General features: G+C 70.2%; 804 protein-coding genes, 2 tRNA genes, 3 rRNA genes, 4 pseudogenes and 3 riboswitches (2 of these 816 running past the window's edge). Of the genes and pseudogenes, 339 read left to right on the top strand and 474 right to left on the bottom strand.

Features of this window, described 5'->3' with window-relative positions:
* Both OIC96_RS38960 and OIC96_RS38955 read right to left on the bottom strand, forming a co-directional pair.
* Nucleotides 1-974, bottom strand: partial view of an ABC transporter permease/substrate binding protein gene (locus OIC96_RS38960; RefSeq protein WP_330303314.1) — the beginning only. The gene continues 1636 nt to the left of window position 1, outside the view; only the first 974 of its 2610 coding nucleotides appear in the window; the start codon lies at nt 972-974; its stop codon lies off the left edge, out of view.
* A complete protein-coding gene (locus tag OIC96_RS38955; protein ID WP_330303315.1) occupies nt 967-2046 on the bottom strand; it encodes a quaternary amine ABC transporter ATP-binding protein in 1080 nt (359 codons plus the stop codon). Before OIC96_RS38955 ends, OIC96_RS38960 begins: the two co-directional genes overlap by 8 nt.
* A 185-nt stretch (nt 2047-2231) precedes the next feature.
* On the opposite strand from OIC96_RS38955, the gene OIC96_RS38950 reads away from it, so the two are divergent.
* Together OIC96_RS38950 and OIC96_RS38945 are read left to right on the top strand one after the other, a co-directional pair.
* Entirely contained in the window at nt 2232-3170 is a 939-nt protein-coding gene (locus OIC96_RS38950) for a 5'-3' exonuclease (RefSeq protein ID WP_330310029.1), read from the top strand.
* A gap of 82 nt (nt 3171-3252) precedes the next feature.
* Entirely contained in the window at nt 3253-4089 is an 837-nt protein-coding gene (locus OIC96_RS38945) for a siderophore-interacting protein (protein WP_330303316.1), read from the top strand.
* 142 nt (nt 4090-4231) lie between these two features.
* Here the strand turns inward: OIC96_RS38945 and OIC96_RS38940 are convergent, their stop codons facing one another.
* The 3 genes from OIC96_RS38940 to OIC96_RS38930 form a co-directional block, all read right to left on the bottom strand.
* Complete coding sequence (locus OIC96_RS38940; protein ID WP_330303317.1) at nt 4232-5008, bottom strand: ABC transporter permease; 777 nt, start codon at nt 5006-5008, stop codon at nt 4232-4234.
* Nucleotides 5005-6021 (bottom strand): ATP-binding cassette domain-containing protein, encoded by a 1017-nt coding sequence (locus tag OIC96_RS38935; protein ID WP_330303318.1) that lies wholly within the window; start codon nt 6019-6021, stop codon nt 5005-5007. Before OIC96_RS38935 ends, OIC96_RS38940 begins: the two co-directional genes overlap by 4 nt.
* Before the next feature lie 274 nt (nt 6022-6295).
* A complete protein-coding gene (locus OIC96_RS38930) occupies nt 6296-6943 on the bottom strand; it encodes a PadR family transcriptional regulator (protein WP_330303319.1) in 648 nt (215 codons plus the stop codon).
* A 235-nt stretch (nt 6944-7178) separates the two neighbouring features.
* Here OIC96_RS38930 and OIC96_RS38925 point away from each other — a divergent pair, with 235 nt between their 5' ends.
* Nucleotides 7179-8741, top strand: a complete 1563-nt coding sequence (locus OIC96_RS38925) for an amino acid permease (protein WP_330303320.1) — start codon at nt 7179-7181, stop codon at nt 8739-8741.
* A gap of 161 nt (nt 8742-8902) precedes the next feature.
* On the opposite strand, the gene OIC96_RS38920 is transcribed toward OIC96_RS38925, so the two are convergent.
* Both OIC96_RS38920 and OIC96_RS38915 read right to left on the bottom strand, forming a co-directional pair.
* Entirely contained in the window at nt 8903-10246 is a 1344-nt protein-coding gene (locus OIC96_RS38920; protein WP_330303321.1) for a cytochrome P450, read from the bottom strand.
* 131 nt (nt 10247-10377) lie between these two features.
* The gene (locus tag OIC96_RS38915) at nt 10378-11418 is read right to left on the bottom strand and encodes a terpene synthase family protein (protein ID WP_330310030.1); all 1041 of its coding nucleotides are present in this window, start codon (nt 11416-11418) and stop codon (nt 10378-10380) included.
* Nucleotides 11419-12206: 788 nt separating this feature from the next.
* Between OIC96_RS38915 and OIC96_RS38910 the strand changes: the two genes are divergently transcribed.
* Nucleotides 12207-13151 carry an RluA family pseudouridine synthase gene (locus tag OIC96_RS38910; protein ID WP_330303322.1) on the top strand — a complete coding sequence of 315 codons (945 nt, stop codon included), beginning with the start codon at nt 12207-12209 and terminating at the stop codon, nt 13149-13151.
* 18 nt (nt 13152-13169) lie between these two features.
* Here OIC96_RS38910 and OIC96_RS38905 read toward each other — a convergent pair whose 3' ends face one another.
* The 6 genes from OIC96_RS38905 to OIC96_RS38880 all read right to left on the bottom strand — a co-directional run bounded on the left by OIC96_RS38905 (nt 13170) and on the right by OIC96_RS38880 (nt 18685).
* Nucleotides 13170-14642: a cytochrome P450 gene (locus tag OIC96_RS38905; RefSeq protein WP_330303323.1), complete on the bottom strand. Its 1473-nt coding sequence runs from the start codon at nt 14640-14642 to the stop codon at nt 13170-13172.
* Between the two features lie 81 nt (nt 14643-14723).
* Nucleotides 14724-15338 carry a GTP-binding protein gene (locus OIC96_RS38900; RefSeq protein WP_330303324.1) on the bottom strand — a complete coding sequence of 205 codons (615 nt, stop codon included), beginning with the start codon at nt 15336-15338 and terminating at the stop codon, nt 14724-14726.
* Nucleotides 15319-15756: a DUF742 domain-containing protein gene (locus OIC96_RS38895; protein WP_330303325.1), complete on the bottom strand. Its 438-nt coding sequence runs from the start codon at nt 15754-15756 to the stop codon at nt 15319-15321. The genes OIC96_RS38900 and OIC96_RS38895 overlap by 20 nt, the downstream gene beginning before the upstream one ends.
* Entirely contained in the window at nt 15753-16160 is a 408-nt protein-coding gene (locus OIC96_RS38890; protein ID WP_330303326.1) for a roadblock/LC7 domain-containing protein, read from the bottom strand. Before OIC96_RS38890 ends, OIC96_RS38895 begins: the two co-directional genes overlap by 4 nt.
* Nucleotides 16157-17746: an ATP-binding protein gene (locus tag OIC96_RS38885; RefSeq protein ID WP_330303327.1), complete on the bottom strand. Its 1590-nt coding sequence runs from the start codon at nt 17744-17746 to the stop codon at nt 16157-16159. The genes OIC96_RS38890 and OIC96_RS38885 overlap by 4 nt, the downstream gene beginning before the upstream one ends.
* A gap of 312 nt (nt 17747-18058) precedes the next feature.
* Nucleotides 18059-18685 carry a TetR/AcrR family transcriptional regulator gene (locus tag OIC96_RS38880; RefSeq protein ID WP_330303328.1) on the bottom strand — a complete coding sequence of 209 codons (627 nt, stop codon included), beginning with the start codon at nt 18683-18685 and terminating at the stop codon, nt 18059-18061.
* 196 nt (nt 18686-18881) lie between these two features.
* On the opposite strand from OIC96_RS38880, the gene OIC96_RS38875 reads away from it, so the two are divergent.
* From OIC96_RS38875 to atzF, 4 genes are all read left to right on the top strand, one after another.
* Nucleotides 18882-19706 (top strand): urea amidolyase associated protein UAAP1, encoded by an 825-nt coding sequence (locus OIC96_RS38875; protein ID WP_330303329.1) that lies wholly within the window; start codon nt 18882-18884, stop codon nt 19704-19706.
* Nucleotides 19703-20338, top strand: a complete 636-nt coding sequence (locus tag OIC96_RS38870) for an urea amidolyase associated protein UAAP2 (protein ID WP_330303330.1) — start codon at nt 19703-19705, stop codon at nt 20336-20338. Before OIC96_RS38875 ends, OIC96_RS38870 begins: the two co-directional genes overlap by 4 nt.
* The gene (locus OIC96_RS38865) at nt 20335-23850 is read left to right on the top strand and encodes a 5-oxoprolinase/urea amidolyase family protein (protein WP_330303331.1); all 3516 of its coding nucleotides are present in this window, start codon (nt 20335-20337) and stop codon (nt 23848-23850) included. The genes OIC96_RS38870 and OIC96_RS38865 overlap by 4 nt, the downstream gene beginning before the upstream one ends.
* 123 nt (nt 23851-23973) lie before the next feature.
* The gene (gene atzF, locus OIC96_RS38860; RefSeq protein ID WP_330303332.1) at nt 23974-25626 is read left to right on the top strand and encodes an allophanate hydrolase; all 1653 of its coding nucleotides are present in this window, start codon (nt 23974-23976) and stop codon (nt 25624-25626) included.
* A gap of 90 nt (nt 25627-25716) precedes the next feature.
* Here the strand turns inward: atzF and OIC96_RS38855 are convergent, their stop codons facing one another.
* From OIC96_RS38855 to OIC96_RS38800, 12 genes are all read right to left on the bottom strand, one after another.
* Nucleotides 25717-28578, bottom strand: a complete 2862-nt coding sequence (locus tag OIC96_RS38855) for a DEAD/DEAH box helicase (protein ID WP_330303333.1) — start codon at nt 28576-28578, stop codon at nt 25717-25719.
* A 30-nt stretch (nt 28579-28608) separates the two neighbouring features.
* Complete coding sequence (locus tag OIC96_RS38850) at nt 28609-29508, bottom strand: diacylglycerol kinase (RefSeq protein WP_330303334.1); 900 nt, start codon at nt 29506-29508, stop codon at nt 28609-28611.
* A gap of 31 nt (nt 29509-29539) precedes the next feature.
* Nucleotides 29540-30490, bottom strand: a complete 951-nt coding sequence (gene tatC, locus OIC96_RS38845; RefSeq protein ID WP_330303335.1) for a twin-arginine translocase subunit TatC — start codon at nt 30488-30490, stop codon at nt 29540-29542.
* Between the two features lie 47 nt (nt 30491-30537).
* Nucleotides 30538-30822 (bottom strand): Sec-independent protein translocase subunit TatA, encoded by a 285-nt coding sequence (gene tatA, locus OIC96_RS38840; protein WP_330303336.1) that lies wholly within the window; start codon nt 30820-30822, stop codon nt 30538-30540.
* 238 nt (nt 30823-31060) lie between these two features.
* Nucleotides 31061-31255, bottom strand: a complete 195-nt coding sequence (locus tag OIC96_RS38835) for a hypothetical protein (RefSeq protein WP_330303337.1) — start codon at nt 31253-31255, stop codon at nt 31061-31063.
* 10 nt (nt 31256-31265) lie between these two features.
* Complete coding sequence (locus OIC96_RS38830; protein ID WP_330310031.1) at nt 31266-31526, bottom strand: hypothetical protein; 261 nt, start codon at nt 31524-31526, stop codon at nt 31266-31268.
* A gap of 131 nt (nt 31527-31657) precedes the next feature.
* Nucleotides 31658-32674: a helix-turn-helix transcriptional regulator gene (locus OIC96_RS38825; RefSeq protein ID WP_330303338.1), complete on the bottom strand. Its 1017-nt coding sequence runs from the start codon at nt 32672-32674 to the stop codon at nt 31658-31660.
* A 16-nt stretch (nt 32675-32690) separates the two neighbouring features.
* The gene (locus OIC96_RS38820) at nt 32691-33668 is read right to left on the bottom strand and encodes a helix-turn-helix transcriptional regulator (RefSeq protein ID WP_330303339.1); all 978 of its coding nucleotides are present in this window, start codon (nt 33666-33668) and stop codon (nt 32691-32693) included.
* A 236-nt stretch (nt 33669-33904) separates the two neighbouring features.
* Nucleotides 33905-34279: an FKBP-type peptidyl-prolyl cis-trans isomerase gene (locus OIC96_RS38815; RefSeq protein ID WP_330303340.1), complete on the bottom strand. Its 375-nt coding sequence runs from the start codon at nt 34277-34279 to the stop codon at nt 33905-33907.
* A gap of 64 nt (nt 34280-34343) precedes the next feature.
* A complete protein-coding gene (locus OIC96_RS38810) occupies nt 34344-35345 on the bottom strand; it encodes an FKBP-type peptidyl-prolyl cis-trans isomerase (RefSeq protein WP_330303341.1) in 1002 nt (333 codons plus the stop codon).
* 129 nt (nt 35346-35474) lie between these two features.
* The gene (pafA, locus tag OIC96_RS38805) at nt 35475-36836 is read right to left on the bottom strand and encodes a Pup--protein ligase (protein ID WP_019066118.1); all 1362 of its coding nucleotides are present in this window, start codon (nt 36834-36836) and stop codon (nt 35475-35477) included.
* Between the two features lie 9 nt (nt 36837-36845).
* Complete coding sequence (locus tag OIC96_RS38800) at nt 36846-38105, bottom strand: MFS transporter (RefSeq protein ID WP_330303342.1); 1260 nt, start codon at nt 38103-38105, stop codon at nt 36846-36848.
* A gap of 109 nt (nt 38106-38214) precedes the next feature.
* Here OIC96_RS38800 and OIC96_RS38795 point away from each other — a divergent pair, with 109 nt between their 5' ends.
* Nucleotides 38215-39237 (top strand): LacI family DNA-binding transcriptional regulator, encoded by a 1023-nt coding sequence (locus OIC96_RS38795; protein ID WP_330303343.1) that lies wholly within the window; start codon nt 38215-38217, stop codon nt 39235-39237.
* A gap of 321 nt (nt 39238-39558) precedes the next feature.
* Here OIC96_RS38795 and prcA read toward each other — a convergent pair whose 3' ends face one another.
* The 6 genes from prcA to arc all read right to left on the bottom strand — a co-directional run bounded on the left by prcA (nt 39559) and on the right by arc (nt 45658).
* Complete coding sequence (gene prcA / locus OIC96_RS38790; RefSeq protein ID WP_330303344.1) at nt 39559-40305, bottom strand: proteasome subunit alpha; 747 nt, start codon at nt 40303-40305, stop codon at nt 39559-39561.
* Between the two features lie 58 nt (nt 40306-40363).
* Entirely contained in the window at nt 40364-41209 is an 846-nt protein-coding gene (gene prcB / locus OIC96_RS38785) for a proteasome subunit beta (RefSeq protein WP_330303345.1), read from the bottom strand.
* Entirely contained in the window at nt 41161-41766 is a 606-nt protein-coding gene (locus OIC96_RS38780) for an endonuclease VII domain-containing protein (protein WP_330303346.1), read from the bottom strand. The genes prcB and OIC96_RS38780 overlap by 49 nt, the downstream gene beginning before the upstream one ends.
* 5 nt (nt 41767-41771) lie before the next feature.
* Entirely contained in the window at nt 41772-41990 is a 219-nt protein-coding gene (locus OIC96_RS38775; protein ID WP_330303347.1) for a ubiquitin-like protein Pup, read from the bottom strand.
* 155 nt (nt 41991-42145) lie between these two features.
* Nucleotides 42146-43657, bottom strand: a complete 1512-nt coding sequence (gene dop / locus OIC96_RS38770; RefSeq protein WP_406501418.1) for a depupylase/deamidase Dop — start codon at nt 43655-43657, stop codon at nt 42146-42148.
* A 234-nt stretch (nt 43658-43891) separates the two neighbouring features.
* Complete coding sequence (arc, locus tag OIC96_RS38765; RefSeq protein ID WP_327427440.1) at nt 43892-45658, bottom strand: proteasome ATPase; 1767 nt, start codon at nt 45656-45658, stop codon at nt 43892-43894.
* A 254-nt stretch (nt 45659-45912) separates the two neighbouring features.
* Here arc and OIC96_RS38760 point away from each other — a divergent pair, with 254 nt between their 5' ends.
* Nucleotides 45913-46218 (top strand): ferredoxin, encoded by a 306-nt coding sequence (locus tag OIC96_RS38760; RefSeq protein WP_330303348.1) that lies wholly within the window; start codon nt 45913-45915, stop codon nt 46216-46218.
* A 93-nt stretch (nt 46219-46311) separates the two neighbouring features.
* Here OIC96_RS38760 and OIC96_RS38755 read toward each other — a convergent pair whose 3' ends face one another.
* From OIC96_RS38755 to OIC96_RS38745, 3 genes are all read right to left on the bottom strand, one after another.
* Entirely contained in the window at nt 46312-46884 is a 573-nt protein-coding gene (locus OIC96_RS38755) for a hypothetical protein (protein ID WP_330303349.1), read from the bottom strand.
* Between the two features lie 176 nt (nt 46885-47060).
* Nucleotides 47061-47963, bottom strand: coding sequence for a tRNA (adenine-N1)-methyltransferase (locus OIC96_RS38750; protein ID WP_330303350.1), 903 nt, complete (start codon nt 47961-47963; stop codon nt 47061-47063).
* A gap of 163 nt (nt 47964-48126) precedes the next feature.
* Nucleotides 48127-49770, bottom strand: a complete 1644-nt coding sequence (locus OIC96_RS38745) for a site-2 protease family protein (RefSeq protein WP_330303351.1) — start codon at nt 49768-49770, stop codon at nt 48127-48129.
* A 276-nt stretch (nt 49771-50046) separates the two neighbouring features.
* Between OIC96_RS38745 and OIC96_RS38740 the strand changes: the two genes are divergently transcribed.
* Both OIC96_RS38740 and OIC96_RS38735 read left to right on the top strand, forming a co-directional pair.
* Nucleotides 50047-51045 (top strand): RecB family exonuclease, encoded by a 999-nt coding sequence (locus tag OIC96_RS38740; RefSeq protein ID WP_330303352.1) that lies wholly within the window; start codon nt 50047-50049, stop codon nt 51043-51045.
* Between the two features lie 83 nt (nt 51046-51128).
* Nucleotides 51129-51800 carry a response regulator transcription factor gene (locus OIC96_RS38735; protein WP_330303353.1) on the top strand — a complete coding sequence of 224 codons (672 nt, stop codon included), beginning with the start codon at nt 51129-51131 and terminating at the stop codon, nt 51798-51800.
* A 71-nt stretch (nt 51801-51871) separates the two neighbouring features.
* On the opposite strand, the gene OIC96_RS38730 is transcribed toward OIC96_RS38735, so the two are convergent.
* The 4 genes from OIC96_RS38730 to metH all read right to left on the bottom strand — a co-directional run bounded on the left by OIC96_RS38730 (nt 51872) and on the right by metH (nt 59976).
* Nucleotides 51872-53455: an ABC transporter substrate-binding protein gene (locus OIC96_RS38730; RefSeq protein ID WP_330310033.1), complete on the bottom strand. Its 1584-nt coding sequence runs from the start codon at nt 53453-53455 to the stop codon at nt 51872-51874.
* A gap of 67 nt (nt 53456-53522) precedes the next feature.
* On the bottom strand, nt 53523-55127 hold the full coding sequence (locus OIC96_RS38725; protein WP_330303354.1) for an ABC transporter substrate-binding protein: 1605 nt from the start codon (nt 55125-55127) through the stop codon (nt 53523-53525).
* A gap of 464 nt (nt 55128-55591) precedes the next feature.
* Nucleotides 55592-56293, bottom strand: coding sequence for an HAD family hydrolase (locus OIC96_RS38720; protein ID WP_330303355.1), 702 nt, complete (start codon nt 56291-56293; stop codon nt 55592-55594).
* Nucleotides 56294-56445: 152 nt separating this feature from the next.
* The gene (gene metH / locus OIC96_RS38715; RefSeq protein ID WP_330303356.1) at nt 56446-59976 is read right to left on the bottom strand and encodes a methionine synthase; all 3531 of its coding nucleotides are present in this window, start codon (nt 59974-59976) and stop codon (nt 56446-56448) included.
* A 269-nt stretch (nt 59977-60245) separates the two neighbouring features.
* Between metH and OIC96_RS38710 the strand changes: the two genes are divergently transcribed.
* From OIC96_RS38710 to OIC96_RS38690, 5 genes are all read left to right on the top strand, one after another.
* Nucleotides 60246-61010 carry an IclR family transcriptional regulator gene (locus OIC96_RS38710; protein WP_330303357.1) on the top strand — a complete coding sequence of 255 codons (765 nt, stop codon included), beginning with the start codon at nt 60246-60248 and terminating at the stop codon, nt 61008-61010.
* A gap of 328 nt (nt 61011-61338) precedes the next feature.
* Entirely contained in the window at nt 61339-62133 is a 795-nt protein-coding gene (locus tag OIC96_RS38705; RefSeq protein ID WP_330303358.1) for an MIP/aquaporin family protein, read from the top strand.
* Between the two features lie 151 nt (nt 62134-62284).
* A complete protein-coding gene (glpK, locus tag OIC96_RS38700) occupies nt 62285-63823 on the top strand; it encodes a glycerol kinase GlpK (RefSeq protein WP_330303359.1) in 1539 nt (512 codons plus the stop codon).
* 8 nt (nt 63824-63831) lie between these two features.
* Nucleotides 63832-65448: a glycerol-3-phosphate dehydrogenase/oxidase gene (locus tag OIC96_RS38695; RefSeq protein WP_327427453.1), complete on the top strand. Its 1617-nt coding sequence runs from the start codon at nt 63832-63834 to the stop codon at nt 65446-65448.
* A gap of 188 nt (nt 65449-65636) precedes the next feature.
* Entirely contained in the window at nt 65637-66755 is a 1119-nt protein-coding gene (locus tag OIC96_RS38690; protein ID WP_330303360.1) for an LLM class flavin-dependent oxidoreductase, read from the top strand.
* A gap of 124 nt (nt 66756-66879) precedes the next feature.
* On the opposite strand, the gene mtnK is transcribed toward OIC96_RS38690, so the two are convergent.
* The 4 genes from mtnK to OIC96_RS38670 are packed head-to-tail and all read right to left on the bottom strand — an operon-like array spanning nt 66880 to nt 71765.
* On the bottom strand, nt 66880-68058 hold the full coding sequence (gene mtnK / locus OIC96_RS38685) for an S-methyl-5-thioribose kinase (RefSeq protein ID WP_330303361.1): 1179 nt from the start codon (nt 68056-68058) through the stop codon (nt 66880-66882).
* Nucleotides 68059-68070: 12 nt separating this feature from the next.
* Nucleotides 68071-69117: an ABC transporter permease gene (locus OIC96_RS38680; RefSeq protein WP_330303362.1), complete on the bottom strand. Its 1047-nt coding sequence runs from the start codon at nt 69115-69117 to the stop codon at nt 68071-68073.
* Nucleotides 69118-69145: 28 nt separating this feature from the next.
* Nucleotides 69146-70681, bottom strand: a complete 1536-nt coding sequence (locus tag OIC96_RS38675; protein ID WP_330303363.1) for a sugar ABC transporter ATP-binding protein — start codon at nt 70679-70681, stop codon at nt 69146-69148.
* A complete protein-coding gene (locus OIC96_RS38670; RefSeq protein ID WP_330303364.1) occupies nt 70668-71765 on the bottom strand; it encodes a substrate-binding domain-containing protein in 1098 nt (365 codons plus the stop codon). The genes OIC96_RS38675 and OIC96_RS38670 overlap by 14 nt, the downstream gene beginning before the upstream one ends.
* 553 nt (nt 71766-72318) lie before the next feature.
* Between OIC96_RS38670 and OIC96_RS38665 the strand changes: the two genes are divergently transcribed.
* The 3 genes from OIC96_RS38665 to mtnB are packed head-to-tail and all read left to right on the top strand — an operon-like array spanning nt 72319 to nt 74239.
* Complete coding sequence (locus OIC96_RS38665) at nt 72319-72918, top strand: 1,2-dihydroxy-3-keto-5-methylthiopentene dioxygenase (RefSeq protein ID WP_327427460.1); 600 nt, start codon at nt 72319-72321, stop codon at nt 72916-72918.
* Complete coding sequence (gene mtnC, locus OIC96_RS38660; RefSeq protein ID WP_330303365.1) at nt 72915-73634, top strand: acireductone synthase; 720 nt, start codon at nt 72915-72917, stop codon at nt 73632-73634. The genes OIC96_RS38665 and mtnC overlap by 4 nt, the downstream gene beginning before the upstream one ends.
* A complete protein-coding gene (mtnB, locus tag OIC96_RS38655; protein ID WP_330303366.1) occupies nt 73631-74239 on the top strand; it encodes a methylthioribulose 1-phosphate dehydratase in 609 nt (202 codons plus the stop codon). The genes mtnC and mtnB overlap by 4 nt, the downstream gene beginning before the upstream one ends.
* Nucleotides 74240-74320: 81 nt before the next feature.
* Here the strand turns inward: mtnB and mtnA are convergent, their stop codons facing one another.
* The gene (mtnA, locus tag OIC96_RS38650) at nt 74321-75352 is read right to left on the bottom strand and encodes an S-methyl-5-thioribose-1-phosphate isomerase (protein ID WP_330303367.1); all 1032 of its coding nucleotides are present in this window, start codon (nt 75350-75352) and stop codon (nt 74321-74323) included.
* Nucleotides 75353-75652: 300 nt separating this feature from the next.
* Here mtnA and OIC96_RS38645 point away from each other — a divergent pair, with 300 nt between their 5' ends.
* From OIC96_RS38645 to OIC96_RS38605, 9 genes are all read left to right on the top strand, one after another.
* Nucleotides 75653-76702 (top strand): BMP family ABC transporter substrate-binding protein, encoded by a 1050-nt coding sequence (locus OIC96_RS38645; RefSeq protein WP_330303368.1) that lies wholly within the window; start codon nt 75653-75655, stop codon nt 76700-76702.
* On the top strand, nt 76683-78257 hold the full coding sequence (locus OIC96_RS38640; protein WP_330303369.1) for an ABC transporter ATP-binding protein: 1575 nt from the start codon (nt 76683-76685) through the stop codon (nt 78255-78257). Before OIC96_RS38645 ends, OIC96_RS38640 begins: the two co-directional genes overlap by 20 nt.
* A gap of 61 nt (nt 78258-78318) precedes the next feature.
* Nucleotides 78319-79365 carry an ABC transporter permease gene (locus OIC96_RS38635; protein ID WP_330310034.1) on the top strand — a complete coding sequence of 349 codons (1047 nt, stop codon included), beginning with the start codon at nt 78319-78321 and terminating at the stop codon, nt 79363-79365.
* Nucleotides 79365-80231: an ABC transporter permease gene (locus OIC96_RS38630; protein ID WP_330303370.1), complete on the top strand. Its 867-nt coding sequence runs from the start codon at nt 79365-79367 to the stop codon at nt 80229-80231. The genes OIC96_RS38635 and OIC96_RS38630 overlap by 1 nt, the downstream gene beginning before the upstream one ends.
* Entirely contained in the window at nt 80228-80992 is a 765-nt protein-coding gene (locus tag OIC96_RS38625) for a nucleoside phosphorylase (protein ID WP_330303371.1), read from the top strand. The genes OIC96_RS38630 and OIC96_RS38625 overlap by 4 nt, the downstream gene beginning before the upstream one ends.
* Nucleotides 80989-82290 carry an amidohydrolase gene (locus tag OIC96_RS38620; RefSeq protein ID WP_330303372.1) on the top strand — a complete coding sequence of 434 codons (1302 nt, stop codon included), beginning with the start codon at nt 80989-80991 and terminating at the stop codon, nt 82288-82290. Before OIC96_RS38625 ends, OIC96_RS38620 begins: the two co-directional genes overlap by 4 nt.
* Nucleotides 82291-82378: 88 nt before the next feature.
* Entirely contained in the window at nt 82379-83050 is a 672-nt protein-coding gene (locus OIC96_RS38615; protein WP_330303373.1) for a FadR/GntR family transcriptional regulator, read from the top strand.
* Between the two features lie 190 nt (nt 83051-83240).
* Nucleotides 83241-83405 (top strand): hypothetical protein, encoded by a 165-nt coding sequence (locus OIC96_RS38610; protein WP_330303374.1) that lies wholly within the window; start codon nt 83241-83243, stop codon nt 83403-83405.
* A 95-nt stretch (nt 83406-83500) separates the two neighbouring features.
* Nucleotides 83501-84622, top strand: coding sequence for a PAC2 family protein (locus OIC96_RS38605; protein ID WP_330303375.1), 1122 nt, complete (start codon nt 83501-83503; stop codon nt 84620-84622).
* Nucleotides 84623-84676: 54 nt separating this feature from the next.
* Here the strand turns inward: OIC96_RS38605 and OIC96_RS38600 are convergent, their stop codons facing one another.
* Entirely contained in the window at nt 84677-85612 is a 936-nt protein-coding gene (locus OIC96_RS38600; protein ID WP_330303376.1) for an SMP-30/gluconolactonase/LRE family protein, read from the bottom strand.
* 336 nt (nt 85613-85948) lie between these two features.
* Between OIC96_RS38600 and OIC96_RS38595 the strand changes: the two genes are divergently transcribed.
* Nucleotides 85949-87700, top strand: coding sequence for a S8 family peptidase (locus OIC96_RS38595; protein WP_330303377.1), 1752 nt, complete (start codon nt 85949-85951; stop codon nt 87698-87700).
* Between the two features lie 60 nt (nt 87701-87760).
* Entirely contained in the window at nt 87761-88318 is a 558-nt protein-coding gene (locus OIC96_RS38590; RefSeq protein WP_330303378.1) for a hypothetical protein, read from the top strand.
* A gap of 78 nt (nt 88319-88396) precedes the next feature.
* On the opposite strand, the gene mshC is transcribed toward OIC96_RS38590, so the two are convergent.
* The 4 genes from mshC to OIC96_RS38570 all read right to left on the bottom strand — a co-directional run bounded on the left by mshC (nt 88397) and on the right by OIC96_RS38570 (nt 92024).
* Nucleotides 88397-89626 (bottom strand): cysteine--1-D-myo-inosityl 2-amino-2-deoxy-alpha-D-glucopyranoside ligase, encoded by a 1230-nt coding sequence (gene mshC, locus OIC96_RS38585; RefSeq protein WP_330303379.1) that lies wholly within the window; start codon nt 89624-89626, stop codon nt 88397-88399.
* A 209-nt stretch (nt 89627-89835) separates the two neighbouring features.
* Nucleotides 89836-90663, bottom strand: a complete 828-nt coding sequence (locus OIC96_RS38580) for an SCO1664 family protein (protein ID WP_330303380.1) — start codon at nt 90661-90663, stop codon at nt 89836-89838.
* Nucleotides 90627-91217: a DUF3090 domain-containing protein gene (locus tag OIC96_RS38575; RefSeq protein WP_330303381.1), complete on the bottom strand. Its 591-nt coding sequence runs from the start codon at nt 91215-91217 to the stop codon at nt 90627-90629. The genes OIC96_RS38580 and OIC96_RS38575 overlap by 37 nt, the downstream gene beginning before the upstream one ends.
* Before the next feature lie 120 nt (nt 91218-91337).
* Entirely contained in the window at nt 91338-92024 is a 687-nt protein-coding gene (locus OIC96_RS38570; RefSeq protein WP_330303382.1) for a histidine phosphatase family protein, read from the bottom strand.
* A 98-nt stretch (nt 92025-92122) separates the two neighbouring features.
* On the opposite strand from OIC96_RS38570, the gene corA reads away from it, so the two are divergent.
* A complete protein-coding gene (corA, locus tag OIC96_RS38565) occupies nt 92123-93106 on the top strand; it encodes a magnesium/cobalt transporter CorA (protein WP_330303383.1) in 984 nt (327 codons plus the stop codon).
* A 76-nt stretch (nt 93107-93182) separates the two neighbouring features.
* On the opposite strand, the gene OIC96_RS38560 is transcribed toward corA, so the two are convergent.
* Complete coding sequence (locus OIC96_RS38560) at nt 93183-93968, bottom strand: ferritin-like domain-containing protein (protein ID WP_330303384.1); 786 nt, start codon at nt 93966-93968, stop codon at nt 93183-93185.
* Nucleotides 93969-94197: 229 nt separating this feature from the next.
* On the bottom strand, nt 94198-95253 hold the full coding sequence (locus tag OIC96_RS38555; protein ID WP_330303385.1) for an LLM class F420-dependent oxidoreductase: 1056 nt from the start codon (nt 95251-95253) through the stop codon (nt 94198-94200).
* A gap of 175 nt (nt 95254-95428) precedes the next feature.
* On the opposite strand from OIC96_RS38555, the gene OIC96_RS38550 reads away from it, so the two are divergent.
* Both OIC96_RS38550 and OIC96_RS38545 read left to right on the top strand, forming a co-directional pair.
* On the top strand, nt 95429-96412 hold the full coding sequence (locus OIC96_RS38550) for an aldo/keto reductase (RefSeq protein WP_330303386.1): 984 nt from the start codon (nt 95429-95431) through the stop codon (nt 96410-96412).
* Nucleotides 96409-98649: a helix-hairpin-helix domain-containing protein gene (locus OIC96_RS38545; RefSeq protein WP_330303387.1), complete on the top strand. Its 2241-nt coding sequence runs from the start codon at nt 96409-96411 to the stop codon at nt 98647-98649. The genes OIC96_RS38550 and OIC96_RS38545 overlap by 4 nt, the downstream gene beginning before the upstream one ends.
* 103 nt (nt 98650-98752) lie before the next feature.
* Here the strand turns inward: OIC96_RS38545 and OIC96_RS38540 are convergent, their stop codons facing one another.
* Nucleotides 98753-99439 carry a hypothetical protein gene (locus OIC96_RS38540; RefSeq protein ID WP_327427484.1) on the bottom strand — a complete coding sequence of 229 codons (687 nt, stop codon included), beginning with the start codon at nt 99437-99439 and terminating at the stop codon, nt 98753-98755.
* Between the two features lie 47 nt (nt 99440-99486).
* On the opposite strand from OIC96_RS38540, the gene OIC96_RS38535 reads away from it, so the two are divergent.
* Nucleotides 99487-99675: a DUF5703 family protein gene (locus tag OIC96_RS38535; protein WP_081223519.1), complete on the top strand. Its 189-nt coding sequence runs from the start codon at nt 99487-99489 to the stop codon at nt 99673-99675.
* Nucleotides 99676-99777: 102 nt separating this feature from the next.
* Here OIC96_RS38535 and OIC96_RS38530 read toward each other — a convergent pair whose 3' ends face one another.
* The 3 genes from OIC96_RS38530 to OIC96_RS38520 all read right to left on the bottom strand — a co-directional run bounded on the left by OIC96_RS38530 (nt 99778) and on the right by OIC96_RS38520 (nt 102471).
* The gene (locus OIC96_RS38530) at nt 99778-100614 is read right to left on the bottom strand and encodes a chaplin (protein WP_330303388.1); all 837 of its coding nucleotides are present in this window, start codon (nt 100612-100614) and stop codon (nt 99778-99780) included.
* A 151-nt stretch (nt 100615-100765) separates the two neighbouring features.
* Nucleotides 100766-100999: a chaplin ChpH gene (gene chpH, locus OIC96_RS38525; RefSeq protein WP_330303389.1), complete on the bottom strand. Its 234-nt coding sequence runs from the start codon at nt 100997-100999 to the stop codon at nt 100766-100768.
* 146 nt (nt 101000-101145) lie between these two features.
* The gene (locus tag OIC96_RS38520; protein ID WP_330303390.1) at nt 101146-102471 is read right to left on the bottom strand and encodes a M20/M25/M40 family metallo-hydrolase; all 1326 of its coding nucleotides are present in this window, start codon (nt 102469-102471) and stop codon (nt 101146-101148) included.
* A 187-nt stretch (nt 102472-102658) separates the two neighbouring features.
* Between OIC96_RS38520 and OIC96_RS38515 the strand changes: the two genes are divergently transcribed.
* A tRNA-Leu gene (locus OIC96_RS38515) sits at nt 102659-102746 on the top strand.
* Nucleotides 102747-102868: 122 nt separating this feature from the next.
* Here the strand turns inward: OIC96_RS38515 and OIC96_RS38510 are convergent.
* Nucleotides 102869-103306 (bottom strand): hypothetical protein, encoded by a 438-nt coding sequence (locus OIC96_RS38510; RefSeq protein WP_330303391.1) that lies wholly within the window; start codon nt 103304-103306, stop codon nt 102869-102871.
* On the opposite strand from OIC96_RS38510, the gene OIC96_RS38505 reads away from it, so the two are divergent.
* Nucleotides 103305-103526, top strand: coding sequence for a hypothetical protein (locus OIC96_RS38505; protein WP_330303392.1), 222 nt, complete (start codon nt 103305-103307; stop codon nt 103524-103526). The genes OIC96_RS38510 and OIC96_RS38505 overlap by 2 nt on opposite strands.
* Nucleotides 103527-103591: 65 nt before the next feature.
* On the opposite strand, the gene OIC96_RS38500 is transcribed toward OIC96_RS38505, so the two are convergent.
* Together OIC96_RS38500 and OIC96_RS38495 are read right to left on the bottom strand one after the other, a co-directional pair.
* Complete coding sequence (locus OIC96_RS38500; protein ID WP_330303393.1) at nt 103592-106027, bottom strand: ATP-binding SpoIIE family protein phosphatase; 2436 nt, start codon at nt 106025-106027, stop codon at nt 103592-103594.
* Between the two features lie 93 nt (nt 106028-106120).
* The gene (locus OIC96_RS38495) at nt 106121-108583 is read right to left on the bottom strand and encodes a SpoIIE family protein phosphatase (protein WP_330303394.1); all 2463 of its coding nucleotides are present in this window, start codon (nt 108581-108583) and stop codon (nt 106121-106123) included.
* Between the two features lie 403 nt (nt 108584-108986).
* Here OIC96_RS38495 and OIC96_RS38490 point away from each other — a divergent pair, with 403 nt between their 5' ends.
* Nucleotides 108987-109406 carry a hypothetical protein gene (locus OIC96_RS38490; protein ID WP_330303395.1) on the top strand — a complete coding sequence of 140 codons (420 nt, stop codon included), beginning with the start codon at nt 108987-108989 and terminating at the stop codon, nt 109404-109406.
* 188 nt (nt 109407-109594) lie between these two features.
* Here the strand turns inward: OIC96_RS38490 and OIC96_RS38485 are convergent, their stop codons facing one another.
* The 3 genes from OIC96_RS38485 to OIC96_RS38475 are packed head-to-tail and all read right to left on the bottom strand — an operon-like array spanning nt 109595 to nt 112421.
* Entirely contained in the window at nt 109595-110779 is a 1185-nt protein-coding gene (locus OIC96_RS38485; RefSeq protein WP_330303396.1) for a cytochrome P450, read from the bottom strand.
* 31 nt (nt 110780-110810) lie between these two features.
* Entirely contained in the window at nt 110811-112178 is a 1368-nt protein-coding gene (locus OIC96_RS38480) for an NAD(P)/FAD-dependent oxidoreductase (RefSeq protein ID WP_330303397.1), read from the bottom strand.
* A 6-nt stretch (nt 112179-112184) separates the two neighbouring features.
* Complete coding sequence (locus tag OIC96_RS38475; RefSeq protein ID WP_330303398.1) at nt 112185-112421, bottom strand: ferredoxin; 237 nt, start codon at nt 112419-112421, stop codon at nt 112185-112187.
* A gap of 580 nt (nt 112422-113001) precedes the next feature.
* Between OIC96_RS38475 and OIC96_RS38465 the strand changes: the two genes are divergently transcribed.
* The 3 genes and pseudogenes from OIC96_RS38465 to OIC96_RS38455 all read left to right on the top strand — a co-directional run bounded on the left by OIC96_RS38465 (nt 113002) and on the right by OIC96_RS38455 (nt 114631).
* The gene (locus tag OIC96_RS38465) at nt 113002-113343 is read left to right on the top strand and encodes an SsgA family sporulation/cell division regulator (RefSeq protein ID WP_330303399.1); all 342 of its coding nucleotides are present in this window, start codon (nt 113002-113004) and stop codon (nt 113341-113343) included.
* 70 nt (nt 113344-113413) lie between these two features.
* The gene (locus tag OIC96_RS38460; protein ID WP_330303400.1) at nt 113414-113743 is read left to right on the top strand and encodes an NIPSNAP family protein; all 330 of its coding nucleotides are present in this window, start codon (nt 113414-113416) and stop codon (nt 113741-113743) included.
* Between the two features lie 526 nt (nt 113744-114269).
* Nucleotides 114270-114631: pseudogene (locus OIC96_RS38455) on the top strand (ATP-binding protein).
* A gap of 284 nt (nt 114632-114915) precedes the next feature.
* On the opposite strand, the gene OIC96_RS38450 reads toward OIC96_RS38455, so the two are convergent.
* Nucleotides 114916-115674 (bottom strand): TetR/AcrR family transcriptional regulator, encoded by a 759-nt coding sequence (locus tag OIC96_RS38450; RefSeq protein WP_330303401.1) that lies wholly within the window; start codon nt 115672-115674, stop codon nt 114916-114918.
* Nucleotides 115675-115873: 199 nt separating this feature from the next.
* Between OIC96_RS38450 and OIC96_RS38445 the strand changes: the two genes are divergently transcribed.
* The 3 genes from OIC96_RS38445 (at nt 115874) to OIC96_RS38435 (ending at nt 121224) form a co-directional block, all read left to right on the top strand.
* Complete coding sequence (locus tag OIC96_RS38445) at nt 115874-119089, top strand: bifunctional cytochrome P450/NADPH--P450 reductase (RefSeq protein ID WP_330303402.1); 3216 nt, start codon at nt 115874-115876, stop codon at nt 119087-119089.
* Between the two features lie 133 nt (nt 119090-119222).
* Nucleotides 119223-120269 (top strand): zinc-binding dehydrogenase, encoded by a 1047-nt coding sequence (locus OIC96_RS38440; protein ID WP_143599704.1) that lies wholly within the window; start codon nt 119223-119225, stop codon nt 120267-120269.
* 271 nt (nt 120270-120540) lie between these two features.
* Nucleotides 120541-121224 (top strand): TetR/AcrR family transcriptional regulator, encoded by a 684-nt coding sequence (locus OIC96_RS38435; protein WP_330303403.1) that lies wholly within the window; start codon nt 120541-120543, stop codon nt 121222-121224.
* Nucleotides 121225-121275: 51 nt separating this feature from the next.
* On the opposite strand, the gene OIC96_RS38430 is transcribed toward OIC96_RS38435, so the two are convergent.
* Both OIC96_RS38430 and OIC96_RS38425 read right to left on the bottom strand, forming a co-directional pair.
* Nucleotides 121276-121857: a TetR/AcrR family transcriptional regulator gene (locus OIC96_RS38430; protein WP_330303404.1), complete on the bottom strand. Its 582-nt coding sequence runs from the start codon at nt 121855-121857 to the stop codon at nt 121276-121278.
* Between the two features lie 293 nt (nt 121858-122150).
* Nucleotides 122151-122786, bottom strand: coding sequence for a TetR/AcrR family transcriptional regulator (locus OIC96_RS38425; protein WP_330303405.1), 636 nt, complete (start codon nt 122784-122786; stop codon nt 122151-122153).
* 137 nt (nt 122787-122923) lie between these two features.
* Here OIC96_RS38425 and OIC96_RS38420 point away from each other — a divergent pair, with 137 nt between their 5' ends.
* The 5 genes from OIC96_RS38420 (at nt 122924) to OIC96_RS38400 (ending at nt 129424) form a co-directional block, all read left to right on the top strand.
* Nucleotides 122924-124069: a VOC family protein gene (locus OIC96_RS38420; RefSeq protein ID WP_330303406.1), complete on the top strand. Its 1146-nt coding sequence runs from the start codon at nt 122924-122926 to the stop codon at nt 124067-124069.
* Nucleotides 124066-125004 (top strand): fumarylacetoacetate hydrolase family protein, encoded by a 939-nt coding sequence (locus tag OIC96_RS38415; RefSeq protein WP_330303407.1) that lies wholly within the window; start codon nt 124066-124068, stop codon nt 125002-125004. The genes OIC96_RS38420 and OIC96_RS38415 overlap by 4 nt, the downstream gene beginning before the upstream one ends.
* Nucleotides 125001-126623 (top strand): bifunctional 3-(3-hydroxy-phenyl)propionate/3-hydroxycinnamic acid hydroxylase MhpA, encoded by a 1623-nt coding sequence (gene mhpA / locus OIC96_RS38410; RefSeq protein WP_330303408.1) that lies wholly within the window; start codon nt 125001-125003, stop codon nt 126621-126623. Before OIC96_RS38415 ends, mhpA begins: the two co-directional genes overlap by 4 nt.
* 16 nt (nt 126624-126639) lie before the next feature.
* Nucleotides 126640-128658: an acetoacetate--CoA ligase gene (locus OIC96_RS38405; RefSeq protein ID WP_330303409.1), complete on the top strand. Its 2019-nt coding sequence runs from the start codon at nt 126640-126642 to the stop codon at nt 128656-128658.
* Between the two features lie 148 nt (nt 128659-128806).
* Complete coding sequence (locus OIC96_RS38400) at nt 128807-129424, top strand: malonic semialdehyde reductase (protein ID WP_406501436.1); 618 nt, start codon at nt 128807-128809, stop codon at nt 129422-129424.
* Between the two features lie 211 nt (nt 129425-129635).
* Here OIC96_RS38400 and OIC96_RS38395 read toward each other — a convergent pair whose 3' ends face one another.
* On the bottom strand, nt 129636-129791 hold the full coding sequence (locus OIC96_RS38395) for a hypothetical protein (RefSeq protein ID WP_330303411.1): 156 nt from the start codon (nt 129789-129791) through the stop codon (nt 129636-129638).
* A gap of 326 nt (nt 129792-130117) precedes the next feature.
* Here OIC96_RS38395 and OIC96_RS38390 point away from each other — a divergent pair, with 326 nt between their 5' ends.
* The 3 genes from OIC96_RS38390 (at nt 130118) to OIC96_RS38380 (ending at nt 131756) form a co-directional block, all read left to right on the top strand.
* Nucleotides 130118-130435, top strand: a complete 318-nt coding sequence (locus OIC96_RS38390) for a hypothetical protein (RefSeq protein WP_330303412.1) — start codon at nt 130118-130120, stop codon at nt 130433-130435.
* Between the two features lie 158 nt (nt 130436-130593).
* Nucleotides 130594-131016 carry an SsgA family sporulation/cell division regulator gene (locus OIC96_RS38385; RefSeq protein WP_330303413.1) on the top strand — a complete coding sequence of 141 codons (423 nt, stop codon included), beginning with the start codon at nt 130594-130596 and terminating at the stop codon, nt 131014-131016.
* A gap of 32 nt (nt 131017-131048) precedes the next feature.
* Nucleotides 131049-131756, top strand: coding sequence for a hypothetical protein (locus tag OIC96_RS38380; RefSeq protein ID WP_330303414.1), 708 nt, complete (start codon nt 131049-131051; stop codon nt 131754-131756).
* 71 nt (nt 131757-131827) lie between these two features.
* Here OIC96_RS38380 and OIC96_RS38375 read toward each other — a convergent pair whose 3' ends face one another.
* From OIC96_RS38375 to OIC96_RS38365, 3 genes are all read right to left on the bottom strand, one after another.
* Entirely contained in the window at nt 131828-132241 is a 414-nt protein-coding gene (locus tag OIC96_RS38375) for an SRPBCC family protein (protein WP_330303415.1), read from the bottom strand.
* A 470-nt stretch (nt 132242-132711) separates the two neighbouring features.
* Nucleotides 132712-134067 (bottom strand): HEXXH motif domain-containing protein, encoded by a 1356-nt coding sequence (locus OIC96_RS38370; RefSeq protein WP_330303416.1) that lies wholly within the window; start codon nt 134065-134067, stop codon nt 132712-132714.
* Complete coding sequence (locus tag OIC96_RS38365) at nt 134064-135365, bottom strand: FxsB family cyclophane-forming radical SAM/SPASM peptide maturase (protein WP_330303417.1); 1302 nt, start codon at nt 135363-135365, stop codon at nt 134064-134066. The genes OIC96_RS38370 and OIC96_RS38365 overlap by 4 nt, the downstream gene beginning before the upstream one ends.
* Nucleotides 135366-135658: 293 nt before the next feature.
* Between OIC96_RS38365 and fxsA the strand changes: the two genes are divergently transcribed.
* From fxsA to OIC96_RS38350, 3 genes are all read left to right on the top strand, one after another.
* Nucleotides 135659-135877, top strand: a complete 219-nt coding sequence (fxsA, locus tag OIC96_RS38360) for an FxSxx-COOH cyclophane-containing RiPP peptide (protein ID WP_330303418.1) — start codon at nt 135659-135661, stop codon at nt 135875-135877.
* Between the two features lie 148 nt (nt 135878-136025).
* On the top strand, nt 136026-139709 hold the full coding sequence (fxsT, locus tag OIC96_RS38355; RefSeq protein ID WP_330303419.1) for an FxSxx-COOH system tetratricopeptide repeat protein: 3684 nt from the start codon (nt 136026-136028) through the stop codon (nt 139707-139709).
* Nucleotides 139710-139803: 94 nt separating this feature from the next.
* The gene (locus OIC96_RS38350) at nt 139804-140820 is read left to right on the top strand and encodes a hypothetical protein (RefSeq protein ID WP_330303420.1); all 1017 of its coding nucleotides are present in this window, start codon (nt 139804-139806) and stop codon (nt 140818-140820) included.
* Here OIC96_RS38350 and OIC96_RS38345 read toward each other — a convergent pair.
* The 4 genes from OIC96_RS38345 to OIC96_RS38330 all read right to left on the bottom strand — a co-directional run bounded on the left by OIC96_RS38345 (nt 140798) and on the right by OIC96_RS38330 (nt 146512).
* Nucleotides 140798-143119 (bottom strand): hypothetical protein, encoded by a 2322-nt coding sequence (locus tag OIC96_RS38345; protein WP_330303421.1) that lies wholly within the window; start codon nt 143117-143119, stop codon nt 140798-140800. The genes OIC96_RS38350 and OIC96_RS38345 overlap by 23 nt on opposite strands.
* A gap of 75 nt (nt 143120-143194) precedes the next feature.
* Nucleotides 143195-144325, bottom strand: a complete 1131-nt coding sequence (locus OIC96_RS38340) for a hypothetical protein (protein ID WP_330303422.1) — start codon at nt 144323-144325, stop codon at nt 143195-143197.
* Nucleotides 144322-145212 (bottom strand): hypothetical protein, encoded by an 891-nt coding sequence (locus OIC96_RS38335; protein ID WP_330303423.1) that lies wholly within the window; start codon nt 145210-145212, stop codon nt 144322-144324. The genes OIC96_RS38340 and OIC96_RS38335 overlap by 4 nt, the downstream gene beginning before the upstream one ends.
* Before the next feature lie 73 nt (nt 145213-145285).
* Nucleotides 145286-146512 carry a hypothetical protein gene (locus OIC96_RS38330; protein WP_330303424.1) on the bottom strand — a complete coding sequence of 409 codons (1227 nt, stop codon included), beginning with the start codon at nt 146510-146512 and terminating at the stop codon, nt 145286-145288.
* A 516-nt stretch (nt 146513-147028) separates the two neighbouring features.
* Here OIC96_RS38330 and OIC96_RS38325 point away from each other — a divergent pair.
* From OIC96_RS38325 to OIC96_RS38315, 3 genes are all read left to right on the top strand, one after another.
* Nucleotides 147029-150904 carry a Pls/PosA family non-ribosomal peptide synthetase gene (locus OIC96_RS38325; RefSeq protein ID WP_330303425.1) on the top strand — a complete coding sequence of 1292 codons (3876 nt, stop codon included), beginning with the start codon at nt 147029-147031 and terminating at the stop codon, nt 150902-150904.
* Nucleotides 150905-150981: 77 nt separating this feature from the next.
* The gene (locus OIC96_RS38320; RefSeq protein ID WP_330303426.1) at nt 150982-152361 is read left to right on the top strand and encodes a M1 family metallopeptidase; all 1380 of its coding nucleotides are present in this window, start codon (nt 150982-150984) and stop codon (nt 152359-152361) included.
* A gap of 14 nt (nt 152362-152375) precedes the next feature.
* Complete coding sequence (locus OIC96_RS38315) at nt 152376-152753, top strand: YchJ family protein (protein ID WP_330303427.1); 378 nt, start codon at nt 152376-152378, stop codon at nt 152751-152753.
* A gap of 3 nt (nt 152754-152756) precedes the next feature.
* Here OIC96_RS38315 and OIC96_RS38310 read toward each other — a convergent pair whose 3' ends face one another.
* Entirely contained in the window at nt 152757-153458 is a 702-nt protein-coding gene (locus tag OIC96_RS38310; protein ID WP_330303428.1) for a FadR/GntR family transcriptional regulator, read from the bottom strand.
* 130 nt (nt 153459-153588) lie between these two features.
* Here OIC96_RS38310 and OIC96_RS38305 point away from each other — a divergent pair, with 130 nt between their 5' ends.
* The 6 genes from OIC96_RS38305 to OIC96_RS38280 all read left to right on the top strand — a co-directional run bounded on the left by OIC96_RS38305 (nt 153589) and on the right by OIC96_RS38280 (nt 159615).
* Nucleotides 153589-154116 carry a gluconokinase gene (locus tag OIC96_RS38305; protein ID WP_330303429.1) on the top strand — a complete coding sequence of 176 codons (528 nt, stop codon included), beginning with the start codon at nt 153589-153591 and terminating at the stop codon, nt 154114-154116.
* 71 nt (nt 154117-154187) lie between these two features.
* Nucleotides 154188-155585, top strand: coding sequence for a GntT/GntP/DsdX family permease (locus OIC96_RS38300; protein WP_330303430.1), 1398 nt, complete (start codon nt 154188-154190; stop codon nt 155583-155585).
* A 10-nt stretch (nt 155586-155595) separates the two neighbouring features.
* Complete coding sequence (locus tag OIC96_RS38295; RefSeq protein ID WP_330303431.1) at nt 155596-156354, top strand: SDR family oxidoreductase; 759 nt, start codon at nt 155596-155598, stop codon at nt 156352-156354.
* Between the two features lie 17 nt (nt 156355-156371).
* Nucleotides 156372-157397 (top strand): L-idonate 5-dehydrogenase, encoded by a 1026-nt coding sequence (locus OIC96_RS38290; protein ID WP_330303432.1) that lies wholly within the window; start codon nt 156372-156374, stop codon nt 157395-157397.
* 167 nt (nt 157398-157564) lie between these two features.
* Nucleotides 157565-158590 carry a hypothetical protein gene (locus OIC96_RS38285; RefSeq protein ID WP_330303433.1) on the top strand — a complete coding sequence of 342 codons (1026 nt, stop codon included), beginning with the start codon at nt 157565-157567 and terminating at the stop codon, nt 158588-158590.
* On the top strand, nt 158587-159615 hold the full coding sequence (locus OIC96_RS38280) for a hypothetical protein (RefSeq protein ID WP_330303434.1): 1029 nt from the start codon (nt 158587-158589) through the stop codon (nt 159613-159615). The genes OIC96_RS38285 and OIC96_RS38280 overlap by 4 nt, the downstream gene beginning before the upstream one ends.
* Before the next feature lie 73 nt (nt 159616-159688).
* Here the strand turns inward: OIC96_RS38280 and OIC96_RS38275 are convergent, their stop codons facing one another.
* The 5 genes from OIC96_RS38275 to OIC96_RS38255 form a co-directional block, all read right to left on the bottom strand.
* Entirely contained in the window at nt 159689-160324 is a 636-nt protein-coding gene (locus OIC96_RS38275) for a cytochrome b/b6 domain-containing protein (protein ID WP_330303435.1), read from the bottom strand.
* Nucleotides 160308-161129 carry a molybdopterin-dependent oxidoreductase gene (locus tag OIC96_RS38270; RefSeq protein ID WP_381251022.1) on the bottom strand — a complete coding sequence of 274 codons (822 nt, stop codon included), beginning with the start codon at nt 161127-161129 and terminating at the stop codon, nt 160308-160310. Before OIC96_RS38270 ends, OIC96_RS38275 begins: the two co-directional genes overlap by 17 nt.
* A 114-nt stretch (nt 161130-161243) precedes the next feature.
* Nucleotides 161244-162821, bottom strand: a complete 1578-nt coding sequence (locus tag OIC96_RS38265) for an APC family permease (protein ID WP_330303436.1) — start codon at nt 162819-162821, stop codon at nt 161244-161246.
* A gap of 107 nt (nt 162822-162928) precedes the next feature.
* The gene (locus OIC96_RS38260) at nt 162929-163879 is read right to left on the bottom strand and encodes a hypothetical protein (protein ID WP_330303437.1); all 951 of its coding nucleotides are present in this window, start codon (nt 163877-163879) and stop codon (nt 162929-162931) included.
* A gap of 169 nt (nt 163880-164048) precedes the next feature.
* The gene (locus tag OIC96_RS38255) at nt 164049-165704 is read right to left on the bottom strand and encodes an FAD-binding dehydrogenase (protein ID WP_330303438.1); all 1656 of its coding nucleotides are present in this window, start codon (nt 165702-165704) and stop codon (nt 164049-164051) included.
* Between the two features lie 287 nt (nt 165705-165991).
* Here OIC96_RS38255 and OIC96_RS38250 point away from each other — a divergent pair, with 287 nt between their 5' ends.
* The 7 genes from OIC96_RS38250 (at nt 165992) to OIC96_RS38220 (ending at nt 171321) form a co-directional block, all read left to right on the top strand.
* On the top strand, nt 165992-166885 hold the full coding sequence (locus OIC96_RS38250; RefSeq protein ID WP_327427531.1) for a DMT family transporter: 894 nt from the start codon (nt 165992-165994) through the stop codon (nt 166883-166885).
* Between the two features lie 90 nt (nt 166886-166975).
* Nucleotides 166976-167491 (top strand): NUDIX hydrolase, encoded by a 516-nt coding sequence (locus OIC96_RS38245; RefSeq protein ID WP_330303439.1) that lies wholly within the window; start codon nt 166976-166978, stop codon nt 167489-167491.
* Between the two features lie 261 nt (nt 167492-167752).
* Nucleotides 167753-168145: a YidH family protein gene (locus OIC96_RS38240; RefSeq protein ID WP_327427533.1), complete on the top strand. Its 393-nt coding sequence runs from the start codon at nt 167753-167755 to the stop codon at nt 168143-168145.
* Nucleotides 168142-168480, top strand: a complete 339-nt coding sequence (locus OIC96_RS38235; RefSeq protein WP_330303440.1) for a DUF202 domain-containing protein — start codon at nt 168142-168144, stop codon at nt 168478-168480. Before OIC96_RS38240 ends, OIC96_RS38235 begins: the two co-directional genes overlap by 4 nt.
* Before the next feature lie 132 nt (nt 168481-168612).
* Nucleotides 168613-168909 (top strand): hypothetical protein, encoded by a 297-nt coding sequence (locus OIC96_RS38230; protein WP_330303441.1) that lies wholly within the window; start codon nt 168613-168615, stop codon nt 168907-168909.
* A 159-nt stretch (nt 168910-169068) separates the two neighbouring features.
* Nucleotides 169069-170091, top strand: coding sequence for a phosphotransferase family protein (locus tag OIC96_RS38225; protein WP_330303442.1), 1023 nt, complete (start codon nt 169069-169071; stop codon nt 170089-170091).
* Between the two features lie 6 nt (nt 170092-170097).
* Entirely contained in the window at nt 170098-171321 is a 1224-nt protein-coding gene (locus OIC96_RS38220) for an acyl-CoA dehydrogenase family protein (RefSeq protein WP_330303443.1), read from the top strand.
* Nucleotides 171322-171487: 166 nt separating this feature from the next.
* Here the strand turns inward: OIC96_RS38220 and OIC96_RS38215 are convergent, their stop codons facing one another.
* From OIC96_RS38215 to OIC96_RS38205, 3 genes are read right to left on the bottom strand one after another with little or no spacing between them, the layout of a single operon-like run.
* Nucleotides 171488-172081: a TetR/AcrR family transcriptional regulator gene (locus OIC96_RS38215; RefSeq protein WP_327427538.1), complete on the bottom strand. Its 594-nt coding sequence runs from the start codon at nt 172079-172081 to the stop codon at nt 171488-171490.
* A 53-nt stretch (nt 172082-172134) separates the two neighbouring features.
* Nucleotides 172135-173796 carry a class I adenylate-forming enzyme family protein gene (locus OIC96_RS38210; protein ID WP_330303444.1) on the bottom strand — a complete coding sequence of 554 codons (1662 nt, stop codon included), beginning with the start codon at nt 173794-173796 and terminating at the stop codon, nt 172135-172137.
* On the bottom strand, nt 173793-174557 hold the full coding sequence (locus OIC96_RS38205) for an SDR family oxidoreductase (RefSeq protein ID WP_330303445.1): 765 nt from the start codon (nt 174555-174557) through the stop codon (nt 173793-173795). The genes OIC96_RS38210 and OIC96_RS38205 overlap by 4 nt, the downstream gene beginning before the upstream one ends.
* Nucleotides 174558-174784: 227 nt before the next feature.
* Here OIC96_RS38205 and OIC96_RS38200 point away from each other — a divergent pair, with 227 nt between their 5' ends.
* Both OIC96_RS38200 and OIC96_RS38195 read left to right on the top strand, forming a co-directional pair.
* Nucleotides 174785-176023 carry an exo-beta-N-acetylmuramidase NamZ family protein gene (locus OIC96_RS38200; protein ID WP_330303446.1) on the top strand — a complete coding sequence of 413 codons (1239 nt, stop codon included), beginning with the start codon at nt 174785-174787 and terminating at the stop codon, nt 176021-176023.
* A 118-nt stretch (nt 176024-176141) separates the two neighbouring features.
* Nucleotides 176142-177464 (top strand): serine-threonine protein kinase, encoded by a 1323-nt coding sequence (locus OIC96_RS38195; RefSeq protein WP_330303447.1) that lies wholly within the window; start codon nt 176142-176144, stop codon nt 177462-177464.
* Between the two features lie 48 nt (nt 177465-177512).
* Here the strand turns inward: OIC96_RS38195 and OIC96_RS38190 are convergent, their stop codons facing one another.
* The gene (locus OIC96_RS38190) at nt 177513-180299 is read right to left on the bottom strand and encodes a penicillin acylase family protein (RefSeq protein ID WP_330303448.1); all 2787 of its coding nucleotides are present in this window, start codon (nt 180297-180299) and stop codon (nt 177513-177515) included.
* A 287-nt stretch (nt 180300-180586) separates the two neighbouring features.
* Here OIC96_RS38190 and OIC96_RS38185 point away from each other — a divergent pair, with 287 nt between their 5' ends.
* Entirely contained in the window at nt 180587-181192 is a 606-nt protein-coding gene (locus OIC96_RS38185; RefSeq protein WP_330303449.1) for a hypothetical protein, read from the top strand.
* A 218-nt stretch (nt 181193-181410) separates the two neighbouring features.
* Complete coding sequence (locus tag OIC96_RS38180) at nt 181411-182139, top strand: 3-keto-5-aminohexanoate cleavage protein (protein WP_330303450.1); 729 nt, start codon at nt 181411-181413, stop codon at nt 182137-182139.
* Here OIC96_RS38180 and OIC96_RS38175 read toward each other — a convergent pair.
* Nucleotides 182085-182819 carry a hypothetical protein gene (locus tag OIC96_RS38175; protein ID WP_330303451.1) on the bottom strand — a complete coding sequence of 245 codons (735 nt, stop codon included), beginning with the start codon at nt 182817-182819 and terminating at the stop codon, nt 182085-182087. The genes OIC96_RS38180 and OIC96_RS38175 overlap by 55 nt on opposite strands.
* 151 nt (nt 182820-182970) lie before the next feature.
* Between OIC96_RS38175 and OIC96_RS38170 the strand changes: the two genes are divergently transcribed.
* The gene (locus tag OIC96_RS38170) at nt 182971-184041 is read left to right on the top strand and encodes an RNA ligase (ATP) (protein ID WP_330303452.1); all 1071 of its coding nucleotides are present in this window, start codon (nt 182971-182973) and stop codon (nt 184039-184041) included.
* Between the two features lie 27 nt (nt 184042-184068).
* On the opposite strand, the gene soxR is transcribed toward OIC96_RS38170, so the two are convergent.
* Nucleotides 184069-184602: a redox-sensitive transcriptional activator SoxR gene (gene soxR, locus OIC96_RS38165; protein WP_330303453.1), complete on the bottom strand. Its 534-nt coding sequence runs from the start codon at nt 184600-184602 to the stop codon at nt 184069-184071.
* A gap of 106 nt (nt 184603-184708) precedes the next feature.
* Between soxR and OIC96_RS38160 the strand changes: the two genes are divergently transcribed.
* The gene (locus OIC96_RS38160; RefSeq protein ID WP_327427549.1) at nt 184709-185170 is read left to right on the top strand and encodes a MaoC family dehydratase; all 462 of its coding nucleotides are present in this window, start codon (nt 184709-184711) and stop codon (nt 185168-185170) included.
* Between the two features lie 40 nt (nt 185171-185210).
* Here OIC96_RS38160 and OIC96_RS38155 read toward each other — a convergent pair whose 3' ends face one another.
* The 3 genes from OIC96_RS38155 to OIC96_RS38145 form a co-directional block, all read right to left on the bottom strand.
* Nucleotides 185211-185837: a TetR/AcrR family transcriptional regulator gene (locus tag OIC96_RS38155; RefSeq protein ID WP_330303454.1), complete on the bottom strand. Its 627-nt coding sequence runs from the start codon at nt 185835-185837 to the stop codon at nt 185211-185213.
* Between the two features lie 95 nt (nt 185838-185932).
* Nucleotides 185933-186187, bottom strand: coding sequence for a YiaA/YiaB family inner membrane protein (locus OIC96_RS38150; RefSeq protein WP_327427551.1), 255 nt, complete (start codon nt 186185-186187; stop codon nt 185933-185935).
* 152 nt (nt 186188-186339) lie between these two features.
* Nucleotides 186340-187491: an acyl-CoA dehydrogenase family protein gene (locus OIC96_RS38145; protein WP_330303455.1), complete on the bottom strand. Its 1152-nt coding sequence runs from the start codon at nt 187489-187491 to the stop codon at nt 186340-186342.
* A gap of 139 nt (nt 187492-187630) precedes the next feature.
* Between OIC96_RS38145 and OIC96_RS38140 the strand changes: the two genes are divergently transcribed.
* The 3 genes from OIC96_RS38140 to OIC96_RS38130 all read left to right on the top strand — a co-directional run bounded on the left by OIC96_RS38140 (nt 187631) and on the right by OIC96_RS38130 (nt 190273).
* On the top strand, nt 187631-188272 hold the full coding sequence (locus OIC96_RS38140) for a TetR/AcrR family transcriptional regulator (RefSeq protein WP_330303456.1): 642 nt from the start codon (nt 187631-187633) through the stop codon (nt 188270-188272).
* A gap of 189 nt (nt 188273-188461) precedes the next feature.
* On the top strand, nt 188462-189175 hold the full coding sequence (locus OIC96_RS38135; protein WP_330303457.1) for an ArsR/SmtB family transcription factor: 714 nt from the start codon (nt 188462-188464) through the stop codon (nt 189173-189175).
* A 102-nt stretch (nt 189176-189277) separates the two neighbouring features.
* Nucleotides 189278-190273, top strand: coding sequence for a DMT family transporter (locus OIC96_RS38130; protein ID WP_406501440.1), 996 nt, complete (start codon nt 189278-189280; stop codon nt 190271-190273).
* A gap of 66 nt (nt 190274-190339) precedes the next feature.
* On the opposite strand, the gene OIC96_RS38125 is transcribed toward OIC96_RS38130, so the two are convergent.
* The 11 genes from OIC96_RS38125 to OIC96_RS38075 form a co-directional block, all read right to left on the bottom strand.
* Entirely contained in the window at nt 190340-191422 is a 1083-nt protein-coding gene (locus tag OIC96_RS38125; protein ID WP_330303458.1) for a Zn-dependent alcohol dehydrogenase, read from the bottom strand.
* A 17-nt stretch (nt 191423-191439) separates the two neighbouring features.
* The gene (locus OIC96_RS38120; RefSeq protein WP_330303459.1) at nt 191440-192828 is read right to left on the bottom strand and encodes an aldehyde dehydrogenase family protein; all 1389 of its coding nucleotides are present in this window, start codon (nt 192826-192828) and stop codon (nt 191440-191442) included.
* A 156-nt stretch (nt 192829-192984) separates the two neighbouring features.
* Complete coding sequence (locus OIC96_RS38115) at nt 192985-193464, bottom strand: DUF3574 domain-containing protein (protein WP_330303460.1); 480 nt, start codon at nt 193462-193464, stop codon at nt 192985-192987.
* Between the two features lie 20 nt (nt 193465-193484).
* Nucleotides 193485-194828, bottom strand: a complete 1344-nt coding sequence (locus tag OIC96_RS38110) for an ABC transporter ATP-binding protein (RefSeq protein ID WP_330303461.1) — start codon at nt 194826-194828, stop codon at nt 193485-193487.
* A gap of 215 nt (nt 194829-195043) precedes the next feature.
* Nucleotides 195044-195865 carry a class F sortase gene (locus OIC96_RS38105; RefSeq protein WP_330303462.1) on the bottom strand — a complete coding sequence of 274 codons (822 nt, stop codon included), beginning with the start codon at nt 195863-195865 and terminating at the stop codon, nt 195044-195046.
* A complete protein-coding gene (locus OIC96_RS38100; protein WP_330303463.1) occupies nt 195855-196502 on the bottom strand; it encodes a hypothetical protein in 648 nt (215 codons plus the stop codon). The genes OIC96_RS38105 and OIC96_RS38100 overlap by 11 nt, the downstream gene beginning before the upstream one ends.
* A gap of 101 nt (nt 196503-196603) precedes the next feature.
* Nucleotides 196604-197833: an MFS transporter gene (locus tag OIC96_RS38095; protein ID WP_330303464.1), complete on the bottom strand. Its 1230-nt coding sequence runs from the start codon at nt 197831-197833 to the stop codon at nt 196604-196606.
* Nucleotides 197834-197916: 83 nt separating this feature from the next.
* Nucleotides 197917-199335, bottom strand: coding sequence for a CitMHS family transporter (locus OIC96_RS38090; protein WP_330303465.1), 1419 nt, complete (start codon nt 199333-199335; stop codon nt 197917-197919).
* Nucleotides 199336-199489: 154 nt separating this feature from the next.
* Nucleotides 199490-201748, bottom strand: coding sequence for a molybdopterin oxidoreductase family protein (locus OIC96_RS38085; protein ID WP_330303466.1), 2259 nt, complete (start codon nt 201746-201748; stop codon nt 199490-199492).
* 162 nt (nt 201749-201910) lie between these two features.
* The gene (locus OIC96_RS38080; protein WP_330303467.1) at nt 201911-202528 is read right to left on the bottom strand and encodes a TetR/AcrR family transcriptional regulator; all 618 of its coding nucleotides are present in this window, start codon (nt 202526-202528) and stop codon (nt 201911-201913) included.
* Nucleotides 202525-203130: a nuclear transport factor 2 family protein gene (locus OIC96_RS38075; protein ID WP_330303468.1), complete on the bottom strand. Its 606-nt coding sequence runs from the start codon at nt 203128-203130 to the stop codon at nt 202525-202527. Before OIC96_RS38075 ends, OIC96_RS38080 begins: the two co-directional genes overlap by 4 nt.
* A 257-nt stretch (nt 203131-203387) precedes the next feature.
* Between OIC96_RS38075 and hmgA the strand changes: the two genes are divergently transcribed.
* Genes hmgA through OIC96_RS38060 form a run of 3 tightly spaced genes read left to right on the top strand, consistent with a single transcriptional unit; the run spans nt 203388 to nt 206750 of the window.
* Entirely contained in the window at nt 203388-204728 is a 1341-nt protein-coding gene (gene hmgA, locus OIC96_RS38070) for a homogentisate 1,2-dioxygenase (protein ID WP_330303469.1), read from the top strand.
* Nucleotides 204729-204777: 49 nt separating this feature from the next.
* A complete protein-coding gene (locus OIC96_RS38065; protein ID WP_330303470.1) occupies nt 204778-205527 on the top strand; it encodes a GntR family transcriptional regulator in 750 nt (249 codons plus the stop codon).
* 41 nt (nt 205528-205568) lie between these two features.
* The gene (locus tag OIC96_RS38060) at nt 205569-206750 is read left to right on the top strand and encodes a type ISP restriction/modification enzyme (protein ID WP_330303471.1); all 1182 of its coding nucleotides are present in this window, start codon (nt 205569-205571) and stop codon (nt 206748-206750) included.
* A 33-nt stretch (nt 206751-206783) separates the two neighbouring features.
* Here the strand turns inward: OIC96_RS38060 and OIC96_RS38055 are convergent, their stop codons facing one another.
* Complete coding sequence (locus OIC96_RS38055) at nt 206784-207497, bottom strand: TetR/AcrR family transcriptional regulator (RefSeq protein WP_330303472.1); 714 nt, start codon at nt 207495-207497, stop codon at nt 206784-206786.
* 63 nt (nt 207498-207560) lie between these two features.
* Between OIC96_RS38055 and OIC96_RS38050 the strand changes: the two genes are divergently transcribed.
* From OIC96_RS38050 to OIC96_RS38040, 3 genes are all read left to right on the top strand, one after another.
* On the top strand, nt 207561-208517 hold the full coding sequence (locus tag OIC96_RS38050) for an ATP-binding cassette domain-containing protein (protein ID WP_330303473.1): 957 nt from the start codon (nt 207561-207563) through the stop codon (nt 208515-208517).
* Nucleotides 208514-209296: an ABC transporter permease gene (locus tag OIC96_RS38045; protein ID WP_330303474.1), complete on the top strand. Its 783-nt coding sequence runs from the start codon at nt 208514-208516 to the stop codon at nt 209294-209296. The genes OIC96_RS38050 and OIC96_RS38045 overlap by 4 nt, the downstream gene beginning before the upstream one ends.
* Nucleotides 209297-209378: 82 nt before the next feature.
* The gene (locus OIC96_RS38040; protein WP_330303475.1) at nt 209379-210599 is read left to right on the top strand and encodes a CaiB/BaiF CoA transferase family protein; all 1221 of its coding nucleotides are present in this window, start codon (nt 209379-209381) and stop codon (nt 210597-210599) included.
* Nucleotides 210600-210836: 237 nt separating this feature from the next.
* Here the strand turns inward: OIC96_RS38040 and OIC96_RS38035 are convergent, their stop codons facing one another.
* The 3 genes from OIC96_RS38035 to OIC96_RS38025 all read right to left on the bottom strand — a co-directional run bounded on the left by OIC96_RS38035 (nt 210837) and on the right by OIC96_RS38025 (nt 212576).
* Entirely contained in the window at nt 210837-211106 is a 270-nt protein-coding gene (locus OIC96_RS38035) for a hypothetical protein (RefSeq protein WP_327427572.1), read from the bottom strand.
* Between the two features lie 115 nt (nt 211107-211221).
* Entirely contained in the window at nt 211222-212037 is an 816-nt protein-coding gene (locus OIC96_RS38030; protein ID WP_330303476.1) for an anti-sigma factor, read from the bottom strand.
* Nucleotides 212034-212576: a sigma-70 family RNA polymerase sigma factor gene (locus OIC96_RS38025; protein WP_327427574.1), complete on the bottom strand. Its 543-nt coding sequence runs from the start codon at nt 212574-212576 to the stop codon at nt 212034-212036. Before OIC96_RS38025 ends, OIC96_RS38030 begins: the two co-directional genes overlap by 4 nt.
* A 261-nt stretch (nt 212577-212837) precedes the next feature.
* On the opposite strand from OIC96_RS38025, the gene OIC96_RS38020 reads away from it, so the two are divergent.
* The 4 genes from OIC96_RS38020 (at nt 212838) to OIC96_RS38005 (ending at nt 219536) form a co-directional block, all read left to right on the top strand.
* A complete protein-coding gene (locus OIC96_RS38020) occupies nt 212838-214376 on the top strand; it encodes a DUF4331 domain-containing protein (RefSeq protein ID WP_330303477.1) in 1539 nt (512 codons plus the stop codon).
* Nucleotides 214377-214485: 109 nt separating this feature from the next.
* Nucleotides 214486-216084, top strand: a complete 1599-nt coding sequence (locus OIC96_RS38015) for a tetratricopeptide repeat protein (protein WP_330303478.1) — start codon at nt 214486-214488, stop codon at nt 216082-216084.
* 23 nt (nt 216085-216107) lie between these two features.
* Complete coding sequence (locus OIC96_RS38010; RefSeq protein WP_330310036.1) at nt 216108-217820, top strand: urease accessory protein UreH domain-containing protein; 1713 nt, start codon at nt 216108-216110, stop codon at nt 217818-217820.
* 45 nt (nt 217821-217865) lie between these two features.
* A complete protein-coding gene (locus tag OIC96_RS38005; RefSeq protein ID WP_330303479.1) occupies nt 217866-219536 on the top strand; it encodes a serine/threonine-protein kinase in 1671 nt (556 codons plus the stop codon).
* A gap of 12 nt (nt 219537-219548) precedes the next feature.
* Here OIC96_RS38005 and OIC96_RS38000 read toward each other — a convergent pair whose 3' ends face one another.
* Nucleotides 219549-220358 carry an SGNH/GDSL hydrolase family protein gene (locus OIC96_RS38000; RefSeq protein WP_330303480.1) on the bottom strand — a complete coding sequence of 270 codons (810 nt, stop codon included), beginning with the start codon at nt 220356-220358 and terminating at the stop codon, nt 219549-219551.
* A gap of 309 nt (nt 220359-220667) precedes the next feature.
* Between OIC96_RS38000 and OIC96_RS37995 the strand changes: the two genes are divergently transcribed.
* From OIC96_RS37995 to OIC96_RS37970, 6 genes are all read left to right on the top strand, one after another.
* Nucleotides 220668-221876 carry a S8 family peptidase gene (locus OIC96_RS37995; RefSeq protein ID WP_330303481.1) on the top strand — a complete coding sequence of 403 codons (1209 nt, stop codon included), beginning with the start codon at nt 220668-220670 and terminating at the stop codon, nt 221874-221876.
* Between the two features lie 176 nt (nt 221877-222052).
* A complete protein-coding gene (locus OIC96_RS37990) occupies nt 222053-222469 on the top strand; it encodes a hypothetical protein (protein ID WP_330303482.1) in 417 nt (138 codons plus the stop codon).
* A 373-nt stretch (nt 222470-222842) separates the two neighbouring features.
* Nucleotides 222843-223661, top strand: coding sequence for a glycosyltransferase family 2 protein (locus OIC96_RS37985; protein ID WP_327427581.1), 819 nt, complete (start codon nt 222843-222845; stop codon nt 223659-223661).
* Nucleotides 223658-224671, top strand: a complete 1014-nt coding sequence (locus tag OIC96_RS37980; RefSeq protein ID WP_330303483.1) for a glycosyltransferase family 2 protein — start codon at nt 223658-223660, stop codon at nt 224669-224671. The genes OIC96_RS37985 and OIC96_RS37980 overlap by 4 nt, the downstream gene beginning before the upstream one ends.
* The gene (locus tag OIC96_RS37975) at nt 224668-225465 is read left to right on the top strand and encodes a polysaccharide deacetylase family protein (protein ID WP_330303484.1); all 798 of its coding nucleotides are present in this window, start codon (nt 224668-224670) and stop codon (nt 225463-225465) included. The genes OIC96_RS37980 and OIC96_RS37975 overlap by 4 nt, the downstream gene beginning before the upstream one ends.
* The gene (locus OIC96_RS37970; RefSeq protein ID WP_330303485.1) at nt 225458-229258 is read left to right on the top strand and encodes a lipopolysaccharide biosynthesis protein; all 3801 of its coding nucleotides are present in this window, start codon (nt 225458-225460) and stop codon (nt 229256-229258) included. Before OIC96_RS37975 ends, OIC96_RS37970 begins: the two co-directional genes overlap by 8 nt.
* A gap of 66 nt (nt 229259-229324) precedes the next feature.
* On the opposite strand, the gene OIC96_RS37965 is transcribed toward OIC96_RS37970, so the two are convergent.
* Nucleotides 229325-230740: a GH39 family glycosyl hydrolase gene (locus tag OIC96_RS37965; RefSeq protein WP_330303486.1), complete on the bottom strand. Its 1416-nt coding sequence runs from the start codon at nt 230738-230740 to the stop codon at nt 229325-229327.
* 167 nt (nt 230741-230907) lie between these two features.
* On the opposite strand from OIC96_RS37965, the gene OIC96_RS37960 reads away from it, so the two are divergent.
* Both OIC96_RS37960 and OIC96_RS37955 read left to right on the top strand, forming a co-directional pair.
* On the top strand, nt 230908-232002 hold the full coding sequence (locus OIC96_RS37960) for a DUF5925 domain-containing protein (RefSeq protein WP_330303487.1): 1095 nt from the start codon (nt 230908-230910) through the stop codon (nt 232000-232002).
* A 70-nt stretch (nt 232003-232072) separates the two neighbouring features.
* A complete protein-coding gene (locus OIC96_RS37955) occupies nt 232073-232840 on the top strand; it encodes a DUF72 domain-containing protein (protein WP_330303488.1) in 768 nt (255 codons plus the stop codon).
* Nucleotides 232841-232845: 5 nt separating this feature from the next.
* Here the strand turns inward: OIC96_RS37955 and OIC96_RS37950 are convergent, their stop codons facing one another.
* Complete coding sequence (locus OIC96_RS37950) at nt 232846-233214, bottom strand: GntR family transcriptional regulator (protein ID WP_330303489.1); 369 nt, start codon at nt 233212-233214, stop codon at nt 232846-232848.
* Between the two features lie 71 nt (nt 233215-233285).
* Here OIC96_RS37950 and OIC96_RS37945 point away from each other — a divergent pair, with 71 nt between their 5' ends.
* Complete coding sequence (locus tag OIC96_RS37945; protein ID WP_330303490.1) at nt 233286-234215, top strand: GNAT family N-acetyltransferase; 930 nt, start codon at nt 233286-233288, stop codon at nt 234213-234215.
* Complete coding sequence (locus OIC96_RS37940; RefSeq protein WP_330303491.1) at nt 234196-234696, top strand: DUF402 domain-containing protein; 501 nt, start codon at nt 234196-234198, stop codon at nt 234694-234696. The genes OIC96_RS37945 and OIC96_RS37940 overlap by 20 nt, the downstream gene beginning before the upstream one ends.
* Nucleotides 234697-234745: 49 nt before the next feature.
* On the opposite strand, the gene OIC96_RS37935 is transcribed toward OIC96_RS37940, so the two are convergent.
* Nucleotides 234746-235372 (bottom strand): class I SAM-dependent methyltransferase, encoded by a 627-nt coding sequence (locus OIC96_RS37935; protein ID WP_330303492.1) that lies wholly within the window; start codon nt 235370-235372, stop codon nt 234746-234748.
* 137 nt (nt 235373-235509) lie between these two features.
* Between OIC96_RS37935 and OIC96_RS37930 the strand changes: the two genes are divergently transcribed.
* Nucleotides 235510-235644: a hypothetical protein gene (locus OIC96_RS37930; RefSeq protein WP_330303493.1), complete on the top strand. Its 135-nt coding sequence runs from the start codon at nt 235510-235512 to the stop codon at nt 235642-235644.
* Nucleotides 235645-235676: 32 nt separating this feature from the next.
* On the opposite strand, the gene OIC96_RS37925 is transcribed toward OIC96_RS37930, so the two are convergent.
* Complete coding sequence (locus OIC96_RS37925; RefSeq protein WP_330303494.1) at nt 235677-236126, bottom strand: GNAT family N-acetyltransferase; 450 nt, start codon at nt 236124-236126, stop codon at nt 235677-235679.
* 245 nt (nt 236127-236371) lie between these two features.
* Here OIC96_RS37925 and OIC96_RS37920 point away from each other — a divergent pair, with 245 nt between their 5' ends.
* Together OIC96_RS37920 and OIC96_RS37915 are read left to right on the top strand one after the other, a co-directional pair.
* Nucleotides 236372-237718 (top strand): pentapeptide repeat-containing protein, encoded by a 1347-nt coding sequence (locus OIC96_RS37920; RefSeq protein ID WP_330303495.1) that lies wholly within the window; start codon nt 236372-236374, stop codon nt 237716-237718.
* Between the two features lie 378 nt (nt 237719-238096).
* Entirely contained in the window at nt 238097-239110 is a 1014-nt protein-coding gene (locus OIC96_RS37915; protein ID WP_330303496.1) for a lytic polysaccharide monooxygenase auxiliary activity family 9 protein, read from the top strand.
* A gap of 103 nt (nt 239111-239213) precedes the next feature.
* Here OIC96_RS37915 and OIC96_RS37910 read toward each other — a convergent pair whose 3' ends face one another.
* Together OIC96_RS37910 and OIC96_RS37905 are read right to left on the bottom strand one after the other, a co-directional pair.
* Nucleotides 239214-240074, bottom strand: a complete 861-nt coding sequence (locus OIC96_RS37910) for an esterase/lipase family protein (RefSeq protein ID WP_330303497.1) — start codon at nt 240072-240074, stop codon at nt 239214-239216.
* A gap of 171 nt (nt 240075-240245) precedes the next feature.
* Nucleotides 240246-240692, bottom strand: coding sequence for a MarR family winged helix-turn-helix transcriptional regulator (locus OIC96_RS37905; RefSeq protein WP_330303498.1), 447 nt, complete (start codon nt 240690-240692; stop codon nt 240246-240248).
* A 142-nt stretch (nt 240693-240834) separates the two neighbouring features.
* On the opposite strand from OIC96_RS37905, the gene OIC96_RS37900 reads away from it, so the two are divergent.
* Nucleotides 240835-241209 carry a cupin domain-containing protein gene (locus OIC96_RS37900; protein ID WP_330303499.1) on the top strand — a complete coding sequence of 125 codons (375 nt, stop codon included), beginning with the start codon at nt 240835-240837 and terminating at the stop codon, nt 241207-241209.
* A 9-nt stretch (nt 241210-241218) separates the two neighbouring features.
* On the opposite strand, the gene OIC96_RS37895 is transcribed toward OIC96_RS37900, so the two are convergent.
* From OIC96_RS37895 to OIC96_RS37835, 13 genes are all read right to left on the bottom strand, one after another.
* On the bottom strand, nt 241219-241716 hold the full coding sequence (locus OIC96_RS37895; RefSeq protein WP_330303500.1) for a hypothetical protein: 498 nt from the start codon (nt 241714-241716) through the stop codon (nt 241219-241221).
* Nucleotides 241709-244489 carry a CHAT domain-containing protein gene (locus tag OIC96_RS37890; protein ID WP_330303501.1) on the bottom strand — a complete coding sequence of 927 codons (2781 nt, stop codon included), beginning with the start codon at nt 244487-244489 and terminating at the stop codon, nt 241709-241711. The genes OIC96_RS37895 and OIC96_RS37890 overlap by 8 nt, the downstream gene beginning before the upstream one ends.
* 185 nt (nt 244490-244674) lie before the next feature.
* Nucleotides 244675-245649: a DNA polymerase Y family protein gene (locus OIC96_RS37885; RefSeq protein WP_330303502.1), complete on the bottom strand. Its 975-nt coding sequence runs from the start codon at nt 245647-245649 to the stop codon at nt 244675-244677.
* Nucleotides 245646-249101, bottom strand: a complete 3456-nt coding sequence (locus OIC96_RS37880) for a DNA polymerase III subunit alpha (RefSeq protein WP_330303503.1) — start codon at nt 249099-249101, stop codon at nt 245646-245648. The genes OIC96_RS37885 and OIC96_RS37880 overlap by 4 nt, the downstream gene beginning before the upstream one ends.
* 385 nt (nt 249102-249486) lie before the next feature.
* A complete protein-coding gene (locus OIC96_RS37875) occupies nt 249487-250569 on the bottom strand; it encodes a S1 family peptidase (RefSeq protein WP_406501443.1) in 1083 nt (360 codons plus the stop codon).
* Between the two features lie 342 nt (nt 250570-250911).
* Nucleotides 250912-251793: a slipin family protein gene (locus tag OIC96_RS37870; RefSeq protein ID WP_330303504.1), complete on the bottom strand. Its 882-nt coding sequence runs from the start codon at nt 251791-251793 to the stop codon at nt 250912-250914.
* 230 nt (nt 251794-252023) lie between these two features.
* Complete coding sequence (locus OIC96_RS37865; protein ID WP_330303505.1) at nt 252024-252923, bottom strand: S1 family peptidase; 900 nt, start codon at nt 252921-252923, stop codon at nt 252024-252026.
* A 266-nt stretch (nt 252924-253189) separates the two neighbouring features.
* The gene (locus OIC96_RS37860; RefSeq protein ID WP_330303506.1) at nt 253190-253972 is read right to left on the bottom strand and encodes a DUF1684 domain-containing protein; all 783 of its coding nucleotides are present in this window, start codon (nt 253970-253972) and stop codon (nt 253190-253192) included.
* 4 nt (nt 253973-253976) lie between these two features.
* Nucleotides 253977-255281 carry an NtaA/DmoA family FMN-dependent monooxygenase gene (locus OIC96_RS37855; RefSeq protein ID WP_330303507.1) on the bottom strand — a complete coding sequence of 435 codons (1305 nt, stop codon included), beginning with the start codon at nt 255279-255281 and terminating at the stop codon, nt 253977-253979.
* Nucleotides 255278-256357: an LLM class flavin-dependent oxidoreductase gene (locus tag OIC96_RS37850; RefSeq protein WP_330303508.1), complete on the bottom strand. Its 1080-nt coding sequence runs from the start codon at nt 256355-256357 to the stop codon at nt 255278-255280. The genes OIC96_RS37855 and OIC96_RS37850 overlap by 4 nt, the downstream gene beginning before the upstream one ends.
* A 56-nt stretch (nt 256358-256413) precedes the next feature.
* Entirely contained in the window at nt 256414-257208 is a 795-nt protein-coding gene (locus tag OIC96_RS37845) for an amino acid ABC transporter ATP-binding protein (RefSeq protein WP_330303509.1), read from the bottom strand.
* A gap of 83 nt (nt 257209-257291) precedes the next feature.
* Nucleotides 257292-259073, bottom strand: a complete 1782-nt coding sequence (locus OIC96_RS37840; RefSeq protein WP_330303510.1) for an FAD/NAD(P)-binding protein — start codon at nt 259071-259073, stop codon at nt 257292-257294.
* Entirely contained in the window at nt 259070-259930 is an 861-nt protein-coding gene (locus OIC96_RS37835; protein ID WP_330303511.1) for an amino acid ABC transporter permease, read from the bottom strand. The genes OIC96_RS37840 and OIC96_RS37835 overlap by 4 nt, the downstream gene beginning before the upstream one ends.
* Nucleotides 259931-260325: 395 nt before the next feature.
* Here OIC96_RS37835 and OIC96_RS37830 point away from each other — a divergent pair, with 395 nt between their 5' ends.
* A complete protein-coding gene (locus OIC96_RS37830; RefSeq protein ID WP_330303512.1) occupies nt 260326-261279 on the top strand; it encodes an ABC transporter substrate-binding protein in 954 nt (317 codons plus the stop codon).
* An 86-nt stretch (nt 261280-261365) separates the two neighbouring features.
* On the opposite strand, the gene OIC96_RS37825 is transcribed toward OIC96_RS37830, so the two are convergent.
* From OIC96_RS37825 to OIC96_RS37805, 5 genes are all read right to left on the bottom strand, one after another.
* Entirely contained in the window at nt 261366-261968 is a 603-nt protein-coding gene (locus OIC96_RS37825) for a GTP-binding protein (protein ID WP_330303513.1), read from the bottom strand.
* Nucleotides 261952-262302 carry a DUF742 domain-containing protein gene (locus OIC96_RS37820; protein WP_330303514.1) on the bottom strand — a complete coding sequence of 117 codons (351 nt, stop codon included), beginning with the start codon at nt 262300-262302 and terminating at the stop codon, nt 261952-261954. The genes OIC96_RS37825 and OIC96_RS37820 overlap by 17 nt, the downstream gene beginning before the upstream one ends.
* Nucleotides 262299-262727 carry a roadblock/LC7 domain-containing protein gene (locus OIC96_RS37815; protein WP_327427614.1) on the bottom strand — a complete coding sequence of 143 codons (429 nt, stop codon included), beginning with the start codon at nt 262725-262727 and terminating at the stop codon, nt 262299-262301. Before OIC96_RS37815 ends, OIC96_RS37820 begins: the two co-directional genes overlap by 4 nt.
* Nucleotides 262724-265204, bottom strand: a complete 2481-nt coding sequence (locus OIC96_RS37810) for a sensor histidine kinase (RefSeq protein ID WP_330303515.1) — start codon at nt 265202-265204, stop codon at nt 262724-262726. Before OIC96_RS37810 ends, OIC96_RS37815 begins: the two co-directional genes overlap by 4 nt.
* A 232-nt stretch (nt 265205-265436) precedes the next feature.
* On the bottom strand, nt 265437-266693 hold the full coding sequence (locus OIC96_RS37805; RefSeq protein ID WP_330303516.1) for a DUF5685 family protein: 1257 nt from the start codon (nt 266691-266693) through the stop codon (nt 265437-265439).
* A 290-nt stretch (nt 266694-266983) separates the two neighbouring features.
* On the opposite strand from OIC96_RS37805, the gene OIC96_RS37800 reads away from it, so the two are divergent.
* On the top strand, nt 266984-267421 hold the full coding sequence (locus OIC96_RS37800; protein ID WP_327427617.1) for a cell division protein SepF: 438 nt from the start codon (nt 266984-266986) through the stop codon (nt 267419-267421).
* A 46-nt stretch (nt 267422-267467) separates the two neighbouring features.
* Here OIC96_RS37800 and OIC96_RS37795 read toward each other — a convergent pair whose 3' ends face one another.
* Together OIC96_RS37795 and OIC96_RS37790 are read right to left on the bottom strand one after the other, a co-directional pair.
* A complete protein-coding gene (locus OIC96_RS37795; protein WP_330303517.1) occupies nt 267468-268658 on the bottom strand; it encodes an acyl-CoA dehydrogenase family protein in 1191 nt (396 codons plus the stop codon).
* A gap of 250 nt (nt 268659-268908) precedes the next feature.
* Nucleotides 268909-270513: an MFS transporter gene (locus OIC96_RS37790; protein ID WP_330303518.1), complete on the bottom strand. Its 1605-nt coding sequence runs from the start codon at nt 270511-270513 to the stop codon at nt 268909-268911.
* Nucleotides 270514-270791: 278 nt separating this feature from the next.
* Between OIC96_RS37790 and OIC96_RS37785 the strand changes: the two genes are divergently transcribed.
* Together OIC96_RS37785 and OIC96_RS37780 are read left to right on the top strand one after the other, a co-directional pair.
* Complete coding sequence (locus OIC96_RS37785; protein WP_330303519.1) at nt 270792-271973, top strand: glycosyltransferase family 39 protein; 1182 nt, start codon at nt 270792-270794, stop codon at nt 271971-271973.
* A 208-nt stretch (nt 271974-272181) separates the two neighbouring features.
* A complete protein-coding gene (locus OIC96_RS37780; protein WP_330303520.1) occupies nt 272182-273210 on the top strand; it encodes a phosphatase PAP2 family protein in 1029 nt (342 codons plus the stop codon).
* A gap of 177 nt (nt 273211-273387) precedes the next feature.
* Here the strand turns inward: OIC96_RS37780 and OIC96_RS37775 are convergent, their stop codons facing one another.
* Entirely contained in the window at nt 273388-273600 is a 213-nt protein-coding gene (locus tag OIC96_RS37775; RefSeq protein WP_330303521.1) for an I78 family peptidase inhibitor, read from the bottom strand.
* 405 nt (nt 273601-274005) lie between these two features.
* On the opposite strand from OIC96_RS37775, the gene ctaD (OIC96_RS37770) reads away from it, so the two are divergent.
* The gene (gene ctaD, locus OIC96_RS37770; protein ID WP_330303522.1) at nt 274006-275700 is read left to right on the top strand and encodes an aa3-type cytochrome oxidase subunit I; all 1695 of its coding nucleotides are present in this window, start codon (nt 274006-274008) and stop codon (nt 275698-275700) included.
* Here ctaD (OIC96_RS37770) and OIC96_RS37765 read toward each other — a convergent pair.
* From OIC96_RS37765 to OIC96_RS37755, 3 genes are all read right to left on the bottom strand, one after another.
* Nucleotides 275582-276619, bottom strand: a complete 1038-nt coding sequence (locus OIC96_RS37765; RefSeq protein WP_330303523.1) for a helix-turn-helix transcriptional regulator — start codon at nt 276617-276619, stop codon at nt 275582-275584. The two genes, ctaD (OIC96_RS37770) and OIC96_RS37765, sit on opposite strands and share 119 nt — an antisense overlap.
* A gap of 277 nt (nt 276620-276896) precedes the next feature.
* Nucleotides 276897-278183, bottom strand: a complete 1287-nt coding sequence (locus tag OIC96_RS37760) for an ABC transporter substrate-binding protein (protein ID WP_330303524.1) — start codon at nt 278181-278183, stop codon at nt 276897-276899.
* Nucleotides 278158-278709, bottom strand: coding sequence for a hypothetical protein (locus tag OIC96_RS37755; protein ID WP_330310038.1), 552 nt, complete (start codon nt 278707-278709; stop codon nt 278158-278160). The genes OIC96_RS37760 and OIC96_RS37755 overlap by 26 nt, the downstream gene beginning before the upstream one ends.
* A gap of 122 nt (nt 278710-278831) precedes the next feature.
* On the opposite strand from OIC96_RS37755, the gene OIC96_RS37750 reads away from it, so the two are divergent.
* Genes OIC96_RS37750 through OIC96_RS37740 form a run of 3 tightly spaced genes read left to right on the top strand, consistent with a single transcriptional unit; the run spans nt 278832 to nt 282819 of the window.
* Nucleotides 278832-279404 carry a hypothetical protein gene (locus OIC96_RS37750; RefSeq protein ID WP_330303525.1) on the top strand — a complete coding sequence of 191 codons (573 nt, stop codon included), beginning with the start codon at nt 278832-278834 and terminating at the stop codon, nt 279402-279404.
* A complete protein-coding gene (locus OIC96_RS37745; protein ID WP_330303526.1) occupies nt 279404-282076 on the top strand; it encodes an ABC transporter permease subunit in 2673 nt (890 codons plus the stop codon). Before OIC96_RS37750 ends, OIC96_RS37745 begins: the two co-directional genes overlap by 1 nt.
* Nucleotides 282073-282819 carry an ATP-binding cassette domain-containing protein gene (locus OIC96_RS37740; RefSeq protein ID WP_330303527.1) on the top strand — a complete coding sequence of 249 codons (747 nt, stop codon included), beginning with the start codon at nt 282073-282075 and terminating at the stop codon, nt 282817-282819. The genes OIC96_RS37745 and OIC96_RS37740 overlap by 4 nt, the downstream gene beginning before the upstream one ends.
* 181 nt (nt 282820-283000) lie before the next feature.
* On the opposite strand, the pseudogene OIC96_RS37735 reads toward OIC96_RS37740, so the two are convergent.
* Both OIC96_RS37735 and OIC96_RS37730 read right to left on the bottom strand, forming a co-directional pair.
* Nucleotides 283001-283363: pseudogene (locus OIC96_RS37735) on the bottom strand (transglycosylase family protein); the annotation flags it as partial.
* A 141-nt stretch (nt 283364-283504) separates the two neighbouring features.
* Nucleotides 283505-284182: a transglycosylase family protein gene (locus tag OIC96_RS37730; RefSeq protein ID WP_330303528.1), complete on the bottom strand. Its 678-nt coding sequence runs from the start codon at nt 284180-284182 to the stop codon at nt 283505-283507.
* A 535-nt stretch (nt 284183-284717) separates the two neighbouring features.
* Between OIC96_RS37730 and OIC96_RS37725 the strand changes: the two genes are divergently transcribed.
* Nucleotides 284718-285494, top strand: coding sequence for a hypothetical protein (locus OIC96_RS37725; protein ID WP_330303529.1), 777 nt, complete (start codon nt 284718-284720; stop codon nt 285492-285494).
* Between the two features lie 357 nt (nt 285495-285851).
* Nucleotides 285852-286289 (top strand): hypothetical protein, encoded by a 438-nt coding sequence (locus tag OIC96_RS37720; protein WP_330303530.1) that lies wholly within the window; start codon nt 285852-285854, stop codon nt 286287-286289.
* 66 nt (nt 286290-286355) lie between these two features.
* On the opposite strand, the gene der is transcribed toward OIC96_RS37720, so the two are convergent.
* The 6 genes from der to OIC96_RS37690 form a co-directional block, all read right to left on the bottom strand.
* Nucleotides 286356-287840: a ribosome biogenesis GTPase Der gene (gene der, locus OIC96_RS37715; RefSeq protein WP_327427632.1), complete on the bottom strand. Its 1485-nt coding sequence runs from the start codon at nt 287838-287840 to the stop codon at nt 286356-286358.
* Between the two features lie 76 nt (nt 287841-287916).
* Complete coding sequence (locus OIC96_RS37710; RefSeq protein WP_330303531.1) at nt 287917-288630, bottom strand: lysophospholipid acyltransferase family protein; 714 nt, start codon at nt 288628-288630, stop codon at nt 287917-287919.
* Nucleotides 288588-289283: a (d)CMP kinase gene (gene cmk / locus OIC96_RS37705; RefSeq protein WP_330303532.1), complete on the bottom strand. Its 696-nt coding sequence runs from the start codon at nt 289281-289283 to the stop codon at nt 288588-288590. Before cmk ends, OIC96_RS37710 begins: the two co-directional genes overlap by 43 nt.
* A 169-nt stretch (nt 289284-289452) precedes the next feature.
* Nucleotides 289453-290538, bottom strand: a complete 1086-nt coding sequence (locus OIC96_RS37700; RefSeq protein ID WP_330303533.1) for a prephenate dehydrogenase — start codon at nt 290536-290538, stop codon at nt 289453-289455.
* Complete coding sequence (gene aroH / locus OIC96_RS37695) at nt 290535-290897, bottom strand: chorismate mutase (RefSeq protein ID WP_330303534.1); 363 nt, start codon at nt 290895-290897, stop codon at nt 290535-290537. The genes OIC96_RS37700 and aroH overlap by 4 nt, the downstream gene beginning before the upstream one ends.
* Nucleotides 290898-291012: 115 nt before the next feature.
* Complete coding sequence (locus OIC96_RS37690) at nt 291013-291501, bottom strand: YidB family protein (RefSeq protein ID WP_443058577.1); 489 nt, start codon at nt 291499-291501, stop codon at nt 291013-291015.
* Nucleotides 291502-291626: 125 nt separating this feature from the next.
* Between OIC96_RS37690 and OIC96_RS37685 the strand changes: the two genes are divergently transcribed.
* From OIC96_RS37685 to OIC96_RS37670, 4 genes are all read left to right on the top strand, one after another.
* Nucleotides 291627-292295, top strand: a complete 669-nt coding sequence (locus OIC96_RS37685; protein ID WP_330303536.1) for a hypothetical protein — start codon at nt 291627-291629, stop codon at nt 292293-292295.
* 77 nt (nt 292296-292372) lie between these two features.
* On the top strand, nt 292373-292957 hold the full coding sequence (locus OIC96_RS37680; RefSeq protein WP_330303537.1) for a DUF6529 family protein: 585 nt from the start codon (nt 292373-292375) through the stop codon (nt 292955-292957).
* Complete coding sequence (locus OIC96_RS37675) at nt 292954-293373, top strand: Rieske (2Fe-2S) protein (RefSeq protein ID WP_330303538.1); 420 nt, start codon at nt 292954-292956, stop codon at nt 293371-293373. Before OIC96_RS37680 ends, OIC96_RS37675 begins: the two co-directional genes overlap by 4 nt.
* A 22-nt stretch (nt 293374-293395) precedes the next feature.
* Nucleotides 293396-294205 carry a nucleotidyltransferase domain-containing protein gene (locus OIC96_RS37670; RefSeq protein ID WP_330303539.1) on the top strand — a complete coding sequence of 270 codons (810 nt, stop codon included), beginning with the start codon at nt 293396-293398 and terminating at the stop codon, nt 294203-294205.
* On the opposite strand, the gene OIC96_RS37665 is transcribed toward OIC96_RS37670, so the two are convergent.
* From OIC96_RS37665 to OIC96_RS37595, 15 genes are all read right to left on the bottom strand, one after another.
* Nucleotides 294110-294883 carry a nucleotidyltransferase domain-containing protein gene (locus OIC96_RS37665; RefSeq protein WP_330303540.1) on the bottom strand — a complete coding sequence of 258 codons (774 nt, stop codon included), beginning with the start codon at nt 294881-294883 and terminating at the stop codon, nt 294110-294112. The genes OIC96_RS37670 and OIC96_RS37665 overlap by 96 nt on opposite strands.
* 3 nt (nt 294884-294886) lie before the next feature.
* Nucleotides 294887-295909: an ADP-ribosylglycohydrolase family protein gene (locus OIC96_RS37660; RefSeq protein ID WP_330303541.1), complete on the bottom strand. Its 1023-nt coding sequence runs from the start codon at nt 295907-295909 to the stop codon at nt 294887-294889.
* Nucleotides 295906-296664 (bottom strand): NUDIX hydrolase, encoded by a 759-nt coding sequence (locus OIC96_RS37655; RefSeq protein WP_330303542.1) that lies wholly within the window; start codon nt 296662-296664, stop codon nt 295906-295908. Before OIC96_RS37655 ends, OIC96_RS37660 begins: the two co-directional genes overlap by 4 nt.
* 181 nt (nt 296665-296845) lie before the next feature.
* Nucleotides 296846-298321, bottom strand: a complete 1476-nt coding sequence (locus OIC96_RS37650; RefSeq protein ID WP_330303543.1) for an MFS transporter — start codon at nt 298319-298321, stop codon at nt 296846-296848.
* Between the two features lie 27 nt (nt 298322-298348).
* A complete protein-coding gene (locus tag OIC96_RS37645) occupies nt 298349-298924 on the bottom strand; it encodes a TIGR03086 family metal-binding protein (RefSeq protein ID WP_330303544.1) in 576 nt (191 codons plus the stop codon).
* Nucleotides 298921-299931 carry a sigma-70 family RNA polymerase sigma factor gene (locus OIC96_RS37640; RefSeq protein WP_330303545.1) on the bottom strand — a complete coding sequence of 337 codons (1011 nt, stop codon included), beginning with the start codon at nt 299929-299931 and terminating at the stop codon, nt 298921-298923. The genes OIC96_RS37645 and OIC96_RS37640 overlap by 4 nt, the downstream gene beginning before the upstream one ends.
* Nucleotides 299932-300063: 132 nt before the next feature.
* Nucleotides 300064-301203 carry a pseudouridine synthase gene (locus tag OIC96_RS37635; protein ID WP_330303546.1) on the bottom strand — a complete coding sequence of 380 codons (1140 nt, stop codon included), beginning with the start codon at nt 301201-301203 and terminating at the stop codon, nt 300064-300066.
* Nucleotides 301203-301859: an SMC-Scp complex subunit ScpB gene (gene scpB, locus OIC96_RS37630; RefSeq protein WP_330303547.1), complete on the bottom strand. Its 657-nt coding sequence runs from the start codon at nt 301857-301859 to the stop codon at nt 301203-301205. Before scpB ends, OIC96_RS37635 begins: the two co-directional genes overlap by 1 nt.
* Nucleotides 301856-303136, bottom strand: coding sequence for a segregation and condensation protein A (locus OIC96_RS37625; protein WP_330303548.1), 1281 nt, complete (start codon nt 303134-303136; stop codon nt 301856-301858). Before OIC96_RS37625 ends, scpB begins: the two co-directional genes overlap by 4 nt.
* An 18-nt stretch (nt 303137-303154) precedes the next feature.
* Nucleotides 303155-303730: a hypothetical protein gene (locus tag OIC96_RS37620; protein WP_330303549.1), complete on the bottom strand. Its 576-nt coding sequence runs from the start codon at nt 303728-303730 to the stop codon at nt 303155-303157.
* Nucleotides 303715-304842, bottom strand: a complete 1128-nt coding sequence (locus OIC96_RS37615; RefSeq protein WP_327427651.1) for a ParA family protein — start codon at nt 304840-304842, stop codon at nt 303715-303717. The genes OIC96_RS37620 and OIC96_RS37615 overlap by 16 nt, the downstream gene beginning before the upstream one ends.
* A gap of 388 nt (nt 304843-305230) precedes the next feature.
* Entirely contained in the window at nt 305231-306346 is a 1116-nt protein-coding gene (gene ald / locus OIC96_RS37610) for an alanine dehydrogenase (protein ID WP_330310039.1), read from the bottom strand.
* 174 nt (nt 306347-306520) lie between these two features.
* Nucleotides 306521-308602, bottom strand: coding sequence for a tetratricopeptide repeat protein (locus tag OIC96_RS37605; RefSeq protein ID WP_330303550.1), 2082 nt, complete (start codon nt 308600-308602; stop codon nt 306521-306523).
* Between the two features lie 171 nt (nt 308603-308773).
* Nucleotides 308774-309400 (bottom strand): NUDIX hydrolase, encoded by a 627-nt coding sequence (locus tag OIC96_RS37600; protein ID WP_330303551.1) that lies wholly within the window; start codon nt 309398-309400, stop codon nt 308774-308776.
* A 131-nt stretch (nt 309401-309531) separates the two neighbouring features.
* On the bottom strand, nt 309532-311199 hold the full coding sequence (locus OIC96_RS37595) for a CTP synthase (protein WP_330310040.1): 1668 nt from the start codon (nt 311197-311199) through the stop codon (nt 309532-309534).
* A 537-nt stretch (nt 311200-311736) separates the two neighbouring features.
* Between OIC96_RS37595 and OIC96_RS37590 the strand changes: the two genes are divergently transcribed.
* Both OIC96_RS37590 and OIC96_RS37585 read left to right on the top strand, forming a co-directional pair.
* Complete coding sequence (locus OIC96_RS37590) at nt 311737-313545, top strand: glycoside hydrolase family 15 protein (RefSeq protein ID WP_330310041.1); 1809 nt, start codon at nt 311737-311739, stop codon at nt 313543-313545.
* Between the two features lie 70 nt (nt 313546-313615).
* Nucleotides 313616-315004, top strand: a complete 1389-nt coding sequence (locus OIC96_RS37585; protein WP_330303552.1) for an FAD-binding oxidoreductase — start codon at nt 313616-313618, stop codon at nt 315002-315004.
* Here the strand turns inward: OIC96_RS37585 and OIC96_RS37580 are convergent.
* On the bottom strand, nt 314997-316619 hold the full coding sequence (locus tag OIC96_RS37580) for a flavin monoamine oxidase family protein (protein ID WP_330303553.1): 1623 nt from the start codon (nt 316617-316619) through the stop codon (nt 314997-314999). The two genes, OIC96_RS37585 and OIC96_RS37580, sit on opposite strands and share 8 nt — an antisense overlap.
* An 11-nt stretch (nt 316620-316630) precedes the next feature.
* Complete coding sequence (locus OIC96_RS37575; protein ID WP_330303554.1) at nt 316631-318136, bottom strand: APC family permease; 1506 nt, start codon at nt 318134-318136, stop codon at nt 316631-316633.
* A 222-nt stretch (nt 318137-318358) separates the two neighbouring features.
* Here OIC96_RS37575 and OIC96_RS37570 point away from each other — a divergent pair, with 222 nt between their 5' ends.
* Complete coding sequence (locus tag OIC96_RS37570) at nt 318359-319993, top strand: PucR family transcriptional regulator (RefSeq protein WP_330303555.1); 1635 nt, start codon at nt 318359-318361, stop codon at nt 319991-319993.
* Between the two features lie 31 nt (nt 319994-320024).
* Here the strand turns inward: OIC96_RS37570 and OIC96_RS37565 are convergent, their stop codons facing one another.
* From OIC96_RS37565 to OIC96_RS37545, 5 genes are all read right to left on the bottom strand, one after another.
* Nucleotides 320025-321161, bottom strand: coding sequence for a glycosyltransferase family 4 protein (locus OIC96_RS37565; RefSeq protein WP_330303556.1), 1137 nt, complete (start codon nt 321159-321161; stop codon nt 320025-320027).
* Between the two features lie 493 nt (nt 321162-321654).
* Complete coding sequence (gene recN, locus OIC96_RS37560) at nt 321655-323373, bottom strand: DNA repair protein RecN (RefSeq protein ID WP_330310042.1); 1719 nt, start codon at nt 323371-323373, stop codon at nt 321655-321657.
* A gap of 214 nt (nt 323374-323587) precedes the next feature.
* Entirely contained in the window at nt 323588-324493 is a 906-nt protein-coding gene (locus tag OIC96_RS37555; protein ID WP_327427660.1) for an NAD kinase, read from the bottom strand.
* Nucleotides 324490-325305, bottom strand: coding sequence for a TlyA family RNA methyltransferase (locus OIC96_RS37550; protein ID WP_330303557.1), 816 nt, complete (start codon nt 325303-325305; stop codon nt 324490-324492). Before OIC96_RS37550 ends, OIC96_RS37555 begins: the two co-directional genes overlap by 4 nt.
* Nucleotides 325306-325312: 7 nt before the next feature.
* Complete coding sequence (locus OIC96_RS37545; RefSeq protein WP_330303558.1) at nt 325313-325693, bottom strand: hypothetical protein; 381 nt, start codon at nt 325691-325693, stop codon at nt 325313-325315.
* Between the two features lie 42 nt (nt 325694-325735).
* On the opposite strand from OIC96_RS37545, the gene OIC96_RS37540 reads away from it, so the two are divergent.
* Nucleotides 325736-326083: an SCP2 sterol-binding domain-containing protein gene (locus tag OIC96_RS37540; RefSeq protein ID WP_330303559.1), complete on the top strand. Its 348-nt coding sequence runs from the start codon at nt 325736-325738 to the stop codon at nt 326081-326083.
* On the opposite strand, the gene OIC96_RS37535 is transcribed toward OIC96_RS37540, so the two are convergent.
* The 4 genes from OIC96_RS37535 to OIC96_RS37520 form a co-directional block, all read right to left on the bottom strand.
* On the bottom strand, nt 326067-326945 hold the full coding sequence (locus tag OIC96_RS37535; protein ID WP_330303560.1) for an ABC transporter ATP-binding protein: 879 nt from the start codon (nt 326943-326945) through the stop codon (nt 326067-326069). The genes OIC96_RS37540 and OIC96_RS37535 overlap by 17 nt on opposite strands.
* On the bottom strand, nt 326942-328000 hold the full coding sequence (locus OIC96_RS37530) for a FecCD family ABC transporter permease (protein ID WP_330303561.1): 1059 nt from the start codon (nt 327998-328000) through the stop codon (nt 326942-326944). Before OIC96_RS37530 ends, OIC96_RS37535 begins: the two co-directional genes overlap by 4 nt.
* Nucleotides 327997-329040, bottom strand: coding sequence for a FecCD family ABC transporter permease (locus OIC96_RS37525; RefSeq protein WP_330303562.1), 1044 nt, complete (start codon nt 329038-329040; stop codon nt 327997-327999). The genes OIC96_RS37530 and OIC96_RS37525 overlap by 4 nt, the downstream gene beginning before the upstream one ends.
* Nucleotides 329041-329206: 166 nt before the next feature.
* Nucleotides 329207-330235, bottom strand: coding sequence for an HAD hydrolase-like protein (locus OIC96_RS37520; protein ID WP_330303563.1), 1029 nt, complete (start codon nt 330233-330235; stop codon nt 329207-329209).
* Nucleotides 330236-330307: 72 nt separating this feature from the next.
* Here OIC96_RS37520 and OIC96_RS37515 point away from each other — a divergent pair, with 72 nt between their 5' ends.
* Nucleotides 330308-331600, top strand: a complete 1293-nt coding sequence (locus OIC96_RS37515) for a DUF1015 domain-containing protein (protein ID WP_330303564.1) — start codon at nt 330308-330310, stop codon at nt 331598-331600.
* Between the two features lie 100 nt (nt 331601-331700).
* On the opposite strand, the gene OIC96_RS37510 is transcribed toward OIC96_RS37515, so the two are convergent.
* From OIC96_RS37510 to OIC96_RS37485, 6 genes are all read right to left on the bottom strand, one after another.
* Nucleotides 331701-332639 (bottom strand): hypothetical protein, encoded by a 939-nt coding sequence (locus tag OIC96_RS37510; RefSeq protein WP_406502248.1) that lies wholly within the window; start codon nt 332637-332639, stop codon nt 331701-331703.
* Nucleotides 332522-333964 (bottom strand): hypothetical protein, encoded by a 1443-nt coding sequence (locus tag OIC96_RS37505; RefSeq protein ID WP_330310044.1) that lies wholly within the window; start codon nt 333962-333964, stop codon nt 332522-332524. The genes OIC96_RS37510 and OIC96_RS37505 overlap by 118 nt, the downstream gene beginning before the upstream one ends.
* A 144-nt stretch (nt 333965-334108) precedes the next feature.
* Nucleotides 334109-334225 (bottom strand): 5S ribosomal RNA (rrf, locus tag OIC96_RS37500).
* A 104-nt stretch (nt 334226-334329) separates the two neighbouring features.
* Nucleotides 334330-337452, bottom strand: a 23S ribosomal RNA gene (locus OIC96_RS37495).
* A 314-nt stretch (nt 337453-337766) separates the two neighbouring features.
* Nucleotides 337767-339292 (bottom strand): 16S ribosomal RNA (locus OIC96_RS37490).
* Together the 16S, 23S and 5S rRNA genes form the textbook arrangement of a ribosomal RNA operon.
* Nucleotides 339293-339848: 556 nt before the next feature.
* The gene (locus OIC96_RS37485; RefSeq protein ID WP_330303565.1) at nt 339849-340490 is read right to left on the bottom strand and encodes a DNA-3-methyladenine glycosylase; all 642 of its coding nucleotides are present in this window, start codon (nt 340488-340490) and stop codon (nt 339849-339851) included.
* A gap of 169 nt (nt 340491-340659) precedes the next feature.
* Here OIC96_RS37485 and OIC96_RS37480 point away from each other — a divergent pair, with 169 nt between their 5' ends.
* The 3 genes from OIC96_RS37480 to OIC96_RS37470 all read left to right on the top strand — a co-directional run bounded on the left by OIC96_RS37480 (nt 340660) and on the right by OIC96_RS37470 (nt 342721).
* Nucleotides 340660-341445 (top strand): sporulation protein, encoded by a 786-nt coding sequence (locus tag OIC96_RS37480; RefSeq protein WP_330303566.1) that lies wholly within the window; start codon nt 340660-340662, stop codon nt 341443-341445.
* Between the two features lie 72 nt (nt 341446-341517).
* A complete protein-coding gene (locus OIC96_RS37475; RefSeq protein ID WP_330303567.1) occupies nt 341518-342051 on the top strand; it encodes a YbhB/YbcL family Raf kinase inhibitor-like protein in 534 nt (177 codons plus the stop codon).
* A gap of 163 nt (nt 342052-342214) precedes the next feature.
* Nucleotides 342215-342721 carry an HNH endonuclease gene (locus tag OIC96_RS37470; RefSeq protein ID WP_330303568.1) on the top strand — a complete coding sequence of 169 codons (507 nt, stop codon included), beginning with the start codon at nt 342215-342217 and terminating at the stop codon, nt 342719-342721.
* Nucleotides 342722-342778: 57 nt separating this feature from the next.
* On the opposite strand, the gene OIC96_RS37465 is transcribed toward OIC96_RS37470, so the two are convergent.
* From OIC96_RS37465 to OIC96_RS37455, 3 genes are all read right to left on the bottom strand, one after another.
* Entirely contained in the window at nt 342779-343714 is a 936-nt protein-coding gene (locus OIC96_RS37465; RefSeq protein ID WP_330303569.1) for an SPFH domain-containing protein, read from the bottom strand.
* 130 nt (nt 343715-343844) lie between these two features.
* Nucleotides 343845-344279: an NfeD family protein gene (locus OIC96_RS37460; protein WP_330303570.1), complete on the bottom strand. Its 435-nt coding sequence runs from the start codon at nt 344277-344279 to the stop codon at nt 343845-343847.
* A 94-nt stretch (nt 344280-344373) separates the two neighbouring features.
* Nucleotides 344374-345165, bottom strand: coding sequence for an ABC transporter ATP-binding protein (locus tag OIC96_RS37455; protein ID WP_330303571.1), 792 nt, complete (start codon nt 345163-345165; stop codon nt 344374-344376).
* A gap of 121 nt (nt 345166-345286) precedes the next feature.
* On the opposite strand from OIC96_RS37455, the gene OIC96_RS37450 reads away from it, so the two are divergent.
* On the top strand, nt 345287-346075 hold the full coding sequence (locus OIC96_RS37450; protein ID WP_330303572.1) for a hypothetical protein: 789 nt from the start codon (nt 345287-345289) through the stop codon (nt 346073-346075).
* A 296-nt stretch (nt 346076-346371) separates the two neighbouring features.
* On the opposite strand, the gene OIC96_RS37445 is transcribed toward OIC96_RS37450, so the two are convergent.
* From OIC96_RS37445 to OIC96_RS37435, 3 genes are all read right to left on the bottom strand, one after another.
* Nucleotides 346372-346617 carry a chaplin gene (locus tag OIC96_RS37445; protein ID WP_330303573.1) on the bottom strand — a complete coding sequence of 82 codons (246 nt, stop codon included), beginning with the start codon at nt 346615-346617 and terminating at the stop codon, nt 346372-346374.
* A gap of 206 nt (nt 346618-346823) precedes the next feature.
* Nucleotides 346824-347465: a response regulator transcription factor gene (locus OIC96_RS37440; protein ID WP_330303574.1), complete on the bottom strand. Its 642-nt coding sequence runs from the start codon at nt 347463-347465 to the stop codon at nt 346824-346826.
* A complete protein-coding gene (locus OIC96_RS37435; RefSeq protein ID WP_330303575.1) occupies nt 347458-348615 on the bottom strand; it encodes a GAF domain-containing sensor histidine kinase in 1158 nt (385 codons plus the stop codon). Before OIC96_RS37435 ends, OIC96_RS37440 begins: the two co-directional genes overlap by 8 nt.
* Nucleotides 348616-348802: 187 nt before the next feature.
* Between OIC96_RS37435 and OIC96_RS37430 the strand changes: the two genes are divergently transcribed.
* The 3 genes from OIC96_RS37430 (at nt 348803) to OIC96_RS37420 (ending at nt 351629) form a co-directional block, all read left to right on the top strand.
* Nucleotides 348803-349498: an SDR family NAD(P)-dependent oxidoreductase gene (locus tag OIC96_RS37430; protein ID WP_330303576.1), complete on the top strand. Its 696-nt coding sequence runs from the start codon at nt 348803-348805 to the stop codon at nt 349496-349498.
* The gene (locus OIC96_RS37425; protein ID WP_330303577.1) at nt 349495-350580 is read left to right on the top strand and encodes an S-adenosylmethionine:tRNA ribosyltransferase-isomerase; all 1086 of its coding nucleotides are present in this window, start codon (nt 349495-349497) and stop codon (nt 350578-350580) included. The genes OIC96_RS37430 and OIC96_RS37425 overlap by 4 nt, the downstream gene beginning before the upstream one ends.
* 299 nt (nt 350581-350879) lie before the next feature.
* Nucleotides 350880-351629, top strand: a complete 750-nt coding sequence (locus OIC96_RS37420; protein ID WP_330303578.1) for a transglycosylase SLT domain-containing protein — start codon at nt 350880-350882, stop codon at nt 351627-351629.
* 90 nt (nt 351630-351719) lie between these two features.
* Here OIC96_RS37420 and OIC96_RS37415 read toward each other — a convergent pair whose 3' ends face one another.
* A complete protein-coding gene (locus OIC96_RS37415) occupies nt 351720-354221 on the bottom strand; it encodes an ABC transporter ATP-binding protein/permease (RefSeq protein ID WP_330303579.1) in 2502 nt (833 codons plus the stop codon).
* A gap of 242 nt (nt 354222-354463) precedes the next feature.
* Between OIC96_RS37415 and OIC96_RS37410 the strand changes: the two genes are divergently transcribed.
* The gene (locus OIC96_RS37410; protein WP_330303580.1) at nt 354464-356230 is read left to right on the top strand and encodes a streptophobe family protein; all 1767 of its coding nucleotides are present in this window, start codon (nt 354464-354466) and stop codon (nt 356228-356230) included.
* Nucleotides 356231-356699: 469 nt separating this feature from the next.
* Nucleotides 356700-357911 carry a phosphoserine phosphatase SerB gene (gene serB / locus OIC96_RS37405; RefSeq protein WP_330303581.1) on the top strand — a complete coding sequence of 404 codons (1212 nt, stop codon included), beginning with the start codon at nt 356700-356702 and terminating at the stop codon, nt 357909-357911.
* Between the two features lie 64 nt (nt 357912-357975).
* Here serB and OIC96_RS37400 read toward each other — a convergent pair whose 3' ends face one another.
* The 4 genes from OIC96_RS37400 to OIC96_RS37385 all read right to left on the bottom strand — a co-directional run bounded on the left by OIC96_RS37400 (nt 357976) and on the right by OIC96_RS37385 (nt 360474).
* On the bottom strand, nt 357976-358494 hold the full coding sequence (locus OIC96_RS37400; RefSeq protein WP_330303582.1) for a SixA phosphatase family protein: 519 nt from the start codon (nt 358492-358494) through the stop codon (nt 357976-357978).
* A 97-nt stretch (nt 358495-358591) separates the two neighbouring features.
* Nucleotides 358592-358807: a hypothetical protein gene (locus OIC96_RS37395; protein ID WP_330303583.1), complete on the bottom strand. Its 216-nt coding sequence runs from the start codon at nt 358805-358807 to the stop codon at nt 358592-358594.
* Nucleotides 358808-358983: 176 nt separating this feature from the next.
* On the bottom strand, nt 358984-359100 hold the full coding sequence (locus OIC96_RS37390; protein ID WP_330303584.1) for an SGM_5486 family transporter-associated protein: 117 nt from the start codon (nt 359098-359100) through the stop codon (nt 358984-358986).
* 51 nt (nt 359101-359151) lie between these two features.
* On the bottom strand, nt 359152-360474 hold the full coding sequence (locus OIC96_RS37385) for a CynX/NimT family MFS transporter (RefSeq protein WP_406501452.1): 1323 nt from the start codon (nt 360472-360474) through the stop codon (nt 359152-359154).
* Nucleotides 360475-360585: 111 nt separating this feature from the next.
* On the opposite strand from OIC96_RS37385, the gene OIC96_RS37380 reads away from it, so the two are divergent.
* Nucleotides 360586-361290 (top strand): FadR/GntR family transcriptional regulator, encoded by a 705-nt coding sequence (locus tag OIC96_RS37380; RefSeq protein WP_330303586.1) that lies wholly within the window; start codon nt 360586-360588, stop codon nt 361288-361290.
* A gap of 35 nt (nt 361291-361325) precedes the next feature.
* On the opposite strand, the gene OIC96_RS37375 is transcribed toward OIC96_RS37380, so the two are convergent.
* From OIC96_RS37375 to fabG, 3 genes are all read right to left on the bottom strand, one after another.
* The gene (locus tag OIC96_RS37375) at nt 361326-361619 is read right to left on the bottom strand and encodes a hypothetical protein (protein WP_330310045.1); all 294 of its coding nucleotides are present in this window, start codon (nt 361617-361619) and stop codon (nt 361326-361328) included.
* 247 nt (nt 361620-361866) lie between these two features.
* A complete protein-coding gene (gene fabI, locus OIC96_RS37370) occupies nt 361867-362634 on the bottom strand; it encodes an enoyl-ACP reductase FabI (RefSeq protein ID WP_330303587.1) in 768 nt (255 codons plus the stop codon).
* 5 nt (nt 362635-362639) lie between these two features.
* A complete protein-coding gene (gene fabG / locus OIC96_RS37365; protein ID WP_327427692.1) occupies nt 362640-363344 on the bottom strand; it encodes a 3-oxoacyl-[acyl-carrier-protein] reductase in 705 nt (234 codons plus the stop codon).
* Between the two features lie 248 nt (nt 363345-363592).
* Here fabG and OIC96_RS37360 point away from each other — a divergent pair, with 248 nt between their 5' ends.
* The 3 genes from OIC96_RS37360 to tyrS are packed head-to-tail and all read left to right on the top strand — an operon-like array spanning nt 363593 to nt 367820.
* Entirely contained in the window at nt 363593-365116 is a 1524-nt protein-coding gene (locus OIC96_RS37360; RefSeq protein WP_330303588.1) for a TldD/PmbA family protein, read from the top strand.
* The gene (locus OIC96_RS37355; RefSeq protein WP_330303589.1) at nt 365113-366507 is read left to right on the top strand and encodes a metallopeptidase TldD-related protein; all 1395 of its coding nucleotides are present in this window, start codon (nt 365113-365115) and stop codon (nt 366505-366507) included. Before OIC96_RS37360 ends, OIC96_RS37355 begins: the two co-directional genes overlap by 4 nt.
* A gap of 44 nt (nt 366508-366551) precedes the next feature.
* The gene (gene tyrS / locus OIC96_RS37350) at nt 366552-367820 is read left to right on the top strand and encodes a tyrosine--tRNA ligase (RefSeq protein WP_330303590.1); all 1269 of its coding nucleotides are present in this window, start codon (nt 366552-366554) and stop codon (nt 367818-367820) included.
* 67 nt (nt 367821-367887) lie between these two features.
* Here the strand turns inward: tyrS and OIC96_RS37345 are convergent, their stop codons facing one another.
* Entirely contained in the window at nt 367888-368163 is a 276-nt protein-coding gene (locus OIC96_RS37345; RefSeq protein WP_330303591.1) for a GlsB/YeaQ/YmgE family stress response membrane protein, read from the bottom strand.
* 244 nt (nt 368164-368407) lie between these two features.
* Here OIC96_RS37345 and OIC96_RS37340 point away from each other — a divergent pair, with 244 nt between their 5' ends.
* Nucleotides 368408-368794, top strand: coding sequence for a DUF3099 domain-containing protein (locus OIC96_RS37340; protein ID WP_330303592.1), 387 nt, complete (start codon nt 368408-368410; stop codon nt 368792-368794).
* Nucleotides 368795-369055: 261 nt separating this feature from the next.
* Nucleotides 369056-369298 carry a hypothetical protein gene (locus tag OIC96_RS37335; RefSeq protein WP_330310046.1) on the top strand — a complete coding sequence of 81 codons (243 nt, stop codon included), beginning with the start codon at nt 369056-369058 and terminating at the stop codon, nt 369296-369298.
* A 43-nt stretch (nt 369299-369341) separates the two neighbouring features.
* On the opposite strand, the gene moaA is transcribed toward OIC96_RS37335, so the two are convergent.
* From moaA to OIC96_RS37320, 3 genes are all read right to left on the bottom strand, one after another.
* Complete coding sequence (gene moaA, locus OIC96_RS37330) at nt 369342-370331, bottom strand: GTP 3',8-cyclase MoaA (RefSeq protein ID WP_330303593.1); 990 nt, start codon at nt 370329-370331, stop codon at nt 369342-369344.
* 146 nt (nt 370332-370477) lie between these two features.
* Complete coding sequence (locus OIC96_RS37325; protein ID WP_330303594.1) at nt 370478-372097, bottom strand: solute symporter family protein; 1620 nt, start codon at nt 372095-372097, stop codon at nt 370478-370480.
* Complete coding sequence (locus OIC96_RS37320; RefSeq protein ID WP_330303595.1) at nt 372094-372447, bottom strand: DUF485 domain-containing protein; 354 nt, start codon at nt 372445-372447, stop codon at nt 372094-372096. Before OIC96_RS37320 ends, OIC96_RS37325 begins: the two co-directional genes overlap by 4 nt.
* Nucleotides 372448-372821: 374 nt before the next feature.
* On the opposite strand from OIC96_RS37320, the gene OIC96_RS37315 reads away from it, so the two are divergent.
* The 5 genes from OIC96_RS37315 (at nt 372822) to OIC96_RS37295 (ending at nt 379101) form a co-directional block, all read left to right on the top strand.
* Entirely contained in the window at nt 372822-374348 is a 1527-nt protein-coding gene (locus OIC96_RS37315; protein ID WP_330303596.1) for a S8 family serine peptidase, read from the top strand.
* A 98-nt stretch (nt 374349-374446) separates the two neighbouring features.
* Nucleotides 374447-375985, top strand: a complete 1539-nt coding sequence (locus OIC96_RS37310; protein WP_330303597.1) for a S8 family peptidase — start codon at nt 374447-374449, stop codon at nt 375983-375985.
* Nucleotides 375986-376060: 75 nt separating this feature from the next.
* A complete protein-coding gene (locus OIC96_RS37305; protein ID WP_330303598.1) occupies nt 376061-376591 on the top strand; it encodes a hypothetical protein in 531 nt (176 codons plus the stop codon).
* Nucleotides 376592-376613: 22 nt separating this feature from the next.
* A complete protein-coding gene (locus OIC96_RS37300; protein ID WP_330303599.1) occupies nt 376614-377990 on the top strand; it encodes a CoA transferase in 1377 nt (458 codons plus the stop codon).
* A 100-nt stretch (nt 377991-378090) separates the two neighbouring features.
* On the top strand, nt 378091-379101 hold the full coding sequence (locus tag OIC96_RS37295) for a CopD family protein (RefSeq protein WP_330303600.1): 1011 nt from the start codon (nt 378091-378093) through the stop codon (nt 379099-379101).
* A 3-nt stretch (nt 379102-379104) separates the two neighbouring features.
* On the opposite strand, the gene OIC96_RS37290 is transcribed toward OIC96_RS37295, so the two are convergent.
* The 8 genes from OIC96_RS37290 to OIC96_RS37255 all read right to left on the bottom strand — a co-directional run bounded on the left by OIC96_RS37290 (nt 379105) and on the right by OIC96_RS37255 (nt 386868).
* Nucleotides 379105-380148: a zinc-dependent alcohol dehydrogenase family protein gene (locus OIC96_RS37290; RefSeq protein ID WP_330303601.1), complete on the bottom strand. Its 1044-nt coding sequence runs from the start codon at nt 380146-380148 to the stop codon at nt 379105-379107.
* Nucleotides 380149-380187: 39 nt separating this feature from the next.
* Nucleotides 380188-380859: a lysoplasmalogenase gene (locus OIC96_RS37285; protein WP_330303602.1), complete on the bottom strand. Its 672-nt coding sequence runs from the start codon at nt 380857-380859 to the stop codon at nt 380188-380190.
* Nucleotides 380856-381728, bottom strand: a complete 873-nt coding sequence (locus OIC96_RS37280; RefSeq protein WP_330303603.1) for a sterol desaturase family protein — start codon at nt 381726-381728, stop codon at nt 380856-380858. Before OIC96_RS37280 ends, OIC96_RS37285 begins: the two co-directional genes overlap by 4 nt.
* A gap of 140 nt (nt 381729-381868) precedes the next feature.
* Nucleotides 381869-382579 carry a VIT1/CCC1 transporter family protein gene (locus OIC96_RS37275; RefSeq protein ID WP_330303604.1) on the bottom strand — a complete coding sequence of 237 codons (711 nt, stop codon included), beginning with the start codon at nt 382577-382579 and terminating at the stop codon, nt 381869-381871.
* Nucleotides 382580-382666: 87 nt separating this feature from the next.
* Nucleotides 382667-383896 (bottom strand): amidohydrolase family protein, encoded by a 1230-nt coding sequence (locus OIC96_RS37270; RefSeq protein WP_330303605.1) that lies wholly within the window; start codon nt 383894-383896, stop codon nt 382667-382669.
* Nucleotides 383893-385176: an amidohydrolase family protein gene (locus tag OIC96_RS37265; RefSeq protein ID WP_330303606.1), complete on the bottom strand. Its 1284-nt coding sequence runs from the start codon at nt 385174-385176 to the stop codon at nt 383893-383895. The genes OIC96_RS37270 and OIC96_RS37265 overlap by 4 nt, the downstream gene beginning before the upstream one ends.
* A gap of 10 nt (nt 385177-385186) precedes the next feature.
* Complete coding sequence (locus OIC96_RS37260) at nt 385187-386071, bottom strand: SDR family NAD(P)-dependent oxidoreductase (RefSeq protein ID WP_330303607.1); 885 nt, start codon at nt 386069-386071, stop codon at nt 385187-385189.
* Entirely contained in the window at nt 386071-386868 is a 798-nt protein-coding gene (locus OIC96_RS37255; protein WP_330303608.1) for an acetoacetate decarboxylase family protein, read from the bottom strand. The genes OIC96_RS37260 and OIC96_RS37255 overlap by 1 nt, the downstream gene beginning before the upstream one ends.
* Nucleotides 386869-386992: 124 nt before the next feature.
* Here OIC96_RS37255 and OIC96_RS37250 point away from each other — a divergent pair, with 124 nt between their 5' ends.
* The 6 genes from OIC96_RS37250 (at nt 386993) to OIC96_RS37225 (ending at nt 392804) form a co-directional block, all read left to right on the top strand.
* Nucleotides 386993-387610 carry a TetR/AcrR family transcriptional regulator gene (locus OIC96_RS37250; RefSeq protein WP_330303609.1) on the top strand — a complete coding sequence of 206 codons (618 nt, stop codon included), beginning with the start codon at nt 386993-386995 and terminating at the stop codon, nt 387608-387610.
* A gap of 246 nt (nt 387611-387856) precedes the next feature.
* Nucleotides 387857-388855 (top strand): DEDDh family exonuclease, encoded by a 999-nt coding sequence (locus OIC96_RS37245; RefSeq protein ID WP_330303610.1) that lies wholly within the window; start codon nt 387857-387859, stop codon nt 388853-388855.
* Between the two features lie 152 nt (nt 388856-389007).
* Nucleotides 389008-389241: a hypothetical protein gene (locus OIC96_RS37240; protein WP_330303611.1), complete on the top strand. Its 234-nt coding sequence runs from the start codon at nt 389008-389010 to the stop codon at nt 389239-389241.
* A 92-nt stretch (nt 389242-389333) separates the two neighbouring features.
* Entirely contained in the window at nt 389334-390125 is a 792-nt protein-coding gene (locus tag OIC96_RS37235) for an SURF1 family cytochrome oxidase biogenesis protein (RefSeq protein WP_330310047.1), read from the top strand.
* 123 nt (nt 390126-390248) lie between these two features.
* Nucleotides 390249-392033: a glycoside hydrolase family 15 protein gene (locus OIC96_RS37230; RefSeq protein WP_330303612.1), complete on the top strand. Its 1785-nt coding sequence runs from the start codon at nt 390249-390251 to the stop codon at nt 392031-392033.
* Between the two features lie 15 nt (nt 392034-392048).
* Complete coding sequence (locus OIC96_RS37225) at nt 392049-392804, top strand: SDR family oxidoreductase (RefSeq protein WP_330303613.1); 756 nt, start codon at nt 392049-392051, stop codon at nt 392802-392804.
* 39 nt (nt 392805-392843) lie between these two features.
* Here the strand turns inward: OIC96_RS37225 and amaP are convergent, their stop codons facing one another.
* From amaP to OIC96_RS37200, 5 genes are all read right to left on the bottom strand, one after another.
* Nucleotides 392844-393422: an alkaline shock response membrane anchor protein AmaP gene (amaP, locus tag OIC96_RS37220; protein WP_330303614.1), complete on the bottom strand. Its 579-nt coding sequence runs from the start codon at nt 393420-393422 to the stop codon at nt 392844-392846.
* A gap of 5 nt (nt 393423-393427) precedes the next feature.
* Nucleotides 393428-394114: a DUF6286 domain-containing protein gene (locus OIC96_RS37215; protein WP_330303615.1), complete on the bottom strand. Its 687-nt coding sequence runs from the start codon at nt 394112-394114 to the stop codon at nt 393428-393430.
* Nucleotides 394111-394542, bottom strand: coding sequence for an Asp23/Gls24 family envelope stress response protein (locus OIC96_RS37210; protein WP_330303616.1), 432 nt, complete (start codon nt 394540-394542; stop codon nt 394111-394113). The genes OIC96_RS37215 and OIC96_RS37210 overlap by 4 nt, the downstream gene beginning before the upstream one ends.
* A 3-nt stretch (nt 394543-394545) precedes the next feature.
* On the bottom strand, nt 394546-394731 hold the full coding sequence (locus OIC96_RS37205; RefSeq protein WP_327427721.1) for a hypothetical protein: 186 nt from the start codon (nt 394729-394731) through the stop codon (nt 394546-394548).
* Between the two features lie 84 nt (nt 394732-394815).
* Nucleotides 394816-395298, bottom strand: coding sequence for an Asp23/Gls24 family envelope stress response protein (locus OIC96_RS37200; protein WP_330303617.1), 483 nt, complete (start codon nt 395296-395298; stop codon nt 394816-394818).
* Nucleotides 395299-395385: 87 nt separating this feature from the next.
* Between OIC96_RS37200 and OIC96_RS37195 the strand changes: the two genes are divergently transcribed.
* Entirely contained in the window at nt 395386-396117 is a 732-nt protein-coding gene (locus OIC96_RS37195; RefSeq protein WP_330303618.1) for a nucleopolyhedrovirus P10 family protein, read from the top strand.
* Nucleotides 396118-396209: 92 nt separating this feature from the next.
* Here OIC96_RS37195 and OIC96_RS37190 read toward each other — a convergent pair whose 3' ends face one another.
* The 4 genes from OIC96_RS37190 to OIC96_RS37175 form a co-directional block, all read right to left on the bottom strand.
* Nucleotides 396210-397001 carry an enoyl-CoA hydratase/isomerase family protein gene (locus OIC96_RS37190; RefSeq protein WP_330303619.1) on the bottom strand — a complete coding sequence of 264 codons (792 nt, stop codon included), beginning with the start codon at nt 396999-397001 and terminating at the stop codon, nt 396210-396212.
* Between the two features lie 146 nt (nt 397002-397147).
* Nucleotides 397148-397369, bottom strand: coding sequence for a helix-turn-helix domain-containing protein (locus OIC96_RS37185; RefSeq protein WP_006123601.1), 222 nt, complete (start codon nt 397367-397369; stop codon nt 397148-397150).
* Between the two features lie 370 nt (nt 397370-397739).
* A complete protein-coding gene (locus tag OIC96_RS37180; RefSeq protein WP_330303620.1) occupies nt 397740-399338 on the bottom strand; it encodes an ABC-F family ATP-binding cassette domain-containing protein in 1599 nt (532 codons plus the stop codon).
* A gap of 91 nt (nt 399339-399429) precedes the next feature.
* Nucleotides 399430-400350 carry a hypothetical protein gene (locus tag OIC96_RS37175; protein WP_330303621.1) on the bottom strand — a complete coding sequence of 307 codons (921 nt, stop codon included), beginning with the start codon at nt 400348-400350 and terminating at the stop codon, nt 399430-399432.
* A 188-nt stretch (nt 400351-400538) separates the two neighbouring features.
* On the opposite strand from OIC96_RS37175, the gene ypfJ reads away from it, so the two are divergent.
* Together ypfJ and OIC96_RS37165 are read left to right on the top strand one after the other, a co-directional pair.
* Nucleotides 400539-401429 carry a KPN_02809 family neutral zinc metallopeptidase gene (ypfJ, locus tag OIC96_RS37170; protein ID WP_330303622.1) on the top strand — a complete coding sequence of 297 codons (891 nt, stop codon included), beginning with the start codon at nt 400539-400541 and terminating at the stop codon, nt 401427-401429.
* Nucleotides 401430-401534: 105 nt separating this feature from the next.
* The gene (locus OIC96_RS37165) at nt 401535-401957 is read left to right on the top strand and encodes a VOC family protein (protein WP_330303623.1); all 423 of its coding nucleotides are present in this window, start codon (nt 401535-401537) and stop codon (nt 401955-401957) included.
* A gap of 54 nt (nt 401958-402011) precedes the next feature.
* Here the strand turns inward: OIC96_RS37165 and OIC96_RS37160 are convergent, their stop codons facing one another.
* From OIC96_RS37160 to OIC96_RS37150, 3 genes are all read right to left on the bottom strand, one after another.
* Nucleotides 402012-403415 carry a hypothetical protein gene (locus OIC96_RS37160; protein ID WP_330303624.1) on the bottom strand — a complete coding sequence of 468 codons (1404 nt, stop codon included), beginning with the start codon at nt 403413-403415 and terminating at the stop codon, nt 402012-402014.
* 285 nt (nt 403416-403700) lie between these two features.
* Entirely contained in the window at nt 403701-404828 is a 1128-nt protein-coding gene (locus OIC96_RS37155; protein WP_330303625.1) for an alpha/beta hydrolase family protein, read from the bottom strand.
* Nucleotides 404829-405632: 804 nt separating this feature from the next.
* A complete protein-coding gene (locus OIC96_RS37150; RefSeq protein WP_330303626.1) occupies nt 405633-406364 on the bottom strand; it encodes a class II aldolase/adducin family protein in 732 nt (243 codons plus the stop codon).
* 196 nt (nt 406365-406560) lie between these two features.
* Between OIC96_RS37150 and OIC96_RS37145 the strand changes: the two genes are divergently transcribed.
* The 10 genes from OIC96_RS37145 to cobI all read left to right on the top strand — a co-directional run bounded on the left by OIC96_RS37145 (nt 406561) and on the right by cobI (nt 420387).
* Complete coding sequence (locus tag OIC96_RS37145) at nt 406561-407310, top strand: lysozyme (protein WP_330303627.1); 750 nt, start codon at nt 406561-406563, stop codon at nt 407308-407310.
* 178 nt (nt 407311-407488) lie between these two features.
* Complete coding sequence (locus OIC96_RS37140) at nt 407489-408730, top strand: inorganic phosphate transporter (protein WP_330303628.1); 1242 nt, start codon at nt 407489-407491, stop codon at nt 408728-408730.
* Nucleotides 408731-408750: 20 nt separating this feature from the next.
* Entirely contained in the window at nt 408751-408966 is a 216-nt protein-coding gene (locus OIC96_RS37135; RefSeq protein WP_330303629.1) for a hypothetical protein, read from the top strand.
* Nucleotides 408967-409315: 349 nt separating this feature from the next.
* A riboswitch (cobalamin riboswitch) is annotated at nt 409316-409456 on the top strand.
* A gap of 119 nt (nt 409457-409575) precedes the next feature.
* Nucleotides 409576-410532, top strand: coding sequence for a cobalamin biosynthesis protein (locus tag OIC96_RS37130; RefSeq protein WP_330303630.1), 957 nt, complete (start codon nt 409576-409578; stop codon nt 410530-410532).
* Nucleotides 410529-412061, top strand: a complete 1533-nt coding sequence (locus OIC96_RS37125) for a cobyric acid synthase (protein WP_330303631.1) — start codon at nt 410529-410531, stop codon at nt 412059-412061. The genes OIC96_RS37130 and OIC96_RS37125 overlap by 4 nt, the downstream gene beginning before the upstream one ends.
* Nucleotides 412058-415711: a cobaltochelatase subunit CobN gene (gene cobN / locus OIC96_RS37120; RefSeq protein ID WP_330303632.1), complete on the top strand. Its 3654-nt coding sequence runs from the start codon at nt 412058-412060 to the stop codon at nt 415709-415711. The genes OIC96_RS37125 and cobN overlap by 4 nt, the downstream gene beginning before the upstream one ends.
* Complete coding sequence (locus OIC96_RS37115; RefSeq protein WP_330303633.1) at nt 415708-417717, top strand: putative cobaltochelatase; 2010 nt, start codon at nt 415708-415710, stop codon at nt 417715-417717. The genes cobN and OIC96_RS37115 overlap by 4 nt, the downstream gene beginning before the upstream one ends.
* Nucleotides 417717-418316, top strand: a complete 600-nt coding sequence (gene cobO / locus OIC96_RS37110; protein WP_327427738.1) for a cob(I)yrinic acid a,c-diamide adenosyltransferase — start codon at nt 417717-417719, stop codon at nt 418314-418316. Before OIC96_RS37115 ends, cobO begins: the two co-directional genes overlap by 1 nt.
* A complete protein-coding gene (locus OIC96_RS37105) occupies nt 418313-419659 on the top strand; it encodes a cobyrinate a,c-diamide synthase (RefSeq protein WP_330303634.1) in 1347 nt (448 codons plus the stop codon). The genes cobO and OIC96_RS37105 overlap by 4 nt, the downstream gene beginning before the upstream one ends.
* Nucleotides 419656-420387 carry a precorrin-2 C(20)-methyltransferase gene (gene cobI / locus OIC96_RS37100; protein ID WP_330303635.1) on the top strand — a complete coding sequence of 244 codons (732 nt, stop codon included), beginning with the start codon at nt 419656-419658 and terminating at the stop codon, nt 420385-420387. The genes OIC96_RS37105 and cobI overlap by 4 nt, the downstream gene beginning before the upstream one ends.
* 17 nt (nt 420388-420404) lie before the next feature.
* Here cobI and OIC96_RS37095 read toward each other — a convergent pair whose 3' ends face one another.
* Nucleotides 420405-421133, bottom strand: coding sequence for a ZIP family metal transporter (locus OIC96_RS37095; protein WP_330303636.1), 729 nt, complete (start codon nt 421131-421133; stop codon nt 420405-420407).
* Nucleotides 421134-421238: 105 nt separating this feature from the next.
* Between OIC96_RS37095 and cobM the strand changes: the two genes are divergently transcribed.
* The 6 genes from cobM to cobC are packed head-to-tail and all read left to right on the top strand — an operon-like array spanning nt 421239 to nt 427700.
* Nucleotides 421239-422063, top strand: a complete 825-nt coding sequence (cobM, locus tag OIC96_RS37090) for a precorrin-4 C(11)-methyltransferase (protein ID WP_330303637.1) — start codon at nt 421239-421241, stop codon at nt 422061-422063.
* Complete coding sequence (gene cbiE, locus OIC96_RS37085; protein ID WP_330303638.1) at nt 422060-423313, top strand: precorrin-6y C5,15-methyltransferase (decarboxylating) subunit CbiE; 1254 nt, start codon at nt 422060-422062, stop codon at nt 423311-423313. The genes cobM and cbiE overlap by 4 nt, the downstream gene beginning before the upstream one ends.
* Nucleotides 423310-425055, top strand: coding sequence for a precorrin-3B C(17)-methyltransferase (gene cobJ / locus OIC96_RS37080; protein WP_330303639.1), 1746 nt, complete (start codon nt 423310-423312; stop codon nt 425053-425055). Before cbiE ends, cobJ begins: the two co-directional genes overlap by 4 nt.
* A 5-nt stretch (nt 425056-425060) precedes the next feature.
* Nucleotides 425061-425690 carry a precorrin-8X methylmutase gene (locus tag OIC96_RS37075; RefSeq protein ID WP_330310048.1) on the top strand — a complete coding sequence of 210 codons (630 nt, stop codon included), beginning with the start codon at nt 425061-425063 and terminating at the stop codon, nt 425688-425690.
* Nucleotides 425687-426625 (top strand): sirohydrochlorin chelatase, encoded by a 939-nt coding sequence (locus tag OIC96_RS37070; RefSeq protein WP_330303640.1) that lies wholly within the window; start codon nt 425687-425689, stop codon nt 426623-426625. The genes OIC96_RS37075 and OIC96_RS37070 overlap by 4 nt, the downstream gene beginning before the upstream one ends.
* The gene (gene cobC, locus OIC96_RS37065; RefSeq protein WP_330303641.1) at nt 426615-427700 is read left to right on the top strand and encodes an Rv2231c family pyridoxal phosphate-dependent protein CobC; all 1086 of its coding nucleotides are present in this window, start codon (nt 426615-426617) and stop codon (nt 427698-427700) included. Before OIC96_RS37070 ends, cobC begins: the two co-directional genes overlap by 11 nt.
* 146 nt (nt 427701-427846) lie before the next feature.
* Here cobC and OIC96_RS37060 read toward each other — a convergent pair whose 3' ends face one another.
* Complete coding sequence (locus OIC96_RS37060; protein ID WP_330303642.1) at nt 427847-428755, bottom strand: SCO1860 family LAETG-anchored protein; 909 nt, start codon at nt 428753-428755, stop codon at nt 427847-427849.
* A gap of 381 nt (nt 428756-429136) precedes the next feature.
* Between OIC96_RS37060 and OIC96_RS37055 the strand changes: the two genes are divergently transcribed.
* Entirely contained in the window at nt 429137-430411 is a 1275-nt protein-coding gene (locus OIC96_RS37055; RefSeq protein ID WP_330303643.1) for a serine hydrolase domain-containing protein, read from the top strand.
* An 87-nt stretch (nt 430412-430498) separates the two neighbouring features.
* Here OIC96_RS37055 and OIC96_RS37050 read toward each other — a convergent pair whose 3' ends face one another.
* The 4 genes from OIC96_RS37050 to OIC96_RS37035 are packed head-to-tail and all read right to left on the bottom strand — an operon-like array spanning nt 430499 to nt 434107.
* A complete protein-coding gene (locus OIC96_RS37050; protein ID WP_330303644.1) occupies nt 430499-431590 on the bottom strand; it encodes an amidohydrolase family protein in 1092 nt (363 codons plus the stop codon).
* A gap of 35 nt (nt 431591-431625) precedes the next feature.
* Nucleotides 431626-432423 carry an amino acid ABC transporter ATP-binding protein gene (locus OIC96_RS37045; protein WP_330303645.1) on the bottom strand — a complete coding sequence of 266 codons (798 nt, stop codon included), beginning with the start codon at nt 432421-432423 and terminating at the stop codon, nt 431626-431628.
* The gene (locus OIC96_RS37040; RefSeq protein WP_327427753.1) at nt 432420-433253 is read right to left on the bottom strand and encodes an amino acid ABC transporter permease; all 834 of its coding nucleotides are present in this window, start codon (nt 433251-433253) and stop codon (nt 432420-432422) included. Before OIC96_RS37040 ends, OIC96_RS37045 begins: the two co-directional genes overlap by 4 nt.
* Complete coding sequence (locus OIC96_RS37035) at nt 433250-434107, bottom strand: transporter substrate-binding domain-containing protein (protein ID WP_330303646.1); 858 nt, start codon at nt 434105-434107, stop codon at nt 433250-433252. The genes OIC96_RS37040 and OIC96_RS37035 overlap by 4 nt, the downstream gene beginning before the upstream one ends.
* 186 nt (nt 434108-434293) lie before the next feature.
* Between OIC96_RS37035 and OIC96_RS37030 the strand changes: the two genes are divergently transcribed.
* From OIC96_RS37030 to thpD, 5 genes are all read left to right on the top strand, one after another.
* Nucleotides 434294-435415, top strand: coding sequence for a pyridoxal-phosphate-dependent aminotransferase family protein (locus OIC96_RS37030; RefSeq protein ID WP_330303647.1), 1122 nt, complete (start codon nt 434294-434296; stop codon nt 435413-435415).
* A gap of 656 nt (nt 435416-436071) precedes the next feature.
* Complete coding sequence (ectA, locus tag OIC96_RS37025; RefSeq protein WP_330303648.1) at nt 436072-436617, top strand: diaminobutyrate acetyltransferase; 546 nt, start codon at nt 436072-436074, stop codon at nt 436615-436617.
* 53 nt (nt 436618-436670) lie between these two features.
* A complete protein-coding gene (gene ectB, locus OIC96_RS37020) occupies nt 436671-437942 on the top strand; it encodes a diaminobutyrate--2-oxoglutarate transaminase (protein ID WP_330303649.1) in 1272 nt (423 codons plus the stop codon).
* 38 nt (nt 437943-437980) lie between these two features.
* Nucleotides 437981-438385 (top strand): ectoine synthase, encoded by a 405-nt coding sequence (locus tag OIC96_RS37015; protein WP_330303650.1) that lies wholly within the window; start codon nt 437981-437983, stop codon nt 438383-438385.
* Nucleotides 438386-438392: 7 nt separating this feature from the next.
* On the top strand, nt 438393-439280 hold the full coding sequence (gene thpD, locus OIC96_RS37010; protein ID WP_330303651.1) for an ectoine hydroxylase: 888 nt from the start codon (nt 438393-438395) through the stop codon (nt 439278-439280).
* A gap of 121 nt (nt 439281-439401) precedes the next feature.
* On the opposite strand, the gene OIC96_RS37005 is transcribed toward thpD, so the two are convergent.
* The 6 genes from OIC96_RS37005 to OIC96_RS36980 form a co-directional block, all read right to left on the bottom strand.
* Nucleotides 439402-440430 carry a maleylpyruvate isomerase family mycothiol-dependent enzyme gene (locus OIC96_RS37005; protein ID WP_330303652.1) on the bottom strand — a complete coding sequence of 343 codons (1029 nt, stop codon included), beginning with the start codon at nt 440428-440430 and terminating at the stop codon, nt 439402-439404.
* A 103-nt stretch (nt 440431-440533) separates the two neighbouring features.
* A complete protein-coding gene (locus tag OIC96_RS37000) occupies nt 440534-441130 on the bottom strand; it encodes an RNA polymerase sigma factor (protein WP_330303653.1) in 597 nt (198 codons plus the stop codon).
* 65 nt (nt 441131-441195) lie between these two features.
* Nucleotides 441196-442245 (bottom strand): aminotransferase class V-fold PLP-dependent enzyme, encoded by a 1050-nt coding sequence (locus OIC96_RS36995; RefSeq protein WP_330303654.1) that lies wholly within the window; start codon nt 442243-442245, stop codon nt 441196-441198.
* A 127-nt stretch (nt 442246-442372) separates the two neighbouring features.
* Nucleotides 442373-443092, bottom strand: coding sequence for a DsbA family oxidoreductase (locus tag OIC96_RS36990; protein ID WP_330303655.1), 720 nt, complete (start codon nt 443090-443092; stop codon nt 442373-442375).
* Nucleotides 443093-443224: 132 nt separating this feature from the next.
* Nucleotides 443225-443698 carry a GNAT family N-acetyltransferase gene (locus tag OIC96_RS36985; protein ID WP_330310049.1) on the bottom strand — a complete coding sequence of 158 codons (474 nt, stop codon included), beginning with the start codon at nt 443696-443698 and terminating at the stop codon, nt 443225-443227.
* A 38-nt stretch (nt 443699-443736) separates the two neighbouring features.
* The gene (locus tag OIC96_RS36980; protein ID WP_330310050.1) at nt 443737-444675 is read right to left on the bottom strand and encodes a GlxA family transcriptional regulator; all 939 of its coding nucleotides are present in this window, start codon (nt 444673-444675) and stop codon (nt 443737-443739) included.
* Between the two features lie 133 nt (nt 444676-444808).
* Between OIC96_RS36980 and OIC96_RS36975 the strand changes: the two genes are divergently transcribed.
* Entirely contained in the window at nt 444809-446206 is a 1398-nt protein-coding gene (locus tag OIC96_RS36975) for an MFS transporter (RefSeq protein ID WP_330303656.1), read from the top strand.
* A 270-nt stretch (nt 446207-446476) separates the two neighbouring features.
* Here OIC96_RS36975 and OIC96_RS36970 read toward each other — a convergent pair whose 3' ends face one another.
* Complete coding sequence (locus OIC96_RS36970; RefSeq protein ID WP_330303657.1) at nt 446477-447085, bottom strand: DUF1349 domain-containing protein; 609 nt, start codon at nt 447083-447085, stop codon at nt 446477-446479.
* 50 nt (nt 447086-447135) lie between these two features.
* Complete coding sequence (locus OIC96_RS36965) at nt 447136-448665, bottom strand: aldehyde dehydrogenase (NADP(+)) (RefSeq protein WP_330303658.1); 1530 nt, start codon at nt 448663-448665, stop codon at nt 447136-447138.
* Nucleotides 448666-448808: 143 nt separating this feature from the next.
* Here OIC96_RS36965 and OIC96_RS36960 point away from each other — a divergent pair, with 143 nt between their 5' ends.
* Nucleotides 448809-449582, top strand: coding sequence for an IclR family transcriptional regulator (locus OIC96_RS36960; protein WP_330303659.1), 774 nt, complete (start codon nt 448809-448811; stop codon nt 449580-449582).
* Between the two features lie 121 nt (nt 449583-449703).
* Nucleotides 449704-451155 carry a peptidoglycan D,D-transpeptidase FtsI family protein gene (locus OIC96_RS36955; RefSeq protein WP_330303660.1) on the top strand — a complete coding sequence of 484 codons (1452 nt, stop codon included), beginning with the start codon at nt 449704-449706 and terminating at the stop codon, nt 451153-451155.
* A gap of 92 nt (nt 451156-451247) precedes the next feature.
* Here the strand turns inward: OIC96_RS36955 and OIC96_RS36950 are convergent, their stop codons facing one another.
* Nucleotides 451248-452699, bottom strand: a complete 1452-nt coding sequence (locus OIC96_RS36950; protein ID WP_330303661.1) for an NCS2 family permease — start codon at nt 452697-452699, stop codon at nt 451248-451250.
* Nucleotides 452700-452957: 258 nt separating this feature from the next.
* Between OIC96_RS36950 and OIC96_RS36945 the strand changes: the two genes are divergently transcribed.
* From OIC96_RS36945 to OIC96_RS36930, 4 genes are all read left to right on the top strand, one after another.
* The gene (locus tag OIC96_RS36945) at nt 452958-453524 is read left to right on the top strand and encodes a SigE family RNA polymerase sigma factor (protein ID WP_327427767.1); all 567 of its coding nucleotides are present in this window, start codon (nt 452958-452960) and stop codon (nt 453522-453524) included.
* Nucleotides 453521-454405 (top strand): hypothetical protein, encoded by an 885-nt coding sequence (locus OIC96_RS36940; RefSeq protein WP_330303662.1) that lies wholly within the window; start codon nt 453521-453523, stop codon nt 454403-454405. Before OIC96_RS36945 ends, OIC96_RS36940 begins: the two co-directional genes overlap by 4 nt.
* Nucleotides 454406-454492: 87 nt before the next feature.
* The gene (locus tag OIC96_RS36935; protein ID WP_330303663.1) at nt 454493-455323 is read left to right on the top strand and encodes a pectate lyase; all 831 of its coding nucleotides are present in this window, start codon (nt 454493-454495) and stop codon (nt 455321-455323) included.
* A gap of 31 nt (nt 455324-455354) precedes the next feature.
* Nucleotides 455355-457037 carry a rhamnogalacturonan lyase B N-terminal domain-containing protein gene (locus OIC96_RS36930; protein WP_330303664.1) on the top strand — a complete coding sequence of 561 codons (1683 nt, stop codon included), beginning with the start codon at nt 455355-455357 and terminating at the stop codon, nt 457035-457037.
* Nucleotides 457038-457185: 148 nt separating this feature from the next.
* Here OIC96_RS36930 and OIC96_RS36925 read toward each other — a convergent pair whose 3' ends face one another.
* Complete coding sequence (locus OIC96_RS36925) at nt 457186-458343, bottom strand: right-handed parallel beta-helix repeat-containing protein (protein ID WP_330303665.1); 1158 nt, start codon at nt 458341-458343, stop codon at nt 457186-457188.
* A gap of 239 nt (nt 458344-458582) precedes the next feature.
* Here OIC96_RS36925 and OIC96_RS36920 point away from each other — a divergent pair, with 239 nt between their 5' ends.
* Nucleotides 458583-460826, top strand: a complete 2244-nt coding sequence (locus OIC96_RS36920) for a family 43 glycosylhydrolase (protein ID WP_330303666.1) — start codon at nt 458583-458585, stop codon at nt 460824-460826.
* Here the strand turns inward: OIC96_RS36920 and OIC96_RS36915 are convergent.
* The 21 genes from OIC96_RS36915 to OIC96_RS36815 all read right to left on the bottom strand — a co-directional run bounded on the left by OIC96_RS36915 (nt 460823) and on the right by OIC96_RS36815 (nt 485108).
* Entirely contained in the window at nt 460823-461620 is a 798-nt protein-coding gene (locus OIC96_RS36915) for an HAD family acid phosphatase (RefSeq protein ID WP_327427773.1), read from the bottom strand. The genes OIC96_RS36920 and OIC96_RS36915 overlap by 4 nt on opposite strands.
* 96 nt (nt 461621-461716) lie before the next feature.
* Entirely contained in the window at nt 461717-462829 is a 1113-nt protein-coding gene (locus OIC96_RS36910) for a right-handed parallel beta-helix repeat-containing protein (protein WP_330303667.1), read from the bottom strand.
* Between the two features lie 48 nt (nt 462830-462877).
* Entirely contained in the window at nt 462878-464155 is a 1278-nt protein-coding gene (locus tag OIC96_RS36905) for a pectate lyase family protein (protein ID WP_330303668.1), read from the bottom strand.
* Nucleotides 464148-465185, bottom strand: a complete 1038-nt coding sequence (locus OIC96_RS36900) for a pectinesterase family protein (RefSeq protein WP_330303669.1) — start codon at nt 465183-465185, stop codon at nt 464148-464150. The genes OIC96_RS36905 and OIC96_RS36900 overlap by 8 nt, the downstream gene beginning before the upstream one ends.
* Nucleotide 465186: 1 nt before the next feature.
* Nucleotides 465187-466356, bottom strand: a complete 1170-nt coding sequence (locus tag OIC96_RS36895; protein ID WP_330303670.1) for a pectinesterase family protein — start codon at nt 466354-466356, stop codon at nt 465187-465189.
* Nucleotides 466357-466528: 172 nt separating this feature from the next.
* Entirely contained in the window at nt 466529-467848 is a 1320-nt protein-coding gene (locus tag OIC96_RS36890; RefSeq protein ID WP_330303671.1) for a pectate lyase family protein, read from the bottom strand.
* Nucleotides 467849-467905: 57 nt separating this feature from the next.
* Complete coding sequence (locus OIC96_RS36885) at nt 467906-468706, bottom strand: rhamnogalacturonan acetylesterase (RefSeq protein ID WP_330303672.1); 801 nt, start codon at nt 468704-468706, stop codon at nt 467906-467908.
* 135 nt (nt 468707-468841) lie between these two features.
* The gene (locus OIC96_RS36880) at nt 468842-470176 is read right to left on the bottom strand and encodes an ABC transporter substrate-binding protein (protein ID WP_330303673.1); all 1335 of its coding nucleotides are present in this window, start codon (nt 470174-470176) and stop codon (nt 468842-468844) included.
* Nucleotides 470177-470268: 92 nt separating this feature from the next.
* Nucleotides 470269-472281: a pectinesterase family protein gene (locus OIC96_RS36875; protein ID WP_330303674.1), complete on the bottom strand. Its 2013-nt coding sequence runs from the start codon at nt 472279-472281 to the stop codon at nt 470269-470271.
* A 40-nt stretch (nt 472282-472321) separates the two neighbouring features.
* Complete coding sequence (locus OIC96_RS36870; protein ID WP_330303675.1) at nt 472322-473854, bottom strand: glycoside hydrolase family 43 protein; 1533 nt, start codon at nt 473852-473854, stop codon at nt 472322-472324.
* A complete protein-coding gene (locus tag OIC96_RS36865) occupies nt 473854-474693 on the bottom strand; it encodes a PmoA family protein (RefSeq protein ID WP_330303676.1) in 840 nt (279 codons plus the stop codon). The genes OIC96_RS36870 and OIC96_RS36865 overlap by 1 nt, the downstream gene beginning before the upstream one ends.
* Entirely contained in the window at nt 474690-475862 is a 1173-nt protein-coding gene (locus OIC96_RS36860) for a Gfo/Idh/MocA family protein (RefSeq protein ID WP_330303677.1), read from the bottom strand. The genes OIC96_RS36865 and OIC96_RS36860 overlap by 4 nt, the downstream gene beginning before the upstream one ends.
* The gene (locus OIC96_RS36855; RefSeq protein ID WP_330303678.1) at nt 475859-477154 is read right to left on the bottom strand and encodes a pectate lyase family protein; all 1296 of its coding nucleotides are present in this window, start codon (nt 477152-477154) and stop codon (nt 475859-475861) included. The genes OIC96_RS36860 and OIC96_RS36855 overlap by 4 nt, the downstream gene beginning before the upstream one ends.
* Nucleotides 477155-477168: 14 nt before the next feature.
* A complete protein-coding gene (locus tag OIC96_RS36850; RefSeq protein WP_330310051.1) occupies nt 477169-478008 on the bottom strand; it encodes a carbohydrate ABC transporter permease in 840 nt (279 codons plus the stop codon).
* 80 nt (nt 478009-478088) lie between these two features.
* The gene (locus OIC96_RS36845; protein WP_330303679.1) at nt 478089-479024 is read right to left on the bottom strand and encodes a carbohydrate ABC transporter permease; all 936 of its coding nucleotides are present in this window, start codon (nt 479022-479024) and stop codon (nt 478089-478091) included.
* 99 nt (nt 479025-479123) lie between these two features.
* Nucleotides 479124-480875 (bottom strand): L-arabinonate dehydratase, encoded by a 1752-nt coding sequence (gene araD, locus OIC96_RS36840; RefSeq protein ID WP_330303680.1) that lies wholly within the window; start codon nt 480873-480875, stop codon nt 479124-479126.
* Nucleotides 480872-481780, bottom strand: a complete 909-nt coding sequence (locus OIC96_RS36835) for a dihydrodipicolinate synthase family protein (RefSeq protein ID WP_327427788.1) — start codon at nt 481778-481780, stop codon at nt 480872-480874. Before OIC96_RS36835 ends, araD begins: the two co-directional genes overlap by 4 nt.
* Nucleotides 481777-482433: a GntR family transcriptional regulator gene (locus OIC96_RS36830; RefSeq protein ID WP_330303681.1), complete on the bottom strand. Its 657-nt coding sequence runs from the start codon at nt 482431-482433 to the stop codon at nt 481777-481779. Before OIC96_RS36830 ends, OIC96_RS36835 begins: the two co-directional genes overlap by 4 nt.
* A 192-nt stretch (nt 482434-482625) precedes the next feature.
* Nucleotides 482626-483381 carry an MBL fold metallo-hydrolase gene (locus OIC96_RS36825; protein ID WP_330303682.1) on the bottom strand — a complete coding sequence of 252 codons (756 nt, stop codon included), beginning with the start codon at nt 483379-483381 and terminating at the stop codon, nt 482626-482628.
* Nucleotides 483382-483545: 164 nt separating this feature from the next.
* A complete protein-coding gene (locus OIC96_RS36820) occupies nt 483546-484133 on the bottom strand; it encodes a TIGR03086 family metal-binding protein (RefSeq protein WP_330303683.1) in 588 nt (195 codons plus the stop codon).
* A 675-nt stretch (nt 484134-484808) separates the two neighbouring features.
* Complete coding sequence (locus OIC96_RS36815) at nt 484809-485108, bottom strand: hypothetical protein (RefSeq protein ID WP_330303684.1); 300 nt, start codon at nt 485106-485108, stop codon at nt 484809-484811.
* On the opposite strand from OIC96_RS36815, the gene OIC96_RS36810 reads away from it, so the two are divergent.
* Both OIC96_RS36810 and OIC96_RS36805 read left to right on the top strand, forming a co-directional pair.
* Nucleotides 485098-485466, top strand: coding sequence for a CAP domain-containing protein (locus OIC96_RS36810; protein ID WP_330303685.1), 369 nt, complete (start codon nt 485098-485100; stop codon nt 485464-485466). The genes OIC96_RS36815 and OIC96_RS36810 overlap by 11 nt on opposite strands.
* 178 nt (nt 485467-485644) lie before the next feature.
* Nucleotides 485645-486841 (top strand): MFS transporter, encoded by a 1197-nt coding sequence (locus tag OIC96_RS36805; protein WP_330303686.1) that lies wholly within the window; start codon nt 485645-485647, stop codon nt 486839-486841.
* Nucleotides 486842-487290: 449 nt separating this feature from the next.
* Here the strand turns inward: OIC96_RS36805 and OIC96_RS36800 are convergent, their stop codons facing one another.
* Both OIC96_RS36800 and OIC96_RS36795 read right to left on the bottom strand, forming a co-directional pair.
* Entirely contained in the window at nt 487291-488460 is a 1170-nt protein-coding gene (locus OIC96_RS36800) for a hypothetical protein (RefSeq protein ID WP_330303687.1), read from the bottom strand.
* Nucleotides 488457-489398 (bottom strand): 5-dehydro-4-deoxyglucarate dehydratase, encoded by a 942-nt coding sequence (locus OIC96_RS36795; RefSeq protein ID WP_330303688.1) that lies wholly within the window; start codon nt 489396-489398, stop codon nt 488457-488459. The genes OIC96_RS36800 and OIC96_RS36795 overlap by 4 nt, the downstream gene beginning before the upstream one ends.
* 274 nt (nt 489399-489672) lie before the next feature.
* Here OIC96_RS36795 and OIC96_RS36790 point away from each other — a divergent pair, with 274 nt between their 5' ends.
* The 7 genes from OIC96_RS36790 (at nt 489673) to OIC96_RS36760 (ending at nt 497327) form a co-directional block, all read left to right on the top strand.
* Entirely contained in the window at nt 489673-490497 is an 825-nt protein-coding gene (locus tag OIC96_RS36790; protein ID WP_330303689.1) for an NAD-dependent epimerase/dehydratase family protein, read from the top strand.
* 275 nt (nt 490498-490772) lie between these two features.
* Nucleotides 490773-491543 (top strand): DeoR/GlpR family DNA-binding transcription regulator, encoded by a 771-nt coding sequence (locus OIC96_RS36785; RefSeq protein ID WP_330303690.1) that lies wholly within the window; start codon nt 490773-490775, stop codon nt 491541-491543.
* A 126-nt stretch (nt 491544-491669) separates the two neighbouring features.
* A complete protein-coding gene (locus tag OIC96_RS36780; protein ID WP_330303691.1) occupies nt 491670-493040 on the top strand; it encodes an ABC transporter substrate-binding protein in 1371 nt (456 codons plus the stop codon).
* The gene (locus OIC96_RS36775) at nt 493037-493975 is read left to right on the top strand and encodes a carbohydrate ABC transporter permease (RefSeq protein ID WP_330303692.1); all 939 of its coding nucleotides are present in this window, start codon (nt 493037-493039) and stop codon (nt 493973-493975) included. Before OIC96_RS36780 ends, OIC96_RS36775 begins: the two co-directional genes overlap by 4 nt.
* Nucleotides 493972-494835 (top strand): carbohydrate ABC transporter permease, encoded by an 864-nt coding sequence (locus tag OIC96_RS36770; RefSeq protein WP_330303693.1) that lies wholly within the window; start codon nt 493972-493974, stop codon nt 494833-494835. Before OIC96_RS36775 ends, OIC96_RS36770 begins: the two co-directional genes overlap by 4 nt.
* Nucleotides 494832-495821 (top strand): zinc-dependent alcohol dehydrogenase family protein, encoded by a 990-nt coding sequence (locus tag OIC96_RS36765; RefSeq protein WP_330303694.1) that lies wholly within the window; start codon nt 494832-494834, stop codon nt 495819-495821. Before OIC96_RS36770 ends, OIC96_RS36765 begins: the two co-directional genes overlap by 4 nt.
* A gap of 300 nt (nt 495822-496121) precedes the next feature.
* Nucleotides 496122-497327 carry a TerD family protein gene (locus OIC96_RS36760; RefSeq protein ID WP_330310052.1) on the top strand — a complete coding sequence of 402 codons (1206 nt, stop codon included), beginning with the start codon at nt 496122-496124 and terminating at the stop codon, nt 497325-497327.
* An 80-nt stretch (nt 497328-497407) separates the two neighbouring features.
* Here OIC96_RS36760 and OIC96_RS36755 read toward each other — a convergent pair whose 3' ends face one another.
* The gene (locus tag OIC96_RS36755) at nt 497408-497974 is read right to left on the bottom strand and encodes a TetR/AcrR family transcriptional regulator (protein ID WP_330303695.1); all 567 of its coding nucleotides are present in this window, start codon (nt 497972-497974) and stop codon (nt 497408-497410) included.
* A 136-nt stretch (nt 497975-498110) separates the two neighbouring features.
* Between OIC96_RS36755 and OIC96_RS36750 the strand changes: the two genes are divergently transcribed.
* Nucleotides 498111-499553, top strand: coding sequence for an MFS transporter (locus OIC96_RS36750; protein ID WP_330303696.1), 1443 nt, complete (start codon nt 498111-498113; stop codon nt 499551-499553).
* 26 nt (nt 499554-499579) lie between these two features.
* Here OIC96_RS36750 and OIC96_RS36745 read toward each other — a convergent pair whose 3' ends face one another.
* The 4 genes from OIC96_RS36745 to OIC96_RS36730 all read right to left on the bottom strand — a co-directional run bounded on the left by OIC96_RS36745 (nt 499580) and on the right by OIC96_RS36730 (nt 504835).
* On the bottom strand, nt 499580-500596 hold the full coding sequence (locus OIC96_RS36745; protein WP_330303697.1) for a 1-aminocyclopropane-1-carboxylate deaminase: 1017 nt from the start codon (nt 500594-500596) through the stop codon (nt 499580-499582).
* Between the two features lie 17 nt (nt 500597-500613).
* Nucleotides 500614-500889, bottom strand: a complete 276-nt coding sequence (locus OIC96_RS36740) for an HNH endonuclease (protein WP_330303698.1) — start codon at nt 500887-500889, stop codon at nt 500614-500616.
* A gap of 412 nt (nt 500890-501301) precedes the next feature.
* Nucleotides 501302-502885 (bottom strand): TROVE domain-containing protein, encoded by a 1584-nt coding sequence (locus tag OIC96_RS36735; RefSeq protein ID WP_330303699.1) that lies wholly within the window; start codon nt 502883-502885, stop codon nt 501302-501304.
* A gap of 504 nt (nt 502886-503389) precedes the next feature.
* Nucleotides 503390-504835: an alkaline phosphatase PhoX gene (locus tag OIC96_RS36730; RefSeq protein ID WP_330303700.1), complete on the bottom strand. Its 1446-nt coding sequence runs from the start codon at nt 504833-504835 to the stop codon at nt 503390-503392.
* A gap of 301 nt (nt 504836-505136) precedes the next feature.
* On the opposite strand from OIC96_RS36730, the gene OIC96_RS36725 reads away from it, so the two are divergent.
* The 3 genes from OIC96_RS36725 to OIC96_RS36715 all read left to right on the top strand — a co-directional run bounded on the left by OIC96_RS36725 (nt 505137) and on the right by OIC96_RS36715 (nt 507092).
* On the top strand, nt 505137-505376 hold the full coding sequence (locus tag OIC96_RS36725) for a hypothetical protein (RefSeq protein ID WP_330303701.1): 240 nt from the start codon (nt 505137-505139) through the stop codon (nt 505374-505376).
* A 71-nt stretch (nt 505377-505447) separates the two neighbouring features.
* Nucleotides 505448-506608, top strand: coding sequence for a hypothetical protein (locus tag OIC96_RS36720; RefSeq protein ID WP_330303702.1), 1161 nt, complete (start codon nt 505448-505450; stop codon nt 506606-506608).
* Nucleotides 506609-506645: 37 nt separating this feature from the next.
* The gene (locus OIC96_RS36715; RefSeq protein WP_330303703.1) at nt 506646-507092 is read left to right on the top strand and encodes a hypothetical protein; all 447 of its coding nucleotides are present in this window, start codon (nt 506646-506648) and stop codon (nt 507090-507092) included.
* Nucleotides 507093-507215: 123 nt separating this feature from the next.
* On the opposite strand, the gene OIC96_RS36710 is transcribed toward OIC96_RS36715, so the two are convergent.
* Nucleotides 507216-508649 (bottom strand): hypothetical protein, encoded by a 1434-nt coding sequence (locus OIC96_RS36710; RefSeq protein WP_330303704.1) that lies wholly within the window; start codon nt 508647-508649, stop codon nt 507216-507218.
* 393 nt (nt 508650-509042) lie between these two features.
* Between OIC96_RS36710 and OIC96_RS36705 the strand changes: the two genes are divergently transcribed.
* Complete coding sequence (locus tag OIC96_RS36705) at nt 509043-510866, top strand: endonuclease/exonuclease/phosphatase family protein (RefSeq protein WP_330303705.1); 1824 nt, start codon at nt 509043-509045, stop codon at nt 510864-510866.
* A 111-nt stretch (nt 510867-510977) separates the two neighbouring features.
* Here the strand turns inward: OIC96_RS36705 and OIC96_RS36700 are convergent, their stop codons facing one another.
* The 4 genes from OIC96_RS36700 to OIC96_RS36685 all read right to left on the bottom strand — a co-directional run bounded on the left by OIC96_RS36700 (nt 510978) and on the right by OIC96_RS36685 (nt 513391).
* The gene (locus OIC96_RS36700; RefSeq protein WP_330303706.1) at nt 510978-511712 is read right to left on the bottom strand and encodes an SRPBCC family protein; all 735 of its coding nucleotides are present in this window, start codon (nt 511710-511712) and stop codon (nt 510978-510980) included.
* A gap of 19 nt (nt 511713-511731) precedes the next feature.
* Nucleotides 511732-512391, bottom strand: coding sequence for an ArsR/SmtB family transcription factor (locus OIC96_RS36695; RefSeq protein ID WP_330303707.1), 660 nt, complete (start codon nt 512389-512391; stop codon nt 511732-511734).
* Between the two features lie 209 nt (nt 512392-512600).
* Nucleotides 512601-513266, bottom strand: a complete 666-nt coding sequence (locus OIC96_RS36690) for a hypothetical protein (protein WP_327427815.1) — start codon at nt 513264-513266, stop codon at nt 512601-512603.
* Nucleotides 513263-513391 carry a hypothetical protein gene (locus OIC96_RS36685; RefSeq protein WP_330303708.1) on the bottom strand — a complete coding sequence of 43 codons (129 nt, stop codon included), beginning with the start codon at nt 513389-513391 and terminating at the stop codon, nt 513263-513265. The genes OIC96_RS36690 and OIC96_RS36685 overlap by 4 nt, the downstream gene beginning before the upstream one ends.
* A 174-nt stretch (nt 513392-513565) precedes the next feature.
* Between OIC96_RS36685 and dapA the strand changes: the two genes are divergently transcribed.
* A complete protein-coding gene (gene dapA, locus OIC96_RS36680; RefSeq protein WP_330303709.1) occupies nt 513566-514465 on the top strand; it encodes a 4-hydroxy-tetrahydrodipicolinate synthase in 900 nt (299 codons plus the stop codon).
* Here dapA and OIC96_RS36675 read toward each other — a convergent pair.
* Nucleotides 514452-515663 (bottom strand): WD40 repeat domain-containing protein, encoded by a 1212-nt coding sequence (locus tag OIC96_RS36675; RefSeq protein WP_330303710.1) that lies wholly within the window; start codon nt 515661-515663, stop codon nt 514452-514454. The two genes, dapA and OIC96_RS36675, sit on opposite strands and share 14 nt — an antisense overlap.
* Nucleotides 515660-516217 (bottom strand): SigE family RNA polymerase sigma factor, encoded by a 558-nt coding sequence (locus OIC96_RS36670; RefSeq protein ID WP_330303711.1) that lies wholly within the window; start codon nt 516215-516217, stop codon nt 515660-515662. Before OIC96_RS36670 ends, OIC96_RS36675 begins: the two co-directional genes overlap by 4 nt.
* 137 nt (nt 516218-516354) lie before the next feature.
* Between OIC96_RS36670 and OIC96_RS36665 the strand changes: the two genes are divergently transcribed.
* On the top strand, nt 516355-516864 hold the full coding sequence (locus tag OIC96_RS36665; RefSeq protein WP_330303712.1) for a hypothetical protein: 510 nt from the start codon (nt 516355-516357) through the stop codon (nt 516862-516864).
* Here OIC96_RS36665 and OIC96_RS36660 read toward each other — a convergent pair.
* The 7 genes from OIC96_RS36660 to OIC96_RS36630 all read right to left on the bottom strand — a co-directional run bounded on the left by OIC96_RS36660 (nt 516846) and on the right by OIC96_RS36630 (nt 525766).
* Nucleotides 516846-518744, bottom strand: coding sequence for a M48 family metalloprotease (locus OIC96_RS36660; RefSeq protein WP_330303713.1), 1899 nt, complete (start codon nt 518742-518744; stop codon nt 516846-516848). The two genes, OIC96_RS36665 and OIC96_RS36660, sit on opposite strands and share 19 nt — an antisense overlap.
* 350 nt (nt 518745-519094) lie before the next feature.
* Complete coding sequence (locus tag OIC96_RS36655) at nt 519095-519772, bottom strand: GAP family protein (RefSeq protein ID WP_330303714.1); 678 nt, start codon at nt 519770-519772, stop codon at nt 519095-519097.
* Between the two features lie 227 nt (nt 519773-519999).
* Nucleotides 520000-521364: a glutamate decarboxylase gene (locus OIC96_RS36650; RefSeq protein WP_330303715.1), complete on the bottom strand. Its 1365-nt coding sequence runs from the start codon at nt 521362-521364 to the stop codon at nt 520000-520002.
* Nucleotides 521365-522443: 1079 nt separating this feature from the next.
* Nucleotides 522444-523403: a tellurite resistance/C4-dicarboxylate transporter family protein gene (locus tag OIC96_RS36645; RefSeq protein ID WP_330303716.1), complete on the bottom strand. Its 960-nt coding sequence runs from the start codon at nt 523401-523403 to the stop codon at nt 522444-522446.
* Nucleotides 523404-523836: 433 nt separating this feature from the next.
* On the bottom strand, nt 523837-524826 hold the full coding sequence (dapD, locus tag OIC96_RS36640; protein ID WP_330303717.1) for a 2,3,4,5-tetrahydropyridine-2,6-dicarboxylate N-succinyltransferase: 990 nt from the start codon (nt 524824-524826) through the stop codon (nt 523837-523839).
* An 83-nt stretch (nt 524827-524909) separates the two neighbouring features.
* Nucleotides 524910-525446 carry a TetR/AcrR family transcriptional regulator gene (locus tag OIC96_RS36635; RefSeq protein ID WP_330303718.1) on the bottom strand — a complete coding sequence of 179 codons (537 nt, stop codon included), beginning with the start codon at nt 525444-525446 and terminating at the stop codon, nt 524910-524912.
* Nucleotides 525446-525766, bottom strand: a complete 321-nt coding sequence (locus OIC96_RS36630) for a DMT family transporter (RefSeq protein WP_330303719.1) — start codon at nt 525764-525766, stop codon at nt 525446-525448. The genes OIC96_RS36635 and OIC96_RS36630 overlap by 1 nt, the downstream gene beginning before the upstream one ends.
* Before the next feature lie 147 nt (nt 525767-525913).
* Here OIC96_RS36630 and OIC96_RS36625 point away from each other — a divergent pair, with 147 nt between their 5' ends.
* Nucleotides 525914-527017, top strand: a complete 1104-nt coding sequence (locus tag OIC96_RS36625; RefSeq protein WP_330303720.1) for a DUF7847 domain-containing protein — start codon at nt 525914-525916, stop codon at nt 527015-527017.
* A gap of 295 nt (nt 527018-527312) precedes the next feature.
* Nucleotides 527313-529112 (top strand): endonuclease/exonuclease/phosphatase family protein, encoded by a 1800-nt coding sequence (locus OIC96_RS36620; RefSeq protein ID WP_330303721.1) that lies wholly within the window; start codon nt 527313-527315, stop codon nt 529110-529112.
* 60 nt (nt 529113-529172) lie between these two features.
* Here OIC96_RS36620 and OIC96_RS36615 read toward each other — a convergent pair whose 3' ends face one another.
* Nucleotides 529173-530177, bottom strand: coding sequence for a sulfotransferase family protein (locus OIC96_RS36615; RefSeq protein WP_330303722.1), 1005 nt, complete (start codon nt 530175-530177; stop codon nt 529173-529175).
* Nucleotides 530178-530542: 365 nt separating this feature from the next.
* Between OIC96_RS36615 and OIC96_RS36610 the strand changes: the two genes are divergently transcribed.
* Nucleotides 530543-531496 carry an AbfB domain-containing protein gene (locus OIC96_RS36610; RefSeq protein ID WP_330303723.1) on the top strand — a complete coding sequence of 318 codons (954 nt, stop codon included), beginning with the start codon at nt 530543-530545 and terminating at the stop codon, nt 531494-531496.
* Nucleotides 531497-531645: 149 nt separating this feature from the next.
* Here OIC96_RS36610 and OIC96_RS36605 read toward each other — a convergent pair whose 3' ends face one another.
* The 8 genes from OIC96_RS36605 to OIC96_RS36570 all read right to left on the bottom strand — a co-directional run bounded on the left by OIC96_RS36605 (nt 531646) and on the right by OIC96_RS36570 (nt 538212).
* The gene (locus OIC96_RS36605) at nt 531646-531984 is read right to left on the bottom strand and encodes a metal-sulfur cluster assembly factor (protein WP_028803403.1); all 339 of its coding nucleotides are present in this window, start codon (nt 531982-531984) and stop codon (nt 531646-531648) included.
* Entirely contained in the window at nt 531981-532445 is a 465-nt protein-coding gene (sufU, locus tag OIC96_RS36600) for a Fe-S cluster assembly sulfur transfer protein SufU (protein ID WP_330303724.1), read from the bottom strand. Before sufU ends, OIC96_RS36605 begins: the two co-directional genes overlap by 4 nt.
* A 14-nt stretch (nt 532446-532459) precedes the next feature.
* Nucleotides 532460-533716 (bottom strand): cysteine desulfurase, encoded by a 1257-nt coding sequence (locus tag OIC96_RS36595; protein ID WP_327427830.1) that lies wholly within the window; start codon nt 533714-533716, stop codon nt 532460-532462.
* Entirely contained in the window at nt 533713-534477 is a 765-nt protein-coding gene (sufC, locus tag OIC96_RS36590) for a Fe-S cluster assembly ATPase SufC (protein WP_330303725.1), read from the bottom strand. Before sufC ends, OIC96_RS36595 begins: the two co-directional genes overlap by 4 nt.
* Nucleotides 534478-534484: 7 nt before the next feature.
* Nucleotides 534485-534814, bottom strand: coding sequence for a bifunctional 3-phenylpropionate/cinnamic acid dioxygenase ferredoxin subunit (locus tag OIC96_RS36585; protein ID WP_124004478.1), 330 nt, complete (start codon nt 534812-534814; stop codon nt 534485-534487).
* Nucleotides 534814-535995, bottom strand: a complete 1182-nt coding sequence (gene sufD, locus OIC96_RS36580; protein ID WP_330303726.1) for a Fe-S cluster assembly protein SufD — start codon at nt 535993-535995, stop codon at nt 534814-534816. The genes OIC96_RS36585 and sufD overlap by 1 nt, the downstream gene beginning before the upstream one ends.
* A gap of 61 nt (nt 535996-536056) precedes the next feature.
* Nucleotides 536057-537481, bottom strand: coding sequence for a Fe-S cluster assembly protein SufB (gene sufB / locus OIC96_RS36575; protein WP_330303727.1), 1425 nt, complete (start codon nt 537479-537481; stop codon nt 536057-536059).
* A complete protein-coding gene (locus OIC96_RS36570; protein WP_330303728.1) occupies nt 537478-538212 on the bottom strand; it encodes a helix-turn-helix transcriptional regulator in 735 nt (244 codons plus the stop codon). Before OIC96_RS36570 ends, sufB begins: the two co-directional genes overlap by 4 nt.
* Before the next feature lie 161 nt (nt 538213-538373).
* On the opposite strand from OIC96_RS36570, the gene OIC96_RS36565 reads away from it, so the two are divergent.
* The 4 genes from OIC96_RS36565 to OIC96_RS36550 all read left to right on the top strand — a co-directional run bounded on the left by OIC96_RS36565 (nt 538374) and on the right by OIC96_RS36550 (nt 541984).
* Nucleotides 538374-539210 carry an aminoglycoside N(3)-acetyltransferase gene (locus OIC96_RS36565; protein ID WP_330303729.1) on the top strand — a complete coding sequence of 279 codons (837 nt, stop codon included), beginning with the start codon at nt 538374-538376 and terminating at the stop codon, nt 539208-539210.
* A gap of 11 nt (nt 539211-539221) precedes the next feature.
* Nucleotides 539222-540145 (top strand): ABC transporter ATP-binding protein, encoded by a 924-nt coding sequence (locus OIC96_RS36560; protein ID WP_330303730.1) that lies wholly within the window; start codon nt 539222-539224, stop codon nt 540143-540145.
* A 50-nt stretch (nt 540146-540195) separates the two neighbouring features.
* Nucleotides 540196-540912 (top strand): ABC transporter permease, encoded by a 717-nt coding sequence (locus OIC96_RS36555; protein WP_330310053.1) that lies wholly within the window; start codon nt 540196-540198, stop codon nt 540910-540912.
* A 64-nt stretch (nt 540913-540976) separates the two neighbouring features.
* Nucleotides 540977-541984, top strand: a complete 1008-nt coding sequence (locus OIC96_RS36550; protein ID WP_330303731.1) for a COX15/CtaA family protein — start codon at nt 540977-540979, stop codon at nt 541982-541984.
* A 34-nt stretch (nt 541985-542018) separates the two neighbouring features.
* Here the strand turns inward: OIC96_RS36550 and OIC96_RS36545 are convergent, their stop codons facing one another.
* The 4 genes from OIC96_RS36545 to OIC96_RS36530 all read right to left on the bottom strand — a co-directional run bounded on the left by OIC96_RS36545 (nt 542019) and on the right by OIC96_RS36530 (nt 545597).
* Complete coding sequence (locus tag OIC96_RS36545) at nt 542019-542783, bottom strand: nucleotidyltransferase domain-containing protein (protein WP_330303732.1); 765 nt, start codon at nt 542781-542783, stop codon at nt 542019-542021.
* Nucleotides 542784-542826: 43 nt separating this feature from the next.
* Complete coding sequence (locus OIC96_RS36540) at nt 542827-543933, bottom strand: amidohydrolase family protein (protein WP_330303733.1); 1107 nt, start codon at nt 543931-543933, stop codon at nt 542827-542829.
* Between the two features lie 225 nt (nt 543934-544158).
* The gene (locus OIC96_RS36535; RefSeq protein WP_330303734.1) at nt 544159-544515 is read right to left on the bottom strand and encodes a hypothetical protein; all 357 of its coding nucleotides are present in this window, start codon (nt 544513-544515) and stop codon (nt 544159-544161) included.
* A 95-nt stretch (nt 544516-544610) separates the two neighbouring features.
* Nucleotides 544611-545597, bottom strand: a complete 987-nt coding sequence (locus tag OIC96_RS36530) for a heme o synthase (RefSeq protein ID WP_406502249.1) — start codon at nt 545595-545597, stop codon at nt 544611-544613.
* Nucleotides 545598-545952: 355 nt separating this feature from the next.
* Between OIC96_RS36530 and tkt the strand changes: the two genes are divergently transcribed.
* The 5 genes from tkt to pgl are packed head-to-tail and all read left to right on the top strand — an operon-like array spanning nt 545953 to nt 552559.
* Entirely contained in the window at nt 545953-548040 is a 2088-nt protein-coding gene (gene tkt / locus OIC96_RS36525; protein ID WP_330303736.1) for a transketolase, read from the top strand.
* A gap of 35 nt (nt 548041-548075) precedes the next feature.
* Nucleotides 548076-549194, top strand: coding sequence for a transaldolase (gene tal, locus OIC96_RS36520; RefSeq protein ID WP_330303737.1), 1119 nt, complete (start codon nt 548076-548078; stop codon nt 549192-549194).
* A 1-nt stretch (nt 549195) separates the two neighbouring features.
* Nucleotides 549196-550722 (top strand): glucose-6-phosphate dehydrogenase, encoded by a 1527-nt coding sequence (gene zwf / locus OIC96_RS36515; protein ID WP_406502250.1) that lies wholly within the window; start codon nt 549196-549198, stop codon nt 550720-550722.
* A complete protein-coding gene (gene opcA / locus OIC96_RS36510; protein WP_330303739.1) occupies nt 550719-551780 on the top strand; it encodes a glucose-6-phosphate dehydrogenase assembly protein OpcA in 1062 nt (353 codons plus the stop codon). Before zwf ends, opcA begins: the two co-directional genes overlap by 4 nt.
* Entirely contained in the window at nt 551777-552559 is a 783-nt protein-coding gene (gene pgl / locus OIC96_RS36505) for a 6-phosphogluconolactonase (protein WP_330303740.1), read from the top strand. Before opcA ends, pgl begins: the two co-directional genes overlap by 4 nt.
* 407 nt (nt 552560-552966) lie before the next feature.
* Here the strand turns inward: pgl and OIC96_RS36500 are convergent, their stop codons facing one another.
* The 5 genes from OIC96_RS36500 to OIC96_RS36480 all read right to left on the bottom strand — a co-directional run bounded on the left by OIC96_RS36500 (nt 552967) and on the right by OIC96_RS36480 (nt 559676).
* Nucleotides 552967-553806 (bottom strand): carbohydrate ABC transporter permease, encoded by an 840-nt coding sequence (locus tag OIC96_RS36500; RefSeq protein ID WP_327427846.1) that lies wholly within the window; start codon nt 553804-553806, stop codon nt 552967-552969.
* Complete coding sequence (locus OIC96_RS36495; protein WP_330303741.1) at nt 553803-555161, bottom strand: ABC transporter permease; 1359 nt, start codon at nt 555159-555161, stop codon at nt 553803-553805. The genes OIC96_RS36500 and OIC96_RS36495 overlap by 4 nt, the downstream gene beginning before the upstream one ends.
* 5 nt (nt 555162-555166) lie before the next feature.
* A complete protein-coding gene (locus OIC96_RS36490; protein WP_330303742.1) occupies nt 555167-556492 on the bottom strand; it encodes an ABC transporter substrate-binding protein in 1326 nt (441 codons plus the stop codon).
* A 73-nt stretch (nt 556493-556565) separates the two neighbouring features.
* Nucleotides 556566-558239 carry a glycoside hydrolase family 13 protein gene (locus OIC96_RS36485; RefSeq protein ID WP_330303743.1) on the bottom strand — a complete coding sequence of 558 codons (1674 nt, stop codon included), beginning with the start codon at nt 558237-558239 and terminating at the stop codon, nt 556566-556568.
* A gap of 162 nt (nt 558240-558401) precedes the next feature.
* Complete coding sequence (locus OIC96_RS36480) at nt 558402-559676, bottom strand: ABC transporter substrate-binding protein (protein ID WP_330303744.1); 1275 nt, start codon at nt 559674-559676, stop codon at nt 558402-558404.
* A 154-nt stretch (nt 559677-559830) separates the two neighbouring features.
* On the opposite strand from OIC96_RS36480, the gene OIC96_RS36475 reads away from it, so the two are divergent.
* The 3 genes from OIC96_RS36475 (at nt 559831) to OIC96_RS36465 (ending at nt 563552) form a co-directional block, all read left to right on the top strand.
* The gene (locus OIC96_RS36475; protein WP_327427851.1) at nt 559831-560346 is read left to right on the top strand and encodes a PadR family transcriptional regulator; all 516 of its coding nucleotides are present in this window, start codon (nt 559831-559833) and stop codon (nt 560344-560346) included.
* Complete coding sequence (locus tag OIC96_RS36470) at nt 560343-561128, top strand: ABC transporter ATP-binding protein (protein WP_330303745.1); 786 nt, start codon at nt 560343-560345, stop codon at nt 561126-561128. The genes OIC96_RS36475 and OIC96_RS36470 overlap by 4 nt, the downstream gene beginning before the upstream one ends.
* Nucleotides 561129-561260: 132 nt before the next feature.
* Entirely contained in the window at nt 561261-563552 is a 2292-nt protein-coding gene (locus OIC96_RS36465) for an ABC transporter permease (RefSeq protein WP_330303746.1), read from the top strand.
* Nucleotides 563553-563561: 9 nt separating this feature from the next.
* Here OIC96_RS36465 and OIC96_RS36460 read toward each other — a convergent pair whose 3' ends face one another.
* The 16 genes from OIC96_RS36460 to OIC96_RS36385 all read right to left on the bottom strand — a co-directional run bounded on the left by OIC96_RS36460 (nt 563562) and on the right by OIC96_RS36385 (nt 585593).
* Nucleotides 563562-564488, bottom strand: coding sequence for a hypothetical protein (locus OIC96_RS36460; protein WP_330303747.1), 927 nt, complete (start codon nt 564486-564488; stop codon nt 563562-563564).
* Nucleotides 564489-564605: 117 nt separating this feature from the next.
* Nucleotides 564606-566258 carry a glucose-6-phosphate isomerase gene (pgi, locus tag OIC96_RS36455; protein WP_330303748.1) on the bottom strand — a complete coding sequence of 551 codons (1653 nt, stop codon included), beginning with the start codon at nt 566256-566258 and terminating at the stop codon, nt 564606-564608.
* A 72-nt stretch (nt 566259-566330) separates the two neighbouring features.
* Nucleotides 566331-567599, bottom strand: a complete 1269-nt coding sequence (locus OIC96_RS36450) for an MFS transporter (RefSeq protein WP_330303749.1) — start codon at nt 567597-567599, stop codon at nt 566331-566333.
* A 226-nt stretch (nt 567600-567825) separates the two neighbouring features.
* Nucleotides 567826-568161: an RNA polymerase-binding protein RbpA gene (locus OIC96_RS36445; protein ID WP_078615979.1), complete on the bottom strand. Its 336-nt coding sequence runs from the start codon at nt 568159-568161 to the stop codon at nt 567826-567828.
* 236 nt (nt 568162-568397) lie between these two features.
* Nucleotides 568398-568628, bottom strand: coding sequence for a preprotein translocase subunit SecG (secG, locus tag OIC96_RS36440; RefSeq protein ID WP_033310747.1), 231 nt, complete (start codon nt 568626-568628; stop codon nt 568398-568400).
* A gap of 141 nt (nt 568629-568769) precedes the next feature.
* Nucleotides 568770-569546 carry a triose-phosphate isomerase gene (gene tpiA, locus OIC96_RS36435; RefSeq protein WP_330303750.1) on the bottom strand — a complete coding sequence of 259 codons (777 nt, stop codon included), beginning with the start codon at nt 569544-569546 and terminating at the stop codon, nt 568770-568772.
* A 6-nt stretch (nt 569547-569552) separates the two neighbouring features.
* Nucleotides 569553-570764 (bottom strand): phosphoglycerate kinase, encoded by a 1212-nt coding sequence (locus tag OIC96_RS36430; protein WP_330303751.1) that lies wholly within the window; start codon nt 570762-570764, stop codon nt 569553-569555.
* 128 nt (nt 570765-570892) lie between these two features.
* Nucleotides 570893-571903: a type I glyceraldehyde-3-phosphate dehydrogenase gene (gene gap, locus OIC96_RS36425; RefSeq protein WP_327427859.1), complete on the bottom strand. Its 1011-nt coding sequence runs from the start codon at nt 571901-571903 to the stop codon at nt 570893-570895.
* 192 nt (nt 571904-572095) lie between these two features.
* Complete coding sequence (locus tag OIC96_RS36420) at nt 572096-575053, bottom strand: M14 family metallopeptidase (protein WP_330303752.1); 2958 nt, start codon at nt 575051-575053, stop codon at nt 572096-572098.
* A gap of 164 nt (nt 575054-575217) precedes the next feature.
* Nucleotides 575218-576207 carry a DNA-binding protein WhiA gene (whiA, locus tag OIC96_RS36415; RefSeq protein ID WP_010987695.1) on the bottom strand — a complete coding sequence of 330 codons (990 nt, stop codon included), beginning with the start codon at nt 576205-576207 and terminating at the stop codon, nt 575218-575220.
* Nucleotides 576198-577268, bottom strand: a complete 1071-nt coding sequence (locus tag OIC96_RS36410; RefSeq protein ID WP_330303753.1) for a gluconeogenesis factor YvcK family protein — start codon at nt 577266-577268, stop codon at nt 576198-576200. Before OIC96_RS36410 ends, whiA begins: the two co-directional genes overlap by 10 nt.
* On the bottom strand, nt 577265-578287 hold the full coding sequence (rapZ, locus tag OIC96_RS36405) for an RNase adapter RapZ (protein ID WP_330303754.1): 1023 nt from the start codon (nt 578285-578287) through the stop codon (nt 577265-577267). The genes OIC96_RS36410 and rapZ overlap by 4 nt, the downstream gene beginning before the upstream one ends.
* Nucleotides 578284-580329 (bottom strand): excinuclease ABC subunit UvrC, encoded by a 2046-nt coding sequence (gene uvrC, locus OIC96_RS36400; protein ID WP_330303755.1) that lies wholly within the window; start codon nt 580327-580329, stop codon nt 578284-578286. Before uvrC ends, rapZ begins: the two co-directional genes overlap by 4 nt.
* 87 nt (nt 580330-580416) lie before the next feature.
* Complete coding sequence (locus tag OIC96_RS36395; RefSeq protein ID WP_330303756.1) at nt 580417-581088, bottom strand: response regulator transcription factor; 672 nt, start codon at nt 581086-581088, stop codon at nt 580417-580419.
* Between the two features lie 426 nt (nt 581089-581514).
* Complete coding sequence (locus OIC96_RS36390) at nt 581515-584229, bottom strand: PAS domain S-box protein (protein ID WP_330303757.1); 2715 nt, start codon at nt 584227-584229, stop codon at nt 581515-581517.
* Nucleotides 584226-585593 (bottom strand): ABC transporter substrate-binding protein, encoded by a 1368-nt coding sequence (locus tag OIC96_RS36385; protein WP_330303758.1) that lies wholly within the window; start codon nt 585591-585593, stop codon nt 584226-584228. Before OIC96_RS36385 ends, OIC96_RS36390 begins: the two co-directional genes overlap by 4 nt.
* A 172-nt stretch (nt 585594-585765) precedes the next feature.
* On the opposite strand from OIC96_RS36385, the gene OIC96_RS36380 reads away from it, so the two are divergent.
* The gene (locus OIC96_RS36380; protein WP_330303759.1) at nt 585766-586143 is read left to right on the top strand and encodes a response regulator; all 378 of its coding nucleotides are present in this window, start codon (nt 585766-585768) and stop codon (nt 586141-586143) included.
* A gap of 124 nt (nt 586144-586267) precedes the next feature.
* Here the strand turns inward: OIC96_RS36380 and OIC96_RS36375 are convergent, their stop codons facing one another.
* Entirely contained in the window at nt 586268-587098 is an 831-nt protein-coding gene (locus OIC96_RS36375) for a hypothetical protein (protein WP_330303760.1), read from the bottom strand.
* Nucleotides 587099-587103: 5 nt separating this feature from the next.
* A complete protein-coding gene (locus OIC96_RS36370) occupies nt 587104-587706 on the bottom strand; it encodes a papain-like cysteine protease family protein (RefSeq protein ID WP_330303761.1) in 603 nt (200 codons plus the stop codon).
* 236 nt (nt 587707-587942) lie between these two features.
* Between OIC96_RS36370 and OIC96_RS36365 the strand changes: the two genes are divergently transcribed.
* Nucleotides 587943-588890: a hypothetical protein gene (locus tag OIC96_RS36365; protein ID WP_330303762.1), complete on the top strand. Its 948-nt coding sequence runs from the start codon at nt 587943-587945 to the stop codon at nt 588888-588890.
* Between the two features lie 60 nt (nt 588891-588950).
* Here the strand turns inward: OIC96_RS36365 and OIC96_RS36360 are convergent, their stop codons facing one another.
* Nucleotides 588951-589373 (bottom strand): Rieske (2Fe-2S) protein, encoded by a 423-nt coding sequence (locus OIC96_RS36360; RefSeq protein ID WP_330303763.1) that lies wholly within the window; start codon nt 589371-589373, stop codon nt 588951-588953.
* A gap of 177 nt (nt 589374-589550) precedes the next feature.
* On the opposite strand from OIC96_RS36360, the gene OIC96_RS36355 reads away from it, so the two are divergent.
* On the top strand, nt 589551-590609 hold the full coding sequence (locus OIC96_RS36355; RefSeq protein WP_330303764.1) for a LacI family DNA-binding transcriptional regulator: 1059 nt from the start codon (nt 589551-589553) through the stop codon (nt 590607-590609).
* Nucleotides 590606-591517: a carbohydrate kinase family protein gene (locus OIC96_RS36350; RefSeq protein WP_330303765.1), complete on the top strand. Its 912-nt coding sequence runs from the start codon at nt 590606-590608 to the stop codon at nt 591515-591517. Before OIC96_RS36355 ends, OIC96_RS36350 begins: the two co-directional genes overlap by 4 nt.
* Nucleotides 591518-591525: 8 nt before the next feature.
* Here OIC96_RS36350 and OIC96_RS36345 read toward each other — a convergent pair whose 3' ends face one another.
* Nucleotides 591526-592380 (bottom strand): helix-turn-helix domain-containing protein, encoded by an 855-nt coding sequence (locus OIC96_RS36345; protein WP_330303766.1) that lies wholly within the window; start codon nt 592378-592380, stop codon nt 591526-591528.
* 100 nt (nt 592381-592480) lie between these two features.
* Here OIC96_RS36345 and OIC96_RS36340 point away from each other — a divergent pair, with 100 nt between their 5' ends.
* On the top strand, nt 592481-593050 hold the full coding sequence (locus OIC96_RS36340) for a YceI family protein (protein ID WP_330303767.1): 570 nt from the start codon (nt 592481-592483) through the stop codon (nt 593048-593050).
* 61 nt (nt 593051-593111) lie between these two features.
* On the opposite strand, the gene uvrA is transcribed toward OIC96_RS36340, so the two are convergent.
* The gene (gene uvrA / locus OIC96_RS36335) at nt 593112-596150 is read right to left on the bottom strand and encodes an excinuclease ABC subunit UvrA (protein ID WP_330303768.1); all 3039 of its coding nucleotides are present in this window, start codon (nt 596148-596150) and stop codon (nt 593112-593114) included.
* A 223-nt stretch (nt 596151-596373) separates the two neighbouring features.
* Between uvrA and OIC96_RS36330 the strand changes: the two genes are divergently transcribed.
* From OIC96_RS36330 to OIC96_RS36310, 5 genes are all read left to right on the top strand, one after another.
* Nucleotides 596374-597063: a maleylpyruvate isomerase family mycothiol-dependent enzyme gene (locus tag OIC96_RS36330; protein WP_330303769.1), complete on the top strand. Its 690-nt coding sequence runs from the start codon at nt 596374-596376 to the stop codon at nt 597061-597063.
* Nucleotides 597064-597072: 9 nt separating this feature from the next.
* Nucleotides 597073-597729, top strand: a complete 657-nt coding sequence (locus OIC96_RS36325) for an MBL fold metallo-hydrolase (RefSeq protein WP_330303770.1) — start codon at nt 597073-597075, stop codon at nt 597727-597729.
* A gap of 489 nt (nt 597730-598218) precedes the next feature.
* Entirely contained in the window at nt 598219-599103 is an 885-nt protein-coding gene (locus tag OIC96_RS36320; RefSeq protein ID WP_330303771.1) for an ABC transporter substrate-binding protein, read from the top strand.
* Nucleotides 599100-600011 (top strand): amino acid ABC transporter permease, encoded by a 912-nt coding sequence (locus OIC96_RS36315; RefSeq protein ID WP_330303772.1) that lies wholly within the window; start codon nt 599100-599102, stop codon nt 600009-600011. The genes OIC96_RS36320 and OIC96_RS36315 overlap by 4 nt, the downstream gene beginning before the upstream one ends.
* Entirely contained in the window at nt 600008-600775 is a 768-nt protein-coding gene (locus OIC96_RS36310; RefSeq protein ID WP_330303773.1) for an amino acid ABC transporter ATP-binding protein, read from the top strand. The genes OIC96_RS36315 and OIC96_RS36310 overlap by 4 nt, the downstream gene beginning before the upstream one ends.
* Nucleotides 600776-600799: 24 nt before the next feature.
* Here OIC96_RS36310 and OIC96_RS36305 read toward each other — a convergent pair whose 3' ends face one another.
* Together OIC96_RS36305 and aroQ are read right to left on the bottom strand one after the other, a co-directional pair.
* Entirely contained in the window at nt 600800-602575 is a 1776-nt protein-coding gene (locus OIC96_RS36305) for an ankyrin repeat domain-containing protein (protein ID WP_330303774.1), read from the bottom strand.
* A gap of 58 nt (nt 602576-602633) precedes the next feature.
* The gene (gene aroQ / locus OIC96_RS36300; RefSeq protein ID WP_330303775.1) at nt 602634-603107 is read right to left on the bottom strand and encodes a type II 3-dehydroquinate dehydratase; all 474 of its coding nucleotides are present in this window, start codon (nt 603105-603107) and stop codon (nt 602634-602636) included.
* Nucleotides 603108-603208: 101 nt separating this feature from the next.
* On the opposite strand from aroQ, the gene OIC96_RS36295 reads away from it, so the two are divergent.
* Nucleotides 603209-604255, top strand: a complete 1047-nt coding sequence (locus OIC96_RS36295; protein WP_330303776.1) for a S66 family peptidase — start codon at nt 603209-603211, stop codon at nt 604253-604255.
* A 61-nt stretch (nt 604256-604316) separates the two neighbouring features.
* On the top strand, nt 604317-605618 hold the full coding sequence (locus OIC96_RS36290) for an MFS transporter (RefSeq protein ID WP_330303777.1): 1302 nt from the start codon (nt 604317-604319) through the stop codon (nt 605616-605618).
* Nucleotides 605619-605648: 30 nt separating this feature from the next.
* Here the strand turns inward: OIC96_RS36290 and OIC96_RS36285 are convergent, their stop codons facing one another.
* The 7 genes from OIC96_RS36285 to OIC96_RS36255 form a co-directional block, all read right to left on the bottom strand.
* Nucleotides 605649-606749 carry a calcium:proton antiporter gene (locus OIC96_RS36285; RefSeq protein ID WP_330303778.1) on the bottom strand — a complete coding sequence of 367 codons (1101 nt, stop codon included), beginning with the start codon at nt 606747-606749 and terminating at the stop codon, nt 605649-605651.
* Nucleotides 606750-606845: 96 nt separating this feature from the next.
* A complete protein-coding gene (locus OIC96_RS36280) occupies nt 606846-607148 on the bottom strand; it encodes a hypothetical protein (RefSeq protein ID WP_330303779.1) in 303 nt (100 codons plus the stop codon).
* A gap of 129 nt (nt 607149-607277) precedes the next feature.
* Nucleotides 607278-608267 carry a TerC/Alx family metal homeostasis membrane protein gene (locus OIC96_RS36275; protein WP_327427886.1) on the bottom strand — a complete coding sequence of 330 codons (990 nt, stop codon included), beginning with the start codon at nt 608265-608267 and terminating at the stop codon, nt 607278-607280.
* A gap of 272 nt (nt 608268-608539) precedes the next feature.
* Nucleotides 608540-610561, bottom strand: a complete 2022-nt coding sequence (locus tag OIC96_RS36270) for a TerD family protein (RefSeq protein WP_330303780.1) — start codon at nt 610559-610561, stop codon at nt 608540-608542.
* 45 nt (nt 610562-610606) lie between these two features.
* On the bottom strand, nt 610607-611185 hold the full coding sequence (locus tag OIC96_RS36265; protein WP_327427888.1) for a TerD family protein: 579 nt from the start codon (nt 611183-611185) through the stop codon (nt 610607-610609).
* A 160-nt stretch (nt 611186-611345) separates the two neighbouring features.
* Nucleotides 611346-613475, bottom strand: coding sequence for an excinuclease ABC subunit UvrB (gene uvrB, locus OIC96_RS36260; protein WP_330303781.1), 2130 nt, complete (start codon nt 613473-613475; stop codon nt 611346-611348).
* A 40-nt stretch (nt 613476-613515) separates the two neighbouring features.
* Nucleotides 613516-614382 (bottom strand): MHYT domain-containing protein, encoded by an 867-nt coding sequence (locus OIC96_RS36255; protein WP_330303782.1) that lies wholly within the window; start codon nt 614380-614382, stop codon nt 613516-613518.
* Nucleotides 614383-614661: 279 nt separating this feature from the next.
* Here OIC96_RS36255 and OIC96_RS36250 point away from each other — a divergent pair, with 279 nt between their 5' ends.
* The 3 genes from OIC96_RS36250 to OIC96_RS36240 all read left to right on the top strand — a co-directional run bounded on the left by OIC96_RS36250 (nt 614662) and on the right by OIC96_RS36240 (nt 617684).
* Entirely contained in the window at nt 614662-615531 is an 870-nt protein-coding gene (locus OIC96_RS36250) for a glycerophosphodiester phosphodiesterase (protein WP_330303783.1), read from the top strand.
* An 87-nt stretch (nt 615532-615618) separates the two neighbouring features.
* Nucleotides 615619-616173, top strand: coding sequence for a methylated-DNA--[protein]-cysteine S-methyltransferase (locus OIC96_RS36245; RefSeq protein ID WP_330303784.1), 555 nt, complete (start codon nt 615619-615621; stop codon nt 616171-616173).
* 218 nt (nt 616174-616391) lie between these two features.
* Complete coding sequence (locus OIC96_RS36240) at nt 616392-617684, top strand: MFS transporter (RefSeq protein ID WP_330303785.1); 1293 nt, start codon at nt 616392-616394, stop codon at nt 617682-617684.
* Nucleotides 617685-617718: 34 nt separating this feature from the next.
* On the opposite strand, the gene OIC96_RS36235 is transcribed toward OIC96_RS36240, so the two are convergent.
* Entirely contained in the window at nt 617719-618081 is a 363-nt protein-coding gene (locus OIC96_RS36235; RefSeq protein WP_330303786.1) for a cupin domain-containing protein, read from the bottom strand.
* A 241-nt stretch (nt 618082-618322) separates the two neighbouring features.
* Nucleotides 618323-618751 (bottom strand): VOC family protein, encoded by a 429-nt coding sequence (locus OIC96_RS36230; protein WP_330303787.1) that lies wholly within the window; start codon nt 618749-618751, stop codon nt 618323-618325.
* Nucleotides 618752-618856: 105 nt separating this feature from the next.
* Here OIC96_RS36230 and OIC96_RS36225 point away from each other — a divergent pair, with 105 nt between their 5' ends.
* A complete protein-coding gene (locus OIC96_RS36225) occupies nt 618857-619762 on the top strand; it encodes a pseudouridine-5'-phosphate glycosidase (protein ID WP_330303788.1) in 906 nt (301 codons plus the stop codon).
* Entirely contained in the window at nt 619759-620706 is a 948-nt protein-coding gene (locus OIC96_RS36220) for a carbohydrate kinase family protein (RefSeq protein WP_330303789.1), read from the top strand. The genes OIC96_RS36225 and OIC96_RS36220 overlap by 4 nt, the downstream gene beginning before the upstream one ends.
* A 171-nt stretch (nt 620707-620877) precedes the next feature.
* Here OIC96_RS36220 and OIC96_RS36215 read toward each other — a convergent pair whose 3' ends face one another.
* The gene (locus tag OIC96_RS36215) at nt 620878-621672 is read right to left on the bottom strand and encodes a methyltransferase domain-containing protein (protein WP_330303790.1); all 795 of its coding nucleotides are present in this window, start codon (nt 621670-621672) and stop codon (nt 620878-620880) included.
* Nucleotides 621673-621887: 215 nt separating this feature from the next.
* On the opposite strand from OIC96_RS36215, the gene OIC96_RS36210 reads away from it, so the two are divergent.
* The gene (locus OIC96_RS36210) at nt 621888-623015 is read left to right on the top strand and encodes a magnesium and cobalt transport protein CorA (protein WP_330303791.1); all 1128 of its coding nucleotides are present in this window, start codon (nt 621888-621890) and stop codon (nt 623013-623015) included.
* An 81-nt stretch (nt 623016-623096) separates the two neighbouring features.
* On the opposite strand, the gene OIC96_RS36205 is transcribed toward OIC96_RS36210, so the two are convergent.
* The 3 genes from OIC96_RS36205 to OIC96_RS36195 form a co-directional block, all read right to left on the bottom strand.
* Complete coding sequence (locus OIC96_RS36205; RefSeq protein WP_330303792.1) at nt 623097-623525, bottom strand: CBS domain-containing protein; 429 nt, start codon at nt 623523-623525, stop codon at nt 623097-623099.
* Nucleotides 623526-623686: 161 nt separating this feature from the next.
* The gene (locus OIC96_RS36200) at nt 623687-624100 is read right to left on the bottom strand and encodes a PPOX class F420-dependent oxidoreductase (protein WP_330303793.1); all 414 of its coding nucleotides are present in this window, start codon (nt 624098-624100) and stop codon (nt 623687-623689) included.
* Nucleotides 624101-624183: 83 nt separating this feature from the next.
* Nucleotides 624184-624825 (bottom strand): uridine kinase, encoded by a 642-nt coding sequence (locus OIC96_RS36195; RefSeq protein ID WP_330303794.1) that lies wholly within the window; start codon nt 624823-624825, stop codon nt 624184-624186.
* Between the two features lie 235 nt (nt 624826-625060).
* Between OIC96_RS36195 and OIC96_RS36190 the strand changes: the two genes are divergently transcribed.
* The 3 genes from OIC96_RS36190 (at nt 625061) to OIC96_RS36180 (ending at nt 628113) form a co-directional block, all read left to right on the top strand.
* Complete coding sequence (locus OIC96_RS36190; RefSeq protein WP_330303795.1) at nt 625061-625756, top strand: DUF2293 domain-containing protein; 696 nt, start codon at nt 625061-625063, stop codon at nt 625754-625756.
* A 266-nt stretch (nt 625757-626022) separates the two neighbouring features.
* Nucleotides 626023-626502 (top strand): anthrone oxygenase family protein, encoded by a 480-nt coding sequence (locus OIC96_RS36185; protein ID WP_330303796.1) that lies wholly within the window; start codon nt 626023-626025, stop codon nt 626500-626502.
* Nucleotides 626503-626625: 123 nt separating this feature from the next.
* Nucleotides 626626-628113, top strand: a complete 1488-nt coding sequence (locus tag OIC96_RS36180; RefSeq protein ID WP_330303797.1) for a glutamate synthase subunit beta — start codon at nt 626626-626628, stop codon at nt 628111-628113.
* 32 nt (nt 628114-628145) lie between these two features.
* On the opposite strand, the gene OIC96_RS36175 is transcribed toward OIC96_RS36180, so the two are convergent.
* The gene (locus tag OIC96_RS36175; RefSeq protein ID WP_406501474.1) at nt 628146-628673 is read right to left on the bottom strand and encodes a carboxymuconolactone decarboxylase family protein; all 528 of its coding nucleotides are present in this window, start codon (nt 628671-628673) and stop codon (nt 628146-628148) included.
* Nucleotides 628674-628720: 47 nt separating this feature from the next.
* On the opposite strand from OIC96_RS36175, the gene pdxR reads away from it, so the two are divergent.
* The 3 genes and pseudogenes from pdxR to OIC96_RS36160 all read left to right on the top strand — a co-directional run bounded on the left by pdxR (nt 628721) and on the right by OIC96_RS36160 (nt 631889).
* Nucleotides 628721-630163, top strand: a complete 1443-nt coding sequence (gene pdxR, locus OIC96_RS36170; protein WP_330303799.1) for a MocR-like pyridoxine biosynthesis transcription factor PdxR — start codon at nt 628721-628723, stop codon at nt 630161-630163.
* Nucleotides 630164-630355: 192 nt separating this feature from the next.
* Nucleotides 630356-631153: pseudogene (locus OIC96_RS36165) on the top strand (PEP/pyruvate-binding domain-containing protein); the annotation flags it as partial.
* Nucleotides 631113-631889: a fused DSP-PTPase phosphatase/NAD kinase-like protein gene (locus tag OIC96_RS36160; RefSeq protein WP_330303800.1), complete on the top strand. Its 777-nt coding sequence runs from the start codon at nt 631113-631115 to the stop codon at nt 631887-631889. The pseudogene OIC96_RS36165 and the gene OIC96_RS36160, both read left to right, overlap by 41 nt.
* A 106-nt stretch (nt 631890-631995) precedes the next feature.
* Here OIC96_RS36160 and OIC96_RS36155 read toward each other — a convergent pair whose 3' ends face one another.
* Nucleotides 631996-632259, bottom strand: a complete 264-nt coding sequence (locus OIC96_RS36155) for a DUF397 domain-containing protein (RefSeq protein ID WP_327427909.1) — start codon at nt 632257-632259, stop codon at nt 631996-631998.
* Nucleotides 632260-633120 carry a helix-turn-helix domain-containing protein gene (locus OIC96_RS36150; protein WP_330303801.1) on the bottom strand — a complete coding sequence of 287 codons (861 nt, stop codon included), beginning with the start codon at nt 633118-633120 and terminating at the stop codon, nt 632260-632262.
* 211 nt (nt 633121-633331) lie between these two features.
* Here OIC96_RS36150 and OIC96_RS36145 point away from each other — a divergent pair, with 211 nt between their 5' ends.
* The 3 genes from OIC96_RS36145 (at nt 633332) to OIC96_RS36135 (ending at nt 636581) form a co-directional block, all read left to right on the top strand.
* The gene (locus tag OIC96_RS36145) at nt 633332-633982 is read left to right on the top strand and encodes an ATP-binding protein (protein ID WP_330303802.1); all 651 of its coding nucleotides are present in this window, start codon (nt 633332-633334) and stop codon (nt 633980-633982) included.
* A gap of 50 nt (nt 633983-634032) precedes the next feature.
* A complete protein-coding gene (locus OIC96_RS36140) occupies nt 634033-634425 on the top strand; it encodes a hypothetical protein (protein WP_330303803.1) in 393 nt (130 codons plus the stop codon).
* A 284-nt stretch (nt 634426-634709) separates the two neighbouring features.
* Nucleotides 634710-636581, top strand: a complete 1872-nt coding sequence (locus OIC96_RS36135; protein ID WP_330310054.1) for an ABC transporter ATP-binding protein — start codon at nt 634710-634712, stop codon at nt 636579-636581.
* 60 nt (nt 636582-636641) lie between these two features.
* Here OIC96_RS36135 and OIC96_RS36130 read toward each other — a convergent pair whose 3' ends face one another.
* The 3 genes from OIC96_RS36130 to OIC96_RS36120 all read right to left on the bottom strand — a co-directional run bounded on the left by OIC96_RS36130 (nt 636642) and on the right by OIC96_RS36120 (nt 639085).
* Nucleotides 636642-636815, bottom strand: a complete 174-nt coding sequence (locus tag OIC96_RS36130) for a hypothetical protein (protein ID WP_327427913.1) — start codon at nt 636813-636815, stop codon at nt 636642-636644.
* A gap of 123 nt (nt 636816-636938) precedes the next feature.
* Entirely contained in the window at nt 636939-637640 is a 702-nt protein-coding gene (locus OIC96_RS36125) for a DUF899 domain-containing protein (RefSeq protein ID WP_330303804.1), read from the bottom strand.
* A 101-nt stretch (nt 637641-637741) separates the two neighbouring features.
* The gene (locus OIC96_RS36120) at nt 637742-639085 is read right to left on the bottom strand and encodes an amidohydrolase (protein WP_330303805.1); all 1344 of its coding nucleotides are present in this window, start codon (nt 639083-639085) and stop codon (nt 637742-637744) included.
* A 128-nt stretch (nt 639086-639213) separates the two neighbouring features.
* On the opposite strand from OIC96_RS36120, the gene OIC96_RS36115 reads away from it, so the two are divergent.
* Nucleotides 639214-640167 (top strand): endonuclease/exonuclease/phosphatase family protein, encoded by a 954-nt coding sequence (locus OIC96_RS36115; protein WP_330303806.1) that lies wholly within the window; start codon nt 639214-639216, stop codon nt 640165-640167.
* A 52-nt stretch (nt 640168-640219) separates the two neighbouring features.
* Here OIC96_RS36115 and OIC96_RS36110 read toward each other — a convergent pair whose 3' ends face one another.
* From OIC96_RS36110 to OIC96_RS36095, 4 genes are all read right to left on the bottom strand, one after another.
* Nucleotides 640220-642091, bottom strand: coding sequence for an FUSC family protein (locus tag OIC96_RS36110; protein WP_330303807.1), 1872 nt, complete (start codon nt 642089-642091; stop codon nt 640220-640222).
* Between the two features lie 584 nt (nt 642092-642675).
* Nucleotides 642676-643407 (bottom strand): DUF7873 family protein, encoded by a 732-nt coding sequence (locus OIC96_RS36105; RefSeq protein WP_330303808.1) that lies wholly within the window; start codon nt 643405-643407, stop codon nt 642676-642678.
* Between the two features lie 40 nt (nt 643408-643447).
* Entirely contained in the window at nt 643448-644491 is a 1044-nt protein-coding gene (locus tag OIC96_RS36100) for a hypothetical protein (protein WP_330303809.1), read from the bottom strand.
* Between the two features lie 23 nt (nt 644492-644514).
* Nucleotides 644515-645312: a nucleotidyltransferase domain-containing protein gene (locus tag OIC96_RS36095; RefSeq protein WP_330303810.1), complete on the bottom strand. Its 798-nt coding sequence runs from the start codon at nt 645310-645312 to the stop codon at nt 644515-644517.
* 1158 nt (nt 645313-646470) lie between these two features.
* On the opposite strand from OIC96_RS36095, the gene OIC96_RS36090 reads away from it, so the two are divergent.
* Nucleotides 646471-647601 carry a GNAT family N-acetyltransferase gene (locus OIC96_RS36090; protein WP_330303811.1) on the top strand — a complete coding sequence of 377 codons (1131 nt, stop codon included), beginning with the start codon at nt 646471-646473 and terminating at the stop codon, nt 647599-647601.
* A 327-nt stretch (nt 647602-647928) separates the two neighbouring features.
* A complete protein-coding gene (locus tag OIC96_RS36085) occupies nt 647929-648336 on the top strand; it encodes a RidA family protein (protein WP_330303812.1) in 408 nt (135 codons plus the stop codon).
* 360 nt (nt 648337-648696) lie between these two features.
* Here the strand turns inward: OIC96_RS36085 and OIC96_RS36080 are convergent, their stop codons facing one another.
* Both OIC96_RS36080 and OIC96_RS36075 read right to left on the bottom strand, forming a co-directional pair.
* Entirely contained in the window at nt 648697-649434 is a 738-nt protein-coding gene (locus OIC96_RS36080; protein ID WP_330303813.1) for an aspartate/glutamate racemase family protein, read from the bottom strand.
* Between the two features lie 2 nt (nt 649435-649436).
* The gene (locus OIC96_RS36075) at nt 649437-650924 is read right to left on the bottom strand and encodes an NCS1 family nucleobase:cation symporter-1 (RefSeq protein WP_330303814.1); all 1488 of its coding nucleotides are present in this window, start codon (nt 650922-650924) and stop codon (nt 649437-649439) included.
* 171 nt (nt 650925-651095) lie between these two features.
* On the opposite strand from OIC96_RS36075, the gene OIC96_RS36070 reads away from it, so the two are divergent.
* Entirely contained in the window at nt 651096-651773 is a 678-nt protein-coding gene (locus OIC96_RS36070; protein ID WP_330303815.1) for a GntR family transcriptional regulator, read from the top strand.
* Here the strand turns inward: OIC96_RS36070 and pip are convergent.
* Both pip and OIC96_RS36060 read right to left on the bottom strand, forming a co-directional pair.
* Complete coding sequence (gene pip / locus OIC96_RS36065) at nt 651770-652732, bottom strand: prolyl aminopeptidase (RefSeq protein WP_330303816.1); 963 nt, start codon at nt 652730-652732, stop codon at nt 651770-651772. The genes OIC96_RS36070 and pip overlap by 4 nt on opposite strands.
* A 9-nt stretch (nt 652733-652741) precedes the next feature.
* On the bottom strand, nt 652742-653572 hold the full coding sequence (locus tag OIC96_RS36060) for a uracil-DNA glycosylase (RefSeq protein WP_330303817.1): 831 nt from the start codon (nt 653570-653572) through the stop codon (nt 652742-652744).
* Nucleotides 653573-653778: 206 nt separating this feature from the next.
* Here OIC96_RS36060 and OIC96_RS36055 point away from each other — a divergent pair, with 206 nt between their 5' ends.
* Nucleotides 653779-654363, top strand: coding sequence for an RNA-binding S4 domain-containing protein (locus tag OIC96_RS36055; protein WP_330303818.1), 585 nt, complete (start codon nt 653779-653781; stop codon nt 654361-654363).
* Nucleotides 654364-654430: 67 nt separating this feature from the next.
* Here OIC96_RS36055 and OIC96_RS36050 read toward each other — a convergent pair whose 3' ends face one another.
* The 3 genes from OIC96_RS36050 to OIC96_RS36040 form a co-directional block, all read right to left on the bottom strand.
* Complete coding sequence (locus OIC96_RS36050; RefSeq protein ID WP_330303819.1) at nt 654431-654898, bottom strand: DoxX family protein; 468 nt, start codon at nt 654896-654898, stop codon at nt 654431-654433.
* Between the two features lie 375 nt (nt 654899-655273).
* Nucleotides 655274-655987, bottom strand: a complete 714-nt coding sequence (locus OIC96_RS36045; protein ID WP_406501477.1) for a class I SAM-dependent methyltransferase — start codon at nt 655985-655987, stop codon at nt 655274-655276.
* 45 nt (nt 655988-656032) lie between these two features.
* The gene (locus OIC96_RS36040) at nt 656033-657019 is read right to left on the bottom strand and encodes an acyltransferase domain-containing protein (protein WP_330303820.1); all 987 of its coding nucleotides are present in this window, start codon (nt 657017-657019) and stop codon (nt 656033-656035) included.
* 93 nt (nt 657020-657112) lie between these two features.
* On the opposite strand from OIC96_RS36040, the gene OIC96_RS36035 reads away from it, so the two are divergent.
* The gene (locus tag OIC96_RS36035; protein ID WP_330303821.1) at nt 657113-657433 is read left to right on the top strand and encodes a DUF6343 family protein; all 321 of its coding nucleotides are present in this window, start codon (nt 657113-657115) and stop codon (nt 657431-657433) included.
* Nucleotides 657434-657478: 45 nt separating this feature from the next.
* Here the strand turns inward: OIC96_RS36035 and OIC96_RS36030 are convergent, their stop codons facing one another.
* The 5 genes from OIC96_RS36030 to rpsA all read right to left on the bottom strand — a co-directional run bounded on the left by OIC96_RS36030 (nt 657479) and on the right by rpsA (nt 663096).
* On the bottom strand, nt 657479-657859 hold the full coding sequence (locus OIC96_RS36030; protein ID WP_327427934.1) for a tetratricopeptide repeat protein: 381 nt from the start codon (nt 657857-657859) through the stop codon (nt 657479-657481).
* 50 nt (nt 657860-657909) lie between these two features.
* Nucleotides 657910-658527, bottom strand: coding sequence for a dephospho-CoA kinase (coaE, locus tag OIC96_RS36025; protein WP_330303822.1), 618 nt, complete (start codon nt 658525-658527; stop codon nt 657910-657912).
* Between the two features lie 62 nt (nt 658528-658589).
* Entirely contained in the window at nt 658590-659528 is a 939-nt protein-coding gene (locus OIC96_RS36020) for a PAC2 family protein (protein ID WP_330303823.1), read from the bottom strand.
* A 177-nt stretch (nt 659529-659705) separates the two neighbouring features.
* The gene (locus OIC96_RS36015) at nt 659706-661232 is read right to left on the bottom strand and encodes a flavin monoamine oxidase family protein (protein ID WP_330310056.1); all 1527 of its coding nucleotides are present in this window, start codon (nt 661230-661232) and stop codon (nt 659706-659708) included.
* Between the two features lie 361 nt (nt 661233-661593).
* A complete protein-coding gene (rpsA, locus tag OIC96_RS36010; protein ID WP_330303824.1) occupies nt 661594-663096 on the bottom strand; it encodes a 30S ribosomal protein S1 in 1503 nt (500 codons plus the stop codon).
* 247 nt (nt 663097-663343) lie between these two features.
* Here rpsA and OIC96_RS36005 point away from each other — a divergent pair, with 247 nt between their 5' ends.
* Nucleotides 663344-664294: a class I SAM-dependent methyltransferase gene (locus OIC96_RS36005; RefSeq protein WP_330303825.1), complete on the top strand. Its 951-nt coding sequence runs from the start codon at nt 663344-663346 to the stop codon at nt 664292-664294.
* A 144-nt stretch (nt 664295-664438) separates the two neighbouring features.
* Entirely contained in the window at nt 664439-667069 is a 2631-nt protein-coding gene (locus tag OIC96_RS36000; RefSeq protein ID WP_330303826.1) for an ATP-dependent RNA helicase, read from the top strand.
* Here OIC96_RS36000 and OIC96_RS35995 read toward each other — a convergent pair.
* The 3 genes from OIC96_RS35995 to OIC96_RS35985 all read right to left on the bottom strand — a co-directional run bounded on the left by OIC96_RS35995 (nt 667059) and on the right by OIC96_RS35985 (nt 670113).
* Complete coding sequence (locus OIC96_RS35995) at nt 667059-668051, bottom strand: DUF3068 domain-containing protein (RefSeq protein ID WP_330303827.1); 993 nt, start codon at nt 668049-668051, stop codon at nt 667059-667061. The two genes, OIC96_RS36000 and OIC96_RS35995, sit on opposite strands and share 11 nt — an antisense overlap.
* Before the next feature lie 42 nt (nt 668052-668093).
* Nucleotides 668094-668228, bottom strand: coding sequence for an SPW_0924 family protein (locus OIC96_RS35990; protein ID WP_330303828.1), 135 nt, complete (start codon nt 668226-668228; stop codon nt 668094-668096).
* Nucleotides 668229-668406: 178 nt separating this feature from the next.
* Nucleotides 668407-670113 carry a lytic transglycosylase domain-containing protein gene (locus tag OIC96_RS35985; RefSeq protein WP_330303829.1) on the bottom strand — a complete coding sequence of 569 codons (1707 nt, stop codon included), beginning with the start codon at nt 670111-670113 and terminating at the stop codon, nt 668407-668409.
* A gap of 273 nt (nt 670114-670386) precedes the next feature.
* Here OIC96_RS35985 and OIC96_RS35980 point away from each other — a divergent pair, with 273 nt between their 5' ends.
* Entirely contained in the window at nt 670387-671241 is an 855-nt protein-coding gene (locus OIC96_RS35980) for a DUF4184 family protein (RefSeq protein ID WP_330303830.1), read from the top strand.
* Here OIC96_RS35980 and OIC96_RS35975 read toward each other — a convergent pair.
* Complete coding sequence (locus OIC96_RS35975; RefSeq protein ID WP_330303831.1) at nt 671162-672145, bottom strand: serine hydrolase; 984 nt, start codon at nt 672143-672145, stop codon at nt 671162-671164. The two genes, OIC96_RS35980 and OIC96_RS35975, sit on opposite strands and share 80 nt — an antisense overlap.
* Nucleotides 672146-673070: 925 nt before the next feature.
* A complete protein-coding gene (gene polA / locus OIC96_RS35970) occupies nt 673071-675797 on the bottom strand; it encodes a DNA polymerase I (RefSeq protein ID WP_330303832.1) in 2727 nt (908 codons plus the stop codon).
* Nucleotides 675798-675921: 124 nt separating this feature from the next.
* Here polA and OIC96_RS35965 point away from each other — a divergent pair, with 124 nt between their 5' ends.
* The 8 genes from OIC96_RS35965 (at nt 675922) to OIC96_RS35930 (ending at nt 685633) form a co-directional block, all read left to right on the top strand.
* Nucleotides 675922-678201, top strand: a complete 2280-nt coding sequence (locus OIC96_RS35965; protein ID WP_330303833.1) for an FdhF/YdeP family oxidoreductase — start codon at nt 675922-675924, stop codon at nt 678199-678201.
* Between the two features lie 73 nt (nt 678202-678274).
* Nucleotides 678275-678736, top strand: a complete 462-nt coding sequence (locus OIC96_RS35960; RefSeq protein ID WP_330303834.1) for a PaaI family thioesterase — start codon at nt 678275-678277, stop codon at nt 678734-678736.
* Nucleotides 678737-678927: 191 nt separating this feature from the next.
* Nucleotides 678928-679590 carry a hypothetical protein gene (locus tag OIC96_RS35955; RefSeq protein WP_330303835.1) on the top strand — a complete coding sequence of 221 codons (663 nt, stop codon included), beginning with the start codon at nt 678928-678930 and terminating at the stop codon, nt 679588-679590.
* Nucleotides 679591-679986: 396 nt separating this feature from the next.
* Nucleotides 679987-681207: a branched-chain amino acid ABC transporter substrate-binding protein gene (locus OIC96_RS35950; protein WP_330303836.1), complete on the top strand. Its 1221-nt coding sequence runs from the start codon at nt 679987-679989 to the stop codon at nt 681205-681207.
* A 112-nt stretch (nt 681208-681319) separates the two neighbouring features.
* Nucleotides 681320-682252 (top strand): branched-chain amino acid ABC transporter permease, encoded by a 933-nt coding sequence (locus tag OIC96_RS35945; protein ID WP_330303837.1) that lies wholly within the window; start codon nt 681320-681322, stop codon nt 682250-682252.
* 5 nt (nt 682253-682257) lie between these two features.
* On the top strand, nt 682258-684024 hold the full coding sequence (locus tag OIC96_RS35940) for a branched-chain amino acid ABC transporter permease (protein WP_330310057.1): 1767 nt from the start codon (nt 682258-682260) through the stop codon (nt 684022-684024).
* Between the two features lie 5 nt (nt 684025-684029).
* The gene (locus OIC96_RS35935; protein WP_330303838.1) at nt 684030-684920 is read left to right on the top strand and encodes an ABC transporter ATP-binding protein; all 891 of its coding nucleotides are present in this window, start codon (nt 684030-684032) and stop codon (nt 684918-684920) included.
* On the top strand, nt 684917-685633 hold the full coding sequence (locus tag OIC96_RS35930) for an ABC transporter ATP-binding protein (protein ID WP_330303839.1): 717 nt from the start codon (nt 684917-684919) through the stop codon (nt 685631-685633). Before OIC96_RS35935 ends, OIC96_RS35930 begins: the two co-directional genes overlap by 4 nt.
* Before the next feature lie 120 nt (nt 685634-685753).
* Here OIC96_RS35930 and OIC96_RS35925 read toward each other — a convergent pair whose 3' ends face one another.
* The gene (locus OIC96_RS35925; RefSeq protein ID WP_327427952.1) at nt 685754-686410 is read right to left on the bottom strand and encodes an ANTAR domain-containing response regulator; all 657 of its coding nucleotides are present in this window, start codon (nt 686408-686410) and stop codon (nt 685754-685756) included.
* A 101-nt stretch (nt 686411-686511) separates the two neighbouring features.
* On the opposite strand from OIC96_RS35925, the gene OIC96_RS35920 reads away from it, so the two are divergent.
* From OIC96_RS35920 to OIC96_RS35910, 3 genes are all read left to right on the top strand, one after another.
* Nucleotides 686512-686584, top strand: a tRNA-Leu gene (locus tag OIC96_RS35920).
* Nucleotides 686585-686689: 105 nt separating this feature from the next.
* A complete protein-coding gene (locus tag OIC96_RS35915; RefSeq protein WP_330303840.1) occupies nt 686690-687469 on the top strand; it encodes a helix-turn-helix domain-containing protein in 780 nt (259 codons plus the stop codon).
* 107 nt (nt 687470-687576) lie between these two features.
* Nucleotides 687577-689496: an alkyl/aryl-sulfatase gene (locus OIC96_RS35910; protein ID WP_330303841.1), complete on the top strand. Its 1920-nt coding sequence runs from the start codon at nt 687577-687579 to the stop codon at nt 689494-689496.
* Nucleotides 689497-689560: 64 nt separating this feature from the next.
* Here the strand turns inward: OIC96_RS35910 and pyk are convergent, their stop codons facing one another.
* A complete protein-coding gene (gene pyk, locus OIC96_RS35905) occupies nt 689561-690997 on the bottom strand; it encodes a pyruvate kinase (protein ID WP_330303842.1) in 1437 nt (478 codons plus the stop codon).
* Nucleotides 690998-691179: 182 nt separating this feature from the next.
* Nucleotides 691180-691914 (bottom strand): SIMPL domain-containing protein, encoded by a 735-nt coding sequence (locus OIC96_RS35900; RefSeq protein ID WP_330303843.1) that lies wholly within the window; start codon nt 691912-691914, stop codon nt 691180-691182.
* Between the two features lie 139 nt (nt 691915-692053).
* On the opposite strand from OIC96_RS35900, the gene OIC96_RS35895 reads away from it, so the two are divergent.
* The gene (locus OIC96_RS35895; RefSeq protein WP_330303844.1) at nt 692054-693859 is read left to right on the top strand and encodes a bifunctional metallophosphatase/5'-nucleotidase; all 1806 of its coding nucleotides are present in this window, start codon (nt 692054-692056) and stop codon (nt 693857-693859) included.
* Nucleotides 693860-693991: 132 nt separating this feature from the next.
* On the opposite strand, the gene OIC96_RS35890 is transcribed toward OIC96_RS35895, so the two are convergent.
* From OIC96_RS35890 to OIC96_RS35865, 6 genes are all read right to left on the bottom strand, one after another.
* Nucleotides 693992-695413 (bottom strand): lysine N(6)-hydroxylase/L-ornithine N(5)-oxygenase family protein, encoded by a 1422-nt coding sequence (locus OIC96_RS35890; RefSeq protein WP_330303845.1) that lies wholly within the window; start codon nt 695411-695413, stop codon nt 693992-693994.
* Complete coding sequence (locus OIC96_RS35885; protein ID WP_330303846.1) at nt 695410-696780, bottom strand: pyridoxal phosphate-dependent decarboxylase family protein; 1371 nt, start codon at nt 696778-696780, stop codon at nt 695410-695412. Before OIC96_RS35885 ends, OIC96_RS35890 begins: the two co-directional genes overlap by 4 nt.
* A 315-nt stretch (nt 696781-697095) precedes the next feature.
* Entirely contained in the window at nt 697096-699585 is a 2490-nt protein-coding gene (gene pepN / locus OIC96_RS35880) for an aminopeptidase N (protein ID WP_330303847.1), read from the bottom strand.
* A 92-nt stretch (nt 699586-699677) separates the two neighbouring features.
* Complete coding sequence (locus OIC96_RS35875) at nt 699678-700208, bottom strand: response regulator (RefSeq protein ID WP_330303848.1); 531 nt, start codon at nt 700206-700208, stop codon at nt 699678-699680.
* A gap of 149 nt (nt 700209-700357) precedes the next feature.
* Nucleotides 700358-700702 (bottom strand): chorismate mutase, encoded by a 345-nt coding sequence (locus tag OIC96_RS35870; RefSeq protein ID WP_330303849.1) that lies wholly within the window; start codon nt 700700-700702, stop codon nt 700358-700360.
* Between the two features lie 11 nt (nt 700703-700713).
* A complete protein-coding gene (locus OIC96_RS35865; RefSeq protein ID WP_330303850.1) occupies nt 700714-701598 on the bottom strand; it encodes a helix-turn-helix domain-containing protein in 885 nt (294 codons plus the stop codon).
* 96 nt (nt 701599-701694) lie between these two features.
* Between OIC96_RS35865 and OIC96_RS35860 the strand changes: the two genes are divergently transcribed.
* Entirely contained in the window at nt 701695-703503 is a 1809-nt protein-coding gene (locus OIC96_RS35860; RefSeq protein ID WP_330303851.1) for a glycoside hydrolase family 35 protein, read from the top strand.
* Here the strand turns inward: OIC96_RS35860 and OIC96_RS35855 are convergent.
* The gene (locus OIC96_RS35855; RefSeq protein WP_330303852.1) at nt 703389-706448 is read right to left on the bottom strand and encodes an endo-alpha-N-acetylgalactosaminidase family protein; all 3060 of its coding nucleotides are present in this window, start codon (nt 706446-706448) and stop codon (nt 703389-703391) included. The genes OIC96_RS35860 and OIC96_RS35855 overlap by 115 nt on opposite strands.
* Nucleotides 706449-706668: 220 nt before the next feature.
* Nucleotides 706669-707451 carry a S1 family peptidase gene (locus tag OIC96_RS35850; protein WP_330303853.1) on the bottom strand — a complete coding sequence of 261 codons (783 nt, stop codon included), beginning with the start codon at nt 707449-707451 and terminating at the stop codon, nt 706669-706671.
* A gap of 259 nt (nt 707452-707710) precedes the next feature.
* On the opposite strand from OIC96_RS35850, the gene OIC96_RS35845 reads away from it, so the two are divergent.
* Both OIC96_RS35845 and OIC96_RS35840 read left to right on the top strand, forming a co-directional pair.
* Nucleotides 707711-708607 (top strand): hypothetical protein, encoded by an 897-nt coding sequence (locus OIC96_RS35845; protein WP_330303854.1) that lies wholly within the window; start codon nt 707711-707713, stop codon nt 708605-708607.
* Between the two features lie 107 nt (nt 708608-708714).
* On the top strand, nt 708715-709467 hold the full coding sequence (locus OIC96_RS35840; protein ID WP_330303855.1) for an ankyrin repeat domain-containing protein: 753 nt from the start codon (nt 708715-708717) through the stop codon (nt 709465-709467).
* Between the two features lie 225 nt (nt 709468-709692).
* On the opposite strand, the gene OIC96_RS35835 is transcribed toward OIC96_RS35840, so the two are convergent.
* Complete coding sequence (locus OIC96_RS35835; protein WP_330303856.1) at nt 709693-710607, bottom strand: SDR family oxidoreductase; 915 nt, start codon at nt 710605-710607, stop codon at nt 709693-709695.
* 1 nt (nt 710608) lies between these two features.
* On the bottom strand, nt 710609-711349 hold the full coding sequence (locus tag OIC96_RS35830; protein WP_330310058.1) for an SDR family oxidoreductase: 741 nt from the start codon (nt 711347-711349) through the stop codon (nt 710609-710611).
* A 91-nt stretch (nt 711350-711440) separates the two neighbouring features.
* Here OIC96_RS35830 and OIC96_RS35825 point away from each other — a divergent pair, with 91 nt between their 5' ends.
* Genes OIC96_RS35825 through OIC96_RS35805 form a run of 5 tightly spaced genes read left to right on the top strand, consistent with a single transcriptional unit; the run spans nt 711441 to nt 715553 of the window.
* Nucleotides 711441-712232: an enoyl-CoA hydratase family protein gene (locus OIC96_RS35825; protein WP_330303857.1), complete on the top strand. Its 792-nt coding sequence runs from the start codon at nt 711441-711443 to the stop codon at nt 712230-712232.
* Complete coding sequence (locus tag OIC96_RS35820; RefSeq protein ID WP_330303858.1) at nt 712229-713095, top strand: CoA transferase subunit A; 867 nt, start codon at nt 712229-712231, stop codon at nt 713093-713095. The genes OIC96_RS35825 and OIC96_RS35820 overlap by 4 nt, the downstream gene beginning before the upstream one ends.
* The gene (locus tag OIC96_RS35815) at nt 713092-713841 is read left to right on the top strand and encodes a CoA-transferase subunit beta (RefSeq protein ID WP_330303859.1); all 750 of its coding nucleotides are present in this window, start codon (nt 713092-713094) and stop codon (nt 713839-713841) included. The genes OIC96_RS35820 and OIC96_RS35815 overlap by 4 nt, the downstream gene beginning before the upstream one ends.
* Complete coding sequence (locus OIC96_RS35810; protein WP_330303860.1) at nt 713841-714905, top strand: NAD(P)H-dependent flavin oxidoreductase; 1065 nt, start codon at nt 713841-713843, stop codon at nt 714903-714905. The genes OIC96_RS35815 and OIC96_RS35810 overlap by 1 nt, the downstream gene beginning before the upstream one ends.
* Nucleotides 714906-714914: 9 nt before the next feature.
* Nucleotides 714915-715553 (top strand): SIMPL domain-containing protein, encoded by a 639-nt coding sequence (locus OIC96_RS35805; RefSeq protein ID WP_330303861.1) that lies wholly within the window; start codon nt 714915-714917, stop codon nt 715551-715553.
* A 70-nt stretch (nt 715554-715623) separates the two neighbouring features.
* Here the strand turns inward: OIC96_RS35805 and OIC96_RS35800 are convergent, their stop codons facing one another.
* From OIC96_RS35800 to OIC96_RS35790, 3 genes are read right to left on the bottom strand one after another with little or no spacing between them, the layout of a single operon-like run.
* Nucleotides 715624-716781: an acetyl-CoA C-acetyltransferase gene (locus tag OIC96_RS35800; RefSeq protein ID WP_330303862.1), complete on the bottom strand. Its 1158-nt coding sequence runs from the start codon at nt 716779-716781 to the stop codon at nt 715624-715626.
* A gap of 23 nt (nt 716782-716804) precedes the next feature.
* Entirely contained in the window at nt 716805-717416 is a 612-nt protein-coding gene (locus OIC96_RS35795; RefSeq protein ID WP_330303863.1) for a TetR/AcrR family transcriptional regulator, read from the bottom strand.
* 57 nt (nt 717417-717473) lie between these two features.
* Nucleotides 717474-718265 (bottom strand): SDR family oxidoreductase, encoded by a 792-nt coding sequence (locus OIC96_RS35790; RefSeq protein WP_330303864.1) that lies wholly within the window; start codon nt 718263-718265, stop codon nt 717474-717476.
* Between the two features lie 82 nt (nt 718266-718347).
* Between OIC96_RS35790 and OIC96_RS35785 the strand changes: the two genes are divergently transcribed.
* On the top strand, nt 718348-719493 hold the full coding sequence (locus OIC96_RS35785) for an acyl-CoA dehydrogenase family protein (RefSeq protein ID WP_330303865.1): 1146 nt from the start codon (nt 718348-718350) through the stop codon (nt 719491-719493).
* A complete protein-coding gene (locus OIC96_RS35780) occupies nt 719493-720482 on the top strand; it encodes an acyl-CoA dehydrogenase family protein (RefSeq protein ID WP_330303866.1) in 990 nt (329 codons plus the stop codon). The genes OIC96_RS35785 and OIC96_RS35780 overlap by 1 nt, the downstream gene beginning before the upstream one ends.
* Here the strand turns inward: OIC96_RS35780 and qcrB (OIC96_RS35775) are convergent.
* From qcrB (OIC96_RS35775) to OIC96_RS35765, 3 genes are all read right to left on the bottom strand, one after another.
* Nucleotides 720457-722163, bottom strand: a complete 1707-nt coding sequence (qcrB, locus tag OIC96_RS35775) for a cytochrome bc1 complex cytochrome b subunit (protein ID WP_330303867.1) — start codon at nt 722161-722163, stop codon at nt 720457-720459. The two genes, OIC96_RS35780 and qcrB (OIC96_RS35775), sit on opposite strands and share 26 nt — an antisense overlap.
* Before the next feature lie 73 nt (nt 722164-722236).
* Nucleotides 722237-722797, bottom strand: a complete 561-nt coding sequence (locus OIC96_RS35770; protein ID WP_330303868.1) for a HutD/Ves family protein — start codon at nt 722795-722797, stop codon at nt 722237-722239.
* Nucleotides 722794-723513 (bottom strand): vWA domain-containing protein, encoded by a 720-nt coding sequence (locus OIC96_RS35765; protein WP_330303869.1) that lies wholly within the window; start codon nt 723511-723513, stop codon nt 722794-722796. Before OIC96_RS35765 ends, OIC96_RS35770 begins: the two co-directional genes overlap by 4 nt.
* A 166-nt stretch (nt 723514-723679) precedes the next feature.
* On the opposite strand from OIC96_RS35765, the gene OIC96_RS35760 reads away from it, so the two are divergent.
* Both OIC96_RS35760 and OIC96_RS35755 read left to right on the top strand, forming a co-directional pair.
* Nucleotides 723680-724600, top strand: a complete 921-nt coding sequence (locus OIC96_RS35760; RefSeq protein WP_330303870.1) for a rhomboid family intramembrane serine protease — start codon at nt 723680-723682, stop codon at nt 724598-724600.
* A 20-nt stretch (nt 724601-724620) separates the two neighbouring features.
* Entirely contained in the window at nt 724621-725469 is an 849-nt protein-coding gene (locus OIC96_RS35755) for a chitosanase (protein ID WP_330303871.1), read from the top strand.
* A gap of 212 nt (nt 725470-725681) precedes the next feature.
* Here the strand turns inward: OIC96_RS35755 and OIC96_RS35750 are convergent, their stop codons facing one another.
* The 3 genes from OIC96_RS35750 to OIC96_RS35740 form a co-directional block, all read right to left on the bottom strand.
* A complete protein-coding gene (locus OIC96_RS35750) occupies nt 725682-727142 on the bottom strand; it encodes a glutamate synthase subunit beta (protein WP_327427986.1) in 1461 nt (486 codons plus the stop codon).
* The gene (gene gltB / locus OIC96_RS35745) at nt 727135-731727 is read right to left on the bottom strand and encodes a glutamate synthase large subunit (RefSeq protein ID WP_330303872.1); all 4593 of its coding nucleotides are present in this window, start codon (nt 731725-731727) and stop codon (nt 727135-727137) included. The genes OIC96_RS35750 and gltB overlap by 8 nt, the downstream gene beginning before the upstream one ends.
* A 366-nt stretch (nt 731728-732093) precedes the next feature.
* Nucleotides 732094-732825 (bottom strand): VIT1/CCC1 transporter family protein, encoded by a 732-nt coding sequence (locus OIC96_RS35740; protein WP_330303873.1) that lies wholly within the window; start codon nt 732823-732825, stop codon nt 732094-732096.
* Between the two features lie 283 nt (nt 732826-733108).
* Between OIC96_RS35740 and OIC96_RS35735 the strand changes: the two genes are divergently transcribed.
* The 7 genes from OIC96_RS35735 to OIC96_RS35705 all read left to right on the top strand — a co-directional run bounded on the left by OIC96_RS35735 (nt 733109) and on the right by OIC96_RS35705 (nt 741552).
* A complete protein-coding gene (locus OIC96_RS35735) occupies nt 733109-734350 on the top strand; it encodes an ADP-ribosylglycohydrolase family protein (RefSeq protein WP_330303874.1) in 1242 nt (413 codons plus the stop codon).
* A 416-nt stretch (nt 734351-734766) separates the two neighbouring features.
* Entirely contained in the window at nt 734767-735993 is a 1227-nt protein-coding gene (locus OIC96_RS35730; protein ID WP_406502251.1) for an ADP-ribosylglycohydrolase family protein, read from the top strand.
* Nucleotides 735994-736000: 7 nt separating this feature from the next.
* The gene (locus OIC96_RS35725) at nt 736001-737173 is read left to right on the top strand and encodes an ADP-ribosylglycohydrolase family protein (RefSeq protein WP_330303876.1); all 1173 of its coding nucleotides are present in this window, start codon (nt 736001-736003) and stop codon (nt 737171-737173) included.
* On the top strand, nt 737161-738630 hold the full coding sequence (locus tag OIC96_RS35720; RefSeq protein WP_330303877.1) for an ADP-ribosylglycohydrolase family protein: 1470 nt from the start codon (nt 737161-737163) through the stop codon (nt 738628-738630). Before OIC96_RS35725 ends, OIC96_RS35720 begins: the two co-directional genes overlap by 13 nt.
* Entirely contained in the window at nt 738627-739520 is an 894-nt protein-coding gene (rbsK, locus tag OIC96_RS35715; protein ID WP_330303878.1) for a ribokinase, read from the top strand. The genes OIC96_RS35720 and rbsK overlap by 4 nt, the downstream gene beginning before the upstream one ends.
* The gene (locus tag OIC96_RS35710) at nt 739517-740719 is read left to right on the top strand and encodes a CaiB/BaiF CoA transferase family protein (RefSeq protein ID WP_330303879.1); all 1203 of its coding nucleotides are present in this window, start codon (nt 739517-739519) and stop codon (nt 740717-740719) included. Before rbsK ends, OIC96_RS35710 begins: the two co-directional genes overlap by 4 nt.
* Nucleotides 740716-741552, top strand: coding sequence for an HpcH/HpaI aldolase/citrate lyase family protein (locus OIC96_RS35705; protein WP_330303880.1), 837 nt, complete (start codon nt 740716-740718; stop codon nt 741550-741552). The genes OIC96_RS35710 and OIC96_RS35705 overlap by 4 nt, the downstream gene beginning before the upstream one ends.
* A gap of 502 nt (nt 741553-742054) precedes the next feature.
* Here OIC96_RS35705 and lgt read toward each other — a convergent pair.
* From lgt to hisI, 11 genes and pseudogenes are all read right to left on the bottom strand, one after another.
* Nucleotides 742055-742871, bottom strand: a pseudogene (gene lgt, locus OIC96_RS35700) (prolipoprotein diacylglyceryl transferase); the annotation flags it as partial.
* Between the two features lie 119 nt (nt 742872-742990).
* Complete coding sequence (locus OIC96_RS35695) at nt 742991-743767, bottom strand: DsbA family protein (protein ID WP_330303882.1); 777 nt, start codon at nt 743765-743767, stop codon at nt 742991-742993.
* 141 nt (nt 743768-743908) lie between these two features.
* The gene (gene trpA / locus OIC96_RS35690) at nt 743909-744724 is read right to left on the bottom strand and encodes a tryptophan synthase subunit alpha (RefSeq protein ID WP_330303883.1); all 816 of its coding nucleotides are present in this window, start codon (nt 744722-744724) and stop codon (nt 743909-743911) included.
* A complete protein-coding gene (gene trpB / locus OIC96_RS35685; RefSeq protein WP_327427999.1) occupies nt 744721-746013 on the bottom strand; it encodes a tryptophan synthase subunit beta in 1293 nt (430 codons plus the stop codon). The genes trpA and trpB overlap by 4 nt, the downstream gene beginning before the upstream one ends.
* Before the next feature lie 57 nt (nt 746014-746070).
* Nucleotides 746071-746301 carry a tryptophan biosynthesis modulator TrpM gene (trpM, locus tag OIC96_RS49960; protein ID WP_406502252.1) on the bottom strand — a complete coding sequence of 77 codons (231 nt, stop codon included), beginning with the start codon at nt 746299-746301 and terminating at the stop codon, nt 746071-746073.
* A 172-nt stretch (nt 746302-746473) separates the two neighbouring features.
* Nucleotides 746474-747283 (bottom strand): indole-3-glycerol phosphate synthase TrpC, encoded by an 810-nt coding sequence (gene trpC, locus OIC96_RS35680; protein WP_327428001.1) that lies wholly within the window; start codon nt 747281-747283, stop codon nt 746474-746476.
* Between the two features lie 166 nt (nt 747284-747449).
* Nucleotides 747450-747953, bottom strand: a complete 504-nt coding sequence (locus tag OIC96_RS35675; RefSeq protein ID WP_330303884.1) for a DUF2752 domain-containing protein — start codon at nt 747951-747953, stop codon at nt 747450-747452.
* 92 nt (nt 747954-748045) lie between these two features.
* The gene (locus OIC96_RS35670; protein ID WP_330303885.1) at nt 748046-748294 is read right to left on the bottom strand and encodes an HGxxPAAW family protein; all 249 of its coding nucleotides are present in this window, start codon (nt 748292-748294) and stop codon (nt 748046-748048) included.
* A gap of 202 nt (nt 748295-748496) precedes the next feature.
* Complete coding sequence (locus OIC96_RS35665; RefSeq protein WP_330303886.1) at nt 748497-749150, bottom strand: TIGR02234 family membrane protein; 654 nt, start codon at nt 749148-749150, stop codon at nt 748497-748499.
* 96 nt (nt 749151-749246) lie between these two features.
* Entirely contained in the window at nt 749247-750725 is a 1479-nt protein-coding gene (locus OIC96_RS35660) for an anthranilate synthase component I (RefSeq protein ID WP_330303887.1), read from the bottom strand.
* An 11-nt stretch (nt 750726-750736) separates the two neighbouring features.
* Nucleotides 750737-751159: a phosphoribosyl-AMP cyclohydrolase gene (gene hisI / locus OIC96_RS35655; protein WP_330303888.1), complete on the bottom strand. Its 423-nt coding sequence runs from the start codon at nt 751157-751159 to the stop codon at nt 750737-750739.
* 107 nt (nt 751160-751266) lie between these two features.
* On the opposite strand from hisI, the gene OIC96_RS35650 reads away from it, so the two are divergent.
* On the top strand, nt 751267-751902 hold the full coding sequence (locus tag OIC96_RS35650) for a TIGR03085 family metal-binding protein (protein WP_330303889.1): 636 nt from the start codon (nt 751267-751269) through the stop codon (nt 751900-751902).
* Nucleotides 751903-751911: 9 nt separating this feature from the next.
* Here the strand turns inward: OIC96_RS35650 and OIC96_RS35645 are convergent, their stop codons facing one another.
* From OIC96_RS35645 to hisD, 10 genes are all read right to left on the bottom strand, one after another.
* Entirely contained in the window at nt 751912-753177 is a 1266-nt protein-coding gene (locus OIC96_RS35645) for an MFS transporter (RefSeq protein WP_327428008.1), read from the bottom strand.
* A 13-nt stretch (nt 753178-753190) separates the two neighbouring features.
* Nucleotides 753191-753778 carry an ArsR/SmtB family transcription factor gene (locus OIC96_RS35640; protein ID WP_330303890.1) on the bottom strand — a complete coding sequence of 196 codons (588 nt, stop codon included), beginning with the start codon at nt 753776-753778 and terminating at the stop codon, nt 753191-753193.
* A gap of 119 nt (nt 753779-753897) precedes the next feature.
* The gene (gene hisF, locus OIC96_RS35635; RefSeq protein WP_330303891.1) at nt 753898-754653 is read right to left on the bottom strand and encodes an imidazole glycerol phosphate synthase subunit HisF; all 756 of its coding nucleotides are present in this window, start codon (nt 754651-754653) and stop codon (nt 753898-753900) included.
* Nucleotides 754650-755048, bottom strand: a complete 399-nt coding sequence (locus tag OIC96_RS35630; RefSeq protein WP_330303892.1) for a RidA family protein — start codon at nt 755046-755048, stop codon at nt 754650-754652. Before OIC96_RS35630 ends, hisF begins: the two co-directional genes overlap by 4 nt.
* The gene (gene priA / locus OIC96_RS35625; RefSeq protein WP_330303893.1) at nt 755045-755770 is read right to left on the bottom strand and encodes a bifunctional 1-(5-phosphoribosyl)-5-((5-phosphoribosylamino)methylideneamino)imidazole-4-carboxamide isomerase/phosphoribosylanthranilate isomerase PriA; all 726 of its coding nucleotides are present in this window, start codon (nt 755768-755770) and stop codon (nt 755045-755047) included. Before priA ends, OIC96_RS35630 begins: the two co-directional genes overlap by 4 nt.
* A complete protein-coding gene (hisH, locus tag OIC96_RS35620; RefSeq protein WP_330303894.1) occupies nt 755767-756414 on the bottom strand; it encodes an imidazole glycerol phosphate synthase subunit HisH in 648 nt (215 codons plus the stop codon). The genes priA and hisH overlap by 4 nt, the downstream gene beginning before the upstream one ends.
* A complete protein-coding gene (locus OIC96_RS35615; protein WP_187285985.1) occupies nt 756405-756569 on the bottom strand; it encodes a hypothetical protein in 165 nt (54 codons plus the stop codon). Before OIC96_RS35615 ends, hisH begins: the two co-directional genes overlap by 10 nt.
* Nucleotides 756566-757159, bottom strand: coding sequence for an imidazoleglycerol-phosphate dehydratase HisB (hisB, locus tag OIC96_RS35610; protein ID WP_330303895.1), 594 nt, complete (start codon nt 757157-757159; stop codon nt 756566-756568). The genes OIC96_RS35615 and hisB overlap by 4 nt, the downstream gene beginning before the upstream one ends.
* Nucleotides 757156-758283 carry a histidinol-phosphate transaminase gene (locus tag OIC96_RS35605; RefSeq protein WP_330303896.1) on the bottom strand — a complete coding sequence of 376 codons (1128 nt, stop codon included), beginning with the start codon at nt 758281-758283 and terminating at the stop codon, nt 757156-757158. The genes hisB and OIC96_RS35605 overlap by 4 nt, the downstream gene beginning before the upstream one ends.
* Nucleotides 758259-759584 (bottom strand): histidinol dehydrogenase, encoded by a 1326-nt coding sequence (gene hisD, locus OIC96_RS35600; protein WP_330303897.1) that lies wholly within the window; start codon nt 759582-759584, stop codon nt 758259-758261. Before hisD ends, OIC96_RS35605 begins: the two co-directional genes overlap by 25 nt.
* 208 nt (nt 759585-759792) lie before the next feature.
* On the opposite strand from hisD, the gene OIC96_RS35595 reads away from it, so the two are divergent.
* The 4 genes from OIC96_RS35595 (at nt 759793) to ybaK (ending at nt 763865) form a co-directional block, all read left to right on the top strand.
* Nucleotides 759793-761373: an oxidoreductase gene (locus OIC96_RS35595; RefSeq protein ID WP_330303898.1), complete on the top strand. Its 1581-nt coding sequence runs from the start codon at nt 759793-759795 to the stop codon at nt 761371-761373.
* Between the two features lie 164 nt (nt 761374-761537).
* Entirely contained in the window at nt 761538-762578 is a 1041-nt protein-coding gene (locus OIC96_RS35590) for a hypothetical protein (protein ID WP_330310059.1), read from the top strand.
* Between the two features lie 11 nt (nt 762579-762589).
* Entirely contained in the window at nt 762590-763330 is a 741-nt protein-coding gene (locus OIC96_RS35585) for an LON peptidase substrate-binding domain-containing protein (RefSeq protein WP_330303899.1), read from the top strand.
* 31 nt (nt 763331-763361) lie between these two features.
* On the top strand, nt 763362-763865 hold the full coding sequence (ybaK, locus tag OIC96_RS35580) for a Cys-tRNA(Pro) deacylase (RefSeq protein ID WP_327428018.1): 504 nt from the start codon (nt 763362-763364) through the stop codon (nt 763863-763865).
* A 293-nt stretch (nt 763866-764158) separates the two neighbouring features.
* Here the strand turns inward: ybaK and OIC96_RS35575 are convergent, their stop codons facing one another.
* From OIC96_RS35575 to OIC96_RS35560, 4 genes are all read right to left on the bottom strand, one after another.
* On the bottom strand, nt 764159-764815 hold the full coding sequence (locus OIC96_RS35575) for an AAA family ATPase (protein WP_330303900.1): 657 nt from the start codon (nt 764813-764815) through the stop codon (nt 764159-764161).
* A gap of 34 nt (nt 764816-764849) precedes the next feature.
* Nucleotides 764850-765671: an ABC transporter permease gene (locus OIC96_RS35570; RefSeq protein ID WP_330303901.1), complete on the bottom strand. Its 822-nt coding sequence runs from the start codon at nt 765669-765671 to the stop codon at nt 764850-764852.
* Nucleotides 765672-765786: 115 nt separating this feature from the next.
* A complete protein-coding gene (locus tag OIC96_RS35565) occupies nt 765787-766758 on the bottom strand; it encodes an ABC transporter ATP-binding protein (RefSeq protein ID WP_330310060.1) in 972 nt (323 codons plus the stop codon).
* Between the two features lie 324 nt (nt 766759-767082).
* Nucleotides 767083-768300: an NYN domain-containing protein gene (locus OIC96_RS35560; protein ID WP_330303902.1), complete on the bottom strand. Its 1218-nt coding sequence runs from the start codon at nt 768298-768300 to the stop codon at nt 767083-767085.
* A 224-nt stretch (nt 768301-768524) separates the two neighbouring features.
* On the opposite strand from OIC96_RS35560, the gene OIC96_RS35555 reads away from it, so the two are divergent.
* Nucleotides 768525-768704 (top strand): hypothetical protein, encoded by a 180-nt coding sequence (locus OIC96_RS35555; RefSeq protein ID WP_330303903.1) that lies wholly within the window; start codon nt 768525-768527, stop codon nt 768702-768704.
* Nucleotides 768705-768858: 154 nt separating this feature from the next.
* Here OIC96_RS35555 and dnaE read toward each other — a convergent pair whose 3' ends face one another.
* Nucleotides 768859-772398 (bottom strand): DNA polymerase III subunit alpha, encoded by a 3540-nt coding sequence (gene dnaE / locus OIC96_RS35550; RefSeq protein ID WP_330303904.1) that lies wholly within the window; start codon nt 772396-772398, stop codon nt 768859-768861.
* A 236-nt stretch (nt 772399-772634) separates the two neighbouring features.
* Here dnaE and OIC96_RS35545 point away from each other — a divergent pair, with 236 nt between their 5' ends.
* From OIC96_RS35545 to OIC96_RS35530, 4 genes are all read left to right on the top strand, one after another.
* Nucleotides 772635-773963 (top strand): DUF2252 domain-containing protein, encoded by a 1329-nt coding sequence (locus OIC96_RS35545; protein ID WP_330303905.1) that lies wholly within the window; start codon nt 772635-772637, stop codon nt 773961-773963.
* A 121-nt stretch (nt 773964-774084) separates the two neighbouring features.
* Entirely contained in the window at nt 774085-774771 is a 687-nt protein-coding gene (locus OIC96_RS35540; protein ID WP_330303906.1) for a hypothetical protein, read from the top strand.
* Nucleotides 774772-774865: 94 nt separating this feature from the next.
* The gene (locus OIC96_RS35535; RefSeq protein WP_330303907.1) at nt 774866-775675 is read left to right on the top strand and encodes a thioredoxin domain-containing protein; all 810 of its coding nucleotides are present in this window, start codon (nt 774866-774868) and stop codon (nt 775673-775675) included.
* Nucleotides 775676-775785: 110 nt separating this feature from the next.
* Entirely contained in the window at nt 775786-777465 is a 1680-nt protein-coding gene (locus tag OIC96_RS35530) for an alkaline phosphatase D family protein (protein WP_330303908.1), read from the top strand.
* 64 nt (nt 777466-777529) lie between these two features.
* On the opposite strand, the gene OIC96_RS35525 is transcribed toward OIC96_RS35530, so the two are convergent.
* Entirely contained in the window at nt 777530-778099 is a 570-nt protein-coding gene (locus tag OIC96_RS35525; protein WP_330303909.1) for a dienelactone hydrolase family protein, read from the bottom strand.
* Nucleotides 778100-778222: 123 nt separating this feature from the next.
* On the opposite strand from OIC96_RS35525, the gene OIC96_RS35520 reads away from it, so the two are divergent.
* On the top strand, nt 778223-779377 hold the full coding sequence (locus OIC96_RS35520) for a mechanosensitive ion channel family protein (protein ID WP_330303910.1): 1155 nt from the start codon (nt 778223-778225) through the stop codon (nt 779375-779377).
* Between the two features lie 102 nt (nt 779378-779479).
* On the opposite strand, the gene OIC96_RS35515 is transcribed toward OIC96_RS35520, so the two are convergent.
* The 5 genes from OIC96_RS35515 to OIC96_RS35495 form a co-directional block, all read right to left on the bottom strand.
* On the bottom strand, nt 779480-781066 hold the full coding sequence (locus OIC96_RS35515) for a Na+/H+ antiporter (protein ID WP_330303911.1): 1587 nt from the start codon (nt 781064-781066) through the stop codon (nt 779480-779482).
* Between the two features lie 88 nt (nt 781067-781154).
* The gene (locus OIC96_RS35510; protein ID WP_330303912.1) at nt 781155-781622 is read right to left on the bottom strand and encodes a GNAT family N-acetyltransferase; all 468 of its coding nucleotides are present in this window, start codon (nt 781620-781622) and stop codon (nt 781155-781157) included.
* Nucleotides 781619-782563, bottom strand: a complete 945-nt coding sequence (locus OIC96_RS35505; RefSeq protein ID WP_330303913.1) for an RluA family pseudouridine synthase — start codon at nt 782561-782563, stop codon at nt 781619-781621. Before OIC96_RS35505 ends, OIC96_RS35510 begins: the two co-directional genes overlap by 4 nt.
* Nucleotides 782564-782704: 141 nt before the next feature.
* A complete protein-coding gene (gene lspA, locus OIC96_RS35500) occupies nt 782705-783328 on the bottom strand; it encodes a signal peptidase II (protein WP_330303914.1) in 624 nt (207 codons plus the stop codon).
* A gap of 92 nt (nt 783329-783420) precedes the next feature.
* The gene (locus OIC96_RS35495) at nt 783421-784440 is read right to left on the bottom strand and encodes a TraR/DksA family transcriptional regulator (protein WP_330303915.1); all 1020 of its coding nucleotides are present in this window, start codon (nt 784438-784440) and stop codon (nt 783421-783423) included.
* Between the two features lie 606 nt (nt 784441-785046).
* On the opposite strand from OIC96_RS35495, the gene ileS reads away from it, so the two are divergent.
* On the top strand, nt 785047-788190 hold the full coding sequence (ileS, locus tag OIC96_RS35490) for an isoleucine--tRNA ligase (protein WP_330303916.1): 3144 nt from the start codon (nt 785047-785049) through the stop codon (nt 788188-788190).
* Nucleotides 788191-788503: 313 nt separating this feature from the next.
* Here ileS and OIC96_RS35485 read toward each other — a convergent pair whose 3' ends face one another.
* The 16 genes from OIC96_RS35485 to rsmH all read right to left on the bottom strand — a co-directional run bounded on the left by OIC96_RS35485 (nt 788504) and on the right by rsmH (nt 806695).
* On the bottom strand, nt 788504-789685 hold the full coding sequence (locus OIC96_RS35485) for a DivIVA domain-containing protein (RefSeq protein WP_330303917.1): 1182 nt from the start codon (nt 789683-789685) through the stop codon (nt 788504-788506).
* Nucleotides 789686-789731: 46 nt separating this feature from the next.
* Complete coding sequence (locus tag OIC96_RS35480; RefSeq protein WP_028803186.1) at nt 789732-790016, bottom strand: YggT family protein; 285 nt, start codon at nt 790014-790016, stop codon at nt 789732-789734.
* A 52-nt stretch (nt 790017-790068) separates the two neighbouring features.
* Nucleotides 790069-790710 (bottom strand): cell division protein SepF, encoded by a 642-nt coding sequence (locus OIC96_RS35475; protein ID WP_330303918.1) that lies wholly within the window; start codon nt 790708-790710, stop codon nt 790069-790071.
* A gap of 130 nt (nt 790711-790840) precedes the next feature.
* Nucleotides 790841-791560 carry a YggS family pyridoxal phosphate-dependent enzyme gene (locus tag OIC96_RS35470; RefSeq protein ID WP_330303919.1) on the bottom strand — a complete coding sequence of 240 codons (720 nt, stop codon included), beginning with the start codon at nt 791558-791560 and terminating at the stop codon, nt 790841-790843.
* Nucleotides 791561-791566: 6 nt separating this feature from the next.
* On the bottom strand, nt 791567-792304 hold the full coding sequence (gene pgeF, locus OIC96_RS35465; RefSeq protein WP_330303920.1) for a peptidoglycan editing factor PgeF: 738 nt from the start codon (nt 792302-792304) through the stop codon (nt 791567-791569).
* Nucleotides 792301-793491 carry a cell division protein FtsZ gene (ftsZ, locus tag OIC96_RS35460; RefSeq protein ID WP_330303921.1) on the bottom strand — a complete coding sequence of 397 codons (1191 nt, stop codon included), beginning with the start codon at nt 793489-793491 and terminating at the stop codon, nt 792301-792303. Before ftsZ ends, pgeF begins: the two co-directional genes overlap by 4 nt.
* 275 nt (nt 793492-793766) lie before the next feature.
* Nucleotides 793767-794552 carry a cell division protein FtsQ/DivIB gene (locus tag OIC96_RS35455; protein ID WP_330303922.1) on the bottom strand — a complete coding sequence of 262 codons (786 nt, stop codon included), beginning with the start codon at nt 794550-794552 and terminating at the stop codon, nt 793767-793769.
* Nucleotides 794553-794577: 25 nt separating this feature from the next.
* Nucleotides 794578-795669, bottom strand: coding sequence for an undecaprenyldiphospho-muramoylpentapeptide beta-N-acetylglucosaminyltransferase (murG, locus tag OIC96_RS35450; RefSeq protein ID WP_330303923.1), 1092 nt, complete (start codon nt 795667-795669; stop codon nt 794578-794580).
* A gap of 6 nt (nt 795670-795675) precedes the next feature.
* Nucleotides 795676-797040: a putative lipid II flippase FtsW gene (gene ftsW, locus OIC96_RS35445; RefSeq protein ID WP_330303924.1), complete on the bottom strand. Its 1365-nt coding sequence runs from the start codon at nt 797038-797040 to the stop codon at nt 795676-795678.
* A gap of 210 nt (nt 797041-797250) precedes the next feature.
* Nucleotides 797251-798678, bottom strand: coding sequence for a UDP-N-acetylmuramoyl-L-alanine--D-glutamate ligase (murD, locus tag OIC96_RS35440; RefSeq protein WP_330303925.1), 1428 nt, complete (start codon nt 798676-798678; stop codon nt 797251-797253).
* The gene (gene mraY, locus OIC96_RS35435; RefSeq protein WP_330303926.1) at nt 798660-799733 is read right to left on the bottom strand and encodes a phospho-N-acetylmuramoyl-pentapeptide-transferase; all 1074 of its coding nucleotides are present in this window, start codon (nt 799731-799733) and stop codon (nt 798660-798662) included. Before mraY ends, murD begins: the two co-directional genes overlap by 19 nt.
* Entirely contained in the window at nt 799730-801151 is a 1422-nt protein-coding gene (locus OIC96_RS35430; RefSeq protein WP_330303927.1) for a UDP-N-acetylmuramoyl-tripeptide--D-alanyl-D-alanine ligase, read from the bottom strand. Before OIC96_RS35430 ends, mraY begins: the two co-directional genes overlap by 4 nt.
* 4 nt (nt 801152-801155) lie before the next feature.
* The gene (locus OIC96_RS35425; RefSeq protein ID WP_330303928.1) at nt 801156-802676 is read right to left on the bottom strand and encodes a UDP-N-acetylmuramoyl-L-alanyl-D-glutamate--2,6-diaminopimelate ligase; all 1521 of its coding nucleotides are present in this window, start codon (nt 802674-802676) and stop codon (nt 801156-801158) included.
* A 192-nt stretch (nt 802677-802868) separates the two neighbouring features.
* Nucleotides 802869-804836, bottom strand: a complete 1968-nt coding sequence (locus tag OIC96_RS35420) for a peptidoglycan D,D-transpeptidase FtsI family protein (RefSeq protein WP_330303929.1) — start codon at nt 804834-804836, stop codon at nt 802869-802871.
* Between the two features lie 5 nt (nt 804837-804841).
* On the bottom strand, nt 804842-805420 hold the full coding sequence (locus tag OIC96_RS35415) for a hypothetical protein (protein ID WP_330303930.1): 579 nt from the start codon (nt 805418-805420) through the stop codon (nt 804842-804844).
* A 315-nt stretch (nt 805421-805735) separates the two neighbouring features.
* Nucleotides 805736-806695, bottom strand: a complete 960-nt coding sequence (rsmH, locus tag OIC96_RS35410; RefSeq protein WP_330303931.1) for a 16S rRNA (cytosine(1402)-N(4))-methyltransferase RsmH — start codon at nt 806693-806695, stop codon at nt 805736-805738.
* A 423-nt stretch (nt 806696-807118) separates the two neighbouring features.
* On the opposite strand from rsmH, the gene OIC96_RS35405 reads away from it, so the two are divergent.
* From OIC96_RS35405 to OIC96_RS35390, 4 genes are all read left to right on the top strand, one after another.
* A complete protein-coding gene (locus OIC96_RS35405; RefSeq protein WP_330303932.1) occupies nt 807119-807667 on the top strand; it encodes a beta-class carbonic anhydrase in 549 nt (182 codons plus the stop codon).
* A 265-nt stretch (nt 807668-807932) separates the two neighbouring features.
* Nucleotides 807933-808970, top strand: coding sequence for an AAA family ATPase (locus OIC96_RS35400; RefSeq protein WP_330303933.1), 1038 nt, complete (start codon nt 807933-807935; stop codon nt 808968-808970).
* Entirely contained in the window at nt 808970-810334 is a 1365-nt protein-coding gene (locus tag OIC96_RS35395; protein WP_330303934.1) for a DUF58 domain-containing protein, read from the top strand. The genes OIC96_RS35400 and OIC96_RS35395 overlap by 1 nt, the downstream gene beginning before the upstream one ends.
* Complete coding sequence (locus OIC96_RS35390; RefSeq protein WP_330303935.1) at nt 810331-812721, top strand: transglutaminase TgpA family protein; 2391 nt, start codon at nt 810331-810333, stop codon at nt 812719-812721. Before OIC96_RS35395 ends, OIC96_RS35390 begins: the two co-directional genes overlap by 4 nt.
* 248 nt (nt 812722-812969) lie before the next feature.
* On the opposite strand, the gene OIC96_RS35385 is transcribed toward OIC96_RS35390, so the two are convergent.
* The 3 genes from OIC96_RS35385 to OIC96_RS35375 form a co-directional block, all read right to left on the bottom strand.
* A complete protein-coding gene (locus OIC96_RS35385) occupies nt 812970-813365 on the bottom strand; it encodes a DUF3040 domain-containing protein (RefSeq protein ID WP_330303936.1) in 396 nt (131 codons plus the stop codon).
* 311 nt (nt 813366-813676) lie between these two features.
* Entirely contained in the window at nt 813677-814447 is a 771-nt protein-coding gene (locus OIC96_RS35380) for a methyltransferase (RefSeq protein ID WP_330303937.1), read from the bottom strand.
* 189 nt (nt 814448-814636) lie between these two features.
* Nucleotides 814637-815176, bottom strand: a complete 540-nt coding sequence (locus OIC96_RS35375; RefSeq protein WP_327428057.1) for an SAV_6107 family HEPN domain-containing protein — start codon at nt 815174-815176, stop codon at nt 814637-814639.
* A gap of 168 nt (nt 815177-815344) precedes the next feature.
* Between OIC96_RS35375 and OIC96_RS35370 the strand changes: the two genes are divergently transcribed.
* The 5 genes from OIC96_RS35370 (at nt 815345) to OIC96_RS35350 (ending at nt 821404) form a co-directional block, all read left to right on the top strand.
* On the top strand, nt 815345-816124 hold the full coding sequence (locus OIC96_RS35370) for an ATP-binding cassette domain-containing protein (protein WP_330303938.1): 780 nt from the start codon (nt 815345-815347) through the stop codon (nt 816122-816124).
* Nucleotides 816096-818180 carry a YhgE/Pip domain-containing protein gene (locus OIC96_RS35365; RefSeq protein ID WP_330303939.1) on the top strand — a complete coding sequence of 695 codons (2085 nt, stop codon included), beginning with the start codon at nt 816096-816098 and terminating at the stop codon, nt 818178-818180. The genes OIC96_RS35370 and OIC96_RS35365 overlap by 29 nt, the downstream gene beginning before the upstream one ends.
* Nucleotides 818181-818215: 35 nt before the next feature.
* Complete coding sequence (locus OIC96_RS35360; RefSeq protein WP_327428060.1) at nt 818216-818845, top strand: TetR/AcrR family transcriptional regulator; 630 nt, start codon at nt 818216-818218, stop codon at nt 818843-818845.
* Between the two features lie 405 nt (nt 818846-819250).
* Nucleotides 819251-819865 (top strand): DUF4126 domain-containing protein, encoded by a 615-nt coding sequence (locus tag OIC96_RS35355; RefSeq protein ID WP_330303940.1) that lies wholly within the window; start codon nt 819251-819253, stop codon nt 819863-819865.
* A gap of 45 nt (nt 819866-819910) precedes the next feature.
* Entirely contained in the window at nt 819911-821404 is a 1494-nt protein-coding gene (locus OIC96_RS35350; protein WP_330303941.1) for a phytoene desaturase family protein, read from the top strand.
* 37 nt (nt 821405-821441) lie between these two features.
* Here the strand turns inward: OIC96_RS35350 and OIC96_RS35345 are convergent, their stop codons facing one another.
* The 6 genes from OIC96_RS35345 to OIC96_RS35320 form a co-directional block, all read right to left on the bottom strand.
* Nucleotides 821442-822434 carry an SCO2102 family sporulation regulator gene (locus tag OIC96_RS35345; RefSeq protein WP_330303942.1) on the bottom strand — a complete coding sequence of 331 codons (993 nt, stop codon included), beginning with the start codon at nt 822432-822434 and terminating at the stop codon, nt 821442-821444.
* A 56-nt stretch (nt 822435-822490) separates the two neighbouring features.
* Entirely contained in the window at nt 822491-823414 is a 924-nt protein-coding gene (metF, locus tag OIC96_RS35340) for a methylenetetrahydrofolate reductase [NAD(P)H] (RefSeq protein ID WP_330303943.1), read from the bottom strand.
* 149 nt (nt 823415-823563) lie between these two features.
* Nucleotides 823564-824223 carry a thiamine phosphate synthase gene (thiE, locus tag OIC96_RS35335; RefSeq protein ID WP_330303944.1) on the bottom strand — a complete coding sequence of 220 codons (660 nt, stop codon included), beginning with the start codon at nt 824221-824223 and terminating at the stop codon, nt 823564-823566.
* Between the two features lie 91 nt (nt 824224-824314).
* Nucleotides 824315-824695, bottom strand: a complete 381-nt coding sequence (locus OIC96_RS35330) for an Rv2175c family DNA-binding protein (protein WP_327428066.1) — start codon at nt 824693-824695, stop codon at nt 824315-824317.
* 64 nt (nt 824696-824759) lie between these two features.
* A complete protein-coding gene (locus tag OIC96_RS35325; RefSeq protein WP_330303945.1) occupies nt 824760-825992 on the bottom strand; it encodes an NAD(P)/FAD-dependent oxidoreductase in 1233 nt (410 codons plus the stop codon).
* 45 nt (nt 825993-826037) lie between these two features.
* The gene (locus OIC96_RS35320; protein WP_330303946.1) at nt 826038-826409 is read right to left on the bottom strand and encodes a hypothetical protein; all 372 of its coding nucleotides are present in this window, start codon (nt 826407-826409) and stop codon (nt 826038-826040) included.
* 52 nt (nt 826410-826461) lie between these two features.
* Nucleotides 826462-826575: riboswitch (TPP riboswitch) on the top strand.
* Between OIC96_RS35320 and thiO the strand changes: the two genes are divergently transcribed.
* From thiO to OIC96_RS35290, 6 genes are all read left to right on the top strand, one after another.
* A complete protein-coding gene (gene thiO / locus OIC96_RS35315) occupies nt 826573-827739 on the top strand; it encodes a glycine oxidase ThiO (protein ID WP_330303947.1) in 1167 nt (388 codons plus the stop codon). Its footprint overlaps the riboswitch before it by 3 nt.
* Nucleotides 827736-827936, top strand: a complete 201-nt coding sequence (gene thiS / locus OIC96_RS35310; RefSeq protein ID WP_327428069.1) for a sulfur carrier protein ThiS — start codon at nt 827736-827738, stop codon at nt 827934-827936. Before thiO ends, thiS begins: the two co-directional genes overlap by 4 nt.
* 3 nt (nt 827937-827939) lie before the next feature.
* Nucleotides 827940-828734, top strand: a complete 795-nt coding sequence (locus OIC96_RS35305) for a thiazole synthase (RefSeq protein ID WP_330303948.1) — start codon at nt 827940-827942, stop codon at nt 828732-828734.
* Between the two features lie 228 nt (nt 828735-828962).
* A complete protein-coding gene (pknB, locus tag OIC96_RS35300; RefSeq protein ID WP_330303949.1) occupies nt 828963-830909 on the top strand; it encodes a Stk1 family PASTA domain-containing Ser/Thr kinase in 1947 nt (648 codons plus the stop codon).
* Between the two features lie 71 nt (nt 830910-830980).
* Complete coding sequence (locus tag OIC96_RS35295; RefSeq protein WP_330303950.1) at nt 830981-831850, top strand: deoxyribonuclease IV; 870 nt, start codon at nt 830981-830983, stop codon at nt 831848-831850.
* A 126-nt stretch (nt 831851-831976) separates the two neighbouring features.
* The gene (locus OIC96_RS35290; RefSeq protein WP_330303951.1) at nt 831977-832501 is read left to right on the top strand and encodes a DUF4396 domain-containing protein; all 525 of its coding nucleotides are present in this window, start codon (nt 831977-831979) and stop codon (nt 832499-832501) included.
* 56 nt (nt 832502-832557) lie between these two features.
* Here the strand turns inward: OIC96_RS35290 and OIC96_RS35285 are convergent, their stop codons facing one another.
* Entirely contained in the window at nt 832558-833190 is a 633-nt protein-coding gene (locus OIC96_RS35285) for a sulfite oxidase-like oxidoreductase (protein ID WP_330303952.1), read from the bottom strand.
* 156 nt (nt 833191-833346) lie between these two features.
* Between OIC96_RS35285 and bfr the strand changes: the two genes are divergently transcribed.
* On the top strand, nt 833347-833823 hold the full coding sequence (gene bfr / locus OIC96_RS35280) for a bacterioferritin (protein ID WP_330303953.1): 477 nt from the start codon (nt 833347-833349) through the stop codon (nt 833821-833823).
* Nucleotides 833824-833830: 7 nt separating this feature from the next.
* Here the strand turns inward: bfr and OIC96_RS35275 are convergent, their stop codons facing one another.
* The 3 genes from OIC96_RS35275 to OIC96_RS35265 form a co-directional block, all read right to left on the bottom strand.
* The gene (locus OIC96_RS35275; RefSeq protein ID WP_330303954.1) at nt 833831-834082 is read right to left on the bottom strand and encodes a (2Fe-2S)-binding protein; all 252 of its coding nucleotides are present in this window, start codon (nt 834080-834082) and stop codon (nt 833831-833833) included.
* Nucleotides 834083-834246: 164 nt separating this feature from the next.
* Nucleotides 834247-835599: a class II 3-deoxy-7-phosphoheptulonate synthase gene (locus OIC96_RS35270; RefSeq protein ID WP_330303955.1), complete on the bottom strand. Its 1353-nt coding sequence runs from the start codon at nt 835597-835599 to the stop codon at nt 834247-834249.
* A 114-nt stretch (nt 835600-835713) separates the two neighbouring features.
* Nucleotides 835714-836937: a glycoside hydrolase domain-containing protein gene (locus OIC96_RS35265; protein ID WP_330303956.1), complete on the bottom strand. Its 1224-nt coding sequence runs from the start codon at nt 836935-836937 to the stop codon at nt 835714-835716.
* Nucleotides 836938-837057: 120 nt separating this feature from the next.
* Between OIC96_RS35265 and OIC96_RS49955 the strand changes: the two genes are divergently transcribed.
* Both OIC96_RS49955 and OIC96_RS35260 read left to right on the top strand, forming a co-directional pair.
* On the top strand, nt 837058-837114 hold the full coding sequence (locus OIC96_RS49955) for a trp operon leader peptide (RefSeq protein WP_071528813.1): 57 nt from the start codon (nt 837058-837060) through the stop codon (nt 837112-837114).
* 119 nt (nt 837115-837233) lie between these two features.
* Nucleotides 837234-839138, top strand: a complete 1905-nt coding sequence (locus OIC96_RS35260) for an anthranilate synthase family protein (RefSeq protein ID WP_330303957.1) — start codon at nt 837234-837236, stop codon at nt 839136-839138.
* Here OIC96_RS35260 and OIC96_RS35255 read toward each other — a convergent pair.
* From OIC96_RS35255 to OIC96_RS35235, 5 genes are all read right to left on the bottom strand, one after another.
* The gene (locus tag OIC96_RS35255; protein WP_330303958.1) at nt 839090-840085 is read right to left on the bottom strand and encodes a 2-hydroxyacid dehydrogenase; all 996 of its coding nucleotides are present in this window, start codon (nt 840083-840085) and stop codon (nt 839090-839092) included. The genes OIC96_RS35260 and OIC96_RS35255 overlap by 49 nt on opposite strands.
* A gap of 241 nt (nt 840086-840326) precedes the next feature.
* Nucleotides 840327-841355 (bottom strand): 6-phosphofructokinase, encoded by a 1029-nt coding sequence (locus tag OIC96_RS35250; protein ID WP_330303959.1) that lies wholly within the window; start codon nt 841353-841355, stop codon nt 840327-840329.
* Nucleotides 841356-841511: 156 nt separating this feature from the next.
* Nucleotides 841512-842204 carry a response regulator transcription factor gene (locus tag OIC96_RS35245; protein ID WP_330303960.1) on the bottom strand — a complete coding sequence of 231 codons (693 nt, stop codon included), beginning with the start codon at nt 842202-842204 and terminating at the stop codon, nt 841512-841514.
* A gap of 19 nt (nt 842205-842223) precedes the next feature.
* Nucleotides 842224-843450, bottom strand: coding sequence for a MacS family sensor histidine kinase (gene macS / locus OIC96_RS35240; protein ID WP_330303961.1), 1227 nt, complete (start codon nt 843448-843450; stop codon nt 842224-842226).
* A 77-nt stretch (nt 843451-843527) separates the two neighbouring features.
* Nucleotides 843528-844307, bottom strand: a complete 780-nt coding sequence (locus tag OIC96_RS35235) for a lysophospholipid acyltransferase family protein (protein WP_330303962.1) — start codon at nt 844305-844307, stop codon at nt 843528-843530.
* 170 nt (nt 844308-844477) lie between these two features.
* Between OIC96_RS35235 and OIC96_RS35230 the strand changes: the two genes are divergently transcribed.
* Nucleotides 844478-845287, top strand: a complete 810-nt coding sequence (locus OIC96_RS35230; RefSeq protein ID WP_330310061.1) for an alpha/beta hydrolase — start codon at nt 844478-844480, stop codon at nt 845285-845287.
* Nucleotides 845288-845420: 133 nt separating this feature from the next.
* Nucleotides 845421-846071: a hypothetical protein gene (locus OIC96_RS35225; RefSeq protein ID WP_406502253.1), complete on the top strand. Its 651-nt coding sequence runs from the start codon at nt 845421-845423 to the stop codon at nt 846069-846071.
* A gap of 9 nt (nt 846072-846080) precedes the next feature.
* Here OIC96_RS35225 and OIC96_RS35220 read toward each other — a convergent pair whose 3' ends face one another.
* The 6 genes from OIC96_RS35220 to OIC96_RS35195 form a co-directional block, all read right to left on the bottom strand.
* Nucleotides 846081-846845: an endonuclease/exonuclease/phosphatase family protein gene (locus OIC96_RS35220; RefSeq protein ID WP_330303964.1), complete on the bottom strand. Its 765-nt coding sequence runs from the start codon at nt 846843-846845 to the stop codon at nt 846081-846083.
* 225 nt (nt 846846-847070) lie between these two features.
* Nucleotides 847071-848024, bottom strand: a complete 954-nt coding sequence (locus tag OIC96_RS35215) for an ROK family glucokinase (RefSeq protein ID WP_330303965.1) — start codon at nt 848022-848024, stop codon at nt 847071-847073.
* 54 nt (nt 848025-848078) lie between these two features.
* Nucleotides 848079-848564, bottom strand: a complete 486-nt coding sequence (locus tag OIC96_RS35210; protein WP_330303966.1) for a DUF5304 domain-containing protein — start codon at nt 848562-848564, stop codon at nt 848079-848081.
* Between the two features lie 92 nt (nt 848565-848656).
* Nucleotides 848657-849826, bottom strand: a complete 1170-nt coding sequence (locus OIC96_RS35205) for an ArsA family ATPase (protein WP_330303967.1) — start codon at nt 849824-849826, stop codon at nt 848657-848659.
* Nucleotides 849827-850056: 230 nt separating this feature from the next.
* Nucleotides 850057-850500 carry an SRPBCC family protein gene (locus tag OIC96_RS35200; protein ID WP_327428089.1) on the bottom strand — a complete coding sequence of 148 codons (444 nt, stop codon included), beginning with the start codon at nt 850498-850500 and terminating at the stop codon, nt 850057-850059.
* Nucleotides 850501-850624: 124 nt separating this feature from the next.
* Nucleotides 850625-851422 (bottom strand): metallophosphoesterase family protein, encoded by a 798-nt coding sequence (locus OIC96_RS35195; protein ID WP_330303968.1) that lies wholly within the window; start codon nt 851420-851422, stop codon nt 850625-850627.
* A gap of 296 nt (nt 851423-851718) precedes the next feature.
* On the opposite strand from OIC96_RS35195, the gene OIC96_RS35190 reads away from it, so the two are divergent.
* Entirely contained in the window at nt 851719-853515 is a 1797-nt protein-coding gene (locus tag OIC96_RS35190) for an AMP-dependent synthetase/ligase (RefSeq protein WP_330303969.1), read from the top strand.
* 162 nt (nt 853516-853677) lie between these two features.
* Here OIC96_RS35190 and OIC96_RS35185 read toward each other — a convergent pair whose 3' ends face one another.
* Nucleotides 853678-854820 carry a glycosyltransferase family 4 protein gene (locus OIC96_RS35185; protein ID WP_330303970.1) on the bottom strand — a complete coding sequence of 381 codons (1143 nt, stop codon included), beginning with the start codon at nt 854818-854820 and terminating at the stop codon, nt 853678-853680.
* 168 nt (nt 854821-854988) lie between these two features.
* Between OIC96_RS35185 and OIC96_RS35180 the strand changes: the two genes are divergently transcribed.
* A complete protein-coding gene (locus OIC96_RS35180) occupies nt 854989-856230 on the top strand; it encodes a glycosyltransferase family 87 protein (RefSeq protein WP_330303971.1) in 1242 nt (413 codons plus the stop codon).
* Here the strand turns inward: OIC96_RS35180 and OIC96_RS35175 are convergent.
* Nucleotides 856191-857507: an MATE family efflux transporter gene (locus OIC96_RS35175; RefSeq protein ID WP_330303972.1), complete on the bottom strand. Its 1317-nt coding sequence runs from the start codon at nt 857505-857507 to the stop codon at nt 856191-856193. The two genes, OIC96_RS35180 and OIC96_RS35175, sit on opposite strands and share 40 nt — an antisense overlap.
* Nucleotides 857508-857617: 110 nt before the next feature.
* Between OIC96_RS35175 and OIC96_RS35170 the strand changes: the two genes are divergently transcribed.
* Nucleotides 857618-858148, top strand: coding sequence for a PadR family transcriptional regulator (locus OIC96_RS35170; protein WP_330303973.1), 531 nt, complete (start codon nt 857618-857620; stop codon nt 858146-858148).
* Here OIC96_RS35170 and OIC96_RS35165 read toward each other — a convergent pair.
* From OIC96_RS35165 to OIC96_RS35145, 5 genes are all read right to left on the bottom strand, one after another.
* Nucleotides 858136-859332: a hypothetical protein gene (locus tag OIC96_RS35165; protein ID WP_330462149.1), complete on the bottom strand. Its 1197-nt coding sequence runs from the start codon at nt 859330-859332 to the stop codon at nt 858136-858138. The two genes, OIC96_RS35170 and OIC96_RS35165, sit on opposite strands and share 13 nt — an antisense overlap.
* Before the next feature lie 30 nt (nt 859333-859362).
* On the bottom strand, nt 859363-860385 hold the full coding sequence (locus OIC96_RS35160; protein WP_330303975.1) for a C40 family peptidase: 1023 nt from the start codon (nt 860383-860385) through the stop codon (nt 859363-859365).
* A gap of 238 nt (nt 860386-860623) precedes the next feature.
* Nucleotides 860624-861655: a C40 family peptidase gene (locus OIC96_RS35155; RefSeq protein ID WP_330303976.1), complete on the bottom strand. Its 1032-nt coding sequence runs from the start codon at nt 861653-861655 to the stop codon at nt 860624-860626.
* Nucleotides 861656-861971: 316 nt separating this feature from the next.
* A complete protein-coding gene (locus OIC96_RS35150; protein ID WP_330303977.1) occupies nt 861972-863321 on the bottom strand; it encodes an NYN domain-containing protein in 1350 nt (449 codons plus the stop codon).
* Between the two features lie 34 nt (nt 863322-863355).
* Complete coding sequence (locus tag OIC96_RS35145; protein ID WP_330303978.1) at nt 863356-863595, bottom strand: hypothetical protein; 240 nt, start codon at nt 863593-863595, stop codon at nt 863356-863358.
* Nucleotides 863596-863748: 153 nt separating this feature from the next.
* On the opposite strand from OIC96_RS35145, the gene OIC96_RS35140 reads away from it, so the two are divergent.
* Together OIC96_RS35140 and OIC96_RS35135 are read left to right on the top strand one after the other, a co-directional pair.
* Nucleotides 863749-864480, top strand: a complete 732-nt coding sequence (locus OIC96_RS35140; RefSeq protein ID WP_330303979.1) for a rhomboid family intramembrane serine protease — start codon at nt 863749-863751, stop codon at nt 864478-864480.
* Entirely contained in the window at nt 864477-864758 is a 282-nt protein-coding gene (locus tag OIC96_RS35135) for an Lrp/AsnC family transcriptional regulator (protein ID WP_327428101.1), read from the top strand. The genes OIC96_RS35140 and OIC96_RS35135 overlap by 4 nt, the downstream gene beginning before the upstream one ends.
* A 153-nt stretch (nt 864759-864911) precedes the next feature.
* Here OIC96_RS35135 and OIC96_RS35130 read toward each other — a convergent pair whose 3' ends face one another.
* The 6 genes from OIC96_RS35130 to ctaE all read right to left on the bottom strand — a co-directional run bounded on the left by OIC96_RS35130 (nt 864912) and on the right by ctaE (nt 872133).
* Nucleotides 864912-866273: an aminotransferase class V-fold PLP-dependent enzyme gene (locus OIC96_RS35130; protein ID WP_330303980.1), complete on the bottom strand. Its 1362-nt coding sequence runs from the start codon at nt 866271-866273 to the stop codon at nt 864912-864914.
* 203 nt (nt 866274-866476) lie between these two features.
* Nucleotides 866477-866593, bottom strand: a riboswitch (SAM riboswitch).
* Between the two features lie 112 nt (nt 866594-866705).
* Nucleotides 866706-867770, bottom strand: a complete 1065-nt coding sequence (gene trpD, locus OIC96_RS35125; RefSeq protein WP_330303981.1) for an anthranilate phosphoribosyltransferase — start codon at nt 867768-867770, stop codon at nt 866706-866708.
* Nucleotides 867771-867934: 164 nt separating this feature from the next.
* Nucleotides 867935-869572 (bottom strand): cytochrome bc1 complex cytochrome b subunit, encoded by a 1638-nt coding sequence (gene qcrB / locus OIC96_RS35120; protein ID WP_330303982.1) that lies wholly within the window; start codon nt 869570-869572, stop codon nt 867935-867937.
* Entirely contained in the window at nt 869569-870642 is a 1074-nt protein-coding gene (gene qcrA, locus OIC96_RS35115) for a cytochrome bc1 complex Rieske iron-sulfur subunit (protein WP_330303983.1), read from the bottom strand. The genes qcrB (OIC96_RS35120) and qcrA overlap by 4 nt, the downstream gene beginning before the upstream one ends.
* Nucleotides 870639-871448, bottom strand: a complete 810-nt coding sequence (qcrC, locus tag OIC96_RS35110; protein WP_330303984.1) for a cytochrome bc1 complex diheme cytochrome c subunit — start codon at nt 871446-871448, stop codon at nt 870639-870641. The genes qcrA and qcrC overlap by 4 nt, the downstream gene beginning before the upstream one ends.
* Nucleotides 871449-871512: 64 nt before the next feature.
* On the bottom strand, nt 871513-872133 hold the full coding sequence (ctaE, locus tag OIC96_RS35105) for an aa3-type cytochrome oxidase subunit III (RefSeq protein WP_330303985.1): 621 nt from the start codon (nt 872131-872133) through the stop codon (nt 871513-871515).
* 178 nt (nt 872134-872311) lie between these two features.
* Here ctaE and OIC96_RS35100 point away from each other — a divergent pair, with 178 nt between their 5' ends.
* Complete coding sequence (locus tag OIC96_RS35100) at nt 872312-872713, top strand: hypothetical protein (protein ID WP_327428108.1); 402 nt, start codon at nt 872312-872314, stop codon at nt 872711-872713.
* Between the two features lie 98 nt (nt 872714-872811).
* Here OIC96_RS35100 and OIC96_RS35095 read toward each other — a convergent pair whose 3' ends face one another.
* The 4 genes from OIC96_RS35095 to ctaC all read right to left on the bottom strand — a co-directional run bounded on the left by OIC96_RS35095 (nt 872812) and on the right by ctaC (nt 877301).
* Nucleotides 872812-874083 carry a L,D-transpeptidase gene (locus tag OIC96_RS35095; RefSeq protein WP_330303986.1) on the bottom strand — a complete coding sequence of 424 codons (1272 nt, stop codon included), beginning with the start codon at nt 874081-874083 and terminating at the stop codon, nt 872812-872814.
* A 130-nt stretch (nt 874084-874213) separates the two neighbouring features.
* Nucleotides 874214-874612, bottom strand: coding sequence for a cytochrome c oxidase subunit 4 (locus OIC96_RS35090; protein ID WP_330303987.1), 399 nt, complete (start codon nt 874610-874612; stop codon nt 874214-874216).
* Entirely contained in the window at nt 874609-876345 is a 1737-nt protein-coding gene (ctaD, locus tag OIC96_RS35085; protein WP_330303988.1) for an aa3-type cytochrome oxidase subunit I, read from the bottom strand. Before ctaD (OIC96_RS35085) ends, OIC96_RS35090 begins: the two co-directional genes overlap by 4 nt.
* A complete protein-coding gene (ctaC, locus tag OIC96_RS35080; protein ID WP_330303989.1) occupies nt 876342-877301 on the bottom strand; it encodes an aa3-type cytochrome oxidase subunit II in 960 nt (319 codons plus the stop codon). Before ctaC ends, ctaD (OIC96_RS35085) begins: the two co-directional genes overlap by 4 nt.
* Before the next feature lie 350 nt (nt 877302-877651).
* Here ctaC and OIC96_RS35075 point away from each other — a divergent pair, with 350 nt between their 5' ends.
* Nucleotides 877652-879034: a cysteine desulfurase/sulfurtransferase TusA family protein gene (locus tag OIC96_RS35075; RefSeq protein WP_330303990.1), complete on the top strand. Its 1383-nt coding sequence runs from the start codon at nt 877652-877654 to the stop codon at nt 879032-879034.
* 52 nt (nt 879035-879086) lie between these two features.
* Here the strand turns inward: OIC96_RS35075 and OIC96_RS35070 are convergent, their stop codons facing one another.
* Complete coding sequence (locus OIC96_RS35070) at nt 879087-880061, bottom strand: carbohydrate kinase family protein (RefSeq protein ID WP_330303991.1); 975 nt, start codon at nt 880059-880061, stop codon at nt 879087-879089.
* Nucleotides 880062-880195: 134 nt separating this feature from the next.
* Here OIC96_RS35070 and OIC96_RS35065 point away from each other — a divergent pair, with 134 nt between their 5' ends.
* Together OIC96_RS35065 and OIC96_RS35060 are read left to right on the top strand one after the other, a co-directional pair.
* Entirely contained in the window at nt 880196-880417 is a 222-nt protein-coding gene (locus tag OIC96_RS35065) for a hypothetical protein (protein WP_330303992.1), read from the top strand.
* Nucleotides 880418-880602: 185 nt separating this feature from the next.
* Entirely contained in the window at nt 880603-882228 is a 1626-nt protein-coding gene (locus OIC96_RS35060) for a hypothetical protein (protein WP_330303993.1), read from the top strand.
* A gap of 156 nt (nt 882229-882384) precedes the next feature.
* Here OIC96_RS35060 and OIC96_RS35055 read toward each other — a convergent pair whose 3' ends face one another.
* Nucleotides 882385-882741 (bottom strand): iron-sulfur cluster assembly accessory protein, encoded by a 357-nt coding sequence (locus OIC96_RS35055; protein WP_093827773.1) that lies wholly within the window; start codon nt 882739-882741, stop codon nt 882385-882387.
* 302 nt (nt 882742-883043) lie between these two features.
* Here OIC96_RS35055 and nadA point away from each other — a divergent pair, with 302 nt between their 5' ends.
* A complete protein-coding gene (gene nadA / locus OIC96_RS35050; RefSeq protein ID WP_327428117.1) occupies nt 883044-884228 on the top strand; it encodes a quinolinate synthase NadA in 1185 nt (394 codons plus the stop codon).
* Nucleotides 884229-884327: 99 nt separating this feature from the next.
* Here nadA and OIC96_RS35045 read toward each other — a convergent pair whose 3' ends face one another.
* The 4 genes from OIC96_RS35045 to OIC96_RS35030 form a co-directional block, all read right to left on the bottom strand.
* Entirely contained in the window at nt 884328-885011 is a 684-nt protein-coding gene (locus OIC96_RS35045; protein ID WP_330303994.1) for a response regulator transcription factor, read from the bottom strand.
* The gene (locus OIC96_RS35040) at nt 885008-886228 is read right to left on the bottom strand and encodes a sensor histidine kinase (RefSeq protein ID WP_330303995.1); all 1221 of its coding nucleotides are present in this window, start codon (nt 886226-886228) and stop codon (nt 885008-885010) included. Before OIC96_RS35040 ends, OIC96_RS35045 begins: the two co-directional genes overlap by 4 nt.
* Nucleotides 886229-886461: 233 nt before the next feature.
* The gene (gene pspAA, locus OIC96_RS35035; protein ID WP_330303996.1) at nt 886462-886740 is read right to left on the bottom strand and encodes a PspA-associated protein PspAA; all 279 of its coding nucleotides are present in this window, start codon (nt 886738-886740) and stop codon (nt 886462-886464) included.
* A gap of 39 nt (nt 886741-886779) precedes the next feature.
* Nucleotides 886780-887568 carry a PspA/IM30 family protein gene (locus OIC96_RS35030; protein ID WP_330303997.1) on the bottom strand — a complete coding sequence of 263 codons (789 nt, stop codon included), beginning with the start codon at nt 887566-887568 and terminating at the stop codon, nt 886780-886782.
* 268 nt (nt 887569-887836) lie between these two features.
* Between OIC96_RS35030 and OIC96_RS35025 the strand changes: the two genes are divergently transcribed.
* From OIC96_RS35025 to OIC96_RS35015, 3 genes are all read left to right on the top strand, one after another.
* A complete protein-coding gene (locus tag OIC96_RS35025) occupies nt 887837-888463 on the top strand; it encodes a DUF3043 domain-containing protein (protein WP_330303998.1) in 627 nt (208 codons plus the stop codon).
* 83 nt (nt 888464-888546) lie between these two features.
* Nucleotides 888547-889248 (top strand): class I SAM-dependent methyltransferase, encoded by a 702-nt coding sequence (locus tag OIC96_RS35020; protein ID WP_330303999.1) that lies wholly within the window; start codon nt 888547-888549, stop codon nt 889246-889248.
* Between the two features lie 59 nt (nt 889249-889307).
* The gene (locus tag OIC96_RS35015) at nt 889308-890396 is read left to right on the top strand and encodes a S1C family serine protease (protein WP_330304000.1); all 1089 of its coding nucleotides are present in this window, start codon (nt 889308-889310) and stop codon (nt 890394-890396) included.
* A gap of 126 nt (nt 890397-890522) precedes the next feature.
* On the opposite strand, the gene OIC96_RS35010 is transcribed toward OIC96_RS35015, so the two are convergent.
* Complete coding sequence (locus OIC96_RS35010) at nt 890523-890735, bottom strand: hypothetical protein (protein WP_327428124.1); 213 nt, start codon at nt 890733-890735, stop codon at nt 890523-890525.
* 113 nt (nt 890736-890848) lie between these two features.
* Here OIC96_RS35010 and OIC96_RS35005 point away from each other — a divergent pair, with 113 nt between their 5' ends.
* Nucleotides 890849-892051, top strand: coding sequence for a bifunctional adenosylcobinamide kinase/adenosylcobinamide-phosphate guanylyltransferase (locus OIC96_RS35005; protein WP_330304001.1), 1203 nt, complete (start codon nt 890849-890851; stop codon nt 892049-892051).
* A gap of 8 nt (nt 892052-892059) precedes the next feature.
* Here OIC96_RS35005 and OIC96_RS35000 read toward each other — a convergent pair whose 3' ends face one another.
* Complete coding sequence (locus OIC96_RS35000) at nt 892060-893121, bottom strand: class I SAM-dependent methyltransferase (protein WP_330304002.1); 1062 nt, start codon at nt 893119-893121, stop codon at nt 892060-892062.
* A 124-nt stretch (nt 893122-893245) separates the two neighbouring features.
* On the opposite strand from OIC96_RS35000, the gene cobT reads away from it, so the two are divergent.
* The 3 genes from cobT to OIC96_RS34985 all read left to right on the top strand — a co-directional run bounded on the left by cobT (nt 893246) and on the right by OIC96_RS34985 (nt 897225).
* Nucleotides 893246-894289, top strand: coding sequence for a nicotinate-nucleotide--dimethylbenzimidazole phosphoribosyltransferase (gene cobT, locus OIC96_RS34995; protein ID WP_330304003.1), 1044 nt, complete (start codon nt 893246-893248; stop codon nt 894287-894289).
* A gap of 346 nt (nt 894290-894635) precedes the next feature.
* Nucleotides 894636-896393 carry a phosphatidylglycerol lysyltransferase domain-containing protein gene (locus tag OIC96_RS34990; RefSeq protein WP_330304004.1) on the top strand — a complete coding sequence of 586 codons (1758 nt, stop codon included), beginning with the start codon at nt 894636-894638 and terminating at the stop codon, nt 896391-896393.
* A 70-nt stretch (nt 896394-896463) separates the two neighbouring features.
* The gene (locus OIC96_RS34985) at nt 896464-897225 is read left to right on the top strand and encodes a hypothetical protein (RefSeq protein ID WP_330304005.1); all 762 of its coding nucleotides are present in this window, start codon (nt 896464-896466) and stop codon (nt 897223-897225) included.
* Here OIC96_RS34985 and OIC96_RS34980 read toward each other — a convergent pair.
* Nucleotides 897120-897887 carry a hypothetical protein gene (locus OIC96_RS34980; RefSeq protein WP_330304006.1) on the bottom strand — a complete coding sequence of 256 codons (768 nt, stop codon included), beginning with the start codon at nt 897885-897887 and terminating at the stop codon, nt 897120-897122. The two genes, OIC96_RS34985 and OIC96_RS34980, sit on opposite strands and share 106 nt — an antisense overlap.
* Nucleotides 897888-897960: 73 nt before the next feature.
* Between OIC96_RS34980 and OIC96_RS34975 the strand changes: the two genes are divergently transcribed.
* The gene (locus OIC96_RS34975) at nt 897961-898791 is read left to right on the top strand and encodes an adenosylcobinamide-GDP ribazoletransferase (RefSeq protein ID WP_330304007.1); all 831 of its coding nucleotides are present in this window, start codon (nt 897961-897963) and stop codon (nt 898789-898791) included.
* Nucleotides 898792-898929: 138 nt separating this feature from the next.
* Complete coding sequence (locus tag OIC96_RS34970) at nt 898930-899535, top strand: RDD family protein (protein ID WP_330304008.1); 606 nt, start codon at nt 898930-898932, stop codon at nt 899533-899535.
* Nucleotides 899536-899544: 9 nt separating this feature from the next.
* On the opposite strand, the gene OIC96_RS34965 is transcribed toward OIC96_RS34970, so the two are convergent.
* The 4 genes from OIC96_RS34965 to OIC96_RS34950 form a co-directional block, all read right to left on the bottom strand.
* A complete protein-coding gene (locus tag OIC96_RS34965; protein WP_330304009.1) occupies nt 899545-900216 on the bottom strand; it encodes a spherulation-specific family 4 protein in 672 nt (223 codons plus the stop codon).
* A complete protein-coding gene (locus OIC96_RS34960; protein ID WP_330304010.1) occupies nt 900213-901760 on the bottom strand; it encodes a hypothetical protein in 1548 nt (515 codons plus the stop codon). Before OIC96_RS34960 ends, OIC96_RS34965 begins: the two co-directional genes overlap by 4 nt.
* Entirely contained in the window at nt 901757-903277 is a 1521-nt protein-coding gene (gene pelF / locus OIC96_RS34955; protein WP_330304011.1) for a GT4 family glycosyltransferase PelF, read from the bottom strand. Before pelF ends, OIC96_RS34960 begins: the two co-directional genes overlap by 4 nt.
* A 130-nt stretch (nt 903278-903407) precedes the next feature.
* The gene (locus OIC96_RS34950) at nt 903408-905429 is read right to left on the bottom strand and encodes a hypothetical protein (protein ID WP_330304012.1); all 2022 of its coding nucleotides are present in this window, start codon (nt 905427-905429) and stop codon (nt 903408-903410) included.
* 353 nt (nt 905430-905782) lie between these two features.
* On the opposite strand from OIC96_RS34950, the gene OIC96_RS34945 reads away from it, so the two are divergent.
* From OIC96_RS34945 to OIC96_RS34920, 6 genes are all read left to right on the top strand, one after another.
* Complete coding sequence (locus tag OIC96_RS34945; RefSeq protein ID WP_330304013.1) at nt 905783-907303, top strand: leucyl aminopeptidase; 1521 nt, start codon at nt 905783-905785, stop codon at nt 907301-907303.
* 342 nt (nt 907304-907645) lie between these two features.
* Nucleotides 907646-909034, top strand: a complete 1389-nt coding sequence (gene lpdA, locus OIC96_RS34940; protein WP_330304014.1) for a dihydrolipoyl dehydrogenase — start codon at nt 907646-907648, stop codon at nt 909032-909034.
* Nucleotides 909035-909150: 116 nt separating this feature from the next.
* Entirely contained in the window at nt 909151-910944 is a 1794-nt protein-coding gene (sucB, locus tag OIC96_RS34935) for a 2-oxoglutarate dehydrogenase, E2 component, dihydrolipoamide succinyltransferase (RefSeq protein ID WP_330304015.1), read from the top strand.
* A gap of 272 nt (nt 910945-911216) precedes the next feature.
* A complete protein-coding gene (locus OIC96_RS34930) occupies nt 911217-912662 on the top strand; it encodes an esterase/lipase family protein (protein ID WP_330304016.1) in 1446 nt (481 codons plus the stop codon).
* A gap of 37 nt (nt 912663-912699) precedes the next feature.
* Nucleotides 912700-917661, top strand: a complete 4962-nt coding sequence (locus OIC96_RS34925; protein WP_330304017.1) for an AAA family ATPase — start codon at nt 912700-912702, stop codon at nt 917659-917661.
* A gap of 94 nt (nt 917662-917755) precedes the next feature.
* Complete coding sequence (locus OIC96_RS34920; RefSeq protein WP_330304018.1) at nt 917756-918382, top strand: hypothetical protein; 627 nt, start codon at nt 917756-917758, stop codon at nt 918380-918382.
* Between the two features lie 41 nt (nt 918383-918423).
* Here OIC96_RS34920 and OIC96_RS34915 read toward each other — a convergent pair whose 3' ends face one another.
* Nucleotides 918424-919128: a hypothetical protein gene (locus tag OIC96_RS34915; protein WP_330304019.1), complete on the bottom strand. Its 705-nt coding sequence runs from the start codon at nt 919126-919128 to the stop codon at nt 918424-918426.
* 290 nt (nt 919129-919418) lie between these two features.
* Between OIC96_RS34915 and OIC96_RS34910 the strand changes: the two genes are divergently transcribed.
* Entirely contained in the window at nt 919419-920042 is a 624-nt protein-coding gene (locus tag OIC96_RS34910; protein ID WP_327428140.1) for a GntR family transcriptional regulator, read from the top strand.
* 327 nt (nt 920043-920369) lie between these two features.
* Nucleotides 920370-922746: the 5' portion of a pyruvate dehydrogenase (acetyl-transferring), homodimeric type gene (aceE, locus tag OIC96_RS34905; RefSeq protein WP_330304020.1), read on the top strand. 329 nt of this gene lie beyond the right edge of the window; only the first 2377 of its 2706 coding nucleotides appear in the window; its start codon is at nt 920370-920372; its stop codon lies beyond the right edge, outside the window.

Raw genomic sequence — 922746 nt, 5'->3', positions numbered from 1 at the left:
GTCGCGTTCGTGCCGCCGAAGATGCCCATGCCGCCCGCGACAAGGGCGAGCACGACGACGCCCGCCATGGCCACGGCGGGCCGGGGGCGGTAGGACCAGATCTTCAGGCCCTGCGCGGCGCGCAGTCTGGCGGCGGCGCGGCGGCCGAGCGGGGAGACCTGGGTGCCCAGGGCGCTGGTCATGCGGTCGAGGTAGATGGCCAGGATGACGATGGCGACGCCGGCTTCGGAGCCGAGGCCGACGTTCAGCTGGCCGATGGCCTCGTTGACGTCGCCGCCGAGGCCGCCGGTGCCGACCATGCCCGCGATGGCGGCCATGGACAGGCCCAGCATGATGACCTGGTTGACGCCGGCCATGACGGTGGGCAGCGCGAGCGGCAGCTGGATGCGCAGCAGGGTGTCGCGGGGTGTGGTGCCGAACGCCTCGGCGGCTTCGACGAGCTCCTTGTCGACCTGGCGGATGCCCAGCTCGGTCATGCGGACGCCGGGTGCCAGCGCGAAGATCAGGGTGGCCACGATGCCCGCCGGGGCACCCGTGCCGAAGAACAGGATGGCCGGGATGAGGTAGATCATCGCGGGCAGCGTCTGCATGAAGTCGAGGACCGGCCGGACGATCCCGCTGACCCGGTCGGAGCGCGCCGCCCAGATGCCCACGGGCACGGAGACGACCAGCGCGATGAGGGTCGCCACGAGGACGAGCGAGAGGGTCACCATCGCGTCCTCCCACAGTTCGAGGGAGTCGATGAAGGCGAAGCCCACGAAGGCGAGGACACCGGCGGAGGTGCCGCGCAGCCAGAACGCGATGACGGCGAAGACGCCCGCGAGGAGCAGCGGCTCGGGAGCCTGAAGGACGGCGTCGATGCCGTCGTACGTGCCCTGGAAGACCGTCTTGAAGAAGTCGAAGAGCCAGGCCATGTGGCCCAGCAGCCAGTCGACGGCGCTGTTGACCCAGTCGCCGAAGGGGATCCTAGGCACCGGCCTTCACCGCCTCGTTCCGAGGGCTGGCGCAGCCTGCGGGGGTCTCCCGCTCGTCGCCGAGGAAGGCGACGAGGCGCTGCCGGGGGACGACACCAACGAGTTCGCGCCGCTCGTCGAGCACCGCGACGGGGTGCGTGAGGCGGGCGCTGATGGCGCAGAGGTCCACGAAGGAGGTGTCGGGTGTGGCGGTCTCGCAGGCGCAGTCCGCCTCGTCGCCGCGGACGTCCGTGTCCATGACGGCGTCCGCGGTCAGGACGCGGGAGCGGTCGACGTCCTGGGTGAAGGAGGCGACGTAGTCGTTGGCGGGGCGCACCAGGATGTCCTCGGCACTGCCGGTCTGCACGATGCGGCCGTCGCGCATGACGGCGATCCGGTCGCCCAGGCGCATCGCCTCGTTGAGGTCGTGCGTGATGAAGACGATGGTCTTCTTGAGCTTCTTCTGGAGTTCGATCAGCTGGTCCTGCATGTCGCGCCGGATCAGCGGGTCGAGCGCGCTGAAGGACTCGTCCATCAGCAGCAGGTCGGCGTCGGTGGCGAGCGCCCGGGCGAGACCCACACGCTGCTGCATCCCGCCCGACAGCTCGTCGGGCCAGGACTTCTCCCAGCCGGCGAGTCCTGCCAGCTCCAGGGCCCTGGTGGCGCGCTCCTTGCGCTCGGCGCTCGGCACGCCCTGGACCTCCAGGCCGTACGCGGCGTTCTCCAGGACGCTGCGGTGCGGGAAGAGCGCGAAGTGCTGGAAGACCATGCTGATCTTCTTGGAGCGGACCTCGCGCAGTTCACGGGCGCTGAGCGCGGTCAGGTCCTGGCCGTCGAAGCGCACCTGTCCGGCGGTCGGCTCCAGAAGTCCGTTGAGCATGCGCAGCAGCGTGGACTTGCCGGATCCGGACAGGCCCATGACGACGAAGATCTGGCCCGGCTCCACCGTGAAGGACGCGTCGATCACCGCGGCGGTCGCGCCGTCGGCGCGCAGCTCCTCGCGGTCGGCCCCCTGCCGGAGCCGCTCCACGGCCTCGCCCGGTCGTCTCCCGAACACCTTGTAGAGATGCTCGGCCTCAAGCCTGGATGACACGTGTACCTCTCGTTGGAACGATTCCCTGGAACGATATGAACCAGTTTGAAATGATTTGAACGGCCGGAACGGGATACGCCAAACGGTTCAAAACGAAACCGGCTCACTCAGAGGCGGCGCCTGCCCCCGCTCACCCGGAGCAAACACAGGAGTGGTTCAGGTCACTGTCAGTGGCGTACGGCATGATGCGAAACGTGACGCAGCAAACTCGACGACTCATGCTTCTCGACACCGCCTCGCTGTACTTCCGCGCCTATTTCGGCGTCCCGGAATCCGTGAAGGCCCCGGACGGCACGCCGGTCAACGCCGTGCGCGGGCTGCTCGAATTCATCGACCGCCTGGTCAAGGACCACCGCCCCGACGATCTGGTGGCGTGCATGGACGCGGACTGGCGCCCGCAGTGGCGGGTCGACCTCATCCCGTCCTACAAGGCGCACCGGGTGGCCGAGGAGCACGAGGCGGGCCCGGACGACGAGGAGGTGCCGGACACGCTCTCACCGCAGGTGCCCGTCATCGAGGACGTCCTGGACGCGCTGGGCATCGCGCGGGTGGGGGTCGAGGCGTACGAGGCGGACGATGTGATCGGCACGTTCACCGGACGCGCCACCGGACCGGTCGACATCGTCACCGGCGACCGCGACCTCTACCAACTGGTCGACGACAAGCGGGGAATCCGCGTCCTGTATCCCCTCAAGGGCGTCGGCACGCTCCAGCTCACCGACGAGGCATGGCTGCGCGAGAAGTACGGCGTGGACGGCCGGGGATACGCGGATCTGGCACTGCTGCGCGGCGACCCGAGCGACGGTCTGCCCGGGGTGCCCGGCATCGGCGAGAAGACGGCCGCCAAACTGCTCGCCGAGTTCGGCGACCTGGCCGGCATCATGGCCGCGGTCGACGACCCCAAGGCCAAGCTGACCCCGTCACAGCGCAAGCGTCTGGACGAGTCGCGGCCGTACGTCGCGGTCGCGCCCAAGGTCGTCAAGGTCGCCGGTGACGTCCCCCTGCCGGCCGTCGACACGGCGCTGCCGCACGCGCCGCGCGATCCCGCCGCGCTGGACGCGCTCGCCGCCCGCTGGGGCCTGGGCGGGTCGTTGCACCGCTTGCTTTCGACCCTTCAGGCATAAGTGATTTCGCTTCACGCATAGGTGACTCAGAGGGAGGGATGCTAACTTAGGTAAGCCTAACTATGTGAACCAGGAGGCCGTCATGGCAGAGCGCCCGGCACGCAAGCCCCGGAAGCCCCACTCCGCGCAGGTGCTGCGGACCGAGCGACTCACACCGCATATGCAGCGGGTCGTGATGGGCGGCGAAGGCCTGGCCGAATTCACCGCGGGGTCCAGCACGGACCACTATGTGAAGCTGCTGTTCGGCCCCGAGGGTGTCAGCTACCCCGAGCCCTTCGACATGGAGCGCATCCGCGAGGAGTTCCCGCGCGAGCAGTGGCCCGTGACACGGACGTACACCGTGCGCGCCTTCGACCCCGAACTGCGCGAGCTGACGCTGGACTTCGTGATTCACGGCGACGAGGGTCTGGCCGGACCGTGGGCCACCCGGGTCCAGCCGGGCGAGGTCGTACGGTTCATGGGCCCCGGCGGCGCCTACGCCCCCGACGCGGGCGCCGACTGGCATCTGCTGGCCGGTGACGAGAGCGCGCTGCCCGCGATCGCGGCTTCTCTGGAGGTGCTGCCCGACGGTGCCGTGGCCCATGCCTTCATCGAGGTCTCCGGCCGTGAGGAGGAGCAGAAGATCAACTCCGATGTGGAGGTCGTCTGGCTGCACCGCGGGAACCGGCCCCAGGGAGAGGCCCTGGTGGAGGCCGTACGCGCCCTCGACTTCCCGCAGGGCCGGGTGCACGCCTTCGTGCACGGCGAGGCGGGCTTCGTGAAGGAGCTGCGCCAGCTGCTGCGGGTCGAGCGTGAGGTCGCGCGCGAGGACCTGTCGATCTCCGGCTACTGGCGGCTCGGGCACAACGAGGACGGCTGGCAGGCGTCGAAGCGCGAATGGAACGCGCAGGTGGAGGCGGAGCAGGAGGCGTCCGCCTGACGACCGGGTGACGGTGCGAGGCAGGGAAGGCGAGCCGCCGGTTCGGTGGCCACGGAAGGCGGCCGCCGACTTGGTGGCCGCCTTCCGGTCAACTGCTTCTCGGCCGACTACCTCCCGGCCGACCGCCTGTCGAACAACCGCCTCACACCGACCGCTGATACGACCGGAACGTACGGATCGACAGCCACACCGCCGCCACCGCGAGCGCGAGCAACGCGCCTCCCCGGCTGAACACATCGCCCCAGTCGGGGTCGGCCGACATCGCCGAACGGCCCGCCACCATCGCCCAGTTGAGCGGATTGAAGTCGGCGATGTGCCGCATCCAGCCGGGCATCTGGGACGGGGCCATGAAGGCCGAGGAGAGGAACGTCAGCGGCAGCAGCAGGAAGGTGTTGATGCCGATGATCGACTCCCGCTCCTGGACCAGCATGCCCAGCGCGTTCGACAGCGCCCCGAAGATCGTGCCGAGCAGTACCGAGGCGATGATCAGGATCGCGATCCCGCCGGTCCCGCCCGGGTAGTCGGCACCGCCGAGCAGTCCGAGCAGCACGATGATGACCGACTGCAACGCGGTGACCAGGCCGTTGTTGACGACATTGCCGTTCATCAGGGCGGCCCGGCTGACGGGTGTGGTGAGGAACCGATTGAGTGTGCCCCGCTGGATCTCGTCCAGCGTGGTCATGCCCGCCCACATGTTGGAGCTGAGCGCGCTCATCACCACGACGCCGGGCACCAGGTAGTCGAGATACGAGGTGGTGCCGAAGCCGCCCAGCTCAACGACCTTCTTGAAGAGGTTGCCGAACAGGAACAGCCAGACCACCGGCTGGATCAGGGTGATCAGCATGTACGCGGGCTGCCGTACGAACACCATGAGTTGACGCTGGGTCATGTACCAGGTCTGGGATACGGCGGTGGTCATCGGGCACCTCCGGCGAGGGCGAGGCTCTCGGTGGACTCGGCCTCCGCCTCGGAGTAACGGCGGCCCGCGTAGCGGAGATAGACGTCGTCGAGCGAGGGGCGGGCCACGGTCGCGGCGGCGACCGAGACCCCGGCGCGCTCAAGGGCTCCGAGCAGGGCGGGCACCGCGGCGGCTCCGTCGTCGGCGCGGACGCTGATCCGGCGGCCCTCGATGAGTGCCTCGTGCACGCCGGGCAGCCTGGTGAGGGTGCCGTTCAGCAGCGTACGACCGGCTTCGCCGACCGCGTCGCGCACCTCCAAGTGGACGGCGTCACCGCGGAGTTCGCCCTTCAGGGCGTCCGGTGTGCCCTCGACCACGACACGGCCGCGGTCGACGATGGCGATGCGCTCGGCGAGCCGGTCGGCCTCTTCGAGGTAGTGCGTGGTGAGCAGGATGGTCAGGCCCTCGTCGCCGGCGAGGCGGGCGATCTCGTCCCACATCGCGGTGCGCGCCTCGGGGTCGAGACCGGTGGTGGGCTCGTCGAGGAAGAGCACCTCGGGGCGGTGGACCAGGCCGAGCGCCACGTCCAGGCGGCGCCGCATGCCCCCGGAGTAGCCCTTCACCTGGCGCCCGGCGGCGTCGGCGAGCTTGAAGCGCTGAAGGAGCTCGTCCACCCGGCGGCCGAGGTCGGCTCCCTTCAATCCGTAGAGCCTGCCCTGGAGTTGGAGGTTCTCCCAGCCGGTCGCCACGGGGTCGGCGCCCGAGCTCTGGGCGACCACGCCGATCGCACGGCGCACCCGGTCCGGGTGGCGCAGCACGTCATGGCCCGCGACGGTGGCGGTGCCCGAGTCGGGGCGGGCCAGGGTGGTGAGGATCTTGACGGTGGTGGACTTGCCGGCGCCGTTCGGACCGAGGAGTCCGAAGACGGTGCCCGTCTCGACGGTGACGTCCATGCCGTTGAGGGCGGTGACGTCACCGGGGTAGGTCTTGACCAGCTGACGCGCCGCTACCGCGGGCGCACGGGTACTGCTCATGGCGACTGCTCTCCTGAGTGAGCGAATGCGAAGGATCCGCGGGAGCGGATCGACGACTGATCCGCGCGTGCGGACGTACGACTGATCCGCATGGGCGGACATACGACTGATCCGCATGAACGGATCGACGACTGATTCGCGTGAAGAGCGCCGGGCTATCCTGGGTGTGCCGCACCTCGATCGCCTGGAACTGCCTCACAGCGGATTCGGTTCGGGGTTCGAGACCCTGGTGGAGCTGCTGCAACAGCTCTGCCGGGGTCTGTTTACGTCTGGGTCACTCCTCGAAGTGGCGGTCCTCCAACTCCTGGAACTCCGGCGGGATCTCCCCCGTCTCATGGAAGCTCCGCCACTGCTCGACACCGTCGAGTGTGCCGTCCTTGAGCTCTCGCAGGAGGCCGCGGACCCACTCGGCCTCCGCCTCGACCATGTGCAGGCGGTACTCGCTTTCCACCAGGAAGATCCGCGGCAGGCTCTCGCACAGCTTCGTCAGACCGCCGCGCGTGCTGGCGGCCTGGAACTCAAGCGTCGTGAGCCGCTCCCCCAGCAACCGCACGACCTCGTCGGGGTGGATCACCCCGACGAGCGACAGCGCGGTCTCGAAGATCGGGAACTCCCGTGCCGGAACGGCGATCAGGTCCGACAGCCACTCCGTGGCCTCCTCGCGCCCGGCGTCCGTGATGCCGTAGAGCGTGCGCTCAGGGCGCTTGCCCTGCCGCTGCACCTCCGCGACCTCGACGAAGCCGTGCTTCTCCAGGTTCTGGACGACGGTGTAGAGCGAGCCGTAGTTGATCTTCAGACTGGTGTCCTTGCCGCGTCGGCGCAGGGTCTGGGCGATCTCGTACGGGTGCATCGACCGCTCGGTGAGCAGCACCATGACCGCGAGCGCCAGAGGATTGCTCAGCTTGCGGCGTTTCGTCACCACGATGATCCCACCTCGCCTCCGAATATCCGTAGCCGAACATATCGCGTATCCGAAGGGAGCGTCAATAGACACGATGTATCGCGTTTCGGCAGGGGAGGCAAGGCGTGAGGACTTAGGCCCGCCGTCGACATGGCCGCGTCACGCGAGCGAAACAGGGTCTCCCTAATTTCTGTCACCCGACAGGAATTCAGCTCGTCGTCCCGCTCACCCTTCCGCGCCGAAGGCAGGTGCCGCCGTGACCACCACCGCCCCCTCCGACGTACGCCCGGACCCGCCGGAGTCCCCCGGCGACCACTCCCTGGCCGAGTTCGGCTACCGCCAGGAGCTGCACCGCAGCCTCGGCCGGTACGCCTCGTTCGCCGCCGGGTTCTCCTTCATCTCCGTCCTGACGACCGTCTTCCAGTTCTTCGCCTTCGGGTACGCGTTCGGCGGCCCCGTCTTCTTCTGGACCTGGCCGGCCGTGCTGGTGGGCCAGTTGGCGGTCGCCGCGTGCTTCGCGGAGCTGGCCGCGCGCTATCCGATCTCGGGCGCGATCTACCAGTGGTCCTCGCGCCTGTCGAACCTCTCGTTCGGCTGGTTCGCCGGCTGGATCATGGTGATCGGGCAGATCGTGGTGGTCGCAGCGGCCGCGCTCGCGCTGCAGATGGTGCTGCCGGCGATCTGGTCCGGCTTCCAGCTGGTGGGCGGCGATCCGTCACCGATCAGCGCCGACGGCGCCGCCAACGCGGCCGTACTCGGCGTGATCCTGCTGGTGCTGACCACGCTGGTCAACGTCGTCGACAACCGCGTGATGTCCGTGATCAACCGGGTCGGTGTGACCGCCGAGATCATCGGCGCGGTCCTGATCATCGTGCTGCTGCTCACGCACTCCGAGCGCTCCCCCGGCATCACCTTCCACACGGGCGAGGGCAGCACCGGCCTCTTCGGCGCGCTCATGGTGGGCTCCTTCATGGCGGCGTACGTGATGATCGGCTTCGACAGCGCGGGCGAGATGAGCGAGGAGACCCACAACCCGCGCCGTACCGCGCCCCGTACGATCCTCACCGCGCTCGGCGCGGCGGGCCTGCTCGGCGGGCTGATCGTGCTCGGCGGTCTGCTGGCCGCGCCCAGCCTCACGGACGGGCATCTGGGCGTCGACGGTCTGAGCTACGTCCTGACCAGCAGCCTCGGCGACGGGGTCGGCCGGGCGCTGCTCGCCGACGTGGTGGTGGCCATCGCGGTGGCGACCCTGGCGATCCAGACGGCCGCCTGCCGCATGCTCTTCTCGATGGCCCGCGACAACCAGCTCCCCTTCTCCCGCCGCCTCGCGAAGGTCAACCCGCGCACGGGCATGCCGAGCGCGCCCGCCCTGGTCGTCGGCGTCCTCGCCGCCGCCCTGCTGCTCCTCAACTTCGCCTCCCCGGACGCCTTCCTGGCGATCGGCACCACCTGCATCGTGATGCTGTACCTGGCGTACGCGATGGTGACCGGGCCGATGCTGGTCCGCCGTCTGCGCGGCGAGTTCACCGGCTCGGACGGCGTCGACGAGGAGGGCCGCCCCCTCTTCTCCCTCGGCCGCTGGGGCGCCCCGGTCAACGCGCTCGCCCTCGTCTACGGCCTCTTCATGACCGTCAACCTCGCCTGGCCGCGCGCCGAGGTGTACGACCCGGCGGGCGGGCACTGGTACTTCCAGTGGTTCACCGTGTTGTTCTTGCTGGTCACGGTGGGGCTGGGGTGCCTGTACCGGTGGCTGAGGGCACATCGAGGGCACACCGCGGAGGAAGGAGCACCGCTGGCGGTGCCCGCAGAGTCCAGCTGAGCGGTTCCGCCGTCCGGCGTCGCCGAAGCCCGACGAGCACTCGGCCAGTGCCTTCGTGAGATCCGCAAGGACGCGGGTCTGACTGCTGTGGCACTGGCCGGTCTCGCGGGCTTCTCCAGTCCAGCGATCAAGCCAACCCGACACAGACGGGTGATCCTCCGTCAATCAGGCACTCTCTGCAGACACTCCACTCGGACCTGGACACCGTGAGGGGTCAGGGTCATACGGGGTTCGATATGCGGCAGTTGCTGGTCAACACTCGAGAGCCGCCATTGGGCCACGATCGTGGACAGGGCGAGTGTCGCCAAGGTCATCGCGTAGTTGTCACCGATGCACTTGCGCGCACCTCCGCCGAACGGAATGAAAGCGCCGCGCACGTGTTCCTGCTCCGGAAGCCACCGGTCGGGATCGAAGGAGCTGGGGCTCGGATTGAATCGTGCATCGTGGTGCATGAGATACGGGCTGTAGATGAGGGTGGTTTCGGGGGGAATCACAGCGTCCGCCAGCCGGGCTTCGGTGGCGGTCGTTCGAGTCAAGATCCATCCGGGAGGGTAGATGCGCAGCGTCTCGGTGATGACCCGGCGCGCCAGGTCGAGCCGGGGAAGATCATCCCAAGTGGCCGTTCGGGTGCCGAGAACCTCGGCTGTCTCGGCGCGCAATCGCTCTTGGACATCGGGGTTTTGGCACAGGAGATGCACAGCCCAGGTAAGAGCCACCGCGGTGGATTCGATGCCGGCGACGAGCAGGGTCATGATCTGAGCGTGGATCTCGGCGTCGCCGAGGAGTTCTCCCGCGTCGTCATGCGTCTTGAGGAGCATCGACAGCACATCGCCGTGGGTTTCATCGTCTTGCCGGTACAAGCTGATGGTCTTGCTGACCGCGGCCCATGCTCGGTTGCGAGCCCGCTCGTAACGCAAGTTCGGGGGGAGTGGCAGACGGCTCAGCCAGGGCGGGAGGACAGCCTGCTGGTAGATACCCCGGAAGATATCCGGCAGACATTCCTTGACAGTGTCTATGGCGGGTCGCGCGGCTTCAGCCGTGAACAATGTTCGAGAAATTGTGTCACTCGCGAAATCGTACATCTGCGCGGCTACGTCCACGGTCCGTCCGTCGCTCCAGCCGACGGCGAGCGTGTCGATCTGCTCGGTCATGAGGGCGGCGTATTCGCGCAGGCAAGCGCGGGAGAAGGCCGGCTGCAAGCTGCGTCGCTGTCGCCGATGGGCGCTGTGGGGGCACGAGGCAAGACCGTCCCCCAGCGCATTCCCGATCCGTTCGATGATGGGTCCGCCCTTGTCGTAAGTGCGGTCATGCAGGAGAACTTCCTGGACGAGTTCAGGCCGGCAGACTACGACGGCCGTTTGTGTACCCAGCCGTATCTGCACTAAATCCCCATAGGAGGGGAGGGTGTTCAGGAAACGCAGCGGGTCACGGAGCAGGGGAAACAGATGCCCGACGATCGGCAGTGCCCCTGGAGCCTGTGCGATGCCTTCATGGTCCGTTGCCATGGCGCGTTGGCCCTTCTTGTCGATCCAGGATGTTGGCGAGCTTGTGCTGCAAGTCGCTCTTGGTTCGCGTCGATGGGGCGGGAGCCTCGTGCGGGCCGGCGTCGAGGAAGCCGGTGCGTATTCCTTGCTGGTCACCCGCAACTATGCCGGAGGGCACGATCCTGACTCGGGAGCATCGCCTGCAGGTGAGCATGCTGCTGGTCCGACTCGTCCGAGGTGGTGGGGATGGTGTAGCGGGTGGTGTTCCCGTACCAATGCAGGCATCCATTCGTCCACTGCCGCATTCCGGCAGTGACCTTCAGAACGTCGTCACGGGTGCGGGACGGCACACCACGGCTCTCCAGGAAGGGCCGGAGCTGTTCTTCGGCGGCCAGGAAGTCGGCCACGCGCCCCTGAACCCTGGCAACGGCCGAGTCGATGGCTTCCTGCAGCGAGATTCCGTCGGCATGCTGCATGACGATGACGACATTGTGGAAGTCTCCACGCATGCCATCCAGGTGAATCGAATGCAAGTCATTCTGCCAGGCGACCACATCGCTCGCGGCTTCGACGATCTTCCTGAACAAGCCTGTCTCATAGATGCTTTCAGGCACCTCCGTGCCCTGGCTGAGTTCAACCAAATCGAAGCCGAACTCCATACCTACCGACAGTCGCCTGGTCTGGGTGAAACTGTCGATCCCAGGGGGAGTTCCGCGGAACCGATTCTCGGATTCCTCGGTGAATCCTTGGAAGAACAGGTCCAGGTGCCGGTTCAGTCGCCCATGGAGCGCTGGTGAGAGCCTTTCGCCCGTACGGATGGACAGATCCGTGAGCGCCTCAGTGAAAGGAGTTTGCTCCCATGCGGGTGCAGGGTCTTTCCCGGTGTTGATGATGTCCATCAGACGCCGGTGGACCGGAGTCCAGGCTTCCGGATCGTCATAGACCTTCAACGTGTGCAAGTCGTCCAGGATGAAGGTGAAGAAAAGCCATTCCGCACAGAGGCAGAGATCGCGGAATGAGGCTTCTGGATAGGTCCAGGCAACAAATTGCCCGTAGCCTGCTTCCAGCCGTTCCCGGCCGCCCTTCGTCTCTGCCAGCCCGAGGCTCTCTCCGAGCGAGCGGACATATTCTTCGATCCGCCGAGTGTATGGACTTACCGTCGGGGGGGTGGGCTCCGCGTACGTTGGGATCATGGCGAGCACTAAGTCCTCCATGTCTATGGCGCCGAAGTTGGCTGAGGCGCGTGAGGCGTGGGGCAGGTTGCCTGCTCTCGCAGCGAGAAGCCGAGGAGTTGGACGATCGGTGCTTCACGGTGACGTACGAGGACATCCCCGTGTGCGCTGTTGGCGCGCCCGCTCACGGGCGTGCTCCAAGAGGGCCGAGGCAGTGGCGGCCCCGGCGGGCGACGACGGGAACGAGTGGCGCAACGGGCTCCTCCTTCCGCGGTGGCGCGAACAGGACGCGCCGCCTTCGACGGTTGCAGCTTCTATCACATCGCAGTTCGGTCCAGACCGGAAGTGGCCGCCATTGATCCATGCTTGAACGAGTTGCACTCACATCTGGACGGTCGCAGATCACGACACGCGCGCCCCCCTCGGTCCCGGACGGAGCCACGAGGCGGACGGTGGATTGGCGCGACAACCGGTCGGCGAAGGACGAACTGGGCCAGAGATTCGAGGCGGTGGAAGCCGATCTCGCCGAGGGCCCAGCGAGTCAGGATCGCCCTCGCAGCGGGTCGGTGTCCGCGTCGGTGACGGCCCACTGTGCGTTCTGGGCTGTGGGCGCTGGGCATGGGTTCCGGCGGGCAGGGCTGCGCTGGAGAGGAAAGGCATGGCCCGCGTCCTGCCGACGGAGCACGGGCGGGCACACCGTATTTCCACCGGCCCCGGTCCGTGGAAGTCCGGTTCTCCACCGGCCCGAACACAAGGTCGGGACCGGCTCGTACCCCGCCTGTCAGTGCCCCCTCGTACGCTTGATCGTGATGAGACGCAGAAGCCCGATCCCCCCTTCCCCCCTGCCGCAGCGCGACGGGGTCGATCCGGTGCGGGTGAAACTGCCGCAGGGGGCGGCCTGGGCAACCGTGCGTGATCATCTGGTGGAGCGGCTCGCGGCCGGGGCGGGGGTGATCGACGGGATGCTGGACGCGGGGCTGATCGTGGACGCCGACGGGCGTGCCGTGCCGCGTGACATGGCGTACGTGCCGGGCATGTTCGTGTGGTTCCACCGGGAGCTGCCGTACGAAGTGCCGGTGCCGTTCGCGCTGGACGTCGTGTACCGCGACGAGCACGTCGTCGTCGTCGACAAGCCGCATTTCCTGGCCACGACGCCACGCGGCAGCCATGTCACGGAGACCGCGCTCGCGCGACTGCGCCGGGAGCTGGGCCTGCCCACGCTGGGCGCCGCCCACCGCCTGGACCGGCTCACCGCCGGGCTGGTCCTGTTCACTGTGCGCCCCGCGGAGCGCGGCGCGTACCAGTCGTTGTTCAGCGACCGGCTCATCACCAAGGAATACGAGGCCGTCGCCCTGTACGATCCGGCGCTCGCCCTGCCGCGCACCGTGCGCAGTCGGATCGTGAAGGAGCGTGGGGTCATGGCGGCGCGCGAGGTCGAGGGCGAGCCCAATGCCGTCAGCGACGTGGAGCTGCTGGAACAGCGGGACGACGGGCTGGCTCGCTACCGGCTGAGACCCCGCACCGGGCAGACGCACCAACTGCGGGTGCACATGAGCGCGTTGGGGGTGCCGATCCTCGGCGATCCCCTCTATCCGGTGGTGACCGGCCCCGTGGCGGACGGTGACTTCCGGCGCCCGCTCCAACTGCTGGCGCGGGCCCTGGAGTTCACCGATCCGGTCACGGGACGCGAGCACCGGTTCGTCAGCCCGCGTGTGCTGCGGGCCTGGTCGTCGTACGAGGAGTGGGCCGGGTAGCCCCGGTGCCCGGTCGGCTCAGTCGCCGCGCCACCAGCGCAGGAGGCGCCGGAACACTCCCGGCCGGCGGGCCAGTTCGGGCGCGGGCGTGGGCTCGCCGGCCGGGATGACGGGTTCCGGAGCCATGGGCTGTGGCTGATACGTGCTGACCAGCCAGTCGTTCGGGCGCTGCGGCGGCACCGGGTTGATGGAGGGCCGCTGCCTGACGTCCTGCTGAGGCCTCGGCGCGAACTTCACCGGCAGTTCCACCAGGTGCCGGTTCGAGATGGACGCTCGCCAGCGCAGTTCGTACTCTTCGCAGTCGAGTTGGATGTCCGGAAGGCGGGTCAGCAGCGCGTCGACGCCGACGTCGGCGATGGCGCGGCCGATGTCCTGGCCCGGGCACTCGTGGGGACCGCCGCTGAAAGCGAGGTGGGAGCGGTTGCCCTGCATGTTGGCCTTGAGGTCGGGACGGACGCGCGGGTCGACGTTGCCCGGCGCCATGCCCAGGATGAGCCCGTCACCCTTGCGGATGCGCTGGCCACCCAGCTCGGTCTCCTGCTTGGCGACGTAGGGGAGGATGGTGCTGAACGGCGGCTCGTCCCACAGGGACTGCTCGACCGCCTGAGGCACCGTCATCTGGCCGCCGTTGAGCCGGGCGCGGAACCCCGGGTCGGTGAGCACGACCCGCAGTACGTTGGCGAGCAGGTTGGCGGTGCTCTCGTACGCGACGATCAGGACGACGCGCAGGTGCTGGCCGATCTCCTGGTCGTCGAGCCGCGCCGGGTGGTTGATCAGGTGGCTGGTGAAGTCCTCCCTGGGGTCGGCCCGGCGGCGGGTGGTGAGCCGCATCAGCACGTCCATGAGGTACGCGTTGCTGGCGATGGCGGTCTCGGTGCCCTTGAGCATGTCGCGGGCGGCGTGCACGAGCCGGTCGTTGTACTCCTCGGGCATGCCGAGGATCTCGCACATCATTGCCATCGGCAGGTGCTCGGCGAACTGGGCCACCAGGTCGGCCCTGCCCTCCTCGCAGAACTTGTTGACGAGGTGCTGAGTCGCGCGGTTGATGTGGCGGCGGATGCCCCGGTGGTCGATGGTCGACATGGCGCCGGTGACCGCGCCGCGCAGCCGCAGGTGCTCGTCGCCCTCGGCGTGGCAGCAGATGGGCTGCCAGGCGACGATCGGCATGAGCGGGTGATCCGGCTTGACCGTGCCGTCCTGCAAGGGGGCCCACAACCGGGTGTCACGGGTGTACTGCGAGGGGGTGCGCACCATGTGCATGTTCTCGCCGTGACCGAGCACCACCCAGACCGGCACGTCCTCGTGGAGCAGCGCGGGGGCCACCGAGCCGTGCTCGGCGCGCAGTTTCTCGTATACGGCTCCCAGGTCCTCGGCTTCGGGGCCGTACAGCCGGCGCAGTCCGCCGGGACCGAGGCCGTGGGCGGGGCAGCCGGGCGGCGGGCCGAGCGTGGGGTCGTCCGTACCGGTCGGGGAGTGGGATTCAGGCGTCACGGTGATCGCTCCGAAACTGAAGTGGATCCGGTGTCTTGGGAGTTGGCGTATCTGCGTACGGATTCGGTGCGTGCGGGGGGTTCAGGCGCGCGTCATGGCCAGCGAGTGCAGGAAGCGCATCAGCGTCATCAGGACATCCCGGCTGGAGGCCCTGCGGCGCGCGTCGCACTTGATGATCGGGATGTCCTCGGAGAGGTCGAGCGCGGTCCGCAGGTCCTCGACCGGATAGCGGGGCGCGTCCGGGAAGTCGTTTATGGCGATGACGAACGGCACACCGCGCTCCTCCAGGCGGCCGATCACGTCGAAGCTGACCTCCAGGCGGCGGGTGTCGACCAGGACGACCGCGCCGAGCGCGCCCTCGAACAGGCCGTTCCACAGGAACCAGAAGCGCTCCTGGCCAGGGGTGCCGAACAGGTAGAGCACCAGCTGTTCGGTGATCGAGATGCGGCCGAAGTCCATGGCGACGGTGGTGGCCGTCTTGGTCTCGGAGCCGTAGTTGTCGTCGACTCCGATACCGGCCTGCGTCATGGTCTCCTCGGTGGTCAGCGGCCTGATCTCGCTGACGGAGCCCACCATGGTCGTCTTGCCGACCCCGAAGCCGCCCACGATCACGATCTTCACGGCGGCCTGCGCCGTGTGCGGCAGATGGTCCTCGGCGCGAGGGCCGGTGATCGTGTCAGAGCTTTTGAAGTCCATGCATCACCGCTTCGAGGAGGGAACGGTCGGGGAGCGCCGAGCGGACGATCGGGGCGCGCGCCTGTACCAGTTCGGCCGCCAGCAGCTCGGTGAGCAGGACGGTCACCACGCTGAACGGCAGATTGAGATAGGCCGAGAGCTCGGCCACGGAGAGAGGGGCCTTGCAGAGCCGGAGCAGCGCCGACTGCTCCGGCTGGGTGGCGGGGGTCGGCTCGTCGGCGCGCGCCACGATTAACGTCACCAGGTCGAGGGCGGCCCGGTCGCCGCCCTCGCCCCCGCCCGTGAGCACATACAGGCGCTCGGGGTCCCTCGGGTTGTCCTGGCCCTCTGCGGGGGATCCCTTTTCGGGGGACCTCTCTTGGGGGGGTTCCTGGAACTCTTCCTTGGGGTAGCGCCGCCGGCGTTGCGGAGGAGTCATACGGTCTGCCCGTTGCGCCGCGGCGGACTCGTCAGGTGGGCGCCGATCCGTACGACGAGGTCGCGCATACGGTTGCTCATCAGTCCGGGCTCCGCCGTCTGGTCGGCGAGGACCGCGAGGTAGGCGTTGGGCCCTGCCGACATCAGGTAGAAGTAGCCGCCGTTGATCTCGATGATGACCATGCGCATCCGGCCGTCGCTGTTGGGGATCTCTCCCGCGACGGCTCCGGCCAGGCTCTGCAGGCCCGCGCAGGCCGCGGCGACCCGGTCGGCGGCGTCCGGGTCACCGCCGAACCGCGCGATGCGCAGTCCGTCGGCGGAGAGCACCACGATCTGCTGGATACCGGGTACGCCGTCGGCGAGCTCCTTGAGCATCCAGTCGAAGTTGGCTCGCTGCTGGATCACTTGAGGTCCCCCTCGTCGTCGGCCTCGACAGGGGCCGACTGGTTGTTCGAGCTGAATGCGGTCGGATCCGGGTCACCCTTGAGTCCGTTCATGAACGCCTCGACCCACAGTCCCGGTTCGGGCTCCTTCTCCTCCGGAGCGGCCTCGGCGGCCCAGGAGGGTGCCGCTGCCGCCGCGGCCTCGGCCGCCTCCGCCTCGGCGCGGGCCTCGGCGATCCGCTGGCTGAGCGGGACCTTGACCCGGCTGCGGCGCTGCGGCAGCCCGTTGGGCGTCCATTCGGTGACCGTGGGGACGTCGTCGTCCAGGGAGCCGCCGTTCGGGTTGGGAATGCGGGGTCCGGTGGTCGGGCGGCGCTTCTTGGGCTTGCGCGCCGGGCCTTCGACTCCGCCGGTGTCCATCTGCGGTACGGCGGTCGCGCCGATGCCGTGGGCGACACCGAGGGCACGGTCGGCGGTGAGCATGGCGCTCGGCGCGACGAGGACGACGCGGACACCGCCGTACGCGGACTGCCGCAGCGAGACCTGCATGTCGTACATCCGCGAGAGCCGGCCGACGACGGCCATGCCGAGCCGGGGGTTCTCCCCGAGGAAGTCGAGGTCGGCGCCCTCCGCGGCCTTCTGGAGCAGGCCCTCGGTCTTCGCGCGGGCCTCGTCGCTGAGGCTGACGCCGCCGTCCTCGATCTCGATGGCGATGCCGGTCTGCACCTCGATTGCGGTGACGTGGACCTTGGTGTGCGGCGGCGAGTAGCGCGTGGCGTTGTCGAGGAGCTCGGCCAGGGCGTGGATGAGCGGTTCGACGGACACGCCGTTGACGGCGACCTCGACGATGTTGTGCAGCTCGATGCGGCGGTATTCGAGGATTCGGGACATCGCGCCGCGCAGTACGCTGAACAGCGGTACGGGCTGCGGCCATTGACGCCCTGGACGGCCACCGCCGAGCACCGCGATGGAGTCGGCGAGACGGCCGATCAGCGCGGTGCCGTGGTCGATGCGCAGCAGGTCGTCAAAGACCTCGGGGTTGCGCCCGTGGTCCTCCTCCATCTCGCGGAGTTCCTTGTTCTGCTGGTGGACGATCGCCTGGACGCGCCGGGCGATGTTGACGAAGGCCCGGTAGGCCGCGTCGCGCATCGACTCCTCGGTGTCGACGATCTTGAGCACCGTCGCCAGCAAGTCGCGCTGAGACTTGGGGACTTCGCGGAGGTTGGGGTCGTCGCGGCCGAGGGTGCGAACCACCTCTGCGAGTGAATCGCCGCCGCGCAGGCGGTCGAGCGCCGCGGGCAGGACCTCGTGGTGGAGGCGCACGATCTCCTGGTCGTGGGCGACGATGCGCTGTTCCAGGTAGGCGGTGCGCCGAGCGAGTTCGGCGCGCAGGCCGCGGGCGACGCGACCGCGGCGTACGGCTTCGGCGCCGATCACGACGACCAGCAGTGTCGCGATGCCGCCGCACCAGCCGACGGCGGCCCGGGCCGGCTCCGTCACAACGGCGACGGCGGCTCCGGTCACCGCGGCCATCAGTATGGCCGGCAGCAACAGCACGCGCGCGTAGGGAAGTTCACGGCCACCGGGAGGCGATTGAACACTCACCATGTATGCCCTCTGAGACAAATCGGCTGGGGGGTCGGGGAAGTTTGTGGGGGAAACGTCATGGTCAAACAGAATCTTCGGAACTTTTGGGAACAAGCGCACGAATACACCTCAACTCGGTGCGCTGCGGGCGAGCTTAGTCCGACCGGATCATCGCTGTGTCATATTCGGCAAGCACCTGAAATCGCCCACGGGACAGGAGTACCCTCGGCCCATTTACACGCTGAGCCTTCATTCGCACACGGTGCGTGACGGCGCACGGGCATGCGAAAACCGCTGCCCGGACGGGTGAAACCCCCCTGAAATGCGGTGAGTTCAGATCCCGGCGATCCGCAGCGCCGCGTCCGCCGTGGCCTCCGCGAACGCCGACACCGGCCGCTCCGGCTCCGAGCGGTGCACGAGGATGACACCCTCGATCAGCCCGAACAGCAGATCCGTCCGCAGGTCCAGCTCGCTCTTGGCGAGCGCGCCGCCCGCCGCCGTCGCGGCGAGCAACTGGCGGTAGGCGTCCTTGAGTTCGGCCCGTACGGCATGGAAGCCGGCGAAGCGTTCGGTGCGCACCTCGGGCAGCAGATAGAGCCCGCCGAGGTTGTGCGGGCCGCCGCAGAGCAGCTCGACATCCGTGCGGCACAGCTCCCACAGCCGGGCCCCGGCCGGGGTCGCGTCGTCCGCGAGGAGCTCACGGGCGAAGGTCAGCGAGGGCGTGACCGTGGACTCCAGGAGCTCGGCGAGCAGCTCCTCCTTGCCGGAGACGTAGTGGTACATGGACGCCTGACGCATCCCGGCCCGCTCGGCGACGGCACGGGTGGTCGTGGCGGCGTATCCCCGCGTGGTGAACAACTCGGCGGCGGCGTCGAGCAGTTCGGCACGGGGGGTAAGCCCGCTGTCCGGCCGCTGCGCGGCCCGCGGCCTGCCTACCTTTCGCCCACCACCTGTGCCCATGTGTTCGATCCTAGCCGCGGGTTCGCGATGGCCGGCCGCGCCCGCGCGGCGGAGCCGCATGGCGTCACAGCCCCGCACCCCGTGAGGGATCGGTAACCGTACGGCAACACACGGGCAACGGCTGCGACCCCCTGGGCTCCTAATTTCTGTCGGGCGACAGAAATAACCGAAGCCGTCAACAGCCGGAGGACCCGCGATGGCGACAGCAACCACCTACGGAGCACGCGACCACGCCCGAGCACAGGACGGCACCCGCACCGAGGCCATGCCCGTCGTCCCCGCGAGCGCCTGGCCGACCCCGCCCTGCGAGGCAGGCCACCTGGTGTGGGCCGAGACGGTGGCGGGCGGCAACTACACGCACAAGGTGCTGGCCCGGGGCACGGAGCTCAGGCTGACCGACCTGAAGGGCGACGCCTGCGCGCACGTCCTCCTGTACGTCGCCGACCGCCCGTGGGAGCGCCTGAACGTGGCGGACACGGTCAAGGTCCAGTGGAACGCCTACCTGGGCGAGGGACAGCTGCTCCTGTCCGACCAGGGCCGCGTGCTGGCCTCGGTGGTCGCCGACACCTCCGGGCGGCACGACGCGCTGTGCGGCACTTCCACGCTCGTACGCAACACGGAGCGGTACGGGGACGGCACTCCGCAGTCGGACTCCCCCGCCGGACGCGAGCTGTTCAAGCTGGCCGCCGCCAAGAACGGGCTCGAACCACGTGATCTGGCCCCCTCGCTCTCCTTCTTCCAGGGCGTGGAGGTACGCGACGACGGCTCGCTGGACTTCACCGGCTCGGCAGGACCCGGCGGCAGCGTGACCCTGCGCGCCGAGCAGGACGTCACCGTACTGATCGCGAACGTGCCGCATCCCGCCGATCCGCGCCCCGCGTACGTGAGCACCCCCCTGGAGGTGCTGGCCTGGCGCACCGAGGCGACCAAGCCGGGCGACCCGCTGTGGGAAGCCACGCCCGAGGCCCGCCGCGCCTTCCTGAACACCGCCGAGTTCCTTGCCACGAGGGGGATCGCATGACCCGCGTCACTGTCCCGGCCCGGGCCGCCTGGTCGGCCGTCATCCGCACCGGCGAGACGCTCACCGTCACCGATCTGCACGGCAACCAGGCCGTCGACTTCCTGGTGTACGACGCCCAGGACACGGCCGTCCGCTACAGCGCGCCCGACACGATCCACGCGCAGGGCAACCTCTTCCTCACCACCGGCAGTGTGCTGATGTCCAACGAGCACACCCCGCTGATGACCGTCGTGGAGGACGAGGTCGGCCGGCACGACACGGTCGGCGGCGCCTGCTCCAAGGAGTCGAACACCCTCCGGTACGGGCACCACACCTGGTCCCAGCACGCCTGCGTGGACAACTTCCTCGCGGAGGGCGCCAAGCACGGGCTCGGCAAGCGCGATCTCGTCTCGAACATCAACTGGTACATGAACGTGCCGGTCGAGAAGGACGGCACCCTCGGCATCGTCGACGGCATCTCGGCCCCGGGGCTGAAGCTGACGCTGCGCGCCGAGCGCGACGTGATCGTACTGGTCTCCAACTGCCCGCAGATCAACAACCCTTGCAACGGCTTCGAGCCGACGGCCGTGGAGATGACCATCGAGGCAGCCGACGTCATGGCGGCAGCCGAGGCAATCGGGGCAGCTGAATGACCTTCGACACGCTGCTGGTCGCCAACCGCGGCGAGATCGCGGTGCGGATCATCCGTACGGCCCGCGAACTCGGACTGCGCACGGTCGCCGTGTACTCCGACCCCGACCGCTCCGCGCCGCACGTCCGGCTCGCCGACGAGGCGGTACGGCTGGGCCCCGCGCCCGCCAAGGAGTCGTACCTGGACGCCGACCTCGTCCTGAAGGCGGCCAAGGACACCGGGGCCGGGGCGATCCACCCCGGATACGGCTTCCTCTCCGAGGACGCGGCCTTCGCGCGGCGCTGCGAGGACGCCGGCATCGTGTTCGTGGGGCCGACGCCGGAGCAGCTGGAGCTGTTCGGCGCCAAGCACACGGCGCGGGCCGCGGCAGAGGCGGCGGGGGTGCCGTTGGCGCCGGGTACGGGGCTCCTCCCCGGTCTTCCGGAGGCCCTGGAAGCAGCCGCGCGTATCGGCTATCCCGTCATGCTCAAGGCCACCGGCGGTGGTGGTGGCATCGGTATGTCGGCATGTCGTTCCGCCGATGAACTGACCGAGGCCTGGGAGCGGGTCCAGCGGGTCGCCGCGGCCTCCTTCTCCTCGGCCGGAGTCTTCCTGGAGCGCCTGGTCGAGGACGCCCGCCATGTCGAGGTGCAGGTCTTCGGCGACGGCCGGGGCCGCGTCGTCACCTTCGGCGACCGCGACTGCTCGCTCCAGCGCCGCAACCAGAAGGTCCTGGAGGAGGCCCCGGCACCGGGCCTGCCGGCCGCCGTCCGCGGCCGACTGGCCTCCGCGGCCCGCGACTTGTGCGCCAGTGTCGGATACCGCTCGGCCGGAACCGTCGAGTTCGTGTACGACGCGGCGCGCGAGGAGGCGTACTTCCTGGAGGTCAACACGCGTCTCCAGGTGGAACATCCGGTCACCGAGGAGATCTACGGCGTCGACCTCGTCGCCTGGATGCTGCGGCTGGCCCGCGGGGAATCCGATGTCGTACGGGACCCGGGGGCGCCCCGCGGCCACGCCGTCGAGGCCCGCGTGTACGCCGAGGACCCCTCGCGCGAACACCGGCCGAGCGCGGGCCTGTTGACGCGGGTCGAGTTCCCCGGCGGCGTCCGCGTGGACGGCTGGGTCGAGACGGGCACCGAGGTGACCACGTCGTACGACCCGATGCTCGCGAAGGTCATCGCGTACGGCTCGGACCGGGCGCACGCCCTGGAGCGGCTCGACGAGGCGCTGGCCAGGACCCGGATCGACGGCATCGAGACAAACCTGGGACTGGTACGGGCCGCGCTCGCCGACGGCTCCTTCCGGCGGGCCACACACTCGACGGCGACGCTGGCCGGCGTCACCGATCCCACTCAGCGCATCGAGGTCGTGTCCGGCGGGACGCTCACCACGGTGCAGGACTGGCCGGGCCGCACCGGCTACTGGCAGGTGGGCGTGCCGCCGTGCGGCCCGATGGACGACCTGTCGTTCCGGCTGGGCAACCGGGCGCTCGGCAACCACGAGGGCGCGCCGGGCCTGGAGTGCACGCTCCAGGGGCCGAGCCTGCGCTTCACGCACACCACGACGGTCTGCGTCACGGGCGCTCCGGCGCCGGTCACCGTGGACGGCACGGCGGTCGCGCAGTGGGAGCCGGTGACGGTGCCCGCGGGGGCCGTACTGGAGGTCGGCGCTCCCACCGAACACGGCCTGCGCACCTACGTGCTGTTCGCGGGCGGGGGCCTGGACGTGCCGGCGTTCCTCGGCAGCGCGTCCACCTTCACGCTGGGCCGGTTCGGCGGCCATGGGGGCCGGACCCTGCGAACGGGCGACGTGCTGCACGGCGGCTCGGCCACGGATCACGGGGCGCCCGTACCGATCGGCGACCGCCCCCTGTTCTCCGCCGCCTGGCGGGTCGGCGCCCTCGAAGGCCCGCACGCCGCACCGGAGTTCTTCACCGAGGACGACATCCACGACTTCTACGCCGCCGACTGGAAGGTCCACTTCAACTCGGCCCGCACAGGTGTCCGGCTGGTCGGGCCGAAGCCCCGCTGGGCGCGCACGGACGGCGGCGAGGCGGGCCTGCACCCTTCCAACATCCACGACACGCCGTACTCCGTCGGCGCGGTCGACTACACCGGCGACATGCCGGTCCTGCTCGGCCCCGACGGTCCTTCGCTCGGCGGCTTCGTCTGCCCGGCGACGGTCGTCAGCACGGAACGCTGGAAGCTCGGCCAGTTCCGCCCCGGCGACACGGTGCGCTTCGCGCCGCTCGCCGACGACGGCTCGGCGCGGCCCGCGATCGTCGACGGCGGAGTGCTCGCCCGGGACGGCGACGTCACCTTCCGGCGCAGCGGCGACGACAACCTGCTGGTCGAATTCGGGCCCATGCAGCTGGACCTGGCGCTGCGCATGCGCGTGCACGCCCTGATGGAGGCGGTGGCCGAGGCCGACCTCGACGGGGTCACGGACCTCACGCCCGGCATCCGCTCCCTCCAGATCCAGGCGGACCCGCGCCGCCTCCCCCAGCGCGAACTCCTCGCCGCCGTACGGGAGATCGCGCGGACGCTGCCGCCCAGCGACCAGCTGGTGGTCCCCTCCCGCACGGTCCACCTCCCCCTCTCCTGGGACGACCCGGCCACCCGCGAGGCGATCGCCCGCTACATGGCGGGCGTCCGCGACGACGCGCCCTGGTGCCCGTGGAACATCGAGTTCATCCGCCGTGTGAACGGCCTGGACGCGGTGGAGGACGTGTACCGCACGGTCTTCGACGCGGAGTACCTCGTACTCGGCCTGGGAGACGTGTACCTGGGCGCCCCGGTGGCGACACCGCTCGACCCGCGCCACCGCCTGGTCACCACCAAGTACAACCCGGCACGCACCTGGACCGCCGAGAACTCGGTCGGCATCGGCGGCGCGTACCTCTGCGTCTACGGCATGGAGGGCCCCGGCGGCTACCAGTTCGTCGGGCGTACGACCCAGGTGTGGTCGGGCTGGCAGCAGCGCGGCGCGTTCGAGCCGGGCTCGCCCTGGCTGCTGCGCTTCTTCGACCGCATCAAGTGGTACCCGGTGGACGCCGACGAACTGCTGGAACTGCGGGCCGACATCACATCGGGCCGCTTCGTACCGCGCATCGAGGAGGGAGTCTTCTCACTCGCGGACTACCAGAGCTTCCTCACCGAGAACGCCGACTCCATCGCGGAGTTCAGGACCCGCCAGGGCACCGCCTTCTCGGCGGAACGCGACGCCTGGGAGGCCGCGGGCGAGTTCACCCGCGCGGAGGCGGCCTCCACACCCGCCACTCCCCCCGTCGAGGTGACCATCCCCGAGGGCGGCCGTCTGATCGAGGCCGAATTCGCCGCGTCCGTCTGGCAGCTCAACGTCCAGCCGGGCGACACGGTCACCACCGGTCAGCCGCTGCTGGCCCTGGAGGCCATGAAGATGGAGTCACGGGTGCCCGCCCCCATGAACGGAGTAGTACACGAAATCCTGGCGAAGCCGGGCGACCAGGTGGAGGCGGGCACGGCACTGCTGGTCCTCGCTCCGGCAAGCTGAAGACACGAGCAATTCCAACGGCGCCCTGACACCGCCGCTGGTCTGTGGGCAGGCGTTCCGCAGGGCGGAACGGGTGGGCACAGACCACCCACCGGCCCGCGGCCGAAGAACAAGGAGCAACCCATGTCCGCCCTCACCCGACTCCGCATGGCCTACGCCCGCATCGAGGCCACGAACCGCCCCGAGATCTGGATCGACCTGCGCCCCCAGGCAGAGGTCGAGCAGGAAGCCCAAGCCATCGACGCCCGAGTCGCCGCAGGCGAACACCTCCCCCTCGCCGGCAAGCTCCTCGCCGCGAAGGGCAACATCGACGTGGCCGGACTCCAGACCACCGCCGGCTGCCCGGCCTACGCGTACACCCCGGAGACCGACGCCCCCGCGGTCGCCCGCCTGCGCACAGCCGGCGCACTGGTCCTCGGCACCACCAACCTCGACCAGTTCGCCACAGGCCTCGTCGGCACCCGCTCCCCCTACGGCGCCGTACGGGGCGCCCTGGACCCGGCCAGAATCAGCGGCGGCTCCAGTTCAGGATCGGCCGTGGCCGTGGCCCTCGGCATCGTCGACCTCGCCCTCGGCACGGACACCGCGGGCTCGGGCCGCGTCCCCGCCGCGTTCAACGGCATCGTCGGCCTGAAGCCGACCCGCGGCCTGGTGCCGACGGCCGGCGTCGTCCCGGCCTGCGCCTCGCTGGACTGCGTGACCGTGTTCGCCCGTACGCTCCCGGAGGCCGAGCAGGCCCTCGCGTACCTGGCCTCCCCGTCGGATCGCGAACTCCCGGCGCTCCCCCAGCGCACCCCCGGCCCATGGCGCGTCGCCGTCCCGCCGACGGCGCAGCTCGGCGAACTGGACGAGGGCTGGGCACAGGCGTACGCATCCGCCGTCGCCCAACTCGCCGCGGCCGGCGCCGAGATCCGCACCCTCGACCTCACCCCGTTCACCGAGGCGGCGGCGATGCTCTACGAGGGCGCGTTCGTCGCCGAGCGCTACACGGCGGTGGGGAGCTTTGTCGACAAGTTGATCACCGAGGGCGGTGAGGGTCTCGACCCGACGGTCGCCGGGATCATCACCCGCGCCCGCGACATCCCCGCCCACCAGCTGTACGCCGACCAGGACCGTCTCGCCGAACTCCGCACCCGAGCGATCGCCCAGCTCGGCGACGCCGACGCACTGCTGCTGCCGACCACGCCCGGCCACCCCACGCTCGCCGAGGTCGCCGCCGACCCGCTGGGCGCCAACGCCCGCCTGGGCCGCTTCACCAACTCCACGAACCTCTTCGACCTGGCGGCCGTAGCCGTCCCGGCCGGTCTCACGCCCGCCGGTCTGCCCTTCGGCGTGATGCTGATCGGCCCCGCCTTCACCGACGAACGACTCGCACGGATCGCCGGGCTGCTCCAGCCCCGGCTCCGGATCGCCGTGGTCGGCGCACATCTGTCCGGCCAACCGCTCAACACCCAACTCCTCTCGCTGGGAGCAGAGTGGGAGAGCACGACGACCACCGCACCCGTGTACCGCCTGCACGCGCTGCCCACCACCCCGCCCAAGCCGGGCCTCGTCCACATCGGCGAGGGCGGTGCCGCCATCGAGGCCGAGGTGTGGCGGCTGCCCGCCGAAGGCCTCGGGCAGCTGCTCGCCGCCCTGCCACGGCCGATGGCTCTCGGACAGGTCGAACTGGCCGACGGCAGCCGTGTACCGGGTTTCCTCTGCGAACCCGGCGCACTCGCCGAGGCACCCGACATCACGGCGTACGGCGGCTGGCGCGCGTATCTGAACCGCTGACGCGCACATCGCTCACGAAGGGCGCCCCCGGCCCGTACAAACAGGTGCGCCGCCCCCAAACCGGAGGCGGCGCACACGAATGCGGTCGGCTCACCCCACCGAGGAGTAAGCCACCACCCCGCGCAACAGTCCGTCGACCGCCTTGCGCGCGTTCTTCGCGACGGTCGAGCTCCCGCCGCCGGAGACCGGCGCGGCGGCCGCGATCTGGCCGAGTACGTCGATGACCTGCTTGCACCAGCGCACGAAGTCACCGGCGGGCATCTCGGCCTCGCGCAGCACCTCGTCGAGGCCCTTGCCGGAAGCCCACTCGTACGCGGCCCAGGCGAAGCCCAGGTCCGGCTCGCGCTGGCCGACGCCCTCGGTCTGGGTGATCCGGAACTCCTCCTCCAGCGCGTCCAGGTGGCCCCAGATGCGGACCATCTCGCCGAGCGCGGCCTTGGCCTTGCCGGAGGGCACCTTCGGCGCCATGGCGTCGTCGGCGACCCGGGACTCGTAGACCAACGCCGAGGCACAGGCCGCGAGTTCGGCGGGGCTGAGGCCCTCCCAGACTCCGGCGCGCAGGCATTCGCTGGCGAGCAGGTCCAGTTCGCCGTACAGCCGGGCCAGCCGCTTGCCGTGTTCGGTGACGTCGTCGCCGCGCAGGTAGTCCAGCTCGGTGAGGAGGGCCACGATCCGGTCGAAGGTGCGGGCGATGGTGTTCGTCCGACCCTCGATGCGGTGCTCCAGCTGCTTGGTGTCGCGCTCCAGCCGGTGGTAGCGCTCGGCCCAACGGGCGTGGTCCTCACGGTCGCTGCACCCGTGGCAGGGGTGGGCCCGGATCGCCGTGCGCAGCCGGGCGATCTCGCGGTCGTCGGCGGCCTCGGCCCGCTTCTTGCGGTGCCGGTCGGGGACGATGTGCCCGGCCTTGGTGCGCAGCGCGGACGCCAGGTCGCGACGGGACTGCGGGGAGCGCGGGTTGAAGGACTTGGGGATGCGCATCCGGTCCAGCGCCTCGACCGGCACCGGGAAGTCCATCGAGGCGAGCCGCTTCACCTGGCGCTCGGAGGTGAGCACCAGCGGGCGGGGGCCGTCGTGCTGCTCGAAGCCGCGGTGACCGTTCGACCGGCCGGCGGGCAGGCCGGGGTCAAGCACCAGAGCCAGGCCCGCGTACTTGCCGGTCGGGACATGGATGACATCGCCGGGCTTGAGCTTCTCCAGGGCGACGGCGGCTTCGGCACGCCGCTGTGTGGCGCCCTGCTTGGCCAGCTCGGTCTCGCGGTCCTTGAGCTCGCGGCGCAGCCGCATGTACCCGTCGAAGTCGCCCAAGTGGCAGGTCATGGACTCCTTGTAGCCCTCAAGGCCCTCCTCGTTGCGCTGCACCTGCCGGGAGATCCCGACGACCGACTTGTCGGCCTGGAACTGAGCGAAGGACGTCTCAAGGAGCTCGCGCGAGCGGTGCCGGCCGAACTGCTCGACCAGGTTCACCGCCATGTTGTACGACGGCTTGAAGCTGGAGCGGAGCGGATAGGTGCGCGTGCCCGCGAGTCCCGCCAGGTGCTCGGGGCTGAAGCCGCGCTGCCACAGCACGACCGCGTGGCCCTCGACATCGATGCCTCGGCGGCCCGCACGACCGGTCAGCTGGGTGTACTCGCCGGGGGTGATGTCGGCGTGCTGCTCGCCGTTCCACTTGACGAGCTTCTCCAGCACCACCGAGCGGGCGGGCATGTTGATGCCCAGCGCGAGGGTCTCGGTCGCGAAGACGGCCTTGACCAGGCCGCGTACGAAGAGTTCCTCGACGACCTCCTTGAACGTCGGCAGCATGCCCGCGTGGTGGGCCGCGATGCCGCGCTCCAGGCCCTCCAGCCATTCGTAGTAGCCCAGGACGTGCAGGTCCTCGTCGGGGATGGAGGCCGTGCGCTCCTCCACGAGTTCGCGGACCCTCGCCCGCGCCTCGTCGTCGTTCAGCCGGAGGCCCGCGTACAGGCACTGCTGGACGGCGGCCTCGCAGGCCGCGCGGCTGAAGATGAACGTGATGGCGGGCAGCAGCCCTTCGGAATCGAGCCGCTCGATGACCTCGGGGCGGCCCGGCGTCCACATGCGCGAGCGCTGTCTGCGCTCCCGCTCGCGGTCGGCCTCGCGCATGGCGCGGCCCCGTCTGCGGTCCTGGTACGACGGGCGGCTGGCCTCCATGCGCGCCATGCGCGTGAGGTCGGGGTTGACGGCCTTCTTGCTGCCCTCGCCCTCCTCGAAGAGGTCGTACATCCGGCGTCCGGCCAGCACGTGCTGGAACAGCGGCACGGGCCGGTGCTCGGAGACGATCACCTGGGTGTCACCGCGGACGGTGTCCAGCCAGTCGCCGAACTCCTCCGCGTTCGACACGGTCGCCGAGAGCGACACCAGGGTCACCGACTCCTGGAGGTGGATGATCACTTCCTCCCAGACGGCGCCACGGAAGCGGTCGGAGAGATAGTGCACCTCGTCCATGACCACATAGCCGAGGCCGAGGAGGGTCTGCGAGCCCGCGTACAGCATGTTGCGGAGCACCTCGGTGGTCATCACGACCACCGGGGCCTCGGAGTTGACGCTGTTGTCGCCGGTGAGCAGGCCGACCTTGTCCGCGCCGTAACGGCGGCACAGATCGGCGTACTTCTGGTTCGAGAGCGCCTTGATCGGCGTGGTGTAGAAGCACTTCTTGCCCTGCTGGAGGGCGAGGTGGACGGCGAACTCGCCGACGATCGTCTTGCCCGAGCCGGTGGGCGCGGCCACCAGCACACCCTTGCCCGCCTCGAGAGCCCGGCAGGCCTCGATCTGGAAGGGGTCGAGGCCGAAGTCGTACATCTCGCGGAAGGAGGCGAGCGCGGTGGCCTGCTCGACAGCGCGCTGCCGTGCTGCCGCATACCGCTCGGCCGGTGAGAGGTCCTCTGTCATCGTGCTTTCGAGACTACCGGGAGGCACTGACAACAGGACGATCAATATCCGGATCCATACCTGTGAAGCCCGGGATCACCGCAGCTCAGGAAGCGCCACCCGCACCGCTGCCGGTATACAGTCCGCGGTCAGCGGCAGCGGCCCCAGCGGCTCCCCGTCCGCGTACCCCGCGATGCCGTCCGCGACGAGTTCGACCCTCGCGGCCCGGTGCACGGTGACCTTGGGATGGTCGAGGTGGGTGCCCTTGTAGACCTTGGGGAACACCTTGAGCAGCGTCGTACGGCTGCAGTCCCCGACGACCGTGATGTCGAACAGTCCGTCGGTGAGGTCGGCGCTCGCGCAGATCTTCATGCCGCCGCCGTACGACGATCCGTTGCCGACGGCCACGAGCGTCGCCTCGATCTCCTGGACCTCGCCGTCGTCCAGCGTGATGCGGTACGGGAAGGGCTTGAAGGCGGCCAGTTCGGCGAGCATGGCGAGGTCGTACTTGAAGCGGCCGGTGGGCCACCGCATGCGGTTGCCCCTGTCGTTCACCCGGGAGTCGAAGCCGGTGGCGAGGACGGTGCCGAACCAGGTGTCGCCCACGCGCCCCAGGTCGATGTCGCGCAGCAGCGCCCCTTTGAGGGACTCGGCGATCAGGCGTCCCGCGGCCGCCGGGTCGCGTACGGGGAGGCCCAGGGCCCGCGCGAAGTCGTTCCCGGTGCCGACGGCGACCAGGCCGAGCGGGGTGCGGGTCCCGGCGACGGCCTGGAGGGCCAGGTTCGCCATGCCGTCGCCGCCGACGGCGATGAGGGCGCCGGTGCCGCCCTCGACTGCGGCACGCGCGCGCGTGAGGGCGTCTTGCGCGTTCTCCCCGAGGATCGTGCGGACGGAGAATCCCGCCGCCCGCAAAGCCGAAGCGGCCGGCTGCGCCGCGTGGGCGCCCCGGCCGCGTCCCGCGGTGGGATTGACGAAGAGGGTGATCTCGCTGGTCACAGCCCTGACCCTACGAGGTTCACGTGCTCCGTCAGGTCACGTCGTCATAACCGTTGACCCGGTCCGAGCCCGCCTGCTCCGGCAGTGCCCGGCTGGCCGACACGGTCTCGACCTCGCCGATGTCCTCGGGCGTGAGGTCGAGGTCGGAGGCCTCGTCGTCGTCCGGGCCCTCGGCGTCGCGGCGCCGCTTGCGGCGGTCGTTGAGGAGCGAGAAGGCCACGGCGCCGAAGTACAGGATCCAGATGGGTCCGGCGAGCGCCAGCATGGTCAGCGGGTCGGTGCTGGGCGTGGCGACGGCCGCGAAGACCGTGATGCCCATGATCATGCCGCGCCACCAGCCGAGCATGCGCTGACCGGTGAGGATGCCCGTGAGGTTGAGCATGATCAGCAGCAGTGGCAGCTCGAAGGACAGACCGAAGACGAGCACCATGCGCAGGACGAGGTCGAGCAGATCGTCCAGCGGCAGCAGGTTGTTGACGCCGTTCGGCGTGAAGCCGATCAGGACCTTCGCCGTGGTGGGGAGCACCCGGTAGGCGAAGTAGGCGCCGCCGAGGAACAGCGGCGCGCCCGTGCCGACGAACGCGTACGCGTACTTGCGCTCGTGCCGGTGCAGGCCGGGGGCGACGAAGGCCCACAGCTGGTACAGCCAGATCGGCGAGGCCAGCACGACACCGGCCATCAGGGACACCTTCAGCGCCAGCGTGAACGGCGTGAGAAGACCGTTGATGGTGATCTGCGCGCACTGCTGGGTCTTCTGATGCGAGTTCGCCAGCTGCTCGAAGGTCTGGGAACAGCCGACCGAGTCCAGCACCGGCTTGGTGATGATGTTGATGATGTCGTTATAGAAGAAGGCGGCCACGGTCGTGATAACAACGATGGCCAGCATCGCCTTCGCGAGCCGGTTGCGGAGCTCACGAAGGTGATCCGCGAGGGGCATCCTCCCCTCGGGATCCTTCTCCTCTTTGCGGGCAGACTTGAGCAACCCACGTCCTCATCTCGTGCGGCGGGCCGGAGGTGTCCGGCCCTGCGTCAGCGCTTGGTCGTGTCCGTCGGCTCGCTGACCGGGCGCGAGCTGGTCACGTCGCCGGGGGCGGCCTGGATCGTGCGCTGAGCCGGGGGCTGCTCGTCGGTGCTGGGCGGGCCTGCCGGGGCGGGCGTGCTGCCCTCGTCCTTCATCGCCTTGGCCTCGCTCTTGAGGATGCGAGCGGACTTGCCGAGCGAGCGCGCCATGTCCGGAAGCTTCTTCGCGCCGAACAGCAGGATGATGACGACGAGGATGAGAATGATCTCGGGAGCTCCGAGCCTTCCGAACATAAGTCTTTACCTTCTCACCGAGGCTGCATGGTCGGGGTGCCGTCCGATCGGTCGGACATGTGTCCGATCGTCGTGTTGACAGCGATCGTAACGCTCAGGGGTAAACGCGGGGCAATCCCTGTGCGTACTCCCAGTTCGCGACCCGCGCCTCGTTATCCGGGCCGCGATCAGCAGCGTACCTGCCGTTGCCGGAAAGTTGACAGGGCGAAAGCCACTCAAAACGCAGGGCACCCGCTACTCACAGTGCATCCACAGAGCGGGCGGTGGTCACAGCCGCGCGTTCCAGGTCTTCGGCCGCTCGATTGATGCGCTGCGCGGAGTCGGAAACCTGTCGCCCCAGACGCTCCGCTTCCACAAAGACACGGACAGCGAGCACTCCGAGAACGGCGATTCCCAGAAAACCCACAGCGATCGCAAACATCGGCCAGAACATGACGTCGACCCTAGAGGGTGGAGTGCAGGCGCAGGGTCCGCACCCCGCCCCCGGTGAGCAGCTCGACGATGCGCTCACCCGCGGGCTTGCGCACGGCGATGCCGCACTCGGGGCAGGTGAAGGAGTAGAAGGTGGTGCGGCTGCTGGCGCCGATGGCCAGCCGCAGGGCGCTCGCCTTGAGCTCGAAGCCGGCCCGGCAGTCGGGGCAGGCGGCCTTGAACATCACGTCGACCACCCTTCTCATCCCGGCGAACGCGGCCACCACCGACATCTCCGTCGCGCCGGAAGGCGCCCCCGCTCTCCCCGGCCCGCCGGCCTTCTCCGAAACAGCGGCCTTCTCCGAGACAGCGGCCTTCTCCGAGGTTCCGGCCTTCTCCGGCGCACCAGACATCGACGACGTGCTCAAAGCCCCTGCTCCTGCCTGTCGTACGGCCCGTCCTGATCCCCTTGAAGCCCGTCGTAGGCCGCGAGCGCCTCCCGGGCGGCCTGCCGGGCACTGTCCGCGAGGTCCTGCGGCGACACGATCCGGCCGTCGCCGCCGAGGCGCAGCGCCAGTCGGCGCAGTGACGTGGGATCGGGGGTCCGCAGGGTGATACGCAGCCCGCCGTCCGGCAGCTCATCCGCGCTGTCGTGCGGGTAGTACTCGGCGACCCAGCGCCCGCCTGGCCCCACCTCGATGACCACCTCGGGATCCTCGGCGGCGGGCTGCACCAGCCCCTCGGAGAGGTCCCGCAGCTCCACCTCGGGCGGCGCGGACGGCTCGTCCAGGATGCGGATCTCGGCGACCCGGTCGAGCCGGAAGGTGCGGCGCGCCTCGGAGCGGCGGCACCAGGCCTCCACATAGGTGTGGCCCACGCTGACCAGCCGGATCGGGTCGATCTCGCGCTCGGTGAGCTCGTCCCGGGAGGGCGAGTAGTAGCGGATCCACAGCCGGCGCCGCTCGGAGATCGCCCGGTCGACGTCCGCGAAGACGCCGCCCTCCGACTCGAAGGTCACGGACAGCCGGGAGCTGGCACCCGCCGCCTCGCCGGAGGCGGCCTCCACCTTGGCGGTGGCGCGCAGCAGCGCCTGCCGGTCGCCCTCGCGCAGGCCCGGCAGCGTGGACACCGCACGGGCGGCCACCAGCAGCGCGGTCGCCTCGTCGGCGGCGATACGCAGAGGCTCCGCGACATCGTCCGGGTTGTGCCACCAGATCCGGTCGCCGTCGGTGTCGATGTCGAGCAGATCGCCGCCGCGGAAGCTGGTCCCGCACAGCGGCAGCACGTCGAGATCGGAGATCAGCTCGTCCTCGGTGATCCCGAAGGCCCGGGCCACGTCACCGACGCGGGCGCCGGGGCGCTCGCGCAGATACGTCACCAGGGAGAGCATCCGCCGGGTCTGGTCGATCGCGTTCGTGGGCCTGGCCGGTTTTCCTGCCACTTTCTTACGTTCCCCCTCAGCCCTTGGCCACAGCGCGCAGCCGGTCCACCACATCGGCCCGCAGTTCGGCAGGCTCCAGGACCACCACGTCGGGCCCGAACTCCACGAGCCAGGCGTCCAGGCCGTGCCCGTACGGAATCTCCAACTCGTCCCAGCCGTCGCCCAGTTCCCGCACCGAGACGGCCTTGGCCCGCAGCGGGTAGCCGGAGCCGCTGCGCAGCCGGATCAGCGCGGAGCGGTCGGCGATCTCCCCCGCCCAGCCCGCGACGGTCTCGCGCACGGTGACGACGTCGGGTACCTCGGCCGTGTACCGCCCCGCGCGGGCGCGGACCTTGCCGGTGATCCGGGAGAGCCGGAAGACACGTTCGGCGCCGCGGTCGCGGTCCCAGCCCGCGACGTACCAGTGGCCGCGCCAGCACTCCAGGGCCCACAGCTCGACGTGCCGGGTCTCGGGGTGCGCGGCGGTGGCCTTGCGGTAGTCGAAGACGACCGGACGGCGGTCACGGAGGGCGAGCATCAACGGTTCGAAGGCCGCCTCGTGGACGGGGATGTGCGGTTCCAGGGCGCCATGGGCCTCGTAGGGGTCCACGTCCTCGGGCAGACCCGCGGCGCGCAGCTTCTGCAGGGCGCCGCTCGCGGCACCGGCCAGCCGGGCCTGCTGCCAGACCTTCGCGGCGAGGCCGAGGGCGGCGGCCTCCTCGGCGTCGAGGGTGATGGGCGGGAGGCGGTTGCTGTCGCGGCGGGCGAGGTAGCCGACCTCGCCGTCGAGGTTCTCGACCGTCTCGATGACCAGACCGAGCTCGCGGAGATCGTCCTTGTCGCGCTCGAACATCCGATTGAAGGAGTCGTCGGAGCCGGCCGCACCCTTGCCCGGCCTGAAGGCCTCGACATACGCCTCGATGGAATCGCGGAGTTCCCGCTTGCTGAGCGGCCGCCGAGTCCCCAGCAGACACAGCGCCAGGTTCATCAGCCGCTCGGCCTTGGCAATGGCCATCGATGCCCTTCCTATGGTGCTTCCGACCGATGACCGTACCGCTCCGGAGTGTCGCGGCAAAAGCCGAGGGCCCATGCCCGGACAGGCATGGGCCCCAGGTGATCGGGTCCGGTCAGACCCTGATCACACGGCGTACGAAGATCGGACTGAAGTCGGGCCTTCGTGATGATCGGACCGGAGCCGGAACTCCGTGGCCATCATGACCACCGAACCCGACGCCGATCCCCGTGCTGATGTCAGACCGCGACCAGGTCGCAGACGAAGATCAGCGTCTCGCCGGGGGCGATGAGGCCGGCGCCGGCGCCGCGGTCGCCGTAGGCGAGGTGCGCCGGGATGGTCAGCCGGCGGCGGCCACCGACCTTCATGCCCTGCACGCCCTGGTCCCAGCCGGCGATGACCTGGCCGGCGCCGAGCTTGAACTCCAGCGGGTTGCCGCGGTTCCAGGAGGCGTCGAACTCCTCACCGGTGGAGAAGGCCACGCCCACGTAGTGGACCTTGACGAAGTCGCCGGCCTTGGCGACCGCACCGTCGCCTTCCCAGATGTCCTTGATCTCGAGGTCCGCCGGGGGCTGACCCTCCGGGAAGTCGATCTCGGGCTTCTCGATGCTCACGTCTCTAGCTCCTGCTTGTTTACGTAAAGGCAACTCGGACAGTCTTACATCCCCGGAGGAGGGGTTACATCTTCGCCAGGATGTCGACCGAGAAGACGAGCGTGGAGTCCTTCTTGATGCCGCTGCCGCTGGGCGGGCTGTCGCCGTAGCCCAGGCTCGGCGGGACGACGATGAGGACGCGGCTACCGACCTTCTTGCCGGTCAGGCCCTGGGACCAGCCCTTGACGACCTGCTGGAGCGAGAACGAGGTCAGCTGGCCCCGGCTGTACGTCGAGTCGAACTCCTTGCCGCCGTCCCAGAGCACACCCTTGTACTGCACGAGGACGCTGCTGTCGGCCTTGACCTCGTCGCCGTCGCCCTCGATGACGTAGTTCGCCACGAGCTTGGTCGGGGCGGTCGCCTTCGGCACGGTGATGGAGGGGGCCTTGCCGTCGGTGTTGGTGCCGACCTTCGGGAGGGCCGCGTCGCTCTGCGCGACGTCCTTGCCCTTGGCGGAGCTCTTGGCGTTGAACGTGTCCTGGATGTCGACGACGAACACCAGCGTGTCGGTGCCCTTGATGCCCGCCTGGGTGTTGCCCGACGTGCCGTAGCCCCAGGTGGGCGGCACGGACATCTCGACGCGGCTGCCGACCTTCTTGCCGACCAGGCCGTAGCGCCAGCCGTCGATGATGCCGCCCTGCGCGAGCTGGATGACCAGGGGCGTCTTGCGGTCGTAGGAGTTGTCGAAGACCTTCGCCGTGTCCCAGATCTGGCCCAGGTAGTTGGCCTGGATGTAGTCGTTCTCCGCGACTGTCTGGCCACCTCCCGCGATGACCGTCCTCACCGCCAGGTTCTTCGACGGATCCCCGGTGCCCTTGGCGACGGTCGGCTTCTCGTCGAACTTCGTACCGGCGGTGATGGCCGGCAGCGGACCGTCGACGATCTTCGGCGGCGGGGCCGACGAGGCGGAGGCCGAAGCCGACGGGCTGCTGCTGGACTTGGCCGTGTCTGACTTGCCGTCGTCACCGCATCCGGCGAGTGTGACCAATCCAGCGGGTACGGCGATGAGGAGTGAGCGTCGGCGCACGGTGAGGGCCTCGTATCGATCGATCTTGGTTGATGGCGTGCGCGCAACTCTACGACGTGAGAAGGGCGCCGTACGGAAAACGTACGGCGCCCCGCGTTGCGTTCCGGATTCACTCCCGGAACGTACGCATCACATTCCCGCGATGAGCTTCTCCACCCTGTCGTCGACCGAACGGAACGGGTCCTTGCACAACACGGTGCGCTGTGCCTGGTCGTTCAGCTTCAGATGGACCCAGTCGACGGTGAAATCGCGGCGCTGTTCCTGAGCGCGCCGGATGAAGTCGCCACGCAGCCGCGCCCGAGTGGTCTGGGGCGGCACGGACTTGCCCTCGAAGATCTTCAAGTCGTTGCAGATCCGGGCGGCTTGTCCCTTCCTCTCCAACAGGTAGTACAGGCCTCGGCGACGGTGGATGTCGTGGTAGGCGAGGTCTATCTGCGCGACCCTCGGGTGGGACATCGTCATGTTGTGCTTGGCTCGGTACCGCTCGATGAGCTGGTACTTCATGACCCAGTCGATTTCGGTACCGATCCGGTCGAGGTCCTCGGCCTCGATCGAGTCGAGCACACGGCCCCACAGTTCGAGGACCTGCTCGACGGTGCCGGTGCGGATTCCGCGGCGCTCGCAGAAGTCCACGGCCTTCTCGTAGTACTCGCGCTGCACTTCGAGCGCGGAGGCCTCGCGGCCACTGGCCAGGCGCACCTTGCGGCGGCCCGTGATGTCGTGGCTGACCTCGCGGATCGCCCGAATGGGGTTCTCCAGGGTGAGGTCACGCATCACCGTGCCCGCCTCGATCATGCGCAGGACGAGGTCGGTGGCTCCGACCTTGAGGAGCATGGTCGTCTCGGACATGTTCGAGTCGCCGACGATGACGTGCAGCCTGCGGTAGCGCTCGGCGTCGGCGTGCGGTTCGTCGCGGGTGTTGATGATGGGCCGGGAGCGGGTCGTCGCGGAGCTGACGCCCTCCCAGATGTGCTCGGCGCGCTGGCTGACGCAGTACACGGCGCCGCGCGGGGTCTGCAGCACCTTGCCGGCACCGCACAGAAGCTGCCTCGTGACGAGGAACGGAATGAGGATGTCCGCGAGTCGGGAGAACTCCCCGTGCCGGGCCACCAGATAGTTCTCATGGCACCCGTAGGAGTTGCCTGCCGAGTCGGTGTTGTTCTTGAACAGGTAGACGTCGCCCGCGATTCCTTCCTCGTGCAGGCGTCGTTCGGCGTCCACCAGGAGTCCTTCGAGAATGCGCTCGCCGGCCTTGTCGTGGGTGACGAGTTCCGTCACGTTGTCACATTCGGGTGTCGCATATTCCGGATGTGATCCCACGTCGAGATAGAGGCGGGCACCGTTCCGCAGAAAGACATTGCTGCTGCGGCCCCATGACACGACACGGCGGAAGAGGTACCGCGCCACCTCGTCGGGAGACAGGCGGCGCTGTCCCCTGAACGTACACGTGACGCCGTACTCGTTCTCCAGCCCGAAAATGCGGCGGTCCATGACTGAACATTACGCCCGATCCCCCGAGCTGAAACGGGGTTCGACAGCACGGTTTGGATCATTTTCCGATGAGACCGCAACGACCGCGCTGTCCCCGGTAGCTGCGAGGACCCGCCCCGTGGCCAGCAGAACCACCAGCGCGGCGGCCCCGGCGGCACCCGGTAGGGCGAAGCCCCACACCGCCCCGCCCCACTCGACTACGGGGCCCGCGAGGCCCGTTCCGACCGACGCGCCCACGGTGAACGTCGTCACAAGCCAGGAGAACGCCTCGGTGACCGTGCCGCGCGGCGCGTGCCGGTCGACGAGGACGAACGCGCAGGCGATACAGGGCGCCAGGAACACTCCGGCGAGTGTGGTGAGCGCCGTCATGGCGACCGGGCCCGGCACCAGCGTCAGCGGCAGGTAACACACCGCCAGAAGGGCGACGAGCACCCGCAGTCGCCGCTCCGGCGCGCCGCTCCACTGCCGCACGCCGTACACCGCGCCGCCGACGAGAGCGCCGAGACCGATGCCCGCCATCAGCCAGCCGTACACCGCGTCCCCGCCGTGGCCGTCGGCGTACGACACCGCGGCGACCGTGATGGAACCGAGGGCGATCCCGACGAACAGGAAGGCGGCAAGGAGGGCCAGCAGCCCGGACGAGCGCAACGCGCCGAGCCAGTGCGCCTCACGCGGTGCCGAGCGCCACGCGCGCGAGGGCGGCGACACGACTACGGAGAGGGCGCCCAGCACGCCGATGGCATTCAGCACGAGCAGCGCGGCCTGCGCGGACCAGAGCGACACGCACAGCGTCACCAGCAACGGCCCCACCGTGAACATGATTTCCTGCGCCACGGCGTCCATCGCGTACGCCGTGTGCACCTGGTCCTCCCTGCGCAGGACAGAGGGCCACAGTGCCCGCAGACCGCCCTCCAGGGGTGGCGTGAAGAGCCCGGCAACGGCCATCGAGGCATACGCGAGCGACGGCGTCTGCGTGCCCGCGAACGCGAACACGCTCATCCCGAGAGCCGAGACGAGCGCGGCGGGCAGCTGCACCCGCGGCTGCCCGTAGACGTCCACCAGGCGCCCCAGCAGCGGCTGCCCCACGGCATTGGCCACGCCGTACACGGCGGCCAGCGCGCCCGCCAGGCTGTACGTGCCGCCCTCGGCGCGGATGAAGAGCACGACGGCGATGGCGGCGGTGGCGTTCGGCAGCCGCCCCACGAGGGTGCCGACGAGCAGCCGGGTGGCGTGCCTCGCCCTGAGGATCTCCAGGTACCCCGCAGCCATGTCCAGCCCTTCCCGTCAGCACGCGACGTCGGAAGTTTTACGTATAACGCCGCTCTCCATACGTACCATGTGCGCTGTCCGTGAGTCCATACGAGGGAGCAGGTCGACGGTGGCACGAGGTAGTACGCGCCCCACGAGCCGTGACGTCGCCCAGGCCGCCGGGGTCTCCCAGGCCGCCGTCTCACTCGTCCTGGGCGACAAGTGGCGCGGCCGGGTCTCCGAGGCCACGGCACAGCGGGTCCGGGAAGCCGCCCAGGAGCTCGGCTACCGCCCGAACCTGGCCGCCCGCAACCTCCGCCTGGGCCGCACCCGCACGGTCCTCCTGGTGGTCCCCGCGCTCACCACCGAATTCTTCGCGGGCGTCTACACCGGCGCGGCCCGCGTCGCGGCCGAACACGGCTTCGGCGTGGTCCTCTACCCCTCCCCCGAGGGCATCGGCCCCGCCCGCAACCCCTTCGGCTCGGCGGCAGCGGCCCTCGACGGCGTGATCGCCTCCTCCATGGCCGCCGACGCCCTCACGGCGATCCGCGGCGACCAGCTCCCCCTGGTCATGCTCGACAGCGACCCGGAAGGCAGCCTGGGCGCGGCCACGGTCAATCTCGACATCAAGGACGGCGTACGACAGGTCGCCGAACACCTCCTGGCCCTCGGCCACCGCCGCTTCCTGCACCTGGCGGCCGACATCGCCTCCTGGACCTTCGAGGTACGCGCCCGAGAACTGGCCACCCGCCTGTCCGAGGTCCCCGGCACAGACCTCCGCACCACCCGCGCCCCCATCACCATCGAGGACGCCCTCAACGCCGCCGAAACCGCGCTCGCCGCCCCCGGCCCCCGCCCCACGGCCCTGGTCTGCGACGACGACAAACTCGCGGCCGGCGCCTACAAAGCGGCCCGCCGCCTCGGCCTCCACATCCCCGACGACCTCTCCATCACCGGCCTCGACGACCTCGCCCTCTCCCGAGCCATCGACCCAGAACTGACCACCGTCCGCCTGGACGCCGAACGCTTCGGCGCACAGGGCATGGAAGCCCTCCTGGCCGTCCTCGACGACCGCACACCCCCACAGGGCGACATCCCGGTAGAACTGGTCGTACGAGGCTCCACAGCCCCACCCCACCAGCCCGCCACCTGATCCCCCCAAGCACCCGCAGCCGACGACGCACGGGACCCCACCCACCCCAACCGACCCGGCGGCGCACCCGGCGACGCACCGAAGGGGCCGGGCCGGTACGTCCAGCCCGTCGCATACGGGGTTATGGCCAAGTTCATGCTGTGGCAGCAAGCAGCAATGCCCACCGGCGACGGGCTGGACGTACCGGCACGGCCCCGCCCCCACCGACGAACCGCACCGCCGAACCCCACCGCACCGCACAGGCCAGCCGACAGCACCCGAAAACGCCGAGCGCCCCGACCAATTCGGCCGGGGCGCGCGATGGGCAAGGCAAAGCCGAGGTCACTCCTCGTCGTCGCCGTCCTCGGCCTCCGTGGCGGTCTCCGCGCCCCCGGCCTCCAGCAACCGGGAAAGCTGACGCCCCACGATCCGCCTGAACTTCCGCTGCTGCGGCCGCGTACGGTCCAGCACCGCGACCTCCAGCCGCTCCGCGGGAATCTCCCGCTCACCACCGTTCGGCTCCCGCGACAGCGACTGCACCGCCAGCTTCAGCGCCCCCGCCAGCGACATCCCGTCCTCATGACGCTGATCGAGATAGGTACTGATCTGCTCGGCGTTACCACCGACCGCGACCGACCCATGCTCATCCACGATCGACCCGTCGTGCGGCAGCCGATAAATCTGGTCACCCTCAGGGGTCTCCCCCACCTCGGCAACCACCAACTCCACCTCGTACGGCTTCTCGGCGGCCGACGAGAAAATCGTGCCCAGGGTCTGGGCATAGACGTTGGCGAGACCACGAGCGGTCACGTCGTCACGGTCGTAGGTGTAACCCCGAAGATCGGCATAGCGCACGCCACCGATCCGAAGGTTCTCGTACTCGTTGTACTTGCCGGCGGCCGCGAAGCCGATCCGGTCATAGATCTCGCTGAACTTGTGCAGCGCCCGGGACGGGTTCTCGCCGACGAACACGATGCCGTCGGCGTACTGCAGCACGACCAGGCTGCGGCCGCGGGCGATGCCCTTGCGGGCGTACTCGGCCCGATCGGCCATGGCCTGCTGGGGTGAGACATAGAACGGCGTCGACACCGGTTATCCGTCCCTTTCAGTCGAAGTCACTGGGTCACCTGGGCAAGAGGGGCCGGGCTCAGAGCAGCGCGGCCCGCGGGCCGTCGGGCTGCACCAGGCGCCGCTCCAGGATCGCGCGGGCGATCTCGGAGGACTCCTCGTCGGTAAGCCGGCGGAAGCCGTCCTCGGTGATCACGGTGACGATCGGATAGATCCGGCGGGCGACATCGGGGCCACCCGTCGCCGAGTCGTCGTCGGCCGCGTCGTACAGGGCCTGGATGACGAGGGTCGTGGCCTGCTGTTCGTTCAGGTCGTCGCTGTACAGCTTCTTCATGGCGCCGCGCGCGAAGATCGAGCCGGAGCCCGTGGCCGCGTAGCCGTGCTCCTCGGAGCGGCCGCCCGTGACGTCGTAGGAGAAGATGCGGCCCTTGCCACGGTCCACGTCGAATCCGGCGAAGAGCGGGACCACGGCCAGGCCCTGCAGGGCCATACCGAGGTTGGAACGGATCATCGTGGAGAGCCGGTTCGCCTTGCCCTCCAGGGAGAGTTGGGCACCCTCCACCTTCTCGAAGTGCTCCAGCTCCAGCTGGAACAGCTTCACCATCTCGACGGCCAGACCCGCCGTACCGGCGATGCCCACCGCCGAGTACTCGTCGGCCGGGAAGACCTTCTCGATGTCGCGCTGCGCGATCATGTTGCCCATGGTGGCCCGCCGGTCACCGGCGAGGACCACACCACCGGGGAACGTGACGGCGACGATGGTCGTGCCGTGCGGGGCCTCGATGACGCCCTGGACGGGCGGCAGCTGCCGCTTGCCCGGGAGCATCTCCGGCTGATGCTCGGAGAGGAAGTCCATGAAGGACGACGACCCGGGCGTCAGGAAGGCAGCTGGTAGACGCCCGGTGCTACGAGTGTTGGCTTCCACGAGGATCCTTCCAAGTAGGCGGCAGCCCGACGAACAGCGTCGGGATCATCTCCCAACTTGCCGATGGCCGAATTGCAGTTGAAGCACAGTACGCCACGGACCCTACCCGTCTCGTGGCAGTGATCCACATGAATGGCAGGAGCTTTCAAACAGATCACACAGAGCCCCATTTGAGAGGCCACCATCTCGTCACGCTCGGCTTCGGTGATGCCGTATTGGCGCTTCAGATGGTCGCCTCGCCCTCTGGCGGCCCGACATGCCTTGCACCGGGTCGATAGGCCATCCGAAGCCGACGCATTGCGGTGCCAATCGCGATGCGGCTTCACCTCCCCGCAGCTTCGGCACAGCTTGTGCCCCGCAGGGATGTCCACCTTCTCGCGCACCGTCTTGCCGAGCGCTTCCCTGCGCTGCCGGTAGCGCGCGGCCGAATATTCCGCCACGCACTCCCGGCACCGCACTTGCAACCCGTCACGCCGGTTCCTGTCAGCAGCGAACGAAGCAAGCGGCTGTTCTCGGCCGCATCCGGTGCACCGCTTCACTTCGAGCGGGCCCGGCATGCCCGTTATTGACCGCCTTTTTGTACAAATGAGCGAACGAAGTCCTCGGCGTTCTCCTCGAGTACGTCGTCAATCTCATCCAGAACCGAGTCGACATCGTCGCTCAGCTTCTCCTGGCGCTCCTTGAGGTCGTCGGAGGCCTGCGCGTCTTGCGCTGTCTCCTCGACCTCCTCGGTGTTGCGCGTCGCCTTCTGCTGTCCGCCGCCGGTGTCCTTGGTCGCCATAACCCTCACCCCGCTCGGTTCGACGTTCTTGATCAGACCCTACAAGCAGGGTCCGACATCGGCCCCGCAGTTGCTACAACGTACGGGGGCCACCTCGATGATTCCCGTACGCCGGACTTTCCACCCTGTCCGGCGGGTGCCGGACAGGTGCCCGCTCAGCCGCCCGAAAGGACCCTGACCAGGTCCTCAGCCGTACGGCAGCGGTCGAGGAGCTCCTTGACGTGATTACGCGTTCCGCGAAGCGGCTCCAGGGTTGGGACGCGCTGGAGCGAGTCCCGGCCCGGCAGATCGAAGATCACCGAGTCCCAGGAGGCGGCCGCGACGTCGTCCGCGTACTGCTCCAGGCAGCGTCCGCGGAAGTACGCGCGCGTGTCCTCCGGCGGCTTGGTGCGGGCCCGCTCGACGTCCTGCTCGTCGAGCAGGCGCTTCATCTTGCCGCGTGCCGCGAGGCGGTTGTAGAGGCCCTTCTCGGCGCGTACGTCGGCGTACTGGAGGTCGACCAGGTGCAGCCGGGCGGCGTCCCAGTCGAGGCCGTCACGGCGTCGGTAGCCCTCCATGAGTTCCCGCTTGGCGACCCAGTCGAGCTCTCCGGAGAGGCTCATCGGGTCGTTCTCCAGGCGGTTCAGGGTGTCTTCCCAGCGGAACAGGACGTCCTTGGTCTGCTCGTCCGCGTCGGCCCCGAACCGTTCCTCCACGTACTTGCGCGACAGCTCGAAGTACTCCATCTGCAACTGCACAGCGGTGAGTGTGCGTCCGCTGCGGAGCGTGACCAGGCGCTTGAGGGTCGGGTCGTGCGAGACCTGGTGGAGGGTGCGTACGGGCTGGTCGACGGCGAGGTCCACGGCGATGAAGCCGTCCTCGATCATGGACAGGACCAGGGCCGTCGTGCCCAGCTTCAGATAGGTCGAGATCTCGGAGAGGTTGGCGTCGCCGATGATCACGTGCAGCCTGCGGTACTTCTCGGCGTCCGCGTGCGGCTCGTCGCGGGTGTTGATGATGGGGCGCTTCAGGGTGGTCTCCAGGCCCACCTCGACCTCGAAGTAGTCGGCGCGCTGGCTGAGCTGGAAGCCGTGTTCGTGTCCGTCCTGGCCGATACCGACGCGGCCCGCTCCGGTGACGACCTGGCGTGAGACGAAGAACGGCGTGAGGTGGCGCACGATGTCCGAGAAGGGGGTCTCCCGCTTCATCAGGTAGTTCTCGTGCGTGCCGTACGAGGCGCCCTTGTTGTCGGTGTTGTTCTTGTAGAGGTGGATCGGCTGGGCGCCGGGGAGCTGGGCCGCGCGCTCCGCGGCCTCCGCCATGATGCGCTCGCCGGCCTTGTCCCACAGGACGGCGTCCAGTGGGTTGGTGACCTCGGGAGCGCTGTACTCCGGGTGTGCGTGGTCCACGTACAGCCGCGCACCGTTGGTGAGGATGACATTGGCCAGGCCGATGTCCTCGTCGGTGAGCTGGCTGGAGTCGGCGGCCTCGCGGGCGAGGTCGAAGCCTCGCGCGTCCCGCAGCGGGTTCTCCTCCTCGAAGTCCCAGCGGGCGCGGCGCGCCCGGTGCATCGCCGCCGCGTAGGCGTTGACGATCTGGGACGAGGTGAGCATGGCATTGGCGTTGGGGTGGCCGGGGACGGAGATCCCGTATTCCGTCTCGATGCCCATTACTCGCCGTACGGTCATGCGGCCCTCCTTGCCCGGCAGCGCCCTCGGTCGGGGGCGCTGCTCAAGTACCGCTGGTGCTCCGGTGCGTGTGCGGTGCCCGTCCCCGCAACGCGCGACTCGGCGGTACGAAAGAGCCTAGAACGCCTTAGCGCTGGTGGGGAGATCATTTGCGTCATTGCTCTGCTCCAGCCGTGCCCCGGAAAACAGTCGGCTGCGGGTACCCGCTGAGGGCACCCGCAGCCGCCCTGTCTTTTACAGGTACTGACCGGTGTTCGCCACCGTGTCGATGGAGCGTCCGGTGTCCGCGCCCTGCTTTCCGGTGACGAGGGTACGGATGTAGACGATCCGTTCGCCCTTCTTGCCGGAGATTCGGGCCCAGTCGTCCGGGTTGGTGGTGTTGGGCAGGTCCTCGTTCTCCTTGAACTCGTCCACGCAGGCCTGGAGGAGGTGGGAGACCCGAAGGCCCTTCTGGTTCTGTTCGAGGAAGGCCTTGATGGCCGCCTTCTTGGCGCGGCCGACGATGTTCTCGATCATGGCGCCGGAGTTGAAGTCCTTGAAGTAGAGGACTTCCTTGTCGCCGTTGGCGTAGGTGACCTCGAGGAAGCGGTTCTCCTCGGATTCGGCGTACATCTGCTCCACGGCGGTCTGGATCATGCCGTGGACGGTGGCCGACCGGTCCCCGCCGTGTTCTCCGAGGTCGTCGGAGTGCAGGGGGAGGCGCTCGGTGAGGTACTTCGCGAAGATGTCCTTCGCGGCCTCGGCGTCCGGGCGCTCGATCTTGATCTTCACATCGAGACGTCCGGGGCGCAGGATCGCGGGGTCGATCATGTCCTCACGGTTCGAGGCGCCGATCACGACCACGTTCTCCAGGCCCTCCACGCCGTCGATCTCGGCGAGCAGCTGGGGGACGATGGTGTTCTCCACGTCCGAGCTGACGCCCGATCCACGGGTGCGGAAGAGGGATTCCATCTCGTCGAAGAAGACGATGACGGGGGTGCCCTCGCTGGCCTTCTCACGTGCACGCTGGAAGACGAGGCGGATCTGCCGCTCGGTCTCGCCGACGTACTTGTTCAGGAGCTCGGGGCCCTTGATGTTGAGGAAGAAGCTCTTGCCGGTGGCCTGTCCGGTCACCTCGGCGACCTTCTTGGCCAGCGAGTTGGCCACGGCCTTGGCGATGAGCGTCTTGCCGCATCCGGGGGGCCCGTACAGCAGGACGCCCTTGGGCGGCCGCAGTTCGTGCTCCTTGAAGAGGTCGGGGTAGAGGTAGGGGAGCTCGACCGCGTCGCGGATCAGTTCGATCTGGTTTCCCAGGCCGCCGATCTGCTCGTAGCCGATGTCCGGGACCTCTTCGAGGACGAGTTCCTCGACCTCGCTCTTCGGGACGACTTCGTAGACATAGCCGGAACGGGGTTCGAGAAGCAGGGCGTCGCCGGGTCGGATGACGACGTCCAGGAGGGGCTCGGCGAGCCGGACCACCCGTTCCTCGTCAGTGTGCCCCTGTACGAGGGCGCGCTCGCCGTCCTCGAGGATCTCCTTGAGGGTGACGATGTCGCCGACGCTCTCGTATTCCATGGCCTCGACCACGTTGAGGGCTTCGTTGAGCATCACTTCCTGGCCGCGCCTGAGCTCTTCGAGCTCCACGCTGGGGCTGACGTTCACCCGGAGCTTGCGGCCCCCGGTGAAGATGTCCGCCGTGCCGTCCTCGTTCGCCACGAGGAAGACACCGAAGCCTGCCGGCGGCTGTGCGAGCCGGTCGACCTCTTCCTTGAGGGCCACGATCTGGTCGCGGGCCTCACGGAGCGTGTTGGCGAGCCGCTCGTTCTGTGCGGACACGCCGGCCAGGTTGGTCTGCAGCTCGACGATCCGCTCTTCGAGAATCCTCGTGTGCCGCGGAGAGTCGGCGAGCTTGCGTCGCAGGACGGCGATCTCCTGCTCAAGGTAGGCAATCTGCCCGGCGGGGTCATCGGACCCTCGTCCCGGGCGGATGCCGCGGTTCATGTCGTCGTCGTGGGCTGCCACGGTCCTCACCTCCTCCAAGGGGAGCTGGACGCTTCCAGACCCTACCTGGGTGGGTGTCGATTGAAACCCCTAGATCACAAAGACTGTCGGGGTGTGTCCGATCTTCACCCTTGCGCTCTCCCTCACGCCAGGGGAATACCCACCCAACATGATTGGGAAGCGGACGGAGGTAGGGTCGAAGTGTTCAACACCCGTCAGAGCTGGCCCGACTTGCTGGCATGGCGGATCGCTCGGCGCAGGAAACGGCAGGAGAAATGACCGTGCAGCAGGAGGCCGCAGTCGACGGCGAGGCGCTTGAGGTCTGGATCGATCAGGATCTCTGTACCGGCGACGGAATCTGCGCCCAGTACGCGCCCGAGGTCTTTGAGCTGGACATCGACGGTCTGGCGTATGTGAAGAGCCCCGACGACGAGCTGCTGCAGGTCCCGGGTGCCACAACGCCCGTACCGCTTCCGCTTCTGCGCGATGTGACCGACTCCGCGAAGGAGTGCCCGGGCGACTGCATCCATGTGCGTCGGGTTTCGGACAAGGTCGAGGTCTTCGGCCCTGACGCGGAGTGACTCCAGGGGCACCCCACGTCACCGACTGTCTGCTTTCTCACACCCTCCGCCGGGCGGAGGGTGTTTTCGTATGCCGCGGACTTCGTCAGGTGCTCACACGCTCTGGGCCTCGGACGGGGTCGAGCGGAGGAACGCGCCGTTCTTCCACTGCCACTTGGCGCGGTCCTTCACGTCCGGGCAGCAACTCGGTACGTCGGTCGAGGAGTAGCCGAGCAACGTGGCGGTGACGGTTTCGTCGCGCAGCGCGAAGTCCGTGACGCTCAGGCGGTCCTTGGGGTCGACCAGGGTGGCCACGACGCGGGGCTTCTTCGCGCCCGCGGCCTGGGTGAGGACGTAGACGCCGTTGGGCGGGGTGCCCGAGCCCGCGTCGCAGCGGACGACGGCCACGGTCTCCGGGCGGCCGTCGCCGTCGAGGTCTCCGGAGGCCTTCTTCTGGACGAGGACCTTGGTGGGCCCGCACTCGATCGGGAAGTCGACACCGGCGGGGTCGGGAGCGATCGCGGCCGCCGCGGACTTCGTCTCGGGGCCCGACGCGGCCGCCGTCGCCGAGCCGGGCTGCAGGACGGAGGACAGCGCGACGACTCCCGCGATGGCGGTGGCCGTGGCGACCCACTGGATGGGGCTGGTGTGCGTGTGTGCCAGTTCCGGGACGGCGGATTGCTGCACTAGGAGCGTCTCCTGTGAGGGCTGTGCCGGTGGGGGTGTCCCGCATGGTGCCACACGTCACAGTGTGGTGGAACGGCGGGGTCCGGACTTCTGGCGGCGCGTCAACGGAAAAGGGCTGTGGCCGAGTTCCCGGGCGATTCCGGGAACTCGGCCACAGTCGTGGTGCGTTGGGTCCGTCAGCGGCCGGAGCCGCCGTCGGCGTTCGGACCGGTGTAGTCCTCGCCGTACGCGCCCTTGGCGGGGCGGCGGCGGCGCATGGGCGGCTCGACGCCGTCCGCGAGGCGGCGGGCGGTGAGCAGGAAGCCGGTGTGGCCGATCATCCGGTGATCGGGGCGGACGGCCAGGCCCTCGACGTGCCAGTTGCGGATCATCGACTCCCAGGAGGTCGGCTCGTTGAAGCAGCCGATCTCGCGGATGGACTCCACGGTCCGCGCGAGCTGGGTGGTGGTCGCCACGTAGCAGCAGAGGATGCCGCCGGGGACGAGGGCCTTGGAGACGGCCTCCAGGCACTCCCAGGGGGCGAGCATGTCGAGGATGACGCGGTCGACGTCGGTGTCGCTCAGGTTGTCCTGGAGGTCGCCGACGGTGAGCTGCCAGGCGGGGTGCGGGCCGCCGAAGTAGCGCTCCACGTTCTGCTGGGCGATCTCGGCGAAGTCCTCGCGGCGCTCGTAGGAGTGCAGCATGCCCTGGTCGCCGATGGCGCGCAGCAGGAAGCTGCTGAGCGAGCCGGAGCCCACGCCCGCTTCCACGACGCGTGCGCCGGGGAAGATGTCGGCGAAGGCCAGGATCTGCCCCGCGTCCTTGGGGTAGACCACGGCGGCGCCGCGGGGCATGGACAGGACGTAGTCGGGGAGCAGGGGGCGCAGCGCGAGATAGGCGACGTTCCCCGTGGTGCGGACAACGCTGCCCTCGGGAGCACCGATCAGCTCGTCGTGGGGGAAGGAACCCTTGTGGGTGTGGAAGTTCTTCCCGGCCTCGAGCGTGAACGTGTAGTGGCGGCCCTTGGGGTCGGTCAGCTGAACCTGGTCCCCGACCTTGAAGGGCCCGCGCCTGCGGGCGGCACCGGTCGGTTCGGACATGTGACCAGCCTACCGGTCCCCGCACGGGGCGCTGACCAATCGAGGTGCGTGCGGAAACCGCGGGTGATTCGTGGCTGGTCGCGCCCACGCGGCGGAGCCGCTCGATGTCACAGCCCCGCGCCCCTTACGGGGCGCGGTACGGCACCGGGGGCGACGGATCCGTTCAGGAGGGGCGGGCCATCGCCTTGACGAAGGCTCGCTCCACGTCTGCCGCCGAGAGGACTCCGTAGATCTCGCCCGAGTCCTCCACCACCAGGTATTCGGTCGCCGGGGTCGCGCGCAGGGCGTCCAGGAGGTCCTCGCCCGCGAGCTCGGCGGAGACGCGCATGCCGTCGGTGAGGTCCTGGGCGAGGCCGCTGACGGCGACCCAGGGGCGGCGGTGTTCCGGTACGCCGACGATGGCGGCCTCGCGGACCAGGGAGAGCGGTTCGCCGTCGGGGTCGACCACGACCAGGGCGCGGGCGCCGGCGTCGTTGGCGCGGCGCAGGGCTTCCGAGAGGGGGGTGTTGGTCTCGACCGGGACCGCGCGCCGGGTGAGCGAGCGGGCGCGCAGCTCCGGCAGGTGTTCGCGCAGCCGGGCCATCCGCAGGCTGTTGCCGGCGCCGGTCCAGATGATCGCGGCGAGGATGGCGGCGAGCAGGGCGTCGGTGACGGTGTCCATGCCGCCGATGTCTTCCGGGGTGTCGCCGAGTACTCCGGACTGGGTGAGCAGGGGCAGCCCGATCAGTACGGAGACGGCGAGGGCGCGGCCGACCCAGGCGGCGGCGATCGTGCCGCTCATCGGCCTGCCGGTGATCTTCCAGACGACGGCGCGGAGCATGCGGCCGCCGTCCAGGGGCAGTCCGGGCAGCAGGTTGAAGGCGGCGACGATGAGGTTGGAGATCATCAGGCCGGCGAGCAGGACGCCGGGGACCGTGCCCGGTTCGACGGTCTGCATGGCCACGTAGAAAAGGCCGGACAGGATGAGCGAGAGCAGTGGGCCGACGAAGGCCAGCACGAACTCCCGGCCCGGTGTCTCGGCCTCCTTCTCGATCTCCGAGACCCCGCCGAAGAACTGCAGCTGGATCCGGCGCACCGGCAGTTTGAAGCGCAGGGCGGCGACGGTGTGGGCGAGCTCGTGGACGAGCACGGAGGCGTAGAAGACGACGGCGAAGAAGAGGGACACCAGGTAACGCGCGGCGCCGAGGTCCGGCAGCACGCGGTCCAGCTGGCCGCCGAACACCCAGGTGATCAGCGCGGCCACGAGGAACCAGCTCGGCGCGACATACACCGGTACGCCGAAGGGCCGCCCCATGAGCAGCCCGCCACCGGGCTCCTTGCCGCGGCGCGGCGGCCGGCCCTTGCCGGAACCGGACTGGGCCAGGGTCCGGTTGGACGCGGCGGGGTCGGCCGAGTCGGTTTCCGTGGGCCGGGTGCCGGTCTTCGCAAAGGAGTGGTCGGCGGCACCGATGTCGGTGTTTGCGGCAGCACCGGTGTCGGTTGTTTCGTCGGCACCGGTGTCGGTGGTTTCGTCGGCACCGATTTCGGACCGGGACTCGCCCGGAGGGCCCTGGGGCGTCTCGGGCTCGGCCGAGATGTCAGGGGCTGCTTCGCCGCCCGGCCGGTCCTGGGCCGAGGCGTCGGCGTCGGACTGGGGCTCGGGATCACCCGGGGCCGTGGGCGCGGGCCCGGTGGGGCGCTCGCGAGGGTCCGGTCCGGGGCGCGTGGCGTCCACGGCCGGGCCCGTGGAGGCCTGCGGCCCCTCGTGGCGCTCGGCCGCTTCATCGGTACCGGACCGCGGCTGCCCGCTCCCGCCGCTCTCGTCCACGATGTCCCCTCGTTCGAAGCGTCTCCCGCCCCGATCATGCGGAGCAGGAGGGTCTGGGTCGATGGTATGCGGCCGTCTCGACGCGTTCCGCCCCGGCACCCCCTCCGTTTTCCGCGCCGTCGCCCGCGCCGCCCGGGCACTGCTCGTATCGCTCACGCGGACCGTCCGGTGTCGCCGCCGGCCGGTGCGGCCGACCCGCTTGTCCGGCTGGGGGTCCGGGGGTTGTCCCCTGTAATGGCGCAGCACTGTCAGTGGCGGGCCGTAAGGTCTGTCGTCATGGAAACCAGCACCGAGGGCGTCGCGGAGAACGGCGCCGACAGCGCCGGGGCCGCCGTACCGGCCGAGCGGACCGAAGCCGTCGCGGTCGAAGCGACCGGAGTCGTCGCGAGCGAAGCGGCGGAAGGTACCGAGGCTGTCGCGGCCGCCGCTGCCATACCGGCCGCCCCCGCCGTGCCGCCCACGTCGCTGTCGCCGTCGCGTGCCAGTGACTTCATGCAGTGCCCGTTGCTGTACCGGTTCCGGGTGATCGACAAGCTTCCCGAGAAGCCGAGCGAGGCGGCGACCAGGGGCACTTTGGTGCACGCGGTCCTTGAGCGGCTCTTCGACGCACCGGCGACGGAGCGGACGGCGCCGCGCGCCAAGTCGTTGATCCCTGGGCAGTGGGACCGCTTGCGGGAGACCAAACCGGAGGTCGTGGAGCTGTTCGCCGACGACCCGGAGGGCGAGCGGCTGGCGCGCTGGCTCACCGAGGCCGAGCAGCTGGTCGAGCGCTGGTTCACGCTGGAGGACCCGACCCGCCTCGAACCCGCCGAGCGGGAGCTGTTCGTCGAGGCGCGGCTCGACTCCGGGCTCAAGCTGCGCGGCATCATCGACCGGGTCGACGTGGCGCCGACGGGCGAGGTCCGGATCGTCGACTACAAGACGGGCAAGGCACCACGGCCCGAGTACGCCGAGGGCGCCCTGTTCCAGATGAAGTTCTACGCCCTCGTGGTGTGGCGGCTGAAGCAGGTGGTCCCGCGCCGGCTCCAGCTCGTCTATCTCGGCAGCGGTGACGTGCTGACGTACGACCCGGTGATCGCGGACCTGGAGCGGGTCGAGCGCAAGCTGCTCGCCCTGTGGGACGCGATCCGGCAGGCCACCGAGACCGGTGACTGGCGGCCGCGGCCCACCAAGCTGTGCGGCTGGTGCGATCACCAGGCGGTATGTCCGGAATTCGGTGGCACTCCCCCGCCCTATCCGCTGCCCGTCGTGGCGCCCGGGCCGGACGGCGTGTGAGCCGGCGGGGCTGGAGCGCCCCAGAGGCGAGCCGGTGAGCACGCGCAGGGCAGAATGGGGCCGGACTAGCGAAGGAGACTCACGTGGCCATCCGCGTCCTACTGGTCGACGACCAGCCGCTGCTGCGTACCGGCTTCCGGATGATCCTGGAAGCGGAGCAGGACCTTGCGGTCGTCGGCGAGGCCGGTGACGGTCTCCAGGCACTCGACCAAGTACGTGCCTTGCAGCCCGATGTGGTTCTGATGGACATCCGTATGCCGCGGATGGACGGTGTCGAGGCGACCCGGCAGATCTCCGGCCCCGGCCGGGACGGTCCGGCGAAGGTCCTCGTCCTGACGACCTTCGACCTCGACGAGTACGTGGTGGAGGCGCTGCGCGCGGGCGCCAGCGGCTTTCTGCTGAAGGACGCGCCCGCCGATGAGCTGGTGCAGGCGATCAGGGTGGTCGCGGCGGGCGAGGCGATGCTCGCGCCGAGCATCACGCGCCGGCTGCTCGACAAGTACGCGGGCCATCTGCCGTCCGGCGACGAGCCGGTTCCGGACACGCTGAACACGCTGACCGACCGTGAGGTCGAGGTGCTGAAGCTGGTGGCTCGCGGCCTGTCGAACGCGGAGATCGCGGCCGACCTGTTCGTCAGCGAGACCACGGTCAAGACGCATGTGGGCCACGTCCTGACCAAGCTGGGGCTGCGTGACCGGGTGCAGGCCGCGGTGTACGCGTACGAGAGCGGGCTGGTGCGCCCCGGCGCGCAGTAGCCCGTCGCAGCACATACGTTGAGGGCGCCTCCTTCTGGAAGGGGGCGCCCTCAACGTATGTACACGGCCGGTCAGCCCTTGCTGATCTCCCAGAAGCGGAACACGGTCGAGGCGTCGAGGCAGTATTCGAGCCCGTAGACGTTGTCGCGGACGACGGCGTACTGCTTGGCCTGCCAGATCGGGATGATCGGCACTTCGTCGGCCACGAGGTCCTGAAGCCTGCCGTAGTCGGATTCGGTCGAGGAGCGGTCGCTCTCGGCGGCGGTCTTCGGGATGAGCTGGCCGGTGATCGTGCTGTTGGTGAAGTTGTTGCTCAGCACGTTGCCCTTGCCGAAGAAGGGGGCCGTGAAGTTGTCCGGGTCCGGGTAGTCGGGCACCCAGCCCTTCACGTACACGCCGTACTTGCCCTTGGCGATGTCCTTCTCGTACTGGTCGTAGGCGACGGACTTCACGGTGGCGTCGAACAGCCCGCTGGCGTTGAGCTGCTTGGCGATCGCCTCGAACTCCTGGTCGGTGGACGGGCCGTAGCGCGACGGCGTCGACCAGAGCGTCAGTTTCACCTTGCCGCTGATGCCCTCGGCGCGCAGCGCGGCCTGGGCCTTGGACTTCGAGGGGCGGGCGCCGTAGGTGTCGAAGAACGACGTGTTGTGGCCGGTGATGCCGGCCGGGATGATCGAGTAGAGCGGTGTCGCCGTGTCCTCGTAGACCTCGTTGACCAGGGCGTCGCGGTCGAGGAGATAGGCGATGGCCTTGCGCACGCCGAGCTTGCCGGCGACGGGGTCGTCCATGTTGAAGACGAGGTGCTGGACTTCGGCGCTGGTGCCCTCGACGACGTTGACGCCACTGCCGGTGGCGGTGTCGTCCTCGATGTCCGCGATGTCGTTGGCGGCGAGGCCTCGGTAGGCGATGTCGATCTGGTTGCTGAGCAGCGCGTTCTTCAGGGCGGACTGGTCGCCGTGGAAGAACTTCAGCGTCATGCCGGAGTTCTTCACCTTGGCGGTGCCGTTGTAGTTGCCGTTGACGGAGAAGACGGCCTTGTCCTTGCTGAAGGAGTCCAGCGTGTACGGGCCCGAGCCGACGGCCTTGTTGTCCGTGCGCAGTCCGCTGCTGGAGTACTGCTGGTGGTCCACGATCGAGCCCGCGCCGGAGGCGATCTTGCTCGGGAAGGTGGCGTCGGCGTACTTGAGGTGGAAGACGACGGTCTTCCTGTCCGGCGTCTCCACCTTGTCGAGCATGGGGAACATGATCGCGGGACCGGCGTCGTCGTTGATCTCCAGCATGCGGTCGAAGGAGAACTTGACGTCCTTCGAGGTGAGCTCGTCACCGTTGCTGAACTTCAGCCCGTCCTGCAGCGTGCACTTGTACACCTTGGTCGAGGTGTCCGTGAACGTGCACTCCTTGGCGGCCTCCGGGACCGGCTCGGTGCCTCCGTTGGGGAAACTCAACAGCGACTGGAAGACGTTGTTGAACAACAGCCAGGAGCCCGGGTCGTAGCCGGACGCCGGGTCGGTGGCCAGGACGTCGTCAGACATCCCCATGACCACGGAGGAGCCGCTGCTCCCGGAGTCGCCCGTGTCCGAGCCGCATCCGGTGAGCAGGCCGGAGGCCAGCCCCGCCACGATGGGCAGAACTGGCCACTGGTTGCGCATGTTCACGAGCATGTGCCTTGTCGTCGGGTCTCGAGAACCCGGGGCCGCCCCGGCCCCGGGTCGGGGAGATCGGTCAGCCGCTGACTCCTCGGCCGAGCTCCCACAGCTGGAGGGTCGAGGAGGAGTTGAGCGCCCACTCCGTGCCCGTGATGTCGTCCCGCGCGGCGATGTACTGCTTGCCCTGCCACAGGGGCAGCAGCGGGACGTCCTCGGCCACGATGTCCTGGATGTCGGTGAGGCTCTTCGACGCGGTGAGGCGGTCGGCCTCGCGCCGGGACTCCGGGATGAGGGTGTTGATGACCTGGTTGTTCCTGTAAGGCGACTTGAGGAAGTTGTCCTTGTCGAGGAACGGCGCCAGGTAGTTGTCGGCGTCCGGGAAGTCGGGGAACCAGCCCATGCCCCAGACGTCGTAGTCGCCCGCCCGCTCGGCCGGGACGAACTTGTCCCAGCTCGTGCCCGAGATGCTGACGTCGAAGAGGCCGCTGGAGTTCAGCTGCTTCTTCAGGACCTCGAACTCCTGCTGGGTGGACGTGCCGTAGTGGTCGGTCGTGTAGTGCAGGGTGAGCTTCACCGGGGTGGTGATGTTGGCCTTGGCGAGCGCCGCCTTGGCCTTGGTGACGCTCGGGTCCCCGTACTTGTTGAAGAACGAGTTGGAGTGGCCCGTGATGGTGGCCGGGACCATCGAGTAGAGCGGCTCGGCCTGGGAGCCGTACACCTTGGAGACGAGCTCACCGCGGTCGACGAGCTGGGCCATGGCCTGGCGGACGGCCTTGGTCTTCACCGACGAGGCGTCGGTGTTGAAGGCCAGGTAGCGGATCTCCAGGCCGGGCATCTCGATCAGGTCGATGTCGCCGTCCGTGACGTTGCCGAGCTTGGTGATCTGGGCGGGCGTCATCGAGCGGGTCATCAGGTCGATGTCGCCCTTTTCGAGCGCGGTGCCCATGGCGTCGGCGCTCTCGTAGGAGCGCATCTCGACCTTGCTGTTCTTCACCTTCAACTGACCCTTGTAGTTCGGGTTCTTGGTGAAGACGGCCTTGACCATCTCGTCGTTCTTGACCTCGGCCTCAAGGGTGTAGGGGCCGGAGCCGTCCACCTGGAAGCCGTCGCGCAGCTTGCCCTTCTCGTAGTCCGCGGGGTTCACGATGCCGGCGACCGGGGTCGACAGCTTGAAGGGGAAGGTGGCGTCCGCGGTCTTGAGGTGGAAGATGACCTCGCGGTCGCCCTGCGTCTCGACGGTGTCGATGGTGGAGAGCAGCGCGAACACACCACTGTCGGACTTGAGCGACAGGGCGCGGTCGATGGAGAACTTGACGTCCTTCGCGGTGACGGGATCGCCGTTGGAGAACTTCAGGTCCTTGCGCAGCGTGCAGGCGTAGCGCTCGTTGCCCGTGTCGCTGAAGCCGCACTTCTCGGCCGCCTCGGGCTGCGGGTCACCGTCGCCGCGCGGCTGGACCATCAGGGTCTGCACGGTCTGGCGGAGAACGTTCCAGGTGCCCACGTCGTACGCGTACGCCGGGTCGAGGGGAGCCGGGGCATCCTTCGAGGCCGTGAACCGGTCCGTGGTGCCGACAACGATGGCATCGCCGCTGTTGCTCCCGCTGTCGGACCCACCACACGCGGCGAGCACCGGGGCGAGCAGGCCGACCACGGCCGGCAGCACCAAAGTCTTGCGGTTCATGCTCGAGTTTCTCCAGAGCTGTAGATTCCGCGAACCCGCATGCAGGGGTGGTGCGGCGGGTCACGGGGGGTACGGCGATGTTCTCGCGACGACATTAGTCCGCACCACCAGGACGGCCCGCAGGTACCGGAGTTGAGTTCCCATCACGCTACGAAACCGGGCGTGGACGCACCGATAACCCGACAGCGGAAGGATTCGTACAGGATTCCACCAATCGGGACACAAGGGCACGTCGGCCACCCTAGAAAGGGGGGTTACTGCACACGCCTGAACCGATGTCGACCCCTCGCGGCGTGACGAACGTCACACTCTCAACTGGGTTGGCAAGTACCGGAATTCGGCCATCCGGCTCGCGAATGAATTCCTGTGAGAGGGTCACCTGCGGTTACCTCGGGGAACCCTCGGCTATTCCCCGTATTCGTTCCGCACGCTCGGTGATTCAGTTCTGCACACTGGGTGAACGCCTAGCGCATTTCCGTCATCAAGCCGCGTAGAAAAGGCAGGTCGACCTCTTCGAGGGACGTCACCACCGTGCGCCGGGCGGCGGGGGCGATGGGCGCGACCGAGGGTACGGCGACGACCTGGCACCCCGCGGCCTCGGCGGCGGCGACGCCCGTGGCGGTGTCCTCGATGACGGCGCACCGTGCCGGAGCCGCGCCGAGCCCCGAGGCCGCGAGCAGATAGGGGTCGGGGAACGGCTTGGTCCGCTCGACCTCGTCGCCCGCGACGGTCAGCGAGAAGTAGTGCGGGCCGAGCGAGCCCAGGACGCGGTCGATGATGCGGCGGTGCGAGGCGGAGACCAGGGCGGTGGGGATCTCGTGCGCCGCCAGCTCGGCGAGGAGTCTGGCCGCGCCCGGCATCAGCGGCAGCGAGCGGCCGATACGGCCCTCGAACCCGTCGTTGAGCAGCACGGTCAGCTCGGCGAGGGTGATGTCGGCTCCGGTGGCCTCGATGAGGAATCCGGCACTGCGGGTCATGGGGCCGCCGACCACGACATGGCGCCAGGAATCGTCGAGCGTGTGGCCGAGGGCCGCGAAGACCTCGACCTCGACGTCCCACCAGAAGCCTTCGGTGTCCACCAGAGTGCCGTCCATGTCGAGGAGCACGGCCTCCAGGGCTGAGCCTTCGGCCGTACGGGTACCGAGCGCGGGGACCGTACTGGTCATCCGGGCGCACCTCCTTGAGGGACGATCAGGCCGGTTGCCCTTTTTGGCAAAGGGGCAACCGGCCTGCAGTGGACCGACCAGTGTACGACTTATCGGATCAGTACGCGTCTCGGTAATCCTCGGGCGCGTCTCTCAGTACGGCTCGGCGCGTCTCAGCGCGCGTTGAAGTACTTGGCCTCCGGGTGGTGGATGACGATCGCGTCCGTGGACTGCTCCGGGTGGAGCTGGAACTCCTCGGAGAGGTGGACGCCGATGCGCTCCGGCTCCAGGAGCCGGGCGATCTTGGCGCGGTCCTCCAGGTTGGGGCAGGCTCCGTAGCCGAGCGAGAAGCGGGCGCCGCGGTACTTGAGGGCGAACATGTCGTCGATGGCGACCGGGTCCTCACCGGCGAAGCCCAGCTCGGAACGCACGCGCGCGTGCCAGTACTCGGCGAGCGCCTCGGCCAACTGCACGGACAGGCCGTGCAGTTCGAGGTAGTCGCGGTAGGAGTTCGACTCGAAGAGCTTGGCGGTCTCCTCGCCGATCCGGGAGCCGACGGTGACGACCTGGAGGCCGACGACGTCCGTCTCGCCGGACTCCTCCGGGCGGAAGTAGTCGGCAAGACACAGCCGGCGGCCACGGCGCTGGCGCGGGAACGTGAAGCGCGTGCGCTCGTTGCCCCGCTCGTCCAGGAGGATCAGGTCGTCGTCCTTGGACACGCACGGGAAGTAGCCGTAGACGACGGCCGCCTCCAGCAGGTTGTCCGTCTGCAGCTTGTCCAGCAGCCCGCGCAGCCGCGGGCGGCCCTCGGTCTCGACCAGTTCCTCGTACGTCGGCCCGTCGCCCGCGCGTGCCTGCTTGAGGCCCCACTGCCCCTTGAACAGGGCGCCCTCGTCCAGCCAGGAGGCGTACTCCTTGAGCTGGATGCCCTTGATGACGCGGGTGCCCCAGAACGGCGGCTCGGGCACGCGGTTGTCGACCGCGACGTCGGAGCGGACATGCCCCTCCTCGGGGCGCTCCTCGACCACCGTGTCGGCCGCGGCGGCCCGCACCCGGCGCTGCTTCAGCTCCGGCAGGACCGCGCCCGGCACCCCGCGCTTGACGCCGATCAGCGCGTCCATCAGGCGCAGACCCTCGAAGGCGTCCCGGGCGTAGCGGACCTCGCCCTGGTAGATCTCGTACAGGTCCTGCTCGACGTACGCCCGCGTCAGCGCCGCCCCGCCGAGGATCACGGGGTAGTCGGCCGAGAGCCCGCGCTGGTTCAGCTCCTCCAGGTTCTCCTTCATGATCACCGTGGACTTGACCAGGAGCCCGGACATGCCGATGACGTCGGCCCGGTGCTCCTCGGCGGCGTCGAGGATCGCGGAGACGGGCTGCTTGATGCCGAGGTTGACGACGTTGTAGCCGTTGTTGGACAGGATGATGTCGACGAGGTTCTTGCCGATGTCGTGGACGTCGCCGCGCACGGTGGCCAGGACGATCGTGCCCTTGCCCTCGGCGTCCGACTTCTCCATGTGCGGTTCGAGGTAGGCGACGGCCGTCTTCATGACCTCGGCGGACTGGAGCACGAACGGCAGCTGCATCTGGCCGGAGCCGAAGAGCTCGCCGACGACCTTCATGCCGTCCAGCAGGGTCTCGTTGACGATGTCGAGGGCGGGGCGGGTCTGGAGCGCCTCGGCGAGGTCGGCCTCCAGGCCGTTCTTCTCGCCGTCGATGATCCGCCGCTTGAGCCGCTCGTCCAGCGGCAGCGCGGCCAGTTCCTCGGCCTTGCCGGCCTTGAGCGACTTGGTGGTGGCGCCCTCGAAGAGGGCCATCAGCTTCTGCAGCGGGTCATAACCCTCGGCGCGGCGGTCGTGGATGAGGTCGAGCGCGGTGGTGACCTCCTCCTCGGAGAAGCGCGCGATCGGCAGGATCTTCGACGCGTGCACGATCGCCGAGTCCAGGCCCGCCTTGACGCACTCGTCGAGGAAGACCGAGTTGAGCAGGATGCGGGCCGCCGGGTTGAGGCCGAAGGAGATGTTCGACAGGCCCAGCGTGGTCTGGACGTCCGGGCGACGGCGCTTGAGCTCGCGGATCGCCTCGATCGTGGCGATGCCGTCCTTCCGGGACTCCTCCTGACCGGTGCAGATGGTGAAGGTCAGGGTGTCGATGAGGATGTCCGACTCCTGGATGCCCCAGTTCGTCGTCAGGTCCTCGATCAGCCGCTCGGCGATGGCGACCTTGGTCTCGACGGTGCGGGCCTGGCCCTCCTCGTCGATGGTCAGCGCGATCAGCGCGGCGCCGTGCTCCTGGGCGAGGCGGGTGACCTTCGCGAAGCGCGACTCGGGGCCGTCGCCGTCCTCGTAGTTCACGGAGTTGATGACGGCCCGCCCGCCCAGCTTCTCCAGGCCCGCGCGCAGGACGTCGACCTCGGTGGAGTCCAGGACGATCGGCAGCGTGGAGGCGGTGGCGAAGCGGCCGGCCAGCTCCTGCATGTCCGCGACGCCGTCCCGGCCCACGTAATCCACGCAGAGGTCGAGCATGTGCGCGCCCTCGCGGATCTGGTCGCGGGCCATCTCCACGCAGTCGTCCCAGCGGGCCTCCAGCATGGCCTCGCGGAACTTCTTCGAACCGTTGGCGTTGGTGCGCTCGCCGATGGCCATGTACGCGGTGTCCTGGCGGAACGACACCGTCTGGTAGAGGGAGGCGGCGCCAGGCTCGGGCTGCGGGCTGCGCTGGTACGGGGCGATGTCACGGACGCGCTCGACGACCTGGCGCAGGTGCTCGGGCGTCGAGCCGCAGCAGCCGCCGACCAGCGAGAGGCCGTAGTCGCGGACGAAGTTCTCCTGCGCGTCGGCCATCTCGGGCGGGGTCAGCGGGAAGTACGCGCCGTCCTTGGTGAGGATCGGCAGGCCGGCGTTCGGCATGCACATCAGCGGCGTACGCGAGTGGCGGGCCAGATAACGCAGGTGCTCGCTCATCTCCGCGGGGCCCGTGGAGCAGTTCAGGCCGATGAGGTCGATGCCGAGCGGCTCCAGGGCCGTCAGCGCCGCGCCGATCTCCGAGCCGAGCAGCATGACGCCGGTGGTCTCGAAGGCGAGCGAGCAGATCAGCGGCATGTCCAGGCCGAGCGCGTCCATCGCGCGGCGTGCGCCGATCAGGCTCGCCTTGGTCTGCAGCAGGTCCTGGGTGGTCTCCACGATCAGGGCGTCCGCGCCGCCGGCGATCAGGCCCTCGGCGTTCTGCTGGTAGCCGTCGCGCAGGACGTCGTACGCGATGTGGCCGAGCGAGGGCAGCTTGGTGCCCGGGCCGATCGAGCCGAGGACCCAGCGCTGGCGGCCGTCCTTGGCACCGAACTCGTCGGCGACCTCGCGGGCGATGCGGGCGCCCGACTCGGACAGCTCGAAGATCCGGTCGGCGATCTCGTACTCGCCCGCCGCCGAGTGGTTCGAGCCGAACGTGTTCGTCTCGACGCAGTCGACGCCCACCTCGAAGTAGGCCTCGTGGACGGAGCGGACGATGTCGGGGCGGGTGACGTTCAGAATCTCGTTGCAGCCTTCGAGGTTCTCGAAGTCCTCCAGCGTCGGGTCCTGCGCCTGGAGCATCGTGCCCATCGCGCCGTCGGCCACGACGACGCGGGTGGTGAGGGCCTCGCGGAGCGCGTCGATGCGGCTCCGGTTCTCGGCAAGCTCGGACGAAAGGGACGGGTTCGGCAACGAAGCCATGAAGGTGCTCCCTGGAGTGCGACGGCTGTCGGCTTTGCGCTTCCCATGGAAGGCGCACGCCGTCAGGGTAGCCCGGAGCACCGCCAAAAGGTCAGGGGCGTCCACGGGGCGGACGGGCGTGGCGTCGGTGACGGCGGTGCCACGACGGACGAAACATGTGGCGACCACCCATTAGCGGGAGCTCGGCAACGACCGGTAGTGTTCGACATTGCCGAACGGCGGCAGTGAGTCGCACGCCGACGGTCGAAGGGGACGGAGGCAGCACGGCGATGGCACGGAACATCCAGTCGCTCGAACGGGCGGCGGCGATGCTGCGCCTGCTCGCGGGCGGCGAGCGGCAGCTCGGCCTGTCGGACATCGCGTCCTCGCTGGACCTGGCCAAAGGCACGGCCCACGGCATCCTGCGCACCCTTCAGCAGGAGGGCTTCGTCGAGCAGGACGCCGTCTCCGGTCGCTATCAGCTGGGCGCCGAGCTGCTCAGGCTGGGCACCACCTACCTGGACGTGCACGAACTGCGGGCGCGCGCCCTGGTGTGGACCGACGACCTGGCCCGCTCCAGCGGCGAGAGCGTCTATCTGGGCGTGCTGCACCAGCAGGGCGTGCTGATCGTGCACCACGTGTTCCGGCCCGACGACAGCCGCCAGGTGCTGGAGGTCGGGGCCATGCAGCCGCTGCACTCCACGGCACTGGGCAAGGTCCTGTCGGCGTACGACCCAGTGGCGCACAGCGAGGTCCTGGAGGCCGAACGCAAGACGTTCACGCCGCGCACCATCAGCGAGCTGGACGATTTCGAGGGCGTGCTCGACCTGACCCGCGCGCGCGGGTACGCGGACGATGTCGAGGAGACCTGGACGGGTGTCGCCTCGGTCGCCGCGCCCATCCACAACCGCCGGCGGATGCCGGTCGGCGCGGTGGGCATCACGGGTGCCGTGGAGCGCGTCTGCAAGGACGGGGAGCTGCGCCCGGACCTGATCGCGGCGGTACGGGACTGTGCCCGCGCGGTGTCGCGGGATCTGGGCGCCGGGCGGTTCTGAGAGCTGCGCGTTTCTGAAGGTTCGTACGAAGAAAGGCCGGGAAGCCAAGCGCTTCCCGGCCTTCGTCGTGTCCCCTCAAGATCGACGACTCACCGATAGCTCATAGCGATCAATAACGATCGTGTTTTCGATAACGGAGCCCTTGACGTGCTGGTAACGCGGGGGCAAGACTCCCGTCCATCGGTCGACATTGTCGAACACCTACCGGCAATACGCGCTAGAGTGTGGCGATGCCAAGGGCCGAATCGCTCTCGCTCCCTGAGAGCAACGAACCACCGGAGGGACCCGGGGTTCGGCTTCCCCTGGACGAAGGACAAAGGAGTCGCGGGTGTCCAGCTCCGACATCTTCATCGGCGAGACCATCGGTACCGCCGTTCTCATCCTGCTGGGCGGTGGCGTGTGCGCCGCCGTCACGCTGAAGGCCTCCAAGGCGCGCAACGCCGGATGGCTCGCCATCACCTTCGGGTGGGGCTTCGCGGTACTGACCGCGGTCTACATCTCGGCGCCCCTCTCGGGTGCGCACCTCAACCCGGCCGTGACGCTCGCGCTCGCGATCAAGGACAACGACTTCAGCAACGTCGCCACCTACTGGGGCGGACAGCTGCTCGGCGCCATGATCGGTGCCGCACTGGTCTGGGTCGCCTACTACGGCCAGTTCCTCGCCCACCTCACCGACAAGGAGATCGTCGGCGGTCCGGGCGCGCAGGCCACCAAGGTCAAGGCCGTCGAGGCCCAGGAGACCGGCGCCGGCCCCGTGCTCGGCATCTTCTCCACCGGCCCCGAGATCCGGAACGTGGTGCAGAACCTCGCCACCGAGATCATCGGCACCGTCGTCCTGGTCCTCGCGATCCTCACGCAGGGCCTCAACGACAACGGCAACGGCCTGGGCACCCTGGGCGCCCTGATCACCTCCCTCGTGGTGGTCAGCATCGGCCTCTCCCTCGGTGGCCCGACGGGCTACGCGATCAACCCGGCCCGTGACCTCGGTCCGCGCATCGTGCACGCCCTGCTCCCCCTGCCCAACAAGGGCGGTTCCGACTGGAGCTACGCCTGGATACCGGTCGTCGGTCCGCTGATCGGCGGCGCGATCGCCGCAGGCATATACAACGTCGCCTTCGCTTAGGAGCAGGGCCCGCAAGCTGCCCAGCAGCTTGCGGGCGCACAGCCCGAGCACCCGCTGACAGCACCGCTAAAGAGCCGCACGCCTTCCAGCACCGCTTAAAGCACGCGCCGTGGATACAGCCCCTCCCATTCGGAACCTTCAGGAGCACCCCGTGACCGACGCACACACCGCCGGCCCCTTCATCGCCGCGATCGACCAGGGCACGACCTCGTCCCGCTGCATCGTCTTCGACCGCGACGGACGCATCGTCTCCGTCGACCAGAAGGAGCACGAGCAGATCTTCCCGAAGCCGGGCTGGGTCGAGCACAACGCCACCGAGATCTGGACCAACGTCGAGGAAGTCGTCGCCGGAGCCATCGAGAAGGCCGGCATCACCCGCGACGACATCAAGGCCATCGGCATCACCAACCAGCGTGAGACCACGCTGCTGTGGGACAAGAACACCGGTGAGCCGGTCCACAACGCCCTCGTCTGGCAGGACACCCGCACCGACGCGCTCTGCAAGGAGCTCGGCCGCAACGTCGGCCAGGACCGCTTCCGCCGCGAGACCGGTCTCCCGCTCGCGTCGTACTTCGCCGGTCCCAAGGCCCGCTGGCTGCTCGACAACGTCGAGGGTCTGCGCGAGCGCGCCGAGGCCGGGGACATCCTCTTCGGCACCATGGACACCTGGGTCATCTGGAACCTGACCGGTGGTGTCAACGGCGGCAAGCACGTCACCGACGTGACCAACGCCTCCCGCACCATGCTGATGAACCTGCACACCCTGGAGTGGGACGACAAGATCGCCGAGTCCATCGGCGTCCCGCTGTCGATGCTGCCGGAGATCCGCTCCTCCGCCGAGGTGTACGGCGAGGTCACCGGCGGCAAGCTCGGCGACCTGCTCGGCGGCATCCCGGTCGCCTCCGCGCTCGGCGACCAGCAGGCGGCCCTGTTCGGCCAGACCTGTTTCTCCGAGGGCGAGGCCAAGTCCACGTACGGCACCGGCACGTTCATGCTGATGAACACCGGTGACAAGATCATCAACTCGTACTCGGGCCTGCTGACCACCGTCGGCTACCGGATCGGCGACCAGGCTCCGGTCTACGCCCTCGAGGGCTCCATCGCCGTCACCGGCTCGCTCGTCCAGTGGATGCGCGACCAGATGGGCCTGATCAAGTCCGCCGCCGAGATCGAGACGCTCGCGTCGTCGGTCGAGGACAACGGCGGCGCCTACTTCGTGCCGGCCTTCTCCGGTCTGTTCGCCCCGTACTGGCGCTCCGACGCCCGCGGTGTGATCGCCGGTCTGACCCGGTACGTCACCAAGGCGCACATCGCGCGCGCCGTCCTGGAGGCCACCGCCTGGCAGACCCGTGAGATCACCGACGCCATGACGAAGGACTCCGGCGTCGAGCTCGCGGCCCTCAAGGTCGACGGCGGCATGACCTCCAACAACCTGCTGATGCAGACCCTGGCCGACGTCCTGGACGCCCCCGTGGTGCGTCCGATGGTCGCCGAGACCACCTGCCTCGGCGCTGCCTACGCCGCCGGTCTCGCCGTCGGCTTCTGGTCCAACACCGAGGACCTGCGCGCCAACTGGCGCCGGGCCGCGGAGTGGACGCCGAACATGGCCGCGGAGACCCGCGACCGTGAGTACAAGAGCTGGCTCAAGGCCGTCGAGCGGACCATGGGCTGGATCGAGGACGAGGAGTAAGAACCAGCATGACCAGTCAGTCCACCACGCAGACCGTGCCTGCCCTCGGTACGCACCCGGCCTCCGGCTCCAACCCGAGCCGCGCCGAGACCCGGGAGCAGCTTTCCAAGGCGACGTACGACCTTCTCGTGATCGGCGGCGGCATCCTGGGCATCTCCACCGCCTGGCACGCCGCGCAGTCCGGTCTGCGGGTGGCCCTGGTCGACGCCGGCGACTTCGCCGGCGCCACCTCTTCCGCCTCCTCCAAGCTTCTCCACGGCGGTCTGCGCTACCTGCAGACCGGCGCGGTGAAGCTGGTGGCGGAGAACCACTTCGAGCGCCGTGCGGTCTCCCGCCAGGTGGCCCCCCACCTGGCGAACCCGCTCACGTTCTACCTCCCCGTGTACAAGGGCGGGCCGCACGGCGCGGCGAAGCTGGGCGCGGGTGTCTTCGCGTACTCGGCCCTGTCGGCCTTCGGTGACGGCGTCGGGCATCTGCTCTCGCCGTCGAAGGCCGCGCAGGACGTGCCCGAGCTGCGCACCGACAACCTGAAGGCCGTCGCGGTCTACGGCGACGACCAGATGAACGACTCCCGGATGGCTCTGATGACGGTCCGCGCGGCCGTCGAGTCCGGCGCCGTCGTCCTCAACCACGCCGAGGTCACCGGCCTGCGCTTCACCAAGGGCCGGGTCACGGGTGCGGACCTCAAGGACCGGACGAACGGCGAGGAGTTCGGCGTCGACGCGCGTCTCGTGCTCAACGCCACCGGCCCCTGGGTCGACCACCTGCGCAAGATGGAGGACCCGAACTCGGCGCCGTCCATCCGTCTGTCGAAGGGCGCGCACCTGGTACTGAAGCGCACGTCGCCGTGGAAGGCCGCGCTGGCGACCCCCATCGACAAGTACCGCATCACCTTCGCCCTCCCCTGGGAGGACATGCTCCTGCTCGGCACCACCGACGAGGAGTACGAGGGCGACCCGGGCGAGGTCGCGGTCAACGAGAAGGACATAGCCCAGATCCTGGACGAGGCCGCGTTCTCGATCCGGGACCAGCAGCTCTCCCGTGACCTGATCACGTACTCCTTCGCCGGTCTGCGCGTGCTGCCCGGCGGCCCCGGCGACACGTCGAAGGCCAAGCGCGAGACGGTCGTCACCGAAGGCCGCGGCGGGATGCTCTCCGTCGCGGGCGGCAAGTGGACCACCTTCCGGCACATCGGCCGTACGGTCATGCAGAAGCTGGAGTCGCTGCCGGGCCACCCGCTGGGCGAGGACTTCGAGCCGATCTCCCAGCTGCCGAAGAAGCTTCCGCTCCCCGGCGTCGCCAACCCGCGCGCGGTCGCCCACCGCCTGCTGGTCGACGGTCCGGCGCCCGGCCCGCGCATGGCGGCGGACACCGCCAAGCACCTGGCCACCCACTACGGTTCGCTGGCCTTCGACATCGCCCGCCTGGCGAACGAGAACCCGGAGCTGGGCGAGCGCGTCCACCCGGACGCCCCGGAGATCTGGGCGCAGGTCGTGTACGCCCGGGACAACGAGTGGGCCGAGACGCCGGACGACGTGCTGCGCCGCCGGACGACGCTGACGATCCGCGGTCTCGCCACGGACGAGGTGCGGGGCAAGGTGCAGGACCTGCTCGACAAGAAGTAGCAGATGCTGCGGTGATGTGAGGGGCGGCTCCCACGGGGGAGAGCCGCCCCTTTCGCACGTTCGGGCACGGGGGGGGAACGGGGGCTCGTACACGGGGAAAGCGGCCTCGTTATCGGCGGAACGGGGCTTCCGGAACGCTGCCATACCGCGTACATACGCCCGCAATGTCCCGGAGCGAGAGTAGGAGGATGCCTCCGGTTCCCCTCTCCGTGCTCGATCTCGTGCCCATTTCCGCCGGCTCGGACGCTCCGACCGCGCTGCGCAACACTGTCGAACTGGCCCGCGCGGCAGAGGAGTTCGGCTACCGCCGCTACTGGGTGGCCGAGCATCACCTCAATCCCGGGGTGGCGAGCTCGGTGCCGGCGCTGGTGATCCAGGCCGTGGCACAGGCGACCCGGGAGATCCGGGTCGGCTCGGGCGCCGTCCTGCTCGGCCATCAGACACCGCTGTCGGTCGTGGAGCAGTTCGGGATCCTGGACGCCCTGTTCCCGGGGCGGATCGATCTGGGGCTCGGGCGGTCCGGGCGGCCCAGGAAGGCTCCTGAGGCGTCCGCTTCGCCCGAGGGCACGTTCACGGACGAGGGCTTGTATCTCCCGCCTCGCTTCACCGGCTTCGGGCAGCTTCTCCAATCCCCGCGCTTCCGGCTCCAGTTGAGCCTGTTGCAGCAGCCGGGCGCCGAGGCTCCGGCTTACGAGGAGCAGGTCGCCGACATTCTCGCGCTGCTGGCCGGCACATACGTCGACCAGGACGGCACCGAGGCGCGTCCGGTGCCTGGTGCGGGTGCGGACGTCGACGTGTGGATCCTCGGCAGCAGTGCGGGCGAGAGTGCGGAGGTGGCGGGGGCGCGGGGGCTGCCGTTCGCGGCGAACTATCACGTCTCGCCCGCCTCGGTCGTGGAGGCGGTGACGGCCTACCGCCGGGCGTTCCGGCCGTCCTGGGCGCTGGCGGAGCCCTACGTCGCCGTGTCGGCGGACGTCGTGGTGGGAGCGGATGACGACTCCGCGCGGCGGCTGGCTGCCGGGTACGCGGCGTGGGTGCGCTCCATTCGCAGCGGGGAGGGAGCCATTCCGTTCCCGACGCCCGACGAGGCGTATGCGCGGCAATGGAGCGATGCGGAGCGGGAGTTGGTGGCTGATCGGGTGGATACGCAGTTTGTGGGGGCGGTGGAGACGGTGATCGAGCGGTTGCGGGCGTTGCGGCGGGCGACGGGGGCGGATGAGTTGGTCATCACCACGATTACGCATGATCACGCGGATCGGGTTCGGTCGTACGAGTTGCTGGCGCGGGCCTGGCAGAAGCGGGCCTGAGGGGTACTCAGCGGTTTCTCGCCCCCGCCGCCCCTACCGGTCCCATCCCGTTCCTGGGGCTCCGCCGAGACGTTGCAGCGGTTCGCCTAGGAGATCGCGCCGGTGGTGCGCCGCGAGGCGCCCTCTACGCTGCGGGAGTGAGCGCCTCCACGACGGCGCGTACGTCGTCGGGTCCGGTCAACTCGGCCCCGTTGACGATCAGTTCGCGGCCCAGCAGCAGTGCCCGGCGCGAGGCGGGCACCGGGTCCGGCAGCGTCGTCAGGTCGGTGAGATGGGCGAAGCCGATGATGCGGCGGACGATCTCCGCGCCGGCGAAGCCGATCGATTCCGTCCAGACACGGCGCAGGAACCGGTCTAGGTAGGCGTCGTCGAAGAAGGTGTCGACGCGGGACGGCCACAGGCGGCGGAACTCGGTCGCGAACCCCTCCCAGGAGAGGCGGAGTTGGTCACCGTGGTCGGCCAGGGTGCCCAGGGCCCTCGCTCGTTCCTCCGACACCAGGGTGTTGGCCCAGTAGAGGCCGAGGTCGAAGCCGATCGGGCCGACGAAGGAGAACTCGGGGTCGAAGACGCGCACCACCGGGGCGTCTTCGCGTGCGCCGACCATGATGCTGCCGGTGTGCAGGTCGCCGTGGAGCAGGGCCTGCGCGCTGGTCATGAAGACATGCCGGAGGTCCGCGACCTCGGTGCGCAGGCGGGCGTCCGCCTTGAAGGAGGCTGCCAGGTCATCGAGGCCGGGGTGCCAGTGGTTGTGCTCGTGCTCGATGTACGGCTCGGACAGCACCACGTCCTCGGTGATCTTGCACAGTTCGGGGCTGACCGAGGCCGCGATAAGCGCCTTGCGTTCGGCCGACGGCATGCCGAAGTCGCTCGTCGCGAAGGACAGCTGGGCCACGAACTCGCCGATGCGGGCCGAGGTGCCGGTGCCGTATGCCGCACCGTCGTTGAGAACCGTACGCAGGACCTCCAGGTCGGACATGTCCTCCATGACGAGGGCGTAGTTGTCCGAGTCGTAGCCGAGGACCGCCGGGATCTTGTCGGGGGCGACCTTGGCGACCTGCTCGTACGCGCGGGCTTCGGCGTCGGCGCGTTCGGGGCTCATCGGCCAGGAGGGGCCCGCGACCCGCACCCAGGGCAGGGCCTGCTTGACGGCGAGGCTGCGGGTGCCGTCGGTGGAGGTGGCGAGGAAGACGCGGTTCATGTTGCCGTCGGAGACCTCGCGGACAACGGGGTCGTCCGTGCCCCAGTGGCCGCGCTCGCGCAGATAGCCGGCGACGTCCCCGGTCTCCAGGATGCGGTAGCCCATCGGTGAACTCCCTTATGCGGTGCGGCGCTTGGACAGGGTGAAGCTGAAGACCAGGGCGAGGATGAGGACCGTGCCCTCGACGACGTCCTGCGTGTAGTACGGCAGTCCCTTGATGGTCAGGCCCGTGGTGATGATGCCGATCAGGACGGCGCCCAGGGCCGTGCCCCACACATTGGGCCTGCCGCGGCCGAGCACCGACGTGCCGACCAGCGCGACGGCGACCGCCTCCAGGAGCTGGGAGGTACCGGCGGAGACGTCTCCCTGCCCGATGCGGGAGGCCAGGATCAGGCCGCCGATGGAGGCGAGGACGCCGGAGAGGACGTACGCGAGAGCCCGGTACGCGCCGACGCGGATGCCGGCCAGCCGTGCGGCCTCCGGGTTGGCGCCGATCGCGTACAGCACGCGCCCCCAGCGGGTGCGGGCGAGGAACACCCAGGCGACGACGGTCAGCGCGCCGAAGATCAGCACCGAGACGGGGATGCCGAGGACCGTGCCGCGGTCGATGCGCAGGAAGCCCTCGGTGAACCTGCCGGGCGCGGTGGTGCCGTCGGACTGCGTCATGCCGGGGGTGATGGACTGCCCGTCGACCAGGATGAGTTTGGTGCCCTGGATCACGAACATGGTGCCGAGCGTGGCGAGCATGTCGGGGATCTTCAGGACGACGATCAGCAGGGCGTTGAGCAGGCCCGCGAGCGCGCCCGCCGCGATGACGGCGAGGATCGCGACCGTGCCGACCTGGTTGTACGTGACCATCGTCTTCGCCGCGACCGTCACCCCGAGTCCGGCGACGGCGCCGACGGACATGTCCATTCCGCCGACGGCCATGGTGAGGGTGACGCCGAGGCCGAGGATCGCGGCGACGGAGACGTACCGGAGGGTGTCGAGGAGCGTCGCCGAGTCGCGGAAGGACGGCTCGCTGATCCCGAAGTACGCGAAGAGCGTGACGGTGACGAAGATGAAGCCGTACTTGATGACGGCGTTCTGGACGCGCGGGCCGAGGGCGCCGGCGGACGGGGTCGCCGTCTTCGCCGGGGCCTCGGTGTTCTGGGTGGTGGTCATGTGCCCTACGGCTCCTGATCGTCGGGCATCAGACGGATGCCGAAATGGTCTGGATCACACGGTCGCGCTCCGCGTCTTCCCCGTACGCGTCGAGCCGGATCTCGCCCGCGGCCAGCACGACGACCCGGTCGGCGACCTCCAGGACCTCGTCCACGTCCGCGGACAGGACGAGGACGGCGGCTCCCTCCGCGGCCAGTGCGCGGGCCCGGCGGCCGATGTCGCGGCGGGCACCGATGTCCACACCTCGGAACGGCTCGTCCAGGATGAGGACACGCGGGCTCTCGGCGAGCCAGCGGCCGACGACGACCTTCTGCTGGTTGCCGCCGGACAGCTCCTCGACCGTGCTGTGCTCGTCACGGGCGACGACACCGAGCTGCTCGATGGCGGCACGGCCGAGCGCGTCCTCCTTGGTCCGGCTCACCAGTCCCGCCGTGGACAGGGACTTGAGGAACGGCAGCGAGACGTTCTGCGCCAGCGACCAGCCGGGCACCAGCGCGTCCGTGTGCCGGTCCTCCGGTACGAGGTGGACGCCGCTGCGGATCGCGTCGGCCGGGCGGCGCGGCTCGTACGGCGCGCCGTCCAGCTCGACCGCTCCCCCGGTGAAGCGCTCGGCGCCGAACAGGCCCCGGGCCAGCTCCGTCTTGCCCGCGCCCAACAGGCCCACGACACCGGTGACTTCGCCCGCGCGGAGGTCGAGGTTCTGGGGGGTGTGGCCGTCGAGGAAGGGGACACCGCGCAGGGAGAGCACGACCTCGCCCTGACGCCCCGCCTTCTGGGGCCGTGCGGTCGTCGCTTCCTGCGCTTGGGCGAGCATGGCGCGCAGGGCGCTGTCCCAGTCGAAGGGCTTGGCCTGGTCCTCGGTGAGACGGCCGTCTCGCAGGACGACCAGCCGGTCGGCGAGCGCGTCGATCTCACCGAGCCGGTGGGAGACGTACAGCACCGCGATGCCGTCGTCGCGCATCCGCTCGACGAGCGCGAAGAGGCGCTCCGCCTCGGCGGCGGAGAGCGCGGAGGTCGGCTCGTCGAGGATCAGCAGCCGTGGGCGGGTGGCCAGCGCGCGGGCCAGGATCAGCAACTGCCGGTCGGAGATGCCGAGTTCGGTGACATCCCGCTTGAGAACGGAGTCACTCCAGCCGAGGTCCAGGGCGGACTGGATCTCGCGGGCGCGGGCCAGTACGCGGCGCCCGCCCAGGAACGGGTTGCCGCGCGCCTGGGCCAGCTCCTCGAAGACCAGGTTCTCGGCGACCGTGAGGCCGGGCACGATGCCCTCGCCGATGCGCTGGTGCACGGTCTGGATACCCAGCTGGCGGGCGGCCAGCGGGGAGTGGAGCGCGGCGGGCTCGCCGTTCACGCACACTTCCCCGCCATGGTCCGTGTGGACCCCCGACAGGATCTTGATCAGCGTGGACTTGCCCGCGCCGTTCGCGCCGAGCAGCGCGACGACGCTGCCCGGGGCGATGTCCAGCGAGACGGAGGCGAGCACCGTCCTGCCGCCGAAGGCCATGCTGACGTCACGGAGGCCTACCGCCGGGACGGTCTCAACAGGGGTGTCAGTGGGCGACATTGGGGATCCAGTCCGCGGTGCTCACCTTGGACAGGTTCAGCGCGGGCAGCGCCTCCCGCAGCTGGTCCATGTTCTCGATGCGCTTGCTCTTCAGGAAGTCCTGGGTGATCGCGACGGCCGGGAACTCGACCGAGGTCTTGTTCAGCTGACCGGCCAGCTCCAGGGCGGCCGTACGGACCACGGCGGCGCCCACCGCGGACGGGTCGGTGCCCGCCGTGGCGACCCACGGACTGTCCTTGGCGGTCATGTTCTGGATGTCGGCGTTGGAGACGTCCGCGCCGAAGACCTTCACCTTGTCCTGGAGCTTCTTGTTCTGGACGGCGAGGACGGTGCCCTTGGCCAGCTCGTCGTACGGGGCGAAGACGCCCGTCACGTCGGAGTGCTGGGTGAGCGCGGCGGAGACCAGGGGAACGTTGTCAGTGGCCGTGGAGTCGGTCACCTTGCCGACCTTGAACTGCTGCTTCCAGCCGTTGGCGTCGACGGTCGACTTCCAGACGCTGTCGCGCTTGTCGAGGGCGGCGTATCCGGCGACGTTGACGTAGCCGACCTTGGCGTTCTTGCCGAGGTCCTTGGCCATCACGTCGAGGACGGCCTGGGCCATGCTCGCGTCGTCCTGCTCGGTGCTGACGACCGACTTGTTGGTCTGGTCGACGTCGTAGACGACGACCTTGATGCCCTTCTTCACGGCCTTGTCGATCTCGGGCTGGATCGTGGACGGGAAGCCGTGGTCGACGATGATCGCCTGCGCGCCGGAGTTGACGGCCGAGGACAGGTCGGTGGCCTGCTTGGCGTTGTCGGCCTGGGCGTCGTACACGGTCAGGTCGATACCGAGGGCCTTGGCCTGCGCCTTGGCGCCGTTGCCCCACTGTTCGAAGTAGTCGCCGGCGCCGCTCTGCCGGACCAGGGCCACCTTGACGGTGCCCTGGCTGAAGGGGGCGGGCTTCTTTCCGGTCGCGGCGGAGGCCGAGGCGGCCTTGTCGCCGGTGCTCTGCGAGGCGTTCGACGACTGGGAGCAGCCCGCGAGCAGAAGCGCGGACACGGAGGCGAGCGAGAGCGCGGCAAGAGGGACGCGGGTACGTGACATGAAGGGCTCCAGGAGCAGGGCAGTGCAGTGCAGTGCGGAGGGGTGAAGGGAAGAGGGCGTGCTTGACCCGGAGCATCGAAAGGGAACGCGCCTCTACCGCACACACGGCGGGAGCCCAGGGGGCTCGGGCGACTTGGCGCTCCGGGTGAGGTCAGCGACAGCGGGCTGTGGTCGACCGGAGCAAGTCCACGTACAGCCGCCGCACGAGCAGCAGCGTCTTCATATGCAGATCATGGGAACGATTTCAGTCAGCCGTCAAAACAATGGAAGCGGTTTCTCGACAGGTGAGACAACGGCGACGTCACAGCTGGTCGCCGCGCACCCTGGAGTTACCATCACGGGACCGGCACCCGACCCGGCACAGTGAGGCCCTGATGACGACTCCCCGCGCGACGGCGCTGCGCATGCCCTGCATGCGGTGCTGTCCCGGCGCGATGTGTCGCGGCTGACGAGCCGTCCGCCGCCGCTCGCCGTCTCGCCCTCTTCCTCCCCCGCCCGTCCGGTGCTTGTCTCGGTATCCGGACATCCCTTCCAGCTTCCAGGAGTTGCTCCCATGACCCTGCTGACGACCTGGCCCGAGTCCGGACCCGAGTCCGTCGTGCGCCGTACCTCCGACCCCGCCGAGATCGCCGCGGCACTCGCGCCGATCGGGGTGCGCTACGAACAGTGGCCGATCCGCGCGGACGTGCCGGCGGACGCCGACAGCGACACCGTGTTCGCCGCGTACGGCCCGGAGATCGACAAGCTGAACGCCGAGGAAGGCTTCACCACGGTCGACGTCCTCGGTCTGCACCCGAGCGACGACCCCGGGTTCCCGGCCAAGGCGAAGGCCGCGCGAGAGAAGTTCCTGCAGGAGCACACCCACGACGACGATGACGAGGTCCGCTTCTTCGTCTCGGGATCCGGGATCTTCTACCTCCATGTGAACGGCGAGGTGCACGCGGTGTACTGCGAGAAGGGCGACCTGCTGGGCGTGCCGCGCGGCACGACGCACTGGTTCGACATGGGCACGAAGCCCGCCTTCACCGCGATCCGCTTCTTCCACGAGGAGGACGGCTGGATCGGCAGCTTCACCGGCTCCACGATCGCCTCCCGCTTCCCGGACTACGACACGATCGACGCCGGGTACCAGCGGGACAGGGCCGCCGCGTGACGTCGCACTTCGACGTGGACTCCGTGGTGCTCGACATCGAGGGCACCACGAGCGCCACGGGGTTCGTCGTGGACGTGCTCTACCCGTACTCGCGCTCTCGTTTCGGAGCGGTGCTCTCGGAGCGGAGCGGTGATCCGGATGTGCTGCGGGCGGTCGCGCAGGTGCGTGAGCTGATCGGCGAGCCGGACGCCGACGCCGTACGCGTCGAGAAGGCCCTGAACGAGTGGCTCGACGAGGACCGCAAGGCCACCCCGCTCAAGACCCTCCAGGGCCTCATCTGGTCCGAGGGCTTCGCGCGCGGCGAGCTCGTCTCGCACTTCTACGACGACGTGGTCCCGGCGCTGCGCCGCTGGCACGCCGCGGGCGTCCGCCTGCACGTGTACTCGTCGGGCTCCGTCGCCGCGCAGCGCGCGTGGTTCCGGTCCTCCCCCGAGGGCGATCTGCTGCCGCTCGTCGAGGGGCTGTACGACACGGAGAACGCGGGGCCGAAGCAGGAGCCGGAGTCGTACGCGACGATCGCGGCCGCCATCGGTGCCGCCCCCGGCCGCATCCTCTTCCTCTCCGACCGGCCGGGCGAGCTGGACGCGGCGCGTGCCGCGGGCTGGCAGGCCGTGGGCGTACGCCGCCCCGGGGAGCCGTACTACGAGCAGGGCGTCGGCGATCACCCCGAGGCGGGAACGTTCGACGCGATCACCATCGCAAGGAGCACCACATGACCGCCGACATCTCAGCCCTGGACCTGGAGGAGGCGGGCACCGTCCTGGCCGCCGAATCGGCCCGCTTCGCCTCCTTCGGCTGGATGCGCGGCACGTCCGGCAATCTGTCGGTGGTCCTGTCCCGGGATCCGCTGCGCCTCGCGGTCACGGCGAGCGGGCACGACAAGGGTGAACTGACGCCCGCGGACGTGGTGTTGGTCGACGGGAACGGCGCCGCCGTCTCGGGCGGCAAGCCGTCCGCCGAGGCCGAGCTGCACGCGCGCGTCGCCGCGCTCACCGGTGCGGGTGCCGTCGTCCACGTCCACACGGTCGCGTCCGTGGCCATGGGCCGACGCGAACCGGGCGGCATCGTCTTCAAGGACGTGGAGATGCTCAAGGGCGTCGGCCAGCCCGCCCACGACGTCGAGGTCACCCTCCCTGTCATCACCAACAGCCAGGACATGTTGGTCCTCGGCGACCGCCTGGAGGCGGCGCGCGACCCGCGCATGCCCGCGGTGGTCGTCGCGGGCCACGGGCTGTACGTGTGGGGTGCGGATCCGCGTCAGGCGCGGCACCACACCGAAGTGGTCGAGTGGCTGCTGGAGTTGGAGCTGACGGGACGCTGAGCCCAGCGAAAGGCCGCGGTCCGGAGTGTCAACGGACCGCGGCCTTTTCTTGCCTCGAACGGGCCTCAACGACCCGCACCGCTACCGCAAGTGATCCCCCGGCAGCTCCCCCGCCGACACCGTCAGCACGCCGCGCTCCGTCACCAGACCCGTCACCAGGCGCCCCGGTGTGACGTCGAACGCCGGGTTGTGGCCGCGGGACTCCGCGGGAGCCGTGCGGACCCCGGACCACTCCAACACCTCGTCCTCGCCGCGGAGTTCGATGTGGATGTCGGCGCCCGAGGCCGTCGACAGATCCACCGTCGTCGTGGGGGCGGCGACCAGGAACGGTATGCCGGCGTCGGCGCAGGCCAGCGCGACGCCCACGGTGCCGACCTTGTTGGCGGTGTCGCCGTTCGCGGCGATGCGGTCGGCGCCGACGATGGCGGCGTCGACCTCGCCGCGCAGGATGGTGCCGGCCGCCGCACCGTCGGCCTGGACGTAGTGCGGTATGCCCTCCTGGACCAGTTCCCAGGCGGTCAGCCGGGAGCCCTGGAGCAGGGGTCGCGTCTCGTCGGCGTACACGACCTCGACCTGGCCGCGCGCATGCAGTTCGCGGATGACACCGAGGGCCGTGCCCCAGCCCGCGGTGGCGAGCGCGCCGGTGTTGCAGTGCGTCAGCAGCCGCAGCGGCCGGTCCACCCCCACCCGCTTGAGCAGCCAGTCCGCGCCGTACGCCCCCATCGCGCGGTTGGCCTCGACGTCCTCGCGCTGCACGGCCGCGGCCTCCGCGAGAACCGCCTCGATACCCTCGTCGAAGCGGGTCATCACCCGGTCCACGCACACCATCAGGTTCACGGCGGTGGGGCGTGCCTCGCGGATGCGGGCGACCTCCGCGCGCACCCGGCCGGTGTCCCAGCCCTCCCGCTCGCCCTGGAGCAGAGCCAGCGCCACGCCGAACGCCCCCGCCGCCCCGATCGCCGGAGCGCCCCGCACGACGAGCCGCTGGATCGCGTCCACCAGCGCGTCGACGTCACGGATTTCGACGGTCTCGGTGCGGTGCGGCAGCACGGTCTGGTCGATGAGCGCGAGGCTGTTTCCGGTCCAGTCGACCGCTCGCAGTTCCTGGGGCATAGCGGGGCACTCCTGATGATCCGAGGGTGCGCGCAACCGTACATGACCTCGAAGAACCACAGTTCGAGACAGCCGGGCAGGTGTCCTGAAACCGGTGTTACAGTCCAGCACCCGCAGCCCGAAGGCCGATGTGAAGGAGGACGCGTGCTGCTCACGATGCGCCGTTTCCTCGACCACGGCCGGTGCGCCAGCGACGTCTGTCGCGGCTGACCCGCACCCGTCAGCGCCGACGTTCGCCCTCACCCTCTCGCGCTCCCCTCCCCCAGAGCGCGGTTCGCCGTACCTCCGGAAGGTTCACCGATGCCTCGCAGATCCCGTCGTTCCCTCCAGTTCGCCGCCCTCGCCGCGGGCACCGCGCTCCTCGCCACCGCCTGCAACGCGGCCGCCAAGGACACCTCGTCCGACAGCGCCAAGAGCGGCGGCAAGTCCTTCACGCTGGTCACGCCCGACGCCGTGGGGCAGAACGAGTTCCTGAAGCTCGCGGTCGACGGGGTGAAGGCCGCGGCCAAGGCGCACGACGGGACGCAGAAGGTCTACGAGTCCTCGGACACCGCCTCGCAGCAGCAGAACGTGCAGGCCGCCGTGGAGGCCAAGCCCGACGTCATCGTGCTCGTCGGCTTCGAGTTCGCCGACCTGGTGGCGCAGCAGGCCAAGGCGCACACCGACCAGCAGTTCCTGATGATCGACGCGTGCACCACGAAGACGTACAAGAACGTCAGTTGCGCGGTCTTCCGTGAGCACGAGGGCGTGTACCTCGCGGGCGCGGAGGCCGGGCTGCTCAGCAAGAGCGGCAAGGTCGGCGCGGTGGACGTGCTCGACACGCCCCAGTTCCGGCGTTACAGCGACCCGTTCGCGGCCGGCGCCAAGAAGGTCGCCGCCAAGACGTCGACCTCCACCCGCTTCGTCGGCGGCCAGTCCCCGTTCGACGACTCGGCGCGCGCCAAGGAGCAGGCGAACTCGCTGCTGTCCAAGGGCACCGACCAGATCATGGCGGCCGCCGCGGCCGGCAACTACGGCGTCTTCGAGGCCGCGAAGGCCAAGGGCGCGTACGCGTACGGCGTCGACGTCAACCAGTGTGTCTCCTCGCCGGGCACGGTCGTCGACAACGTCATCAAGCGCACCGACGTCGCCGTGCGCAAGGGCATCGACGCGGTCCTCGGCGGCAAGGAGGGCACGACCGTCTCGTACGGCCTGAAGGAGGGCGGCATCAGCCTGACGGGTCTGGAGGCCGGTGTCGACACCTCCAAGTGCGTGATCGCCCAGCACAAGGACGTCCTGACCAAGGTCAAGGCGCTGCGCGACCAGATCGTGTCCGGAGAGCTGAAGGTCGATGACCCGGCAGCGAGCTGACGACTCCGTCGCCGGAACCGCAGAGGTCGGCGAGGTCGCCGAGGTCGCCGTCGAGCTCCGGGGAATCACCAAGCGGTTCCCCGGCGCGCTCGCCAACGACTGTGTCGACCTGACCGTCCGGCGCGGCGAGATCCACGCCCTGATGGGCGAGAACGGCGCGGGCAAGTCCACGCTCATGTCCGTCCTGTACGGCATGGAGCGGCCGGACGCGGGTTCCGTACGGATCGACGGGCGCGAGGTGTCCTTCGGCGACCCGGGTGACGCCATGGCCGCCGGGCTGGGCATGGTCCACCAGAGCTTCAAGCTGTTCGACTCGCTGACGGTCGCCGAGAACGTCGTCTACGCCGCCGAGCCGCGCCGCTTCGGTCTGGTCGACCGGGCGGCGGCGCGGCGCCGGGTGCGCAAACTCGCCGAGGAGCACGGCCTCGCCGTCGATCCGGACGCCCGGGTCGGCGATCTCCCGGTCGGGCTGCGGCAGCGCGTGGAGATCCTGAAGCTGCTGCACCGCGGCGCCCGTACGCTCATCCTCGACGAGCCCACCGCGGTGCTGACCCCCGCCGAGGCCGACGCCCTGTTCGCGGTGCTCAAGTCGCTGACCGCGCAGGGCCGTACGGTGATCCTTGTCACGCACAAGCTGCGCGAGGTCCTCGAAGGCAGCGACAACGTGACCGTGCTGCGGGACGGCCGGGTCGTCGCCCGGCTGATCACCGCCGAGACCTCCGCCGACGAGATCGCGGCCGCGATGACCGGCCGCGCGGTCGAGCTGGACCGCGTACACGCCGAAGGCACCCCGGGCGACGAGGTACTGAAGGTCGAGGACCTCGGCACGGACGCGGTACGAGGTGTCCGGCTCACCGTCCGCGCCGGCGAGATCGTCGGCATCGCGGGCGTCGCGGGCAACGGCCAGAGCGAGTTGGTCGAGGCGCTGGCCGGGCTGCGGCCCGTCACCGCCGGGCGGATCGCGCTGCGGGGCCACGACATCACGCACGCCTCCGCGACCGAGCGGCGCGCCAAGGGCCTCGCGTACGTCCCCGAGGACCGGCACGCGGTCGGCACCGCGCCCGCCGCGTCCGTCGCCGACAACCTCGCGATGGGCCATCACCGTACGTCCCTGTCGGCACGGGGGCTGCTGCCTCCCGCGGCCGTACGGGCCCACGCACGGCGTCTCGTCGAGCGCTTCGGCATCAAGGCGGCCACCCCCGAGGTGCCCGCCTCCGCGCTGTCCGGCGGCAACCTCCAGAAGCTGCTGATCGGCCGTGAACTCGCCCACGGCGCGCCCCTGTTGCTGGTGGAGCAGCCGACGCGAGGTGTCGACATCGGCGCCATCCAGAACATCCACGACGAGATCGTCGCCTACCGCGACGCGGGCCACGCCGTGCTCCTCGTCTCCGCCGAGCTGAGCGAGATCCGCGCTCTCGCCGACCGGGTGCTGGTGATGTACGAGGGCCGGGTCACCGCCACGTACACCAAGGAAGCGGCGGACGAGCGGACGCTGGGGCTCGCGATGGCGGGCGGCGCGAAGCCGGAGAAGCCTCCGGTGGAGGTCGGCGACTGACATGACCCAGCACGACACAAAGGGCTTGGCCATGACCCGGCACGACACAAAAGGCCTTGCCATGACCCGAATAGCGGGAGCCCTGCGCTCCCCCGTCGCCTTCTCCGTGCTCGCCGGGGTCGTGATCGGCGCGCTCTTCCTGGTGGGCACGGGGGCCGATCCGTTCGCCGCGTACGGCGCCGTCCTCAGCGGCTCGCTCGGCGCCGACGGCATCGGCTCGACCCTGTCCACCACCACCAGCGTTCTCGGTCTGGCGCTGGCGCTCGCCATTCCGCTGCGGGCCGGGCTCATCAACCTCGGCGGCGACGGGCAGATGGTGCTCGGCGGGATGGCCGCCGCGGTCACCGGACTGTACGTGCCACTGCCCGCGCCGCTCGCCGTCGTCCTCGCGCTGCTCGCGGGCATGGCGGCCGGCGCCGGATACGCCGCGCTGGCCGCCCTGTGCGAGAACCGGTTCGGTGTGCCGCTCCTGGTCAGCAGCCTGCTGCTCAGCTATCCGGCGTCCTCGCTCGCCTCCTACCTGGCCCGCTATCCGCTCAAGGAGCCGGGCTCCAGCCTCCCGCAGACGCGGCAACTGCCGGACGGGGTCGCGCTGCCGGCCTTCGGCTCGTCGACCGTGACGGCCGGGCTGCTGCTGGTGGTTCTCGCGGCGGCCGCGTACTGGTTCACGGACAAGCGCACGGCGATCGGGTACGAGATCCGGATGACCGGCCTCAACTCCCGCTTCGCCGCGTACGCGGGCGTCGAGCGCAAGGGTCTGACGCTGCGGCTGATGGCCACGTCGGGCGCCCTCGCCGGGCTCGTCGGCGCGATCGGGGTGCTGAGCTTCCCGTACCGCTTCCTCGACGGCGCGCTCACCGCTCCCGGTTACACGTGGACGGGGCTGACCGCGGCGCTGCTCGCCGGCGCGGCCCCGCTGGGCACGGTCCTCGCGTCGTTCTTCTTCGCGATGCTTCAGGTCGGCGGGCTCTCGATGGAGCGGACGACCGAGGTGCCGCGCGAGCTGACGCAGGTGCTTCAAGCCATTGTGATCGTTTTCCTGGCCGCCCGGCTGAGCCTTCCGCGCAGGTGGTTCCGAAGGTCGCGTCAGCAGCGGGAGGCCGTCTGATGTTCTTCGACTCCGATCTCCTCATGTCCGCGCTGCGCGCGCTCACCCCGATCCTGCTGGCCGCGCTCGGCGGCGCGATCTGCGAGCGCGCGGGCGTCTTCAACATCGGCCTCGAAGGCATGATGCTGATGGGCTGCTTCACGTCCGTGGCCACCAGCTGGTTCACCGGCAGCCCCTGGCTCGGCGTCCTTGCGGCCGCGCTCGCCGCCGCCGCGTACTCCCTGATCCTCGCCGTGGGCGCGGTGACGTTGCGCGGGGACGCGGTGGTGCTGGGAGTGGCCATGAACCTCCTCGCCGTGGGCCTGACCAGCTTCCTGTTGCGTACGGTCTTCGGTGTGCAGGGCACTTTTGACGATCCGTCACTGGCCGGGCTGCCGTTGGTCGGTGGCTTCTCGCCGCTCGCCTATGTGGCGTGGGCGGCGGTCGGTGTGGCCGCGCTGATGCTCTCGCGGCACGTGTGGGGGCTGCGGCTGCGCGGGGTCGGCGAGGCCCCGGAGGCGGCGGCCACACTCGGGGTGAGCCCGGCCAAGTACCAGTACGCGGCCGTGCTGGTCTCGGGTGTGCTGTGCGGGCTCGCCGGGGCCCAGCTCGCTCTGGGCAACGTCACGTTGTTCTCCGAGAACATGACGGCGGGCCGCGGCTGGATCGCCGTCGTCGCCGTGATGCTCGGCCGCGCCCTGCCTCTCGGCGTACTGCTCGCCGCGCTGCTCTTCGGCCTCGCCGAGGCCGCCGGCTTCCGGCTGCAAGGGCTCGGCCTGCCGCAGCAGGCGACCGATGCCGCGCCGTACGTCGTCACGCTCGGCGCCCTCTTCCTCACGACGGCCCGCCGCCGTCGCCGTACCCGCCCCGCTGGAGCCGCTTCATGACCGCCCAGGACCTGCTGCCGATCACCCGCATACCGCGCACCGGCCTGCCGCCGTACGCCCTGGTCGTCGGCGACCCGGCGCGTGCCGCGGCCGTCGCCGCGCTGCTGGACGGGGCCGAGGAGGTCTCGTACCACCGCGAATACCGTGTGTTCAGCGGGAGTTGGAAGGGTCTGCCGGTCACCGTCGCCTCGCACGGGGTCGGCGCGCCGGGGGCGATCCTGCTCTTCCAGGAGCTGGCCGACGCGGGCGTCACGACCTTTCTGCGGTTCGGTACGGCGGGCGCGATGCGCGCCGGTATCGGTGACGGCGACCTGGTCATCGCGGAGGCGGCGGTACGGGACGACGGTGTGACCCAGCAGCTGCTGCCGCCCGAGTACCCGGCGGTGTCGTCCCCCGAGGCGGTGTTCGCCCTCCAGCGTGCGGCCCGCGCGGCGGACGCCCCGCACCACCGGGGGCTCGTCTGGACACGGGCGGCCTTCCAGCCGGGGCTGATCCCGCTCACCGCGTACGACAACGCGGGCCTCGCGGCGATCGAGATGGAGCTGTCCGCGCTGCTGGTCACCGCCTCGCTGCGGGGCCTGGTCGCGGGCGGCGTGCTCGTCGTCGACGGCGCGAACGCGGACGATCTGGTCGACGAGGAGAACACCGGCGGCTACAACCCGCACCGCGATGTCGTCGCGGCGGGCGTCGAGCGCGGCGCCGTGGTGTCCCTGGAGGCGCTGCGCCTGCTGGCCGAGGAGCACGAGGAGTCCGCCGCGTGAGCGAGCACGCCGATCTGCTGGTCCACGGCGGGGACGTCCTGACGGTCGACGAGGCCGGGACCGTCCTGCGCTCCGGAGCGGTCGCGGTCCGCGACGGCGAGATCCGGGAAGTCGGCCCCGCCGAGGAGCTGCGCGCCCGCTACGACGCTGCCGAGACCCTCGACGCGACGGGCTGTCTCGTGCTGCCCGGCCTCGTCAACACCCACACCCACCTGGCGATGACGCTGCTGCGCGGCCGCGCCGACGACGTCACCCTTCAGGGCTTCCTGGAGCGGGTGGTGCGCTGGGAGACCGAGCTGCTGTCGGCGAAGAACGTGGCCGCGGCGGTGCGGGTCGCGATCGCCGAGAGCGTACGGGCCGGGGTGACCTCCGCGCTCGACATGTACTGGTTCCATGAGGCGGCCGAGCGCGTGGCGCGCGAGACGGGTTGGCGCCTGCACACCGGTCCGACCTTCATGGACGTACCGGACCCGGCGGACGGCATCGCGTACGAGGACCGTCTGGCGTGGGCCCGGCGCGACCTGGCCGACCGGGGGTCGGCGAAGCCCGGCACCCGTCCGGTGCTCTTCGCGCACTCGACGTACACGCTCACGCCCGAGCAGCTGACCGGCATCGCCGCACTGGCACGGGAGTTCGGCGCGCTGCTGCACATCCACGCGGCGGAGAACGCGACCGAGGTCGCCACCGTCGAGGTGCGTTACGGCAAGCGCCCCGTGGAACTGCTCGACTCGCTCGGACTGCTCGGCCCCGATCTGCTGCTCGCGCACGCCGTGGATCTGACGGGTCCCGAGATCGCGGCCCTGGCCCGCACCGGTACCTCGGTCGCGCACTGTCCGGTCTCCAATCTGAAGCTCGGGTGCGGTATCGCGCCGGTGCCGCGGCTGCTCAGCGCCGGGGTGACCGTGGGGCTCGGCACGGACGGCGCGGTCAGCTCGAACACCCTGGATGTGCTGGGCGCGGTACGGCAGGCGGCCCTCGTCCACAAGGCGGCCGGCGACCCCACCGCGGTCGGCGCCGAGCAGGCGGTCCGGATGGCCACCGTCGAGGGCGCCCGCGCGCTGGGGCTCGGCGACCACCTGGGCTCCCTGGAGGCGGGCAAGCGCGCCGACCTGATCGTGCTCGACCTGAACGCACCCCATCTGCGTCCGCTGCACGACCCGTGGTCCACGCTCGCGTACGCCGCGCACTCGGCGGACGTACGGGACACGGTCGTCGACGGCAGGATCCTGATGCGGGACCGGACGCTCACGACGCTCGACGAGGTGGCGGCCCTGGCCGATCTGGAGGCGCTCGCCTGAGCTGACATCGGACTTTCACCCCGTTCAGCCCACTGAACCCCCATAATGGCGTGAGACATCGGATGTCTGAACGACAGGGAGGCCCGCCATGGCAGTCACCGACGAGGCGATCGAAAAGATCAAGGGAATGATCGTCTCCGGCGCGCTGCGTCCCGGCGACCGGCTCCCCAAGGAGAGCGAGCTCGCCGCCGAACTCGGGCTGTCCCGCAACTCGCTGCGGGAGGCGGTGCGCGCGCTCTCCCTGATCCGCATCCTCGACGTACGCCAGGGCGACGGCACGTATGTCACCAGCCTGGATCCCCAACTCCTCCTTGAGGCGCTGAGCTTCGTCGTCGACTTCCACCGCGACGACACCGTGCTGGAGTTCCTCGCGGTGCGCCGGATCCTGGAGCCCGCCGCCACGGCGATGGCGGCCTCGCGCATCAGCGAGCAGCAACTGGACGCGCTGACCGCCCAGTTGGACGCCCTCGGTGGCGCGCCGTCGGTGGAGGAACTCGTCGGCTGCGACCTGGAGTTCCACCGGGGCATCGTGCAGAGCTCCGGCAACTCGGTGCTGTGCTCCCTCCTCGACGGCCTGTCCGGGCCCACCACCCGGGCCCGCATCTGGCGCGGCCTGACCCAGGAGGACGCGGTCAGCCGCACCCTGCACGAGCACCGCGCGATCCTCAGCGCCCTGCGCGACCGTGACGCGGAGGCGGCCCGGTCGTGGGCGACGGTGCACATCGCGAGCGTGGAACAGTGGCTGCGGTCGACCCTGTGAACTGCCACACGGATGCCGGGTCGTCCAGGTGCGGGGCCACCAGGAACGCCCCCACGGTTCCGACGCCGAGCAGGGCCAGATAGGCGATTCCGGCTCGCCGCACACCTGACCTGGGGGCAACTCCGCTCACCCGACGAAGAGTTCCCTACCCGTCCGCCGCCCGGCGCCGAATCGGCGTACCCCCACACGAGTGGGTGAACCCGGGTGGTGCACCGGGGCCGACCGCCTCGCGCGCCGGGCGCGGGCGCCGGACGTCCTCGAAGCCGGCGACGGGATGACCAAGGACAGCTCGGATCACTGGGCGTGGTTCAGGGTGACGATCACGGGTGTTTCCGGGGCGTCGGCGGGGCAGTGATCCGTTCACTCCCCCGTGTAAGGGGGCTGCGGAGGTCCCCTCGGCACGCCGTAAGGTTGGGGCGTACGCGAGGGCACGTCGGAAGGAGGCGCTGGGTGATCGAGCTGGAGGGGGTTCCCGAGCTGATCGACCCAGTCATGGTGGCCGCGTTCGAAGGCTGGAACGACGCCGGCGACGCTGCCTCCGCCGCGGTCGCGCATCTCGACAGGGAATGGAAGGGCGAGGTGTTCGCGGCGCTGGACGCCGAGGACTACTACGACTTCCAGGTGAACCGCCCGACCGTGTGGCTGGACGGCGGTGTACGCAAGATCACCTGGCCGACCACGCGTCTGTCGGTGGTCCGGGTCGGCGGCGAGAAGCCGCGCGACCTGGTGCTGGTCCGGGGTATCGAGCCGTCGATGCGGTGGCGCTCGTTCTGCAACGAGCTCCTCGGCTTCGCGCACGAGCTGGGTGTCGAGCTGGTGGTGATCCTGGGCGCGCTGCTCGGTGACACCCCGCACACACGTCCGGTGCCGGTCAGCGGGGTCACGTCCGATCCGGACCTGGCCCGCACCATGGACCTGGAGGAGACCAAGTACGAGGGTCCGACGGGCATCGTCGGCATCCTCCAGGAGGCGTGCACACACGCGGGCGTACCGGCCGTGTCGCTGTGGGCGGCCGTACCGCACTATGTGTCGCAGCCGCCCAACCCGAAGGCGACGCTGGCCCTCCTCAACCGCCTGGAGGACCTCATCGACCTGCGCATTCCGCTGGGCGAGCTGCCCGAGGACGCGCGGGCCTGGCAGCTGGGCGTGGACCAGCTGGCCGCCGAGGACAGCGAGGTCGCCGAGTACGTGCAGACGCTGGAGGAGGCCCGGGACACCGCCGAGCTGCCGGAGGCGTCGGGCGAGGCAATCGCCCGCGAGTTCGAGCGCTATCTGCGCCGCAGGGACGGCAGCGGTCCGGCGGCGCAGGCCGGGGGCCATGCGACGGAGTCCGGCGACTCGGCCTCGTACCTCCGCGACGGCCCCGGCGGCCGCACCCGGCCGCCGAAGCCGCAGCGGCCCGAGACGGACGCCGGATCCGAGCCGGACGCCGGATCCGAGCCGGACGCGGGATCCGAGCCGCACGCGGGATCCGAGGCCGACGCGGGGACCGAGGCCGACGCGGGGACCGATGCCGGTTCCGAGACCGGTTCTGGTTCCGGTTCCGGTTCCGAGGATTCCTCGGAGGACTGAACCAGCGGGGGCGGTACGCGGGACGCGTACCGCCCCTGAGTCGTCTCAGACCCGTCAGACCTGGTCCACCGCCACCACGTCGTACTCCGTGTCCGGCGTCGGCTCAACGTCGAAGCGGGCGTTCGGCAGATACAGCCGGCCGTCCCAGGCCGCGACCGTCGTCGGGATCCTGAAGCGCGGGTCGGTGATCCGGGCGATCGCCGTGCCCCGGGTGCCGGCGGCGTTCAGGCGGAAGACGTCGATCAGGTTCTGTGCCTGCTGGACGGCGTAGAGGGTGCGGCCCAGGAGCAACAGGCCGTCGCCATTGGGGAGTCGGGAGTCGCCGAGGTCCACGACGGTGGCCGCCCCCGTGCGGGGTTCGACCCGCATCAGTGTGCCGCCGCCCGCGACCGTGTTCACCACGAGCAGCGCACGGCCGTCGGGCGTGCGCTCGATGCCGTTGGCGGTGAAGCCGCTGCCCTGCTCCCAGTCACCGGTGAGCGGCACGGTCGTGACGGCTCCGGGCTCGCCGTGCCTGCCCAGCGCGAGCCGGTAGAGCCTCGCTTGGTAGGAGTCCGTGAACCAGGCGGCGTCCGGTGTGAGGATCACGTCGTTCACGAAGGTGCCCCCGACGGCGTACACCTTCTCGATCTCGCCGCTGCGGGCGTCGACCGTCCGCAGCTCGCCGCCGGCACCGCCGGCGAGGAAGAGCCTGCCGTGCCGGTCGGTCTTGAGGCCCACGGTGGGGTGTTCGGCGCCGAGGCCCTCGCTGATGACACCCCCGCGCCCGGTGTTCAGGTTCGCGCGGTAGATGTCGCCGTTCGCCAGGGAACCGAAGTACGCGAACGGGGCGGAGCCGATGGTGATCCCTTCGGGCTGGAAGCCGTTGGGGAGCGGGAACCGGGCGGGCCGGTGCTCCTCGGCCGCGTGGGCGGTGCCGCCGAGGAGCGCCGCTCCTCCGAGCGCGGCGGTGGCGGTGAGCAGTCTTCGACGTGCGAAGGAACGGTGCATGGAGCGTCCTTCCGCAAGGGGCCGGTTCGCACCGGCCGAGGGGTCAACAGCCGCTGCCACCCCATCACATGACACACGCCTCCGCAGCCTTTGGCCGGATTACTCCGTGACATCTGTTTCAAGACGGATTGCACAGGGTTCCCCATTCAACTTGTTTTCAAACCGAGTTGGCGAAGACGGGGTGGACGAGTCGCTGTGGGCGTGCCAGGTTGTGCCCCGAAGGCGCGGCCCGGGGACGGGACATGGCACCGCGTCGTCCCGCGACGGAGCGCGACACGGCACGGCAGAGCACACGCATGGACCGGCACCCGCAGGGATCGAAGGGAGCGGTACGCGATGACCGACCAGGTACAGCCGGCGCAGGGCCCGGGAACGTCCGGGCCGGGGCCCGACGGAGCCGGATTCACCTACCGAGGAGCCGAGCAGGAGCTGATCGTCGTCGCACGCCCCGAGGCCAGGCTGCGCGCCCGGGCCGAGGGCGTCCACTCGGCGGTGGGCGCGGACGTATCGGCCCTCAACATGTTCCTCAGCGACGAACAGCTCGCCCTGGAACCGCTGTTCGGCAGCGAGGAGCGACTCCAGCAGTCGCAGCAGCAGTCCGCGGTGGCGGGCACCGAGAGCGGGCCCGACCTCGCGCTGTTCTACCGGGTACGCGGCGTCGCGAGCCGCGCCCAGGAGCTGCGCTCTCGGATCGCCGCACTGCCGGAGATCGACACGGCGTACGTGAAGCCCGGCGCCGTACCCGCCTCGGTGGGCTCGGTCGGGCAGAGTTCGGACGACAGCCGGCGCATGAAGGAAGGGGCGCCCGTCACCCCCGACTTCACCAGCCGCCAAGGCTATCTGCGCCCCGCGCCCGAGGGCATCGACGCGTACTGGGCCTGGCAGCGGCCGGGCGGTACGGGCCAGGGCGTCACGGTGATCGATGTCGAGGGGGCCTGGCAGCTCGGGCACGAGGACCTGGCCGCGAAGCTCGCGGGCGTGGTCGTCGGCACCCCGCTGACGGACCTCGCCTGGCGCAACCACGGCACCGCCGTCATCGGGGTGATCGGTGGCGACCAGGGCGAGTCCGGGATCACCGGCGTCGTGCCGGACGCCGTGACCGCGGCCGCGTCCTTCCAGGGCATCGGCTCGGCGGCGGCGATCCACGCGGCGGCCGACCGGCTCGGCCCCGGCGACATCCTCCTGATCGAACTGCACGCTCCAGGGCCGCGGTTCGACTTCGAACAGCGCGACGACCAGCAGGGCTACATCGCGATCGAGTGGTGGCCGGACAACTTCGCGGCCATCCGGTACGCGACCGCCAAGGGCGTCCTCGTCGTGGCGGCCGCGGGCAACGGCGCCGAGTCGCTCGACGACGCGGTGTACGAGCGCCGCCCCGCCGAGTTCCCCGAGTGGTGGCGCAACCCCTTCAACCCCTCCAACCAGTCCTCCGGCGCGGTCCTGGTCGGCGCGGGCGCACCGCCGCCCGGCACGCACGGCCGCGACCACGGCCCGGACCGCTCACGGCTCGCGTTCTCCAACTACGGGGCACGCGTGGACGCGCAGGGCTGGGGACGCGAGGTCACGACCACCGGCGGCTTCTGGGACCGGCCCGGCGATCTGCAGGGCGGCGCCGAGGAGATCGGCTGGTACACGGACACGTTCTCCGGGACCTCCTCCGCCTCCCCGGTGGTGGTCGGCGCCCTGGCCGCACTGCAAGGCATGCTCAGGGCGGCAGGGCAGGAACCGATGTCCCCGGAGCGTGCGCGCGCGGTGCTGCGGGCCACGGGCTCCCCGCAGCAGGACGCGCCGGGCCGGCCCGCCTCCCAGCGGATCGGCAACCGGCCGGACATCAAGGCGGCGGTCACCCATCTGCTGCCGGAGGCGGTCGGCTCGGGCCAGGCCGAGCGGTACTGGGACGAGCTGCTGCCGTATCCGCGTGAACTCCCGCCCAGGCTCCGGCTGTACGTGTCCGGGGCATGGCGCAACCTCAACACCCCGTCCCCCGAGATCCGCCAGGCGGTGCACACCGCCTTCGCGGGGGGACGGCCCGACGTACGTGTCTGGTTCTCGGACGACGAGATCGTCGGCCTGGTGGTCACGGGCTGAGGACCTGTTCGTCACGGACCGACGGAACGCAACCAACCATTGATGGAAGGTGGCACCCGCATGAACACGATCCCGCAGATGAGCCAGCAGGGCCAGCAGCAGGGCCAGCAGGGCCCGAGCACCGCGCCCCCGCAGCAGTTCGGGCAGCAGCAGGGCATGGGCCAGCAGCAGCCCTTCGGCCAGCAGATGCAGCAGCCGATCGGCCAGCAGGGCATCGCTCAGCAGCAGATTCCGCAGCAGCACATCGCTCAGCAGCACATTCCGCAGCACCTCCAGCAGCAGCTCCAGCAGCTCGGCCAGCAGCAGCCCTACCAGCAGCTGCTCCAGCAGCTCGGTGGGCAGCAACAGCAGCTGGGGCAGCCGCTGGTCCTGTCGAGCGCCGTCGAGACGCAGTCGCTGGTCAGTGGTGTGGCCACGCGCTTCTGGGACGTCGTCACTCCGCTCCCGGGCCAGCCGTCGATTCTCTACCTGCTCATCAACAACGTGTGGCACGGCCTGGTCAACCCGAACCAGGTGACGCATGACGAGGTCCAGGAGGCCTTCGCCTACGGGCAGCAGGTCATCGGGATCTTCGACTCCACCAGCGGCGCCATCCAGGCCGTCATCGTGAACAAGTAACAGCGAGGGCTCCACGCACAGAGGGCGCCGGGCGGGTGAGAACCCGCCCGGCGCCCGGCCGATGTCACAGGGGTGCGGCTAGAGAGCCACCCCGAGCAGGGCGTCCACGGCGCGCGAGACGACGCCGGGGGCGCCCTCGTCCGTACCGCCCTGTTCGTGCTGGAGCGCGGCCCAGCGGTCGACCGCGGCGAGCGCCGCGGGCGCGTCCAGATCGTTCGCGAGGGCGTCGCGGATCTCCGCGACGAGCGCGTCGGCGGACGGCCCGTCGGGCCGTGACACCGCCGCCCGCCAGTTGTCCAGGCGCGCGACCGCGTCTTCGAGGACGGCGTCCGTCCACTCCCAGTCGGCCCGGTAGTGGTGCGCGAGCAGCGCGAGCCGTATGGCGGCCGGGTCGACCCCGTCGCGCCGGAGTGCGGACACGAAGACGAGGTTGCCCTTGGACTTCGACATCTTCTCGCCGTTGAGGGCCACCATGCCGGCGTGGACGTACGCCTTGGCCATGGGGAACTCACCGGTCAGCACCTGGGCGTGCGAGGCACCCATCTCGTGGTGCGGGAAGGCGAGGTCGGAGCCGCCGCCCTGGACGTCGAAGCCCATCCCCAGGTGGTCGAGGGCGATGGCCACACACTCGATGTGCCAGCCGGGCCGGCCGCGGCCCAGCGAGCCGCCGTCCCAGCTCGGCTCGCCCTCACGGGCGGCCATCCAGAGCATCGGGTCGAGCGGGTTCTTCTTGCCCGGACGGTCCGGGTCACCGCCCCGCTCGGCGGAGAGCAGCCGCATGGCGGCGGCGTCCAGGTTGGACACCTTGCCGAAGTGCGGGTCGGACTCGACGGAGAAGTACACATCCCCTTCGAGCTCGTACGCCGCTCCCGCGTCCCGCAGCCGCTCGACGAGCGGGACGATCCCGGGTATCGCCTCGACGGCGCCGATGTAGTGCTGCGGCGGCAGCATCCGCAGGGCTGTCATGTCCTCACGGAAGAGGGCGGTCTCCTTCTCGGCGAGTCCCACCCAGTCGACGCCGTCGCGCTCCGCCCGCTCCAGGAGCGGGTCGTCGACGTCGGTCACGTTCTGGACGTAGTGAACCTGCCGCTTGGTGTCGAGCCACACGCGCTGAACGAGGTCGAACGCGTTGTAGGTCGCCGCGTGCCCCATGTGGGTCGCGTCGTACGGCGTGATGCCGCACACGTAGATACGGGCGACGGGACCGGGGTCAAGACGTACGAGCCCACCGGTCGCGGTGTCGTGGATCCGGAGGTCGCGGCCCTCACCAGGCAGGGCGGGGACCTCAGAAGCGGGCCAGGCATGCATGTCATGAGCCTAACCGGACGGAAGTTCCGTATACGAACCGGCCAGCTCCTGATGGCTGGGAACACACCCTTGCGCGAGGCCGAGTGGTGTGCCGGCGGGTCCTGGGGGCCGGTGCCTGGGAGCTCGGGGCGCTCTGTGCTTCGGCGACTGCGGGTTCGTTGTGGTGGATCGCACAGTTCCCGGCGCCCCTGTCGGGGCGCCGGGTCGGCTCATACCGGTGGCCAGGGAATCGCCGGCCACTCCCCGCTCGGCTCCGGGTGCTTCCCCGAGGTGAGCATCGCGTCGACACGCGCGCGTGTGGCGTCGATCTCGGCGGCGGTGATCAGTTCGGCCAGCCGGGTGGCGAGCGGTGCGCCCGGCGCCAGACCGTCGCGCAGGGAGGCGAGGACGTCGACCGCCTCCGTGGTCAGTGACTCCCCCGCCCAGCCCCACAGCAGCGTGCGCAGCTTGTTCTCGGCGTTGAAGGTGACCCCGTGGTCGATGCCGTACAGCCGGCCCTCGCCGGCGGGCAGCAGATGGCCGCCCTTGCGGTCGGCGTTGTTGATCACGGCGTCGAGGACGGCGAGTCGTCGCAGCCGGGTGTCGTCGGCGTGCACCAGCAGTGCCGTCTTGCCTTCTCCGACCTCGGCGAAGGCGATGGCCTTCCAGCCCTCCTCGGGCTCCTCGCGGTCCACCAGGGCGAGCAAATCGGCCCCGCCGTCCTCGGCCGACGCCTCGATCCAGAGCTGGCACATGCCCTCGCCGTACGGCCCGTCGCGCAGCACGGTGGGCGGCACGAGCCCCCATCCGGTCGCCTCGGAGACCTCGTACGCGGCGACCTCGCGCTGCGCCAGGTTGCCGTCCGGGAAGTCCCACAGGGGCCGCTCCCCGGCGATGGGCTTGTAGACGCAGAACGCGTCCCGGCCCTCGTACGACACGGAGCAGTACAGCACCGCGTTCGAGGCCTCACGGATCCGTCCGCGCACCTTGAGCTCGCCCTGGGCGAGCAGCTCTGCCGTGGTCACGCTCCGCGGCGGTATCCGTTCTGGCGCGGACATACGTGTCCTTCCGGGTCGAGCGGGAGGCTGCACAGCGGGCACGGGGGCCGGCCGGCGTTGACGACGTCGAGGGCGCGTTTGGCGAAGGCCCGGGCCTGCGCGCCGGTGAGCCGGACCCGGAGCATCGGCGGGCCGTTCTCCTCGTCCTGGAGCATTTTCTCCTCGGCCTCGGCGAGGTCCTCCTCGGACTCCGCGTCGAGCTCCACGAGGGCCTGCGCCTCGACGATCATGCGCTGCTCGTCACCGTCCCAGGCCAGCGCCATGGTGCCGACCCGGAACTCCTCCTCCACGGGGGTGTCGAGGGGGGCGGTGTCGGACACCTCGGTCGGGGCCATGGCCGGGACGGGCGCGCTGCCGCCGGTGCGCCGTACGACCTCGTCGAGGAGCTCATCCATCCGTTCGGCGAGCGCGGCCACTTGGGTCTTCTCCAGGGCCACGCTGGTCACCCGGGGGCCTGAGGAGGCCTGCAGGAAGAAGGTACGACGCCCGGGCAACCCGACCGTACCGGCCACGAAGCGGTCCGGGGGGTCGTAGAGGAACACCTGACGGGACACGTCCTGTCTCCATTGAATCGGCATGAGAACCGGCTGACCGCGCCGGTCCTCATCGGCTGCTGAGAACTTGCTGACAACTACTGCGCTGCTTCGACCGCTTCACCCTACTGCGGCCGACGATCACGGTGCGCCCGCGCCGCCCCCGACGGGAGCGTCACCGCTCGGGGGTTCCTCGCGCGGCGCCAGGGACGCGAAATCGCCGGTGTCCCCCAGGCGCACGAGAAACGGCCTCATCCGTGTGTAACGGATCGCGGTGATCGAACACGGTTCAACAGAGATCCGCTGGAAGAGGTCGAGGTGAAGTCCGAGTGCGTCCGCGACGAGGGACTTGATGATGTCGCCGTGCGAGCACATGAGGTACACGGCGTCACCGCCGTGATCGCGCTCCACGCGCGCGTTCCACTCGCGCACCGCCTCGGCGGCCCGTGTCTGCATGGCCCGCATCGACTCGCCGCCGGGGAACGCGGCCGCGGACGGATGCGCCTGTACGACCTCCATCAGCGGCTCGTCCCTGAGCTCGGCGAGCTTGCGGCCGGACCAGTCGCCGTAGTGCGCCTCCCCGATGCGCTCCTCGGTGTGCGCCCGCAGCTCGGGCCGGGCGTCGAGCAGCGGCTGGACGGTCTCCTGGCAGCGCTGCAGAGGGCTGGTGACGACCTCGGAGATCGGCAGCCCGGCGAGCCGCCCGGGCAGGGCGGCGGCCTGCTGGGCGCCGCGCTCGTCGAGGGCGACGCCGGGCGTCCAGCCGGCGAGCAGTCCCGCGGTGTTGGCGGTGGAACGTCCATGCCGGACGAGGATCAGGGTGGGCATGCGGCCCAGCGTAAACGGGCGCCCCTGGGACAGGCCGGGGCCTGTGGACAACGGCGGCCGGAGTGCGCCCGTGCCCGAGCGGCGGAAGAATACGCTCCGTGATCGTCGACTGCGCCATCTACCGTGACGGGCACCGGACAGAGGGCCCCGACGATCTCTCCGACGCCCTGGCGCAGGCGCGTGCCGCGGGCGACGCGTTCATCTGGATCGGGCTGCACGAGCCGACGGAGAAGGAGTTCGACCTCGTCACCGAGGAGTTCGGGCTGCACCCGCTGGCGGTCGAGGACGCCCTGACGGCGCACCAGCGGCCCAAGCTGGAGGTGTACGACGACTCGCTGTTCATGGTCCTCAAGCCGGTCTGCTACGAGCCCGACAGCGACGTCGTCTCCACCGGCGAGGTCATGGTCTTCATCGGGGACTCCTTCGTGGTGACCGTCCGACACGGCGAGGGCTCGCCCCTGGCGGCCGTGCGGCGGCGTCTGGAGGCGGATCCCGACATGCTCCGGCACGGGCCGACCATGGCGCTCTACTCGATCGCCGACGCCACGGTCGACCACTATCTGGAGGTGGCGACCGAGCTGGGGACCGACCTGGAGGAGCTGGAGGCGGAAGTCTTCTCCCCGACCGTCGGCGGTTCGCGGAACACCGCGTCCAGGATCTACACGTTCAAGCGGCAGGTCCAGGAGTTCCGCAGGGCCTCGGTCCCCTTGGCGGTACCGCTGACCCGGCTGTCCGGGGCGGGCGTGCCCTTCGTGAGCGACAAGGCGCAGCCGTTCTTCCGCGATGTCAACGACCATCTGATGCGTGTGAACGAGTCCGTGGAGAGCCTGGACCGGCTGGTCTCGGACATCTTCTCGGCCCATCTCGCGCAGATGAGCGTGCGGCAGAACGACGACATGCGGAAGATCTCCGCGTGGGCGGCCATGGCCGCGATCCCCACGATGATCGCGGGAATCTACGGCATGAACTTCGACCACATGCCCGAGCTGCACTGGCTCTGGTCGTATCCGGCGGTGGTGCTGGCGATGGTCGCGCTGGAGATCCTGCTGTACCGGCTGTTCAAGCGGCGGGGGTGGCTGTGACCGGGCTTCGAGCGGCGGGGGTGGCCGTGCGGGGCGGTCTTGGGCGATCGGGCGCGCGCGCCCGCGTGACGGCGGCTTACGCGAACTCGGGTGCCGCCGCGGGGCCGCCGAGCGCGTCACGCCGCTCGGGCATCCTCAGGGAGACCATCCGGCGCCAGCCCACGGCCCGCTCGTAGGCGTAGACGGCGTGGATGCCCACGGTGAGCGTCGCCGCCCTGGCCCTGGACCAGCCGAGGATGCGCCCCATGTGGGCCATCACGGCGAGGCTGACGTCCCGGTAGACGCGGATCTCGGCCAGCGCGCACTCGCGCAGCGCCTCCCGGATGGCGCGGCCGTGTCCGTCGTGCGCCAAACGCAGCAGTTCCTCGTGGCAGTAGGCGAGGTGGTTGTCCTCGTCGCTGGAGATCATCTTCACCGCGCGGCCGATGTCGGGGTCGTCCGCGAAGTGCTTGCGCAGCAGCTCCATCTGCTCGGAGGCGCGCTGCTCGGTGACCCGGCTGTGGGCGAGATACGTGACGATGTCCCGCGCGGTGAGGGGCTGGTCGCTCTTGAGCTTCTCGTGCGCGAGGCCGATGCCGTGCCGCTCCAGGAGCATGGTGTAGTCGGTGTCGGACGGCACCTCGACGGGCTGGAGGCCGCGCTTCTTCATGAGGGCGTTGAAGATCCGCCCGTGTTTGTCCTCGTCGGCGCCGTGCCGGGCGATCTTGGGTGCGAGTTCGCGCTCGCCGGGCGGAACGAGCGCGGCGATGCGGGCGTTCTCCCAGCCCCCCTGCGATTCCCCACTGGCGGCGATGGAACAGAAGAGCCGGAACGACTCGTCGTGGTCGAGGATCTCCTGAAACAGACTTTTGGCCGAAAGCATCTCGCTGACACCTCTCTGCAGGGTTGCGCAGAAAACGAGTCAAATGGGATGCCAGGAGCGCGGCAACCGATGTGTCGGACAAATCCGCCAAACGACGGACCACGAAGGAGGCCCAGGCGCGTAACCAAGGGGGCGCGGGCGCGTTGTTCTCCGTGACGGCCGTGGCGGGGAAGACCCCCCGAGCCCCCACCACGGCCGCAGAACCTCTCCTTTGACCTGCCGTATCGCGCTACGCGAGCCCGGCTCGCTCCAGGGCCTCGAAACCGGCCCGGAGCGAGGCGATCCGGTCGTCCAGGGTGAAGCCCGCGGGGGCCAGTGAGAGCGTGGTGACCCCGGCCGCGGCGTACGCCTGCATCCGGTCGGCGATGCGGTCGACGGAGCCGAGCAGCGTGGTCTGGTCGATCAGGGTGTGCGGAATGGCGGCGGCCGCACCCGTCTTGTCGCCGGACAGGTACTTGCCCTGGATCTCGGCGGCTTCCTTCTCGTACCCCATGCGCTGGGCGAGCTGGTTGTAGAAGTTCTGCTTGGGGCTGCCCATGCCGCCGACGTACAGCGCGGTGTACGGGCGGAACATGTCGGCCAGCGCGGTCACGTCCTTGTCCTCACCCACGGCGAGCGGCAGCGTCGGGCAGACGTCGAAGCCCTCCATCGTCTTGCCCGCCTTCTCGCGGCCCGCGCGCAGATACGTGATCGCGGTGTCCTCGAGGTGGTCGGCGGAGGGGAAGATCAGCAGCGCGCCGTCGGCGATCTCGCCGGTCTGCTCCAGGTTCTTGGGGCCGATCGCGGCGATGTACAGCGGGATGTGCTCGCGCTCGGGGTGCACGGTCAGCTTGAGCGGCTTGCCCGGGCCGCCCGGCAGCGGCAGGGTCCAGTGCTCGCCCTCGAACGACAGGCGCTCGCGCGTCATCGCCTTCCGTACGATCTCCACGTACTCGCGGGTGCGGGCCAGCGGCTTGTCGAACTTGACGCCGTACCAGCCCTCGGAGACCTGCGGCCCGGAGACACCGAGGCCGAGGCGGAAGCGGCCGCCCGACAGCGAGTCCAGGGTCGCGGCGGTCATCGCGGTCATCGCGGGCTGGCGGGCCGGGATCTGGAAGATGGCCGAGCCGACGTCGATGCGCTCGGTCTGGGCGGCGACCCAGCTGAGCACGGTCGCCGCGTCGGAGCCATAGGCCTCGGCGGCCCAGCAGACGGCGTATCCGAGCCGGTCGGCCTCCTGGGCGACGGCGAGATTGTCCGCGTCCATTCCGGCGCCCCAGTAGCCGAGGTTGATGCCGAGCTGCATGGCCGATCCCCTTACCGATCAGTAACGTCCCTTGTTCCGGAGACCCTAGCGCGCTGGTGGGCACGGCGGCAGGGACGGGTTCGGGCATGGCCGGTCCAGGTCGTCCACACAGCCCTGATCCCGGTTGTCCACAGGCACCCCACGTATCGAGTTCTGGCCAGTAATCTCGGCGTCCATGGAGCAGAGGCATCTCGGCCGTACCGGCCTGCGTGTGTCCCGGATCGGACTCGGCACCCTCACCTGGGGGCGGGACACCGGCGAGCATGACGCCGCGGACCTCTTGAAGGTGTTCTGGGAAGCGGGCGGGACCCTCGTCGACACCGCGGACGTGTACGGCGACGGGGAGGCCGAGTATCTGCTCGGACGCCTCATAGAAGGGCTCGTGCCGCGCCGGGACCTGGTCATCTCGACGAAGGCGGGGAGCGTGCCCGACCCGGACCGCCGCTTCGACGGCTCGCGCGGCCATCTGCTGTCCGCCCTCGACGCCTCTCTCGCGCGCCTGGGCACGGACTACGTGGACGTGTGGCACATCCACGCCTTCGACCCGGCCACACCGCTGGACGAGACCCTCCAGGCGCTCGACCTGGCGGTCAGCAGCGGTCGCGCGCGCTACGCGGGCGTGTCCAACTTCTGCGGCTGGCAGCTCGCCAAGGCGGCGACCTGGCAGCTCGCGGCGCCGGGAGTGCGGACACGTCTGGCCAGTACGCAGATGGAGTACTCCCTCCTCCAGCGCGGCGTCGAGCGGGAGGTGCTGCCCGCCGCTCTCGACCTGGGCGTCGGCCTGCTCCCTTCCTCACCGCTCGGGCGGGGCGTGCTCACGGGCAAGTACCGGGGTGGGGTGCCGTCCGACTCCCGGGGCGGCTCGGAGCACCTCGCGCCGTTCGTCGCGCCGTACCTGGACGACACGGCGAGCGGCATCGTGGACGCGGTGACGACCGCGGCGGACGGTCTCGCCGTGACGGCGCTCCAGGTGGCTCTCGCCTGGGTCCGCGACCGGCCCGGCGTCGCCGCCCCGATCGTCGGCGCGCGCAACGCGCAGCAGCTCACGGCCGCGTTGTCAGTGGAGACCCTTAGTCTTCCTGACGAGATCTGCCGGGCGCTCGACGACGTGTCAGCACCGGTGCACCACTATCCCGATCACGACTGGAGCACGCTGTGACCACGGAGCCGGAGACCACGGAGGAAGCGGAGCCGGGGGCGCCGGGCGCGGACACGGCCGCCGACGCCCCGGAGACCGCGGGCGCCGACGCCGACGCGGCCGAGGGCGACGCGGACGCGTCCTCCGAAGGCGGGGACACCGAAGCGTCCTCCGAGAGCGGGGACACGGAAGCGGAAGGCTCCGAAGGCGCCAAGAAACTGTCCGAGGCCGAGGCCGAGCTGGCGGCCCAGCGCCTTGAGCGGGAGCGGATCGAGCGGCGGAAGGCAGAGAAGCAGGGGCCGATCGAGGCCGGGGCCAAGCTCAGTGGGAAGGCCGCGGATCTGCTCGCGGCGGTGCGGGCCGTGGAGAGCGGCGAGAAGCCCGTGGCCACCGCGTTCCGCGAGCCCGAGCCCGCGCCGCGCAGGGTCACGCAGGAGCCCGCGCGGCGCCCGCAGCCCGTGGCCGCCCCGGCCCCCGCACCGTCGGCCGCCGCACCCGAGACCGTCGGAGCCGTACGCGCGGTACTGACCGAGGGCGGCGCCCCCGACACACTCACGCCGCAGGCCGTCGCGGCCCTGGGCGAGGGCGCCGACGAGCAACTGCGCGAGGACCCCTGGCAGTTGCTGCGGGTCGCGGGGGTGCGGCCCGAGCAGGCCGACGGGTTCGCCCGCGCGCTGCTCGGCGCGGAGTGCGGCCCCGACGACGAGCGGCGCGGCCGGGCGCTCACCGTATGGCTCCTGGAGCAGGCGGCCCTCGCCGGGCACACCGCCCTCGACGCCCCGGCGCTCACCGCCGCGCTCTCCCAGCGCTCGGTGCCGGATGCGGACGCGGCCGTGCAGAGCGCCCTCGCGGAGGGCGAGGCCCTGGTCTTCCAGGACGCGCTCGACACGGCGCCGGCCCCCGCCGCGCAGGAGGAAGGAGCCGAGGAGCCCGAGGAGCGCCCGGTCCGCGTCCTGGTGGGCCTGGAGCGGTACGCGCTGGCCGAGGAGAGCCTCGCCGACGGACTGGCCCGGGTGATGAACTCCGTGCCGGAGGAGGACGGTTCGGCCGCCGACTGGGAGCAGGCCGCCGTCGCGGCCGGCCGCTCCACCGCGGAGCTGATCCGCGCGGTCGCGGGCCACGGCCTGGTCCTGCACACGGGCGGGGACGCGTCCCAGGCCGAAGCGGCGGCGCTGCTGTACGCCGCGCGCGGTCTCGGCCTGCGCGGCTGGGCCGCCACACACACCGCGGGCGGCCGCGACCGCTTCACGGCCCAGATCGCCCAGTACGACCTGCCGGACGGCCCCGCAGAGGGCACGGGCACCGGTGTCGTCACCGTCGCGGGACTCCTGTCCGGCGCCGAGGGCCCAGGCCGGGACGCGGACGGCGCCTTCGACCTCGACCTCCTCGTCGTCCTCGACGCGCCGCAGCTCGACGTCGAGACGGCGGCCGTGCTCGCCGAGTCGCTGCCGGACGGCGCGCGGCTGGTGCTGAGCGGGGACCCGGGCGTGCTGTGGTCGGCGGGCCCGGGGAAGGTCTTCGCCGACCTGCTCGCCGCCCGGGTGTGCCCGCAGGTGGTCTCGCGGACACCGGACCCCGGGCCGATCGGCGAGCTGGTCTCCGGGGTCGGTATCGGCGAGCTGAACCAGGTCGAGGCGCCCGGCAAGGAGGTCGTGATCGTCCCGGTGCGGGACGCCGGCGAGGCGGTGCACCGGACCGTGCAGCTGGTCGCGGACTCCGTGCCGCGCGCGATCGGCATCCCGGCCGAGCAGACCCAGGTGATCACGCCGGGGCACGGCGGCGCGGTCGGCACGCGCGCGCTGAACGCCGCCCTCAAGGAGCGGCTGAACCCCGGCCCCGGCCGCTTCGGCGGCTTCGACCCGGGCGACCGGATCGCGTACTCCCCCGCGCCGGGCCGTTCGGTGCCGGGACATGTGGTGAAGGCCGACGCCGACGGGCTGCACCTGGAGTGCGCGGGTCTGCCCGTCGTCGTACCGAAGGAGCGGGTGGAGCAGTCCGTGCGGCACGGCTGGGCGCTCACGGCGCACCAGGCGGTGGGCATGCGCTGGCCCGCCGCGGTCGTGGTGCTCCCCGGTGACGCCGCGCAGTCCCTGACCAGGCCCTGGGTGTACACGGCCTTCGGCCGCGCCGAGCGTCATCTGTCCGTGGTGCACGGGGTGGAGCAGGCCCTTCAGCGGGCGGTGGCGGAGGTCCCGCAGAAGCCGCGCACCACGCGCCTGCCGGCCCTGCTCAAGGCGCAGACACCGGCCTCGGGCTGATCTTCTCCGGCACCCGGCGCCCCGCTCCGTGCACACAGCGGTGGCGGCCACCGAACCCCGGTGACCGCCACCCCGTACGTACGCCCTCAGTGATCCGCTGTGCTCAGTGATCCGCGTCCAATGGCTCAAGATCCCCGTCGGAGCCGAGATCGTCCTCCAGGTCGTCCTCCGCCTCGTCGTCGAAGACGGCGCTGACGTCGAAGCGGCAGACCACGCGCTGCGGATCGATCGATTCGAACGGGATCTCCAGCCATTCGCCGGGCTCGGCCGGTTCGTCCGCGGCGGTCACCCAGAGTGTGGAGTCCGCCTCCTCCAGGCCGAACTCCTTGTGCCGGGAGGCGATCTCGTCCGGTTCGAACTCGCCGAACAGGACCCCGAGCGCACCGTGGATCGTGCCGGCCGCCGCGTCGAAGCCCGCGGTGGCGGTGGCCCCGTCCTCCTCCACGGCTTCCACGCGCTGGGCCTGCGCCAGCAGTCGCTGTGGCTCCACCACCGCGTAGTCCCGGCGGATCAGCACACTCAGCGCATTCGGCTCCTCGGGGCCCGTGTACGGCGGCAGGGTGTCGTCGGTACCGGGGATCTCGAAGGGTGTGACCTCGTCGTAGCGGTCGTAGAGGAGCTCGTCGTACTCCTCGGCAGCGGCGGCCAGCTCGTTGAACGCCTCGTAGACGGCCGGGTCGTCCTCACCCGTCCTGCGCTCGACCGCGGCCAGGTGGCGGTCGAGAGCGGTCTTGACCGCCTCGGCGGCGGCGCGTACCTCGGCAGCGGTGGGCTGCACAGCATCAGACATAGTGCAGACGCTATCCGTACACGGGCTCTGCCCGCACAATAGATGCGATGCCGGAATACGAATTTGTCGACGTGTACGTACCGCGCGGGGTCTCCCGCAAGGAGACGACACGTCTGCTGACGGACCATGCGGAGTACGGACACTGGGAGTTGGACCGCCTGAGCCTGCTGCGCGACGGCAGCCGCAGGGTGCGGTTGCGCCGGCGGATCATCCGCCAGGTGCGCGCCACGTGGTGACGACAGGCCGTTGAAACGGAGCGGGCCCCGCAGTGGCGGGGCCCGCTCCGTTCTTCACGTCACAGGGGACATGTGTGACGTTGTGCTCATATTCATGCCGTTTTACGCCGCCGATCGTGCCTTGCGGTAGAGCAGGGCACCGGCCAGCAGCGCCCCCGCACCGGCGGGCACAACCACACCGAGCGGCAGGTCACTGCCGGTGTGGGCGAGCTGCGCGGCGCCCTTGGGCTGGGTGACGGACTGCGCCCCCGGGTGGTTGGCGTGCGAGACGCCGCCCGGGTGCTTGCCTCCCGGGGTGGCCGACTGGCCCGGCTGCCCGGGGTGACCCGGAGTACCCGGAGTGCCCGGAGTGCCCGGGTTACCCGGCTGACCCGGGTTCCCGGGGTGGCCCGGCTGCCCGGGGTGGCCCGGCTCTCCGGGGTTACCCGGAGGCGGCGTCTCATGACCGCCGCCGGGCGGGGTGGTGGAGTGACCGCCACCCGTCCCGTTGGCGCAGTCGTTGCCCGCCGCCGCGTTGCCGACGCCGACCACGTTCACGCTGTTGCCGCAGACGTTGACCGGCACGTCGATCGGCGCCTGCACGTGATTGCCGGAGCCGACGCCCGGCGAGTCACTGGCGTGCCCGCCGGCCTGCGCACCACCGCCGGAGTGGGAGCCTCCGTCGCCGTAGCCGCCCCCGGAGGAACCGCTGCCGCCGCCGTGGTTGACGCACGTGTTGCCCATCGCCGGGTTGAGCACCCCGACGACGTTCACGGTGTTGCCACAGACGTTGACCGGCGCGTGCACCGGCGCCTGCACCGTGTTGCCCGACAGCACGCCGGGCGAGTCCGAACTGGAACCGTTCGCACCCGAGTCGGCGTGTGCGTAGCCGCCGGTCGCGGCGAGCACGCCGGTCGCGGCCGCCACGGTCATCAGGCCCTTGCGGGTGACCTGTCGCATAACTGAATTCCCTGCCTTAGCCCTTGGCTTGGACCATCCGGAACGCGCACGCATCCGTCCAGCGCGTGCGCCGAAAGCCGGTCGGCCCCGGAGCGCATGGCGCGCACTCCGGGGCCGACGGGCTCAGACCCTCATGGGGTGAAGCACAACGTCACTTGTTGATGCAGGTGTTGCCGAAGGCGGGGTTCAGCAGCCCGATCACGGAGACCGTGTTGCCGCAGACGTTCACCGGGACGTGAACGGGCACCTGGATGACGTTGCCGGAGATGACGCCCGGGGAGTGCACTGCGGCACCCTGAGCACCCGCATCGGCGACGGCCAGGCCCGCACCCGCGAGAACCAGACCACCAGTGGCAGCCGCAGCAGCGACGACCTTCTTGATCATTATTCCTCCTTGTTGGCAAATGCGATCCCAAGTAGCGGATCGCAACACCTGTAACGAGGAGGGAGTACTAGAGCTACGAGCTTATGGTCGCATTCACCCTTCCCGGGTGATCTCCGTACGCGCGGGCGAATACCGGTGTCAACACGTCACGACGCGTCGATGAAACGGTCGAGCACACGCACGCCGAACTGCAGCGCGTCCACCGGCACCCGCTCGTCGACACCGTGGAACATGCCCGCGAAGTCCAGCTCCGGCGGCAGCTTCAGCGGGGCGAAGCCGAAGCAGCGGATGCCGAGGTCGGCGAAGGACTTGGCGTCGGTGCCGGCCGAGAGCATGTAGGGCACCGCGCGCGCGATCGGGTCCTCGGCGGACAGCGCGGTCTGCATGGCGTCGACCAGCGCCCCGTCGAAGGTGGTCTCCAGCGCCTTGTCCGCGTGCACGTCCTCGCGCTTGACCCTCGGTCCGAGAATCCGGTCCAGGTCGGCGAGGAACTCCTCCTCGTACCCCGGCAGATAACGGCCGTCGACATGCGCGGTGGCCTGCCCCGGAATCACGTTGACCTTGTACCCGGCACCCAGCTGGGTCGGGTTGGCGGTGTTCTGCAGGGAGGCGCCGATGAGCTTGGCGATGCCGCCGAGCTTGGCGAGCGTCGCGTCCATGTTCTCCGGGTCGAGCTCGGTGCCGAGCGCGTCGCCGAGCTCGTCGAGGAAGTGCCGCAGCGTCTTCGTCACCCGGACCGGGAACTTGTGCCGGCCGAGCCGCCCCACGGCCTCGGACAGCTCGGTGATCGCGTTGTCCTTGTGGATCATCGAACCGTGCCCGGCGGTGCCGTCCACGGTCAGCTTCATCCAGTGCATGCCCTTCTGGGCGGTCTCCACGAGATACAGCCGCAGCTTCTCGTTGACCGTGAAGGAGAACCCGCCGACCTCGCCGATCGCCTCCGTGACGCCCTCGAAGAGGTCCGGGTGCTTGTCGACCAGGTGCCGCGCGCCCCAGGTGCCGCCCGCCTCCTCGTCCGCGAGGAAGGCGAGGACGATGTCGCGGGGCGGCTTGCGCCCGCTGCGCAGCCGGTCCCGGACGACCGCCAGCGTCATGGCGTCCATGTCCTTCATGTCGACCGCGCCGCGGCCCCACACCATTCCGTCCGCGATCTCTCCGGAGAACGGGTGGTGGGTCCAGTCCGCCGCGTTGGCCGGTACGACGTCGGTGTGGCCGTGGATGAGCAGCGCGGGCCGGGAGGGGTCCTCGCCCTCGATGCGGGCCACCGTGGAGGCGCGCCCCTTGTGCGACTCGAAGATCTGCGGCTCCAGCCCGACCTCGGCGAGCTTCTCGGCCACGTACTCCGCGGCCTTGCGCTCGCCCGGCCCGGAGTGGTCCCCGTAGTTGCTGGTGTCGATCCGGATCAGCTCGCGACAGAGGTCCACAACCTCGTCCTCGCCAGAGACACCCCTGGCCGTGTTCGACTCGCTCACGCTGCTTCCTCCCACTGTCACTGCTGGTGGTCCCCCTCATCCTCCCTCCGACCCCCGCCGGTGCCCAAGGCCGGTCCCGGCCCGTCACACGCCGTTCACGCGGGAACAGGGCGTGATCAGGGGCCCTGGAAAGCCTGGTAATGTTTCCTCTGTCGCCGCGAGGGAAACCCCGCGCGACAGACACCTTGTCCGGGTGGCGGAATGGCAGACGCGCTAGCTTGAGGTGCTAGTGCCCTTTATCGGGCGTGGGGGTTCAAGTCCCCCCTCGGACACCATGAGAAACCGACGAAACGGGTCTCCGCCAGTGACGAAAGTCCTGGTGGGGCCCGTTTCTCGTTGTTGGCCGGTGGTGGGTGCGGCGGCGGGGGCGCTCGCCGCCGAACGCCAGCGTCTCAAGTCAGCTCTTGATCTTGCGGCGGTTGGCGTGGGCGAGTTGGAAGGCCAAGAGGATCGTCTGGGCCGCGATGCGGCGTGAGCCCGCGGCTTCGATGCCCTCGGCCAGTGGATTCTTCGCGTAGCCGTTGCAGCCCTCGACGCTGTTGCGGAGCCGGAAGTAGATCTTCTGCCATTCCGGTCCGCCGTACTCCAGGGCCTGACAGTGCTTGGCGCCGGTTTCAGGGCTGACGGTGATCATGCGCCGGCGGCAGACCTTGAGCGGGCCCGCTGGGCTGGGCTCCGGGTCGACGAGGGGGAGCTGGATGCCGCGGCCGAGGGTGTGCGGTTTGAGGGGGCACTGGGCCTTGCCTGCTTCGGCGGGGCACATCATCCGCTGGTAACCGTCGGCGTCCGCGTTCTCCTTGGGCATGACGCGGTAGCCGCGGCGTGCGTACCTCATGAGCATTCCGATCAGCGAGGAGGTCCACGAGCGGATCCGGAGTTGCGCAGCAGCCGAGGGGAAGACCCCGGAGGAGTACTTGCAGGAGGCAATCGCGCAAGCGCCGGCCCGTGACCGGTCCACGCGCCGAGCGCAGCTGGAGTGCGCGCTGAACGAACTGTTGCGGACCGCCAGTCCCGAAGAGATCACCGGGGCGGCAGCGGGGCGGATCGGGACGTGAGTTCCCCGGGTCCACGTCAGAGCTGTGGGTGACTCTGCCTCTACCCACTTTGGTGGGCCGTAGCTTCAGGGGGAATCCTGGATGATTTGCTCGGACCAGATCGTCTTGCCGTTCTGGCCATGGCGGCAGCCCCATCGTCCGCCGAGTTGAGAGACGAGGAACAGGCCGCGTCCTCCCTCGTCGGTTGTGCGGGCACGCCGCAGGCGGGGTTGGGTGCTGCTGGAGTCGGTGACCTCGCACACCAGGACGTGGTGGCGAATCAGACGGAGGTCCATCGGCGGACGGCCGTAGCGGATGGCGTTGGTGACCAGTTCGCTGACGATGAGTTGGGTGGTGAAGAGGAGGTCGTCCAGGCCCCACATGGTGAGTTGGCGGGTTATCCACTCTCGAGCTTGGGAGACGGCGGCCGGATCGGCCGGGATCTCCCAGTGAGCGGTGTCCGCCGCTGGGACGGCGCGGGTGCGGGCCAGCAGCAGGGCCGCGTCGTCGCGCGGGGCCTGGTCTGCCAGGTCGGCGAGGAGAGCCCGGCCGGTTTCGTCCAGGGCACGATCCGGACGGCAGTGCGCGGCGAGGGCTTCCGTCAGGCGCGGCAGGCCTTGGCCGATGTCGCGATCGCCCCGTTCGACCAGGCCGTCGGTGTAGAGAGCGAGGACGCTGCCCGGCTCGACGTCGATCACGGTGGTCTCGTACGGCATGCCGCTGAGGGCGAGTGGTGGTCCCGGGGAGATCCCGACTGCTTCGGCGGTCCCGTCGGGCTGGACCAGGACGGGTGGCGGGTGCCCGGCACTGGCCATGGTGCAGCGCCTGGTGACCGGGTCGTAGACCGCGTACAGGCATGTGCCGCCGACGATGTCGCGGTCGCCGGATGGGGCTTCGGCCGCGAGGCGCTGGATCAGGTCCGCGAGCCGGGTGAGCAGCTCGTCCGGTTCGAGCTCCAGGTCCGCGAGCGTCTGGATGGCGGCGCGCAGGCGGCCCATGGTGGCGCTTGCGGGCATGCCGTGGCCGACCACGTCTCCGGCGACAAGGGCCACCCGGAGAGAGGGCAGAGCAATGGCGTCATACCAGTCGCCGCTGATGTCCGCTCCCCCGCCTGCGGGCAGGTAGACGCCGGCGGTCTCGGCTGCCGGAGTGTCGGTCGTGGCCGGGGGAAGGAGGCGCTGCTGCAGCGCCACGGCCGCCCGGTGCTCGCGCGTGTAACGGCGAGCGTTGTCGATGGCGAGCGCACCCCGCGAGGCGATCTGCTTCATGAGATCCGCCTCGTCCTCGGTGAAGGAGTCGGATCGGCCGCAGCGCCAGGCCGATATGGCGCCGAGCGTGTGCCCGCGGGCATGCAACGGTGCCACCATCACCGAATGGGCGTCCTTCGGGACGAGATACTCGACCAGCTGCGGGTCTCTGACCATGGCAATGAAGTCGTCGGGGCCGAAGACGACAGGCTCGCCGTGGCGGAAGCTGCGCAGCAGGGGGTGGTCGGGAAGGGGCGGGATGGACTCGCCGCGCTTGATGCCGGCCGGCCACACCGCGCCGGCTGGCGCAAGGGCCGCGTTGCCCGTGTCTCCACCGCCCAGCTGCTTCGACGGTTCGTCCCCGTCGAAAACGGAGTGCGCAAGGTCGACTGCGGCGAGATCCCCGAACGCAGGTGCGAGAGCGTCCGCAAGGTCCTGCGCAGTGCGCACGACATCCAGGGATCCTCCTACTCGCTCGGCCACCTCGCGGGCGAGATCCAGATGACGGCGGGCGCGCATCTGGTCGGCGTTGTCGAAGTACAGGGCCGCGACCCCGGTGGGGCGTCCTCGCGCGTCCTCCAGACGGAAGGCGGACAGCGACAGCGCGTGCTGTCGCGCCGGATCGTGCCGCCAGCTCACTTGCTGGCTTCTGCGGACCACCGGGGCACCCGTCTCGAGTACCTGGCGCAGTACTGCCTCGAGGTTCTCGGCGTCCTTGGCGCACAGCACGTCGCTCAGCCGAGTACCGGGCTGTACTGGACGGCCGTCGAGAATGCCCGTCGTGGCGTTCGTCTGAATGGTGGTGAGATGCGTGTCGTGCACAGCGATCGTGATCCGGTTCTGTGCGGACAGTGCACGCAGGAGCGCTGCGCCCTGCTCGTGGTCGGCGACGTGGTGTGTAGGGGCCGCCAGGACGAGGACCTCCGCCGAGCCGGATCCCCCCACTTTGGTGGTCCGGAAGGTGACATCGATGGTGTCGCCGCACTGGTGCCACAGCCGTACCCGGCCGGACGCCGGCATCTCCGCGTCGTGCAGGTCGTCCGGGAGGTCGGCCACCAGTTCCCGCACGGGGCGGCCACAGACCTCCTCGGCGCGGAACCCCGTCAGCTCCTCTGCTGCCCCGGTCCACCGCACCACCGCGCCTCGATTGTCGAGCACGGCGGCTGCCGGACCTTCGCAGGCGTGCAACCCGCCGCTGGGACCGGAACCGGAGACGCCCGTCGATCCTTGGGAGGCGCCTGCCGAGTAGGCGTTCTTGACATTCTCTATGTCCATCCGTGGCTTCCTTCTGTGGCTTCCTTTGGGAGAGCCCGCGGCTCGAGAGATCGGCATGCTGTGGCGGCCGTCGGCCGCCCGGTCGGCAGCGCGTCACACCGCAACGGCTTTGGAGGGCAGGTCTTGTTCGGCCCAGACGACCTTGCCGTCCGTTGCGGAGCGGGACCCCCACCTGCGGGACAACTGAGCGACGAGGAAAAGACCGCGGCCGTTCTCGTCGATGATGTGGGGATGACGGGGGCGTGGGTGGCTGGTGTTGCTGTCGGAGACTTCGCACGTCAAGACCTGGTGCTGGATGAGCTGTAGGCGGATCGGGCCGCCGCCGTAGCGGATGGCGTTGGTGACCAGTTCACTGACGATCAGCTTCACGGTGGTCACCAGATGCTCAAGCCCCCATTCGCTGAGCTGATGCGCGGCTGCCTGCCGGGCGATGCGGACGGCGGTCGGCTCGTTCGGCAGTTCCCAGGAGGCGACCTGGGCCGGTTCGAGTCCGCGAGTCCGCGCAAGGAGCAAGGTGACATCGTCGACCGGGGCCTGAGTCGGCAAGGTCTCGAGCACCTGAGAGCACAGGTCTTCCAGGGACGAACCGGTCTGTGCCAGGGCGGCGCCCAGGCGATCCAGGCCCACGTCGATGTCGTCGTCGCGGGACTCGACCAGACCGTCCGTGTAGAGCGCGAGGACACTTCCCTCGGGCAGTTCCAGTTCCACGGACTCGAAGGGGACCAGACCGAGGCCGAGGCCGAGCGGGGCCCCGGCGGGCATGTCGGGGAAAGCGACATGGCCCTGCGGATCGATGATCGCGGGCGGGGGATGCCCGGCCCGCGCCATCGTGCACCGCCGGGTGACGGGGTCGTAGACGGCATACAGACAGGTGGCGCCCACCGCCGCGGGGAACTGGTCCGGAGCGTCGGCATCTTCCTCGCTCAGCCGCCTGACCGTGTCATCGAGGTGCGCCAGCAGCTCATGGGGAGGCAATTCCATGTCCGCGAGCGTGCGGACGGCGGTGCGCAATCGGCCCATCGTCGCCGCGGCGTTGATGCCGTGTCCGACCACGTCTCCGACGACGAGGGCCACCCGGGCGCCAGACAGCTTGATCACGTCGAACCAGTCGCCGCCCACGCCGTGGTCCATGTCAGCCGGCACGTAGCGCGAGGCCACATCGAGGGCGGCGCCGCCTCCCACATGGTGGGGGAGCAAGTCGCGTTGGAGCGTCAGGGCCGCAGTGCGTTGGCGAGCGTACTGGAGAGCGTTGTCCAGGCTGAGCGCGGCCCGGGTGACGAGCTCCTCGGCGAGGAGGAGGTCGTCCTCCTGGAAGGGCGTCGGTTCCGTGGAGCGGGCGAACAGCGCCAATCCCAGCACGCAGCGCCGCGCACGGATGGGTACGACCATCAAAGAGTGGACGCCGCTGTCACGGACCTTCTGCGTCCGCACCGGGTCGTGACTGACCCAGGGGCCTGAATGGGTGTCCAGCACCGATTCCAGGTAAGACCTGCCCGTGCGCAGGGCGGTGGCGAACAGCGAGGTCGGGAAGGGGCGGATCACCTCTTCGCGCACCCACGGCAACGTGAGGATTCCCGGGTCGATGGAGGCCACACCGGCACGGCGCAGCACAGGTGGGCGGCCGTTCGCCGTGCCGGTCCCCGCCGAGGGATCCACGCCGAACGGAACCGACTCCATCAGGTCGACGATTGCGTGGTCGGCCAGCAGGGGTACGGCAAGGTCGGCCAGTTCCTGCCCGGTCCGCATGACCTCGAGGGTGCTGCCGATGCGCGTGCTGGCCTCGCTGAGGATGGCAAGGCGCTCGCGCGCCCGCCGGTTGCCGGTGACGTCCACGCTCATGGAGCACACTGCCAATGCCGTGCCGTCCGCGTCCAGGAGGCAGAAGAACGAGGCCGAGAACGCGTGCTCCCGGCGCCGGTCCGTCGACGACCACGCCCGGTACTCGTGGACCATGGTGGTGCCACTCTCCAGCACCTGCCGCATCACCACCTCGAGCGCTTCGGCCTCGACGGCGGGCAGTGAGTCCCGCAGGCGGCGTCCGAACCGTCGCTCACGAGGAGTGCCGTCGTGACACTCCATGACGTCGTTGACCCAGGTACAGCGCAGCTGCAGGTCATGGACAGCGATGCCGATCGGTGCGTGGGCCAGGAGCGACTCCCGCACAGCTCCGTTGGACGCCCCCGAGGACAGGGTGCCTATGTCGGTCACGGACACCAGCCACCGGGTGCCGGCGTCCTGCCCCCACAGCAGCGAGATCCGCAGCGTCATCTTGATGGCGTGGCCGTCGCGGTGGCGGACCGTCACGGTGCCGGACCAGCCATCCTGGGCACGGCACTGCTCGGCGAACGCTGAAGCACTCGGGGCGTCCTCGGCGGGCGGCAGCAGGTGTGCGGCGGACCGGCCCACCACTTCCCCGGCCGAGTACCCGACAAGCTGTTCGGCGGCGTGCGTCCACCCCACCACGGTCCCCTCCGCATCGAGCATCGCGATGGCCGCATCGGGTATCTCTCGGGAACTCACCGGCTCGGCGAGTGGCGTGTGGTCGGTGTTCGTCATCCGGTTCTTCCCATCGGTGCGGAAGTGTGAGACAGCGTCGGCATGCGCGGCGTCGGCCCGATCTGTGACCGTGGTGGAACGGTGATGGCCGGGGGCTGAGGATCGCCCCGGCGGGACCGGCCGCGCCGGGCGTGCGATGTAGCGCGCAAGCTCGCCGACGGTTGAGCGATCCACCGGCACGACGCCTGCCAACCTTGGACCACTTTGTCCACTTCTGATGAAATAGTCAGATACGACGGCTTCATCGTCAAGCCCCACGAAAATGACCACATGCCCAAATGTGACCGTGCACTGTCACATCGCGGCCCCCGCAGAGTCGGGACTGGTGGGCCAGGGCCGACAGTTGGGGCGGCCAGCGCGATGACACAACGCCAGCAGCCATGCCATCGCGGAGCGCGCGGACGTGGGCCTCGGCTCCTTCTGCAACCACTTCACGGGCAAGCCGGACCTGTTCGACGCGGCCGTGGCCGATGCGCTCGAGGAGTACGCCCAAGCCGTCGACGAACGCCTGCACGGCGTCGATGATCCCGCCGAGCGCCTTGCTGGGGGTGTGCGGCTCAGCGCGCGCCTGGCCGAGTCATACCCGGAGATCATGCAGATCCTGTGTCACAGCCAGCTCGGTCGGATATGCGCCGGTGACGGACTGGCTCCGCGGGCGAAGCGCGACGTGGAGGAGGGCGTGGCCGCAGGCCGGTTCACCGTGGTCGACCCGGTGATCGCCCTGACCGTACTGAACGGCAGCCTGCTGGCGCTCATGGAGCTGTGGTGCAACCAGCCCGAGGCCGACAGCGCGACCAGGCCGCAGGCGCAATGGCCGAGATGATCCTGCACAGGCTCGGCCTCTCCCCGGATGAGGCCCGTGACCTCGCCCGGCGGCCCCTTCCCGCTGCAGCGTGAAGAGGATCCTGTCGCGCACCGGCCGACTGGCTCCGACTGCGCACCGGCTCCCGCGGCCTGCGTCATGGACCGGGGTGGCTGGTCTCTCTCGCCTGCTGTCGCCGCCCCGCAGCCTCAGAGTTGGATGGACAGGTGGCGGGGTCCGCGGAGCATGGCGTTCTGGCGGTAGGGGGGCGGGTCCTGGGCCAGGCGTGCCGTGCCGAGGTGGGGGAGCAGTGCGCCCAGCGCGGCTTGGGCTTCGATGCGGGCGAGGGGTGCGCCGTAGCAGACGTGGATGCCGCTGCCGAAGCCGAGGTGCTCGTTGTCCGGGCGGGTGGGGTCGAACCGGTCGGGATCGTGGAACCGCCTGGGGTCGCGGTTGCCCGAGGCCAGCACCAGAACGACGGGGGTACCTTGGGCGATCGGCGTACCGGCGACGTCGATGTCGGCGAGCGGGACGCGCTCACGAATGTGGACCGGAGGTTCGTAGCGCAGCAGTTCCTCCACCGCTCGCGGCAGCAGGTCGGGGTCGCGGCGCAGATGGTCCAGGTGCTCGGGTTGGCGCAGCAGGGTGAGCACCCCGTTGGTGATCAGATTGACCGTGGTCTCGTGTCCCGCGATGAGGAGCAGCACGGCGGTTTCCGCGAGTTCCTCCTGGGTGAGCCGCAGGGCCGGGTCCGGTTCGTTGACGAAGGCGGAGAGCATGTCGTCGCTCGGCTTGCCGCGGCGCTGTTCGGCGAGGTTCACCAGGTACCCGCCCATCTCGATGCGCGCCTGGTCGCCCGCCTTGTCCGTCTCGGTGGTGTCCTCCTCGGGCCTGACGTCGGCGGATGCGACCAGAGCGTCGGACCAGGCCCGGAACAGCGGCTCGTCCTCGCGCGGTACGCCGAGCAGGCGGCAGATCACCGTGACGGGTAGTGGGTAGGCGAAATCGTCGACGACGTCGATCTGCCGGCCCGCCTCGAAGGACTCCATCAGTTCCTTGGTGATCCGGTCGATCTCGCCGCGCATGGCGTCGACCCGGCCCGGGCTGTGCGGCGGGCCGAAGGGCCGCATGGCGAGGGTGCGCAGCCTGTGGTGCTCCGGGTCGTCGAGCCGCAGGAACGGCGGCTTGTGTGTCACTTCGCCACGGCTGCGGGGGTCGACACTCATCCGCGGGTCGTGGAGCAGAGCGGCGATCTCGTGGTAAGTGCCGACCAGATAGCTGCCGTCCGCCTGCCGCACCACGGGGCCGGCCTCGCGGAGTTCCGCGTACAGCGGGTAGGGGTTGGGGCGACTGGCGTAGTCGGTGATCCGTGCCAGCAAGGTCTCGGAGTCCATGGTGGCTCCTCGTGGTTGGGCGGGACGTGGGTCAGCCGGTGGGCTGCACCAGCGTCAGTCGTCGATCGGGCAGGTGACCGGTGAGCGCGACGGTGGGGCCGTGGGACAGCCCGCTCGGGTCCGGCACGTCGGACGGGATCGTGATGTCGGCCGCGATCGCACGGTCCTGGGCGCCGAGCGGGGGCGGGAACGGAGCAGCCGTCTCGATGAGGTGCGTGTAGTAGTCGAGCGACTTGGCCATGTCGACGGTGACGGCGGCGGTGACCCGTCCCTGGTAGCCGTAGACCATTGCCAGGCGGCGCGCCTCCAGGGAGCCCTGGGCGATGACGATGTGGTCGGAGTACGTGGGCACGCCCACCGACTTGATGTTGAGCCCGAACTGGGTCGACCAGAACGACGGGACGGCCAGGTGCGGGCGCTGCAGGGGACCCGGATTGACCATGTTGTGGGCCGCCACCTGGGCCTGCGCGACCGCGTTGCCCCAGTGTTCCAGGGAGAGCATCTGGTAGCCGAACAGCGGGTGGGGGAAGCGGGAGACGTCACCGGCCACGAAGACGTCGTCGGTGACGATGCCGTACATGTTGAAGGCCCGGCATCCTGCGTCGCAGGCGATCCCGCGCGGGCCCGCCGCCAGCCCGGACTGCGCCAGCCATTCGACGTTGCGTACCGCGCCCAGCGCCACGACGCAGACGTCGGCGTCGACACGGCTGCCGTCGGACAGCTCCGCACCGGTGAAGCTGCCGTTGCCGTTCAGGGCGGTGACCGTCACCCCGGTGCGCAGGTCCACGCCGTGGTTGCGCTGCATGACGGCCGCGAGCTTCGACAGGGTGCCACCGAGCGCGCCCACCAGGGGTGCGGGGCCGCGTTCGGCGACCGTGACCTCCAGTCCCCGTTCCCGGCAGGCCGAGGCGATCTCCGAGCCGGTGAAGCCGGCGCCGATCACCAGCACGCGCTCCGGCCCGGCGGCCAGCCGCTCGGCCAGTCCCCCGGCGTCCTCGCGGGTGCGCAGGGTGAACACCCCGTCCAGGGCGGCTTCCTCCGGGTTGGGCCAGGGCCGGGCGCGGGTCCCGGTGGCGATCAGCAGCCGGTCGTACGGCAGTGACTCGCCGTCCTCCAGCAGTACCTGTTTCGCGAGCAGATCCACGCCGGTGGCGCGCACGCCCAGCCGCCACTCGGCGTCCGGGTCCTGGCGCATCGGCAGCCCGGTGGTGTCCGCCGTCGCCTGGCCGAGCAGCACCTGCTTGGACAGCGGCGGCCGGTCGTAGGGCGGGTGGGGCTCGTCCCCGACCACGGTCAGTGAGCCGGTGAAGCCCTCCTCGCGCAGTGCCTCCGCGGCCCTGAGCCCGGCCAGCGACGCGCCGACGATGACGATACGGCCGTCCTTGAGGTCACCGGGCACCGGCGCTCACCTCCTCGCCGAGGAGGATCGCCTGCACCGGGCACCGGCGCTCACCTCCTCGCCGAGGAGGATCGCCTGCACCGGGCACGCCGCCGCGGCCTGGCGTACGCGCTCGATCTGGTCGTCGGGTACGGCCGTGGCGTACAGCAACCCCTCCTCCCCGTGCAGCTGGAACACCTCCGGCGCGAGGAACACGCATTGGGCATAGCCCTGGCAGCGCGTGAGATCCACAACGGTCTGCATCCCCACCACTCCCTCCGTTGTCGCACCCCCCTCGTTTCCAGCATGGGGCCGGACCCGGGCGCCCGCATGCCACGGCTCCGGAGACGGAAATCCCGGGCAGCTCGTCTCTCAGGGGCGAGGGCTCAGCCCAGGACGTGGTCGAGTCCGAAGGTCACGCCAAAGGGAAAGGTGGATGAACGCCCGGGAATAGCTGGCAAGTTGCTCGCCGGTGTGGCTGATCTCCGCGGTGCAGAGCCCGAGATGGTCGGTTCAGGTGAGCATCTTCTCGAAGGCCAGGCGGACTTCGTCCAGGCGGCCGACGCGGTCTGGGCGAGGACGTCGAGCTGTTTATGCCGCTGCCGGCCGTGCGGGCCATTATCGCCGCCTCGACAGTTCCATACGCCGTATGGTAATTCTGAGGGAGTACTTCCATACGCCGTATGGAAGAGTCTGCTCGGGCCACGCCAGGCGCCGCAGTTCGCCTGCATGCAGCCGATAGCGCAGATCGCACCAATCGGGAAGGAAAGACCATGAAGAAGCTCACGAGGCGCGTTACTGTCGCCGCTTTCTCCATGGCGGTCGCGGGTGTCGCCGTTCTCGCATGAGCCTGCGGTACGAGCCCACTGATCCCTATGCCGTCCGTGCCGCCTTCTTCACCGACACGGACGAGCTGGCCGAATGGGTCCTGGGGCGTGATCTTCTGGCCGATGGCCTGACGGGTTCCGCAGGCTGTGGGGACGTCCGGGTCTGGCCGGCCGTCGGCCGTGGTGACCATGCGATGTACATCGCCCTCGGGTCTCCCTCGGGCACCGCCTTGCTCGAGGTTCCCGTGCAGGACGTCAAGGCCTTCCTGGAGAACACGGAGGCGCTTGTGCCACGGGGTGCCGAGTCCGGACACATCGACTGGGACCTCGCACTGGCGAACCTGTTTGCAAAAGGCTGAGAGAAGCCTCCCAACCGCCGTGCGGATGGGGATCTTTGCTCCGGCCACAGAAGAGAAGGAAAGAGAGTTCATGTCCCAGTACCAGCTTCGTGTCTACACACTGCGCAGCCCTGAGGCGCTCGTCGCCTACGAGAACATCTGGTCCAAGCACATTCCCGGTATGGCCAAGCACAGGATCGCCACACACGGCGTCTGGACGGTGCCCGCGGCTCCCGGGAGTGAGGCGCCCCAGCTGTACGCCCTCGTGTCCTACCGGGACGCCGACGACGTTCAGGAACGGCTGCAGGCGTACCTGGCCAGCCCTGAGTTCCGCGCCGACATGGAAGGCTTCGACATCAGCCAGATCGCCGATGTCGCCGAGTCCGTGCTGACGCCCACCGCCGACTCACCCTTGCGGTGACAGGTACCGAGCCGCTCGAAGTGACCCACACAGTCGAAGGTCGATCCGCATGCCGCGGTAATTCGTGATCAAGTCGCCCGTCGTTGCATCACCTGACGCACACGTTCCACCCGTGTGGACGGCGATGGGCTGAAGGAGTCGGGCTGCTCAGTTGCGTTCTGACGAGAGAGTCTTCTGTGCGGCCCTGGTCTCGTATAGCTACGGCCAAGTGGCGCGCTGAGAAACCGCCTGGCGACAGTTGTGGTCTCTTGATCTTCGCTTCGGTTCTCTCGCCACGCTGTAGTGATCCAACTGGTTTGGGTGAGGGACCACGGGTGTGGCAGGGCTTGGGAGCCGGAAGACCTGAAGGCGATGTTGCCCGGGACGCTGAAGCGTTCCGGGCAACGTGCGTGAGGGTCTGTTCGGCACGGAAGTGATCGACCTCGAACAGCGACGTGGGCAGGCGCAAGAACGGTCCGGGTCAACGGGCACAGGCCGGGGCACAAGCAGCGCACAGAGCGACGATCCAGGGATCAGGGTGACCCTGATGGACACGACGAGCGTCCACGTCGCAACCGCCCGTTCCGCGACATCCGTCGTCGGCGCACGCCAGAGCGCCCGGGACTTCCTCGAAGGTCTCGTACATCCGATCGCAGCCGAGTCCGGCGACAGCATGGTCCTGGTCGTCTCGGAGCTCGTCACCAACGCCCTGCGCCACGGCGGCGGCACCTGGACCCTGGGCCTGACCGCGCACCTGGACGGCATCGAGGTGGCCGTTTATGACGGCAGCCCGCAGGCGCCGCGCATGCGCCCCCCGACCTGAACGGCGGCACCGGAGGCTTCGGCTGGCCCAACTCCCGCTGGAGTCGACTCACTTCGAGATCCAACACCGGCAATGACAGCAACTGACCGTAGCCGGCGGCGACGAACGTGACGACGACGTTGCCCTGAGCGCCGATCCGGGTGGCCTCGCGCACGAGCTTGTGAGCAGCGCCAAGGAGGACTGTCACAGCATCCCGGACCGCGGTGCTGCGGGTGGCGGCCGCGGTCGCCAGACCCACCCGCTCACGAATATACCGAGCAACTCGCAGGCCAGAGCGCGGGCAGCGTAGGGCAGGTTGTGCCCGTAGAGCGCGCACGTGGATCCGCCGACGTGTACACCATCAGATCGACTCGGCCCACGGCCGGCAGGATCAGACTGGGCCCGGCCATCGCGAGCTGGGCACTGATTGCTGCCTTGGGACAAAGCTCGGCTCGCTCGGCCAAGGGCCTGCCTCAGTCGCAATGCCTCGGCCGGCGCCCTGGCCGTCACCATCGGTGATGAGCCGGCTGTCCAGGCCCGTGATGATCGTGTCCAGCACCAGGCGGAACATGCGGTCCTCCTCCGGGCCTGCGTCCGCGGGCCCGTCTTCGCCGGCAGCGGGGGCGGCGGGCTCGAGGTTCGACCACTGGTGAAGCGCGCCGTTGAGTTCGGCGGTGAGGACACCGATGACGACCGCGCACAGGAGAGCGGCGATCGGCCGGATCTCTGAGTGCGGCACCCCTGCGGCGTCCAGTGTCGCGGTGAGCGCAGCCCAGAACGGGTCTTCGGGCTGGATGAAGTCCGGCTGGCTGAACGAGTAGGCCATGAGGTTGGGGTGGCGGTGTGCCAGCGTCCGGAAATCTGTGGCGAGCAGGCGGATGCGCTCCTGCCAGGCAGCGTCTTCCAGGGTCACGGTGCGGAACTGGGCGCCGACCGTCCTCGCCACGCCGCGCAGCAGGGCGCCCTTGTTCGGTACGTGGTGGTACAGCGACATCGGGTTCGCATCCAGAGCGGTCGCGAGTTTGCGCATGGTGAGCGCGTCGACCCCGTCCGCGTCGATGAGCCGCAGGGCGGCCGCATAGATCCCGGTCTCAGTCAGGGGCACGTCTCTCTTCCTTGTTCCCCGCGGGGGAAGCTTCGCCTTTGTCATACGCCGTACGGTATCGGTTTCGTACGGTGTACGGAAATGAGCTGGACCATGCAGTGACGGAGCAAACACTTCCGCGACCCGGGTTGCGCTCGACGTTCCATACGGCGTATGGTTCTTTTCCATACGGCGTATGTTTCTGTGGTGCACCGCGCATCGACCGGCACCCTTGCCCATCCCTCTCCGCACAAAGGAGCAAGCCATGACCACGTCGAACGACCTTCGCCCCATTCGGTCCCCGCGCGGGATACCCCTGCTCGGCCACACGCCGCAGATCCCCAGCACCAACCCGGTGGAGTACTTCGGTGAGCTGTCCAAGCGGTTCCCCGAGGGCCTCTATGGCATGGACATCGCCGGCGTCGAGCAGGTCTTCGTCTACGACCCGGACCTGGTGGCCGAGGTCTGCGACGAGACACGGTTCTTCAAGCAGATCGAGAAGACGCCGCTGCACCACGTCCGGGACTTCACGGGGGCGGGTCTGTTCACGGCCCACCAGCACGAAGAGGAATGGGGCATGGCGCACCGTGTCCTCCTGCCGGCCTTCAGCCAGCGGGCCATGAAGGCCTACTTCGGGCAGATGCTGGAGGTCGCCCAGAACCTGGCGGGCAAGTGGGAGCGCAGGGAGGGTCAGCCGGTCAACATCACCGACGACTACACCCGCCTGACGCTCGACACCATCGCCCTGTCGGGGTTCGGCTACCGGTTCCAGTCCTTCGACAAGGAGGAGCTGCACCCCTTCCTCAATGCGCTGCTGGAGGCGCTGATCGAGTCGATGCGGCGCTCCCAGGAGCTGCCGATGATGACCAAGCTCCGTAAGGCCGACGACAAGAAGTACGGCGAGAACATCCAGCTGATGCGCGACCTGGTCGAGAGCGTGATCAAGGAGCGCCGTCAGGGCAAGGGCAGCGGTGAGGAGGACCTGCTCGGCCTGATGCTGGAGGCCACCGACCCGGAGACCGGCAGGCTGCTGGCGGACGACAACGTCCGTGACCAGGTGGTGACGTTCCTGATCGCAGGTCATGAGACCACCAGTGGTCTGCTGTCGTTTGCCACGTACTCGCTGATGCGTAACCCGCACGTGCTGGCCCAGGCCTACGCCGAGGTGGACCGCCTGCTGCCCGGCGACACGGTCCCGGACTACGACACGATCATGCAGCTGGACGTCATCCCGCGGATCCTGGAGGAGACCCTGCGCCTGTGGGCTCCCATCCCGCTGATCGCCAAGGCGCCGCTGGAGGACACCGTCATCGGCGGCCGGTATGAGCTGAAGAAGGGAACCAGGGCCAACATCCTCATGGGCGCGCTGCACTCCCACCCCAAGGCGTGGGACCGGCCGGAGGAGTTCGACATCGACCGATGGCTGCCGGAGAACCGCGCCCAGCAGCACCCGCACGCCTACAAGCCGTTCGGCAATGGCGTGCGTGCCTGCATCGGTCGGCAGTTCGCACTCACCGAGGCCCGTCTGGCCCTGGCGCTGGTGCTGCAGAAGTTCAAGTTCTCCGACACCGGCGACTACAAGATGGACGTTCGGGAGGCGCTGACGCGCAAGCCCGGCGACTTCCAGCTGGTCGTCCGTCGCCGTCAGGAACACCAGCGGACCGTTTTCGGAGCCGCGGACCTGCAGACCGACGACACGCAGGCGCAGGCCGCGGTCAGCGGCGTCGGGGTGAACCTGACCGTCGCCTACGCCTCCAGCCTGGGCTCGTGCGAGGACCTGGCGCGCACCATCGCCGACCGCGGTGAGCGCTCCGGCTTCGGCACCACGCTGATGAGCCTGGACGAACTGGGCGACAACCTGCCCACCGAGGGCCTGCTCACCGTCGTCGCCGCCAGCTACAACGGCAAGGCCCCCGACAACGCCCAGCGTTTCGACGACCTGCTCGCCGCAGGACTGCCCGAGGGCTCGCTGTCGAACGTGCGGTACGCGCTGCTGGGCGCCGGTAACACCCAGTGGGTGGCCACCTACCAGGCCTTCCCCAAGCGGATCGAGGAAGGCCTGCTGGCCGCCGGCGCCACCTCCGTCATCGAGCGCGGCATCGCCGACGCCGCCGGTGACTTCGACGGCATGGCCACTCGGTGGATGGACACCCTGTGGACCACCCTGGCCGAGGAGTACGCCGCCGACACCTCCGACGCGAGCGGCCCGCGCTACCAGGTCCAGCTGCTCACCGAGGCGGACGTGCGCCCCGCGATCGTCTCCGAGCAGGCCTACCCCCTCACGGTGGTGGCCAACGAGGAACTCGTGGCCGACGCGACCGGCCTGTGGGACTTCAGCCTCGAGCCGCCGCGCCCGTCGGCGAAGTCCATCACCATCGAGCTCCCCGAGGGTGTCACCTACGACACCGGCAACCACCTGGCCGTCTTCGCCAAGAACGAGCCGGCACTGGTGGGCCGCGCCCTCGCCCGCCTCGGCGTCGACCGCGACCAGGTCCTGCGGCTGGACCAGCCGGCCGGCGGCCGCACCCACCTGCCGGTAGGCACCCCCGTCACCGCAGGCCTGCTCCTCACCGAGTTCCTGGAGCTGCAGGACGTGGCGACCCGCACCCAGGTGCGCATCCTGGCCGAGCACACCGAGTGCCCGTGGACCCGGCCGCAGCTGCAGGCCTACACCGCCGACACCGAGGAAGCCGAGGAGCGCTACCAGAACGAGATCCTCGGCAAGCGCATCTCCGTGCTGGGCCTGCTGGAGCGCTTCCCCGCGGTCGAACTGCCGCTGGCCGTTTTCCTGGAGATGACGGGGCCGATCCGTCCCCGCTTCTACTCCATCTCCTCCGCCCCGCTGGCCAACCCGCGCCACGTGCGCCTGACTGTGGGCCTGCTGGAAGGCCCGGCCCTGTCCGGTGACGGCCAGTACCGCGGCACCTGCTCCTCCTACATCGCCGGACTCGAGCCCGGAGACGTCTTCTACGGCTACGTGCGCGTGCCCTCCCCGACCTTCGCCCCGCCGGCCGACCCCGCCACGCCGCTGATCCTCATCGGCCCCGGCACCGGCATCGCGCCGCTGCGCGGATTCCTGGAGGAGCGCGCCTCGCAGCAGGAGAACGGTACCGAGGTGGGCCTGTCGCAGGTCTTCGTCGGCTGCCGCCACCCGGAGCACGACTACTTCTACCGCCAGGAGATGCAGGCCTGGGAGCAGTCCGGGATCGCACAGGTCCACACCGCCTTCTCCGCGGTGAGCGGCCACCCGGCCCGGTTCGTGCAGAACGCCATCGCGGGCGCCGCCGACACGGTGTGGCAGGCCATCGAGGACGGCGCGTACATCTACGTCTGCGGTGACGGCCGCCGCATGGCACCCGCCGTCCGCGAGGCCCTCGCCGCGATTCACCGCCAGCGGACCGGCAGCGACGACGAAACCGCCCAGCAGTGGCTCGCCCAGCTCGAAGCCGACGAGCACTACCAGCAGGACGTCTTCGCCTGACCCCCGGACGCCGGGAGGCGTGCGGCCGTCCAGCCACCCCGCACGCCTCCCGGCCACCACAAGCCCGCCCGACACCACACGGCACCGATCGGTCCGAATCGCCGGGAGTGCCACTCACAGAAGGAAGATCACCATGGACACCATGCTCGCCGGACGCTTCCACCTGGACAGCAAGAAGTTCGTCGTGGAGGAGGTCCCCGTCCCCGTGCCGGGTCCGGGCGAGATCCTCATCGAGGTGAAGGCCGCAGGCGTCTGCCTTTCGGACGTCCACCTGATCGACGGCTCCCTCGTCCCGCTGTTCGCCACCTCAGACGTGGTCACCGTCGGCCACGAGGTTTCGGGCGTGATCCACACCCTCGGCCCCGACCTCAAGCGCGGCCTGACCGTCGGCACCCGCGTCACCCTGGAGGCCGGCAAGACCTGCGGCCAGTGCGCCGGCTGCGTGCGCCGCCGCCCCTGCACCCAGATGCTCACCGCCGGCATCGACTACGACGGCGGCTGGGCCCAGTACACCCTCGCCCGCGAGGACACCCTCATCTCCATCCCCGACAGCCTCCCCTTCGACCAGGCCGCGATCATCCCCGATGCGGTCTCGACCCCCTACGCCGCCGTCGTCGCCACCGCCGGAGTACGCCCCGCCCAGTCCGTCGGCGTGTGGGGTGTGGGCGGAGTCGGCGCACACAACGTACGCCTCGCCCGCCTGGTCGGCGCCGCACCGATCATCGCCGTCGACCCGCTGCCCAGCGCCCGGGAACGCGCCCTGGCCTTCGGCGCGGACATCGCACTCGACCCGGCCGCCGACGACTTCGCCGACCAGGTACGCGCCGCCACCGCCGGACGGGGCCTCGACTTCGCCTTCGACTGCGCCGGCGTGCCCGCCGTCCGCGAGCAGGCCGCCTCCGCACTCGGCCTGGGCGGCTCCCTCATCCTGGTCGGCATCACGCCCAGGCCCCTCACCATCACCGAGGGCCTGACCTTCAACTACATGCAGAAGCAGGTGCGCGGCCACTACGGCGGCTACCCCGAGTCCGTCACCGAGCTCGTGCAACTGACCGCAGCCGGCCGCCTCGACCTCGCCCCCTCCATCACGGACCACATCCCGCTCGCCGACGCCGCCGACGCGATCCACCGGCTGGAGAACAAGATCGGCGACCCGATCCGCCTCATCCTCGTCCCCTGACACGTCCAGAGGGACATCAAAGCCACCTCGGGCAGGGGTGAGTGGGCGCCGGTGCTTGAGGGAGCACCGGCGCCCACGGCTTTCCGGTATCTGCCGGCCTGGCACGCGCCGACTCCGGGCCAGGTGAGGTCGGGCAGGGGCGCGGCGCCGAGCTGACTCCTCCCTCCCAGGGCCGCTGAGCCCCGCTGCCGCCGACTCGTGGCCGGGGGCCAGAACCCGGCGTCCTCCGTAGCGGCGCACATGATCCGAAGTGGAGAGGGGAATCTTGCAGATGGCCGATGCCCTGGGCCGTACTCCGCAGCGCAGTAATGCTCGCTCAAACCGCACACGTATTCTCGCGACCGCTCGGCAGAAACTGAGGGACAACCCCGCCGCGAGTCTCGACAGCATCGCTCAGGCGGCCGGCGTCGCGCGGCGCACCCTTTATGGACACTTCTCCAGCCGGCAAGCGCTGGTCGCCGCCCTGACGCAGGAAGCAGGCCAAGCGCTTCAACAGGCGTTCGCCACGGCCCGTATTCCAGGTGCCGACCCGCTGGAGGCGATGGCGCGGATGGCTCTGGCGGCGTGGGCGGTGGGCGACCAGTACCGCATGCTCATCTCCTTGGGCCGCCGCGATCTGGGAGACGAGGCGGTCCGAGCCACCCTGGCACCGGCGCGCGAAGAGGCCACCGCGACCGTGCGACGTGGTCAGGACGAAGGCGTGTTCGCGGACCATGTTCCCGCGCCTGTCCTCGCCCTGATGCTGGAAGCACTGATGCTGGCCCTCGCCGCGGAGAACGCCGCGTCCACCTGGGCGGATCCTGCGGGTGAAGCTGCGGCGACCGCGCTCCTGGTCGCCGCCGGCGTAGCACCACAGGTCGCTGCGCTTCGCGTGCGGGACGTTCTGCGTGAGTCGGAGGGGCATGAACGGCGTTCTGACGTCCGCCGCTTCGCCGCCTCAGCGCGCAGTCACTGAGGCAACGAAGAAGTGCGCGTCAGTCGAGCCCGCGGCAGCCGCTCCGCTCCGTCACGGCTCCTTGCGGGTTCGTGCGATGTGGCTCTCCAAGCCGACGATCGTCGCGTCCAGCGCACAGTTGAACATCGCGTCGATCACGTCCTTCGCGGGTGAAGGAGCGTCTTCCCCGTCGGGGCCGACTGGTGCCGGCGGCAAGGTGGTCCACCGCTGCAGCGCTCCGGTCAGTTCGCTGACCAGCAGCCCCGTGAAAACCGCGCACAGGGAGGCAGCGACGCGCGGGATCTCCGAGGCCGGCAGTTCCGCGGCAGACAGGATGTTGATGAGCCCCTGCCAAAAGGGGTCCTCCGGCTGGACGTAGTCGGCTCGCGCGAAGGAGTACGCCATCAGTTTCGGATGACTGTGCGACAGTTTACGGAAGTCCAGAGCCAGTTGGCGCAGGCGGTCCTGCCAGGGGAGGTCCTCCCGCGCCCCCGCGCGGAACTGCGAGCCGACGCGCTCGGCCAGGCCACGCAGCACGGCGTCCTTGTTCGGCACGTGGTGGTACAGCGACATCGGGTTCGCATCCAGCGCGGTCGCGAGTTTGCGCATGCTGAGCGCCTCGACCCCGTCGGCGTCGATGAGCTGCAGCGCCATGGCGTAGATGCCGTCCTTGGTGAGCGGGACGTCCCTCTTCCTGGTCCCCCTGGGAGCCTTCTTTTCCATACGCTGTATGGTATCAGTTGCGGCGTATGGAAATCTGGGGCGCCGCTGCAACGGCGGCTTCCTCGCATCGAACGGCGCCCTTGCTGTCCCCCTTCTCGCCGCACACGGGCAAGCCCATGACGTGTGCAAGCGGGTGTGCGGCCGCTACGGCGACGCCCCCGAGTCCGTCATCGAACTCGTGCAGCTGACCGCAGTCGGCCGCCTCGACTTCGCCCCTCCATCATTCAGGTGAGGTCGGGCAGGGCGCGCCGGGTGACCTCACGGGCGTCGTCGGCGGGGACACCCAGCATGCGCAGGACCATCTCAGCCAGGTCCGAGGCGGCCTCGTCGCCGTCGAGGTCGGGGCGGGCCAGCCTCAGCGCCACGAGGGACAGCAGGGTCCCGCCGAGGGCGGACAGCGCGGTGGTCGGGTTGGTGCAGGTGAAGCGGCCCGTGGCGATGCCGATCTCCAGGTCGCGGAGCGCTCGTGGGGACAGGCCGCTCTGGGCGTGAATGTGGGCCAGACCGCGGTCACGCAGGATCCGCATGAGTTCCGGATGGGAGTCGGCCATCCGGGCGGTGAGCCGGAAGCCCGCCGCGACGAGTTCGGCCGGGTCCTCGATCCCTTCGACACGGTCGTCGATGGCCTGACCGAACTCCTCCAGGGCGTCCGTCACTGCGGCGTCGAACAGCTCCGTCTTGGACTCGAAGTGGTTGTAGAAGGAGCCGAAGCCGACGTCGGCGCGCTCGGCGATGGCCTGGATGCTGGCACTGGTGTCCCCGGTCTCCGCGAGGATCTGGCGGGCCGCGCGGACGAGCGCCTGACGGGTCTCGGCGCGGCGCCGCTCGAAGCGGTTCTTGGGCGGGGCTGACGTCGGCATACGGCGAGTGTAACAACCGTCGCGATGAGTCTGCCATTACTGATGAGATCATCAATTATTTGGGTCCACCCTATTGACGATGGGTAACGGCAAAGTTGATGATTTCCTCATTACAGCAGTGTTGCTTGGAGGACACCATGTCCCACACCCCCGTTAACAGGGCCGCTCCCCAGACGCCCCACCAAGACCTCCACAGTGAGGAGGGCGCGCTGCGCGGAGAGCACCCCGGACGGTCCCGGAATCCCGTGATCAAGGTGGCGGATCTGGCCTGGCTTGAGTTCGAGAAGCCGGATCTGGACCGGGCCGAGGTCTTCGCCCGTGACTTCGGCTTCGCGGTCGCCGCCCGCACCGAGGGCGAGCTGTGGCTGCGCGGCACCTTCGCGGGCTCGCCCTGCATGGTGATCCGGCGTGGGCGTACGTCCCGGTTCATCGGGCCGGCGTTCCGCGCGGCCGAGCGGGCCGACCTGGACCGGCTGGCCCGCGCCACCGGCAGTACCGTCCGGGACATCGGTGTACCGGGCGGTGGGCAGTCGGTCGCCCTGCTCGATCCCTCGGGCCTGCCGGTCCGGGTCGTGCACTGCGCCGAGCAGCTGCCCGCGCTGGCCGAGCAGGAGCCACTGATCCTCAACTTCGGTACAGATCACCGTCGTACGAACGCCACCCAGCGCCCGCCCCGTGAGCCCTCCCGTATCCAGCGGCTGGGCCATGTGGTGCTGGAAACCCGGGTGTTCGCCCGCGCCCTGGACTGGTACCTGGACACCCTCGGGATGATCGTGTCCGACTTCCTGTTCCTGGACGGGCAGCGCGGGCGCGGGCCGACGATGACGTTCATCCGGTGCGACCAGGGGAGCGTGGCTGTCGATCACCACACGCTGGCCCTGCACCTGGGGCCCGGAACCGGCTACGTCCACTCGGCCTACCAGGTCACCGACCTCGACGCGATCGCCGCCGGTGGGGAGTACCTGGCCGAGCGCGGCTACAAGCGCAGCTGGGGCATCGGCCGGCACATCCAGGGCAGCCAACTGTTCGACTACTGGCGCGACCCCGACCACTTCATGCTGGAGCACTTCGCCGACGGCGACCTCTTCTCCTGCGACCTGGAGCCCGGCTGGGCACCGATGTCGGCGAGCGGCCTGGCCCAGTGGGGTCCGCCGGTCACCCGCGACTTCCTGGGCGCCAACCCGTCCCCCGCCAAGTTGCGCGAGGTCATGACGGCCCTGCGTGGCGACAACGAACTCGACCCCGCACGCTTGCTGGGCCTGATGAAAGCGATGAGCTCATGAGCACCAACGTTCTGCGTACTACCGACGGCTGGTGGGTCGTCCGGGACGAACGCGCCGTCCGCATCGAGACCAAGGCGGTCACCACCGCCGAACTGCTCGCCGACCGGGACGCGGTCCGCGAAGCCGCCGCCTCCGACGAGCCGGGGACACCTGTCGCCGACCTGGTGGCGCTGCCTCCGGTCACCACCCCGTGCCGGGTGGTCGCCCAGATGGTCAACTACCGCAGCCACGCCAAGGATTCGGGCTTCACCGGCGACATCCCGCCCACCTTCTTCCGCAAGGCGTCCGGCTCGGTCAGCGGCCCCCACGACACGATCATCCGCCCCGCACACGTGAAGTTCCTCGACTACGAGGTGGAACTCGGCCTCGTCATGGGCGCGACCCTGCCCGTGGGCACCGTCGTCGAGGAGCAGGACCTGCCGCGCTACGTCGCCGGCCTTGTCCTGACCAACGACGTCAGCGCCCGCGACGTCCAGCTGACCAAGACCCAGTTCTACGAGAGCAAGTCCTATCCGACCTTCACACCGACGGGCCCGTACCTGGCTCTGCTGGAGCCCGAGGACTTCACCCACCTGCTGAACCTGCGGCTGCAGCTGTCGGTCAACGGCGTGTCACGCCAGGACCGCACGCTGGCCGACATGATCGTGCGGCCCGCACAGGCGCTCACCCTGCTCGCCCGCTTCCAGACCCTCGCCCCAGGCGACCTGCTGCTGACCGGCACTCCCGGCGGAACGGCCCTGAAGGCCCCGCCCAAGGCGGCCGAGAAGATCGCTGCGCTGCTGCCGCCCGCACTGAAGTGGAAGGCGTTCTTCAAGGGCCAGGCCAAGAACCCCAAGTACCTGCGCAACGGTGACCTCGTCACCGCAACGATCGCCACCCCGGACGGGCGGATCGACCTCGGCGAGCAGCGGAACCCCATTGCGGACGCGTCATGAAAGCCGCATCCCTGAGACCGGTGGTGATCATCGGTGCGGGACCCGTCGGGGTCATGGCCGCCCTGCTGCTCGCCCGGCACGGAGTGCGCAGCTTGGTCCTCGAACGTCACGGGGACATCTACCCACTGCCGCGCGCCGTCGTCGTGGACGACGAGATCCGCCGGATCCTGCAGAGCGCCGGTGTCCACGAGGAGTTCGCCTCCCTCGCCCGCCCGGCGCCCGGACTGCGGCTGCTGGACGCCGGGCGTCGCGTGATCGCCGAATTCCCGCGGTCCATGCACGGACACCACGGCTTCCCGCAGACCAGCATGTTCGACCAGCCCGATCTGGAACGCCTGCTGCGTGACGCCCTGGCGCGCCGCCCGGAGTGCGAGCTGTGGAGCGGAGTGGAGGTCGTGTCCGTCACCCAGTCCGTCGCCCGGGACACCGACGGACCGAACGATCCGACGGGTCCGGTCCGGGTCACCCTTCGTCGTGACGGCAGCGACGAGGACGAGCACCTGTGGGCCGATGCCGTCCTCGGCTGCGACGGTGCGGGCAGTCTCACCCGTGACGCCATCGGCGCCGTGTGGGAGGACCTGCACTTCGAGGAGAGCTGGCGGGTCATCGACGTGCGCACCAGCCGCCCTGTGCGCACCTGGGAAGGCGCCGAGCAGATCTGCTCTCCCACCCGGCCGGCCACCTTCATGCGTGTCAGCGAGGACCGCTACCGCTGGGAGTTCCGGCTGGCCGACGATCAACACCTGGACGGCCCGGACGGATGGGAGCGCCTGCGCGAGCTGGTCGCCCCCTGGGTGGACCTGCCGCCCGACGCCTCGCAGGGCGACGACTTCGAGGTGGTGCGGCAGGCGCAGTACACCTTCCGGGCCCGTCTCGCCGACCGGTGGCGCAGGGGGCGTGTCTTCCTGCTGGGCGACGCCGCCCACCTCACCCCGCCCTTCGTCGGGCAGGGTCTGTGCGCTGGCCTGCGCGACGCCAACAACCTCACCTGGAAACTCGCCCGCGTCCTCCAACAGGGCGCACCCGAGGGGCTGTTGGACACCTACGAACGCGAGCGCAAGCCGCACGCCCGCCATGTGATCCGGATCGCGGTCGCCGTCGGCTGGGCCATGACCGGCGGCCAGGACCGCGGTGCGGCGTTCCGCCGGGCCGTTGTGGGCACGGCCTGCCGCATCCCCGGTGTGACCGCGGCGGTGAGCCGTGACCTCAGTCCCGCCCTGACCGCCGGTCCACTCGTACGGCGCCGCCCCAGGCTGACCGGCCGTGTGCTGGCCGGCACCTTCGGCCCGCAGCCCTGGGTACGGCATGACGGCAGGCGAGTGCGCCTCGATGACGTCCTCGGGGACTCCTTCGCCATCCTGACCGCTGTGCCACCCACGGCGCAGATGACGGCTGTGGCCACGGCACTCGGCGCCCCTACCATCCGCGTCGACGACCTGGGCGACGACGGCACCCTGGCCGGCTGGCTGGCACGCGGCCGTGCCGACGCCGTCCTGCTGCGCCCCGACCGCGTCGTGATGGACACCGTCCCGGCCGGCACCGGCGACTTCACGGACACCGTCGCCTGGGCCCCCCTGCTGCACACGGCCCGCCGAACCGCCGACGCCCGGCCCGCCTGACGAGGAGCACCACACCATGACCACCCCGCACCCTGAGCCGTATACGGAACCTTTCTTCACTCCCGACCCGAAGTCGGCCGCCCGTAGCCGCATCGCGGACTTCGCCCGATGGGCGGCCCGGCACCGGGACGCCGAAGGGATCCAGGAGCCCACGGACTACCGAGCCCTGTACCAGTGGTCCGTCACCGACCTCGAAGGGTTCTGGGCCGCGGTGTGGGAGTACTTCGGCATCGACGCGACGACTGAGTACGAGCGGGTGCTGGCCGAGGAGACCATGCCCGGCGCCCGCTGGTTCCCCGGCGCCACGCTCAACTACGTCCATCACGCGCTGCGCAACCTGCAGCCCGATGCTCCCGCGATCACCGCCCTGGACGAAACCGGGGCCGGCTATGAGATCACGGGCCGGGAACTGCGCGGCCGGGTCGCCTCCGTCGCTGCCAGCCTGCGCGACCTGGGCGTCGGACAGGGCGACCGGGTGGTGGGCTATCTGCCCAACACCCCCCATGCCGTCATCGCCTTCCTCGCCACCGCAAGCCTGGGCGCGGTGTGGTCGGTGTGCGGCCAGGACTACGCACCCAAGGCCGCCGCCGACCGCTTCGCCCAGCTCGAACCCACGGTGCTCATCACCGCTGACGGCTACCTCTTCAACGGCGCCACCCACGACCGCCGCGCCGCCTCGCTCGAACTCGCCGCCGCCCTGCCGACGGTGAAGGCCACGGTGCTTGTGGACCACGTGGGCCTTGCGTGGCCCGAGGGCGGGGAGTCGGGGCTGACGGTTCCCTGGGAGGACGCGGTCAGCCGTGTCGAGTACCTCACCATCGCCCCAGTGCCGTTCGACCACCCCCTGTGGGTCGTCTTCTCCTCCGGCACCACCGGACTGCCCAAGGGCATCGTCCACGGGCACGGCGGGGTCCTGCTCGAACACCTCAAAACCCTCGGTCTGCACACCGATCTGGGCACCGGGGACCGCCTGCTGTGGTACACCACCACCCACTGGATGATGTGGAACCTGGTCGTCTCCACCCTGCTGACGGGTGCCACCACCTGCACCTACGACGGCAGCCCGGTACCGCAGGCGCGTCCGGATGTCCTGTGGGAGCTGGCGGCACGCCACAGGGTCACCGTCTTCGGCACCAGTCCTCAGTACCTGCTGACCATGGCCAAGCTGGGCATCGAACCCTCCGTGCACGACCTGTCGGCCATCCGCGTCGTCGGCTGCACCGGCTCCGCGCTGCCCGCCTCCGCCTACCCCTGGGTCCGCGACCACGTGGGCGCCGACGTCCAGTTGGCCTCCACCAGCGGCGGCACGGACATCGTCTCCGGCTTCGCCGGCAGCGCCTCCACGACCCCCGTCTGGGCGGGGGAGCTGTCCGCCCCCAGCCTCGGCGTGGCCCTGGCCGCCTACGACGCGACGGGCACCCCTGTCCTCGACCAGGTCGGCGAACTGGTCGTCACCCGGCCCATGCCGTCCATGCCGCTGTACTTCTGGAACGACCCCGACGGCAGCCGCTACCGCGACGCCTACTTCGGCGCCTACCCCGGTGTGTGGCGGCACGGCGACTGGATCACACTCACCTCGCACGGCTCGGTGATCGTCCACGGCCGCTCCGACGCCACCCTCAACCGCAACGGCGTGCGCCTGGGCAGTGCCGACATCCACGACGTCGTCGAACGCCTCCCCGAGATCACCGAGGCTCTCGTCATCGGTGCGGAGGAACCCGACGGTGGCTACTGGATGCCGCTCTTCGTGGTCCTCGCCGACGGGGTCGCCCTGGACGACTCCTTGCGCGTCCGGATCCGCGACGCGATCCGCACCGGCGCCTCACCCCGCCACGTCCCCGACGAGATCCTCGCCGTAGGGGCCCTGCCGCACACGAAGACCGGCAAGAAGCTCGAGGTTCCCGTCAAGCGCCTGCTCCAGGGTGCCCCTGCCGAGCAGGTCCTGAACCCCGAGACGGTCGACAATCCCGACCTGATCGCCTACTTCGCCCTCCTGGGCGCGGAGCGGAACAAGCGGTCAGCACACGACACATGACGTCGGCCAGGGGACCACAGGCGCACGTGACAGCACCGGGTCCTTGTGCCCTGCCCGGCTCCGTAAACCCCGTCCCCACGGGGTGGTGCCGGGGCGGTCAACCCGCCCCGGCACCACACACCACCGAAGTAAGAGAGAAATGATGAGCATGACCGACCGCGAACCGCAGGCCCTCGATGTCCTCGACGACGCCGGACGAAAGGTGCTGTTCACCGAGGCCCGCACCGCGAACACCTTCGCCGAGGTGGCCGTTGCCGACGACGAACTGACCATGATCTGGGAACTCGCCCGCTGGTCGCCGAGCGCCGCCAACGGCCAGCCTCTGCGCGTGCTCTTCGTGCGGACCCGAGAGGGCAAGGAGCGACTCGTCCGGCATCTCGACGAGGGCAACAGGGCCAAGACGCTCAGTGCGCCGGCCGTGGCGGTCCTGGCGTACGACCTCGACTTCCACGAGCAGATGCCGACCGTCTTCCCGGCCCGTGGGGACTTGCTGCGAGCGGCGTTCGCCGACCAGATCGACGCGCGCGAGAGCATCGCGGCCTACAACTCGGCACTGCAAACCGGGGTCTTCCTGCTCGCGGTCCGTGCGGCGGGATTCGCGGCCGGTCCCATGGCGGGCTTCGACAAGGCCGGCGTGGACGAGGAGTTCTTCGCCGGTGCCGGCTGGCGCTCGCATCTGGTGGTCAACATCGGTCACCCCGGTGCCGACCCGTGGTTCCCGCGGCTGCCCCGCGTGCCCGTCGAGCACGCCCTCGCCTGGGCCTGACGGCACTGCAGCCGCCTGGTCGCACGGGATCCGAAGTCCGATCAGCCCGAGAGTGGTCGGGGTAGAAGTGAGAGGTGCCATGCCGTGGGCGCCGGTGCTCTCCTGAGTACCGGCGCTCATTTTTTCTCCCCTGCCCGGGGTGGCTGTGATGAACTTTCTGGAAGCGACCGTCCTCCTAGCGGCCATCAACGAGTGGCTGCAGCCCGGGTGATCATGAGGTGCCGCGTGTCATGCGGAGAGTGAGCGCCTGGAGGGGCAGTTCGATGAGGGCGTAGGCGAGGAGCGCATCTTTTCCTGCCGTCACGTCCGCGAACGCGGCAGCGGACCAGACGGCACCGGAGTTGGTGATCTGGCTCCACGCACGCACGCCTCGACTGGTGCAGAGATACCTCGAGGTCGTGGGGCTTCGCGTGAGTCGAGGCCGTCTCTTACCTGGGGCCCCGATCAACACCCCTAGGCCGACGGAACTTCACAGTCGCATTTCCATACGCTGTATGGTTTACTCGAAGAGTAGTTCCGTACGACGTATGGAACCTTGGGGCCTAGCTGCGGAAGCGGCTTCTCTCGCGCTCGGTGACGCAGTGCAGAGCCGACCGGGCCCGCACGGAGCGGCCAACAGCGCCCCACGAACTGCACCAGCAACAGGAGCACCCGTTGCACTGGCGGATTGCTCTGGCTCGAAGGAGAAAACCCGTGAGTAACCTGACAAAGCACATGTGTATCGCTATCACCTCCATGGTGGTGGCGGGCGGAGCCGTAGTCGGTGCCGGGGGTACCGCGTCGGCTGCGGTGTCCGAGCATGTCCAGCACCCGGCTGTCGGTGTCGCGGCCGACAACCACCGCTCGGGCGGCGGCGATGAGCACAACTGGGACCGGAGCGACGACCGCCGGTCGGGCCGCGATCACGACTGCTGCCGGGACAGTGACCACGCATACCGCTCGGACCGCGACCACGACTACCGCCGGGACCGTGGTGACGGCCACCGCCCGGACCAGGGCAGCGGCCTCTGACACGAACATGGCTCTTGCCAGACAACCGAGGTTGCCTGCATCCCTGCGATGCCCCCGGCGACAGCGCGAGATGTAGCTCCCGCGAGCGCTCTCGTGCCGTCCGCCACCGGTCCCGCCGCAACCATCCCCATATGGCTCGAGGCGCCAGGAGCGAACCCATGAAGTCAATGAGAACCGTGATGCGGGGTCTACCTGTACAGCTTGTCGTCTCGCAGGAAATGTCCCTGCCCATACGTATGAGGCTGCGGTACGAGCTCAGTGATCCTTATGCCGTTCGTGTCGCGTTCACCGTGGACGAAAGCGATGAGGCGGTGGAATGGATCATTGGACGCGATCTGCTGATCGACGGCCTGAAGGGCCCCGTCGGCGAGGGAGACGTTCAGATCTGGCCGGCTGGCGAGCGCGACTGTGGTGCTGTGTACATCGTCCTCAAGCCGCCCAGTGGTGTGGCCTTGCTCGAAGTTCCGACGCAGGACATCAAAAGGTTCCTGCGGGAGACAGAGACACTCGTACCCAGCGGATCCGAGTCCGAGCACATCGACTCGGACGCGCTGCTGAGGCACCTCCTCGGCGACGTTTAGCGTGGCCATCCTGAGGCTGGCACACTGAATGTGTGTCCCCGTTGATGACCGTTGCTGTTCAGAATGCGTCCTCATCGATTACCGGCGCCGCCGTCGTGTCGGCCTGCGCATTGGTCTTCACGGTCTCCTCATTCTGGTGGATCAATGCCAGACAAGGGCGCCTGAAGACATGGGAGCCGCACTCCTTTGCAGCGATTTTCAACTACTCTCTGGTTCGCCTGCGGCTTCCGCTCGTCCTTCACAACACCGGCGCCAAACCGATAGTTGTGCAGGATCTCAGGCTCACCTTCCCTGATGAGCCCGCCTCTCATCTACCGCTCTTGTGGATGTCTTCGCCGCCTCGTCTCCAACCCGGACCGGACGAGGAACTGAAGTTGCCGGCCGGATTCGTTGTGGCCGGCAGAGAAGCTCAACAACTTTTCATCGAGTTCGAGGCACCGTTTCCCGGGCTCCTTCCGGAGGCCCGTGACTACAAGGTCCAAATTCAAGTGAGGGTTGGCCACCGCAAGGGGTGGCGCCCGCTTCTGACGTTCACGTTGAGGACCACCAACATCATTGATCCCGACCGGTACGCCGTCTGCAACAACGCACCTCTTGAACTGACGAAGGAGGATCAGCAAAAGGCAGACGCTGCGCTCTTGGAGCTCTTGGACAAGCAGGAGAAGGACGCTTCCGCTCAGGGTGGGACCAAGCAGCGAGACTCTTCGAGCGACGATGGCAACGCCGGTACCGACCTGTAGGCCGGGAAGATGGTCATGAGATCGCTCTCGAGCCGCCGACGCCGACGGATCGTCCCCGTGCTGAAGCGGTGTCAGCGTTCAGCGTCTTCCACCGCCTGCTTAATGCCGCGCAATGCCTTGTCGAGGCCGTGGCCGATCTGCTCGCCTTCCGTGTGCTCGGTATGCAGCTCCACGGTGAGGCGGCAGGTATCGGCGGTCTCACCTGGGCTCACGTGCAGCTGCCCGTGATAGTCGTGCGGCCCCGGCGCACCCCACTCCAGGCTCTTGCCGTCCTCGACCACTGTCACCCACGCCTCACTGGTCACGTCCTGTTCCGGCGCATCAACGGGTTCGATGTGGGCGGTGACGGTGACCTTGTCGCCGTCGTGAGGGCGCGCTGCCCTGAGCCGCGGCATGTAGGAATGCAGATGCTGCACATCGGACAGGTAGGCGAAGAGCCGGTCCGAGGGCACGTGCACGGTAATGCTCTCACTGTAGTCACCCATAGTTCGAACGGGTCCCCCGAGCGCTCTGTGACGAAACGGAACAGAGCATCGACCGCCCGGTTCGCGCAGAGACCATTCACCGCGGCCCGGTGCACCGAACGCAGAAACCGGAGGCTGGCGAGCGGCTCGGTTGCGGCCATGGAGGCAGCCTTACGGGTGGAATTCGCTCCTGTGCATGAGCCGTCCGCGTCAGGCGGTCGCCGGGAGACGAACCACCTCTACGGCGCCAAAGAGATTCTTGGCCCGGCCCACTCGGACTTCGACTTGGTGGGTTGAGGCAGGGGGCGAAGGCGCACCAGATGACGTAGGCCACGGGAGCGCGGGCTGCCGGGTTGTCCACCACGGATTTCGCTGGGCCGCAGAAGCGGCGAACCGACTTATGTGTCATTGCCGTGGCAGGTCCCGCCGTTGGCTGGCAGCGTTCGACAAGCCCGAAGTACTGCTCAGCAGTCCGGGGCGGCTGGTCGTCGTCACACGGACAGTGCCGGCGCCCTACCGTTGCGGTCGTGCCAGGCCGCGCGGTGCGCCCGTGCCTCGGCCTCGGCCCGGCGCAGGGCCGGGTCCGGCACCGGCAGCCGGCACAGGGTGTCGAGGGTGTCGAGCATCCGCCCGGCGAACCGCTGCCCGAGCGGGGTGAGCCGGCCGGAGTCCAGGAGCACGAGGGTCGCCTCCCGGGTGGCCGAGCGCCAGCGGGCGAACCGGAGGTGCGCGGCGGCCCGCAGGGCGGCGTCCGGCTCCGTCTCGCGGCGCCGGTTCCAGAACTGGGCCACCCCCAGATGCGCGTACGCCCCGTGGAAGAGCCCCAGCAGCGGGCGCGGGTCACTGCGCCAGGGCGCGTAGTACAGCTCCTGGCCGCCCGCCTCGAACAGGTCGAAGAGGTGCAGCAGGGCCGCGAACTTGTTGTGCTGCATCTCGTGCGCCATCGTCACCGCGAACACGGTCCCGGTCGGGGGCAGCGACATGGCGACGCAGCCGAAGGTCTCCGCACTGCTTCCGCTGACGCTGCCCCGGGCGGTGCCGGTCAGCGGCACCAGGAGCCGTGGGCCGGCGGCCAGCTCCGCGTAGGTCTCCGGGTGGTCGGCGCGCAGCAGCCGGCAAGCGTCCCGCGCGACCGACGCCCAGCGGCGCACCTCGTCGGCGCCGAGGTCTCCGGGGCGCCCCTCCGCGTGCGGGAAGCACGACGGGTCCAGGGGGTCGAGCAGCAGCGGGGCGTCGGTGTCCAGGGCGGTCAGCAGGTGGGCGCCCCGCCAGCGTCCCGTGCTCTGGTACGGATCCCTGGGCACCGTGACCGGGCCGGGGGCGAGGGCCGATCCGGGTACGGCGATCCGGGTACGGCCGTCGTCACCGACTCGCACCTCGACGCGCTCGCCGGGGCGGGCGCCGGGGAAGTGGGCCCGGCCGAGCGAGGGCAGCGCCACCCAGGGGCCCGCCGCCGGCCAGCTCACGCGCATGGGCAGCCCGGCGCGGACGGCCGCCGCGGCGGCGAGCGTGGTGAGCCAGTGGACCGGCGGCTGCGCACCCTCGCGCCGTTGGGTCAGACGCGCGAGCAGGCCGAACAGTGCGGGACCGGCCGACGGATGGGTCAGGACGGCGGCCGCGGCGTCGGGTGCCGCGTTCCGGGCGGCGACGAGCAGCTCCCACGCCTGCTCGGCCTCCTGGGCCACGGCGCCCCCGGTGTCACGGGCGGCGGCCGTCACCGCGTACACGCAGGCGAGGCGTCGGCTGTGCTCGGCGCGGGCGAGCAGCCGCAGGGCCCCGGCGCCGCCGCATCCGGCGGCGACCTCGTCGAACAGCACGCCCGGCATGCGGTGCGGCAACGGCGTCATGCCACCTCCGACGACAACGAGGACGAGGACGAAGACGAGAGCGAGGGCGAGGGCGTGGCCGCCGGCCGCGCGGACGGCGACATGGCCAGGCGTGTCACATCCTCGGCCAGGCGTCCGCGTACGCGTCCGATCAGTGCCGCCAGGTCGGCGCAGTACACGCTCGGGTTGGCGAACCCCGTGTCGTGGCGGTACCGGTTCGCGTAGTGGCCGCCCCCGCACACCCGGTGCAGCGGGCAGGCGCGGCACTCGGCGCACAGTCCGTCGGCGCCCCACTGGCGGGCCGCGACGCCGGGATGGCGCAGCAGCGCGTCGAAGGAGTGGCGCTCCACGTCGAGCCCGGTGCGCGCGGCCCCGGCGTACGCGGTGCGCAGACTGTCGTCCTGGGCCAGCGAGCCGTCGGTCTCCACCACCGCGTAGCGCACCGGGGACAGTCCGAGGGCCTCCGTGCGCGGTTCGGCGCCCAGCAGAAGGGCCATCAGGTCGTCGAGGAGGCGTACGCCGGTCTCGCGCACGGCCGCCCCGTACCAGCGCTCGAAGACGGCCCACAGCCAGTCCGCGTACGGAGTGCGCCGCCCTCCGGGGTCGAGGCCGGGCGGCGGCGTGCGCCAATTGCCCAGCGGCAGAAGGAAGTCGACGGTGGGCGGGCGGTGGGAGAGCAGCTCTTCATAGGTGCGTACGGGGTCGTTGCGCAGGTCGATCGTGCACAGCAGCGCGGCGAACAGCGGCCGGTAGGGCTCACTCGCCAGCAGCCGCAGGGCCGCCTCCACCCGGGCATGGCTGCCGCGCCCGTCGGCGCCCCGGCGGTGCCGGTCGTGGGCGGCGCGTCCGCCGTCGGTGCTCACCCCGATCCGGATGCCCAGTTCGCCGCAGAGGTCGAGCCGTTGCTCGGTCAGGCGTACACCGTTGGTCTGCAGGGACAGACGCAGCCGTACGCCGTCGCCGACAGCCGCGCGCAGGGTCGAGACCGTACGGGCGAGCGCGGCGTCGCCGGCGAGCAGGGGTTCGCCGCCGTGCAGGACGACGCCTGCCTCGTACAGCCCGTGCGCGGACAGGTGTTCGGCGATCCGCTGGGCCGTGCGCTCGACGGTGGCGGGGGCCATGGTCCGCGGCTGTGTGCGCCAGCTCTGGTCGTGCGAGCGGTACATGTAGCAGTAGTCGCAGGCCAGGTCGCAGCGGCTGTGCACCTTGAGGACGAAGGAGTGGATCGGGTACGGGACCCAGCCGGCCGTCTCCCGTGCCACCACGTCGGCAGCCCTCGGCCAGGGCGGCTCCGCATGGCGCAGTGGCGGTCGACTCATCCGCTTCCCCCCGAAGATGTGCGCCGCCGTCCCCGTCGTATGTCCCCGTCGTACTTCAGGACCTGGCGCACTCTGTTTGACCAGTATTCGTTCGGGGTGCGGCGAGCGTCAACATCACGAATGAGCCAACGGGTTCCGTATTGCGGGCAGTTGACGAAGCACGGGGTGCACGACCGCTGCCGCGCGGGCGGGGGGTGGCGTTACGCTGAAGTGGACATCGGTCACTCGCTCCGCGTCCACGCGGGGCGGGCCGCAGCCGCACAGCGGTCCACGAACATCCTGGAGTGGACACCATGGCAGTTGCCGAGGGAGCCACCCCCGCCGAGCCGGGTAAGGGCGAGGGCCGGGGTCCGGGGTCCGACGCCCAGTCCGTCGTCCTGGACATCGCCGGACTGGCACTCGAAGACGTCGCCGCCCTGCCGGACTCCGTGCTCGGCGCGCTGCTGCGCCGGGTGCACGACAGCTGCGCGGCGGGCGACCCGTTCGTCACCGGGCACACCGAGAGCGCGTGAGCGAAGTGGGCGGGGTGCGGGCGACCCGCGGATCTGACGCAGACCGGGTTGCGCACAGCCGGGGGTGGGGTGGCGAGCCCTATACTGACACCCTCGCATGTCCGTTATGTCCACCTTCCCTTGCTGTGCCGCGCCGAGCGGAGAGGTCATGCCAGACGCCAACCCCCTTGACCGCGCAGGTTCGTTCACCATCTTCTTCACCACGTCGGAGAACCTCGGGCTGAGCACCACGCTGCGCAACGCGGCGGACATCCTCGCCGAGGGCAACCGCAGTGTGCTGCTCGTGGACGGCCGCTCCGGCGATCCGGCGGACGGCCTGCCGGTACCCGACCCGGTGGCCGGGCTGGTTTCCACCGCGAGACTCACCACCCCGGCGGCGCTGACCGCGCTCGCCGGCGACCCCGTCGCGGCCCGCTACGACCACGTCCTCGTCGAGGCTCCGGTGCCGGACGCTCCCGACGCCGTGGAACCTGCCCGGCTGGTGGGGTTCGCCGACGCAATCGTCATCTGCTTCGCGTTGACCGCCTGGTCCATCGACGGTGCCGCCGCCCTCGCCGAGGACCTGTCCGGCACGCAGGCCGACCGGCCCGTCCGGGTGCTCACCCTCGGGCTCAAGAGCGACGTCGGGGTCCACGACCGGCTGCGGGACGCGCGGGAACGGGTGCGCCGCAAGTTCGGACCGCTCGCCCAGGCCCGCGACGAGCGCGAGTTCCCCTTTCTGGAGATCCCGTACAACCCCCTCTACCTGGACAGCCGCAGCCTCGCCGTCGAGACCGAGGGCGTCGGCACCGTCACCGGTCTGCGTCCCTACTACGAGCGGCTCGCCGACTGGCTTCGGGTAAGCCGCCCGGCCCGGTTCACCCACGTCACCGTCGTCCACTCCGCACGGCACGCCCTCTGGGCGGCCTGGCTGCAGGACCGGCTCGGCGAACGGGGCGTCCGGACCGTACTGCGCAGGGACGACACCTACGCCGGTGAGCGCCCCGCGGCCGGTGCGGCCCTGCTCTTCCTCTCGCCGGGTGACGCGGACGACACCCTGCTCGCACAGATCGGCGCCCTCTCCCACACCGATGTGCGGATCGTCCTGGTCGACGAGCCGTTCCCGCACACCGCGGCGGCCCACCACGAGCGGATCGACCTGCGCGACACCACCGAGGACGAGGCGCTGCGGCTGCTCTGCACCACCCTCGGCCTCGACCCGGCGGGGCCCCGCGAGGGCGCGCGCGGCGCACGCTTCCCGCGGCTGCCCGAGACCACCAACGTCGCCCCGCGCAACGGCGATTTCATCGACCGTGACGCCCTGCTGGCGACGCTCGACGAGCAACTGCGGGGAGCCGGCCGCGAAGGCGGCTGCCTGGTGCTGCACGGCCCCAGCGGCTGGGGCAAGAGCGAGACCGCCCGGGAGCTGTGCCACCGCTACGGCGCCCGGTACGACGTGGTGTGGTGGGTGCGCGCCTGGGAGACGCTGCGGGTGCAGCGCGGTCTGGCCCGGCTCGCCGGCCGCCTCGGCACCGCGGAGGACCAGCTCGGTGTCGTCGCGCCCGACGGCGGCGTCTCGCGGCTGCTGACCCGCCTGTCGCGCCCCGACTCCGATTCGGGGAACTGGCTGATCGTCTACGACGGTGTGGTGGACCCCGCCGAGCTGCACGGTCTGCTGCCCGTTCCGCATGAGCGCGGCCATGTACTGATCACCAGCCGCGTCGCGCCGCCCGAGCGGCAGCCGGACGCCCGCCCACCGCATATGACGGCCACCGCCATCGGACCCATGAGGCCCGCCGAGTGCCGCGCCCTGCTGTGCGAACGGCTCCCGGAGATCACCGAGGACCAGGCCCAACAGGTGGGCAGCGTGGTGGACTCCGTCCCGCTCGCCCTGCATCTGGCCGCCCACTGCCTCGCCGAGCGGGCCGACGCCCACCGGCGCGACGATCACATGGGGCCGGACGCGGCGGCCCGCGCGGCCGTCGCGGACCTCCTCGCCGAGTACCGCACGTGCAAGACCGAACTCCTCGGTGAGACCGGCTCCGTACCGCCCGTCGCCGTCATGGTGCGGGTGGCCCAGAACGTCGCGGGGGCCACCCCGGGCGCCGCCGCCTGGCGCGCCGAGAGCCCCGCGCACGACGCCCTGGGCTGGCTGCTGGGCGCCGCCTCCCTGCTCACCGGACGCGGCACGGGCCTGGAGCTGCTGCGCTCGCGCCGCATCCTGTCCGAGCTGGCCCGCGACGACTCGGCCGAACCCGAGGCCGCCGAGGGCACCCTTCGCCACCGGCACCCCGACGACGTACAGCTGCCCGACGAGCACATGGTGAGCGTCGCCCTGTGGGCTCTGGCCCAAGTGGGGCTGCTCGACGTCGACTTCGACCGCAAGGAGCAGCCCCTCGTACAGCATCACGCGCTGCGCGACCTGATCCGCGACGGCATGGACCCCGCCAAGCGGGAGCACGTCGAGTCGGTGCTGCGCAGTGTGCTCGCCGAGTACGTACCGCAGGAGGACCAGGACCTGCCCGCCGACTGGGCGCGCGAGGTGTACTCGCTGCGGCTGTGGGAGGACTCCCGGCCCCGGGTGCGCCGCTCGATGCTGCGCCATCTCAACGCGCTCAGCCAGCGCGGCGAGAGCGCCGACCTCGCCCGCCTCCTCGACATCTCGGGGAAGGCCCGCGAGGCATGGCAGGCCGACGGCGACGAGCAGACGCCCGAGTACCTGCGGCTGCTCAACCTCACCGCCCGCGCCCACCGCCTGGGCGGCGACAACGAATGCTCCCGCGAGCTGTCCCAGGAGGCGCTGCGCGGTCACCGCAGGCTGCTCGGCCTGACCCACCCGCGCACCCTGCTGTCGGCCGACTCGCATGCCGCGACCCTGCGGGCCCTCGGCCGGTTCGAGGACGCCCTGATCCAGATCAGGCCCGCCATGGAGGGGCTCACGCTGCTGCTCGGCTCGAAGCATCCCGCCACGGTCCAGGTCGAGCACAACCTCGCCCTCACCGAGGCGCTCACGGGACGTGTCTCCGTCGCCCTGGGCCGTCTCCAGGCACGCTTCCGCTACCGGCAGGCCGTCGGCGGCAAGGAGGACCCGATCGCCTGGCGCTCGGCCGATCTGCTCGCCTACCTGTACCGGATGAGCGGGCGCGACGGCGAGGCACGGGACCTGCTGCGCCAGCGGCTGCGCCGGTACGGCGACACCTGGGACGGGGGGCGCCTGAAGACGGAGGTCGGCCTGGCCGTCAGCGAGCGCCGCCTCGCCGACGGCTTCCCCGCCGTCAAGGACCCCCGCTACGGCTTCGAGATGGCCCACGAACGCGACCTGCGGGCCTTGAAGCTGTACGTCAGCCGCTTCGGCGCCGACCGCTTCGACACGCTGCGCTGCCAGTTCAGCTACGCCGCCGATCTGCACGCCCTCGGCAAGGTGGAGGAGGCCGAACAGCAGGCGCGCCAGTGCGGGGACGCGCTGGCGGCCCGGTTCGGTGTGGGGCACCCCTACACGGGGCTCAGCCAGGTCCGGCACGCGGTGTATCTGCGGTCGATGGGCGAGGTGCAGCGCGCGGAGGACGAGGGCCGCGCCGCCGTGCACCTGCTGTCCCACAAGGTCGGCCAGTCCCACCCGTGGGTGGCCGTCGCGGAGAACTCCCTCGCCGCCACCCTGGCCGCGGCCGACCGCACCGACGAGGCCGCCCAACTCGCCCGCAGCGCCCTGAACCGGCTGCGCGACCTCGGCGTCGCACACCGCCCCGACGGTCGGCGGGTGCGGGCCCACCACGCACGGCTGACCGGATCCGACACATCCCGCCCGGTGCCTCCGTCGGGCTTCGACATCGACCTGGAGCTGCCCGGGCTGTAAGAAGAAGACGGACACACGGACACGAGGAAGGCACCGGCACGGGACGCCGGCCCGCACGGGCGTCCCCGCAGTCCCCAGCGAAAGGCGAGCGCACGTGGCAGCCCCGGCACCGCACCGCACGGAGATCCTGAGGGAGTATCACTGGTCGGCCGAACGCCACGGCTGGATCACGGAGTTGTGCGAGGAGGCGGCCGTCGCGGCCCCCGAGATCCGGTCGTTGTCCCACTACAGCAACGGCATCCTCGACTTCGTGGTCTGCCGCGCCGAGCGGGCCCCCCTCAGCAGTCTGGTCACCGAGGCCGACGACGACCTGCACGACGAGTCGCTGCCCGGCAGCCGGCTGCTGCTGTGCGCCCAGGACCTCGGCGCGGTGCTGCGGCCGCTGGGCACCGGAGAGCTGATGCGCACCGTCGTCGCCAACGGGCGCGGTGGCCTGTGGGGCGGGCGGGTCAAGCCCGGCGAGTACCTGGCGGCGCTCGCTGACGGCCCCGACCGCGTCCCCGCCATGGACGACGCCATGAACGGCCTGGTCACCCGGATCCGTACCGAAGTGCACAGGCTGCCCGACGAGTTGCCCGGGGGCGACCCGGAGGTGAAGCCCCGGCTCGTCTCCGCGGACACCGAGAACGCGGCGCTGCGCGTCGACTTCGGCACGGCCGCCGCGCCCGTCCCGGCCTACGAGCAGCGGCTGCGCTCGCTGTGGCACCACCATGTGAACACCAGCGACCTTCAGTACGCGGGCTACTACCGCGACTGGACGCTGGTGTGCGTCGGCGACGTCTTCGACGCGCCCGAACTCGGTCCGCGCTTCATGGATGTGAGCGTGCGCAGTCGGCGCACCTCCTATCGGGACCTCTCGCGGGGCCTGCGCGGCCACGTGGTCCGCCTCACCGACGCGCTGCATCTCGTGGCGCCGGCCCCGGCCGGTCTGGCGCCCATCGACCGGCTCGTCCTCGATGTGCAGGAGGGCGCGGTCTACGTCGTCTGGCTCTCGCCGCGCGAGTTCGTCGTCGGTGTCACCCTCGACCAGACGCAGGTCGCCCGCGCCGAGGCCCGGTTGCACGGGCTCGCGCACGCGCTGGGCGAGATCACGGCACAGTCGCCGCGCTGAGCGTGCCCCACACCTCCTCGGCGAGCACCTCCACCGTGCGGGCCGCCGTCAACGGGTGCGCCTGGCCGGCGCTGCCCAGCAGATGCACCGGCAGCACCTCGACCGCGGTCTCGTACTCCCGGCAGATCCGGCGCAGTTCGCTCAGCTGGTCGTCGGTCGGCACACCCCGCAGCGCGGTGCGGTGCCAGGCCGCGACGGATCCCCGGAAATCCTCCGTCAGCGCCCGTACCAGCGTGGCGCAGCCCAGCGCGCCGAGCTCCGCGGGCGTCGCGGCGCTGCGTCGCGTCATGGTCCGCCCGGCCACCCGCCGGGTGACCGTGTCGAGGACCGCCAGCGCCTCCCGGAACCGGCGTCGCACCGGTCCCGGCAGATCGGCGGCGGCCTGCTCCGGCTCGGACGGGGACTCGGGCACCGGCCCGGTGAGCTGCGGCGTGGAGGGCTCGGTGCGCCGCGGCACCGCACCCGGGCGCGCTTCCAGCGTCAACGTGTCCATCGCCTGGCGCAGTTCGGTGAGCTGGGCGGTCTGCCGCTCCAGGTCGCGGCGCATCCGCTCGCCCAGCTGGACCAGGTCCTCCTCGCGCCGTACCTCCTCCAGCCGCCTGCCGAGCTGCCGCAGCGCCTCGTCGACGCTCTGCGCGAACGGCCCCTGCCGGTACACCAGCGGCCGGGAGCCGATCGAGCGCGCCAGGCGGTCCTGCATGGGCTGTGACACATGGCCGTTGACCACGAGCAGCGCCTCGAACCGTGCCGGATGCACCGCGTTGCGCAGTCCGTGCACATGGGCGGCGATCCGTTCCGCGTCGCCTGCGAGGAGGACGGAGCGGGTGAGGATCACCGCGAGATAGGTGTTGGGGGCGGGGGCGAGCCAGTACAGCACCTCCTCGTCGGTGTCCGGCGGGGAGGACACCCGGGCCGGAACCGGGTCGCTGGAGGCGATGCGCCACTGCCCCAGGTCGAGGGCCTTGTGCACGTCCGCCGTGACCTCCCGCTTCGAGACCTTCTCGTGGAGGAAGCTCACCGCCTCCAGTACGGCCGCGGCGGTCACCTCCCGTACGGCGCCGTCGCGGTCCTCGCTGAGCTGCCAGGCCTGGCGGCAGGTCCTGAGCACCTCGCGGGGTACGCCCTCGGTCAGCTCGTACAGCAGCCGCAGCGCGTCCGGGCCGAACGGTCCGGAGGACCGGCGCGGCCGCGGAACGCTCCGGTCGGGGCCCGCCCCGACGTAGGCGGCGACCAGTTCCCCGGTGAGGCGCTCGCTGAAGCCGGTCGGCCACAGCTGCACCACTCGTTCGTGCACGCTCGCCCGCAGCGCCTGGAGTCCGTCCGGCGAGACGCAGAACACCAGGAGACCGCCGCGGCTCGCATAGATGTTGACGAGGCGTTCGAAGGCGTCCACGAAGGTGCGCCGGTTCTCCTCGGGCCAGTCCAGAACCTTCTCCAGGGAGTCCATCAGCAGCACATACGGGCTACCCACCCGGCCGTGCAGGAATCCCTGTACCGCGAGCGCGTCGAAGACGCGGTCTATGCCGGCCGCGGCGTACTGCTGTCCGCCGGCCCCGCCCGACGGCCCGATGGCCTCGGTGATGCCGCGCTCGCGCAGTGGCTCGGCGGGCTCCTCGCCGTTCAGCCACTTCCACACCATCCTGGTGAACGGCGGCTCCTGGAGCAGCGCCAGCGCGGTGGCGAAGCGGCGGTGCTCGGTGACCTCGCCCAGTGTGCCGCGCAGGTCCGCGTGGATCACCTCCGGGTCGTAGCGCAGCGCCGACACCACTTTGTCCGGGTCGAGGCTGCGGTCGCGCAGTCCCGCGGCGATCTCGTCGAGTGTGCCCAGGCGCGGATCGCTGCCCTGTTCGCCGACGCGGTTGGCGGTCACGTACGCGTAGTAGTCCCGGACCAGTTCCTCGAAGGCGCGGCGTCCGCGGGAGGTGTCGCCGGGGCCGCGCAGCCGGTCCCGGTACATCCGGCCCATGTCCTGGGCCGGTTCGTCCACGATCCACATCGCGGGGCCGTCCGGGCGCGCGCCGAGCGCGGCGTACACCTCGCGCAGGGCGTGGCTCTTGCCCAGCCCGAAGTCGCCGACCAGGGCGATCGTCCTCCCGCGCCGGCCACCGACGGGACGTTCGGTGAGGTAGTCGTCGACGAGTTGGGAGAGCTCTTCGAGGGTCGGCGTGCCGACGGTCGCGTTTCCGGAGTCCGCCGCTTCGACCGGCGCGGCCCCGAGGTCGGCCGAGGGGCCGAGGCGCACGACTGGGATCAGCGGGAAGGGGTTGTCGTGCCAGATGTCTCCACTGACTGAGGCCACGATGGCACTCCTCGTGTTTCCGATGACGTCGATGCGAGGGGCGGGCGGGTGCGGGTGCGGGGGTGCGGGGCCGGGTCAGGAGCCCGTGGACGGGCCGGGCGGATGGGGCAGCGCGGTGGGGCCGGGTGTGGTGCGCCGCAGGGTCGCCAGGTCCGGACCGGACCGTCCCGACGTGTGCCGGGTGAGCTCGTCGGCGGTGATCCGCACGGGTCTTCCCGCGTGTCGTTGTCCTTCGGCCACCGCGTGGAAGACGCGCCGCAACTCCCGTACGTCGGCGGGCTGCCACTGTTCGTGGGCCCGGAGCAGCTCGTCCCTGAGGCCCTGCGCGGTCCGAGGGGGTGCGCTGTCCGGGTCGGGATGGCCCGAGCGGGCGCTCTGGCTGAATTTCAAGGTGTCCTCCGGCCTGAGGCTGCCGAGTGCGAGGTGGGTGACCGCGGCGCTGGGCAGCAGCTCCGCGACCACCTCGTTCGCCGTCTCGGTCGTTCCATGGCTGACTTCGACGAGAAGTACGATCCGGCTCTGTGCATGACTCAAGCAGGTCTTGAGGAATCTGGTCCGCACACCCACGTCCTTCCAGTCGATGTGGGGAACCACGGCGAACAGCAGTGCGTCGTGCTGGGCCAGCAGGGCGCTGATCGCGTTGAACGCCTTCAGCGGGGATTCCTGGGACAGCGCCGGATCGAGTCCGGCGCCGGCCAATTGCGTGCGCAGTGTGGCGACGACCTTGTCGCGGATGGTGGCGTTGATGGTCGGGGTCGACGCGAAGTCGCCGTTCTCGTCGATGCTGATGGCGCGGCCGTCGTTGCCGTACCCGGCGGTCATCGCGACGATGTGCCGCGGCGGACGGCGGGTGCCGGGCGGCGCGGTGCGGACCAGCTCGTTCAGCCGCGCGATGTACTGTCCGGCCCGGTAGATGCACTGGTGGATGAGGGTGGTCTTGCCCATGCCGACCGGCCCGGTCACCACCACCAGGCGCCCTTGGTCCACGCCGGGCGTGACCAGGTCCGCGAGTCTGAGCAGGCACTGCTCGAAGAGGTCCAGCTGCTCCCGCGCGTGGTCGACGTCCACCCACTGGCCGGCGTGGCTCTCGTCCTCCCACGGCACCAGCGGGTGGTCGTCCCTCGGCGGGACGGCGAAGCCCGGCAGGCTCTGTCTGCTGCCCGGTACGTACACCCCGTACGGGTTGTCCTGGATCGGCGCGTTCATGCGGACGCTCCCGGGGTCGCGGGAGCGGGGCGTGCCCGCAAAGTACGCCATCTCCAGTACAGCGCACGGCCGTTGAGGTCCGACACGGTGCGCAGCTGCCGCTCCACGGACTGCCGTACGCCCTGTGCCTCCTGGGCGCGAGCGCCCTGGCCGAGGAACGCGCCGTCGCGGGCGCTCGGGAGCGGACAGGCCAGCGGCAGCTCAACGGCCAGTCGCCGGGCGGTGTCGCGCCGTGCGCCGGGTCCGGGCACCTGGAGGAGGGGACCGATCAGCGCGTCACGCGCGGCGAGCACCACCGTGTGGTCGGCGTCGGGCCGGCGCTCGTAGTTCGCCAGGTACTCCCCCGCCGCTGTCCGGAACGCCGCCGCGCCGGAGCCCAACTGCTGGGTGAGCCGCCGTCGTTCCGCCGACACGCGCTCCGAGAACTGTCCGCCGAGGGTGAGCAGGGCGCCGGCCCCGAGCAGGGGCAGCGACTTCAGGAACGTCACGAACCAGCCGTCCTCCGCGGTGCCGCCGGCCGCCGCGCCCGGGGTGTCGGATTCGGCCGCCATCAGCGCGGAGCACGCCCGTCCGAAGTCGTCCTGGCTCCGCTCGGCCCACTTCTCCAGCGTCATGCGTCCACCGGCCGCGGTGGGTACGACCGTGTCCTGGGCCGTCGCGCCGGCCTTCAGCAGACCGAGGCGTACGGCGGCCGTGACGAGGTCGCCGCGGTGCGCGGTGTCGAGGCAGTACACGAGTTGGGCGTCGCGCTCCCCGGATGCCCCGGGCGCCGCGAACGCCGGGGTGGGGGTGACGCCCCACCACATGAGTACCCCGAACAGCACGAGTGCCCCGACGGCGACCGCCGTGCGCGTCGCCCGTAAGTCGTGCCCCATCCCCTGCCCCATGCGGACTCTCCCCGTCCGGCGACTGCCGTGCGCCGGTTCCCTCGACTGGCTCCCCTGCCGGTACGGACAGCGGTTACGCCGGGGACCGGCCGTTCGCCAACGGCTCCGGCACCGGCGGCTTTTCGCATGGGGAGGGACGCTCGTCGTCCGCGTCGAGTTCCCGGTGGCCGCGCCTTCGCCGCAGGCTCGGTGGATGTGCCAGCAGTACGTGTGACGTGCCGTACAGCAGGTTGACGGTGACCACGGCGGGGCCGACGGTGGCGACCGTGCCCGGGAAGTCACGCTCAAGGGTGAGCGCGATGAGGACGGCCGTGATGCCGTTCTGCTGACTGAGCCCGAGCGCGATCCAGTCCCGCCGCTCAAGACCCCGTACGAACAGGGGCATGACCCCCAGCGCCACCACCGCCTGCGCTCCGAACGCGGCCACGCCCAGTACGAACCCCGTCAGCAGCGACACGCCTTGGGCGAGGAACAGTCCGAGGGCAAGGAACGCGGCCAGGAACGCGCCGCCGACCGCGCGGTCGAGCACCTTGCCGAACGCCGCCGTACGCACCACGAGTCCGGCCACGGCCACCGCGAGCATCAGCATGTTCCCCGCGGCGAGCACCAGCATCGCCACGACCAGCAGCCCCGCCGAAGCCGCCCCGGCACTCCGGGCGCGCGGCGAGGCGGACACCGTGGCCGCCACCCTCCGGCCGGCCCACCACAGGAGCAACACCCCTGCCAGCAGTGCGGCGTTCAGGGCGAGCCCGGTCGCGTAACCGCGCGCGCCGCCGCCCGCGACCGCCGGTGTGCCCTCGTACCCCGCCTTCGTATAGGCGTAGCTCGCGACATACAGCGTCAGCAGTACCGTCATCGGGTCGTCGAACGACGCCCACGCCGTCAGCAGTGAGCGGGCGCGCGGCGACATGCGTCCACTTCTGGAGAGGGCGGCGACGGACAGCGGGTCGATCTGGGCGACCGCGATACCGAGCACCAGGTATTCGGGCCGCCGGAACGACAGCACCATCACACCTGCGATCAGGGCTGCTTTGAGGACGACGCCGAGCGTCACGGCCGCCACCACGCCGGGCACGTCGGAGCGCACGGCTTCGAGGTCGATCGAGTACGTGCTGCCGTACAGGCCGACGGCGAGCAGGAGGCCCGCGCCGAAGAGATAACCGCTGGTGCCGACCAGCGCGGACGGATCCACCGCCAGCCCGGCCAGCAGGCCGAGACCCAGCAGTCCGACCCCGCCGATCACGATGCCGGGAACCGACACCGGCAGCATCCAGGCACGGGCGCGTTCGGATGTCGCCACCGCCACTTCCCCCCTCGGTCCGCTTCTGCCGGGTCTGTTCGGGTTCGCCGCCTCCTGGCACGCAAGCTCGCCCCGCGGCCGTCCGCGGCCGTGGGGCAGATGAATCGTAGGGGTCCCGAGTGCCGCGCGTAAGCCGAACACCGGCCTGCTGTACGGCGGTTGACCGTCGACCCATATGAATATCCGAAGTGGAGCGCCAAGGCCGCGTCGCACGGCCCCCACTTCACGATGCCCGTTCCCGGGCACCGCCGAACGCGAGGCTCGCAGGGCGTCTTGTGCTGTGTTACGTGGAGGTGTGGGGCAGATCTCGTCAGGATGACGTACCTCCACGTCAGAGCTCCGGAATCAATGGTTCCGGTGCCCCCGCAGGACCTCCTCGCATGGCTGATGACCAGGTACGCGACTAGCGTCGTACTAAAATTGAAGGCTTGTTTGGAGCTGGACCGGAATATCCCCAGGCATACCTGCGGGCCCACCAGCTCCCCGGACGCTCCGGGAACAACACGTGAGGACCCGATGGCAGCCCTCCAGCAAGGCCCCGCACTCGCGTTGTCCGACGACGAGGTCCGTGCGGAGTTCGGCGACCGCGGGCGGTTCTCCGCCTCCCCGGCCGCCTCGCCGCGCACGCTCGTCGACATCCTCGATGCCTCCGTTCGGGCGTACGCCGACGAGCCCGCCCTGGACGACGGGCACCGCTGCCTCACCTACCGTGCCCTGGCCGTCGAGGTCGAGGCCCTGCGGCGGCGGCTGAGCGCCGCCGGGGTGGGCCTCGGCGACCGGGTCGGTGTCCGGGTCCCCTCCGGCACCAATGAGCTGTACGTCGCGATCCTCGCCGTACTGGCCGCCGGCGCCGCCTATGTCCCGGTGGACGCCGAGGACCCGGACGAGCGCGCCGAGCTGGTGTTCGGCGAGGCGGAGGTGCGCGCGGTCCTCGGGGCCGGGCACGAGCTGACCGTGACCGGCCGCTCCGACGTCCCGGCCGCGCGGCCCGGTGTCGAGCACGACGCGTGGATCATCTTCACCTCCGGCTCCACCGGCAGGCCCAAGGGCGTGGCCGTCAGTCACCGCAGCGCCGCCGCCTTCGTCGATGCCGAGGCCGGCCTCTTCCTCACCGAGGATCCGATCGGCCCCGGCGACCGGGTCATGGCGGGCCTCTCCGTCGCCTTCGACGCCTCCTGCGAGGAGATGTGGCTGGCCTGGCGGTACGGCGCCTGTCTGGTGCCCGTGCCGCGCTCCCAGGTGCGCAGTGGCGCCGACCTGGGGCCCTGGCTGGTCGAACAGGAGATCAGCGTCGTCTCGACCGTGCCGACGCTCGCCGCGCTCTGGGAGCCGGAGACCCTCAACGACGTACGGCTGCTGATCTTCGGCGGCGAGGCCTGCCCGCCCGAGCTGGTGCAGCGGCTCGTGACGGAGGGACGGGAGGTCTGGAACACCTACGGGCCGACCGAGGCGACCGTCGTCGCCTGTGCCTCCCTGATGACCGGCGAGGAGCCGGTCCGCATCGGGCTGCCGCTGAACGGCTGGGAGCTGGCCGTCGTCGACGAGGCCGGGGAACTGGTGCCGATGGGCGGCAGCGGGCAGCTCGTGATCGGCGGGGTCGGGCTGGCCCGGTACCTCGACGCCGAGAAGGACGCGGAGAAGTACGCGCCGCTGGACTCGCTGGGCTGGGAGCGGGCGTATCGCAGCGGCGACCTCGTCAAGGCGGAGCCCGAAGGGCTGATCTTCCTCGGACGGGCCGACGAGCAGATCAAGCTCGGCGGACGCCGGATCGAGCTCGGTGAGGTGGATACCGCACTCCAGGCCCTGCCGGGCGTGGCGGGGGCCGCGGCGGCCGTCCGCACGGCCCGCGGCGGCAACCAGCTCCTCGTCGGCTATGTCGTCACCCAGGACGGCTGGGACCACGCCACCGCCGTCGAGAAGCTGCGCGCCGAGCTGCCCGCCGCCCTGGTGCCACTGCTCGCCCCGGTCGACGACCTGCCCACCCGCACCTCCGGCAAGGTCGACCGGAACGCGCTGCCCTGGCCTCTGGAGGGCCTGGAGACCGGCGGTGCGAAGGAACAGCTCTACGGCACCGAGGCCTGGCTCGCCGAGCAGTGGAGCGAAGTGCTCGGCATCCCCGTCGCCGGCGCGGCCGACGACTTCTTCGCGATCGGCGGCGGCAGCCTGGCCGCCGCCCAGCTGACCACGAAGCTGCGCACCCGCTATCCCAGCGCGGCCGTGCTCGACATCTACCAGCAGCCCGTCCTGCGCAAGCTGGCCCGGCACCTGGAGAAGTCCGCGCAGGACGACGGCGCCGCGCGGACCGTCGCGCCGGTGCCGGTGCAAACCAAGGTGGCGCAGCTGCTCCTGCTGGTCCCGCTGTTCACCCTGCTCGGACTGCGCTGGACCGTGGCGCTGGCCGCGCTCGGGAACGTACTGCACTGGTTCGGCCCGTATCCGTGGGCGCCGAGCGCGTCGTGGTGGCTCGTCGCCGCCGGGACGCTCGTCTTCTTCAGCCCGCCGGGGCGGCTCGCGATCGCGGCGGGCGGTGCGCGGCTGCTGCTGCGCGGTGTCGGGCCCGGCCGTTACCCGCGTGGCGGAAGCGTCCATCTGCGGCTGTGGACGGCCGAGCGGCTCGCCGAGTTCAGTGGCGCGACCTCGCTCACCGGCTCCTGGCTGGAGCGGTACGCCCGTGCCCTGGGCGCCAAGGTCGGTGCGGACGTGGATCTGCACTCGCTGCCGCCGGTGACCGGCATGCTCAAGCTGGGCCGGGGTGCCGCCGTCGAGTCCGAGGTGGACCTGTCGGGGCACTGGCTGGACGGTGACCGGCTGGAGATCGGCGCGCTGAAGGTGGGCGCCGGTGCGGTGGTCGGGACGCGCAGCATGCTCTTCCCGGGGGCGCGGGTCGGCAAGCGGGCCGAGGTGGCCCCGGGTTCCGCCGTGGCCGGGCAGATTCCGACCGGGCAGCGCTGGGCCGGGGCGCCCGCGGTCAAGCTCGGCAAGGCGAAGCGGGCCTGGCCCAAGGAGCGGCCGCAGCGCGGCACGTACTGGCGGGCGATGTACGGGGCGACCGGGTTCGCGCTGACCGCGCTGCCCCTGCTCGCGGGTGTCGCCGCGCTCCTCGTGGGCCATGTGTTCGTGGGCGCGGACGCCGGGCTCGGCGAGGCCCTGCGCGGTGCCGCGCTCGCCCTGGTGCCGGCGACGCTCGCCTTCGGTCTCGCGTACGCGCTGCTGCTCCTGATCGCCGTACGGCTGCTGAGCCTGGGGCTGCGCGAGGGCACGCATCCGACGCACAGCCGCATCGGCTGGCAGTCCTGGACGGTCACCCAGCTGATGGACCGGTCCCGGCAGACGCTGTTCCCGCTGTACGCCGGGTTGATCACGCCGGTGTGGCTGCGGCTGCTCGGTATGAAGATCGGGCGGGGCGCCGAGGTCTCCACCGTCCTCGCGCTGCCCAGTCTCACCACCGTCGGAGAGGGCGCCTTCCTCGCGGACGACACGCTGACCGCGCCGTATGTGCTCGGGGGCGGCTGGATGCGGATCGGGCGGGCCGAGATCGGCCGCCGGGCGTTCCTCGGCAACTCCGGGATGACCGCGCCGGGCCGCAGCGTGCCGGACGGCGGTCTGGTCGGGGTGCTGTCGGCGACGCCGAAGAAGGCGAAGAAGGGCAGCTCGTATCTGGGGCTGCCGCCGGTCAAGCTGCCGCGCTCGACACAGGACGGCGACCAGAGCCGTACGTACGACCCGCCCGCGCACCTGCTGTGGGCGCGCGGCCTGGTCGAGCTGTGCAGGATCGTGCCGGTGTTCTGCTCGGCGGCCCTGGCCGTGCTGACCGTGGCCGCGCTCAGCGCGCTGGGGGCATGGGCCTGGGCGCTCGCCGGGCTCGTGCTGCTCGCCGTGGGCGCGCTCGCGTGCGTCCTGTCCATCGTGGCGAAGTGGGTGCTCGTGGGCCGGCACCGGGCCGGTGAGCACCCGCTGTGGAGCGGATTCGTCTGGCGCAACGAGCTCGCCGACACCTTCGTCGAGGTCGTGGCCGTGCCGTGGCTGGCCGGATCCGTGCCCGGTACGCCCCTGATGACGGCGTGGCTGCGCGGGCTCGGCGCCCGGATCGGCCGGGGCACCTGGGTCGAGAGCTACTGGCTGCCCGAGACGGACCTGGTGACGCTGGAGGACGCGGCGACGGTGAACCGTGGCTGTGTCCTGCAGACCCACCTCTTCCACGACCGGATCTTGCGGACGGATACTGTGGTCCTCCGTGAGGGCGCCACCCTGGGCCCGGGCGGAATCGTCCTGCCCGGCAGCACCGTCGGGGCCCGCTCCACCCTGGGTCCCGCGTCGCTGGTGATGGCGGCGGAGTCCGTTCCCGACGACACCCGCTGGCTGGGCAATCCGATCGAGGCATGGCGTTCATAGAAGACGTGATCGGATCGGATACGAAGGGCGGTACAGCGGCACGTCGTACGAGCACAGGGCAGGGAGCAGACGCAGCAGTGAGCGTTCAGCAGACAGTGGGATCGGACCCGTACTTCCCGGTCAACGGTGATCCCCGTTACCGGGTGCACCGGTACGAGCTCGCGCTGGACTACCGCCCCGGCCCGAACCGGCTCTCCGGCACCGCTCGCCTCAACGCCATAGCGGGCCGTGCACCGCTCGCCGAGTTCCAGCTGAACCTGGCCGACTTCCGGATCGGCCGGGTCCGCGTCGACGGCAAGGCACCGCACTACACGCACCGCGGCGGCAGGCTGCGCATCCGCCCGCCGAAGCCGATCCGGGCCGGTGCCGCCTTCACCGTCGAGGTGCACTGGTCGGGCAACCCGAAGCCGGTCAACAGCCCCTGGGGCGGGCTCGGTTGGGAGGAGCTGGAGGACGGGGCGCTGGTGGCGAGCCAGCCGGTCGGGGCGCCGTCCTGGTACCCGTGCAACGACCGTCCGGCCGACAAGGCCTCGTACCAGATCTCGATCACCACACCCTCCGCGTACTCGGTGGTGGCGGGCGGCCGGCTGCTGACCCGTACGACGAAGGCGTCGACGACGACCTGGGTCTACGAGCAGGCGGCGCCGACGTCCAGCTATCTGGTCGGCCTGTCGATCGGGAAGTACCAGACGGTGCTGCTCGGCGACCCGGGCCTCGGCGGCGTACCGCAGTCCGGGCATCTGCCGGTGCATCTGCTCGCCGAGTTCTCCCGGGACTTCGCCCGGCAGCCCGCGATGATGGAGCTGTTCGAGGAGCTCTTCGGGCCGTATCCGTTCAGCGAGTACGCGGTGGTGGTGACGGAGGAGGAACTCGATGTCCCCGTCGAGGCACAGGGGTTGTCGACGTTCGGCGCCAACCACGTGGACGGGTCGCGGGGTTCGGAGCGGCTGGTCGCGCACGAGCTGGCGCACCAGTGGTTCGGCAACAGCGTCTCCATCGCGGACTGGCGGCACATCTGGCTGAACGAGGGCTTCGCGAAGTACGCGGAGTGGCTGTGGTCGGAGCGCTCGGGCGGCCGCACGGCACAGCAGCACGCCGCCACCGCGCACCGGAAGCTGTCCGCACTGCCGCAGGACCTGGTCCTGTCCGACCCCGGCCGCAAGCTGATGTTCGACGACCGGCTCTACGAGCGCGGCGGGCTCACCCTGCACGCGCTGCGCCACGCGATGGGCGACGACGCGTTCTTCCGCATGCTGCGCGGCTGGGCGACCCTGCACCGGGGCGGAGCGGTCACCACGGCGGCCCTCAGCGCGCACGTCTCCCGCTACACGGCCGAACCCCTGGACGACGTGTTCGCGGCCTGGCTGTACGAGCCGACGCTCCCGCCGCTGCCGACGCCCGGCGCACCGGTTCCGGCGCGGCCCTCCTACCCGCCGACGAACGCCGACTCGGCCTAGGCACAATGGCCGTCATGACCAGTCGTTCGTCCTGTCCCTGTGGGCTTCCCGAGCCCTATGTGAAGTGCTGTGGGCGGTTCCACCGCGGTGAGGCCGCGGCGCCGACCGCGGAGGCGCTGATGCGGTCGCGCTACAGCGCCTTCGTGAAGGAGGACGAGGGGTACCTGCTGCGCACCTGGCATCCGAGGACGCGGCCGGTGCGGGTGGAGTTCGACGCCGGGATGCGGTGGACCGGCCTGGAGATTCTCGCCACGAGTGACGGGTCGGCGTTCCACTCCACGGGCACCGTCACCTTCCGGGCCTCCTACCGGGGCGGCACGCTGCACGAGCGCAGCCGGTTCGAGCGGGTCGACGGTGCCTGGGTCTACGTCGACGGAGACTTCGCCGAGTAGCCGTCAGGGCGCGAGGATGTCCAGTTCGTGCAGCGCGCCGACCGTGATCTCGCGGGTGAGTTCCTCCGCGCGGACGGCGTCGCCCTCGCGGACGGCCTCCGCGACCTTGACGTGCAGGGTGACGGCCGCGGGGTCGGGGTCCTCGAACATGACTTCGTGGTGGGTACGGCCCGCCAGGACCTCCGTGACGACGTCACCGAGGCGGGCGAACATCTCGTTGCCCGACGCGTTGAGGATCACCCGGTGGAAGGCGACGTCATGGACGAGGTACCCCTCCAGCTGATGGCCGCGTGACGTCGCGACCATGCCGAGCGCGCACTCGGTGAGCTCGGCGCACTGCTCCGCGGTGGCGTGGCGGGCGGCCAGGCCGGCGGCGACGGGTTCGACGGCGGACCTCAGCACGGTGAGTGAACGCAGCTGGTGGGGGCGGTCGGCGCCGGCCAGCCGCCAGCGGATGACCTGAGGGTCGTACACGTTCCACTCGGCCTTGGGGCGGACCGTCACGCCGACGCGGCGGCGGGACTCGACGAGGTACATGGATTCGAGCACCCGGACCGCCTCGCGCATCACGGAGCGGGACACCTCGAAGCGCTGCGCGAGCTCGTCCGTCCGCAGCACGCTGCCCGGCGGGTACTCACCCGCCGTGATCGCCGGCCCGAGGCATTCCAGTACATGTCCGTGCAGCCCCCGGCCCCGTGTGCTCATGGAGCCAGCGTACGAGGATGCCGCCGGGAACAAAAAGTCAGACTTATATGTCACAGACTCTTGAATTCGTCGTACCTAATGAGTTTCAGTGTCGTCGACATCAGATGTCGACGAAGACAGCGAGAGCACGATGCAGCTAGTGCGTACCCCCCACGTGGTCGTGGTCATGGGCGTCGCAGGCACCGGCAAGACCACGATCGGTCCCCTGCTTGCGGCCCGGCTCGGCGTTCCCTACGCCGAGGGCGACGACTTCCACCCGCAGGCCAACATCGACAAGATGACGGCCGGGCACCCACTGACCGACGAGGACCGGTGGCCCTGGCTGGACGCGATCGGCCGCTGGGCGCACGACCGGGCGGGACTCGGCGGGGTGGTCAGCAGCTCGGCGCTCAAGCGCGGCTACCGGGACCGGCTGCGGGCGGCGGCCCCCGGCGTCGTCTTCGTCCACCTCACCGGTGACCGGAAGCTCATCGAGGACCGGATGTCGCACCGCCAGGGGCACTTCATGCCGACGGCGCTCCTGGACTCCCAGTTCGCCACCCTGCAGCCGCTGGAGGCGGACGAGGCGGGTGTCGCCGTGGACGTGTCGGGCGACCCCGGGGAGATCACCGAGCGGGCCGTGGCCGCGCTCCGGGCTCTCGCCCAGCCCGCGCAGTAGCCCCCTCCTCCCCCCCTCCTCGCAGTAACCCCCTTACCTACTCAGGCCTTTCTCAAAGCAAGGGAACCACCGTGACCAGACTCAGCGTCGAGATGCTGGCAGCGGACGCCGTCGAGCCGATCACCTCGGCCGGCCATGCCCAGCTGGGCATCGCCGTGCTGGCCGGCATCGCCGTCATCGTCCTGCTCATCACCCAGTTCAAGCTGCACGCATTCCTGGCCCTGACCATCGGCTCACTCGCCCTCGGCGCGTTCGCCGGAGCACCGCTCGACAAGACGATCGTCAGCTTCACCACCGGACTGGGCACCACCGTCGCCGGCGTCGGCGTCCTGATCGCCCTCGGCGCGATCCTCGGCAAACTGCTCGCCGACTCCGGTGGCGCCGACCAGATCGTCGACACCATCCTCGCCAAGGCCGGCGGACGCGCCATGCCCTGGGCGATGGTGCTCATCGCCTCCGTCATCGGCCTGCCGCTGTTCTTCGAGGTCGGCATCGTCCTGCTGATACCGGTCGTCCTGATGGTCGCCAAGCGCGGCAACTACTCCCTGATGCGCATCGGCATCCCGGCCCTCGCCGGCCTGTCCGTCATGCACGGCCTGATCCCGCCGCACCCCGGCCCGCTGGTCGCCATCGACGCGGTCGGCGCCAACCTCGGCATCACCCTCGCGCTCGGCGTCCTGATCGCCATCCCGACGGTGATCATCGCGGGCCCGGTGTTCTCGAAGTACGCGGCCCGTTGGGTGGACGTCCCGGCCCCCGACGGCATGATTCCGACCCGTGCCTCCGCGGACCTGGAGAAGCGCCCCGGCTTCGGCGCCACCCTCGCCACGATGCTGCTGCCGGTCGTCCTGATGCTGTCCAAGGCCCTGGTCGACATCATCGTCGACGACCCCACCCACATGGTCCAGCGCGTCTTCGACGTCATCGGCTCCCCGCTCATCGCCCTGCTCACCGCCGTCATAGTCGGCATGTTCACCCTCGGCCGCGCGGCCGGCTTCACCAAGGACCGCCTGGCGACCACGGTCGAGAAGTCGTTCGCCCCCATCGCCGGCATCCTCCTCATCGTCGGCGCCGGCGGCGGCTTCAAGGCGACCCTCATCGACTCCGGCGTCGGCCAGATGATCCTGGACATCTCCAAGGACTGGTCCATCCCCGCCCTCCTGCTCGCCTGGCTGATCGCCGTGGCCATCCGCCTGGCGACCGGCTCGGCGACGGTGGCCACCATCTCGGCGGCCGGTCTGGTCGCCCCGCTGGCCGCCGACATGTCGACCGCCCACACCTCCCTCCTCGTCCTGGCCATCGGCGCCGGCTCGCTCTTCTTCAGCCACGTCAACGACGCCGGATTCTGGCTGGTCAAGGAGTACTTCGGCCTCAACGTCGGCCAGACCATCAAGACCTGGTCCGTCATGGAGACGATCATCTCGGTGGTGGCCGGCGGACTGATCCTGCTGCTCTCGCTCGTGATTTAGGGGTACGGGAATGGCTCACCCTCTCTTCGACATCAGCGGTCGTACGGCCCTGGTCACCGGCTCCAGCCGGGGCATCGGGCTCGCCCTCGCGCGGGGCCTCGCGGAGGCCGGCTGCACGGTCGTCCTCAACGGACGGGACACCGAACGCCTCACCCAGGCAGCCGCCGAGCTGCCCGGTGACGTCCATACGGCCGCGTTCGACGTGACCGACGGCCCCTCGGTGGCCGCCGGGATAGCGGATGTCGAGGAGCGGGTGGGCCCGCTGGACATCCTGGTCAACAACGCGGGCATGCAACTGCGTGCCCCGCTCCTGGAGTTCACGGACTTCGACTGGCACCGGATCCTGGACACCAACCTCACCAGCGCGTTCCTGGTCGGCCGTGAGGCGGCCCGCCGGATGACGGAACGCGGCCAGGGCAAGATCATCAACATCTGCTCGCTGCAGAGCGAGGTGGTCCGCCCCGGCATCGCGCCGTACGCGGCGACCAAGGGCGCCCTGAAGATGCTCACCAAGGGCATGTGCGCGGACTGGGGCCCGTTGGGCGTGCAGGTCAACGGCCTCGGCCCCGGCTACATCGAGACCGAGCTGACCAGGCCCCTGGTCGAGGACGAGGAGTTCAGCGCCTGGGTACGACGGCGCACCCCGGCCGGCCGCTGGGGCCGCACCGAGGACCTGGTCGGCGGGGTGCTCTTCCTCGCCTCCCCCGCCGCGGACTTCGTCGGCGGGCAGGTGCTGTACGTCGACGGCGGCATGACGAGCGTGCTGTGACCTCCAGGGAGACTGTGATGCTGGGTTGCGTGATCCACGGTCAGGGCGACCTGCGCGTGGACGAGTTGCCGGCCCCCGAGCCCGGCCCCGGCCAGGCACTGGTGGCCGTCCGCTACGGCGGGGTCTGCGGGTCCGACCTGCACTACTGGCGACACGGCGGGGTCGGCGACTTCCGCCTCGCGGAGCCGATGGTGCTCGGGCACGAGGTGGTCGGGACGGTCGTCTCGTACGGTGACGGAGCCTCAGGTCCGGCGGTGGGTACGGCTGTTGCGGTGCACCCGGCGACCCCGTGCGGGGTGTGTCCGGAGTGCGCGGACAGTCGGCGGAACGTCTGCCGGGACACGCGCTACCTCGGCAGCGCGGCCCGCACACCGCACGTCCAGGGCGGATTCGCGGCCCAAGTGGCCGTACCCGCCGAACAGTTGAGGCCACTCCCGGCCGGCCTCGAACTGCGCCGGGCGGCCCTCGCCGAGCCGCTGTCCGTCGCACTGCACGCGGTACGGCGGGCCGGGACCATGGCGGGCCGGCACGTGCTGGTGACGGGGGCCGGGCCCATCGGCTGCCTCGTGGTGGCCGCCGCGAAGGCCGCGGGCGCCGCGCGGATCACGGTCACGGATCTGCTGCCGCAGGCACTGGCATACGCCGTGTCGGCCGGCGCGGACGCGGTCGTACGGGCCGACGATCCCGCCGATCCCTCCTGGCCCTCCGAGGTCGACGTCGCCATCGAGGCGTCCGGTGTCGCCGCGGGCCTCGACAGCTGCCTCCGCCTCGTGCGGCGCGGCGGGGTCGTCGTCCAGCTCGGCATGCTGCCGCCCGGGCAGAGCCCCTTCGCGGGGAACCTGGTGGTGAGCCGGGAGATCGAGCTGCGCGGCGCCTTCCGCTTCGACACGGAGTTCGACGACGCGCTGGCCCTGCTCGCGGTCGAGTCCTCGTTCGACGACCTCGTCAGCGCGGTGGTCCCCGTCCGGGACGCGGAGTCGGCGTTCGCGCTCGCCGCCGACCGGAACAAGTCCTGCAAGGTGCTGCTCGATTTCGCCTCCTGAGCACCTGCCGAACACCTCCTGAGTACCTCTTTGTGCCTGCTTTCGCATCCTCGGCGGACCGCCTTCCCGAACCGGCACGGGCGGTCCCATCATGAGGAGACCCCCGGGCTGCGCGCGACCACCGACCCGAAGCGGCATGTCCCCGGGGCGATCTCAACGGGGGCGTCATGGCGTTATCGCTCGGGGTGCGCATCGCTGGGCTGTTCGTCACCGGAGCACTGGCCGTCACGGTGGCGGCCGCGTGCGGGGGTGGCGGGGGCGGCCCGTCGGCTGGGGGTGGCAGCAGCGACACGAGCGTGCCCAGTGGGGTGTCGGACGGCGGTCAGGGGACGGGGACCGGAGGATCCACCCCCACGTGGCGGCCGTCGGGCGACAGCGGGGCCGAGGGCTCAGTTGGCTCCGGGAGCTCCAACGGCACTGATGGTTCCGGGAGTTCGGGCGGGAGTGGAAGTCCGGGCGGGGGCGGGGGCGGGCATCTCGACGGCCCCGCGTGGCTCCCCCTGGGACCGCACTCGCCCAACACCGATGTCGCGCCCGACCCGCAGAGCGTCTACGACGGCCTCCGCCAGGCCCCTTCCGACTGCGAGACCATTCTCAAGAGCATTCCGGCGGAGGCCGACTGGCAAGTGCTCCACGGCCTGGCCAGCGCCTGCGCTGCCGTCCAGGGCCTGGGCGGCAGCTGGGCCGACGCTGCCTCGGACTACGCCGCGACCGGCGGCGGGATCAACACCTGCAAGGACCGCGCCGCCTACGCCGTACTCGGCGGCATCCTGCAGTTCCACAAGCAACACCCCACGGCCACAGCGCGGTTGAAGGGCTCCTCCGGCGGTACCGAGGCCTGCGACTTCGAGATCACCGCGGTCGACGTGGGCGGCGACGGTGAGGCGAAGCCGGGCGAGACCATCACGATCGAGCTGCACGGCACGTACTACAACCTCGGGGAGGTGCAGAACGGCGGCACCGTGCTCATCGACGGCAAGCCTCTGGACGCTCCCTGCGCTTTCGTTTCGGGGTCCGGTGACCGGGAGGTCGTCTCCATCGAGGTCCCGAGCCTGGAGACGGGCCAGTACCCGAAGTCCGTCAGCGTGACCGTGCAGTACGGCGATTCGGCGACCAAGGAGAACGCCTTCACCCTCGTGGCTCCCGACACGGGCGGCTCACCCGACAGCGGCTCCCCCTCGGCCACCCCGTGAGCGGCCGCGCCCGGCTGCGGCGTATGCGTACGGCGCTGGCCCGCACCCGGACCAGACTCCACCGCACTCCTCACACTCCCGAGCCTCCACCGCCTCCCGCTCCCGCCCCGACACCCCCCGATCCCGAACCGACCCTCACTCCGCCCACGCCCACGCCCGCGCATGTCGGCCCGAAATGGCTGGAGTTCATCGGCACCGCGGGTTCCCTGCTCTCCCTCTTCACGGCCGTGCTCTTCTACTTCGGCTGGGCCAGCACCGACGCCGAGACGAAGGCCCTGGGGCTGCGGGACACGCTCTTCCGGTTCTCCACGGCCGACTACCTGCTGCGCAGCGTGGACGCCCTGTACATCCCCGTACTCGTGGCGGCCGCCGCCGCGATGGCCGCGACGGCGCTGCACCACTGGGTCCAGCGACATCCCGTGCGGGCCACGGGGGTGCTGCGGGTCCTGCGGCACGCCTGGGTGGCCGCGCTGCTGCTGGTGGCGCTGTATCCGCTGGCCAGGGATGTACTGGACCTGGTCATCCCGCTGGTGGCGATCGTCGCCGTACTGCTCGGCGCGTACGCGCACACGCGCCCGGAGCCGGCCGGGCCGCCGTCCGCCGACCGCTACCGGGCGGCACGGATCTGGGGTCCCGCCCTGCTGGTGGCCGTCGTCTCGCTGTTCTGGGCGGTGTCCGCGTACGCCGGGATCGTGGGCCGGGGCCGGGCCGAGGAGACGACCGCCACCGTGGCCGACGGGTTCCCGGCCGTGGTCGTGTTCAGCAAACAGGACCTGCTCATCACGGGCGGCGGCAGCTGTGTCTCGGTCGTCGCGGAGAAGGGCAGCCCCTATCACTACCGCTATGCCGGGCTGCGGCTGTTCCATGTCTCGGGCGACCGGCTGTTCCTCGTGCCGCGGCACTGGGCACCGTGGGACGGCACCCTCTATGTGCTGCGGGAGGGGGATCCAGGGCTGCGCGTCGAGTACGTCAGCGGGCTCACGTATCGCGCGAAGGAGTGCCAGGAGGCGCTGTCCAAGCCCTGACCGGCGGCCCTGCTCAGGGCCGCCGGACAGCCGTACTCGGGCGACCGGACTCAGGACCGCCGGACGACCGGGCTCAGGGCCGCCAGAGCGGATGCTCGCTCTCCGCCCACTCCTGGCTCACCGACCCCGTCCGCAGTCCCTCGCGGGCCTCCGGGTCGCCCAGCGCCATGCCGATGTGGCCCGCGAGGACGATGCCGATCGTCAGGGCCAGCCAGTCGTGGACGAAGGTCGCCGAGGTGCGCCACATCAGCGGCGTGAGATGGGTGAACCACATCAGCAGGCCCGTGCCGAGCATCACCAGCGTGGCACCGGCGATCCAGGCCGCGTAGATCTTCTGTCCGGCGTTGAACTTGCCCGCGGGGCGCGACTTCGGACGCTTGTCGCGCCGCAGGGCCGCGCGCAGCCACACCCGGTCGTGCGGCCCGAAGCGGTTCAGGAAGCCCAGGTCGGAGCGGAAGGCGCGGGAGGCCAGGCCCGCGAGGACCGGCAGGGGGAGCAGCACGCCCGCCACTTCGTGGATCCTGACCACGAGCTCACGGCGGCCGACGAGTTCGGCGAACTGGGGGATGTACAGGCAGGCCGCGGTCGCCACGCACACGCCCATCAGCAGGGCGGTCACGCGGTGCACCCAGCGCTCGGCGTGGCTGAAGCGGCGTACGCGGGAGGAATGCGGGGACACCGCGGGGGTGTCGTCAACTCGTGGGTGCATCGTCGCGTCCGTTCGAGCGGCCGACCCACGCGTCCACGTCATAGCCCCGGTTCTCCCAGTACCCGGGACGGACGTCCTCGGTGACGGTGATGCCGGAGAGCCATTTGGCGGACTTGTAGAAGTACATGGGGGCTACGTAGAGGCGGACGGGGCCGCCGTGGTTGTGGCCGAGGGGCTTGTCCTGCATGCGCAGGGCGACCAGGACGTCGGCACGACGCGCCTGCTTCAGCGTGAGGCTCTCCGTGTACGTCCCGTCGAAGCAGTTGAACCGGATCGCTCCGGCCGAGGACCGCACTCCGGCGGCGTCGAGCAGATGGGACAGGCGTACGCCCTCGAAGGGGGTGCCCGGCACCCGCCAGCCGGTCACGCACTGGACGTCGTGGACGAGGCGGGTCTGGGGCAGGGCGCGCAGGTCGGCCAGGGTGTAGGTCTTGGGGTGGTCGACGAGGCCGTCGATGGTGAGGCGGTAGTCCGCCTCGCTCTTGTGCGGGACGGACGCCGCCACCGAGTAGTAGCGGAAGCCGCCGCCATTGGGGAGCAGGCCGGTCAGGCCGGTGGGGTCCTTCTCGGAGGCGCCGGCGAGGAAGGATTCGAGGCCGCGCTGGAGCGTGGGCGCGGCGAACACGCCCAGCGCGCCGAGTCCGAGCGTGCCGAGCAGCACCCGGCGGCCGATCGGCGCACCGCGCTCCTGCGGACGCTCCCGGTCCGGCTGTTCCGGGCCTTCGGGGTCCCGCTCGCCCGGTCGCTCCGGGCCCCGCTCGGCGGACCGGCCGGGTCCGCGTTCTTCGGGCTGTTCAGGGTTCACTCAATGATTCGAACACCCGCCACCCCCGTGAGGCCAGCGGCGGCGGGTATCCGTCAGATTTCCGTCATCACTTCTTACTCGATGTTGAGGAAGGCATGCTCCAAGTCGTCCGCCTCAGGACACGGACTCGGCCGCCTTGTCCAGCTGGAACGCCTCGTTGCCGAGCCCGATCCGGGCATGTGCCTCGGGCTTGCGGGAGCGCAGCACTAGGCCCTGGACCACGCCGATGACCAGGGCGGCCCCGATGATGGCGGGCAGCCCCCAGCTCAGCGAGGAGTCCGGTCCCGCACCGACCAGGACGTCGAAGTCCTTGACCGTGTAGACCGCGATGACGAGCAGGGCGATGCCCGCGACCGCGGAGGTGGCGAGGCGCCAGGCCTGGGCCCGCGCGGCGCCGCGGCGGGCGAAGAAGACGATGACGGAGAGCGAGGCGGCCGCCATCAGCAGGATGACGCCGAGCGCGCCGATGTTGCCGCCCCAGGTGAACAGGTGCAGCACGGGTGCGGTCGGGTCGCCGGTCGGCTTGTCGTCGGCGACCGCGAAGCCGATCACGCACACCAGGGACACGACGGTCTGCAGCAGCGAGCCGGTGCCGGGGGCGCCGCTCGCGCCGGCCGTACGCCCGAACGCCCGCGGCAGCAGCCCCTCGCGGCCCATGGCGAAGGCGTACCGCGCGACGACGTTGTGGAAGCTGAGCATCGCCGCGAACATGCCGGTCACGAACAGGACGTGCAGGACGTCCGTGAAGGTGCCGCCGAGCCGCGACTCGGTGAGGAAGAAGAGCAGGCCCGCGCTCTGTTTCTGCGAGGCGCCGACGATGCCCGAGGGTCCGGTGGCCACGGTGAGCGCCCAGCAGCTGAGCGCGAAGAAGACGGCGACACCGGCGACGGCGAGGAACATCACGCGCGGCACCAGGATGTGCGGCCGGCTGGTCTCCTCGGCGTAGACGGGGGCCTGTTCGAAGCCGAGGAAGGCCGCGATGCAGAAGCACAGCGCGGTGCCGACCCCGGCGCCGGTGAGGGTGTCCGGGTTGAAGGCGTGCAGCGACAGGCCCTCCTTGGCCGGGTCGGCGACGGCGGCGATGTCGAAGATGACGACGAGGGCCACCTCGATGACCAGCAGCACGCCCAGCACGCGCGCGTTGACGTCGATCTTCAGCCAGCCGAGCGCGCCGACGAACAGCACGGCCGCCAACGCCGGTATCCACCAGGCGACTTGGAGGTCGAGGTAGGTGGAGCACAGCCCGGACACCTCGAAGCCGAAGATGCCGTAGATGCCGACCTGGAGCGCGTTGTACGCGACCAGCGCGACCAGTGCCGCGCCGGCGCCCGCGGTGCCGCCGAGGCCGCGCGAGATGTACGCGTAGAAGGCGCCCGCGTTGTGGACGTGCCGGCTCATCTCGGCGTACCCGACGCTGAAGAGCACGAGGACGACGCCGAGGATGACGAAGAGCAGCGGCTGCCCGACGATGCCCATCACCGCGAATGTGGTGGGCATGACACCCGCGACCACCATGAGGGGGGCGGTCGCCGCGAGGACGGACAGCAGCAGGCCCCCCGTGCCCAGCCGGTCGGCGCGCAGTGCGCGCTCCTGCCCCTTGAAGGTGCTGATGCCGCCGCCGTCGGCGACGGCGGGTCTGCCCGTGTTCGACGTATCTGATGTGCTCGATGTGCTCGAACTGCCCGTCGTCATCGCGGGGTTGTCCTTTCGGATGTTCGGATTCCGGGTGGTCGCGGGTGGAGCGGATGGAAGCGGGTGGAAGCGGGTGGTCGTCGTGGCTGGTCGTCGTGGCCGGCCGATCACACCGCGCCGAGCGCGCTGTCGCGCGCGGCACGGAAGGCTTTGTGCGGGTCGCGGTCCGGGTACGACCACGGTGCCGGGGTGGCGTGCTCTCCGATGCGATGGAACAGGGCGGCGGCCTCGGCTCCCCGGCCCTGGCAGAACTTGGCGTGGGCGAGGAAGTTGAGGTCGACGAGGCGGCGCGCGTGGTCGTCGCGCTCCCACTCCAGCCACCAGTCGAAGGCGGCCTTCATCACCTGGCGGGCCCGGCGCCCCACCCAGTGCCCGGAGGCGACGGGATCGGCGGGCTCACTGCCGGCGGTGGCGAGGACGCGGTAGCGCTCGGCGTGCGCGACGACCGGGAGGATCGCGAGCGGCGAGTCCGCGGGGGCCTGTTCGGCGGCCCAGTTGGCGAAGTCGTACGCCTCGTGCAGCGGGTCCTGGCCCGCTTCGGCGCGCCGCTCGGCGAGCCGGGCGACCATCAGATGGTGGGCGTGGTGGTGATCGGCGTAGCGGTGGCGCACCTCGTCGAAGAGCTGGACCACGTCGTCCTCGGCACCCAGGGCACGCTCCAGGATGAGCAGGCCGAGCCAGGGCGTGGGGTCGGCGGGCGCGAGTGCCGCGGCGGTGTGGCAGGCCTCGCGGGCGCGCTCGGGACGTTCCTTGCCCTTCAGGGCGCGCTGGACGATGGCACTGCCGAGGAGTACGGCGGCGTCGGCGGAGTCGGGTTCGGCGAGCTGCCAGTCGCGGGCCCAGGCGAGCGCGGCGGACTCCTGCGCGAGGACGGTGACGCGATGACCGCGCCGGTCCCAGTCGTCGCCGGTCGCGGCCAGCAGCGCGCGGACCGCGGTCCACCGCCCCTGCTTCAACGAGGCGCGCGCGGCGACGAGTTCGGCGTCGTTGAGCGCGGCGTCGAAGGCCTGGGCCGCGCGCTTGCGACCGCGGCCGAAGGGAGGCGGGGGTGGTGACACCGCGAGTCGTCCTCACAGGCGCGGTTCGTCAGGGGCCGATCACGCACAGCAAAGCCGCAGCCAAGGGTTCACGTCAAGGGCCGCCTTGGCCACTACACGTGTCAACTACCCCAGGGGGTCGCGGAGTTGATCCGCGACCCACGGCCCCTCCCCATGGGCTCACCGGGGCTCAGCCCACCGCCTTGGCCGCCGCCCGGCCCGCCGTACGTCCGGAGAAGAGGCAGCCGCCGAGGAAGGTGCCTTCGAGCGACCGGTAGCCGTGGACTCCGCCGCCGCCGAACCCGGCGGCCTCACCGGCCGCGTACACGCCCTCCAGCGGATCCCCGCCCTCGGTGAGCACACGTGAGGAGAGGTCGGTCTCCAGGCCGCCGAGGGTCTTGCGGGTGAGGATGTTGAGGCGCACGGCGATCAGCGGGCCCGCCTTGGGGTCGAGGATGCGGTGCGGGGACGCCGTACGGATCAGCTTGTCTCCGAGGAACCTGCGGGCGCCGTGGATCGCCGTCACCTGAAGGTCCTTGGTGAACGGGTTGGCGATCTCCCGGTCGCGCGAGACGATCACGCGGCGCAGCTCCGCCTCGTCGATGAGCGGCTCCTTGGTGAGCGCGTTCATCCCGCGCACCAGCGCGCCGAGGTCCTTCTCGACGACGAAGTCGGCGCCGTTGTCCATGAACGCCTTGACGGGCCCGGGCACATCGGCGCGCGCCCGCCCGAGGACGTCCTTGACGGACTTGCCGGTCAGGTCGGGGTTCTGCTCGGAGCCCGAGAGCGCGAACTCCTTGCCGATGATCTTCTGGTCGAGCACGAACCAGGTGTAGTCGTACCCGGTCTTCATGATGTGCTCGAGCGTGCCGAGGGTGTCGAAGCCGGGGAAGAGCGGCACCGGCAGCCGGTTGCCGCGTGCGTCGAGCCAGAGGGAGGACGGGCCGGGCAGGATGCGGATGCCGTGGTTCTCCCAGATGGGGTTCCAGTTCTGGATGCCCTCGGTGTAGTGCCACATGCGGTCGCGGTTGATGAGGTGGGCGCCCGCCTCCTCGGCGATCCCGAGCATCCTGCCGTCGACGTGCGCGGGAACGCCGGAGATCATGCGCTCGGGCGGATTGCCCAGCCGCTCGGGCCAGTTGGCGCGGACGAGGTCGTGGTTGCCGCCGATGCCGCCCGACGTGACGATCACCGCCTGGGCCTTGAGCTCGAAGGCGCCGGCGACCGTACGGCTGCTGGCCTGGCCGCGTTCGATGCCGGACGGCTCCAGGATCTCGCCGGTGACGGTGTCGACGGAGCCCGCGTTGCGCGAAAGCCCGGTGACGCGGTGGCGGAACTTCAGCTGCACCAGGCCCCGGGCGACTCCGGCCCGCACCCGCCGCTCGAAGGGCGCGACGAGACCGGGCCCGGTCCCCCACGTGATGTGGAAGCGCGGCACCGAGTTGCCGTGCCCGTTGGCGTCGTAGCCGCCGCGCTCGGCCCAGCCCACCACCGGGAAGAAGCGGACGCCCTGCCGGTGCAGCCAGGAACGCTTCTCGCCGGCCGCGAAGTCGACGTACGCCTCGGCCCATTGACGCGGCCAGTGGTCCTCGGGCCGGTCGAAGGCGGCCGTGCCCATCCAGTCCTGGAGGGCGAGCGCGTGGCTGTCCTTGATGCGCAGACGGCGCTGCTCGGGCGAGTCGACGAAGAAGAGCCCGCCGAAGGACCAGTGCGCCTGGCCGCCGATCGACTGCTCCGGCTCCTGGTCGAGGAGGATCACCTTGCGGCCCGCGTCGACGAGCTCCGCGGTCGCCGCGAGCCCCGCGAGGCCCGCTCCGATGACGATCACATCTGCGTCGTAGGCCATGGGCCCTTCCTCTCGCATTCCGACTGGTCGGATCGGCGTCGTCATGAGGCGCCCTCATGAGGTCTTTGTCACGAACCGATCGGCAACGTCGCTGGTTGATGAGACATTGGTGGTGGTTGACCGCGAGGGTCGACCACGCCTTGTTACTGATCGGTCAGATCCTTCGGCAGAAGAGTGACCGAGTCAACTGTCTGGTTCCGGGGACTCCCGGGGGCAGGCGCTGGTCCATGGCACTACAGTCGGCGGGAACGCAACCGTGGCCCGCCTGACGTCTAGAGGTACTCAGCGTGTCGGTTCTCGTTCTGATCCTCGCCGTGAGCGCGGCCTGCTGTCTGGGCTTCGGCTTCGTGCTCCAGCAGAACGCCGCCTCGCACGCGCCGCTGAGCGACTTCCTCTCCCCCCGTCTGCTGCTCGACCTCATCCGTGTGCCCCGGTGGCTGGGCGGCATCGGGCTGATGGTGTGCGGCATGGTCCTCGGCGCCATCGCCCTGGGCAAGGGCGAAGTCTCCCTGGTGGAACCGCTCCTCGCGACCAATCTGCTCTTCGCGCTCGCGCTCTCCCGCCACCAGACCAAGCAGTCACTGGGCCGGCAGGGCTGGACCGGGCTCGCGCTGCTCGCGGGCGGCGTCTCGGCGTTCATCGTGGCGGGTCAGCCGGAGGGCGGCGACGCCGTCAGCAATCCCCTTCGGCACTGGCTGATCATCGGGATCATGGTGGGCCTCGCACTGCTGCTGACCACCTACGCGAAGCGGTCCCGGCTGAGCGCCGGGCCCGTACTGCTCGCACTGGCCGCGGGGCTCCTGTACGGCGTCCAGGACGCGCTCACCCGCGTCAGCGGGCAGCGGTTCAGCGCCGGCGGCTGGAGCGAGCTGCTCACCGGCTGGCAGCCCTACGGAGTGCTGGCGCTCGGCGTGACGGGCCTGGTCCTGGTACAGAGCGCCTTCGAGACCGCACCCCTGCGGATGTCACTGCCCGCACTCACCGCGGCCCAGCCGCTGGCCGGGATCGTCTGCGGGGTGGGCTTCCTCGGGGACCAGCTCCGTACGGACGCGGGGGCGCTCGCCTGGCAGGCCGCGGGGCTCGCGGCCGTCGTGGTAGGCATCGTGCTGCTGGGGCTGCATCCGGCGATGCCGGCGGGGACCGTGGCGGCGGAGCGGTCGCGGGATCTTCAGCCGCATTGAGGGACACGGCGGTCCGGGCGCCGGGGGCGGGGCCCCTCGCGGAGGCGCCGCTTCGGCTCGCGCTGGACTCGTGGCTGCTTGGATGAGGCCATGAGTGCAGCCGACGAGATCCTCGACATCGTGGACGAGAACGACGAAGTCATCGGGCAGTCCCCGCGCGGGGAGGCGTATGCGCGCGGTCTGCGCCACCGGGCCGTGTTCATCCAGGCCCGAAACGCCGAGGGCCGCCTCTTCGTCCATCGCCGCACCCCCACCAAGCTGGTCTTTCCCTCCCTCTACGACATGTTCGTCGGCGGGGTCGTCGGCACGGGCGAGTCCTACGACGACGCGGCGCTGCGCGAGGCCGAGGAGGAACTCGGCGTCTCCGGGCTCCCCCGGCCCGTCCCCCTCTTCAAGTTCCTGTACGACAACGGTGCCGGTCAGACCTGGTGGTCGGCCGTGTACGAGGTCCAATGCGACCTTCCGGTGAACCCTCAGGTGGAGGAGGTCGCCTGGCACGACTTCCTCTCCGAGGAGGAGGTGGAGGCACACCTGGCGGACTGGACGTGGGTGCCGGACGGTCTGGCGGCGTATGAGCGCCTGCGGGACTACCGCGCGCTGGACTGAACGCGGGGATGATCGCCCCCGCCGCCCCTACCCGACCCATCCGTACCTGGGGGCTGCGCCCCCAGACCCCCAAAAGATTGCGCAGTTCCCCGCGCCCCTAAAAGGGGCGCGGGGAACTGCGCAATCTTTTGCACCAGCCCCCACCCACCCGCAGCCAACACACAACCGAACGGGGTCGAAGGGGCGGAGCCCCTGGGGGATGGGACGGGTAGGGGCGGCGGGGGCGAAAACCGCTCGGCCCCAGCCCGGTAGGGTCACGGCGTGATCGAACTCGTGCGGAATGTCCGGCTGTGGTTCGCGCCCCAGGAGATCCGGGAGGAGGGCAGGACGCCCGACTACCGGTTCTCGCTGGCGAACGAGCGGACCTTCCTGGCATGGCTCCGCACCGCCCTCGCCCTCATCGGCGGCGGCTTCGCCGTAGACCAGTTCCTGCCGGACCTCCGATGGGCCTGGCGAGCAGGCCTCGCCCTGGCCCTGCTCGCCGCAGGCGTGCTCTGCTCACTCCGCGCCGTCAACCACTGGATCGCCTGCGAACGGGCGATGCGACGAGGCGAGGACCTGCCGGTGTCACGCTTCCCGGCCCTGCTGAGCATCGCCGTAGCGATCGTCGCCCTCGCGATGGTCGTCGTCGTACTCGCAGGCTGGGCAGGATGACCACGCCCACCCGGGAAGATCGGGAAGAACGGGACCCGGGCCTCCAGCCGGAACGCACCCGGCTCGCCTGGCGCCGTACGACCCTCTCCAGCACCGTCGCCGCCGTACTCGGGATGAAGACCGCTCTGCACGGCGGCCGCTCGGTGGGCGGGGTCGTGGCCTGCGCCGTGTGCTGCGCGCTCTGGCTGGGCTTCCTGGCCGTCGCCCACCGCCGCATCCGGGTGCTCGCGGCGTCCGGCCCGGGCGGCCCACCGGCGCTCACGCCGCGGCATGCGACGGCGGCGACCCTGTGCACGGTGGCACTGGCGGTGTGCGCGGCGGCGCTCGTGTTCTGAGGACCTGGGGCAGCCGCCGGCACGGGGGGACTCGGGCGGCACACAAGCCGGAAGAGCCGTTATGCCGGAATTGCGGCACTTTGTGGCGCTAGCCTGAGCCGTCACTCCACGCCACTTCCGAAGGTGAGCACCATGACCACCCTTCATCAGGAGCACCCCACCCACGAGCACACCCATGGCCCGGGCTGCGGTCACGCCGAGGTGCGGCACGGGGACCATGTCGACTACGCGCACGACGGCCATCTGCACCGCGAGCACTCGGGGCACTGGGACGAGTGCGAGCCGAGCGGTCACACCGCGCACGACGGGCACGGCCACCAGCACGGCCAGGACTGCGGGCACCCCACCGTCGAGCACGGCGACCACCTCGACTATCTGCATGACGGCCACCGGCACGCCCAGCACGACGGACACTGGGACGACCACTAGACGACAGGGCCCAGGCAGCCGCCCGCGGCCACACGGCGTCTCCCCCGGTTCTCAGCGTTGCCGGGAGAGACGCCGATCACGTTTCGCGCACGCGCTGGACGACATACCGACTGGTCGGCATCATGGTCACGTCCCGTTTCCGCGTGCGTAGGAGCAATGATGAGCCCAGACCACCCGCCAGGTCTCGATCTCGACCAGTTGCGCGGCCTGCTCGACCGTGAGCGGCCCGGACTGGTGAACGGCCCCCTGACCGGCCGGCTGATCGAAGGCGGACGGTCGAACCTCACGTACGCGCTCACGGACGGCACCACGAAGTGGGTCGTACGGCGGCCTCCGCTGGGCCACGTGCTGGCCACCGCGCACGACATGAAGCGCGAGCACCGGGTGATCAGCGCGCTGCACCCGACCGCCGTGCCGGTGCCCCGCCCGCTGCTGCTGTGCGAGGACGACACGGTGCTCGGCGCGCCGTTCTACGTCATGGAGTTCGTGGAGGGCACCCCGTACCGCACCGCCGGGCAGCTCGCCCCACTCGGCCCGGAGCGCACCCGCGACGCGGTACTCGGCCTGGTGGACACGCTGGTCGAGCTGCACTCGGTGGATCCCGCCGAAGTGGGCCTCGCGGACTTCGGCCGGCCCGAAGGCTTCCTCGACCGGCAACTGCGCCGCTGGGGCAAGCAGTTGGACGCGTCCAGGAATCGTGAGCTGGCCGGGATCGACGAGCTGCACGCGGCGCTCGGACGCGAACTGCCGCACTCCCCCGCGCCCACCGTCGTGCACGGCGACTACCGGCTCGACAACGTGCTGATCGGCGAGGACGACCGGATCAAGGCGATCCTGGACTGGGAGATGTCCACGCTCGGCGATCCGCTCACCGACCTCGGGCTGCTGGTGATGTACAGCGCGCCGCTGGACCTCCCCAACTCCCCCATCAGCACGACCGCTTCGGCCGCCGGGCACCCGGACCCGGCCGAGATCGTCGAGCGGTACGCCGCGCGCTCGGGGCGCGACGTGTCCGCCGTCTCCTGGTACACGGCGTTCGCCTGGTTCAAGCTCGCCGTGATCCTGGAGGGCATCCACTACCGCTACACGCTGGGCCAGACGGTCGGCGCGGGCTTCGACCGCATCGGCGAGCTGGTTCCCTTCTTCATCGAGCACGGCCTGACCACCCTTCAGGAAGGCTGATCCGCCATGGACTTCGCATTCGACGCGCGCACCGAGGAACTGCGCCAGAAGCTGCTCGCCTTCATGGACGAGTACGTCTATCCGGCGGAGGCCGTCGCGGAGGAGCAGCGCGCCCGGCTGGCCTCGCCGTGGGACACCCCTGCCGTGGTCGGGGAGCTGAAGGCCGAGGCCCGCAGGCAGGGCCTGTGGAACCTCTTCCTTCCCGACTCCGAGTACGGCGCCGGGCTGACCAACCTCCAGTACGCACCGCTCGCCGAAATCACCGGCCGCAGCCCGCACTTGGCGCCCACCGCGCTGAACTGCGCCGCGCCGGACACCGGCAACATGGAGGTGCTCACGCAGTTCGGCGACGAGCGGCAGAAGAAGCAGTGGCTGGAGCCGCTGCTCGCCGGTGAGATCCGCTCGGCGTTCGCGATGACCGAGCCCGAGGTGGCCTCCTCCGACGCCACGAACATCACCACGCGCATCGAGCGAGCCTCCGATGGCACAGACGAGTACGTCATCACCGGCCGCAAGTGGTACATCTCCGGGGCGATGAACCCCGACTGCAAGATCTTCATCGTGATGGGCAAGACGGACCCGGACGGCGCCGACATCCGCCGCCAGCAGTCGATGGTCCTGGTCGCCCGCGACACCCCTGGGGTCGAAGTCCGGCGCGCCATGCAGGTGTACGGCTACGAGGACCACTCCCACGGCGGGCACGCGGAGGTCGTCTTCGACCACGCGCGCGTGCCGGTGTCGAACCTGGTCGGCGAGGAGGGCGGCGGCTTCGCCATCGCCCAGGCGCGGCTCGGGCCGGGCCGTATCCACCACTGCATGCGACTGATCGGCATGGCCGAGCGGGCGATCGAGCTGATGTGCCGCCGGGCCGTGTCCCGCACGGCGTTCGGCAAGCCGCTGGCCCAGCAGGGCGTCGTCCAGAACTGGATCGCCGACGCGCGCGTCGCCGTCGAGCAGCTGCGTCTCCTGGTCCTCAAGACGGCCTGGATGATGGACACGGTCGGCAACAAGGGTGCCCACACCGAGATCCAGGCCATCAAGATCGCCACCCCGCGTACGGTCGTCGACATCCTCGACAAGGCCGTCCAACTGCACGGCGCGGGCGGCGTCAGCCAGGACTTCCCCCTGGCCGAGCTGTGGGCCAGCGCCCGCACGCTCAAGCTCGCGGACGGCCCGGACGAGGTCCACCAGCGCTCGCTGGCGCGACGGGAGATCAAGAAGTACGTGTAACGGTGCGGGCCGGTGGGGGGCAGGGAGTTCCTCGCCCCCGCCGCCCCTACCCGTCCCATCCCTGGGGGCTGCGCCCCCAGACCCCCCTAAAAGATTGCGCAGTTCCCCGCGCCCCTAAAAGGGGCGCGGGGAACTGCGCAATCTTTTAGGCCGGGCGAGAACCCTCCTACGGACGCAGCGCGCGCAGCAGCAGGTCCGCCAAGTGGTCGGCGACCTGTTGCGGGGTGAGCGGACCGTCGGGGCGGTACCACGTGGACAGGTGGTGCACAGAGCCGAAGTGGTAGTCGACGACCAGGTCGGCCGGAGTGGCCGTGGAGAAGACGCCCTTCTTCTGCCCCTCTTCCACCAGCGCACGGAAACGCTCGTGGTACCGACGCCGCTCGGCCCGCACCTGCTTGTCCTTCTCGGGACTGAGGTGATGCATCGACCGGAAGAAGATCGACGCGTCGTCGAGGTTGTCGATCGTCGTGACGACCACGTCGGCCGCGGCACCCCGCAACCGCTCCTCCACCGGCGCATCGGCATCCGCGAACGCGTCCAGCCGCTCCTGCTGGATACGCAGCACGCGCGCGTACACCTCATGCAGCAGGTCGTCCTTGGAGCCGAAGTAGTGGTACAGCGCCCCCTTGGTGACGCCGGCCGCCTCGACGATCTCCTGCACGGAGGTGCGGTCGTAGCCCTGCTCGGCGAAGAGCCGGGTGGCGGCGGCCAAGAGCCGCTGCGGGACGGGCGTACCGTCACCGTCCGTCGTCCTGGGCACTGCCGCCACCTGCCTTCCGAGTGTTCCGGTCAAAGCTGTCGTCTACTGGTCGTCTACTGAGAGTCGTGGGACCGGGAACGAAGTTCCCGACGGAGGATCTTCCCACTCGCCGTCTTCGGCAAGTCGGGCAGGATCTCCACCTGCCGCGGATATTTGTAGGCGGCCAGTCTCTCCTTGCAGTACGCGGCGAGCGCGTCGGGGTCCTCTTCGGCGCCCGGCCGCAGGCTGATGTACGCCTTGACGGTCTCACCTCGGTAGCCGTCCGGTATCCCGACGACGGCCGCCTCGCGCACCGCGGGGTGCGTGTAGAGGACGTCCTCGACCTCACGCGGCCACACCTTGAAGCCGGACGCGTTGATCATGTCCTTCTTGCGGTCGACCACGTAGAGCCAGCCTTCGGAGTCCATGAACCCGATGTCACCGGTGCGCAGCTCGCCGTCCGGGAAGGTCTCGGCGGTGGCTTCCGGGCGGCGCCAGTAGCCGGGCACGACCTGCGGCCCGCGGACGAGGATCTCGCCCTGCTCCCCGAACGGCACCTCCTGGCCCTGGTCGTCCACGATGCGTACGACCGTGTCAGGGCCCGGCACGCCGACGGCCAGCGTCCCCGAGACCGGGTCGACGGGAGCCTCCCGGCCCGGCGGTACGGAGGCGCAGGGCGCGGTGCACTCGGTGAGCCCGTAGCCGTTGCGGACGTACGGCCCGAAGCCGGCCCGGAACTTCTCGACGAGGGCGGGCGGCAGCGGGGCGCCGCCGGAGGAGATGTTCACGAAGGAGGAGAAGTGGTCCGGCGTGACGGCCGGGTGCGCGGCCAGCGCCATGAAGGCGGTCGACGGGCCGACCGTGTAGAGGGGCTTGTGCTCGGCGAACGCGTCGAGGACGACCCCCGCCTCGAAGCGGTACGCCAGGACCAGCGTGCCCCCGCTGTTGAGGCAGGCGGCGAGCTGGCAGACCATCCCGGTGATGTGGAAGAGCGGCGCCATCGCGAAGTAGACGGGCGCCTCGGGCAGCCCCAGGCCCGTCCGCTGCCGCTCGGCGTTGTACATGATGTTGCCGTGCGTGTTGGTGGCCCCCTTGGGGGTGCCGCTCGTGCCCGAGGTGTAGCTGATCAGCGCGATGTCGGACGGGCCGAGGTCACGCCCGTCGGGGGCCTTGTGGCCCGCCTGGGCGACGGCGACGAGGTCGTCGACACCCTCGGCGACCGGCAACGGCTCGAAGGCCAGCACGCGCGCGTCGTTGCGCGTTTGGAGATCCAACTCGCATGCCGTCAGCACGATACGTACGGGCGAGTCGGCCGCCGTCTCACGCAGATACGACTCCCACGCGCGGTCCGAGCACACCAGGGCGCTCACTTCCGCGTCGTGCAGTACGTGGCCCACCTCGCCCGACTTGTACATCGGGTTGACCGGCACGACCGTCGCGCCCGCCTTCCAGGCGCCGAGCAGGGCGAGCACGAAGTGCGGGGAGTTCTGCAGCAGGATCGCGACCCGGTCGCCGCGCTCCAGGCCCCGGGCGGCGAGGTGCCCGGCGACGGAGTCGCTCAGCTCGTCCACCTCGCGGTAGCTCAGCCGGCCGTCGAAGTAGGCGAGCGCGATGCGGTCCGGGGTGTGCGTCACGGCCTCACGGAAGGCGTGCACCAGGGTGTCGGCGGGGCTCACCGGGCCGCGCTGGGCGTCGTTGAGCAGGGCCACCCAGGGCCGGTCGGCGTAGGTGGTCACTGGCCCGCCTCCCACTTCTGCTGGATGTGGTTCATGTTCGTCAGCCAGCGGTCGGGCTCCGCGGCCCGCACCTGGTAGTACCCGGCGACCTCGGGGTGCGGCAGGATCAGGAAACGGTCGTCATCGATCCCCTTGAAGAGCGCGTCGGCGACGGCCTCGGGCTCGATGGCGGTCGGCTGGAGCACCAGGTCACCCGCGCTGCCCGTGGCGTCGAGCATGTCGGTGCGCACGCCCTGCGGACAGATCGCGTGGACCTTGATCCCGCGGTGGCGGTAGGTCAGCGACAGCCACTCCGCGAAGGCGTACGCGCCGTGCTTGGTGACGCTGTAGGGCGCGGCACCGATCATGGTGAGCAGTCCCGCGGCCGAGACGGTGGAGACGAAACGGCCGCTGCCGCGCTCCAGCCAGGCCGGGAGCAGCTCCTGGGCGGCGCGGACGTGCGCCATCACGTTCACGTCCCAGGCGAGCGCCCAGACCTTCTCGTCGGCCGCCTCCGAGCCGCCCGAGGCGAGGCCCGCGTTGGCGCAGTAGACGTCGACCGTGCCACCGAGGGCGTCCCGGGCGTCGGCCACGATCGCGGACGCGTCGCCGGGGACCGCGATGCCGCCGATCTCGTCGGCCACGGCCTGCGCCTTGGCGGCGTCCAGGTCGTTGACGACGACCCTGGCCCCCTCGGCGGCAAATCGACGGGCCAGCGCGGCCCCGATGCCGCCTCCCGCTCCGGTGACGACCACTCCGGCATCCTGCACGGCTTCCACCATCGGTCTCCTTCGACGCGACGCGACGCAACTCGGCTCTGCTGCGGCTCCAGACTAACCAGTCGGTATGTAACTGGGGAAGGCCCCTTGGAAGCTCCGGCCCACAGAGGCGCCCCGTAAGGGGCGCGGGGAACGGCGCGACAAGCCACGACGAACCCGCAGCCTACGATCTCCCCGCGGAAGCCCTTAGCCTGCCTATGGCAACCTTCCGCGATCACGGAGGTCCCACCATGCGCCTCTCAAGACGGTCCCTGCTCGCAGCCGGCGCCACCGCAGCGACCCTCGCACCGCTCCCGGCCGGAGCAACCGAAGAACGCGGCAACAAGCTACGCACCGGCTTCGAACGCCTGGCCCAATCCGGCTACGCCCAGCTCAGCGGCCAGCGCACCGGCATCGTCACCAACCCCACCGGCGTCACCCAGGACGTACGCCACATCGTCGACGTCATGCACGCCGACGACCGCGTGAACCTGATTGCCGTCTTCGGCCCCGAGCACGGCTTCCGCGGCACCGCGCAGGCGGGCGGCTCCGAGGGCCACTACGACGACCCGGCGACCGGGCTCCCCGTCTACGACACGTACCTGAAGAGCGGGCAAGCCCTCGCCGACATCTTCACGGCCTCCGGCGTGGACACCGTCGTCTTCGACATCCAGGACGTGGGCGCCCGCTTCTACACGTACATCTGGACGCTGTACGACTGCATGGAGGCCGCCCGGCTCGCGGGCAAGCGCTTCGTGGTGCTCGACCGGCCCAACCCGGTGACCGGGCGGGCGGCCCAAGGGCCCGTCCTGCACAAGGAGTTCGCGACGTTCGTCGGACGGCAGCCCATCGCGCAGGCGCACGGGATGACGGTGGCGGAGCTGGCGCGGCTGTTCAACGGGGAGTTCCTGCCGTCGCCGGTGGAGCTGGACACCGTACTGATGTCGGGCTGGAAGCGCTCGGACTTCTACGACGCCTCCGGCCTGCCCTGGGTCCCGCCGAGCCCGAACATGCCGACGGCCGACACCGCCCTGGTGTACTCGGGGACCTGTCTCTTCGAGGGGACGAACCTGTCGGAGGGGCGGGGCACGACCCGCCCGTTCGAGCTGCTGGGCGCGGAGGGCGTCGACGGACGCTGGGCCGCCGAGGCCGGCCGGCTCGCCCTCCCCGGCGTGCACTTCAGGGAGGCGTACTTCGCTCCCACCTTCTCCAAGTTCCAGGGCAAGACCATCGGGGGCGTACAGATCCATGTGCACGACCGGGCCGCGTACGACCCCGTACGCACTGGAATCGCCCTCCTGGTGACCGCCAAGAAGGTCTGGAGCGGCTTCACTTGGCGCTCCGACAACTGGATCGACAAGCTGACCGGCTCCACGAGTGTGCGCACGATGATCGACGCGGGGGCGAGCGCCGACGAGGTGGTGGCGGCCTGGCAGGAGGAGCTGGCGGCGTTCCGGCGCGTGCGCAAGGAGTACCTCGTTTACCGATAGGCCTGATACGACATCAGTTCGGGCACCACAGGACTCGACGTGACGTATGGCCAACTTCTCCCACCAGTAGGACGATGCGCCCAGATCGCACCGCCCACGGGGGACGAGGGGGCTTGTCATGGCGGATCCGGCAGTGAGTGTTTCTCCCTACTGGGAGCTCACTTTCGATGCGGACGGGGACATCGACGGCCGGGAGCGGGACCGGCTGCTCAAGGAGGTGCCGCAGCGCAAGATCCGTGACCTGGTCGTCTTCGCGCACGGCTGGAACAACGACCGCCCGGGCGCCACCCGCCTCTACAGCCACTTCTTCGAACCCGTCCCGGAGCTCGCGCCGACCGCGCGCCTGGGCTACGTGGGAGTGGTGTGGCCCTCGATGCGGTTCTCGGACGAGCCGATCCCCGACTTCCCCCCGTCGGTGGCCGCCGGCGTCGCCACGGTGGCGCGGCCCGTCCTCGACATGGGCAGCCGGCACGCGCTCCTGGAGGTGTTCCCGGGCCGCGCGACGGTGGTCGAGCAGATCGCCCGACTGCTGGACCAACAGCCGGACGAGGGCGCCTCGTTGGAGGAGTTCGGACGTCTCGTACGACTGCTCGTCGAGGTCCGGCCGCAGGGGCCGCAGACCGCGTTCGCCGCGGACACACTGGCGGAGGGGGTGCCGGAGAGCGACCCCGAGATGCTCTTCGGGGACACGGCGACGGTCTGCGGCGAGTTCGCGCAGGCGCTGGCCGAGGCCGAGACTCCCGGCGCCGCCTCGTTCGCGCTGCCACGGCTGTGGGACGGCGCCCACGAACTGCTGCGCCAGGCCACGTACTACGCGATGAAGCGCCGCGCCGGCACGATCGGTGAGCGCGGGCTCGGGCGCGCGATCGGGCAACTCGCCAAGGCGGCTCCCGATGTGCGCGTGCACCTCGTCGGGCACAGCTTCGGCGGACGCCTGGTCTCCTTCGCCCTGCGCGGACTGCCCAAGGGCGTGCGCTCGGTGAAGTCGGTGACCCTGCTCCAAGGGGCCTTCTCGCACTACGCGTTCGCGGCGCGGCTGCCGCACGATCCTCGGGCGAGCGGTGTGCTGGACGGCCAGCAGAACCGTATCGACGGCCCCCTGGTGTGCTGCTACTCCCACTTCGACTCGGCGCTCGGCACGATCTATCCGCTGGCCTCGCGGATGGCGGGCGACTCCCGGGCGGTCACGGCGGACTTCGACATCGGCCGCACGCTGGGCGCCAAATGGGGTGCGATGGGCCACGACGGGGTGCAGGCGGTGGCGGGCACCAGGACGCTCACGCTCGCCGACGCCCTGCACACACCGCTGCCCGCCTCGGGCTGCGTGAACATCGACGCCGCCGCGGTGGTCAACCGCGGCGGGCCCCCGTCCGGGGCCCACAGCGACATCTGCCACCGGGAACTGGCACAGCTGGTGCTGGCGGCGGGCCGTGTGAAGTGACCCGCCGCCGCACCGTTTCCACTGATTTCCCGCGATAATTACCAGTGTCTAACGGTGTGAGGTGTACTCGACCACCTGCTGATACGTCGGCCGGTTCTGCCAGGTGATCTTGCCGTGCTTGATGCCGCCGAGCGTCCGCTGGACGATCGAGTCGGCGCACCACTGGTCACCGGCCGAGCACTGGTCGTCGCCGGGGTAGACGTCGGACGCGGTCTTGCCGGCCGCCTCCTTGAGCGTGCTGATCAGGGCGTCCCGGCAGGCGCTGAGGCTGCCGGAGCCGCAGTACTTCTGCGAGAGTCCGCCCTGTACCGACTCCCCCAGCACCGCCCGGATGTCCTTGTCGACATAGCTCCACCAGCCGTACTGGAAGGAGCTTCCGGCGTGCGAGCCGGTCGGGCCGTGCGCCGCCGACGGCGACTCGTCGATGGGGAGGTTGTTGCCGAGCGCGGTGTACAGGTCGCTGCCGAGCCCCGGCTGGAACTCCGCCTTCACCAGCAGCGGCCACCAGGCGTCCAGGATGCGGATCGCGTCGGCGTTGGCGTATGTGTGCGAGCCGGACGAGGTCTCCGTGCGCTTGGCGCCCGCCGTCACCCACGCGGACAGCTTGCTGACCGCCGCCGCGGCCGTGGAGTCCGTGACCGTCGAGCTGTTGACGACCTTCAGCAGGTCCGGCAGCACGTCCTCGGCCCGCAGGTCGGCGAGCGCCGCGTCGGCCATGGCCTTCACCAGCGCCGACCTGGTCACACCGCCCGCGGCGACCAGCTTCTTCACCCGGTCCTCCAGGAGGTTGCCGCGGTGCACCGAGCCGTCACCCCAGGAGGCCGTCGTGTAGTCCTTGGCCTGCTTGTTGTTCCAGGAGATGTAGTAGTCCTGGTCCACGGAGTTGGGGTGGGCGGACGCCGCGGTGTACGTGGCGGTGTTCGTCGCCGGGTCCCAGCCCTGCCACTCGTACGCCGCCTGCGCCCACACCGGGAACTCGGCGTCGACACCGGTGGCACGCACCGGGTTGTCGCCGCTGTTGTAGTACGCGGTGTGCGCCGAGTCGGCGTAGAACCAGTTGAAGGTGTAGTTGATGTGCTGCACCGCGCTCTGGAAGGTCGCCGGGCTCTTCACGTAGTCCGGGTCGTTGAGCATCTGGAAGCCGATGATCGAGTCGGCCTCGTGCATGAAGGAGGAGCGCAGGGTGGTGTACGCGACCTTCTTGCCGCCGACCGTCGCGCGGTACTCCACCGGGCCGTACTTCGTCCGGTAGACCTGCATCCGGTACGAGCCCGCCGCGGTGCCGTCGGCGGTGGTCGGCTTCCAGGAGTTGGTCTGCTCGATCTTGTCCATGGCCGTACAGGTGCCGTGGTAGAGGTAGTGGTAGTCGTCCTGGCACAGCTCGACGGCGTACGTGTCGATGATGTCCTGGCCGGAGGTCGTCGCACTCCAGGAGTAGTCCTGGCCGCGGCCGAGCTCGACGTACATGCTCAAGCCCGCGAAGGAGGCGCCGCGGGCGCTGAGGCCCGGGCCCTGGATCTCCTGGAGCATGAGCAGCTGTGGCGCGAAATAGCCGGTCTGCGGGCCGAAGACGGCGATCGGGTGGCCGCTGGCGGTGTACTTGCCGCTCACCACGAGGGCGTTGGACATACCGCGCTTGGCCGAGGTGAGGGACGTGGTGGCCGCCGTGGTCGAGGCGCTGGTGGCCGTGGAGGTGGCCGCGCTGCCGGTGCGGTCGTAGACCAGCGGCTCCTGGGTCACCGAACCGGCGTCGGGCAGGGCCTCGCCCTGCGGGCTGTCCGGCTTGGTCGCGTAGGGGAAGCTCTCGCCGTTGTGGACGGTGAGCGCGGCTTCCGGGTCGTTGCGCTCCCGGAAGGACTCCCAGAGCTTGGTGCCCTCGGTCACGCCGTACTTGGACTGGGCGGCCAGGAGCGAGAGGGCGTTGTTGACCTCGCCGCCGCCTCCGGAGCCGAAGAGCGCGCCGATGACGGAGGCCAGCGCGACCAGGTCGGTGAGCTTGAAGTGGTCGATGGTGCCGGCGTTGGTGACGGAGTCCTTGTGGCCGGTCAGGACGTACTCGCCGGGGAAGTAACGGCCGCTGTCGGAGGCGTCGATGTAGGCGTTGATGCCGTCGATGTAGGCGTTGGCGTCGGCGAGGGCCTGCGTGCCGCGGGCGCCGGCATTGGCGGTGGCGCTGTCGATCTGGGCCTGCAGATCGGCTTCGGTGTAGGGCGCGGTGCGCCAGAACTCCTGCTCAAGGCCCTGGTTGGAGGCGGCCCCGCCGGCGAAGGGGGTCAGCTGGCCGCGTCCGACGTGCCGGAAGACGTCCATCAGCCACAGCCGGTCCTGGGCCGCGGCGTACCCGGCGCCGTACTCGGTGCCGTAGCGGGTGGTGCCGGTGATGTGCGGGACGCCCGTCTTCTTGTCGCGGACGATCGTCACGTCGCTGCGCGGCTTCGTGGTGGAGGCGACCTGGTCCGAAGCGACCCCGAACGACGCGTCGTTGAAGAAGTCGTTGATTTTGGCGTCGGTGAGCGTGGGGTAGCCCGAGGGCAGGTTGCCGTAGGGGGCGAGCTGGTCCTCCGCGTGGTCCGGCTGGGTGCCGAAGGCCTGGTTGAGGAGGATCTGGGCCAGGGTCGCGTTGCCGTTCTCGCCGGGCGGGAGGATGTCGGAACACTGGCCGCCGCAGTAGTCGTTCGCGGCGGCCGCGGTGGAGGTGTCGGCGGCCGCGGCCTGGGTGAGCGGCGACAGAAGACCGGCGAGGAGCACGCAGATGGATGCGGCCTTGAGGAACTTGGGGAATCTTCGGGGAGTTCTCAGTCTGTCGAGCGTGGTGCGTGGGATGCGCCGAGGCATGGCAGCTCCTACCGACGGGGGTGAGCCGGACGTTACCGCCGGTATCCCCGGGATTGAAGATGAACATGCGTCAGTTTTTGGGATTCATCGCAGTCGGACAGCACCGTCGACAGGCGGCTGACAGCGGCGGGAGGTAGGCCGGGATGGGCTCGGTGGGTGGCTTATGGCGGTCATCGAAAAATGGATGGAGCCGAATCGCTTGTCGATACGTCTATTCGGCGACGTCCGTACGAAACGACGCCGAGGTGACCGAAGTTCAGGTGCAGGTGTGACGGAGGTGCAGGGCGATGGCCGGTTTCCGGAGTCTGGCGAGACAGGTGCGAGATCCGAGGAGCGATCTGGCACTGCGGCGCTATTCACTGCGCAAGTGCCTTGAGAGGTTCGCCCCTTACGGGCATCGGGCGACCTGGAACCATCTGTGCTCCCGGGCCGGGTTCGGTCCCGAGGACCGGTCCCCCGATCCAGCGCGGCTCGTGGCCGCACTGGACGAGCTGGAGGAGGCCCGCTCCGTCTGGCTCGCCTACGAGATCGAGTTCGCGCAGCGTCGCAAGAAGGAAAAGCACGACGGGCTGCGCAGGCCGGGCAGTGTCGACGACTGGCACCGGCTGACCTGGGGCGGCTTCGGGGTCGCGTGGTGCGACGACCCGAGGATCCACCCCCATGAACCACTGGCCGAGGTGCTGCGCAGGCTGATCGCCGCGCTGGAGCGGGAGCCGGGCTCGGTCTGCCCGGTGTGCTCCGGGGAGCGCCTTATCTGGAAGTACGACCTGGCCCATGAACCGTCTTCGGGTCCGGTGTGCACGAGTTGCGGAATTGTTGTCCCGCGGCCCGTTCTGACGCCCGAAGCGCTGGCGGAGTCCAGGCGCGGCCGGCTGCTTCTTGCCTCTGCGTGAGCGCTCCGCTGGGTTGAGCGGCTCCGGATGCTGAGCGGTGCTGGGTGCTGGGCGGTGCTGGGTGCTGGGCGGTGCTGGGTGCTGGGCGGCGTGGGTACGGGAACTGCGGGTGAGTCGTCTGCTGCGGGTTGTTCGTGGCTGGGCGCGCAGTTCCCCGCGCCCCTTTCGGGGCGCTGTCCTAGGGCGGGTTGTCGGTGGTGGCTGGCAACATCGAGGGCATGGTGCAGGTCTGTTTGAACGGGAGCCGGGGGGCCGGTGACGGTGCTGTCGTGCCGATGTCGCCCGGGGCGATGGCCCAGTCCGCGGCCGAGGCTGTCGCGGCCGGGGCCTCGGACATTCATGTCCATCCCAGAACCCCCTGCGGACAGGACACGTTGTCGCCGAAGGCGGTCGCGGCGACGCTCGAAGCGATACGGGCACGGGTCGGCGTTCCGATCGGCGTGACCACCGGCGCGTGGGCCGAGCCGGACCCCGCCGCCCGGGTCGCATACGTCCGTTCCTGGACCGTCCTGCCCGATCACGCCTCGGTCAACTGGCATGAGCCGGGAGCGGAAGAGGTCGCCGCCGCGCTCCTCGACCGCGGGATCGGCGTGGAGGCGGGCATCTGGTCCGGCACGGACGGCGCCGCCGTGTTCGCGGCATCGCCGCTCGGGCCGCGGGTGCTGCGGGTCCTGGCGGAGGTCACGGACACCTCTCCCGAGACGGCGGAGAAGTCGGCCCGCGCCCTGCTCGCCGACCTCGGCAGCGCCAACGGCCGCCCCGTGCTGCTGCACGGAGAAGAGGGCGGCGCCTGGCCGGTGCTGAGACTCGCGGGACGGCTGGGGCTCGCCATACGCATCGGCCTGGAGGACACGCTCGTACTCCCGGACGGGGAGCGGGCGGTGTCCAACGGTCAGCTGGTGGCGGAGGGGTTGGTCCAGTACGGGTGGGCCCAGCGCTCGTCGTAGGGCAGGGCGAGGAGTTCGGCGCGGAGGGCGAGGTCGGGCTCGCCCTGGGCGCGGAGGCGGTCGGCGGCGTGCCGGGACAGCCAGTCCTTGAGCTCGGCGACGGCCTCGTCCTCGGCGTCGGGCCCCCACCAGGCGAAGGGTGAGCAGTCGCTGATCAGGTCGTAGATCCAGTCGTCCGCGCACCGCACGAGGTGGGTCTCGGCCGACGGCTGCCGGTGCCATCCGGCGAGGAAGGGGGTCACCGTCCCGGCGATCGTGGTGCAGGTCTCGAAGACGTTCTTGACGGGGTGTGGCGGTCGCGGCGTCGAGAGGACGTCCTGCCACCAGGCCTGGAGGAACGTGTCGATGGCCCGGGCCTGATCGGCCGGCCAGGAGCGCCAGTTCACCCAGATGAGCCCGTGGGCTCCCCGGGAGGATCCGCCGAGACTCCCGTCGGCCATCGCCCGCGCCGCCTGCGGCAGCAGCCGACGCATCGCCGCGGCATGATCGTCGAAGTGGTCGGAGACCTCGTACAGGAACCGCTCCAGCACGTCCAACGGCATGCGGATGTCCGGAGTGCGCAAGAACGCGGTCTCCTCGGGCAGGTGACAGCGCCCGCAACCGGCCTCGTCCGGGCTGGCGAAGCCGTGGAAGACCGTGTCGATGTCCGCGAGGGCGGCCTCAAGGGCGGCTGAGGTCATGGGAGTCGGTCCCCTCAGGACTCCGTGCCGTGCGTCGTCGCCGCGGGCCGAAGATCCCGACGCTACCAGCCGCTAATCCGCTCGCTCCACCCCATTCCCGTGAGGACAGTTGGGGCGATGAAACCCAGCTGAGGAACCCCGAGGAGTGCCGATGTCGACGCTGCGCGTCACCGCCGAAGTGCTGACCATCCACGAGCATCCGAACGCCGACGCGCTCGAACTGGCCCAGGTGGGCCTGTACCGGGCCGTCGTCGCCAAGGGCGCCTACCGCACTGGCGAGCGGGCCGTCTACATCCCGGAGCAGTCCGTGCTCCCGGCCGGGCTGATCGAGGAGCTGGGTCTGACCGGGCGCCTCGCGGGAAGCGCCTCGGACCGGGTCAGGGCCGTACGGCTGCGCGGTGAGCTGTCGCAGGGGCTCGTGTGCCGCCCGAAGGCGCTGGCGGACGTCGATCTGGCGCAGGCCGCCGAGGACGGCACGGACTTCGCCGAAGTGCTCGGCATCGTCAAATGGGTGCCGCCGATCCCGCCCACGATGAGCGGCGAGGTCGAGTCCGCGCCCGATCTGCTGCCCTGGGTCGACATCGAGAACATCCAGCGCTACCCGGACATCTTCACCCCCGGCGAGCCCGTCGTCCTGACCGAGAAGCTGCACGGCTCGGCCTGTCTGCTGACGTACGTCGCCGACGAGGGCGGTCGCGTACACGTCTCGTCGAAGGGCTTCGGCGCCAAGTCCCTCGCGCTGAAGGAGGACCCGCGCAATCTGTACTGGCGGGCCGTCCACGGCCACGGGGTCGCGGAGGCCGCGGCCCGGCTCGCCGAGCGGCTCGGTGCGCGCCGGGTCGGGATCTTCGGCGAGGTGTACGGAGCGGGCGTACAGGACCTGACGTACGGCGCCGACGGCCGCCGCCAGACGCTCGGTTACGCCGTGTTCGACGTGTCCGCGGAGATCGACGGCGAGGTCCGGTGGCTGGACCCGGCAGCGCTGCTGGAGGGCGAACTCCCGCTGGTGCCACGGCTGTACGAGGGCCCGTACGACATCGAGCGCGTCCTGGAGGTCGCCTCGGGGCGGGAGACCGTCTCCGGCCGCGAGCTGCATCTGCGCGAGGGTGTCGTCATCCGCCCGGCAGCCGAGCGGTACAGCCCGGTGACGGGCGGCCGGGCGATAGCCAAGGCGGTCAGTCCGGCGTATCTGACGCGGAAGGGCGGCACGGAGTTCGAGTAGTGGGGCGTACGGAGCCCGGGGCGCCGTTCAGCGGCAGTCCTCGGGCTCCTTCTGGCCGGCGGCGGGACCGGCGGCGTCGGTCCTGGCCGCGCTGCCGGTGGAGCGCGCGCGTTCCACCATGAGCCGGGAGCCGGTCAGGCGTTCGCCGAAGGCGTCGTCCGGGTTGGACAGGACACAGTTCTCCAGGGACAGACACCCGCAGCCGATGCAGTCGGTCAGGTGATCCCGCAGCCTGCCCAACTGCTTGATGCGCTCGTCGAGTTCGGAACGCCAGGCCTCCGAGAGGCGGGCCCAGTCCTCGCGCGTCGGGGTGCGCTCCTCGGGGAGTTCGGCGAGGGCCTCGCGGATGGTCGCGAGCGGGATGCCGACGCGTTGCGCGGCACGGACGAAGGCGACACGGCGCAGTGCGTCGCGGTGGTAGCGGCGCTGGTTTCCCGTGGTGCGGCGGCTGCTGATGAGGCCCTTGGACTCGTAGAAGTGCAGGGCGGAGACGGCGGCGCCGCTGCGGGCCGACAGCTGGCCGACGGTCAGCTCGTGGATCTTCTCAGGGATCTGGGGCACCCCTCCAACCCTACCTACTTCGTCACACGCCCGGTCCGTTGACATGCGCTCCGCGTCCGACCATGCTAAGCAGTCGCTTAGGCATGGAGATATGGGAGGCCAGGACATGGCAGAGCCGAGGACGTTCGCGACGGTCGACGAGCTGCGCAGCGCCGTGGGCGAGCAGTTGGGGTACACCGACTGGGTCGAGATCGAGCAGAAGCGGATCGACCTCTTCGCCGAGGCGACCGGTGATCACCAGTGGATCCACGTGGACCCCGAGAAGGCCGCGGCGGGCCCCTTCGGCACGACGATCGCGCACGGCTATCTCACCCTGTCGCTGCTCCCGCTCTTCGGCCCGCAGCTGATCAAGGTCGAGGGCGTGAAGATGGGCGTCAACTACGGCACGAACAAGGTCCGCTTCCCCGCCCCCGTGCCGGTCGGCTCGCGGCTGCGCGCCACCGCGCAGATCACGGGCGTCGACGACGTACCCGGCGGCGTACAGGTGTCCGTGGCCTTCACCGTGGAGCGCGAGGGCGGCGACAAGCCCGTGTGCGTCGCGGAGTCGGTGTCGCGGTACTACCTCTGAACGAGGCTCGGCCCGGGCCCCCGCTCGCACCCGGTCGGGACTATTGCTTGGCCCCGACCATCCGCAGCACGAGGTCGGCGTAGAGCGCGCCGACCTCGTCGGGGGTGCGGGGGCCGTCGACGTTGAACCAGCGGGCGACGTCGATGCACAGCGACAGCACGGCGAGGGTGGTGCCCGGTACGTCCGGCACGTCGAAGTCGCCCGCCGCCACGCCGTCCTGGATGATCCCGCGCACCTCGGCGTCGACCTGGCGGCGCAGGGCGAGGATCTCGGCGCGGGCGTCCGGGCCCAGCGAGTCCAGTTCGTACTGCACCACCCGTGCGGTGGTGCGCCCGCCGGCGTGCCAGCGGACGAAGGAGCTCACGGCGTCGGCAAGGCGCTCCGTCGGGCTGCCGTCCCTCTGGGCGGCCGTCTGCAGGATTTCCAGTGCCTTTTCGTGGCCGATCCGGCTGATCCGGTGAAGCAGCTCTTCCTTGGTCTTGTAGTGGATGTAGAGCGCGGCCGGGCTCATGCCCGCGCGGCCCGCGATGTCCCGGGTCGTCGTCGCGTGGTATCCGCGCTCGGCGAAGGCCTCCACGGCGGCGACGAGCAGCCGCCGGGCCGCGTCCGGGGTGACCTCGGCCCACGGCTGCATATCGCCGCCGGCCGTCTCCTCCGCCGTACTCATCGCTGTTCGCCCCTTCTCCACTGCCAGGGTGAACACCATACCCCCGAACCTGAGCGGGCGCTTAGAGTGCCCGCTCAGCACGGCTCGAAACTCGCTCAGAGCTTCTCGAAGGGGTCGTACACCCGCCCGCCGGGCCGGCCCGCGTCCTGACGGTCACGGATCACCTTGGCCAGCGTGAAGGACGACGTCACCAAGTAGAGGACGGCGATGGCCAGGAAGGCGCGCACCCAGGCGTCCGCCTGGAGTTTGAAGATGCCGAGGGCGGTCGCCGCCATGGCGACCGAGAAAGAGGCCACGGCCTGACCGTAGAAGGCGGCCGTGTTCTGCTGCTTGACCGGTGTCTCACTCATGGGACAAGGGTCGGCGGATGTGGCCGCGGCCACATCCGCCGAAATACTCAGGCACGTACTCAGTCACTCAGTCACCAAGCCCCCGTCACCCAGCCACCCAGTCACCCAGTCACCCAGTCACCCAGTCAGCCAGCGACTCGGCACGTGGTCCCTCAGAACGCCGAAACCCCCGTCAGCGCCCGCCCTATGACCAGCTTCTGGATCTGACTGGTGCCCTCGTAGAGGGTCATCACGCGGGCGTCGCGCAGCAGCTTCCCCGCCGGGTACTCGTCGATGTAGCCGTAGCCGCCGAAGACCTGGAGGGCGTTGTTCGCGGCGCGCACGGCGGCCTCGGAGGCGAAGAGCTTGGCCTTCGAGGACTCCGTGGTGAACGGCAGCCCCCGGTCGATGAGATCGGCGACCCGCCAGGTCAGCAGCCGCGCCGCGTCCACGTCGACGGCGATGTCGCTGATCAGCTCCTGTACGAGCTGGTGGTGCGCGATGGTCTTCCCGAACTGCTCGCGCTGGGTCGCGTACGTCACCGCCGCGTCCAGTGCCGCCTGGGCGATGCCGACGCAGCCCGCGGCCACGGACATCCGCCCCTTGGCGAGCGCGGACATGGCCACGGCGAACCCCTTGCCCTCGGGCGCCATCATGGCGCTCGCGGGCACCCGTACGTCCTCGAAGACCAGCTCGGCGGTGGCTTGTCCGCGCAGACCGAGCTTGCCGTGGATGGTGCGACGGGACAGTCCCGGGGTGTCCGTCGGGACGAGGAAGGCGGAGACGCCCTTGTGGCCCGGCGCGTCGGTCGACCGGGCGAAGAGCAGCACGACATCGGCCCAGGTGCCGTTCGTGATGAACATCTTGGTGCCGTTGATGACGTAGTCGTCGCCGTCGCGCACGGCCTTGGTCGACAGCTGGCCCGCGTCCGAGCCGGTGCCGGGTTCGGTGAGCCCGAAGCAGCCGACGTGCTCGCCGGAGGTCAGCCCCGGCAGCCACCGGCGCTTCTGCTCCTCACTCCCCCAGTACGCGATCGACTTGGCGACCAGCCCCAGCGAGACGGAGACGATCCCGCGCACGGAGGAGTCGCCACGGCCCAGTTCCTCCGTGACCAGGCAGTACGCGAGGTGGTCGCCGCCGCTGCCGCCGTACTCCTCGTCGACGGTGAGCCCGAGGAAGCCGACCTCTCCGAGCTTCTTCACGATGGACCGGTCGACTTCCTCGGCGCGGTCCCACTCGATGACATGAGGGGCGATCTCGCGGGCCACGAAGTCCTTGGCGAGCTGCCGGACGGCGGTCTGCTCCTCGCTGAGCTCCAGGTTCATGCCGAGTCACCCCACAGATAGACGGACTGCGGCTTTCGAAGCCGTACGGGGAAGGCCGTACAGGGAAAGCCGCACCAAGGAAAGCTGTACATTTAAATTAGCACTGCTAGTTTCTGTATGCAGCCCTACTATGTGCGCCATGGCCCGACCGCGCAAGCCCCTCCTCAGCACCGACCGCATCGTCGAGACGGCACGGGCACTGGTGGACGCCGAGGGCCTGCCGGCCGTCTCGACGCGTCGGCTCGCGGCCGAGCTGGGGGTGAGCGGGCCGTCCCTCTACAACCACTTCCGCACCAAGGACCAGATCCTGGAGGCGGTGGCGGACTCGGTCAGCGCGCAGGTCGATCTGTCGATGTTCGAGGACGGCCGGGAGTGGCGTACCGCCCTGCACGACTGGGCCGTCTCCTACCGGGCGGCCCTGCGCGACCACCCGAACATCGTCCCTGTCCTCGCCCGCGGGCCCGGGCGGCGGCCGGCCGGGCTCCGGCTCGCCGACGCGGTGTTCGGTGCGATGGTCGATGCGGGGTGGCCTCCGGCCCAGGCCACGTCGATCGGTGCGCTGATGCGGTACTTCATCATGGGCTCGGCGCTCGGTTCGTTCGCCGGGGGGTTCGTGGACGACGAGAGCGCGTACGATCCGGCCGACTATCCCCACCTCGGGCAGGCCCATCTCCTTGCCGAGCAGCAGGAGAAGATCGACGAGCGGGCCTTTGAGACGGGGCTCAGTGCGTTGCTGGACGGGTTGGCCGTGCAGTACGCGCAGGTGACTCGGGGGGACTGATCCTGGGGGCTGCGCCCCCAGACCCCCGCTAAAAGATTGCGCAGTTCCCCGCGCCCCTAAAAGGGGCGCGGGGAACTGCGCAATCTTTTGCACCAGCCCCCACCCACCCGCACCCGGCACACAACCGATGGGACAGCCACCCACGACCTTTCGGTCCACGCCGAAGCGTCCGTGTCGCATGCTGAGGGCATGACGAGGCCGAAGGATCCGGTGGGACCAGGACTGGCGGCATTGGCCGGGCTGATGGCGGACGAGACGCGGGCCGGGTTTCTGCTGGTGTTGCTCGACGGGCGGGCCTGGACCGCCGGGGAACTCGCCCGGCACGCCGGAGTCGCACCGTCCACCACAAGCGAACACCTCGGCAAACTCGTCGCAGGCGGACTGCTCAGCGAGGAACGGCAAGGACGCCACCGCTACGTACGCCTCGCGGACGCCCGCGTCGCCCAGCTCGTCGAAGACCTCGCCGCCCACGTCAGACCGAACACGGCCGAACCCCCGCGCACCCTCCGGGAGTCCAGCGCCGGATCGGCGATGGCCCGTGGCCGCACCTGTTACGACCACCTCGCCGGACGCCTCGGCATCGCCCTCACCGACGCCCTGACCGACCGGGGCCTGCTCCGCCAGGACACCGGATTCGCCCTCACGGACGCCGGACTGAGGTGGTTCGACACCGCGGGAATCGGCCTCGACCGTACCGGCCGCCGCCCCCTCACCCGAGCCTGCCTCGACTGGACCGAACGCCGCCCCCACCTCGCGGGCACCGCCGGCGCGGCGCTGTGCCGGCACGCCCTGGACGCGCGCTGGTGCGTACGCATCGGCTCGGAGCGGGCGGTCAAGGTCACCCCCGAGGGCGAACGCGCCTTCGCGGAACTGCTCGGTATCGAGGCGACGGCACTGCGCTGATCGACTGATCGACTGATCGACCCGGACTTCGGCTCCCACCCACCACCACGGCGTCCGAAATCCGCCAGTGCCCGCCCCGCGCCCCCACCTAACCTCAGGAGCATGATGAACACGCCCCACCCCACGTCGACCACCCGTCGAGCGCAGCTGCTCGCCGCGGGCGCGGCGACCGTCACCGTCGTGCTGTGGGCCTCCGCCTTCGTATCGATCCGGAGCGCGGGGGCCGCGTACTCGCCGGGTGCGCTGGCACTGGGGCGGCTGCTGGCGGGAGCCGTCGCGCTCGGGGCCGTGTGCCTCGTACGGAGAGAGGGGTGGCCGCCGCGCGCGGCCTGGCGCGGGATCGCCATATCCGGGCTGCTGTGGTTCGGCTTCTACATGGTCGTCCTCAACTGGGGCGAGCAGCAGGTGGACGCCGGCACGGCGGCGCTGGTGGTGAACACCGGTCCGATCCTCATCGCCCTGCTCGGCTCCCGACTGCTCGGTGACGCGATGCCGCCGCGGCTGCTGGCGGGCATGGCGGTGTCGTTCGCCGGGGCCGTCGCCGTGGGTCTTTCGATGTCCGGCGACGGCGGCTCCTCGGTCCTCGGGGTCGTGCTGTGCCTGCTCGCCGCCGTGGGCTACGCGGCCGGAGTCGTCGCGCAGAAGCCGGCGCTCGGCCGGGCGAGCGCGCTCCAGGTGACGACGTTCGGCTGTCTGGTCGGGGCGGTCGTGTGTCTGCCCTTCGCCGGGCAGCTCGTCCAGGACGCGTCCGACGCGCCCGTCTCCGCCACCCTCAACATGCTCTACCTCGGTGTCTTCCCGACCGCGCTGGCGTTCACGACCTGGGCCTACGCCCTCGCCCGCACCACCGCGAGCCGCATGGGCGCGACCACGTACGCGGTGCCCGCCCTGGTCGTGCTGATGTCCTGGCTGTTCCTCGACGAGGTGCCGGGGCTGCTCACCCTGGCGGGCGGGGTGCTGTGCCTGGCGGGTGTGGCGGTGTCCCGCTCCCGTTCCCGCGCCGGCGCGGGTTCCGGCACGGGTTCCGGCACCGGGAAGGCTGCGGCCCCGGAGCGCACTCTGGTGCCGCAGCCCGAGCCCGAGCCCGAACAGGCCTGATTCAACGGGCTGTTGCCCCTGCGTCAGCTCTCGTGGGCCGCGGCCGGGGTGCCTGGTGGACGCGGACTAGAAGACGACCAGGGCGCGCCCGCCCTTGCCCGCGATCATGTTCTCGAAGGCCGCCGGGATGCCGTCGAGGGCGATCCGGTCGGTGACCAGGCCGCCGAGGTCGAGGCGGCCGGCGCGGATGTGCTCGGCCAGCACCGGAAGGTCCCGCGCCGGGTCGGAGTTGCCGTACACGCAGCCCGAGAGCGTCCGCCCCCAGTGGAAGATCTCCAGTGCGTTGAAGGTGACCTGCTGGTCCTTGCCGCCGATGCCGACGACCGTGGTGCGGCCGCCGCGCCGGGTGGAGTCCCAGGCGGTGCGGATGGTCACGGCGCGGCCCACGCACTCGACGGCCACGTCGACGCCCTGCTTGCCGGTGAGGGCGCGGATCTCGCGTGCGGTGGTGTCGGAGGCGACGACGTAGTCGGTCGCGCCGGCGCCGCGCGCGAGCGATTCCTTCTCGGGTGAGACGTCGACCGCAACGATCTTCGAGGCGCCCGCGATCCGGGCGGCCTGGAGGGCCGCGAGTCCGACCCCGCCGACTCCGAACACCGCTACTGACTCGCCGGGTTGGAGCTTCGCCGAGTGATGGACCGCGCCGTACCCGGTCAGGACCGCACAGCCGAGCAGCGCGGCGTCGGCGAGGGGTACGCCGTCCGGTACGGGGAGGACGCATCCGGCGGCCACGACGGTCTCCTCGGCGAACGCGGCGACGTTCAGGCCGGGGTGGAGGTCGCTCCCGTCGGAGGCGCGGTGTGCGTACACGTTCGCCGCACCGGTCAGCGCGTTGGCGCACAGCCAGACCTCGCCGAGAGAGCAGGCATGGCAACTGCCGCAGGAGGGAGCCCAGTTGAGGATGACTCCGTCGCCGGGCGCGACATGCGTGACGCCCTCGCCGACGGCGACGACGGTGCCGGCGCCCTCATGCCCGAGGACGGCGGGAACGGGCACCCGCATGGTGCCGTCGGAGAGGGAAAGGTCGGAGTGGCAGACCCCCGCGGCGGCCAGTCGGACCCGGACCTGGCCGGGTCCGGGCTCCGGCAGGTCGATCTCGGCGATCTCCAACGGAGCGCCCACGGCGGGAAGTACTGCGGCGCGAACCACGTGCATGCTCCTAGGGCCTAGAACTGGAGGGACCTGGTCTGGAGGTACTCGGACAGCCCGTGCGAGCCCAGCTCGCGCCCCACACCCGACTGCTTGTAACCCCCGAACGGGGCGAGCGGGTTGAAGCGTCCGCCGTTGATGTCGACCTGCCCGGTGTCGAGCCGCCGCGCGAAGGCGACCGCCTCGGTCTCGTCGCCCGCCCACACGGCACCGGCGAGCCCGTACACCGTGCCGTTGGCGATCCGCAGGGCGTCCGCCTCGTCCTCGTACCGGATGATCGACAACACCGGCCCGAAGATCTCCTCCTGAGCGATCGTCATCTCCGGTGTGACGTCGGCGAAGACGGTCGGGCTGACGAAGTACCCCTGCTCGCGGGGTGATTCGGGGCCGCCGACGACGAGCCGGGCACCCTCCGTGACGCCCTTGTCGATGTAACTCCGCACCCGGGCCTGCTGCTTGGCGTTGACGACCGGGCCGATACGGTCGCCGTATTTCTCCGCGGCGGCCGCGGCCAGCTCGACCGCCTCGTCGTACCGCGCGGTGTGCACCAGCATGCGCGTCCAGGCGCTGCATGTCTGGCCGGAGTTGGACATCACGTTGGCGACGCCGACGCCCACGGCCTTGGCGAGGTCGGCGCTCGGCAGGATGACGTTGGCGGACTTGCCGCCGAGTTCCAGGGCGACCCGCTTGACCGCGGCGCCCGCGGTCGCGCCGATGCGCTTGCCCACCGCCGTGGAGCCGGTGAAGGAGACCAGGTCCACGTCCGGGTGTTCGGCGAGGGCCTGGCCGGCGACCGGGCCGAGGCCGGTGACGAGGTTGAAGACACCGGCCGGGATGCCCGCCTCGGCCACCGTCTCGGCGAAGAGCTGGGCGGTGAGCGGGGTGTCCTCGGCGGGCTTCAGCACGACCGTGCAGCCCGCCGCGAGCGCCGGGGCGACCTTGGCGACGATCTGGTGCAGCGGGTAGTTCCAGGGCGTGATCGCGCCGACGACCCCGACGGGCTCCTGGTAGACGGTCGAGTTGCCGACCTTCTCCTCGAAGGCGTACGTCGCCGCCAGTTCGGCGTACGAGCCGGCGACCGCGATCGGCACGCCCGCGTGCACCGCCTGCGAGAACGGCAGCGGGGAGCCGAGTTCGGCGGTGACGGTCTCGGCGATCTCGTCCTTGCGGGCCACGAGGATGTCCCGGAGGGCGGCCAGACGCGCGGCCCGCTCGGCCGGCGGGGTCGCGGCCCAGGCCGGGAAGGCGGCACGTGCGGCCCGTACGGCGGCGTCGACGTCCTCCGCGGTGCCTGCCGGAACCCGGCCGATCACCTGCTCGTCGACCGGGTTCACGACCTCGATCGTGTCCGTGCCGACGGCGGGGCGCCAGGCCCCGTCGATGTACATGCCGTCATGTGCCTTCATCGTGTTCCTCCCGGGCGGGGCCGCGTCGTCCGGACCCTAAACTAGCGATGATAGTTTTCAGGCGCCAGAGGGACCCGGCCCGATCGGACCAAACCGGACAGGACCGAGCCGGACCACGCCGGACTCGGCCCCCAGGGCATCCTCGGCCCGTAGGACTCAGAAGTCGACCCTCGTCCGGTCGTCCACCCTGGCCACGGACTCCTGGGCGAACACCTTCTCGTAGGCGGTCCGGATCTCCTCGATCTTCCGGTCGCTCGCGCCCGCCTGGGCCACCGGATACAGCAGGATCAGCTCGTACGACCGCTCGCGCTCGATCGCGCCGTGCGCGTCCCGCCACTGCCCGCGCCCGTTCTGCACGGTGAGCCCGTCGGGGAAGTCCGGCGTCACCTCCTTGTCGATGAACGCCATGAACTGCCGGTCGGTGACGGCCGGGCCACCGCCCGGCCGTTCGGTGCCGAAGAAGAGCCGGCTCTCGATGTACGCCTCGCCGCGGACCGCCGTCCGCGGCTTGGAGTCGTGCCGGGGATCGTGCCGGGGGCCGTCGAACAGGGCGTACGCGGTCGGGGCGCCGGCGGCGAGCAGGGCCGTGGCGGTGGCGGCGAGCAGACGGGCGCGGGTGCTGCTGTGCGGGGTCATGAGCGCCTGCCTAGCGGAACTCACTCCTCCAGATCCGGCAGCCGCGCCGGAGCCGGGCAGATGCGTTCACCGTGCTGGTCGAAGACGAACAGATGGGCGAGGTCGACGAGGAGGGGGACCTGCATCCCGTGGCGGAGTTCGATGTCGGGGGTGGTGCGGACGACGAGGTCACCGGGCAGGCGGCCCTCCGGCGGCGCCGGTTCGGGGTGGTCGGGTTCCCCGTCCGCCGGGTGTTCCAGGACCACGACCGGCCCGGCCCGCAGGACTCCGGTGCGCTCCCGCAGCCGGTCCAGGACGTTGCCCTCGCGGCGCCGTCGCCGAGGCGGCCGGGTCGGGCGCGGGGCCTCCAGATCCGGTACGACGGCGGGCTGCGAACCCGTGTTGAAGTGGACGAGGACCTCGTGCCCCTGGAACTCCACATGCTCGACGAGGCCGCTGATCGCCACCTCGCCCGGCCGGGCGGCGGACGGCTTGGCGAGCCGGACGGCCTCGGAGCGCAGCCCGACGATGACCTCGCGGCCCTGCTGAACCCGCAGCAACTGGTGGTCCAGGGAAAGAGGTTCGGGCAGCCGCAGATACTGCTTGCCGAGGCTGATCGACATGGCTCCGTCGAGCGGCGCCCGGACCAGGCCGCGCAGCAGATTGATCCGCGGGGTACCGATGAAGGCGGCGACGAAGACGTTCGCGGGCAGCGCGTAGACCGTGCGGGGCGTGCCCAGTTGCTGGAGGACTCCGCCGCGCAGGACCGCGACACGGTCGCCGAGCGACATCGCCTCGGCCTGGTCGTGCGTGACGTACACCGTTGTCGCGCCCAACTCCCTGGTGAGCCGGGATATTTCGGCGCGCAGATGGTTGCGGAGCTTGGCGTCGAGGTTGGACAGCGGCTCGTCCATCAGGAAGGCCGAGGGGTGGCGCGCGATCGCCCGGCCCATGGCGACCCGCTGGCGTTCACCGCCGGAGAGCTGGTGGGGGAAGCGGCCGAGGAGATCCTGGATGCCGAGCATGCGGGCCGTGGCGTCCACGCGCGGGCGGGGGTCCTTGCCGGGCGTCTCGATGCGCAGCGGGAAGCCGATGTTGTCGCGGCTGGTCATGCTCGGATAGAGGGCGAAGTTCTGGAACACCATCGCCATGTCCCGCCCGGACGGCGGCAGATCGTTGGCCAGTTCGCCGTCGAGGCGCACCTCGCCCTCGGTGACCTCTTCGAGCCCGGCGATCATTCTCAGCACGGTCGACTTGCCGCAGCCGGAGGGCCCGAGCAGCACGAGGAACTCGCCCGGCCGGATGTCGAGCGACAGCCGCTCCACCACGCGGACGCCGCGGGTGTACGACTTGCTGACGCTGTGCAGAGAGATGGCGCGTGTCATGAGGGGTGCCCCCAGGGGCCTTCCGGGCGCTGGTGCTCCGCGGTCGAACGTCCCGTACGGGTCGTACGGGACCTATGAGTCACGGAAGTTAACGGACCGCGCACGCCCTGGGGAAGACATGTGGCGGGATCGGACGGTCCGGTTCGACACGGGAGAAAAGCGGACTCTCGGGTTCAGTGCGACGGCAATCCCGATTCTGTCGCCCTTCCGCCCGCTCACGTCGCGCGGGGCCGCCCCCGGGTCTGCGTGAGGTGGGCGAAGACGACGACGTTTCCGGCGTAGCCCGTCTTCGGGTCGTACGCGCCGCCGCACGTGATCAGACGCAGCTCGGGGCGCCCTCTGTCGCCGTACACCTCCTTGTTGGGGAAGTGCGCCTTCTCGTACATCTTCACGGCGTCCACGGTGTAGACGGCGGTCATGCCGTCGGCGCGCAGGACCTCGACGAGTCTGCCGGGCCGGAGTTGGCTGAGCGGGGCGAAGACGGCGGGTCCCGTGGTGGTGTCGAGGTGGCCGACGGCGACGGCTGTGCCTGACTCGCCCGGCGTCGGCCCGTCCGCGTACCAGCCGACCAGCTTGGGATCGTCGACGGGAGGGGTGGTGAGCCGCCGCTCACGGTCGAGCTTGAGGCCGACGACCGGTGCTTCCAGGCTGAAGTACGGGATGCGGAGCGAGGTCGCCGGGGAGCGCGGGAGCGGCTTGGGCGGGGGCGTGGGCCGGGGCGGCCGGGCGGGCGCGGCGCGGTGGGGCTTCGGACCGCGCGCGTCACCGTCCGCACGGCGGGGCTTCGCGTCGCGCCCGCCGCCGTCCGCACGGTCGGGCTTCGCGTCGCGCCCGCCGCCGTCCGCCCCGGCGGGGCCGGAGGACGCCGTGGCGCCTCCGTGCCCCGCGGCCGCGGCGGCGGCGGGCGGACCGACGGGCTCGTCGCTGCCCGTGCACCGGACGCCGCCGACCACCAGCGTCACCGCGATGACGAGGGTCCGCGTCAGGCGGTAGGCGCGCGTCCGGTGCCAGGGCCTGCCGGAGGGGCTACGCAGCACCGTCGGGGCGGCGGCGCAGCCGCAGGTAAACGACTCCCCCGGCCATCACGAGGCCCGCGGCCGCCGCGCCGACGACCGGCGAGAAGTCCTGGATGTGGGCGAGACCGCCCCCACCCGCGTGGGGCCCGCCGTGCGGCCCGCCCGGACCACCACCCGGGCCGCCGGGGCCGCCCTTGGGCGGAGTCGGAGTGGACGTCGGGCCCCCGGGCCTGCAGTCGACCCTGAAGACCTTCTGCTTGCCCGCGCCGCTCTCGCCCTCGAAATTCCAGGTGAGCTTGTACTGCCCCTTGGGCAGCGAGAAGAGGCCCGCGGTCCGGCCGTCGCCGGACGCCGGGATGGTGAGGCCGCCCGCGAGCGTGGCGCCGCCGTCCACATGTGGCTGGGTCTCGATGGACCAGGTGATCTTCTGCGCCCCGTCGAAGTCGAACCCGTCGAGGTAGAACTGGCAGACCTTCGGATCGTCTCTCTGATCGTTGACCGCCGTGTGCGAGTCATGGACCTTGACGTCGCCGTTGTCACCGGGAGCGGCGAAGGCGGCCGGGGCACCGAGCATGGCGGTGCCCGCGACGGCGAGGGCTACGAGGGCGGAAGCGCGTCGGCGGGTGCCGGGCCGGCACGGAAGGGACGAGGTGGACATGAGAATTCCTCCGAGTCAGGTGATCATCATACAAATCACGCTTTCCTCTGACTCTCTTTCACATCCGCCCCGGCAAAGGCGGCAACAGCGCCCCGCGCCCCTCAGATATCGCTCTTCCGGCGCAACCGCACCCGAGGCCGCGCACCCTCGTCCGGCACCCGGGCAGGCCTCCCCGGAGAGCGCAGCGCCGTCGCCGACGACACCAGCAGCAGCGCGCCGAGCATCACGAACGGCGCCGCCACACCGGCGACTCCGGCGACCAGACCCGCGGTGGCGGGGGCGGCGACCTGGCCGAGCCGGTTGCCGGTCAGACGCAGGGCGAGGGCCGTGGAGCGGGCGCCGTCGGGAGCCGCCTGGACGACCGTCGTCATGGACAGCGGCTGACCGACCCCGAGACAGAAGCCGAGGACGACGAGCATCAGGGCCAGCGCCCACACCGGTACGGGCAGGGCGATACCCGCACACAGCACCGCCCCCACCAGGCACGTCACGGTGAGCAGCGCGGTCCGGCCGAGCCGGCGCAGCAGGGGCGTCAGCACCAGCCGGCAGGCGATGCTCGCCGCCGCGCGCACACTGAGCAGCAGACCGACCACCGACGGCGCGATGTCCCGGTGTTCGCCGACCACGGGCAGATACGCGGTGAGAATGTCCGTCGCGGACAGCACGGCGAGACTGATGAAGATGCCCGCGGGCACGCCCCGGGCGCGCAGAATCCGCCCGACGGGAACGCGTTCGCCTTGTGCGGTACGGGACTTCACGGCCGTACGGTCCTCGATGCGCCACAGCGAGGTGAACGAGACCGCGGCGACCGCGCTCGCCACCAGCAGCGCGAGCGCGCTGCTGCCCGCCATGTCGGAACCGCCGATCAGGAGGCCCGCGGCGATCGGGCCGATCAGCTGACCGAGCGAGACGCCGATGGTGAAGTGGCCGAAATTGCGGTCCTGTTCGTGCGGGGCGGACTGGCGGGCGACGAGCGACTGCCCGCCGATCACGAAGCAGAGGTGGCCGAGCCCCATCACTCCGCTCCAGGCGGCCATCGCCGCCAACGAGTCCGCCCTGCCGCTCATCGCACAGCCGCCGGCGATGAGCACGACACCGGCGGGCAGCAGGGGCGCGCAGCGGCCGTGGTCGGTGCGGCGGCCCAGCGGCACGGCGGCGAACAGTGGCAGCAGGGCGTACGCCGCCGCGATCACACCGACCGCGCGCTCGTCCGCGCCCAGCGCGAGGGCCCGGTAGGAGACGGCGGGCCGGGCCATCGACACCGCCCCCTGCGTGAAGCTGAAGGCGATGACGAGGCGCAGCAGCCAGCCGCGGTTCCTACCGGGCCCCACAGTGACACCCTCCCTGCGATGACGGACTACGGATGGCGGATGACGGGCGACCGATATCGGAAGCCGTCATCCGACAGCGGCTCTCAGATGATGCCGAACAGGATCCCGGCCCCGAGCACCACCAGCGAAGTCAGCGCCGCCCACTTCACCACGAACCTGGTGTGGTCGCCGAACTCCACCTTGGCCATGCCGACCAGGACGTAGACGGCCGGGACGAGCGGGCTCGACATGTGCAGCGGCTGGCCGATGAGCGAGGCGCGGGCGATCTCCAGGGACGAGACGCCGTGCGCCTGGCCTGCCTCGGCGAGGACCGGGAGGATGCCGAAGTAGAAGCCGTCGTTCGACATGAAGTACGTGAGCGGGATGCTCAGGACGCCGGTGACGAAGGCCATGTGCGGGCCCATGCCGTCGGGGATGTTGGAGACCAGCCACTTGGCCATGTGGTCGACCATGCCGGTGCCCGTCAGGACGCCGGTGAAGACGGCGGCGGCGAAGACCATGCCGGAGACGTTGAGGACGTTCTCGGCGTGGGCGCCGAGGCGGGCCTTCTGGTCGGGCATGTGCGGGAAGTTGACGGTGAGCGCGAGCGCGGCGCCGAGCAGGAAGAGGACCGGGATCGGCAGCCACTCCATGATCATGGCGGTGAGCAGGGTGACCGTGAGGAGCGCGTTGAACCAGTAGAGCTTGGGACGCAGGGTGGCGCGGTTCGGGTCGAGACCCTGGAAGCCGTCGTCGTCGGCGGAGTCCGCCGCGGGGGCGTCCGCGTCCGTGCCGGAGCCCGAACCGCCCGTACGCGCGGCCTTCTTGTCCGAACCGGTCCCCGAGCCGCCCGCGCCGACCAGGACCGTCTCCGCCTCCTGCGGCTCCAGCACCTCGTCCAGCGTCAGCACGCCGAGCCGCTTGCGCTCGCGGCGGCCGAGAACGTAGGCGAGGGCGAACACACCGAGCAGACCGACGGCGAGGGCCGGGATCATCGGCACGAAGATGTCGCTGGCGTCGAGCTTCAGCGCGGTCGCGGCGCGGGCGGTCGGGCCGCCCCACGGCAGGGTGTTCATCACGCCGTTGGCCATCGCGGCGACACCGGTCATGACGACCAGGCTCATCTTCAGGCGCTTGTACAGCGGGTACATCGCCGAGACCGTGATCATGAAGGTGGTCGAGCCGTCGCCGTCGAGGGAGACGATCGCGGCGAGGACCGCCGTGCCGACCACGATCCGCAGCGGATCGGCCTTGCAGAACTTGAGGATCCCCCGGACGATCGGGTCGAAGAGACCGACGTCGATCATCACACCGAAGTAGACGATCGCGAACATCAGCATCGCCGCTGTGGGCGCGAGACTGGTGACGCCGTCGATGACGTAGTCACCGAGCTTGGCGCCCTTTCCGACGAAGACACAGAAGAGTGCCGGAATCAGCACGAGCGCCGCGATCGGCGACATCTTCTTCAGCATGATCAGGACCAGGAAGGTCGCGATCATGGTGAAGCCGAGGATGGTCAGCATGAGTTTGGATACCTAACGTTCGCCCTTGAACTCCCACCAGGGCCGGCGGTGCGATGACGTTAGGTCGGGCTCGCAAGCGTTAACAAGATGTTGACACGAGAGCAATAAGCGCAAAACTCCAGGTCACAGCCTTGTATCGGTGAGCGATGGCCCTCTAGGGGCATGCCGCCAGCTCCACGGGCACGCCATTGAGGACCGCCGTGCCCGACAGCGGGTCGAGCAGCGAGCCGTCGAGGAGCTGGTTGACGTTGACGCCCGGGTCCAGGGCGGCGTGGCTCATCCGGGTGCCGGGGCGGTTGTGTCCCCAGCCGTGCGGGAGGCTCACCACCCCGCTCCGTACGGCGTCCGTGACCTCCACGGGGGCGGTCACCTCTCCCCCGGCTCCCTTGACGCGTACGGCGGCCCCGTCGGTGAGGCCGAGGCGTGCGGCGTCGTCGGGGTGGATGTGCAGGGTGCAGCGGTTGGTGCCGCCGGTGAGCGCGGGCACGTTGTGCATCCAGCTGTTGTTGGAGCGCAGATGGCGGCGGCCGACGAGCACGAGTGCCGCCGGGCGCTCGCGCAGCGCGTCCCGCAGGCGCGGCAGATCGTCGACAATCGGTGCCGGCAGCAGCTCGATCTTCCCGCTGGGTGTCTTCAGCGGCTGCGGCAGGCGGGGCCGCAGCGGTCCGAGGTCGATGCCGTGCGGATGGGCGAGCAGCTTCGCCAGGCTCAGCCCGTCGGGCCGGGCGCCGAAGCCGTCGCCGTACGGGCCGAGGCGCAGCATCATGTCGAGCCGCCGCTCGGCGCCGGTCTCGCCAGTGAGCAGGCCGGCGAGTTCTTTCGGATCGCGGCCGTGCACCGGTGCGTATGCCTCGGTGACGGACTTGCCCAGGGTGCTGTCGATGACCATGGCGTCCACGGCGGAGGGGTCGGCGCCGTGCATGCCGGTCGCGGCGAGGACGAGCCGGGCGAGGATCTCGGTCTCCGCCATGCGGCCCGGCTCCAGCGGGACCGCCGGGCGGTTGTAGCGGACCTGGTTGCGTACGGCGAGGGTGTTGAAGGCGAAGTCGTGGTGGGCGCTCTGCGAGGGCGGGGGCGGCGGCAGGACGACGTCCGCGTGGCGGGAGGTCTCGTTCAGGTAGGGGTCGACGCTGACCATGAAGTCCAGCGAGTCGAGCGCCTTGTCGAGGCGGTCGCCGTCGGGGGCGGAAAGTACGGGGTTGGCGGCGACGGCGATGAGGGCGCGGACCGGGCTGCCCTCCGGCGTGGCGGTGTCGATCTCCTCCGCGAGGGCGGACAGGGGCAGTTCGCCCTTGGCCTCGGGGTGGCGGCTCACCCTGCTGTGCCAGCGGCCGAGCGCGAAGCCGTGGCCGGGTCCGGCGGGGCGGGGTGTCCTGTCGGTGGCCGCCAGCGGGAAGAGGGCGCCGCCGGGCCGGTCGAGGTTGCCGGTGAGGATGTTGAGGACGTCGACGAGCCAGCTGGCGAGGGTGCCGTGCGGGACGGTGCAGCTGCCGATGCGGCCGTAGACGGCGGCGGTGGGCGCGGCGGCGAGTTCGCGGGCCAGCGCCCGGATGGTGCCGGCGTCCACGTCACAGGCCTCGCTCGCGGCCTCGGGGGTGAAGTCCCGTACGGTGTCGGCGAGTTCCTCGACGCCCTGGACGTGCGGGGTGAGGGCGCCGAGGTCGACGAGCTTCTCCTCGAAGAGGACGTAGGTCATCGCCGCGAGGAGCAGGGCGTCGGTGCCGGGGCGGATCGCCACATGGCGGTCGGCGAGCTTGGCCGTGCGGGTGCGGCGCGGGTCGATGACCGTCAGGGTGCCGCCGCGCGCCCGCAGGGCCTTGAGCTTGCCGGGGAAGTCGGGGGCGGTGCACAGACTCCCGTTGGATTCCAGGGGGTTGGCGCCGATGAGCAGGAGGTGGTCGGTGTGGTCGAGGTCCGGTACCGGGATCGCGTTGGCGTCGCCGTACAGCAGTCCGCTCGACACGTGCTTGGGCATCTGGTCGACCGTGGAGGCGGTGAAGAGGCTGTGGGTGCGCAGCGCGGAGAGCAGGACGGGCGGGTAGAGGGCGCCGGCCATGGTGTGCACGTTCGGGTTGCCGAGGACGATGCCTACGGCATGCGGCCCGTACTGCTCGACGACCGGCCGCAGGCCCGCGGCCACCGCGTCGAAGGCCTCCTCCCAGGTGGCTTCGCGCAGCTCGCCGGCCTCGCGTATGAGGGGTGTGCGCAGCCGGTCGGGGTCGCCGTCGACGGCCCCGAAGGAGGCGCCCTTCGGGCAGATGAACCCCTTGCTGAACACATCGTCGCGGTCGCCGCGGGCACCGGTCACCCGGGTGCCCTCGATGGTGAGCGTGAGCCCGCAGGTCGCCTCGCAGAGGGGGCAGACGCGCACGGCGGTGCGAGAGTCGGGGGTGGTGCCGGAGGTGCGGGACACGGGTCCTCCCGGAGGGCGGTGGCGGCGGTGGCACACGGACTGGGCCGAGCATACCGACCGGTAGGCATGGCGGGGAGGGCCTTCCGGGGGTGAGGTCGGAAATTCGCGAGGGGTTCATTCCCCGCGTAAGCGGCCCGTGCGGCTCACCCCCGCTCGGACGGTTCAGTCGAGAACCCTGGCCAGATAGGCGCGCAGCAGTTCGCGCGTCTCCTCGATGATCCGCTCGTCTCCTTCCGGCGCGACCCGGAAGGCCAGGTGGACCAGGGTGTCGGCGGTTTCCACGGCGATCAGGAAGGTACGGCGGAGATCCTCGTCGGGGGTGCGGTCGAGGTAGCCGGAGAGCAGTTCGGTGAGGCGGTCGGCCACGCGGGTGTTGGGCTCGGAGTAGCGGGAGCCGACCGGGATCTGGTTGCCGAAGTCGACAAGGGAGAAGCCGGGCGCGGTGCGTTTCATGGCGAGGTATTCGTCGAGCACGGCGTCCATGGCCGCACGCCAGCCACCGCCCTCCATCTCCCGGAGGCGCTCGGTGACGCGCTCGGCATAGCGCTCCAGGTTGCGCTGGGCGAGCGCGTCGGCCATCGCGCGCTTGTTGCCGAAGAAACGGTAGACGGAGCCGATGGGCACGCCGGCCCGCTGGGCCACGGCACGGGTGCTCAGGTCGTCGTAGCCGACCTCGTCGAGGAGGTCGGCGCAGGCGTCGAGGATTCTGGTCAGTCGTTCGGCACTGCGCCGTTGTACGGGCGCTCTGCGCAGCGAGGTCGCATGGGGCACGGGCTTCATGATGCCTTTCCGCCGGGGTCCGGTGAACCTCCCGTATCAGTACGGGCCCCATTGCCGGTCTCGCTCATCGTCACCGTGGGTGTCGCCGGCGGCGTCGCGGTCGCCCCGGCCGGTGACGCGGTGATGTCCGCGGTGCTCTCGACGGGCTTGCCGTGGACGGCCCACACGGTGCCGTCGTCCGCGTACAGCCGCGCGGTGACGTGGTGGGTGCCGCGCGGGACGAGGTCGCCGGCGAGGTGGTACTCGGCGGTGCGGAGCCGGGCGATGGTCCGGCCGTCCAGATAGAGGTGGGCAATGCCCCGTCCGGCCGTCGGCACGGATCGCGTGCCGGCGGGCGAGAAGCGGAAGTGGTGGACGGTCAGCGTGACGTCCCAGCTGTCGTCGGAGTCGGGCTGGATCTCGATCGCGACCTCCGGCGCACCCTTCTTGTCCACCTCACGGTAAAGCCGCCCTTCCTCGTCCATCTCGTCCAGCAGCTTGCCCACGGGCGAGGCCGACGCTGCGTCCCTCCGCTCGTGCGCATCACTGGTAGCGCAGCCCACCGATCCGCCGAGCAGGGCGCAGACCGCGAGGGCGGCGAGCAGTCCACGCATCCACCACATGCCGGGGAGCGTAGAACAACGCTCCGACAGCCGGATCCCCCTGAAGTCGGGTTCTTGGGCCGTACAGCGGTCCTTGGGTAGTAGTACGCCGGGTACGTCGGATACGCCGGGTACGCCGTACCCGCCGGTCGGCGTTTTCGGCCCGTCCCTGGTGGTGGACCGTGGCCGATCCCGTGCGGTGCCCCCGGCCGACCCCTTGCGCGGGGAAAACCTGAATCCTACGGTGATGCATAGGAATCAGGCGCGAAGGAGCGATCATGAGCGGGGACGCGAGGAAGACGGCCGAGGGGCTGACCTACCTCTCCGGTTTCGGCAACGAACACAGCTCGGAGGCGGCCCCGGGGGCGCTGCCGCACGGCCGCAACTCGCCGCAGCGCGCGCCGCTCGGGCTGTACGCGGAGCAGCTGAGCGGTACGGCGTTCACCGAGCCGAGGGCGTACAACCGGCGTTCGTGGCTGTACCGGATCCGCCCGTCGGCCGCGCACCCCGCGTTCACCCGCATCGAGAACGGCGCCCTGCGTACGGCCCCCTTCACGGAGACCGTGCCCGACCCGAACCGGCTGCGCTGGAACCCGCTGCCCGAGCCCCCGGCGGGGACGGACTTCCTCGGCGGCCTGTGGACCCTCGGCGGCAACGGGGACGCGACCCAGCGCACCGGCATGGCGGTGCACCTGTATCACGCCAATTCCTCCATGGACCGAGTGTTCAGCGACGCCGACGGCGAGCTGCTCATCGTGCCGGAGCGCGGCGGGCTGCTGCTGCGCACCGAGTTCGGGCTGCTGCATGTGGAGCCCGGCCAGGTCGCGCTGATTCCTCGTGGTGTCCGCTTCCGTGTGGAGCTCCTCGACGATGTGTCCGATCGCGGGCAGAACCCGACCGCCCGGGGTTATGTGTGCGAGAACTATGGGGCGCCGTTCCGGCTGCCCGACCTCGGTCCGATCGGCGCCAACGGCCTCGCCAACGCCCGTGACTTCCTCGCGCCGGTCGCCGCGTACGAGGACGTCGAGGGCCCGGTCGAGGTGGTGAACAAGTTCTGCGGCAACCTCTGGCGGGCGACGTACGGCCATTCGCCGCTGGACGTGGTCGCCTGGCACGGCAACCATGTGCCGTACGTCTATGACCTGCGCCGTTTCAATGTGATCGGCACCATCAGCTACGACCACCCGGACCCGTCGATCTTCACGGTGCTGACGTCCCCGTCGGACACCCCGGGCCTGGCCGGCGTCGACTTCGTCGTCTTCGCTCCGCGCTGGCTGGTGGGTGAGGACACGTTCCGGCCGCCGTACTTCCACCGGAATGTGATGAGCGAGTACATGGGGCTCATCGAGGGCGCGTACGACGCGAAGGCGGAGGGCTTCGTTCCGGGCGGTGGTTCGCTGCACAACATGATGTCGGCGCACGGTCCGGACCGGGAGACCTTCGACCGGGCGAGCGCCGCGGAGCTGCGCCCGCAGAAGATCGACGACGGGCTCGCCTTCATGTTCGAGACGCGCTGGCCGGTGACCGCGACGGTTCAGGCGGCCCGGGCGGAGCATCTGCAGCAGGCGTACGACGACGTGTGGCAGGGCCTCCAGCGGCACTTCCGCCCGCTGGACTGAGATTCACCGCCCGTTGCATTCAAGGCCCGCGACCGGTACGGATACCCTCGTGACCTCCTTCGCCCCGGATTCGATCATCCTGAACCGCAAGCTGCCGCTCTGGTATCAGGTCTCGCAGTCCCTGCGTGCCTCGATACTCGGCCGCTCGCCCCAGGACCCGCTGCGCCTGCCCACCGAGGAGCAGCTGGCCGGGCACTACGGGGTGAGTGTGCTGACCATGCGGCAGGCGCTCAAGGAGCTGGAGGACGAGGGGCTCATCACACGCCATCGCCGGCGGGGCACGTTCATCGAGCCGAGCGCGCGGCGCGGCGCTCCCGTGCGGCTGCTCGGCTCGGTGGACGCGATCGTGGCCCAGCAGTCGGGTATGACGACCGAGCTGCTGGACCACGGCACGGTTCCGGTGTCCGCGGAACTCGCCGAGTACTTCCCGGATCTGGCCGAGTTGGGGACGTACCACCGGCTGCGCAGCGACGAGAAGACGGGCGAGCCGACGAACCACGCGCGCAACTACGTGCGTCCCGAACTGGCGGCGCTGATCGACCCGGAGGACCTGGTGCGCTGGCCCATGACCAAGGTGCTGCGGGACGTGGTGGGCGTCCGCATCAGCCGGATCACCGACACGGTGGAGGCCCGGCTCGCGGACCCGGAGACCGCGCGACTGCTCCAAGTCCCGCTGCTCAGCCCGATCCTGCACTACACGGGCATCGTGCACGGCGAGGACGGCCGCGCCCTGGACGTGGCCCGCATCCACTACCGCGGTGACCGCTTCTCCTTCACGGTCACCCTCGACGCCCACTGACGATGCCGTACGAGGACAGCGGGCGGCGCTCTCGTCGTACGATGCCGAGCGTGACGCACGACGACGCTCCGCTGCTCGCGGACCTCATGCCGTGGTCCGTCGCACCGCCGAGGCTGGGCCGGGGGTGGCCGACGGCTCCCGACACCGCGTCCCTGAAGACGCGCTGGGACGCCCTGCTCAAGGCCGAAGGGCCGGACCGTGAGGCGCTGTTCGGCCCGACGCGCTCGCGCACGACGCATTCGGCCGTCGGCCAGCTGCCGGGGCAGTCGAGCGGAACCGCCCGTCTGGCGCGTGAGTCGGGTCCCTGTCCGGAGCCGGTACGCGTCCTGCACGGCCCCTTCGACGAGCAATGGCTGATTCCCGACCACCGGCTGATCGACGCGGCGCGCCCCGAGTTGTGGCGGGTGGCCGATGAGCGTCAGGTGTTCGCGGTCGAGCAGACGGTGGTGCCCGACGCGTCGGGGCCGGCGCTGCTGGTCGCCTCCGCCCTGCCGCTGAGCGCCGGTCGCGGCGGCCGGATCCGCCCCCTCTACCGGCGCCCCGGCGGCCTCGAACCGAACCTGGCGCCCGGCCTGCTGGACCACCTCGGCACGCGCCTCGGGCACTCCCCCGAACCGGTCGACGTCCTCGCCTGGACACTGGCGGCGGCACGGCCGGGACGGGACGGATGCGCTGTGCCGCTCACCGCCGACCCCGAAGTATGGGCGTACGGCGTCGAGTTGGGCCGCCGGATGCTGTGGCTGATGCGACGCGACGGCGAGCGCCCCAAGCTCCCCGGCGGCCGCCGCCCCTACGTCCGCGCCCCGCTGCCCGCCCGGCCCCTCGCCCCGCACTACGACCGCGACGAGGAGGCCCTTCACCTCGACGAGGGCCGCATCTCGCCCGTACCGCCCGAGGCCTGGGACTTCGAGGTGGGCGGAGTGCGCGTGCTGGAGCAGTGGTTCGCGGCCAGGACCGAGCCGCCCGAGCAGGGCACCCTGGAGGCGATCCGGCCGTCCACCTGGCCGCAGGCCTGGACGTCCGAGCTCCTCGAACTCGTCACGGTGCTGGCGCTGCTCGCGGAACTCCGGCCTCAGCAGGCCGAATTGACGATCGGGTCGCCGATCACGCGGGCCGAGCTGCGCACGGCGGGCGTGCTTCCGGTGCCGGACACGGCGCGGCGGCCCGCCTCCGTACTCGATCACCATGAAGAGGGCCCGGAAGGGCAGTTCGCGCTGATCTAGCCTTCGTTCACCCCTTCGTGCCGTTCCGGGCGCCTAGCCCTTCGGTTCGAACGCGTCCAGGACCCGTCCCAGGGCCCGCTCGAACACCGCCTCCAGGTCGATCGGCCCGGCGTCCTCCATGAAGGCCGCCGCCATGCGCGGATACGCGCCGGTCGCCACCTGGCCGCCGAGGTAGGCGATCCGCATCGCGTTCTCCTGCTCCTCCGACCAGGGCAGGGAGCGGGCGCGTTCGGCGGTGGCCAGCTCGTTGCCGACGTACGTCGTGACGACCCCGTTGAGCATCGCGATGAGCTCGAACTTCGTGCCGTACGGCGCGTCGAGCGGGTCGAGGCAGGTCAGGCAGTGCTCCAGGTAGCGCAGGGCGTTGGGGCTGAAGCCGTAGACCGGGGACATCAGGCGCGGCAGCCAGGGGTGGCGGTGCATGAGGGCGCGGGTCTGATGGGCGACCCTGAGCATGTCGGCGCGCCAGTCGCCCGAGGGCTCCCAGGGTTCGTGCTCGCCGCTGATGGCGTCGACCATCAGCTCGGACAGGTCCTCCTTGCGCGGCACGTAGTTGTAGAGCGACATCGTGCCGCAGCCCAGCTCGGCGGCCACCCGCCGCATCGAGACCGCGTCGAGTCCCTCCGCGTCCGCGATCCGCACGGCGGCGGCCGCGATGTCCGCGCGGCTGTACGCCGGCCGCGGACCACGGCCCGCGCGTTCGGGACGGGCCCAGATCACTTCGGGTACGGCGTTGCGCCCTGCCATTGGTCGATCACCTCGCGACCATCCTAGTTACGTACACCGTACGCAGTGCGCTATGGTCACCCCATGACTACTACGTACGCTGTACTTAGTGAGGGTCTGGAGAAACACTTCGGGGATGTCCATGCCCTGCGCGGCCTCGACCTGGCCGTGGCGCAGGGCACGGTCTGCGGGCTGCTCGGGCCGAACGGCGCGGGCAAGACCACGGCCGTACGACTGCTCACCACCCTGCTGCGGCCCGACACGGGGTCCGCGCGTGTCGCCGGACACGATCTCGTACGGGAGGCGGCAGCGGTCCGTCGGAGCATCGGGGTCGCCGGGCAGTACGCCTCGGTCGACGGCGATCTGACCGGGCGCGAGAACCTGCGGCTGTTCGCGAGGCTGCACCGGATGCGGGACGCCGGCGCACGGGCCGCCGACCTCCTCGACCGCTTCGGGCTGACCGAGGCCGCCGACCGGCCGGCGTCAAGCTACTCGGGCGGTATGCGGCGTCGCCTCGACCTGGCGGCGAGTCTGATCCGCCGCCCCGCCGTGCTCTTCCTGGACGAGCCCACCACCGGGCTCGACCCGGCGAGCCGCAACCAGATCTGGGAGGCCGTGCGCGCACTCAAGGACGAGGGCACGACCGTGCTGCTGACCACGCAGTACCTGGAGGAGGCCGACCAGCTGGCCGACGACATCGCGCTCATGGACCGCGGCAGGGTCGCCCACACCGGCTCGCCCGCCGAACTCAAGTCGCTCATCGGTTCGTACGCGGAGGTGGTCGTCGCCCACGCGGACGCGCTGCCCGGCGCGGCCGCCGTCCTGGACCAACTCACCGGCAGCGAGCCCACGTTCGACCGTGAACGGCACGCGGTGGGCGCCGTCACCGCCGATCCGACGCTGACGCTCCCCCAGCTCGTCCGTGAACTCGACGCCGCGGGCGTTCCGTTGCTCGACGCGAGCCTGCGTCCACCGACCCTCGACGACGTCTTCCTCCGTCTGACCGAGAACCGCACCGACCACAAGGAGCTGGTGACATGAGCACGTTGGCGTACGACGGCGGCGCGATGCTGGGCCGTCAGCTGCGGCGGATCCGGCACAACCCGGGCCTGCTGATCCTCACCCAGACCATGCCGGTCACCATGCTGCTGTTCTTCGGCTACGTGTTCGGCAGCGCGCTGGCGATGCCCGGCGAGGAGTACCGGGCCTTCCTCGTACCGGGGCTGCTGGTGGCGACCGCCGCCAACGGGATCATGACCGGGATGTTCCAGGCCGCCCAGGACTCGCACCGGGGCGTGATGGACCGCTTCCGTACGCTGCCGATGAGCCGGGCGGCCGTGCCGCTGGGGCAGGCGGTCGCGGATCTGGTCGTCACGGCGGCGGGAACGGTTCCCTTCCTGCTCGTCGGACTCGCGGTGGGATGGCGGATCGAGGGGTCGGCACCGCAGGCGGCCGGCGCGATCGGGCTGTTGCTGCTGTTCCGGTTCGCGACCACCTGGGTCGGGATCTTCCTCGGCCTCCTCTCCCGGAGCGAGGAGGCGGCCGGACAACTGGGCAGTGCGACGTTCATGCTTCCGCTGCTGTCCAACGCCTACATCCCCACCGGCAATCTGCCCGGCTGGCTGCGCACGATCGCCGAGTGGAACCCGATCAGCGCGGTGACCACGGCCCTGCGGGACCTGTTCGGGAACGCACCCGTGCCCCAGGGAGCCGCCTGGCCGGTGGCACACCCCGTCGCCGGATCCCTGGCGTGGTGCGCCGCGCTGATCGCGGTCTTCCTGCCGCTCGCCGTCCGCCGCTACGCGACGGGCGGACGGTGACCGGCCTGTCCGACGCCGGAAAACGGCCCCTCAAGATCGCCCCGTCAACATCCATGCATGACAAAGGTGTTATGCACAGGCCATGATCCACGGCATGCAGCCACACCCGCGGACCCAGCCGCTGCCCCTGGAGGGCATCACCGTCGTCGCCGTCGAGCAGGCCGTCGCCGCGCCCTTCGCCACCCGGCAGCTCGCCGATCTCGGCGCCCGGGTCATCAAGGTCGAGCGGATCGACGGCGGGGACTTCGCCCGCGGCTACGACACCGCGGCCGCCGGACTGGCCTCGCACTTCGTGTGGTGCAACCGGGGCAAGGAGTCCATCGCCCTCGATCTGAAGGACCCGCGCGGGCTCGACGTCGTGCGCCGTCTCGTCGCCGACGCGGACGTGTTCGTGCAGAACCTCGCCCAGGGTGCCGCGGCCCGGCTGGGGCTGGACGCGGCGACGCTGTGCGGCGACCATCCGCGGCTGATCGCCGTGGACATCTCGGGGTACGGGGCGTCGGGACCGTACGCCGCCAAACGCGCGTACGACATGCTCGTGCAGTGCGAGGCGGGGCTGGTGTCGGTGACGGGGACGCCTGAGCAGCCGGTGAAGGCGGGGATTCCGGCGGCGGACATCGCGGCGGCCATGTACGCCTTCTCCGGGGTGCTCGCGGCGCTGGTGCGGCGCGGTACGACCGGGCGCGGGGGCCCGGTGGAGGTGTCGATGCTGGACGCGCTCGCCGAGTGGATGGGGCATCCCCTGCACCATGCGATGCACGGAGGAACACCCCCGGCGCGCACGGCTCTCGCGCACGCCGTCATCGTGCCGTACGACGCCTATCCGACGGCGGACGGCGGGCGGGTGCTGCTGTCGGTGCAGAACGACCGGGAGTGGCGCCGGCTCGCCCAACAGGTGCTGGGCCACCCGGAGTTGGCGGACGATCCGGCGTACGCGACGAACGCGGCGCGGGTCGGGAACCGTGAGCGCGTCGATGCCGTGGTGGCGAAGACCCTTGCCGCGCTCGGCGCCGACGAGGCCGTGGCCCGGCTGGAGGGGGCGGGCATCGCGTGCGCGCGGCTGAGGGACGTACGGGAGGTGGCGGAGCATCCGCAGCTGGCGGCCAGGGACCGGTGGCGGGAGGTGGGGTCACCGGCGGGGCCGCTGCGGGCGCTGCTGCCGCCGATCACGCTGCCGGGTGGGGAGGAGGCGCGGATGGGGGCCGTCCCGAGGCTCGGGGAGCACACCGGGGTGGTGTTGCGGGCGCTGGGGATGACGGACGCGGAGATCGCGGGGTTGCTGCGGGACGGGGTGGCCCGCTGAACACGGGGTGGACCATGGGGGCGCGGCCCAGGCCGCTCGGCGTGAGGAGTGACCGCCGAGCGTGCGCGGGGACCGTAGGGCGTGCGGGGGAGCATGGAGCATGACGACCCGCGCCCCGCCGGGGCCCACCCGGCGCCGCTGCCTGCCGTGGGGATGGCGGACGCGGAAGTGCAGCGCTGCGCCGGATCGATGGGACCGCCGGAGCGCGGGTCGTGGAAAGCCGGTGCCGACCGCTGCTCAGCGGCCGCCGAACAGCGAACGGCGCAGCCGCTTCAGCGGTGCGAAGAGCGAGACCCGCCTCACTCGCGCGCCCCTGCCGCTGCTCTCGTGCGCGGTGTCACGCGCGGTGAGCTCACGCATCAGCGACGTCGCCTCGGCCGTTTCGCGCTGCGGGATGGCAGGGCCGCCCAGCACCGCGAGATGGCGGTCGAGGCGCGAACTGGTCGCGCTGCTCCCGCAAGTGATCGCAGGGACACGTGCCCTGCTGCGCACCGTTATCTGTTCCATGTCACTCCCCACCCGTACGAGTCCACCCGGCCCGGGCAGGCTAACCCTATCGCTCCCTCGTGGCACTCGTGTATCGCGGGCACAGGATTCACCTTCCCTGTAAGGGTGTTGACGATTACTCTCCGAATCCAACCGATTCCAGGGCGAGTTGGACAACTGGTGTGGTCGTGGGCTGCTCTGACCCACCGTGAGGCTCGACGGTCACAGCGAGTGACGTGGCGTTAGTATTCAGTCCGCTCGCGACCAGGGGCGTGTCGCCGTCGAAGAGACCCAGGGAACGCGGATTCTCGTTGGGGCGCATGAGCCACAGCTGATGCACACGCCCTCCGGAGGGGGTGCCGAGTCCGCTCACCGTCACGACGGCGCGCCGCTCCGATGCGGAGGCGACAACTCCGATTCCACGGCCCTGTGCGTCCCGTTCACCGGTGGCGCGCGCGTCGGGCGCCGCGAGAACGTGGGCGATCTCACGTGCCTGGGCGCGCTCCTGGTCCAGCTTGTCCTGAGTGTGCGTCGCCTGTACGGCGAACAGGGAGGCGACGACGAGGGCCGCGGCGGCCGTGGTGGTGGCCAGCGGCGCGAGAAGGGGGCGGAAACGGGGGGCACGCGCGCGTGAGGGCTGCCGGTCTGCCCGCGCACGCACAGGCGGGTGGCCCGCGTGCGCCCGGGGCGCCTCCTGCGCGGGCGTCTCCTGCGGAGTTGTCCGTACGGCGCTCAGGACCCGGTCGCGCAGCGCGGCCGGCGCCGGAGCCGCCGTCGACCACGCGAGGCGCAGGGCGTCCTCGGCGAGAGCGCGCACCTCGGCGGTGCAGCGCGGGCAGCCCCGCAGATGCCGTTCGAAGCGGCGGCGTTCGTCGGGTTCGAGAGCGTCGAGCGCGTAGGGGGCGGCGAGCGAGTGCAGATCGCGGCGGAGCAGGCGGTCGAGGGCGCTCATGCGGCACCTCCCAGGCACTCGCGCAGGCGGGTCAGGCCGTCACGCATACGGGTTTTGACGGTGCCGAGGGGCAGGGAGAGCCGTTCGGCGACTTCACGGTACGTGTAGCCGTCGTAGTAGGCGAGGGTGACGGACTGGCGTTGCAGGGCGGTGAGCCGGTCGAGACAGCGGCGCACCCATTCGCGTTCGAGTCCGGCCTCGACCTCCTCGGCGACCTGGTCGAAGGCGGGGTGATGGGCCCGCCGCCCCTCGCGCTGCTCGCGTTCGGTGGCCGCGCGGGCGCTGCGGACCCGGTCGACGGCGCGGCGGTGCGCGAGGGTGAGGATCCAGGACAGGGCGCTGCCGCGCCCGGGGTCGAACCGCGCCGCGGAACGCCAGAGTTCGAGCAGCACTTCCTGGGCCACCTCCTCCGTCTGTGCCGGGTCCCGGACCACACGGCGCACCAGTCCGAACACCGGCCCGGACACCAGTCCGTACAGCTCCTCGAATGCCTTCTGGTCGCCTCCGGCCACGAGCACCAGAAGTTCGTCCGCCTCCACCCGTCCCCCTCTCCGGCCGCGCACGGCCCGTCCTTTCACTGACGTGTTCGCAGCGAGCGTGCCCACGGATGGGGTTACGGATCAGCGAACCGAAAACGCGGGTCCGGCACCAGAGAGATGTGAGGCCGTCGTCGAACAAACGCGCTCGTCGATGAAACAAGCGGGGCGGGCCGCCGTAAAGACGTTTGGGATTCGACCAATCCACCCCGGCGACCGCTCCGAATGGCGTGCGTCAGGCAATTGGACGTGAGGACGGACGGCATGACACCTATCTCCAGGAGTGGCGCGGGACGCAGGAGTCTCGCGACCCTCGTCTGTGGTGCGCTGGCCGCCGGGGGGCTCGCAGCCGCCGGCGTGACCGCGCTGGAACCGGGGGCGGCCTCCGCCTCCAGCCACCGGGAGGCCCCGCTCATCTCGGGGCAGCCCCAGTACGACAACACGGACGTGTACGCGTTCGTGAGCCCCGACAAGCCCAACACGACGACGATCGTGGCGAACTGGATCCCCTTCGAGGAACCCGCCGGCGGCCCGAACTTCTACACGTTCGCCGACGACGCCCAGTACGACATCCACATCGACAACGACGGTGACGCGCAAGGCGAGTTGGTCTACCGCTACACCTTCAAGACGCACCGCAAGAACGGCGACACCTTCCTCTACAACACGGGTCCGGTCACCAGCCTCGACGACCCCGACCTGAACATCACGCAGACGTACGACATCGATCTGCTGCGGCTGCACAACCAGAAGCTGGTGTCGCGGACCAAGGTCGCGGACGACATCCCGGTGGCCCCGTCCAACGTCGGCAAGGCGTCGATGCCGGACTACGGCAAGCTGCGCGACCAGGCCGTGTACAAGCTCACGGGCGGCTCGACCACGTTCGCGGGGCAGGCGGACGACCCGTTCTTCCTGGACCTGCGCGTCTTCGACCTGCTGTACGGCGGGAACCTGACCGAGGTCGGGCGGGACACCCTCAAGGGCTACAACGTCAACTCGATAGCCCTCCAGGTGCCCAACGACATGATCCGTGAGTCGGCCGGACAGCCGGTCGTCGGCATCTGGTCCACCACCCAGCGCAAGGACGCGCACGGCGACTGGACCCAGGTCTCCCGGCTCGGCATGCCGCTGGTCAACGAGGTCGTCAACCCGCAGAAGGACAAGGACAAGTTCAACGCGTCCGCGCCCTGGAACGACGCCCAGTTCCTGAAGAACGTGACCAACCCGGAGCTGCCGAAGCTCATCGAGGCGATCTACAAGATCAAGGCGCCGGCGGAGCCCAGGAACGACCTGGTCGACGTGTTCCTGAAGGGCGTCAAGGGCCTCAACCAGCCGCCCAACGTCCGCCCGGCCGAGGAGCTGCGGCTCAACACCTCGATCAAGCCCAGCATGCATCCCAAGCGGCTCGGTGTGCTCGACGGCGACAACGCGGGCTTCCCGAACGGACGTCGGCTCACCGACGACGTGATCGACGCCTCGCTCCAGGTCGTCGAGGGTGAACTGGTCGGTTCCAAGAACGACTTGGGCGACGCGGTCGACAAGAACGACAAGAAGTTCGAGAAGTACTTCCCGTACGTGGCCGAGCCGACCTCGGGTTCGCGCGGAGCGCTCGCCAAGGGCACGACCAGCGGGACCGACGTGCGCAACCAGCTCGGTGACGCGCTGAAGCCCGCGGGTTCCACCGGCGGCGGCACCGACACCACGCTGATCGCGGCCTCCGCGGCGGCGGGCGCGGCCGGGTTCCTGCTGATCTCCACCGGCCTGCTGTGGTGGCGCCGGCGGATGCACAACCGGGCCTACTGACCCGGCTCATGACTGGCGCGGCCCGCACTTGTCCATCCCCCACGGCGCGGGCCGCGCCGCCCCCACCCCCCACAACGACCGTTTCCGCCAAGGACTTTGAGGAGAGGGCATGTCCCCGCGTACGAACGAGAGCGCGCCGGAGAGCGAACGCGGCGAGCCGTCGGTCGCCACGCCCGAGGCGGACGCCGTGGACACCACGAGCGCGCCCGGCGACTCCGAGGGGGCCATGGCGGTGCCCGGCGAATCCACCGGAGCCACGGAGGTGCCGGGCGATTCCGCGGGAGCCACGGATGCGCCCAGCGACTCTGCGCGCGTCACGGAGGTGTCCGACGACGAGCGCGTCGCCGCCGTCCGCCGGCTGTCCACGTCCGGGCGTCGCTGGCGGGGCGTCCAACTCGCCTTCTGCGCCACCGCGTTGGCGGTCGCCATGACGGCGGGCGCCGTCGTGCTCGGGGCCGTCCGGGACGGCGGCAACGGCGGAACCTCCACGGTCGCCTCCGCTTCCAGCGGCATATCGCCGCAGTTGCTCGCCAGTGGGGATCTGGACGCGAGCATCACGGCCCTGCAGGCCCATCTGCGGACCCAGCCCAAGGACTTCGGCGGCTGGGCGACGCTTGGACTCGCCTACGTGGAGCAGGCCCGCACGAAGGGCGACCCCTCCCGCTATCCGCAGGCGCAACAGGCGCTCGACCGCTCCCTGAAGCTGCGCCCCGGCAACGAATCCGCGCTCGCGGGACGCGCGGCCCTCGCCGCGGCGCGGCACGACTTCACCGGCGCCCTGAAGTACGCGGACCGGGTCCTGAAGGAGAACCCCTACAGCGAGCGCGCCCTCTCCTCCCGCATCGACGCACTCGTCGAACTCGGGCGCTACGACGACGCGTCGAAGGCCGCCGAGGTGGCCGACTCACGCCGCCCGGGCGTGCCCGTCTTCACGCGCTACGCCTATGTGCGCGAACTGCGCGGCGACGTGAAGACCGCCCGCCGGGTCCTCGAGCTGGCGCTCAGCACGGCGAGCACCCGCGGCGACGTCTCGTACGTGGCGACCGCGCTCGGCCAGCTCGCCTGGAACCAGGGCGACTACGACACCGCCCTCATGTACTACGCACGCGCCCTCGCCGCCGACGACACCTACCTTCCCGCGCTCGAAGGCCGCGCCCGCGCCCAGGCGGCACAGGGCGACCGCGCGGCGGCGATCCGCGGCATGGAGCAGATCGTGGACCGCTATCCGCTGCCCCAGCCCCTCGTCGAACTGGGCGAGTTGTACGAGGCGCGCGGCAAGGCGGGCGACGCCCAGAAGGCCCGCGAGCAGTACTCCCTGGTCAACGCCTGGGTCTCGATCGCCCGCGCCAACGGTGTCAACGCCGACCTCGACACCGCCCTGGCCGCCGCCGACCACGGCGACCGCAAGGCCGCGCTCAAGGCGGCCCGCGCCGAATGGGCCCGCCGCCACACCGTGCACACCGCGGACGCCCTCGCCTGGGCGCTGCACGTGAACGGCCGCGACGCGGAGGCCCTGCCGTACGCCCGCGAGGCCACGGCCACCGGCTACCGCAACGCGTCCTTCCTCTATCACCGCGGCGTGATCGAGCGCGCCACCGGTCACACGAAGGAGGCCCGCGCCTCACTGAAGTCGGCCCTCGACCTCAACCCGGGCTTCTCACCGCTGGGCGCCCGTGAGGCCCGTAAGGCTCTGGAGGCCGTCAAGTGACCCGTAGCACTGGAGGCCGCGCGGTGCGGGCCCGTCGGCTGTTCGCCTCCTGCGCGGCCGTCTTCTCCGCCGCCTGCGCGCTCGTGCTCGTCCCCACCGGGCACGCGAGCGCGCATCCGCTGGGGAACTTCACCGTCAACCGGTACGACGGGCTCGTCGCCGCCCCCGGGCAGCTGCGGGTCGGCCATGTCGAGGACCTCGCGGAGATCCCGGCCACGCAGGCCAAGCCCGGCATCCAGAAGCTCGGTATGACCGAGTGGGCCCGGCAGCGCTGCGCGTCGGCCGCGAACGGCAGCAAGGTCACCGTCGGCGGGCGCGAGGTACCGCTCACGGTCGGCGCGAGCCACGCGCGCGTACGGCCCGGGCAGGCGGGGCTCAACACCCTGCGCGTGGAGTGCGAGTTGACGGCGTCGCTGCCGAAGAAGGGCACCCTTGCCGTGGGCTTCCACAGCGCCGGGGCGGACCGGGGGCCCGGCTGGCGCGAGATCACCGCGCGCGGCGACCGGATGACACTCACCTCGTCGGACGTACCGAAGAAGTCGGTGTCCCAGGAGCTGACCACCTACCCGAAGGCGCTGCTCTCCTCACCGGCCGACACCGCGACCGCGTCCCTGCGGATCCGCCCCGGCGGCCCCGCCCTCGTCGAGGAGCGGCGTGACGCGCCGGCCGCCTCCGTACTGCCGCGCGGCGCCGACCGCTGGACCGAGGCCCTGAACAACCTCGTGGCCCGCCACGACCTCACCTTCGGTTTCGCCGCGCTGGCCCTGGTCATCGCTGTCGCCCTGGGCGCGCTGCACGCACTCGCGCCGGGCCACGGCAAGACCCTGATGGCCGCGACGGCCGCGGCCCGGGGCGGCCGGGCAGGCCTGCGCGACGTCCTGCCGCTGGCCGCGTCGGTGACGGTCACCCACACCCTGGGCGTGGTCGCGCTCGGCCTCCTGGTCACGGCCGGTTCGGCCGCGGCGCCCTCCGTGATCGCCTGGCTCGGCATGGCGAGCGGCGTCCTGGTGACGATCGCGGGCGCGACGCTGGTACGCCGGGTCTGGCGCAACCGTACGCACGGGCACGGGCACATCCGCGGGTCGGGCCACACGCACGCGCACGGCGAAGGCCACGACCACGGACACGATCACGGCCACACGCACGACCACGGTCACGCGCACAGCCACACACACGACCACGAGCACGAGCACGGGGACCAGTCGCACCAGCACGCCGAACAGCACGAACGCCCCCTGGTGCTGGCGCACGCCCACGCCTCCGCGGAGACGACCGGTCACAGCACCCCCCACACACCGCCCCTGGAACACACCCACACACCCAGCCCTCACACCCACTCCCCCACCCTCGAACACACCCACGGCGGCTTCACCCACACCCACTCCATCGCCCCCACCGTCCGCGGCACGATCCTCCTGGGCTTCGCCGGCGGGCTCGTGCCCAGTCCCTCCGCCGTGGTCGTGCTCGTCGGCGCCGCGGCCCTGGGACAGGCGTGGTTCGGCTTTCTCCTCGTCCTCGCGTACGGCGTCGGGCTCGCCCTCACGCTCACGGCGGCCGGGTTCGCCGTCGTCAAGCTGGGCGGCGGGATGACCCGGGCCCTGGCCAGGCGCCCACGCTGGGCCGAGGGGCGAACCGCGGTCCTGATCCGCAGGACCGCACCTCTGGGATCGGCGTTGGTCGTCGTAGCCCTTGGGGCTGGATTGGTGTTCAGGGGGGCGGCATCCGTACTCGGTTGAGCTACTTTTGTGGAGAAATCGCGCGGATGCGAATGGGGGACGCACGTGTCCGAAGATCCGGGCAGTGAACGTGTGATCGCGGGGCGCTACCGCCTCCTGTCGCCCTTGGGCGAGGGTGGCATGGGAACGGTGTGGCGCGCCCGCGACGAGGTGTTGCAGCGCGAGGTCGCGGTGAAGGAGGTCCGCGCCCCGGCCGGAATTCCGGCGCACGAGGTCGAGCGGATGTACGCGCGCCTGGAGCGGGAGGCGTGGGCGGCCGCCCGGATCTCGAACCGCAATGTGGTGACGGTGTACGACGTGGCCGCCGAGGACGGCCGCCCGTGGATCGTGATGGAGCTGGTCCGCGGGCTCGCCCTCTCCGATCTGCTGGACGCCGAGGGCCCGTTGCCGCCGCGGCGTGCCGCGCACATCGGTGCCGAGGTGCTCGCCGCGCTGCGTGCCGCGCACGAGGCGGGTGTCCTGCACCGCGATGTGAAACCGGGCAATGTCCTGATCGCGAACGACGGGCGGATCGTCCTCACGGACTTCGGTATCGCGATGGTCGAGGGCAGTTCCGCGCTGACCATGACCGGCGAGGTCATCGGTTCGCCCGAATTCCTCGCTCCCGAGCGGGCGTTGGGCCGCACGCCAGGGCCCGAGTCGGACCTGTGGTCCCTCGGAGTGCTCCTTTACGCGGCGGTCGAGGGCAACTCGCCCTTCCGCCAGAACACTCCGCTGAGCACCCTGCGGGCCATCGTCGACGAGCCGCTGCCGACACCGCGCCGTGCGGGGCCTCTCGCCCCGGTCATCGAGGGGCTGCTCGCCAAGGATCCGGCCGAGCGGACGAGTGCCGAGCAGGCCGAGCACGATCTGCGGCTCGTGGCCGCGGGCGGCACCACACCCACCACGCCCCTGGGTCCGGTGCCCCCGACCCCCGACGCACCGACGCTCGCCGCGTTCGGCCAGCCTCGGATGGGACCATCGGGGCCATCGGGGCCATCGGGACCGCCGGTGCCCACGGGTCCCCACGGACCGTACGACCCGACGGCCAGGACTCCGGCGTCGGCCACGCCGCCCGAGCCCGCCCGCAACCGCCGCGCCGCCGTCGTCCTGATCGCGGGCCTGGTCGCGCTCGCGCTCGCCCTCGCCGGACTGACGTACGCCCTGCTGAACCGCGACAACGGAGACGGCGGTCAGGGCAACAACACGAGCAGCAGCAGCGGTTCCAACAACGGGGCGGTCGGCGGGGGTTCGAGCACGGAACACAGCGACAGCGGGACCGGCAGCGCCGGCGCGACCGGCGGAAGTCCGCCCACCAGCGCCCCCGGTGGCGGCCAGAAGACCACCACCCCGCCGGCGCAGTCGGTGAGTGTGACGGTCACGGGTCAGCGCACCGACTACTCCGGCGCCTGCCCGCCGCCCTCCGCCCAGGCGCCCTCCTTCACCGCGACGTTCACGGTGGGCCGCGTGCCGGTGGACGTCGAGTACCGCTGGGTGACGAAGACGGGTGACGTGACCGATCCGGGCTGGAAGACGCTCTCGTTCCCGGCGAACGGCGGCAAGACGCAGCAGAAGACGGTCGTGGCGACCACGTACGACACGAGCGGGACCTTCCAGAACGAGATCAGTGTCGAGGTCCGGTCCCCGGTGCACTCGACGTCCAACTCCGTGCCGTTCTCGATCACTTGCGCGACGGAGACCCCGACGGACGGGGCCTCCGCTTCCACATCACCATAGAGAGAAGGGTGATCAGGCCACGCCGCTGAAGACGGGCAGATAGCCGCCGGAGTGGCCGGACGCGGTCGGGTGGTACGACTCGCCGATGTTCAGCCAGTTGAGGCTGTGCAGCCAGGCGTCGCCCGAGCAGATCTCGTGACCGGTGAAGGTGCCCCTTACGTCGCCGAAGGTGAATCCATGGTCGGCGGCGCGCTTGGCGATCGCGCTGTCCAGGTAGTCGGCCGCGCCGTTGATCGCGGCCCGCTTGGTGTCCGAGAGGCCTGCCACGCAGGAGCCGCTCAGCTTGTAGAACCGGGGGTAACCCAGCACGACCACATGGGCGGCCGGGGCCTTCGCGCTGATCGCCGAGTAGACGGTGTCGAGTTGGCCGGGGAGCGTCGAGTCGACGTATGCCTTCGCGGTGGCGATCCGTGCGAGGCAGGTGCTCTCGGACTGGAGCACACACGTCGTCATGACGTCGGAGAAGCCCGCGTCGTTGCCGCCGATGCTGATGGACACCAGGCCGGTGGAGGAGCTGAGCGGGCCCAGTTGGTTCGCCGTGACATCACCCGTACGGGCGCCGGAGCAGGCGGTGAAGTCGAACGACGAGGGTGAATGCGCGGCCGCCCAGAGGTAGGGGTAGGCCTTTGTACTGCGGTCGCAGTCGCCGCTGGAGCTGATGTAACTGCCCGCGCCGACACCGGAGGAGTAGGAGTCGCCGAGGGCCACATACCCGGTGGCCGCGGCGGCCCCGGACGCCTGCGCCGTCGCCGCCCCGGTGAGGGCGAGGCCGACGGCGAGGAGGAGCGAGGTCACGTATGCCGTAATTCGGGAACGTCTCATGGAACCTCCCTTTAGCAGGATCTCTGCCACAACTTTCGTACCAGCTACGCGTGTTGACTGGAAGTGTCCATGCCAAGACTTTTCGGCACTTACCGGAGTCGACCCTGTGGGTTGCCCGTGGGTCTGATTGCGTGCCCATGACAGGTTCGTGACAAGGCGTCAACTCCCTTGAGCAACACCCGTTCATGACCGACTCTTTACTCGGCCCTGGGGGAACGCAACACTCCGGGGCCGTGCGCACGACCCTTCGCGCACCCCCACAGCGCGCGCCACTCACGCGCGCGCCGCCTTGAGGAGGACTCCCTCGTAATGGCACAGCTGCGTAGCAAGAAGATCCGGATCGCCGCCATCACCTCCGTGGCGACCGCCGCCCTTCTGGGCGGATTCACCGCACTCCCCGCCCAGGCCGCCCCGGCCGAGGGCAAGGTGCTCGCCGCCAACTCCCCCACAGCGATCAAGGGCAGTTACATCGTCACGCTCAAGAAGGGCGCCGGCATCAAGGCCGCGTCGAGCGCGGGCAAGGGCCTGATCAACGAGTACGGCGGCACGGTGAAGAAGACGTTCGGTACCGCGCTGAACGGCTACACGGCCAACCTCTCGGCCACCGAGGCCAAGAGACTCGCCGCCGACCCGGCGGTGGCCTCCGTCGAGCAGAACCAGACGGTGCACCTGACCGACACCACACAGTCCAGCGCCCCCTGGGGCCTGGACCGCATCGACCAGGCGGCGCTGCCGCTGTCCGGCACGTACACCTACCCGGACACGGCGGGCAGCGGCGTGACGGCGTACGTCATCGACACCGGCGTCCGCATCACGCACACGCAGATCAGCGGCCGGGCCTCGTACGGCTATGACGCCGTGGACGGCGACACCACCGCCTCGGACGGCAACGGTCACGGCACCCATGTGGCCACCACCATCGCGGGCACGACCTACGGTGTCGCCAAGAAGGCGAGCATCGTGGCCGTGCGGGTGCTCGACAACAGCGGCTCCGGCACCACCGCGGGCGTCATCGCCGGAATCGACTGGGTGACCGCGAACCACACCACACCGGCGGTCGCCAACATGTCACTCGGCGGTTCCGCCTCCACCTCGCTGGACACGGCCGTGGCGAACTCCATCGCCAGCGGCGTGACCTACGCGATCGCGGCGGGCAACAGCGGGGCCAACGCCTCCTCGTACTCCCCCGCCCGGGTCTCCACCGCGATCACCGTCGGCGCCACCAGCAGCACGGACGCGAAGGCGAGCTGGTCCAACTACGGCTCGGTGCTCGACATCTTCGCCCCGGGCGTCTCGATCCTGGCGGGCTACAACACCAGCGACACCGCCACCGCGACACTCTCCGGTACATCGATGGCCACCCCGCACGTCGCGGGCGCGGCAGCCGTCTACCTCGCGGGCCACACCTCGGCCACCCCGGCCCAGGTCGCCACGGCCCTGGTGAACGGCGCGACCTCGGGCGTGGTCACCAGCGCGGGTACCGGTTCACCGAACAAGCTCCTCAAGATCGTCTCGTAGCACGTCAACTCGCTTGATCTGAACGGCAGTTCCCCGGAGGCAGCCGGCGCCTCCGGGGAACGCGTGTTTGAAGTCCCGCAAGAGCTGCCAAGACCGGCTTCCGCGTCTTGACGGCCCCCGGCCCGCTGCGCGACATTGAGGCCCGGCATCCGGCGCGTCGGGGGGCAAAGTCGCCAATGCAGACCATACGTATCAAGACACCTTCATCAGACAGCCCGGAGCGGCCAGAACAGGAGCCCGGGAGGGATCTGCTGCCGCTGCTCGCGGGTGCCGCGACCGTGGTCGCGGTGGTCGGCGCGATCCTCGCGCTCGCCGACGTGGACTCACCGCTGCGCGGCCCGTTCACGTTGTTCTTCCTGCTCGCGGCGCCGTCGGCCGCCATCGCGGCCACGCTGCGCGGGCTGGAACCCTTCGGCCGTGTCCTGGCGTCGGTCGCGGGCGCGGTCGCGGTCGACATGCTGGTGGCCCAGGGCATGCTCGCCGTGCACAGGTGGTCGGTCGGCGGCGGCGTCACGGCCGTGACCGTGATCAGCTGTCTCATTCTGCTGCTAATGATCCTCAAACGGATGAGGAAAATCCGTTCGAGTCATTAGGTAACGGCCAAACCAACAAAAACGTGAGGCCTCGTTCCAGGTCTTGCCATACGGTCTCATTCATCAATACCGTCGTACATCTCACCCGCATCGGTCCATCATGCAAATGCGATCTAGGGGAGGGCTCAAGATCGCGATGGAGGCCCGGCGCGGGGCGCGGTAGGGGGGTGCCGTGCTCGGTGACCACAACTGTGCCGAGTCGTGCCGCGCGACCGGTTTCCGCTTTTCCGAAAGCCGGCCAGCTTTGCCAGCTCACCCGGCAGGCACGAAGATCTATTTCGTCATGCCGTAAGTGAGAACCCCCCTTTCGAACCGGACAAAGAACCGGACTGCCCAGGGGCGGGCGGTCCACCGGACGAGAGGGACCAGACTCATGAGTTCCGTCCTGCGCCCAGCCGTTTCGGGCGATGATCCGTTAATGGCCGGCAAGTACCGGCCGATCTCCTCTCACTTGGCCATTGCGCCGCCGGTGAGCGTCGTGATTCCCGCCATGAATGAGGCCGAGAATCTCCCGTACGTCTTCAAGACCCTTCCCGGCTGGATACACGAAGTGGTTCTTGTAGACGGCAATTCCACCGACAACACCGTCGAAGTGGCCCGCGAACTGTGGCCCGACGTCAAGGTCGTCGAGCAGCGCGGAAAGGGCAAAGGCGATGCCCTGATCACCGGATTCGAGGCGTGCACCGGCGACATCATCGTGATGGTCGACGCGGACGGTTCGGCCGACGGCCACGAGATCGTGTCGTACGTCTCCGCACTGGTGTCCGGGGCGGACTTCGCCAAGGGCTCCCGCTTCGCCAACGGTGGCGGCACGTCCGACATGACACCGATCCGCAAGCTCGGCAACCGGGTGCTGTGCGCGGCCGTCAACGCCAAGTTCGGCGCCCGCTACACCGACCTCTGCTATGGATACAACGCGTTCTGGCGGCACTGCCTCGACAAGATCGACCTCGACTGCACCGGCTTCGAGGTCGAGACCCTGATGAACATCCGGGTCGTCAAGGCAGGCCTCAAGGTGCAGGAGATACCCAGCCACGAGTACCTCCGCATCCACGGCACGAGCAATCTGCGCGCCGTCCGGGACGGGTTCCGGGTGCTCAAGGTGATCCTCAAGGAGCGCTCCAACCGGCGCGCGCTGCGCCGCAGGCCGCACGCCGCCCAGCTCAACTCGGGCCAGGGAGAGGTGTCTTGAGCGAGCCGGACATCGCGCGCATCTCGGTGGTCGTCTGCGTCTACACCGAGGACCGCTGGGAGGACATCCTCGCGGCGGTCTCCTCGGTGCGGACGCAGTCCCTGCCCGCCCTGGAGACGCTCCTGGTCGTGGACCACAACGCCACGCTCCTGGAGCGACTGACCAGGGAGTACAAGGAGACCGACGCGGTGCGGGTGCTCGCCAACGCGGGCCCCCGCGGTCTGTCCGCGGGCCGCAACACCGGGATCGCCGTCTCGCGCGGCGAGATCATCGCGTTCCTCGACGACGACGCCGTGGCCGAGCGGGACTGGCTGCGGCACTTCGCCGCGGGGTACGCGGACCCGCGGGTCATGGCCGTCGGCGGCCGTACGATGCCGATCTGGGCGTCGGGCCGACGCCCGGCCTGGTTCCCCGAGGAGTTCGACTGGGTGGTGGGCTGCACGTACAAAGGGCTGCCACCGGGCCGGGTCCAGGTCCGCAACGTCCTCGGCGGAAACGCTTCCTTCCGTCGCACGGCGTTCGACGCGGCGGGCGGCTTCGCGACCGGCATCGGCCGCGACGGCGACAAGCGCCCGCTGGGCTGCGAGGAGACGGAGCTGTGCATCCGCCTCACCCGCGCCCGGCCCGACGCGATCCTGCTGATCGACGACCGGGCGGTCATCCACCACCGGGTTCCCGAGGCGCGCGAGCACTTCGGGTACTTCCGCACGCGCGCGTACGCCGAGGGTCTGTCCAAGGCGCTCGTCGCCCGAAGCGTCGGCTCCGGCAAGGGACTGGAGTCGGAGCGCCGCTACACGACCCGTGTCCTGCCCGCCGGGATCCTGCGCGGACTGCGGGACGCGGCACTGGCCCGCCCGGGCGGCGCGGGCCGTGCGGGCGCCATCGTCGCCGGGGTTCTGACGGCGGCGGGCGGGTACGTTCTCGGGAGCGTCCGGGCACGCGGGGGTGGGGCCACATTCTCCGTGGTGGAGATCGAGGGGGTCCGGGGCGACGAGGGGGCGGCAGCATGAGCGAACCCGTGCCGATCTTGATGTACCACTCGATCGCACGCTCGCCGAACGACGCGACGAGGGCGCTGTCCGTCGCGCCGGAGGCGTTCGCCGAGCAGATGGCGCTGCTGGACGACCGGGGGTTCACCCCGGTCGACACGGCGCGGCTGGCGACGAGTTGGCGCTCGGGCGGCCCGCTGCCCGCCCGCCCCGTCCTCATCACCTTCGACGACGGCTACGAGGGCGTGCACCGGCACGGGCTGCCCGCGCTCGCCAAGCACGGCTTCGCCTCCACGCTGTTCGTCTCGACGGGGTGGATCAAGGGCGCGTACGACACCGGGGGCGGCCTCGACACGATGCTGGACTGGGACCAGGTGCGCGAGCTCGCCGAGGCCCAGGTGGAGATCGGCGGGCACAGCCACACCCACCCGCAGCTGGACCAGCTCCCCGACGACACGCTCTGGTTCGAGCTGCTGCGCTGCAAGGAGATCATCGCCGACGAACTGGGCGCCCGCCCCGTGTCGTTCGCGTTCCCGTACGGCTACTCCAGCCGCCGGGTGCGCCGCACGGTGCGCGAGGCGGGGTTCGCCCAGTCGCTCGCCGTCGGCAACGGCCTGGCACGGCGCCGGCAGGGACCGTACGCCCTGCAACGCGTCACCGTGCGCCGCAGCACCGGTATCGAGGAGTTCGAGCGGCTGGTCGAAGGCCGCGCGATCGCCCGCAATTTCGCCCGGGACCGCGCCCTCACCAAGGGATATGCCATGGTCCGAAGAGCACGACAGGTCCGCCGGAAGGCCATCCGTTCCCGTGTCTGACACGACGACCACAGCCCAGGCTTCCACGCCCACGACCGAGGCACCCGGACAGCAGCCGGGCCGCCGTCTCCGACTGCCCGGCAGGGGCCGCAAGGAGGCCGGAGGGGGCAACCAGCTGTTCCGCAACGCCTACGCCCTGATGCTCAACACCGGGATCTCCGCGGTGCTCGGGCTCGGGTACTGGCTGGTCGCCGCCCGCTACTACTCCGAGTCCGCGGTCGGTCAGGGCTCCGCCGCGATCGCCGCGATGAAGCTCCTCGCGGGTCTCACCGCGGTGACACTGACGGGCGCCCTGGCCCGCTTCATCCCCGTCGCCGGGCGCGCCACCGGACGCCTCATCTTCCGTACGTACGCGGGCAGTTCGGTGATCGTGGCGTTTGCCGCCGTGCTGTTCCTGCTCACCCTGAACCTGTGGGGACCCTCGTACCGCTTCCTGCACGGACCGCTCAACGGCCTCGGGTTCATCCTGGCGGTCGTCGCCTGGTCGGTGCTGACGCTCCAGGACGGGGTGCTGACCGGGCTGCGCAGCGCGCTGTGGGTGCCGGTGGGCAACACGGTGTTCTCCGCGGTGAAGCTGGTACTGCTGATCGGCCTCGCCGCCGCGATCCCCACGACGGGTGTCTTCGTCTCCTGGATCGCCGCGATCGCCCTGTCGGTGGTGCCGCTCGGGCTGCTGGTCTTCCGGCGCCTGGTCCCCCGGCACATCAAGGCGACCGAGGAGCGCGCGCACCCGCCCACGCTCAAGGAGGTCGGACGCTTCCTCGCCGGCGACTACACCGGCTCACTCTTCTCGCTCGCCGTGGTCTATCTGGTCCCGGTGATCGTCGCCTCACAGGTCAGCTCCACCGACAACGCGTACTTCTACATCACCACCACCATCGGCGGCACGGTCAACCTGCTCGCCATCAACATGGGCGCCTCGCTGACCGTCGAGGGCTCGCACGACCCGGCGCGCCTGGCCGCCAACACCCGGGCCGCGCTCAAGCGGATGGCGCGGATCATGCTGCCGGTGTGCGGGCTGCTGTTCCTCGGCGCCCCGTTCATCCTGCACGTCTTCGGCGACGGCTATGCGCACGCGGCGACCCCGCTGCTGCGCTGGTTCGCCGTCGGCGCGCTGCTGCGGGTCGTCATGGAGACCTACTTCGCGGTGCTGCGCGCCCAGAGCCGCACCTCCGGACTCGCCTATCTGCAAGGCCTGTTGTGCGTCCTCGTCCTCGGCCTGACGGTGATCCTGCTGCCCCGCATGGGCCTGACCGGCGCGGGCGTCGCCGAGATCTCCAGCCTCGCGGTGATCGTGACGATCGCCGCGCCCAGGCTGTACAAGATCGTGCGCACCGCACCGCCCGCCGAGGTCCCCGAGGACGCGGCACCCGACGGCGACCTCGCCGACCTGGGAGCACGCGAGAAGCCCACGGCGAAGACCGGCCCCACCTGGGCGAAGACGCTGGACGCCGACACCCTCGCGCTCGGCATCCACGTCGACTTCGACCACCTGGAACGCAGGCCGGACGTCCGCCCGGGCCCGGGCACACCCCCGGCGGGAACCCCAGCGGTACGACGCCCGACCTGGGCACAGAAGCAACCGCCAGTGGGCCTCCCGGTAGAGGCAAGGGAACCGGGCTCGGAGGCATCACTGGGCCCATCCGAGGCTCAGGAAATCGACGCTCCCTTTGAACCACAGGCCAAGGACAGCGCCCCGTCAGGGGCGCGGGGAACTGCGCGACCAGCCACAACGGCCCCGCAGCCGACCGACAACCCGCCCCTACGAGACCGCCTCCGGCACCCGTCCAAACCGGGCGTAGTCCTCGGCTGCCTACTGATCTCCGCCCTGCTCCTCTACTGGGTCCCAGCCCTGGGCCTCAACGACGGCTCCCTCGCCCGCATGGGCGGACTAGGACTCATCTCCATACTCCCGCTGCCCACCCTGCTCGGCGCAGCCCTCCTCGTCACGGTCTTCGCCTCACTCCTCTGGATGAACAGCGAGCACAAGGGCCTCCTGCTCTTCACCCTGCTCGCCACCGTGGTCTCCCTGCACGCACTGCCCGCGGTGATCGAAACAGAGCCACGGTTCGCCACGGCCTGGCAGCACCTCGGCTTCCTGGACTACATCGACCGCACAGGATCCGCGGTCCCCGACCTCGACGCCCGCTGGAGCTGGCCCGGCTTCTTCGCCGCCGCCGCGTTCGTCGCGAAGGCCTGCGGAGTCACCGACCTCAGCGAGGTCATCCGCTGGTGGCCGCTGACGATCCAGCTCCTCTACCTGGCACCGATGTTCCTCCTGGTCCGCTCGATGCGGGCGAGCTGGCGGGCCAAGTGGACCGGCATCTGGATCTTCACGCTGAGCGGCTGGGTCGGCCAGGACTACTTCTCGCCACAGGGCTTCACGTATCTGCTCTATCTGGTCTTCGTGGCGATCCTGCTCGTGTGGTTCAGGGCGCCGCGCGTGCTGTGGGCGAAGGCGCGACCCGGCGAGGCGGAGGTCGAGCCGACGGACCGCCGCCAGCGGGCCGTACTCCTCGTGATCCTGATAGGGCTGTTCGCGGCGACCGTCCCGGCACACCAGCTCACGCCGTTCGTGATGCTGGGTGTCCTCGCGGTCCTCGTCCTCATCGGCCGCTCCGAACTGCGCGGCCTGCCCATCCTGTTCGCCGTGCTGGTCTCCGTCTGGATCAGCTTCATGGCCGAGCCGTACTGGTCGGGGCATTTCAACGACCTGTTCGGCGGGGTCGGCGGCGTGGGCAGCAATGTGTCGACGTCCGTCTCCGGCCGTATCCAGGGCGGCAGTTCCACGCACAAGCTCGTGCTCTACACGCGCGTGCTGCTCGCCGGCGGCATCATGGCCTTCGCCTGCTGGGGCTGGTGGCGGCGGCGCGACCACAAGTACCGCGAGCGCTCGCTGCTCGTCCTCACCTTCGTGCCGTTCCTGGGCTTCGGCATGCAGTCGTACGGCGGCGAAATGGCCCTGCGGGTCTTCATGTTCGCCCTCCCGGGCGCGGCCCTGCTGGCCGGACTCGCCCTGTTCCCGCGCACCGGCGTCACCGCGAAGGAACGTGAGAAGGACCGGGTGAGTCTCGCCCCGCTCGCGGCTCTCATGGCGGGTCTGCTCCTCATGGGCGGCTTCCTGGTGGCCCGTTGGGGCAACGAGGCCTTCGAGCGGATCAGGCCGGGCGAGGTCGCGGCCATGAACTACGTGTACGAGCACGACGATCCGACCGTGCGGCTGCTCTGGCTGAGCAACGACACGATCAACAATGTGACCCCCGCGATGCCGTGGGGCGCCAAGGACATGGAGAAGGTGCAGTACGTCCCCACGCTGGCGCCCGCCGACCCGGTCCTGGTGTCCGGGCTCGTCAAGGCGCTCAAGGACGCGGGCCCGAACTCGTATCTGATGATCAACCGCAGTCAGGTCGTCTATCTGGAGATGGACGTGGGTTATTCGGCGACCTGGGAGCCGAGGCTGATCACCAACCTCGACGACCGGCCGGAGCTGAAGAAGGTCCTCGTCAACGACGACGTGACGATGTACGTGCTGCGCAAGCAGCCCGCGGGCAAGGTCCCGAGGGCCGAACCCGGCCCGATCGGGCCCCAGGTCACCTGGACACCGTGGTCGGTGGTCGGCGGTCTGGCGGCGATCGCGCTCATCGTGCTGCTGACGGCACGGGAGGTCGTACGGGTCGCGGTGCGGCCGAGCGTGCGTCAACTGCGCTGGCTGCAGAGCAGCTTCTGGTTCTCGCTGCCGCTGCTGGCGGTGCTGCTGGCCTCGATGGTGCAGCGGTTCCTGACCATGAAGTAGCGCGGGCGAAGCAGTGCGAGCGGTGTGGTGTGGTGCGGGTGGTTCGGGTGAAGTGGCTTGCGCGGTCTATCGCGTGAGCCACTTCACCTCGTACGCCCCCATCTCGAACCGCTTCCCGTCCACCTTCGCGCTGATCGACCGGTCGAGGATGTTGATCACGAGGACGGTCTTGTCGGTGGCCAGGACGCGGACGTTGGGCACGTCGTCCGCGGCGACCGACACCGTCCGGTACGTGGTGCCGGGCGGGAACTCCTTGCTGAACCGGGAGACCAGCCCGTACATGGGGAGTTCCTTCCCCCCGCCGGCGCTGTCGGTCGGTGTCCACAGGCAGCCCGCGCAGTCGGTGCCCTTCTCCTCCTCCGGATTCCAGTAGAAGCCGGAGGAGGCACCGCCCTTGACCATCGCGATCATTCCGGCGGCCTGGACGGCGGCGCGGTGGGTCTCGGACCAGCCCTTGCGGTCGTCGTTGCCGTCGGCCGGTTCGACGTAGTACTCGGCCCACCACAGCGGCAGGTCGTGCGTCTGCTCGCGCACCCACTTGCCGACAGCCGTGAGCTTGTCGGTGGCCGCGAACTCATTGGGCAGCATGTCGTCGTCGTTCGTGTAGCTGGAGCCGTCCACGACGACGAAGTCGGCGCCCGCCTTGTTCTTGTTCCAGTAGTCGAATGCGTCGAGGACACGCTGGTCCATGGCGCCCCAGGTGCCCTTCAGGGTCGTGGACGCGTTCTCCGTCTGCCGCGGGTCGAAGCTGTCCATGACCAGGTAGGGACCGCCCACCATGATGTCCTTGTCAACCTTCTTCAGCGCCTTGTAGACCAGGTTGTAGAGCTCGGTGTAGCCCTCGTAGTCCCAGCGGGCCTCGCTGTCGTTCCAGAAGCCCTTGAACTCGTTCCAGACGATGAAGTGCCGTACGTCCGGATAGCGCTTGGCGACGGTCGCGGCGAGCGCGGCGAAGTCCTTGTAGTGGGCGCGGTCCGGGGCCGTCTCCAGGGCGGACTGACTCCAGTCGGTGGTGCCGGACTTGCCGCCCTTCATCCAGTCCGGGGAGCAGCACAGGGTGACGGTCGGGGTGCCGCCGGACTTGCGGATGAAGTCGATACGGCGGTCCATCTCGGAGAAGTCGTAACGCCCCTTGGACGGCTCGGGGTTGCCCGCACCCCAGCCCATGATGTGCTGGTTCTGCGGCAGCGACTGCTTCTCCAGCAGCCCCTCGGCGCGCTCGACGGCGGCGTCGCTGCCCTCGTCGGCGCTGAACTGGGTGTGTGTGAAGCCCCAGCCCACCGCCGGCTGCGGCGTGTCGGGCGGGGTGACCGGTGTGCCGTGCACCTTGTCCCCGTCGCGGGTCGTGCCCGCGGTGCTCCCGCCGTCGCCCGGCAGGGTGTTGAGCAGGGTCACCACCAGGGCCAGAGCGGCCGCACCGACTCCGAGCAGCGCGGTGAGCCGCCACCGCCGTGCCCCCGAATTCCACCCATGACGTCCCATCATGGGCAACAGTAACGGCGGGCATCGGCCGCGGGACAGATCTCGTCACACCACAGCCCTGTAACAGGACGGAGGGGGTACACCGCAAGCGTCGGACGACAGCCGACACACAGGACGCACTGCGGAAACCGGGTGCACGGGGCGCCCGTGTGACGGATCATGGCGACATGTCTGCGAACCCACACGACGCTCTGCCGATCCGGCTCAACGTCGACGACAGCGACTCACCGTCGGACGTCGTCGACGCGCTGTTCCTCGGCCGCTTCGCGACGGGCGAGCAGCCGCACTCGCACGCGGCGAACATCGACCGCGTCCGGTCCGGGGCGACGCTGCTCCCGCCGGGCGCCCGCGTGCTGCGCTCCGCGCGCGACGACGACCGCAGCGCGACGCTCGCCGAGGGCGACGGCTGGACCCTCCTGGTGTCCCGCTGGAACCGCGGCGCCGATGTCACGGTGACCGCGACCAGCGTGGAGCTGGCCGAGAAGGTGCTGAACCAGGCGACGGACGGCGCGGCCGACGAGCCCGAGCCGCAGCCGGAGAACGTGACGATGGGGTTCTGGTACGTGTCCCCGCGCCGGGGCCCGCACCGCACGACACGCCAGATCTCGGCGGGTACGTGGGAGGAGATCCGCCCCAACTACACAGCGCCGGTGGCGGACGCGATGGACCACCTGATGAAGACGACGCCGGAGGACATCGCCGGCCGGCTGCTGCTGTTGCACGGACCGCCGGGCACGGGCAAGACATCGGCCCTGCGCACGCTGGCCCGTTCCTGGCGCGACTGGTGCCAGGTCGACTGCGTCCTCGATCCGGAGCGGCTCTTCTCGGACGTCGGCTATCTGATGGACATCGCGATCGGCGAGGAGGACGGCACGGGCAAGGGGCGTTGGCGGCTGCTCCTCCTCGAGGACTGCGACGAGCTGATCCGCGGCGAGGCCAAGCACACGGCGGGCCAGGCGCTCTCCCGGCTGCTCAACCTCACGGACGGACTGCTGGGCCAGGGCCGCAACGTCCTCGTGGGCGTCACCACGAACGAGGACCTGGAGCGTCTCCACCCCGCCGTCGTCCGCCCCGGCCGCTGTCTCGCCCGTATCGAGGTCGGCCCGCTGACCCGCCCCGAGGCGGTCAACTGGCTCGGCACGGAGGAAGACGTCCCCCGCGAGGGCGCGACCCTGGCGGAGCTGTACGCGCTGCGCCGGGGGACGACTCCGACGTCCGTACCGGACCAGCGGGAGGGCGCGGACGCGGGGCTATATCTGTAGCTCCTCGGGCACGCGAGATCTGTGGCTCCTCAGCGCCTCGGGCACGCGCGAGCGGTGCTTTGATGGAGGTATGACCCTGTACGTCGGCACGTCGGGGTGGCAGTACAAGGACTGGCGCGGCGTCCTGTACCCCGACGGGCTGCCCCTGCGGCTCTGGCTGGAGGAGTACGCGGCGCGGTTCGCCACGGTCGAGATCAACAACGCCTTCTACCGGCTGCCGTCGCGGGAGACCTTCGCGGCCTGGCGGGAGCGCACTCCGCCGGACTTCGTCGTCACCGTCAAGGCGAGCCGCTATCTGACCCACATCAAGCGGCTGCGGGACCCGGCGGAGCCGGTGCACCGCCTGATGACGCACGCCGCGGGCCTGGGCGACCGCCTGGGCCCGGTCCTGCTCCAGCTCCCGCCCACCCTGCACGCCGACCCCGGTCTCCTCGACGACTGCCTCGCCCAGTTCCCCTCCGGCACACGGATCGCGGTCGAACCGCGCCATGACTCCTGGTGGACGCCGGAGGTGCGCACCGTGCTGGAGTCACGGGGCGCCGCCCTCTGCTGGGCCGACGTGCTCGCCCGCCCGGTGACCCCACTGTGGCGGACCACCGACTGGGGGTATCTCCGCTTCCACGAGGGTCGCGCCCGGCAATGGCCGCGCTACGGCCGGCAGTCCCTGACGACCTGGGCCCACCGCATCGCCGCCACCTGGCCCGACGACGAGGTGTACGCGTACTTCAACAACGACCTGTACGCGGCAGCGGTCCACGACGCGATGGCCTTCGCCCGTGCGGCAACGGCAACGGGCCTGACGGTGACGCGCACGCCGGGCCGCGTGCCGACGTCTTGAACGCCCTAGGCCCCGTAAGCCGCCCGCAGCGCATCCCGTACGGCGTCGAGTGCGGCCGACTCCGCGAGGCCGAGGCGGCGTGCCCTCTCGGCATAGGCCTGCGCGGCGCTCGCGGCCTCGCGCTCGGCGGCCGAGCCTGCGGCAGCCACGAACGTTCCGTTGCGACCCCGTGTCTCGATCACCCCGTCCGTCTCCAGGGCCCGGTACGCCTTGGCGACGGTGTTGGCCGCGAGGCCGAGCGACTCGGCGAGGCCGCGCACCGTGGGCAGCTTGTAGCCGACCGGCAGTGCGCCGGACCGGGCCTGCTCGGAAATCTGGGCGCGCACCTGCTCGTACGGCGCGGCCCCCTCATCGATGTGGATCTTCAGGGTCACCCAGCGATTGTCCCGTACCCACCGGAAAATGAGAGGCATCCGCACACAACCCACGCGTAGCGTGCGACTCCATGACAGTGATCGTTCGCGAGCTGCGCCGCGGAAGCCAGGCAGACGCCGAGGGCTTCGCCCGCATCCGTCACCTGGCCCTCCCCTTCATGCTCGACACCCCCGAGTCCATCGCCTACGACGTGGAGCACGCCCACCCCGACTCCCACTACCAGCCGCTGCTGGCCGAGGAGGGCGGCGAGTTCATCGGCACGGCACGGGTGGGCGTCATCTACGACAGCCCGGAGCCCGGCCAGGCGTACGTCAACGTCTATGTGCACCCGGAGCGGACGGGACGCGGCGCGGGCGCGCTGCTGGTGCGCGCCGCCGAGGAGCACCTTGCCGCCCTCGGCGCGACCAGGCTGTACGCCTGGGTCCTGGACGAGCCCGGGAACCGGGCCTTCGCGGAGAGGCACGGCTACCGCGCCAGCCGCTCCGCGCACTTCCTCCGCCTCGACCTGGCGAACGGCACCCTGCCGCCCCTCCAGTCCCCGCCGCCCGGTGTGGAGCTGCGCACCGCCGCGGACTTCGCCGACGATCCGCGCCCCCTGTTCCGCCTGGACGCGGAGACGCTGCTCGACGAACCGAGCGACGTCGACCGCGAGTTCACGGACTACGACGCCTGGATGACGGAAACCTGGCACAACCCCCTGTTCAGCCCTGAGCTGACCTCGGTCGCCGTGGTCGACGGCCACCCCGCCGCGTTCAGTGCGGCCCGCACCGACGGCGGCACCCGCTACGGCACCGTGATGACGGGTACCGCCCGCGCCTTCCGGGGCCGCGGCCTCGCCAAGCTCGCCAAGAACGACTCGCTGCACCGCGCCCGCGCCGCCGGCTTCACGGAGGCGTTCACGGGCAACGACTCCGGCAACGGGCCGATGCTGGCGATCAACAAGTGGTTCGGTTACGAGATCTGCGCGACGGAGGTGAAGTATGTCCGCGAACTCGGCTGACACCCCTGGCATGTTGGAGGTCGTCCTCGTCAAGGCGGGCCGCACGAAGATCCGTTACCCCGCCGAGCTGCTCGACGACGACGGCACCCGTGTCACCGTGCGTGCGCCATGGGCGGGCGACGGCGTCCGGGACTTCGGCTTCGTACGGTTCGAGCAGGGCGATGTCTTCACCGAGTACTACTGGCGGGACCGCTGGTACGCGGTGAAGGAGGTCCGTGACGCCGAGGGCGTACTGAAGGGCTGGTACTGCGACATCACCCGTCCGGCCACCGTCTCCGGCGGCGAGCTCGTCGTCGAGGATCTGGACCTGGACCTGTGGCGCTCGGCCGACGGCAGGACCGTACTGCGGCTGGACGAGGACGAGTTCGCGGAGAGTGGCCTGGCGACCACCGATCCGCGTGCCGCGACCGCCGCCGAGAACGCCCTGGACGAACTCGAACGCCTGGCCCGCGAGGGCGACTTCGAGGCATTGCTTGCCTAGGGGGTGCCGTGCGGGACCTCCTTCACGCCACCCCTGGACCCCCGTCATGTCACTTGAGGGTGGCCACCACCGCGTACCGCTCGTCCTCGACCTCCCGCCCCCACAGCCGCGCGTCGCCCGACAGCGGCTCCACGTGGATGCCGGCCGCGTCCGTCACGAGGGGCTTCAGCAGGGCGGTCAGCCGGCCTGCGGACATGCCGACGGGGCTCACGGTCCCCCACACGCCCTCGACGAGGACGAGCCGCCCTCCTGGGCGCAGCAGTCCGCGCCAGTTCCGAAGGACGCGCTCGGGGTCGGGCAGCGCCCACAGCACATGGCGGCAGAGCAGCACGTCGAACCGCTGCTCACCGACGGGCGGTGCCGCGGCGTCACCGACGAGGAACACCGCGTCACGGCCCGCCAGCTTCGCGCGGGCGAGGTCGACCATGCGCGGCGAGCGGTCGACCCCGGTGACGCGATGCCCCCACTCGGACGCGAGCAGTGACAGGCTGCCGGTGCCGCAGCCCAGGTCGAGGATGTCGGCCGCGCGCTCCGGCAGCCAGGTCCGCAGCCGGGCCGCCCATGCCTCCCTTACGAGAGGGTCACGCAGGCCGTGATCGGGCTCGTCGTCGAAGGTGACGGACTCCGCGTCCCAGTCCACATCCGTCCCCGGATTCATGCCACTGTTACTCGTCATGCGCCCCAGGGTGACACCCACCACTGACAGTCGATTCGTGACAGCCGCCACAGACAGATCCCGACCGATGAGGAACTCTCCCGGAAAGGGTCTACCTCCGTACCCCAGCGGAACCCGGTAGACACAAGGAGGCAGCCATGCGCCGTGTGACCGTGCAGAAGCCCCTGAGGAAGTCGGACTCCCGCCGTGTGCGGGAAGAGGCCGACGAGCGTCCGGCCGAGCGCCCGGAGGTCCGAAAGGACATCGCACGAACGTGGTGGCCGGACGGCTGAGCCGCCACGACCACCGCCAGGACCCATAACCGTCAGTCCAGCCGCTTGCGGTAGTGCACGCGGTCGTACGGGCCGTCCACACTACGCTCCACGACCTCGTAGCCGTACCGCGGGTAGATCTTCTGGTTCTCCCACATCAGCGCGTTCGTGAGAAGCCTGATCTCGGGCAGTCCGAGCGCACGCGCGCGTGCGTCCACGAAATGCAGCAGCCGTCGCCCGATGCCCTTGCCGTGGGCATCGGGCCGGACGGCGATGGTGTCGAGGTACAGATGGTCCGCGTGCTGCTCGATCACCACGAGCCCCGTCACCGGCTCCCCCGTCACGAACACGCGCCCCGCGGCCACGTTCGCCGCGTGGTCCGCCTCCATGGGCACGGGAACCAGCCCGATGCGCTCGATGTAGGGGTGGAACGCCGCGTCGATGACGGCCTTCACGACCGGTACGTCGGCGGCGACGGCCGGCCGGATCTCCTCGTCTGTCATGCCGCGCACGCTACCTACCTGAGCGCAGTCTCAGCACTTCCTTAGCGGGACGTCTGGGCCGCGGCTCAGGGCGCCTCGGAGAGTGCCGATGGGATCGATGGAGAGCTCCCAGCGGCCGATCACCCGGCGGCCGCGCCGACTGAATCGAAGGCCTACAGGCCCCGACATAGTTCTGGCGGGCCGGGGCCTGCGGTCTCTTTCGTCAAGCCGCTGTGCCGGGCGCCGCTAGGCTCCATGATCCTGACGTGGCATTCTCATTCCGGCGCAAGCGCGAGGCCCCCCGGGGCCGGTACACACCGAACCTCTGGCCCGTCTGGGTCGTGGCCCCCGTGGCCTTGATAGCCGCAGGCGCCCTCGGCTGGGTCATCTACCACTACGCCTACGACCACTTCGCGCAGGCGGCCACCGACCAGAAGCCGCCCAAGCCGGTCAACATCAATGACGTCCTCAAGGCCACCGTCACCGCACTGACCCTGATCGGTGCCGTCCTCGCCGGTCTCTATGCCTACCGCAAACAGCTCCTCGCCGAGGGCGACGCACACCGCGCGGACGCAAGCCAACTCGCCGACCGCTACACCACCGCCGCCGAACAGCTCGGCCACGACCAGGCCGCCGTCCGCCTCGCCGGCGTCTACGCCCTCGCCCGCCTCGCCGACGACTGGGCAGAACAACGCCAGGTCTGCATCGACGTCCTGTGCGCCTACCTCCGCATGCCCTACGAACCCGACCCGACAGCCCCAGGCCACAAAGCAGGCGAGCGGGAGGTACGCCAGACCATCATCCGCGTCATCCGCGACCACCTGCAGGACCCAGACGCACGCACCGCCTGGTGCCGGAACAACTTCAACTTCACCGGCGCGGTCTTCGACGGCGGCAGCTTCTCAACCAGCCACTTTCAAGGCAAGGTCTACTTCGTCGGTGCGTGGTTCACCGGCGGCACGGTCGACTTCGACCTCGCGACGTTCAGCGGCGGCACGGTCTCCTTCGCCGATGCAACATTCAGCGACGGCACGGTCCACTTCAGGCTCGCGAGGTTCAGCGGCGGCACCGTCACCTTCAACGACGCGAGGTTCAGCGGCGGCACGGTCGACTTCGGCGACGCGGCCTTCAGCGGCGGCACGGTCGACTTCGGCGACGCGACGTTCAGCGGCGGCACGGTCGACTTCAGCAGCGCAACGTTCAGCGGCGGCACGGTCGACTTCGGCGGCGCGGCCTTCAGCGGCGGCACGGTCGACTTCGGCGACGCGGCCTTCAGCGGCGGCACGGTCGGCTTCGGCGACGCGGCATTCAGCGGCGGCACGGTCGACTTCAGCAGCGCAACGTTCAGCGGCCGCTTGGTCGACTTCGACGGGGCGACGTTCAGCGGCGGTACGGTCACCTTCAACCGCGTGGCGTTCAGCGGCGGCACGGTCTACTTCGGCGACGCGATGTTCAGCGGCGGCACGGTCTACTTCGGCGGCGCGACGTTCAGCGGCGGCACGGTCTACTTCGAGCGAGCGACCCTCTCCGGCGGCACGGTCACCTTCGACGACGCCACGTTCAGCGGCACCGTGTTTGAGTGGGGTCTTCTCCCTGTACCGGCGGGCGCCTAGGCGCTGCGCCGGGGCTTCTTCGCGGCCGCCTTCTTCGTCGTCTTCTTCGCGGCTGGTCACGCCCATCGCCCGACTCGAACTGCGGCACCCGCCTCGCTGCTCCTGCGCCTCCGGCCGGGAGCCATTCGGGGAGCCAACCAAGGCGTCTCACCGCGGACGGACGCGGACAACCGCGGACAGTGCCACGGCTCGCCCGCAGGTGAGACAGGACTCTTCAACCACCCTTCCTGAGCCCTCAGTTAGCCCCGCCTTAACGGCGCCATAAGGATCTCCATCACCCGTCTCCAGCAGGCGATTTCACGGTTTCTTGGGGCTAGTTTGCTGATCACCCCCACGGGTTCCGCCCGCGTCTGAAGGACCGTTTCGAGGAGTTCCCCCATGCCTGCTCGCCCGACCGCTCGCCGCAAGGTCGCCGCGATCGCCGTCGTCGGTGCCGCCCCGCTCGCCCTGACCGCGCTCGCCGCCGCGCCGGCGGCCGCGCACGGCACGATGGGTGACCCGGTCAGCCGTGTGTCCCAGTGCTACGCGGAGAATCCCGAGAGCCCCACGTCGGACGCCTGCAAGGCGGCCGTCGCGGCGGGTGGCACCCAGGCGCTCTACGACTGGAACGGCATCCGGATCGGCGACGCGAACGGGCAGCACCAGGCGCTGATACCGGACGGCAAGCTGTGCAGCGCGAACAACGACGAGTTCAAGGGGCTCGACCTGGCGCGCGCCGACTGGCCCGCGACCGGCGTGAGCAGCGGCTCGTACACCTTCAAGTACCGGGTGACCGCCCCGCACAAGGGCACCTTCAAGGTGTACATCACGAAGGCGGGCTACGACCCGTCCCAGCCGCTCGCCTGGGACGACCTGGATCTTGAGCACCCGGTCGCGACGGCCACCGACCCGGTCGCCTCGGGCGGCTTCTACACGTTCTCCGGCACCCTCCCGGAGCGCTCCGGCAAGCAGCTCTTGTATGCGATCTGGCAGCGCTCGGACAGCCCGGAGGCGTTCTACTCCTGCTCGGACGTGGCCTTCGGCGGAAGCGCGAGCGGCAGCGGCAGTGGGGGTGCGGGGAGCAGCTCCTCGCCCGCCCCGACCGCCTCCGCACCCTCCGAGGAGCAGATCGAGGACGGTGCCGACAAGTCGACCGTCGAGCACCACGGTCACGGTGACGACGACGCCAGTACGTCGGCGGAACCCAGCACAGCCGCCCCGGCCTCGGATACCGACACCGACGCCAACCAGCCGGACGCCGCCGGTTCCTCGGAGAACCTCGCCGAGACCGGCGGCGACTCCAGCACGTCGTACATCGCGGTCGGTGGCGCCGCCGCCCTGGCCCTCGGCGCGGCGGCCCTGTTCGCCTCGGTCCGCCGCCGCGCGGTGAACGGCGGCCGGCACGGCCGCTAGAACGAAAAACTCCGGGGTCTGTCCGGCGGCTCAGGCAGGACAGACCCCGGCGGGGCGCTCAGCCGAATCGGCTGGATCAGTTGGACCAGTTAGACCAGTTGGATCAGCTGAACACGGACGCGCAGGTGGTGGCGGTGGCGTGCGCCGGATCAAGGGCGTTCGCCACCTCGTGGTACGCGATCCGGTCGAGGAGGCCGATCGCCACATGCTCGGAGAGGTCGACCGGGCACAGGTTCTGGAGCAGGACGTTGTGGACGTCGGAGCCGGTGAGGAACCCCGAGGTGTACGGCGTGACCACCTCGTCGTGTTCGGTGGCGATGACCGTGTAGTGGACGCCCGCGACGGTGTCGCCGCCGGCGTTGAGCTTGGTCATGAACGCGGATCCGGCCATCTGGTCCGCGAGCCCAGGGGTGGACGCCTTCAGCAGGTCCTCGGCACCCGGGAAGTACGGCAGCAGGTTGGTGAGACCGCTGAGGGTGGTGCCGTGGTTGTCGGGCGCGATACCGACGAGCGCGTTCACCTTGGCGGCTCCGCCGAGGAACTTGAGGTAGTAGCGGGGCATCATGCCGCCCTGCGAGTGGCCGACGAGGTCGGCCTTGGCGGCGCCGGTCGCGGCGAGCACCTTGTCGACGAACACCTGGAGCTGCTCGGCCGACTTGTCGATGGGGCCGAGGCCGTTGAAGAGCGGGACGCCGGGCAGTTGCCCGTAGTCGAGGGAGTAGACGCAGTACCCGCGGTCCACCAGGTAGGGCGCGAGGGCCAGCCAGTTGTCGACGGAGTTCCCGAAGGTGCCGTGGACGAGGACGACGGGACGGGGGTGGGTGGCGGACGGCTTGCAGGAGTAGTTGTTCCAACCACTGCTGGGGGCGGAATCGGCTCGGGCGGCGGCAGCGGGGACGACCGCGACCGCGGCGGTCAGGAGCAGCGCGGTCAGGGGTCTGAGCACTCGCTTCCAGGGCAGCATCGTGTGATCTCCTTGCGGCTCAAGGGAGTTGCGACGGCGTACGCCCTGTGATCCGGATCACGAGGATGCTGTTCACTCGTCAAGTTACGGGCGAGTAGCTCAGGTGTGAAGTTACGCGTCAGTAAAAACTTCCAGCGGTAACCAGAGGCGGTGGTTGCAGCCGTTGAACCGTCACCAGGCGGGCCTGATGGGACCGTAGGGCGCAATGCGCACCAAACAGTCACGCAACGCGCGCATTTCACCCTCGCCGAGCAGTTCACCCCACGCCCGCACGGCATCGGCGGCCGCCGCCTCCGCCGCGCGAGTGCAGGCCCAGCCGAGCTCGGTCAGCACGATCAGCCGGGCGCGCGCGTCGTCGGGATGCGGGCGCCGCTCGACGTATCCCTTGCGGACGAGTTCCTCGACGAGCTGACTGGCGGCCTGCTTGGTGACCCCCAGATGGCCGGCGAGGTCGGTGACCGTCGCCCCGTCCGGGGCCAGCCGCGTGAAGGCGAAGCCGTGCGCGGGCCGCACCCCCTCGAACCCCCGGGCGACCACACCGTCATGGATACGTTGCGTCAGCTCACCGGCGACGGCGAGCAGCGCGGCGGACAGGGCCATGGCCTCGGAGTTCTGCACGGATGCATTGAAACACCCCGGGCATCTTGGTCAAGCAGCTTGACGTATTGGTCAATCAGCTTGACCATGTTGAGGCGTGGTCAAGGAGCTTGACCATTCCCACATTCCCGAACGTCCACGTCCACGTCCATGGAGGTCCGCCGTGCCCGTAGTCCGTTCGTCCGAAGCCGTCACCCACGAGATCCACGGCGCCCGTTTCATCTCGTACGCCACTCCCCTGAGCGGCAGCAAGGAGCTGTGCGCCTGGCGCGGCGAGATACCCGCGGGGACCAAGGCCCCGCTGCACACCGTCAACCGCGAGGAGATCTTCCACCTCCTCGCCGGCGAACTGCTGATCACCCTCGACGGCCGCACCGAGCGGATCACCGCCGGCGACACGGTGATCATCAACCCGGGCGCGACGCTCGGCGTCGAGAACCCGACCCAGGAGACCGCGGTGTCGTGGGTCACCACGTCCATCGGCCTTCAGGCGGAGCTGGCCGACGGCTCCGTGATCACTCCGCCGTGGGCCAACTGACCAGGAACGTCAGCGAAGTTGGACTTCGTCCAGCTCGGAACGCCAGTGGCCCCGCGCCTGGTCGTAGTGCAGCGGGCCGAGGCGGTACTGGGTGAGGTCGATGGTCAGGAGTTGCCGGTAGCCCTCGTCGGGCAGGTCGTGTTCCAGGATGACGCGCAGGCCGGTGGCCGGGTCCTGGAGTACGACGGGCGCCGGCGGGGGCTCGGGCGCCGGCACGGGCGTGGGTGCCAGGGCCGGGGCCGGGCGCCGGATGGCGCGGATGGCCTTCTGGAACAGGCCGTAGCCGTCCTCGGCGGCCTTCTCGCCCAGCGTCGTGAGGAATGCCTGTAGGGGGAGGGCGATCAGGATGAGCCAGGTCAGCGGCTCCACCGCGCGACGCGGTGGCAGGACACGGACGCTCGGCGAGTAACCGAGCGCGGTGAGGGCGTCGGTCAGCGGTTGTTCCTGCTCGGGGGTGACATGACGATCGAGGAGGAGATCCGCGACAATGGGTTCGGGGTCAGTCATCGTCGCCTCCGGTCAGGCTCCACAGTTTTACGATCTTGTCCTTGCCGGCGGTGGCCAGACGGCGGCCGTCCGAACTGAACGCCACGTCATTCACCGCTTTGGTGTGGGTGATCTTGAGCAGTTCGGCACCGGTGCCGGCATCCCACACCCGCGCGGTGTTGTCCTCACTGGCGGTGGCCAAGCACAGGCCGTCCGGACTGAACGCCACCCTGCGCACAGTGTCGTCGTGGGTGACTTTGAGGAGTTCCGCGCCAGTGTTGGCGTCCCACACGCGCGCGGTCTTGTCCGCACTGGCGGTGGCCAAACGCAGGCCGTCCGAACTGTATGCCACGCTATTCACCGCTTTGGTGTGGGTGATTTTAAGCAGTTCGGCACCGGTGCCGGCGTCCCACACCCGCGCGGTGTTGTCGCCGCTGGCGGTGGCCAAGCACAGGCCGTCCGGACTGAACGCCACTCCCCATGCAGGGTGGGTGTGGGTGACCTTGAGCAGTTGGGCACCCGTGGCGATGTCCCACACCCGCGTGGCGTTGTCGTTACAGGCGGTGGCCAAGCGCGCGCCGTCGGGATGCAGTGCCACCTCGTATACAGGGACTCGCGGGGCGACACTGAACAGTTCGGCACCGGTGTCGGCGTCCCATATCTGCACAGTGCCGATACCGGCGGTGGCGAAGCGAAACCCGTCGGAGCTGAAAGCCACACTCCATGCGACGTCGAACATGCCGTGCCGGAGACGGACGATTTCCGTACCTCGTTCGTCAATGACAAGTGTAGTCCGCTTGCTGCAACCGACTGCCAGGCGGGTGCCGTCGGGGCTCAAGGCGACCGCGTGGACACTACCCGGTGCCCGGAAGCTGAGGAGAGGGACCGCCTCGGAGATCCCCGCGGAGGTACGGCCGATCTCCTGGCGGGCGCGGGCCGTGAGTTGGGTGGTGTCACGATAGTCGGGGTCGATGGCTCTGACGTGCGCCAGCGATTCCACAGCACGCTGCCAGCGCCCCGCATCGAGATGCTCCAGAGCCTCGCGATAGTCGCCCGCAAGAGCTTGGTCACGCTCGGCAGTCGCCAGCGCTTCCCGGGCACCGCTCACCATCGCCACCAACTCCGCGACGGCATCGGCCTCCTGCGTACGCTGCAGCAGGCGCTCGGCGGCGACCAGCACGGCCTCCCAATGGCCGGCTCCGTACAACGTGACGATCTCGTCGTGCAGTTGTGCGGTCACCTGTTCGCGGCGCGCCTGCTCCAGGAGCTCCTGGGCGTCGCGGTGGCCGGGCTCGGTGGTGACGATCGTCTCGAGGTTCTCGACCGCCTGCTCCCAGTCACGGGCGGCCACGGCCTCGGTGGCTGCGGCGTACAACGCGGCAAGGCGCTGGCCGTGGCGCGCCCGGGTGAGTTTGGCCTGGCTGTCGCGGTAGTCGCGGTCGTGCGCGATGACCGTACGGAACGCCTCGACCGCCTGGTCCCACCGGTCGGTGTACAGGGCGCCGAGCCCTTCGGCGTACAGCTCGTCCAGGTCGGCCCGCTGCTTTGCCGAGGGACTCTTCCGAAGGCCGAAGCCTAGGCCTAGGCCGCGGCCCAGGCCGAGGTCAGGGGCGGGGCGGAGGTCAGGAGCGGGGCCGGGACCGGCGTCGTCGGCAAGGTCGAAAAGATGCCCGTTGCCGTCGAGGGAGCGCATGTACAGCACCGGCGTGCCCCATTCCAGGGTCTGCGGCCGGGAGATGGACATGGCCTGGCGGGCCTCCATGACCGCCACGTCGATCGGCAGCTGTCGGGCGAGGGCCTCGTAGAAGGTGCGCGCGCACTCCAGGGCGGCCTCGTCGCTCACCTCGTACTGCATGGCGAGCACGGCGGGCATGCCCTTGCGCATCAGCGCACCCGCCACGCTGGAGAACGGGTTGAGCGCGTCCGCGCGCCCGCTCTCGCAGGCGTTGAGCACCGCAAGGCGCAGTGAGGGATGGCCGGCCAGCAGCATCGCCAGCTCCCCGGCGCCCAGGAAGTGCGTGCCGCCCTGCTCACCGGCCAGCGCCAGGGTGCCCTCCTGTGCCCGGGCGTCGAACCCGCCGTGCCCGATGAAGTGCAGCACGTGCCACCCGCCCTGGCCCGGCTGCTGTCCGCCCGGAGCGGGGGTACGGGCGTCGCGGCGGACGGCGTCGCGCAGGTCGCGCCAGGTCTGCCCGGCCACCCAGCCCAGCTCCACCCGGCCCTCGGCCACCAGATCGGCCAGCGCCTCGCGCAGCCGCTGCTGCTCGGCGTGCGCCGCCAGCGGTTCCTGGTCGTCGGGACGGGCGACCATCCCCAGAATCCGCAGCGGTGGCACCACCCGTAACGCGGCCACCGGCCGTGCGACCTGCGGATGGCGCACCAGCGGGAGATCCAGTCCCAGGTAGCCGTCCTCGCCGGTGTCGTACATGAACTCCCAGGGCAGCCTGGCCAGTTCGGGCGGCTGGACGCGCAGCACCAGCCGTACCTGTCCGCCCTGCTGGGCGGCACGGTTGCGCGCGGCCATCAGCAGGGCCGACCCGGTCCCGGCGAGCAGGGCGTCGAACAGGATCCGCCCCAGCTCCCGGACCGGCGCCTCGTCCCCGACCGCGGCACGGCGTACCCGGGCCGAGGACGCCACCACCGCGTCCGGCACCCGCGCCGCCAGTGCTTCCAGGTCCCGCAGGGGCGGCAGCCGCATCACCCCGGGCGCCTCCTCGCCGCCGGCCGCGCGGAACACCACGGGGTAGCCGCCCTCGCCACGAGGCCCCACTTCCACCTGGAAATCGACGTCCACCCGCAAGTCCCCCCGCACCGTGCCCGACTGGCATCAGCCAGTGTGGCGCAGTCACCCGGGTGATTCCACGGAATGTGCTCGATCGCGACCGAACTCCGGCCTCCCGGCATACGGACACGGAGAACTCGCGCACCGTCCCGCACCCGGCGGAGCCAAGAGCCGGGTCGGCCACGGTCGCGCGGACGTCACGCGGCCAGCGTCCCCGGCCCGATCACATGCGGCCCGAACTTCGCCCGCGCTCTGTCCGCGACCTCCTCGATACGGCGGACCTTCTCGTCCACCGGGTCGAAGGTCAGCTGGTGGGAGGCCTGTTCGGCGGGGGTAAGGCCCTCGGCGCGCAGGGCGATCGCACGGACTCGGGCACGCTGGAGACCCAGCGCCTCGTACATGCGGTACGCCGTCTCCGTGAGCGTCGACGAGTGGGCGGTCGGCTCCTTGAGCGTGCGACTGCGGGTGGTCGTGGAGCGGTCGGCGTAGCGGACGGTGAGGGTCAGCGTGCGGCAGACCTTCTCCAGGGCGCGCAGCCGGGTGCCCAGTTCCTCGGTGGCGGAGAGCAGGGCGCGGCGGTGCCGGGACGGGTCCAACTCGTCGCGGGAGAAGGGGCGTTCGGTGGCGAGGGAGCGGGAGGTGGCGTTCGGGACGACCCGGCCGCGGTCGATGCCGGACGCCTTCTCGTGCAGCTCGCGGCCGGTGCGGGCGCTGGTGAGGCGTTGCAGCGTGGACAGGGGTGCGGCGGCGACCTTGCCGATGGTGTCGAGGCCGTACTCGCACAGGGTGCGGGCGGTGGCGCCGCCGACTCCGGGCAGCGCGGCGACGGGCCGCCCGGCGAGGAACTCCCGGGCGGCGTCCGGGTCTTCGGGCACCACGCGGGTCACTCCGGGCGCGGCGTCCCGCAGGGCCATGCGGGCGAGCATCGGCCCGGGCCCGGCGCCGATCACGCAGTCGATCCCGTACAGGGCGAGCGCCCGCACCCGGATCAGTGAGGCGAACTCCACGGCACCGCGCCCGAAGTACCGTTCGGCGCCCCGCAGATCCAGCAGCGCGCCGTCGGGCGGCAACGCCTCGATGACGGGGGTGAACTCCTCCAGCAACCCGAGGAGTTGGGGCAGGGCGGCCTCGTACATCGGAGGCAGCTGGAAACGTACGCAGAGGATGGTCATCCCGCACTCCCCGGACTCTGGTGCCACAACTTCTTTCCCCCCGCGGGCCCTTCGCCCGCGGGACGCAGATCGGCCCAGGGGTGCATCTCGTACCCCGTGGACATGCGGATCGTCCGGCTCTCCTTCGCGCCCTCCCCCTCCAGAGGGGGCTCCGGTACGGGCTCCGCCAGCCGCGCCGCCACCACGTCGAGGCCGCCCTCGGCGCGTAGTTCGGTCAGTTCGGCGAGGTTCCAGGCCGCCGCGCCCACCACACTGAGGCTGCGCGGACCCCGGCGCTGCACCACCCCGCGCACCAGCAGCAGCCAGGAGTGGAAGACCGTGTGGGCGCAGGCGTCGTGGGAGTCGTCGAAGAAGGCGAGGTCGACCAGGCCCGTGCCGTCGTCCAGGGTGGTGAAGATGACGCGCTTGCCGGAGCGGATCGGCGGGGTTTGGGTGGCCGCCTTGGCACCCGCGACCAGAACCGTTTCGCCATGTCGCGCCTCCCGCAGCCGGCGCGCCGTGACCACGCCCAACTCGCCCAGGAACTCCCGGTGGTCGTCCATCAGATTGCGCGAGGCGTCCATCGACAACACGCCCAGTTCGGCGCTGAGCCGCTCGGCCGAAGAGAGGTCGGGCAGCCCGGTGGAGGCGGTCTTCCGCCCGCCCGTCAGCGGGAGTTGGCCGCCGCCCGCGCCGCGCGCGCCCCGGTGGAGCTCGGTCAGGTGCAGTTGCAGATCACGCCGGTTGGCGCCGAAGGCGTCCAGTGCGCCGACCTGCGCGAGCCGCTGCGCGAGCGGCCGGCTCGGCCGGGCCCGTTCCCAGAAGTCGAGCAGCGAGGCGTACGGCTGCCCGTCCGCGATCCGCGCGGCCTCGGCCTCGCTGATGCCGTGCACGTCGGAGAGGGCCAGCCGGACGCCCCAGCGACCGGCGGAGCCAGCTGATTCAGACACCAGTTCGATACGGTGGGCGACCGCAGACCGGTTCACGTCCAACGGCAGGATCGGCACCCCCCGCCGCCGCGCGTCCGCCAGCAGCAGCCGCTTCGGATACATCCCGGGGTCATGGGTGAGCAACCCGGCGTAGAACGCGGCCGGGTGATGGGCCTTCAGCCACGCCGACTGGTACGTCGGCACGGCGAAGGCGACCGCGTGCGCCTTGCAGAAGCCGTACGACCCGAAGGCCTCGACGATCTCCCAGGTCCGCGTGATGGTCTCGGCGTCGTACCCCTTGGCCGCCGCGTTCTGCGCGAACCAGAACCGGATCCGCCCCTGCGATTCGGGGTCGGAGAGTCCGCGCCGCACCCGGTCCGCCTCGTCGCGCCCGCAGCCGGTCATGATGTCGACGATGTCGATGATCTGCTCGTGGAAGACGACGACTCCGTACGTCTCCTTCAGCGGCCCTTCCAGGTCAGGGTGCGGATAGCGGATCGGCGCCCGCCCGTGCCGCGCCTCGATGAACGGCCGCACCATGTCGGCGGCGACCGGGCCGGGCCGGAAGAGCGAGATGTCGACGACGAGGTCGTGGAAGGTCGCGGGCTGCAGGCGTCCGACCAGGTCGCGCTGGCCCGGCGACTCGATCTGGAAGCAGCCCAACGTCTCGGTGGACTGGACGAGTCGGTACGTCGCCGGGTCGCCCGGCGGTACCGCGTCGATGTCCAGCCGGTCCCCCGTCGCCCGCTCCACCTCGGCCACCGCGTGCGCCATCGCGGACTGCATCCGCACGCCCAGCACATCGAGTTTGAGCAGCCCGAGATCCTCTACGTCCTCCTTGTCGAACTGCGACATAGGGAAGCCTTCGCCGCTGGTCGGCATGACCGGCGTACGAGCGAGGAGGGAAGCGTCGGAGAGAAGGACACCGCACGGGTGCATGGCGATGCCGCGCGGAAGGGCGTCGAGGGACTCGACCAGCTCCCACAGCCTGCCGTATTTCTCTCCTTCCCGCCGAAGCTCCCCCGCCAGTTCGCGCAGTTCGGGCAGCTCGTCCATGGCCGCGCGGGCGTCGCGGGCGCGGATGTGCGGGAAGGACTTGGCGATCCGGTCGATGTCGGCGGGGTCCATGGAGAGGGCGGCGCCCACGTCGCGGATGGCGTGCCGGACCCGGTAGGTCTCGGGCATCGAGACGGTCGCGACCCGCTCGGTGCCGAACCGGCCGATGATCGTGCGGTAGACCTCCAGGCGGCGCGCGGACTCCACATCGATGTCGATGTCGGGCAGCACGGAGCGGCGCTTGGACAGGAAGCGTTCCATCAGCAGACCGTGCTCGACGGGGTCGGCGTGGGCGATGCCGAGGAGATGGTTGACGAGGGAGCCCGCGCCGGAGCCGCGCGCGGCGACCCGGATACCCATCTTCCGTACGTCGTCCACGACTTGAGCGACCGTCAGGAAGTAGGAGGCGAAGCCGTGGTGGGCGATGATGTCCAGCTCGCGGTGCATCCGCTCCCAATAGGCCCGCTTGCGGTCATAGCCGCGCTGCACCATGCCCGCCGCCGCCCGGGAGGCCAGGACACGCTGGGCGGTGCGGCGGCCCGCGCCGACGAGGTGCGGTTCGGGGAAGTGGACGGTGCCGATGCCGAGGTCGTCCTCGGGGTCGACGAGGCACTCGGCGGCCGTGGCCCGGGTCTGTTCGAGCAGGCGGTACGCGGTGTCGCGGCGGTAGCCCGCGGACTCGACGATCCGTTCGGCGGCGCTCAGCATGGCGGCCTCGTCCTTGAGCCAGGCCTCACCGGAGTCCAGCTCGCGCCGCGGGTCGACGGGGACGAGCCGGCGGGCGGCGTCCAGCACGTCGGCGACCGGGCCGAGGCCTGGGTCGGCGTACCGGACGGCGTTGCTCAGCACCGGCCGCACCCGCTGCTCGGCGGCGAAGCCGACGGTGCGGGCGGCAAGGCGCAGCGAGCCGGGGCCGGTGCCCTTGCGGCCGTGCCAGACGGCTTCGAGGCGCAGGGCGTCGCCGTAGATCTCCCGCCAGGGCGCGAGCAGCTTCGCGGCCCGGTCCGGGCGCCCGGCGGCGAGCGCCCGGCCGACGTCGGAGACGGGGCCGAGCAGCACGGTCAGGCCTTCGGCGTGGTTGTCCGGCCAGGGCAGCAGGGGCTGGCCCGCGCCGGAGCCGGGACCGCCGTCCGCATGCACCGCCGTAACGATTCTGCAGAGATCGGCCCAGCCGGCCGCGCCGTCCCGGGCGAGGAAGGTCACGCGTGGTGTCGACTCGTCGATGAAGGCACCGCCACGGACCGGCGCGCGACGCCGCTCCCCGCGTACGGGCTCCCCGACCGCGAGCTCCGCGCCGAACAGCGGACGGATGCCCGCCTTCGCGCAGGCCTTGGCGAACCGGACCGTGCCCGCGAGGGTGTCCCGGTCGGTGAGGGCGAGGGCGTCCATGCCCCGCTCGGAGGCGCGCTCGGCCAGTCGCTCCGGGTGCGAGGCCCCGTACCTCTGGGAGAACCCGGAAACGGTGTGCAGATGCGTGAACCCTGGCACACGCACCTCCCGCACTCGCGAGCCCTATCCAGGCTCTCGAACATTAGTTCCCAACTACCTCACCCCCACCATAGACCAATTTCCGAACAACTGTGCGACATCAGCTCGGGCCCGCCCCACCTGCGCAAACACCGGACCACCCGGACCGGGGGGACATGACACAGACAGCCGCCGACGGCGCCCTGGTGATCAATCCAGCGGGCACCACCAAGGCTGAACCAGCAAACTCCGGCGCACGAACGCGCCCCTTAAGGGGCGCGGGGAACTGCGCGACCAGCCACACACGGCCCGCACCTTCTGTACGGTGCTTCGTTCTGTACGGCGCTACGCGAAAGCCCCGCCCCCGCACAAGCGAGGACGGGGCTCCGTCAAATGGTGCGAGCCGTCAGCCGATCTGCGCACCGAACGTCGAGAGCGCCTCGGTGACCGGCTGGAAGAAGGTCTCGCCGCCCGAGGTGCAGTCGCCGCTGCCGCCGGAGGTGAGGCCGATCGCGGTGTCGCCGTCGAACAGCGAGCCGCCACTGTCACCGGGCTCGGCGCAGACGTCGGTCTGGATGAGCCCGTTGACGATGTCGCCGTTGCCGTAGTTCACGGTGGCGTCCAGGCCGGTGACCGTGCCGCTGTGCACCTGGGTCGTCGAACCGCTGCGGGTCACCTTCTCACCGACGGTCGCGGCGCCCGCCTTGGTGATGGGCTGCGAGGAGCCGTTGTAGAGGTCGACCGCGCTCGGGTGGTCGACGTTCGCGGTGTACTTGACCAGGCCGAAGTCGTTGTCCGGGAAGCTGGACTGCTCGTTCGTGCCGATCTGGTTGCCGCTGGAGTCCGACCAGGTGGAGATCGCCTCGGTGCAGTGCCCGGCGGTGATGAAGTACGGCTGCCCGTCCTTGACCACGTTGAAGCCGAGCGAGCAGCGCCCGCCGGAGCCGCTGATGGCGTCGCCGCCCGCGATGAAGGGCTTGAACTCCCCCTTCGTGCGCTGGAGTTCGGCCGTGGAGCCGAGCGCGTCGACGACCTTGGTCAGCTTGGCCCACTCGGCCGGGGAGACCGTACGGTCGGCGGTGACGACGACCTTGTTGGTCCCCGGGTCGGTCGCCCAGGACGTGCCGGGGATGGTCGCGTCCTTCTTGAGCGTCGTACGGGCGCTCTTCAGCTCGGCGAGGGAGTTCTCGACGATTCTGGCCCTGGCGCCGGCCGCCGCGACGGTCTTGGCCGCGGCCTCGTCGAGCACGTTGACCACGAGGTGCTGGGACTTCGCGTCGTAATACGTTCCCGCCGCGTCGGCGCCGAGGTCCTCGCCGAGGGTCGAGGCGAGCTTTCCGGCCGCCGCGATCGAGAGCGTGTGGGGCGCCGGGGTCTTCGGGGCCTCGCTCGCGTTCGCAGTCTGGAAGGTGACTCCGGCGGCGACGAGTGCGGCGATGCCCGCACCCGCCATCACGGCACGCCGCTTGGGTATGCGTCGGTGCTTCAACTCACGTCCTCCTGTGGGGGGTCGGTCGGGGTGGCAATGGGGACCTCCCCGACCGGAAGGCGTACGGACATGAACCCGGCGCACGACAAAAAGCGGCGTCAGACCGCGCCAAAGGCAGCATCAGAGCGCGCCAAAAGCGGCTTCGGACCGCGTCGAGCCGCGTCCATGCCAGTTGTTCGCCGCCCACTATTCCGAGGCGCACAGGGGGCACACAAGGTCGACTTCTGGACGTCCCTGCGCCAACAGGCGTGCGCCCCCGGCGCCTTGACCGTGCGTTGTCACACCACGTGGGTTCCCTGTGCAAACACTCCGCGCGTGTGGTCGCTATGCGGCCTGTGAGGACTAGTCCTGTCTGGTTTTCGACCCTTCGGCGCCCTGATCCAAGGGGGCTTCCATGGACGGCAGTTGCTCCTGCACCGGTTGCTGGACCGCGGGAGGTGACTGCTCGGGCGCCGGAGGGGCCGACGGTTGCGCCCGCTCCAGGAACCGCAGCAGCTCCACCGGGAAGGGCAGTACGAGCGTCGAGTTCTTCTCGGCCGCGACCGCCACCACCGTCTGCAGCAGACGCAGTTGGAGTGCCGCGGGCTGCTCCGACATCACTCCGGCGGCCTCCGCGAGCTTCTTCGACGCCTGGAGCTCCGCGTCCGCGTTGATGACCCGGGCTCGCCGCTCACGGTCGGCCTCGGCCTGCCGGGCCATCGACCGCTTCATCGTCTCCGGCAGCGACACGTCCTTGATCTCGACGCGGTCGATCTGCACACCCCAGCCCATGGCCGGGCTGTCGATCATCAGCTCCAGGCCCTGGTTGAGCTTCTCGCGGTTGGACAGCAGATCGTCCAGGTCGCTCTTGCCGATGATCGACCGCAGCGAGGTCTGCGCCATCTGCGAGACGGCGAAGCGGTAGTCCTCGACCTGGATGACCGCGTCGGCGGCGTCGATCACCTTGAAGTAGATGACGGCGTCCACCCGGACCGTGACGTTGTCCCGGGTGATGCCGTCCTGCGCGGGCACCGGCATCGTCACGATCTGCATGTTGACCTTACGAAGCCGGTCGACGAAGGGCACGACCATCGTGAACCCGGGACCGCGCACTTCCGAGCGCAGCCTGCCGAGCCGCAGCACCACGCCCCGTTCGTACTGTTTGACCACACGGGCCCCGGCCATCACATAGACCAGCCCCACGGATGCGACGGAGACTCCCGCCGCCACCAGTTCACCGACCATCACGGCCCCCCAGGGTCCGAAGTGGCGCATCAGGCGTGTACAGCGTGCACGGATCAGACGTGTACAGCGTGTACTTCGACGGTAACTCCGCCACCTGACCAAGGGCGAGCCCCCGCACGTCAGTTGCGTGCGGGGGCTCGCCTGCTGCTGGCTGCAGGTCTGGCCGTGCGGAAGCCGTATGTGGGGGGTAGCGGCCAGTCAGCCGGCCTGTCGATCAGTCGACCGGTCGGTCAGCCGACGCTCACGCCGTAGTAGCTCAGCGCCTCGGTGACCGGCTGGAAGAAGGTCGTACCGCCGGAGGTGCAGTCGCCGCTGCCGCCGGAGGTCAGACCGTAGGCGACGGTACCCGCGTAGAGCGGACCGCCACTGTCGCCGCCCTCGGCGCACACCGTGGTCTGGATCATCTGGTAGACCACGTCGCCGCTGCCGTAGTTGACCGTGGCGTTCAGGGCGGTGACCCGGCCGCTGTGCGTGCCGGTGGTCGAGCCACGACGGTAGACGGTGGTGCCCACGCTGGGCGTGGCCGCGCTGCTGATGGTCTGGCTGCCGACCGCGCTCGGGTGTGCGATCGAGGTGTTGGTGTACTTCACCAGCGCGAAGTCGTTGGTCGGGAAGCTGTAGCTGACGTTCGTGCCCAGCGTCGTGGTGTGACCGGAGTTGGAGTACCAGGTGGAGGCGACCTCACCGCAGTGGCCGGCGGTCAGGAAGTAGTAGGTGCTCCCGCTGTGCACGTTGAAGCCGAGCGAACAGCGGTAGGCGCCGCCGTAGATGGCGTCGCCGCCGGTGATCAGCTTCTTGAACTTGCCCGAGGTGTGCTTGATGGTGAGGGCGGCGGCGTTGCCGCCCGCGTCCTTCTTGATCTTCGCGATCTCGGCCTTCGAGACCGTGCTGTCGACGGTGACGACGACGCGGTTCGTCTTGCTGTCGACGGCCCAGGCCGTGCCCGCGATGTCGGACTTGAGCACCGACTTGTTCACCGAACTCAGCTGGGTGGCGCTGAAGGTGTGTACGTCGGCTGCGTTCGCGCTGGGGATCGCGAACGATGCGGCGGCCACGAGCCCGGTGGTGACGGCGATCAGCCGGGTCCGTCTCGCTATGCCGCTGCGGGGGGTGGTGCGCTTGATCCTCACGTTTCGTTCCTCCGAAGGGAAGTCGGGGGCCCTCATGTCGTGGGGTATGGGGCCCGTGAGGCGCAGCCGGGGGCCCGCCCATCCGGATTCCGGACAAGCCGTGCCCCTGACAAGCGCTGTGGGGGAGTATTCGGCGGCACGGCCGACCGGCGCAAGGGCGCCTTTCGGCCGTGCAGCGTTCAACTTGCGTACGCCCCGCGGAAGTTGATCGCTCGCCTCCGACAACACCTCGGAGTCCCCACAAGCCTTCGGAAGTCCCGGAAGCCTCAGCGCAGGTGACGCTCCCCCGCCGCGACGGCCGCGCCCAGCGTATTCCCGGGCGGCGGGAACGGGCAGACGAAGTGGTCGGCGAATGCGCACGGCGGGAGCACGGTCCGGTTGAAGTCCACCGTCGTACGCCCCTCGGCGTCGGGCGCGGCGGGGCGCAGGAACCGGAAGCGGTAACTGCTGTCCCCGCTGGTGGCGTCGGCGAAGACGGCCCACAGCGAGCCGTCGTTCTCGACCGACACCTGGAGCGTGAGGTCCTGTCCGTCCAGGGTGAAGGCGAGGACACCGCCGAGCCCGAGGCCGCGCGCGACTCCGTCGGCGTTCTCGACGCGTACGGTGCGGTCCTCGCCGTACGGCGTGAAGTGCCCCGGCACCGACCAGCGCGGATCGTACGAGGTGGCCTCGATGCCCTGGAAGGCCCCCCGCGCGTCTGCAGCGGGATCGTAGTCGCGTACGCCCCAGATCCCTTCGCGCACGAGGACGACGAACCGTCGCTCGCCGCGTCCGACGCGGGCCCCGGCCGCCGGTCCGAGGTCGGCGTCGAGCACGACCTCGCCGGTGAAGGGCTCCCCGTCGAGGGTGAGCCCGTCCTCGGCCGTCGCCGTCAGGACGACCGCGTCGTCCTTGACGGCCCACAGCCCGGGGATGTCCGGAAGTCGCCCGTCCGGATAGTCCTCGATCCAGTGCGTGCCGGTGAGCGCCAGTGGCCCGTAGGGCGCGGACACCGTCTCGGTGCGGTGCTCGTGCCAGTGCTTCCAGTCCTCGGATGCGTCCGTCGTCATGTGATCAACCCTTCCATACGGACTGCGTCAACCCGAGGTGTGAGCGCAGCGTCGTGCCCGTGTATTCCGTGCGGAACGCGCCGCGCTCCTGGAGCAGCGGCACCACCCGGTCCACGAACTCGTCGAGTCCGCCGGGTGTCAGATGCGGTACGAGGATGAAGCCGTCGGCGGCGTCGCCGCGCACGAACTCGTCGAGCTCGGCCGCGACCGCATCCGGGGTGCCGATGAAGGACTGCCGCCCGGTGACCTCGATGACGGTCTGCCGGATGGACAGGCCCTTCTCACGCGACAGGGTCCGCCACTGCTCGGCGACCGCCTGGGCGTTGGCAACGCGCACCCGGCCCTGCGCCAGGGCCGGCTCCGGTTCCGGGTCGATGCCGGGAAGGGGGCCGTCGGGGTCGTACGAGGAGAGGTCGACGCCCCAGATCCGCTCCAGGGTGAGGATCGCGTGCTGCGGCGAGATCTGCTGCCGCCTGATCTCGGCGGCCCGCTCCTGCGCCTCGGCGGCCGTGTCGCCGAGCACGAAGGTGACCCCGGGCATGATCTTCAGGTCCTCGGGCGCCCGTCCGTACCGTGCGAGCCGCCCCTTCACATCGGCGTAGAACACGCGGCCCGTCTCCAGCGTGTCGTGCCGCGTGAAGACGACATCGGCGGCGGACGCGGCGAACTCGCGGCCCTCCACCGAGTCCCCGGCCTGGATGACGACGGGGTGCCCCTGCGGCGGGCGCGGCACGGTGAACTCACCCGCGACGTCGAAGTGCCGGCCCCGGTGCGCGAAGGGCCGGGGCAGACCGTCGGGCGTCCAGGAGTCCCACAGCTCCCTTGCCGTCTCGACGAATTCGGTGGCGCGGGTGTACCGGTCGGCCGGGTCCAGATAGCCCCCGCGCCGGAAGTTCTCCCCGGTGAACGCGTCCGACGACGTCACCACGTTCCAGGCGGCCCGGCCCCCGCTGAGATGGTCCAGCGTGGCAAGTCTGCGGGCGAGTTCGTAGGGCTCGTTGAAGGTCGCGTTGACCGTGGCGGCGAGCCCGAGCCGCTCGGTGACGGCGGCGAGCGCGTTCAGTACGGTGAGCGACTCCGGCCGTCCCACGACATCGAGATCGTGGATACGTCCCTTGTGCTCGCGCAGCCGCAGCCCCTCGGCGAGGAAGAAGAAGTCGAAGAGGCCGCGTTCGGCGGTGCGCGCGAGATGCTCGAACGAGGCGAACTCGATCTGCGACTTCGAGCGCGGATCGGTCCAGACGGTGGTGTTGTTGACGCCGGGGAAGTACGCCGCCAGGTGCATCTCTTGACGAGGCCGTACGGTCATGACGTTCCCCCTGCCACGGCGTACCGGTTGGCGGGCCGGGCGAGTCCCAGGTGCTCCCTGAGCGTGCTGCCCGGATAGAAGGTGCGGAACAGACCGCGGTGCTGGAGCAGCGCGACCGTTCCGTTGACGAGCCGCTCCAGGTCACGGTGCGGCTCGACGGGCGTGAGGTGGAAGCCGTCGGCGGCGTCGGCCCGGTGCCAGGCGGCGATCAGCTCGGCGAGGTCGACGGGGCCGCCGCGGTACAGCGGGCCCTGCGCGGTCTGCCGGGGACCGCCGCCGCCGTGGCCCGGCTCGGCCGCGCGCTCGCCGTCACCGAGATCGACGGTGAGCCCGGCGAGGACACGCAGGTCGTCGGGGTTCCGTCCGAACTCGGCAGCGGTGTCCCGCAGTTCGGCCCGTACGGCACGCGCCTGTGCCGGGCCGGCGACCCGCACGAGCGCCACGTCCGCGTACCGGGCCGCCGTCCGCCGGGCGGGCCCCTCGGTCGCGTCGACGACCCGTACGGGGTGGCCCTGCGGGGGCCGCGGCACGATCGAGGGGCCCTTCACGGAGAAGCCGGCGCCCTCGAAGTCGACGTGGTGCAGCTTGTCCCGGTCGATGAAACGGCCCGTGGCCTCGTCGCGTATCTCGGCGTGGTCCTCCCAGCTGTCCCAGAGCCGGGCAGCCACGTCGGCGACCTCCCCGGCCTCCTGCCACAGCGCGTCGGCGGGCGCGGCATGGCGCCGGCCGAACAGCCGGGCCTCGCCCTCGGTCGTCGACACGTCGATGCGCCAGCCGGCGCGGCCCCGGCTGACCCAGTCGAGGGTCGCGACGGCCGCCTGGACGTGGAAGGGCTCGGTGTGCGTGGTGGTGACGGTCGGCACCAGGCCGATCCGGCCGGTGGCGGGCGCGAGGCGGGACAGCACCGAGAGTGCGTCGAGTCCGGGCCGCGCGAAGGTGTCGCCGAGCGTCACGAAGTCGAGCGCGCCGCGCTCCGCGAGCCGCGCCAGCTCGACATGGGATCCGGCGTCGTACGCCGACTCCTGATCGACGGCGGCGGCCAGGTGCAGCAGCCCCCGGCCGGGCGATGACGTCATACGGATGAACCCTCCTGTAAACACGGGTCACTTGAGCAGAAGCTCTCGGTCATGCCTCACAGCACCTTCGACAGAAACGCCCGCGTCCGTTCGTGCCGCGGCCGTTCGAGTACGTCGGCGGGGGCGCCCCGCTCGACGATGCGGCCGTCGTCCATGAAGGCCACGGTGTCGGCGACCTCGCGGGCGAACCCGATCTCGTGCGTGACGACGATCATCGTGGTGCCCTGGTGGGCCAAGTCCTTGATGACGTCGAGGACTTCACCGACCAGCTCGGGGTCGAGCGCCGAGGTCGGCTCGTCGAAGAGCAGCAGCCTCGGTTCCAGGGCGAGCGCGCGGGCGATGGCGACGCGCTGCTGCTGACCGCCCGACAACTGCTTCGGGTAGGCGTCGGCCTTGTCGGCGAGCCCGACCCGGTCGAGCAGCCTCCACGCGGTCTCGACGACGTCCTTGCGGGGCCGCTTCAGGGCGGAGACCGGTGCCTCGACGATGTTGTCCAGCACCGTGAGGTGCGGGAAGAGGTTGAAGTTCTGGAAGACGAAGCCGATCCGGGTGCGCTGCTTGAGGATCTCGCGCTCGGGCAGCTCGTACAGCTTGTCGCCGGAGCGCCGGTAGCCGACGAGCGTGCCGTCGACGCTGATCCAGCCCCGGTCGGCCTTCTCCAGGTGGTTGATGGTGCGCAGCAGGGTCGACTTGCCGGAGCCGGAGGGGCCGAGGATCACGGTGACCTCGCCGGCCCGCACTTCGAGGTCGACGCCCTTGAGCACCTCCAGCGAGCCGAAGCGCTTGTGGACGGACCTGATGTCGACCATGGCGGTGGAGACCGGCTGGTCCTTGGTGAGCGGCGGGCTCATCGGGGGTCCCTTCAGGGAGTGTCGTTCAAGTGGGGGGCATACGCGGAGCGTTCAGGTGGCGACGCGTTCAGGCAGCGACGCATTCAGGCGGCGGCGCGACAGGACAGGTCGCGCAGGAACGCCAGCGCGGCACGCGCGGTCGCGTCGTTCTGCCGGAAGGCCGGGCCACCGGTACGCGGCCGGGTGAACGCGCCGGATCCCCGGGCATCGGTGTGCGGACCGAGCGCGAAGCGCCGGGGGTGCGGGGTGCCGGAACGGTCCAGGACCCGCCCGTCGGAGGGGTCGACGGCGAGCAGTCCCTCGGGGGTCGCGGCGGCCCCGTCGGCGTACAGATCCCGCAGCAGCGCGTCCCGGGTGCGCGCGACCGTGGGGTGCGGCAACCGTGCCTCGACGAGCGCGCGGGCCTCGGTCGTCACGCCGGGCACGGTGGCGCTGCCCGCCCGGAAGACCCCGTCCTCGGCGGTGACGGTCATGTCGGCGCCGGCGAACTTCAGGATCCCGGCCCGCGACAGCGCGAGCATCTGCCGCAGCCGCGGTCCGGGCGGCCCGGATGCCAGAGAGCTGAAGAAGCCGTGCCACCACGAGCCGATGTCACCGAGCCGGACCAGCTGGCCGTAGACGGAGAGCAGTCCGAGGAAGACGGCCAAGTCCGGGCTGTACGAGGGCTGGTGACGTCGCTTCAGATCACCCTCGATGTACGCGCGCAGACCGGTCTGGAGTTCCTCGTACGAGGTGTGCCGCACCCCGTCCAGCGGGTGGTCGAGGGCGGCCAGGTCGAGCCGGTCGGCGGGGTCGGGCACGGTGGACGCCACCAGCGCCTGGATCTCGGCGCCGTCGCCGGCCGCGTACTTCTCCTCGAAGTCCGTCCAGGCGGCGCGGGTGCGCTCGGGGTGCGCGGTGAACAGCCGGTGGTAGTGCGCGAACCCCAGCTCCTTCTCGACCAGCGGCCACACGTCCCGCCGGAAGTCGAAGCCTCCGGGACGCGCGAGGAGTTCGTCGATCTCGGCGGGCCCGAGGAACCGTGGCAGCGGGGGCCGTTCGCCCTCCCAGCCGTAGCCGATCTTGGAGTGGTAGGGGACGCCTCGCCGGGAGCCGACATGCAGGATCGGCTCCCGCCCGGACGGGTGGTAGACCCCGTCCTCGTACCGCCCGCCGCGCCCCTCCGTGAGCAGCACCATCAGATCGACGAAGGCGAGCCCGAAGCCGCGGACGAGGACGGGTTCGCCCGGTTTCAGCGCAGACAGGTCGCTGTCGGCGGTGAAGTCCGGCGGCAGATGGACGAGCCCGTGCTCGCGCGCGTAAGCGGCCAACTCGCGCTGTTCGTCGTCGAGTTCGGCGTCGAGGTGGCCGAGGGTCAGCACGACGAGATCAGCGTGCAGCGGTCGCGGCAGGCCCTCCAGCCACACCTGCTGGCGCCCCTCGCGGGGCCCACCCACGCGCAGGGCGCGGCGCGGGTGGTGCTGGACCCGGATGCCCGGCGGCAGGGCGGCCACGGCACGCTCGTACACCCAGCGCAGGTACGCGCCCTGGCGTGGCCGGTCCGCGAAGGTGCGCCCGTCGAGGCGCGCCCATTCGTGCAGGGTGGGTCCTTCGAGCACCGGCCCGGCCATGTCCACCGTCTCGTCGGTGAACATCGTGACGTCCTGGGCCTCGGAGTTCATCCACAGCAGCGGCGACTGCTCCTCGCGCCATACGCGTCCGGCGCCCGGCGGACAGGGGTCGACGAGATGGATGTCGAACCCTTCCAGGCCTTGTGTGCCCCAATCGCCGTACATTTCGGGCGCGTTGGCGGCGATCCGCTCCAGGAGACCGGTCCCCCGCGGCCCGGCCCCCACGATCACCAGCGAGGGTCGTCCTGTGCTCATCGGCCGTGCCCCGAACCGCGCGCGTAGTGCCGCTCGACGTAGTACTGCCCGACGCTCAGCACCGAGGTGATGATGACGTACCAGAGTGTGGCCACCATCAGGAGTGGCATGACCTGGTAGGTGCGGTGGTACACGAGCTGCACGGAGTACAGCAGGTCCTGCACGGCGATGACGCTGACGATGGAGGTGCCCTTGAGGGTGCCGATCAGCATGTTCCCGGCGGGCGGCACGATGGAGCGCATCGCCTGCGGCAGCACGATCCTCCACCAGCGGCGCCACTGGCTGAGGCCCAGCGCCTGCGCGGCCTCGATCTGGCCTCGGTCGACGGAGAGGATGCCGCCGCGCACCACCTCGGCGGCGTACGCGGCCTCGTGCAGGGTGAGTCCGACGACGGCGACGGTGACCGGGCCGAGCAGGTTCACCGTCTTCACGCCGAGGATCTGCGGGTACAGCACCCCGATGTTGAACCAGAACAACAGCTGCACCAGGATCGGCATCGACCGGAACAGCCAGACGTATCCCCAACTCACCGCCCTCAGAACGGGGTTGGTGGAGAGCCGGAACGCGGCGAGCAGGGTGCCGAGGGCGAAGCCGAGCGCCATCACGACCGCGGTCAGCCAGAGGGTGAGCCAGAGGCCGCGCAGCACGGAGGCCGAGGTGAAGTAGTCGCCGACGACGTCCCACTGGAACGCGTCATTGCGTACGACGGAGTTGAGGACCAGCCCGAGCAGCACCAGCACGACGACGGCGGTGGTCCACAGGCCGGGACGGCGGCGCGGGACGATGCGCAGGGGCGCGGCGTCTTCCGGGTCTTCAGGTGTGGCCGAGGCGGCCTTGGTCAGGGTGTCGGAGGACATGCGAAGGCTCCGTGATGCGTCAGGGATCGAACGCGGCTGATGCCTTCACACGGAGCGCCAGGGGGCGCATACGGCCGAGCCCCTCAGCAGGACCGTCCACCGAGAGTACGGGGGCGTTTCCCCTCACTGTCAAGGCTGTCCATACTGTGAGCGTTACGTCTCAGCGCAGTTGACGCGGAAACGGATGCCTGTTCCACTTGGGCCCATGAATCGGCAGCAGTGGCTGGTCACGCGCTCCCACATCGACTTCGGTCGAGTGTGGTCCTCGTCCTGTTGAGCTGACCCCCTGCGCGCCCGCTCCTGACGGGCGCCTTCGCGTTCTCCCCCGCCTTCACACGCGCACCCCTCCCCTCGCGCTTTCCCTCCCGCCTTCTGCTTCCAGGAGACCGCACACCATGCGTACGCCCACGCGTGCCCGCAATCGATATTTTGCGCCCTTTGCCCTGATTACTTCGGCTACCCTGCTGCTCACCGCGTGCGGTTCCGGCTCGGACGACTCCACCGGTGGCACCGCCCAGGCCGCGGCCAAGACGGACAAGATCCCCACCACGGACGTCGTCTCCGCCGTCAAGAAGGACAAGGCCGCCGCCCGGCTGCTGCCCTCCGGAGTACACGGCCTCACCCTCGCGGTCAGCGTCGGCGGTACTCCGCCCGGCACCACGTATCTGAACGACGGCAAGACCCTGACCGGCCAGGACGTCGACTTCGCGAACGCCGTCGCCAAGGCGCTCGGCATCGAACTCAAGACGGAGCAGGCCTCGTTCGAGGCGATCCTGCCGGCCCTCGACAGCGGCAAGTACGACGTCGGGGCCAGCAACTTCGGCGTGACCGACGAGCGCCGCAAGGTGATCGATTTCGTCACCTACATCAACGACGGCCAGGGCTTCGCCACCCGCACGGACAGCAAGCTGACGAAGATCACCGACCTGAAGCAGCTGTGCGGCCTGAACGTCGCGACGGGCGCGGGCACCACGTTCGAAGCGACGCTGGAGGAGAACAAGAAGGTCTGCACCGACGCCGGCAAGAAGGCGTACAAGGTGCAGACCTACAGCGAGCAGGGCGCGATCTGGTCCTCGCTCCAACAGGGCCGCAGCGACATCGTGATGAGCACCATCAACGGCCTCCGCTACGCCGTGGCCCACCAGCAGGGCGTCAAGTTCCTCAACGAGTTCCACCGCCTCGACGTCGGCTTCGCCTTCAAGAAGGGCACCGAGCTGGCACCCGCCTTCCAGACCGCGGTGAACGACCTGATCGCGAACGGAACGTACGAGAAGATCCTGAAGAAGTGGGGCACCACGGGCTCGGCGATAGCCAAGTCGGAGATCTCCCCGCCGGAACTGAAGGGCTGAGCATTCCCCGCGCCCCGAAAGGGGCGCGGGGCTGTGACATATGCGGCTCCGCCGCGTGGGCGCGCCCAGCCACACCCGACCCGCAGCTAACGAACAACCAACGCACCCGTACGTCGCCGTGGCACCGTCCGAGCCCCGATCACCCGATCCATCAGCGCGGCCAGCACATCCCGCACCGACCCCCGATCCCGCGCATCGCACTCCAACACCGGGACATCGTCAGCGAGTTCAAGAGCCTCCCGCACCTCATCGATCGCGAACCGCTGCGATCCGTCGAACCGGTTGACCGCCAGCACGAACGGAGCCCGATGCGCCTCGAAGTAGTCGAGCGCCGGGAAACAGTCCTCGATCCGCCGGGTGTCGACCAGCACGACCGTCCCGAGGGCACCCTCCACCAGGTCGTCCCACAGGAACGAGAACCGGTCCTGCCCGGGCGTCCCGAACAGATACAACGCGATGGACGGATCGAGGGTGATCCGTCCGAAGTCGAGCGCGACGGTCGTGGTCGTCTTGGACTCGACCCCCTCCAAAGAGTCGACCCCCAGCGACACCTGAGTGATCGCCGCCTCCGTGTCGAGCGGTTCGATCTCCGAGATGGCACCGATGAAGGTCGTCTTGCCGACCCCGAGCCCGCCGCTGACCACGATCTTCACGGCCAACGGCACGATCTTGTCAGAGCGCGCGGACATGGTCCCTGATCCTTTCGAGCGTGTGGAGCGGCAGCTCCGCGGGTTGTTGACAGGCGAGCCGCCCGGCCACGACGAGGTCGGAGATCAGCACCTTGGCGACCCCCAACGGCACCCCCACGGCGTCGGCGATCTCGGCGACGGTCGTGGGCCGCTCGCACAGCGCGACGATCTGCCGCCGTTCGAGAGCCAGCGGTTCGCCGGACACGCCGACGGCGACGACGAGCGTCTCCAGGCGAAGATCGGCCTGCGCGGGCTCGGACCGGCCGCCGGTGATGATGAACGGCCGTACGAACGTCGCGTCCTCCGCGCCCTCTTCGGGATGTCCGCCGCTCACCGTGGCAACACCTGGCGCAGATCGGCGATGAGCGCCGGGGTGAGCAGATCACCCGCCCGCTCCGCGAGCACCGCCATCTCGTAGCCGACCAGGCCGAGTTCACCGCTGCTGTCGGCGAGGACGCCGAGGCAACTCCCGTCCCGGATCGCCGAGACGAGCAGAAAGCCGCGCCCCATCTCGATCATGATCAGCTTGACCCCGTCGAAGCTGTACCGCTTGGACGCGCTGCGCGCCAGGCTGCTCAGCCCGGACACGATCGCCGCGAGATGGTCGGCCTCGGTCCGCCCGAGCCCGTCCGACACCGCGATCAGCAGCCCGTCCGACGAGACCGCGACGGCATCGCGCACCCCGTCGGTGTTCCGGACGAAGTTCGCGAGCAGCCAGTTGAAGGTCTGCGAGTCGTTGTGCGTGTCGAGGGTGGTCACTTGCCCTCACCCTTCTCGGTGGACTTCGCGGCGGACTTCTCGCTGGACTTCTCGCTGGACTGCGCGGCCGTCTTCTCGGTCGCTTCCGGCGCGGTCGTCTCCTCGACGCGCTGCCTCCCCTTCTCCTTCTCCTTCTCCCTCTCCTTTTCCTTCTCCACGCTGATCCCGCCCCGCATGTGCGCGCTGCGCAGGTTCGCGAGCATCCCGGAGATCTCCTCGGGGCTGCGGTCGGGGGTCGGCTCGACGGGTGCCGGACGGCTGGGGCGGTCGGTCTCGCTGACGGCCTCCGAGATCGCGCTGCGGCGGGGGCGTTTGACGAGTCCGTTGCGGGTACGGGCGGCGGAGGCCCCGCGTGCGGGCTCCCCCCGCTGAGCGTGCGTGTCCGCCGCACGGTGGACGGGACCGTCGGGCGTACGTGCGGCGGAGCCGTCGTGCGCCTCCTTGTCCGTGCCGACGGGCTGCCCCGCCACCGAGACGAGCTGTCCGGCACGCGCCTCGGGCACCGCGGAGGACGCGTCGGCCGCGCGGCGCGGCGCCGGGAGCTGTGCCTTCTCCTTCGGCGCCGCCACCGCCGGGGCGGCCTCCGTGAGCAGCGCGGTGGGGATCAGGACACGTGCGACGACACCCGCGGCGGGCGCCTCGCCCAGCCGCACCTCGATCCCGCACTTGCGGGCCAGCGCGCCGACCACGAAGTGGCCCAGGAAACGGGTGGGTTCGGCCATGAAGCTGGCGGTGCCGGAGAGCCGTACGTTCGCCTCGGCGAGCGCCTGGGTGTCCATGCCGAGCCCGTGGTCGACGATCGCGACCAGATAGCCGGCGCTGGTGCGCCGCCCCTCGATCTCCACATCGGAGTCCGGCGGCGAGAAGCTCAGCGCGTTCTCCACCAACTCGGCGAGCAGATGGGCGATTTCGGCGACGACGGAGCCGTTGACATGCGCGGGCTCGATCCGGCGCAGTGTGACGCGCCGGTACTCCTCCACCTCGGAGAGCGAGGCGCGCAGCACGTCGGTGATGGACAGCGGCGTGGACCAGGGGCGGGGGCTGGACTCCCCCGCGAGCACGAGGAGGCTCTCGGCGTTGCGTCGCATACGGGTGGCGAGGTGGTCGAGTTCGAAGAGGTTGGCGAGGGTGGCCGGGTCGGCGTCCTCGTGCTCCAGCTTGTTGATGAAGCTGATCTGACGGCGTACCAGGTTCTGGTTGCGGCGGCCGAGGCTGACCAGCGAGTCGGTGGCGTTGCGACGCAGCACGGCCTGCTCGGTGGCGAGGTCGAAGGCGGCGCGCTGCACCCGGTCGAAGGCCTCGGCGACCTCCCGCACCTCGGCCCCGGCCTTGTCGGTCACGGCGAGCGGCGCGGGCGGCGCGGGGCTCTCCCCCGAGGAGGCGGCCTGCACCCGGGCCACGGCCTTCGGCAGCCCCTTGCCCGCGACCTCGCGGGCCTGCTGGGCGAGGTCGGTGAGGGGTGCGGACACGGACCGTACACAGTCCAGCGCGAGGCCGCCGAGCGCGACGATCGTGCCGAGCGCCAGCAGCACGAACAGCAGCAGATCGCGCTGGGCGGCGCTCTCCAGCCCGGCGGCCCGGTTCTCGACATCCGCGCCGAGCGAGATCTGCACGTCCCGCAGCCCGTTGATGGTCGAGGTCATGCTGTCCCACCAGGCCATCGGCGGGATACCGCGCGAGTTGAGCTGCCCGCCGCCCCGCACGGCGACACTCTCGTACGACAGCGCGCGCTCGGCGTCCGGCGTGGTCATCGCCGCGTCCAGACGCCGCACCTGCGCGTCGGAGGCGGAGCGCGGGAACACGTCGAGCGCGGCGAGCCGTCCGGCGCGGATCTCCATGAACCGGCTGTAGTCGTCACCGCGGAACCGCCCGGCGCGCACCGAGCCGAGCACGATGGCGCGTTCCTCGCCGGTGAACTCCTTGGCGTTGCCGAGGATCTGGAGCGTCTGGTAGGCGTCGCGCAGCGTGCTGTCGTGGACGTCGTCGAGGCCGAGCCCGAGCCGGTCGAGGACGGTGATCGTGGTGGTGAAGTAGTCGAAGGTGTCCTTCACCACGCCGGTGCCGTCGTCGGCGTGCGCGCGGATCCCGGCCAGGCCCTTCAGCCGGTCGAGGGACTCGCGTACGGAGTCGGCGGCGGCGTCACCGCGGCCGGCGAGCATCCGGTCGAGCTCCGCCCGAGCCGTGTCCGTCGCCTTGCGCTGCGCGGGCAGCTTGGCGCTGAACTGCCCTACGCCGCCCACGAATCCGGTGGTGAGGCCGCGCTCCTTCTGCAGTTCGTGGACAAGGCCCTGGAGGGTGATCTCCAGGCGCGCGTTGTCGGCGGTGGCGGCGGCGTTGCGGTAGGCCATGATCTGCTCGACCGCCGAGGTGCCGAGCAGCGCGAGCAGCACGGCGAGGGCGAGGATCAGGATCCTGAGGAGCCGGGTGCGGATGGTGCGGGGAGCCGTACGGCCCGTCCCGCCGCGGGGGCCGGGCACGCGCCCGGTCGTCGCTTTCGGTGTGACGTCCACTGAAGTGCCTTATGGGGAGGACGGGTTGCTGGCAGGGCAGAAATGGTTCTGCGCCGGACCAACGACCTTCACGGGACCCCGGTCACCCGATCATGTTTTTGTTTTACCCTCCCGAAACACAGCCCCTGCCGACCCGCAGGTCAGCCCCGCGTGACGGCACGGCGGCGTCCGCACTCGTATACGCCGACCGCCGCGACCGTCACAGTCCGCAGTCGCAGGCCGAGCAGCACTCACAGCATTCGCAGCACTCGCAGGCCTCGCAACAGTTGCAGTCACAGTCGCAGTCGCTGAGACACCCCTCGCGCTTCTTGCGTGACCACGGCCCCTCGAATTCGTCGGCGCAGCACACCTTGCAGGTGCAGCACAGCCCGATCGCGGCCGCGCACCCGGCCCAGAAGCCCCGCTTGCCCGGCCCCGGCGGCTGGAAGGAGGGCCCGCCGCCGAAGGGGTTGCCACCGCCGGCGTACGGATTCCGTGGATCGTACGGGCCCTGAGGGCTCTGCGGGCTGTACGGTCCGCCATGCTGCGGCGGACCGAAGGAGCCCTCGGGTGAGCCTCCGTGCGAGCCCTCGGGTGAGCCTTCATGGGAGTGGCCGCATCCCGCCGTCCCGAACGCACGGTCCACCGACCGCCCCAGCTCATGCGCGAGCAGCAGATGCGCCAGCTTGCCGTCGGTGAACTCGACCTCGCGCAGCGCGAGCCGTATCCCGTGCAAGGCGTCATCGGCGAGCCGCCGGGCCTCGGCCAGCGGCGTCCCCGTGGCCGTCAGCGGGTTCCAGGCCCCCGACGCGGCGTCAGTTTCCTTGTCCTCCACGGCGTCCAGGAGATGCGCGAGCCGTCCGAAGAGCCGTCCGGCCTCGGCGAGCGGCTCGGCGTTGCCGGGGCGCCCGGCCAGTACGGCGGTGTGCGCGAAGGCCGCGGCGGTGGCGGTCTCGGTCGGTTCGGTGACCGTCAGCAGCGGGGTGCCGGTCCCGGCCAGCGCCTCGATGCCGAGCTGCCGGTCCACGGCGTCGACGAGTACGGCGGTGTCGAAGCCGACGTCGGAGCCGGTCCGCGCACCCGCCTTGCCCCAGCTCGCGGCGACCCGGCGCGCGGCGAGCGCCACGGGCTTGCGGGCCAACAGCCCGTCCCCGTCGGCGACGTGGTCGCGCACCTTCGCCGAGGCGAGCACCAGCGAGACGGCGGCGGCGAGCCGTGCGCCCTCGCCCTGGGCGACGGACGCGGTCCGCATACCGCGCAACGGGCACGGTCCCGCCGTACGCCGCCACCCGGTGGCGCGCTCGGCCTGAGCCTCCGTCAAAACCGATATCAGCAGCCCGTCATAGTTAGTGACAATCCGAGCGAACTGACCGTGGTCCCCGCGCAGCGCGAGGCACAGCCCGCACAAATGCGCCATCCACTGCGTCTTGAGCCCTTCACCGAGGCGGTGACTGCATGGCCTGACGATCCCGAACACGACACTCCCCCGTGATGCGTACGACGTTGAGCTGCGGCATCGTATCGACCACCCCGTTCACCCGTACGCCCCGCCCATCACCCGAACGCCGTCGAGAATCATATTTCACTCTCAGTCAGCAGCCGTACACAGCAAGACCCTTGGGGCGCGCGGGCTCTCGACGTATTCGCTGTGCACCAGTACCGTCACGAAACCCCCGCGCGGCGTCTATCCACTTGGCGCGACATCCGCATCATGGACGACCATGGGGATGCGGAAAGCAAGAAAGACCGCTGTGAGAGGAGGCGTCCATGGGATCGGTGCGCAAGGCGAGTGCCTGGCTTGGCCTCGTCGACGACAACGATGACGAGCGTTACTACGACGACGACTACGCCGAGGGTCAGGAATCCGGCGATGCCTGGGTCACCGACCCGCGCGTGAAGGTCGCGTCCGAGACGGCGGAGGAAAAGGGCCGCCGGATCGGCACGGTCACCCCGGACAGTTTCCGGGACGCACGCGGTATCGGCGAACTCTTCCGGGACGGTGTCCCGGTCATCATCAACCTCACGTCCATGGAGGCCGCCGACGCCAAGCGCGTGGTGGACTTCGCGGCCGGCCTGACCTTCGGTCTGCGCGGCACGATCGAGCGGGTCGCCACCCGTGTCTTCCTGCTGACCCCTGCCAACACGGAGATCGTCAGCGGCGAGGCCGCGGGCCGTCAGACGGACGGTTTCTTCAACCAGAGCTGAGGCAGGGCCGCTCACCGGCCCTGCCCCGCCGGATCTTCGACCGGGTCTAGCGGAAGGCATCCAGTCCGGTGAGCGCCTTGCCCAGCACGAGTTGATGCATTTCGACGGTGCCCTCGTAAGTGAGCACCGACTCCAGGTTCGTGGCGTGCCGCATCACGGGGTATTCGAGGGAAATCCCGTTGGCGCCGAGGATGGTACGGGCGGTCCGGCAGATCTCGATCGCCTCTCGTACGTTGTTGAGCTTGCCGAAGCTGACCTGTTCGGGACGGAGCCGTCCCGCGTCCATGCGCCGCCCCAGGTGATGGGCGAGCAGAATCCCCTTGTGCAGCTCGACCGCCATGTCGGCGAGCTTGGCCTGGGTGAGCTGGAAGCCGCCGATGGGCCGCCCGAACTGCTCGCGCGTCTTCGCGTACTCCACGGCGGTCTCGAAGCTGGACCGCGCGGCACCCATGGCACCCCACACGATCCCGTACCGCGCGTGCGAGAGACAGCTGAGCGGCCCCTTCAGCCCGGTCACGTCCGGCAGCACGGCGTCGGCGGGCAGCCGTACGTCATCGAGGACGAGCTCGCTGGTCACGCTGGCGCGCAGGGACCACTTGTGCTTGATCTCGGGGGCGGAGAACCCGGGCAGGCCGGTGGGCACGACGAACCCGCGGATGCCGTCGTCGGTCTGAGCCCAGACGACGGCGACACCGGCCACGGACCCATTGGTGATCCACATCTTCCGCCCGTTGAGGACCCAGTCACCGCCGTCGCGCTTGGCGTACGTCCGCATGGAGCCGGGGTCGGAACCGTGGTCGGGTTCGGTGAGCCCGAAGCACCCGATGACATCGCCGGAGGCCATGGAGGGCAGCCACCGCTGCTTCTGCTCTTCGCTGCCGAACCGGTGAATGGCGTACATGGCGAGCGAGCCCTGTACGGACACGAGCGAGCGAATCCCGGAGTCGGCGGCCTCGAGCTCCAGACAGGCCAGCCCGTACTGCACCGCGCTGGCTCCCGCGCACCCATAGCCCTGGAGCGACATCCCGAGCGCCCCGATCCCGCCCAGCTCCCGCGCCAGTTCGCGGATCCCGGGGAGCTCGCCCTTCTCGTACCACTCGGCGACGTAGGGCAGTACCCGGTCCGCGGCCCACGTCCGCACGGTGTCGCGGATGGCCAGGTCCTCCGCGTCCAGAAGATCGTCGATACCCAGCGGATCAGCGGGGTCGAAGGGCGGGAGCTTCGATGACGCGGACATACGACAACCTCCGGCACACTAAAAACTAGCACCGCTAGTTACGGCTCGCCCCGACGTTACGACGCAGTGTCCCGCACGTCCAGTCCCGTGGGGGTGCCCCGCCGTCGGCGGCTGTCGGTTCGGGCAGGGAGTGGTGTGCGGGGGTTCTCCCGCCGCTACCGCGGACGCGCGGACGCCGACGATGGGTCACCCCCACAGGAGAGGTCCACCCTTCAAGCGGGCCGATCGGGCGGTGCGTGGGTGGGAGGAACTACGCCGACACGCGGGACTCTGCGACATCCCTGGGCGCAGGAATGGCCGGGCCCGCCGCAGGCGCCCCGCACTCCATGACCCGGGGCAACCGCAACGCCATCACCGCGCCCAGCAGCAACAACCCCGCACTGACCAGCAGCGTCACATGCAGCCCGTGCACAAAAGAGTCCCGAGCCGCATGCCGCAGGGCATCCCCACGAGCCCCGCCAAGCCGCGCAGCGACGTCGTACGCCTCCCCCAGCGAGTGGCCCGCAGCAGCGGAATCCCCCGCCGAGACCCCGGGTACGGAGGCCAGCCCGGGCGCGTACGCCCTGTTCATCACGCTCCCCAGCAGCGCGATGCCGATCCCCGCACCCAGCTGGTACGAGGTCTCACCGATCGCCGCGGCCCCACCCGCCTGAGCCGGCGGCGCCTCGCTCAGCATCGACTCGTACGCCCCGAAGAGTGTCGTCTCCAGCCCGAACCCCAGCAGGATGAACCCGAAGAGCAGCAGCCCGGTGTTGTCGTCCCCGCCCATCGCCGTGAGCGTCACCACCGCGGCCGCGGTGAGACAGAACCCGAAGCAGACCATCGCCCGCGGCCCGAACCGCCGCAGCATCTTCGCCCCGGCGAGCCCGGAGGCCATCGCCGCGACGGTGAGCGGCAGCAGCCGCAGCCCGGTCTCCAGCGGCGACAGTCCGAGCACGAGCTGCAAGTACTGCGCGGCGATCAGCTCCAGCCCGACCAGGGCGAGCATGGCGAGGACGATGCACCCCACCGACGTACTGAACGCGGGCCGCGAGAACATCCGCAGATCGACCAGCGGCTGCGCACGCCGCCGCTGCCGCCGTACGAACCCGGCCATCAGCGCACCGCCCACGAGCAGCGGCACCAGCGTGAAGGGGCCGAAGGGCGCCTCACCGCCACCGAGCCGCTTCACGCCGAGGACGATTCCGAAGAGTCCGGCGGCGGCCATCAGGGCGCCCACCACATCCCAGGGACCGTTGCGGTCACCCCGAGACTCGGGCAGCAGCAGCCGCCCGATCGGCAGGCTGATCAGCATCAGCGGAATGTTGATGAGGAAGACCGACCCCCACCAGAAGTGCTCCAGGAGGAAGCCTCCGAGCAGCGGCCCCACGGCCGCGCCCACCGCGGCGACCGCGCTCCAGATGCCGATCGCGAGCGCCCGCTCCCGCCGGTCGGGAAAGACCTGGCGCAGGATGGACAGCGTCGCGGGCATGATCATGGCGCCGCCGACGCCGAGCAGGGCGCGGGCGCCGATGAGGACCTGGGCGTTGTCGGCGAGCGCGGCGATCCCCGAAGCGACGCCGAAAAGCCCGTATCCGAGAAGAAGAACCCGTCTGCGGCCGACGCGGTCACCCAGCGTGCCGAAGAGGATCAGCAGCGAGGCGCAGACGAGCGGGTAGACGTCGACGATCCAGAGCAGTTCTATCGCGCCGGGCTTGAGGTCCTCGGTGACGGCGGGCACCGCCACATGCAGCACGGTGGCGTCGAGGGCGACCAGCAACAGGCTGACGCACAGAACGACGAGGACGACCCAGCGGTTGGCACCGGCCCCGGTCTCCCGACGGCATCGCGCAGCGGCCGTGGTCGTCCCGGACATGTACGTACCTCCAGAGGTTCCCTCGCGTTCGGCGGACCGCAGGGTGGGGACTCCCTGGGGCTGCGGCCTGGAGAGCGGAATCCCGGGCCCACGCAACAAAGGCGAGTGAGCCGTCAGCGTACGCGAGTTCCCGCCAATGACGCGTGGCAGACCTCTCACGTTCCCCTGGCCGAACGTGTGGTGTGCGCCACGCTCCCCCTGGTGCACCACGCCCCGCGGGGCCGGTCGGTTCCGAGTGCCGTCGGTGCCGGTTCCGGGTGGCGTCGATAATCGAGCCCGTGACCGATCTTGAGACGCCTGTCGCGACGCCGCCCCGCACGGGCGCCCTGCGCCGGGCCGCGCCCGCCCTGCTGGGATACGCGGCCGTCCGCGCCCTGGGCCTCGCCGCGCTCGCCCTGTGGAGCGCGGCGAACGACAAGAGCGCCCACACGCTGCTGACGGCCCGCTGGGACGCGCTCTGGTACACCCGCGTCGCCGAGCTCGGCTATGGCTACGAGGTGCGCCTCCCGAACGGCGACGTCCACTCGAACCTCGCGTTCTTCCCGCTGCTGCCGTGGCTGGAGCGGCTCGTCGCGGCGGTCACACCGTTGTCGTACGCGGACGCGGGCCTGCTGGTCAGCACGCTCGCCTCACTCGCCGCGGCCTGGGGGATCTTCGCCGTCGCGGACCACGTGTACGGGCGCCGGGCCGGCGTCTGCACCGTGCTCGTGTGGGCGGTGCTGCCCGTCGGCATCGTGCAGTCGATGGCGTACAGCGAGTCCCTCTTCACTGCGCTCGCCGCCTGGTCGCTCTACGCGGTGCTGACCGGCCGCTGGCTGACCGCGGGCCTGCTCGCCGCGCTCGCCGGGCTGACCCGCCCGGTGGGCATCGCGGTGGTCGCGGCCTTGTGGGTGGCGGCGATTACCTCGTTCGCGGGAGATTCCGTACGGGACCGGAGCGCGCTCCGGCCGGGGGGCGCACCGGCGTGGCGGCGCGCCCTCGGCATGCTCCTCGCGCCCCTCGGCGCCGCCGGCTACGTGCTGTGGGTCGGCCACCGCACGGGCAAGGGCCCGCTCGGCTATCTCGACGTCCAGGCGGGCTGGCGCAACGGCTTCGACGGCGGTTACGCCTTCGCCCGCTTCGTCGGCGACAAGTTCACGTCGTTCCCGTCGGCCCTGGCCGGTGTCGGGCTGATCGTCGGGGTCGCGCTGATCGTCTGGCTGTACGTGACGTGCGTACGGCAAGGTCAACCCCTGCCGCTGCTGGTGTACGCGGGGGTCGTCACCGCGCTCGCCCTGTGCGCGTCGAGCTACTTCGGCTCGAAGCCGCGCCTCCTGCTGCCCGCCTTCCCCCTGCTGCTCCCCCTCGCCCTGCCCCTGGCCCGGCTGCGTACGTCCAGGTCAGCGCTGGTGCTCGGCGGGGTGGCGGTGGCCTCGGCGGTCTACGGGGCCTTCTGGCTGAACGGCTCCGGTCCCCCGTGAGAATTCCATACCAGGATTCGGTGAACGAATATATAAGCGCCATAAAGCCACGCTGTGCGCGATCAATGGAATTGAAGAGTCCGCTCACTGATGATTAAGGGATTCATTGGAAATAAACATGGTTCTGAGAGGAATCCCACATCACATCGTCATCACAAAGCGAGTGAATCGGCCTGGAACACAGCTCACTCGCTGTAACGTCGATTGAGTGCGTACCGAACGAAACCTCACCCGTCTGGACCGGGTCTTCGCCCGGCTGGACCGTGAGCCGGAACGACCGGCCCACATCGATGTGCCGAAGATGAGCCGGCACAGGGTTGTGCTCTTCGGAGCCACCCTGGCCTTCTACGTGGCCATTGTGTGGGCCGTGGCGATCACGTCGTGGCTGGTCCGGTTCGACTGGCAGGTCATGTTCTTCCGGCCCTATCAGCAGTGGCCGGAGATCCACGCGTTCCTCGACTACTACGTGGTGCTCGGCCAGCGTGGCCCCACCGCCGTGATGGTCGCCGCCTGGCTGGGCTGGCGCTCCTGGCGGCAGCACACCCTGCGCCCGCTGCTCACCCTGGGCGCCTCGCTGCTGCTGCTCAACATCACGGTCGGCGCCGCCAAGCTCGGCATGGGCCGCCTCGGCCCGCACTACGCCATCACGATCGGCTCGAACGAGATGGGACTCGGCGGCGATATATTCCCGTCGGGCCACACCGCCAATGCCGTCGTGACCTGGGGAATCCTGGCCTATCTGGCCTCGACCCCGAGGGCCAGACGCTGGCTGTCCGCGCTGTCCGCCGTGACCTCGCTCGGCGTCGGCCTCACCACCGTGTACCTCGGTACGCACTGGCTGAGCGATGTGCTCCTGGGCTGGGCCGCGGGTCTGCTGATCCTGCTGGCGCTGCCGTGGGTCGAGCCGCTGATCGCCCGCGCCGAAGCCGGGCTCTTCACGCTCCGCGACGCCTGGCGCGCCCGTGGCGGCCGTACGGCCCCGGCTCCGGCCCCTTCGCCGGTCGGCGCGCCCGTCATGGTCACGCAGCCCATCGGCGCGGACGAGGAGGTGCCGGCCCGCGAGACGGTCGGTACCGGCCGCTCGCCCCGGGCGCCCGTCTACCTGGCCCCCGGGCCGCACCTGGCCCGCTCCGAGCGCACCCCGGTGACCCCGGTCGGCAGCCGCCGCCCGCCGCACGCGGACCGGGTGCCGCGCGCGACCACGACGACCTCGGCCCGCCCCCTGACGGGCGGCTGAGGGCGACAACTCCACAGGCCGATCAAGACCGCGGGGCCGGTACGCACAACCTCTCCCCGCACCACGAAGGCCCCGGGCTCCTCATGAGCCGGGGCCTTCGCGCATTCCGCGGGTGGTGCCACTTACGTGGGCTTCCCTGGGCTTCCGTGGGTGGTGCCCTCTCCGTGAGCGGTGCCGTCAGCCCTTCCAGCAGCGGGTCACCCTGCCGTCGGTGACCTCGAAGTTCAGCCGGCCGAAGCGGTATTCCATGGTGATGATCGCGCCGGGCGGCAGCGAGCGCACCGAGGACCAGCCGTGCTCCCGGGCACGCTGCTCGGCGCTCCTCGCCTCCAGCCCGACATAGCTCTCCGGACTGTCCTGGGGCTCCGCGGGAGGGGTTATGGGTGCCATGACCGCCACGTTAGGCGGCGCACCCCGGCCGGGGAAGCCCGGGCCCACGACGAAGCGTCACCTATCCCCCTCCGGTCACGCTTCTGTCACAGGATCACGACACGCGTTTCGGCCGAACTCCGTCACACGTACGAGGGGTTCCGTACGTGTTCCGCACGCCTTCGAACGTAATTCGGAGCTACCGTGACGCAGTCCCGAATAGCCCAATGGAATGTGCGGATCCAGCCGTATGGCGAAGCCTTTCCATTGCGCTCCCGGGGCGTGTCCCGGAAGCTGACTCCGCATAAGAAATACACGGTTCCGGCACACAACCCCCGCACGCCCTCTCTGGGAGCACAGGGCGACGCGAGCATCATGGCGTGAGCTTCGGCAGGCCCAGTACGCGCGACGGCGAAGGGGCGAGCGATGGGGACGGACACCGCGCAGGCGGCGGCGCGACCCGTACGGCAGAAGCGGCGGCCGGGGCGACTGGTCGTGGACTGGCTGACCACCACGGACCACAAGAAGATCGGCCACCTCTACCTGATCACGTCGTTCGCCTTCTTCCTGATCGGCGGCCTGATGGCGCTGGTCATGCGCGCCGAACTCGCGCGGCCCGGCCTGCAGATCGTGGACAACAACCAGTTCAACCAGCTGTTCACCCTGCACGGCACGATCATGCTGCTGCTCTTCGCCACCCCGACCTTCGCCGGGTTCGCCAACGAGATCATGCCGCTGCAGATCGGCTCCCCCGACGTCGCGTTCCCGCGGCTGAACATGCTGTCGTACTGGTTCTTCCTCTTCGGCGCCCTGATCGTGCTCGGCTCGCTCGCGGTGCCCGACGGACCCGCGGCCTTCGGCTGGTTCGCCTACGCCCCGCTCAACAGCCTGGAGCGCTCGCCGGGCATCGGCGCCGACATGTGGATCATGGGGCTCGCGCTGGCCGGCTTCGGCACGATCCTCGGCGCGGTGAACTTCATTACGACCATCGTCGGGATGCGCGCCCCCGGCATGACGATGTTCCGGCTGCCGATCTTCACCTGGAACACCCTCTTCACCTCGATCCTCATCCTCTTCGCGTTCCCGGTGCTCGCGGCGGCGCTGCTGGTCCTGGAGGCGGACCGGCGGTTCGGATCGGTGGTGTTCGACGCGGCCAACGGCGGTGCGCTGCTGTGGCAGCACCTGTTCTGGTTCTTCGGGCATCCCGAGGTCTACATCATCGCGCTGCCGTTCTTCGGGATCATCACGGAGATCCTGCCGGTCTTCAGCCGGAAGCCGGTCTTCGGCTATCTGACGCTGGTCGCCGCGACCATGACGATCACCGGCCTCTCGATCGTCGTATGGGCGCACCACATGTTCGCGACCGGCGCGGTGCTGCTGCCGTACTTCTCTTTCATGTCGTTCCTGATCGCCGTGCCCACGGGTGTGAAGTTCTTCAACTGGTCCGGCACGATGCTCAAGGGATCCCTGTCCTTCGAGACACCCATGCTGTGGGCGACGGGCTTCCTGGTGACGTTCCTGTTCGGTGGTCTGACCGGGGTGATCCTGGCATCGCCGCCGTTGGACTTCCACGTCACGGACTCGTACTTCGTGGTCGCGCATTTCCACTACGTCGTCTTCGGCACGGTCGTCTTCGCGACGTTCGGCGGCTTCTACTTCTGGTGGCCCAAGCTCACCGGCAAGATGCTCGACGAACGGCTCGGCAAGATCCAGTTCTGGACGCTGTTCGTCGGCTTCCAGACCACGTTCCTGGTGCAGCACTGGCTGGGCGCCGAGGGCATGCCCCGCCGGTACGCGGACTATCTGGCCGCCGACGGCTTCACGACTCTCAACACCATCTCGACGATCGGCGCCTTCCTGCTGGGCTTCTCGACGCTGCCGTTCCTCTACAACGTCTGGAAGACCGCCAAGTACGGCACGAAGGTCGAGGTCGACGACCCGTGGGGCTTCGGCCGCTCCCTGGAGTGGGCCACCTCGTGTCCGCCGCCCCGGCACAACTTCGTCACGCTGCCCCGGATCCGCTCCGAGTCCCCGGCGTTCGACCTGCACCATCCGGAGTACGCGGCGCTGGAGCCGAAGCCCGCTCCAGCGCCCGGGACAGCCGGTCCCGCGCCGTCCTGATCGCCTCGGTGAACTCGGCGGGTTCGATGATCTCGAACTCGAAGCCCATCAGCATCACGTGAATGACCATCACGTCGAGGCTCGCGGCCCCGGTGCGCAGTACGCAGTTGTCCTTCCCCTCGGCCTCCAGCGTCCCGTCGGAAGGCGAGATCCGCTCGGCCGCCTCCTCCAAGGGCACGAACAGCCGGACCACCGCGTGTGAGGCGTACGCGCGCGTGGAGACGCCTTGGGAGACGTACGCCGCCAGGTCCTCGGCCGGTGCCGTACGGGGCGGGAAGCGCGGTCCGTGCGGCGGCTTGGGCGTGATGCGGTCCACCCGGAACGTACGCCAGTCGTCGCGGTCGACGTCCCAGCCGACCAGGTACCAGCGGCGCTCGGTGCACACCAGGCGGTGCGGTTCGACGGTACGGCGGGTGGCGGCGCCCCCGTGGTCGCGGTACTCGAAGCGCAGCCGCTCGGAGTCGCGGCAGGCGTTGGCCAGCTCGGTGAGAACGCCCGGGTCGACGGCCGACGGCCGCGGGCCGCGCAGCATCGGCACGGTGAACGCGTTCAGGGCGCCCACGCGGCGGCGCAGCCGGTGCGGCAGCACCTGTTCGAGCTTGGCGAGGGCGCGTACGGAGGCCTCACCGATGCCCTCGATGCCCTGCCCGGCAGCCGTGCGCAGCCCCACCGCCACGGCCACCGCCTCGTCGTCGTCCAGCAGCAACGGCGGCAACTCCGCACCCGCGCCCAGCTGGTAGCCACCGCCGGTGCCGGGGCTGGCGTTGACGGGATACCCCAGCTCGCGCAACCGGTCCACATCCCTGCGGACGGTCCTGGGCGTGACCCCGAGCCGGTCCGCCAGGTCGGCCCCGGACCATTCACGGTGAGCCTGCAACAGCGAGAGCAGCCGCAGCAGTCGTGCCGATGTCTCCAACATGCCCCGGAGTCTGCCAGCCCTTACGGACAGGCCTTGTCCGCAAGGGTTCTTGGTGTGCGGGACATTGGGTGTTTCCTTTGACTGCGGGTGGGTGGGGGCTGGTCGCGCCGTTCCCCGCGCCCCTAACGGCTCGGGGCTGCGCCCCGTCGCCCCCCGGCCCGCCCCGGGAGCTTTTAGGGGCGCGGGGAACTGCGCAATCTTTTAGGGGGGTCTGGGGGCGTAGCCCCCAGGAACGGGATGGGACGGGTAGGGGCGGCGGGGGCGAAAGAACCCACCCTCACGGCCGATACGACAGCTGTGGCACGTCGAAGCAGTTGGTGTTCATGTTGCCCTGCGAGACCCAGCCCCGACCGTCCTGCCAGCGGGCCACCGACAGACAGGCCCGGCGGGTCTTCGGCGGCTCGGCCAGGCGCTCGTAGGGAACGGGAATCAGCAACCCGCCGGCGGCATACGGCTCGCCATGGTTCATGAAGTCGTCGACGCACGCCCGCGTGACCCCCACGCGCCCACACGACTTCGCCGCGTCGGCAAACCACATGGCAGCCGCCCACCCCTCCAACTGCCACTGGGAGTGCTCCTTCAGCCCCTTGGTCGCATCACGGAACTCCCGTACAGCCGCATCGGACACGTCCTCGTAGTTACGACTGGACCCGGTAGCCCACAGGACGTTCCGGCACCGCGGCGAGTCCTTGTAGTCGGTGGGAACGGTGGACGTCCAGTTCTGCACATTGGTCACCTTGGCAATGACCTCGGCACCGACGTCGTCCATGGCCTTGCACAGTTGCGCGTTCCCATGCGTGTCGATGGCATCGAACACAAGATCGGCACCCTGCTCCTTCAAGTCGGCTGCGGCGGCACGGAAGTTGGGCAGCGCGAAGTCGACCTGTTCGGTGACCACCTTGTAGCCCTCGGCCTTCAGCCCCTGGGTGACGAGCCGGGCGTAGGCGGCCGACGCGGACTGGTTGTAGGAGACGACGGCGGCGGTACGGGCGCCCTGCTCACGCTTGAAGTAGCGGTAGACCTCGGTGCCGCCGTACAACTTCCCGCCCCAGCCCACCTCGCCGTCGCGGGGCGCGAGGCTGCCGTAGATCCCGTAGAGGTGCGGATACGTGTCGTACGCCGGACCGATGGGCTGCCCCCCGATGTCGGGCACGCGCGCGTGGGACACCCGGGAGGCGCCCGCGTAGTCGAGGGCGGTGGTGGCGACGAGGGCGACGACCTGGTCCTCGTCGACGAGTTTGTGCACGCACTCGTTGTTGCCGACCCCGCTGCCGCCGTCGTCGCACAGCCGCACCTCGACCCGCCGCCCATCGATCCCACCGCGCGAGTTGAGCCGGTCGAAGTAGGCCTTCGCCCCGTCGCGCGGCCCGGTGAAGACCGAGCCGCCGACGGGACTGGTGGCGCTGGTGATGATGCCGACGCGGAGCGGGGCGGTGCCGCCTTGTTGCGCGGGCGTGGAACGGTTCTCGAAGTCGCTCTCGGGGAGGCGGCTGCCGCAGGCCGTGCCGAGAAGGAGCAGCACGGCCAGGGCGGCCGACTCAACAGCCGGGGCCGGGCGACTCATTGCCGCTCAGCTGGACCAGCGCGCAGAGCGTCTTGACGGAGACCTTCCAGGTGCCGTCCTGCTCGACGGCCGTCCCGGAGGCGCCCGGCAGGGCGGTCGCGCCCTTGAGAGTCAGCGAGTATGTGACGTTCGCGTCGGTCGGCGAGGTGAACTCGACCTTCTCGACCTTCGCCTGCACCTGCTGGCCGCGCTTGTCGCCGTTGAAGCCCTGCAGGACCTTCGTCATCTGGTCGCCGTTCTCCAGGACGGCCTGCTTGTCCTTCTGGGAGACGGCCGGGTCGAAGAACTTCTCCCAGTTCTGCTTGACCTCCTTCTCGGCCGCCGCCGGATCGGACGGTGCCGTGGGGCTGGGCTCGGCGCTGCTGGACTGGCGCACGGAGGGGGTGGGCGGAGGGGCGCTGCTGCCGCCTCCGGTGTCGTCGCTGCACGCCGTGAGGGCGGCGGCGAGGACGAGAACCGCCACCGCTGCCGTGCCCCGGCCGTTGCCCCGCCTGAGGTCGCTCCCGAGAACCAACTGGCTCACCACCGGGTGTCGGTCCGGGCCATGTGCGCCCGGTGCTTTCAGGGTCAGCTTCCAGAAGGCATAGTGCAAGCCATTGGCTGACATGGACAGTCAACGGACAAACACACGACGTGTGGGAGCCCCGGATGCGGACAGCTCGACTGCGGACTGTGCACCCCGTCCTGTGGGCCGGCTGGGCCGCGCTCGCCGCGGGAGCGGTGTTGTGCGTCATCGGCTGGTACGGGATCTCCGGCGAGCGCTACGCGGAGCGCCAACTGCCGTACCTCGCCTCCTGCACGGTCCCCGGAGCCGCGCTGATCATCGCGGGCGCGGTCCTGCTCACGCACGGCAGGAACGCCCTGGCGGCAGCACGCGTCGAGGAGTTGTACGGGCTGCTGGTGGCGGCCGAGCCCGCCGACGCCGACGAGTCCGGGCAGATAGCGGCCGCGCCCCTGGCCACCAGCGGCGAACTGCTGATGGTGCCCGGCGGCACGCTGTGGCACCGCGCGGACTGTCCGCTGGTCGCGGGGAAGCCGCAGGCCGTACCGGTCGACTCGCGGGTCATGATGATCGGGGATCTGGGGCCGTGCCCGATCTGTGAACCGTCCGCCGGCCATGGACCGTCAGCCGCCGACAAACCGCTCACCGCCGATGGACCGTTCACCGCTGATGGACCGTCCGCCACCGATGATTCGGCCGCGGCCGATCCGGGTGACTGATGTCGTCGCTGACGTACGACCTCACCCTCGCCGGTCTCTCGGTGGGCGGCGCCGCCGCGCTCACCGGGATCGGACTGATCGTCACCCACCGGGCGACCGGTGTGCTCAACTTCGCGCACGGCGCGATCGCGATGGTGTGCGCGTATCTGCTGCGCCAGTTCACGGTCGAGTGGGGCTGGCCGCTCGCGCTCGGCGCCGCGGTGACGCTGCTGCTGGTGGCTCCGGCGATCGGCATGGCCCTGGAACGCTTCGTCTTCCGCCCGCTCTCCGTCCTGGGCAGTGACCCGGCGCAGACCCTCGTCGCGTCCATCGGCGTCTTCGTGCTGCTGGTCGGCGGGGCCGCACTGGTGTGGGGCACGGGGGCGCGCGCTGACGCGCCGACGCTGGTGTCGGCGGACCCGTGGGGGCAACTGGCGGTGGCCGTCGCGCTGGCCGTCGGCGTGGGGGCCGTGACGCACTGGACCCGCTTCGGCACGGAGCTGCGGGCCGTCGTCGAGGACCGCTCCCTGGCGGTGCTGGGGGGCATCGACGCGGACCGGGTGGCCGCGGCGGGCTGGGCCTTCGGCTCGTTCACGGCGGGCCTCACGGGCGTGCTCCTCGCCCCTTACGTGCGCCTCGACCCGTACGGCATGCCGCTGCTCGTCATGGAGGTGATGGCGGTGGCGGTGGCCGCCCGGATGCGCAGCCTCCCGGTCGCCGTCGTGGTGGCCCTCGGCATCGGGGTCGCGCAGAGCCAGCTGACGCGGCTGCACCCCTCGGGCTGGGCGGAACCCCTGCTCCAGGCGGTCGGCGCGAACCTGTTCGTGGTCGCGCTGCTGATCGCGGCGCTCGTCCTGCCCGGCATCGGCACTCGCGACGCGCTCCCGCGCACGGCGACGGCCCGTGTGGCGACGCCACCGGGGGCCTGGATCGTGGCGGTCGTCCTGTTCCTGCTGCCGCTGGGGTTCGCGGGCTCCGACCTGCATACGTCGGTGCAGGTGCCCGCGCTCGGTGTCGTCCTTCTGTCCCTGGTCGTCGTGACGGGCCGCGGCGGCCAGATCTCGCTCGGGCAGGCGGCGTACGCGGGTCTGGGTGCCCTCTTCACGGCCCTGCTGGCGGCGGGCCGCTTCCCCGGCCTGCCGCGCCTGCCCGAACTGGCCGCGCTCGCGGTGGCCGTGCTCCTGGTCGCCCCGCTCGGTGTCCTGACCGGCTGGCCGGCCATCAGCCGCCACGGCCTGGCCCTCGCGCTGGCCACCTTCGCGGTCGGCGTGGGCGTCAGCCGCTTCGTCTTCGCCCAGCCGTACGCCACCTCGGGGCTGGCCCTCGACCGCCCGACGGGCTTCGACGGGGACCGGGCGTACTACGTACTCGAACTCGCCCTCCTCGCCGCCGCGTTGCTGGCCGCGAACGCCCTGCGCCGAGGCCGAACCGGCCGGGCCCTGGCCGCCATGCGCGACCACGAGCCGGGGGCCTCGGCGGCGGGCGTCCGCGTCCCGGCCCTGAAACTCACCGCGTTCGTCGCGGGCGCCGCCCTGGCCGCGCTCGGCGGCGGCATGCTCGGCATGGGGCTGCGCGCCTTCGACGCCACGGCGTACGACCCCGTGCGCGGGCTGCTCTGGTTCGCGGCCGTCGTCGTCCTCGGCGCCGACAGCGTCCTCGGCGCGCTGGCCGCCGCCGCCCTCCTCGTGGGCCTCGACGCGGGCGCGCGCGGCGGGGTGGCGGCGGCCCTGATCGGCATACTCGCCGTCCTCGTCGGCCGCTTCCCCGGAGGCCCGTACGAAGCACTCCGCACGGCGGCCTCCCGACTGCGACTGCGCCGCCGGGCGACGTTGACCCCGTCGGGGGCACGCATACGGCGGCGACTGCGACCGGCGGGGCCAAGAAGTACGCCGAGCCGTACCGCTCCCGCCCAGCGGTCGGGCGAGCCGCCGGGCCGACCGGACAACACCGCGCCACCAGGCCGGGCCATGCCCCGCCGTTCACTCCCCCCGCTGGAACTCACCAGCCCCCAGTCCCTGAGCGCCCGCCAACTCCATGTCACCTACGGCGGCTTCACCGCCCTCGACGGAGTTTCCCTCGACATCCGGCCCGGTCGAGTGACCGCCGTCGTGGGACCCAACGGCGCCGGGAAGAGCACCCTCTTCCACTGTCTCGCCGGGACGCTGCGCCCTTCGAGCGGGAAGGTGCTGCTCGGGGGGCACGACATCACCCGGACGGCCGCGCACGCACGGACCCGGTCGGGTGTCGCGCGGACCTTTCAGCAGCTGGCGGTTTTCCCCTCGTTGACCGTGGCCGAAAACGTCCGGGTGGGCGCCGAGCAGGGACGGATCGCCGATCCGGGGGCCGTGGAGCGGGCGTTGCGACTGCTCGGGCTCGACGGGCCGGTGCGGGCGCTGCCCGCGGCGGGCCTGCCGACCGGGACCCTCCGGCGGGTAGAGCTGGCGCGGGCGCTCGCCGGGAGTCCACGGGTGCTGCTGCTCGACGAACCGGCGGCCGGACTCGACACCGGCGAAGTGAGCGCGCTGACCCGCGTGTTGCGGGCCCTCGCCGCGGACGGCATGGCTCTCCTCGTCGTGGAGCACGACCTCGACCTGGTCGCCGACCTGGCCCATACGGTCCATGTCATGGCGGCGGGGCGGATCGTCACCTCCGGCCCCGCCGACCGCGTTCTGGAGACGAGGCCCGGCGGATGAGCATCGCCCTGCGCCACGCGCGCGTGCGCTACGGCCCCCTGGAGGCCCTGCACGGCGTGACCCTCGTCGCCCCGGGCCCCGGCCTCACCGTGCTGCTGGGCCGCAACGGCTCCGGCCGTACGACCGCGCTGCGCGCCCTCGCGGGAACCGTGCCACTGTCCGGCGGCGCCGTCGTCTGGGACGGCGCCGACGTGACCCGCGTGCCCGCGTACGAGCGCGCCCGGCGCGGACTGTGCCTCGTCCCGGAGCGCCGGGCCGTCTTCGGCTCGCTCACGGTCCGCGAGAACCTGGAGCTCGCCTCGGCCGGCTTCGCCGCCGCCCTCGATGCCTACCCGCAGCTGGAACCTCTCCTCCCCCGCCGCGCCGGCACCCTCTCCGGCGGCGAACAGCGCATGCTCGCCCTCTCCCGCGCCCTGCTGGCACGCGCGCGCGTGGTGCTCGTCGACGAGCCCGCGCAGGGCATGTCGCCGACGGTCGCGGCACGGACGTACGAGCTGCTCGGCGGCCTCGACGCATGCGTGGTGGTCGCGGAACAGCGGCTGCCGCCGGGCCTGCACGAGAGGCCCGGGCGGACGACGTACGTCCATGAACTGCGCCGCGGCACGGTCGTGTTCAGCGGAGAGGCGGCCGAGGTCGCCCGGGCGACGACGGGAGCGACGGGAGCGACGGGAGCGACGGAGCCAGGGGCGGGCCGAACAGGACGAGGTCCGAACGGCGGGCACCGGCCGAACCCTTCGGGATGACGAGCAGTGTGCCTACGTTCAGCCGGTCCGGGCGGCTGCCGATGATCTGCTTGTTGGCCTTGTACAGCGCCTGCCAGCCACCCTTGACCTGATACTTGCGGGCGATCGAGTAGAGCGTCTCGCCGGCTTTCACCACATGCATACGGCCCTGCAGTTTGTACCTCTTGGAACAGACGGGCCAGGCCTCCCATCCCTGGGCGGCCAGCACCTCCTCGGCGACCGCGATCTGCTCCCCGCGCGTGGCGAGATCGGCGCGCTTGGCGTACGCGAGCCCCCCGAACTCCTCCCAGGTGGGCTGCCAGAACTGGAGCCCTCCGTAGAAGCCGTTTCCGGTGTTCGCGTCCCAGCGGCCGCTGCTCTCGCACTCGGCGATGCAGGCCCAGGGCCACTGGTCCTTCACGCAGTCGTACGGCACCCGTACCGACTGGGGGCCGGGGAGCGGGGGCGGGGGCGCGGCGGTGGCCGCCCCCGGTGGAACGAGGACGGCCAGGACGGCGGCGACCACGGCCGCGTACCGAACGCGCTTGATCGACGGGGTCGGCATGGTCCGCGTGGTCGGCATGAGGTACATCGGTCCACGCTAAGCAGCACGCCCCGCCCGCCCGTTGAGCCGCGCCCGGGGCTGCCATGGCCCCACCCGGTCGGAGGACCGGGCGGGGCCCCGTGCCCGGACGGGGGGCGGGACTCAGAGGTCGAGCCGCTGCCCGGGCACGATCAGGTCGGGATCACCGCCGATGACGGCCCGGTTGGCGGCGTAGATCTTCCGCCAGGTGGTCCCGTGCCGCGCGGCGATACCGCTCAGCGTGTCGCCGCCACGGACGGTGTAGTCGCCGCGGGAAGCGTCACGGTTGGTGTGACCCGACGGTCGTGCCGGCGTCTTCGACGGCTTCGACTTCGACGGGGCCGACTTGGGCGTCGACCTCGTGACGGCCGTTCCTCCGGCCGTCGCGGCGCCCGAGGACGCGGGCGCGTTTCCGTACGCTCCGGCGCGCGCCGAACAGGTGGGCCACGCGCCCCATCCCTGTGCGTTCTGGACCTTGGTGGCGACGGCGATCTGCGCGGCCCTGGAGGCCTTGTCGGCGGTCGACGCGTAGGCGGTGCCGCCGTACGCGCGCCAGGTGCCGGCGGAGAACTGGAGTCCTCCGTAGTAGCCGTTGCCGGTGTTGATGTGCCAGTTCCCGCCGCTCTCGCACTTCGCGATGCGGTCCCACACTCCACTGTCGGCCGCGGCGGCGTCGCCGGTCGCGGCGAGCAGTCCGAGCGGGGCGAGCAGTGCCGCCCCGGCGAGGACCGCCGCCGTACGAGCCTTGGTCGTCGTACGAGCCTTATGCGTGTTCTGAGTGTTCTCGGCACATGCGGACATGTAGTTCCCTCTCGGAACACCCGGGGTCCCCCAAGGCGGGGCGCGCTTCCCTGCGTGTAGGACGCGGTCGTCGCGCTCCGCCCCGTCCGCCGGAGGCTGTGCTGCGAGCTGGCTTGGTGCGGCCGGCGGACGTACCCGAGCGGTGCTCGTTGCACACGGTCGAGGAATCTAGGGACCTTGTCGCCCCGATATCAACCAACTCCTTGTCATTCGAGGCCAGTTCGCCGTTACCGCGAGTATCATCGATTTTCGGCCACCCACTTCATTGGGTGATTTCCGGATTTGTCGACCTGTCACCCCAGTGATCTGTGACTCACCTCACCGACTCAACTTCCTTGGAATTCCTAGAAGTTGACTTGGAGTGACAGATTCCGCAGGTTGCCTCACCCTGCGCGTCGGATGGTTCGATTCCGTTCGCTCCCGGGCGTGACTCCGGCCACAGATCGCCCGTTGTCATCTTCATGAGCCGGGGACCCCCGGTTCATGGGCCGGGAGCCACCCGGCCTCACCCCGCACCGCATCCCGAGGAGCCACCGTGCCGCGCATGCTCGACGTCAGCGACGACGTACGCGCCGAGATCGGCAACGAAGAAGCCGACCGTCTGCTCGCCGGAGAGAACGCCCCGGGCAGTTACGACTGCACGTCCTGCCGCACCCCGGGCGACTCGGAACAGGAGCGCACCAGCACCGTCCTGTTCATCGGCGACGAGACTGCCGTCCTCGCCTTCGCCCACGCCACCTGTCTGCCCTCACAGGTCGTGCAGGTCACCGAGGAGCAACTGCAGGGCGCCGTCCGCTCGATCAACCCCGACGGCGGCGTACCCGCCCAGGCCGCGCCCGAACAGGCCGTGCTCGGCGTCACCAGCGGACTCGTCCTGATCAGCGGCGAGTTGCACCCGGCGCTCGTCGTCGAGCCGACCGGGCCGATCGTGCGCCCCGGCTCGACCGACATCGGCGACGACTTCCTGCCCCTCCTCATCGAGCAGGGCTTCATGCCGGTGACCCAGCTGAGCTCGGTGCCGCCCGTGCTGCACGGCTGGTCCGTGCTGCTCGCCGCGGGACAGCTGCACGCCGTGCTCCAGCCGGGCACCGGCGGCGGCTCGCCCGTCGCCTGGTGGCAGGCGCACCAGGCGCTCCAGGTCGCCGAGAGCTGGCGGGCCGCCGCCAACAAGCATCAGCAGGTGCTGCTGTTCGCGGCCCCGGTCGGGTCGATCGGCCGCCAGCCCCGCGAGGACCTGCTGCGCGACGCGCTGGACAAGGCGGCGGCCAACGGGAAGCTGGTGGCCAGCGCCATGCCGCTCGCCGGAACGTGAGCGCTCCGCTGGGTTGGGCGGGGAGCTGCGGGTGCGTTGTCGGCCGCGGGTTGTACGTGGCTGGTCGCGCCCACGCGGCGGAGCCGCATATCGACACAGCCCCGCGCCCCTGTCGGGGCGCTGCGGTGCGTTGTTGCCTGCCGGTGAGTCGTGGCCGGTCGCGCAGTTCCTCGCGCCCCTGTCGGGGCACTGCGCGTGCGTTGTTGGCTGCAGGACGTCTGTGACCGGTCGCGCCCACGCGGCGGAGCCGCATATCGACACAGCCCCGCGCCCCTTTAGGGCGCCGCGCGCTCCCGGTGACCTGCGAAAGCGTTCCGCTGGCCGCATCCGTTGGGCGGCGGGGTCGTTGGCACGTACGTGCACACCTATGACGTCCCCCGCCGCCGGCCCTTCCAGCCGGTCCCTCCCTCAAGCTCTCCAACCCGTTCGAGCAGGGAGGTACCCACGTCGCGGCCGGCTCAGGATCCTCCGGGCGGCCCATCGGCCACGCCGATCTACGACGCGCTCTATGCCGAGTGGGTCAGATCCTTCAGGGCCCTGCCCGGCGACCGGCACGGCGAAGAGGATCTGGGCTTCACGGCGTTCGGGAGCCTGCCGCACGGGACGAGTTCCTTCGGCTCGTACAACTCGTTCAGCTCGTACAGCGCGGGTGCGCACTCCGCCCGCCAGAGCGCCGCGCAGCACGGGCCGACCTCGACGGCGACCGCCATCTGGCAGCCGAGCGGGCGGCAGCACAGCACGGGAATGCACCACATCCCGGCCGCGCTGCCGCCCGCACCGCGCAGGGGACTCTGAAACACAACAACAACGGGTAAGGGGCGGCTCCTTGGGGAGCCGCCCCTTACCCGTTGCCGCTACTGCCTACTTCTTCTTGGCGCCGCGCTTCTCGCGCACCCGCACCGAGATGTGGATCGGCGTGCCCTCGAAGCTGAACTCCTCACGCAGCCGGCGCTCGATGAAGCGACGGTAGCCGTGCTCGATGAAGCCGGAGGCGAAGAGGACGAAGCGCGGGGGCTTGGTGCCCGCCTGCGTACCGAAGAGGATGCGGGGCTGCTTGCCGCCGCGGACCGGGTGCGGGTGGGCGGCGACCAGCTCGCCGAGGAAGGCGTTCAGCCGGCCGGTCGGGACGCGGGTCTCCCAGCCGTCCAGGGCCGCCTCGATCGCCGGGACGAGCTTCTCCATGTGCCGGCCGGTGCGCGCCGAGACGTTGACGCGGGGCGCCCACGCCACCTGGAGGAGCTCGGTCTCGATCTCCCGCTCCAGGTAGTAGCGGCGCTCCTCGTCGAGGGTGTCCCACTTGTTGAAGGCGAGGACGATCGCACGGCCCGCCTCGACGGCCATCGTGACGATGCGCTGGTCCTGGACCGAGATGTTCTCGGAGGCGTCGATCAGGATGACCGCGACCTCCGCCTTCTCGACGGCGGCGGCGGTACGCAGCGAGGCGTAGTAGTCGGCGCCCTGCTGGAGGTGGACGCGCTTGCGGATGCCCGCCGTGTCGACGAACTTCCAGGTGATCCCGCCGAGTTCGATGAGCTCGTCGACCGGGTCACGGGTGGTGCCCGCGATCTCGTTGACGACCACACGCTCCTCGTTGGCCACCTTGTTCAGCAGCGAGGACTTGCCGACGTTCGGGCGGCCGATGAGGGCGATACGGCGGGGGCCGCCCACCGCGGTGCCGAAGGTCTGCGCCGGGGCCTCGGGCAGCGCCTCCAGGACGGCGTCCAGCATGTCGCCGGTGCCACGGCCGTGCAGCGCGGAGACGGGGTGCGGCTCGCCGAGACCGAGCGACCAGAGGTACGAGGCGTCGGCCTCGCCGCTCGGGCCGTCGACCTTGTTGGCGCACAGGACGACTGGCTTGCCGGCCTTGCGCAGGAGTCGTACGACCGCCTCGTCGGTGTCGGTCGCGCCGACCTTGGCGTCCACGACGAAGACGACCGCGTCGGCCGCCTCGATCGCGTACTCGGCCTGCGCGGCCACGGACGCGTCGATGCCGAGGACGTCCTGCTCCCAGCCGCCGGTGTCGACGAGCTTGAAGCGGCGGCCCGCCCACTCGGCCTCGTAGGTGACGCGGTCACGGGTGACGCCGGGCTTGTCCTCGACGACGGCCTCGCGGCGGCCGATGATGCGGTTCACCAGGGTCGACTTGCCGACGTTCGGACGGCCGACGACGGCGAGGACGGGCAGCGGGCCGTGGCCCGCCTCCTCGATCGCGCCCTCGACGTCCTCGATGTCGAAGCCCTCTTCCGCGGCGAGCTCCATGAACTCCGCGTACTCGGCATCGCCAAGCGCCCCGTGCTCGTGCTCGGCCGGGCCGGCCGAGCCGTCGGGCTGGATGTGGTCGTTCATGAAGTCCGTACCTCGTCGTTTTCGTGGTGATCGGTGGACCGCCCGTATATCGGGTGATCCACTACTCAAGTGTCGCCTAGTGCCCGGCGGGGCGCCCGGCGTTTTCCGGGCGTCCGGTCAGACGCCTGGCGTGGTCCAGGTGGGCGCTCAGCTGCTTCTGGATGCGGACGGTCGCCTCGTCCAGCGCCTTGCGCGTACGCCGTCCGCTGCCGTCGCCCGCCTCGAAAGGGTCGCCGAAGACGACGTCGACCCGGCTGCGCAGCGGGGGCAGCCCCTTTATCAACCGGCTGCTCTTCTCGGAACTTCCCATGACCGCCACCGGGACGATCGGGGCTCCGCTGCGTACGGCGAAGTAGGCGAGCCCGGCACGCAGTGAGGCGAAGTCGCCCTCGCCCCGGGTGCCCTCCGGGAAGATCCCGAGGACGCCGCCGCCCGACAGGACACCGAGCGCCTGGGTGATCGCCGTACGGTCGGTGGTCTCGCGGTCCACCTTCACCTGGCCGATGCCGAGCAGGAAGGGGTCGAGCGGGCCGATGAACGCTTCCTTCTTGATCAGGAAGTGCGTGGGCCGGGGCGCCACGCCCATGACCATCGGACCGTCGACGGCGTGCGAGTGGTTCACGGCCAGGATCGCCGGGCCGGTCGCGGGGACCTTCCAGGCGCCGAGCACGCGCGGCTTCCACAGCCCGTACATCAGGCCGACGCCGATGCGGCGCCCGACCTCGGCGCCACGCTCCGAGGGTGCGGTCACTTGGCGGCCCGCTTCTCCTCGACGAGGGTGACGACGCACTCGATGACCTGCTGGAGCGTGAGGTCGGAGGTGTCCACCTCGACCGCGTCGTCCGCCTTGGCGAGGGGGGAGGTCTTGCGGCTGGAGTCGGCCGCGTCGCGCTTGAGCAGGGCCTCGCGGGTGGTGTGTATGTCCGCGCCCTTCAGCTCACCGCTGCGGCGGGCGGCGCGGGCCTCCGGGGAGGCGGTGAGGAAGACCTTCAGGTCGGCGTCCGGCAGCACGGTGGTGCCGATGTCGCGGCCCTCGACGACGATCCCGTTCTCCGCGGACGTGGCGAGCGAGCGCTGCAGCTCCGTGATCCGGGCGCGCACCTCGGGCACCGCGCTGACCGCGCTCACCTTGGAGGTGACCTCCTGCGTGCGGATCGGGCCCGCGACGTCGGTCCCGTCGACCGTGATGGTCGGCTCGGCCGGGTCGGTCCCGGAGATGATCTCCGGCTTCCCGGCCACGGCGGCGATCGCGGTCGGGTCCGTGATGTCGATGCCGTTGCTGACCATCCACCACGTGATCGCCCGGTACTGGGCCCCCGTGTCCAGGTAGCTCAGCCCGAGCTGCGCGGCGACGGCCTTCGAGGTGCTCGACTTGCCCGTGCCGGAGGGGCCGTCGATGGCGACAATCACAGCCGGGGCGGTCCGGGCGGCGCCGTTTTCCACGGTGGGAACACCTTCCTGGTGCGGGGTGGAGGTCTGTACGGGACACGAGCGCGCCCCGCACAAGGTTACTGGCTCCCCGGACCCCGTATTACTGGCCCTTCCCGGGCCCCACGGCGAGGACCCGCTGCCGCGGCCGGCGAACGGCCCTCTGCCGCGGCCGGCCAGTGGTCTACTGCCGCAGTGCCCAGCCCCGCTCCCGCAGCGCCGCGCTCAGTACCGGCACCGTCTTCGGTTCCACCATCAGCTGGACCAGGCCGGCCTGCTGGCCGGTCGCGTGCTCGATGCGTACGTCCTCGATGTTGACCCCGGCCATCCCCGCGTCGGCGAAGATGCGGGCCAGCTGGCCCGGCTGGTCGTCGATGAGGACGGCCACGACCTCGTAGGCGCGCGGAGCGGAACCGTGCTTGCCGGGGACGCGGACCTGGCCGGCGTTGCCGCGCCGCAGGACGTCCTCGATGCCGCCGGCGCCCACGCGGCGCTTGGCCTCGTCGGAGGACTGGAGGGCGCGCAGGGCCTGCACGGTCTCGTCGAGGTCGGCGGAGACGTCCGCGAGGAGGTCGGCGACCGGCCCCGGGTTCGCGGAGAGGATGTCGATCCACATCCGGGGGTCGGAGGCCGCGATGCGGGTCACGTCACGGATGCCCTGGCCACAGAGTCGTACCGCCGCCTCCTCCGCGTGCTCCAGGCGCGCGGCGACCATGCTGGACACCAGGTGCGGCATGTGCGAGACGAGCGCGACGGCCCGGTCGTGGGCGTCCGCGTCCATGACGACGGGAACGGCACGGCAGTGCGACACCAGCTCCAGGGCGAGGTTCAGGACCTCGGTGTCCGTGTCACGGGTGGGGGTGAGCACCCAGGGACGGCCCTCGAAGAGGTCGCCGGTCGCGGCCAGCGGGCCGGACTTCTCGCGGCCCGACATGGGGTGCGAGCCGATGTACGAGGAGAGGTCGAGGCCGAGCGCCTCCAGCTCGCGGCGCGGACCGCCCTTGACGCTGGCGACGTCGAGGTAGCCGCGGGCGACCCCGCGCCGCATGGCGTCGGCGAGCGTCGCGGCCACGTGCGCGGGCGGCGCCGCCACGATCGCGAGGTCGACGGGCCCCTCGGGCGCCTCGTCCGTGCCGGCGCCGAGCGCGGCGGCCGTACGGGCCTGCTCCGGGTCGTGGTCGGCGAGGTGGACGACGACACCGCGCGCGGCCAGCGCGAGGGCCGCCGACGTACCGATCAGGCCGGTTCCGATGACGAGTGCGGTCCTCACTGGGCGATGTCCTTGCGGAGTGCGCCCGCGGCACCCAGGTAGACGTGCACGATGCCGGCGCGCGGCTTGTCCGACTCGATGTGCGCGAGGACCCGTACGACACGGGGCATCGCACCCTCGATGTCCAGCTCCTGCGCGCAGATCAGCGGTACGTCGACGATGCCGAGCTTGCGGGCCGCGGCCGCCGGGAAATCGCTGTGCAGATCGGGCGTCGCCGTGAACCAGATGCTGATCAGGTCGTCCGTGGTGAGCGCGTTCCGCTCCAGGATGGCGGTGAGCAGCTCGCTGACCTGCTCGTCCATGTGCCCGGCCTCGTCCCGCTCCAGTTGGACGGCGCCCCGGACCGCTCGTACCGCCACGGTGATACTCCTCGCTGATCTACGTACTCGTCTTGTCACACCAGCGTAGTCAGCCCGCAACGCGCGGGTGCGCGGCGCCCGCCTGACGAGACGGCCGCCGCGCACCGGGCACGGTTCAGAGCGACTGCTGCTTGATGAGGTCCTCCAGCGAGGTATCGGCCTGCGGGAGCCGGCCGGCCGGCGTCAGCTTGTCGACCGCCTGGGGCAGGCTCTGCGCGATCTGGTCCGCGGCCTCCCGGGGGCTGACGCCGGCCTGGTCGGCGACCTTCTGGAGCGTCTCGTCGGGCAGCGCCTGGGTGATCTGTTCGCCGCTCACGGGCTTGTTCTCGCCGGTGCCGACCCATGACTGCGCCTGGTCGACCAGGCCGGATTTGGTGAGCATCTCCAGCAGCCCGCCCAGAGGGTTGCCGCCGTTGCTCTGGCCACCGCCACCGCCGAGGGCGCCGAGCAGCGCGCCCAGGAGGTTGCCCGCGCCGGCACCGCCCGAGGTACTGCCCTGGCCGCCTCCGCCGAGGAGACCGCCCAGCAAGCTGCCGAGATCGTTACCCGCCATGGTCACGCCTTTCGAGGGTGCGGCCGGGGGTAGATGACCACCCGGCCTCAGACCCAGCCAATGTCACTCGAATCGCCCTATCCCGCCACTTGTAGTGAGAACACACCCGTACGCCTCTGGACGCGGGGGCGCGAGTCCGCTCTCATGGCAGGAGACTCGCCTCGGGGGAGGCCCGCATGAAGCGTCCAGGACCCCTTCTCACCCTTCTCGCGGGGCTGCTGCTCGGCGTGTTCATGTTGTCGCTCAACGCGACGACAGGGACGAAGAGCGCGTCGTCGTACCGGGAGGAGTCGCCCAGCCCCAAGGCGTCGGCGAGCCCGGCGCCCAGCTCGTCGCCCACGACGGCCACCCCGTCTCCCAGCCCTTCGAAGAGCGCGTTTCCCAACGCCGACTACGCGGGCCGTACCGACGACGACTCCTCGGCGGTCGCGGTCTCCCTGCGCGACGGCAAGGCGATCGCGTACTTCTGCGACGGGCGGGACAAGGAGTCGTGGCTGAAGGGCGACGTCAAGGACGACGGCACCATGAAGCTCACCGGCAAGAACGGCGCCGAGCTGAACGGCACGCTCAAGGACGGCAAGAGCATCCGCGGCACCGTCGACCTGGGCGGGCAGCGCTATGGCTTCACCGCCGACAAGGCGGTCAGGCCGTCCGGGCTGTACCGGGCGACGGCCACCGTGCGAGGCGCGAAGATCGACGGCGGCTGGATCGTGCTGCCCGGCGGCAAACAGGTCGGCATCCTCGACCGGGACGGCAAGCCCTCGGCGGCACCCGAGATCGACCCGGAGACCGGCGCCGTGACGATCGACGGCCAGACCCTGACCGCACGCCCTGTCACCCCCTGACGCCGTATGCCTCACCGCCGGGCCCGTGCCCCGACCCGGCCTCCTCGTCCGACCCCCTCCTCCGCAGGGAGCCGATCATGACCGTGGACCCGAACGCCGCCACCCAGGGCTTCCCGTCTCCCCAGCCCGCCCACCGCCGCCCCGGCGCGGCCCGCTATCTCGTCCCGGCCCTGGTCGCCGCGGCGGTCGCGGTCGGGCTCGGCGTGTACGGCAAGGTGCACGACCCGACGGGGACCGCCTTCAACCTCGCCGGCTTCAGCAGCACGGGCGCCGTGAAGTCATGGCTGGCGACGACGGCGTTCTTCTTCGCGCTCATCCAGCTCGTCTCGGCGTTCATGGTGTACGGGAAGCTGCCGGGGCCCAGCTGGGCCCCGGTGCTGCACCGCTGGTCGGGGCGGATCGCGTTCCTGGTGGCGGTACCCGTCGCGGTGCACTGTCTGTACGCGTTGGGCTATCAGACGTACGAACCGCGCGTTTTGTGGCACTCGGTCCTGGGTTGCTTCTTCTTCGGTGCTTTCAGTGCCAAGATGCTGCTGCTCCGCTCGGAGCGACTTCCCGGCTGGCTGCTGCCGATCGTCGGCGGCCTCGTCTTCGCCGTCCTGACGGCCATCTGGCTGACGTCCGCCCTCTGGTTCTTCCGTACGTTCGGAGTGACGACATGACCAACCGTTCGACGCGGCGCACGGTTCTTCTCGCGACAGGGACGTCCGCGCTGCTCGCGGGGTGCAGCAGCTACGGCGACAGCAACGACTCGTCGACATCGTCGCCGTCCGCGGCGGCCGCCCCCAGCGGTCAGGAGCTGGCCGCGACGAGCGACATCCCGGTCGGCGGGGGCAAGATCTTCAAGGAGCAGAAGGTCGTGGTCACCCAGCCGAAGAAGGACGAGTTCAAGGCCTTCTCGGCGATCTGCACGCACCTGGGCTGCACGGTGACCTCCGTCTCGGGCGGCACCATCAACTGCCCCTGCCACGGCAGCAAGTACAGCATCGAGGACGCGGCGGTGGAGGCCGGTCCGGCGCCGCGTCCGCTGCCCGCGGAGAAGATCACGGTGGACGGAAATTCGATCCGCCTGGCGTGAGGCGGCACGTACGCTCCGGGACATGCATTCCGAGTCCCCGCTACCCCTGGTGTCCCCGACGCCCATGGTGTCCATGGTGTCCCTGGTGCGCAACCACACGATCTACTCCTGCGTGATGGGGTCGCGCGCCTTCGGGCTGGCCACGGATGGCAGCGATACGGACCGTCGGGGCGTGTTCCTCGCCCCGACGCCGCTCTTCTGGCGCTTCGAGAAGCCGCCGACGCATGTCGAGGGTCCGGCGGAGGAGCAGTTCAGCTGGGAGCTGGAGCGCTTCTGCGCCCTCGCGCTGCGCGCCAACCCGAACATCCTGGAGTGCCTGCACTCCCCTCTCGTCGAGTACGTCGACGACACGGGCCGCGAACTCCTCGCCCTCCGCGAGGCGTTCCTCTCCCGCCAGGCGCACGACACGTTCGCCCGCTATGCGCTGGGCCAGCACAAGAAGCTGGAAGCGGACGTACGCCGGCACGGCGCGCCCCGCTGGAAGCACGCCATGCACCTCCTGCGCCTCCTGATGAGCTCCCGCGACCTGCTGCGCACCGGCGCATTGACGATCGACGTCGGCGACCAGCGCGAGCCGCTGCTCGCGGTGAAGCGGGGCGAGGTCCCCTGGCCGGAGTTCGAGACCTGGCTGTCCCGCCTGGCGGCGGAGGCGGACGAGGCGGCTTCGAAAAGCCCCCTGCCACCCGAGCCCGACCAGGCCCGCGTCGAGGACTTCCTGATCCGTGTGCGCCGGACCTCAGCCCTCCAGGCCGCCCCGGAAGCCCTCCAGGCGGACCCTGATGACGAACGCGTGCAGAGCGTCGTACACGGAGGGGGCGTCCGGCAGCGCTGAGGCGTCCTGCGCCTCGTCCAGCAGGGCGTGCAGCCGCTCCACGTCGTCCTGCACGCGCGCGTGGGCTACGTCCGCGGCCCCGTGCTCCTGCTCGGCCTTCGCGGCGATCAGGTCCGGCAGATACGCGGGAGCGTCGATCTGCCCGAGCAGCGTGGGCAGATCGGCCTGCACCTCGCCGCTGCGCATCAGGTGGATGCCGGTGAGCAGCACACGGAACGTGTAGAGCAGCGGCTTGAGTTCGCCGGTCTTCTCGAAGAGCCGCCACTGCGTCGTCGCGAACCCCCGGTAGTGGTGGGCATGATGGCTGGTGAGGACACCGGGAGCGAGGCCGGCCAGCTCGCGGTGCGCGTCGGTGGTGTGCACGACGAGCGGCGACAGCAGCTGCTCCAGCACATAGCCGTTGCGCCGCAGCATCAGCCGTACGAACTTGCGCAGGTCGTGGGTGACGAGGTCCATCTCGACGCCGTCCCGGTCCCACATCCGCGACCGGGTCTCCTCGGGCTCGCGCAGCCCGACCAGTTCGGCCGTCGGCAGCAGGTGGACGCCCCGCAGGTCGACGTCGGAGTCACGCGAGGGGAAGCCGTAGAGGTGCGCCCCGGAGACGGTGGCGAACAGCACCGGGTCGGGCTGTTCGGCCACCACGGCCGCGAGGTCGATGTCCAGGACGTCGTCAGTCATCCCTCAAGCGTCCCAGAGCGCCCCCAGCGACATGAGATCGCCCTGGTACTCGATGCGGTCGGCCCACTCCGTCGGCCAGGCGTCCGAGCCGTGGTGGGCGCCCGCGAAGGCGCCGGTCAGGCAGGCGATCGAGTCGGAGTCGCCGGAGGTGCAGGCGGCCCGGCGCAGCGCGGTGAGGGGTTCGTCGACGAAGAGCAGGAAGCAGAGGAGGCCGGTGGCGAGCGCCTCCTCCGCGATCCAGCCCCCGCCGGTGGCGAGGCAGGGGTCGGTCTCGGGCGAGGCGGTGCGCACGGCGTGCCGGAGGTCGTCCAGCGCGGTCAGGCACTCGTCCCAGCCGTGCGCGATATAGCTCTCCGCCGTGGGGTGTTCGCTGAAGGTCCACAGGTCGCCGAGCCAGCGCGCGTGGTACCGGTGGCGGTTCTCGTACGCGTACGACCGCAGCATCCCGACGAGTCCCATCGGCTCGGCGCCCTGACTGAGGAGCCAGATCGCGTGCGCGGTGAGGTCGGAGGCGGCGAGCGCCGTGGGGTGTCCATGCGTGAGCGCGGCCTGGAACTGCGCGGCGCCCGCCCGCTGTTCGTCGCTCAGCCCCCGTACGAGCCCGACGGGTGCCACACGCATGTTGGCGCCGCAGCCCTTGGAGCCGATCTGGCTGGCCTCCTGCCAGCGGCGCTGCTCGTTCTTGAGGAGGTTGCAGGCGACGAGGCAGGTGCGGCCGGGCGCCCGGTTGTTGTCGGGCGACTGGTACCAGTTCACGAACTCCTCGCGCACCGGCCCTTCCATCCGCAGCGGGCCGAGCAGGCCGCGGTCCATGGCGGTGCGCAGCCCCCGCGCCAGCGCCAGCGTCATCTGGGTGTCGTCGGTGACCGTGGCGGGCTTGGGCAGCCGCATCTGCCGCCAGGGCCCGCACTTGGCGAGGATCGCCGGCACGGAGTTGAACTCGGTGGGGAACCCGAGCGCGTCGCCCAGCGCGAGTCCGAGCAGAGAGCCGGTGGCGGCGCGCTTGGCGAGCGTCGTGGTGGTCATGAGGGCCGTCCTTCCGAGGTGGGACGCAGCAGGGGTGGGTACAGGGCCTTGGCGCCGCCCGCCCGGTAGAGCGCGGCGGGTTTGCCGCGGCCTCCGGTGAGGCGCGCGGCACCGGGGACCTGTTCGACGAAGCCCGGCGTGGCGAGGACCTTGCGCCGGAAGTTGGGCCGGTCGAGGGCGGTGCCCCACACGGTCTCGTAGACCTGCTGCAGCTCTCCGAGGGTGAACTCGGGCGGACAGAAGGACGTGGCGAGACAGGTGTACTCGAGCTTGGCGCCGACGCGTTCGTGGGCGTCGGCGAGGATCCGGTCGTGGTCGAAGGCGAGCGGACCGAGCGCGTTGTACCGCAGCCACTGGGCCTGCGCCGCGTCACCGCCGCCGCGGGGCTCGGGAGGGTCCGGGAGCAGCGCGGCGTACGCGACGGAGACGACCCGCATCCTGGGGTCGCGCTCGGGTTCCGTATACGTCCGCAGCTGTTCCAGGTGGAGTCCGGAGATGTCCGACAGGCCTGTCTCCTCGGCGAGTTCGCGCCGGGCCGCGGTCTCCGCGGACTCGTCCGGCAGCACGAAGCCGCCGGGAAGTGCCCAGCGGCCCGCGTACGGCTCCTGTCCACGCTCGACGAGCAGCACCTGAAGCGCGCCCGCCCGGACCGTGAGGACGGCCAGGTCGACGGTGACGGCGAAGGGCTCGAACGCGTACTTGTCATAGCCCTCGGGTGTGTTGCCCCCGGGCGCGCGGCCTTCCCGTGCGAGCACGCCCACCCACCCCCTATTAATAGTCAGAACGACTAATAGTCATTACGACTATAAAGAGGTGAGCGGGCGTCTACAAGCCCTTGTGAGCGGGTATTTGGCGGTCTTCGAGCACCGCGGAGCGAGAATTGTCGGCCTCTGAGGCCGGGGCGACGGAAGGTGTCAACTTCCAGGCCGACAGGGCCTAGGCCCGGGCGCGGGAAACCTCCTGCTGCTGAGCCGGGGCGTACGACGCGTCCGGCATCCGGGCCTGAGCGCGCGACGGCGCGAGCGCCGCCACCAGTGCGCCCACTGCGGCCGCCCCCGCCGAGACCCACAGCGCGGGCCCGCAGCCGTCGACGAAGCTCGCGGCCGAGCCGTAGCCCCCGTACCGCGTGAACACGGCCGCGGCGACCGCGACTCCGAAGACCCCGCCCAACTCGCGCAGCGCGTTGTTGACGCCGGCCGCGACTCCCGCGTCGCCCGGCGGCACCGACGAGGTCACGGCGTTCGCGACCGTGGGGAAGACCATCGAGATGCCGATGCCCGCGACGATCAGCGGCACGACCAGACTCCCGTAACTGACACCCGGCTCGATCTGCCGGGCCAGCAGCCCGAGTCCGACCGCCTGGAGGACCAGGCCGCCCAGCATGAAGGGCCGGTTCCCGAACCGGTCGGCGAGCGCGCCCGCGACCGGCGCGACGGCGAGCGGCATGCCGGTCCACACGAGGATCCGGACGCCCGCCTCCAACGGGGAGTTGCCCAGGCCGAGTTGGAAGAGCTGCGAGATCATGAACAGGGAGCCGAGCAGCGACATGAACATCAGGAAGACCGCGCCGTTGGCGGTGGAGAAACCGCGCCTCCTGAAGTACGCGAGGGGCAGCATCGGGTAGCGCGCCCGCGACCGCTCCCAGCCGAGGAAGGCCGCCACGAAGACGATGCCGACGGCCAGCGCGCCCAGCACTTCGGCGCTCCCCCAGCCCGCCTCCGGCGCCCGCACCGGCGCCCAGGCGAGACCGGTCAGACCCACGGCCGCGAGGACAAGTCCCACGACGTCGAGCTGGGGACGGGGACCGTGGCTCTCCCGGAGCTTGAGGGCCGCCAGCGGCAGCATCGCGAGCCCCGTCGGCACGTTCAGCCAGAAGATCCACTGCCAGGACAGGCCCTCGGTGACGGCGCCGCCGAGCACCGGCCCGGCGGCCACGCCGAGCCCGGTCACCCCGCCCCACACGCCGATCGCGACGCCCCGCTTCTCGGCCGGGAACGCCTCGCTGATCAGGGTCAGCGTGAGCGGCAGCAGGACGGCCGCGCCGGCGCCCTGGACCCCCCGCGCGGCGATGAGCTGCCCCGGACCGCCCGCTAGCGCCGCCAGCGCCGACGCCAGCGTGAAGACGGCGAGCCCGACGACGTACATGCGTCGCCGCCCGAAGCGGTCGCCGAGCGCGGCGCCGGTCAGGGTGAGGCAGGCGAAGACCAGGTTGTACGCGTTGATCGTCCACTCCAGGTCGGACAGGCTCGCCCCGAAGTCGGCCCGCAGGGCGGGCAGCGCGGTGGAGACGACGACCACGTCGAGGGAGCAGAGCAGCGCCCCGAGTCCGGCCAGTACGACGGTCCACGCGCGACGTGGCGGCGCGGTACCGGCGGCTGGTTCACGGCCCGGGGCACGCAGGGTGTCAGCCATGACGGTTCCTTTCGTGAGGTCAAGGGATCACTCACGGAAGGCAGACCGGGCCGGGTCCGAAAAGGAATCGCGACGCCCCAGGAAGGCGAGGAGCCGGTCGCCGGGACGCGCGCACGCGGGCACGTCGAAGGGCGCCGCGAAGCGCACGCCCCGGTCGGCGTCCGCGACGACACAGCGCGCCACGGGGAGCAGCTCGGCGGCGAGCGCGGCCGGGATCGGACCCGGCCTCCCGCAGGCCTGTGCCACGTCCCACCCGTGCACGGCGATCTCCACGGCCCCCACGGCGGTCATCACCCTGACGTCCAGCGGCTTGTCGCCGATCACGACGGAGTCCACGGAACCCGCGGCCCAGGCGCCGAGCACCGCACACGCCCGCCCGCGGAAGCCGCAGGCGGGATCGGAATCCCCCGTCGGGAAGAGACCGATCCGCCCTCCGGTCAGCCCCTCGTACAGCGCGTCGAGCGAGTCGTTGAGGTGGTCGAGCAGCGCCCCCAGGTCCCACTGGGCACACGGTGTGGCCCGCTCCAGGCTCCCCGGCCGCACGCCCGTGACGCGTCCCAGGGTGTACGCGAGCGAGCGTTCCAGCAGCTCACCGGAGTTCACGAGAGCACCTGGGGCAGACCGAAGCGCCCGAACAGCTCCGGATCGAGGAAGGCGGTGATCCGCGCGATGCGCACCTCGCGCACCTCGCGCACGCCGCGTACGCCGAGCGCGTGCGGGGCGTGCAGGAGGCGCACGTGGAGCACCTGAAGCGAGTGCGCCCGGTGCACGCCGTCCGCGCCCCGCTCGTACGCCCCCACCGCGCGCTGCCCGTTGGCCCGCGTGGGCACCATCCGCACGCGCCCCGGTTCGCCGACGCGCGCCCCCAGGAATCGCAGCACGTCCTTCGTGCCGCTGAACCACTCCAAGTAGGGGGGCATCTCCAGCTCGACACCGTCCTGGAGGAGCCCCAGCAGCGCGTCCATGTCGGCGTGTTCGAAGGCCGCCATGTAGCGGTCGAGCAGCTCGCGGTCCTCGGGGCCGTCCGGCTCGGTCACCAGGTCCTCGTCGGGCGCCACCTCGTCGAGCCGGGCACGCGCGCGCTGGAGGGTGCTTTTGACGGCCGCCGTGGAGGTGCCGAGCAGGGCGGCGACCTCGGGCGCCCGCCAGGCCAGCACGTCGCGCAGGATGAGCACGGTCCGCTGCCGGGCCGGCAGATTCTGCAGCGCGGCGACGAGCGCAAGCCGCAGGCTGCCCCGCGCCGCCACGACGGTCGCTGGGTCGACAAGCGCGTCGGGCAGTGGCTGCAGCCACGGGACGTCCGTCGCAGAGGCCCTCAGAGGCTCCTCAGGCGCGCCTGAGGGCTCCCCGAGCCCCGAGGGCAGCGGACGCCGCACCCGGCCCTCCAGAGCCGTCAGACACGTATTCGTGGCGATCCGGTGCAGCCAGGTCCGCAAGGACGCCCGGCCCTCGTAGCCGTCGTACGACCGCCAGGCCCGCAGATACGTCTCCTGGACGAGGTCCTCGGCGTCGTCGACCGACCCGAGCATGCGGTAGCAGTGGGCGAGCAGCTCCCGCCGGTACGGATCGGTCAGCCGTACGAATTCGTCGCGGTCCGTCGTCGCAGCCATCCCCGCTCCCTTCGTTCGCCGGCACAGACCGGCGGATCGTTCACCGGTACAGACCGGCGGAGCGGCGAAAACGAATCGGCCGGCCCCGGAGAAGTTCCGGGACCGGCCGTCGTACGTACGAAACCGTGGGGCCTAGAGGCCGACCTCGGCCATGAGCATGCCGACCTCGGTGTTCGACAGGCGGCGCAGCCAGCCCGACTTCTGGTCGCCCAGGGTGATCGGCCCGAAGGCGACGCGCACGAGCTTGTCGACCGGGAAGCCGGCCTCGGCGAGCATGCGGCGCACGATGTGCTTGCGGCCCTCGTGGAGGGTCACCTCGACCAGGTAGTTCTTGCCGGTCTGCTCGACGACCCGGAAGTGGTCCGCCTTCGCGTACCCGTCCTCCAGCTGGATGCCGTCCTTGAGCCGCTTGCCCAGGTCGCGCGGGATCGGGCCCACGATGTGCGCGAGGTAGACCTTCTTCACGCCGTACTTGGGGTGGGTCAGCCGGTGTGCCAGCTCGCCGTGGTTGGTGAGCAGGATGACGCCCTCGGTCTCGGTGTCGAGCCGCCCGACGTGGAAGAGCCGCGTCTCGCGGTTCGTCACGTAGTCGCCGAGGCACTGACGGCCCTCGTTGTCCTCCATGGTGGAGACGACACCGGCGGGCTTGTTCAGCGAGAAGAACTGGTACGACTGCGTCGCGACCGTCAGTCCGTCGACCTTGATCTCGTCGTTCGGGGCGACGCGCAGACCCTGCTCCAGGACGATCTCGCCGTTGACCTCGACCCGGGCCTGCTCGACCAGCTCCTCGCAGGCACGCCGCGAACCGTAGCCCGCGCGCGCGAGCACCTTCTGCAGCCGCTCGCCCTCCTGCTCGGCGCCCGGGAAGGTCTTGGGCGTCTTGATCTCCGGCTTGCCCGCGTACCGGTCCCGGTTGCGCTCCTCGGCCCGCGTCTCGTACTCGCGGGAGCGCGAGGGCTCCGTACGGCCGCCGCGCTGCTGACCCTGCTTGGGGCCGCCCTTCGCGCCGCCGCGCGCGGACGCGCCGCGTCCGGACTTCGGGCCGTCCTTGGAGGCGCCGGGGCCCACGTCGTAGCGGCGCTCCTCGGGGCGGGGCTTGCTCTCGCGCTTCGGCTTGTCGTCGCGCCCCGCCTCGCTCCTCGGCTGGGAGCCGCGCCCTGCCCCGCTCCTCGGCTGGGAGCCGCGCCCACCGGTCCCTCGGGCGCCGCCGCCCCCACCGGTCCCCCGGGGGTTGCCGCGCCCGCTGTTCCTGCCACTGCCACTGCTTCGCATCAAAGTTCCGTCGTCGTCGTGTCGTCTGCATCTGCATCCGGTGCATCCGGATCGAACGACGGGACCCCTTCCAGCGTCTCGGCCTCGATCGCGTCCGCCTCCGGAAGGAAGGGCGCGAGCTCCGGGAGCTCGTCCAGGCCACGCAGGCCCATCCGCTCCAGGAAGTAGTTCGTCGTCGTGTACAGGATCGCACCTGTTTCAGGTTCCGTGCCCGCCTCCTCGACCAGACCGCGCTGCAACAGGGTGCGCATCACACCGTCACAGTTCACTCCGCGGACCGCCGAGACCCTTGATCGGCTGACCGGCTGGCGGTACGCGACGACCGCCAGCGTCTCCAGGGCCGCCTGGGTGAGGCGGGCCTGCTGCCCGTCCAGGACGAAGCGTTCGACGGCCGCCGCGTACTCGGGCCGGCTGTAGAAGCGCCACCCGCCCGCGATGAGCCGCAGCTCGAAGCCACGGCCCTGGACGGTGTACTCGTCGGCCAGCTCACGCAGCGCGTCCGCGACCTGCCTCCTGGGCCGCTCCAGGATCTTCGCGAGGTGCTCCTCGGTCGCGGGCTCGTCCACGACCATGAGGACGGCCTCCAGGGCGGGCTTGAGATCGAGGTCGGCGACGGTGCGCAGCCCTGCCGGATTCTCGGTGGTGTCCTCGCTCACGCCGTCTCCTTCTTGGCGTCCTTGTTGGCGTCCTTCTTTGCGTCCTTCTTGGCCTCGTCCTTGGCTTCCTCGGGCGGCCGGTCGAACTCGTCCGTCACCGTCGGCTGCTCGTCCCCGTCCCCGCCCGTCCAGCGCACCATCAGGTCCCCCAGCGCCTCTTCCTGGTCGAGCGCGACCGCCTTCTCCCGGTAGAGCTCCAGAAGGGCCAGGAACCGGGCCACGACGGTGAGGGTGTCGTCGGTGTCCTCGACGAGCGCGCGGAAACTGGCCTCCCCGAGCTCCCGCAGCCGCGCCACCACGATCCCGGCCTGCTCCTGCACGCTGACCAGCGGCGCGTGGATGTGATCGACGTACACCTGCGGCTTGGGCCTGGGCTGCATCGCCTTCACGGCGAGCTTCGCGAACCCCTCCGCCCCGATGCTGATGACCACCTCGGGCAGCAGCTCGGCGTGATGGGCTTCGAGCCCGACGGTACGGGGGTAGCGGCGGGCCTCTTCCTCCAGCCGCGCGTTGAAGATGTCCGCGATCTGCTTGTACGCGCGGTACTGGAGCAGCCGCGCGAAGAGCAGGTCCCGCGCTTCGAGGAGGGCCAGGTCACCTTCGTCCTCCACCTCGGCGGAGGGCAGCAGCCGGGCGGCCTTGAGGTCGAGCAGCGTGGCCGCGACGACCAGGAACTCGGTCGTCTGGTCGAGGTCCCAGTCCGGTCCCATCGCCCTGATGTGCGCCATGAACTCGTCGGTGACCTTGGACAGCGCCACTTCGGTGACATCCAGCTTGTGCTTCGAGATCAGCTGAAGCAGCAGGTCGAAGGGCCCCTCGAAGTTCGAGAGCCGCACCTTGAAGACACCGTCACCGGCTTCGGCGGGAGCTTCGGGTTCCACAGGAGCTTCGGCACCGGCGGGAGCTTCGGGTTCCGCAGAAGCTTCGGGTCCGGCGAGAGCTTCTGGCTCGGCGGGAGCTTCGGGTCCGGCGGAAGTTTCTGGCTCGGCAGGAGCTTCGGTCCTGGCCGCGGCGGGCGGTTCCTCGGCAGCTCCGCCGGCGTTGTGGGCAGTCGTCCCGCCGGGCGGGACAGGCGGGCGCAACGCCCCACGGTCCGCGGACGAAGAGCCGTCCTCGACCAGAGGCTCGCCCTCCGCCGCAGGCGGCTCAGGCTCCGCCGAAGGCGGCAGAACCTCGGCCGGAGCCTCAGCCGGGGGCGCGGCCCCGGGCCCCCGCCCCAGCGCACGCCGACGACCGGCGGAGCCACCGGCGGGGACAGGCACGTCGTTCGAGGTCATAGCCGTCGCAGGCTACCGCTACCGCCCGCGAAGCCGTCGTACGAGGATGCTCGCGTCCCCGCGGGATTCCAGATCGGCGAGCACCACGGCGACCGCCTCGCGGACGATCCGCCCACGGTCGACCGCGAGCCCGTGCTCCCCGCGGAGCACCAGGCGGGCGTGCTCGAGGTCCATGAGCTCCTCGGCCGACACGTACACCGTGATCTTCTCGTCGTGCCGCTCCCGTCCGCTGGGCCGGCGGTTGGCGGCACGAGAACGCTTGCCGCGGGACGAGGACGACTGTCCGGCGGCAGAACCTTCCTGCGCCGTCTGACGTCGCCCGGAGCGCTCCGGAGCCGCGCCCCGGCTGCGGGACTCTCCCGCGTCGGACTCGGAGTCGGCAGCGACATGTTCGTCGCCCTCCCCGTCACCGCCCTGGACGGGCACCGACTGCGGCGCGTCCTCCCCGGCGGCGGCCGCGTCGCTCTCACCGGCCGGAGCCGGCACCCGGGCCTCGCCGTTGGTCCGGCGTGAGGGTGTGGACGCCTGGAGCGCCATTCCCCCGGTGGTACGGAACAGTTCGTCGGCCCCCGGCAGACTCACTCGGCGTGACACCGGGCGAGCACCTCCCTGGCGAGCTGGCGATAAGCGGCGGCACCGACGGAGTTGGAGGCGTACGTGGTGATCGGCTCACCGGCGACGGTGGTCTCCGGGAAGCGGACGGTCCGGCCGATCACCGTGTGGTAGACGTGATCGTCGAAGGCCTCCACCACGCGCGCGAGCACCTCACGGCTGTGCACCGTGCGGGAGTCGTACATCGTGGCGAGGATGCCGTCGAGCTCCAGCTCCGGGTTGAGCCGCTCCTGGACCTTCTCGATGGTCTCGGTGAGCAGCGCGACACCGCGCAGCGCGAAGAACTCGCACTCGAGCGGCACGATCACCTTGTGAGCCGCCGTCAGGGCGTTGACGGTGAGCAGGCCGAGCGAGGGCTGACAGTCGATCACGATGTAGTCGTAGTCGGCCATCAGCGGCTTCAGGGCGCGCTGCAGCGTGGACTCGCGGGCGACCTCGCTCACCAACTGCACTTCGGCGGCGGACAGGTCGATGTTGCTGGGCAGCAGGTCCATGTTCGGGACCGCCGTCTTCAGGAGCACCTCGTCGGCCGCCATGCCCCGCTCCATGAGCAGGTTGTAGACGGTGAGGTCGAGCTCCATGGGGTTGACGCCGAGGCCGACCGAGAGCGCGCCCTGCGGGTCGAAGTCGACGAGCAGGACCCGGCGTCCGTACTCCGCGAGCGCGGCACCCAGGTTGATGGTCGACGTCGTCTTGCCGACGCCGCCCTTCTGGTTGCACATCGCGATGATCTTCGCGGGGCCGTGGTCGGTCAGCGGGCCCGGGATCGGGAAGTACGGCAGCGGGCGGCCGGTCGGACCGACGCGCTCACGGCGCTGACGGGCAGCGTCGGGCGCGAGCGTGGCCGCGTACTCGGGATCGGGCTCGTACTCGGCGTCGGGGTCGTAGAAGTGCCCCTCGGGCAGGTCGTCGTAGTCGGCGAAGTGGGTGCGGTTCTCGCCACTTCCGTTGCCGGCCATGGCGTTCACGTGATGGCCATCCATGCTCTGGTGTGCTGTCTGAGTCATCCGGGGACTCTTCTGGGCTGCGAAGGTGCGGACAGCGACGGAGCCGACAGCCTCGAGCCCCGTGGGGCTCTGGCCCCGCGCCGGCATTCCTGGTTGACCACCCCCGGGAGTAAATGTCGACTCATTCACAAGTCGTCTTACCTCCTTGGTGACCAGGAAACTTCTAGATAGGTCAGCGTGGCACCATGCCGACGATTGGCGACTCTATGGCGTGTCACCGGTCCGCAGCAACACAATCCGCCGGACCCGACCCGATGTGTCGGCAACCGAACACCCCTCTGTCAAGGGCGTAAGGCCGTCGCACAGCAGGTTTCACCGGTGTGCGAATCGGTTAAAGAGTTACCTTCGTGGCGAGTTGAACGAGTGTCGCAAAGTGACCCGAGACACATCCGGCCGGACCTTGTCGGGCAAGGTCCGGCCGGGTGCGCGGTGTTGACGATCTATGTTGACGTATCGCCTTTTACCCGTTGATGACTTAACCGAGCAGGCTCTCCAGCTCGACGTGCTCCAGGCCGAGCGCCTCGGCGACCTCGCGGTAAACCACCTTGCCGTCATGGGTGTTGAGCCCCTTGGCGAGCGCGGCGTCACGGCGCAGCGCCTCGACCCAGCCATTGTCGGCCAGCGACACGATGTAGGGAAGCGTGGCGTTGGTGAGGGCGTTGGTGGAGGTGTTCGGCACGGCGCCCGGCATGTTGGCGACGCAGTAGAAGACCGAGTTGTGAACCTTGAAGGTCGGCTCGGCGTGGGTGGTGGGACGCGAGTCCTCGAAGCAGCCGCCCTGGTCGATCGCGATGTCGACAAGGACACTTCCCGGCTTCATACGGGACACAAGCTCGTTGGTGACCAGCTTCGGAGCCTTGGCACCCGGGATGAGCACGGCACCGATGACGAGGTCGGCGTCGAGGACGGCCTTCTCCAGCTCGAAGGAGTTGGACATGACCGCCTTGATCTTGGTGCCGAAGATCTTGTCGGCCTCACGCAGCTTGTTGATGTCGCGGTCGAGCAGGGTCACGTCGAAGCCCATACCGATGGCGATCTGCGCGGCGTTCCAGCCGGAGACTCCACCGCCGATGACGACGGCCTTCGCCGGGGTCACACCCGGGACACCGCCCGGCAGGACGCCACGGCCGCCGGCCGCGCGCATCAGGTGGTAGGCGCCGACCTGCGGGGCGAGGCGGCCCGCGACCTCGGACATCGGGGCGAGCAGCGGCAGCGCGCGGCTGGGCAGCTCGACCGTCTCGTACGCGATCGCCGTGGTGCCGGACTCCAGGAGCGCGTCCGTGCACTCCTTGGAAGCGGCCAGGTGCAGGTAGGTGAAGAGCGTCTGGTCCTTGCGGAGGCGGTGGTACTCCTCCGCGATGGGCTCCTTGACCTTCAGCAGCAGGTCGGCGGTGGCCCAGACCTCGTCGGCGGTGCCGAGGATCTGCGCACCGGCGGACACGTACTCGTCGTCCGTGATCGAGGAGCCGACGCCGGCGTTCTGCTCGATGAAGACCTGGTGGCCGTGGCGCACCAGCTCGTGCACGCCGGCGGGGGTGATGGCCACCCGGAACTCGTTGTTCTTGACCTCGCGGGGGATGCCGACCTTCACGTCGATCACGGTCCTTGACTCAGAGGGTTCTGGGGCTATGCATGGCCGGGGCGATGCAAGCCGGGGCAATGCATGTCATACCCGGATACACGGGGGCGCACCGGGAGACACCACGAAAGAACGCAGCGGAGCCAGTTTAATGAAGGGATTCTCTCTGTCTAGCCTTTCAATGCATCAATCTTCGGCGGATGCACTACGGATTTCGTAGGCGTTAGCGCCTTGTTCCATGGCCATCACGCCCTCCGGGAGCTCGTCACCGAGCATTCGCTCGGCCGCCGCGCGGTGCAGCCGGGCGGCGGCGGGGTCCCCGAGCCGGTCCAGGGTGTCGGCCAGCCGGAGCTGCAGCGCGGCCTGCAGCCGGACGTCGTCGGCGCGGTGCGCCCACTCGACCGCCTCCTGGCAGGTGCGCAGTGACTCCTCGGGGCGCCCGGCGTACTCCTGGACGCGCGCCAGCTCGCTCAACGCCCGCGCCTGGGCCGCCACATCGTCGTTCCTGCGGTGCCCGGTGACGGCGGCGCGCCAGTTGCGCAACGCCTCGCCGTAGCGGCCCGCGTAGGTGTGCGCGGTGGCGATACGGCCGTACAGCCGGGCCGCGTCCACGCGCTCGTCGCGCGCCAGCCGCTCGGCGAGCGCCCTGCCGTACCAGTCGGCGGCCCGGTCGTAGTCCCCCAGCTCCTGATGGGCGCCGCCTACGGATTCCATCGCGCGGCCGGTCGCGTACGGGTCATTTGCTTCGCGTCCGGCGTCCAGCGCGGCCCGGTAGCGGGCGAGCGCCTCGGCCGTCCGGCCGGTCTGCGCGTCCAGGTCGGCCAGGTTCAGCAGGGCCGCGGCCTTCTCGCGGGGCAGGTTCCGGCGCTCGGCGACGTCCAGGACGAGCCGGTGGATGCCGTACAGCTCGGGCGCCGCCGCCCGCGTACCGATGTGCGCGACCATCGCCCTCACCAGCGCGGCCATGAGGCGGCGGGCCAGCGTGTCCAGCTCGCCGTCGGCGACCGCCAGCCGGGCCGAGGCGAGCAGCGCGGGCTGCCGGATGCGCAGCCAGTCGGCGGCCGCCCGGGGGTTCGGGAAGCGCAGGGCGCGGGGCATCCCGGCGAGCTTCTCGCGGGCGGGCGAGCTGTCGGTCTCGGTGATCGCGCGGCAGGACACCAGCAGCCGTACGGTCCGCTCCAGCATCCTGGCGCGGGCCAGCTGCAGCTCGGCCGGGCGGTCGTGGGTGTCGGTGAGGGCGCGCAGCAGCGGCAGCAGACAGCCGGGCACCTCGTACTGCGGCAGCGGCGACTCGACGGACCGCACGAGCCCGAGCCCGGCGAAGTCGTCCAGGGTGGCGCGGGCGGCGCCCACCGAGCAGCCGGCGAGCGCGGACGCGGTGTGCGGGTCGACGAGGCCCGCGGGGGCCAGGGAGAGCAGTCGCAGTATCCGCGCGGCGGTGGTCGGCAGCGAGGCGTAGGTGAGCCGGAAGACGCGGGCCAGCGGCGAGCCCTCCTCGCCGTCGGTGCGCAGCTGCTTGGCGAGGTCGGCGACGGCCGACTGCGGGCGGACCTTGAGCCAGCCGCCGGCGAGCACCAGGGCGGCGGGATGGCCCGCGCACAGTTCGACCAGCCCCTCGGCGGCGAGCGGGTCGACGGTGATGCGCACCGAGCCGGTGAAGCGGTCGAGGAGTTCCAGGGCGGACTTGGTGTCCAGGCCGCCCAGGGTGCAGGGGCGGACGTCCGCGATACCGGTCAGCGGCCCGCCGGAGACGGCGACGACCAGGCACTCCGGGGTGTCCGGCAGCAGCGCGTCGACCTGTCCGGCGTCGGCCGCGTCGTCGAGCAGGAGCAGCGCGCGGCGGGTGGCGAGGGCCTCGCGCACCGCCTCGCTCAGGTCGTCGGCGGCGGCCCCGGGCGGCGTGGGCCGGTCCAGGGCGGTGAGCAGTTCCCGCGCGGTGCGTTCGGTGGGTACCGGAGTGCCGTCGGGCTCGGTGAGCCGGGCGCGCAGCACCCCGTCGGGGTAACTCTCGGCGACCTGCGCCGCGAGCTCTTCGGCGAGCGCGGTGCGGCCCGAGCCGGGCTTGCCCGCGATGAGCAGCACGCGCGCGCGTGGCGCCTTGCGACCGGAGAGGGTGTCAAGGCCCGCGCGCGCGATGTCGGCCCGGAGTTCCTTCAACTCTCTTGTACGGCCCAGGAACTGACCCTCCGTGGGAGCGGACCCGGCAGCCGGGCGCTGCCCCTTGGCCGACACTTTCGTGCCGCCGATGTCCACCGCCTGATCCGTCACGGGCCACACTCCCGTCCCACTGCACGCTGGGGCCCGCCGGGACTCCGGTTCGGGCGTTTCCAGAGCCTAGTTCACGCTCTGCGACGATCTGGGAGGAGCGCGGCGGACACGTCCCCCGATCGGATCAGGCGATCGTAGGACTGACGGCGCCGGGGTGGCGTCAGAGGTGGATCAGACCTCGAAGGGACGCGCGGGCCACGGCGCCTCCGCCGGGCGCAGCGCGTCGAGGCCGTCGCCGTGACGCGCGGCCACCAGCGAAAGGACGCCGACGACCAGGCAGTTGTTGTGCAGATCACCGGCGAGCGCCCCGCGCACGAGCTCGTCGACGGAGACCCTGGCCAGCTCCATGTCGGCCTCTTCGTCCTCGACCTCGAAGCGCTGGCCCTCGGCCTCGGAGAGATTGCGGGCGAGGAAGATGCGGACGGCCTCGTCGCACCCGCCGGGCGTGGTGAAGACGTCGGTCAGCACGCGCCAGTCCTCGGCCTTGACGTGCGCCTCTTCGTACAGCTCGCGCTGGGCGGCGTGCAGCGGGTTCTCGCCCGGGATGTCGAGCAGGCCCGCCGGGATCTCCCAGAGCTTGTGGCGCACGGGGTGGCGGTACTGGCGGATGACGACTACGCGGTCCTCGTCGTCGAGGGCGAGGACGGCCACGGAGCCGGGGTGGACTTGATAGTCGCGGCGGGCGACCGATCCGCCGGGCATCACCACGTCGTCGGTGCGCACCGAGGTCTTGTTGCCCTTGAAGGGGGTCTCGGTCGCCCGGACCTCCCACTCCTCGGCGGTGTCCTTGATCGTCATGGCCTGCCCTTCCCGCACGTACAAAAGGAAACCGGTCACGGCCGAAAGGAATCGGCCACAGCGAGGCTGCAACGGAAACCGGGGCGCGCACCTCGAAAGACGCGCACCCCGGCCACCGTACAACCCTTGTGCTACTTACCCGTCTTGCGCTCCACGGCGGCCTTGACCAGGCCGGCGAAGAGCGGGTGCGGGCGGGTCGGACGGGAGCGCAGCTCGGGGTGCGCCTGCGTCGCGACCAGGTAGGGGTGGACGTCGCGCGGGTACTCGACGTACTCGACCAGCTTGCCGTCCGGGGAGGTGCCGGAGAACTGCAGACCGGCCTTCTTCTCCAGCTCGGCGCGGTAGGCGTTGTTCACCTCGTAGCGGTGGCGGTGGCGCTCCTCGACGTACTCCTTGCCGTCGTACACCTCGCGCACGATGGAACCCTCGGCGAGCTTGGCCGGATACATACCAAGGCGCATCGTGCCGCCCATGTCGCCCTCGCCCGCCACGATGTCGAGCTGCTCGGCCATGGTGGAGATGACCGGGTGGGCGGTGGCGGAGTCGAACTCGGTGGAGTTGGCGTCCGCGATGTCGGCCAGGTTGCGCGCGGCCTCGATCACGATGCACTGCAGGCCCAGACACAGGCCGAGCAGCGGGATCTTGTTCTCGCGGGCGTACTGGATGGCGCCGACCTTGCCGGAGACACCGCGGTCGCCGAAGCCGCCGGGAATGCAGATCGCGTCGACGTCGCCGAGCTGCTGCGCGGCGCCCGCCGGGGTCTTGCAGTCGTCCGAGGTGACCCACTTGATCTTCACGCGGGCCTTGTTGGCGAAGCCGCCCGCGCGCAGGGCCTCGGTGACCGAGAGGTAGGCGTCGGGCAGGTCGATGTACTTGCCGACGAGCGCCAGGTTGATCTCGTGGAGCGGGTTGTGGACGCGGTCGAGCAGGTCGTCCCAGGTCGTCCAGTCCACGTCGCGGAAGGGCAGGTCGAGCTTGCGTACGACGTACGCGTCCAGGCCCTCGGTGTGCAGGACCTTCGGGATGTCGTAGATCGACTTGGCGTCGATGGCCGCGACGACGGCCGCCTCGTCGACATCGCACATCAGCGAGATCTTGCGCTTGATCGCGGTCGGCACGTCGCGGTCGGCGCGCAGCACGATCGCGTCCGGCTGAATACCGATGTTGCGCAGCGCCGCAACCGAGTGCTGCGTCGGCTTCGTCTTCAGCTCCCCGGACGGGCCGATGTACGGGAGGAGCGAGATGTGCACGACGAACACGTTGTCGCGGCCGACCTCGTGACGGACCTGGCGGACCGTCTCCAGGAACGGCAGGGACTCGATGTCACCGACCGTGCCGCCGACCTCCGTGATGACGACGTCGACGTCGTCGGTGGCCATGCGGCGGATGCGGTGCTTGATCTCGTTGGTGATGTGCGGAATGACCTGAACCGTGTCGCCCAGGTACTCGCCGCGCCGCTCCTTGGCGATGACCGTCGAGTACACCTGGCCGGTGGTGACGTTGGCCGAGCCGTCCAGGTCCACGTCGAGGAAGCGCTCGTAGTGACCGATGTCCAGGTCGGTCTCGGCGCCGTCGTTGGTGACGAACACCTCGCCGTGCTGGAACGGGTTCATGGTGCCCGGGTCGACGTTCAGGTACGGGTCGAGCTTCTGCATCGTGACCCGCAGACCCCGCGCCTTGAGCAGCGCGCCCAGGCTGGAGGCGGTCAGACCCTTGCCGAGGGAGGAGGCGACACCCCCGGTGACGAAGATGTGCTTGGTCGTCGAGGCTGTGCTGTTTCGAAAAGCAGCGGGCGGCATGGCCAAGAGGGGGCTCCCGTGGTCTCGGTCTGGGGTGCGTGCGGCGTGGGGTCCGGAGATTTCCGGAGGTGCCGTCGCTGCGGTTCGGGGGTTTCTTGCCCACCGGTCCACGGGCTACCAGGGTATCAGCGACAGAACGAGACCGCTTCCGGCCACGCTCCGCGCACACGTCGGCACAGACCCCGCACAGCACCCGCTCGACACTCACTGGACACTCACTCGATCGGAGCAGTCGGGTTACCGGGAGCGGCACGCGGATCTTCCAGGTGCGTCGTATCCTGCTCGGACACTCGCTGCCGAGCCCGGCCGACACACGGCACCATCCCCGCCCGTATCCCGGAACAACGAGAGCTCGTCAGTGCGTTTCGAAACGACAATCGCACCGCCCACCGCACCGACAATTGACGTTTCACAGCGACGCATGATCAACGTTCCGCACACTACTGACGTTCCTTAGTACCGACGTTTCGCATTACCAACGTTCCCTGACCGCAGAGCGACCGCCCCTCGGGGGGCGACGTGGCCGTTCGACTGGAGATGCACGTGGCCGGGCGCATCGAGGACTACGCACTCATCGGAGACATGCAGACAGCGGCGCTGGTCTGCCGGGACGGCACAGTCGACTGGCTGTGCCTGCCCCGCTTCGACTCCCATGCCATCTTCGCTGGGCTGCTCGGCACGGAGGAACACGGATTCTGGCGGCTGGGCCCGGCCCACGCGGCCGACGCCGAACCTCCGACGGCGGCGCGCCGCAGATACCGCGGCGACTCGCTGATCCTCGAATCCGAGTGGGACACCCCGCGCGGCACGGTCCGCGTGACCGATTTCATGCCCCCGCGCGACGGCGCGCCGCAGCTGATCCGGATCGTCGAGGGCGTCACGGGCCGGGTGCCGATGCGCTCCGCGCTGCGGATGCGTTTCAGCTACGGCCGCGTGGTGCCCTGGGTGCACAAGCACGAGGGGCGCACGGTCGCCGTCGCCGGGCCCGACTCGGTGTGGTTCGACACCGCCTGCGAGACCTACGGCAAGGCACTGACCACCTACGCGGACTTCACGGTGGCGCCCGGCGACCGGATCGCGTTCACCATCTCGTGGGAACCCTCGCACAAGGAGCCGCCCGCGCTGCCCGAGCCCGAGCAGTCGCTGGAGGCCACCGAGGACTTCTGGCGCGACTGGGTCGACCAGTGCACGTACCACGGCCCCTACCGTGAGGCCGTCGTCCGCTCGCTGATCACGCTGAAGGCCCTGACGTACGCGCCCACGGGCGGCATCGTCGCCGCGCCCACCACCTCCCTCCCGGAGGAGATCGGCGGCGTACGCAACTGGGACTACCGCTACACCTGGCTCCGCGACGCCGCCATCACCCTCTCCTCGCTGCTGCGCACCGGCTACCGCGAGGAAGCCCGCGCCTGGCGCGAGTGGCTGCTGCGCGCCGTCGCCGGCGACCCGGAGAACCTGCAGATCATGTACGGCATCGCGGGCGAACGGGAGTTGGGCGAGGCGGAGCTCGACTGGCTTCCCGGATACGAGAATTCGACGCCCGTACGGGTCGGCAACGGCGCCGCGCACCAGCTCCAGCTCGATGTGTACGGCGAGGTCACCGAGGCCCTGCACCTGGCCCACATGACGGGCCTGTCCCGCAACGACTACGCCTCGCTGCTCCAGCTGAAGCTGATCCGCTACCTGGAGAACCACTGGGACCAGCCCGACGAGGGCATCTGGGAAGTCCGAGGTCCACGACGGCACTTCGTTCACTCCAAGGTGATGGCCTGGGTCGCCGTCGACCGCACCATCAAGCTCATCGAGTCCGGCGACGCGGACGGCCCGCTGGAGAAGTGGCGCGAGCTGCGCGACGACATCCACCGGGACGTGTGCGAGAAGGGCTACGACAAGGAGCGCAACACGTTCACGCAGTCGTACGGCTCCAAGGAGCTGGACGCCTCGCTGCTCCTCATCCCGCAGATGGGCTTCCTGCCCCCGGACGACAAGCGCGTGATCGGCACCATCGAGGCGATCCAGCGCGAGCTGTCCACCCCGGACGGCTTCATCCTGCGCTACCCGACCACCGGTGAGGACGCGGGCGTGGACGGCCTGGAGGGCGACGAGGGCGCCTTCCTCGCCTGCTCGTTCTGGATGGCGGACGACCTGGCGATGATCGGCCGCGTGGACGAGGCCCGCAAACTCTTCGAGAGGCTGCTGGCGCTCAGGAACGACCTCGGTCTGCTCGCCGAGGAGTGGGACCCGCGGCTCCAGCGGCAGGTGGGCAACTTCCCGCAGGCGTTCAGTCACGTTCCCCTGATCGACACGGCACTGAGGCTGACGGCCTCGGGGGCGTACGGCGGCTGAACAGGACCGATCCGCCGTGCCCCCCTAGCCTGGACATAGTCCTGTCCCCAGGTGGAAGGGGGCGGCTGCCATGGCTCCCCTCGGGAAGGCGGGCACGGCGCTCGCCGCGCTCCGCGCGGACCTGCCCGGTGAGGTGTTCGCCCCGGACGACCCCGGGTACGACGACGCCCGGACGATCTTCAACGCGATGATCGACAAACGCCCCGCCGTGATCGCACGCTGCGAGAGCGAGGCCGATGTGGCCCGTTCGGTGCGCTTCGCGCGGGACCTGGACCTGCCGATCGCGGTGCGCGGCGGCGGCCACAGCGTGTCGGGCATGTCGCTCAACGACGGCGGCCTGGTCATCGACCTGCGCCGGATGCGGACGGTGACGGTCCACCCCGGTTCCGAGACGGTACGGGTGGAGGGCGGCGCCGTCATGAGCGACCTCGACCTGGCCACCCAGCCGTACGGCCTGGCGACGACCGGCGGCCGCGTCTCGACCACCGGCGTCGGCGGCTTCGTACTCGGCGGCGGGAACGGCTGGCTCGACCGGTCGTTCGGCCTCGCCGCCGACAATCTGCTCGGCGTAGAACTGGTGACGGCCGACGGGACGACGGTCCGGGCCACCGACCACGAGAACGCGGAACTCTTCTGGGCCCTGCACGTCGGCGGCGGCAACTTCGGCGTCGCCACCGCGCTGACCCTGAAGCTGCACCCGCTGCCGGAATTCTCCATCGCCCTGCTGATGTCCCAGCCGGACGCCGGCCCGGACCTGATCCGCGTCTACCGCGAGGTCATCGAGAACGGCCCGTCGGAGGCGGGCGGCGCCGTCATGTATACGACGGGCCCGCCCGAGGAGTTCGTCCCCGAGCACATGGTCGGCAAGCTGCTGTGCGCCGTTCTCCTCACGTACGTGGGCGGCGAGGAAGATCTGCGCAAGCTCGCCCAGCCTCTGCTGGCGCTGCCGCACGAGGTCGAGATGCTCACCGCCATCCCCTACCCCGACCTCCAGTGCATGCTCGACGACCCGCCCGGCCTGCGGAACTACTGGTCGTCGGAGTATCTGACAGGTCTGCCCGACGAGCTCGTGGACGTGTTCTGCGCCCTCGGCGAGTCCGTGCCCGTACCCACGGGAACCCAGCACGTGCTGTTCCCTCAGGGCGGCGCGATCGCCTCCGGCCCGGCCCGCTTCCCGGTCCCCTACCGGGACGCACCCTGGGGCGTGCACCCCTTCGGAATCTGGGAGGACCCGGCCGACGACGAGCGCTGTATCCAGTGGGTCGGGGACGTCCGCGCGGGCGTCCGGCCGTGGAGCACCGGCGCGGTCTACCTCAACTTCATCGGGAACGAGGGCGCGGACCGGGTCGTGGCCGGCCTCGGCGCCGGGAACCTCCGGCGGCTGGCCGCGGTGAAAGCGGAATACGACCCCGACAACGTCTTCCGCTTCAACCACAACATCGCGCCGGTGCCTAGCTGACGGCGGCGATCACCTCCTGGGCGGCACGCTCGCCTTCGGTCGCGCCGCCCTCCATAAAGCCCTGGAAGTCGTACGAACAGTGCTCGCCGCCGATGTGGATGTTGCCCTGGGCGACCCCCTCGTAGCCCGCGTACCGGTGGAGATAGCCCACGGGCCAGTACGAGTAGGCGCCCAGGGAGTACGGGTTGAGGTGCCAGGCGGAGAGCTGGGCCCTGCCCGTCCAGGCCGCCGACGTACCGGGGAAGAAGGCGTCGATGCCGGCGAGGTACTTCTTCGCGAGGCCGGTGACGTACGGATCGCTCTCGTACGCGAACGGGCTCGCGGGCGCCAGCGACTTGGCAAGGCTGCCGCCGCCGTACTGGATGAGGATGCCGCCCGTGCCCGGCTGGACCTTGGTGGTGTCCCAGGTCTGCTGGACCTCGGTGTCGGTGAAGCACTCGCCGGCGGACACACCGGGCCAGGCGCCCGTGCCGCGCCAGGGGCGGCTGGAGAACTGCAGGTTGAGCTTGGTGCAGTAGCCCATGCGGGCGTCGCGTAGCAGGTTCGTCATCCGGGTGTCGAAGGCGGCCCGGGTGAGGTCGAGTTGCTGGAGGACCGGCAGCGGCACGCACAGGATGGTGTGGTCGGCGGTGACGGTGCGGGTGGCACCGGACTCGGTGAAGGTCAGCGTCTGCGTGCCGTCGCTGTTGGCCTTGACCGCGTCGAGAGACCAGCCCTGGAGGATCGTGTCATCCGGCAGGTAGTCGGCGATGGCGTGCGGGAGTTGGTCGTTGCCGCCGGTGATGTGGTAGCGCTCGTTGGACAGGCCCCAGATGTTGAAGTTGCCGGGATTGGTCTGGTAGCCCATCAGCAGGACGAGGGCCAGCGCGGACTGGTCGGTGGTGTCGGCGCCGTACTCGACGTTGTACGCGACGTCGAAGAGACGTCCGAGGGGCGAGTCGTGACCGCCCGGCACACGGGACTCGATCCAGTCGTACAGCGACATGTTGTCGAGGGCGGTGCCCGCCGCCGTGGTCTGGTTCCAGAACACCTCGCCGGAGTTCTGCAGGTCCTGGTGGAGGGCCTGGTAGACGGCCTTGAAGTCCTCGTCGGCCTGCTCACGCGAGTAGTACCCGCCGTCGAACCAGAGGACTTCCTCGGCTCCATTGGGCCCGCCGCCGAGGAAGTCCTCGGTGGGCAGCGCGAAGCGGCGGCACAGCTCCAGCATCTTCTTGTGGCTGGTGTCGATCAGCTCGCCGCCGATCTCGGAGGTCTGGCCGTACGCCCAGTGGTCGCGCTGCGAGTACATGCGGCCGCCGACGCGGTCCGGGTTGGCCTCGTAGAGCGTGCAGGCGAGGCCCGCGTCGTTCAGGGTGAGGGCGGCGGTGAGCCCGGCGATTCCGGCGCCCACGACGGCGATACGGGGAGCGGCCGCGGTGGTCTGGGCGGCGGCGGCTCCGGGTGCCGCCGCGAGACCCGTCGCGGCGGCGAGGCCGACGGCTCCGGCTCCCTTCAGGACGGCGCGGCGGCTCAGCCGCTGCCCCCGCAACTCGGCGACGGGGATGCCCAGTCGGCGTGCGGCGGCGTGGTCGGCGGCCAGGCTGCGCAGGACGTGCATCGTGTTCGTACGGGACACAGTGCTGCTCCTCAGACGGTGGCGGAGGCTTGCTGGACGTCGTCCGTGCGCTCGGCCGCGTCCTCCAGGACGATCCGGCCGATGACGGCGTAGCGCTCGGGCTGTCTGACCTTGAGGTAGAACCCGAGGCCGAGCCTGCCGAAGAAGACCAGGCCGACGATCCACGGGATGGCCTTGAAGAAGAGCGAGTCCGCCGCCGTACCCGCGGCGGTGTCCAGGTTCAGCACCAGCAGCACGACCACGGCGATCATGCCGATCCCGCCGACCAGGGGCGCGGCGAAGGTCCTGAACCAGTGCCGGTCCTCGGGGTGATGCTTGCGGAAGTAGCCGATCACCGCGAACGAGCACAGCGTCTGCACGATGAGGATCGCCATCGTGCCGAGGATCGCGAGCAGCGTGTAGAGGTGGATGTAGGGGTCCTGCCCGGTCAGCCAGAAGGCGGCCACGAGCGCGACGGCGATGACGGACTGGACGAACGAGGCGATGTACGGGGAGCCGTGCCGCGCGTGCGTACGGCCCAGGGCCGGGTGCAGGAAGCCCTCGCGCCCGATCGCGTACAAGTAGCGTGCCGCGCATTGGTGGAAGGCCATGCCGCAGGCGAACGAGCCGGTGATCAGCAGCCACTGGAAGGCGTCGACCGCCCAGGCGCCGATGAAGGCGTGCGCCGGGTCGAAGAACAGGTCGAGGGGGCTCGTGCCGGAGGAGATCTTGACCGAGCCCTTCAGGCCGTTGCCGGCGATCGTCATCCAGGAGACGTAGATGTAGAACAGTCCGACGCCGACGACCGAGATCAGCGTGGCGCGCGGGATGACCCGCTTCGGGTCGCGGGACTCCTCGCCGTACATCGCCGTCGACTCGAACCCGACCCACGACCAGAAGGCGAAGAACAGACCGAGCCCGGCCGAGGTCCCGGTGAAGGCGTTCTTCGGATTGATGGGCTCTACAGGGATGCCGTCCGGGCCGCCGCCCTGGACGAGCACAGCGGTGGCCACCGCGAACAGCACGGCGATCTCGGCGATCAGCATCACGCCGAGGGCCTTCGCGGTGAGGTTGATGTCGAAGTACGACAGGACGGCCGTGACGGCGAGCATGGCGGCCGCGTAGAGGATCCACGGCAGGTCGACACCCAGCTGGTCGTCGACCGTGGTCTTCGCGAAGTACGAGAAGACGCCGACGATGGACGCCTCGAAGACGATGTACGCCATCACGGCGAGCATTCCGGAGGCCATCCCGGCGATCCGGCCCAGACCGTGCGAGATGTAGCCGTAGAAGGCTCCCGCGGCCGTGATCCGCTTGGCCATGGCGACGTATCCGACGGAGAAGACCGTCAGCACGACCGTGGCGAAGAGATAGCCCGCGGGCGCGCCCGTGCCGTTGCCGAACCCGACCGCGATGGGGAGGTTGCCCGTCATCGCGGTGATCGGCGCGGCGGTGGCGACCGCCATGAACACGACGCCCACCAGACCTACGGAATTCGCTTTGAGGCGATGCACCTCTCGCGTGGGTCTTTCTACCATTCCCGCCCCTCCCAGCATGTCAGCTCAACGAAATCCGAAGGTCATTCGTCGATTTCCTGCGGATGCGACAGTCTGGCGACATGGTGACGCACGCCACAACAGACACGAGGTCGCGTATTTCCGGCACGGGAGCGACGCATTGTCGCGTACATGACCTCCGCGACGGCGCCCGTAACGGGTCGGAGATGTGCCCGGAACGTCTCCGCAGGTAGCGTCCGCTGCATGGACAGCCGTTACGACACGCAAGGCGCCGGAATCACCGTGCAGCGGGCACTGGAGCTGCCCGGGCTGCGCAGCGGGCTGCCGGAGATCCTCGCGGGGGCCGACCGGCTGCAGCGCACCGTGCGCTGGGTGCACGCGGGCGAGGTCCCGAACATCGCCTCGCTCCTCAAGGGCGGCGAACTGCTCCTGACCACGGGCTACGGCCTCGGCACCCGCCCGGCCGACCAGCGCGCCTTCGTCCGCACCCTCGCCGAACGCGGCATCGCGGCGCTCGTCGTGGAACTCGGACCGCGCTTCACCCGGCTGCCCGCGGCCCTCGTGGAGACGGCGCGCACCGCCGGGCTCCCGCTGGTCCAGCTGCACCGCGAGGTGCCGTTCGTGACGGTCACGGAGGAGATCCACACCGAGATCGTCAACGGCCACTACGCGCTGCTCCAGCAGGCCGAGGAGGTGCACCGGCGATGTACCGAGGCGCTCCTCGGCGGCGGCGGTGTCCCCCAAGTCCTCTCCATCCTCGCCGACTTCAGCGGCAATCCCGTCTTCCTGGAGACGGCCGACGGCCAGCTCCTGTACGCCGCCGGGGCCGGGACCGGGTCCTCGGGCGCCGATCCGCTCCAGGTGTGGGAGGGGCTGCGCGGCCAGCACAAGGAGGAGCCGCCCGCCGGAACGACCCTCGTGGACGTGCCGGGCGGCGGCCCCGGCACCGGCTCGGTACGGGCCCGGCTGGTCCTGCTGCCCGTCAGCTCCCCCGTCGCCCCGGTGCACCGGATCGCGGCGGAGCGTGCCGCGGGCATCCTGGCCGTCGTCCTGATGCAGGCCCGTCAGGAGGAGGAGCTCGCCGCGCGCGGTCGCGGCGACTTCCTCACCGACCTCGCGGAGGGCCGTATCGCGGCCGAGGACGCGCCCGCGCAGGCCCGCGTGCTCGGCTTCAAGCCCGGCGCCAGCCCGCTCCTGCCCGTCGTGATGCGACTGGCCGACGGCCTGTCCCCCGGCGGCGGCTGGGCCGTCCTGGCCCGCGCGGTCGCCGAGGAGCTGGCCTCCGTGGGCGTCCCGGTCCTGCTGGGCGTACGTCCGGTCGAGGGCCGCGTCCCGCTCCTGCTGGGCCTGCGCTCGGAGTCCGAACGCGCGGCCGTGGCCGACCGGGTCGCGGCGGCGCTGCGGGCGGGTGTGGAGCGCGCGGGCATGCAGCGGCCCGGGGCGCAGCCACCGGTGGTGGTGGTCGGCGTCGCGGGCGGCTGGGCGGCGGCTTCGGCGGGCCTGCGGCACGCGGCGGAGACGGCGACGGCGGCGCAGGGCCTGTCGGACCGCCCCTGGTACGACGCCCGCCGCCTGGACATCGACCTGCTCCTGTGGCGGCTGCGCGACCACCCGGACCTGGCGGCCTTCGTGGACCGCGCGATCGGCCCCCTCCGCGACCACGACAACCGCTCCAAGCCACCGCTCCTGCCCACTCTGGAGACGTACTTGGCCCACGCGGGCCGCAAGGCGGAGACGGCCCGCGAACTGCACCTCAACCGGCAGACCCTCTACAACCGGCTCGCCCGGATCGGCGAGTTGCTGGGCACGGACCTGGACGACCCGCAGACGGTACTGGCGTTGAGCCTGGCGCTGCGGGCCCGGAGGCATGTGCCGTAGCCGGCCCGGCCCCCGGTACCGCGTCACGCGGTCAGCCCAAAGGCCTGTGCTGCGTCAACTCGTCGTAGACGCTCAGCACTTGGGCGACCGTCTCGTCCTCGGTCGGCCAGGTGGCGGCCTGTCGGGCGCCCATCTCCTGGAGAACCTCTCGTCGAGCGGGATCGCCGAGCAGGCGTACGACGGCTTCGGCGAGCGCCTCCGCATCGCCGTACGGAACGAGTTCGGCCGCGTCGCCGACCAGTTCGGGGACGCCCCCGACCGCGGTCGCGACGAGCGGCACGCGCGCGTGGAGGGCCTCTTGCGCGAGGACGGAGCGGGATTCCCAACTGCTGGGCAGCAGCGCGATCTCGGCGGCCGCGAGGAGCTCCGTGATGTCGTCGCGCCGCCCGATCAGCCGGACGGGCAGTCCTTCGTCCTCGATACGGCGCTGCAGAACCGTCCGGAGCGGCCCCTCCCCCGCGATCACGAGCAGCGGCGCCGGATCGAGGTGACGCCATGCTCGTGCGGCGTCCAGCAGGGTGTCGTAACCGCGATGCCGGTCGAGGGAACCGACCGCCATGAGCAACGGGCGGTCGGTGGCGCCGAGTTCGGCCCGCGCCTTGTGCCGCAGCCGGTCGGGGTCACCCAGCTCGACCGGCGTACGCGGCGCCGGGAAGGCGACGGCGGCGAGCCGCGCGTCCCGCGCTCCCCTGCTGCGCGCCCGGTCCACGAGGTCGGAGGAGGTACCGAGGACGACAGCGGCGGCTCTCGCCACCCGCCGCTCAAGGAGCCGCAGCAGATGGGCCCGTGCCCCCTCCGCATGCGAGCGCGTGTGCCAGGTGACGACGAGCGGCACGCGCCGCCCGCTGAGCGCGAGCGCGGCCCTGAGCGCCGCGTGCAGCCCGTGCGCGTGCACGAGGTCGGCGTCCGCGCAGGCCGTCCGCAGCGCGGCCACGGAGGCGGGGTCACTGCTGCGCGGCACGGGAACGTGCTGTGCGCCCACGCCGGTGAACCCGTACGCGTGATCGGCCTCGGCTGGGGCGCACACGGTGACCCGCACGCCCCGGGCCACGAGCCCCGAAGTCAGCGACCGCACATGCGCGCTGCTGCCCGCGCTCCCGCCGCCGAGCACCTGCACGGTGCGCAGCGGCGACTGGCCGTGCGGTGAGTGGCTGCTCACGTGGCTCACGTGGCCGGGGCTCCTGGTTCGGCGTCGGACGGTCACGAAGAAACGTACAGAAGGATCGTGCAGAGGGGGGTGTACCGCACGTCGTGCTCCGCGTACTACGCCAAGGATGCCAGGCCGCACGGGCGTTCCGGGACCACCAGCGGACGACGGTCGCGACGACATGGGCAACTCGCCGGGCGCGTAGTCACTCATATGAGTGAGAAGTACCGGGGTTTTGGGCGGGCTTGAGGGCGGAACGGGGAGCAGGGTGTAGTTCTTGCGCTCCCTATGGGCGGCGACACCGGGCGCGTTGGAGCGCAGGGTGGTGAGGGCGGCGCGGGGTCAGGCCCAGGGCAGTACCGAATCCAACACCCGAGGGGCCCGCGGAGCGGGCCGGATGCGGGGGCCGCGGAGCGGTCAAAAAGGGCAGGCGGGTGGGAAACCGCCGCGGAGCGGCGAAGCTCGGACCGCGGAGCGGTCGAGGCGACGCCGCGGAGCGGCGGGGAAGTCCCCGCTACCCGTCGGAGCGCGCCGTCGCCAGCAACTCCTCCGCATGCGCCCGAGCCGTCTGCGAGTCCTCCTGCCCCGCAAGCATCCGGGACAGCTCCCTGATCCGCTCCTCGCCCTCCAGGACCTTCACCCCGGACCGCGTCACCGACCCGTCGTTCGTCTTCTCGACCAGCAACTGCCGATCGGCGAAGGCGGCCACCTGCGGCAGATGCGTCACCACGACCACCTGCGCGGTCTTGGCGAGCCGGGCCAGCCGTCGCCCGATCTCGACCGCGGCCTTGCCGCCCACACCGGCGTCGACCTCGTCGAACAGATACGTCGGCACAGGATCCGTACCCGCGAAGACGACCTCGACCGCGAGCATCACCCGCGACAGCTCACCGCCCGACGCCCCCTTGGCGATGGGCCGCGGCGGCGCCCCGGGGTGCGGGGCGAGCAACAGCTCGACCTCGTCGACGCCCGCGGGACCGTACGCGACCGTGCGCCCGCCGAGTTCCACACCCTCCGGGTCATCGGTCTGCCGGATCTCGAAGGACACGCGCGCGTGCGGCATGGCGAGCGAGGCCAGCTCGGCGGTGACCGCGGCGGCGAACCGCTCGGCGGCCTCCGTGCGGGCGTCCGTCAGCGCCTGGGCGAGCCCGCCCAGTTCGGTCCGCAGGGCGTCCCGTTCACCGGTCAGCTCGTCGATCCGCTCGTCGTCGCCTTCGAGTTCGAGGAGGCGCGCGGCACTCTGCTCGGACCATGCGAGCACGGCGTCGATGTCCTCGCCGTACTTCCGGGTCAGCTGGGTGAGCGCGGCCCGGCGTTCCTCGACCGCCGAGAGCCGCAGCGGGTCGGCGTCGAGGTCGTCGGCGTACCCGGCGAGCTCGCCCGCCACATCGCGCAGCAGGATTCCGACCTCCCCGATCCGCCCGGACAGCGCGGCGAGGGCGGAGTCGTGGGACCGTACGGCCTCCAGAGCCCGGTGCGCGCCCGCGACGAGCGTGGCGGCGTCGATGCCCTCCGGGTCCTCGGGATTGCCCGCGAGCGCGGCGTGGGCGGCCGTGGCGGCCGATGCGAGTGCCTCCGCGTGGCCGAGCCGCTCGGCCTCGGCGGCCAGCTCGACGTCCTCGCCGGCGCGCGGCTCGACCGCCTCGATCTCGTCGAGCCCGAACCGCAGCATGTCGGCTTCCTGGGCCCGTTCCCGCGCGCGCGTGGTGATCTCGTCCACCTCGGCCGAGATCGCCCGCAGCCGTCGGTACGCGCCCGCGTACTTGGCGAGCGGCACGGCGACGGCGTCGCCCGCGTACCGGTCGAGCGCCTGCCGCTGCCGGGACTGCTTGAGCAGCCCCTGCTGGTCGGTCTGCCCGTGCACGGCGACGAGCTCGTCCGCGAGCTCGGCGAGCACCCCCACCGGCACGGAGCGCCCGCCCAGGTGTGCCCGCGAGCGCCCCTCGGCCGAAACGGTACGGCTGATCAGCAGCGCCCCGTCGTCGAGTTCGGCCCCGGCCTCCTCGGCCCGTACGACGGCCGTCCCGCCCGGAGGTACGGCGATGCGCCCCTCCACGACGGCGTTCTTGGCGCCGATCCGCACCAGGGCGGGATCAGCGCGCCCGCCCAGCAGCAGCCCGAGGCTGGTGACCACCATCGTCTTGCCCGCACCGGTCTCACCCGTCACGGCGGTGAAGCCGGGCGACAGCTCGACGACAGCGTCGTCGATGACTCCGAGCGACCGTATCCGCATCTCCTCCAACACGGACACGACCTTACGAGGTCGGGACCCGGCTGTGCGACGGCACCCGCCCCCATACCGCGAAGCAGCAGGTAACGAAAGCGCTCCGAGCACCCATATCACCCACGGGAGGTACAGCGCCCCCTCAGGGGCGCGGGGAAACTGCGCGCCCAGCCGCAACGAGTCAGCAGCCGTCGAACCACGCACAGTCCCCACCCAGTGGACGCTAGTGCGGCGCCCCCCGCCACCCAGAAACGGGCAACGCGAACTTGGCCACCAGCCGATCGGTGAACGAAGCGTGGTGCAGCCGAGCCAACCGCACCGGCACAGCCCCCCGCCGAACCTCCACCCGAGCCCCCGGCGGCAACTCCACCGTCCGCCGCCCGTCACACCACAACACCCCCGGCGGGATGTGCGGCAACACCTCCACCGCGAGCACCGAGTCCGGCGAGGTCACCAACGGCTTCGCGAACAGCGCATGCGCGCTGATCGGCACCATCAGCAGCGCCTCGACCTCCGGCCACACGACAGGCCCGCCCGCGGAGAAGGCATACGCGGTCGACCCGGTAGGCGTCGCGCACACGATCCCGTCGCAGCCGAACCCCGTCACCGGCCGCCCGTCGATCTCCAGCACCACCTCAAGGAGCTTCTCGGCGCCGGCCTTCTGCACGGCCGCCTCGTTCAGCGCCCAGTCGGTGTGCACGATGTCGCCGTTGCTGTGCACGACGACATCGACGGTCATCCGCTCCTCGACCTCGTACGCCTTGGTGACGACCCGGTCGACCACCTTGTCGAGGTCGTCGCGCTCGGCCTCCGCGAGGAAGCCGACGCGCCCGAGGTTGACGCCGAGCATCGGCACCCCGGAAGCGCGGGCGAACTCGGCGCCGCGCAGCAGCGTGCCGTCACCGCCGAGCACGATCAGCAGCTCGGCGCCGTCGAGGCACTGCGGAGTCGCCTCCTTGACCAGCTCCACCTCGTCCGGCAGCGGCAGATCGGCCGCCTCCGCCTCCAGGACCCGTACGCCGATCCCGGAGCGCAACAGCCCCTGGACGACCAATTCGGCGCTGCGGATGGCTGCCGGCCGCCCGGTGTGGGCCAGCAGGAAAACAGTACGAGCTCGGGTCTGTGTCAACGCGGCCCCTCCGCCACTGCACGGTCAACGTCGGCCGGGTCGAGTTCGGGTGCCCCGGCCCGCAGCCACAGAAAGTACTCGACATTGCCCGAGGGTCCGGGCAACGGGCTTGCGGTCACACCCTGCACTCCGAGCCCCAGCTGACGGGCTCGCTCGGCCACTCCGCGCACGGCCTCCGCGCGCAGTTCGGGGCTGCGTACTACGCCGCCGCTCCCCAGCCGTTCCTTCCCCACCTCGAACTGCGGTTTCACCATCATCACCAGGTCGGCATCCGGCGCCGCGCACCCCACCAGGGCGGGCAGCACCAGTCCGAGCGGGATGAAGGACAGATCCCCGACGACAAGATCCACGGGCTCCCCATCGATCGCCTCCAACGTCAACTCGCGTACGTTCGTACGGTCCTTGACGGTGACGCGTTCATCGCTCTGAAGAGACCATGCGAGTTGTCCGTAACCGACGTCGACGGCGACGACATGGGCGGCGCCCGCGCGCAGCAGCACGTCGGTGAAGCCACCGGTGGACGCTCCGGCGTCCAGCGCCCGCCGGCCCTCGACCTTCAGCCCCTGCGGTACGAAGGCCGCCAGGGCGCCCGCGAGCTTGTGTCCGCCGCGCGAGACGTAGTCGGGGTCGCTGTCGTCCTGGGTGACCAGGATCGCGGCCGCGGTCTCCACCTGTGTGGCGGGCTTGGTCGCGAGGGTCTTGCCGACGCTGACCCGCCCCGCGGCGATCAGCTGGCTGGCGTGCTCGCGCGAGCGCGCCAGTTTCCGCCGGACCAGCTCGGCGTCGAGACGGCGGCGTGCCACTCCTGCCACGTTCGGTTCAGCTCCTGCGGTCGTACGGTGCGGGGGGCGCCGGAGGTCCCGGGCGTGCGTCGAGCGCGGTGAGCGCGTCGCGCAGCCCCCGGTGTACATCCTCGTACACCTCCAGGTGTCCGTCCGTGGCGAGGTGGTCGGCGTCGGCCAGCCGGTCGAGCTGGGCGTCGACCTCGGCGTTGCCGGTGGGGACGCGGGGCACCCCCACCGGGACCGGGGCGGCGGGTTCGTACGCGGGTTCGACCGCGGGCTCGGCATCCCGCTCACCGTCCGGCTCGGGCCCGCCCGCGAGCCGGGCGTCCGGCTCGACGCCCGGCCCGACGGCGGTCCCGGGCTCCGGTGCCCTCGCATCCTGCCGGACCTCGGTCTCCGGCCATGAGTCGCTCATGCCCCGACGCTACCGCGAAGCCCTGCGGTACCGTCGATCACGATGGCGACGATTGAGGAGTGCCGCACCGCACTCGACAAGCTCTCGGACAACATGGCGGGCGCGGAAGGCGACGTACGCAGCGCGGCGGCGCTCGACCGCTCGCTGAGCTGCCGTATCACCGACCTCGACATCACCTTCGTGGGCCGTCTCAAGGACGGCCGGATCGAGGTGCTCGACACGCTCCAGGGCCCGCCCCACGACAAGGCGCAGATACGGCTCACCATGAACGGCGACGACCTGGTCTCGATGGTGAACGGCGACCTGAACTTCGCGAAGGCCTGGGGCTCGGGCAGAGTGAAGCTGGAGGCGGGCCTGCGCGACCTGTTCCGGCTCAGGACCCTTCTGTAGCCGCCGCGGCGACCGCCTGCCCGGCCTTGGCCGTACGCGCCTTGCGCGCCGCCGGCACCACCAGCGGCGTATTCGTCTCCGGATCGTCGATGACCTGGCAGCGCAGTCCGAAGACCCGCTCGACGAGCTCGGCCGTGACGATGTCGCTCGGCGCGCCCTCGGCGATGACCTGGCCGTCGCGCAGGGCGATGAGGTGGGTGGCGTACCGGGCCGCGTGGTTGAGGTCGTGCAGCACGGCGACCAGCGTGCGGCCCTGCTCCTCGTGGAGCTCCGCGCACAGGTCGAGCACGTCGATCTGGTGCTGGATGTCGAGGTAGGTGGTCGGTTCGTCGAGGAGCAGCAGCGGGGTCTGCTGCGCGAGTGCCATCGCGATCCACACGCGCTGCCGCTGGCCACCCGACAATTCGTCGACATAGCGATCGGCCAGCTCAGCGACCCCGGTCGAGGCCATCGACTCCTGCACGACCCGCTCGTCCTCCACCGACCACTGGCGCAGCAGCCCCTGGTGCGGATAGCGGCCCCGGCCGACCAGGTCACCGACGGTGATCCCGTCCGGCGCGATCGACGACTGCGGCAGCAGCCCCAGCGTCCTGGCCACCTTCTTGGCGGGCATCGACTGGATGACCTGCCCGTCGAGGAGCACCCGGCCCTCGGAGGGCTTGAGCATCCGCGAAAGGGCGCGCAGCAGCGTGGACTTGCCGCAGGCGTTCGGGCCGACGATCACGGTGAAGGAGTTGTCGGGGATCTCCACCGACAGCTTCTCCGCGATGACGCGCTGGTCGTAGCCGAGGGTGACGTTGTCGGCGGACAGGCGGTTCACAGTGCTCCTTTGATTGTTCGGCCCGCTGTTGTCGGCGCTCATATCCGGCCCGCCTTGCGCTCGGTGACGAGCAGCCACAGCAGATAGACGCCGCCGAGGACACCGGTCACGACGCCGACGGGCAGCTGATCGGCGCCGAAGGCCCGCTGCGAGGTCCAGTCCGCGACGATCAGCAGGGTCGCGCCCATGCACATCGACGGCACCAGGTTCGGTCCGGGCGACCGGGTCAGCCGCCGGGCGAGCTGCGGCGCGGTGAGCGCCACGAAACCGACCGGGCCCGCGGCCGCGGTGGCGCCCGCGGTCAGCAGTACGGCGGACAGCATCAGCAGCAGTCGTACGCGCTCGACGCGCACCCCGAGGGCGTACGAGACGTCGTCGCCCATCTCCAGCATGCGCAGCCCTCGCGCGTTGCCCAGGACGAGCGGCACGAGGACGGCGCACATGATGAGCAGCGGCCAGACCTGGGCCCAGTCACGGCCGTTGAGCGAGCCGGTCATCCAGACGATCGCGCGGGCCGCGTCGACGATGTCGGCCTTGGTGAGCAGATAGCCGTTGACCGCCGTAACGATCGCGGAGACACCGATGCCGACCAGGACCAGTCGATACCCGTGCACCCCTTGCTTCCACGCGAGCAGATAGATGGCGAGCCCGGTCACGAGTCCGCCGACGAGCGCCCCGAGGGCGACCTGGGTCGCGGTCCCGGAGAACAGCACGATCATGATGAGCGCGCCGGCCGTCGAGCCCTGTCCGAGGCCGAGCACGTCCGGGCTGCCCAGCGGATTGCGGGAGATGGACTGGAAGAGCGCCCCGCCGAGCCCGAGCGAGGCCCCGACGAGCAGGCCGACGAGGACCCGCGGCAGCCGCAGTTCGTTGACGATGAACTCCTGGCCGGCGTTTCCGTTGCCGACCAGCGTCTTGAGGACGTCGCCGGCCGGGATCGGGAAGTCGCCGGTACCGATCAGCACCACACTCGCGGTGAGAGCGGCCACCAGCAGCAGCACGACGACGGTGAACGCCCGGACGTCGAGCCGGACGGAGAGACCGCCGCGCGCACGGACTGCCCTGATGGCGGGAGTCGGCTTACGTGTGGTCGTCACAGCTGCGCCGTCCTCCGTCGCCGTACGAGAAAGATGAAGACCGGGCCGCCGAGAACCGCGGTGACGATACCCACCTGAAGCTCCGCAGGCCGGGCGACCATCCGCCCGACCACATCGGCACCGAGCAGCAGCACCGGCGACAGGACGGTGGCGTACGGCAGGATCCAGCGCAGGTCGGGCCCCGTGAAGGACCGGACGACGTGCGTGACCATCAGTCCGACGAACACGATCGGTCCGCAGGCGGCGGTCGCCGCGCCGCACAGCACGGTGGCGGCGGCCATGGACAGGGCGCGGGTGCGGTTCAGATGGGCGCCGAGCGCGCGGGCGGTGTCGTCGCCCATGGCCACCGCGTTCAGCGGCCGGGCGAGGGCCAGCGCGACGATCGTGCCGACCGCCAGGAACGGCAGTACCTGCTTGATGGTCGTGTCGGTGGCCGAGGCCAGCGAACCGACCGTCCAGAAGCGCATCTTGCCGAGCGCCGCATCGTCCATGATCATCACGGCCTGGAGGTAGCCGTAAAGGGCGGCGGAGATCGCGGTGCCGGCCAGCGCGAGCCGCACCGGCGTCGCACCCCGGCTGCCGCCCAGGAACCAGACCAGCGCGCCGACCGCGGCCGCTCCGAAGAAGGCGAACCAGACGTAGCCGCTCAGACTCGTGACGCCGAAGTACGTGATGGCGGTGACTACGGCGGCGGACGCGCCCGCGTTGATGCCGAGCAGCCCGGGATCCGCCAACGGATTGCGGGTGAGCGCCTGGAGGACCGCGCCGGACAACCCGAGCGCCGCGCCGACCAGCAGCCCCAGGACGGTACGGGAGATCCGGTCGGCGACCACGACGTCGGCGTACGTCCCCGAGTCGTGGAACAGGCCGTGCCAGACCTGGTCCAGCGGCAGCGCTTTCGCACCGATCGCGACGCTCGCCAGCGCGACGAGCACCAGGACACCCACGGACGCGAGGAGCCCAAAGACACGTATCGCCCGGCGGGTTGGGGGCGCGGGGGCGGTCTCCGCGCGCTGTTCGGGAGGACTGTCGACCAACACGAGGTTAGGTTAGCCTACCCTCGCACGGCGGCTCGATCCCCTGTCACCGCTGATGAGCGGCGCGAGCCACCGCCGAGGGGCAACACGAGCCACCGCCGATGAACGACACGCACGAGCCGCCCATGCGTTCACCACCCGAGCCGCGCCGGCGCCGCCCCCTCCGCACTCAAAGCCCCAGCCGCGCCAGCGCCTTCCCCCCGTCCAGCTCGTACGCCCCGTCCCCGGCCGCCGTCCACGCCGCCGCGCACAGCGCCCGCAGCCCGTCGATGGCCTCGCCGTCGCCCTCCAGCTCCAGCCGCTCCCGCCCTGCCGTCGCCGTCCAGCCGCCGCAGCGGAACCCTTCGCCCGCCTCGACGACATCCGGCTGCCCGGTGAGCAGACCGCGCAGATCCGCGTCGACATACGTCGGCCGGTGCTGCGGCGGGGCGGCGAGAAGCTGCGCGCCGTCCGTCACCCCGGTGAGCACGAGCAGCGAGTCCACCTCGCCGTTGAACGCGCCCTCGATGTCCGTGTCCAGCCGGTCACCGACCACCAGCGGCCGCTTCGCCCCGGTCCGCAGGATCGTCTCGCGGTGCATCGGGGGCAGCGGCTTGCCCGCCACCTGCGGCTCGGCGCCCGTGGCGATCCGTACGACCTCCACCGCCGCACCGTTCCCCGGGGCGATTCCGCGCGCGCTGGGGATCGTCAGATCGGTGTTGGAGGCGAACCACGGCACCCCGCGCGCGATGGCGTAGCTCGCTTCCGCGAAGCGTCCCCAAGGAAGATCCGCACCGCCGAACCCCTGGACGACCGCCGCCGGATCGTCGTCCGCCGACTCGACCGGCTCAAGGCCGCGCTCGCGCAGCGCGACGCGCAGCCCCTCTCCGCCGATGACCAGCACGCGCGCGCCGGCGGGCACCTGCTCGCTGATGAGCCGGGCCGCGGCCTGCGCCGAGGTGATGACGTCCGAGGCCCCCGTCGGTATCCCCAGCTCCGTCAGGTGGGCGGCCACGGCGTCCGGCGTCCGCAGCGCGTTGTTCGTGACGTACGCGAGGTGCATCCCGCCCGAGCGGGCCGTGCCGAGGGACTCCACGGCGTACGCGATCGCGTTACCGCCCGCGTACACCACCCCGTCCAGGTCGAGCAGCGCCGTGTCGTACGCCTCGCTCAGGGCCTGGCCACTGCCGTCGGGCCGCGTCCTGACGGTCTGGCTCATTACACATCGCTCCTCGTTCGATCTCTTTCCCCCGATCATCGCGCATGCCACTGACACACTTACGATGCCTGAATGAACTATGCAGGTCCCGCGGAGGCAACACCGGCGCGCAGCGGCCTCGATCTGACCCCGTTCCGGGGCCTGCGCTACGACCCCGACCGGGTCGGCAGCCTGGCCGCCGTGACATCCCCGCCGTACGACGTCGTCGTACGGCCCGACGGCCTGCTCGAACTCGAATCCGCCGACCCGCACAACATCGTCCGGCTGATCCTCCCCCAGGACGGCACCCCCACCGCCCGCAACCAACAGGCGGCCGAAACCCTGCGCCTCTGGCTGTCGGAAGGCGTCCTGACCACCGACCCCGAGCCGGGCCTGTACGTGTACGAGCAACGCGACGGCGACATGCTGCAACGCGGCATCATCGGCGCCCTGCGCCTGTCGGAGCCGTCGGACTGCGTCGTCCTCCCGCACGAGGACGTGATGCCGCACGTCATCGCGGACCGCGCGGCCCTGATGCGCGCCACCTCCGCCAACCTCGAACCCCTGCTGCTGACCTACCGCGGCAACGGTTCCCGGGTCGGCACGGCCGCCGTCATCGAGCGCACCGCCGAGCGCCCGCCGCTGTTGTCGACCACCACGGAGGACGGCTTCAGCCACCGTCTGTGGGCGGTCACCCATCCGGCCGAGCTGGCCGAGATCCAGACAGATCTCCACCACCACCAGGCGCTCATCGCCGACGGCCACCACCGCTGGGCGACGTATCTGCGTCTACGCGCGGAGCACCCGTCCCCCAGCCCCTGGGACTACGGCCTGGTCCTCCTGGTGGACACCGCGCGCTATCCGCTCCGCGTCCGCGCTATCCACCGCCTGCTGCACCGCCTGCCGGTCGCCGACGCGCTCAACGCCCTCACGGGCTCCTTCCGGGTACGCCACCTCGACGTCCCCCTCGCCGAAGCCCTGGAGACCCTCGCCACGGCGGCCTCCGAGGGCAACGCCTTCCTGCTCGCGGGCGACGGCGCGTTCCACCTGGTCGACCGCCCGGACCCCGGCCTCCTCGCCCGCACGATCCCGGCCGACCACCCCGAGGCCTGGCGCACCCTGGACGCGACGGTCCTGCACGCCACGCTCCTCGACCACGTCTGGGACATCCCGGAGGACTCGCCCGCGCACATCGCGTACATCCACGACACGACCGCCACGGTCGAGAAGGCGGAGCGCGACGGCGGCACGGCCGTCCTCATGTACCCGGTCCGCGAGGAGGTCGTACGCGACCTCGCCCGCCAGGGCGTCACGATGCCCCGCAAGTCGACGTCGTTCGGCCCCAAGCCGGCGTCGGGGCTGGTGCTGCGGGAGCTGTCGCGCTGACCCCCTGAAACGCCCACGGGCGGCGGGACTCCTTCCGGAATCCCGCCGCCCGTGTGTATCTACGTACGCCTGCTTCTGCTGTTTTTACGTACGCCCGGCGTCAGCTCTGAGGAGCGTCGCCCTCTTCGTCCTCGTCGTCCTCAACGTCGCCGTCGCCGTCGACCGAGGCCTGCGCGGCCTGAGGAGTCTCTTCCTCGGCGTCGGCCTCGTCTTCTTCGTCGCCGTCTTCTTCGTCGTCGATTTCGACCTCGTCGTCGTCCTCGTCCTCGTCGTCGAACTCGTCCTTGGACTCGGACTCGGACTCGATCTCCGGCTCGGACTTGGCCTCCGGCTCCGCCTCGTCCTCATCCTCGACGAGCACGTCGACGAACTCCACGCCGTCCAGCTCGGCAAGGCGGTCGGACGCGTCCGTGCTGCCGTCCTTGTCGGACTCGACAGCCTTCGCGAACCACTCGCGTGCCTCGCCCTCACGACCGGCGGCGAGGAGCGCGTCGGCGTACGCGTAACGCAGTCGCGCGGTCCACGGCTGTACGGAGTTCGAGGCGAGCTCCGGGCTCTGGAGGGTCACGATGGCGGCATCCAGCTGCCCCATGTCCCGCCGCGCACCGGCGGCCACGAGCCGCATCTCGACCTGACCGGCCTTGTCCAGCTTCTGCACCTCGGGCGCGCCGGCCATGTCCAGCGCCTTCTCGGGCCGACCCAGACCGCGCTCACAGTCCGCCATGACGGGCCACAGCTCCACGCTGCCGGTCATCCGCCGCGCGGCCCGGAACTCGGCGAGCGCCTCGCTGTACTTCTGGCTCGCGTACGCGGCGAAACCGGCCGCCTCGCGTACGGCGGCGACACGCGACGCCAGGCGCAGGGCGATCTTCGAGTACGCGTACGCACCCTCGGGGTCCTCGTCGATGAGCCGGGCAACCATCACCAGGTTCCGTGAGACATCCTCGGCAAGCCCCTTGGGCAGGCTCTGGAGCTCCTGCCGTACGTCCTTGTCGATCTCCTCACCCGTGACGTCGTCAGGGATCGGCAGCCGCTTGATCGGCTCGCGGTCACGGTCCCGCTCGTCGCGGCCACGGAAACCGCCGCCGCGCCGGTCGTCGCCCCCGCGGTCGTCACGACCACGGAAGCCACCGGGGCGCCCGCCTCGGTCGTCACGACGCGGGCCACCGCGTCCGCGGTCGTCACGTCCGCGGTCATCGCGGCCACGGTCGTCGCGGCCACGGAAGCCGCCGCCACCACGGTTGTCGTCACGACGGTCGTCACGGCGGTCGTCACGCCGGAAGTCGCTGCGGTCGTCACGGCGGAAGGCCGGACGGTCACCGCTGTCCCTGCGGTCGTCACGCCGGAAGTCGCCGCGGTCGTCACGGCGGAAGGCCGGACGGTCACCGCCGCCACCACGGTTGTCATCACGGCGATCATCGCGACGGAAGCCACCACGGTCGCCGCTGTCACGACGATCGTCACGCCGGTCATCACGACGGTCGTCCCGGCGGTCGTCCCGGCGGAAGCCGCCACCGCCACGGTTGTCATCGCGGCGGAAACCACCACGGTCATCATCACGGCGCGGCCCGCTGGGACGGTCGTCACGCCGGAAGTCACCGCGGTCGTCGCGACGGAAGCCACCACGATCGCCACCACCACGGTTGTCATCGCGACGGAAGGCCGGACGGTCGCCGCTGTCACGACGATCATCGCGGCGGTCATCACGCCTGTCGTCACGGCGGAAGGCCGGACGGTCACCGCTGTCCCTGCGGTCGTCACGCCGGAAGTCGCCGCGGTCGTCGCGACGGAAGCCGCCACGGTCACCGCCGCCACCACGGTTGTCATCACGGCGATCATCGCGACGGAAGCCACCACGGTCGCCGCTGTCACGACGATCGTCACGCCGGTCATCCCGACGGTCGTCCCGACGGAAGCCGCCGCCACGGTTGTCATCACGGCGCGGACCGCTGGGACGGTCGTCCCGGCGGAAGCCGCCGCGGTCGTCGTCACGACGGGCGGCAGGACGGTCGCCGTCCCGGCGGAAGCCGCCACGGTCGCGATCATCACGGCTGGGTCCGCTGGGGCGGTCGTCGCGACGGAACGGCGGGCGCCCACCGCGATCGCCACCGCCACTGCCACCGCCACGATTGTCATCGCGACGGAAGCCGCCACCGCCACGGTTGTCATCACGGCGCGGACCGCTGGGACGGTCGTCCCGGCGGAAGCCACCGCGGTCACCGCCTCGATCACCATCACGGCGGTCGTCGCGGCGGAAACCACCGCGGTCGGACCCGCCCCGGTCGTTGTCGCGGCGCGGGCCCCCGCGGTAGCCGCCGCGGTCACCACTGTCCCGGCGGCGCTGGTCGCGCTCCGGTCGCTCATCGGGAGAGTTGGTGGACATGGGTGACTCCTGTCTTCGGTACCGCAAGTCATTCTCGCGCAGCCAGGTACTCGGCGCGCTTCGGAAAAACAAAAAAGGACCTCTGGTCCCAGCGAGTCGCTGGGACCAGAGGTCCTCCAAATATTGTTCGGCGGCGTCCTACTCTCCCACAGGGTCCCCCCTGCAGTACCATCGGCGCTGTGAGGCTTAGCTTCCGGGTTCGGAATGTAACCGGGCGTTTCCCTCACGCTATGACCACCGAAACCCTAATGGTTTCGAGCGAACAAGCACACTTTTCAGTTGAATGTTCTGCTCTGGCCGACAACGGTTCGTTGTCTCAGAACTAACACAGTGGACGCGAGCAACTGAGGACAAGCCCTCGGCCTATTAGTACCAGTCACCTCCACCCGTTACCGGGCTTCCAGATCTGGCCTATCAACCCAGTCGTCTACTGGGAGCCTTACCCTCTCAAGGAGGTGGGAATACTCATCTCGAAGCAGGCTTCCCGCTTAGATGCTTTCAGCGGTTATCCCTCCCGAACGTAGCCAACCAGCCATGCCCTTGGCAGGACAACTGGCACACCAGAGGTTCGTCCGTCCCGGTCCTCTCGTACTAGGGACAGCCCTTCTCAATATTCCTGCGCGCGCAGCGGATAGGGACCGAACTGTCTCACGACGTTCTAAACCCAGCTCGCGTACCGCTTTAATGGGCGAACAGCCCAACCCTTGGGACCGACTCCAGCCCCAGGATGCGACGAGCCGACATCGAGGTGCCAAACCATCCCGTCGATATGGACTCTTGGGGAAGATCAGCCTGTTATCCCCGGGGTACCTTTTATCCGTTGAGCGACGGCGCTTCCACAAGCCACCGCCGGATCACTAGTCCCGACTTTCGTCCCTGCTCGACCCGTCGGTCTCACAGTCAAGCTCCCTTGTGCACTTACACTCAACACCTGATTACCAACCAGGCTGAGGGAACCTTTGGGCGCCTCCGTTACTCTTTAGGAGGCAACCGCCCCAGTTAAACTACCCATCAGACACTGTCCCTGATCCGGATCACGGACCCAGGTTAGACATCCAGCACGACCAGACTGGTATTTCAACGACGACTCCACAAACACTGGCGTGCCTGCTTCAAAGTCTCCCAGCTATCCTACACAAGCCGAACCGAACACCAATATCAAACTGTAGTAAAGGTCCCGGGGTCTTTCCGTCCTGCTGCGCGAAACGAGCATCTTTACTCGTAGTGCAATTTCACCGGGCCTATGGTTGAGACAGTCGAGAAGTCGTTACGCCATTCGTGCAGGTCGGAACTTACCCGACAAGGAATTTCGCTACCTTAGGATGGTTATAGTTACCACCGCCGTTTACTGGCGCTTAAGTTCTCAGCTTCGCCACCCCGAAGAGTGACTAACCGGTCCCCTTAACGTTCCAGCACCGGGCAGGCGTCAGTCCGTATACATCGCCTTACGGCTTCGCACGGACCTGTGTTTTTAGTAAACAGTCGCTTCTCGCTGGTCTCTGCGGCCACCCCCAGCTCAGGAAGTAAATTCCCTCACCGGTGATGGCCCCCCTTCTCCCGAAGTTACGGGGGCATTTTGCCGAGTTCCTTAACCATAGTTCACCCGAACGCCTCGGTATTCTCTACCTGACCACCTGAGTCGGTTTAGGGTACGGGCCGCCATGAAACTCGCTAGAGGCTTTTCTCGACAGCATAGGATCATCCACTTCACCACAATCGGCTCGGCATCAGGTCTCAGCCTCATGTGCGACGGATTTGCCTATCGCACGGCCTACACCCTTACCCCGGGACAACCACCGCCCGGGATGGACTACCTTCCTGCGTCACCCCATCACTCACCTACTACCACCTTGGGTCGGCGGCTCCACCACTCCCCTCAACTCCGAAGAGATCGGGGCGGCTTCACGGCCTTAGCATTAATGGGCTCGATGTTTGACGCTTCACAGCGGGTACCGGAATATCAACCGGTTATCCATCGACTACGCCTGTCGGCCTCGCCTTAGGTCCCGACTTACCCTGGGCAGATCAGCTTGACCCAGGAACCCTTAGTCAATCGGCGCACACGTTTCTCACGTGTGTATCGCTACTCATGCCTGCATTCTCACTCGTGAACCGTCCACCACTGCCTTCCGGCGCGGCTTCACCCGGCACACGACGCTCCCCTACCCATCCATACGGGCGTTGGCCCTATTGTATGAATGACACGACTTCGGCGGTACGCTTGAGCCCCGCTACATTGTCGGCGCGGAATCACTAGACCAGTGAGCTATTACGCACTCTTTCAAGGGTGGCTGCTTCTAAGCCAACCTCCTGGTTGTCTCTGCGACTCCACATCCTTTCCCACTTAGCGTACGCTTAGGGGCCTTAGTCGATGCTCTGGGCTGTTTCCCTCTCGACCATGGAGCTTATCCCCCACAGTCTCACTGCCGCGCTCTCACTTACCGGCATTCGGAGTTTGGCTAAGGTCAGTAACCCGGTAGGGCCCATCGCCTATCCAGTGCTCTACCTCCGGCAAGAAACACACGACGCTGCACCTAAATGCATTTCGGGGAGAACCAGCTATCACGGAGTTTGATTGGCCTTTCACCCCTAACCACAGGTCATCCCCCAGGTTTTCAACCCTGGTGGGTTCGGTCCTCCACGACCTCTTACAGCCGCTTCAACCTGCCCATGGCTAGATCACTCCGCTTCGGGTCTTGAGCGCGCTACTAAATCGCCCTATTCGGACTCGCTTTCGCTACGGCTTCCCCACACGGGTTAACCTCGCAACACACCGCAAACTCGCAGGCTCATTCTTCAAAAGGCACGCAGTCACGACGCATTGAGTAAACTCAATGCGCGACGCTCCCACGGCTTGTAGGCACACGGTTTCAGGTACTATTTCACTCCGCTCCCGCGGTACTTTTCACCATTCCCTCACGGTACTATCCGCTATCGGTCACCAGGGAATATTTAGGCTTAGCGGGTGGTCCCGCCAGATTCACACGGGATTTCTCGGGCCCCGTGCTACTTGGGTGTCTCTCAAACGAGCCGCTGATGTTTCGACTACGGGGGTCTTACCCTCTACGCCGGACCTTTCGCATGTCCTTCGCCTACATCAACGGTTTCTGACTCGTCTCACAGCCGGCAGACTGTGAAAGAGAGATCCCACAACCCCACATGCGCAACCCCTGCCGGGTCTCACACGCATATGGTTTGGCCTCATCCAGTTTCGCTCGCCACTACTCCCGGAATCACGGTTGTTTTCTCTTCCTGCGGGTACTGAGATGTTTCACTTCCCCGCGTTCCCTCCACATACCCTATGTGTTCAGGTATGGGTGACAGCCCATGACGACTGCCGGGTTTCCCCATTCGGAAACCCCCGGATCAAAGCCTGGTTGACGGCTCCCCGGGGACTATCGTGGCCTCCCACGTCCTTCATCGGTTCCTGGTGCCAAGGCATCCACCGTGCGCCCTTAAAAACTTGGCCACAGATGCTCGCGTCCACTGTGCAGTTCTCAAACAACGACCAACCACCCATCACCCTGCCCTACTGGGCAAGTTCACTGGGGCCGGCACTGAAGGCAGCCGTATCGGCCGTACCTTCAGACACCCAACAGCGTGCCCGACACCCTCGCCACTCGTGATCAGCTTTCCACGCCCCGAAGGACAGTACTCACAGCCCGAGATGACTGACGGTGCCGAATAATCAACGTTCCACCCATGAGCAACCAGCACCGGACATTCGCCGATGTACTGGCCTCTGACCTCACCCCGGAGGGATCGGTAAGAAGTGCTCCTTAGAAAGGAGGTGATCCAGCCGCACCTTCCGGTACGGCTACCTTGTTACGACTTCGTCCCAATCGCCAGTCCCACCTTCGACAGCTCCCTCCCACAAGGGGTTGGGCCACCGGCTTCGGGTGTTACCGACTTTCGTGACGTGACGGGCGGTGTGTACAAGGCCCGGGAACGTATTCACCGCAGCAATGCTGATCTGCGATTACTAGCAACTCCGACTTCATGGGGTCGAGTTGCAGACCCCAATCCGAACTGAGACAGGCTTTTTGAGATTCGCTCCGCCTCGCGGCTTCGCAGCTCTTTGTACCTGCCATTGTAGCACGTGTGCAGCCCAAGACATAAGGGGCATGATGACTTGACGTCGTCCCCACCTTCCTCCGAGTTGACCCCGGCAGTCTCCTGTGAGTCCCCATCACCCCGAAGGGCATGCTGGCAACACAGAACAAGGGTTGCGCTCGTTGCGGGACTTAACCCAACATCTCACGACACGAGCTGACGACAGCCATGCACCACCTGTACACCGACCACAAGGGGGCGACCATCTCTGGCCGTTTCCGGTGTATGTCAAGCCTTGGTAAGGTTCTTCGCGTTGCGTCGAATTAAGCCACATGCTCCGCTGCTTGTGCGGGCCCCCGTCAATTCCTTTGAGTTTTAGCCTTGCGGCCGTACTCCCCAGGCGGGGAACTTAATGCGTTAGCTGCGGCACCGACGACGTGGAATGTCGCCAACACCTAGTTCCCACCGTTTACGGCGTGGACTACCAGGGTATCTAATCCTGTTCGCTCCCCACGCTTTCGCTCCTCAGCGTCAGTAATGGCCCAGAGATCCGCCTTCGCCACCGGTGTTCCTCCTGATATCTGCGCATTTCACCGCTACACCAGGAATTCCGATCTCCCCTACCACACTCTAGCTAGCCCGTATCGAATGCAGACCCGGGGTTAAGCCCCGGGCTTTCACACCCGACGTGACAAGCCGCCTACGAGCTCTTTACGCCCAATAATTCCGGACAACGCTTGCGCCCTACGTATTACCGCGGCTGCTGGCACGTAGTTAGCCGGCGCTTCTTCTGCAGGTACCGTCACTTTCGCTTCTTCCCTGCTGAAAGAGGTTTACAACCCGAAGGCCGTCATCCCTCACGCGGCGTCGCTGCATCAGGCTTTCGCCCATTGTGCAATATTCCCCACTGCTGCCTCCCGTAGGAGTCTGGGCCGTGTCTCAGTCCCAGTGTGGCCGGTCGCCCTCTCAGGCCGGCTACCCGTCGTCGCCTTGGTGAGCCACTACCTCACCAACAAGCTGATAGGCCGCGGGCTCATCCTTCACCGCCGGAGCTTTTAACCCCCACCCATGCGGGCAGAAGTGTTATCCGGTATTAGACCCCGTTTCCAGGGCTTGTCCCAGAGTGAAGGGCAGATTGCCCACGTGTTACTCACCCGTTCGCCACTAATCCACCCCGAAGGGCTTCATCGTTCGACTTGCATGTGTTAAGCACGCCGCCAGCGTTCGTCCTGAGCCAGGATCAAACTCTCCGTGAATGTTTACCCGTAATCGGGTGGACACCACGAGAGCGGAACCAAGGGGAGGAATAATCCCCTCGGTTCACAGCGTCCTCGCTGTGCGCCTACCGAACATCGTCCGGCAGGACTTTTTCAAAGGAACCTCGTCCCAGCCGATCGGCCGGAGACGGGGTATCAACATATCTGGCGTTGATTTTTGGCACGCTGTTGAGTTCTCAAGGAACGGACGCTTCCTTTGTACTCACCCTCTCGGGCTTTCCTCCGGGCGCTTCCCTTCGGTCTTGCGTTTCCGACTCTATCAGACTCTTTCGTGTCTGATTCCCGGTCGGCGGGAGTTTGTCTTCCGGCTTTGAGCGCTTTCGCCTCGCGGCCTTTCGACATTCACTACGTTAGCCGATTCCCTCCGCAACTCATAATCGAGTTCCGCGAGTTCGAATTCAGACATGCAGGCACGCCGAATTCGCCCCCGCTGAGGGGAAGACGTAGGTAGTGGGTTGGCCACTTCCGGCTGCAGGCTGAACGCCGTACCCGGTTCAAGCGGCTCGGGCTACATTACGGATCCCCCAGAGACGAGTCAAGTTGAGCGACGGCGTGGCGCATGGGCTCGATAAGGGCTCACCGTCGGGTCGTTGGCGATCCAGAAGCGCCATGGGTGGACGCCTCCGTCGCCGGCCACTCCGGTGCGCGGACCGCTGCGTACCTGGTCGGAGTGGACGGGGGTGCCCGTCAGGAGGGTCAGTGGGGAACCCTCGGGGGCGCAGGCATCCGTGCCGTCCAGCGACCGGTCCACCCCGAGGGCCGTGGCGAGTCGTGCGGGCCCTTTGGCCAGTTCTTTGTCATTTCGGGCCGAGAGTCGACGTTTACGGGCGAGCTCGGCGCCTTCGGTGACCTCGCCGGCCCGGAGCAGGACCGCGCTGGCCCAGCCGCCCGGACCACAGACCAGGTTCATGCAGTGCCACATGCCGTAGGTGAAGTAGACGTACACATGCCCAGGGGGACCGAACATCACGTCATTGCGGGCCGTGCGGCCGCGATAGGCGTGGGAGCCGGGGTCGTTCGGGCCGTCGTACGCCTCTACTTCTGTGAGGCGGAGTTCGATCGGACCGTCGGGGGTGGTGCGTACGAGGATGCGCCCCAGGAGGTCGGGGGCGACGTCCAGTACGGGGCGGTCGAAGAAGTCACGCGTGAGGGGCGTACGGTCAGGGGCCGCGATCATGGCGTCCGAGCGTAGTCCAGACGGGTGCGTGTCGACGGGGTGGTCAGGGAGCGTCCCCCTTGTAAGGGTGAGGGCGCGGAACCGACCGCGGTCGGATCGCGTTTGTAGGGATCAAGGAATACAGACGGACACGGCAGAGGGAACAGGCGTTGCCTGGGGAGGAAGTGACATGGGGTTCAAGCGGCTGCTTGCGAGCATGGGGGCCGGTGGGGCTTCGGTCGAGACGGTGCTGACGGAGGTCAACACCGTTCCGGGCGGCGTCGTGCAGGGTGAGGTGCGGATCCAGGGCGGGTCGGTGAACCAGGCGATCGAGGGTCTGTCGGTCGGTCTGCAGGCCAAGGTCGAGGTCGAGGGCCACGACGACCAGGAGTACAAGCAGGACATCGAGTTCACGAAGCTGCGGCTCGGCGGGGCCTTCGAGCTCCAGGCGGGCGCGGTGCACGCGGTGCCGTTCGGGCTGGAGATCCCGTGGGAGACGCCGATCACCACGATCGACGGTCAGCCGCTGCGGGGCATGCACATCGGTGTGACCACGGAGCTGGAGATCGCGCGAGCCATCGACTCGAGTGACCTGGACCCGATCAACGTGCACCCGCTGCCCGCGCAGCAGGCGATCCTGAACGCCTTCATCCAGCTGGGCTTCCGCTTCAAGAACGCGGACATGGAGCGCGGCCACATCCGGGGGACGCGGCAGAAGCTGCCGTTCTACCAGGAGATCGAGTTCTTCCCGCCGTCGCAGTACCGCGGGCTGAACCAGGTGGAGCTGAGCTTCGTCGCGGACGACCGCGAGATGGACGTCATCCTGGAGATGGACAAGAAGCCGGGCCTCTTCACCGAGGGCAGCGACTCGTACCGCTCCTTCAAGGTGGGTCTGCACGACTACCAGGGCACGGACTGGGCGGCGTATCTGAACCAGTGGCTGTCGGAGGTCGGCAGCAAGCGCAGCTGGTTCTAGGCTCGGGTCGGGCGATTTGCGCGTTCCGGAACCGCCCGGCAACCATCCAGGAACCGATCAGGAGGTACCGAGGTGACCGAGCTCAAGCGGCCGCCGCTCCCCCACGACTTCCATCCGACCGTGCCGTCCTTCACGGTCACGAGCGAGGACGTCGAGCCGGGCGCGACGCTGAAGGATTCTCAGGTCTACGCGGCCGGGAACACCTCGCCTCAGCTGCGCTGGGAGGGCTTCCCGGCGGAGACCAAGAGTTTCGCCGTGACGTGCTTCGATCCGGACGCCCCGACCGGGAGCGGATTCTGGCACTGGGTGGTGTTCGACATCCCGGCGTCGGTCACCGAGCTGCCCACGGGCGCGGGGAGCGGGAAGTTCGACGGGCTTCCCGAGGGCGTGGTGCAGGTGCGCAACGACTACGGGTCGAAGGACTTCGGTGGTGCCGCGCCGCCGCCCGGGGACCCTGCCCACCGCTATGTGTTCACGGTGTACGCGGTCGATCAGGAGAAGCTCGGTCCGGACTCGGACGTGTCGCCTGCCGTGGTGGGCTTCAATCTGCGGTTCCACACGCTGGCGCGCGCCCAGCTGATCGGTGAGTACGCGTCCGGCGCGTAAGGCACCCTCCCGAGACAGACGTTCATTGAACGTTTGCCCGCCTCTGGTCTTGGAAGTGATCAGAGGCGGGCATTTTTTATTGCGTTGTCCATCTCGGCGCGCCCGGCCAGAGTTGATCCAAGCCTGCCAGGGGGTGGGCCGGTGCACACAGGAGGTGGGCTGGATGCGGGACACGCTGGTACTGAACGCGAGCTTTGAGCCGCTGTCGACGGTGACGTTGAACCGAGCCGTCGTTCTGGTGCTGCAGGACAAGGCTGTCGTGGAGCAGGCCCACCCCGAACTCCGTATGCGCGGAGCCGCGCTCGACATACCCGTGCCTCGGGTGATCAGGCTCTGCCGCTATGTCAGGGTGCCGTTCCGAAGACAAGCGCCGTGGTCGAGGCGCGGTGTTCTGGTACGGGACAGGCACCGGTGCGCGTACTGCGGAAGGCGGGCGACGACGGTCGACCACGTGGTGCCGCGCGCGCAGGGTGGTCAGGACGCCTGGCTGAATACGGTCGCGTCCTGTGCGGAGGACAATCACCGCAAGGCGGCCCGTACGCCGGAGCAGGCGGGGATGCCGCTGCTGTGGCAGCCGTTCGAGCCGACACCCGCCGACGCGATGTTGCTGGCGCTCGGCCAGGACGACTTCGACGCGCTGCCGGAGTGGCTGGCTCAGCCGGCGGCCTAGCTCGTACGACGATGGGGCCCACCTCCCTGCGGAGGTGGGCCCCATCGTCGTACGACATCAGTCGGTGACGGACGGCTTTTCGCGGCGCTCTGTGCCGCCGTTGCCCGAACCGCCGCCCATGGGGCCGAAGTTGCCCATGGCGCCGCTGAGTCCCTTGAGGGCGTCGCCGATTTCGCTGGGGACGATCCAGAGCTTGTTGGCGTCGCCCTCGGCGATCTTGGGGAGCATCTGGAGGTACTGGTAGGCGAGGAGCTTCTGGTCGGCGTCGCCGGCGTGGATGGACTCGAAGACCGTACGGATGGCCTGGGCCTCGCCCTCGGCGCGCAGTGCGGCGGCCTTGGCCTCGCCTTCGGCGCGCAGGATGGCGGACTGCTTCTCACCTTCGGCGGTGAGGATCTGCGACTGGCGGATACCTTCGGCGGTGAGGATCGCGGCGCGCTTGTCACGGTCGGCGCGCATCTGCTTCTCCATCGAGTCCTGGATGGAGGTGGGCGGTTCGATCGCCTTGAGCTCGACGCGGTTGACGCGGATGCCCCACTTGCCGGTGGCCTCGTCGAGGACGCCGCGCAGGGCCGCGTTGATCTCCTCGCGGGAGGTCAGGGTCCGCTCCAGGTCCATGCCGCCGATGATGTTGCGCAGGGTGGTGACAGTGAGCTGCTCGATCGCCTGGATGTAGCTGGCGACTTCGTACGTGGCCGCGCGGGCGTCGGTGACCTGGTAGTAGATGACCGTGTCGATGTTGACCACCAGGTTGTCCTGGGTGATCACCGGCTGCGGTGGGAACGGGACGACCTGCTCGCGGAGGTCGATGCGGTTGCGGATCGAGTCTATGAACGGGACGACGATGTTCAGTCCGGCGTTCAGAGTCCGTGTGTAGCGGCCGAACCGCTCGACGATGGCGGCGCTGGCCTGTGGAATGACCTGGATGGTCTTGATCAGGGCGATGAAGACCAACACCACCAGAATGATCAGGACGATGATGATGGGTCCCATCGTTGCTCCCCGTACCCTTCTCCGCTCGGTAATTCCTGAAGATCTTATGGTTGTTGAAGATCTTGCTGGACGAGTCTGACAGACCGTCGTCTGCCGCGTGGGGCGTTCGGTTCACTTGCGTCGTGCGAGGTCACATGACGATCGCCGTGGCCCCGTCGATGTCCACGACGTCTACTTCCTGGCCTACCTCGTAGGCCTGTCCGGCGTCGAGGCCGCGCGCCGACCAGATCTCTCCGCCGAGCTTGATCCGGCCGCCGCCCGAACTGTCCACCCGTTCCAGGACGATGGCCTGTTTGCCCTTCAACGCCTCGATGCCGGTGGCGAGTTGGGGCCGCTGGGCGCGGTGCCGGGCCGCGATGGGGCGTACGACGGCGATGAGTGCGACCGAGACGGCGGAGAAGACGAGGACTTGGAGGACGACATCGCCGCCGAGCCCCGCGACGACCGCGGCGGCGACGGCGCCCACGGCGAGCATGCCGAACTCGGGCATCGCGGTCACGACGAGCGGGATGCCGAGCCCGGCCGCGCCGACCAGCCACCACACCCATGCGTTGATGTCGTTCACATGGTCATGGTAGGACCGCGCTCGCCTGGCGGACAGGGCGCGCGATCCACGGGGACACGCCCGGTCCGTTGCGCGGGTCCGGGCGTCCCGGCGTTCAGGCCATCGGCAGACCCTGCGCGGTCCAGCGCTCGCCGACGCGTTCGACGACGAGGGGGAGGCCGAAGCAGAGCGAGAGGTTGCGCGAGGTGAGTTCGAGCTCCAGCGGGCCCGCGGCGAGCACCTTGCCCTGACGGATCATCAGGACGTGGGTGAAGCCGGGGGCGATCTCCTCGACGTGGTGCGTGACCATGATCATGGAGGGGGCGATCGGGTCGCGGGCGAGGCGGCCGAGGCGGCGTACGAGGTCCTCGCGGCCGCCGAGGTCGAGGCCCGCGGCGGGCTCGTCGAGCAGCAGCAGCTCGGGGTCGGTCATCAGGGCGCGGGCGATCAGGGTGCGCTTGCGCTCGCCCTCGGAGAGCGTGCCGAACTTGCGGTCCAGGTAGTCGCTCATGCCGAGGCGGTCGAGGAAGGCGCGGGCGCGCTGCTCGTCGATGTCCTCGTAGTCCTCGTGCCAGCCGGCGGTCATGCCGTACGCGGCGGTGAGCACGGTCTGCAGGACGGTCTGGCGCTTGGGGAGCTTCTCGGCCATGGCGATACCGGCCACGCCGATGCGCGGGCGCAGCTCGAAGACGTCGACCTTGCCGAGGGTCTCGCCGAGGATGGTGGCGGTGCCCTGGCTGGGGAAGAGGTAGCTGGAGGCGACGTTCAGAAGGGTCGTTTTTCCGGCGCCGTTCGGGCCGAGGATGACCCAGCGCTCCCCCTCCTTGACCGACCAGGAGACCTGGTCCACCAGAGCCCGGCCCTCGCGGACCACGGATACGTCCTCCAGCTCCAGTACATCGCTCATGAGCGCGTTGTCTCCCATTGCAGTCTCGGCCGTCGCTTACGTCTGTGGACGCAGCCCCCAGGGAAAACCTACGCCACCGGTCGGCTGCTCCATTCCATCGGTCGGTCCTTAGGGTGGGGGCATGCTCTCGGAACCACGCTCAGGACGGCTGGCCGCATGGGGAAATGCCCTTTTGGCCGGACTTATTTCGCCGGATGACGCGGTCCTCGCCATCGTCGGCGAGGACGCGGTGCACCGGGTCGAGGGGCTGCCAGGCGAGTCGGGGCCCGTCGGGCTCACGCTCGCCCTCGGCCGGCTGCGCGCGCTCGGGGTGACCGGGCTGCGGGTCGCGCTGCCCGCGCCGGGGCATCCGCTCGGGCTGAGTGGACCGCCGGACTTCAACGCGCGCGCCCTCGACGCCGAGGAGGCCGTCGTCTGCCATGGTGCCGCGCTCGGGCTCGTGCCGGAGGTGTACGAGGCGGGGCCCGACGGTGATGTGCACGTCGAGGTGGTGTGGCACTGCCTTGCCGTGCGGGAGGCGCCGCCCGCCGACGTGCCGTCGCTCGGGGAGGCCGAACGGGAGCTGGCGGAGGCGCTGCGTGAGGCGACCGAGGTGTTGTCACGGCTCGATGTCGCCGGGTCGGGGCCGGTCGCGGAGGCGGCGGTCGACGCGTACCGGGCGCGGGCCGAGCGAGGGCGTGAGGTGCTGGCGCCCGGGTATCCGCCCCGTGCGGTGCGGGTGTTGGAGCTTGCCCAGCGGGTGGGGTTGCTGGTCTCCGTGGCGTACGAGAACGGGCATGGCGGGGCGGTGAGTGCCTCGGAGATCGCGGCGCGGTCGCATGCGCTGCGGCCGGTGGAGCGGACGGCTCGGCGGGCTCAGGTGGCGGCGTACAACGCGTTTGTGGAGGAGCGGGAGCGGGGGGTTCGCTGAGCAGCGAAAAGCCCCGCGAACCGTTTGTGTTCGCGGGGCCCTTGAACGTGGTGCGGGTCAGCGGTTCACGCCCGTGTTGCCGAAGGAGGCGCCCGCGGCGATACCGGCGACGGTGAAGGCCACGGCGGCCTTCTTGGCGATGTTCATGAGAAGCGTTTCTCCTGCGCTTGCGGAAAGGCCCGTTCGGTTCAGTCGGCCTATGAGCACACCACCGGTCGGCCTATGGGCCCGCAAACTGACCGGCCTCCCAGGGAGTCCCTGGAAGGCCGGTGGTCATGATGGTTCCGGTACGGAACTCAGCGGTTGATGCCGAGGTTGCCGAAGGCCGGGTTCAGAACGCCGATGACGTTCACGCTGTTGCCGACCGCGTTCACGGGCACGTGAACCGGGGCCTGGATGAGGTTGCCCGAGGCGACGCCCGGGGAGCCCTCAGCACTGCCGCCCGCCCACGAGCCGTCCGTCGCGGAGGCCATGCCCGCACCGGCGGCAACCAGGCCACCGGCCACCATCGCGACAGCAGTGGCCTTCTTCAGGTTCTTCACTTCTAAAACCCCCTCCTAGCGATCACTGCGGCAATCGCCGCAGCACGCATTGGAGAACGGCCGAGATCCACGGAGGATGCGCCATCTGGGGGACATACACACGACGGTATGAATCTCATCCCGGAGTGGAACCCTCCGAATTGCCGCCCGCCCGAGCGCCCCCGACCGCGTCCGAGGAGTGCGCCTGAGTGCGAATCCGCTGGTGATCAGCCTGCCACCCCATGTCGTACGGCCCAGAGCGCGGCCTGGGTCCGGTCCGCGAGGTCGAGTTTCATCAGGATGTTCGAGACATGCGTCTTGACGGTCTTCTCGGAGAGGACGAGCGCGCGGGCGATCTCGCGGTTGGAGCGGCCGTCCGCGATCAGGGTGAGCACCTCGCGCTCCCGCTCGGTGAGTGAACCGCCTCTCCCCTGGCCCGAGTTGGCCTCCTCCTGGGACAGCAGCGCGCCCGCGACCTCGGGCTGCAGCAGGATGTGTCCGGCGTGCACGGAGCGGATGGCGCCGGCGAGGGCGTCGGGGTCCACGTCCTTGTACACATATCCGGCGGCGCCCGCGCGCAGGGCGGGGACGACCGTGCGCTGCTCGGTGAAGCTGGTGACGATCAGCACGCGCGCGGGGTTGGCGAGTTCGCGGAGCTTGCGCAGCGCCTCGATACCGTCCATGCCCGGCATCTTGACGTCCATGAGGACGACGTCGGGCTTCAACTCCTCGGCGCGGGCGATCCCTTCGGCGCCGTCGGACGCCTCTCCCACGACCTCGATGTCGTCCTGTACTTCGAGGAAGGTGCGCAGACCCCGGCGGACCACTTGGTGGTCGTCGACGAGCAGCACCTTGATTGCGTCAGCCACCAGGGACCTCCATCTCGATCGTGGTGCCCTTTCCGGGCGCCGATTCCACGGTGAGTGTGCCGCCGACTCCGCTCGCTCGGTCGCGCATCGACACGAGTCCGAGGTGGCGGCCCGCGCTGCGTATCGCGGTGGGTTCGAATCCGCTGCCGTCGTCGGTTATGCGCAGAACGGCGCCCGGCCCGCGCTTCTCCAGGGTGACGTCGACGCGGGCGGCCCCGGAGTGCCGCAGCGCGTTGTGCAGGGCCTCCTGGGCGACGCGCAGCATGGCCTCCTCCTGGGCGGCGGGCAGCGCCCGCACTCCGCGGCTGGAGAAGGTGACGCGCGCGGAGTGGGCGCGGTCGAGGACCTGGATGTGGCTGCGCAGGGTGGCGACGAGGCCGTCCTCGTCGAGGGCGGTGGGGCGCAACTCGACCACGGCGGCGCGCAGTTCGTCGGCGGCCTCCGCGGCGAGCGCGGCCACCTGCTGGAGTTCGCCCTTGGCGCGCGCCGGGTCGCGGTCGACGAGGGTGGCGGCGGCCTGTGCGGTGAGGCGCAGGGAGAACAGCTTCTGGCTGACCGCGTCGTGGAGTTCATGGGCGAGCCGGGAGCGCTCCTCGGCGATGGTGAGTTCGCGGCTGCGCTCGTAGAGGCGGGCGTTGGTCAGGGCGATCGCGGCGTGCTGGGCGAGGATGGTGAGGAGTTCCTCGTCGTCCTCGGTGAAGCCGCACCTGCCGTCCGGTTTGGCGCTGTTCTTGCTCTTGTTCTTGTTCGCCAGGAACAGCGCGCCGATGACCTCGTCGCCGTCGCGGATGGGCAGGCCCAGGAAGTCCGACATGTCGGGGTGAGCCGAGGGCCAGCCCTCGAAGCGGGGGTCCGTGCGCACGTCGGCGAGGCGCTCGGGGCGGGCCTCGTGCAGCATCGCGGCGAGGATGCCGTGCTGGCGCGGGAGCGGGCCGATGGCCTTCCACTGCGCGTCGCTGACGCCGTCGACGACGAACTGGGCGAAGCCGCCGTGGTCGTCGGGCACGCCCAGCGCCGCGTACTGCGCGTCCAGCAGTTCGCGGGCCGAGGCGACGATCGTCTTGAGGACGTCGCGCACTTCGAGGTGCCTGCTCATGGCCAGCAGCGCGGAACTCACCGCGTACAGGCCCGACCGGGGTCCTTGACTCATGACCCCAAAGTACCGGCGGGGTGTGACAACGCGTATCAGACCTGTGATGGCCGTCGCCTAGGCCTGTCGGCCTAGGACAAAGGACCCCGGATCATTGCGGCCCGCGCACGAGGCGCCGGGGCGGCCGGGTTCCTACCTTGAAGACACCCGCCAGGTACGGCGGTCAAGGGACGAGGGGACGGTTGTCATGCCGGTAGCGATCATCACGGGGGCTTCGAAGGGGCTGGGGCGGGCGCTCGGTGCGGCTCTGGCGGAGCGCGGCTGGGATCTGGTGCTCGACGCCAGAACGGCCGGGGCGCTGGAGGAGACGGCGGTGGCACTGTCCGGGTACGGGACGCGCGTGGAGGCGCTGCCCGGGGACGTCACGGACGCCGGGCATCGCGCCGAGCTGGTGGCTGCCGCCCGGAAGCTCGGCGGCGTCGACCTGCTGGTGAACAACGCGAGCGCGCTGGGCGCCGAGCCGCTGGTGCGTCTGGAGGACCTGACCCTGGACGGGCTCCGGCAGGCCCTGGAGGTCAATGTGGTCGCCGCGCTGGGCCTGATCCAGGAGGCGCTGCCGCTGCTGCGGGCCGCGGATGCGGGCGCGGTCATCGACATCAGTTCGGACGCCGCTGCCGAGGCGTACGAGACGTGGGGCGGCTACGGCGCGTCGAAGGCGGCGCTGGACCACCTCTCCGCGGTCCTCGGCGAGGAGGAGCCCGGCCTGCGCGTCTGGGCCGTCGACCCCGGGGACATGGGCACGGACCTGTACGCGGCGGCCGTACCGGACGACGACGATCCGCGGCCGACGCCGGACAGTGTGGTTCCGGCCTTTCTTCGCCTGCTCGACGAGCGGCCGGCCAGCGGTCGCTACGCGGCGCCGGCACTCCTGGAGGAGCGATGACGACCGCGGTGAGGGTTCCGGAGGAGTTGTCGGCGCGGGTGCCGGCCGAGCAGCGGGGGCCCGGGCTGGACCGGGATTCCGTACGGCTGCTCGTCTCGCGCGGTACAGAGGTGTCGCATCACGAGTTCGTGGAGCTGCCCCGGCAGCTGAAGGCGGGCGACCTGCTCGTCGTCAACACCTCCACCACCCTGGCGGCCGCCCTGGACGGACGCGTCGGGCACGCACGCGTGGTGGTGCATTTCTCCACGCTGGGCGATGACGGGCGGTGGGCGGTCGAGCTGCGGGATCCCGACGGCACGGGCACCACGCGTGCGCGTGCGGGCGGGCCCGCGGGGACGGAGGTGCGCCTGCCCGGGGACGTACGACTCGTCCTGGAGGAGCCTCTGACCTCGCGGAGCCCGCGGCTCTGGTGGGGACGGGTGTCGGACACGGACGTCCTGGGGCTGCTGCGGCGGCACGGGCGGCCCATTCGCTACTCCTATACAAAGAGGGACCAGCCGCTGTCCGTGTATCAGACGGTGTTCGCGCTGCCGTCCGCGGACGGCGCGGGCAGCGCGGAGATGCCGAGCGCGGCGCGCCCCTTCACCGCGCGCCTGGTGGCGGAGCTGGTGAGCCGGGGTGTGCAGTTCGCGCCGATCACCCTGCACACGGGGGTCGCGTCGGCGGAGGCCCATGAGCCGCCGTATCCGGAGCGGTACGAGGTGCCGGAGGCGTCCGCGCGGCTGATCAACGCGGCGAAGGCCGGAGGCGGCCGGATCATCGCGGTCGGTACGACGGCTGTGCGCGCCGTCGAGTCCGCTACGGGCCCCGACGGGGTGGTCCGGGCGGCGAAGGGCTGGACCGACCTCGTGGTGACCCCTGAGCGCGGTGTACGGGTCATCGACGGGCTGCTGACCGGGCTGCACGAGCCGGAGGCCTCGCATCTCCTGATGCTGGAGGCGATCGCGGGCGGGGCGGCGATAGACCGCAGCTACGACGAGGCGCTGCGTGAGCTCTACCTCTGGCATGAGTTCGGGGACGTGCACCTCATCCTTCCGGACGAGAGTCCTCACTCTGGGCATTGCTCCAGCAACTGTTGGTGAGACTGATACACGACCGATGTGAGCCCGCACATAGGGCGCAGATCACGTACGAAGGTGCATAGGAGATAAAGGGAGCCCGGGTGAGCGGGGCAGACGTGACAGTCTGCCCCGTTTTGCCCTTTCCGGGTCCACTACCTGGCTTCGTAGGTCACACCTTTGCCACACGATTTTGCGGCCGCTAAGAATGGCCTCCGTCGCTCAACGCCGCGGGTTTCGCCCCGCGGCGTTTGTTCCGGAAACAGTCAGTCCCCTGCCGGACCGAGAGCGACCTCCGCGCTATTCGAAGAGGTCCATCAGTCATGTCCAAGAACATCAACACTCCTGGTCATAGTCCCAAGCTGACCAAGACCCACAAGCTTTCGATCGCCGGTGTCGCAGCCCTCGGTGCCGCCGCCCTCGCGTTCTCCGTGGTTCCGGGCAACTCCCAGACCACGACGACCGACGCCGCCTCCTCCGCTCAGGTCGCCTACAGCGAGCAGCCGATCAAGGACGTCAAGGCCAGCGTCACCGACCAGCTGGCCGGCGCCGCTCTGAAGGACCAGGCCATCGCGGCGAAGAAGGCCGCCGAGGCGGCCGCCAAGAAGAAGGCGGCTGACGAAGCCGCGAAGAAGAAGGCCGACGCCGAGGCCGCCGCGAAGAAGAAGGCCGCCGAGGAGCGCGCGAAGGCGCAGGCCGCGAGCCGCTCCGCGCAGCGCGTCACGGTACAGACCGTCGCCGTGAAGACGTACGCCAACAACCTCGACGGCTGGATCCGCCAGTCCCTCGACATCATGGCGAAGAACAGCATCCCGGGTACGTACAACGGCCTGTACCGCAACATCATGCGGGAGTCCACGGGCAACCCGAACGCCATCAACGGCTGGGACATCAACGCCCAGAACGGCACCCCGTCGATCGGTCTGCTCCAGGTCATCCAGCCGACGTTCACCGCGTACCACGTCTCCGGTACCTCGATGAACATCTACGACCCGGTCGCCAACATCACGGCCGCCGCCAACTACGCGGCCGACAAGTACGGCTCGATCGACAACGTCAACAGCGCGTACTGAGGGCCGAGCGCGGAGCTCCCACACAGACGCCGAAGGGCGGCACCCCACCTGGGGTGCCGCCCTTCAGTCATGTCCGGCGTGCGCGAGCGATCACTTGCGCATGACCTCGGGCTCGTGACGGCGCAGCAGGCGCGCGACCGCGAAGCCGCAGATCACGCCGATGCCGATCAGCACACCCATGTCGACGAACCACTGGCTCAGCTCGTGGTCCCACAGCGGGTCCCCCGGCTGGCCGGGCTGCCAGGGCAGCAGGACGTTCAGCTGTGCCGTCGTACCCGCCGCGGCGACCGCCCAGCGCGAGGGCATCAGCCAGGCCAGCTGCTCGACGCCGACCTTGTCGTAGAGCTGGAAGAGGCAGCCGGTGAACACGACCTGGACGATCGCGAACATCACCAGCAGCGGCATCGTCTTCTCGGCCGTCTTCACCAGGGACGAGATGACCAGGCCGAACATCATCGAGGTGAAGCCCAGCGCCATGATCGGCAGGGTGAGTTCGAGGGCGGGCGCGCTCTTCAGCAGCAGGCCCTCGTCCGGCAGCTTCTCGGCGCCGAGCGAGAACAGGCCGATGGCGCCGATGATGCCGCCCTGCAGGATCGTGATCACGCCGAGCACGATGACCTTGGACATCAGGTATGCCGAGCGGGACAGGCCGGTCGCCCGCTCCCGTTCGTAGATCACCCGTTCCTTGATCAGCTCACGCACCGAGTTGGCCGCGCCGGCGAAACAGGCACCCACCGCGAGGATCAGCAGGATCGTGCTGCCGTCCCTGTTCGAGAACGGCGGCTTGCCGTTCCGCGGGCCGAGGGCGAGGCCGAAGTCGGCGGGGATCAGCACGCTCACGACACCAAGGACGGCGGGCAGGATCACCATCAGGCCGAGGAAGCCCCGGTCGGACACGATCACTGAGGTGTAGCGGCTGATCAGAGTGGCCAGCTGCGAACCCCAGCCCTGCGGCTTGCGCGGCTTCATCGCCTGCTGCGACGGCACGTTCGCCGACTGCGGAGCCACCGCGTCGATGTCCGCGGCGTACATCTGGTAGTGCTGCGAGCCCTTCCAGCGGCCCGCCCAGTCGTAGTCGCGGTAGTTCTCGAAGGCGGAGAAGACATCGGCCCAGGTCTCGTAGCCGAAGAAGTTCAGCGCCTCCTCCGGCGGACCGAAGTAGGCGACGGAGCCGCCGGGCGCCATCACGAGGAGCTTGTCGCAGATCGCCAGCTCGGCGACCGAGTGCGTGACGACGAGGACCGTACGGCCGTCGTCGGCGAGGCCGCGCAGCAGCTGCATGACGTCGCGGTCCATGCCCGGGTCGAGGCCGGAGGTCGGCTCGTCCAGGAAGATCAGCGACGGCTTGGTGAGCAGCTCCAGGGCCACGGAGACACGCTTGCGCTGGCCACCGGAGAGGGAGGTGACCTTCTTCTCCTTGTGGATGTCCAGCTTCAGCTCGCGCAGCACCTCGTCTATGCGGGCCTCGCGCTCCTCACCCGTGGTGTCCGCGGGGAAGCGCAGCTTGGCCGCGTACTTGAGGGCCTTCTTGACGGTCAGTTCCTTGTGCAGGATGTCGTCCTGCGGGACCAGACCGATGCGCTGACGCAGCTCGGCGAACTGCTTGTACAGGTTCCGGTTGTCGTAGAGGACGTCACCCTGGTTGGCGGGGCGGTAGCCCGTGAGCGCCTTCAGGAGCGTCGACTTGCCGGAGCCGGACGGGCCGATGACCGCGACGAGCGACTTCTCGGGTACGCCGAAGGAGACGTCCTTGAGGATCTGCTTGCCGCCGTCGACCGTGACCGTCAGATGGCGGGCCGAGAAGGAGACCTCACCGGTGTCGACGAACTCCTCGAGGCGGTCGCCGACGAGGCGGAACGTCGAGTGGCCGACGCCGACGATGTCGTTCGGGCCGAGCAGCGCGGAGCCGCCCTTGGCGATCGGCATACCGTTGACGTACGTGCCGTTGTGCGAGCCGAGGTCGCGGATCTCGAAGCGGCCGTCGGGCGTCGCGTGGAACTCGGCGTGGTGGCGCGAGACTTGCAGGTCGGAGACGACCAGCTCGTTCTCCAGCGCACGGCCGATGCGCATCACGCGGCCGAGCGAGAACTGGTGGAACGTGGTGGGGCTGCGGTCGCCGTAGACCGGCGGCGCCCCCGCGCCACCACCGGGTCCCTGCTGCTGCGGGATCTGCGCGGCCTGTTGCGGCTGCTGCCAGCCCTGCTCCGGTGCCTGCTGCTGCGGCGTCGGCTGCTGAGCCCAGCCGGGGCTCGCGCCCTGGGCCGCGAACGGCTGCTGCTGGGGCTGCGCGACCGCTGCCGCGGCGCCGGACAGGTTCAGGCGCGGTCCGTCGGTCGCGTTGCCCAGATGCACAGCCGAGCCGGGGCCGATCTCCATCTGATGGATCCGCTGCCCCTGCACGAACGTGCCGTTGGTGCTGCCGTGGTCCTCGATGACCCAACTGCGGCCGCCCCAGCTGATCGTGGCGTGACGCCAGGACACCCTGGCGTCGTCGAGCACGATGTCCCCCTGCGGATCACGTCCGAGGGTGTATGGCCTGGACGCATCGAGCGTCCAGGTCCGTCCATTCAATTCCAGTACGAGTTCCGGCACTCCATGCCCCACTGAGTAGTCCCCCGAGTTACCCCCATCACAGGGAGTCTAGGGATGTCGAACATCGTCGGGAACTATTTCAGTAGGAGCCCCCTGACCGAAAGTCGGGCCTTGTGAAGGATGCGTACGGGCGGGTTGCCCGTTTCCGTTGACGGGGTTGAAACCGGCCCGGAGAGTGGTAATCCCACGCGAGGGGGACATCCGCGGTGGATCGCCGCGGGCGCGGATCGGGGGGTCTGACGATGAGCATCGAGACCGCGGACCACGGCGGGAGTGTCAGGAGTGTGCCCTGGGGGGACGTGCTGCTGTCCGCGATCGCCTCGGTGAGCTGGGCGTTGATCGGGATGGCGGGCACGGCCGCGCTCGGCCTGCATCTGCTCGGGGCGGACACGGCGGGCTCGCTGGGCCCAATGACCGCGGCGGTGGTGGCACTTGGGGCCAATGGTGCGGTGAAGCCGTCCGGCGATGTTTCGGCCTTCGGCCTGAAAGGAGCGGAGGCGAGCACCGCCATCCAGATCACGCCACTGGGGGTGGGGCTGGTCGGCGCGTTGCTGATGTCGTGGTTCTTCTTACGGTCCTTGCGCGCGGCCGGAGTTGTGATCGCGGCGTCCGAACTCCTCGCGCGTGCAGCCGCGGTGGTGGTTCTCTTCGTGGCCACGCTCGGCGGGCTCGCCTGGGCCGGTCACGACATCATCACGATCGACGGGAGCAAGCTCGGGCTCGACAAGGTCGCGGGCGGCGGCGGGCTCGGTGACATCACGGACAAGCTTCCCGGTGGGCTGGGAGACCTCGGGGGGCTGCTGCCCGACAAGATCGGCGACCTCGTGAACGCGAAGGCCGCCGTGGGGTTCACCGTCGACACCGTGCCCACGCTGCTCGGCGGCGCGGCCTGGGCCGCCGGGATCCTGGTGATCGCCCTGCTGGCCTCCCGGCGTACGCCGCTGCCGCGCGGCTGGGAGGCCGTGCACCGGGTGGTACGGCCGGCCGCCTCCGCGCTCGTCACGGTGTTGCTGGTGGCGGTCCTGGCCGGGCTCGCGGCGGCGGCGTACGCGGCGATCGGGGACGCCCATCCCAAACGGATCGCGGGCGCGGCGCTGCTGGGGGCGCCGAACGGGGTGTGGCTCGGTGTCCCGATCGGTCTGTTCGTGCCCTGGGACGGCAAGGCCACGGGTGAGCTCGCCAAGCTGCTGCCCGACCCCATGGACAAGTTGCTGAGCGTCAATTCCGACCGGCCCGTCACGCTGGGGCGGCTCGCCGAACTCGACGGGCGTGTGTGGCTGTTGGGGGTCGCGACCGCGATCATGATGCTGTTCGCGGGCGTGCTGGCCGCCGCGCGTACGCCATTTGTACGGGGGGCGGGTGCGGGTCTGGTGGGAGCGCCGGGTGCCCCAGATGTACGGGGTGGGGGTGCCCTCGGCTTCGCAGGGCGCTGCGCTCTTCGGCTCGGGGTCGTGACGGCGCTGGCACTGCCTCTGCTGGCGTGGTTGACGGAGGTGTCCGCGGACGCCTCGCTGTCGGTGCTCGGGTTCGACGCGTTCGGGGCGGGGATCGAGCTGCATGGACGTCTGGGGGTGGCGTTGCTGCTCGGCGCCCTGTGGGGGGCCGGGGCGGGGGGCGGGGGTGCGCTGCTGGCGTACGCGAGTGGGGCCGCGGGGCGGCGGGCGGTGCCGCTGGCACTGGGTGACTCGGGTGGGGTGGCTCCTGGCGCCGAGTATCCGGTGGCTGCCGGGGAGGCTGGGCCTGGACCTGGGTCTGTGCCTGGGCCGTACCGCCCTCAGGGCTCGTACCGGCCGCCCAACCCCGACACCAATCCGTATCTGCGGCTGCCGGATGAGCTGCGGGAGCCGGAGGGTGGGCGGCCGCCGGGGGCATCGCGGTCGCCTCGCGACATATACGGCGCGCCGACGGTGGCTGGGCCGATTGGGCCACCGACGCCGCCTCCGCCTCCACCTCCACCTCCACCGGACGAGGGGCCTCCGCCTCCGCCGCGGGGGCCTCGGGGCCGATGAGTGGGTGGGTCGGGGCCGTGCCGGTACGTCCAGCCCGTCGCCGGTGGGCATTACTGCTTGCTGCCACAGCATGAACTTGCCCATAACCCCGTATGCGACGGGCTGGACGTACCGGCACGGCCCCTTCCGTACGTCGCCGACCGCGCCGCCGTACCTGCCGGGTGAGGGTGGGTGGGGCCGTCGTGCGTCGCCGGGTGCGGGTGTGGGTGCGGGTCCGTGCGGCGAACGGTTCCTGGGGGCGTGTTTTTAGGGGCGCGGGGAACTGCGCGCCCAGCCCCCACCGGCCCGCGGTCGACACACAACCCCCGGGGTCGAAGGGGCGGAGCCCCTGGGGAGGGGACGGGTAGGGGCGACGGGGGTGTTGCCCCGTGGTCATGCTTGGGCCACTTTGGTGACGTCCAGTGTTCCCTGTCCGCTAGGCGGACCGCGTGGGCGGAAGGCACTGGGTGCCGGATACGGTGGGAGCACCATGAGCGCTACGCAGACCTCTGACGTCCCCACTCTCCTCGTCAAGATCTTCGGCAAGGACCGGCCCGGCATCACGGCCGGACTCTTCGACACCCTCGCCGCCTACTCCGTCGACGTGGTCGACATCGAGCAGGTCGTCACCCGTGGCCGGATGGTGCTGTGCGCGCTCGTGACCGAGCCGCCCGCCGGGGTCGAGGGTGATCTGCGGGCCACCGTCCACAGCTGGGCGGAGTCGATGAAGATGCAGGCCGAGATCATCTCCGGCCTCGGCGACAACCGGCCCCGCGGCGTCGGGCGTTCGCTCGTCACCGTGCTCGGGCATCCGCTCACCGCGGAGTCGACGGCCGCGATCGCCGCGCGGATCACGAAGTCCGGCGGCAACATCGACCGTATCTTCCGGCTCGCCAAGTACCCGGTGACGGCCGTCGAGTTCGCCGTGTCCGGTACGGAGACCGAGACGCTGCGCACCGCGCTCGTGACCGAGGCCGCGGCACTCGGTGTCGACATCGCGGTGGTGGCGGCGGGGCTGCATCGGCGGGCCCAGCGTCTCGTGGTGATGGATGTGGACTCGACGCTCATCCAGGACGAGGTGATCGAGCTCTTCGCCGCGCACGCCGGGTGCGAGGCCGAGGTCGCCGAGGTGACTGCGGCCGCGATGCGCGGGGAGCTGGACTTCGAGCAGTCGCTGCACGCGCGTGTGGCGCTCCTTGAGGGGCTGGACGCGTCGGTGGTGAACAAGGTGCGGGAGGAAGTGCGGCTTACGCCGGGGGCGCGCACGCTGATTCGTACGCTGAAGCGGCTCGGCTTCCAAGTCGGTGTCGTCTCGGGTGGGTTCACGCAGGTCACCGATGACCTCAAGGAACGGCTCGGGCTCGACTTCGCTCAGGCCAATACGCTGGAGATCGTCGACGGGAAGCTGACCGGCCGGGTCACCGGGGAGATCGTGGACCGCGCGGGCAAGGCGCGGCTGCTGCGCCGGTTCGCCGCCGAGGCGGGGGTGCCGCTCGCCCAGACCGTGGCGATCGGCGACGGTGCCAATGACCTCGACATGCTCAACGCGGCGGGGCTCGGTGTCGCGTTCAACGCCAAACCGGTGGTGCGGGAGGCCGCGCACACCGCGGTGAACTTCCCGTTCCTGGACACCGTGCTCTACCTGCTGGGCGTCACGCGTGAAGAGGTCGAGGCGGCGGACATGCACCTGGACGACCACTGAGCTCACGTTCATGGACGGGGCCCGGCACCTTCTCGGTGCCGGGCCCCGTCCCTGTAGAGGTGGGTTACTCGGTCGGCGCCCAGTAGTCGACCAGGGTGGCCACTCCGGGCTCCAGGGATTTCCAGGAGCCGTCGAAGGAGAGTACGGCGAAGGCGGCGGCGGGGAAATCGCGGCTGTTCATCCGGGTGCGGGTGTCGCCCTCGGCCTGGCCCGCCAGGATCTCCGCGAGGCCGTGCACGCCCGGGTTGTGGCCGATCAGCACCACGTTCTGCGCGTCGTCGGGGGTTTCGTTGAGCACGGCGATCAGCTCGCCGGGCGAGGCCTCGTAGAGCCGCTCCTCATAGACCGTTTTCGGCCGGTGCGCGAGCTCGTGGACAGCGAGCTTCCAGGTCTCGCGGGTCCGGGCCGCGGTGGAGCAGAGGGCCAGATCGAAGGGGATGCCGGTGTCGGCCAGCCTGCGTCCGGCGACGGCGGCGTCCTTGCGGCCCCGGTCGGCGAGCGGCCGCTCGTGATCGGACACCTGTGGCCAGTCGGCTTTCGCATGCCGGAAGAGGATAATCCTGCGGGGTTCTGCGACGCTCATGCGTCCCAGCTTCGCATGAAACACGCCATCGGGCGCAGGGAGTTGACGTGCTCCCCCGGGAGGGGTGACGGGGGTTCCACCTGGGGCACCAGCCGGTTTACGGCGCCTGGCGCAGCACCGTGTGCTGGACGTGCTCGAAGACCTGGGTGATCGCGGCTCCGCCGCCCGCGGCGTGCGCGTCCACCGGATTGAGTATCAGGAGCAGCAGGGTGACGAAGGCGAGCGTGGGCAGGGCGAGGGCCCACCAGGGCAGCCGGATGTCGACGCGGCCCGAGGTCGCCGGGTGGGGCCGGGTGTGCGTACGGGCCGACATGCCGCCTCCGTGGGGCTTCGAGTGCTCCGTGGTCCGCGTCCTCGCGGCCACATCTCGAAGTTACGGAATCCGGGGCGCTCAACCCATCCGGCGCTCCACCCACTTGACCCTGACACTCACCCCCTAGGGGATGGGGGGTTAGCCCCACCATCGGGCGGTGACGAGCGGAGCCAGGGTCACGGCGAAGCGATGGTCGCGATGATGGCGATGATCACGGTGATGGCGAAGAACGTGCCGAAGACGAGCAGCATCTTCTTCTGGCCGTTCGGGGGGTTCGGTTCGAGCACTGGCATACGGCCAGTCTCGCACCCTTCGTCCGCCCTCTCAGGAGGGGGGTCGGCGCGTCAGGGCTGAGGCCGGCGAGCCGCCTCGTCCTCCACCGTGCGGTTGCGGCCCGCCAGGATGCCCACCGCGATCTGCGGGACCATCAGTCCCGCCATGAGGGCGAGCGGCAGGCCCCAGCCGCCGCTGTGCTGGTAGAGGACGCCCACCAGCAGCGGGCCCGGGATCGAGAGCAGATAGCCGGCGCTCTGGGCGAACGCCGAGAGCTTGGCGACACCCGCGCCGGTCCTGGCCCGCATGCCGACCATGGTGAGGGCCAGCGGGAAGGCGCAGTTGGAGACGCCGAGCAGCAGGGCCCAGGCCCAGGCGCCGCCCGCGGGGGCAACGTAAAGGCCGGCGTATCCGGCGAGTCCGCAGGCGCCGAGTGCGACCACGATCGGCCCCTGGTGGGGCAGCCGCGTGGCCAGGCGCGGGATGACGAAGGCCAGCGGCACGCCCATCACCATCGTGACGGCGAGGAGCAGTCCCGCGGTGCCGGCCGAGACGCCCGCGTCGCGGAAGATCTGCGCCATCCAGCCCATCGTGATGTACGCGGCGGTGGCCTGGAGTCCGAAGAAGACGGCGAGTGCCCAGGCGGTACGGCTGCGGGTGATGCGGAACTCGTCGGGCTCGTGCCGGGCGGGCGTACGGGTCCCGGCGTCGGTACGCCGGGCGGTGGCGCCGCTCGCGGATTCGGCGCCCCGCGCGCGTACGAGCGCGATCCACGGGACTATGGCCGCCGCCGCGAGCCCCGCCCACACCGCGAGCCCGGACTGCCAGCTGCCGCCCAGGACGTCGGTCATGGGCACGGTCACCGCGGCCGCGGTCGAGGTGCCGAGCGCGAGGGCCATCGAGTACAGGCCGGTCATGGAGCCGACCCTGTCCGGGAACCAGCGCTTGACGATCACCGGCATCAGGACGTTGCTGACGGCGATGCCCATGAGGGCGAGCGCGCTGGCGGCCAGGAAGCCGGCCGTGTTCCCGGCGTACGGCCGGATCGCCAGGCCCGCCGTGATGGCGACCATGCCCGCGCAGACGACCGCGCCGGGTCCGAAGCGGCGGGCGAGCCGCGGTGCCATGACGCCGAAGACGGCGAAGCAGAGCGGCGGTACGGAGGTGAGCAGTCCGGCGACGCTGCCGCTCATGCCGAGCCCGCCACGCACCTCTTCGAGGAGGGCGCCGAGGCTGGTGATCGCGGGGCGCAGGTTGAGGGCGGTGAGGACGATGCCGACGATCACCAGACGCGTCGTCCACGCGCGCGTGGCGGGTGTCTCGTTCTCGGACTTCGTGCCTGCGGAGGTGCGTATCGGCGTGGACGTCATCGTCCGGGTCTTCTCGCCAGTCATGCCGCCCATCATAGAATCATGGGATGATTGGCTGTCCAATCCCGTTGCGTTAATCTCCGGAATCTCCGGCCCGGCGCGACCGACCACCCCGGGCCCGTATGAAGGACCGCCATGCCGCTGAGCCACCCCCGCCGTTCGGCGCTGTCCGAGCAGGTCATCGCCGAGCTGCGGAACCAGATCACCTCGGGCGAGTGGCCGGTGGGCTCCCGCATCCCCACCGAGCCGGAGCTGGTCGAGCAACTCGGCGTCGCCCGCAACACGGTCCGCGAGGCGGTGCGCGCGCTGGCCCACAACGGCCTGCTCGACATCCGCCAGGGCTCCGGCACCTATGTCGTGGCGACCAGCGAGCTGGCGGGTGTGATGCACCGCCGCTTCGCGGACGCCGACCCGCGGCACATCGCCGAGCTGCGCTCCACGCTGGAGTCGAGCGCCGCCGAGCTGGCAGCCGAGCGCCGCACCGAGCGCGATCTCAAGCAGCTGGACGCGCTCCTCGTACGCCGCGAGGAGGCGTGGGAGTCGGGCGACGCGGAGGCCTTCGTGACCGCCGACGCGACCTTTCATCTGGCGGTGGTGGCCGCGTCCCACAATGACGTCATGACGGCGATGTACGCGGATCTCGGCGAGGTGCTGCGCGACTGGCTGCGCGAGGACGTCGGCGAGAAGCTGACGCCGGAGACGTACATGGACCACGCCCGGCTCGTCGACGCGATCCGCTCGGGCGACGCGGAGGCGGCCGCCACGGAGGCCGCGGGCTATCCGTTCCTGTGCCGTCCGGGACGGCTCGGCCCGAAGGACCCGGACGGCGCTTCCGGCTGACCCGGGACATCACTTCTGGTGGCTGACCCCGGACATCACTTCTGGTGGCTGACCCAGACCGAGCGGATCTCCTCCCAGCATCGTCCGGTGAGCCGCACCGTCATGGCGGGTTCCGCGTCGACCGGCACGCCGTCGCTGTCGATGTCCCACCAGCGGTCGCACTCGACGTGCAGGCTGACGCGGTCGGTCTCCGGGTACGGGTTGTGGCAGTACGCGACCACGTGGGAGCCGGTGACGGTGGTGCGGCACTCGGCTCCGAAAAGTTGCGGAACAGCGGGTTTTTCGGCCTCCACGCGCGCGTGCGGCGTGGCGTCGTACGGCAGGGCCATCACGAGAGCGACGGCGGCCAGCACCGGGGCGAAGCGGGGGAACAGGCGCACAAGGGAGACCTCCTCGGCCGTGCTGGGGAGGGAACGCGTGCGGAACGCTTACTCCAGAGTGCGCAGTTGCCCACCTCCTCCGCCCGGCCGGTGGGCCCAATGGGTGACGCCCCGCTCCCCGCGCGCTGCGGGAAACGGGGCGTCATCGACGTACGAGAGCCGGAGGGCCCGCGTACGTAAGCGCTCGCGTAAGCCTTTACGCGCCGATCGCGTGCAGACCGCCGTCCACGTGGATGATCTCGCCCGTGGTCTTCGGGAACCAGTCGCTCAGCAGGGCGACGACACCGCGGCCGGCCGGCTCCGGGTCCTTGAGGTCCCACTCCAGGGGCGCGCGGGAGTCCCACACGGCGGCGAGCTCGCCGAAGCCCGGGATGGACTTGGCGGCCATCGAGCCGAGCGGGCCCGCGGAGATGAGGTTGCAGCGGACGTTCTGCTTGCCCAGGTCGCGGGCCATGTAGCGGCTGGTGGCCTCCAGGGCGGCCTTGGCCGGGCCCATCCAGTCGTACTGCGGCCAGGCGTACTGCGCGTCGAAGGTGAGGCCGACGACCGAGCCGCCGTTCTGCATCAGCGGCAGGCAGGCCATGGTCAGCGACTTCAGGGAGAACGCCGAGACGTGCATGGCCGTGGCAACCGACTCGAACGGCGTGTTCAGGAAGTTGCCGCCGAGCGCGTCCTGCGGCGCGAAGCCGATGGAGTGCACGACTCCGTCGAGGCCGCCCAGCTCCTCGCCGACGATGTCGGCCAGGCGGGCGAGGTGCTCGTCGTTGGTGACGTCGAGCTCGATGACCTTGGTGGGCTTGGGGAGCTTCTTGGCGATGCGCTCGGTCAGCGTGGGCCGCGGGAACGCGGTCAGGATGATCTCCGCGCCCTGCTCCTGGGCCAGCTTGGCGGTGTGGAAGGCGATGGAGGCCTCCGTCAGCACACCGGTGATCAGGATGCGCTTGCCCGCAAGAATTCCGCTCATGATGATCAGTGACCCATTCCCAGTCCGCCGTCAACAGGGATGACGGCTCCAGTGATGTACGAGGCGTCGTCCGAGGCGAGGAACCGCACCGTCGCGGCGATCTCCTCGGGCTGCGCGTACCGGCCCAGCGGCACCTGCGACACGATGTTCGCACGCTGCTCGTCGGTGAGCGCCTGGGTCATGTCCGTGTCGACGAAGCCGGGCGCGACGACGTTGAAGGTGATGTTGCGGGAGCCGAGCTCCCGGGCGAGCGAGCGCGCGAAGCCGACCAGGCCGGCCTTGGAGGCGGCGTAGTTCGCCTGTCCCGCCGAGCCGAGCAGTCCGACGACCGACGAGATGAGGACGACGCGGCCCTTCTTGGCGCGCAGCATGCCGCGGTTGGCGCGCTTGACGACGCGGAAGGCGCCGGTGAGGTTGGTGTCGATGACCGAGGTGAAGTCCTCCTCGGACATACGCATCAGGAGCTGGTCCTTGGTGACGCCGGCGTTGGCGACGAGGACCTCGACGGGGCCGTGCTCGGCCTCGATCTCCTTGTAGGCCTGCTCCACCTGCTCGGTGTCGGTGATGTCGCACTTGACGGCCAGGAAGCCGGCCGGCGGCTCACCGGAGCGGTATGTGATGGCGACCTTGTCGCCGGCGTCGGCGAACGCGCGGGCGATGGCGAGGCCGATGCCCCGGTTGCCTCCGGTGACGAGAACCGAGCGGCTCAACGGATCACCCTTTCGATAGCGGACGGAACCCCTGCAAGACAGGCGCCTTCACCGAAAACCTATCGGTCCGCTCCGCCGCGCGGAGAATCGGGCACCGACAGTGGGACCGGGGACTCGCTGTCGGATTCCTACAGAAAGTGCTGGCCGCGCGGCCGAAAGATGCGGTCGTCGAGCGGAAAGACGTGGCCGCCGGGCCCGCCCGCGCGACATGATCGGACCCGACAGGCCACGACAGCAGGGAGACCTCCGTGCCTCATTCCATCGACGAAGCCTTCACGGCGCTACCGCTGCGCGCCCTGGCCGACGCCGCGCTCGCACGCGCGCGTGCGCTGGGCGCCGACCATGCGGACTTCCGGTTCGAGCGGGTGCGCAGTGCGGCCTTGCGGCTGCGGGACGCCAAGCCCGCCGGGTCGTCGGACACCACGGACCTGGGGTACGCGGTGCGGGTGGTGCACGGCGGGACCTGGGGGTTCGCGTCGGGTGTGGATCTGACGATGGACGCCGCCGCGAAGGTGGCGTCGCAGGCCGTGGCGATGGCGAAGCTGTCGGCGCAGGTGATCAAGGCGGCCGGGTCGGACGAGCGCGTGGAGCTGGCGGACGAGCCGGTGCACGCCGAGAAGACATGGATCTCGTCGTACGACATCGATCCCTTCTCCGTGCCGGCCGAGGAGAAGGCCGGGCTGCTCGCGGACTGGAGCGCGCGGCTGCTGGCGGCCGACGGCGTCAATCACGTCGACGCCTCGCTGCTGACCGTGCACGAGAACAAGTTCTATGCCGACACCGCCGGGACCGTGACCACACAGCAGCGCGTGCGGCTGCACCCGCAGCTCACCGCCGTCGCCGTCGACGAGTCCAGCGGCGAGTTCGACTCCATGAGGACGATCGCGCCGCCGGTGGGGCGCGGCTGGGAGTACCTGACGGGCACCGGCTGGGACTGGGAGTCCGAGCTGGAGCGGATCCCGGAGCTGCTCGCCGAGAAGATGCGGGCGCCGAGCGTCGAGGCGGGGGTGTACGACCTCGTCGTCGACCCGTCGAACCTGTGGCTGACCATCCACGAGTCCATCGGCCACGCCACCGAGCTGGACCGCGCGCTGGGCTACGAGGCCGCGTACGCCGGCACCTCCTTCGCCACCTTCGACCAGCTGGGCAAGCTGCGGTACGGATCCGAGCTGATGAACGTCACCGGCGACCGCACCGCCGAGCACGGCCTCGCGACGATCGGATTCGACGACGAGGGGGTGGCCGGGCAGTCCTGGGACCTCGTCAAGGACGGGACGCTCGTCGGGTACCAGCTGGACCGGCGCATCGCCAGGCTGACCGGCTTCGAGCGGTCCAACGGATGCGCGTACGCCGACTCCCCCGGCCATGTGCCCGTGCAGCGCATGGCCAATGTGTCCCTGCAGCCGGATCCGGCCGGGATGTCGACGGAGGATCTCATCGGGAGCGTCGACCGCGGCATCTATGTCGTCGGTGACCGGTCCTGGTCCATCGACATGCAGCGCTACAACTTCCAGTTCACCGGGCAGCGGTTCTTCAAGATCGAGAACGGCCGGATCACCGGCCAGCTGCGCGATGTCGCGTACCAGGCGACGACCACCGACTTCTGGGGTTCGATGGCCGCGGTGGGCGGCCCGCAGACGTATGTCCTGGGCGGTGCCTTCAACTGCGGCAAGGCCCAGCCGGGCCAGGTCGCGGCGGTCTCGCACGGCTGCCCGTCGGCCCTCTTCAAGGGCGTCAACATTCTGAACACCACGCAGGAGGCCGGTCGATGAGCGCGCGTACGAACAAGCCGCACGAGGTCGTCGAGCGCGCCCTCGAACTGTCCCGCGCCGACGGTTGTGTGGTGATCGCCGACGAGGAGTCGACCGCCAACCTGCGCTGGGCGGGCAACGCGCTGACCACGAACGGGGTCACGCGCGGGCGCACGCTGACCGTGATCGCCACCGTCGACGGCCGTGAGGGGACCGCGTCCGGGGTCGTCTCGCGCTCGGCCGTGACCGCCGACGAGCTGGAGCCGCTGGTGCGGGCCGCGGAGGCGGCGGCCCGCGGCGCGGGTCCGGCCGAGGATGCCCAGCCGCTCGTCGCGGGCGTACCGGAGTCCCCCGACTTCACGGACGCGCCCGCCGAGACCTCGTCCGCCGTCTTCGCGGACTTCGCGCCGGCGCTCGGCGAATCGTTCGCACGCGCGCGTGCGGGCGGCCGCGAGCTGTACGGGTTCGCCAACCACGAACTCGTCTCCAGCTATCTCGGTACGTCGACGGGGCTGCGTCTGCGGCACGACCAGCCCAAGGGCACGCTGGAGCTCAACGCCAAGTCGCCGGACCGTACGCGGTCGGCGTGGGCGGGGCGGTCGACACGGGACTTCAAGGACGTCGATCCGGCAGCGCTGGACGCCGAGCTGGCCGTACGGCTCGGCTGGGCCGAGCGGCGCATCGACCTGCCCGCGGGGCGCTATGAGACGCTGCTGCCGCCGACCGCCGTCGCGGACCTGCTGATCTACCAGATGTGGTCGGCGGCCGCCCGGGACGCGGCCGAGGGCCGGACGGTCTTCAGCAAGCCCGGTGGCGGTACCCGCGTCGGTGAGAAGCTCACCGAGCTGCCGCTGACGCTGCGCAGCGACCCGAACGAGCCGGGCCTGGAGACCGCCCCCTTCGTTCTCGCGCACTCCTCCGGCGACGACGCGTCCGTGTTCGACAACGGGCTGTCGCTGTCCGCGACGGACTGGGTCCGTGAGGGCACGCTGACCCATCTGTCCACCACCCGGCACAGCGCGGGCCTCACCGGGCTGCCCGTCGCCCCGACCATCGGGAACCTGATCCTGGACGGCGGCGAGGACCGCTCCCTGGAGGAGATGGTCGCCGCCACCGAGCGCGGTCTGCTGCTGACCTGCCTCTGGTACATCCGCGAGGTCGACCCGGCGACGCTGCTGCTGACCGGGCTGACCCGGGACGGCGTCTACCTCGTCGAGAACGGCCAGGTCGTCGGCGAGGTGAACAACTTCCGGTTCAACGAGTCGCCGGTGGACCTGCTGGGGCGGGCGACGGAGGCGGGGCGGACGGAAAAGACGCTGCCCAGGGAGTGGAGCGACTGGTTCACTAGGGCTGCGATGCCCGCGCTGCGGGTGCCGGACTTCAATATGAGCTCTGTCAGTCAGGGCGTATAACCTCGTACCTGATTCACGAGACCACCCAAGGAGATACGAGAACCGTGACGGACATCGTCGACGAGCTGAAGTGGCGGGGCCTGTTCGCCCTGTCCACTGACGAAGATGCTTTGCGCAAGGCGCTCGCGGACGGTCCCGTCACGTTCTATTGCGGCTTCGACCCGACCGCGGCCAGCCTGCACGTCGGCCACCTGGTGCAGGTCCTGACCATGCGCCGCCTCCAGCAGGCGGGCCTGCGCCCGCTCGCCCTGGTCGGCGGCGCGACGGGCCAGATCGGCGACCCGCGCCCGACGGCCGAGCGCACGCTGAACGACCCGCAGACGGTCGCGAACTGGGTGACCCGGCTGCGCGCGCAGATCGAGCCGTTCCTGTCCTTCGAGGGCGAGAACGCCGCGGTCATGGTGAACAACCTGGACTGGACGGCCGGCCTGTCGGCCATCGAGTTCCTGCGGGACATCGGCAAGCACTTCCGCGTCAACAAGATGCTGACGAAGGACTCCGTGGCCCGGCGCCTGGAGTCCGAGGAAGGCATCAGCTACACGGAGTTCAGTTACCAGCTGCTGCAGGGCATGGACTTCCTGGAGCTGTACCGACGCCACGGCTGCACGCTCCAGCAGGGCGGCAGCGACCAGTGGGGCAACCTCACCGCGGGCCTCGATCTGATCCACCGCCTGGAGCCGCACGCCAACGTGCACGCGGTGGCGACGCCGCTGATGACCAAGGCGGACGGCACCAAGTTCGGTAAGACCGAGGGTGGCGCCATCTGGCTCGACCCCGAGATGACGACGCCGTACGCGTTCTACCAGTTCTGGCTGAACGTGGACGACCGGGATGTCTCGACGTACCTGCGCATCCTGTCCTTCAGGTCCCGCGAGGAACTCGAAGAGCTGGAGAAGCAGACCGAGGAGCGCCCCCAGGCCCGCGCCGCCCAGCGCGCGCTGGCCGAGGAGCTGACCACGCTGGTGCACGGCGCCGATCAGACGGCCGCCGTGATCGCCGCGTCCAAGGCCCTCTTCGGTCAGGGCGAGCTGGCTGAGCTCGACGAGAAGACGCTGGCCGCGGCCCTCTCCGAGGTGCCGCACATCCAGGTCGCCGAGCTCGGTCCCGTCGTGGACCTCTTCGCGGAGGTCGGCCTGGTGGCGAGCAAGTCGGCCGCGCGCCGCACGGTCAAGGAGGGCGGGGCGTACGTGAACAACGTGAAGGTCGCCGCCGAGGACGCGGTCCCCGCCAAGGAGGACCTGCTGCACGGGCGCTGGCTGGTGCTGCGCCGGGGCAAGAAGAACCTGGCGGCGGTCGAGGTCACGGCCGGCTGACCACGTACGCACACCGAAGGGGGCGGCTTCCCGCGTGGGAGGTCCGCCCCCTTCGTCGTACCTGCCGTCAGGCTTGCTGCTTGCTGCCCCGCAGTGCCACGTAGGCCATGTCGCCGAGGAAGACGATGATGAGCGCGGCCACGAGCTGGAAGAGGTGCCGACTCCAGTCGATGCCTCGGGTCGCGTCGACGCCGACCGCACGGGCGATCGCGTTGCCCACGACGGCTCCGAGGATGCCGAAGATGGTCGTCAGCCAGAGCGGGCTGTGCTGCTTGCCCGGAAGGATCGCCTTGGCGATCAGGCCCAGCACGAACCCGACGATGATCGCCCACAACCAGCCCATGTCTGCCTCCTAGTACGGCTCTACGTGAGCAGTACGGCCAGTCTCGGGCTGTCCGCCATACGGCGCATGTCGGGCGGAGCCATACGCGGTACGACGCATCATGTCCGCCCAGTCAGGACATCCCCCGGTCTCGAAGGCGACGCAGCCGCGGCGTAACGTGGAGGCTGTTCGGGCCTGCTTCCTTGACGGGGTTCGGACCGGTACGGACCGGGGAGCGTCCGACACAGGCGGGTGGTGGAACGTGATGCGGAAGCAGAGCAACAGTCAGGTCTTCCGGATCACCGGGGCCAGGCAGGGGCTCGACGAAGACGTACGGGGCAGGCAGCGCCGCTACGTCATCTCGATGTCCGTCCGCACGGTCTCAGTGATCCTGGCAGCCACCCTGTGGAACGTCGAGCGGCACGTCGCGCTCGTCGCACTGGTACTCGGGATACTCCTCCCCTACATCGCCGTGGTCATCGCCAACGCGGGCCGGGAGAACACGCCGTCGCTTCCCTCGACGTTCGTCGCCGCCCCCAGTCGTCCGATGATCGCTCCGCCACGGGAGGACGGCTCCGCGGAATCCGTCCCGGAAGACGTCGCGGCCGACCACGGGGCGCGGCTGCGGGGCGAGCCGCACGACATGAGCTGACCCCGATCCGGCCCCTGGCTGACCTCGGAGGATCCTCCGAAAACGGAATCCGGCCGCGCACCAAGCTCAAGAAAAGCTCAGATCAATCATGTTGTTCCAGTGCCGGGCGGCGGGTCTCCCGTGACATACTTCGTACGCGCTCCGCATCCCCCGTCGGAGCGACGGACCGACGCCGGGCAGCTCCCCCCGTGGCTGCTCGGCGTCGCCTTTTCGGAGCCGTTCAGGGCGTGCCGCAGAGCCGCTTAGGGTTGAGGCGTGAACTTGCCGCTCTCCGACCTGTCCCCCGCTCCCACCACTCCGCAGTGTTCGGCCAAGGGCTGCCGCGCCGACGCCGTGTGGGTGCTCGCCTGGAACAACCCGAAGCTGCACACGCCGGAGCGCCGCAAGACATGGCTCGCGTGCGAGGAGCATCGCGAGCATCTGTCCCAGTTCCTCGGTGTGCGCGGGTTTCTGAAGGACGTCGTGAAGCTCGACGAGTGGGAAGACCCGGAGGGGCAGCGCTGACCTCCCCGGGGAGGCCGGCCGCCGGGGTCCGGCGAGGCCCGGGTCAGCCGCCGATCGCCGACATCGGCCTTTCCGGCTGCACGAACGACGGGTCGTCCAGGCCGGCCCCCGCCTTCTTGCCCCACATCGCGAGGCGCCATATGCGGGCTATCTCCTCGTCGGGGGCGTCCGAGCGGAGGGCGGCGCGCAGGTCGGTCTCCTCGGTGGCGAAGAGGCAGGTGCGGACCTGGCCGTCGGCCGTGAGGCGCGTACGGTCGCAGGCCGAGCAGAACGGGCGGGTGACCGAGGCGATCACGCCGACGCGGTGCGGGCCGCCGTTCACCAGCCAGCGTTCGGCGGGAGCCGAGCCGCGCTCGTCCGCGCCCTCCTCGGTGAGGTCGAAGCGCGTACGCAGTGAGGTGAGGATGTCGCCCGCGGTGACCATGCCCTCGCGCTTCCAGCCGTGCTGGGCGTCCAGGGGCATCTGCTCGATGAAGCGCAGTTCGTAGTCGTGCTCCACCGCCCAGGCGAGGAGCTCCGGGGCCTCGTCCTGGTTCAGCCCCGGCATCAGGACCGAGTTGACCTTGACCGGGGTCAGGCCGGCGTCGCGGGCGGCTTCGAGGCCCTCGATGACGTCCTTGTGGCGGTCACGGCGGGTGAGGGTCTTGAAGACGTCGGGGCGCAGGGTGTCCAGCGAGACGTTCACCCGGTCCAGGCCCGCGGCCTTCAGGGCGGTCGCGGTGCGCTTGAGGCCGATGCCGTTGGTCGTCAGGGACATCTGGGGGCGGGGAGCGAGCGCGGCGACCCGCTCGACGATGCCCACCAGGCCGGGGCGCAGCAGGGGCTCGCCACCGGTGAAGCGGACCTCGGTGATGCCGAGGCTGGTGACGGCGATCTCTATCAGGCGGACGATCTCGTCGTCGGTGAGCAGATCGGGCTTGGCCAGCCATTGCAGGCCCTCTTCGGGCATGCAGTACGTACACCGGAGATTGCACCGGTCCGTCAGCGAGACGCGCAGGTCGGTGGCCACTCGGCCGAAGGTGTCGATGAGCACGTGGGCCCCCTCCCTCGATGCGGATCACTTCAACTTGACACGATCGAGCCTACGTGACGCGGCTGACAACAACAGCGGCCGGATCCCACGAGACGTGACGCGGCCGCGTCGTAGATCTCTACGACGCGGCCGTCGGCGGAGCGGGATCAGTGGGCCCCGGTGCCCGTGAGCGAGCGAACCTCCAGCTCGGCGTACTTGCCGGCGTCCGGCTCCTCCTTGGACAGGATCGTGCCGAGCCAGCCCAGCAGGAAGCCGACCGGAATCGAGATGATGCCCGGGTTCTCCAGCGCGAACCAGTGGAAGTCGGCGTCGGGGAACATCGACGTGGGCTTGCCCGAGACGACCGGCGAGAACAGCACCAGGCCGACCGCGGTGACCAGACCGCCGTAGATCGACCAGAGGGCGCCCGGCGTGGTGAACCGCTTCCAGAAGAGGCTGTAGAGGATCGTCGGCAGGTTCGCGGACGCGGCGACGGCGAAGGCGAGCGCGACCAGACCGGCGACGTTCAGGTCGCGGGCGAGGGCGCCCAGGAGGATGGACACGGCACCGATGCCGACCGTCGCGTACCGGGCGGCCTTCATCTCCTGCTTCTCGGTGGCCTGCCCCTTCTTGATGACGTTCGCGTAGATGTCGTGCGCGAACGAGGAGGACGAGGCCAGTGTCAGCCCCGCGACGACCGCGAGGATCGTGGCGAAGGCGACGGCCGAGATGGAGGCGAGCAGGACGGCGCCCCAGTTGGAGTCGACGCCTCCCAGATGCAGTGCCAGAAGTGGCGCGGCCGTGTTGCCCGCCTTGTTGGAGGCGATGATCTCGTCCGGTTTGATCAGCGCGGCGGCGCCGAAGCCGAGGGCGAGGGTCATCAGGTAGAAGCAGCCGATGAGGCCGATCGCCCAGTTCACGGACTTCCGCGCGGTCTTGGCCGTGGGCACCGTGTAGAAGCGGATCAGGATGTGCGGCAGACCCGCGGTGCCCAGGACCAGCGCCATGCCCAGGGAGATGAAGTCCAGCTTGGTCGTGGACGTGGCGCCGTACTTGAGGCCGGGCTCCAGGAAGGGCGAGCCCTTGCCGCTGTTGTCGGCCGCCTTGCCGAGCAGGTCGGAGATGTTGAAGTTGAACTTCAGCAGGACCAGGAAGGTGAGCAGCAGGGCGCCGATGATCAGCAGCACCGCCTTGACCATCTGTACCCAGGTGGTGCCCTTCATGCCGCCGATGGTGACGTACACGATCATCAGGACGCCGACGAGGGCGACGATGCCGATCTTGCCGCCGTCGCTGGTGATGCCGAGGAGCAGCGACACCAGGACGCCGGCGCCCGCCATCTGGGCCAGCAGGTAGAAGATCGACACGACGATCGTGGAGGTGCCCGCGGCCGTACGGACCGGACGCTGGCGCATGCGGTACGCGAGGACGTCGCCCATCGTGTAGCGGCCGGAGTTGCGCAGCGGCTCGGCGACCAGGAGCAGGGCCACCAGCCAGGCGACCAGGAACCCGATGGAGTAAAGGAAGCCGTCGTACCCGAAGAGGGCGATCGCGCCCGCGATGCCGAGGAAGGACGCGGCGGACATGTAGTCGCCGGAGACGGCGAGGCCGTTCTGGAAGCCGGTGAACTGGCGGCCGCCCGCGTAGAAGTCGGCGGCGTCCTTGGTCTGGCGGCCCGCCCAGACGGTGATGACGAGGGTCGCGGCGACGAACACCGCGAAGAGGGTGATGATCAGCGGCCGGTGCTGACTGGCCTCACCGGCGGCCAGGGTGATCGCGGGGCTCATGCGCCGCCCTCCATCCGGGACTTGATGGCCTCGGCCTTGGGGTCGAGCTGGGTGGCGGCGTGCCGCGAGTACCACCAGGCGATGAGGAAGGTGGTGAGGAACTGGCCGAGGCCGAGCGCGAGGGCGACATTGATGTTGCCGAACAGCTTGGTGCCCATGAAGTCGCCCGCGTAGTTCGAGAGCAGGACGTACAGCAGGTACCAGACGATGAAGCCGACGGTCAGCGGGAAGGCGAAGGAGCGGTGGGAGCGGCGCAGTTCAGCGAACTCGGCGCTCTCCTGCACCGCGGTGAACTCCTCCGTGGAGGGGAGTGGGGATCCGGTTTTCGGTGGCGGTGCGTCGGTTGCCACGGTGTCTCCTCGCGATGCGGGTGCGGTTGCGACGGTGGACGGGGGCGAGTCGGGGCTCGCGGAGGGGGAGGGCTCGGGTACGGACATGCGGTTCTGACCTCACAGTGATATGGATCACGTAACCGGGTGCGATGGATTGGCTCCTGTGCGTGATCCGACAGGGGGCTCGATCGTCCTCGGGCTCCCTGCTCAAGGTCACGGCGCCACGCGTGGACCGGTTCAACTCCCCCGACTTCTTTCGGAAGTCATCCCCGGAAGTCATTGCTGGCCAGGTCGGGCGGGGGATAGCTTCGGCCTGCACCACTCCGTCATGTACCTGCCCGAGCACCACCTGTGTTCGGGCAGCTCCGTTTTCCGGATGATGTGGAGATCCCATGGCTCATCTGCGATCCAGACGCCGCCTCGCCCTTGCCGTGCCGGTCGTTCTGTCGCTCACCGCCTCGCTCGGCTTCCTGCCGGGCGCCGCGTCGGCCGCGCCGCAGACCGCGTCCGCCGCTGCCAGCGCGGATGGTCCGACCCTGCCGTACCTGGTCAACACCAAGACGGACCACCGCACGATCGAGTCGGTGAAGAAGGCGATCGAGGCGGCCGGCGGCACCGTCGTCATCGCGTACGAGAAGATCGGTGTGATCGTCGTCCATTCCGCCAACCCGGACTTCGGGAAGCAGATCCGGGCCGTACGCGGAGTGGAGTCGGCCGGTGCGTCGCGGACGGCGCCGCTGACTGCCGCGGGCACGACGGACGAGGGCGCGGCGCAGGTGCTGTCGGCCGCCGAGGCCGCCAAGGTCGCGAAGAGCGCCACCGCGGGCGAGGAGCCCCTGGAGGCCGATCAGTGGGACCTGCGCGCGATAGGGGCCGACAAGGCCGCGAAGATCAATCCGGGCAGCAAGGACGTGACGGTCGCCGTGATCGACGTCGGCGTCGACGACACCCACCCGGACATCGCCCCGAACTTCTCGGCCTCGCAGTCCGCGAACTGTGTGGGCGGCAAGGCGGACACCACGTACGGCGCCTGGCGTCCGGTGGACGCCGACCACTACCACGGCACGCATGTCGCGGGTGAGATAGCCGCGGCCCGCAACGGCATCGGTGTCGCCGGTGTCGCGCCCGGCGTGAAGGTCGCGGGCATCACGGTGGCCGAGCCGGACGCGAACCAGCTCTTCTTCCCGGAGAGCGTCGTCTGCGCCTTCGTGTTCGCCGCCGACCACGGCGTCGAGATCACCAACAACAGCTACTACGTGGACCCGTGGCTGTACAACTGCATGGACGACCCCGACCAGAAGGCCATCGTCGACGCGGTGAACCGGGCCCAGCTGTACGCCCAGAACAAGGGCACCCTGAACGTCGCGGCGGCGGGCAACTCCAACGACGACCTCGACTCGGACGCGCTCGTCGACGACTCCAGCCCCGACGACTCGACCGCGGTCACCCGCACCGTCGACCCGCACAAGTGCTTCGACGTTCCGACCCAGCTGCCGGGTGTCGTCACCGTGAGCTCGACCGGCGTCAAGGGCGCCAAGTCGTACTTCTCCAGCTACGGCGACGGCGTGATCGACGTCGCGGCCCCGGGCGGCGACCGGTACCAGATCCCGGACACGCCGTCGCAGAACGGCCGTATCCTCTCCACCCTGCCGAACAACACGTACGGCTACCTTCAGGGCACCTCGATGGCGACGCCGCACGTCGCCGCCGTCGCGGCGCTGCTGAAGTCCAAGTACCCCTGGGCCACTCCGGCCCAGCTCCAGGCGCTGCTCAAGGCCCAGGCGGACAACCCGGGTTGCCCGACCGACCCGTACGACGGGAACGGCGACGGCGTCGTGGACGCCACCTGCGTGGGCGGCAAGCGCGTGAACGGCTTCTACGGATTCGGGATCGTCAACGCGCTGCGAGCGGTCAAGTAACCGTTGCCGACCACCAGGTCGAGTAACCGTCCCTGACCGTCAGTTGAGCTTCCGCACGGCTCGTACAGCTCGTCCCGCGAATGTGAACTGGAGATTCCATGACCGCGCGCTCCCAGCGCTCCCGTCGTGCCATAGCCATCCCGCTGGGGATGGCCACGGCCACGGCCCTCGCCTTCCTGCCGAACGTCACCGCGTCGGCAGCGGAGGCGACCACCGGCAGCATCCAGCAGGTCACCGCCGCTGACGCGACCGGCCTCAGCTATGTCGTCAACGTCCGTCCCGGGCACGGCACTTCCTCCACCGTGAAGAAGGCCATCGCCAAGGCGGGCGGCACGATCGTGACGTCGTACGACCAGATCGGCGTGATCGTCGTCCACTCGTCGAACGCCGACTTCGCCAAGACGATGCGTGGCGTACGCGGCGTGGAGTCGGCGGGCAACACGCGCAACGCGCCGCTGCCCGCGCAGTCGACCACCGACGTGGGCACCCCGAAGGCTCTCACCGCGCAGCAGGTGCGGGCCGCGAGCGCTGAAGCCGCCGACGGGCAGGACCCGTTGGAACCGTTGCAGTGGGACCTGCCCGCCATCAAGGCGGACAAGGCGCACGAGAAGACGCTCGGCAGCAGCAAGGTCACGGTCGCCGTGATCGACACCGGCGTCGACGACACACACCCGGACATCGCGCCGAACTTCGACCGCGACGCGTCGGTCAACTGCGTGACGGGCAAGCCGGACACGACCGACGGCGCCTGGCGGCCCACCGCCGCGGAGAGCCCGCACGGCACGCACGTGGCGGGTGAGATCGCGGCCGCCAAGAACGGCGTCGGCATGACCGGTGTCGCACCGGGCGTGAAGGTCGCCGGCATCAAGGTGGCCACGACGGCCGGTTACTTCTACACGGAGGCCGTGGTCTGCGGCTTCGTGTGGGCGGCCGAGCACGGCGTCGACGTCACCAACAACAGCTATTACACCGACCCCTGGTACTTCAACTGCACGGACGACCCGGACCAGAAGGCCCTCGTCGACGCGATCACCCGCGCCTCGCGGTACGCGGAGAAGAAGGGCGCGGTCAACGTCGCGGCGGCGGGCAACGAGAGCTACGACCTGGCGGCCGACACGATCACCGACCCGGTCTCGCCGAACGACGGGACCCCGTCGGACCGGGTGATCGACCCGTCCAAGTGCTATGACATCCCGACCCAGTTGCCGGGTGTGGTCACGGTCGCGGCGACCGGCGCGAAGGGCCTCAAGTCGTCCTTCTCCAACTACGGCCTGGGCGTCATCGACGTCGCCGCGCCCGGCGGCGACGCGACGAGCTACCAGACCCCGGCCCCGCCCGCCACGAGCGGTCTGATCCTGGGCACGCTGCCGGGTGGCAAGTGGGGCTACATGGCCGGTACGTCGATGGCGTCCCCGCATGTCGCGGCTGTCGCCGCCCTCATCAAGTCGACGCACCCGCACGCCTCCGCCGCCCTGGTGAAGGCGCTGCTGTACGCCGAGGCCGATGCCACGCCGTGCACCGACCCGTACGACATCGACAGCGACGGCAAGGTCGACGCGGTGTGCGACGGCACGAAGAACCGCAACGGCTTCTATGGATGGGGCACCGTGGACGCGCTGGACGCGGTGACGAAGTAGGGCTTGTGTGCAGATGGTTCGGGCCGGGCGGACGATCCGCCCGGCCCGGCCGTCCCGTACGGCAGGATCTTCGGCATGCATGTGTACGAAGATCCCGCGACCTGGACTCCTGAACCGGTCCGGCCCAAGTGGCAGTTGGTGCTGCGTTTCATCGCGAGCGTGGTCTACGCCCCGGTGCTGTGCGTGGTGTGGGTGGCGACGGCGCTCGCCTTCCTCGCGATCGGTCTCCTGGTGGAGGTGATCGCCGCGTTCAGTGAGCGCGTCGAGCACGACTTCGGAGAGTTCATGGACCGGACGCTGGAACGGCTCGGTGACCTGGCGACCTGGTGCGTGTGGTGGCCCGAGGTGCGGCACGAGGGCGACACCGAGTACTACAGGGCGCGCGTCGACAAGACGGTCGCCCGCTGGACCGCGGCGGCCTCGGCGCCGCGCAGGCCGAAGAAGGCGAAGCCGCCGGTGGAGTGCGCGATACCGCTGCACGTCTACCGGGGCGTGGGCGGGAGTTACGTCGCCGAAGTCGCGCTCGCGCAGGGGTGGGAGCTGCGGCCGACGGACGTGCGCAAGGAGGTGTGTCTGTGGTGGGCGGCCGCCTCACATGTTGATTGAGTCCACCCTGCATAGTGCCTGTATGACGCATTCACCGATGGCTGCTGTGTGGGAGGGGCTGGGCGGAGATCCCGCCCTGCTCTCCCGGGTTTCGACCGTGGTGCGGGAGGGCGCGCTGGAAGCCCGGCTGCCCGTACGGGAGTTGGCGCGGGCCTGTGTGGGCGCGTGCGCGCTGGCCGCCGCCGAGCTGGGGGCGCGGCGGGCCGGGCTCGCGGGCGTGCCCGAGGTGCGGGTGGACGACGGGGCCGTGGCCACCGCGTTCGTCAGCGAGCGGCAGCTGCTGATCGACGGGCGCGCGCCGGTCAACTTCGCGCCGGTGTCGCGGTTCTGGCGGACGGCGGACGGGTGGGTGCGCACGCACGCGAACTATCCGCACCACCGGAGGCGGCTGCTGAGCGCACTGGAGCTGCCCGACGACGCGTCGGTGGACACCGTCGCCGCGCACCTCGCCGAGCGCTCCGCCGTGGACGTGGAGGACGCCGTGTACGCGGCCGGGGGCCTGGCCGTCGCGTTGCGCACGGCGAAGGAGTGGGCGGCGCACGAACAGGGGGCGGCGGTGGCGCGCCGACCACTGCTGAGCCGGGAGCGGATCGGTGAGGCGCCCCCGCGCACGCTCGCGCCGCTCGCCGGTGATCCGCTGCTGCCCGCGGCGGGCGTACGCGTCCTGGATCTCACCCGGGTCCTCGCGGGCCCGGTCGCGACTCGCACACTCGCCCTGCTGGGCGCGGACGTCCTGCGCGTGGACTCGCCGGGGCTGCCCGAACTCGCCGACGCGCACGCCGACACGGGCTTCGGCAAGCGGTCCACCACCCTGGACCTCGCGACCGACCGGCGTGCCTTCGAGGAGCTGCTCGCCGCCGCGGACGTCGTCGTCACCGGATACCGTCCGGGCGCCCTGGACCGGTTCGGGCTGTCGCCCGAGGCGCTGGCCGAGCGCCGGCCCGGACTCGTGGTCGCGCGGGTGTCGGCGTGGGGCGACTACGGGCCCTGGGCGGAGCGGCGGGGCTTCGACAGCCTGGTGCAGGTCGCCACCGGCATCGCGACGATCGAGGGGGCGCCGGAACGGCCGGGTGCGCTGCCCGCGCAGGCGCTCGACCACGGGACGGGATATCTGCTCGCGGCGGCGGTCCTGCGGTCGCTGACGGAGCAACTCGACGACGGCGGCAGCCGGTCGGTGCGGTTCGCGCTCGCGCAGACCGCGGCCTGGCTGACGGACGGTATCGAACCGGGTGACGGGGGCGAGGCCTCGTACGACGGGCCGGACAGCCGGCTCGCCGAGACCGACAGCGCGCTGGGGCGGCTCAGGTACGCGCTGCCGCCCGTCTCCTTCGCCGGCGGACCGGCCGACTGGGCGCGCCCGCCGGGGCCTTGGGGAACGGATTCCGCGCGATGGGTCTGAGTCACGGCCCGACAGGAAACGTACCTATGTACGGAATGCCGTTCCGCCAGTTGTTTCCCTGCACTTGCCCGGATCTGTCACGCCTGGTGAAGATCGTGAGGTGACGTTGACGAGACCGACAGCCGAGGTGGCGGGCGCGGGCGGGCCGGCGCGGCGCCGCGCCACCGGCCGGGCCGCCGCCGTACTGGCCCTGGTGGCCCTGGCGGCTCTGATCCCGTTGCTCGGCCCGCGCACCGCGCTGGAGGGCACGGGCGAGGCCGCGGCCCCCGGCATCGCCGGTATCGCCCTGCTGCGTACGGTCCTGTTCGTGGCGCTGTGCGTGCCCGCGGGCGAGCTGTTCGCGTCCTGGCTGGCCCGCCGGGTGCCGGGCGCGCCCCTGGCGGACGCGCCGCGCAGCTGGGCCCCGTACACGGCCGCCGCCGGTTTCCTCGCCGCGCTGGGCCTCGCCTCGGTCGTGGCCACCGGCAATCTGCTGCCGCACCACCTCTCCGACATCGACGTCGGCGGGCTCTACGAGACCCGGGACGGCAAGCTGGCGCTCCTGGAGGTCAACGGGTTCCTGGCGGCCGGGCTGTGCGCCCTCTCGCGTCGGCCGGTCACCCAAGTGTGGCCGCTGGCCGCGGTGGTGGTCGCGGAGGCGCTGCGCGCCCACCCCGCCACGGAGCACGGTCCGCTGGTCGGCTCCGCTCTGACACTCGTTCACGTGACCTGCGCGGCGCTGTGGGCGGGCGGACTGCTGCACGTCCTGCGGATGCTGCGGAGATGGCGCGCCGAGGAGGCCGGTGCCGCGTTGCTCGGGCTCTACGCGCGCGTGGCGGCCGTTCTGTTCGCGGCGATCACCGCGACGGGCGTCTGGAGCGCTCTGCGCCGGATGCCGTCCGGCACGATCCTGGACCAGCTGACGACGACGGCGTACGGGCGCACCCTGCTCGCCAAGGTGCTCGTGGTGGCCGTCGTCGCCGTCCTGGCCCTCTGGGCGCGCCTGCGTCTGCGCCGCGCGGCGGACCCGCTCAGCGCCTACGCCCCCGCGCGCGCGGAGGTCGTGGCACTGGGCGTGGTCGTCGCGGTCTCGGGCGCGCTGACGGCGCTGCCGCTGCCGATCAGATGGTGAGCCTCAGTTGGCGACCATGACCTTGAGGGCGGTGCGCTCGTCCATCGCCTTGTAGCCCTCGGGCACGCCCTCCAGGCCGATGGTCATGTCGAAAACGGGCGACGGGTCGATGGTCCCGTCGAGGACGTCGGGCAGCAGCTCCGGGATGTACGCGCGGACCGGCGCGACACCGCCGCGCAGAGCGATGTTCCGGTCGAACATCACCCCCAGGTCCAGGCCCGTACCGCTGCCGTGCGGCACCCCGACGAAGCCGATGGCGCCGCCGTCGCGGGTGATGTTCACGGCCGTCTTCATGGACTGCTCGGTGCCGACGGCCTCGACGACACAGTGCGCGCCCTGGCCACGGGTCAGCTCCCGCACGGCCTCGACGGCCGCGTCACCGCGCTCGGCGACGACGTCCGTGGCGCCGAAGAGGCGCGCGATGTCCGTACGCACCTCGTGGCGTCCGAGCGCGATGATCCGCTCGGCGCCGAGCCGCTTGGCGGCCAGCACGGCGCACAGGCCGACGGCCCCGTCCCCGACGACGGCGACGGTGGCGCCCTTGTGGACACCCGCGCCGAGGGCCGCGTGATGGCCGGTGCCCATGACGTCGGACAGCGTCAGCAGCGCCGACAGCAGGTGGTCGTCGGACGCCGCGTCCTTGGGCAGCTGGACGAGCGTGCCGTCGGCGAACGGAACGCGTACGGCCTCGCCCTGTCCGCCGTCGTACCCGACGGCACCCCAGAAGCCGCCGTGCTCGCACGACGTGGTGAGCCCCTCGCGGCAGTAGTCGCACACGCCGTCGGACCACATGAAGGGCGCGACGACCAGGTCACCGCGCCGGACGCCGGTCACCTCGGAGCCGGTCTCCTCGACGATGCCGAGGAACTCGTGCCCGATCCGCTGGCCCGGCTGCCGGGCCGCCTCGCCGCGGTACGCCCACAGGTCGCTGCCGCAGATGCAGGAGCGCAGCACCCGCACGACCGCGTCGGTGGGCAGCTGCACCACGGGCTCGGGCACGTCCTCCACGCGCATGTCGTACGGGGCGTGGATGGTGGTGGCGCGCATGGCGAGGGTCCTTCTCGTGCGGGGCGTCGGTGGATGCGCTCAGGGGGTGGTTGAGCGCATCTCACCGTACGCCGCCGCGGGCGCGGGCCGCGCGCCGAGGGTGCCCAGCACACCGCGCACCAGCAGATACTGGGCGGCGGCGTACGTGAGCATGATCCAGAAGTCCGGGCTCGGGAGCTGCGGCCACTCGGCGACCCCGGTGGCGATGAGCGTGTCCGAGAGCATGAACAGGGCGCCGCCGACACCCGTGACGAGCCCGAGCCGGGTGGCCCCGTACGCCATCGCGGTCAGGAGCAGGCTGTAGCCCGCGACGGGGACGCGGAGATCGGCGGGCAGGTCGGGCCACAGAAGCGTGACGGTGGCGACGAGGGCGACGGCGTACCCACCTGCGAGCAGGGCTCCACGCGCGCGTGCCGTTCGCCGGAAAAGGACGAGGTAACACATGTGCCCCGCCGCGAAGGACGCCATCCCCACGAGGAAGGCCGGGTCGGCGTCGGACAGGAGCAGCACGTCGCCGCCCCAGCCGCAGAGCAGCGCGGCGACCAGGAGCCGCGGGCCGCCGCGTACGCCCGCGTGGGCGGCGAGCAGGGGCATCAGGAGCGGCTTGGCGATCCGGTGCCCGAGATCGAACCCCGCGCCCAGGGACACGAGGTCCACGACCACCGCGAGGCCGAAGGAGACGAGCAGCACGCGCGCGAGGCGTGGGTTCACGCGACGGGCTCCGTGACCGGCGTCTTCGCGGCGGCCGGCTGCGCGGGCTGCCAGCCGGGGCCACGGAAGACCCGCCCCGCCCGCTCGCGCCAACTCGCGGCCGCCTTCAGGTCCCTGGCGATGGCGGCGTACTCGTGGGTGGCCACGCGCAGGGGGTTGTACGTGGCGATGTTCTTGGTGAGCCCGTAGACGGGCCGTTCGGTCTCCGCGACCCATGATCCGAAGAGCCGGTCCCAGACGATGAGGATGCCCCCGAAGTTGCGGTCCAGATAGCCGCCCTGGGAGGCGTGGTGGACGCGGTGGTGGGAGGGCGTGTTGAAGACGAACTCGAAGGGGCGGGGCAGCTTGTCGATGCGCTCGGTGTGGATCCAGAACTGGTAGACGAGGTTCACCGACGAGCAGAAGGCGAGCGCGGCCGGGTGCACGCCGAGGGCGATGAGCGGAACGTAGAAGGGCCAGACGGTCCAGGTCGTCCAGGGCTGGCGCAGCGCGGTGGTGAGGTTGAACTTCCGGCTGGAGTGGTGGACCACGTGGCAGGCCCACAGGACGCGGATGACGTGGTGCCCGCGGTGCGACCAGTAGTAGAAGAAGTCCTGGCCGAGCAGCATCAGCGGAACCGTCCACCACAGGACGGGCACGTGCAGCGGTGTCAGCTCGTAGACCGCCGAGTAGATCGCGACGATCGGGATCTTCCACAGGAAGTCGAAGGCGAGACTGCCGAGGCCCATGCCGACGCTCGTCGCGGCGTCCTTCGCCTCGTAGCCCGCCTCGTCCTCGTCGGGATGGAGACGGAAACTCACGATCTCGATCACCGTGAGCAGCACAAAGGCGGGTATCGACCACAGCACGACATCGGGCAGGTTCGGCATGAGTGCACCGTAGAACCGCTGGTCGGCTGCGGCTAGGGGTTGTTACCGACAAGTATTACCGGCGGTACGCGCTTGCTTCTTGGTGATCTCCTCCAACGGCTCCCGGTGAACTCCGTCCACGGCCGGGGCGGATCACCGCTTCACACGCCCGCCGCTCCCAGCAGGGCTCCCGCCGCGTACGTCACCGCCATCGCCAGCGCGCCGCCCGCCACGTTCCGCACGACGGCCCGGCCCACGTTCGCCCCTCCCAGGCGGGCGCTGCTCCAGCCGGTGAGGACGAGGGCGGCCAGTACCGATACGACGGTGACTCCGAGGCGCCAGTCCGCCGGGGGCAGCACCATGGCCAGCAGCGGCAGCAGCGCCCCCGCGGTGAACGCGAGGAAGCTCGCCCATGCCGCGTGCCAGGGGTTGGTGAGGTCGTCGGGGTCGATACCGAGCTCCACGCGCGCGTGGGCGCGCAGGGCGTCCCGCTCGGTGAGCTGTTCCGCCGCCTCCCGGGCCACGTCCCGGGTCAGGCCGCGCTGCTCCAACAGCTCGGTCAGCTCCTCCAGTTCGGCCTCCGGCTGCTCCGTGAGCTCGCGCTTCTCCAGGGCCAGGGCGGCCAGCTCCGAGTCCCGCTGGGTGGAGACCGACACGTACTCGCCCGCCGCCATCGACATCGACCCGGCCAGCAGTCCGGCGAGCCCCGCCGTGAGCAGTGCGGAGCGTTCGTCCGTGGCGCCCGCCACCCCGACGACGAGGCCGGCGGTGGAGATGATGCCGTCGTTGGCGCCCAGGACGGCGGCCCGCAGCCAGTTCAGCCGCGAGCCGAGCGCTCCTCCGTGGGCCTCGTCGTGCGTCGGTTGCGTCACACGGGGAGGATCGCACCCCGGGCGCCGTCAGCCCCGTACCGACTCGTCACCGCTCCCTTGGCGGCTCGGCGCGCAGGGAACCGTCCGTCACCACACCCGTACCGACCCTCCTTTCGCGAACACCGGGCTCGTCGCGTCCGCCGGCGGATCGCCGAGCGGCTCGGCGATCTCCTCCACCGTCGGGCCCACCTTCGCGGCGATCTCGTCCAGGTACGCCAGGTCGAAGCCGTACACGCGGGCCGCGTTGCCGCCGACCATCGCGGCGATCTCCTCGCGCGGCAGGCCCGCGTAGGCGATGCGCAGGCCTTCCCGGGAGTAGGGGTGGGTGCCCTCGTCGTGCGGGTAGTCGCTGCCCCACATGATCTTGTCGAGGCCGATGCGGTCCCGGAGCGGTACCTCGTGCGGGCGCATGAAGCTGGCGCCGACGAAGCAGTTGTCCCGCCAGACTTCCGACGGGCCCTTGCCCATGGCCTCGGCCAGTCCCGCGCCGAATTTCGACTCGGCCGTCGACGCCTTGGTGGCGGCGGCCACCAACCGCCCGTGGTAGTAGTCCAGCATGTCGAGCACCCCGGGGATCCAGCCCGAGCCCTGCTCGGTCAGTACCAGCCTCAGGTCCGGGTGACGACGGAACGCGCCGCCGAAGATCAGGTGCCACAGCGCGCGGTGCGAGAACCAGGTCGTCTCCACCATGAAGACCGCCCGGGCGGCCGGTTCGTCGCCCAGGGGCGGCGACGCCGAGCCCGCGTGGTGGTTCACCGGCACGCCCAGTTCCGCGCAGACCGCCCAGATCGGGTCGTACGTCGACGAGTACAGCTCGGGCAGGCCCGAACCCGGCGGTGTGCCGGGCAGCAGGAGGCCGCCCCTGAGGCCCGCGCCGGCGGCCCAGCGGATCTCCTTCACCGCCTCGTCCACGTCGTTGAGGAGGATCTGGAAGACGCCCGCACGGCGGCCGGGAGCTGCCGCGCAGAAGTCCGCGAGCCAGCGGTTGTGGGCCCGCAGCCCGGCCCACCGCTGCGCGAACTCCTCCGCCGTCGGGGCCGGCGCCATCAGGGAGGCCGAGGGGAAGAACGGCGGGATGGTGTTCGGGAAGACGACCTCCGCGACGATCCCGTCCTCCTCCAGCTCCGCGAGGCGCCGCCCGGAGTTCCAGTTCTTGTCGGCCGTGTCGGCGAGCAGATCCTCGTACGGATTGACGTACGTGGCCGCCCACGCGTCGAAGGCCTCGTGGTGCCGCTTCGCCAAGTACGGCTTGTAGTCCAGGAGATCGGCGCCCGCGTGGCAGTCGGCGGAGATCACCGTGTACCGGTCGTCGCTCATGAGGTCACCCCCAGGGTTGGGAAGTCGTGGTCCGTCAGCCAGTGCCGGCCCACCTCGCGCGAGCGGGCCCAGGACGCCTCCACGGCCGTCTGGTCGTCGCTCTGGCCGAGGTCGGCGGGGGTCGGACCGATGCGCCGGGCGAGCGGGGTCAGTTTCTCGACGTCGAACCCGAAGACCTCCGCCGCCGCCAGGCCGAGCATCCGGCGCGTCTCCCCGACGGGGATGTCGTGGAAGGTTTTCGCCAGCCACGCGCGCGTGTCGGGCCAGGTGCCCTCAGGGTGCGGGAAGTCGCTGCCCCAGAGGATGTTGTCGATGCCGATCTCGTACCGCTGGGCCAGTTCGCGGCGCTTGGTGTTCGTCGCGCAGATGAAGAGCTGCCGGTCCAGGTACTCGTGCGGGGGCCGCTTCAGTTCCGCGAAGGGCGACAGCTTCTTGCCGCCGTGCGCTCCCAGGTAGAGGCGGTCCATGAACCAGAGGAGGTTCGGCAGCCACCAGCAACCCGACTCCGCGACACCGAACTTGAGACCCGGGTGCCGTTCGAAGACGCCCGACCACAGCAGGAACCAGAGGGGACGGGCGGGCCACCAGGTGACTTCGGAGACATAGATTCCCAAGTGGTCGCCGTATTCGTGGCGCGGTGCCGCGCCCGAGTGGGTGACCACGGGCATCCCGCACTCGGCGGCCGCCGCCCACACGGGGTCGTAACGGCGGTCGTGGTACGGCTCCTTGTCGACCCACATGGAGGGGATCATCAGCGCGCCCAGGCCCGACTCCTTGGCGCGGTACACCTCCGCCACCACGCGCGACACCTCCGCCGTGATGGGCAACAGGGCCACCCCGCAGTGCCGTTCGGGGTTCTCGGAGACGAAGTCGGCCAGCCAGCGGTTGTGTGCCTGCGCGCCGGCCATGCCGAGCTCCGGGTCCTGGTCCCCCGAGAGGCCGAGGCCCACACCGAAGGGGGCGGCGGTCTGGCTGTCCACGGCGTCCGCGTCCGGGAAGACGACCTCGGCCGCCACACCGTCGCCGTCCAGCTCCTTGAGACGCTGCGCGGTGTCCCAGCCGCCGCGCAGGCCTTCCTCGTTGTCCTGGAACCACTTGTTCGCGAACGCCTCGTTGCGGATACCGAGCCGCGTCATCTCCTCGCGGCGCCGGTCGCGGCCCGCGAGGAACTCGTCGAAGTCCCGGTGGAAACGAGGGTCAAGATAGGGCCGGTACTCCTCGGTGGGGAGACCGGCGTGGCAGTCGGAGGAGATGATGAGGTAGGGGTCCTGGTCGGTCATCGCACACCCCTCAGTCCAGGATGAAGTTCTCTAGGTACGACGGGTCGGCGCGGTCGAGCATCGACTGCGAACGCGCCCGGATCTGCCGGTCGCTGTGCTCGCTCTCGGGCAGCAGCCAGAAGCGGCCTTGGCGGATCCCCTCGGCGACGAGGTCGGCGACCTCTTCGACGGGTGTGAACCGCACCTCGTGGCCCGCCTCCTTCATCGCGGCCTCCCACTGGTCGAGGCTGCGGTAGGGGGTCTTCCTGGGCTTCTGTTTCGCGTAGCGCGGTGGCCGGTTGCGGTGCGACTCCCACAGGCCCGTACGGAGCATGTGGGGCCCCGGGAAGAGCACGGACGCGCCCACGCGCGCGTGCTCCGCCTTCAGGTGGGCGTACAGCGACTCGGTCATCGTCACGACGGCCGCCTTGGTGACGGCGTAGACGGAGGCGGTGGGCAGCGGGGCGATCCCGCCGTCGCCGGACGAGGTGTTGACGACGTGGCCCGGCTCTCCCTGGGCGATCATCCGCGGGACGAACGCCTGGATGCCGTGGAAGACGCCCCAGACGTTGACGGCGAAGGCCCACTTCCAGTCGTTCGGATCGTGCTCCCACATGCGGCCCTCGGCACCGGAGCCGACACCGGCGTTGTTGCACAGGACGTGCACGGCCCCGTACTTCTCGTACGCCTCCGAAGCCAGCGCGAACACCGCCTCGCGGTCCCCGACGTCCACCACGCGCGCGTGCACGTCGGCGCCGTCCTCCCGCAGCTCGGCGGCGGCCTTCTCCAGGGCGCCCTGCTCGACGTCCGCGAGGACCACCTTCAGACCGTCCGCCGCGAACCGCCGCGCCATCGCGAGCCCGATCCCGCTCGCCGCGCCGGTGACGACGGCGACCTGCCCCGCGCGGAGATCCATCACAGGCTCCCCTCGGGCGGCCCGTCGAGGATCTGCTGGGGGTCGTCGTAGCGCTGGTGGATGTACGGCAAGAGGGCCTGGGCGCTGACCCGTTCGACGACCTTGCCCTTCTGGTCGGTGGTCTTCTCACCGATGGTGATCTCGACGAGCCGGCGTACGGGGAGGTCGGCGACCGGGTCGTACATCGACTCGCGCAGGACGACGTCTCCGGTGACGCGCTCCAGTTTGCGCACCTTCTCGTTGCGCAGACAGTGCACGAGGACGGGGTCGGCGTCGAACCCCGAACCGTCCACCGCGGGAAGGAACTTGAAGTAGAAGTCGGTCTTCTGGACGGGCTCGGGAAGCGGCAGGACGCCGCTCACCGCGCCGCGTACCTCGACGAACGCGATGCCGTGCCGGGCGAGCGCGGCGCGTACGACGAGACCGTCACGCTCGACCGTCACCTCGCCGAGCTTCTTGGGTTCCCCGAAGACCTCGCGGCCGCCGATGAGGGCCCGTTCGTGGGTCATCGGCATGACGAGCGGATACCAGCCCTCGACGCCGTCGTGCGCGGCTGCGACGGCGAACGAGCCCGCGCCCAGCGGGTATCCGGGCAGTTCGACCTTGCTGATGTTCACTCGCACCAGGGGCCGCCCGGTGGGTTTCAGCGGGGGCGGCAGGACCGCCGCGACCGCGTCCGGATCGCTCTCCCAGACGGCCACCACTCCGGTGGACCAGATGTCGGGGAGTTTGGAGCTCGCGGTGCGCGCGGCGGCGATCTCCGCCTCGGTTCGTGCGCCGTACCTCACTCGTGCCATGTCGTACCGCCCTTCACCGAAGGTTTCCTGATGGTCCGTCACTGGCGCCTGTAACACAGTTACAGCAGACTGCGTTGCGGGTAAATACGCGTGCACGACGGAGACCTGGAAACGTGGGGGCGCCATGACGAGGACGGCACTCACCCGCGACGCGATCCTCGACAGCGCCGCGCACCTGGTGAAGCAGCACGGCCCGGACGCCCTGACGATGCGCAAGCTCGCCGCCGAGCTGGGCACCGCGGTCACCTCGATCTACTGGCACGTCGGCAATCGGGAGTCGCTCCTCGACGCGCTCGTCGAGCGCACGGTCGCCGACCTCGGCGTGATCCGCCCCACCGGGCGCACGCCGGCCCAGCGCATCACGTCGGTGGCCCGCGCCCTGCGCCGGCAGCTGCGCGAGCATCCGCACCTCGTCGCGATGGTGCACGAACGCGGACTGACCGAGCGGATGTTCCTGCCCGCGCAGCAGGCCCTGGTGCACGAGGTGCACGCGGCGGGTCTGCGCGGCACCCATGCGGCCGAGGTCGTTCGGGCCGTGCAGTTCCAGGTCGTCGGCTTCGTCCTCGTCGAGCGCAACCGTGAGCGCGCGCCCGTACAGCAGCCCGCCGAGGAAGAGCTGTGGGACACCCAGACCGCGGAGGACGACCCGGGCCTGGCCCGGGCGCTGGCCGGCCCGGTCGACCAGGAGAAGCTGTTCGCCCTCTCCGTACGAGCGCTCGTGGAGGCCCTGCTCGGGCGCTGACCCGGGCCGCCCGCGCGCCGGCCCCGCCCCCTTTCGTCACGCGCTGGACCGACGGCTCGCGGCGGTGCTGCCGGGCCGTCACCCGGGGCCCGCGCCGTACTGGCGGGCGGCGCGGCGTCAACTCAGGGGCGGTCCGGCCCGATTGTGCGGCACACGCGCGCGTGGCCATGTCGTGGGCCTTTGGAGGACCGCGTTCCGGGAAGCCGGGGCCCGGACTGTCAGTCGTGGCCCGTATCCTCAGTGACCATGCTCGAAGACCTGACGACCGCAGCGTCCCCAGCCTCCTGGCCGGCCGCGTATCCGCAGGGGTACGCGGTCGTCGACGTGGAGACCACAGGCCTGGCCCGCGACGACCGGATAATCTCGGCCGCCGTCTACCGGCTGGACGCGCGCGGCGAGGTCGAGGACCACTGGTACACGATGGTCAACCCGGAGCGGGACCCGGGCCCGGTGTGGATCCACGGCCTGACGAGCGACATGCTCGAAGGCGCCCCGCTCTTCCAGGACATCGCCGAGGAGTTCGCCACCCGGCTCGACGGCCGCGTGCTCGTCGCGCACAACGCGGTCTTCGACTGGTCGATGATCGCGCGGGAGTACGCGCGCGCGGAGCGCGAGGCACCGGTGCGGCAGCGGCTGTGCACCATCGCGCTCTCCAAGGAGCTGGGGCTTCCGCTGCCCAACCACAAGCTGGAGTCGCTGGCCGCGCACTTCGGGGTCGTGCAGCAGCGGGCGCACCACGCGCTGGACGACGCGCGCGTGCTGGCCGAGGCGTTCCGGCCGAGCCTGCGGGCCGCCGTGAGCAAGGGTGTGCGGCTGCCGCTCCTTGAGTGCCGGCCGCTCAAGGAGTGGTCCGACAGCGCCGCGGCGCCTCGCATCGGGCGGCAGTCCGGCGGTTACTCGTCAGGCGGCTACCCGTCCGGGAGTTGGCGACCCTCACGCAAACGCCCCGCATGCCCCTATCCCAACCCAGGGCGGTACGAAGAGGGCAAACCGCTCAAGCAGGGCATGCGCATCGCGTTCTCCGGCGACACGTCCGTCGACCGCGAGCTGCTGGAGGACCGTGCCGTCGAGGCCGGGCTGCATGTCGCGACCAGCCTGTCCCGGCTCACCAGCCTGCTCGTCACCAACGACCCGGACTCCAGCACGTCGAAGGTGGTCAAGGCCAAGCAGTTCGGGACGCCGGTGATCGACGAGGCGGCGTTCGGCCAGCTGCTGCGGGATGTGGAGCCGGCGTCGGGGAAGTGACCCCGGGGGCCACCGACGGACGTACGGATGCCCTGACGGACGTACCCGCAAGGGGCGGACGCACGGGTGATTGGCGGACGTACGGGTGATTGCCGGGCGACTCGCCCGGCGCCCGCTCGCCCGCGCCGCGTCGGCACCCCACCCTGTGGCGCATGGCGAGATGTGAAGTATGTGGCAATGACTACGGCATGTCGTTCGAGGTGCACGCGCAGGGCGCGGTGCACGTCTTCGACTGCTTCTCCTGCGCGATCCACCGGATGGCCCCCCTCTGCGAGCACTGTCGCGTCCAGATCATCGGCCAAGGGGTCGAGGTCGAGGGCCACTGGTTCTGCGGCGGCCACTGCGCCCGCGCGGAGGGGAAGGTGGGGATCATCGACAAGGTCTGAGCCTCGCCCCCCGGCACGGCGTGGGGCATCGCTGCGGCCCTCGGCGGGACCCTCCCGTCGAGGGCCGATTCGTGCCGAGTACCGTCAATGGGGTGTACCGCTTCCTGTTGTCCCGGCAGTGGGTGATTCTCACCCTCGTGACCCTCGCGCTCATCCCGACGATGATCAAGCTGGGCTTCTGGCAGCTGCATCGCCATGAGCACAAGGTCGCGCTGAACACGGTGATCTCCGAGTCGCTGGCCGCGAAGCCGGTGCCCGCCGAGTCGCTGACATCACCGGGGCAGCACATCAGGCACGACGACCTGTACCGCCGGGTGACCGCGAAGGGCCACTTCGACACCGCGCACGAAGAGGTCGTACGCCGCCGCACCAACACCGACGGCGAGGTCGGCTACCACGTCCTGACCCCGTTCGTCCTGGACGACGGCCGCGTCCTCGTCGTCAACCGTGGCTGGATCCCGGCGGACGGCGCGCAGACCGCGTTCCCGAAGATCCCGGCGCCCGCGAAGGGCGAGATCACCGTCACCGGCCGGCTCATGGCCGACGAGACGACCGCCGACAGCGGCATCAAGAACGTGCGGGGCCTCCCGGACCGCCAGGTCATGCTGATCAGCAGCGAGCAGCAGGCACAGCGGCTCGGCAAGCAGGTCCTCGGCGGCTACATCGAGCAGACCGCGCCGGAGCCCAAGGGCGACTCCCCCGAGCTGATCCCCAACCCCGAGCACAGCGACATCGGTCCGCACATGGCGTACGCGATCCAGTGGTGGCTGTTCTCCGCGGGCGTCCCCGTGGGCTGGGTGGTCCTGGCCCGCCGCGAGCGCCGTGACCGCGCGGAGACGGCCGCGAAGGAGACCGTGCCGGAGACGGCCGCGGCAACCGTCTAGCCCCGGGCCGACCGCTTCGGGACGCGCCGACCGCTGCCTGGGTGCGGCCCGTGCCGTGGGCGGGTGGCTCGTGCCACTCTGGCGGCCCGATTGGCCGCCGCCCCCGTCGGGAACCCGTCCACCGTGCAACGACGCATCGAGGACTACGCGCTCATCGGGGACGAACAGACGGCCGCTCTGGTGAGCCGCGACGGCTCCGTCGACTGGTTGTGTCTGCCCCGGTTCGACTCGGCGGCCTGCTTCGCCGCCCTGCTGGGTGACGAGGACCACGGCCACTGGCGCATCGCGCCCAAGGGAGCGGGCCTCTGCACCCGGCGCGCCTACCGCCCGGACACACTCGTGCTCGACACCGAGTGGGACACCGACGAGGGCTCGGTCCGGGTGACCGACCTGATGCCCCAGCGCGACCGCGCCCCCGATCTCGTACGCGTCATCGAAGGACTGAGCGGCCGGGTGACGATGCGCGGCCTGCTCCGGTTGCGCTTCGACTACGGCCTGGTCGTGCCATGGATGCGCCGCGTGGACGGCGAACGCGTCGCGGTCGCCGGGCCGGACTCGGTGTGGCTGCGCAGTGAGCCGCCGGTGCGCACCTGGGGCAAGGATTTCCGCACGCACTCGGAGTTCACGGTCGAAAAGGGTGAGAAGGTCGCTTTCGTTCTGACCTGGCATCCCTCGCACGAGCCGCGTCCCTCCCTCGTCGACCCGTTCGAGGCACTGCGCGTCAGCGTCGAGGACTGGCAGGCGTGGGCGGCGCGCTGCCGTTACGACGGCCCGCACCGGGACATCGTCGTACGCTCCCTGATCACCCTCAAGGCCCTCACCTACGCGCCGACCGGCGGCATCGTGGCCGCCCCCACCACCTCGCTGCCCGAGGAGCTGGGCGGCGTCCGCAACTGGGACTACCGCTACTGCTGGCTGCGCGACTCCACGCTCACGCTCGGCGCGCTGCTGGCGGCCGGCTACCACGAGGAGGCCGAGGCCTGGCGCGACTGGCTGCTGCGCGCGGTCGCGGGCGACCCGGCGGACCTGCAGATCATGTACGGCATCGCCGGCGAGCGCCGCCTGCCCGAGTACGAGCTGCCGTGGCTGCCCGGCTTCTGCGGCTCGTACCCGGTCCGGGTCGGCAACGAAGCCGTGCAGCAGTTGCAGCTCGACGTGTACGGCGAGGTCATCGATTCGCTGTCGCTGGCCCGGAGTTCGGGCCTGCCCTTCAAGCCGCACATGTGGCGGGTGCAGGCCGCCCTGCTGGAGTTCCTGCGGACCGCGTGGCGGCAGCCGGACGAGGGGATCTGGGAGGTGCGCGGCCCGCGACGGGACTTCGTGTACTCGAAGGTGATGGCGTGGGTGGCCGCCGACCGCGCCGTACGCTCCCTGGAGGAGTATCCGGAGCTCGGCGGCGATCCGGACGTCTGGCGCGCGATGCGCGACGAGGTGCACCAGGAGGTGTGCGAGCGCGGCTACGACGCCGAGCGGAACACCTTCACGCAGTCCTACGGTTCACGCGAGCTGGACGCCTCGCTGCTGCTCATCCCGCGCGTCGGCTTCCTGCCGCCCGACGATCCACGGGTGATCGGCACGATCGACGCGATCCGCGAGGAGCTCGGCGGCAACGGCTTCGTGCGCCGCTACACCGCCGAGGGCACCGGCCTCGACGGGCTGCCGGGCGGCGAGGGCACCTTCCTGGTCTGCTCGTTCTGGCTCGCGGAGGCCCTGCATCTGACGGGTCGTACGCGGGAGGCCCGCGAGCTGTTCGAACGGCTGGTGGGGCTGGCCAACGACGTGGGCCTGCTGTCCGAGGAGTACGACCCCGTCGCCGGCCGCCAGCTCGGCAACTTCCCGCAGGCGTTCAGCCATATCGGCCTGGTGGGTACCGCCTTCGCCCTGTACGGAGGCGAGAAGGCGGGATAGGGGAGGATAGGGGCCATGGATCTTGGACTGAAAGACCGTGTGTACGTCGTCACGGGAGCCACCCGTGGCCTGGGCAGCGCCGTCGCGCGTGAACTCGTCGCCGACGGCGCGAAGGTGATCGTGACGGGGCGTGACGAGAAGAGCGTCGCCGATGCCGCGTCCGCGCTCGGCCCGAACGCGGTCGGGGTCGCCGCCGACAACGCCGACCCCGAGACCGCGGCCCGGCTGATCGCGGCCGCCCATGAGCACTTCGGCGGCTTCGACGGCATCCTGATCAGCGTCGGCGGCCCGCCGCCCGGGTTCGTCGCCGACAACACGGACGAGCAGTGGACGGCCGCGTTCGAGTCGGTCTTCCTGGGCGCGGTGCGGCTGGCCCGCACGGCCGCCGCGGAGCTCGGCGAGGGCGGTGTCATCGGCTTCGTGCTCTCCGCCTCGGTGTACGAGCCGATCCCGGGGCTGACCATCTCCAACGGTCTGCGCCCCGGCCTCGCGGGCTTCGCCAAGTCCCTCGCGGACGAGCTGGGCCCGCGCGGCATCCGCGTCGTCGGCCTGCTCCCGTCCCGTATCGACACGGACCGCGTGCGCGAGCTGGACGGCCTCTCCGCCGACCCGGAGGCCACCCGCGCGGCCAACGAGGCCAGCATTCCGCTGCGCCGCTACGGCGCCCCGGAGGAGTTCGGCCGGACGGCCGCGTTCCTGCTCTCGCCCGCGGCGTCCTACCTCACGGGCATCATGCTGCCGGTGGACGGCGGAATGCGGCACGGGTTCTGAGTCCTTGCCGCGCGGGGGTCCCGGGACTCCCTGTCGTGCTCAACTGACCCGTTCGGCACGGTGCTTGACCCCGCGGAGGCGTACCTCCGCGGGGAGTGCCGCGAGCCCCGCCGAGTCCCGCGCGTGTGCGAGCGCCTCCGCCGTGAGCAGGTGCAGCGCGTGGCCGGGGTCCACATGCGGTTCCAGCAGGAGCCGCACCCGCGCCTCGGGGGTGCCGCGCCGCCCGGTCAGCAGGACCTGCGCGTGCTCGACGCCGTCCAACTGGCCTGCCTCGGCCTCCAGTACGCCCTCCAGGGCCCGCCCGCGCAGCAGCGCGCCCTGACCGTCGCCGGTGTCGACGAGCACCTCGGCGAGCCGGCGCCGCCGCAGCACGGCCGCCAGCCACCACAGGGCGAGCACCACGAGCACCGCGAGGACGCCGATGACGGTCGGCCACCACCAGCCGTGGTCCCGCCACCGGGTCCGCTCGGCATCGCTGAGCAGCACGTCGTGCCGGCCGTCATGGATCCACCACGAGGGCGGCCTCACGCCGAGCCCGACGGCGAGCACGGAACCGCCCAGGGCGACCAGCGCGAGACCGATGATCCCGATCAGTACCCGGTTGACGATCCGGAGCACCGGCCTCACCCCTTCCGTCCGGGACGCTTCACATGCACCGACAGCGCGGCCGGCCGGGCGAGCCCGAGCCCCCTGATGCCGTCGGCGAGTGTGGCGTCCAAGTCGGCGCGTACGTCGTCGAGTTCACGGAAGTGCGAGACCGCGCGGACGTCGACCTTCTTGCGTCCCATACGGACCCGGACCGACTGGACCCCGGCGACCTCCATCGCCCGGTCGCGCAGCGCCATCGCGGCGGCGCCCCGGTGCAGCCCGGCCCGGACGTCGGCGTGGGTGCGCCGCATGGGCAGGACGTCGCGCAGTCCGGGCGTGGCGGCGAGGACGATCAGCCAGATCCCGAGGGCGGCCGCGACTCCGGCGCCGACCAGCACCCAGGTGTCGTCGAGGGGCTGTTCGGCGAGCTGCCGGGCCAGTTCCCTGCGCCAGTGCATGGCGGGCCGGTGGGCGCGTACGGCCGCGATGTCGTACAGGAAGGCCCCCGCGACGACGAGGACCAGCACCGCGAGGATGCCCGCGGGCACGCGGCGCACGGACCAGAAGCGGCCCTGGCCGCCGTCCTCGTCGTCGACGCTGTGCAGTGGTTCGTAGTCCGACGCCGAGGCGGACTGCCCGAGCGCGCCGCTCTCGGACCCCTTCTCCATGACGGGCATGACAGGCATGCGCCGGGTGCTCTCGGAGCCCTGGGGCTCGCTCATTGCGTCCTCCCCTGTGCCGCGCCGGGCGCCTGCGCCAGGTGCAGCCGCTCCACCTGGACGGCCACCTCTGGCACTTCCATCCCCGCCAACGCCCTTACCCGCTCAGCGACATGGCGACGCACCGCGTTGCACTGGCCACCGATGTCGGAGGGGTAGTCGAGTTCGACGCTGACGCGGACATGGGCGCTCTCGGTTCTCTCGGCCGGGGTCTCCCCCGCCCTGGCGGAGCCGACAGCCCCGGGACGCACGACGACGCTCGCGTGCGGGGGCGCGGCGTCCGCGGGCAGCGATCCCAGCGCCTCGCGCGCCGCCTGACCGGCGATCTTCGCGACGACCCGGTCGGCGATCCGGGTCGCGCCCCGCTCGGCCGGCGCGACGGTCGTCACGGGCCGCCGCGTCTCGCCGAGCCGGTCGATGTGACCTGGCACGCGTCACCGCCGCCGGTCGTCACGGGGACGGAAGAAGTCACCGAGATCCAGATCCCCTTCGAGGAACCGCCCGACGACGAATCCGATGGCGCCCAGGGCCGCCACCAGCAGGAAGGCCCCAAACCCTCCGAAGTACCCGGCGAAGCCCAGCGCCATTCCGGCGATCATGCCGATCACGGCCAAGCTCATGGTGCGCTCCTCAGCAGTTCGATGGCCGAGTGATCACTAGCTGTGCGGTGGCCGGGCGGTCGCCGGCGGTTCGGTGACCGGTGGTCACTGGAGCCGCGACTCCGGCTCTTCGTCTTCTTCGTCGGGAAGTTTCACATCACTCACCGCGATATTGACCTCCACGACCTCAAGGCCGGTCATCCGCTCGACGGCCGCGATGACGTTCTCGCGCACGGCGTGGGCCACGTCGGCGATCGACACGCCGTAGTCGACGACGATTTCCAGGTCGAGCGCGGTCTGCAACTCGCCGACCTCGGCCTTCACACCCCGCGAGACGGACTTCGAACCCCCGGGCACACGATCGCGCACCGCTCCGAAGGTCCGGCTCAGTCCGCTGCCCATGGCATGCACGCCGAGCACATCGCGGGCGGCGAGCCCGGCGATCTTCTCCACGACGCCGTCGGCGATCGTGGTCCGTCCCCGGGTAGCCGGATCTCCGCCGCCGCGCCTGGTGGGCTTACGGGTCTGCTGCGGCTCCTTCTCGCCGTCGGAGTTCTCCGTCCGGTTCCGCTCCGTCATGTCGGTCATCGCCGTACGTCCCTTCCGGTCGTCCTCCTTTGCCCACAGTAAGTGGGGTTGCGCGGTCGCGCGCCGGGGATGCGGCAGGCTGGAGCAATGACGGCGGACCGGTGGACGCAGGTTGTACGGCACCAGCTCGGGTTCGGCAGACTGCTGCCGCTCGGCCTTCCGCGCGACGGCGCGTGGATCACGGAGGAAGCGGCCGACCCGGTACTGCGGCGCGCGGCGGATCCCGTGCGCGGGGTACGCCTCGGCGCGCTCCGTATCGCTCTCGCCGATCCCGACCAGGCGTACGACCCCGCCGTGCCGCCCCCGCCGAGCGCGCTGCCGCCCGGCCCCCTGCGCATCAGCGCGGAGTTCACGGCCTCGGCGGACCCCACGGCCCCGGGCATCGACCCGCTCCCCACCACGGCGGCCCGCCTCCGCCTGGCCCTGGCCACAGCGGCAACGGAACGCCTCGGCCTCAAGGTCACGGAGGTGGACCTACGGGTGACGGGCTTGCTGGAGGAGGAAGAGGCCGCCGCCGCGGTACGCCCCACCGAGGCACGCCCTGCCGCCGAGCCGACGGACCCGGACGAGGCACGTGCGGCCACGGCAGCCCTGTCCGTCCCGGGCGTGACCCACCTGACGGACATCCTGGGCCGCCCCGTACACATCACCGACACGCCGGGCGGGGAGCCCGCATTGCCGCGCCGCCACGTCCGTATCGAACTGGCGGTCGCGGCGGAGGAACGGGCGGTGGACGTGGCGAGGTCCGTCAGGGAAGCGATCACGGAGGCCCTGAAGGACAAGCCCTCAGTGGCAGTACTGGTAACCGCCGTCCACTAGAGCGCCCCTTTCAGGGGCGCGGGGAACTGCGCGACCAGCCACAACCAGCCCGCAGCCCCGGAAACAACCCAAGCCACCCACCCCAAGGGGCGTCAGTCACCCACCCCGGCAAGATCCCGCAGCCGCCGAGCCTGAGCCGCACGCTCAGCACCCCGCTGCTCCTCATACGTACGGTCCTGCGCCCCCCGCAACAACGCCTTGGTCTCGATCACGGCATCCCGCGGCGCGGAAAGCAGCGCGGCGGCAAGATCCCGCACCGCACCGTCGACCTGGTCGACAGGCACGGCAAGATTGGCGAGCCCGGTCCGCTCGGCCTCCTCGGCCAGCACAAACCGCCCTGTCGCGCAGATCTCCAGCGCACGGGCGTAGCCCACGAGGCTCACCAGCGGATGCGTCCCCGTGAGGTCGGGCACGAGCCCCAGACTGGTCTCGCGCATGGCGAACTGCACGTCGTCCGCGACGACGCGCAGGTCACAGGCGAGCGCGAGCTGGAACCCCGCGCCGATGGCATGCCCCTGAACGGCGGCGATGGACACGATGTCGCTGCGCCGCCACCAGGTGAACGCCTCCTGGTACTCGGCGATGGTCGCGTCGAGGTCGGCATCGGAGCCGCGCGCGAGGTCGATGAACGACGGTTCCCCGTCGAAGCCCTCGGGCGTGAACGCCTGCCGGTCGAGCCCCGCGGAGAAGGACTTGCCTTCGGCGCGCAGGACGACCACCCGGACGGAGCCCGGCAGTGACCGTCCGGCCTGCGTCAACGCCCGCCACAGAGCAGGACTTTGGGCGTTGCGCTTGGCCGGGTTGGTCAGCGTCACCGTGGCGATCGCGTCGTCGACGGTGAGCCGTACGCCGTCCTTGTCGAATACCGGGTCGAGCGAAGCCATGGGGCGCCTCCGATGGGTGCGGTCGGATCAGATGCGTACCCCATGCGGAACATGAGGGACACACCTAAGTGACTGCACAGTAACCACCCGGTCGATCACGCGACCGACCGGGTGGCCACCACCGAAGCCGATGGGGACGCCCGGCCTCAGGCCGAGGCGGCCTTCTTGCCCCGCGTCGCACCGCCACGCCCTCGGAGCGTGACGCCCGACTCGCTGAGCATCCGGTGCACGAAGCCATACGAGCGGCCGGTCTCTTCGGCCAGCGCTCGGATGCTCGCACCGGAGTCGTACTTCTTCTTCAGGTCTGCCGCGAGCTTGTCGCGCGCGGCGCCGGTTACCCGGCTGCCCTTCTTCAGAGTCTCGGCCACCCGTGCCTCCTCATGGGAAGTGCGCTCTGGACTCTCATGATCACCCCTCCTGGGCCTCATGGCCACCCATTCGGCAAGGTCCGTAAGACAAGGTTTTGACGACAGGAGCCCGTCCCCACGAGTGGAATCCGAGGTTCCGGCTGCCCGCGTCCGTACGGCCGAACGGGTTCTTCCACGAAGTACCTGGTCAGCGACGCAAAACGGCCGAGCCCTTGGGAATAAAGGGCTCGGCCGCGAAATCGATGTAGGACACACCTCGGTACGAGGAGATCTCACACAGATGATGGATCACGGATCGGCCGAATGATCCATACGCAGTGGATCAGTCATTCGATCACGCCCCGCTGACAGCGCGGGGGCAGGTGGGGATTTATGCCAGCGCGACCAGATCCGCGTAGTCGGCGCCCCACAGGTCCTCGACGCCGTCCGGCAGGAGAATGATCCGCTCGGGTTCGAGCGCCTCGACGGCGCCCTCGTCGTGGGTGACGAGGACGACGGCGCCCTTGTAGGTGTGCAGCGCGCCGAGGATCTCCTCGCGGGAGGCCGGGTCGAGGTTGTTCGTCGGCTCGTCGAGGAGGAGGACGTTCGCGGAGGAGACCACGAGGGTCGCGAGCGCGAGACGGGTCTTCTCACCGCCGGAGAGGACCCCGGCCGGCTTGTCGACGTCGTCGCCGGAGAACAGGAACGAGCCGAGCGTCTTGCGGACCTCGACCAGGTCCAGGTCGGGGGCGGCGGAGCGCATGTTCTCCAGAACCGTGCGCTCGGGGTCGAGGGTCTCGTGCTCCTGCGCGTAGTAGCCGAGCTTGAGGCCGTGGCCCTCGACGACCTCGCCGGTGTCGGGCGTCTCGACGCCGCCGAGGAGCCTGAGGAGGGTCGTCTTACCGGCACCGTTCAGGCCCAGGATCACGACGCGTGAGCCCTTGTCGATGGCCAGGTCGACGTCGGTGAAGATCTCCAGGGAGCCGTACGACTTCGACAGGCCCTCGGCCATGAGCGGGGTCTTGCCGCACGGCGCGGGCTCCGGGAAACGCAGCTTGGCGACCTTGTCCGAGGCCCGTACCGCGTCGAGTCCGGCGAGCAGCCGGTCGGCTCGCTTGGCCATGTTCTGCGCGGCGACCGTCTTGGTGGCCTTGGCGCGCATCTTGTCGGCCTGCGAGTGCAGCGCGGCGGCCTTCTTCTCGGCGTTCTGCCGCTCGCGCTTGCGGCGCTTCTCGTCGGCCTCGCGCTGCTGCTGGTAGAGCTTCCAGCCCATGTTGTAGACGTCGATCTGGGCGCGGTTGGCGTCCAGATAGAAGACCTTGTTGACGACCGTCTCCACGAGGTCGACGTCGTGGGAGATCACGATGAAGCCGCCGCGGTACGTCTTCAGATAGTCGCGCAGCCACACGATCGAGTCGGCGTCGAGGTGGTTCGTCGGCTCGTCGAGCAGCAGGGTGTCCGCATCCGAGAACAGGATGCGGGCCAGCTCGATACGGCGGCGCTGACCACCGGAGAGCGTGTGCAGGGGCTGGCCGAGCACGCGGTCCGGCAGGTTGAGCGCGGCGGCGATGGTGGCGGCCTCGGCCTCGGCGGAGTATCCGCCCTTGGTGAGGAACTCGGTCTCCTGGCGCTCGTACTGCCGCATGGCCTTCTCGCGGGTGGCGCCCGAGCCGTTGGCGATGCGCTGCTCGTTCTCGCGCATCTTGCGGATCAGGGTGTCCAGGCCGCGCGCGGAAAGGATGCGGTCACCGGCGAGTATGTCGAGGTCGCCGGTGCGCGGGTCCTGCGGCAGGTAGCCGACCTCGCCGGAGCGGGCGACATTGCCGGCGGCAGGGACGCCCTCACCTGCGAGGACCTTGGTGAGCGTCGTCTTGCCCGCGCCATTGCGGCCGACCAGACCGATGCGGTCGCCCTTGGCGATACGGAAGGTGGCGGACTCGATGAGGAGACGGGCGCCGGCGCGCAGCTCGATACCGGAGGCGGAGATCACGGACAGACTCCAGGGCGGGGTGGGTGGCGGGGTGGACGGCTGAGGACGTTCCCGCCGTCTAATGCGCGAGGAGAATGGCCATGGGCCAAGTCTAACGGGGCCGTGCAACCACTTTTCCGGTGTGCGCGCGTTCGAGACTGTGACGCTCGCCCCGTCGCTCATTGTCCAGCGGCGCGCGCTCCGGGGTGATCCTGCCCAGGTCGTCCACGGCGATGATCTCGCCGGTCCAGCTGTCGGTGGCGGCGCAGGGCTGCGCGATCAGCAGCGCCGCGCGGGCACGCATCGCGCGCGCGGGCACGAAGGCGCAGCCGGGGCGGGCGGGCAGCAGCCAGCGCAGGTCGCCGTCGGCGATGCGGTACGCGGCGACGCGCTGCGGGGTGACGACGGCGAGCATGCGGGGGCCGAGGGCCCGCAGCACGCCCGCTCCCCCGTGGGCGGCGAGCCAGGGTGCGGCCCCGGGAAGGGCCCGGTGCCAGCGCACCGCGCTGCCGTCGCCGCGCACGGTGGCGGTGACCAGTCCGTCGTCCCAGAGCGCGATCGCGTCCCCGCGCGCGGGGAGCACGCCGAGCGGGCGCCGGCCCTCCCGCGTGTACGTCCACCGGGGGCGCCCGGTCTGTGCGTCGTACGCCTCGACGGTGGCCCCTGCCGTACGCAGCGAGGGTCGCGTCGCGTGCTCCACGCGCGCGTGGAGGGTGTGGGCGGTGAGGCGGTCTCCGTAGGGGGCGGTGCGGGCCTGGTGGGCCGCCGCGAGCAGGGGGGCTGCCAGGAGGAGGGCGAGGGCGGTGGGCAGGAGGGGGCGAAGGGGGCGGCGCCGGACGAGGGAGGGTGGGAACCCCACGGCCGCGGTCTCCAGGGGCGCAGTCTCCGTGGCCGCGCTCTTCGTGGCCGCGCTCTTCGTGGCCGCGCTCTTCGTGGCCGCGCTCTTCGTGGCCGCGCTCTTCGTGGCCGCGCTCTTCGTGGCAGCCGGGACGGTCGGGAGCGCCTCGGTCACCTCGGTCGACAGCACGGCCATCTCGCCCCCCTTGCCACCACAGCCCACGGATCAGGCGCAGAGCGTAGGGGCGGGCAGCCGGGACCGGCGTCGGAACACGGCGGACGGGACAGGTACGTCCCCCGTTCGGACCTCCGCCCGGGGCCGGGGACCTGAGGCCGTACGAGGATGGCGCCACAGAGCGACGTACGGCAGAGGGTGGTGTGCCCATGCAGTTCGACGACGACGCCGACCTGGATACTTCCGAGGTCCAGGATGTGCGCGGCAGTCGAATCCCCGGCGGCCGAGCGACCGTCGGTGGCGGCATCGCCGGGCTGATCGCCCTGCTCATCGGACTGTTCTTCGGAGTCGGTCCCGACCAGCTCGGCCTCTCCTCCGGCAACGACCAGCCCGCGGCGACCTCCTCGTCCCTCGCGCAGGTCCAGCAGACCTGCCGCAAGGGAAGCGACGCGAACGCCCAGGAGGACTGCCGCATGGTGGCGGTGGTCAACAGCGTGCAGGCCTTCTGGACGCAGGAGTTCGCACGCCGCAGCGGCACGTACACGCGCTCTCCCACGGTCTTCTTCAGCAACCAGGTCGGCACGGCGTGCGGCGCGGCGACGTCCGCCGTCGGGCCCTTCTACTGCCCCGGCGATCGCAAGGTCTATCTGGACCTGGGCTTCTTCGACGATCTGCGCACCAAGTTCGGCTCCAGTGGCGGGCCGTTCGCGCAGGCGTACGTGGTGGCGCACGAGTACGGGCACCATGTGCAGGACCTGATGGGGACGCTGAGCAGGTCGCAGGACGGCGTGACCGGCGCGAACAGCAACTCGGTGAAGGTGGAGCTGCAGGCCGACTGCTACGCCGGGGTGTGGGCGCACCACGCGACGACGACGAAGGACCCGTCGACGGGCAGGCCGCTGATCACCAGCCTCACGGACACCGACATCCGCGACGGCCTGGATGCCGCGGCGGCCGTCGGCGACGACCGGATCCAGGAGAAGTTCCAGGGCCGGGTGACCCCGGAGACCTGGACGCACGGCTCGGCCCAGCAGCGGCAGCAGTGGTTCTACCAGGGCTACAGCAGCGGCGACATGGCGCGGTGCAACACCTTCCGCTGAGACCGGACGGCGGGCGGCCGCCACGCGGCGGGGCGTTGTCAGTGGCCGGTGCAAGACTGGGCAACAGGTCGGATTCCGGCGGCTGGACGAGTGGGAGTGATCGGCATGGCAGGCATGGACGGCGGACGCCCCAGCATCTACCCGACACTGCTGTACGCGGACGCGAAGGCGGCTATCAGGCAGCTCACGGAAGCCTTCGGCTTCACCGAGGCGTCGGTGTACGAGAGCGACGAGAACGGGGTCGGCACGGTGCTGCACGCCGAGCTGGTCCAGGGCCATGGCGCGGTCATGCTCGGCTCCAAGGGCCGCGGCGGCGTCTTCGACACCGCGATGAAGGACGCCGGCCCGACGGGGGTGTACGTGGTGGTGGACGACGTGGACACACACCACCAGCGCGCCGTGGACCACGGCGCCGAGATCCTGATGCCCCCGACGGACCAGGACTACGGCTCGCGGGACTACATGGCCCGCGACCTCGAGGGCAACATCTGGAGCTTCGGCACCTACGCCCCGGAGATACGGGCGTAGGACCCCGCCCGCTCCCCCGTCCGTTCCCCGGTCGGTGACCCCGCCGACTCCCCGTCAGCTTCCCCCGGTGTGCACCTGGAAGGCGGCACGGCGTACGGCCTTGGCGAGCGCCGGGTCCGGGTGGGCGGCGGCGAGGGCGACCAGGACCTGCACGGTGCGAGGGTGCCCGACCGCGCGCACCTCGTCGAGGAGCGCGGGCACGGTGGGCTGCACCGCGGACTCCAAGTGCCGTACGAGGAGCGGGGCTTCACCGTGGTCGGCGACGGCGGCCGCGGTGTCGACCCACAGCCAGGTGGACTCCTCGCGGGTGAGCACCTCGTGGGCGTCCTCGGGGTCGTGGCCGTCGTGCTCGGCGAGCCACAGCAGGGCGTAGGGGCGCAGCGAGGTCTCCTCGGCCACGGCGCGTACGTCGGGCTCGGCGGGGGCACCGACCACGCGCAGCGCCTCGAAGGCGAGGCCGCGGGTGAGGGCGTCGTCGCCGCGGGCGGCGTCGAGGAGCTCGGTGACGGCGCTGCCGACGGGACGGGCGGCGAGCCAGGCGCGGTACTCGGCGCGGGCCGCGTTGGGGCGGAGCTGGGCGCAGCCGCGGAGCATGCCCTCGGCGTTCTGCTCGATGTTCCCTGCGGGGCTCTGCGCGGCGACGCAGATCTGCTCCAGCTTGACCCAGACCGCCCAGCTGCCGAGCGGGGTGAGGGTGGCCTGGCCGTCGGTGCAGGTGAGCGCGCCCACGGACGCGAGGGCGTGCAGGGCCCAGTCGAGAAGGGGGGCGAGGGGGGCGTCCGCGACCTCGGCGGCCTCCGGGGCGGCCTCCGGCTGGGGGCCGTAGGGGATTTCGCAGCGCTCGGTGCGCAGTTCCGTGACGCGCTGTTCGAGCAGGTCGAGGAGTTGCTCCATGGGGACGGGCCCCGCGGAGAGCTGGAGGAAGGAGAGCACCTGAGGCATCGCGGAGACGACCTCGGCGACGGCGGCGGGTTCGCGGTCCACCGGCTCCGGGTATGCGAGCGACCAGGCGTCGAAGAGGGCGACCCAGCCGCGCAGCACGGCGCTGTCGTCGCGGTTCCAGGCGCGCAGCCGCCAGCCCGGGCGGGCGCTGTCGCCGTGCACCTCGACGAGGCCCGCCAGGCGTGCGGTGTCCCAGTGGGCGCGGACCTGAGACGGGGTCAGCCCCAGGTCGGCGGCGGCCCGTTCGGCGGTGGCATCCGAGAGGGTGCCCTTGCCGTCGGGGTTCGCGCCGTCGCGCCCCGGGCGCAGGGCGGCGTCGGCCCAGCGGGCGACACGGGCCGCGTCGGCCAGGCCGGTGCGCGCCATTCGGGCCAGTTCCGCGGGCGGCGGTGTGCCCTCGGGCGGCCGCGGTGCGGGGCGGCGCGTGCGGCGCTGGGTCACCGCTCGGGGGGCGGCGGCCAGGGGCCGCGGGCTGACGAGTCGGAGCCTGGAGTCGCGCGGGTTACGGGACGTCACGGGTGCAGTCTTCCGGTTGACAGTCCGAAAACCCAAACGGAATGCCACGGCGGGCGACGGGGGTGGTGGGCGCACGGGGTTCTCAGAGCGCTCGACACGCGGGAAAGAGCCCCCGTGAGACGGGAATGAGCCCCCATGAGAGTTGTCCGGGGCCGAACCGGAAGGGCGCACCCGGGTCCGCCGGGGTGCCTCGTCGGGACCGGCGGTCCGGTCGGCGCGGGCCCGCACCAGGGGCTGGGCCCGGAGGTATGCGCCAAGGGGGTTCCGGCCGGCTACGCCAAGGGGCTACATCAAGGGGGTGAGGAAGCGGCGGAGGGCCTCTTCGTAGCCTGCCGGGTCGGCGTTCCACATGGCGCCGTGCGGGGCGTGCGGGACCGTGTAGAGGGTGACCAGGTTGGGGCGGCGCTCGGCGAGGCGGCGCGAGGGGCCCCAGGGGGCGATGGTGTCGTCCGGGCCGTGCAGCACCAGGGTCGGCACCTTGAGGTGGTCGGGGTGCGCGGCGTTCTCGAGGCGGTCGCCGTGCAGGCCCGTGCGGCCCTGGGCGGCGCGGACGGCGAGGGGCAGGAGGGCGCTGGGGGTGCGGCGGGCCGTGGCGAGGGCGCGCAGCGTGGTCTCCCAGTTGAGCACGGGCGAGTCCAGGATGAGCCCGGAGATCCGCTCGCGCAGCGCGGAGTGCGCCGCGGCGCGCAGGGCCATGGTGGCGCCGGTGGACCAGCCGTACAGGACGACCTTCTCGGCGCCGTACCGCACGGCGTACCGGATGGCGGCGTCGAGGTCGCGCCACTCGGTCTCGCCGAGGTGGTTGAGGCCGTCCTGGGAGCGGGGTGCGCCGAGGTCGCCGCGGTAGGCGAGGTCGAGTACGGAGAAGTGGTGGCGGTTCAGGAACTTCATCACGTTCATCGGATGTTCGCGGGTGGTGCCCAGGCCGTGCACCGTGATCACCCAGGTTTCACGGACGGCGGGCACGAACCAGGCGGGCAGGGCGCCGAGTTCGCCGGGGACGTCGACGTCGGCGTGGTCGAGGCCGAGGGCGGCGCTCGGATTGCCGATGAACAGGTTCGGGGTGAGCCACACCTTGTCGCCGGGATTCAGGGCTCCGTGGGTGACGCGTTCCAGGCGGCGTACGACCGTGTCGACGGGGTGGGGGGTGGCGTTCATGACCGGGCCGACGACCGCGTGGGAGCCGTCGCCGGCGAGGCCGTACGTGCCCGGGCGCTGAGAGGCCAGGTCCCGGGTGAGCGTGATCCCGCCCGCCGTCGTGCCGTGCACGGTGAGCCGGGGCTCGGTGGGCAGGGGCCTGCCAGGCGGCGCCTTCAGCGCGGCGTCGCTGGCGAACCGGCCCGCCGCCACGGAGGCTATGCCCGCGGCTATGGCTACGGTGACGGCCGCGGCCGTCGCTTTGACAGTGCGCACGGGTTCAGTCTCCCGGGGGAGCCCGCTATCGGCCAGCGGGGGGCGGGGGCGGGGTGACGTCTTTCGCCGGGGGTGGGGCGGGTGTTTTCCAACGGTACGGATGGTTCGGCACGGCCGGGTCGGCACCGCCGGGTCGGTACGTCTCGGCTGAGCGCCGTCGCGGTGGCAGGACGCCCTCGTCGGCACAGCGGCACGAGACCTCCGGGGCGCCGGATCGTTCGGCACCGCCGGGTCGGCACGTCTCGGCTGAGCGCCGTCGCGGCGGGATAGAGATGTTCGCCCCGGCGGAGAACAGACAAGGGGAAGCTGGGAAGCCCTGCTGCACGAGCAGGCGAGGACGGCCCAGCGGGGGGAGCACCGCAGACCGGGCCAAGTGGGCGGGGCACCGCAGACCGGGCCGGCGGGCGAAGCCGCACGCCAGGCCGATGGGGGGGAGCATCGTGGGCGTTATCGACGGCGCAGTAGCGGGGCCGGTCGGCAGGCGCGACGGCCCGGTCGACAGGCGGAGCATGGCCGGCGAGCAGCACGGGCTGGGCCGGCAGGCCCCGCCGGCAGGCGGACTGACGCACGCCCGGCGGGCGGAGCACGACAGGCTGGATCGACAAGCGAGCATCACGCACTGGACCGGCGAGCCCGGCCGGCAGGCGGACCAGCGCGAGCCCGGCCGGCAGGCGGCGGGCGCAGCACCGCAGGCCTGGCCGGTGAGCGGAGTAGCGGGGGCCGCCCGGTGGGCGAGCACTGGAGGCCGTGGACCGGGCGGGAGGCGCAGGCCGGGCCAGGTCGGCCCGGAGGTGGTGTAGCGGGCTAGTTCTTCTGGCCGTAGTCCCCTAGGCGCCGGCCCGCCTCCTCCACCTGGGTCGGGGACAGCAGCGTGGGGGTCAGGCCCGGGAGTGAGGAGGACAGGAGCCAGACTCGGCACATCCACTCCAGCTGGGCCGTGCGGTCGTAGGCCTGGTTCAGGGAAGCTCCGTAGGCGATGGTGCCGTGGTTCTGGAGGAGGCAGGCGGTGCGGTGGGTGAGGGCCTGGAGCATGTTCTCGGCCAACTCCGGGGTGCCGTATGTCGCATAGGGGGCAACACGGACCGGTCCGCCGAGGGCGCCCGCCATGTAGTGGATCAGCGGGAGCTCGGGGACGAGCGTCGAGACGGCCGTCGCGTGCGCCGCGTGGGTGTGGACGACGGCGCGCGCGTCCGTCGCGCGGTAGATCGCCAGATGCATCGGCAGTTCGCTCGTCGGGAGAAACGAACCGAGCACCTGCCGGCCGTCGAGATCCACACCGACGACGTCATCCGGCGTCAGCCGGTCGTACGGCACTCCCGTCGGCGTGACCAGGACGGTGTCGTCGACGCGTACCGACACATTGCCCGACGTACCGACGACCAGCCCGTCGGCCACCGTCCGGCGGGCCGTCGCGACAAGCTCGTCCCACGCCCGTTCCACCGCGTCCCGCACGCCCCTCCCGTCCAACTCGCCCCGCTCGGGCGCAACCTGTGCGTCCCCCCGCATGTCCCGTGCGTCCCGCCGCTGCTCAGCCATGCCGCGATCCTGCCAGGCAGCGTCGTCAACGCGCCGCAGGCGAGGGCACTTTAGGGCGGAACCCGGGCGTCCGTAAGGTCGCATATGGGCATACATCCCCCTCTATTGGCGATTGGCTGGCGATGGACGGGCATTCGGTGATCTTCCAGTAACCTCTGGGGGATTTGTCGTGCACGTCGCCATTCCGGGGGGAAATATGGCCCGTGATCACAAACCGTTAAGTCGTCGCGCCCGGGGCTTTGCGGCCGCGGGCGTCGTGGCGGCACTCACCGCCGGGGGGACCGCTCTCGCCGCGCTCCCGGCCGACGCAGCGAGCAAACCCAAGGGGCACGACGTCTCCTCGCATCAGAAGAACGTCGACTGGTCGAGCGCGAAGGCGAAGGGCGCCCGGTTCGTCTACGTCAAGGCGACCGAGTCCCACACGTACCACAATCCGTACTTCAGCCAGCAGTACAACGGCGCACGCAACGCGGGCATCCTCCGCGGCGCCTACCACTTCGCGGTGCCGAACAAGTCGTCCGGCGCCACCCAGGCCGCGTACTTCGTGCGCAACGGCGGCGCTTGGAGCGCGGACGGCTGGACGCTGCCGCCAGCGCTGGACATCGAGTACAACCCGTACAGCTCGCACAAGTGCTACGGCCTGAGCAAGGCCAAGATGGTGAGCTGGATCAAGGCGTTCAGCGACGAGATCAAGCGGGAGACCGGCCGCCGTCCGGTGATCTACACGACCACGCACTGGTGGAACACCTGCACCGGCAACAGTCGCGCCTTCGCCGCGAACCACGCCCTGTGGCTCGCCCGCTACGACTCGGCGGACGCGGGCGCGCTGCCCGCCGGCTGGTCGTACTGGACGTTCTGGCAGTACGACAACAGCGGCAGCCTGCCGGGTGACCAGAATCTCTTCAACGGATCCATGACTCAGCTCAAGAAGCTCACGCGGGGCTAGAAACGGCCCTCGGAGCCCGATATTCCGCCTTCGTTCGAGCCGGCCGGCCGCCCCTTCGACACAAACGGAGGGGCGGTCCACCCTTTGAGACACCCCATCGCCCGCCCCAGTTCATCTTCCGTTCACCCAGGTTGCCTACGGTCCACATGCCACTGACGTCAAACAGAAGCCTGGGTAAATGGAACACATCACGCTCCTCCTCGGAATCGTGATCGTCACCGCTCTCGTGTTCGATTTCACGAACGGTTTCCACGACACCGCCAACGCGATGGCCACCACCATCTCGACCGGCGCGCTCAAGCCCAAGGTCGCGGTGGCTATGTCCGCCGTCCTCAACCTTGTCGGCGCCTTCCTCTCGGTGGAGGTCGCCAACACGATCTCCAAAGGCCTCGTCGACGAATCCGGCATCCAGCCCGAAGTGATCTTCGCGGCGCTTGTCGGTGCCATCCTCTGGAATCTGCTGACGTGGCTCGTCGGCCTCCCGTCCAGTTCCTCGCACGCCCTCATGGGCGGCCTGGTCGGCGCCACCATCGCCTCCGCCGGCACCGGCGCGGTGCACGGGGACGTCCTGGTCGGCAAGGTGCTGCTGCCCGCCGTCGCGGCCCCGATCGTCGCGGGCATCGCCGCGATGCTCGCCACGCGGCTGTCGTACAGGCTCAGTAAGAACGCCGACACCAAGGCCACCGCGAAGGGCTACCGCGCCGGCCAGATAGCCTCCGCCGGTCTGGTCTCGCTGGCCCACGGCACCAACGACGCCCAGAAGACGATGGGCATCATCACCCTGGCCCTGATCGCCGGTGGCGCCATCGCCCCCGACGCCGATCCGCCGGTCTGGGTGATCCTCTCCGCCGGTCTCGCCATCGCGCTCGGCACCTACCTGGGCGGCTGGCGCATCATCCGCACGATGGGCAAGGGCCTGACCGACCTCCAGCCGCAGCAGGGCTTCGCCGCCCAGACCAGCGCGGCCACGGTCATCCTGGCCTCCTCCCACATCGGCTTCTCCCTCTCCACCACGCACTCCGTCTCCGGTTCCGTGATGGGCGCCGGCCTCGGCCGCAAGGGCGGCGTGGTCCGCTGGTCCACCGCCACCCGGATGTTCGTCGCCTGGGGTCTGACGCTGCCGGCCGCCGCGCTGGTCGGCGCGGGCGCCGAGTGGGTCACCGGCCTCGGCGACTGGGGCACCGCGCTCGTCGCCGTCTTCCTGGTCGCCTCCAGCGCCGCGATCTGGCGGATCTCGCGTCGCGAGGTCGTCGACGCCACCAACGTCAACGAGACCGAGGAGCCCGCCGGTGTGGTGACCACGGCCATCGCCGCCGTGACCCCGCCCCCGGCCGGCAGCCTCACCGATGACCTCACGGCCACCATTCCGGCTCCCGCCGAGACCGCGGCGAACCCGTCGGCTCCGTCGGCCATGGCCTGAGACCCAAAGGAAGAAACAGCATGAACATCGACTGGGCAGCCCTCGGGTCCGTCATCGGAGTGAGCCTCGGAGTGACCGTGGCCCTCGTCGGCCTCTTCACCCTCGGCGTCGTCGGCCTCTCCAAGAAGGAGTCGGCCCAGGGCGGTCCGGCCGCCGCGGCGGCCACGGGCGCGTACGTCTGCTTCGCGGCCTGCGCTGCGGCGGTGGCGTACGGCATCTCCCTGATCGTCGCCTGAAGCATCCGGCCGATCGTGGTGCGAGCACCGCACGATCCCCTCTGAGGACCGCACGATCCTTGCCGCCCTGCTCATCGGTCACCGTTTCCTGGTGACGGTGAGCAGGGCGGTTCTTTTTCCGCGTCGGCGGGAAAGCGGCGGGACAGCTCGGCGTACCCGTTCCGCACCTTCACGCAGAGCGTCTTGCCAGGCATTTCGGATGCCTACGCTCCGTGATCATCAGCGCATCCGTGGACTGCCGCCCCCCACAGGGGAATTCGGTGCAAGTCGGTCTCGTCGGGCAGGCCGGGGTGGCGGCGGTGTGGGTCTCAGCACACTCCCCCGTCGCAGGTCAACAGCAAGTTGACGGGTCTTCCAACCCCGTGGTGGACTGCCCGAGCCAAGTACGGCGGCATGAGAGGAAGCCGGTGTGAGTCCGGCGCGGTCCCGCCACTGTCACCGGGGAAGGAAGTCCCCGGGAGCCAGGAACTCTCACCGCCGGTCTCGTCGAACCAGGGCGTGGACACCCTGAGTGAGGACATATCGCCATGCGCGGCTGCCCAAGTGCCCTGCCAACGACGCGAGTGACGCGAACGACGGTTGTTCCCGACCCGACGGTCGGCTGAACCGATGCGTGCCGATCGCGTCTTCGCGTACGGCGCCACCGCCGGCCTCCTCGGCGACCTGCTGCTCGGCGACCCTCGCCGGGGGCATCCGGTCGCCGCGTTCGGGCGGGCCGCGGGAGCCGTGGAGCGGGTGTTGTGGCGGGACCACCGCGGGTGGGGCGCGCTGCACACCGCCGTGTGCGTGGGCGGTGCCGCAGGGCTCGCGGCGCTCGCGAGCCATTCCGTACGCGCCTCCCGTACCGCCTCCATCGCGCTGACCGCCGCCGCCACTTGGGCCGTAGTCGGGGGGACCTCCCTCGGCCGCGAGGCCCGCGCGATCGGCGACGCGCTCGCGGCCGGCGATGTCGAGGTGGCCCGGGAGCGGCTGCCCCATCTGTGCGGGCGGGATCCCCAGGCGCTGGACTCCGACGGCATCGCGCGGGCCGTCGTCGAGTCCGTCGCCGAGAACACCTCCGACGCGGTGGTGGGGGCACTGGTGTGGGGCGCTGTGGGCGGCGCACCCGGGCTGGTCGCCTTCCGCGCCGTGAACACGCTCGACGCCATGGTCGGACACAAGTCCCCCAAGTACCGGCGGTACGGGTGGGCTTCCGCACGCCTGGACGATGTGGCCGGGTGGCCGGGGGCTCGGCTGACCGCCGTGCTCGCGAGCGCGGCCGGAAGTGATCCGCGGGGTGCCGTACGCGCCTGGCGTGCCGACGCCCGTAAGCATCCGAGCCCCAACGCCGGGCCTGTGGAGGCCTCGTTCGCGGGGGCGCTCGGGGTGCGGCTCGGCGGGACGCTCGCCTACGGGGGGCGGGTCGAGCACCGGCCCGTGCTCAACCGCACCGGGCGCGCCGTCCAAGTCGACGACATCGAGCGGGCCGTACGGCTGTCGCGGCGTGTGAGCTGGCTCGCCCTCGGCGTGAGTGCCGCCGGGCGACTGCTCTCCCAGAGACTTCTCGCGAAGGGACGTACCTCATGAGCGGCGAAACGAGCGGCGGAACGGGCGGCGGACTCCTCGTCGCCGGGACCACCTCCGACGCCGGCAAGAGCGTCGTCACCGCCGGGATCTGCCGGTGGCTGGTGCGGCAGGGCGTCAAGGTCGCGCCGTTCAAGGCGCAGAACATGTCGCTGAACTCGTTCGTGACCCGCGAGGGCGCCGAGATCGGGCGCGCGCAGGCCATGCAGGCGCAGGCCGCGCGCGTCGAGCCCACCGCGCTGATGAATCCCGTGCTGCTCAAGCCGGGGAGCGACCGCAGCAGTCAGGTCGTCCTCATGGGCAAACCGGTGGGTGAGATGACCGCGCGCGGCTATCACGGCGGGCGCCAGGAGGCCCTTCTGGGGACCGTGCTGGACTGCCTCGCCGAGTTGCGGGGCACGTATGACGCGGTGATCTGTGAGGGGGCCGGGAGTCCCGCCGAGATCAATCTGCGGCGGACGGACATCGTGAACATGGGGATCGCGCGGAACGCGCGGCTGCCCGTGCTCGTCGTCGGCGACATCGACCGCGGGGGCGTGTTCGCCTCGTTCTTCGGGACGGTCGCGCTGCTGTCGCGCGAGGACCAGGAGTTCGTCGCCGGGTTCCTCGTCAACAAGTTCAGGGGGGATGTCTCCCTGCTGGAGCCGGGGCTCGACATGCTTCACGGCCTCACCGGGCGGCGCTCCTACGGCGTCCTCCCCTTCCAGCACGGTCTCGGCATCGACGAGGAGGACGGGCTGCGCGTCTCGCTGCGGGGTGCCGTGCGGGAGTCCGTCGTGGCGGAACCCGTCGGCGCGGACGTCCTGCGGGTCGCCGTCTGCGCGGTCCCCCTGATGTCCAACTTCACGGACGTGGACGCGCTGGCCGCCGAGCCGGGTGTCGTCGTGCGGTTCGTGGACCGGGCCGAGGAGCTGGCAGACGCCGACCTCGTCGTCGTACCGGGGACCCGGGGGACGGTGAAGGCGCTGGAGTGGCTGCGGGAGCGCGGACTCGCGGACGCGATCGCACGCCGGGCCGCCGAGGGGCGGCCCGTGCTGGGCATCTGCGGTGGCTTCCAGGTCCTCGGCGAGCACATCGAGGACGAGGTCGAGTCGCGCGCCGGTCAGGTCGACGGGCTCGGGCTCCTCCCCGTACGCGTGCGGTTCGCGCGCGAGAAGACCCTCACCCGGCCGGTCGGCGAAGCGCTCGGCGAGTACGTCGAGGGGTACGAGATCCACCACGGTGTCGCCGACGTGACAGGCGGCGAGCCGTTCTTGGACGGCTGCCGGGTCGGCGCCGTCTGGGGCACGCACTGGCACGGCTCGCTGGAGTCGGACGGGTTCCGGCGTGCCTTTCTGCGCGAGGTGGCGGCCGCCGCGGGCCGCCGTTTCGTGCCGGCCGCCGACACGTCGTTCGCGGCGCTGCGCGAGGAGCAGTTGGACCGGCTCGGCGATCTGATCGAGGAACACGCGGACACGGACGCGCTCTGGCGGCTCATCGAGTCGGGCGCGCCATCAGGACTGCCTTTCATTCCACCGGGAGCGCCCGCATGAGCACAGTGTTGTTGTTGTCGACCGCCGACACGGATCTGCTGGCGGCCCGTGCCTCCGGCGCCCCGTACCGGATCGGCAATCCGACCCGGGTGAATGTCACGGCCGAGCTGCCCGCGCTCGTCGAGGGCGCGGACATCGCCGTCGTACGGCTGCTGGGCGGCAAGCGTGCCTGGGAGGACGGGCTCGCCTTCCTCAAGGCGTCCGGCATCCCGACCGTGCTGCTGGGCGGAGAGGCCGTCCCGGACGCCGAGTTGATGGCCGAGTCGTCGGTGCCCGCGGGTGTGGTGGCCGAGGCGCTGCGGTATCTCGTCGAGGGCGGCCCGGAGAACCTGACCGAGCTGGCCCGCTTCCTCTCCGACACCGTGCTGCTGACGGGCGAGGGCTTCGAGGAGCCGCGCAAGATGGCGGAGTACGGCGTCCACGGCGAGCGCGAGTTCGTCGAGGGCCGCCCGACGGTCGGTGTGCTCTTCTACCGGGCGCACCAGCTGTCCGGCAACACCGGCTTCGTCGACACGCTGTGCGACGCGATCGAGGCGCGGGGCGTCAACGCCCTTGCCGTGTACTGCGGTTCGCTGCGCGGCGCGGACGCGGGCCTGTACGAGATCCTCGGGAAGGCCGACGCGCTGGTCGCCACCGTGCTCGCGGCGGGCGGCACGCACGCCTCGCAGGCGTCCGCGGGCGGCGACGAGGAGGCCTGGGACATCGGCGCGCTCGCCGACCTCGACATCCCTGTGCTGCAAGGCCTTTGCCTCACCTCGTCGAAGGCCGCCTGGGACGAGTCCGACGCCGCCCTCTCCCCCATGGACGCGGCGATGCAGGTCGCGATCCCGGAGTTCGACGGCCGCCTCATCACGGTCCCCTTCTCCTTCAAGGAGCAGGGCCCGGACGACGTCCCGGTCTACGTCGCCGACCCCGAGCGGGCCGCGCGCGTCGCCGGAATCGCCGTGCGGCACGCCCAGTTGAAGCACAAGCCGAACGCGGACAAGAAGCTCGCGCTCGTCTTCACCGCCTACCCGACCAAGCACTCCCGGGTCGGCAACGCCGTCGGCCTCGACACGCCCGCGTCGGCGGTGCGGGTCCTCGACGCGCTGCGGGACGCCGGGTACGTCGTCGAGGGGCACCCCGACAACGGCGACGAGTTGATCCACCGGCTCATCAACGCCGGTGGCCACGACGTCGAATGGCTCACCGAGGAGCAGCTCGCCGCCGCCCCCGCGCGGGTACCGCTCGCCGACTACCAGGCATGGTTCGACAAGCTCGACCCCGAGCTGCGCGACGGCATGCTGGAGGCGTGGGGCGAGCCGCCGGGCAGCCTGTACGTGGACGGCGACGACATCGTGCTCGCGTCCCTCCAGTTCGGGAACGTCGTCGTGATGATCCAGCCGCCGCGCGGCTTCGGCGAGAACCCGATCGCGATCTACCACGACCCGGACATGCCGCCGTCGCACCACTACATGGCGGCGTACCGGTGGCTGGACAACTCTTTCGGCGCGGACGCCATCGTGCACATGGGCAAGCACGGCACGATGGAATGGCTGCCGGGCAAGGGACTCGGGCTCAGCGGCGGCTGCGCCCCCGACGCCGTGCTCGGCGAACTCCCGCTCATCTACCCCTTCATCGTCAACGACCCCGGCGAGGGCACCCAGGCCAAGCGCCGCGGTCACGCCACGGTCGTCGACCACCTCGTACCGCCGATGGCGCGCGCGGACACGTACGGCGATCTCGCGAAGCTGGAGCAGCTCCTCGACGAGTACGCGCTCGTGTCCGACCTCGACCCGACGAAGGCCCCGGCCGTACGGGCGCAGATCTGGACGCTGGTCAAGGCGGCCGAGCTGCACCACGACCTGCATGTCGACGAGCAGCCGGACGACGGCGAGTTCGACTCGTTCGTCATGCACATCGACGGCTATCTGTGCGAGATCAAGGACGTCCAGATCCGCGACGGCCTGCACATTCTGGGCGGCGGCCCGGAGGCCGAGCCGCGCGTGAACCTCGTGCTGGCCGTGCTGCGGGCCTCGCAGGTGTGGGGCGGCGCCGCGAACGCGCTGCCGGGTCTGCGGGCCTGCCTCGCCGAGTACTTCGGCCTGGTCGAGAAGGAGCTGCTGGCCGAGCCCGGCGCGCCGGTGAAGGTGCCGGTGGAGCTGACGGACCTCGTCGAGGGCCCGGCCCGTACGGCGGCCGACGCGATCGACCTCCTTGAGCAGCTGTGCCGCCGGGTCGCGGAGGGCATGGAGGAGCGCGGCTGGGAGGCCGCGGCCGTCCCCGCTCTCGTACGAGAGGTCCTCGGCGCCGAACTCCCGGACGCCGTCGCGGTGTTGGAGTTCGCCTGCCGCGAGGTCGTGCCGCGCCTGGCCCGTACGACGGACGAGATCACCCACATCCTCAAGGCACTTGACGGCGGTTACATCCCGGCGGGCCCGTCCGGTTCGCCGACCCGCGGGCTGGTGAACGTGCTCCCGACCGGGCGCAACTTCTACTCCGTCGACCCCAAGGCCATTCCCTCCAGGCTGAGTTGGGAGGTCGGGCAGTCGCTCGCCGACTCGCTCGTCCAGCGGTACCTCCAGGACACCGGCGAATACCCGACGTCCGTCGGGCTGACGGTCTGGGGTACGTCCGCCATGCGCACCCAGGGCGACGACATCGCCGAGATCCTCGCGCTGCTCGGCTGCCGTCCGGTCTGGGACGACGCCTCGCGCCGCGTGACCGGCTTCGAGGTCGTGCCCCTGGCGGAGCTGGGCCGGCCGCGCATCGACGTCACCGTCCGGATCTCCGGCTTCTTCCGGGACGCGTTCCCGCATGTGGTCGGGCTCCTCGACGACGCGGTGCGGGCCGTGGCCGAACTGGACGAGCCCGCCGATCAGAACTACGTGCGCAAGCACGCCGACGAGGACACCGCCGAGCACGGCGACCGGCGGCGCGCGACGGCCCGTATCTTCGGCTCCAAGCCGGGCGCGTACGGCGCCGGTCTGCTGCCGCTCATCGACGCCCGCAACTGGCGCTCCGACGCCGACCTCGCCGAGGTGTACGCGGTGTGGGGCGGCTACGCCTACGGGCGCGGGCTCGACGGGCGGGCGGCGCGCGGCGACATGGAGACCGCGTTCAAGCGGATCGCCGTCGCCGCGAAGAACGTCGACACCCGCGAGCACGACCTCGTCGACGCCGACGACTACTTCCAGTACCACGGCGGCATGGTCGCCATGGTCCGGCATCTGACGGGCGCGAGCCCCGAGGCGTACGTCGGTGACAGCGCCGTACCGGACCAGGTGAAGACCCGCACCCTCGGCGAGGAGACACACCGCGTGTTCCGCGCCCGTGTCGTCAACCCGCGCTGGATGGCCGCCATGCGGCGCCACGGCTACAAGGGCGCCTTCGAGATGGCGGCGACCGTCGACTACCTCTTCGGGTACGACGCCACGGCGGGGGTCGTGGACGACTGGATGTACGAGAAGCTCAGCGCGGAGTACGTCTTCGACCCGGAGAACCGGGACTTCATGAAGAAGTCCAACCCATGGGCGCTGCGCGGGATCACCGAACGTCTGCTGGAGGCCGCCGACCGGGGGCTGTGGGCCGAGCCGGACGCGGACACCCTTGAGCGGCTGCGCGCCACCTATCTGGAGCTCGAAGGCGACTTGGAGGGCGACGACCAGTGAGTACTCCGTTTCCGTTCACGGCCGTGGTCGGCCAGGACGATCTGCGGCTCGCGCTGCTGCTGAACGCCGTGTCGCCGGCCGTGGGCGGTGTGCTGGTCCGCGGCGAGAAGGGCACCGCCAAGTCCACGGCCGTACGCGCCCTTTCGGCTCTGATGCCGGCCGTGGACGTCGTCGCCGGGTGCCGCTTCTCGTGCGCGCCCGCCGCGCCCGATCCGGCCTGCCCGGACGGCCCGCACGAGGTCGGCGCGGGCACCCAACGGCCCGCCCGCATGGTGGAGTTGCCCGTCGGCGCCTCCGAGGACCGGCTGGTCGGCGCGCTCGACATCGAGCGGGCGCTCGCGGAGGGCGTGAAGGCCTTCGAGCCCGGCCTGCTGGCCGACGCGCACCGCGGGATCCTGTACGTCGACGAGGTCAATCTTCTCCATGACCATCTCGTCGACCTGCTGCTGGACGCTGCTGCGATGGGCGCCTCGTACGTAGAGCGCGAGGGCGTCTCCGTACGGCATGCCGCCCGCTTCCTGCTCGTCGGGACCATGAACCCTGAGGAGGGTGAGCTCAGGCCTCAGCTCCTCGACCGGTTCGGGCTGACCGTCGAGGTCGCGGCCTCGCGGGAGCCCGATCAGCGGGTGGAGGTCGTACGGCGGCGGCTCGCGTACGACGACGATCCGGACGGTTTCGCCGTGCGGTGGGCGGATGAGGAGTCCGCCGTACGGGCGCGGATCGTGGCGGCGCGGGAGCTGTTGCCGTCCGTGCGGCTCGGTGACGGGGTGCTGCGGCAGATCGCGGCGACCTGCGCGGCCTTCGAGGTCGACGGCATGCGGGCCGACATCGTCATGGCCCGGACCGCGACCGCGCTCGCCGCGTGGGCGGGGCGGACCGAGGTGCTCGCCGAGGACGTACGGCAGGCGGCGCTGCTCGCGCTGCCGCACCGGCGGCGGCGCAACCCCTTTGACGCGCCGGGACTCGACGAGGACAAGCTCGACGAGACGCTGGAGGAGTTCGGCGGGCAGGGCGAGGACCAGGACGACGATCCGGATCCGGACGGGCCCGGCGGGGGCGGGCAGCCGCCGCAGGACGGGCCGGAGGGGGACTCCCCCGCCGGTGACGTTCCGGCGCAGGGCGAGCCCTCGGACGACGGGCAGGCGCCGGCCGCGCGGGGTGGCGGCGAGCAGTCCCCCGTACGCGCCGGTGAACCCTTTCGCGCGAAGGTGCTGAGCGTGCCCGGGCTCGGTGAGGGCGCGGCCGGGCGGCGTTCGCGGGCGCGGACCGAGCACGGTCGGACCACCGGTTCGCGGCGGCCCCAGGGGGCGCTCACCAAGCTGCACCTGGCGGCGACCGTGCAGGCGGCGGCGCCGCATCAGCGGGCGCGCGGCCGGTCGGGGCGCGGTCTCGTCGTACGGCGGGACGATCTGCGGCAGGCGACGCGGGAGGGGCGTGAGGGCAACCTCGTGCTGTTCGTCGTGGACGCCTCCGGGTCGATGGCGGCGCGGCAGCGGATGAGTGCCGTGAAGGGTGCGGTGCTGTCGCTGCTGCTCGACGCGTATCAGCGGCGGGACAAGGTGGGGCTGGTGACCTTCCGCGGGAAGGACGCCGAGGTCGCGTTGCCGCCCACCTCGTCCGTGGACGCGGCGGCGGCCCGGCTGGAGTCGCTGCCCACGGGCGGGCGGACGCCGCTCGCGGCGGGGCTGCTGCGGGCGCACGATGTGCTGCGGGTCGAGCGGCTGCGGGACGCGGCGCGGCGGCCGCTGGTCGTCGTCGTGACCGACGGGCGGGCCACGGGCGGGCCGGAGCCGGTCGCGCTCGCGGGGCGTGCGGCGCGGCTGTTCGCGGCCGACGGGGTCGCCTCGGTGGTCGTCGACTGCGAGGCGGGGCCGGTGCGGCTCGGGCTCGCGGGGCAGCTCGCGGGTGAACTGGGCGGCACCGCGGTGACGCTGGAGGAGCTGCGGGCCGATTCCATCGCCGGTCTTGTCAGGGATGTGCAGGGGACTTCGAGGAGGGCCGCGTAATGCCGCAGGGGCAGCCGAGTGTCGTACCGGAGGACGGACTGACGACGCGTCAGCGTCGGAACCGTCCCCTTGTCGTGGTGCATACGGGGATCGGGAAGGGCAAGTCGACGGCCGCGTTCGGGCTGGCGCTGCGGGCCTGGAATCAAGGGTGGCCCATCGGGGTGTTCCAGTTCGTCAAGTCGGCGAAGTGGAAGGTCGGGGAGGAGAACGCGCTGCGCGTGCTCGGTGCCTCCGGCGAGGGCGGGTCCGTCGACTGGCACAAGATGGGCGAGGGCTGGTCCTGGGTCCAGCGCGACTCCCAGATGGACAACGAGGAGAAGGCCCGCGAGGGCTGGGAGCAGGTCAAGCGGGATCTCGCCGCCGAGACGTACAAGCTGTATGTCCTGGACGAGTTCGCGTACCCCATGCACTGGGGGTGGGTGGACGTCGATGAGGTGCTGGCCGTTCTGCGGGACCGGCCCGGGACTCAGCATGTCGTGATCACCGGGCGCAACGCTCCCGAGAAGCTGGTCGAGTTCGCCGATCTCGTGACCGACATGTCCAAGGTCAAGCACCCGATGGACGCCGGCCAGAAGGGCCAGAGGGGTATCGAGTGGTGATGTCCGTCCCTCGGCTGGTCATCGCCGCGCCCTCCTCGGGCAGCGGCAAGACCACCGTTGCCACGGGGCTGATGGCGGCCTTCGCCTCGCGGGGGCTTGCCGTGTCCCCGCACAAGGTGGGGCCCGACTACATCGATCCCGGGTATCACGCGCTCGCGACCGGGCGCGTGGGACGGAATCTCGACGCCTATCTGTGCGGGGCGGAGTTGGTCTCGCCGCTGTTCGCGCACGGTGCGCGGGGCTGCGATCTCGCTGTGGTCGAGGGCGTGATGGGGCTGTTCGACGGGGCCGCGGGGCAGGGGGAGCTGGCCTCCACGGCTCATGTCGCCAAGCTGCTCCGGGCGCCGGTGGTGCTGGTCGTCGACGCGTCGTCGCAGTCCCGGTCCGTGGCCGCGCTGGTGCACGGTTTCGCTTCCTGGGATCCCGGGGTGCGGGTCGCCGGGGTGATCCTCAACAAGGTGGGATCCGAGCGGCATGAGCGGATGCTGCGGGAGGCTCTCGACGAGTCGGGGGTGCCCGTTCTCGGGGTGCTTCGGCGTGCCGCGCAGGTGGACACGCCGTCTCGGCATCTTGGGCTGGTGCCGGTGGCCGAGCGGCGCGCGGAGGCCGTGGAGGCCGTGGCCGCGCTCGCCGAGCAGGTGCGGCGAGGGTGCGACCTGGACGCGCTGCTGGCGCTGGCGCGCAGCGCGCCCGCGTTGCCGGAGGATCCGTGGGAGCCGCCGTCCGGCGCCACGGGAGAACGCCCGGTCGTCGCCGTGGCCGGTGGCGCCGCCTTCACCTTCTCCTACGCCGAGCATGCCGAGCTGCTGGCCGCGGCCGGAGCCGAGGTCGTCCCCTTCGATCCGCTGCGGGATGAGCAACTGCCGGACGGTACGGCCGGGTTGGTCATCGGGGGCGGGTTCCCCGAGGTGTACGCACCCGAGCTGTCCGCCAATGAGCCGCTGCGGAAGGCGGTCGCCGAACTCGCGCTCGGTGGCGCGCCCGTCGCCGCCGAGTGCGCCGGGTTGCTGTATCTCTCCCGCGAGCTCGACGGGCAGCCCATGTGCGGGGTGCTCGACGCCACCGCCCGGATGAGCGAACGGCTCACCCTGGGCTACCGGGACGCAGTGGCCGTCAGCGACAGTGTGCTCGCGGGCGTCGGGACCCGGATGCGCGGGCACGAGTTTCACCGGACCGTGGTCGAACCGGGCGCCGGGGCGGCTCCCGCCTGGGGTGTGCACGCCCCTGAGCGGCGGGTCGAAGGTTTCGTACAACAAGGTGTGCACGCGAGTTATCTGCACACGCACTGGGCAGCCGAGCCCGGTGTCGCCCGTCGGTTCGTGGAGAGGTGCCTGACGTCATGAGCAGCAAGCTGATCGGAGTCGGGGTCGGGCCCGGTGACCCGGAGCTGGTGACCGTCAAGGGCGTCAACGCTCTGCGGACCGCCGAGGTCGTGGTCGTACCCGTGATGGACACCCTGGAGCGTGGGCGGGCGGAAGCGACCGTGCTGCACTACGTGCCCGAGGAGAAGGTCCTCCGGGTCGTGTTCGCGCTCAACGAGCGGTCCGACCGGGGGCGCCGCGAGGCCGCCTGGGACGCCGCCGGTGCGCGGATCGCGGAGCTGCTCAGGAAGCACGCGGTCGTCGCGTTCGCCACCATCGGCGACCCCAACGTGTACTCGACCTTCACCTATCTCGCGCACACCATCGGCGAGCTCGTACCGGGTACGGGGATCGAGACCGTGCCCGGCATCACCGCCATGCAGGATCTCGCCGCCCGGTCGGGGGCCGTGCTCACGGAGGGGACCGAGCCGCTCACCCTGGTGCCGGTGACCGCCGGGGCCGAGGTGCTCAAGGACGCCCTGAACGGACCCGGCACGGTCGTCGCCTACAAGTTCGGGCGGCAGGCGCGGGAGGTCGCGGAGGCGCTGCGCGAGACCGGGCGGATCGACGACGCCGTGTGGGGGTCCGCGCTCGGGCTCGAGGACGAGTCGATCCGGCCCGCGGGCGAGCTCGACGGCGGACCACTGCCGTATCTCTCCACGCTCATCGCGCCCGCCCGGCGCGACGGCCGGCGCGGCGGGAAGCTGTGAGTGGTCCGGGCGGCGGGTCAGTTCGCGATGCCCACCACCAGCCAGATGAAGCCCACGCCCGCGACCGTGCACAGCAGGGTCGAGCGCGCCGGGTGCACGTGGTGTGCCTCGGGGAGGATCTCGGCGGCGGCGAGGTAGAGGAGTACACCGCCGAAGAGGCCGAGATAGCCGCCGAGCAGCTCCTCCGGGATGGTCACGAAGAGCGTGGAGGCGGCGCCGACCACCGGGGCCACCGCGTCCGCGAACAGCATGGTGATCGCCTTGCGGCGCTCGTTCCCGTACAGGCTCGTGATCGTGTACGTGTTGAAGCCGTCCGCGAAGTCGTGGGCGATCACCGCGAGGGCGACCGCCAGGCCCATGCCGCCGCCCACCTGGAAGGCGGCGCCGATCGCTACGCCGTCCATCGCGCTGTGGCCGACCATCGCGGAGGCCGCCGTCAGGCCCACCTCGGGCGCGCGTCCGCCGTTCTCCTCGCCTCCGTGCGCGGCCTGACGGTGGGCCAGCAGGCGCTCCACCAAGTGGGCCAGCAGGAACCCGGCGACGAACAGCAGCAGGGCGGCCGGTACGCCGAAGACCTCGTTGCCCGCGGCGTTCAGCGCCTCCGGCAGCAGGTCCAGGCCGACCACGCCGAGCATCAGGCCGCCGGCGAGGCCCAGCACCAGGTGGCGGCGGTCGGTCACGCGCTGTGCCGTCCAGCCGCCGGCCAGCGTCATCAGGAACGCGCCGAGCGCGACGAGGACCGCCATACGCCCTTGCTATCCGATCAAGGCCCGTTCGCGCATGTCCAACGGCCACATAGCCACTGATCTTTTCGCAGCACCCGAGTTTTTCGTAGGAGAGGACCGATTCCCATGGCCGATGCCCCCACCGGCAAGGTGACCATCGTCGGGGCAGGGCCCGGCGCCGCCGACCTGCTGACGTTCCGCGCCGCGCGTGCCATCGCCGAGGCCGACGTCGTGATCTGGGCGGCCAGCCTGGTGCAGGCCGAGGTCCTCGACCACGCGCGCGAGGACGCGGAGATCCTGGATTCCGCGACGATGTCCCTGGAGGACGTCGTCGCCGTGTACGAGCGGGCCGCGGCGGAAGGGCTGAAGGTGGCCCGGATCCACTCCGGCGATCCGGCCCTCTGGGGCGGTACGCAGGAGCAGCTCGACCGGTGTGCGGACATCGGCGTCGAGACCGAGATCATCCCCGGTGTCTCGTCCTTCTCCGCCGTGGCCGCGCTCGCGCAGCGCGAGCTGACGATTCCCGAGGTCGCGCAGTCCGTGATCCTCACCCGGCTCGGCGGCGGCAAGACGCCGATGCCGCCCGGGGAGGAGGTGCGGGAGTTCGCGCGGCACGGGACGACCATGGCGCTGTTCCTGTCCGCCGCGCGCAGCGGTCAGCTGGTACGGGAGCTCCTTGAGGGCGGTTATCCGACGTCCACTCCGGTCGTGGTCGCGTACCAGGCGACCTGGCCGGAGGAGCTGATCGTGAAGTGCACGATCGAGACGCTGGAGGAGACCGTCAAGGAGCACAAGCTCTGGAAGCACACCCTGTTCCTGGTCGGCCCGGCGCTCGACGCGAGCGGCACCCGCTCGCACCTCTACCACCCCGGTCACTTCCACGGCTTCCGCAAGGCCGACCCGCGGGCCCGCGCGGAGCTGCGTGCGGCGCGCAAGGGCAGTACGTCGTGATCGTCGTGGTCGGTACGGGGACGGGGGCGCCGTTGCCTCCGGACGCCGAGGCCCAGCTCGCCGACGCCGGGCTCGTCGTGGGCGCCCGGCGGCATCTGACGGCGGCGCGGCTGCCGGAGGGCGCCGAGCGCATCGTCCTGGGGCCGCTGGCACCCGCTCTGGAAGCGATCGAACTGTATCTGGAGAAGCGGGACGGCCGGGTCGTCGTCCTCGCCTCCGGCGACCCCGGTTTCTTCGGGATCGTCCGCGCGCTGGCCGAGCGGTTCGGGGCGGAGCGGCTGGACGTCCGCCCCGGTGTCTCGTCCGTCGCCACCGCCTTCGCGCGGCTCGGGCTGCCCTGGGACGACGCGGTGGTCGTGAGCGCGCACGGGCGCGACCTGCGCACCGCGCTGAACGTCTGCCGCTCGCACCCGAAGGTGGCCGTGCTCACCGGTCCCGGCTCCGGGCCCGCCGAGCTGGGCGCCGCCCTCGCGTACCGCTCCGGCGATCGCGTCCTCGTCGTGGCGAGCGCCCTCGGCGACCCCGGCCACGAGCGCGTGGAGCGGGTCACGCCCGCCGAGGCCGCGGCCCGTGACTGGGGTACGGCGGTGAGCGTCGTCCTGTGCCTGGACGAGTCACGTGCCCTCGCCCCCGTACGGACCGTCGCCGGACCGCCGTCCGGGCCTTCCCGATGGGCCCTGGACGAGAGCGAGTTCACCCACCGCGACTCGATGATCAGCAAGTTCGAGGTACGGGCGCTCGCGCTGGCCCGGCTGGGGCCGCGCCTCGGCGAGCTGATCTGGGACGTCGGCGCGGGCTCCGGGTCCGTCGCCGTCGAGTGCGCGCGGTTCGGCGCCGCCGTCACCGCGGTCGAGAAGACGCTCGACGGGGTCGAGCGGATCCGTGCCAACGCCGAGGCGCACGGCGTGGACGTACGAGTCGTGCATGGGGCCGCGCCCACGGTGCTGTCCGATCTGGACGATCCGGACGCGGTCTTCATCGGCGGCGGCGGGCGCGAACTGCCCGCCATCGTCACGGTCTGCGCGCGGCGGGCCCGGCGTGCCGTCGTGGTCGCCATGGCCGCGCTCGACCGGGTGCCCGCTGCCCGGGAGGCGCTCACCGGCGCCGGGTTCGACTGCGACGGCGTGCTGCTGCAGTCGTCCCGGCTCGCGCCGCTGCCGGGTGGCGTCAGCCGGCTGTCGGCCACCAATCCCGTTTTTCTGCTGTGGGGCGTCCGGCCTCCGGCCCGTACCGAAGGAGTCCCCCAGTGATCGGCCTGATTTCCGCCACGGCGGCGGGGGCGGTGGCCCGCGACCGGCTGGCCACGGCTTGGCCCACACGTGTCCGTGTGTACGACGGGCCCGTCGGGGACGCCGTACGGGCCGCGTTCGCGGAGTGCGACCAGCTGGTGTGCTTCCTTGCCACGGGGGCGGTCGTACGTCTCGTCGCACCCCTGCTGGGCGACAAGGCCTCCGACCCGGGCGTCGTGTGCGTCGACGAGGCGGGGCGGTTTGCCGTGTCCCTCGTCGGAGGGCATGGGGGCGGGGCGAATGAACTCGCCCGCGAGGTCGGCGAGTTGCTCGGCGCGGAGCCTGTGGTGACGACGGCGACGGACTCCGTCGGGGTGCCGGGGCTGGACACGCTCGGCTTCCCGGTGGAGGGTGATGTCGCCGGGGTGTCCAGGGCCATGCTGGACGGGGAACCCGTGGTGCTGGAGGCGGAGGTGAGCTGGCCTCTGCCCGCGCTGCCGGCGAACGTGGGGAACCCGGCGCTGGACGCTGTGCCCACCCGTCCCGCCCTGCGGGACGACTGCCCACAGCAGTACCGGCTGCGGATCAGCGACCGTGTGGTCGAGCGCGCCAACGCCGAAGTTGTCCTCCGGCCGCCGTCCCTCGTCGTCGGCGTCGGGGCCTCGAAGGGCGCCCCGGCCGACGAGGTCCTCGGGCTCGTCGAAGACGCTCTCCGCGACGCCGGGCTGTCCGTGAAGTCCGTCGCGGAGCTGGCGACCGTCGATGCCAAGGCCGACGAGCCCGGCATCGTCGAGGCCGCCGCGCGGCTCGGGGTGCCCGTAGTGACGTACACCGCCGAGGAGTTGGCGAAGGTGGAGGTGCCGAACCCCTCGGACGCGCCGCTCGCCGCCGTCGGCACCCCCTCCGTCGCGGAGGCCGCCGCGCTCGTCCGCGGGGGTGAACTCCTCGTCCCCAAGCGGAAGTCGGAGCGTGCGGACGGGCAGCCCGCGATGGCGACCTGTGCCGTCGTGCGTCGGGTGGCGCGCGGGCGGCTCGCGGTGGTCGGGCTCGGGCCCGGCGCCCGTGACCTGCTCACGCCGCGCGCGAAGGACGAGCTGCGGCGGGCGTCCGTGCTCGTCGGGCTCGACCAGTACGTCGACCAGATCCGCGATCTGCTGCGGCCCGGCACCCGGATCCTGGAGTCGGGGCTCGGTGCCGAGGAGGAGCGGGCGCGGACGGCGGTGGCGGAGGCCCGGCGCGGGCAGGCCGTCGCGCTGATCGGCAGCGGCGACGCGGGCGTGTACGCGATGGCGTCGCCCGCGCTGGCCGAGGCGTCCGACGACATCGACGTGGTCGGGGTGCCGGGCGTGACCGCCGCGCTCGCGGCCGGGGCGATCCTGGGCGCGCCGCTCGGCCACGACCATGTGTCGATCAGCCTCTCCGATCTCCACACTCCCTGGGAGGTCATCGAGCGCCGGGTACGGGCCGCGGCGGAGGCCGACATCGTGGTGACGTTCTACAACCCCCGCAGCCGGGGACGCGACTGGCAGCTTCCGAAGGCCCTCGCGATCCTCGCCGGGCACCGGGAGCCGACGACGCCGGTGGGTGTCGTACGCAACGCCTCCCGGCCGGACGAGTCGAGCCGGGTGACGACGCTGGGGTCCCTGGATCCGGCGATCGTCGACATGATGACGGTCGTGACCGTGGGCAACACGGCGACCCGTGAGATCGCCGGGCGCATGGTGACGCCGCGCGGCTACCGCTGGCAGGAGGAACCCAAGTGAGCCGAGTGAGCCAGGTGTTCCCGGAGAGCCGGGTCGTGCACCCCATCGAGCAGGAGTCCTTCCGGCGGCTGCGCGCCCGCCTGGACACCTCGCACTTCGCGCCGCTGACGCGCGCGGTGGTGGAGCGGGTCATCCACTCCGCCGCCGACCTCGACTACGCGAGCGACCTCGTCACGGACGAGGGCGCCCTGGAGAAGGCGCACGCCGCGCTGCACGCCGGGGCGCCGGTAGTGGTGGACGTGGAGATGGTCGCGGCGGGCATCACGCGTCGCGACACCGTCTGCCGGCTGAAGGGCGCCAAGTCCGGCCCCGGCCTTACCCGTTCGGCGCACGCGATCCGGCTCGCGTACGAGGAGGTCGGCCCGGGGGCCCTCTGGGTGATCGGCTGCGCGCCGACCGCCCTGGAGGAGCTGCTGACACTGGACGCCTCGCCCGCGCTCGTCATCGGTCTGCCCGTCGGTTTCGTCGGCGCGGCCGAGTCGAAGGCCGCGCTCCGCGAAAGCGGGCTGCCCGCGGTCAGCAACGTGTCCGAGAAGGGCGGTTCGGCGGTCGCCGCCGCCGCGCTCAACGCCCTTCTGTACCACCCCGTTTCACAGGCCGCCAAGGCTTCACCGTCCGTCAAGGAGAAATCGTGACCACCCCTGCCCCCGCCCTGCTCATCGCCGGACACGGCACCCGGGACGAGGCCGGAGCCGAGGCCTTCCGTGACTTCGTACGGGAGTTGGGGCGCCGTCACCCCGAACTGCCCGTCGCCGGCGGGTTCATCGAGCTGTCGCCGCCGCCGCTGGGTGACGCCGTGACCGAGCTGGTCGAGCAGGGGGTACGGCGTTTCGCCGCCGTGCCGCTGATGCTGGTGTCCGCCGGGCACGCCAAGGGCGACATCCCGGCGGCGCTGGCCCGTGAGAAGGAGCGGCACCCGGGGATCTCGTACACCTACGGGCGTCCGCTGGGCCCGCACCCGTCGCTGCTGGCCGTCCTGGAACGGCGGCTGGACGAGGCCCTCGGCGGTACGGTCCGTACGCCCGAGGACCGGGCCGATGTGACCGTGCTGCTCGTCGGCCGCGGCTCCACCGACCCGGACGCCAACGCCGAGGTGCACAAGGCGGCACGGCTGCTGTGGGAGGGCCGGGGGTACGCGGGTGTCGAGACGGCGTTCGTGTCGCTGGCGGCGCCGGACGTGCCGTCGGGCCTTGACCGCTGTGTGAAGCTGGGCGCCCGCCGGATCGTCGTCCTGCCGTACTTCCTCTTCACCGGGATCCTCCCCGACCGGGTACGGCAGCAGACCGAGGGCTGGGCGGCCGCGCACCCGGACGTCGAGGTGCGGTCGGCCGACGTGATCGGTCCGGAGCCGGAGCTGCTCGACCTCGTCATGGAGCGCTACCGGGAGGCCGTCAAGGGCGACGTCCGGATGAACTGCGACTCCTGCGTCTACCGGATCGCCCTGCCCGGCTTCGAGGACAAGGTGGGGCTCCCCCAGCAGCCGCACTTCCACCCGGACGACGACGGTCACCACCACCACGGACACCACGGTGGTCACACGCACTCGCACCCTCACTCGCATGCGAACTGAGGGGGAGGGCGAGGGCGTCGCGCACGATTTGCGTCACCACGGTGACGCCGAGGTGCGCGACGACGGTTCCGCGCTCACCGATCTCGCCGTGAACGTCCGTGCGGACACGCCTCCTCCGTGGTTGCGTGAGCGGATCGCCGCGTCGCTGACCGGGCTCGGGCTCGCGGCCTACCCGGACGGGCGTGCCGCACGGGCCGCGGTCGCCGCGCGACACGGGCTGCCGGTGGAGCGGGTGCTGCTCACGGCCGGCGCCGCCGAGGCCTTCGTGCTGCTGGCGCGCGCCCTGAAGGTGCGTCAGCCGGTCATCGTGCACCCGCAGTTCACGGAGCCGGAGGCGGCGCTGCGGGACGCCGGGCACACGGTCGACCGCGTGCTGCTGCGCGAGGAGGACGGTTTCCGGCTGAACCCCGCGGCCGTCCCCGAGGACGCGGATCTCGTCGTGATCGGCAATCCGACCAATCCGACGTCGGTGCTGCACCCGGCCGCGTCGATCGCCGAACTCGCCCGGCCCGGGCGGGTGCTGGTGGTCGACGAGGCGTTCATGGACGCGGTGCCGGGTGAGCGGGAGGCGCTCGCCGGCCGGACGGACGTGCCCGGCCTCGTCGTCCTGCGCAGCCTCACGAAGACGTGGGGGCTGGCGGGGCTCCGCATCGGCTACGTCCTCGCCGACCCCGAGACGATCACCGAGCTGGAGCGCGCGCAGCCGCTGTGGCCCGTCTCCACGCCCGCCCTCGCCGCCGCCGAGGCCTGTATGTCCTCCCAGGCGCTGGCGGAGGCCGCGCATGCCGCGCACCGGATCGCCGCCGATCGGGCGCATCTCGTGGCCGGGCTGAAGGAGTTCGAGGAGGACGGGCTGCGGGTCGTGGAACCCGCGGAGGGTCCCTTCGTCCTGATCCGCCTCCCTCACGCCGCTGCCGTACGGCGCCACCTCCGGGGCCTCGGCTTCGCCGTCCGGCGCGGGGACACGTTTCCCGGGCTCGACGAGGAGTGGCTGCGGGTGGCGGTACGGAACCGCTCGACCGTCAACCGGTTCCTCCAGGCACTGGACCGCGCGGTAACGGTGACAGCGGGCTGAGGCACCCCTGGGTAGTTCGCCGGCTGCGGGCCGGTGGGGGTTGCTCGCGCAGTTCCCCGCGCCCCTAAAAGGGGCGCGGGGAACTGCGCAATCCTTTGGACCAGCCCCCACCCACTCGCAGACGACACACAACCGCGCTCCGGCGGTCAGGGCCGGCGGCGGCGCGTCAGGGCGAGCGCTCCGCCTCCCGCCGCCAGCAGGGCAACCGCCCCACCCGCGACGTACGGCGTCACGGAACTCCCCCCGGTCTCCGCGAGACCGGCCTCCCCCGCAGCCCCCTGGGGCTTCACATCGGACACCGGATCGGCGGGCTTGCCCGACTCGACGGCCGGCGCAGCCGGAGACTCACACGTCGCCCCGGCCAGTGTCACCGTCCCCTCGACCTCAGCCACATTCAGCTTCAACGGGTTGACGGACACCTTGAGTTCGAGCGCGGACGCGGCCGCCGTACGGGAGGTGGTCTCGGTCTTCGAGAGATCGAGCCGCACCTCACCGACCCCCGGCACCGTCACCACGGTCGGCCCGCCCACCGACAGCGTCACCTTCTTGCCGAGGACAGTGACCGAGCCGAGAAGGTTCGAGCCGGCGACGGGCTTCTTCCCCGCCTCGCACGTCGCCTTCGACGTCACCTGCTCGACCTCGATGAGCGACAGCAGCGGCAGCCCGGGAATATGGACCGCCGCGTGCGCGAGACGCGTGTACCCCTCGGCCTTCCCGGCGGACACCGTGGCCTTCGCGGTGGCGACGTCCGCGCGCAGCACACTGAACGGACGCCCACCGTCGACGCCGTCCAACTGGGCGGTGAGCGCGGTCTTCCGGGCGCTCCGCGGCGCCCGCACCTCGTTGAGGGAGACCGCGAGCGGCACGTTCACCGTCTTGTTGAGCAGGGACACATCGAGCCCGGTGCGGAGCACGACGGCGCCGGCACGACCATGGTCGGTGGTCGCGTGAGCGGAGCCCGCGCCAGCCAGCGCCACGGGACCGGCGGCGAGGACGGTCGCCGCCGCGGTGGCGGTCAAACGGCGTGCGGGCATGCGGAAATTGTTGCTGTTCAAGGGTGGGACCCCCGTAAGAGACAAGCTTGGGACCCGGCAAGAATTACGCACTGAGAGTGAACAGTCAGCAACCTGACGCGACTTCACTCCAACGTGGGGTTTCCGTGAATGAATTCGAATATCGCGGCACGGATGTTCGCTGCCGTCACCTGTTCAACTGCCCTGACGCGAATGCGCCGGTGACATTCCAGCGCACGGGCGAGGATTCCGGACAACGTGCTGAAAGGTGTTCAACGAGCTGAGCCCGCGGCGCGTCACGTTCCGTCAAGCCGAGCACCGTCCCCGCCGCCCGACAGGCGTCCGTGCGGCAGCGCTCCTATGCTGGTGTTACAGGGCCTCGCGGCCCATGTCTTTCAGCACTCATGTGCTTGGAGTAGGCCCATGCCGCACTCGTCGACACGATTGCGCAGGGGGGCCGTCAGCGCCATGGCGATGGGGACGCTCATAGCGCCGCTCGCGGGTGGAACCGCCTTCGCGGCACCCGCGCCGACGCACACCACGGCGACCGCCGTCACCTCCACCGAACCGCCCTCACCGTCCCCGTCCGACTCGCCCGCGACCGGCGTCCGTACGCTCACCCCCGCCGTGGAACGGCAACTCGACGCCACCGTGCAGCAGGTCATGCGGGAGGCGAACATCCCCGGGGTGACGTTCGGGGTGTGGACACCCGACCAGGGGACTTACGTCCGGTCGCTCGGGGTCGCCGACAAGGCCACCGGCGAGCCGATGGCGCGGGACATGTACATCCGGATCGGCAGCGAGACCAAGACCTTCACCGTGACGGCGTTGCTGAAGCTGGTCGACGAGGGAAAGATCGGCCTGGACGATCCGATCAGCAAGTACATCGACGGTGTGCCCAACGGAGACAAGATCACACTGCGCAACCTCGCCGGAATGCGCAGCGGACTCTTCAACTACTCCGAGGATCCCGGCTTCTTCAAGGCGCTGACGACCGATCCTCGGGCGCCGTTCACCCCGCAGCAGCTGCTCGACTACTCGTTCAAGCATCCCGTGCTGTTCCAGCCGGGCGAGAAGTTCTACTACTGCAACACCAACCTCATCCTGCTCGGCCTGGTCGTCGAGAAGATCAGCGGTCAGCCGCTTCAGGACTACATCAAGAAGAACGTCCTCACTCCGGCCGGACTGAATCACACGGTCTTCCCGACCGACGCGGCGTTCCCGGCCCCGCACCCGCAGGGGTACACGGACCAGACCGCCAGCGGGCAGGTCGAGACCGCGACCGACTGGAACCCCTCCTGGGGCTGGGCGGCCGGCGCGATCATCTCCACTCTGGATGATCTGCGCGTCTGGGCGCCCACGGTGGCCACGGGCGTGTTTCCCGACGGCACCACCATGATCAGCCCCGCCACCCAGAAGCAGCGGCTCACGACGCCCCCGACCGGAATCAAGGGCGCCGGGTACGGCCTCGGCATCTTCAACGTCCAGGGCTGGATCGGGCACAACGGCTCGCTGCCGGGCTACGAGACCCTGACCATCTATCTTCCGTCGGCGCGGGCGACCCTCGTCGTGGTGCTGAACACCGACATCAACTATCAGAAGATCATCGAGCCCAGCACCCTCGTCGGCCAGGCGATCACGAAGATCATCAGCCCGCAGCACGTCTTCAACCTGCCCGCACAGCCCGCGGCCCAATGACCGTAGCGGACCGGGTGTTCCGGCCGTCGACGCGACGACCCGGAACCCCGGTCCCTGCCTGGTCCCTGCCTGGTCCCTGCCGCGTGCCTAGCCGATCACCCGTCCGTTCAGCACGACCCGCCGCGGAGCCGCCAGCACCCGTACGTCCGCGCGCGGATCGCCCTCGTACACCACGAGGTCCGCGGGTGCCCCCTCCTCCAGGCCGGGCCGTCCCAGCCACCGCCGTGCGCCCCAGGTGGTGGCCGACAGCGCCTCGACGGGCGGGATGCCGGCGGTGACGAGCTCGGCGACCTCGGCGCCGACCAGTCCGTGGGCCAGTGAGCCGCCGGCGTCCGTGCCGACGTAGACGGGGATTCCGGCGTCGTAGGCGGCGCGCACGGTGTCGTAGCGCCGCTCGTGCAGCCGTCGCATGTGCGCCGACCAGCGCGGGAACTTCGCCTCCCCGCCGTCCGCGAGCCCCGGGAAGGTCGCGATGTTGACGAGCGTGGGGACGATCGCGACCCCGCGCTCGGCGAACAGCGGGATGGTGTCCTCCGTGAGGCCCGTGGCGTGCTCGACGCAGTCGATGCCCGCCTCGACCAGGTCCCGGAGCGAGTCCTCCGCGAAACAGTGCGCGGTCACCCGCGCGCCCAGCCGGTGCGCCTCGGCGATCGCGGCCTCGACGGCGTCGCGGGGCCAGCAGGCGCCCAGGTCGCCGGTGCCGCGGTCGAGCCAGTCGCCCACCAGCTTGACCCAGCCGTCGCCGCGCCGGGCCTCGTCGGCGACGTACGCGACCAGGTCCTCCGGCTCGATCTCGTGCGCGTAATTGCGGATGTAGCGGCGGGTGCGGGCGATGTGGCGGCCCGCGCGGATGATCTTCGGGAGGTCGTCGCGGTCGTCGATCCAGCGGGTGTCGGAGGGCGAGCCCGCGTCCCGGATCAGCAGGGTGCCGGCCTCGCGGTCGGTGAGTGCCTGCTTCTCCGAGACGTCCTCCGCGACCGGGCCGTGGTGGTCGAGCCCGACATGGCAGTGCGCGTCGACGAGGCCGGGCAGCGCCCAGCCCTCGACGGTACGGACGTCACGGGCGCCGGCGGGCCGCTCGTACGCGATTCTCCCGCCGACGACCCACAGTTCGTCCCGGACGTCGTCGGGCCCGACGAGCACCCGTCCCTTCACGTGCAGCACCGCGCGATCGCTCATGCACCGCACCTTAATTCGTGCCGAACGGCGAGGCGCTACGGGCCCTTTTCGGCCTCTTCCTCCGTGTTCTCCATGTCCGCCATCGCCGGGTCGAGGAGCCGGGACAGGAAGTGGCGGGTGCGCTCGTGGCTCGGGTTGCCGATGACCTGTGCGGGCGTGCCGTCCTCGACGATCACGCCGCCGTCCATGAAGACGACCCGGTCGGCGACCTCGCGCGCGAAGGTCATCTCGTGGGTGACGACCATCATCGTCATGCCCTCGTCGGCGAGCCTGCGCATGACGGCGAGTACGTCGCCGACGAGCTCGGGGTCGAGCGCCGAGGTCGGCTCGTCGAAGAGCATGACCTCGGGGCCCATGGCGAGCGCGCGGGCGATCGCGACGCGCTGCTGCTGGCCGCCGGAGAGGGACGAGGGGTACGCGTCCGCCTTCTCGGACAGGCCCACGCGGCGGAGGTTCTCGGCGGCGGTCCGGGCGGCCTCGGCCTTGTCCCGCTTGAGCACCCGGCGCTGCGGCAGCGTGAGGTTCTCGGTCACCGACAGATGCGGGAAGAGGTTGAACTGCTGGAAGACCATGCCGATACGGCGGCGTACGGCGTCGATGTCGACGTCCGGGTGCGTGACCTCCGTACCGCCGACGAAGACCTGGCCCTTGCTGGGCTCCTCAAGGAGGTTCACGCAGCGCAGGAGGGTCGATTTGCCGGACCCCGAAGGGCCGATGACGCAGACGACCTCGCCCTGTCCGACCTCCAGGTCGATGCCGCGCAGGACCTCGTTGTCACCGAAGGACTTGTGCAGGTCCTTGACCTGGACCTCCGGCGTCTGGGACGTACTCACTTGGTGGCCTCCCCGGCCTTGGCCTCCAGGCGGCGTACGACGAATCCGAGGGGCACGGTGACCAGCAGATAGCACAGGCCCGCGACCAGGATCGGCGTGGAGTTGGCGGTCTGGCTGGCCAAGTCGCGTCCGAACTTGGTGAGTTCGCGCTCCTCCAGGGTGACGCCGAGGAACAGCACCAGCGAGGAGTCCTTGAAGAGGAGGACGAGTTCGTTGGTGAGCGGCGGGATCACGATGCGGAACGCCTGCGGGATGATGATCGAGACCATGGCCCGCGCATGCGAGAAGCCCAGCGAACGGGCCGCCTCCATCTGCCCCTTGGGCACCGCCTGGATGCCCGCGCGGATCGTCTCGGCCATGTACGCGGCCGAGACCAGTCCGAGCGCGAGCGCCACCTTGCCGTATGTGCCGCCCGGGATCTCCGTACCGGGGAAGGCGAGGGGCACGGCGACGCCCACGAAGACGAAGATCAGCAGGGCGGGCAGGCCGCGGAAGATCTCGATGTAGATGCCGGCGACCCAGCGGTACGGGCCCACCGGGGACAGCCGCATCAGGGCGATGACCATGCCGAGCACGAGACCGACGACGAAGCCGGACATCGTGTAGAGCACGGTGTTCTTCAGCGCCAGCGTGATGACGTCCGGGAACATCTGCTTGACCAGGTCCCACTGCGCGAACTGGTTCTTCAGACGCCCCCAGTCGGCCGTGACCGCGAAGGCGATCACGACGGCGACGAAGACGACGTACTGCGCGCCACGTGACAGGGCGCGCTTCTGACGCCGGGTCAATCCTGTTTTGCGGGGCTGGACTTGTGCGTCGGCACCGCTCATGAGGCGGACGGGGAGGCGGCGGCCGCGGACGCGTCGTACGGGCCGATCCACTGCTCGTAGAGCTTCTTGTAGGTGCCGTCGGCCTTCGCGTCCTTGATCGCCTTGTTGATGGCGGCGAGGAGCTTGGTGTTGCCCTTCTTCACCGTGAAGCCGTACTGCTCACCGGTGTTGAGGTTGTCCACCACCTTGAAGGCGTCGGCGTTCGCCTTGTCCTTGAGCCAGCCCTGGACGACCGGGTAGTCGATGATGACGGCCTGCACCTGGCCACTGCGCAGACCGCTGAGGACCGCGTCGGAGGACTCGAAGGAGACCGGGTCGAAGCCCTGCTTCTTCGCGTAGTCCTCGCCGGTCGTCTGCGCCTGGGCACCGAGCTTCTTGCCCTTCGCCTTCACATCGGCGAGGGAGGTGACGCCGCTCTTCTTGTCGACGAGGACGGCCTGGGTGGCGTCGAAGTACGGGTCGGAGAAGTCGACGTTCTTCTTGCGCTCGGGAGTGATCGTCATGCCGGCCGCGGCGAGGTCGCACTGCTCGGAGTTCAGGAACGCGCCCGTCTTGAAGTTCTCGAAGGGCGTGTCGACGATCTCCTGCTTCACGCCGAGGTTCTTGGCCACCAGGTCGATCATCGACACGTCGAAGCCCTGCACCTTGCCGTCGATCTCCGACTGGAAGGGCGGGTACGGGAGGTGGGTGCAGGTCGTGAGCTGTCCCGCCTTGACCACGGGGACCCCACTGGCGGTGGCGTTGCCCCCTCCGCTGTCCGAGGAGCAGCCGGCCACGAGCAGCAGCCCGGCCGTCGCGGTGGTGGCGGCCAGAATGCGGGTCCGGCGTCCCGGGACCGTGCGCTCGGGGTTCACTAGGGACCTCCTGTGAGGGAACTATGGGTTCCGATTATAAGGAAAGGTTTGACTTCCTCAAATCAATCCGATGGTCACTGGGCCGTCCGGGCTTAGATCCCTATCCATGAGGGGGCCCTGGGCATCGCCGGATACGCTCGGTTCCGCGCGCCCGCACGCCGGAGCGCGCCCGCGTACCTGGAACCCGTGAGCGAAGAGAGCACCGCCGTGACCCATCCCCTCCTGGACCTGACGCCGCTGAGCGCCGCGCACTTCGCGTCGATCGAGGACCGCGTGGCCCGGCTGCTCTCCACCGAGCAGGACGTCGTGATCATGCAAGGGGAGGCGCTGCTCCCCCTTGAGGGGGCGATTCGCGCGACGGCCGGGCCCGGCACGACCGCACTCAACGTCATCACCGGTCCGTACGGGCAGACCTTCGGGGACTGGCTGCGGGACTGCGGGGCGACCGTGATCGACCTGGCGGTGCCCTTCCACACCGCTGTCACCGCCGCGCAGATCCGCGAGGCCTTCACCGAGCACCCCTCGATCGACTTCGTGTCGCTCGTGCACGCGGAGGCGGCCACCGGGAACACCAATCCGGTCGCCGAGATCGGTGAGGTGGTACGGGAGCACGGCGCCCTCTTCTACCTGGACGCCGTCGCGTCGATCGGCGCCGAGCCGGTGCTGCCGGACGCGTGGGGTGTCGACCTGTGCGTGATCGGGGCGCAGAAGGCGATGGGCGGGCCCGCCGGGGTGTCGGCGGTGTCCGTGAGCGAGCGGGCGTGGGCGCGGATGTCCGCCAATCCCGCGGCGCCGCGGCGGTCGTACCTGTCGCTGCTGGACTGGAAGGAGCGGTGGGTCGACGGCGGCCGCAAGGCGTTGCTGCACGCTCCGGCGCAGTTGGAGATGCTGGCGCTGGAGGCGTGTGTCGAGCGCATCGAGGGGGAGGGGCTCGACGCGGTGATGGACCGTCACGCCGCCGCCGCGGCGGCCACGCGGGCCGGGGCCGTCGCGCTGGGCGGCGGGCTTGAGCCGTACGTGTACGCCGCGTCCGATGCGGCGCCTGTCGCTACGACGTTGCGGGTGCCGGTGGGGATTGACGCGGCTTCGGTGGTCGCGAAGGCGGTGGCTGCGGATCCGGGGCTTCCGTTGGTCGCGGGTGGGGGTGCGCTCGCGAACTCGATGATCCGGGTGAACCACTACGGGCCTGACGCTACGCGGGGTGTGGTGCACTCCAGCCTTGCCGGGCTGGGGGCGGCGTTGGGCGAGTTCGGGGTGTCGGTGGATCTGGAGGGGGCGCGGCGGGCCGTGGCGGGGGCGTGGGGCTGAGGCCCGAGCGTTCTTCGCCCCCGCCGCCCCTACCCGTCCCATCCCTGGGGGCTGCGCCCCCAGACCCCCGCTAAAAGATTGCGCAGTTCCCCGCGCCCCTAAAAGGGGCGCGGGGAACTGCGCGACAAGCCCCCACCGGCCCGCAGACGAACGAACCGGGGCGGGCGGGGCATCGCGGGGCGAAGCCCCGCGCCTTCAGGGGCGCGGGGAACTGCGCGAGCAACCCCCACCGGCCCGCAGACGAAACACAGCCGAACGGGGTCGAAGGGGCGGAGCCCCTGGAGGATGGGACGGGTAGGGGCGGCGGGGGTGAAAAAACTCCGGCGTGGATCCCGCAGGAAAAAGGGATCCCCCACCCGCCTATCCAGTAATTAGTTCAGCACAGCTTCCCATATTCTCCTGCCCGCTTTCCGGGTACCTAAACGCAAAGATTTCGCGAACGCCAACCAACGTAATTCGGGCAGATCTCGTGAGCATTACGTGACTGTGACGCACTCCACAGCACGTCCGCTTCCTCCCTTATTTCCCGGACAAAAGGGGAGTTAGCGCCGCCTATTCGTGCGTCCAGGCGCGGGCGCGCGATAACATATAGGCACGCCGCGCGTAACCCTGACCGGCGATGCAATTTGAACTTTCGGTCGGTAAATTCCATCCGCATGACCGCCGCACACGCAAACCTGCAAGCGGAATTCCTGGAAATGCCGGAGGGCCTTCGGATCGACCGTCCGGAGGTGGCCGACGGGGCCACGCTCTGGCGTATCGCCAAGGACTCCAGAACCCTCGACCTGAACTCCTCGTACAGCTATCTGCTCTGGTGCCGTGATTTCGCCGGCACGTCGGCGGTGGCGCGCGACGCCGAGGGCACGCCCGTCGGTTTCGTCACCGGGTACATCCGGCCCGAGCGCCCGCGCACGCTGGTCGTATGGCAGGTGGCCGTCGACGGCGCGTACCGCGGGCGTGGGCTCGCCGCGGCGCTGCTCGACGGGCTGACCGCACGGGTCGCCGAGGAGAGCGAGCACGCGCCGAACACCGTCGAGACCACGATCACGCCCGGCAACACCGCCTCCGAGCGCCTGTTCACGTCGTACGCGCGACGCCACGGCGCGAGCGTCGAGCGCGGAGTGCTGTTCGAGGCGGGGCAGTTCCCCGACGGACAGCACGATCCCGAAGTGCTGTACTGCATCGGCCCCCTCTCCCGGTGATCCCCCACGATCTCCGTCTCTCCCCCCACACACGCTTCGAGGAGCGATTCGCTGTGAGCATCACCCAGCCCGACCTGAGTGTCTTCGAGACCCTGGAATCGGAGGTGCGCAGCTACTGCCGTGGCTGGCCGACCGTCTTCGACCGGGCGCAGGGCAGCCGGATGTACGACGAGGACGGGCACGAGTACCTCGACTTCTTCGCCGGCGCGGGGTCGCTGAACTACGGGCACAACAACCCCGTACTCAAACGGGCCCTCATCGACTACTTGGAGCGCGACGGCGTCACCCATGGGCTCGACATGTCGACGACCGCCAAGCGCGCCTTCCTGGAGGCCTTCCAGAACCTCGTCCTGCGGCCGCGCGATCTGCCGTACAAAGTCATGTTCCCGGGGCCGACCGGCACCAACGCCGTGGAGTCCGCGCTGAAGTTGGCGCGGAAGGTGAAGGGGCGCGAGGCCATCGTGTCCTTCACCAACGCCTTCCACGGGATGTCGCTCGGGTCGCTCGCGGTGACCGGCAACGCCTTCAAGCGGGCCGGCGCCGGGATCCCGCTCGTGCACGGCACCCCGATGCCGTTCGACAACTACTTCGAGGGGCGGGTCCCGGACTTCCTCTGGTTCGAGCGGCTCCTGGAGGACCAGGGATCGGGGCTCAACCAGCCCGCCGCGGTCATCGTCGAGACCGTGCAGGGCGAGGGCGGCATCAACGTCGCGCGGCCCGAGTGGCTGCGCGCCCTCGCCGACCTGTGCGCGCGGCGCGACATGCTGCTGATCGTCGACGACATCCAGATGGGCTGCGGACGGACAGGGGCCTTCTTCTCCTTCGAGGAGGCGGGGATCGTGCCCGACATCGTGACCGTCTCCAAGTCCATCAGCGGGTACGGGCTTCCGATGTCCCTGTGCCTGTTCAAGCCCGAGCTGGACATCTGGGAGCCGGGCGAGCACAACGGCACGTTCCGCGGCAACAACCCGGCGTTCGTCACGGCCACCGCGGCCCTGGAGGCCTACTGGGCCGACGGCTCCGTCATGGAGAAGCAGACCCGTGCCCGCGGCGAGCAGATCGAGCAGGCGCTGATCTCCCTCACCGAGGAGAACCTCGCCGACGTCAAGGAGTACCGGGGGCGGGGACTCGTCTGGGGCATGGAGTTCACGGACAAGGAGCGCGCGGGGCGTATCGCGCAACGCGCCTTCGACCTCGGACTGCTCATCGAGACGTCCGGGCCGGAGAGCGAGGTCGTGAAGCTCCTCCCGGCGCTCACCATCACCCCGGACGAGCTCGACGAGGGGCTGCGCACCCTCGCCCGCGCCGTACGCGAGACCGCCTGACACACACCCGAGCCACGAGAGAGAGGCGTCGCACCACCGTGATAGTCCGTTCGTTCAAGGACATCGAAGGCACCGACCGGCATGTCCGGTCGGCCTCAGGCACCTGGGAGAGCAAGCGCATCGTCCTCGCCAAGGAGAAGGTCGGATTCTCCTTGCACGAGACGATCCTGTACGCGGGTACGGAGACGTCGATGTGGTACGCGAACCACATCGAGGCCGTCGTGTGCGTCGAGGGCGAGGCCGAGCTCACCGACGACGAGACCGGGCAGAAGTACACGATCACGCCCGGCACCATGTACCTCCTCGACGGGCACGAGAGGCACACCATGCGGATCAAGGAGGACTTCCGCTGCGTCTGCGTCTTCAATCCGCCCGTCACCGGCCGGGAGGACCACGACGAGAACGGCGTCTATCCCCTGCTCACCGAGCCCGAGGAGGTGTGACATCACCATGACCACTGTCACCGATCTCTACCCCAGCCGCGGTGCCACCGAGGTCTCCGTGCCCCGCCAGGACCCGGTCGTGTGGAGCCCGCCGGGCGAGCCGGGACCGATCGCGGTGTCCGAGCTCCAGGCATACGAACGTGATGGCTTCCTCCCCGTCGAGGAGCTCATCACCGAGGACGAAGTGGCCGTGTACCGGCAGGAGTTGGAGCGGCTCCTCGGCGACCCGGCGATCCGCTCCGACGAGCGGGCCATCGTCGAGCCGAAGTCGCGGGAGATCCGGTCCGTCTTCGAGGTGCACCGCATCAGCGAGGTCTTCGCCCGCCTCGTCCGGGACGAGCGCGTGGTCGGGCGGGCCCGGCAGATCCTCGGCTCGGACGTGTACGTCCACCAGTCGCGGATCAACGTCAAGCCGGGATTCGGGGCCGGCGGCTTCTACTGGCACTCGGACTTCGAGACCTGGCACGCCGAGGACGGTCTGCCGAACATGCGGACGGTGTCCGTCTCGATCGCGCTGACCGAGAACTACGCCACCAACGGCGGCCTCATGATCATGCCGGGGTCGCACAAGACGTTCCTCGGGTGTGCGGGCGCCACACCGCGGGACAACTACAAGAAGTCGCTGCAGATGCAGGACGCGGGCACGCCCTCCGACGAGGCGCTCACCCGTTTCGCCACCCGGCACGGCATCAAACTCTTCACGGGCAGGGCCGGTTCCGCGACCTGGTTCGACTGCAATTGCATGCACGGCTCGGGCGACAACATCACCCCGTTCCCGCGCAGCAATGTCTTCATCGTGTTCAACAGCGTGGAGAACTCGGCCGTGGAGCCGTTCGCGGCGCCCGTCCGCAGGCCCGAGTTCATCGGGGCGAGGGACTTCACTCCGGTGCGGTGATCCTGTTGCGGTCGGCGGAGCCGACCCGCGGCGAAGCCGCAATCAGACACAGCATCGGGGCGAGGGACTTCACTCCGGTGAAGTAGTGGGCGTGGCCCGGCATTTCATCGGAGTGCCGGGCCTACAGCCATGCCAGTGACGCGGCCCGCTCCAGTACGTCGCTGATCGCGGCGTCGTCCCCCACGGCACCCCGGGGCACCTCGTCGGGCGCGTACCGCCCGCCCACCAGTAGACAGAAGTCGACCGGGTCCAGGACGAGTTCGGCCTGTACGGGCTCGTCCTCGGAACCGAGGATCCACTGGGTGTCAGGCTCTGCGCCGGTCACCGTGAAGAGGACCGGTGGTGCCGTGGGGCCCAGGGCCAGGCCGAGGATGCGGACGGCGAGGCGGACGAGTTGCCGCAAGTGGGGGTCCAGGGGTGGGGGCACGGTGAGGCCGAGGGCGCGTCCGATGTCGTCGGTGTGGATCCACGCCTCGAAGGCCCGCACGACGAAGTGGTCGGCGACCGGCAGCCGTACGCCCATCAACGTGGTGGCGTGCGCGGCCCGTTCGGGATCCCTCGCCTCCAGTGTGGCCAGCAGCGCGCCGGCCTGCGCGGTCCACGCGGCGACGGTCTCCTCGGGCGTCCGCCCCTGCTCGTACGCGATCACGTCGGCGGTCCGCTCGGTCCAGGCGTCCTCCCATCCCGTCCCCTCCGCGATCCGGGACTCCGGCACTCGGGCTGCCAGGCCCAGCCTGCGCGCCAGCGGCTCGTCCGCCGCGATGAGATGCGCGACGGTGGCGTGCACGTCCCAGTCGTGTACGACCGGCGTGCCCCAGGTCCCGGGCCCGTCCAACTCCCGCAGCAGGGCCCGGAGTCCGGCGACGGCGGCGGCGTAGGGAGCGGCGTGCGCGGCCACCCGCGGGGCGGCCGGACGGGCGCGCAGGGCGAGGGCGAGGACGCCGTCGGGGTTGCCCGCGGCGCTGTTGCCCAGGGGCGGCCGGGGAGCGCCGTCCAGGAGTCGTACCGTCTCCCGCAGCTGTTCGGCCTCGGCCGCGCAGGACTCGCATTCCGCCAGGTGCGCGGGGACCGTCCGCTCGTCGGCGGGGGTCAGCGCGCCGCATGCCCAGGCCGCCAGCAGGTCCCGTACGTCGTCGTGGTCGGTGCTCATCACGTGCCGCCCTTCCGGGCCATGGCCGGCATGGTGGCCGCACCTCGCCCCGCTGTGGCCACCATACGCACGCCCGGCCCGGCCGGGCCCACCCGCGGCGTCATCACGCGCCCCTCTCCAGCGCCGGATCCGGTGGGTCGGCCAGGGATTCGGCGAGTTTGCGCAGGGCGGAGCGGAGGCGGGTCTTCGCGGTGCCCTCCGGGATGCCCAGCTCCACCGCGGCCTGGCGGTAGGTGCGGCCCGCGAAGTAGGCGAGGTGGACCACTTCGCGCTGGGGCTGCGGGAGTTCGGCGAGGGCGGTGTGCAGCAGGAGGGAGCGTTCGCGGTCGACCACCGTCTCGTCGGGGCCGGGCCCGGTGTCGGCGATGGCGTGCAGCGCGGAGTCGTCGGCGCGGGCGTCCTTGCGGTGCCGGGCCTCGCTGCGCACCCAGTCCACGGCCCGCCGGTGGGCGAGCATGGACAGCCAGGTGCGCAGCGAACCCCGGCCTGCGTCGAAGGCGTACGGCCTGCTCCACAGCTGCGCGAAGACCTCCTGCGCCACGTCCTCGGCGGCGGCCGGACTGCGCGTGACCCGTACGGCGACACGCCGGACCAGCCCGCCGTACACGGCGTACACCTCGGCCAGCGCGGTCTCGTCCCCGTACACCAGCCGCCGATGCAGTTCGGCGTCCGTGAGCGTCGGATCCACCGGTACCACCACCTCGTGGTGCCTTCCTAGCGCCCCGCCGCACCCCGCGCCAGAGGGCCAGAGCCGGTGTCCGGTTCTCAGCCGGACAGGACGTCCAGCAGCCGGTCGACATCCGTGGATGTGTTGTACAGGTGGAACGCGGCCCTCAAGTTGCCCGCACGGTTGGCCACTTCGACTCCGGCGCGGCTCAAGTCGGCCTGAGTATGGCCGAGTTCGGGTACGGAGACGATCGGTGAGCCGGGGGCGGGGACCGGTTCGTGGCCCAGTGCCCGCAGCCCTTCGCGGAAGCGGTCGGCGAGGGCGAGGTCGTGGGCGTGTACGTTCGCCACGCCCAACTCCTCGATGAGGGCCAGGGATTGCCGGGCGCCCACGTACGAGAAGAGGCTGGGGCTTTCGTCGAACCGCCGTGCGGAGTGGGCGAGTTCCTCGACCGGGCCGTAGCAGCTGTCCCAGGGTGCCTCCCCCGCGACCCAGCCCGCGAACACGGGGGTGAGCCCGCCGAGGTCCTCCGGAACGACCAGGAAGGCCACACCCTTCGGGCAGACGAGCCACTTGAAGGCGACGGAGGCGACGTAGTCGTACGCGCCGGCCTCCAGAGGGAGCCAGCCGGCCGCCTGGGAGACGTCGATGTATGTACGGGCTCCGTGTGCCCGCGCGGCTTCACGGATCCCGTCCAGATCGGCGACCCGCCCGTCCGCGGACTGCGCGGCGCTGACCGCGACGAGCGCCGTGCCGGGGCGTACGGACTCGGCGATCCGCTCCAGCGGTACGGCGCGGACCTTGAGGTCGCCGCGGACGTGGAAGGGGGTCACGACGGAGCTGAAATCCGCCTCGGCGGTGAGGACTTCGGCGCCCTGCGGCAGCGAGGCGGCGATCAGCCCGCTGTATACGGCGACCGAGGCCCCGGCCGCCACCCGGCGTCCGGGAACCCCGGCCAGCCGCGCGAACGACGCCCGCGCCGCCTCGACGTCCGCGAACATGTCGGCCGGCTGCCCGGCGGCGACGGACTCGACGGCGCTGTGCATGGCGGCCACCGCGCGGGCCGGCAGGAGCCCGGCGCTCGCGGTGTTCAGGTAGGTGTTCTTCGGGGCGAACTCGGCACGTACGAGGGTCTCGAAGGTCTCCATGGGACCACTCTGCGGCCCCAGGAACCCCCCGTCCATTGCGGAGTTTTACGTGGTTCCGCTAAGGAACGCTTATATGTGCATCCCGACCTGCGCTTTCACCGCTTCACCGCTGATGTCGGTGCAGAGGTCAGTGCTGCGGTACGGCGCATCCGTCCGGGCCGCAGGCCTCCGCGTCGGCGGAAGCGTCCTGGATCAGCTTCAGCGGCGGGCGCTCGCCCCACGCCTGGGTCAGCGCCTGCGCGAAGACCTCGGCGGGCTGGGCACCGGAGACGCCGTACTTGCGGTCGAGGACGAAGAACGGCACACCGTTCGCCCCGAGCTCGGCGGCCTCGCGCTCGTCGGCGCGCACGTCGTCGGCGTACGCCTTCGGGTCGGCCAGGACCCCGCGGGCCGCGCCGGCGTCGAGCCCGGCGGCCACGGCCAGCTCCACGAGCCGCTCGTCGTCGTCGAAGACGGTCCGCTCCTCGGCGAAGTTCGCCTTGTAGAGCAGGCCGATCAGCTCGTCCTGCCTGCCCTGCTCCTTGGCGAAGTGCAGCAGACGGTGCATGTCGAAGGTGTTGCCGTGGTCACGGTCCCGGGTGCGGTACGCCAGGCCCTCGGCGGCGGCCTGCGCGCCCAGGTTCTCCTCGCCGGCCTGCGCCTGCGCCTCGCTCATGCCGTACTTCTTGGTCAGCATCTTGATCACGGGCTGGATGTCACCCTTGGCACGGCCGGGGTCGAGCTCGAAGGAACGGTGTACGACCTCGACGTCGTCGCGGTGCGGGAAGGCGTCGAGCGCCTTCTCGAAGCGGGCCTTGCCCACGTAGCACCAGGGGCAGGCGATGTCGCTCCAGATCTCGACGCGCATGTCTTCGGCTCTCCAGGTCGTACGGGTACGGGTACGGGTCAGTGCGGACGCCCTCCGGGGGTCATCGGTACGTGAACGTTCAAGCGGCAGGGTTCATTCCCCTGTCGCGGTCCCCTGTCGCAGTCCCCTGTCTCATTGCCCCGTCACGGAGAACCGCAGGTACAGATGGTGATCGTCCTCGGCCGGCGGGTTCTCCGGGTCGGGGATCCAGCCCAGGCGGGCGTAGAAGGCCTGGGCGCGCCGGTTGTCGATGTGCACGTCGAGGGTGGCGGTGCGCTTCCCGTCGGCCTTCCACTGCTCGACGCAGGCCGCGTGCAGTTCCGTACCGATCCCGGCCCGCCAGTGGTCCGGGTCGACATGGAACTGGAAGAGCTTCACCGTGTCGGCGGGGGCGCCCTCCGTGGTGCGGAAGGAGGCGATGCCCGCGATCCGGCCCTCGTCGACGGCGCACAGCACCTGCCCGTCCGGCCGCTCGATGGCACTCCGCCAGCCGGCGAGCCAGTCCGTGCCATCCTGCGGGATCCCGTCCGGGTAGTACGTCGCCCGGGCCCGGGCGTGCAGATCGGCGACGGCCGCGGCCTCGGCGGGCAGCGCGGTCCTGATCACGCGGTTCACATGGCTCACACGATTCACACGGTCATTGATCACGCAACGGAGGACGTGACCGGCTTCGGGGCGGTTCCCAGGCGGCTGAACTGCGTGCGGTACGCGCTCGGGGTGAGGCCGGTACGGCGGACCAGATGGCCGCGCAGCGAGTCGGCCGTGCCGAGGCCGCAGGCGCGGGCCACCTGGTCCATGGGGAGGGGGGTCGTCTCCAGGAGTTCCTTGGCACGCTCGACGCGCTGGTGGAGCAGCCACTGGAGGGGGCTGACCCCGCTCTCGGCGTGGAAGCGACGGGTGAGCGTGCGCACGCTGACGCCCGCGTGCCGGGCGAGGTCGGTGAGCGTGAGCGGCTTGTCGAGGTTGCGCATCGCCCAGCCGCGGGTGTCGGCACAGGCCTCGCCGCGCTCGGGCGGCAGCGGGGTCTGGGTGAACTGGGTCTGGCCGCCCGGCCGTACGGGGGCGACGAGGGCCAGCCGGGCCACCTGATTGGCGACGGCGGCGCCGTAGTCGGTGCGGATGATGTGCAGGCAGAGGTCGATCCCGGCGGCGTACCCGGACGAGGTCATGATCTGGCCGTCCTGCACGTACAGGACGTCGCCCTTGAGGTCGAGCGCCGGGTACCGCTTGCTCAGCTCGTCCGCCAGTTCCCAGTACGTCGTGGCGCTGCGGCCGTCGAGCAGTCCGGCCTCGGCGAGGACGAAGGCGCCGCTGCAGATGGAGGCGATCCGCTTGCCCGCGGCGGCGGCCTCGCGTACGGCGGTCACGGTGGCCGGATCGGGCACGTACCGCTGTCCGGTGCCCGCGACGAGCACGGTGTCCGCGTCGCGCACGGCGTCGAGGCCGCGCCCGACGTGCAGGTCGAGTCCGCCGGTGGTGGTGATCGGGCCGGGCTCGGGGGTACAGACGACCAGCTCGTAGCCCGGACCGCCGTCGACCTCGACCTTCGCGAAGAGGAGCTCCGGGATGGCGAGGTTGAACATCGAGACGGGGGAAGGCGCGATGACGGCGATGCGATGGGGCGTGGCCCCCTGCGCGGCGAGCATGGCCAGAACCTCCGGACGTATGGCATTCAGGCCACTACTGTACGCCGACGTCGATCCGCAGCATGGATTCATGCCAACGAACCCGACCACCGAAGCGCCCGCCGCCAATGCACAACTCACGTCTCCCACAAGCGGATCGAACCCCTCCCCCTCCCTCTCCCCCTCCCCCGCCCTCACCCTCACCGCCGCCCTCCTCGGCTTCGCGCTGATCACCCTCGACGCGTCCGTGGTGAACGTGGCGCTCCCGTCGATCGGGGCGGCGCTCGGGGGCGGAATGTCGGGGCTGCAATGGGTGGTGGACGCGTACACGCTGGCCTTCGCGGCGCTGATGCTGTCCACCGGGGCCTTCTCGGACCGGGCCGGGGCGAGCCGGGCCTACGGGATCGGGATCACGGTCTTCACGCTGGCGTCGGTGGCGTGCGGACTGGCGCCTTATCTTCCGGTGCTGGTGGGCGCGCGGATCGTGCAGGGAGCCGCGGCGGCCGTGGTACTGCCGGCCTCGCTCGCACTCGTACGACAGGCGTACGCGGATGCCGCGCAGCGGGCGCGGGCGGTGGCCCTGTGGGCGGCGGGCGGCTCGGTCGCGGTGGCGCTGGGTCCGGTGGCGGGCGGAGCACTGACCACGGTGTGGGACTGGCGGGGGATCTTCTTCATCAACCTGCCGCTGGGGATGGTGGCCCTCGCCCTGCTGACGCGGGCGCCACGCTCCCCGCGCCGGCCCGCGCCGCTGGATCTGCCCGGCCAGCTGACGGCGATCGTGGCGCTCACGGCGCTGACGTTCGCGGTCATCGAGGGCGGGGGGACGGGGCTGGTGGCGCTGGGAGTGGCGGCGGTCGCGGCACTCGTCTTCGTCCGGGTCGAGTCACGCCGGACACACCCCGTGGTCCCGCTCGGTCTGTTCCGCAGCCGGAACGTGACCGTGACCGTCGCCGCGGGTGCCACGGTCAGCGTGGCCTTCTACGGAGTGGTGTTCCTGTTCTCGCTCTTCTTCCAGCAGGTCCAGGGCCGTTCAGCCCTGTACGCGGGACTGATGTTCCTGCCGATGACCGGGCTGATCGCGGTCACGAACATCGCGGCGGGCAAGTTGGCCGGGCGTTACGGAGCACGGTTGCCGATGCTGCTGGGCCAGTCCCTGGCCACGGTGGGGCTCCTGCTCCTCCTGTACGTCGACTCGTCGACCCCGACCGGCCTCGTGGCCCTGCTCCTCGTCCCGCTCGCCCTGGGCTGCGCCCTCACCATCCCGCCGCTGACGGCCGCGATGCTGGAGGCCGTGCCCTCGGCCCGGGCGGGGCTGGCAGCGGGGGTCCTCAACTCGGCCCGCCAAGTCGCCGGGGGCCTCGCCATCGCGACGTTCGGCTCCCTGGTCTCGGGGGGATTCGAGTCGGGGATGCGGATGAGCCTGGCGATCAGCGCGGGACTGCTGGCCGCGACGACAGCGGCGACGCTCACCCTGCGCCGGGCTCGCTAAGGGGTTCTCGCCCCCGCCGCCCCTACCCGTCCCATCCTCCAGGGGCTCCGCCCCTTCGACCCCGTGCGTTGCGTTTTGGCTGCGGGTGGGTGGGGGCTGGTCGCGCAGTTCCCCGCGCCCCTAAAGGCGCGGGGCTGCGCCCCACGATCCCCCGCCCACCCCGGGTGCTTTTGTCTTTCAGGGGCGCGGGGAACTGCGCAATCTTTTAGCGGGGGTCTGGGGGCGCAGCCCCCAGGAACGGGATGGGACGGGTAGGGGCGGCGGGGGCGATCAACTGCCGTCTCTCAAGTCCCGTGGCCAGTGGGGACGGAATTCGATCCCGTCGTAGGTCACCACGCACCCCTCCCCCATCGGCGACTGAGTCATGAAGCCGACAAGGGCCGCGCCGGTCTCCTTCTCGTCGCCCAGCGTGAAGAGCCGTACGAAGGTCCAGCGCTCACCGTCACGCGAGGCGTGGAAGGCGAACGCACGCCCCGTCCGGCTCACCCGGAGCCAGACGGAACTGCCGTCCACAGTGAAGGAGTTGGCGTCGTCGGAGTGCCCCCGGGTGACCACCGTGCAGACGGTGGGCACATCCGGGGAGTACTCCAGGCACAGCTTCGCCCAGGCCCGCTCGCCCACGTGGACGTAGAGGACCCCCGCGTCGAAGGAGCCCGCGAAGCCGACCGTGACACGGGCGATCAGCTGGAAGTCCCCTTCGGGCGCCCCGAGCAGCCGGGGCGCGTCGGACGCGGGATCGAGCCCCTCCCCGGTGGGCGGCACGAACCGGTCCTGCCGAGGGCCTGCCCATCCGGCGAGCACCCCGTCCTCGTAGGACCAGTGCCCGTCGGGCCCATACGTGCGAAGGGGAAAGGGCAGTTGGGGAAGTTCGACGTCCATTGCGTGAGTCTCTCAGGTCCGTCCCGCGAACAACCACGGCTCCAACGGCACTACCGCTCCAGACGCCCGTCGTAACGCCGGGGCAGCCCCAGCGGGTTGTCGTCACGCAGCTCCGCCGGCAACAGCGCCTCCGGCGCGTTCTGGTAGGCGACGGGCCGCAGCCACCGCTCGATCGCCGTACCGCCGACGGAGGTCGAGGTCGAGGTCGTCGCCGGGTACGGACCCCCGTGGTGCTGGGCCGGGGCGACCGCGACACCGGTCGGCCAGCCGTTGACCAGCACACGCCCGGCGAGCGGGGTGAGCTCGGCGAGGATCTCGGCGCCGCGGCCCTCGCCGGCGGCCTCCTCCGTGGAGAGCTGCACGGTCGCGGTGAGGTTGCCGGGAAGGCGGGAGAGCACCGCGCTGGCCTCGGACTCGTCCTCGTAGCGCGCGACCACCGTGAGCGGCCCGAAGCACTCCTCCAGGAGCAGGTCGTGCTCGCCCTCGGTCGTGAGCTTGTGCGCGGGCACGGTCAGGAAGCCGGGGCTCACCGTGTGCTCGCCGCCCGCGCCCGGTGTCACCGGGGACTCCACGTCGGGGAGTTCGGCGCGTTCGGCGACACCGGCGATGAAGTTGTCCCGCATACGGTGGTCGAGCAGGACACCGGCGTCCGTGTCACTGACGGCGTCCGTCAGCGACTTGACCAGGCGGTCGCCCGCCGCGCCCGCCGGCGCCAGCACCAGGCCCGGCTTCACGCAGAACTGGCCGACACCCAGGGTCATCGAGCCCGCGAGCCCGGCGCCGATCGCCTCGGCACGCTCGGCGGCGGCGGCCTCGGTGATCACGACGGGGTTGAGCGAGCCGAGCTCGCCGTGGAACGGGATCGGCACGGGGCGCGCGGCCGCCGCGTCGAAGAGGGCACGGCCGCCACGGACCGAACCGGTGAACCCGGCGGCGGAAACCAGCGGGTGCTTGACGAGTTCGACGCCCGCCTCGAAGCCGTGGACCAGGCCGAGGACGCCGACGGGGATGTCGTGCTGGGAGGCGGCCCGGCGCAGTACGGCCGCGACCAGCTCCGACAGCCCCGGGTGGTCGGGGTGGGCCTTGACGACGACCGGGCACCCGGCGGCCAGCGCGCTCGCGGTGTCACCGCCGGCGACCGAGAAGGCGAAGGGGAAGTTCGAGGCCGAGTAGACGGCGACGACGCCCAGCGGCACCTTGTAGCGGCGCAGGTCCGGGATCGGCGGGGTCGCGGTGTCGTCGGGGTGGTTGATCACGACGTCGAGGAAGGCGCCCTCGTCGACGATGTCCGCGAAGGCGCGCAACTGGTAACAGGTGCGAGCGAGTTCCCCGGTGAGCCGGACCGGGCCGAGCGCGCTCTCCGCGTCCGCGGCCTCGACGAGCTGGTCCTTGGCGCCTTCGAGCAGGTCGGCGGCGGTGCGCAGGAACGCGGAGCGCACGGTGCGGTCGGCGAGCGCGGGGCGCGCGGCGTGCGCGGCGCGCACGGCCTCGTCCACCTCCTGGGCTGTGGCCTCCACCGCAACCTGTTCACGCTGCTTCCCGGTTCGGGGGTCGACACTCCAGACTGGTGCTGCTGCCACCGCGGGTCCCTCCAGATTGTTGCCGCAGTTCTTCACCGCAGTTCCTGTGTCATCCACCAGGGGCGTTCGATATACTGAACGCTGTCTCTGATGATGAATATGATGCGGAGACTATTTCCCGTCGAACGAGGGGGTCAAGGGCGATGTCGGCAGGCGAGACAGGCGGCGGAGCGCAGGTCAAGTCCGCGGTACGGACCGTGGAATTGCTCGAGTACTTCGCCGGCAAGCCCGGTATGCACTCCCTGGCCGCGGTCCAGGAGGCCGTCGGTTATCCGAAATCCAGCCTCTACATGCTGCTGCGGACGCTCGTGGAGCTCGGCTGGGTCGAGACGGACGCGACGGGCACGCGGTACGGCATCGGCGTACGGGCGCTGCTGGTCGGCACGTCGTACATCGACGGCGACGAGGTGGTCGCCGCGGCCCGCCCCACACTGGACCGGTTGTCGGACGACACGACGGAGACCATCCACCTGGCTCGCCTGGACGGCACGAACGTCGTCTATCTGGCCACGCGCCAGTCGCAGCACTACCTGCGCCCCTTCACCCGGGTCGGCCGGCGTCTTCCCGCGCACTCGACGTCCCTCGGCAAGGCGCTGCTCGCCACCCACACCGACGAGCAGGTCCGCAAGATGCTCCCCGAGACGCTCCCGGCGCTCACCGAGCACACGATCACCGACCGGGAGAAGCTCATCGAGGAGCTGCACCAGGTCCGCGAGCAGGGCTTCGCGGTGGACCGCGAGGAGAACACGCTGGGGCTGCGCTGCTTCGGCGTGGCGATCCCGTACCGCACTCCGGCCCGCGACGCGATCAGCTGCTCTGTCCCGGTGGCCCGTCTCACCCCCGCGCACGAGCAGATGGTCAAGGACGCCCTGTTCGACGCCCGCGACCGCCTGACACTGGCGACGCGCAGGCTGTGACGGTACGGCTGCCCCCTCCCGCGAACTGACCCCCGGCTGACCACCGGTTTCATGAAGGGCGCATGAGAAAACCGGGCGGAAGGGAACGATCCGCCCGGCCTCGCTCGTCTTCTTGAGCGGGATGAACAAGACGATCAGGCGTGCCGCCGTCTTCAGTCTGCTGCTCGTGCTCTCCCTGCTGGTCAGGGCGACCTGGGTGCAGTTCTACGACGGCAAGGCGCTCGCGGAGGACAAGAAAAACCGGCGGAACGCGATCGCGCTCTACGCGAACCCGCTCGGGAACATCATCGTGGCCGGCGACGCGATCACCGGTTCCGCGCAGACGAAGGGCAGCGACCTCAAGTACAAGCGCACGTACACGGACGGCAGTCTGTACGCGGCGGTCACCGGTTACAGCTCACAGGTGTACGGGGCGACCCAGCTGGAGGGCATCTACCAGGACCTGCTCGACGGGACCGCCACCCAGCTGAAGAACCCGCTCGACACGCTCACCAACAAGCGCGCCGACCCGGGTGACGTCGTCACGACGATCGACCCGGATGTCCAGAAGGCGGCGTACAACGCGCTGGGCGACAAGAAGGGCGCGGCCGTCGCGATCGACCCGAAGACGGGCAAGATCCTCGCGGTCGTCTCGACACCGTCGTACGACCCGACGACGATCAGCGCGGGCAACAGCAGCGTCTGGAAGAAGCTGAAGAAGGACTCCGACAAGCCGCTGGTGAACCGCGCGCTGCGGCAGCCGCTGCCGCCGGGCTCGACGTTCAAGCTGGTCGTCGCGGCGGCCGCGCTGGAGGACGGGCTGTACTCGGACGTGGACACGAAGACGGACAGCCCGAACCCGTACACCCTGCCGGGCACGACCACCCCCCTGAAGAACGAGAGCTCGTCGGCGCCCTGCAAGAACGCCTCGATCCGCGTCGCGCTGCAGTACTCCTGCAACAACGTCTTCGGGAAGATGGCCGTCGACCTGGGCCAGGACAAGGTCAAGGCGATGGCGGAGAAGTTCGGCTTCAACGACACGACGCAGGACGTGCCGGTCCGGGCGTACACCAGCGTGTACCCGTCGAACATGGACAAGTCGTCCACGGCGCTGACCGGCATCGGCCAGTTCGATGTGACCGCCACCCCGCTCCAGATGGCCATGGTGTCCGCTGCCATAGCCAACGACGGCAAGCTGGTCTCGCCGCACATGGTGTCGCAGACCAGTGACGCCGACGGCAATGTGCTGAAGAACTACGACGACAGCACGGAGACCAAGGAGATCGTCAGCTCCTCCACCGCCGAGCAGCTCCAGTCCGCGATGCAGACGGTCATCACGGACGGCACCGGAACGAACGCGCAGATCTCCGGTGCGACGGTGGGCGGCAAGACCGGCACGGCCCAGCACGGCGAGAAGAACAGCAAGACGCCGTACGCCTGGTTCACGTCGTACGCGAAGTCCGACTCCAACGGCAAGGAAGTCGCTGTCGCGGTGATGGTCGAGCAGTCGGATGCGGCGAGGTCCGAGGTCAGCGGCAACGGCCTGGCGGCCCCGGTCGCCAAGGCAATGATGCAGGCAGCACTGAAAAATTGAGGCTCCACTGCCCCGCGCCCCTTCTTTTAGGGGCGCGGGGAACTGCGCGACCAGCCACGACGAACCCGCAGCCGACCACCAACCTGCGGAAGCTACTTCACGTTGAACAACTGCTCAATCGGGTCAATCGCGAAGTACACCAGGAACAGCGCCGAAGCCGCCCACAGCAGCCAGTGGACCTCCTTCGCCTTCCCCAGCACGGACTTGATCACCACGTAGGCCAGGAACCCCGCCCCGATGCCGTTGGTGATCGAGTACGTGAACGGCATCACGGCGATCGTCAGGAACGCGGGGATGGCGATCTCGTACTTGTCCCAGTCGATGTGCTTGACCTGGGTCATCATCAGGAACCCGACCGCCACGAGCGCGGGCGCCGCGGCCTGCAGCGGAACGATCGTGAGCAGCGGGGTCAGGAAGAGCGCGAGGGCGAAGAGCCCACCGGTGACCAGGTTCGAGAACCCGGTGCGCGCCCCCTCACCGACCCCTGCCGCCGACTCGATGTACGACGTCGAGGACGACGCCGACGCCGCACCGCCCGCGACCGCCGCCGCACCGTCGATCAGCAGCACCCGGCCGAGGTTGGGCACCTTGCCCTCCTCGTCGAGCAGGCCCGCCTCGGCGCTGATGCCGACGACCGTGCCCATGGTGTCGAAGAAGTCGGACAGGATGAGGGTGAAGACCAGCAGGACGACGGTGATGGCGCTGGTCTCACCGAACGCGCCGAACAGGCTGAAGTGACCGAGCAGTCCGAAGTCCGGTGAGGCCACGACATCGTCGGGGATCTTGGGCGTGGTCAGGCCCCAGCTCTTGATGTCGGCGACGGAGTTGATGATGATCGCGACGACGGTCATGGTCACGATGCTGATGAGGATCGCGCCCTTGACCTTGCGGGCGAGCAGCCCGATGGTCAGCAGCACACCGAGACAGAAGACGAGAACCGGCCACCCGCCCAGCGTGCCGGTACCGCCCAGCTGAACCGGCACGGTGGTCTGCGCGATGTCCGGGATACGGGTGACGAACCCGGCGTCGACGAAGCCGATGAAGGCGATGAAGAGGCCGATGCCGACGCTGATCGCCTGCTTCAGCGGCTGCGGTATCGCGTGCATGACGGCTTCGCGCAGGCCCGTCACCACCAACACGCAGATGAGCAGGCCCTCCAGGACGATCAGGCCCATCGCGTCGTCCCAGCTCATCAGCGGGGCGATCTGGAAGGCGACGACCGCGTTGAGGCCGAGGCCCGCGGCGAGGGCGAGCGGGAGGTTGCCGCCGACGCCCATGATGATCGTCATGACCGCGGCCACCAGGGCGGTGGCGGTGGTCAGTTGGACGGCGTCGAGGTGGTGCCCGAACTTGTCCTTGGCGCTGCCCAGGATGATGGGATTCAGGACAAGGATGTAGGCCATGGTGAAGAACGTGGCGAAGCCGCCGCGTATCTCCCGGCCGAAGGTGGAGCCCCGAGCGGAGATCTTGAAGAACCCGTCGACGCTGTTCGCCGCTGGAGGCGCGGCAGTTGGCCGGTCGGCCACCTTCTTGGTTTCGGACATGGCGTTACTCCTCGTTACCTGCGTGCTGGGTGTGCGGATGCTGGCTGGATTGTTCCCTCGTTGAACCGGTTTCAGGTTTTCTCCGTGTTACGGAATCGGGTTCGGCCTGCCATACGTCGTTCGAAGCCCTGTACGACCGGCTGGTACGCTCTCGCATCTCGCCCCACGGGAACACCATTTCTTCACAGGTGACACACGGGGCCGTATACGTACGCACCTGCACAGGTGCCGAATTGCCGCAGCGAGGAGAGGTCGCCCGTGGGCACTGTCGTCGACGACGCAGCCTCCGTGGAGTTCCACGCCTTCTTCGATCGGCACTATGCCGAACTGGCCCGCCTGGCCCATCTGTTGACGGGTGAGCCGGACGCCGCCGACGATCTGGCGGCCGACGCGCTGCTCGCCCTGTGGAATCGCTGGGACCGGGTGCGCGCGGCGGACCATCCGGTGGCGTACGCGCGCGGTGTCGTCGCGAACCTGGCCCGCACCCGCATACGCAGCGCCGTTCGTGAGCGCCGCCGGATCACGCTGTTCTGGTCGCAGCGCGAGGACAAGACCGAGAACCCCGACATCCCGGGCAAGGTCGATGTCCAGGAAGCGCTGCGCAAACTGCCGTTCCGCAAGCGCGCGTGCGTCGTGCTGCGGCATGCTTTCGACCTCTCGGAGAAGGACACGGCTCTCGCCCTCGGTGTTTCCGTGGGTACGGTTAAGTCGCAGACGTCGAAGGGCATGGCCGAACTGAAGCGGCTCCTCGGCACCGAAGAGGCCCCGATGCGGGTGCACGCGGGAGTGCTGCCCACGGGCGGAGCCGGAGGAAGGGACCGATGAGGAAGGCGCAGGACGTGCACGACGAGCTGCGCGCCGGGCTGCGTGAGGCGGCCGAGGCGTACGAGCCCGACCGCGCGCGCATCCTGGCCCGGGTGGAGCGCGGGATGGCGGGCGCCGACGAGCGCCGGCCCTCGCGGCGCGCGGCGCGTCCGCCGCTGCTCGGCTGGGCCCGCGTGGTGGGCGCCACGGCCGCGGTCGCGAGCGTCCTCGCGGTGGGCGGCTACGCGGTCGCCTCGGCGGTGAAGGACGACACCCCGGCGCAGCAGACCGTCGCGGTCTCACCGACCCCCGATCCGTCGCCGGACGCGACGAGCCGGGCGCCGGTCGACCCGGACCCCACCCACCGTTCCGGTACGTCGGAGCAGTCCGGGAAGCCGAGTTCGTCACCCTCGGGGAGCCCGACGCCCGAGAACTCCGCCTCCGCCACGGCCCAGCCGCCCGCCGCGAGCGGCGCCGAGGACGGCCCGCTCTGGTCCGACGGTTCGGTCGATCCGCACAGCAACGAGTTCTGGGCGCAGAGCAATGTGACCTTGAAGAACAGCAAGCAGCTCACCTCGCTCACCGTCGAGTTGAAGATCAGGCAGACCGGCGGGGTCACCAACACCGGCGCCTGGCGTTCGCTGCCCGAGGACGACTTCACGACGACGGTCGTCGAGAAGGACGGCTTCCTCGTCTACACCTGGGTGCTCAAGCCGGACCACACGGTCTGGGGAGGCGAGTGGGTGTTCGCCGGCCAGTACGACCACGACCGCGGCGGCCGGGACGCGAAGGACGACAGCTACTCGATGACGGCGACCGACACGGGCGGCGAACAGTCCGCCGTGAAGGGCGGTTTCGCGGCCCAGGACAGCGGCGAGACGGCGTCCGACGGAGACTCGTAAAAAAATTCCCGAGCGGCGGGCAACCCTTTCCTCGGCAGTGGCGACCAGGAGACGTAACGATCTCCTCCCACCCAAGGAACTCGCTTCATGACTGCACGAGTTGAACAGCGCGTCCGCCACCGTCGCCGGGTCACCCGGCGGCGTGCCGTCATCGGCGGCGCGGCCGCTCTCGGCCTGACCGGAGCGGCGATCGTCACGACCACGATGCTGGGCTCGGCGGGCGCGGCGACGGCGTGGCCGGACGCCAAGGGCAGCAAGGCCGTGTCGAAGACGATCTCGGTGTCGGGCACGTACGACGGCAAGCTGACGAAGTTCTACGGCTCCGGCGACCTGGGCACCAGCAGCCAGGACGAGGACCAGGGCCCCATCTTCGAGCTCGCCGACGGCGCGACCCTCAAGAACGTGATCATCGGCACCCCGGCCGCGGACGGCGTGCACTGTCTGGGCAGCTGCACCCTGCAGAACGTGTGGTGGCTGGACGTCGGCGAGGACGCGGCCAGCTTCAAGGGCAAGTCGTCATCGGCCGTCTACAAGGTCTACGGCGGTGGCGCCAAGGGCGCGGACGACAAGGTCCTGCAGTTCAACGGCGCGGGCAAGCTGGTGGTCAGCAAGTTCCAGGTCGAGAACTCCGGCAAGCTGGTCCGCTCCTGCGGCAACTGCAAGACGCAGTACAAGCGCACGATCATCATCAACGACGTGGATGTGACGGCGCCGCTCAAGGCGATCGTCGGTGTCAACGCCAACTACGGCGACACCGCCTCGCTGCGCAACATCCGCATCCACGGCGACAGCAAGAAGAAGATCAAGACGTGCGTGCGCTTCCAGGGCAACAACACCGGCAAGGAGCCGACCGAACTCGGCACCGGCGCGGACGGAACCACCTGCAACTTCTCGTCATCCGACATCACGTACAACTGAGTGAACCTTCAAGTATGACGGAGCACGTTCCTTGAGCACGCACAAGAAACACCTCACGCGCAGACGTGTGCTCGGGGCCTCCGTGATCGGCGTCGCCGCCACCGGCGCAGCCGTCGCGGGAGGCGCCGGCCTCCTCTCGTCCGCCTCCGCCGCCACCTTCGGCTACACGGACGACGGGTCGAACTACGTCGTCGACACCGGCGCCTCCCTCGTCTTCAAGGTCTCCAAGTCCACCGGCGACATCACCTCGCTCGCCTACAAGGGCAAGGAGTACGAGGGCTACGGCGGCAAGCACTCGCACGTCGAGTCGGGGCTCGGCGCCTCCACCGTCACCGTCAGGCAGTCCGGGTCGACGATCCTGGTCAAGGTGGTGCACGGCGCGATCACCCAGTGGTACGCGGCCCGCAGCGGCCAGAACAGCGTCTACCTGTGGACGAACAAGGCGGACGCCTCCTTCACGGCGACCCGCTACATCGTCCGCCTCAAGCCCGGGGCGTTCCCCAACGAGGGTTCGGACTCCTGGATCGAGGCCTCCGACTCGATCATCGAGGCCGGTGACGTCTGGAAGCGCGCGGACGGCACGACGCACTCCAAGCACTACTCGGGCAAGCGCACGATCGACTACGACTACATCGGCTTCAGCACCGGTTCGGCCGCGCTGTGGCTGGTGCGCTCCAACCACGAGAAGGCGTCCGGCGGCCCCTTCTACCGCTCCCTGCTGCGCCACTCGAACGACAAGGGCGCGGGGCTGTACGAGATCCTGCACTACAACGAGGCCCAGACGGAGGGCGAACGCTTCGGGCTCCAGGGCCCGTTCGTGCTGAACTTCACGGACGGCGGCGCCCCCTCGTCCGCCCTCTTCCACGCGAACCTCGACACCTCCTGGGTGGACGGACTCGGCATCACCGGCTGGGTGGGCAGGGCGGGGCGCGGCAAGGTGGCGGGCGTCGGGCTCAAGGGCATGGACGCGAAGTACGCCTACACGGTCGGCTTCGCCAACTCCGCCGCCCAGTACTGGGCGAAGGCCTCGGCCTCCTCGGGCGCCTTCTCCTGCCCGGGGATGCTGCCGGGGACGTACACGCTGACCGTCTACAAGGGCGAGCTCGCCGTGCACACGAGCGAGGTGAAGGTGACGGCCGGCGCGACGACCTCGCTGCACAGCCTGACGATCACCGGGGACCCGTCCGCCGCCAAGACCCTGTGGCGGCTCGGCGACTGGGACGGCACGCCCGGCGAGTTCAAGAACGCCCAGCTGATGACGTACGCGCACCCCTCCGACGCCCGCGCGGCGAAGTGGACCGGCAACGTCACCATCGGCGACAGCGGTGCGGCCGCCTCCTTCCCGGCGTACGTCTGGAAGGACGTCAACGACGGCGTGCTCGTCTACTTCAAGCTGACCGCCGCCCAGGCCGCCGCCGCGCACACCCTGCGCGTCGGCGTGACGGACGCGTTCCTCAACGGGCGTCCACGCGTGACGGTCAACGACTGGGTGTCGGCCATCCCCTCGGCGCCCGCACAGCCCTCCACACGCTCCCTCACCACGGGTTCGTACCGGGGAAACAACCACACGTTCAGTTTCAACGTCCCTTCCAGTGCGTGGAAGACGGACGTGAGCCAGTACAACGTCCTCAAGCTCAACATCATCAGTGGTTCGACCGGCTCGGCCTACCTCAGCCCGGGCACGTCGTTCGACTCCATAGACCTGCTGACCTGAGCCCCCCTCGGTCAGCAGAGGAACGCCCCCGCCGGTGACGACCGACGGGGGCGTTCGCACTTCGTAAGAGGCGCCCCGTACGGGGCGCGGGGAACTGCGCGACCAGCCCCCACCGGCCCGCGGTGTGCGAACCGGCCCTCTTCCACGGTCAGTTCATCGTCGAGCCAATAGTCGTGGAGCCAGTCGTGAGAAACGTCGTCGAGGGCAGCGACCCACTCGACGAACGAACCCCGTACGCGGCAGTCGCATCCGTCGACTTGAAGGACGGCGTAGAAACCCCACTGTCCCAGTTGTTCGCCGCCGACACCGTGGACGAACCGAGCTTGTCCAACCCGCCCTTGTTGCTCACCGCGAGATTCCGCGCGAGCCGCGCCTTGCCGGTGGCGAAGTAGAACCCCGCCTCGGCATTGGCGTACGCGGTGTTCCGGTTGAGAACGATCGCGCCGGTGTTGGAGTTCTCGGTGAAGCCGTTGAGCGAGTTGTCCCACGCCGCGTTGTTGTTCACGACGTGCGCGACGGCAACACCCCCGCCGCCCAGCTTGAACCCGTTGCCGTTGCCCTCGAACGCCGAGTCGCTCCAGCGGTTCTTGCCGTTGCCGAAGGCCCAGGAGTGCTCGATGGTGACGGGCGAGGAGAACTGCCACAGGTCGAGGCCGTCGTCCGAGTTGTTGTAGAGCCGCGCGCCGGTGATCTTGTTGCCGGTGCCGGAGCCGAACTTGATGGCGATGCCGTCGGCGTTCTGGCCGTGGCCCGCCGCGTCGTAGTTGCCGTAACTGTCCAGGTTCTGGACGAGGTTGTTGGTCGTGTCGTCGCCGCGCAGGGTGAAGCCGGAGTCGCCGTTGTTCGCGGTGACCAGGTTCTTGAAGATGCCGCCGACGGACGAGGTGGCGACGAAGCCCTGGGCGGGCGACTTCTGCCAGGTGATGTTCTGGACGGTCCAGTAGTCGCCGTAGATCCCGGCCAGCCAGGAGCCGGCGGCCAGCTTGGAGCCGTCGATCTTCACCGTCTCGCTGCCGTACGCGGTGAGCGTGATGCGCGTAGAACTGGTGCCGTTCGCCGTGGACTTCAGCGTGGACGTCGGGTAGTACGTGCCGCCGCGCACCTGGATGGTCGTACCGGCGGCGGCATTGGCGACGGCCGACTCGAGCTGGGCGGTGGTGGAGACGGTGACCGTGGTGGAGGCGGCCTGTGCCGATCCGTTGTCCGAGAGGCCGAGGTAGACGCCACCCGCCCCCGCGGCGACGGCCACCGCGGCGGCGATCGAAAGCGTGCGGGTCCTGCGGTGGCGTCCGATGCTCTGACGCACGGGGCGTTCCTTTCCTAGGAAAATGGGAGAGCTGCGAAGCGGGCCGGAGGGGCCGCCCCGGCCCGCTTCTGATTCCTGGTCGCCGCCGTGGCTGGAAAGGTTGCCGGGTTCCTGCGAAAGCGATCGAAATTTTCGCTCCCTCTCGTCCCGCCCGCACCAATTGACGCAGCGTTTCCCACTGGTGACACTCCGAGGGCACGGCATTCAACACAATCCACCAGACCCCCACAGGATGTGTCATGCGAAGCCGTACCGCCCGCACGCTCCCCCTCCCCCCTTTCCCCCTCCTCTCCGTCCTCGCCCTCCTCGCCCTTCTGCTGGGCCTGCTTACGGCACCACCCAGCCCCGCACTCTCCGGAGCACCGCCCGTGAACCATCAGAAGTACGCCGGCTATCTCTTCGCCTACTTCACCGGCGAGGGGACCGCCGACGGCGAGCAGATCCGCTACGCCCTCAGTCGCGGCAACGACCCCTTGCACTGGCGGGAGTTGAACGCGGGCAGTCCGGTGCTCACCTCCACCATCGGCGAGAAGGGGCTGCGCGATCCTTTCGTGATCCGCTCCCCCGAGGGCGACAAGTTCTACCTCATCGCCACCGATCTGAGGATGTACAAGAACTCCAGCGGCAGTTGGGACTACGTCCAGCGCCACGGCAGCAAGTCCATCATGATCTGGGAGTCCACCGACCTGGTCCACTGGACCGACCAGCGCCTGGTGAAGGTCGCCCCGGACAGCGCGGGCAACACCTGGGCACCGGAGGCCTATTGGGACGACAGCCTGGGTGAGTACGTCGTCTTCTGGGCGTCCAAGCTGTACGCCGACGACGACCCGGACCACACCGGATCGACGTACAACAAGATGCTGTACGCCACCACGAAGGACTTCCGCACCTTCAGCGACCCGAAGGTCTGGGACGACCCGGGCTACTCGGTGATCGACTCAACGGTCATCAAGAACAAGGGCAGTTACTACCGCTACACCAAGGACGAGCGCGATCCCACCTCGTCCAGCCCCTGCTCCAAGTTCATCACCGGGGAGAAGTCGGCCTCGCTGACGAACACGAAGTACGACTTCGTCTCGGAGTGCATCGGCAGCGGCTCGATCGACCGCGGTGAGGGCCCGACGGTCTTCAAGTCCAACACCGAGGACAAGTGGTACCTGTTCATCGACGAGTACGGCGGCCGTGGTTACGTCCCCTTCGAGACGACCGATCTCGACTCGGGCAAGTGGACGATGTCGACGAACTACCAGCTCCCGGCCAGCCCGCGGCACGGCACGGTCATGCCGGTGACACAGGCGGAGTACGACCGGCTGCTCGCCGCGTATCCGGCCACCGGGACGTCGGTGGTGGACGCGACGGCGCGCGGGCAGAAAGGGTACGCGGTCGTCACCGAGGCCTCGTCCAAGGTCGTCCTGCCGATGAAGCCCGGCACCGATCTCTCGCGGCTCGCGCCGAAGCTGTGGGCCGGCGCGGGCGCCGAGGTGAGCCCCAGCTCCGGTACGCGCCGCGACTTCCGTAAGCCGCGGACGTACACGGTGACGGCGGCGGACGGGACGAGCCGGACCTGGACGGTCGAGGCGGCGGTGACCCGAAGTCCGGTCCTGCCCGGTCTCAACGCCGACCCGGACATCCAGTACCTGGACGGCCAGTACTGGATCTACCCGACGACGGACGGCTACGCGGGCTGGAGCGGGACGAGTTTCAAGGCGTACTCGTCGAAGGACCTGGTGCACTGGAAGGACCACGGGGTGATCCTGGACCTGGGTCCCGATGTGTCGTGGGCGGACAAGAACGCCTGGGCCCCGGCGATCGCCGAACGGGACGGCAAGTACTACTTCTACTTCTGCGCGGAGCAGCGGATAGGCGTCGCCGTCGCGGACTCCCCCGCCGGTCCCTTCAAGGACGCGCTCGGCCAACCGCTGGTCGCCAAGGGGCAGTTCACGGGCCAGATGATCGACCCGGCGGTCTTCACGGACGCCGACGGCCAGTCGTATCTCTACTGGGGCAACGGGCACGGATACGTGGTGCCCCTCAACGACGACATGGTGTCGTTCGACGCGACGAAGGTGAAGGACATCACCCCGGCGGACTTCCGCGAGGGATCCTTCGTGGTCAAGCGGCAGGGCACGTACTACTTCATGTGGTCCGAGGACGACACCCGCAGCGAGAACTACCACGTCGCCTATGCGACGGGACCGTCCCCGCTCGGTCCGTGGACCAAGCGGGGCACGATCCTGTCCAAGCGCCCGGAGTACGGCATCAAGGGCACCGGTCACCACTCCGTGGTGACCGTCCCCGGTACGGACGACTGGTACATCGTCTACCACCGGTTCGCCCTGAACGGCCCCGGGAAGCCGGGCGGGGACGGCACGCACCGGGAGACCACCATCGACCGCATGGAGTTCGCGGCCGACGGCACGATTCTGCCGGTGGTGCCGACCCTGGAGTCGATCCGCCCCGTGCGGACCGAGTCCGGGAACTAGCTGACGAAGTACGTCGGGTTGGGGAGCTTGTACGTCTTGTCGGCGTAGCCCCCTTCGAGGTCGGAGTACTGGTCGCCGAAGTTGGCGACGATGTTGTACCCGAGGTCGTCCTCGATGTGCTCGCGGGTGCCGGACTTGTACTGCACGGTCGTGCAGGTCCAGGTACCGGCGGTGGCGCAGTCGCTCAGGTACGCCGGCGGGTTCGCCGTGTCCTTGAGGAACATGTGGTCGGCGTCGAGGTTGATGTCGACGCCGACCTTCTTCAGGTTCGCGACCGCGGAGACGCGCTGCGACTCCTTCAGGCCCGAGTTGTAGAAGACCTCGACGCCCTTGGACTCGGCGTACGCGACGAGTTCGGGGGTGCCGAAGACCGCCGGACGGTCGGCCTGGGCCACATACGTCGCCCAAGAGGCCGAGTTGTACGTGTAGTTGGTCTTCTTCTCGTAGTCGAGCGACAGCAGCAGCGTGTCGTCGATGTCGAAGACGACCGCGGGGTTCTCGCCCCGGTGGTGCGCCTTGCGCGCCGCCTGGTCGATGGTCTTCATGGCGGCGGCGTCGATGCGCGCCAGGTCCTTGGCGTACTGGCTGTCCGCGGACGCCTGGTACACGCCGTTGCTGTCGAGCGTGGTGCCGTAGTAGGTGTCGATGTCCTTGACCAGGAGCCCGATGTTGTAGGGCTCGTGGGTCGAGTTCGCCGTCGACTGGTCGGCGGTGGCGACGCCGGTGCCGTACAGGGCGGCACCGGCGACGGCACAGGTGGCGGCGATCGCCGCTATTCGCAGTGGCTTATGCATGACAGGTTTCTACGCGCGTCACCCCCTTGAAAGCGAGGCCCGTTGCCTGATCGATACATAGTCCACAGACAACTGGGCCTCACGTCCTCCAAGGAATCAGTTCATCGTGGCGCCGATCGTGCTGCTGCCCGTCGTCAGGAACGTGGTCGCGGGCAACGAGCCGCTGGACTGGCGAGAGTTGTACGTGGTGCTCGCGTCCGTGGAGACGAAGGACGGCGTCGAGATCCCGGAGTCCCAGTTGTTGCCGGCCGACGTGACCGAGGAGCCCTTGCTGACCAGTCCGCTGCCGTTGCTCACCGCCAGGTTCTTGCCGAGCTTCGCGGAGCTGGTGGCGAAGTAGTAGCCCCACTTGCTGTTGGCGTACGCGGTGGTGCGGTTGATGACGATCGCACCGGTGTTGCTGTTCTCGGTGAAGCCGTTGCCCGCGTTGCCCCAGGCCGCCGAGTTGTTGACGACGTGGGCAACCACCTCGCCGTCGCCGCCCAGCTTGTAGCCGTTGCCGTCGCCCGCGAACGCCGAGTCGGACCAGCGGTTGACGCCGTTGCCGAAGGACCAGGTGTGCTCGATGGTCACGGGGGACGAGAAGGACCAGAAGTCGATGCCGTCGTCCGAGTTGTTGTACAGGCGGGCGCCGGTGATCAGGTTGCCGGTGCCGGAGCCGAACTTCACGGCCACGCCGTCCGCGTTCTCGCCGTGGTTGGCGGAGTCGTAGTTGCCGTACGAGTCGATGTTCTTGACCGTGTTGTTGACGGTGCCATCACCCGTGAGTGTGAAGCCGGAGTCGCCGCCGTTGATGGTCTTGATGTTGCTCCAGTTCGTGCCGGTGCAGGACTGGCAGACGACGGCGCTGTCCGGGGAGTTCTGGAAGGTCATGTTGGAGACGTTCCAGTAGTCGGCGGTCAGCTTGAAGATCCAGTCGCCGGAGGGGAGCGACGAGCCGTCGATCTTCACCGTCTCCGAGCCGTACGCCGTGAGGGTGACCGGGCTGGACGAGGTGCCGTTCGTCGTGGACTGGAGGGTGGCGGTCGGGTAGTACGTGCCGCCGCGCACCTGGATGACGGTGCCTGCGGTGGCGCTGGAGATGGCGCTGGTCAGTTCGGCGGTCGTGTCGACGACGACCGTGGCCGCCTGAGCTTGGGTGGGGAGAACTGCGAGGCCTGCGCCCAGCGCCAGGGTGGCGCCGAGGGTGAGAGCGGTACGACGAGACATGGAGTGCGGTCCTTTCGTCTCTGAGTCGATGGTGGATGTGCTGGGGATTCAGTGGCGTCCGGCGCCGGAGTGGCGCAGGACGTAGTGCTCGACCGCCGACGGGGACGTGAACTGCCGGTAGTCGTAGGCGTCGGCGGGGTCCCAGCCGACGTCGTCCGTGAGGCCCAGGCCGGTCGCCACCGCGTCGAGGCGGGCGGGGCGGCCGTTGAACCAGGAGCCGGTGTCGCGGAAGTGCGTGCCTCCGTAGACCGCGAGGACCATCGAGGGGGCGCCCCGCGGGTAGGCGAAGACGTTGTGCTCGGAGACGATCGCGGACTCCAGACCGGCGCCGAGCGCGTAGAGCGTGTCCTCGGGGCGGCCCCGGTAGACGTTGTTGACGACGTGCACCTGACCGAAGCGGACGCGCGGGCCGCGCTGCACGATGTCGGTGAAGAGATCGCGGGCGAAGGTGATCTTGAGGTGCCCGCGGTCGCGGTCGCCGCGCCCGTCCCCCGACCCGATGAGCAGCGCCTTGTCGTGGTCGGCGAACCGGCTGTCGGAGACGGTGATGTAGTCCGAGCCGTCCTCGATGTCGAGCAGCCCGTCGTGCCGCTGGACGTGCTTGCCGTGGAAACCGACGGGAGCGTCCCGGTCCGGGAAGCGGCCGTCGGTGAAGGTGCAGTGGTCGACCCAGATGTTCTTGCCGGTGACCACCGTCATCGCGTCGAAGCGCGCGTTCCAGTTGCCCTGCGTTCCGTCGTCCGGTGACCAGCTGGTGAAGTGGTCGACCGGGGCCTCCAGATGGAGGTTGCGCACGATGATGTTCGTGCCGGTGTTGACGGTGAGGAAGACGCCGAGCAGCCGTGCGTCGTCGCCGACGCCGACGAGCGTGGTGTTGCTGGGGACGGTGAGCTGGATCTGCGCCTTCTCCTTGGTGGACCCGGTCTGCCGGAGCGTCCGCTGGCGCTTGCAGTAGTCGTAGCGGGTGTCCGACCAGGTCGTGCCGTCCTCGCCGAAGCAGGACATGTACTGGACGAGGTCGTATCCGGGTGCGTAGTCCTGCTCGCCGAGCAGTGAACCGTCGTCCGTCTCATGGCCGTTGATGTCACCGGCGACGCGGATCACCTTGGGTGCGGTGGGGTCGCCGTCGCCCGCGAGTGCCTCTTTCAGCTCGGCGCGGGTGTGGACCGTGGTGACCGTGCCGCCGGCGCCTCCGGTGGTGCCGCCGTTGGCCGAGGCCCAGCCGATGGGACCCGGGACGGCCGCGGACGCCGCGGATGCCGCGGACGCCGGGAGCGCGACGGAGCACGCGAGCAGCGCCGCCAGGGCCGCGACGGCCCTACGCACAGGGGCTCCAGTCCCCGAGATACGTCTCGCGCGTGTGCACCTCGGCTTCCGCGTCCGTGAGTTGGGGCCGGTTCTCCGGCACGCTGATCAGCGCGCCCGGACCGGTGTTCCGGTACTCCCTGAACCGCATGCTCTGCCAGGGATAGGCCTCGCGCATGTTGGTGTACGGCGCCACCGCGTCGATGCCGGGTCCCAGCTCCGTCTCGCGCACGACGAGCGAGGGCCAGGCGGTGGTCTCGTACGACGGGACCCACGGCCGGGCGATCTTGTACGCCGCGTCCTCGGCGCCGGAGGTGACCCGGCTGCGGACGGCCAGGAAGCCGTACGGATTCGCGCGGGCCGTGGCCGGTGCGAAGACCATGCCCTCGGGCTTGAAGGTGACGTCCCGGTCGAGGGTGTGGAAGTGACAGCGCTCGAAGACGGCGGTGGCCCGCCCGAAGACGAAGTCGACGTCGCCCTCGATGTAGCAGTCCCGGTAGTACTGCCGGTCGAAGGCGGTGAGCGCCGTCGTGTCCGCGAACAGCGTGTCCTGGTGGGCCAGCAGCCGCACCCGCGAGAAGGACGAACGGTCACCGGTGATGTACGCGGCGACCGCCTGCGTACCCGTGATCTCCGGGTGGTCCGCGCGCAGCCAGTCGTTGGCGATCGTCAGCCCGTGCACGGTCAGCCCGGGCGCCGCCGAGGTGAAGGTGGCGGAGCCCGCGGTGCCGTACGTCCCGGAACCGTCGGGCTTCTGCGTCCCGTTGGCGTGGTCGTACACGATGACGGCGTCGCGCGGGTCGCGGGTGGCGCCGCGCAGCGTCAAGTCCGCTGTGCCGGCGGGGATGTTGACGACTTCGCGGTATGTACCGGGGTGGACGACGATGGTCCAGCCCGGTCCGTCAACCGTGTCCACCGCGGCCTGGACGGAGTCGCCGGGGCGGACGTGCAGAACGCGGCGGTCGTGGGCGAAGGCGGGGGCCGTGCCGAAGGCGGTCAGGGCCCCGGCCGTTCCGGCCACCGCGGCGGTCAGGAAGGCGCGTCGGCGCATCTCAGCACCCCTTCCACGGGGTCCAGTCGCCGAGGTACGCCTCGCGGGTCGCCGACTCGGCCTCCTCGTCGGTGAGTTGGGGCCGGTTCTCCGGAACGCTGATCACGGCGCCCGGACCGGAGTTGCGGTACTCGGCGAAGCGCTGGCTCTGCCACGGGTAGGTGGCCGACATGTTGGTGTAGGGCGCGACCGCGTCGATCCCGGCGTCCAGGCGGGTGTCGCGGACGGTCAGCATGGGCCGGGCGGTGGTGTCCGAGCCGGGCACCCAGGGGCGGGCCAGCTTGTAGTACGCGTCCGGGGCCTCGCTGGTGATACGGCTCCGGGTGACCAGGTAGCCGCGCGGGTTGGCGACCGCTGTGGACGGCGCGAAGACGAAGCCGTACGGGGCGGCGGCCAGGTCCGTGCGGGCCAGGGTGTGGAAGTGGCAGTGCTCGTACACCGCCGTCGCCCGGCCGAAGACGAAGTCGACGTCGCCCTCGATGTAGCAGTCCCGGTAGTACTGGCGGGCGAAGGTGCCGAGCGCGATCGAGTCGGCGTACAGCGTGTCCTGATGGCCCAGGAAGCGGCAGTGCTCGAAGGCCGAGCGGTCGCCCTGCACCTTGATGGCGACGGCCTGGGTGCCGGTGATCTCGGGGTGGTCGGCGCGCAGCCAGTCATTGGCGAAGGTGATCCAGCGGGCGGTGAAGCCGTCGGTGCGCACGGTGGTGGTGGCCGACCCCGTGGTGCCGTAGGTGCCCGAACCGTCCGGCTTCTGCTTGCCGTTGGCGTTGTCGTACACGACGACGACATCGCGCGGATCCTCCGAGGCGCCGATCCAGGTCATCTCGGTGCCCGCGACGCCGGGCAGGCCGGTCGCCGGGTCGGTCACGCCGACGGAGACCGTCTCGCGGTACACGCCGGCCGCGATGACCAGGGTGTATCCGGCGCCGGTCGCGGCGGTCACGGCGGCCTGGACGGTGGTGTGGTCGCCGAGGCCGTCGGGATGGACGTACAGCGTCCGCTCGGTGAGGCGCGCGGACGGGGAGCCGTAGCGCCCGAAGGCGGAACGGCCTCCGGCGCTCGCGGGGGTCGTGGTGAGGCCGAGCGCGAGGGCGGCCCCGGCGCTCGCGACGAGGAAGGTTCTGCGGCTCGGGGAGGTGGTGCGGCTTGGGGAGGTGGTGCGGGAGAGCATGGCGATGCTCCTTCGCTGTGCGGCTCAGTCGAGGAGGGGGTCAAGGAGGGGGAAGACGGGAGCGGCCGCCCCTGGGTGGGGGCCGGAACGGAACGCGCCCGGAGGGGGCCGGAGCGGCGCGCCCCCGGATGGGGGGCGGTGCGGAGCCGCTCCGGCCGGATCGGGAGGCGGGTCAGCAGATCTTTCCGGCGCCGGCGCCGTGGTCGACGATCCGCGGGACGGCCTTCGGCGGGTCGACCTTCGTCCGCAGGGTGGGCGTCCATCCGGCGCCGGACTGGAGCGTCTCGGCCGGGATCTCCGCGTTGTGCACGGCGATCAGGTCGGTGGCCGCGCCGTTGACGTAGTTGTCGTCTGCGGTGAGCGGCGCCTCCTTCCACTTCTTCAGGACCTTCGCCGCGCTGGTCCCGTCCGGCAGCGTGAACGCGTTGTGCTCGGCGACGAGTTGGGACTCCATGCCGATACCGAAGCTGTAGGAGTACGTGGAGTCGGCCACGAAGTGGTTGTTGTACGAATCCACTTGGCCGAAGCGGACGCGCGGCGCGCGCTCGACCAGGCCGGTGAACAGGTTGTGGTGGAAGGTGACCTTCAGGTGCCCCCGGTCGACGGCGGCGGTCGACGCGCTGTCGCTGTTGCCGATCAGGATCGTCTTGTCGTGGTCGGCGAACACGTTCCAGGAGGCGGTCACGTAGTCCGCGCCCTTGACGATGTCGAGCTCGCCGTCGTGCTGCTCGAAGATCCGGCCGTAGTACGTCGGCAGCGTGCTGTCCGGGTGGTCCCCGTCGGTGAACGTGTTGTGGTCGAGCCAGATGTGCGTGGCGCCGTACACCACCGCACTGTCGTACTCGGAGTTCCAGTTCCCGGTGTCGCCGTCGGTCGGGTCCCACTGCGGGAAGCAGTCGAGGGGGCTCTCGAAGGCGAGGTTGCGGACGATGACATTGTCGACGGCCTTGATCTGCAGACTCGCGCCCTTGAAGCCGGCGTCCTCGCCGATGCCGACGATGGTGGTGTTGGCGGGGACGAACGCCTTGATGGCCGCGTCCTGGTTGGCGGCGGAGGTGCGGCGCAGGCCCTCGGGGCTGTCGGCCGGTTCGGCGTCCAGGCTGGTGTCGTACCCCCAGTTCTCCGGCGAGTACTTGTCCAGGTAGGCGGCGAAGTCGTAGCCGTCGGCGGCGAAGGAGTCGCAGCCCTCGGCGTTGGCGTCGATCGTGCCCTTGACCTTGATGATCTTCGGCGCGGTGCCGCCGTCCGCCAGGGCGGCCTTGAACTCGGCCCAGCTGGTGACGGTGTAGACGTGCGCGGCGTCGGCGGCCGCACCGCCCGTGGTCCCGGTGCCGTCGGAGGCCCAGCCGTCACCGGCGGTGAGGGTCTGGCGGCCGAGGTCGCGCGGCTGCGCCTGGGCGGAAGTGCCGGTGACGGTGAGAACGAGCGCGGTGCAGCCGATCAGCGCAGCCACCCTTGCTGTGACATGCCCATGCCATCTCTGTGTGTTCATGGTGCGGCTCTCTCTTTCCATCGGGTCAGGGGGTCAGGGGGTCAGGGGGTCAGGGGGTCACGCGGTGGGCCAGGTGATCCACGACTCGGGGATCTCCTCGTCGAGCCGACGCACGTCCCGGGGCGTCAGCACCCGGCGGTGCAGCAGCTCGGCCGCGACGAGACGGGCCACGGCGATCGCACCGGGCGGGTTGAAGTGCGTGTTGTCCTGCTCGGTCTCGGTCCAGTTGAAGTACTTCTTCGTCTCCTCGACACCGAGCTTCTGCCACAGGGCGAGCGACAGGGACTGGATGTCGAGCAGCGCGACATGCTCCTCCTCGGCGAGCGCGCGCATCGCCGCCGGATAGTCGCCGTGGGTCGGCACCGCGTTGCCGTCCGCGTCGAACTTCCTGCGCTCGACGGAGGTGCCGAGCACCGGCCGCGCGCCACGGGCCCGCGCCCCCTCGACGTACTGACGCAGGTAGTCCTGGTACGTCGTCCACGGCTCGGTGTAGCGGGTGGGGTCGGCGCTCTTCTCGTCGTTGTGCCCGAACTGGATGAGCAGGAAGTCGCCGGGCCGGATCGCTTCGAGGATGACGTCCAGGCGCCCCTCGTCGACAAAACTCTTCGAACTCCGCCCGTTCACCGCGTGGTTGGCGACCTCCAGCTCCGCATGAAGGAAGAAGGGAAACGCCATGCCCCACCCGGTCTCGGGCGCGGCGTCGGCATACTTCTGGGCGGCGGTGGAGTCACCGGCGATGTAGAGGGTGCGCACGCGTCGGGCTCCCTTGGGTGCAGCGGTCGCGGGGGCCGTCGCGGCGACGGCGAGGGGAACGGCGGCGAGGGCTGCGCTGGTGACCTGTCTGCGGGTGAGGGACACAGGGGGTGCCTTTCAACCAGGGGGTGAGGAGGGCTTTTCAGGGGCGCGGGGAACTGCGCGCCCGGCCACGGCCGGTCCGGAGACGCGATACAACCCAGCACCCCCGAACCGACCGCGCACAGAAAACGACCCGGACTAGTGGTTCGCCTTCCAGTCCGCCTGCGCCTTGTTCAGCTGGTCGGCCAACGTGTTCAGGAAGTCCTTCGCCGACATCTTCCCGAGCAGCACCTTCTGGAAGTTCGGCTCGTTGTCGGTCTTCGAGATCGTGTTCCAGTCCGGCAGGTAGTACGGCAGCTGCACGATCTTCGTCGTGGAACCATTCAACGCCTCGGCCGCCAGCTTCGTCGGCTCAGACGCCTGCACCCACGCGTCCTGCGCCGCCTCCGTGTTCGCCGGAACCTGCGCCGCCGACTCGTTCCACTTGCTGTTGGCCTCGTGGGACGCGGCGAACTCGATGAACTTCCAGGCCGCCGACTTGTTCTTGCTGGACTTGAACAGCCCGAGCCCGTCGACGGGGTTGGAGATCTGCACCCGCGTGCCGTCGTCCAGCGTCGGGTTCGGAATGCCCTTGAACTTGCCGCTCAGCGCCTTCTCGTGGTCCGCGTAGGAGCCGAGGTTGTGGCTCAGCATCCCGATCGTGCCGGAGTCCCACTGCGCGACCATCTTGGTGAAGTCGTTGTTGACGTCGGCGGACGGGGTGTCCTTCTTGTACAGCGCGACGTACTTCTCCAGCGCGGTCACGTTCTTCGGATCGTTGACCGTGGTCTTGTCGCCGTTCCAGAACTCGGTGATGCCGCTCTGCCCGTACGTGGCGTCCAGGGCCTGCGCGATCGAGCCCTCGCCGCCGCGGATGGTGTAACCGAACTTGTTCTTGCCCGAGTTGGTGAGCTTGTCGGCGGCCGCGTAGAACTTGGTCCACGTGGTCGGCGCGTCCAGGCCCGCCGCCGTGAACAGGTCGGTCCGGTACCACAGCGTGCCGTTGTTGGCGGAGGTCGGCACGGTGTACGTCTTGCCGTCGCCGCCGGCGGCCTTGACGCTGGCCAGGAAGTTCGCGCTGAGCTTGCCGTTCAGCGAGCTCTTCGTGAGCCGGCTGTCGAGCGGTTCGAGGGCGCCCTGCGCGGCGACCTCGGCGAGCATCGCGGTGCCCACGCCGCCGACGTCCGGCAGGCCGCCGCCCTGGATGGCGGTGTCGTACTTGGACTGGACGCTCGCGGCGGGCACCCCGACGTAGTTGACCTTGATGTCCGGGTACTTCTTCTCGAAGTCCTTGATGATCTCCTTCCAGACGTCGGTACGGACACCGCCGTTGTTGTCCCAGAAGGTGATCTCGCCCTTGCCGGAGCCCTCGTTGCCCTTGTCCCCGGCCGAGCCACTGCCGTCGTCGCCGCAGGCGGTGGCGGTGAGCGCGAGCACGGAGCCCAGGGCGACGGCCATGGCGGCACGCCTGGTTCTACGGATGCTGATCTTCATTGGTCGGCTCTCTTCTTCTGGATCCAGCGGGGTTGTGGTGGTGCTGCGGTGATACGAGGTGCTGCGGTGGTGCGGGGGTGTTGTGGGGGCTGTCAGCGGTGCTGGGCCTGCGGCGCCCAACCGTCCGTGCCTGCGAGGTAGTTGGCGACCGTGTAGCCGGCCGCGTCGGCGTCGCTCAGCTGCGGCCGGTCGTCGGTGACGGCGGCGCCGGGTCCGTACGTCCGGTACTCGGCGAACCGCGCGTCCTTCCACGAGAAGCCGCTCATGTCGGTCCACGGCGAGGCCTTCACCGCGGCCGGCAGCTCGGTGTCACGGAACAACACCTGGGCGACGGCGTCGGGTTCGCCGCCCGGGTGCCAGGGCCTGCCGAGGTGGAAGGACCCGGCGGGCGCGTCGCTCACGACCCTCGACCTGGTGATCAGGAACCCGTACGGGTTGTCCTTCCAGGTCGAGGCGGCCGTGAGATAGCCGTTGTTGGTGGTGGAGCCACGGCTGAGCGCGCGGATGACCGATCGCTCGATCACGGTGGTCGCGCGCCCGTAGAGGAAGTCGACATCGCCCTCGATGTACGAGTCGCGGATGTAGACCCTGCTGATGAGGTTCAGCTTGGGGCTGTCGGTCATCACGGTGTCCTGGTTGCCCAGGAAGGCCGTGTTCTCGAAGACGATCCGGTCGCCCGTCGTCTTCATCGCCAGCGCCTGCTCGCCGCTGTACTCGTACGCGGCCTCGTCGAAGTCATTGCTGAAGGTGAGGTCGCGCGCGGTGACGTCGTTCGCGGCGATCCGCACGGTGGCGCTTCCGGTCGAGCCGCCGAACTGTGCGGGGGTGTCGTAGACGATGACGGTGTCGGAGCGATCTTGTCCAGTCCCCTGGAGCACCAAGTTCGGCTTGGTCGCGGGAATGTAGACCTTCGCGCGGTACGTTCCGGGCGCGATCGCGAGGGTCACGGGGCTGTCGTTGCCGTCGGGCACGGCGTCCACGGCGGCCTGGACGGTCGGGTAGTCGGCAGGCACGTTCAGCACGGTGCCGATCCGCGCTTGCGGACCTGAGAACTTGGCGACCAGCGCGGGAACGGCGGCCGCCGGGTCCAGCCGGTAGGCGTAGAAGTCGTGCGGGTCGAATGCCGTGCCCCACGCGTCGTGCCGCCCGGTGGTGTTCTTCAGAATGGACCCGCGCTGCACCAACTCGGCGGTGGCGTCGGCCTGATAGGGGTGCTGGACCCCGTCGTAGTAGCTGTTCTCGATGACCATCTTGGTCTGCCCGCGCGACCAGTTGCCGTACGTCCAGACCGGGTCGCCGTCCGCCACCTGCGCCGACAGATAGTTGTTGTAGAGGTGCGCGTAGGCGCAGTTGTCGGCGGACGGATTGCGCTGCTTGGTGCCGTTGAACCAGTTGTGGTCGATGGTGATCTGCGTCTTGACGTTGGCGGTCCAGCCGATGCCGAACGCCTTGTTGTGGTTCGTGAACTGGTTGTAGGAGACGGTGATGTACTGGCTGTCCTTGCGGATGTCGAGCAGCCCGTCGCCCATGTGCGTGAAGCGGTTGTGGTCGATCCAGACGTGGTCGACTGTGTCCATCTGGATGGCGTCGAAGTCCTGCGTCTTGCCGTCCCAGTCGCCCTCGACGTAGGAATCGCGGATCGTCAGATTGCGGATGATCACGTTGTGCGTGCCGGGGTTGAGGTGCAGCTCCCCGTGGACGATCTCGCCGGTGTCACCGACGCCGATGATCGTCTTGTTCGAGGCCACGACGATGTCGGATCCGAAGGGCTCGACGGCGACGGCTCCCGAGACCCGGATGACGTACGGCTCCTCGGCGGCCGCGTACTTCGCGAGCGAGGCCTGGTCGGTGACGGTGACGACCTTGCCGCCCGCGCCGCCGCTGGTGCCGCCGTCGAGGGAGGCGAATCCGTGCGGCTGATCGCTCCAACGATCCATCGCCGAAAGTGTTTTCGGTGCGGCTGCCGAAAGTGCTTTCGACGGGGCATCGGCGGCCTTCGCCTGGCCGACAGCCCCCAAAGTCAGGGCTGCCACCAGTCCCACGACGGCGGCCAGGGTCCTCCCCAGGCCTGGACCTTGCAAGCGCTTGCTATGGAGGTGCGTCATTGCGGCTCCCAACAGGCGTACGGATGGCAGGAATCGACCCTCAGGGGGTCGCGGTGATGCGGAAGTGCGTGAACGAGGCCGCGCCGGCGTGTCCCCCGCCGACGGGTGCGAGCGCGAAGAGCCCGAGCAGGGCGCCGACCCAGCGCCAGGGGGTGGCGGCGAAGACCTGGCCGGAGGGGATCCGGCCGTCGCCGACGTCGTACGAGAAGCGACAGCGCGCCCCGGCGCCGATCTCGATCCACAGCCGGGCCCGCCCCTCGGGCGCCGCCGGCGAATGCGCGGCGTCGCGCTCCCGGTCGGCGACCGACTCGGCGAACCGGTGCACGAGCCGCACCGATCCGTCGTGTTCCCGCTGGAGCCCGATCCAGCTGAACGCGTCCCCGAGCACGGCGAGGCCGGCCCGTGCCCCCGGCTCCTCGCTGTCGAGCCGCAGCTCGACCTCTACGGTGGCGGAGATACCGGGCAGCCGCTGCGTGAGCACGTTCGGGAGCTTGCGCAGATCGTGCGCGTCGACCGTCCGTACGCAGCTCAGCCGCAGCCCGTCCCCGGAGTGCTGGGTGGCCCAGCCGTCCTGCGGATTGGCGGTCCACTGCCACTGGCGCCCGTACCGGCCGCCGGGGAAGTCGTCGTCCGTGGCGGGCGCGGACGGCGGCTGGGGCGGCAGATCCGGCTTCTTGTGTACGGCGACGGGGGCGCCCTCGTCGCCAAGGACCGGCCAGCCGTCCGTGCCCCAGCGCATCGGCTGAAGGTGGACGACCCGCCCGTACGGGCCACGCTGCTGGAAGTGCGCGAACCAGTCCTCACCGGCCGCCGTGCGCACCCAGCCACCCTGATGCGGGCCGTTGACCTCGGTGTCGCCCTGCTCCAGGACGATCCGCTCCTCATACGGCCCGAAGAAGCCGCGTGAGCGGAAGGCGCCCTGCCAGCCGGACTCCACGCCCCCGGCGGGCGCGAAGATCCAGAACCAGCCGTCGTACCGGTAGGCCTTGGGCCCTTCCAGGGTGAACCAGCCGGGGATCCGGTCGGCGTCGACGATCACCTTGCCCTCGTCGAGCAGTCCGGTGCCGTCGGGACGCATCCGGTGGCCGGTGAGCCGGTTCTTCACGCCCGCGCGGGACTTGGCCCAGGCGTGCACGAGATACGCCTCGCCGGTCTCCTCGTCCCACAGCGGGCAGGCGTCGATGAGCCCCTTGCCCTCCTTGAGCAGGTGGGGGCGGGTCCAAGGGCCCCTGATCTCGGGGGCGTTGACCTGGAAGATCCCGTGGTCGGGGTCGCCCCAGAAGATCCAGAAGCGGTCGTCGTGATGACGCAGGGACGGCGCCCACACCCCGCAGTCGTGCCGGGGCTTCCTGAAGTCGCTCGCGGGCTCCAGGAGTTGGAGGGCGTGTCCGACGAGCGTCCAGTTGACCAGGTCGCGGGAGTGCAGCAGCGGCAGGCCCGGGACGCGGCCGAAGCTGGAGGCGGTGAGGTAGAAGTCGTCGCCGACACGCAGCAGGTCGGGGTCGGACCAGTCGGCGTCGAGGACGGGGTTGCGGTAGGTGCCGTCGCCCAGGTCGGCGGAGGTCAGGGCCATCACGGGCTCACCGCCTTCCGTACCAGCGCGGCGGCCTCGGCCCGGTCGAGGGCGCCGTCCGCGACGACGGTGACGACCCGCCGTACGACTGTCCCCCCGGCCGCGATCGGCAGCCGTGCCTCATGTGCGAGGGACGAGCCGACCCCCGGGTACTCGGCGGTGCGCACGAACCAGGGGTCGCGGCGGGTCGGTTCGGTGGCCCCGGCGAAGACGAGCGTCCAGGCGGCGCCGGAGAGGGCGAGCCAGTCGGCGCGGGTGCCGTGGATCGCTTCCTCGCCCTCGGTGCCGGCGGTGAAGACGCGCGGCGCCTCGGCCTCTTTGCGGGCACGCCAGAAGAAGCCGCCGTAGGCCGCGCCGGGCCGCCCGTTGGTGGCGGGGCTGCCGATGGACAGCTCGTGATCGGTCGTATTGGTGAGCGAGAACGTGAAGTCCAACGCCCAGGCTGTTTCGGTGAGTTCGGCCGCCGCGACCGTACGGCGCTCGCGCAGCAGCTCACGGCCCGCGGCCACCCAGCGCAGCTCCTCCACGAAGCCGTCGGGGTCGCGCAGCTGGAAGGCGGCGTGCCGCTGGGCGCCGTGGTTGTCGAGCTCGGTTGGCCCCTGGTCGCGTACATAGGTGCGCCCGCCCCAGAAGTTGTGCCCCTCGACGTCGGGAACGGCGACACCGACGCCGAGGTGGTGTGCGTGGTCGGCGGGGCTGAGCTCGGTGACAGCCGTGCCGGCCAGGGTGGTGACGGGGTGCAGATAGGGACGCGGGGAGAGCTTGGGCGGCAGTGCGGGCCGGGTGATGTACCGGGCGACGGGGCGGCCCGCGATGCGCAGGACGAGTGACTCGTTCATCGGGCGCTCACCTCGTTCAAGGCCGCCCAGGGGGCGCCCAGTTCGGAGTAGAGGGCGAGGGTGTCGGCGGCGGCCGCGACGAGTCCGTCGATGCCCCGGACGACCCGGCGGTTCTCGCCGGGCAGCAGCTCCCAGGCGTGGTCGGGCAGGGCGACGGGGTCGGGCGCCCGGCGGATCGCTTCGACCACCTTCATGAAGGCGCCCGTCGACTCGGGCGTGACCAGCAATTCGGCACCGTCCGTCAGATGGGCGACCAGGTTCTCCAGCAGGTCGGTGCGGCCGTACTCGATCTCCTCCGGGCCCCGCCCGGACCGCTGCACGAGCACACGGTCCTGCTTGTACCAGAAGGTGATCCGCCCCTGGTCGCCGTGCACGAGGACGTACGGCTCGTCGGGCCGCTCGGCGCAGAGCGTCGCGGCGACGGTGATACGGCCCTTCGCGGTGACGATACGCACGCACGAGGTGTCGTCGGACTCGATGTCGTTGGCGCGCAGCAGCTCGGTCTCGATCCCGGTGATGTCCTCCGCGCGGGTGGAGCCGTCCAGCGCGAGGGCCGTGGCGACGGCGTGCGCGAGGGGGTTCGTCAACACCCCGTCGACCACGTCCACGCCGTTCATGCGGCGCTTGCCCGCCCACGGCGCGCGCCGGTAGTACGCCTCGTCGCGCGCCCAGGCCCCGGCCCCGCCGATCCCGATCACCGTGCCGAGCGCGCCCTGGGCGATCAGCTCGCGGATCGCGGGCACCGCGTGCGAGCCGAGCGACTGGAAGCCGATCTGGCAGACCACTCCGGCCGCGGCGACACCGTCCGCCATCCTGCGGAACTCCGCGTAGGAAGGCGCGGGCGGCTTCTCCAGGAGCAGGTGTACGCCCTTCCGCGCGGCGATCAGTGCCAGGTCGGTGTGGGTGGGGATGGGCGTGCAGATCACCGCGATCGCGGCGCCGGTGGAGTCCAGGAGGGAGCCGAAGTCGGCCGACTGCGCGGGGAGTTGGCCCTGGAAGTCCTCCTTGAGCTCCTCCTCGCCGAGCGGGGTCAGCTCGCAGATGCCGACGAGTCGTACGAGACCCCTCTCCTGGAGGCGGCCGATGTTGCGCAGATGCCAGCGGCCGTGACCGCGGGCGCCCGCGAGGACGACCGGCAGCGGGGTTTCCTTCACGTGGGGCGTGCTCATCGGACCCTCCCCGCACCCGCGCCGCGCTGCACATCGCGGTCGGCCTGCCGGGCGCTGTCGATCGTCCCGTGCAGCGTGGGCGTCCAGCCGACGTCGGCGGTCAGGTCGCGCTCGCTGCCGGAGTTGTAGGCGTTGTAGATGGCCAGCAGATCGACGGGGAAGCCGTTGAAGAGCGTCCCGGTCTGGTGCAGGGCCGTGCCGTTCCAGCTCTTCACGAGGTCGGCGACCTCGACGTGGCTGGGCGTGGTGAAGGCGTTGTTCTCGGCGTAGACCGCCGACTCGGTGGAGACGCCGAGCGAGTAGCGGTACTCGGAGCCGGCGGGCACCACGTACCGGTTGTCATAGACGTGCACCTGGCCGAAGCGGACGCGCGGCGCGCGCTGCACGACACCCTCGAACTCGTTGTGGTGCAGGGTGACGCGGAGTCTGCCGCGGTCCCCGGTCGCCGCGTCGCTGTTGCCGATGAGCATCGCCTTGTCGTGGTCGGCGAACCGGCTCCAGGAGACGGTGACCAGGTCGGAACCGGTGGTGATGTCCAACAGGCCGTCGTGGCGCAGGTAGTTGCGGCCGAAGTAGGTGGGTTCGCCGGCGTCGGGGTGGCCCTTGTCGCTCGCGGTGATGTGGTCGACCCACACATGGGTGGCGCCGCTCAGCCAGAGGGTGTCGTACGACGTCTTCCAGTCGCCGAGGCCGCCGGTGTTGGGCTGCCAGACGGGGAAGCAGTCGTAGGCGTCGCGGAGTTCGAGGTTGCGGACGATGACGTTGTCCGCGTTCTTGACCTGGAGGCTGGCGCCCTTCAGTACGGCACCGGAGCCTAGGCCGACGATGGTGGTGTTGGGGCCGACGAGGAGTTCGACGCGCGCGGCCTGCGCGGCGGCCGAGGCCTGCCGGGCCTCCTCCTGCGCGCCGCTGGGCTTCGCCGAGCCCCAGGTGCGGGGGTCGTAGGCGGCCAGGTACTCCTTGAGGGAGTACCCGTCCGTCGCGTAGTCGTCGCAGTCCAGGTGATGGCCGTCGTCGTCGGTGTTGGCGTCGATCGTCCCCGCGATCTTGATGATCTTCGGGGTGGCGCTGCCGCCGTCGAGGGCGCGGACCAGCCCGGCACGGCTGCGTACGGTGAAGACATGGGCGTCGTCGGCCGCCGCGCCACCGGTGGTGCCGCCCTCCGCCGCCGCCCAGCCGTCGTCCGCGGCCAGGGTGTCGCGGCTGATGTCCCGGGCGTCGGCGCCGGCCGGAGTGCTCAGGACCACTCCCAACAGGCCGACCACGGACGCCACTTGGAGAAGGCTTCTCATCCGCCGTGCGCGCCTCATCCCTTCACCGCCCCCGCGCTGAAGCCGGTGATCAGCCACTTCTGGATGAAGGCGAAGACGATGACGACGGGGACGGCGGCGATGATGCCGCCCGCGGCCAGCGCGCCCAGGTCGACGCTGTCGGAGCTCATCAGGGTGTTGAGGCCGACGGGGATGGTCTGCTTGCTCTGGTCGCTGAGGAACATCAGGGCGAACAGGAAGTGGTTCCAGGCGTGCACGAAGGCGAAGGAGCCGACGGCGATCAACCCGGGCCGCAGCAACGGGAGTACGACGATCCGGAAGCCGTTGAAGCGGTTGCAGCCGTCGACCCAGGCGGCCTCTTCCAGCGAGGGCGGCACGTTCCTGATGAACCCGCTGATGAGGATCATCGACAGCGGCAGCTGGAAGACCGTCTCGGCGAGGACGACACTGCCGAGCGAGTTGATCATCTGGAGCTTGGCGAAGATCTGGAAGAGCGGCACCAGGAGCAGTGCCCCCGGCACGAACTGCGAGCAGAGCAGCGCCAGCATGAAGCCGCGCTTGATCTTGAAGTCGAAGCGGGCGAGGGCGTAGCCGCCGGCGAGCGCCACGACGGTCGTCATCACCAGCGTGGCGACGGCGATGAGCACGCTGTTCTGGAAGTAGGTCCCGAAGCTGCGCTCGTTCCACACCTTGTCGAAGTGCTCGAAGGTCATGGGCCAGGGCACGAGCGAGGTCGAACCGGCCGGGCGCAGCGCGAAGAGGAGGATCCAGTAGAAGGGGATCAGGGTGAAGAGCAGGTAGATGCCGAGGGGCACGTAGATCTGCCAGCGCGGGACCTCGTCCCAGGCGCGGTGCTGCTTCCCCGCGGGGCGCATCGGGACGGCGGTCCCCGTGCCGGACTCCGGGGTGCCCGGCACGACGACCGTGCGGGTGTTGGACTGGGCGTCCTCGGTGATCACTTGTCCCCACCTCCGAACTTGCTCAGTCGCAGGTAGACGATCGAGCAGAACAGCAGAATCACGAACGCGACCGTGGTCAGGGCCGACGCGTAGCCGAAGTTGTGCGCGTCGACGCTGGTGTTGGCGATGTAGAGCGGGAGGGTCGTCGTCTCGCCCGCGGGACCACCGCCCGTCAGCGTGTAGAGCAGGTCGACGTTGTTGAACTCCCACACCGCACGCAGCAGCGTGGACAGGACGATGGCGTCCTTCAGGTGCGGCAGCGTGATGTGCAGGAACTGCCGGAAGCGGCTGGCGCCGTCGACCTCGGCGGCCTCGTACAGATCCTTGGACACGGACTGGAGGTCGGCGAGGATCAGGATCGCGAAGAAGGGGACACCGCGCCACAGGTCGGCGACCACGGCCGCCGGGAAGACGGTGGAGGTGTCCGAAAGCCAGCTCGTTCCGTACTGCCCGATGCCCGCGTCGGCGAGGTAACGCGTAATGCCTGTCTGGGAGTTGTAGAGCAGCACCCAGATCGCGGAGGTCAGCACACCGGAGACGGCCCACGGCGAGAAGACCAGCGCGCGGCCGATGGCCCGCCCCACGAAGGTCTGGTTGACGATCAGTGCGAGCGCCAGACCGAACAGCAGTTGCAGGCCCACCTCGACGATGACCCACTTGGCGCTGAAGGTCAGCGTGTCCCAGAACTGGGGGTCGTCGGTGAAGGCGTGCGTGAAGTTGTCGAAGCCCGCGAATCCGTTGCGCCACGGCTTGGTCGGGTTGAAGTTCTGCAGGCTGTAGTAGAAGACGCTGATGACGGGGTAGGCGATGAAGCCCAGCATCAGCAGCGCCGCCGGGGCGATCAGCAGATACGGGAGCCTGCGCGGGGTCGCGGAGGCACGGCGTCGCCGGGGTGGCGCGGGCGGTTTCGCCACGGCTGCGGCTTGGGCCATGACTGGTCTCCGTTTCTCGGGCGTTCTCGTGCGTTCTTGCGGTGAAGCGCTTCGCATACGTTGTTCGAGATCTCGGCCAAATGAAGTGCCGAGGGTGATTCAGCCCGCGTACGGGTCCTGCACCGTGCCCGGCCTGGCCAGGAACTCGAAGTCGCAGCCGGTGTCCGCCTGGGTGATCTGCTCGTTGTAGAGCGCGCCGTAGCCGCGCTCGTAACGGACGGGCGGCGGCGTCCACTCCGCCCGCCTTCGCTCCAGCTCCACGTCGTCCACGTTGAGCTGAAGCGACCGTGCCTCGACGTCGAGGGTGATCGTGTCCCCGGTCCGCACCAGCGCGAGCGGCCCGCCGACGTACGACTCGGGCGCCACGTGCAGCACGCACGCGCCGTAACTCGTGCCGCTCATCCGGGCGTCGGAGATCCGCACCATGTCCCGTACGCCCTGCTTCAGCAGATGGTCGGGGATGGGCAGCATCCCGTACTCGGGCATACCCGGACCGCCCTTGGGCCCGGCGTTGCGCAGCACCAGCACGCTGTCCGCCGTGATCCCGAGGGACGGGTCGTTGATGGTCCGCTGCATGGTCTTGTAGTCGTCGAAGACGACCGCGGGACCCGTGTGCTTGAGCAGCTGCGGCTCCGCGGCGATGTGCTTGATGACCGCGCCGTCCGGGCAGAGGTTGCCGCGCAGGACGGCGACTCCGCCCTCGGTCGCCACGGGGTTCTCCCGGGTGCGGATGACGTCGTCGTTGTGGACCCGCGCACTCGCCAGCTGCTCACGCAGGCTGTCGTACGACACCGTCGGCCGGTCCAGGTGCAGCAGATCGGTGATCCGCGACAGGAACCCCGGCAGGCCGCCGGCGAAGTGGAAGTCCTCCATCAGGTACGTCTGGCCGCCGGGCCGTACGTTCGCGAGCACGGGGACCGTGCGGGCGATGCGGTCGAAGTCGTCGAGGGTGAGGCGGACGCCCGCCCGGCCGGCCATCGCGATCAGGTGGATCACGGCGTTGGTGGAGCCGCCGAGGCCGAGGACGGTCGTCACCGCGTCCTCGAAGGCGTCGGCGGTGAGGATGGCGGAGAGTCTGCGGTCCTTGTGGACTTGTTCAACGATCCTCATGCCGGATGCCGCGGCCATCCGATCGTGCCCGGAGTCCACGGCGGGGATGCTCGACGCGCCCGGGACGGTCACACCGAGCGCCTCGGCGGCCGCCGTCAGCGTGGACGCCGTACCCATGGTCATGCAGTGACCGGGCGAGCGGGCGAGACCGCTCTCCAGCTCGGTCATCTCGCAGTCCCCGATGAGCCCGGCGCGCTTGTCGTCCCAGTACTTCCACATGTCGGTGCCGGAGCCGAGGACCTCATTGCGCCAGTGGCCCGGCAGCATGGGCCCGGCGGGCACGAAGACGGCCGGCAGATCGACGGAGGCGGCCCCCATCAGCAGGGCGGGCGTGGACTTGTCGCAGCCGCCCATCAGCACGGCCCCGTCGACGGGGTAGGACCGCAGCAGCTCCTCGGTCTCCATCGCGAGCATGTTGCGGTAGAGCATCGGGGTCGGCTTCTGGAAGGTCTCGCTCAGCGTGGAGACCGGGAATTCGAGCGGGAAACCCCCGGCCTGCCACACCCCCCGCTTCACGGCCTGCGCACGGTCGCGCAGATGCACATGACAGGGGTTGATGTCGCTCCACGTGTTGAGGATCGCGATGACCGGCTTGCCCAGGTGCTCCTCGGGCAGATAACCGAGCTGGCGGGTGCGGGCCCGGTGGCTGAAGGAGCGCAGACCCGACGAGACGCCGCTGCCGTACCACTGGTGGCTTCTGAGGTCCTCGGGCCGTCTGCGCTGCTCGTCGTGGCTGTTCATATGGACCATCCGGCGGCTATCGCGGCGACCTCGGCGCGCTCGCTCTCGGGCAGCGGCTTGCTCGGCGGGCGGACGTCACGGCGGCACAGCCCGAGCGAGGCCAGGGCCTCCTTGACCACGGTGACGTTGTTCGCGGAGGCGTTGGCCGCGCGCAGCTCCTCGAAGCGGCGGATCTGCTCCCAGACCTTCATGGCGGCCGGGTAGTCGCCGGATCGAAGCGCTTCGATCATGTTCAGCGAAACGGACGGGGCGACGTTCACGAGCCCCGAGGTGAAGCCCGTGGCACCGGCCGAGAAGTACGAGGGCGCGTACGGCTCGGCGAGCCCGGCCACCCACACGAACCGTTCAAGGCCCGCGTCCCGGGCGAAGGCGGCGAAACGTGCGGCGTCCGGAACGGCGTACTTCACCCCGATGACGTTCGGGCACACATCGGCGAGCTCGGCGAGCCGCGCCCCCGCGAGCAGCGGATTACGGATGTAGGGAACGACGCCCAGTTCGGGCACGGACTCGGCGATGGCCCGGTGGTAGTCGACCCAGCCGCCCTCCGACACATACGGATGCACGGGCTGGTGGACCATCACCATCTGCGCACCGAGCGCGCGAGCGTGCCGCGCCGAGGCGACGGCGGTCGGCACGTCATGTCCGACACCAACGAGAACAACCGCCCGGTCCCCGGTCTCCTCGATGGTCAACTCGGTGACGAGCTGCCGCTCTTCGGGTGTCAGGGCGTAGAACTCACCGGTGTTGCCGTTCGGCGTGAGGGTCTTCACCCCGCCGTCGAGCAGCCGACGCAGCAGGGCCCGGTGGGTGTCGCGGTCGATCGTGCCGTCCTCGGCGAACGGAGTCACGGGGATCGCCACGACCTCGGCGAGCGCCGCCCGCTGGGTCTCGTACGTCGCTGTCATTCCTGTTCATCCTCTTCCTGGCCCTGGGGGAAGGCCCGTTGCACGAACGACGCGATATGGGCGTGCAGCGCGCCGGCCGCGCCATCGGCGTCACCGTCGAGGGCGAGCCGCAGGATCTCCCGGTGCTCGTTCGCCTCGCGCTCCCAGGACGGGTCGGCGGCCCAGGCGACCGCCGAGACCAGGGCGGCCTGGTCGCGTACTTCGTCGAGCATCCGGCCGAGCAGCGGATTGCCGCAGGACACGTACAGGGCGCGGTGGAACTCCCGGTTGGCCAGGGAGCGTTCGGCGGTGTCGGCGGCTTCGTCGGCTCGCGTCAGCGCGTCCCGCGCGGCGGCGAGCGACGCCTCGCGCCGTACGGTCCGCCGCAGCGCCTCCGGTTCGAGGAGCAGCCGCACGTCGTACACCTCGCGCGCCATGTCCGCGTCCACCATGCGCACCGTGACGCCCTTGTACTGGTTCATCACGACGAGCCCGGTACCGGCCAGGGTCTTGAGCGCCTCGCGCACGGGCGTCTTGGACACCCCGAACTGTGCGGCGAGCTCGGTCTCGACCAGGGCCTGTCCCGGGGTCAACTGCCCGGTGAGGATGCGGTGTTTGATCCCCTCCAGCACGAACTGCGTGCGGGACGGGATCGGGGTGGGCACAGAGGTCATGCGCGCCTCTCGGATCTCACGTGTCGGATCGCGGGCTTCCGATCGCGTGTATCGGATCTCGCATATCGCGTCTCATATATGACGTACGAAGTACGACGGGTTGAAGGTAGGAGCGCTCCTGTGTTTCGTCAACGCTTCTGACAAAAGAAGTTGGAGTGACCGGTGAGTCGGCCCTCGGTGTCAGAAGCTGCGTCAGAGGCTCGCGATGCCGCCCTCGCGGGCGGTGGTGGTCCGGCCGCCGAAGACGACGCCGGCGCGCTCGGTGGCGGACTCCGGGGTGAGCGTCGGCCCCACATGGGTGACCAGCAACTCCCGTACGCCGGCCTCCTTGGCCACGGCGCCGGCGTCCTCGGGCGTGAGATGCACCTGGCGTTCGCTTCCGCGATGCCGGTCGATGTCGGCCTCACAGAGGAACAGGTCGGCGCCGGCGGCGAGTTCGGTGAGCGCCGGGCAGGGACCACTGTCTCCGGAGTACGCGAAAACGCTCCCGTCGCACTCGGCCCGCAGCCCGTACGCCTCGGTGTCGTGCACGACGGCACGCGTACGAAGGCGCAGTTCGCCCACGCGCGTGTCATGCCCGTCGTGCAGGGTCCGGAGGTCGAAGACCCCGCTCAGGAACCCGGGATCCCGCTGCCCGAAGAACCCGGCGAGCCGCTGCCCGAGCTCGGGCGGCCCGTACACGGGAAGGGGGGCGGAGGGGGTGAGCCCGCCGTACGCCAGCCCGTAGACGGCGGAGAGGAGGTCGGCACAGTGATCCGCGTGCAGATGCGAGATCCAGATCGCGTCCAGCCGCGCCGGATCCGTATGCCTCTGCAATTCGGCGAAGCTCCCGGGCCCGGCGTCGACCCACACCTCGGCACCCCCGCCGCTCAGCAGATAGCCGGAGCAGGGGCGGCCGGGCCCCGGGTGGGGGGAGGCGGTGCCGAGGACGGTGAGGGCGAGAGACATGCGGGGAGCGTACGGAACGGCAGCACCGCGGGCTCCCCTTTTTCCGGCGCTCCAGGGCGCTGCGGCACCGGGCGTGTCGCGCGCGCCGCCACTCCGCCGGCTCCTCAGGTGTCCGCGTACACCACAGCTCGGCGACTTCTCAGGCGCCTGTATGTGCCGGTGCCCTACGGCTTCCAGCCGGGGTCGCGGCCGCTGAGCCCGATCACCCGGTCGAGCAGCGGTGCGTCGTCCGGCACCGGCACCACGGGCCCGAAGAGGCCCCCGTCCCTGCTCGGATCCTCGGCCGCGCTGGCGAGGAGCCCCTGCGACGCCTGGAGGGCAGCGGCATCGGGCTCGTACTCCTGGCCGGTGGCACGGGCGAGATCCCACCCGTGCACCACCAGCTCGTCGGCGGCGACGGCGGCCGCCACCGCACCGGGCAGGGAGACCCCGCCCGCCCGGGTCTCACCCGTCCAGGCGGCCGGGTCGCGCCAGGCCTCGGCGAGCTCGTCGAGCGCCTTGGGCAGGGCCTCGCGCCAGCCGGGCTCGATGTCGGGCACGAAGGAGCCCGGGCTGGTGGCCGTCGTAGGGCCCAGGTCCTTGCGCGCGGCGTCGCGGAAGGCGATGACCAGCCCGGCCACATGCCCGAGCATGTTGTGCACCGCGAGCCCCGGACAGGGGGTCACGCCGTCGAGCTGCTCCTCGGTCACGCCCTGCGCGAGGCGCGCCACGATCAGGGCCTGCGGCCCGAGGTCGAAAGTCTGGCCGGTCATCCACGTCTCCTCAGCACTCAGCACGCGTGTCCACTGACGGGGTAGACCCAGGCGGCGCGCAAAACTCATCGCTTCCGCACTCACTGCTTGCGCACTCATCGCTTGCACGCTCATCGCATGCACCGCGATGAGGCGCCGTCGCGTCCGTCGGGAATGGTTGCAGCAGCTCACAGTGACATCCATCACGTCGACATCCGGCATCAACGCGGTTCGGTAGTACATGACGCCTGGGCGATATAGCCAGACTTGCCGTCTGGAATCCGACATACGGCGCACATGATCCAATGGCATGCATCCCGCCCGCTTCTTTCACCCCGCCCGCCGGGCACAGGGGGGCTTCTGACGGAGTGCCAGACCCTGCCGCGCGCCGGTGAGCCGCGTCAGCACACCCGTGCGCCCGATTCAAGGCCGTTCGTGGACTACGAGGCCGGGTAGTAGTAGCGCTCGTTGCCGCTCACTCACTCAGGTTTTAACAATGACGGCCCCACAAGGCGTCACCGCAGCTCAGGCACAGCGTCCATGCCGAGCCGGCCCACCGGAGGCGCACCCGCGACGACGGAGCGAGGTCACCATGAGGAAGCACCGTAGGAAGACGCGCCACCGGAAGATAACCATCGCTGCTGTCGTGGTGAGCGCGCTGGCGCTACCGACCGCCGCCATGGCCTGTATGAACCATCAGGGCAGCCAGGGTGCCGAGTCGTACGGCGGCCAGTGGCAGAACTGGAGGAACACGTCCTCGCAGGAGCGGTGGAAGAACGGCGAGTGGACGTCGCGGCCCTCGGCATCCGCTTCGGCTTCGGCTTCGCAGACAGCCACCGCGCCCGCCACGACAGCACCCACCGCGTCCAAGACCCCCGCCCGGAAGGCAACCGCGGCACCCACCGCAACCGCCTCGAAGGCGGCCACGGCACCCAAGGCGTCCTCGGCCGCCCCTGCCACGGCGGCCCCGGCAGCCTCCAGCGCCGTGGCTCGCATCGTGGCCCTGGTCAACAGCGAGCGCAGCAAGGTCGGCTGCTCTCCGCTGACCTTGAACGCGAAGCTCGCGAAGGCCGCCCAGGCGCACAGCGTGGACATGGCGAGCCACCAGAACATGTCGCACACGGGCTCCGACGGTTCGGATCCGGGCACACGGATCACGCGTGCCGGCTACATCTGGAGTTCCTACGGCGAGAACGTCGCGTACGGATACTCGACCCCCGAGCAGGTCATGGCGGGCTGGATGTCCAGCCCCGGCCACAAGCGCAACATCCTGGACTGCGGTTACAAGGAGATCGGCGTCGGCCTCGCGCAGCCCGGCAGCTACTGGACGCAGGACTTCGGCACGGCCCGCTGACCGCTCACGCCGGCCTCCGTCCCCGTTGCGACGTACCTGCCCCTGATCCGGGGCCGAAGGCTCCAGGCACCCCCACCTGGAGCCTTCGGCCCGGCTTAGACAGCAACGGTTTCCGCCAGGCCGGGTAAGGCACATGCCCGATCCCCCGGCGGCCGCCTTAGGACCACGATCACCTGCCATGACATGGACGGTGGCGCGTGTTCTCAGTGACCGCAACGCGGGGTTGTACCTGACCGGAGTCGTGGTCTCCGGTTTCGGATCGTCGGCGATGTGGCTGGCCTCGGGCATCTGGGTCAAGGACCTGACGGGCTCGAACGGCCTGGCGGCCCTCTGCGTCTTCGCGCTCTGGGCCCCCACACTCATCGGCCCTCTCCTCGGCACTCTGGCGGACCGCACCCGCCGCCGCCCACTCCTGATCACCACGAACCTGGCCCTGGCCGCGCTCCTCCTCGCCCTCTTCGCCGTGGACACCCCGGACCGCCTGTGGATCCTCTTCACGGTGCTGCTCCTCTACGGCGCGGCAGGCGTCGTCCAGGACGCGGCGGAGTCGGCGCTGCTGGCCACCGCGGTCGACAAGACCCTGCTCGGCGACTTCAACGGCCTGCGCATGACGGCCAACGAGGGCATGAAGCTGTTGGCTCCCCTGGCCGGGGCGGGTCTGTACGCGGCGTACGGCGGTGCGCGGGTCGCGCTGCTGGACGCGGTGACGTTCGCGCTGGCGGCGGGCGTGTGCGCGCTGCTACGAGTCCAAGAGCCCCCGCCCCCCGAAGCCACCCCTGCCGCCTGGCGAACCCGCACGGCCGAGGGCGCCCGCTTCGTCTGGGACCACCCCCGCCTCCGCCCCCTGGTCCTGGCCGGCGGTACGACCATGCTCTTCGCGGGCCTCAACGGCGCGACGATCTACGCCGTGGCCGAGGGCCTGGGCCACTCCCCCACGTACGTGGGTCTCCTCTACGTCGTCCAGGGCGCCGGCTCGGTGACGATCGGCCTGGTCTGCGGCCCCCTCCTGCGCCGGCTGGGCGAACGCCGTTTCGCCGGGTACGGGATCGCTCTCACGGCCACCGCGGTGGCGCTCCGCTCGGTCCCTTCCGATCCCCTGACCCTCGTCTCCTGCGCCGCCGTGGGTGTCGGTCTCCCCTGCGTTCTGATCGCGACGTACACCGCGGTCCAGCGGGAGACTCCGGCCCATCTCCTGGGCCGCACCACCGCCACCGCGAACACCCTTCTCTACGCTCCCAACGCCCTCGGCCTGGCCGCCGGCGCCGCCCTGGTCGAACTGATCGACTACCGCCTCCTCTTGGCCACCCTGGGCCTCACCCGCCTCCTCACCCTGCCCCCTCTGCTCCGCGACACCCCCTCCGCACCACCGCCCTAAAGCACTTCCTCGCCCCCGCCGCCCCTACCCGTCCCATCCCGTTCCTGGGGGCTCCGCCCCCAGACCCCCAAAAGATTGCGCCGTTCCCCGCGCCCCTGAAATGACCGGGGTTGTTCGTCGTCTGCGGGGCGGTGGGGGCTGGGCGCGCAGTTCCCCGCGCCCCTAAAAACACCCCCCGGAACCGTTCGACGCACGGCACCGCCCACCCCCAGCCGACACACACCCGCACCCGGCGACGCACGACGGCCCCACCCACCCCCACCCGCTACGACGGCGGCGCAGTCGGCGACGCACAGAAGGGGCCGTGTCGGTACGTCCAGCCCGTCGCATACGTGGTTATGGGCAAGTTCATGCTGTGGCAGCAGGCAGTAATGCCCACCGGCGACGGGCTGGACGTACCGGCGCGGCCCCGACCCACCCCCACGCCACCGAACCACCGAACCGCCCCCTCACCCCAGCCCCGCCACCGCCACCCCCACAGCCCGCAGATCCCCATCAGACGCCAACCCGGCGTGATACAGCCGAAGTTCCGTCGCGCCCAGCGAAGCCGCGCGCTCCGCGTCCGCGGCGAGCGCGCCCGGCCGGCCCCCCATCCCCGACACCACGGTGAAGTTGGCGGCCAGCACGCTGCCCTCCCGCGCCGCCTCCGCGAAGGGAGTCAACAGCCCGGCACCACCGGTGCACGGCACGACCACCCCATCCGCCACGGACAGGATGTGCCCGGGGTCGACCCCGGCGTTCGCACCGCAGTGGTACGACACCGGATCCGCGTGCAGCAGCACCTGGAACCCGCCCGGCGCAGCCGCCCGTACCGCCGAGACCGCCGCCTCCTGGAGCGTACGAGCCACCCCGTCACGCCACACACGCGTAGCCCCCGCGGCCCCCGCCCCGAGCAGCTTCTCGACCCCCGCCCACCCACCGTCCGACGGCGCCCCCCGCCACACCGGCTCCAGAGCCCCCCGTACGGCGGCCGCCAACTCCCGCCCGTCAAGCCCCTGTTCCGCGTAACCGTCGAGGCACACCGCACAGAAGCACAGCGACATCAGGTACTGCCCGGCATCCCCGAGCCCCACCCCGCCGATCTTGTCGTGCGCGTGCAGATGCGCCAGCCCGTACCACCCCAGCGACTCCAGCTCCGTACCACGAGCCCCCGGCCGTACCGCCGCCTCCGCCGCGAGGCCGACCAGATAGTCCCGCGTCCCGGGCTGCGCGATGCACGGCGCCCAGGGATACCGGTCCCCATACGCGTTGACCACGGAAGTGGACGGATGCTCGGCCCCCATACGGGAGTTGTGCGCGAGAACCACCCAGGTGTGGACCTCGAGCCCGGCATCGGCAAGCTCCGCGGCAGCGGCCCCGTAGGCGTCGCCCTCTGCCCAGCTCCCCGCCGCGTACGGCCTGATCCGGCGCCCCTCCCACCGTGACTCGTCCACGGGGTAGAGCACGGCCGCGTGCTCGGCGGTGACGATCCGATGCCGAGGGTGCCGCGGCGTCAACGCCCGCGTCGAGTGGTACGCGGACGCGAGCGTCACCTGCCGTATCCCGAGCCCGGCGATCCGGGAGGCGGCCTCCGGATCCCCGTTGACATCCCACGGGTACAAGAACGCGGACGTCTTCACACACCCTCCTCAAGCAAGGCGTACCCACGCTCGATCAACTGCGCGAGCTGTTTGACATGGTCCTCGGCCGGCTCGTGCAACGGCGGCCGCACCTCCCCCACGTCCAGCCCCCGCAACCGCACCCCCGCCTTGACGAGCGAGACGGCGTACCCACGCCCCTGCGCCCGCAGATCGACGAACGGCCGGTAGAAGCCGTCGAGCAGCCGGTTCACCACATCGTCGTCCCCGGCGTTGAGCGCCGCGTGAAAGGCCAGCGCGATCTCCGGGGCGAAGCAGAACACGGCGGACGAGTACAGCGTGATCCCGATACCCCGGTACGCGAGCCCGGTCAGTTCCGCCGTCGGCAGCCCGTTGAAGTACAGGAAATCTCCCGGGACCTCACTCCGCACCGCGCTCACGATCCGCTGCATCAGGTCAAGGTCACCGACCCCGTCCTTGAACCCGATGATTCCCTCGCTCCGGGCCAGTTCGACCACGGTCTCGGGCGTGAACACGGCGTTGTCGCGCTGATAGACGATGACGTCCAGTGAGGTGGCCGCGGCGACCTCCCGGTAGTGCCGCAGCAGCCCCTCCTGTCCGGCCACGACGAGATACGGCGGCATGGCGAGCAGCCCGTCGGCCCCGGCATCCTCCGCGAGCCGCGCGTACCGCACGGCGAGCGCGGTCCCGTACCCCGCCCCCGCGACGACCGGCACCCGCCCCGCCGCCGCCTCCACGGCCACCCGCACACACGCCTCGAACTCCTCGGGCGTGAGCGCGTGGAACTCGCCGGTCCCGCAGCACGCGAAGACGGCCGCGGCGCCCGCCTCGACTCCGCGCCGCACATGCTCCCGGTAGACGTCGAGGTCGACGGAGCCGTCGGGGCCGTACGCGGTGACAGGGAAGAACAACGGACCGCTGGGGATACTCAGTCGAGCGGCGAGAGGGGCTGAGGTCACGGGCTCTCCCTAAAACGGTGCTCAGCGGTGCACGTTTCTGATCCACGTCTATATTTCTGAACGCGACCACGCTAAGACGCGACCTTGGGGCCGGTCAAGCACACAAACTCGCAACACGGCAGCGGATTCACCACCTCCGCGCGACACTTGACGCGGCAGGTCACCGCTCCTTAGCGTGTCCATGGATGTGAATGCCGTACATGAATACGTCCACTACGGCCACCCGACGCGGCACGACATGACACATCGCCCCGCACCGAGGAGAGACACCCGCATGCCCGCTCCCCGCACCGTTCTGCTCACCGGCGCCGCCGGCGGACTCGGCACCCTGATGCGGGGGCTGCTGCCGAAGTACGGCTACGAGCTGCGCCTCCTCGACCTGCTGCCCATCGAGGGCGAGCCGGACGCGATCACCGCCGATCTCTCCGACCGGGCGGCGCTGCGCGAAGCGGTACGAGGCGTCGACGCGATCATCCACCTCGCCGGCATCTCCCTGGAAGCGTCCTTCGACAAGATCGTCAAGGCGAACATCGAGGGGACGTACAACCTGTACGAGGCCGCGCGCGAGGAAGGCGTACGGCGGATCGTCTTCGCCTCCTCCAACCACGCGGTGGGCTTCACCCCGCGCCCGCGGGGAGAGGCTCCCTTCGGCGACAGCGACCTGATCCCCATCGACACCCCGCACCGCCCGGACACCTTCTACGGTCTGTCCAAGTCCTTCGGCGAGGACCTGGCCCAGCTCTACTGGGACAAGTACGGCCTGGAGACGGTCTCGGTCCGCATCGGCTCCTGTTTCGCGGAGCCCACCAGCGTGCGCATGCTCTCGGTCTGGATGAGCCCGGAGGACGGCGCGCGCCTCTTCCACGCGGCACTGACCGCCGAGGACGTACGGCACACGGTCGTCTACGGCTCGTCCGCCAACACCCGCCTGTGGTGGGACCTGTCGACCGCGCGGGCGCTGGGCTACGAGCCGCGGGACGACTCCGAGCCGTACGCCGAGAAGCTCATCGCCGAGCAGGGCGAGCTCGACCCCGACAACCCGGACCACGCCCACCTGGGCGGCCACTTCACGACGCACCCGCCGATCTGGCCGTACTGACAGCGCGGCGAGAACCGGAAAACACGGCGGGCGGGCACCGAACGGGCCCGCCCGCTCCCGTGTTCGGGCACGAACCCTGCCCGATCCCACCTCCCCCTCGACTCCGCCCCAGGTCCGCCGCGGGCACCCGCACCGCGAAACGGGCACAGCCGGGCACCATCGGGCACGCAACAGGCCTGGTCAGTGGCCGATACCCGCTGTAGAACTTCCCTCAAGGGCCGCACAGGGCCCGAACGGGCAGTGCGCGACGGAGCGCGAGGGAGCAGGTGACGACCATGACGGCGATGACGGCGGAGGAACGACAGCGCGAGATCGTCCGGGCCGCGCGCCGCACGGGATCGGTCGACGTCACCGTGCTCGCCGCCGAGCTGGGCGTCGCGAAGGAGACCGTACGGCGCGATCTGCGCACCCTGGAGGACCACGGTCTGGTGCGCCGCACGCACGGCGGCGCCTATCCCGTGGAGAGCGCCGGCTTCGAGACGACGCTCGCCTTCCGCACCACGAGCCATGTGCCCGAGAAGCGCCGGATCGCCGCCGCGGCCGCCGAGCTGCTCGGGGACGCCGAGACGGTCTTCGTCGACGAGGGGTTCACTCCCCAGCTCATCGCCGAGGCACTGCCCAGGGACCGCCCGCTGACCGTGGTCACCGCGTCCCTGGCCACGGCGGGCGCGCTCGCCGAGGCCGACCACACCAGCGTCCTGCTGCTCGGCGGCCGGGTCCGCCCCGGCACGCTCGCGACCGTGGACCACTGGACGACGAAGATGCTCGCCGGCTTCGTCATCGACCTGGCGTACATCGGCGCCAACGGCATCTCCCGCGAACACGGCCTCACCACCCCCGACCCGGCGGTCAGCGAGGTCAAGGCACAGGCGATCCGGGCCTCCCGGCGCACGGTCTTCGCGGGCGTGCACACCAAGTTCGGCGCGGTCAGCTTCTGCCGTTTCGCCGACATCAGCTCCCTGGAGGCGATCGTCACGAGCACGCTGCTCCCGGCGTCCGAGGCACACCGCTACTCACTCCAGGGCCCGCAGGTCATCCGAGTCTGACAACCCAACCCACCACTTCCATAGCGTCCGGTTCCATAGCGTCCGGAAACCCAACTCACGTACTCCGTAGGGCACCCCCACGCCCCAACACACCCCTATTTCTCCCCATACGTCCAGGAGTGATCCATGCGAACCCCGAGCCGACGGAGGCCGCGCGCACTGCTCGCCGCGGCCGCCGCAGGGACGCTGCTCACCCCGCTGCTCTCCGGATGCTGGACCGGAGCGGGCGGCGCGGGCTCCGGAGGCAACTCCATCAACGTCCTGATGGTCAACAACCCCCAGATGGTGGAGTTGCAGAAGCTCACCAAGGCCCACTTCACCAAAGAGACCGGCATCAAGGTGAACTTCACCGTCCTGCCGGAGAACGACGTCCGCGACAAGATCAGCCAGGACTTCGCCAACCAGGCGGGCCAGTACGACGTCGCCACACTGTCCAACTACGAGATACCGATCTACGCCAGGAACGGCTGGCTGCACGAGATGGACTCGTACGTACGCCAGGACAGCGGGTACGACGAGCAGGACATCCTCACCCCCATGCGGCAGTCCCTGACGGCCGACGACGGGAAGCTCTACGGGCAGCCCTTCTACGGCGAATCGTCCTTCCTGATGTACCGCAAGGACGTGTTCGCCAAGAAGGGCCTGACGATGCCCGCGCATCCCACCTGGGAGCAGGTGGGCGAGCTCGCCGCCGAGGTCGACGGCGCCGAGTCCGACATGCGGGGCATCTGCCTGCGCGGCCTGCCGGGCTGGGGCGAACTCATGGCACCGCTCACCACCGTCGTGAACACCTTCGGCGGCACCTGGTTCGACAAGAACTGGAAGGCGCGCCTTGACTCCCCCGAGTTTGAAAAGGCGACGAAGTTCTACGTAGACCTCGTGCGGCGGCACGGCGAGTCCGGCGCCGCCCAGTCCGGCTTCGCCGAGTGCCTCAACAACATGACGCAGGGCAAGACGGCCATGTGGTACGACGCCACATCCGCCGCGGGCCTGCTGGAGGCGGCCGACTCCCCGGTCAAGGGCAAGCTCGGCTACGTACCCGCGCCGGTCGAGAAGACCAAGTCCTCCGGCTGGCTCTACACCTGGGCGTGGGGCCTGCAGAAGGCCTCCCACAACTCGGACAAGGCCTGGAAGTTCATCTCCTGGGCCTCCAGCAAGCAGTACGAGCAGCTGGTCGGGGACACGACCGGCTGGTCCAACGTCCCGGCGGGCAAGCGCGCCTCGACGTACACGAACGCCGCCTACCGCAAGGAGGCCGCGGCCTTCCAGGACATGACCCGCGAGGCCATCGAGGGAGCCCGGCCCCGCGACCCGGGGGTACAGCCGCGACCCGCGCCCGGCATCCAGTTCGTCGGCATCCCCGAGTTCACCGATCTCGGCACCAAGGTCTCGCAGGAGATCAGCGCGGCCATCGCCGGACGCCAGTCCGTCGACTCGGCCCTGAGGAAGTCCCAGAAACTCGCCGAGAAGATCTCCAAGGAGTACGAGGGACGATGACCGCAGCGACGACAGCCCCGATGGCCACCACATCGGTACGCGCCACCCGCAGGCCCTCCGGCCGACTGCGCGCCTGGGCCACCCGCGCCCCGCTCCTCCCCGCCCTGATCTTCATGATCGCCGTGACCCAGCTCCCCTTCGTGGCCACGCTGGTGATCTCCTTCTTCGACTGGAACGCCCTCTACCCGAACGCCCGCCACTTCACGGGCTTCGGCAACTACTCGGACGTACTCACCGACGCGGACCTGCGCCACTCGGTCTGGACGACGATCCTGCTGACCGTGACCGTGGTCCTGGTCAGCCTGATCCTGGGCCTGGGTCTGGCCCTGCTCCTGGACCGGAAGTTCCGCGGCCGGGGCATCGTCCGCACCCTCCTCATCGCCCCCTTCCTGGTGGTCCCGGTGGCGGCGGCGCTGCTCTGGAAGCATGTGCTCTACAACCCTGAATACGGCCTGCTCAATGGGTTGTTGCACTACGTGGGCGGACCACAGCCCGACTGGATCTCGAACACCCCGCTGCTCGCGGTCGAGGCCTCCCTGGTCTGGCAGTGGACGCCGTTCATGATGCTGATCCTGCTGGCCGGACTGCAGAGCCGCTCCCACGAACAGATCGAGGCGGCCCGGGTGGACGGCGCGAGCGACTGGCAGGTCTTCCGCCATCTGACCCTCCCCCACCTGCGCCGCTACCTGGAACTGGGCGCGCTCCTGGGCTCGATCTACATCGTCCAGAACTTCGACGCGGTCTTCACCCTCACGTCCGGCGGCCTGGGCACGGCGAACCTCCCCTACACCGTCTACCAGAGCTTCTACCAGGCCCACGAGAACGGCCTCGCCTCGGCCGCGGGCGTCCTGGTCGTCATCGGCTCGATCATCATCGCGACCTTCGCGCTCCGCGTCGTGTCGTCCCTGTTCCGCGAGGAGGTGTCCCGCGCATGAGCGACATCGCCGTACGCGTCCGTGCCCGCCGAGAAGGCCGGGGAAGCCGGGGCGCGAGCCTCGGCCTGGTGGCCTGGCTGGCCGGGATCGTCTTCTTCCTCCCCATCGCCTGGATGGCCCTGACGTCGTTCCACTCGGAGTCGGACGCGGCGACCAACCCGCCGTCCTTCGGCGCCGCCCTCACCCTGGACGGCTACCGCGAGTTCTTCGGCACGGGAGGCGGAGCGAGCCCGTGGCCCGCGCTGATCAACTCGACGGTGGCGTCGACGGTCTCGACGATCTGCGTCCTCCTCCTGGCCTTCCCGGCGGCGTACGCGCTCTCGATCCGCCCGGTGAAGAAGTGGACGGACGTCCTGTTCTTCTTCCTGTCGACAAAGATGCTGCCGGTGGTAGCGGGGCTTCTCCCGATCTACCTCTTCGCGAAGAACACGCACATGCTGGACAACATCTGGCTCCTGGTCATCCTCTACACCTCCATGAACCTGCCGATCGCGGTGTGGATGATGCAGTCGTTCCTCGCCGAGGTCCCGGTGGCGGTCATCGAGGCGGCCCAGATAGACGGCGCGAGGCTCCCCACGATCCTCGCCCGCGTGGTCGCCCCCATAGCCCTGCCGGGCATCGCCGCCACGGCCCTGATCTGCTTCATCTTCAGCTGGAACGAACTCCTCTTCGCCCGCGTGCTGACGGGTGTCGCCGCCGAGACGGCCCCCGTCTTCCTGACCGGCTTCATCACCAGCCAGGGCCTGTTCCTGGCCAAGGTGTGCGCCGCGTCGCTCGTCATCTCCCTGCCGGTGCTCGCCGCGGGGTTCGCCGCCCAGGACAAGTTGGTCCAGGGCCTGTCCTTGGGAGCCGTGAAATGAAGGCCGCCGTCATCGAGTCCGTGGGCCGCGCCGTCGTCACCGAGGTCCCGGACCCGACGCCGGGCCCCCGCGAGGTCGTCGTCGAGGTCGCCGCCTGCGGCCTCTGCGGCACCGATCTGCACATCCTCCAGGGCGAGTTCGCCCCCAAGCTGCCGATCGTGCCGGGCCACGAGTTCGCGGGCGAGGTGGTCGGGGTGGGCACCCAGGTCACCGAACTCTCGATCGGCGACCGAGTGGCGGTCGACCCCTCCCTCTACTGCTACGAGTGCCGGTACTGCCGTACGGGCCACAACAACCTCTGCGAGCGCTGGGCGGCGATCGGCGTGACGACGGCGGGCGGCGCCGCCCAGTACGCGACCGCCCCCGTGGCGAATTGCGTCAGGCTCCCGGACCACGTCCGCACCCAGGACGCGGCACTCGTCGAACCGCTCTCCTGCGCGGTACGCGGCTACGACGTCCTGAACTCCCGCCTCGGCGCGCACGTCCTGATCTACGGCTCCGGAACGATGGGCCTCATGATGCTGGAGCTCGCCAAGCGCACCGGCGCCGCGAGCGTGGACATCGTGGATCTCAACCCGCAGCGACTGGCCACCGCGCAGCTGCTCGGCGCCTCCGCCTCGGCGGCGAACCCGGACGAGCTGGACCGCCCGCAGGGCTGGGACCTGGTCATCGACGCGACGGGCAACGCCGCGGCGATCCAGGACGGCCTCGACCGGGTCGCCAAGGCCGGCACCTTCCTCCAGTTCGGCGTCGCCGACTACGCGACGCGGGTGACGATCGACCCGTACCGCATCTACAACCAGGAGATCACTATCACCGGTTCGATGGCGGTCCTGCACAGCTTCGAACGTGCGGCGGAGCTCTTCGCCACGGGTGTTCTGGACCCCTCCGTCTTCATCAGCGACCGCCTCCCCCTGACGAGCTATCCCCAGGCACTGGAACAGTTCGCATCTGGCGTGGGCCGCAAGATAGTCGTGGTGCCGTAAGCCTTTGTCGCCCCCGCCGCCCCTACCCGTCCCATCCCGTTCCTGGGGGCTGCGCCCCCAGACCCCCCTAAAAGATTGCGCAGTTCCCCGCGCCCCTTTTAGGGGCGCGGGGAACTGCGCAATCTTTTGGACCAGCCCCCACCCACCCGCAGACGACACACAACCGATCGGGGTCGAAGGGGCAGAGCCCCTGGGGATGGGACGGGTAGGGGCGGCGGGGGCGAAAAGGCCCTCCTCAGACTCATCCTTGGGTAAGGGAACGGTAAAGCGGCCCCGCTCGTTACCTCAGGCATGACAGCTATGACCCCCGGCTCGAACATCCCTCTCCCCGTCACCCACGTGACGGTGGACGTCGCCGCCCCGGTGCGGCTCGACGTATCGGGCCTGCTGCTCACCGCCGACGGCAAGGTGCGCTCCGACGACGACTTCATCTTCTACAACCAGCCCGCGGGCCCCGGCGTCACCTACCGCTCGGGCGGCGGCACCGCCCCGGACGCGATCACGGTCGACACAACCGCCGTCCCCCCGGGCATCGAGAAGATCGTCGTCACCGCAAGCCCGGACGCACCGGGCCAGACCTTCCAGGGCATCGAACCCACCGCCACGATCCGCAACGCGACCGACAGCGCGGTATTGGCGACGTTCACCCCACCGCAGCTCGGCACCGAGACGGCCCTGGTGATCGTCGAAATCTACCTCCGCAACGGCGCGTGGAAGGCCCGAGCCGTCGGCCAGGGCTACGCGAACGGCCTCGCGGGCATCGCCACGGACTTCGGCGTCTCGGTGGAGGAGCCGGCGCCGACCCCTGTCGCACCCCCGGTCCAGGCCCCCGTAACCCCGCCCCCGCCGCTGGACCCCCGCCTCACCGCCCCGCCGGCCCCGCCCGCACCCCCGGCGCCCGCCGCCGCCCCCGCGCCCGCAGCCTCCGGAAAGATCAACCTGGACAAGGGCCGGGTGAGCCTCCAGAAGAACCAGACCGTCTCCCTGGTCAAGGGCGGCCGCCCGCTCCTCTCCCAGGTCAAGATGGGCCTCGGCTGGGAGCCCGCGTACCGCGGCAAGGACATCGACCTGGACGCCTCGGTCATCGCGTACGGCCCGCAGCGCAACCACATCGACAGCTGCTACTTCGGCAAGCTCTCCATCGTGAACGGCGCGATCAAGCACTCCGGCGACAACCTCACGGGCGAGGGCGGCGGCGACGACGAGGTGATCGTCGTGGACCTCGGCCGCCTCCCCCAGGACGTCACCGGCCTGGTCTTCACGGTCAACTCCTTCTCCGGCCAGAAGTTCACCGAGGTCGCCAAGGCCTACTGCCGACTGCTGGATGCCGCCACCGGCGAGGAACTGGTCCGCTTCGACCTCACCAACGCCGAGCCCCAGACCGGCGTGATGATGGCCAAGATGATCAAGCAGTTCTCCGGTGAGTGGGAGATGACGGCCCTGGGCGACTTCGTGAAGTCCCGCACGGTCCGCGGCATGGTGAAGCCGGCGGCCCAAGCGCTCTGACCGTTCGCACGGAGGCACGCAAGAGGCAGACGGCGGTGGGGACTTGAGGTCACCACCGCCGTGCTTCATGTTCCGGCCTCCTACGGACGCAAGCCCTCCGTCAGCAGCGAGAGATACCGGCGGATGTGCTTCCCCTGCCCGTTCGCCAGTTCCGACGCGGTGGCCACGCCGTGCGCGAGCCGCAGCACCTCGATCGGCTCCACGTCCGCCCGCAGGGTCCCCTCCCGCTGAGCGGCCTCGACCAGCCGGGTGGCGGCGGCCTTCACCGAGGTCCCGCACGCGGTCAGTACGGCGGAACTCCCGTCGGTGACGGCCGAGCCGAGCAGTGTCTTGAGCCCGCGGACCTGGATCATCCCCTCGCTCAGCTCGTTCAGCCACTCCACCAGGGCCTCGCCGGGTGGCAGCTCCGCCGCGATCTCGTCCGCGCGCACGGCGATCGCGTCGATGCTGTCCACGTACACGGCCTCCAGCAGGGCCCGCCGGGTGGGAAAGTGCCGGTAGAGGGTCCCTGACCCCACCCCGGCCCGCTTGGCGATGTCGTCGAGGGAGGCGTTCTCCCCGTGCTCGGCGAAGGCGACCGCCGCCTCCTTGAGCAGCCGCTCATAGTTCCGCCGTGCATCCGCCCGCATCGGCTTGACCTGCGTCATTCAGATACTCCTTGCCAACCGGGGACTCTCTCCGTATCTTACCGAGCACTAAACGGAGACAGTCCCCGCTTATCGTGGCGGGCAGTTCGCGCTGCCCGCACACCACTCACCGGGGACACGAGACAGGGAGCATCCCATGTCCACCCCGTCCGCACCGTCCACCTCCAGCCCGTCCCGCTCGGCGGAAGATCACCCGGCCAGGCTCGGCACCGTCCTTCTCGTCATCGTCACCGCCTACCTGATGGTCGGCGTCGACTCCACGGTCGTCAATGTCGCCCTGCCCGACATCCAGAAGGACCTGGACTTCAGCGGCACCGGTCTCTCCTGGGTCCTCAACGCCTACACGCTGGCCTTCGGCGGACTACTCCTCCTCGGCGGCCGGGTCGGCGACATCGCGGGCCGCCGCCGTACACTCACCGTCGGCGTCCTGCTCTTCGCCGCCTCCTCCCTGCTCGGCGGTCTCGCCACCGAAAACGCCTGGCTGCTGGCGGCCCGCGCGCTCCAGGGCGTGGGCGCCGCCCTCGTCGCACCCAGCACCCTCGCCCTGATCACCACCAACTTCCCGGAGGGCCCGCGCCGCCACCACGCCCTCGGCATCTACTCCTCCATGGCGGGCATCGGCGCCTCCATCGGCCTGGTGCTCGGCGGCATGCTCACCTCCTGGGCGTCCTGGCGCTGGGCCCTGCTGATCAACGTACCGATCGGCGTCTCGGTCGCCGTCGCCCTGCCCCGCCGCGTCACCGAGACCCCGCGCCACGCGGGCCGCTTCGACGCGGCGGGGGCACTCACCGGCACGGCCGGGATGACCTCGCTGGTCTACGCGTTCATCCGGGTCTCGGAGGAGGGCTGGAGCGACATCCAGGCGCAGCTCGGGTTCAGTGCGGCGGCGGCCCTGCTCGTGGGCTTCGCCCTGATCGAGTCCCGCGCGGACCAGCCGATCATGCCGCTGCGCCTGTTCGCCAGCCGCAACCGCGCGGGCGGTTACGCGGGCGTCCTGCTGCTGCCCGCCGGCATGTTCGGCGCCTTCTACTTCCTCACCCTGATCTGCCAACAGGTCCTGGACTACAGCCCGCTCCGCGCGGGATTCGCCTTCCTGCCCATGACCCTGGCGATGTTCACGGTCGTGCGATTCGTGCCCCGGCTGCTCGGGCGGCTCGGCGCCAAGCCGGTGCTGCTCACCGGCATGGCCCTGCTGGTCGTCGCGGCCGGGTGGCTGTGGCGGCTGGAGCCCGGCGACGGCTATCTGACCGGCCTGTTCGGGCCGCTGCTGCTGATGGGCGTGGGCGTCGGCCTGAGCTTCATGCCGCTCAACGCGACGATCCTCGCGGGCATCGAACCGCGCGAGGCGGGCGCCGCCTCCGGTCTGCTGCAGACCCTGCAGTGGCTCGGCGGCACCCTCGGCCTCGCCATCCTGGTCACGGTCTTCGGCACGGCGACCCGGCACGCGCACGGCTCCCCGTCCGACATCCTCACCGCCGGAGCGGCCCGCGCGTTCGGCATCGGCTCGCTGATCGCGCTGGCCGCCCTGCTGGTGTCGGCATGCGTGATCACGGGCACCAAGCCGAAGACCACCGCCTAGAACCCCGCCACCCAGAGCCTCACCGTCTAGAACAACGCGCTGTACGCGTTCAGCGCCGGCTGTCCACCCAGGTGGGCGTAGAGCACGGAGGAGTCCCGTCCGATCTCACCCCGCGCCACCAGGTCCACCATCCCGGCCATCGACTTCCCCTCGTACACGGGGTCGGTGACCATCCCCTCGGTGCGCGCCGCGAGACGCATCGCCTCCAGCGTGACCTCGTCCGGAATCCCGTACGTCCCCGCGTGGTACCGCTCGTCCAGCTCGACGTCCGCCTCCGTCAACTCCTTCTGTACGCCGATGAGTTGTCCCGTGCCGTGGGCGATCCGCGCGATCTGCTCACGGGTACGGGCGGGCGCCGCCGACGCGTCGATCCCAAGGACGCGCCGCGGCCGCCCGCCCGCCTCCTCCAGAGCGGCGAACCCGGCGACCATGCCCGCCTGCGTCGACCCGGTCACGGAGCACACCACAACGGTGTCGAAGAAGACGCCCAACTCCCGCTCCTGCTCGGCGACTTCATAGGCCCACCCGGCGAACCCCAGCCCGCCCAGCGGATGATCCGACGCTCCCGCCGGAATGGCGTACGGCTTGCCGCCCGCCTCCTCGACCTCCCGCAGCGCCTGCTCCCAGCTCTCCTTGAACCCGATCCCGAACCCGGCCCGCACGAGCCGTACGTCGGCACCGGCGAGCCGGCTGATGAGGATGTTGCCGACCTTGTCGTACACGGAGTCGGGCCACTCCACCCAACTCTCCTGTATCAGCACGCACTTGAGCCCGGCGCGGGCGGCGCAGGCCGCGACCTGGCGGGTGTGGTTGGACTGCACGCCACCGATCGAGACGAGCGTGTCGCAGCCCTGCGCGAGCGCGTCGGCGACGAGGTACTCCAGCTTGCGGGTCTTGTTCCCGCCGTACGCGACACCGGAGTTGCAGTCCTCCCGCTTGGCCCAGAGCGAGGCACCCCCGAGGCGCTGGGTGAGCCGCTCCAGCGGATGCACGGGGGAGAATCCGAAGAGCAGTGGGTAACGGTCGTATGAGGAAAGGGACATGGTCCGGGCCTGCCTTTCTACAGTGCGGCGTCGGGCAAGTCACCGTATCGCTCGATGACTTCCCGAGCGAAAGCCAGCAAGTCACCCACTCGTTGGCCGCTGGGCTGCATCGAGGTCCATAGCTCCAGGTTCTCCGGACGGTTGTCGTCACGAATTCCGTTCTTGTGGTGCACAGTCTCGACGCGCGGGAGAAGCGCCCGGCCGAGAATCTCCTCCATGACCAGTCGGTGTTCGGGCACCCGCTTCCCGTTGCGCCAGAGGATGCGGTAGCCGTTCTGCAAGCTGTCCTGCACCTTTCGCCCTTCCAGGCGGTTCTTCCCGCGACGCAGCCTGGTGTAGTGCAGGTGGCAGTAGCCACGGCCGCCGCCGTACCTCTCCCGCTCACAACTCTCGTAACTGCACTGGGTACCGCGCCGGGTCCACTCGTATTGGGTTGCCGAAGGCGAGCCGTGCTGATGCCATCGCCGGTAGTGCGTACCGCAGTACCCACGCGCTTTGAGCGGTCTCGAGCAACCCTCGATGTTGCAAGGCCGAGGCGGAGCCACTTTCCTCCCTGAAAGAGCTCCGCCCCCGGTCGGGTCGCCATAAGCGAGCCAACGTTGGTAGTGCAGATTGCAGTACCCCCGCGCCTTGTGCAGGCTCGAGCACTCCTCGATTTCACACAACCTGGTTGTCAACCCGACACTTTGACGAACTCGTGCCCGTTCACTCAAGCCATGGCCAGAGCCCGTCACTACCGCACTCAAGCAGGGAAACCATCCGGAAACCAGCGTCCGAAAGCCCTCCGAACGTGTGCCGGTTACCGGACCCCGACGGACCGTGGCCCGCCTGGTACCCGGCCAGGTTCCACGTGTAGACCGGTACGTGCGCCGGGACCTGCTCGGTCGGGTCGCCGTAGTGGCTGTACATGGCCTGCTCGTCGGTGACGATCAGCACCCGGTCGTGCTTCTTGTAGTGCTTCCGCACCGCCTCGCTCGTGTTGGTGCCGCCGAGGTCGCCGAAGCGCTCCAGCACCTTGAGCACCGACTCACCCTTGCGGAACTTCACCCGGTTGCTCGTCGTCCCGAACTCGACGAGATCCGCGTCCGCCGCCCGCAGCGCGAGCGCCGTACCGAAGACCGCCGCCGCGTCCGCCCGGTTCAGCTCGGAGCGGTCGGACAGCCGCGAGTAGAACATCGAGCCGGAGCGGTCGACGAGGACGAGCGTCCGCCCGCGCAGCGCGGGCACGTTGGCCAGCGAGTGGCCGAGCGCCTGCTCCAGCGGGTACGACCAGCGCAGCGAGGGCGCGTGCTGGTACGCGGCGAGATAGCGGAAGGGGAACTGACGCGAGCGCGCCACCTCCGCCGGATCGCTGATCCTGGCCGCGACCTGGGCCGCCACCTCGTCGCTCACACCCGCCTCGTCGAAGTTCCGCAGGTTCCGTACGAGCGCCATCGCGCCCATCGACGGAATCACGGCCTCCCAGGCCGCCTTGTCCATCGGCCCCTGCAGCCAGCCGGCGAGCGCCTCCCAGGTCATGCCCGCCTCGGCCAGGCGCTGTGCGCCGTGCGCTCCGGTCACGACCCTGCGCCGCTTGGCGGGCCGCAGCGCCATCAGGTCACGGTGGGCCGCGAGGACGGGCAGCGACTTGGGCACCACGGCCGTGTCCGGGTTGTGCCGCCGGTCCAGCGCGTACTGGAACAGGTCGCCCTGCCACGGCTTGTCGGGGTCCGGCGCCGCGTGCACCAGGTTGAGGATGTCGCCGAAGCGGTAGCCCTTGGACGCGGTGTCGTACTTCAGCAGCGACTTGCCGCTGTAGAGACGTCGTACGGCGTCGGCGATGCCGCGCTTGACGGGCTTGGGCACGTTGCGGCCGTACTGGGAGGTCCAGTACGCGAGCAGCTCGCCGGGCTCGTCCGGGCGTCGCAGCACGGAGGCGATGACCTGGCGGTTGGCCGGGCCGTCGGTGGCGCCCGCGTCGAGCCGCGCCTTCACGTACTCGGCGGCGCCCACGAGCGAGGCCGTCCGCAGGTTGCCCTCGCCGCGCAGCCAGCCCAGCAGGGCGGCCGTCCACGACGGGTCGGCGACGGCGAGCTCGCGCACGAGCGTGGCGAACCGGTCGTCGCGGTCGGCGCCGGACTCGTAGAAGGTCTGCTGCGAGACGAAGTTGGCGATGGCGAGCAGGAACAGCTCCGAGCGCGCGTCGCGCTCCTGGCCGCGGCCGCCCTGGTGCGTCGTCAGCACGCGGCCGGTCGACGTCACACGGGAAGTGGGCTGCGCCTTGGCCGCCTTGGTGTTGAATCGCGCCATGATGAATTCCCCCGAATTCTCTGCACGACGGTGAAGTCGCGTTTCAGAGGGAGGCGCAGCAAATGGAGGGTGCCCGAGGTCAGGAGTCGGCTGCGGTTGCTTATAAACTGGCGCGTCTTCCGTTCCGCCACACCGACCTGAAGTCGATGACGGGATTCGAACCCGCATGGGTTTCCCCACCAGTTCCCGAAGTATCCGCCGCCTGCGCACCGGGCACCCACCATGAACTGCGCCTCCCGAGATCAAATCGGCGGCGGCGTGGATTCTTTGAGAGAGAAGTAGCCGCAGCCTGCGCACCGGGAGGTGCATGAAGTTGTGGTGTCCAGAGTTCAAGGCCGGCGGAACCGACGTAGGTGCTCTAACCCCTGAGCTACACCGGCGCGTTGTACCGGTGGCGGGACTCGAACCCGCGGCCGCCCCATTATCAGTGGAAGTAGGTCCTGCCTTCGCACCTGGACGTGCACTACTTTAGGAGTGCGGCCGCGGGTCGAGCCATTGAATTAATCAGCCGCGCTTCTGGCGCTTCCACGGCCCGGTGATCGCGAGCATGATGCCCGGCTCCTGGATGTTGGCGAAGAGGGTCTTGCCGTCGGGCGAGAAGGTGACGCCGGTGAACTCGCTGTACTCGGGCGCCTCCGCGGTGCCGTTGTTCAGCTCGTTGCGGGCGATCGGGTACGTGCGGCCGCTGTCGGTGGCGCCGAAGAGGTGCTGGATGCCCTCGCCGTCCTCGGCGATGACGAGGCCGCCGTAGGGGGAGACGGTGATGTTGTCGGGGCCGTCGAAGGCGCCGTCGACGGACGGGTCGGGGTTCACGCCGATCAGGACCTTGAGGGTCAGGGTGCGGCGCTTGGGGTCGTAGAACCAGACGGCGCCGTCGTGCTGGACGGGGCTCTCCGTGCGGGCGTACGAGGAGACGATGTACGTGCCGCCGTCGCCCCACCACATGCCTTCGAGCTTGCGGGCGCGGGTGACCTGGCCGTCGGCGAACTGCTTGCGCACGGAAGTGGTCTTGGCGTCGCGGTCGGGGACGTCCACCCAGTCGACGCCGTACACGGTGCCGATCTTGGTGGCACGGGAGAGGTCGTCGACGAACTGGCCGCCGGAGTCGAAGCACTTGAAGGCCTGGAGCGAGCCGGCGTCGTCGGCGAGGGTGCCGAGCTGCCCGTGGCCGTGCTCGAAGCCCTGCGGGGGCGTCCAGCGGTACAGGAGGCCGTTCGGGGTCGCGGCGTCCTCGGTGAGGTAGAGGCGGCCGCGCTTGGGGTCGACGACGACCGCTTCGTGGGCGTAGCGGCCAAGTGCCTTGATGGGCTTGGGGTTCTGGTTGCGGCGGCGGTCCTCGGGGTCGACCTCGAAGACGTAGCCGTGGTCCTTGGTCATGCCGTTGGCGCCGGCCTTGTCCTCGGTCTCCTCGCAGGTGAGCCAGGTGCCCCAAGGGGTGTTGCCGCCCGCGCAGTTGGTGGAGGTGCCCGCGATGCCGACCCACTCGGCGACCTTGTCCCCGCGCACCTCGACGACCGTGCAGCCACCGGACGCGGCCGGGTCGTAGACGAGTCCCTCGGTGAGCGGCACGGGGTGGGGCCAGTTGGCGCGCGGGCCCTTGAGCTCGTGGTTGTTGACGAGGAGGGTGGCGCCGCGCGGGCCGCAGAAGGTGGAGGTGCCGTCGTGGTTGGAGGGCGTGAACTCGCCCGACTCCAGCTTGGTCTTGCCGCTGTAGGTGATGACGCGGTACGAGAACCCGGCGGGCAGCGCGAGCAGGCCGTTCGGGTCGGTGATCAGCGGGCCGTAGCCGACACCGCCGTGTCCGTCCGCCGCTTCCTCGCCCGTGCTCTCGGTGTCGGTGGACGCGAGGGCGTTCGGAGCGGTGGCGAGGGCGCCTACGCTGCCGGCCAGAGCGACACCGGCACCGGTGATCGCGGATCGTCTGGCGAAGTCCCTGCGGGTGAGCGACATGGTGTCTCCTGTGACGGTGGAGTGGGACTGTCGTGGGGGGCGGGGTGGCGGACCTCGGTTGCGGCCACACGCTCCCGCCCGTGCCTGAACGGGAGTTGAACATGGGCCAACTTCAGGGGTCCCGCTTCCGTGAATCCGTGAAACCTCTCGCACTCGAACCGATGGGCGGAATAATCTTCGTAAAGAAGGTCAACAAGCGCGAATGGTAGCGAAACTCGTGATTCATTTCAGAATGCCTTGACTCCGGGGACCCCTGGCCATAGACAGGAAGAGCACACCACCCGAACGGGAGGCGAGCCCGATGGACGCAAAGCGGGTAAGGCGCCTCCACGAAGGCCGGCTCATGAAGCTGGCCCACGTGAGCGGAGTCGGCACCGGGAGGGACGAGCACTCGGGACAGGACGTGATCATCGTCTTCGTCACCCGGAAAGTGCCCCGTGACCGGCTCCTTGAAAAAGACGTGGTTCCGGACGAGCTCGACGGCGTACCGGTGCGCGTGCTCGCGATCGGTGAAGTGAACGCTCAGGAAGGGAACTTGTGAGCCCTGAGCGCTGAGTCACCGCGCCGCGGCCCGTAAGGAACCCAGAGCCGAAACAGAAGAGGTGGTCTGGCGTGAGCCAGCCCGAAATGATGCGAGGACCGACTGGTGGTCAGCTGAGTGACAGCTCCCGCCAGCAAGCGAATTCAGACTTCCTGCGGCCGCAGTCGCCGCTGGCCAATGTCGTCGGCTTCGGCCACGGCGTGAAGTGGATCGACGGACAGGCCACGGGCGAGGCAGCCGTGCTGGTGTTCGTGACCCAGAAGGTTCCGGAGTCCCAGCTTCCCGAGCGGGACGTCATCCCACGGGTGATGGACGACGGCACCCCCACCGACGTAGTCGCGGTCGGCCATGTCGCCGCGCAGCGTCAGCAGCAGCGCAGGACCTCGCCCCGCTCCGAAGACCGCGGTGTCTCCTACCAGCCCGACGGCAGCATGGCCGAGCAACTCGCCGGCCTCTCGCAGCCGTTGCTGGAAGAGCTCAGTGGGCTCGGACAGTTCGAGCCGCAGCTCCTCAAGCGCCGTATGCGCCCGTCCCCTTCCGGCTTCTCGGTCGGCAACGTACGGGTGACCGCGGGCACGCTGGGCAGCGTGGTGTACGACTTCCTGCCGGGCGCCACCGTCGACCCTCCGGGTCCCGGCCTCGGCACACCGTCGAAGTTCTACATCCTCTCCAACAACCACGTGCTGGCCGACTCCAACCGGGCACAGCTGGGCAGCGCGATCCTGCAGCCCGGAGTGTTCGACGGCGGCACGGACCCGGCGGACCGCATCGCGACCCTGGACCGGTTCATCACGATCCAGTTCGCACCGCAGACCCCGGTGGAGCGCCACAACAACGTGGTCGACTGCGCGCTCGGCGCGGTGGAGTTCCAGGACGCCACCCGTGAGCAGTACTTCAGCGGTGCGCCGCGCGCCTGGCGGCGCAAGGCCAACGTCGCGGTCGGCGACCTGGTGAAGAAGACCGGCCGCACGACGAACATCAGCTTCGGCCGGATCATCGCGGTCGACGCCACGATCGACGTCAGCTACGGCACGGCGGGGACGGCCAGGTTCAAGGACCAGATCCTGACCACGAACATCTCGGCGGGCGGCGACTCCGGTTCGCTGGTGACCTCGCTCGACAACGTCGCGACCGGTCTGCTCTTCGCGGGGTCCTCGGTCGTCACCGTGACCAACCACATCGAGAACGTTCGCACACTGCTGCGGGTGGAAATCGCCGAGCAGCTGGCCTGACGGTCACTCAATACCCGCACAGGAAGAGGGAATCAGCATGACCACGCAGGCCAAGCGGCAGAAGAGCCACGCCGGCTCCGAGCACCGCTTCCACAACCCGCAGGGCGCGGAGGTCAAGACCCGGGACGAGGCGTTCGCCTCACAGCAGGACGTCTCCGTCGAGGCCGTCTCCACGTCCGCCCAGCTCGAACTGCACAACGGGGCGGTCACCTTCGCCATCGAGGTGAAGTACAACCCCAACACCTACCCGCACGTCGTGACCGGCGGCAAGATCACCTCCGGAATCTGCGGCGCCCCCTGGGACATCACGGGCGGCTTCGTAGGGGAAACGATCCGCCTCGACGCGAAGCGTGCCGGCCAGGGCTCCTGCGCCACCACGATCACCGTCGTCGGCGAGTTCCAGAACCCGCCGGCCTACCGCGGCACCTACGGCTTCAACGGCGCGACGTCGTCGTTCAAGCACACGACGCGGTACCACTGCTGACACATCGAGCGGTACACCTGCCGACACATCGAGCGGCACCACTGCCGACTCATCGGGCCGACGCACTGACCTGACGCATGGAGCGGCGGGGGTAAACCTTGCCCCCGCCGCCTCGCCGCGCTCTCAACTCCCTTGCTGGGAGCGGGCCTTGAACGCCGCTTTACGAGCCTGCTTGGCCACCTTCTTGTCGGGGTGCAGCCGCCCCATGGCCTCCAGGACATCCGGCGTAGCCGGGTGGTCCACCCGCCACGCCGTGGCGAAGAAGCCGCTGTGCTGCTGGGCCAGGCCCTCCACCAGGGCCTGGAGTTCGTCGGAGTTGCCCTCGGCCGCGAGCTGGGCCGCCAGGGTGTCGATGGTGAGCCAGAAGACCATCGCCTCGGACGGCGCGGGCACGTCGGGCACCCCGTGCTCGGAGAGCCAGACCCGGGCGAGCCCGCCCAGCTCCGCGTCGTCGAGCACTTCGCGCAGCGCGGGCTCGGCCTCCATGCCGACGAGCGAGAGCGCCTGCTGACAGCGCAGCCGGCGCAGCGGGGCCCCGGCGTCGCCACCGCGGGCCGCGGCGAGCAACTCCCGTGCGGCGGGCAGCGGTTCGCGCCGGGCGAGCCACTGCTCGGTCTCGGCCTGGGCCGCGGCCGGCGGAAACGCGGACGTGCCGTCCAGCAGCGTGTCCGCCCCCTTGTCCGCCAGGTCGCCCACCGCGGGAGCGGACATGCCCGCTTCGAGCAGCCGCGCCCGGATCCCGTACAGCCCGAGCGGAGTCAGCCGCACCATGCCGTACCGCGAGACATCCGTGTCGTCGACGGCCGCCGGCTCCTCGGCTTCCTCGTCGGGCTCCCCCATCAACGCCTCGTCGACGGGCTGGAAGTCGACGAGTCCGATGGGCTCCAGCAGCCGGAACTGGTCGTCGAGCCGCATCATCGCGTCCGACACCTGCTCCAGGACGTCGTTGGTGGGCTCCCCCATGTCGTCGGGCACGATCATCGACGCGGCGAGCGCGGGCAGCGGAATGGGCCCTTCCCCGGGCCCCTCCTCGCTCACGGTGAGCAGATACAGATTGCCGAGCACCCCGTCGAGGAACTCGGCCTCGGCCTCCGGATCCCAGTCCAGGGAGGAGAAGTCGACCTCGCCGCCCTCGTCCATCGCTCCGACGAGATCGTCCAGGTCGGGCACGCTCGCGTCGGCCAGCACCGCGTCCAGTGCGCCGAGCCACACGCCCAGGACGTCCTGCGGTCCTCCGGAGGTGAGCAGGGAGAGGTCCTCGCCCGCGCCGACGGTGCCCTCCTCCTCGTCCACGATCCCGACGAGCCCGGTGTCGACGGCCACCCGCCAGGCCTCACTGGCGAGGGCGGCCGCGTCGTCCCCGGAGAGCCCGAGTGCGGCAGCCGCCTCGGGAAGCTGCTCCTCGACGAGTTCGCCCCCCGCGCCGACGCGCGTGTCCGGACCCGCCCAGCGGGCCAGCCGCGCGGCGCGGGAGAGCAACGGTGCGGCGAGCGCGTCCCGCGCCAGCTCCGCTTCGGAAGTCAGCCGCACCGGCGGCAAGGGCGAGCTGTCTGACATCGGCTGGGTTCTCCTCCGAACAACCAGGAAAAGCAGGGTAATCGTGGCAAGGCGAGACGAGCGTCGGCGAGCAGCGGCAGATGCCCCAGGCGTCGGACCCCGAGAACCGTCCCCGGACGCGAGCATCCGGTGGCCGCCCCGGAGTTCCGCGCCGACGACTCAGCCTAGACGGATTTCCACCCATGCCGCCCGGTTCATGTCCCTGACAGGAGTCGTACACCGCTGAAACCTTGACAACTCCCCTGGTCACACACGAGATTTACGCGCGTAGAAGTTGCACGGCCACCCGGCCACCCACACTTCCACGCGCGTCACCGGCCCGCACGCAGGTCGCGCTCCCCCCACTGCTCCACCCTCGTCCCGGCGCTCAAGTACGTCCCCGGAGGGATTCCCTTGCCGAGCAAGAGAACGACGCGCATAGGCGCGCTGACCGTCGCCGCGGTCTGTTCCACCCTTTCCGCCGTGGTGCTCACCACCCCGGCTCACGCGGACACCGTCCGCATCCACGACATCCAGGGCACGACCCGCCTCTCCCCGCTCGCGGGGACGAAGGTCACGGACGTGCCGGGCATCGTCACCGCCGTGCGGACCTACGGTTCTTCGAAGGGCTTCTGGCTCCAGGACCCGGACGCCGACGACAACGCGGCCACCAGTGAGGGCGTGTTCGTCTTCACCAGCTCCACCCCGAAGGTCGCCGTCGGAGACTCCGTCACGGTCTCCGGCACGGTCTCGGAGTACGTCCCGGGCGGCGCGTCCACCGGCAACCAGTCGCTGACGGAGATCTCGAAGCCGACGGTGACCGTGCTCTCCAGCGGCAACGCCGTCCCGGCCGCGACGGTCGTCGACGCCACGTCCGTACCGGACGACTACACCCCCGCGGGCGACACCGCCGCGAGCGGCTCGATCAACGGTCTGACCCTGGAGCCGACGAAGTACGCCCTGGACTACTACGAGTCCCTTGAGGGCATGAACGTCCAGGTCGCCGACACCCGTGTGGTCACCGCCACCGACCCGTACAGCGAGCTGTGGGTCACGGTGAAGCCGAACGAGCACGTCAACCGCCGCGGCGGCACCGTCTACGGCTCGTACACCTCGCAGAACACCGGCCGCCTCCAGATCCAGTCGCTGGGTGCGACGGCGGACTTCCCGAAGGTGAACGTCGGCGACACGCTCGCCGGCGTCACGGCCGGCCCGCTGGACTACAACGCGTACGGCGGCTACACCCTCGTCGCCGGCCAGCTCGGCACCGTGGAGAGCGCCGGCCTGGAGCGCGAGACCACGCAGAAGCAGTCGAAGAACGAGCTCGCGGTGGCGACGTACAACGTCGAGAACCTCGACCCGTCCGACGCCACGTTCGAGGAGCACGCCGCCGCGATCGTGAACAACCTGCAGTCGCCCGACATCGTGTCCCTGGAGGAGATCCAGGACAACAACGGCGCGACGGACGACGGCACGGTCGCCGCCGATGTGACGGTGAACAAGCTGATCGACGCGATCGTCGCGGCGGGCGGCCCGACGTACGACTGGCGCTCCATCACGCCGACCAACGACACCGACGGCGGCGAGCCGGGCGGCAACATCCGCCAGGTGTTCCTGTTCAACCCGGAGCGGGTCTCCTTCACCGACCGCGCGGGCGGCGACGCCACGACCGCGGTCGGCGTCACGAAGGTGCACGGCAAGGCGCAGCTCACCGCCTCCCCCGGTCGCATCGACCCGGCCAACACGGCCTGGACGTCCAGCCGCAAGCCGCTGGCCGGCGAGTTCGTCTTCAAGGGCAAGACGGTCTTCGTGATCGCCAACCACCTCAACTCCAAGGGTGGCGACCAGGGTCTGACCTCGCAGTACCAGCCGGTGACGCGCAGCTCGGAGACCCAGCGTCACCTCCAGGCGACGGCGGTGAACACCTTCGTCAACCAGATCCTGGACACGCAGAAGAACGCCGACGTCATCACCCTCGGTGACATCAACGACTTCGAGTTCTCCGACACCGCCAAGATCCTCGAAGGTGACGGCGAGCTCTGGTCGGCGATCAAGTCGCTGCCGAAGAGCGAGCGTTACACGTACGACTACCAGGGCAACCAGCAGGTCCTGGACCAGATCCTGATCAGTCCGTCGATCCGCAAGGACTGCTTCGAGTACGACAGCGTGCACATCAACTCGGAGTTCAACGACCAGATCAGCGACCACGACCCGCAGGTGCTGCGGTTCCGGCCGTAGGCCTGTAACGGGCCGCGGCCTCGGCCGCAGCCCGCACAGGGGAAGAGCCCGGCCCCGTCGTCCGGGGGGCCGGGCTCTTCCCCTGCCCAGGCGTTGAACGGCTTCCTGCGCCTAGGCGCCGAACACACCGTTCAGCCAGCCCTGCCAAGCGGTCTCGTTCCGCTTGGCGTCGGCGTCGGCCGCGAAGTCGTGGACGCTGATGCCGACCGGCGCGCCCCAGTGGTTGCGCCCGAAGAAGCGGATGAGGGCGTTGTCGGTACGCAGCCCGATGAAGTACGGGTCGCGGTAGTCGACCACGGCGTCGAGGACCGCGCCGTCGGGGCCCTGGGCCCGGACCCGCGCTCCCCCGGCGGTGTCGTCCGCGAGGCCGAGCGCCCGCCCGACCGTGGCGAAGGCGTCGGACGCCATGGACGCCCCGGGTCCGTCGAACGTCGAGAAGGCGACCGGGCGGCCCGCGAAGTGGGTCAGGTACTCGCGCAGGGTGTGCAGATAGAAGTCCGTGTGCTTGCTCGCGCCGTCGTACTGGTTGTCCCAGTCCTCGACGAAGATCCCGCTGTGCACGTACCGCATCCAGGAGCGGCGGCCGCCGTCGCGCGGCTCGATCGTCTCGTCGATCTGGTTGAGGGTCTGCTGGGAGATGCCCTCGACGTCCTCGACCAGGCTGGTCAGCCGGTGCGGCGGGTCCCAGTTGGTGAGCGTGGAGCCGAAGGGCCCGGCCCCGCCCTGGCGCGGCTCGAACTCCATCGGCCACAGCCAGCCGCCGGTACCGCCGGTGATCGCGTCCCACACCTCCTCCGGTGCGGCATCGACCTCGAACTCCCGGGCGATCTCGAATTCCTTGGACATGGTGATGGCTCCTGAGTGATCAGTGTCCGGCTTCTACGGCTTGAGCGGCGTCCGCGATGCCCGCGACTTCAGCGGCTTCAGCGGCTTCAGCGGCTTCGGGTTTGAGCGTGGGGTGGACGGCGACGACGATCCGGTGCGGGCGGCCGCCCTCCGCGTCGCCGTCGTGGTACTTGCGGATCAGCGCGCCGACGCCGACCGTCAACTCCTCGATGAACGCGGCCCGGTCGGCGGCGGAGGCGAAGGTCACCTCACCATCGAGGGCGTACGTCGCGAGCCGCTTGCGGGCCTTGGCCGCACCGGTGATCAGCGAACCGACGTCCCGTACGAGCCGGGCGGCGAGCGCGAGCAGCCAGCGGGCGGACAGCTGGTCCCGGAAGCGGTCCGGGTCGGGCTGCACGGCGGCCAGGGCGAGCGGCGAGATGACGTACGACGCCGCGGTCGCCCGCATCAGCCGCTCGGTGACATTGCCCTTGCGGCGCTCACCCGCGAGCTCGACCAGGCCGTGCCGCTCCAGCGCCTTCAGGTGGTAGTTCACCTTCTGCCGGGGCAGCCCGACCTTTCCGGCCAGCATGGCGGCCGACGCGGGCCCGGCGGCCAGCTCGGCCAGCAACCGGGCCCGTATGGGGTCCAGCGAGACGGCGGCGGCCTCTGCGTCCTCGATCACGGTCACGTCCAACATGACTCCACCCTCCCACCGAAAACTTTTTTTGTCCAGGCGAGGAGAGTTGTCGGTAGGGGGCGTGGTGGGGTCAAGGCGGAGGTCCGGACGGTCGGACTCGCCGGCAGGAGGGCACGACAGAGATGCCGACGATCAGAGTCGTCGGCGGGAAGACACGGCGAAACCGGGCGGCGGCACCCCGGTGCGCGCCACCCCTGGCGCCGCGACCCTCAGCGGGCCTGTGGCCCGCCCTCGTCCAGGCGGGCCAACTGGGTCTGGAACCAGTCGAGTCGGGCCTGCAGCAGGGCCGCCTCGGCAACGAGCTCGGAGACGCCGAGGTCGGCGGGCGCGGCCACCGCACCACTCCCGGCCCGGACCCGCAGCCCCTCCCCCGCCAGCCGTGCGAAGGAAGCGAGCGAGAGGGACGTACGACCGCGTACGCATCCCGCGCACGCCGCCGTCAGCGCGCGCCACCCCGGCCGCCCCCAGCCCGCGTCGGCCAGGGCTCCGGCCACGGCGCCGCAGGCGCACGGGCCGACGGTCGCCGTGCGTACCCGCTGGCGGGCATAGCGGAAGCCCTGCTCAAAGCGGATGTACGCGCCGAGGACGGTGACGTCGAGGAGGACGGCCGCGCGGTGCTCGGCGGTGCAGAGCATCGCCTCGGCGGCGGCGGAGTCGTGTACGCAGTGGAAGCCGCAGTCACAGCGGCGGTGCGGCGCCCGGTGCCGTCGCCCGTAGACACAGCGCGCCTCGTCCAGCACTCCGTACGGCAGCGCGCCACCCAGCGATACGCCGGTGAACCCGGCCCGGGTGCCGTCCTGGGACAGCACCGGGTGGGCGATCTTGTATCCGGTCGGCGGCTCCGTCGGTCGTTCCTCGGGGAGCCGCAGCCTCATCGGGCGACCGGGACCTCTTCGGGCACGGACGCCTCGAACTCCTCGACCACTTCGGGGAGTTCCTCGTCCTGCGTGTGAGCCTGCTCTTCCGCAACTCCGGTGGCGAGTGCCTTGCCGAGCCTCATGACGCCTCCCGCGATCTGCCGCCGACTTCCGTCCTCGCCATGGTGACCCATAAGGGGCCGGTTTGGCACTAGGGCCTCGATCCCCCCAGGAGCCCGCACTACGTAGCATCCATTGCCAGTACCTCGTAGAAGAATTAAGTGGAGCTTCACGGTCGAGGTGCCGAGACTGTCGGCATGACGACACCGGGCACCACTCCCTTCGGCCGCGCCCTCTGCGCGATGATCACCCCCTTCACCGAGGCGGGCGCGCTCGACCTCGACGGCGCGCAGCACCTCGCCGAGCGGCTGGTCTCGGACGGCTGCGACGGGCTGGTCCTCTCCGGCACCACGGGCGAGTCCCCGACCACGACGGACGCGGAGAAGTCCGCGCTGGTGCGGGCGGTGCGGGAGGCGGTCGGGGAGCGGGCGTCGATCGTGGCGGGGGTCGGCACGGCCGACACCCGGCACACCGTGGAGCTGGCCCTGGAGGCCGAAAAGGCGGGCGCTGACGGGCTGCTGGTGGTCACGCCGTACTACAGCAGGCCCCCGCAGGACGCCGTCGAGGCGCACTTCCGCGAGATCGCGGATGCCTCGGGGCTGCCGCTCGCGCTGTACGACATCCCGGGACGCACCGGCACGCGCATCGAGCCGGAGACGATGATCCGGCTCGCCGAGCACCCGAGGATCGTGGCGGTCAAGGACTGTGCGTACGACCTCCTGGGCACCCAGAAGGTGCTGGCCCGCACGGAGTTGGCGTACTACGCGGGCTGCGACGAGTACGTGCTCGCGACGCGGGCGGTCGGCGGGTCCGGTTTCATCAGCACCGTGGCGAATGTGGCGCCCCGTCAGTTCCTCGCGGTTCTCGACGCGTTCGACGCCGGGGACACGGCCGGGGCCGTTCGCCGTCAGCAACGGGCCATCCCGCTCATCGAGTTGATGATGTCGGCCGGCCTGCCCGGCACGGTCACCGCGAAGGGGCTGCTGGGCGCGCTGGGGCTGCCCGCGGGGCCGGTCCGCTCACCGCTGCGGCCCGCCGGCCGGGAGACGGTCGACGGGCTGCTGGCGGCCTACGAGGAGCTGGTCAGCGTGAGCTGAACAGGGGCTCCCAGCGTCCGGCCGTGTTGTCCTTGGGCGTGCGGAAGTCGCTCAGGGGCACGATCTTGTCGCTGCCGACGGTGACGAGGACGAGCTGCTGCTTGAACTCGTTGGTGCCGGGGATGATGCCCCAGGCGATGATCCGCTTGTTGTCGGCCCAGGCGAGCAGCATCTGACCGGGCACCTTGGTGATGCGCTTGCCGGTCAGCGGATCGGTGATCTCGGAGGAGATCTCCTTGCCCTGGCCCGAGAATTCGCCTGCCACCAGCTTGCCGTCGGGCGAGAGGCCCGCATCCGTCCAGCCGAGGTGCTTCTCGTCGGCGGGCGTGGGCACCTTCTTGCCCTGGAAGTCGTGGTAGATGCGGCCGGGCGCCATCGCGATCTGCTCGTAGAGCAGCTTGCCGTCGTGGTTGAACGCGAAGTCCGTGCGGGAGTTGGGCGACCAGCCCATCTCGTCCTTCCAGTACGGCGCCTTGTGCCAGTCGCCCTTCCCGGAGGCGACGTCGATGACGGTGAACCCGGTGCGGCTGGGCACGGACTGCGGCTCGACGGTGTCGTTGACCGGGATCCTCTTGCTCCAGTAGAGCCGGTCCGGATTCTTGGCGTACGTCGTGGCGACGAGCTTCTTGCCGTCGGGCGAGAAGTGGACGCCGGCCACGCCGTGCCCGACCGGGATCCAGCGGTCCACCTTGCCGGTCATCAGGTCGAGCAACCCGACGCGCTTGGCGGGCAGTTCACGCTCCAGGACGGCCGCGGTCCGCATGCCCGGCGCGACGTCGACGAAGGACCAGCGGGAGTCCTTCACGTACTTGCCGGTCTTCTGGTCCAGCAGACTGTAGGTCCGCGTGATGATCTTGTCCTTGTTGGGCTGCTTCACCTGCTTGGTGGTGCTGAACGCGGCGACCGCCGTGTCCCCCGCCGCGATCAGGTCACGCGGTGGCGACTGGTCCGGGTGGGCGATGATGTCGCTCCGGTTCATCTGGCTGGCCGGCCGGACGTCGTCCCCGCCGGTGTCGAGCAGCGGCACCGCGACGGCCGCCGCGACGGCGGCTGCGGTGGCCACCGCGGCGCCCGCGATCGTCCGGGTCCTGCGGCGCCTGCGGACGGCGAGCACGCGGTCGGCGAAGCCGGGCGGTGTGAGCGCGCCGTCGGTGGCCTGCTCACGGAAGGTGTCACGTACGAGCTCTTCGACGTTCACGGACGCACCTCCACGGGCGAGAAGTCACGGGACGGCGGCTGTTCGGCGTCCCCCGGGCCGAGTTCGGCCAGTTCGGGAGCGAGCGCCCGCAGCCGGGCGAGCGAGCGGTGCGTCGTGGACCGCACGGTCCCGACGGAGCAGCCGAGGAGCCGGGCCACATCGCCCTCGGGCAGATCCTCGAAGTAGCGCAGCACCAGGACGGTGCGCTGCCGCGCCGTCAGCCGGGCGAGCGCCCCGCGCATCACCATGCGCAGTTCGGCGGCGGACTGGGCGTCCGCGCCGAGCGACGCCTCGGGCGGCTCGGCGACGCTCAGTTCCCGTCTGGGCCACTTCAGCCGCCAGCGGCTCACCTGCTGCCGGTACAGGATCTGTCGTACGTACGCCTCGGGCTCGTCGATGCGGTTCCATCGCCCCACGGCCTTGACCAGGGCGTTCTGCAGCAGGTCCTCGGCGGCGTGCCGGTCGCCGCCGCTGAGCAGTACGGCCGTCTTCAGCAGCGCGGACGACCGGTTCGCCACGAACTCCCGGAAGCTCTCCTGCGCTTCGGCATCCATCGTCACCTTCTCTTCCTCGGCGGCCCCCGTGGCCCGCCCCTGTGTTCCTTGTGACGCGCGTACCCGCCCGCCGCTATGCCCCCGGGCCGAAGTTATTTCCCGGGCCACTCCCCCTCGACGTCGCTTACGGTGACCCCGTGAGCCGACCCCTGCTCTTCCTCGACGTCGACGGCCCCCTCAACCCGTACGCGGCCCAGCCGGAGCGCCGGCCCGAGGGCTACACGACGATCCGGGTGACCCTGACCCTCGGCAGGCCCCTGCGCGTCTGGCTCCACCCCGATCACGGCCGCGCCCTGCTCGCTCTCGGCTACGACCTGTGCTGGGCCACCACCTGGATGGATGCCGCGAACCGCTGGATCGCCCCGGTCATCGGCCTCCCCGATCTCCCGTACGTCGACTTCACGGGCGCCCTGTTCGCCGAACGCCCCGACGGGGTGCACTGGAAGACGGAACGGATCGTGGCATACGCCGAGGGCCGCCCCTTCGCCTGGGTGGACGACGAACAGAGCCCGGCCGACGACGCGTACGTCGCCGCCCGCCATCCCGGGTCCGCGCTGCTCCACCACGTCAGTCCCCGACTGGGCCTGCGCGAGGGCGACTTCACGGCGCTGGCGGAGTTCGCCGCGGCTCACACGGCGGAGCGGTAGCACTCCACGGAGGAGTGGGCGTTGTACACGTCCAGGAGGCGGTCGACGGCGGAGGTGGCGTACGTCTTGGCGCAGAGCTCGCCGAGTGCGATGGGTGAGCCGTCCGCGTACGTGTATCCGTACGCACTGGGGCTGACGTCGGCGTGGTAGACGACGTCGCGGCCGGTCTGCCGCTCCAGCTCCGTCTCGGAGAGCTGGAACGCCCCGAGTAGGCCGGCGTGGGCGATGCAGCCCCAGGACAGCGGATCGTGGAAGTCGCCGAGCCGGTCGACATTCGGCGACGCGCCCGGGAACTCGACGGCACAGACGTCGGTCACCGCGTTGAAGGCATGGTCGATGCCCACGCATCCGACGCTGTAGGCGTCCGGCCCGAAGCGGGCGGCCACACCGAACTGCCGCGAGCAGAAATCGTTCCAGTGGGCCTCGGTCAGCGTGTTCACCTCGGTGTTGCCGGGGTTGTCACGCGGCGGCGCGTTGTCGTCGGGGGGCTTGTCACCCGGCGGTGCGGCGGCCGGAGCGGAAGTGGTCGAGGGTGACGGCGAGGCCGAGGCCGAGGAGGTGACGGTGGACTTCCGGGACGGGGAGGTGCCCGGTTCCGACGCTCCCTTCGAGCCCGGCTCGCTCGCCGGTCCCAGGGGCACCGGCGAGGTGGGCGTGCCCGAGTCCACGGGCGGCGGCACGGCTCCGGGCACCGCCCCGGCCGCCTGGGACGGCCCGGAAGCCCGGTCGTACGGCAGCCGCACGGCGAGCGTGCCGAGCCCGCCCAACAGAGCGAGGAGCAGGACCCCGGCCACCAGGAGTCCGGCCACCGGAACACGGTCGGGCAAGCACCCCCGCTCGAATGCGGCGAGCTCCGCGAGACGCGTCTTGATGTCCGGATACGGCGGGAACCAGTCCGTCCAGTTCTCCTTCTCGGTTTCGGGCGGCGGCGGGGGGCCGACAAAGCACAGCTCCTCGACGAGTCGGCCGCCACGATCCGGCGTGGTGGGTGCTCCCCCGAGCTCTCCCAGTATTTCGGCCAACGCGGGTTTGTCGCCGGTCAGTTGTACGGCGACGGCGTCGGCCGCGACCACGCGTCGTCCCACGATCTCCGCCCGGGTGACCCGCGCGATCAGCCACGGAACGCCGCAGAGCACCAGGACGCACCCCGAGGCGAGCCACAGGACCACGCCGATCGCCCTCGTGATCATGAGGAGGATCAGACTGTCGACCATGTAGTCGGCCTGGCTCTCTCCCTCGTAACGCGGCACCTCCGGGTCGCCTTTCCGGAAGCGTCGGGACAGCTTGCGCAGCAGCCCGGCGATCTCCCGGGCGGGCACGGCGAGGGACAGCGACCAGCCCAGCAGGGCGTACGACAGCCAGGTCAGCGTGGTGCCCCGAGCGGCCGTCGCGGCCAGTTCGTGCGCGGCGACGGCCTCCAGCAACTCCTCGTCGTCACCGCACAGTTCGACAAGACCCGAGGTGAAGACGACGGTCGCACCCCGGCCGTGCCCGACCACGAAGGCGTTGGACGCGTCGTCGTCGATGACGCACACCCGCGGGACGTCCACCCCGAGCTGTGCCGCCAGACGACCGACGCTCTCCTCCAGCCGCTGCCGCTCGACCGGGTCCCGCTCGCCCCGCATGCCCGCCACCGCACCCGACAGCCGCACCGACGCCGCCACGAAGGTGAGCGCGACCAGGACCGCGACGATCCCGACCACCACGAGTCCGGCCTTCGCGGAGCCGGCGATCGCGGCCACGATCAGGGCGACCAGCCCGGCGTTGAGAAGCGCGACGCAGATCAGCACACCCAACAGCACCCGGTGCCGAACCCGTTGCCCCGCCACATACGCACGCGCCTCGGCGACCGCCCCGTCTCGTTCAGCCGCCGGAACCATCCCCACCACCAGCCCTCGACCGCTCACAGACGGTCACGACAAGGGTGGCAGCATTCACTCGCGGTGAAGTCGCACAAGAGGCGTAATTCCAGCACCAGTTGAAGCACACTCAAAGCCGCGCGCCCTCCCGCCGAGGCGGAAGGGCGCTGAGAACCTCCGGGAGCCAGGAGCGCCCCCGTCAGGGGCGCGAGGCTGTGACATTTGCGGCTCCGCCGCGTGGGCCCGACTCGCCGGAAGCTTGAGGGGCCATGATCACTCGCCCCAAAGCAGCTCCCGCCCAAAGCCGCTCCGCCGACCTTCTCTGTTGCGCGTCTGTGATCGGTCCACACCGCCACACGTGAGTAAGCCTGTCAGGAGGCGAGGATGGAGATGCCGTCTCCGAGTAGTTTCAGCCCGAGGGCGAAGAACAGGACGGCCATCACGGCGACGTTGTGCTGAGCTGCCCAGTCTTTCCAGTTGCCGAGTGTGGTCTTCGCTCGCTCTCCCCCGATCAGGAAGACTCCCAGTGGGGCCAGCAGGCCGAGGGTGGCGATCAGGACGAAGATTGCCAGCGATGCGATCTGCTGCCCGACCGGCAACCCGGCTGAGCCGATGGAGGCGGCCGCGGCGATGGTCAGTGGGGCGTTCTTGGCGTTGAGCGCGGCCAGGGCCAGTCCGAGTCCGAAGACCTTGACGGGCGTGAGGCGGTCGATGGCACCCATCCACTTCGGCAGCTTGGCTTGTGAGGGATCTTTTGGGCGCCGGTGCCATTGCCGGGCGCCGAAGAGGACGAGGAACAGGCCCAGAGCGAGCTTGAGGGCTCCTACCCAGGTGGCCGGTTGATTGTGGGCGGAGGCATCTGCGGGGGAAGCGATTGCCAGCATGACCGCGCCCAGTGCCGAGAGTCCCAGGATCCAGCCGACGGTGAAGAGGGGGCCGTTGAGACGCCCCCGGGGCGTGGCGAGTAGGAGGATGATCGCGATGATCGGGAGCGGGCTGATCGCGACGGCGGCCGCGAAACCCAGCACGTCACCGAGAACTGCGCCCATGGTTGCCTCCGTGTGGGGCTCAGGGTGGCGATCCAGTGGAGCAGGGTCTGACGCAAGCGGATGCCCAGGCCGCCTGGGCGGCGCACCCGGCTGTTGCGCGATCGACTGCGCTGCTGTCTTCACGGCCGCGCGGAAGTCGAGAATGGCTGACGACGCACTCGGCACGTCCCACCGCAACCGAAGCGGTTGTCAACGGCGCCCGTCCCTGGGGGTGCCGGTTGCAGGAATCAGTAGCCGGTGCCGCGCTTGACCTGGGCCCGCTCGATCTCATGGGTCGCGCCCTTGTGGTCCAAGGTGCTGCACGCGTCGTCGATGTCCTGGGTCAGGCGGTCGATCTGCTCGCGGCTCAGGGTCTCCTTGACCAGGGCACGCAGGATCTTCACCCGCTCCGCGTTGGGCGGGAGCGTGTACGCCGGCACCATCCAGCCGCGCTCGGCCGAGAGTTGCCAGGCGACGTCGGACTCGTCGTAGGCGTGCTGGCCGGCGAGACGGAAGGCCACCAGCGGCAGCTGCTCGAGGTCGCTCCCGATCACTTCGAAGCGGCCGCTGCTGCGCAGGTTGTCCGCCAGCGCGTGGGCGTTCTCCTGCATCATCTTCATGACGTAGGTGTAGCCCTGACGACCGAGCCGGACGAAGTTGTAGTACTGCGCGAGCACCATCGACGCGCCCGTGGAGAAGTTCAGGGTGAACGTCGCGTCGGTCTTGCCCAGGTAGTTCTCGTGGAACACGAGATCCTTGGGCAGGTCGGACTCCTCCCGGAAGATCAGCCAGCCGATGCCGGGGTAGACCAGGCCGTACTTGTGTCCCGAGACGTTGATCGAACGGACCTGCTCGAGCCGGAAGTCCCACTTCGAGTCCGGGTAGAGGAAGGGCCACACGAATGCGCCGCTGGCGCCGTCGACGTGGATCGGGATGTCCAGGTCCCGCTCCTTGCGGACGCCCCGCAGGAGCTTGTCGATCCCGACAACGTCGTCCTTGTGGCCGGTGAACGTCGTGCCGAGGACCGCCACAACGCCGATCGTGTTCTCGTCGAGGAGAGGCTCCACGTCCTCCGGGCCGATCGTGTACTTGCCCTCGGCGAGCGGCACGATCCGCGGCTCGACGTCGAAGTAGCGGCAGAACTTCTCCCACACGACGTGGACGTCCCCGCCGAAGACCAAGTTGGGCCGGTCGGCCGACAGATTGGCCGCCTGGCGGCGCTCCCGCCACTTCCACCTCAGCGACAGCGCCCCGAGCATGATCGCCTCGGACGACCCCTGGGTCCGACAACCGGTGGTCTTGCCCGGCGCGTTGAAGAGGTCGGCGAGCATGCGCACGCAACGCTGCTCGATCTCGGCGGAAATCGGATACTCCGCATGGTCAATGAAATTGCGGTGGAGATTCTCGGCGATGATCCGCTGCGCCTCCGGCTCCATCCACGTGGTGACAAACGTGGCGAGGTTACGCTGCGGGTCGCCCTCCATGGCGAGGTCCGCGTCCAGCAGCCTCATGGCGTCCGTCGCGGTCATGCCTTCCTCGGGGAAAGTCTCCGAGGGAGCGGGCGCGGTCAGGAATCGGTTGCCGAACAGGGCCGCAGCGTCTCTCTTGGTCATGCGGAGGATTCAAACAGTTCCGGAACGTACCTCGGCGAGGAACACGCCGAGGAAGAACAGCGAGCCGTGACCTCCGCCATATCGGTCGATATTGCCGCAGCAGCTAACTACGCGGTCACCTTTATGCTGAGTCGTTCGCGGCCCCCACCTGCCAGCGAGGTTGTCGCGATCTGATAATCAAGATTGGGGACGACCGCCAAAGTCCCCCTGGGATTCAGTGAATTCATGGTCATAATCATGGGGAAATTTCGGCAAATCGCCGATGTGCCGTCGACTTACTATGAAGGCAGCAATCGTCGACCCTTGAGTACCCCTTCCAGTAGATCGCGCCGGGGTGCCGTCTGCTGGCCGATTCCGGGGCGCCCGGTCTCACGGGGATGCGTCGGCGGCTGCGTCGGATAGCCCGCTCTCGCCGGTCCGGACTGCTCCAAAGAAAGGTCGAAAGCCAAGACCTGGGACGAGGAGATCGAGCAGCATCTGGACGGTGACGATCAGGTGGGCGGCTTCGCTCGTGGCGGTAGTAGTCGGCTCGGGGGCCAGGGAGCGGAGCGGTTTCGGGATAAACGTCTAACGGCCTCCGGTTCACACCGTCGCATCCTCGGAGCGGTGTAAAAGCTCGACGAGGTAGGTGCCGTGGAGTGGATATTACGCGGCGTCTGTGAATGTGTCGTTGAGCTCGGCGGCGGTTCGCCTGATCGAGGTCCGGGGGTTCGGCCAGAGATCGGCGGAAGTATTGGAGGCAGCGGAGGCCGGCGCGGGCATGGTGAAGCCGCGCGAGGCCCGGTCGAGGACGGCCCAGACCAGGCTGATGCAGGTGGTCTCACTGGGGAAGCGGTCGATGACCTTGGCCCGACGGCGGGTCTAGCCGAGGGGCTGCCGCTCGATGAAGTTGCTGCACGCAGCTGCGCCCGGAGGATGTCTGCCGTGTCGTCTATCGATGGCCTGTGCCGGACATGCACTGATCCCGTCGCTCGCCAGGTGGTGCCCAAACGTACTTCCGCGGTCGGTGCAGCGGCTTGGTGTGTACCGCCGCCCCAGAGGTGACCAGAAGGGCCTCCTGCCGCCCTCCCGGCACAGGTTCACCGCGAGTACGTGGCCAAGTGCCTGACCAGCCCGACGAGTGCGAGCACCCAGGCGGCGACGGCGATCCAGAGCAGTATCTGCCCCGACGTCCGCAGCCAGCCCACGGCCGCGGCGTCGGCGACGGACAGGGTGGCGACGGCCGTCATGCCCATCGGGAAGACCGTCGCCCAGCGCCTCATGTCGTAGCGCGGACGCGGCCAGCGTGCCTCGGCGAAGACGAGGACGGCGTACCAGCACACGGACAGCGCGAGCGTGACCAGAGTGAGCGCACGCAGCGCGTCTTGTGCCGCGGTGCCGCGCCAGGCGGGCACGGCCAACAACTTCGACCCGGCGAGCGCGGAGATCGCCAGCGTCCCGCCGGCCACCCATTGGTCGCCCGCGCCGGACCGTACCTGGCCGAGGTCGAAGCGGAGAAAGGCGATCGGGTAGAGCGCCAGCCCGAGCAGGAAGCAGCCCAGCGCCGGCCAGGCGAGCCACCCGGACGGCAGCGAGAGGGCGAGCGTTCCGCCCAGCACGGCCAGGCCCTGCGTCGCGACACACACCAGGAACACCGTGCCTGGCAAGCGCCGCCGCCAGTGCCGCACCACCGCCGTCAGCAGCACCGGCCAGATCAGTACCGCGACGACCAGCGCGGCAACGGCGACACCCGACCATCCCTGTAGTGCGAACCAGGTCCCGAGGATGGTCGTCGCGGCCACTGCGGTCAGCGCGGGCGGCGTGTCTGCCTTGATCTCCCACTGGTCCCGTTCGCGCAGTAGCTGCCGCGCGAAGTCGATGGCGAGCGCGAGCCATACGAGGGCGGCGAGGACGAGCAGGATCCATGAGAGCGCCTCCTGCCCGACCAGGTGGAGCCCGATGGAGACAATCCCGGTCGCCATCACCGCGGTTCCTGCTCCCGGAGGCAGCTTCACCCACCAGCCGGCTAGCCCGTCCTCGGCCGGGACACGATCAACCATCCCCCCACAGTCTGCGGCGGTGGGGCGACCCGCAACCGCAACGCGGTGTCCGACGGGCGAGCGGGCGTCAGCCCAGCGGACGTCCTTCTCACAGCGCCTCAAGCACCGGCGCGTCCGCCCGCCGGCAGGAGGCGACGGCAATGAGTGTCGAAGTTCGCCCTCCGAGCTGTGGAGGGTTCAACGACGGCGCGCAGTAGTCGAGATGCGTCGTTGAGCTGGAGTGGCGCTTCAGTCGGAACTTCCTGGGCGTCCCGCCATCGACCATGTCCGCCCTTTCAATGCGACTGTCTCCCCAACGCACCAGCGCCCTCCCGGGCCGTCCTGGGGCCGCGGAAGGGCGCTCGATGGTGACCGACGTCGACAACTGCCGACAGCTCAGCAGCAGTTCAGAGCATTGATCGATTAGGCAGCCGCAGGTCACGGCCGCCGGTGATCAGTTGTGGCTGTGCAGAACCTCGTTCAGCCCGCCCCACACCGCGTTGTTCGGCCGCGCCTCCACCGCTCCGGAGACCGAGTTGCGGCGGAAGAGGATGTTCGAGGCACCGGACAGCTCCCGCGCCTTGACGATCTGTCCGTCCGGCATGGTGACACGGGTACCGGCGGTGACGTACAGCCCCGCCTCGACCACACACTCGTCGCCGAGCGCGATACCGACGCCCGCCTCCGCACCGATGAGGCACCGCTCGCCGATGGTGATGCGGACGTTGCCGCCACCGGAGAGGGTGCCCATGGTGGAGGCGCCGCCACCGATGTCGGAACCGTCGCCGACCACGACACCGGCGGAGATACGGCCCTCGACCATCGACGTGCCGAGCGTGCCCGCGTTGAAGTTCACGAAGCCCTCGTGCATGACGGTCGTGCCCTCGGCGAGGTGCGCGCCGAGGCGGACGCGGTCGGCGTCGGCGATGCGGACGCCCTTGGGCGCCACGTAGTCCGTCATGCGCGGGAACTTGTCGATGGACGTCACCTGGAGGTGCAGGCCCTCGGCGCGGGCGTTCAGCCGGACCTTCTCGACGTCGTCGACAGCGACCGGGCCGAGCGAGGTCCAGGCGACATTGGCGAGGTGGCCGAAGATGCCGTCCAGGCTCTGGCCGTGCGGCCGCACCAGGCGGTGCGAGAGCAGGTGCAGACGCAGGTACGTGTCGTGCGCGTCGAGCGGCTTGTCGTCCAGCGAGGCGATGACCGTACGGACCGCGACCACTTCGACGCCACGGCGTGCGTCCGGGCCGATGGCCTTCGCCGCGCCCTCGCCGAGCAGCTCCACGGCCCGCTCGGCGGACAGCCGCTCGGTACCGGCCGGGCCGGGCTCGGCGGACAGCTCGGGGGCGGGGAACCAGGTGTCGAGAACAGTGCCGTCGGCGGTGAGGGTGGCGAGCCCGGCGGCGACGGCGCCGGTGGTACGAGTAGCAGTCGTGTCGGTCATGGGGAAAACCTAACTTGGCGGGGGCCGCCCGGGCGAACCGGTGGGCGAGGCGTCTCATGTGGCGGGCGAACCCGCCGTACGTCTCAGACGATCAGCCGGGACAGCGCCTCCCGCGCGTACTCCTCGTCGTAGGAAACGTCCGTCAGCAGCACCTGCAGACAGATCCCGTCCATCAGCGCGACCAGCGCCCGCGCGGTGAGCGGGTCCGTGCGGCGGGACAGCTGCTCGGCGAGATCCCGGGCCCACTGGTCGGCCACGGGCCGCAGCGCCGGCCGCCGCAGCGCCGCCAGATACAGCTCGTACTCCAGCTCGACCCCCGTCCGGTCGCCCGCGAGCCACTCCCCCATCCACCCGGCCAGCTCCTGGGCCAGGTCGGTCCGCGGATCCTCCAGGCCGCCGCGCGCGGCGATCACCTTGGCGAATCCCTCGTTGGCCTGACGCAGTGCGGCGACCATGAGTTCGTCGAGGGTCTTGAAGTGGTACGTGGTGGAGCCGAGCGGCACATCGGCCTCGGCGGCGACGGAGCGATGGCTCAGCCCGGCGAGGCCCTTCGCGCCCACGACACGGATCGCCGCGTCGATGATCCGCTGCCGCCGCTCGGGGTCGTACCGGCGCGCCATCAGTGCGCCCCGCCCAGGTTCAGCAGCACGACCCCGCCGATGATCAGCGCGATCCCGGCGACCTTGGCCGCGTTGAGCCCCTCCCCGAGGAACATCATGCCGATCGCGGCGATGACGGCGGTGCCGACGCCGGCCCAGATCGCGTAGGCCGTGCCGACCGAGACGGTCTTCAGGGTCTGGGCGAGCAGCGCGAACGCGATGACGTATCCGAGGCAGGTCACCAGCGACGGCCACAGCTTGCTGAAGCCCTCGCTGTACTTCATGGCGGTGGTGGCGCCCACTTCGGCGGCGATGGCTCCGGCGAGCAGCACATATCCCATGCGTACGAGTGTACACATCGATACGTACACCCGTACACAAAGTCGCCCCACAACCCCCGTAGGCACCACCCGACGCACCCGATATCGTTCGCGATCACAGTGGGGGCTGGAGTCACCGGACTCCCGGAGCATCGGAGCGCAAGAGCGATGTCGGACACATCGGGGTGGGGACCATCGGGGCCGTACGGCGGCCCTCCGGGCGGCTGGGGCTGGGCACCGCCGCCCCCTCCGCCCAAGCCGGGTGTCATACCCCTGGCACCGCTCGGCGTGGACACGGTCTTCGGCGGCGCCTTCGCGACGATGCGCCGGTACGCGAAGCCGCTGTTCGGGTTCGCCGTCCTGGTCAACCTCGCGCTGGCCGCGCTGATGGCGGGCGCGGCGGCCGTCGCGTACGCCACCGTGAGCGATCATCTGCACGCGCTCTACGACACGACCCGTGATCCGCGCTGGGCCGACTTCCGGCCCGTTCTGCTCGCCTTCGGCGCCGTGTGGGTCTTCGCGCTCGTGGGCCTGACGGCCGCGAGCGCCCTCGTCCAGGCCTCGTGCTCGGCGACCCTGCACGACGCCGTGCTCGGCCGGCGGGTCACCCTCGGCCAGATCTGGCGGCGGACCTGGCCGCGCACCCCGTCGGTGCTCGGCGTGACGCTGCTGCTCGGCCTGATCCTGATGATCCCGCTGCTGCTGTTCACCGCGGTGTTCGTCTCGTTCTTCCTGACCATGGTCCTGAACAGCGATCTGCCGTACGGCGTCTTCTTCCTGCTCATGCTGCTGGCCGTGCCGCTGGCCGTGTGGCTCTGGGTGCTGTTCTCCTTCGCCCCGGCGGCCGCCGTACTGGAGGCGGCGGGGCCCGTGCAGGCGTTGCGCCGCTCGGTGCGGCTGGTGCGCGGCGCGTGGTGGCGCACCTTCGGCATCACCCTGCTCGGCTCTCTGACGACGCTGATCCTGTCGCTCGCGATCCGGCTCCCGCTGACGTTCGCGATGCCCACCCCGCAGCCGTACGATCCCTCGTCGCCGACCGCCTCGGACGCGGCGGACGTCTGGGCGCAGAGCCTGCCGCACGCGGGCGTCTACCTGGTGCTCTCGCTGCTCGGAGGTCTCGTCACCCAGCTGTTCACCATGGTGTTCCTGCCGCTGATCTCGACCCTGCTCTACATCGACCAGCGCATCCGCAGGGAGGGGCTCGCGGACATACTCCTGCACGCCTCGGCGCCGCCTCAGCCGCCCGCGACGCCGGACTCGGCCCACGAGTGAGGCGGTAGGGGAGACGGCCGGGCCGGCGGTCTCCCCCGCGGCGCGGGCGACCGCCACCGGCCGAACACGCCACAACGGCACAGGCGATGAACAGCCAGGTCACAGCCTCGCCCGCGGTCCCGCCCGAAATTTCCGACGGATTCCTACGCACACGATTGACGCGCGTAGACGACACGCGTAGAACACCGTCCGTACATCGCCTCGTAACACCCAGCGCCTAGAAATCTCCGCGACCGGTCAACAGCACGTCCATGCACCAACTCGCCCCGCTCTTCCGCCCGTTGAAGGGACGCACATGGACAGAACGCTCAGGCTCGGCGCCCGCGTCACGGCTGCCGCTCTCATCGCGTCGGGGGCGCTCGTCGCCCTCCCCCAGACCGCGCAGGCGGCCACCGTCACGATCTCCGCCATCCAGGGTTCGACCCGGGTCTCCCCGTACAGCGGCTCCTCGGTCACCACCACCGGCATCGTCACCGCGATCCGCTCCACCGGCTCCTCGCGCGGCTTCTGGATCCAGAGCGCGAGCGGCGACGGCAACGCGGCGACCAGTGACGCGGTCTTCGTCTACAAGGGTTCGACGACGCCGAGCACGACGGTCGGCAACAGCGTCACGGTCACCGGCAAGGTCTCCGAGTACTACCCCGACACGGACGGCGGCAGCCAGTCGCTCACCGAGATCACCGGCGCGACCTGGACCACCAACTCCACCGGGAACACGCTGCCTTCGGCCACCACGATCAGCGACTCGACGGTCCCCGCCACCTACACGCGCACCAACAGCGGCGGCTCCATCAACTCGTACACGCTGGCCCCGACGACGTACGCCCTGGACTACTACGAGTCCCTGGAGGGCATGCGCGTCTCGGTCGGCAGCTCGCCCGTGGTCGGCCGGACCGACGAGTACAGCGAGCTGTGGGTCAACGTGAAGCCCTCGCAGGTGACTTCGGCGCGCGGCGGCTCGCTGTACTCCTCGTACAGCAGCCAGAACTCGGGCCGTGTCCAGATAAGCACGCTGCTGTCGTCCACCTTCCCGACGGCGAACGTCGGCGACACCCTCTCGGGCGCGACCGGCGTCATGGACTACATCGCGTACGGCGGCTACACCCTCCAGGCCACCACGCTCGGCACGCTGACCTCGGGCGGTATCGCCAAGGAGACCACGACGGCCCAGTCGACGAGCCAGCTCTCGGTGGCGACGTACAACGTGGAGAACCTCGACCCGACCGACGCCGCCTCGAAGTTCACGGCGCTCGCCTCGGGCATCGTGACCAACCTCAAGTCGCCCGACATCGTGGCCCTGGAGGAGGTCCAGGACAACAACGGCGCCACGGACGACGGCACGGTCGACGCGAGCACCACGCTCTCCACGCTGATCGCCGCGATCAAGACGGCGGGCGGTCCGACGTACTCGTACACCCAGATCAGCCCGACCAACGACGCCGACGGCGGTGAGACCGGCGGCAACATCCGCCAGGTCTTCCTCTACAACACCGCGCGCGTGGGCCTGACGTCACGCACCGGCGGCACCGCGACGACCGCGAACTCGGTGGTGAACAGCAGCGGTACGGCGCAGCTGAAGTACTCGCCCGGCCGGATCGATCCGACCAACTCGGCGTGGGACGCCAGCCGCAAGCCGCTCGCCGCGGAGTTCACCTTCAACGGCTCGACGTACTTCCTGATCGCCAACCACTTCGTCTCCAAGGGCGGCGACTACTCGCTGCACAGCCAGTACCAGGCCCCGACCCGCTCCTCGGAGACCCAGCGCACCACGCAGGCCGCGGCCGTCAACTCCTTCGTCGACTCGATCCTCGCGGTCCAGTCCTCGGCGAAGGTGATCGTCCTCGGCGACCTGAACGACTACCAGTTCTCGACCACCGCCACGACCCTTGAGGGCGGCGTACTGACCGACCTGGTGGACACCCTGCCGGCGTCGCAGCAGTACACGTACGTCTACGACGGCAACTCGCAGGTCCTCGACCACACCCTGGTCAGCTCCGCGATCACGTCGTACGACTACGACATCGTCCACATCAACAGCGAGTTCTCGGACCAGACCAGCGACCACGACCCGCAGGTCGTCCGGATCACTCCGTAGTCAACGGCCGGGCCAAGGGTCCGTCCGGTGGGTCCGTCCGGCGGGCCGGCCGGACAGACCCTAGGCCCTGAACTCGGACGTGGTCATCAACTGGCTGGCCACGGGACCCTGTTCACGCACTCGCGCCAAGCGGTCGAGCATCCGCCGCTTGGCGTGGGCGGCCCGTCGCAGGACCTCCACGCGCCGATAGCGCAGCAGTTCGGCGGGGTCGGGGCGGACGGCTCCGGCCAGTTCATAGCCGTACGAGGTGAGCCTGTCGCCCAACACGTCGTCGCACAGGGCGATCTGAGCAGGCGTCAGCCGAGTGGCCCAGTTCCCCGCCCTCGAGGTGTCCACCGCGCCGTGGGTGCGCCGGTGCCAGGTCTTCCGTGCGGGCACGGCCACCTCGGCCACCCGGTACGGCTCGCTCATCTCGGGGACGTACTCCTCCCCCAAGAACCCGCACACACCGCGCAGTTGTCCCTCGGGGTCGGCCACCAGGTCCTCGAAGCGCAGTTCGTGCCAGCTGCCGGATCCCAGCCTGCGGGAGTACTTGCGCGTGGTGTCCATGACCTGCGACCAGGTGGCCACGGCCTCATGGAAGCCGCGATGCCACCAGGGCATGCCGAGCAGCGAGGCGACACAGTCCCGTCCGTCCCGTACGAGATGGATGAACTGGGCGTCGGGGAAGAGCCGCAGGATCTCCGCCACGTGCAGCGCGTACGCGGGCCGCTTGTCCCCCCACCGGACCTTCCCGTGCTCCTCGGCGTACGCCTGGAGCGCGATCCCCAGCGCCGACCCGAGCGTGGGCGGCCCCTCGGTGATCCGCTCGGCCACGCGCCCGGGGTCCACCCCGAGCTCATGGAACCGCGTCTCCTTGCGCGCGGTGATCCACTGCGCGAGCCCGGCCCGGTTGCCGCGCTCCTTCAGATCACCGAAGCCCAGCCGCCCCTCGTAGGCGGGCAGCACGAACCGTGTCTCGGGCGGCAGCGCGATCCGTGGATGCGCGTGCAGCATCAGCTGCAGCAGTGTGGTCCCGGAGCGGGGACAGCCGAGAACGAAGACGGGGCGCAGGGAGTCAGACACGGTTCCACGCTGCCGCGACCCGATGAGGCCGGACTGGGATCACGCTGAGAATGCCGTGTGAACGCGCCGCACCCCGGGCCGGGCCGGGCCGGCACCGAGTTCCTGTGGACTTCCCATGGATCACCGAGGAATCGATCAGGCATCACTGGGATATCACTCGGGGATCGCTGGAGGATCACTGCGGGAAACGGCTGCTCGGACGTCACCGTGTCCACTACTGTTTCACCAGTCGCGCACATGGCCTCCACGGCTGCCGCCGTTCCGAGCGCCCGCGCCCCCCACTTGTGCTGAGACCAGTAGATCTCTTGTTACCGCGACCAGCCGACGAATCCGCGATCGCCACGGGCGACGCTGGAGGAACGCGCATGCCAGAAATAACGCCCGGGCCCGGGCCCGACCAGCCCGCTCACTCCACGGAGCTGGAGCCCTGGCGCCCCAGGCCACACGGCACGCCCTACCCCGTGCAGACGGATCTCGCCCCCGAACCCCCGGCGCCATGGGAGACCGGGCGAGTCACGGACGAGGGCCGGCTGCCCGGGACACGACGGCTCTGGCTGGCCGGCGGGCTGGCCGTGGCGGTGCTCATCGCCACGGCGACCGCAATCTCCCTACAGGACAATGGTTCTGACGACTCATCACAGAACCGGGCGAACGAGACCACCTCCGACACCGGCCTCCTGTTCCCGCCCGGTGCCTCCGCCGGAACGAGCGGCTCGACCCTGGCCCCGGCCGGCAAGAACGCCTTGGCCTCGCCCCAGTCCTCCCCCTCCGCCACCGCCTCGCGGGGTTCGGCCTCACCCAAGCCCTCGGGACAGGGTTCCGACGCCCAGCCCGCCCCCGGACAGTCGAAGCCCGCCTCGTCCAGCAAGTCCCCCTCCTCCACGCCGGCTTCCTCGCTGAAGTCGATCCGGTCGGTCAACTACCCCGACCGCTACTGGCACGTGAGCGACGGCGCCGTCCGGCTCGATCCGGTGGGTTCGGGCAGTTCGGCCACGACCAAGCAGGACGCCAGCTTCAAGCTGGTCGAGGGGCTCGCGAACTCCTCCTGCTACTCCTTCGCCACCACCGACGGCACCTACCTCCGCCACCGCAACTTCTCCCTGCGCGCCGACCGCGACGACGGCTCCGACCTCTTCGAGAAGGACGCCACCTTCTGCCCCCGGACGTCGTCGTACTCCGACGCCGTCATGCTGGAGTCGGTCAACTACCCGGGCCGCTATCTGCGCCACCGCAACTTCCAGCTCCGCCTGGACGCGTACGAGAACAGCACGCTCTATCGCGCGGACTCGGCGTTTCGTGTGGTGAAGGGCTGGGGCTGAACCCCGAGGGTTCACCGGCCCCCGGACGAGCCGGAAACCCTCGAAGGCCGCGCCCCCGCCGGATCAGTGCGTGAAGCACACCGAGTGCCGACGACGACGTGGGGCCCCGGTGCACACAGCACCGGGGCCCCACGGGCAGTACAGAGGACTCAGACGTTGAAGCCGAGCGCCCGAAGCTGCTCGCGACCGTCGTCCGTGATCTTGTCCGGACCCCACGGCGGCATCCAGACCCAGTTGATGCGGAGCTCGTTGACAAGGCCGTCCGTGGCGGACTTGGCCTGGTCCTCGATGACGTCGGTGAGCGGGCAGGCCGCGGACGTCAGGGTCATGTCGATCGTCGCGATGTTCGCGTCGTCGATGTGAATGCCGTAGATGAGGCCGAGGTTGACGACGTCGATGCCCAGTTCGGGGTCGACGACGTCGTACAGCGCCTCGCGGAGTTCTTCCTCCGAGGCCGGCTTCGTCGTCAAGGTCTCGTTCTCGCTCATGCCGTCTTCCTCTCGGCGCTCTCGCCCAGAGCCTGGGCCGTCGCGTCCTTCCACGCCATCCAGCTCAGGAGAGCGCACTTCACCCGGGCCGGGTACTTGGAGACACCGGCGAACGCGACCGCGTCCTCCAGCACCTCCTCCATCGCGTCGTCGGGCTCGATCCGGCCCTTGGACTGCATCAGCTCCAGGAAGGTCTCCTGGATCTTCTGCCCCTCGGCCAGGTCCTTGCCGACCAGGAGCTCGTTGAGCACGGAGGCCGAGGCCTGGCTGATGGAGCAGCCCTGGCCCTCGTACGAGATGTCCGCGATCCGCTCGCCGTCGTACTTCACGCGCAGCGTGATCTCGTCGCCGCACGTCGGGTTGACGTGGTGCACCTCGGCATCGCCATCCCGCAAGCCCCGCCCGTGCGGGTGCTTGTAGTGGTCCAGGATGACTTCCTGGTACATCGAATCAAGCTTCACGTCTCAGCCGCTCCTCAGCCGAAGAAATTCCGGACGTGCTCCAAGCCGTCGACCAGTGCGTCGATCTCGGCCGGCGTGGAGTACAGATAGAACGACGCTCGCGTGGTCGCAGGAATTCCGTAGCGCAGGCAGACCGGGCGGGCGCAGTGGTGGCCGACCCGGACCGCGATGCCCTGCTCGTCCAGGACCTGGCCCACGTCGTGCGGGTGGATGTCACCCAGCGTGAACGAGATCGCCGCGCCGCGGTCCTCGGCCGTGGTCGGGCCGATGATCCGCAGGTCCGGGACCTCCAGGAGCCGCTTCACCGCGTACTCGGTGAGCGCGTGCTCGTGGGCGAGGATCTTGTCCATGCCGATCGAGGTCAGATAGTCGATCGCCGCGCCGAGACCGACCGCCTGCGCGATCGGCGGGGTGCCGGCCTCGAACTTGTGCGGTGCCGGGGCGTACGTCGACGAGTGCATCGACACGGTCTCGATCATCTCGCCGCCGCCGAGGAACGGCGGCAGGTCCTCGAGCAGCTCCTGGCGGCCCCAGAGGACGCCGATGCCCGTCGGACCGCACATCTTGTGGCCGGTGAAGGCCACGAAGTCGGCCTGGAGGGCCTGGACGTCCATCGGCATGTGCGGCGCGGCCTGCGAGGCGTCGATCAGGACCAGGGCGCCGACCTCCTGGGCGCGGCGCACTATCGCCTCGACCGGGTTCACGGTGCCCAGGATGTTCGACACCAGCACGAAGGAGACGATCTTCGTCTTCTCCGTGATGATCTCGTTGATGTTCGAGAGGTCGAGACGGCCGTCGTCGGTCAGGCCGAACCACTTCAGCTTCGCGCCCGTGCGCTGCGAGAGCAGCTGCCACGGCACGATGTTGGAGTGGTGCTCCATCTCCGTGATGACGATCTCGGTCTCGTGGTCCACGCGGTAGGGCTCGTCGGCCCAGCCCAGCATGTTGGCCACGAGGTTGAGCGACTCGGAGGCGTTCTTGGTGAAGATCACCTCGTCGCGGCTCGGCGCGTTGATGAACGCGGCGACCTTGTCGCGCGCGCCCTCGTACAGCGCCGTGGCCTCCTCGGCGAGCACATGCACACCGCGGTGGACGTTGGCGTTGTAGCGCTCGTAGTAGCCACTGAGGGCGTCCAGTACCTGGCGCGGCTTCTGCGAAGTCGCCGCGTTGTCCAGGTACACAAGCTTCTTACCGTCGTGGACCAGGCGGTCCAGGATGGGGAAGTCCTTGCGGATCGCCTCGGTGTCGAGGAGGCCCGGCAGCTGCGTCACGCGGATACGCCACCCTTCGTGTAAGCCTCGTAGCCCTCGTTCTCCAGCTTGTCGGCGAGCTCGGCGCCGCCGGACTCGACGATACGGCCGGCGGAGAAGACGTGGACGAAGTCGGGCTTGATGTAGCGCAGGATGCGCGTGTAGTGCGTAATCAGCATGGTGCCGACCTCGCCGGTCTCGCGAACGCGGTTGACGCCCTCGGAGACGATGCGCAGGGCGTCGACGTCCAGGCCGGAGTCGGTCTCGTCGAGGATCGCGATCTTCGGCTTGAGGAGCTCCAGCTGAAGGATCTCGTGGCGCTTCTTCTCACCGCCGGAGAAGCCCTCGTTCACGTTGCGCTCGGCGAAGGCGGGGTCCATGGAGAGGCGCTCCATGGTCTCCTTGACCTCCTTGACCCAGGTACGCAGCTTGGGGGCCTCGCCGCGGATCGCCGTGGCGGACGTACGCAGGAAGTTGGAGACCGAGACGCCGGGGACCTCGACCGGGTACTGCATCGCCAGGAACAGGCCCGCGCGGGCGCGCTCGTCGACGGACATCTCCAGGACGTTCTCGCCGTCGAGGGTGACGGTGCCGCCGGTGATCGTGTACTTGGGGTGGCCCGCGAGGGAGTAGGCGAGGGTCGACTTGCCGGAGCCGTTGGGGCCCATGATGGCGTGCGTCTCGCCCTGCTTCACGGTCAGGTCGACGCCCTTGAGGATCTCCTTCGTGGCGTTGTCGGCCTCGACGGTGACGTGCAGGTCGTGGATTTCAAGCGTTGCCATGGGTTCCTCAGGACTCCTGGGTGAGGGAGACGAGTACGTCGTCCCCTTCGATCTTTACGGGGTATACGGGGACGGGGCGCGTCGCGGGAAGACCGGACGGCTTGCCGGTGCGGAGGTCGAACGCGGAGCCGTGCAGCCAGCACTCGATCTGGCAGTCCTCCACCTCGCCCTCGGAGAGCGAGACGTTCGCGTGCGAGCAGATGTCGTTGATCGCGAACACCTCCCCCTCGGTCTTCACGACCGAGACCGGCGTGCCGTCGAGTTCCACCCTCTTCGGGGTGTCCTCTTCCAGCTCGCTCAGCCCACAGGCGCGTAGGAACGTCGACGAGGCAGTCATCAGACCGACGCCTCCAGCTCCTCGTCGATCCTGACGAGAAGGCGCTCCTGGATGTCGGCGACACCGATCTGCTGGACCAGCTCGGCGAAGAAGCCGCGGACCACCAGACGGCGGGCCTCGTCGGCGGGGATGCCGCGGGCCATCAGATAGAAGAGCTGCTCGTCGTCGAAGCGGCCGGTCGCGGAGGCGTGTCCGGCGCCGACGATCTCGCCGGTCTCGATCTCCAGGTTCGGCACGGAGTCGACGCGGGCGCCGTCGGTCAGAACCAGGTTGCGGTTCATCTCGTACGTGTCCGTGCCCTCGGCCTTGGCCTCGATGAGGACGTCGCCGATCCACACCGCGTGGGCGCCCTCGCCCTGGAGCGCGCCCTTGTAGGCGACGTTCGACTTGCAGTGCGGGGTGTTGTGGTCGACGAGGAGACGGTGCTCCTGGTGCTGGCCGGCGTCCGTGAAGTACAGGCCGAAGAGCTCGGCCTCGCCACCGGTGCCGGCGTAGGCGACGCGCGGGTGGAGGCGTACGAGGTCGCCGCCGAAGGTGACCACGAACGACTTGAAGGTGGCGTCGCGGCCGATCAGCGCGTTGTGCTGGCCGACGTGCACGGCCTTGTCGTCCCAGTCCTGGACGGAGACGACGGTGAGCTTGGCGCCGTCGCCGAGGATGTAGTCGACGTTGGCGGCGAGTACGGCGTCACCGGTGTGGTCGATGACGACGACGGCCTCGGCGAAGGCTCCGAGCTCCACGACCTGGTGGCCGTAGGCGACCCCGCCCTCGCCGTGCACGGCGATACGGATCGGCTCGGTGAGCACCGTCTCCTTGGGGACGGTGACGACACCGGCCTTCTCGAACGCCGAGTACGCCTGGGCGGCGATGCGGTCCACCGGGGTGCCGGCCTTGCCGAGCCGGGCGTCGTCACGGCCGACGGTCTCCACGATGACGCCCTCGGGCGCCTCGATGCCGACCTTCACGCCGTCGCCGGTGGCGACCGCGGTGCCGTCGTGCAGCCCGCGCAGGCGCTCCAGCGGGGTGAACCGCCACTCCTCCTCGCGGCCGTGGGGGACGGGGAAGTCCGCCACGTCGAAGGACGGGGGCGCGCTCATGCGCGTGGCGACGGTCGACTCGGCGGCCACCGCGATCTGTCCGGCGGTGGTGGACCCCACCGGGATGTTCTGAGCCTCAGCCATGGCTGTCGGTCTGCTCTCTTTCCTACGTCGGAATTCGCTAGCTGCTTACGGAAGACCGGTCTTAACCGACCGCGCCTTCCATCTGCAGCTCGATCAGCCGGTTGAGCTCAAGGGCGTACTCCATGGGCAGCTCCTTGGCGATCGGCTCGACGAAGCCGCGCACGATCATCGCCATCGCCTCGAACTCGGTCATGCCCCGGCTCATCAGGTAGAAGAGCTGGTCGTCGCTGACCTTGGAGACGGTCGCCTCATGGCCCATGGACACGTCGTCCTCGCGGACGTCCACGTACGGGTACGTGTCGGAGCGGGAGATGGTGTCGACGAGCAGCGCGTCGCACAGCACGTTCGACTTGGAGCCGTGAGCGCCCTCGCCGATCTCGACGAGACCGCGGTACGACGTACGACCGCCACCGCGCGCCACGGACTTCGACACGATGTTCGACGACGTGTTCGGCGCCATGTGGACCATCTTGGAGCCGGCGTCCTGGTGCTGGCCCTCGCCCGCGAAGGCGATGGACAGGGTCTCGCCCTTGGCGTGCTCGCCCATCAGGTAGACGGCCGGGTACTTCATGGTGACCTTGGAACCGATGTTGCCGTCGATCCACTCCATGGTCGCGCCCTCGTACGCCACGGCGCGCTTGGTGACCAGGTTGTAGACGTTGTTCGACCAGTTCTGGATGGTCGTGTAGCGGCAGCGGGCGCCCTTCTTCACGATGATCTCGACGACCGCGGAGTGCAGGGAGTCCGACTTGTAGATCGGGGCCGTACAACCCTCGACGTAGTGGACGTAGGCGTCCTCGTCGACGATGATCAGCGTCCGCTCGAACTGGCCCATGTTCTCCGTGTTGATACGGAAGTAGGCCTGGAGCGGGATCTCGACGTGCACGCCCTTCGGCACGTAGATGAAGGAGCCACCGGACCACACGGCGGTGTTCAGCGACGCGAACTTGTTGTCGCCGACCGGGATGACCGTGCCGAAGTACTCCTTGAAGAGCTCCGGGTGCTCCTTCAGAGCGGTGTCGGTGTCGAGGAAGATGACACCCTGCTCCTCCAGGTCCTCGCGGATCTGGTGGTAGACGACCTCGGACTCGTACTGGGCCGCGACACCGGCGACGAGGCGCTGCTTCTCCGCCTCCGGGATGCCGAGCTTGTCGTACGTGTTCTTGATGTCCTCGGGCAGGTCCTCCCAGGACTCCGCCTGCTTCTCCGTGGAGCGCACGAAGTACTTGATGTTGTCGAAGTCGATGCCGGAGAGGTCCGAGCCCCAGTTCGGCATGGGCTTCTTCTCGAAAAGGCGCAGGCCCTTGAGGCGGAGCTTGGTCATCCACTCCGGCTCGGACTTCTTCCCGGAGATGTCGCGGACGACGTCCTCGTTGATACCGCGCTTGGCAGAGGCACCGGCCACGTCGGAGTCGGCCCAGCCGTATTCGTACGTGCCCAGACCCTCGAGCTCAGGGTGGGCAGTCTCCTCGATGGGGAGCGTCATGCGGGGTTCCTCCCGGCGGTGCTTGCAGATGCGTTATGTGTGGTCTTGGGGATAAACGTGGTGCATACGCCATCGCCGTGGGCGATGGTGGCCAGCCGCTGGACATGGGTGCCGAGCAGCTGGGAGAAGATCTCGGTCTCCGCCTCGCACAGCTGCGGGAACTGCTCGGCGACATGGGCGACCGGGCAGTGGTGCTGGCAGAGCTGCTCACCAACCGGTGCGTTACGCGCCGTAGCAGCGTACCCGTCCACGCTCAAGGCCTTGGCCAGCGCTTCGGTGCGCTCCTCGGGGGCGGCGGCTTCGACGGCCTTGCGGTACGCGTCGGCCTGGGCAGCCATCCTGGCGCGGGCGAAGGCGACGACGGCCTCGTCCCCGCCCTCGCGCGCCGCGATCCAGCGCAGCGCGTCCGCGGCGAGCTTGTCGTAGGACTGGTCGAAGGCGTCGCGGCCGCAGTCGGTCAGGGCGAACACCTTGGCGGGACGGCCGCGCGTACGCGCTCCGTAGACCCGCTGCTCACGTGCTTCCACGACCTCGTCGGCGACGAGTACGTCGAGATGACGGCGTACGGCGGCCGGGGTCAGGCCCAGTCGTCCCGCGAGGTCGGTGACGGTCGAGGGGCCGTGGTCCAGGATGGACCGCGCGACCCGGTTGCGCGTCGAGCGCTCCCCGGTCGTGAGTTCCTCCTGCGGGGTCCCCGTGGGGGTCTCCCGAGCCTCGCGAACGTTTTTCACAACGCCATTGTTGCGTAATTCCTCAGAGCCTGACAAGCCGCGTCCTGAGGGGTGGACGGTGCCGTGCATCACTTAGGTATACCTAAGGTGACCTGGGGAAATGATCTTTGATCGATCAATTGGGTGGCGCGCCGCCCGGCTCTCGGGGAGACTGCCGGACCATGCCGACACCCCCACCGACCGGCCCACTCGTCACTCGGGACACCGTCGCCGCACACCTTCTCTCGCTGGGCGTACAGCCAGGAGAAACGCTTCTCGTGCACTCCTCCCTGAGCGCCCTGGGGTGGGTCAACGGCGGCCCGGTCGCCGTCGTCCAGGGACTGCTCGACGCCCTGGGCCCCGACGGCACTCTGGTGGTCCCGACCCAGTCCGGAGAACTCTCCGATCCGGCACTGTGGAGCAATCCGCCCGTGCCCGAGGAGTGGTGGTCGACCATCCGGGCGACGATGCCCGCGTACGACCCCCGGGTGACGCCCTCCCGGAGGGTCGGCGTGATCCCGGAGACCGTACGGAACTGGCCCGGCGCCCTGCGCAGCGCGCACCCGGAGACCTCGTTCGCGGCGCTCGGCCCGCGCGCGGCGGCGGTCATCGAGGGCCACGCGCCCGACTGCCGGCTCGGCGAGCGCAGCCCGCTGGCCCGTCTGGAGGCCGACGGCGCCCGGATCCTGCTGCTCGGTGCCGGCTACGGCACCTGCACGAGCTTCCACCTGGCCGAGTACCGCGTTCCGTCGCCCGTCGTCGAGGTGGGACGCCCCTCCCCGACGGGCTGGGAAGTGGTGCGGGAGATATCGATCACCTCCGACCGCTTCGACGAGCTCGGCTCCGACTTCGAGCGGGACCGTCCCGTCGTACGGGGCAAGGTGGGCGCGGCCGACGCACGGCTGTTCCCGGTGGCCGACGCGGTGGCGTACGCGGAGCGCTGGCTGGCGCTGCACCGGCCACGGGACCAGTACGTGGATGCGGCCCCCGGCGCCCCCGCACCTCGACGGCGTCCTTAGACTTGCGCCTCATGCGAAGCGAGCCCGTGGTCCAGGTCCAGGCACTGGTGAAGCGGTACGGCACGAAGACCGCGGTGGACGGCCTCGACCTGGCGGCCAAGGCGGGAATCACCGCCGTACTCGGGCCCAATGGCGCGGGCAAGACGACCACGGTCGAGACCTGCGAGGGGTACCGGAAGCCGGACTCCGGCACGGTGCGCGTCCTGGGCCTCGACCCGGCGAGACAGTCCGCGGAACTGCACTCCCGCATCGGCGTGATGCTCCAGTCCGGCGGCGTCTACTCGGGCGCCCGCGCCGACGAGATGCTCCGGCATGTCGCGAAGCTCCACGCCCACCCCCTGGACGTGGACGCGCTCATCGAGCGGCTCGGCCTGGGCAGCTGCGGCCGCACCACCTACCGGCGCCTCTCCGGCGGCCAGCAGCAGCGCCTCGCGCTGGCGATGGCCGTGGTCGGCCGCCCCGAACTGGTCTTCCTCGACGAGCCGACCGCGGGCCTCGACCCGCAGGCCCGGCACGCGACCTGGGACCTGGTCCGCGATCTGCGCGGCGACGGCGTCTCCGTCATCCTCACCACGCACTACATGGACGAGGCCGAACAGCTCGCCGACGACGTCGCGATCATCGACGCCGGCAAGGTCATCGCCCAGGGCTCGCCCGAGGAGCTGTGCCGCGGCGGCGCCGAGAACACCCTGCGCTTCACCGGCCGCCCCGGGCTCGACGTCGGGTCCCTGCTGAAGGCCCTCCCGGCCGACTCCACGGCCGCCGAGCTGACGCCGGGCGCCTACCGGGTGGGCGGCAAGGTCGATCCCCAGCTGCTGGCGACGGTGACGTCCTGGTGCGCGCAGCACGGGGTGATGCCGGAGAAGATCTCGGTCGAACGCCACACTCTTGAAGACGTCTTCCTCGAACTGACCGGCAAGGAGCTGCGTTCGTGACCATCGCCGGTACGTACACCCCGAAGCCCAGTGCGGCCCCCCTGCCCCGCATGATCGCGGCGCAGGCCGCCTTCGAGACGAGGATGCTCCTCCGCAACGGCGAGCAGCTCCTGTTGACGGTCGTCATCCCGACGCTGCTGCTCGTGCTGTTCAGCTCGGTCGACATCGTCGACACGGGCAAGGGCGAGGCGGTCGACTTCCTGACCCCCGGCATCCTGGCGCTCGCCGTGATGTCGACGGCGTTCACGGGCCAGGCGATCGCCACGGGTTTCGAGCGGCGCTACGGCGTCCTGAAGCGGCTCGCCGCCTCGCCGCTCCCCCGCTGGGGCCTGATGACCGCGAAGACGGCATCCGTGCTGGTCACGGAGGCCCTCCAGATCGTCCTGCTGACGGTGATCGCCTTCGCCCTGGGCTGGTCACCGCACGGCAACCCCCTCGCCGTACTGCTCCTGCTGATCCTCGGCACGGCAGCCTTCTCGGGCCTCGGCCTGCTGATGGCGGGCACGCTGAAGGCCGAGGCGACCCTGGCCGCCGCCAACCTGGTCTTTCTGCTCCTGCTGGTCGGCGGCGGTGTGATCGTCCCCATGGACAAGTTCCCCTCCGGCGCCCAGGACGTCCTCGGTCTCCTGCCGATCTCGGCGCTCTCGGACGGGCTGCGGGATGTCCTTCAGCACGGGGCGGGGATGCCGTGGGGCGACCTCGGGATCCTGGCCGTGTGGGCGGTGGTCGGCCTGGGAGCCGCGGGGAAGTTCTTCCGCTGGGAGTAGTCCGGACTAGCGATTTGCGTAGGTGCGGGGCCCTCGTGAAGACATGCACAAGCGGCCCCCTACGATGGTGCGCGTGCCAAACGTGACCCGAGCCGATGCCCTGAGCGCGGTGAGCAACCCGCTCGCCTTCATCGCCGAACGCTGGACCCCGACACCCCGGACGGTGCGGCGGGCGGCCCTCGCCGCGCTCGTCATGTCGGTGGTCATCGTCGTCACCGGCGGCGCCGTGCGGCTGACCGGCTCCGGGCTCGGCTGCCCGACCTGGCCCAAGTGCACCGACGACTCGCTGACCACCACGAGCGCGATGGGCTTCCACGGGGTCATCGAGTTCGGCAACCGCATGCTCACGTACGTCCTGTGCGCGGCGGTCGGCTGGGCGATCATCGCCGCGCGCTCGCAGAAGCCGTGGCGGCGGAGCCTGACCCGGCTGGGCTGGGCCCAGTTCTGGATCGTCATGAGCAACGCGATCCTCGGCGGCATCGTCGTCCTGGTCGGCCTCAACCCCTACACGGTCGCCGCCCACTTCCTGCTCTCCACCGCGCTCATCACCGTCGCGGCGGTCATGTGGCAGCGCACCCGCGAGGGCGACGGCGAGCCGCGCCCCCTCGTCGGCGCGTCGGTGCGCCAGCTCGTCTGGTTCCTGGTCACCGCCGCCATCCTGCTGATCGCGGTCGGCACGGTCGTCACCGGCGCCGGCCCGCACGCGGGCGACTCCAGCGAGGTCAACCGGATCCCCATCAGCTGGGAGACGGTCGCCAAGCTGCACGCCGTGCTGGCCTGGATCGTCGTGACGCTGACCTTCGCCCTGTGGTTCGTCCTCAAGGCGGTCGACGCCCCCAAGGGCCCCCTGCACCGCACCCGCGACCTGTTCCTCGTCCTCCTCTCCCAGGGCGCCATCGGCTACGTCCAGTACTTCACGGACCTCCCCGAGGCCCTGGTCGCCCTCCACATGTTCGGCTCCTGCCTGGTGTGGATCGCGGTCCTCCGCGTCCTGCTGGCGCTGCGCGAACGCCCGGACGTCGTGGCGGACCTGCCGGGTCCTTCGGCGGAATCGGCGCTTACGCGCGCGTAGGCCGTATCGACGCGCGCGTGAGCCGTACCGGCATTCACGCGCGCGTGGGCCGTTCATAGGCGGTCACCAGGTCGTCGATCGCGGGACCCAGATAGCCCCGTGTCAGCTCGGCCCGGCGCACCGTCCACTCCTCCGTGGGCGGCGCGGGATCCTCGTAGCGCCGCCTCCTGATGTCGTCGACCACCTCTGCCGGCGCCCCCAGTCCGGGGAGCAGCTCCAGTGCCTCCCTCTTCGATATCAGCCGCCCGTCCCGCAGGGTCGTGGTGGCCCGCGCGAGGGTGATCGTCCCGAGGTCGACCCACACGTCCTGCTTCCAGAGCCGGGCCTTGTCGACCGCGGGTCGCCAGAACTCCTTCTGGTCGCGTACGACGAAATCGCTGAGCTCGTGGTCCAGGAGGGGCGGCAGCAGGTCCTCGGGCGGTTTGCCGTGCAGGACGAGACCGAAGGCGTGCAGTTCGCGGCGGGTGACCGGGGTGACCGGGCGTTTCATCAGCCCGTCGTGCGCCCAGGTGACGTACGACCGCTCGGCACCGGCCATGGTGTCGGGCGTCAGATAGCTGCAGTGCAGCTTCCCGGCGAGCGGTTCGTCGGCGCGCAGCCGCCGGTGCAGTCGGACCAGCTTCCGTATCGCGCCGAGCGAGACGGGGCCCTCCAGGACGGCGATCAGATCGAGATCGCTGCGCCCCTCCTGATAGTCGCCCCCGGCGAGCGAGCCGTGCGCCCACACGGCCACCGGGGCGAGGGCGCGCAGATCGGCGAGGAAGCGGTCGAGTAACTGGGCGGTGCCTTCATCGGTCATCCGCACAGTCTGGAGCCGCAGGGCACGCCGGTGAAGAGGGGCGTCACTCCACCCCGTACACCCGCCGCGCGTTCCCCGCCGCGATCAGCCCCGCCACCCGCTGCGCGTCGGCCAGCGACCAGGCCCCCTCGGCGACCCAGGTGCCGAGCACCCGTGCGAGCGCTTCACGGAAAAGGCGTGCTCCGACCACATGAAGTTCGGGCAGTCCATGTGCTCCGCTGGAGAAGAGGAGCTTGCCGAAGGGCGCCAGCTCCAGGATCTCGGCGAGGACGGCCGCCGCCCTCGCCCCCGTACGGACCAGGGCGGCGCCCAGGTCGGCGTACACATGCGGGAAGACCCCGGCGAGGTGGGCCGCGTGCCGGTGGTACGGGTAGCCGTGCAGGAGGACGAGGTCGGTGCCGAGTCCGGCCGTGGCGCGGGCGAAGTCGGTGAGCAGGACGGGGTCGGTGCGGTCGATGCGCAGTCCGGGTTCACCGAGCCCGGCGTGGAGCTGGAGGGGCAGTCCTGACCCCACCGCGATCCACAGCAGGTGGCGGAGAAGGACGGGATCGCTCAGCGGCCCGCCCACCCGGCGGCGCGCCAGCCAGCGGCCCGCCGCGCCCCGCACCTCGCCCGGCCCGGGCGGCTCGGGCGCGAGCGCCAGACCGTGCCGTCCGCCCGCCACGGACGTGAAGGACACGGCGTTCGCGGCCGCCCCGTGGACGGACTCGGCGAGATTGGCGAGAAAGGACTCGACCGTGCCGGAGGTGTCGGCGACCTGTTCGGCGAGCAGCTCAAGACGGACGATCTCGTGCGCGTCGGCGGCTCCTGTGGAGGCCATCTCGCCCGGCCCGGTCAGATCGCCGGGCAGCCCGGTGTCGACGAGATACGTCGTGATGCCGCTGCCGCGCAGCAGCCTGCGGCCAGATTCCAGTACGCCGAGTTCGCGACGCCTGGCCAGATAGCGGGCGGGGGGACAGTGCGGCTCCAGGCCGAGCAGCGGCGGGCACCAGCGGCGTACCGCGAAACCGGTCTGGGTGTCGAAGAAGGTGGTGCCGGCGGCCGGCGGACCCTCGGTCCTGGCGAGGTGGGCCTCGAAGGTGCCGAGGCCCAGCTCCGTTCTCAGTACGCCGTGGCAGTACTGGTCCACGAGGGACGGTGTTTCGATCATCCGGACTCCCCGCGTAGACGCTGTGTGCTTACAGGTCTTAACGGGCGGACCGGGGGTCAGGTGATGGCCGTACACACCCCGTGCGAAGGCGCTCCGCCGTTACGGCTCGGAAGGTGCGGGTCGTTCTGAGGCCGCGAACCGTCCGTGGCTGGTCGCGCCGAGGCGGCGGAGCCGCACGTGAGACAGCCCCGCGCCCCTTTCGGGGCGCTGTACCTGAGGCCGGGTTCAGGAGTTGCGGGGGCCGCCCACCTGGATCCCGGCCATGCGCGTCCACTCGTACGGACCGGTCTTCACCTTGGCCGCGAACTCCCCGTCGAACGCCTCGTGAACCGTGATCCCGGCCTTCTTCACGGCGTCCTCGGCGATCGCGTACGTGGGCGCCACGAGGTCGCCCCAGCCGCCGTCCGCGCCGACGAGCACGATCCGGGCGCCCTTCTGGCCGATGTACGCGACCTGTCCCTCGACCCCGCCGTGCGCCTTGGAGAAGGCGCCGATCTGCTGGGCGAGCTTGGCCGCCTTGCGCTCGGCCTTGGCGTCCTGGGTGGCGCCGTTGGTCTCGTCAACCTGCTGGGTGTCTGCCATGGCCAGGATGCTACCGACGGGTAGATCAAACGGCGACGGGCGGGGTGCGTGGCCTTGACCACGTACCCCGCCCGTCGCGAAGTCCCGGCGGAGTGTCAGCGCAGGAAGGGGTCCACCGCGACGGCCACGAAGAGGATCGACACGTAGGTGATCGACCAGTGGAACAGCCGCATCTCCTTGAGCTTGCCGCCCGTCACCTCGGCCTTGGCGCGGTTCTGCAGACCGTGGGCCTCCCACAGCCAGAACCCGCCGGCGGCGAGTGCGACCACCAGGTAGAACCAACCCGTGTAGCCCATCGGGGTGAGGAGCAGCGAAACCGCGACCATCACCCAGCTGTAGATGACGATCTGGCGGGCGACGACCTTGTTGGAGGCGACGACCGGCAGCATCGGCACGCCCACGCGCGCGTAGTCGTCCTTCACCTTCATGGACAGCGGCCAGTAGTGCGGCGGCGTCCAGAAGAACATGACGAGGAAGAGGATGACCGGCGCCCACGACATGGAGTTCGTGACGGACGACCAGCCGATGAGCACCGGGAGGCAGCCGGCGATGCCGCCCCACACGATGTTCTGCGACGTACGGCGCTTGAGGATCATCGTGTAGACGACGACGTAGAAGAGGAGTGCGCCGAGGGAGAGCCAGGCGGACAGCCAGTTGACCGTCAGGCCGAACAGCAGCGTCGAGACGACCGCCAGGGTGATGCCGAAGGCCAGGCACTCGCGCGGGCTGACCATGCCGGTGACCAGCGGACGCTGGGAGGTGCGCTCCATCAGGGCGTCGATGTCACGGTCGATGTACATGTTCAGCGCGTTGGCGCCGCCCGCCGACAGATAGCCGCCGAGGCAGGTGAGGAGCACCAGCTTCAGGTCGGGAACACCCTGCTCGGCCAGGAACATCACCGGAACGGTGGTGATCAGCAGCAGTTCGATGATTCGCGGCTTGGTCAGCGCCACGAACGCTTTGACACGGGCCCCGAACGGCCGCTGGCCCCGGCTGCTGCTCTTGGCGAGCTCCCCCACAGCCTTAAAGGCGTGGGCGGTGCCCCCACCCGCTGGACGGGATTCGACGGCCGTCACGCACACCCCTGACAGAGACATCCCAGCAAGCCCCGGGTGTGAACTCCCGGTAAAGGCTCGCGCGTACCACGCCACTGTAGACGTTGCCCAGACCCCGACATTCGCGGGGGTGGGGTCGTGTTGACCAGCACCGCTGGAAGAGCCGAGCACCACTCGATTGAGCACTCGGACGAGCGGCTCCGTATTCACTTGCCGAATGCGGAACGGACCGGTCGGGAGGCGGATCTCCGAGAGTCCCGGCAGTCTGGAATGACTCGAAAAAACGCACGTACTTACGGGGGTAGGCTCGACAACGCCGGTGGGCGCCCAGTGCACCGGATATTCGACATGTGGAACATGTGGAGAGGAGCCCTGACCCAGGGTGAGCACCAAGCCGACCACCACAGACCTCGAGTGGACCGAGTTGGACCAGCGGGCCGTCGACACCGCCCGCGTCCTGGCCGCCGATGCCGTACAGAAGGTCGGCAACGGCCATCCCGGTACGGCGATGAGCCTGGCGCCTGCCGCGTACACCCTCTTCCAGAAGGTGATGCGGCACGACCCGGCGGACGCCGACTGGGTCGGACGCGACCGCTTCGTACTGTCCGCGGGCCACTCGTCCCTGACCCTCTACACCCAGCTCTACCTGGCCGGCTTCGGCCTGGAGCTGGACGATCTGAAGGCGTTCCGCACGTGGGGCTCCAAGACTCCGGGTCACCCCGAGTACGGGCACACCACCGGTGTGGAGACGACGACCGGGCCGCTCGGCCAGGGTGTCGCCAACGCCGTGGGCATGGCGATGGCCGCCCGCTACGAGCGCGGTCTGTTCGACCCGGAGGCCGCGCAGGGCGAGTCCCCGTTCGACCACTTCATCTTCGCGATCGCCGGTGACGGCTGCCTCCAGGAGGGCATCTCCGCGGAGGCGTCCTCCATGGCGGGCCACCAGGAGCTCGGCAACCTGATCCTGCTGTGGGACGACAACCACATCTCGATCGAGGGCGACACCGAGACCGCGGTCTCCGAGGACACGGTCAAGCGGTACGAGGCGTACGGCTGGCATGTGCAGCGCGTGGCCCCGAAGCCGGACGGCGACCTGGACCCGCACGCGATCTACAACGCGATCGAGGCCGCGAAGAAGGTGACCGACAAGCCGTCGTTCATCGCGATGCGCTCGATCATCGCCTGGCCCGCTCCGAACGCGCAGAACACCGAGGCCGCGCACGGCTCGGCGCTCGGCGACGACGAGGTCGCGGCAACTAAGCGCGTCCTCGGCTTCGACCCGGAGAAGTCCTTCGAGGTCGCCAACGAGGTTCTCGCGCACACGCGTGAGGCGCTCGACCGCGGTCGTGAGGCCAAGGCCGAGTGGGAGAAGGGCTTCGCCGCCTGGCGCACCGCCAACCCGGAGCGCGCCGCCGAGTACGACCGCATCGCCGCGACCGAACTGCCGGCCGGCTGGGAGGAGAAGCTCCCGGTCTTCGAGGCGGGCAAGGGTGTCGCGACGCGTGCGGCGTCCGGCAAGGTGCTGCAGGCGCTCGGCGCGGTGATTCCCGAGCTGTGGGGCGGCTCCGCCGACCTCGCCGGCTCGAACAACACCACGATCGACAAGACCAGCTCGTTCCTCCCGGCGGACAACCCGCTGCCGGAGGCGAACCCGTACGGCCGCACGATCCACTTCGGTATCCGCGAGCACTCGATGGCCGCGGAGATGAACGGCATCGCGCTCCACGGCAACACCCGTGTCTACGGCGGCACCTTCCTGGTGTTCTCCGACTACATGCGCAACGCCGTGCGCCTGTCGGCCCTCATGCACGCGCCGGTGACGTACGTGTGGACGCACGACTCCATCGGTCTCGGCGAGGACGGCCCGACGCACCAGCCGGTCGAGCACCTGGCCTCGCTGCGCGCCATCCCCGGTCTGAACGTCGTCCGTCCCGCGGACGCCAACGAGACCGCGATCGCCTGGCGCGAGGTCCTCAAGCGCTACACGAAGGTGTTCGGCAAGGGCGCCCCGCACGGTCTGGCGCTGACCCGTCAGGGTGTGCCGACGTACGAGCGCAACGAGGATGCCGCCAAGGGCGGTTACGTGCTGTTCGAGGCCGAGGGCGGCTCGCCCGAGGTCATCCTGATCGGCACCGGCTCGGAGGTGCACGTCGCCGTCGAGGCGCGCGAGCAGCTGCAGGCCGCGGGCATCCCGACTCGGGTCGTGTCCATGCCGTGTGTGGAGTGGTTCGACGAGCAGGACCAGGCGTACCGCGACAGTGTCCTGCCGCCGTCCGTGAAGGCGCGGGTCTCGGTCGAGGCCGGTATCGGTCTGACCTGGCACCGGTTCGTCGGGGACGCCGGACGCATTGTTTCGCTGGAGCACTTCGGTGCTTCGGCCGACGGCAAGGTGCTCTTCCGCGAATTCGGCTTCACTGCCGAGAACGTCGCCAATGCCGCCCGGGAATCGATCGCCGCAGCCCAGCGCTGACGCTGGTCATACGACACGTAGGAGATGCAATTTCCATGACAGACGCACTCAAGCGCCTCTCCGAGGAAGGCGTCGCGATCTGGCTGGACGACCTGTCGCGCAAGCGGATCACGTCCGGCAACCTCGCCGAACTGATCGACCAGCAGCACGTCGTGGGCGTCACCACCAACCCGTCGATCTTCCAGAAGGCGATCAGCAGCGGTGACGGTTACGAGCAGCAGCTCACCGACCTCGCCGCCCGCAAGGTCACCGTCGACGAGGCCATCCGCATGATCACGACGGCGGACGTCCGTGACGCCGCCGACATCCTGCGCCCGGTCTACGACTCCACGCAGGGCCAGGACGGCCGGGTCTCCATCGAGGTCGACCCGCGGCTGGCGCACAACACGACGGCAACCATCGCCGAGGCCAAGCAACTGGCCTGGCTGGTGGACCGTCCGAACACGCTCATCAAGATCCCGGCGACCAAGGCGGGCCTGCCCGCGATCACCGAGGTCATCGGCAGGGGCATCAGCGTCAACGTCACGCTGATCTTCTCGCTGGCGCGCTACCGCGAGGTCATGAACGCGTACCTCGCGGGTCTGGAGAAGGCCAAGGCCGCGGGCCTCGACCTCTCCAAGATCCACTCGGTGGCGTCCTTCTTCGTGTCCCGCGTGGACACCGAGATCGACAAGCGCATCGACGCGCTCGGCACGGACGAGGCCAAGGCCGCCCGCGGCAAGGCCGGGCTCGCCAACGCGCGCCTCGCCTACCAGGCGTACGAGGAGGTCTTCTCCTCCGACCGCTGGGCCGCCCTGGACAAGGCGCAGGCCAACAAGCAGCGTCCGCTGTGGGCCTCGACCGGCGTCAAGGACAAGGCGTACAAGGACACCCTGTACGTCGACGACCTGGTCGCACCGAACACGGTGAACACCATGCCGGAGGCCACCCTGGAGGCCACCGACGACCACGGCCAGATCACCGGCAACACCATCGCCGGTACGTATGAGCAGTCCCGCGCCGAGCTCGACGCGGTCGAGAAGCTCGGGATCTCGTACGACGACGTGGTCCAGCTGCTGGAGGACGAGGGCGTCGAGAAGTTCGCGGCGTCCTGGAACGACCTGCTCAAGTCCACAGAGGTGGAGCTCCAGCGCCTCGCCCCTTCGGAGGGCTGAAATCTTGTCAAGCAGCAACCCGCTGCGTGACCCCGCAGACCGACGGCTCCCGCGTATCGCGGGGCCGTCGGGCCTGGTCATCTTCGGCGTCACGGGCGATTTGTCACGGAAAAAGCTGATGCCCGCCGTGTACGACCTCGCCAACCGGGGTCTGTTGCCGCCGGGCTTCTCGCTGGTCGGCTTCGCGCGCCGCGAGTGGGCTCACGAGGACTTCGCGCAGGAGGTCCACGACGCCGTCAAGGAACACGCCCGCACGCCGTTCCGCGAGGAGGTCTGGCAGCAGCTCGTCCAGGGCATGCGCTTCGTGCAGGGCACCTTCGACGACGACGACTCCTTCGAGCGGCTGCGCTCCACGATCGACGAGCTGGACAAGGCACAGGGCACGGGCGGCAACTTCGCCTTCTATCTCTCCGTGCCGCCGTCCGCCTTCCCGGTGGTCATCAAGCAGCTGAAGAAGCACAACCTGGCCGACCAGTCGAACGGCTCCTGGCGCCGTGCGGTCATCGAGAAGCCCTTCGGCCACAACCTCAAGTCGGCCGAGGAGCTCAACTCGGTCGTCCACGAGGTCTTCGCGCCCGACCAGGTCTTCCGCATCGACCACTACCTCGGCAAGGAGACCGTCCAGAACATCCTGGCGCTCCGCTTCGCCAACCAGATGTTCGAGCCGATCTGGAACCGGTCCTTCGTCGACCATGTGCAGATCACCATGGCGGAGGACATCGGCATCGGCGGCCGCGCCGGCTACTACGACGGCATCGGCGCCGCCCGTGACGTCATCCAGAACCACCTGCTCCAGCTGATGGCCCTCACCGCCATGGAGGAGCCCGCCTCCTTCGACGCGGACGCGCTCGCCGCCGAGAAGACCAAGGTCCTCGGCGCGGTGAAGCTGCCGAAGGACCTGGGCAGGAACACGGTCCGCGGGCAGTACACGACGGGCTGGCAGGGCGGCGAGCAGGCCGTCGGCTACCTCCAGGAAGACGGTATCGACCCCAAGTCGAAGACCGACACATACGCCGCGATCAAGGTCGAGGTGGACAACCGCCGCTGGGCGGGCGTCCCGTTCTACCTGCGCACGGGCAAGCGCCTGGGCCGCCGCGTCACCGAGATCGCGGTCGTCTTCCAGCGCGCCCCGCACTCCCCCTTCGACCACACGGCGACGGAGGAGCTGGGCCAGAACGCGATCGTCATCCGCGTCCAGCCCGACGAGGGCATCACCGTCCGCTTCGGCTCCAAGGTGCCCGGCACCTCGATGGAGATCCGGGATGTCTCCATGGACTTCGCGTACGGCGAGTCGTTCACGGAGTCGAGCCCGGAGGCGTACGAGCGTCTGATCCTGGACGTCCTGCTCGGCGACTCGAACCTCTTCCCGCGCACCGAGGAGGTCGAGCTGTCCTGGAAGATCCTCGACCCGATCGAGGAGTACTGGGACAAGCACGGCAAGCCCGCGCAGTACCCCTCGGGCACGTGGGGCCCCGTCGAGGCGGACGAAATGCTCGAGCGAGACGGACGGAGCTGGCGTCGCCCATGAAGACCGATCTCACGGACACCACGGCCAGCAAAATCAACAAGGCGCTCGTGCAGGGCCGCCGCGCCATCGGCACGCCCGCCGTCGGCATGGTGCTCACCCTGGTCATCGTCACCGACGAGGAGAACGCCTACGACGCCCTGAAGGCCGCCAACGAGGCCTCGCACGAGCACCCCTCGCGCACCCTCGTGGTCATCAAGCGCGTCTCGCGTTCGCCCCGCGACCGCACGAAGTCGCGTCTGGACGCCGAGGTACGGCTCGGCGTCGAGGCCGGCACCGGCGAGACGGTGGTGCTGCGCCTGTACGGCGAGGTCGCGGGCCACGCCGACTCGGTCGTCCTGCCCCTGCTGCTGCCGGACGCGCCCGTCGTCGTCTGGTGGCCGGTGAGCGCGCCCGTCGACCCGGCCAATGACCCGCTGGGTGCTCTCGCCCAGCGCCGGGTCACCGACACCTACGCGGCGGAGGCGCCGGTACGCGAGCTGACCGCCCGCGCCGATGCCTACACCCCGGGCGACACCGACCTCTCCTGGACCCGCATCACGCCCTGGCGCTCGATGCTGGCCGCGGCCCTGGACCAGGTCACCTGCGAGGTGGAGGCGGTCGAGGTGGAGGGCGAGGAGTTCAACCCGAGCTGCGAGCTGCTCGCCATGTGGCTCGCCGACCGCCTCGACGTCCCCGTCAAGCGCTCCAAGTCCTCCGGCCCCGGCCTCACCGCCGTCCGGCTGGGCACGAGCTGCGGCCCGATCGTCCTGGACCGCGCCGACGGCTCCCTGGCGACCCTGTCCATCCAGGGCCAGCCCGACCGTGCGGTGGCGCTCAAGCGCCGCGAGACGTCCGAGCTGATCGCGGAGGAGCTGCGCCGCCTCGACCCGGACGACACCTACGCGTCGGCGCTGCGGTACGGGGTGCACCGGCTGAACGCGACGGCGACGGAGTCCTCCGAGGAGGGCGCGGCACCGGGCGCGGTCAAGACCGCGGCGAAGCCCGCGACAAAGGCCGCGGCCCCTGCCAAGAAGGCCGCCGCCAAGAGGCCTCCCGCGAAGAAGGCGGCAGCCAAGTGAGTACTCCGCAGCTCGTCGTCCACCACGACAAGGAGCTGATGGCCCAGGCCGCCGCGGCCCGGCTGATCACGAAGATCGTGGACGCGCAGGCCTCGCGCGGCTACGCCTCGGTCGTGCTCACGGGCGGCCGCAACGGCAACGGGCTCCTCGCGGCGCTCGCGGCCGCGCCCGCCCGGGACGCCATCGACTGGGGCCGCCTCGACCTGTGGTGGGGCGACGAGCGGTACCTGCCCGAGGGCGACCCGGACCGCAACGACACCCAGGCCCGTGCGGCTCTGCTGGACACGGTGCCGCTGGACCCCGCGCGGGTGCATCCGATGCCCGCGTCCGACGGTCCGTACGGCGCCGACGTGGACGCGGCGGCGGAGGCGTACGCCGCGGAGCTCGCAAAGTCCGCGGGGCCGGAGAACCACAGCTCGGCGCCGACCTTCGACGTGCTGATGCTGGGCGTCGGCCCGGACACCCACGTGGCGTCGCTCTTCCCGGAGCTGCCCGCCGTGCGGGAGACGGAGCGGATGGTGGTGGGCGTGCACGGCGCGCCGAAGCCGCCGCCGACCCGGATCTCGCTCACGCTTCCCGCGATCCGCTCCGCCCGCGAGGTGTGGCTGCTCGCGGCGGGCGAGGACAAGGCCCAGGCCGCGGCGATCGCTCTGTCGGGCGCGGGCGAGGTGCAGGCCCCGGCGGCCGGCGCGTACGGCCGTCAGCGCACGCTGTGGCTCCTGGACTCGGCGGCGGCTTCCCAGCTGCCTCGGTCGCTGTATCCGCCATCGTCGCCCTGAGCCCTCAGCTTCTGTACTCGGCTCCACCAGAAGGCCCCAGGTCAGCGACCTGGGGCCTTCTGTGTCCATGGAGTCGCCCCCGCCGCCCCTACCCGTCCCATCCCTGGGGGCTGCGCCCCCAGACCCCCCTAAAAGATTGCGCAGTTCCCCGCGCCCCTGAAGAGAGTCGTCTGCGGGACGGTGGGGGTTGCTCGCGCAGTTCCCCGCGCCCCTGAAGGCGCGGGGCTTCGCCCCGCGATCCCCCGCCCGCCCCGGGGTCTTTTAGGGGCGCGGGGAACTGCGCAATCTTTTACACCAGCCCCCACCCACCCGCACCCGACACACAACCCACGGGGTCGAAGGGGCAGAGCCCCTGGGGATGGGACGGGTAGGGGCGGCGGGGGCGAAAACCCCGTGGGGCCCACCCGTCACTTCACCGACCCCGCCATCACCCCCTGCACAAAGTGCCGCTGGAAGGCGAAGAACACGACCACGGGTACCACCAGGGACAAAAACGCCCCGGGCGCGAGCACATCGATATTGCTCCCGAACTGCCGTATCTGCGACTGGAGTTGAACCGTCAGCGGCTGCGAGGAGCTGTCGGCGAAGAGCAGCGCGACCAGCATGTCGTTCCACACCCAGAGGAACTGGAAGATGGCCAGGCTGGCGATGGCCGGCCGCCCCACGGGCAGCACGAGCCGCGTGAAGATACGCCACTCGGTACCCCCGTCCATGCGCGCCGCCTCCAGCATCTCCTTCGGCATCTCCGCGAAGTAGTTCCGCAGCAGGAAGATCGCGAACGGCAGCCCGTACGACACGTGGAAGAGGACGACCCCCGGAATCGTGCCGAACAGGCCCAGCTGCCCGAAGAGTTTGGCCACCGGCAGCAGACCGATCTGGACCGGCACCACCAACAGCGCGACCACCAGCAGGAAGAGCGGTTCGCGCCCCGGGAAGTCCAGCCACGCGAAGGCGTATCCGGCGAGTGCGGCAAGGACGACGACGAGGAAGGTAGCGGGGACGGAGATCAGCACGGTGTTCCAGAACGCCCGCGTCATCCCCGAATTACCCAGCAGCGCCGAGTAGTTGTCGAAGGACAGCTGCCCGGGACTGCGCAACGCGGTCCACCAGCCGCCCTTCGCGGTGTCCTGCGCGGACCGCAGCGAGGACACGAACAGTCCCGCGAGCGGGGTGAGCCACACCAGCCCCACGACGACGAGAAACGCCTGCACCAGGCTGTTGCCGAGCCCCCGCCTGAGCGCGTTCATCGTTGACTCCCTCGGAAACGGCGGACGTTGAAGACCATGGCGGGGATCACCAGGAGCAGGAGCAGCACACCGAGCGCGCTGCCCAGGCCCTGGTTGTTGCCGCCGCCGAAGGACACCAGCCACATCTGGGTGGCCAGCACGGTGGCGTCCTCCTGCACCGGACCCGGCGCGATGATGTAGACGAGGTCGAAGACCTTCATCACGTTGATCACCAGGGTCACGAAGACCACGGTGAGGACGGGCGCGAGCAGTGGCACGGTGATCCGGCGGAAGATCTGCCACTCGTTCGCGCCGTCCATCCGCGCCGCCTCCAGCGCGTCGCGCGGCAGCGCGGCGAGTCCCGCGCCGATCAGGACCATGGCGAAGCCGGTCCAGATCCACAGGTAGGCGCCGATGATGGCGGGCGTGACGAGCGCGGGGCCCAGCCAGGAGACGCCCTGGTACGGCGGGGCGAAGTTCGAAGCGGGCAGCCGCACGCTGTACGAGCCCGAGCCGAGGTCCTGGAAGCGGAAGGAGCCGTCGGCCGCGGTGGTGGTGCTCGCGACCGTCTCTCCGTCGCGCACCGCCTCGACCTTCATCTCCGGCAGCCCGCTCTCCTGGCGGTCGACCTTGCCCTGCTGCCCTCCCCCGCCGCGCGTGAAGTCCAGGTAGACGACACCGCGCAGTTCGTCGGAGGCCGCCTTCCGCGCCGCCGCCGGGTACGCGGCCCGCGCGCCCTGCGGCAGGTCCTTCGGGAGTACGCCGACCAGGCCGAGGTCGACGGTGTGGCCGGGGGACGCAGCAGCGGTCGTACGGTACGAGCCGTCGGCGCCCTTGGTCAGGCCCTGGCCGTCGCGGGCCCGGGCGGTCGGGTAGGACGACGTGCCCGTGAAGGCGTCGTGCACGGAGACGACGGCGGCGTTCAGGACGCCCTTGTCGGGGTCCTCGTCGTAGGCGAGCCGGAAGATGATGCCCGCGGCGAGGAAGGAGACCGCCATCGGCATGAAGAGCAGCAGCTTGAACGCCGTTGCCCAGCGCACCTTTTCGACGAGGACGGCGAGGACGAGGCCGAGCCCGGTGAGCAGGGTCGGTGCGACGACCACCCAGATCGCGGTGTTGCGGACGGCCTTGAGTGTGGCGGGGTCGCGGAACATCTCGGTGTAGTTGTCGCCGCCCACGAACCGGGTGCCGGAGGCGTCGAAGAAGCTGCGGCCCACCGAGAACAGCACCGGGTAGACGACGAGCGCGCCGAGCAGGAGCAGAGCGGGGAAGACGAAGGCGAGGGCGACGATCCGGCCGCGTCGCCGGGCCCGCCGCCGGCGGTCGGCCATGCCGACCGGCGGCGGGCTCGCCTCTTTGAGGAGTGTGGCGGTCATGGTGATCAGCCCTGGTACGCCTTGGCCGCCGCGCTCTCGAGCTCGGCCGCGGTCCCCTTCGGGTCGGACGGGTCGCGCAGGAAGTCCTGGAGGATCTTCCACTCGCCGGCGCCCTTGGTGCCGCCGAACGCGGCCGGGGCCTGGTCGGACATGTCGAAGCGGACCGAATCCCCGGCGGCGACCAGGGACTTGGCGGTCTCGCGGGTGACGTCGTCGCCGTAGGAGGAGAGGGCGAGCTTCTTGTTCGGGGAGAGGAAGCCGCCCGCCTCGGCCCAGACCGCCGACGCTTCGGGGGTCGCCAGGTACTCCAGGAACTGCTGGGCGGCCTTCTGGTTCTTGCCGTCCTTGAGGACGACGGCCGCGTCGCCGCCGCTGACCACGGGCGCCTTGCCGTCGCCGACCGCGGGGAAGGGGAAGAAGTTGGCGTCCTCGCCGATCTTCTTGCCGAACTGGTCCTTGGCGACCCCGGCCACGAAGTCGCCCTCGTAGACCATGCCGGCCTCGGGCTTGGGCCCGAAGACCTTCTCGACGGAGCCCGGGAAGTCGGTGTTCAGCGCCTCCTTCTGGCCGCCGGCTACCAGCTGCTTGTCCTTGAAGAGCTTGCCGAGGGTGGTGAGGGCGTCGACCACGGTCGGGTCGGTCCACTTGATCTTGTGGGCGGCCAGGGCGTCGTACTTCTCGGGTCCGGCCTGGGAGAGATAGATGTTCTCGAACCAGTCGGTGAGCGTCCAGCCGTCCTGTCCGGCGACGGAGAAGGCCGCGAGGCCCGACTCGGAGACGGTGTGCCCGGCCTTCAGCATCGCGTCGTACGTCGTCGGCGGCTTGACGCCCGCCTGGTCGAGGGCGTCGGGGCTGTACCAGACGGTCGACTTGTGTGCGGCCTTGAAGTACAGGCCGTACAGGGTGCCGTCGACGCTGCCGTAGTTCTTCCACACGCTGGCGTAGTTGCTGTCGACGGACTGCTGGGTCGTCTTGGACAGCGGCTTGAGCCAGCCCTCCTTCGCGAACTGCTGGAGCACGCCGACCTGCGGGACCATCACCACGTCGGGGGCGTTGCCGCCCTCGATCTTGCTGCCGACGACGGTGGAGACGTTGTCGCCGGTGGACATGAACTGGGTCTTGGCGCCGGTCTTCTCGCTGAAGGCGTCCAGGACCTTCTGGAAGTTCTTCTGCTCACTGCCGGACCAGACACCGGCCACGGTGATGGTCTGGCCGCTGAGCGACTTGCCGCCACCGCCCGCGGAGACGGGGCCGCCTCCGCAGGCGGTGGCGCCGAGGGCGAGGGCGAGGGCGGTGCAGCTCGCGAGCAGGGTCGTACGTCGTCGCATCATCGTTGATGTCCCTTCGGGGGAATGGGAATTGACGGGCAATCAGGAGAGGGTGGGGCTATCAGGAGGGGTGGGCTCAGGGGTTGGTGCAGTCACTGATCCACCAGGCGGCCGTCGAGCCGGGCAGGACGCCGGGCGCGCAGGGGCCGCTGGACAGCAGGGGGGTGCCGGAGACCGGCGCGGGCATCGGGGCCGTACCGAAGTTGACGGCGCAGACCAGGCCGTCGCCGCGGACGAAGCCGAGGACGCCGGGCTGGGTGTCCAGCCAGCGCAGCGCGCCCTCGCCCAACTGGGGCAGTGCTGCGCGCAGTTGGAGCCCGTCGCGGTAGAGGTGCCAGAAGGAGCGGGTGTCGGCGAGGGCGCGGTCGGTGGCGTACTCGGCGAAGTAGGCGGGCTGCGGCAGCCACGGCTTGGCGCTCTCGACGCCCGAGGTGAAGCCGAACGGCGAGGCGTGCCCCGACCACGGCAGCGGCACCCGGCAGCCGTCGCGGATCCGGGCGCGGCTGCCGGTCCTGCGGAAGATCGGGTCGGTGAGCACGTCGTCGGGCAGGTCGACGACCTCGGGCAGTCCGAGCTCCTCACCCTGGTAGATGTACGCGGCTCCGGGCAGCGCCAGCATCAGCAGTGCGGCGGCGCGGGCGCGGGCGGCACCCAGGCCGCTGCCCTCGGTGCCCAGTTCGCCGTAGCGGGTGACCGTACGGACCTGGTCGTGGTTGTTGAGGACCCAGGTGACCGTCGATCCGGTGCCCGCGATGTCCTGCATGGCCTCGGATATGACCTTGCGGAAGGCGTCGGCGTTCCAGGGGGCGCTGAGCAGGTCGAAGAAGAAGGCCTGGTGCAGCTCGTCGTGGCGTACGTACTGGGCGTGTTCGCGGGCGGTCGGCACGGAGACCTCGCCGACGAGCAGCCGCTCCCGGCTGTCGCGGGCGGTGTACTCCTCGCACACCGACCGCCAGTGGCGCCAGACGTCGTGCACCTCGGGCTGGTTCCAGGCGAGCGGGTTGACCGAGTCGCGGGTGCGGGCGTCGGCCTCCGGGTCGGGCGAGTCCGGCAGGCCGGGGTGCTTGTAGAGGCCGGCGGCCACGTCGATGCGGAAGCCGTCGACGCCCCGGTCGAGCCAGAAGCGCAGCGCGTGGTCGAAGTGGGCGCCGACCTCGGGGTTGCGCCAGTTCAGGTCGGGCTGTTCAGGCGTGAACATGTGCAGGTACCACTGACCCGGGGTGCCGTCCTGCTCGGCGACCCGGCTCCAGGCGGGGCCGCCGAACATCGCGTGCCAGTTGTTGGGCGGCTCGGCCCCGTCCGGGCCCCGGCCGTCGGCGAAGTGGAAGCGGGCGCGGGCCGCGCTGCCGGGTGCCGAGGCCAGCGCCTCCTGGAACCACGGGTGTTCGCTGGAGCAGTGGTTGGGGACGATGTCCAGGAGCACCTTGACGCCGAGGCGCCGGGCGTCCGTCATCAGCAGGTCGAACTCGGCGAGATCGCCGAAGAGCGGGTCCACGTCGCAGTAGTCGGCGACGTCGTAGCCGTGGTCGTGCTGCGGCGAGGGGTAGAAGGGGCTCAGCCAGATGCCGTCGACCCCGAGTTTCTTCAGATACGGCAGTCCGGCCCGGACTCCGGCGAGATCGCCGATGCCGTCCCCGGTGCTGTCCAGAAAACTCCGGACGTACACCTGGTAGATCACTGCGTCGCGCCACCAGCGGTGCGTGTTGAGCTTCACCCGTTGACCTGTCTGTGCGTGCCTCCGGTTATGCATGCATGTTAAGTAGGCGTGTCGCACGGGTGTCAACGAGTAGGTTTCGTGTGCCTGGAAGTTGGGACTTTATATGCTGACTTTTCCACCCACCGAGGCAGAAGATGAGACGGGCGCGTTACCTAACATGTAACTAGGAGCCGTCGAGCACGACGAAAAGAGGGCTCAGCCCCGGCGGGAGATGTCGGCCAGCTCGCGCGCCAGCCGGCGCACCGCCGCCTCGGGCGTCTCGTGGCCCGTCAGCGCGTCGTGCACGACCGCCTGAACGGCCAGGCTGACCTGGTCGTAGCGGGGGCTCTTGGGGCGCGGGGCCGCCGCGAGGACGCTCGTGCGCAGCGTCGGCAGATACGGGAACTCCCGGATCAGTTCCGGGTCCTGGTAGAGGTCGGCCCGTACGGGCGGCAGCGCACCGCGCGTGAGGACCTGCCGCTGCACCCGCTCGCTGGTGAGGTACGCGATCAGGCGCGCCGCGGAGTCGGGGTGCCGGGCATGCGTGTTGACCGCGAGATTCGAACCGCCGAGCACGCTCGTCCCTGGCCCGTCGGGTCCGGGCAGCGGCACCGCGCCGACCTTCCCGGCGACCGCGGAGCCCTTGGCGGAGGCGCTGACGTAGGCGTACGGCCAGTTGCGCAGGAAGAGGAGGTGGCCGTCCTGGAAGGCCTGTTTGGACTCCTGCTCCTTGTACGTGAGCGCCTTCTTCGGGATCCAGCCGTCGCGTACGCCGCGGGCGAGGAAGCCGATGCCCTCGCGTGCCGCCGCGGAGTCGACCGTGACGCGCTCGCCCTCGTCGCCGAGGATCGTGCCGCCTGCCGAGTAGACCGCCTCGGCGGCGTTCACGGTGAGCCCCTCGTAGGGCAGGAACTGGCCCGCGTAACCGTCGAGTCCGTACTTCGGCGCGATGGTCTTCGCCTGTTTCTCCAGCTCGGCCCAGGTGCGCGGGGGCGCGACGCCCTCCTTGGCCAGGATGTCCTTGCGGTAGAGGAGCAGTCCGGCGTTGGTGACGTACGGGACGGCGTACAGCCTTCCGTCGTACGTCGCCGTGTTGACGACCGGCGGCAGGAAGCCGCCGAGCGGGAAACGGTCGCGCGGCAGTGGGGAGATCCAGCCCGCGGCGGCGAACTCCGAGGTCCAGGCGACGTCGATGTTGAGGACGTCGAAGCGGCTCCGGTCGCCGCCGCGCAGGTCGGTGGTCATCTGCGCGTGGGTCTCGTCCGCGGAGTCCGGGAGTTCGACGAGGGTGACCTTCTCGCCGGGGTGGGTGCGGTTCCAGCCGTCGAGCAGCGGCCCCAGATAGTTGGTGAGGTCACCGGCGGTGGCCAGCGTGAGCGGACCGCGGCCGCCGCCGTGCGCACCGTCGGTCTGGGCGCCCGAGGCGACGTAACCGGACAGGACCACCGCCGCGACCAGGAGGCCCCTACCGGCGGCGCGTATCCACCGCATAGGTTCCTCCCTGTACACCGGCGCCGGGCACCTTCGCCCGGAGTCAGAGGCCATGTATACCTGTTAGGTATGGGCGATACTAGGGCCTGCGGCACATTGGCCTCGGGCACGTGGGCCTGCGGCACATCACAAGGATGCGGGGAGGAGAGCACGAGTGCGGCTGTCCCTCCTGGCCCTGCTGGCGCGCGGACCCGCCCACGGCTACGAGCTCAAGCAGGGCCTTGAGCAACTGCTGGGTGCCGCGTACCCTCAGCCGAACGTCGGCCAGATCTATGTGACGCTCGGCCGCCTCGAGAAGTCGGGACTGATCGAGGGCGAGGAAGTCGAGCAGTCGAGCCGGCCCAACAAGAAGATCTATCACCTCACCGACGCCGGGCGTGAGGCGCTGCGCGCCTGGTACGAGGAGACGGCGGACGAGCCGCGCGTACGGGACGAGTTCTTCATGAAGCTCGCGCTCGCACCGCAGACCGGTCTCGCCGACCAGATCGCCCTGATCAACAAGCAGCGGCGCCAGTATCTGAACACCATGCGCGATCTGTCGAAGCTCGCCGCGGCCGAGGACCGGGACAACCGCATCTCCCAGCTGCTCATCGAGGGCGCCATGCTGCATCTGCAAGCCGACCTCGACTGGCTGGAGCGCTGCCAGGAGGAGTTGGAGGAGCAGGAATGAGCCGCACCGCTCCTTCGCCGCGCCCCGAGGACGCTCCCGCCGAGGACGCCCCTGTGCTGCGCGCCGAGGGCCTGGTCAAGACCCACTACGGCGAGGGTGCGCCCGCGCATGCCGTGCGTGGCGTGGATCTTGCCGTACGCAAGGGCGAGTTCGTGGCCGTCACCGGCCCGTCCGGTGCCGGGAAGTCGACCCTGCTGCATCTGCTCGGGGGGCTCCAGCGCCCGGATTCCGGCAGCGTCTGGCTGGACGGCGAGTGCACGGACGCGTACAGCGAGGCGCGCTGGGCGGTCGAACGCCGGCGCCGTATCGGCATCGTCTTCCAGTTCTTCAACCTGGTGTCGAACCTGTCGGTCGCCGACAACGTCGAGCTGCCCGCCCTGCTCGCCGGCCTCTCCCCCAAGCAGGCGCGCGCCGAGCGCGAGACGCTCCTCGCCGAGCTGGGTCTGGAGGGCAAGGAGCGCAGCATGCCGGGCGAGCTGTCCGGCGGCGAGCAGCAGCGCGTCGCGCTCGCGCGGGCCCTGGTCAACCATCCGCCCCTGCTGCTCGCCGACGAGCCCGCGGGCAGCCTCGACAGCAAGGGCACCCGCGAGGTGACCCGGCTGCTGTCCCGCTTTCACCAGCGCGGCCAGACCATCGTGCTGGTCACCCATGACGCACGGCTCGCGAGCGCCGCGGACCGGGTGATCAGCTTCTTCGACGGCCGCATCGCCGACGACGCGGAACTCGACGGCACGCCGTCGCGGGGCGTGGGGATATCCGGCGTGCTGGAACTGAAGGACTGAGCCGCTGTGCGCAAGCCTCCGCCGATGAACCGGCCCCTCGTACACGAGCCCCAGCCGATGAGCGGGTCCCTCATACGCGAGCCCCAGCCGGTGAACCGGTCCCTCGTACGCGAGCCGAGAGGCTGAGCCGGGATGCGGGCCACTCTGCGCTGGGCGCACGCCGATCTGCGGACGCATCGCGGCGAGGCGCTGTTCATCGTGCTCGCCACCGCTGGGATCGTCGCCTCGCTGCTGCTGGCCACGGCGCTCTTCGGGTACGCGACCAACCCCTGGCAGCGCGTCTTCGCCCAGTCGCACGGCGCGCACGTGTGGATCCACACCGGCCCGTCGGCCGATGCGGACAGGCTCGCCGACCTGGACGGAGTCGAGTCCGTCGCGGGCCCGTACCCCACCGCCTCCGCCACCGTCGAGTCGCGCGGCACCCGCGCCTCCGTCGAACTGCGCGGCGCCGTCGAACCGCCCGCCACCGGCCGACCGCTCCTCGACTCCGGCCGCTGGCTGGACCCCGCCAGGCCCGACGGCGTGGTGCTGGAGAGCAGCCTCGCCCGGGCGCTGTGGGCCGAGCCCGGCGACACCCTCACCGTGCCCGGCACCACACGGACCCTGACCGTCCTGGGCGTCACCGACAGCGCCGAGCCCCGCTACAGCCCCGGCGAGCACTCGGGCCTCGTGTGGGCACTGCCGTCCGCCGTGCAGAGATACGCCGGGCGCACCGGCCAGGTGATCGGGCTGCGGCTGACCGATCCCGGCGACACGGACTACGCCGTCCAACGGGCCGTCACCCTCCTGGGCGCCGGAGCGGTCACCGAGGTCTCCCACTGGCAGCAGGCGCGGGCCGAGGCCCAGGGCGACAACCGGCTGCTGGGGCAGGTACTGGGCCTGTTCGGCCTCGGCGCGCTGCTCGCCGCCGCGCTCGCCGTGCACGGCGCGATCGGCACCCGTATCCGCGGCCATCTGCGGGACATCTCGGTGCTGAAGGCGATCGGTTTCACGCCCGGCCAGGTGGTGCGGATCTTCCTGCTCCAGCACGTGGCGTTCGCGCTGCTGGGCGCCGTGCTGGCCGCCGCGCTCTGCGAGACGCTGGGCAGCCGCGTCCCGGGGCGTCTGGGCGACGCGGTCGGTGTGTGGCAGGGGCTCCCGGGGCACACGGCGGCACTCTTCGCGATACCCGTGGCCGCGATGCTGTTCATCGCCGCGACGACAGGACTCGCGGCCTGGCGCGCCGGACGGGTGCCGCCGGTGCCCGGGTTGCGGGCCGGGGCGCCGCTCGGCGGGCGGCTGTCGGGCCTGGCGCGCGGGGCGCTCGGGCTGCGGCTGCCGTCCGCGCTGGTCCTGGGCTGGCACAAGGCGTTCACACGACGGCCGCGCTCGCTGGCCACGATCGCCCGGCTCGCGCTGCCGCTGCTGCTGATCGTGGTGGCCATGAGCGCGTGGACCACCATCGACCGCTTCCACAGCAGGCCCGAGCAGATCGGTCTGGCGGCCGCGCTCACGGTGCGGGCGGACGAGAACCTGAGCGATGCGGACGTACGAGCCCTGCTGGCCAAGAACCCGCAGGTCACCGACGTCCACCCGGGCGTCGAGGTGGCCGCCCTGGTCCCCGGCCAGACGGGCACGATCGCGCTGCGCGGGCTCGGCACCCACCAGGATCCGTACCCGTTCTCGCTGGCCGAGGGCCGCCTCGCGCGCGGACCCGACGAGGCGGTGGCCGGTCAGGGGCTGCTCGACCTGATGGACGTCCACGTCGGCGACTGGGTGCGGATCACGGTGGGCGAACAGCCGCAGATCCTGCACATCGTGGGCCGCAGCATCGAGCCGGAGAACAGCGGCCGGGTCATCTCGACCTCGCTCGACACCCTCCGCGAGAACGACCCCGACCTCCGGCCGACCCTCTACCAGCTCCAGCTGCGTCCCGGCGCCGACCCGCACAAGGTGGCCACCGAGCTGGCCACAGCCGCGCACGGACGCTTCGACGTGCACACCGTGACCAACCCGGCCGACGGGCTCTCGCCGCTGCGCGGGGTCGTCGTGGGGCTGATCGCCGTACTGGCCCTGATCGGGCTCATCGAGCTGCTCACCGCGATCGGCGGCACCGTGCGCGAGGGCGAGCGGGATCTGCTGGCGCTGAAGGCGATCGGGCTGACTCCGCGGCAGATCACCGCGGTCACCGTGACGGCGACGGGGTGCACGGCCCTGGCAGCGGTCCTCGTGGGTACGGCGCTGGGGGTGCCCCTCGCGCACTGGCTGATCGACTCTCAGGGCAGGTCGAGCGGCATCGGGGCCGGTATCGCCCAGGGGCCGTCCCCCGTGCTTCTGCTGCTGTTCGGCACGGCCGCCGTGCTGGGCGCCGCCACACTCGCCGCCCTGCCCGCGGCGCGAGCGACCCGCCGACGATTGGCGGACACGCTCAGCGCGGTGGCCTGAGCCCGCCGGTCAGGAACCGTATGGGCCTTGGCCGTAGGGGTACGGGGACGGGTTCTGCGGTGTCCCCGGCCCATAGGGGTTGCCCGGCGGGTACGGGGCGTACGGATGTCCTTGTGGCGGGTACGGGGTGTACGGATTCCCCGGCGGATACGGGTTCCCCGGCGGCGGCACGAACCCATTGGGCGGTGGGTACGCGGGCGGTTGCGCGGGCCGCGGCGTCGGCAGTGTCGCGGGATGGGCGCCCAGTCGGATCCCGTAGCGGCGGCGGAGCCGGTTCATCTCCAGGACCGCTATGGCCGTGACCGTCACCGGCGCGCCCAGGATGAAGACGATGCCCATCTTGAAGCTGAGCCCGTGCAGGTCGCCCGTGAGCAGGTCCGGGAGCGCCATCAGCCATGTCGTCACCGTGGCGAGCAGCGGTGGCAGGCACCGGTGGACGGCGGCCGTACCGAAGAAGTTCCCGGACACCTGCACCGCTCCGTAGGCCACCATGCCGGTCAGCCAGAGCGCCGTGAAGCCGAGCGGCACCAGCCAGAAGCCGCCGAGCGCCGTCGTCGCCTGCCACAGGAACACCAACCCGACGACCGAGCCGATGAAGAACAGCAGCAGCTTGAGCGCGTTGACGAGCGGCACCCGCATCTGGCGGACGGTCCCGGTGCGGCGCCACACGAAGAGCATCACGCCGACCGTCAGCGGCGTGATGAACAGCACGACGACGGACGCCGTCAGCATGTTCTCCAGCACTTCTTCGAAGTTGAACTTGCGCTGCACGAAGGTGTACACGCCGAAGGCCGCGACCGCTCCGGCGATAATGCGTGCCTTCTTGAGCCGATCCACGGACGCATCGACCGACTCCGGGATCCACGCCGGGTGGTACAACGCCTGCGCCACCTGTTTCGGCCGCAGGATCGATCGCACCGTCAGCCTGTCGCTCATCCAGTTCCCGCGCGTACCGGCCAACTTCCGCTCCCCCGAGTCGTCGTCGCGTGATCGTCGGGGATTTTACGGGAAGCGGACGGACTCCCGCCGCCCGCTTCCCAGACCCGCGTCCTCCTACCGGCCGCGCAGCTCCCGGTACTTGGCGACAAGCGCCTTCGTCGACTCGTCGAGACCCGGCACGTCCGCGCCGTCCGTCAGCGCCGGCTCCACACGCTTGGCGAGGACCTTGCCGAGCTCGACGCCCCACTGGTCGAAGGAGTCGATGTTCCACACGGCGCCCTGGACGAACACCTTGTGTTCGTAGAGGGCGACCAACTGGCCCAGCACCGAAGGGGTCAGCTCGCGCGCGAGGATCGTGGTCGTGGGGTGGTTGCCCTGGAACGTCTTGTGCGGCACCAGCTCCTCGGGCACCCCCTCGGAGCGCACCTCGTCCGGTGTCTTGCCGAAGGCGAGGGCCTGCGTCTGCGCGAAGAAGTTCGCCATCAGCAGGTCGTGCTGGGCGACCAGCCCCGGCAGCAGATCGGCGACCGGCTCGGCGAAGCCGATGAAGTCGGCCGGGATCAACTTGGTGCCCTGGTGGATGAGTTGGTAGTACGCGTGCTGCCCGTTGGTGCCCGGCGTGCCCCACACGACCGGCCCGGTCTGCCATCCCACGGGGTGGCCGTCGCGGTCCACCGACTTGCCGTTGGACTCCATGTCCAGCTGCTGCAAGTACGCCGTGAACTTGGACAGGTAGTGCGAGTAGGGCAGTACGGCGTGCGACTGGGCGTCGTGGAAGTTGCCGTACCAGATACCCAGCAGGCCCAGGAGCAGCGGCACGTTGGACTCGGCGGGAGCCGTGCGGAAGTGCTCGTCGACGAGAAGGAACCCGTTGAGCATCTCCCGGAAGTGGTTCGGGCCGATGGCGATCATCAAGGACAGGCCGATCGCCGAGTCGTACGAGTAGCGCCCGCCGACCCAGTCCCAGAACCCGAACATGTTGGCCGTGTCGATGCCGAAGTCCGACACCTTCTCGGCGTTCGTCGACAGTGCCACGAAGTGCTTCGCGACGGCGTCCTGACCGGCTCTCAGCTCGGTCAGCAGCCAGTCGCGCGCGGAGGTCGCGTTGGTGATCGTCTCGATCGTGGTGAACGTCTTCGAGGCGATGATGAACAGCGTCTCGGCCGCGTCGAGGTCGCGGACGGCCTCGTGCAGATCGGCGCCGTCCACGTTCGACACGAACCGGACCGTCAGATCCCGGTCCGTGAACGAACGCAGCACCTCGTACGCCATCGCCGGACCGAGGTCGGAGCCGCCGATGCCGATGTTGACGACGTTCTTGATGCGCTTGCCGGTGTGTCCGGTCCAGGCGCCGGAGCGGACGCGCTCGGCGAAGTCACCCATCTTGTCGAGCACCGCGTGCACCGCGGGGACGACGTTCTCCCCGTCGACCTCGATCACGGCGTCGCGCGGGGCGCGCAGCGCGGTGTGCAGCACCGCGCGGTCCTCGGTGACGTTGATCTTCTCGCCCCGGAACATGGCGTCCCGCAGCCCGAAGACGTCGGTCGCCGCGGCCAGCTCGCGCAGCAGCCGCAGCGTCTCGTCGGTGACCAGGTGCTTGGAGTAGTCGACGTGCAGATCGCCGACCTGAAGTGTGTAGCCGGAGCCGCGCCCGGGATCGGCCGCGAACAGGTCCCGCAGATGGGTGTCCGCGAACTCCTCGCGGTGCTTGGCCAGAGCGGTCCACTCGGGCGTCTGGTTGAGCCTGGTACGGCTGTCTGCGTTCATCTCGGACTTCCGCCTTCTTTCCTGCCTGTGCTGCTGCGTACCTTGCCCCGCTGCCGGTCCCAACCTAATTGATCAGGGCTTGACGCGAGCTGTCGTCACGCCGTCGTCCGGCTCAACAACAGATACGTCCGGCTTGAGCGCGGGTATCAGCGAGATGACGGCGAACGCGAAGAGCACGGCCGCCAACAGCGCGGGCCCGTTCAGCCCGTACGCCCCCGCCACCGCGCCGCCCAGGAGGGCGCCGATCGGGGCCCCGGAGGTGGAGGCGGTACGGAACGCGGAGCTGATGCGGCCGACCATGTCCGCGGGGCTGCGCTGCTGCATCAGCGTGACCTGGTTGACGTTCCAGACCATGTTCATCAGTCCGAGCAGCGCCATGCCCACGATGAGGGCGCCGAGGTGACGGACGGTGCCCATCAGCAGCAGCGACGCCGTCTGGACGGATCCGCCCAGCAGCAGGCTGCGGGCCCGCCCGAACCGGCGCGCGACTCGCTGAGCGACGAAGCCGCCGCTGAAGCTGCCCGCCGAGTACGCCGTCATCGCCGCCGCGTATCCCGCGTTCCCTGTGTGCAGCCAGCGCGTCACGTGCAGCACCAGGGTGGCGATGAGCGCGCCCATGCCGATGTTGCACAGCAGGGTGGCCGTGCACGTCGCCCGCAGTACCCGGTCGCGCCACAGCGCGCGCAGTCCCTCGGCTATCTCGGCGCGCAGCGTGCTTCCGGCCGGCCGGGGCTCCCGCTCGGGCGCCCGGATCCGCAGTGAGGCCACCAGTGCGGCGGCGAGCAGATAGGTGGCCGCGTCCGCCGTGAACGGCATGGCGGCCCCGACGGTCAGCAGCAGCGGCACGAAGGGACCCGCGAGCAGTCCTCCGGCGAGCCGCTGGCCGGTCATCAGTCTCGCGTTGGCGCTGCCGAGGGCCTCTTTGTCCACCAGCGACGGCAGCAGGGCCGTGGCCGCGTTGTCGAAGAGGGTCTGGAGGGTGGTCAAGGTGAAGGCGAGGGTGATCAGCAGGGCGATCGACGCGTGCCCGAACCCGACGGCCAGGGCGAAGGAGGCCACCAGTGCGCCGCGTACCGTGTCCACGGCCCACATCGCCCGCCGCTGGTCCACTCGGTCGGCGAGCGCCCCGCCCAGCAGCCCGAAAAGAAGCCACGGGAGATAGCCGCAGGCCGTCACGGAGGCGATGACGAGCGGATCGTCGGTGAGCCGCACGGCGAGCAGCGGCAGCGCGGCGGTGCGCAGGGCGTCCCCGAACTGCGACACCACGGCCGCGGTCCACAGCCGCCCGAATCCCCCGCGCCACGCGGGCGCCCGCACACCCGCCACTTCAGCCGTCGTCACAACGCCCCCTCTGGTTCCGCCACTTCAAGAACCGTAGAGGGCACCACTGACAATCGACCGCCACGCAGCGGGGCACGGACGCGGGATCCAGTCACGGCACGGAAATCCGCGCGCGAGACAGCTCCGGCCGGCATGACCACGTGGGGCGCACGCCCGTACGCCCCACGACAACCGTGCGATACAGCTCCGGCCAGGCACCCCTCGGTGCCCGGCCGGTTCTCAACTTCTAGATTTCGCCCCGCAGTTTGGCGAGCGCCTCGGCGAGGATCGCCTCGCCGTCCGCGTCACTGCGCCGCTCCCGTACGTACGCGAGGTGCGTCTTGTACGGCTCGGTGCGCGGCGGGTCCGGCGGGTTGTCCCGGTCCTGTCCTGCGGGGAAGCCGCAGCGCGGGCAGTCCCAGGTCTCGGGAACCTGCGCGTCGCTGGCGAAGCTGGGGACCGTCTCGTGCCCGTTGGAGCACCAGAAGGAGATGCGCAGCCGGGGTGCGGACTCGCCGCGCTCGGCCTCGCCCATCGGCCCCGCCCCGACCCGGCTTCCTCGGATCGCGTTGCCACTTGCCACGGTCGTAACTCCCTGCGTGATGGTGCCGCGAAGCGAGTCGGCGTGACGCTTCGCTGCGAGCGCCTCAGTCTACGTAAGGCCCAACGCGCGTCCAGTGATTGGAGTTACACCCCCGCCCCTAGACGCAAGCCCCATGATAGGCCGCGCCTGCGGGCGCGTACCGGACATGGGGCCTTACGTGCGGAATGTGCTTGCGTAATGTGCAGTTGTGCTGCCGTACCGATGTCAGCCGGTGATCAGTTGTTGACCTTCATCAGGATGCCGAGCACGACAATGCACGCGAACCAGAGCAGACCGATCACCACGGTGATGCGGTCGAGGTTGCGCTCGGCGACCGAGGAGCCACCGACGGACGACTGCATGCCGCCACCGAACATGTCGGAGAGGCCGCCGCCCTTGCCCTTGTGCATCAGCACCAGCAGCATCAGCAGCAGGCTGAAGACGATGAGGGCGATCGAGAACCCCATAACCACGGCTGGACCAACTTCCTCGGATCTGGATCGACGACGGGGGCCCGGTGGCCACGCGGCAGAGCCGCACATGGATAAGCGCACCAGACCCCCGCAAGGGTACGACGGATCGCCGCTACCGCCTACTCACTGCTCGGCTCACTGGTCGCGGAACCGGACGATCTTGACGAACTCGTCGGCGTCGAGCGAGGCGCCGCCGACCAGGGCGCCGTCGATGTCGGGCTTCGCCATGATCTCGGCGACGTTCCCGGACTTCACGGAGCCGCCGTACTGGATGCGGACCTGGTCGGCCAGCTCCTGCGAGTACAGCTCGGCGAGCTTGCCGCGGATCGCCGCGCAGACCTCCTGGGCGTCGTCGGCGCCGCAGACCTTGCCGGTGCCGATGGCCCAGACGGGCTCGTAAGCGATCACGATGGACTCGGCCTGCTCGGCCGGGAGGTCCTTGAGGCCGCCCTCGACCTGCGCGAGCGTGTGCGAGACGTGGTTGCCCGCCTCGCGGATCTCCAGCTCCTCGCCGACGCACAGGATCGGGGTCAGGCCGTGCTTGTACGCGGCCTTGACCTTTGCGTTGACGATCTCGTCGGTCTCGGCGTGGTACTGGCGGCGCTCGGAGTGCCCGATCGCCACGTACGTGCACTTCAGCTTGGCCAGCATCGGGCCGGAGATCTCGCCGGTGTACGCGCCGGAGTCGTGCGCCGAGATGTCCTGGGCGCCGTACTTGATCTTGAGCTTGTCGCCGTCGACCAGGGTCTGCACGGAGCGCAGGTCGGTGAAGGGCGGCAGGACGGCGACCTCACAGGCGTCGTAGTCCTTGTCGGCCAGGGCGAAGGCGAGCTTCTGGACGTGGGCGATGGCCTCGAGGTGGTTGAGGTTCATCTTCCAGTTGCCCGCCATCAGCGGCGTGCGAGTGGTCATGCGGGGTCAGTCCTCCAGTGCGGCGAGGCCGGGGAGCGTCTTGCCCTCGAGGTATTCGAGGGAGGCGCCGCCGCCGGTCGAGATGTGGCCGAATGCCGTCTCGTCGAAGCCCAGGATGCGGACGGCCGCGGCGGAGTCGCCACCGCCGACGACCGTGAAGGCCGGGGAGTCGAGAAGGGCCTGGGCGACCGCCTTGGTGCCCTCGGCGTAGTCGGGGTGCTCGAAGACGCCCATCGGACCGTTCCAGAAGACGGTGGCCGCGTCGGCGAGCTTCGATGCGTACAGCTTGCGGGTCTCGGGACCGATGTCCAGACCCTCCTGGTCGGCCGGGATGGCGTCCGCGGCGACGGTGGTGGGGTTGGCCGGAGCCTTCGTCTTCAGGTCCGGGAACTCCGTGGAGACGAGGACGTCGACGGGGAGGACCAGCTCGACGCCGTTCTTCTCCGCGCGAGCGATGTACTCCTGGACGGCCGGAACCTGGTCCTCCTGGAGGAGGGAGATGCCGACCTCGTGGCCCTGGGCCTTGAGGAAGGTGTACGCCATGCCGCCGCCGATGAGCAGACGGTCGGCCTTGCCGAGCAGCTGGTCGATGACGGCGAGCTTGTCGGAGACCTTGGCGCCACCGAGCGCGACCACGTAGGGGCGCTTGACGTCCTCGGTGAGCTTCTTCAGGACGCCGACCTCGGTGGCGATGAGGTAACCGGCGTAGTGCGGGAGGCGCGCCGGAAGGTCGAAGACCGAGGCATGCTTGCGGTGCACGGCACCGAAACCGTCACCCACGTAGACGTCGACCAGGGCAGCCAGCTGGTCGGCGAACTCACCACGCTCGGTGTCGTCCTTCGACGTCTCACCGGCGTTGAAGCGCAGGTTCTCGATGACCGCGACCTGGCCGGGCTCCAGACCGTTCACGGCGTCGTGGGCGGCGGGGCCGACGGTGTCCTGGGCGAACGCGACGGGCGCGCCGAGGAGTTCCCCGAGGCGCTCGGCGGCGGGAAGCAGGGAGAAGGCCGGGTCCGGGGCGCCCTTGGGGCGGCCCAGGTGCGAGGCGACGACCACCTTGGCGCCGGCCCCGGCCAGCGCCTTGACGGTCGGCAGGACGGCGCGGATACGGCCGTCGTCGGTGATGAGGCCTTCGGCCAGCGGCACGTTCAGGTCGGCGCGGACGAAGACCCGCTTGCCGTCCACGCCTTCGGCGAGAAGTTCGTCGATCGTCTTCATAAAGGGACTCCTAGGGAAGGCTCTTCAGATCCGAGAGGGCTGATCGATCAGTACGTAGCACAGGGCCCGGACAGCGCGGCTTTGCGCTGCCCGAGCCCTGGCTCACATCGAGGTGCCTGCTCTGGGACTTAGAGCTGGCCGCCGACGAAGACCGTGAGGTCGACGAGGCGGTTGGAGTAGCCCCACTCGTTGTCGTACCAGCCGAGGATCTTCACCGAGTTCCCCTCCTGGACCATGGTCAGGGAGGAGTCGAAGGTGCAGGAGGACGGGTCGCTGACGATGTCCGAGGAGACGATCGGGTCCTCGGTGTACGACAGGTAGCCCTTGAGGTCGCCGTCCTCGGCGGCCTTCTTGAACGCGGCGTTGACCTCGTCCTTGGTGACCTCGCGCTGCAGCTCGACAACCAGGTCGGTGGCCGAACCGGTCGGGACCGGGACGCGCATGGCGATGCCGTCCAGCTTGCCCTTGAGCTGCGGGAGGACCAGGGCGGTGGCCTTGGCGGCACCCGTCGTGGTCGGGATGATGTTCTCGGCGGCGGCGCGGGCGCGGCGCAGGTCCGAGTGCGGGAAGTCCAGGATGCGCTGGTCGTTCGTGTACGCGTGGACCGTCGTCATCAGGCCCTTGACGATGCCGAAGTTCTCGTCGAGAACCTTGGCCATCGGCGCCACACAGTTGGTGGTGCAGGAGGCGTTGGAGATGACGTGGTGGTTGGCCGCGTCGTACTTGTCCTGGTTGACGCCCATCACGATGGTGATGTCCTCGTCCTTGGCCGGAGCCGAGATGAGGACCTTCTTGGCGCCGCCGGCGATGTGCTTCTCGGCGTCGGCCTTCTTGGTGAAGATGCCGGTCGACTCGATGACGATGTCGACGCCCAGGTCGCCCCACGGGATGTCGGCGGGGTTGCGCTCGGAGAGCACCTTGATGGTGTGGCCGTCGACGGTGATCGTGTCGGCGGTGTGCGACACCTCGGCCTTGAGGCGGCCCAGGATGGTGTCGTACTTGAGCAGGTGAGCGGTGGTCGCGGTGTCACCCAGGTCGTTGACAGCCACGATCTCGATGTCAGCACCCTGCTCCAGCAGCGCGCGGAAGTAGTTACGACCGATGCGGCCAAAGCCGTTGATGCCTACGCGGATCGTCACGAACCGATCTCCTCGTTAGGTACGCCGACTCAGATGCCGGCGAGTTTGTATGGGATGTCCCCGACCGCCTACGACCCTACCTCCCTGAGGCTCCTGGAGTGACATCCAGATGCCCCATACACGGCAGGGTGTTCCGTACCCACCAGTAGGGGTACGGAACACCCTCGATGTTGACGAGACCGTCACCCGGGGTCAGCCCTTGAGTGCCGTCAGCGCCTTCCCGATGAGGGCCGCACGGTCGGCCGCCGCGGTGACGTGCTCCAGGCCGTAGCCCAGCAGCACGGTGTCGCCCGTGGTGATCCCTCCGTACGTCTTGAAGAGCTCTCCGTAGCGCGCCCAGTCCTTGAGGACGGCCGGGCTGCCCGCGGGCGGTCCGGGGACGCTCCAGGGGCCGAGCGAGGACTCGAAGCCCTCGGTCTCGGTGGCCGCCCCGCCGACGACGAGCGAAGCGTTGTCCGTGAGGACACCGTGGCCGCCGGTGCTCGGGTCGGTGATGTAGCTGAGCGAGACCTCGATCGACTTGCCGGCGTAGGCGCTCAGGTCGTAGTTGACTTGCTGCCAGCCGCTGGAGGCGCCGGTGATGCTGTTCCAGGATCCGCTGGTGCCGGTGTTGGTGCAGCCGGCCGTGCTGAAGGTCAGATACCGCTTGAGGGAGGGGTGCTCCCTGATCAGGAATCCGGCCTCGCACTCCGCGGGAACCGTGTTGCTGGTGGCGCCGCCCGCCTCGGGCAGTGTCGTCCAGTCGTCGGCCCCGGTGGTGTGGACTTCGAGCACCACGTGGTCGTAGCCGGGCTCGACGTCCCACAGGAGCTGGGAACGGAGCGTCGGCTTGTCCGCCGCTCCGACACCGGTGAGGTCGATGGTGCGGGTGAGGCGCTTGTAGGCGTCGTCGGTGTGGACGGCGGCGGCCATGTACGAGCCCGCGTAGGGCCCGTACGGGTTGGCGGTCCCGGCGAACTGCCCCGCTCCGGCGCTCGACGCGAACTGCGGGTACTGCGCGGCGGGCAGCGTGTCCGAGGTGACGCTGTAGGTACCCGCCGCGTTCAGCGGGTTGCCGGGCGCGTCGCCGAGTGCCCCCGTGAAGCCGGTGAGCTTCCCGGAGCCGGTGAAGCCGGTGGCCCCCGGAGTGGACGTACGGGAGTAGGCGCCCAGGTAGTACTGGCTGAAGTCGTTCGAGAAGGTGCCGCCACCGAGGTCGACGCTGCCGCCGGCGAGCTCGCCCGCCTCGACCAGCTTGCCGCCCTCGTTGAGGAAGGCGCGCAGCTGGAGCTGGGTGGCGACGCCCGGCCGTAGGGCGCCGGTGTAGTGGACGACCGTCTTGAAGTGGTCGAGCACGCCGAGCGCGTCGGGCGCGCCCAGGGTCGCGACGTCCCAGACGAGGGGCTTCTTGCCGTTGGCCTTCAGGGCGTCCACGTACGCCTGGGACTGTGTGGCGGTCGCGCCTTCCTCGGCGACGACCAGCGTGTCGGCCTTCGGCCGCTCGGCCACGGTGTACGTGAAGTGCGTACTGGAGGTGCGCTTCCCGCTCTTCGTCCTGCCGGCGTACCAGACCTCGACCTTGTCGCCCGGGTCGCCGTCCTGGACCTTGGCGCGGTACTCGTCGAAGTAGAGGTTGTCCCTGCCGCCGTAGGTCTCGCCGCCCTTCCATGCCTTGAGCGCCATGTCCTGCGTACGGCCGCCGTTGACGCGGTACTTGAGCTCCTTGTCGCGTACGGACCTGCGGACGACGACGGAGACCTCCTGGTCGGCTCCGCGGGAGTACGACGTCGTGAAGGTGGCCGGGGTGAAGTCGGGGGCGTCGATGCCGACCGAGGAGGACGGCGTGTCGGGGTGGGCCGCGGTCTCGGCGACGGAGAGCGCGAACGGGATGTTCTTCTCGAACTCCTGCTCGATCAGCTTCTCGTCGTCTGGGAAGGTGAAGACCGAGGCGCAGTCGGCCGCGTTCCAGGCGTCGCCCGGGTCGAGGTTCGACGCGGTCTGGCAGGTCGACATCTCGGGGGTGAACATCGCGATGCCGTTGACGTTGCCCGCGTGGCCGTCCGCCTCGCCGTTGGTGGTGTAGAGCTCCGAGGAGACCTGCGGGTGGTAGCCCGGGATCGCCGAGTTCTCGGGGGTTCCGGCGAGCGACTTGTAGAGCACGTCGTCCGGGGTCGGTGTCGCCACCTGCCAGCCCACTCCGTAGAGGAGCAGTTCGGCGGCGGAGTGGTAGTTGATGCCGTACGTGAAGCCGATGCGCTTCTCGAAGGCGTCGAGGGCCTTGGTCTCGGGCTCGGAGCTGGGGCTCGTGCCGCGGTAGGTCTCGCTGGTGGGGTTGGGGGACGAACCCTCGTCGTCGTAGCCCCACTTGTAGGCGAAGTTGCGGTTGAGGTCGACGCCGTCGCCGGTGGAGATGACGCCGTCGCCGTTCACGTCCCGCAGGTTCTTGCGCCACTGGCGCGCGTCCGCGTCCTTGAACGTGTAGTCGTAGCCGTCGGGGTTGGCGGACAGGACGAACCACAGTTCGGTGGAGTCGACGATCTTCTTGATGCGCTTGTCCGTCGAGTAGTTGTCCAAGTAGTAGTGCATCAGACGCCGTGTCATCTCGGGCGTGATCCACTCGCGCGCGTGCTGGTTGGACAGGTACAGGACCGACGGTTTGGCGCCGTCCTTGGTCTTCTTGGCGCCCTTGGTCAGTTTGAGCGCCAGGATGTCCTGGCCGTTGACGGTCTTGCCGATGGAGACGACCTTGGTGAGGTCGGGGTGGGCCTCGCCCGTCTTGACGATCTCCTCCTGGAGATTGCCCTTGCCGCTGTAGGGGCGGAACACGCCCTGGGCCGCGTCTTCCACGCGCGCCTCGGCCTTGGCCGACAGGGTGTGCTCGGTGAGCTCGACGCCCTGCTTCTCCAGCTTCTTGGCCTGCTGGTCGGTGACGTAGACCTCGACCGTGCTCTTGCCGTTCTTCCAGGTCGTGTCGCCGAGTTCGTGGCCGTCCTGCCCGGCCGCGAGCAGCAGGGGTACCTGCTGCTTCGTGACCTCCGCATGGAACACCTTCACGGCGTTCGCGTCGGGTTGGGGTGAACTGCCGCTCTGCGCCTGGGCGATGGGCGCCATGCCCGCACCGCCCAGCAGGAGCGCGCCGGTAGCGAGGATCGCTCTCGCTCTTCGTCTCATGAGCCCCCCTTGCATGAGTCCGCCACAGCAGCGAACAGATGCCAGGCTCATGACACTTCATGGTCAAGTCAAGGGCGCCTCACAGACAGGCAAACGCCGGCGCCGATGCCCCAAGTGGGCATCGGCACCGGCGTGTTGGGCTCCTGGTGATCAATCGGGGCTGGTCAGCCCGCGAGGTTGTCCGCCATCTCCTCGGTGAGGTTCGACTCCGTCCCGGGGATGCCCAGGTCCTGGGCCCGCTTGTCGGCCATCGCGAGCAGCCGGCGGATACGGCCGGCGACGGCGTCCTTGGTCAGCGGCGGGTCGGCGAGCGCGCCCAGCTCCTCCAGGGAGGCCTGCTTGTGCTCCATGCGCAGCCGTCCGGCGGCCGCGAGGTGCTCCGGCACCTCGTCGGCGAGGATCTCCAGGGCGCGCTGGACGCGGGCCCCGGCGGCGACGGCGGCGCGGGCCGAGCGGCGCAGGTTGGCGTCGTCGAAGTTGGCGAGCCGGTTCGCCGTGGCGCGGACCTCGCGGCGCATCCGGCGCTCCTCCCAGGCCAGCACGGATTCGTGCGCCCCGAGACGGGTGAGCAGCGCGCCGATCGCGTCACCGTCGCGGACGACCACCCGGTCCACGCCGCGCACCTCGCGGGCCTTCGCGGCGATCGACAGCCGGCGGGCGGCACCGACCAGCGCGAGCGCGGCCTCCGGGCCCGGGCAGGTCACCTCCAGGGAGGAGGAGCGGCCCGGCTCGGTCAGCGAGCCGTGCGCCAGAAAGGCCCCGCGCCAGGCCGCCTCGGCGTCGCAGGTAGCCCCCGAGACCACCTGCGGGGGCAGCCCGCGAATCGGGCGGCCGCGGCCGTCGACGAGCCCGGTCTGGCGGGCCAGCTGGTCGCCGCCCGCGACGACGCGTACGACATAGCGGGAGCCGCGGCGCAGTCCGCCGGGCGCCATCACGATCAGTTCGGAGCTGTGGCCGAAGATCTCCAGGATGTCCCGTTTCAGCCGGCGCGCCGCCATCGCGGTGTCCAGCTCCGCCTCGATCACGATCCGGCCGCTCACCAGGTGAAGGCCGCCCGCGAACCGCAGAATGGCGGAGACCTCCGCCTTTCTGCAGCAGGTCCGGGTGACGGGGAGCCGGGAGATCTCATCCTTCACCGCTGCCGTCATCGCCATGGGCCGATCCTTCCATGCATCCGAAAAATACGGTCGTACGCGGCGGCCAACAGCTCCGGGTCGTGCCGCGGAGATCCGTCGGTCCGGGCCACCGGCGCCAGCTCGACCGCGGCGCCGAACCGCTTGGCGGCGTCGGAAAGTGAGTCGCGGTCGGGCACGGCGGCCTCGTCGGCCAGCACCACGTCCAGGGCGAGTTTAGGGGCGTGTCGTCCCAAAACCTCCAAATGACGCTGCGGGGAGAAGCCATCGGTTTCTCCGGGCTGCGGGGCGAGGTTCAGGGAGAGTACCCGGCGCGCCTTCGTCTGGGTGAGGGCATCGAGGAGCTCGGGCACCAGCAGATGCGGGATCACCGAGGAGAACCAGGAGCCGGGGCCGAGGACCACCCAGTCCGCGTCGAGGACCGCCGCCACGGCCTCGGGGACGGCGGGCGGGTCGTGCGGCACGACGTGCACGGACTGCACCTCGCCGGGCGTGAGCGCCACGGTCGCCTGCCCCCGTACCGTGTCGACGTCCTCCGGCCGCTCCGGGTCGTGCCCCTTGACCAGGGCCTGGAGCTCCAGGGGTACGGCGGACATGGGCAGCACACGGCCGTGCGCGCCCAGCAGCTTGCCGACCAGGTCCAGGGCCTGGACGTGGTCGCCGAGCTGCTCCCACAGGGCGACGATCAGCAGATTGCCGACCGCGTGCTCGTGCAGGTCGCCCTTGGACTGGAAGCGGTGCTGGATGACACGGGCCCAGGTCTGGCCCCAGTCGTCGTCACCGCACAGCGCGGCCAGGGCCTTGCGCAGGTCGCCGGGCGGGAGCACGCCCAGCTCGTCGCGCAGGCGCCCGCTGGATCCGCCGTCGTCGGCCACGGTGACGACGGCGGTGAGGTCGCCGGTGATCCGGCGCAGGGCGGCGAGCGAGGCGGACAGGCCCATGCCGCCGCCGAGGGCGACGACCTTGGGCTGGGCGCCGCGGCGGCGTGGCTTGGCACCGCGCGCCTCGGCGGGCTTGCCTCCCTTGCCCTCGGGGGTCACCCTGCGCAGCCTGCTGAGCCGCAGAGCGGCACGTCCCGTCATTCGCGTCCCATGTCCCGGTGTACGACCACGGTCTCCACGCCCTGGGAGACGAGGCGGGCGGCCAGCTTCTCGGAGGTGGCGACCGAGCGGTGCTTGCCGCCGGTGCAGCCGACCGCGATGGTCACATAGCGCTTGCCCTCACGCCGGTACCCGGCCGCGATGAGCTGGAGCAGCTCGGCGTAGCGGTCGATGAACTCCTTGGCGCCGGGCTGATTGAAGACGTAGGCCGACACCTCCTCGTTCAGACCGGTGAAGGGGCGCAGCTCCGGGACCCAGTGCGGGTTGGGCAGGAACCGCATGTCCACGACCAGGTCGGCGTCGACCGGCAGGCCGTACTTGAAGCCGAAGGACATGACGGTGGCCCGCAGCTCGGGCTCCTCCTCGCCGGCGAACTGGGCGTCCATCTTGGCGCGCAGCTCGTGCACGTTCAGGCTGGAGGTGTCGATGACCAGGTCGGCGTCGCCGCGCAGCTCGCGCAGCAGCTCGCGCTCGGCGTCGATGCCGTCGACGATGCGGCCGTCGCCCTGGAGGGGGTGCGGGCGGCGCACGGACTCGAAGCGGCGCACCAGGGCCTCGTCGGAGGACTCCAGGAAGACGATCCGCCGGGTGACGTGCTTCGACTCCAGGTCGGCGAGGGACTCGCGGAGGTTGTCGAAGAAGCGACGGCCGCGTACGTCGACGACGACCGCGATCCTGGCCACGTTGCCCTGGGAGCGGGCGCCGAGCTCCACCATGGTGGGGATCAGGGCGGGCGGCAGGTTGTCGACGACGAACCAGCCGAGGTCCTCCAGACACTTGGCGGCCGTCGACCGGCCCGCTCCGGACATGCCGGAGATGATCACCAGCTCGGGGATGGCCGCCTCGGGGACCCCGGCCGATTCGATACCCGTACCCACCTGTGCTCCGTCTTCCTGGGGTGCTTCCTGTTCCAGGTGATCTTCGCGTGTCTCCATGTGTGCTTCGTGAGCGCCCTGGCCCTGCGCCGGACGTTCCTCTTCGCGCGCGTCGTTCTCGGTCATCTCTCCTGCCCCCGTCGCTCGTCCGAGGCTCCCGCGGTCACGGGTTCCTCCGGGGAGCCCGCCGTCGTTTCGGGCGCCCCGTCTTCCTCATCTCCCATGATCTCTCCTGTCGCCGTGTTCACGGCGGGTGCGGCCGGGGCCGCCTGGGCGAGAGCCACGGCGATCGTCTCGGCCGTCTTGCGGCCTATGCCGGGAACCTCGCAGATCTGGTCGATAGTCGCGGATCGCAGCTTTTTCACCGAACCGAAGTGCTTGATCAGCGCCTGTTTGCGTGTCTCGCCCAGGCCCGGCACATCGTCGAGCGGGCTCGCCCTGAAGCGCTTGGCCCGCTTGGTGCGCTGGTAGGTGATCGCGAAGCGATGGGCCTCGTCACGGACGCGCTGGAGCAGATACAGCCCCTCGCTGGTGCGCGGCAGGACCACCGGGTCGTCGTCCTCCGGCAGCCACACCTCCTCCAGGCGCTTGGCGAGGCCGCACACGGCGATGTCGTCGATGCCGAGCTCGTCGAGGGCCTTCTTGGCGGCCGCGACCTGCGGCTGGCCGCCGTCGACGACGACGAGCTGCGGGGGGTAGGCGAAGCGCTTGGGACGGCCGTCTTCCTCCGTGAGCCCGGTCTCGCCGTCGGCCCACTCCCCCGTCTTCTCCTTCTCCGCGAGATAGCGCCTGAAGCGGCGGGTGATCACCTCGTGCATGGACCGGACGTCGTCCTGGCCCTCGAAGCCCTTGATCTGGAAGCGCCGGTACTCGCTCTTGCGCTGGAGCCCGTCCTCGAAGACGACCATCGAGGCCACGACGTCGTCGCCCTGGAGGTGCGAGATGTCGTAGCACTCGATCCGCAGGGGCGCGCTGTCCAGGTCGAGGGCCTCGGCGATCTCCTCCAGGGCGCGCGAGCGGGTGGTCAGGTCGGAGGCACGCTTGGTCTTGTGCAGCGCGAGCGACTGGAGCGCGTTGCGCCGCACGGTCTCCATGAGCGCCTTCTTGTCGCCGCGCTGCGGGATGCGGAGCGACACGTTCGACCCGCGCCGCTCGGTGAGCCACTCCTGGACGGGCTCCACCGGGTCGGGCAGCGCGGGGACGAGCACTTCCTTGGGGACGGAGTCGCCCGTCTCCTCCCCGTAGAGCTGCTGGAGCGCGTGCTCGACCAGGTCACCGGTGGTGACGGCCTCCACCTTGTCCGTGACCCAGCCACGCTGGCCGCGCACCCGGCCGCCGCGTACGTGGAAGATCTGCACGGCGGCTTCCAGTTCGTCCTCGGCGACGGCCATCAGGTCGGCGTCGGTCGCGTCGGCGAGCACGACCGCGTTCTTCTCCATGGCCTTCTTCAGGGCCTCGATGTCGTCGCGCAGGCGGGCCGCCCGCTCGTACTCCATCTCCTCGGCCGCGTCGGTCATCTGCTTTTCGAGGCGGCGGAGGTACGTCCCCGTACGGCCGGCCATGAAGTCGCAGAACTCCTCGGCCAGTTCGCGGTGTTCCTCGGCGGAGACGCGCTCGACGCAGGGGGCGGAGCACTTGCCGATGTAGCCGAGGAGGCAGGGGCGACCCGTGCGGGCCGCGTTCTTGAAGACGCCGGCGGAGCAGGTGCGGACGGGGAAGACGCGCAGCAGCAGGTCGACGGTGTCGCGGATCGCCCACGCGTGTCCGTACGGACCGAAGTAGCGCACGCCCTTGCGCTTCTGGCCGCGCATGACCTGCACGCGCGGGAACTCCTCGTTCATGGTCACCGCGAGGTACGGGTAGCTCTTGTCGTCGCGGTACTTGACGTTGAACCGTGGGTCGAACTCCTTGATCCAGGAGTACTCCAGCTGAAGTGCCTCGACCTCCGTGGACACGACCGTCCACTCCACCGACGCGGCCGTCGTGACCATGGTGCGGGTGCGCGGGTGGAGGTTCGCCAGGTCCTGGAAGTAGCTCGCCAGGCGCTGGCGCAGGCTCTTCGCCTTTCCGACGTAGATCACCCGGCGGTGCTCGTCGCGGAATTTGTACACCCCGGGAGAGTCCGGGATCTGTCCCGGCTTGGGGCGGTAGCTGGAGGGGTCGGCCATGTCACACACCCTACTGGCGAGGGCTGACAGCGCGGCGACCCTGTGGACAACGCCGGACGGCTTGCCGGGCGGCCTCCCGGTCAGGCCCTATCGGGACTCCAGGAACGTCAGCACGGCCAGCACACGGCGGTGATCGTCGGTGTCCTCCTGGAGGTGGAGTTTGCCGAGGATGCTGCGGACGTGCTTCTCGATGGTGCCCTCGGTGACCCACAGCCGGCGGCCGATGCCGGCGTTCGAGCGGCCCTCGGCCATCAGGGCGAGGACCTCGCGCTCGCGGGCGCTGAGGAAGGACAGCGGGTCGTCGCGCCGCCGGGCCGAGAACAGCTCCTGCACCAGGGAGGGGTCGACGACCGAACCGCCCTTGCGGATCCGGTCGAGCGACTCGATGAAATCGTCCACGACGGTGACCCGGCTCTTGAGGAGGTAGCCGACCTGGCGTCCGCCCGCCAGCAGCTCCAGGGCGTCCTCGACCTCGACGAACGCCGACAGGACCAGGATGCCGGTGCCCGGGTGGCGCTCGCGGATCGTACGGGCCGCCTTCAGGCCCTCGGTCGAGTGGTTCGGCGGCATCCTTATGTCGACGACCGCCAGGTCCGGGCGCTCGTTGACGACCAGCTCCAGGAGCCGCTCGGCGTCACCGGCCTGTCCGACCACCTCGTAGCCGACCCGCTCGCAGAGGCTCGCCAGGCCCTCCCTGAGCAGGACGTCGTCGTCGGCGAGGACGATCCGCCCCCGCGCGGGCTGCTGATTGGCGTCCATGGTCCCGGCCCCTTTTGCCCGACCCGTGCGGCGCGGTGGTGTGTTCCTGCGCGCGTCCCCAACAGCCTGTCGGACCCGATGAGTTACGGCTAGCCGTAAGCGGAATTGGGGGCTGGCCGTGACGACATGGGGACCTTCCGGCGCGATGCTCGAACCAGTGCAGACGCAGGGGACCGGCCGCCCCGGGCGAGGGGCGGCGGGTCGAACGGTCGAAGGCTGCGGGAGACGCGGCGGACACGGATCGAGAGACGACGGTGGTCGGTCCGTGTCCGCCGGTACGAGGACGAGGTGGCGCCCCTCCGCCATGCCCTCGACCCGTGGGACCCCGGCCTCGCGCGGGCCTGCCCGGCGTCTGCGGCTCGCGCGCAGCGGGTCTCCCCGGAAACGGACCCCGTACAGGACCCGCTCCGTGTACGCCCCGGGCGGTCACACATCTGTTGGCCGTTCCCGCAACGGCAGCCGGATGGTCAGGGTCGTGCCTCTCCCCGGCGGGCTGCTGATCGCGAGCTTGCCGCCGATCGCCTCGACGCGGTCGATGAGCCCGATGAGACCCGAGCCGCCGCCCGGTTCGGCGCCCCCGCTCCCGTCGTCGCCGATGGATACCTCAAGGACGTCGTCGTACGTCCGTGCCGCGACCTGCACGACGGTGGCGCGGGCGTGTTTGGCGGCGTTGGTGAGGCTTTCGGAGGTCACGTAGTAGACCGCGACCTCAGTCTGTTCCGGAAGGCGGACGGAGGGCAGCCGGAGATCCAGTTCCACGGGGACGGCAGAGCGGCGGGCCAGCGCTCGCAGGGCAGGGCCCAGGCCGCCCTTGGAAAGGATCGCGGGGTGGATGCCGCGGGAGATGTGCAGCAGATCCTCGAAGGTGTCGTCCAGGCCTTTGCTGATGTGCGCCAACTGCTCGACGAATTCGGCCGACTGGTCGTCCATCATGGACTCGGCCATCCGCAGCTCCAGTTGGAGCGAGACGAGGCGCTGCTGGACGCCGTCGTGCAGATCGCGCTCGATACGGCGCCGGGAGGCGTCCGAAGCGGCCACCACGCGCGCGCGTGAGGCCCTGAGCTGGGCCCGGCTGTCGGCGTTGGCGATGGCGGTGGCGACGAGTTCGGTGAAGTCGGCGAGCCGGGACTCGGTGCCCGGAGGCAGTGGTTCCGGGCCCGTCGGGGCCGCGACGACGGCGCCCCACAGACGGTCGTCGACGACGATCGGGGCGCCGACCGAGCGTCCGGCGCGGGCCGCCCGGCGGGTCTCGGCCACCACGGCGGCCGCCTCCTCGCCCGCGCCCCCGACCGCGTGAGCCGAGCCGAGGACCGTGACGGCACCGTCGGCCTCGTACCGCAGAACGGCCGCTGCCGCCGTGCTCAGCGCCAGACCCACCTCGCGCGCGACCGCCGCGAACACCTCGTGCGGCGTGTCGCCGTGGGCCACGCGGGTGGCGACGCGGCGCAGCGCGGCCTGCTCGCGGTCGGCCCGGCGACTCTCGGTGACGTCGCGCGCGGCGGCGTAGACGAGGCCCTCTCCGGTCACCGGGCGGGCGCTCCACTGGAGCCAGCGCTCGGTGCCGTCACCGCGCAGGCAGCGGTTCTCGAACTCGGCGAGCTCGACGCCGTCGGCCAGGCGGTCGAGGGCGGCACGCGTGCGTGCTCGGTCCTCCGGGTGGACGAACTCCAGCCAGGGCTTGGTGAGAAGCACGTCGGCGGGGTATCCCAGATTTCGCTCGAAGGCCGGGTTCACGCGCTTGAAGTAGCCGTCGATCCCGCAGATGCACAGCAGGTCGAGGGAGAGGGTGAAGATGCTCGCCAGCTCCCGCTCGGCCTTGCGGCGTCTGCCGTGCGCGGCGGCGAAGGACGCCATGGTGTCGTTCATGCCGCCCAGCAGCTGCGCCCAGGTCCCGTCGAACGCGGCGACGTCCGCGCGGTGGCCGAGCCGGTTGTCGTCGAACGCCGTGTTCATGGTGCGGATCTCGGCGGCGAGCCGCTCGCTCGTGACATGGAGTTCGCGGAAGGTGTCGGCGACGACGCCGATCTCGTCGCGCCCCCTGTAGTGGACGTCGTACGACAGGTCGCCGGCGGCGAGCGACTTGGCGCCCTGGGACACCACGGTGAGCGGGCGCGTGATGGAGCGGCTCAGGGTCAGGGCGAGGAGGGTGAGCGCGAAAAGGACCCCTACGGAGAGGGCGAGTTCGCGTTCGCCCCGGTCCTGGGCGCTCTTCAGGTCGTGGTCGGCGTCGGCGGCCAGTTCGACGGCTGCGGCGTGGGCGATGCCGCGCAGGGCGGTGAGCCGGTCGCCGGAGGCCGTGAGCCAGCCCTCCAGGGAAGGGAGTCGCTTGGTGGCGCCCTCGGAGGCCATGAGGGTGTCACGGGTCGCGCGCACGGTGCGGCCCGCGGGCAGCAACAGGGCGCGGGAGAGGCGGGCGCGGAGCGGCCCGGAGGCGGTCTGGCGGAAGGTGTCGAGCTGGGCGCTCTCCAGGGCGGGCCAGCGGTTGGCGGGGCCGCCGTGGCCGTCCTGGCGCGGCGCCGCGAGCAGGACGGCGAGCTCGACGCGTTCCCGCTCGGCGGCCTCGACGGCGCCCAGGATCGCCAGATAGGCGTCGCCGGAGCGGCCCGAGGCCCGCGTGGGGCGGCTGGAGTCGAGGCGGCGGACGGTGTCGAGCAGATACCTCGCGACAGTCGCGTACCGCTGCTCGATCCGCGCCGGGGTCAGTGACCCGCTGTCCGACTCCAGCCGGGCCGCGTGGAGTTGGTTGCGCAGGGAGTCGAGGACGCCGAGGACGTCGGGTTGTCCCATGTGCCCGGCCGCGGCGCCCTCGGCGGCGGTCAGGGCGCGGTGGGTGGCGCCCCTGGCCGCGTCCCGCTCGGCCGCCGCGTCCGTACGGTCCGGGGCCGCCTCGGCGAGGACCTCCGCGAAGCGCTCGCGGGCGACGGCCTCGTAGAGCCCGGCCGTCGCGAAGGAAACCTTGGTCGAGGCCCTGAAGTCCTCCAGGGTGCGCGCCTCCTGCCACTGGGCCAGGGCCGAGAAGACCGTGAAGGCGAGCAGTCCGGTGACCGGCAGCAGGACGAGCAGCATGAGCTTGGTGCCCACCCGCAGCCGCGCGAGCAGCGGCGGGCGGGGCCCGGCCGGGCGCCGGCCGCCGGGTCTCATGGCCCGCCAGACGGGTAACCCTGGTGGTCGGCCAGATCCTTGTCGATCTCACGGACCGCCTGGTCCAGTGCGGGCTTGACCGGGGCCAGGTCCACGACGATCTTCGCGAAGGCCTTGGAGAAGGCCATGGTCACAGCGGGATAGGCGGGCGTCTGCGAGCGGGGCCGCGCGACGGTCCTCAGCTGCTCGATGAACAGATGCTCGGGGCCGCCCTCGGCGAAGGACGGCGAGATCCTCACGGCGCTGTTCGTCGCCGGGATCGCCCCGTTCGCCACGGTCATGCGGTGGATCTGGTCGGGCTTGAGCAGATAGGCGAGGAACCGCCAGACCGCGTCGCCATCGGTGGCGCCCGTGGTGACGCCCCACTGCCAGGATCCCATCCCGGTCACCGTGCCCTTGCCGAAGTCGGGCAGCGGGACGATCTTCACATCACCGGGGAACGCCTTGGTGTAGTCGGGGTACATCCAGTGCCCCACCCAGGAGAGGGGGCTACGGCCCGCCACGAAGGCCTTGTCGTCCTTGTCCGGGTCGATCAGCCCCTCCTTGGCCCAGCTCTGCATCGTCGTGAGCGCCTTGACCGCCTCGGGGCTGTTGAGGAAGCCGTCGGCCGTGCGATGGTTCCTGGGGTCGATGAGATCGCCGCCGGCCGACCAGACGGCGGGCGCGAAGCCGTAGGTGTTCCACTCCTGGCCCGTAACGGAGTAGTTGAGCCGCAGGTCCAGCGGGCGCTCGTAGCCCTGCTTCCGGAGCTTGTGGAGGATGCCGGTCAGCTCGGTGGCCGTCCAGGCGTCGCCGGGGCCACTCGGCACGCGGATACCGGCCTTCTTCAGGACCGAGGGACGTACGTAGAGGCCGAGCCCGGAGTCGAAGGTGCCGACGCCCCACAACCGGCCCTCATAGGTGCCCTGTTCGCGGATCGAGGGCAACAGGTCGTTCTTCACGCTGTCGGGCACACAGGAGTCGATCGGCTTGAGCTTGCCCGACCAGGCGTAGTTGTAGAGGTTCGGGCCGTCGAAGTCGAGCAGGTCGGGCAGGTCGCCGCTGGCGGCCGCGGATTCGACCAGATCCGTGTAAGGGCGCTCTTCGGGGAGGGTGATCAGCTCGACCCGGACCGCCTTCTGCGCAGCATTGAAGTCCTTGACCTGCGCGCGCAGCGTGCCGAGCTCCCCGCTCGGGCCCGCGTGGAACCAGACGGTGATGTCGGTGGTGCCCTTGAGCTTTCCGTCGCACGTGGTGTCCGCGCGCGTCCTGGAACGCTTTCCGTCGTCGCCTCCCCCGCCGCATCCGGCGGCGAGGAGGGCCGCGCAGAGCACTCCGGCGAGGAACGCCCGGCCTTGCGGCGGTTTCCTTCGGAGCAACGTCATCGTGTATCCCCACCCAACCGACGGGACACGGCCACCCCAGGGCATCGACATGCTACCGCCGGTGACGCGCCGCTGCTCTGCGTGAATGCGAACCTGCCTTTCTGGCACAGGACTTCAGCACTTTCCGGCTAGCGGGAAGGCGCGAAGGTCAACCTGTTGGGAAGCTGTCAGCATGTCCATGCGCTGTCTCCTCGTCGACGACAGCGCCCGGTTCCTGGAGGCCGCGCGCACCCTGCTGGAGCGTGGTGGGGTACAGGTCGTCGGTGTCGCCTCGACGGGCGCGGGAGCTCTCGCGCGGGCTCTTGAAGCGGCTCCGGACGTCGCCCTCGTCGACATCGACCTCGACGGAGAGAACGGCTTCGACGTGGCGGCACGACTCGCGGGCAGCGTGCCCGCCGTGATCCTGATCTCGACGCACTCCCTGGAGGACTTCCAGGAACTCGTCGCGGCCAGCTCGGCCCGCGGCTTCCTGCACAAGTCCGCGCTTTCGGCGGGGGCGATATGGGAATTGCTGGGGCGTGAGGGGCGAGGGGCGAGGGACAGGGAGTGAACGGCCGGGTGTAGGGGGGCCGGCGGTGGCTCGGGATTGAGCCCTGACTCTGGCTTGTGCGGCTCCTGGTGGCTGCCGGGCGGAGCGGGGGCGTGGCTCCGCCCGGCGCCGGAGGAAGGCGGAGTCAGCGGCGGCGTCGGCGCAGGGCGCGGGAGACGCTCAGGGTGAGGGCCACGAGGGCTCCGACGCCGGCTGCCGCCGAGGCGATGGCGACGGCGGGGCCGGGGTTCTCCGGGTGGTCGTGCGGGCGGCCGGTCCCCGGGGACTCGGAGCCGTATCCGCCCGCCTCGCCCGACCGCGCGTACACGGAGCCGGGGAGCTTGTCCGCGTACGCCTTGTGCACGCGCGCGCGGTAGGAGGCCAGCGTCGTGCCGCGGGCGCCGATCGCCTGCCGGGCGTCCGTGTCGAGGGGCAGCACGCGCGCGTGGCGCTCGACGTACCAGGCGTCGATCTGCGGCTCCCTGAAGACCGTGCCGCCCGGCAGCAGCCGGGCACCCAGGGCCGCGTAACGCGTCTCGTCGTCTCCGGAGGCGATGTTCACCAGCTGCCAGCCGCCGCCCTGTCGCGCGGTCCACAGGGACGCCTTCCGACCGTCGGAGGCGACGGCCCGGGTCGCCAGGAACGCGAGCCGGGCGACCGGTGCGCCGGTCCTGCCGGCCACGAAGTCAGGAGACAGGTAGTACACCGGGACGGTGTCGTCGTCCACGCGCGCGCGGAGGGTTGATTCGGTCACCGAACTGCCGGGGTCCGCGAAGAACCGGGCGAGGGTGTCCAAGGTCGCGGGATCGCTGGCGGCACGGTGCGCGGTGGCCACGGAGGCCGGGGAGACCGGGGAAACCGGGGAAACCGGGGAAAGTCCGGCTTCGGCCCTGGCCGAGGGGGCGGCCAGGCCGAGCAGCAGGGTGGCGGCGCAGCCCGCGACGGCGGCGCTCGTGACGCGGGTACGTCGGGTCATCGCGCTCACGCCCCGATCCGGTACAGCGAGTGGGTCCAGGAGAAGGAGTCGTTGTCCACGTACCAGGCGTGGGAGGCCCAGTTGTAGCGGTCGTTGGAAGGCCAGGGGTCACCCCAGTAGACCCAGCTGTTCGTGTCGTCGTACCCGTAGAGGACGTGCATGTGGCCGCCGCCGCTCGACCACTGGATCCGGGTCTCGACGGGCCGGTTCGCGTCGATCTCCGTCTCCACGGTCGAGTGGCGCAGCCATCCGGAGACGTACGAACCGGGGTTGATGCCCGCCCAGTCCAGGCCGTCCTGCACATCGCCCAGCGAGGCCTGCCAGTTGGGACATTCGGTGCCCTGGGCGCGCCCGAAGGCGGCGTTGCAGAACTGGTTCTGCGAGTAGCTCCGACCGAACCAGGTGGCGACCGTGTTCCCGCTGGCCGCCCAGCACCAGTTGCTCTTCTGCTGGGCCTGCATGGTGATGTTCAGGCGCTTGTACGCGAGGGTCGTCGCGTGGGGCGTGGACGTACTGGCCGCGGGTGCCTGGGAAGCGACGGCCGTCGTCGGGGCGGCGCCGAGGGCGGCCAGCACGGCGGCGAGAGCGAGGAGCCTTCTGTGGCGCATGCGTTCCTCCCGAGTGGGGTTCGAGGAGTGGAGGAGCGCGTCCGGACGCTGCAGTGAAGCATGTTGAGCATCAGGTGTTGTCGGGACTTGGTCAACACGCTTCAATGCGGGGGAACTCGGGCCGTGAACGGCGAAACCCGCGTGTGAACAGACCCCGCGCGCCGACCTGGCGGCCCCGACGACCCGCACGAACGGCCTGACCAGCCGTTGTGAACATTCACAGAAGGGCCCCCTGCATGCGGCACGGCACACAGCACGCGGACGTCGCCACGGCGGAACTGGAGACGGCTCTGCGGGGCGGCCCCTTCCATGTCGCGCTGCGCGCCGCGATCGCCGCGCGCGGGCTGCCGCTGCAGCGCGTACAGCACCATCTGTCGCGGTACGGGGTCAAGGTCGGGGTGACGAGCCTGAGTTACTGGCAGCAGGGCGCCCGGCGCCCACAGCGCCCCGAGTCGCTGCGCGCCGTACGCGCCCTGGAGGAGATCCTCCAGCTGCCGGACGAGTCGCTGATCCGGCTGCTCGCCAAGGCCGACGAGCGCTCCGATCCGCAGCGCCCCACGGGCCGTTCGTACCGCTCCCTGGTGGAGGCCTCTGGCGTCCTGGAGCGGCTTCTGGCCGAGCTGGAGTCACCTCTCGACGGCGGGCTGCACACCCTCGGCCACCACGAACGCGTCCGGATCGGGGCACATCGCGAGCTGCTGGGCCGCGAATCGCACCACATAGTGCGCGCGCACAAGGACGGCGTGGACCGCTATGTGGCCATCCACCACGGAGACCCGGGGTGCGCTCCGGAACGGATGGCGGTACGCGCCCTGGAGAACTGCCGTACGGGGCGGGTGCGCTGGCACCAGGACACCGGGGTGTTCGTGGCCGAACTGCTCTTCGACACACGTCTGCGCGCCGGCGATACGTTCCTGTTCCGCTACGGCTTCGACGACGGCACGGCCGGTGCGTCCAGCGAGTACGTCCGCGGCTTCAGCTTCGCGGGCGGGCAGTACGCCCTCCAAGTGCAGTTCGCCGAGGACGCGTTGCCTGTGCGCTGCCACCGGTTCACCCAGCACTCGGCGGCGGCTCCGCGCAGCGGTCGTCAGGAACTGACGCTGAGCGGTCGCCATCGCTCGGTGCATCTGGTCGAGCCGCGCGTACGGTCGGGGATCGTGGGGATCGGATGGGACTGGGAGTGACCACCCAGGTCGGCACGGTGTCGGTGACCGGTTTCGTCAAGCATCCGCTGCGAGAGCGCCTCAGGCGCCCGGGCCCGCGATGATCTTCCCGCCCTTCGCCTCCACGGACAGCTCCTCCAACGGCGTGGTGGCCGGCACGTGCAGCACCTTGCCCGTCATCGCGTCGAACTCACTGCCGTGGCACGGGCACGTGAGCGTCGCGCCCTCCAGCTTGTTGATGGCACACCCCGCGTGCGTGCAGATCGAGCTGAACGCCTTGAGCGAACCGTTCTCCGCACGGCTGACCACGACGTTCTCATCACGGTAGAGCTTGGCGCCCCCCTTGGCGATCTCGCTCTCCGCGCCGAGCTCGACCGGTCCGGTGAGCCTGGTGGGAGCGCCCTCGCCACCACCGGAGCACGCGGTGAGGCCGAGCCCGGCGACCGGCGTGAGCGCCGCTCCCCGCAGGACGGTACGGCGGCTCGCGGACGGACGGCCGGTCATGGCATCTCCACTGGTCGGGGGCGGTGGAGATCGACGATACCGGCATGAATCATTCCGCCCCGGGCGGGGTGGGTCGACCTCACGAGGTGGACGTAAACGCTTACGTAAGCGTTTACGTCTGCCGCCGGATGGGATAGCTTCCCGTGCGGACGACCGGGGTCCAGGGGAGGGAGCGCCATGGCGACGATGGTCGATGTGGCTCAGCGCGCGGGTGTGTCCATCGCGACCGTCTCGCACGTGCTCAATGACACGCGCCCGGTGCTGCCGCAGACCCGCCAGGCCGTCCTCGATGCCATCGACGAGCTCGGATACACGCCGAACACCCTGGCCCGTTCACTGGTCACCGCACGCACACGGTCCATCGGGCTCGCGGTATCGGCGATCAGCAACCCGTACTTCACGGAGATCCTTCAGGGCGTCGAGGCCGGCGCCCTGGAGCACGGCTACAGCCTGCTGATCGCCGATCCGCACGACGACCCAAAGCACGAGCGGAAGATCGTCCAACTGCTGTACGAGCGACGCGTCGACGGCGTGATCATCGCCCCCTCGGCGGATCCGGAGGCGCTCCTGCGCTACCTCGGGCAGCACGACGTACCCACCGTGTTCCTGGACCGACTCGTCCGCTCCCCCACCGAGAGTCCCTTCCCCTTCGACCAGGTCTGCACCGAGAACGCCGAGCCCACGACCCGGCTGGTCACCCACCTCGCCGAACTGGGCCACCAGCGCATCGGACTGGTCGCCGGCCTGCCGGGACTCAGCACCACGACCGAACGGATCACCGGCTACCGCCACGGCCTCGCGCACGCCGGACTCCCGTACGACGAACGACTCGTGGTGCATGGCAACTCCCAGGCGGAGGCCGCCGAGGAGGCCGCCCACGCCCTGCTGTCCCTCGCGGCCCAGCCCACCGCGCTCGTCACCGCCAACAACGCCATGACCATCGGCGCGTTGCGGGCCCTGCGCCGGCGGGGCCTGTCGGTGCCGGACGACCTGGCGCTGTGCTGCTTCGACGACTTCTCCTGGGCGGACCTGTTCACCCCGCGGCTGACGGCGATCTCCCAGCCCAGCAAGGAGATCGGGGCCCAGGCCGTCCGGCTGCTCCTGGAACGGCTGGCGTCGCCCGGCCGTCCGGGCCGTACCGTCCGGCTGCCCTCCGCCTTCGTCCACCGCACCTCGTGCGGCTGCCCCGAGAGTTCCAAGAGTCCCGAGCTCCACAGGAAAGGACCCGAGTCGTGATCGTCGTCGCCGGTGAGGCCCTGATCGATCTGGTACCGCAGGGCGCGGGCGCCCTCGTGGGCCTGCTGCCGCGCCTGGGCGGCGGCCCCTACAACACGGCGGTGGCACTCGGCCGCCTCGGATCCCCCACGGCCTTCTGCTCCCGGGTCTCGTACGACGCGTTCGGCGAGGCGCTCCTGGGCGGGCTGGGCGAGGCGGGCGTCGACGTGTCGCCCGTGCAGCGCGGAACGGAGCCGACGACCCTCGCGGTCGCCTCGATCGGCACGGACGGCTCGGCCGCGTACTCCTTCTACGTCGAGGGCACCGCGGACCGACTCTTCTCCGCACCGGACCAACTCCCCGACGCCACCAAGGCGGTGTCCTTCGGGACCTGCTCGCTCGTCCTTGAGCCGGGCGCGAGCGCGTACGAGGAGCTGATGCGGACCGCCGCCGCACGGGGGGTGTTCACCGCGCTCGACCCGAACATCCGGGCCGGGCTGATCCCCGACGCGGACGCCTACCGGGCCCGGTTCAAGAGCTGGCTGCCGTCGGTGTCGCTCCTCAAGCTCTCGGAGGAGGACGCCCTGTGGCTCGGCGGCACCCCACGCGAGTGGCTGGCGTCCGGTCCCGCGGCCGTGGTGATCACGCAGGGCGGTGACGGTCTGACGGTGTTCACCCGCGACGGCGCGGTGCACTCCGTACCCGGCGAACCAGTCGACGTCGTGGACACCATCGGCGCCGGCGACACCGTGAACGCTGCATTGCTGCACGGCCTGGCCGCGCGGGACGCCCTGTCATCGGCTGCGGTGGCAGCCCTTGGCGCCGACGGCTGGACCGAACTGCTGCGCTTCGCGGCCCGCGCGGCGGCGATCACCTGCTCCCGCGCGGGAGCCGAACCGCCGTACGCCGCTGAACTCGGCGACCTGTAACAGATCAGTCAGCTGCCGACCGACCGCAGCGCCCCGGGCTGCCGCCCGTTGAGCCGGTCCAGCGCGGCCGCCGTGGCTTCATCGGCTGGAAGGTGTACGACCATGCGGTGCCCGTCGTCCGGCAGGGCGAGCGTCTCGTACGACAGGCGCAGTGGGCCGGCTTCCGGGTGAGCGACCAGGTCGGTCCCGGCCCGCCGGGGCATCGCCGGCACGGCGGCGAGCCGGTCGGCGAAGGGGGCGCCCGCGGTGACGGTCAACTCGTCGGCCATGGCGGCGACATGGGGATCCTGGAGCGACGCCTCGTGCCTGAGGTGGGCGACCTGTACGTCGGCCACCTGATCCCAGTTGGAGTAGGCGGCGCGCGCCCGCTCGTCGGTGAACACATACCGCAGGATGTTCGGCTGCTTGCCGTCGAGCACCCCGAGAGGTCCGGCGAACCGCCGATAGCCGCCGGTGTACGCGAGGATGTCGCCGATCCAGTTGATGAGCACGGCGGGTGTGGGTTCCAGCCGGTCCAGCATGGCCCGCACGCTGGGGCGCACGGTGCGGGTGGGCTCCACCACCGATGTGCAGAACACGGCGTCGTGACCGGCTTCCTTGACGAGCCGGCGCAGCAGGATCCGCTCCGCCACGGGCAGCTGTAACGCGTCGGAGAGCACGCCCAGGACCTGGGGTGACGGGTTGCGGTCGCGGCCCTGTTCGAGCCGGATGAGGTACTCGACGCTGATCCCCGCGAGTGTGGCCAGCTCGGCGCGGCGCAGCCCTGGAGTGCGACGGCGGGAACCCGTCGGCAGCCCCACCTCGGCGGGTGTGATCGCTTCGCGGCGTGCGCGCAGAAAGGTGCCGAACTCGTTGTCGCTCACTCGTCGAACGTACAGCGCGTGCGGCATCGGATCGTGGCCCTGTCACTACCACCATCCAGCCGGTCTCCCTACTGGCTGCCCGGCCGCGCAGGGTGGAGCCATGACTGACGACAACTCCCCGATCGCGTATGCCTCTTCCCTGCCGCTCGCCGCTGGCGACTGGGAGCTCGACCCCCTGCACTCGGCCGTCAACTTCACTATCCGCCACCTCGGGATCGCCAAGGTGCGGGGGCGCTTCGGTGAGGTGAAGGCCGGGCTGTACGTCGGTGAGACGGCCGACGATGTCAAGGTGAGCGCCGAGATCGCTCTTGCCTCTCTTGACACCGGGAACCCGGACCGCGACGCGCACACGCGGTCGCCCGAACTGCTCGACGTCGAGAAACGTCCCACGATGACCTTCCTCTCGACGCGGGTGTCCGGTGACGGTGAGGAGTGGTCGATGGAAGGGGACTTGACCATCGGGGGTGTGACGCGGACGGTGCCTTTCGCCGTCGAGTTCGGCGGGGTGGTGGATTCCCCCGTCGACGGTCGCCGGCACGCGGGATTCGAGGCGACGGGCGAGATACGGCGCAGCGACTTCGGTCTGGACTTCGGGACCGGGTTCCTGGGTGATGTTGTCAAGGTGCAGTTGGACATGCAGTTCGTCGAGCCGCAGGGACAGGGCGGCTGACTGTGCAACGCGCGGCGCCCCGCGGGGAGTTCCCGCGGGGCGCCGTACTTTTGGGGACTTGTCAGGCCTTGCGAGCCCGCGTGGTCTTCGCGGGGGTCGCCTTCTTCGTGGCCGTCTTCTTCGTGACCGCGGCTGCCTTCTTGGTGGCCGTGTTGTTGACGGTCTTCGTGGTCGTCTTCTTCGCCGTCGCCTTGGCCGCCACCGTCTTCTTGGCAGCGGTCTTGCGCACGGCCTTCACCGGGGCGGCGTCGCTGATCCGGTCGGAGTCGAGGACCTCGCGCAGGAACTTGCCGGTGTGGCTGGCCGGAACGCCGGCGACCTCCTCCGGCGTGCCCTCGGCGATCACGAGACCGCCGCCCGCGCCGCCCTCGGGACCCATGTCGACGAGCCAGTCGGCGGTCTTGATGACGTCCAGGTTGTGCTCGATGACGATGACCGTGTTGCCCTTGTCGACCAGTCCGGAGAGCACGGTGAGGAGCTTGCTGATGTCCTCGAAGTGGAGGCCGGTGGTCGGCTCGTCCAGGACGTAGACCGTGCGTCCGGTGGACCGCTTCTGCAGTTCGCTGGCGAGCTTCACGCGCTGGGCCTCGCCGCCGGACAGGGTGGTCGCGGACTGGCCGAGCCGGACGTAGCCGAGACCGACGTCGTTCAGCGTATTGAGGTGGCGGGCGATCGCCGGGACAGCCTCGAAGAAGTGCATGGCTTCCTCGATCGGCATGTTCAGGACGTCGGCGACGGACTTGCCCTTGTAGTGGACCTCCAGGGTCTCCCGGTTGTAGCGCGCACCGTGGCAGACCTCGCAGGGGACGTACACGTCCGGGAGGAAGTTCATCTCGATCTTGATGGTGCCGTCGCCGGAGCAGTTCTCGCAGCGGCCGCCCTTGACGTTGAAGGAGAAGCGCCCGGGCAGATAGCCGCGGACCTTCGCCTCGGTCGTCTCCGCGAACAGCTTGCGGACGTGGTCGAAGACTCCGGTGTACGTGGCCGGGTTGGACCGGGGGGTTCGGCCGATGGGCGACTGGTCGACGTGCACGACCTTGTCGACGAGGTCGTCGCCGTCCACGCGCGTGTGCCGGCCGGGGACGCTTCTCGCGCCGTTCAGCTCTCGGGCCAGGTGCGTGTACAGGATGTCGTTGACCAGCGTCGACTTTCCGGAGCCCGACACGCCCGTGACGGCCGTGAGGATGCCCAGCGGGAAGGACACGTCGATGTCCTGGAGGTTGTTCTCCCGGGCGCCGTGCACCGTGAGCTGCCGGGACGGGTCCCGGGGGCGGCGGATGTCGGGCAGCGGGATGGACTTCTTGCCCGACAGGTACTGGCCGGTCTGCGACTCCTCGTTGACGAGCAGCTCCTTAAGGGAGCCGCTGTGCACGACCTTGCCGCCGTGCTCGCCCGCGCCGGGGCCGATGTCGACGATCCAGTCGGCGACCTTGATGGTGTCCTCGTCGTGCTCCACCACGATGAGCGTGTTGCCCATGTCGCGCAGCCGGACCAGGGTCTCGATCAGCCGGTGGTTGTCGCGCTGGTGCAGACCGATGGAGGGCTCGTCGAGGACGTACAGGACGCCCACGAGTCCGGAGCCGATCTGGGTGGCCAGCCGGATGCGCTGGGCCTCACCGCCGGAGAGGGTGCCGGCCGCGCGGTTCAGCGACAGGTAGTCGAGGCCGACGTCGACCAGGAAGCGCAGCCGTTCGTTGACCTCCTTCAGGACGCGCTCGGCGATCTTCTTGTCGCGGGCGTTGAGCTTCAGCTCGCCCAGGAAGTCCGCGCAGTCGCTGATGGACATCCCGGAGACCTCGGCGATCGACTTCTCCATGACCGTGACCGCGAGGACGAGCGGCTTCAGGCGCGTGCCCTCACAGGTGGGGCAGGGCACCTCGCGCATGTAGCCCTCGAAGCGCTCGCGGCTCGCGTCGCTCTCGGACTCGCTGTGCCGCCGCTTGACGAAGGGGACGGCCCCTTCGAAGGGCGTGGTGTACACGCGCTCGCGTCCGTACCGGTTGCGGTAGCGGACCTCGATCTGCGTCTTGTGCCCGTAAAGCAGGGCCTTCTTGGCACGTTGCGGAAGACCGGCGAAGGGGATGTCGGTTCGGAATCCCAACGCGTCGGCGAGGGCTCCGATGAGCCGCCCGAAGTAGTCCTTGGTGTGCCCGTGCGACCAGGGGTGGATGGCGCCCTCGTCGAGCGACTTCTCCTCGTCCGGGACGATCAGCTCCGGGTCGACCTCCATGCGCGTACCGATACCGGTGCACTCGGGGCAGGCGCCGAAGGGCGAGTTGAAGGAGAAGGAGCGGGGCTCCAGCTCTTCGAAGGACAGGTCGTCGTACGGGCAGTACAGGTGCTCCGAGTACATGCGCTCGCGCTCGGGGTCGTCCTCGGGGAGGTCGACGAAGTCGAGCACCACCATGCCGCCGGACAGGCCGAGGGCGGTCTCCACGGAGTCGGTGAGGCGACGCTTGGCGGAGTCCTTCACCGTGAGGCGGTCGACGACCACCTCGATGGTGTGCTTCTCCTGCTTCTTGAGCGTGGGCGGCTCGGTGAGCTGGATCGTCTCGCCGTCGACCCGGGCCCTGCTGTACCCCTTGGTCTGGAGATCGGCGAAGAGGTCGACGAACTCTCCCTTGCGCTCGCGCACCAGCGGCGACAGGACCTGGAAGCGGCTCCCCTCCGGCAGCTCCAGGACCTTGTCGACGATGGCCTGCGGCGACTGGCGCGTGATGGGGCGGCCGCACTCGGGACAGTGCGGCTTGCCGATGCGCGCGAAGAGCAGGCGCAGGTAGTCGTAGACCTCGGTGATGGTGCCGACCGTCGAGCGCGGGTTGCGCGAGGTCGACTTCTGGTCGATGGAGACCGCCGGGGAGAGGCCTTCGATGAAGTCCACGTCCGGCTTGTCCATCTGGCCGAGGAACTGCCGGGCGTACGAGGAGAGCGACTCCACGTAGCGCCGCTGCCCCTCGGCGAAGATCGTGTCGAAGGCCAGCGAGGACTTGCCCGACCCCGACAAGCCCGTGAAGACGATGAGCGAGTCGCGCGGGAGGTCGAGCGAGACATTCTTGAGATTGTGCTCGCGCGCTCCACGGACGATGAGACGGTCGGCCACGCCGGTCCGCACCTTTCTTGAGAGAAGTGACAGGGGCCGAGGCCCCCGTCTTCCTCAGACTAGGGGGAGCCACTGACAGCGCCGGTTGGTTTCCCTGGTTCACAACAATCCCGGGCCCTCCAGCATGCCCGACGCCACGCTCGAGCTTATAGCACGCGTATTCGATTTAGGGTGGTGGTCGACCACCTTCACCCAAACGTGTGGCGGGGCTAGGGTCGGCCTCATGATTGATCATGTGCGCGACCTGGCGTCTGTACGTGACGCGACCGAACGGCTGCTCAGCGCAGCCGCCAAACTGGACAACGTTTCCGTGGCCGAGCCGTCACGGCTTCCCGGCTGGAGCCGCGGCCACGTCCTCGCCCACCTCGCCCGCAACGCGGACGCCCTCGTGAACGTCCTCGAAGGGCGTCCCATGTACGCCTCCGGCGACGCCCGGGACAACGACATCGAGCGGGACGCACCGCGCGCCCTGGACGTACAGCTCACGGACGTGCGCGAGAGCGCGGCCCGCTTCCAGGAGGCGGGGGCCGCTCCCGCGGACTGGTCCCGCACCGTGGAGCTGCGCAACGGGGTCACCGACTCCGCGGCCCGAGTGCCGTTCCGGCGGTGGATCGAGGTCGAACTGCACCACGTGGATCTGGGGATCGGGTACGAGCTCGAAGATCTTCCGGAGGAGTTCGTGGCCCGGGAGATCGACTTCCTCGCCGACCGCTTCAGCGGACACCCCGAGGCGCCTGCCACCCGCGTCACCGACGGCACGCGTGCGTGGAGCACGGGCCGCGTCACGGAGGGCGGCCCCGAGGTCATCGTGACCGGAGCCTCCCCCGCGCTGCTCGGCTGGCTCGCGGGGCGCCGCGACGGGGCCGACCTGAGCGTCGACGGCGGTCCGCTTCCCGGCCTGCCCCCGCTATAGGCTGCCGTCATGACGTACAGCGGAGCGGTGAAGGTCGGCGGACCTGCCGATGTGCACGAGCTGCAGAACCTGATGATCTCCAAGGTCGCCGTCGGCCCGATGGACAACAACGCCTATCTGCTGCGCTGCCGGGCCACCGACGAGCAGCTTCTGATCGACGCGGCGAACGACGCCTCGACGCTGCTCACGCTGATCGGTGACGACGGCATCGCGTCCGTCGTCACCACCCATCAGCACGGCGACCACTGGCAGGCGCTCGCGGAGGTCGTGGCGGCCACGGGCGCGCGCACCTACGCGGGCCGGAACGACGCCGACGGCATCCCCGTGCCGACCGACGTCCTCGTCGACGACGGCGACACGATCCGGGTGGGGCGCGTGGAGCTCACCGCGCGCCATCTGGTGGGGCACACGCCGGGCTCGATCGCTCTCGTCTACGACGACCCGCACGGGCATCCGCATGTGTTCACAGGCGACTGCCTCTTCCCTGGCGGTGTGGGCAACACACGCAAGGACCCGAAGGCGTTCGCCAGCCTCATCCGGGACGTCGAGACCAAGATCTTCGGCGTTCTGCCGGACGAGACCTGGGTCTACCCGGGCCACGGCAACGACACGACACTGGGCGCGGAGCGGCCGCATCTGCCGGAGTGGCACGCGCGGGGGTGGTGAGTCCGACCCCAGGGGCGCGTGTTTGCGAGCACGCGCCCAGCGCGTTGTGACGAGCGCGCCCAGCGCGAGCTTTCAGCGCACGCTCCCCGCGCGCGAGCCGTAGTCGTGCGCTCCGACGCTCCGTGCACCTCACTCGCGCACGTCCCGCGTGCACGCCCCACGCAACCCCCGTACGCACGCCGGCGCGAATGATGCAGCACGCGCCCCGTGTGAACCGAGCGCACGCGCCGGTGTCACGCGCGCGCTCCCGGCGCGGGCGCTGGTGCAGTCCACTGAAAGCAGCCCCGCGCAGGATGACGGCTCCTGCGCGGAACGGGCCGCCGGCCTTTCGATCCCCGCCCTCGGCCGGCGGCCCCGGCAGCGTTCTCGTCGAGCACATGGCCGGGCTTCCCGTAGAGCGTTCACGGGACTGCAACACACGTTCCCACTATGCGGACATTTGCCCTTGTGACCTCGACAAACGGCATGGTGGACTGTCACTCTCCCGCCATGCATCTCGCCCAACGCGCCCTGCGCCGCACCGCGTCCGCCACCACCGTTGCCCTGCTCGCCCTCGCCGTGGGCTGTGCTCCGCAGCCGGAGGAGAAGGCGACCGACAAGGCCTCCGGGGCAACCGGGGAGACCTGCGCCAAGGGCAAGTTGAGCACCCAGACCTCCGGCAAGCTGACGATCGCGACCGACGAACCCGCGTACGAGCCGTGGTTCAAGGACGACAAGCCCGCCAACGGCAAGGGCTTCGAGTCGGCGGTCGCCTATGCCGTGGCCAAGCAGCTCGGCTACGACAAGAGCAACGTCGTCTGGCAGAGCGTCCCGTTCAACAAGGCCTTCGCGCCCGGCACGAAGACCTTCGACTTCGACATCAACCAGGTGTCGATCAGCACCGAGCGCAAGAAGGCCGTGGACTTCTCGTCCGGCTACTACGACGTGCGCCAGGCCGTCATCGCGCTGAAGAGCTCCAAGGCCGCGAAGGCGACCAGCATCGCGGACCTCAAGAGCCTGAAGCTGGGCGCCCAGGTCGGCACCACCAGCCTGAACTACATCGACGACGTCGTGAAGCCGACCCAGCAGCCGGCCGCGTACGCGAAGAACGACCAGGCCAAGTCCGCGCTGAAGAACGGCCAGATCGACGCCATCGTGGTCGACCTGCCGACCGCCTTCTACATCACCGCGGCCGAGGTGACCGACGCGAAGATCGTCGGGCAGTTCGAGAACCAGGGTGGTACGCCCGAGCAGTTCGGGCTCGTCCTCGACAAGGGCAGCACGCTGACCTCCTGCGTGACGAAGGCTGTGGACGCGCTGCGCGAGGACGGCACGCTCGCGAAGATCGAGAAGCAGTGGCTGTCCGAGGCCGTCGACGCTCCGGTGCTCAAGTGACGGCCATGAAGGAGGAGTCGGGCGAGGACTCCGCCGAGGGGGACATGCCCGGTGGGGGCGACGCCTACGTCCCGTCGCAGCGGCGGATCGAGCGTGAGCGCTACCGGCGCACCCGTGCTCGCCGCTCGACGGCAGTGGCCGCGCTCTCCACGCTCGTCACCGCCGTGGTCCTGTACCTCGTCGTCGTCGACGCGCCAGGCTGGCCGCGCACCAAGGAGACGTTCTTCAGCGCGTCGTTCGCGCGCGAGGCCTTTCCGAAGGTGCTCGAAGGGCTGTGGCTGAACGTCCGGCTGTTCGTGGTGTGCGGGGTCGTGGTGCTGGTGCTGGGCACGCTGATAGCCGTGGCCCGCACCCTGCGAGGCCCTATGTACTGGCCGGTGCGTGCCCTGGCCACCGCGTACACCGACTTCTTCCGCGGTCTGCCGCTGATCATCTGTCTGTCGATCGTCGTGTTCGGTATCCCGGCGCTCCAGCTGCAGGGCGTGACCAACGACCCCGTTCTGCTCGGCGGTACGGGCCTCGTACTGACCTATTCGGCGTACGTCGCCGAAGTCGTCCGCGCCGGCATCGAATCCGTGCATCCATCGCAACGGGCCGCGGCACGCTCACTGGGTCTCACCACCCGGCAGACGCTGCGCTATGTGGTGCTGCCGCAGGCCGTACGCCGCCAAGTCCCACCACTGCTCAACGACATGGTGTCCCTGCAGAAGGACACCAGCCTCGTCTCGATCGGTGGTGCGGTCGAGGCGATGCGCTCCGCGGACATCATCGTGGGCCGGAGCCTCAACTACACGGCGTACATCGTCGCCGCGCTGCTGTTCGTGGCCCTGACCATCCCCATGACCCGCTTCACCGACTGGGTGACCGCGCGTATGGACCGGCGTCGCAGCCAGGGAGGCGTCGTATGAGCCGGAACCCCGACCTCAGCGGTCCCATGCTGCGGATGGAGTCCGTCCGCAAGACCTTCGGCGACTCGGTCGTGCTGCGGGACGTCGACCTGGAAGTCGCCCCGCACACGGTGACCACGCTGATCGGCGCCTCCGGTTCGGGCAAGTCGACGCTGTTGCGCTGCGCGAACCTCCTGGAGGAGATCGACGACGGTGCGATCTGGCTGGACGGCGAGGAGATCACCGACCCGAGGGTCGACCAGGACGCGGTACGCCGGCGGATCGGCGTGGTCTTCCAGGCCTACAACCTCTTTCCGCACATGACCGTCCTGGAGAACATCACCCTCGCCCCGCGCCGCGTACACGGCGTGAACCGCGCCGAGGCTGAGGCGCACGCGCGTGAGCTGCTCGATCGGCTCGGGCTCGGCGCCAAGGCGGGCGAGTACCCGGACCGGCTCAGCGGCGGCCAGCAGCAACGGGCCGCGATCGTGCGTGCCCTGGCCGTACGTCCCCGGCTGCTCCTCCTCGACGAGATCACCGCCGCCCTCGACCCTGAACTCGTCGGCGAGGTCCTCAACGTCGTCCGGGACTTGAAGGACGACGGAATGACCATGGTCCTGGCCACGCACGAGATGGGCTTCGCCCGCGAGGTCGCGGACCAGGTCTGCTTCCTGGACGGTGGTGTGATCCTGGAGCGAGGCACGGCCGAGGACATCTTCGGCAACCCTCAGCAGGAGCGGACGCAGCGGTTTCTGCGACGGATCGTGGAGGCGGGTCGGCTCTGAGGGACGCCTCGGCGGCGGCGCGGATCAGCCCAGCAGTTCGCTGCCCTCGGGTATCCCCGCCCAGCGCCGCGGCGGCCCCTCGACCGCGCGTCGGTCGGTGACACGTATACCGCCCATGTGCGAGGCGTACGCGACTTCGTAGGCGCCCCACATCCCGGAGGGCTTGTCCCACTGCCAGAAGCGGTACAGCCAGTGGAGGTCGGGCTCGTCCCCGAACACGAGGCCGATCTCCTCACTCAACTCGCTGTGCCCGTCGCGCGAGAACTCGCCGAAGGTGCCTCCCTTGGCGTTGAAGTAGAGCCCGTAGGCGGTCGTGCCGGGTGAGAGGGCGTTGAGTACGTCCGAGGTGTTCAGGCGGTAGTTGGTGGGTTGGACCAGGACGCATCCGCCAGGTACTCCGGTCACGCCCACGAAGCGCCCGGAGAGCTCGTAGTCACCGGGGTCGAACCCGTGGGGTCCGGTGCCGTACGGACCCGGCTCCCGGTCGAGGTCGAGTACGGCAGCGGCAGCCGGGTCGGCCCCCAGGCGGCGTATCGCCGTTTCCTCGTCGATCCCCGCCACGAAGGCGATCGACCGGCCTTCGAAGTGCATGTCCCGGAAGACCTCGGCCCGGCGGTCGGCATCCTCCTGCGCCTCGCGCTCCTCCGGAGTCAGCGGCACAGCGTCAGGCAGCGCCTCGAAAAGCGGGGCCAGCTGTGTCGTGAGGGCGAGACGGCCCGGCGACCGGCCGCCCATCTGCGGGCTCCAGGCGTTCGCGCCCGCGGCGAGCAGCAGCTCCGCGGCCTCCCTCTGACCGTGGCAGACCGCCTCCCACAGTGGGGTGCATCCCTCGCGACCCGCCACGTCCACGTCCTCGACGTGCCGCAGGAGTTCGGCGACGACCTCGGGCGCGCCATGCTCCGCGGCGTGGTGCAGTGGGGTCTCGCCGGACCAGGAGTCGAGTTCCTCCTGAGGGTCGGCGCCCTGTGCGAGGCGTGCTCTGACGAGTGCGATGTCCTGCCATCCCTGGTGCCCCATGGCCTCCCAGTCATCACGGTCCGGGTTCCGCGGCGGAGCGGCCGGCCGGTTGTCGCGACGTCCGGCGGGGCCGACGATGCCCTGCGCCATGAGCTCCCCCGGCCCCGGGCTGATGATCGCGTAGCTGCCCGTATGCCGAGCCTTCCCCTCGGAGGGTGGGGGCTCGGTCTCCGGCCAGATCGCCACCGCCTCGGCGGCCGCGGCCCGTAGTGCCGTCGCGTCGATCTCCGTATGCGTTTCGGGCACGCCGTGGTCGGGCCACTCGGCCACCAGTTGCATGGGCCCCTCCGGGGGCAACTGCGACAGGTGCAGCTCCATTTGGTAGTGGAACCCGCCGCCGCTTCCACCGTGCAGTCGCAGAGTGGGCCGTGGCGGTCCCTCCGTGGGTGCGGGCCACGGGTGGCCGTCGAGTGTGGTGATCCGCCGCCCGTCCGGGAGCAGCAGGCCGAAGCGCAGGGCTCCGGTGCCGGGTCGGCCCGGCCCGAAGTGGATGGGGTGCGTCGGCCGGCCCTGGCGGATCGACCTCAGGAAGACGTGCAGCCGGAAGGTCACAGAACCGGGCCACACCTGGCAGCCGGTGAGCATGATGCGCGCGGTCGGGCCGGCGCCGAGTTCGGTGACCTGCGGCAGTTGGGCGGGCACGAACCAGTTTGCGGGTGGTAACGACTCGTCCGAGCCCGGCCGGTAGGCAGCCAGTCGGCGCTCCGTCTCGGGTTGCGGCTCGCCGGCCGGATCGGGCGGGTCGGGCGGGTCGGGCGCGATCAATCCCTCGAAGAAATTCATGAATTGATCGTGGCACCCGCCACTGACAATCGGACTCAGCCCGTCCGCTCCCCCTCCGTCAGGCCTCCGCCTGCCCCGTCCCCGCCAGCGCCGCGACCCGCTCCACCGCGAACGCGTACCCCTGCACACCGCAGCCCGCGATGACCCCGTCGGCGCGGAGCGAGACGTACGAGTGGTGCCTGAACTCCTCGCGCTGGTGGATGTTGGAGATGTGGACCTCCACCACAGGAAGGCCGTCACAGGTGTTGAGCGCATCCAGGATCGCGACAGAAGTGTGCGAGTAGGCGGCCGGGTTGATCACGATTCCGGCGTGGTTCAGACGTGCTTCGTGGATCCACTCCACCAGTTCGCCCTCGTGGTTGGACTGCCGGAAGTCCACCGTGCCGCCGTGCGCGGCCGCCGCCTTGGCGCACAGTGCCTCTACGTCCGCGAGCGTGTCCGAACCGTAGATCTCCGGCTGGCGCTGCCCGAGGAGGTTCAGGTTGGGCCCATTGAGGATCATGATCGGGGCGTTGGCGAGGGTGCGGGGCACGGTTCCTCCAGTCCTTCAGGTCTGCCGGTCCGTGGAGGACCGCTGCTCAGACCCGGTTTATCACGGTGCACCGGAGTGGTGACGGCCCGTACCCTCCCGTCATGACGACGCCTTCGTACCCTCCCAAGCCCTCCCCCGGCGACCGGATAGCCGTGATCTCGCCGTCCTCAGGACTGGCGGGGATCCTCCCACTCCCGTACGAGCTGGGCCTGGAGCGGCTGCGCAAGGAGTACGACCTCGAACCGGTGGAGTATCCGGCGACCCGGAAAATGGGCTCGACCCCGCAGGAACGGGCCGACGACATCCACGCGGCGTTCGCCGATCCGACGATCAGGGCGGTCATCGCGTCGATCGGCGGCGAGGACCAGATCACCGTGCTGCCGCTGCTGGACCGGGAGTTGATCCGGGCGAATCCGAAGCCGTTCTTCGGGATGAGCGACAACACCAACCTGCTGGCGTATCTCCGCAACGCCGGAATCGTCGGCTACCACGGTGCGTCGGTGATGTGCGAGCTGGGCCGCCCGGTTGCCATGAACCCGCACACCGCCGAATCCCTCAGGGCGGCGCTCTTCACCTCCGGCGAGTACGAGCTCAGGCCCGCCGAGCGCTGGAATGACGTCAGCCGCGACTGGGCGGATCCGGCGACCTTCGACGCGGAGCCGGAGACCCGGCCCGGCGCCGGATGGACCTGGGTGAACGCCGACCGGGTGGTCGAGGGCCGAAGTTGGGGCGGCTGCCTGGAGATCCTTGGCTGGCTGCTGATGGCCGACCGCGAGATCTCCCACGACCTCACCGAGTACGACGGCGGGGTGCTGTTCCTGGAGACCTCGGAGGAGATGCCGAGCGCCCCCGAGGTCTTCCGCACGCTGCGGAACATGGGTGAGCGCGGACTGCTCCAGCGCTTCTCCGCGCTGCTGATGGGCCGCGCCAGGACGTGGTCCTTCGAGCGCCCCAACAGCCCGGAGGAGGGTGCTCGTTACGCCGCCGAGCAGCGGGAGGCCGTGCTCCGCGCCATGCGTGCCTACGCGCCCGACACCACGATCGTCTTCGACGTGGACCTCGGACACACCGACCCCCAAATCGTCATCCCCTATGGGGGCGCGATTCGTGTCGACGGACCCGCCCGGCGCATCGCGGTCACCTATTGACCCACACCACACTCCCGCGCGCCCCCCGTAACCGCCGATCACCGTGGGTAGTTGACGCGGCATGCACGACGTACGCACCGTAAGGGCGCCCTCCATGCTCCGGCTCGCGGCCGCCTCGCTTGCCGGGACGGCCATCGAGTTCTACGACTTCTTCGTCTACGGGACCGCGGCCGCACTGGTACTCGGCCCGCTGTTCTTCCCGACGTTCTCACCGCTGGCGGGGACGTTGGCGGCCTTCGCGACGTTCGGCGTCGGGTTCGTCGCACGCCCGCTCGGATCGGTGCTGTTCGGGCACATCGGGGACCGGCGCGGGCGGCGGCCGGTCATGGTCGCCTCGCTGCTGCTGACCGGTGCGGCTACCGTCGCCGTCGGCTTCGTACCGACGTACGACCGGATCGGCGTGTCCGCTCCCGTGCTCCTTCTTGTGCTGCGTTTTCTGCAGGGCCTCGGGCTCGGTGGGGAGTGGGGCGGGGCGGTGCTGCTGACCGCGGAGCACGCGCCTGCCGAGCGGCGCGGGCTGTGGTCGAGCTTCCCGCAGATCGGTCCTTCGCTGGGGTTCGTACTGGCCAACGGCGTGATGCTGGTGCTGTCGGCGACACTGTCCGACGCGCAGTTCGCGGCGTGGGGGTGGCGGGTGCCGTTCTGGGCGGCGGGGGTGCTCGCCGTGGCGGGGCTGTGGCTGCGCGGCTCGCTCGCGGAGAGCCCGCGGTTTCTGGAAATGCGGGACCACGCGCGTGTGCCGCTCGCCGAGGTGGTGCGCGACCACTGGCGGCTCGTGCTGCTGACGGCCGGCGGCCTCGCCGTCGGCTACGCCGTGTTCTACGCGGTGACGACCTGGGCGCTCGCCTACGGCGTCGAACGGCTCGGTGTGAGCCGTACCGTCATGCTGGCCTGCATCATGGCCGCCGTAGTGGTGAAGGGCTCCCTGACGCCCCTGGTGGCCCTGCTGGGCGACCGTTACGGACGGCGGCCGCTGTGCATCGCGGGCTGCGCGGGCGCCGCGCTCTGGATGTTCCCGATGGTCGCGCTGCTTTCGACTGGCGAACCCCTGCTGATGTTCCTCGGTTTCCTGGTGGCGCTGCTCGCGTTCGTCACGATGTTCGCTGTGATCGCCGCGTATCTGCCGGAGTTGTACGAGCCCAGGGTGCGCTGCACGGGCGCCGCGGTGGGCTACAACCTGGGCGGCGTCCTTGGGGGTGCGCTCACGCCGATCGTGGCGACGGCGGTGGCGAGCGGAGAGCGCGTCCCGTGGGGCGTGGCCGCGTATCTGACCGGGATCGCGCTGCTCAGTCTGGGGTGCTTCGTGCTGCTGCCGGAGACCCGGCCGGTGCCGCGGCTGGCGGTCGTACCGGCGACGGAGTGACAAGACCACGCCCTTGTCGGTCGACCCCCGTCAAGGGTTGATCGCCAGTTCCAGATAGGCCGCGAAGATAACCAGGTGGACGCCTCCCTGGAGGGGGGTCGCGCGCCCGGGAACCACCGTCAGGGAGCTCACCACCACGGTCAGCGCGAGCAGCACCATCTGGGTGGAGCCGAGGCCGAGGACGAGTGGCCCGGAGAGCCAGATGGTCGCCAGGGCGACAGCGGGGATCGTCAGTCCGATGCTGGCCATCGCGGAGCCGAGGGCGAGGTTCAGGCTGGTCTGCACCCGGTCACGGCGGGCCGACCGCAGCGCGGCGATGGTCTCGGGAAGGAGGACGAGCAGCGCGATGATCACACCGACCACGGAGTGCGGCATGCCGGCCGCCTCGACCCCGGACTCGATGGTGGGCGACACGCCCTTGGCGAGGCCGACCACTCCGACGAGAGCCAGGCCGAGCAGCCCCAGGCTGATCCCGGCTTCGCGGCCGGACGGGGCGCCGGCGTGGTCGTCCGCGTCGATCACCTCGCCCTGCCTGGTGATCGGCAGGAAGTAGTCCCGGTGCCGCACGGTCTGGGTCGTCACGAAGAGGCCGTACAGGACCAGCGAGGCGAGCGCGGCGAAGGTGAGCTGGGCGGTGGAGAACTCCGGGCCCGGCTTGCTGGTGGTGAACGTCGGGAAGACCAGGCTGAGCGTGGCGAGCGTCGCGACGGTCGCGAGGGCGGCGCCGGTTCCCTCCGCGTTGAAGACGGCCAGCCCGTGACGCAGTGAGGCGACCAGCAGACACAGCCCGACGATGCCGTTGCACGTGATCATCACGGCTGCGAACACCGTGTCGCGGGCCAGGGTCGAGCTCTTGTCGCCGCCGTCCGCCATCAGGGTGACGATCAGCGCGACCTCGATGATCGTGACGGCGACGGCGAGGACGAGTGAGCCGAAGGGTTCGCCGACCCGGTGCGCGACGACCTCGGCGTGATGGACGGCGGCCAGCACGGCCCCGGCAAGGACCAGGGTCACCAGCACGACGACCGCACCCGGCAGGTCACGTCCCCAGGTGAAGGCCAGCAGGACCACCGCGACCACGGGTACGACGAACGTCCACTGCGTCACGAGTGACCGGAGCCGAACGATCATGCTGCGATCGTCGCAGGCGTACACGGGCCCCGCACTCCGGTGGCGCGGGGCCCGCTCCGCTACCGCGTCGAAGGAACCCGTTCGGTCACCGGCGTACTACTTCAGCTCGGTCATCTCCCGTACGTCGCAGTCGGTGAAGGACGGTGGCCGGGTACACAGCGTGGCCATCCGCTCCGCCATCTTCGTCGTCTCGGGGTCGTTGCTATTGCGCATGGCGTCCTCGTACGAATCGAATTCGATCACCACGAGGTAGTGGTTGGGCTTGTTGCGGTCGTGCAGGACGAGGCGGTGCGTGGGGCCGCCGCTGCGGCCGGCCATGCGCTTGTCGGCATCCTCGGCCAGCTTCTGCATCTCCTCGATGCGCTCGGTCTCGAACTCGACGATCTGCACGAACTTCATGGGTACCTCCACCCGGCCCGGGGCGCCCCCGGGCCGGGAACGCGCAGAATCCAAGCAAGCACCGGGAGCGGTGGTCGGCAATTCGCCGCGCACCGCTCCCGGGGATGGTTGTTCCTACGTCCGTCGTGGTCAGACGTCGACGCTGTCCTTCGGAGCGCTCTTGACCTCTTCGAGCGCCGCCTGCTTCTTGGAGGCGACCAGGCTGGTGATCGTGGTGACCACCAGGACGCCGCAGATCACGCCGAGCGAGACCGGGATGGAGATCTCGGGGACATGCACGCCGGACTCGTGCAGCGCGTGCAGCACCAGCTTGATGCCGATGAAGCCGAGGATGACCGACAGGCCGTAGCTGAGGTGGACCAGCTTCCTGAGCAGGCCGCCGATGAGGAAGTACAGCTGTCGCAGACCCATCAGCGCGAACGCGTTGGCCGTGAAGACGATGTAGGGGTCCTGGGTCAGACCGAAGATCGCGGGGATCGAGTCGAGCGCGAAGAGCACGTCGGTGGTGCCGATCGCCAGCATCACGACCAGCATCGGCGTCATGACGCGCTTGCCGTTCTGCTCGATCCACAGCCTGGTGCCGTGGTACCGGTCGGCCACGCCGAAGCGTCGCTCGGCGGCCTTGAGCAGCTTGTTCTCCTCGAACTCCTCGTCCTCGTCGTCGGCACGGGCCTCCTGGATCAGCTTCCAGGCGGTGTAGATGAGGAACGCGCCGAAGATGTAGAAGACCCACGCGAAGCTCGCGATGATCGCGGCACCCGCGGCGATGAATATCGTGCGCAGGACGAGGGCTATGAGCACACCGACGAGGAGCACCCGCTGCTGGTACTGCGAGGGCACCGCGAACTTCGCCATGATCAGGACGAAGACGAAGAGGTTGTCGACGCTCAGGGACTTCTCGGTGATGAAGCCAGCGAAGAACTCTCCGGCGGGCTCACCGCCGGAGAACATGAGCAGTCCGAGTCCGAACAGTCCGGCCAGGGCGATCCAGACGATGGTCCAGATTCCGGCTTCCTTGATGGATACGTCGTGCGGCTTGCGGCCGATGAAGAAGTCGACCGCGATCAGGGCGGCGAGGCCCACGATTGTCAGGACCCAAAGGGTCACGGAAACATCCACTGCGCCTCCGGCAGTACGTAACGGCAGATTTCAGCGTCGTCGCTACCGGAGGTCTCTTCCACCCGTGACATTCACGGGCCGACGCCCCGGGATCTGGCCTGATCCGTATTGACGGGTACGCCGCAGCAGGTAGGGAGTACTCCCCTCCGTGTGGAAAAGAGTACCCGAACCACCAAGGAAAGGTAAAGCGGTCGGTAAAAGAAGAACCAAATCCCCTGGTCAGAGCGCTTTACTGATGCTTGACGCAAGCCCCTGACAGGACCTTGCCGAGGTCAGCGATTCCAGGGACGACGGGCCGCCGCCACCTGTGCGAGCACCTGCTGGAGCACCTGGCTGCCCGGCGGAACGAGCGCGGGCTCAAACGTCCAGGCATGCCCGACCCATGGGTCGGCGAGGTGGTCGTCGGGCACCGGGGTGATGCGCAGCAGCGAGCGCCACAGCGGGTCGAGCAGCGGTCCGTAGGCGGAGGCGTCCTCCCGGTCGGCCACCATCATCAGATGGACGCCGACGGCCGGCCCCTCGTCCGCGAGATAGCGCAGCTGGGTCACAGCGCGGTCGTCGAAGCCGTGCGGAAAGTCGTTGACGATCAGCAGTTGCTCGGCGGTGTCGAAGCCCGGTGGAAGCGAGTCGGCCGCTCCGCCGCGCACCGCCATCTGTACCAGGTCGACGCGCTGGGTGAGTCTGTCCAGGACGTCGGCCACACCCGTGGCACCGGCCGCGGGCGCGCCGTCGAGCGCTCCGGACTGCACCAGTGGCACGAGGGACGAGGCTCCTGAGCCGGCCGGGTCGATGACGTGCACCATGAACTCGCCCGCGGGATAGACGGCGAGCAGCCGTGCGGCATGCGCCACCGCCGTGTCCATGGCGAGGCGGCGCAGCTCGTCGGAGTCAGCGAGTGAATCGTCGAGGGTGGCCCGCCCGCTGTCGATCCACAGGCCGCGCTCCAGCGGCAGCCGGACCAGCATCGGGATGCTCAGGCCCTCGCTCTCGGGCAGACAGAGGTCGCCCAGGCGCAGCGCCATGGGGATCTCCATCGGCACCCGGTAGCCGTGCCAGACCGGGTTGTCCCAGCGTGCGAACGCCGGGGGCAGCGCGGGCTCGACCACCTCGGCCTCGGCGGTGAGCTGTGCGAGGTCCCGGTCGAGGGCCGCGCGGGCCTGGTCGACCAGATCGGCGTGCTTGGCCCGGGCCGCATCGCGTGCGGCGTCGCCCTGTCCGCCGATCCTGCTGCGTGGGTCGGACAGGACCTTGTCGAGCTCCTGCTCCATCCGCGAGTCGGCGAAGTCGACGGCGCTGCGGTACGCGGCGGTGGTGCGGGCCAGGTCCTCGAACATGCCCCACACCTGGTTGTAGAGCCGTTCCTCCATGGACCAGCCGGTCGCGTCGCCCGCGACGGGCTGGGCGGGCTGCCCGGGCTGAGCGGGTGGTGCGGTCGGCGGGGGCGGGGGCGGGGCCCCGGTCTGCCGGCCGGGATGGCTGTAGTCGATCCCGCCACCGGCGGGAGTGGACGGCTGGGTGACGGCCGAGGGATCGGGCTGCGCGGAGCCGCCCGGGTAGCCGGTCTGCGGCGCTGTGGCCCCTTGCGGACTCGGCACGTCGTACGGGGACTGCTGCGGCGGTACGGCCCCCGGGGCGCCCTGTGGTCCGCCGTAGGGCTGGTCCGGTCCCGGCGCCGAGGTGGCCGCCTGTCGTGAGCGGTCCCCGTCGGGCGTGCGCGGCGGGGGTGCGGCCACCGAGCGGGCCAGGCCCTGGGCCACCGCCTCGTTGATGCTGCCCGCGAGTTGCTGGGCCTCGGGCAGGCCCTGGTCGGTGAGGAGTTCGGCGAGACCACCCGCGTACCCCTGGCCGACCGCGCGGACCTTCCAGGCGCCCTGCCTGCGGTAGAGCTCCAGGGCGACGACGGCCGACTCGGCGTCCAGCCCTGTGATGGTGTAGCTGGCGACCTCGGAGCCGTCGAGGCCGGTGACCGCGATGAAGGGGGCGGCGACGGAGCCGAACCGGACCGGGCTCCCGACCCCGGACGGCAGCGCGAGCAGCACACTGACCCGGTGCACGGTCTCCGGCAGGGCGTCCAGATCGAACGCGAGGCGGTGGTCGGCCGCCGCCTGCTTGGAGACCTCGAGTCCGGGCAGGGTGGGCGCGCCCGGGTGGGCCACCCACTCGACGCCGCGGACCTTGCCCTGCTCATCGCTGAGCGTGGCCCCGGCCACGATCGGCTTGCCGGCCGAAACACGGACCTCAAGACGGACCTGGGAGAGCGGATGGTTCTGCCCCCGGACCAGCTCGGCCGTCATCGCCTTGTCCCCCTATGTCGCTTCGTGCTGTGCGCGCCGCGCTGCCTACAGATGCGGCAGGATCGCGGGCATCAGGTCCTGGAACGTGCGGCCGTTGGCCGGCGTGCCGAGGGCGGTCATCTGCCAGCCCGTGCCCGCGCGGTGCACCTTCGCCATGATCTGGGCGGTGTAGTTGCCCCCACCGTCCAGCGTGTAGCGCGCCAGCTCCTGGCCGTTGGTCTCGTCGATCAGACGGCAGAACGCGTTCTGCACTTCCTGGAAGGTCTGGCCCGTGAAGGAGTTCACGGTGAAGACGATCTGGTCGATGTGGACCGGGAGGCGCTGCAGGTCGACGAGGATCGCCTCGTCGTCGCCGCCCTGGCCCACGCCGCCGACCAGGTTGTCACCCGTGTGCCGTACCGAGCCGTCGTCGCTGACGAGGTGGCGGAAGAACACCACGTCGACGGGCTGCTTGTCCGCGAACAGCACGGCGGAGGCGTCGAGGTCGATCTCCCGGGTGCGCGAGCCGAACAGGCCGCGCCGGGGGGCGGCCTGCCAGCCGAGCCCCATGCGCACCGCGGTCAGGGTGCCCCCGTCGTTCTTCTGCAGACTGATGGCCTGACCCTTGGTCATGTTGACCGTCACGCGCTGTTCCCCTCTCGAACTGTCCCCTGTTGCCGCGGAGTCCGCGGATGACCAGAACCCTACGCAGCACCACTGACAGTGCCGAACCCTGGGGCGCGCTTTGTGTCGGTCTTGCAACACAGCGCGCATATGCCGAGGTCCGGCAGGGCCCGCGAGGACGTCAGGCCATACCCGCCTCCTTCATCTGGCGCAGCTCCTTCTTCATCTCGGACACCTCGTCACGCAGCCGGGCCGCGATCTCGAACTGGAGATCGGCCGCGGCAGCGCGCATCCGCTCCGTCATCTCCTCGATCTGCCCGGCGAGTTCGGCCGCGGGGCGGTCGGTCGGCACCGTCTCCTTGGCCTTGCCCTTGGCGGACTTGGCCGCCTTGCCGCCGAGCGCGGGCACCGGGGCCTTGGCGCCCTTACCGTCCTTCGTCTTGCGGTAGCCCGAGCCGAGCAGCTGCTCCGTGTCGACGTCCTCGCGGGCGATCTGCGCGACGATGTCGTTGATCTTCTTGCGGAGGGGCTGCGGGTCGATGCCCCGCTCCGTGTTGTACGCGACCTGCTTCTCCCGGCGGCGGTTGGTCTCTTCGATGGCCTTCTCCATCGCCGGGGTGATCTTGTCGGCGTACATGTGGACCTGGCCGGAGACATTGCGCGCCGCGCGGCCGATGGTCTGAATCAGCGAGGTGCCCGAGCGCAGGAACCCTTCCTTGTCGGCGTCGAGGATCGACACCAGGGAGACCTCGGGCAGGTCGAGGCCTTCGCGGAGGAGGTTGATGCCGACCAGGACGTCGAACTCGCCCGCGCGCAGTTCGCGCAGCAGCTCGACGCGGCGCAGGGTGTCGACGTCGCTGTGCAGATAGCGCACCTGGATCCCGAGCTCCAGGAAGTAGTCGGTGAGGTCCTCGGCCATCTTCTTGGTGAGCGTGGTGACCAGGACGCGCTCGTCCTTCTCGGTGCGCTTGCGGATCTCGTGCACCAGGTCGTCGATCTGGCCCTCGGTGGGCTTGACGACGACCTCGGGGTCGATGAGGCCGGTGGGACGGATGATCTGCTCGACGAAGCCGTCCCCGCGGGAGAGCTCGTACTTGCCCGGAGTCGCCGACAGGTACACGGTCTGGCCGATGCGCTCCTGGAACTCCTCCCACTTCAGGGGGCGGTTGTCGAGGGCGGAGGGCAGCCGGAAGCCGTGGTCGACAAGGGTGCGCTTGCGGGAGGCGTCGCCCTCGTACATCGCGCCGATCTGGGGAACCGTGACGTGCGACTCGTCGATGACGAGCAGGAAGTCGTCCGGGAAGTAGTCGATCAGCGTGTTCGGCGGGGAGCCGGGTTCGCGGCCGTCGAAGTGCATCGAGTAGTTCTCCACGCCGGAGCAGGAACCGATCTGGCGGAGCATCTCGATGTCGTACGTCGTGCGCATGCGCAGGCGCTGGGCCTCCAGGAGCTTGCCCTGCTTCTCCAGCTCGGTGAGGCGCTCCCCCAGCTCCTTCTCGATGTCGTTGACGGCGCGCTCCATGCGCTCGGGGCCCGCCACGTAGTGGGAGGCCGGGAACACATAGATCTGGTTGTCGTCGCTGATGACCTCGCCGGTGAGCGGGTGCAGCGTGGAGAGGGCCTCGATCTCGTCGCCGAACATCTCGATGCGGACGGCCAGCTCTTCGTAGACCGGGAAGATCTCGATGGTGTCGCCGCGGACCCGGAAGGTGCCTCGTGCGAACGCCATGTCGTTGCGCGTGTACTGGATGTCGACGAAGCGGCGCAGCAGGTCGTCGCGGTCGATCTCGTCGCCGACCTTGAGCGGGACCATCCGGTCCACGTACTCCTGCGGCGTGCCGAGGCCGTAGATGCAGGAGACGGAGGCGACCACGACGACGTCGCGGCGGGTCAGCAGCGAGTTGGTCGCGGAGTGGCGCAGTCGCTCCACCTCCTCGTTGATCGAGGAGTCCTTCTCGATGTAGGTGTCCGACTGCGGGACGTACGCCTCGGGCTGGTAGTAGTCGTAGTACGAGACGAAGTACTCGACCGCGTTGTTCGGCAGCAGCTCGCGGAATTCGTTCGCCAGCTGGGCGGCCAGGGTCTTGTTCGGGGCCATCACCAGGGTGGGGCGCTGGAGCTTCTCGATCATCCACGCTGTGGTGGCGGACTTGCCGGTGCCGGTCGCGCCCAGCAGGACGACATCCTTCTCACCTGCACGGACGCGCTTCTCCAGCTCGGCGATGGCCGTGGGCTGGTCACCACTCGGCTGGTAGGAGCTGACGACCTCGAAGGGCGCCACCGAACGTTCGATCTTGGATACGGGCCGCATGGAATCCACCGTACGACCCCGCACTGACAACGGGGCCGGATCACCAGCTCTGCGGGGTGCGGGAGCTCCGGTGTCCGCGGTCCTGCCCGCGGCGGGGCGCGGGACGGCGGCCGGGGTGCGGGACGGCGGGGTGCGCCGGGATGCCCGGCCTGTTCTCCACGGGCGTCCAGTCGGGCTTGCCCATGACCATCAGCGGGTCGAACATCACGACCACGCCCGCCAGACACAGAAAGGCCAGCGGGCCGATCATCATGGGCGCGAGCAGGGCGGCGGGCGAGTCCCCCGAGGGAGTGCTGGTCGAGCCGTGCAGATGGACGCTGAGGGCGGCCATGCCCACGTAGTGCATACCGCTGACGGCGAGCCCCATGACGAGACTGGCGCCCACGCTCCAGAGGAATCCCCGCACTTGTCCCGCCGCCCACAGGGCGGCGGTGGCGGCGACGACGGCTATGACGACCGAGGCGGAGACGGTCAGGGTGTTGTATTCGAGCTTCCCGTTGAGGCGCATGCCGGCCATGCCCAGGTAGTGCATCGAGGCGACACCCAGACCGGTGATGGTGCCCCCAGTGAAGAGCGCCGTTCCGGTGGCGCCCTTGTAGCCGACGATGAAGATCCCGATGCCGACCATCACGATGGCAACGCCCAGGCTCGCGAACGTCGTCGGTTTGTCGTAGTGGACGGGGGTCTCTTTGACCGTGAACCCCATCATCGCGATGAAGTGCATGGTCCATATGCCCGAGCCGATCGCCGCCGAGCCGAGGGCGAGCCAGCCGCCGCGCCAGGAGCGGGCGACGAGCATCGATCTGGTGGTGCAGCGCAGACCCAGCGCTCCGCCCAGGCAGGCCATGAGGTATGCCACCAGCGGTGTGACGAGTCCGTAAGTGAAGCCGTCGACCGTGCCCTGCATGTGCGGCTGCCCTTCCCGCCCTGTTGCTCCTGAAAATTCCTGAAATGCCCCCACCCTCAGGACCGCGAGAGCGGACAGGGTCGAGGCAGAGAGTATGACTCCCACCGGAATGGTCGAACGATTTTCCGGCAAAGAATCACGACCTCGCCCCACTTGTGAGGTGCCAGTGAGCGGACTTGGACAACTCCTTTCAATCCGCAGCCATCTCACACCCCTCCTTCGTTGACCCTCTGCTGTCACTCTTGTGCTGTCCGTGATCGCCCGACGTGAGGAGAATGCATGCACGCGCGCGTTGCCGCCGCCACGACCACCGCGCTTCTAGGGGGCGCCGTTCTGATACTGCCGAGTCCGCACGCCCGGGCCGGGTCCCAGAGCGCCGGTCCCGTGATCGTCTCCCACCGCGGCGCCTCCGCCTACGCGCCCGAGAACACCCTGGCCTCCATCGACAAGGCGGCAGCGATGGGATTCCCATGGGTCGAGAACGACGTCCAGCGCACCAAGGACGGTGAACTCGTGGTCCTCCACGACGCCACGCTGGCGCGTACGACCAACGTCGAGCAGGTCTATCCGCACCGGTCTCCCTGGAAGGTCAAGGACTTCACCGCCGCGGAGATCGCCCGCCTGGACGCCGGGAGCTGGTTCAGCTCCCGGTACGCGGGCGTGCGCGTGCCGACGCTGAAGCAGTACATGAACCGCGTCTCGCACAACCACCAGAAGCTCGTCCTTGAGGTCAAGAACCCCGAGCTCTATCCGGGCATCGAGCGGCAGACCCTCAAGCTCCTGAGCAACGAGGGCTGGCTCGACCCGGCGCACCTGAAGAGCAGCCTGATCGTCCAGAGCTTCAGCGCGGACAGCGTGCGAACGGTCCACGATCTGCGCCCCGGCATCAAGACGGCCTTCCTGGGCAGGCCGTCGATCGCGCAGCTGCCCGACTACGCCCAGTTCGCCGATCAGATCAACTCGGATCACACCGCTCTCTCGTCCGGCTACGTCTCCGCGGTCCACGGGTTCGACGGACCGCACGGCAGTCCGATGAAGGTCTTCGCCTGGACCGTCAACGACGCGGACACCACCCGGCACGTGGCGGGCTTCGGGGTGGACGGCATCATCACCAATGTGCCCGACGTGATCCAGAGGGCTCTGCACTAGTACCGCGCGTCCCCTCGCCCGTGGTGCGGACCTATGCCGTCGTCCGCGCCACGGGCGTTGTCAGTGGCGCGCCGTACGGTGGGTCGCATGGACAGCCATGGGCAGAACGAGCAGCAGGTCGTGTGGACCGTCGTCGGCACGGACATCGGTCCGCTGCTGCTGGCGGCGACGCACGACGGCCTGGTGAACGTCGTGTTCCACGCCACGGACGCGGTGCGCGACAAGGCGCTCGACCGGCTCGCGTCCCGACTGGGCACCGAGCCCCTCGAGGCACCCGGGTCACCCCTGCTGGCCGAGGCGATACGTCAGGTCGTGGCGTACTTCGCGGGCGAGCGGCGCGACTTCGAGCTGCCGCTGGACTGGTCGCTGATCTCCGGGTTCAACCGCCAGGTGCTCCGTGAGCTGGCGTCCGGCGTTCCCTACGGCTCGGTCGTGGGTTACGGCGACCTGGCCGGGCGGGTCGGCCAGCCGGGCGCGGCACAGGCCGTGGGGGTGGCCATGGGCTCGAATCCGCTGCCGGTCGTCGTGCCGTGCCATCGGGTGGTCGAGAGCGACGGCGGTATCGGCGGGTTCGGGGGTGGCCTGGAGACCAAGCGGAAGCTGCTCGCTCTGGAGGGCGTGCTTCCGGAGCCGCTGTTCTGACGGCTCTCCCGTGAACATCGCGGTTCTGACGGCTCTTCGGTGAGCGCCGCTGTTCGGATGGCTCCTCGGTGAGCCGGACGGGGCGTATCGACCTGGGCGGTAGCCCGCGCGCATACACCCGATAACCGTTGTTCGTACTGAGGTATGAGCTGGGAAACTGCGCCGGTGACCAGACCCTGTTCCGCCCCGTCCTGTTCCGCTGCCTCCGAGTGTTCGCCGTGACCTCCGTCGAGCGGCAGGACGCCCTCACCCTCGACACGGACGCGATACCGGCGCTGCGGCGCCGTATCACCGCTGTACTGATCGCCAGTCAGATCCTCGGCGGGCTCGGGGTCGCCACGGGCATCGCGCTCGCCTCCGTGCTGGCCAAGCAGGTCAGTGGCACCGAGTCGCTGTCCGGGCTCGCGCCCACCGCGACCGTCACCGGTACGGCGGTGCTCTCGGTACCGCTGGCCGCGCTGATGAACGCGCGCGGTCGTCGGCCGGGGCTCGTGCTGGCGTATCTCATCGGCGCGTTGGGTGCGGGTGTCGTGGTGGTCGCCGCGAGCGTCGGGAGCTTTCCGCTGCTGCTGCTCGGCATGGCGGGCTTCGGCGCGGCCTCGTCGGCGAATCTGCAGGCGCGGTTCGCGGCCGCCGATCTGGCCGAGCCCGGGCGGCGCGCCCGGGCCATCTCGAACGTGGTGTGGGCCACCACGATCGGAGCGGTACTGGGGCCCAACATCGCCGCGCCCGCCGGACGCAGCGTCTCCGGACTCGGGATTCCCGAGGAGGCGGGGCCGTTCCTGTGGGCGGCCGGGGTGTTTCTGGTGTCGGCGCTGCTGGTGACCGTACTGTTGCGTCCCGATCCGCTGCTGACCGCCAGGGCGCTCGCGCCGATCGAGGAACAGTCGGCCGACGCTCGTACGCTGCGAGCCGGTCTGGCGGCCGTCAGGGCCTCACCGCGGGCCAAGCTGGCGCTCGTGACCGTGGCCGTCTCGCACACCGCGATGGTCTCGATCATGTCGATGACCCCCGTGGACCTCGGACACCACGGGGCGAGCATCGATCTGATCGGGCTGGTGATCAGTGGTCACATCGCGGGCATGTACGCGTTCTCGCCCCTCATGGGGCGGCTCTCGGACCGGCTCGGCCGGCTCTCCGGGATCGGGCTCGCGGTGGGGCTGCTGGCCTGTGCGGCGCTGCTCGCCGGGACGGCGGGCGGCAGCCACGGACAGATCGCCGTGGGGCTCTTCGTACTGGGCCTGGGCTGGTCGTCCGGGATGGTGTCGGGCTCGGCGCTCCTGACGGACTCCGTGCCCCAGGCGGCGCGGGCCGCCGCGCAGGGGCTGTCCGACCTGACCATGAGCACGGCAGCCGGTCTCGGTGGAGCGGCCGCCGGTCTCGTGGTCGCGCGGGCGAGCTACGGGTGGCTGAACCTCGTCGCGGCATGTCTGCTGGTGCCGCTGAGTGGGCTGGCGCTGTTCACGCGGGGTCGGCGCTCGCGGGGATCAGAGGTCGTGAAAGGCCTCTGACGTCCGGAGGAGCCCCTCAGCGACTCCCGGGGCCTCAGAGGCTGATGTGGTACGCCTTGCGGAGCGTCTCGTGCACGGTCCAGGTGGTGCGGTCGCCCTCGCGCAGGATCGCCGCGTCGCCGGGTCCCACCTCGATGACATCGCCGCCCTCGACCTCGATCGTGGCGCGGCCGCTGACGACGACGAAGAGCTCGTTCGCCTCCGTGTCGGTCACCACGCCGGGCGTGATCTGCCAGATACCGCGCAGCTGCTTGCCATCAGCCGACTCCCACAACACCTTGCCGGTCACGACCGGGTCGCCGGAGACGATCTGGGCCGGGTCCAGGGGCTCCGGTTCGAGCTCGGCGTCGGGGATGTGCACGGCGAAGGACGGGGTGGGCTGGGTGTTCGTGGTCATGAGCGGTCACCCTAAGGGCACGTGATCCGCCGGGCGCGTTGAGGGTCGCCTCTGTTCGAGACGCGGTCGGACAGGCCGTCCGCGGTTCAGCGCCCCGCGTGGATCGAGTACGTACGCGCGGCTGGGGCCACCGCCGACCCGGCCGCCTGTATCGAATAGCCGTATGGTCTCCCGAAGGGGTGCCCCCGCGCGCGGGGGCACCCCTTCTCCTCCGTGAGACCTACTCGTAGTGCCGTGAGGCCTACTCGTAGTGCCGCGCCTCGAAGACGTTCCCGTCCGGGTCACGGAAGTAGAAACTGCGCTTGGCCAGTCCGCGGGCGCCGTAGGAGTCGTAGGAGAAGCCCGAGAGCGGGACGGACCGCTCCTCCAGACGTGCCCGCAGCGCGTCGAAATCGCCTTCCTGGAGGGACAGGCATACGTGGTTGACCGGATGACCGGCACTGTCGGCGCCTCCGGGGACCATGTTCATATACGCCGCCATGGGGAGGGGCATGAGGTCGAAAATGGTCTCTTCATTGAGGCGCGCCGAGGGGAACGACGCCTTTCCGGCGGCGAATTCGGTGACCTTCAGGGGCTCCAGTCCGACCGCCTTCTCGTAGAAGTCGGCCGAGGCGACCGGATCACGTACCCAGAGGACGACATGGTCGAGACGTGGCGAGTTGTCCGTCATGCTCCCAGGCTGGTGTCGTACGCCGCAGGTCGCAAGGGTTTGACCGGGCGCGCCGCCCGCCAGAGATCCAGAGATGAGGAAAGACGACCGACAGGAGGCAGGCGCGTGATCGTGGTGTCCGAAGAGGTACGGGAGGCGCTCGACGCGCGCCGGCCGGTGGTGGCCCTGGAGTCGACGATCATCGCCCACGGGCTGCCGCGCCCGCGCAATCTGCAGGTCGCGCTGGAGCTGGAGGACGTCGTACGGCGGGAGGGTGCCGTCCCCGCGACGATCGCCGTGCTCGACGGGCAGCCGCATGTCGGTCTGGACAAGGAGCAGTTGGAGCGGGTCGCGAACGAGGACGGGATCCGCAAGCTGGGGCACCGCGATCTGCCGCTCGCGGTGGCGGCCGGTGCGAGCGGGGCGACGACCGTGTCCGCGACGGCGCTGCTGGCCGCCCGCGCGGGCGTACGGGTGTTCGCGACGGGCGGGCTCGGCGGGGTGCACCGGGAGTGGACGGTGACGCAGGACGAGTCGGCCGACCTGGGCCTGCTGGCGCGTACCCGGATCACGGTGGTGTGCGCGGGTGTGAAGTCGATCCTGGACGTGCCGGCGACGCTGCAGCGCCTGGAGACACTGGGTGTGGCGGTGGCCGGGTACGGCACGGAGCGCTTCCCCGGCTTCTATCTGTCGGACTCGGGACATCCGGTGGACTGGACGCTGGAGTCCCCCGGGCAGGTGGCGGATGTCATGCGCGCGCAGGACGCGCTGGACGCTCCCGAGTCGGCGCTCATCGTCGCGAACCCCGTCCCCGAGGAGGAGCAGCTCGATCCCGCGCTCCACGCGCGCGTGCTCGCCGACGCGCTGCACGCGTGTGAGGCGGAGGGCGTGACCGGGCAGGCGGTGACGCCGTTCCTGCTCGACTATCTGGTGCGGCACACCGACGGCGCCTCGCTGAGCGCCAATCTGGCGGCGGTGCGCGGCAACGTACGGCTCGCGGGGCGGATCGCGGCGGCCTGGGCCGGGGCGTGAGCGGGACGGATCACGGGGGCGCCGGGCGGGATACGGGGGCGCTTGCGGGCGCTCTGCTCGTCGTCGGAGACGTGGTCACCGACGTCGTCGCCCGGCACCGGGGGCCGCTCGCGGCGGGCACCGACACGGCCGCCGCGATCCGCACCGTGCCCGGCGGCGCCGGCGCCAACGTCGCGTGCTGGGCGGCTCATCGGGGCTGCGCGGACGTACGGCTGCTCGGCCGGGTGGGGGCGGAGGCGGCCGCGTGGCACGAGCGCGAGCTCGCGGCCTGCGGTGTACGTCCCCTGCTCGTCGTCGATCCGGAGGCGCCGACCGGGACGGTGATCTGCCTGGTGGACACGGGCGCTTCGGCGGAGCGTACGTTCCTCACGGACAGCGGGGCCTCCCTGCGGCTCGAACCCGACGACTGGTCACCCGCTCTGCTCGACGGTGTCGCGCGACTGCATCTGTCGGGCTACCTGTTCTTCTCCGAGCCGAGCCGGGCACTGGTGTCGGTGGCACTGGAGTCGGCACGCGCGCGTGGCGTGCCGGTGAGCCTGGATCCGGCGTCGGCGGGGTTCCTCACCGAGCTCGGGGTGGACCGCTTCCTCGAACTCGCCGAGGGCGTCGACGTCCTGCTGCCCAGCCGGGACGAGGCGTACCTGCTGACCGGGCTGCCCGATCCCGCGGACGCCGCGGCCAAGCTGAGCCGCCATGTGCCCCTGGTCGTCGCCAAGCAGGGCGTTGACGGGGCCCTCGTGGCCCGTTCCGGAACCGTCCGGGCGCGTGTCCCGGCCGTGCCCGCGACCCCTCGCGACACCACGGGCGCCGGCGACGCCTTCACTGGGGCGTTCCTCGCCGCCCTGCTCGCGGGCGCGGAGGCCGAGGAGGCGGCGGAGGAGGGCTGCGGAGCGGGGGCGATGGCAGTGGAACGGATCGGGGGAAGGCCACCGGTGGGCATCTGACGGCGGCCGGACGGGAGACTCGGCGGCGGGCCGGCGAGGCCTGCCGGTGGGCCGGCTCGCGGGTGGGTCGGCTCGCGGGTGGGTCGGCTCGCGGGTGGGCGGCCAGGCCCGTGGCGCCCCGAGTCGGCGCGGCACGGTCCATGGCGCCCCGGGCCAACTCCCCTCTCCCGTCTACCCCTTGCGCCCCCACGCCGAGATCATCGGTGCCGTCGCCAGGTCCATGGAGCCGGTGGCTACGTTGGCCAGGTGGCGGTCGATGTCCTGGTGGGTGGCCAGGCCCGCGGTGACGAGCTGGTCGCGGATCTGACGGATCGTCGCGGACTCCAGGTCGGCGCAGGCGGGCGAGGTGACGGGGAAATACGCGTCGGCCTCCACACCGTTCAGCCCCGCCTCGCGGAGCAGGCGGGGGAGTTTGCGGCCATACGCGAGATCGGCGCCGCGCTCCGCGAGCAGACCGCGGAAGCCCTGGCGCAGCCGGTTCGCGAGCTGCTGCTCCGGGCCGTATTCGTCGGGGCAGAGGAGAGGCTGCAACGCGGGGTCGCCGTCCTCGACGAGGAGCCGGCCGCCGGGCCGCAGGGCCTTGACCATCGATCGCAACGCCCGCTCCCGGTCCGGCACATGGACCAGCACGAGCCGGGCGTGCACGAGGTCGAAGCCCTCCCCCGGCGGCTCCTCGGCACCCACGTCGTGGACACGGACCTCGACCGGCGGGCGGGCCGCGGAGGCCGCCCACGAGGTGTCGATGTCGGTGGCGACGACCCGTCCGGTCGGGCCGACCTTCTTGGCCAGCCAGGACACCACGGACGTGCCGCCCGCGCCGACCTCCCAGCAGCGCCAGCCGGACCCGATGCCGAAGCGCTCGATGTGCCGGAACGTCGTGGGGTCGAAGAGAGTGGCGAAGGCGTCGAAGCGCTGTCCCGCCTCGGTCTGCCGGTTGTCGAGGAGATACCCGTCGGATCGCGTCATGGGGAGATCATCCCAGTTGACCGGCTTGTCGGGAATCGTCGACGCTCCCGCTGCCGCCACCTGCGCGATCCGGCGAGCGTTGACCGCTCACTCACACACTAGCCGGAACGGAATGTTCCGTTCCCACAGGCTTTTCCGGCGTTCGATCGGGCCTGGCAGACTGGCGCGCCAAGGCGCAAAGTGCGGCGCGAGGAGATCCACGCAAGGAGATCCAGATGTCCATGGCAGGGAATCTGCGGAAGGTCACGGCCCTCGGCGCGGTCGGCGGCCTCCGCAAGGTGGCGCGGTTGACGCGGCGGCGCGCCCGTGTCGACCTGAGCCACCCGGCCCGGTCTCCACTGGGCTCCGCGGTGGTGAACTGCGTGGCGTACCAGGACGGCGCCCGGGTCCCCGGCGGCCGCGATCTGGTCGATACCGTGGAGCGGATCCGCAAGAGCGACGAGGGATTCGTCTGGCTCGGGCTGCACGAGCCGACGGCCCGGGAGTTCGCCGGCATCGCCGAGCTCTTCGACCTGCACCCCCTGGCGGTCGAGGACGCGGTGGAGGCCCATCAGCGCCCGAAGCTGGAGCGGTACGGCGAGACGCTGTTCGCGGTGTTCAAGACGGTCTGCTACGTCGAGCACAAGGAACTGACGGCGACCAGCGAAGTGGTGGACACCGGCGAGATCATGGTCTTCGTCGGGCACGACTTCGTCATCACCGTGCGGCATGGACGGCACGGCTCCCTGGGCCCGCTGCGCGAGGAGTTGGAGTCCGACTCGCTCCAGCTCTCCAAGGGACCGGCCGCGGTGCTGCACGCGATCGCGGACCATGTGGTCGACGACTATGTGAATGCCACGGACTCGGTCCAGGGTGACATCGACCAGGTCGAGGCCGATGTGTTCGCCGAGAACGGAGCACGGACCGACGCGGGCCGCATCTACCAGCTCAAGCGTGAACTCCTTGAGCTGAAGCGGGCCGTGGTCCCGCTCGCCCGTCCGGTCCAGGAGCTCGCGACTCGGCCGATACGGGTCGTCGACCCGGAGATACAGGCCTACTTCCGGGACGTCTCCGACCATCTGCTGCGGGTCACCGAACAGATCGCCGCCTTCGACGAACTGCTCAACTCGATCCTGCAGGCGCACCTCGCGCAGGTGACGGTGGCGCAGAACGAGGACATGCGGAAGATCACGGCATGGGCGGCGGTCATCGCCGTGCCGACGATGGTCTGCGGGGTGTACGGCATGAACTTCGACAACATGCCGGAACTGCACTGGAGGTTCGGCTACCCCATCGTCATAGGCGTGATATCCCTCGCCTGCCTCGTCCTGTACCGGGGATTCAGGCGCAACGGCTGGCTCTGAGACGCCCCTCGCCCGGCACGGCCGGCCGGACGAGAGCGCGCATTCGGAAACGGCTGGAAAGCGGGAACAGGATCGACGAGGTCAGGTCGTCGCGCTCATCGCGTAGACGCCCTCGACCCACGCGGCGAGCTGTTCGTCCGTCAGGTGCCGGGCCAGGTCGGCCTCGCTGATCATGCCGACGAGCCGCTTGTTCTCGATCACGGGAAGCCGGCGGATCTGGTGGCCCTTCATCTCCTGGAGCACCTCGCCGACGTCGGCGCCCGAGTCGATCCAGCGCGGTGTGCCCTGGGCCATCTCGCCCGCGGTGACCCGTGCGGGGTCGCGCCCCATGGCCACACAGCCGACGACGATGTCGCGGTCCGTGAGGATGCCGCAAAGCCGTTCGTTCTCGTCACTGATGGGCAGGGCGCCTACGTTGAGCTCGCGCATCAGCTGGGCGGCGCGGTCCAGGGTCTCGTGGGCGGGAATCCACTGGGCACCACGGTGCATGATGTCTCCGGCGGTGGTCATGAAGTACCTCCCGGTGCCGGACGGCCGGCGCGGCGCGGAACACACCGCTAGTCCCGGCGCCCTACATTCTCGCCGTGTCCCCAGGGATACGCACCCGGAAGTCCGCGGTCGCCGAGGGGCGCCCCCCAGCCGGCCGGGGCAAGACCACAAGCTGCTTGCGGTCAGACGGAGAATCCGACGATCTTCCGCGGGACGACGCGGATGATCACGCGGACCTCGTCGTCCTTCTCCGCCGGAGGGTCGATGCCGAGGTACTTGTGCGAGAGCTCGTACGGGAGGCGCTTGGCGTCGTCGGGGAGGATCTCGGCGGTGCCGCGGATCTCGACCGAGGTGTAGGGGTTGGCGAGGTCGAAGACAGAGAGGCTGATGCGGGGGTCCCGTTGAAGGTTGCGCACCTTCTGGCGTCCCGCGGTCGAGGAGAAGAGGACGGTGTCGCCCTCGCGTTTGATCCAGACCACCGAGTTCTGGGGAGCGCCGCCGGGGCCGAGGGTGGCGACGCTGGCGAAGTTCTTGCCGTCGAGGAGGGCGCGAACGGAGTCGTCGAAGGAGGCCGGATTGTCGGCGGAGAGTGTCATGAACACAGGCTAACTACATGCGCATGCATATAAAAGCCCTGAGGGGTCGGCACTTTTGATCAGCCTGCCAGCGGGGCGACGGGTCAGCCGTTCCACGCCGGGCGCCGCGGATCGTCGGCTCGCACCAGGACGTCGGCCGTGGCGCCCGGGTCCACCTCGTTCTCGTAGCGCTCGAAGGCGGGGAGGGTCCAGTGCTCGGCCTCGGGAGTACGGCGACGGAGGGCGCCCGGGGAGAGGAGTACGTGGACGCTGAGGTCGAACGGGAACCAGTGGCGCAGAAGGAGGGGTCCGTGCAGCAACAGGATTCCGCCGGGCGGGAGTTGGACGGAGGAACTGCGGGTGGCGCGGTCGGTGGCCGGGTCCCAGAGGTCGGGCAGGACACGGCCGTTGCCGCCCGCTTCGAGGGGGCCGAAGACCTCGCGCCAGAGGGCGCTGGTGTCGAACCAGCCGTCGTAGTACGCCTCGACGTCCTGGTGGCCGTATTCGAGCCGGAGCGACGCCGGACGCAGGAAGCCCTCCGTGCCGACGACGAGCGAGGGCCGGCCGCGTATGCGCAGCGCCTCGGAGACGCGGTGCGCGAGCTCGCCGGGGCGAGCGGCCGGGGATCCGTCGAAGGCGATGCGCGGCCAGGGGCTGCCGTCGTCCGGTTTCAGGCCGAGCAGACGATCGGCGAGGAGGTCGCCGAGCCGTTCCCAGGTGATCGCTTCGAGTCGCACAGGGCCCATGATGCCGCGATCACGAGACGTTCTGGGGGCGAGACCGCACCGGGCGGCGCCGCGCACCTGCCGTAAGCGCGTACGCAGACCTCGCGGTGGCGGTGCTCGACGAGATCGGTGCGCCGGCGCGGCACCGTACGCGCATGTCGGCCTTCAGCCCCGGCTCACACCCGCGGTGATGGCGCGGCCGCCCCGGGCGCGCCGGCCGCGTAGATCCCGGGTCGGACGGGGGAATGAACCGCATATGGCACCGATCGCAACTCCCCCGCACCGCACTGGACTTCTCGTGATCCAGCCGCTCAAGAAGCGGCACTGTGTCGAGTGCGGGACCGGGCCGCTGGCGCTGCTGGTGCTGGAGGAGGGGGCGCCGCGGTGTCTGGACTGCGCGGATCTCGGGCATCTGGTGTTCCTGCCGCGAGGGGACACCGCGCTGACGCGGAGGTCGCGGGAGGGCAGTGCGCTGTCGGCGGTGGTGGTGCGGTTCAACCGGCGGCGGAGTCGGTACGAACGGCAGGGTGTCCTCGTAGAGGAGGCGGCGCTCGCCCTGGCCGAGGAGCGGTGCCTGGCGGACGCGGAGGCGCGGCGGCGCCGCCGTGCTCGGGACGCGCGGCGGCGGGAGGCGGAGGATCTGCGGTTCACGGACGCGTTCGCGCGGGAGATACACCGGCTGTTTCCCGGCTGTCCGGCCGAGCGGGCGCGGGCGATCGCCGCTCACGCCTCGGTGCGCGGCAGCGGGCGGGTGGGGCGCAGTGCCGCGGGCCGTGCGCTGTCCGAGGCCGCGGTGACCGCGGCGGTTCGTGCCGCCGTACGGCACGCGGACACTCCGTACGACCAGCTGCTGATGAGCGGTGTGCCGCGATATGAGGCGCGGCGCCGGATCGCGGCCTCGGTGGAGGCGCGGCTCTGGGAGTGGCGCGACAAGCTCACGGCGCGCGCGTGACCGGATGCCCGGCAGACGCGCGGCCCAGAGACCCGCCCTTCCTGTGCCTGCCCTGCACACCCTGCCCGCCTGCTTGCCTGCCCGTCCTGGCCGCCCTGCCCCGCCTTTCTCGACCCGGTTCTGGACGCTTCGACCCCGTTCTGGACGCTCGCGTATGCACCCGCGCCCCCGGGCCATGGTCACTGTCCTCGTTCAGGATTTCACTTGTGGTGACAGTTGGTGCCGTGCAGGATCTTTGGACTCTGGGGGTCGACGCGGGAGTGGACATGATCGATGGACCGTACTTCGTGCTGACGGTGTTGGGGGTGCTCGGCTGCGGGCTGGTGGCTGGGGTGTTCTGCGGGTTCTCGACGTTCGCGATGAGGGGGCTCGCCGAGCTGCCGCCCGCGCAGGGGGTCGCCGCGATGAACGCGATCAACGTCGCCGCGTTGCGCCCGCCGTTCATGCTGGTGTTCCTCGGGTCGGCCGGGCTGTGCGCGGTGCTCGCGGTGGTGACGTTCGTGCTGTTGCCGGACGACGGGACGGTGGAGCTGCTGCTGGGCAGCGCTCTGTATCTGTTCGGGTCGTTCGGAGTGACGGTCGTCGCGAACGTGCCGCGCAACGAGGCGCTGCTCAAGATGGAGCCCGGAGCACCGGAGACCGCCTTGTACTGGCGTACGTACGTGCGTGAGTGGACGATGTGGAACCACGTCCGCACGGTCGCGTCGGCCGCCGCGGCGGTGTCGTACACGCTGGCCCTCACCTGAGCGGCGGGGCCGACGGAGGCGACGTATCGTGGCGGGAAAGGAGTGCCGCCCGGAGGCCGTGGGCCGATGACGTCCGATGGCCACGCGGCCCCGCACCGGTACGCGTACGTGAGGGAGACGGCCATGGCCGATCCCAAGGGATTCATGACCACGCCGCGCGAGGAGAACCCGCGCCGGCCCGTCGAGGAACGCGTGCGGGACTGGAACGAGGTGTACGTCCCCGGGGCGCTGCTGCCGATCATCAGCAAGCAGGCCGACCGCTGCATGGACTGCGGAATCCCGTTCTGCCACGACGCCTGTCCGCTGGGCAATCTGATCCCCGAGTGGAACGACCTCGTCTCGCGGGACGACTGGCGGGCGGCGAGCGACCGGCTGCACGCGACGAACAACTTCCCCGAGTTCACCGGGCGGTTGTGCCCGGCGCCGTGCGAGGCGGGTTGTGTGCTCGCGATCAACCAGCCCGCGGTCACCATCAAGAACGTCGAAGTGGCCATCGCCGACCGCGCCTGGGAGGACGGTTTCACGCCACCGCGCCCGCCGGACCGGCTGTCGGGACGGACCGTCGCGGTGATCGGGTCGGGGCCCGCCGGGCTCGCCGCCGCACAACAACTGACCCGGGCCGGGCACACCGTCGCCGTGTACGAGCGGGCCGACCGGATCGGCGGGCTGCTGCGGTACGGGATACCCGCGTTCAAGATGGAGAAGCGGCACCTGGACCAGCGGCTGGAGCAAATGCGGGCGGAGGGAACGAAGTTCCGTACATCGACGGCGATCGGCAGGGACATCCGCGCCGCCGAGCTGAAGTCACGCTACGACGCCGTCGTCCTCGCCGTGGGTGCCACCGCCTGGCGCGAACTGGACGTTCCCGGGCGGGAGTTGGCCGGGATCCATCAGGCGATGGAGTATCTGCCGCTGGCCGACCGGGTGTGCGAGGGCGATCTGGAGGTCTCGCCGTTGTCCGCGGCCGGCAAGCACGTCGTGATCGTCGGCGGCGGTGACACCGGCGCCGACTGTCTGGGGACGGCCGTACGCGAGGGCGCCGCGTCCGTGACCCAGCTGGACATCTATCCGCTGCCCGAGGCGGAGCGCGACGAGGACGCCGAGCCGTGGCCGACGTACCCCAAGATCTACCGGCTCTCGGCCGCGCACGAGGAGGCCGGCGTGCTGGAGACGGCGCCCGCGGCGGACGCGGACGCCCGGCTCTTCGCGGCGTCCACGCTCCGCTTCACCGGGGACGCGGACGGGCATGTGCGTGCACTGCACCTCGTCGAGGTCGACGAGCGGCGGCGCCCGGTACCCGGCTCCGGGCGGGACCTCCCCGCCGACCTCGTGCTGCTCGCCCTGGGCTTCTCGGGCCCCGACCGCCACGACGGCCTGATCGACCAGCTCGGCCTCACCCTCGAACCGCGCGGCACGATCTCCCGGGACCAGGACTTCGCGACCAACGTTCCCGGGGTGTACGCCGCCGGGGACGCGGCCCGCGGCCAGTCCCTCATCGTCTGGGCCATCGCCGAGGGGCGAGCCGCGGCCGCCGCGGTGGACCGTCGGCTGACGGGCACGTCGACGCTTCCGGCGCCGATAGGGCCGTACGACCGACCGATGACGGTGTGACCGCGGGCGGTGTGACCGATGGCGGCGGTGCGTCAGCGGCGCTGGTCCGTGCCCGCCACCTTCGCCGTCGACAGCGCCACCCGGTTCCACGTGTTGATCGTGAAGATCAGGGCCAGCACATGGGCGAGCTCCTGCTCCCCGAAGTGGGCGGCGGCCTGCGCGTACACGTCGTCCGGCACGCCCGCGTCGGCGACACGCGTGACCGCCTCCGTCAGGGCGAGCGCCGCCTGCTCCCGCGGCGTGAAGAAGTGCCGGGCCTCGCGCCACACCGCGACCATGTGCAGCCGGTCCTCGCTCTCGCCGGCCTTGCGGGCGTCGTTGGTGTGCATGTGGAGGCAGTACGCGCAGTGGTTGAGGTGCGAGGCGCGGATCTGGATCAGTTCGACGAGGGCCGGGTCGAGCCCCTCGCGGGCCGCCGCGTCGAAACCGATGAGGGCCCGGAAGACCTTCGGAGCGGACTTCGCGAAGTCGAGGCGGGCATTTTCGGCCACGGTCGCCCCACCCGAAGGAACAGTGGTGCCGGCCGTCGTGTGCGTCGTGTGCATCGTGTGCGTCGTCATGACCATGAATCTACGGGCCGGAAAGACCGGTTGTAGGGTGCATTTCCATGGCAGATTCATGGGTCAATTCTGCGGAGCGGATAGGTGCCGACCTGCACCTGGAGCTGTCGGGTTCGGGTGGGCGGCGGGCCGCGCTGATCCGTGCGCTGCGCGAGGCCGTGCGCTGCGGCAGGCTCGCGCCGGGGACGCGTCTGCCGCCGTACCGCTCGCTCGCCGCAGACCTGGGCGTCGCGCGCAACACGGTCGCCGACGCCTACGCCGAGCTCGTCGCCGAGGGCTGGCTGACCGCCCGGCAGGGCTCGGGCACCAGGGTGGCCGTGGGGGTACCTCCCACGCCCTTAAGGCAGTGGGAGAGCACCGCACCGCCGGGCGCCCCCGCGCGCGTACCCAAAAAGGCACCTCCACGCGCGCGTGGACCCCGGCACGATCTACGGCAGGGCACGCCGGACGCGTCGTCGTTCCCGCGCGCCGCCTGGCTCGCGTCGTACCGCCGGGCCCTCCAGCAGGCACCCAACGAGGCCTTCGGGCCCGGTGATCCGGCGGGGCGGGTCGAACTGCGCGAGGCACTCGCCGCATACCTGGCACGCGCGCGTGGCGTACGCACGGAGCCTGGACGGATCGTGATCTGTTCGGGTTTCGCGCACGCCCTGCGGCTGCTCTTCCCGCATGTCCTGCGGGGCCCGCTGGCCGTCGAGTCGTACGGCCTCGGCTTCCACCGCGAACTGCTGGCCGCCGCGCCCGTACGGACCGTGCCGCTGCCCGTGGACGAAGACGGCGCCCAGGTGGGCGAGTTGCGCAGGGAGCGGGCCGTGCTGCTCACGCCCGCCCACCAGTTCCCGACCGGAGGTCCGCTGCATCCCGCACGACGGGCCGCCCTGATCGACTGGGCACGCGCGCGTGGAGGGGTGATCCTGGAGGACGACTACGACGGGGAGTTCCGCTACGACCGCAAACCGGTGGGTGCCGTGCAGGGTCTGGATCCAGAGCGGGTCATCCACATCGGCTCGGTCAGCAAGAGCCTGTCGCCGGCGGTGCGGCTCGGCTGGATGGTCCTTCCGGAGCGGTACGTCGATGCCGTACTCGCCGTCAAGGGCGAACGGGAGGCGTGGGCGAGCGCGTTGGACCAGTTGACGCTCGCGGACTTCATCGTCTCCGGGTCGTACGACCGTCACGTGCGGCGTATGCGGCAGCGGTACCGGGGGCGGCGGGACCGGCTCGTCGCCGCGCTCGCCGCTCAGGCGCCGCACATCGAGGTCACCGGGATCGCGGCCGGGCTGCACGCGGTGCTGCGGCTGCCGCCGGGGACCGAGCAGTCGACGGTCAAGGCGGCGGTCTGGCAGGGCGTCGCGCTCGACGGGCTCGCCGAGTTCCGGCATCCGGAGGCGGTGACGGCCGCTCCGGACGGGCTGGTGGTGGGCTATGCGACGCCCGCGGAGCATGCCTATGGGGCGGCGCTCGACGCGTTGTGCGGAGTGCTGCCACCGCGCTGACCTGGCCGGAAAGTGACCTCCAACTGAGGTGGAGCACAAGGGCGGTGGGACCATTGAGCGCAGGAGGCGTGTTGCCGTCGCGGCCGTGAACCGGGCGTGACAGTGGCCCGCCCCCATCCTTCGTTCCGTCGTCAGGCGCAGGGCCACCCCCGCGCGTCCCTCCTGTTGGCGGTCGGTCCTGGAGGGTGCTCGATGACGACGCTCGACGAACGTCACGAAGACGAACGTCACGAAGACGGTGCGTGCGACGGGGAAGAACTCAGGGGCGGCAGTGCGCCCGCGCCAGACGGCCTCGGCGCCGCACCGTACGGCCTCGGCCCCGTCCCCTTGGATCAGCCCACGGCCGCACTCCCCCGACTCGCGGGTTCCAAGGCCGCACATCTCGCTCGGGCGGCACGCGCCGGGCTGCCCGTGCTTCCCGGGTTCGTGGTGCCACACCCGGCGGACAGTGATCCCGACAGTGATCCCGCCCCTCTCCGGCGAGCCTGGCACCAACTCTCCCGCGGCGGCACGCTCCCCCTCGTCGTACGCTCCTCGTCCCCCCAGGAGGACACCCAGGAGTCGTCCCTGGCGGGCCAGTTCGCCTGCGTGCTGGACGTGCGCGGCTGGCGCGACTTCCGTACGGCCATACGGACCGTTCTCGAATCGGCGCACCGCCCTGACGGCACCACCGCCCCGATGGCGGTGCTCGTCCAGCCGATGCTGGCGGCCCGGGTCGGAGGCGTGCTGTTCGGGGCGGATCCCGTCGAGGGACGGACCGACCGGATGCTGGCGAGCGCGGTGCGGGGCGGACCCGACACGTTGGTCAGCGGTGAACAGCCGGGCACGAACTACTGGTTGAGCCGATGGGGGCGGGTGCTGCGGACAGAGCCGCCGGAGGCTTCCGCGCCAGTCGACGAGCCGCCGCTCACCTCCTCCGAGCTGCGTCGGCTGGCCCGGCTCGCACGGCATGCGCGGCGCGTCTTCGGCGGCCCCCAGGACATCGAGTTCGGCTTCGACGAGGGCGGGCGCCTGTGGCTGTTCCAGAGCCGCCCGATCACGGCGATGGCGGCGCGGCCACCGATTACGCCGATGGCGCCGGGCCCTCCTGCGCTCCCTCGTCGGACTCGTCCTCGGCTATCTGGTCCTGTGTGCCACCGGCGCGCTCGGCATCCTGGCGCTGTCCTACTGGATCCGCGAGGAGACCCCGCCGCCCACGGGGACGTACGCGGTGTGGGGCGTTCATCACTTCCAACCAGTCGGCTCGCGGGGAGAGTTGTGGCGGGGCGGGGCGCCCTCGCCCGAGGGCTATCGGGGGCTGGCGGACCACGGGTTCACCACCGTGGTGGACCTGCGCGCCGAGGACCTGTCCGCGGCCCAGCTCGCCGCGCCCCGCGAGGCCGGGCTCGATGTCGTACGCCTGCCCGTCCGCGACGGGCAGACCCCGACACCCGGCCAGGTGAAACGCTTCCTCGAAGTGGTCGGCGAGGCGTCGGGGCCGGTGTTCGTGCACTGCGGTGCGGGAGTGGGGCGTACGGGGGCGATGGCGGCGGCGTATCTCGTGCGGACCGGACAGGCGTCGCCGCCCGCGGCGGTGCGGCGCAATCTCGCGGTCGGGCCGCCGTCCATCGAGCAGATCTACTACGGGCTGAGCCTCGGCCTGGGCCGCGCGGACCAGCCGCCGTTCCCGGTGGTCGCCGTGAGCCGCCTGGTGGACGCCCCACGGCGCATGTGGTCCCGGCTGTAACCCCAGCCTCTCCGTAAGTCCGTGCCGCGGTGAGGATTCATATCGAAGTAAGTCATCAACTCAGTGCCACGATTAGGGAAGTCGAGGAAAGGGGAACACAAGTGGATCACGACAGAAGGAAGTCCGCCTCCCCCGCCTTCGCGCCCTGGATGAACGCGGTCATCTCGCCGGGCGTGTAGATCAGGGCGGGTCCGTCCGGGTCCGCCGACTGGCGGACCGCGATGCGCCCGTCGGCGAGCTTCATCGCCTCCAGGCAGTTGCCGCCGTTCCCGCCGCTCCACGGCTTGTGCCAGCCCTCGTTGCCCAGTTCGCGGGCGGGCATTCCGTTGTAGATACGCACGTCGCGTATCCGCGGCTTGATGCGTTCCATTCACAGCTCCTTGCGGAGATCCCGGAGGATCTCCTTCGTGCGATGTGCCGTAGCGGCCTGAGCCGCCATGCGGTCCATGACCTCGAGGTGGGTCGCCACCTCCGAGCGCGCGTCCAGGTAGACGGCGCCGGTCAGGTACTCGCTGTAGACCATGTCCGGGAGCTCCGGCATGGCAAAGCGGAACAGCACGAAGGGCCCGTACGTGCCGGGGTGCGGCCCCGAGGAGAACGGGATCACCTGCAATGTCACGTTGGGCAGCTTCGTGGCCTGGAGCAGCTTGTCGATCTGGGCGCGCATCACCTCGGGGCCGCCGATGGGGCGGCGCAGGGCCGTCTCGTCCATCACGGCCCAGATCCGGGGCGCGTCCGCGCGGGTGAGCAGATCCTGGCGTTGTATGCGCAGCGCCACATGCCGCTCGATGTCCTCGGGTCTGGTCTGGCCGATGGCGCCCGCCCTCATGACGCCGCGCGCGTAGTCCTCGGTCTGCAGCAGCCCGGGCACGAAGTGGGGTTCGTACGAGCGGATGAGGGCGGCCGCACCCTCCAGGCTCACATGCATCGAGAACCAGTCCGGCAGGATGTCGTGGAACCGCTGCCACCAGCCGGGTTTGTTGGCCTCCTCAGCCAGTTGGACGAAGGCCTCGGCCTCCTCGTCGCTGACGCCGTACGACTTCAGCAGCAGTTGGAGGTACGGAATTTTGAGGGAGACCTCGGCCATCTCCATACGGCGGACCGTGGCGGGCGCGACACGCAGGATGCGCGCGGCCTCCTCACGCTTGAGACCCGCGCGTTCCCGCAGGTCCAGCAGGCGCCGGCCGAGGACCACCTGACCGACCGTCGGCGCGGACCGCGGTTCGCTCACGTCCCACCTCCACTGAGTCCATGACAGCCCGTCCACAGAGTCCGGACAGGCCGGGCGGCGCCGTACGGGTTCTTCCTCGTCCTCTTCGACGATCCCAACTGGCGCCGCTCGGCGTGCTGTTGCGAGCAGTGTGCCACGCGCCCTCACCGCGTCACACAGCACTCTGCATTTTTCAGAGTGACACTTGCCAAGTGTTCACGGCGGGGCGATAGTGGCAAGCGTGATTCCGTCCGCGCCGTTAGGAACAGACGCCGCCGAAGACCGGATCGGTCTCCGTGCCGCCGCAGGGCTCCGGCCCGGCGCGGCCGCCGAGCGCCGGTTCCGCTTCGAGCTGGCCGCACACCCGGGCTCCGTGGCTCAGGCGAGACGCCTGGCACGTGCCCGGCTGTCCGGCTGGGCGGTGTGCGAGGACACCTGCGACACGGCGGCCCTCGTCATCTCCGAGCTGGTCACCAACGCGATCGTGCACGCCGCCGGAGAGCGCGTCCTCTGCGAGCTGCACGATGCCTCCGACGTGGTGCGGATAGCGGTACGTGACGAGGGATGCGCTCCGGGTGAGCCGCACCCCTCGCCGCAGCGGCCCGAGGAGGAGCACGGGAGGGGATTGCTCCTCGTCGCGGCCGTGTCCAGGGCCTGGGGGGCCCAGGACACCGGGCCCGGCCTGCTGGTCTGGGCGGAGCTGGAGCGCGGCGCGGACGGGCAGGGCGGGCAGGACGGGGCCACCGGAGCCCGGTCGGACCTGGGCTGGAGTGCGAAGAAGCCCCCGGCCGACGGCCGGGGAACCGGGACGGAAGCGTTCTGGGGAACGCGGACCCCGGGGGTCCCGCCGATCGAGCGCAACCGGGATGGGGGGAGGGTGTGAGGGGTACGTCGGCGGCAGGGCCTGGAGCCCAGGTCCTGAGCCTGGACACGATGGTCCGTATGAAGCGCGGGCAGCGGATGTCCGGGCCGCTGAGGCGTCTCCTCGTACCCGAGGGCATGACCGTGCCGCTGGGCTGCGACGCGGTGTCGGTGCCCGCCCGGTTCGGACCGCTGCTGCTGCCGCGGCTGCCCCGCGTGGGCTGTGTCTACGCAGACGGGTCGCGCTGGTGGCTGCTCGTACCCTCCGACTCCGACGTCGCTCTGGAGTGGCCGGCGCCCGCGCACTACGCCACGGGGGCGGTCGTACCGGACGCGCCCGACGCACCCGGCCTCATCCACAAGCCGGACGGCACGCTTCCTTACACCCCGCCGATCCCCCTCTATCTGGCGCTGTGCCGGATGACGGGGACGACGCCCGTTTGGTCGCGTCCGATCAGCGCGTAAACCCTCCGGCCGGGGGCTGCCGGACGTGTCCGAAGTGCGCCGGTCGCCGCAAAACACCACCGCCTCCACGGGTGGAGCGCCGCGTTCCTGGGGAAAGCACCGTTCGTGCGGTCCCGGGGAGGCCATGGGTGGGGAAAGCGGCGGAGAAGTCAGCGGGCGAGCCGGCGGAGAAGCCGACGGGCGAATCGGCTGGGAAGCCGACACGTAGGAAGAAGCGCGGCAACGACAAACCGCCGCCCTCCGATTCCGAATATCTACTCTTCGGCGGCCCGCTCCGCTACGACATGGGCTGGTCCCAACACGCTGACGCGTTCCTGGAGTTGAACTTCCGCGCGATGCTGACGCGGCTGCCGTCGCTGCTCGCGTCCAGTTTCCGTCTCGCCTGGAAGGCGGACCCGCGCGCCGCCCGTGTCGTGCTGGCCGCCGAGCTGACCCGCGGCGGCGCCCAGGCGGTCAGTCTGCTGGCGGTCAACAGCGTGCTGGGGCGGCTGATGACGAGCGGCCCGGTCGGGGACCGGCTGCGCGGCGCGCTCCCGGCGCTGGTCACGGTCGCCGCCGTGATGCTGGTCGCCGCGCTGCTGCGGGCCGCGTCCACGTATGCCACCGGACGCCTGGAGCCGAAGGTGGAGCGGGTGGCGACCGAGCTGTACCTGGAGCGGGCGGCGGCCGTGGAGCTGGCCGCGATCGAGGACGACGCCTTCCACAAGCTGCTGGACACCGCACAGTACGGCGCCCGGTCCGCCCGAAGCATGATCACGATCGCCACCCGGGTGGTGAACGCGATGATCTCGCTGTGCGCGGCGGCGGGCGTGCTGACGGTGCTGCACCCCGCGCTGCTGCCGCTGCTCGTCACGATGACGCTGCCGAGTGCCTGGAGCGCGCTGACCATCGCCCGGCGGCGCTACGAGTCGTTCCACACCTGGGTGCAGCACGCCCGCGCCGGGCATCTCATCAGCGGTCTGCTCACCGAGCCCGCCGCGGCCCCGGAGATCCGCGTGCATGGCGTCGGGCCGTTCCTGTTACGCCACTTCCGCTCGATGTCGGAGACCGCCGAGGCCGAGCAGGCACGGCTGGCCCGGCTCTCCGCCCGCACCGGTCTGATCGCCGCCGCCTGGACGGGACTTGCCACCGTGGCGACGTACGCGACCCTCGGCGGGCTGCTGCTGGCCGGCGCGATGGCGCTCTCCGTCGCCGGTACGGCCGTGATCGCGATCCGCACCGGTTCCGCGAGCCTCGACACGCTCGTCCTGGAGGTCAACTCCCTCCACGAGGAAGCCCTGTTCGTGGGCGACCTGCAACGTCTGTACGTCGAGGCGGCCGAGCGCGCGATCCCGGTGGGCGGTGATCCGCTCCCCGACGATCCGCGCGAAATCCGCTTCGAGAACGTCACGTTCACCTATCCGGGCACCTCGTCCCGGCCCGCGCTCGCGGACGTCACCCTCAGCGTGCCGCTCGGCAAGATCGTGGCACTCGTCGGCGAGAACGGCTCGGGCAAGACGACCCTGGTGAAGCTGCTCGCGGGGCTCTACGCCCCCGAACACGGCCGGATCCTGTGGGACGACGTCGACGCGGCGACCGCCGACCGGCATCAACTCGCCGAGCGGATAGCGATGGTGGCCCAGGACTTCAAACGGTGGCCGTTCACGGCGCGCGTCAACGTCGCGGTCGGGCGTGCCTCGGCGCCGCTGACGGACGAGCGCCTGGCCTCGTCGGTCACCGAGGCCGGGGCGGAGGACGTGGTCGCGGACCTGCCCCGGGGCCTGGACACGCTCCTGGGCCGCGGCTTCAGCGGCGGGCACGAGCTGTCGGGCGGGCAGTGGCAGCGCCTCGGCATCGCGCGGGCCGCGTACCGGCGCGGCGCCATCCTGATCGTGGACGAGCCGACGGCGGCGCTCGACGCCCGGGCCGAGCTGGAGGTCTTCGAGAAGATCAGGGCCCTGGCGGGCACCGGCCAGACCGTCATCCTGATCACGCACCGGCTGGCGTCCGTACGCCACGCCGATCTTGTCCACGTCCTCGACCAGGGTCGCCTCGTGGAGTCCGGCAGCCCGGACGAGCTCCTGGCCACGGGCGGCATCTACGCGGAGCTGTACTCACTGCAGGCCGAGCAGTTCACGTCGAAGGTACCCACTCCAAGGGGGGCTGACGGGGGCTGATCCCACTCGACACTCACGAGAGGCGCGTTCGGCGCTCACGAGAGGCACGCTCGGCGAAGCTCACTCGACGACGTCGGCACCTCGCACGACGACCAGGAACGCGTCCGTGGAGAGATCCATGACGACCTCCACGGCCTGTCCTTCCTGGCGGCGCGCCTGTGCGAACTCCTCCGCGGGCCACGACCCGCGCGGCCCACCGGCGGGAAAGCGCTCCAGCACCGTTCGCCCGTTCACCCTGCACCTCCATGTAGTACTGCTCTCATAGAGTTAAACGCCCTGCATGGGGTGAACGGCTCGCGAAGTGACCGTACTGAGACGTAGCCGACACGGGGCGGTACACCCGGTGTGAGGGAACTCTCAGTCCTCGTACTCGTCGTGGTACCGGATCCGCTCGCTGCCCGCGGGCGCCCCCAGCGCGGACGCGCGCCCCTTGGGTTCCTCCCACTCCTCCTGCCGGCCCAGTGCCGTGAGGTCGAGGAAGCTGGTGGTGGAGCCGAGCCCGTCCAGGCCGCGCTGGTACGTCGAGTACGTGTGGAAGACCTGCTCGCGGTCCCGCAGGAAGCAGCTCACGCCAGGACGTTCACCGGGCTCGCCACCGCCTTCGTCGTCGCCCAGGAACGACACCTGGAAGTCGTGGTTGAAGTCGCTGTCGTACGACGAGTACCAGGGCACCGTCCAGCTCATGCGGGCCTTGAAGGGAAGGATCTTCGTGTACGGCGCCCGGGAGACGGCGGCGAACTCCGTGCCGCGGGCCCGCAGATGCGCGAGGTGCCCGATCTGGTCGAGGAACGCCGAGCAGCTGCGGCAGCCGGCGTCCCACTCGGGCGCGAACATGAAGTGGTAGACGACGAGTTGGTGCCGCCCCCGGAAGAGGTCGAGCAGCGTCGCCTTCCCGTCGCCGCCCTCGAACACGTACTCCTTGTCGATCGCGACCATCGGCAGCCCGCGCCGCGCCGCGTTGAGCGCGTCCCGCGCACGCGTTGCGGTCTTCTCCTTGAGCAGCAGCTCCTCGCGCGCGGCGCGCCACTCCTCACGCGAGACGATCTGCGGAAGCGTCATGTGCTCCTCCTGCGGAACGGAACGGTGCCCTTCCTGAGAGGGACTGGCGCGAGGAGCGGAACTCATCGGCCCATCGCCGGGATTCTTTCCGGCACGGCGGATCACGTGTCGTACTCCTGGATCCGCCGGCCATGGCCGCGGTCGACCAGTGCGGGCAGCCGCTCCCCCAACTCCCGTACCGTGGACGGCAGGTCGAGCGTGAGCAGCTGACGGTTCCGCATCAGTACGCGCCCGTCGACGATCGTCGTCCGTACGTCACTGGAGCGGGCGCTGTGCACGAGTGTGGCCGCGAGGTCGTGCACCGGCTGGGTGTGCGGGCCGGTGAGGTCGACCAGGATGATGTCGGCCCGCCGCCCCCGCGCGAGAGTGCCGATCCGCTCCCCCAGACCGACGGCTCGCGCGCTCTGGAGGGTTGCGTGGTGCAGGGCTTGACGGGACGTCAGCCAGCGCGGGTCGCCCTCGGCCGACTTCTGCACCAGTGCGGTGAGGGCCATGGACTCCCAGACGTCCAGGGAGTTGTTCGAGGCGGCTCCGTCCGTGGCGAGGCCGACGGGGACGCCGATCTCGCGCAGGGCCCGTACCGGTGTCGGGTCCCAGGCGAACTTCAGGTACCCGCGCGGTGCGGTCGCGACGGCCACCTGTCCCGTCGCGCGCTCCAGTACGGGCAGGTCGCGGTCGATGATGCCGGTGCCGTGCGCGATGAGGAGTTCCGTGTCGAGCAGCCCGGTGCGCTCCAGTACCTCGATCGGCGTAAGGCCGTGGCGGGCAAGGCTGTTGTCCGTCTGGTCTCGGCTCTCGGAGGCGTGGAGGTGCACCGGAAGGCCGTGGTCACGGGCGAGTTCGGCGGTCGCGGCCAGGTCGGCGTCGTCCACGGTGTAGGGGGCGTGCGGGGCGAGGGCGGTGGTGATGCGCCCGTCGGCGCCGCCCCGATGCCGCAATGCGAACTCCAGTGACCTCTCCCGGCCTTGGGCACCCTGCGAGGAGAAGAAGGCCTGTCCCAGGTGCGCGCGCAGCCCGCTCTCGGCCGTCACCGCGGCGACGGTGTCCATCGAGAAGTAGTGGTCGGCGAAACAGGTCACTCCTGCGCGGATCATCTCGGCGCAGGCGAGCCGCGCCCCCAACTCCACGTCCTTTTCCGTGAGGTTGGACTCGATGGGCCAGATGTAGTCGTTGAACCACTCCTCGGCCGGCAGATCCTCGGCGATGCCGCGCAGGGCGACCATCGGCGAGTGGGTGTGGCAGTTGATGAGCCCGGGCATCGCCACCTGACCGCGGGCGTCGATGTGCTCGACGGCGTCCAGGCCGCGTACGTCGTCGGTGATCGCCTCGATGACCCCGCCTCGTACGACGATCGAGGCGTCCTCGAAGAACTCGATCTCCTCCTGACCGTCGTGCACCAGTGCGGTGCATCCGGTGATGAGGAGATCAGCGGGAGACTGCGTCATCGCGTCACCGTACGACGGCGTCGTGCCGCGGGGGGAGGTGAACCGCGCATCCCGTCCCAGCCCTGTCGCCGGGCCGGTTGCGCGAGCACCCTGGCGTCACCACAGCCCGCCTTCTGGAAGGAGCCGGCATGCTCCTCGGCACCTGGAACCTGGAGAACCTGTACCGGCCCGGCGGCCCCTTCGGACCGAAGGACAAGGCCGCGTACGAGACGAAACTCGCCGCCCTGGCCGCCGTCATCACGGAACTCGACCCGACGCTGCTGGGCGTACAGGAGGTCGGGGACCCGGACGCGCTCGCCGACCTGGCCGGCATGCTGGACGGCGACTGGCAGGTCACGCTCTCCGGTCATCCGGACGACCGGGGAATCAGGGTCGGTTTCCTCAGCCGAGTGGTGCCACAGGTGCTCGCCGACACGAACGCCTTCCCGGAGCCGCTGCGCCCCGTCCAGGCCGACGACCGCGGCGCCACCGTGTCGCACGCGGGCCGCGGCTTCCTGGCGGTGGAGGTCACGACTCGGGCTCTGTCCCTGAGGGTGGCGGTCTGCCATCTCAAGTCGAAGCTGCTGTCGTACCCCGGCGGGCGCTTCCAGCCGCGCGACGAGGGCGAACGGGCCCGCTACGGCGCGTACGCCCTGTACCGGCGGACCGCCGAGGCCACGGCGCTGCGCGCGCTGGCCGACGAGCTTCTGGCCGGCGAGGGCCGCACCCGCGATGTGGCGGTGCTCGGCGACCTCAACGACGAGGTGCAGGCCGCGACCACCCAGATCCTCCTCGGCCCGCCCGGCTCCGAGATCGGCACCCCCGGCTACGACCACGCGGACGCGGGCGACGCGACGCGCCTGTGGGACGTGGCCCCGCTCATCCCGGCCGACCAGCGCTACTCCCGCGTCAACTCGGGGCGCCGCGAACTGATCGACCACATCCTGGTCAGCCATCAGCTGGTGCGTCGGGTCACCGCCGCGGGTACGGGTCTGCCCGGCGAGCAGCAGCTCCGGCTGCCGTCGGTGGGCGCGGATCCGGGCGAGCGGCGCGGGGTGGCGGGGTCGGACCATGCGCCGGTGTGGGTGCGGGTGCAGCCGTAATGGTCGGACGGTGATGGTGGCCAACGGCCCGGCAAGGACGGCAGATTGACGCTCAGACAGCGACGGGGAGCTTGGGCGTCTTGGATGTCGTCAGCCCCGCACGCTCCCGGCGCTCGGCCAGCTCGTCGAGGAGTTCGGCGATCCGCTCGGTGTGCCGAGGTGTGAGCCGCCCGGTGTCGTCGAGCTGGACGGCGCACGCCGTGGTCGTGTCGACGAGCCGTTCGAGGGTGGCCGCGACCTCGTCCGTACCCTCCGCGTGCCGTGCGAGGGCGGGGAGTTCGGCGGCGGCGAGGTCGATCGCGGCGCGGGCCTCGGCGAGCGCGCGATAGGCCTCGCGCCGCAGGATCCACCGGCCGGCCCGGTCCTCTGTGGTGCCGTCGTTCAGCACATGCGTGAGATAGGCGTCCGCCGCCTCCGCGGCGCGGATGAGCCGCGCCCGTACCGTCCCGCCGCGCTGCCCGAGCGCCGGCAGATGCCCGACGAGCAGCACGATCCCGCAGGCCAGCAGCGTCTCGCCGATCCGGCTCCAGGAGGCCTGCGGCTCCCCGCCCACCATGACGAGGGCGAGTACGAGGACGGTGACGACGGCGGTCTGTGCGGCGAAGTGCCGTGTGGCGACGGGGATCAGGGCGCCGCTGACCGCGACCAGGGCGATGAGTCCCTCCGGCCGGGGCAGCAGGGCGGCGAGCCCCGCGAAGACGACCGCGCCGAACACGGTCCCCGCCGCCCGGCACAGCACGCGCGAGGCGAGCGGCCCCAGATCGGGCTTGACGAGGAACACGGCGGTGGCGGGGAGCCAGTACCAGTGGGAGTGGTTCCCGTACCAGCGGGCGTGGTGCAGGGCCTGCGCGACGGCCGCGCTGGCGCCGAAGCTGAGGGCGACCCGGAGCCCGTACTCGCGCCCTCCGGAGCCGAGCGCGGTGCGCACGAGGGAGGCAGCCGTACGACGCCGGGTGTGCAGGGTGTCTCCGGCGCCGCCCCGGTCGAAGGCGTCGGCGGCGTGCAGCAGCGCGTCGTCGAGGGCGCGCAGCGCGGGTGCGGAGCGGGCGGGCGCGGGCAGCGGCCCGGTGTGGGTACCGGTGCGCACGGCGACGGCGAGCCGCCGCGGCCCCTCCGCGGCCCGCGCGGGCACGGTCTCACCCGCCCAGGCGAGCGCGGTCGCGGCCTCGGCGAGCGGCAGCGCGGCGGCGTACTGCGCGTGCAGCCGCCGCTCGGCCGCGGAACTGGCGTACCGCCGCAGCCGGGGCCCGGCGAGCGCGTCCTGCGCCTGATCGAGCGCGGCGGTCAGCGCGACGCGCCGCCCGCTCGCGTCCGGTCCGCCGGCCGCGTCGAGCAGAGCGGCGATCGCGTCGTACACACCACCGACGGCATCCCGCTCCCCGTCGAACCGGTAGTCCCCGGCGCTGACGCCCGTTGTCGGCAGCGCGAGCCGCAGCGCAAGAAGCCAGCCCGCCCCGGCGAGGAAGAAGACCGCACGCTGCCACCCGGGTTCGGGCAACGGCATCCCGGCCCCGATGGCCGAGGCGACCAGCAGCTGTGTCCCGGCCCCGGAGGCGACGGGCCCGATGGCGCTGACGGCTCCGGCGACGAGCCCGAGCAGGGTGAGGAGGAGAGTGAGCGCGACGGCCCCGGCGTGCTGTCCGGCGTACGACCCGATGAGCAGCCCCCCGGCCCCGGCGAGCGCGGGCAGCCCGAGCCTCTTGACGGCGGCGCGCCGGCTCCCCGGCCGGTCGTTGATCCCGGCGAGCATGGCGCCGAGGGCGGCGACGACTCCGAGAGAGGTACGCCCGCTCAGCACCGCCACGAGGAGCAGTGGCCCGGCGGCCAGCGCACCCCGCCCCACCGCACTCCAGGGCACGGGCCCGCGCTGCGCGCGCAGGGCGTGGGCGAGCCAGGGCGGTACGGCGACGCTGGGGAGTGGCACGGGGCTCCTGTCGGGCGAGGGCGGGCGGGTGCCTTCGGGCGACGTCGGCCGGGCTGTTGTCGTACCAGGGTAGATCGCGTTGCTGGAGGAAATGGAACGTACGTATTTCCAGGAGGTGACGCGTCCCGGGGATGCCGCGAACTTTATGAACGCAATCGGCGACGAGCGCTTGGGCGACGGAACACGGAGCGGCCGTTCGGCCACTGACCGCGGAGCGAACCCGTTCGGCTGCTCAACGCGGAGCGGGCCCGAGGGCGTAGCCGGCCCCCGGACCCTGTGATGCCGCCCATTTCGCACGCCGGCACGCTTGAGGACCCAGGTCAGTCGTTATGTCGCCGCGTCCTGCCTTTGGACCACCACGCATCGAGCTGCGCGGGCTGGACTTGAACCAGCATTTCGACGTCCCGGGGCCTGGGCCCGGTCGATCCGGCGATCGGCGGCGAATACTGAGTCTGGAGCAAGAGTCTGAGATTGATCGTGGCTGGTTCTGAGTCCTGGCCACTCCATCACGACAAGCTTCAGCTTCAGCTTGCGCTCCTCGCGCACCCCGGCCGTGGTGCGTGGTGGCCGGGGAGTTCTTGAGGCTACCCGAACAGGTAGCCGAACACGGCGTCCCCGACCCGCTGGTCGACGACATCCACGCCGTTCGCCTCCTCACGGGCGAACTTGACGGCCTGCTGCAACTTCTCGACCCGGTCGAGAAGTTCATTCACCCGCCGCGCGGGCAGGGCGCCGGAGAACTTCACGGTCGTCCAGTACCCGACCGGTATGTCCTCGTAATACACCTCGACCTGAGCGGGATGCTTCTCCGTGGCCTCGGCCTTGACATGGTTCCGAGGCACCTTCTTGGTCCGCAGCGTCCGCACCGGCTCGGTCTTCCAGGCATCGGTGGACGGGTCCTGCACCCACGACTCGGAGGCATCGAGAACGGGCAACTTCCGCACAAACGCGTTGAGATCGGTGAGCTGCTTCTCAAGAAACAGCAGATACGACACCGGCACCTCGGCAACGAGCACCCGCCCGTCCACCGTCACATCCGCCCGCGCCGAGCAGTTGGCCCAGTCCTTCGTGGCGGTCACATCAAACAGCCGCGTCAGCGTCCCCGCGGTCTCCCGCAACACATCCTCAGCCTGCACCTGCACCCGAGTCGACTCGGGCGGCAACTGCTCACCCTCCTCGTCCTTCGGCTGATACGTCCGCGAGATACCGGCCAGCAACGCCGGTTTCTGCAGGCCATGGTGAGCGGCCGTCAGGTCCTGATGAGACTTGGACTTGACGCCCTTCTCCACTGCGATGATCTGATTGAGTTTCGCCACGTGGGGACCGTAGCAGTGTCAACTGGGCTTACTCGAAGGATTATTCGAGGCCGGGAATTCCCGCCCACACGCCGCGCATGAGCGCGCGCCGTTCGCCTGACGCGGGCTGCCGCCGGAAGGCACCCGGGTTTTCACGGTGGACGCAGTCGATCCCGTAGCGGTGCAGTAGCTGTACGTCCTCGCGCTCCGGTGGCTCGGGGAACAACGCTGTGAGGCATCGCGCGGGTACGGGACTGTGCGGAGCGTAGTCGAGGAGCTGTGCCAGAGCCTGCCGCACATGACGGTGGGCCGGAGAACTCTTGGCCTCCACGATTTCCGCCTGGCCCGCGTTTTCCAGGTACATGTCGCTGATGCCGGAAGGGCAGTAGAACCGTGTGGCGGTCTGGCCGCGAGCGCCCAGATACCGCCGGTATTCCCGAACGAGTTCTGCTTCTCGACGGTCGACGACGATCAGTCGCCGGGTCTGTTGATAGCCGGTCCGGCGGGTACGCAGTTCCTCCATGGCCGCGATACGAACGACGTCCCGCGCCCGGTCGTCGGACTGCCGCAGGGCCGTGGCCGAGGGCGGCGCGGGCCATTCCGTACCCGGTGTGATCATGAAGTCTTCGAGGACCGCGGACGCCTTGTCGCCTCGAAGGACCATCTGGCCGGGAAAGTTGTGCGCGGGCTTGTACCCGATGGCCGCGTTCAATTCCGCGTACGGGATGTCGGCCGGAACCAGGTCCAAGAGGCTGTAAACGGTGTGCCAGCTCGGTCCGTCCGCTTGCGGCGGCCACAGCAGATCGGCGAACTCGCGGTTGCGGAATATCGCTCCGACCTCGCCTATGGCACGCACCCGATTCCCGCCGGTGAACAGAACCACGTCACCAGTGGCCACGTCGGAGAACTTCCCGTCGTGCGCGGGCGTCGCACCCCAGAACCGTGCGCGGCCCTCCGGATGCAGGTTCTGGAGCTGAGCACGATGGTCGGCGGCGAGCAGGCCGTCGTGGCGCGGCACGGTGAAGTCCACCTGCCGATCGACGGTGTCCGCCCAATGGCGTCGCGTCTGCGTACTTCCGTACGACGGGGAGATGAGCACCCGCACGCTTTGATCTCCGTTCGTTTCTTTCAGAGGCCTGCGGCCTGTCCCGGTCCCTTTGAATCGAAAAGTGTCTGAGCCGCCGTGAGCGCCCGGGACAGCTGATCCGGGGCCGATTCCGGGGCCGATTCCGTGGACAGAGACGCAATGATGCGGTCGACGGTTCGCAGCTCGGCCCGCTCCAGCAACCGCTTCTCATTCGTCACCCACTCCCCCCGCGCCGCCAGCACCGCGTGCCCGGCCTGCATCGCGGCTGTCGCGATGGCGCCCGCGACCTCCGTGAGGCGGCCGGCCGGTGCGTGGTGGGACTTCGCGTAGGCAAGGGCGGCGCGGGCGGTGTCGTACCAGCGGGCGGAGGCGGCGGTGCGCAGTTTGGTCGGGTAGGCCGGTGGTCGCGGGAGGTCGCCGCGCAGTACGCGGTTGATGGCGAGCTCGGCGACGATCAAGTAGGTGGGGATGCCGGCGAGATGGAAGAGGAGCGGCTCCACGCGGAAGCGGCCGTCCTCCGCTTCCGCCAACTCGTGTTCGACGACGTCGAGATCGCGGTAGTGGACGTCGACGCGACGGCCGTCGATGGTCAGCCAGGCGCCGCCGTTGAACACGCCGCCGCCCCAGCCGCTGATCTCGGAGACCTCGCCGGGCCAGCCGAGGGCCTTGAGGTTCTCGGGGTCGAAGTCGCCCCGGTAGTAGATCGCCAAGTCCCAGTCGCTGTCGGGCCCGTGGGTGCCTTGCGCGCGGGAGCCGCCGAGGGCTACGGCCCGGACGGCGGGGAGGGCGGCGAGGCGATCGGCCACACGGTTGAGGAACTTCTCTTCGTCGGGGTTCAACGGCGCGGATCTCCAATGGTCAGGTCGTCGATGGTCAGGTCGTCGATGGTCTGGGCCTGGACGACCGTGCCGTGCTGCACGCCGCCACTGACGGTGTTCTAGACATTGCCCTTCACCTGTGGCGGGCGTGGAGCGGTGCCGGGTCGGGACGTGGTGGACGGTGCGGGACATGACGGACCTCCGCGGGGCCGCCGGCATTCCCGGCGCGGCCCGGCTAGAAGTCCGCCGCGGTGAAACGTCCCCAGTACTTGGTGCGCATGGAGTGAGGATGGAGGCGGGGTGGCGGGGGCGTCGAGTCAATATCCACCGCCGGTCACCCCGGTCTCCTTCGCCCGGCTCCGGCGATTGTCAGTGGCGGGCGCTATGAATTGGGGAGAGTCGTCACAGAGCGTCACGACTAGTGGCTACGGGGGAGGTAGCGGTGGCTGGTTACCAGGAAGACGGGCAGAGGTACGTCTCGGCGGCGGGGCTGAGGGCACGGGGGTGGACCGGCGGGATAGTCCGCCGGCTGCTGGGCGCGCCCGATCGGCTCAGCGTCAATCCGCGGTTCAGGTCCGCGCCGCACACCCGGCTCTATCGCACCGAACGCGTCGAAGCCGCGGAGCGGAGCGAAGAGTTCCGGGAGGTTGCGGAGAGTGCGGTACGCCGATCGGATGCCGTACGGGCCGAACTGGAGCGGCGGCGGGAGGCGGTCCTGGAACGGATCAGGACGGAGCCCATCGATGTGCCACGCCTGGACCCGGGCAAGTTGGCGCTTCGCACCGTTGAGTACCGGGCCCGGAGAGAGGCGGAGTGGGGGCAGCGATCAGGAGGTGTCACCAGCGCGGGAGCCGGCCGCGGCTTGCCCGCCTCCCGCGATCGCACCGAGCCCAGCTCCCCTGTTCGTCGTCATGATCGTGATCCTGATCGCACGTCGTCCGACTCGGGTCACCGCGCTTCCACCGATTCCAGCGACCGAGCCTCGCTCCTCCGTTGGAAGGTCGACTACCTGCGCCATCGGCTGAGCCACTACGAACGCCTCCTGGACGGACTACCCGGAGGCGAGCGATCCCCCGGGCGGGCTGAGGCCGTCACGCTGCTTCGGCGACGGATCTACGGGGCCATCGCCGAGGCTTACCCCGCCCTTGCACAGGAGTGCGAAAGCCGAGCGCGTGATCAATGACGTGGTCCACCTCGCTGGTGACGCACCACTGGAGCGTGCCCCGAGCCCACGACGGCGAGCCCGAGGCGCTCCTAGGCTCCGAAATCATGAACGCCGATCTCGCCCTACGTGTACACGAACGCCTTGCGGCCATCCCCGGGCTGCGCCCTGTCGCCCCCGGGGAAGGGCCCGGCTTCAGACGCTGGGACCTGGCATCCATGGTCGAGGGCGCCCTGGGCACATGCGTCGACCCGCACTCGCTCACGGCCTCGCGCGAGCAGGAGTTACGGGCCCGGCTGAGCGAGTTCGGGCAGGCCCGCAAGGACGAGGACACGGACGACGACGAGGACACGTACCGAAGGAGGTACTGGATCTACGCGACGGGCGAACCGGGCCCCGGCATCGAGCAGAAGTCCGAGGACCGGCACGAGGACGGACGCGAACACCAACGCGATGGGGCACAAGGGCAAGGGCCCGTCGGCACGATCGCCGTCGACACCTGGCCCACGGGCGCGGGGGCGTTGCGCGTCTGGTCTCTGTACGTGCACCCCGTGGCTCGGCGCAGCGGCCTCGCCTCGGCGGTGTTGGACACGGTGTACGAGGCATGCCGCGCCGAAGGGCTGCACGGTTTTCGGCTGGACGCGTACTGGACCTGGCAGAACAGCGTTCGCCACTACCTCAACCGCGGGCTCTGGGTCACCTCGTGGAAGCACGCGCTGGGGCTGTCCCGGCTGTCGTACTTGCCGCGATACGAAGTGCGCGAGAACGGAAGGGAGTTGACTTTCCTGGTGGCCGCCGGCCCAGCGACCCCGGCCAGCGGTTCGCGGGAGATGATGCCGCTCCTCGTGGCCGGAAGCGAGGGCGGGCGGCTACGGCTGCGCGAGACCACCGAGGAGTGTGCGCTCACGCGGGACCAGCATGACGCCGTACGGCTCTACGCGCGCTCGACCCTCGCGCTGCATCTGGCCGTGCGGGGGCGCCCGTTGATCAGAGGAGAGGCGGAGTGGGCCGAGGCGGACGGGTGGGGCGACATCGGTGAGCCGGAAGGGCTCGCGTACAAGATCGGGGTCTTCGAGCGGGTGGCACGCGAGGCGGGTTGGCGGGTGAACACTCCGTACGCCAACCCCATGGTCTTCGGCGTGCCGTAGGAGTAGGCGGGGGAGGGAGGGGGATGCCGGTGATCTCGTCACGGGGCCGGGGGCATACAAACGCCTGCCGACCGCCGAGCGCCTCCTGCCGAGTACCTCCTGCCGACCGTCTCCGCCCCCTGCCCTCTGCCTCCCGCCACCCGCCTCCCGCCACCCGCCGGCCTCGTCGATCCGCTCGCCCGCCGTGCTTCGTGCATCCAGCGGCTCCCCTTGGCGCCTCAAATTCGGATGCGCCCGCCGCCCCCGGCCCCGCATCATCGGCAAGTTGTCCGTTCGTCCTTCGACTTGTCCTTCGACTTGCCCCTCGACCGATCGACAAGGAGCCCCATGGTCCAGCGCATCACCGTCCCCAGCCTCTTCACGCCGCCCGCCTACTCGCACGCGTCCGTCGTCGAAGCCGGGACGAAGGTCGCCTTCCTCGCCGGGTCCGTGCCGCTCGACACCGACGGGAAGATCGTCGGCGAGGGTGATCACGTGCGGCAGGCCGAGCAGGTGCTGGCCAATCTCGATGAACAACTGCGGGCGGTCGGGAGCGACATGGGGCACGTCGTGTCGACCGACGTGTACGTCGTCGGGAGTGAGCCGGCGGTGTTGTCCGAGGTCTGGGATGTCGTCCAGGCCTCCGGGCTCAGCATCGGCCCGCACTCGTCGACGCTGATCGGGGTGACCTGCCTCGGGTACACCGGGCAGCTCGTGGAGATCACGGCGGTCGCCGTGGTCCCGGAACGAGGCTGAGCGCTCCGCTGGAAGTCCGGTGCGTCGTCAGGACAGCGGGCCCGTCGTGGCTGGTCGCGCCCGCACGGCGGGAGCCGCATGGTGTCACAGCCCCGCGCCCCGTCAGGGCGCTGCCGTACCGCACCGGACTTCGCCGGACCCGCTCAGCGCACCGCCAACTCCCAGGTCACCCTTGCGTGTTGTCTGCCGGCTCCAGCGCATACGACAGCCACAGCCGCCACTCCCCGGCGGCGGGTCCACCCCGCGCTCCACCGCCGGGTCCCAAGATCGCCCCCCAGGGGAGGCAAGCCGTCAACCGGATCACCCCTACGGAGCCAAGCCCCCGCCCCGACCACCCGACACAGGCGAGCCCTGCCCCGTTCACCCCGAAGGATCCAAGCCCCCCGCCCCCGGTGCCCCCCAAGTCCGCCGCTTGGGCAACGGCCTGGCATAGCCTTCCGCCCGGCTCGTCCTCAGCCCCAGCGACACCAGCGACTCGGCGAGCTTGACCGCCGCGGCGACCCCGTCGACGACGGGCAGCCCGAGCTTCTCCCCCACCGCCCGCTGTAGTCCGGTCATCCCCGCGCAGCCCAGGACCAGCACCTCGGCCCCCGCCTCACGGGCGCGCTCGGCTGCGGTCACGAAGGCGGCCTCGGTGCGCTGGGAGTCGCCGAGGTCGAGGACGCCGAGCCCGGTGCCGACGACGGCGGCGCAGTTGCGCCCCACCCCGGCCGTCTCCAGGCTGTCCTCGATCTGCCCGCACGACCGCTCCAGCGTGGTGACGACGCCGTAGCGGCGGCCGAGCAGACAGGCGAGATGGGCGGCGGCCTCGGTGATGTCGACGACGGGTACGTCCACCAGCTCCCGCGCGCCCTCGCGGCCGTGTTCCCCGAAGCCGGCCATGACCACGGCGTCGTACGGGCCCTCGTACGTCCGCAGGGTGTCGAGGACGGCCGCCGCCGAGAGATAGCTGTCGAGCCAGCCCTCCGCGGACTCGGGTCCCCACGCGGGGGTGAGTCCGAGCACGGTGGTGCCCGGGCCTGCGGCGGCCCGGGCACCTCGTACGATCTCCTCGGTCATCCCCTGCGTCGTGTTGCAGTTGGTGACGACGATCCGCACGCTCAGCCCTCCACGACAGCGGAGGCAGAGGCGGGGACGGGCTCGGTGGTGGCGGCGCGCTCCGAGCGGCAGAGCACCGCGTACAGGCCGGCCGCCAGCGCCGTACCGATGAACCAGGAGTACGGGGCCACGTCGCTGAAGTCCTTCACCAGCGCGAGCACCGCGGCGACGGCCGCCGAGGGCAGGAACGCCCACAGCGCCTTGGGGTTGACGCCCTTGCGGTAGTAGTAGCGCGATCCCGGCTGGGCGTTGAAGAGCTGATCGATGTCGACGTGGCCGCGCTTGACCCAGTAGTAGTCGAGCATGATCACGCCGAACAGCGGGCCCAGGAAGGCGCCGAGGCCGCCGAGGAAGTAGTTGACGACGGTGGGGTTGGAGAAGAGGTTCCAGGGGGTCACGACCAGTGCGGCGACCGTGCTGATCATGCCGCCGATCTTGAAGGTGATCTTCTGCGGCCAGACGTTGGCGAGGTCGTACGCCGGGGAGACGAAGTTGGCGACGATGTTGACGCCCATGGTGGCGATGGCGAAGGTCAGGGCGCCGAGGATCAGGACCCAGGTGTTGCCGACCTTGGCGACGAGCAGCGCCGGATCGGTGATGGCCTCGCCGAACGCCTCGATGGAACCGGCCGTGACGATGACCGAGACGATCACGAAGGCCGTGGAGTTGATGGGCAGGCCCCAGAAGTTGCCGCGCTTGACGGTCTTGTAGCTGGGGGCGAAGCGTGAGAAGTCGCAGAAGTTGAGCATCAGGGTGCCGTAGGTGGCCAGGATGAGCCCGACCGCGCCGAACCACATGCGCCACTGCTCACCCACGGAGACCGGGTGCGGGGTCGCGGTGAGCGAGATGCTCCAGCCGGCCTTGGCGAGGACCCAGATGGCCAGCGCGATCATGACGAGCCAGATGGCCGGGCCGCAGAAGTCCTGGAACTTGCGGACCGACTCCATGCCCTGGCTGATGATCATGGCCTGGATCAGCCACAGCGCGAGGAACGACGTCCAGCCGAGCGCGTCCAGGCCGAGGAAGGCGTGATGGGTCCACGACTCCAGGCCCGGCCAGGCGGCGAGCAGCATGACGTTGACGGCGACGGAGGCCAGATACGTCTGGATCCCGTACCACATGATGGCGATGACCGCCCTGATCAGCGCGGGGATGTTGGCACCCCAGACACCGAAGCTGATGCGGCTGACGACGGGGAAGGGCACGCCGGTGCGCTGTCCGATGCGGCCCATCAGGTTCATGCCGCCGTAGATGATCACGAAGCCGACGAGCAGCGACGTGAAGATCTGCCAGACGTTCATGCCGAGCACCAACAGACCTGCGGCGAACGTGTAGTTGCCGAGGTTGTGGACGTCGGACATCCACATGGCGAAGAGGTCGAAGACCTTCCAGTTGCGCTTCTCGGCGGGCGCGAGGTCTTCGTTGGTGAGCCGGGGATCGGGGACGAACGCTGGGGTGCCGGTGGCTTCGGCACGGTCGGCGAGGGACACGGGGCCTCCATGGGCGAGGGAGCGGAGGACTGCATTCAGTGTGGGGGACGACCCTGCAGGGCATTTTTGGTATACCAAACTGCCGCCATGGTCTCCCCGTCAACCGTTCCGACCGATGTCCCTGAAGTTACGGCTCCGTAAAACACCCCCGGAGTCGGCGAAGATGGCAGCATGACGAAGATCGAACCTCTGGGCGCGGAGCGAGAGCCGCTGGGCGCGGTGCGCGAGCGCGTCCTCGCGACCCTGCGGCAGGAGATCATCGCGGGGCGGCTGCACCCCGGCGACCGTCTGGTCGAGCGCGAGCTGGCCGAGCGCTTCGGGGTCTCCCGGGTTCCGGTCCGCGAAGCGATCCGCGCGCTGGTCGCCGAGGGGTTCGTACTCTTCGAGACGCCGCGCAGGACCGTCGTACGCCGGCTCACTCCGACCGACGTGGCCGAACTCTTCGAACTGCGCGAGGCGCTGGAGGTCTACGCCGCCGGACTCGCCGCGTCACGCGCCACCCCGGAGGCGCTGGCCGAGCTGGCCGGGCTGCTCGACCGCGCGGCGACCGCGACCCACGCCGACGACGCGGAGGCGATCACCGACATCAACACCCGTTTCCACGACCGGATCCTGGCCATGGCGGGCAACAGCCTGCTCATCTCCGTCATGGAACCGGTCGACGGCCGGCTGCGCTGGCTCACCCGGCAGAACGAGGAGTGGCCCCAACTCCTCACCGAGCACCGTGAGCTGTACGAGTCCATCGCATCCGGCGACCCGGAGCGGGCCCGCGCGCACGCACTCGCGCACGTACAGGCCAACTACCGGTCGACGGTGCGGCATCTGTTCGGTGAGACGGAACTCCCCTAACCTGCCGCGTACTTGTCCGTGGCCGCCACCAGCACGTCCACCACCCCCGGAGCCCCCGCGTTGTGCCCCGCGTCGTCGACGACGACCAACTCGCTGCCGGGCCAGGCATGGTGGAGGCGCCACACGATGCCCAGCAGATTCCCCAGGTCGAGGCTGCCCTGGACGAGGGTGCCGGGGATGCCCTTGAGCAGGGGTGCGTCCCGGAGGACGACCCCCTCGTCGTTCCCCTCCCCCAGGAAGTGGTCGTTGCCGAAGTAGTGCGTGACCGTGCGGGCGAAGCCCATGCGGAAGGCCGGGTCCTCGTAGCGCTCCACGGACCGCGGTGGCGCGGGAATGATCGCCGTCTCCCAGTCGGTCCAGGCGCGTGCCGCCCGCGCCCGTACCTCCGGGTCGGGGGACTCGATCAGCCGGTTGTACGCGGCCGCCAGGTTCCCGTCGCGCTCGCCCTCGGGCAACTCGGCGAGGAACCGCTCGAAGGCCTCGGGGAAGATCTTCCCAAGTCCCTTGGTCAGCATGGCCACTTCAGGGTTCGAGCCGGTGGCCACCCCCGTCAGCACCAGCTCGGACACGGCGTCCGGATGCGTCTGCGCGTACCGCAGCCCCAGCACCGAGCCCCACGAGACTCCCCACACCAGCCACCGCTCGATGCCCAAGTGACCGCGCAGCAGCTCCAGGTCCCGGATCACATGGGCCGTCGTGTTGACGCTCATGTCCGTCTCGTAGTCGCTCGCGCGCGGTGTGGAGCGTCCGCAGCCGCGCTGGTCGAGCAGGACGATGCGGTACGCCGCCGGGTCGCAGTAGCGCCGGTACCAGGCACCGCACCCCGAGCCGGGGCCGCCGTGCAGCATCACCGCGGGCTTGCCGCGTGGGTTGCCGCAGACCTCCCAGTAGACGCGGTTGCCGTCCCCGACGTCGAGCATTCCGTGGTCGTACGGTTCGATCTCCGGATACACACCCATCACGCGAGGCTAACCCGCGTACGGTCGCGTCGTCAGCCCCGCCGCCTGCGCCGCCGTACGCAGGACGTCGCGGAGCATCGCGGGCGTGAGCCGCCCGGTGAAGGTGTTCCGCTGACTGACGTGGAAACAGCCGAAGAGCTCGACGGGCCGGATCGGCTCCGGTACAACGGGCCCGATCGACATGGGCTCCGATTCAACGGGCACCATCGACATCGACTGCGATGCCACAGAATCCGGGCCCAGCGTGACCCGCGCCCCATGCGCGAACACCGGCCTGGGCCGGGGCACCGCCCACCCCGCCGCCGCGAACGCGGGCAACGCGGCCTGCCACCCGAAGGCCCCGAGCACCACCACCGCCCGTAGCGAGGGCCGCAGCAGCTCCAACTCCCGTACGAGCCAAGGGCGGCACGTGTCCCGCTCCTCGGGCGTCGGCTTGTTGGCCGGCGGGGCGCAGTGCACGGGCGAGGTGACGCGTACGCCGTACAGCTCCAGCCCGTCGTCCGCGCTCACCGAAGTCCCCCGCGACGCCAGGCCCAGGTCGTGCAGCGCCGCGTACAGCACATCCCCGGACCGGTCTCCCGTGAACATCCGCCCGGTCCGGTTCCCGCCGTGCGCGGCGGGTGCGAGTCCGACGATGAGCAGCGAGGCGTCGGCCGGTCCGAACCCGGGAACCGGACGCCCCCAGTACGTCTGGCCGGCGAAGGCGGCGCGCTTGGTGCGGGCCACCTCCTCGCGCCAGGCGACGAGGCGCGGACAGGCGCGACACCCGGTGACCCGCGCGTCCAGCTCGGCGAGGCCCCTGGCGTCCAGGCCCCTGCCGTCCAGGCCGCTGGTGTCCATGCCTCCACCGTACGACTGGATCATCACGGCCCCCGCCGCTTCGGAGGACGGTCGCGTCCGGGGTGGTCCGTGCAGTGGTCCAGGCTGTCGTCGGTGCAGTGGTCCAGGCTGTCGTCGGTGCAGTGGTCCAGGCTGTCGTCGGTGCAGTGGTCCAGGCCGTGGAAAATCCTCCCGGTGCGGCCGCCGCGGAGGACTAAGGTCGACGTATGGCTTCTGAGGGTGCTGACGGGGACAAGAAGGGCACGAGTAACGGCGGCGCGCACGGCTCCGGTGACACGGTGAGCGCGGCCGAGGCCGCCAAGGCCGCCGGTCCGGGTCGCGGCGAGAGTGTCCGGGTCGACAGCTGGATCTGGTCCGTACGTCTCGTCAAGACCCGCTCGATGGGCGCCACCGCCTGCCGGGGCGGGCATGTCCGGGTGAACGGCGAGCGCGTCAAGCCCGCGTATGCCGTACGCGTCGGAGACGAGGTGCGGCTGCGGCACGACGGGCGGGAGCGGGTCGTCGTCGTGAAGCGCGTGATCCGCAAGCGGGTCGGGGCGCCGGTCGCCGTCGAGTGCTACGTCGACAACAGTCCGCCGCCTCCGCCGCGCGAGGCCGTCGCTCCCGCGGGCATCCGTGACCGGGGGGCGGGGCGCCCGACCAAGCGGGACCGGCGCGAGCTGGAGCGCTTGCGGGGGCTTGCCGCCGGCACCCCTGGCTTCTCGGGCGCCTCCGGCGCCTCCGGCGCCTCCGGCCAGGAGCGTGGTCACGGCGGGTCCGGGTCCGGTTCCGGCTCCGGCTCCCGGTCCTGAATCTCACCCCGTACGACGTCGAGGGCTCCCTCTGTTGAAAGAGGGAGCCCTTCGTCTCGTACGGCCGTCATGCCCGCCTGCGTACCAGGCGGAGCAGTTCGGTGGTGTGGCTGCGCCTGGCCCACGCGATCAGTGCGAGCGGCAGGATCAGGATGAGCGGGGTCGCCACGTACGGGCCGTGGATGACCGTGACGTTGACGATGAACGCGCCGACCATCAGCGCGCTGAGCGCCACCGCTGCCAGGGAGTCCAGGAGCGGGACCAACAGGGCGATCCCGCCTGCGAGTTCGAGCACGCCGATGACGTACATGCCCGTGTGGCCCCATCCGAGCTTGTCGAAGGCCTCTACCGCTGACGGGTGTGCGATCAGCTTGGGGAGGGCGCTCGCGATCGCGTAGAAGAGGCCGAGGACGACTTGCAGGGCGGTCAGGGAGATTCGGGCGCTGCGGGGGCGGCTGGCGCCGGGGGCGGGGGCGGCGTCGGGGGCGGGGGTGATGTGGGAGACGGCGGTGACGGGAGCCGTGGTCTCGGACATGGGGGTCTCCTGTGTGAGCGGTAGCTGTTGCTTTCACAGAGGTAGACCGGGTGCGGGGCCGTAACTCATCGGTGCGGGCGGGGAATTGTGCTCGCCCCCGCCGCCCCTACCCGTCCCATCCCCAGGGGCTCTGCCCCTTCGACCCCGTTCAGTTGTGGGTCGGGTGCGGGTGGGTGGGGGCTGGTCCAAAAGATTGCGCAGTTCCCCGCGCCCCTTCTGGGGGCTGCGCCCCCAGACCCCCGCGTCCCTTCCGGAGGCTGCGGCCCCCAGACCCCCCTTCGGCCTGAACGGCCTCCTCCTCAAACGCCGGACGGGCCGGATGATGCCCGCCGCGGCCGAAGGGGTCCGGGACGCCGTCACTCGCGCCCGCACAGCTCAGCCCTTCACCGCCCTCACCCACACCCCGTCCTCCGTCACATACCGGTCCACCCGCAACCCCGCCTCCCCCAGCGCCTCCTCGAACTCGTCCTTCGTCAACGGGCGGGCCAGGAACGTCTGGGTCCACGTGGCGTCCGGGAACTCGTACTCCGCGTGGACCGAGTTCACCCCGTCGCCCACCGGCTCCGCGGACGTGATCCGGGATATGAAGCCTGAGGGGTCGACCCGCTCGCGGGGGACGTTGGTGTGCCAGTCCTCCCCCTCTCGCTGGATCAAGACGCAGCCGCCCTCCGCGACATGGCGGGCGCAGGTCTTGAGCATCGACTGCCGTTCGTCGACGTCCCCTGTGTGGACGAGGAACGACGCGAGCATCACCACGTCGAAGGTCTCGCCCAGGTCGAGGTCCTCGATCGTGCTGCGTATGGTGCGCGCTCCTCGAACGCGCTCCAGCATCTCGGCCGACTCGTCCACGGCGGTGACCGTGAACCCGCGCTCCAGGAGTGGGTGGGTCATCCGTCCCACCCCGCTGCCCAGTTCCAGGATGTGCGCGCCCGCAGGCACCGCCGCGGTGATGATGTCCGGCTCGTCCCGGATGGGCAGGCGCGCGTAGAGCTCGACCGCGCAGCCGTCCGGTGTGATGGCACCGGGTCCGGTTCCCTCGTGTCCCTGTCGCTTCTCGATCCGCATACCCGTCCAACGGGCCGACCTCATCGGCCCGTTCCCACCCCGCCCCCATTCACTCGTTCGAGTGTCGAGCTACAGTGCGAACCATCCTTGCCCGCCATACCAGTGGCCGCCCTCGCGCAGATGGTCCACCACCGCGCGCTCGACGCTGTTCCGCCGTGGCAGTTTCTCCACCGGCAGCTCCGGATCGCCGAAGACGAAGCCGATGGGCACCCCGTCGTCCGGGGTCTTGTCCTGGTAGACGAGCTCGAAGCGGTCCTGGAAGCGGATGATGTTGGAGTCGGCGGAGAGATACCGCTTGAGCTGGGGGTCGAGCAGCCAGGAGTGGCAGAAGGCGACCTCATAGCGCTCGTCGGGGTAGTGGCGGGTGAAGAACTCCCTGGCCAGGGCGAGCGATCGGTCGCAGGCGGAGGGTGTCAGGGGGCCGCGGAAGTCGGTGATGTGCAGGCTCAGGCAGGAGTCGCCGGGTCCCAGGTCCAGTCCCGTCGCCGCGACGGCCCGGCCCGTGCGCCGGCCGAGCCGCGCCCGCTGGAACTGCAGTCGGCCCAGCTGGAGGAGCTCGCCGTGGAAGTGCAGGGCGATCCACCAGGGGAACAGCAGCCCGGGTGTGCCGAGCCGTCTGTGGTGCACGGCCACATGGCGGCCGAGGTCGGCGAGGGTGCGCCGGGACACGTCCTCCGGGACACCGTGCTCCCGGTGGTACGCGCGCACATAGGGAAGCGCCGCGATGAAGACGTACACATGGAAGCAGCGCCCGAGCTCCCCCGTCGACGCGGGGAACGCGGGTGGCTCCCAGCCCTTGCCTATCTCCCCCATGTCCCTGACGAAGCGGCCGACACAGCGTGCGAGGAGTGTCATCGCCTCCTGGTCGGCCACCAACCGAGCGCGCAGCGCGACGAGTTCATTGATGTGCTCGTGGGCCACGGTCAGGTCGAGCAGGACGTCCGGCAGCTCGTCCGCGTCCGGAAGCACCGCTTCCGTCCGCGGCGGGCCCTCGCTCTCCAGGTCCCTCAGCCACTCCGCGAGTCTCGCGTCCGCCCGCAGCGCGTCCAGCAGCACCGTCGCCTCCCCCGGTGGTCGTGGATCCGACCGCTCTCCCTTGGTGAACGTGCACCAGGAAGAGTACGTTTCCGAGTAGGAGTAGTGATCCTGATGCGTACGGGCAGTGAACCGACGACAGCGCGCAGTGCTCTGCGGATGCGCTTCTGGCTGAGCCTGTGGGGCCTGATCTGGGCGATCTTCGGGACGGCCGCGTTCGCCCTGGCCGGGCGGCCGGGATGGGCGGCCGCCTGCGGCGTGCTGTGGCTGATCGTCACCGTCGACATGACCATGATCCTGTGGCACATCCATCAGGGGCCGCACTTCCAGCCGGGCCGGGACATCCCGCCGTACCAGCCTGTGGATCAGCGACCTCCGTACCGGCCGGCTGATCAGGGGCCGCCGCACCGGCCGCCGGAGCACCGCCACCCCTGACCGGCTCAGGGCCCGCTCACGGCCCACTCACCGCCGGCTCATGTCTTACGAGTCGAAGCGCGCCGCTTCGAGATACTGCGGCTTCGGGTCGAGCGCCGCCGCCAGTCTGAAGTGCCGCTTCGCCAGATCGGGGCGGCGCTGGCGCTCATAGGTGCGGGCGAGCGCGAAGTGCGCGAAGGCGTTGTCCGGCTCGCGCTCCAGGACGATCGTGAACTCCAGCTCGGCGGGTCGGAGTTGCGCGGCGGCGAAGAAGGCACGCGCGCGCAGCAGCCGGGCTGCCGTGTTCTCCGGATGCGCGCCGATGACTGAGTCGAGCAGCTTCACCGCGCCCCGCGGGTCCCGCGCTTCGAGCAGTCGCTCGGCGGCACGGAAGTCGATGACATGGGTCTCCGGAGTACGTCCGGTCGAACCGCTGGTCTCGGGCACGGCAGAGTCCTTCCCTCACTCGAAGGGTTCAACGCCCCCGCAGGGGGCCGCTATTCCTGGGGCTGACGGGGTTGATGGGCCCTACGCGCGAGATCCGCCCATACCTCCCGTACGCGCCGCTGCAACTCCTCCAGGGGTACGTCGTTGTCGATGACGACGTCCGCGATCTCCAGGCGCTTCTCGCGCGGGGCCTGGGCGGCCATGCGGGCGCGGGCGTCCTCCTCGGTCATGCCGCGCAGCCGTACGAGCCGGTCGAGCTGGGTTCCGGGACTGGCGTCGACGACGATCACCAGGTCGTACAGCGGTGCGAGGCTGTTCTCGGCGAGGAGGGGCACGTCGTGTACGACGACGGCCTCTTCGGAGGCGGATCTTTCGAGTTCGCGGGTGCGGGCGCCCACCAGGGGGTGCACGATCGAGTTGAGGACGGCGAGTCTCTCCGGGTCGGCGAAGACGATCGAGCCCAGCTTGGGCCGGTCCAGGCCGCCGTCCGGTGCGAGCACGTCCTCGCCGAAGGCGTCGACGACCGCCGCGAGCCCGGGAGTTCCGGGCGCGACGACCTCTCGCGCGATCCTGTCCGCGTCGATCAGCACCGCGCCCTGCTCGACGAGCAGCCGCGACACCTCGCTCTTGCCGGCGCCGATACCACCGGTCAGGCCCACCTTCAGCATGCCCAGCAGCTTAGGGCCTGCCGCTGACAGTCCCTCCGACAGGGAGCCCCGAAAGACCAGGGCTAGGCGTCGCCCTCCCGCTCCGCCAGGAACCGCTCGAACTCCAACCCGATCTCGTCCGCCGACGGGATGTCCACCGGCTCCGCGAGCATGTTGCCCCGCGTCTCGGCGCCCGCCGCGGCGTCGTACTGGTGCTCAAGACCCTGGACGAGGGCGACGAGCTCTTCGTCCCCCTCCTGGATCTGCCGGTCGATCTCCGTCTGGGTGCGGTGCGCCTCGGTGCGCAGGGAGTGCGCGATGGCGGGGAGCACCAGGCCGGTCGCGCCGGTGATGGACTCCAGTACGGTCAGCGCGGCATCCGGGTACGGGGAACGCGCGATGTAGTGCGGCACGTGCGCGGCGACGCCCAGCACGTCGTGTCCTGCCTCCATGAGGCGGTACTCGACGAGGGCCTCGGCGCTTCCGGGGACCTGTGCCTCATCGAAGGGGCTGCGGTGGCCGGGCACCAGATCGGTGCGGTTGCCGTGCGGGGTGAGGCCCACGGGGCGGGTGTGCGGGACGCCCATCGGGATGCCGTGGAAGTTCACGGAGAGACGGACGCCGAGCCGCTCCACGATCTGCTGGACGGCGGCGGCGAAGCGCTCCCACTCGACGTCCGGCTCGGGGCCGGAGAGCAGCAGGAAGGGCGCGCCCGTGGCGTCCTGCACGAGGCGTACGTCAAGGGTGGGCTCTTCGTAGTCGGTCCAGCGGTCGCGCTTGAACGTCAGCAGCGGGCGCCGGGCCCGGTAGTCCACGAGCCGGTCGTGGTCGAAACGGGCCACGACCTGGTGGGGCAGCGAGTCGAGCACCCGGTCGACGATCTGGTCGCCGGTTTCGCCCGCGTCGATGTATCCGTCGAAGTGGTAGAGCATGACCAGGCCGGCCGACTCCTGGGCGAGTGCCATGTCGACAACGGCCAGGCCCTTCGGCTCCCATGCGTACAAACCCTGCGGATCAAGCACTGTGACCGCTCCTCCTCGTGTTCGTACTGCACAACGTGGTCCGGAGCGCGGGCATTCCCGGCCCGCGCTCCGCACCGCCGCCTCTTACCGACTTCTCAGCCACCACGAGCGGCTGGAAAGACATCCGAAGCGGCCGCGAAGACACTTACAGACGGCTATGAGGACAGCACACGCGTGTTACGAGGACAGCACACGCGCGTGGAGCGCGGTGACCGCCTTGCGAGCGGACGTGAAGGCACCGTGCTGCCAGGCGTCGGTGTAACTGAGCCAGTCGCCCGCGAAGTAGACCCGTCCGGTGGGCTGGTTCAGCGGCTTGTAGCGGGCGTCGTCGGGTCCGCCGGGGGTGTCGTGCCAGGCGGCCTCCAGGTGGGGCGTCTGACGCCAGTGGTGCGAGAAAGAGGACGCGAGTTCGGTGCGGTACTTCTCGCCGTAGATCTTCACGCCCGTGGCCACCGCGCGCTTCTCGCGCTCCTCGGGGGTGAGCTTCGCGTACGAGTCGGCGTCGTCGTCGTAGTTGTAGTAGCCGATCAGTACGCCGCGCTCGCCGTGGAAGCCGTACGAGGGGTGCCAGATGTGGACGACGTCCTGGTCGGTCTCCGTGATGCCGCCGTAGATGTTGTGGTCCAGCTCCCACCAGCGGGAGCGGTACTCCAGGCCGATCTTGGCGGCGGACTGCGGCGTGATCGCCTCCAGCGCGCTCTGGACGCCGGAGCCGAGGTTGTGCGGGATCTTGGCGAAGATGTTGGGCGGGAGGGCGCCGATGCAGTAGTCGGCGTCGATGGACTTGGTACGGCCGCCCTGGGTGTAAGTGACGGTAACGCCACTCCCCTTGTCGGTGATTTTGGAAACCGCGGCCCCTGTACGGATGCGATGGGCCCCGATCGCCTTGGTCAGCGCGCGCGGTATCTGGTCCATGCCGCCCACCGGCTGGAACATCAGCATCGCCTGGTCGAAGCCGAATTCGAAGGAGAAGTAGCGGCCGACGCCGGTGGCGAAGACCTCGGAGGCCGACGGTACGTCCCCGAGGAGCACGCCTGGGGTTCCCGCGGCGGCCGGGACGGTGGTGTAGCCGCGGCGTTCACCGCCCTCGTACGTCAGTTTGTCGCCGAGTTCGCCGAAGTCCTTGAGGAACTCGACGAGTTTCTCCTGGTCGGTGGCGGTCAGCTCCTTGTCGAGGGCGCCCTTGTCGGTGGCCTTGGCGAGCAACTCGGAGACATAGCCGTAGACATCGGCCTTGGCGGTGCGGTAGCGCATCGGCTTGGTCATGCCGGTCGACTCGTTGTAGATGTACGCGTCCGCGTTCACGTTGGTGAACACCTCGATGGGGACGCCGAGTTCGCGGCAGTAGTCGAGGGTGACCATCCACTGCGGGAGACGGGCAGGGCCCGCGTTCATGTAGTGGCCCTCGCCGAAGCGGGCCGTCTGCGTGTTGCCGTAGAGGTCGGTGGTCGAATCGCCGCCGCGCACCGTGAAGTTGCGGCCACCGGTGCGGTCCCTGGCCTCCAGGATCGTACAGTCGTAGCCCGCCTTGCCCAGTTCGTACGCGGACGCGAGTCCGGCGATGCCGCCGCCGACGATGACGACCTTGGCGGCGCCGCGCCCGGTGAGCGTGAAATCGCTCGACTTCAGTGCACGGAAGGGCTGTTCGCGCTGTGCGGCCTGAGCGGTGGGCGCGAGGCCGAGGGCCCCCATGGTGGCGAACATCGCGCCCGCGCCGCCGGTGAGTCCGACGTTGCGGAGAAAGGCGCGCCTGCTCGCCGTACCCGATCGCTGCTGTGCTGCCATGACTTCGGCTCCCCTCACGATCTTGAATGACCCGGGGATCCTGGCAACGCCCTGTTACGGCACGGGAGTTACTCGTGTATCTGCCACGTTTCCCTCCCCGCACACCCGAACCGATCCAGACCCATACGCGGACACACGCCACCCAACGTTCACATTGGAGTCCACAGTCCATGTACGTGGAGCCTCTGCTCTCCGCAGACAAAACCAAAAAGCGGTGGGCCGCACCCCCCGAAAGGGGTGCGGCCCACCGACTAACTACTGCCTAGCGGAACCTACCGGTTCAGCTCTGGCCGCCCGCGAGCTTCTCGCGGAGCGCAGCCAGGGCCTCATCCGACGCCAGCGCGCCGGAGGTGTCGTCCGACTCCGAGGAGTACGAACCACCCGAGACACCCGCACCAGAACCGGCGGCGGGGGCGGCAGCGCCCTCGGCCTCGGCCTGGGCGTCAGCCTCACGGGACTTGATGACCTGCGCCTGGTGCTGCTCGAAGCGCTGCTGCGCCTCGGCGTACTGGTGCTCCCACGCCTCGCGCTGGGTCTCGTAGCCCTCGAGCCAGTCGTTGGTCTCGGGGTCGAAGCCCTCGGGGTAGATGTAGTTGCCCTGGTCGTCGTAGGACGCGGCCATGCCGTACAGGGTCGGGTCGAACTCGACCGAGGCCGGGTCGGCACCGAAGGACTCGTTGGCCTGCTTCAGCGAGAGGCTGATGCGACGGCGCTCGAGGTCGATGTCGATGACCTTGACGAAGATCTCGTCGTTGACCTGGACGACCTGCTCCGGGATCTCCACGTGGCGCTCGGCCAGCTCGGAGATGTGGACCAGACCCTCGATGCCCTCGTCCACGCGGACGAACGCACCGAACGGAACCAGCTTCGTGACCTTGCCGGGCACGACCTGACCGATCTGGTGCGTGCGGGCGAACTGCTGCCACGGGTCTTCCTGCGTCGCCTTGAGCGACAGGGAGACGCGCTCGCGGTCCATGTCGACGTCGAGGACCTCGACGGTGACTTCCTGGCCGACCTCGACAACCTCGGAGGGGTGGTCGATGTGCTTCCAGGAGAGCTCGGAGACGTGGACGAGACCGTCGACGCCACCCAGGTCCACGAAGGCACCGAAGTTGACGATCGAGGAGACGACGCCGGAGCGGACCTGACCCTTCTGCAGGGTGGTGAGGAACGTCTGGCGAACCTCGGACTGGGTCTGCTCCAGCCAGGCACGGCGGGACAGGACCACGTTGTTGCGGTTCTTGTCCAGCTCGATGATCTTGGCCTCGAGCTCCTTGCCCACGTAGGGCTGGAGGTCGCGGACACGGCGCATCTCGACGAGGGAAGCCGGCAGGAAGCCACGGAGGCCGATGTCGAGGATGAGACCACCCTTGACGACCTCGATGACGGTACCGGTGACGATGCCGTCCTCTTCCTTGATCTTCTCGATGGTGCCCCAGGCGCGCTCGTACTGGGCGCGCTTCTTCGAGAGGATCAGGCGGCCTTCCTTGTCCTCCTTCTGGAGAACAAGGGCTTCGATCTCGTCGCCGACCTTGACGACCTCGTTCGGGTCGACGTCGTGCTTGATCGAGAGCTCGCGGCTCGGGATGACACCTTCGGTCTTGTAACCGATGTCGAGCAGGACCTCGTCCCGGTCGACCTTCACGATGACGCCGTCGACGATGTCGCCGTCGTTGAAGTACTTGATCGTCTCGTCGATCGCGGCGAGGAAGGCTTCCTCGTTACCGATGTCGTTGACCGCAACCTGCGGGGTGGTGGCGGTGGTCTCGGTGCTGCTCGTCATGTGGGAAAGGGCTCCGGTACGGACAGAGAGTCGTAGGTACTGCTTACGCCGGGAGCCCGTTTCGCTCTGCAGAAGGCCGGACAGCCAAGGAAGCGCCCAACCCGGAGCGGTGTTTATGACAAACACCGCCGGTGGCGCCTCGAAAACCGAGGGGACATACATACAGATGCGAGCGCAGCCTGCTACGTCTGAGGAGCGCAGGCTCGCAGCGCAACTTGTAGCATACGGGGGCAGCCGGGCGGGGTCAATGCGCGAAGGCGCACACCCGGGGCGGATCGCCGCATACCCGGCACAAGACCTGTCTCTTGAGGCCACGCGGGCCATAGCTCGCCTCTGCCGTGACACGCGGAGACGGGTTGGACGGAAGAGTACGACGAGGGAGCCGATCATCCAAGAGCCCGAACCGCTTGAGCCCGAAGCCACCCGACGCGACGCGGGCGTCACGGAGAGTTCCCGAGCCAACCGGGGCTGGTGGGACCGGAACGCGGACGAGTACCAGATCGAGCACGGCACGTTCCTCGGGGACGACCGTTTCGTGTGGGGCCCCGAGGGCCTCGACGAGGTGGAGGCCGAGCTGCTCGGCCCGCCGGAGGACCTCAAGGGCAAGGACGTCCTGGAGATCGGCGCCGGCGCGGCCCAGTGCTCGCGCTGGCTGGCCGCCCAGGGGGCCCGTCCGGTGGCCCTGGACCTCTCCCACCGCCAGCTCCAGCACGCCCTGCGCATCGGCGGGGGCGTGCCCCTGGTGGAGGCCGACGCGGGCGCCCTGCCGTTCGCCGACGGATCCTTCGACCTCGCGTGCTCGGCGTACGGCGCGCTGCCGTTCGTCGCCGACCCGGTCCGCGTCCTGCGGGAGATACGCCGGGTGCTGCGCCCCGGGGGCCGCTTCGTCTTCTCGGTGACCCACCCCATCCGCTGGGCCTTCCCGGACGAGCCCGGCCCCGAGGGGCTGAGCATCTCCGCCTCCTACTTCGACCGCACTCCGTACGTGGAGCAGGACGAGGAGGGCCGCGCGGTGTACGTCGAGCACCACAGGACGATCGGCGACCGCGTCCGCGACGTCGTGGCCGGCGGCTTCCGTCTGGTCGACCTCGTCGAGCCGGAGTGGCCCGCCTGGAACACCCAGGAGTGGGGCGGCTGGTCCCCGCTGCGCGGGAATCTGATCCCGGGGACGGCGATTTTCGTCTGCGAGCGGGACTGACCGTACGAAGGGATCGTGCGAAAGGGGTGCCCACGCGTGCGTGGGCACCCCTTTCTGCTGCGCACGCACGCGTGGACGGCGTTTTGACGGCTGCCGGGCACACGCACGTGGAAGGCGTTTTGACGCTCGTACGAGACTGGGGGCGTGATTCGTTACGACGCCCTGGACGCGCTGCCTGTTCGCGGTGCCCTGCCCGCCCTGAGCGACGCCCTGGAGGGCGGCGGCAGCGCGGTGCTCGTGGCGCCGCCCGGCACCGGCAAGACGACGCTGGTGCCACTGGCGCTCGCCGGTCTGCTGGACGACGGGCGGCCGGTACGCCGGGTCGTCGTCGCCGAGCCGCGGCGGATCGCCGCCCGGGCCGCCGCGCGGCGGATGGCGTGGCTGCTCGGCGAGAAGGTGGGCGAGAGCGTCGGTCACACCGTGCGCGGGGAGCGGGTGGTCGGCCGCCGCACACGCGTGGAGGTCGTCACGACCGGTGTCCTGTTGCAGCGGTTGCAGCGGGACCAGGAGCTCGCGGGCATCGACGTGGTCGTGCTCGACGAGTGCCATGAGCGGCATCTGGACGCCGACACGGTGGCCGCCTTTGTGCTGGACGTACGGGCCGCCCTCCGACCCGAGCTGCGACTGGTGGCGGCGTCCGCGACGACGGACGCGCAGGGGTGGGCCCGGCTGCTGGGCGACGCGCCGGTCGTCGAGGCACACGGTGTGTCGTATCCGGTCGAGGTGGTGTGGGCGCCGCCGGTACGGCCCGTACGGCCGCCGCACGGGATGCGGGTGGACCCGGCGCTGCTGACCCATGTGGCGTCGGTGGTGCGGCGGGCGCTGGCCGAGCACGAGGGGGACGTGCTGTGTTTCCTGCCCGGGGTCGGGGAGATCGCGCGGGTGGCGGGTCAGCTGGGGGATCTTGGTCCGGTCGAGGTACTTCAAGTGCACGGGCGGGCGTCGGCCGCCGTGCAGGACGCGGTGCTGTCCCCGGGTGCGGGGCGCCGGGTGGTCCTGGCGACCGCGGTGGCCGAGTCGTCGCTGACGGTTCCCGGGGTGCGGGTGGTCGTCGACTCCGGGCTCGCGCGGGAGCCGCGGGTGGACCACGCGCGCGGGCTGAGCGCGCTGACGACCGTACGGGCCTCGCAGGCGGCCGGGCGGCAGCGGGCGGGGCGCGCCGGGCGTGAGGCGCCGGGAGCGGTGTACCGGTGCTGGGCGGAGGCGGAGGACGCCCGTCTGGCCCGCTTCCCCGCGCCGGAGATCAAGGTGGCCGACCTGACGGCGTTCGCCCTGCAGGCGGCCTGCTGGGGCGACCCGGACGCCACGGGGCTCGCGCTTCTCGACCCGCCGCCGGGTGGGGCGATGGCGGCGGCACGGTCGATCCTGTCGGCGGTGGGGGCGGTGGACTCTGCGGGGCGGGCTACGGAACGGGGCGTACGCATGTCCCGGCTCGGGCTGCACCCCCGGCTCGCCCGGGCCCTGCTGGACGCGGCCCCCGAGGTGGGCGCGGACCGGGCCGCGGAGGTCGTGGCCCTCCTCAGCGAGGAGCCGCCTCGGGAGTACGGCGACGACCTCGCCGCGGCTTGGCGTGCCGCCCGGCGTGGCGGCGACGCCTACGCGGGGCGGTGGCGCGCGGAGGCCCGGCGGCTGCGGGCCGCGTCGGCGCCCACGCCTTCGGCGCGGGGCATCTCCCACCGGCCCGCCCAGAACTCTCTCCCGGGCGAACCGGGCTCCGACGCTCTCTCCGGTGGGGCCGCGGAGGCGACACGCTCCGCCGGCGGCCCCGCGGCGGCCCTCGACGCTGTGCGGGCCGGCGCCGGGGGCGACCGCGTGGTGGGGCTCGTCGCTGCCCTCGCCTTCCCGGAGCGCGTCGCTCGGGCGCACGGCGGCTCGTATCTCATGGCTTCCGGCACCCGTGCCGAGCTCCAGGACGGCACAGGACTGCGGGGAGCGCCCTGGCTCGCGGTCGCCGTGGCCGATCGGCCCGTGGGTGCCGGGCACGCGCGTGTGCGGCTCGGGGCCGTCATCGACGAGGAGACGGCACGACAGGCCGCGCAGAGCCTGTACGCCGAGGGCGAGGAGGTGCACTGGGCCGACGGTGATGTCGTCGCGCGGCGGGTGGAGCGGCTCGGGGCCGTGGAGCTGGCGGTGCGGCCGCTCAAGAACGCCGACTCCGGACTCGTACGGGAAGCGTTGTGCGAAGGGCTGCGGGCGGAGGGGCTCGGCCTGTTGCGGTGGTCCCCGGACGCGGAGGTACTGCGGCGGCGGCTGGCGTTCCTGCACCTGCACCTGGACGCCCCCTGGCCCGATGTCTCCGACGCCGCGCTCCACGCGCGCGTGGACGAGTGGCTGGAGCCCGAGCTGGGGCGGGCCCGCAGACGGGCCGACCTGGCGCGGATCGACGCCGGGCAGGCCCTGAACCGGCTGCTGCCCTGGGCCACCGGGGACGCGGCCCGGCTCGACGAACTCGCCCCCGAACGCATCGAGGTGCCGAGTGGGTCCAGAATCCGGATCGACTACGGCGACCCCGAGCGGCCGGTGCTCGCCGTGAAGGTGCAGGAGATGTTCGGCCTGCACGAGTCCCCCGCCGTCGCCGGCGTACCCGTACTCGTGCATCTGTTGTCCCCGGCGGGTCGTCCCGCCGCCGTCACCGCCGACCTCGCCTCCTTCTGGAGGGACGGTTACAAGGCCGTACGGGCCGAACTGCGCGGGCGCTATCCCAAGCACCCCTGGCCCGAGGACCCGGCGAGCGCCGAGCCGACGCGGCACACGAACGCGCGGCTCAGGCGTTGACCGGCTCGGGCTCCGCGGCCTGCGTCGGCGCCGGGTCACCGGGCCTGCGGCCGCGGGCCTCCAGGTACAGCGACAGGGACAGCAGGGCCACGCCCAGGAACAGGAAACCCCACGGCAGGTACGACGTCAGCAGCAGGATCAGGGTGCGGTTCGACTTGACCAGGTCGACCGTGTGCTTGATGTAGTCCTCGCGCATCTTCACCTGCCCCGCGAACGCCGTCACCTTCTTGCCGTCGCCGAGCAGGGTGCCACCGCGGAGTTCCTCCTTGTGGTCCTCTTCGCCGTAGACGGGCGCTCCCGTGACGGGTTCCACCCAGAACTTGCGGACCGTGGTGTACCACATGCTCGTGCCGGTCTTGGCGAGCGATTCCCGGGTGATGCCCTTGACGGGCATGGTCCTCGGGAACTGGACCTTGGTCCAGGGGATGGTCTGCTCGAAGTAGTAGACCTTGACTCCCCGGAAGCTCTGGGTGCCCTTGTAGTGGATGGGGTTGGTGGTGCGGGTCTGCGCGTCGAAGTACTCGTAGTCCCGCTTCTCCGTGAGGAAGGGCCACTTGAACTCGATGCCCTCGCGCGTGACCGGGTCGCCGTCGACCATCTCTCCCGTGGCGTGGACGGGGTCCTGGCTGTGCGCGTCGAAGATGTAGCGCTCGGGGATCTTGGAGATCATCTTGCCGTCGGGTCCCTGGACGTAGGACAGGGAGTCCCAGACGACGACGTCCCGGCCCGCGGTCTTCTCGATCTTCTCGGAGGCCTCGACGTTGCCCTTGAGGGTCTGCACGACGGTGACCTTGGGGACCTTCTTCGCCTTCATGGTGCCGTAGTCGATGAGGGTCGCGTTCTTCGCCTCCAGGACCATGTCCTGGTACTGGTTGGCGGGGATCTTCGCCAGGCGCGGGAAGGCGTACCAGCGCATCAGGGGGGACAGCGCCGTGAAGAACACGGCGAAGGCGAGCAGGATCAGGCTTGCCTTGCGGCGCATCTCGGCGTCCCTCCCTGAGAGTTACGGGTCTGAAGGCACGGTCTACGGGTGTGCGGGCACGGTCGTCAGCAGCGGCTTCGGCGATGTGCTGCCGGCCGGTGAGCCCATGGCCGTGATGGTCAGCACCAGGGCGAGCGCCACGGCGAGACCGGTCGCGGCGGCGATGAGGGCACGCATGCGGGCCTCCCGAAGGCCAGGAGCTGATACATCGTCAGGTCCGGCACCGTAGCAACGGCGGGGCGAGATGAGAACACGTTGCACACAGGCAAAGGCGCCCCTCCGCCTGGAAGCGGGAGGGGCGCCCTGACGCGCGTATGAACTACGCGGTGCGCATGGACTGTGAGGTGCGCATGGACTACGAGGCGGCCGCCGCCACCTTCAGCTCGACGGTCAGCGTCGCGCCGCCCGTGGTGTTGATGCGGAGCAGGAACGTGCCGGTGGTGTCGTCCGCGTACAGCTTCGGGAGCTTCAGCACGCCGTCGGCGTCCGTGGTGAGGTCCGTGAGGGTGCGCACGGTCTTGCCGTCCGCGTCCTTGAAGTACGGGCCCTTGTCGTTCTCGGTCGCGTCGTCCGCCGACTTGACGAGCGTGGCGGTGGCCGCGACCTTGCCCGCGACGGCGCCGTTGTAGGTGGCCTTCACCTCGACCTGGTCGGCGAACTCGCCGCTCGGCACGCAGGTCAGCTCGGTGTCGCTGGTGCGGGTGAGGGTGTCGGCCTGGCGCGGGGTGACGGTCGCCGTGTAGTCGAGGCCGGCCATGACGCGGCCGACGACGGTGGCGCGGACCGTGAAGTCGCCGGTCTTCTCGCCCGCGACGAGCGCGGGCGCGCTGGCCATGCCGAGCCGGTTGGTGACCACCGTGGCGACCGTCTCGCCGCCGGTGAAGGTGGCGTCCGTGTCGTCCCCGACGATCGTGAACCGGACCCGGACCTTCGCCACGGCCTTGTCGGCGTCGGTCTCGGTCCGTACGGCGATCCTCTCGGCGAACGTGTCGCCCGCCGTGGCGGTGAGCTTCCCGGTGCCCGCGTCGTCCAGGTGGTCCACGGTCTCGGTGGGCGTGGGCGTCGACGGACTCGGCGAGGGCGAGGCGGGCGTGGAGGGGCTCGGGCTGGGGCTCGTCGAGCCGCCGTCACTCGGTTCGGTGGTGCCCGGCTCCGACGTGCTCGGCGTCGTGGTGCTCGGTGTCGAGGGGGACGGCGTCGAGGGGGACGACGGGCTGGGGTTCGCGCCGGAGGTGTCGTCGCTGCTGTGCGAGGGCAGCGTGCCGGTGCCGTCCGGCACCTCGTGGGTGCCCTTGCGGTAGTACTCCAGCCACGACAGGACCGTGTTGAGGTACGCCGTCGAGTTGTTGTAGCTGAGGATCGAGGCGTTCATCTGCGACTGGACCGACATGTCGTGGTCGAACCGGCAGAGGTAGTGACCGGCCGCGAGCGCCGCGTCGTAGACGTTGTTGGGGTCCTTCTTGCCGTCGCCGTTGCCGTCGCGGCCCGCCCACGCCCAGGTGGAGGGGATGAACTGCATCGGCCCCACCGCGCGGTCGTGCGTGGAGTCGCCGTCGTACGCGCCGTTGTCGGTGTCGCTGATGTTCGCGAAGCCGTTGCCGTTGAGGACCGGGCCGAGGATCGGCGAGTACGTCGTACCGCTCGCGTCGACGCGGCCGCCGCGGGCCTGGCCGGACTCGACCTTGCCGATGGCGGCGAGGAGCTGCCAGGGCAGGTTGCAGCCCGGCTTGGACTCGCGCAGCGATGCCTCGGCCTTCTTGTAGGCGTCTAGGACGGTCGCGGGTATGCCCGCCTCGGCTTCACCCGTGACGACGGGCGTGCCTGTGGTCGGTGACGGGCTGGGGCTGTCGAGCGGCGGAAGGTCCGTGTAGTAGCGCGAGTTGCCGCTGGCGGTGTCGTCGCCGCTCGCGTCCGGTGTGGCATCGGCGCCGGTGGTCTGTCTGCCGTGGTCGTCGGTGATCACTCCCGGGGCCTGGGACGCGGACAGGGCCGCGACCGCGGCCGCGGCCACGGCGGTGGTTGCCGCCCCCTTGCGCAGCCTCCTGCCGAAATGCGCCGCCATTGAGTGAGCCCCTCCCGTGGACGACCGCTTCTTCGTGCCTGTGTTGCCGGTGTTCGACCGCGCTCCCCGGCGCGGTGACCCAGGTGACCCTACGACAACTTCCGTTGCGCGGGCACCCGTTCGCGCCCGATATTCACCGGTTGGCCATGTGTGATGGTGCGCGGAACGCCGGCCCCGAGAGGCCGGCTCGCATGATTTCACAGGTCACTCATACTGGGCGTCAGTGATCACCGGCCCGAGCCGGCCGCCCAGAACCAGCCGTAGGGGGACGACTTGCCCTTCACCCTCAGCCATGCGGCGGCCGTGCTGCCCGCCGTGCGCGGTGACGGAAGCGGGCGCGGACGGCTGGTTCCCGCCGTCCTCGTGGCCGGTTCGTTCGCTCCCGACATGACCTACTACGCGGCGAGCGTGCTGCCCGGGGCGATGGAGTTCGGCACCTTCACGCACTCGTTCACGGGTGTCTTCACGTTCGACGTGCTCGTCGCGTGGACGCTCGTGGGCGCCTGGCTGGTGCTGCGCGAGCCACTGGTGGCGCTGCTGTCGCCGGCCCGGCAGGGGCGCCCCGCGCGGCTGCTGCGCTGCGGGGCGGCACGTCGACGCCCCAGTCCGTCGACGGCGTTGTGGTGGTACGTCTCCGCGGCGCTCGGCGCGCTGACGCATGTCGTGTGGGACGCGTTCACGCACCACGACCGGTGGGGGGTACGGCTGATCCCGGCGCTGGGCCGGGACGCCGGGGGAGAACCGCTGTTCTGGTACGCGCAGTACGGCAGTTCGGCGGTGGCGGCCGTCGTCATCGTGACCTTCGTGGTGATCGCGCTGCGCCGCACCCCCTCCGGCGAACCGGTGGGGGTGCCGGCGCTGTCCGCTTCCGACCGGTGGCTGGCGGGTGCCGTTCTCGGGTGCTGCGCGCTGGTGGCCGCGGTGCAGCGGGCTTCGCGCTGGTGGGCCTACTGGGGCTCCAGCGCGAAGCCCTGGGAGTTGATCCCGGCGTTGTGTTTCGGCGGGGGTGCGGGCCTGGTGCTCGGCCTCGGGCTGTACGCCGTGGGCGTCAGGGTGTGGCGTCCGGCTCCGGCTCGTCCCAGCCCGGCAGCAGCTCGTACGGAGCCGAGCCGTCCGACTTCTCGCTGATCGCGCCCTCCGGGGTGGGGCTCTGGATCCGGCCGCGGCCCTGGTTGAGGCCGCGGTGCACGGCCTGCGCGATGCGCTCGATGGTGCGGACGCCGTACGCCATCGTCGGGTTGTCGTGCGACAGGACGACGATGCGGTAGGTGCGGTTGGTACCCGTGAACGCGCCGACGCTGTGCACGCGCCAGCCGTGCGTAGCCCGGGGCAGCCAGCCGTTCTTCACATGGGCCGTGAGGCCGCTGGGCATGCCGGAGGGCACGCCCCAGCGCTGGTCGCTGCGGACCTCGCTCATCAGCTTCAGGCCGTAGGCGCGGGTCTTCAGGAACGAGCGGGCGTTGGTGAGGACGTCCAGCAGCCGCATCTGGTCGGCGGCCGTGATCTGGGTCAGGCCCCAGTAGCCGTCCGGGCCGAGGAGGGTGCCCGTCGTCCCGACACGGGCCAGGAGGCGGTTCAGGTAGGCGTGGCCGAGGTCGTTCCACAGGCGCAGGGCGGAGGTGTTGTCCGACTTGGTGATCATGGGGCGGATGTTGGCCAGTTCCCAGTCGGTGAGTTTGCGGCCGAGCTCCTCCGCCCGGCGCAGAGTGCCCTCCATGATCGTGACCTTGGCGACGCTTGCCGAGTCGTACTGCCGTTCGCTCGCGAGGTCGCAGGTCAGGCCGGTGTCGTCATCGTGCACCGCCACGGAGACGGTGCCCTGGCGTGACGACAGCGCCGCCCGGATGTCGCGGGACATCCGGGCGGCGAGGTCGGGGTCACTGGTGGAGCGGCAGGCCGCGGGCACCTGCGCGGTGCTGGCTTCCGCGGCGACCGCGGGTATCGGCGCGAGCAGCGCCGAGACGACAGCTGTGGCCGCGACGACGACGGCCGTGGCTATGGCCGTGCGGCAGTGGAGCATGCGTATACCCATGCCCGCATCCTTACGGCCCGGCCGGGCGGGGGGCGCTTTTGCGGGGGCCACGCGGGTGACGGTCCCTCCGGGGGTTCGGCGGGTCACTCCGGGGGTTCGGCGGAGTCGCTTCCGGGGTTGGACGGAGACCCTGCCGGTGGTTGAGCGGGTCCCTCCCGGGGGGGTGGGCGGTTCCCTCCGGGGGGCGGTTCCCTCCGGGGGGCGGTTCCCTCCGGGGGGCGGTTCCCTCCGGGGGGCGGTTCCCTCGGGAAGCCGGACGGGGTACGACGAAGCCGTGTCTCCGGCTGCCGTGGAGTGCCTTGCCTTGCCTTGTCTTCGCGGCGCGGCCGGGGTTCGGGCTTGCCCTACGGGCGGCCCGGGCGGGCATTCGGCCGGTTCGGCACCGTCGAACAGCGTCGTGTCGCCTTCTCGCCATTGCGACGGGCATTCAAGGGCCCGGCACCTCGCGGTGCCGGGCCCTTGAATGTGCCGGGCGGAGGCCGCCGACTTGCCGCCCGCCGGTAGGCCCGCCGCGCCGAAGCCACGCAGGCCTGCGGCCCGCAGGACCCCGGCCCGGGAGCCGAGGTCTGTGGGCTCGGCGTCCGCGAGCCGGGGACCCTTGGCCCGTTGGGCCGTTGGGCCGTTGGGCCGTTGGGCCCGGGGTTCGGGGCGGGCCCAGGGTCCACAGCCCCGGGGACCGCGGCCCACACCCACCACCCGCAGAACCGCAAGCCCGTGGGCCAAGGTCGCCCATGAGCTGGAGGACCGCCCCCGTAAGCCCCGGGGCCTGGGGCCTGGGGCCGCAGCCCACATCCGCCGGCCGTGAGGCCGGGGACTGTGGCCTCGGCGCTCATGAGCCGAGGGCCCGCACCCCGTAGGCCCGAGGCTCTGGGCCCGCAACCCGCAACCCACAACCCAGGTGACCGCACCCGCCGCCCGCCGGAGGCTAGTGCGCTGCCGACTCCCAGTCCGGGCCCGAGCCGATGGATACGTCCAGGGGAGCCCGGAGGTGGACGGCGGAGGCCATTTCGTGGCGGAGGAGGTTCTCGGTTGTGGTGCGCTCGCCCGGGGCGATTTCCAGGACGATTTCGTCGTGGACCTGGAGGAGCATGCGCGACTTGAGGTTCGCCTCGCGGAGCGCCTTGTCCACGTTCAGCATGGCGATCTTGACGATGTCGGCGGCGGTGCCCTGGATGGGGGCGTTGAGGGCCATGCGCTCGGCCGCCTCGCGGCGCTGCCGGTTGTCGCTGTTGAGGTCCGGCAGGTAGCGGCGACGTCCGAAGAGGGTCGCCGTGTAGCCCGTCGCCCTCGCCTCGTCGACCGCGCGGCGCAGATAGTCCCGTACGCCTCCGAACCGCTCGAAGTAGGTGTCCATCAGTGCACGGGCCTCACCCGCGTCGATGTTCAGCTGCTGGGAGAGGCCGAAGGCCGACAGCCCGTACGCCAGGCCGTAGGACATCGCCTTGATCTTGCGGCGCATCTCCGCGTCCACCGCGGAACGCTCGACCGAGAAGACCTGGGAGGCCACCGTGGTGTGCAGGTCCTCGCCCGAGGTGAACGCCTCCAACAGGCCCTCGTCCTCGGACAGATGGGCCATCACACGGAGTTCGATCTGGCTGTAGTCCGCGGTCATCAACGACTCGAAGCCCTCGCCGACCACGAAGCCGCGGCGGATCGCGCGGCCCTCGTCCGTGCGGACCGGGATGTTCTGCAGGTTCGGGTCCGTGGAGGAGAGCCGGCCGGTCGCCGCCACCGTCTGGTTGAACGTGGTGTGGATGCGGCCGTCCGCGGCGATCGTCTTGATCAGGCCCTCGACCGTGGAACGCAGCTTCGCCTGCTCGCGGTGCCGGAGCATGATCACCGGCAGTTCGTTCTCGGTCTGCGTCGCGAGCCACGCCAGTGCGTCCGCGTCCGTCGTGTAGCCCGTCTTCGTCTTCTTCGTCTTGGGCAGGGCCAGCTCGCCGAAGAGGACTTCCTGGAGCTGCTTGGGCGAGCCCAGGTTGAACTCGTGCCCGGCCGCCGCGTGCGCCTCCTTCACGGCCTGCTGCACGGCGCCCGCGAACATCTGCTCCATGGCCTCCAGGTGGGCCTTGTCCGCCGCGATGCCGTACCGCTCCAGGCGGGCCAGCAGCGTGGACGTGGGCAGTTCCATGTCACGCAGCAGGTCGGCCGCGCCGACCTCCGTCAGCTTCTCGCCGAACGCCTCGCCCAGGTCGAGGATCGTGCGGGCCTGCGCCATCAGCGCGTCGGCCTCGGCCTGCTCATCCGTACCGAAGGCGAGCTGTCCGTCGGCCGCGGCGGCCGGACCCAGCTCCCGGCCGAGGTACTCCAACGACAGGGCGTCCAGCGCGAAGGAGCGACGCCCGGGCTTCACCAGGTAGGCGGCGAGCGCGGTGTCCATGGACACGCCCTCGATGCTCCAGCCGTGCTCGGCGAAGACCCGCATCGCGCCCTTGGCGTTGTGCATGACCTTGGGCTTCTCGGGGTCGGCGAGCCACTTCTCGAACGAGGTGTCATCGGCCTCGTCCAGCTGCGTGGGGTCGAACCAGGCGGCCGCCCCGTCGGCGGCGGCGAGCGCGACCTCGGCGACGGAGCCCGTGCCCAGCGCCCACGAGTCGACCGTGGCCACACCCAGGACCGTCTTCCCGTGCTCGGCGAGCCATGGCTTCAGCTCGCCCGCGCCCAGCACTGTGCCGTCCAGCTCCACGCCCGCGGCGGCCGGCGCCGTCGCCTCGGCCTCCTCGGCGCCCGGGTCGACGGCGAAGAGACGCTCGCGCAGTGAGGGGTTCCGGATCTCCAGGGTGTCCAGGACCATCGCGACAGCCGTACGGTCGTACGCCGCGCGCTCCAGGTCCGGGACCGTCCTGGGCAGCTCGACGTCCTTCACCATCTCCGTGAGACGGCGGTTGAGCTTCACCGCCTCCAGGTGGTCGCGGAGGTTCTGCCCGGCCTTGCCCTTGACCTCGTCGACGCGCTCGACCAGCTCCGCGAACGAACCGAACTGGTTGATCCACTTCGCGGCCGTCTTCTCACCGACACCCGGGATGCCCGGCAGGTTGTCGGACGGGTCGCCGCGCAGCGCCGCGAAGTCCGGGTACTGCGCCGGCGTCAGCCCGTACTTCTCGACGACCTTCTCAGGAGTGAACCGGGTCAGCTCCGAGACGCCCTTCGTCGGATACAGCACCGTCGTGTGCTCGGAGACCAGCTGGAAGGAGTCACGGTCACCGGTGACGATCAGCACCTCGAAGCCCTCGGCCTCGGCCTGCGTGGCGAGCGTCGCGATGATGTCGTCGGCCTCGAAGCCGTCGACCGCGAACCGCTGGGCGTGCATCGCGTCGAGCAGCTCGCCGATCAGCTCGACCTGACCCTTGAACTCGTCCGGGGTCTTCGACCTGTTCGCCTTGTACTCGGTGAACTCCTCGGAGCGCCACGTCTTGCGCGAGACGTCGAACGCCACCGCGAAATGCGTGGGCGCCTCGTCGCGCAGCGTGTTCGCCAGCATCGACGCGAAACCATAGATTGCGTTCGTCGGCTGGCCGGTCGCGGTCGTGAAGTTCTCCGCGGGCAGCGCGAAGAACGCGCGGTACGCCAGCGAGTGCCCGTCCATGAGCATCAGCCTCGGACGGCCCGCACCTGCGGTTTTCTCGGTCTTCTTCGATGCTGTTTCTGCCACGCCCCCGATCCTGCCACGGCCCACTGACATCGAGAGCCGTCCCGGCCCGCCAGGCTCCTTGTCACAGCCGCGTGCGACTATCGGTGAGGTACCAGGGGATGTGTGCACGCGAAGGGGTTCAGCGATGGCCAGCAAGCCGCCGAAAAGCGATCCGGTTCAGGACGCGCCGCAGGTCACCGAGCCGAAGCACGCCGCGGCCGGGCTGCCCGCCATCGGCCACACCCTGCGCATCGCGCAGCAGCAGATGGGCGTGCGCCGCACCGCGCTCACCCTCCTGCGCGTCAACCAGAAAGACGGCTTCGACTGCCCGGGCTGCGCCTGGCCCGAGCCGGAGCACCGGCACGCGGCGGAGTTCTGCGAGAACGGCGCGAAGGCGGTCGCCGAGGAGGCCACCCTGCGCCGGGTCACCCCGGACTTCTTCGCCGCGCACTCGGTCACCGACCTCGCGACCCGCAGCGGCTACTGGCTGGGCCAGCAGGGCCGCCTCACGCACCCCATGTACCTGGCGGAAGGCGCCGACCACTACGAACCGGTGCCCTGGGAGCGGGCCTTCGACATCGTCGCCGAGGAACTGGCCGCACTCGGATCCCCCGACGAGGCCCTCTTCTACACCTCGGGCCGCACCAGCAACGAGGCCGCGTTCCTCTACCAGTTGTTCGCCCGCGAGCTCGGCACGAACAATCTGCCGGACTGCTCGAACATGTGCCACGAGTCGTCGGGTTCCGCCCTCTCCGAGACCATCGGCATCGGCAAGGGCAGCGTCTCCCTCGACGACCTCTACAAGGCGGACCTGATCATCGTCGCCGGGCAGAACCCCGGCACGAACCACCCGCGCATGCTCTCCGCCCTGGAGAAGGCCAAGTCCAACGGCGCGAAGATCATCACGGTCAATCCGCTGCCCGAGGCGGGCCTCGGACGCTTCAAGAACCCGCAGACCCCCCAGGGCATGATCAAGGGCGCCGCCCTCACCGACCTGTTCCTGCAGATCCGCCTCGGCGGCGACCAGGCCCTCTTCCGCCTCCTCAACAAGCTCGTCCTCGACACGGAGGGCGCGGTCGACGAGGAGTTCATCGCCGAACACACCCACGGGTACGAGGAGTTCGCGGCCGCCGCCCGCGCCGCCGACTGGGACGAGACGCTCACCGCGACCGGCCTCACCCGCGAGAAGATCGACGAGGCCCTCCGCATGGTCCTCGCCTCCCAGCGCACCATCGTGTGCTGGGCGATGGGCCTCACCCAGCACAAGCACGCCGTGCCGACGATCCGCGAAGTCGTCAACCTCCTGCTGCTGCGCGGCAACATCGGCCGCCCCGGCGCGGGCGTCTGCCCCGTCCGCGGCCACTCGAACGTGCAGGGCGACCGCACGATGGGCATCTTCGAGCGCCCCGCCCCGGCCTTCCTCGACGCCCTGGAGAAGGAGTTCGGGTTCGCCCCGCCGCGCGGGCACGGCTACGACGTCGTACGGGCCATCGGCGCGCTGCGCGACGGCGAGGCGAAGGTCTTCTTCGCGATGGGCGGCAACTTCGTCGCCGCGTCGCCCGACACCGAGGTGACGGAGGCGGCCATGCGCCGCGCCCGCCTCACCGTGCACGTGTCGACGAAGCTGAACCGCTCGCACGTGATCACGGGCGCACGTGCCCTGATCCTGCCGACCCTCGGCCGCACCGAGCGCGACCTCCAGGGCAGCGGCGAGCAGTTCGTGACCGTCGAGGACTCCATGGGCATGGTGCACGCCTCACGCGGCCGCCTGGAGCCCGCGAGCGGCCAACTGCTGTCCGAGCCCGCCATCGTGGCCCGGCTCGCCCGCCGCGTGCTCGGCGACGGCTCCCGCACCCCCTGGGAGGAGTTCGAGAAGGACTACGCGACGATCCGCGACCGCATCGCGCGCGTGATCCCCGGCTTCGAGGACTTCAACGCGCGCATCGCCGACCCGGCGGGCTTCGCGCTCCCGCACGCCCCGCGCGACGAACGCCGCTTCCCGACGGCCACCGGAAAGGCCAACTTCACCGCCGCGCCCGTCGAGTACCCCAAGCTCCCCGAGGGCCGCCTGCTGCTGCAGACCCTGCGCTCGCACGACCAGTACAACACCACCATCTACGGCCTGGACGACCGCTACAGAGGGATCAAGAACGGCCGCCGGGTCGTGCTCGTCAACCCCGAGGACGCACGCGAACTGAAGCTCGCGGACGGCTCGTACGTCGACCTGGTCAGCGAGTGGAAGGACGGCGTCGAGCGGCGCGCGCCCGGCTTCCGCGTCGTGCACTACCCGACCGCCCTGGGCTGCGCGGCCGCGTACTACCCGGAGACCAACGTCCTGGTCCCGCTGGACGCGACCGCCGACACCAGCAACACCCCTGCCAGCAAGTCCGTCGTCGTGCGTCTGGAACAATCGGCAACCGACTGAGCGTTTGCTCAGTAGGAGTGATCACGACAGTGATCCGCGACGCAGTGATCCACGACGAACGGAGCCGGGCCCGATGGGCGAGCAGCACACCGTGAAGTTCCCGCAAGAGGTCCTCGACGAGTACGCCGCCCTCGGCGTCGACCTGCCCGCGCTCTTCTCCGCGGGCCACCTCGGCACCCGCATGGGCGTGCAGATCATCGAGGCCTCCGCCGACCGCGTCGTGGGCACCATGCCGGTCGAGGGCAACACCCAGCCCTACGGCCTGCTGCACGGAGGCGCCTCCGCCGTCCTCGCCGAGACCATCGGCTCCGTCGGCGCCATGCTCCACGGCGGCAGCTCCAAGATCGCCGTGGGCGTCGACCTGAACTGCACGCACCACCGCGGAGCCCGCTCCGGCCTGGTCACCGGCGTGGCCACACCCGTACACCGGGGGCGCACCTCGGCGACGTACGAGATCGCCATCACCGACGAGGACGGCAAGCGCGTCTGCAGCGCCCGCCTCACCTGCGTCCTCAAGGACGCCCCCAAGAGCTGACACCGCCCCGTGGGACGCACCCACGGGCCGACACCGGAAAGGGCCTGCCGTCGCGCGCCGGAGAACGGCGAGCAGGCCACGGCCGGACACCTCGGCGGCCACCCCCGGGTACCAGAACCCCCTCCACCACCGCCAACTCCCCCGCCCACAACGCCATTGGCGGAGCCCCACACTCCGGCATAGCGTGAAGCATGACCGGCATCGGGCCCGTCGAGCCGTACCACCCCGATGAAGCCGACGGCCCTCACCAGGACACGCCAAGCGACCTGCTGTGGTCGAAATCCTCCCGCGCCGGCACCCGTTGGGCCGCACTCCCCCGCACCCGCCGCCGCCTCGTCCAAGCCCTGATCATCGCCGCGGTCGCCACCGGCACCGTCCTCACCCTGCGCCCCGCACCGGCCACCCAGGCAGCCCCCGACCTCTCCCCCTGGCCCGCCACCGTCACCACCCTCCACTACAAGGGCCGGGGAACCACCCCCGCGTCCTACCGGTTCGAGATCGACGTCGCCCGCGGCAGCCCCGTCACCGTCCACCAAGTCGGCGCCGGACTACCCGAGTTGGGCGCCACCACCACACCCCGGCTGCCACTGACAGTAAGGGCCGGAACGCCCCGGCTGATCACCGTACGCATCTCCGTATACAAGTGCGCCGCCCTGCCACCCGCCCTCGACCTCCCCCACCTCGACCTGCTCCTCAGCAACCGCACCGCGCAGCAACAGCAGAGCTTCCTCTTCGGCGGCACCTACCCCCACGACCTGTGGACCGACCTGCGCACCACCTGCTTCCCCAACCCGGCCACCACCGCGCCCACTTCCCCCGACCAGGACACCCGGCACGACCTCACACGCCGGTAACAGTGGGTTACCTCTGCCGTAATGAAGCAATGCTCGCGCCACCGCGCCCCCGGCGCCGCACCCCGACGAACACCCCGCCCCACCGCCATATCGACCGAAGCCGCCCGGTCCCATGAACCGGAACAGGGCGTTCTCACGATGCGAACACGCAGTCACCCCCGGACGGCATCCCGAAATACTCCGATCATCCACCCCGCACCCGCCAGAACACCCCCCGCATAACAAGAGCGTCACAGCCTTCCCTACGCTCCTGTGAGCTCCCCCTACCTGCGCTTATAGTCACGGCCAGTCACCGCGCCGCCGGGCGCGTCTACTGCACGGCCTGCATCACCCAGTACGGCCCGGCGAGACACACGGCCCCCACCCTGGGGAGCCGCGCCAGGGAGAGGATTCAACGTGCGACAGCGTTCTTTGGTCATACTCACTTCCGTGCTCACCACAGGAGCACTCACGCTGACCGCCTGCGGCTCGCGCGACGACAGCGGAGACAGCAAAAGCAGCAAGAAGACCGAGATCATCATCGGCGTGGACGCGCCGCTGACCGGTCAGAACTCCGCCACCGGCCTTGGCATCCAGGGCGGCGTCCAGATCGCCGTCGACGACGCCAACAAGAACAACACTGTCCCCGGCGTGACCTTCAAGGTCGAGGCGCACGACGACAAGGCCATCCCGGCCCAGGGCCAGTCGAACGCCACCGGACTCGTCCAGAACGAGAAGGTCCTCGGCGTGGTCGGCCCGCTGAACTCCGGCGTCGCCACCCAGATGCAGCAGGTCTTCGCCACCGCCAACCTGGTCGAGATCTCGCCGTCCAACACGGCCCCCGAGCTCACCCAGGGCAAGAACTGGCAGACCTCGAAGTCGCGTCCCTTCAAGACGTACTTCCGCACCGCCACCACCGACGCCCTCCAGGGCGGCTTCGCTGCCGACTACGCCTACAACACCCTGAAGAAGCGCAAGGTGTTCGTGGTCGACGACAAGCAGACCTACGGCGCCGGCCTGGCCAAGCTCTTCAAGGCCGGCTTCACCAAGGCCGGCGGCAAGGTCGCCGGCGAGGACCACGTCAACACCGGCGACACCGACTTCTCGGCCCTCGTCACCAAGATCAAGAACTCCAAGGCCGACCTCGTCTACTACGGCGGCCAGTACGACGAGTCCGAGAAGCTCACCAAGCAGCTCAAGGACGGCGGAGCCAAGATCCCGCTCTTCGGCGGTGACGGCATGTTCACCCCGACCTACATCGAGACCGCCGGCAAGACCTCCGAAGGCGACCTCGTCACCTCCGTCGGCCAGCCCGTCGACTCCCTGCCCTCCGCCGCCGACTTCATCAAGAAGTACAAGGCCTCCGGCCTCAAGGGCGACTACGGCACCTACGGCGGCTACTCCTACGACGCCGCCACCGCCATCATCAAGGCCATCGGCAACGTCGTGAAGGACGGCAAGATCCCCACCGACGCCCGCGCCAAGATCGTCGCCGAAGTCCAGAAGACCAAGTTCGACGGCATCGCCGGCCCCGTCTCCTTCGACGAGTACGGCGACACCACCAACAAGCAGCTCACCGTCTACCAGGTCGTCGACGGCAAGTGGAAGGCCGTCAAGAGCGGCACGTTCAACGGCTAAGCCCCACTGCCGCTAGCACCACCCCCAGGGCCGCGCGGCCAAGACCACCCGTCACCGCGCGGCCCGTTTCATACGCCCTGCTCAACACTCCCCACCACATGGAGGCCATGCGGTGAACACCCTGCCGCAGCAGCTGGCCAACGGGCTGTTCCTCGGCTCGATGTACGGGCTGATCGCCATCGGCTACACGATGGTGTACGGCATCGTCCAGCTCATCAACTTCGCCCACGGCGAGATCTTCATGACCGGCGGCTTCGGCGCACTCACGGTCTACCTTTACGTTCTGCCAAACGGCACATCCATGTGGATAGCCCTCCCGGCGATGCTCATAGGCGGCGGACTCGTCTCCGTCCTCATCGCCGTCGGGGCCGAACGCTTCGCCTACCGACCACTGCGCGGAGCACCACGCCTCGCCCCCCTCATCACCGCCATCGGCCTCTCCCTCGCACTCCAGCAGGCCGTCTTCAACTGGTACCCGGACGCCAAGACCGACATCAACTTCCCCCAGATCGACGGCGGCCCCTGGCACCTCGGCTCCATCAGCATCAGCAGCGGCTCCCTCTTCGTCATCATCGCCGCGCCCATCTGCATGGCAGCCCTCGCCCTCTTCGTCAGCCTCTCCCGCACCGGCCGCGCCATGCAGGCCACCGCGCAGGACCCTGACACCGCACAACTCATGGGCATCGACACCAACCGCATCATCGTCATCGCCTTCGCCATCGGCGGCTTCTTCGCCGCCGTCGCAGCCGTCGCCTACGGCCTGCGCTACGGCTCGGTCAAGTACGACATGGGCTTCCAGATGGGCCTCAAGGCCTTCACCGCGGCCGTCCTCGGCGGCATCGGCAACATCTACGGCGCCATGATCGGCGGCCTCGTCCTCGGCCTCGCCGAAACCATGGCCACCAGCTACATCGACGGCATCCCCGGCATGCAGCAGCTCGGCGGCGGCGGCTGGGCCTCCGTATGGGCCTTCGTACTCCTCATCCTCGTACTGCTGTTCAGGCCACAAGGCCTAGTCGGCGAACGCGTCGCGGACAGGGCGTGAGCACCATGGCAACCATCGAGAACACGGCCGAGCGCGGCCTGATCGCACTCCCCCAGACCGCCGCCCGCGCCCTCATCGCCTTCGGCGCCATCGCCACCATCGCCAGCACCTTCATGTCCTGGACCTACACGTCCGACTTCCCCGGGGACCTCACCTACTACGGCTCCCCGGCCGGACTCCAGGTCCTCGACCTCATCGCAGGCGCCCTCGCCCTCCTCTTCGCGCTCACCCTCTGGAACATCCGCGGCCTGCGCTGGCTCAACCCGGCAGGCGCCACCCAGCCCGTCGTCCTCGCCGCCGCCTCCGCGTTCACCGTCAGCTGGTTCAGCGCGATCGCCATCGCCGTCGACCTCAAGGGCCTCGTCGCCCTCGACCCCGGCGCCTACATCGCCGCCATCGGCTCCCTGATCGCCCTCCTCGGCACCCTGGCACTCCCCAAGCCCGGCGACACCTTCAAGGACTACATCAGCAAGCCGGACAACATCCCCCCGGCAGCCAAGCTCCCCGCCTGGGGCGAACGCCTCGTCATCACCGCCGCCACCGCCGTGGCCCTGATCGTCTTCAACTACGGCATCGGCGTCGACCCCGACGCAAGCGAAACGTTCCTCGGCTACCTGCTCCTGGTCATCTTCGGCACCTGGGCACTCCTCACCGCCGGACTCTTCGACCGCTTCGCCGCACTCAACGCCCGCCACAAGGGATTCGCCACCACCATGGCATTCCTCGCCGCGGCGATCTTCCCCTGGGTCGCGAACAACGAGCACAACGCCAACCTCGGCGTCAACATCCTCGTCGTCGGAACCGTCGCCCTCGGCCTCAACATCGTCGTCGGCCTCACCGGACTCCTCGACCTCGGATACGTCGCCTTCCTCGGCGTCGGCGCCTACGCCGCAGCCCTCGTCTCCGGCTCCGAGTTCTCCCGCTTCTCCGGCGTCCAGTTCCCCTTCTGGGCCGCCATGCTCACCGGCATGGCCGCATCGCTCGTCTTCGGCGTCCTCATCGGCGCCCCCACCCTGCGACTGCGCGGCGACTACCTCGCCATCGTCACCCTGGGCTTCGGAGAAATCTTCCGCATCTCCGTCAACAACATGGACGGCTCCAGCGGACCGAACCTCACCAACGGCCCCAACGGCATCTCCATGATCCCGGACCTCAAGATCTTCGGGTTCAACTTCGGAAGCAGCCACGACGTCGCCGGAGTCACCCTCGGCCGCTTCGCGAACTACTTCCTGCTGATGCTGCTCATCACCGCGATCGTCGTCATCGTCTTCAACCGCGCCGCCGACTCCCGCATCGGCCGCTCCTGGATCGCCATCCGCGAAGACGAGACCGCCGCCACAGCCATGGGCATCAACGGCTTCCGCGTCAAACTCATCGCCTTCGCCCTCGGCGCCTCGCTCGCAGGCCTCGCCGGTACGGTCTCAGCCCACGTCGGCTACAGCGTCAACCCGGCCCCGTACCAGTTCGCCGGCTCCGTACCGCCCAACTCCGCGTTCCTGCTCGCCGCAGTCGTCCTCGGCGGCATGGGCACGGTCAACGGCCCCATCCTCGGCGCCACCCTGCTCTACCTCCTCCCCGAGAAGCTCAGCTTCCTCAAGGAGTACCAGCTCTTCGCCTTCGGCATCGCGCTCGTCATCCTCATGCGCTTCCGCCCTGAAGGCATCATCGCCAACCGCCGCCGCCAACTCGAATTCCACGAAGCAGACCAGATCGACATCCCCGAACAAGGCCTGCCCGACTCCACCGTCGGCGTCACCAAGGCAGGGGCGTGACCCACATGACCACCACCACGGCCACCACCCCCGTCCTCGAAGCCAGCGGCGTCACCATGCGCTTCGGCGGCCTCACCGCCGTACGCAGCGTCGACCTCACCGTCAACACCGGCGAGATCGTCGGCCTCATCGGCCCCAACGGCGCCGGCAAGACCACCTTCTTCAACTGCCTGACGGGCCTGTACGTCCCGACCGAGGGCAAGGTGTCGTACAAGGGCACGGTGCTGCCCCCCAAGCCGCACCTGGTCACCAGCGCCGGCATCGCCCGCACCTTCCAGAACATCCGGCTCTTCGCCAACATGACCGTCCTGGAAAACGTCCTCGTCGGCCGCCACACCCGCACCAAGGAAGGCCTCTGGTCGGCCCTCCTCCGCGGCCCCGGCTTCCGCAAGGCCGAAGCAACCTCCCGCGAACGCGCCATGGAACTGCTGGAGTTCATCGGCCTCGCCCACAAAGCCGACCACCTCTCCCGCAACCTCCCCTACGGCGAACAGCGCAAGCTCGAAATCGCGCGAGCGATGGCGAGCGAACCCGGACTCCTGCTCCTGGACGAGCCCACGGCCGGCATGAACCCCCAGGAAACACGGGCAACCGAAGACCTCGTCTTCGCCATCCGCGACCGGGGCATCGCCGTCCTCGTCATCGAGCACGACATGCGCTTCATCTTCAACCTCAGCGACCGCGTCGCCTGCCTCGTCCAGGGCGAAAAGCTCGTCGAAGGCACCTCGGAGGTCGTCCAGGGCGACGAACGCGTCATCGCCGCATACCTCGGTGAGCCGTTCGAAGGCGCTCCAGGGGCCGACGAAGTCGCCGAGGTGGAGGCCGCCGAAGCCACCGACGCCACCGAGACCTCCGGGGCAGAGAGCACCACCAGCAAGGAAGGAAACGCCCAGTGACCGCACTGCTCGAGGTCGAAGACCTCAAGGTCGCCTACGGCAAGATCGAAGCCGTCAAGGGCATCTCCTTCACCGTCGAAGCCGGCCAGATCGTCACCCTCATCGGAACCAACGGCGCCGGCAAAACCACCACCCTGCGCACCCTCTCCGGGCTCCTCAAGCCCAGCGGCGGCCGCATCCTCTTCGACGGCCAACCCCTCGCCAACGTCCCCGCCCACAAGATCGTCGCCCTCGGCCTCGCCCACTCCCCCGAGGGACGCCACATCTTCCCCCGGCTCACGATCGCCGAAAACCTCCAACTCGGAGCATTCCTGCGCAGCGACAAGGCAGGCATCGAGAAGGACATCCAGCGCGCGTACGACCTCTTCCCCATCCTGGGAGAGCGACGCAAGCAAGCAGCGGGCACGCTCTCCGGCGGCGAGCAGCAGATGCTGGCGATGGGCCGGGCGTTGATGTCCCAGCCCAAACTGCTCATGCTCGACGAACCCTCCATGGGCCTCTCGCCGATCATGATGCAGAAGATCCTGGCCACCATCGCCGAACTCAAAGCCTCCGGCACGACCATCCTCCTCGTCGAGCAGAACGCCCAAGCCGCGCTCTCCCTCGCCGACCAAGGACACGTCATGGAGGTCGGCAACATCGTCCTCTCCGGCACCGGACAGGACCTCCTGCACGACGAATCCGTACGCAAGGCATACCTCGGCGAGGACTGAGTCCACTCCAGGTCCATTCCAGGTGTACGAAGAGGCCCGCGCCCCTCGTGGGGGCGCGGGCCTCTTTCGCTGTACGCGGACGCGGACGCAGACGCAGACGCAGACGCAGACGGACCAGGGCTAGCCCTTGGCCGACTTCTTCTCCTCGGCGTCCAGAATGACCGCCTCGGCAACCTGCTGCATGGACATACGACGGTCCATCGAGGTCTTCTGAATCCACCGGAACGCAGCAGGCTCCGTCAGCCCGTACTGGGTCTGCAGCACCGACTTCGCACGGTCCACCAGCTTCCGCGTCTCCAGCCGCTGCGTGAGATCCTCGATCTCCTTCTCCAGCGCCTTCAACTCCGTGAACCGCGACACCGCCATCTCAATGGCGGGCACCACGTCACTCTTGCTGAACGGCTTCACCAGATACGCCATCGCACCGGCATCGCGCGCACGCTCCACGAGGTCACGCTGCGAGAACGCGGTGAGCATCAGGACCGGCGCGATCGACTCTTCGGCAATCTTCTCGGCCGCCGAGATGCCATCCAGCTTCGGCATCTTCACGTCGAGGATCACCAGGTCCGGCCTGTGCTCCCGGGCCAGCTCGACGGCCTGCTCACCGTCACCCGCCTCGCCTACGACGGTGTAGCCCTCTTCCTCCAGCATCTCCTTGAGGTCGAGACGAATCAGCGCCTCGTCCTCTGCGATGACGACACGGGTCGTCAGCGGAGGCACGTGCGACTTGTCGTCGTCGGGCGCGTCTACGGGCTGGGGCGACTCGGGGGCGGTCACGGGGGCTCCTCGTTCAGGGCGGGGTACTGCTGACAAGAGCCTACCTAGCTGCGGTAAGGTAAGGGCACGGCGGGTGACCACCAGCCTTGCTTTTAGAGGAAGCCCCGGTAGTCCAGCGGTAGAGACACGGTGCTCAAACCACCGACAGCGTCGGTTCGAATCCGACTCGGGGCACTTTTCCTTAGATTCGAAGGTCACCTCAGGAAGCGGATGTCCACGTTCTCGTGAACATCCGCTTTTTGCTGCGTGGCGTCACGGTCGGTAACTCAAAGTGTCCACATGGAACAGCACGGCCCTTCGATTCGGGCTCAGGCAGTCGCACTCATGCGCCAGGGCGTACCCAATCGCGTCGTCGCGGAACGTCTCAACATCCCGCGCGGGACCATCGGCTGGTGGCGCAGCGAAGACCGCAGAGCGCGCGGCGAAGCCTACGAGCAGCCGTCGGACTGTCCACACTGCACAGCCCGCGACTTCGACCGAGTCGCGTACGCCTACCTGCTGGGGCTCTACCTCGGCGACGGCCACATCATCTCGAAGCGCAAGCAGCACCACTTGTCCATCTTCTGCAACGCGACACAAACCGGCTTAGTCGCAGCCGCCGAAGAAGCGATGCGCAAGGTGATGCCGCTGCCAAGCGTCAAACCACGCTACAAGCAGGGCTGCACCGAGGTGAAGTCCTATAGCAAGCACTGGACTTGCATGTTCCCCCAGCACGCGCCCGGCAAAAAGCACGAGCGCCCCATCGTCCTCGAACCCTGGCAGCAGGAAATCGTCGACGCTCACCCCTGGGAGTTCATCCGGGGCCTCATCCACTCCGACGGATGCCGCATCACCAACTGGACGACGCGTCTCGTCGGCGGTGAGCGCAAGCGCTACGAGTACCCCCGGTACTTCTTCACCAACGTCTCCGACGACATCCGCCAGCTCTACACCGACACCCTCGACAAGCTCGGCATCCAGTGGACCCACTGCACCCGCAACGGAAACCCGTACAACATCTCCGTCGCCCGCCGCGCCTGCGTCGCCCTCATGGACACCCACGTAGGCCCCAAGTACTGACCCCGCAATATGACCCGTCACTGCCTGCCCCGCCCCCGACTGGGAGCTGCCCCAAATCCCGAAGGAAGTGTTGACCCGCAGCAAGAGGCGGGGCGATCTTCGGCCGCATGACTCCCATGAACCGACGAGGTTTCGTCGTCGCGGCTGCCGGTGCGGCTGCGGCGGCTGTTGCGCTCAATCCGCAGTCCGCTGCCGCACTGGGTGCGAGTGGCGGTGGCACTGCGACGGATGCCGCTGATTTCGACGCCGCTGACAAGGGGTTCATCGCCGCGCTGGAGCCGGGCGTGGTGAGGAATTCGGCCGGCACTGTGGTGTGGGACAACGATGCGTACGACTTCCTGAAGAACGACGCGCCGAAGTCCGCGAACGCGAGCTTGTGGCGGCAGTCGCAGCTGACGCGGAAGCAGGGGCTGTACAAGGTCACGGACCGGATTTATCAGGTCCGTGGGCTGGACCTCTCCAACATGACCATCGTCGAAGGCGACACCGGGATCGTCGTCATCGACCCGCTCATCTCCGCGGAGACGGCCGCCGCCGCGCTGAAGCTGTACCGCGATCACGTGGCCGACAGGAAGGTCACGGGGCTGATCTACACCCACCCGCACGTCGATCACTACGGTGGCTGCCGTGGCGTACTGCCGGACGGGGCCGGGGACGTGCCCATCCTCGCGCCCGAGGGGTTCATGGAGCACGCGGTCTCCGAGAACGTGTACGCGGGTACGGCGATGACCCGGCGCTCGATCTACATGTACGGCGCTCAGCTCGACAAGGGGCCTGCTGGGCAGATCGGGTGCGGTCTCGGGCAGAGCATCTCGACCGGCACCATCGGGCTACTCGAACCGACGACGTACATCTCCGCGACTGGGCAGCGGGAGACGGTCGATGGTGTCGTTATGGAGTTCCAGATGACGCCGGGGACGGAGGCGCCGGCCGAGATGAACTTCCTGTTCCCCGAGTTGCGTGCGGTCTGCATGGCGGAGAACGCGACGCACACGATGCACAACCTCATCACCCTGCGGGGTGCGCAGGTTCGGGATGCCAAGCAATGGGCGGCGTATCTGACGGAGTCCATTGGGCGGTACGACGGTCGGGTGGATGTCGCGTTCGCGTCGCACCACTGGCCGACCTGGGGAAATGGCGACATTGTCGCGCTGTTGGAGAACCAGCGGGATCTGTATGCCTACATGCATGATCAGACGCTGCGGATGCTGAATTCGGGGATGACGGGGCGGGAGATCGCGGAGGAGTTCGTGCTGCCGCCCGCGCTGGCCGGCGTATGGGCGAATCACGGCTATTACGGGTCGCTGAGTCATAACGTGAAGGGCATTTATCAGCGGTACATGGGATGGTTCGATGCCAATCCGGCGCATTTGTGGGAGCATCCGCCGGTCGCCGAGGCCAAGCGGTATGTGAAGGCGCTCGGGGGGATGTCGTCGGCCGTGTCGAAGGCGCGTGGGTTCGTCCGTGATGGTGATCTGCGGTTTGCCGCGACGTTGCTGAATCACTGTGTGTTCGCCGAGCCTGATGCCGAGAAGCCGAAGCAGCTGCTGGCGCAGGTCTACGAGAAGCTGGCCTATGCCGCTGAGAACGCGGTGTGGCGGAACTTCTATCTGACGGGTGCGATGGAGTTGCGGGAGGGTGTGAAGCCGCCGTCGACGACGAGTGACAGTTCGGATGTGAAGGCTGCGCTGTCGGTCGACCAGTTGATCGACGCGATGTCGGTGCGGGTGAATGGGCCGAAGGCCTGGGATCTGGATCTGGCGATCGACTGGTATCTGCCGGGGCAGCCAGGGCAGGGAAAGTACTGGCATCTGCGTCTGAAGAACGGGGTGTTGACTCACACCGTCGATGCGAAGGCGAGTGCTTCCGCCGGGCTCACGCTCACCATGAACAAGGTGCAGTTGCTTCAGCTGCTGGCCGGGAAGGGGTTGGGGTCCATTCAGACGTCCGGTGACACCAGCCTGCTCACCAAGTTGTTCTCGGTGATCGTGACGCCTACCGCCGACTTCAACATCGTGACTCCGTAGGAAATGGGCCCCTCTTGAAGCTTGCTTGATGCTTAAAGAGGGGTCCTTTGCGTCCCATGACGTCCTACTTGGGGCTGTCGTCCTCGCCGATGTGGTGGACGCGTACGAGGTTGGTCGAGCCGGAGACTCCGGGCGGGGAGCCGGCCGTGATGACGACGATGTCGCCTTTTTGGCAGCGGCCGTATTTGAGGAGGAGTTCGTCGACCTGGTCGACCATGGCGTCGGTGGAGTCGACGTGGGGGCCGAGGAAGGTTTCGACGCCCCAGGTGAGGTTGAGCTGGGAGCGGGTGGCGGGGGTGGGGGTGAAGGCGAGGAGGGGGATGGGTGAGCGGTAGCGCGAGAGGCGGCGGACGGTGTCGCCGGACTGGGTGAAGGCGACGAGGAACTTGGCTCCCAGGAAGTCGCCCATCTCCGCTGCCGCTCGGGCGACGGCGCCGCCCTGGGTGCGGGGTTTGTTGCGTTCGGTCAGGGGCGGGAGGCCCTTGGCGAGGATGTCTTCCTCGGCGGCTTCGACGATGCGGGCCATGGTCTTGACGGTCTCGACGGGGTATTTGCCGACGCTGGTCTCGCCGGAGAGCATCACGGCGTCCGTACCGTCGATCACCGCGTTCGCCACGTCCGAGGCCTCCGCGCGTGTCGGGCGGGAGTTGTCGATCATCGAGTCGAGCATCTGGGTGGCGACGATGACCGGCTTGGCGTTGCGTTTCGCCAGTTTGATGGCGCGCTTTTGGACGATGGGGACCTGCTCCAGTGGCATTTCCACGCCCAGGTCGCCTCGCGCGACCATGATGCCGTCGAAGGCGGCGACGATGTTGTCGATGTTGTCGACGGCTTGGGGCTTCTCCACCTTGGCGATCACCGGGAGGCGGCGGTTTTCCTCGTCCATGATGCGGTGGACGTCTTCGATGTCGCGGCCGCTGCGGACGAAGGAGAGGGCGATGACGTCGAAGCCGGAGCGTAGGGCCCAGCGGAGGTCTGCTTCGTCCTTGTCGGAGAGGGCGGGGACGGAGACGGCGACGCCGGGGAGGTTGAGGCCTTTGTGGTCGGAGACCATGCCGCCTTCGACGACGGTGGTGTGGACGCGGGGGCCGTCGACTGCGGTGACTTCGAGGGTGACTTTGCCGTCGTCGACGAGGATGCGTTCGCCGGGGGTGACGTCGGTGTTGAGGCCGGAGTAGGTGGTGCCGCAGGTTTGGCGGTCGCCTTGGGTGCCTTCTTCGACGGTGATGGTGAAGGTGTCTCCGCGTTCAAGGAGTACGGGGCCTTCGCTGAAGCGGCCGAGTCGGATCTTCGGGCCTTGAAGGTCGGCGAGGATGCCGACGCTGCGGCCGGTCTCGTCGGAGGCCTTTCGTACGTGCCGGTAGCGCTCCTCGTGTTCGGCGTAGGTGCCGTGGCTGAGGTTGAAGCGGGCTACGTCCATTCCGGCTTCGACCAGGGCTTTGATCTGGTCGTATGAGTCGGTGGCGGGGCCCAATGTACAGACGATTTTTGCTCGGCGCATGGTTTGAGCCTAGGCCTTACCGGCGGGTAGAGAATTGGTCGTGCGTGACTACTCAACAACCTTTACGTGAAGCCTTATTGACAACAGTTGAATTGTGCGCCGGGGTGCTCGGATGAGCACGGTGGGGTTTTGGCGCACCCCGGCTGTATTTACGCACGGAGAAATGGTGCTGCCCGCTTCGGCTACAGCTGGGGTGGTGCCATGGTGAATCGGGCGTTGACCTGGGCGTAGACGTGTTGGCGTTGGGGTTCGAGGTCGAGGGGTGGGGCTTCGTCGTCGTGGGCGCCGCCGGTGAAGGACCTGGTGCGCAGGGTGCGGGCGGTTTGGGCTTCGAAGGCGTAGGGCTGGGCGTTCTCGGCTCCGATGTCGGCGAGTTCGACGAGGGCGGTGAGGGTGGTGCCGAGGGCTTCGGCGTATTCGCGGGCGCGTTGGACGGCTTCGCGGACTGCTTGTTGGCGGGCTGTGCGGTGGGCGGGTGAGTCGGGGCGCAGGGCCCAGGAGGGGCCGTCGACTTGGGTGACGTCGAGGTCGGCGAGTCGTGTGGTGAGTTCGCCGAGTGCGGTGAAGTCGGTGAATTCGGCGGTGATGTGGACGCGGCCGTAGTAGTGGCGGATGCGTTCACCGCGGCCGCGTTTGGTGAGTTCGGGTGTGATGGAGAAGGCGCCGGTCTCGACGCGTTCGACTGCGTCGCCGTAGGACTTGACGACGTCGAGGGCGGTGGTGTTGCGGCGGGTGAGGTCGGCGAGGGCGTCTCGTTTGTCGGTGCCGCGGGCGATGACGGTGATGCCGATGCGGGCGATTTCGGGGTCGACTTCGAGGTGGGCTTCGCCGCGGACGGCGATGCGTGGGGATTCGGGTGTTCCGTAGGGGGTTGTGGGTTGGGGTTCCTCGGGGGTGGTGTCCGGGGTGGGGGTCATACGTCCCACTCTGTCACTGGGCGGGTTGGTTCTGGGTGCCTACAGGTCATCAGATCGAAACCTCCTGGACCTGTTGCGGTGGTGGTGGGTGGGTCAGAATCTACGCGCGTCGTTGACCTTTTCCCTAGGAGCCATAGACATGCCGTTGAACCGCCGGAAGTTCCTGAAGAAGTCCGCTGTGACGGGTGCGGGGGTCGCGCTCGCCGGGGCGGCCGCGGCTCCGGCGGCGCAGGCTGCCGAGTCCGTGGCGGGTGTGAAGGCCCCGAAGCGGTATTCGCTGACGGTGCTGGGTACGACGGACCTGCACGGGCATGTCTTCAACTGGGATTACTTCAAGGACGCGGAGTACACGGACAAGGCGGGCAACGCGCAGGGTCTGGCGCGGATTTCGACGCTGGTGAACGAGATCCGTGAGGAGAAGGGCCGCTGCAACACGCTGCTGCTGGACGCGGGTGACACGATCCAGGGCACCCCGCTGACGTACTACTACGCGAAGGTGGACCCGATTACCGCCAAGGGCGGTCCGGTCCACCCGATGGCGCAGGCGATGAACGCGATCGGGTTCGATGCGGCGGCGCTCGGCAACCACGAGTTCAACTACGGGATCGAGACGCTGCGGAAGTTCGAGTCGCAGTGTCGTTTCCCGCTGCTGGGTGCGAACGCGCTGGACGCGAAGACGCTGAAGCCGGCGTTCCCTCCCTACTTCATCAAGAAGTTCCATGTGCCGGGCGCCCCGCCGGTGAAGGTGGCCGTGCTCGGCCTCACCAACCCGGGTATCGCGATCTGGGACAAGGCGTATGTGCAGGGGAAGTTGACGTTCCCGGGTCTGGAGGAGCAGGCGGCGAAGTGGGTGCCGAAGCTGCGGTCGATGGGTGCGGACGTGGTCGTGGTGTCGGCGCACTCCGGTTCGTCCGGCACGTCCTCCTACGGTGACCAGCTGCCGTACGTCGAGAATTCGGCGGCGCTGGTCGCTCAGCAGGTGCCGGGTATCGACGCGATCCTGGTGGGGCACGCGCATGTGGAGATCCCGGAGCTGAAGGTCACGAACACGGCGACGGGCAAGACGGTCGTGCTGTCGGAGCCGCTGGCGTATGCGGAGCGGCTGTCGGTGTTCGACGTCGAGCTGGTTTTCGAGAAGGGGAAGTGGACGGTCGAGTCGGTGGCGGCGTCGGTCCGCAACTCGAACTCGGTCGCCGACGACCCGAAGATCACCAAGCTGTTGAAGGACGAGCACGACGTGGTTGTCGCGTATGTCAACCAGGTGGTGGGCACGGCAACGGAGACGTTGACGACGGTTGAGGCTCGGTACAAGGACGCCCCGATCATCGACCTGATCACCAAGGTGCAGGAGGACGTGGTCAAGGCGGCGCTGGTGGGTACGTCGTATGCGTCGCTGCCGGTGATCGCGCAGGCGTCGCCGTTCTCGCGTACGTCGGAGATCCCGGCGGGGAACGTGACCATCCGCGATCTGTCCAGCCTGTATGTGTACGACAACACGCTGGTCGCGAAGTTGATGACGGGCGCGCAGATCCGGGCGTACCTGGAGTACTCGGCGCAGTATTTCGTGCAGACGGCGGCGGATGCCACGGTCGACGTGGAGAAGCTGACGAACGCGAACAGCCGTCCGGACTACAACTACGACTACGTTTCGGGTCTTCAGTACGACATCGACATCGCGCAGGCGGCGGGTTCGCGGATCAAGAACCTGACCTACAACGGTGCGGCGCTGGATGACGCGGAGCAGTTCGTGCTGGCGGTGAACAACTACCGGGCCAATGGTGGCGGTGCGTTCCCGCATGTCGCTTCCGCCACCGAGGTGTGGGCGGAGTCGACGGAGATCCGTACGCGGATCGCCGAGTGGGTGACCGCGAAGGGCGCGCTCGACCCGAAGGAGTTCGCTTCGGTGGACTGGAAGCTGACGCGGGACGGCACGCCCGTCTTCTAGCGGTCCGAAGGCCTGAAGGTCGGGAGATGAAGGCCTGAAGGTCGGGAGATCCAGAGGTCCAGCGGGGATACGTCCACGGTGTCGGCGATGGTTTTCGCGTCGGCGCCGTGGACGCTGCTTTTTCCCTTTTGCTTACCTTCCCTCGACGAGGGGGGTGAGTGTGCGGGCGGTGTCGCGGGCGGTGGGGATCTGGGGGTGGGGGTCGAGTCCGAAGGTGGTGAAGGCCGTTCGTCCGGGGAGGGGGTAGGGGTCTTTGCCGGTGAGGGAGTTGAGGATGGTGGCGCTGCGCCAGGCGGCGAGGCCGAGGTCGGGGGCGCCTACGCCGTGGGTGTGGAGTTCGGCGTTCTGGACGTGGACGTGGCCGGTGACGGAGGGGTCGAGGACGAGGCGGAACTGGTCGTCGATGCGGGGGCGTTCGGAGCTGTCGCGGCGCAGGTAGGGGTCGAGTCCGGCGAGGATCTGGCCGAGGGGGCGTTCGCGGTAGCCGGTGGCGAGGACGACGGCGTCGGTGGTGAGGCGGGTGCGGGCGCCTTGTTGGACGTGTTCCAGGTGGAGTTCGACTTGGGTGGTGGCGACGCGTCCGGCGGTGCGGACGGTGACGGCGGGGGTGAGGACGGCGTCGGGCCAGCCGCCGTGGAGGGTGCGGCGGTAGAGCTCGTCGTGGATGGCGGCGATGGTGTCGGCGTCGATGCCTTTGTGGAGCTGCCATTGGGCGGCGACGAGGCGGTCGCGTACGGGTTCGGTGAGGTGGTGGAAGTAGCGGGTGTAGTCCGGGGTGAAGTGTTCGAGGCCGAGCTTGGAGTACTCCATGGGGGCGAACGCTTCGGTGCGGGCGAGCCAGTGGATTTTCTCGCGGCCCGGGGGGCGGTTGCGCAGCAGGTCGAGGAAGACTTCGGCGCCGGATTGTCCCGCGCCGATGACGGTGATGTGTTCGGCGGTGAGGAACTGTTCGCGGTGCTTGAGGTAGTCCGCGGCGTGGATGACGGGCACGCCGGGGGCTTCGACGAGTGGTCTGAGCGGTTCGGGGATGTGGGGGGCGGTGCCGACGCCGAGGACGATGTTGCGGGTGTAGGTGCGGCCGAGGGCTTCGGCTTCTCCGTCGGTGTCGAGTTGGGTGAAGTCGACTTCGAACAGGGTGCGTTCGGGGTTCCAGCGGACGGCGTCGACCTGGTGGCCGAAGTGGAGTCCGGGGAGGCTGTCGGCGACCCAGCGGCAGTAGGCGTCGTATTCGGCGCGCTGGATGTGGAAGCGCTCGGCGAAGTAGAAGGGGAAGAGTCGTTCGCGGGCTTTGAGGTAGCTGAGGAACGACCAGGGGCTGGCGGGGTCGGCGAGGGTCACCAGGTCGGCGAGGAAGGGGACTTGGAGGGTGGCGCCGTCGATGAGGAGGCCGGGGTGCCAGTCGAAGCCGGGGCGTTGTTCGTAGAAGACGCTGTCGAGTTCGGCGAGGGGCTGGGCGAGGGCGGCGAGGGAGAGGTTGAAGGGGCCGATGCCGATGCCCACCAGGTCGCGGGGTGCTTCGGCGGCGGGGCGTGTGGGGGTGGGCGTCGGGCTCATTGGGGGGTGTGTCCTTCCACCAGTTTCAGGAGCGTGGCCAGGTCGCCCGGCCGGGTGTGGGGGTTGAGGAGGGTGGCTTTGAGCCAGAGGCGGCCGTCGAGTGTGGCGCGTCCGAGGACGGCGCGGCCTTGGTGCAGGAGGGTGCGGCGTACGGCGGCGACGGCGGCGTCGGGGGCTCCGGCGGGTCGGAACAGGACGGTGCTGATGGTGGGCCGGTCGTAGAGCTCGAAGCCGGGGTGGGCGGCTATGAGGTCGGCCAACTCGTGGGCGTGGGCGCAGACTTGGTCGACGAGGGCGCCGATGCCTTCTCTGCCGAGGGTTTTGAGGGTGACGGCGATTTTGAGGATGTCGGGGCGTCGGGTGGTGCGCAGGGAGCGGCCGAGGAGGTCGGGGAGTCCTGCTTCGGTGTCGTCGTCGGCGTTGAGGTAGTCGGCGCGGTGTTGCAGTACGGCGAGGTCGTGGGGGTCGCGTACGGCGAGGAGTCCTGCGGCGACGGGCTGCCAGCCGAGTTTGTGCAGGTCGAGGGTGACGGTGTGGGCGCGGTCGAGTCCGTCGAGTTGGGTGCGGTGGTGGTCGCTGAAGAGGAGGCCTCCGCCGTAGGCGGCGTCGATGTGGAGGCGGGCGCCGTGGGCGGCGCACAGGTCGGCGATGTCGGGCAGTGGGTCGATGAGCCCGGCGTCGGTGGTGCCGGCGGTGGCGGCGACGAGGAAGTTGCCGCGGGGGCCGGGCAGTTCGGTGAGGGCTTCGTCGAGGGCTGCGGGGTCCATGGTGCCGGCGGGGGCGGGGACGACGACGGGGTCGGGCAGGCCGAGCAGCCAGGCGGCGCGGTGCAGGGAGTGGTGGGCGTTGGCACCGCAGACGAGTTGTACCGCGCTGTGGGCTTCGCGGGCGAGGAGGAGGGCGAGTTGGTTGGACTCGGTGCCGCCGGTGGTGACGAGGGCGTCGCCTTGGGTGCCGTAGACCTCGTGGGCCAGGGCTTGGGTGACGAGGGTTTCCAGCTCGGATGCGGCTGGGGCCTGGTCCCAGGAGTCGAGGGACGGGTTGAGGGCGGCGGCGGCGAGGTCGGCGGCGGTGGCTACGGCGAGGGGTGGGCAGTGGAGGTGGGCGGCGCACAGGGGGTCGGCGGGGTCGGCGGCGCCTTCCGCGAGGGCGCGTACGAGGACGTGCAGGGCGTCCTGGGTTCCCTGTCGGGGCAGTACGTCGCCGACCGTGTCCCGTAGGCGGTGGGCCACTGCCTGCGGGCCTCCGGCGGGGAGTGGTCCTCCGCGTGCGGTGGCGCCCTCGCGTAGGGCGTCGAGGACGGTTTCGAGCAACGGCCGCAGTGCGTCGGGGCCTTCGGGTCCTGAGGCGAGGGGCGGCGTGCTCATGGGGTGTCCTCCGGTGGGCGCGCGGCAGGGGGAGTCCAAGCCTGTACGCATTTCGGGTCGGCGCGCCCGTATAGGACAACGATCCGACCCAAAAGGGGGTACTGCCGTACGGAGGAAATGTGTTGGGCAGGCGAAGGTGCTAGGCGTCACGCGCGTTTGTCGCCCCCGCCGCCCTTACCCGTCCCATCCCTGGGGGCTGCGCCCCCAGACCCCGCTGGGTAGTTCGTCGGCTGCGGGTCGGTGGGGGCTTGTCGCGCAGTTCCCCGCGCCCCTTAAGGGGCGCGGGGAACTGCGCAATCTTTTAGGGGGCCGGTGTTACGGCTCACGTACCCGCAATGCTCGGGCCAGGTCGTCGAGTTGGTCGGTGAGTTTGCGGCGGAGGGCGGGGGTGGGGTCGGCGTCGCGGAGGCAGGTCTCGCCGAGGGTGAGGGTCGAGGCGGAGATGGCGTGGACGGGGAAGGCCCAGCGTCCGGCGGCTTCGGCGATGGCGGGGCCGCGGCGGGCGGCGAGCGCTACGGCGTCGGGCCAGTACCGCTCGACGTACTCCCGTACGAGGTCGGCCTGTTCGGGCTGCCAGAAGCCTTGCGCGGTGGCGGTGAAGAGGTAGTTGGAGAGGTCGTCGGTGGTGAACATCGACTCCCAGGCCGCACGCTTGGCCGCCGGGTCGGGCAGCGCGGCCCGGCAGCGGGCGGCGCCTTCCTGGCCGGTGGCGCTGGGGTCCTGGACGAGTTCGGCGTCGATGACGGCGTCGTCGACGGCGCCGAGGACGGCGAGCCGGCCGAGGATGCGCCAGCGCAGCTCGGGGTCGAGTTCGGGGCCGCCGGGGACGGTGCCCTCGGAGAACCAGGCGCTGATGGTGTCGGGGTGGGCGGCGACGTCGATGAAGTGGCGTACGGCGGTGAGCCGCAGGCCGGGGTGGGAGCCGTCCTCGGTGCGGCGGATGAGGTCGCGGCACAGGTCGGTGAGGGTGGCGAGGGCGGCCGGGCGGTCCTCGGCGGTGAGGAAGCGGTCGGCTACGTGGGCGGTCGCGAAGGACAGGACGCCTTGGACGAGGGCGAGGTCGGTCTCGTGCGGGAGGTGGGCGCGGGCGGCGTCCACGTAGGCCATGGCGGGCAGTTCGCCGTCGCGTACGGCGTCGCGCAGGGCGTTCCAGACGACGGCGCGGGTGAGCGGGTCGGGGAGGCCGGAGAGGGCCGTACGGACGGTTTCGAAGGACTCGGGGTCGAAGCGGACCTTGGCGTAGGAGAGGTCGCCGTCGTTGAGGAGGAGCAGGGCGGGGCGTTTGCCGATCGCCTCCGGTTCGGCCTGGGGGACGTCGAGGTCGAGGCGTTCGCGGAGGGTGAGGCGGCTGTTGTCGGTGAGGTCCTGGTCGTAGACGCCGACGGTGATGCGGTGCGGGCGGCTGCCGTCGCGGCGCACGGTGAGTGTGTGGCTGCCGTCGGTGCCGGCCTCGGTCGTCGGGGTGAGGGTGTCGACGCCGGTGGTGCGCAGCCAGGCGTCGGCCCAGGCGTGCACGTCGCGTTCGGTGGCTCCGGCGAGGGAGTCGATGAAGTCGGCGAGGGTGGCGTTGGCGAACTTGTGGCGGGCGAAGTGGGTGTTGATGCCGGTGAGGAAGTCCTTCTCGCCGAGCCAGGCCACCAGTTGGCGCAGGGCGGAGGCGCCCTTGGCGTAGGAGATGCCGTCGAAGTTGAGCATGGCGGACGCGGTGTCGGGGACGGCTTCCGGGTCGGGGGCGACGGGGTGGGTGGAGGGGCGCTGGTCGGCGTCGTAGCCCCAGGATTTGCGGGCGACGCCGAAGTCGACCCAGGTGTCGGTGAAGCGGGTGGCTTCGGTGAGGGTCTGGTAGCCCATGTACTCGGCGAAGGACTCGTTCAGCCAGATGTCGTCCCACCAGCGCAGGGTGACGAGGTCGCCGAACCACATGTGGGCCATTTCGTGGGCGATGACCATGGCGCGGGTCTGCCGCTCGGTGTCGGTGACGGCGGAGCGGTAGATGAACTCGTCGCGGAAGGTGACGAGTCCGGGGTTCTCCATGGCGCCGGCGTTGAACTCGGGGACGAACGCCTGGTCGTAGGAGTCGAAGGGGTAGGGCTCCTCGAACTTCTCGTGGTAGCGGTCGTAGCAGGCGCGGGTGATGTCGAGGATCTCGTCGGCGTCGGCGTCCATGTGGGGGGCCAGGGAGCGGCGGCAGTGGATGCCGAAGGGGAGGCCGCGGTGCTCGGTGCGTACGGAGTGCCAGGGGCCTGCGGCGACGGCGACGAGGTAGGTGGAGATGAGCGGGGTGGGGGCGGCTTTCCAGCGGCCTTCCCCGAGGTGTTCGGTGACGCCGTTGGCGAGGACGGTCCAGCCGTCGGGGGCGGTGACGGACAGGTCGAAGACGGCCTTCAGGTCGGGCTGGTCGAAGGCGGCGAAGACGCGCTGGACGTCTTCCATGAACAGCTGGGTGTAGAGGTAGGTCTCGCCGTCGGTGGGGTCGGTGAAGCGGTGCATGCCCTCGCCGGTGCGGGAGTAGCGCATGGCGGCGTCGACGCGCAGCTCGTGCTCGCCGGCGGTGAGGCCGTCCAGGGGCAGCCGGTTCTCGTCGAGGGTCTCGGGGTCGAGGGGCCGGCCGTCGAGGGTGACGGAGCGCAGTTCGGCGGGCTTCAGCTCGACGAAGGTGTCCGCGTCGGTGCGGACGGTGAACCGGATGACGGTGCGGGAGTCGAAGGTCTCGTCCCCGCGGGTCAGGTCGAGTTCGATCCCGTAGTGGTGGACGTCGAGGAGCTTGGCTCGGGTCTGCGCTTCGTCGCGCGTCAGTACGGACATGAGGACATGCTGCCTGATGGGTCCGACAGCGCACAGGGGCGGTCCGGTACGTGGCGTATGTCCCCTGTGGATATGGCGTATGTCCTAGGCGGTTACGGGGTGCGGTCCTGTTGCAGCGTCTCGTTGCGGGGATCGCGCTGGACGGGGACGCGGGTGTCGGGGTGTGTGAGGGCGGGGTCGGGGGTGTGTTCCTTGATCAGGGCGCGCAGTTCGCGCACTTCGTGTTCCAGGCTCCGCTGGCGTTGGTGGGCGTCGTACAGGTAGCGGACCTTGGTGCGCAGGGCCCAGGGGTCGATGGGTTTCATGACGAGGTCGGCGACGCCGAGGTTGAAGGCGATGGAGGTGAGTTCGGCGTCCGGGCCGAAGCCGGTGAGCAGGATGATGGGGATGTGCTGGGTCTGTTCCAGGCGCCGCATGTAGCGGACGACGTCGAGGCCGCTGACGCCGGGCATGCGCACGTCGAGGAGGAGCAGCCCGACCTGGCCGCGCAGGACTTCCTTGAGCGCTTCGTCGCCGCTGGTGGCCCGCGCGGCCTGGTAGCCCAGCGGGGCCAGGGCGCTCTCCAGGGCGTACAGCGTGTCCTCATGGTCGTCGACGATGAGGATTCTGGCATCCGACGGCATGGCCTGACGTCCCCTCGTTTGGACATACCAGCTTATGCCCGTACCGACTCACGACGTGAGCCCGTGGTTGTGTCAGGTGGGTCTGGGGAGTGCTCGACAGCGAGTGCTCGGCAAGGAGTGCTCAGGATGCACGCCCGGACGGCCCGGTGTCACTCCCCCGGTCGGGCCGTGCCGTTCCCGGTGCCGTCCGCGATGCGCTCGTGGTGGCGGATGACCTCGGCGATGATGAAATTCAGCAATTTTTCGGCGAAGGCCGGATCCAGCTTGGCGTTCTCGGCGAGGCGGCGCAGCCGGGCGATCTGGTGGGCCTCGCGGGAGGGATCGGCGGGCGGCAGCTGGTGGGCGGCCTTGAGGTGGCCGACCTGCTGGGTGCATTTGAAGCGCTCGGCGAGCATGTGGACGACGGCGGCGTCGATGTTGTCGATGCTGTCGCGCAGCCGGTCGAGTTCGGCGCGGACGGCGGGGTCGACTTCCTGGGGCTTGCTGGTGGTCATGACATCCAACCCTACGGGGCGTGCGGGGGCTCGATCATGGGTGGATCGTCGGGGTCGGGGATCTGGTTGCTCCAGCCGCCGGGGACGGTTCGGCCCTGCTGGTCGCGGAAGCGGACGGGGGCGATGCCGACGCGGCGGGTGAAGAGGCGGGAGAAGTAGGCGGGGTCGTCGTAGCCGACGCGGCGGGCGACGGCGGCGACGGGGAGTTCGGTGGCGGCGAGGAGTTCTTTGGCGCGGCCCAGGCGGATGCCGAGGAGGTAGTCCTTGGGGCTGCATCCGGCGCGGCGGCGGACGGCGGTGCGCAGTTCGGCGGGGGTCATGCCGTGCCGGGCGGCGTGTTCGGCGACGGACAGGGGCTGGAAGGCGTCGCGGGCGAGGGCCTGGAGGACTTCGTCGCCGTCGGGGGCGAGGTCGGCGCGGGCGCGGCGCAGGGCGACGAGGAGTTCGTGGACGGCGGCGCCGGTCTCCACTTCCAGGAGGGGGTTGCCGCGGCGGGCGGCGCGGGCGATGCGGCCGACGACGGTGCGGGCGGCGCCCGCGTCGGCGAGGGGGACGACGGGCCGGTCGGGTTCGATGTAGCCGAGTTCGGTGTACGTGGCTGTCGCGGGTCCGGTGAAGTCGACGAAGCACTCGTCCCAGCTGGGGTCGGGCCCGTAGTGGTGTGGTGTGCCGGGGGTGAGCCAGATCAGGGCGGGCGCGGTGACGGGGTGGCGGTGTCCGTCGGGGGTGCGGTACCAGCCGCTGCCCGCGCTGATCACGACGGCGACGTGGTGGTCGAGGGTGCGGGGTCCGACGACGGGCAGTTCGCCGTACTGGAGGCCGACGCCGAGGCAGGCGAGTCCGAGGCGGTGGTGGGCTGGAGCGGGGGTGAAATAGCGCATCCAGGTGTGGTACATGCCGTTTCCTCCTGCCCGGCTCGGTACTGCTTGCGTCCAATCAGCGACGATCTTTGTCCATGGACGTGACCGACCGCCAGGGGTGATCGTGTGCCCATGAGCGAGTTCACGGTGGGGGACACGGATTTTCTGCTGGACGGACGCCCGGTGCGGCTGCTGTCGGGCGCACTGCACTACTTCCGGGTGCACGAGGAGCAGTGGGCGCACCGGCTCGGGATGCTGCGGGCGCTGGGGCTCAACTGTGTGGAGACGTACGTTCCGTGGAATCTCCATGAGCCGCGCTCGGGTTCCTTCCGGGATGTCCAGCAGCTGGGCCGTTTCCTGGACGCGGTGCGGGAGGCTGGGCTGTGGGCGATCGTGCGGCCTGGCCCGTACATCTGCGCGGAGTGGGAGAACGGGGGGCTGCCGCACTGGCTGACGGGGAAGCTCCGGACGCGGGACGAGGAGTATCTGGGGCAGGTGCGGCACTGGTTCCACCATCTGCTGCACGAGATCGTGCCGCGGCAGATCGACCGCGGCGGGCCGGTGCTGATGGTGCAGGTCGAGAACGAGTACGGCAGCTACGGCTCGGACCAGGTGTATCTGCGGTGGCTGGCGGACCTGCTGCGGGCCGAGGGGGTGAGCGTGCCGCTGTTCACTTCGGACGGGCCCGAGGATCACATGCTCACCGGCGGTTCGGTCCCCGGCGTCCTGGCGACCGCCAATTTCGGCTCCCACGCGCGCGAGGCGTTCGCGACGTTGCGCGGGCACCGGCCCGTGGGCCCGCTGATGTGCATGGAGTTCTGGTGCGGCTGGTTCGACCACTGGGGCGCCGGCCATGTCGTACGGGATCCCGGGGACGCCGCGGACGCGCTGCGGGAGATCCTGGAGTGCGGGGCGTCGGTCAATCTCTACATGGCGCACGGGGGCACGAACTTCGCGGGCTGGGCGGGTGCCAACCGGGGCGGCGGCGCCCTGCACGACGGCCCGCTGGAGCCGGACGTCACCTCCTACGACTACGACGCGCCGATCGATGAACTCGGGCGCCCCACCGAGAAGTTCTGGCGCTTCCGGGAGGTCCTCGCCGAGTACGCGGACGGGCCGCTGCCCGATCTGCCTCCACTGCCCTCGCCGCTCGGGGCGTCCGGGCCGGTCGCCCTTCGGGAATGGGCCTCCATGGACACCGTGCTGGAGTCGGTGGGGGGTGCCGGCGGCGAGTACCCCGTGCCGCCGACCTTCGAGGAACTGGACGTGGACCGGGGCCTGGTCAAGTACGAGGTGACCGTGCCGGGTCCCCGGCAGCCGTATCCGCTCATGCTGCGCGGGCTGCGGGATCTGGCGGTGGTGTACGTCGACGGTGCGCGGGCCGGGGTGCTCACCGAGGAGGAGCCTCAGCTCAAGGAGCCGGTCGCGGGGCACGCGCGCGTGGAGCTGTGGGTGGAGTCCCTGGGGAGGGTCAACTACGGGCCGCGCACGGGTGAGCCGAAGGGCATCACCGGGGGTGTGCTGCACGAGCGGCAGTATCTGCACGGGGTGCGGGCGCGGGGGCTGCGGCTGGACGCGCTGGACGATGTCGGGCGGGTGCCTTTCGCGGGGCTCCCGGGGGACGGCGCCCCCGGTCTGTACCGCGGCACCGTCGAGGTGCGCGGCGCCGGGGACGCCCTGCTGGAACTCCCGGGCTGGACCCGGGGGTTCGTGTGGATCAACGGGTTCAATCTGGGGCGGTACTGGTCGGTCGGTCCGCAGCGGGAGTTGTACGTTCCCGGTCCGGTCCTGCGTGAGGGCGTGAACGAGGTGTGGGTGCTGGAGCTTCAGGAAACCTCGTTCACTTCGAACGAGTCCAGTGAGAACTCCGCCGAGCCGTCGTCCCCCACCTTGCGCAGCCCGACCCAGGCCTCGCCCTCACCGGGTGCGGTGAACTCGTAGGCCAGCTCGGCCGGTTCGGTGGCGGCGGGAAGGCCGGCGCGGTCCAGTTCGGTGGTCGTCGCGCCGTGGTCGGCGGCGGTGATCCAGGCGTACTGCCCGGCCTTCTCGTTCTCGTAGCGGAAGGTGACCCGGTAGCGCTTGCCCGGCTCGAACCGGACCGTGTGCGGGAGGGTCCGGTAGACCAGGCCGTCGTTCTCGCCGCGTGACTTGAGGGACTGCGAGCCGTCGATGACGTCGTCGATCGCCTTGCCGTTCCAGCCGCGCTGGGTGAACGGGGCGTGCCGCTGGGCGATATGGGTGCGCGGGTCGGTGGAGCCGCCCGCGTCACCCTTCACGAAGGGGCCCCATCCCTGGGGGACGTTCTCGAAGTCCTCGAAGACGAGCGCGCCCTGCTTCGAGGGCTGCCGTGCGGGCACGACACGGACGTTGTCGAACCGCACGCGCGCGTGCCCGGCGTCGGCGTGCAGGGTGAGGTCGACCCGGCCGCCGCCCTCGGGCACGGTGAAGTAGGTGACCATCCGCTGGAAGCGGGTGCCGTGCTTGCGGTCGGCGGCGACGTAGTTGCCCGCGGTGGAGGTCTTGGTCCAGTTGTCGGCCGTGACACCGTCGGCGGTACGCACCTGGAGACAGGCTCTGCGGGTGTCGTCCGCGCTCTCGCCGACCTCGACCTGGACGGAGGCGGCGTACGGGCCGGGCTTGAGGCGGGTGAGCCGCTGGGTGACGGTGGCCGCGCCGCCGGAGGCGATCACCAGCTCGTAGTCGCCGAGGTCGCTGAGCTGGACGGAGGCGGGGCCGCTGACCCTCCAGCCTTTCAGGGAGCCGGAGTTGAAGCCTGGGTCGTGGAGAGGGGTGGCCTGGCCCCAGGCGGGGTCGGGGGTGTCGGGGACGCGGGTGCGGTGGAGGACGTACGGCTGCTTGGGCGTGGCGTCGAGGGTGACCTTGCCGTCGCGTACGGGGATGTACGTCTGGAACACCCGGCCCTGGTCGGTGAGCCGATATAGGGCGATGCGGGCAAGGCCCTCCCAGGCGCGCGGGAGCTGCCAACTGGTGCTGCCGCCCTGGGGGTTGTAGTGGTAGAGCTTCGTGGGCCGCTTCGGCTCCCAGGGCAGGAGGTAGCTGCCGTCGTCGTAGACGAGCCGTCCGTCGGTGGTGATGCGGCGGGTGCCGTCGGCGTCGGAGACGGATATGGACCCCTCGAAGGTGATCTCGTGGTCGGTCCACGTCCTGACCGGGAACGCCTGGAGGTACTTGGCGGGCAGTGAGTGGGCCCAGAGGAGGTCGTAGAAGTAGGTCCAGTCGGTCTTGCCGGTCCAGCCCTCGAAGTTGCCCATGCGGGCGATGCCGAGCAGGGTGGGCCACTTGTCGGCGAAGACGTCCTTCTGGTGGTTGCGGATGAAGCGGATGAGCTGGGAGTTGATGCCGCGGGAGGTGTCGGGGCCGTAGTCGGTCTCGGTCGCCCAGTGCGACCAGAGCGAGGAGCGCTCCAGGCCGTGGCCCCATTCGGAGGTGACGTGCCAGCCCTGGTCGCGCAGGGCGCGCTGGAGGCGGTCGGAGGTCCAGCCGGACTCGCGGAAGACGTCGATGTAGAGGGAGTTCAGGGCCGGGTCCGCGTCGCGTCGCAGGTCCGCGAAGCGCTGGGCGATGTCGCCGGAGACGAGGTCGCGGCGCTGGTCGATCCGGTAGGACTGGTCCAGCCAGTCCCACTGCTCGTTGGTCTTGTCGACGAGGGTCTCGGAGAAGGCGTGGGCGACGGGGTAGGACTCGGTGGCGTTGACGTGGACGGCGAAGTCGCTGTTCCACTTCCTGCCTTCCCTGACGAGGGTGTTGAGGTCGTCGAGGCCGCCGGCGCGCTGGTTGTAGTTGCCCGCGTAGTCGGGGTGCGCGGAGTCGTGTCCTTCGGACTGGTAGCCCTTGAGGAGCGTGAACTGCCGTAGTCCGTCGGTGGCGAGGGAGATCCGCTTGACGTTGTCGAGGGTGGCGAGGAACGGATTGGTGGCCTGCGAGGCGAAGTTGAAGGGGATGTGCGGGACGACGCGCAGATGGGTCTCGTCGGCTCCGAGCGGGGTGACCATGATGTCGCGGAAGGCGATCGCCGCGTCCTGCCAGTCGATCACGCCGTCGCCGTTGCGGTCGCCGGTGACGATGACCGTGGCGTATGGGAGGGGTTCGGTGTCGGTCGCGGTCGCGGCGCGGTGGGTCCACTGGCCGGGGGTGAGCTGGGCCTTGACGTAGCCGTCCTTGCGGACGGTCTGGCGCCAGAGGCGGCCGTTCTCCCAGGTGGTGCCGTCGGCGCTGACGGGCTTGTCGTAGACGGTGTTCGTCTCGACGGCGCCCGCGAGTGCGTGGTGCGCGACGACGGCGTACGCGCATCCGGTGGCGGTGTCGGCCGGGCTGTCGGCGGTCGGGGTGAGCAGGGTGTCGCCGCTCTTGGACTTGTCCAACTGGATGCGTGCGGCGAGGAGTTGGGCGCCGGGCTGGTCGCTGCGGACGGAGAGCAGGGCGAGGCCGGGGATGCGGAGGGTGCCGACGGGGAGGGCGCCGGTGTCGGCGATCTCCGTGACACGCCAGGTGACTTGATGGTCCGTCACCGTGATCTCGATGTCGATGGTGGTGCCGCCGTCGAAGGCGAGGCGGTACGCGACCGCGGTGTCGCCGGCCGTGGCGGTGACCGTCGGGGTGCGCAAGGCGTCGTCGATGAGGACGGAGGTGACCTCGTCCTCCTGGCCGTGCAGGACGGCGCCGGTGGCACGGTCGGTGTAGGAGACGATCCGCGGGAAGGCGGCGGCGACGCGGACTTCGAGGGCGCCGGAGCGGATGGTGATGTCTTCGCCGGAGGCGGTGGCCGCCGAGGCCGCGCCGGGCGTGCCGAGCGCGGCCCCGATCCCGACGGCGGCGCTCGCCGCGACGACGGCACGGCGGGTGGGGGCGAAGGTGTCCGAGGGCATGGCTGAGGGCTGCAAGGCTCTCCTCCCGGGGGCGGTGTTCCGTGCCGTCAGCGTGCGGCGCGTGGGGTCGGTGTGCCCATGGACAAAGGAGGGAGAGCAGTTGGACTAACGGGACTGGCGGCCGGGAGAGCCCGGAAAGCCGGGGCAGGCGCAGCGGGGCACCCGCGACCGGGGTCACGGGCGCCCACACCGTCAGACGTACGTGCGACGGCCGCGGCGCCTACAGTCCGGACGCCGCCCGGGCTATGTCGGCCGCGAACGTCGAGACCTCGCTGTACACCCCGGGGTACCCGGGCTCCGCGCAGCCCTGGCCCCAGCTGACGATCCCGACCTGGATGTAGGCACCCGTGTCGTCCTTGCGGAACATGGGACCGCCGGAGTCGCCCTGGCAGGTGTCGACGCCGCCCTGCTGGACGAATCCGGCGCAGATCTCGTCACCGGGGACGAGATCGCTGCCGTACGCCTGCTGACAGGTGGCGTCGTCGACGAAGGGGACGGTGGCCTTGCGCAGGTAGCGCTGCTGGCCGCCGCCTTCGCGGGTGGCGCCCCAGCCGGCCACGGTGAAGTTGCCGTTGTTGTACGCGGTGGTGGTGGCGATCTTCAGGGTGGGCTGGCTGATCGGCGTGGCGAGTTTGATCAGCGCCCAGTCCTTGCCCTTGCCGTTGTAGCCGGGCGCCTGGAGCACCTTCGTCGACTTGACCTTGATCGCACTGCTGCTCTGCAGGTCGACGACGCCGGCGGTGGCGGTGATGGAGGTGTTGCTGCCCGAGCCGTCCACACAGTGCGCGGCGGTCAGGACGATGTTCGGGGCGTACAGGGCGCCGCCGCAGCCCATGGACAGCCGCACCATGAACGGGAACTCGCCCTGCGCGGCGCGGGTCCCGCCGACGACGGGCGCGGGCGCGGCCTGCGCGGACAGCGGTTGGAGGGACACCGCGGCGAGCGTGACCGCTCCGACGGCGAGCACTCTTCTGATGACGCCGGACTTCTTGGGAGACTTCAACGTGCTTCCTCTCGTGGGGGGTTGAGCGCGAGGCGAGGGCCTGCCGGCATGGCCCGCCGGAGTGGCCCTGCGGCAGCCATGGCATGCCCCTGCCAAGCTGGTGGGGATTATGGGGACCCTCGCGCACCCCGGGCAAGGGCCGCATTCCGGCCAGACAGGGCACGGCGCGCCCGCGCACCCCCGCCGCCGGGAGGAACCCGGCTTAGAGTGGAAGCCAGTGCTGTGGAATCCAGTGCTGGCGTCTTCAGGGGGTGCGGACGTGGCGAACGGCGGACCCGTCGAGCACGGCTACCCGCATCTGGACACGGTGCGGGCGTCGATCACCGCGCTCTACAAGCGGCTCTCGTACGACACCATCCGCACCTTCGCGACCAGCGTGGCCCCCGTCGACGTGGCCTTCGCCGACACCGACGACCTGCACCTGGGCGCGCAGCGCGTGGCCCGCGAGATGGTGCGGCACTACCGGCTGCCGGACGCCCGGATGATCATCGGCTTCCGCGAGATGACCCACGCGGCGAACGTCGAACTCGCCGCGGGCCCCGAGTACTTCATCGAACTCAACGACCGCTTCCGCACCCACCGCAGGGACATCGGCGCCGCCCTCGCCCACGAGGTGATGCACGTCTATCTGCACCGCCTCGACCTCTCCTTCCCCGGCACCCGCGACAACGAGATCCTCACGGACACGGCGGCGACGTATCTGGGCGCGGGCTGGCTGCTCCTCGACGCCTACCGCGAGGACGCGGCCTCCTCACAGAAGCTGGGGTACCTGACGCCGGAGGAGTTCGGGTACGTCCTCGCCAAACGCGCCCTCGTCTTCGGTGAGGACCCCTCGATCTGGTTCACCAGCCCGCAGGCGTACACCGCGTACACCAAGGGCATGGCACAGGCCCGCCACGACGAACAGCAGCCCCCGCTGACCGCCGCCGGCTGGACGGGCCGCCGCCGCTACGCGAAGGACCGCCGCCACGCCCAGGACCACCACACCCCCGGCCCCCACCTCGGCGTCCCCTACGCCTTCACCCCCCACGGCCGCGGTCCCCTGCACGTGTCCTTCCCCTGCCCCACCTGCCACCAGCGGATCAGGGTGCCGGTGCGCGGCCGGGTACGGGCACGGTGCGCGCTGTGCCGGACGGTGCTGGAGTGCGACACGTAGAAGGGTGAGCACGTAAGGGGTGAGCTCAGGGCTGAGCACGTAAGGGGTGAGACAGAACACCCCAAAAGGCTTTGCCTCCCGGGTCCTTCGCGAGCGAGGGTCGAAGGATGAGCACGAACGACCCCGCGGCGCGTCTCTTCACCGCTGTGTACGAGGGTGACGAGGACGCGGTCGTACGGCTGCTGCGCTCCGGCGCGAGTCCGGAGTCGGTGGACGAGGACGGCCAGACGGCGCTGTATCTGGCGGCGGTGAGCGACCAGCCCGGCATCGTACGACTGCTGTTGGCGACCGGCGCCGCCCCCGACCGGCTGAGTCAGGCCACGGACGCTCCGCTGTGCGGCGCGGCCTGCGGCGGCCATACGGCGGTCGTCCGTGCCCTGCTGGCGGCCGGGGCGTACCCGGACACGGTGGAGGCGTTCGGCTTCACGGCCCTGGCCTGGGCGGTGCGGCGGGGCCACGCTCCGGTGGTGGAGGCCCTTCTCGGGGCCGGCGCGGACCCGGACCGTCCCGGTCCCACCGGTGAGCCGCCGCTGGTCGCCGCCGCGCGGCGGGGGTCGCTGGGGTGCGTACGGGCGCTCCTCGCCCAGGGAGCCGAGGCGAGGTCCGAGGCCCTGGCGGAGGCCCGCCGCTGGGTTCCCCTGGACGTGGAAGCCGAACTCCGCGCGGGCCTGGAACAGATCCACGGCCCGGGCCACGAGTCGGTCACCCATCGCTACCCGGAGGACAGCGGCATCACCATCGAGGTCCAACTCCTCGACACGCAGGGCCGCCCCTTCGCCGGCAACGACCAGCAGACGGCCCATGCCGAGATAGCCGCGCTCCTGCGATCGCCCCTGGGCCACCCGCCCCAGACCACATAGGCCGGTTCTTCGGCTGCGGGCGGGTGGGGGTTGCTCGCGCAGTTCCCCGCGCCCCTTAAAAGAACCCGGGGCGGACCGGCGGTCTTTTTAGGGGCGCGGGGAACTGCGCGAGCAACCCCCACCGCCCCGCACCCGACGAACAACCCAGTCTTTTCAGGGGCGCGGGGAACTGCGCAATCTTTTAGCGGGGCCTGGGGGCGCAGCCCCCAGGCCCCGCCGATCGCACTACCGCGCCCCGTACACCGCCCCCGGAATCTCCGCCTCCGCCAGCAGCTTCAACGTCGTCTCGCCCGCCTCCGACGGCGTCCACCTCGCGCCCTTTTCCGCGGTCGGGCCCGGCCGCCAGCCCTCCATCACGGTGATCCGCCCGCCCTCGGTCTCGAAGACACGGCCGGTGACGCCCGCGCTCGCGGCCGAGCCGAGCCAGACCACCAGTGGTGAGACGTTCTCGGGCGCCATGGCGTCGAAGCCGGAGCCGGGGGCCGTCATGGTCTCGGCGAAGGTCTGTTCGGTCATCCGGGTGCGGGCCGCGGGAGCGATCGCGTTGACCTGGACGCCGTACCGCCCCATCTCGGCGGCGGCGACGAGCGTCAGCCCGATGATCGCGGCCTTGGCGGCGCTGTAGTTGCCCTGCCCGACCGATCCCAACAGCCCTGCTCCGCTGCTGGTGTTGACGACTCGGGCCTGTGGTGTCCGGCCCGCCCTGGTCTCCGCCCGCCAGTGCGCCGCCGCGTGCTTCAGCGGCAGGAAGTGCCCTTTGAGGTGGACGCGCAGCACGGCGTCCCAGTCGTCCTCGTCGAGGTTGACCAGCATCCGGTCGCGCAGGAACCCGGCGTTGTTGACGAGGGTGTCGAGACGGCCGTACGTCTCCAGGGCGGCGCCGATGAGGGAGGCGGCGCCCTCGGTCGTCGCGATGTCGCCGCCGTGGGCCACCGCCTCGCCGCCCGCCGCGCGGATCTCGTCTGCGACCTGCCGGGCGGGACTGTCCGGTCCCGGTGTGCCGTCGAGGCCGACCCCGAGGTCGTTGACGACGACCCGCGCGCCCTCGGCGGCGTACGCGAGCGCGTGGGCCCGGCCGAGTCCGCGGCCCGCGCCCGTGACGATCACGACTCGCCCCTCACACAGCAGCCGTGCGCTCATCTCAGTTCTCCTTGTTGGCAGTTGCGGCATCGAGGAAGGCGGGCCGCTCCCCGCCCCCGTGGACGAGCAGCGAGGCCCCGGTGATGTACGCGGCGGCGTCGGAGGCGAGGAAGACGGCTGCCTCGCCGATGTCGGACGGCTGGGCGAGGCGGCCCAGCGGGACGGTGCGCGCGACGGCGACGATGCCGTCCTCGCCGCCGTAGTGCAGGTGGGCCAGTTCGGTGCGGACCATGCCGACGACCAGGGTGTTGACCCGGATGTCGGGGGCCCATTCGACGGCCATCGAGCGGGCCAGGTTCTCCAGGCCCGCTTTGGCCGCCCCGTAGGCCGCCGAGCCGGGCGACGGCCGTGTTCCGCTCACGCTGCCGATCATCACGATCGAGCCCTTGGTCCGCCTGAGGTGTTCGTAGGCGGCGATCGAGGCGGTGAGCGGAGCGGTGAGGTTGAGCTCGATGACGCGTGCGTGCCGTGCCGCGTCCGCCTCGGCGAGGGGCCGGTAGGGCGCGCCGCCCGCGTTGTTGACCAGGACGTCGAGCCGGGGCAGCGCGTCGAAGAAGGCGTGCACGGCGGCCGTGTCGCGCAGGTCGACGGGCACGAAGCCGATTCCCTCCACCGGCACTTCGGGCGGCCTGCGCGCGCAGACGACGACGTGTGCGCCCGCTCGTGCGAACGCCCGTGCGATGCCGGCCCCGACGCCGCGGGTGCCGCCCGTGACGACGACGGTCCTGCCTCCGAGATCCAGGTTGTCCACAGGGCCTCCCGCGCGGATGCAATCGCTGCTAGCTTCGAGATGTGCCTAACAAACGTTTGGTGGAAAGGTAGCTGATGCGCCCATGGGTGTCTCCACCTCGTCCCCGGAAAAGGGGATTTCCGTCGTCACGGTCGACTTCCCGCCGGTGAACGCGCTGCCGGTGCGGGGCTGGTTCGACCTGGCCGACGCCGTCCGCGCGGCGGGCCGCGACCCCGGGATCCGCTGTGTCGTGCTGACGGCGGAGGGGCGCGGTTTCAACGCGGGCGTCGACATCAAGGAGATGCAGCGGGCCGCCGAGAACAGTGGGGCCACCGGGGGCCATCACACGCTCATAGACGCCAACCGCGGCTGCTTCGAGGCCTTCGCCGCGGTGTACGAGTGCGAGGTGCCCGTCGTCGCGGCGGTGCGGGGCTTCTGTCTGGGCGGCGGGATAGGGCTCGTGGGGAACGCGGACGCGATCGTGGCGAGCGAGGACGCGACCTTCGGGCTGCCCGAACTCGACCGCGGCGCGCTCGGCGCGGCCACGCATCTGGCCCGGCTGGTCCCGCAGCACCTGATGCGCGCCCTGTACTACACCTCGCGCACCGCGACCGCGGCCGAACTGCACGCGCACGGCTCGGTGTGGAAGGTCGTGCCGCGCGAGGAACTGCGGGCGGCGGCCCTGGAGCTGGCGCGCGAGATAGCCGCCAAGGACGGGCAGCTGATCCGCCTGGCCAAGGCCGCCATCAACGGCATCGACCCCGTCGACGTCCGCCGCAGCTACCGCTTCGAGCAGGGCTTCACCTTCGAGGCGAACCTCAGCGGGGTCGCCGACCGCGTCCGCGACACCTTCGGAAAAGCCGGAAAGATCGGAAAGGAGGGGGCTGAAGAGTGAGCGACAAGACCATGACTCCCGACGAGGCGGTCTCCCGGCTGCGCGGCGGGATGACCCTCGGCATCGGCGGCTGGGGCTCGCGCCGCAAGCCGATGGCTCTGGTGAGAGCGCTGCTCCGCACCGGGATCACCGATCTCACGGTGGTCTCGTACGGCGGCCCGGACGTGGGCCTGCTCGCCGCCGCGGGACGGATACGCAAGCTCGTCACCGCTTTCGCGACGCTCGACTCGATCCCGCTCGAACCGCACTACCGGGCGGCGCGCGAGCGCGGCGCCTTCGAGCTGATGGAGGTCGACGAGGCGATGTTCATGTGGGGGCTGCGCGCCGCCGCCAACCGGCTGCCGTTCCTGCCGGTGCGGGCCGGCATCGGCTCGGACGTGATGCGGGTCAACCCCGGCCTGCGGACGGTCACTTCGCCGTACGCCGACGGGCCCTCGGGGATACGGGAGGAGTTCGTCGCCATGCCCGCCCTGCGCCTGGACGCGGCCCTGGTCCACATGAACCGCGCGGACCGCCTCGGCAACGGCCAGTACCTGGGTCCGGACCCGTACTTCGACGACCTGTTCTGCGAGGCCGCGGACACGGCGTACGTCTCCTGCGAGCGCGTCGTCGACACCGCGGAGCTGACCAAGGAGGCCGCGCCGCAGACGCTGCTGCTCGACCGGTCGAGCGTGACGGGCGTCGTCGAGGCCCCGAACGGCGCCCACTTCACCTCGTGCGTACCCGACTACGGGCGCGACGAGGCCTTCCAGAAGCTGTACGCCACGACGCCGTACTCCGAGTTCGCCGAGCGCTTCCTCGGTGGCGACGAACACGCCTACCAGCGCGCCGTCCAGGCCTGGCGGAAGGAGCGGAGCCAGTGACCGCGACCCGTGCCGAGTACTGCGTGATCGCCTGTGCCGAGGCCTGGCGGGACAACGGCGAGGTGCTCGCCAGCCCCATGGGCCTGATCCCGTCCATCGGCGCCCGCCTCGCCAGGCGCACCTTCTCGCCCGACCTGCTGCTGACGGACGGCGAGGCGATGCTCGTCGGCCTCGACGGCACACCGGAGGGCTGGCTGCCCTACCGCCGGCATCTGACGATGGTCACCGGCGGCCGTCGGCACGTGATGATGGGCGCGAGCCAGATCGACCGCTTCGGCAACCAGAACATCTCCTGCATCGGAGACTGGGCCAGACCCACGCGCCAACTGCTCGGCGTGCGCGGAGCCCCGGTCAACACCCTCAACAACCCGACCAGTTACTGGGTTCCCAAGCACTCACCGCGCGTCTTCGTCGAGCGGGTCGACATGGTGTGCGGGGTGGGGTACGACCGCGCCGCCGCGGCGGGCCCGAGCGCCACGCGTTTCCACCGCGTCCCGCGCGTGGTGACCGACCTCGCCGTCCTCGACTTCGCCACGCCCGACCACTCGATGCGCCTCGCCTCGCTGCACCCGGGCGTCACGGTCGAGCGGGTGAGGGAGGCGACGGGCTTCGAGCTGCACGTCCCCGACCAGGTGCCGTACACGCGTGAACCGACGTCACGGGAGCTGGAGTTGATCCGTGAGGTCATCGACCCCCAGGGCACCCGGAACCGCGAGGTTCCCGTAGCGGGAAAGGCCGGGCTCTGATGGAGACCGCGCTGACCCGGCTCGTCGGAGTCCGCCACCCGGTCGTGCAGACCGGCATGGGCTGGGTGGCGGGCCCCCGCCTGGTGTCGGCCACGGCGAACGCGGGCGCACTGGGCATCCTGGCCTCCGCGACGATGACGCTCGACCAACTCCGGGACTCTGTACGGGAGGTAAGGTCCCGCACGGACCAGCCGTTCGGAGTGAATCTGCGCGCCGACGCGGGGGACGCGGGCGACCGTGTACGGATCATCATCGACGAGGGCGTGCGCGTCGCGTCCTTCGCGCTCGCTCCCTCGCGCGAGCTGATCGCCGAACTGAAGGACGCGGGCGTGGTCGTCATCCCTTCCGTCGGGGCGCGGCGGCATGCCGAGAAGGTCGCCGCATGGGGCGCCGACGCGGTGCTCGTGCAGGGCGGCGAGGGCGGCGGGCACACCGGTGAAGTGGCGACGACCGTACTGCTGCCGCAGGTCGTGGACGCGGTCGGCATCCCGGTCGTGGCGGCGGGCGGCTTCCACGACGGGCGGGGGCTGGTGGCGGCGCTGGCGTACGGGGCGGCGGGCATCGCCATGGGCACCCGTTTCCTGCTCACCTCGGACTCGACGGTTCCGGACGCGGTGAAGGCGAAGTACCTGGCGGCGACAGTCAAGGACGTCACCGTCACCACGGCCGTGGACGGACTCCCGCACCGCATGCTCCGTACGGACCTCGTCAGCTCCCTGGAGAAGTCCGGCCGTACGAAGTCCCTCGTCCGGGCCGCCCGCCGGGCCGCCGGCTTCCGGAAGCTGTCCGGGCTCTCCTGGCCGCAGATGATCCGCGACGGGCTCGCGATGAAGCACGGCAAGGACCTGTCCTGGAGTCAGGTGCTGCTCGCGGCCAACGCGCCGATGCTGCTGCGTGCGTCGATGGTCGAAGGGCGCACGGATCTGGGGGTGATGGCGGCCGGGCAGGTGGCCGGGGTGATCGACGAACTCCCCTCGTGCGCCGAGCTGGTGGAGCGGATCATGGTTCAGGCAGAGGCGGTCATCAGTGGATTTTCCGCCCTGTCCGACCGCGAGGGTGTTTGAATCGCCCGCATGTATCAGACGATCAGACAGCCTTGGGGTCTCAGTGTGTTCGGCACGGGCAGCGTGCAGGCCGAGCCGCAGCTCGCGCGCCTGAAGCTGGCCGTGGACCTACTCGCGCCGACGGCGGACAAGGCCTTCGACAAGGCGGGCACGGCGGTGTCCGCGCTGCGCGAGACCCTGCGCCGGCACGGCATACCCGACGCGAAGGTGTCGGGCTCCCGGCTCTCGCTCAAGTCCGCGTACGACGGATACGGCGCTGACCGCAAGTTCCTCGGCTACCGCTGCATGGCGACGTTCACCATCGAGACCACGAACCTGGACGCGCTGCAGCAGCTGATCGTGGACGCGGTGAACGCGGGCGCGAACCACGTCGACGATGTCCTCTTCGACGTACAGGACAAGTCCGCGCTGCGCGACGAGGCCCGGCGCAGAGCGGTCGAGGCGGCCCGCCGCAAGGCGGGGGTCTACGCGGAGGCCGCCGATGTCTCGCTGGGTCCGGTGGTGCACGTCGAGGACGTGGATCCGGAGTCGGTCACGCCCTACCGCGGCCACGGCCAGAATGCCGGCGGCGCGGGCGGCGGCGACCTCGCACCGGGCATGGTGGAGGTCGCGGCCGCGGTGTGGCTGGGCTTCTCGCTGACCCGCTAGAGCTCTTGCGGACCTGGGCCCCTGGAAGGACTCGGGCCCGGGAAGCCCCGGGTTCGGGGCGGCGGAGGTGTCAGAGCCGTTCGATGATCGTCACGTTCGCCTGGCCGCCGCCCTCGCACATCGTCTGGAGGCCGAAGCGACCGCCGGTGCGCTCGAGTTCATGGAGCAGGGTGGTCATGAGCTTCACGCCCGTGGCGCCGAGGGGGTGGCCGAGGGCGATCGCGCCGCCGTTGACGTTGACCTTGTCGGGGTCGGCGCCGGTCTCCTTGAGCCAGGCGAGGACGACCGGGGCGAAGGCTTCGTTGATCTCGACGAGGTCGATGTCGTCGAGGGACATGCCGGTCTTCTTCAGGGCGTACGCGGTGGCCGGGATGGGGGCCGAGAGCATGCGGATGGGGTCCTCGCCGCGCACGGAGAGGTGGTGGACGCGGGCGCGCGGGGTCAGCCCGTGCTCCCGTACCGCGCGCTCGGAGGCGAGCAGCATCGCGGCGGCGCCGTCGGAGACCTGGGAGGAGCAGGCGGCGGTGATGGTGCCGCCCTCGACGACCGGGTTCAGGCCCGCCATCTTCTCCAGCGAGGTGTCCCGGCGCGGCCCCTCGTCGACGGTCACCTCGCCGTACGCCACCGTCTCGCGCGCGAACCGGCCCTCGTCGATGGCACGGATCGCCCGCTGGTGGGAGCGGAGGGCGAACTCCTCCTGGTCACGGCGGCTGATGCCCCACTTGGCGGCGATCAGTTCGGCGCCGTGGAACTGGTTGACGGGCCGGTCGCCGTAGCGCGCCCGCCAGCCCTCGCTGCCGGCGAAGGGACCGGCCGTCAGGCCCAGGGGCTCCGCCGCCTGGCGGGAGGCGAAGGCGATGGGTATCTGCGACATGTTCTGGACGCCGCCCGCGACCACCAGGTCCTGGGTGCCGGACAGCACCCCCTGGGCCGCGAAGTGCACGGCCTGCTGGGAGGACCCGCACTGCCGGTCGATGGTGACGCCCGGCACCTCCTCGGGCAGTCCGGCCGCCAGCCAGCAGGTGCGGGCGATGTCCCCGGCCTGCGGCCCCACCGTGTCCAGGCAGCCGAAGACCACGTCCTCGACGGCGGCCGGGTCCACACCGGACCGCTCGACCAGGGCCTTGAGGACATGCGCGCCCAGGTCGGCCGGGTGGACACCGCTCAGGCCTCCCTTGCGCCGCCCGACGGGGGTGCGGACCGCTTCGACGATGTAGGCCTCGGCCATGACAACTCCCTCACAGACATGGGTCATTCACGTACGGCGATCCCGTCGAGCACCATCGACAGGTACTGGCGGGCGATCTCCTCCGGGCTGTGCTGTCCGCCGGGCCGGTACCAGGACGCGGCGACCCACACGGTGTCGCGCACGAAGCGGTAGGTGAGCCGGATGTCGAGGTCGGCCCGGAAGACCTCGGCCTCGACGCCGCGCTCCAGGGTGCTCAGCCACGCCTTCTCGAAGTTGCGCTGCGATTCGGCGAGGAACGCGAAGCGCTGCTGGGCCGCGAGGTGCCGGGACTCCTTCTGGTAGATCGCGACGGCGGCACGGTGCCGGTCGATCTCCCGGAAGGACTCGGTGACCAGGGCCTCCAGGGTCTCCCGGGGGCCGAGTTCGGCGTCCAGGACGGTGTCGTACCCGTTCCAGAGCTCGTCGAGGAAGGTCCGCAGGATCTCCTCCAGCATCGATTCCTTGGAGTCGAAGTGGTAGTAGAGGCTGCCCGCGAGCATCCCGGCCTCGTCCGCGATCTTGCGTACGGTGGTGGCGTTGTAGCCCTGCTCGGCGAAGACCTCGGCGGCGGTGTCGAGCAGTTCACGGCGCCGCTCCGGCGAGGCGGTCACCTGGGGCTTCTTCTTGGTAGGCACGGGTCCATTGTGGTCCTCCGTGCCAAGGGACCACGCATGCCGGCCATTGCCTCGCGGCTAGGCATGCTGGCTGCTGACCGCGACGACTTCTCCGGTCATGTACGAGGAGTAGCCGGACGCCAGGAACACGATCACGTTGGCCACCTCCCAGGGCTCGGCGTACCTCCCGAAGGCCTCGCGCGCGGTCAGCTCTTCGAGGAGTTCGGGCGTGGTCACCTTCACGAGGTGCGGGTGCATGGCGAGGCTCGGCGACACGGCGTTGACCCGCACCCCGTACGCGGCGGCCTCGATCGCCGCGCACCGGGTGAGCGCCATGACCCCGGCCTTGGCGGCGGCGTAGTGGGCCTGGCCTGCCTGGGCTCGCCAGCCGATGACGGAGGCGTTGTTGACGACGACTCCCCCGCCGCCCTGCTCCTTGAGCAGCCGCAGGGCCGCCCTCGTACACCGGAACGTGCCGTTCAGCGTGACGTCGATGACCTTCGACCACTGCTCGTCGGTCATGTCGGTGAGGTCGGCGGTGCCGCCCAGGCCGGCGTTGTTGACGACTATGTCCAGGCCGCCGTGCAGACCGGCGGCCGTGTCGAAGAGGGCGTGGACCTGGTCTTCGTCGGTGACGTCGCAGGGCAGGGAGGCGACCCGCGCGGCGCCGAACTCCTCGGTGAGCGACTGCTCGCTCTCCTTGAGCCTGCGCGCGTGGGCGTCGCTGATCAGCACGCGCGCGCCCTCCTCCAGGAACCTGCGTGCCGTGGCCCCGCCGATACCCGCTCCCGCCGCGGCGGTGATCACGGCGGAGCGCCCCTTCAGCAGCCCGTGCCCGGGTACGTACGCCGGGCTCTCGACGTCGCTCATGACTCCACGCTAACCTACCAAACACTTGTTAGGGAAGGCTCAGAAGGTTGTCACCGAACGTCGTCCCCGAAGGGTGCCGCCGATGGATCTCACCCACTCCGCCGCCGACGAGGCGTTCCGCGCCGAGGCCCGGGCCTGGCTCGACGCCCATGTCCCGTCCGTCCCGCTCCCCTCGCTGGAGACCGAGGAGGGTTTCGCCGCACACCGCGCGTGGGAGGCCGAACTGGCCGCGGACCGCTGGTCGGTGGTGTCCTGGCCCACGGAGTACGGCGGCCGGGGCGCGGACATCGTCCGGTGGCTGGTCTTCGAGGAGGAGTACTACGCGGCGGGCGCGCCGGGCCGGGTCGGCCAGAACGGCATCAGCCTCCTCGCGCCGACGCTCTTCGACCACGGCACACGGGAGCAACGCGCGCGCGTGCTGCCGCCGATGGCCACGGGCGAGGTCATCTGGGCACAGGCATGGTCCGAGCCCGAGGCCGGCTCCGACCTGGCCTCCCTCACCTCCCGCGCCGTGCGCACGGACGGCGGCTGGCTGCTCGGCGGGCAGAAGACCTGGTCGTCGCGGGCCGCGTTCGCCGACCGCGCGTTCGGCCTGTTCCGCAGCGAGCCGGACACCCCGAAACCCCACCAAGGCCTCACCTACCTGATGTTCGACCTGCGCGCACCCGGCGTGACCGTCCGCCCGATCGGCCGCCTGGACGGCAAACCGGCCTTCGCGGAGCTCTTCCTGGACGACGTCTTCGTCCCCGACGAGGACGTGATCGGCGAGCCGGGCCAGGGCTGGCGGGTCGCCATGTCGACAGCGGGCAACGAACGGGGGCTGACGCTGCGCTCACCGGGCCGTTTCCTCGCCGCCGCCGACCGGCTGGTGGACCTCTGGCGCACGCACTGCGACCCCTCGGACACGGCCCTGCGCGACCGGGTGGCCGACGCCGTGATCGGCGCCCGCGCCTACCAATTGTTCACGTACGCGAGCGCCTCCCGCTTCCTCGACGGCGAGAGCATCGGCCCGGAGTCCAGCCTGAACAAGGTCTTCTGGTCCGAGTACGACATCGCGCTGCACGAGACGGCGCTCGATCTCCTCGGCCCGGAGGGCGAGTTGGCGGACACCGACTGGTCCGAGGGCTACGTGTTCTCCCTGGCGGGACCCGTCTACGCGGGCACCAACGAGATCCAGCGCGACATCATCGCCGAGCGCCTGCTCGGCCTCCCGAAGGGTCGCCGCTGATGCGCTTCCTCCTCGACACCGAACAGCGCGCCTTCGCCGCCTCCCTCGACGCGATGCTGACCTCCGCGCACACCCCTTCGGCTATCCGCGCCTGGGCCGAGGGCGACCACACCCCCGGCCTCGCCCTGTGGTCCCGCCTCGCCGACGCGGGCGTCTTCGCGCTGGCGATACCCGAGGCGTACGACGGAGTGGGCCCCCTGCCCGTCGAACTGGCCGTGGCGTTCGTCGAGTTGGGCCGCCATGGGGTTCCGGGTCCGCTGGTGGAGACGGTGGCGGCGGCCGCGCTGCTCTCCGGGCTCGACGAGTCGGGCCCCGCCAAGCGGCTCCTGCCGGCGCTCGCCTCGGGCGAGAGCGTCGCCACGCTCGCCCTGGCGGACTCCTACGCGCTCGACGCGGACGCGGCGACGGTCCTGCTCGCCGTGAACGGCGCCGGCCTGCGGCTCGCGCCTGGCCACGGCCCGGTGCGCCCGTCGGTGGACCGGGCCCGGCGGCTCGCCCGGCCGGAACCCGGCGGTGAACTCCTGGCCACCGGCCCCCAGGTCACCCGTGCCGCGGCCCACGCCCTGCGCTGGGCCCGTCTCGCCACCGCCGCGCAGGCCCTCGGGGCAGGGCTCGCGCTGCTCGACCGGACGGTGGCGTACGTCAGGCAGCGCACCCAGTTCGGCGTCCCCATAGGCTCCTTCCAGGCCGTCAAGCATCAGCTCGCCGACGCGAGGATCGCCCTGGAGTTCGCGCGGCCGCTCCTGTTCGGGGCCGCCCTGTCGATGACACCGGCAGACGTCGCCGCCGCCAAGGTCACGGCCTGCGAAGCCGCGTACGCCACCGCCCGTACCGCCCTCCAGCTGCACGGCGCGATCGGCTACACGGCCGAGTACGACCTCTCCCTCTGGCTCACCAAGGCCCGCGCCCTGCGCACCGCGTGGGGCAGCCCGGCCGAGTGCAGGGCGGCGGTCCTGGGCGGGCTCAGTGGTGATGGTCCTCGCTCGTGAGCTCCCGGTACTCCTCCACCGTCGGCTTCGGGATCTGCGTGTCCGGTCCGTACAGGGCCCGGGCCAGCCGGGCGCGCAGCCGCCGGGCGGGGCCGACCCGGCGGACCACGCCGTTCGCGTCGACGAGCGGTCCCACCTCGTACGGCGGCGCCTGCTCGTGCTGGGTGAGCGTGAACCGCTGTGCCGGCGTGAGCGGTTCGTGGACCTCGACGTACTCGCCGTGCGGGAGCCGCCTGATGATGCCGGACTCGCGCCCGTGCAGCACCTTGTCGCGGTCCCCGCGTTGCAGGCCCAGACAGATCCGTTTCGTCACGACGTAGGCGAGCGCGGGCCCGACGAAGACGGCGACCCGTACGAACCAGGTGATCGCGTTGATCGAGAGATGGAAGTGGGTGGCCCACAGGTCGTTGCCCCCGCCGACCAGCAGGACGGCGTACAGCGTCAGCCAGGCGACGCCGAGGCCGGTGCGCGTGGGCACGTTGCGCGGCCGGTCCAGGATGTGGTGCTCACGTCTGTCGCCGGTGACCCACGCCTCGATGAACGGATAGACGGCGATGGCGGTCATGATGAGCGGGAAGAGCGAGAAGGGGATGAAGACGCCCAGCTGGAGCGTGTGGCCCCAGGCGTTGATCTCCCATCCCGGCATCACCCGGATCAGTCCCTCGGAGAAGCCCAGATACCAGTCGGGTTGCGCGCCGGTGGTCACCAGGTCCGGCCGATAGGGCCCGAAGGCCCAGACGGGGTTGATGGTGGCGATCGCGCCCATGATCGACAGGACGCCGAAGACGAGGAAGAAGAAGCCGCCCGCCTTGGCCATGTAGACCGGCATGAACGGCATGCCGACGACTGACTTCTGGTCGCGGCCGGGCCCCGGGTACTGCGTGTGCTTGTGGTAGAAGACCAGGATCAGATGCGCGACCACCAGCCCCAGCATGATGCCCGGCAGCAGGAGCACATGGATGGGGAAGAAGCGCGAAATGATGTCGTGCCCCGGGAACTCCCCTCCGAAGAGGAAGAAGGAGAGATACGTCCCCACGACCGGGACCGACAGGATGGCGCCCTGCGCGAAGCGGACGCCCGTGCCGGAGAGCAGGTCGTCGGGGAGCGAGTAGCCGGTCAGACCGGTGATGAGGCCGAGCATCAACAGGGTCCAGCCGAAGAGCCAGTTGACCTCGCGCGGCTTGCGGAACGCGCCGGTGAAGAACACCCGCATCATGTGCACGAGCATCCCGGCGAGGAAGACGAGCGCCGCCCAGTGGTGGATCTGCCGGATCAGCAGGCCGCCGCGCACATCGAAGCTGATGTCGAGCGTGGACTCGTACGCCCGCGTCATGATGATGCCGTTCAGCGGCTTGTACGAGCCGTGGTAGACGACCTCGACCCCGCTCGGCTCGAAGAACAGGGTCAGATAGACGCCGGTCAGGATCAGGACGATGAAGCTGTAGAGGCAGACCTCGCCCAGCATGAACGACCAATGGTCCGGAAAGACCTTGCGCATGTTGGCCTTGGCCAGCGCGTAGATGCCCAGTCGCTCGTCGGCCCAGTCCGCGAGCCGCTCCCCCTTGCCGGTCTCGTCCGGCCGCCCGGCACGCGACGTCCCGACGGACGAAGTCCTGGCAGATGAAGTCCCGGCACTCGAAGTCCCCGTAGCCCGGCCTGAGTTGCTCTCTCGCACGCCCATGCACCGCTCCCCTCGGCCCACCAGGGTGGCATGCCACCTCGCCGAAGCCAACGGGGCGTCGTGATCCCGTCACTCAGTCCCGTGACATGAGACCGATGACGGCGATGCGGCCCGTCGCGTGCAGCACCGCGTCCTCGTCGGTCAGCAGCGCCGCGTCGTACCGTCCGAGGGTCAGCCCGGACAGCTCGGCGGTCCCGTCGAGCACGACGACCACTACGGCCGGGTCCGCGGGGAGGGTGAGGGGCGGCCGGGACTGCGTGATCGTGACGGCCGGGGCCGCCTCGCCGCCCCGGCGCCACATGACATTGAGGTTCACGACCGGGCCCCCGAGCAGGCGGCAGTCGGTGGGCAGGTCGCCGGGGAAACTCTGGGGCGCGTAGCGGGTGTCGACGCGACGGCGTTCGCCGCCGACGGTCAGGTCCATTCCCTCACCCTCGACCATGGTGAGGATCCGGTCCACCTCGGCGAACGCCGAGAACGGCCCGTCGGCGTCGACCTCGGCGAGGCTCACCCGCCACACGAAGTCGCCCATGTCCGCGCCCGCGGGCCACGCGGCGATCTCACGGGTCACCCCGCCGCCGTTCTTCCAGGGCACGGCGACCCGCCCGGCTGCGGGCAGCGGCTGTACGGTCACTGGACGACCCCCCGCGTCCGCGCCGCCGCCAGCCACTGCGGGAACTCGCCCACGAGCCGGTCGTACAGCTCCCCGTCGGACACCTTCCGCGGATCCGAACCGGCGTGGAAGAACCCGGCGTTGTCGAGGACCCGCTTCTGCGGCACCGCCAACTCGTCGAGTTTGCGCAGGAATTCGAACTGCCGGCTGTCCGGATCACCGAACCCGATGAACTGCCAGAACAGCGGAAGCTTCGCCGACTTGCACAAGTACCGTTCCGCGGCGAGCTTGTTGATCGGTCCGCCGTCGGTCTGGAAGACGACGAGGGCGGGGTCCTTGGAGCCGCTGTCGAGATAGTGGTCGATGACGGCGTCCATGGCGAGGTGGTAGCTGGTCTTGCCCATGTGCCCGAGCCCGGCGACGATCCCCTCGATGCGGCCCTGGTGGTTGTCGAGCGCGATATCGGTGACGGCGTCTATGTCCGTGGAGAAGAAGACGACCGGCACGGTTCCGTCGTCGTCGAAGTGGGCGGCCAGACCGAGCACCCGGTCGGCGAGCGCCTGCACGCTGCCGTCCTTGTAGTACTCCTTCATCGACCCCGAGTAGTCGACCACCAGATACACGGCGGCCCGCTGCCCGTTCAGCCCGTGCCGGGTGAGGGATACCCCCGCGCTCTTGTACAGACTGACCAACGCGGGCGCGGTCTCCTCCACCTTGGTCAGGCTGATTCCGGCCATGCGGGGCTCCCATCGCGCGAGGGTTGCGGAAACGCCGAGATTACGTCACCGCAGGCACCCAGGCACCCTCCGTCCCACCCGCACACCGGCGTTCGATATTTTGTTCGCCGCCGCCCCCATCGGCACTCCTGTCACCGTCACACAGTTACCTCCCGAGGAGCCGGCCGTGGAGCCCGAGTCCGCCGTCACCACCTGCTATCGCCATCCCAAGGTGGAGTCCCATGTGCGCTGCACGCGGTGCGACCGCTACATCTGCCCGGACTGCATGCGCGAGGCGGCCGTCGGCCACCAGTGCGTGGAGTGTGTGAAGGAGGGCGCGCGGTCGGTACGGCAGGCCCGCACGGCCTTCGGCGGCCGGATCTCGACGGTGCCCGTGGTGACGTACCTGCTGATCGGCCTCAATGTGCTGGCCTACGTGGCCGAGGTGGCCCGTCCGTCGGTGGTCGACCGGTTCGAGATGCTGGGCCGGGGCCTGGCGGGCCCGGACGGCGGGCACTACCTGTGGCAGTACCCGTACCCGTCGGTCCTGCGTCCCGAGGGGATCATCGACGGCGAGTGGTACCGGATGCTGACCGGCGCGTTCCTCCATCAGCCGCCCACCGAGGGCACGTTCGGGATCGCGCACATCGTGATGAACATGTTCGCGCTGTGGAACATCGGCCGGGTCGTGGAGGCCCAGCTCGGCCGGGCCCGCTACATCACCCTGTACCTGCTCTCGGCGCTCGGCGGCTCGGTCGTCATCCTGCTGACCGCGCCGAACGATCCCACGGTCGGCGCGTCCGGTGCCATCTTCGGCCTCGGAGCCGCGTACTACGTGATGGCCCGCCGACTGGGCGCGGACATGCGCAGCGTCAACCAGTTCATGGGGGGCCTGCTGCTCTGGCTGGTGATCTCGGCGTGGTTCGCCTCCTGGGAGGGCCACCTGGGCGGGCTGCTGGCGGGCGGTGCCGTGACGCTGGCCTACGCGTACGCGCCTCGCGACAGCCGCCGGGCTCTCCGCCAAGGGGCCGCGTGCGCGATGCTGTTGATGCTGCTGGTGGTCCTGGCAGTCGCCCGGACGTCCGCGCTGAAGAGCGGAGCGGTCTAGCCGATCCCTACGCTGGGCCCATGAAACGAGGTCGTCTCCTGCTGCTCGCGGTCCTCCCCCTCGTCGCGGCGGCGGTCTACTTCTTCACCCCCGGGCCCTCGGGCGCGGACGAGGCCGCCGGGCACCCGGGGGCCCGCCAGGACGCCGAGCGCACGGACGCCGAGGGCCTTGCCGCGCCCGACAAGAAGGAACTGGCCCAGCAGATCGTGGCGAGCGCCGAGAACTCCACGCTGGACTGGCGCAGCGCCTACTCCTACATCGAGGACATCGGCGACGGCCAGGGCTACACGGCGGGCCTCATCGGCTTCTGCACTGGCACCCACGACCTGCTCGTCCTGGTGGAGCACTACACGAAGGACCACCCGGGCAACGGCCTCGCCCGCTATCTCCCCGCCCTGCGCAAGGTCGACGGCACGGACGCGCACGAGGGCCTCGACCCGGGCTTCCCCGCGGCCTGGCGCGAGGAGGCCTCGGTGCCGGCCTTCCGCGCGGCCCAGGACGCCGAGCGCGACCGCGTCTACTTCGACCCCGCGGTCCGCCGCGCCAAAAACGACGGCCTCGGCACGCTGGGCCAGTTCATCTACTACGACGCCATGGTCATGCACGGACCGGGCACCGGCGCGACCGGCTTCTACGGCCTGCGCACCCGCGCCATGGCCCAGGCCGACACCCCCGCCGAGGGCGGCTCCGAGAAGGCCTACCTCGACATCTTCCTCGACATCCGCCGGGCGGCCATGAAGTCCGAGCACGCCCACCACGACACGACCCGCATCGACACGGCCCAGCGGAAGTTCTTGTACGACGGCAACCTGGACCTGCGTACGCCGCTGGAGTGGAAGGTGTACGGGGAGACGTACAAGGTGCCGTAGCAGCACGGCGCAGGGCCATAGCCGCACCTTCAAGCCCAGGCCGGCCCCTTCCAGCCCGTCCGGCGATTGAGGACGAGCCCTTAAGGCGATCATCCCCCGCAACCGCCGGAGGCACGACGCACCACGGCGCCCACCAAAGTCCGGTCGGGGACAAGGCAGGCGCCGCGTTCAGTTCCGTACGCCGTTGTACGGGACGTTTGTTGGGTGGAGCGTCAGACCATCAGGGAGCGGTCCGTCGGGCGGATCGGGGCCGGCAGGTCGCTCGCGCCCGTGAGGAAGCGGTCGACCCCGCGGGCGGCCGAGCGGCCCTCCGCGATGGCCCAGACGATGAGGGACTGGCCTCGGCCAGCGTCACCGGCGACGTACACGCCGGGGACGTTGGTCGCGAACTCGGCGTCGCGGGCGATGTTGCCGCGGGCGTCGAGCTCCAGGCCGAACTGGGAGACGACGCCGTTCTCGACGTCGGTGCCCGTGAAGCCCATGGCCAGCGTCACCAGCTGGGCGGGGATCTTGCGCTCCGTGCCCGGCTTCTGGGTCAGCTTGCCGTCGATGAACTCGACCTCGACGAGGTGCAGCCACTGGACGTTGCCGTCCTCGTCGCCCTCGAAGTGGGTGGTCGAGACGGAGTAGACGCGCTCGCCGCCCTCCTCGTGCGCGGAGGTGACCTTGTAGAGCATCGGGAACGTCGGCCAGGGCTGGCCCGCGTTCCGCTCCTCGCCCGGTCGCGGCATGATCTCCAGCTGCGTCACCGAGGCCGCGCCCTGGCGGTGGGCGGTGCCCACGCAGTCCGCGCCGGTGTCGCCGCCGCCGATGACCACGACGTGCTTGCCCTCGGCCGTGATCGGGGGCGCCACGTAGTCGCCCTCCTGGACCTTGTTGGCCAGCGGCAGGTACTCCATGGCCTGGTGAATGCCCTTGAGCTCGCGGCCGGGGGCCGGGAGGTCACGGGCGGTGGTCGCACCGGCGGCGATGACGACCGCGTCGTACCGCTTGCGCAGGTCCGTCGCCTTGAGGTCGCGGCCGATCTCGATGCCCGTACGGAAGCGGGTGCCCTCCGCGCGCATCTGCTCGATACGGCGGTTGATGTGCCGCTTCTCCATCTTGAACTCGGGGATGCCGTAGCGCAGCAGGCCGCCGATGCGGTCGGCGCGCTCGTACACGGCGACCGTGTGTCCGGCCCGGGTCAGCTGCTGGGCGGCGGCGAGACCGGCGGGGCCGGAACCGATGACCGCCACCGTCTTGCCCGACAGGCGCTCGGGGATCTGCGGGGCGACATCGCCCGTGTCCCACGCCTTGTCGATGATCGAGACCTCGACGTTCTTGATGGTCACGGCGGGCTGGTTGATGCCCAGCACACACGCGGACTCACAAGGGGCCGGGCACAGTCGGCCGGTGAACTCCGGGAAGTTGTTCGTGGCGTGCAGACGCTCGGACGCGGCGGACCAGTCCTCGCGGTACGCGTAGTCGTTCCACTCGGGGATCAGGTTCCCCAGCGGACAGCCGTTGTGGCAGAACGGGATGCCACAGTCCATACAGCGGCTGGCCTGCTTGGAGATGATCGGGAGCAGCGAGCCCGGAACGTAGACCTCGTTCCAGTCCTTGAGACGCACGTCCACGGGACGGGACTTGGCGACCTCACGGCCGTGGTTCAGAAAGCCCTTGGGATCAGCCATTGGTCGCCGCCTCCATCATCTTCTCGGTGATCTCGGACTCGGGGAGTCCGGCTCGCTCGGCGGCGTCCTTGGCGGCGAGCACTGCCTTGTACGTGCTGGGGATGATCTTGCTGAAGCGGTCCACGGACACGGACCACTCGGCGAGGAGCTTCTCGGCGACCGTCGAGCCGGTCTCCTCCGCGTGTCGGCGCACCACGTCGTGCAGCCACTGCTTGTCGGTGTCGTCGAGCTCCTCCACGGCGCCCGCGTTGCCGACGTTCACGTTGTCGCGGTTCAGGTCGATGACGTACGCGATGCCACCGGACATGCCGGCCGCGAAGTTGCGGCCCGTCTCGCCCAGGACCACCGCGTGACCGCCGGTCATGTACTCGCAGCCGTGGTCGCCCACGCCCTCGGAGACCACCGTCGCGCCGGAGTTGCGGACGCAGAAGCGCTCGCCGGTGCGGCCGCGCAGGAAGAGCTCGCCGCCCGTCGCGCCGTACGCGATGGTGTTGCCCGCGATCGTCGAGTACTCGGCGAGGTGGTCGGCGCCCCGGTCGGGACGGACGATCACCCGGCCGCCGGAGAGGCCCTTGCCGACGTAGTCGTTGGCGTCGCCCTCCAGGCGCAGCGTGACACCGCGCGGCAGGAAGGCGCCGAAGGACTGGCCCGCGGAACCCGTGAAGGTGATGTCGATGGTGTCGTCGGGCAGACCCGCGCCGCCGAACTTCTTCGTCACCTCGTGGCCGAGCATGGTGCCGACCGTGCGGTTGATGTTGCGGATCGCGACCTGGGCGCGGACCGGCTGCGCGTCGGTCGCGGAGTCCGCGGCGAGCGCGTCGGCGGCGAGCTTGATCAGCTCGTTGTCGAGCGCCTTCTCCAGGCCGTGGTCCTGCTCGATGACCTGGTGCAGCGCGGCACCCTCGGGCAGTTCGGGCACGTAGAAGAGCGGGGTCAGGTCCAGGCCCTGCGCCTTCCAGTGGGTGATCGCCCGGTCCACGTCGAGGTTCTCGGCGTGGCCGACGGCCTCTTCGATGGTGCGGAAGCCCAGCTCGGCGAGGATCTCGCGGACCTCTTCGGCGATGAACTTGAAGAAGTTCACGACGTACTCGGCCTTGCCGGCGAACCGGTCGCGCAGCACCGGGTTCTGGGTGGCGATGCCGACCGGGCAGGTGTCCAGGTGGCAGACGCGCATCATGACGCAGCCGGAGACGACGAGCGGCGCGGTCGCGAAACCGAACTCCTCGGCGCCGAGCAGCGCGGCGATGACGACGTCACGGCCGGTCTTCAGCTGGCCGTCGGTCTGCACGACGATGCGGTCGCGCAGGCCGTTGAGCAGCAGCGTCTGCTGGGTCTCGGCGAGGCCGAGCTCCCAGGGGCCGCCCGCGTGCTTCAGCGAGGTGAGCGGGGAGGCGCCCGTTCCGCCGTCGTGGCCGGAGATGAGCACCACGTCCGCGTGCGCCTTGGAGACACCCGCGGCGACCGTGCCGACGCCGACCTCGGAGACCAGCTTCACGTGGATGCGGGCCTGCGGGTTGGCGTTCTTGAGGTCGTGGATCAGCTGAGCCAGATCCTCGATGGAGTAGATGTCGTGGTGTGGGGGCGGGGAGATGAGGCCCACGCCCGGGGTGCTGTGCCGGGTCTTGGCGACCCAGGGGTACACCTTGTGGCCGGGCAGCTGGCCGCCCTCGCCGGGCTTGGCACCCTGCGCCATCTTGATCTGGATGTCGTCGGCGTTGACCAGGTACTCGGACGTGACGCCGAAGCGGCCGGAGGCGACCTGCTTGATCGACGAACGGCGCGCCGGGTCGTAGAGACGGTCCGCGTCCTCGCCGCCCTCACCGGTGTTGGACTTGCCGCCCAGCTGGTTCATGGCGATGGCGAGGGTCTCGTGCGCCTCGCGCGAGATCGAGCCGTACGACATGGCGCCGGTCGAGAACCGCTTGACGATCTCGGAGACGGACTCGACCTCGTCGATGGAGATCGAGGGGCGGTCCGACTTGAAGCCGAACAGGCCGCGCAGCGTCATCAGGCGCTCGGACTGCTCGTTCACACGGTCCGTGTACTTCTTGAAGATGTCGTAGCTGCCGGAGCGCGTCGAGTGCTGGAGGCGGAAGACCGTCTCCGGGTCGAACAGGTGCGGCTCACCCTCGCGGCGCCACTGGTACTCGCCGCCTATGTCGAGGGCGCGGTGCGCGGGCGCGATGCCCGAAGCCGGGTAGGCCTTGGCGTGACGCGCCGCGACCTCCTTGGCGATGACGTCGAGACCGGCGCCGCCGATCTTCGTGGCCGTGCCGTTGAAGTACTTCTCGACGAAGGCCGTTTCGAGGCCGACGGCCTCGAAGACCTGGGCGCCGCGGTAGGAGGCGACGGTCGAGATGCCCATCTTGGACATGACCTTGAGGACGCCCTTGCCGAGCGCGTAGATCAGGTTGCGGATGGCCTGCTCGGACTCGATGCCGGTCAGGAAGGTACCGGCGCGGACGAGGTCCTCGACGGACTCCATCGCCAGGTACGGGTTGACCGCGGCGGCGCCGAAGCCGATGAGGAGGGCCACGTGGTGGACCTCGCGGACGTCGCCCGCCTCGACCAGCAGGCCCACCTGGGTGCGCTGCTTGGTGCGGATGAGGTGGTGGTGGACGGCCGCGGTGAGCAGCAGCGACGGGATCGGCGCGTGCTCGGCGTCCGAGTGACGGTCCGACAGGACGATCAGCCGGGCGCCGTTCTCGATGGCCGCGTCGGCCTCGGTGCAGATCTCGTCGATGCGCGCGGCGAGGGAGTCGCCGCCGCCGGAGACCCGGTACAGGCCGGACAGGGTCGCGGCCTTCATACCGGGCATGTCGCCGTCGGCGTTGATGTGGATGAGCTTGGCCAGCTCGTCGTTGTCGATCACCGGGAAGCGCAGGGTGACGCTACGACAGGAAGCGGCCGTCGGCTCCAGCAGGTTGCCCTGCGGGCCCAGCGAGGAGCGCAGGGAGGTGACCAGCTCCTCGCGGATCGCGTCCAGCGGCGGGTTGGTGACCTGCGCGAACAGCTGGGTGAAGTAGTCGAAGAGCAGGCGCGGGCGCGCGGACAGGGCCGCGATCGGCGAGTCCGTGCCCATGGAGCCCAGCGGCTCACCGCCGGTGTTGGCCATCGGCGCGAGGATGATGCGCAGCTCTTCCTCGGTGTAGCCGAAGGTCTGCTGGCGGCGGGTGACCGAGGCGTGGGTGTGCACGATGTGCTCGCGCTCGGGGAGGTCGGAGAGCTCGATCTCGCCGGCTTCCAGCCACTCCGTGTACGGCTTGTCGGCGACGAGGGCGGCCTTGATCTCGTCGTCCTCGATGATGCGGTGCTCGGCGGTGTCGACGAGGAACATCTTGCCGGGCTGGAGGCGGCCCTTGCGGACGACCTTCGCGGGGTCGATGTCGAGGACGCCGACCTCGGAGCCGAGGACGACGAGGCCCTCGTCGGTGACCCAGTAGCGGCCGGGGCGCAGGCCGTTGCGGTCGAGGACCGCGCCGACCTGGGTGCCATCGGTGAAGGTGACACAGGCCGGGCCGTCCCAGGGCTCCATCATCGTGGAGTGGAACTGGTAGAAGGCGCGGCGGGCCGGGTCCATGGAGTCGTGGTTCTCCCACGCCTCCGGGATCATCATCAGCACGGAGTGCGGCAGCGAACGCCCGCCGAGGTGCAGGAGTTCGAGCACCTCGTCGAAGGAGGCCGAGTCGGAGGCGTCGGGCGTACAGATCGGGAAGACCCGCTCCAGGCCCTTGTCCCCGAAGAGGTCGGAGACCAGCTGGGACTCGCGGGCCTGCATCCAGTTGCGGTTGCCCTTGACCGTGTTGATCTCGCCGTTGTGCGCGACGAAACGGTACGGGTGGGCGAGCGGCCAGCTCGGGAAGGTGTTGGTGGAGAACCGGGAGTGCACGAGCGCGATCGCGGAGGCGAAGCGGCGGTCGGACAGGTCCGGGAAGAAGGGCTCCAGCTGACCGGTGGTCAGCATGCCCTTGTAGACGATCGTGCGCGCGGAGAGCGACGGGAAGTAGACGCCGGCCTCGCGCTCGGCGCGCTTGCGCAGCACAAAGGCCTTGCGGTCGAGGGCGATGCCCTCGCTGACGCCGTCGGCCACGAAGATCTGGCGGAAGACGGGCATCGTCGAGCGGGCGGTGGCGCCGAGCAGGTCGGGGGCGACCGGGACTTCGCGCCAGCCGAGGACGGTGAGGTCCTCGTCGGCGGCGATCGTCTCGATCTGTGAGACGGCGTCGGCGATGCCGTCCTCGGGGAGGAAGGCGATACCTACGGCGTAGGAACCGGCCGCGGGGAGCTCGAATCCGGCCACCTCACGGAAGAAGGCGTCCGGGACCTGGGACAGGATGCCCGCGCCGTCGCCCGAGTCGGGCTCGGCGCCGGTGGCACCCCGGTGCTCCAGGTTGCGCAGAACCGTGAGCGCCTGCTCGACCAGCGCGTAGCTCGCCTCGCCGGTGAGGGTGGCCACAAAGCCGACGCCACAGGCGTCGTGCTCGTTGCGGGGGTCGTACATACCCTGCGCAGCAGGGCGAGCATCCATGAAGGACCACTTCTGGCCATTCGTGGAGTGCTGGGACGGCTGGCGCGGCGTACGCATCGGCTCTCCCGTCGTCGTCGTGGCATATGACATCTGCCGAGGGACGACGTTGGCCCTCTGCTGGGGGTGCAAAATTTCGTGCAGGTTACATGATGGAGCGATTCCCGGTAACTGGATACACCGTTCCAACATGCGGACACCGCGGGGTCACGGCGGGGGTACCGCGCTCGGCGGTGGAAGGTAAGGGACCTAAGCGGACAGATCAGTGACCGTCGGCCCGGTTCGCGGCAGGCTTCGTCGCCCACCGCGAGTGGTGCGTGCAGGCCTCATTGCCCACAGCGCTTACGGCTCATGCCCGGTGGTTAAGCAATCGAAACCGCCGAGTAACGGCTACTTATGCAGTCCCTTGCATAGGTGCTCAGCGCATCATCCTACGGCGCCACCGAACAAGCTGCCCAGGACGTACGTCACACCCGCCGCCGCACCACCCAGAGCGAGCTGCCGGATCCCGCTGAACCACCAGGACCGCGCGGTCACCTTCGCCACCACCGCGCCGCACGCGAAGAGCCCGATCAGCGCGAGCAGCAGCGCGGGCCACAGGGCGGTCGCACCCAGCAGGAACGGCAGGACGGGGAGCAGGGCGCCGAGCGCGAAGGAGCCGAAGCTGGACAAGGCGGCGACGGTCGGGGAAGGCAGGTCGCCGGGGTCTATGCCCAGCTCCTCGCGGGCATGGATCTCCAGGGCCTGCTCGGGGTCGCGGGACAGCTGCCTGGCGACCTCCCGCGCCAGCTCGGGCTCGACACCGCGGGACTGGTAGAGCTCGGCGAGCTCGCGCTCCTCGTCCTGGGGATGCTTGCGCAACTCCCGTCGCTCGACGTCGAGTTCGGCCTCGACGAGTTCGCGCTGCGAGGCGACGGAGGTGTACTCGCCGGCGGCCATGGAGAAGGCGCCCGCGGCGAGGCCCGCGAGCCCGGTGATGACGATCGTCTGATGGGAGACGGACCCGCCGGCGACGCCGGTCATCAGGGCGAGGTTCGACACGAGCCCGTCCATCGCGCCGAACACGGCCGGGCGCAGCCATCCGCCGTTCACATCCCGGTGGGTGTGGTTGTCGCGGTGCGCCTCGTGCAGTGTCGCTTCGATCTCGATGATGGCCATCGGGTCCCCCAGGGCTCTAAGGTAAGGCTAACTTTAGACAAGTTCCACTATTCGACAACGCTGAACTTACGCCTTTCATTTCGCTCCCGCCAGCAAGGAAAGGCTGGGCTAACCTGCACCTTTACCGGATTACGCTCATCCGTGCGATTGCCTGCACAGATGTCGACCGGGTGACAGTGAGGCCCACGAGGCTCCTGTCAACCGCCAATGTGGGAGAGATCCGCAAAGGGTTCCGCGCGCTCGGTTCCGCGCACTGGCAGGGGCCCCGAGAGGAGAGGCACGTATGGCTTCCATCGCCTGCATTCCCTCGGTCCCGGCGCCCGGGGACGCCGCCGATCTCCGCGAACGGGCGCGCGGCGCGCTGCTCGGACTCGCCGTCGGGGACGCGCTGGGCGCGCCCGCCGAGAACATGAAGCCGTCGGAGATCCGTGCGAAGTGGGGACGGATCACGGGGTACGTCGCCGAGCACCCGGCCGGGACGGACGACACCGAGTACGCGATCTTCTCGGGGCTGCTGCTGGCCCGGCACGGCTCGGCGCTCACCGTGGCCCATGTCGAGTCGGCCTGGCACCAGTGGATCGCGGACCGCGACGAGGGCCCGTTCAAGGGTGCGGGCTTCAGCGAGCGCGGCACGCTGGAGAACCTGCGCCGGGGCCTTGCGGCGCCGATCTCGGCTCAGCACCGGCACGCCTGGAGTGACGGCCTGGCCATGCGCGCGGCCCCCTTCGGCGTCTTCGCGGCCGGCCGCCCGGCGGAAGCCGCGAGGCTGGTCGCCATCGACGGCTCGGTGAGCCATGACGGGGAGGGCATCTACGGCGGCCAGGCGGTCGCCGCGGGCGTCGCGGCGGCGATGGCGGGCGCCCCCACGATCGCGGTGGTCGCCTCCGCGCTCGCGGTGATCCCGGACGACTCCTGGACGGCCCGCTCCCTGCGCCGGGCGGTCGCGGTGGCCCACCGGGGCGAGCGCGCGGTCCGCTCGGCCGTCGTCATCGGCGGCTACCCGTGGACCGACCTCGCCCCCGAGGCCGTCGCCCTCGCCTTCGGCGCCTACGCGGCCGCCGACGGCGCCTTCACCGAGTCCGTGCTCACCGCCGTGAACATGGGCCGCGACGCCGACACGACGGCGGCGGTCGCGGGCGCCCTGGCCGGCGCGACACACGGCGCCTCGTCGATCCCGGCCGCCTGGGCAGCGGCCATCGGCCCGGCCCGGGGCAGCTGCCTCCCCTCGATGGAAGGCCACCACGTACTGGACGTGGCGGACCTGCTGACGCCGGGGGACGACGGGAAGTGGGGGGCCGGGAGACGCACCCGAGGTGCGGGCAGGGGTGGGGGCGCGGGTGGGTTCGTACGAGATCCGGGCGGCGAGTGGTCCCTCCCCGCCCCGGACGCGTACGCACTGCCCCACCCTGATGCGTACGCACTGCCCTACGCGCCTCCCCACGCGTTTCCCGACACGGACGCGAACGCGCTTCCCTACGCCGACGCGTACGTCCTCGCCGCCGATGACGACGAGGTACGACCGTGAGGCCCGGCCTGGTCGGAGACGAGCCCGGAGAGGGCACGGGCGAGGGAGCCGGCGCGGGGGCCACCCCTGCGGGGGAGGCCGTTTCGGCGACCCTCCTCACGGAGACACCTGGCACGGAGGGCACGGAGGAGCAGCCCCTCATGCCCACCCTCCTCACCGAGCCACTCGGCACGACAGGGCCCGGCACTGAGGAGCAACCCCTCACGGCAGCCCTCCTCACCGAGCCACCCGGCACTGAGGAGCAACCCCTCACGGCGACGCCTGCCACGGAGCCGCCCGGCACGGCGGCGCCCCTCGCGGCAGCGCCCGGCACGAAGCTGTCCAGCGCGGAGGAGCCTCTCGCGGGAGCGCTCAGCACGGTGCCGCCCGATGCGGCAGCCCCCCGCACGGCGACGCCCGTCGCGGCAGCGCCCCGCATGGAGGCACCCACCCTCACGGACCCCCGCACGGAGACACCCACCTCCACAGACCCCCGCACGGAGGTGCCCGCCCTCACAGACCCCCGCGCGGAGGCGCCCCCGCGCACGCGACTCCGTCGGATCGAGGGGCTTCTGCTCGGGCTGGCCGCGGGGGACGCCGCCGGCTGGCCCGCCGCGCGGCACCGTGCCGCGCGGATGCCCGAGTGGACGCGGCGGCTGACGCGGGAGCTGGACACCTTCGCGGAGCAGAACGCGACGACGACGCTGCCCGTGCCGATCGCGCTGAACCAGCCGCCGGAGCCGCTGCGGCTCGGCCCGTCGGACGACGCGGAGTGGGCGGCGTTCGCGGCGGAGGCCGTGCTGCGGGCCGGGGAGGGCGCCGCGCTCGGGGACCTGAGCCGGGAGCGGCGGATGCGGGCGTCCATCGACCTGTCGTGGAACGCCATCGCCAGCGAGGTCGCCGCGGCAGCCGAGCGCGCCCCCGAGGTCGAGTCCGCGCTGCTCCCGCTGCGCGCCCGTATCTCCGTACGGGCCGGACTCGGCAACCTGGCCACCGGTCTGCGCCCGCCCGCGACCGGCCACGACAACCCGCACTACTTCGACGACGCGGCCTGCGTACGGGCCTGCGTGCTGGCGGTGGCCCACCCGGGCGACCCCCGACTCGCCGCGGAACTCGCCGAGTTCGATGCCCGCTACACCCAGGACGGCGACGGCGTGCACGGCGCCCGTGCCATGGCCGCGGCGGTGTCGCTCGCCCTCGCCGGAGCCGACGTCGACGCCTGCGTGAACGCCGCCCTGGCCGAACTCCCCGCATCGACGGAGATCGGCCGCAACACCCGGCACGCGCTGCGGCTCGCCCGCGAGAGCGAGGGCACCTTCGCTCTCGTCCCCTTGTTGGAACATCAGATCGTCGACCATGTCTACAGCTATGGCATCGCGGCCGCCGAAACCGTCCCCGTCGCCCTCGCCCTCGCCACCGCCGCGCAGGGCCGGATCGCGGAAGCGGTACCCGCCGCCGCGTGTCTGTCCCGCGTCGCCGACTCCGCCCCGGCTCTCGCCGGAGCACTCACCGGCGCGCTCGGCGGCGGCGCCACGATCCCCGCCGCCTGGCGCGACGCCTGCCGCACGCTGTCCGGCTGCGCGCTCCCCCGCCTCACCGGTACGGATCTCATCGGACTCGCCGACCTCCTGGAAGCCACGGAACTGGCCACCCCAGAGGGATGATTCGGGCATGACGCCCAAAGGAGAAGGAACAGGATCCACCCTCGACGAACGGATCACCGGAGCCCTCGTCGGAGCCGCCGTCGGCGACGCGCTCGGCGGCCCCGTCGAGGGGTACTCCCCCGAGCAGATCACCGAACGTCACGGCGGCCGCGTACACGGCATCGTCGGCCCCTGGAACGGCGACGGCTGGCGTACGGCCCGCCCCATCGCCCCGTACCACAAGGGCGACGGGCACGTCACCGACGACACCTTGATGACCCATGCGCTGGTACGGGTGTACGCCACCGTCCGCGACCACCTCGACGCGTACGCCGTCGCCGAGCACCTCGTCCCCGACCTCATGGGCACCCCCCGCTGGATCCCCGAACTGGAGGCCGAGGCCCTCCCCCTCCAGCGGATCTTCCTCGCGGAGAAATGGCTGGTGGCCCGCCTCCACTACGGCCATGTGGACCCCCGAGAGGCGGGCACCGGCAACATCGTCAACTGCGGTGCCGCGATGTACATGGCCCCGGTCGGCCTGGTCAACGCGGCCAACCCGGCCGGCGCCTACACCGAGGCGCTCGACATCGCGGGCGCCCACCAGTCGTCGTACGGCCGCGAGGCGGCGGGCGTCTTCGCGGCGGGGGTGGCGGCGGCGTGCGCGCCCGGGGCGACCCCGGACTCCGTCGTGGCCGCCTGCCTGGCCCTGGCGAAGGACGGCACACGCTCGGCCATCGAGGCGGTCTGCGAAGTCGCCGCCCGGCACACGGACTTCGAGTCGGCGCTGGTCCCGCTGCGGGAGGCGGTGGCCCCCTACGACACGGTCGGCCCCGACTACCGCTCCCCCTCCCTCGGCGCCCGCCGCCCTTCCCGCCTGCACTCGATCGAGGAACTCCCCATCGCCCTGGGCATGTTGACGGTGGCATCCGGCGACTACCGGCACGCGGTCCTCGGCTCGGTCAACTACGGCCGCGACTGCGACTCCATCGCCACCATGTCCGGCGCCCTCGCCGGCGCCCTCGGCTCCGAGGTCCCGCACGACTGGGCCAAGACGGTGGCGGAGTCGAGCCGCCTCGACCTGGACGCCCCGGCGAGGACGCTCACGGAGGTGACCCGCGAGATCTTCGAACGGGATGTACGACGCCACCGGGCCCACGCGTCGGCGTACGCGGCGTTGACGGGAACAGCATGCTCCGACTGACCTGGGTCCAACCGGAGGACCTCCTCGGCCACGAACTCCACCAGGCCTCCCAGGACGGCCGCTCCCCCTCGGCCATCGCCTCCCGCTGGCGAGCGGCCGGCGGCCCGGAGGCCCCCCTCCGCGCGGGCGCCTCCCCCACCCCGGCATCCCCCTACCTCCGGATACTGGCCAAGGACCTCCTGGACGAACTGGCAGACCTGCCGAGCAAGTTGGCAGAGCATGAGCCGGCAGGCCTGACAAAGATCAGAACCCACTGCCCCGACTGGCCCACCCAACCCGACCAGCCTGGGGGCAGCCGCCCCGCCCACCCTGCGGGCAGTCCTGCCGCCGGGGCGGCGCCCGTCCCAAAGAGAGGCGGCGCCCTGTCGGCGCCGGTAAGCGCCCCCACCCCGAGCCCAGCCCCCACCCAGGCCCGTCTGGAAGCAGCCTGGCTCGGCAGAGCAGTCGGCTGCCTCCTGGGCAAACCAGTGGAGAAGCTCCCCCTCCAAGGCATCCGCGCCCTCGCCCGGGCCACCGGCAACTGGCCCCTCCACACCTGGTTCACGGCACGTGGCGTCCCGGACGACCTCCTGAACACCTACCCCTGGAACAAACGCTCCGCCCCCACCTCCCTCGCCGAGAACATCGACGGCATGCCAGAGGACGACGACCTCAACTACCCGCTCCTGAACGTCCTGTTGCTCCAGCGCCACGGCAGGAACTTCACCACCGCGGACGTGGCGAGACTCTGGCTGGACGAACTCCCCGCAGGCCGCACCTTCACCGCCGAACGCATCGCCTACCGCAACCTCCTCACCGGCATCGACCCCCCACGCACGGCCCGCCACCGCAACCCGTTCCGCGAGTGGATCGGCGCCCTGATCCGCGCGGACGTACACGGCTGGACGAACCCCGGCGACCCGGCCGCCGCCGCGGAACAGGCCCACCGCGACGCCACCCTCACCCACACGGCGAACGGCGTCTACGCGGCGATGTTCACGGCGGCCACCATCGCCGCCGCGGCCACCGGAACGCACGACGTCCACGCCTGCCTGCACACCGGACTCACCGTCGTCCCGCCCGCCTCCCGCCTCGCCCGGGCAATCCGCCACGCCGTCCAACTAGCCCGTACGACACCGGACTTCGACACGGTCGTAGACGAGCTGCACACCACCCACCGCGCCTACCACTGGGTCCACGCCATCCCCAACACCGCCCTGATCGCCGCCGCCCTCACCCACGCGGACGGCGACTTCTCCGGCTCCGTCTGCCGTGCGGTGTCGGGCGGCTGGGACACCGACTCCAACGGCGCGACGGCGGGAAGCATCGCGGGTCTGCTGGCAGGAGACCCGCTCGCCCTCCCCGACCGCTGGACCACCCCCCTGAAGAACCGCCTCGCCACCTCGATCGCCGACTTCAACGGCATCGGCTTCGACACCCTCGCCCATCTCACGCACCGGGAGACCCGTCGCCCATGACCCATATCGCCGTACTCGGCAGCACGAACATGGACCTCGTCGCGTACGTCGCCAAGGCCCCGCAGCGCGGAGAGACCGTGACGGGACGGGAGTTCCGTACGATCCCCGGCGGCAAGGGTGCCAACCAGGCGGTGGCCGCGGCCCACGCGGGCGCCGACGTCTCGCTGATCGGCGCGGTGGGCGCGGACGCCTTCGGCAGCTTGCTCCGGTCCACGCTGGAGCACTCGGGCGTGGACACCGACCATCTGCGCACCACCGAGGGCCCGTCCGGCACCGCGCACATCGTCGTGGACGACGAGGGCGGCAACGCGATCGTCGTCATCCCCGGCGCGAACGGCACCGTCACCGCCCTCGCCCCCGGCGACGAGGGCCTCATCGCGACCGCCGACGCGCTTCTGCTCCAGCTGGAGATCCCACTGGACGCGGTCGTCGCGGGCGCGGAAGCCGCGCGCCGGCACGGCGTCCGTACGATCCTCACCCCCTCCCCCGCGCAACCCCTGCCACCCCAACTCCTCGCCTCCATCGACCTGTTGGTGCCCAACGAGCACGAGGCCGCCGCGCTCACCGGTGTCACCGACCCCCGCGAGGCCGCCGCCGCCCTGCTCGACCAGGTCCCGGAGGTCGTCGTCACGCTGGGCGCGGCCGGCAGCCTGTACGCGGCCCGCGGCGCAGCCCTCCTCACCGTGCCCGCGCCCCAGGTGACCGCCGTGGACTCGACCGGCGCGGGCGACACCTTCGTCGGCACCCTCGCGGTGGCGCTCGGCGAGGGCCGGGCGATGCCGGAGGCGCTCGCATGGGCGTCGGCGGCGGCCTCGCTGTCGGTGCAGCGGCCCGGGGCGTCGTCCTCGATGCCGTACCGCTCCGAGATCGACACCCAGGCCGGCTCATGACAGCGCACTCGCAGGGCGGCCCCCTCGCCGGGCTGCGCGTCCTCGACCTCGCCACCCTCTTCGCCGGACCGCTCGCCGCCACCATGCTCGGCGACTTCGGCGCGGAGGTCATCAAGGTCGAGCATCCGGCCAAGCCGGACCCGTCCCGGGGGCACGGCCCGTCGAAGGACGGCATCGGCCTGTGGTGGAAACTCCTCGGCCGCAACAAGCGCACGATCACCCTCGACCTTTCCACGCCCGGCGGCCGTGAGACCCTGCTCCGCCTCGCCGCCACCGCCGACGTGATCATCGAGAACTTCCGCCCCGGCACGCTGGAGAAGTGGGATCTCGGATGGGAGGAACTGTCCGCGGCGAACCCGCGGCTCGTCCTCGCCCGGGTCACCGGCTTCGGCCAGTTCGGCCCGTACGCGCACCGCCCCGGCTTCGGCACCCTCGCGGAGGCGATGAGCGGCTTCGCGGCAATCACCGGCGAGCCCGACTCCCCGCCGACCCTGCCCCCGTTCGGCCTGGCCGACTCGATCGCGGGCCTGGCGACGGCGTACGCCGTGATGACCGCGCTGACGGCCCGCGACCGCTCCGGCGAGGGCCAGGTCGTCGACATGGCGATCATCGAACCGATCCTGACCGTCCTCGGCCCGCAGCCCATCTGGTACGACCAGTTGGGCCACGTCCAGCCGCGTACCGGCAACCGCTCCGCGAACAACGCGCCCCGCAACACCTACCGCACGGCGGACGGTTCCTGGGTCGCGGTCTCCACGTCGGCGCAGTCGATCGCCGAGCGGGTGATGCGGCTGGTCGGCCGCCCGGACGTGATCGAGGAGCCGTGGTTCGCGACGGGCGCGGACCGGGCGCGCCACGCGGACATCCTGGACGAGGCGGTCGGGGCCTGGATCGCCCGCCGCACCCGCGCCGAGGTCCTGGAGGCGTTCGAGAAGGCGGAGGCGGCGGTGGCCCCCATCCAGGACGTCCGGGACGTCATGAACGACCCGCAGTACGAGGCCCTGGACACGATCACCACCATCGACGATCCCGAACTGGGCCCGCTGCGCATGCAGAACGTCCTTTTCCGGCTCTCCGCCACGCCCGGTGCGATCCGCTGGGCGGGCCGTCCGCACGGCGCGGACACGGAGACGGTGCTCGCCGAACTCGGTCTGACGGGGCCCGAGATCGACGCCCTGCGAGCGGAGGGCGCCCTGTGACCGCGGAGTTCCCTCTCACCTGGCTGTACGCCCCCGGGGACCGCCCCGACGTCGTGGCCAAGGCCCTCGTCTCCGGCGCGGACGTCGTCCTTGTCGACCTGGAGGACGCGGTCGCCCCGGACCGCAAGGAGTACGCCCGCGCCGCCACGGCGGACCTCCTCACCGAACCGACACCCGTCCCCGTCATTGTCCGGGTGAACGCCCTCGACGGCCCGCTGGCCGACGCCGACCTCAAGGCCCTCTCCCCGCTCCCCGGCCTGTCCGGTCTCCGGCTGCCCAAGGTGACCTCGCCCGACGACGTCGTACGGGTAGCGGAGGGCGCCACTCCCGCGGAGGGGGGCGCGATCCCGCTGTACGCCCTCCTGGAGACGGCCCTCGGCGTCGAGCAGGCCTTCGCCATCGCGTCCGCGCACCGGGCGTTGCGCGGTGTCTCGCTCGGTGAGGCGGATCTACGGGCCGACCTGGGCGTACGGGAGGACGCGGGCCTGGACTGGTCCCGTGCCCGGGTGATCGTGGCCGCCCGCGCGGCGGGCCTGCCGCCGCCGGTCCAGTCGGTCTACCCCGACATCCGCGACGTGGAGGGCCTCGCCGCGTCCTGCGCCCACGGCCGCACCCTGGGCTTCCTCGGCCGCGCGGCCATCCACCCCCGTCAGCTCCCCATCATCGAGCGGGCCTACCTGCCCACCCCGGCCGAGATCGACTCCGCCGAAGCCATCGTCAAGGCCGCCGCCACCGACCTCGGCGCCCAGGCCCTCCCCGACGGCCGCTTCATCGACGCAGCGGTGGTAGTAGGCGCCCACCGCACCCTCGCCCTGGCCCGCCGCCTGGGCTGACCCTCCCAGGCTCTTTCGCCCCCGCCGCCCCTACCCGTCCCATCTCTGGGGGCTGCGCCCCCAGACCCCCAAAAGATTGCGCAGTTCCCCGCGCCCCTTAAAAGAGTTCGGCTGCGGGCCGGTGGGGGTTGCTCGCGCAGTTCCCCGCGCCCCTAAAAGGGGCGCGGGGAACTGCGCAATCTTTTGCACCAGCCCCCACCCACCCACACCCGACACACAACCGATCGGGGTCGAAGGGGCGGAGCCCCTGGGGATGGGACGGGTAGGGGCGGCGGGGGCGAAAAGAAGGGGGCGCCGCGTTCCAGGACGCGGCGCCCCCTTCGACGTACCGGAAGAACTCAGCTCTTCTTGGCGGACTCGGCCTCGTCGGACTCCGCGGACTCGACGTCAGCCGACTCCGCAGGCTCTGCCGACTTCTCCAGGTCGACGACCTCGTCATCACCCGAGTCGTCACCCTCGCCGGAGGCACCCGCACTGTCACCGTCACCACCGCCGGAGACACCCTCACCCGGCTCCACGACCTCTTCCCGCCCAGGCCGCCGACGCGAGGAAATGACGATGTAGAGCACCGCGAGAAGGAAGACCACCATCGCGGTCCAGTCGTTGAGACGCAGGCCCAGGATGTGGTGGGCATCGTCGACGCGCATGTACTCGATCCAGCCCCGGCCCACGCAGTACGCGGCGACATACAGGGCGAACGCACGACCGTGGCCCAGCTTGAAGCGACGGTCGGCCCAGATGACGAGGAAGCCGACGCCGATGCACCACAGCGACTCGTACAGGAACGTCGGGTGGTAGTAGCCCGGCACCCGCCCGTCCGTGGAGGACGTGATGTGCAGCGCCCAGGGCAGGTCCGTCGCCTTGCCGTACAGCTCCTGGTTGAACCAGTTGCCCCAGCGCCCGATCGCCTGCGCGAAGGCGATTCCGGGGGCGATGGCATCGGCGTAGGCGGGAAGCGGGATGCCGCGGCGGCGGCAGCCGATCCACGCGCCCACCGCGCCGAACGCGATCGCGCCCCAGATACCGAGGCCGCCCTGCCAGACCTTGAAGGCGTCCACCCAGTCACGGCCGTCGCTGAAGTACAGCTCGTAGTCCGTGATCACGTGGTAGAGCCGGCCGCCGACGAGGCCGAAGGGCACGGCCCAGACCGAGATGTCGGCCACCGTGCCGGCCCGCCCGCCCCGGGCGACCCAGCGCCTGTTGCCGAGCCAGACGGCTACGAAGACGCCGATGATGATGCAGAACGCGTAGCCGCGCAGCGGAATGGGGCCGAGGTGCAGCACACCGCGCGACGGGCTGGGAATGAAGGCAAGTTCCATGGCAAGGTCGACGCTACCGTGCCGGACACCACCGACGGCAAGCAGCCCTGCAACGGGTCCATAACGTGCGCTGCCCCCGGCCTGGCACAGGCCGGGGGCAGCGGGGCCCGGCGAGACGCTCAGCCCTTGTTCTCCGCCTCCACCATCTGCTTCAGCTTGGCGGGGGTCATCGTCTGGTCCGCGTAGATGTTCTTGCCGCCCAGCAGCACGGTCGGCGTGCCGGTGAAGCCGCCGCTCTGGAAGGCGGCGTTCGACTTCACGACCCAGCTGTCGTGCGTACCGTCGTTGACGCACGTCCGGAAGGCCGGGGTGTCCAGGCCGTCGACCTTGCCCGCCAGCTCGATGAGCTTGCTGTTGTCCGCGAAGGCGTCGTCGGTCTCCTTGGGCTGGTTCTCGTACAGCACGTCGTGGTACGCGGTGAACTTCCCGGCGTCCTGGGCGCAGGCCGCGGCGTTGGCGGCGTGGCGGGAGCCGCTGCCGCCCATGTTCCCGTCGATGAGGGTGACGAGGTGGTACTCGACCTTCAGCTGACCGGCGTCGACCAGTTCGTGGATCGTCGAGCGGTACGTCGTCTCGAAGGCCTGGCAGGCCGGGCAGCGGAAGTCCTCCCACACCGTGAGAGTCGACTTGGCGCCGTCCTTGCCGACGGGAATCGCGAGAGCGTCCTTGCCGGTCGCGCCCGAGGGCGACACGACCGGGCCCGACGTGTCGCTCTTCTTGTCCTTGCCGGAGTTGGCGGCCAGCACGCCGACCACCGCGGCCAGGCCCAGGACGCAGATCACCGACGCCCCCACGATCAGCGCCCGCCGGCGCTTCTCCGCGGACCTCTGCTTCTCTCGCTCGACCGCCAGCCGCTCGCGGGCGGTGCGCTTTCCGTCACGGTTCTTCTCGCTCACATCCGGCAGAACGAACCGGGGAGGCGCAGCGCGCCTCCCCGGTCCCAGGTCCACCCGTTCGGGTGAGTGGATTGTCCGTTACGTACCTGCTCGGGTACGTGTACGTACCTGCTCGGACACGTGCCTGCCCGGACGGTCGCGTTACGCCGTTCCGCGCACGCCCTTCGCCAGGTCGCCCGCGAGCGCCCGTACGGCGTCCAGGCCGGCCGCCTCGTCCGGTGCGTCCAGCATCCGCTTCACGAACGCCGAGCCGACGATCACGCCGTCGGCGAAGCCGGCCACCTCGGCGGCCTGAGCGGCGCTGGAGACGCCGAGGCCGACGCAGACGGGCAGCTCGGTGGTGGCCTTGGTGCGCCGCACCAGGTCCTGAGCCTGGGTCCCCACCGACTCCCTGGTGCCCGTGACGCCCATCAGCGAGGCCGCGTACACGAACCCGCTGCCCGCCGCGGTGATCTCGGCGAGCCGGGCGTCCTTGCTGCTGGGCGCGACGACGAAGACGGTCGCGAGGCCGTGCTTCTCGGCGTGCTCCCTCCACAGCGCCGACTCCTGCACGGGCAGGTCGGGCAGGATGCAGCCCGCCCCGCCCGCCTCGGCGAGCTCGGCGGTGAAGCGCTCGACGCCGTAGCGGTCGATCGGGTTCCAGTACGTCATCACGAGGACGGGCTTGCCGGTCGCCTCGAACGCCTCGCGGACCGTCCGCATGACATCCGCGATCTTGACGCCGCCGCGCAGGGCGATGTCGTCGGCGGTCTGGATGACGGGGCCGTCGAGGACGGGGTCGCTGTGCGGCAGGCCCACCTCGACGATGTCCGCGCCGCCCTCGAAGACGGCCTTGATGGCCGCGATGCCGCCGTCGACGGTCGGGAACCCGGCGGGCAGGTACGCGATGAGAGCGGACCGCCCCTCCGCCTTGGCGCCGGCGAGGGTGTCGCTCAACAGCTGGATGTTGCCGCTCACTTCACGTCCCCCTCGATCTCGGCGTTCTCGCTGTCGGCGTCCGCGGCGACGACGGCGTCGACGCCGTTGTCGTACAGGCCGAAGTAGCGGGCGGCCGTGTCCATGTCCTTGTCGCCGCGGCCCGACAGGTTGACGATGATCAGCCCGTCCTTGCCCAGCTCCTTGCCGACCTCCAGGGCTCCGGCGAGCGCGTGGGCGCTCTCGATCGCCGGGATGATGCCCTCGGTGCGCGACAGCAGGCGCAGTGCCTGCATGGCCGCGTCGTCGGTGACCGCGCGGTACTCGGCGCGGCCGCTGTCCTTGAGGTAGGAGTGCTCGGGCCCGATGCCCGGGTAGTCGAGTCCGGCCGAGATCGAGTAGGGCTCGGTGATCTGGCCCTCCTCGTCCTGGAGGACGTACGACCGCGACCCGTGCAGGATGCCGGGCTCGCCGGCCGTCAGCGTGGCCGCGTGCTCACCCGTCTCGACGCCGTGCCCGGCGGGCTCGCAGCCGATGAGGCGTACGTCCGCGTCGGGGATGAAGGCGTGGAACAGGCCGATGGCGTTGGAGCCGCCGCCGACGCAGGCGATGGCGGCGTCGGGAAGACGTCCGGCGCGCTCCAGGATCTGCCGCCGGGCCTCGACCCCGATCACCCGGTGGAAGTCACGCACCATCGCGGGGAAGGGGTGGGGGCCGGCGACGGTCCCGAAGAGGTAGTGGGTGTGATCGACGTTCGCGACCCAGTCCCGGAAGGCCTCGTTGATGGCGTCCTTGAGGGTGCGGCTGCCCGACTTCACGGCGATGACCTCGGCGCCGAGCATGCGCATCCGGGCCACGTTGAGGGCCTGGCGCTGGGTGTCGATCTCGCCCATGTAGATGGTGCATTCGAGGCCGAAGAGCGCGCAGGCGGTGGCGGTGGCGACGCCGTGCTGACCGGCGCCGGTCTCCGCGATGACCCGGGTCTTGCCCATCCTCTTGGTGAGGAGGGCCTGGCCGAGCACGTTGTTGATCTTGTGTGAACCGGTGTGGTTGAGGTCTTCCCGCTTGAGGAAGATACGGGCGCCACCGGCGTGTTCGGCGAACCGGGACACCTCGGTGAGTGAACTCGGCCGCCCGGTGTAGTGGACGAGCAGGTCGTCGAGCTCGCGGGCGAACTCGGGATCGGCCTTCGCCTTGTCGTACTCGACGGCGACCTCGTCCACGGCGGCGACCAGCGCCTCCGGGATGAACTTGCCGCCGAACGCGCCGAAGTACCCCTCGGTGCTGGGAACTTGACCGTCCGGGTCGGGAATGAAGAACTCGCTGGGCATGCGGAAACCTCACGGTGAGTTTGTGGAAACGCACTGATCGCCGTGGGGGCGGGGTCGTCAGCCGGCAGCGGGCCGGCTGTGGTTGCTCGCGCAGTTCCCCGCGCCCCTGAAGAGGCGCCATCGCATGCCGTTCACTTGCCCGGGTTCGTCACCGATGACGTACCGCACCCGGCGCCCGTGCACACGTCGTGCGGGCGCCCGGCAGCCGCGCGGCCGGCAACCGCGGGCGAGGCGGGCGTAGGGGTTCCGGGCTGTCGAAGCGGCCGGGAGCGGCGCGGCGGAGCGCACGCAGGGGCGCCCGTACGAGTCCCCGTGGCCCGGCAGCCGCGCGGCCGACTCGGGGTGCGAGTCCGCATGACCCGGGCCCGGTGCGGCCGGCCCCACGCGCGCCGGATCGCCGTCGGGGCTCAGGCCCGGACGGTGAGCGGCGAAGGCGTGGGGCGAGGTGGGCACCGAGGGGTCAGCTCCGGCCGTGCCGCAGCGCCGGGTGCTCGCCCGCCGCCACCAGGTCGGCGACCGCCGTCTTCGGGTCGCGGCCGGTGACCAGCGACTCGCCCACCAGAACCGCGTCGGCGCCGGCGTTGGCGTACGCGATGAGGTCGTGCGGCCCGCGGACACCGGACTCGGCGATCTTGACGATGCTGTCGGGGATCTCGGGGGCGACGCGCTCGAAAGTGGTGCGGTCGACCTTGAGGGTCTTCAGATCGCGCGCGTTGACACCGATGATCTTGGCTCCCGCGTCCACGGCCCGCTCGACCTCGTCCTCGTCGTGCACCTCGACGATCGGCGTGAGCCCGATGGACTCGGCACGCTCGATGAGGGACTCCAGGGCGGCCTGGTCGAGCGCGGCCACGATGAGCAGCACGAGGTCGGCGCCGTACGCGCGGGCCTCCCACAGCTGGTACGACGTGACGATGAAGTCCTTGCGGAGGACCGGGATGTCCACGCGGGCGCGGACGGCCTCCAGGTCCGCGAGCGAACCGCCGAAGCGGCGCTGCTCGGTGAGGACGGAGATGACGGCCGCGCCGCCCGCCTCGTAGTCCGCGGCGAGCCCGGCCGGGTCGGCGATCGCGGCGAGCGCGCCCTTGGACGGGCTGGAGCGCTTGACCTCGCAGATGACCTTGACGCCTTCGCCGCGCAGGGCGGCCACGCCGTCCTTGGCCGCCGGAGCCTTCGCCGCGCGCTCCTTGAGCTCGTCGAGGCTGACGCGCGCCTGCCGCTCCGCGAGGTCGGCACGGACTCCGTCGATGATCTCGTCGAGCACACTCACGCGAGCGGCCCCCTTCCCTGCGGTGGACGGTTGAAGCGGTTGAGCAGCTGACCCGCGTTCATCGTCTCGGACAGTAAAGACGGGTCACTCCGATGGTATCCGGAGGAAGGCGTAGGCCTCACATCCGGTTGACGCCGGTCCCACTACCTGGACATTTGCCCATGGATCAAGGATGCAACCAGCCGCCGGACGGCAGGTTCCGGACAACGGTGAAGACCAGCACCAATGCGCCCACGCTCCACAGGTGGACCGGCCCGAGATCGATCCGCATCGGCCGTCCGCGCACCGACCGGATCACCCAGACGGTCCACACCACGGCGAAGACGAGATATCCCGCGACGGCGAGCGCGTTGTCGGTGAGCGCCGCCGTGAAGTCCCCGTGCACGAGGGCGTACGCGCCGCGCAGGCCGCCGCAGCCGGGGCAGTACACGCCCGTGAAGCGCAGCAGCGGGCAGACGGGGTAGTGACCGGGCTGATGGGGGTCCACGGCCCCGACGTACGCGAAGGCGCCGACGACGGCCGCGAGGATCCCACCGGGGACGGCGAGGCGCCGCAGCACATCACCGGCACCGGCACCGGCGTCGGCACCAGCACCAGCACCAGCACCGACCGTGGTCCCCGGGCTCTCGGCCCGCGTCACCCTCTGGGTTTCGGCGTTCACCCGACGCATTCTGCCCTTCCCGCGCGGCAGGCGCTCGCCGCGTACGCGAGAGGCGGCCCCGGCAGGAGTGCCGGGGCCGCCTCTCGTGAAGCGCTACCGGGTCAGGCGTCGACGCCCACGGCCTCGCGCACCGCGCGCGCGGGCTGCGCGTGCACGGCCTTCGGCTGGCCCAGGCCCGCCGCGCGCATCGCCAGGCCGACGACACCGCCGAGGGCGATGATGACCATGCCGGCCCAGAAGCCCAGCGGGCTGGCCATCACCGTGAAGGCACCGGAGACGCAGAAACCGATGAAGGCGATGATGACACCGGTCCAGGCGGCCGGGGTGTGACCGTGGCTGCTGCCCGCCATGACTTGCTCCTCGTTGCTGTGTGCGTATGTAAGTCGGACGCTCTTCGTCCATTGTCCCGTACAACGACGTCCGTCGTGAGCGGGGGGTGGCCCCTCGCGCGTCGATTCCGCCAAGTCACGACGAAAGTCCCGGGGCTGAGGACCCATCGGGCGGCGGGACCTAAGTCCCTTGAGCCGCTGCCGGATCCGGGCCCCGGCGGATCTAGGTGCCGGCCGGATCAGGCCCGGTCGGGTCCTCGCCGCGGTCGAGGGCCTTCCAGAGGTCCTCGGGGCGGTCCGGGTCGACGGGCTTGGCCTTGCGCGGCCGGGGTGTGCCATCGCGCTCGTAGCGGCCCGACATCGCGGGCCACAGCCGTCCGTAGCGCAGCGCGAGCAGTCCCGCGAGGAGGATCAGCGCGCCGCCCGCGGCCGCGACGTACGGCCAGGCGGTGTGGCTGAGCGCGTCCGCGGTGGCGGCGGTGTTGCCGGAGGCGGCCGCGGCCTTCTCGTCGAGCGCGGAGCTGTCACCGGCGCCGAGCACGGCCGCGACGACCGTGCCCGCGCCGGAGAGCGCGAGCAGCCCGGAGACCAGGAAGCGCCCGGAGCGGCGTACGGCGAAGACGGCGACGAGCGCGGCGAGGCCCACTATGGCGAGCGCCGCGGGCACGCCCGTGACGTCGCTGCCCTTGGCGGTCAGCGGAAAGTCGCCGCCGGCCACCGTCGCGGTGCCTTCCGACCAGCTCTGCCGGGTGGAGAGCAGCGCCACGGCCGCGCCGAGGGCGCCGCTGAGCAGGGCGACACCAAGGCTGCGGCGGGCGGACCGGGCGGGTCCGGCGGCTTCGGATCGGGGGTGCGGTACAGCTGTCACGTACTCCACTATCGCCTGAACCCCGGGCGAACCGTCACCCGGGGTTCACGTGACTCTCGTCCTATTGCCCGGACTCGTACCGCCGGACCCTGCTTCTCCCGGGTTCTACTGCCCGAGCCGGTTGGCCGTGTGGACCGCGCGCAGGACCGCCGCCGCCTTGTTGCGGCACTCGTTGTCCTCGGCGACGGGGTCCGAGTCGGCGACGATTCCGGCGCCCGCCTGGACGTACGCGGTGCCGTCGCGCAGCAGGGCCGTACGGATGGCGATGGCGGTGTCGGAGTCGCCCGCGAAGTCGAGGTAGCCGACGCAGCCGCCGTACAGCCCCCTGCGGGACGGCTCCAGTTCGTCGATGATCTGCATCGCGCGCGGCTTGGGGGCGCCGGAGAGGGTGCCGGCCGGGAAGCAGGCCGTCAGTACGTCGAAGGCCGTACGGCCCGCCGCGACGCGCCCGGTGACCGTGGACACGATGTGCATCACGTGCGAGTACCGCTCGATGGACATGAAGTCGACGACCTCGACGGAGCCCGGCTCGCAGACCCGTCCCAGGTCGTTGCGTCCCAGGTCGACGAGCATGAGGTGCTCGGCGCGCTCCTTGGGGTCGGCGATCAGCTCGTCGGCAAGGGCCTGGTCCTCCTGGACGGTGGCGCCGCGCGGCCGGGTGCCCGCGATGGGGTGCACCATCGCCTGCCCGTCCTCGACCTTGACCAGGGCCTCCGGGGAGGAGCCGACGACGTCGAAGCCGTCGAAGCGGAAGAGGTACATGTACGGGGAAGGATTGGTCGCCCTCAGCACCCGGTACACGTCCAACGCGCTTGCCGTGCACGGTGTTTCGAAGCGCTGGGAGGGGACGACCTGGAAGGCCTCGCCCGCCCGGATGCGCTCCTTGACGTCCTCGACGGCGTCCTGGAAGTCGGGGCCGCCCCAGAGCGCGGTGTACTCGGGGAGCTCGGAGGGCGGCAGCGCGGCCGGGGGCTGCGAGACCGCGCGCGAGAGGTCGGCCTCCATGGCGTCGAGGCGGGCGACGGCGTCCGCGTAGGCCTCGTCGACGCCCGTGTCGAGGTCGTTGTGATTGATCGCGTTGGCGATCAGCTGGACCGAGCCGTCCCAGTGGTCCATGACCGCGAGGTCGCTGGTGAGCAGCATGGTCAGCTCGGGCAGCTTCAGGTCGTCGCGTTCGCCGGGGCCGATCTTCTCCAGGCGGCGCACGATGTCGTAGCCGAGATAGCCGACCATGCCGCCGGTGAACGGGGGCAGTCCCTCGCCCTGCGGCGTGTGCAGCGCCTCGATGGTGGCGCGCAGGGCGGCGAGCGGGTCGCCTTCGACGGGGACGCCGACGGGCGGGGTGCCGAGCCAGTGGGCCTGCCCGTCCCGTTCGGTGAGCGTGGCGTGGCTGTGGACGCCCACGAAGGAGTAGCGGGACCAGGAGCGGCCGTTCTCGGCGGATTCCAGGAGGAAGGTGCCGGGGCGCTCGGCGGCCAGCTTGCGGTAGAGCGCGACCGGCGTGTCGCCGTCCGCGAGGAGCTTGCGGCTGACGGGGATCACGCGGCGATCGGTGGCCAGCTTGCGGAACGTCTCGAGGTCCATGGCGGCTGACCTTACTGATCCAGTGACGGTACGCCGGAATCGGCGTCCTTGGGCAGCACGTCATCGTCCTTGAGCAGCACATCGGCGTCGAAGCAGGTGCGGGCGCCGGTGTGGCAGGCGGCGCCCACCTGGTCGACCTTCACCAGGACGGTGTCGGCGTCGCAGTCCAGGGCCACGGACTTCACGTGCTGGAAGTGGCCGGACGTGTCGCCCTTGACCCAGTACTCCTGGCGGCTGCGCGACCAGTACGTGCAGCGGCCCGTGGTGAGCGTGCGATGCAGCGCCTCGTCGTCCATCCAGCCGAGCATGAGCACCTCACCGGTGTCGTACTGCTGGGCGATGGCGGGGACGAGCCCGTCGACGCCGCGCTTGAGGCGCGCGGAGATCTCGGGGTCCAGGCTGCTGGGCCTGCTGGGCGGAGGCGTGCTGGTCATGGGTGCCATTGTGCCGCGCCGCACCGACGTGCCCCGCCGTTGTCCACAGGCCGGACCCCGCCGGTCTCCACTGTGCGCGGCGGTGGGGCGGTCGTAGGCTGATGGTCATGTCGACCCATGCCAAGCGTGAACGACTTCTCCTCGCCGATCTGTTGGAAGCCGTGGGCCCGGACGCCCCGACCCTGTGCGAGGGCTGGAACACCCGGGACCTCGCCGCGCACGTGGTGGTCCGTGAGCGCCGCGCCGACGCCGCCGGCGGGCTGCTGATCAAGCAGCTCGCGCCCCGCCTGGAGCGGGTGATGGCGGAGTTCGCCGACAAGCCGTACGAGGAGCTGATCCAGCTGATCCGTACGGGTCCGCCGCGCTTCTCGCCCTTTTCCCTGAAGCAGATCGACGAGGCGTCGAACACGACCGAGTTCTACGTCCACACCGAGGACGTACGGCGTGCCCAGACCGACTGGACGCCGCGCGAGCTGGACCCGGTCTTCCAGGACGCCCTGTGGTCGCTCCTGGACCGCACGGCCCGGCTGACCGGCCGCGGCGCCCCGACCGGCCTCGTGCTGCGCCGCCCGAACGGGCAGACGACGGTCGCGCACAAGGGCACGCCGGTCGTGACGGTGACCGGCGAGCCCTCGGAGCTGCTGCTGTTCGCGTACGGGCGGCAGAAGGTGGCCGACGTGGAGCAGGAGGGCGACGAGGACGCGATCGCCAAGCTGAACGAGACGAAGCAGCTGGGCCTCTGAGCGGCCCGCTCAGCGGGGCAGCTCGGCGCGGCGCAGATCGCGGACGCACAGGGCGAGGACCCCGCCGAGGCCGCAGACCGCGGCGCTGGTGACGAACACGGGGCCGGTGCCCCACCAGCCGATCGCGGCGGCGGTCAGCGGCATGCTGAGCGGGGCGAGGCCCAGGCTGACCAGTCCGGCTACGGCGCTGACCCGGCCCAGGTAGGCGGGGTCCGCCTGGGTCTGCAGCAGCGCGCCGCACAGGGCGCCGCTGAGCCCCGCGAGCAGCCCGAGGACGAGGGCGACACCGACGGCCCCGGCGACGCTCGGCACGAAGGCGAGGGCGCCGATCGCGACCGAGCCGCCCAGGATGGTCACCGCGGCCAGGCTCCCCGCGCGCGGCAGGCGTCCTCGCAGAGTCAGCAGCAGGGCGGCGGCTCCCGCGCCGGTCCCGAACGCGGCGACCACCCAGCCCATCCCGGAGGCGCCCCAGCCGCGCCGGTCGGCCAGCAGGGTCAGCCCCACGTTCAGCGGCCCGACGAAGCCGAGGTCGCCGAGGGCGATGGCGACGATGAGCGGGGCGAGCACGCGGTGGCCGCGGAGGTAGCGCAGACCGTCACGGAGGTCCCGCCAGGCGGTGCCGCCGGCCTGGTCCGGCGCGTCGTCCGCGGGCAGCTCCCGCATGCGTACGGAGATCAGCAGCGGCACCGACACGGCGATCAGCATCCCCGCGAGCCCGAACGCCGCCGCCGAACCCCCGAGCGCCACGCCGAGGCCGCCGAGCGGTGCGCCGACCACGTTGGCGAAGCGGATGGCGAGGCCCCGCATGCCCTGGACCCGGGCGAGCTGGTCGCGGCTCGTGACGCGGGCCGGGAGGGCGCCCACGGCGGGCATGAAGAGCGCGTCGACGATGCCGAAGACGGTGGCGAGCACGGCCAGCAGCCACAGACTCGGGCTGGTCGCGAACAGCACCGCGGCCAGCGTGAGGACGGCGACGCAGCGCACGGCGTCACTGCCGATGACGACCTTCCGCGGCCCGAACCGGTCGGCGACCACTCCGCCGCCCAGCATCAGCAGGGCGCGCGGTATGGCGCTCACGGCCATCACGAGCCCGGCCTGCGCGGGTGTTCCGGCCTGCACGGCCGCCCAGGACAACGCGATGTAGCAGACGTTGTCGCCCATCATCGACGAGGTGTAGGCGCCGAGCCAGCGCAGTACGTTGCCGTCGCGGTGAGCGGGCTTGCCGGAGGTGGCGGAGACGGAGACGGAGGCCGGGGATATGCCGGTCGTGGTCACGGAACGCGTCCTCTCAGGGTCGGAACGGGAAGCCGTACACGTGCAGCGCGACGTGCTCGCGCCCTTCGGTGTCGCCGGCCGCTTCGGCGGCCCGGCTCTTCTCGTCGTACTTCTTGGCGAGGGCGTTCAGCTCCTTGCCGAATTCGGTCAGCTCGGCCGGGGTCAGCCGCATCCAGGACTCGGAGTCCTGCGAGGCGGTGTTCCATTCAGGGCCCCAGGCGGCGCGCGCGTCGAGATAGCGGCGGTAGAGGTCGGCCCGCTGCTCGTGGAAGAGCCGTGCGGCCGCCGTGTGCGCGGCCGCCTTCTCGGGGGCGTCCCGGAAGTCCGCGTCGTGGATGCTCACACCGTCGGACGCGGGCTGCCACCAGCGCTCCCTGCCGTCCCCGCTCTGCGGTTCGGCCTCCTCGATCAGCCCGTGCTCGGCGAGTTTGCGCAGGTGGTAGCTGACCAGCGACACCGCCTCGTCGACCTGGTCCGCGAGCTGCGAGGCCGTCGCGACACCCGCCACGGACAGGGCCCTGTACAGGTTCGCCCGCAATGGATGGGCCAACGCCTTCAGCGTCCCCACATCCGTGATCCGGCGGTTCTCCTTGCTTGCCATGCCTCCACGCTAGATGCGAAAGAAAAGTTGCGCAACTAAAATTGCGCAACTTCTCTTTCCTATCTGCATGCAACTGAGCCCCGGCCACCCAGTGACCGGGGCTCATGGTCTTGCCGACGTCAGCGAACGGAATGCCCCGCCTCGCGCAGCGTCTCCTTCACCTGGCCGATCCGCAGATCCCCGAAGTGGAAGACGGACGCGGCCAGCACCGCGTCGGCCCCCGCGGCGATGGCCGGCGGGAAGTCGGCGAGCCGCCCCGCGCCGCCGCTCGCGATCAGCGGCACGGTCACGTGCTTGCGTACGGCCTCGATCATCTCGATGTCGTAGCCGTCCTTCGTGCCGTCCGCGTCCATCGAGTTGAGCAGGATCTCGCCCGCGCCCAGCTCGGCGGCCCGGTGCGCCCACTCGACGGCGTCGATGCCGGTGCCCTTGCGGCCGCCGTGCGTCGTCACCTCGAAGGAGCCGCTCTCGGTCCTGCGCGCGTCCACCGACAGGACCAGCACTTGCCGCCCGAACCGCTCGGCGATCTCGCGGATGAGGTCGGGCCGGGCGATGGCCGCCGTGTTGACGCCGACCTTGTCCGCGCCCGCCCGCAGCAGCTTGTCCACGTCCTCGGCGGTGCGTACGCCGCCGCCGACCGTCAGCGGGATGAAGACCTGCTCGGCCGTGCGGCGCACCACGTCGTACGTGGTCTCGCGATTGCCGGAGGACGCGGTGATGTCCAGGAACGTCAGCTCGTCGGCGCCCTCGGCGTCGTACACCTTGGCCATCTCGACGGGGTCGCCCGCGTCGCGCAGGTTCTGGAAGTTGACGCCCTTGACGACCCGGCCGTTGTCCACGTCCAGGCAGGGGATGACTCGAACCGCCAGGGTCATGACCGCGCCTCCCCTCGGTACGCCTCCACCTCGACCTCGACGACCAGCCGCGGGTCCACGAAGCCGGAGACGATGATCATGGATGCGGCGGGGCGGACGGCGTCGAACAGCTCCTTGTGGGCGCGGCCGACCTCCTCCACGTCCCGGGCATGCGTGAGGTACAGGCGCGTGCGGACGACGTCGTCGCGGCCGAGGCCGAGCTGCTCAAGGGCCGCGAACGCGACGTTGAAGGAGTTGACCGTCTGCTCGTACGGGTCGCCGGGGGCGATCACTCCGTTGATCACCGAGGTGCAGCCCGCTACCAGCACGAGGCCGTTCGGCAGCTCCACCGCGCGGGAGTAGCCGAAGGCCTCCTCCCAGGGCGCGCCGGTCGAGACGCGTCGTACGTCGCTCACTTGGCTACCGCCTCCAGGGCCTCTTCCAGCGTGAACGCCTTGGCGTACAGGGCCTTTCCGACGATGGAGCCCTCGACGCCCAGCGGGACCAGCTCGGCGATGGCGCGCAGGTCGTCCAGGGAGGACACGCCGCCGGAGGCCACGACCGGGCGGTCCGTCGCCGCGCAGACGTTCTTCAGCAGCTCCAGGTTCGGGCCCTGGAGCGTGCCGTCCTTGGCGATGTCGGTGACGACGTAGCGCGCGCAGCCCTCGGAGTTGAGGCGCTCCAGCGTCTCGTAGAGGTCGCCGCCGTCGCGGGTCCAGCCGCGGCCGCGCAGCGTCGTGCCGCGTACGTCGAGGCCGACCGCGATCTTGTCGCCGTGCTCGGCGATGACCTTGGCGACCCACTCGGGGGTCTCCAGGGCGGCGGTGCCGAGGTTGACGCGGGTGCAGCCGGTGGCGAGGGCCGCGGCGAGCGTGTCGTCGTCGCGGATGCCGCCGGACAGCTCGACCTTGATGTCCATCGCCTTCGCGACCTCGGCGATCAGCGCGCGGTTGTCGCCGGTGCCGAACGCGGCGTCCAGGTCGACGAGGTGCAGCCACTCGGCGCCCGAGCTCTGCCAGGCGAGGGCGGCCTCAAGGGGGGAGCCGTAAGAAGTTTCCGTCCCGGACTCGCCGTGCACGAGGCGGACGGCCTGGCCGTCGCGTACGTCGACGGCGGGAAGGAGTTCGAGCTTGCTCACAGTGTTCCGATCCAGTTGGTGAGGAGCTGGGCTCCGGCGTCGCCGGACTTCTCGGGGTGGAACTGCGTGGCCCACAGGGGGCCGTTCTCGACGGCCGCCACGAAGGGCTTGCCGTGCGTCGACCAGGTCACCAGGGGTGCGCGCAGCGCCGGGTTCCCGACTTCGAGGGACCAGTCGTGGACGGCGTAGGAGTGCACGAAGTAGAAGCGGGCGTCGGCGTCGAGACCCGCGAAGAGCCGCGAGCCGGCCGGGGCCTCGACCGTGTTCCAGCCCATGTGGGGCACGATCTCGGCCTGCAGCGGTGCGACCGTGCCGGGCCACTCGTCGAGGCCCTCGGTCTCCACACCGTGCTCGATGCCGCGCGCGAAGAGGATCTGCATGCCGACGCAGATGCCCATCACCGGGCGGCCACCGGACAGACGGCGGCCGATGATCCAGTCGCCGCGGGCGTCCTTGAGGCCCTTCATGCAGGCGGCGAAGGCGCCGACACCGGGCACCAGCAGCCCGTCCGCGTTCATGGCCGTGTCGAAGTCGCGCGTTATCTCGACCTCGGCGCCGGTGCGGGCGAGGGCGCGCTCGGCGGAGCGCACGTTTCCGAAGCCGTAGTCGAAAACGACGACCTTCTTAGGGGTGCTCAATTCCACACCTCCAGTCTCATGACGCCGGCGACGAGACACATCGCGGCGCCGATGGAGAGCAGCACGATGAGGCTCTTGGGCATCTCCTGCTTGACGAAGGAGTAGATGCCGCCGAGGAGAAAGAGTCCGACGACGATCAGGATGCTCGACAGGCCGGTCACAGCGCGCCCTTCGTGGAGGGGAGGATTCCGGCGGCGCGCGGGTCGCGCTCGGAGGCGTAGCGCAGCGCGCGGGCCAGCGCCTTGAACTGGCACTCCACGATGTGGTGCGCGTTGCGCCCGTAGGGCACGTGCACGTGCAGCGCGATCTGGGCCTGGGCGACGAAGGACTCCAGGATGTGCCGGGTCATCGTCGTGTCGTACTCGCCGATCATCGGCGCCATCGTCTCGGGCTCGGTGTGCACAAGGTACGGACGGCCCGACAGGTCGACGGTCACCTGGGCGAGCGACTCGTCCAGCGGGACCGTGCAGTTGCCGAATCGATAAATCCCCACCTTGTCGCCGAGCGCCTGCTTGAAGGCGGCGCCGAGCGCGAGGGCGGTGTCCTCGATGGTGTGGTGCGAGTCGATGTGCAGGTCGCCCTCGGTCTTCACGGTCAGGTCGAACAGACCGTGCCGGCCGAGCTGGTCGAGCATGTGGTCGTAGAAGCCGACGCCCGTCGACACCTCCACCTTGCCGGACCCGTCGAGGTCGATCTCGACGAGGACCGACGTCTCCTTGGTCACCCGCTCCACACGTCCCACGCGGTTCATGCGCTCTGCTCCTTCTTCAGTTCACGGACCGCGTCGAGGAACGCGTCGTTTTCGGCGGGGGTTCCGGCGGAGACCCGCAGCCACCCCGGTACGCCGTTGTCCCTGACCAGGACGCCCCGGTCGAGGATCTTCTGCCAGACCTCGTGCGCGTCGGCGAACCGCCCGAACTGCACGAAGTTGGCGTCCGATTCGGTCACGTCGTACCCGATCGCACGCAGTTCGGCGACCAGCCGGTCCCGCTCGGCCTTGAGCTGCTCGACGTAGCCGAGCAGGGTGTCGGTGTGCTCCAGGGCGGCCAGCGCGGTCGCCTGGGTGATGGCCGACAGGTGGTACGGCAGCCGTACGAGCTGCACGGCGTCCACGACGGCCGGGTGCGCGGCGAGGTAGCCGAGGCGGAGGCCCGCGGCTCCGAAGGCCTTCGACATCGTCCGCGAGACGACGAGATTCGGCCGACCTTCGATCAACGGCAGCAGCGAATCGCCGTGGCTGAACTCGATGTACGCCTCGTCGACCACCACCATCGACGGCTTGGCCGCCTGCGCGGCCTCGTACAGCGCGAGGACCGTCTCGGGCGGGACCGCGTTGCCCGTGGGGTTGTTGGGGGTGGTGATGAAGACGACGTCCGGCCGGTGCTCGGCGATCGCCCGCTCGGCGGCGGCCGGGTCGATCGTGAAGTCCTCGTTGCGCGGGCCGGAGACCCAGGCCGTGCCGGTGCCGCGCGCGATGAGCGCGTGCATCGAGTACGACGGCTCGAAGCCGATGGCGGTACGGCCGGGTCCGCCGAAGGTCTGCAGCAGCTGCTGGATGACCTCGTTGGAGCCGTTGGCCGCCCAGACGTTCTCCAGGCCGACCCGGTGGTTGCCGGTCTTCGTCAGGTACTTGGCCAGCTCGGTGCGCAGCTCCACCGCGTCCCGGTCGGGGTAACGGTTGAGGTCGCGGGCGGCCTCGCGCACCCGCTCGGCGATCCGCTCGACGAGCGGTTCGGGCAGCGGGTACGGGTTCTCGTTGGTGTTCAGCCGTACGGGCACGTCGAGTTGGGGCGCGCCATAGGGGGACTTGCCGCGCAGCTCGTCCCGTACGGGGAGATCGTCGATGCCGGTCACTTGCTCTGGGGAACCTTCCATCCGAACCTCGCCTTGACCGCCGCGCCGTGCGCGGGCAGGTCCTCCGCCTCCGCCAGCGTCACCACGTGATGCGCCACGTCGGCCAGCGCTTCCTTCGTGTAGTCGACGATGTGGATGCCGCGCAGGAAGGACTGGACGGACAGGCCCGAGGAGTGGCAGGCGCAGCCGCCGGTGGGCAGGACGTGGTTGGAGCCCGCGCAGTAGTCGCCGAGGGAGACCGGCGCCCAGGGCCCGACGAAGATCGCGCCCGCGTTGCGCACCCGGTCGGCCACCGCGGCGGCGTCCGCCGTCTGGATCTCCAGGTGCTCGGCCCCGTACGCGTCCACGACCCGCAGGCCCTCGTCCACGCCGTCCACGAGCACGATCGCGGACTGCCTGCCGCTCAGCGCGGGGACGATCCGGTCCTCGATGTGCTTGGTGGCCGCGACCTGCGGCTCCAGTTCCTTCTCGACCGCGTCGGCCAGCGCCACGGAGTCCGTGACGAGGACGGCGGCGGCGAGCGGGTCGTGCTCGGCCTGGCTGATCAGGTCGGAGGCGACGTGCACCGGGTCGGCGGTCTCGTCCGCGAGGATCGCGATCTCGGTGGGACCGGCCTCGGCGTCGATGCCGATCTTGCCCGCGAAGTACCGCTTGGCCGCCGCGACCCAGATGTTGCCGGGCCCGGTGACCATGTTGGCGGGCGGGCAGGACTCGGTGCCGTACGCGAACATCGCGACGGCGGTCGCGCCACCGGCCGCGTACACCTCGTCGACGCCGAGCAGCGCGCAGGCGGCGAGGATCGTCGGGTGCGGCAGTCCACCGAACTCGGACTGGGCCGGGGAGGCGAGCGCGATGGACCCGACCCCGGCCTCCTGCGCCGGGACCACGTTCATGATCACCGACGAGGGGTACACGGACCGTCCGCCGGGGGCGTACAGGCCGACACGGTCGACCGGCACCCACTTCTCGGTGACCGAGCCGCCCGGCACGACCTGGGTGGTGTGCGTCGTACGGCGCTGCTCGCGGTGGACGAGCCGGGTGCGCCGGATGGACTCCTCCAGGGCCGCGCGCACCGCCGGGTCGAGCTGCTCCAGCGCCTCGCTGAGCGCCTGGGCCGGGACCCGTACCGACTCCAGCCGTACGCCGTCGAACTTCTCCGCGAAGTCGATCAGCGCCGCGTCTCCCCGATGATGCACGGCCTCGCAGATCGGACGCACCTTCTCCAGGGCGGCCTGAACATCGAAGTCGGCTCGGGGCAGCAGGTCGCGCAGGGCGGAACCCTCGGGGAGGGCGTCGCCGCGCAGATCGATTCGGGAGATCACAGGCCCAATTCTCTCAGACTGCGATAAGGCGCCGGACGGCTGTATCAATGGCTGATACAACGCCGGGGCCGGTGGCCGTCCATGGCTGATACCGGCCACCTTTGGTTCCGCGGAAGATCCCCTTCACCAGTAGCGTTCGGGCCGTCACAGAGCGGGCATTGGACGGTTGTACGAAACCCGCGAGTAGCTGGGGAGGAAGGGAAGAGCCGTGACCGAGGGTGCCGGCATCCGCGGTGGGGACCTGCCGGACGAACTGACCACTGCCGAGGCCGGGATGTGGCAGGCCTTCCGCAACGGGAGCGTGTACGACCTGCGCAGCGGGGACATGACCGTCGACGATCCGCACGGGGGCCATCCCTGGGGCCCCGAGCGCAGCGTCCGGGCCCGGATCGTGGCCTGGCTGCTGCTGGACGGCCCGCCCGCCCTCCAGGGCCGGGTCGCCTCGCTGAAGCTGACCGGCGTTCAGATCACCGACGTGCTCGATCTCGCCGGCGGCACCGTGGTGCCGTACGTGGAGATGAAGGGGTGCCGGTTCGAGAAGGAGATCCTGCTGCCGGAGGCCCGGTTCACGACCGCGCGGTTCGTGGACTGCTCGGTGCCGCGTCTGGAGGCGGTCCGGGTGCACACCGAGGGCGATCTGCATCTGGCGCGCTGCCGGTTCCACAACGGCGTACGGCTGACCGACGCGCACATCGGCACGGATCTGCTGCTCAACCAGGCCGTGGTCTACCGGGACCGGCGCGGGCGCTCGCTCACCGGTGACGGCATGACCGTCGGGCAGGACCTCCAGGCCGAGATGCTGGAGTCGCACGGCGAGCTGAGTCTGCGCGGCGCCACGGTCGGTGTCTCGCTCAGCCTGCGCGGCAGCAAGCTGAGCAACCCGTACACGCGCCTGGCCCTGAACGCACCCCAGCTGACCGTCAACCGCACGCTGTACATGACCCCCGCGGGCGTCGGCAATCCGCTGCAGACCAGCGGGACGACCCCGGCGCGCGGCACGCTGGTGCAGCGGTTCGAGTGCCAGGGCGGGATCCGGCTCGACGACGGGCGGTTCGGGGACGCGGTCGACTTCGAGCGGGCCCGCTTCACCTTCGACGACGACCAGGAACTGTCGCTGCGCCGGGTCCAGACGCCCGAGCTGCGCTTCCTCGGGGAGAGACCGGAGCGCGGCAAGGTGATCCTGTCCGGCGCCCGGGTCGTCAACCTGGTGGACAGGGCGTCCAGCTGGCCGGGGCCCGGCAGCCTCCACATGGGCGGCTTCGGTTACGAGAACCTCGTGCCGCAGGGCGCGTTCCCGCTGACCCGGCGCCTTGAGTGGGTGGCGGCGGCGACCGCCGAGTACAACCCGGAGCCGTACGAGCGCCTCGCCACGGTGCTGCGCAACTCCGGCGAGGACGAGGACGCCCGCGAGGTGCTGCTCGCCAAGCAGCGCCGCCGTCGCGAGACCCTGCCGCTGGCCGCCAAGCTCTGGGGGTACGCGCAGGACTGGACGGTCGCCTACGGGTACCGGCCGGGGCGGGCCGCCCTGTGGATGGCCGTGCTGTGGGCGGCGACGTCGGTCGCGTTCTCCCACGCCAGCCATCCGCCGATCAACGGCGACGGGCATCCCCCGTGGAACGCCTCGCTGTTCGCCCTGGACCTGCTGCTGCCGGTCATCGACCTCGGCCAGGTCGGCTTCTGGCAGCTGCGCGGCGGCTGGCAGTGGCTGGCCGCGGTGGTGATCCTCCTCGGCTGGATCCTGGCGACGACGGTGGCGGCGGGGGCGACACGGCTGCTGCGGCGAGGCTGACTCAGGGGGCACACGGCCCCGTACACACAGACGTCGAACAGTAGAACAACAGTCACCTTTTACCCGCCCTTGACCGTCGGCCATACAACCAAACGACGGTTACGAAAGTGTCACCGCGCACCCTCTGGTACTGCTCCGACCTGCGGCTTTCAATGGTCTTCACCATGGCTCTGCTGCGCGCGTTCATCCGTACGGCACGGATGGCACGGAACACTTCGCGCCTCGCCGTCGGACTGCCCGCCGACGACGAGGTACTGCTCGACGCCCCCGACGAGCGCCTCGGTCCCGCGCTCGTCGCCGCGGGCCGCGGCGAGTACGGCCCCGCCGCCAAGCTGCTCGCCACCACGCGCGAGGCCGCCGAGTGGGAGAACCGCGACCGGTACGCGATGCGCCTCGCGACCTTCGCGCGCTCCCGCGACGAGTGGCTCCGGGAGTGGCAGAGCGCCTGCCCGCACGACCCGGACGCGCTGCTGGTCAAGGCCGAGCTGGCGGTCCGCCGCGGCTGGGAGTCGCCCGCCCGCGTCGAGCTGCTGCGCGAGGTCGGTCCGCTGATCAGCGCCGCCGCCGAGGGAGATCCGCGCGATCCGGTGCCCTGGCGGATCGCGCTCGACCACGCCCGCGGCACCCATGTCGGACACACGGAGTACGAGAAGCTGTGGGGCGAGGCCGTACGGCGCTCCCCGCACCACTACGGCTGCCATGTGGCCGCCCTGCAGTACCTGTCGGCCGCCTGGTACGGCTCGCACCGCGAGTGCTTCGACTTCGCCGAGCGGGCGGCGCAGGACGCGCTGCCGGGCTCCCTGGTACAGGCGCTGCCGGTGCGCGCGGCCTTCGCCTATCTGACCGAGGGCGGCGGGGCCGTGGTGCCGCGCGAGCGCCTCGACGCGGCGGCCGACCTCGCGATCGCGGTCTCCGCGTCCTACACCGCCGCCGACGCGTGGCCCGCGGAGGTCCGCAACCTCCTCACCTACGTCCTGATCAGGCTGGAGCGCTGGCAGGACGCCCTCGACCAGCTCCGGCTGATCGGCCCGTACGCGACGTCGTTCCCCTGGGACCAGGTGTCGGACGACCCGCTCGGCCAGTTCCTGGAGCTGCGCGACGGCGTCCGTCTGGAGGTCGCCTCGGGCCTTCCGCTGGGCCGGCCGGAGCCTGACCCGCATCCAGGGAGTGGGCACGACGGACGCGCCCGCTCCGGCGACCATTAGGCTTTCCCGTCGTGACCACCGTCCGGCTTCCGCTCTTCCCCCTGAACTCGGTGCTTTTCCCGGGACTCGTGCTTCCTCTGAACATCTTCGAGGAGCGCTATCGCGCCATGATGCGCGATCTGCTCAAGACCCCTGAGGAGGAACCGCGCCGGTTCGCCGTCGTCGCCATCCGCGACGGCCACGAGGTCGCGCCCACCGCACCCGGCATGCCGGACCAGACCGCCGTGCCCGAGCGCGGGCCCGCCGCCGGTTTCGGCGACGACCCCGCCAAGGCCTTCCACGAGGTGGGCTGCATCGCGGACGCGGCGACCATCCGGGAGCGCGCCGACGGCAGTTTCGAGGTGCTGGCGACGGGGACGACGCGGGTGCGCCTGCTGTCGGTGGACGCGTCCGGTCCGTTCCTCACGGCCGAGCTGGAGGAACTGCCCGAGGAGCCCGGCGAGGAGGCGGGTGCGCTCGCCGAGGGCGTCCTGCGGGCCTTCCGCCAGTACCAGAAGCGCCTGGCGGGCGCGCGCGAACGCTCCCTGTCCACGGGCGCCGACCTCCCGGACGAACCGGCGGTGGTCTCCTACCTCGTGGCGGCCGCCGTGATGCTGGACATCCCGGCGAAGCAGCAGCTGCTGCAGACCCCCGACACCGCGTCGCGCCTGCGCGCGGAGCTGAAACTGCTGCGCGCGGAGACCGCGATCATCCGTAATCTGCCGTCGTTGCCGGCGTCGGACCTGACGCGCGGCCCGACAAGTCTCAACTGAGGCGACTCAACTGAAGTAAGGCGTCCGCACCTTGGCGAAGAAGTCGAAGAAGCAGCAGCAGTCCGGGGGCACCCCCGCGACGGTGGCCCTGACGGCGGCGGGCGTCTCGTACACGGTGCACGCGTACGAGCACGACCCCTCGCACCCCTCCTACGGCGAGGAGGCCGCCGAGGCGATGGGCGTCTCGCCGGACCGGGTCTTCAAGACGCTGGTCGCGGACGTGGACGGCTCCCTCGTCGTCGCCGTGGTCCCGGTGGCCGGCTCCCTCGACCTGAAGGCCCTGGCCACGGCAGTGGGCGGCAAGCGCGCCGCCATGGCCGACCCAGCGGCCGCCGAACGCACCACCGGCTATGTCCGCGGCGGCATCTCCCCCCTGGGCCAGCGCAAGAAACTCCCCACGGTGCTGGACGCCTCGGCCTCCGCCCACGCCACGATCTGCGTCTCGGCCGGCCGTCGAGGCCTGGAGGTCGAACTCACGCCCGCCGACCTGACGGCCCTCACGGAAGCGGTCTCCGCGCACGTCGCCCGTGCGTGACCCCTCGACGTACCTCCCGTCCTCGGCTAAGCACGAGAGACATGTCGAAGAGAACCCGCAAACGCAAGTGGCGCATCAAGAAACACCGCGCAAACCACGGCCGTCGCCCGGCATGACCAACGGTTCCTCGCGCCCCGTAAGGGGCGCGGGGAACTGCGCGAGCAACCCCCACCGCCCCGCAGCCGAACTCTCTTAAGGGGCGCGGGGAACGGCGCAATCTTTCAGGGGGGTCTGGGGGCGCAGCCCCCAGGAACGGATGGGACGGGTAGGGGCGGCGGGGGCGAAACCCCTGCCTAACCGGCCGGAGGCGCCCCGTACGGGTCAGGATCCCGCGGCCCGAACAACGCGGTGAGCCCGAGATGCACCACAAGCCCCGCCAGCGACCACGCCAGCAACGCCCCCTTCGCCCCGAGCTTCAACGGCGCGGAGAAGGTAACCCCCTTGCCCACAGCCTTGGCATGAGCGACCACGTCCTGCGTGGGCCCGAGCCAGACCCCGACCCGCCACGCCAGCAGCGACCCGAGCAGCCCCCCGACGGCCAGCGCCACAACCAGCGGCACACCCCCACGCCGCCGCACCAGGAACAGGCACAGCGCACTGACCGCACCGAACCCCAGCGCAAGCAGAGTGAACGTTCCATCAACCCCGATGGCCTGCTCGCCCTCGGTGTCCTTCAGATACACCGCGCTGTCGTCCGCGATCAGCGGCACATGCGGCGCCAGCCACGACCACAGCACCCCGAGCAGCACCCCGGCGAGCGCAACCGCCACCGTCATCACGGCGGCCTCCCGCACTTCGGTCTTCATCCCGGGACCGTCCTGTCCATACGAGACTTCATACGCGGCCCTGTACGCGGCGGGAGCCGTATCCCCAGGAACGGGCGAAGCCTGCCAGGCACTGTGCGGAGACGGTTCATGCGGCGGCGGAGGCGGAGTCAACGGAGCGGTCACCCTGACATCGTGCCAGGCCCGGCTGTCCGCCGCGTCACCGGACGGCTGCCCGGCGGTACGCCCAGGTCGCCAGGGCCAGCGAGGCCACCCCGACACCGGCACAGACGGCCAGGTCACCGAGGACGGCGGCCCAGTCGGGATGCGCCCCGAACGTGCGCGCGAAGGCCTCGACGCCGTAGGTCGACGGCAGCAGATCACGGGCGTACTGCACGACGGCCGGCATCCGGTCCCCCGGCAGCACCCCCAGCAGCAGCGCCGCAGACATGCCCAGCTGCCCGAGCAGCGTGGCGAGTTCGGGCCGCGGCGCGAGCAGCCCGAAGGCGGCCCCCAGCCCGGCGAGGGCGGCGCCCGCGAGCGGGATGACCGCGGCGAGCACCCACAGGTGCGCCAGTGGCAGCCCGAAGAGCACACACCCGAAGACGGCGGTGACGACGGCCCCGGGCACGGTGAAGGACGCGTACGCGCCCGCCGCGCCGAGCACCACGGCGGCCGGCGGCACCGGCAGCGTCGCGTAGTGGTCGAGCCCTCCGCTGGCCCGCAGCTGCCCGAAGTACTGGGCGAGGAGGTTGAGGGCGACGAAGGCGACCACCAGGACCGTCGACCCGGCCACCACGGCCCGTGCCTCGCCGCCGCCGTCCGTGACACCCCGCATCATGATCATGATGCCGACGGACTGGAAGGTGGCCACGAACAGCAGCGGGATCCGCGCGACGCGCGCCCGGGAGAGCTGCGCCCGGTACACGGCGGCCAGCGACGGCCACAGCCGCGCACGCGGCCCCAGCTCCGCGGCATCGCCGGGGTCCTCCGCCACGGGCAGCGCACTGCCCGGCAGAACTCCAGCGGGTACGACACTCACGTCGCGCTGCTCCCCTTCACTCCGGCAGCCGTCCTGTTCCCAACGCCCGCAGCCTCCCACGGGTTCCGTACATCTGCGGTTCCCGCCTCCCGTACGGTTCCCGGGCCCCTCGTGCTCACGCCTTCACCAGCCCCTGGGTATTGCCGCCGAGCGCGAGGTACACGTCCTCCAGGCTCGGCGTGGCCAGTGTGAAGTCGTCGAGGGCGGCGAAGGCGGCGCCTCCGGTGACCGTGGCGACGGCCGCGCGGGCCTCCTCGGGGGCGAGCCGCAGGGTCCAGCGGCGGCCCGACTCGACGGCACGGGCGCGCAGCGCGGCGACCTCGGGGACGTCGAGCGGAGCGCTCTCGCGCCAGACGAGCTCGACCCGTACCTCGCCCGCGACCCGCTCCTTCAGCCCGGCCGGGGTGTCGCAGGCGATGACGCGGCCCTTGTCGAGGACGGCGACCCGGTCGAGGACGGTCTCGGCCTCGATGACGTTGTGGGTGACCAGCAGGACGGTCGTACCGCGTTCGGCCCGGCGCCGGTCGATGGCGGCCCAGACGGCTCGGCGGGCGAGGGGGTCCATACCGGTGGTCGGCTCGTCGAGGACGAGCAGCGGCCGCTCCCCCACGAGCGCGGCGGCGACGCAGGCGAGCCGCCGCTCCCCGCCGGAGAGCTTCTTCAGTACGCGGGAGGCGAGCGGCGCGAGGCCCAGTTCATCGAGTACGGCGTCCCGCTCGGCCCGCGCCTCGCGAAGCTCCAGCCCGCGCAGCCGCCCGGTCGTCTCCGCGGCGAGCGACACGGTCAGTTCGTCGAGGGCGGTGGACTCCTGCCCGAGGTACGCGAGAATCCGCGCCGCCCGATCGGGGTGACGCACGATGTCGTGCCCAAGAATCTCGACGCTGCCGCTGTCGGGCCGCATGAGCCCGGTCAGCTGCCGCACGAGAGTGGACTTACCCGCGCCGTTCGGCCCGAGCAGCCCGAAGATCTCGCCGCGCCGAATATCCAGACGCACCCCGTCGACGGCCCGCACCTCAGGCGTACCCGGAGTTCCGCGCCGTCCCCGCACAGCCGGATAGGTCTTGCTCAGCTCGCGCACCGAGCACACGACATCGCCCCTGTGCCCATCCCGGACTGCCCCTGCCGTGCGCGTACTCACGAGGGACGAGCCTACGGGGTCCGATGCCCCGTTATGCGCCCGGGCCCCGTCAGGGACGCGGGGCTGCGACATGGTGCGGCTCCGCCGCGTGGGCACACCCGGCCCAGGATCGGGGCGCAGCCCCGCCTTCAGGGGCGCGAGGAACTGCGCGACCAGCCCCCACCGGTCCGCACCCGATACACAACCCACGGGGTCCGGGGCGCGGCCCCGCCCCGACCGAGGCTCACCCAAGCACCGGCCCGCCCCACGCCCACGGCACCCCGAAGGGCCCCGTCACTCCCCCACAGGCGCATGCTCCGCCGCCGTACGCACATCGATCTCCCGCCAGAACCCCGCCCGGATCGCATACCGATCATGCTCATCGATCTGGTCGTCCTTGTGCGCGAGCAGCCCGAAACGGGCGGCGTACCGCAGCAGCTCCCCGTCCACCCGATGCGGAATCCGCGGATACATCGTGGACAGCTTCGACAAATGGCTCTGGTCGGTGAGCCGCTCCATCCACCGACGCGCGAACACCTGTCCCACCTCGTACGGATCGCCACCCACCGTGGTGATGTCCTCCTCCCGGTCCGCCCACCGCTGCTCGGCGGAGGTGAGCTGGGCGAGGGTGGGCAGCGCGGCGGCCTCCGCTGACTCCGTGGCGCCCCCGGGCCGCTCGACCCACCCCTTGTCCGAGGACCAGCGCAGCGTCGCGCTGGCGGGGTGCTGGGCGGCCTGTGTGCCGGGTCCGCGCAGCGCGGCCAGGTCCTTGGGGGTGGGGACGCCCTTGGGCGTGGGCACGCGCTCCTCGGTGCCGTTGGGCGACTCGGCCGCCGAATGGTGTTCCGTCTCCGGCGCGGGCCGCTCCGCCGCCGCGGTGAGCGCCGACTCGGGCAGCGGCGCGGAGAGGATCGCGGCGATCTCGGGGCGCGGCGCCGGCGGCGGCGCGCAGATCCCGCCGAGCTCCTTGGCGCGTACGGCCTTGGTGATCCAGGCCCGGTCGAGCACGCGCCGCTCGTCGGCCTCGGCCACCAGGTCCTCGGACTGGTTGTAGTCGCCGTCCGCGGCCTGCACGGCCCACAGGTGTACGGCGACCCCGTGCTCCTTGGCGGCCATCATGCCCGGCAGCAGATCCCCGTCGCCGGTCACCAGGACCACGTCGGAGCAGGCGCGGTTGCGCGCCAGCTCGGTCAGCTCGGCGTGCATGGCGGCGTCGACGCCCTTCTGCGCCCACCGCCCGTCGCTACGGGTCAGCGCGCCCAGGCGCACCGTCACGCGCGGCATCACGCGCAGCCTGCGGTGCTCCGGCTGCGGTACACGGTCGGGGGCGCCGTCGAACCAGTAGATGCGCAGCAGGGGCCGCTCCGTGTCGGACTCGGCGCGCTCGCGCAGGCCCTGGATGAGGGCGGCGTGGTCGACGGTGATCCGGGAGCGGGAGGAATCCCCGGCGAGAAGACTGGCAGCAGCCCCGAGCAGATACCCGGCGTCCACCAGGACGATGCAGCGGTCCACTCGATCCACCCTCTTTCCGGGAGGTTTGCTTCGGGCTTCCTTCGAGTCTGCCCGACCGCGCGGAGGTTAACGGCCGGAACTCGATCTTCGGCGTGGCGTATCGGGAGAACACTCCCCGACAGGGCTTATTACGCACGGTAATTCTCCGATATGCGCCGCTTGTCAGCCTATGTGAATCTGATGGCGGCCCTGGCCCCTAGTTCCCCCTCAGGAGGCAGATCCCCATGGCCAAGAACAAGAACCGCAAGCAGGGCACCCAGCAGGACCGCTCCTCGCAGGCCGAGCGTGCACAGGAGCAGGCGCAGCGTTCTTCGGCGGAGGCACAGCAGTCGCCGATGTCGCAGGCGCAGGGCAGCCCGGCGGATGTTGCCCGTAAGCACCAGAAGCGCTTCGGCCACAACTGAGGCCACGCGCAGGGCTGTTGAAGCCCGACCGGGCTATTGAAGCCCGGGCACACACCGAGGGGCGCATCCCATCGCGGATGCGCCCCTCGCGTACTTCAGTTGACGTGTGTCAGCCCGCCCCGTCTCAGGCCGCCGTATCTCAGACCGCCGTGTCTCAGCCAGCCAGGCAGGACGGGCCCAGCAGCACCTTCAGGTCACCGAAGAGCGCCGGATCCGGCTTCACGCGGTGCCGGTCGAGCCGCAGCACCGTCGTCTTGCTCGGGCCCTGGAGCCTGATGCGGACCTCGCTCTCGCCCTTGTGGTGGCTGAGGATCTCACCGAGGCGGCTGACCATGGGCGGGGTGACCTTGAGCGCCGGGATGGTGAGGATCACGGGCGCGTTGGTGCCCGCGTTCGACAGGTCCGGGACCTGGAGCTCCATCGCGACGAGCCGCGGCACGTCCTCGCGCTTGTCGAGGCGGCCCTTGACGAACACGACGGCGTCCTCGACGAGTTGCGTCGACACCAGCTGGTACGTCGCCGGGAAGAACATGCACTCGATGGAGCCCGCGAGGTCTTCCACCGTGGCGATGGCCCAGGCGTTGCCCTGCTTGGTCATCTTGCGCTGGAGGCCCGAGATGATGCCGCCGATGGTGACCACCGCGCCGTCCGCGTGCTCACCTCCGGTGAGCTGGGAGATGCCCGCGTCGGCCTTGTCGGACAGGACGTGCTCCAGGCCGAAGAGCGGGTGGTCGGAGACGTACAGACCGAGCATCTCCCGCTCCTGGGCGAGCAGATAGGCCTTGTCCCACTCATCGGTCGTGAACTCGACGTCGAGTCCGAAGCCGGGCTCGTCCGTCTCCTCCTCGCCCATGCCGCCGAAGAGGTCGAACTGGCCCTCGGCCTCCTTGCGCTTGACCGCCACCACGTTGTCGATCATCGGCTCGAACTGCGCGGTGAGGCCCTTGCGGGTGTGCCCCATCGTGTCGAACGCGCCGGCCTTGATCAGCGATTCCGTGGTGCGCTTGTTGCAGGCGACCGCCTCGACCTTGTCGAGGTAGTCCGGGAAGGAGGCGTACTTCCCCTTGGCCTTGCGGCTCTTGATGATCGACTCGACGACGTTCGTACCGACGTTGCGGACGGCGGAGAGGCCGAAGAGGATCACGTCGTCGCCCTGGGCGGCGAAGTTCTGCTCCGACTCGTTGACGTTGGGCGGCAGCACCTTGATGCCCATGCGCCGGCACTCGTTCAGATAGATCGCGGACTTGTCCTTGTCGTCCTTGACCGAGGTGAGCAGGCCGGCCATGTACTCGGCCGGGAAGTTCGCCTTCAGGTACGCGGTCCAGTACGAGACCAGTCCGTACGCGGCCGAGTGAGCCTTGTTGAAGGCGTAGCCGGCGAACGGGACCAGGACGTCCCACAGGCCCTGGATCGCCTCGTCGCTGTAGCCGTTCTTCTTGGCGCCGGCCTGGAAGATGGTGAAGTTCTTCGCCAGTTCGTCGGGCTTCTTCTTGCCCATCACGCGGCGCAGGATGTCGGCCTCGCCGAGCGAGTACCCGGCGATGATCTGGGCGGCCTTCTGTACCTGCTCCTGGTAGACGATCAGGCCGTAGGTGACCGCCAGGACCTCTTCGAGGGGCTCTTCGAGCTCCTTGTGGATCGGCGTGATCTCCTGCAGCTTGTTCTTGCGCAGGGCGTAGTTCGTGTGCGAGTCCATGCCCATCGGGCCGGGACGGTAGAGCGCCGAGACGGCGGAGATGTCTTCGAAGTTGTCGGGCTTCATCAGGCGCAGCAGCGAGCGCATGGGGCCGCCGTCGAACTGGAAGACGCCGAGGGTGTCGCCGCGCTGGAGCAGTTCGAAGGTCTGCGGGTCGTCGAGCGGCAGGGCCAGCAGGTCGAGGTCGATGCCCTTGTTGGCCTTCACCATCTTGACGGCGTCGTCCATGATGGTCAGGTTGCGCAGGCCCAGGAAGTCCATCTTCAGCAGGCCGAGCGACTCGCACTGCGGGTAGTCCCACTGCGTGATGGTCACGCCGTCCGTGTGCCGCACCCAGATGGGGGCGTGGTCGACGATGGGCTCGCTGGACATGATGACGCCGGCGGCGTGCACGCCCATCTGCCGGACCAGGCCCTCGACGCCCTTGGCGGTGTCGATGACCTTCTTCACGTCCGGCTCGTTCTCGTACATCGCCCGGATCTCGCCGGCCTCGCCGTAGCGCGGGTGCGAGGGGTCGGTGATGCCGCTGAGGTCGATGCCCTTGCCGAGGACGTCGGCGGGCATCGCCTTGGTGAGCCGGTCGCCCATGGCATACGGGTAGCCCAGCACGCGCGCGGAGTCCTTGATGGCGTTCTTCGCCTTGATCTTGCCGTACGTGCCGATCATGGCGACCTTGTCGGCGCCGTACTTCTCCGTCACATACCTGATCACTTCGACGCGCCGACGCTCGTCGAAGTCGATGTCGACGTCGGGCATGGAGACGCGCTCGGGGTTGAGGAACCGCTCGAAGATCAGGCCGTGCGGGATCGGGTCGAGGTCGGTGATGCCCATGGCGTACGCGACGATCGAACCGGCCGCGGAACCACGGCCCGGGCCCACCGCGATGCCCTGCTTCTTGGCCCACATGATGAAGTCGGCGACGACGAGGAAGTACCCCGGGAACCCCATCTGGATGATGACGTCCATCTCGTACTCGACCTGCTTCTGGCGGTCGTCGGGGATGCCGCCGGGGAAGCGGCGCTCCATGCCGAGGCGGACCTCCTCCTTGAACCAGGTGACCTCGGTGAACCCCTCGGGGATGTCGAACTTCGGCATGAGGTTCTTCGCCTCGAACATGCCGGTGGTGTCGATCTGCTCGGCGACCAGGAGGGTGTTGGCGCAGCCCTCCTGCCAGGCGTCCGAGGAGTCGATGGCGTACATCTCGTCCGTGGACTTCAGGTAGTAGCCGGTGCCGTCGAAGCGGAAGCGGTCCGGGTCGGAGAGGTTCTTGCCGGTCTGGATGCACAGCAGGGCGTCGTGGGCGGTCGCCTCGTTCGCGTACGTGTAGTGCGAGTCGTTCGTCACCAGGGGCGGAATGCCGAGCTTCTTGCCGATCTCCAGCAGGCCGTCGCGGACTCGGCGCTCGATCTCGATGCCGTGGTCCATCAGCTCCAGGAAGTAGCGGTCCTTGCCGAAGATGTCCTGGTACTCGGCGGCCGCCTTGAGGGCCTCGTCGTACTGACCGAGGCGCAGCCGGGTCTGGAGCTCTCCGGAGGGGCAGCCGGTGGAGGCGATGAGCCCCTCCGACCACTGGGAGATCGTCTCCTTGTCCATGCGCGGCCACTTCTGGAGCCAGCCCTCGGCGTACGCGTCCGAGGAGAGCCGGAAGAGGTTGTGCAGGCCCGTCCTGTTGGCCGCCCAGATCGTCTTGTGCGTATAACCACCCGAACCGGACACGTCGTCGCGCTTCTGGTGGGGCTGACCCCACTGGATCTTGCGCTTGTTGCGCCGGGACTCCGGAGCGACATACGCCTCGATGCCGATGATCGGCGTGACGCCCGCCTTCTTCGCCGTGTGGAAGAAGTCATACGCCCCGTGGAGGTTGCCATGGTCGCTCATGGCGATGTGGGTCATGCCCATCTCATTGCAGGCATTGAACATGTCCTTGAGCCGCGCGGCACCGTCCAGCAGCGAGTACTGGGTATGGACGTGCAGGTGCGTGAACGGCGGCTTTGACACGGCTTCGGCCTCCAAGAAGAACGATCGGCGACAGGCTGTGGACAGTCTGGGGGGACAGCGTCGAAGTCTATGACGCGGGACTGACACTCTGCGGGCGATCAGCCGTACCTTCGTGCGGGTACCCGGGCACTCCCGCGTACCTTCGTCCGTTGGAAGTGGACGGACCAGCCGTCCCGGGGGACGGCGTGTCCGTCCTGCCAAATCACCGCACCACCTGCACCAGGAGGCACCCCGCGATGTCGGTTCCGCAGCTCAGCGCCGAGCAACGCGGCGAGCAGATCCTCGCCGTCTTCGACACCGCCTTCGGCGAGCTCCTGGCCGCCGACCCGGCCGCGTTCCGCGTGAAATTCCGCAAGATGGCGGCCTCCGCCTTCGCGTTCTACCGGGGCACGGCGGGCCTCTTCTACCACGACCTCGACCAGGAAAAGCGGGGCGGACCGTACCTCGACGAGCGGACCTCCCGGGTCTGGATCCACGGCGACCTGCACGCCGAGAACTTCGGCACCTACATGGACGCCCAGGGCCGCCTGATCTTCAATGTGAACGACTTCGACGAGGCGTACGTCGGCCCCTTCACCTGGGACCTCAAGCGCTTCGCGGCCTCCGTGGCGCTCATCGGGTACGCGAAGGCGCTCAGCGACGAGCAGATCACCGAGCTGGTCAAGGTGTACGCGGGCGCGTACCGCGAGCGCATCCACGCCCTCGCCACCGGCGCCAAGAGCGACGAGGTGCCGCCCTTCACCCTGGACACCGCCGAGGGCCCGCTCCTGGACGCGCTGCGCGACGCCCGCTCGCTGACCCGCTTCGGGCTGCTCGACTCGATGACCGAGATCCGTGACTTCGAACGCCGCTTCGCGCCCGGCGGCGGCTCCATCGAGCTGGACGCGGCCACCCGCTACAAGGTGCTCGCGGCGTTCGACGGCTACCTGGAGACGCTGCCGGAGTCCTCCCTGGACCGCCCGGACTCGTACCGCGTGAAGGACGTCGTGGGCCGCCGCGGCATCGGTATCGGCTCGGCCGGTCTGCCGTCGTACAACATCCTTCTGGAGGGCAACAGCGACGCCCTGGAGAACGATGTCGTGATCTACATCAAGCAGGCCCAGACCCCGGCCGTCTCCCGGCACATCACGGACTCCGCGATCCGCGAGTACTTCCAGCACGAGGGCCACCGCACGGTGATCTCCCAGCGCGCCCTCCAGGCGCACGCCGACCCGTGGCTGGGCTGGACCGAGCTGGACGGCGCCGGGCAGCTGGTCGCCGAGGTGTCGCCGTACGCGGTGGACCTGGACTGGGGCGACATCGACGACCCGGATGAGATCGCCTCGGTCGTCGCGGACCTCGGCCGGGCCACGGCCACGATGCACGCGGCGGCGGACGACGAGAGCGGCCACTCGGAGCTGGTGCCGTTCTCCACGGAGCGGGCCATCGACGCGGCGATCGCGGCCGACGAGGACGGCTTCGCGGGCCTCCTAGTGGACTTCGCGCACAGCTACGGCGCACGCGCGCGTGCCGATCACCAGATCTTCGTGGACCTCTTCCGCAATGGCCGGATCCCGGGCCTGTAGAGACATTCGGACGTCCGTACGGCGCTGCCGGCCCTCCGGTAGCGGTCCCACAACGCTCCCGTAACGCACAGGAACCCTTTAGGGGTCTCTTACGGGAGCGCGTGGGAGACTCTCCTCCGCTATGGACATATCCGGGACCCAGCTCAGAGCCGTGCGCGCGGCGCTGTTCACGGCCTTCGTCGTGACGCTCTCCACCGCGTCGCACGTGCTGCTGTCCCGGGTCCCGCTGCCGCTGAGCACCGTGGCCGCGATCGCCGCCGCCGTCTTCGTCATCGCGTACGCGCTGGCCGGCCGTGAGCGCGGCTTCGGGCGGATCGCGGCCCTGCTGATCCCGCTGGAGCTGGCCGCCGACACCGTGTTCACCACGGGACAGCACGTCTGTTACGGCAGGGCGGGCGGCCCGGTCGCGGGCCCGCTGCGCTCGGTCGGCTTCGACCTCCTGTGCGGCGGCGGCACTGTCGGCACCCCGCTGGCCCGCGTGACCGGCGGCAGCACCGACCGCGCGGCCGCCCTGCTCGCGCACGCCGACCCGGCCGCCGCCTGGCTGCTGCTCGGCGCGCACGTCGGCGTCGGGCTCCTCGCGGCGGCCTGGCTGCGCCGCGGCGAGCGGGCCCTGGACCAGCTGCTGCGCGCGGTGGCCGCGGCCACCTTCCGGCCGCTGCTGATCGCGGTCGCCGCGGTGACCGTACGGCTCGCTCCGGTCCGCCGGCTGCCGCGCACCGCGCGCCGGGCGGCAGCCGCCCGTACGCGCCTGTTCGTGCACTCCCTGGGACGGCGTGGACCGCCGTGTTCGATCGCTTTCGCGTGAGCAACTCCGCCTGAGCGACGTCATCTGAGCACCAGCAGTCCCCCCTACGTATCCCGCGTACGGCATGTGCGCGTCCCACATGGAGATCACCAACATGAGCCAGCGGAACAGCAAGGCCGCGAAGACGGCAGCCCGTGAGCGCCTGCGCGAGGAGCGCGAGCGCCAGGCCAAGCGCGACAAGGTCAAGCGGCAGGTCATCGTCGCCTGCTCCGCCGTCGGCGTGCTCGCGATAGCCGGCGGCATCGGCTACGCCGTGGTGCAGAACAACAAGCCGACCTACTGGGAGGCGGCCAAGAACGACAAGCTCGTCAAGCCGGCCAACACCACAGGCACCAACGGCACGACGGTCGTCGTCGGCAAGAGCACCGCCAAGAAGACCCTCGTGGAGTACGAGGACCCGCGCTGCCCGATCTGCGCCCAGTTCGAGCAGACCGTCGGCGCGACGGTGAAGAAGGACCTCGACGCCGGCAAGTACAAGATCCAGTACATCGGCGCCACGTTCATCGACAACAACGGCGCGGGCGAGGGGTCCAAGAACGCGCTCAGCGCCCTCGGCGCCGCCCTGAACGTGAGCCCCGAGGCCTTCTTCGAGTACAAGAGCGCGCTCTACTCGACGAAGTACCACCCGGAGGAGACGGACGACAAGTTCAAGAGCGACGCATACCTGATCAAGGTGGCGAACACCGTGTCCGCTCTGAAGAACAACACGGCGTTCCAGAAGGCCGTGAAGGACGGCACCTACGACAAGTGGGCGCTCACCATGTCCGAGAAGTTCAACAAGAGCGGTGTGACCGGCACGCCGACCTTCAAGATGGACGGCAAGACGCTGACCGGCTCGGACGGCAACGCCCCCATGACGGTCGCGGCCTTCACCACGGCGGTCGACGCGGCGCTGAAGGCCTGAGCCACCGGCACCCCCTGACGGGCGCGTTGGGCGACCAGTTCTCGAAGAGCGGGCGAACTTTTGCCAGTTCGCCCGCTCTTGGCTTGTACTGATCGGTAACCTCATCGCCCGTGACCAGTCGATACAGATCTTCCGAGCCGCACAACGTTCCGGGCGCCGTCAACTCCCGCGCCCCGCGCCGCCGTACAGTCGTCAAGGCCGCGGCCGCCACCGCCGTCCTCGCCGCCCCGCTCGCGGCCGCGCTGCCCGCCCGTGCCGCCACCGAGGCACCGGCCTTCCTGCACGGCGTCGCCTCCGGTGACCCGCTGCCCGAGGGCATCCTGCTGTGGACCCGGGTGACGCCCACCTCCGAGGCGATACCCGGCTCCGGGCTCGGCCCGGACACCGAGGTCAGCTGGACCGTCGCCAAGGACAAGGCGTTCAGCACGATCGTCGCCAAGGGCTCCACCACCGCGTCGGCGGCCTCCGACCACACCGTCAAGGCGGACATCCGCGGTCTGGAACCGGCCACCGACTACTGGTTCCGCTTCTCCGCCGGGGGTGCCGACTCCCCCGTCGCCCGCACCCGTACCGCCCCGGCCGCCGACGCCGCCGTGACCGGTCTGCGCTTCGGTGTGGTCTCCTGCGCCAACTGGGAGGCCGGCTACTTCTCCCCGTACCGCCACCTCGCCGCGCGCGGCGACCTGGACGCCTGGCTGCACCTGGGCGACTACATCTACGAGTACAAGTCCGGCGAGTACGCGGCGCGCGGCACGGTCGTACGGCCGCACGCCCCTGCCAACGAGATCCTCACCCTCGCCGACTACCGCACCCGGCACGGCCGTTACAAGACCGATCCGGACCTCCAGTCCCTCCACCACAAGGCGCCCGTCGTCGCGATCTGGGACGACCACGAGTTCGCCGACAACGCCTGGTCGGGCGGCGCGGTCAACCACACCGAGGGCGCCGAGGGCACCTGGACGGCCCGCCAGGCCGCCGCGAAGCAGGCCTACTTCGAGTGGATGCCGGTGCGTCCCGCGATCGAGGGCACCACCTACCGCCGGCTGCGCTTCGGCAAGCTCGCCGACCTCTCCCTGCTCGACCTGCGGTCCTTCCGCTCGCAGCAGGCGTCCACCGCCAGCGGCTCGGTCGACGACCCGGACCGCACGATCACCGGCCGGGTCCAGCTCGACTGGCTGAAGGCCGGGCTCAAGGCCTCCGACACCAGCTGGCGCCTGGTCGGCAACTCGGTGATGATCTCGCCGTTCTCGGTGGGTTCGCTCCCCGCCGACCTGCTCAAGCCGCTCGCCAAGCTGCTCGGACTGCCGCAGGAGGGCATCGCCCTCAACACCGACCAGTGGGACGGCTACACGGACGACCGCCGCGAACTGCTCGCGCATCTGCGCTCCAACGCCATCCGCAACACGGTCTTCCTGACCGGCGACATCCACATGGCCTGGGCCAACGACGTGCCGGTCGACGCCGGTACGTACCCGCTGTCCGCCTCCGCCGCCACGGAGTTCGTCATCACTTCGGTGACCTCCGACAACCTCGACGACATCGTCAAGGTCCCGGAAGGCACCGTCTCCGCCGTGGCCTCGCCGATCATCCGCGCGGCCAACCGGCACGTCCACTGGGTCGACACCGACCGCCACGGCTACGGCGTCCTGGACATCACCGCCGACCGCGCGCAGATGGACTACTACGTGCTCTCCGACCGCACGGACCCGAACGCGACCTCGTCCTGGGTCCGTTCGTACCGCACGCGCAGCGGCACGCAGAAGGTGGAGCGGACGTACGACCCGGTGTGAGGCCACGACCCGGTGTGACGCCGCAGTGGCGCCTCCGGGAGGCTCTGGCCTCCCGGCGGCGGCTCTACAGGCTGTCGAGGAAGCCGAGCGCCACCTTCCAGGTGGCCTCGGCCGCCTCGCCGTCGTAGTCGGGCAGGTCGGGGTCGGTGTAGAGGTGGCCGGCGCCGGCGTACCGGTAGATCTCCACATCGGCACCGGTTCTCCGCATCTGCAGATACCAGGAGCTCAGCCAGTCGTCCGTCTCGAACGCGTCGGGCTCGGCGACATGCAGCTGGACCGGCAGCTCGTCCACCGACGCGTTCTGAGCGATGTCCGACGTGCCGTGCAGGAGCAGCAGCCCGCGGGCCTTCTCGTCGCCCAGGGCCAGGGTCTGCGCGATGGAGGCGCCGAGCGAGAATCCCGCGTACACCAGACCGCGCTCGGAGTAGGGCGCGGCGGCCAGGACCGCGCGCTTGAGCAGCTCGTCCTTGCCGATCTCCTCGTTGAAGGTCATGCCCTCCTCCACGGTCTCGAAGGTGCGCCCCTCGAAGAGGTCAGGCGTCCACACCTCGTGTCCCGCGGCGCGCAGCCGGTCCGCCGCCGCGCGCACCGCGGGCCGCAGCCCGTAGGTCGAGTGAAAGAGCATGATGTTCATGAGCCCCATGGTGCCAGCCGGCACTGACAACGCCGGGCCGGGACCGCACGGCCGTGCCCGAAGCAGATCTTCGGGCCGGGACCACATGTTCATGACGGCCCCTGGCCGGATACGGTCGGAGGCATGGAGAACGTACTGCGCCCGCTGATCGTCATCGGTGGCTCGGTCGTGCTCACGCTGCTCGTCGGGTGGGTCGTGGACCGCCTGCTGCGTCGGGCCGACGACCGGCACCACGAGGCCACCCCGCTGTGGGGCCTGCTCCGCCGCGCCCGTGTCCCCCTCCAGCTCGTGCTGTTCGCGGCCCTGCTGAGAGGCTCCTACGACCGGGCGAAGCTCCTGACGGACCACCGGATCGGCGTCGGCCGGACCCTGACGCTGCTCCTCATCGGGTCCCTCGCGTGGCTGTTGGTACGCATCGCGACGGCGGTCGTCGAGACCTCCTACACCCGCTACGCGACCGCCCACCGCGACCCGGCGCGGGTCCGCCGGGTGCGCACGCAGGTGACGCTGATCCAGCGCGTGGTGTCCGCGATCGTCGCCGTGGTGGCGGTCGCGTCGATGCTGCTCACCTTCCCCGCGATGCGCGCCGCCGGTGCCTCGCTGCTGGCCTCGGCCGGCATCCTCGGCATCGTCGCCGGTGTCGCCGCACAGTCCACGCTCGCCAACCTCTTCGCCGGGTTGCAGATCGCCTTCGGCGACATGGTCCGCCTCGGCGACACCGTCGTGGTGGACGGCGAGTGGGGCACGGTCGACGAGATCACGCTGACGTTCCTGACGGTACGGACGTGGGACGAGCGCCGGATCACCATGCCGGTCTCGTACTTCACCTCGAAGCCCTTCGAGAACTGGTCGCGCGGCAGCGTCCAGATGACCGGCATCGTCTTCTTCCACGTCGACCACTCCGCGCCCGTGGAGGCGATGCGCGAGCAGCTGCGCGACATCCTGCGCGAGTGCCCGGCCTGGGACGGCCGTAACTTCGGCCTGGCCGTCACGGACTCGACGCCCAACACCATGCAGGTACGCGCCCTGGTCACCGCGAAGGACCCGGACGACATCTGGACGGTACGGGTCACGGTCCGCGAGCGGATGATCCGCTGGCTGACCGAGGAGCACCCCTACGCACTCCCCCGCGTCAACACGGCGGACGCGGTGCTATCGCCGGGCAGTACCTCGCGTGCGGAGCGCGGCGATTCCGACGGGGCGGACGGGGCGGCAGCGCGTCCGGATCACGGCCACACCGCACACGAACCACCACGGACGGGCCCCGGCCGCGGTTGAGACCCGTCAGATCGATCCACGGACCACCGGCCGCCGAGAAACCCCCCACGGGAAACGTGCACTCGTCACGAAACCGGAAACGGGCGGTGCGCGGGTGGGAGATCACCGCAGGCTCCGCACGTCGAGATGCCGAAGCACCCGGTCCACGATCTCCGGATCCGCCCCCGGCTCATTCCGCGCGGACAGCACCTCATGCCGAGCCGCGCTCATCATCTCCCCCTGAATCCGCCGCATCCGCTTCATCCGTCGAGCCCGCTGCACAGATGCCTCGCGCCGCTCCTCGTCCCCCATGTCGGGACTGATCCGCACCCCGATGTCGAAGGCTCTGCGCAGCAGCTGCTCGGACACCTCCTCCGGCAGCTCCTCCACCTGCTCGATCTCCCGCAGCCTCCGCTTCGCGGCCTTCGCGGCACGGATCGCCAGCTCCTTCTCGAAGGCCTTCTCGACGTCGGTGTCGGCCCGCACCCCGAGCTTCCTGACCAACCACGGCAGCGTGAGCCCCTGAAGCACCAGCGTCGCCATGATCACCCCGAACGCGATGAACACGATCTCGTCCCGGTCGGGGAACGGCGAACCGTCGTCCATCTCCAGCGGAATCGCCAGCGCCAGGGCGACGGAGGCGACCCCGCGCATCCCCGACCACCACATCACCACGGTCTCCCGCCATGACGTCGGGATCTCCTCGTCGTAGTCCCGCTTGGCGTGCAGCCGTTTCGTCAGCCACGTCGCCGGCAGCAGCCACACCAGCCGTACGAGCACGACGACAACGACGATCGCGGCGGCCCAGCCCAGCATCTCGCCCCAGCGCCCGGCCGCTGTCCGGATCGCGTTGTGCAGCTCAAGACCGATGAGCCCGAAGGCGACCCCGGTGACGAGCGTGTCCACCACGTCCCACACGGTCGACCCGGCGAGCCGGGTCATGACGTCGTCGGCGTGGGTGGCGTACTCCGCCAGGAACAGTGCGGTGGTGAGCACGGCGAGCACTCCGGACCCGTGCAGCTCCTCGGCCAGGACATACGAGGCGTACGGCACCAGCAGCGTCATCCCGATCTGCAGCGTGGCGTCGCCGAGCAGGTCCATCAGCTTGTTCGCGGCCCAGCCGAGCGCGAGCCCGACAGCGACGGCGACGACGGCGGACAGTACGAGGTCCAGCCCGGCGCCCCAGGGCGAGAAGGTGCCGCTGACGGCGGCGGCGATCGCGACGTGATAGAGCACGATGGCCGTCACGTCGTTGAAGAGCCCCTCCCCCTCCAGGATCGACACCAGCCGGCGCGGCAGTCCGAGCTGTCCCGCGACGGCGGTCGCGGCGACCGGGTCGGGCGGCGCCACGAGCGCGCCGAGCGCCACGGCGGCGGCGATCGGCAGCCCCGGCACGATCGAGCTCGCGACGGCGGCCACGGCGAAGGTGGTGACGAACACCAGCGCCACGGCGAGCAGGAAGATCGGCCGTTTGTTGGCCGCGAACTGCCGCCAGGACGTGCGCCGCACCGCCGCGTACAGCAACGGCGGCAGCAGCAGGGGCAGGATCAGGTCGGGCGGGATGCTCACGTTCGGCACGAAATCGGCCACCGCGAGGACGATCCCGAGGAGCGTCATCAGCACCGGCGCCGGCAGACCGAACCGGTCTCCGAGCGGGACGCTCACCACGGCCCCGAGCAGCAGCACGAACAGCAGGGCCAACTGATCCACGGTCAGCGCTCCGGCAAGGTCTAGGCGATCAAGGAAGAGCCAGATCCCAAGCCTGCCACGCGCCTACGACAATCCCCGCAATCCCCGCTTACAGGGCTTTGCGCATCGCCCGGTGCGGCATCCCGGCGTCCGGGAACTCCGCCCCGTACGCCACGTACCCGAGCCGCTCGTAGAACCCCAGCGCCTGCGTCTGGGCGTGCAGATCCACCGCGGCCAGTCCACGCGCGCGTGCCGCGTCCTCGATGGCGCCCACCAGCGCGGCGCCGACGCCGAGCCCGCGCGCCGCCTTGGTCACGGCGAGCCGACCGAGCGAGCCGACCGTCAGGTCACCGTCGGTCTTCGAGGCCGCGGCCTCGCCGGACAGGAGCCGCCCGGTGCCCAGCGGCACCCCGTCCTCCCGCACGGCCAGCACATGCAGGGCACCGGCGTCGTAGGCGTCGTACTCAAGGTCCTCGGGTACGCCCTGTTCGCCGACGAAGACCTCCTTGCGCACCGCGAAGCAGGCCTCGCGGTCGGCGGTGTCCTCGGCCACCCGCAGCACGTACGCGTCGCTCACGCGTTGCTCTCCTCGCGGACCTTGTCGAGCGCGTTCTGCAGGTCCTCGGGGTAGTCGCTGGCGAACTCCGCCCACTGCCCGTCGCCGGGGTGCTCGAAGCCGAGCCGCACCGCGTGCAGCCACTGCCGGGTGAGGCCGAGCCGCTTGGCGATCGTCGGGTCCGCGCCGTAGGTCAGGTCACCCACGCAGGGGTGCCGGTGGGCGGCCATATGGACACGGATCTGGTGGGTGCGCCCGGTCTCCAGCTTGATGTCGAGCAGGCTGGCCGCGCGGAACGCCTCGATCAGGTCGTAGTGCGTGACGGACGGCTTGCCCTCGGCCGTCACCGCCCACTTGTAGTCGTGGTTCGGATGCCGGCCGATGGGCGCGTCGATGGTGCCGCTCATCGGGTCGGGGTGTCCCTGGACCAGCGAGTGGTAACGCTTGTCGACCGTGCGTTCCTTGAACTGCCGCTTCAGCGAGGTGTACGCACGCTCCGACTTGGCCACGACCATCAGCCCGGAGGTGCCGACATCCAGCCGGTGCACGATGCCCTGGCGCTCGGCGGCACCCGAGGTCGAGATCCGGTACCCGGCCGCCGCGAGTCCGCCGATCACCGTCGGACCGGTCCAGCCGGGACTCGGGTGGGCGGCCACACCGACCGGCTTGACGATCACGACGATGTCGTCGTCGTCGTGGACGATCTCCATGCCCTCGACGGGCTCGGCGACGATCTGCACGGGCGCGGGCGCCTGCGGCATCTCCACCTCGAGCCAGGCGCCGCCGTGCACCCGCTCGGACTTTCCGACCACCGAGCCGTCGACCGTGACCTTCCCCGCCGCGGCGAGCTCGGCGGCCTTCGTGCGGGAGAAGCCGAACATACGGGAGATGGCGGCGTCGACGCGCTCGCCCTCCAGGCCGTCGGGCACGGGCAGGTTACGGATCTCGGGAATCGTGCTCACCCGTCGAGTATGCAGGACGGGTCCGACACCGCCTGACCACTGCCCGAACATCAGTGCCTGCGGAGACTCCCCGGACGACGTCGTATGTCAGCCGTCAGGGACCCCGTGAGCCCTTGCGAACCCGGGGTCCCTGGGAGCCCGTCAGTCCTTGTGGACCGTGCCGTCCGGGTCCAGCCCGCGGAAGGACAGCAGCACGATCAGGATGCCGCCGCAGACGATCGCCGAGTCGGCCAGGTTGAAGACCGCGAAGTGCTTGGGCGCGATGAAGTCGACGACCGCGCCCTCGAAGACGCCCGGCGAGCGGAAGATCCGGTCGGTCAGGTTGCCGAGCGCGCCGCCCAGCAGCAGGCCCAGCGCGATCGCCCAGGGCAGGCTGTAGAGCTTGCGGGCGAGCCGGGCGATGACCACGATCACGGCGGCGGCGATCACCGTGAAGATGACGGTGAAGGCCTCGCCGAAGCCGAAGGCCGCGCCCGCGTTGCGGATCGCCTCGAACTTCAGCCAGTCCCCGACGATCTCGATCGGCGCGTGGTGCTCCAGCTTCGCGACCACGATCATCTTGCTGACGAGGTCGAGGGCGTACGCCAGGGCCGCGACCGTGAACAGGACGGCGATCCTGCGCCTGCCCTTGGGCCGCTCGTCCGTGGCCGGCTCGTCCGAGGCGGACCGGTCGCCCGACGCCGCGTTCTCGTCGGACTGCTCCGGCTCGGCCCCCGCCGCCCCTGGGATGTCCGGCGTACCGATGATGCGCTCCGCCTCTGTCACGTGAGTGAGTCCCTCGACCTAGGTTCCTGACTGAGGACGAGGGTACGGCACACCCCCTGGGGGCCATGTGCTCAGGAGCCCTCCCGCGCCGTTCAGTAGCGGCGTTCCTGCTTCTGCTTGCACTCGACGCACAGGGTGGCCCGCGGGAAGGCCTGCATCCGCGCCTTGCCGATGGGGTTGCCGCAGTTCTCGCAGAGCCCGTACGTGCCCGCGTCCAGGCGCTCCAGCGCGCGCTCGGTCTGCTCCAGCATCTCGCGCGCGTTGGCCGCGAGGGCCATCTCGTGCTCACGCGTGATGTTCTTCGTGCCCGTGTCCGCCTGGTCGTCGCCCGCGCCGTCACCGGAGTCGCGCATCAGACCCACGAGCGCCTCCTCCGACGACGAGATCTCGGTGCTCAGCCGCAGCGCCTCCGACTGCAGCTCCGCGCGCGCCTCAGCGACCTCTTCCGGGGTCCAGGGGTCCTCACCGGGGCGCACCGCGAGCTCGCCGGGCTCCGCCGCCGCGAGCCGCGCCTTGGGGAGCGGGGTGGGCTTCTTCGCCGCCGTGGCCGTGCCAGGAGTCTTCTTCGCAACCACCGTCGTGGCTCCCGTCGTCTTCGCGGCCTGGGCCGCACCCTCGGCCGCGGAAGCGACCGCCTTCTTGGCCGTACTGGTGCTCTTCTTGGCCGCGGTCTTCTTCCCGGCCGCCTTCTTGGCCACCGCCTTCGTCGCCGCTGCCGCCGTCTTCTTCACGGTGGCCTTCTTGGCGGCCGCCTTCGAAGCCGCAGTCTCCGTGGATGCCGTTTTCGAAGCCGCTGCCTTCGTAGACGCCGCCTTCCTCGCCGCCGTCTCCGTAGACGCCGATTTGGCCGTCTCGGCCTTGGTGGTGGCCGTCTTCGTGGTCGCCGTCTTCGTGGTGGCCGCTTTCTTGGTCGCGGTCTTCGTAGTGGCCGTTTTCTTCGTCGCCGCCTTGGTCACCGCCTTGGTCGCCGTCCTGGAAGCCGTCTTCACCGGCTTGACCGCGTCCGTCGCGGGCGCCCCCTGCGTGGTCTTCTTCCCACCCACATCCTTGGCCGCCGGACCCGTGGATCTGCCGGACGCCGACTGCTGAACGGCGGTCTTCTTCGCCACCATGGCCGCGGCCCCTTCACATATTGTGATCTTGCGCGCGAATCGTGCTGGGACGATAAATCGACTTCCGGCCCGCGGCAACGGGGCACGCCAACGATTCGCCCGCCCCGCGGGTCCCGCGGGACAAGCCTGCATGCGTTGTGCCCAGCTCCCCGCCCGGTAATCCGCATGGCCCGGCGTCCCAGGATCCGGACGCCCGCACCTCGCCATTCGGGTCACCTCGCAGGCCACCGGGACACCCCGGAAAACCGGTCGGCCGCTGTCCGCGAGGCGCCGTACACTGGGCGGAGCGAGAAGCGTGGATGGGGACGAGTAGCGGCGTACGCAGCCAGGAGCGACCCGGGGACGGTGGAAGCCCGGGGGCGAGCGCGACGCGAAGATCACCCCGGAGCCGCCGGAAGAAAGCCGCAGCCGAGAAGCAGCGGCCGGTAGACCCGGCATCGCGACCCCAATGAGGGGGCTCACTGGTGCACACCGAGCACCGGGGAGCCAAGGAGGGTGGTACCGCGGGAGCGCGCCGCAGACGGCGTCCGCAGCAGCTACTGAGTAGCAGCACAGGCTCTCGTCCCTCCGACGGAAGGCAGTAAGTCCGCCGGAGGAAGCTCGCCGATGAAACCGCCGCAGTACCGCCAGGTGCCCGCCCAGGTCGACCTGCCCGCCCTCGAGCACGCCGTGCTCGACTTCTGGCGCGAGCAGAAGATCTTCGCCAAGAGCCTTGAGCAGTCCGAGGGCCGCCCCGAGTGGGTGTTCTACGAGGGCCCGCCCACCGCCAACGGCATGCCGGGCGCCCACCACATCGAGGCCCGCGTCTTCAAGGACGTCTTCCCCCGCTTCCGCACCATGCGGGGCTACCACGTGGCCCGCAAGGCCGGCTGGGACTGCCACGGCCTCCCCGTGGAGCTCGCGGTCGAGAAGGAGCTCGGCTTCACCACCAAGCAGGACATCGAGACGTACGGCATCGCCGAGTTCAACGCCAAGTGCCGCGACTCCGTGACCCGCCACACGGACGCCTTCACCGAGCTGACGACCCGCATGGGCTACTGGGTCGACCTGGACGACGCGTACCGCACCATGGACCCCGAGTACGTGGAGTCCGTGTGGTGGTCGCTCAAGGAGATCTTCAACAAGGGTCTGCTGGTCCAGGACTATCGCGTCGCCCCGTGGTGCCCGCGCGACGAGACGGGCCTGTCGGACCACGAGCTGGCGCAGGGCTACGAGACGATCGTCGACCCGTCCGTGTACGTCCGTTTCCCGCTCACCTCCGGTCCGCTGGCCGGTCAGGCCGCACTCCTGGTGTGGACGACGACCCCCTGGACGCTGGTCTCCAACACCGCGGTCGCCGCGCACCCCGAGGTCACCTACGTCGTCGCGACGAACGGTGAGGAGAAGCTCGTCGTCGCCGCGCCGCTCGTCGAGAAGGCGCTCGGCGAGGGCTGGGAGACCACCGGCGAGTCCTTCACCGGCGCCGAGATGGAGCGCTGGTCGTATCAACGTCCGTTCGAGCTCGTCGAGTTCCCGGAGCCCGCGCACTACGTGGTGAACGCCGAGTACGTGACGACCGAGGACGGTACGGGTCTGGTCCACCAGTCCCCCGCCTTCGGTGAGGACGACCTCAAGGTCTGCCGCGCGTACGGCCTGCCGGTGGTGAACCCCGTCCGCACGGACGGCACCTTCGCGGAGGACGTTCCCCTCGTGGGCGGTGTCTTCTTCAAGAAGGCGGACGAAAAGCTCACCGAGGACCTCCAGAACCGCGGCCTGCTCCTCAAGCACGTTCCGTACGAGCACAGCTACCCGCACTGCTGGCGCTGCCACACCGCGCTCCTCTACTACGCGCAGCCGTCCTGGTACATCCGCACCACGGCCATCAAGGACCGCCTCCTCCAGGAGAACGAGAAGACCAACTGGTTCCCGGACTCGGTCAAGCACGGCCGCTTCGGCGACTGGCTGAACAACAACATCGACTGGGCGCTGTCCCGCAGCCGCTACTGGGGCACCCCGCTCCCGCTGTGGACCTGCGAGGAGGGCCACCTCACCTGCGTCGGCTCCCGCGCCGAGCTCACGGAGCTGACCGGCACCGACCAGTCGAACCTGGACCCGCACCGCCCGTTCATCGACGAGGTCACCTTCGCGTGCCCCCAGGACGGCTGCGGACAGACGGCGACGCGCGTACCGGAGGTCATCGACGCCTGGTACGACTCGGGTTCGATGCCGTTCGCGCAGTGGGGCTACCCGTACAAGAACAAGGAGCTGTTCGAGAGCCGCTACCCGGCACAGTTCATCTCCGAGGCCATCGACCAGACGCGCGGCTGGTTCTACACCCTCATGGCCGTCGGCACGCTGGTCTTCGACAAGTCGTCGTACGAGAACGTGGTCTGCCTCGGCCACATCCTCGCCGAGGACGGCCGCAAGATGTCCAAGCACCTCGGCAACATCCTGCAGCCGATCCCGCTGATGGACCAGCACGGCGCGGACGCGGTGCGCTGGTTCATGGCTGCCGGCGGCTCCCCGTGGGCGGCCCGCCGCGTGGGCCACGGCACCATCCAGGAGGTCGTCCGCAAGACGCTCCTCACGTACTGGAACACGGTCGCCTTCCAGGCCCTGTACGCCCGCACGTCCAACTGGGCGCCCAGCGAGGCCGATCCGGCCCCGGCGGACCGCCCGGTCCTCGACCGCTGGCTGCTCTCCGAGCTGCACGCGCTCACCGACCAGGTGACGCAGGCTCTGGAGGCGTACGACACCCAGCGCGCCGGAAAGCTCCTCTCGGCGTTCGTCGACGACCTGTCCAACTGGTACGTGCGCCGCTCGCGCCGCCGCTTCTGGCAGGGCGACAAGGCCGCGCTGCGCACGCTGCACGAGGTCGTGGAGACGGTCACGCGCCTGATGGCCCCGCTGACCCCGTTCATCACCGAGCGGGTCTGGCAGGACCTGGTGGTGCCGGTGACGCCGGGCGCCGTCGAGTCCGTACACCTGACGTCGTGGCCGGAGGCGGACCTGTCCGTCATCGACCCGGAGCTGTCGAAGCAGATGGTGCTCGTACGCCGTCTCGTGGAGCTCGGCCGCGCCACGCGCGCGGAGTCGGGCGTCAAGACCCGCCAGCCGCTGTCCCGCGCGCTGGTCGGCGCGGTGGGCTTCGAGACGCTCGACCGCGAGCTGCACGCGCAGATCACGGAGGAGCTGAATGTGAGCTCCCTCGCCTCGCTCTCCGAGGTGGGCGGCTCGCTGGTCGACACCACGGCCAAGGCGAACTTCCGCGCGCTCGGCAAGCGCTTCGGCAAGGGCGTCCAGGCGGTCGCGAAGGCCATCGCCGAGACGGACGCGGCGGCGCTGTCGCTGGCCCTGCGCGAGGGCACGGCGTCGGTCGGGGTGGACGGCGAGACGGTGACGCTGGCCCCGGACGAGGTCATCATCACGGAGACCCCGCGCGAGGGCTGGTCGGTGGCGTCCGACTCCGGTGCCACGGTCGCCCTCGACCTGGAGATCACCGAGGAGCTGCGCCGGGCGGGCCTCGCCCGTGACGCGATCCGGCTGATCCAGGAGGCCCGCAAGAACAGCGGCCTCGATGTGGCCGACCGCATCGCGCTCCGCTGGACCTCCACGGACCCGGCCGTCGTCGCCGCCCTGTCCGAGCACTCGCCCCTCATCGCCGACGAGGTCCTCGCCACGGACTTCGCCCAGGGTGAGGCCGACGACACGTACGGTGACCCGTTCACGGACGAGTCCCTGTCCCTGACGTTCCGCCTCCGCAAGGCCTGACCCGAGGGCGGCAGGGGCTTCTTTCGCCCCCGCCGCCCCCAGACCCCCAAAAGATTGCGCAGTTCCCCGCGCCCCTTGAGGGGCGCGGGGAACTGCGCAATCTTTTGCACCAGCCCCCACCCACCCGCAGCCAAACGAACACCCCGAAGGCCCGGCCCCGCCAAAGATCTTGGTGGGACCGGGCCTTCGGCGTTGCGTGCCCACGTACACATGCCCCAAGGGACTCACGGGAACAGAACAAAAGGGCGGAGCCCCGGAAAAATCCGGGGCTCCGCCCTGAACGCTGCCGACGCCTAAGGCGTACTAAAGGCCGTCAGTTGTCGTCCTCGTCGATGAGGAACCCACGCATCGGCGAGGGCGCCTGCTGCATCGGCGACGGCCCCTGCGGCCGCACCGGAGCCATCGGCTGGGTCATCGCCGGGGACATCTGCTGCTGCCCGCCGTAGGAGGGCGCGGCCGGTGCCGGGGCACCCATGCCCTGATTGCCGCCGTACGACGGCGCGCTCGCGCCGGCCGGGGCCATCGAGGGCGCGGAGGGCGACGGCAGGGACGCCGTGGCCGGGGTACGCGGCGGGGCGAGCGAGTCGTCCGCCTGCGTCTCCAGCTGGCGCAGCTGCGACTCCAGGTAGGACTTCAGCCGCGTGCGGTACTCGCGCTCGAAGCCGCGCAGGTCCTCGACCTTGCGCTCCAGCGTGGCGCGAGCGGACTCCAGGGAGCCCATCGCGACGCGGTGCTTCTCCTGCGCGTCCCGCTCAAGGGCGTCGGCCTTGGCACGGGCGTCGCGCTCCAGACCCTCGGCGCGGCTGCGGGCCTCGCCGACGATCTTGTTGGCCTCGGAACGGGCCTCGGCGATCGCCTGGTCGGCGGTCTGCTGGGCCAGCGAGAGGACACGGGCGGCGCTGTCGCCACCGGGACCCTGCTGCGGCATCTGCGGGCCGTGACCGCCCATGGGGCCACCCATGGGACCGCCCATCGGGCCACCCATCTGCTGCTGCATCTGCGGCTGCATCTGCTGGCCGGGGCCGCCCATGGGACCCTGCCCCATCGGACCCTGACCCATCGGGCCCTGTCCCATGGGACCCTGCCCCATCGGACCCTGGCCCTGCGGGCCACCCTGACCGCTGGGGCCGGCGGGCAGCTGCGGTGCGCCGCTAGGCAGCTGCGGCGGGCCGCCCATGGGGCCACCCATCTGCTGCTGCGGCGGGCCCGATATCCCGGCGGGCACGGGAGCGCCCGGACCGCGCATGCCCTGCGGCGGGCCCTGCTGCTGGTCCTGCTGCTCGGGGGGCTTGCGCATGCCCTGCTGCTGGTTCTGCGCAGCCGCGCGCGTGGCCGCCGCCAGTTTGGCGCGCAGGTCCTCGTTTTCGCGGAGCAAGCGAGTCAGTTCGGCTTCGACCTCATCGAGGAAGGCATCGACCTCGTCCTCGTCATAGCCTTCTCGGAGGCGGACGGTCGTGAACTGCTTGTTCCGCACGTCCTCGGGGGTCAACGGCATCTCTTCACCTCAACGTAGTCGTCGGCATTCGGCAAGACCGTATCGTTCACAGCCGGCTCACGACGGAGATCAGGATGTAGACGATGATCATCAGTACGAAGAAGGACAGGTCGAGCGCCACGCCCCCGAGACGCAACGGCGGGATGAACCGCCGCAGAAGCTTGAGCGGTGGATCGGTGACAGTGTAGGTGGCCTCAAGAACGACCACCATCGCCTTGCCGGGTTGCCATGAGCGGGCGAACTGGAAGACGTAGTCCATGACCAACCGGAAGATCAGCACGATGAGGAAACACATCAGCGCGATGTAGAGAACCTGCCCGACCACGCTCATGATCCGTGCTTCCCTCTCCCCTGTTTCCGTGCCTTGATTCCGGTCCTGCGTCTCAGCTCTGGTTGAAGAACCCGCCCTCTGCGATGCGGGCCTTGTCCTCCGCCGTGACATCGACGTTAGCAGGCGACAACAGGAACACCTTCTGCGTCACCCGCTCGATGCTGCCGTGGAGACCAAACACCAAACCGGCCGCAAAGTCGACAAGTCGCTTCGCATCTGTGTCATCCATCTCAGTCAGATTCATGATCACCGGGGTGCCCTCACGGAAGTGTTCCCCGATGGTACGGGCCTCGTTGTAGGTCCGGGGGTGCAGTGTGGTGATCCGGTACGGCTCTCGTTCCGACACGACCTTGGGCATGATCACCGGGGCGTTCTTCTCCAGGCTTTGACGTTCTTGTGTGATGGACGCCACGGGGGCGATTCGCGCCGGACGCCCGGATTCCGCGCCGAGCGAAGCGGAATGCGGCACGGGATCGCGCGGCGCCGGAGGCTGCACCACTCGTACCGATTCGTCCCGTTGGGACAGATGTGCCTGATGTGACTGGTGCGACGGCTCATGCCGCCGACGGTCACGCTCGGGCTCCGGGTCAAGCTCGGGCTCGAAGTCGTCGTCGGGGTCGAATCCCCTGCCGTCGTACCCATCGTCCTCCACGAGGCCGAGGTAGACCGCCATCTTGCGCATCGCGCCGGCCATGCTCTGAGTCCTCCGCTCTGTGGTGGATCGGCTGACGAATTGCCAAGTGCCCGCGATCCACGAGGTCGTTATGCCCGCCAATCGGCGGTAATGACCATATTTTCTGCTGTGGTCCGACTTCTTGGCGACGTTACCCGAGCCTGGGTCGGACTCCGAGTACCGCAGTACCGACGCGTACATGTGTCGCCCCGGCCGCCACGGCCTGTTCGAGGTCCGAGCTCATCCCTGCAGAGACCATGTTCGCAGCCGGATGAGCGCGGCGCAGGACAGTCGACAAATCCATCAGCCGCTCGAACGCCGCCTGTTGGCGCCCCGCGTACGGTCCGGTGAGCGGCGCGACGGTCATCAGTCCGTCGAGCCGGAGCCCCGGAGCCCGCGCGACGAGGTCGCCCAACTCTTCGATTCCGCCGGGCCCTACGCCACCCCGCTCCCCTCTCCCGCTCTCCTCCGCGTCCAGCGCGACCTGAACGAGGCAGCCCACCTCGCGCTCCGTCCGCACCGCCTCCTTCGACAGAGCCGTGACGAGCTTGGAACGATCGACGGACTGCACGAAATCCGCGTAACCCACCACAGAACGCACCTTGTTGGTCTGCAACTGACCGACAAAATGCCACGAGAGGGGCAGATCTGAGCATTCCGCGGCCTTGGGCGCAGCGTCCTGGTCCCGGTTCTCGGCGACATGACGTACACCGAGCTCCGACAGCATCCGCACATCGCTCGCGGGATAGGTCTTGGTGACCACGATCAGGGTCACCTCTTCACGCTTGCGCCCGGCGGCCGTGCACGCCGCCGCGATGCGCTCTTCCACTTTCGCCAGGTTTTCGGCGAGTTGAGCCTTACGGTCCGTCATGCCCCATCAGTCCAGCCAGACATAGCCCGCGAGCCGCCCGGTCGTGCGGTCCCGTCGGTACGAGAAGTGGTCCTGCGACTCGCGCGTGCACACCGGCGACTGCTCCCGGTCGCGCACCCCGAGCCTTTCCAGCTGTGCGTGCACTCCGGCGGTCACATCGACCGCGGGCGTGCCCCAACTGGTTTCGGCGTACGCCGCGGGCTCGACGGCGGCGACATCGGCGCGCATCTGTTCCGGCACTTCGTAGCACCGCCCGCACACCGCGGGGCCGGTGCGGGCGACGATCCGGGCGGGCTCGGCGCCGAGTTCCACCATGGCCCGTACGGCGGCGGGGACGACCCCGGCGATCATGCCGGGCCGTCCCGCGTGGGCGGCGGCCACGACCCCGGCGACCGGGTCGGCCAGCAGGACCGGCGTGCAGTCGGCGGTGAGAACGGCGAGGGCGAGCCCCCGCCGCACCGTGACGATCGCGTCGACGGACGGAATCTCCGAAGAGAGCCACGGCCCGTCGACCGCCGCCACATCCGGCCCGTGCACCTGGTTCATCCAGACGACCTGGGCCGGATCCAGTCCGAGCGACTTGGCGGCCAGTTCACGATTGGTCCGTACGGCGTCGGGGTCGTCGCCGACCGCTCCGCCGAGGTTGAGCTCCTCGTACGGAACGGCGCTCACCCCGCCCCACCGGTCGGTGAAGGCGAAGTGCGCGCCGCTCACGGTGCTCGTTTCGGAGCGCTGTCCTATCACTTCAGGAAGTCCGGCACGTCCAGCTCTTCGGCCGCGCTGTCCGAGTAGGAGCGGGACGGCGGGACCGGCGGGGAGACGGGCAGTTCGTTCACCGGCTCCGGAGCGGGCTCCGGGGCCTCCTTCGGCGTGACGCTGCCGAGCGAGCCGAAGGACGGGCGGCTGTCGGAGGACCGTACCGGCGTGGGCTCCTCGCGCCTGGCCGAGGACGCGCCGAGAACGGTGTCCCGCTTGGCCGGCGGCTGGCCGCCGTCGAAGCCGGCGGCGATGACGGTGACCCGCACCTCGTCGCCGAGGGCGTCGTCGATGACCGCGCCGAAGATGATGTTGGCCTCGGGGTGCGCGGCCTCGCTCACCAGCTGGGCGGCTTCGTTGATCTCGAACAGGCCGAGGTCGGAGCCGCCGGAGATGGAGAGCAGGACGCCGCGGGCGCCGTCGATGGAGGCTTCCAGGAGCGGCGAGGAGATCGCCATCTCGGCCGCCGCCACCGCGCGGTCGTCGCCGCGGGCCGAACCGATGCCCATAAGGGCCGAACCCGCCTCGGACATCACGGACTTGACGTCGGCGAAGTCGAGGTTGATCAGGCCGGGGGTGGTGATGAGGTCGGTGATGCCCTGAACACCGGAGAGCAGGACCTGGTCCGCCGACTTGAAGGCGTCGAGGACCGAGACCTGGCGGTCCGAGATGGACAGCAGCCGGTCGTTCGGGATGACGATGAGGGTGTCGACCTCTTCGCGGAGTTCGGCGATGCCGTCCTCCGCCTGGTTGGCCCTGCGCCGTCCCTCGAAGGTGAACGGGCGGGTGACCACGCCGATGGTGAGGGCGCCGAGCGAGCGGGCGATGTTGGCCACGACGGGCGCGCCGCCGGTGCCGGTGCCGCCGCCCTCGCCGGCCGTCACGAAGACCATGTCGGCCCCCTTGAGGACCTCCTCGATCTCCTCGCGGTGGTCCTCGGCCGCCTTGCGGCCGACGGCCGGGTTGGCTCCGGCGCCGAGTCCGCGGGTGAGTTCGCGGCCGACGTCGAGCTTGACGTCGGCGTCGCTCATCAACAGCGCCTGCGCGTCGGTGTTGATGGCGATGAACTCGACGCCCTTGAGACCGACCTCGATCATCCGGTTGATGGCATTGACACCACCGCCGCCGACACCGATGACTTTGATGACTGCGAGGTAGTTCTGCGGTGCTGCCACGTCGAAGGCCTCTCGCCTCGAGTTACGTGTCGTCGCCTCGCACGCTCGCGATCCGACGACTGATGCCGAATGGGACGGTCCGAACGCCGACCCGAACCCTAACGCTGAAGTTTAGGGTTACCAGTGTGTCTGTTCCTTGGACTCTTCCGAACAGGACACTAAGTCGACAAGTGGCGCACGTTCAACGAACACGCCGAACCTCCCGTTTTTCTTTTCACCCTATGTGATCAGGCGTAGCACTGCCCAACCAGGGTGCTGGCCTGCGCGGATGTGCGTCAACTCCCCGATGACGCAGGGGCGGTGGGAGCGCTCACGTCGAAGTGCCGGGCCTTGGGAGCGGCTTTCAGGAGAGCGGTGAGCGTCCTGGCCTTCGCGCGGCCCTTCTCGCCGCTGCCCCACTCGACCGTGCGGCCGCCCTTCAACTCCAGCGAGATGGAGTCGTATGAACGGACCTTGAGGGTACGAGTGTCACGGGCGACGGCGGCCGGAATGTCACCGGCGACCCGCACCGCCTCGCGCACCAGCCGGTCGGTGCCGAAACGGCGCAGCCCCGCCGACCGGGACACCGTCAATTCCAGTGCGGGAACGCCCTTCGGAGCATCAGAAACCGTAGCGAATCGCACGCCCTTGGCGTCCACTTCGATGAACTTCGCGCCTTTTTCCACCATCAGGACCGGAGTGCGTTCGGTCACTTTCAGTCCGATTCCATGCGGCCAGGAACGGACGACATCAACCGAGTCAATTCGGGGCAATTTCCGGCGCAGCCGTGCCTCAATAGCATCGGTATCGACGGAAATCAGCGGGGATCCGACCGGAACATCGGCCGCTTTCCGCACCTGCTCGGCCGTCAGCACCCGCATCCCGGAAGCCGATACGTGCTCCACGCGCAGCCATTGGGAGCCGTACAGGACCCAGACCGAAGCGGCCCCGGCCAACACCGCGGCAAGCAAAAGGATGATGAGCGTACGAGGGCGACGCAGCCGCCCGAGACGGGGCGGCCGGGGCGGGCCGGACTCCAGCTTCTGCCGTTCGCCGCGATCGGCGGTCGTCGGTCCGGCCACGCTCCCTGCCTTCCCTCACACGTCCTCAGCGGTGGCGAGAGGCGATCGCCTCGTACACCATGCCGACGAGCAGGTCGTCGGCGTCCCGGCGGCCGAACTCGCTGGCGGCGCGGGACATCTCGTACAGCCGGTGCGGGTCGGCGAGCACGGGCAGCACGTTCTGCTGCACCCACTGGGGCGTCAGTTCCGCGTCGTCGACCAGCAGTCCGCCGCCGGCCTTGACCACCGGCTGGGCGTTCAGCCGCTGTTCGCCGTTGCCGATGGGCAGCGGGACATAGGCGGCGGGGAGCCCGACGGCGGAGAGCTCGGCGACGGTCATCGCGCCCGCGCGGCAGAGCATCATGTCGGCCGCGGCGTACGCGAGGTCCATCCGGTCCACGTACGGTACCGGGATGTACGGGGGCATCCCCGGCATCTGATGCACCTGCGGCAGTTCGTTCTTCGGGCCGACCGCGTGCAGGATCTGGATGCCCGCCTGCTGGAGGTACGGAGCCGCCTGCTGGACCACCTCGTTGAGGCGCCGGGCGCCCTGCGAGCCGCCGGACACCAGCAGGGTCGGCAGCGCGGGGTCGAGCCCGAACGCGGCGCGCGCCTCGGGGCGTACGGCGGCCCGGTCGAGGGTGGCGATCGAGCGGCGCAGCGGGATGCCGATGTAGCGGGCGCCGCGCAGCTTGTTGTCCGGGGTCGCGACGGCGACCTGCGCCGCGTACCGGGAACCGATCTTGTTGGCGAGCCCCGGACGGGCGTTGGCCTCGTGGATGACGATCGGCACGCCGAGCCGCTTGGCCGCGAGATAGGCGGGCAGGGCCACATAGCCGCCGAAGCCGACGACCGCGTCCGCCTTGGTGCGCTCCAGGATCTGCTCGGCCGCCTTGATCGTGCCGCGCAGCCGCCCGGGGACGGTGATCAGCTCGGGCGTGGGCTTGCGCGGCAGCGGGACGGCGGGGATCAGCGCGAGTTCGTAACCGCGCTCGGGTACGAGCCGGGTCTCAAGCCCGCGTTCCGTGCCCAGGGCCGTGATCCCCACGGTCGGGTCCTGCCTCCGCAGGGCGTCCGCGAGGGCGAGCGCGGGCTCGATGTGGCCGGCGGTCCCCCCGCCGGCGAGTACGACATGCACCGAAATTCACCGCTCTCCGGACGAACGCGCCGCGGCGCGCCGTCGCATCGTGTTCCATCTCCGAGGCCCCGCGGCCCCCGCGGAGCCTCTCACCGCAGCCCGCTTTCTGCCAAAGCGAGGTTGCCGCAACGCGAGCGCCGCCCGCGCAGCGGGGTCGTCGCGTGCGAAGGCGATCAGCAGCCCGATGGCGAACATGGTCGGCAGCAGGGCGGAACCCCCGTAGGAGAACAGCGGGAGCGGGACACCGGCGATCGGCAGCAGACCGAGCACCGCACCGATGTTGATCACGGCCTGGGCCGTGATCCAGGTGGTCACGCCTCCCGCGGCATACCTCACGAAGGGGTCCTCCGTGCGTCCGGCCACGCGGATACCCGCATAGCCTAGAGCCGCGAAGAGGGCGAGCACCGACAGCGTCCCCGCGAGGCCCAGTTCCTCACCGGTGACGGCGAAGATGAAGTCGGTGTGGGCTTCGGGCAGTTGGCCCCATTTCTCCACACTCGCACCGAGTCCGGAACCGAACAGCCCGCCGGAGGCGAGCGCGTAGATACCGTGCACGGCCTGCCAGCACGAGGTGGCGCCCGTGCCGGGTTCGGTGGCGCCGATGCAGGAGAACCGGGCCATACGGTTCGGGCTGGTCTTGATGAGGATCACACCGAGGGTGGCCGCGATCGACAGCACGCCCACGAACAGCCGGGTCGGAGCGCCCGCCAGCCACAGCAGCCCGAACAGGATCGCGGTGAGGATGATCGCCGTTCCCATGTCGCCGCCGATCATGATCAGCCCGAGCAGCATGAACGTCACCGGGACCAGCGGCACCAGCATGTGCTTCCACTGCGTGAGCAGCCGCTTGTCCTCCTTGCGCGCGATCAGGTCGGCGCCCCACAGCACCAGGGCGAGCTTGCCGAACTCGCTCGGCTGGATCTGAAAGGAGCCGCCTAGGGAGATCCAGTTCTGGTTGCCGTTGATCGCGACTCCTATCCCGGGCACCTGCACCAGGATCATCAGGAAGACCGATCCGGCCAGCATCGGGTACGCCAGCGCCCGGTGCAGCTTCACCGGCATCCGCGAGGCGACGAGCAGCAGCACGCCGCCGATCGAGGCGGCCAGGAACTGCTTGCGGAAGAAGTACGACCCGGGCAGCGACAGCTGGAGCGCCGTGATCTGCGACGCCGAGTACACCATCACCAGCCCGAGCACGGTGATCAGCAGGCTGCCGCCGAGGATCAGGTAGTACGCGGTCAGCGGCCGGTCCCAGGCCTTGCGGGCGCGCGTGTAGAGCAGGCGTACGGGGTTGTCGCGAGGGGGGCGGGGAGAAGCGGGCCGCCTCGTGGTCCGCTGGACCGGGGGGCGGCCGGTGCGGCTGCCGGCCATCAGCGGCTCCGCCCGCCGTGGCCGACGGTGCCGCTACCGCTGAGGGAGGGTGGCCCGCCTGCGGTCCTCCCGGGCCGCTCAGGCGCCGGCGGAGGGACGGGCTGGTACAGCGCCGTGCCACCGGCGGTCGGACGCTTGGACCCCAGCCACATCCGTGTCACGCGTTCCCTCCCAGGTGTGCCCGGCGCCGCCAGGCAAGGCGGACCCGGGTCAGCCGTCGACGGCGCCGATCTCGCGAACCGCCTCCGCGAAAGCGTCACCGCGCTTGTTGTAGTTGGCGAACATGTCCATCGAGGCGCAGGCCGGAGCCAACAGCACCGTGTCACCGGCGTGAGCGAGCCCCCGCGCCTCCTGAACCGCCGCGAGCATCGCCCCAGTGTCGGTCCGGTCGAGGTCGACGACCGGTACCTCCGGGGCGTGTCGCGCGAGCGCTTCGCCGATCAGCGCGCGATCGGCGCCGATCAGGACAACACCCCGAAGTCGCTTTGCCGACTTGGTGACCAGCTCGTCGAAGGTCGCACCCTTGGCGAGCCCGCCCGCGATCCACACGATCGACTCGTAGGCCGCCAAAGAGGCTTCCGCGGCATGCGTGTTGGTGGCCTTGGAGTCGTCGATGTACGCGACTTCGTCCACATCTGCGACGTGCGCGATGCGGTGGGCGTCGGGCCGGAAGGCCCGCAGACCGTCGCGTACGGCCCGGGCAGGCACCCCGAAGGCGCGCGCCAGGGCCGCCGCCGCAAGGGCGTTGGCGATGTTGTGCGGGGCGGGCGGCCGGACGTCGGAGACCTCCGCCAGCTCCTGGGCGTTCTTGTGCCGGTCCTCCACGAAGGCGCGGTCGACCAGGATGCCTTCCACGACGCCGAGTTGAGACGGCCCGGGAGTGCCGAGCGTGAAGCCGACCGCCCGGCAGCCCTCCTCGACGTCCGCCTCGCGCACCAGGTCCTCGGTGGCCTTGTCGGCCACGTTGTAGACACAGGCGACCCGATTGCCTTCGTAGATACGGCCCTTGTCGGCGGCGTACGCCTCCATCGAGCCGTGCCAGTCGAGATGGTCGGGCGCCAGGTTCAGTACGGTCGCGGAGTGCGCGCGCAGTGAGGGCGCCCAGTGCAGCTGGTAGCTGGAGAGTTCGACGGCGAGGACGTCGTACGTCTCCTCGCCGAGGACCGCGTCCAGCAGTGAGACGCCGATGTTGCCGACCGCCGCCGTGCGCAGGCCCGCCGCCTTGAGGATCGAGGCGAGCATCTGGACGGTCGTGGTCTTGCCGTTGGTGCCGGTGACGGCGAGCCAGGGGGCCGCATCGGGGCCCCTGAGCCGCCAGGCCAGCTCGACGTCGCCCCAGACCGGGACGCCTGCCTCGGCGGCCGCGGCGAACAGCGGCTTGTCCGGCTTCCAGCCGGGCGCGGTGACGATGAGCTCGGTGCCCTCGGGCAGGGTCGCGCCGTCACCGAGGCGCACGGTGACGCCGAGCGCCTCCAGGTCCGCGGCCTGCGCACGGGAGCGCTCGTCGTCGCCGTCGTTGACGACCGTGACGACCGCGCCGAGGCCGTGCAGCACCTTGGCCGCCGGGATTCCGGAGACGCCGAGCCCGGCGACGGTGACGTTCTTGCCCTGCCAGTCGGTCACTTCTTGGCTGCCCATCCTGCGTAGAAGAGCCCCAGACCCACGATGACGCACATGCCCTGAATGATCCAGAAGCGGACCACCACAAGGACTTCGGACCACCCCTTGAGTTCGAAGTGGTGCTGAAGTGGCGCCATACGGAAGACGCGCTTGCCGGTCATCCGGAACGAGCCGACCTGGATGACGACCGACATGGTGATCAGGACGAAGAGACCGCCGAGGAGCGCGACCAGCAGCTCCGTGCGGGAGCAGATCGCGAGGCCGGCGAGCGCGCCGCCGAGGGCCAGTGAACCGGTGTCGCCCATGAAGATCTTGGCCGGCGAGGTGTTCCACCACAGGAAGCCGAAGCAGGCGCCCATCAGGGCGGAGGCGACGACCGCGAGGTCGAGTGGATCGCGTACCTCGTAGCAGGCGGCCGGGTTGGTGAGGGTCTGCGCGTTGGCGCAGGACTCCTGGAACTGCCAGACACCGATGAAGGTGTAGGCACCGAACACCATGGTCGCGGCGCCGGTGGCGAGGCCGTCCAGACCGTCGGTCAGGTTCACGCCGTTCGACATGGCGAGGATCATGAACAGTGCCCAGACGACGAAGAGCACCGGGCCGATGGACCAGCCGAAGTCCTGCACGAAGGAGAGCTTCGTGGAGGCCGGCGTGTTGTTGCGGTTGTCGGCGAACTGCAGGGCCAGGACCGCGAAGGCGATACCGACGGTCAGCTGTCCGGCCATCTTCGCCTTGGCCCGCAGGCCGAGCGAGCGCCGCTTGACGATCTTGATGTAGTCGTCCAGGAAGCCGACCAGGCCCATGCCGGCCATCAGGCCGAGCACCAGCAGACCCGAGAAGGTCGGCGCGTAACCCGTGATCACCTTGGACAGGAAGTACGCGATGATCGTCGCCAGGATGAAGGCGATACCACCCATCGTCGGCGTACCGCGCTTGCTGTGGTGCTCCTTCGGCCCGTCGTCACGGATGTACTGACCGTAGCCCTTGCGGGCGAGCAGCTTGATCAGCAGCGGAGTGCCGACCAGGGTCAGGAACAGACCAATGACTCCTGCGAACAGGATCTGCTTCATCATCGGGCGGAAACCTCACCCTCAACACCGCTGTCGAGCAGCGCCAGGGCCACCCGTTCGAGCCCGACCGACCTGGACGCCTTCACGAGTACGACGTCCCCCGGGCGCAGTTCACTGCGCAACAGGTCGACAGCCGCCTGTGCGTCGGACACGTGCACCGACTCCTCACCCCACGAACCCTCGTTATATGCGCCCAGTTGCAGCCAGGACGCTTCCCTGCCCCCGACCGCGACGAGCTTGCTGACGTTGAGCCGGACGGCGAGCCGTCCGACCGCGTCGTGCTCGGCGAGCGCCTCGTCCCCGAGCTCGGCCATCTGACCGAGCACCGCCCACGTACGGCCCCCTTGTGCCTGTGAGGCTTTGCCCATTGCCGCGAGCGCGCGCAGGGCGGCTCGCATGGACTCGGGGTTCGCGTTGTAGGCGTCGTTGACGACTGTCACGCCGTCCGGGCGCTCAGTGACCTCCATCCGCCAGCGGGAGAGGGAGCCCGCCTCGGAGAGCGCGCGGGCGATCTCGTCTGCGGACATGCCCAGCTCATGGGCGACGGCGGCCGCGGCGAGCGCGTTCGACACGTGGTGCTCACCGTACAGGCGCATGGTCACGTCACTGCACCCGGAGGGTGTGCGAAGGCTGAAGGCGGGCTGTCCACTCTCCGTGAGACGGACGTTCTCGGCGCGTACGTCCGCTTCGTCGGACTCTCCGAAGAGGATCACGCGCGCCTTGGTACGAGATGCCATGGCGCGTACGAGGGGATCGTCGGCGTTGAGGACCGCGGCGCCGTCCTCCGGGAGGCTCTCGACGAGCTCGCCCTTTGCTCGCGCGATCTGTTCGCGGCCGCCGAACTCGCCGATGTGGGCGGTGCCGACGTTGAGGACGAGGCCGATCTTCGGGGGCGTCAGATCCGTGAGGTAGCTGATGTGGCCGAGGCCGCGGGCGCCCATCTCCAGCACGAGGAACTTCGTCTCCTCGGTGGCGCTGAGCGCGGTGAGCGGCAGCCCGATCTCATTGTTCAACGATCCGGGCGTGAACACGGTCGGCGCCTTGCTGCGCAGCACCTGCGCGATCAGGTCCTTGGTGCTGGTCTTGCCCGCGGAGCCGGTGAGGGCCACGAGGGTCGCGCCGAGCCGTTCGACGACATGACGGGCGAGGGCGCCGAGAGCCGTCTGTACGTCCGCGACGACGATCGCGGGCACGCCGACAGGGCGCGACGCCAGTACGGCGACCGCGCCCGCCTCGATCACCGCCTCGGCGTAGTCGTGGCCGTCCACACGCTCGCCCACGAAGGCGACGAAGAGACTGCCGGACTCCACCTCACGGGAGTCTCTGACGACCGGTCCGGTGACTTGTACCGACGGATCCGGTATGTCATACGTCTGCCCGCCGACGACTGCTGCGATCTCGGCGAGAGAGAGGGCGATCACAAGTTCATCCCTGGGTCTTCTGGATAGCTTCGCGAAGCACCTGGCGGTCGTCGAAGGGACGCACCACCCCGGCGATGTCCTGGCCCTGCTCGTGGCCCTTGCCCGCGACCAGCACGGTGTCGCCCGGCTCGGCGCGGGCGACGACGGCGGCGATGGCGGCGGCCCGGTCCTCGAAGACCTGGACCTCGCCACGCTCGTGTACCGGCACGGACGCCGCGCCCGCGAGCATGGTTGCGAGGATCGCGAGGGGGTCCTCGGAGCGGGGGTTGTCGGAGGTCAGTACGGCGGTGTCGGCGAGCCGGGCCACGGCGGCGCCCATCGGCATCCGCTTGGTCTTGTCCCGGTCGCCGCCGCAGCCGAGCACGACGTGCAGGCGGCCGCTCGTCACCTTGCGCAGGGCGCGCAGGACCGATTCGACGGCGTCCGTCTTGTGGGCGTAGTCGACGACGGCGAGGTAGGGCTGGCCCGCGTCCACGCGCTCCAGGCGGCCCGGGACGCCCGGCACGGCGGCGATGCCATCGGCGGCCGTCTGCGGGTCGAGTCCGGCGGCGGCGAGGGCGACGATCGCGGCGAGCGTGTTCGCCACGTTGAAGGGGCCCGCGAGCGGCGACCTGGCGGTGATCCGCTCGTCCTTGGGGCCGACCGCGGTGAACGTCGAGTCCATGGGGCCGACTTCGACGTCCTCGGCACGCCAGTCGGCGTCGGGGTGGCCCTCGGCGGAGAAGGTGACGACCGGGACGCCGGCTTCCTTGGCGAGCCTGCGGCCGTACTCGTCGTCGAGGTTGATGACGCCGAGTTTGCTGCGGTGCGGTGTGAACAGTTGCGCCTTGGCCCGGAAGTAGTCCTCCATGTCGGAGTGGAACTCCATGTGTTCCGGGCTGAGGTTGTTGAAGACGGCGATGTCGAAGACGCAGCCGTCGACCCGGCCGAGGACCAGCGCATGGCTGGAGACCTCCATCGCGACCGCCTCGACGCCGCGCTCGCGCATGACCGCGAACAGCGCCTGGAGGTCGGTGGCTTCGGGGGTGGTGCGCTCCGACTTGATCCGCTCGTCGCCGATCCGCATCTCGACCGTACCGATCAGACCGGTGGAACGGACCGTCTTCAGACCGCCCTCGACGAGGTACGCCGTCGTGGTCTTGCCGGAGGTTCCGGTGATGCCGATCTGGAGCAGGTCGCGCCCGGGGCGGCCGTAGATCGTGGCCGCCAGCTCGCCCATCCGGCCGCGCGGGTCGTCGACGACGAGGACCGGCAGACCGGTGGCCGCGGCGCGCTCGGCGCCGGTCGGGTCGGTCAGGACGGCGACGGCACCGAGGCCGGCCGCCTGGGTCACGAAGTCGGCGCCGTGCAGGCGGGCGCCGGGCAGCGCGGCGTACAGGTCGCCGGGGCGCACGGCCCGCGAGTCATGGGTGATGCCCGTGACCTCCGCGATCGACGCCGGGGCGGTGGCTCCCAGCTGATCGGCCAGCTCCGCGAGGGGTGTGGCGGAGACGTGAACCGGTCGCGGCGGTCCCGGATATGTCACAGGAACGCCCTTCTGGGTGGTTTGGGACTGATCAGCGTGTGGCACGGCGGTGAGCGTACCGGGCGCACCCCCGCCGGAGCGAAGTGAGGGGCTGGGCGGGGGCTGGTTCCCGGGGGCCGGGGTGATCGTTGTCACGAGCTGTTCCTGGTCCGTTGTACGTGCGGGCTGATCAGGGCGTGCGGTCGCAGTGGATCACGGGGTGAAGGTGACGGGCAGTCTGGCGGCCTGGGCCCCGGTGGGCGGGATCTGGAGGGTCTTCAGGGCGAACTCCATGACCTGCTTGTAGATGGGCCCGCAGGTCTGGCCGCCGAAGTAGCTGCCCTTGGTGGCGTTCTGGATCGCGCAGTAGACGGTGATCCTCGGGTTGTCCGCGGGTGCGAAACCGGCGAACGAGGACGTGTAGCCCTTGTACTTGCCGGTGGCCGGATCCACGCGGTTGGCCGTACCCGTCTTGCCCGCGACTCGGTAGCCGGGGATACGCGCCTTGGCGCCGGTGCCCTGCTCGTCGTCCACGACGGACTCCAGCATCTGGGCGAGGGTCTTCGCCGTCTTCTCGCTCACGACCCTGGTCTTCTTGGGCTGGGCGGCGGGGGTGAAGCGGCCGTCGGCCCCCTTCGAGCCGCGCACCAGCGTCGGCTCGATGCGTACGCCGCCGTTGGCGATCGTGGAGTAGACGGAGGCCGCCTGCAGCGCGTTGATCGACACGCCTTGGCCGAAAGGAATCGTGTACTGCTGCGAGGTGGACCAGGTGTCGGGGGACGCGAGGATGCCCGCCGTCTCGCCGGGGAGGCCGAGCCCGGTGTGGCTGCCGATGCCGAACTTGCGCAGATACGAGTAGAGGACCTGGTTGGCCTCCTTCTGCGTCTTGCCGAGCTGGCCGGTCGCCAGGATGGTGCCGATGTTGCTGGACTTGGCGAGCACGCCGTTGAGCGTCAGGTACCAGGTCTTGTGGTCGACGTCGTCCTGGAAGAGCCGGTCGCCGCGGTGCAGCCGGTTGGGCACGACGACATGCGTGTCGGGCGTGGCCGCGTTCTCCTCCAGGACGGCGGCCATCGACATCAGCTTGGCGGTGGAGCCGGGCTCGTACGCGTCTTCGATGGCCCAGTCGTGCAGGGCGTTCGGGTCGGCCTGGGAGAGGTCGTTCGGGTCGAAGCCGGGCGAGTTGGCCATGGCGAGGATCTCGCCGGTCCGGGTGTCCTGCACTATCACGTACCCGCGGTCCGCCTTGGACTTCTTCACCTGCTCGGTGATGGCGTTCTGCGCGGCCCACTGGATGTCGCGGTCGATGGTCAGCTCGACGTCGGAGCCGGCCACCGCGGGCGTCTCGGTGGAGTCCACGGTCGGCACCTGACGGCCGCCGGACTGGGCGTAGCGGATCTTGCCGTCCTTGCCCGTGAGCTCCTTGTTCAGCTGCTGCTCGATGCCGCCGCCGCCCTTGCCGTCGGCGTTGACCCAGCCCAGTATCCCGGCGGCGAGATCGCCGTTCGGATACACGCGCTTGCTGGCGGGGACCGCGAGGACGCCCGCGAGGACGTTCACCGTGGTCTTGTCGGTCTGGGACTTGGCCGCGAGCGTGGTCTTCAGGTCCTTGATCTGCTTCCAGACCTGGGGGGTCTGGCGGTGCGCGAGCAGGGTGTAGCGGGTGTTCTTCGCGCTCAGCTTCTTGGCGACGGTGTCGGTGTCCTGGCCGAGGATCGGGGCGAGCAGCGCCGCGGCCTGCTCCGGGGCGTCCGCCACCGTCGTGGCCTTTTGCGTGAACATCGTCGGATCGGCCGTGATGTCGTACGCGTCCACGCTCGTCGCCAGCTCGACGCCGTTGCGGTCGGTGATCCCGCCGCGCTCGGCGGCCAGCGTGCGCCCGACATACCGGTTCTGCTCGGCCTTGGCGGCGTAGGTGCTCGCGTCCACGGCCTGTACCTGGAGCAGCCGTACGACGAAGGCGATCATCACCAGGGTCAGCGCGAGGCTGACCATGCGCAGGCGTGGCCGGGGGCTGCCGAGCCGGATGACGCGCGGGCCGTTCGGCCGGAGTGCGCTCGGGCGGGGTGCGCCCGGGCGGCGTGCGGGGCGGGCACCGGGGCCCGGGCGCCGCTGGCTTCCGGGACGTACGGGCCTGGCGGGTCCGGGCACATGGCGGCGCGGCGGTTCCCTGTCGGACACTTCCGTCACCTGCCGGGGGTTGTGGAGGACTGCGTGGACGGGGTGGGGGCCTGAGTCGCCGGAACGGCGGCCACGGACGGCTGCGTGGCGGACCTCGGAGACGGGCTCTGCCCCTGCGCCTGCCCCTGACTCGGGCTCTGACTCAGGCTCTGGCTCTGGCTCTGGGAGGCGGAGAGGGCCTCGGGCGCGAGGACCAGAGGGGTCCATGCGGAGGACTCCTGGGCGGCGGCTCCCGGGACGCCCTTGACGGTGCCGTCGGGGTTGAGGAAGGCCGGGTCGCCGCCGGGGACCATGCCCAGCTCGCGGGCGCGGCGCTGGAGGGCGTCGGGGGCGGCGTAGGCGTCCACGTCCCGCTGGAGCGCCTGCTCCTCGTCGGTGAGGCTCTTGGTGTCCTTCTGCAGGTCGTCGAGGCGGAACGACCCTTCGCTGAGCGCGGAGTTCAGCACGAGGAGTCCGATGAGGCCGCCGCCGAGCAGGAGGACGACCAACAGGACGAAGGGGGTACGGGCCGCCTGTCCGGCACCGGCCGGCAGCAGCCGCGTGAGCCGGGCGGCCCGTCCCCTGAGTTCGGGTTTCGTGCTCACACGCCCTCCCTGCGGGTTCGGCTTCCCGAGTTCGCGGCCGCTCGGCGGGATGGGTTTCCCGACTGCACGGCCCCTTGGCGGGTTGCGCTTCCCGATGTCACGGACGCTCGGTGGGTTTGGTTTCCCGACGTCACAGCCGCTCGGTGGGTTTGGTTTCCAGGCGTCACGGCAGCCGAGCGGGTTTGACTTCCCCACTCACGAGGGCTTGGCGAGTTTGGATTCCCAACCCGCAGCATCCCGCGGGTTTGGACATCCAACCCACGACATCCCGCGAGTTTGGGTTTCCGACTCACGCGCCCTCCCCCTCCCCGCGCCTCACTCGGCGTTGTCCTCGCGGATGCGTTGCGCCCCGCGCAGCCGGGCGGGCGCCGCGCGCCGGTTCTCGGCGACCTCTTCCTCGGTGGGAAGTTCGGCACCGCGGGTGAGCAGCTTGAGCCGGGGCTGGTAGCGCTCGGGCACGACCGGCAGTCCGGGCGGCGCGGTGTTGGCGGCGCCGGCCGCGAAGACCTGCTTGACCAGCCGGTCCTCCAGCGAGTGGTACGACAGCACGGCGATCCGGCCGCCGACGGCGAGCGACTTCACGGCCGCGGGGATCGCCCTCTCCAGGACGCTGAGTTCACCGTTGACCTCGATGCGCAGGGCCTGGAAGGTGCGCTTGGCGGGGTTGCCGCCGGTGCGCTTGGCGGCCTGCGGAAGCGAGTCGCGGATCAGCTCGACGAGCCGCGCGCTGTTGCTGAAGGGCTCCTTCTCGCGTTCACGCACGACCGCGGAGACGATCCGCTTGGCCTGCTTCTCCTCGCCGTACGCCCGCAGGATCCGCACCAGTTCGCCCGCCGGGTAGGTGTTGAGCACCTCGGCCGCGCTGATCCCGGTCGTCTGGTCCATGCGCATGTCGAGCGGGGCGTCCTGCGCGTAGGCGAACCCGCGGTCCGCCTCGTCGAGTTGCATGGAGGAGACGCCGAGGTCGAACAGGACGCCCTGGACGCGCGGGATGCCCAGGCGGTCGAGTACGTCGGGGAGTTCGTCGTAGACCGCGTGCACCAGGGTGGCGCGGTCGCCGAAGGGGGCGAGTCGCTCCCCGGAGAGTCGCAGCGCCTCCTTGTCGCGGTCCAGGGCCACGAGACGGGCCTCGGGGAACTGGGTGAGGAGGGCTTCGCTGTGGCCGCCGAGCCCGAGGGTGCAGTCGACGACCACGGCTCCCGGCTCGGCGAGGGCCGGGGCCAACATGTCCAGGCACCGCTGGAGCATCACCGGGACGTGTCGACTCTGGCTCAAGGGGCCCTCTCAGGTCCGCGCGGCCGCACGCACCGCCGGGTCCCCGCCCGCTCGAGAAGGGGAGGCCTGCTGGCGCCGGGTGAGTGGCGTCAGCCGACCGGGAGCGGGAGGAGGCCGAGCCGTACGTACGCGCCGCGCACGCGAGGAGACACCGGAAAAGCGCCGGGTCTCCGGGGGATAACAGTCCAGCAGGGAGAGCCTCGCCTCCCGCTTCGCGTCACTTTAGTCCACGGTGTCTCGCGGTCAATCAACCGGCATGCGCGTCGCGAGGCCTACTCCCGATGAAGCCGCAAATCCGCGGTAATCACCCTTATGGGCGCGCCGACACCGCCCGTGTGGGTTACCTCACAACAAGCCACGATGACGTTCTTTGTCCCCTCTCACAGCAGGACTCCTCTGCCTGTGACCAGTAACGTCATAGCTATGACGACTTCTGCATCCGTTCCTACCGAACCCGAAGGCGCCATAGCCACAGACGGCACCGTCACCGACCGGCTCGTCGATGCGAATCAGCAGTACGCCGCCGCGTTCACCGATCCCGGGATGGACGCCCGTCCCGTGCTGCACGTCGCGGTGGTCGCGTGCATGGACGCCCGGCTCGACCTGCACGCCGCGCTCGGCCTGGAGCTGGGCGACTGCCACACCATCCGCAACGCCGGCGGTGTCGTCACCGACGACGTGATCCGCTCCCTCACGATCAGCCAGCGGGCGCTCGGCACCCGCAGTGTGGTTCTCATCCACCACACCGGCTGCGGCCTGGAGTCCCTCACCGAGGACTTCCGGCACGACCTGGAGATGGAGGTCGGCCAGCGCCCCGCCTGGGCGGTCGAGGCCTTCCGGGACGTCGAGCAGGACGTACGGCAGTCGATGCAGCGGGTGCGCACCTCCCCGTTCCTGCTGCACACCAATGACGTACGCGGCTTCGTCTTCGACGTCACCACCGGCCTGATGCGCGAGATCGACCCCACCTGACCGGCTCCGCCGGACCCCAGGTCGGCGCCCCTCGGCACCTCGTGGGACTCTCTCTTCACGAAAGAACCCCGGCCTTCCGGCGCCCAAAGAGCCGTAAGACCTGACATATCGCGGCCAGTTATCCACAGGCGAGTGACACGAACCGGTAACGGCAACAAGAATGCGGGTGTGGCGTCACGCGGAACTTTCCGCGCGTGGTGTCCGTGTTTCGGGGTGGGCCGGTCCGCACAGGGCGTCGGCCCGGGAAAGGGCCGAGGAGGGCCGGGTGACGACCTATGACGATCGAGCGAGCCTTACGGATCTGACCGCCACTGTGGAGCGTGTCCGCAGTTCGGTGGAAGGAGTGATCGAAGGCAAGCCTGAGGTCGTACGGCTTTCGCTGACCGTGCTGCTCGCCGAGGGACATCTTCTGATCGAGGATGTTCCGGGCGTCGGCAAGACCATGCTGGCCAAGGCGCTGGCGAAGTCCATCGACTGCTCGGTGCGACGCATTCAGTTCACGCCCGACCTGCTGCCCTCGGACATCACGGGTGTGTCCATCTGGGACCAGCAGCGCCGGGACTTCGAGTTCAAACCGGGCGCGATCTTCGCCCAGATCGTGATCGGCGACGAGATCAACCGCGCCTCGCCCAAGACGCAGTCCGCGCTCCTGGAGTCGATGGAGGAGCGCCAGGTCACCATCGACGGGCAGACCTACGAACTGCCCAGCCCCTTCATGGTGGTGGCCACGCAGAACCCGGTCGAGATGGAGGGCACCTACCCGCTGCCCGAGGCCCAGCGCGACCGCTTCATGGCCCGCGTCTCCATCGGCTACCCCAGCGCGGACGCCGAGTTGCAGATGCTGGACATCCACGGCGGGGTGAACCCGCTGGACGACCTCCAGCCGGTGGCGCACGCGCACGAGATCGTGAAGCTGATCGACGCGGTCCGCACGGTCCATGTCGCCGACCCGGTGCGGCGCTACGCGGTGGACCTGGTCGCGGCCACGCGCGCGCACCCCGACCTCAGACTCGGCGCCTCGCCGCGTGCCACGCTGCACCTGCTGCGCGCGGCGAAGGCGTCCGCCGCCCTGAGCGGCCGGGAGTACGCGCTGCCGGACGACATCCAGGCGCTCGCCGTAGCGGTCCTGGCCCACCGTCTGCTGCCCACGGCTCAGGCCCAGTTGAACCGCCGCACGGCCGAGCAGGTCGTCCAGGAGATCCTGCAGCGCACCCCCGTTCCCGTGGCTCCCCAGCAGCAGTCCGGCTTCACGATGGGCCGCGGTACGCCCGCGTACGGCCAGCAGCCGCCCCGGAGGCTCTGATGACGCAAGCGGGCACGGGGCAGACCGCCGAGGAGGACAAAGGCGGGCTGCGCACCGCGCTCGCCGGGCTCACCACGCGCGGGCGCTCCTTCCTGGCCGCCGGAGTCGCCGCCGCGATCTGCGCGTACGTCCTGGGGCAGAGCGATCTGCTCCGGGTCGGCCTGCTCCTCTCGGTCCTGCCGCTGGTCTGCGCGACCGTGCTGTACCGCACCCGCTACCGGGTCGCGGGCAGTCGCAGGCTCTCCCCCGCGCGCGTGCCCGCCGGTTCCGAGGCCCGCGTCCATCTGCGGATGGACAACGTCTCGCGGCTGCCCACCGGACTGCTGATGCTCCAGGACCGGGTGCCGTACGTGCTCGGTCCGCGGCCCCGCTTCGTCCTGGACCGGGTGGAGGCCGGCGGACGGCGCGAGGTGTCCTACCGGGTGCGCTCGGACCTGCGCGGCCGCTATCCGCTCGGGCCGCTGCAACTGCGGCTCACCGACCCCTTCGGCATGTGCGAGCTGACCCGCTCCTTCTCGACGTACGACACCCTGACGGTCATCCCGCGCGTGGAGGCGCTGCCGCCGGTGCGGCTGACCGGCGAGGCGAAGGGGTACGGCGACGGACGGCAGCGCTCGCTGGCACTGGCCGGCGAGGACGACATCATCCCGCGCGGGTACCGCTACGGCGACGACCTGCGCCGGGTGCACTGGCGCCTGACCGCGCGCTACGGCGAGTTGATGGTCCGCCGCGAGGAGCAGCCCCAGCGCTCCCGCTGCACGGTGCTGCTCGACACCCGGGGCATCGCCTTCCAGGGCGCGGGCCCCGACTCGGCCTTCGAGTGGGCCGTCTCGGGCACGGCGTCGACGCTGGTGCACATGCTCGAACGGGGCTTTTCGGTACGGCTGTTGACCGATACCGGCAACTCGGTACCCGGCGAGGGGGCCGACGGTTTCGCGGGCGCCAGCCAGGAGTCGGCCGACGCGGCCGGGATGATGATGGACACGCTCGCGGTCATCGACCACTCGGACGGCACCGGGCTCTCCCGGGCGTACGACGTGCTGCGCGGCGGAAACGAAGGGCTGCTGATCGCCTTCCTCGGCGATCTGGACGAGGAGCAGGCGACGGTGCTCGGCAAGATGCGCCAGCGCAGCGGCGGGGCCGTCGCCTTCCTGCTGGACAGTGAGACCTGGGTACGGGAACCGAGCGATGTCCCCGGCCCGTTGGACCAGAGCGAGGATCGACTGCGCATGCTGCGCGAGGCGGGCTGGACCGCCGTGACGGTGCCGCGGGGGGCGGGGATCGCCGACCTGTGGCGGGAGGCCGACCGACAGCGCACGCACGTCGCGTCGACGGGGAGTACGGCGGGGGGCGACGGCTCATGAGCGGGCGTGCACGACTGTCACTGTGCGCGGCGGCGGCCACGCTGATGGCTGCCTGCGCCTTGCTGCCTCTGGTCGACCCGGCGACCTGGATCTTCCAGGCGGCGTTCCTGCTGGCGGTGCAGACCGGTGTGGGCGCGCTGACCCGGCGGGTTCCGCTGGCCCGGCCGCTGACCGTGGCGGTGCAGGCGCTGGTGACGCTGATGATGCTCACGCTGGCCTTCGCCCGGCAGCAGGCCGTCGCCGGGATCGTCCCGGCGCCCGAGGTCTTCCACCAGTTCGGCGTGCTGCTGCAGGAGGGCGCCGACGACGTCGGGCGGTACTCGATTCCGGCGCCGCTGCACGACGGCATCCGGCTGATGCTGATCGGCGGCGTCCTGGTGATCGGGCTCGCGGTGGACGCGCTCGCGGTGACGTACCGCAGCTCGGCACCCGCCGGACTGCCGCTGCTCGCGCTGTACTCGGTCGCCGCGGGGCTCTCCGGCGGCAGCGCCGCATGGCTGTGGTTCCTGCTCGCGGCCGCCGGCTATCTGATGCTGCTGCTGGCCGAGGGCCGCGACCGGCTCTCGCAATGGGGCCGCGTCTTCGGCGGGGCGACCCGCACACCGGGCCCCGACTCGGCCGGCGGCGCCGTCGCGCCGGTCCGCACCGGGCGGCGCATCGGCGCGGTCGCGCTGGGCATCGCCCTGGTGGTGCCGCTCGGCCTGCCCTCACTCGACGGCGGCCTGCTGGACGGCGCGGGGACGGGCGTGGGCTCGGGCTCCGGGGGCGGCGGCACGATCTCCGCGGTGAACCCGCTGGTCTCGCTCCGCGACAGTCTGAACGTGGACGAGGACCGCACGGTCATGACGTACCGCACCAACACCGACGACACCCAGGACCTCTATCTGCGGATCGTCTCCCTGGACGACTTCGACGGCACGGCCTGGAAGCCCGCCCAACGGCGCATCCAGGACGTCCCGGACACCTTCCCGACGCCGGTCGGCCTCGGGAGCGACATCCAGCGGGCCTCGATCCAGACCCGTATCTCGGCGGCCGACTGGTACGCGCAGGACTGGCTCCCGATGCCGTACCCGGCCAGCAAGGTCAACATCAAGGGCAGTTGGCGGTACGAGCCCGTGGGACGCACCCTCGTCGGGGACCACGGCCAGAACACCCGCGGCCTGCAGTACGAGGTGACGAGCCTGGTCGTGCAGCCGACGGCGGCGCAGCTCGCGAGCGCTCCCGAGCCGTCGGCGGCGATGAAGCGCGAGTTCACCAAGGTGCCGGAGTCGTTGCCCGCGGTGGTGGCGAACACCGCGCGGAAGGTCACCGAGGGCTCGGCCAACCACTACGAGCAGGCGGTCAAGCTCCAGGACTACTTCGCCGTCAGCGGCAACTTCCGCTACGACACCCAGGTGCAGGTCGGCAGCGGCTCCGCCGCGATCGCGCGGTTCCTGAAGGAGAAGGAGGGCTTCTGCGTCCACTTCTCCTTCGCGATGGCCGCGATGGCCCGGACGCTGGGGATACCGGCCCGTGTGGCGGTGGGCTTCACGCCCGGCTCCCCGCAGGCGGACGGTTCGATGTCGGTGGGGCTGCGCGACGCGCACGCCTGGCCCGAGCTGTACTTCGAGGGAGTGGGCTGGACCCGCTTCGAACCGACCCCGAACCGGGGCACGGTGCCGGAGTACACCCAGACGGACACCCCCGGCAACAGCGTGCCGGCCGTTCCGAAGCCCACGCTGTCCTCGTCCGCGGCGCCCTCCAGTGCCCCGTCGGCGAGCGAGAGCTGCACGGCACAGGAGCGCAAGCTGGAGGCGTGCCCGAGCGAGTCCGCGGCGGCGACGGCGAGCTCCCACGACGACAACTGGCCGTGGTTCAAGATCCTGGGGCTGACCTTGGCGGGGCTCCTGGTCCTGGCGGTGCCGCTGCTGCCGATGCTCTGGCGGATGCGGATACGGGCCGTTCGGCTCGGCGGGCACGGCCGCACCGAGGCGGACGCGGCGGCGTACACGCTGGGCGTCTGGCAGGAGGTGACCGATACGGCGTGGGACCACGGGATCGCGCCGGACGAGTCGCAGACGCCACGCAAGGCCGCCGCCCGGATCGTCCGTCTCGGGGGCCTCGATCCGACGGCGTCGGACGCGGTGCACCGGCTGGCGGCAGCCGTGGAACAGGTTCTCTACGCCCCGCATCCCCGACCGGTGGCAGGCCTCGCGGACGACGCGCGCCGCATCGCGGACGCCCTGCGCACCTCGGCGAGCCGCCCTGCCCGCCTCCGCGCCCTTCTCGCACCCCGCTCAGCCATCCGTGTCGTCTGGGCGGCCTCGGCCCGCCGGGTGAGCCTGACGGCCCGTCTCGCGGCCCGCAGGGAGACCCTGCTGCGCCGTCCTTCGGGTCAGAACAGCTGACGGTCACGGACGCATGTGGCGCCACCCCGTCCGGGGTGGCGCCACATGTGTCCCCGGGTCTGCCGCGGTGCGTGCGGATTCCCTCGGTACTGTCGCAAGTCCGGCAGCCACTACCGCTGGTGCGCCGACCCGTGCGCCGCCGCCGTGCCGGGACTCCTGGGCAGGTTCAGGGGCGTGCGTGAGGGGGTGTCCACCACCTGGGTGGACACCCCCTCACGTGCGTTTCTTCGGCCGCGGCGCCCGGAGGACTAGTGGCCCTGTTCGTCGCGGCGGCGCTGCCAGCGTTCTTCGATGCGGTGCATCAGGGAACGGCGCTGCCGACCCTGACGGCGAGTGGCGGGTGTGCCGGGCGCTGCCGGTTGTTCACCCGGTTTGGGAGCCTTGCGCCAACCGGTGACGGCAAGTACCGCGCAGCCCAGCATGACGAGGAAGCCCACCACGCTGAGCCAGATCTGTACTGCGACCATTCCGGCCATGAGGAGCGCGATACCCACCAGGAAGCCCGCGACCGCCTGGTAGACCCGTCGCCGGGTGTACGTACGCAGCCCGCTTCCCTCAAGCGCTGTCGCGAACTTGGGATCTTCGGCGTACAGCGCTCGCTCCATCTGCTCGAGCATTCGCTGCTCGTGCTCCGAGAGCGGCACGGAGTCCTCCTCATCGTGCAGTCGCCGGGGCGACCGGGGGTCCCCTTCAGGATAGGCAGGGAATCGCCCCCGTGAAACCCGCCCCTCTACGCCAATTCGCCAACCGGAACCCGCCATGGCGCCCCGATCCACTGAGGCGTCCATTCCCCAGCGAACGGTCCGTCATGCCGGACGGTCTCCCTCGATCATACGGCGCCGAGCACCCGATCGGACGGTCTGTGGCGTACTCCATCTGCCGCCAAGCCCCTGATCAGCGGTGCGCCCCTCTTTGGCCGCGTTCGCCTCCGGGGCGCTCGGGCGCCGGAGGCTACTCAGTCCTCGGCCGCCCCCTGCGCCTCACCGAGCACATGGAGCTGGGTCGCCACGGAGTGGAACGCGGCGAGCTCGGCCGCCGCCGCCTCCAGCTTCAGCAGTGCCTCCAGGGCCCCGGGCTCGGTGTCCACGAGGACTCCCGGCACCAGGTCCGCGAAGACTCGCACGCCGTGCACGGCGCCGACGCGCAGGCCCGCGCCCTCGACGAGGGCGGTGAGCTGTCCGGCGGTGAAGCGGTGCGGTACGGGATCACCCTCGCCCCAGCGTCCGTCCGGGTCATCGAGCGCCTGCCTGGCCTCCTTGAAGTGCCCGGCGAGGGCGCGGGCCAGCACGGCTCCGCCCAGGCCTGCGGCGAGCAGGCTGAGGACACCCTCGGGGCGCAGCGCGTCCACCACGTTGCGCACGCCCTCGGCCGGGTCGTCCACGTACTCCAGGACGCCGTGGCACAGCACCGCGTCATAGCCACCGCGCTCGACCACGTCGAAGAGGCCGTGCGCATCGCCCTGGACGCCCTGCACACGGTCGGCGACGCCGGCCTCGGCGGCGCGGCGCTCCAGCGCGAACAGCGCGTTCGGGCTGGGGTCGACGACGGTGACACGGTGGCCGAGGCGGGCCACGGGCACGGCGAAGTTGCCGCTGCCGCCTCCGGTGTCGAGTACGTCGAGGGACTCCCGCCCGGTGGCCTTGACCCGGCGGTCCAGGGCGTCCTTCAGGACCTCCCAGACCACGGCGGTACGGAGAGAAGCGCGGGGGCGCATCGGGTCCGACACGGCAGTTGACTCCTCGGCGCGGCACCGCCTCTTGCAGGGCGGAGCGATCTTTGTGGCCTCCCGGTGAGGAGGCTGCAGGCGCCTCCACCCTATTGCCTCCGCCGTCGTTGCCGATCCTCCGTCTCACGCGGCGGATCGCGTGATGAACGGGCGAGGGTCCGTACGGCCGTTTCCCGGCCGCGGTGCCGGTCAGCCCGCATCCGGGATCTCGCGGTCTCCCTCCTGTCGGGGCTGGGGAAGCACGGGTTGCAGCACCAGCATGCGTTCGACGAGGCGCAGGAACATCGCCACGTCGCGTATCAGGTCGTCGGCGTCGCGGCTGCGGGCCGCGCCCTGGATGCCCGCCTCGGCGCGGGCGCGACGGGTGGCGCCGGAGGCGAACAGGGCGCTCCACTCGGTGAGTTCGGGCGCGATTTCGGGGAGCACTTCCCAGGCGCTGCGGATACGGGCCCTGCGGCGGGGCGTGGTCTCCGGGCGGCCCCGGGCGGCGAGGACGGCGGCGGCGGTGCGCAGGGCGGCCAAGTGGGCCGTCGCGTACCGCTCGTTGGGCGTTTCCAGGGCCGTCGCCTCTTCGAGTCCGGCGCGGGCCTGGGCGAGCAGATCGAGGGCGGCGGGCGGGGCCGTGGCCCGGCGCAGCACGGGGTGCACATCGCTCGCCGGGCCGGTCAGTGAGGGGGCAGGGCCGGTGGCGCGGCGCCGGTGGGCGGCGGCTGCGGAAGAGCTGGCCATGACGAACCTCCTGTCGTCTGTGTGACGGCACTGTGGCCGTATGTGCCCATCGTGAGGTATGCCACTGACAATCCGTTCTGACCTGGCCTTTTGCTTCGATCGAAGGTTCGGGATAGTTTTTGCACTGACCAGTCAGTTCAAAAAGTAGTTCCAGGGGATGGGGAAGCTGTGGACAGTCCGCACGGACTGGGCGTCACGGCCGAGGACTTCGGGCTCAGGGGACCCCGCGGCTGGGCGTTCCGGGGGGTCCGCGTCGACGCGGAGCCCGGCTCGTTGATCGCGATCGAGGGGCCCTCCGGATCCGGCCGTACATGTCTGCTGCTCGCGCTCACGGGCCGGATGAAGCCCACCGAGGGGACGGCCGTCGTGGGCCCGTCGAAGCTGCCGAAGCAGATGGCCGCGGTGCGTCGCGTGAGCGCGCTCGCGCACGTGCCCGGCGTCACCGACCTCGACCCGGCCCTGACCGTCGGGGAGCATCTGAGCGAACGGGCGCTGTTGCAGCGGCGGTTCGGCGGCTCCCTGCGGGGGCTGCTGCGGCCCAGGGCGGAGCGGGCCGGCGAGGCGAAGCTGCGGATCGACACCGCGCTGGCCGCCGCGGGGCTCGACCGGGAGTCCCTGCCCAAGGGTTCCCGGACCGCCGTACGCGATCTGGAGCGGCTGGAAGCGCTGCGGCTGTCCGTGGCGCTGGCGCTCATCGGCCGTCCGCGTCTCCTTGGCGTCGACGACACCGACCTCAAGCTGTCGGACGCCGAACGGGCCGAAGTCTGGGCCCTGTTGAAGTCGCTCACCGAGTCCGGCACCACGGTGGTGGCGGTGTGCAGCGAGGCCCCCGAGGGCGCCACCGTCGCGTCCACCCAGTCCACCCAGTCCGCCCAATCCGGCGAATCCACCAAATCCGCCCAAGGTAAGGAGACGGCCGATGCGCTCGCCCAGACTGGCCGCGCTTGAGCTCAGGCGCTTCGGCAGGGGCAAGCTCCCGCGTGCCGCGCTGGCCGCCCTCCTGCTGCTGCCCCTGCTGTACGGCGCCCTCTACTTGTGGTCGTTCTGGGACCCGTACGGCCGTCTCGACCGCATCCCCGTGGCGCTGGTGAACGACGACAAGGGCGCTGTGGCCGCGGGCAGGAAGGTCACGGCGGGCGACGACATCACCAAGGGGCTGCGCGACAGCGACACCTTCGAGTGGCACGAGGTGAGTGCCGCCGAGGCGCGCCAGGGCGTCGAGGACGGCACGTACTACCTGTCGCTGACCATGCCGGGCGACTTCAGCGAGAGGATCGCCTCCAGCTCCGGGGACGCGCCGGAGACGGGCGCGCTCCAGGTGCGTACGAACGACGCGAACAACTACATCGTCGGGCAGATCTCGCGGACGGTGTTCAGCGAGGTGCGGACAGCCGCTTCCACGAAGGCGTCGCGGTCGTTCCTCGACAAGATCTTCATCTCGTTCTCGGACATCCACGGGGCGACCGAGAAGGCCGCCGAGGGGGCCGACAAGCTCAAGGGCGGGATCGGCAAGGCGAAGAAGGGCTCCAAGGATCTCGCGGACGGCCTGAAGGAGGCCAAGAAGGGCAGCGGGAAGCTCTCCGGGGGCCTGAAGAAGCTCAACAAGGGCGCGGGTGACCTGCAGGACGGTTCTCGGCAGGTCGCGGACGGCACGCAGTCGCTGGCCGACAAGGTCAACGGGGTCGCGGACGAGGTGGGCCCCTTCCTGAAGGACAACGAGAAGTCGATCGGCGACACGGCCCAGCTCGTCGCCGACTCCGCCGCGGGGATCCGCCACAACCTCGACACCCTGGTGGAGACGGCTCCGGCCGCGGCCAAGGGCGCCCACACGGCCTCCACCGCGCTGAACGCCGTCTACAGGGCGCGCTGCGAGACCCTGCCGGTCCCCGACGCCGCCTGTCCCGACCTGAAGAAGGCCAAGGAAGCGGCCGCGGACGTGGCCAAGGTCGCCGACGACGTGAACACGCTGATCGACGACCAGGGTGGCGACCTCGACAAGCTCGACAAGAACCTGGCCACGCTCCAGAAGCAGGCGCAGGCACTGGCCGACCGCTCGCCGCACCTCTCCGAGGACCTCGACGACGCGGTCTCCAAGATCAACAAGCTGAACGCGGGCGCGGAGAAGGTCGCCAAGGGGACCAAGCGGTTGCACACCGGGCTCGGCACGGCCAAGACCGGGGCGGCGGACCTCGACACGGGCGTGGGCAAGCTCAAGACGGGCGCGAAAGCCCTCGACGGCGGCCTCTACAAGCTCGTCGGCGGTTCCGGGAAGCTCGCCGGCGGACTGCACGACGGCGCCGACCAGATCCCCGACTACGACAGGACGACCCGCGACCAGCGCACCCAGGTCATGTCCGACCCCGTGCAGCTGGCCTCCAAGGACCTGCACAAGGCGCCCAACTACGGCACCGGGTTCGCCCCGTACTTCATCCCGCTGTCCCTGTGGGTGGGCGCGATGGTGGCGTACATGCTGATCCAGCCGCTCAACCGGCGCGCGCTCGCGGCGGGCGCCTCGGCGTGGCGCATCGCCCTCGCGGGCTGGCTGCCGGTGGCCGCCGTGGGCGTGCTGCAGACGGCGGCCCTGATGTCCGTGCTGCACTGGGCGATCGGCCTGGAGATGGTGCGGGCGGCCGGGACGGTGGGCTTCCTGTTCCTGGTGACTGCGTGCTTCGCGGCGATCGTGCAGTGGCTGAACGCGCGCTTCGGAGCGGCGGGCCGGATCCTCGTCCTCGCCTTCCTGATGCTCCAGCTGACGTCGGCGGGCGGCACGTACCCCGTCCAGACCAGTCCGGGCTTCTTCAACGCGATCCACCCCTTCTTGCCGATGAGTTACGTCGTCGAGGCCCTCAGGAGGCTCATCACGGGCGGCGGCCTGGGCCCGGTCTGGCAGGCCTGCGCCGTCCTGGTGGCCTTCACGGCGGGCGCCCTCGCGTTCACCGCCCTGTCGGCGCGCCGCAAGCAGGTGTGGACCCTCGACCGGCTGCACCCGGAGCTGAGCCTGTGAGCACGCGCACAACCGCTCCTGTGACAATCGGGGCCATGGAAAGCAGCAGCACCACGGCGGGCGGCGGCGGCCGGCGCGAGGCGACCCGGCAGAAGCTCTACGAGGCGGCCGTCACTCTGATCGCCGAACAGGGTTTCTCCGCCACCACGGTGGACGAGATCGCCGAGCGCGCCGGGGTCGCGAAAGGCACGGTCTACTACAACTTCGCAAGCAAATCGGTCCTCTTCGAAGAGCTGTTGCGACACGGCGTGGGACTCCTCACCGCCTCCCTCCGGGAGGCGGCCGAGAAGACCGCGCGGGACGGCGGCAGCAAGGTCGACGCGCTGGACGCGATGATCCGGGCCGGACTCGTCTTCATCGACCGCTACCCGGCCTTCACCCAGCTGTACGTGGCCGAACTGTGGCGCACCAACCGGGCCTGGCAGTCCACGCTGATGGTCGTCCGGCAGGAAGCCGTCGCGGTCGTCGAGGGCGTCCTGCGCGACGGTGTGGCGAACGGCGAGCTCAGCGACGAGATCGACATCCCGCTGACGGCGGCCGCACTGGTCGGCATGGTCCTGGTGGCCGCCCTGGACTGGCAGGCCTTCCAGCCGGAGCGCTCGCTGGACGACGTCCACGCGGCGCTGTCCCGGCTGCTCCAGGGGCGCGTGAGCGGCAGCCGGTAGCCGGTGGCCGGTGGCCCCACCGGGCCCTGAGGCCGCCCGGCACACACGAAAGCGCCGGTCCGATGTGGCCGCGTCCCCCGCGGGCCACTCGAACCGGCGCTTCGCCGTGCTCCCCCGTACTCCCCGTGTTCCCCCGTTGGGCCCCCGTTCGGTCGTCCCCCGGGTTCCCCCGTGCCTCGCTCCCGCCGACCACGTCGGCGGAAGGAGCGGCCAAGGGCGCGAGATCCGTTCCGCCGCCCCGTGTCGGCGGTACCGGAGCCGCGCCCCTTTCCGTGCCTCCACTCTCCCGTTCGCGCAGGTCGGGCCCATCCGCGCGCGTACTCATCTCACTCCCTAGGTACGCGTACTCAGACCTGCGCACTCATGCCCAGGACGCACCGTTGCCGACTGGTTACGATCGCGTCCGTGTCCGTACTCCCCCTGGTCTTCACCAGCGGCTGGGCCAGCGGCATCAACGCGTACGCGGTGGTGCTGCTCCTCGGCGTCTTCGGCGCGACCGGCCTGAGCGACGACGTCCCGGAGTCCCTCCAGCGCCCTGAGATCCTGGTCACAGCGGGCGTCCTCTTCCTCTGTGAGGCGGTCGCCGACAAGATCCCGTACGTGGACTCGGTGTGGGACTCGGTGCACACCGTGATCCGTCCGGCGGCGGGCGCGTGGGTCGGGGCGCTGCTCGCCGGGCAGAGCGGTTCGCTCTCGGATCTGGCGGCGGGCGCGATCGGCGGTTCGACGGCGCTGGCGAGCCACACGGTCAAGGCCGGGACGCGGATGGCGATCAACACCTCGCCGGAGCCGTTCAGCAACATCTTCATGAGCACCGCCGAGGATCTCGGGGTCGCAGGGATCCTCACCTTCGCGATGTTCCATCCGGAGGCCGCGGCGATCATCGCGGGCGTTCTCCTGCTCGCCGGGCTGGTGGTGCTCTTCTTCCTCGTCTCGCGGATCCGGCGCTTTCTGCGTCGCAGGGCACAACGCCGGGAGGAGAGACGGCTGGCGGAACGGGTGGAGCAGCCGCCCGACTGACCGCCGCGGACCGGGCTGTCAGTGGTGGCCGATAAAGTCGCTGGCATGGGACGCATTGCGGTGATCGGCGCCGGGATGGGCGCGATGGCGACCGCCGCCCGGCTGGCCGTCGCGGGCCACCGGGTGGTGGTGTACGAGCGAGCGGAGACGTACGGCGGTGCGGTGCGCCGCTTCGAGCGCGACGGCTTCGCCTTCGACACGGGCCCGGGGCTGCTCCCGCTGCCCGCGGTCTACCGCGACCTGTTCGTCAAGACGGGCAAGCAGCCGCTGGAGGAGTGCGTCGAGCTGGTCCAGGTGGACCCGTCGTCACGGCACCTCTTCGCCGACGGCACGGAGGTCTCCCTGCCGAACGCCTCGCGCGCGGGCGTCGTCACCGCGCTGGACGAGGCGCTCGGGTCGGGCGCGGGCGACCGCTGGGGCGACTTCCTGGTCCGGGCCCGCGAGGCATGGGACCGCACCCGCAGGCCGCTCCTGGAGGAGCCGCTGTGGCCCAACTGGTCGGTGCTCGCCGATCGTGAGCCCTACCCGTCGGTGCCGCACAAGAAGCTGCTGCGCACCCGCCGGGCCACCACCCTCGCCGAGGTCGCCGCCTGGGAGCTGCGCGATCCGCGCCTCACGGCCCTCCTGGAGAGCCAGGCCCTCGCGTACGGGCTCGACCCGCGCGTCGCCCCGGCCAGCGCCGCCGTGCTCCCCTACATGGAGCACGCCTTCGGCACCTGGTATGTGCGCGGAGGCATACGGGAGTTGGCGCGCGCGGTGTACGAGCGGTGCGTGGCCCGCAGGGTGGAGTTCCGCTTCGGAGCCTCCGTCGAGCGGATCGTCGAGAAGGACGGCCGGGCGGCGGGCGTGGAGCTTACCGACGGCACGGTCGCGGACGCGGACTTCGTGGTCGCGGGTGTCGCGCCCGGCATGCTGGACAGACTCGTCGCCGGGACGGCGATACGGGGCGATGGCGAGGTCTCGCCGCAGCACGGGGCGCCGAGCCGGCTGACCGTGCTGCTGGCACTGCGCGGTGGGCGGCCCGAGGGGGTGGCGCATCGGACGGTGGTGCATGCGGCCGACCGCGAGGAGGAGTTGGGCCGGCTCTTCGGTGAGCACCCGGGACTCCCTGCCGCGCCCACTGTCACGGTGTCGCGCCCCGATGACACGGCGCTGGTGCCGGACCCGGAGCACGAGGCGGTCACGCTGACCGTCACGGTGCCGTCGGGCCTGAAGGTGTCCGAGTCGGACGTGGACCGGGTCCTCGGCGTCGCCGAGCACGCTCTGCCCGGCCTCCGTGACCGCCTTGTGTGGCACGAGGTCCGCACCCCGGCCGACATCGCGGAGGCGACGGGCGCGGACGGCGGCGCGGTCCCGGCCCCGGCGCTCGCCGCCGCGGACGGCCGACTGCTGCACCCGTCGAACGGCACCCGTGTGCCGGGGCTGTTCGCCGCGGGCGGCTGGGCCCACCCCGGCGGCGGACTTGCGCACGCGGGAATGTCGGGCGCCCTGGTGGCCGGACTGATCGTGGAGGGGCCGGAGTTCCGGGGCTCGCAGTGAGCACGCCGGTGGACTGAAGGCTGCTGGGGGGCGGCCTTCAGTAGCGGTACTGCTCGTCGTACCCGGTGCCGTTGCCGTTGCCGTTGCCGTTGCCCTGGTACGGATACGGCTGCTCGGGCGGGAGTTCGCCGCCGTACTCGTCGGTGCGCTGCTGCGGCACCCAGACGCCGCCGGCCGGGGTCTCGCCGCCGTAGGTGGTGCCGGTGGCGTACTGGTCCTGGCCGTAGCCCTGCTGCTGCATGTACTGCTGCTGCTCGCCGCCGTACGTCGTGTCGTACGAGGCACCGGTATACGTCTGCGTGCCGGTGTACGGGTCGGAGTAGGCGGCGTACTGCTGCTGGCCGTTGTCGTAGCCGTACTGCTGCTGGTCGTACCCGGAGTAGCCGTCGTACGCGTAGGCCTGCTGGTCCTGGGACTGGGCGGCTGCCGCGTAGGCCTGCTGGTCCTGGGACTGGGCGGCGCCGGCGTAGGACTGGTCGCCGGCCGCCGCGTACGCGTTGTCGCTGTAGATGCCGTACGAACCGGTGTCCTCGGGCAGGGGCTGCGGCTCGTACACGGCGGTGGTCTCGGCGGCCGCGGGCTCGCCGGAGCCCGGGGGCATGAACCGGTCCGACTGCGCGGGCGTGAAGACATCGTCCTCGCCGGCGTATTCGTCGTCCTGGGCATAGGCCGCGCCGTCGGTCGCTTCGAGGTCGGAGACCTCCAGCGTCGGGTCCTGGTGCTCCGGCTCGCCGCGGCGGCGCTTGCTGGGCTTGGCGGGCTTACCGGACGCGGACCGGCCGTTGAGGGCCCAGCCCTCGGCGAAGCCGCGGCGGAACGACAGGGTGACGTATGTCTGGCCGACCGCGAAGGCGGCCGCGCCCAGGCCGATGACGACCACGGAGGGCATCAGCACACCGAGGACCACGCCGACGAAGCCGACGAAGGCGAGCAGCCGGTAGCGCAGTCGCGCCTTGTACTGCAGCAGTACCTCGCCGAGCAGCCACAGCGCGACAATGCCGAACGCGATATAGAGGACCGTCCAGCCCATGTACGCCCCTCTCCCAGTGGCCGCTACGCAGTCTGTCGTACGCGGGTGCGGCCGGTCTAGGCCTGCTGTGGGTGGTGCAGGCCCAGATTCTCGTAGATTTCCAGCGTCGCCGTGGAGTTGTTGAGCGTAATGAAGTGCAGTCCGGGGACTCCCTCGGCCAGCAGCCTCGCGCAGAACTCCGTCGCGAACTCAATGCCAATGGAGCGTACAGCCGCCGCATCGTCTTTGGCTGTGAGGATCCGCTCTTTCAGGGCGTCCGGGAACGAGGCGTTGCTGAGCTTCGGAAGCCGCTCCAGCATCTTCACGCTCGTCACCGGCATGACCTCCGGGATGACCGGGGTCTCGCAGCCGGCCGCCGCGACACGGTCGCGCAGGCGCAGATACGAGTCCGGCTGGAAGAACATCTGCGTGATCGCGTAGTCGGCGCCGGCGCGGCATTTGTCGACGAAGTGCGCGACGTCCAGGTCCCATTCCGCGGAGCGCGGGTGCATCTCCGGGAAGGCCGCGACGCCGACGCAGAAATCGCCGGACTCCTTGATGAGCTGAACGAGTTCGGCCGCGTATGTCAGACCCTGCGGGTGCGGCACCCATTCGCCCATGGGGTCGCCGGGCGGGTCGCCACGGACCGCGAGGATGTTGCGGATTCCGGCGTCCGCGTACTGGCCGATGATGTTGCGCAGTTCCGCGATGGAGTGGTTGACCGCGGTGAGGTGGGCCACCGGGGTGAGCGTCGTGTCGGCGACGATCTGCTCGGTCTCCTTGACCGTGCCGGCGCGGGTGGAGCCGCCGGCACCGTAGGTCACGGAGACGAAGTCGGGCGCGACGGCCTCGACCCGGCGGAGGGCGTTCCACAGGTTCCGCTCGCCCTTGGGGGTCTTCGGCGCGGAGAACTCGAACGAGTAGGTCGTCTTGCCGGTCGCGAGCATGTCGCGCACGGTGCGTGCGCGATCAGTCCTGGTGGAAGCAGATCCGAGGGCCATACCGGCAGGTTAGCCAGGGGTCGCCGGTCCCCCAACCGAACCGAGGTGAATTGTCCGATTTGCCGACTTCTTGTCCACCCCTCGGACATCTGTCGGACAACTAATCGGACAACCGGCTGGAACAGTCGTCTGAAACAGTCAACCGGTGACTACGCGTGACGCAGCCGCTTCGCGAACTCTCCCGCCGCCGCTCCCGGATCGTCCGCCTCGGTGATCGCCCGTACGACGACGACACGGCGGGCGCCCGCCTCCAGGACCTCGTCGAGGTTGCCGAGGTCGATGCCGCCGATGGCGAACCAGGGGCGGTCGCTGCCCAGCGAGGCCGTGTAGCGGACCAGGTCGAGGCCGGGTGCGTGGCGGCCGGGCTTGGTGGGGGTGGGCCAGCAGGGGCCGGTGCAGAAGTAGTCCACGCCCTCCTGGACGGCGGCGGCCGCGACCTCGGACTCGGCGTGGGTGGAGCGGCCTATCAGGACGTCGTCACCGAGGACGGCGCGGGCCGCGGGGACCGGGAGGTCGCCCTGGCCCAGGTGCAGGACGTCCGCGCCGATGGCATGGGCCACGTCCGCCCGGTCGTTGACCGCGAGGAGCTTGCCGTGGCGTGCGCAGGCGTCCGCGAAGACCTGGAGGTGCTCCAGCTCCTCGGCCGCCTCCATGCCCTTGTCGCGCAGCTGCACGATGTCCACGCCGCCCGCCAGGACCGCGTCGAGGAACCCGGCGAGGTCGCCCTGGCGCTTGCGGGCGTCCGTGCAGAGATAGACGCGGGCGTCGGCGAGCTGGGCGCGCGCGGTGTCGGCAGCGTTCTCGGGCATGCGTGTATCCCCCGTTGTCGGTGCGTACGGACCACGGCGGCCGGGGTGGCCCCGACCCGCCGTGGTCCGTACGCCGGACGGTCTGTTCAGGTCAGACGGCGAGCGCCTGGGCGCGGCGCTTCACCTCCGTGCCGCGATTCTCGCTCAGAGCCTGCGCGGGGGTGCCGGGCAGGGTCGGGTCGGGGGTGAAGAGCCACTCAAGCATCTCTTCGTCGGAGAAGCCGTCGTCCCGCAGGAGCGTCAGGGTCCCGGACAGGCCCTTGACGATCCGGTATCCCTGCTCGGCGTCACCGTCGATGAAGGCGGCGGGCACGTGCAGCGCCCTGTTCTCACCACGTCGTACGGCGATCAGCAGGCCTTCCTTGACATGCTGCCGCACACGAGTCACCTCGACGTCGAACATTTCGGCGATGTCGGGGAGGGTGAGCCAGGCGGGGACGAGAGCATCAATCTTTGCGTCAATCTCGGTCACGGGACAAGCCTGCCATCCCGGACTGACAGTCGGAAGCCAAGGGCGTCCGACCTGGGGTAACGGATTAGGCCGTGGCCGCCTTCAGAGGCCTCGACGGATCCGCCAGTACTTCCGGATCCATCGGAGTGCCCGCCTCGATGAGTCTGCGCGCCTGGGCCAGGTCCCTCGGGCGGCCCACGGCCAGCAGAGCGACCAGGCGGTTCTCGTGGAGCCAGCAGACCGACCAGGAGGCGCCCGCGGGGTCGCCGCGCCACACCATGGCATCGGCCGGGGCATGATGGCCGACGTACTGGACGAAGCGGCCGAACTGCTCGGACCAGAAGTACGGGACCGGGTCGTACGCCGCCGGGGCCTCGCCGATGATGTTCGCGGCGACCGTACGCGGGCCCTGGAGAGCGTTGTCCCAGTGGTGGACGAGGAGGCGGTCCTCATACCTTCCCGAAGGGAAGGAGGCACAGTCGCCGACCGCGTAGACGTCCGGTACGGAGGTGCGCAGGTGGTCGTCGGCCACGATCTCGTGGTGGGCGCCGAGTGCGATCCCGGAGCCGGCGAGCCAGGCCGTCGCGGGGCGGGCCCCGATGCCGACGACGACCGCGTCCGCGGGCACCCGGGAGCCGTCGTCGAGGACCACGGCACCCGGCTCGATGCGCTCCACGCGCGCGTGCGTACGCAACGAGGCCCCGCTGTCCGCGTACCAGGACGCCATCGGCGCGGCCACCTCGGCGGGCAGTGCCCCGGCGAGCGGCCGGTCGGCGGCCTCGACGACGGTCACCGCGCACCCCGCCTCGCGCGCCGCCGTGGCGAACTCGGCGCCGATCCAGCCCGCCCCGACGACCACGATGTCGTGCTGCTGGGCGAGGACGGGACGCAGTCGCTCGGCGTCGTCCAGGGTGCGCAGCAGATGGACCCCGGGCACGCCCTCCGCGCCCGGCAGCTGAATCGGCTCCGCGCCGGTGGCGATGACCAGGACGTCGTACGGCTCGGGCCCGGTGGCGGTGTCCAGCTCATGGTCGAGCGGCCGTACGCCGAGCGCCTCGCGCCCGAGCTGCAGATCGATGTCCAGTGCCTCGAAGTCGACGTCGAAGGCGGAGCCCTCGGCCTTTCCGAGCAGCACGGCCTTGGACAGCGGCGGCCGGTCGTACGGCTGATGGGGCTCCGCGCCGATCAGCGTCACGCTGCCCTTGAAACCCTGTTCGCGCAGGGCGACCGCGGTCTGCACACCGGCCATGCCCGCGCCCACGACGACGACTCGCCGTGCCGTACGCCCCTGCGACTGTGCCTGCGTCTGCTCGCTCACCTGATCACCATAGACAACTGACAATTCGTCAGTCAGCGGACGCGTTCAGTGACCTGTTCCACAATCCTCGCCGAACTGTCCGCCGATCTCTTCCACGATGCTCGTCCCGCTGCCCGTCCGCGACTCCCATTCCCAGGTCTCCTCCAGGCGTACGCGCCCGTCGGGCAGCTCGACCACGAGGGACACGCAGTGCCCCGCCGAGGTGCTGCCGTCGTGCTTGAGCTGTACGTACCGGAAGTCGAGCCGGTCGTCCCGACGGGTACCCAGAAGGTGGCCTCTTATGACATCGCCGCCCGCGTATTCGGCCCAGATCTCGCCGTCCTTCTCGTGGTACGTGAAGCGGGTACGGGTGCCCACCTGCCCGGGCGCCTGGTCGGCGACAGGGGCGAGAACGAGGCCGTCGAGCGAACGCGCCATGGGCGGAGGCTCCCTTACTGAGACAGGTGGCGGCGGGCTAGGGTGGCCACCGTAAAGCACTCGCGGGAGCCCGGACGTACTGGGCTGAGAGGGAGGCTGGGACGGCCTCCGACCGTACGAACCTGATCCGGGTCATGCCGGCGAAGGGAGGGGCTGGACGCCCATGTCGCCTACACGTACGTCAGACGTCCTCGTCATCGGGGGCGGAATCATCGGGCTCGTGACGGCCTGGCGGGCCGCGCAGCGCGGGTTCACGACCGCCCTCGTGGATCCCGAGCCCGGCGGCGGAGCGGCCCAGGTGGCCGCCGGAATGCTCGCCGCCGTCACCGAACTGCACTATGGCGAGCAGACCCTGCTGGGTCTCAATCTCGCCTCCGCGCGCCGCTATCCGGAGTTCGCCGCCGAGCTCACCGAGGTGACCGGCCAGGACCTCGGCTACCGCCAGTGCGGCACGCTGGCCGTCGCGCTGGACGCCGACGACCGCGCCCATCTGCGGGAACTGCACGCCCTGCAACGCCAGTCGGGGCTCGACTCCGAGTGGCTCAGCGGGCGCGAGTGCCGCCGTCTGGAGCCGATGCTGGCACCCGGGGTACGCGGCGGTCTGCGGGTCGACGGCGACCACCAGGTCGATCCGCGCCGGCTCGCGGGGGCCCTGGTCACCGCGTGCGAGCGGGCCGGAGTGGTGTTCCACCGGACGTGGGCCGAGCGGCTGACCGTCGCGGGGGACCGGGCCACCGGAGTCGTCACCACGGCCGGCACCGAGCTCGCCGCCGGCCAGGTGGTGCTCGCCGGGGGCAGCCTCAGCGGGCGTCTGGCGGGCGTTCCCGACAACGTCCTGCCGCCCGTGCGCCCCGTGAAGGGGCAGGTGCTGCGGCTGACCGTGCCGAAGCGGTACGCGCCTTTCCTGAGCCGCACCGTGCGGGCCGTGGTGCGCGGCAGCCAGGTCTACCTGGTGCCGCGCGAGAACGGCGAGCTCGTCGTCGGCGCCACCAGCGAGGAGCTGGGCTGGGACACGACGGTGACCGCGGGCGGCGTGTACGAGCTGCTGCGCGACGCCCATGAGCTGGTTCCCGGGATCACCGAACTGCCGCTCACGGAGACCCGCGCGGGACTGCGCCCGGGTTCGCCCGACAACGCGCCGCTGCTCGGTCCGACCGAACTCGACGGCCTGCTGCTGGCCACCGGGCACTACCGCAACGGCGTCCTGCTCACGCCCGTCACCGGTGACGCGATGGCCCACGCCCTGACCACCGGTGAACTCCCCGACGAGGCCCGCCCCTTCACCCCCCGGCGTTTCAGCGCCGCCGCCCTCACGGAGCAGCCCGCATGAACATCTTCGTCAATGGAGAACGGCAGCGGATCGCCGCGGGGACCGCTCTCGACTCGCTCGTCGCGGCCCTCACCGTCGCACCGTCCGGCGTGGCCGCCGCGCTCAACGAAACCGTCGTCCCGCGCGGGCAGTGGTCGTCCACCGCCCTCTCCGAGGGAGACCGCGTCGAAGTCCTCACCGCCGTCCAGGGAGGCTGACCCATGGCCGACGATCCCTTCGTCCTCGGTGGTACGTCCTTCTCGTCCCGGCTGATCATGGGTACGGGCGGTGCGCCCAGCCTCGACGTCCTGGAACGCTCGCTCGTGGCGTCCGGCACGGAGCTGACGACGGTCGCGATGCGCCGCGTGAACGCCTCCGTGCACGGCTCGGTACTGTCCGTCCTCGACAAGCTGGGCATCCGCGTGCTGCCGAACACCGCGGGGTGTTTCACCGCGGGTGAGGCCGTGCTGACCGCCCGGCTCGCGCGCGAAGCCCTTGGCACGAACCTGGTCAAGCTGGAGGTCATCGCCGACGAGCGCACGCTGTTGCCCGACCCGATCGAGCTGCTCGACGCCGCGGAGACCCTCGTCGACGACGGGTTCACCGTGTTGCCGTACACAAATGACGACCCCGTCCTGGCACGGAAGTTGGAGGACGTCGGCTGCGCCGCGATCATGCCGCTGGGCTCGCCCATCGGGTCCGGGCTGGGGATTCGGAATCCGCACAACTTCCAGTTGATCGTGGAGTACGCGCGCGTGCCGGTGATTCTGGACGCGGGGGCCGGTACGGCGTCGGACGCGGCGCTCGCTATGGAGCTGGGGTGCGCGGGTGTGATGCTCGCCTCGGCGGTTACCCGGGCGCAGGAGCCGGTGCTGATGGCTGAGGGGATGCGGCACGCGGTGGAGGCGGGGCGGCTCGCGTATCGCGCCGGGCGGATTCCTCGGCGGCACTTCGCCGAGGCGTCGTCTCCTGCGGAGGGCTTGGCGGTGCTGGATCCGGAGCGGCCCGCCTTCTGACCTTGGCTGTCCGTGGTGGGTGGTTGCTGTCACCGAATTTCCCCGCCCGCGCACCGCCCGTTTCAGGTCTGCTGGGAAGTTCGGGTCTCCTGTGGGGGTTCCCGCCGTTGGCGGCTGGCCCTGCAAACCGTTCGTTGCTTGCGGTGTGCGTCACAGGTCGGCTGCAGTCGCGCTGCGGTATCGGGTGAACGGGCTGTCGTGACAGTGGCGGCTCGTACACTCACCTGCGTGGATACGACCCTTCAGGACCCGCTTGTCGGGCACGTGCTCGATGGCCGTTATCGCGTTGACTCACGGATCGCGGTCGGCGGGATGGCCACGGTCTACAGGGCCCTGGACACCCGCCTCGACCGCGTGCTCGCGCTCAAGGTGATGCACCCGACGCTGGCCGCCGACGGCTCGTTCGTCGAGCGCTTCATCCGTGAGGCCAAGTCGGTGGCCCGGCTCGCCCACCCCAATGTGGTGCAGGTCTTCGACCAGGGCACGGACGGGTCGTACGTCTATCTGGCCATGGAGTACATCGCCGGATGCACGCTGCGCGACGTGCTGCGCGACCGCGGTGCCCTGCAGCCGCGGGCCGCGCTCGACATCCTGGAGCCGGTGCTCGCCGCGCTCGGCGCCGCGCACCGCGCCGGGTTCGTGCACCGCGACATGAAGCCGGAGAACGTCCTCATAGGGGACGACGGCCGGGTCAAAGTGGCCGACTTCGGTCTCGTACGGGCCGTGGACACGGTCACCAATACAACGGGGTCCGTTCTCGGGACCGTCTCGTATCTCGCCCCCGAACAGATCGAGCACGGCACCGCCGACACCCGCGTCGACGTCTACGCGTGCGGGGTCGTCCTCTACGAGATGCTCACCGGCGGCAAGCCCCACTCCGGGGACTCCCCCGCCCAGGTGCTCTACCAGCACCTCCACGCGGACGTGCCGCCGCCGTCGGCCGCCGTGCCGGGACTGCCGTACGAGCTCGACGAGCTGGTCGGCACGGCGACCGCCCGTAATCCCGAGGTGCGCCCGCACGACGCGGTGGCGCTGCTCGGCCAGGTGCTCCAGGCGCGGGCGGGGCTCACCGCCGAGCAGCTCGACGCCGTACCGCCGCAGGCGCTCGCCACGGGCCACGACAACGCCGGCGACCGTACGAGTGTGATCCCGCGCTCGCTGTCGGTGCCCCGTCTGCTGCCGGTGAACGAGGACGAGGACGACACCTCCGCCCTCGACCGGACCAGCCGATTCGAGCGGACCAGCCGCTTCGAGACCGCACCGGTCGCTCCGTCGCGGCGCGCCCCCCGGGGGCCCCGGCGCGGCCTGATCGCCGTCGTCGCCGCCATCCTGCTGGTGCTCGGCCTCGGCGCCGGCGTCTGGTACATCAACTCCGGCCAGTTCACCAAGGTCCCGCCGGTCCTGTCGAAGACCGAGAAGCAGGCCAAGGGCCAGCTGGCCAACGCCGGGCTCGACGCCAAGGTCAAGCACGCGTACAGCGACACCGTGAAGCGCGGCACCGTCATCAGCACCGACCCGGAGATCGGCGCCCGCATCCGCGACAACGACGCGGTGACGCTGACCATCTCCAACGGCCCCGAGACGGTGAAGGTGCCCGACCTGAAGGGCTTCGCGCTGTTCAAGGCGAAGGAAGTCCTCAAGGACGACGGACTCGCCGCGGGCATGGTCACCCGGGAGTTCAGCGAGGACGTCGCCAAGGGCTTCGTGATCAGCACGGATCCGTCGGCGGGCACCAAGCGGCACGCCGGTTCGGCCATCGCGATCACCGTCAGCAAGGGCAGCCCCGTGGAAGTGCCCGAGGTCACGGGCGCGTCCGTGGAGGACGCCACCTCGGAGCTCGAATCCTCCGGCCTGAAGGTGAAGATCGCCTCCGAGAAGGTCAATTCGGAGTTCGACAAGGGCCAGGTCGCCGAGCAGTCGCCGGGCGCGGGCCGCGAGCTCGCCGCCGGTGACACGGTGACGCTGACGATCTCCAAGGGCCCCGAGATGGTCAAGGTCCCGGACGTCGTGGGCGACAGCGTGGACGACGCGACGAAGGCGCTGGAGGATGCCGGGTTCAAGGTCGACGAGGACCGTGGACTGCTCGGGCTCTTCGGGGACAAGGTCAAGAGCCAGTCGGTGGACGGCGGCGAGACGGCGCCCAAGGGATCGACGATCACCATCGAGATCCGCTGAGCCGGGGGCGGGCTTCACGGCCTTGAGGACCACCGACGGGGCACCCCGGAGCACGTGACACCCTGAAGAGCGTGACCAGCAAGCAGCTCCGTAACCCCGTCGGCGGCCATGTCCCCGTGGCCGGCGGCCTCGACTCCGTCGGCCTGACCTACGCCCGCGACCTGTTGGCCGAGACCGTCCAGGTCTTCGTCGCCAACCCGCGCGGCTGGGCCACGCCGGCCGGAAACCCGAAGCAGGACGAGGCGTTCCGCGCGGCCTGCGCCGCCGAGTCGATCCCCGCGTACGTCCATGCCCCGTATCTGATCAACTTCGGCTCGCACACCGAGGCGACGGCTCTGAAGTCGGTGGAGTCGCTGCGGCACTCGTTGCGCCGCGGGCGGGAGATCGGCGCCCTGGGCGTGGTCGTGCACACCGGCAGCGCCACCGGCGGGCGGGACCGGGCCGTCGCCCTCAAGCAGGTACGTGAGCACCTGTTGCCGCTACTGGACGAGCTGACGCACGACGACGACCCGTTCCTCCTGCTGGAGTCGACCGCCGGTCAGGGCTCCTCCCTCTGCTCCCGCACCTGGGACTTCGGGCCGTACTTCGAGGCGCTCGACGCCCACCCCAAGCTGGGCGTCTGCCTCGATACCTGCCACATCTTCGCGGCCGGCCACGACCTGACGGGGCCGAGCGGGATGCATCAGACCCTCGACCTGCTGGTCGACACCGTTGGCGAGGGCCGGCTCAAGCTGATCCACGCCAACGACTCCAAGGACGTCGTCGGCGCGCACAAGGACCGCCACGAGAACATCGGCTCCGGCCACATCGGCGAGGACCCGTTCCGCGCCCTGATGACCCACCCCGCCACCGAGGGCGTACCCCTGATCATCGAGACGCCCGGGGGCAAGGAAGGGCACGCGGCGGACGTCGAGCGGCTGAAGAAGCTGCGCGACGGCTGAGCCATCGGCCGAGGCCACCATCACGGCCACGTTCGAGGCCACTTTCGCGACCATTGAGGAATACCCCCAGGGGGTATACGGTTCCTGCCTGATGCAGGAACCGTTATCCGACGTTGGGGGCCTCTCATGCAGCACGACGCACACACCGAGCACACCGAGCACGCGCACCACGAGACGCACGCTCATCACGAAACGCACGCGCACGGCATGGGCAAGGCCACCTGGTCCATGGCCGCGCAAGCGACCCTGCACTGCCTCACCGGCTGCGCCATCGGCGAGGTGCTCGGCATGGTGATCGGCACGGCGTTCGGCTGGGGCAACGTGCCGACGATGATCCTGGCGATCGCCCTCGCCTTCTTCTTCGGCTACTCGCTCACGCTGCGCGGAGTACTCAAGGCCGGCGTCGACTTCCGGACGGCGTTCCAGGTCGCGCTCGCCGCGGACACCGTGTCCATCGCCGTGATGGAGCTGATCGACAACGGCGTGATCGTGCTGTGGCCGGACGCGATGGACGCGGGCCTGCCCGACGCACTGTTCTGGTTCTCGCTGGCCATCTCACTCGTGATCGCCTTCGTGGTCACCACGCCGGTCAACAAGTGGATGATCGGCCGCGGCAAGGGGCACGCGGTGGTGCACCAGCACCACCACTGAATCCCAGAGTTCAGTTGAATCCCAGAGTTCAGCCGGCCGGAAAGACGAAGCAGGAGTCAGAGCTCGGGGCCGTCCCCGGGCTCCTCCTGGTACGAGTAGCGCTGCTCGCGCCAGGGGTCGCCGACGTTGTGGTAGCCGCGCTCCTCCCAGAAGCCACGGCGGTCGGCCGTCATGTACTCGACGCCGCGGACCCACTTGGGGCCCTTCCAGGCGTACAGATGAGGGACGACGAGGCGGAGCGGGAAGCCGTGTTCCGCCGTCAGCAGTTCGCCGTCCTTGTGGGTGGCGAAGATCGTGCGGTCGGAGGCGAAGTCCGCCAGGCGCATGTTCGAGCTGAATCCGTATTCGGCCCAGACCATCACATGAGTGACGGTGGGCGCGGGCGGGGCGATCTCCAGGATCGTACGGGCGGGGATGCCACCCCATTCGGCCCCGAGCATGCTGAACTTCGTGACGCAGTGCAGATCGGCTACGACGGAGGCGTACGGCAGGGCCGTGAACTCCTCGTGGGTCCAGCAGTGTTTCTCGCCGTCGGCGGTGGCGCCGAAGACCCTGAACTCCCAGCGTTCGGGGCGGAACTTGGGGACGGGGCCGTAGTGCGTGACCGGCCAGCCGCGCTGAAGTCGCTGCCCCGGCGGAAGCTCCGACTGTGCGGCTTCTCCAGATTCACGCTCCACCGGCTGACCCATGACTCCATCCTGACAGACCGGGGACAGTGCCCATGACCAGCCGAGGTCGTATTCGGGCAACTCCTACTAAGCGTGCACTTACTGGACGACTTTGTACGCCGATGCAAAGATGCGGCGCAACCTGCCCAGTCCCCCCGCTTGGAAGGAGCCTCTGCGATGCAGGGCGACCCCGAGGTCATCGAATTCCTCAACGAGCAGCTGACCGGCGAGCTGACGGCGATCAACCAGTACTGGCTGCACTACCGCATCCAGGACAACAACGGCTGGACGAAGCTCGCCAAGTACACGCGTGAAGAATCCATCGATGAGATGAAGCACGCGGACAAGATCACCGAACGCATCCTCATGCTGGACGGCCTGCCGAACTACCAGCGGCTGTTCCATGTGCGGGTGGGGCAGACCCTCACGGAGATGTTCCAGGCCGACCGGCAGGTGGAGGTCGAGGCGATCGACCGCCTCAAGCGCGGTATCGAGGTGATGCGCGCGAAGAGCGACATCACGTCCGCGAACCTCTTCGAGTCGATCCTCGAGGACGAGGAGCACCACATCGACTATCTGGACACTCAGCTGGAGCTCATCGAGAAGCTCGGCGAGGCGCTCTACATCGCGCAGCAGATCGAGCAGCCCAGCTAGGCCGGAGCTAGGCCGCGTCTTCCAGTTCGGCCAGTTCGGCCACTTCGGCGAGGACCGGCTTGCCCCGGTCGGCCAGCTCACGGCGCGGGCAGGCATCCCTGCCCAGCAGCGCCTGAATACGGCGTACGCACGACCCGCAGTCCGTACCCGCCTTGCAGGCCGACGCTATCTGCCGGGGGGTGCAGGCACCGCCATCCGCGTGCTTCTTGACCTGCGCCTCGGTCACGCCGAAGCAGTTGCAGACGTACACGCGGGTCACCTCCCGACGGGATCGAAGAGTCAGTCACGCCATCCCGATGATCGGTGAGGCTTACCTAACCTTACCCGGCGCACAGCTGTCGTAAAAGTGGGGTGGGGCGCGGATCGTATGTGATCCGCGCCCCACTTCACATGCCGGTAACAGGCGAAATGCCTGCTGATCTCCTACTGGTCGCGGTACATCTCGGCGACCAGGAAGGCCAGGTCAAGGGACTGGCTGCGGTTCAGACGCGGGTCGCAGGCCGTCTCGTAGCGCTGGTGCAGATCGTCGACGAAGATCTCGTCGCCGCCGCCCACGCACTCGGTGACGTCGTCACCGGTGAGCTCGACATGAATGCCGCCCGGGTGCGTGCCGAGGGACTTGTGGACCTCGAAGAAGCCCTTGACCTCGTCGAGCACGTCGTCGAAGCGGCGGGTCTTGTGGCCCGAGGCCGCCTCGAAGGTGTTGCCGTGCATCGGGTCGGTCACCCAGGCGACGGTCGCGCCGGAGGCGGTGACCTTCTCGACCAGCTCGGGCAGCTTGTCGCGGACCTTGTCCGCGCCCATCCGCACGATGAAGGTCAGACGGCCCGGCTCACGGTCGGGGTCGAGGCGCTCGATGTACTGCAGCGCTTCCTCGGCCGTCGTCGTCGGGCCCAGCTTGATGCCGATCGGGTTGCGGATCTTCGAGGCGAACTCGATGTGCGCGCCGTCCAGCTGACGGGTGCGCTCACCGATCCACACCATGTGGCCCGAGACGTCGTACAGGTGGCCCGTACGCGAGTCGACCCTGGTCAGCGCCGACTCGTAGTCGAGGAGCAGCGCCTCGTGGGAGGAGTAGAACTCGACGGTCTTGAACTCCTCCGGGTCGGTCCCGCAGGCCCGCATGAAGTTCATCGCGTTGTCGATCTCGCGCGCCAGCTGCTCGTAGCGCTGGCCGGACGGGGACGACTTCACGAAGTCCTGGTTCCAGGCGTGCACCTGGCGCAGGTCGGCGTAGCCGCCGGTGGTGAAGGCGCGCACCAGGTTGAGCGTGGAGGCGGAGGCGTTGTACATCCGCTTCAGGCGCTCGGGGTCCGGGATGCGGGACTTCTCGTCGAAGTCGAAGCCGTTGACCGAGTCGCCGCGGTACGTCGGCAGGGTCACGCCGTCGCGGGTCTCGGTGCCCTTGGAGCGCGGCTTGGAGTACTGGCCGGCGATGCGGCCGACCTTCACGACCGGCACCGAGGCGGCGTACGTCAGCACGGCGCCCATCTGGAGCAGGGTCTTGAGCTTTTGACGGATGTGGTCGGCCGACACGGCATCGAAGGCCTCGGCGCAGTCGCCGCCCTGGAGCAGGAACGCCTCTCCCTTGGCGACGGCCGCCATCCGGGCGCGCAGCTGGTCGCACTCGCCCGCGAAGACGAGCGGCGGATACGACTCGAGGTCCGCGATCACATCGCGCAGAGCCTCGGCATCGGGGTACTCGGGCTGCTGCGCCGCGGGCAGGTTTCGCCAGGTGTTGCCAGCGCTTGCGCTGGACTTAGCGTTCACGGTCACCTCCACAACATTACGGGGTCGTGTCGGGCGTCCATTCACGTGCTCATCAATTGAGACGGGCCGCGCTCGATCGGGGGTGCTCCAGGTAGCCGTACGACGGGTCCCCCAGGCCGCTCAGTCCACGTCGAGCCGGTCGCGGTCGATGTCGATCGTCACTCCGCCGTGGGTCTCGGTCGTGTCGCCCCGGTACTGGTGGATGCGCTGGTGGCTGGCCCACAGATCCTTGGGGATCGCCGGGTCGGCGGTGGTGTACACGAGGTTCCAGCTGGCGAAGTGGATCACGTCGGGCAGGGTGACGCTGCTCCGGTGGGCCACCAGGTCGGTGATCAGGGACGAGACGCTGCCGTACGCGCCGGAGCGGTAGCCCAGCGTGTGCAGACGCTTGGTGTAGGCGTTGAGGTAGCCGAGCACCCGGGTGGTCACGGCTCCCCCGGGGGGATAGTTCTCCAGGTCGAGATAGATCACCGTGCCCTTGCCGAGCCCCAGGGCCGCGGCCTGCACGGCCGCGTCGGAGGCGGCCGCGGTGCCCTGGGATGCCGGACTGGTGATCGCGGCGCAGTTGCCCTGACAGCTGCCGCCGTCCGCGGCGGGCTGCCGGCCGACGTACAGCGGGAAGAACCGCCAGCCGGCCGTGTACTGCTTGCGCACCCACCCGGCGGTGAGGTTCGGCTGGGCGCAGGCGCGGTTGATCCCGCCGATGTAGACGCCGACGGCGCCGTAGTCGGACGCCGTCCGCCAGGCGTTCATCGCCGACTGGCTGGGGGCGGTGCAGGCGTCGAAGCCCTTGCCCCGGAAGGACGTGGCGTCCGCGGGGAGGGGCGCCGCGGCGGGCGTCTCGGAGGCCTCCTCGGCCCGCGCGGCGGCGACGGGCAGACCGGCGCTGCGCAGGACGTCCTGGATCCGCGTACGGTCCTCGCCGTACGCGGCGGTCACGGTGATGCGGTCCGCGGTGGCCCGGTAGGTACGGGTCGTGCGGTTCTCGGTGACGGCGCTCCCGCCGGCAGGTGCGGGGGCCGGCTGGATCAGGAGCGCTTCGGTACGCCCCCTGGCCCGGGCCGGGCACCTCTGCCGGTCGCCGGGCGTGCCGAGGTACACGGCGTGCCGGTCGAACCGGACACAGGCGTCCGGGTGCTCCGCCAGGTCCACGACCTCCCAGGAGGCGGGGACGGTGAACTCATGGCCCCGGTACGCGACCCGGACGGTGTCCTCGGAGTCCGCGGGGCGCGGGGCCGCGCGAGCGGCGCCGAGCGAGCCGGCGGCGAGGGCCGCGGCCGCGGCGAACACCGTGAGCGCGCGGGCACCGCTCCGGCGGAGCTGGGGTGAACGGGCTGCGGGCATGGCTCTCTCTCCTCGGTCGGGCTTCGTGGCCATGCATGGCCGGTGACCGAGCAGTCCGAACGCGACACGGGAACGGTTCACGCTGTTGCCCGACCCCCGGGGTCGGGTAGGGTGCGGCGCATGTTCGCGCATTCGACCCAGAACTGGTGGTGGACCGCTCATCCGGCGGCCCACTGACTGCGCGTACGCAAGACTTCGCGAAGGCCGCCCGAGGGGCGGCCTTCGGTGTTTCCCGGGGTCGTTCCTCTCCCAGTGAGCTCGCTGACCGAGCTCCACCACGAGAAGGAACAGGACCGATGAACCTGCTCGACCTGCTGGACGATCCCCGTCCGTTCGCCCTGCTGCGCCGCCGCACCCCGGGCCACGATCACGACGTCGTGGAGCTCCTGCTCGGCCCGGTCACCGACTGCGACCGCCTCGCCGACATCCCCGTCGGCGACCGCCCCTCCCTCGCCCTCGTCCCGTTCCGCCAGATCCGGGAGCGCGGCTTCGACGTCCGTGACGACGGCACGCCGCTGGCGGTGCTGACCGCCGAGGAGACGTACGAACTGCCGCTGGAGCAGGTCCTGTCACAGCTGCCGTCGCACGACGTGCGCGTCGAGGGCGGGGGCTTCGACGTCGCCGACGAGGAGTACGCCGGGATCGTGGGGCGGGTGCTGCGCGAGGAGATCGGGCGGGGCGAGGGCGCGAACTTCGTGATCCGGCGTACGTACGAGGGTGAGATCCCGGGGTTCGGGAAGGCCGACGCGCTGGCGCTGTTCCGGCGGCTGCTGGTGGGTGAGCGGGGCGCGTACTGGACGTATGTCGTGCACACCGGGGAGCGGACGCTGGTCGGGGCGAGCCCCGAGGTGCACGTCCGGATGTCCGGCGGGACCGTCGTGATGAACCCGATCAGCGGCACGTACCGCTATCCGGACGGGGGGCCGACGCCCGAGGACCTGCTCGCCTTCCTCGCCGACGGCAAGGAGATCGAGGAGCTGTCGATGGTCGTCGACGAGGAGCTCAAGATGATGTGCACCGTCGGTGACATGGGCGGGGTGGTGATCGGGCCGCGGCTCAAGGAGATGGCCCATCTCGCGCACACCGAGTACGAGTTGCGGGGCCGGTCCTCGCTGGATGTGCGGGAGGTGCTGAAGGAGACCATGTTCGCGGCGACCGTCACCGGCTCACCGGTGCAGAACGCCTGCCGGGTGATCGAGCGGTACGAGCCCCTCGGGCGGGACGGTGTCGGGCGGGGCTATTACGCGGGGGCGCTGGCCCTGGTCGGGCGGGACGCGGGCGGGGCCCAGACCCTCGACTCCCCCATCCTCATCCGCACCGCCGACATCGACGCGGACGGGCGGCTGCGGGTGCCGGTAGGTGCCACGCTCGTACGGGGATCGGATCCGGCGAGCGAGGTCGCCGAGACGCATGCGAAGGCGGCGGGGGTGCTGGCGGCCCTGGGGGTGCGGCCCGGCAGGCCGCGCGCGGAGGGCGTACGGCCGAAGCTGGGCGACGACCCGCGGGTGCAGGCGGCGCTGGACGGGCGGCGGGCCTCGCTGGCGCCGTTCTGGCTGCGGATGCAGGAGCGTGCCGCGGAGCTCACGGGGCACGCGCTCGTCGTGGACGGCGAGGACACCTTCACGGCGATGCTCGGGCATGTGCTGCGGTCCAGTGGGCTGGAGGTGACGGTTCGGCGGTACGACGAGGCGGGGCTGCGGGAGGCTGTGCTCGCGCACGAGGGGCCGGTGGTGCTGGGGCCCGGGCCCGGTGACCCGTCGGACGTGACCGATCCGAAGATGCGGTTCCTGCGGGAGCTCACCGCCGAGGTGATCCGCGGTCACCGGCACGGTGTGCTCGGTGTCTGTCTCGGGCACGAGCTGATCGCGGCCGAGCTGGGGCTGGAGATCGTGCGGAAGGAAGTGCCGTACCAGGGCGCGCAGACCGAGATCCAGCTCTTCGGGCGTCCCGAGACGGTCGGCTTCTACAACAGCTTCGTGGCGCGGTGTGATGGCGAGGCCCTGGCGGAGCTGTCCGCCCATGGCGTCGAGGTCAGCCTCAGCGACAGCGGCGAGGTGCACGCCATGCGCGGGCCGGGGTTCGCGGGGGTGCAGTTCCATCCGGAGTCGGTGCTGACGCTGAACGGCGCCGCTGTCGTACGGGAGCTGGTCGGTCAGCTGCGGGGCACCAGCACGTTCTCCGAGCGGCGGCCCGCCCTGTAGTCGAGGACGTTCTTGACCGTGGCGTCGACGATCTGACCCACGGCGTCCTCGGTGTAGTACGCCTGGTGGGACGTGACCAGCACGTTCGGGAAGGTGACGAGGCGGGCCAGAGTGTCGTCCCCGATGACCTCCAGCGACTTGTCGAGGAAGAAGAGCCCGGCCTCCGCCTCGTACACGTCGAGGCCGACGCCCGTGAAGCGGCCCTCGCGCAGCTCGGCGACGAGGGCCTGGGTGTCGATGAGGCCGCCACGGCTGGAGTTCACCAGGATCGCGTCGTCCTTCATCGCGCGCAGGGCGGCGGCGTCGATGAGGCGCTCGGTCTGCGGCAGCAGGGGAACGTGCAGGGTGATCAGGTCGGACTCGGCGAGGAGCCGCTCCTTGGGGACGTACTTCATGCCGAGTTCTACGCAGGCCGGGTTTTCGGCGATGTCCCAGCCGAGCAGGTTCATACCGAAGCCGTGGGCGATCCGGGTGAACGCCTCGCCGATCTTGCCGGTGCCGAGGACGCCGGCCGTGCGGCCGTGCATGTCGCGGCCCATCAGCCCGTCGAGGCGGAAGTCGAAGTCGCGGGTGCGGGTGGCGGCGCGCACGATACGGCGGTTGACGGCCATGCCGAGGGTCCACGCGAACTCGGCGACCGAGTACGGCGAGTAGTACGAGACGCGGGCGACCGTCATGCCGACGCGCTCGGCGACGTCGAGGTCGATGTTGTTGAAGCCGGTGGAGCGCTGGGCGATCAGCTGGGTGCCGCCGGCTGCCAGGGTCTGCAGGACGCGGTGGCCCAGGCCGCAGTTGACGCTGGTGGAGATGGCCTCGTAGCCGGCCGCGATGGGAGCGGTGTCCTCGGTGAGGAAGACGTCAAGGCTGCGGACCTCGTGGTGTCCTGCGAAGGCCCGCTCGATCAGGGGCTTCTCGTCGGACTGGACGCCGAAGGCGAGAATCTCCACGGGGCCCTCCGGGGGTTGTGCCGGAAATGTCTGGTGCCGGTGAATATACGGGGGGTTGGGGGTTGTTCGCCTGCGGATCGTGGGGGGGCGGGGCCGGGTCGGGGGTATCCGTCCTCGGTCTGGCGCGGAATCGGTCGGGTCCGAGGAACCGGCGTTGACGCGCCAGCCGCTGCGGGCGGACACCCCCGACCCGGCCCCTTGCCGCCGTTCGCGGCTGACCGTCGTCGGGGGCTTGCGTCCGTCAGCCGAAGAAGACGCCTACCTCCTCGTAGAGCTCGGGGCTTACCGTCTTCAGTTTGGCCGTGGCCTCCGCGATGGGGACGCGGATGATGTCCGTGCCGCGCAGGGCGACCATCTTGCCGAAGTCGCCGTCACGGACGGCCTCGATGGCGTGCAGGCCGAAGCGGGTGGCCAGCCAGCGGTCGAAGGCGCTGGGGGTGCCGCCGCGCTGGATGTGGCCCAGGACCGTCGTACGGGCCTCCTTGCCGGTGCGCTTCTCGATCTCCTTGGCCAGCCACTCGCCGACCCCGGAGAGGCGTACATGGCCGAAGGAGTCGAGGGACTCGTCCTTGAGGACCATCTGGCCGTCCTTGGGCATCGCCCCCTCGGCGATGACCACGATCGGGGCGTACGAGGCCTTGAACCGCGAGGTCACATAGGCGCACACCTGGTCGACGTCGAAGCGCTGCTCGGGGATGAGGATGACGTTGGCGCCGCCGGCCAGGCCCGAGTGGATGGCGATCCAGCCCGCGTGGCGGCCCATCACCTCGCAGACAAGGACGCGCATGTGCGACTCGGCCGTGGTGTGCAGGCGGTCGATCGCCTCGGTGGCGATGCCTACGGCGGTGTCGAAGCCGAAGGTGTAGTCGGTGGCGGACAGGTCGTTGTCGATGGTCTTCGGTACGCCGACCACGGGCACGCCGTACTCGTCGGTGAGGCGCGCGGCGACGCCGAGCGTGTCCTCGCCGCCGATCGCGATGAGCGCCTCGACCTCCTGCTTGGCGAGGTTCTCCTTGATGCGGCGGATGCCGTTCTCCTGCTTCAAGGGGTTGGTGCGTGAGGAGCCGAGGATGGTGCCGCCGCGGGGCAGGATGCCGCGCACGGCGGGGATGTCCAGCCTGACGGTGTCGTTCTCGAGCGGTCCGCGCCAGCCGTCCCGGAAGCCGACGAAGTCGTATCCGTACTCCTGCACGCCCTTGCGGACGATGCCCCGGATGACGGCGTTGAGTCCGGGGCAGTCGCCGCCTCCGGTCAGTACTCCGACCCGCATGGAAAAGTCCCTTCGCCGCGGTTGCCTGATGGGACTCACGCTAATAGTGATCCAGGTCACTTCGGCATGGTGCGGAAGGTCAATTCCGGTGAATTGTGCGGGTGTTGATCAGTCGTCCTCGCCTGAGGCTTCACTCGAAAGAGGGGTGCGTGAGGTTTACGCCTCGTCAAGGCCGCGTTCTATGGCGTAGCGCACCAGCTCGACGCGGTTGTGGAGTTGCAGCTTGCCCAGGGTGTTCTGCACATGGTTCTGGACCGTGCGGTGGGAGATGACCAGGCGCTCGGCTATCTGCTTGTAGCTCAGGCCCTTGGCGACCAGCCGGAGCACCTCGGTCTCGCGGTCGGTGAGTTGAGGGGCCCTGGGCTCGTCGGTGCCCGTGGCGGAGGCCGGTTCGGAGGCCAGCCGGCGGTACTCGCCGAGGACCAGGCCCGCGAGGCCCGGCGTGAACACCGGGTCGCCGACGGCTGTGCGGCGGACCGCGTCGATCAGTTCCTCCGTGGACGCCGACTTGAGGAGGTAGCCCGTCGCACCGGACTTCACCGCCTCCAGGACGTCCGCGTGCTCGCCGCTGGCCGACAGCACCAGGACACGGAGGGCCGGGTTGGCGCCGACCAGCTCCTTGCAGACCTGGACGCCGGGCTTGGCGGGCAGGTTCAGGTCGAGCACGAGGACATCGGGCGCGGCGGCCTGGGCGCGGCGCACCGCCTGCTCGCCGTCCCCCGCGGTGGCGACCACGTCGAAGCCGGCCTCGGCCAGGTCGCGCGCCACGGCGTCGCGCCACATGGGGTGGTCGTCGACCACCATGACCTTGATCGGGGCCTGCCCAGCCACGTCCTTGACCTCCGTCATCGCCGTCCCACCGTCTTGTTCATCGCCGTTCCGCCTTCCCCCGGGAAACCTTCGGTACCTTCAGCTCGACCTCCGTGCCCTGGCCCGGGACCGAGATCAGCTCCGCCGTGCCGCCCAGGTCGCGCAGCCGGCCGCGGATCGACAGGGCCACCCCGAGCCGTCCCTCGCCCTCGGCCTGGGCGAGCCGGCCCTCCGGGATGCCGGGGCCGTCGTCGCGGACGGTCACCACCACCTCGTCCGGCTCGTCCTCGACCAGGATCCAGGCCCGGGCGTCCTCGCCGACGTGCTTGCGGACATTGTCCAGGGCGGCACCGACGGCGGCGGCCAACTCCCGTGCGGCGGCCGGGGGAAGCGGGACCGGGGAGCCCGGCTCGGAGAAGGTGACGCGCGCCGTGGCGTACGGGGCGAGCAGGGCGCGCAGGTCGACGGGGTCCGCCGAGCCCTCGTCGTCGTCCGGCTCCTCCACCGCGCGTACGACGGCGCCGAGCGCGGCGTCCTCGGACACCCTGGAGACGGGCACCAGGCCGCCCGAGACCAGCGTGCGCAGCGCCACCTCCTGCTCACCGGCCATCCGGCCCAGCTCCGCCGCCTCGCCGCCGAGCGCGGAGGCGCGCCGCTGCACCATGGCGAGGACCTGGAGTACGCCGTCGTGGATGTCGCGGGCCAGGCGCTCCCGTTCGCGGGTGGCGGCCTCGATCTCCAGGGCGCGGGCGAGGGTGAGCTCCGAGGCGCGGGCGACCTCGACGACGTATCCGATGGCGATGGAGGCGACCCAGACGAGGATCACGTTGTGCACGGTGTCGCGGGTCGGGGCACCGCGCTCGACGATGTTGACGGCGGCGACGAGCGTGGAGGCGAAGGCGGCCCAGCGCCAGCCGCCCTTGATCGCGAAGGCCAGGACGGAGCCGGCGGTCCATATCGACGGCAGGGTCGGGCCGCCGGCCTCTATCCGCGAGGAGGCGTCGGCGACCCGGGTGAGCAGGATGCCGGCGAGCGCGATGGTGAGGTCCGCGGTGAGGAACCGCTTGGTGCAGCTGGCCGCGTTCGCGACCCTGGGGAGGGTCGCCAGGGTCCACACGAACAGCAGTGCGTAGAACGCGATCGCCACCCAGGGGCGGGTGAACTTGTCGTACGCGGTGGCGAACAGGCCGATCGCGTACAGCATGGTCAGCACGCGGTACGCGGTGAGCGCACGCCACAGCGGCTGCTCGACCGACATCCTCATGACTCTTTCGCGCTTCGCCATGGCCCCCCTCTTATGGCTCGTTCGCCTCCGGGGCGCTCCCCCACCCCGTCCACTCCCACACGTCCAGACGGACGCGCCTAGGAGCCGGACCGTTCCTTCTCCGCCTGCTCGGCTTCCTTGGCGGCCTGCTTCTCGGCTTGCGCGAGCGCGGCCTTCGCCGCCTTCTCCGCGTCCTTGTCGGCCTTCGCCGCCTCCGCGATCTGCCGCTTGGCGGCCGTCGCGTAGATGTCGACGTACTCCTGGCCGGAGAGCTTCATGATCTCGTACATGACCTCGTCGGTCACCGCGCGGAGCACGAAACGGTCGTGCTCCATGCCGATGTACCGGCTGAAGTCCAGCGGCTTGCCGATGCGGATGCCCGGGCGCATCAGCTTGGGCATCACCTTGCCCGGAGGCTGGATCTTCTCGGTGTCGATCATCGCGACCGGGATGACGGGCGCACCGGTGGCGAGCGCCACGCGCGCGAGGCCGCCGGGCTTGCCGCGGTAGAGGCGGCCGTCGGGCGAGCGCGTGCCCTCCGGGTAGATGCCGAACAGCTCACCGCGCTCGATGACGTCGACACCGCTCTTGACCGCCGCCTCGCCCGCACCGCGCGCGCCGGAGCGGTCCACCGGGAGCTGGCCGACACCCTTGAAGAAGGCGGCGGTCATCCGGCCCTTGATGCCGGGCGTCGTGAAGTACTCGGCCTTCGCGATGAAGGTCACCTTGCGGTCGAGGACCGCGGGCAGGAAGAACGAGTCCGAGAACGACAGGTGATTGCTCGCCAGAATGGCGGGGCCCTCGGCGGGGATGTTCTCGAGGCCTTCCACCCAGGGCCTGAAGGCGAGCTTCAGTGGCCCTCCGATGGAAAACTTCATAGCGCCGTAGATCAACCGAGTGCCTCCTGTGTCGTCGATCAGACCTTAACCCGGAGCACCGTCAAAGGACCCGACGACCCTGGTCGGTGTCAGTGCGGTCGCGTACGGTGAAGTACGCCTCGAAGCCTCGGGGGTTCCGTTCCGTCCGCCTCATGAACAGGAGACCGAAGGTGCCGGTCCTTCCGGGAGCCGAGCCGTTCCGCCACGAGGGCGGAGAGGTCGGCGTCCTTCTCTGCCACGGTTTCACCGGGTCCCCGCAGTCGCTGCGACCCTGGGCGGAGTATCTCGCCGAGCGCGGCCTGACCGTGGCGCTGCCGCTGCTGCCGGGACACGGCACGCGCTGGGAGGACATGCAGCTCACCGGCTGGCAGGACTGGTACGCGGAGCTGGACCGCGAGCTTCGCGCCCTGCGGGACCGGTGCACTCAGGTGTTCGTCTTCGGGCTCTCCATGGGCGCCGCGCTGACCCTGCGGCTGGCGGCCAAGCACGGTGACGAGGTCAGCGGCATCGTGGTCGTCAACCCGCTGAACAAGGTGCATGGTCCGGCCGCGCACGCCCTCCCGGTGCTCCGGCACTTCGTGCGGTCGGTCAAGGGAATCGTGAGCGACATCGCGAAGGAGGGTGCGGACGAGGTCGGGTACGACCGGGTGCCGCTGCACGCCGCGCAGTCGTTGCGGAACCTCCTCGGGGTCGTCGACGCCGATCTGCCGCAGGTCACCCAGCCGATATTGCTGCTGCACAGCCTCCAGGACCATGTGGTGTCCCCCGCCGACTCGGCGCGCGTCCTCAGCCGGGTGTCGTCCACGGACGTGACGGAGATCCTGCTGGAACAGAGCTACCACGTCGCGACGTTGGACCACGACGCGGACCGGATCTTCGAGGAGAGCTACGCGTTCATCGCCCGGCTCGCGCCCGGCGTCGGCAAGGAGTCCGACGCGGGTCAGGTGGGTCAGCAGGAAGGGACGGCCACCGGTGGCTGAGCACGACGCGGAGCGCGGCGACTCCGAGGAGAAGGGCGTACCTCTCGGCGAGCCCCTCGACGGGTCCGTCGACGGGACTCTCGGTGAGCCTCTCGACGCGACTCTCGACGCGACTCTCGGGGAGGAGCAGAGCGTGCCCTTCGACGAGGACGCCGCGTGGCAGGCGATCGTCGCCGGGTACGGCGAGGAGCCGCCGGACCCGCCCGGCGCTAAACCGTTCAAGTCGATCGAGGACCTGGCGCTCCTCGACCCGGAGACGAACGACGGGACCGACGGCGGCGACAACGGGACCGGCCGCGGCAACAAGAGCGGCAGGGGCGACGGCGGCAACAGCGGCAACGGGGATAGCAGGGACATCAAGGACGCTGCTGAGTCCGGGGACGGATCCGACTCCGGTTCCAGCTCCGGCTCCGGTTCCGAGTCCGGATCCGGGGGCAAGGCCCTCGGCAGCTCGATCGCCTTCGCACCCGGTGTCGGGGGCCCGCGCGACTACCAGGCGCCCGAGCCCACCGAGGACGACTTCGACGAGGACGACGAGGGCCACTTCGTACCGCCCGAGCCGCCCCCGCTGCCGGAGGCCGACACCACCGCCAAGTTCGCCTGGCTCGGTGTCATCGGCGGACCCATCCTGCTCCTGCTGGCCGTCCTCCTCAGCTGGGAGATGACCTGGTGGCTCGCCACCGTCAGCATCGGCGGCTTCGTCGGCGGCTTCGCCACGCTGGTGGCACGTATGAAGACCGACGACGAGGACGGGGACGATCCGGGGCGGGGCGCGGTGGTCTGACCCGCCGCCTCAGGACGCGGGCACTCTGAGGGCGGCCAGGACCGGCAGGTGGTCCGTGGCCGCCCTCAGGTCTGTCTCCGTCACGCCCGGGAGACCCACCGGCACCCCGCACCCCAGGACCTCCACGCCCTCAGTCGCGAAGATGGCGTCGATGCGCTGGTGGGGATTGGTGTGCGCGGAGGTGTTCTCCGCGCCCCACGGGTGGGTCGCCCAGCCGTCCTGGAGGGCGGCGGCGAGGCGCTTGAAGGTGCGCCCGTCGGGGCGGTCGTTGAGGTCGCCGCCCGCGACGGCGTACCGGGTGCCGAGGCCAGCGAGTCGGTCGAGGAGCATGCCGCCCTGCTCGTACCGCTCGTCCTGCCGCAGCGAGAGGTGGCAGCTCAGGACGCCGAGGCGGGCGCCTCCGAAGCGGACGACCGCGGTGGCGAAGCCGCGGCGGTGCTGGCCGGGGGTGAGCGGGAGCAGGACGTCCTCGGTGCGCTCGACCGTGGCGCGCAGGGAGCAGAGGAGGGCGGGGCCGGCCGCCGTGGCGCCGCCGGAGAGGATGACCTGGCCGGAGGCGGCCGCGAGCCTTGCCAGTTTCTTGCGCCAGCGGAAGAAGCGGGGGGCCTCTTGGATCAGGACGAGGTCCGGTTCGCAGGCGGTGATCACGCGGGCGAGTGCGGCGGTGTCGTCGCGCATGGAGCGGATGTTGTAGCTGAGGACCCGGATGACGGCTGAACCGTCGGGTTCCGTGCGGGGCGCTGGTAGCGGACTGGCGGAAGGGCTGGTCGGCATGGTGATCAAGATACGGTAGCGCTCCGCTGGGGGGAGCCGGAATGCTGCGGGTGGTTCTTCGGCCGCGGGTGAGTGGGGGCTGGTCGCGCCCACGCGGCGGAGCCGCATGATGTCACCGCCCCGCGCCCCTTTGGGGACGCTTCCCTGAGCGGAGGCTATATGGCACCGCCCGCCGTCCCCTGAAAGGGCGCGGCGGGCGATGTGCGGCGACATGGTGCGTGGGGGTTACATGATCGGGTCCGGCTCCCGGGCCAGGTCCGCCGCGCCCACCAGGCCCGCCTTGTTGCCCAGCTGGGCGGCGATCACGTCGGCCACCGGGCGCCAGTTGCCGCCGACGAGCCAGCGCTTGTACGACTTACGGATGGGGTCGAGGACGAGCTCGCCCTCGTCCGAGAGGCCGCCGCCGACGATGAAGGCGGAGGGGTCGAAGAGCGAGGCCAGGTCGGCGAGGCCGGCGCCGGCCCAGCGGGCCAGCTCGCGGTAGGAGTCCACCGCGACCGGGTCGCCCTGGCGGGCGGCCACCGAGATGTGCTTGCCCTCGATGCCGTCGGGCGTGCCGTTGCCGAGGGCGAGCAGGATCTCCGCGTTCTCGGGGGTCGCGTTGGCGCGCTGCTTGGCGTAGCGGACGAGGGCGCGCCCGGAGGCGTACTGCTCCCAGCAGCCCTGCGAGCCGCAGCCGCACAGCAGGCCGTCCGGCACCATGCGGATGTGGCCGAACTCGGCGGCCACGCCGAAGTGCCCGCGGCGCAGCTTGTTGCCGATGATGATGCCGCCGCCGAGGCCCGTGCCCAGGGTGATGCAGATGACGTTGCGGTGGCCCTTGCCCGCGCCGAACTTGTACTCGCCCCACGCCGCCGCGTTCGCGTCGTTCTCGACGACGACCGGCAGGCCCACCCGGGCCTCGACCTCGGCCTTGAGGGGCTCCTGCCGCCAGTCGATGTTCGGCGCGAAGTAGACCGTCGAGCGCTGGCGGTTCACATATCCGGCGGCACCGATGCCCACGCCAACGATGTCGTGACCGGCGCGCGCGCCCTCCACGGCGGAGGCGATGGCATCCACGATGGCCTGCGGCGTGCTGGGGGTCGGCACCTTGTGCGTCGAAAGGATGTTGCCTTCCTCGTCGACCACACCGGCCGCGATCTTCGTGCCGCCGATATCGACGCCGATGGTGAGTCCCATGAATCCCTCAGTTTCGGTCGAGCCCCGCTACGGCCAACCGTACCCGAGGGGCCTTTAGTCCAAGTCGATGTGTTCCCCCGGACCGGTCCCCTCGTCGCGAGGGCCCGTGTCCCGGGTCGTCCAGCGCCGTTCCTGGGCCTCGACGGCCGAGCGGTAGGCGGCGAGCAGCTCGGAGCCCGCGGCCGCGAGGTGGTCGAACACCTCGGGGTTCCGCTCTATCACAGGCTCGACGGCGGCCTTGGCCTGCTGCACGACCTGGTTGACCATCTGCTGGGCCGTGCCGGAGGCGACCGCGCCGAAGAGCGGCGAGTTCAGTCCGGACAGCTTGTCGGCGACGGCGTCGACGAGCTTGCGCAGTTCCTCGGCCGCCGTGCCCGGCGGCGTGCCGTGCTGGGCGCGGCGGCGGGCCTTCTCCGCCGCGAGATCCTCGGCACAGGCCTTCGCCCAGGCGTCGGCGTCGGTCGCGCGCGCCTCTTCGGCACGCACCTCGTCAGCCACGTCCTCCTGAGCGGCGTCGGACGTGGGGCGCTCTTCGCTCATGGCGGACTCCTGCCTACGTTTCGTGCCTTCGACGTTACCCGAACGGGGGTACACCGTTCACCCTGTCCGCCGCCACAGAGGGGGCGACTCGGTCACGTCGTGCGTGGCCACAGACCGGGATCCGGCGCGAAACGGATCCTCAGCTCGCCCTCGCGGAGCGCCGCGCCGGCCACCGTGCAGCGGCGCAGGGCCGACGGCAGTGGCACGATCCGGCGGAACTGTCCGGCCGTGATGACGAGTTCGTCGCCGCGCCGCACGAGGTCCAGTTCCTCGCGTATCGCGCCGAGGAGCGGGATGTGCCAGACGAGCACGCCGTCGTCGGCCAGCTGGTCGACGACGGGCCACTCGACCGGGGGTGGCGTCTTGTTGACGCCGGGCACGGGGAGCGCGGCGAGGTCGCCGGTGCCGCGCGGGTCGTGTCCGAGGTGCGGGACCTCGTGCAGGTCGTAGGTCTCCCGCCACTCGTCCAGCGCCTTGCGCTGCTGGGCGGCGAGGGCGGCCAGCCAGGTGTCGTTCGTGGCGCCGGGCAGGACACGGCTGGCGACCAGCGCGTCGACGGACAGACCGCGCAGGGCGAAGGCGGTGGTGGCGGTGCGTACGGCGTCGGAACCGGCCGGGCCCGGCTCGGCGACCAGCCGTACGGTCGTGGCGCGGTCCTCGACGACCGCCTCCACGGCGGCCAGCTCCAGGTCCCAGCGGGCCGCCGTCTCGTACAGCCATTCCGCGGGCATCGGGACGCCCGCGAGCCGGCCGAGGACGGGGCGCAGGGCGCGGGCCGCCTGGCGCTCCGGCGGGAGCAGGCGGCGCAGATAGCGGCGGAGTTCCTCGGGGAGGGCGAGGAGGGCGAGGGCCTGGGGGGCCGGGGGGAGGTCCACGACCAGGAGGTCGTACGTCTCCGATGTCGCCGCGTCGCGCAGGGCGCGCAGGAGAGCGAGTTCCTCGGCGCCGGGGAGGGGGGTGACCTCCTCGGCGTCCAGGCGGGAGGCGCCGAGCAGGTCCAGGGCGGTGGTGGCGCGCTGCTGGAAGGCGGTGAGGTCTTCGCGGAAGCGTTCCGCCGCGTCGGGGCGCCAGGCGGTGAGGTTCGGTGCGGCCTCGATGGGCTCCGTGCCGGTGGGTACGCCGAGGACGGCACCCAGGGTGTCCGTGCGGTCGGCGCTGAGCACCAAGGTGCGGGTGCCCTGGCGGGCGGCCCGCAACGCCGTGGCGGCCGCGACGGTCGTACGGCCTGTGCCGCCGGGCCCGGTGATCAGGATGGTGCGCATGAGGGTGAACGGTACCTGGGGCTCCGCCTTGGCCCGCGTTCGGTTGGGTGTCGGCTGCGGACCGGTGGGGGCTGGTCGCGCCGTTCCCCGCGCCCCTAAAAGAACCCGGGGCGGGCCGGGGGCTGCTACGGGGCGCAGCCCCGAGCCTTTAGGGGCGCGGGGAACTGCGCGACCAGCCCCCACCGGCCCGAACCCGACACACAACGGGAGCCGGCGTCACCCCCGGAGGGTCACGCGTCGCCCGACTCCACGCGCTTCTTCAGGCCCGCCAGCGCCCGGTCGATGATGACCTTCTCGGCCTTGCGCTTGATCATGCCGAGCATGGGGATCTTGACGTCGACGGTCAGCTGGTAGGTGACCTCGGTGGCGCCGGCACCCGCGGGCTTGAGGATGTACGAGCCGTCCAGCGAGCGGAGCATCTGGGACTTGACCAGGGTCCAGGAGACCTCGTGGTCGCCGGTCCAGGTGTAGCCGAGGGTCTGGTCGTCCTTGATGGCGCCGGCGTCCATGACGAGGCGCACCTGCTCGGCGCGGCCCTGCTCGTCCGTGGCGAGTACCTCCGCCTCCTTCACCTCGCCGGTCCAGTCCGGGTAGCGGGCGAAGTCGGCGATGACCGCCATGACGTCAGCCGGTGCCGCCTCGATCGTGATGCTCGAGCTGGTGTGTTCCGCCATCGCGGTGGCTCCTCCAGATGCGGTCCGGTGAGGGAGGGTGGTGCGCACGTGTGTGCAGCGTGAAGGCTACCGCGCACAGCCACGGGCGCTATCACCCCACCTGGGGTTCACCACGGCCGGCGGCTCACCACTCCAGGGCCCACGGCCGGCCCGACCCCGCGAAGTGCCCCACATTCACGCATTCCGTCGCCCCGATCCGCATCCGGGGGGCGAGCGGCTGGTGGACATGACCGAAGAGCGAGTAGCGCGGGCGGGTGCGGCGGATCGCGTCCAGCAGGGCCCGACTGCCGCGCTCGAAACGGCGCGCCACGGTGTCGTAGACCAGCTCCGGCACCTCCGGCGGGATGTGCGTGCACAGCACGTCGACCTCGCCGACCGCCTCGATCTTCGCCGCGTACTCCTCGTCGCTGATCTCGTACGGCGTCCGCATGGGTGTCTGGAGTCCCCCGCCGACGAACCCGAAGACCCGGCCGCCGATTTCCACCCGCTCGCCGTCGAGCACGGTCGTGCCGGGGCCGGCATACTCCGGCCACAGGGTCGGCATGTCGACATTGCCGTAGGTCGCGTACGTCGGTGTGGGGAACGCGGCGAACATCTCGGCGTACTGCTTGCGCACCGCTTTCTCGATGGCGGCGCCCCGGTCGGTACCGATGCCGGACCACAGCCGGGCGCCGAACGCGCGGGCCTCCTCGAAACGGCGGGAGGTGCGCAGTTCGACGATGCGGTCCGCGTTCTCCTCGCCGAACAGGTCCGGGAAGATGCCGCGCGAGTGGTCGGCGTAGTCGAGGAAGAGGACCAGGTCACCGAGGCAGATCAGGGCGTCCGCGCCGTCACCGGCTCTGGCCAGGTCCCGGACGTTGCCGTGCACGTCACTGACCACATGAATGCGCGTCCTCGGATTTCCGACCGGTGTAGGTGCCATGACGATCAAGCGTAAGCCTGTGGGGCAAACGTGAATAGAGGCGGTCGGACCTGCGGTTACTGGCTAGTCAGTAACCGTGTGGACTACTCTGCGCAAAGGAACGCCAAGCTGTGTGACGCAGGGAACATCTCGCCGGGACCCCCTATCTAAATGGCCGTACCGGTGGGTAACGTCCGGGCAGTCCAGTCGTACTCAGGTTTTCAACAAGTGATCTCCTGAGTACCTGCCCGAGCCTTGGACCGCACCGTCGCATCACACAGAGTCGTGGCGTCGGCGCCCTATGAGGAGCAGCAGTCTTGCGCGAGTTCAGCCTTCCGGCTTTGTACGAGGTCCCTGCGGACGGCAATCTGACCGATATCGTCCGCAGAAACGCCGCGCAGCATCCCGACGTAGCCGTCATCGCCCGCAAGGTCGGCGGCACTTGGACGGATGTCACCGCCACCACCTTCCTCGACGAGGTGCGTGCCGCCGCCAAGGGCCTGATCGCCTCCGGCGTTCAGCCGGGCGACCGGGTCGGCCTGATGTCCCGTACCCGCTACGAGTGGACGCTGCTCGACTTCGCGATCTGGAGCGCCGGCGCGATCACTGTGCCGGTGTACGAGACCAGCTCGCCGGAGCAGGTGCAGTGGGTCCTCGGCGACTCGGGCGCGACCGCCTGCATCGTCGAGCTCGACACGCACGCGGCCTCCGTGGAGTCGCTGCGCGACCGGCTGCCCGCTCTCCGGCACGTCTGGCAGATCGAGGCCGGCGGGGTGGACGAGCTCGGCCGCCTCGGCAAGGACGTCAGCGACGCGACCGTCGAGGAGCGCAGCTCACTCGCCAAGGCCGACGACCCGGCGACCATCGTCTACACGAGCGGCACGACGGGCCGCCCCAAGGGGTGCGTCCTCACCCACCGCGCCTTCTTCGCGGAGTGCGGCAACATCGTGGAGCGGCTGCGCCCCCTGTTCCGTACGGGCGAGTGTTCGGTGCTCCTCTTCCTGCCCCTCGCGCACGTCTTCGGGCGGCTCGTGCAGGTCGCGCCGATGATGGCGCCGATCAAGCTCGGCTGCGTCCCGGACATCAAGAACCTCACCGATGAACTGGCCGCGTTCCGGCCGACGTTGATCCTCGGTGTGCCGCGCGTCTTCGAGAAGGTCTACAACTCGGCGCGCGCCAAGGCGCAGGCGGACGGCAAGGGCAAGATCTTCGACAAGGCGGCGGACACGGCGATCGCGTACAGCCGCGCCCTGGACACCCCCTCGGGCCCGTCCCTCGGCCTGAAGATCAAGTACAAGACGTTCGACAAACTCGTCTACAGCAAGCTGCGCGCCGTACTGGGTGGTCGCGGCGAGTACGCCATCTCCGGCGGCGCCCCGCTCGGCGAGCGCCTCGGGCACTTCTTCCGCGGCATCGGCTTCACGGTCCTTGAGGGCTACGGCCTGACCGAGTCCTGCGCGGCCACCGCCTTCAACCCCTGGGACCGTACGAAGATCGGTACGGTCGGCCAGCCCCTGCCGGGTTCCGTGATCCGCATCGCTGACGACGGCGAGGTGCTGCTGCACGGCGAGCACCTGTTCCAGGGGTACTGGAACAACGAGGCCGCGACCGCCGAGGCGCTGGCCGACGGCTGGTTCCACACCGGTGACATCGGCACCCTCGACGAGGACGGCTACCTCCGTATCACCGGCCGCAAGAAGGAGATCATCGTCACCGCGGGCGGCAAGAACGTCGCCCCGGCCGTGATCGAGGACCGCATCCGTGCGCACGCGCTGGTCGCGGAGTGCATGGTGGTCGGCGACGGGCGCCCGTTCGTCGGCGCGCTGGTCACCGTCGACGAGGAGTTCCTGGGCCGCTGGGCCGCGGAGCACGGGAAGCCTGCCGGCTCGACCGCGGCGTCGCTCCGCGAGGACCCGGATCTGCTGAGCGCGATCCAGGACGCGATCGACGATGGCAACGCCGCGGTGTCGAAGGCGGAGTCGGTGCGCAAGTTCCGCATCCTGTCCTCGCAGTTCACCGAGGAGTCGGGGCACCTCACGCCGTCGCTGAAGCTGAAGCGGAATGTTGTGGCGAAGGACTACGCCGACGAGATCGAGGCGATTTACCGGGGCTAGGGGCGCCTTGTCGCCGTAGGGGTGGAGGTGTTCTGGCGGCTGCGGGTCGTCAGTGGTTGCTCGCGCAGTTCCCCGCGCCCCTTTGGGGGCGCGGGGAACTGCGCGACCAGCCCCCACTCACCCGCAGTCGCCAATGCCCCCCAAGCGGCACCCCATTAGGCGCTACAGCAGCTCCCTCAACCGCTCGGCCAGCAGGTCCCAGCGCCACTTCTCCTCCACCCACGCCCGCCCCCGCTCCCCCATCCGCCGGCGCAGCTCCGAGTCGCCGAGGAGGGCGACAAGGCGGTCGGCGCTCTCCTCGGCAGAGCCACCGCGGACGACCCAGCCGGTCTCGCCGTCGAGTACGGCGTCAGGCGCCCCGCCGGAGTCGCCGGCGATCACGGGAAGACCCGTCGCGGAGGCCTCCAGGTAGACGATGCCGAGCCCCTCGACATCCAGCCCGCCCCGGCGGGTCCGGCACGGCATGGCGAAGACGTCCCCCGCGCCGTAGTGGGCGGGCAGTTCCGACCAGGGCACCGCGCCGGTGAAGCGGACCGCGTCGGCGACCCCGGTGTCGTAGGCCAGTTTGCGCAGGTCCCGCTCGTACGGTCCGCCTCCGACGATCAGCAGGACCGCGTCCGGCTCCTTGGCCAGGATGTGCGGCATGGCGAGGATGAGGGTGTCCTGGCCCTTGCGCGGGACCAGACGGGAGACGCAGACCACCACCGGGCGGTCGGTCAGACCGAGCCGGGCCCGGACCACGTCACCGCCCGAGCCGGGGTGGAAGGTCTTCTCGTCGACGCCGGGCGGCAGCTGGACCATCCGCGCGGCGGCCTCGGGGGTCAGCGCGGAGGCGATCCGCGAGCGCGTGTACTCGCCGAGGTAGGTGAGGGTGTCCGTGGACTCGCCGATACGGCGGAGCAGCTGACGCGCGGCGGGCAGCTGTGCCCAGCCGGCCTCATGGCCGTGCGTGGTCGCCACGATCCGTCGCGCTCCCGCCCTGCGCAGCGCGGGAGCCATCAGGCCGAGCGGTGCCGCCGCCCCGAACCACACCGACGTACAGCCGTGTTCGCGCAGCAGTCCGACGGCGCGGCGGGTCGCGCCCGGGGTCGGCAGCAGCATGGTCGTGCGGTCCCGTACGACGGTGAAGGGCTGCTCGGCGTCGAAGGCGGCGGTCGCCTCGACGCCCTCACGGCCGCGCTTCCACGTGGAGGCGTAGACGACGAGCTGCTCGGGGTCCAGGCGCAGCGCCATGTTGTGCAGAAACGCCTGGATGCCGCCGGGGCGGGGCGGGAAGTCGTTCGTCACGATCAGGGTCTTGTGCATCGTGTTCGACAGTACCGAACCTATACTCACAGCTCCGCACGGCCGCGCTTGATGGCTCGCACACAGGGCGACGCGACATCATGGCACCGCGAAATCGCAGCGGCACAGCACATGAGTTCCGGACGGACCATCCGGACGGATATCCGGACGGACAAGGGCCAGGTGGGCATGGAGGGCGCTAGGGGGGAGAGGTTCCCGTTCGGAGTGCTCGCGCTGGTGGGAACCTGGGGCCTGACCAGGCTGGTGCTGCTCCTCTTCGTGTTCAAGGTGTACGTCTTCCCCGGCCCGGATGTCACGAGCGATGTCTCGGTGATCTACCAGGGCTGGTACGAGGTCCTCAAGCACGGCACCTTCCCGCTCGACGACGTCACCTGGCAGTACCCGCCGGCCGCCGCGCTCGCGATCCTCTCCCCGGCGCTGCTGCCCTTCCTCGCATACGCGCAGGCCTTCTTCGTGCTGGCCTTCCTCGCCGACTTCGTGGTGTTCGGGCTGCTCCAGTACGCGGGCCTGCGCTCCGGCAAGAGTCTGCGCGGCGCCTGGGTGTGGGTGGTCGGCGTACCGCTGCTCGGGCCGACCGTGTACGCCCGCTACGACGTGATGGTGACGGCCGTCGCGGTCGCGGCGCTGCTCGCCGGTGCGCGCCATCCGCGGGTGATGGGCATGCTCGTGGGCTTCGGCGCGCTGGTGAAGGTGTGGCCGGTGCTGCTGCTCGTCGGGGCCGTCCGGCGCCGGGCGTGGACCGCGGCGGCGGTGTCCGCCGGTGGGATCGCGGTGCTGTTCGCCATGGCGATGCCCGGCGCCTTCTCCTTCCTGACCTTCCAGCGCGACCGCGGCACCGAGGTCGAGTCGCTCGGCTCCCTCGTCTTCCATGTGGCCCGGCAGTACGGCTGGGACGGCCAGGTACTGCTCAACTACGGCTCCGTGGAGTTCCTCGGCCCGTACGTCGATGTCGTCAGCACGGCGGCCCTGGTGCTCACCGCGGTCGCCTTCGGCTGGCTGCTGCTGTGGCGGCTGTGCGCCAAGCGGTTCCTGCCGCACACACTGGCCGACGCCGCGTTCGTGGCCGTGCTGATGTTCACGACCACCAGCCGGGTCATCAGCCCGCAGTACATGGTCTGGCTGGTCGGGCTCGCGGCCGTCTGTCTGTGCTTCCGCGGCAGCCGCATGGCGCTGCCGGTCGGTCTGGTGCTGGCCGCGTGCTTCGTGACCGTGCTGGAGTTCCCGATCTGGTTCTCGCACGTGGTCTCCAGCGACCGGCTCGGCATCACCCTGCTGTTCGCCCGCAACGGTCTGCTGGTGATCGCCACGCTGCTCGCCGCGCTGGAACTGTGGCGGGGCACGGTGTCCGAGCCGGCCCCGACGGTCCCCTCTCAGGCCGCCCGCACCAAGGAGACCCTCGCGTCCTCCTGACGGTGCCGCCCGATCCACACGAACAGCACGGCGCACTGCACCGTCATGGACAGTGCCAGCGCGAGGCATATCCCGGGCAGCCCCAGCCCCGACAGCGCGTAGGCGAGCGGGAGCTGGACCGCCGTCCCGGTCAGCGTCACCCGGAGCAGCAACGGCGCTCCCCCGCTGCCCTCGAAGACCCCGCCGAGCGCGATGAAGCAGGCCATCAGCAGCAGGTAGGGCCCGACACAGCGCAGGAAGAGGACTCCGTCGTGCGCGACCGCGGGTCCGGCGCCGAAGGCCCGCATGATCCAGGGGGCGAGGAGAGCGAGCAGGGAAGCGGCGAGCACGCCCACCGTTCCCGAGACGAGCACGGCCTGGCGTCCGATGGCACCCCGCTCGTCCCCGCCCGCGCCCCGCGTGTGCGCGGTGTGGATCGAGGCGGCCTGCCGGACCGAGTAGAACGCCATGGTCGCGATGTACATGACCTTGTAGGCGATCGAGTACGCGGCCACGGCCGTCACCCCGAGCCTGGCCACGATGGCGACCAGGACCAGCGCCCCGCCCTGCCGGACGGTGAAGTCGGCGGACATCGGCAGGCCGGTGGTCAGGGTCCTGCGCAGGGCGGCACCGGTGGCCTCCGAGGGCCGGACGGCTGCCGCCTGGCGCAGGAGCGTGTTCCCGCGCAGGGCGAGCAGCCCGACGGCCAGGGCCACGCAGCGGCACAGCACCGTGGAGGCGGCGGCGCCCTGGACGCCGTACGCCTGGATGAACAGCGGGTCGAGGCCGAGGATCAGACCGTTGGCAAGCAGGGCGAGCCGCATCGGGGTGCGGGTGTCGCCGGTGCCCTTCAGGATGCCGTCGACGAGGTTCTGCGCGAAGAAGACGGCGATGCCGGGCAGGGAGAGCGCGAAGTACCCGACGGCGAGTGACAGGGCGCGCCCGTCGCCGCCCAGCACCAGCCGGGCCAGCGGCTCCCGCAGCAGATATCCGCCCACGGCGACCACCGGCGTGACCACCGCGCACAGCGCCCATCCGCCGCGTACGGCCGCCCGGACCGCGCCCGGATCCCGTGCGCCTCTGGCGTGCGAGACCAGGACGGTCGTCCCGGAGGCGAAGACCAGGGCGACGCCGAGCAGCACGTTCTCGGTGTTGGTGGCGACGGCGACGGCGGCCACGGCGGCGCCGCCGAGCCGGGAGACCCAGACGGTGTTGATGATCCCGGCGGCAACGGAGGCGAGCAGCGAGAGGTAGACGGGGTGGGCGAGCGCTATGAGCTGCTTGCGATGGGCGTTCACAGGGGCTCCCTCGTGCGGCAGGCTATCTCGATACGAGCTACCTCGTTTAGAGGTAGCTCGATAAGAGGTACCATGGCCGCACGACGACTTCAAGAAGGGGGCCGAACCGGATGCTGGAGCTGTCGATCCTGGGCTTTCTCGCCGAAGAGCCTTTGCACGGCTACGAGTTGAAGGAGCGCATCAAGGCGCTCAACGGACACGTCCGCCCGGTGAGCGACGGCGCGCTCTACCCCGCGATCACGCGGCTGGTCACGGCGGGCAAACTCAGTCAGCACACGGAGCCGGGCAGCAGCGCGGCCCCACGCCGCATCCTGTCGCTCACCGACCAGGGCCGCGAGGACCTCCTGGAGCGGCTGCGCCGTCCCAAGCAGGCCGAGATCACCGACCAGGTGCGCTTCAACACGGTCCTGGCCTTCCTGCGGCACCTGCCGGACCCCCGGGAGCAGGCGGCCGTTCTGCGGCGCCGTCTGGACTTCCTCACCACCCCCGCGAGCTTCTTCTACCGCGACGGAGAACCCGTACGCGCGGAGGAGACGGACGACCTGTTCCGCCAGGGCATCCTGCGGGTGGCACGAGCCACCGGAGAAGCGGAACGCGCATGGCTCACCGAGGCGATCTCCCAGCTGCGTCAGCCGAGTTGAGCCCTGAGGTAGGCCCGCCACTGCTCCGTGAACTTCTCCGGCGTCGTATCCAGCACATCCCGCAGCGCGCCCTCGACCGCCCCGGCCCGCTTCCCGTGGTCGCCCACCGCCCGGTAGAAGTCGTTCAGCCGGACCTCGCCCCAGTGGTCGGCGATCAGCCGGCAGGCCATCCAGCCGCCCTCGTACGCCTGCGCCAGCTTCGCCGCGTCCCCGGAGAACCCGAAGTCCTTGTCGACCGGCAGCGCGGCCGGGACACGCCCCTCCCTGACGGCCTGCTCCAGCTCCGGCGCGACCTGCGTGGCCGTCCGCCCGCTGCCGCGGTAGCCGACCCAGTCCGCGTAGCCCTCGGAGAGCCACAGGGGCGTGGCGGCCGTGGTGTGGGCGCGGGTGGCCACGTGCGTCGTCTCGTGGGTGAGCACGACCTGTTTGCCGAAGTCGCCGAGGATGCCGTACGCGTCGGGGTTGACGATGATCCGGTCGGCGGGCGCCTTCGCCGAGCCCCCGGCCTCACCGGTGGTCACCGCCGCGATCCCCCGGTACCCGGACGCCGGGGCGCCGAGCAGCCCCGCCATCCCCTCCAGCGACTTCGGTACGAGCACGACGACGTGCCGCGACCAGTCGGTGCCCCACGCCTGGGACACGGCGGGCACGGCATGGTCCGCGAGGTCCGCGTACGCGCGCAGCCGCTCGCCGGTCTGCCCGACCCCCAGGACGAGGCTGTGCGCACCCCGTACGACCTTCACGGCCCCCTGCTCCCACAGCTGCTCGCCCGACTTCTTCGCGGGCTCGTCTGAGGCGACCCGCCAGCTGCCGTCGGTGCGGGTCAGGCTCAGTGTGCGGGCGGCGGTGACGGGCGCGGTGTCGTACCCCTTGATCCGGTAGCGCAGCTCGGCGTCGGCCGTGGCCCGGTCGCCGGAGCGGTGGAGGTCGGTCAGGTGATACGACCAGGCCGTCAGCGGGACAGCGCCCAGGTTCGCGAACTCGGCGGTCCCGGCGGCCGATTGATCCGTTGCCCGGTACGCCGGCTCGTCCCGGTCGAGGACCGCCACCGCCCGCCGGTCGAGCACCCGCTGCACCTCGGTCGCCGCCGCGTCCGACGGCGCCCGCCCGCCACAGCCGACGAGCACGGCGAGCAGCAGCACCAGGGAGAGCCCCGCTCGCGACGCACGCCTTCGACCAGCCACGTTCCCGATCGTACGGGCTTGGCCCGGGGGTCAGACCCGCGTCACGGACGAGACCGGCATCATGCCCACCGGGTCGTAGCGCACCGGGGCGCCCGGGTAGGGGGCGTGGATCACCTGGCCGTTGCCCACGTACATCCCGACATGGCTGGCGTCCGAGCGGTAGGTGACCAGGTCACCCGGCCGTGCCTGGGAGAGCGGCACCTGCCGTCCGGCGTACCGCTGTTCCTGCGAGGTGCGCGGCAGACCGACTCCGGCCTGCGCGTACGACCACTGCATCAGGCCCGAACAGTCGAAGCCGCTCGGCCCGGTGGCACCCCACACATAAGGGCGGCCGAGCGCCGAGCGTGCCGCGGCGACGGCGGCGGCCGCACGCGCCGAGGACGGGACCGCGCCCCCGAGGTCGGGCATGTCGGCGCGCGCGGAACGCGACGCCCGGTCGTAGGCGGCGCGCTCGGCGTACGGCAGGGAGTTGAGCAGCTCCTGCGCCTTGGCCAGTTTTCGCTCGACGGTGCGCTTGTTCTGGGTGACGGCCTTGCGGCTGCGCTCCAGTTCGGCGAGCTTTCCGGTGGCCTCCTCGCGTTTCTGGGCGAGGTCGCGCATGGCGAGCTGGAGGTCCTTGAACTCGCCGGCCTGGTGGGCGGTGATCCGGTCGAGGGCGGCGGCCTTGTCGAGGTAGTCGGCCGGGTTGTCGGAGAACAGCAGCGCGAGCGAGGGATCGAGGCCGCCGGACCGGTACTGGGCCCCGGCGAGCGAACCGAGCGCGTCCCGCATGGTGTTGATGCGTTCCTGCTGGCGGGCGATTTCGTCCTGCGCCGTGGTGATGTCCTCGCGCAGCGAGTCGGCGCGCTCGTCGGCCTTGTTGTACGCCTCGGTGGCCTTCTCCGCCTGCGCGTAGAGGCGGTCCACCTCGGCCCGGGTGTCGTCCTGCGGTGCTGCGGCTGCCGGCAGCGCGCCGAGTGCCGCGACCGCGGCGGACATCACGCAGGCCGCGATGCCGGCGGCGCCGGCGCCCCGGTCGAAGCCGGACGGTGCAAGGCGGCGATGGAACCCCACGAGTAGCCGCTCTCCCTTCCGCTGACGGTCCCCCGGAGTTGGGGGAAACGCGCCAGACAGTAGCCGTGCGACTACGCACCGGCCAAAGACCTCCGCGGGCACACAAAGTGACGCCCCGCCGGAGACGCAGGTCACCGACGGGGCGTGGGGTCAGCGGGAGTTACCGCAATTCGCCCGTTTGGGCGGCGTGGCGAAGGGTCCCTTCAGGGGGCGTACGTCAGATCCGGAAGCCGGAGCATCAGATGCGGACGCCGAACTGGAAGGGCATGTTGCTGATCGACTCGTAGCGCACGACCGTGCCGGTGCGCGGGGCGTGCAGCACCTGGCCGTTGCCCGCGTACAGGCCGACGTGATGCTGGTCGCCGTAGAAGATGACCAGGTCGCCGACCTGGAGGTCGCTCTGCGAGTAGATGCGCGTGCCGTAGCTGGCCTGCGCCTGCGAGGTGCGCGGGATGGTGACGCCGGCCTGGGCATAGGCCCAGGACGTCAGGCCCGAGCAGTCGAAGGAGGAGGGTCCGGAGGCGCCGTAGACGTAGGGCGAGCCGAGCTTGCTCTGTGCGGCGGAGAACGCGGCGGCGGCGCGCCCGGAGGCGGACTTGGTGTTGCCGAGGTCGACGCGCTCGCTGGCCCGGGTGGAGCGCTCCTGCTCGGCGGCCGCGAGAGCCGCCTTCTCCTTGGCGGTCAGCGTGTTGAGAAGCTTCTGCGCCGAACCGAGCTTGTTCTGGACTTCCTTCTTCTTCTTGGCGAGCTCCGCCCGGGTGTCGGCGAGGTCCTTGAGCTTGTCGGCGGCTTCCTTGCGCTGCTGCGCGAGCGAACGCTGCTTCTCCTGGACCTTCTTCAGCGCCTCGACCTGCTGAGCGCTCAGCTGGTCCATCGTGGACGCCTGGTCGAGATAGTCGTCCGGGTTGGAGGAGAGGAAGAGCGCCACGGAGGGGTCGATGCCTCCGGTGCGGTACTGGGCGCTGGCCATCGAACCCAGGCCGTCGCGCAGCTCGTTGAGCTCTTCCTGGCCGCGGGCGACGTTGTCCTGCAGGGTGCTGATCTGCTTCTGCAGCTTCTCCTGCTTCTCCTTGGCCCCGTCGAGCTTCTCGGTGGCCTGCTCGGCCTCCTCGTAGAGCTTGTCGACCTTGGCCTTGACCTCGTCCTTGCTCAGCTTCTCGCTCGGCGCGGCGTTGGCCACATTCGCGCTGAGGGCCACGGCAGCGGCGGCGGCGGTGAGCACGGTCACACGGGTGCGGCTCGGCTGCTTGGGTCGACGGTGGGACGCCACGAAGGCGAGCTCCTTCTTCCTTCAGCCGCCTGCCGAATGCGCCGACGGGCGGTGCCCCTTCGCCGTCACTCCCAATGAGTGATCACCCGAGCGGAGGTTCGAGGCCTGACCCTAGTGACCTTCTTGTGATCAGTTCAAATCCTCATAGGAAAAATCTCGGTCACCGAGCGCATTCTTTGCCGACAACTCACATGCAGTAATACGCGCTTGACACTACGTTGCGTGAAGGTCGGCCCAATTCGGGCATTGCGCCTGGACGTTACGCATGGGACTTACGTTGCCTATGAGGCTTACGGCCCAGATGGGCGGCCGCTGCTCAGCCGCGCGAAAAGCGCTTGAGAAGCACCACCGAAGCGACCGGTCGCGCACCCGCCTTGGCGATGCCGTCGGCCACCTCACGGTCGGTGGAGACGACGATCACCGGCCGCCCGGGCGGCTCGGCGCGCACCAGCTGGCGGATCAACTCGTCCGCGGTGACGCCGGCCTTGGAGAACAGCACCCGCACCCCGCGCGGCGGCGCGAGCAGCACGGGCGCGGCCAGCTCGGCCCCGTCGAAGACACAGGTCACCTCGGCGCCGGTCTGCGCGGCGAGCTGCGAGAGCTGCCCGAGGAGCCGCAACCGCTGCTTCTCGAGCGGCATCTGCGGATAGCCGGTCTTGGTGACGTTGTAGCCGTCGACGACCAGATGCGCCTGTGGCAGCGCGAGCAGCTGGTCGAGGATCGCGGGATCGTTTTCGGACAACGCCCGGGCGGCGATGTCTTTTGGCGTCATCCGTCCCGGTTCGACCGCATCCACGGTCTCCGCGGGGCGTACGGACACGGGTGGCAACGCCAGCTCCCGCCGCAGCCCTTGGGTCGCTTCCAGCACGGTGTCGAGCAGCAGCCGTACGCGCATGTCCTCGACACTGCGCCCCTCGCGCGCCGCCTTGCGGGTGGCCTCCAGGGCCGCCTCGGCCTCCGCGAGCCGCGCCTTGAGCCGCCGGGTCTCGCTCTCGGCGGCGGAGACCTGGGCGTGCCCCTCCGCCCGGCCGGTGTCCATCTCGCCCTGGAGCTTGCGGAGGGCCGCCTCGCCGCGCTTGACGTCGCTGAGGGCCCCGCGCAGCTTGCGGTGAAGCGATTCCGCTTCCTTCTTCGCGGCCTCCAACTCCGTGCGCATGCGCTCGGTTTCGGCCTTGGTCTGCCCGCGCGCCTCGGCGAGCTCCTCGCGCAGCCGTTCCAGCTCGGCCCGGCTCTCCTCGTCGGCACGCTCGGCGTCCGCCCGCAGGGCCTCCTCGCCCGCGGCGGCGACCAGCTTCACCCAGCCCGCGGGGCGCAGCACATAGGCCGCGGCCGCCACATCCAGCGGATCCGCGGCCGGGGGCGGCGCGCCCGAGTCGAGGGCACCGGTGAGTTCCGGCTGCGCCTCTCTCAGTTTCTCGGCGATGCGCTGTCTGAAAAGAGGCTCCGTCTCCAGGGCCGCCGCCATCGCGTTACCGGCGAACTTGGCCCGTCGACTGGGTGTGAACCGGGCATACTGCCGCAATTGGGCGGGCAGTTCACCGATCGTCAGCCCACCGAACCCATCGGAGACGATCTGTACGACCCGCCGGCGCACGCCGTCGGGCAGCGGACGGTCGAGCACCTCAGCGGCGCCGTCGTCCGGCTCCCCGCCTGTGGTCTCCACCATCCGTCACCCCAATATCCGTGCGGGGCCCGCTCCCTCAGGAGCCGGCGCCCGGCCTGTCCACGAGTTCCACCTGATCCACGGCATTGCACCAGCGGCACCGCACCGACTCGATGGTCTCACTGACCACCTCGCGCTCCTCGACGTTCGGCTCACCGGCCAGGTCGAGGTGCACATACTCGACGACCTTCGACGAGCGGGTCACGTCGAAACGCGTGAGATTGCCGCAGAGCGTGCAGCGCCAGCGAGTCTTGGCATCCGGCAGGGGAACCGTCATGTGGCAGTCGCTTTCCTTCTAGTGTCCGTCCAGCGCCAGTCTCCCGGTGCGTGTGGCTCGTAACCCTAAGGCCTGGCGGGTACCCGACGCTCGGCCGTCCACGGCGGCGAGGCGGTCTGTGCGCATCGGTCCCGTTACGCCATGCTCTGCACCATGATCAGCAACGCGATGACGGCGGTCGGCAGGGCGATGCGGAACCAGTCCGCACCGGTGACATACGGGCTGATCGCCCTGTGCTGCCTGATCTTCGTGATCGGCCCGGCGGCGGGCCTCAATCCGGCGTACGGCACCGGGGACGAGCTGCTGGTCGCGCAGCAGGCCTACTTCCGGCGCTGGGGCGTGGTGCCCACCGACCTCTTCGGCGGAGCCCCGCGCGAAGCCCTCACCCCCGCCACGGCCCTGTTCATCCACGGCAGCTGGCTCCACCTCCTCGGCAACATGCTCTTCTTCTACGTCTTCGGGGCGATGACCGAGGAACGCATGGGCCACATCCAGTTCGCCTTCTTCTACGTCGGCTGCGGCTACCTCGCCCTGCTGGGCTACGCCGCCGCCAACGCCGCCTCGCAGCAGTCCCTCGTCGGCGCCTCCGGGGCGATCTCCGCGGTCCTCGGCGCGTTCCTGTACCTGTTCCCCAAGGCCCGGGTGACCAGTCTCTTCCCGTTCCTCTTCTTCCTGCCGCTGCGCTTCCCCGCCTGGGTGGTGCTGCCCTTCTGGGTCACCCTGCAATGGCTGGCGGCGGGCCGCGACACCTCCGGCCCCGGGGTCGCCTATCTGGCCCACCTGGTGGGCTTCTCGCTGGGGTTCGTCTACGCATGGGTGCGTTTCGGCCGGGCGACTAGAGTGAAGGCTCCAACGACCGCCCCCGAGGGAGAGAACCAGCCGTGATCACCGCGATCGTCCTCATCAAGACCAGCGTGGACCGGATCCCCGAGATCGCCGAGTCGATCGCCGCGCTGGACGCTGTCAGCGAGGTCTTCTCCGTCACCGGCACGTACGACTTGATCGCCATGGTCCGGGTGAAGGCCCACGACGACCTCGCGGACGTCATCCCCGGGCGGATCAGCAAGATCCCGGGTGTCGAGGCCACGGACACCCACGTCGCCTTCCGCACGTACTCCCAGCACGACCTCGAGGCAGCGTTCGCGATCGGCCTCGACAACTAGTTCTCGCCCCCGCCGCCCCTACCCGTCCCATCCCTGGGGGCTGCGCCCCCAGACCCCCCTAAAAGATCGCGCAGTTCCCCGCGCCCCTTTTAGGGGCGCGGGGAACTGCGCGAACGGCCCCCACCGGCCCGCAGCCGACACACAACCGATGGCTCAGACCGCGGGAACGCAGCGGCCGTCCTCCGTGCGGTACTGCCACTTCGCACCGTCCCGGACGAGTTCCCGCACGGCGGTGACGAAGCGCTCGACGTGCTCGTCGGGGGTACCCGCACCGAAGCTGACACGGATGGCGTTCAGGGACTTCTCGCCGGGCGCGGCCTCGGGGGCACCGCACTCCCCCTGGGTCTGCGGGTCGCTGCCGAGGAGGGTGCGCACCAGCGGATGGGCGCAGAACAGACCGTCGCGCACCCCGATGCCGTACTCCGCGGAGAGCGCCGCGGCGAAGTGCGAGCTGTTCCACCCCTCGACGACGAAGGAGATCACGCCGACCCGCGGGGCGTCGTCACCGAAGAGGGAGAGGACGCGCACCTCGGGGACCTCCGCGAGACCCGCGCGGACCGTGTCGATCAGGTGCTGCTCACGGGCGACGAGGGTGTCGAAGCCCGCCTCGGTGAGGGCCTTGCAGGCGGACGCGATCGAGTAGACGCCGATCACGTTCGGCGAGCCGGCCTCGTGCCGGGCGGCGCTCTCGTGCCACTCCACGTCCACGCCACCGTCCGTACGGCGCGACACCTTACGGCTGGCGCCACCGCCCGCGAGGTACGGCTCGGCCTCGCGCAGCCAGTCGGAGCGGCCGGCGAGCACACCGGAGCCGAAGGGCGCGTACAGCTTGTGGCCGGAGAAGGCGACCCAGTCGACGTCCAGGTCGCGGACGGACACCGGGTGGTGCGGGGCCAGCTGCGCGGCGTCGAGGACGATACGGGCGCCGTGCGCGTGGGCGGCGGCGGCCAGCTCGCGCACCGGCCACAGCTCACCGGTGACGTTCGAGGCGCCGGTGACGCAGACGAGGGCCGGGCCGTAGGGGTCGCGGTCGGCGAGGGCGCGCTCCAGCGTCTCGACGGCCTGGCGCGGGCTGCGCGGGGCGTTGAGGTAGGTGACCCTGGCGTCCTTCCACGGCAGCAGGGACGCATGGTGCTCGGTCTCGAAGACGAAGACCTGGCAGTCGGCCGGAAGAGTGGCGGCGAGCAGGTTGAGCGAGTCGGTGGTGGAGCGGGTGAAGACGACCTGGTCGCCCTCGCGGCAGTCCAGGAACTCGGCGACGGTCTCGCGGGAGTTCTCGAACAGGTCGGTGGACAGCTGCGAGAGGTAGCCGGCGCCACGGTGCACGCTGCCGTAGTAGGGGGCGTACGCCGCCACGTCGTCCCACACCCGCTGCAGGGCCGGGGCGCTGGCGGCGTAGTCGAGCGCGGCGTAGGTGACCTCGCCACCGGTGACGAGCGGGACGGTCACATCTCGTCCCAGAACGGGCAGGGAGGCACAAACGGTCTGGTCGGCGGCAGCGGTGGAGACAGACATGGCGAGCTCCTGTGAGAGGCAGGCGGGATCGCTGCGCGAGCGGGTACACCGGGGTACGGACGGCTCAGCGCAGGAAAGGCGAAGAAGGTGAAAAGGGGTACGCGGAAGTGGGGCGCTACGCCCTATCGCATTCGCTTGCTCACAGAAGGCTCCCTCGAACGACCAGGACCCCTGGGCTGTATCCACTCAAGTGAGTGGCGAGGGGTCCGCGCTTGCCGTAGACCTCGCTGCCTACGACCTGGTCTTCACCCGGGGCACCCCGCCACGGACGGAGGGTTGCCGGACAGTCGGCCGGGGCCTCATGACTGTCACTCATGACCTGATACAGCATCTTGCCAGAAGATCTTCGACGCGCAAGGCGCAGTCCAGGATCCGGACTGCGCCTCGCATCACATCGCGTACGGCGGAGGAGCCGGCGTACGGCCCGACGGCTCAGGCGCTGCTGGCCGCCACCCACCGCTCAAGAGTCCTCTTCGCGGCCCCGGAGTCGATCGACTGCGCCGCCTTCTCCATCCCGGCGCGGAGCTGGTCCACCAGGGGCACGTCGGTCGGCGACAGGGCCACCAGGGCCGCCGCCGAGTTCAGCAGGACCGCGTCCCGCACCGCGCCCGTCTCGCCGTCCAGGAGCCGTCGGGCGACCCCCGCGTTGTACTCGGGGTCGGCGCCCCGCAGTGCCTCCACCGGGACGATCTCAAGGCCGACGTCCCGCGGGTCGAAGGCCTCCTCGGTCACCTTGCCGTCGCGGACGACCCACACCCGGGAGGTGGCCGTGGTCGTCAGCTCGTCGAGGCCGTCGTCACCCCGGAAGACCAGCGCGGACGAGCCGCGTTCTGCCAGTACGCCGGCGATGAGCCCCGCCATCCGGGTGTCGAAGCAGCCGATCGCCGAGGCGGTGACCCGGGCGGGGTTGGTCAGCGGGCCCAGGAGGTTGAACGAGGTCGGAATCCCCAGGTCGCGCCGGACCGCGCCGACGAACCGCATCGAGGGATGGAACTTGGCCGCGAAGCAGAAGGTGATCCCGGCCTCCTCCACCACCTGTGCCACCCGCTCGGGCGACAGGTCCAGGTTGATGCCGAGCCGCTCCAGCACGTCGGACGAGCCGCTCGCCGAGGACGACGCCCGGTTGCCGTGCTTGACGACCTTCGCCCCGGTACCCGCGATCACGATGGCGGACATCGTCGAGATGTTGACCGTCTTGGCCCGGTCTCCGCCCGTACCGACGATGTCGACGGCCGGCCCCGGGATGTGCAGCGGCTTCGCGTGGGCGTACATGGTCTCCACGAGGCCGGTGATCTCCTCGACCGTCTCGCCCTTGGCCCGCAGCGCCACCAGGAAACCCGCGATCTGGGCGTCCGCGGCCTCACCGCTCATGATGCGGTCCATGGCCCACGCCGTGTCACCGGCGCTCAGGTCCTGCCCGGCGAGCAGCGCGCTCAGTACGTCGGGCCAGGAACGGCCCGCCGCGGTGTCGCCTCCAGCGGGGTTCACAGCGCTCATAAGCCGCTCCTGGGTCGGTCCCCGGAAAGGGACTCTGTGTGGGTCCTTGTGGGACTCCTTGTGGATGGGAACACCCTATCCAGGCCCGGGGACGGCAAAGAGCCCCCGTCCATGCACTGGACGAGGGCTCTTGCCGTGGCGATCAATGCCGATCGGCCAGGGGATCAGTGGTGGCCGTGGCCGCTCGTGATCTCCTTGTACTCCTCGACGGTGGGCTTGGGGATCTGGTTGTTCTCCCCGTAGAAGCCCTTGCTGAGCTTGGCGCGCAGCCTCTGCGTGCCGCCCACCTTGCGCTCGACACCGTTCTCGTCGACCGTCGGGCCGATCTGAGCGGGCTCGTACTGCTCGTGCGCGGTGAGCGTGTGCAGCGCGTCCTGGCTGAGCGGCTCGTGCACCTCGATGAACTCACCGTGCGGCAGGCGCTTGATGATGCCCGACTCGCGGCCGTGCAGGACCTTGTCGTGGTCCCGGCGCTGGAGGCCGAGGCAGATCCGCTTGGTGGCGAGGAACACCAGCACCGGCACGACGAAGAATCCGATGCGCACGAACCAGGTGATCGAGTTGATCGACAGGTGGAAGTGCGTCGCCCAGATGTCGTTGCCGCCACCGACGAGCAGGACGAAGTACCAGCTGATCCAGGCGGCGCCGAACGCGGTCCGGGTCGGGACGTTGCGCGGGCGGTCCAGGATGTGGTGCTCGCGCTTGTCGCCGGTGACCCAGGACTCGATGAACGGGTAGACCGCGATCGCGACCAGGACCAGCGGGAAGATCATCAGCGGGATGAACACGCCCAGGACGAGCGTGTGACCCCAGAAGTTGATCTCCCAGCCCGGCATGACACGGATCAGGCCCTCTGAGAAGCCCATGTACCAGTCGGGCTGGGCGCCCGTGGACACCATGTCCGGACGGTAGGGACCCATGGCCCAGATCGGGTTGATCGAGGCGATCGCCGCGATGGCCGCGATGACACCGAAGACCAGGAAGAAGAAGCCTCCGGCCTTGGCCATGTAGACCGGCAGCAGCGGCATGCCGACGACGTTGTTGTTCGTCTTGCCGGGGCCCGCGAACTGCGTGTGCTTGTGGTAGAAGACCAGGATCAGGTGGCCGACCACCAGGCCGAGCATGATGCCCGGCAGCAGCAGTACGTGGATCGAGTAGAAGCGGGCCACGAAGTCGCCGCCCGGGAACTCTCCGCCGAAGAGGAAGAACGACAGGTACGTGCCGACGATCGGCACGGACAGGACCGCGCCCTCCATGAAGCGGACACCGGTGCCGGAGAGCAGGTCGTCCGGGAGCGAGTAACCGGTGAAGCCGGTGAACATGCCCAGGACGAACAGCAGGAATCCGAAGACCCAGTTGACCTCACGCGGCTTGCGGAACGCACCCGTGAAGAACACGCGCATCATGTGCACGAACATGCCGGCGAGGAAGATCAGCGCCGCCCAGTGGTGGATCTGCCGGATCAGCAGACCACCGCGCACATCGAAGGAGATGTGCATGGTCGAGTTGAACGCCTCCGACATCAGCTGTCCCTGGAGCGGGACATAGCTGCCGTTGTACGTCACCTCGTTCATCGACGGGTGGAAGAACAGCGTCAGATACACACCCGTGAGGATGATGATGATGAAGCTGTAGAGGCAGACCTCACCCAACATGAACGACCAGTGGTCGGGGAAGATCTTGCGCATGTTGGACTTGGCCAGGGAGTAGATCCCCAGACGGCCATCGGCCCAGTCGGCTACCCGCTCACCGGCGGGCGCCTTCTCGCGCGAGCGCGAGTCGGAGGTGGTCGCAGTGCTCATCCGCGCTCCCAGAATGCAGGACCGACGGGCTCTTCGAAGTCGCCGAGCGCCTCGAGGTAGCCCTCGTCGTTCACACCGATGCGCAGCTGCGGCAGGGGGTGACCGGCCGGGCCGAAGATGACTCGGGCACCGTCGGAGAGGTCGAAGGTGGACTGGTGGCACGGGCAGAGGACGTGGTGCGTCTGCTGCTCGTACAGGGAGATCGGGCAACCGACGTGAGTGCAGATCTTCGAGTAGGCCACGATCCCCTGGTAGGACCACGCGAGTTCTTGCTTGTCCTTGATGTTGTCCGGCTGCAGCCGGACGATCATCGTGGCCGCCTTGGCGATCTGTGTCTGGAAGTCCTCGTCGTCCTCCTCCAGGCCCTCGGGCTTGACGAAGGTGAGCGAACCCACGGCGACGTCCTCGGGACGCAGCGGCTCGTTCGTGTTCATGTTGACGAGCAGCTTGCCCTTGGACCAGATCGTGTGGCGCAGCTTCGTGCCGGGCAGCGGACCGAGGTCGCGCAGCAGCATGACGCCGGAGAGCGGGAACAGGGCCAGCGCGCCGAACATCGTGTTGCGGATCAGCTTGCGGCGGCCGAGCGCGGACTCCTTGGCGCCCTGCTTGAAGTCGGCCAGGACCTTGGCCTTGACCTCGGGCTCCGCGGCGATCGGGTGACGCTCGTCGGCGATCTCCATGTCGGACATCAGGGTGCGGGCCCAGTGGACCGCGCCCGCGCCGATCGAGAACAGCGCCACGCCGAGCGTCAGACCCAGCGCGAAGTTCAGCGCGCTGACGTGCCCGATCGGGAAGACATAGATCGACTTGTCGTTCGGGATCGCCACGTACGAGGTGATGAAGGCGACGGTGGCCAGCATCGACAACGTGAACAGGAAGGCGACCGCGCGCTCGGACCGCTTGGCGGCCCGCTCGTCGATGTCCTGGATGCGGTGCTCGTGGGGCGGCAGACCGGGGTCCGCGAACGGGTTCGTCTCGTCCGCGAGGACTACCGCGCCGTGACCGTGCGCATCTTCGTCGGTGGCCCGCTCAGCAGGCACGTTCTCTTCTGGAATGTCTTGGCTACTCATGACTTCTTGGCCTTTGCGGTCCGAGCGGCGACCCAGACGGCGACGGCGACCAGGGCGCCAAGACCGAAGATCCAGCCGAAGAGGCCTTCACTGACCGGCCCGAGGCCGCCCAGTTCGAGACCGCCCGGGCTCTCGGTGTCGTCACCGTTGACCGCGTCGAGGTACGCGATGATGTCCTTCTTGTTCTTCTCCGACAGCGTGGTGTCGGGGAAGGACGGCATGTTCTGCGGGCCGGTCTGCATGGCCTCGTAGATGTGCTTCGGGTCGACACCCTCCAGGCTCGGCGCGAACTTGCCGTGCGTCAGTGCGCCGCCCTTGCCGGTGAAGTTGTGGCACTGCGCGCAGTTGGTACGGAAGAGCTCGCCACCCTTGGCGATGTCCCCGTCCGCGGGGTCGACCTGGCTCTTCGTCGGGACCGAGGGACCGGCACCGAGCGAGGCGATGTACGCCGCGAGCAGGTCGATCTCGTCCTGCGAGTAGATGACCTTCTTCTTCGGGATCTGCGCGCCGGGCTGCTGGGCCGGCATACGGCCGGTGCCGACCTGGAAGTCGACCGCCGCGGCGCCGACCCCTACGAGGCTCGGACCGTCGGAGGTGCCCTGACCGCCGGTGCCGTGGCAGCTGGCGCAGCCTACGGCGTAGAGCTTCTTGCCCTCGTCGATGGCGAGGGACTGGGCGGTGTCATCGGCCTGCGCCTTGCTCGCGGGTGCGAACGCGGCGTACAGCCCCCCGGTGGCCGCCAGCGCGAGGAGTAGGACGACGACCGCCGCCAGCGGATGGCGTCGTCGTGCGGAGAGCTTTTTCACGGATTACCCCGGTGTCAGGATCTTCAGCGTCGATGCTTCTGGATGTTTCGGGCGGTGGGCCCGATTACTTGATCATGTAGATCGTGGCGAAGAGGCCGATCCAGACGACATCGACGAAGTGCCAGTAGTAGGACACGACGATGGCCGCGGTCGCCTGCTCGTGAGTGAACCTCTTCGCCGCGTAGGTGCGGCCGAGGACCAGCAGGAAGGCGATGAGGCCACCCGTCACGTGCAGGCCGTGGAAGCCGGTGGTCAGGTAGAACACCGAACCGTACGGGTCGGAGGAGAGCGAGAGCCCTTCTTCCTTGACCAGGTTGGTGTACTCGAAGACCTGACCGCCGATGAAGATCGCGCCCATGATGAAGGTGACGGTGAACCACATCCGGAGCTTCTTCACGTCCCCGCGCTCGGCGGCGAAGACGCCGAGCTGGCAGGTCAGGGAGGAGAGCACCAGGATCGTGGTGTTCGTCGCGGAGAACGGGAAGTTCAGGCTGGACGCCATTTCCTTCCAGTGATCCGGCCCGGTCACCGATCGCAGGGTGAAGTACATCGCGAAGAGGGCCGCGAAGAACATCAGCTCGGAACTCAGCCAGATGATGGTTCCGACGCTGGTGAGGTTCGGCCGATTGACCGACGGGTGCGCGTGCCCGGTTTCTACTGTCGTTGCTGTCGCCACGACCGACATTATGTCGGTCGCTTATCCCGCCCTCACCCCGGGGGGTGCCGTTCGGAGTGTTGATGGGGTGTGTCCAGCCCGTATGGCCCATCGAAGCGGTGTCCGAACCGGTGTTGACGAGGTGTTCGGAGGAGTAGCATCCGCCGCATCGGTACCACGAGTTCCCGACCAAAGACGCGGAGGAACAATGCAGCCGACCGCCACGGTGCTGGTCTACAGCGACAACTCCAACACCCGAGAGCAGGTACGGCTGGCGACCGGGCGCAGGCCCGCCGCCGATGTCCCCCAGGTCGAGTTCGTCGAGTGCGCGACGCCTGCCGCCGTCATCACGGAGCTGGACAAGGGCGGGATCGACGTCTGTGTGCTGGACGGTGAGGCCGTGCCGATGGGTGGCATGGGGGTGTGCCGGCAGATCAAGGACGAGATCTTCAACTGCCCGCCCGTGCTGGTGCTCATCGGGCGGCCCCAGGACGCCTGGCTGGCCACGTGGAGCCGTGCGGACGCGGCGGTGACCCTGCCGGTGGATCCGGTGGAGTTTGCCGCCTCTCTGGCCTCTCTGCTGCGTACGAAGGCTCTTTTGGGCGCCTGATAGCTCGGGGCGTTCGGTACGTTGGCGGCTGCGGGCCGTTTGTGGTTGCTCGCGCAGTTCCTCGCGCCCCTGACGGGGCGCGGGAGCGGGCGTCCGGCTCACACTGACTCTGGGCGCAGCCTGGCCCTGTCCTGAGGGCTGGGGCCGTCAGGGACGCCGCCTACCAGGGCGCTGCCGTTGCGCCACTTCGTCCAGTCGAGGTTCCAGTCGCCGAAGCCGTTGCCGAAGGGGTCCATGGTCTTGCCGTTGGAGTTCTGGACCTTCACGATGTCGCCGGCGCGCACGTTGTTGAAGAACCACGCGGCGTTGGCGGTGCTCATCCCTGTGCAGCCGTGGCTGACGTTGGCGTACCCCTGGTTGCCCACGGACCAGGGCGCCGCGTGCACGTACTCGCCGCTCCAGGTGACGCGGGTGGCGTAGTAGACGGGCAGGTCGTACGAGTCGGCGCTGCCCTCGGCTATGCCGACGGTGGTGCCGCGCATGCGTACGAAGTACTCCTTGCCCAGTACGACCTTGACGCCGTTGCGGGTCTCGAAGCCGGGCTTGCCGGTGGTGACCGGGATCCGCTTGATCTGCTGGCCGTTGCGGTAGACGGTCATGGCGTGCGCGGCGGCGTCCGTGACGGCGATGAGCTGGTCGCCCGTGGTGAGCTCCAGGGATTTGGCGTTGCCGCCCCAGAGGCGCTCGCCGATCTTGATGCCCGCGAGGTTGCTGTGTGCCTCGATGGTGGCGCCCGTGGGCCAGTACTCCTTGGGACGGTAATGCAGCGTCTTGTCGTCCACCCAGTGCCAGGCGCCCTCTACGGAGGGCTCGGAGTCGACCTTGAGGGCGCGTTCGACGATCGCGCGGGAGGCCGGGTCCTTGACGGGGACACTGAGTTCGGCCGTTACGGGCTGGCCGACGCCGTACTCGCCCGCCTTCGGCCCGAACTCGACGTTCAGCACCTGCCTGGTCGTGGGGGTGCCGGTGTCGAAGTCGAGGACCTTGCGGCCGGGGGCGCCGTCCCCGTTCTCGGTGCTCACCCGCACCGTGTAGTGGACCCCCGCGGCCAGCGGTGAGCTGCTGTGCCAGCGGCTGCCGTCCGCGGCGAGTTCGCCCGAGACATAGCGCCCTGAGGCATCTATCGCCGTGACGTCGGTGATGCGCCCGTCGTCGCCCGTGGCGAGGATTTCCAGCGGCTTGTCGGGGTCCACCTTGGCGGCCTTGCCGCCGTCGGTGGTGGGGCTGTTGAAGGAGATCTGTCCCGCCGCGTCATACGGCTTCGCCGAGAGCGGCTGGTCGCCCGATCCACAGGCGGTGACGCCTGCGCCGAGGGAGACCACCAGCGTGGTGCAGCTGACGACCGTGCGGATTCGCGGTGAGAGGTTCATGGCCTCACGCTATGAACGCCCGTCAGCCACGGCGCGGCGAGTGGGCCGTGTGAGGGACATGATGTGCGGCAAAAGAGGGAGCCCGGACCCTCCTGACGGAGTGTCCGGGCTCTCTCGTGTTCAGCGCGTGTTACTGAGTGCGGTTCTCACCGTGGTAGTACTCGAAGACCCAGCCCCACAGGCCGATCATGATGATCGGGGCCGAGAAGTACAGCAGCCACCAGCCGAAGACCACGCCCAGGAAGGCGAGCGCGCCACCGACACCGAGCGCGAGCGGCTGCCAGCTGTGCGGGCTGAAGAAGCCCACCTCGCCGGCCTCGTCCGCGACGTCGGCCTCCTTGTTGTCCTGCGCCAGCGCGTCGACCCGCCGGGCCGTGAAGGCCAGGTAGTAGCCGATCATCATGCTCAGGCCGAAGCCCATGAAGAGGGCCGTGGTGCCGGCCGGCTCCTTGGACCACACGCCGTAGACGATCCCCATGACGAGGATGAAGAGGGCCAGCCAGATGAACATCTTGCCTTGGATCTTCACTTGCCGGCCTCCTTGCCACCGGACAGAGCCGACGATCCGTGACCGGCGTTCTCGAGCTGGTCGAGAGCGGCGACCTCCGGGTGGTGCAGGTCGAACGCCGGGGATTCACTGCGAATCCGCGGAAGAGTGAGGAAGTTGTGCCGCGGCGGCGGGCACGAGGTGGCCCACTCCAGCGAGCGGCCGTAACCCCACGGGTCGTCGACCTCGACCTTCTTGCCGTACTTGGCCGTCTTCCACACGTTGTAGAGGAACGGCAGGATCGACAGGCCGAGCAGGAACGAGGAGATCGTCGAGATCGTGTTCAGGGCGGTGAATCCGTCGGCCGCGAGGTAGTCCGCGTACCGGCGCGGCATACCCTCCGCACCCAGCCAGTGCTGGACGAGGAACGTGCCGTGGAAGCCCACGAACAGCGTCCAGAAGGTGATCTTGCCGAGACGCTCGTCGAGCATCTTGCCCGTCATCTTCGGCCACCAGAAGTGGAAGCCGGAGAACATCGCGAACACCACGGTGCCGAAGACCACGTAGTGGAAGTGCGCCACCACGAAGTACGAGTCGGAGACATGGAAGTCCATCGGCGGCGAGGCCAGGATGACACCCGTCAGACCACCGAAGGTGAAGGTGATCAGGAAGCCGGTGGCCCAGAGCATCGGGGTCTCGAAACTCAGGGACCCCTTCCACATCGTTCCGATCCAGTTGAAGAACTTCACGCCCGTTGGCACGGCGATCAGGAACGTCATGAAGGAGAAGAACGGCAGCAGCACTCCGCCGGTGACGTACATGTGGTGGGCCCACACGGTCACGGACAGACCGGCGATGGAGATGGTGGCCGCGATGAGGCCCATGTAGCCGAACATCGGCTTGCGTGAGAACACTGGGATCACTTCGGAAATGATCCCGAAGAACGGCAAGGCGATGATGTACACCTCTGGATGGCCGAAGAACCAGAAGAGGTGTTGCCAGAGTAGGGCTCCGCCGTTTGCCGCGTCGAAGACGTGCGCACCGAACTTGCGGTCCGCCTCCAGGGCGAACAGCGCGGCCGCGAGGACCGGGAAGGCGAGCAGGACCAGCACACCGGTCAGCAGCACGTTCCACACGAAGATCGGCATACGGAACATCGTCATGCCGGGAGCGCGCATGCAGATGATCGTGGTGATGAAGTTGACCGAGCCGAGGATCGTGCCGAAGCCGGAGAAGGCCAGACCCATGATCCACATGTCGGCGCCGATGCCCGGCGAGCGGACCGCGTCCGACAGCGGGCTGTAGGCGAACCAGCCGAAGTCGGCCGCACCCTGCGGGGTGAGGAAGCCACCGACCGCGATGAGCGAGCCGAACAGGTAGAGCCAGTAGGCGAACATGTTCAGCCGCGGGAACGCCACGTCGGGCGCGCCGATCTGCAGCGGCATGATCCAGTTCGCGAAACCGGCGAACAGCGGCGTCGCGAACATCAGCAGCATGATCGTGCCGTGCATCGTGAACGCCTGGTTGAACTGCTCGTTCGACATGATCTGCAGACCGGGCCGGGCGAGCTCGGCGCGCATGAGCAGCGCCATGACGCCGCCGATGCAGAAGAACGCGAACGACGTGACCAGATACAGCGTGCCGATCGTCTTGTGGTCAGTGGTGGTGAGCCACTTGATCACGACGGCGCCGGGCTGCTTGCGCCGAACCGGCAGCTCGTTCTCGTACGAGTCTTCGGTTTCGGCGGCACCCTGAGGTTCGTTGAGGATGCTCACAGGTTGTTCGTCTCCCGGTTCTTCTCGTGGCCCGTCTGCTCAATGCCGGCCGGGACGTAACCGGTCTGCCCCTTCGCCGCGAGCTGCTTGAGGTGGGCCTCGTAGCGCTCGGGGGAGACGACCTTCACGTTGAAGAGCATCCGGGAGTGGTCGACGCCGCACAGCTCGGCGCACTTGCCCATGAAGGTGCCCTCGTGGTTCGGGGTCACCTGGAACGAGTTGGTGTGGCCCGGGATGACGTCCTGCTTCATGAGGAACGGCACCACCCAGAAGGAGTGGATGACGTCACGCGAAGTGAGGACGAAGCGGACCGTCTTGCCCTTGGGGAGCCAGAGGGTCGGACCGGGGTTGCCCGTCTGCGGGTTCTTCGTACCGGGCGTGCCGACGTCGTAGACACCGCCGGCGTTCGCCGGGAAGTCCTTCTTGAACCGGTCCGGAATGGCCGCCAGGTTCGGGTCGATCTTCGCGTTCCCGGTGGAACCGGGGACGTCCGCGATGTAGTTGAAGCCCCAGCTCCACTGGAAGCCGACCACGTTGACCGTGACGTCGGGCTTCGGGGAGAGGCTGAGGAGCTTCGTCTCGTCGCGGGCGGTGAAGTAGAACAGCACCGAGACGATGATGAGCGGGACCACCGTGTACAGCGCCTCGATGGGCATGTTGTACCGGGTCTGCGGAGGAACTTCGACCTTGGTGCGGCTGCGCCGATGGAAGATGGTCGCCCACAGGATCAGGCCCCAGACCAGCACGCCCGTGGCGAGCGCGGCCGCCCACGAGCCCTGCCAGAGGGAGAGGATCCGCGGAGCCTCCTCCGTGACCGGGGTGGGCATACCAAGGCGGGGAAAGTCCTTGTATGTGCAACCGGTGGCGGTCGCCAGGACCAGGCCCGCAGTCATTGCCTGCAGCAGCTTCCGCCGCATCGGGCGCCGCGGCGAGCGGTCGGAGCCGTTGGGACTCACGTAGCGCCTTCCCGAGAGTCTCGCCCGCGCTGGTTGGCTACGGCCCTTCTCGCTGGTCGCTCGCCGCCCTGGCACACGGGCAGGGGTTTGGATGTTTATGCGGACCAAACCCTACTGGACGCTATTTGGGGTCGCGCGGGGAGGGTGCCTAACGCGCCGCGGGTCACTCAGAAGGGGTGGAACTTGGTGTTCCGGGGGGATCTGACGGGGGGTTGGGGGGCGCCTAGTAGCTCGGTGGGTTCGCTTGTATCGCGGCTGCGGATTCGCTGTGGCTGGTCGCGCCGTTCCCCGCGCCCCTTACGGGGCGCCCCTTCGGGGCGCTGTGCTGACCCGGGCTTTAGCGTTGCTGTGTGTCCTACTTCGATGCCGCTTCCGCCGCTCCCCTGCATCCCGTTGCCCGGCAGGCCTTGCAGGCCTCGCTGGATGAGGGGTGGGCCGACCCTGCCCGTCTCTACCGGGAGGGGCGGCGGGCCCGGTTGTTGCTCGACGCGGCGCGGGAGGCGGCGGCCGATGCGGTGGGGTGCCGGGCGGACGAGCTGGTTTTCACCTCGTCCGGTACGCGGGCGGTCCACTCCGGGATCGCGGGCGCTCTCGCGGGCCGGCGGCGCGTGGGACGTCACCTGATCGTGTCAGCCGTCGAACACTCTTCGGTACTCCATTCGGCAGAGGTCCACGAGGCGGACGGCGGGACGTTGACGCAGGTCCCGGTGGAGCGCACCGGTGCCGTCTCCGTCGAGGCGTACGCCGCCGCGCTCCGCCCCGACACGGCGCTCGCCTGTCTCCAGTCGGCCAACCACGAGGTGGGCACGGAGCAGCCGGTGGCCGAGGTCGCGGAGGTGTGCCGGGCGGCGGGGGTGCCGCTGCTGGTGGACGCCGCGCAGTCGCTGGGGTGGGGCCGCGTCGAGGGTGACTGGTCGCTGCTCACGGCAAGTGCCCACAAATGGGGCGGGCCTTCGGGGGTCGGGCTTCTCGTCGTCCGCAAGGGGGTGCGGTTCGCTCCCCAAGGGCCCGCGGACGAACGGGAGTCGGGGCGGGCGGCCGGGTTCGAGAACATCCCCGGGATCGTGGCCGCGGCGGCGGCGCTGCGGGCCGTCCGCGCGGAGGCGGCCGAGGAGGCCGCGCGGCTGCGGGAACTGACGGACCGGATCCGGGTACGGGTGCCCGAGCTGGTCCCGGACGTGGAGGTGGTCGGCGACCCGGCCCGGCGTGTGCCCGGCATCGTCACCTTCTCCTGTCTCTATGTCGACGGAGAGACTCTGCTGCACGAGCTGGACCGGGCGGGCTTCTCGGTCTCCTCCGGTTCGTCGTGCACGAGCAGCACGCTGACGCCCAGCCATGTGCTGAAGGCGATGGGTGTGCTGAGTGAGGGCAACGTCCGTGTGTCGCTGCCGCCGGGTACCCCGGAAGAGGACGTCGACCGCTTCCTGTCCGTCCTCCCGGGCACGGTGTCGGCGGTCCGCGAGAAGCTGGGCGCCCCGGTGGAGGCGGCGAAGACGCCCGCCGCCTCGGACACCCTCGTGGTGAACGCGCTGGGCAAGCGCTGCCCCATCCCCGTCATCGAGCTGGCCAAGGTGATCGGCGACGTCCCGGTCGGCGGCACGGTCCGTGTCCTGTCGGACGACGAGGCGGCCCGCCTCGACATCCCGGCGTGGTGCGAGATGCGGGGGCAGGAGTACGTCGGGGAGGAGCCGACGGACCACGGCTCGGCATATGTGGTCCGCCGGGTGTCCTAGACAGGCCAGGTGACCCTGGGGCCTCGCCAGGACAGGTGTGCCTGGGGCCTGGCTAGGCCAGGTGAGCCTGGACCTCGGCGGCGGCTTCGTGCCCGTACGCCTTGGTGAAGCGGTCCATGAAGTGGGCGCGGCGGAGCTGGTACTCCTGGGTGCCGACCGTCTCGATGACCAGCGTGGCGAGCATGCAGCCGACCTGGGCGGCGCGCTCCAGGGAGACGCCCCAGGCGAGGCCGGAGAGGAAGCCCGCGCGGAACGCGTCGCCGACACCGGTCGGGTCGGCCTTGCGCTCCTCCTCCGGGCAGCCGACCTCGATCGGGTCCTCGCCGGCGCGCTCGATGCGCACGCCCTGCGCGCCGAGGGTGGTCACGCGGTGGCCGACCTTGGACAGGATCTCCTCGTCCGTCCAGCCGGTCTTCGACTCGATGAGCCCCTTCTCGTACTCGTTGGAGAAGAGGTACGTCGCTCCGTCCAGCAGTATCCGGATCTCGTCGCCGTTCATCCGGGCGATCTGCTGCGAGAAGTCGGCGGAGAAGGGGATCGCGCGGGAGCGGCACTCCTCGGTGTGGCGGAGCATCGCCTCGGGGTCGTCCGCGCCGATCAGGACGAGGTCGAGGCCGCCGACCCGGTCCGCGACGGCCTTGAGCTCGATGAGCCGGGCCTCGCTCATCGCGCCCGTGTAGAACGAGCCGATCTGGTTGTGGTCGGCGTCGGTGGTGCACACGAAGCGCGCGGTGTGCAGCACCTCGGAGATGCGGACCGAGTCGGTGTCCACGCCGTGGCGGTCCAGCCACGCGCGGTACTCGTCGAAGTCGGAGCCCGCCGCCCCGACCAGGATCGGCCGGGTGCCGAGCTGACCCATGCCGAAGGCGATGTTCGCGCCGACCCCGCCCCGGCGTACGTCGAGGTTGTCGACCAGGAAGGAGAGGGAGACCGTGTGCAGCTGGTCCGCGACCAGCTGGTCGGCGAAACGGCCGGGGAAGGTCATGAGGTGGTCGGTGGCGATGGAGCCGGTGACTGCGATACGCACGGCTAGGACACGCTCCTGCGAGGGGAGGGGATTGACAGTTCACGCTACCCGGTCCGCACGGACCCGTTGAAGCGGGCAAAACTACCCGATAGTAGATCTTTCTTCGTGACGGCAACGGTGCATACGGTTCCGGTATGACGAACCTCAAGGTCCACGGCTCCGCTCCGCTCGACCTGGGAAGCGACCTGGAAGGCGATCTGGCCTCCCTGCGCGGCGACTGCGCTCGGATGGCCGGGCACTGGTCGGCACCCGCCCCGGTCACCGCTCTCCCCGTCTCCCCCTCACTCATCCACGGGGTGACCGTGCCACCCACCTCCGCGCGGCTGCTCGACGCGATGTCCGACTACGGCGACTGATCCGGGCAGGGCCGAACGGGCGACGCCGAACGGGGGAATTCGGAGAGTGCCCGCAGGGAACCGCGCGCTCCCCCGCTGCGTCCCATCGCTGTCCCCCGTAAAGGGGATGCGGTATACGACCCTTCAGTGCCCCTTTTTGACAGGGGCGGGTCATGGGACAGCAGTGGAGCCGAAGGAGCGATGCGGTGAGCACCGAGCGACCCGACAACGACGTGACCGAACCCGCCGACGGTCCCGCCGTGGGTCCTGCCGAGGGTCCCGTCGAGGGCGCCGGGCAGGACAAGCCGCGCCGTCGGCATTCCCCGGTGGTCGTCGCCTCGGTCGCGGCCGCGGTCCTGCTGGTCGGGGGCGGCGGGGCGTATTTTGCCGCGACCGCGTCCGGCGGCGGGAACGGCCGTTCCGGGATCCCCGGCGGCGACGGCACTCCCCCGCCGCTCGCCCTCGACGGCTATTCCGAGGGCACTGCGAGCAGCGGTACGGGCGGTACGGGCGGTACGGGCGGCATCGCGCCCGGTGAGCCCAACCCGTACGGGGCGACCTACCACGCCGACGGCAAGCTGCCCGGCGGCCCGGGCTCGGCGCCCGTGTACTGGGCGAAGGGCGAGGTGACGAAGGCCGAGGTGGCCCGGCTCGCGAAGGCCCTCAAGCTGGAGGGCACACCGAGGCTGGTCCGGGACAGCTGGACGGTCGGCTCCACGAAGGACGGCGCGGAACCGAACCTGCGGGTGAGCCTGAAGGCGCCGGGGACCTGGACGTTCAGCTCATACATTCCGGGGACCGACGACTGCCCCAAGGGCAAGCGCTGTGTACCCGTAGGCTCCAGCGGTCTGGCCGGGCTGCGTCCGGCCGCGGTGAGCGAGGAGGAGGCCAGGAAGGCGGCCGCTCCGGTGCTGAAGGCCGTCGGTCAGGACGACGCGAAGCTGGACGCGAGCCAGCTCATGAACGATGACCGGGTCCGGGTGGTGAACGCGGATCCGACGGTGGGCGGCCTGCCGACGTACGGCTGGACCACCGGCCTCCAGGTCAACTCCGAGGGCAAGGTCTTCAGCGGCAGCGGCCAGTTGAAGACACCGGTGAAGGGCGACACATACCCCGTCATCAGCGCCCGGAAGACGCTGGACCTGATGAACGGGTCGGCGTCCACGGAAGGCGGCGGGCGCAAGGGCATCGGCGGCTGCGCCAGTCCCGTACCGCTCAAGGACCGCGACGAGATGCCGTGCGAGCACGCGACCGTGACGCCGGCGCCGGAGTCGGTGGCCGTCGAGAAGGCCGTCTTCGGGCTGGCGACGCACTATGCGAACGGGCGGGCGGCCCTGGTGCCGTCCTGGCTGTTCCAGGTACGGCCGCAGGGTGCGGACAGCGGCTTCACGGTGACCCATCCGGCGGTCGACCCGCAGTACCTGACCTCACCGGAGCCCAGCGGTACACCGACCGTCGTGCCGAGCCCGTCACCGACCGCGCCGGGCGACGAACCGACCGCGGCGCCGACCGCGCGTGACGTCACGGTGCAGGGCTACACCGTCGACGGGCAGGATCTGACGGTCAGCTTCACCGGCGGGGTGTGCGCCGACTACTCGGCCTCGGCGAACGAGAGCTCCGACAAGGTGACCGTCACGGTGACCGAGCATCCCTGGCAGGGCAAGATCTGCATCATGATCGCCAAGATCTACGAGAAGACCGTGCATCTGGACAAGCCGCTGGGCGACCGCGAGGTCGTGGGATCGGACGGCAAGGAGATCCCGGAGGGCAAGGTGCCCGGCGCCTCGCTGCAGTCGCCGTCGTCGGCCCAGAAGTCGACACAGCCGCAGTAGCCGTCGCCGTCCCAGAAGCCGGCACGGCCGCGGTAGCGGGCGCATGCGCCCGGGCCCCGGTGACGGGGGCGCGGCGGCGGCTCCGGATACGCGAAGGCGGCGTCCCTGTCGGAGGGGGACGCCGCCTTCGTGCGTATGCGGCTGTGCGCTACGGGCTTAGCTGAAGGAGTCGCCACAGGCGCAGGAGCCCGTCGCGTTCGGGTTGTCGATCGTGAAGCCCTGCTTCTCGATGGTGTCCACGAAGTCGATGGACGCGCCGCCCAGGTACGGGGCGCTCATGCGGTCGGTGACGACCTTGACGCCGCCGAAGTCCTTGACGACATCGCCGTCGAGGGAGCGCTCGTCGAAGAAGAGCTGGTAGCGCAGGCCGGAGCAGCCGCCGGGCTGGACGGCGACGCGCAGCGCGAGGTCCTCGCGGCCTTCCTGGTCGAGCAGGGCCTTGACCTTCGCCGCGGCGGCGTCGGACAGGATGATGCCGTCGGTGACGGTGCTGGTCTCGTCCGATACGGACATCTACATCTCTCCCGGGTTGTACGGAGACTGCTTGGCGACGATTGCAACCGGCAGGGCCTCGAATTCATTCCGGGCCAAGCGCGTTTTCTTCGCTTCTTCATTCATGCTCGCACATGCGCCAGAGCACGGACAGCGTCCTGTGGACAACCCTCCGGGATTCACGTCACATCGACGTTATGGACATCGTCAACGTGACGTGAAGCGGTTATGATAGATAGCGTCAATTCGACGAAAAGGCATCGTTCCGCCGGACCCGCGCACTTGGGGGCCCGGCGAGCCGCAGAACAGAAAGGGTGCGTGTCGTGACCACCGCCCAGACCCAGGAGCTCGACGTACAGCCGACGCCCCTCGCCCTGCTGCTGCTCGGCCGCGAGGCCGACCCGAGGAGCGAGCGCGGCGTGGAGTGTCCCGGCGACCTGCCCTCCCCGTCCGACCCGGACCTGGTGGAGCGCGCCCGCGCGGCCAAGGAGAAGCTCGGGGACAAGGTCTTCGTGCTCGGCCACCACTACCAGCGCGACGAGGTCATCCAGTTCGCGGACGTCACGGGCGACTCCTTCAAGCTGGCCCGGGACGCGGCAGCGCGCCCGGAGGCCGAGTACATCGTCTTCTGCGGTGTGCACTTCATGGCGGAGTCGGCGGACATCCTGACGAGCGACGACCAGAAGGTCGTGCTGCCGGATCTCGCGGCCGGCTGCTCGATGGCCGACATGGCCACCGCCGAGCAGGTCGCCGAGTGCTGGGACGTGCTGACCGAGGCCGGGATAGCCGAGCAGGTCGTCCCCGTCTCGTACATGAACTCGTCCGCGGACATCAAGGCGTTCACGGGCAAGCACGGCGGCACGATCTGCACCTCGTCGAATGCTCAGCGGGCGCTGGAGTGGGCCTTCGAGCAGGGGTCGAAGGTGCTCTTCCTGCCCGACCAGCACCTCGGCCGCAACACCGCAGTCCGCGACATGGGCATGTCCCTCGACGACTGCGTCCTGTACAACCCGCACAAGCCGAACGGCGGCCTGACGGCGGAGCAGCTGCGGGACGCGAAGATGATCCTGTGGCGGGGCCACTGCTCGGTCCACGGCCGCTTCTCGCTGGACTCGGTGAACGACGTCCGCGAGCGGATCCCCGGCGTGAACGTGCTCGTCCACCCCGAGTGCAAGAACGAGGTCGTCGCGGCGGCGGACTACGTGGGTTCCACGGAGTACATCATCAAGGCCCTCGAAGCCGCGCCGGCCGGCTCGAAGTGGGCGATCGGCACGGAGCTGAACCTGGTCCGGCGCCTCGCCAACCGTTTCGCGCCCGAGGGCAAGGAGATCGTCTTCCTCGACAAGACGGTCTGCTTCTGCTCGACGATGAACCGCATCGACCTGCCCCACCTGGTGTGGACCCTGGAGTCCCTCGCCGAGGGCAACCTGGTCAACCGCATCGAGGTGGACCGCGAGACGGAACAGTTCGCCAAGCTGGCACTTGAGCGGATGCTGGCGCTTCCGTAGACCTGGCCGTGCGTACGCGAAACCTGGTGGTGCGTACGCGAAAGGGGCGCCCCTCCGGCTGAGGGGCGCCCCCTTCGTCATGCGACACCGCTGTGGAGCTCAGTCCACTCTTGGGCGGACCAGCCCGGACTCGTACGCGATGACCACCAGTTGCGCGCGGTCGCGCGCACCGAGCTTCGCCATGGCCCGGTTGACGTGCGTTTTCACGGTCAGCGGGCTGACTTCCAGCCGCTCGGCGATCTCGTCGTTCGAATGACCGCCCGCGACCTGGACGAGCACCTCGCGCTCGCGCCCGGTGAGCGCGTCGAGCCGCTCGGCGCGGGCGGGATCCCGCTCCTCGTCCAAGCCGTCGCCCTGCGCGAGGAACTTGGCGATCAGCCCCTTGGTGGCCGCCGGCGACAGCAGCGCCTCGCCACCGGCGGCGATCCGGATGGCGTTCAGCAGCTCCTCGGGCTCGGCCCCCTTCCCGAGGAACCCGGACGCCCCGGCCCGCAGCGACTGCACCACGTACTCGTCGACCTCGAAGGTCGTCAGCATGACCACCCGAACGTGCGCGAGCCCCGGGTCGGCGGTGATCAGCCGCGTGGCGGTGAGCCCGTCGGTCCCCGGCATCCGGATGTCCATCAGCACCACGTCGGCGCGCTCGTCCCGCGTCAGCCGCACGGCCTCCGCGCCGTCGGACGCCTCCCCCACGACCTCCATGTCGGGCTCGGAGTCGACGAGTACGCGGAAGGCGCTGCGCAGCAGTGCCTGGTCGTCCACGAGCAGGACACGGATGGTCATACGGAGTCCCCCCTGGCAGACGTGCGGTTCTTGACCGGAAGGATCGCATGGACCCGGAAACCGCCTCCGTACCGGGGACCGGCCGTACAGCTGCCGCCGAGTGCCGTCACCCTCTCACGCATGCCGAGCAGCCCATGCCCGCCGCCCTCCTCCGGCCCGTCGTCCTGCCCGGGCCCGTTGTCGAGGACGGTGACTTCCACATTCGGTCCTACGCGTACGACGCTGACCTCGGCCTTCGCCTCAGGGCCCGCGTGCTTCTGCACATTGGTGAGGGCTTCCTGGATGACGCGGTACGCGGCGAGGTCGACGGCCGCGGGAAGGCTGACGCCGTGGTCGCAGCGGGCCACCTCGACGGGGAGGCCCGCGTTGCGGAAGGTGTCGGCGAGCTCGTCGAGACGGGCCAGGCCGGGGGCGGGCTCGGTGGGCGCCTCGGGGTCGCCGGACTGCCTCAACAACCCCACGGTGGCGCGGAGTTCGTTCAGGGCGGAGCGACTGGCCTCGCGGACGTGCGCGAGGGCTTCCTTGGCCTGGTCCGGCCGCTTGTCCATGACGTGGGCGGCGACGCCCGCTTGGACGTTCACCAGGGCGATGTGATGGGCGACGACGTCGTGCAGATCACGGGCGATCCGCAGCCGCTCCTCGGCGACGCGGCGGCGGGCCTCTTCCTCGCGGGTGCGTTCGGCGCGTTCGGCGCGCTCCTTGATGGCTTGCACCCAGGCGCGACGGCTCCGTACGGCGTCGCCTGCCGCGGCGGCCATGCCGGTCCAGGCGAAGATGCCGAGGTTTTCCTGGGCGTACCAGGGCATCGGGCCGGCGAGCATCGCGACCGCGGTCAGGACGGTCATGGTGACCAGTCCGACGCGCCAGGTCGTGGGGCGGTCGGTGGCCGAGGCGACGGTGAAGAGGGCGACGACGGCGGACATCGCCACCGGGGCTCTGGGGTCGCCGGTGGCCAGCTCGACGAGGGAGACGGCTCCCGTCGCCGCGAGGACCGTCATCGGGGCGCGGCGGCGGAAGACCAGGGCCGCGGCGCCGAGCACCATCAGGGTGAGGCTGAGGGCGTTGGGGGTGCGGGCGCCCCAGGCCGCGCCGTTCTCGCCGTGGGGGTCGACGAAGGAGCCGGCGACCATGCTGGCGAGGACGCCTGCGGCGAGGGCGGCGTCCAGGGCGAGGGGGTGGGCGCGGGGCCAGTCCCTCGTGCGCTCTAGGGTGCTCACGGCGTCAACGGTACGGGGGCCCTGCGGGGCTTGGAACGGGTACGTCCGCCGCAGCCCGGCAAGGGTTTTTCGCCCCCGCCGCCCCTACCCGTCCCATCCGTTCCTGGGGGCTGCGCCCCCAGACCCCCGCTAAAAGATTGCGCAGTTCCCCGCGCCCCTTTTAGGGGCGCGGGGAACTGCGCAATCTTTTGCACCAGCCCGCACCCACTCGGCGGCGGGGCGAGGAAAACGCTTCAGCCGGGGATCAGGCCCTCGTCGCTCAGCAGCTCCCGGACCCCTTCGAGGGTGGCGTCGGGGGAGGGGAGGATGAGATCCGAGGGTTCGAGGGCGTCGTCGGGGAGCGGGGCGCCAAGACGGCGTACCGCGTCCAGGAGGGTGTTCAGGGTGCGGCGGAAGCCGGTCTCGTCGCCGCTCTCCATTTCGGCGAGCAGCTCGTCGTCCAGCTTGTTCAGTTCGGTGAGGTGGCTGTCGTCCAGCCTCACCTGCCCCTCCCCCATGATCCGTACGATCATGTCGCCCTCCTCAGGCGTGGGCCCCAGTGCCCCAGCGGGTCACTGCTTGTCGAAGCGTGGCGTGTCCTGGGTCTGCGACTGCGACTGCCCCGTGCCGCCCTCGATCGCCTGCTGCGACGAGGACCCACCGGCCAGCTCCGCCTTCATGCGCTGCAGCTCCAGCTCTACATCCGTACCACCGGAGAGCCGGTCCAGCTCGCTCTGGATGTCGTCCTTGGCCAGACCGGACTGGTCGTCGAGGGCTCCGGAGGCGAGCAGCTCGTCGATGGCGCCGGCGCGCGCCTGGAGCTGCGCGGTCTTGTCCTCGGCACGCTGGATGGCCATGCCGACGTCGCCCATCTCCTCGGAGATGCCGGAGAAGGCCTCGCCGATGCGGGTCTGTGCCTGGGCAGCCGTGTAGGTCGCCTTGATCGTTTCCTTCTTGGTGCGGAAGGCGTCGACCTTCGCCTGGAGTCGCTGGGCCGCGAGGGTGAGCTTCTCCTCCTCGCCCTGGAGGGTCTGGTGCTGCGTCTCCAGGTCGGTGACCTGCTGCTGGAGCGCGGCACGGCGCGACAGCGCCTCACGGGCCAGGTCCTCGCGGCCGAGCGCGAGCGCCTTGCGGCCCTGGTCCTCCAGCTTGGTGGACTGGTTCTGGAGCTGGTTCAGCTGCAGTTCGAGGCGCTTGCGGCTGGTCGCCACATCCGCGACACCGCGGCGCACCTTCTGCAGCAGCTCCAGCTGCTTCTGGTACGAGTAATCGAGGGTTTCGCGCGGGTCCTCGGCCCGGTCAAGGGCCTTGTTCGCCTTCGCGCGGAAGATCATCCCCATACGCTTCATGACACCGCTCATGGGCTTCGCGCGCCCCCTTCTGACGGACTGCAGCTCCAGGTACTACAACAGATCCCACGGTACGGGGTCTGCATCCATTACCGCACTGTTCGGGGACGGATGCGCTCATCCCCAAGGACGACTGCGGACGGTACCGCTCCGGCGTAGGGAGTAGGTGAGCCCCGGGGTCTCCCCCTCGGCCCTCTGTGACTCCCCCGCGCGAAGCGTCCCCCTTGTCCCACTACAGACGCACGGCGTTGCCGGATCGTTCCCCACTCGAACGACGTCCATGCCCCCGAACCCCGTACCCTTGGGTTTTGTGTTCCGTAGCCGTGCCAAGGAAGAGAAGGCCCCCGCCGACAAGGCGCAGGTGACCGACTCCAAGCAGACCCGTGACCCGCAGGCCCCCAAGGGCCGCCCCACGCCCAAGCGCAGTGAGGCCCAGACCCAGCGTCGCAGCGTGGCCAATACGCCGACGACGCGCAAGGAGGCGGCCAAGCGCCAGCGCGACGAGCGCCGTACGCAGATGGAGAGGCAGCGCCAGGCGCTGGCCAGTGGTGACGAGCGCTATCTGCCCGCCCGCGACAAGGGGCCGGTGCGGAAGTTCGCGCGTGACTTCGTGGACTCGCGGTTCTGCATCGCCGAGTTCTTCCTGCCGCTGGCCGTGGTCATCCTCGTGATGAGCATGGTGCGGATCGGCTCGCTGCAGAACATCGCGCTGCTGCTGTGGCTCGTGGTGATCGTGATGATCGTGGTCGACTCGATCGGCATCGCGATCCGCCTGAAGAAGCAGCTCGCCACGCGCTTCCCCGACCTGCCCAAGAAGGGCGCGGTCCCCTACGCGCTGATGCGCACGCTCCAGATGCGTCGACTCCGGCTGCCGAAGCCGCAGGTCAAGCGCGGAGAGCGGCCCTGAGCACGACGTCTTTCTCCGGGGGCGCGGCGGACGCCTGGCTGAACAAGCTGGGCGGCCTGCGTGATGTCGTACGACAGGAGCTGGTGGCCCGGCAGCTCGACGAGCAGATAGCCGCGCGGTTCCCGGTGGGCCAGCGGCTGCGGGTCCTCGACGTCGGGATGGGCCAGGGCACCCAGGCGCTGCGCCTCGCCCGGGCCGGGCATCAGGTGACCGGGCTCGAACAGGACGCGAAGATGCTCGCCGTGGCCCGCGAGGCGCTGGCCGCCGAGCCCGAGGGCATCCGCGGCCGTGTCCGCCTCATCGAGGGCGACGGGCGTGAGACGGGCGTCCACTTCCTGCCCGGCAGCTTCGACGTGGTGCTGTGCCACGGCGTACTGATGTACGTGGCGGAGCCGGACGCCCTGCTGGCGGGCCTTGCCCGGATGCTGGCCCCGGGCGGACTGCTCTCGCTGCTCGTGCGGAACGCCGACGCGCTGGCGATGCGGCCCGGGCTGTCCGGGGACTGGTCGTCGACGCTGGCCTCGTTCGACACGACCGCGTACACCAACCGGCTCGGCCTCGACGTCCGCGCCGACCGGCTCGCCACGCTGACGTCCACGCTCGCGGGGATCGGAGCGTCGCTGCACGCCTGGTACGGGGTGCGGGTCTTCACGGACACCGCCGTCGACGGGGCCGCGATTCCGCCGGATGTGGTGAGTCTGCTGGCCGCGGAGGAGCGGGCTGGGCGTACGGATCCCTATCGGCAGGTGGCGGCGTTGCTGCACCTGTGCGGAGTGCGCGGCTGAGCGACCCGTTCGGGTGCGCATCACAGGTCGCGAAATCCCCCGAAAGGGAGACTTCGGGCATGGAAGCTCACCCCCGGCGCCCTCGTCCGCGTACCTTCCGGTTCGTTGGGCCCGTAGCCGTGCTCGCCTGTTCGGCCGCACTGCTCTCCGGCTGTTCGGACGGCTCCTCGTCGTCCAGGAAGGACGGCTCGACGACGACGCAGGCGGCGGCCCCCGCCTCCGCGGCCGCCGACCTTGAGGACGACTTCCTGAAGGTGATCAAGGACGTTCTGCCGTCGGTGGTGCAGATCCGGGCGAGCAAGGATCTGGGGTCGGGAGTGGTGTACGACGACCAGGGACACATCGTCACCAACGCGCACGTGGTCGGGAACGAGAAGACGTTCAAGGTCACGACCGCCAACAGTGAGGACGAGCTGACGGCGACACTCGTCTACGCCTACCCGGACCAGGATCTCGCCGTCATCAAGCTCGACAAGGCACCCAGCGGGCTGAAAGCGGCGACCCTCGGGGACTCCTCGAAGGTCCAGGTCGGCCAGATCGTGCTGGCGATGGGGTCGCCGCTCGGGCTGTCGTCCAGTGTGACCCAGGGCATTGTCTCGGGAACCGGACGCACCGTCAGCGAGGGCCGTAGCGGCGGCGGTACGGGCGCCACCATCGCGAACCTGGTGCAGACGTCGGCGGCCATCAACCCCGGCAACAGCGGCGGCGCGCTGGTGAATCTGGACAGTCAGGTCATCGGCATCCCCACGCTCGCCGCCACCGACCCCAATTTCGGGGGCAACGCGGCGCCCGGCATCGGGTTCGCGATCCCCGCGTCGATGGTGAAGACGATCGCCGACCAGATCATCAAGGAGGGCCGGGTCACCGACTCGGGGCGGGCCACGCTCGACATCACGGGCCGTACGGTCGTCGACGACAACTACCGGGCCACGGGGGTCGCCGTCGTCGACGTGAAGACGGGCGGCGCGGCCGACAAGGCGGGCATCCGGCCCGGCGACGTCATCACCAAGCTCGGCGACACCCCCATCACCACGATCACCTCGCTGTCGGAGGCGCTCGCGGCCGACAAGCCGGGCGAGAAGACGACGGTGACGTTGATGAGGGGTGGGAGCGAGAAGACGGTGGATGTGACGCTGGGCGAGATCTGACGTCGGTCTGACGTCGGTCTGACGTCGGTCTGGCGTCGGTTCGACGGGTTGCGGGTCTGGTCGGGGCGCGGGACGAGTTGCCGGGGTCCGCCCCCGGCAACCCCGGCACTCGACACCCCGACCGGCCTACTCCGGCTCGGCGTGCAGACTCATCGGCCCATAGATCCGCGTGCTGTCCTCGAAGAGGAACACCTGGTCCGCGCCGCCCTCCAGGAGGTCCTTCCACACCTCTCCGATCCAGGACTCCGCGTCCCCCTGCGTGGTGAACTCCTCGGGCTGCACCGCGGGTTGGACCTCTGTCCCGTCGGACTTCTCGAACCGCCACGTCCATGCCGCCATGTACGCCTCCAAGGTATGAGCACACTGCACAGCGGAAGCCGGACAAGATCCGGCTCCGGTCTGAAGCCTAGTCGGACGCGCAAGACCTGCGGGGACACGGAAAAATCAACCCCGTGGAACTGACTCTGCTCGGCACCGGCACCCCCGAGGGCCTGCCCCGCCCCAACTGTCCCTGCGCGGCCTGCGCGACCGCGCTCGGCGAGAACGCGCGGGCCGCCACCGCGCTGCTCGTGGACGGCACGCTGCTGCTCGACCTCACACCCGGCGCGGCGTTCGCGGCCGCCCGCGCCGGGCACTCGCTGGGCGGCGTACGGCAGGTACTGCTCTCGCATCCGCACGACGGGCCCGCCGTCGAGGTGCCGGCCGGGCTGCCGCAGCCCGGGCGGGTGCCCGACGGGCGGGAGTTGGCGCTGCTCACCGGGCACCGGGTGCGGGCGGTGCCGATGGACGCGCCCGGCACGGGGTACGCGGTGACCGGGCCGGACGGGCGGCGGCTGCTCTATCTGCCGCCGGGCGCGGCGCCCGCCGGACTCGACGTGAACGGCGACCCGCCGTACGACATGGTGCTCGCCGATGTCGTGGGGCGGCCGGACGGCCTGGCGAAGCTGCGGGCGGTGGGGGCCGTCGGGCCGACGACCGATGTGATCGCGGTGCATCTCGACCACGACGTGCCGCCGGGCCCCGAACTGCGACGGCGGCTCGCGGCGGTGGGCGCGCGGGCGGTGCCGGACGGGACGACGCTGGACGTGGGCGTCTACGAGGACGTACCGGATGTGCCGCGCCGCACGCTCGTGCTCGGCGGGGCGCGTTCGGGCAAGTCGGTGGAGGCGGAGCGGCGCCTTGAGGCCTTCCCGGACGTCCTGTACGTCGCGACGGGCGGCTCCCGGAACGGGGACACCGAGTGGGCGTCACGGGTCAGCGCTCATCGAGAGCGGCGCCCCGGCTCCTGGCGGACCACCGAGACGTGCGACCTCGTCCCCCTCCTGACGGAGGCCGGCCCTCCGCTGCTCATCGACTGCCTGTCCCTGTGGCTGACGGACGCGATGGACACCGTGAGCGCCTGGGACGACGCGGAGTGGGCCGACGGCGGCGAACGCGCGCTGCGCGCCCGGGTCGAGGAACTCACCGCCGCCGTCCGCGCCACCCGCCGCACCCTCGTCGCCGTCTCGAACGAGGTCGGCTCCGGCATCGTCCCCGCCACCGCGTCGGGGCGTCGCTACCGGGACGAACTCGGGCGTCTCAACGCGGCGTTCGCGGCGGAGTGCGAGCACGTGTTGCTGGTGGTGGCGGGACAGGCGTTGTCCCTGCGGGGGTGAGGGGGCGGTCACCGTCGCGCGATGATCCGGTACGCGTTGGAGAAGCGAGTGCGGCGGAAGAGGGGGGCGAGGGCGTGGTCCAGGGCTGAGGCAGAGGCCAGGAGCGGGGTGGACGCCCGGGTCAGGGCCGTGTGGAGGGCGCGCTGGAGCGGGCTCGGCGGGGCGGGCCGCCAGGGCGCGTCGAGGTCGGGCAGGACGCGGCCGAGCGCCAGGGCGAGGGCGCCGGCGAGATCGTAGGGGATATGCGGTTCGCGGCGGTCCGTCGCGACGACCTCGCAGCCGAGGGACTCCAGTTCGCCCAGCAGGTTGGGCAGCGGCATGAGGTGGAGGTGGCGCGGCTGGCCGTACGACACCCACCACTTGCCCAGCAGTGCGCCGAACACGCAGTCGGGGTCCGGGACTTCGACGAGGAGGTGCCCGCCGGGCCGCAGGACCTCCAGGGCGGCGCGCAGTTCCTCGCGCGGGTCGGGGGTGTGCTCCAAGTGGTGGAACATGCTGACGACGTCGTAGCGGGCGCGCAGCCGCTCGGCGGTCCGGGGGTCGGTGAGCCGGCCGCGGTGCGCCTCCTCCACCCGCCCGGCCGCCCGCGCCTTCTCGACACGCCGGGTGGCGTCGAGCCCGTCGAAGGCGGTGTACGGGTGGACCTCCTTGGCGACGGCCGGGAAGTGCCCGTGCCCGGTGCCGACGTCCAGCCAGCTCTCCGGCTCGGCGTACGGCAGCATCGCGCGGGCTGCGGCGCGATGGCGGCCACGGCTGCCGCGGGCGCCGAGGAGCCGCTCGACGAGGCCCTCGTGCGCGCCTCCGTGGAGGTCCCGGTGGTAGAAGGCCAGCCCCTCCGCCGTGAGCCGCGGGTTCTGGAAGGCGTGGGCGCAGTCCCCGCACTCGTCGACGACGAACGTTCCGGGCTTGCGCTGCACCAGGTCCGACGTACGCAACCGGGTGCGCAGCCGCTTCGAGCCGCACCAGGGGCAGTCCTCGCGGCGCGGCTCGTGGAAGCGGTCGGTGCCCTGGGCGAGTTCGGCCGCGTAGGCCGCGCGGCGTTCGGCGAGCCATTGTGGTGTGGGGGGCATGGGCGCTCCTGGAGGGGAAGAGGGCCGTACGACAATCCGACACAAACGGTACGTAGCGGATCGCGATCCGGGGCGCAACGACGTGGCGCGGACGTGTTCGATCGGTGCCGGTACTGTTCGGCGAATGAGCTCGCTTAATCTCGACGACTTCACCGATCTGATCGAGCGCCCCGACGGCGGCGTGCGCCGTGACGCCGAGGCGCGCCGAGAGCGCCAGATCGTGCCGCCCGGTTCTCTGGGCCGCCTCGACGACCTGGGTGAGTGGCTGGCGGCGGCGCAGTCCGCGGTGCCGGTGCGGCCGATCGAGCACCCGCGCGTGGTGCTGTTCGCGGGCGACCACGGGGTCGCTGAACTCGGTGTGTCGGCGCGGCCCGCGGGCACCGCCGACCAGTTGGTGCGGGCGGTCCTGGAGGGCGCCAGCCCGGCTGCGATCCTCGCCCGGCGGCTCAATGTGCCGGTGCGCGTCATCGACATGGCGCTGGACTGCGATCCGGACGGACTGCCCGACGAGGTCGTACGGCATCGGGTGCGGCGCGGTTCGGGACGGATCGACGTCGAGGACGCGCTGACGCTGGAGGAGGCGGAGGCGGCGTTCCGGGCGGGCGTCGCCGTCGCGGACGAAGAGGCGGACTCCGGTACGGATCTGGTGGTGCTCGGCGATGTCAGCGTCGGCGGGACCACGGCGGCGGCCGTGCTGGTCGCCGCGCTGTGCGGGACCGACGCGTCCGTGGTCACCGGGCGGGGCGGGCGGGCCATCGACGACCTCGCGTGGATGCGCAAGTGTGCCGCCGTGCGGGATGCCTTGCGGCGGGCTCGGCCGGTGCTCGGGGATCAGTTGCAGCTGCTGGCTACGGTCGGTGGGGCTGATCTCGCGGCGATGACGGGCTTCCTTCTGCAGAGTGCGGTGCGGAAGATGCCGGTGATTCTTGACGGGGTCGTCTCGGCGGCGTGTGCGCTGGTCGGGCAGCGGGTTGCCTTCCGGGCGCCGGACTGGTGGCTGGCGGGGCAGGACAGTGGGGAGCCGGCGCAGGCGAAGGCCCTGGACCGGATGGCCCTGGAGCCCGTCCTCGACCACGGGGTCACCGTGGGCGAGGGCGCGGGGGCGCTGCTCGCCCTGCCGCTGGTCCAGGCTGCGGCCGCCTTGTCCGCCGAACTTCCGGAGAAGTAGACGGGGGGGCCGGCCCAGGGGTTTTCGCCCCCGCCGCCCCTACCCGTCCCATCCCGTTCCTGGGGCTCCGCCCCAGACCCCGTGGGCCGGTTCTTCGGCCGCGGGTGGATGGGGGCTGGTCCAAAAGATTGCGCAGTTCCCCGCGCCCCTTAAGGGGCGCGGGGAACTGCGCAATCTTTTAGGGGCGCGAGGAACTGCGCGACCAGCCCCCACCGTCCCGCAGCCGAACGAACAACCCCCACGCACCCCCACAGCCAAAGAACCCGAACGTCACAAACCCCCGGCCAACCACACCCGCCGCACCCCTCCCCCGCACACACCACCCCGCCCCATATCATCGCCCTTTATGGGAGATGCCCGAATTGCCGCCGTGCAGGGAGGGGCTGCCTCACGGCGCGCCGCCGCCTTCGCCGTCTGGTATCTGCGTGCCGTCACGTTCATCAACTTCCTGAGCGCCGCATGGGTCTCGCTCGGGCAGGACGTACGGCGGCACAACACCGAGAACTACTTCACGCCGTATCTGCTGACGGCAGGATTCGCTTCCGGTGTGTTCACGATGTTCCTCGCCATCACGATGCGGCGGCGCAAACGGGCCGCGTGGATCTTGAACTTCGTGCTCAGCGGGCTGTTCCTGCTGCTGTTCGCCGTCGCGATGGCGTTCCCGGAGATCCGGCAGTACGCGCAGAACTGGATCTCGCTCGTCCTGACCGCCGCGTTCGTCGGCTCGCTCGTCGTCGGCCGCCGGGAGTTCTACGCGAAGGGCGACCGGTCGAACCCGAGGCTCGCCGCGGTGGTCGGGATCGGCGGGCTGCTCGCCACCTCGCTGCTCGCGGCGCTTTTGGTGACCGTCACCAACAACGCCCATGACCCGCACCGTTCCACCTTCCTGGACCGCTGGCGCTACGGCACCCTGCGGCTCGTCTCGGTCGCCGCCGACGACTCCCACTATCCCGGGATCGCGACGCCGAACTGGGTCAACGTCACCATCAACGTGCTGAGCACCCTGCTCGTCCTCGCCGTCTTCTACGCGGCCTTCCGCTCCCGCCGCGCCGTCGACCCGCTCACCGAGGACGACGAGAAGCGGCTGCGGGTCCTGCTCGACAAGAACGGGGACCGGGACTCGCTGGGCTACTTCGCGCTGCGGCGGGAGAAGAGCGTCGTCTGGTCCCCGACCGGCAAGGCGGCGGTGGCGTACCGCGTCGTCGGCGGGGTCTCGCTGGCCTCCGGTGATCCCCTCGGCGACCCCGAGGCATGGCCCGGCGCCATCGAGCCCTGGCTCGCCGAGGCACGTGCGCACGGCTGGATCCCGGCGGTGATGGGCGCGAGCGAGGAGGCGGGCACCGTGTACTCCCGGCACGGCCTCGACGCGCTGGAGCTCGGCGACGAAGCCCTCGTCGAGACCGCCGAGTTCACTCTCGAAGGGCGGGCCATGCGCACCGTCCGGCAGGCCTACAACCGGGTCAAGCGCGCGGGGTACAAGGTGCGCATCCGACGCCATGAGGACATCCCTGCCGCCGAGATGGCGTATCTGCTGAAGCGGGCCGACGACTGGCGGGACGGGGCGACCGAGCGCGGGTTCAGCATGGCGCTGGGGCGGCTGGGCGACCCCGACGACGGGCTGTGCGTGATGCTCGAATGCACGGACAAGGACGGGGAGTTGAAGGCCGTTCTGTCCTTCGTGCCGTGGGGGCCGCACGGGCTGTCCCTCGACCTCATGCGGCGCGACCGCGACTCCGAGAACGGGCTGATGGAGTTCATGGTGATCGAACTCCTGCGACGCGCCAAGGAGATCGAGATCACTCAGGTCTCGCTCAACTTCGCCATGTTCCGTTCGGTCTTCGAACGTGGCGCACGCCTCGGCGCGGGACCGGTGCTGCGGCTGTGGCGCTCACTGCTCAGCTTCTTCTCCCGCTGGTGGCAGATCGAGTCGCTGTACCGCGCCAACGCAAAGTACCGGCCCATCTGGGAGCCCCGGTTCCTGCTCTTCGAGAAGAGCGCGGACCTGCTGCGCATCGGTGTCGCGTCCGCGCGCGCCGAGGGGTTCCTGGAGGCGCCGGGACTGCCGAAGTGGCTGCACCGCAAGCACCTGGAGTCGCACAGATGAGGAGCGATATGCCGAGCGTCAGGGGGAGCGACATGGGGAGCGATATGAGCAGCGTCGTGGGGACCGCCGGGTGAGTGCTCTCGCCCGCTGGGCGCGCGCCGAATGGGGACCGCTGTTCCTCACCGTGCGACACGCCCTGGAGGCGCGGCGCCTGCGGGCGGTCCCCATGACGATCGGGGCGGTGTGTCTGACGGCGGCCCTCCAGTTCACGCAGAACCAGTCCTGGGGTTATCAGTTCGTGCAGAACATCGGCGCCGTACGGGCCGAGGACCCGCTGTGGCTCGCCCTGCTGCGCACTCCGCTCTCCCTGTTCGTACCGGCCCTGGATCTGCCGGTGTGGGGTGCGCTGGTGCAGATCCTGCTGGTGTTCGGGATCGCCGAGATCTGTCTGGGCTGGTGGCGCGCGCTCGTCGTCTCCTACGTCGCCACGCTGGCCGGCACGCTCTGCGCGCGCGTCGGTATCGCGCTGGGCCCGCACCACCCGCTGGGCCTGCCCGGGTCCGACGCGCAGGTCGTCGACACCGGGCCTTCGGCGGCCGTGGTGGGCCTCGCGGTGTTCCTCGGCTGGCGCTATCGCGCGTATGTCACGGCGGGTGTGGTCATCGGGGCCATGGTGGTCGAGGTGCTGCTGAAGGAGAACCTGGCGGGCAAGGAGCACCTCGCGGCCATCGCCGCGGTCCTGGTGATGTGCGGGATCCCGGCGCTGCGCCACCGACGTCAGCGGCGTCACCGGTGTTCGGGCAGGGACCGGGCGAGTTCGTCGTCCGGTTTGCCGCCGATCCAGTCCTGGAACTTGCGGCGGGGGCCCGACCAGCGGCGGTCGTGTCGGTAGGCGCGCAGCCAGGACCTGGCCCGGGCGCGCGGCCGCCGGCGATAGAGCCGTCTGGACCACGGTGAACCGGGCCTGGCCAGCCGGATCGCGCCGATCAGGGCGACGAACGGGACGATCACCCCGAAGACCGCCATGCGCACCTTGCCCTTGCTGAGGGCGAGCAGCGCGAAGAGGAAGTTCACGACGACGGTCAGGATCACGCCGCCGCGGTCCTGCAGTTCCTGATCGCTGAGGTCGTTGACGCCGAACGGCGCGAAGCCGCTGAGGACGAGGCCGACGAGGGCCGCCGTGACCACCACGACCTCGACGCTCTGGCGGCCCTCCTCGGTCCAGTAGACGTCGTCGAGGTGCAGGATCAGCGCGAACTCGTCGAGCACCAGGCCCGCGCCGATCCCGAACACCACGGCGCACAGGCAGGCGCCGAACCCGTACCGGCTGCTGGCCACCGCCCCGAAACCGCCGATCACGATCAGCACGACACCGGGGACGACGTGGTGGATGTGCAGGCCACCGGCCTTCACATTGCCGAAGGGACCCTTGCCCGCGCGGATCATCCGGACGATGACGCGGGTGATCACGAAGGTCAGTACGAAGGAGGCGAGCGCCAGCAGCAGCGGCAGCTTCCCCGGCTCGACGATGTTCCGGTACAACCAATGACCCATATGCGAACTTTATCCACGACAGCCGTATCCAGCCGCTGTATCCGCCCTCCGGGCACCCGGGTACCCTGCGCCGGTGTCCAAGCCCACGCCCGAGCCCACGCCCGAGCCCACGTCCAAGCCCACGCCCAGGACGCCCCTCCCCGACGGCCTCCGCTTCGCCTTCGGCACCCTCACCGTGCTGCCCCTGAAGGTGACCCGCTGGGACCGCGACGCCGCGCGCGGCGGAATGCTGTGCGCGCCCGTGGCCGGGCTCGTGGTCGGGGCGGGCGCCGCCCTCGTCGGCGTGGCGCTCCTCGCGATGGGCGCGGGCCCGCTGCTCGCCGCCGTCGCCACCGCCGCCGTACCGGCCGCCCTCACCCGCGGTCTGCATCTGGACGGCCTGGCCGACACGGCGGACGGGCTCGGCAGCGGCAAGCCCGCCGAGGACGCGCTGCGGATCATGAAGCAGTCGGACATCGGCCCGTTCGGCGTGATCACCCTGCTGTTCGTGCTGCTCGCCCAGGTGGCCGCACTCTTCCAGGCCTACGACACCTCGTGGGCCCGGGGTGTGCTCGCGGCCGTCGTCTCGGCGACCGCAGCACGCCTCGCCCTCACCCTGGCCGCCCGCACCGGGGTGCCCCCGGCCCGTCCCGAGGGCCTGGGCGCGGCGGTCGCGGGCACGGTGCCGGTGCGCGGCGCGCTGCTGGTGACGGTGGCCGTGGCGGGCGCGGCGGTGGGCGCGGGCGCGCTCGTCGGGACGTACGACGCCGTGCGCGCCGGGGTGGCGGTGCTCGCCGCCTGCGCGGTCTCCGAACTGCTGCTGCGCCACTGCACGCGCCGCTTCGGGGGCGTGACCGGCGATGTGTTCGGCGGTCTCGCGGAGACGGCGGCGACGACGGCGCTCGTCGTTCTGTCACTGGGCTGAGCTCTGTCAGTCGGTCACTGGGGACCGAGTTCTGTCACTGGGTTGAAACGATCCTCCGCGAACTCACCGATCACACCCGCCCCATGGCTAATCTGATCCGCCGAACAGCCAACACATGATCGTCATCGGGGGATGTACGTGCCGAAGCTTCGCCGTGCCGTGGCCTGGTTCATCGACTTCGCGTTGGTGCTCGCGGGGGCCTCGGTGCTCGCCGTGTTCACCTTCCACCGGATATCCGCGCTCGTCACCGACGTGCCCGACCTCGCCACGCGGAGCGGCTTCGACCTGTTGACCTCGCGCGGCGATGTCGTCAACGCCTCGGAGCACCTCGGGCTCTCGCTGTGGAACAAGTCGGTGCTGTACGTGGAGGAGGCCTTCGGGCTGCTGATCGTGGTCACCTTCCTCTACCAGTGGGCGTGCCTGGCCCTGGCCGGCCGCACGATCGGCAAGGGCCTGCTGGGTCTGAAGGTCAGCCCGGCCGCCCCGCGCCGGGCCGCCCTGCGCGCCCTGGTCACCACGGCGGCGGACGTCGCCGTGTACGCCGTGGCCTGCGTCCTGCTGATCGAGGGTCAGTTCGTGCTGTCGGTGCTGGTGTGGGCGGTGGCGGTGACCATCTTCTTCCTGAACGCGCTGCCCGTGCTCTCCCCCAGCCGCCGCTCCCTCGCCGACCGCCTGGCGGGAACGGCGGTCACCGGCCTCGGGCTCGGCACACCCGGCGCCACGCCCGCCGCTCGTACTTTCTGAGCATCGGCCTCAGCGCGAGCCGGTCGCCTTCAGGGCGTGCGGCAACGTTCCCCAGGGATGGTCGCCCACACCGGGCACCGCGCAGTGGAGGGTGGCGCCCCGCTCCCGTGCCGACGCCGCCAGGTCGACCCCGGCCGGCACGCCGTACACGAGGTGGCACAGCCGCGCACCGGCATCCGTCCACGGCGGCAGACGGTTCCTTCGGTACGTCGCCCACGGGCCCTCGAACGTCACCAGTACGTCGGCGATGCGGGCGTACGAGGGGTGCGGCACCGTTCCGTGATTGAGGGCGAGGGTGCCGCAGCCCAGGCCCCAGGCGGCCCTCGCGAGCCGCCGGTAGTACGTGAACTCGGCCTCCCCCGAGGCGACTTGGTCGAGGAACGCGCCGTCGGTCCCGTACCAGGCGCGGTGCCGGGACAGCTCACGTACGACGTCGGTCATGGGTCTGCGGCCATAGTCCGTGTCCGCGTACCCGAGCACCCGGACGTCGGCCGCGCGCAGCCGCTCGGCGACCTCGGCGAACGCCGGGTCGGGGCGCTCGCCGGGGCCGCTGGCCGGGTTGAGCACGACGGCGTGGAGGCGGGGGGCTGCGGCGATGAGGGCGTCCCATTCGGCGGGGCGGACGGACGGGTGCTCGTAGTACGGGACCAGGAGGGTCCCGGAGGTGCTGGGCAGGCTCATCGGTGTGCGGTCGCCCTCCCCAACAGGCCGCAGACCAGGCCCGCTTGGGCCCCGGCCGCCGCCCCGTACACGATCAGCCCCACCCAGTGCGGGCTGCCCGCGTGCGTCGCGAGGGCCGCGGTCTGGGCGAGCGCCGCGACACAGCAGACCACGGCGGCGCTGGTGACGGCGCCGAAGGACTGGAGCAGCAGCCCGGTCCACAGGACCACGCCCAGCAGGAGCAGCCCGGCGAGCCGGACCCCGCCCGTGGTCGCGGGCGCGTGCGGCCAGAGCGCGGAGGCGGCGAGGCTGAGCGCGAGCAGCGCGACGAGATAGCCGGTGAGGCACTGGACGAGGGTGATCGCGGTGGTCCGCCAGAAGTCCTTCGACGTGCTGCTGGAGCGCAGCCCGGCGAGACTGCCGCTGCGGAACCGGAAGAGCAGCCATTCGGCCGGGCCCATGCTGAGCGTCAGCGCGACCGCGGCCGGCGCGGCCACCGCGGTGTGGGCGCCCGCCAGTACGTCCCCGAGCGCCGCGTACAGCACGAGGACCCCGCTGCCGAGCCCGAACAGGGCGTACGGCAGGGATCCGGTGAGCCAGGGGGCGGCGGCCACCGGCCCCTGCGCGTCCGGTCGCGCCGACCCGTCCGCGGCACCCCGCAGGTTCCCGAACGGCAGCAGCGCGGTGAGACCCGCGCCCCAGCTCCCCTGCCCCACATCCCTTACCGCGGGCGCCACTTCGAGCAGGGCGAGCAGCGCGACCGCCGCGAGCGAGCCCAGCAGCAGGACCGCTCTCGCGAGGTCGGGCACCGGGTGGACCAGGGCCAGGACCGCGCCCGCCGCCATGGGTGACAGGACGCCGAGCAGGGCCCGTTCGCGGCCCATGACCAGCAGGACGGTGGCCGCGCCCAGATAGCAGGACTGTCCGGCGGCGAAGGCGACCGCGGTGCCCGGGTGGGTCGTGCCCGCCGCGGCGAGGGCGACCAGGGAGCCGAGCAGCACACCCACCGGCGCTCCGACGAGCAGTGCGCGGCGGGCGGCCGAGCGGTCGCCAAGGCCCAGCCAGGAGTACGCCCGGTGGGCCAGCCCCTGGTTCCAGGTCCAGCCGCACAGCGCACCGGCGAGCAGCGGGACGGTCCCGGCAGGGAGCCCGAACCCGCCCTTCGGGCCCGCGAGGAGCGGCGCCCCCAGCACGTATCCGAGGCCAGGGAGAGCGAAGACCACACCCCGCAACAGGCAGCCCAGCAGGCCGAGTCGCCAGGGGTCGTGGGCCGGCCCCGCAGGCTCGGGGTAGTGACGCTCGACCCGTTCGTACAGCTCCTCCGCGAGGGCGAAGGAGTTCTTGACGCCGTAGCGCCGGCGTATCTGGTCGTCCGACATGCCGTCGGATTCGAGGAGTGCGGCTATCTCGTCGGGGTGGACGGCCGCGGCGATGAACTCACCGAGCCGCTCGGCGAGTTCCTCGATCGGGTCGGGCTGCGCCCAGTTGGGCGGGCGGCGCTGCCGGGGCACGTACGGGAGGGTGTCCTCGTAGGTGCCGGGCGGCATCCGCAGGGAACCGCTCACCAGCCGGTCCCGTCCGTGGCGACCGCCTGGTACCAGGGGTCGCGCAGTTCGAGGGTCCAGTCGGCGACGGTCTCGACGGTGGGCTCGTACACCTCGGGCAGGCCCGCCAGCTCCTGGTAGATCGTCCGGAAGGCATCCACGGAACGGCGCAGGGTGAACCGGTCGATGACGCGCTGACGCGCCAACTCCCCCAACTTCAGGCGCCGTTCGTCGTCGCGCAGCAGAGTGAGTGCGGCGGCGGCCATTTTCTCCGGTTCGCGCGGCGGCACCACGATGCCCGTGTCGCCGACCGCCTCGCGCACTCCGCCGACGTCGGTCGACACCGTCGTACGGCCGCAGGACATCGCCTCGATGATCGAGAACGGGAAGCCCTCCGAGATGGAGGAGAGCATCACCACATGACCCGCCGCGTAGGCGCGCCACACCTCGCTGATGCGGCCCTCGAAGGTCAGGCCGTCCGTGACACCCAGTTCGGCGGCGAGCTTCTCCAGCCGGGTCCGGTACGCCTCCCCGCCGGGCGGCACCGGGCCGAACAGGCGCAGCCGGGTCTCGGGCATCTCGGCGCGCACCATGCCGTACGCGCGCAGCAGTGTTTCGAGGTCCTTGATGGGGTCGACGCGGCCGCACCAGGTGAGGGTGGGGACGGCCGGTTCGGGGCCCGCGTGCGGGAAGGCGTGCGGGTCGACGCCGTTGTAGACCGTGCGGATCCGGTCGGAGTCGGCGCCGCCGCGCTCCTCCCAGCGGCGGTTGTACTGGTTGCAGGGGGTGATCAGGTCGGCCGCCCGGTAGCCCAGCGAGTTCAGCTCGCGGTAGAAGCCGAGCATGAACGCCTTGACGGGCCAGCGCTGTTCGCCGCTGCGGTAGCCGAGGTAGCGCTCGCGCAGATAGATGCCGTGCTCGGTGAGCAGGAACGGGACCCCGTCGAGGTGGTGTGCGGCGAGGGCGGGCAGGGTGGCGAGGCCGCTGCTGACCGCGTGCGCCACGGAGTCCTCGGGGATCCGGACGCCGAGCGGGCGCAGCGCGTGTTCCAGCAGGTCGGTGGCGGTGAGCGCGTCGTGCACGGTGGGCCGGGCGGCGGCCGTGGGCAGATGCGGCATCGACCAGATCCACATCAGCGAACGCAGCGCGGTCTCGGTGCGCAGCGCCGCCGACAGCCGTCCGTCGCGGGCGAGTTGGGCGAGCTCGTACAGCGCCTCGCCGAAGTCGCCGTGCGCGTCCGGGTCGAGGAAGGCGAGCAGGAAGCGTTCGTAGGTGTCGGTGAAACGACGGCGGGCCCGGCCCAGCGGCGCCCGTGCGCGCCCCGGCCGCGGGCCCCAGGTCGGCACGGAGGTGTGCCGGTAGACGTTGGGCGGCAGCTCCCAGGTCACGGGTTCGCGGCCGCTGCCGGTGAGCGAGACGATGTGGAAGTCGACCTCCGGCATGCCCTTCACGAGCTGGTCGCACCAGGTGCTGACCCCGCCGTGGACATGCGGATAGGTGCCTTCGGTGAGCATGGTGACATGACGGCCGTTGCGCATCACGCGCGTTCCCCCTGTGACTGTTTCTTCCCGGAGGGCCACCCCCGGACCCCCGGTTCAACTACGGCTCAGCACGCACCCCAGCCGGTCACGGCCGGGGTGCGCGTCGTGCGGCTGAGCTGCCCGTGCCCTACGCGGGCAGGGTCAGCTTGAGAGCGGACTGCAGGAGCTCCGGCGTGGTCCAGGCCGAGCGCTCACCCGCGTACGGCGTTCCGAACGCGGTGGTGCCGAGCAGGAGTTGCTTCTTGGTCCCTTCGGGTGCGGTCACCGGGATCTGGGTCCCGGACGGGGCGGTGACGGTGACGGTGGTGCCGACGCGGTACGCCGTGACCTTGCCGTTCGCGACGGCCGTCTGCCAGGCGGTTCGGCGCTGCAGCTCGGTGCCGGTCGCACTCTGCCGGGGGTTCACCAGCGGGGTGTTGTCGGCGTAGAGCGCCTTGTAGTCGCCGAGCACCTTGTCCAGGACCGGGTAGAGGATGCGCTCCTCGGCCAGGTTGGACTGGTGGACGTAGTGCGGTCGCGGATCGTTGGTGATGACGTGCCCGAGGGCGGTGTGCGCCTCCAGCGGGACGATGTACGCCGCATAGCCGGTGGCGGTGTCCAGCGGCGCCGGCAGGCACGTGGAGGTCGCGTTGTTCTCGCAGATGCCGCTGCCGCCGTCGGCCCTGGAGGTGTAGATCCAGTTGTACTCGTCGGCCATCTCGGCCGCCGTACCGGCGTTGTAGTACACGTTCATCGGATAGCGGGGCACGGTCAGCGCGTTGCCGACCGAACGCTGGGCGGGTTCACGGGAGTTGTCGGAACCCGTCCACTTGATGCCGCCCGCCGCGAGGGCGCCCGCGAGGTTCGGGTTGTCGTCGGGCTGCTGGGGCAGCGTCTTCAGGCCCGAGTGCTCACCGGTGACCAGTTCGGTCCGGTCGAGCGGAAGGCCCTTCTGGACACCCCAGTTGTAGTTGTCGGAGATCTCGCCGGAGATGTCGGCGCGGCTCGTCCACTGGGTGGTTCCGTCGGCGTTCTTCCTGCACTGCCAGGGGACCACGGTGACGTCCTGGAGGCAGCCGAGGAACAGGTGCGTGTAGGTGTGGTTCACCCAGCGGTACTTGGCCTTGTCGGCGAGCAGCTGGGTGGCGAGCGCGTCGGTGCCGCCGTTCTCGGTCTTCCACACCTCACCGGAGCCCGCGTTGTAGACCATGTCCAGGGTGAAACCGTTGGCCTGCTCCCACTGGGCCGCGTACTGCGCGTCGGCCGCCGTCATCCGGATGTCGGTGGTCGTGGCGCCGCCGGACTGGCAGTCGTAGTCGCCCGGTGTGCAGTTGTCGGTGGTGTCCCAGCGGGCGTCGGGCGCGAAGACGTCGTCGACATGCACCGAGAAGTAGTTGCGGTTCTGCCCGAGGTGTACGCCTTGGGTCAGCCATTCGACGACACCGCGGGCAAGGACCCGGAACTGCTGCTGGTACTGGTTGTACGCGAAGGTCAGCACGAGTTCGCGGCGCCCGTCGTGCGCGTACTCGCCGAGCAGGGTGCCACCCGTGGGCGCGTCGAGATAGCTGGTGAACCCGTCCCTCGGGTGGGCCGCGTAACCGTAGCTCTCCTGCACCGACGGGTCGTTGTCCTCGAAGGTCAGCGGCCCGTCGAGGTAGCCGAAGGCGCCCGCCCGGCCGGCCGCGGTGACCTGGGTGCGCGCCCCGTCCAGCACGCCCGACCAGCCGCCGTTCTGGTCGGTGTAGTCGAGACCGACCTCCGGATGGGCCCAGGTGTAGGCGTCGACCTGCGGAATGCCGTACGTCTTCTCGTACGTCTCCAGGGCGGTCCGCTCGGCCGAACCCGGGGCGAACGGTGCCTCGTTCGGCAGGACGACACCCTGGTACTTGGCCCGCGGGGTGCCGTTCACCGTGTCGCTCAGGAACGCGGTGTCGATGACCGGGCGGCTCGTGTCGCCCAGATTGACGGTGGTGTACGGGATGCCGGTGCTCTTCAGCTCGGCGGTGATGGCCCCGACCTGGCCGGCGCCGTTGTCGATGACCAGGACCTTGAGATCGATGCGCGGCGTGGTCGCGGCGGACGCGCCGGGCGCTCCCAGGCCCAGCACCGGCAGGCTCGCGGCCGCTAAGACAGCGGCCGTGTTTCTCCATCTGCGCGTGGCACGCGCCATTTTCTGTCCCTCCCCCTTGAAGATCCTCTTTCGGGCGAACCGAGGAGGATCCGTGGAAATGATGCGAAGCGGTGAGCGTCGCGCTCACCGGAACACGATGAGTGTGGCTCAGGTCACCAGGAGTGAGGGGTGGGAAGTGGACACGACGCCACCGGACGGTGAACGCCCGCAGGAATGAGCGAAACCCGGCCCCGAGCGTAGGCTCGTCCCGGGTACTTACCTCAGCGACTTCCCCGAGACCGCTACCCCGGTAGGGACCGCCCCCACAGGCCGGATCTAGGGTCAGGCGTCGGGCCCGGTCGACCCACCCCACTCGGCCACCACCACTTCAACGGAAGCGAGATTTCACCACCGTGACTGCTCTCACTCTCAGCACCGCCGCCGCGTCTGGTCTGCGGGCCGACGCGATCGTCGTCGGTGTCGCGAAGGGGCCCAAGGGTCCGGTCGTCGCACCGGGCGCCGAGGCCGTGGACAACGCGTACGACGGCGGGCTCGCCGGGATCCTGGAGACCCTCGGCGCCACCGGGGCCGAGGGCGAGGTGACGAAGCTGCCCGCGCCGTCCGGTTTCAAGGCCCCCGTCGTCGTGGCCGTCGGCCTGGGAGCGGTCCCGGAGCAGGACGACACGTTCAGCGCCGAGGCACTGCGCCGCGCGGCCGGTGTCGCGGCCCGCGCGCTCGCCGGCGCCAAGAAGGCCGCCTTCGCCCTGCCGATGGCGGACGCCGCCGACGCCGGTGTCGTCGCCGAGGGCGCCCGGCTGGGCGCGTACACCTTTGACGCGTACAAGGACAGCGGCAAGGACGCCAAGAACAGCAAGGGCCCGCTCGGCGAGGTCGCCCTCCTCGGCGGCAAGCCCCGCGACGCGGCGTACAAGGCCGCGATCGCGCGCGCCACCGCCGTGACCGAGGAGCTCAACCGCGCCCGCGACCTCATCAACACCCCGCCGAACGACCTCGACCCGGAGGCCTTCGCCGCCGTCGCCACGGCGGCCGCCAAGGAGCACGGCATCAAGGTGCAGGTGCTCGACGAGAAGGCCCTGGAGAAGGGTGGCTACGGCGGCATCCTCGGCGTCGGCGCCGGCTCGGCCGCCACGCCGCGCCTGGTCAAGCTGTCGTACACCTCCCCGAAGGCGAGCAAGCACCTGGCCTTCGTCGGCAAGGGCATCACCTACGACTCGGGCGGCATCTCCCTCAAGCCCGCCGGGCACAACGAGACGATGAAGTGCGACATGAGCGGTGCGGCGGCGGTCTTCGCCGCCGTGGTCGCCGCCGCGCGCCTCGGCCTGGAGGTCAACGTCACCGGCTGGCTCGCGCTCGCCGAGAACATGCCCTCCGGTTCCGCCACCCGCCCGGGTGACGTGCTGCGCATGTACAGCGGCAAGACCGTCGAGGTCCTCAACACGGACGCCGAGGGCCGCCTGGTCCTCGCCGACGCGCTGTGGAAGGCCTCCGAGGAGAAGCCGGACGCGATCATCGACGTGGCGACGCTGACCGGAGCGATGGTGCTCGCGCTCGGCAGCCGTACGTTCGGCGTGATGGCCAATGACGACGCATTCCGCGCCTCGGTCGTCGAGGCGGCGGAGGAGGTCGGCGAGGAGTCCTGGCCGATGCCGCTGCCGGACCACCTGCGCAAGGGGATGGACTCCCCGACCGCCGACATCGCCAACATGGGTGAGCGGATGGGTGGCGGACTGGTCGCCGGTCTGTTCCTGAAGGAGTTCGTGGGCGAGGGCATCACCTGGGCGCACCTGGATATCGCCGGGCCCGCATTCAATGATGGCGGGCCGTTCGGTTATACGCCGAAGGGTGGTACGGGGTCGGCTGTGCGGACTCTGGTGCGTCTTGCTGAGCTGACCGCCGCGGGGGATCTCGGCTAGGGCTGTTTTGCGACTGCGGGTAGTTCGTGGCTGGTCGCGCAGTTCCCCGCGCCCCTGAAGGGGCGCTCCAGCAGGCCCCGGGTGATATGTCGCCCGGGGCCTGCTGTTAGGAAGGCTTCACTCGCTACGAAATCCGCACGTTCCGTCTCATCCGGAGCTTCTCGACGTGATGGATCAGACGTCTCACACACCGGCCCGGCGTCTCGCTCGCCCTCGACAAGTGCGAAGATGGGTTCTCGGCAGGACAGGGCCCCCACCACAGGGCCGAAGAAGAGCGGCCGGACACCAGCCGCCGACCGGTCACTGGAGACCGGCGTGGCGCACATGCATGGAGGACGTGACGTGGCGAACGACGCCAGCACCGTTTTCGACCTAGTGATCCTCGGCGGCGGTAGCGGCGGTTACGCCGCGGCGCTGCGCGGAGCGCAGCTGGGCCTGGACGTCGCCCTGATCGAGAAGGGCAAGGTCGGCGGTACCTGCCTGCACAATGGCTGCATCCCCACAAAGGCACTGCTGCACGCGGGTGAGATCGCCGACCAGGCCCGCGAGAGCGCGCAGTTCGGTGTCAAGGCCACCTTCGAGGGCATCGACATCGAGGCCGTCCACAAGTACAAGGACGGGGTCATCTCGGGCCTGTACAAGGGTCTGCAGGGTCTCATCGCGTCCCGCAAGGTGACGTACATCGAGGGCACGGGCCGCCTGTCGTCCCCGACCTCCGTCGACGTGAACGGCCAGCGCGTCCAGGGCCGCCACGTGCTGCTGGCGACCGGCTCCGTGCCGAAGTCGCTGCCGGGCCTGGAGATCGACGGCAACCGCATCATCTCCTCGGACCACGCGCTGGTCCTGGACCGCGTCCCGCAGTCCGCGATCGTGCTCGGCGGCGGCGTCATCGGCGTCGAGTTCGCCTCCGCGTGGAAGTCCTTCGGCACCGACGTGACGGTGATCGAGGGCCTCAAGCACCTCGTCCCGGTCGAGGACGAGAACTCCTCCAAGCTTCTTGAGCGCGCGTTCCGCAAGCGCGGCATCAAGTTCAACCTGGGCACCTTCTTCTCGAAGGCCGAGTACACCGCCAACGGTGTCAAGGTCACCCTTGCCGACGGCAAGGAGTTCGAGGCCGAGGTGCTGCTCGTCGCCGTCGGCCGCGGCCCGGTCTCCGCCGGTCTCGGCTACGAGGAGCAGGGCGTCGCGATGGACCGCGGCTATGTCCTGGTCGACGAGTACATGCGGACGAACGTCCCGACCATCTCCGCCGTCGGTGACCTGGTCCCGACGCTCCAGCTCGCGCACGTCGGCTTCGCCGAGGGCATCCTGGTGGCGGAGCGTCTGGCCGGTCTGAAGACCGTTCCGATCGACTACGACGGCGTGCCCCGGGTGACGTACTGCCACCCCGAGGTCGCCTCCGTGGGCATCACCGAGGCCAAGGCCAAGGAGATCTACGGCGCGGACAAGGTCGTCGCTCTGAAGTACAACCTCGCGGGCAACGGCAAGAGCAAGATCCTGGGCACCTCGGGCGAGATCAAGCTCGTCCAGGTGAAGGACGGTGCCGTGGTCGGCGTCCACATGGTCGGCGACCGCATGGGCGAGCAGGTCGGCGAAGCCCAGTTGATCTACAACTGGGAGGCGCTGCCCACCGAGGTCGCCCAGCTCATCCACGCCCACCCGACGCAGAGCGAGGCGCTCGGCGAGGCCCACCTGGCCCTCGCGGGCAAGCCGCTGCACTCGCACGACTGACCGGCCACCGGCTGAGCCTCAGGTCTCGGCCACCGGCTGTCCCCAGTCACCGCGTCGCTCATGGGCGCGACGACGACCACAGACTTCCGCACCATTCGTAAGGAGCAACAGAAACCATGCCGGTTTCCGTAACCCTTCCGGCGCTCGGTGAGAGCGTTACCGAGGGCACTGTCACCCGCTGGCTGAAGGCCGAGGGCGAGCGCGTCGAGGCCGACGAGCCGCTGCTCGAAGTGTCGACCGACAAGGTCGACACCGAGATCCCCTCGCCCGTCGCCGGCATCCTGGCGTCCATCAAGGTCGCCGAGGACGAGACCGTCGAGGTCGGCGCCGAGCTGGCCGTCATCGACGACGGCACGGGTGCCCCCGCCGCCGCCCCGGCTCCGGCCGCCGAGCCCGTGGCCGCTCCGGTGGCCCCGGCCGCCCCGGCCCCGGTCGCCGAGGCCCCCGCGGCTCCGGCCGCTCCGGCCCCCGCCCCCGCCGCTCCGGCCGGTGGCGCCACCGGTACCGACGTCGTGCTGCCCGCGCTGGGCGAGTCGGTCACCGAGGGCACCGTCACCCGCTGGCTGAAGGAGGTCGGCGAGGAGGTCGCGGAGGACGAGCCGCTGCTCGAGGTCTCCACGGACAAGGTCGACACCGAGATCCCCGCGCCGGTCGCCGGCGTGCTGCTGGAGATCGTGGTCGGCGAGGACGAGACCGCCGAGGTCGGCGCGAAGCTCGCCGTCATCGGCGCCCCGGGCGCGGCTCCGGCCGCCGCTCCGGCTCCCGCCGCTGCCGCCCCGGCCCCCGCCGCTCCGGTGGCTCCCCCGGCGCCCGCTCCGGCCCCCGTCGCCCCGGCCGCCCCGGTGGCGCCCCCGGCTCCGGTCCAGGCCGCCGCCCCGGTCGCGCCCCCGGCCCCGGCCCCCGCGCCGGTCGCCGCGCCCGCCCCCGTCACCCCGGCCCCGGCGCCCGCCGCGACCTCCGGTGACGACGGTGCGTACGTGACCCCGCTGGTGCGCAAGCTCGCCGCCGACAACGGCGTCGACCTGGCCGCCGTCAAGGGCACCGGCGTCGGCGGTCGCATCCGCAAGCAGGACGTCATCGCCGCCGCCGAGGCCGCGAAGGCCGCTGCCGCCGCCCCGGCGCCGGCTCCGGTCGCCGCCGCCGCTCCGGCCGCCGGCGCAAAGAAGGCCCCGGTTCTCGAGGTCTCCCCGCTCCGCGGCCAGACCGTCAAGATGACCCGCATCCGCAAGGTCATCGGCGACAACATGGTGAAGGCCCTGCACGAGCAGGCCCAGCTGTCCTCGGTCGTCGAGGTCGACATCACCCGCCTGATGAAGCTCCGCGCGCAGGCGAAGGACTCCTTCGCGGCCCGCGAGGGCGTCAAACTCTCCCCGATGCCGTTCTTCGTGAAGGCGGCGGCCCAGGCGCTGAAGGCCCACCCGGTCATCAACGCCCGGATCAACGAGGCCGAGGGCACGATCACCTACTTCGACTCCGAGAACATCGGTATCGCGGTGGACTCGGAGAAGGGCCTGATGACCCCGGTCATCAAGGGTGCGGGCGACCTGAACATCGCCGGCATCTCGAAGGCCACGGCCGACCTGGCGGGCAAGGTCCGCGCCAACAAGATCACTCCGGACGAGCTGTCCGGCGCGACCTTCACCATCTCCAACACCGGCTCGCGCGGCGCGCTCTTCGACACGATCATCGTGCCGCCGAACCAGGTCGCGATCCTGGGCATCGGCGCCACGGTCAAGCGTCCGGCCGTCATCGAGACGGAAGAGGGCACCGTCATCGGCGTCCGCGACATGACCTACCTGACGCTTTCCTACGACCACCGTCTGGTGGACGGCGCCGACGCGGCCCGCTACCTGACCGCGGTCAAGGCGATCCTGGAGGCCGGCGAGTTCGAGGTCGAGCTCGGCCTGTAGTTCGCACGTTCGCACGTCGCTCACACGGCGCCCCTGTCCGGAGTTCTCCGGGCAGGGGCGCCGTCGTATTTCCCTCGTTGGTTCTCCCGGCAGGAGCTGCGTCAGTTCTCCGGGCAGGGGCTGCGTCGTATTTCCTCTCGTCGTTCTTCCGCAATCGCCCCATCCCCTGATGCGGTCCGGTCCGGCTCGCTACCGTGAGTCAGTTCAGTTCACATGCGGCCGTCCCACGGGCGGGTTCAGGCCGCAGCGGTTCACGCAACGGGGGGAGCCGCATGAAGCGCGCACCTGTCACTGACCTTGTCGTGTTTCTGCCGGGCATCATGGGGACCCGGCTCGCGGACGCCGACGGCGCCGCCATCTGGGATCTGTCGGGCGGTGCCCTGTGGCGGGCCCTTCGCACCTTCGGGAAGTCGGTCAAGGGACTGCGGTTACCCGCCGATACCGGTGACGACCACCCCGGCGACGGCGTACGTCCCGTCGGCGTCATGCCCGACCTCCACGCGATCCCGGGCATCTGGCACCCCGTCGACGGCTACACCGACCTGCTGGGGTTCCTGGAGCAGAACTTCACCCTGCGTCGCCGACTGCCGAACGACCCGCCGGGTACGGCGGCGAACCTGGTCGAGTTCGGGTACGACTGGCGGCTGTCCTGCCGGTACAACGCCCACCGCCTGCGGAAACGCGTCGCGGAGGAACTGGAACGCTGGCGCTCCTCGGCACCGGAGCGCGCCGACGCGCAGGTCGTGTTCCTCTGTCACTCCATGGGCGGACTGGTGGCCCGCCACTACGTGGAATGCCTGCGCGGGTACGAGACCACCCGCCGCCTCATCACCCTCGGCACCCCGCATCGCGGCTCACTCGACGCCCTCGTCCATCTGGTCAACGGCCTGCGCAAGGGCTGGGGCCTGTTCGGCGTCGACCTCACCGGCTTCGCGCGCTCACTCCCCTCACTGCACCAGCTCGCGCCGGACTACGCGTGTGTTTCGACGGCGGACGGGCACGAACTCGCTTACGCACGCGACCTGACCGGCCTGCCCGGCCCCGACACCAAGCTCCTGGAGGACGCGGCCCGCTTCCACGCCGAACTGCGTCAAGCGGCGGAGGCGCCCGGCCGTGATGCCCGTACCGACCTGGTCGCGGTCGTAGGCGTACGTCAGCCGACGGCGACCACGGGTGTGTACGCCGGCGGTCTGCTGGTCCCCGCGTGGGACATCGCCGGCGTCGACGAGGGCGGCGACGGCACCGTCCCCCGCCTCTCGGCCCGCCCGGCCAACGCCGCCGGCACAGGATCGCTGACAGCCACGGCCTTCACCCCCAACGAGCAGCACGGCTCCCTGCAGAACAACCGCGGCGTGCGCGACGCGATCTGGGGCTGGCTCGGGCAGGAGCCTCCCTTCCACCGGGGCCCGGAGGACGAGGATGTGCCTCCGCTGAGCGTGCTGGCTCCGTCCCTGCTGGAGCACGGGGTGCCGTATGAGGTGCGGGTTTCGGTGCCGGGTGACGTGGAGGGGCACGACGAGCTGCTGGTCGTGGCGGAGCTGAAGCCCGCGGGCCGGCGGGACGGGGCGTCCCGGTCTCTGCGGAACCTTGGGGGCGGGCGCTATCAGGGGAGTTTCCCCGCTCCGGAGGGTGGGGCCTATCGGCTGGCGGTACGGGTGGAGGGGCGCGCGGAGTCTACGGTCACCGCGCTGACGTTGGTGGGTGAGTCGGGTGAGTGAGCAGCGGGTCGAGCCGGTTCAGGGGACTGTTCTTGGCGTGGTGGTTCAGCGGTACGAGAGCACGAAGTTCCCCGAACTGACCCACGCGGCGGAGCAGTTGACCAGCCTTTGCGCGTTGCTGGAGGGGTACGGGTATACGCCGACCGTGGTGGAGGACCCGCGCCGCGATGGCCTCAAGGTCTCGGTGGATGCCTGGCGGAAGGGGTGGAAAGAGCAGGGCGGGAACGGGCCGGCGATTGTGTTGTGGTCGGGGCACGGACAGCTCCGCAACGACAAGCTTCGCCTGATCGTGCACGACACGCTCGACATCAAGGATTCCGAGCAGACCTACGGGATGGACACACTCACGTCCGTCGCGCTGCGCAGCGGTGCGGACCAGATTCTGCTGCTCATCGACACCTGTTACTCGGGGGCAGGAGTCATGGCATCCCTGGACGAGGCGCTGGCCGATCTGGCCGCCAAGACTCTGCCACCGGGCCGGTCGAACTGGCTCGGGGTCGTCGCGAGCTGCCGCCCGCAGGAGAAGGCCGAGGGGCGCGGCGTCCTGCTGGAGACCGTGGCCGAGGTCCTGCGCGACGGCCCCCGGACCAAGAGCTACCGCCACGAATGGAGCCCCCGGAACGGGCAGATCACCGGATCCGCGGTCATCCAGGCCGCCCTCGACCAGTGGCCGGAGGACGAGGGCCAGCTTCCGATTCCCGCTTTCCTCGGACGGGACCGACCGATGTTCAGCAACCCGCGCAAGAAGAAGGAAAAGCCCGAGCCGGAGCTCGTGGAGCACCTGGTCAGGGCGGCACGCGGGGTGGCCCGTGTCGAGGAGGGCTGGTTCTTCAGCGGACGCCGGCGGGTGCTCAGGGAGATCGTCGACTGGTGCAAGGCCAGGGAGCCGGGGTTGTTCCTGGTCACGGGGAGCGCGGGCAGCGGCAAGTCGGCCGTGTTGGGGAGGATCTCGACCCTCGCCGACCGAGTACACCGGGCCGACATCAAGAAACACGGCGCCCTCCGCGAAGACGATCCGGATCCGGGAGTGGGCACGGTGCACGGCTCCCTGCATCTGCGGGGCCTCACGGTCCAGCAGCTCGCGGAGGCCATCGCCCGGGAACTGAAGCTGGACGCTCCCGAGACTCCGGCCGCCTTGATCGCCGATGTGGAGCGGGAGTGGCCCGCCTCCGGTCGGCCGCCGGTCCTTGTCCTGGACGGTCTGGACGAGGCCGCCTCGGACCAGGCCGGCCCGATCGTCGAACAGCTGCTGGCTCCGCTCAGCCGCATGTCGTGCGTCCTGCTGGCTTCTCGGGACCGGCCGTTCAATCCTGGAGCCGAGGAGGCCGGGGAACCGCTGGATCAGGCGATCAGTCGTGTCCTGGGGGTTCGGGCGCGCGCGGTCGGCCTGGACGGCGAGGCGGACACGGGGAACGACATCGCGGAGTACGCCCGCCGTCGCCTCCGGGGTACTGGCCTGCCCAATGAGGCCGCCGAGCTGATCAAGCGACGGGCCTCCGTGAGCCATGGGGGGTTCCTGTTCGCCCAGATGGCGATCGATTCCGTGATCAGGCACTTCCCCGAGACCGGCGCCGAGGAGTGGGAACAGAGCCTTCCGGCGTCCATTTCGGCTGCGTTCACGGAAGACCTGGCCGCCGGGCCGAAGCTGGAGCGGGACGGGGAGGCCCTCCCACACGCCGCGCAGGATCTGCTGACCGCGCTCGCCTGGGGCACTGGGAATGGCATGCCCGCCAGGGGGGTGTGGGAGGCGGCGGCCACCGCGCTCAGTACGGCCGGGACTGTCTATGGGCGGGAGGATCTGGACTGGCTGCTCAACTGCTACGGGCGGTATGTCATCGAGGACAGCGATGGCGTGCAGGCCGTATATCGGCTTTACCACCGGGAGTTCATCGAGCATCTGCGGGGGGTGTCCGCTGGGCCGCGTGCGGAGGGGCAGCCGGGGCCTGCGTTCCGCGTGGCTCGTGCGTTCGTGGATCTTCTGCGGCAACAGAGCGAGGACGCGTCGGTTCTTGAGCATGCGAATCCCTATCTGCGGGGGTCGCTTTCAGAGCACGCAGCTATGGCGGGAGGCAGGGGTATCGCGTTGGTGCGTGAACTTGTGGAGCTGCGGGGGGAGGTGTTCTGGCCGGATCTGGCGAGGGCTTTGGGTGGGCTGGCGGTCTCGCTTTCGAAAGCGGGACAGCGGGAGCAGGCGCTCGCGCCGTCCCGGGAGGCGTCTGACCTTTATCGGTCCCTTACCGAAACCAACCCCGCCGCCTACCTCCCCGACCTCGCCGGCTCCCTCAACAACCTCGCCGTCTTCCAGAGCGAGACCGGAGACCGACAAGCCGCACTCACCACCATCAACCAAGCGGTCACCATCCGCCGCACCCTTGCCGAAACCAACCCCTCCGCCCACCTCCCCGACCTCGCCGCCTCCCTCAACAACCTCGCCAGCAGTCAGAGCGAGACCGGAGACCGACAAGCCGCACTCACCACCAGCACCCAAGCCACCGACCTCTACCGCACCCTCGCCGAAACCAACCCCGCCACCTACCTCCCCAACCTCGCCTTGTCCCTCAACAACCTCGCCACCATCCAGAGCGAGACCGGAAACCGACAAGCCGCACTCACCACCAGCACCCAAGCCACCGACCTCTACCGCACCCTCGCCGAAACCAACCCCGCCGCCTACCTCCCCGACCTCGCCTTGTCCCTCAACAACCTCTCCAATCGCCAGAGCGAGACCGGAAACCGACAAGCTGCACTCACCACCATCACCCAAGCGGTCACCATCCGCCGCACCCTCGCCGAAACCAACCCCGCCGCCTACCTCCCCAACCTCGCCAACTCCCTCAACAACCTGGCCAGCAGCCAGAGGGAGACCGGAGACCGACAAACCGCACTCACCACCAGCACCCAAGCCACCGACCTCTACCGCGCGCTTGCCGAAACCAACCCCGCCGCCTACCTCCCCGACCTCGCCGGCTCCCTCAGCAACCTCGCCGTCTACCAGAGCGAGACCGGAAACCGGCAAGCCGCACTCACCACCAGCGCCCAAGCCGTGACCATCCGCCGCACCCTCGCCGAAACCAACCCCGCCGCCTACCTCCCCGACCTCGCCGCCTCCCTCAACAACCTCGCCAGCATCCAGAGCGAGACCGGAGACCGACAAACCGCACTCACCACCAGCACCCAAGCCACCGACCTCTACCGCACCCTCGCCGAAACCAACCCCGCCACCTACCTCCCCAACCTCGCCACCTCCCTCAACAACCTCGCCGTCTACCAGAGCGAGACCGGAAACCGGCAAGCCGCACTCACCACCAGCACCCAAGCCGTCACCATCCGCCGCACCCTCGCCGAAACCAACCCCGCCGCCTACCTCCCCGCCCTTGCCACCTCCCTCAACAACCTCGCCAACATCCAGAGCGAGACCGGAGACCGACAAGCCGCACTCACCACCAGCACCCAAGCCACCGACCTCTACCGCACCCTCGCCGAAACCAACCCCGCCACCTACCTCCCCAACCTCGCCTTGTCCCTCAACAACCTCTCCAATCGCCAGAGCGAGACGGGAAACCGACAAGCCGCACTCACCACCATCAACCAAGCCGTCACCATCCGCCGCACCCTCGCCGAAACCAACCCCTCCGCCTACCTCCCCGCCCTCGCCACCTCCCTCAACAACCTCGCCAGCATCCAGAGCGAGACCGGAGACCGACAAACCGCACTCACCACCAGCACCCAAGCCACCGACCTCTACCGCACCCTCGCCGAAACCAACCCCGCCGCCTACCTCCCCAACTTCGCCGCCTCCCTCAACAACCTCTCCAATCGCCAGAGCGAGACCGGAGACCGACAAACCGCACTCACCACCAGCACCCAAGCCGTCACCATCCGCCGAACCCTCGCCGAAACCAACCCCGCCGCCTACCTCCCCAACCTCGCCACCTCCCTCAACAACCTCGCCGCCATCGCCCCCGTTGACGAAGCGCTTACCGCCTTCACCCAGGCAGAACAGTCCCTAGGTGCCCACCCAGCCGCCGCGCGCCAGATCACCGTCCAGCGCGCGGAGTTCCAACTCACACAGACAGAACCCGATGCCGGAATTCGCTCCTTGATCGAACTCCTCGCATCGCCCCCACTCACCGGCCCAGATCCCGCCGCTCTCAATGCCCGGCATCTGCTGCGCGACCTCAGCCGCACAAGCACGGACGCCGCCTCTCAGATCAATGACTCCTGGCGCACATCAACCGGCGCAGAGCCCCCGGCATGGCTGAAGCTCCACGAGGCCACCCTCGACCTCGCCATCGAGTGGATCAACTGCCCCACCTGGGCAGCCGCCCGCGCCTTCTGGGAGGAACACTCTGCGCACCTCCAGTCCCCCGAAACCGCCCTGGCCTTGGAGGAACTCGCCCTGGTCTACGAAGCCGCCGAGCAACACCTCCGAGTCGCCCACGACGCCACAACCAACACCCCAGACGCCGCTTTCCGTCCGTACCTCACACGAGAATTGCTCAGCTCCTGGATCACCACCCCTACCTGGGATGAGTCCCAGGCCCACCTCTCGGACCACGCAGAGCATCTCCTGCACGACCAGGCCCTCGCACTACTCAACACCGACACCGAAAGCGCAGAATCCGCCGCCCACTTCGCACTCCTCCTCCTGGCCCGCGAAGACGGAATCCCCACCGCCTACCAATACGTCAGGGACCGCACCCCCCTGAACGAACGAGTCCAGCAGCTGCTAGCCGCCCCGAACCCCACACTCCTCAACGCCTGCGCCCTACTCGAACTCCTCATCCACCAAGACGAGTTCACCGGCACAGTCCACCTGGCCATCTCCGCAGCCCTCGCCGAAGCCCCCTACGACCCCACCCCCTGGCCCACCCCCGACCCCACAGCCCGAGACCGAGCCATCGCCGAAATCGCCACCCTCATGGGCCGCTCCCCCCAACACGCCCCGGCCCTGAACACCCTCCTCCAAAGCCTCTTGTCCACAACAACCACCCCATGACCACCCCACCCCTCCCCCGCTCCACGATCCTCGTAGTCCAGGCAGCCTCCCCCCGAGTACCCGGAACCCGGACGCCGGAGCGGAGTACCGGGAAATGCAGCAGAGCATCACGCACGGGCGATACGGCCACGCCCTCACCCTCGAAAGCCTCCAAGCGGTGCAAGCCCGAGACCTGCCCGACCGCCTGATCAGGGGCGCCCCCGCAGTCCTGCACTTCTCCGCCCGCGGCACCCCCGGCGGCGGCCTCCGCTTCCTCACCGACGACGGCGGAGAGGCCCCGGTCTCCGACCAAGGCCTGTGCAAACTGCTCACCGAATTCGTGGCGGAGGGCCTCCGGCTCGTAGTCCTCAGCGCCTGCTGGACCTCCGAGCTGGCCGCGCTCCTCTCCGAGACGGTCCCCTGCGTCATAGGCACCGGCGGCCCGATCACCGACACCGGCTGCCTCGACTACTCCCGCACGCTCTACAGCGCCCTCGCCCATGGCCGCTCGGTCGGCAAGGCGCACAGCATCGCCGTAGGCGCGGCCGAGATGTACGGCGCGGACCGGCGCTGCCTGCCAGAGGTGAGCACCGCCCCCGGCTCCTACGCCGATGCCCTCCACCTCGTAGCCGCCGGGTATCGCATCCCGCCCACCCGCACCCCCATCAAGCCCCGAGGCGGCGGCTTCCCCTGGCGGTTCCGCAAAACCAAGATCCCCAACTCCGGGGAATCCCCGCCATAGCCGGACGGCCGGGCGGCCGGACAGCCGTCCTCACCGCGACCTCACCGAGGCGTCAGCGCCTTGTCCGTCCACAGCACCAACGTCTCCACCCACACATTCGGAATCTCCGTCTGATACGCAGGCGTAAGGTGCCGCGTCCGGTACGCCTTCAAAACGTCGTACGTCGCGTCCAGGCAGTCCCGCGACCCCAGATCCCCCGTCTCCGGGTCGACCCCGACAAGGAACCCGCGGCCCTCCACCGTACGAACCATCGCGCGGGCCCCGTTCACGTCGCTGGTCGATGACGAGGTGCAGCGGTAGCGGCTGTACGGGTGGGTCGACTTCCCGGGGTAGTGCGCGTCGCGGGACATGTCGCTGAGCATCTGGGCGTACGAGCCCTCGGCGTGCCAGGCGCCGATGTCGCCGCCGGGCGGGGTGTAGAGGGCGTTCGACGGGTTCTCGACGGCGCCGTACTCCCAGCGGTCGGTGCCCGTGATGCGGAAGCCCCAGCCGGTGTGGCCGAACTTCTGGGCGCCGTCCGGCTTGACGAAGACGCAGGCGCCGCCGGGGCCGGCGGGCTGCCCGGCCGAGCCCACCGGGCCTGCCGAGCCGGTGCCGGCGGTGGCGCTGTGGGACGGGGTGCCGCCGCTCGGCTTCACGGCCGCCCCGGTGTCCATCGGCTGGCAGCCCGTCATGCCCACGACCACTCCGGCCGCGGCCGCCGCCAGCGCCCAGCGAAACCCTCGTTTCCGTGCCCGTCCGCTCATGTCATCCCCCTGGTGTTCCCGCCGATGTGCCCGAGGGCGCCCTGCGCGGGAACCCTGTGCAGGGGGCCACACGTAACGGGGGCTCGGCAGTTCAACGGGTGACACGGTCGTGACGCCTCCGGGCCGTACCCGGTACGGGTCTTTACAGGCGCGGGCACTCTGACAGCGTGTAAGTCTCGTCTCACCTGCATGAAAGCGCCCCCGTGCGCCTCTCACGGAGCGGGGTGCGGCCTTATTGTCTAAACGTCAAACGCCCTCGGGGTTCCCGCACCCCTCCCAAAGGAGCCTTCATGACCGCGCCCGTCGTCCACTCGCTGCGCGAACAGATCCGCGAGCACATCGTGGAGGGGATCGTCAGCGGGCGCTGGAAGCCGGGCGAGCGGATCGTGGAGCGGCGGATCGCCACCGAGCTGGAGGTCAGCCAGACCCCGGTGCGGGAGGCGCTGCGCGAGCTGGAGTCGCTGCGGTTGATCGAGTCGGCGCCGAACAAGGGCGTGCGGGTGAGAAACCTGACAGCCGCCGACCTGGAGGAGAGCTACCCCGTACGAGCCGGTCTTGAGGCCATCGCGGCCGAGCTGGCGGCCGAGCGGCTCGCCGAGGACTGCTCGGCTCTGGAGCCGCATGTCGCGGCGCTGTACGAGGCCGACCGGCTGGCGGACGGGACCGGTCAGGTCCGGCACACCGTGGGCTTCCATCGCGAGCTGGTGCGGGCCGCCAACAACTCCGTGCTGCTGCACACCTGGGAGGGGCTGGGCATCGAGGTGTTCACGGCCCTGTCGATCCGCTGGCTGGGGACCGTCCAGCAGTCGTACGCGGAGGAGCACGAGGCCCTCGTGGACGCCTTCCGGCGGCGGGATCCGCTGATCGCCGACCTGGTGAAGGCGCATGTGCTGGGGTGCGCGCCGCGCCCGTGACACGGCCGAGGCACCTCGTGCCGGGCGGCGCGCCACGGCCTCGACACAGCCGAGCGCAGCCGAGCACACATGCGCTCACCTGGGAAAACCCTGAAGAATCCCTGGGAATCCAAGGCACCCGGTGCCTGCCGTGAAGGCACCCCGTGCCGACTTTCGCGATACGAAGAGGTTTTCGGCGTGAACCCTTTGATCGATCATCGATCAGGGGGTTACAGTCACCGACGGGCTCCCACCAGAGCCCATCGCCCTGTCCTGCCAAAGACAAAGGGCACCCCGAAAACCCCTTACCGATGAGGGAACCCCCCTCCGCATCCGGAAGGCGGCGCAATGACCGACCCCACCGCAATCCAGCCGAGCGAGCTCGACCAGCTCCCGGACCGCGACCCCGAGGAGACCGCCGAATGGCAGGCCTCCCTGGACGCCGTCACCCAGGCGGCCGGGCCGCACCGTGCCGCGTACTTGATGCGCCGCACACTGGAACGCGCCGAGGGCAACGGTCTCGCGCTGCCCAAGCTGCTTGAGACGGACTACGTCAACACCATCCCCACCGCCGCCGAGCCCACCGTGGACGGCGACGAGGAGATGGAGCGCCGGATCACCGCGTGGAACCGCTGGAACGCGGCCGCGATGGTGAGCCGGGGCAGCAAATACGGCGTGGGCGGCCACATCGCCACCTTCGCCTCGGCTGCCTGGCTCTACGAGACCGGCTTCAACCACTTCTTCAAGGGCAAGGAGGCCGACGGGTCCGGCGACCAGCTCTACATCCAGGGCCACGCCTCCCCCGGCATCTACGCCCGCGCCTTCCTCGACGGCCGGCTGAGCGAGCAGCACCTCGACCGCTTCCGTCAGGAGTCCGGCGGCAACGGTCTGCCGTCGTACCCGCACCCGCGCCGCCTCCCCTGGCTGTGGGAGTTCCCGACGGTGTCGATGGGCCTCGGCCCGCTCTCCGCCATCTACCAGGCGCGCTTCAACCGCTACCTCACCAACCGCGGCATCAAGGACGTCTCGCAGTCCCACGTCTGGGCGTTCCTCGGTGACGGCGAGATGGACGAGCCCGAGTCGACCGCGGCACTCGCACTCGCCTCCCGCGAGGGTCTGGACAACCTGACCTTCGTCATCAACTGCAACCTGCAGCGCCTCGACGGCCCGGTCCGCGCGAACTTCAAGATCGTGCAGGAGCTGGAGGCCCAGTTCCGCGGCGCCGGCTGGAACGTCGTGAAGTCGCTGTGGGGCTCGGCCTGGGACGAGCTGATCCAGCTCGACACCACGGGCGCGCTCGTACGCCGCCTGCGCCAGGTACCCGACGCGCAGGTGCAGACGTACCAGACCCGCGACGCCGCCTACATCCGCCAGGACTTCTTCGGCGCCGACCCGGCGCTCGTCGAGATGGCGAAGCTGCTCAGCGACGACAAGATCCTTGAGTGCTTCCACCTCTCCCGCGGTGGCCACGAGTCGCGCAAGGTGTACGCCGCCTACCGCGCCGCCCTGGCCCACAAGGGCGCGCCGACGGTGATCCTGGCCCAGACGGTCAAGGGCTTCACGCTCGGCACGGGCTTCGCGTCCAAGAACGCCAACCACCAGATGAAGAAGCTGTCGACGGACGAGTTCAAGCAGATGCGTGACCTGCTCGAACTCCCCATCTCCGACAGCCAGTTCGTCGACGGCCAGGTCCCCTACGGCCACCCGGGCGCCGACGCCCCCGAGGTCCGTTACCTCCAGGAGCGCCGCGCGGCCCTCGGCGGCCCGGCCCCGGCCCGCCGTACGCACGCCCTCGCCCCGCTGCCCGCCCCCGCCGACAAGACGTTCGCGTCCTTCGACAAGGGCTCCGGCACGCAGAACGTGGCGACGACGATGGCCTTCGTCCGCCTGGTCAAGGACCTGGTCCGCGACAAGCAGACCGGGAAGCGCTGGGTGCCGATCGTCCCCGACGAGGCGCGCACCTTCGGCATGGAGAGCCTCTTCCCGTCCCTCGGCATCTACTCGCCCAAGGGCCAGACGTACGAGCCGGTCGACCGCGACCAGCTGATGTACTACAAGGAGGCCAAGGACGGCCAGATCCTCAACGAGGGGATCACCGAGGCCGGTTCCATGGCGGACTTCATCGCCGCGTCCACCGCGTACTCCACGCACGGCGAAGCGATGATCCCGTTCTACATCTTCTACTCGATGTTCGGCTGGCAGCGCACGGCCGACCAGATGTGGCAGCTCGGCGACCAGCTCGGCCGCGGCTTCCTCGTCGGCGCCACGGCCGGCCGTACGACGCTGACGGGCGAGGGCCTCCAGCACGCCGACGGCCACTCCCCCGTCATCGCGGCGACCAACCCGGCCGCGCTGTCCTACGACCCGGCGTTCGCGTACGAGATCGGGGCGATCGTCAAGGACGGTCTGCGCCGTATGTACGGCGAGGCGGCCCCGGGCGAGGACCCGAACGTCTTCTACTACCTGACGGTCTACAACGAGCCGATGCCGCAGCCCGCCAAGCCGGCCGGCCTCGGTATCGACGAGGGCATCGTCAAGGGCCTGTACCGCTTCAACACCGCCGAGTCGGCGGGCGTGAACGTGGCCGCCGCCAACGCCCCGCGCATCCAGCTGCTGGGCTCCGGCACGGCGATCCACTGGACGCTTGAGGCACAGAAGCTGCTCGCCGAAGAGTGGGGTGTGGCGGCGGACGTATGGTCCGCGACGTCCTGGACCGAGCTGCGCC

Origin of the sequence: Streptomyces sp. NBC_00775 (genome assembly GCF_036347135.1) — a bacterium.
In the GTDB taxonomy this organism is placed as follows: Bacteria; Actinomycetota; Actinomycetes; order Streptomycetales; family Streptomycetaceae; genus Streptomyces; species Streptomyces lutosisoli.
Note: the sequence above shows the minus strand (reverse complement) of the source record. Positions and strands in the feature narration are given on the sequence as shown.

Bases quoted from the DNA above. Each gene is read 5' to 3' on its own strand.
- hisB (WP_330303895.1), bottom strand. From the start codon at position 757,159: ATGAACCGCGTGGGACGTGTGGAGCGGGTGACCAAGGAGACGTCGGTC.
- OIC96_RS36190 (WP_330303795.1), top strand. From the start codon at position 625,061: ATGGCACCGATCGCAACTCCCCCGCACCGCACTGGACTTCTCGTGATC.
- OIC96_RS38370 (WP_330303416.1), bottom strand. From the start codon at position 134,067: ATGACGCCGTTGCCGCACCGCATGCCGGGCGTGCTGTTCGACGAGGTC.
- coaE (WP_330303822.1), bottom strand. From the start codon at position 658,527: ATGCTGAAGGTGGGCCTGACCGGTGGTATCGGCGCCGGCAAGAGCGAG.
- OIC96_RS37640 (WP_330303545.1), bottom strand. From the start codon at position 299,931: ATGGCTGCGACGACGGACCGCGACGAATTCGTACGGCTGACCGATCCG.
- OIC96_RS35940 (WP_330310057.1), top strand. From the start codon at position 682,258: ATGGCAACCATCGAGAACACGGCCGAGCGCGGCCTGATCGCACTCCCC.
- OIC96_RS37870 (WP_330303504.1), bottom strand. From the start codon at position 251,793: ATGGTCGGTGAACTGGTGGCGGCGGGAGTCTCCGTCGCATCCGTGGGG.
- OIC96_RS35805 (WP_330303861.1), top strand. From the start codon at position 714,915: ATGTATCAGACGATCAGACAGCCTTGGGGTCTCAGTGTGTTCGGCACG.
- OIC96_RS37635 (WP_330303546.1), bottom strand. From the start codon at position 301,203: ATGCGAAGCAGTGGCAGTGGCAGGAACAGCGGGCGCGGCAACCCCCGG.
- pafA (WP_019066118.1), bottom strand. From the start codon at position 36,836: ATGGACCGCCGCATTTTCGGGCTGGAGAACGAGTACGGCGTCACGTGT.
- mtnA (WP_330303367.1), bottom strand. From the start codon at position 75,352: ATGCCCCAGGAACTGCGAGCGGTCGACTGGACCGGAAACAGCCTCGCG.
- OIC96_RS38495 (WP_330303394.1), bottom strand. From the start codon at position 108,583: ATGACGAACACCGACCACACGCCACTCGCCGAGCCGGTGAGTTCCCGA.
- OIC96_RS37250 (WP_330303609.1), top strand. From the start codon at position 386,993: ATGACGAGGACGGCACTCACCCGCGACGCGATCCTCGACAGCGCCGCG.
- rapZ (WP_330303754.1), bottom strand. From the start codon at position 578,287: ATGACCGAGAACGACGCGCGCGAAGAGGAACGTCCGGCGCAGGGCCAG.
- pspAA (WP_330303996.1), bottom strand. From the start codon at position 886,740: ATGATCGTACGGATCATGGGGGAGGGGCAGGTGAGGCTGGACGACAGC.
- OIC96_RS37685 (WP_330303536.1), top strand. From the start codon at position 291,627: ATGAAGCGTCCAGGACCCCTTCTCACCCTTCTCGCGGGGCTGCTGCTC.
- OIC96_RS35475 (WP_330303918.1), bottom strand. From the start codon at position 790,710: ATGGCCGGCGCGATGCGCAAGATGGCGGTCTACCTCGGCCTCGTGGAG.
- OIC96_RS35870 (WP_330303849.1), bottom strand. From the start codon at position 700,702: ATGACCACCAGCAAGCCCCAGGAAGTCGACCCCGCCGTCCGCGCCGAA.
- OIC96_RS36630 (WP_330303719.1), bottom strand. From the start codon at position 525,766: ATGGGATATGTGCTGCTCGCCGGAGCCATCGCCGCCGAAGTGGGCGCC.
- OIC96_RS36805 (WP_330303686.1), top strand. From the start codon at position 485,645: ATGACATGGACGGTGGCGCGTGTTCTCAGTGACCGCAACGCGGGGTTG.
- pgi (WP_330303748.1), bottom strand. From the start codon at position 566,258: ATGAACGCAGACAGCCGTACCAGGCTCAACCAGACGCCCGAGTGGACC.
- OIC96_RS36045 (WP_406501477.1), bottom strand. From the start codon at position 655,987: ATGAGGTCGGCCCGTTGGACGGGTATGCGGATCGAGAAGCGACAGGGA.
- OIC96_RS36280 (WP_330303779.1), bottom strand. From the start codon at position 607,148: ATGAAGTTCGTGCAGATCGTCGAGTTCGAGACCGAGCGCATCGAGGAG.
- ftsW (WP_330303924.1), bottom strand. From the start codon at position 797,040: ATGGCCGGCAGCCGCACCGGCCGCCCCCCGGTCCAGCGGACCACGAGG.
- OIC96_RS36910 (WP_330303667.1), bottom strand. From the start codon at position 462,829: ATGTCTCGTCGTACCGCTCTCACCCTCGGCGCCACCCTGGCGCTGGGC.
- pyk (WP_330303842.1), bottom strand. From the start codon at position 690,997: ATGCGCCGAGCAAAAATCGTCTGTACATTGGGCCCCGCCACCGACTCA.
- OIC96_RS38435 (WP_330303403.1), top strand. From the start codon at position 120,541: ATGGCCGATGCCCTGGGCCGTACTCCGCAGCGCAGTAATGCTCGCTCA.
- OIC96_RS37040 (WP_327427753.1), bottom strand. From the start codon at position 433,253: ATGAGCGGTGCCGACGCACAAGTCCAGCCCCGCAAAACAGGATTGACC.
- OIC96_RS35250 (WP_330303959.1), bottom strand. From the start codon at position 841,355: ATGCGGGTCGGAGTACTGACCGGAGGCGGCGACTGCCCCGGACTCAAC.
- OIC96_RS37265 (WP_330303606.1), bottom strand. From the start codon at position 385,176: ATGACCGACCAGGACCCCTACCTCATCATCTCCTCCGACTGCCACGCC.
- OIC96_RS36560 (WP_330303730.1), top strand. From the start codon at position 539,222: ATGCGAAGCGAGCCCGTGGTCCAGGTCCAGGCACTGGTGAAGCGGTAC.
- OIC96_RS36035 (WP_330303821.1), top strand. From the start codon at position 657,113: ATGCGTACGGGCAGTGAACCGACGACAGCGCGCAGTGCTCTGCGGATG.
- OIC96_RS36765 (WP_330303694.1), top strand. From the start codon at position 494,832: ATGAAGGCCGCCGTCATCGAGTCCGTGGGCCGCGCCGTCGTCACCGAG.
- OIC96_RS36750 (WP_330303696.1), top strand. From the start codon at position 498,111: ATGTCCACCCCGTCCGCACCGTCCACCTCCAGCCCGTCCCGCTCGGCG.
- OIC96_RS36360 (WP_330303763.1), bottom strand. From the start codon at position 589,373: ATGACCGGCCGTCCGTCCGCGAGCCGCCGTACCGTCCTGCGGGGAGCG.
- fxsA (WP_330303418.1), top strand. From the start codon at position 135,659: ATGGCAGTTGCCGAGGGAGCCACCCCCGCCGAGCCGGGTAAGGGCGAG.
- OIC96_RS37800 (WP_327427617.1), top strand. From the start codon at position 266,984: ATGGGATCGGTGCGCAAGGCGAGTGCCTGGCTTGGCCTCGTCGACGAC.
- OIC96_RS36470 (WP_330303745.1), top strand. From the start codon at position 560,343: ATGAGCCGCACCGCTCCTTCGCCGCGCCCCGAGGACGCTCCCGCCGAG.
- OIC96_RS35260 (WP_330303957.1), top strand. From the start codon at position 837,234: ATGAACCTGCTCGACCTGCTGGACGATCCCCGTCCGTTCGCCCTGCTG.
- OIC96_RS35955 (WP_330303835.1), top strand. From the start codon at position 678,928: ATGACCGGCATCGGGCCCGTCGAGCCGTACCACCCCGATGAAGCCGAC.
- OIC96_RS38045 (WP_330303474.1), top strand. From the start codon at position 208,514: ATGAGCACGTTGGCGTACGACGGCGGCGCGATGCTGGGCCGTCAGCTG.
- OIC96_RS38290 (WP_330303432.1), top strand. From the start codon at position 156,372: ATGCTGGGTTGCGTGATCCACGGTCAGGGCGACCTGCGCGTGGACGAG.
- OIC96_RS36635 (WP_330303718.1), bottom strand. From the start codon at position 525,446: ATGGCGCGCCGGTACGACCCCGAGCGGCGGCAGCGGATCATCGACGCG.
- OIC96_RS36860 (WP_330303677.1), bottom strand. From the start codon at position 475,862: ATGAGCACGCCCCACGTGAAGGAAACCCCGCTGCCGGTCGTCCTCGCG.
- OIC96_RS35860 (WP_330303851.1), top strand. From the start codon at position 701,695: ATGAGCGAGTTCACGGTGGGGGACACGGATTTTCTGCTGGACGGACGC.
- OIC96_RS38185 (WP_330303449.1), top strand. From the start codon at position 180,587: ATGGCCGGTTTCCGGAGTCTGGCGAGACAGGTGCGAGATCCGAGGAGC.
- OIC96_RS37005 (WP_330303652.1), bottom strand. From the start codon at position 440,430: ATGAGCACCGACCACGACGACGTACGGGACCTGCTGGCGGCCTGGGCA.
- OIC96_RS36830 (WP_330303681.1), bottom strand. From the start codon at position 482,433: ATGACCTCTGTGCCCACCCCGATCCCGTCCCGCACGCAGTTCGTGCTG.
- secG (WP_033310747.1), bottom strand. From the start codon at position 568,628: ATGGGGTTCTCGATCGCCCTCATCGTCTTCAGCCTGCTGCTGATGCTG.
- OIC96_RS36055 (WP_330303818.1), top strand. From the start codon at position 653,779: ATGGCTTCTGAGGGTGCTGACGGGGACAAGAAGGGCACGAGTAACGGC.
- cobN (WP_330303632.1), top strand. From the start codon at position 412,058: ATGAGCACAGTGTTGTTGTTGTCGACCGCCGACACGGATCTGCTGGCG.
- OIC96_RS38935 (WP_330303318.1), bottom strand. From the start codon at position 6,021: ATGAGCAGTACCCGTGCGCCCGCGGTAGCGGCGCGTCAGCTGGTCAAG.
- OIC96_RS35725 (WP_330303876.1), top strand. From the start codon at position 736,001: ATGACGCCCAAAGGAGAAGGAACAGGATCCACCCTCGACGAACGGATC.
- OIC96_RS35960 (WP_330303834.1), top strand. From the start codon at position 678,275: ATGGGCGAGCAGCACACCGTGAAGTTCCCGCAAGAGGTCCTCGACGAG.
- OIC96_RS38080 (WP_330303467.1), bottom strand. From the start codon at position 202,528: ATGAAGCCCGTGCCCCATGCGACCTCGCTGCGCAGAGCGCCCGTACAA.
- opcA (WP_330303739.1), top strand. From the start codon at position 550,719: ATGAAGACCGATCTCACGGACACCACGGCCAGCAAAATCAACAAGGCG.
- OIC96_RS37840 (WP_330303510.1), bottom strand. From the start codon at position 259,073: ATGAGCACAGGACGACCCTCGCTGGTGATCGTGGGGGCCGGGCCGCGG.
- metF (WP_330303943.1), bottom strand. From the start codon at position 823,414: ATGGCCCTCGGATCTGCTTCCACCAGGACTGATCGCGCACGCACCGTG.
- OIC96_RS37830 (WP_330303512.1), top strand. From the start codon at position 260,326: ATGCGTACGCCCACGCGTGCCCGCAATCGATATTTTGCGCCCTTTGCC.
- OIC96_RS36895 (WP_330303670.1), bottom strand. From the start codon at position 466,356: ATGCTCTCCCGCACCACCTCCCCAAGCCGCACCACCTCCCCGAGCCGC.
- OIC96_RS38950 (WP_330310029.1), top strand. From the start codon at position 2,232: ATGCGAAACGTGACGCAGCAAACTCGACGACTCATGCTTCTCGACACC.
- OIC96_RS38900 (WP_330303324.1), bottom strand. From the start codon at position 15,338: ATGGACTTCAAAAGCTCTGACACGATCACCGGCCCTCGCGCCGAGGAC.
- OIC96_RS38600 (WP_330303376.1), bottom strand. From the start codon at position 85,612: ATGCACCGTTCCTTCGCACGTCGAAGACTGCTCACCGCCACCGCCGCG.
- OIC96_RS35065 (WP_330303992.1), top strand. From the start codon at position 880,196: ATGACGAACCTCAAGGTCCACGGCTCCGCTCCGCTCGACCTGGGAAGC.
- OIC96_RS37760 (WP_330303524.1), bottom strand. From the start codon at position 278,183: ATGAGTCGCCCGGCCCCGGCTGTTGAGTCGGCCGCCCTGGCCGTGCTG.
- OIC96_RS36140 (WP_330303803.1), top strand. From the start codon at position 634,033: ATGGTCCGTATGAAGCGCGGGCAGCGGATGTCCGGGCCGCTGAGGCGT.
- OIC96_RS35265 (WP_330303956.1), bottom strand. From the start codon at position 836,937: ATGCCCGCAGCCCGTTCACCCCAGCTCCGCCGGAGCGGTGCCCGCGCG.
- OIC96_RS37050 (WP_330303644.1), bottom strand. From the start codon at position 431,590: ATGAGCGATCGCGCGGTGCTGCACGTGAAGGGACGGGTGCTCGTCGGG.
- OIC96_RS36650 (WP_330303715.1), bottom strand. From the start codon at position 521,364: ATGACCAAGAGAGACGCTGCGGCCCTGTTCGGCAACCGATTCCTGACC.
- OIC96_RS37290 (WP_330303601.1), bottom strand. From the start codon at position 380,148: ATGCGCGCCACCACCATCCACGCCCCGTACGACATGCGCGTGGAGGAC.
- OIC96_RS35045 (WP_330303994.1), bottom strand. From the start codon at position 885,011: ATGACCATCCGTGTCCTGCTCGTGGACGACCAGGCACTGCTGCGCAGC.
- OIC96_RS38190 (WP_330303448.1), bottom strand. From the start codon at position 180,299: ATGCCTCGGCGCATCCCACGCACCACGCTCGACAGACTGAGAACTCCC.
- OIC96_RS38630 (WP_330303370.1), top strand. From the start codon at position 79,365: ATGTTCTTCGACTCCGATCTCCTCATGTCCGCGCTGCGCGCGCTCACC.
- OIC96_RS35395 (WP_330303934.1), top strand. From the start codon at position 808,970: ATGACGCAAGCGGGCACGGGGCAGACCGCCGAGGAGGACAAAGGCGGG.
- OIC96_RS37410 (WP_330303580.1), top strand. From the start codon at position 354,464: ATGAGCATCGAGACCGCGGACCACGGCGGGAGTGTCAGGAGTGTGCCC.
- OIC96_RS37310 (WP_330303597.1), top strand. From the start codon at position 374,447: ATGACCGCGCGCTCCCAGCGCTCCCGTCGTGCCATAGCCATCCCGCTG.
- qcrB (WP_330303982.1), bottom strand. From the start codon at position 869,572: ATGAGCACTGCGACCACCTCCGACTCGCGCTCGCGCGAGAAGGCGCCC.
- OIC96_RS35535 (WP_330303907.1), top strand. From the start codon at position 774,866: ATGAGCCAGCGGAACAGCAAGGCCGCGAAGACGGCAGCCCGTGAGCGC.
- OIC96_RS36125 (WP_330303804.1), bottom strand. From the start codon at position 637,640: ATGACGCTTCCGCAGATCGTCTCGCGTGAGGAGTGGCGCGCCGCGCGC.
- OIC96_RS36365 (WP_330303762.1), top strand. From the start codon at position 587,943: ATGCGGCACGGCACACAGCACGCGGACGTCGCCACGGCGGAACTGGAG.
- OIC96_RS36645 (WP_330303716.1), bottom strand. From the start codon at position 523,403: ATGGTTGATCGTGTCCCGGCCGAGGACGGGCTAGCCGGCTGGTGGGTG.
- OIC96_RS37850 (WP_330303508.1), bottom strand. From the start codon at position 256,357: ATGACGTCATCGCCCGGCCGGGGGCTGCTGCACCTGGCCGCCGCCGTC.
- cobO (WP_327427738.1), top strand. From the start codon at position 417,717: ATGCCGCAGGGGCAGCCGAGTGTCGTACCGGAGGACGGACTGACGACG.
- OIC96_RS38485 (WP_330303396.1), bottom strand. From the start codon at position 110,779: ATGGACTCCGAGACCTTGCTGGCACGGATCACCGACTACGCCAGTCGC.
- OIC96_RS35835 (WP_330303856.1), bottom strand. From the start codon at position 710,607: ATGAGCGCACGGCTGCTGTGTGAGGGGCGAGTCGTGATCGTCACGGGC.
- OIC96_RS37280 (WP_330303603.1), bottom strand. From the start codon at position 381,728: ATGCCGAACCTGCCCGATGTCGTGCTGTGGTCGATACCCGCCTTTGTG.
- OIC96_RS35910 (WP_330303841.1), top strand. From the start codon at position 687,577: ATGACTCCCATGAACCGACGAGGTTTCGTCGTCGCGGCTGCCGGTGCG.
- OIC96_RS34950 (WP_330304012.1), bottom strand. From the start codon at position 905,429: ATGGCGCGTGCCACGCGCAGATGGAGAAACACGGCCGCTGTCTTAGCG.
- OIC96_RS37125 (WP_330303631.1), top strand. From the start codon at position 410,529: ATGAGCGGCGAAACGAGCGGCGGAACGGGCGGCGGACTCCTCGTCGCC.
- OIC96_RS37515 (WP_330303564.1), top strand. From the start codon at position 330,308: ATGAACTATGCAGGTCCCGCGGAGGCAACACCGGCGCGCAGCGGCCTC.
- OIC96_RS36230 (WP_330303787.1), bottom strand. From the start codon at position 618,751: ATGACGGACAACTCGCCACGTCTCGACCATGTCGTCCTCTGGGTACGT.
- OIC96_RS36195 (WP_330303794.1), bottom strand. From the start codon at position 624,825: ATGGGCCCTGTGCGACTCGAAGCGATCACCTGGGAACGGCTCGGCGAC.
- OIC96_RS35140 (WP_330303979.1), top strand. From the start codon at position 863,749: ATGATCAGCAACGCGATGACGGCGGTCGGCAGGGCGATGCGGAACCAG.
- hmgA (WP_330303469.1), top strand. From the start codon at position 203,388: ATGAGCGGGGACGCGAGGAAGACGGCCGAGGGGCTGACCTACCTCTCC.
- OIC96_RS35650 (WP_330303889.1), top strand. From the start codon at position 751,267: ATGTCGACCCATGCCAAGCGTGAACGACTTCTCCTCGCCGATCTGTTG.
- thiO (WP_330303947.1), top strand. From the start codon at position 826,573: ATGTCGCCTACACGTACGTCAGACGTCCTCGTCATCGGGGGCGGAATC.
- OIC96_RS38775 (WP_330303347.1), bottom strand. From the start codon at position 41,990: ATGGCGACCAAGGACACCGGCGGCGGACAGCAGAAGGCGACGCGCAAC.
- cobC (WP_330303641.1), top strand. From the start codon at position 426,615: ATGCGAACTGAGGGGGAGGGCGAGGGCGTCGCGCACGATTTGCGTCAC.
- OIC96_RS37150 (WP_330303626.1), bottom strand. From the start codon at position 406,364: ATGGCTGAGCAGCGGCGGGACGCACGGGACATGCGGGGGGACGCACAG.
- OIC96_RS36090 (WP_330303811.1), top strand. From the start codon at position 646,471: ATGACGTGGTCCACCTCGCTGGTGACGCACCACTGGAGCGTGCCCCGA.
- OIC96_RS36015 (WP_330310056.1), bottom strand. From the start codon at position 661,232: ATGTTCGCCACCATGGGGGCCCTCGGCCTCGCGCCCACCGCTCAGGCC.
- chpH (WP_330303389.1), bottom strand. From the start codon at position 100,999: ATGATCAAGAAGGTCGTCGCTGCTGCGGCTGCCACTGGTGGTCTGGTT.
- OIC96_RS36185 (WP_330303796.1), top strand. From the start codon at position 626,023: ATGATCGATGGACCGTACTTCGTGCTGACGGTGTTGGGGGTGCTCGGC.
- OIC96_RS36270 (WP_330303780.1), bottom strand. From the start codon at position 610,561: ATGACGGCCGAGCTGGTCCGGGGGCAGAACCATCCGCTCTCCCAGGTC.
- OIC96_RS38445 (WP_330303402.1), top strand. From the start codon at position 115,874: ATGACCACGTCGAACGACCTTCGCCCCATTCGGTCCCCGCGCGGGATA.
- OIC96_RS38720 (WP_330303355.1), bottom strand. From the start codon at position 56,293: ATGACCAGTACGGTCCCCGCGCTCGGTACCCGTACGGCCGAAGGCTCA.
- OIC96_RS35730 (WP_406502251.1), top strand. From the start codon at position 734,767: ATGGAGGCACCCACCCTCACGGACCCCCGCACGGAGACACCCACCTCC.
- OIC96_RS37885 (WP_330303502.1), bottom strand. From the start codon at position 245,649: ATGACCATCCTCTGCGTACGTTTCCAGCTGCCTCCGATGTACGAGGCC.
- OIC96_RS38015 (WP_330303478.1), top strand. From the start codon at position 214,486: ATGTCCCCGCGTACGAACGAGAGCGCGCCGGAGAGCGAACGCGGCGAG.
- OIC96_RS38150 (WP_327427551.1), bottom strand. From the start codon at position 186,187: ATGAGTGAGACACCGGTCAAGCAGCAGAACACGGCCGCCTTCTACGGT.
- OIC96_RS36390 (WP_330303757.1), bottom strand. From the start codon at position 584,229: ATGAGACCCGGCGGCCGGCGCCCGGCCGGGCCCCGCCCGCCGCTGCTC.
- OIC96_RS36825 (WP_330303682.1), bottom strand. From the start codon at position 483,381: ATGTCTCTCGCCCTCACCGTCCTCGGCACCGCCTCCCCCCACCCGGGG.
- thiS (WP_327428069.1), top strand. From the start codon at position 827,736: ATGAACATCTTCGTCAATGGAGAACGGCAGCGGATCGCCGCGGGGACC.
- mtnK (WP_330303361.1), bottom strand. From the start codon at position 68,058: ATGGGCTACCGCATCCTGGAGACCGGGGACGTCGCCGGCTATCTGCGC.
- OIC96_RS38875 (WP_330303329.1), top strand. From the start codon at position 18,882: ATGGCGACAGCAACCACCTACGGAGCACGCGACCACGCCCGAGCACAG.
- OIC96_RS38675 (WP_330303363.1), bottom strand. From the start codon at position 70,681: ATGTCGCCCACTGACACCCCTGTTGAGACCGTCCCGGCGGTAGGCCTC.
- OIC96_RS35590 (WP_330310059.1), top strand. From the start codon at position 761,538: ATGGCTCTGCTGCGCGCGTTCATCCGTACGGCACGGATGGCACGGAAC.
- OIC96_RS36085 (WP_330303812.1), top strand. From the start codon at position 647,929: ATGGTCCAGCGCATCACCGTCCCCAGCCTCTTCACGCCGCCCGCCTAC.
- OIC96_RS36330 (WP_330303769.1), top strand. From the start codon at position 596,374: ATGATTGATCATGTGCGCGACCTGGCGTCTGTACGTGACGCGACCGAA.
- OIC96_RS38060 (WP_330303471.1), top strand. From the start codon at position 205,569: ATGCCGAGCGTGACGCACGACGACGCTCCGCTGCTCGCGGACCTCATG.
- OIC96_RS36120 (WP_330303805.1), bottom strand. From the start codon at position 639,085: ATGACGCAGTCTCCCGCTGATCTCCTCATCACCGGATGCACCGCACTG.
- metH (WP_330303356.1), bottom strand. From the start codon at position 59,976: ATGGCTTCGTTGCCGAACCCGTCCCTTTCGTCCGAGCTTGCCGAGAAC.
- OIC96_RS36460 (WP_330303747.1), bottom strand. From the start codon at position 564,488: ATGAGCGACAGGCTGACGGTGCGATCGATCCTGCGGCCGAAACAGGTG.
- OIC96_RS37215 (WP_330303615.1), bottom strand. From the start codon at position 394,114: ATGAGCGAGCCCCAGGGCTCCGAGAGCACCCGGCGCATGCCTGTCATG.
- OIC96_RS35200 (WP_327428089.1), bottom strand. From the start codon at position 850,500: ATGGCGGAACACACCAGCTCGAGCATCACGATCGAGGCGGCACCGGCT.
- OIC96_RS35900 (WP_330303843.1), bottom strand. From the start codon at position 691,914: ATGACCCCCACCCCGGACACCACCCCCGAGGAACCCCAACCCACAACC.
- OIC96_RS37240 (WP_330303611.1), top strand. From the start codon at position 389,008: ATGGCGAGATGTGAAGTATGTGGCAATGACTACGGCATGTCGTTCGAG.
- OIC96_RS38275 (WP_330303435.1), bottom strand. From the start codon at position 160,324: ATGCACCCACGAGTTGACGACACCCCCGCGGTGTCCCCGCATTCCTCC.
- OIC96_RS38760 (WP_330303348.1), top strand. From the start codon at position 45,913: ATGACCGTGCAGCAGGAGGCCGCAGTCGACGGCGAGGCGCTTGAGGTC.
- serB (WP_330303581.1), top strand. From the start codon at position 356,700: ATGAGCGCTACGCAGACCTCTGACGTCCCCACTCTCCTCGTCAAGATC.
- OIC96_RS36660 (WP_330303713.1), bottom strand. From the start codon at position 518,744: ATGGTTCCGGCGGCTGAACGAGACGGGGCGGTCGCCGAGGCGCGTGCG.
- OIC96_RS37195 (WP_330303618.1), top strand. From the start codon at position 395,386: ATGACGGCGGACCGGTGGACGCAGGTTGTACGGCACCAGCTCGGGTTC.
- OIC96_RS37175 (WP_330303621.1), bottom strand. From the start codon at position 400,350: ATGGCCGTGCTGTCGACCGAGGTGACCGAGGCGCTCCCGACCGTCCCG.
- OIC96_RS37095 (WP_330303636.1), bottom strand. From the start codon at position 421,133: ATGGCGGTCCTCGTCGCGCTCGGCGCGTTCCTGATGACGCTGGCCGGC.
- OIC96_RS35405 (WP_330303932.1), top strand. From the start codon at position 807,119: ATGACGACTTCTGCATCCGTTCCTACCGAACCCGAAGGCGCCATAGCC.
- OIC96_RS35055 (WP_093827773.1), bottom strand. From the start codon at position 882,741: ATGTCCGTATCGGACGAGACCAGCACCGTCACCGACGGCATCATCCTG.
- OIC96_RS35975 (WP_330303831.1), bottom strand. From the start codon at position 672,145: ATGGGTATACGCATGCTCCACTGCCGCACGGCCATAGCCACGGCCGTC.
- whiA (WP_010987695.1), bottom strand. From the start codon at position 576,207: ATGGCGATGACGGCAGCGGTGAAGGATGAGATCTCCCGGCTCCCCGTC.
- cobI (WP_330303635.1), top strand. From the start codon at position 419,656: ATGAGCAGCAAGCTGATCGGAGTCGGGGTCGGGCCCGGTGACCCGGAG.
- OIC96_RS36770 (WP_330303693.1), top strand. From the start codon at position 493,972: ATGAGCGACATCGCCGTACGCGTCCGTGCCCGCCGAGAAGGCCGGGGA.
- OIC96_RS36550 (WP_330303731.1), top strand. From the start codon at position 540,977: ATGGTGCGCGTGCCAAACGTGACCCGAGCCGATGCCCTGAGCGCGGTG.
- OIC96_RS35740 (WP_330303873.1), bottom strand. From the start codon at position 732,825: ATGGCCATCATCGAGATCGAAGCGACACTGCACGAGGCGCACCGCGAC.
- OIC96_RS36485 (WP_330303743.1), bottom strand. From the start codon at position 558,239: ATGCATAACCGGAGGCACGCACAGACAGGTCAACGGGTGAAGCTCAAC.
- OIC96_RS36790 (WP_330303689.1), top strand. From the start codon at position 489,673: ATGCCCGCTCCCCGCACCGTTCTGCTCACCGGCGCCGCCGGCGGACTC.
- OIC96_RS38830 (WP_330310031.1), bottom strand. From the start codon at position 31,526: ATGTCGGTGGTGGCCGCGTTCGCCGGGATGAGAAGGGTGGTCGACGTG.
- OIC96_RS37145 (WP_330303627.1), top strand. From the start codon at position 406,561: ATGGCCCGTGATCACAAACCGTTAAGTCGTCGCGCCCGGGGCTTTGCG.
- OIC96_RS38460 (WP_330303400.1), top strand. From the start codon at position 113,414: ATGTCCCAGTACCAGCTTCGTGTCTACACACTGCGCAGCCCTGAGGCG.
- OIC96_RS38090 (WP_330303465.1), bottom strand. From the start codon at position 199,335: ATGCTGACCATCCTCGGCTTCACCATGATCGCGACCTTCCTGGTCCTG.
- OIC96_RS37130 (WP_330303630.1), top strand. From the start codon at position 409,576: ATGCGTGCCGATCGCGTCTTCGCGTACGGCGCCACCGCCGGCCTCCTC.
- OIC96_RS37930 (WP_330303493.1), top strand. From the start codon at position 235,510: ATGCGCCGTGTGACCGTGCAGAAGCCCCTGAGGAAGTCGGACTCCCGC.
- OIC96_RS36180 (WP_330303797.1), top strand. From the start codon at position 626,626: ATGGCCGATCCCAAGGGATTCATGACCACGCCGCGCGAGGAGAACCCG.
- OIC96_RS35320 (WP_330303946.1), bottom strand. From the start codon at position 826,409: ATGGCGCGTTCGCTCGACGGCCTCGTTCTCGCCCCTGTCGCCGACCAG.
- OIC96_RS38670 (WP_330303364.1), bottom strand. From the start codon at position 71,765: ATGTCACGTACCCGCGTCCCTCTTGCCGCGCTCTCGCTCGCCTCCGTG.
- OIC96_RS36710 (WP_330303704.1), bottom strand. From the start codon at position 508,649: ATGTCAGACAGCTCGCCCTTGCCGCCGGTGCGGCTGACTTCCGAAGCG.
- OIC96_RS36625 (WP_330303720.1), top strand. From the start codon at position 525,914: ATGTCGGACACATCGGGGTGGGGACCATCGGGGCCGTACGGCGGCCCT.
- OIC96_RS37995 (WP_330303481.1), top strand. From the start codon at position 220,668: ATGGCACAGCTGCGTAGCAAGAAGATCCGGATCGCCGCCATCACCTCC.
- OIC96_RS36420 (WP_330303752.1), bottom strand. From the start codon at position 575,053: ATGAGACGAAGAGCGAGAGCGATCCTCGCTACCGGCGCGCTCCTGCTG.
- sufD (WP_330303726.1), bottom strand. From the start codon at position 535,995: ATGGCTGAGGCTCAGAACATCCCGGTGGGGTCCACCACCGCCGGACAG.
- dapA (WP_330303709.1), top strand. From the start codon at position 513,566: ATGACGACACCGGGCACCACTCCCTTCGGCCGCGCCCTCTGCGCGATG.
- OIC96_RS38160 (WP_327427549.1), top strand. From the start codon at position 184,709: ATGGCAGAGCCGAGGACGTTCGCGACGGTCGACGAGCTGCGCAGCGCC.
- OIC96_RS36730 (WP_330303700.1), bottom strand. From the start codon at position 504,835: ATGTCGCTCACCCGCAGGGACTTCGCCAGACGATCCGCGATCACCGGT.
- OIC96_RS36385 (WP_330303758.1), bottom strand. From the start codon at position 585,593: ATGACGTTGCTCCGAAGGAAACCGCCGCAAGGCCGGGCGTTCCTCGCC.
- OIC96_RS35765 (WP_330303869.1), bottom strand. From the start codon at position 723,513: ATGGCCGGAATCAGCCTGACCAAGGTGGAGGAGACCGCGCCCGCGTTG.
- pdxR (WP_330303799.1), top strand. From the start codon at position 628,721: ATGGCAGATTCATGGGTCAATTCTGCGGAGCGGATAGGTGCCGACCTG.
- OIC96_RS37615 (WP_327427651.1), bottom strand. From the start codon at position 304,842: ATGCCGGCGCGGGGCCAGAGCCCCACGGGGCTCGAGGCTGTCGGCTCC.
- OIC96_RS36115 (WP_330303806.1), top strand. From the start codon at position 639,214: ATGCTCCTCGGCACCTGGAACCTGGAGAACCTGTACCGGCCCGGCGGC.
- OIC96_RS37430 (WP_330303576.1), top strand. From the start codon at position 348,803: ATGCCGGTAGCGATCATCACGGGGGCTTCGAAGGGGCTGGGGCGGGCG.
- OIC96_RS35965 (WP_330303833.1), top strand. From the start codon at position 675,922: ATGGCCAGCAAGCCGCCGAAAAGCGATCCGGTTCAGGACGCGCCGCAG.
- OIC96_RS34915 (WP_330304019.1), bottom strand. From the start codon at position 919,128: ATGAGCGGACGGGCACGGAAACGAGGGTTTCGCTGGGCGCTGGCGGCG.
- OIC96_RS38885 (WP_330303327.1), bottom strand. From the start codon at position 17,746: ATGGTGAGTGTTCAATCGCCTCCCGGTGGCCGTGAACTTCCCTACGCG.
- OIC96_RS36695 (WP_330303707.1), bottom strand. From the start codon at position 512,391: ATGTTGGACGTGACCGTGATCGAGGACGCAGAGGCCGCCGCCGTCTCG.
- OIC96_RS38680 (WP_330303362.1), bottom strand. From the start codon at position 69,117: ATGACCACCACCCAGAACACCGAGGCCCCGGCGAAGACGGCGACCCCG.
- OIC96_RS37390 (WP_330303584.1), bottom strand. From the start codon at position 359,100: ATGCCAGTGCTCGAACCGAACCCCCCGAACGGCCAGAAGAAGATGCTG.
- OIC96_RS35480 (WP_028803186.1), bottom strand. From the start codon at position 790,016: ATGAGCGTGGTCGGGCAGGTTCTCTACATCGCGCTGATGTGTTTCCTC.
- OIC96_RS35095 (WP_330303986.1), bottom strand. From the start codon at position 874,083: ATGAACCTCTCACCGCGAATCCGCACGGTCGTCAGCTGCACCACGCTG.
- OIC96_RS36160 (WP_330303800.1), top strand. From the start codon at position 631,113: ATGCGCGGCGCGTCTTCGGCGGCCCCCAGGACATCGAGTTCGGCTTCG.
- OIC96_RS38895 (WP_330303325.1), bottom strand. From the start codon at position 15,756: ATGACTCCTCCGCAACGCCGGCGGCGCTACCCCAAGGAAGAGTTCCAG.
- OIC96_RS36995 (WP_330303654.1), bottom strand. From the start codon at position 442,245: ATGGAGACCTTCGAGACCCTCGTACGTGCCGAGTTCGCCCCGAAGAAC.
- OIC96_RS38570 (WP_330303382.1), bottom strand. From the start codon at position 92,024: ATGCCCACCCTGATCCTCGTCCGGCATGGACGTTCCACCGCCAACACC.
- OIC96_RS35025 (WP_330303998.1), top strand. From the start codon at position 887,837: ATGCCCCCGAACCCCGTACCCTTGGGTTTTGTGTTCCGTAGCCGTGCC.
- OIC96_RS35895 (WP_330303844.1), top strand. From the start codon at position 692,054: ATGCCGTTGAACCGCCGGAAGTTCCTGAAGAAGTCCGCTGTGACGGGT.
- OIC96_RS38595 (WP_330303377.1), top strand. From the start codon at position 85,949: ATGACCGACCAGGTACAGCCGGCGCAGGGCCCGGGAACGTCCGGGCCG.
- OIC96_RS35015 (WP_330304000.1), top strand. From the start codon at position 889,308: ATGGAAGCTCACCCCCGGCGCCCTCGTCCGCGTACCTTCCGGTTCGTT.
- OIC96_RS36060 (WP_330303817.1), bottom strand. From the start codon at position 653,572: ATGGACACCAGCGGCCTGGACGGCAGGGGCCTGGACGCCAGGGGCCTC.
- OIC96_RS38820 (WP_330303339.1), bottom strand. From the start codon at position 33,668: ATGGCCATTGCCAAGGCCGAGCGGCTGATGAACCTGGCGCTGTGTCTG.
- OIC96_RS35030 (WP_330303997.1), bottom strand. From the start codon at position 887,568: ATGAGCGGTGTCATGAAGCGTATGGGGATGATCTTCCGCGCGAAGGCG.
- OIC96_RS37450 (WP_330303572.1), top strand. From the start codon at position 345,287: ATGCTCTCGGAACCACGCTCAGGACGGCTGGCCGCATGGGGAAATGCC.
- OIC96_RS37355 (WP_330303589.1), top strand. From the start codon at position 365,113: ATGAGCGCGCGTACGAACAAGCCGCACGAGGTCGTCGAGCGCGCCCTC.
- OIC96_RS36245 (WP_330303784.1), top strand. From the start codon at position 615,619: ATGGACAGCCATGGGCAGAACGAGCAGCAGGTCGTGTGGACCGTCGTC.
- OIC96_RS36870 (WP_330303675.1), bottom strand. From the start codon at position 473,854: ATGGCCCTGACCTCCGCCGACCTGGGCGACGGCACCTACCGCAACCCC.
- OIC96_RS35100 (WP_327428108.1), top strand. From the start codon at position 872,312: ATGCAGCCGACCGCCACGGTGCTGGTCTACAGCGACAACTCCAACACC.
- OIC96_RS37945 (WP_330303490.1), top strand. From the start codon at position 233,286: ATGACAGTGATCGTTCGCGAGCTGCGCCGCGGAAGCCAGGCAGACGCC.
- OIC96_RS37200 (WP_330303617.1), bottom strand. From the start codon at position 395,298: ATGACCGACATGACGGAGCGGAACCGGACGGAGAACTCCGACGGCGAG.
- OIC96_RS35470 (WP_330303919.1), bottom strand. From the start codon at position 791,560: ATGACGGACCGTAAGGCTCAACTCGCCGAAAACCTGGCGAAAGTGGAA.
- OIC96_RS38055 (WP_330303472.1), bottom strand. From the start codon at position 207,497: ATGGCAGGGCGCAACGCCGTACCCGAAGTGATCTGGGCCCGTCCCGAA.
- OIC96_RS38245 (WP_330303439.1), top strand. From the start codon at position 166,976: ATGAGTGCAGCCGACGAGATCCTCGACATCGTGGACGAGAACGACGAA.
- OIC96_RS36880 (WP_330303673.1), bottom strand. From the start codon at position 470,176: ATGAAGATCAGCATCCGTAGAACCAGGCGTGCCGCCATGGCCGTCGCC.
- OIC96_RS37680 (WP_330303537.1), top strand. From the start codon at position 292,373: ATGACCGTGGACCCGAACGCCGCCACCCAGGGCTTCCCGTCTCCCCAG.
- OIC96_RS37860 (WP_330303506.1), bottom strand. From the start codon at position 253,972: ATGACGACGGACGCATCCGAGGACTGGAAGCACTGGCACGAGCACCGC.
- OIC96_RS35555 (WP_330303903.1), top strand. From the start codon at position 768,525: ATGGCCAAGAACAAGAACCGCAAGCAGGGCACCCAGCAGGACCGCTCC.
- OIC96_RS35780 (WP_330303866.1), top strand. From the start codon at position 719,493: ATGCGCTTCCTCCTCGACACCGAACAGCGCGCCTTCGCCGCCTCCCTC.
- OIC96_RS37485 (WP_330303565.1), bottom strand. From the start codon at position 340,490: ATGATCGCGGCCCCTGACCGTACGCCCCTCACGCGTGACTTCTTCGAC.
- OIC96_RS37505 (WP_330310044.1), bottom strand. From the start codon at position 333,964: ATGAGCGACCGGAGCGCGACCAGCGCCGCCGGGACAGTGGTGACCGCG.
- OIC96_RS36970 (WP_330303657.1), bottom strand. From the start codon at position 447,085: ATGGACGTCGAACTTCCCCAACTGCCCTTTCCCCTTCGCACGTATGGG.
- OIC96_RS36820 (WP_330303683.1), bottom strand. From the start codon at position 484,133: ATGACCGGCCAGACTTTCGACCTCGGGCCGCAGGCCCTGATCGTGGCG.
- OIC96_RS36980 (WP_330310050.1), bottom strand. From the start codon at position 444,675: ATGTTCAACCTCGCCATCCCGGAGCTCCTCTTCGCGAAGGTCGAGGTC.
- OIC96_RS37650 (WP_330303543.1), bottom strand. From the start codon at position 298,321: ATGGCTGACACCCTGCGTGCCCCGGGCCGTGAACCAGCCGCCGGTACC.
- pepN (WP_330303847.1), bottom strand. From the start codon at position 699,585: ATGTCCGTACTGACGCGCGACGAAGCGCAGACCCGAGCCAAGCTCCTC.
- OIC96_RS36935 (WP_330303663.1), top strand. From the start codon at position 454,493: ATGACTGCACGAGTTGAACAGCGCGTCCGCCACCGTCGCCGGGTCACC.
- OIC96_RS38690 (WP_330303360.1), top strand. From the start codon at position 65,637: ATGCCTCCGGTTCCCCTCTCCGTGCTCGATCTCGTGCCCATTTCCGCC.
- OIC96_RS38695 (WP_327427453.1), top strand. From the start codon at position 63,832: ATGACCAGTCAGTCCACCACGCAGACCGTGCCTGCCCTCGGTACGCAC.
- OIC96_RS37340 (WP_330303592.1), top strand. From the start codon at position 368,408: ATGCGGAAGCAGAGCAACAGTCAGGTCTTCCGGATCACCGGGGCCAGG.
- OIC96_RS37915 (WP_330303496.1), top strand. From the start codon at position 238,097: ATGCCTGCTCGCCCGACCGCTCGCCGCAAGGTCGCCGCGATCGCCGTC.
- OIC96_RS38285 (WP_330303433.1), top strand. From the start codon at position 157,565: ATGGCGTTATCGCTCGGGGTGCGCATCGCTGGGCTGTTCGTCACCGGA.
- OIC96_RS36785 (WP_330303690.1), top strand. From the start codon at position 490,773: ATGACGGCGATGACGGCGGAGGAACGACAGCGCGAGATCGTCCGGGCC.
- gltB (WP_330303872.1), bottom strand. From the start codon at position 731,727: ATGCGTACGCCGCGCCAGCCGTCCCAGCACTCCACGAATGGCCAGAAG.
- OIC96_RS37140 (WP_330303628.1), top strand. From the start codon at position 407,489: ATGGAACACATCACGCTCCTCCTCGGAATCGTGATCGTCACCGCTCTC.
- OIC96_RS35365 (WP_330303939.1), top strand. From the start codon at position 816,096: ATGCGCTCGCCCAGACTGGCCGCGCTTGAGCTCAGGCGCTTCGGCAGG.
- OIC96_RS36605 (WP_028803403.1), bottom strand. From the start codon at position 531,984: ATGAGCGAGAACGAGACCTTGACGACGAAGCCGGCCTCGGAGGAAGAA.
- OIC96_RS38510 (WP_330303391.1), bottom strand. From the start codon at position 103,306: ATGAGGTACGCACGCCGCGGCTACCGCGTCATGCCCAAGGAGAACGCG.
- OIC96_RS35205 (WP_330303967.1), bottom strand. From the start codon at position 849,826: ATGCGCACCATCCTGATCACCGGGCCCGGCGGCACAGGCCGTACGACC.
- OIC96_RS37420 (WP_330303578.1), top strand. From the start codon at position 350,880: ATGTCCAAGAACATCAACACTCCTGGTCATAGTCCCAAGCTGACCAAG.
- OIC96_RS37375 (WP_330310045.1), bottom strand. From the start codon at position 361,619: ATGGCCCTGCCGTACGACGCCACGCCGCACGCGCGCGTGGAGGCCGAA.
- OIC96_RS37255 (WP_330303608.1), bottom strand. From the start codon at position 386,868: ATGGCACGAGTGAGGTACGGCGCACGAACCGAGGCGGAGATCGCCGCC.
- OIC96_RS36135 (WP_330310054.1), top strand. From the start codon at position 634,710: ATGGGCTGGTCCCAACACGCTGACGCGTTCCTGGAGTTGAACTTCCGC.
- OIC96_RS38920 (WP_330303321.1), bottom strand. From the start codon at position 10,246: ATGGCAACGGACCATGAAGGCATCGCACAGGCTCCAGGGGCACTGCCG.
- OIC96_RS35875 (WP_330303848.1), bottom strand. From the start codon at position 700,208: ATGCCGTCGGATGCCAGAATCCTCATCGTCGACGACCATGAGGACACG.
- OIC96_RS38155 (WP_330303454.1), bottom strand. From the start codon at position 185,837: ATGAGTACGGCGGAGGAGACGGCCGGCGGCGATATGCAGCCGTGGGCC.
- OIC96_RS36370 (WP_330303761.1), bottom strand. From the start codon at position 587,706: ATGCGCCACAGAAGGCTCCTCGCTCTCGCCGCCGTGCTGGCCGCCCTC.
- OIC96_RS37480 (WP_330303566.1), top strand. From the start codon at position 340,660: ATGGGGTTCAAGCGGCTGCTTGCGAGCATGGGGGCCGGTGGGGCTTCG.
- OIC96_RS38110 (WP_330303461.1), bottom strand. From the start codon at position 194,828: ATGACACGCGCCATCTCTCTGCACAGCGTCAGCAAGTCGTACACCCGC.
- OIC96_RS38870 (WP_330303330.1), top strand. From the start codon at position 19,703: ATGACCCGCGTCACTGTCCCGGCCCGGGCCGCCTGGTCGGCCGTCATC.
- OIC96_RS37395 (WP_330303583.1), bottom strand. From the start codon at position 358,807: ATGTCGGCCCGTACGCACACCCGGCCCCACCCGGCGACCTCGGGCCGC.
- OIC96_RS37910 (WP_330303497.1), bottom strand. From the start codon at position 240,074: ATGCTGCCCTGGAAGCGAGTGCTCAGACCCCTGACCGCGCTGCTCCTG.
- OIC96_RS36755 (WP_330303695.1), bottom strand. From the start codon at position 497,974: ATGACGCAGGTCAAGCCGATGCGGGCGGATGCACGGCGGAACTATGAG.
- OIC96_RS35215 (WP_330303965.1), bottom strand. From the start codon at position 848,024: ATGGGACTCACCATCGGCGTCGATATCGGCGGCACGAAGATCGCGGCC.
- OIC96_RS35890 (WP_330303845.1), bottom strand. From the start codon at position 695,413: ATGAGCCCGACGCCCACCCCCACACGCCCCGCCGCCGAAGCACCCCGC.
- rpsA (WP_330303824.1), bottom strand. From the start codon at position 663,096: ATGACGAGCAGCACCGAGACCACCGCCACCACCCCGCAGGTTGCGGTC.
- OIC96_RS38235 (WP_330303440.1), top strand. From the start codon at position 168,142: ATGACCACGCCCACCCGGGAAGATCGGGAAGAACGGGACCCGGGCCTC.
- fxsT (WP_330303419.1), top strand. From the start codon at position 136,026: ATGCCAGACGCCAACCCCCTTGACCGCGCAGGTTCGTTCACCATCTTC.
- OIC96_RS36655 (WP_330303714.1), bottom strand. From the start codon at position 519,772: ATGGGCGCAGTTCTCGGTGACGTGCTGGGTTTCGCGGCCGCCGTCGCG.
- OIC96_RS38230 (WP_330303441.1), top strand. From the start codon at position 168,613: ATGACCACCCTTCATCAGGAGCACCCCACCCACGAGCACACCCATGGC.
- OIC96_RS36380 (WP_330303759.1), top strand. From the start codon at position 585,766: ATGTCCATGCGCTGTCTCCTCGTCGACGACAGCGCCCGGTTCCTGGAG.
- OIC96_RS38780 (WP_330303346.1), bottom strand. From the start codon at position 41,766: ATGCCGGGCCCGCTCGAAGTGAAGCGGTGCACCGGATGCGGCCGAGAA.
- OIC96_RS36725 (WP_330303701.1), top strand. From the start codon at position 505,137: ATGGACGCAAAGCGGGTAAGGCGCCTCCACGAAGGCCGGCTCATGAAG.
- OIC96_RS36585 (WP_124004478.1), bottom strand. From the start codon at position 534,814: ATGACTGCCTCGTCGACGTTCCTACGCGCCTGTGGGCTGAGCGAGCTG.
- thiE (WP_330303944.1), bottom strand. From the start codon at position 824,223: ATGCCCGAGAACGCTGCCGACACCGCGCGCGCCCAGCTCGCCGACGCC.
- OIC96_RS36835 (WP_327427788.1), bottom strand. From the start codon at position 481,780: ATGACAGCGACGTACGAGACCCAGCGGGCGGCGCTCGCCGAGGTCGTG.
- OIC96_RS36855 (WP_330303678.1), bottom strand. From the start codon at position 477,154: ATGAGAAGCCTTCTCCAAGTGGCGTCCGTGGTCGGCCTGTTGGGAGTG.
- OIC96_RS38100 (WP_330303463.1), bottom strand. From the start codon at position 196,502: ATGTCCACCTCGTCCCTTCCGTGCCGGCCCGGCACCCGCCGACGCGCT.
- OIC96_RS37825 (WP_330303513.1), bottom strand. From the start codon at position 261,968: ATGTCCGCGCGCTCTGACAAGATCGTGCCGTTGGCCGTGAAGATCGTG.
- mtnB (WP_330303366.1), top strand. From the start codon at position 73,631: ATGACCGCCGACATCTCAGCCCTGGACCTGGAGGAGGCGGGCACCGTC.
- OIC96_RS35545 (WP_330303905.1), top strand. From the start codon at position 772,635: ATGTCGGTTCCGCAGCTCAGCGCCGAGCAACGCGGCGAGCAGATCCTC.
- OIC96_RS36555 (WP_330310053.1), top strand. From the start codon at position 540,196: ATGATCGCGGCGCAGGCCGCCTTCGAGACGAGGATGCTCCTCCGCAAC.
- OIC96_RS36495 (WP_330303741.1), bottom strand. From the start codon at position 555,161: ATGACCGCCACACTCCTCAAAGAGGCGAGCCCGCCGCCGGTCGGCATG.
- OIC96_RS38425 (WP_330303405.1), bottom strand. From the start codon at position 122,786: ATGCCGACGTCAGCCCCGCCCAAGAACCGCTTCGAGCGGCGCCGCGCC.
- OIC96_RS36320 (WP_330303771.1), top strand. From the start codon at position 598,219: ATGCATCTCGCCCAACGCGCCCTGCGCCGCACCGCGTCCGCCACCACC.
- pip (WP_330303816.1), bottom strand. From the start codon at position 652,732: ATGGGTGTGTATCCGGAGATCGAACCGTACGACCACGGAATGCTCGAC.
- trpD (WP_330303981.1), bottom strand. From the start codon at position 867,770: ATGAGCGCTGTGAACCCCGCTGGAGGCGACACCGCGGCGGGCCGTTCC.
- OIC96_RS34990 (WP_330304004.1), top strand. From the start codon at position 894,636: ATGGGAGATGCCCGAATTGCCGCCGTGCAGGGAGGGGCTGCCTCACGG.
- OIC96_RS37315 (WP_330303596.1), top strand. From the start codon at position 372,822: ATGGCTCATCTGCGATCCAGACGCCGCCTCGCCCTTGCCGTGCCGGTC.
- OIC96_RS37675 (WP_330303538.1), top strand. From the start codon at position 292,954: ATGACCAACCGTTCGACGCGGCGCACGGTTCTTCTCGCGACAGGGACG.
- OIC96_RS38500 (WP_330303393.1), bottom strand. From the start codon at position 106,027: ATGGACATAGAGAATGTCAAGAACGCCTACTCGGCAGGCGCCTCCCAA.
- OIC96_RS35790 (WP_330303864.1), bottom strand. From the start codon at position 718,265: ATGAGCGACGTCGAGAGCCCGGCGTACGTACCCGGGCACGGGCTGCTG.
- OIC96_RS36155 (WP_327427909.1), bottom strand. From the start codon at position 632,259: ATGGAACGCATCAAGCCGCGGATACGCGACGTGCGTATCTACAACGGA.
- OIC96_RS35810 (WP_330303860.1), top strand. From the start codon at position 713,841: ATGGAGACCGCGCTGACCCGGCTCGTCGGAGTCCGCCACCCGGTCGTG.
- qcrA (WP_330303983.1), bottom strand. From the start codon at position 870,642: ATGAGTAGCCAAGACATTCCAGAAGAGAACGTGCCTGCTGAGCGGGCC.
- OIC96_RS34930 (WP_330304016.1), top strand. From the start codon at position 911,217: ATGAAGCGCGCACCTGTCACTGACCTTGTCGTGTTTCTGCCGGGCATC.
- OIC96_RS35185 (WP_330303970.1), bottom strand. From the start codon at position 854,820: ATGCACAAGACCCTGATCGTGACGAACGACTTCCCGCCCCGCCCCGGC.
- OIC96_RS38475 (WP_330303398.1), bottom strand. From the start codon at position 112,421: ATGCAGACCGTTGTGGATCTCACGCGCTGCCAGGGCTATGCCCAATGC.
- OIC96_RS37300 (WP_330303599.1), top strand. From the start codon at position 376,614: ATGACGCATTCACCGATGGCTGCTGTGTGGGAGGGGCTGGGCGGAGAT.
- OIC96_RS35915 (WP_330303840.1), top strand. From the start codon at position 686,690: ATGGAACAGCACGGCCCTTCGATTCGGGCTCAGGCAGTCGCACTCATG.
- OIC96_RS38365 (WP_330303417.1), bottom strand. From the start codon at position 135,365: ATGAGTCGACCGCCACTGCGCCATGCGGAGCCGCCCTGGCCGAGGGCT.
- OIC96_RS37775 (WP_330303521.1), bottom strand. From the start codon at position 273,600: ATGGCACCCATAACCCCTCCCGCGGAGCCCCAGGACAGTCCGGAGAGC.
- OIC96_RS35520 (WP_330303910.1), top strand. From the start codon at position 778,223: ATGGAGAACGTACTGCGCCCGCTGATCGTCATCGGTGGCTCGGTCGTG.
- OIC96_RS35855 (WP_330303852.1), bottom strand. From the start codon at position 706,448: ATGCCCTCGGACACCTTCGCCCCCACCCGCCGTGCCGTCGTCGCGGCG.
- OIC96_RS37535 (WP_330303560.1), bottom strand. From the start codon at position 326,945: ATGAGCGCCGACAACAGCGGGCCGAACAATCAAAGGAGCACTGTGAAC.
- OIC96_RS36565 (WP_330303729.1), top strand. From the start codon at position 538,374: ATGCCGACACCCCCACCGACCGGCCCACTCGTCACTCGGGACACCGTC.
- OIC96_RS38415 (WP_330303407.1), top strand. From the start codon at position 124,066: ATGAGCACCAACGTTCTGCGTACTACCGACGGCTGGTGGGTCGTCCGG.
- OIC96_RS38880 (WP_330303328.1), bottom strand. From the start codon at position 18,685: ATGGGCACAGGTGGTGGGCGAAAGGTAGGCAGGCCGCGGGCCGCGCAG.
- OIC96_RS38645 (WP_330303368.1), top strand. From the start codon at position 75,653: ATGCCTCGCAGATCCCGTCGTTCCCTCCAGTTCGCCGCCCTCGCCGCG.
- OIC96_RS36915 (WP_327427773.1), bottom strand. From the start codon at position 461,620: ATGCATAAGCCACTGCGAATAGCGGCGATCGCCGCCACCTGTGCCGTC.
- OIC96_RS38800 (WP_330303342.1), bottom strand. From the start codon at position 38,105: ATGGCTGCGGGGTACCTGGAGATCCTCAGGGCGAGGCACGCCACCCGG.
- OIC96_RS36250 (WP_330303783.1), top strand. From the start codon at position 614,662: ATGCACGCGCGCGTTGCCGCCGCCACGACCACCGCGCTTCTAGGGGGC.
- uvrC (WP_330303755.1), bottom strand. From the start codon at position 580,329: ATGGCCGACCCCTCCAGCTACCGCCCCAAGCCGGGACAGATCCCGGAC.
- OIC96_RS35130 (WP_330303980.1), bottom strand. From the start codon at position 866,273: ATGTCTGTCTCCACCGCTGCCGCCGACCAGACCGTTTGTGCCTCCCTG.
- OIC96_RS36540 (WP_330303733.1), bottom strand. From the start codon at position 543,933: ATGATCGAAACACCGTCCCTCGTGGACCAGTACTGCCACGGCGTACTG.
- OIC96_RS37625 (WP_330303548.1), bottom strand. From the start codon at position 303,136: ATGACCTCGAACGACGTGCCTGTCCCCGCCGGTGGCTCCGCCGGTCGT.
- OIC96_RS38440 (WP_143599704.1), top strand. From the start codon at position 119,223: ATGGACACCATGCTCGCCGGACGCTTCCACCTGGACAGCAAGAAGTTC.
- OIC96_RS38030 (WP_330303476.1), bottom strand. From the start codon at position 212,037: ATGAGCGCCCTCGACCGCCTGCTCCGCCGCGATCTGCACTCGCTCGCC.
- hisI (WP_330303888.1), bottom strand. From the start codon at position 751,159: ATGACCAGCACGCCTCCGCCCAGCAGGCCCAGCAGCCTGGACCCCGAG.
- OIC96_RS36690 (WP_327427815.1), bottom strand. From the start codon at position 513,266: ATGAGGCTGCGGCTCCCCGAGGAACGACCGACGGAGCCGCCGACCGGA.
- OIC96_RS38465 (WP_330303399.1), top strand. From the start codon at position 113,002: ATGAGCCTGCGGTACGAGCCCACTGATCCCTATGCCGTCCGTGCCGCC.
- recN (WP_330310042.1), bottom strand. From the start codon at position 323,373: ATGCGGATACGGTCGCTCGGAGTCATCGACGACGCTGTCGTCGAGCTG.
- OIC96_RS38140 (WP_330303456.1), top strand. From the start codon at position 187,631: ATGGCCCGACCGCGCAAGCCCCTCCTCAGCACCGACCGCATCGTCGAG.
- OIC96_RS36620 (WP_330303721.1), top strand. From the start codon at position 527,313: ATGGACAGAACGCTCAGGCTCGGCGCCCGCGTCACGGCTGCCGCTCTC.
- OIC96_RS37925 (WP_330303494.1), bottom strand. From the start codon at position 236,126: ATGACAGACGAGGAGATCCGGCCGGCCGTCGCCGCCGACGTACCGGTC.
- bfr (WP_330303953.1), top strand. From the start codon at position 833,347: ATGCAGGGCGACCCCGAGGTCATCGAATTCCTCAACGAGCAGCTGACC.
- OIC96_RS38580 (WP_330303380.1), bottom strand. From the start codon at position 90,663: ATGTCCGCGCCAGAACGGATACCGCCGCGGAGCGTGACCACGGCAGAG.
- ypfJ (WP_330303622.1), top strand. From the start codon at position 400,539: ATGCAGTTCGACGACGACGCCGACCTGGATACTTCCGAGGTCCAGGAT.
- OIC96_RS37165 (WP_330303623.1), top strand. From the start codon at position 401,535: ATGGCAGGCATGGACGGCGGACGCCCCAGCATCTACCCGACACTGCTG.
- OIC96_RS36205 (WP_330303792.1), bottom strand. From the start codon at position 623,525: ATGACCACCGCCGGAGACATCATGCACCGTGGTGCCCAGTGGATTCCC.
- OIC96_RS37665 (WP_330303540.1), bottom strand. From the start codon at position 294,883: ATGACTGACGACGTCCTGGACATCGACCTCGCGGCCGTGGTGGCCGAA.
- OIC96_RS38430 (WP_330303404.1), bottom strand. From the start codon at position 121,857: ATGGCGCTGCAGCTCATCGACGCCGACGGGGTCGAGGCGCTCAGCATG.
- OIC96_RS35995 (WP_330303827.1), bottom strand. From the start codon at position 668,051: ATGCGCCGCAAGGCAAGCCTGATCCTGCTCGCCTTCGCCGTGTTCTTC.
- OIC96_RS38310 (WP_330303428.1), bottom strand. From the start codon at position 153,458: ATGAGCACACGGGGCCGGGGGCTGCACGGACATGTACTGGAATGCCTC.
- OIC96_RS37835 (WP_330303511.1), bottom strand. From the start codon at position 259,930: ATGTCCTCCGACACCCTGACCAAGGCCGCCTCGGCCACACCTGAAGAC.
- OIC96_RS36395 (WP_330303756.1), bottom strand. From the start codon at position 581,088: ATGGACGCCAATCAGCAGCCCGCGCGGGGGCGGATCGTCCTCGCCGAC.
- OIC96_RS37740 (WP_330303527.1), top strand. From the start codon at position 282,073: ATGAGCATCGCCCTGCGCCACGCGCGCGTGCGCTACGGCCCCCTGGAG.
- pelF (WP_330304011.1), bottom strand. From the start codon at position 903,277: ATGCGCAACGGCCGTCATGTCACCATGCTCACCGAAGGCACCTATCCG.
- OIC96_RS36760 (WP_330310052.1), top strand. From the start codon at position 496,122: ATGACCCCCGGCTCGAACATCCCTCTCCCCGTCACCCACGTGACGGTG.
- ectA (WP_330303648.1), top strand. From the start codon at position 436,072: ATGACCGCCGCACACGCAAACCTGCAAGCGGAATTCCTGGAAATGCCG.
- OIC96_RS36535 (WP_330303734.1), bottom strand. From the start codon at position 544,515: ATGGCAGACACCCAGCAGGTTGACGAGACCAACGGCGCCACCCAGGAC.
- OIC96_RS35145 (WP_330303978.1), bottom strand. From the start codon at position 863,595: ATGACGGTTCCCCTGCCGGATGCCAAGACTCGCTGGCGCTGCACGCTC.
- OIC96_RS37325 (WP_330303594.1), bottom strand. From the start codon at position 372,097: ATGAGCCCCGCGATCACCCTGGCCGCCGGTGAGGCCAGTCAGCACCGG.
- ctaE (WP_330303985.1), bottom strand. From the start codon at position 872,133: ATGTCGGTCGTGGCGACAGCAACGACAGTAGAAACCGGGCACGCGCAC.
- OIC96_RS37750 (WP_330303525.1), top strand. From the start codon at position 278,832: ATGCGGACAGCTCGACTGCGGACTGTGCACCCCGTCCTGTGGGCCGGC.
- OIC96_RS37135 (WP_330303629.1), top strand. From the start codon at position 408,751: ATGAACATCGACTGGGCAGCCCTCGGGTCCGTCATCGGAGTGAGCCTC.
- OIC96_RS35640 (WP_330303890.1), bottom strand. From the start codon at position 753,778: ATGGCAAGCAAGGAGAACCGCCGGATCACGGATGTGGGGACGCTGAAG.
- OIC96_RS38145 (WP_330303455.1), bottom strand. From the start codon at position 187,491: ATGAACCTGGAGCTCAGCGAGGAGCAGACCGCCGTCCGGCAGCTCGCC.
- OIC96_RS37790 (WP_330303518.1), bottom strand. From the start codon at position 270,513: ATGTCCGGGACGACCACGGCCGCTGCGCGATGCCGTCGGGAGACCGGG.
- OIC96_RS38450 (WP_330303401.1), bottom strand. From the start codon at position 115,674: ATGACAAAGGCGAAGCTTCCCCCGCGGGGAACAAGGAAGAGAGACGTG.
- OIC96_RS35495 (WP_330303915.1), bottom strand. From the start codon at position 784,440: ATGGTGGCGAAGAAGACCGCCGTTCAGCAGTCGGCGTCCGGCAGATCC.
- OIC96_RS37540 (WP_330303559.1), top strand. From the start codon at position 325,736: ATGGCGACGATTGAGGAGTGCCGCACCGCACTCGACAAGCTCTCGGAC.
- OIC96_RS36545 (WP_330303732.1), bottom strand. From the start codon at position 542,783: ATGACCGATGAAGGCACCGCCCAGTTACTCGACCGCTTCCTCGCCGAT.
- murD (WP_330303925.1), bottom strand. From the start codon at position 798,678: ATGGGCAGCCAAGAAGTGACCGACTGGCAGGGCAAGAACGTCACCGTC.
- OIC96_RS38505 (WP_330303392.1), top strand. From the start codon at position 103,305: ATGAGCATTCCGATCAGCGAGGAGGTCCACGAGCGGATCCGGAGTTGC.
- dapD (WP_330303717.1), bottom strand. From the start codon at position 524,826: ATGACCGACACGACTGCTACTCGTACCACCGGCGCCGTCGCCGCCGGG.
- OIC96_RS37465 (WP_330303569.1), bottom strand. From the start codon at position 343,714: ATGGGACCCATCATCATCGTCCTGATCATTCTGGTGGTGTTGGTCTTC.
- OIC96_RS36340 (WP_330303767.1), top strand. From the start codon at position 592,481: ATGACTGACGACAACTCCCCGATCGCGTATGCCTCTTCCCTGCCGCTC.
- OIC96_RS38255 (WP_330303438.1), bottom strand. From the start codon at position 165,704: ATGGCCTACGACGCAGATGTGATCGTCATCGGAGCGGGCCTCGCGGGG.
- OIC96_RS38225 (WP_330303442.1), top strand. From the start codon at position 169,069: ATGAGCCCAGACCACCCGCCAGGTCTCGATCTCGACCAGTTGCGCGGC.
- mshC (WP_330303379.1), bottom strand. From the start codon at position 89,626: ATGCATGCCTGGCCCGCTTCTGAGGTCCCCGCCCTGCCTGGTGAGGGC.
- OIC96_RS36920 (WP_330303666.1), top strand. From the start codon at position 458,583: ATGCGAAGCCGTACCGCCCGCACGCTCCCCCTCCCCCCTTTCCCCCTC.
- OIC96_RS37590 (WP_330310041.1), top strand. From the start codon at position 311,737: ATGCACGTGGCCGGGCGCATCGAGGACTACGCACTCATCGGAGACATG.
- OIC96_RS38315 (WP_330303427.1), top strand. From the start codon at position 152,376: ATGACCAGTCGTTCGTCCTGTCCCTGTGGGCTTCCCGAGCCCTATGTG.
- mraY (WP_330303926.1), bottom strand. From the start codon at position 799,733: ATGATGAAGCAGATCCTGTTCGCAGGAGTCATTGGTCTGTTCCTGACC.
- OIC96_RS37380 (WP_330303586.1), top strand. From the start codon at position 360,586: ATGCCGCTGAGCCACCCCCGCCGTTCGGCGCTGTCCGAGCAGGTCATC.
- OIC96_RS37305 (WP_330303598.1), top strand. From the start codon at position 376,061: ATGCATGTGTACGAAGATCCCGCGACCTGGACTCCTGAACCGGTCCGG.
- OIC96_RS34920 (WP_330304018.1), top strand. From the start codon at position 917,756: ATGCAGCAGAGCATCACGCACGGGCGATACGGCCACGCCCTCACCCTC.
- OIC96_RS38540 (WP_327427484.1), bottom strand. From the start codon at position 99,439: ATGTCTGATGCTGTGCAGCCCACCGCTGCCGAGGTACGCGCCGCCGCC.
- OIC96_RS35245 (WP_330303960.1), bottom strand. From the start codon at position 842,204: ATGACGGAGGTCAAGGACGTGGCTGGGCAGGCCCCGATCAAGGTCATG.
- OIC96_RS37765 (WP_330303523.1), bottom strand. From the start codon at position 276,619: ATGTTGGAGACATCGGCACGACTGCTGCGGCTGCTCTCGCTGTTGCAG.
- OIC96_RS35010 (WP_327428124.1), bottom strand. From the start codon at position 890,735: ATGGCGGCATGGACGTGGCGGTTCGAGAAGTCCGACGGGACAGAGGTC.
- OIC96_RS36610 (WP_330303723.1), top strand. From the start codon at position 530,543: ATGCCAGAAATAACGCCCGGGCCCGGGCCCGACCAGCCCGCTCACTCC.
- OIC96_RS35345 (WP_330303942.1), bottom strand. From the start codon at position 822,434: ATGGGCTGGACGGTCCTCTATATCGCGTTCGGCATTGTCGCGCTGTGG.
- OIC96_RS36990 (WP_330303655.1), bottom strand. From the start codon at position 443,092: ATGCGCGTCGAGATCTGGAGCGACATCGCCTGCCCCTGGTGCTACGTG.
- OIC96_RS36780 (WP_330303691.1), top strand. From the start codon at position 491,670: ATGCGAACCCCGAGCCGACGGAGGCCGCGCGCACTGCTCGCCGCGGCC.
- OIC96_RS38400 (WP_406501436.1), top strand. From the start codon at position 128,807: ATGACCGACCGCGAACCGCAGGCCCTCGATGTCCTCGACGACGCCGGA.
- OIC96_RS36685 (WP_330303708.1), bottom strand. From the start codon at position 513,391: ATGAGGCTCGGCAAGGCACTCGCCACCGGAGTTGCGGAAGAGCAGGCT.
- OIC96_RS38170 (WP_330303452.1), top strand. From the start codon at position 182,971: ATGTCGACGCTGCGCGTCACCGCCGAAGTGCTGACCATCCACGAGCAT.
- OIC96_RS38135 (WP_330303457.1), top strand. From the start codon at position 188,462: ATGACGAGGCCGAAGGATCCGGTGGGACCAGGACTGGCGGCATTGGCC.
- rbsK (WP_330303878.1), top strand. From the start codon at position 738,627: ATGACCCATATCGCCGTACTCGGCAGCACGAACATGGACCTCGTCGCG.
- OIC96_RS36735 (WP_330303699.1), bottom strand. From the start codon at position 502,885: ATGGCGCGATTCAACACCAAGGCGGCCAAGGCGCAGCCCACTTCCCGT.
- OIC96_RS37955 (WP_330303488.1), top strand. From the start codon at position 232,073: ATGACCCTGTACGTCGGCACGTCGGGGTGGCAGTACAAGGACTGGCGC.
- OIC96_RS35675 (WP_330303884.1), bottom strand. From the start codon at position 747,953: ATGCGTCGGGTGAACGCCGAAACCCAGAGGGTGACGCGGGCCGAGAGC.
- OIC96_RS38305 (WP_330303429.1), top strand. From the start codon at position 153,589: ATGCAGCTAGTGCGTACCCCCCACGTGGTCGTGGTCATGGGCGTCGCA.
- OIC96_RS37545 (WP_330303558.1), bottom strand. From the start codon at position 325,693: ATGAGCGACTCATGGCCGGAGACCGAGGTCCGGCAGGATGCGAGGGCA.
- OIC96_RS36490 (WP_330303742.1), bottom strand. From the start codon at position 556,492: ATGATGCGACGACGTACGACCCTGCTCGCGAGCTGCACCGCCCTCGCC.
- OIC96_RS36290 (WP_330303777.1), top strand. From the start codon at position 604,317: ATGCACGACGTACGCACCGTAAGGGCGCCCTCCATGCTCCGGCTCGCG.
- OIC96_RS38375 (WP_330303415.1), bottom strand. From the start codon at position 132,241: ATGGGTGACTACAGTGAGAGCATTACCGTGCACGTGCCCTCGGACCGG.
- OIC96_RS37660 (WP_330303541.1), bottom strand. From the start codon at position 295,909: ATGACCACCACGACGCTCGCCAAGCGCGCCGCCACCGGCTCTCTGCTC.
- OIC96_RS37990 (WP_330303482.1), top strand. From the start codon at position 222,053: ATGCAGACCATACGTATCAAGACACCTTCATCAGACAGCCCGGAGCGG.
- OIC96_RS36875 (WP_330303674.1), bottom strand. From the start codon at position 472,281: ATGACGCACCTCCATAGCAAGCGCTTGCAAGGTCCAGGCCTGGGGAGG.
- OIC96_RS38385 (WP_330303413.1), top strand. From the start codon at position 130,594: ATGAAGTCAATGAGAACCGTGATGCGGGGTCTACCTGTACAGCTTGTC.
- OIC96_RS38075 (WP_330303468.1), bottom strand. From the start codon at position 203,130: ATGTGGTGGATGCGTGGACTGCTCGCCGCCCTCGCGGTCTGCGCCCTG.
- OIC96_RS36975 (WP_330303656.1), top strand. From the start codon at position 444,809: ATGCCAACGAACCCGACCACCGAAGCGCCCGCCGCCAATGCACAACTC.
- OIC96_RS35360 (WP_327428060.1), top strand. From the start codon at position 818,216: ATGGAAAGCAGCAGCACCACGGCGGGCGGCGGCGGCCGGCGCGAGGCG.
- OIC96_RS37425 (WP_330303577.1), top strand. From the start codon at position 349,495: ATGACGACCGCGGTGAGGGTTCCGGAGGAGTTGTCGGCGCGGGTGCCG.
- OIC96_RS38530 (WP_330303388.1), bottom strand. From the start codon at position 100,614: ATGCGACAGGTCACCCGCAAGGGCCTGATGACCGTGGCGGCCGCGACC.
- OIC96_RS38665 (WP_327427460.1), top strand. From the start codon at position 72,319: ATGACCCTGCTGACGACCTGGCCCGAGTCCGGACCCGAGTCCGTCGTG.
- OIC96_RS37190 (WP_330303619.1), bottom strand. From the start codon at position 397,001: ATGGCTTCGCTCGACCCGGTATTCGACAAGGACGGCGTACGGCTCACC.
- OIC96_RS38750 (WP_330303350.1), bottom strand. From the start codon at position 47,963: ATGTCCGAACCGACCGGTGCCGCCCGCAGGCGCGGGCCCTTCAAGGTC.
- OIC96_RS37245 (WP_330303610.1), top strand. From the start codon at position 387,857: ATGCTCGAAGACCTGACGACCGCAGCGTCCCCAGCCTCCTGGCCGGCC.
- OIC96_RS37845 (WP_330303509.1), bottom strand. From the start codon at position 257,208: ATGAGCCCGCCGCTCACCAAGGACCAGCCGGTCTCCACCGCCATGGTC.
- OIC96_RS37855 (WP_330303507.1), bottom strand. From the start codon at position 255,281: ATGACCGTACGGCCTCGTCAAGAGATGCACCTGGCGGCGTACTTCCCC.
- OIC96_RS38725 (WP_330303354.1), bottom strand. From the start codon at position 55,127: ATGAACCGCAAGACTTTGGTGCTGCCGGCCGTGGTCGGCCTGCTCGCC.
- OIC96_RS35800 (WP_330303862.1), bottom strand. From the start codon at position 716,781: ATGGCCGAGGCCTACATCGTCGAAGCGGTCCGCACCCCCGTCGGGCGG.
- OIC96_RS35390 (WP_330303935.1), top strand. From the start codon at position 810,331: ATGAGCGGGCGTGCACGACTGTCACTGTGCGCGGCGGCGGCCACGCTG.
- OIC96_RS36900 (WP_330303669.1), bottom strand. From the start codon at position 465,185: ATGCGCCGACGCGCCTTCCTGACCGCCGCGGTGGCCGGAACGGCCGGG.
- OIC96_RS36285 (WP_330303778.1), bottom strand. From the start codon at position 606,749: ATGATCGTTCGGCTCCGGTCACTCGTGACGCAGTGGACGTTCGTCGTA.
- OIC96_RS35840 (WP_330303855.1), top strand. From the start codon at position 708,715: ATGAGCACGAACGACCCCGCGGCGCGTCTCTTCACCGCTGTGTACGAG.
- OIC96_RS34965 (WP_330304009.1), bottom strand. From the start codon at position 900,216: ATGAGCCTGCCCAGCACCTCCGGGACCCTCCTGGTCCCGTACTACGAG.
- OIC96_RS37985 (WP_327427581.1), top strand. From the start codon at position 222,843: ATGAGTTCCGTCCTGCGCCCAGCCGTTTCGGGCGATGATCCGTTAATG.
- OIC96_RS35755 (WP_330303871.1), top strand. From the start codon at position 724,621: ATGAAACGAGGTCGTCTCCTGCTGCTCGCGGTCCTCCCCCTCGTCGCG.
- OIC96_RS38130 (WP_406501440.1), top strand. From the start codon at position 189,278: ATGATGAACACGCCCCACCCCACGTCGACCACCCGTCGAGCGCAGCTG.
- OIC96_RS37960 (WP_330303487.1), top strand. From the start codon at position 230,908: ATGTCTGCGAACCCACACGACGCTCTGCCGATCCGGCTCAACGTCGAC.
- OIC96_RS35195 (WP_330303968.1), bottom strand. From the start codon at position 851,422: ATGGCACCTACACCGGTCGGAAATCCGAGGACGCGCATTCATGTGGTC.
- OIC96_RS37385 (WP_406501452.1), bottom strand. From the start codon at position 360,474: ATGACTGGCGAGAAGACCCGGACGATGACGTCCACGCCGATACGCACC.
- OIC96_RS36310 (WP_330303773.1), top strand. From the start codon at position 600,008: ATGAGCCGGAACCCCGACCTCAGCGGTCCCATGCTGCGGATGGAGTCC.
- OIC96_RS37595 (WP_330310040.1), bottom strand. From the start codon at position 311,199: ATGCCGCCCGCTGCTTTTCGAAACAGCACAGCCTCGACGACCAAGCAC.
- OIC96_RS35000 (WP_330304002.1), bottom strand. From the start codon at position 893,121: ATGCCCCCCACACCACAATGGCTCGCCGAACGCCGCGCGGCCTACGCG.
- mhpA (WP_330303408.1), top strand. From the start codon at position 125,001: ATGAAAGCCGCATCCCTGAGACCGGTGGTGATCATCGGTGCGGGACCC.
- OIC96_RS38035 (WP_327427572.1), bottom strand. From the start codon at position 211,106: ATGGAACAGATAACGGTGCGCAGCAGGGCACGTGTCCCTGCGATCACT.
- OIC96_RS38640 (WP_330303369.1), top strand. From the start codon at position 76,683: ATGACCCGGCAGCGAGCTGACGACTCCGTCGCCGGAACCGCAGAGGTC.
- OIC96_RS37585 (WP_330303552.1), top strand. From the start codon at position 313,616: ATGGCTCCCCTCGGGAAGGCGGGCACGGCGCTCGCCGCGCTCCGCGCG.
- OIC96_RS37730 (WP_330303528.1), bottom strand. From the start codon at position 284,182: ATGTCCGCATGTGCCGAGAACACTCAGAACACGCATAAGGCTCGTACG.
- OIC96_RS37205 (WP_327427721.1), bottom strand. From the start codon at position 394,731: ATGAGCTTGGCCGTGATCGGCATGATCGCCGGAATGGCGCTGGGCTTC.
- uvrB (WP_330303781.1), bottom strand. From the start codon at position 613,475: ATGCGGCCCGTATCCAAGATCGAACGTTCGGTGGCGCCCTTCGAGGTC.
- OIC96_RS35865 (WP_330303850.1), bottom strand. From the start codon at position 701,598: ATGTACCACACCTGGATGCGCTATTTCACCCCCGCTCCAGCCCACCAC.
- OIC96_RS34910 (WP_327428140.1), top strand. From the start codon at position 919,419: ATGACCGCGCCCGTCGTCCACTCGCTGCGCGAACAGATCCGCGAGCAC.
- OIC96_RS35540 (WP_330303906.1), top strand. From the start codon at position 774,085: ATGGACATATCCGGGACCCAGCTCAGAGCCGTGCGCGCGGCGCTGTTC.
- OIC96_RS38550 (WP_330303386.1), top strand. From the start codon at position 95,429: ATGGAGCAGAGGCATCTCGGCCGTACCGGCCTGCGTGTGTCCCGGATC.
- OIC96_RS36865 (WP_330303676.1), bottom strand. From the start codon at position 474,693: ATGAACGAGTCACTCGTCCTGCGCATCGCGGGCCGCCCCGTCGCCCGG.
- OIC96_RS37940 (WP_330303491.1), top strand. From the start codon at position 234,196: ATGTCCGCGAACTCGGCTGACACCCCTGGCATGTTGGAGGTCGTCCTC.
- OIC96_RS38295 (WP_330303431.1), top strand. From the start codon at position 155,596: ATGGCTCACCCTCTCTTCGACATCAGCGGTCGTACGGCCCTGGTCACC.
- OIC96_RS38120 (WP_330303459.1), bottom strand. From the start codon at position 192,828: ATGAAGGCACATGACGGCATGTACATCGACGGGGCCTGGCGCCCCGCC.
- OIC96_RS38220 (WP_330303443.1), top strand. From the start codon at position 170,098: ATGGACTTCGCATTCGACGCGCGCACCGAGGAACTGCGCCAGAAGCTG.
- OIC96_RS35825 (WP_330303857.1), top strand. From the start codon at position 711,441: ATGGGTGTCTCCACCTCGTCCCCGGAAAAGGGGATTTCCGTCGTCACG.
- cobM (WP_330303637.1), top strand. From the start codon at position 421,239: ATGGCCGATGCCCCCACCGGCAAGGTGACCATCGTCGGGGCAGGGCCC.
- OIC96_RS38710 (WP_330303357.1), top strand. From the start codon at position 60,246: ATGGCACGGAACATCCAGTCGCTCGAACGGGCGGCGGCGATGCTGCGC.
- OIC96_RS35485 (WP_330303917.1), bottom strand. From the start codon at position 789,685: ATGCCGTTGACCCCCGAGGACGTGCGGAACAAGCAGTTCACGACCGTC.
- OIC96_RS36480 (WP_330303744.1), bottom strand. From the start codon at position 559,676: ATGCGGTGGATACGCGCCGCCGGTAGGGGCCTCCTGGTCGCGGCGGTG.
- OIC96_RS38405 (WP_330303409.1), top strand. From the start codon at position 126,640: ATGACCACCCCGCACCCTGAGCCGTATACGGAACCTTTCTTCACTCCC.
- OIC96_RS36700 (WP_330303706.1), bottom strand. From the start codon at position 511,712: ATGTCCAAGGAATTCGAGATCGCCCGGGAGTTCGAGGTCGATGCCGCA.
- tpiA (WP_330303750.1), bottom strand. From the start codon at position 569,546: ATGACCACTCGCACGCCGCTGATGGCGGGCAACTGGAAGATGAACCTC.
- OIC96_RS36940 (WP_330303662.1), top strand. From the start codon at position 453,521: ATGAGGAAGGCGCAGGACGTGCACGACGAGCTGCGCGCCGGGCTGCGT.
- OIC96_RS37270 (WP_330303605.1), bottom strand. From the start codon at position 383,896: ATGAGCGACGACCGGTACACGGTGATCTCCGCCGACTGCCACGCGGGC.
- OIC96_RS35735 (WP_330303874.1), top strand. From the start codon at position 733,109: ATGGCTTCCATCGCCTGCATTCCCTCGGTCCCGGCGCCCGGGGACGCC.
- OIC96_RS38265 (WP_330303436.1), bottom strand. From the start codon at position 162,821: ATGACGACGGGCAGTTCGAGCACATCGAGCACATCAGATACGTCGAAC.
- fabI (WP_330303587.1), bottom strand. From the start codon at position 362,634: ATGAGCGGAATTCTTGCGGGCAAGCGCATCCTGATCACCGGTGTGCTG.
- OIC96_RS38740 (WP_330303352.1), top strand. From the start codon at position 50,047: ATGGAAACCAGCACCGAGGGCGTCGCGGAGAACGGCGCCGACAGCGCC.
- OIC96_RS35720 (WP_330303877.1), top strand. From the start codon at position 737,161: ATGCTCCGACTGACCTGGGTCCAACCGGAGGACCTCCTCGGCCACGAA.
- tal (WP_330303737.1), top strand. From the start codon at position 548,076: ATGACAGACGCACTCAAGCGCCTCTCCGAGGAAGGCGTCGCGATCTGG.
- OIC96_RS35220 (WP_330303964.1), bottom strand. From the start codon at position 846,845: ATGCCGACCAGCCCTTCCGCCAGTCCGCTACCAGCGCCCCGCACGGAA.
- OIC96_RS37570 (WP_330303555.1), top strand. From the start codon at position 318,359: ATGGACAGCCGTTACGACACGCAAGGCGCCGGAATCACCGTGCAGCGG.
- OIC96_RS38590 (WP_330303378.1), top strand. From the start codon at position 87,761: ATGAACACGATCCCGCAGATGAGCCAGCAGGGCCAGCAGCAGGGCCAG.
- OIC96_RS37470 (WP_330303568.1), top strand. From the start codon at position 342,215: ATGCGGGACACGCTGGTACTGAACGCGAGCTTTGAGCCGCTGTCGACG.
- OIC96_RS38945 (WP_330303316.1), top strand. From the start codon at position 3,253: ATGGCAGAGCGCCCGGCACGCAAGCCCCGGAAGCCCCACTCCGCGCAG.
- hisF (WP_330303891.1), bottom strand. From the start codon at position 754,653: ATGACCCTGGCGGTTCGAGTCATCCCCTGCCTGGACGTGGACAACGGC.
- OIC96_RS36500 (WP_327427846.1), bottom strand. From the start codon at position 553,806: ATGAACGCGCTCAGGCGGGGGCTCGGCAACAGCCTGGTGCAGGCGTTT.
- OIC96_RS36070 (WP_330303815.1), top strand. From the start codon at position 651,096: ATGACGAAGATCGAACCTCTGGGCGCGGAGCGAGAGCCGCTGGGCGCG.
- OIC96_RS37520 (WP_330303563.1), bottom strand. From the start codon at position 330,235: ATGAGCCAGACCGTCAGGACGCGGCCCGACGGCAGTGGCCAGGCCCTG.
- OIC96_RS35180 (WP_330303971.1), top strand. From the start codon at position 854,989: ATGGAGGGCGCTAGGGGGGAGAGGTTCCCGTTCGGAGTGCTCGCGCTG.
- OIC96_RS35750 (WP_327427986.1), bottom strand. From the start codon at position 727,142: ATGGCTGATCCCAAGGGCTTTCTGAACCACGGCCGTGAGGTCGCCAAG.
- ctaD (WP_330303522.1), top strand. From the start codon at position 274,006: ATGGGGACGGACACCGCGCAGGCGGCGGCGCGACCCGTACGGCAGAAG.
- OIC96_RS38940 (WP_330303317.1), bottom strand. From the start codon at position 5,008: ATGACCACCGCCGTATCCCAGACCTGGTACATGACCCAGCGTCAACTC.
- OIC96_RS35990 (WP_330303828.1), bottom strand. From the start codon at position 668,228: ATGCGTGCCCTCATCGCCGCCGCGACCGGTCTCGCCGTGGCGCTCGCC.
- OIC96_RS37400 (WP_330303582.1), bottom strand. From the start codon at position 358,494: ATGAGCGTCGCAGAACCCCGCAGGATTATCCTCTTCCGGCATGCGAAA.
- OIC96_RS36305 (WP_330303774.1), bottom strand. From the start codon at position 602,575: ATGAATTTCTTCGAGGGATTGATCGCGCCCGACCCGCCCGACCCGCCC.
- thpD (WP_330303651.1), top strand. From the start codon at position 438,393: ATGACCACTGTCACCGATCTCTACCCCAGCCGCGGTGCCACCGAGGTC.
- OIC96_RS36295 (WP_330303776.1), top strand. From the start codon at position 603,209: ATGACGACGCCTTCGTACCCTCCCAAGCCCTCCCCCGGCGACCGGATA.
- OIC96_RS35710 (WP_330303879.1), top strand. From the start codon at position 739,517: ATGACAGCGCACTCGCAGGGCGGCCCCCTCGCCGGGCTGCGCGTCCTC.
- OIC96_RS37745 (WP_330303526.1), top strand. From the start codon at position 279,404: ATGTCGTCGCTGACGTACGACCTCACCCTCGCCGGTCTCTCGGTGGGC.
- OIC96_RS35985 (WP_330303829.1), bottom strand. From the start codon at position 670,113: ATGGCGGCGCATTTCGGCAGGAGGCTGCGCAAGGGGGCGGCAACCACC.
- sufB (WP_330303727.1), bottom strand. From the start codon at position 537,481: ATGACGCTCCCCATCGAGGAGACTGCCCACCCTGAGCTCGAGGGTCTG.
- OIC96_RS36955 (WP_330303660.1), top strand. From the start codon at position 449,704: ATGAACAAGACGATCAGGCGTGCCGCCGTCTTCAGTCTGCTGCTCGTG.
- OIC96_RS38535 (WP_081223519.1), top strand. From the start codon at position 99,487: ATGCCGGAATACGAATTTGTCGACGTGTACGTACCGCGCGGGGTCTCC.
- OIC96_RS38835 (WP_330303337.1), bottom strand. From the start codon at position 31,255: ATGTTCTGGCCGATGTTTGCGATCGCTGTGGGTTTTCTGGGAATCGCC.
- OIC96_RS35785 (WP_330303865.1), top strand. From the start codon at position 718,348: ATGGATCTCACCCACTCCGCCGCCGACGAGGCGTTCCGCGCCGAGGCC.
- OIC96_RS36670 (WP_330303711.1), bottom strand. From the start codon at position 516,217: ATGGATGCCGAAGCGCAGGAGAGCTTCCGGGAGTTCGTGGCGAACCGG.
- OIC96_RS37345 (WP_330303591.1), bottom strand. From the start codon at position 368,163: ATGGGCTGGTTGTGGGCGATCATCGTCGGGTTCGTGCTGGGCCTGATC.
- OIC96_RS38020 (WP_330303477.1), top strand. From the start codon at position 212,838: ATGACACCTATCTCCAGGAGTGGCGCGGGACGCAGGAGTCTCGCGACC.
- OIC96_RS36960 (WP_330303659.1), top strand. From the start codon at position 448,809: ATGTCGGCAGGCGAGACAGGCGGCGGAGCGCAGGTCAAGTCCGCGGTA.
- dop (WP_406501418.1), bottom strand. From the start codon at position 43,657: ATGACCGTACGGCGAGTAATGGGCATCGAGACGGAATACGGGATCTCC.
- OIC96_RS35210 (WP_330303966.1), bottom strand. From the start codon at position 848,564: ATGAGCGAAGAGCGCCCCACGTCCGACGCCGCTCAGGAGGACGTGGCT.
- OIC96_RS38335 (WP_330303423.1), bottom strand. From the start codon at position 145,212: ATGGGGCAGGGGATGGGGCACGACTTACGGGCGACGCGCACGGCGGTC.
- OIC96_RS38195 (WP_330303447.1), top strand. From the start codon at position 176,142: ATGGCGGATCCGGCAGTGAGTGTTTCTCCCTACTGGGAGCTCACTTTC.
- OIC96_RS35660 (WP_330303887.1), bottom strand. From the start codon at position 750,725: ATGGACCTCGAGACGTTCCGCAAGCTGGCCACCGATCGCCGCGTGATC.
- OIC96_RS37895 (WP_330303500.1), bottom strand. From the start codon at position 241,716: ATGACTGACCCCGAACCCATTGTCGCGGATCTCCTCCTCGATCGTCAT.
- OIC96_RS36005 (WP_330303825.1), top strand. From the start codon at position 663,344: ATGCGCGAAGGCGCACACCCGGGGCGGATCGCCGCATACCCGGCACAA.
- trpB (WP_327427999.1), bottom strand. From the start codon at position 746,013: ATGCCCAGCGAGTTCTTCATTCCCGACCCGGACGGTCAAGTTCCCAGC.
- OIC96_RS34980 (WP_330304006.1), bottom strand. From the start codon at position 897,887: ATGGGTCATTGGTTGTACCGGAACATCGTCGAGCCGGGGAAGCTGCCG.
- OIC96_RS38910 (WP_330303322.1), top strand. From the start codon at position 12,207: ATGAGACGCAGAAGCCCGATCCCCCCTTCCCCCCTGCCGCAGCGCGAC.
- OIC96_RS37975 (WP_330303484.1), top strand. From the start codon at position 224,668: ATGAGCGAACCCGTGCCGATCTTGATGTACCACTCGATCGCACGCTCG.
- OIC96_RS35605 (WP_330303896.1), bottom strand. From the start codon at position 758,283: ATGGAAGGTTCCCCAGAGCAAGTGACCGGCATCGACGATCTCCCCGTA.
- OIC96_RS35170 (WP_330303973.1), top strand. From the start codon at position 857,618: ATGCTGGAGCTGTCGATCCTGGGCTTTCTCGCCGAAGAGCCTTTGCAC.
- OIC96_RS38625 (WP_330303371.1), top strand. From the start codon at position 80,228: ATGACCGCCCAGGACCTGCTGCCGATCACCCGCATACCGCGCACCGGC.
- OIC96_RS36325 (WP_330303770.1), top strand. From the start codon at position 597,073: ATGACGTACAGCGGAGCGGTGAAGGTCGGCGGACCTGCCGATGTGCAC.
- tatA (WP_330303336.1), bottom strand. From the start codon at position 30,822: ATGTTCGGAAGGCTCGGAGCTCCCGAGATCATTCTCATCCTCGTCGTC.
- OIC96_RS37055 (WP_330303643.1), top strand. From the start codon at position 429,137: ATGCCGCACTCGTCGACACGATTGCGCAGGGGGGCCGTCAGCGCCATG.
- OIC96_RS36175 (WP_406501474.1), bottom strand. From the start codon at position 628,673: ATGACGACGCACACGATGCACACGACGCACACGACGGCCGGCACCACT.
- OIC96_RS36215 (WP_330303790.1), bottom strand. From the start codon at position 621,672: ATGACGCGATCCGACGGGTATCTCCTCGACAACCGGCAGACCGAGGCG.
- OIC96_RS36775 (WP_330303692.1), top strand. From the start codon at position 493,037: ATGACCGCAGCGACGACAGCCCCGATGGCCACCACATCGGTACGCGCC.
- OIC96_RS35375 (WP_327428057.1), bottom strand. From the start codon at position 815,176: ATGGCCAGCTCTTCCGCAGCCGCCGCCCACCGGCGCCGCGCCACCGGC.
- OIC96_RS36430 (WP_330303751.1), bottom strand. From the start codon at position 570,764: ATGAAGACGATCGACGAACTTCTCGCCGAAGGCGTGGACGGCAAGCGG.
- sufC (WP_330303725.1), bottom strand. From the start codon at position 534,477: ATGGCAACGCTTGAAATCCACGACCTGCACGTCACCGTCGAGGCCGAC.
- OIC96_RS35285 (WP_330303952.1), bottom strand. From the start codon at position 833,190: ATGGGTCAGCCGGTGGAGCGTGAATCTGGAGAAGCCGCACAGTCGGAG.
- OIC96_RS37435 (WP_330303575.1), bottom strand. From the start codon at position 348,615: ATGAGTCAAGGACCCCGGTCGGGCCTGTACGCGGTGAGTTCCGCGCTG.
- OIC96_RS37260 (WP_330303607.1), bottom strand. From the start codon at position 386,071: ATGGATCTCCGCGCGGGGCAGGTCGCCGTCGTCACCGGCGCGGCGAGC.
- OIC96_RS38040 (WP_330303475.1), top strand. From the start codon at position 209,379: ATGATCCACGGCATGCAGCCACACCCGCGGACCCAGCCGCTGCCCCTG.
- qcrB (WP_330303867.1), bottom strand. From the start codon at position 722,163: ATGGGCGTGCGAGAGAGCAACTCAGGCCGGGCTACGGGGACTTCGAGT.
- OIC96_RS38420 (WP_330303406.1), top strand. From the start codon at position 122,924: ATGTCCCACACCCCCGTTAACAGGGCCGCTCCCCAGACGCCCCACCAA.
- OIC96_RS36815 (WP_330303684.1), bottom strand. From the start codon at position 485,108: ATGCGAGCCACGGCGCTGGAGGCTGCCGGGGCCGCCGTGGCAGGGGCG.
- OIC96_RS37795 (WP_330303517.1), bottom strand. From the start codon at position 268,658: ATGTCCGCGTCATCGAAGCTCCCGCCCTTCGACCCCGCTGATCCGCTG.
- OIC96_RS38180 (WP_330303450.1), top strand. From the start codon at position 181,411: ATGGTGCAGGTCTGTTTGAACGGGAGCCGGGGGGCCGGTGACGGTGCT.
- OIC96_RS35235 (WP_330303962.1), bottom strand. From the start codon at position 844,307: ATGAAGTTTTCCATCGGAGGGCCACTGAAGCTCGCCTTCAGGCCCTGG.
- OIC96_RS38175 (WP_330303451.1), bottom strand. From the start codon at position 182,819: ATGACCTCAGCCGCCCTTGAGGCCGCCCTCGCGGACATCGACACGGTC.
- OIC96_RS35350 (WP_330303941.1), top strand. From the start codon at position 819,911: ATGGGACGCATTGCGGTGATCGGCGCCGGGATGGGCGCGATGGCGACC.
- OIC96_RS36890 (WP_330303671.1), bottom strand. From the start codon at position 467,848: ATGAACACACAGAGATGGCATGGGCATGTCACAGCAAGGGTGGCTGCG.
- OIC96_RS35670 (WP_330303885.1), bottom strand. From the start codon at position 748,294: ATGGCGGGCAGCAGCCACGGTCACACCCCGGCCGCCTGGACCGGTGTC.
- cobT (WP_330304003.1), top strand. From the start codon at position 893,246: ATGAGCTCGCTTAATCTCGACGACTTCACCGATCTGATCGAGCGCCCC.
- OIC96_RS37575 (WP_330303554.1), bottom strand. From the start codon at position 318,136: ATGGTAGAAAGACCCACGCGAGAGGTGCATCGCCTCAAAGCGAATTCC.
- OIC96_RS36200 (WP_330303793.1), bottom strand. From the start codon at position 624,100: ATGACACTCTCCGCCGACAATCCGGCCTCCTTCGACGACTCCGTTCGC.
- OIC96_RS36235 (WP_330303786.1), bottom strand. From the start codon at position 618,081: ATGACCACGAACACCCAGCCCACCCCGTCCTTCGCCGTGCACATCCCC.
- OIC96_RS35305 (WP_330303948.1), top strand. From the start codon at position 827,940: ATGGCCGACGATCCCTTCGTCCTCGGTGGTACGTCCTTCTCGTCCCGG.
- araD (WP_330303680.1), bottom strand. From the start codon at position 480,875: ATGAACAGCCACGACGAGCAGCGCAGACGGCCCGAGGACCTCAGAAGC.
- OIC96_RS38615 (WP_330303373.1), top strand. From the start codon at position 82,379: ATGGCAGTCACCGACGAGGCGATCGAAAAGATCAAGGGAATGATCGTC.
- OIC96_RS38635 (WP_330310034.1), top strand. From the start codon at position 78,319: ATGACCCGAATAGCGGGAGCCCTGCGCTCCCCCGTCGCCTTCTCCGTG.
- OIC96_RS36850 (WP_330310051.1), bottom strand. From the start codon at position 478,008: ATGCGCCCCGCGGGGAAGCAGCACCGCGCCTGGGACGAGGTCCCGCGC.
- OIC96_RS38865 (WP_330303331.1), top strand. From the start codon at position 20,335: ATGACCTTCGACACGCTGCTGGTCGCCAACCGCGGCGAGATCGCGGTG.
- atzF (WP_330303332.1), top strand. From the start codon at position 23,974: ATGTCCGCCCTCACCCGACTCCGCATGGCCTACGCCCGCATCGAGGCC.
- OIC96_RS38915 (WP_330310030.1), bottom strand. From the start codon at position 11,418: ATGATCCCAACGTACGCGGAGCCCACCCCCCCGACGGTAAGTCCATAC.
- OIC96_RS36950 (WP_330303661.1), bottom strand. From the start codon at position 452,699: ATGTCCGAAACCAAGAAGGTGGCCGACCGGCCAACTGCCGCGCCTCCA.
- ileS (WP_330303916.1), top strand. From the start codon at position 785,047: ATGAAACCGCCGCAGTACCGCCAGGTGCCCGCCCAGGTCGACCTGCCC.
- OIC96_RS36050 (WP_330303819.1), bottom strand. From the start codon at position 654,898: ATGTCCGAGACCACGGCTCCCGTCACCGCCGTCTCCCACATCACCCCC.
- OIC96_RS38325 (WP_330303425.1), top strand. From the start codon at position 147,029: ATGGCAGCCCTCCAGCAAGGCCCCGCACTCGCGTTGTCCGACGACGAG.
- macS (WP_330303961.1), bottom strand. From the start codon at position 843,450: ATGGCGAAGCGCGAAAGAGTCATGAGGATGTCGGTCGAGCAGCCGCTG.
- OIC96_RS38555 (WP_330303385.1), bottom strand. From the start codon at position 95,253: ATGCAGCTCGGCATCAACCTCGGCTACTGGGGCGCCGGAATGGACGCG.
- OIC96_RS37965 (WP_330303486.1), bottom strand. From the start codon at position 230,740: ATGGGACGTCATGGGTGGAATTCGGGGGCACGGCGGTGGCGGCTCACC.
- OIC96_RS38000 (WP_330303480.1), bottom strand. From the start codon at position 220,358: ATGAGACGTTCCCGAATTACGGCATACGTGACCTCGCTCCTCCTCGCC.
- OIC96_RS38115 (WP_330303460.1), bottom strand. From the start codon at position 193,464: ATGACCCCGCACAGCAGCACCCGCGCCCGTCTGCTCGCCGCCACCGCC.
- OIC96_RS35150 (WP_330303977.1), bottom strand. From the start codon at position 863,321: ATGGTGGAGACCACAGGCGGGGAGCCGGACGACGGCGCCGCTGAGGTG.
- OIC96_RS37935 (WP_330303492.1), bottom strand. From the start codon at position 235,372: ATGACGAGTAACAGTGGCATGAATCCGGGGACGGATGTGGACTGGGAC.
- sucB (WP_330304015.1), top strand. From the start codon at position 909,151: ATGCCGGTTTCCGTAACCCTTCCGGCGCTCGGTGAGAGCGTTACCGAG.
- OIC96_RS37455 (WP_330303571.1), bottom strand. From the start codon at position 345,165: ATGAGCGATGTACTGGAGCTGGAGGACGTATCCGTGGTCCGCGAGGGC.
- OIC96_RS35290 (WP_330303951.1), top strand. From the start codon at position 831,977: ATGCAGCACGACGCACACACCGAGCACACCGAGCACGCGCACCACGAG.
- OIC96_RS36465 (WP_330303746.1), top strand. From the start codon at position 561,261: ATGCGGGCCACTCTGCGCTGGGCGCACGCCGATCTGCGGACGCATCGC.
- OIC96_RS36210 (WP_330303791.1), top strand. From the start codon at position 621,888: ATGTCCATGGCAGGGAATCTGCGGAAGGTCACGGCCCTCGGCGCGGTC.
- der (WP_327427632.1), bottom strand. From the start codon at position 287,840: ATGAACGACCACATCCAGCCCGACGGCTCGGCCGGCCCGGCCGAGCAC.
- OIC96_RS38050 (WP_330303473.1), top strand. From the start codon at position 207,561: ATGACTACTACGTACGCTGTACTTAGTGAGGGTCTGGAGAAACACTTC.
- OIC96_RS36715 (WP_330303703.1), top strand. From the start codon at position 506,646: ATGACCACGCAGGCCAAGCGGCAGAAGAGCCACGCCGGCTCCGAGCAC.
- OIC96_RS37600 (WP_330303551.1), bottom strand. From the start codon at position 309,400: ATGACGATCAAGGACACCGCCGAGGAGTGGGAGGTCCGGGCGACCGAG.
- OIC96_RS37670 (WP_330303539.1), top strand. From the start codon at position 293,396: ATGCATTCCGAGTCCCCGCTACCCCTGGTGTCCCCGACGCCCATGGTG.
- OIC96_RS36745 (WP_330303697.1), bottom strand. From the start codon at position 500,596: ATGTCCCTTTCCTCATACGACCGTTACCCACTGCTCTTCGGATTCTCC.
- OIC96_RS35525 (WP_330303909.1), bottom strand. From the start codon at position 778,099: ATGAACATCATGCTCTTTCACTCGACCTACGGGCTGCGGCCCGCGGTG.
- OIC96_RS38560 (WP_330303384.1), bottom strand. From the start codon at position 93,968: ATGCTTTCGGCCAAAAGTCTGTTTCAGGAGATCCTCGACCACGACGAG.
- OIC96_RS38205 (WP_330303445.1), bottom strand. From the start codon at position 174,557: ATGGTGGAAGCCGTGCAGGATGCCGGAGTGGTCGTCACCGGAGCGGGA.
- OIC96_RS38340 (WP_330303422.1), bottom strand. From the start codon at position 144,325: ATGAACGCGCCGATCCAGGACAACCCGTACGGGGTGTACGTACCGGGC.
- OIC96_RS37225 (WP_330303613.1), top strand. From the start codon at position 392,049: ATGGATCTTGGACTGAAAGACCGTGTGTACGTCGTCACGGGAGCCACC.
- OIC96_RS36355 (WP_330303764.1), top strand. From the start codon at position 589,551: ATGGCGACGATGGTCGATGTGGCTCAGCGCGCGGGTGTGTCCATCGCG.
- OIC96_RS36845 (WP_330303679.1), bottom strand. From the start codon at position 479,024: ATGGCCCAAGCCGCAGCCGTGGCGAAACCGCCCGCGCCACCCCGGCGA.
- OIC96_RS36375 (WP_330303760.1), bottom strand. From the start codon at position 587,098: ATGACCCGACGTACCCGCGTCACGAGCGCCGCCGTCGCGGGCTGCGCC.
- OIC96_RS38200 (WP_330303446.1), top strand. From the start codon at position 174,785: ATGCGCCTCTCAAGACGGTCCCTGCTCGCAGCCGGCGCCACCGCAGCG.
- OIC96_RS36410 (WP_330303753.1), bottom strand. From the start codon at position 577,268: ATGACGGGACGTGCCGCTCTGCGGCTCAGCAGGCTGCGCAGGGTGACC.
- OIC96_RS36255 (WP_330303782.1), bottom strand. From the start codon at position 614,382: ATGCAGGGCACGGTCGACGGCTTCACTTACGGACTCGTCACACCGCTG.
- OIC96_RS35935 (WP_330303838.1), top strand. From the start codon at position 684,030: ATGACCACCACCACGGCCACCACCCCCGTCCTCGAAGCCAGCGGCGTC.
- OIC96_RS35885 (WP_330303846.1), bottom strand. From the start codon at position 696,780: ATGAGCACGCCGCCCCTCGCCTCAGGACCCGAAGGCCCCGACGCACTG.